The following is a 922,746-nucleotide window of genomic DNA, read 5'->3' as shown; positions in this document are numbered from 1 at the left end:
ACCCATACCGAACCACCCAAGTTAACCAAGGTGCAATTTCTCAAAAAGCATTGGGTTATGGCTATTGCGTTTATTATTGTCTTAGCATCTATTTTGTGGGTTTTAAAACTTATATTTTTACCGTCTTCGGTTGTTGAAACAGACGATGCACGTGTAGATGTAGAGTATTCAACTATTGCCCCTAAGGTATCTGGCAATATTGAAGAAATTTACATTAAAGATCATCAGACCGTAAAAAAAGGCCAACTTTTAGCAAGGATTGATGCACGTGATTATCAAGCTGCTTTGGCTGAGGCTGAATCTAATTATGCCAAAGCGCAAGCTGACCTGAGTGAAGCAATGCTCGCAGTGGATAGACAACCCACTGTTATTCGTGAAACTGAAGCACAGCTGAGAAAAGTAGAAGCTGGAATTAAGCTCACAAAAGACAATACGGCGCGTTATGAGCAACTACAAGCACTTGGAGCGGAATCTAGATTAATTACCCAGCAGTCTAAGACTACATTGACTGAACAATATGCTGACTTAGACAGCAGTAAAGAAAAAGTGATTGATGCACAGTATCAGCTCAACCAATACAAGATTCAGGTACAAGCCAAACAAGCTGCTCTTAAACAAGCACAAGCCGCACTTGATAAAGCAAAACTAAATTTGAGCTATACAGAGGTTCGTGCGCCTATTGATGGCATGATTGGTCAAAAGTCAGCTAACGTAGGTAACTTTGTGAGTGCTGGTAATCCACTCATGGTGGTTGTTCCTTTAGATCAGGTTTATGTTGAAGCCAACTTCCGTGAAATTGAATTAAAAAAGATCAAGATTGGACAACCAGTTAATGTCTATGTAGATGCTTATAACGTTGAATTAAAAGGTGTGGTAGATAGCTTTTCTCCATCTACCGGCGCATTTTTTTCTCCCATCTCGGCGACTAACGCGACTGGTAACTTTACCAAGATTGTTCAGCGCCTTCCTTTACGAATTAAGCTTATTGAAAATCAAAAAGACGTTAAATTATTACGCCCAGGTTTATCGGTTTTAGTCTGTATTGATACGACTAAATAGTTCGTCTAAATCTTGGAATATGAGAGAAAAAAAGAGACCGTTTATGGTCTCTTTTTTAATTTATATATAATTTAATTTTATTGGATGATTAATCCAAATTCATGGCAACCGCTCTGGTTGCTTTACGCTTTCGCGTGACAAACAAACCACAAACCACCACAAGCGAAGTTACACCTAAAGATAAAGTGGTTTCATAACTATATGCTGGTGAGAAGAACATATAAGCTAACACACTTAAAATAATAATAATCACAAACCAAGTAAGCCATGGGAATAACCACATTTTAAATGGTATTTCCGCTCCAGCTGCTTCTAACTTATGTCTTAAACGTAGTTGTGAGAACGCAATAACTAAGTACACCAGTAAAGCAATTGACCCTGTGCTTGAAAGCAATAAGCCAAATACTTTTCCAGGGAATACATAGTTAATGACACAACACACTAAACCAATAAAAGTTGAAGAAAACACTGCAATTGCAGGTACACCTGCATAATTGATTTTAGTTACTGCCTGAGGCGCTTCACTACGAGTGCCCAAACGAAATAGCATACGAGAGGACGTATAAATCGCAGCATTCATACAACTCGCAACGGCGATAAACACGACCGTATCAATGATGAGTTTAGTGCCCGGTACGTTCAAGCTCATTAAAACGTATTGGAATGTTCCGTACTTTTGTAAGTCTGGTGAACGCCAGTCGACAAGTGAAACAGCAATGAACATTGAGACCACAAAGAAAAGGATAATACGGTACAACACCAAATTGGTAGCGCGTCTGATTTTCTGTTTAGGGTTTGATGATTCCGCTGCTGCAATTGAGACAATTTCTACGCCAAAGAATGAAAATGCCGTAATTAAAATGGCAGATAAAATGCCTCCCATACCGTGCGGCATAAAACCAGCATTATTGTATAAATTGGCAACACCGCTAACATTTTTAGCTAAAGGCCAAATACCTGAAATTGCCAAAATACCAATAATAATGAAACCGATAATGGCCACTACTTTGACCAAAGAAAACCAGAACTCAAACTCACCAAAACTTTTGGTACTAAAAAAGTTAGCTAAGCTTAAGAACACAATAAAACAAAATGCGTAAATAGAAACTGAAACGTTCGGAAACCACGAATGTAAAATTTCAGCACCTGCAATGGCTTCTACAGGAATCGCAAGCACCCAAAACCACCAATATAACCAACCAATGGTAAAGCCTGCCCAAGGACCAATCGCTTTACGGGCATATGTAGAAAATGAACCAGTGTCCGGCTCTAAAACGGCCATTTCACCTAACATTCGCATCACCAGAAATACCATAATGCTGGTAATGAGGTATGCAAGAATTACTGCTGGGCCCGCCTTGGCAATTGCAGAGGATGAACCGACAAATAAACCTGCACCAATAACACCGCCAATACTAATCATTGTGATATGGCGATTTGAAAGTCCTTCGCCTAATTTTTTTGTTGTATCATTATTCATATTTCAATCCTTAAAAATATATTTATAAAAACAATCTATTACATGTTTAAAATCCTACGATAATGAAAAAGGGAAAACTTATTGTTTTCCCCTTGTTGCAATAATTAATTTAAAGTTGGCATTGAAAATTGTTTTGCTTCACGGACTTGAGCAGACGGCCAACGTTGCGTAATGGTTTTACGGCGTGTGTAAAAACGGACACCATCTGGACCATAAGCATGTAAATCACCGAATAATGAACGCTTCCAACCACCAAAACTATGATAAGCAACAGGTACCGGTAAAGGCACATTAATACCGACCATACCGACTTGAATATGGCTACTAAAATAGCGTGCTGCTTCCCCATCACGGGTATAGATACAAGTACCATTACCATATTCATGGTCATTAATGAGTTGCATGGCTTCTTGCATAGTATTCACACGCATAACTTGCAACACAGGACCAAAAATCTCTTGTTGGTAGCTGGTCATGTTTGGTGTGACTTGATCAATTAAAGTTGGCCCAACAAAGAAGCCTTTTTCGTAACCTGTCGGTTTTGCATCACGACCATCAACCACAATTTTTGCGCCTTGCTGTTCTGCACTTTGAATATAGGCTTGTACCTTATCTTTATGTGCTTGGGTAATAAGTGGCCCAAAGTCGTTGCTTGCATCTGCATAGTTGCCGAACTTCAATTTTTTCATTTCTTGAGTTAGCTTATCAATCACGACATCGGCAACTTCATCACCAATGGCTACTGCTACTGACAATGCCATACAACGTTCACCTGAAGAACCAAAAGCTGCGCCTAACAATGAAGTGACTACGTTATCAATATCGGCATCTGGCATGATAATCGCGTGGTTTTTTGCCCCACCTAATGCTTGGCAACGTTTGCCCGTGGATGTTGCAGTACGGTAAATATATTCAGCAATTGGTGTTGAACCCACAAAGCTAACCGCCTGAATACGAGGATGATGTAATAAGGCATCTACTGCTTCCTTGTCACCATTCACCACATTAAATACGCCGTCAGGTAAACCCGCTTGTTTTAATAATTCTGCAAGGTATAAAACCACAGAAGGCGCTTTTTCAGAAGGTTTTAAAATAAAGCAGTTACCGCAGACCAGTGCCATTGGGAACATCCACAACGCCACCATGGCTGGGAAGTTAAACGGTGTAATTCCAGCCACAACACCTAAAGGTTGGAACTCGCTCCATGAGTCGATATCTGGACCGACATTTTTTGAATATTCCCCTTTTAAAAGCTCTGGTGCACCGCAAGCATATTCAACATTTTCAATACCACGTTGCAATTCACCTTGAGCATCATGAGAAATTTTACCGTGCTCTTGCCCAATCAAAGCACAAATCTTTTCGGCATTTTGCTCTAATAGTTGTTTGAACTTAAACATGACACGCGCACGTTTAATGACTGGTGTATCGCGCCATGCAGGAAATGCTTGCTCGGCTACCTGAACTGCTTCATTTACCGTTTGAGCATCTGCAATTTCAACCTCTTTACTAATTTCACCCGTCGCAGGATTGTAAACTGGCTGTTTTCTTGCCGTTTTAGATACAATTCTTCCTTGAATGAAATGCCCTAGCACTTTTTTGGCTTGTTCACTATGCGTACTATTTTCAGTTGAGACTTCGTCATAGCTAAAATTTTCAAGGCCATTTGTCATTGTTGTTACTCCTTACTACAATTAGTTTTCAGATCAAACTGTATTTTTCATTTGGTTTTTAAAGAGCATCTAGAGATGTTACCGATGCTCTTTAAATGTCTATAAGCCTTAATTCACTTGATAAAGTGCATCGCCAACGGCATTCAATAAGCGGTCAATATCTGCTTCTGTGCTATTAAACATTGGACCGAACTGAAGCGTGTCGCCGCCAAAGCGAACATAGAACCCTTCTTTCCAGAGTTTCATACCAAGTTCAAAGCCTCGAATCGTGGCATCGCCATCACGCGGAGCTAACTGCAAAGCACCAATCAAACCACAATTACGAATATCTAAAATATGCGGTGCGCCTTTTAAGCCATGCAGCTTTTTTTCAAAAGTTGGTGCTAACGCCGCAGATTGAGCTAATAGGTTCTTCTTTTCTAAAGCTTCAAGCGCAGCTAAAGCAGCCGCACAAGCGACTGGATGCGCCGAATAGGTATAACCGTGAGTAAATTCAATGGCATGTTCCGGCAAGTCTTGTTGCATAAAGGCAGAGTAAATTTCATGGCTTGCCACCACGCCACCTAAAGGTATGGCACCATTGGTCACCTGTTTCGCAAAGTTCAAAATATCTGGTGTTACCCCAAAGTATTCTGCCCCTGTCCACGTTCCTAAACGCCCAAAACCTGTAATCACCTCATCAAAAATTAACAAGATGTCATGCTGATCACAGATCTCTCTTAAACGTTGTAAATAGCCCGTTGGCGGTACAATACAACCCGCCGAACCAGAAATAGGTTCAACAATTACGGCTGCAATATTTGAAGCATCATGTAATTCAATTAACTTAAGCATTTCATTGGCAAGTTCTACCCCACCTGTTTCTGCACAGCCCTTGGTAAAAGTTAAATTTGGCTGCAAGGTATGCGGTAAATGGTCTACGTCCATAAGTTGACCAAACATTTTACGGTTGCCGCCAATACCGCCTAAGCTTGTTCCCGCAACGTTTACCCCATGGTAACCACGGGCACGCCCAATCAATTTAGTCTTGCTTGGTTTACCTTTAATGCGCCAATAGGCACGTGCCATTTTAATAGCGGTATCTGCCGACTCTGAACCCGAGTTAGTAAAGAAAACGTGTTGTAGTTTTTCAGGCATATGCTGAACAATTTTATCTGCCAACTTAAAAGACAATGGATGACCAAACTGAAAAGCTGGCGAGTAGTCGAGCTGACCTAATTGAGCACTTACCGCTTGTTGAATTTCAGGAAGCGTATGACCAGCACCACAAGTCCATAGGCCTGAGAGTGAGTCATAAATTTCACGGCCCGAATCATCAATTAAGTACGACCCTTTGGCACCCACAATCATACGTGGGTCTTTAGCAAAGTTTCTGTTTGCTGAAAAAGGCATCCAGTGTGCCTGATAATTTATATGCATATTATTATTGGTTTGAACCGCGTCCAAAGTATGTTCAGAGTCGCTGAATTTATCCGTATCAAACATAACCATTCCTGTTTATTTTCAAATTATGGTTTGAGTGTACATAGCGTGATAAGTTTGATAAATTCAAATTATCTTGAGTTTAGATTTAAAAAAACAAAACTAAATGAAACCTAAAAAATTAAATCAAGTCACTGATTTTGATATTAAATTACTTAAAATATTTAAAACGGTTTGCGACTGTCATAGCTTTACATCCGCCGAAAGTATTTTAGGTATTAGCCGCTCTGCAATCAGTTTGCATATGAGTGATTTAGAAAATCGTCTTGGCATTCGACTATGTCAACGTGGTCGTGCAGGTTTTGCCCTGACCGACGAAGGACGAGAAATTTTAGAATATATCGAAGTGCTTACGGCAGCCATTGAAGACTTCCGCTCTAAAGTTAACCAAATGCATAACCGCCTTAAGGGTGAGTTTAATATCGGCATTATTAACAACCTTGTGACTATGCCTAGAGGCTATATCACCAACACCTTGACTCAACTTGCCGAAGAGCATGCCGAAATTATTATTAATATTAGTATGAGTACCTTGTCAGATATTGAATGCCGTGTACTCGATAACCGTTTGCACGCAGGCGTTATTCCACTTGTTACGCCTTTGTCTGGTCTAGACTATTTCGATTTATATAGTGAAAGTTCATTTTTATACTGCGGCAAAAATCATCCGTTGTTCAGCCAGTGCAGCAACATGAATCTAGATGAGTTAAAAACATGGCAAGCGGTCCTTCCTAATTATGCGATCACACCAGAAGCAGCAAAGTTACACCAGCTTTTAGACTGTAAAGCGACAGCAAGTGACCGTGAAGGCATCGCATTTCTGATTTTAACTGGAAAATTTTTAGGTTTTTTACCCGACCACTATGCAAAAAAATGGGTTGAAGATGGTTTTATGCAAGCTGTTTCAAAGGAGAAAATGTATTACAGTACACCCATTTGCTTAATTACTCACAAGGGCAAAAATCATAATATTATTTTAAAAACTTTTATGGAGATGCTTGAGAAGCGGATTGTTGCGGGTTAAAAATCTTTGTTTTTTAATTTTTTGAGCTCAAACATTGCATTTTTATATTCAAGGTATGCCTTTTCACTAATTAGAACCACAGCATCTTTCTCTTTTCGTGTAATTTTTACGGCGTAACCTAACAGCACTCTTTCCATGACCTTTGAAAATTGTGATCTTGCATTGGCATAATTAATTTGTTCCACAATATTAGCCCTTCTCAGATAAAAGAAAGCCACTTCTGATATTAAAGTGGCTGGGATTACATTAAAAATTGTATCGACCTAATAAATTGATTCGGGATAGTTTCCCTTCTAAATCTGAAAATGTTTCTCTCTTTCCATAGGTGTATTCAACACCAAGATCGACTTTCTCAACAGGCGTCCAAAATAAATTGACGCTCGCATTGATTAGCCTTTTATTTTGATCAGGGTTATTTTCTGAAAAATTTGAATCTTTATAGATAAGACTACCAGCAGACAAAGAAGAGCGTAAATTTTCATTCCATTTACGCATATACCCTAACTCAATAGAATCAAATTCACTTAAATACATTCGATTTTTATCAAAGTAGAAAGCATCATTATCTTTTGAATAAAGCATGTAACGGTTATCGCCAGCTATGTGATAGTAATTAAACACAACTGAGTCATTTTCAGAAAGCTTATACTTTGTACCTAATCCAGCACCCCAAGCAAGTTTAGTTTGCTCTTCATTCATGTCAGAAACTGCTCGATTTTCATGAAGCATGCCATGTAATTGAACCAAAAAATCTGGATTTTTAAATTCATATCGCATGGTTAATGCAGGAAAACGGCTTCCACCTTCTACATTTTTATTTTCAACATCCCCGCCTTCCAAAGCGACTAATAATTTTTGTTTGGCGTCAACGATGTGCTGATAACGGACCTGTACATTACGCTGAGTTCCTGTGCCCATTGCACCTGTAAAATCAACCAAACTTGGAGCAGTATCACTATTCACAAAAGGTGAAGTCGTCTGACCAATTAACCAATTTCCTAGTGAAATATAAGCGTGTCTAACCCGAACCGAACCATTACCGTTATCTCCACCACTTCCCATGAAATCGGCTTCTAACTTTCCAACCAAATCTCCTTTCGAGGTCGGCTTAACGATATCCACCCCTACACGTGAAGTCGCAGCAGAGACATTTAATGATTTACTTGTTGAGTTTGAATTGTCTAATGGTATTGCCCCTGTTTTATTCGCAATTGAACGCGTTGAACCTTCAAAATCATATGCAGCATCAACACGTATATTTCCATAAAATTTAATTTTAGTCTGATCAGTCGAAACAGGCTTGTCAGTGTTTGATGTTTTGTTTTGACTCAATTCAGGTGCTTTATTCAATCCGTTATTTCGATTTAAGTTCTGCCTCTCCATGAGATAATCTATTTGCTGTTGTAATTTAATTATTTTTTCATTTAGCGCTGAGTTATCTTCGCTTTCAGCTTTGGCTTGCTGCAAAGTCATACTCATTAATAATGATAAAGAAATTATCCCTTTATATTTCATGTCCTTTTCCTTTAGACGAAATCACATAGACCAAATTGAAATTTCCTATTTTTCAATCAGTAAAATAATGATTATTGAATTAACTTTAGATAGGCTAACGAAGCTCAATCATTGACTTCGCTAGTTCCCGTCGAACTTGGATGGTTTTGAATAACCTTATTCCGGTAATTCACATCCTTTTTGTTTTAAGCTGTTGATCACCCAGCTACGGTCATTTTCACCTAAGGCGATTTGCTCTAATTGCTTTTGTTCAGCGGCATGTTTGGCGCTTGCTTTCAGATAAACGTCTTCTACTTCCGCATACGGCACGCTTAAAAGCCCATCCTCATCCCCTAAAATTAAGTCTCCCGGTTCAATTACCATTCCATTAATCGCGATAGGAACATTAATTTCCCCCGGTCCGTCTTTATAAGGTCCTCGATGTGATACTCCTGCCGCAAAAAGTGGAAAATCTCCCTCTCCAATGACAACCGAATCACGAATAGCGCCATTAATAACGATGCCAGCTATACCTTTCTTAATTGCATACGCAACCATCATCTCTCCAATTAATGCATTGGTTAGATCGCCACCAGCATCAACCACAATGACGTCTCCCGGTTGGGCGATATCAATAGCATAGTGCAACATCAAGTTATCACCCGGACGAGCCTTAACTGTAATGGCAGGCCCACAAAGATATCCCTTTTTATGCATTGGTCTTAATTGAGCCCCACCTGAAGTCATTCGATTCATTGAGTCACTGACATTAGCGACTGGTAGATCTCGATATTGCTCAATCCATTTTTGCTCAACTTTTCTGTCGTTTTTTAGCACTCTAAAACCAATTGCCATAACTTTTCCCTTAGATCAGTTTTCTTGTGCAAATTAATATGACAGCATTTTTTTGAAATGTCATTTCATTTTTAATTAAATTTAAACTAATATTTACTCAATTTTTAATTTTATTTTTACTATTGACTATTTTTTTGAAATGACGTTTTAATAATATGGATTATTAAGGACGTATTTTGCTCAAAATACTTAAATGGAGTGCAAGTCAAAATGAAACGTAAAGTTCTTATCACGGGGCCAACATTAACTTCAGATGCGTTACTGTATGCTCAGTCCCATGATATTCAGTTGATTCCAACTGAACCGTACATGGCAAAAGATGAAATGGAAAAACTCATCCATGATGAACAACCTGATGCAATCATTGTGCGAACAGGCAAACTTTCTAGAGATATGATTTTTGCTTCTGATAACTTAAAAGTAATTGCAAAACATGGTGTTGGGTTTGACACAATCGACACTCAAGCTGCAGCTGAACGAAAAATTCCTGTCACTATTGCCGTAGGCGCAAATGCACAATCTGTTGCCGAACACGCTTTTGCACTCATGTTTAATGTTGCGCGACAAGTCATATGGTTAGACCAACGTATTCGAGAAGGTCATTGGGACAAAGCAAGTGCAAATGGTGTGGAGCTATATGGTAAAACGTTGGGCTTAATTGGTTTAGGGGCAATCGGTAGCATACTCATGAAGTTAGTCGCTCCCTTAAACATGAAAGTAAAAGTATATGATCCATTTCTACAAAATTTGCCAGAGCTCGATTATGTAGAACAGGAACACGACTTTGAAAAACTTTTAGAAACTAGTGACATTATTAGCCTACATTGCCCACTTACAGCAGAGAATAGACACTTATTTTCTCATGCCCAATTTGAAAAGATGAAACGCTCAAGCATCTTAATCAATACAGCACGTGGTGAATTAATTAATCAGGCTGCATTAGTTGATGCACTAAAAAATAATAAAATTGCTGGTGCAGGTTTAGATACCTTTTCTTCAGAACCACCAGAAAAAGATAATCCACTATGGGAATTACCTAACTTGGTGGTGACTCCTCACATAGGAGCAAACACAACAGATTCACGTAATCGCGTCGGTCTTTTAGCACTTGAACAGATTGTGAGTATTTGGAATGGCCAATTACTAAACCCACGAGCTATCGCTAACTGGAAGTTACTTAATAGCTAATCATGGAACTGAATTGTTTCTGAGCTTTTAGATGCGAGAACAATTAAAATACTGAATATAAAAAAGGATTTTTTTATGTCTACAGAATACTCTCAACCGAGTGCGATTGAACGTGAAACAATGCGCAAGGTGGCGTGGCGATTACTGCCATTTTTAACACTTTGTTATGTCATCGCTATTATTGATCGTGGCAATATTGGTATGGCTTCATTACAAATGAATGAAGACCTTGGATTAACAGCTACTGCTTTTGGTTTTGCCAGTAGCTTATTTTTCTTTGCATATTTTCTATTTGAAGTACCCAGCAACCTCGCCATGCAAAAATTTGGAGCAAAAGTTTGGATTGCTCGAATTATGGTGACGTGGGGAGTGATTACAGCCGCAACAGCTTTCGTTGAAAGCTCTACATCGTTATATATTATGCGATTCTTACTCGGTGCTGCCGAAGCAGGGTTTTTCCCGGGTGTCATTTTATATTTAACCTATTGGTTGCCTGCAAACTATAGAGCCAGAATGGTCGCAATATTTATGGTGGCGATTCCGGGTGCAAACTTTATCGGTTCACCACTATCGGGACTTTTATTATCGCTAGATGGCTGGATGGGCATGCGTGGGTGGCATTGGCTATTTATTTTAGAAGGTATCCCTGCCATTTTATTAGGTATTGCCTGCCTATTTGCACTCACAGATCGACCAGAACAAGCAAAATGGCTTAATAGCGAACAAAAAGCTTGGTTAGTTGAAAGATTACAGTTTGAACGTCAACAAAAAACCCCAATTGGCCATATTTCACTATGGCAACTTTTAAAGAATAAATATATTTGGTTTATGATCATTATTTATTCTGGTGCTTCTGCTGCTGGCAGTACAATGAGTGTTTGGGCGCCACAATTAATTAAATCATTTGGTTTGAGTAATTTAGAAATCGGTTTAGTGAATGCGATTCCTTATGGCCTAGCTTCTATTGCAATGATTTTTTGGGGTCGTAGTTCTGATCGTAAAAATGAACGCCGTTGGCATACAGCAATCACACTATTGATGATCTCATTTGGTTTATTAATTGCTTTGTTCACGTCTTCACTTATTGGCACAATCTTTTTACTCAGTGTCGTATTAATTGGTGCTTATTCTATGAAAGGTCCTTTCTGGGCTTTAGCATCCTCATGGATGTCACCGACTACAACGGCGGCAGGTCTAGCAGCCATTGGTGCATTTGCCAATCTGATTGGTGGCGGGTTGATGGTAAATATCTATGGCGCAATTCATGATGCAACAGGAAGCCACGCTATTGCCTTACTTCCACTTGCAGCACTAAACCTTGTGTCGGCTATTATGGTTTTCGTTATGTCTAGAAAAAAAGCTGTTTTGTTTAGCCAACCACAAAGTACTTCATAAACAATATACATAAAAAGGGGCTAACGATTTAGCCCCTTTTTTATATCTACAATATTAGAATTAATTACGAATACTCTTACCACCTAAACTTTTCGTTAAATCATCTGCAATTTTGAAGAAAAAATCCCCCACAGATTTTGCAATTTCCGCAGTAAAACGACTTGATGGCCCTGAAACGACCAATGCGCCAACTACATCATTTTGAGCGTCAAACACAGGCAATGCCATTGAAGCAGCATGTGGCTCCGTTACACCCGTTGAATAAAAAGGTTCAGTTCTTGCTAAAACTTGTTCGTGTGTTGATCGCAATGCTTGAGCGCCTGCTGCTCCATCCATTGGTCGAACTTCGCCCGGCTGAATATGAACACGCAGTCGATGGGTAGAGTTCACTCTGTATTGGCAAAGACGATATGCCCCATGTTTAACGTAAAATGAAGCAGTTTCACCAGTTTCATCAACAAGTTGCTGTAAACACGGCACCACATGTCTTTCTAGATCTAAAGCATCTTGATAAATTGTATTTAAACGCATAACTTCGCTGGCAAGCGTATATCTACCATCCGAAAGACGGTTAACAAAACCAAAATCTTCTAGCGAAACAATTAAGCGCATGATGGTTGCTTTATTTAATTCTGTTCGTTCTGCGAGTTCTGCTAGGGTTAAAGATTTATCACCTATTCTAAAAGCAGTTAACAAAGTTAAAAGGCGATCAGCCGATGCATTTCCGCTTGTTGCTGGGTGAGGTTTAATTTTAACCATGTTTTTCCTACAATAGCTTGATATCAATTTTAATGTATTGAATTAGGTTTTTAACTTTACCATATTTCTTATATTTTAATTCTATCTCTCGACAGCAACTTCTTTCATTTATCAAAGTAGTTAAAATATGAAGTATAGCCTCATTATTAGTAGGCTTTACCACTAACAATGAGACCTATATTAATTTCCCTATTAAGCCCCCTATTACGCTTCTAGCTTTTTGTCTTTACTACTTGAATAGATAAAATTTAAAGCAATCCCTAGGCAGATTAGCGCTCCTAATCGATACGGTGAAAAAGGGAGCATTTCATTACCAAACCAGCCAAAGTTATCAATCAAGATACTCATCAAAAGTTGCCCAAAAATTACAGCTACCGTAGCAACCGCGGCTCCGATTCTTTGCACGGCCAGTACCATAATGACAATATAAGGCACTCCACACATAGCACCCAACAACTGCCATTTGGGAACATCTAACAAGGTTAAGGTTTGTTTTGGTTCAAAGTAAAAAATAAGGAGTGCAGTAATTAGAGCACCGACTGAGAAAGTCAAAAAAGCACTACGAAATACACCAACTTTTGCTCCAAGTTGACCATTAATTGCAGCCTGTACACTCAATAAAGCACCACCAATGACGGCGAGAAGGATCATTAAAATTGTCATGCGGGTCTCCTATGCTTTTGCGACAAGTACAAGTGCAGCAACAATAAAGATGAGTGCCAAAATTCGTTTGCGGTCTACCTTTCGGTGTGGAGTCCCCAACAAACCATAGTGGTCGATGATCAGGCTTTTAGACACCTGACCCGCTAAAATGCCTATCATCGTCATGGCTATACCGATAATTGGAGTGGTAATGGTCAAAATAATGACGTAAGCAGGCCCTAAAACACCGCCCAGTAATTGCCATGATGGAAGCGTAAAAAATGAAGGACTATTACGTGGACTAAAAAACAGCATGAGTAAAAAGGTAAGTGCTGCACCCACACCAAAAATACTAAAGGTAGCCCATAACTCACCCACTTCCTTTCCTAACGGCCCTAGAAGCCCTGCTTCGACCGATAGCCCCATTCCCCCTAAAATGGTTAGGAGTAGTAATAGAATTTGCATCTACATTATTGCCTCTTATGTATCTAGGCAACGAATACTAAGGTAGCCAATTCATCAGAAAAACAGCATAATTCATGAATCACTTTTGCAGAAATTGCACAAATGAATTTAACAAATTTGATTGATATCCGCACGCTTCGCTTCTTTATTAGTGTTTACAATGCTCAAAACTTCTCAAATGTAGCACGTAAAGAAGACGTATCTGCATCTATGATTTCTCGAACCATCCAGCAGCTTGAAGATGCGTTGGGACAGCAACTTTTCTACCGAAATACGCGAGCAATTACACCGACCGAATCGGGCAAATTATTTTTTGAATATGCGAAAAGAATTACTGAACAATTTGATGAAGCTCAAAAGGCTTTACAAGATAAAACCATAGAACCATCCGGACTCGTCCGCATCAATGCTCCTGTATTTTTTGGTCAACGGCATATCGCGCCGTGGTTGGCGGGTTTATCAGAACGTTATCCAAGACTTTTAATCGAGCTAATACAAACCGATGAATTTATAGATCCGTTACGCGAAAGCACCGATTTAATATTTCGCATTGGAACGCTGACTGATTCATCATTTCATGCACGTATTTTTGGTACACAAAAGTATCATTTAGCAGCATCTCCTCGGTATGTTGCCAAATATGGTGTTCTTGATCAGCCGAAAGAGCTCAATCAGCACAAATGCCTAGTCTATAAAGGTTTTGAAGGTCCTAACCGCTGGTTAGTGAGAAAGCCTGATAAAGAATGGGTACATTATCCAATTACCCCCTTACTTTCATCGAATAATGCCGAGAGCTTAATGACAGCTGCGCTTCATGGTATGGGGATTGTTTTATTTCCTGATTGGCTGATTGGCAAAGCTTTAAAACAAGGTGATTTAATAAAGCTTTTACCTGAATATGAAGTCGCGATTAAATCACAACCCCAGCATATCGCAGCCATTTATCCAAATGTCCGTCATCCACCACTCAACATTAGAGCAGTGATAGATTATTTTGCTGAAATCTATGGAGACACACCGTATTGGCAGAATTAATTTTTTAAATAGAGTAAAAGAGATCAATTAACTGGTCTTTTTATATATAAAATCACTCATAAAAAAAACACAGAAGTAAGTCATTTATATTCTATATAATAGCTGTTGCCATCAGAACTGTTGAAAACCATATTTAAAGTAGGGTAAATAAATTCACCTCTTAACAAAATATATTCAACTTTAGTACTCTGAACTCTAGATGAATGATTGATTCTATTAGTATTTTCCTCTGTATAGTTTGCCTGTGCCCTTGTTTCTTTTCCTTGGTAATCAATAATTGTAATGTCTTTTAGCATTTATATGCTCCAATTTAATTAGACATATTATGCTTAACAAAATTTTTATACTATCAATATTTTGTAGGCAACTAATTTAAATTAATTTTTAAAATTTAATCATCTGTACCTTGAGAAAATTTATATATGTGTGCTTTATGTACCCCTACTTGAAATTGAGATAGGATAATTTCAAGTTTTAAAGGATAAGACTCAACAGGTTACATATAATTGATTTTATTTACGAAATATACAGTCGAAATAAAGTCCATTTCTATGACATATCAACACATATCAGTCTTAAAACAACCGTAATGTAAAGTGATTTAAAGCGTAGTATGAACTTTCCCCAGTGAAGATAAGAAGATAAAAATGTCAGGTTTTAAAAGTTTTTCTCAAAATACAACTAACAACGCTAATGTCATTAAAGCCCAAATGAATAAGCATTCTGCAACACAACCACCTACCGAAACTCAACCATCAGAAGTTCCTGGCACCGTAAAAGATCTGCCAGAGAATAATGATCAACCTGATCCAAATAACAAATAATTTCTTATTAACAGTGCCTTGGAAGTTATTTTGAGGTCCTGCTACTACTAAGAATAAATTAGTGCACTGATTTATTATACTATTAACTACTTTTATCAATTTGATTTGTTTAGTTATTTTAAGAAATTGCAGCCATTCATTCCAGAAAATTGATATGACTAGTCTCTCAGATATGAGGGGCTTTTTTAATTGTATTTCTACTTAACCAGTACTTACCCACTCATTAAAAAGAGCACCTAAGTGCTCTCTCATCCTTATTGATTTTTATATAAGGCAAAATTTATTGCCCTATCATATGCCTGTTCCTGTAACTCCGTATATACATAAAAGTGCTGTTCTGCTTTGGTAACAGGATTAATAAGTTTCATTGGTTCATAACTATGAGTATTTAAATCATTAGGATCAACATCAAAAGCTTCTAATTGCTGCTCTCTCCATTCTCCACTTAGTACACCACCTACACAAAGCCATTTCGTTGTATTCTCTGACATATCTAATCCATATTTTGGAGGTGTTTACATACCATAACACGCCGTTCTTTGAGCTGTATTATTTTTTCATGACTAAAAAATCGATCATCTAATTAGATGGCTTCTTCAGTAAAGTAATTTTAGGATCCATCACAACAAAAAAGCCCTCCATTAGAGGGCTAGATTCAAAGCTACTTAAGTAAACTTACAATATTGGTCCAACCCATCTTATGAGCCAAATCTAAAGGAGTCATTGATTGATTATTTACCTCCAACTTATTCGTATTCAACCTTAAAAGCTCTTGAACAAATAAATAATTACCCGCTATAACTTCACGATGTAATAATTGATTACCACTTTCATCTTTTTCAGTAATGATTGCAGGGTCTGTCTTTATAATATTTATAAACTGATCCAAAATATTCTTACACATGGGGTGTTCATCTAGGTTTTCGGGACAATTTTTCTGCTCATAAACTAGAAAAATTTCATCAGGATTACCAAAATCAATCCCCCATGCCTCATCATATTCTTTACGATCTGATGCATTTAAGGTCTTACGATGTTCTTGAATCGTAAACCCACCATGAACAGTGCCATTAGATAAAAACATCCAATCAACGATAGACTCAAATTGAAGCCTTACACTTTCACCAGCTTGCACATTATCAATGATATAAGGTTCATTTAACAAAATTCCTGAAATTGTACTACCATCAAAATCTACTTGATCAATCCACATATACTCAATTAAAGGTTCATTTTTATCTTCAAGGTTTTCTTGGATAAATGCACACTTCACATAAGCCAGTTCTAAAGCAGGAATAATTCGTCGAAATTCCCAATAAAGTTCACGCCAAAAATATTTAAATGTACCTATAGCATTCTCAAAAGCTAGAATCATTTCTGGAGATTCATTCTTATGCAATTTATTCATATAATCCATATTACAGTTAATTAATATTGAACTTGCTTATAATAACACTATGATAAATTTAAATATCTTTAAATTTCTTAACTATGACACCAATGTTCAAAGATAAAAAGACCAAGACTAAATAAAAGTAAGCCTCTTGAACCGTAAGAAGTTCGGCAAATTAAAATTACCTTAAAAAAAACCCACCGAAGTGGGTTCAATTGCAATCTGTAAAAGTGGTTAATTACATTTAATCGTCTTATTGAAAGTCTTATAGGTACCTGTTGTAATTACTTGAGCTGTATAAATCTGTTGGCTATGAGTTTGATGATTATTATTTATTTCACTAAAGCCTTTACCAGCACAAATGGTTTCAGCTTTTTTGTTTACTTTGTTTTCCATTGCTTCATTAGAACCTAAAATATTAGAAGTGGTTTGAATCATATAGTTTCCATTTTCAAGTTTAGTAGCTTGAGCTGGAAACATTTGTGCACAACTAGTCAAAGAAAGAGTAGAAGCTGCAAGAAGAGTTAGCATAAGATATTTATTCATAATTTCTTAGTTCGTTGAATTAAAAAACAAAAAAGACAAAATATATTTTTAAATTTTAACAGTCAACAATAAAATAAATAAAAACCACTACAATAAAAAGCCCACCTTCCGATGAGCTTTTTATTTAATTAAAATTAACGGTATGTATTATGCGTTAAATTCTGCTAATACAAAGTTTTTTACTATTTCATCAAAATTTGGTTTTAGAAGAGTTGGCTTGCTATCTTTTATAGTTTTATACCAATAACTCGCTGCAACTCCCATACTAATCAAAGCTAACAATTTCATTGCTCACCTCACTTATTGGGAAGAGTGAAACTTAACGTATCATTCGCGTTTGTAGTGTTCCAACTCGTTTTAGGGAGGTTTATGTATATTTTTTAAGCAATGTGTAAAATAAAAAACTCCCATATCTTCGTGAACTTTCTCTAATGCCAAAAGTGCAATTTAGTTATACTTAGCCCACTATAAAGCAATCCAGTATTTACCTTGCACAGGTTCAATTTCAGAAGTTCTATCACTACAATCTAATTATTTCAAACACTTAGGATTTCATAACTACAACTGTGTCACCCAAATATCCAACAATATAATGAGATTGGAAATACTACATTTTTGCTATTAATTTTTTAAATCTTATTTAGCTACTCAAACATTATTTTTGACTCAAATGATAATTCGCCATCCTCGTAAATATCTTTAAATAATTTTAATGATAATTCTAAATCTTGATTAACATATTTTGCTTTCCATTCATCTTCATGGGGTTCAAAAATATAAATTTCATCAGGATTTTTAGCGGCTCTGTTCACAAGACGTAAATAAGTACCAGCAGGATATTCTTCATTTTCACTAATACTACATCCCAACAAATAACCATATCTAGAATCACAAACCATGCTGTAGCTATCAATATCACTATATGCTAATCGCTCAGACTCTTCAGAATAATCTGCGTCTGTCTTATGAATAATGACACTACCTCCAAAATAAAAAACGTTCTTAATTATATTTGATAATTTTTCCCAACCCATTTCTTTTAAATCTATTCTTTTCTCTGAAAAAAATGGGGTTCTTACTACATAACTACAAACATATAAAATCATTACTAGCCTTTCATATTTACTTTACCAATCGCTCTGTCTCCAAATTGTTATTTTTCAACTATTGAGCACTGTTAAATAAATTATTATTTAAAAATCAAAAAACTATCGTAGATTGCTAATACTCAATAAATTCATGTAATGAATTTATAAAATGCACAAAGTTATCTGCTAGATACAGAACCTTTCTTTTACCCTCATTCATTCCAAAGTCATAGAATTCATCATGTAAAACAAGCACAATCTTAGGTTGATCTTTGATCCAAGGAAATCTGTAATCGAAACAAATAAAATTTCCACCAGGTGTAGATCCAAAGCTAATTAACTTTCCCTCATAGTCATCATCGCCTTCGGGAAATTGCATCCCTTCTATTCTAGGTTCATGCAAGTATCCTCCTAACTCTACTGTACTGATATTTAGTTCACCATCAGTGTCAACATAATCAAAGCTAGAAATTTCAGGATAGATGCCATCATGTTGAGAAATAAGTTCAACATATTCTGGTGGAAATATAACTTCTAAGGTAGCTGCAAAATTTTCAATAATTTCTTTATTAATTGCGCCATTTGGATACTGATCCCCAATATCTTGTAGCATTTGAAGACTCTCCACTATTTAAAAAATTTGCCTAATATTCTTAAGTGTTATAAATCACACAGTGCTTTATTTGTACTTTAGAGCACTTTTTTGTAAGTAATTTTCCCAATTCTTCATTAAGCGATTAATATTTTCTGCATAAGAATACAATGATGGATTATATCCATCTGTAGGAGGCATATATTTAATAAAATTATCCATTTCGGCTGGACAATCAAAATCTGTATAAATACTTTCTACTTCATCTAAAGGATCTTCAAAACTTTCTCGATTAAGCCAGAGCCAGCTAAGAATTACATATAACCATTTTTGACTGATGGTCTCATATTCATCTTCTTTAAAATTTGGACATAATTCATAAATAAAAGAACTGATGTCATTTGACTCAGTGGGTATAAGGAATGACAACTCAAGTTCAGCATTAGTATAGTCCCCCGTTAATAAACTATTTTCTGCTTTTTTTATTGGTATTTCTGAAGTAAGAAGATTATTTTCATAGCCCCATTTGATATCACACCATGAAAGGTTCACCTTTTCATTAATAAAATCAGCAGGTATTGGAAACAACTTCATCTCTTTGTGTCTCGTTTGTTAATAAAAAGACTGTAATTCTACTATGTGCAAAATCTTAATAAGTAATAGTTTATTGATTATCAAGCATATATTTAAAAATATTATAACAATTTCAAACTCAGTCTTTTAGCCTCGGCTTCATCACCATACCACCACACTGATATATCTTTGACTTTAGCTGACATTTCTTCATTAGGACCTAGATCACTTTCTAATGAATAGTAGTCCCCATTTTGATATCTCGGCATAATTGTACTATTTATAAATAAATCATAGGCTTGTTGATAGCAATGTGGACATGAAGGTAAAGAGTTTAAAAACCTTTTTAGATTATCTTGAATATATTCACGATAAATAGGCCCGCTATCTGGAATATTTTTAGGTTTTGTCTCATTTAAAATAGGATCATTACGACCTGTTATCCATAGAATGATATGGCAATTTGTACATTGCGCACCTAATGGTTCAGCTCTTTCATATTCGTTTATACCGTACTGCAAGCCATGTTGCTGATACCCTTTCAGATAGTAAGGTACTACCGCTATTTCACTAGCTGCTACCTGATGTAAAGATCTCATAGGTACTCCTTTTAGAATTCATTTTTAGAAGAAAAGATAGAATAAAAACATAAAGCAACTACCAAGTCCTATTGCTACCCATGATATTAATTTAGATATAAATCTATCTTCTTTAAAAAAGAATGGTAAAACCCATTTATTGATGTCTATTTCTCTTAGCCAAAATAAATACCAAGGAAAAGTTAAGGCGAATATAAGAGAACTTGTGAACATAGCAACAGATGAAGGTCTCTTGTAAAATTCAGACTTACTCATTTTAAAAAACATTACCCAAAAAATTACTTCTAGAGCGCATAGCAAGACACATAAATAAATATAAAACTTACTCTTCAGATTAGTGATAAAAATTGGAGTTAGTGTCCAGAATGGAAAAACGAGTCCAAATCCAAGTCTAAAACCATATAAATCATCATGAATTTCAAATAGAAAGAACCGTAGAGGTATTATTACATAATAAAGAGCAAAAAATATAAGGCTTAAAAACTTAACTCGATTAAGAGTGTTTGAGTCAAGGTCTGCAACAATAGGTTTAGATATTAAATATCCAAAAAAATAATTAGCATAGAAACTAATTAGATAAATAAATAGGGAAGAATATGACTCATAGTCAAAAACACTATACAAGAATAAAGATAAAATCCAAAGCAATCCAAAAATAAGGAAATTTTTAGCAATAATAAAAAATGGAGATTTGGTTCTAAGAACTGATGGCTCAATCATAATTTGCACTGCGGTATACCCCATCTATACATAGCCATTTCTAAGTAATGACTATAATTAATTCAAATTTATCAATATATTCGGTAGATATATAAATTCATGCCATTGTATCCTCCTGTACCCCCATCTGTTTGCAACCAAACTTTTGAGTAGGTTGATTCAGCTACAAAAAATTTATCTGTATCGTTTCAAGCAAATCATCACTTATCACTTCAAATTCTTTATTTTTTGCTGAATGAGTGTTCATTAAAGGATGATTTAAAGATATTTCATCTAATTTATCTAATGCACGTAATTTATTAATCACATGAATTTCAAGTGGCAATAAAGTGAATGGAGGGTTAATAAATTTTGGAGGATACTTACGTAAATCATTATCTATTAATTCTTCGCAGTGTAAATTTGCTATATCTATGAGTAATGGTTCTAAAAATACTGTGTCACATGACCAATTATTTATCAAATCTTTAAATTTTCCATCTATCTTTGATTCTAATGTAAATTCTTCATTAATCCATTTGTAATAAGCCCATAATGAAAAATAGTCATAACTTAAAGGGAAATCAGATAGAAATTTTTGTTGTAAACAAAACTCCACTTGGCGCGCTAATTTCTTTGCTAAATTTTTATTATTCAATAGAATTGCCCAAAAAAGTAGTGCAGAAAATTCTGAAAAATACTTCTTTAACTCATGTACATTCATTTTATCTGAAGGTTTTATTTTAAAATCATTTAATTGTAATGCTCTTCCCACCTCTGCATACATCAAGGCAAGATTTAAACTATTTAAAGCATCCATATCAGCCTTATTATTTTCAATTTTTAAGAATGCCAATTGGGCATAAGATATAGACATACTAACTATATGATGAGGAAAAAGTATATCTTCCCCATCTAAGGTATCTAGTATGTATTTTTGATCAAATTTTAATGAATGAATTAAACTTCCAATACTATATTTTTTATAACATTTTAATAATTTATTTAATTCTCTTATTTCTTTCATCAGGCAATCTCAATAGGTTTCACAATATAAGAAAATATTTCTTAAGAATATTTAACTTAATAATTATAAATTTAAAAACTAATATTTCGGAATAAAATTATTTAAAATTCATAAGATAGTTTTAATATATAGCTTGTAAAACTTTTTACAAATAAAGTTGTATTATTTCTAATTTAGCTAGAAAGCAATAATCTTCCTGTTGTTAACTCATCGAATAAAGTAGGATCTTCATCACCTCGAATTGTGCCTTGAGACGAATATGAACCTAATCTCTTTCTGTATCGAATTAAGTACTCAAATAGTGTTCCAAATCTTTTTACTGTATTGCTATTTTCATCCCACTCATAAACAATATCATTAATATCCTTTGTATACATGAAGAAAATATTAGCATGTTCATTCTCACCACAAATCTCAAAATATTGTTCTTCAGCTAAATCTAATTTCTCACCACTCTCTCTATAATTGATAGCAAGTTCTTCATCAGCCATTAAATTTTTTTGCCTTTGTATATTAAATCCCGCATTTCTATAATATCTGTATATGTAAAAATCATCACCAAAAATCAACCCTCCTGAACATTTACCCATAGTTGTTAGCAACTCTTTCAATTGACCATGCACAGAAATATTATTTAATTTCTCAATTTCAGCGATTTCTTGTTCTGAATATCCATTAACCTTTTCTAATTTTTCAATAAAATAATTTTTTTCAGCTTTAATAGAAGAAAGCATAGTCACCAAATTACTCATATAAAGTACCTTATAGATTGGGAAGCCTTAAAATAGATCTATAAATATTCACAACTTAGTATACCAAATTAAAAACTTTTACACATAATTACCATTCTCATCCAGCTCGTCTTTTGGCCTATTATGATAATCAGAAATTAAAAAACTAAAATAATCCATCATATTAGCCATAATGCTTCTTGAAAAATTCAAGTCCATATAAATTCCATATTTTATCTTTTTATGTACATCAAAAAATGTTTGCATAATTATACTAAAGAAATCCAACCAATCATCATCAACATTTTTATTTCTGTTATTGGTTATAGTTATTGATAAAATTTCATTTCTTTTTTCTGAAAAAATACCGATCAAATACCCTCTTAAATAATCATGAAATGCTGACAAATTCCTTCCAAATTGTTTTGTATTTGGATGAATATCATTCAAATATTCTCGATTATTTCCATATATTTTATCACCAAAAAAATCATAAACTTCTTGAATTCCTTCAAAATCAGATATATCAAAGCAAACTTTAATAACTTGCTTACTTGTAATATCTTGCTCAGTAAAAAAATGACATGAGTCATCTTTCATTTTAATATTCTGCACAATAAAACTCCAACACTATGAAAAGATTAACGTAGTTTTCATTCATACTTTTCACTGCGGTATATCCAATCTATACATAGCCACTCCTATGTTAAATTAACAACTATATTTTTGAAAAGTTAATTCATATAGACTCAATAATTAATATTTCCAAGTTGTTTTTTAAATATTTTTAATGCTTCATGTCTAGTTTTTTGTGTATATCTTTTTGTCATACTTGCTATTTTATTAAGTATTAAGATTATTTCATCAGAAATATACTCGGATTTTTTATTCAATAGGTTTAGAGCTAATATTGTCCAATATTCTGAAGTACTATCTGATAGAGCAAAAATAAGTATTTCTCTAATTTGTTCAAAAGAATAGACTTCAGCAATATTCTCAACTTCTTTATTTTCAAGTATTAATAAACCTTCCCTCACATCTTGCATTAAAACCCCTTCAATTATTTGTTTAGTTTTCATGATCTACAATTATAACTTTAAATTAATCTCTAACCTTTAGTGAGTAAAATTTAGAATTAAACATTATCAAATATTACCCCAAAAAACCTCCCCATCACCACATCCCTTTCCTCCAAACTCTTTGAGCTTAAAATCTGGAACATCAAGCCATCAATTAGGTTTAAAACCAAATTGGCATCGGGTTTTAATGCATGAGCTTCTAAACTAAAAACTAAATCAAAAAGTTCTTTAAGCAGCCATTTTCTATATTCAAGCGCTATGCGGTAGGCCTGCGGGTAAATGTGTTTAGTTTCAAAAATGGCTTTAAGTAATAGATAGTACAGGCTATTAAAATTGACATGTAAAACAATAATCTCTTTGAGTTTATCGCTTGAGGTTCGGTAACGGCTTGAGTAGATAATTGCCAGCACTTCTTCTTTGAGTTTACTTTTTTGAAAGGATACGCACATTTCAATAAGTCGCTGTTTTGAGTGAAAGTAGTTATAAAAGGTGGCTTTAGGAATTTTGGATTTTTTGACGATTAAGTCCACGCCCGTATTGTGAAATCCATAGATATTAAATAGCTCTATTGCAGTATGAATAACCTGTAATTTTTTGGAAGATCTTTCTAAAGTTGGCATCGTTTTACCGTTATAAATTCTTGTTGTTGCTAAAAGAGATTAAAAAGCCTGTGCCTTTTCTGGGAGAAAAAAAGGCACAGCAAAGCCGTAAAGACTGTGCTTGGCACATCTCAAGTTTTATTGTTGCTAAGTTTTAGACGTAATGATTTAAAGCCTGAAAAGCCTATAGCTCATCAAACTGGTTTAAAACTTTAAGTTGTGTCGAGATAGATTTTGACAGTGACTGCCAATAATTTATGAATGTGCATAGCCAACTCCTTCTTTTGGGAGTTCTGCCGAAACATTATAAATTATGGTGGCAGAACGGAAGCAGGTTGACGGACTGGTTTGAACTCCAGCACACCCGAAGGTGTCCCACTCCCGCCCTACCGCTACGGGAGGGAACGAGGTGTGCACACAAGACTACTCCTCAGAAGAAATAATCCTGATGTGGTTCAAATAACGGTCCGTCAAAACCGACTGGCAATGTAGGCCAGCCCGCAAATGGTAATCTTCAATATTTGAGCTGTCAATGTGAAATTGGCTAGAAATTATTTAATTAAATTATTGTTTTTCATTTAATTACATAATTAAGAAAAACCTTAAATATTGGCTTAACAATTTGCTTTTATAACAGCACTCTAACGCTTTCTTTTTATTGTGACTGCGCTTACTCGGCCATAAATATTTTAAATTTTGAGACTAAAAAAGGAGGTATTAGCCTCCTCTTTTATTTCAAACTCTCAACATCTGGTGGTAATTAAATACCTTTATCTGCCAGATATTACTGAAGATTCTTTGAGTACGTTTTAGGTGATATTTGGGTGATGTCTTTCTTTTCTAGACGATTTAACAATGTGCCAAAGATTGCAGCAACAATGTACATAAATAATGAATAAACTGCTGCTGGCATAGCGGCCATACTGCTTGCCATTACTGTAAAAGCAATGGTCATGGCTAAGGTACTGTTATGAATTCCAATTTCAAACGCGCAAGCTTTTGCCTGAAAGCTATTTACTCCCAATAATCTTGGAACAAAATAGCCAACCATTAAACTACATACGCAGAACAGTAAAGTTGCCAATCCAATTTGTCCAATATACGTCATCAGATTTTGATAATCTCGTGCAACTGCTAGTATGATGATCGATACGAGAAAAACGATAGCAAAGATACGCACAGGTTTATTGAGCTTTTCAGCCGTATGCGGCGCAAAATGACGGACTAACATCCCGATCCCAACGGGAACTAAAATAATAAGAAAAACCTGTATGATTTTAGAGAATTGCAATCCTACGTTTTGTCCATTTTCCATAAAGTGCTGTATTGCAAAATTCACGATTAATGGAAGTGTAAAGGCAGCAATGACCGAATTTATAGCCGTTAAAGTAATATTTAAAGCGATATCACCTTTATAGAGATAGCTAAATAAATTAGCTGTTGGCCCGCCCGGTGATGCAGAAAGGAGCATTAATCCAACAGCAAGCATTGGTGGTAAAGCAAGAACCTTACAAATAATAAAAGCAATACCGACTAAAATAACCAGTTGGCAAAATAATGCGATAAATACGGCTTTTGGATGTTGTCGCACGCGTTTAAAGTCATTTATGGTCAACTCTAGACCCAAACCAGCCATAATAATTGCGAGTGCAATTGGTAAAAATACGGTAATTAATCCTGAACCCATAATCTCATTCCTTTTTTCATTTATTTATGGAGCTTCTAGTCCCATACGCTTATGTTTTTAATTAAAAGTTCTTATTAAACTTTTAGTTCTTTTCTTAAAATTTTACCCACATTCGATTTGGGTAATTCATTGATAAATTGAATATAGCGCGGTTGTTTGTAGCCAGTCAGGTTTTCTTTTGCATAGATTTGGATTTCTTCAACCGATAAAGAGTCATCTTTTTTGACAATAAAGGCTTTCGGCACTTCACCCGATTTTTCATCTGCAATGCCAACCACGGCGACTTCTAAAATTTTTGGATGTTGGGCTAAAACTTCTTCAATTTCGTTCGGAAAAACATTAAAGCCTGAAACTAAAATCATGTCTTTTTTACGGTCAATAATTTTGGTATAGCCTTTTTCATTCATAAAGCCAATATCACCCGTTCTAAAGAAACCATCAGCAGTCATGACCGCTTTCGTTTCTTCAGGTAAATTCCAATAACCTTTCATGACCTGCGGGCCACGAATTGCAATTTCTCCAGTTTCACCGGGTGCTAATTGATGACCTTCATCATCCAAAATTGCAATATCCGTGCTCGGTACAGGAATACCGATTGTGCCACTAAAAGTATTAGAGATTGGCGGGTTAAAGGTCGCAACAGGAGAGGTTTCTGATAAGCCATATCCTTCACGGATAATACGTCCTGTCAGTTTTTCCCATCCATCGGCAGTGGATTTCAAAATTGCCATACCGCCGCCAGTGGTAATTTCTAAACGGCTGTGGTCCAATTTATTAAAGCCTTCATGATGAAGCAGTGCATTAAATAAAGTATTTACAGCAGGAAAAACCGTAGGACGATATTTTTCAAAACAATGTACGAGAGCGTCTAAATCACGCGGATTTGGAACCAAAACAGTGGCATAACCTTTATTCATTGCACTGTGCAATAAACAGACAGTAAAACCAAAAATATGATAAAGCGGTAAGGCACAGATTGCTATTTCATCTTCAAAAGCATCTCGATCACCAAAATAGCTTTTAAAAACCACATTGTTTTGTAATAAGTTGGCGACAATATTTTTATGGGTTAATTCTGCGCCCTTGGAGACACCTGTTGTTCCACCCGTATATTGTAAAAGCACAGTATCCTCAAGAATAAGCTTAGGACGTATGTAGTCTTGGGCATTTGTCTTCAATAAGATTTGCTTAAAAGCGTATTTTTTAGAATCTAAGCTGTCTAATTCAGTAGGTTGCTCGACTAACATTTCAGTCATGGTGGTAGTAATAATCTGCTCAACCGACACTTGCTCTTTAACCGCCTCATAAACAGGTAAAAATTGTTCTAATATAAATAAGACTTTTGCGCCTGCATCATTTAATTGATGCTTTAACTCACGGGCTGTATAGAGGGGGTTAATATTGACCAGAATGTAACCTGCACGAATGACGGCAAGTGAAATAATTGGGTACTGAATAATATTGGGCATCATCACGGCAACACGTGTACCTTTTTCTAGCCCTAAACTTTGCAAGAATGTTGCTACTTGTCGACTATATAAATCAATTTCAGCATATGAAAAAGATTGGTCTGCAAATATAAAAGCCTTTCTTTGCCAGAACTTATTAAAACTGTTGTCCCAAAAATCGAGAAGTGAAGTTTGTTCATCCGGCAATGTAATCGTACTTTCTATATTCCATTGCTTATATTCATCTAACCAGATCTGTTTTGTCATCTTATTGTCCTTTTATGAGAGGGAGAAATGGAACTGTTCCTACTCCACTTTTTATATTTTCTTTAATCTCTTAATCTGCTTACTCTCGTACAGAAATAAACTGTTTATATAACTAAGCGATCCATCAAATAGTTGAATTAAAATTTATAACCAATTTTCAAACCGTAACCGATTGAATAGTTATTTTTATATTCACCCACATAATATTCACTGCCTGCTTGAGCACCAAGCTGTCCTTTAGCATCACCGAGCCATAGATACTTCATTCCACCTGAAATAAAGTATTTTGAAGTTGGACTATATTGCGCACCAAGACCAACACTGTAATAACCTTTAGCTGGCCCACCTGTGGACACGCGCTCACCTGCTCCCGAGTCCCAACCTACAGAAACTGAACCCGACCATTTATCGCTTAGGCGTTGTCCAATCCCAAGATTGGCAGACCATTGATCATCATAATAACGAACCAGATTAAAACCGTTTGGACGACTTGGCGTTGATAGAACCCCAACAACTTCTGAGATTTCACCAAAACGATACGGTTTAAACTCAAAATCATTCCAGTGAACCCAACGCACGTTACCGAACAATAAAGTACCTTTGCGTAATCCGGTCTGAAATTCCAAATTCACTGACTCTGGCGCTCTAAACTTAGTTGAGCCTGATGTGCCTGCTTCGGGTAAGCCCGCAACAATATGATTGAGTGCATCCTTCCGCGATTCAGTGAGTTGTCCTATAGAAACCATATACGCCAAATGCTGATCAAGAAAATCACGGCCTTGCTGCGTACTTAACATATCAACCAATGGCGCATTTTCATTGGCAGTCACTTCATGCATAATTTCTGAACGATAGGTTAATGAGGCTTTTATGGCTTTTTCGGGAATTTGATAACCAAATCCTGCCAGCCATCCCCAATCTCCAACTTCTTTGGCATTAAAGTCATAGCCATTATATAAACTGAAAACTTGACCTCTTAAATTGACGTTACTTTTAAATGTCTGATAAACAGGACCTGCATAAAAGTTCCAGTTCTTATCCGGTTGATAACCAAATATCAGACTAAAATTTTGCATAACAAAATTCGATTTGGTGTTCCCTGTTACGACTTCTCTACCGGTCTTTTGGGCAAGTGTTGCTGAATCAATGCCTGGTACTAAAATCGTATCACTCGGCTTAGCAACAAAGCTGTTATTTCCATAATATTCTGAGTCGGAAGTAAAGGGCTGATCGTAAAGAAAGCCAAATGAAAACTTAGATGCTACCTGTAATTTCAAAGCTGCACTGGGACGATAATCAGAGTTTGCAATATCAGAAATACTATTACGGGTTGGGTTTGTACCTGCTTCTTGTCCTTCTAACGAAGTGTCTGAAACAGATAAACTTGCCTCAAAATAATTACCGGGTTGTAGAAATGCAGAAATTGATTGTCCTGTTCGATCAAATGCTGCTGCATAGAGTGGGCTCGTACAAAATGAAGCCATGACCATGACTAATGTTTTCTTTTTCATCTTTTAATCCGTCCTAGATTTTTATTTTTACTTATTAGGGCACTCTTTACTGAACGCCTGATGTTTGTTTTTACATAGTGATTCTTATTAGGCATTTTCTATAAAATCAGGTTGTTCTCCTTTACATTCAACGGTGCGGTTAAGGAATGGTTCTTACTAGAACCATTCTTCTGACATGTTGAGTGGAGTCGTCTCTACCGGATCAAGCACCGCTAACCAACTCATAATTTTCGGCATTTCCCAGCCAAAGAAATAATCACATGCTGCAAGCTTCCCACGCAGAAAATCAGGGTCTGTTGAGTTCGGCATGAGTTTATGAATGACTACCGCCTGATCAAGCCATAACCATCCCACCACAAGATGTCCAAAAGCTTCTAGATAATTGGCGGCATTTGCCAGTTGAAGTTCTACATCGGTTAAGGCATGCAATTTCTCTGTTACATCTCGGATGAGTTGCCACTTTTGATCTAATTGATCTGCATGATCTTTTAAAGAAGGCTCTGCTTTGGCTTGTTCGATCGTATTCATGATTTTTTCATGTAATAGCTTCATCGACAGTCCCTGATTAAGACGAGTTTTTCGTCCTAATAAATCGAGCGCCTGAATGCCAAATGTTCCTTCATGAATCGGGTTGAGTCGATTGTCCCGATAAAACTGTTCAACATTATATTCACGGGTATAACCGTAGCCGCCATGAACTTGAATGGCTAAATCATTTGCCACAAGCCCCCATTCAGAAGACCAGCTTTTCACTACTGGCGTTAATAGATCAAGTAATTGATGTGCTTGATCGCGTTGCTCGGCATCTTCAAGCGAGTGGATATCATCGGTTAATCGGGCTGCATATAGGCACAGTGCCAACGCACCTGAGACATATGCTTTTTGCGCCAAGAGCATACGGCGAACATCCGCATGTTGAATGAGCGGAATTTGTGGAGAACTTGGATTGCGTTCACTACGAGAGCGACCTTGTACTCGAGTTTTTGCATAATCTAAAGCATGAAGATAACCAGTATATCCCAATGCTGCTGCCCCAAGTCCAACCGAAATTCGGGCTTCATTCATCATATGGAACATATAGGCCAGTCCTTTACCAGCTTCGCCGACTAGCTCACCAATTGCGCCTGCTTCTCCTTCGGGTGTGAAACGACCTTCCCCAAAATTCAGCACACAATTCACAGTTCCCCGATAACCCATTTTGTGGTTAATTCCAGCTAATGCCACATCATTACGTTCACTTGGCTGTCCATTTTCATCGAGTAATTTGCGCGGTACAGTAAACAAAGAAATACCTTGCACACCTGCTGGTAATTGTCCATTTTCATCTGGAATTTTTGCCAAAACCAAATGAACAATATTGTCAGAGATATCGTGCTCGCCACCTGAAATCCACATTTTGTTTCCAAACAAACGATAACGACCATCTTTTGTTTTAATCGCACGTGTACGAATATCAGCCAGACTTGAACCTGCTTGCGGCTCCGATAAGCACATCGTTCCGAAACATTTGCCTTCTATCATAGCGTTGACATAGGGTTTAACTTTTTCAGGTTCACCATGAGCCATTAATAAATTTGCATTACCAATGGTTAAAAAGGCGTAACCCGCTGTTCCCGAATTGGCACCAAGTAGATATGCCATACCTGCACGCTCAATGGTATTGGGTAAGTTCATTCCATTCCAATCTGACGGAAACGCTGCACTCATCAAACCTGCATCCGCAAAGGCCTTTAGCGCTACCCCGACTTCAGGATTGACAGTTACACGTTCACCATCAAAAACAGGTTCGTTACTGTCATTTTTTTTATTATGAGGAGCAAATAAATCGGTTGCCAAAGCCTCGTAAACGTTTAAAACAGACGTATATTCAAAACGGTCCTGTCCTGCAAAAGAATTGCGTTGGCTGAGTTCTTCGACTTTTAGCCAATCGAATAGCAAAAAATCGACATCACGGCGAGAGAGAATTAATTCATTGCTCATGGTTTATTCCTATACATTTACAAGTGTAAGCCACTCGGCCACAAGTGCCGGTTTTGCCTGATCTTCGATTTCAATCGTGACTTCCATGATCAACTGATAACTTCCCTTATTTTTTTGGGAAATATTTTTTAAGTGAAAATTTCCACGCACCCGCTTACCGCTATGTACAGGACTCATAAAACGCAAATTATTGATGCCATAATTCACGCCAGATTTCTGCCCCTGTACAGTCGGCAAGACCTGAGCGGCCATCGCTGAAAGTAAAGAGAGTGTTAAAAAACCGTGGGCAATCGTGCCCCCAAAAGGTGTCTGACGAGCAGCTTCTTCATCCACATGAATAAATTGATGATCTTGTGTGACATCCGCAAAGGTATTAATCATGTTTTGATCAATGGTCATCCATTGCGAGCTACCTAATGCTTGGCCTTGCAACTCAACCAGTTGGTCGATACTTAATGTATTTTTTGTCAAAATTATTCTCCTGCCATTAATGAAGCTTTTTTCAGCTCAAGCTCACCCTGAGCGCCTCCTCTAACAGGCACAAACTCATCTGTTCGGTCTGAAACATCAGCTAAACGTTGTGCTAAAACATGCGGAACTTTTTCATCCGTACCTAAATAAATTCCTTGCGTAAGGGTAATGTGGGCAGCTTCAAAACTACCTGCGCCAGCACAAAGAATCATACGGGTAGGTGCATCTTCGCTAACCAAAGTCGCGATTGCAGGACTGACCGCACTTGGAGCAAGAGCTTTAAGGGCTTCTTCGGGTAATAATCCTTCAAGCATACGAGTTGCAGCTGTTGGTGCTAGACAGTTCACCCGAACATTAGATTTTTCACCCTCTAAAGCCAGTGTCTGCATGAGTCCAACCAATGCCATTTTTGCAGCACTGTAGTTGGACTGCCCAAAGTTGCCATATAGACCAGAGGATGAAGTCGTCATAACAATACGACCATATTTTTGCTCGCGCATGATATTCCATACCGCTTTAGTGCAATTTACTGCCCCCATTAAGTGGACATCAATCACGGTACGGAAGTCATCTAGTGACATTTTGCTAAAAGTTTTATCTCGAAGAATTCCAGCATTATTAATTAAAATATCTACACGTCCCCAACGGGCAATGGTTTCATCTACCATCTGTTGAACTTGTTCAATATCCGTGACTGAAGCACCATTTGCCATCGCCTCGCCACCAGCCGCAATAATTTCATCCACGACTTTTTGGGCCGCCATGGTTGAGCCACCTTTTCCATTCACATCGCTACCAAGATCATTCACGACCACTTTTGCACCCAAACGAGCCAGTAACAATGCATGTTCCCGCCCTAGACCTGCGCCTGCACCTGTAACAATAGCCACTCGATTGCTTAAATTAATTGTCATGATTTTTCCCTAAATATATGAATAAGATGTATTTAATAAATGTTTTAATAAGCTGTCACGCCGCCATCAATTGCAATGGCTTGACCTGTGAGATATGAGTTTTCTTTGGCACACATCATCAGCATCATTGCCACCACTTCGCTTGGATGGCCAAGACGCTTCATTGGCGAGGCCTGCGCTAAAAAGTCTTGTTTCTCTTTGAGTTCACTGTCGACCACCATCGGGGTGGTTGTATAAAATGGACAAATTGCATTAACTCGAATGCCTTTATTTGCATATTCAACCGCTGCTGTTTTGGTTAATCCCACCACAGCATGCTTTGCCGCAGCATAGGCAGCCAATTTGGGAGCCGCACCTAAACCTGCAACAGAAGCAACATTCAGAATAATGCCACCACCTTGTTGCAACATCTGACGAATTTGATGCTTCATTCCAAAGAACACACCTTTGGCATTGACGGCAAAACTCAAATCCAGATCTGCTTCATCGGTATCAATAAGGCTTTTCATAGGCGGACTCATACCTGCATTATTGATCCCGACATCGATTCTACCAAACTGAGTAACTGCACTTTGCACCAAAGCCTGTACATCTGCTTCACAGCTAACATCACACACTTGCGCAACCACCTCCACTCCTGCTTGGCGTAGCGGTTCAACTACAGTATTTAACCCTTCAATATTCAAGTCACCCAACACTAGTTTTGCACCATACTTTGCCAGTTGCTCTGCCAGCAATGCACCAAATCCACTCGCTGCACCTGTGATTAAGACCACTTGACCTGAATAATGTTCGTACATTGCTATTCCTCCCTAAATAGTTAAACCGCCATCAACCACAATACATTCACCATTGGTGTAACTCGCAGCATCTGACACTAAATAAAGTACAGTTCCAGCCATTTCACGTGGTTCTGCGTGACGGCGTAATGGAATTGTGTCCATCCAGCTTTTATAAATATCTTCATTTTCAAATAGTGCCGAAGCAAATTTGGTCTTGGTAAGACCCGGCAATAAAGCATTCACTCGAATGCCCAATGGTCCACATTCTTTTGCAAAGGCTTTGGTCATATTCACCACCGCAGCTTTGGTAATAGAATAAATACCTTGTCGATCTCCGGGTTGCAGGGCATTTACAGATGCGGTATTAACAATTGCACCGCCACCCTGTTCTTTCATTAATTTACCTGCCTCGACAGACATGAAGAAATATCCACGAATGTTGACTTCAACCGTTTTGTTATAGGCCCCAATATCTGTATCGAGAATATTACCAAAATAAGGGTTGGCAGCTGCATTATTGACTAAAATATCTAAACGACCGTGTTCTTTACGAATATATTCAAAAATTGCTGCAATATCTTCGAGTTTACCCACATGACAGGCGGCTGCCTCCGCTTTACCATTTGCTGCAATAATTTCATTAGCAACGCGTTGGCAATCTTCAACCTTGCGACTAGATACAATTACATGTGCGCCTTGTTCAGCTAAAAGTTTGGCAATTTCCTCACCAATACCACGGCTTGCACCTGTAACTAAGGCTATTTTTCCAGTCAAATCAAATAAATGTGTTGCCATATCATTTCCTTATGTTCATAGGTTTTATAAAAATTTGTTGTAATCAACGCTTTCTAAATGCTGTTACCACAAGCGCTACGTTCAAAATTCACAGTATTAATCACTCTATTTCTTATGCTATTTCCTGACCATATCTAACTTGTTACAATGAATAAAATGAATTGTTTGAATAACAAACTATGAATGAAATGAATAATAATATTGCCTCTCTTGCTCGTATTGATCTGAATTTATTTCGTGTATTTGTGGCAATTTATAGAGAAAAAAATCTAACACGGGCCAGTGAACAACTTTTTCTAAGTCAACCTGCTGTTAGCCATGCATTAGCTCGTTTACGTGATCATTTTAATGACCCATTATTTATTCGAGATGGACACGGTGTTGTTCCATCACCTTTAGCCAAACGTTTATGGCCTAAAATTGAACAGTCATTACAACTTATGCATCAAGCAATTCAAAGCACGCATGACTTTGTGCCAGCACGAGATTTAAAGCATCTCACAATTGCTATGAATGATGAGTATGAAGGAATTTTTTTACCCTCTATTATTCAGCACTTAACTCAATTTAATCCTAATTTGCAGTTAAATAGCGTACGCATTGATCGTAAAAACTTAAGACATGAGCTTTCTACGGGAAAAATCGATTTTGCGATTGATGTGCAACATTCGGTTGAAGATAGCATTGGTTATGAATGCCTTACTAAAGATCAATTTGTAGTAATAAGTCGCAAGCAGCATCCTTTATTATCCACAACAAACCTAACCAAAGAAATTTATTTAGAAGCTAAACACATTACAGTGTCCTCTCGTCCTACAGGTCGTGTCTTTGAAGATTTTTTCTTATCTAAACAAGGTATCAAAAGAACGATTAGTTTCCGCTGCCAACAATATGAAACGGCAATCCGATTAATTACACAAATGGACCATTTACTCACGATTCCTCAATGTCAAATTGCTCACTTTAAAGATAATTACCCTCAAATTAAGGTGCATCCGCTACCGATAGATATTGTTGGATATCAAATGAATTTATATTGGGATCAGCAAAAGTCCCATGAACACCAAATCGTATGGTGTAAGAGCCAAATATTGCAGCTTATGAATAGTTTATAAAATAGTAAATTTATGACAATAAAATTCTATTTCGCTTGCGCTGCTCATATTTTTATGTATGATTGAGTAATCACTCAATTAATATTTTTGTATATGGCTCGTCCTCGTAGTGAAGATAAACGTAATGCAATTTTAAGTGCTGCTATTGAAACATTAGCAGAGCTTGGCGAGCGTGCGTCTACCTCAAAAATTGCCAAAGTTGCTGGCGTGGCAGAAGGTACTTTATTTACCTATTTTAGTAATAAAGAAGAACTGCTGAACCAGTTATATCTTTCGCTAAAGGCCGAACTGCGTCAGGTGATGATGCTTAGTTACCCTGCCGATTCTGACTTACAAACACAAATGTCGCATATTTGGCAAAGCTATTTGGACTGGAGTCTAGAAGCTCCCCTTAAACGTAAAGTGATGGCACAGCTTTCGACCTCAGAACAAATTACTGAACAAAGCAAACAAATTGGCATGCAAACCTTTTGTGACCTCACCCAAAACATTCAAGAGCGTATTAACGATGGCAAGTTAAGAGACTATCCACCGTTATTTATTGCTTCAATTTTAGGTGCGCTTGCTGAAGTTACCCTCAATTTTATTGCCCAAGACCCTTCTCAAGCCGAGCGTTATCGCAAATCAGGTTTTGAAGCCTTTTGGCATGCAGTTTCAATATAGATAAAAGTAAGGATGCACGGCGTCCTTATTTTTGAATGAATTAATGAGTGAGTAAATACTCATTTAAATAAATCTAAATAAGCACTTAGCCCAAGTTCTTATTTGTACATATAGGTTTGTTCCAATAAGGAAAAACAAAATGACTATTTCAAACACAACAGACTTGCCTACTCCCTTAATGCCATCACAGCAACACAATGGCAAATTTAGAAATACGCGTCCGAACCAACACCAGCCTTCGTTTGGCAAAACGCTTCAACTTATGTGGAAGTTTCTATTTAACAAACCTAAAGATACCGTTCCAAACAAAGCAATTCCTGTTTTAAGTTTGTCGAAAGAACAATTATTAAGTGCACCTGACCGCTCTCTATTTCGTTTGGGCCACTCAACTATCTTGTTAAAACTTCAAAATGAGTTTTGGTTAACCGACCCTGTTTTTTCAGAGCGTGCATCACCTTTTCAATGGCTTGGACCAAAACGTTTCCATCAGCCCCCAATTAGTATTGCCGAATTACCACTCATTAAAGGTGTGATTTTGTCGCATAACCACTACGACCACCTCGACTACCATGCAGTCATGCAGCTTAACGATAAAGTTGAGCACTTCTTAACACCGCTTGGTGTGGGTGACACACTCATTAAATGGGGAATTCCAGCAGAAAAGGTTCAGCAGCTCGACTGGTGGGATACCACACAGGTAGATGGACTAAAATTGGTGGCTACCCCTGCTCATCATTTTTCAGGCCGTGGTATGGGCGATAGCAATGCGACGCTTTGGGCTTCGTGGGTGATTATTGATAATGATCTACGGGTATTTTTTAGCGGTGACACAGGCTATTTCGATGGGTTTAAAGAGATCGGACATCGTTATGGCCCTTTCGATCTCACCATGTTAGAAACTGGTGCTTACGACCCAGAATGGCCCGATGTTCACATGCAGCCAGAGCAAACGTTACAAGCACATATCGACTTAAAAGGACGTCATTTGTTGCCTGTGCACAATGGTACTTTTGACTTGGCGCTTCATGCGTGGGATGACCCGTTTGAACGTATTGTCGGTTTGGCTCAAAAAAATAATTTAGCAATTAGCACACCGCAAATGGGTGAAATCTTGAATCTTAATGAACCAAATGTCGAAAATTATTGGTGGCGTTCGTAAGTTTGAAGAAATTATTTGGAGAGTAAAAGAATGCTTTTACTCTCCAATTTTAAAATTTTAACTTGTGTGGTGTGCCTTCCACGGAAACTTAATTGTGCACAAAACAAAAACCAGAAATAAAAATTGAGAAATATACATATAGTTGAGCAAGTCTCGCCCTACTTTTAATGTAATCCAAGTGTTGTGAATGACATCACTAAATATAATAAGAAAAGTTAGAATTAAGCCGATACGAGGTCTATAAAATAGAAGAATTGCTGCAAGTGGATCAATAAACGTTAAAGATGTCCAATAAATACAAGTAAATAAAGGCGCATTGTTATAGCCCCAAAACAAACCATGCATCAAAACTGTTTGTAAATGGTTGAACCCTGCACCGATAAGGCAAAGTGCATAAATACATCTAATAATAAATTCAGTTTTCAAAACAACTCTCTTATTCATTCATCATGCTATATAAAAAATATTTTTATTCAGATAAAGCTATTTAATATTTTAAGTAAAACAATCTACGTAAATATAATTTAAATAACTCTATAAATAAATGATAAATGCCTATCCCGTTTCATCTATCTTACTTATAAGTGGTGAACTATTTGATTAAACACCTGTTAGACATTTTTACACTCAAGAGAACTTAATAAAATATTTTTTATAAATTATAAAAATTCGTTTATTTAATAAAATTTAAATTATTCAATTAGATAAATTTATAGTTAACACTTTTAAATAGCTTTCTTAGAACTAGGACCAACTTTGTCTTAGTTTTATTATTGACTTAAAACACAGACTATATTAGTCTGTGTTTGCAATTGATCAATTATGAAATTAAATGGCTTATATCACTAGTAGCGTCGAGTATGCGATTCACTGTCTTCTTTTTCTTGTGAACAATGAAGACAAACCTTTAAGTAGTAAGGATCTTGCCGAATTACAAGGAGTCTCTCCGAGTTTCATGGCCAAGATTTTTCCTAAACTTGAAAAGGCAGGTCTCGTTATTGCTCAAGAAGGTGTTCGTGGTGGATATTTACTGGATCGATCTGCTCACGAAATCAGTTTTTTAGATATCGTGAACGCAATTGAGGGGGAAAAACCACTTTTTGAGTGCCAAGAAGTTCGTGGAAAATGTGCAGTCTTTAACAATGCCCCACCCGATTGGGCAACCAGTGGTGTGTGTGCAGTACATGCAGTCATGCTACAAGCCGAAAAAGCCATGCGAGATGCTTTAGGTGCTCATACACTTGGTGATATTGCAGACCGTTTTGGCCGTTATGCACCTGACGTGTTTTTTAGTGATGTAAATGGCTGGATCAATGAACGCATTGAAGGAAGAACAGCAAAAATGCGTAAAAGTAAAATATCGCGGGATACCCCCGACTAATAAGTTAGTAGGGGTTCGCTCCCTAACATAAAACACCCTTAATCCTTTTTAAATGCCTTCTCAGATTTTTTCGGACAATCAGAGAATGGATTCGCTCACCCAAAATTTTGTGATGAGTTGGAATGTGATGTCCGAAAATCTATCAAAAGGATAATCAAATGAGTAAGCGTATTATTATTGCAGGTTCTGGCTTTGCTGGCTTATGGGCTGCACTCGCTGCCCAAAGAGCAATTCACTTAGCGTCGCAAGAACAAAACATTGAGGTGCTGATGGTTTCCCCTAGCCCGAATGTTGGGATTCGTCCTCGTCTTTATGAAGCTGTGCTTGAAAACATGAACCCTGATATTTCAGAGTTATTAAGTGTGGTGGGAGTTAAATTTCTGGCAGGTTGGGTAAATAAAATTGACTCAAACCAACAGACCATCGAAGTTTCAACCACCGATGGCAACAAACAATCCTTAAGCTATGACCGTTTTATTCTGGCAACGGGAAGTACCACTTTTATGCCCCCGATATCAGGTCTTACCGAATATGGCTTTAGCGTAAGCACACTAGAAGATGCTGAAAAACTAGACCAACATCTTAAAAACTTAGCCAGTAAACCTGCAAATGCAGCGCGTAATACCGTAGTCGTTGCAGGTGGTGGTCTTACCGGGTTAGAAACTGTTACCGAAATGCCTGAACGTCTGCGTAGCATTTTAGGTAAAACTGATGTTCGTGTGGTTTTAGTTGATTCTTCAACAGAAATTGGTGCAGCAATGGGTGACCAAGCTGCTACTGTTATTCGAGAAGCCCTTAACGAGCTAGGTGTCGAAGGTAAAGCTGGGCTACGAGTTACGGCGTTAGATGCATCAGGTGTAACGCTTTCTAACGGAGAAAAAATTGAAACAGAAACCGTGATCTGGACAGCCGGTATGCGAGCTAACTCACTCACTTCTCAAATTACAGGTGAAAAAGATAATTTGGGTCGTTTGATTGGAGATGCCTATTTACATGCACCCGAAGCAAAAAATATTTTTGTGACTGGCGATACTGTAAAAGTTCCAACCGATGATTTGGGGAATTTTAATGTGATGTCGTGTCAGCATGCTATGAGCTTAGGCCGTGTGGCGGGTTATAACGCTGCGGCAGAATTGGTTGATTTACCCCTTCATCCATACAGCCAACCGAAGTATGTCACTTGTGTTGATTTAGGGCCATGGGGTGCACTTTATAGCGAAGGTTGGGATCGACAGGTTCAATTTGTGCGTGATGAAGCTAAAAAAATTAAACAGGAAATTAATACTGTCTGGATTTATCCACCAGCTGCAAACCGTGAAGCAGTTTTTGCAATAGCAAACCCTGATTTTGTAATTGTTCCTTAAGGTTAATTTTTTACACCAATTCATTTATTTAAAACCCTAAAAGCAAGCACATTGCTGGTCCTACTTTTAGGGTTTTATATTTGAATCATTAAATTACGACTTTTCTAGCTCTTCTATTATCGCTAAAGCTGTCTTTTTAGCTGAAAAAGGGTTTTGACCGGTAATTAATTTGCCGTCTTGAACGACGTATGGTGCAAAAGGAATAAAAGCTTTTTCATAACGAGCGCCATATTCTTTCGCTAACTCTTCGGCATTGTACGGCACTTTTTTTGCCACCCCTGCCAAAACCTCTTCACTCCATGCAAAGCCTGTTAATTTTTTACCTTTTATAAGTCGTTCACCATTTGAAAGTCTGACATTGAGCAAGCCACAATAGCCATGACAAACACTCGAAACAATGCCGCCTTTTTCATAAATGTTTTTGGTGATTTCTTGCAATTCAGGGTTATCTAAAAAATCCCACATCACCCCATGGCCACCTGTGTAATAGATCACGTCATAGTCTTGCCAATTAATATCGGAAGGCTTAAAGGTATTTGCCAGCAGCGTAATAAAAGCCTGATCTTTTTCTCGGTCTTTAACAGATTTATCTGCCACTAAAGGCACAAGCGATTTTGGTTCTATCGGAGTTTTTCCGCCGTTGGGACTCACGATATCTTGCACATAACTTTGCTTTTCAAATTCGTCATAGGCATGGGTGAGCTCGCCTAACCACAGCCCTGTTGGTTCATCGACATCCTTATAGCGTGAAACATTGGTCACGACATGTAATATGCGTTTAGACATTTTCTCACCTCATTTTTCATATTTATAATTCTATTCTTTCATCTATCAAAGCATAGAAAGTTGTTACTGAAAGTGTGTGCTTGGTAAAGTTATGAACCTTGCTTTTGTGTTACTATAAGTCTAAAGTTAGCTTGAATGTCAAGAGAGTATGTGGCTATGAATATTAGCGAGTTATCGAAATTAAGTGGTTTAAGTACCCCTACTATTCGTTATTACGAGCAAATTAAACTCTTGCCTAAAGCAAAAAGAAAATCGAATGGCTATCGTGAATATACTGATAATGATTTGAAACAACTTTCTTTAATCCAGCAAGCTCAACAAGTCGGGTTTTCTTTAGCAGAAATTAAAGCATTTTTGCCATCGAAAGTTGTCGCTTGGGACCATGATGCTCTCATTCAAACGATTGAAACCAAAATTCAGGAAATAGAAATTTTAGAACAAAAGCTAAAAGTCAGTAAGCAAAACTTACATACCATGATTGAAGCTATTAATAACAAACCAGATGAAATTACATGTGAGCAAAATGCAGAACGTCTGATGAATCTCTATTTTGACAACGCAAAAACACCATAATTTCAATTAGAGTTAATCGCTCTCGCGTTGTATAGATGGGTACTGGTATCAACTAAGTAACCAAAGCGTTTAAGTATCAATCTATAAATCTAAAAAAACGAATTACGGACCAACGCTGTAATTCGTTTTTTCATGCAAATACTATAGAAAAAAATCAGCCAATCTTTTGATAGCGAAAACCTTATTCGGGACCATCAATAAATGTGCTGTTTTAATAAAGGCTTTATTAATTAATGACCAGTGGACCAGAACCCGGTAGTTCGGTCACTAGCTTATAACCCATCAATTTTGCGGGTGTGTATGTACCACCCTTAACGGTATTTTTGAGCAAATAATTCACTACAGTGAGTGAACCATTTACCGTAAGGCTATAAGCGTTTTCCGTTTGGATACGGGCGGTTTTGATTTCCCCACGCATATTTCTTGCTTCACCCCAAACATAGGTGGGTACTTTTGCGCGGAGTTCCTCATTTGGCCCAACAACTGTCTTTTCAATACGCGATTTAATAAACTTCTGCACAGCATTAATTTTTAATACTGGGCGTAAATAGTTCATCATTTTCGCGCCCATAATCATTTTGGGAAATGCAGGTACAAATACTTCAATGTTTGGAATACCTGTTGTATAGAACGCTGTAGATACGTCTCCCCACGGAACACTCATGGCACTTTTTTTACCGTCACCAAAATCAATGGTACGCACATAATGGGCTAATGGAACGGTGGTAATTTTTCCGTTTTTACGAATTTTTCCGCCTTCGGCCATGCCTTCTGTACTTGTTTTAGCTGTACCTGGTGAAAACCCTGTTCTAGAGTCAAAACCAAGCGCTAAATGAGTCGCATCTGGCAATGCTTCTTTCAGTGCAGCGGCAACACAATCTGTCGGGATCACATCGAAACCGACACCCGGACAAAGCACAACATCGGCTTTTTCAGCTTGGCTGTTAAGTGACTGTGCCAATTCAAATACGGCGATTTCACCAGTAATATCTAGATAGTGAGCACCAGCCTTTATACAAGCTTCCATCATGGGTTTTGATGTTGCTGAAAATGGCCCTGCACAGTGCATCACCAATTTAAAGCCTTGGAGTTCTTCACTTACCGCATTTATGTTATCGAGCTCAAAAGCTTTATAGCTGAGTCCCAGCTCTTGAGCTAATGTTTCAACCTTAGCTTTGTTACGACCAGCCAGAGTTGGTTTTAGACCTTGGCGTACAGCTTCACGAGCGATTAACTCGCCCGTGTAGCCATTTGCCCCATAAATTATCCAGTTTGAATCGTTAGGATTTGTCATAACACAACTCACTTATTAAGAAGCAAATGAATAGTCACGCATGCCTTTTTTGTATTGGCGGGTACGGCATGACATCGCTGATTGTTGCAAAATTAAAGCCCAAGCTGGTGAAACATTTGGTTTTGTTTTTTTACCAGAGCTTAAATTACGTAACTGGAATTTGACCACCGCCATATTGGCAAGTGAAGCAAGTGTTTTGTTCTTCCAAGTAATCGGTTTTAATTCAGGAGTAAGATTCTGGCCTTGTTTCCAAGCATTTGGCAAATTAGGTTCAATCGCTAGAGCTGTGGCAATACCGACCATATCTACACCGCTTTCAACTACTTTTTCTGCCACTTGTTTACGGCGTATGCCACCTGTCACCATAACAGGCATTTTGGCAACTTTACGAATTTCTTGTGCAAATTCTAAAAAGTAAGCTTCACGAGCAAGTGTACGGCCATCACGTGCTTGACCTTGCATGGCAGGTGCTTCATAACTACCGCCTGAAAGTTCAACCAAATCTACAGCATGTTCATTTAACATTTTAACCACTTGTTGAGCATCTTCAGCGCTAAACCCACCACGTTGGAAATCGGCTGAATTTAGTTTCACTGCAACAGTAAACTGAGGCGAAACTACTTTACGAACAGCTTCAACAATCTCTATTAAAATGCGAGCGCGGTTTTCTAAAGAACCACCCCATTGATCTTGGCGTTTATTACTCAGTGGAGAAAGAAACTGGCTTAATAAGTAACCATGCGCTGCATGAATTTCTACACCGGTAAACCCAGCTTTTTCACCTAAACGCGCCGTATTTGCAAAACGCTGAATCACCTCTGCAATCATAGATTCAGTCATTTCAATTGGCGTATTAAAGCGATTTGACATTTTGCCAAGATCAAGTGAAATAGCCGATGGTGCCCAAGTCTGCTGACCAAGATTTGCTTGCATTTGACGTCCTGGATGGTTAATTTGAAGCCAAACCTGAGCACCTTTTGAACGACCAATTTGTGCCCATTTTTTAAAAGTATCTAGATGCTTTTCATCTTCTAATACTACACCGCCCGGTCCAGTCATCGCTCGGCGGTCTACCATCACATTTCCAGTAATAATTAGACCTACACCACCATTTGCCCAAGCTTGATATAAACGCATTAATTCTTCTGATGGTGCGTGGTTTAAATCAGCCATGTTTTCTTCCATTGCCGCTTTAGCAATACGGTTAGGAACATATGAGCCATTTGGGAATACTAATTTTTCGAACACTTTCATTGGAATGACCTCATTCAGTATGGCTTTACTTTAAGATTAAAGCTAACTTTAATGTCAATACCTTTTAGTATTTCTATATTTAGACATTTGAATTTGTTATTTTATATAAAAAAAGAGGCACTCAATGTGCCTCTTTTTTAAAAGATTAGAACTTCAAATTATTCGCGAATAAACGCCAACAAATCAGCATTAATCACTTCATGGTTCACGGTTAACATACCGTGAGAAAAACCCGGATAGATCTTGAGTTGGCTATTTGGAAGTAACTCAGCAGATTTTACGCCAGACGTTTTGTAAGGCACGATCTGGTCGTCATCACCATGTAATACCAAAACAGGAATGGTGATTTTCTTTAAATCTTCTGTAAAGTCAGTTTGTGAGAATGCCACAATACCATCGTAATGTGCTTTTGCACTGCCCGTCATACCCTGACGCCACCAGTTAGCAATAATACCTTCAGATGGTTTCGCATCTGGTCGGTTAAAACCATAGAACGGGCCAGATGGAAGATCTCGGAAAAATTGCGCACGGTTTGTGAGAACCTGATTTTGCAGATCATCAAAAACTTCTTTTGGTAAACCTTCAGGATTATTTTCAGTTTTAACCATCAGTGGCGGAACTGCACTGACAAGAACAGCTTTCTTAACATTGTCTTGGCCATGACGTGCAATATAGTGAGCTACTTCACCACCGCCCGTTGAGTGGCCAATGTGAATTGCATTTTTAATATTCAGATGTTTAACCACTTCTGCAACGTCATCTGCGTAGTGGTCCATATCGTGACCATCCCACACCTGACTCGAACGTCCATGTCCCCGTCTATCATGGGCAACTACACGAAAACCTTCTTTAAGGAAAAAAAGCAACTGTGTGTCCCAATCATCTGAACTTAAAGGCCATCCATGATGAAAAAATAAAACTTGGGCATCCCGTGGTCCCCAATCTTTATAGAAAATTTCTACGCCGTCTTTTGTGGTTACATATCCCATCTTTGTTCTCCTGGTGAAAAACTGCTTGTTGATTCGTTATAAAGGATTGAATATTTATACTAAGTTTAAAGTTAACTTTAAGGTCAACTATCTTAATCGTCTTTTAAAAATAAAATTTATATGAAGACGCTAGGCGACATTGTATCTTTTTAATCTTTAATTGTTTTTATTTTATTTCCCTTAAATATCAAAGACTTTACACCTCAAAATTAAAGACTTGACCTTAAAGTTAGCTTTAATCTTATAGTTTCTGTATTGATTCTAAATTAACACGTCTTGAAATATACAGCATTAGCTACTCGGTCAATTAATATAAAGGTGAACTTTCATGAATACAAAACAACAGTTTACTGAAGTTGAATTTGGGCAACAAAAAGTCAAAGTACCCAAAGGTGGTTATTATGACCGTTTCAGAATGAACCCCGATTTAGATGAAGTCGCGCAAGATCCTGCTGTTGGCAACATCGATTTTTTCCGTCATATTCCTAAAAAAATTGTGGAATCCCGAGTAGGTCCTGTTTGGGCACCCAATTTTTATTATCGTAGTGCAAATGTACAACTGCTCATGCTTGCACCTATTAAGCAAATTAAAGCAAAACTTCCTGCTGACTTAACGCCATTACAACCATTTCCGGGTTACGGGTTGGTTGCTGTTACGTTTTTTACCTATTCTCTTTGTGACAATGACCCTTATAACGAAGTGTCGATTGCGATTGTTGTCCGTAAGCCTAATGCTCGTGTTTCACATATTGCAGAGTTAATGAAATCGATGCGTCAACGTCATTTTTATGCTCATGTTTTAGCTTTGCCTGTTGATACTGAAATCGCCAGAGTGCGTGGTGTATATGGTTACCAGCTACCAAAATGGTTAACTAAAATTGACGTCAACATTAACTCAAAAGAAGTGCAAGCCGATATTTTTGATGTTAATGGCAAATTGGATTTAAGCTTAAAGACCGCTGTACCGACTTTAAAATATGTTGATTCTGAAACACATATCAACAGAGCCACCATGCTACATGTTGTTGATGGTAAATGGCATCAAACTGAAGTTGAGTCCAACATTCTTTCTTTTGCACAAAAACTTTTTCCAAAGAATGTTCAACTTGAGAAAAATGAGGGACCGTTAAGTACATTGCTAAATGAGCTTAGTGCTTCAACTATTCTCCGCTTAGATATTATTGAGGATGCTCAGGTGGTGCTTAATTTGCCAGTTAAAGTTTAACAATCAGTTACTTGGTTGATTTAATTTAGTTAAGCTAGATATACGTATTAGTTTGAAGTATTCAATTGTAAGAAATTTAAATTAATTATGGTTTATAAGAATTTTAAAAGGTCATATCAAATAAATGCCATGACCTTTTAAATTTAACCAATCTTTAAAATTGGTTTGAGTGTTATACCTTCTTGGCTATCGATTGCTGCTTGATTAATATCTTTAAAATCATAGAACCTGATCAGTTTATCAAATGGAAATTTACCCTGTTGATATAATGCAACCAGTTCTGGAATAAAGCGTTTAGCAACACTATTTCCTTCTACCACACCTATGATTGATTTACCTCCAATCAGTAAATCATTTACATCAAAAGCGGCAGTTACCCCTAATGGTGGTGCACCAACAATTGCAATTTTGCCGAGAATACCAAGTGCATCAATGCCCTGTTTTACAATTTCAGGACGGCCTGTAGACTCTAGTGCAAATTGAACACCACCTTGCGTAATTTCCTTAATTGCTTCAATGGGGTCTTGGACTTTACTATTAATAACATGTGTTGCCCCTAGTTCTTTTGCAAGAGTTAAACGGGACTCCACAATATCGACAGCAATGATCGTAGTTGCTCCACATACTTTTGCAGCAAGCAATGCACTTAATCCAACGGCACCTGCGCCCCATGTCACAAAGCTGCTGGCAGGTCTAACACCTAATGCATTTATGACTGCACCTGCGCCTGTCTGTATTCCACAGCCCAATGGACCCAATAATTCTAAAGGCACATCTTGAGTGACTTTTACTGCATTATTTTCACGGCTGATCGCATAGGTTGCAAATGAAGATTGTCCAAAAAAATGGTCATGTACTTTATGATGATCGTGTGTACAAATTGCAGAATTCCCTTCGGGATCAGTGCCACCAAAGTTACGACCAAAAAAGTCCTGACAATATGCAGGATTCCCACTGCCACATTGCTCACAAATCCCACAATATCCATAACTAAGAACTACATGATCACCGATTGCTAAATCTTTCACATTTGGACCAATCGCTTCTACAATTCCCGACCCTTCATGTCCTAATACCGCTGGTAAAGGAACAGGATAATATTGATCTCTAACAATTAAATCGGTATGACACATACCTGTTGCTACGATTTTTACCAAAACCTCATCATCTTGGGGTTCACGAATCTGAAGTTGCCTGAGTTCAAAATCTGCACCTTTGCTTTGGGTCACAGCTGCAGTAATCTCTGTAAAATTTGTCATATCTCAACATCCTGTATCAGATTATATTTTTATAAAAACAAGCGTCTTATTCACAGTTCCTTTCGTCTGGACCAACAGCCCCCTAAAAATAGAATGCTATAGATTCCAAGTGAAATAACATCTAAAACAAAATGTATCTAAGCTTAATCAGATACCAAGTTTTATTTTTGCGCCGTAACCCAATGGGTGGTCGTATATTCCTCAACGATCCATTGATCATTGAAACGGCCTAAACCTGAGTTCTTTTCGCCGCCGAATGGGGCATTAGGATGATCGGCAACCGAAATCTCATTAATATGAGACATACCTGCCTCAATCCCCAACGCAAATTTCACTCCACGTTCATGATTTGAAGTACACACCGCACTCGATAAACCAAATTCAGTGTCATTGGCAAGTTCAAGTGCATGAGCTTCATCACGTGCTTTTAAAATTGGTAGAACTGGACCAAAACTTTCTTCTTTCGCCACAGCAAAATCTGGCTCAACATTGATGAACACATGAGGTCCAACCAAATTGCCCTCAATTCCACCGTCAAAGAATAACGAAGCACCTTCATTTTGTGCTTGCTGAATAATACGGCGGATATTGTCAGTTTGCTGATTATTAATAATTGGCCCAACTAGAGTCTCTTCATTGGCTGGATCACCAACTTTAATGTTTGCCAAAGCAGGACGTAATTTTTCTAGGTATTGATCATAAATCTTTTCATCAATGATGACGCGGTTGGTACTCATACAAATTTGCCCTTGATGCAAAAAGCGTCCCATTACCGTTAAATTCACTGCAAGGTCTAAATCAGCATCGTCCAAAATTACTAATGGCGCATTGCCTCCAAGTTCTAAGCCAACACGTTTAATCCGTCTGGCAGACATAGCTTTTTCAGCTACTCGCTTGCCGATCTGTGTTGAACCAGTAAATGAAATAAACTTGCTTGTATCATGCTCAACCACATAGTCGCCAATTTCACTGCCTGCCCCGACAATTACATTCAACACACCCGCAGGGGCATTTGCCAATTCAAAAATTTTGGCAATAATCAACCCACCTGTCACAGGCGTATCACTTGCTGGTTTAAGAACAATAGTATTACCCAAAGCAATTGCAGGAATCACCGAGCGCATGCTCAAATGGAAAGGGAAATTCCAAGGACTTATGACTGTAATTACACCTAAAGCTTTATGGAATACTTGACTAACTTGTCCCTCATGGGCAGGTTTTAAATCAATTACCTCATTTACAGCATTCGCATATTTTAAAGATGCTTGAGAAATTTTAAGTGCCGCATCTACTTCAATATTCGCTTTAAGTCTTGAACTTCCAGCTTCATTTATTAACCAATCTACAAGAGATTCACGATGTTGTGTAATCACCGCAATAATACGTTCAATCAGAGATTGACGTTCACTCACAGTGGTTTTTTGCCATGATTTAAACGCTGATTGCGCAGCTTGATATGCTGCATCAACATCTTGTTGGCTGGCTCCTTGAATATCATCAATATGCTGACGAGTATAAGGATTTGTATTCGTTACAATTTTATTCGATGAACCGTTAATCCATTGTCCATTGATAAATTGTTGGTTAAAACTCTGCGCTAAACTCATGGTATATCCCTTTTTAAAGAAGCAATCCATCTGCTTCATTGTTTAATATCGTCTAATCTTATTTTTCAGGAAGAAATAAGATCGACTATGCTATTGTATTACAATGATTTCTTCATATTTAGGTATAACTTTATCCTGATAAGGTAAACCTACATAATTTTCGGCCAATGTCGTAAACCCAGCATTAGAATCTAAAATATAGTTCAGTTCAGCCTGCTTAATTTTATGATCGAATTCCGTTTCAAAACGATGCAGTAAATTTGTCATCCGCCATGAAAAGCGCTCTACTTTCCAAACACGTTTCAAACATTTTTCAGAATACTCATCTTATGTCGAATTTCTTTGATAGAACTCAATTAAAGCACTCAATAAATAGGTAATATCAAGTGAAGTTTTTCATCACATTTTCTCCATATCCTGATCCATAAATTATTTTTTTTAGAGCGCTTTTGATATAGATAAATTTCAGTAAAAACCGATTAATGATTTTAATGTCCGCATATCGGACAAAATGATTATCAAAAAAAACTAGATATTGAAGGGCTATTAATCAATACATTTTGCTTTAGATTTATTATTCGAAATAGTAAAAAGAGACCAGCGAGTGGTCTCTTTTTTAAATTGCTTAGATAGCCTCTCTGGTCATCTCACCATTCACCAATCTTAAAATCTGCAATGGATTGCTATCTTTTAAAGCTTCTGGCAATAAACTCTGCGGATAGTTTTGGTAACACACAGGTCTTAAGTAACGGTCAATTGCCAAGGTTCCAACAGAAGTTCCTCTTGCATCAGAGGTGGCTGGGTATGGCCCACCATGTACCATCGCATCACAAACTTCTACACCTGTTGGGTAGCCATTTATGAGTAATCGACCGGCTTTTTCCTCTAGCACAGGAACCACATCTGCAAACTCGGTTAAGTCTGCCTCATCGGCAATTAAAGTCGCAGTCAGCTGACCATTCATGCTTTGTAGTGCCTGAATGAGTTGGGCTTTATCTTCAACTTCAATGATGACTGTGGTTGGTCCAAAGATTTCTTCTTGCAGAAGTTGGTCGCCTGCCAGTAAAAGTTCAGCATCAGCTTTAAACAGTTGCGGCTGCGCCTGATTGCCTTGTTGAGCCTGACCTGCCAAATGCTTAATACCTTGATGCCTGGTTAAGTGCTCAAGACCAGCGGTATAACTTTTTAAGGTGCCGGCATTCAGCATGGTTTGTGCAGGTTTGCCACCCATAATTTCGGTTAGGTTACTAATGAGCTGACTAAACTCGGCTGATTTAATACCTAAAATTAAACCCGGATTGGTACAGAACTGACCACAGCCTAAAACAACTGAGTCGGCTAAGTCCTGTGCAATTTTTTCACCACGGGTTTTCAGGGCTTCTGGCAACATCAGCATCGGGTTAATACTGCTCATTTCAGCAAACACCGGAATCGGTTGTGGACGGGCTGCCGCCATATCACATAAAGCGCGACCACCACGAAGTGAACCTGTAAAACCTACAGCCTGTATTAAAGGGTGCTTCACTAAAGGTTCACCCACGCCATTACCATAGATCATGTTAAATAGGCCTTTAGGCATATTTGATTTTTCTACGGCACGCTCAATTGCCTGCGCTACAAAATCTGCTGTCGCCATGTGTCCACTATGTGCTTTCACTACGACAGAACAACCTGCCGCTAAAGCAGAAGCAGTGTCACCACCTGCGGTTGAGAATGCTAAAGGAAAGTTACTTGCCCCAAAGACTGCCACAGGGCCAACACCGATTTTAATCTGGCGCAAGTCTGGGCGAGGTAAAGGCTGACGCTCAGGCAAGGCTGTATCAATACGAGCACCTAAAAAATCACCACGGCGTAGTACTTTGGCAAACAAACGCATTTGTCCACTGGTACGGGCACGTTCACCTTGTAAGCGTGCAAGTGGCAAAGCGGTTTCCTGTGAGACAATTTCAAGAAAATCTGTACCTAATGCATCGAGTTCATCGGCAATATTTTCTAAAAAGGTAGCGCGCTGTTCAGGTGATGTATGGCGGTAAGTTTTAAACGCTTGACTTGCTGCTTCACAAGCTTGATTCACCTCTTGTTCGGTTGCATGGCGAAATTCATAAGGCAAAGCTTCGCCAGTTGTTGCATTCACACTTTTTAGTAAAGTTGAACTTTGTGAACTACGTGAACCGCCAATAAAGTTGTGTCCGATAACCATTTTATATTCCTTAGAGAGTAATAACTGAACCAATCGGTAATTCGGGTTGCATATGAGCAAGTTTGTTTTTGAGTGGATGACCGAACTCTTTCATTTCTATTTCAAACTCATCATTAACTTGTGCTTGAATACCATCGGCAAAAGATAGAGTCGCTGTACCGAAATAATGGATATGTACATCCCCTGCTTTTAAGAATTGTTGATACTTAAAGTGGTGATATTCCAGATTTGCCAAGCTATGACACATATTGTCTTCACCCGACAAAAACTCTTTTTCCCAAATGATTTGTCCATTACGGCGCAAGCGGCTGGTTCCGACTAAATGTTTTGGTAGTTCACCTGTCCGTAAAGCCGGACCAAAACTACAAAAACGTAATTTTGAATGCGCCAGATATAAATAATTACGACGCTCCATCACGTGATCAGAATATTCATTGCCTAGCGCAAACCCGATTCGGTAAGGCTTTAAGTCTTCGCCAATCACATAGAGGCCTGCGATTTCAGGTTCTTCGCCGCCATCTTCGGCAAATGGTGGTAAAGGTAATTCAGCTCCCGGTCTTACCACAATTGAACCGTCACCTTTATAAAACCATTCCGGTTGCGCACCGATCTGACCTTCTGCTGGACGGCCCTTTTGTAGGCCCCATTGAAATATTCGCATGGTGTCGGTTACCGAGCTGTCATCACTTAAATTTTGTTGATGCATTTTGTCGCGTGCAGATGCAGAACCTAAATGGGTTAAACCTGTACCGGAAATTAAACAATGTGTTGGATCTGGATGATCTAAAGGCGGCAATACCTTTAAGTCTGCTAATAAAGATGAATAATCATAAGTTTCGGACTCAAACCCTAACGCCTCAACTTGTTGTTCCAGTGAAACTTTATTGCGGATTGCTAAAAGTGCTAAATCACGAACCGATTGAATATCTTTAACCGGATATGCCATGTTGCCTTCTACTTTCGCGACGGCACGTTGATTTGCACGATTTTCAAATTGAATAATTTGCATGTTTTATTCCTTACAAAGGCTTTTGAATATTCACTGTTTGTGTTTTTTGACGTTCGAGCTTGGCATAGACGATGTAAGTCAAAATCAGACCAAAAAGCATGACGATAGATAAGAAATACAAACCAGCAGCCATATTTCCCGTGTATTCTTTTAAAAGTCCGATGCCGAATGGCCCGACATAGCCACCTAAATTTCCAACAGAGTTAATTAAGGCGATACCAGCCGCTGCACTTGCACCTGTTAAGAAACGACCCGGTAATGTCCAAAACACGGCAGTCGATGAAAATAGACAGAACGCAACTACAGCCAAAGCTGCCAACTGCATAACTGGAGAATTTAGCCAACCACTTAAAAACATTGCACAAGCACCTAGTGCATACAGAAAACTTAAGTGTCCGTAACGATCGTTCAGGCGATCAGTACTACGCGGAATAATGAGAAGTCCAATAATTCCAAAAATATAGGGAATGCTAGATAAGAACCCAATTTGAAGATCAGTACCTCCGCCAAATTGCTTAATAATGGTAGGAAGCCAGAGATTTAAACCATAAATACTTAAAGTTACCGGTAAGTAGTAAAGTGCTAATAAAAGTACGCGTTTGTCTTTTAAAGCATGTAGTGGATTGGCATGTCGGGTTTGGTCATATTCGGCTTCATCTTTAACGAGTTCATTTTTAAGCCATTGTTTTTGTTCAATGCTTAACCATTTTACTTTATCAATGTTATCGGGCAGCCACAAAAATGTAGGTAAAGCCAATAAAACCGCGGGCAAGCCAACTGCAACAAACAACCATTGCCAGCCGTGTAAATTTGCAATGCCATCCATTCCAAGTAATAGACCAGCTAAAGGCCCTGCGATCATCATGGCAATCGGTTGTGAAAGCACAAACATTCCCATGATTTTTCCGCGATGTCGCACCGGATACCACTGTGTAATTAGGTATAAAACACCAGGAAAAAAACCCGCCTCTGCTACACCGAGTAAAAACCTTAAGAGATAAAAACTTTTAGGGCCTTGAATAAGCGCCATGGCCATGGTGATGAGGCCCCATGTTAATAAAATGCGGGTAAACCATTTACGAGCACCAAATTTGTCTAAAAGCAAATTACTTGGAACTTCAAAAAGAAAATATCCAATAAAAAATAAGCCAGCTCCTAGACCATAGGCAGCATCACCAATTCCTACATCGGCACCCATATGCAAATGAGCGAACCCGACAGCGGCCCGATCAATATATGCCACCAGATATAGTATGACTAATGCAGGTATCAGCTTAAACGTGACCGTCCGTATTACATCCTTTTCGAAATCCATGTTCGACTCCATTTCCTATTATTTACTTATAGAGCATCTTGCTCGTAAATTATCCTTTCAATTTAAAATATAGTAATACTATTTAAATTTCAAACCTTTTAAAAATAAAATTTATGGTGTATTTTTAAATTAATTAATTCTAATAGTAATACTATATAGGGAAATTTGTATGAATAACAAACAAGTTCTTCGTTCGGCTGCTTGGTTTGGTACAACGGATAAAAATGGCTTTATGTATCGTAGCTGGATGAAGAACCAAGGAATTCCAGATCATGAGTTTCAAGGCAAGCCCATTATTGGAATTTGTAATACGTGGTCTGAACTCACCCCATGTAATGCGCATTTCCGAAAAATTGCCGAACACGTAAAAAAAGGGATTTTAGAAGCGGGCGGCTACCCTGTTGAGTTTCCTGTATTTTCAAATGGTGAGTCGAATTTACGTCCTACCGCCATGTTTACCCGTAACTTAGCCAGTATGGATGTTGAAGAAGCGATTCGTGGTAACCCTATTGACGGTGTGGTGTTACTGACAGGTTGTGATAAAACCACCCCTGCATTATTAATGGGAGCTGCAAGTTGTGATATTCCTGCCATTGTAGTAACTGGTGGGCCAATGCTGAATGGTAAGCACAAAGGTAAAGACATTGGTGCAGGTACTATCGTTTGGCAAATGCATGAAGAGTTAAAAGCAGGAAAAATTGATTTAAACGAATTTCTATCTGCTGAATCTGGTATGTCACGCTCAGCTGGTACATGTAACACCATGGGCACGGCTTCTACAATGGCATGTATGGCTGAAGCCCTAGGCACTTCTTTACCACACAATGCAGCCATTCCAGCGGTAGATTCGCGCCGTTATGTGTTGGCTCATCTTTCTGGCATGCGTATTGTTGACATGGTTCATGAAGATTTACGTCTTTCTAAAATCTTAACCAAAGAAGCCTTTGAAAATGCCATTAAGGTCAATGCAGCTATTGGTGGTTCAACCAATGCCGTGATTCATTTAAAAGCAATTGCCGGACGTATTGGAGTTGATTTACAACTCGATGACTGGAACCGTGTCGGCCGAGGTATGCCAACCATTGTTGACTTACAGCCTTCGGGACGTTTTTTAATGGAAGAGTTCTATTATAGTGGCGGCTTACCAGCCGTAATTCGCCGTATGGGCGAAGCCAATCTCTTACCACATCCACAAGCTTTAACCGTAAATGGTCAAGGCATTTGGGAAAATTGCCAGCAGTCACCTATTTATAACGATGAAGTGATTCGAAAAATAGATAATCCAATTCGACAAGATGGCGGCATGTGTATATTACGCGGTAATTTAGCGCCTAAAGGTGCGGTGCTTAAACCGTCTGCCGCAACACCAGAACTGATGAAACACCGCGGTCGTGCAGTCGTATTTGAAAACTTCGATGATTATAAAACCCGCATTAATGACCCAGAGCTAGATGTCGATGAGACTTGTATTCTTGTGATGAAAAATGCTGGCCCTAAAGGCTATCCGGGCATGGCCGAGGTTGGAAATATGGGCCTACCACCAAAAATTTTAGCCAAAGGCATTACCGACATGGTTCGTATTTCCGATGCACGTATGAGTGGAACAGCTTATGGCACCGTAGTTTTACATGTTGCCCCAGAAGCCATGGCTGGCGGGCCTTTAGCCGTAGTTCAAAATGGTGACTTTATTGAACTTGATGCCTATGCTGGAAGACTTTATCTAGAAGTGAGTGCTGAAGAACTTAAGCAACGTCTTGAGAATTTAGCGCCTCCAGCTCCTCCAAGCTTTATTGGTGGTTACCGTAAACTCTATGTAGAACATGTTTTACAAGCCGATGAAGGGTGTGATTTTGATTTCTTGGTCGGTTGCCGTGGCTCGGAAGTTCCACGTCATTCTCATTAATATTTATTCTTGAAAAAGATGATCTTGTTAAAACACAAGGTCATCTATACCATAGGATATTCAACATGTCGTAATAGTGAAATATGAGTAAAGCTGACTATAAAAATCCTATTCCAAGCAAAAGTCAACATGCGTTAATTGTTCAACAATTGGGATTAAAAATTGTTTCTGGAGAAATCTCAGAAAATGAAAAGCTCCCAAGTGAAGTAGATTTATGTGAGGAATATAAAGTCAGCCGCCCTGTCTTTCGCGAAGCAATACGCGTTTTAAATGCTAAAGGCTTAACTTACTCTAGACCCAAAATCGGAACTGTGGTGAGACCAAAAGAAGAATGGCATTTACTCGACCCCGATGTACTGTTTTGGCTAATTCAAACAACGCCTGAACACGAATTTTTTAAAACACTTTCTACTGTACGACGCGTTTTAGAACCCGAGCTTGCTTATATTGCAGCAAGCACGGCAAATGAAGATGATATTGAACGCATTAAACATGCCTATGAAGGGATGGAAAAAGCGACAACAGTTGAAGAATTTATAGAGCCAGATATTCAATTTCACTTAGCAATTGCCAAAGCAACGCATAATGACTTGCTGGCTTATATGTCGAAAATGCTGGTTTTACCTTTGCAGCAATCTATTCAAGTCACCAGTCTGCGCCCAAATTTACAAGGCCATTCACTACCTAGACATAAAGCAATTTTGACAGCAATTGAAAATAAAGATCCGCTTTCTGCTCGCCATGCTTCACTTGTTCAGCTAGACGACACCAAAATGGCTTACGATTTAATTAAAAAATAATCTTTATGTATTCAATATTTAAAGCCTGATCACTCAAAATAGAGTCATCAGGCTTTTTTATTTATAAATTAGAATACCTTTTTAACTGAGACAGTAAATGTCGAATCAATCGGATTTGAAATTGGCGCATCAGGTTCACCATTACTATATTTTTTATAGAAACCATCTTTGTCCCAAGCTTTGGCATACGCTAAGCCAGTAGTCCAGCCATCCCCTAAATCTTTGATCAATTCGACTTTCATATCTTGAAAGTTAGCTTCCGAGAAATTTTTAATTCTTTCATAGCCATAGTGAGCACCAAAAGTCCAAGACTCATTGATAGGCTGAGTAAAAGTTAGATCTAGATAAGTTGTTCCTCGTGAACGTTTACCTGCTGGGCCACCCATCGTATCTGAGTTATAGCCTGCATAATCTGGAGTGTAGGTAATAAAATATTTAAGAGTCAAAGGCCCATAACCAATTTGAGGCACAATTTCGCCATAGTTATAACTGGTACTTCCCGTTTCAGGCGTACTTTTAGCTCCCGGATAGTAGTAATAAAAAACCGTCATTCCAGCCGAAAACTTATCAAAAGTTTTTATATAACCTGTGTAAAAATCCCACTCAACTGAAGCATCACGAAGATAGTTAGAACTTACATTTGAAGCCCAAGACCCTACAAACAATCCATTCGGATTTGCATAATCTAGACCAATTTGTAATGCAGGCTTGCCCCAAGTTTGTTGAAAACCACGTGAAATATATTGACTTGCAAAAGTCACATTCGCACTATACGGAGAAATTTGTTCTTGTTCACTTAATTGTTCAGCATGTACAACACCTGTAGACATAATGAGAGAAGCTATCCCTAAAATTTTTCTCATTCAATAATTCCTTTTAAATATTACCTATAATCTTAAAGTTTTAAAATAACATGATAATTCAATTTAAAACGTATTAAAAAGTTATAAATTTAAATTTCTGGACACTTCTTCTTGGCTATAGATCTCTTCAATACAGTCTAAAATTTTAGGAATGTATGAACTTTGGTCCATGTTACGCATAGATAGAGAAATGGGACTATAGGCTTCTAAGTCTAAGATATTTAAATAAGTTAGATTCTTCATTCCAATATCACAGGCACTTTCCGGAATAATACATATACCCTCTCCAGATGCCACCAAGCCAAGTGCCATATGAATTTCGCGGACTTCAGTCAGTTTGGCAGGAACAAGACCTAATTTGGTAAATAAAGCTTGAATAGTGGTCGAAAAATTCGGCTTAGGTGTCGTTGGATAAGAAAAAATTGTCTCATTGATAATTTGAGATAGATAAATTCCTGAATCTTGAAACTCACTTAAAGGATGCTTTTTATGAATCGCGAGTTTTAATTTTTCTTTTCGAAGTAGAAGTCGCTTAATGGCAGGATCACTAATCGGTAATCGGCCAAAACCTAAATCAATTTTTCCTAACTTTAAAGCTTCGACCTGATCTCGTGTACCACATTCAATAAGCTCGACATGAATGTCAGGATTTTTTTGTCTAAATAGATAAATGACCTGTGGTAATCGCCCATAAAGAAGCGAACTTACATAGCCAACTTTGACAACATTCTCGACCAGCTTCAGTTTCTTTGCCATAGAAGCAGCTTGAGCTGTATGCGTTAGAATTTGTACTGCATGTTGGTAAAAAAACAGCCCTGCTTCAGTCACTTTTAATGGACGTGAGCCTTTCACAAATAGATCAATGCCTAATTCTTCTTCTAGTTTTTTGATTTGACGCGTGAGTGGTGGCTGAGCAATAAAAAGCTTCTCAGCCGCTTTAGTCAGACTTTGTTCTTCCACAACGGTAACAAAATAACGTAGATGTCTTAATTCCATTAATATACCTTTTTAGTATCTTAAAATACCGTTCTATATCTATTTTAGGCTATTACATTCTTCTATGGTATGTAAACAAGTTTGAAATAGTTGAAACTTCATGTATAGAACCATAGAAACCATACTTGTGGATATTCCAACTATCCGTCCTCACCAGTTGTCTGTGACTACCATGCGTACTCAGACTTTGGTGCTCGTTAAAATTACGACCACGGATGGTATTGTAGGTTGGGGTGAAGCGACCACCATTGGTGGACTGAACTATGGTGAAGAAAGTCCTGAAAGTGTCAAAGCCAATATTGATACTTACTTTGCACCATTACTCGCATCAGTTAAAGATTTAAATGTTGCTCAAACACTAAAACTGATTCGTAAGAATATTAATGGTAACCGTTTCGCGAAATGTGCCATTCAGACTGCTCTACTTGATATTCAGGCAAAACGTTTAGGCGTGCCATTAAGTGAAGTTTTAGGTGGCCGTCTACGTAATAGTTTACCTGTACTTTGGACGCTCGCGTCTGGTGATACAGAAAAAGATATTGCTGAAGCTCGGAAAATGATTGAGTTAAAACGTCATAACACGTTCAAACTCAAAATTGGTTCACGCCCTTTGCAACACGATGTTGATCATGTGATTGCAATTAAAAAAGCACTCGGTGCAGATATTAGTGTACGCGTTGACGTAAATCGTGCATGGTCAGAGCTGGAATGTATTCAAGGTATTCAACAGCTTCAAGATGGCGGGATTGATTTAATTGAACAGCCTTGTGCTATTCAAAACACAGAAGCACTTGCTCGCCTCACCCATCGTTTTGATGTCGCAATTATGGCAGATGAAGCTTTAACGGGTCCCGACAGCGCATACCGTATTGCAAAAAGCCATGGTGCTGATGTATTTGCAGTAAAAATTGAACAATCTGGTGGTCTGATTGAAGCGTGTGAAGTTGCCAAGGTTGCAGGTTTGGCTGGGATCGATCTTTATGGCGGTACTATGCTTGAAGGCCCTGTAGGTAGCATGGCTTCTGCTCATGCGTTTGCAACCTTTGAAACATTAGCGTTTGGTACTGAATTATTTGGTCCGTTATTGCTTACAGAAGAAATTTTGAAAGAACCGCTACGTTACGAAAACTTTGAATTGCACTTGCCAACGGCTCCCGGCTTAGGCATTGAAATTGATGAAGATAAAGTCGAGAAATTACGTCGTTAAGGCAACAGGATAAGGAGTTTCCCATGTTATTTCATGTACGTATGGATGTGCATATTCCACTTGATATGCCAGCCGACAAAGCAAATGAAATTAAGGCTGTTGAAAAAGCCTATTCGCAAGAATTACAGCGTCAAGGCAAATGGCGTCATATCTGGCGTATTACAGGTCAGTACTCAAACATCAGTATTTTTGATGTCGAGAGCAATGAAGAATTGCACAATATTTTACAGGGTTTACCTCTCTATCCTTACATGAACATCGAAGTGATGGCACTTAATCGCCACCCTTCTTCTGTTCGTGATGATGATTCGTAAACCAAAAGAATTTTTTAAATGTGATCTCTGAAGTCCATTTAAAAACCAAGCAGATTATTCAGAAGGTAACAAGGAACGTGGCGGCACTTATTCGCTAGCAAAACAAAATGCCCGCAGCGCTGCCACCCAAAACCGTATTGCATACTTAAGGAGTTTTAGTATGAACCGTCAACAAATTGATGCGCTTGTAAAACAAATGAATGTCGACACTGCAAAAGGTGAAGTTGATGCACGTGTTCAACAAATTGTAGTGCGCCTTCTCGGGGATTTATTTCAAGCCATTGAAGATTTAGATATTCAACCTTCAGAAGTATGGAAAGGTTTGGAATATTTCACAGATGCTGGTCAAGCAAACGAACTTGGTCTTTTGGCAGCTGGCTTAGGTTTAGAGCACTATCTTGATTTACGTGCAGATGAAGCTGATGCAAAAGCTGGCGTTACGGGTGGCACACCTCGTACCATCGAAGGCCCACTTTATGTAGCTGGCGCGCCTGAATCTGTTGGTTTTGCGCGTATGGATGATGGCACTGAATCGGGCAAAATTGATACCTTAATTATTGAAGGTACTGTGACCGATACTGATGGCAATATCATTGAAAATGCCAAAGTTGAAGTATGGCATGCTAACAGTTTAGGTAACTATTCATTCTTTGATAAGTCTCAATCTGACTTCAACTTACGTCGTACCATCTTGACTGATGCTGATGGTAAATATGTTGCATTAACAACTATGCCTGTAGGTTATGGTTGCCCGCCAGAAGGTACAACTCAGGCCCTTCTTAACAAATTAGGCCGTCATGGTAACCGTCCATCTCACGTTCATTACTTCGTTTCTGCACCGGGTTATCGCAAACTGACTACTCAATTCAACATTGAGGGTGATGAATACTTATGGGATGACTTTGCTTTCGCAACGCGTGACGGCTTAGTTGCAACAGCAATTGATGTAACTGACCCAGCTGAAATTCAACGCCGTGGTTTAGATCACGCTTTCAAACACATCACATTTAACATCGAACTTGTTAAAGATGCCGCTGCTGCTCCTTCAACTGAAGTTGAACGTCGTCGCGCTAGTGCTTAATTGAAAGTATATGTGAGTTAAAAGTTCGCTTTTGACTCACAAAATTTATTCCAATTATTACTACCATTAAGAATTTAAATAAATTTTTAGCGGTAGTAATACATCACGTTACCTCATGCTCTAGGGTTTCTCACATGATTGACAAAAGTAAGTCCTCACTAAGCGAGGTTCTATCGCAGATTAAAGATGGTGCAACCATTCTAATTGGTGGTTTCGGTACCGCAGGACAACCCGCTGAACTCATTGACGGTCTTATTGAACTCGGTGTTAAAGGCTTAACCATCGTCAGTAACAATGCCGGTAATGGCGATTATGGTCTGGCTAAACTGCTTAAAGCCGGTTCGGTTAAAAAAGTGATTTGCTCTTTCCCACGTCAGGCAGATTCTTATGTGTTTGATGAACTTTACCGTGCCGGAAAGGTCGAGCTTGAAGTCGTACCGCAAGGTAATCTGGCGTGTCGTATTCAGGCAGCAGGCATGGGATTAGGCGCAGTGTTTACCCCAACAGGCTTTGGAACACTTTTGGCCGAAGGTAAAGAGACCCGTGAAATTGATGGTAAAGACTACGTACTCGAATATCCGATTAAAGCTGACTTTGCTTTGATTAAAGCTTACAAGGGCGACCGCTGGGGCAATCTGGTTTACCGTAAATCTGCACGTAACTTTGGCCCGATTATGGCCATGGCTGCGGATGTCACCATTGTTCAGGTTTCTGAGGTGGTTGAGTTAGGTGGATTAGACCCAGAGCACATCATCACCCCAGGTATCTTTGTACAGCATGTTGTACAAGTAGCGCCAGCAAAGTAAGCAATAAGGAGAAATAACATGAGCTACCAGAAACTCAGCCGTGACCAGATTGCAAAACGTGTGGCACAAGATATTCCAGATGGTGCCTATGTAAACCTAGGCATTGGCTTACCAACCAAGATTGCAAGCTACTTACCTAACGATAAAGATATTTTCCTTCATTCTGAAAATGGCCTGTTGGCATTTGGCCCACCACCAGCGGCAGGTGAAGAAGACCCTGAACTGATTAATGCGGGTAAAGAGTTTGTGACCATGCTTGAAGGTGGTAGCTTTTTCCATCATGGCGATTCATTTGCGATGATGCGTGGCGGTCACCTTGATATTGCAGTACTCGGTGCATTTCAGGTAGCAGCGAATGGTGACTTGGCCAACTGGCACACGGGAGCACCGGATGCAATTCCTGCGGTGGGTGGTGCGATGGATTTGGCGGTTGGTGCCAAGAAAGTATTTATCACCACAGACCATGTGACCAAGCAAGGTGAACCGAAGATTGTGGCTGAGCTGAGCTATCCGGTGACAGGCAAGAAATGTGTTGACCGTATTTACACCGACCTGTGTGTAATTGATGTGACTAAAGATGGTTTAAAGGTAATTGAGAAAGTGGAAGGTCTTAGCTTTGATGAGTTGCAGGCTTTGACTGGTGCAACTTTGATTGATGCGACTCAAGAGTAAGGTTTGCAAAGCAAAGATTTATTACACAGCATTCACTATCGTGACAGGCGACATGGATGTCGCCCGCTGGACAGGGAGGTAAGGAAGCCTCCTCTGTTCAACAAAGGTTTTTGTTACTTTTGACCTTTCAAAAGTAAGGTATCGCTTATGCAAAAGCCCTACGAATATCATAGTAAATTACAGCCGTGATGTTATCCGTTGATATGAAAATTTATAAATCATCACAACGGAGTCTTATCTGTTTAAGCCAGATACCAGTAGCTAATTCGTGTCACTTTTTTAAAAAAGTGACCAAAAATCTTTGTTACTCAGACACAACCTCCCTGTTGTGCTGAGCAACACGGCGACATCCATGTCGCCACCACAAAATACTTACGGAGAATGGCTAAAAAGGCCTGAAGTAAAGGACAAAAGTTAGAATGAAAAACGCTTATATCATCGATGCCATCCGTACTCCATTCGGCCGTTATGCCGGTGGCCTTGCTCCTGTCCGTGCCGATGACCTTGGCGCTGTGCCAATCAAAGCCTTAATTCAGCGTAACCCGAATGTAGATTGGGAACAGGTCGATGATGTGATCTATGGTTGTGCTAACCAAGCCGGTGAAGATAACCGTAATGTCGGCCGTATGTCAGCACTTCTTGCAGGTTTACCGTATCAAGTGCCGGCAACCACTATTAACCGTTTATGCGGTTCTTCACTCGATGCCATTGCCATTGCTGCCCGTGCCATTAAAGCCAGTGAAGCGAACTTGGTGATTGCAGGTGGTGTAGAAAGCATGAGCCGTGCACCTTATGTGATGGGTAAGTCTGACAGTGCTTTTGGCCGTAGCCAGAAGATTGAAGACACCACCATGGGCTGGCGTTTCATTAACCCTAAACTTAAAGAATTGTATGGTGTAGACACCATGCCCCAGACTGCCGAAAACGTGGCTGAACAGTTTAACGTGAATCGTGCAGACCAGGACCAGTTTGCCTTGGTGAGCCAACAACGCACCGCAAGCGCGCAAGCCAAAGGCTTTTTTTCTAAAGAAATCGTGGCAGTTGAAATCCCTCAGCGTAAGGGTGAGGCTGTTGTGATTGATACCGATGAACACCCACGTGCATCAACTACACTTGAAGCTTTAAGCAAACTTAAACCTGTTGTAAAAGCAGATGGTTCTGTGACTGCAGGCAATGCTTCAGGCATCAACGATGGTGCAGCAGCTCTACTGATTGCTTCTGATGAAGCAGTTCAGGCCTACAACCTAAAACCCCGCGCCAAGATTATTGCTTCAACAGCGGTGGGTGTAGAACCACGCATTATGGGTTTTGCTCCGGCACCAGCCATTAAAAAACTACTGAAACAAGCCAACCTGACTTTAGATCAGATGGATGTGATTGAGCTGAATGAAGCCTTTGCTGCGCAAGCTTTGGCAGTGACCCGTGATTTAGGTTTACCAGATGATTCTGACAAGGTAAATCCAAACGGTGGTGCAATTGCTTTGGGTCATCCACTTGGTGCATCAGGTGCACGCCTAGTAACCACAGCCCTAAACCAGCTTGAGCAAACAGGTGGTCGTTATGCCTTGTGTTCAATGTGTATTGGTGTAGGTCAAGGCATTGCTTTGATTATTGAACGTGTTGAAGCACTTTAAGGAGAAACAAATGCCATCTTTTCAATCTGCCGATGCACAAATTAACTATCAAACTTTTGGTGAGCCATCTTCCCCTGCTCTAGTGTTTTCCAATTCTTTGGGCACCAATTATGGTATGTGGCAAAAACAGTTTAATGAGTTAAAGAATCAATTTTTTGTGATCTGCTATGACACACGTGGTCATGGTTCATCATCTGCCCCTAACGGCCCATATACTGTAGAGCAATTAGGTGAAGATGTTGTTCGTTTACTGGATCATCTGAATATTAGCAAAGCTGCTTTTTGTGGTATTTCTATGGGTGGTTTAACCGGTCAATGGCTGGCAATTCACTACCCTGACCGTTTTAGTCATGTGGTTGTGGCAAATACTGCCGCTAAAATTGGACAAGAACAGGCATGGTTTGATCGTGCAAAATTGGTACGTGAGCAAGGTTTACAACCAATCGCAGCTACAGCAGCTTCGAGATGGTTTACAGATCCCTTTATCCAAAGTCATGCTTCAATCGTCAACAACCTGTGTAACGACTTAAGTGCTGGCAGCGCAATCGGTTATGCCAATTGTTGCGAGGCTTTGGCTAAAGCGGATGTCCGTGAGCAGTTAAAAGACATCAAAATTCCTGTATTAGTGGTTGCTGGAACTCAAGACCCAGTAACTACAGTTGCAGATGGCGAGTTTATGCAGCAACGTATTCCGCAATCAAAACTTGCAGAAATAAATGCCTCTCATATTTCTAATGTCGAGCAACCAGAAGCTTTTAATAAAATCCTAAAGGATTTTTTAGTGAACTAATTTCGCTATCAATAAACTTTATTCATCTCTAAAAAGGCCAATCATGGCCTTTTTTATTCTCTCAAAATAGAAAATTAAATAACTTGTTCGAGAAGGTATAAATATATACCTCAAATGTAATGGAAAATTACATGGATAAATAACAGTATTTTAAATTCATGAACAGGGCTTGTTCATCAGTGACGTGAATCTAAGAAGATTCTTAAATCGTTCACTTCTACATCATAATGAAAGTAAGGATATCTAAATTGAACATACCTATGCTGAATTCTCGGCCTCACCCTACACGCCCTTTAATTAAATATGGAACATTACTTTTAGGTGCACTTTTAGCGGGTTGTAATTCCTCATCAAGTTTAGACCCCACACCGACACAAAAGCAGATCACAATTAAGCGCGATAAATTCGGTACACCACATGTATATGCAAATGATACCTATGGGCTTTTCTACGGTTATGGCTATTCGGTAGCGACTGATCGATTATTCCAGATGGAAATGTCGAAACGTACAGGACAAGGTACAGTTGCCGAGGTGCTCGGTCCCGACTATCTCCAATATGATATTGCAACACATAGCCGTTTTGACCCGGAAAATATTAAACAGCAACTCGCCGCACTCTCACCAGAAGACCGAGCAATTTTTGAAGGTTATGCCGCAGGTTTTAATAAGCGTGTTAAAGAGGTTTTAGCAGATCCAGCTCTTATGCCTAAAGAGTTCACAGATCATGGTTTTAAACCATCAACATGGCAACCTGAAGATATTGCTATGGTTTGGGTAGGCTTAATTTTGAATCGCTTCTTTTCAGCAAGTTCCGAAGTATCAAATTTAGATTTGCTTACGCAACTGCAAAAAGAAAAAGGCCAAGAAGAAGGTCTTAAAGTCTATCAACAATTACGTTGGCTAAACGACCCAAGTGCTCCAACTATTATTCAATCTGCACAAAAAACACAGCTTATAGCGCGTCAACAGCAAATACTTAAAGACATTAGCCCTATTTCAAACAAAGCAGCCAAAACCTATCTAGCTCAAGCTCGCATTGCTTTAGGCAAAAGTGTGGTAGATGGTGTACCTACCGCCAGTAATGCATGGGTCTTAAAAGGTGATAAGACCATTGAAGGCCAAGCAGTTTTATATAATGGCCCACAGCAAGGATGGTATACACCAGCAATTACTTACAGTATTGGTTTACATGGAGCTGGCTATAATTTGACAGGTATAACTCCTGTTGGCTTACCTGCGATTTTATTTGGAACTAATGGCAAAATCGCATGGGGTTCGACGGTAGGTTCACTCGATACTAACGATGTTTATCAACTCACCCTAAATCCAAGTAATTCAAAAGAATATTTATATAAAGGGATATATATTCCATTTGAACACAAGCAAGTAAAAATAAAAGTTAAGAATCAGGCCGACCATGTTTTAGATGTTTATAAGAGTAAACAAGGCTTTGTAAGTACATGGGATGAAAATAATCATACGGCGTATGCGCAAAAACGTAGCTGGGAAGGTGTAGAAATTGAAACCTTATTAGGATGGGCAAATGCAGCCAAAGCCTCAAATTGGGATGAGTTTCTTGCTCAAGCCAAGCATGTCGCAGCCTCTATCACTTGGTTCTATGCCGATACTAAAGATAATATTGGTGTTGCTGCTTTAGGTCGTTTACCTATTCGTCCTGAAAACCAACATATTCAGCTTCCAGCTAAAGGTGATGGTTCAATGGAGTGGCAAGGTTTTTATGACTTCTCACATAACCCTAAAGAGTACAATCCACAAAAAGGCTATGTCACAAGCTGGAATAACAAAGCCTATGCAGGTTTACGCTCAGATTCGTCAAACTTTTCTTATGTTGATCGGGTCAATGAACTAATTGAACCTTTAGAAAGCAAAGCAAAACTGAGTCAGCAAGAAATTTGGGAAATTAATAAAACAGCTGCATGGTCTGATTTAAATGCACGTTATTTTGTTCCTTATATGATTCAAGCTGCACAAAGCCCTAAGGCATCACCGTTAGCCAAAAAAGTCGCGCCATTACTTGCCAATTGGGATCTTAAATTACGCCCTGATAGCGAGGCGAAATATTATCAAGGTGCAGCATCAGCAATTACACGTGCATGGCTTAATCAAATGATTGAACTGGTACTCAAACCAAACCTTTCAGAAAATATTTATAAGCGTTATACCGATACGCTTTATCCGGTAAATAATGATCCACGAAGTGCACAGCCAGCGAGTGCATCAAAATTAATCTGGAATGCACTGCAAGGAAAACAGGCAAGCATTCCTCAGAATGTTGATTTCTTAAAAGGACAAACAGCAGATGAGGTCGTATTAAAAGCTTTAGAAAATGCACTGACTGAACTTTCAAATCAATATCACTCTACCGACCCGAATGACTGGAAAATTCCGGTCGCAACCATGGGCTTTTCTAGCAAAAATTCGGTAGGCATTCCTTGGGCTGATCCATCGTATGAACAACAGCTTAGCACCTATGGAAATACGGGAAGTGCTACTTTTAGAGTGGTCTTAAATCCAAATCAAGTCACCATGTGTTCGATTTTGGCCCCAGGACAAAGTGGTTTTATCAATCAAAATGGAAAACCTGATGCCCACTTTGCAGATCAGCTCCCTTTATTTGAAAGTTACAAGTGTAAAGATGATGCGGTGAGTCAAAAGGAAATCGACCAATCAACTCAACAAAGCATCACTTTAAACTACTAATGTTTTAGTCCAATTTTTATTTTAAAGGCTGAGGTTTGTTATTTATAAAGTGACAAACCTCTTTATTGGCTTAATACCGAATCATGACTGATTTTAATTCGGTGTAATCTTCAATAAATGCATCTGAAAACTCTCTGCCAATTCCTGAAGCTTTTACCCCACCAAATGGAACTGATGGATCTAAGAACGTATGCATATTGACCCACAAGGTGCCTGCTTCAATTTTAGGAATTAAACGTAAAGCTTTAGATAAGTCATTTGTCCAAATACTTGCGGTTAAACCAAAGCGTGACTGATTCATAAGCTGAATAAGTTCTTCATCAGTTTCGAATGGCATTACCCCGACTACTGGACCAAAAGTTTCCTCCGAAAATAAAGGATCATCGGTATTTTTTAAGGAAATCAAAGTCGGCTGTACAAAATATCCTGTCTGATCTAGAGTCTCACCACCGGCAATAATCTGGTTTTTGGCTTTAGCCATATCTAAATAATGTTTCACTTTATGAAAATGTGGCTGATTAGAGAGTGGACCAAACATACTTCCTTCATCCATAGCCGATCCAATTTTGAAACTAGAAAGTGCTTTAGATAGTTTCTCGACCAGTTCATCATATTTTGCACGGTGTACAAAAAAACGCTCTGGGGATGCGCAAACTTGACCTTGATGTACAAAAGTTGCTTGTAATAAAGTTGGTAAAATCTCATCAATATTTGCATCGGCCAAAACGGCTATTGCATTTTTACCACCCAGCTCCAGACTTACACGGGTTAAATCACTGCTCATCGCGAGCTTACCAATCGCAATACCTGTTGGTACTGAACCTGTAAATGAGACTTTCTTAACGAGCGGCGACTCAATTAAATATTGTCCTGTATCACCTTTACCCGTAACCACATTAATTACACCAGCTGGAATACCTGCCTCAATGGCAAGTTCAGCTAAACGCAATAAAGATAAGCTGGCAAATTCACTAGGTTTAAGCACAATGGTACAACCCGTTGTTAAAGCTGAACCGATTTTCCAAACACCAATCATGAGTGAAAAATTCCAAGGCACAATCCCTGCAACCACACCAATCGGTTGTCTTAAAGTAAAGGCTGTATATTTCTCACCTTGCATAGAAGGAATAGAGGGTTGCATAGTTTGACCATTAATTTTAGTTGCCCAACCAGCAAAATATCTCAAGAAAATAACAGATTGTGCGACTTCAAGGTGTCTTGAAATATTGATAAGTTTTCCAGTAGATAACGATTCGAGCTGTGCAAGTTCTTCACCATGTTGTTCAATTAAATCTGCCAACTTATTTAATTTAATGCCACGTTCATACGGCGTAGTTTCAGCCCAAGCATTTTGAAAAGCATGTTCAGCACTTTTCACCGCATTTTCGACATCGTGTTGACTACCAACACTAATTTGAGCAACCACTTGTTCAGTCGACGGATTTACAATATCCACTTTATCTAAAAGCTCGGCAGCAACTAACTTTCCATCAATAAAATGTCCGTGTTGTCGTGCCATAAATTGCTGTACGCTTTCTAAAATCTGAACTTCACTCATTTTCTTTTCCTCTTTTCATTTCTAAACTTTTGTTATGACAGCAACTACGCGACCTGATTCAAAATAAAGTCTGCACCGCGTTCACCAATCATTATGGCAATTGCATTGGTATTACCACTTGGAACTTGTGGGCAAATAGAACAATCCACCACACGTAAGTTTTTAAAACCATGTACTTTAAGTGTCTGATCTGTGACCGAATCTTGCGGAGCATTGCCCATTTTGCAGCTACCTGCGGGGTGATAAACCGTTTTAATGTTCTGACGCATCCATTTATCAATCGCTTCAATATCATCAGGATCGATATTTGCAGGCTCAACGACTTCTTTGACAATCGCTTTCAATGCTGGTTGTTGTAATAGGCGAAGTCCAGCCTGTACCGCACGGATATTTGCGTCAATATCTTCTTGATGGCCTAAATAATTAGGGTCAATGACAGGCAAATCTTTTGGATCTTTACTGCTTAATCGTAAAGTCCCACGTGCTTTTGGCTGTACATGTCCGACTTTAATGGTAAGGCCATGTGCCTGAGCCGCTGCTTTTTCACCGGGGGTATTATCGAAATTATCCAGCACAGGTAAAAAATGAAATTGGACATCAGGTCGACCATTGTTGTTTGTGTCAATAAAACCACCACCTTCTAGAATATTGGTGGTTAGCAACCCTGAACGTGTAAAACACCATTGTAAAAAGTGTCGTACAGCGGTTAAACCTTGGTCTTCACCGAGCAGGCTGTTATTGGTTGTTACTGTTGCATTGACCGACATATGCAAATGGTCGTGAAAATTGTCACCTACAGGTAAGTCACGAATGCATTCTATTCCGAGTTCATCTAAATGCTGTTTTGGGCCAATTCCGGAAAGTAATAAAACCTTAGGACTGCCAATTGCACCAGCGCTCAGAATGACTTCTTTTTGAGCCTGTACCGTAATCGGTGATTTTCCGCCAACACTGTAAGTAACCCCAGTAACCTGATCACCTTGAGTTTCAATTTTATGTACTAAGGCATCCGTAATGACCGTAAGATCTGGGTGGTTTTCGACTGACTTTAAATAAGTTTTTGAGGTACTCGCCCGAGAACCGTTTTGAGTAGTAGTTTGATAAAACCCTACCCCCGCCTGATCCCAACCATTAATATCATTGACATAATTCATCCCCATTTGTTGACCTGCTTTAATACAAGCAAGTGTTAAAGGATGGCGATAACGGTTTTCACTGACAGGTAAAATGCCATCTTGTCCGTGATATTCATCAGCAAGACTTTCATTTTTTTCTGCTTTCTTAAAAAAAGGCAGCACATGTTGATAAGACCACTGATTGCATCCCCATTCCGAGGACCATAAATCATAATCCTGTCGTTGGCCTCGGCAATAGATCATGCCATTAACCGAGCTTCCACCTCCCAACACTTTTCCTTGTGCAAGGATCATTTCACGATGATTACAATATTTCTGCGGAACAGTCATGTATTGCCATGATTTTTGCTGGAATACTTTAACCACCGTTGCAGGTATAGTATGAAACATACTGCTATCTCGGCTTCCAGCCTCTAAAACAAGAACGCGCCCTGCCTTGGCTTCTAATAGTCGTGCTGCGACCACACAGCCTGCTGAGCCAGCACCAATCACGATATAGTCATATTGTTGATTCATCTGATTTCATATCCTAATTTTATTTCTATGAATGTACCGCCAATAAACACGATCTCCTTCGCTCTAATTTAATAGATGTATTGCAGAATCAACTGCGCATATACATTGGTCTTATCATCGTAGTTTTGAGTACCACTACTATGGATATCGTGTTTCGGTTTATAGAGTCCCACTAAAGGAATAACGTTGAATTTTTTATTAACCGACCAGACCGAAAAGACATCCAGCTCATGTCCATCCACATTGGTTAAAGACTTATTTACTGTTTTGAACTTATAGGCCAAAGCACCCAACATAAAATTTTCTTTTAGATTCAGACTATAAGAAACTTGATGAATATCTGCATTTTTATTGAATGGGCCTGCATAGTTTCCGGCAACTTCGCCCTGAAACCATGTACCAAAGCCGACTGTATTTCCATAAAACATAGAGTCGTATTGGTCTGAAAAATGGCTAAAACGGTAGCCTAATGAGGGTGTATATTTTGAAGATAAAAAGTTATAGTTCAGCGCTAAGTAGCCAGCATTTTCGTGGCCATCTTTTTTATCTTGAACCACAAACTCAGTTTTAACTTGCAGCTCTGGCAAAGGTTGATAATTCAAACGTAAAGCATAATTTTTTAGATCTTCGCGTCCTGAAACGTGTTCAGCATCTTCAAGGTCTAATACATTTAAGTAAGTGAACCCAACGCCCTTATCTTTAAGCTGATACATCAGATCAGTCACAAACAGTTCAGGTGAAAATTGTGCTTTGTTATTTGATTTTAAATAAGCCAACTTTAGGGTTGTATTCTCTTGCGGTTTGTATTGAAGCAAACTTGTAAAATCAAAGCTTCGACGAGCTGCTAAATAATATGCCCCGCCCCGATCTAATGTGCCATCCGCAGGTGTTTTACCGAGGTTTAACGCATCACCTGCAATGAAAAACCCATCACCAATCATGATATTTTGTCGACCGATACTTAAATCATAGGTCGTTAACTCATCTTTATTGGTACCGTCTTTAAAACCAATGATCCATTCATTCACATCTGTTTTACGTTCTTTGCCATTACTATTTTGGCCTGCATCGCCATCACTAAATGTTGCTGAGCTAATACCACTCAAGCTTGCATAGAGTTGATTATTTTTAAAGGTGTATTGTCCTTTAGCACCATATTTAAGGTGACCTTCTTGCCAATTGATTCTTTCATCATCTAGGTTTTCACCGTTATAGCTTTTACCGCTACTAAAAGCCCCCAAAGTTGCTTCAAAAGTCGGTTTAATTTCAAGCTCACCAGCATGCACAGTTGAAAAAAATGAGACAAAGAGAGTCCCTCTCACAACCTGAGAAAATAAATTTTTCATTGAGAAATTCCTTTTTTGCGAACGGTCTAACCGTGCTCAGGTATGGGTAACCTATTCGTTACCCATTCTGGCTTATTCACATTTTTATTGATGGTCGTGCTGTGTGTTTTGCTCTTCTTCACCCAAGTTTAAAGTCGGGGTGCTGTCAAAGAAGTTCCAAGGTTTGATGAGTGTATTCACCCACTCTGTCGGCATGATTGGCCATTCTTCAGCACGCGCCACATGCGTTGTACCTGTTGTCATCCAGACCACAAGGTCTTTATTTTCAATACTTTCATTGTTGCCAATGAATTGTCCTAATCCTGTGTCATGAGTTGAACGGTTTGAATATTTCCCTTCAGGGTAGCGTTCGTCTGGATTGTACTGAGTCACCCAAATTTGCTTATCCATAAAGTTCAAACGTTTAAATAACCATTCATCTTTAGAAAAATTGGCTCCTTTTGCCACAGGGTGTGTTCCACCTGCAAAAGGAATCAATTGGTAAGAAACTGGATTACCTAATCTATTTTCCTTGTTGAAATTCGTGAGTAAGCGAATGGTAGACGGATCAAATTTTTCAGCCGCATTTTGCTCATTCATAATGACTTTACTGTCAATTTGCATTGAACTTGTACGAACACCACCTTTCGCATTGGCTTTCACCACTGGGTCCATATGCATAAAGCTGTTGTTTTCCCCATCTACATCCATGTCTAAGCGGAAGTTATAGATGTGCTGATGCGTTGTACCCACAATATTATGGTCAATTAAAGTTCCATATTTGGTATCTTCTTTTGCGGTACTGTCATGCATGGTGCGTGATTTAACGCCTTTAACAGCTTCAATACCCGTCGCACCCGCATTAATTCCAATTACACCATTTTGGGCAAATACCCAGTCAAACATGTAATCGTAATTCCCCACTGTACTAATCCAGCGCACAACAAGTTCACGGCGGGCTTCACTAGCATCTTGGTTACCAAAAATTTCGTGATGTTTATATTCAGGCCCAGCATAACGCTCAAACACAGCAATGGCATTTGGAATTACTTGAGGCTGGCCTTTATAGTCTGCGATCACAGCATCAAGTAAAACAGCGTTGTCGGGTGCATCTGTTCCCGGAATAATAGATGAGGTAAGTGTTCCCATCCCATATTCGCCAGAGTCTAAATAAGATTTGAAGTACCATCCAATATCAGGGTCACCATATGGAACCACCATTCCACCAAGGTTTCCTTCATACATGACTTTACGCTTCACACCTTTATCTTTGTAAGTCACGGTTGAAAGCTGTAAGCCAACACGAGAGTCTAAGGCCACATGCAAACACCAGTTGCCCCAATGTATGGTTTGACCTGTAATGCTAAAGTTCTTACCCTCAGGTTCAATAATATTGAGTGGTTTTAGCTTACTTGCTACTGGCTTATTCGACATATAAGGTCGATTTGCCATTGGCACAGGAATGATTGCGCCTTCTTCAATCTTAATAATTTTTTCTTTATCTAAATCGACTACAGCAACTAAATTTTCAATTGGATGCGCCCAATAATTACCATCGCCTACATCGAGGTAAGCGACGACTTTTAATATATTGAGTTGTTTGTCCAAACCATCTTTACCGCCAAAATATCCAACAGTTAGCGGAGTAGCAATCACCTTCTTCACATCGCTAATGCCGCGTTTCCGTAATGCTTCCTGATATTCTTTACTTGTCTCAATTACACGCTGTACGGCTTCAAAATTATCGAGCAGCACCATTCCATGAGTGTCTTTCAGTACATTCCATTTTGTGACTTGTTGAGTGTTAAGATTAACTTCACCTTCAATCGCTTGACTCCCCTTTAACAAAATAAATGAGGCAATACGATCTTCTTTAAATTCTTTGTGATTAATAAAGTAATCCCAAACTTTGGCTTTTTCAGGCTCTTTAAGCTTTAACTCGGCAAAACGCATATTTTTATAGGCGTATTTCGAGCGGTTAATCACATCAAATGTCTTTTTAATTTCGTCAGAGTTTAGGCTATTGAGTGGGTGAAACGTATTTTCAACTTTAAAGGTTTGATCCAACCCAGACTGGAAGACTTCATTAAAAAAATCTTTTCCAATAACAGGTTTACCATCTTTAATTAATAAAGGCACGCTGAGTTTGAAAGGTTTGCCATTCACCAAAACCTGATCTGAATTGGGTTTGGCCCGAACCACCATAGAGCCTTTGGTAATTGTATAGGTATTGGTAAAGTCATCTTTAACAACTTTAGCACCTTGCTCACTCATGTTTTGATAAAGTGAGACCATGTCGGCCTTGCCACCATGCGCAAACGCTTGAGTATTGAGTCCCCAAAAGCTTGCAGCGATTGATAAGTTAAGTGCCAGTATTTTTTGTATGTCATTCAATAATCGTTGTTTACGCATTGGTTTCATCCTTTTCATCTATCCCTGAACTATCTGAATCAGACAGTTAAAATGCACTTCCTGTGAGTGAAATTCATTAGACTAACTTAATAGTTTTATGGTTATTAAGCTTATCTAACCTGCTCTAATGAATTTAATTTCAACACAGTTACATAGGGCTAGCTTGTTCAAGAATGACGTCGAATTTGTCTAAAAATGACATTGAGAGATGAAAGATTTAAACTGGCATACCCTCTCTAAATTCTTTAGGAGAGATACCATAGGTCTTTTTAAAGATCTTTGAAAAATGAGCACCGTCCCAGAATCCCCACTTCAAGGCAATTTGGGTAATCGAACTCTGTTTGTTCTTTTTATCAAGCAAATCCGCTTTGACTTTTTCTAGGCGTTTGAGCTGTATATATTTGTTAATAGATAAATTTTCTTGAAGAAATAAACGGTAGAGATGACGTAGCGATACCCCAATATGCTCTGCAATTAATTTAGGGGTTAAATCTGGTTTTGCTAAGTTTTCTATAATGTATCGCTCGGCTTTTTCCATTAGATTGTTAGAGCTATTTATATTTTTATAATTGATTGTAGGTTTGATTAAGGCGATCAGCGCATCTTCAAAAGCATTGCCATCCTCGGTTGCGTACCAAAGTTTGATGTTTTCAGCAGACATATTTTTCAAAATATTCTTGAGTAAAAAACCACTCATATTTTGCGTAATGAGCTTTCCAAAATATTCGGTACTAATATTTTCTTTCAGTAATTTTTCACGCGACAGGTGCACTGAAATCTGGCTTACCAAACCTTGCGGGTACATCGAAATTGTTTCGACTGGGTCGACCAAGACAATATCGCCTTCATTTAGGCTTAAGGTTTCATTTTTATATTCGAGCAACATTTTTCCCGAATACTGCAAAATCAAAAAACAAAAACGATTATTCACTCGATCTATTTCATCAGCTTTTCGGACAATTTTATTGGCATTGTTTTTGATAAAAGCAATTTCGGTATCGCCCAATAAAAAGCACTGAACTTCACCAATGAATAAATTACGGGTTCCGTCAAAATCGGTTTCAAAATTGCCGCACACACTTTTAATATGGTGCGTCCATGTGAGTAATGCATCGCTTACATATTGGTTCATCCCTTACCTCTCTATACATGTGCCACCGCTCAAAATTTTGCGTTTGTGGTGGTGCACTGTCTTGGCTTATTTGCAATCTTGTTTTATTGATAAACAAATTGTGTGCCAAAAATTCCTTATCCTTGGAATTGTTTTGCTGATAGTCAGCTAGATGTAAAGAAGCTGATAAATCCATTCAATTTATCAGCTTAATGGGACTTATGCTACTCCTGCAAAATCTCGCAGCATGGTAATAAAAATATCCTTTTGTTCCTCAGAATACTTTTTAAATACCTCATTTTGATGGCTATCGGCAATATCAAACAAATACTGCGCCGTTTGTTTACCTTTCTCGGTTAGTGCATACAAATTATCGTGATCAACCAATAAGCCTTCAAATTTTAGAATTTCAGCTGATCTTTCAACTTCTTGCATTGGCATAGCAATATCACGCGGTAAATCTTCCTTACTTGAAGCAGTACCACTGGCTAAAACCAGTAAAAGACGTGATTCACTGGTACGGAAACCAGAAGCCATTTGCTTAGGAATATAGTCGGTTTGATAAGCTTTAAAAGCACGGCTCATCAAATAGCAGACATTATTATATAAGTGCCCATAATGTGTTTGGTCTACGCCGTTCTGTTCAGTTTGCTTAACTTGAAGGCTCGGATGCGGCATGACACAAGAATATGCACCTTGATGGTAAACCAACGGGCTTCGCCCTTGGTCATGGAAACGAACCACTTTGCCAACAATAATCCAGTGGTCACCACCTTCAATCACTTGATAACGTTCGCACTCAAACACCGCAGAACAATTTTCTAAAATGGGTGCACGTCCTGCACCGAGTTGAAAATTTGTGTCTGCAAATTTATCAATATTTCGTCTCGAAAACTTATTAGACAGCTCAATTTGCGTACCCGATAAAATATTGACAGCAAAATGTGTGGCTTGTTCAAACACCGAAAAACTTGAAGACTTTTTATCAATACTCCACAAAATAAGCGGTGGATCGAGTGACACCGAGTTAAAACTATTTGCAGTGACTCCTACTTTTTCACCTTGTGCATTTTGTGCAGTAACAATGGTAACGCCTGTTGCAAAATTTCCTAATGCCCGTCGGAACTGTAGTGGATCGACCGTAAACTCATCTATTTGTTGTAATACATTCATCATCTTTCTCCTAAACCTTCTCATACATCCATATAAATCGCGAGAGCATTAGATATCTAAAACTAATCTCGATGTTTTAGAGCGTGAACAGCACACCAATATTTGCTCATTGCTGGCCTTTTCTTCGTCAGTAAAGTAAACATCTCGATGATCAGGTTCACCTTCAATTACATCGCACATGCAGGTTCCGCATACGCCTTGTTCGCAAGACATCTCAATCTCGATGCCTTCTTTCGCCAAAGCCTGCAAAATGGTTTCGCCAGCTTCAACCATAATGATTTTTCCACTACGCTCAGCCACCACCTCAAATGAATCTCCAGAAGTATCAGTTTCAACTTGGAAATATTCTTTGTGGATTTGCTGTTCAGGAAAATCGTGAGTTGTGGCGAGGTTAATTACCCAGTCCATAAAACCGACTGGACCACAGGTGTAAATATGGCTCTCTAGGTCAATATCTTTAATGGCAGATTCAAAAAATGCTCGGTGGCTTGCACCTTCCGATTTAAAATGAAAAGTTGTGTGTTTTGCTAACTCACCATTTTTAATTTCATCAACAAAAGCACATTTTTCAGGGCTAGCGCCGCAGTAGTGAAGCTCGAACGATGCACCTTCGTGTGCAAGTTGATAGGCCATCGTGATTAACGGCGTAATCCCGATTCCACCGCCAATCAATACACTGTGTTTGGCTTTTAAAAGTGGAAATAAATTTTTTGGCTCACTGACCTGAATTTGCATGCCATCTTTAATTTCATCAAAAGCCGAGACTGAGCCACCACGTGATTCAGGGTCACGTAAAATTCCGAGACGAAACTTACCTTCGTCATTTGGATTTTGGCAAAGTGAATATTGGCGCACCATGCCATTTGGTAAGTGCACGTCAATATGCGCACCCGCTTCAACTTTTGGCAAGGTTGTAGAAGTTGCAGATTCAAATTCCATGACTGCAATATTTCCACCTTCCACATGGCGATTTTTAACGACAACATCATAAAGTGTAGTCATGATTCAACTCCCTTTTCATGCGTAGCCTATTGGCTTAACGCATGAATAAACCACCGTTAATATCCCATGTTGCACCAGTCACAAACCCCGCATTTGGACTCGCAAGCAACCCACAAGTTTCAGCAATAAAGTGCATACTTCCTAAGGCTTTAACCGGAATATTCTGGATGAACTGTTCCATTTTTTCGTCTGGCACCACGCTATGAACGATTGGAGATTCCATTGGTCCCGGTGCAACTGCATTAACCGTCACCCCTTTTGCCGCAAACTCTTTGGCAAAAATTTTGGTTAACGTCACAATCGCGCCTTTGGTTGCCGCATAGTGTGCACCTGTTGCAGTACCACCGTTTTGTCCTGCTAACGACGCCATATTAATGATGCGTCCATAGCCTTTTTTAGCCATATATTGGCCAATAATTTGGCAAGCCTGAAAGGTGCCGCGTTGGTTGACTTGGGTCACCCAATCAAAATCAGCTGCGGTAATTTCTAATACTGGCGTTGCTTTGGTGACGGTGGCATTGTTAATTAACACATCAAGTTTAGAAAATTTCTCTTCAATCCATTGCACCGCTGCATAAAAATCTGCCTCAACTGAAATATCTAATTTCAAGGGAAACATATTTTGGGCATACTGACTTTGTGCCTTGGCATTTTTGGCTTTTTCAAGTGTACTCGCTGACAAAATCACTTGATGGCCTTGACTCGCAAAATATTCAGCAATGACATTACCGAGTCCAGAAGCAGCACCTGTCACTAAAACAACCTGTTTCATGTTACCGCTCCTAAAGAATGTAGCTAATACCAGCTAAGGTATCGGTTGAGTTAACCAAGTTAATGATTTTACGGTTAATCTTGAAACCAGTATCAGCATCACGAGTTAGATGGTACGTAATATCGGCTGTGTAATGCTTGAGGTTTTCTTTACGGAATTCACGTAAGTTTTGAGCACAGCGTAAAACGATTTCATCATCTTGGTCTTGAATAACACGTACACGAGAAACACTACGTACCGTATTTGCTTTAGGCGCTGTAGAAATTGCTTCACCATTTTCAAGACGCTGTACACGTAAAGTACGCATATGATTATCGTCATAGGCATAATTTAAGTTGTTTTCGTAGTCAGTGAGGTTTGGGTCAATTGGAATGATATAGACACCTTTTTCATTCCATAAATTGAGCCATTCACGATATTCGCTGTGGTCTAACATATCTGCTTCAGCCCAGATGAAAGCAGTGACTTCATTTAATAATTGCAGATTCATATTCATTGCTCTCTCCTTAAGCCGTCATCATCTTTTTCCACTGCTGGTATGCTGCACGCATACCTGTTTCAGCACTGACATCACTTTTTAAGCCATCTTCGGTTTTGACTTCGCCCGGTAAACCGCGGTTGAGCATAATCCATAAATCATTACCCGCATTGGCGCCGTGTTGTACGCGCTCCCAAGCTTCGGAGTCATCTGGTGTGCCAAAACCAAATGGACCTTGAAAATGCTCATGCAAACGTAAGCGATATTGATTGGCAATTTGCGGGCCACCATCCATGGTAATCACCGAGTGATGAATTTCTGTTTCAGCAACTGAAATTGGCTGTAACACACGGAAGAACGCCATTGAACATGCAATATTCGGGAATAAATTTAAGTTAAAGCCAGAACCACCAACTGCTCGAACAATACGGCGTACTTCTAATTCTTCATGGCCTTCGTCGCGCAAAGCTTGAGCCAAGTCTTCAAAGCGCTCTTGAATTGGACGTTCCATGAGCTCTTCGTCTAAATCAACCAGTTCAGGAATCATCACCATAACACTGTGACCATTACCTAAGTCTTCAACAAAGCCCGGCTGATTTTCGAAGTTAAAGAGTTCTTCTGTTTTTTCATCAACAGAACTTAAGAATGACTTGTGCACTAATGGAAAGTGATATGCATCGGTGGTATTTTCAAGCTGGATTTTCCAGTTACCCGGGAAGCGGAAACGGTGTTCGCCCAACACTTTAATTGGATAACCCGCACCTTGTTTCATAAACAGGTCAATCCATTTTTTCGCAGGCCCAAGGAACTCTTCAAGCGGTTGAATGTCTTCTTTAAATGAAGCGAAGATCATGCCGTTATATTCTTCTACACGTAGACTCACCAGTGGTAATTCTGATTTATCTAAGCAATCACCGTAGCTTTCCGGAGATGGCACACCACGTAAACTACCATCAAGTGCATAACTCCAACCGTGGTACGGGCATACAAAACTATTGGTTTTTCCTTTTTTATGTTCGCATACGGTTGCTGCACGGTGACGGCAACGGTTTAAAAGTACATGGACTTTCTTTTTACGGTCACGTACCACAACCACTGGCTGTTTACCGATGTTAATCGTTTTATAGCTTCCGCCTTCTGGAATTTCGCTGGCATGTGCGACCCACACCCAAGTGCTATAAAAGATTTTCTCCATTTCTTCATCAAAAATACGTTCATCTTTATAAAGAGAAGTATGAGCACGGTCACTTTGAACCAAAGCATCGTAATCAATGCCAATGTTATGCGTTGGGATAATACTGTTCATATCAATAGTCCTTTTAAATATGTCCTGGGTCATTCCTGGGAAGGTACCGGCAATTCAGCTTCACTGTGCCAATGCGATACGGGACGACTGAAAATATTCTGTGTTTGGAAATGTTTAATTTTCCATGTTCCATCTGCTTGCTTATGAAACTTCACCTTGAGCTTTGCCGCATTCAGATGACTACGGCCATCTTGAAAAGTTGAAGTTTGCAACATCAGCCAAGAAGCATTTGCATAGCCTTGGTTTACATAAATTTGTTCTGAATTGACAAAGTGTGCATTCATAACAAAGTGAGATTCTTTTTGGGTATAGCTTTTAAACATGTCGTAAATCGACTGCCAAGAATCATAACGACCAAAAGATTTGGCATATTTCTCGCCAATACCTTCCCAAATACAGTCTTGATCAAAAAGATTCATCAGCTCATCAAGGTCTGTATTTGCATTAAGCTCGTCACAGATCTCCATATAACGGTTCAGGCAGTTACGAATCGCGTTGTGCGCTTCTAACTGTTCTACCCGCTCTAAGATTTCTGCAATATTCACTTTGTCATTCATTGCCATCGCCTTAACGTTGGATAATCAATTCGCGCCCAACACGAGCTTCAACTTTGCAATATTTCCAAAGTTTGTATGGCCCTTCGCCCACCACGGTCGTTCTAAACAAGTTACAAGCGGCATGTACTGTTTCAATATCCGGAACATCTGCAAGCAAGTACGTAGTCCAAGGCCAACCTGCACTTGGGCCAACCATACTTTGGTCATCATCAAGATTTCCAAAAACATGTACGCCCGGTAAGTCATGAATGCCATTCCACATTTCACCAAACGCGGCCCAAACTGCTTTCGCTTCAGCAGGTTCTGCATCAAAAAAGTTTTGGTTAATACCCATGCAGAACAAAACGCGTAATGATTTTTTAGCTTCCATTTCAATATCCTTTTTAAAAAATTAAAACTTATAAATAACCTGGGGTTGGTTTTAACCCGAAACTGATTGAGCCTGCATTTTGTAAAGTTGCATCACCCATAAAGGCATGCTGAGTCACCACGTTGGTGTCATTCACAAAACGGCTAAATGGATTGTTGGTATAAATCGCTGTCATGCCCGCAAGCATTTGCATTTTTCGGGTGACTTTGGCGCAAACTCGCGCTGCATGGGTACATGCCAGACGCATGTCACTGATCTGTTCAGCTGTTGCTTCACGACCAGCAATAATTTCATTCCAAACAATGTCCATGGTTTGATAAAACCAAGATTTTGCAGCCTGAAACTCTGCATCAGCTTGAGCAAACTCATATTGAGTCACTGGACGGTTTGCAATTTCTGACCCGCCAGTAATGGATGCTTTACCCGGTGCCAATTTTTCAAATTCTTCTAATGCGGCAGCGGCAACTCCAATACCTACTACGGTTAATACTTGAGTTGCTAAAGACAGGGACGGATATTTAAAAAATGGCTCACTTAGTTTTGAAGGTTCACCACGTACAAAGGTCCATTTCTTTTCGACCAATACATCTTCGACCACCAAATCATGGCTTCCCGTACCTTTTAGGCCAACGGTGTCCCAAGTCATTTCAATTTTGGCTTTTTTCGCAGGCATCACTGCCATGCGTGGCAAGCCCTGCATTTCATTATTTTTAAGCGGTGAAATCCCCACACCAACAATGTCAGCTCCCATACAACCACTTGAGAATTTCCAACGTCCACGAACCACTACACCTTCATCGGTAATTTCAGCAGGTTGGGGGGGAAAAATACCTCCGGCAAACACCACATCTGGTCCGTTTTGATACAACTCTTCAAGCGTTTCTTCTGGCAAACTTCCTAAATAGGCAGGGCTCATACCGAAACTTGCCACCCAACCGACTGAACCATCAGCTTTAGATAAAGTTTCGATTAATTCGCAAAACTGCCGTGGAGACCATTCTTCACCGCCAAAACGTTTAGGCACCAAGGCACGATAAACACCAATCTGTTTAAGTTTTTCGATAATGTCTTGGCTCACGTAGGCCTGATTATCAAACTCACCTGCACAGGCACGCTCACGAATTTCTTGACACAAAGCATCTAAGTCAACTGCTTTGTCTTGAGAAGCAAACTCCATTTTAGACAACTTATTCATTATCTAACTCCTTGTAATTTATTGCATTGCATCAACACAAAATTTAGCTATAGCGCATAATTGCTCATCTTTTTGATGCTTTGATACGATCTGTAAGCCCACTGGTAAACCTTCACTGGTTTCAAGTGGCACTGAAATGGCTGGATGACCTGATAAATTAAATGGTCGAACTAAAGCTGTAAGATTCAAAAAAGCGACCGTGTTTTCAGCTTCAGAAACTTTTGGTGGAATTTGTGGAAGTGTCGGTAGAACCAATGCATCATATTTTTCTAATAAAGCATCGAGTTCTTGGGTCAGCTGTGCTCTCACAACTTCTGCTTGTTTCACTTGCTCTAGAGTTGTTGCGGCAGCTTTTAATAAACGACCATTTACATCAGAACCAATTAAGCCCGTTTGAGTTAATTCACCAAAAGCTTGCCAATTTTCATAATTAATAATCTGCATGCCTGCATCATAAGCCGCTTCAAAATGTTCAACTTTTTCTAAAACGGTCTCTAAATTCGCTTTTTGAAATGCTTGATAAATACAATTCCAAATAATCTCATCTGCTTTTACATCTAAAACAGCAATTTTTGGTGCACTAGTAAATTCAGTAGATTTAAAAGTTGGATCAATAATTTGCATGGCCTTTTCAATCATCTCGACTGAATTTGCAAAAGGACCAACGCAATCCAGAGAACTTGACGGCGGGTATACGCCTTTTCTGCTAACACGGCCAAAAGTCGGTTTTAAACCAAAAACTCCGCAGCACGCAGCGGGCATACGAATAGAGCCGCCAGTGTCTGTGCCTAAAGTAAAGTCAGCTTGTTTAGCAGCAACTGCCGCAGCCGAACCACTCGAAGAGCCACCTGGAATAAGTTCAGGATATTTAGGGTTGATGGGTGTACCAAAAGCATGGTTAATGCCTGTAATACCGAAAGCCAATTCGTGCAAATTTGTCTTGCCAATAATTTCGCAGTCAGCTTTCAAGATGTTTTTAACAACCTCGGCATCATCTTGAGCAGGTTCAACATTTAATAAAGCTCGACTTCCAGCAATGGTTTTTAGACCTTGAATATCAATTGTGTCCTTGACCATGACCTTGAGCTTGCCACTTCCTTTGTGCACGCTTTGGCTAACAATATTCATTCACTTTTCCATGTATTTTTATCTATTAATCAAAATATGGGAAAATTTAATGGAATTGTCAAGTATTTTTTATAATTTGTTCTCAAGGAAATATGCAAAATTTTGTTTATAATAGGATTACCCTTTTTTCACTAAGTTATTGCTTAGCTATGCTTGATCATTTAGAACAATTTCTTCCTAATAAAGAACCGTCGAGTATTCAAAATTTCCCTTTTTTTTGGGTTTCTCAAGTGAATGGAAAGTATTCACAACTGATTGAAAAATCAATAAAAAAGCTAGGTATTGATAATACACGCCGTAAAATTATTTTAAGCACTAATGCCCTTGGGGAAGCCAGTATTACCGACATTGCCAATCTTTCTACTTTAAAGTTAACGACGGCAACAAAAGCTGTATATCGCTTGGTAGAAGATGGAATTGTCGAGGTCTACTCTTCTACTTCTGATGAACGGATCTCGATGGTGAAATTAACGGCCAAAGGTATTGAGCTGGTTGAACAGATTAATCAAATTAGTGTGGTCACCTTGGCAGGCATCCTGAATGCTTTTTCAGAAGACGAGCTGCATACTTTAAATAACCAGTTAAAGAAATTATTTGACCTGATGCCATCCAGCTAAATATTTCTCATCATGATAAATTAGCTCTTTTAGAGCAGTTAAAATTTCTTTTTCTTTAGCTGCTCTTTTGTTAAAACAATAAAAATTAATAAAATCAAATTTTTATATAACAAATTTATCTATATATAATTACTTAACATACTTTTTAGGTATTCTAACATACTCAATAAGTAATGGAATTTTACATATAAAAAGAAAATAATAATTCCATGATCTTAAAAATCCCATTAACTCCTAATTGGGTTTAGACGCACTCTTCCGGTCTGTACGAGACCAAATTACTCATTTCTAGCCTATTTATTATTCTTATCTAAAAGGGGGAAATATCGAAAATTTTAGAGGAATAATAAAAGTTAGATATCAATTTCTTTAAGCGTTTTATACATAAGGATTAAGTGTATGAACCAAAGTAATATCGCTGTTGAAAGGACACAGAAGAAAAGCAATGCATATGCATGGTATGTGGTCATACTTTGTATGTTGGCATATATATTTTCATTTATTGACCGCCAAATTCTGGCGCTGATGATTGAACCCATCAAAGCAGATCTCCAACTTTCAGATACACAATTTAGCTTGTTACATGGCCTCGCCTTCTCACTGTTTTATGCGGTTATGGGTTTACCCTTAGCCTATATTGCTGACCGTTTTTCACGACCAAAATTAATTTCAATCGGGATTATTGTTTGGAGTCTGGCAACAGCAACTTGCGGTTTAAGTAAAAACTTTATTCAACTGTTCTTAAGCCGTATGGCGGTAGGTGTCGGTGAAGCGGCTTTATCTCCAGCGGCTTATTCAATGTTTAGCGACATGTTTAGTAAGGACAAACTGGGGCGTGCCGTCGGGATCTATTCAATTGGTGCTTTTTTAGGTGGAGGTATTGCCTTCTTAGTTGGCGGTTATGTCATTAACTTGCTTAAAGGCGTGACACTCATTGAAGTTCCACTATTAGGCGCACTCAAGGCATGGCAAATTGCCTTTTTAGTAGTGGGTTTACCCGGCATCATTATTGGTCTGCTATTTATTCTGACCGTTAAAGACCCTGCACGTAAAGGCCAACAGCTCAACCAAAATGGACAAGTTGACCAAGTCAAATTCTCACAATGTCTTCAGTTTATTAAAAAGCATTCGAAAACATTTGCATGTCATTATTTAGGTTTTACCTTTTATGCAATGGCACTCTACAGCCTAACTAGCTGGACACCTGCATTTTATATTCGAAAGTTTCAACTCGCGCCGACTGAAACAGGCTATATGCTCGGTACGATTCTGTTAGTCGCAAATACATTGGGCGTATTTTGTGCAGGCTGGCTAAATGACTGGTTTATTAAAAAAGGACGCCAAGATGCACCGATGTTCACGGGTGTGATTGGTATTGTTGGCCTGATTATTCCAATTGCATTTTTTACCCAAACAGATCAGCTTTGGCTTTCAGTTAGCTTACTGATTCCTGCAATGTTCTTTGCATCTTTCCCTTTAGTGATTTCAGCAACTGCTTTGCAGATGTTAGCACCTAACCAATTTAGAGCACGTCTTTCTGCCCTCTTCCTTTTAGTCAGTAACTTAATTGGACTCGGTATTGGTACAACACTGGTAGCCATTATCACAGATAAAGTTTTTGGTAGCCCATTAATGGTGGGTTCTTCTTTATCTATTGTGGGTGGTTTGTCTTGTGTACTGGCTTTAATTCTACTTTTTAAAGGCTGCAAATTCTTTAGTGAAAGCATGAAGCTTGAAAAATTAAATTAATAGGTCTCACCAATTGCAAAAATGTACTCTCTAACTAAACGCTTAGAGAGTACCGAAATATTCAAAATTACGTAGTGCCGAGGACTGGCTTACACTTGGGAAATGGATTATGGAATTATTTCACCGCTTTAAACCACACACTTTAGCTGTTGCCACTTTATTACTGATGTACAGCAACTCATGGGCTGCAAATCCAAATCAGCAGTCCGAAGATGAATGGAAGTTCACGCTAAAGAATGCCTATATCAACCGTGATTTTGATAATGATGCCTTAAAAGATACTGGTAGTTGGTCTCAGGCAGCATCATTATTTTATAAATCGAAAATGCATGACACCCCGTTAGTCATTGCAGACAAGCCAATCACGATTGGGGCTGATGCTTCTGTCCAATACGCCGTGCGCTTGAGTTCAGACAAACATGTTGCGGATACAGTTTTGCCTTTTAATAAAGAAACGCAATCTCAGGCTTCAGACTATCTAAAATACGGCGCGACTTTAAAGCTGGGTTATGACAAAACCCTTTTAAGTGTCGGTGAACTCTGGTTAGACCTGCCTGTAACGGCTGTGGATGCCAGCCGACAATTACTTGCCTCTTATTGGGGAACCAATCTTAAGTCTCAACTTTCAGATCAGCTCTATGCAGAAATTGGTCGAGTGGAAAAAGTCTCTCCACGTAATGAAGAAGATTTTAAAAAGTTTTCTTTTACAGCGAACGGCATTACCAAAGAATCTGATGGTTTAAATTACATAGATCTGCGCTATCAATTTACGCCGTCTTTAAAGGGCGAATACTACTTTGGTAATTTAGAAGATCTGTATAACAAACACTATGTAGGACTTGAACATACGTGGAAACAGCCAACTTTTGCCCTCACCTCTAAGTTTAAATACTTCAATGCAAAAGATGATGGCAATACCTTTGATATTGATGCGCAGAACATTGGATTACTTGAAACGGTTAAAGTAAAAAACCATACCTTTGGTTTAGGTTACCAACAGATTATTGGTGAATCGGCTTACCCATTACCAGATGGTTTTTTACCAGAGACGTATTTCATTAACTGGAACGCTACAGGCTTTTTTAAAGAGGATGAAAAGTCTTACCACGTCATGTATGGCTACGATTTTAAAGATTATGTACCGGGCCTAAATGCGATGGTGAAATATGTTTACGGACATGACTTTAAAGCAGCCAATGGTGAAAAAAACCACGAAACCGAGTCAAATGTGATTTTAAACTACGCATTTCAGCAACCGTTCCTAAAAGGCGTCGCTCTTCAATACATTCGTATTGATTACAATGTAAAACATGGCAATGACTTTGGTGAAGATCGCTTGTTTGTCAATTACACTAAAAAATTCTAAATAAAAAATACCCCCTAAACTTTAGGGGGTATTTTTTATCCTAATTTATTGACCAACTTTAATGGTAAAACCTTCATAGCAATACTCATTGGTAACCATGGCCACTGTGGCACATAAGCTTTTACAGGTTGTTTTTCGATAGCTTTTACTAAAGCTTTACATCCTGTTTTGGCGTCAACTTCAAAAGGTAAATGTTTAGCACCTTCATTCATTTCGGTACGGATGTAACCCGGGAAAATGGTTGAGACTTTAATTGGAGTATCTAGTAATTCAGCACGAATACCCTCGGCCAAGTGAGCAACTGCAGCTTTACTTGCCGCATAAGTCGATAAATGTTTTGGTAATCCGCGCATCGCACTCATGGATGACATCACCACCAAATGACCTGCATTTTGCTCTCTAAAAATTTCAGTCGCCGCCTCACACTGTGCTAAGGCAGAGATAAAGTTTGTTTCAGCTGTGGCTCTGTTAATTTCAAAATTACCTTTACCAATACGACGGCCATTGCCTACTCCGGCATTTACAATAATTCGGTCTAAATAGCCAAATTCTTGTTTAAAGGTACGAAATACTTCAAAAACCTGATCGTAATTAGTTACGTCCAAACTTTTCGCAATGACTTTAATACCGTACTGATTCTCAAGTTCCGTTTTTAAATCTTCCAATCTGTCTAAACGGCGTGCACAAATCGCCAAGTTATAACCTTTCGCTGCAAATTCATGCGCCATACCTGCGCCTAATCCAGAACTTGCGCCTGTAATTAAAATCGTCTTTGCCATGCTTTTATCCTTATTTTAAATCCATGTCAGTAAATCTGGACGCTTAGCTTTTATAAAATGATGTTCATTTAAACTTAAAACTTGAGCTTCATTTCCAACCAAACGCAAAGTCGTGAGGCTTGTATTCGCGATTGCCCAATTCAACGCAAAAGTTCGATTAGGGCTAAGTTCAAGCAATTTTCCGATTGCTACAGAAATCACACCACCAGAGGTAAAAACCACTGCATAGCGAGGTTTAGTTTTTGCTAACTCATCACAAAGTTGCTGCAATGCTGTTTCGACTCTTTCTTTAAAGTGTGGCCAAGACTCATCATACTCATGATGAAAATCGCCATCTGTCCATCGTCCAATGGCGCCTTCAAATATTTTGGCAAGATAAGCACGCGGGTTTTGTTCTTGTGCAACATCAGCTTTTAAAAGTTCAGGCTGTTCAAAACGCGGTTCATAGCGGGCAAAAACCTGCTGATGATTAAACTCATTCCATAAATTATTATGATGAATCATCGCATCTGGAAAGCATTCATTGAGTGCGAGCTTTGCAGTTTGCTCGTGGCGCTGCATAGTTCCTGCAACCACATACGGTTGTTCTTTTAATATTTGCTTAAAATATTGGCCTAATAAAGTCGCTTGAGCTTCACCATTTTCAGACAACTCATCATAATTACTTTTGCCAAATGATGCCTGCCCATGTCTTACCAGATAAATTGTGGTCATTTTCTTAAAATACCCTGTATTTTCTGTAGAGATTGCTGAGCAAATTCTGAGTCTTGCAGTTTTTGCTGCGCGATAAGTTTTAAAGCTCGAATATGTAGCGCATGAATGACAATCCAGAAATCTTTAAAAGCGGGGTTTCGGGTTTGTTTATGGTAATAACGATAATAGATTTGCTGGGCAATCACGGCTAAACGGAATACACCGAAGACTTCATAAAAAGCCCAGTTTTGAGGCTCCAGACCTGTTTTTTGCAAATAATAGTCAACGACTTCTTTGCGAGAGAACATTCCCTTTAAGTGAGTCGGCTGACGGCGTGTTGATCTAAAAATCATATTATCCGTTGGCTCAACCCAATAGGCCAAAGCACTGCCCAAATCCATTAATGGATCCCCCAAGGTCGCCATTTCCCAATCCAGCACCCCAATCACATCTGTTGGATGCTCTGGATCTAAAATCACATTATCAAAACGCCAATCATTGTGAATAATACAAGTCGTCGAGTCTTGAGGGATATTATCATTTAGCCATTTTCGGACATATTTAAATGAAGGAACGTTGATTGTGCGGACTTTTTCATAGCGCTTATCCCAACCTTCAACTTGTCTACGGCAATATCCCACACCTTTGCCTAGTTCAGCTAAAGGCGTGTTCTCATAAGGAACTTGATGTAGCTCAATCAGCTTATCAATAACATTTACACAAAGTTGATGAACATCTTCTTCATTAAAGCCAAGCTCAGGCGGTAATTTTGCACGAGGAATAATGCCTTCAATGCGTTCCATGACATAAAAATCACAGCCAATGATGGTTTCATCCTGACAAAGCGCTACCATTTTAGGAAGAACAGGATAATAAGGTGCAAGGTTTTTCTGCACCGTATATTCACGGGCCATATCGTGGGCCGACTTCGCTTTTGTTCCTTTTGGAGGGCGCCGTAAAATTAAATCGGTATTTTCATACTTTAAACGATAAGTCCAGTTCGAAGCCCCACCCGTATATTGAGTAACGACCGCTGGGCCAACCAACTCAACACCTTGGTTTTTTAACCAGTTTTCAACTGCCCCAATATCAAGTTCTTCACCTTCACGTACTTCACCGCCTACATCAATTACCGACATATATTCACTTCCTTTAAACTTATACTTTCTTATGACGACCGAAATAACCACGTTTGGCCAACTCTAATTTGGCAATCATGCCTTTATGTACTTCATCTGGGCCATCAGCTAAACGTAAACTGCGTGCTTGAGCAAAGAAACCAGTTAATGGTGTATCTCTTGAAACGCCTGCACCGCCATGTAGCTGAATTGCCATGTCGACTACTTTTTCTAAAACGCTCGGAGCCACTACTTTAATTGCAGATATTTCTGTTAAAGCAGCCATATTTCCTAAAGTATCCATTTTATAAGCAGCATACAAGGTTAAAAGTCTGGCTTGATCTATGGCGACTCGAGCATCAGCCACGCGTTCGAGGTTTCCACCGAGTTTTAAAATTTCTTTACCAAACGCCGTTCTAGACATGCCTCTATCAATCATGAGTTCTAGTGCTTTTTCAGCAGCCCCAATGCAACGCATGCAATGGTGAATACGCCCTGGTCCTAAACGGCCTTGGGCAATTTCAAAACCTTGGCCCGCTCCGCCAATAAAGTTTTCGAGAGGCACTCGAACATTATTAAAATGAACCTCACCGTGTCCATGCGGTGCATCATAGTCGCCAAACACAGGTAACATCCGTTGAATTTCAACACCTGCGGTATCAATCGGTACTAAAACCATAGAGTGTTGATGATGGCGGTCTTTGGTTTCATCTGGTGTATGTGCCATAAAAATAATGACTTTAGCATTTGGGTCACCTAAACCAGACGACCACCACTTTTTGCCATTTAAAACAATTTCATTACCATCGATGAGCGCAGTCGCTTGCATATTGGTTGCATCGCTTGACGCAACATCGGGTTCAGTCATACAAAAAACCGAACGAATTTTTCCATCCAATAAAGGCTGTAACCATTGCTGTTTTTGCTGTTCACTGCCATAGCGCCATAACAATTCCATATTTCCTGTATCTGGTGCATTACAGTTAAAAACGGTTGGTGCCAATAAGCTACGGCCAGTTAATTCAGCTATGTGCGCATATTCTTGAACAGTTAACCCTGCACCCAGCTTTTCATCGGGTAAGAACATATTCCAAAGACCAGCTTGCTTTGCTTTAGATTTCAGAGTTTCTAACAGTTCAGGCCATTGCCACTTTTTCCAGTTTCCATCTGGATTTAACTCATGAACTTCTTCCCAAAATTTTGCTTCTACAGGTTCTATTTCTTCTAAAATAAATTTTCTTGTTCGCTCGGTAAAATCTTGAGCTTTCTTGGAGAGTTCAAACATTCTTTTTCCTTTACATCATTATCTGGTCTTTACATCAACATAACTTGAAACTTAATATGAATGAAATGATTTTATTAAATAACACATCATGAATAATATTCATAACCTGCATGGCCTAGACTTAAGTTTTTTTCACCGAATTGATATCAATTTATATCCGCTATTTATCGCAATTTATGAGCAAAAAAGTATTTCAAATGCAGCAAGCAGTCTCAATATTACACAGTCAGCAGCAAGTCATGCTTTGCAGCGTTTACGTCAGCAACTTGAAGATGATGTATTCATACGAGCAGGCAATAAAATGTCTGCAACGCCTTTTGCAGAACAGATTTACCCAACGGTGAAGCAAGCACTTTTAAAGATTCAAAATATTAGCCAACAGAAACATGTCTTTGATCCAAGCAGTTTAAAAAGCTTAAAAATCGCCGTTCATGATGAGATTGAACCGATTATTCTTCCAAGGCTTGCTCAACATTTTCAAAATCTTAATTTAGATTTGCAGTTTGTCAGTATGAAGCTAGATCGAAAACATATTATGGCGGACTTGGCGACGCAGCAGCTCGATTTCGTGATTGACCTAGAACAATATTTATCTCCAAAAATTACCTTTGATCATTTGGTAACAGATGAGTTCGTCATTTGCAGCCAACTTAAAGAAGTCGATTTATCTCGTTATATTAATGGACGACACATTGGTGTTTCATCACGCCGTACAGGTGCTTTGCTTGAAGATATTTATTTAAACCAACATCAAAAAATTTCAAGAAATGTATTTATGCGCTGTCAAAACTACTCAACGGCGTTACAAGTTCTGGCGGCTCAAGCCAACGCAATATTGACCATGCCTCGTATGATTTTGCAGCATTTATCTTATAGTCCTGAAATTTGCTTACATTCTCTGCCTTTTGAGATAACCAATATTAAAATGGGTATGTTTTGGCACGAAGATTTAAGGGATAATTTAAGACATCAATTTTTGCGACATGAAATTATTAAACTTTTTCAGTAAAGCAAATTGATCTATTAAGCTTCTATCGTACAAGGATCAGTAATGAGTAAAGATGAACGGATAATCCAGAATCAGGACAACAAAAAAACGATTCGTCATGAAGATTACATTGCTGGCATTGGTAAAGGCATGGCAATTTTAGATAGCTTTAGCAGTAATCAACATCGTTTAAACATTTCCATGGCGGCTGAAAAAACCGGGCTCACCCGAGCGGCAGCAAGACGTCACTTATTAACTTTAGAATATTTAGGTTATCTTGAATCAGATGGTCACTATTACTATTTAACCCCAAAAGTTCTTAAATTTTCAGGAGCTTATTTAGGTGCAGCTCAGCTTCCGAAAGTGTCTCAGCCTTTATTAAATCTGTTAACTAACCAAACTTCTCTCATTTATTCGGTGATGGTACTTGATGGTTATGAAGCCATTACCATTGCCCGTAGTGCTGCCCACCAACAAACTGACCGTGTAAATCCATATGGCTTGCATTTGGGTAACCGCTTACCTGCTCATGCAACCTCGGCGGGTAAAATTTTACTGGCACATTTAAGCCAAGAAGAACAATTAGATTGGCTTCAAAAATATCCTCTTCAGCGTCTAACTAAATATACGCATGTCGAAAATGATAAATTTTTAGAGTTACTACAAGAGATTCGAGAACAAGATTGGTGTTACTCACGTGAAGAACACGAATTAGGCGTTCATGCACTCGCCGTACCAATTTATGGACAAGACTTTAAAGTGGTTGCAGCTTTAAATATTGTTTCTCCAACTATGAAAACAACTGAAGAATATTTAATTCAACATATTCTGCCGCTATTGCAAGAGACTTCGCGGGATTTAAGACAAGTTCTTTAAATCTTACTTAGGCTATTTCATAGGGTTAATTTTATTGTTTGCTTAGGCTATTTGAATAGATTGAACGTTCCCAAATGAATGCTTAGGCTATTTCTAAAAGTAATTGAAAGGGATTTTCAAATAGCGAATACCATTCGCTTCAGGTTCCGGAAAATTTCCACCATTCATATTAATTTGAATTGAAGGCAAAATTAATTTTGGCATTGCCAAAGTAGCATCTCTTTCTTGACGCATTTTGATGAATGAGTCCTTGGAAACTCGTCGATTTAAATGAATATTGCTTTGTTTTTGGGTTCTAATATCTGTTTGACAGATATATTCATCACGACCTTCGGGCTTATAGTCATGGCATAAAAACATGCGCATATTGTCGGGAAGTGTATAAATTTTTTGGACCGAATCATAAAGCTCAGCAGCACTTCCTTTAGGAAAGTCACATCTGGCCGAACCATAATCAGGCATAAATAAAGTATCCCCGACAAAAACAGCATCAGCGATCACATAGCTTAAGCAAGCTGGCGTATGCCCTGGTGTAGGAATGTTATAGGCTTCTATCTCCCCTATTTTGAAATGTTCATAATCTTCAAACAAATAATCAAAGGGCTGATTTTCATTGAATTTCTTAAAATCAAAATTATAGATAGCTGCAAAAGTTTCTTGTACTACCGAGATTTTTTGACTAATCGCAATTGTACCGCCCAATTTAGATTTTAAATATTGAGCCGCAGTCATATGGTCCGCATGTACATGGGTTTCTAAAATCCATTGTACTTTGAAGTTTTGCGCCAAGACATAATCGACGATCAGATCAGCATTGGATGTTTTTGTAGTGGCCGATGCAGCATCGTAATCAAGCACGCTATCAATAATAGCGCATTGAAGAGTCACTAAATCCGCAACAACATAGCTAAAAGTATTGGTGTTTTCATCAAAAAAATCTTTTACTAGAGGTTGTTGCATAGGCTTAATTTCCTTTATTTAAAATTCGGTAAATAAACATTCCTAATAACATTGCGACAATAAAATAAAGCGCTTCAAAATGCCCTAATCCAATAAGCGTTAAAGCGGGCGCTGGACATATACCTGCTATTCCCCAGCCTATACCGAAAATAAAAGCACCCACAATTAACCTTTGGTCAATCTGTGTATTTGTTGGTAATTGAATTTGTTCATTAAAGAGTGTTTTAGGAGTTTTTATAGCCTTTTGAAATGGAATAAATGCCACAGCAATAGCACCTAACATTACAAACATTAAGCTAATATCCCACTGCCCAAAAATATCTAAAAAACCTAATACCTTTTCTGGATTAGACATGCCAGAGATCATCAAACCTAATGAAAATAAGCTACCAAATAAAAAAGCAAAAATATTTTTCATAAGACTACCCCAACACATGACGAATGATATAAACCGTTAACATGCCAGCAAACATAAAAACTGCTGTCGCTATCATCGAGCGTTTTGATAGCCTGCTCATTCCACAAATGCCATGGCCACTTGTACATCCAGAGCCTAATCGTGTTCCAAAACCAACAAGTACACCTGCTAAAATAAGTGCAAATGTATTGGTTTTAATTTCAATTTCAGGCTGATAAAAATAACCATATACGAAAGGTGTAATCACGAGTCCCGCAATAAACCAGAATGCCGAACTCTTAAAAGTGTCTTTAGTAGGATTGATGACTTGAGCAAGCAAACCACTGATTCCGGCTATACGGCCATTTATATATAAATATCCAACTGTTGCGATGCCTAGTAATAAACCACCAAAAAAGGCATAGACAATATTTGACATATAACCACCCTTAACAATATATGTTTTTATAATCTGTATTATACGCTGATTCTTTTAGAAATACTTAAAATAAAACTCTTAAGTGTATAATTCTTCTTAACAAGAAAAAGCCCCAAGATTCTGGGGCTTTTGTCATTAAATTAGATCTTTAATGCCTAATTGTTCAGGTAACTTTTCCATAACCTTGTTCAATCTATTATTTGCTGGAGAGATACAACCTGTGTAATGGCTTAATTTAGTTTCTGTGCCATTAGGTTGAATCCAAGTAATGTAATAGCTAGACATGTCGGTCGCTGTTTGCTGGCAACCCGCAGTTTTTGATTGTGTACCTGTTTCAGGGCGATAAGTTTTTAGATCATCTGCAAGTTTTTTATAATCTTTTACGCTACCTTGAATTTCTTTAACGCCTATAGCCTTAGTGTATTGTTTACCTTCAAAGCGAATTAAACCTGTAGGTGTTACTTCTACAGAATAAATCGGACATGCGCCAAAACATGGGCTAGAAGCATAGCGAATTGTCTCTTGTGTATTCGGTGCTTGCTGAACAGAAGCACAACCCATCAAAGCTAAACCAGATAAAGTTGCAAGAACCAAAAATCTCATTACATCACCTATTATTATCAAGTGGCTTTAATTTATCAAATCATACACTTCTTGTCATTAAAGACTATTTTTTGTGATTTTATTCATTATTTAATTTTGCTTAGGCTATTGAGTAAGACAAAAACATTTTCTTTCACCCATAAAAAAAGGCCCATCTTTCGATGAGCCTTAAGCCATAAAAGCTTAAATTCCTGAAATACAAATTATTACTGGATAGTAATAATCTGCGTCGACCATTCTAGCGCAACCCAATAAATTATATAAATATAATATAAGTATATATTTAAGCTCGTTTTTCCAACAAAAAACACCGTATTTTTAAGGTTTAAAACTTAATAATGTTTATTTTTAATTAAAATTCACAATGTTAAGTTAAACAAAACTTAATAAAAGTTAAGGTTTTATTTATAGGTAAAACATCCTAAGGAACTGGTCAATAGTTAAGCTATATCTAGCGTTCAGGCTGAATTGACCATAAGACTATTTGAAGTTTAGCAACAACATCAAGCACTTTTTTACTATTTGGTAAAGCTATCTAGTTAAAAATATAGAATTTACTTTTACTCTTTTATATAAAAAATATATTAAAGGTTAAGGCAAAAGAGAAATAATCTCTTTTGCCTAACTTAATTATTGTTCTAAGCTATAAGCGATCACATAATCACCATGATCAGGTGATTGACGTGCTCCACCTGCGGTAACAACCACATACTGTTTACCTGTTTTAGGTGAAACATAGCTTATTGGTGTTCCTTGGCTACCTACTGGCATGCGTGATTTCCACAGTTCCTTACCTGTAGATGAATCAAATGCACGTAAGTAGTAATCTTGTGTTGCAGCAAAGAAAACTAAGCCACCTTGAGTTGCCATCGGCCCGCCAATTGTTGGCATACCGATCGGTGCTTTTAAGCCCATCTTGATACCCATCGGCCCAGTATCTTCTACCGTACCTAATGGTACTTGCCATGCAACTTGACGAGTTTTCATGTCAATTGCAGTCATGGTGCCAAATGGTGGTTTTTGACATGGAATTTTTAACGCCGACATAAAGCGGTTTTTATTCACTTTATATGGTGTACCTTTCATTGGTACAGCTCCCATACCTGTGTTTACTTTCTCTCCACCATTCGCCTGAATCTTAATATCTTCAGGAGTTTGCTCCATCAATTGAATCCATAAGCCAAGGCGCATATCGTTCACGAACATATAACGATGAGTCGGGTCAAAAGCGATGCTACCCCAGTTCATACCGCCCAAAGAGCCTGGGAAGCTTAATGAAACATCAGTACCCGGTGCAGTAAACAGGCCTTCGTAACGCATTGACTTGAAGTTAATACGACACATTAGTTGATCGAATGGCGTTGCACCCCACATATCCGACTCAGTTAAAGTCTGATTACCAATTTGAGGCATTTCAACTGAACGAGGTTGAGTTAAGCTGTATTGTTCACCCGGAATATTGGCAGGTTTAACTGGCTGTTCAATTACTTTAGTCAGTGGTTGACCTGTTACACGGTCAAGCACAAAGAATTGACCTGATTTGGTTCCAATCACAACAGCTGGTTTAGTCGTACCATCTTTTAATGGGAAATCAACCAAACTCGGTTGCATTGGTAAGTCAAAGTCCCATAAATCGTTATGAACAGTTTGATATACCCACTTCTCTTTACCTGTTGTCGCATCAAGTGCTAACACAGAAGTATTGTATTTATGATCCAATGGATTACGGTTACCACCCCAAATGTCGACAGATGAACTGCCCATAGGTAAGAATACCGTATTCATTTGCGGATCATATGACATTGCAGCCCATGAGTTTGCCGAACTACGTTTATAGGTTTCACCCGGTTTAAGAACATAGTTCGGGTTTGGATTGCGCGGGTCAAATGCCCAGCGAAGTTTACCCGTAATCACGTCATAACCACGAATAACACCACCCGGCATATCTGCGGCTACGTTGTCGGCAATACGGCTACCCACCACAATAGTTGTTCCAGCAATAGTCGGTGCAGAAGTCACTTCAAAACGTGGAGCTTTTGTTCCAGCGCCAAGACCTTCTAGCAAATCAACCGTTCCATTTACACCAAAATCAGCACAGCGCTGACCGTTATCTGCATTCACTGCAATTAAACGACCATCAGGTGTATTGGTATATACACGGCGTGGACATGCCGTATTGGTTGCAACCGCAGTTACTGCATTTGCACCAGCTAAAGTTGGTTGTACAAGCGGTTTTGTTGAATCAAAGTATGCAACACCGCGGCAACGTTCCCAAGCATCGGCTGTAGAGTTCACCTCAGCTTTCCAGAGTTGTTTGCCCGAGTCGGCATCTATGGCAAAAATGTTGTTATGTGGTGTACATAAAAACACTTTATTTCCCACTTGTAGCGGAGTCATTTGGTCTTCGGCACCATTACCGCTACCCGTTGTAAAGTCGCCCGTTCTAAAGCGCCAAGCTTCTTTTAATTTATGAACGTTATCTCGGTTAATTTGATCGAGAGCAACAAAGCGGCTACCACCTGCATCATTACCATAATTTTCCCAATTTACCTGTTTTTTTGCAGGATCAACTGGTACTAAAGGTAGTTTTTCACCTGAACTTGCTACTGTTGGATGCGGTTGGAACATTTGATAGAGCGCAATCAACATACCTACAACAACCAATCCACCTACCGCATAGGATGAAGATGCCAAGCTCGTTTGAAATTGGTAACGTCGGATTGAAGGCAAAGTAAAGAGCAAGGCAGCAAAAAGACCAGCAGGAAACATTAAGCGCGAAAATAACGGCCAAAATTCCCATCCAGCATCAACAAATGACCAAATTACGGTACCAACAAAAACAGCCGCAAAAATCCAGACACCCAGCGCTTTTTTTCGGAAGATGCTAATTGCCGAAATGGTAATAAATAATCCTGCTATAAGGAAATACCAAGAACCGCCGAGTGATACTAGTTTTCCACCACCTACGATGTAAAAAACACCAGTAGCCAATAAAACTAGACCTAATATAAAACACCATATTTTGAATAAGATATGAAACTTAGAATCTGACTCAGACATAGATCCTACTCCACATATACTGAACCCGAATAGTTCAAGCATTTGGGCCAGTTAAACTATGTCTAACCAGCCATCAATATTGTTAAAAATTGACTTTCATACTAAGACCAGCCACCCAAGCATCATCAACCGCTTTTACACCAGCAGGTTGATGAATATATTGAATGTTTGGACGTAACATGACGGCCGGAGACCATTGATAGGTATAGTTCAACTCGACATTTAGCTCGTCGTCTTGAATTGGAATATAGTCAGATGCAATCGGATCATAGCTGTAATATCCACGACTTTCATTTGTTGCGATCTGTTTATCTTTAGCACGGTCATTAACTACATAATTGGCTATACCAAAACCAATCGAATCATTTGGACGGCTATCAAACGGCCCCTTATACCAAAGAGCAAGCTGTTGCGTACTTTGAACAAAAGTCGTTGCTTTATCATTTACAACGCCATTAAAACTGATATATAAACCGCGTTTCGGATCTTCGCCTTTATTCGTCAGTTGTTGTTGTGCATTAATCCAGAAACTTTGTTTTCCGTCATGAACCTTCCCCGCAGTTTTAATATCATTGGCTTCTGCGGTTGAGTACAGTGCACCTACTTTATATTCACCCGGCAAGCCATTAAAGGCAGCAAGTTTTGGTTTCCACGCCAGCTCAACCGGTATGGTTGCGCCCTTCACATTGTTCATATCCAGATTAAAACCATCACTATTTGATTCGGTTTTAATGTTGTCTGGATTGACCTCATACACACCCAACCCCAAAGTCCACTCAGGCGCAAACTGATATTTAACGTTTGTACCCCAAATACCAACTGGTGAGTTATACCAAATTGAACCAATTGATTTTCCTAACTGCCCACCACAAAGCAATAAGTTCTGAAACTCACATTGAGAACTATTAAAATCCTCTGACATTCCCATACGACCAAATTTGACCTGTACAGTATTATCGATAAAGCCCTTCTTCACCCATGCTTGAGATAAACGCCAGATTTTACCGCGACCATAAATTTCTTGAGCATTGCCCAATTGGCTAGAACGTGGGTCTTTAATACGCTCAAGAGTTAATGCATTGCCGTCACGTTTAGTCACGACTAGGCTCGCTGTTGTATCTTTCCAACCAGCGATTTTTTCTAAATCGAGGTTTGCACCTAAGGAAAGCTGCGCAGCATTTTCAAAAGTATTGCTGTCGTTGTAACCACCATCTAAATTTGTGGCACTTTGGCTCATAATAGAAGCCGTAAATTTATAGCCCTGTTGTTCTAGCTGTTGGCGCTCACCGTTCCAGTCGCCTAGCAACCATTGACGGTCTTGTGACCAAGGATCATTCGCGAGCGCACATTGGCTACCTAATACAGCGAGCGTTAAAACACTCAGTTTCATTAAATTTGGCATTTCAAGTCCCTTTTATCATTTCTATATTTCTATGCTGCGCCTCATATGAGGCGCTTTCCTTATTGTTATTTAACACTTGTAAAACCAAGCTCAGAAGTTGCACCAAAACGATCAGTAATATTCGCTGTAATTGAGGCAACTTTTACAGACGGCTTCCAATTCGCTTTTGCGATCCCTTGTGCATCTGTAGCAACAGTTATTGCTCCTAAATATTGCTCAGCTTCTTTTGATGACGCATTTTGATTACCAAAAAATTCAACTTGATAGCGTTGATTTGGCAAGCCATTGACTTCTACAGCAACTGAACCTTTATTTGCAGTTAATTTAGGAGCTTTAATACCCTGATTAGGTTGAGCATTACAGCCTTGTTCATTTGGCTGAGTACATGTTTTTTGTTGTTTAGATGGGTCAACAACCACACCGCCACCACGAGAACCTACAAATCCGGCATGCTCAAGTGCAGGCACAGCAAATACAATTGCACCCAACCGCTGATCTGGTACACATGAACCACCCGCTTCACAGCGTTTAATATCTTTACCATTGTCCCAAATCAGGTTTTTAGTCAATGTAATTTTTGCATTTGCATCTTTTTCAGAGCGGATGGCTACACCAATACGATTACCATGTACTTTATTGCTATCAAGAATATTGCCATCACCCGTCATGTTGAAACCAATCGAGTTATTGGTCATTTCGTTGTAGGCAATATAGTTACGCTTACCCCAGTTAATCTGTAAGCCATCCGAGTAGTTTTCGAATTTATTACCAACTACGGCATTATCATTACCCCACAAGATTTCAATACCTTGTGATGGTTCAGGATTTGCTTTGGTTGAAACAAAATGGTTATTCGCAATTAAGTTAAATGCTGCACCACGTGTCAGTTCTAAGCCATCACCATTGTCTTGGAAAATGTTGTCTAAAACTTTGTTGTTATTGGTAGTAGTTGCAGTTGGGTTACCTTGACCATCATCACCCGTCAACATAACACCAGCACCACCGTAGTTATTACTAATACGGTTATGTTGAATCAGGTTATTGCTTGAACGGTTAATCAATACACCAATACAGAAGCGATGAATGTCCAAACCTTTTAAAGTGACATTGTTGACGTCACGTAGTACCAACCCCGGTAAAGTCATAGTACGTACATTGGTGCCGTACTGCTCAGGGTTTGCACCTGGACAAGCTTTTGCACCTTCGCCTTTAATATAATTTGAACCATCAATTGCGATGTATTCGCCAGTTTTATCCCACTCTGTACCAATGATTTTGACAGGCGCTTTAATTTCAGGAAGTGCACTATTTAATTTAATCGCATAAGGCGCTTTACCTACTGCTTGAATCAAAATGTCGCTAGCTTCGCTTGGGTTTGCATTGGCTTGTTCAATTGCCCAGCGTAAAGAGCCTTTATTGCTATCGTCTTGATAACGGTCAACCACATAAGTTTGAGCCGCAGCTATGCCTGAAACCATCAAACCTAATGCAAGAATAGTTAAACGTAATGTATTCATTTCATCATATCCTTATGATTTATGGGTTTGTTGGTTGAACTGTTTGTAAAATTTGTTTGAGCTTGGTCACATCAATTTGACCCGGTGCAGAAGCCTGACCAATCATGCCAAAGCTATAACTTCCGCCCATGTTGGCAGTCGCAACACGCGAAATCGTACCAAGTTGCCCCATCGACATCGTTAACAATGGTTTAGTGGTTTGCTGACTTACTTTTAAAGTTGCGTTCATTAAAGTGAAAACGTCTTGTTTAGATTTTGGCATAACGGCAATTTTTAGAATATCTGCACCCATCTGGTCTTGTTTTAACAAGCGTTTTTCAATTTCATCTTGGCTTGGTGTTTTTTGAAAGTCGTGATTAGACATGACAATCAGCACTTTCTTTTGATGTGCTTTTTGAACAATTTCTGAAACTACTTTTTGATCACGGAACATTTCAACATCTAACCAATCCATGAACGGATTCTTTAAGTAAGCTTGATAAGTCTTACCATAATCCACATCACTAATTTCAAGCTGGCCGCCTTCGTTTTTCGTACGAATGGTGGCAATCATTGGCTTATTGCCCAAAATCTTTTTCAACTCATGGCCCAAGGCAATCACTTGTTTTGTATCACTCGCAAAACTAAGTAAATCGATACGAAACTCTGCCAAATCAGCATCTGCTGTATTTGCAATGACTTGAGCTTGTGCCAAAGCTTGTTCTTTAGTTTTTGCGGTAATCGGAACAATCGTTTTAACGGCTGTATTAGCAGGTTGTGTTTGAGCAGCTAAAGCAACAGGTTCAGCATTCACCTGTGCAGTAAAAAATGGGAGTGCAAGCAAACTTAGGCTTAATAATGTTTTCATGTTCATATCGTTCATCCTTAAAAAGGCTACACGCATCCTTGAATAATCAGGTGTAGCCTTAGGTGTTTCTTAAATATCAAAAAATACAGTTTCGTCATCACCTTGAATACGAATATCAAAGCGGTAAACAACTTCACCATTTTCTTCAAAACGTTTCGCAATAAGTGTTTGGCGACGTGGTGCCCATTCAATGCTATTTAGAATTGGATCGCTAGCATTTGCTTCAGCTTCATCTTCAAAATAAACTCGTGTATGAAGACCCAAGTTAATACCGCGAGCGAAAATGACTAATGCAATATGAGGTGCTTGAATTGAACCTTTGCGACCTGCTGTAGCACCTGGCTTAATTGTATTAAAGCTCCAAACACCCGTTTCAAAGTCAGCACCTGTACGGCCCCAACCTTGAAATGCTGGGTCAGCTTTTTGCTCACGCGTATCTGCCTGACTTGGATAAATACCGTTCGCATCAGCTTGCCAAATCTCAATCAGCACATCGCGTAGCGGTAAACCCAATCCGTCAAACACTTGGCCTTCAAGACGAATACGCTCACCTTTGGTCTGATCTTGTACTAGCTGGTTATTAAAGTTGTTTTCAAACACTTCAATATTTGCTTGTTGTGGCAATAGCCCAATGTGAACGTAAGGACCACCTGTTTGAGATGGAGTTTCTTTTAGTTCCTGAAAATTCCAGTTATTCATGCTAGTGCTCCCGATTAAGTCAATTCGTTTTCGAAGTAAGTCGCTCGACGGCCACGTAAAGTGATGTCAAAACGGTAACAACGGCTATCTGCTTCGATAAAGTTGTTTTTATCTTCTAGTGCAATCAATGCACGACGTTGATCTTCAGAAGGAATCGTTTTTAAGATCGGGCAAGTGTCAATGAGCGTATCGCCTTCAAAATAAAACTGCGAAATTAGGCGCTGAGCCCAACCATCAGCAATTAAAGAGAAATGAATATGTGCAGGACGCCATTCATTAATACGGTTACGCCATGGGTACGGACCCGGTTTAATGGTACGGAAAATATAAAAACCATTTTCATCAGTTAAGGTACGACCACAACCACCAAAGTTAGGGTCCATTGCACCAATAAACTTATCGTTTGGATGACGGTAACGACCAGAAGCATTGGCCTGCCATACTTCTAGAAGTGCATTTTTTACAGGACGACCAAATTGGTCACGAACATAGCCATGCACAATGACACGCTCACCAATTGGTAAACCATCTTTGGCATAGTTCAAAATCAAGTCGTTATCTTTTGGACCAAACAAGTTTGAAGAAAAATGCGGCGCAGTAACTTCAGTTAGAGTCTCGTTAATAGAGATCAATGCATTTTTTGGCGAACGTAATACACTTGTTTTATAACCTGGCGTATACGCTGGTGGATGATCATCTGTATTACGTTGGGCGTAAGCACCCCAGCTATGTTGTGACATCTTTATCTCCTTAATCCTGTTCTTTTGCTGCAACTGAGTTGACTTCAATTCCCAACTCCTTAAAGACTTCTTCAGCCATATGCATTGCAGCATTTGCAGCAGGTAAACCTGCATAGAGTGAGCTATGTAAGATCAACTCTTTTAAATCTTCTTTGGTTACGCCATTGTTGAAGCAAGCACGTAAATGCATACGTAGTTCATCTTCACGGCCCAGCGCTAATAAAATTGCGATCGTCACTAAACTACGTGTATGACGGGGTAAGCCCGGACGAGACCACACCTCACCCCATGCATAACGGCTAATAAAATTTTGAAAATCTTGGTTAAAGTCATTTAAGTTCTGCAAAGACCGACCAACATGCTTTTCACCCAAAACTTCAGTCCGCACCTCAATGCCTTGTTTATAGCGTTGTTCATCATTCATTGTGATAGACCTCTATTAAGTTGCATCGGTATGCGCAACAATTGATTTAACAAATACAGCAACAGCCGCAGCAGTCGCTGGAATTAGTAATAAACTGAGAATGGCAGTAAACGACCAATCATTGCCGAGTAGTACGGCACCAATCCAAGCACCAAATACCGCACCAAAACGGCCGATACCTGTCATCCAAGACACACCAGTTGCACGGCACTGCGTTGGGTAGAAACGAGCGCTTAACGCTGGCATTGAAGATTGCGCACCATTAATCGCGATACCCGCGCAAAGCACCAATACTGCAAGTAATGTTGAGTTTCCTAAGCTTTGACCAACAGCAATCGCAAATAGACCTGCAGCAAAGTAGAAAATAGCAATCACTCGGTTCGGGTTGAATTTGTCCATCGCCCAACCAATAAATAAGGCACTTACCACACCACCGAATTGGAACAATCCACCGATAAATGCAGCACGCTCCATTGACGCACCTGTTTCACGCATAAGTGTTGGCAACCAGCTTGTAAGCAAGTAAACAACCACCAAGCCCATAAAATAGGTCAACCAAAGTAAAAGTGTTCCTTTTGCATATGGTTTAGAAAACATAATTCCAAAGACATTTTTCTTTTGAGCTGTCTCGGTTTTCTCTTCAGGTACGTGAAACGCAGTCGCATTTTGGATCTGAGCTGGCGCAATATGATTTAAGATTTTGCGTACTTTTTCAGGATTCTTACCTTTCACAATTAAAAAGCGGTAAGACTCAGGTAAAACTAAAATCACTAAAATCATTAAGATCAAAGGTGACCAGCCACCAAGTAAAAATAGACTGTGCCAACCATAAGTCGGGATAAGCCAGCTACTAATAAAACCACCTGTTGCCATACCCAAGTTGTAACCACAGAACATACAGGTCACGAGTAATGAACGAATGCGTGTTGGACAATATTCAGAAAATAATGTAGTGGCATTTGGCATAGCTGCACCCAAACCAATACCTGTCAAAAAGCGTAAAACGACAAGGCTATCTAAGTTGGTTGCATACGCAGATGCTAAAGTAAAACCACCAAACACAAGCATCGAAAAAGCTAAAACGATTTTTCGACCAAAACGGTCAGCTGTTGGGCCAGAAACCAAAGCTCCAATAATCATTCCACCAAGTGCAGCACTCATCACTGGGCCTAACTGAGAGCGATCAACACCCCAGTCTTGAGCCAAAGCTGGAGCGATAAAACCCATTGCAGCAGTATCGATACCATCAGTAAAAATAATTAAGAAACAGATGATTGCAATCATCCATTGATACTTACTGAGTGGAGCATCATTAATCAATGCTTGAGCATCGATACTTTTATTTGGTGCAGCGTAATCCTGAGACGCCATATTTGCCTCCTTAAGGCCAATTCCTTTTAAACTATTAAGCTATTAGATTTGCTGAATAAACCTAGTCAATTCCTGTGTAAATCTTTGTGGTTGCTCAATATTAGAAAGATGAGATGCTTCTAATTTAGCAATTTGACTGTTCTTAATAGCATTCTGCATAAACTCAGCATCTGCTACTGTGGTCACTGGATCTGCCGTTCCTGCAATGAGCAATACTGGAACTTGGATTTGTGTAATTTCATCTCTTAAATCAGCATCTGCTAAAGCACGACATGCATTGGCATAACCTTGTGCTGGTGTATTTGCCAGACTTTGAATCGTCGTTTGTGCAACCACATTATGTTGATAGTCGAATTTTTCGCTAAACCAACGTGTGTGCGTGGTTTTAACCAATTCAGCCAGTCCATTTTGTTCTACTGATTCTGCGCGACTCAACCACGCCTCAGCCTGTCCAATTTTTGCCGCTGAATTTGCGACAGTAATGCTTAGAAAGCGCTCTGGGTAATGGATAGCTAACCAAAGCCCCGTAATTCCGCCCATTGAAATGCCACAAAAATGAGCTTTTTCAATACTTAAGGCATCTAAAATATCAGCAACATCTTCACCTAAATTTTGTAAAGATGATTCAGCGATCACATCACTTTCGCCATGACCACGTGTGTCGTATGTAATGACATTAAAATGACTTTTAAGCTCATCTACTTGCGGCTGCCACATTCCATGATCTGTTCCTAAGGAGTTAGATAACACAATTGCTGGAGCGTCTTTTAAGCCGTCAGTATAAACAGCTAACTGTTTTCCTTGGCGATTGCTAATAGTCTGTTTCACTTTGGCTCTCCTTGTGCTTCTTGCAGAACAGCATCAATTTGAGCTTGAATGTTGCCCAAATAGTTTTCTGCTTTAAATATTTCCAAAATTTCTGTTTGACTAAAATGTTCTTTTACTTCATCTAACTGACTAACAACCTCAGATAAATGCTGCTTTTGAGCCACGGCTGTTTTACAAGCTGCTTCAACAACATGATGAGCATTTAAACGTCCAATTTTTGGAGCAAGTGCCATCATCACAGCTTCTGCCATAATTAACCCGTTGGTACACTCAAGGTTCTGTTGCATATGTTCAGCATTCACTTCAAAACCTTGTAAAACTTCACCAGTACGAGTTAATGCTCCAGCACAAAGCTGAAAGATTTCTGGAACTGCTAACCATTCTGCATGCCATGCACCTAAGCTACGCTCATGTTCCTGTACCATGCTTTGATAAATGCTAGACATAAGTGCTGGTACACGATTCGCCGCGGCTAATACGGATGCTGCCGCAACTGGATTACGCTTATGAGGCATGGTTGATGAACCACCACGACCCTTCGCAGTTGGCTCAAACAACTCTGCAATTTCAGTTTGCATCATCAGTGACCAATCACGTGCCATCTTGCCCGTATTCCCAACAATCATGCCAAGCACGCTTGCAATTTCCACAATACGGTCACGCTCACCATGCCATGTGCTTGTCGGTGCAGTTAGATTCAGTTGCTGAGCAAATGCACTGACCACAAGCGAACCTTGATCTTGCAAAGAAGCTAATGAACCCACAGCACCACCTAACTGAGCAGTAAGTACACGTGACTTCATTGCTTGTATACGCTCTAAATCACGTTTAAAAGCCGAGGCCCAACGAGCAAGTTTATGCCCCAAGGTAATTGGTAAAGCTTGCTGTAACCATGTACGCCCAATCATAACTTGATGGCGATATTGCTTAGCTTGCTGTAATGCAGTCGCATAGCATTGTTGAAGTTGATCTTCCACAATGTTCAACGCATCACGGCATTGCAAAATACAAGCTGTGTCTAAAATATCCTGACTGGTTGCACCCCAATGCACATAACGCGAAGCGTCTTCATCAACATCTTTAACAATTGCTGTAAGCTGTTTTACAAATGGAATTGCGATATTTCCAGCTAAGCCAGTTGCGACAGCCAAAGCTGAAAAGTCAAACTTTTCTAATGCCTGCTCAGCTACTTGGGCAATGGTATTAGCCGCATTTTGAGGAATCACACCAACTTGTGCCTGTGCTTGCGCTACCGCAACTTCAACCTCAATCATGTATTTGATTAAAGATGAGTCACTAAAGATGTCAGTGACGTCTTTTTGATAAAACAAACTGGCATATAACTGGCTCATGATTAAACTCTCTCAATAATCAAAGCAATGCCTTGACCCACACCAATACACATTGAACACAAAGCGTAACGACCACCTGTTTGCTCAAGCTGGTTTAGGGCTGTAGTCACAAGACGTGCACCTGATGCACCAAGTGGATGACCTAATGCAATTGCACCACCGTTTGGATTTACCTTGTCAGAATCATCTGGTAAACCTAAATCACGGGTCACTGCCAAAGCTTGCGCAGCAAAGGCTTCATTGAGCTCAATTACATCCATCTGCTCTAAAGTCAGGTTGGCTTGTTTAAGTAATTTTTTAATTGCAGGCGCTGGAGCAAAACCCATAATGCGTGGTTCTACACCGACTGCTGTTGAAGCAATGATTTTGGCACGTGGTTTGAGGTTGTAAGCTTGAACTGCCTCATCAGAAGCAATCAGCAATGCTGCTGCACCATCGTTAATACCTGAAGCATTACCCGCGGTAACGGTACCATCTGCTTTAACCACAGGTTTAAGTTTGCTTAAACCTTCCAGCGTAGTCGATGCACGTGGATGTTCATCGATATCAATCACAACAGCATCACCCTTACGCTGAGGGATTTCAACTGCCACGATTTCTTTAGAAAAAAAGCCTTTGGCTTGCGCGCTTGCGGTGCGTTGTTGGCTCACCAAGGCAAACTGGTCCTGATCTGCACGATTAACGTTAAACTGTTCAGCGACGTTTTCGGCAGTCTGGGGCATGGTGTCTACACCATACAATTCTTTAAGTTTAGGGTTAATGAAACGCCAACCCATGGTGGTGTCTTCAATCTTCTGGCTACGGCCAAAAGCACTGTCAGACTTACCCATCACATAGGGTGCACGGCTCATGCTTTCTACACCACCTGCAATCACCAAATTCGCTTCACCGGCTTTAATGGCACGGGCAGCAATGGCAATGGCATCTAGTGAAGAACCACACAAACGGTTAATCGTCGTTGCTGGCACCTGATACGGTAACCCTGCAAGAAGCGCTGACATATGACCAACATTCCGGTTATCTTCACCAGCTTGGTTCGCACAACCATAGATCACATCATCGACCTGTTCCCAATCTACATTTGGGTTACGCTGCATGAGGGCTTTAATTGGTACAGCGCCAAGGTCATCTGCACGGACAGGTGCAAGGACACCGGCATAACGGCCGAATGGAGTACGGATGGCATCGATGATATAAGCGTTTTTTAATGTCATTTCCTACTTCCTTACCCTTGAGTCGCATCAATCAGAGTTGCACCCGTTAAAGCCTGTAACTCATCAAAGCTAAGACCTTCAACTTTCTCGATCACCTTTAAACCATCTTTAGTCACGTCAATCACACACAAATCAGTGTAAATACGGTCAACACATTTTTTACCCGTCACCGGATAGCTCAACTCAGCCACAATCTTCGGTTCACCTTGCTTAGTCACATGATCTGTGGTGATAAATACTTTCTTGGCACCTACCGCCAAATCCATCGCACCACCCACCGCAGGAATTGCATCCGGTGCTCCCGTGTGCCAGTTGGCCAAGTCACCATTCGCTGCTACCTGAAATGCACCGAGTACTGCAATATCAAGGTGACCGCCACGCATCATGGCAAATGAGTCACCATGGTGAAAAAAGCTACCGCCTTCAAGCATGGTCACAAACTCTTTACCCGCATTGATCAGTTCAGAATCTTCTTCACCTGCCGCTGGCGGAGGACCAAAGGCCAACAGGCCATTTTCAGAATGAAGAAAAATATCTTTATCGTCAGGTAAGTAGCTTGCAATCTTGGTCGGTAAGCCAATGCCTAGGTTCACATAGGCGCCATCTGGAATATCTTGTGCCACACGTTGTGCAATCTGGTCACGGCTGAGTTTCTGGTAGCTCATGTTATTTCTCCTTATTGCTTACTGTGCTGGCGCTACTTGTACAACATGCTGTACAAAAATACCTGGGGTGATGATGTGTTCCGGGTCTAATCCACCGAGTTCAACCACTTCAGAAACCTGAGCAATGGTGACATCCGCAGCCATGGCCATAATTGGACCAAAGTTACGTGCAGATTTACGGTAAACCAGATTGCCCCAGCGGTCGCCCTTGTAGGCTTTAATCAAGGCAAAGTCAGCCTTGATCGGATATTCAAGTACATAATCTTTCCCATCAATCTCACGGGTTTCTTTGCCTTCGGCCAAAAGTGTTCCAAAGCCTGTTGGGGTAAACACAGCACCTAGACCCATACCTGCTGCCTGAATACGACACGCCAGATTACCTTGTGGTACGACTTCAAGCTCGACCTTTCCAGCACGGTACAGTTCATCAAACACATAAGAGTCAGACTGACGCGGAAAAGAACAGATGACTTTTTTAACCGAACCGGCTTTCAGCAGTTTCGCCAGACCGTAATCGCCATTACCGGCGTTATTACTCACAATAGTTAAATTTTTAACACCGAGTTCAATAAGACCATCAATGAGTTCAGCGGGTTGTCCTGCGGTACCGAAACCACCAATCAGAATGGTTGCACCATCTTTAATCTGCGATAGAACCTCGCTTAGTGAGGACTTACTTTTGTCAATCATTAGACAACTCCATTGTGCTCATTGAAGAAGAGAGATAAGAGAGTTAGGCACACTGAGGCGAGAAGAATAGATAAATATTTCACTCAATCCCGAGTGTTTCCCTTAGATTTCCCTTTTAAACATTTTTGATAATTTTCGTATTTTGATCTAGTAAGCTAAATACAGTTTTGTTCGGTATAAATATATTTTGTTCGATGATCGAACATTATCTAAGTAAATTACTCAACTAATCTTATAGACTTCGGATATAAAAAACATTAATTCTTATAAATAGATATGTAGAAATGAAATATTTACTTAGGCTATTTTACAATTAAAACTACAACTTATTATTCGATTTTTATCTTAAGACTGTGATTGTAAAATTAAACGTGCAAGTTCTAAATCATCAGGATAAGTAATTTTGATATTATCAGAACGTCCCATCACAACCTGCACAGTTTCACCCATATATTCGAGTGCACTTGCCTCGTCGGTAATAGCAATGTTATTTTCTAAAGCGTATTCAATTGCCTTTTTGAGCTTCCCAATTTTAGCAATTTGAGGAGTTTGAGCTTGCCACAATGACTCCCGACTTACCGTCTTATTAATATAATTATCTACCCTAACCTGCTTTAACGTATCACGAACAGGAATCGCTAAGATAGCACTATGATTTGATTCAATTGCTTGTTCGACAAGGGCATTTAAACATTCAATTGTTACACAAGGCCGTGCTGCATCATGCACAAGCACCCAATCATTTTCGTCAGCAAAAGTTAAAAGATGATTTAATGCGTTTAATACTGAATGGACTCGTTCTGCCCCACCCATACAAAAATGAGCCTTATCTATATTTTGAAATGCGAGAGTCTGAGCAAAAGTATCTTGGGTACCAATTGCCAAAACATAACCATTTAATGGAAGTTGACTTATGCGCCGAACAGTATGTTCTAAAACAGTCGTATTCTGAATATATTGATACTGCTTCAATTCAGTTTTAGAAAATCGACTTCCTGACCCTGCAGCTGGAATCACTGCCCACAATTTAGTCTGGGATATCTGGGGATGCAGGTGTCTCATTCGTTTCCAAATCAACTTTAGCGTTCGGGTCAATATAAATAGGCTTGTAATGGGTACTGATGGTACTCATTTGAACAAATGTCTCATGTGGTTTAACCAAACCAAGATCAAGGCGAGCATGTTCTTCTATTGCTTCTGTACCATTTTTCAGGTCAAAAACTTCTGCTGCCAAAATACGGTTTCGTTCTTTAAGCTCTTCATTTACTTCAGCTTGTTGCTGAATTTGTTGCATGAGAGCTTGATGAGGGAGATAACCGCCCTCACCTAACCAAAATTGATATTGCAGTATGGCTACTAAAACAATAACCAGTAGCAATATCAGTTTGCTTGAAGTGGATCGAAATACTTCTAACATATCATTAAGATTTTTAATTAAAAACTTTCGTTAAGAGATTGTATTATATAGTAATTAAGAAGTAGCATGCGAAATTCCTGCAAAAATTTAAGCAAAATTATTAATGGGCATATTACTTTAATTGACCATTGTGACATGTTTCATTTTGTCAAAAATGAATGGAATTTGAAAGGGAAATAATATTTATAAGTACAACTGCTTATAAATCAATCTACGCACAAAAAAGCCCTCTTTTGAGGGCTTTTATAAATCGGTTACTTATGTGAGCATGTCTGTATCAAAAATTATAACGAACACTCAGCGTTGCATTTCGTGGTGTTCCCCAGTTCATTGAGTTTTCACCAATACCTTCATAATATTTCTCATCAAAAATATTATCGATATTAAATTGAAGTTTAATATTTTTATCTACTTGATAGCCAAGCATCGCACTTGCTAAAACATAAGCATCTTGCTCAATGCGAGAGCTTCCACTTCCCGTATAGTATTTACTCTTATAATTTAAGCCAAGTCCTGCACTCCACTGATTAACTTTGTACTTAACAAATAAATTTGAAGTTGTTCGAGAGTTTGTCGTATTAACCTTCGTACCCTTTGCATCTTTTGCTTCAAAATTAGCAATACCGAAATTAACAGCCCAGTTATCGTTAATTTCCCCATCAGCTTCAAACTCAAAGCCTTTACTTTCAACCCCATCTACAGCACGATAGGCCTGTTCTGTAGTTTGTGTACCATTACGGACAATAAATACTCCAGGTATCAATTCAGCAAAATTAGACTGCTCTATTCGAAATACTGACAATGCTGTATTTAAACGCCCTCCAAACCACTCACTTTTTAAGCCGGCCTCATAACTCTTACCTTTAATCGGGTCAATATATTGATCATTTACATCTTTACGATCTTGAGGTTTGAAAATTTCTGTATAACTCGCATAGACAGAATGATCTTGGGCAAAATCATAAATAGCGCCAATATATGGTGCTAATTCATTGTTAAATTCACGGTTACCTTTATCATTTTCAGACTTGTATTCCCAGTTAGATAAACGTGCACCAGCAATAATTTTCAAAGGATCGAGAATTTGAAATTTACCCGCAATATATGCAGCAGTTTGTGTGGTTTCATTGAGTGCATTTTTGCCGTTTAAAACAACAGGCTGAAGCAACTCTTGAGCTATATCATTATAGTTAAGCGGACCACCTAAATATTTTTCAATGTCTTGGTTTTTGTTAGATCCACCAAAAAGATCTTTGGTCTTTTCATTCTTATTCCAAGATCCGCCAATAATAATTTCTTGTGGACGATTAAAAAGCGTAAATGGGGCATTAATAAAAACATCAATATTATTTTCTTCACTGGCAGCTTTGGCTCCATATACAGAAACATTATCCTTTTTATTATCATCTATATTTTTTAGTGGACTGGTGTTGGTGGCCTTATCTACTTTTCCAGCTGTATATAACAACATAGAGTCCGTATCTTCTTTGCGGAAGGTATAAGCAACATTTAAATTAACATCACCAAACAAATTCTGTTTTAAGTTTGCAAACACTGCCGTTGTATTCACATCCCAATATGTCCAAGGCGCACTTACTGTTAAGCTTCTAGAAAAATTGGTACGGGTCCCATCAGTATAAAACGCAGGTGTACCACCCCAGCGGATACCATCACGATGCAATTCTTGATAAGTAGCTCCAAGCGACATACTTGTTTTATCGCTCAGATCATAATCAAGGGCACCATAAAATACATTCCGTTCTTTCTCATAAAAATCCATAAATGAATTTTCATCAGAATGCTTCACAAACATACGTCCACGCAATGAACCATCAGCATTAAGCGGTGCAGAAATATCTGCCGAACTACTCCAAGAGTTCCATGAACCTAATGATGTACTGACATTACCACTAAGTTCTTTTGAGTTTGCATGTTTACGAATCATGTTCAGCGCCATCGCTGGATTTCCCGCACCAGTGGTTAGGCCATTAGCACCTTTCACCACCTCGACGCGATCATAAATATCTAAATCAAGGTCCCCTGTACCTAAATTGATCGTGCTCGGTATTCCATCTATTAAGTAATAATCTACCTCAAAACCACGCGCATAAACTTTCTGACGCTCATCAGTACGTGACGTCGAAACACCCGTAATATTGTTCATTAAATCTTGAAAAGAATCGATTTTCCGATCATCTAAATATTCACGGGTTAAAACCTTCACCGACTGTGGTGTTTCACGAAGAGATAAATTTAATTTTGTAGAAGTATTTGTGCTTTTTGCTGTATAGCTGCCCGAACCTTCGGTAACAGCGGAATCTTCTTCTGCTTGCACTTTTATCGTTTCTAAAGTGGCTGTTCCATTTGTCTCATCTGCATAAACAATTGAAGGAGCAATTAAAGCCATAGCAAGTGCTAAGGGATGAGATGTAAACGCTTTTCTAAAGGGCGGAGTGTACATAAGAAAATTCCATAATAACCAATGTGCTGTGCGAGATTCCTTAGCCTTTTGCTACTTTGGTCCTTGTTACACAGTAGCAAAAGTCGGCACAAAAATTAACATGAATGATAATTGTTATCAACAATATATTAATAATTATTCCTATTTGTTTAAATTAAATTATCAATGGTTCTAATCACTTATATATTTTCACTCTCTTCAGATCTTGTTTGGTCATCACATCTTTTAAATTTATTGCTCTTTCAATTAGCCAATAAAATGTTATGCAATAGTTTTATGATTAACTCAAAAAATAATAAACTAAACAGTATTTTCTTTTATATTTTATTATTCTTCTCAAACCTCTTAAGAGAGAATAAAAGGTACAAGTTGTAGTGCATAAAGTTTTAGCATTTTCTTTAGTAAGCTTAGGTTTGAGCGCTTGTAATAACCATACTGATGATAGTCCTTCTAAAATAATTAATACGAAGGACTATCAGAAGCAGCACAAACCAAATAATACTTATATATATGAATATAATGAAATTATTTATAAATTAAACACGGAACAAGACCAAACAACTGCTCACTTAAGATTTAAAAACTTATTGAAAAAGATACCTTCTAACGAGAACAATCTAAATATTTTAAAAACTAAACGCAAAATACTTGTACATTTAGGTTGTCTTAATGAAGCATATAGTGTTACCGAAAAAATACTAGCTAAAACAGATAGTTCAAAGCTACAAGAGATGCAATGTATTTTTTTAAGCAAAATGAAAAGAGACCCTTATCAAATAAAAGAATGCTATGAAAAAACTGCTAATAGTTATTTAACCGAGATAAATTTGATCCCAAAAGCTGCTTTAAGATATCAATATGCTTTATGGGGACACTATGCAGCGATGTTCAATGCTGGTCATATAGAATACAAAGACAAACTCCAAGAAATTATCGACTATCATAATATTGAAGATCACAAAAAAACTTATCAACAAATGTATAAAAATATTATGGATCCTCATGCTTTTCAAAAACGTTTAGATGCCATCCCCTATACCTCTAATTGTCGTTAAACTATCTTATTAAATATAATAAATTTTTGATTATTAATTATATTCACAGTCATATCTTTCTTAAGGAGAATTTATTTAATAATAAGAAACCACCCACAAAGTATATCTTTTATCTCCCATTTAAATACAAGCTCATATAAAGTAAAAGTACCTTTTTAATAGATCTACTTTGCAATAAATCAGCTTGGTCACGCTATCAACAGTAAACTTCTTCGTAGAGAATTAGTTGAAATAAATTTATAAAAAGTCACATATATTTCGAGCTTTTAACTAATAACTACCTAAAAAGTATATTTTTTTATTTTTTACTTTGTTAAGAATTTATAAGGATCTCTTCTAACTATTTTAATAAGGAGAAAAAAATGGATTTTTTTAATATTTTCATTGGTGACACGACTTGGAAATTTGTTTTAGAAATTTTGGTTCGATGTACCGTAATGTTCATCATCATTATTAGTTTTTTAAGATTATCCGGTAAACGAGGTATACGTCAGCTCTCCCTTTTTGAACTCGCAATTATTTTATGTTTAGGTTCAGCCGCCGGTGACCCGATGTTTACCGAAGACTTACCTATTGCCCATGCCTTCGTCGCGTTTGTTGTTATTCTTTTTCTTTATCGCTTTGCTACATGGAGTATGGTAAAGCATAAAAAAATTGAAGATTTACTAGAAGGAAAAGCGCTTTGTATTGTTAAGGATGGCCTCGTAGTCTACAAAGATTTCCAAAAACAATCATATTCTCATGATGAGTTTTTCTCTGAAATGCGTCAACAAAATGTTGAGCACCTTGGACAAGTAAGAACAGCCTTGTTGGAGTCGGATGGTATTCTTAGTCTGCTTTATTTTGAAGATGAAGATGTAAAATGGGGCTTGCCACTATTCCCTGATGCCTACATTAAAGCCGATGTACTGAAACTTAATACTTTTTATTCATGTATGAAATGTGGTGAAACAAAAATTTTAAATAAGATCGATCAAGAATGTACCCGCTGTAAACATCACAGTTGGGCTGAGTCTTTAAAAACACGCCGATTAGGATAATAAAAAAAGGTGCTATTTCCTATTAAAAACAGAAAATAGCACCTTCAAATGTTAAAAAATTAATTTTAACTTTTTATTTAAAGATTAGTTTAAACCTTTAAATTCAGCTTTACCGCGGTAAGCAGCTTTAGTCAATTCTTCAATACGAAGTAATTGGTTGTACTTAGACACACGGTCAGAACGGCAAAGTGAACCAGTCTTGATTTGACCAGCAGCTGTACCTACTGCTAAGTCAGCAATAGTAGAATCTTCTGTTTCACCAGAACGGTGAGAAATAACAGTCGAATAACCATTTGCTTTAGCAAGATAGATTGCATCTAAAGTTTCAGTCAAAGTACCGATCTGGTTGTATTTGATTAAGATTGAGTTACCAACTTTTTCATCAATACCACGTTGTAAAATCTTAGGATTAGTTACGAACAAGTCATCACCAACCAATTGGATTTTATCACCAAGGATTGAAGTCAAGTAGCTCCAGCCTTCCCAATCAGACTCATCAAGACCATCTTCGATTGAGATAATTGGATATTGATTTACAAGACCAGCTAAATAATCTGCAAACTGATGGCTTGTAAATGCACGGTTACCTTCGCCTTCTAAAACGTATTGACCGTTTTTGTAGAATTCTGAAGATGCGCAGTCAAGTGCAAGCATCATGTCTGAACCAGCTTTGTAACCAGTCAATTCAATTGCTTGTAAAATGATTTGAATTGCTTCTTCGTTAGAACGTAAGTTAGGAGCAAAACCACCTTCATCACCTACAGCAGTATTCAAACCTTGTTTCTTTAAAACTGATTTTAAAGAATGGAATACTTCAGCACCAGCACGTAAAGCTTCAGCAAATGAAGTGAAACCTACAGGCTCAATCATGAACTCTTGAATATCAACAGTGTTGTCCGCATGCTCACCACCATTTAAGATGTTCATCATCGGTACAGGCATTGTTAAAATTGTTTGACCACGAAGATCTGCGATGTATTGGAAAAGAGGAAGTTTCTTTTCTTCAGCAGCAGCGCGCGCAGCAGCCAATGACACAGCTAAAGTTGCGTTAGCACCTAATTTCTCTTTGTTTTCAGTACCGTCAAGCGCGATCATTGTATTATCAATGTCTTTTTGCTCAAAAACTGATTTACCCAACAAAGCATCACGAATCAACGTATTAACGTTATTAACTGCTGTACGAACGCCTTTACCTAAGTAACGCGATTTATCACCGTCACGTAGTTCTAAAGCTTCACGAGAACCAGTTGAAGCACCAGATGGTGCACATGCACGACCAACAACCCCAGATTCTAAAATTACGTCTGCTTCGATGGTTGGGTTACCACGAGAGTCCAAAATTTCACGTGCACGAATGTCAACGATTTGGCTCATGAACAATTCCTCTTTGAATGAATATGAGCTGCGGTTAAAGCAGCGTAAGGGTTATAAAACAACTCAATGGGTGTCTAACTTTTTGAATCCTTTAACTAAAGTATCCAATTCTTTTATTTGTGCCAAGAACGGTTCAAGTTGCGACATACGTAATGCACAAGGTCCATCGCATTTTGCATGTTCTGGGTCTGGGTGTCCTTCCAAGAACAATCCAGCCAAACCAGTTGCCATTCCAGCGCGTGCTAAAGTTGTAATTTGAGCACGACGACCACCTGCTGAGTCAGAACGACCACCAGGGGTTTGTAACGCATGTGTCACGTCAAAGAAAACTGGCACATTCATTTCTTTCATTGTGTCAAAGCCAAGCATATCTACAACAAGATTGTTATAACCAAATGCTGAACCACGTTCACAAAGAATAAGTTTGTCGTTTCCTGCTTCTAAACATTTATGCAGGATATGACGCATTTCATGAGGTGCTAAAAACTGGGCTTTCTTAATATTAATAATAGCCTGTGTTTTTGCCATCGCTTCGACAAGATCAGTCTGACGACTTAAGAAAGCGGGTAATTGAATAATATCGGCTACTTCTGCAACTGGTGCAGCCTGATATGGCTCATGCACATCAGTAATGATAGGGACATTAAAATGTTTTTTAATATCACCTAACCATTCGATACCTTTTTCAAGTCCAGGACCACGGAATGAATGCAGACTAGAACGATTTGCTTTATCGAAACTCGCTTTAAATACATAAGGAATATCTAAGCGTTTGCAAATATCAACATACGTTTCTGCAATTTCAAAAGCTAAATCTTTTGATTCAAGTACGTTCATTCCGCCAAATAATACAAATGGCAAATGATTTGCCATTTGTATATCGCCTAAACGTACAACTTCTTGTGGTTTTAATTGTGACATTTAAACTTTCCCAGTTTATTTAAAATCGCATTATTTACTTTTTTGATGCTGTGTTTTTGCAGCGTCAATAAAACTAGCAAATAATGGATGTCCATCACGTGGTGAACTTGTAAATTCCGGGTGGAATTGTACAGCAATAAACCAAGGATGTTCAGGAATTTCTACAGTTTCAACTAAATGTTGTGCTGAAGAGTAACCTGAAATCTTCATACCAGCTTGTTCAATCGACTCGATGAAACGGTTATTCATTTCATAACGGTGACGATGACGCTCAGTGATTTCAGCTTTACCGTAGACTTCACGTGTTTTTGTGCCTTCAACCAATTCAGATTTTTGAGCACCTAAACGCATAGTTCCACCTAAGTCAGACTCAAGGCTGCGTTGTTGTAATTCACCGCGCTCATCTAACCATTCAGTAATTAAACCAATGAGTGGATATTTTGTAGAGCGGTTAAATTCTGTAGAAGAAGCTTCTGGCATACCTGCAACATGGCGAGCGTATTCAATAACAGCCAATTGCATGCCTAAACAAATACCCAAGAATGGGATTTTGTTTTCACGTGCGTATTGAATAGCTTTCATTTTGCCTTCAGTACCACGTTCACCAAAACCGCCTGGAACTAAAATTGCATCAGCTGTACTTAAAATAGATACGTCTTGGCTTTCAAGTTCTTCAGCGTTGACATAATCAATTTGTACTTTTACACGATTTTTAATACCTGCGTGTAATAACGCTTCATTCACAGACTTATAAGCATCTGGTAATTCAACATATTTACCAACCATAGCTACACGTAAAGTGTATTCAGGATTTAGTAATGCTTCGACTACATTATCCCAATCTTCTAGGTTTGCTTCTGGAAGATCATTAAATCCAAAACGCTCACAGATCAAATCATCAACGTTTTGTTCATAGAATGTACGTGGAATTTGATAAATCGTTTTCGCATCTTTACATACCACTACAGCACGCGCTTCTACGTTAGTGAACAATGCAATTTTGCGTTTAGTATCAACATCCACATCATATTCAGTACGACAGATAAGAATATCTGGTTGAATACCAATCGAAAGCAACTCTTTTACAGAGTGTTGAGTTGGTTTTGTCTTAAGCTCTGCTGCAGATTTGATATATGGCAACAAAGTTAAATGCATAAGCATGGTTCTTTTATGACCAAGCTCAACCATTAATTGACGAACTGACTCCATAAATGGAAGTGATTCGATATCACCTACTGTGCCGCCAATTTCTACGATAGCAACATCGTAGCCTTCACCTGCGCGAAGTACACGTTCTTTAATGTTGTCAGTAATATGAGGAATAACTTGAACTGTACCACCAAGGTAGTCACCACGACGTTCTTTATTTAAAACGTCCTGATATACACGACCACTGGTAAAGTTATTAAGTTTGGTCATTTTCGCACGACGTAAGAAACGTTCGTAATAACCCAAGTCTAGATCAGTTTCGGCACCATCCTCTGTGACAAAAACTTCACCATGTTGGAAAGGGCTCATTGTCCCTGGATCGACATTAATGTAGGGATCCATTTTAACCATTGTGACTTTTAAGCCACGGGCTTCCAAAAGTGCAGCAACTGAAGCAGCAGAAATACCTTTACCTAGCGATGAAACTACACCACCAGTGACAAAAATAAAATGGGTCATTAAGTTTCTCGTACAATCAAGCCGAAATCGGCCTACAATGTTTGGCAATTTTACTGTACTCTGCCCCTATAAAGCAAAGTCAAACCGCATCAATTCAAAGATCATTAAACAACTGGCTATTCTATCAGCATTTTTAATAAAAATTTAGGTCAATCTCACATGATTTTTTCATTCTCTTTTGCTGTTATAATGCCAGCTCCTCAATTAAATGTTGTTTAGGACAATGGCAAATAAAAAACTTTTAATCTGTGCTGCAATTGCTGCTGGACTATTGTTAACCGCATGTGTCAAAAAAGAAACACCTAAAGAAGAAGAGCAAGAAAAGGTTGAAACTGCTGTTTCAGAACCTACACCTGCTGAACCTGCAAAATTTGAGTCTCTAGAAAGTGTTCAAACTGAAGAAGCTCAAACTCAGGAACCAACGCAAGTTGAGGTGCATCACGAAGAAACAGCAAATACGACAACTGAAATTCGCCGTGAAACTCGCCCTGCACAAGCTGAGCAAAATTCACAAACAAATGTTTCTGAGCAACCTAAAGCAGAACCAAAGCCAAAACCTGAACCTAAGCCTGAAGCAAAAGCAGAGCCAAAACCATCTAAACCAGCTGAACCAGCTCAAAGTGAAGATGATGCTGTTGCTGCTGCAATTGCGGCTGCTACTCCAGCGCTTAAGAACTAAGTTCGTATGCGATATGCCCAAATTGAACCATCAGTTTGGGCTTTTTAAATATTATTTAAGTTATCAACACAATAATAAGTTTTACTTTTCTTTCTATTTATCTTTAAAGTTTTCTTAGTTATCAATTAGGGACAATCTACTTTTTTCACTTCAAAAAACATTGACGATAGATATATGGCGATGTAGTTTTTTAACAAGTTCCTTTTTGGAACTTTAATTAAAAGAAGATTGGAGCCTAGAATGAATACAGTATCAAATCGTGTCCCCGCCTCATTTCCAGTCCGTCGTATGGACTATAATTTTGAAAATGTACCTCGCTACTGGTGTAATAATGAACCCACTTTTACCCATTATTTTACGGGTTTATCTACATTATTCCCTGAAGGTGAATCATATTTCGTTCGCTCTGTTCGAGCTTTACGCGCCAAAGCAAAGTCGAATGAAATTTTAGATCGGGAAATCAGTGCGTTTATTGGCCAAGAAGCAATGCACTCAAAAGAACATCATGCTTTTCATGTAAGTGCACAGCAATATGGTTTAGATCCTCAATCTTTAGAAAAAGTAACTGGCATCGTTTTAAAAACTATTGAAAAAGTTTTTAGTAAAAAATGGAATTTGCTTGTAACAGTAGGTCTAGAACATTACACAGCAGTACTTGTGGTTAGTATGATGCAATCCGTTAATGAATTGATGACGGACTCAACTATTCGCAATTTATGGCTATGGCATAGTATTGAAGAAACTGAACATAAAGCTGTGGCCTTTGATCTCTATCAACATTTATATGGAAGCGGCTTAAGTGCATACCTTCCTCGCATTACAGTCTTTACTTTAAGTCTATTTTTGATTACCGGTTTTTCAACAATTTATCAATTTGTTCTTATGAAACGGGATCATCAACTTTTAAATTTCAAATCTTGGCGTAAGTTCTTTAGTTTTGCGAATAAACAATATAGAACATTGATCCCCCAATTTTTTGATTATTATCGCTTTGATTTTCATCCCAACCAAACAGATGAAAAAGACCTCGTGGCTAGCACAAAAATCAAAATTGGACTAAAAGATCCCAAATTGCTTTTATCTTGATCTAATAAAATTATAAAGCCCATCTATTGAATGGGCTTTATTTAACTTATTGCAAATTACCGTTATTGTTTATGTTCGACCAAAAAATAATTTGATATTAATTTGGCAGCCCATGATGTACTTTTCCAACCTTCATAGAAGCCACAATGACTTCCTTTTTTTGTGGTGATTACCGCAATATTACTCATTTGCTGAATCGTTTCTTTGTAAGGTTCCAAATTTTTAATAGAACAGACAGGATCATCCTCAGCGTTAAGAATCATTAATGGTATTTTGACATTCTCAAATACATAAATTGGATTAATGGCTTGGCAATAGCTTTGATAATCTTCAAAGCCAGCCATTTCAAAATATTCTTTCTCAAACTCTTCCAGACTTGTGGTCGCCAGAACTTTTTCAATAGAAGAAAGTTGGTTCCATGTATTTTGATAAGGATGAATAAAATACTTGAATAACTTTTTGGTCATCATTTTGCTATAAAACGGATGAACATTTTTAAAGCCAATCTCTGTGTTGTAGCCTGGACACATTGCAAAGGCAGCTTTAAATGGCGTGTCAGTACCTTGCTCTCCTAAGTAGCGAACCAGTAGTCCTGTCCCAGCAGAGGAACCTACGGCGTATAAATCCGATTTAGGAAACAAATTTTGAATATGCTCAAGTTGCTCTTTAAGATCGCTTGTTGACCCAAAAAGAGAAATCTGTGGCACAGGCATAGGTAATCCAGCATGCCCACGGCGTAAGCATAGTGCTATTCTCCATCCTGTATAGTGATGTATATCTTTCACAAGTTCACGCATACTTTCAGGGGTCCCTGTAATGGTATGCATAATGACAACTGTTGGAGTATCTGGAGGAAGATCATAGTCATACCACGCGATCGCAGTTACGCCACCATCTTTCATGGTGAGCTGATCAATACGATCATATTCAAGCTTAATGGTTTTTTTTCTAATAATATCAAAATATAAAAGATGAACATGATTGTTGCTTAACCACGGTGTGGGCCGATATTTTTGCTTGAGCTGGGGCAATTTCTCCAGAATATCTTTTATTTTCCCATTTGGATCATAATAGATTTTTGGCTGTTCAGCACCTAATACCGAATCGAACAATTCTGAACCGAAAGCTTTAATTTTATTTAAAGTAGATATGCCCATTTTCAATCACTACCTCTGATTATGAGTTAAATGATTGCCGCACTAAGGCTGCAACCTGTTGTCCCCAAATTGCATAAATTTCCTTACTCGGATGAAAACCATCACTTGCCATAGGCAGATTCATTGCTTGAAAATACTCAATATCATATTGAATGAACTTAAATTGGTTTTGTGATTCTAACCATTTATCTAGTACCTGATTCATTTGTTCCGCATATTTTCCAAACAACCAAGCCAATGGATTTGGTAACGCTGGGAAATGCTGCATTGGCGGAACACCAGAAACAATAATGAGCTTAGGCTGAAAACGTGCCTGTATATATTGAAATAATTGTTTTTGTTGTTTTATCCATGAACTTGCTGAGGTTAGTTTCGTGACATCATTAACACCAATCGACGTAACCACCACATCGTAATTTTGTTGCTCTAAATGCTGTACTGCTTGAAAAACCTGCTTAGTTGTATCACCTGTTTTTGCATGCAGTTTCCAGCGTATCGAATATTGATCTTGCAACTCAGAAATAATTGCACCAGATAAAGCATCTTTTTGGGTTTCTACGCCAACACCTGCTGCGGCAGAGTCTCCTAAAATAAGTAATGATAGAGGTCTTCCATTACCAACGATGCCTTGTCTCTCACCACTGGCTTCTAGCAAGCGTGGCGTATTCTTACGAACCTTGGTTCCCTGTACAAACAGTACAGGAAGCAATGCTAGAGTTGAAAGCTTTAACCACATTTTATTGATCTCTATCTTACTTAGGCTATTTACTAAAATTATTGAGGTTGAAATTTAGCAATTCTTATACCCATTTGTTCAGCCAATGCTGCTAGACCACTCATTGGACGAATCATTACTTCAAAATCAATAATTTTGCCTTGTTCATTAAAACGAATCATATCAATACCTTTTAATGATTTACCACTGACATTGGCACTGAACTCAAGCACTACATTTTCACCGTCTTCTGTGTAGAACTCACGATGATAAGTAAAGTCTTCGAACACCTGAATCACATTGGTAAGAATGAAGAAAACGACCTGCTTTCCTTCATAAGGTTTGTAAGCAACTGGTGAGCGAAAAACCACTTCATCTGCCAACAAATCATTTAGATCGGATAAGTTACCAGCCTGAACCATTTCATGCCATTTTTCTAAAGACTGTTTTGTTGTTTCGAGTGTCATTGTTTTTATATCCTATAATTTAACCAAAAAAAGTAACGGGCATTTCTTAAAAGAAATACCCATAAAAATTTATAGTGTCGCTGCTAATTCAGCACCCTGGCGTATTGCACGTTTTGCATCTAGTTCTCCCGCCTCTTTAGCACCACCAATTAAATGAACATTTTTTCCATCTGTTTTTAATTGATCATACATTGCAGTAAATGACTCTTGGCCTGCGCAAATCACCACATGGTCAACCTCAAGTACACTTGGTTTCCCATCCACAGTAATATGTAAACCTTGATCGTCTACCTTGTCGTATTGCACACCTGCAAACATTTTGACCTGACGATTTTTTAGTCCTGTACGATGAATCCAGCCTGTTGTTTTCCCTAAACCAGCGCCTACAGCAGCAGTTTTACGTTGCAGTAAATAAATTTCTCGTTCAGATGCCTCAACTTTTGGTTGTTTTAAACCACCAACATGCTCATATTGAGTATCGATTCCCCATTCTTCATAGAACTTTTCTGGATTTAAACTGCCACTTTCACCTTCATGAGTAAGATATTCAGCTGTATCGAAACCAATACCACCTGCTCCAATAATGGCAACACGTTGTCCTACTGGTACACGCTCTTTAAGTACTTGTAAGTAGCTCAGCACTTTAGGATGATCAATTCCCTCAAACTGTAATTGACGAGGTGTTACACCTGTTGCAACCACAATTTCATCAAAATTTGCTTGGCTTAATTCTTCGTAAGTTGCTTGATGGTTTAACACAAGTTCAATGTTTGGTCGCAATTCAATTTGACGACTAAAGTAGCGTAAAGTTTCGTAGAACTCTTCTTTTCCAGGAACTGTTTTTGCAATATTAAACTGACCACCAATTTGATGACTTGCTTCAAAAATTTTAACTTGATGTCCGCGATCAGCTGCATATACTGCAAAACTCAAACCTGCCGGACCTGCGCCAATAACAGCGATACTCTTTTTCACCTGAGCTTCTTTAAAGATCAGTTCAGTTTCATAACATGCACGCGGGTTTACTAAACAAGTTGCAATTTTCATTGAGAAAATATGATCTAAACAAGCTTGGTTGCACCCAATACATGTATTAATTTCATCACTGCGGCCTTCACTTGCTTTCAAGACAAATTCAGCATCCGCTAACATTGGTCGTGCCATAGACACCATATCAGCATGACCAGATGCCAATACATGTTCAGCCATTTCAGGCGTATTGATTCGGTTAGAAGTAATTAAAGGGATAGAGACTTCACCTTTAAGTTTTTCAGTTACCCAAGTAAATGCAGCACGAGGAACTTTGGTTGCAATTGTAGGAATACGTGCCTCATGCCAGCCAATACCTGTATTGATAATTGTTGCGCCTGCTTTTTCAATTTCTTTTGCAAGCTGAATCACTTCATCAAAACTTGAACCGCCTTCAACTAAATCAAGCATAGATAAACGATAAATAATGATAAAATTTTCACCAACTAAAGCACGTGTGCGCTTTACAATTTCAATTGGAAAACGGATACGATTTTCGTAACTACCACCCCATTCATCATCACGATGATTCGTTCGAGCTGCAATAAATTCATTAATCAAATAACCTTCAGAGCCCATGATTTCTACGCCATCATAGCCCGCATACTGAGCAAGTTTGGCGCAGTTAGCAAAGTCATCAATGGTTTGTTGTACTTCGGCAGAGCTTAAAGCTTTAGGCTTAATCGGATTAATCGGTGCTTGAATTGCTGAAGGTGCAACATTATTTGCCTGATAAGAATAACGACCCGTATGTAAAATCTGCATAGCAATTTTACCCCCAGCTTCATGAACAGCTTGGGTAATCACTTTATGTTTTTCAGCTTCTTCAACTGTATCTAGTTTGGTCCCATGGCTAAATACAACACCATCATCATTTGGAGAAACACCGCCAGTTACAATTAAACCCACATCACCTTTTGCACGCTCAGCATAAAACGCAGCCATGCGCTCATATCCTTGCGGTGCTTCTTCTAATCCAATGTGCATCGACCCCATAAGCACACGATTTTTTAAAGTAGTAAAGCCTAAATCAAGTGGCTTTAATAAATGTGGATAAGCTGACATATTTTCTCCTATGGCTAGCAATAAGCTTGCTAATGCAACTTGTTGCATAAATTTATAATCAAATTTTGACTTTTATGCAACATGTTGCATAATCTCATGAGTCACACTTTACTTTTGCTTACAAACTGGATTGCCATGTCACTTCCTCATGTTTTATTGACCAGCTTGCTTGAACGTCCAAGTACAGGGTTTGAACTCGCCCGCCGCTTTGACCGCTCAATGGGCTTTTTCTGGAATGCCACTCACCAGCAAATTTATCGTGAACTCAATAACATGCTTAAAAAAGGCTGGGTTTCCACTTTAGAAAATGAAATGGATAATGGCCGAAAAAAAACCTATCAGGTCGAACAACTGGGTCGTATAGAACTGGCTTCATGGATGACGCAACAAAGTGAACCTGCGCAGCTTCGTGATGATTTAATGGTTAGATTGCGTGCAGAAGCACAATTGAGCAATAATCAGATATTACCTGAACTGTTAAGGCATCTTGGTTTACATCAAGAGAAGCTCAAACTTTATCAAAGTATTTATGATAAAGATTTTAAAGACAGTGATGATCTAAATGACCGTGTGTTATACATCCACAAAATGATCTTAGAACTTGGAATTACGATGGAAAGTGAATGGATCAAATGGTTGGAACAAGTCATCCCTCAATTAAAACGCTTTGCCCAAGATAACCCATCTGGAGAATAGCCATGCCGTATTACACCATGCCCGATCAGGAAAATTTATTTGTACGCCGTGTTGGTCGTGGTGAGCCTGTTTTGGTTTTATCTGGCCTTGGCATGCAAAGTTGGCAGTGGCTACCGTTTATTTATGCAAACCGCAAAGAATATGAGTTTATTATTCCAGACTGGCGTGGTTTCGGTGGGTCAAAGAATTGTGCAATTCCCGAGCAAGATGCCATTTCTAGTCATTGGCAAGATGTTGCTCATTTAATAGATCAATTAAAACTTGATAACTTTATCTTGATGGGTTATTCAATGGGCGCAACAACTGCCATGCATGGCATGAAACATGCGCAACTGGCACAGCAGTTAAAAGCCTATTTACATATTGATCAGACACCAAAAATATCAGTAGATTCGACTTGGGAATATGGTTTATTCGGCCCTCTTCACACCCAGTTCAAACAATTATTAAATGATATTTATCAATTATTGCTAAAGCATAAAAACGCCAAATATCTTTATGAGCTATCACTTCCAGATCGACAAGAACTAGTCCGTCTATGGGTAGATTTTATTGAGTTACAAAGTAGCAATCCATTTAGTCCACTAGTTTTTAAAACAGCTTTAAAACAGCCTTTTCTACAAAAATATTTATTACCTATTCAACGTTTAGATTACTTGTTTTGGTATGTTGAAAACTATCTTTATCATAATGAAGATTATCGAGAAGCAATTCAGCAGTTAGCATGTCCTACCACTTTCTTTATTGGTCGTAATTCGACACTTTATCCAGAAACTGGTCAGACACTAATTGCACATAGCGTTGAGCATGCAAAAGCAATATATTTTGAACGTTCAGGCCATACACCTTTATTAACCGAGCCTAAAAAGTTTGGGCATGAAATCACTACATTCTTATCCGAACTCAAGCATGCTTCTTAAAAAAACAAAGGGATCTATTTACAGATCCCTTTTTAAAGCCCATAAATAATTAAGCGGAATGAGCTAATTCTTTTGTCTTTAATTGCTTCGAGACATTTAATAAAAGCTGCTCTGTTTTTTCCCACCCTAAACAACCATCAGTTACTGACTGGCCATAAGTCATATCACAAGAAATCTTTTGGTTACCATCAACCAAATGACTTTCAATCATGACACCTCGAACTTGTGTTTTTAAACGTTCAGCAACGATTTGCTGTAAAACTTCTGGCTGACGCAACGGATCTTTCCCACTATTACCATGACTACAATCAATCACCAGTGCAGGTAAATTCTGTTTGTACTTTTCGCGTATAGCCTGAATTGAAGCCAAATCGTAATTTGGCCCATGATTCGCACCACGCAAGATCAAGTGAGGTAATGGATTTCCAGCACTCTGAATCACTGAAGGCAAGCCTTGTTGATTCATTCCTAAAAATTGATGTTCATTTTGCGCGGATTGAATCGCATCTAGTGCAATCTGAATAGAACCATCAGTACCATTCTTGAAACCAATACTGTATGGCATATGACTTGAGATTTCACGGTGAATCTGAGATTCGCTTGTGCGAGCTCCAATTGCACCCCAAGCCAATAAATCATCAAAATAGCCAGTTGCCATTGGGCTTAAAATTTCACTCGCAATTGGCAAGCCCTTTTCAATAATTTGTAGGTACAGTTCACGAGATTTTTCTAAACCAAGTTGTAAATTTGATGAGCCATCTAAATTCGGATCATACATGAACCCCTTCCAACCAACTGTGGTACGTGGTTTTTCAATGTATGTACGCATCACGATAAAAATCTGATCTTTAACTTTTTCTTGTAATTTTTGCAGTTTTTCAGCGTATTCAAGTACTGAAACTGGATCATGAATTGAACAAGGCCCTGTAATTACCATTAGACGATGATCTTTGCCGTTAAGAATATTTTGAATAATTTGGCGGTGTTCGGCAATTTGACGTGCGAAAGAGTGTGCAAGCGGGTATTTCGCTTTTAACTGGATAGGTAAACTAACTGGTGTTTCTTTTGTATTGGTTTGAGTCAGTAAAGTATTTAGGGCATTCATTGGTTTTTTCCTTGGGACTGCAATCTACTCAGTCCGATCATTTATTTGAGCGTTTTGGATCTATTCGTTGGTAAAGGTAAGCAAAAGTAAAACCAATAAAAGTTGCTAAAGTACGAATAAGTCATGTTGTTCATTTTAAGTTCCTCGATTCTAAAAAGATAAAGCATAAAAAAACCTGATCGGGGTTGCCGATCAGGTATTAACTGTGATGGGCAACTTTCTCATGCCCGAATACGCTCAGGCAACTATCTAAATTGCCAAAAGTAATAATAAGCGTTAGTGTTCACAGATTGATTTAACATCTTTATCTCAAATATTAAAAAATGTTCCTTAAATCTAAAATACGCATTGTTGATGAGTTTGACAAGTCTTTTTTTTGAAAAAAACTTCTTATTTTCTCGCTTAAGATTTGATTCAATGATGCATTAACGAATCAACCCTTGAGGTTGCAAAATAATTAAACTAGCTCCACAAAGCACAATTAGACCACCTAATATATCCCATCTTGTTAATCCCACCTGATCAACAAAGCGTAGCCACATAAGCGCAGTAAAAATATAGATACCGCCATAGGCCGCATAAATGCGCCCAGAAGCTGCCGGATGTAAAGTCAACAACCATACAAAGATAGCCAGACTTAAGACCGTAGGTAGCCACAGCCAAGCCGACTTACCCTCTTTTAAAATCAGATAAGGAAAATAACAACCAAGAATTTCAGCAATTGCCGTGATAATAAATAACCCGAATACACTGAGTATTCGGGTTATAGCAAGACTATCAATTAACATAAGTTATGCTGGTTCTGCCGTATGATGATCCTCAAACACTTCAAGTTTTAAGCCGACAGCTTTGCCATCTTCTTTTTTCACCGATACAGCCACGTTACCACCATGATCTGCCAGTTCACCAAACAGAATCATTTCGGCGAGTGGTTTCTTCAAGTGTTCTTGAATGAGACGTTGCATTGGACGAGCACCCATCAAACGATCATAACCATTTGTAGCTAACCAATCTCGTGCACTTTGATCAACATCAAGAACAACTTGTTTTTCATCCAATTGCGCTTGTAATTCTGTCAAGAATTTGTCGACTACAGACTCAATCACTGTTGTTGGCAATGCTTTGAATTGAATAACGCCATCTAAACGGTTACGGAACTCTGGAGAGAAAGCACGTTTCATCGCTTCTTGGTTGTCAGAACTATGATCTTGTTCCGTGAAACCAATGCTCGCGCGAGAAATACTTTCCGCGCCAATATTCGTAGTCAAAACAATAATCACATTTCTAAAGTCTGACTTACGTCCATTGTTATCCGTTAAAGCGCCATGGTCCATGATTTGTAGCAATAGATTAAACACATCTGGATGTGCTTTCTCAATTTCATCAAGCAACAAGACACAATGCGGATTTTTATGAATCGCATCAGTGAGCAAACCACCTTGGTCATAACCCACATACCCTGGAGGTGCACCAATTAAGCGTGAAACTGCATGACGTTCCATATATTCAGACATATCGAAACGTACAAGCTCTACACCCAATAATTTAGCGAGTTGCTTAGTAACCTCAGTTTTACCTACACCTGTTGGACCAGCAAAAACAAAACTACCCACTGGTTTATCTGGTGACTTCAATCCAGCACGAGATAACTTGATCGCTGAGCCTAATGCAGTAATTGCTTCGTCTTGACCAAACACCACACGTTTCAAATCACGCTCAAGATTTTCAAGCACTGACTTATCATCTTTAGACACAGTTTTTGGAGGAATACGAGCAATCTTAGAAACGATATCTTCGATATTCTCAACGGTAATCAAGCTATCATCACTTTCAGCTTTCAAACGGCGTTGAGCACCTGCTTCATCGATGACATCAATTGCCTTATCTGGCAAGAAACGATCATTAATAAATTTAGCAGAAAGCTCTACAGCTGATACCAAAGCCTTATCGTCATATTGTACGTGGTGGAAATCTTCAAACTTAGTTTTCAATCCACGTAAAATATCAATCGTTTCAGCAATACTTGGCTCATTGACATCAATTTTTTGGAAACGACGAGATAACGCATGGTCTTTTTCAAAAACCTGACGATATTCTTGGAAAGTCGTTGAACCAATACAACGTAAAGTACCATTAGCTAAAGCTGGCTTAATAAGATTTGACGCATCCATTGTGCTGCCCATACTTGAGCCTGCACCAATGATCATATGAATCTCATCAATGAATAAAATCGCATTTGGATTTTTCTTCAATGCATTAAGCAGTTGTTTTAAACGTTTTTCAAAGTCACCACGATATTTCGTTCCAGCAACTAATGCGCCAATGTCCAGACTATAGATTTCGGCCTGACTTAAAGGTTTAGGTGCTTTACCATTCACAATTAACCATGCCAAACCCTCGGCAATCGAGGTTTTACCTACACCTGGATCACCTACAAGCAATGGATTGTTTTTGCGACGGCGGCACAGAATTTGTGCTGTACGCTCAATTTCTTTTTCACGACCAATCAGTGGGTCCGTTTTGCCTTTTTGCGCTTCAACATTTAGATTCAGTGTATAAAGCTCTAATGGCCCTGCATTGCTTGCGCTAGTTTCACCTTCAATATCTTCAACTTCTTCTTCAACTTGTACTTCGTCTTTACGTGTCCCATGAGACAAGTATTGAGTCAATGTCAAACGATTGATTTGATGACGTTTAAGTAAATACACAGCAAAAGAATCACGCTCTGAATACATTGCGACCAAAACATCTGCACCTTCAACAGTACGATCGCCGCCACTTGATTGCACGTGGAAAATAGCACGTTGCAAAATGCGGTCAAAACTTTCTGTTGGATGAGGAGCTTGCTCGCTATTTTCGCCAAGCTTAGGAGTATGTTGTTCTACATATTCTTCTAATTCTTTACGCAAAGAAACTATATCAGCCCCGCATGCTTTTAATGCATTTACGGCTGAATCGTTGTCGAGTAGTGCTAATAATAAATGTTCAACTGTAAGAAACTCATGTCTCTTTTGACGAGCCATGCTAACAGCCAAACGTAATGATACTTCTAATTGACGACTGAGCATGTAACCCCCTTATGCTTTAGGCTCAATCTGGCAAAGTAATGGATGACCTTGCGATCGAGCGTAATTATTAACAAGGTTTGCCTTAGTTTCCGCGATGTCTCTTGGATAGACTCCGGCAATACCTTTACCTTCATAGTGTACTGTTAGCATTACTTGAGTTGCTTGGTCAAGATTCATTGCAAAGTATTGTTGTAAAATTTCAATTACAAAGTCCATTGGAGTGTAATCGTCATTCATTAATACGACTGCATATAATGGGGGACGCTTGAGTTCAGGAGGGGCTGTTTGTACAACAACCTCTCCATCATGATCTTCGTTTTGCGAATCACTTAAGCGTGGGTGGAAGTGCCAATCGACATAGCCAGACTGCTGAAAAGAAGCCTTGATATCTTTTAAGTTTGTTTGACGCTTATTTGTTCGCATAGGATGTTACTATTGTGAATTTGCTTCAGCTTGAGGAATTTCTGCCACGAAAGCAGAAGATGTTTCGACAGGTTTACCACGCTGCCAACTAAAACGTTTAATAATCGGTGTATCAGAGCCACCAGTTAAACGCACTTCAATAAATTGAGGCGTGAAACCTTTAGGCATTGTCCAACGACCTGTTAAGCGCTCAAAGTCAGTAAAGTTAAAGTTCTTCGCTTCAAGTGGTACGACTAAAACTTCAGTATCTTTGATCAATCTGATTTCAACCGATCCTAAAGCACGACGCTTACTTGGACTTACTTGAACTAAATCTAGTTGATATTCATAAGCATTTTCAGGCAAAGGCTTAATTGCCAGATTTTGGATTGTTAAGCTCAAACCACCACGCTGTCTCAAAATCTCACGATAGATATTACTCATACCTTCTTGCTGAGTCTTATCGGCATTCGCTTGATTAAGCGCTTCAAACAAATCATTTGCATTCGTCACAGCCACATCACGCTCTTGCACCGCTGCATTAAGGCTTTTGTTAACTGCATCTAAGGCTGTTTTTTGCTTTTGCACCACCTCAACCAATTGCTCCGCATCTGCATCGTAACCAACAACAGTTAAACCTTGACGGTGCCCAATTGTATAGCCGAGCGCAAAACAACCACTCATTAAAATAGCAGCACCAATAAACAAAGGCTTATTGGTGTTTAAAAATTTTTTCTTTTGCAACGAACTTTCTGCTGAAGTCGTCTGTCCAGAGTTTTGCATCGTCATCTCAGTGTTCAAGATCAGAGTCAAGACACACATTTAAATCGAAATTTAAATGTGTGTGAAGCAAAAAAGAGTTTTTTATGGTAATAAACCAATCCCTTGTAAGCCTTCGTCTTCATTAAAGCCAAACATCAGGTTCATATTTTGTACAGCCTGACCAGATGCACCTTTTACAAGGTTATCTTGAGCCGCCAAAATAATCAGTTTATTTGGTTGTGGTTTATATAATGCAATACGAAGTTCATTCGCACCGCGTACACTACGTGTTTCAGGTGAACTATTTGCAGGCATAACATCTACGAATTTTTCATTAGCATAGAAGTTTTCATACAAAGCTTGTAAGTCTGTCTGCTTACCAGCTTCTGTCAAATCTACATAAATTGTACTCAGCATACCGCGAATCATAGGTACTAGATGCGGAACAAATAAGAGTCCATCAAACCCGCCCTTTTGTCCTGCAATATTTTCTAAGGCTTCTACAATTTCTGGATGGTGACGATGACCTGCAACACCATATGCTTTAAAGTTATCAGCGTTTTCACTATAAATCATGCCCAAGCTTGCTTTACGGCCAGCACCCGAAACACCAGACTTCGCATCAATAATAATATTTTTGGTTTCAATGAGTGCTTGTGCTGATTTTAATAGTGGCGCTAAACCTAATTGAACAGTCGTCGGATAGCAACCAGGGTTACCAATAACTTGAGCTTGTTTAATTTTTTCACGGTTTAACTCAGTTAGACCATATACAGAATCTTTTAGTACATCTGGGCAAGCATGCTCCATACCATACCATTTTTCAAATTGTTCAAGATCTTGTAAGCGAAAGTCTGCTGCTAAATCAATAACTTTAGTTCCAGCTGCAATTAAATCTTTGGCATGTTGCATGGCAACACCATGTGGTGTTGCAAAAAATACAACATCACACTCTTTTAATACATCAATGTTTAAATCTGAAAATTGAAGATCTGTATGTCCACGTAAATTAGGGAACATATCTGCAACTGGTTTGCCCGCTTCTGTACGTGAAGTAAGAACTCGAACCTGCGCTTTAGGATGTCGTAATAAAATACGTAATAGTTCAACGCCTGTATAACCCGTTCCACCAACAATTCCGACAGAAATCACGTGCATTACCTCAATTTTTGAATCTATACTTGGGCAGTAGTATGACAGGATGTCCAAGCTTACAAAACCATTTCATGCTTGGTAATTTTAATTTTTTTAATTTTAGCGACAATCAGATAGCACTTATTGGACTGTCATAACCACATAAATATCAGCAAATAAATACCAGATTAATTTTTGGAGAGCTAGGATGCTTCAACAATCAAAAGAAACAAAATTACGCACATACCTTGGCTTGAGCACATTCATTTTAAGTGTAGCCCTTATTGGTTGCGGAGGTGGAGGTAGTAGTGGAGGCAGTTCACCTACCACACCAACGCCCGTTGACCCTACACCTGAAGCAACAACTGAGGTCACTTTAAAAACCCCTGTAGAAATGCGTAATATCCAGCTTAAAGTATATGACAACACCAACAACGCTGTTCTAGTGGATACTCCAATTGCGAGTTTAAACAGCTTTAATGTCAAAATTCCTACTGCAAAATTGAATCGTTTATATCGCGTAGAAATTACAACTCAAAATTCATCGCTGGCATTTAATCCAATTACTTCAAAATATCAAGATTTATCTGGTACTTACCATACATTCATTACACCCAATACGGTAAGTAGTAGAACCCAATTCATTAGCCCAAGCAGTGAAGCAGTTTATCAACGAGCTGTCATACGTTCAGGACAACTCCCTCAAGAAACGGTTGACCCAACCCGTATTGAGCAATTACATGTGGATTTAGCTTCTCAAGATGTCTACAAATCGTTAATGAATGCGTTTAAAGATGGCGACATTCCAAGTTTAAGTCCAGCTAATTCCCTTCTGAATTTAACTTTGTTGCGATACTCAACTACTAAACCTAGTACATATGTAGATAGTTATCTTAGCTTTGGTTACTTACAATATTGGTCAACGATTCATGGCGGAGCAAACACCTACCAAGAACTTGTTAAAAGTTTAGCAACTGATTTAAAAGATGGCTTTTTGGATGGGAAAAAACTTCATGGGGATCAAACATCCTTCACTCCTATTTTCACACCTGCTCCAGATAATATTGATCCACTAAAAAATACGCTGTTAGATATTGCAGCTAATCAAAAAGTAACGCGCGATTACTTTGGAACCAACCTAAAAGCATCTACTTTGCAATTGGCTCAGGCTAATTCACAACAGTCTTTAGATCAGACGGGTTATGAACTTCTACAAAAAAAACAATATACAGGAATTGTTCCTACTGTAAATTCAACAACATTCATTCGTATTGACGGCGCTGGAGATTATCGTAGAGCTGTTGGATTTACTACCACAGCGACTTGTAATGGATCAACCTATCCATGCAAACAAGGCTTAACTAGCATCAACCTATCAGATCCAAACCTACCAGCTACAGACTATTTAGTGGGCCACTATGAAGACACCTCAACTGGATGTCAGCTTAATTTTCGCGCGAACGGTCAAATCGACTTAAGTAAAGGTTCACAAATTTATCGTGCTGCTTTAAGTGCTGATAGTACCGATAATTTATTGCAAACAGATGCTGCTAGTTCAAGTTATTTACTCAATTCAAGTTCAGCCGAACCAAATAACACGACGCAACAATACAACTTTATCCAATTATCTATTAAAGCAAATAAGATTATTAGTGCTAAAGCAGGTTTAGATAGCCGGAAAGCACCCGATAGCTTACAAACACCGCAACTAGAATGTGCCTTTAGTTAAGCTGAAACATACCACCATGCAGGCAATGGATTTGATTTAAGTTGTCTGCGGTGGTTTTGGAAATATGGATCATATTTTTCAACTTCTGCCCAAAATGCAGGACTATGGTCAAAATGTTTAGTATGCGCCAACTCATGAATAGCAACATAGCGAGCAATTTCGTGTGACATAAGTACCAGTCCTGCATGTAGCATAATATTATGCTGACTACTACAACTTCCCCACCGAGTTTTCGGGCGGCGAATTGTGCATTCCCTATAAGCCAAATGAGTGTGCTCACTTAATTCTTTCAAAAGCTCTGGTAATTCTTGTTTCGCATAAGCAATAACTGCGTTTTGCAATGCCAAATATGGCTGTGTGTCTTTAATAAATAAGGAATTGTTTTCCAAGTCGAATTGAAAAACACGATGCTGCTTTTGAACAACGACTTGAAATGGCTGTTCTTTATTAAAGAAATAAATTTCTGAAGGAATATCAATAGATGCCGATTGGACGTTTTGTTGCTTATTCCATGTCTCGGTTAACCATTGTTCAGATTGTGCTAAAAAATGCTGAATTTGTTTTTTACTACAAAATAAAGGAACCGTAAGACGGATTGAAGCAGGCTCAACACGTAAGCGCAATTTTCGTGCTCTTACGTGTCGAACGATTTTAATCTCTGGCATTTTTGCAGACATTACTGTGCTGTACGCTCTTCAATACCATTATTCGTTGCAACAATTGCAATCGTTGCAGGATTTAAGGCGAAGATACCGTTAGTTACCACACCAGGAATATTGTTAATTGTTTTTTCCAGTTCAATAGCATTTAAAATATTAAGATTGAAAACATCCAAAATAACATTACCGTTATCTGTAACTACACCCTCACGATAAACTGGGTCACCACCTAAACTTACCAATTTACGAGCTACAGCCGAACGCGCCATTGGAATAACTTCTACTGGAAGTGGAAAATCACGTCCAAGTTGATCAACCCATTTTGAATCATCAACAATACACACAAACTTCTTAGCGATTGATGCAACGATTTTCTCACGTGTTAATGCAGCACCACCACCTTTAATCATATGCATATGACGGTCGATCTCATCTGCACCATCAACATAGGCATCTAGGCTACCTACATGGTTCATATCAACCACTTCAATACCAAGCTTTTTAAGACGATCAGCAGTTGCTTGAGAACTTGCCACAGCTGCTTCTAATTGTAATTCTGGGAGTAAATCAATTAGAAAATTTACGGTACTTCCAGTCCCAACACCCAAAATGCCACCTTTGGGTAAGTGTTTTAAAGCAGCTTTCGCAGCAGCTTGTTTCTTTTCATCTTGGGTTGCATATAGGCTCATTACATCACTCAACTATTTTTTGACATTTATGCGCCAATAAACGGCGCAAATGCACAAGGGTTTGCTACAATAATTTCCTATTTTAAACTGTTATAGGGAAGATGAACATGCTGTCTCGTGTGGTACGACAAATTTTACAAGCAACGGTTTATGATGTTGCAATTGAAACACCTCTCGAAGCAGCTCCACGAATTAGTCAAAAATTAAACAATACAATTCGTTTTAAGCGTGAAGATTTACAACCCGTTTTTTCTTTTAAATTACGCGGCGCCTATAACCGTATTAGTCAATTACCAAAAGAACAACTTGAACGCGGAGTAATTTGCGCCTCTGCTGGTAACCATGCTCAAGGCGTAGCTTTGTCAGGACAAAGATTAGGAATTCCCGCTATTATTGTTATGCCAAGCACAACACCTGACATTAAAGTTCAGGCTGTTAAACGCTTAGGTGGTCAAGTCGTATTACATGGCGATAGCTTCGATATCGCAAATAAATATGCTCAACAACGTGCTGAAGTTGAAGGTCTTGTATTTATTCCACCTTATGACGACGAACTTGTCATTGCAGGTCAAGGCACAATTGCCAATGAAATATTACGTCAATGGCGTGATGTAGAATACGTGTTTGTTGCCGTAGGTGGCGGTGGTCTTATTTCAGGCGTAGCAGCTTACCTTGGAGAAGTTGCACCGCATGTAAAAGTTATTGGCGTTGAATATGAAGAGTCTGCTTGCTTAAAGGCAGCTTTAGAAGCAAATGAACGTGTAATTTTGCCACACGTGGGCTTATTTGCAGATGGTACAGCTGTTGCCCAAATTGGTGCTCTACCATTTGATATTATTCGTTTGCGCAAATCTGATAACTCAGGACCAATTGTTGATCCTGATATTGTCACTGTGAATACAGATGAAATCTGTGCAGCAATTAAAGACACATTTGATGAAAACCGCAGCATTGTTGAACCTTCTGGAGCAATGGCATTAGCGGGTATCAAAAAATATATTCACGAGCATAAAATCAGTAATAAAAATATGGTGTCGATTGTTTGCGGCGCCAATATGAATTTTGACCGCCTACGCTATATTGCCGAACGCACCGAGTTAGGTGAGCAACGCGAAGCGATTTATGCAGTTACCTTATCTGAAGAAAAAGGCGCATTCTTAGGCTTCTGTCGTGCTTTACAAGGTCGCAATATCACTGAGTTTAACTATCGCGCAAACAATACAGACGAAGCGCAAGTATTCGTCGGTATTAGTTTAAAAGGTGGAGATGCAGAGCGTCATGAAATTTTAGAGCAACTTAAACAGCAAAACTATGTAGTTGATGACCTTTCTGACGATGAAGTTGCAAAATTACATATTCGTTATTTAATTGGCGGTCACGCAAATCTAGATGATGAAAGATTGTTCCGTGTTGAATTCCCTGAACGTCCGGGTGCGCTCTTAACCTTCTTAACTCGTTTAGGTCCAACCCACAACATTACCCTCTTCCATTACCGTAACCATGGTGCGGCAGAAGGACGTGTGTTAGTGGGCTTACAAGCAACTGATGCAAAACAAAACCCTGATGGATTGATTGAAACACTCGAGCAGATTAATTATCCGTATGCAGAAATTACTGATAACGTCGGCTATAAACGCTTCTTAAAATAATCTTTAATTTTGATGAAGAAGCCGACAAAGTTGTCGGCTTTTTTATACAATCTTTTTATATTTCTACCATCTTTACATTGCATCTCTTTATCTTAAAGAAAATATCCTTAAAAATAATGATCTAACTCGGAAAAAAGGACCAACATGGCACAGTTCGCAGTCATTGGCTTAGGTAGTTTCGGAGCAACGGTAGCTCAAGAACTCACAAAATTAAATCATGATGTTATTGGCATCGATACAGTAAAAAAGAATGTCGAAAATCTTGCCGACGTTTTAACTCATGCCGTCATTGCTGACGCTACCGATGAACATGTGCTTGACGAATTGAATATCCAAAATTGTGATGCTGTTGTAGTCGCAATTGGTGAAGATATTGAAGCCAGTATTTTGTGTGTGTTGAACTTAAAAAATTTAGGAATTGATAAAATTTGGGTAAAAGCAAAAACCAAAGCTCATCACACCATTTTGTCACACCTTAATATCAATAAGATTATTCATCCTGAAGAAGATATGGGCGTAAGAGTTGCTCAAGCTCTGAACTACCCTATGGTAAGCCGCTATATGTCTTTAGAAGATGACCATTACATTATCAAGATTGAAATCCCAGATAAGCTTAACGGCATCAATTTATATGGCATTATGCAGCAGGCGCCTCAAGTCAAAACATTGCTGGTGAAAAGACAGCAGCAAATTTTGTTTGAGACTGAAGAAAATTTCACTTTGCAAACACATGATATTCTTATTTTAGAAGGTCATTTATCACAGTTAAAGAAACTTTCTAATTGCTTCTTATAAGAAAACGAACTCTAGAATATGTCCATATATCCCAAGCCTCATAAAACGTTAAATTTAAGCCCTCCTTCACTGTTAGCGCTAGGGTTTTTAGGCTTTATTACTTTTGGCACTTTATTACTTAAATTGCCATTTGCGAATACAGGCAATGTCAGTTGGATGGATGCGCTTTTTACAGCCACCTCAGCAGTTACAATTACCGGTCTATCTGTTTTAAATATTCATGAATCTTTTAGCCTCTTTGGGCAAACTATTATTTTATTACTGATCCAGTCTGGCGGTTTGGGTTTTATGACTTTTGCGATATTGGCCGCATTAAGTTTGTCACCAAAAGTTGGTCTTAAACAGCAAATGATGGCTCAAGATAGTCTCGGACAAACAAGCCTATCAAAAGTTACTTTTGTTGCTAAAGGAGTTGTCACCTATACCCTTATTTTTGAGCTGATTGGTACAGTTATTCTTACCGCTGCTTTTGCACCAACCTATGGGTTTGCACGCGGTTTATATTATGCAGCTTTTTACAGTATTTCCTCATTTAACAATGCTGGTTTTTCATTGTTTTCAAATAGCTTAATGAACTTCCAGAGTAACTATATTATTTGTATAACCATTAGCATCCTTTACACTTTAGGTGGTCTTGGTTTTTTAGTACTCATGGATATTAAGCAAAACAAAAGATGGAAAAAACTAACGCCAAATAGCAAGCTTATTCTTACCACTATTGCAATTATTAACCTAGTTGCGTTTATTTTAATATGGGCTTTAGAAGCTCAAAATCCCGCAACTTTAGGGATGTTAAACTCAGGTGAACAAGCATTAAACGCTTGGTTTCAGGCAACAGTTCCACGGTCTTCAGGGTTTAATACCATTGATACAGGTGCAATGACCAACAGTAGCTCCCTACTGATGATGTTACTAATGTTTATTGGTGGTGGCTCACTGAGTACAGCCGGTGGAATCAAAGTTGGAACCTTTGTCATTTTAGTACTTAGTGTAATTTCATTTTTACGCCGTACAGATGAAATTAGAATATTTAATCACTCTGTATCTCACGAAACCACCTATAAAGCATTAGCTGTGACTGCTATTACGAGCATACTGATTTTCATTGGCTTCTTTATTCTTTTGCTTTTAGAGCCTAAAGCAGATTTTATGAATTTGCTTTTTGAGGTTGTTTCAGCAGCATGTACAGTAGGCCTCTCTCGTGGAATCACACCAGATTTACATAATGGTAGTTTATTCATTTTAAGCCTACTCATGTTTGCTGGAAGGCTTGGACCTTTAACACTCGCCTACTTAATTGCTACTCCTAAAAAGAGCCGGCTTAAACATCCTCAAGCCAACATTCAAATTGGATAATAAAAAAGCCGCTTTAAAAGCGGCTTTTTTATAGAGTCTTAGTACCAATTCAAGAGCGATACACCCAAACCAGCATAAGTTGCTCGATGGTTATAATCAATTAGGCTTTCACCATAACCATTAAACAACTGGAAATGTCCGCGTAATTTGCCACTGATTGGAAAAGCCCAGTCAAATTGCACAGCACCATGAGAGTCATCACCACCTTTCAATGAATGACGCAGCATTAAAGAGAAGTCATTCTGCTTCCACTTATAAAACGCTGTTAAATCACCACGACCAATGTAATCTTCCATATCCGGATTATTATCATCTTTACTATCTTCTTCAAGACGAATCCATGGACGAAGCATTAAAGCAAAATTACCACGCTCCAATCCAACATTAAAGATTACACGGTTCCAGCTACGAGATAATGGATCTGAGCGACCATTTGACTGATGATTTAAGGTAACTCCAAGCAAACGCCCATCTAAACCAAGCAACTCGTAGTTCGTTCTAAACATTAAACTTGCTTCTGGCTCATAATTCGTTTCACGGAATGGGCGAGATTCTTCAGCATTGAACGTCTGCCAGCGTGAAGATTGCGTATACCCTACCCACAAATCACCATTATTTCCAAAAATATTTTCCCAAGCTTTGGTTTTCAAAGAAATCTGAAACTTACTTTCTGTTGATTTCAGATTCTGAGCATCCGTTACAGTATTATTTGGATTTGGACTACTCGGGAATTCATTCTTGTCACTGGTCCAAAATACAGGTAGTAAATAGACTGGCTGATAAGCACGAATATTCCAAACACCGAGTTTACTTTTTTCAGATAATTCCCAACGTTGATCTAGCAAAGAAGTAGTAGGCTCAAGTGTAGGCGCTTTACCAATCACTTTAATATTACTAACTGTATCTACAACCTTCTCTTTAAATGTTTCTGGTTGAACAGCAGGCTGATCGATTTTTTTAACAGGCTCAGGTACTACCGCGGCTTGCAAAACAGGTAGAGCTGCTGGCTTAAATACAGAGTCGTAACAAGCTAGACGATCGGCATTCGAAGCAAGAGCAACACATGCATCAACTGTGGCAGGATTTGCTGGAGCTAAGGTATCAGCATACGTTACAGACGCACATAAACAGCTAAGCACGATTCCCATGCTTAGCTGTAAAGATGTGCGTTCAAATTGTTTGAACGCCATGTTCAATCTCCAATTTTTATTTTAATTAACTTGTTGAATGGTAAAACCTAATTGCTGCAATTCATCACGTTTAGCAAATGGCGCAACTACAGCTTTTACAGGAGTTTGCTCTACTAAATATTGACGAGCAACACGTTTTAAATCATCCAATGTTACATGCAACAATCTTTCACGCAAAGTACGGCGGAAAGCTGGTGTTCTCGCATGCAACAATGCATAACATGCTGTAATCGCTTCACCCGCTGGAGAGCCTGGTTTATCCATACTTGCCACTAAACCAAGAATCGCTTCTTCAAGCTGATGAGGTTGTTGCTCTGTATTTAATAACCATTGCACGCTTGCTTCAAAGTCTTTAAACGTCTCTGCTAAACGTGGGTCACGGTAGCTAAAGAAACGGAATGAACACGCATTTCCATCATAACTAGCACCGCCACCATAAGCACCACCTTTTTCACGGATAGCACTGTGCAAGAATCCGTTACGTAAATAAGCTGCCAATACCATTAATGGAGCCGCATCTGGATGTGATACTTCTACGGCTTGATATGCAGACGCACAGAATTGAACGTTTGTCTGAATTAACCATGCTTCATGATTATTATCATTAGCTTGTTCTACTTGAGTTAACTCAGCTGTAGCTGTATCAACATTTAATTTATCCCAAACATTCTGGATTTCTTCAACCAAACGTTCAGATTGATGTTCTTCACAGACAAGTAAGAACTGTTTAGGCGCTTGCAACAACTTACTATGAATACGTTTTAATTCTGCAATCAGCTCATCGTAAGCGGCATCATCTTGGGTAATTTTAGTAACAAGCTCACCTAACCAGTTCAAAGCACCTAAACCTGTGTTTTGATAGTCGCGTTGAGCCAAGGCACTCATGTTACGAGAAGCTATCTGCATCGCATAGCTATGACCTGATCCAGAGAGACGAGATTGCCAACGTGTTTTACGTTGTTGCAGTAACTCGATAATTCGTTCTTTCTCATCAAATCGAAGCTGTTCAAATGCTAATTTTAATAAATGAATTGCATCAAATTTCTGAGTCAACGATTTAGTCGTTAAAGTCAGCCAAGCACTAATTTTATCTTTATCATCAACTTTACTACGTAAAGAAGCGCCCATTCCTAAACCACCACTTACAGCGGTTTGCAAGTTTTGTAGTTCAAGATAGCCATATTCGCCTGCACCCACTTCACCCATCAAAATAGAAAGCAAATTGAAGTAAGGTGACTTCACAATATCTTCAGGGATCTGGATAAGTACTTGTTGATAGTAAATGCCGTTAGTACCCGCATGGTACAAGTTCAACGGCGTATCCATACGATTACAAATAATTTCGCGTAACTGACCTTGCACAATATGCAAGTCAGCAGGTACATCTTCCAAACCTACTTTTGGCAATAACTCAAGATTATCAGGAGTGTCCTGACGTTCCTCTAAAGCCTTAGTCTTAGCAATGATTTCAGCCTTATCAGCATCTGTTAGCTTTTCACCAATAGCCGCTAAACGAGCTTTTTCCGCTTCCTGCTCTTTTACAGACTTGGTCGGGTCTGGAACTAAAGTCATTTGTACGCGATGAGGGTTGTCGAGCAAATGTGTTTGAATCAGATTTGATAGCCACATTGGGTCTTTCAACTCTTCTTTAACTTGTGCAATTGCGCTGTCAACATCCCAAATTTGGATTGGATCATTATGGTGAATCGCACCACTTAAGCCATTTAAAATTAGACTTAAACCATACGGTGTACCATCACCATTAATTTCACGTTGATGTAACTCGATTTGATGCAAAATTGCATCGACTAAATTACTATCAATTGGTTTTGCAGCAACATCACGCAGAATATTTAAAACACCATCTCTAAAGCTTTGCGCATGTTCAGGATTTGAACCTTGAACACCACAGTAGAAAGTCATTTCAAAATTACTATCGTCTACGCCCATTAATGGACCTGTAGATTGAGCATAACCACAAGTTTCTAAGTAATGACGGAGTGGCGAAGCTGAATTTTCTAATAAAATTCCTTCAACCAAACGCATTCCCAAACGCAATTTCACATCATTTGCTTCTGGTAATAACCAAGATAAAACATGATAAGTTTTATCTTTTAAATCATCACTATCAACACCATAGTTTTCTGTTACTTCAATTGGTGCAGCTAAACGTTTTTCAGGCTTAGAATATAAAGTTGTTCCCGCAGAAAACTTATGTAGAGCTAGTTTTTCAAATTGCTCTTGTAGTTCATATGCTGTCTGATTACCAAAGGTCATGAATACAGCATTACTTGGATGGTAATGTACTTTATAAAAATCGACTAACTGCTCATACGTTAAATCAGGAATATCTTTCGGATCACCACCAGAGTTGTAATGATAGGTCGTTTCAGGAAATAAATGATGGGCCAACTGATGATAAAGTTGGTCAGACGGCGCACTCATCGCACCTTTCATTTCATTAAAAACAACACCTTTATAAACAGGTTGACCATTTTCCAGTTCAATACGAATACCTTCTTGAGCAAAATCAAGTGGATTCAAATTGGCAGCAAATGCCGCATCAAGATAAACAGAAAGTAAGTTTTGAAAATCTTTTTTGTTTTGAGTAGCGAATGGATATGCTGTCCAATCTGCTGCGGTAAATGCGTTCATAAAAGTATTTAAAGAACGACGAATCATTAAAAAGAATGGATCACGTACCGGAAACTTTTCAGATCCACACAAAGCCGTATGTTCTAAAATATGTGCCGTGCCTTTAGAGTCCATAGGCTGGGTTCTAAAAGCAACAAGAAATACATTTTCATCATAATCAGTTGCCAAGTGATAATGCACCGCACCTGTGACTTTATGCTTATATTCAGACACTAAAATATCTAATGCTTCAACATGGTGCTGACGTAGCAACTGAAACGCAGGGTGAACAGTTTGAGAAATGGTTTCAGTGACATCTACAGTCATGTGATCTCCTAACATATCGGATAAGTGAATAAGTCTCATTATAGCCTGAGTCAGCTTGAGATTGGCGAACAAAAGCCAAGTAAAATACTATGTTTTTGTTGAGTATTAGTTTTCATCGGCATAGCTTTGATATCAAACACATAGCCATGAATGTTTTATCCTAACAGAACAAAAGCTTTTAATTCTATGTATATGATAGATATTAAATAAAAAAGCTTATCAATTTTATCTCAACGAGCTATTTTCGAATCAAAAGAGTATTCACTCAACAATATTTTTCCACTAATTTTTGATTTAACTGAATTTTATTCAACAAACTACAGCAAATCCAAGCAATGGTGTAAACTTAGCAACCTGATTTTTTATTTTGTGACAACACATATGGCAACTGTAGATCTTTTTGCAATTGGTAATGCATTAATCGACCAAGAATTTAAAGTGTCTGATGATTTTCTTAGTCAGCAAGGCTTGCAAAAAGGCACAATGCAGTTGTCCGATGGCGACACTCAATCTGCTCTTTATGCAGAGTTAAAACAGCATCAAGATTACAAAGGTCAAGCAAGTGGTGGTTCTGCTGCGAATACTACTGTAGCCTTTAGTGCATTAGGTGGAACTGCTTTTTATGGTTGCCGCGTTGGTAACGATGATTTGGGTTCAATTTATCTGCAAGGTTTAAATGAAGCTGGCATCCAAACCACTCCAAAATCAATCAGTGAAGGCGTGACAGGTACCTGCATGGTACTCATTAGTCCTGACTCTGAACGCACAATGCATACCTATTTGGGCATCACTGCTGAACTTTCTCAAGATCAAATCGACTTTGAACCATTAAAAACAGCAAAATGGCTTTATATTGAAGGTTATCTTTCTACAAGTGAAACAGCGCGCAAAGCTGTAAAACAAGCCAGAGAAATTGCAAAAGCAAATGGCGTTAAGATTGCTTTATCTCTTTCAGATCCTGCCATGGTGCAATACGCTCGCGAAGGCTTAGAAGAGCTCATGGATGATGGCGTAGATTTACTATTTTGTAATGAACAAGAAGCCTTAATGTATACAAATACAACAACTGTTGAAGATGCTCTTGCTCAATTACGTTTTAAAAATCATACAGTAGTCATTACACAAAGTGCTAAAGGTGCTTTAGTTTCTAACTCTACTCAACATTTCCATGTTGCAGGTCGCCACGTAGAAGCCGTTGATACAAATGGTGCTGGCGATGCATTTGCAGGCGCATTCCTTTATGCCTTAAACCATCATCAAGATTTGAATGCTGCTGCACAGTTAGCTGTCTTAATTTCTAGTGAAGTTGTTTCTCAATTTGGCCCACGTTTAGCGATTAATGATTATGCTAAACTTCTTGAAAATTTTCAGAAGGAATGTGCTTGAAATGGAAAGGATCTGTATGACGGAAGAAGTTCCTGAGCGTGAAGCTAGAGCTTTTGACACTTTACAAGGAACTACTATTTTCATTACACAACGTGATGGCGCATTCTATGCTTATCAAAACTTATGCCCTCACTTGCAAACAGAGCTTGAATATTTAGAAAATCAATTTCTTGATCAAGACCAAGAATATATTCAATGTTCTACCCATGGTGCTTTATTCACTGTGGAAACAGGCGAATGTATCTCAGGACCATGTTTAGGTGATTTTTTAAATAAAGTTGAGATTAAAGTACATTCAGATGGCGGTATCTATATCGTAGACTGAAGCGATCAACATTAGAGTTTCTGCCATGGCTGATTTCTTTTTCAATTATTATCTTATACCCTTTCACTTAAGTGTAGTGGCTTTGATATTACTCAGCGTGGTAGAAACCATTGGTATGTATATTGGACTTCGTCCAAGTCAATTACTCAAAAAAATTGCGCCTGTTTGGCTTTCTAATTCACCACTACTTAACGTTAAATTTTCTAAAGCTTTAATTTTCGTTTTTTTACTTATCAATTTTAGTTTTGCAGGCTATTTTTTACAGCTCTCTTTCTTTGCAATCCAGCATTATTTTATTTCACCATTTTATTTAATCGTCCCAGCCCTTGTCATCGCAATCTTTTTTACTGTATTCATGATTCACTGCCTTGACCAAGTAATTAAACCAAAGCTTACTCATACAAACTATAATCTTTTAGGACGACTAGCGACAGTTTCCAGTGGTAATGCTAGACCTGGATTTTCTGCTCAAGCGCGAGTGCGTGATGAATTCGGCCAGCTCCATTATGTTCAAGTCGAACCAGAATACGGCGAACTCGAATTATACTCTCAAGTTATCCTTGTCAGAGTGCATAAAAGCCATTATGTAGCCAAGAAAATTTCTGTATCAAACGATCTTTTCGCCCCCGATTAAATTCTCACTACTATTCTATTTAATTACTGCTTATAGCAGGCTTTATTACGCCTATATTTTATTATTTTCTTTTTAATTAATTATTTATTATTCCAACCATTTTAGTTTGGAATATAATTTATAAATATAATATACAACTATTTTGGTTGGTATTAAATTAAAACAAACCATTTTAATAAACTTAATATTTTTATTTACAAGTGTTTTAGTAGGATTTAATAATTAATTCAAACTATTTTAGTATAGTATTTATTTTAAAATATTAAGCGATTGTTTTATATAAATTAATTATTTAAATATTCATTTAAAATATATTTAATGTTTATTTTTATTATATTTTGATTAATAATAAAATTAATATCAAATGAGGTTTAATTTATGAGCCTTAATTTTAAAAATCTTAATGGTCGTTTAGTTAAAGAAATCACTATTATTCTAATAATAAAAATAGTGCTTCTCTTAACGATCAAACATATTTGGTTTGATGCTCCCACCATCCCCAAAAATTTTGACAATCAGGTCGCCGAGCATATTGCTGGCGATAACATTTCCCACATTAAGGAGACACGTTGATGATTTCTGAAAGCGTGGTTGATCTTTCGCGGTTTCAATTTGCGATGACCGCAATGTATCACTTTCTTTTCGTCCCTTTAACTCTAGGTTTGGCATTTATCCTTGCCATCATGGAAACCACTTATGTCATTTCCGGTAAAGAAATTTACAAGGATATGACCAAATTTTGGGGAAAATTATTTGGTATTAACTTTGCTTTAGGGGTAACAACTGGCTTAACCATGGAGTTCCAATTTGGAACAAACTGGGCTTATTACTCACACTATGTAGGTGATATTTTTGGTGCTCCATTAGCAATTGAAGGCCTTATGGCATTCTTTCTTGAGTCTACATTTATTGGTTTATTCTTCTTCGGATGGGACCGTTTAAGTAAGGTTCAGCATCTAGGCGTAACGTGGTTAGTCGCTCTAGGTTCTAACATGTCAGCACTCTGGATTTTAGTGGCGAATGGTTGGATGCAAAACCCTGTAGGTGCTGCATTTAACTTTGAAACCATGCGTATGGAATTAGTTGATTTCGGCGCACTTATCTTTAATCCTGTAGCTCAGGTGAAATTCGTACATACCGTTTCTGCGGGCTATGTAACTGGTGCAATTTTTGTACTTGCCATCTCAAGCTATTACTTACTTAAAAAACGTGATCTTCCTTTCGCACGTCGCTCATTTGCAATTGCTGCCATTTTCGGTCTTGCATCTACACTTTCAGTGATTCTGTTAGGTGATGAATCTGGCTATGAACTCGGTGATGTTCAAAAAACTAAACTCGCAGCGATCGAAGCCGAATGGGATACTCACCCTGCTCCTGCTCCGTTTACTTTGTTTGGTGTACCAAACCATGAAGAAATGCGGACAGATTACGCAGTTAAAATTCCATATGCATTAGGTTTAATTGCAACTCGTTCAACAACCAAAGAAGTTACTGGTCTTAAAGATCTCATGCAGCAGCACGAAGTTCGTATTCGCAACGGTATGCTTGCCTATGCCGAACTTGAAAAATTACGTGCAGGTGATCGCTCACCAGAGTTATTAGCCTCTTTTGAAAAAAATCAAAAAGATTTAGGTTATGGCCTACTTCTTAAGAAATATGCACCCAATGTAGTTGATGCAAGCGAGCAAAATATTAAAGCTGCTGTAAAAGATACTGTTCCAAATGTTACAGCGCTATTTTTCTCTTTCCGCGCAATGGTTGCCTCTGGTTTCCTAATGCTATTACTTTTCATTTTAGCAACTTGGGCTGTAGCAAAAAGAAATGCTGAAAATAAACCTTGGCTCCTGAAATATGCATTGTTTGCTCTACCGCTTCCTTGGATTGCTGCACAAACTGGCTGGTATGTAGCTGAAGGCGGTCGTCAACCGTGGTCTATTGGTGAAATCTTACCAACCCATCTCTCTACTTCTAGTTTAAGTACTGGTGACGTATGGGGTTCGATTATTGCGCTAGCAGCGTTCTACACTGCTCTTTTGATTATTGAAATGTATTTAATGATTAAATTTGCTCGCTTAGGACCAAGCTCTCTACACACTGGCAAATATCATTTTGAAAAGCAAGAACCGAAAGCAGCGGTTAATGGGGAGGCCTTATCATGATTGAATATGAATTATTGAAAATCATTTGGTGGGTGTTAGTTGGTGTACTACTCATAGGCTTTGCTCTGACTGATGGCTTTGATATGGGGTCTATGGCTCTCATGCCTTTCGTTGGAAAAACCGATAGCGAACGCCGTGCTGCAATCAATACCATTGCCCCACACTGGGATGGTAATCAGGTTTGGTTTATTACAGCGGGTGGTGCACTATTTGCTGCATGGCCAATGGTTTACTCAGTCGCTTTCTCAGGCATGTACTGGGCACTTTTGTTAGTTCTATTTGCACTTTTCTTAAGACCAGTAGGTTTCGATTATCGCTCTAAACTTGAAAATACCAAATGGCGTAACTCTTGGGACTGGGGTCTATGCATCGGTGGTGCTGTTCCAGCGCTTGTGTTTGGTGTGGCTTTCGGTAATTTGTTTTTAGGTATTCCTTTTAGTTTAGATAGCACATTACGCTCTGAATATACAGGCAGCTTTTTTGCCCTTCTTAACCCCTTTGCTTTAGTTTGCGGTGTGGTAAGTCTGTCTATGCTTTGTGCACATGGCGGTGCATGGCTCATGCTACGTACTGATGAAGCTTTAAAACAGCGCTCTGCCAAGGCCACTCAAATTATGGCGATTATATTTTTAATTTGTTTCCTTGTAATTGGAGCATGGCTGTATTTTGGGCAAGTTCCAGGTTATAGCTATGCTGTTGCTATAGACCCAAATACTGCGCTTAACCCTTTAGCTAAAGAAGTGGTTACCAATAGCAATCCTGGTTGGATGAACAATTACAGCACCTATCCAGTGACTAAAATTGCCCCTGTTCTTGCCATATTAGGCGCAATCATTGCAATTTTTGCTTCTTCAAAAGTAAAAGCAGGCTTAAGTTTTACTGGTACAAGTTTAATGATTGTAGGAGCAATTTTAACTGCTGGTTTTGCCCTATTCCCATTCCTACTTCCATCTAGTATCAATCCTAACTCTAGCTTGACAATGTGGGATGCTGTATCAAGTCACCTTACTTTAGGCGTTATGACGGTTGCTGCCTGCATTTTTGTTCCTCTTATTTTGATCTATACCACTTGGTCTTATTACAAAATGTGGGGAGTCATCACTAACAAACATATCGAGTCAAACTCGCATAGCTTGTATTAAGGAGAAAACTATGTGGTATTTCGCATGGATCCTAGGCATTTTGATGGCATGTTTTGCGGGTGTACTCAGCGCGCTTTATATCGAACATCATCAAGATTTAGATGAGGAATAAATGATGGCAAAAGCAATGACAGCATCAAATCATCGAAAAGCTCAAGCATTTGCAATGGCCCTTTCTTTTCTGTTGGCATTGCCGCTTGCTGCAATTTTGTTGGTTTATCCTTCACTCATGCTAGATGCTAACGGGCACTACAATCATAGCCAACTTATGCTGGTGATGATTGGTATTTCTGGTGGTTTTATTTATGGAGTGGGTTTCGTACCCAACTTCTGGTTATGGAAATGGCTATTTAGCCCATGGGTGGCTTGGCCTCTCATGCTTTTAGGTTATTACATCTGGTTTCTAACCTAAATTAAAAAGACCTCATCTGAGGTCTTTTTTCATTTCGATTAAATTAATAGGTACTAATATTAAATTAATTTGATTGTTCAGCTAACCATGCCATAAATTTTTGACGCTCAGCTTTAGAAGCTTTTTGCCAAGTTTCTACTAAACGTTGATCATTCGTTTGTGCTACGCCTGTTACAGGCATAGATGTTGGAGCTGGTACAGCCACCTGAACAGAAGTAGGTTTAGCAGAGGCATACACTGCCTCAGGCTGCGATTTAGATGATTTAGTCGTAAAGTCAGTGACTTTTCCTAATAAACCCGTTGCAAACCATGGTTTTGCCTCATTGTTTGCACCAGTTTGTTGTACGATTAATTCATTATTTTCGCTGTACAAAGCCACAGTTGGTTGCTCAGCATATTTCTTTGCTTGTTCAAATTGCTTTGGTGCATCTACCATTCTGAGCTTATAAGTTTGCCCATCTTTGAGTACTGGAGTTTGAATTGTGACTACTCCAGATTTAACAATGTCATGCTCTCCGCTTAAATGTTCAAAGTATTCTTGATAGCGCACACTTAAGCTTGTTTCACCAGCATCGACTTTATAATTATTTTTAGATGAACGAAATAACCCAGAGTTGACTTCCTGACCATTCACCGCAAGGATTACAATTTCCTCTGGTGCTGTAATTGTAACTGCTGAAAATACCGAACCGCTGAGTAATAAACCAATTGCAGCAACACCTAATCTTAAAGTCATCTGTCTCTTTCTCTGTGTTTGATAAGCTATTAAATCATGAGCAATATGCAATATGATTGTGACTATTTTATGACAAAGCAGTTATCGACTAATTTCTTGATTTATTATTTTGAAATATGCATTTGAATTTCATAAATTTTTGTTTTATGTATTCCTCCTATTCAGTCTAAAAGCATAAAAAAAGCACCTAAAATAGGTGCTTTTTTTAATTTCAATTAAATTAATTGAAAGTTTTGAAACGATCAGCATCATTAATAAATGCTTTTTCACCTGCTGGTGCTTCAACCGAACCAAATACTAATTGAGCACGTAACTTCCAAGTTGCAGGAACATCAAATGCTTCAGCTGCGTCTGCATCGACAATTGGGTTATAGTGCTGTAAAGAAGCACCTAAGCCAAGCTCTGAAAGCGCAGTCCAAGTTGCAAATTGAGCAATTGCACTTGAGTGTTCAGACCATACAGGGAAATTGTCTGCATATAGTTCGAATTGCTCTTGTAAGCTTTTAACAACAGCTTGGTCTTCATAAAATAAAACCGTACCAACACCCGCTACAAAGCTATCAATTTTTGCATTTGTACCAGCAAAAGCTTCTGCAGGAACAATTTTACGCAAAGCTTCACGAACTAAATTCCAGAATTTAGCATGAGATTCACCGTATAGTGTCACTACACGTGAAGATTGTGAGTTAAAAGCTGAAGGACTATGTTTAACTGCTTCACGGATAGTTTCTTCAATTTTAGTGCGATCTAATGCAACGTTTTTACCAATTGCATAAATTGTACGACGGTTTTTAATTTTATCTAAGAAAGTAGACATTTTGTTATTTCCTACCTATTGATTTGACCAAGGGTCGTTGTTTGGGAATGAGTACAGTGTATTAAAGTCATTTTTCATAATCAGCATTAAAAATATGACAGTTCGTTTTATTTTCGCAACAATAATAAAAGATATACATATAAAAAAAGCTTCACGGTTTAGTGAAGCTTTTTAGGGTTACCAAGCAATTTACTTATCAGTTTCAAACAGCGCAGCAACAAAAGATTTAGCCGAGAATGGTCTTAAATCATCAATTTTTTCACCTACACCAATAAAACGAATTGGCACATGGGTGCGACTTGCAATATTAAAGAGCACACCGCCTTTCGCAGTTCCATCCAGTTTGGTAATGGTAATACCCGTTAAACCTACAGCTTGATCAAACTCTTGTACTTGGTTAATCGCGTTTTGACCTGTTCCTGCATCTACCACCAACATAATTTCATGAGGTGCAGTTGCATCAATTTTCTGCATAACACGTTTAACTTTTTTGAGTTCTTCCATCAAGTTACTCTTATTATGTAAACGACCTGCCGTATCCGCAATTAATACGTCAATTCCTTTAGCACGAGCACTTTCAAAGGCATCAAAAATAACAGAAGCACTATCAGCTCCATGACCTTGCGCTACTACAGAGATATCGTTACGTTCACCCCAGATCTGTAATTGTTCAGTTGCTGCGGCGCGGAATGTATCACCAGCAGCCAACATCACTTTTTTACCTTCACCTTGTAAACGTTTCGCCAACTTACCAATTGTTGTAGTTTTACCCACTCCATTTACCCCAACCATCAAAATCACATAAGGTGATTTATTAGGGTCAATATGTAATGGCTTAACACGTGGAGCCAACAAAGCAACTAACTCTTCTTGTAACGCTTTATATAAAGAGTGGGAATAGATCAAATCACCACGAGCTGTACGCTCTGTTAAATTGGTAATGATGGTTTTAGTTGCTTCAACACCAATGTCTGCAACCAATAATTGCTCTTCGACTTCTTCAAGTAACTCATCGTCAATTTCCTTTCCGCCAATCAAGATATTGACCATACCATCAGCGAAATTACGACGAGTTTTGGTTAAGCCTTCTTTCATCCGGCCAAAAAAACCAGTTTTTGGTTGTTCAGCCGCTGTTCCTGTAGAAGCTACTTCGTCTTTGGCTACTTCAATATTTTCTTGTGATTTAGCAGGAGATTCAACGATGGGAACATCGATAGCAGGTAAATTAGGTAATGTGACATCGTCATCACCGATCTCAGCATCTATCAAGAATTTATTTTGCATATTCGATTGTTGCTCCATGCGGATTCCTTGAAAAGCAGCGCGTTTAAAAAGATAAAGTTTAGCATAAATTCAAAATTTTGCCTGCCACAATAGTGCTCAAAAAGCTTTGGAAACCAAGATTTAGCCTGATTACCCTATTTACTGAGTATCTTCCTGAGCAAGTGCTGGATATTGTCTAATATGAGCACCTTCAAATTGATATGCATGCATTAACTTTAAATACTCTGCTCTATGAATTTCTGATTGAGCTATTAACAGCTCAGCCATATCCTGAGTTTTAGGATAAGTGGCCTGATGAGAGAGTTGTATAATTCGTTGATATTGTTCCGGACTAATAGGCCGAAGTAATGCTAAATATGACAGCACAAAAATACAGCCAATGACAATAACCACAAATAGGTTAAAACATTGATCAACTTTTAACTCAGACTTTAATTTAAGAAAATTTTGTTTGAATATGAGCATGACCTACCTCGAATTAGTGTAGTGTAGGGTTCAATACTCATAAGCACAAGATCAAACATCCAGTAAGGCCAAGAATCGTACCTTACTGGATAATAATACTTAGCTTATTAGTGAACGAATGACGGAAAAGTATAAAATTGCTGCAATAATCACTAAGACTAAAAACATCGCAAAAATACTTAAACCTTCTTCAGCATCGGCTGGATGCAGTTCGTCTTCGTCGGCAATTTTTCTCAGTTCACCATCATAAACTTGATAAAACCAGTTTTTTTGTGCAGGTTCCAAATGCCTTGCAAAATCAAATACTCTTTTGCGCTGAGCAAGACAATAATCCCCTAAATGGATCTCTTGATGAAAGATCGCTTCATCTAATAGTTTACGATGATAATGGGCTAGTTCTATGATTTGTTCCTCTCTAGGTGGAGTATCAAAAACAAAGCCATCGATAGTATTTGTCATATTTTATTCTCCTTGTCTTTTATTCTCATATTGATTTTACTCAAAATTATTTGTGAATAATGTTTAATCATGTATCCTAATAGTGAATTAACTGGTATGCACCAATAGTTGACAAATCCATTAATTTGTAATATTAGTTTAATAATTCTAAGTTAAATTAATTTAAAGGCAGCGGCCTTTAGAAAAAGTAATCATAATTACAATAAGGAGTTTTCTATGATTCAACGTATCTCTCATCATGATTTAGAACATGTGTACGCAACTGCAGTAAACACAATTCACTCTCAAATGAATTTTCAGGATGCAGTTGCACAGTTAGAAGAAGTTGCTCGCGCTGGGCACGGTAAAGCTGCTCTGTTTTTAGCAGAATTGTATTATCAAGGTTTCCGTGTTGAACGTGACTCACTTAAAGCACAATATTGGCAAAAGTTAGCCACAATGCAAGCATAAAGAAACGTCACTTAGGTGGCGTTTTTTTACGTCTGGAAATAAGTAAAACTAGCAATTTATCTAAAGCTTTACTTCGCCACTTCAGTCGTGGCTCAGGTGGCGTTTTTACGCTGTAAAAATTTTCTGTAAATATAATTCACTACGCAACGTTCTAACCGTTTGAAGTAAAGGACATGAATTTCACAGCTGGAATATTTGTTTACGATTTGATACCTGTTTAAACTGAAATGTCATCTGATTTTTTTATAATAAGCAAGACAAGTTAGAACCTTTAAATTCACAATGAAAAGTTTAAGTAATCTACAACCGGTTTCAAGAGACTTGATGATTAAGATTTATATTTTAAGAACCATGATGTATTGCGGGGTTCTTTGGGGATTATTTCATCAGGGATGGGCAATTAAATCAGATCAGGAAGACTTTATTTTTCCTTTTTGGCTTAATGGTTTGCAGGCACATCGCTACGCAAAAGAGCATTGGCCACATTACAAACCAAGAAGAATTACACCTAAAGATTTCCATGAGTCTTTACTACCAACTTTAACACGACTCAACGTTACTCCTGCTTTGTTTAATTCATCTCATAGAAAATTAAAGTTATCCACTCAGCAAATGCAACATTTCTTTTTCAAACATCCGAATTGGCAAGGAGCGTAAAATTTTCTTTAGGTTCTTCATCTCTATTAGAATGCTTTTTGAACGCTTGAATGTAAAACTTGTATTTGAATGACTATCCAGTCTTTGCATTTTTATAAAATCAAGCTAATTTAAAACAAAATGATAAAACACAGGACAGAAGAAATGACAATCGTTGCACAAGTAATCAAGAACAAAGCAGAACAAGATATTTTTACAATTTCTCCAGAAGCCACTGTCCTTGAAGCAATTAAGATTATGGCGGATAAAGGAATTGGTGCACTCGTCGTATCTGAGGGCGAAAAAGTTGTCGGAATTTTATCTGAACGTGACTACACACGAAAAGTAACGCTTATGGAACGTTCATCATATAGCACTACAGTTGCTGAAATTATGACATCTAAAGTACTTACAGTAAGCCTAAACAATACAGTTGAAGAGTGCTTACAGCTTATGACAGATCGTCACTTACGCCACTTACCTGTATTAGACAATGAAAAACTAGTTGGTTTTATCTCTATTGGCGACTTAGTAAAAGCTGCGATGGAAGATCAGAAAAATCTCATTGAACAATTAAAACAGTATATCTCTGGTTAATTATTTCATATAAAAAAATGGGCATTTATATGCCCATTTTTTATTGATGTAAAAACTTAAAGATAGTTATTAATTAAAGCAACTAAACGCTCTAGCAAGTCATCAGCCTGTGCTTGAGTCATGTTAATTGGTGGCAATAAACGCACTACTGAACCAGCTGTAACATTAATAATAAGTTTATGTTGATCTCGAGCTATTGCGACGAGCTCAGCGCAGTCTCTAGGCAATTGAATACCAATCATCATACCAAAGCCACGTACTTGCACATCTTTATATGCCAATTGCGCACGTAATTGATCAACAATATAACCACCAACAACTGCCGCGTTTTCTACAGCATTCTCTTTTTGGATTGTATCAATTACTGTATAAACCACACGAGAACCTAGCACTGTGCCACCATAAGTAGACCCATGGCTACCAGGCCCTAATAAGCCAACAGCTTTACCTTGGGTCATTACCGCACCTACTGGAAAGCCATTACCAAGTCCTTTCGCAGTCGTCAAAACATCAGGCACAATGTTTGTATGCTGATAAGCAAAATACTTACCGGTACGGCCGTTACCTGTTTGAATTTCATCTAGTATCATTAGCCAGTTATGTTGATTACATATGGTGCGGACTTCTTCAAGATAGCTAAAGCCTTGAGGCGCTGTATTAATACCGCCCTCACCTTGAATAGGTTCAATCAAAATCGCAACAATATCTGGGTGCTGCAAAGCAGCTTCTTGAATTGCTTCTACATCACCAAAGGGCACACGAATAAAATCATTGGTTAAAGGAGCAAAACCATCTTGTACTTTTTTATTACCAGTAGCTGAAAGTGTTGCTAAAGTACGACCATGAAATGATTGCTCTGCCACAATTATCTTTGGTGAACTTATACCTTGTTGAGTACCAAATTTACGAGCAATTTTAATGGCGCCTTCATTTGACTCAGCACCACTGTTTGAAAAGAAGATCTCTTCCATCCCTGAAACTTCAGCAAGCTTCTGAGCAGCAGCCGTTTGCCAAGGAATCTCAAATAAGTTACTTGTATGCACAAGTGTTGCAGCTTGTTCAGCAATTGCTTCTGCGATGACTGGATGCGCATGACCTAAACCACATACAGCAATACCGGTTAAAGCATCTAAATACTCTGTACCATCTTCGGTATATAGATATGCCCCTCGGCCTCGTACAAAACTGATCGCTTGGCGACCATAAGTAGCCATTAAATGTGATGGTTGATCAGGTTGTATTGGAGCTAGGGTAATATCATTCATAACGAACTCTGTCTGTATGAGGTTTTAAGAAGGGTTTATATAAGCAAAAACTGGCTCTGATGAAAAGTCTCATCACTCATTTATCTAAAATTTCGTCCGCTTTTTGCTATCGCTTCGGTTTATACAATAAAATATTGAATATTCAATGCAACTTTAAGTAATCAGGTGGTTTGCAAAGCGATGTAAACACCCCCTATAATGCTGCTAGATTAGTTGAGGATCTCTTTATGACTGAACAAGCACGTGATACTGAAGCGTTAATCCGCGATCAAATTGCGAAGCATCCCGTTTTACTTTACATGAAAGGCACTCCACAGTTTCCACAATGTGGTTTCTCTGCACGTGCTGTAGAAGCGCTCAGTCAAATTGGTCGTCCATTTGCATATGTAAATATTTTGGAAAACCCTGATATTCGTGCAACATTACCAAAAATTGCGAACTGGCCTACTTTCCCGCAACTTTGGGTAAATGGCGAACTTATTGGCGGTAGCGATATCATGCTTGAAATGTTCCAAAATGGCGAATTAAAACCATTAGTTGAACAATACAGTGCAGCGCCAGAAGCGTAAATAATAAAAAAGCCAATCAATAGATTGGCTTTTTTATACTCTCAATTTTAACGATCGCTTACCCCGACATAGCGAAATAAATTTTCCACACCTAAATCAGATTTTAAAATAATTAGATTTTCATATGTTGTTGTCGTGAGAGCTTCAAAAACATTCATATTCGGATCTTCGTGCAACTCATCCACATTTTGATCCATACACTCTTCAAATCGATCAGCAATAAATTCAAACCCCAAATCCATAGCAATAAATAAAGTATGTTCACATGGCTGAATATATTGTTCTTGCGCCCAGTCAATTATTGCTTGTTTGCAAAATGGACATTCAATATTCGCAGAAGCATCGTTAAGTTCAATTAATTGATAGTGCATTAGATTTGAAAAGAATAGAAAATTGTAGTGTAAAAGAAATTAATTGAAAGTTCTAGAAAAGGCTAGAACCACTCATCAAAAAACACACAATAAAATTACATTGTAATGACAATATAATTTCAAATTATCAGCTAAAGGAATATCTTAGTATATGTTTTAATTACAAAAAATTTAGTTTAAAAATTATCGTTGCAAAAATAATAATGTAAAATCATTGTTGTTGCAGAAATAGGATATTTTAATGCTCACTGATCTTGATGATTTTTATTGTTTTGCTCTCGTCGTTGAGCATGGTGGTTTTAGTGCCGCTGAGCGTGTAACGGATATACCAAAATCAAAACTAAGTCGTCGCGTATATAGCCTAGAAGAAAACTTAGGCGTTCGCCTGATTCAACGCAGCTCTCGTCATTTTGCTGTTACAGATATTGGGATGGATATTTATAGACATGCTCAAGTCATGATGAATGCTGCACAGGCTGCTCATGATTTGGTTGATCATTTAAGCATTCAACCTAGAGGTGTTGTAAAGGTTAGTGTTCCTGTTGATATTGCTCAAAATCAACTGCCTAAAATTTTGCCTGCTTTCTTAAAAAAATATCCAGAAATTCGTTTGCAACTTATGGTCAGCAATCGTCGAGTAGATGTCATTAATGAAGGAATTGATATTGCTTTACGTGTTCGCTCAAAACTAGATGATGATCCAAGTTTAGTTCTTAGACAGTTTGCACTTATTGAACAGAGTCTATTTGCAAGTCAGGCATATCTAAATGAATTTGGAGATATAAAAAATCCAGAACAACTTAGTGAGCATCGCATTTTAAGTTTGTCTGAAGAGCATCTTGATCAACAATTCCTTTTGCATGGTCCAGACAATCAGCAAAAGAAAATCAAAGTCAGCCCTATCGTAATGGGTACAAATATCCATATGTTGGCGCAATTAGCGAGTCAAAACTGTGGAATCGCTTTACTACCAGAGAGCGCAGCAGAAGATTTTCTAAAATCTGGACAGCTTGTACAAATTTTACCGGAATGGAAAGCTCCTCACGGTATATTACACGCCGTATATCCATCACGCCGAGGGTTACTACCTGCTGTACGCGTGTTTATTGATTATTTGGTAGAACATCTTTCTGAGCATTAAAATGAATTTAAAAAAAGTTCGATAATTATCGAACTTTTTTTATTTTTAAATTACAGGATAGTTTCCTACACCTTCAGGCCAAGGTGTTAAGAGTTCAAAGCCAGTGTCAGTTACAGCAACCATATGTTCCCATTGCGCAGATAACGAAAGATCTTGAGTAATAACTGTCCATCCGTCATTTAATTCTTTAACCTGTGGTCTACCCGCATTAATCATCGGTTCAATCGTAAAGACCATACCTTTTTTTAATACTAAGCCTTGCCCGCGCTGTCCATAATGTAAAACATTAGGTTGTTCATGATAAACCTTACCAATCCCATGACCACAATATTCTCGAACAATGCTATACCCTTCTCGATGAGCAACTGACTGAATAGCATAACCAATATCGCCTAGTGTAGCTCCTGGCTTAACAGCATGAATCCCAGCAACCATCGCTTCATAAGTTGTATCAACAAGTTTTTTTGCTTGCGGGTTTACATCACCTACAAAATACATGCGGCTCGTATCACCAAAATAGCCATCTTTAATAATTGCGACATCAATATTAATAATATCGCCATCTTTTAAAATCTTATTCGGTGACGGAATTCCATGGCAAACTACTTCATTTACTGATGTACATATTGTTTTAGTAAAACCATGATATCCCACATTCGCAGGAATAACTTTTAAAGTATTTACAATATAGTCATTACACAGGTTATCTAAATATTCAGTAGATACACCCGGTTTAATATATGCCCCTATCATTTCTAAAACTTGTGCAGCCAAGCGTCCAGAAACTCTTAACTTTTCCAGATCTTGTTCAGTTTTTATTGTAACAGTAGAAGCTCTCATTCAGTTTTATCCTCGTAGACACTGCTTTTACCACGCCTACAAAAATGTAAGTTAATTTAGAATATTCTAGAACGGATATAGGATAGGCTGGAAGCATTAAATGCCCAAATATTCAACATTCATAATAGAAATTCCTACTTTTATTTTTGCATAATTTCTTTAAAAAGTCAGAGACAAAAAATGATTTCCTAATTTCTTTCAATGGTTTTTCAAATACATACCTTAACCAGTTGATATTTTTAATATCTATTAAAGGTTTTTATGCTCTGAAAAAAATCTTTTTCACATAAAATACCGCTTGATCATGATCTCTTTTGCTCTAAAATTCCTTCTTTTTTATTAATTTTAATTTATGCAACATCTTCGTACTGGAGATATTATTGCCCTAGGTTTTATGACCTTTGCTCTTTTTATTGGGGCTGGCAATATTATCTTTCCTCCCATTGTCGCTCAACAAGCCGGTGATCATGTATGGCTAGCCGCTATAGGCTTTTTGATTACTGCAGTTGGTCTACCCGTAATTACCATCATGGCACTCTCTCGTATGCAGGGTTCCATTGAAATTATTAGCTCTCCTCTCGGTCGAGTAGCAAGTCTGATTTTAACCGTTGTTTGTTATTTATCAGTAGGCCCTTTATTTGCTACTCCACGTACAGCTACTGTTTCTTATGAAATTGGTTTTTCATCTTATTTTGGAACATCAAGTAGTAGCCTTTTAATTTACAGCGCAATTTATTTTTCATTTGTAACTGTAGTTTCACTTTATCCAAACAAGTTATTAGATACTGTTGGTCATGTGCTTGCTCCCCTAAAAATTATTGCTTTAGCAATTTTAGGTATTGCAGCAGTTATGATCCCAGCGGGTTACGTCCCTGCTCCAATCAACCATTACGTTGAATCTCCAGTTTCGGAAGGTTTCGTAAACGGTTATCTCACTATGGATACTTTAGGCGCATTAGTATTCGGTATCGTAATTATTCAAGCGATTTATTCGCGTGGTGTTACCGATAAAAAATTAGTCACTAAGTATGCGATTATTGCCAGTCTTATTTCTGGTGCAGGTCTTACTTTAGTCTATTTAAGCCTATTCAAATTAGGTGTAGGTAGTCATGAAGTAGCACCAAATGCAGCAAATGGTGCTGTAATTTTACATGCATATGTTCAACATGCTTTTGGCAATATGGGTTCATTATTCTTAACTGGCCTAATTTTTCTAGCATGTATGGTGACAGCGATTGGCTTAACTTGTGCTTGCGGTGAGTATTTTGCTCAGTTAACTAAATTACCTTACAAACTTTTAGTATTCATTTTAGTTGGTTTCTCTTTCATTATTTCTAATCTTGGATTAACCAAACTTATTGCTGTATCAGTACCTGTTTTAAGTGCAATTTATCCACCAGCAATTGTTGTGATTATGCTGAGCTTCTTTTGGAAATTTTGGCACAAACCCTCTTTTATTGTCGGTTCAGTAACAAGTATTGCTTTAATTTTCGGTATTATTGACGGTATTAAAGTTGCTGGTTTTGGTGATTATTTACCTGAATTTCTTCAACATTTACCTTTAAATGAACAAAACTTAGCTTGGTTGATCCCATCTTTAGTTGTTCTAGCAATTACCGTAATTATCGACAAAGTTAAATTTAAAAACATTTAATCTAGTGTCTATTTTGAAATCGAGTTTTACCCAAACATGATTTTATATATTGAATAAAATGCTGAGTTTACCCAACCGGCATTTTATTTCCACACTACTTTCAATGACAAATCAACTATAGATATAATCAGTTTTTACTGTAAAATTACACTAAAATAATTTTTAGCTTACTAGGAAAGAAGAGCAACAATGAAAAGTAAATATTACCTAACACAAGCAGATGCAGAGTTTTTAATGGAAGAAGCTCAAAAATATGCAATTGAACACAACTTTAAAGTCAGTATCGCTATTGTTGATGAAACAAGTTCTCTACTGTTGATGAAGCGTTTAGATGGTGCTTCACCTTTATCCTCACATTTATGTTTAGAAAAAGCAAAATGCTCTTCAATATCAGGTAGACCTTCAAAATTTTATGAAGAACTTCTGCAAAGTGGACGCTTAGGTTTTTTAAGTATGCCTAGTGCTCAAGGAATGTTAGAAGGTGGAAAACCCATTATTTATGACGGGCAAATTTTAGGGGCGATTGGCGTTTCTGGTGTCCAATCTTTTGAAGATGCAGAAATTGCTCAACATGCTATTGATACATTTTTAAAAAAACAAAACAGCTAACCTGAAATGATAGAAAAGAGAAATTATTACACTTTTCATTAAAATATTTTCTCTTTTCTAAAATATTAAGTATTTTATACAAAAATATTTAATATTTACTTTTTTAATACCTTAACCTTTTATAAACATAGAGTTTTTTATAAAACTGTTCAAAAAATTTTCTATTCACTATTGAATTGAATTAAAAATAGAAGTACAACATTAAACTTATTCTTGACTAAAACATTCGGTTTTAGCGCAACCACAAGGAGGGATGGAGATGTTATCATTACATTTCAACAAACAAGTCTTCATTAACACTCTGAACAGCAAAGATTCAGTTGTTTATGGAGTAACACCGCTTGCTCTTATGCTGACTTTACTGTTTCAAGGTATGATTAAAGGAAATCTGAAACCCGAATACTTTATGTATGCGATGGTTGTTTCTTTCATATTTTGTGTGTGGGCCTTTGTCGACCATAAGATGCGAAAACTAGCTAAAAGACGTCTTAGTCAACAAAACTTGAATACTTAAAAAATGGATGAGCAATCATCCATTTTTATACATCCAAAAATAAAAAAATTGTTCCGATAACTAAAATAGCTGTAGCTAATAATTCAGTCAAAATTAATCCCACCATCATTAAAGTCATCATCCATGAAGGTAAGCTAAAACGACCTAGCTTGTGAGGACGTTTGAATTGATTTGTTGTGTCCTGTAAATAGCCATGTATGATATAAACCAGAATTGAAAAACTAAAAAATAGAATATTTGCGAACACACACCATAAAGTAATATTTTCATTTAAAACAGTAAAATAACTTAATACAGCTAAAATTAGGCTAGCAGCTGCATATAACAAACTACTTCGATGAGCGATATCCACATAATAATGAGCACGACTTAATTCTGAACGGCGTATTTGCCAATATTTCCATACCCCAGTGAGCATCCCTAGCCATAAAAATATGCCACTAAACACAATTGCGAGCTGTACAGCTTTCGGTAAATCCATCTTTTTTCCAATTATTTGTTTTATTCAAATTTAATGAGCTATATAACATAAATATTGACTTTATAGTCACATTTTAACCAAGTTTCATTTCAGAACTCGTGTAAATTAAAGATATCAATAAACCAATCACTACGAAATATTATGGATAACTCTTTTGAATCATTTTGGATGACCTGTAAAGATGGTTATCAACTTGCTGCACATTTTTATCCAGCTCAATCCCCAAAATCAGTAAATCCCGTGTTGATCTGTCCTGCAACAGGTATTACTAAAAACTTCTATCACTCTTTTGCTACATGGTTAAGCGAACAAGGATATGACGTATTAAGCTTTGATTTCCGTGGAATTGGAGGCTCCTTACACGGGTCTTTGAAGCAAAGTACAGCAAGTATTAATGATTGGGGAGTTCTCGATATTCCTTGCGCAATTGATACGTTATTAGAAAAAACTAAAGCAGAACAAGTTACCCTTCTGGGCCACAGTGCTGGTGGTCAGTTATTAGGAATTGTTCCTAATTTTCATAAAGTAGCAAAAGTTATTGCGGTCGCAGGTTCCACTGGCCATGTAAAAGGTCTTAAAGGTAAAACCAAGTTTTTAGCACCGGTAATGTTCAATGTCATCTTTCCAATTTCTAGTGCTTTTAAAGGTTATGGTGCTACTCAATTTATTGGAATGGGAGAAAACTTACCTAAAAAAGTCGCCCAACAGTGGCGAGAATTTTGCAGCCATCCAGGCTATGTGAAAAATGCTATAGGTAAAACAGTCCATCATGATTTTCATAGTGAAATTATCTGCCCTATTACTTCAATTTGGGCAAGTGACGATGAAATTGCAACCGAGCGTAACGTTGAAGATTTATTAAAACTTTATCCTAATGCGCCCACAAAAATGCTAGAGCTAAATCCCATGAAACTTGGGCATAAATCAATTGGGCACATGCTAATGTTTAAAAAATCACATCAAAACTTATGGTCACTTTTAGAACAGGAAATCCAACACTAATCTATTGATCTTTTACTTTTGCCTCTATACCCGTAATCCGGTATAGAGGTTTTTTTTAATATTAATACCCACTTCTTTTATAAAGTTAGTTTATTAACCTGATAATTATCATAAGAAATTAAAATATATTAATCACCTATTCCTTTGTATTAAAAACAAGCACTTTTTACGTAAATACGTCGATATAGCTTTAAAGTTCTGCTATCGTTATTTATACGAAGCTGTTGTTTAAAAACGGTTAAAATAACCTATTTTTAATACTAACAGCTTCTTTTTTTCTGTTTAGCTAAACCAAAGAAATTGTTCAAGGATAAGTATGCTAGCACTAGAGCCTCGACATATTCATATGAATCAACATGCTGTTGATAAAAAGCATGCATTACAGTGTCTAGTAGATATATTGGTAAAAGATGGGTTAGTTACACCTGACTACATTACAGGACTCATCAATCGGGAACAACAAAGTGCCACCTATTTAGGTCAAGGCATTGCTATTCCCCACGGCACACCCCAATCGCGCGAATTTATTCTAGAAACAGGTATCCGTTTAGCTCACTTTCCAGAAGGAATTATATGGGATGGTGAAAACAGAATTTATTTAGCTGTTGTTATTGCAGCAAAATCTGATGAACATTTACAAGTTCTACAAATATTAACTCGAGCTTTAATGCATGATGTAAGTGAACAGGTAAAAAATGCTAAACAACCTGAACAAATTATTGAAATCTTACAAGCTCAACCATTATCTTTAACTTTACATGAGAATTTAATTCAAACTGAAATTGAATCTCAAGATATTGAAGATTTATTTTGGTCTGCATCTCAGATTTTAAAAAAACACAATTTCGTAAAGTGCGGTTTTCTAAGTTCACTTGACCCTGATCAAGTTATTCAACTACAAGATCAAATCTGGTCTATTTCAAGTAATAAGTTTGTTCAACAACCAGCAATCAGCATTGTAAAACCTCGCCATGCTTTAGAGCTAGGTGAAAAAAAGTTAAATACTCTCGTGTGTATCGCTGCCAATGAGCAATTAGATAGCCAGAGATTTAATCGACTGATTGATATTCTATTTAATCCAGAGCAAGTTGCGCAATTAGACCAAACACAAGCACCAAATGAAATTGCTAAAATCATTGGTGCAGATGTTATTCCAGATTGGCCTCACCGTTCGGTTGTATTAGCCAATGCCCATGGATTACATGCTCGACCAGCGACTCATTTAGTGAACTTAACTAAAAGTTTTCAAGGTGATATTCAGGTTGCAGTAGATGACGGAAATTTTGTTTCTGCTAAAAGTTTGACGCGCCTCTTGGCTTTAGGTTGTAAACGTGGCCAAACTTTACGTTTCATTGCCGAACCAGAAACGGATGCAGTTGACGCTTTAGATAAAGTTATTTTGGCAGTGCAACAAGGCTTAGGAGAAGAAGTTGAACCAATTCAATCTCTAGATACCCAAGAAGCTCAATCATCTCAAACAGTAACCCCACTGCCAAAAATATTGAGTACAAATACAGGAATTGCTGCCTCAAGTGGTTTAGCTTTCGGACCTGTACATGTAATTAAACCAAAGGTTTACCAATATGAACGTATGGGTTTAAGTGTCAAAGTAGAAAAAGAAAAACTTGATATTGCTCTTCACGCTGTTAAAAACAATATTCACCAAGTTATTGCAAAATCTGAAGTGGCTGAGATTAAGCAAATCTTCCAAGCACATTTGGAAATGCTTGACGACCCAGATCTGATTAATGGTGTTTATCAAAAGATTAACTTGAATCTTTCTGCCCCTGCTGCATGGCATGAACATATTGAAGCAGCAGCCAAAGAGCAAGCAGCTTTACCAGACCGATTACTAGCTGAGCGTGCTACAGATTTACGTGATATTGGTGATCGCGTTTTGGCTCAACTCTGCGGTGAGGTCATCATCGAAGAACCTAAAGAACCTTATATACTGATCATGTATGACGTAGGACCAAGTGATGTAGCCCGTCTTAATAAAGATCGTGTAGCAGGTATTTTGACAGCTGTAGGTGGTGCAAGCGCTCATAGTGCTATTGTTGCTCGTGCTTTGGGTATTCCTGCAATTGTTGGTGCTGGTGATCAAGTACTAGATATTGAGCAAAAAAGTTCTCTTTTAATTAATGGAGATACTGGAGCTTTTATCTTAAATCCTAATGCTCAACAAATCGAACAAGCAAAACAAGAACGAGAGCTTCAGAAAAAAATTCGTGAAGAAGCTGAACGTCACAGCCAAGAACCTGCGATTACTCTAGATCAACATCAAATCGAAATTGCTGCCAATTTAGGAAAAGTTCAAGCAACAGCCCAAGCGGTAGAATGTGGCGCTGAAGCAATTGGCCTACTCAGGACAGAGCTTGTTTTTATGGCGCATAGTAGCGCTCCGAGTGAAGCTACCCAAGAAGCAGATTATCGTATTGTTTTAGATGCTCTAGCAGGCCGCCCTCTCGTAGTACGTACGCTAGATGTAGGTGGTGACAAACCACTCCCTTACCTTCCAATTGCTGAAGAAGAAAATCCATTTTTAGGTCTAAGAGGTATTCGTTTAACGCTAAGACAGCCTGAGTTGTTGCGTCAACAACTTATTGCTTTGCTTAAAGCTGCAGATGACCGCCCTCTAAGAATCATGTTTCCAATGATTGGCCGTGTAGAAGAATGGCGTGCTGCAAAAACTATTCTTGACGAAGTTAGAGCGATATATCCATGCGCCAACTTACAAGTTGGTATTATGGTTGAAGTTCCTTCTGCTGCTTTACTTGCACCTATCCTCGCGCAAGAAGTGGACTTTTTCAGTATCGGAACAAATGACTTAACTCAATATACTTTAGCTATTGACCGTGGTCACCCTATCCTCTCGGCTGAAGCAGATGGCCTCCACCCAAGTATTTTGCAATTGATTGATCAAACTGTAAAAGCTGCACATAAGTATGGCAAATGGGTAGGCATATGCGGTGAACTCGCAGCCGATCCAAAAGCCGTCCCTATTCTGATGGGCTTAGGGGTAGATGAGCTTAGTATGTCACCGAATAGTATTCCTTTGGTTAAAGCCCAAATTCGTACACTTAACTACAGCCAGGCTCAAGTGCTTGCTAAGCGTGCACTTGAATGTGATAGCGCTACTGCTGTACGTCAGTTATCCGAACAAGAAATGTAAAGATTAGGAATGGTAATGGCTAAAGTTTTAACAATTACTTTAAATCCTGCAATTGATGTGACTATACAACTCAAAGAGTTACAGATAGGTGAAGTAAACCGCCAAGAATCTGTTGAAATACATGCAGCAGGCAAAGGTTTAAATATTGCACAAGTTTTAAAAGATTTGGGACATGAGGTTATTGTTTCTGGTTTTCTAGGAGCAACAAACAGGCAGATATTTGATGACCATTTTAAAGAAGCTCAATTCCAACCAGAGTTTATTTATATTGAAGGCGAAACTCGTCAAAATATAAAAATTGCTGAACATTCTGGACGTATGACCGATTTAAATGGAAAAGGTTTCTTTGTTTCTGAACTAGATAAGAAGAACCTCTTTCAAAAAATTGAAATGATTTTGCCTCTGGTAGATGTGGTTGCCATTGCCGGGAGCCTTCCACAAGGTTTTAGTGTTGATGAGTTACAGCAACTTATTAAGCTCATTCAACAGCAAGGAAAAAAAGTTGCACTTGATACAAGTGGTAAAGCGTTGCTTGCTGCAATTGAATGTCAACCTTGGATGATTAAACCAAATACAGATGAGTTAGTAGAAAGTTATCAGCTTCCTGCTACAACCTATGCTGAACAAAAAAAACTTTTTGCAAACTTAGCTAAAATTGAACATGTCGTTATTTCGATGGGTGAAGACGGTGTAAACTGGTTAAATGACACTCACCCACTTCATGCCACAGCACCTAAAGTGATAGTTAAAAGTACAGTTGGTGCGGGTGACTCTCTTTTAGCAGGGATGATTCATGGCTTATTGGGTGGCTTCTCTGCCGAAGAAACATTAAAAACTGCTACCGCAATTGCAAGCCACGCTGTAACACAAATAGGCTTTCGTATTCCTAATACTGAAAAGCTAAACCAATTAAAAGCCCGAACTATAATCAATTCATTGAGTGAATCTGATGCCAACTACTAAACGTTTATTATTTGTTATTAATAGTCCGCAACAGCAAGTCAATGCTTTGATTTTAGCTCGTAAACTTGCACAAGTCGCGTCTCAACAGGGTTATCAAAACAGCATTATTTCGCTTGATGAATTCGAGGTGAATGAAAGCTTTGACCAAATTATCGTTGTTGGACAACGCCCGAAAAATCTTAATATTTTTGGTACACACCCTTTATCTTTCATTAACATTGAAGAGATCAAAAGTGATACTGATTCAGCTCTTCAAACTGCTTTAGATCATTTTAAATCTGCTCAAGACTGGCAAAATGATAATAACGTATCAGCACCTACAGCTAAAAAATTTGTTGCGATCACTGCGTGTCCTACGGGTGTCGCGCATACTTTTATGGCAGCCGAAGCTTTACAGCAAGGCGCAGAAAAGCTCGGTTATGAGATTGAAGTAGAAACTCAAGGTTCCGTTGGCGCAAAAAATATTTTATCAGCTCAAGCTATTGCTGATGCGGACATCGTCATTCTTGCGACTGACATTGAAGTTAATACAGACCGTTTTGTAGGTAAACGTGTTTATAGATGTAGTACAGGTTTTGCTCTAAAGCAAACAGATAAAGCTTTTGCTGAGGCAATCAGCAATGCGCAAGTTTTAGAACAAGGTAAGCAACAAACATCTGCAGAAAACAAAGATAAAACCGAAAAAGTTGGTGTATATAAACACCTCTTAACAGGTGTCTCTTATATGTTACCTATGGTGGTGGCGGGAGGTCTTTTAATTGCCCTCTCTTTATGCTTTGGTCTCAATGCAGCTGAGCAAGCAGGCAGCTTACCAGCTATATTAAAACAAGTTGGGGCCGCTGCATTTATGCTTATGGTTCCAATGTTATCTGGTTATATCGCCTACTCGATTGCTGATCGTCCTGGCCTCGCACCTGGTTTAATTGGCGGCTTACTTGCTTCTCAGTTACAAGCAGGTTTTTTAGGAGGTATTGTCTCAGGTTTTCTTGCAGGCTATATCGCACTATTTATCGCTAAAAAACTTAAACTTCCAACTAGTTTAGAAGCACTTAAACCCATTCTAATTATTCCGTTATTAGGCACATTATTTGTTGGTCTAATTATGTTTTATGTGGTTGGACAGCCAGTAGCACATATTTTTGAGCTAATGAAAGATTTCTTAAATAACATGGGTACAACAAATGCTGTTTTAATGGGAATTATATTAGCAAGCATGATGTGTATTGATTTAGGTGGACCAATCAATAAAGCAGCCTACGCTTTTACTGTTGGACTGCTGACAACAAATACTTATATGCCTATGGCAGCCACGATGGCAGGCGGCATGATCCCTGCTATTGGTATGGCTATTGCAACTTTCATTGCTAGGAATAAATTTAGTACTGGAGAGAAAGATGCCGGAAAAGCAGCTTTCGTATTAGGTTTATGTTTTATTTCTGAAGGTGCTATTCCCTTTGCAGCTAAAGACCCAATGCGTGTTATTCCAACTTGTATTTTAGGTGGAGCTGTGACTGGAGCACTCGTTGCCTTATTCCATTGTGAGTTGGTTACTCCTCACGGCGGTGTATTTGTTCTTTTAATTCCTAATGCGATTAATCATGCTTGGTTATATCTTGCTGCAATTGCTGCTGGTAGTATTGTTACAGGGATAAGCTATGCCATTGTTAAGAAAAAAATAGAAGAAAAAGCTGTGACCACTGCATAATTAAAAAAGGGAGAATTTATATTCTCCCTTTTTTATAAATTATATGTGCCTGATCTCATAAAAATTTAAACTGAAAACTATTTAATTCACTTTCTTTGAGACTTAAATCATTTAATCTGAATAGCTCTTGCCATAATCTGTGTGGGCACTTCTCCTGCGAGTATTATGGTTAGATTTCGCTCTTTTGAGATTTAATGGATAAAATCTATTGAAATTATAATTTATAGACAAAAATACCTCTATTTCAAAAGCTTATTATTTAAAATAATTTTTAAAATTTATTAATAAAAATCAGTTATTTAATATAGAAATCGAATTCTATTTTACTAAATAATAGATGTTTCATGTTAAATGTATGGTAAATTTTGGTAACACCAAAATAATGCAAATAATTGATATTTATAAATATTTTTTATTTAAATATCTCAATTTTTCATAGTTATGACTTTAGAGACAAAAACTTTCTCGTTCAATGCCACGTTCAAATCATAATTTTTTTTCTACGATGCCCTTGCAAGCAATATCGTTCAATTAACGATCAAGCAAGCTTAGATGCAATCTTACATATCCACTCAAAGAGTTTTAGGTACAGCCCTGTTAAGCAGTTTTTACCTTTAATAATCTTTGATTATAGCTGAAGAGTATTTAAAGTTCGCAAAGTTATAGGAATGCTTTATAAAGGTAAGGACAATTAAACCATGTCATTGTTAAATGAAGCTATATAACTTTTGCTCATCAAGTAAAGTCCTGCTATAACTTGCTTGATGAAACTATATTTTTCAACTATTAAAGATAGTTCACCAGGAATGCGATCCACCAAGGTATGGGGAAAAGTCAATGACAAAGAAGTATGCGCGTTTTTTACCTACAACAGAATCTTTTACTCTTGAAGATTTTCCATATTATTGGATTACTCAGGTACATGCTCAATATGTACAAAACATTGATAATGCTTTAAAAAAATATGGTTTAGATAACTCACGTCGACGCATCATGTTGGCTTTAAGCAGCAAGCCCCATGCGAGTGTTTCTGAACTTTCAGATATGATTATTTCAAAAATGTCGACTACCACAAAAATTGTTTATCGTTTGAAAGATGAAGGTTTGGTTGAAACTTACTCTTGCCAAACTGATGGTCGTATCACTCGTGTAGTACTTACAGAAAAAGGGACTGAAATGATCAACAAGATCAATGATCTTACAAGTGTAGTACTTGAGCAGTCTTTTGAAGGTATTACTCCCTTACAGCTAGAAAAAATGATGGAAAGTTTAAAATTACTTTTAAAGAACCTTTCTCGCTAAGATGAAAGAAGAATCTATTTATACCCAATAGTTAAGCTCTCATTATGAGAGCTTAACTATTTTAATGTCTCTACTTTAATATTGAGAGAAATGGCATCCCACATAAAATAATCAATTAACCTTCCATCTGTTGACTTGAGCTCTTAACTCCAGTAGAAATTCTCTTTCAATAACTGAATAGCAAATTTCGGAAAATGGCTAAAAGAAAATACAAAAGTGACAAATTTCAGGTACGTCGTATTAACCGTAGCTGGTGGGTACTTGAAAAAGATCTTGAATCAAACTGCTATTTAAAACATGAGCAAGTGGCAACAAAAACCTTAGCAAACAACTATGCTGATGATTATATCGAACAGTACTATATGAATCTGTACATACAACAACAGTTGAAAAAACCAGAAACTGTATAAAAAGCCATTTTGGCTTTTTTTATTTTTATAATTAAAATCTATAAAAATTATGCATAAAAAAAACCTACATCTTGGGGAAAATGTAGGCTATAAAATGCACAAAAAGGAAATATATATCCTTTTTGACAAAAAGAATTTTACGATAATACAAGCTATTATTTTATATTACTTTTGTAAACTTAATAGCGATTATTGTATTTAATTAACCTCTTTTGAGAGCTTCTTTGTTTATATTATGAATAAAATTTGATTTATCAAATTCTTTATTTTTTATCTTTACTCCTTCTACTTTCTTAGTTTTATTTTTAATATGACAAATATATATGGATAATTATAAGCTGCTGTTTTAATAAGTTTTTTACAAAAATAAGCATAAATATTTTTTTAAAGAAAGATAAATAAAAATTAATAAATAACAAAAACATAAATTAAATCTTTAGTATATATTAGTTTTAATAATTCAATTTTAGTTCAAAAAAAATACACATAAAATTTATTATTTGCTGTTTTGCTTACTACAGAAAGATTACAATAATGGCTAATAAATAGATTAATCAACACAATCTTTCTAGGCATGTTATGACTTCAATGTCGAACAACACCCAAAAGCATTTTATTGTTGAGCAAATTCCACTCCCAACTTGGGTAAGTGATGAAAATGGCTTGATATTATATTGCAATATAGAGTGTACAGAATATTGGTTGGATACTTTTTCTCCATTGCCAGAGCAATGGCTAGATTTTATTTATCCTGCCGATTTAGATGAAGTCAAAAACAGATGGCTCGAAGCAATTCGCCTACAAAAAAGAATCGAATTAAAATGTCGACTTTTACAAGCTGGAAATCAATATAGATGGTGCAAACTATCGATTCAAGCATCTAAGTATCGTAGCTCCTCACAAACTAGCGAATGGTATGTTAGCTTTTTAGATATAGATCACGATATTCAAGAACAACAAAACTTGCAAAAGAACATTGAAATACAAAATCAGATGTTAGATATCAGTGTAGATTGCATTAAAGTTCTAAATGTAGACGGCACACTTTCTCATATGAACAAATCAGGATGCCTCGCTTTAGGTGTACCTGTTGATGAAATAGAATTTGGAATGAAATGGCTCGAACTATTACCACCGCACATTCGTAAACGCGGTCGAGTCGCTTTGAAAAAAGCTCTTCAAGGTAAAGTTGCTAGATTTGCAGGAATGAGCTGTTTACCAGATCAGGATCCTGAGTATTGGGATAATATGCTTACCCCAATTCATCGGGAAAATGGTGAAATTGGACAAATCCTTTGTGTCTCACGTAATGTTACTCAACAACATTTGGCAGAAAACCAGCTTAGGAATATGAGTGAGAGAGATGAACTGACCGGATTATATAATCGGCGTTCATTTAAATTTCAACTTAAGCGTACTCTCTCATATTCAAAAGACACTCAAACAAGTGTAGGGTTACTTTTAATTGACCTCGACCACTTTAAACATATTAATGATACTTTAGGGCATAGCGCAGGCGATCATCTATTAAAAGTTCTCTCCAAACGCTTTAGTCATTGTGTAGATGATGAAAAGTGCTTTGTCGCGCGACTAGGCGGAGACGAATTTGCGGTTATTCTTAATAACCTCAATTCTGAAAATGATGTCCGAGAGTTAGCAGCCATTTTACTTCAACAGTTAAATCAGCCGATTACCTATTTAGGTAATGTCTTAAATGGTGGGATGAGCATTGGCTGCGCAATTTACCCGCAAGATGCCGTAGACCAGTCAGGTTTGCTCAGTTGTGCCGATATGGCATTGCATGATCTAAAAGCGCGTGGTCGTGGTGGTATTCGCATGTATGATCCATGCATGATGCAAATGACCGAAACAGTCGCTTCTCAGCTTAATTTAGCTCGTCAGCTGATTCGCCATCATACCATCCAACCCTATTATCAACCTAAAGTAGACCTAAATACCCATCGTGTAGTGGGATTTGAAGCTTTATTAAGATGGCATACAACCTCAGCTCAAAGAGGCTACCCAGCACAAATTGCGGAAGCTTTTAAAGATTATAATTTAGCGAGTAAGATCGGTGAAACGATGCAACATCAAGTTTTACGTGATATCGCCAAATGGATAAACCTTGGTATTACCCCTCTCCCTGTTTCACTAAATGCCGCACCAGTTGAGTTCTTAAGAGATAATTATGCTGAGAGACTTTTGAAAAAGATTAATCAATTTCAAATTCCGACGCACTATATTGAAGTGGAAGTCACCGAACACATGCTAGGCGATCGAGGCTCGGAATATGTGATCCGCGCACTTAATAAATTAAAACAGCATGGGGTACGTATTGCACTTGACGACTTTGGTACTGGTTTTTCCTCGCTAACCCATATTCGCGATTACCCAATTGATAGTTTAAAAGTAGATTGTAGCTTTATCCAAAAGATGCAACATGACCCATCAATTTATGCGATTGTCCAAGCAATTGGTTTACTCGCTCCAAATTTATCACTTGGGCTTATCGCTGAAGGAATTGAAACTCCGGAACAAGAAGAACTACTTCGACAATTTGGTTACAGCATAGGCCAAGGATTCTTGTTTGAATCTGCTATAGATGCTACCCAGGTTATTTCCATACTTAAACAAAATCAGCCCTACTTAGAAAGTCATTACAATCTTTGAAAATAAGATGTTTAATGAACCTTTTAGTTTTTATTCATACTAAAAATAAACAATAATTTTTTAAAAACTGTTCATAATATAAGCATAAAGATAATAATTTCGGTGTTTCCGCACCATACATTGTCATAAGACAATAAGGAGCAATATATGAGTTATCACCATATCTTGGTTCCAGTCGATGGTTCTCCTACTTCACTTATTGCCGTCAATCATGCAACAGCAATTGCTAAAGCCTTTGGCAGTAAAGTGACTCTAGTATATGCGCTTACTATAGATCCTTTCATTTCTGTAGAATTCATTGATAGTACAGAATTAGCACAGGATTATTTTAATAAAGCTAGAGCATCGATTCAGAGCATTTTAGACCAAGCTAAAGAACAATTTAGCCAACATGGAATTTCTGTTGAAACAAAAATTGTTGAGGGTCAAACAATCCACACAGAAATTATTAAAGCAGCTAATGAGCTAAAAGCAGATTTATTAGTGATTGGCTCACATGGGCGAAAAGGGTTTAAAAAGTTCTTCTTAGGAAGTGTGACTCAAGCCCTTTTAGGAGAAATTCATTTACCGGTACTCGTCGTAACTGAATAGTTTTCTAAAGCTAAAAAAACCGATCTTTAATAGATCGGTTTTTTAATGGCCTGAATTACTTAGCCTTATATGTAAACTTAATGAGAGATCCTGGATTTTCTAATGTATTTGTTACTGAGCCATCATCTTTTTGAACATTTCCGGCAGTGTCAGTTAATACATATAAAACGTTCCCATCTGGACTTGCAATCACATCACGATAACGGTTGTTGCTCTTAAACATCGGTACAGCGTCATCATAAGTAGTGCTATAAGTTGGATCTAACTTAATACGGAAAATAACACCACGTTTTAAAGATGGAACCAATAATGTATTTTCCCAACCAGTAATTGCTTTTTTACCGCCCTTATAGACATAGGCAGATGACGGCGCAACTGTTGGCCAACAAATATAGGTCATCTCTCCACAAGTTGGATCGTTATAGTTGTAGGTATCTTGAACGGTATATAAAGTTTTTAATGGTGGGACAAAGTTTTTACCAGTCCATTCAGATTCTTTCGTTACAGGTACACCTGCGGCTACTTTTACTCCATTCTGAGCTAAATCCTTAATTGACTTATTGGCTGCTGCTGAATAATTTGCATAAGCATAGCCACTATCATCTTTATAACCTGCTACATTCGGCCAACCATAATTGCCACCTTTGACAATGAGGTTAATTTCATCGTCAGAGTTTGGGCCTTGTTCAGACTGCAACAATTTACCATTTGGAGTGAATGCTAAGCCCTGCGGATTACGATGTCCAAGTGTATAAATATGGCTAACCACCCCGTTAAAACTTGGATTATCCTTTGGAATACTTCCATCAAGATTTAAGCGTAGTACTTTACCCATATAGGTGTGATAATCTTTGCCATTCAGTTCTTGTTGAGTTGGCGTATGTTGTGCTTGATTTGGCAAGAACAAATAAGCAAGCTGGTTACGCCCTTGGTCACCAATCGTATAATAAATCTTTTGATCTGGACCAAAGACAAGCCGACCAGACTGATGGTCTTTCGATGATGGTAATCCTGCCAATAAATCTACTGGCTTCTCGAGCGTATCTGTTGATTTATTATAGGTATAACGACGAATAATAGTTTGATTAGGCAATTCTTTATCTGTAGATTTCGAATTTTTAAATGTACCTGAAATGTAGATATAAGGATTATTTTTAAAATCAGGATGGAAAGCAAAGCCTAACAAACCATTTTGTCCATCAGCATCATTGACAATCTCTGGTACCTGAAAAACTGTTTTTACACTCCCCGACTCTGGATTCACTCTTAAAATCTTGCCTGTTGCTCGCTCAGTTAACCAAATTTGATTATCTGGTCCCCACAACAAAGCATGCGGCTTATTTAAATTAGACAGAATAACTTTTTTGTCAAAGTTTTCTGTTTTCGCTTTAGCGAATTGAGATGGAGTAAGAGGAACATCAGCAAATGCTGAATTGAGTGTAACTACCTGAGCGGCGCCTAATAAAGCAATTTTTGCCAGTAAATGTTTATTCATGTGTCCACCTTATAAATTGTCAAAATTTTCCGAGAATTTTTAAACCTTTAGCAACTGGTTTGTACGAGTTCTCTATATGATTTGTATTATGATGAATAACGAATCTATTAAAATCTAAATTTCTGAAAGGCTCTGTTGCATAAAAGTAGCTATTAAAACTGAATAAACTCTCTTTAAGATGAGCAACTTAACTATACGATTTATCTATTCTATTAATTTTATATCTGAAACTTTTTTGAAATGGCCATGAGTTAAATAAATATTTATTAACGAAGTAATTGATAGTTAAAAATTAATACTCAAAGAGACAATTCTAATTATAAAAATATACATCACTAAAGACTAAAAGTTAGAAGCTGTAATTGAGAGCTATTTTTACAACGAAGGTGTCTTATGTGTGCAAACTTTAAACCTATTAAGAAAATACATGCCAATCAATTAAAGTTATTTGAACCCACTTTTGAATATAAGATGGATATTTTCCCAAGTGATGATTGTCCACTTATTTTATCTCATCAAAATGAGCTTGAGTGGAGAAAAGCTAAATTTGGAATGCTTCCTCCTTATGCCAAAGAAATCGCATTCAAATATGCAACTTATAATGCCAGAACAGAGACAGTAGAACAAAAGCGCTCTTTTAAACATGCTTGGTTAAATGACCAGTTTGCGCTTATTCCTGTTGAAGCTATTTATGAACCTAAATATATCAATGGGAAAGCACATTGGTATGGTATTTTCCGTCAAGATGGGCAACCTTTTACCCTTGCTGCAATCTATGAAGAAACACTTATAGATGAACAGAAAGTTAGGTCAATGTCGCTATTAACAATTAATGCTGATCATCACCCTTTTATGAAACAATTTCATAAACCGGATGATGAAAAACGTTCGGTTATTGTGATACCTGATAATCTTAGAAATGATTGGCTCAACTGTACTCATTCTGAAGCAAAAGACTTTTTCTTAGATATGCCTGCGAATGAATTTGCCTCAATGCCAAAAGCTGAAATGAAAAATTATGATTAAATCGGTTTAGTCGACTTAGGTTAGTCAGCCTTAAAAACTTATGCTATTCTTCGGGCACTTTTAAATGCCTCAAACTCTCTATACCTATGACACTTACGCCACCTTAAGTTTATTTACCCCTATCTATTGTAAATAACTCATCACTGTTTAGTGATGTGGTGTAGTCGCTTGTGTTGGTATATCACATCACTAGCCTTTTCAAAATTTAGAACTTAGGCTATTTCTCATGTTATCGAATGTCCGAGAACAATGGTTCTCTAATGTCCGTGCAGATATTCTTTCCGGTCTTGTTGTGGGTCTTGCTTTAATTCCAGAAGCAATTGCATTTTCAATTATTGCGGGTGTAGACCCCAAAATCGGTTTATATGCATCCTTTTGTATTGCCGTTATTATTTCTTTCGTAGGCGGTCGTCCCGTTATGATTTCGGCGGCTACAGGCGCAATGGCTTTGGTTATGACAACGCTTGTAAAGGATCATGGTCTTCAATACTTATTTGCAGCAACAGTATTAACTGGCGTTATACAGATTTTGGCAGGATATTTCAAACTCGCTAAACTCATGCGTTTTGTTTCTAAATCGGTGGTTATTGGATTCGTTAATGCCCTCGCCATACTCATCTTTATGGCTCAATTACCAGAATTGGTAAGTGTGACGTGGCATGTCTACTTACTAGTAGCAATTGGTTTAGGAATTATTTACCTTTTCCCCTATATTCCAAAAATTGGAAAGTTCTTTCCCTCACCTCTTATTTGTATTGTAGTGGTCACATTACTCGCTATTTTTTTAGGGTTTGATGTCCGCACGGTTGGTGATATGGGTTCATTACCAGACACTTTGCCGATATTTCTGATTCCGAATATTCCTTTTAATTTAGAAACCCTCCTTATTATTCTTCCATATTCTTTAGCGCTGGCTGCAGTTGGTCTACTTGAATCCATGATGACGGCAACAATCGTTGATGAAATGACAGATACATCTAGTGATAAATTTCAAGAATGTAAAGGTCAAGGCATTGCAAATATAGCTTCAGGTTTTATGGGAGGTATGGCGGGTTGTGCCATGATTGGTCAATCAATGATTAATGTAAAATCGGGTGGTCGCACACGCTTATCCACTTTTTGTGCAGGTATATTCTTACTTATTCTCGTTGTATTTTTAAGTGACTGGTTAAAGGTTATTCCCATGGCCGCTCTGGTTGCCGTCATGATTATGGTATCAATTAGTACTTTTGAGTGGAGTTCACTGACTCAATTTAAAAATAATCCTAAAAGTAGTAATGTCGTTATGATCGCAACCGTTATTGTAGTAGTTGCTACCCATAACTTAGCGTTAGGTGTATTAACTGGGGTATTACTTTCAGCACTTTTCTTAGCAAATAAACTTGAAAATGATATTCGTATAGAAACTTCATTCGAAAATCAAGCTCGTTTATATGAATTAAGAGGCCAAATATTTTTCAGTTCATCTGAAAAATTTATGCAAAGTTTTAACTTTAAAGAAAAAGTTAAAGAAGTCATTATTGATCTCACCCATTCTCATATTTGGGATGTGACTTCAGTTGCCATGCTAGATTCAGTAGTAAATAAATTTCAAAAGAACGGTATTCAGGTAACGGTTCGCGGTTTAAATGAAGCCAGCTCAATCATGATTGATAAATACGGTACTCATGCAAAAATCTAAAAAAGGTCCTTCGGGACCTTTTTTAATTTAAATAACTGCTTTTACTGCGCAGATTTATATAGCAACCGATTTGGGCTACCTGAAGGATTTTTTACCACATTATTACTTGCTTGGTTTAAAAGATTAGTTGAGATTGTCTGAGGTGTTGCTGTAGGCGTACTTTGCAACATTTCAGCCACCACACCAGCCACATGTGGAGTAGCCATTGAAGTTCCATTTAAAACTTTAGTTGCTATATTACTCCCAATCCAAGAAGAGTTAATCTGGCTTCCAGGCGCAAAAATATCAACACAACTACCATAATTCGAATAACTAGCTCGAGTATCTGTACTATCTGTAGCAGCAACAGTAATTGCCTTACTTACTCTGGCAGGAGAAGAACTACATGCATCTGTATTCGAGTTTCCTGCAGCCACAACCATTACATAACCATTATTAAATAAATTTTCCACTGCACTATCTAAAGATGCGTTTGCTTCACCACCTAAAGACATATTCACTACAGCTGGCTTTTTACCATTTTTTAATATCCAATCTAGCCCCGCAATCACATTACTCGAAGCACCAGAACCATCACATCCTAAAATCCGAATGGGTACTAAGCTTACATTCTTGGCAACCCCATAGGTACTACCACCAACTGTTCCTGCCACATGTGTACCATGACCATGACAGTCATTTGTGCCATTTCCATCAGATATCGCGGTATAGCCACTTAATACCCGTCCAGAGAACTGTTGATGTGTAGACAATATTCCTGTATCAACAATATAAGCGGTTGTGCCTGAACCTGTTTGTAAGTACGAATAGGCTGAATCTAGAGGTAAGTTTTTTTGGTCAATACGATCTAGTCCCCAATCTGGGTTACTTTGTGTAGTGGCATCAATTTTCATGATTGTGTCATTTTCAATGGAAACGACTTTCGGATTTTTTTTCATTGCTTCAACAAAAGCAGTACCGGCAACATCGGGTAAATAAATTGCAAATCCTTTAAGTACAGCATCATAGGTCTGTAATACCTTCCCACCATGTTGTTTAGCAATACCTTGTGCAAACTCGTTAGAAGAACCCACATCCTTATTAAGAATAACAATATATTGATTTTTAATAATTCCTTTTGCTTCAGATGAGCCTAATACAGAATTTGTTGTAGCAGGTGCAGCATAGGTTAAATGGCTCAGCGCTATTGTTAAAAGAAAAGTCGAAACTTGACAAAACTTCATAGAAAATCTCCATATTTTTTACTTTAGACATCATTGTTATGATCAGTACAGTCTTTATATTTAGGGATTAACACCTTTTGAAAGGAATTTTTATTATATTCTCCATATATTATAACCACGTCATGTTTTCATAAAACTTGGACCTATACAATGCTATTATCTTTTTTCATTTAAAATTGAGAACCAATTCAAATAAACCAATACATCAAACATTTTAGAATAAATAATTATCTTACTTTATTTATAATTTAGTTTAGGTAGGATGTATAATGTAAAAATATATAATCATTAAAAATAATATAAATGTAGAAATAATGAGATATGTTCCAGTTGTATTAAAGCTTTTTAAAAATTTCCAGATATCCATAAATAAAAATATAAAACAGTAAGTTATGAAAATTCTTGCAAATTATAATATAGCCTTCAACTAAAATAGATTTACAATTTTTTAAACTATATGTGTTCAGTATAAAATATGTAAAGATATATTGCAAAAATATGTGATAATTAAGGAAATGTGCAGTCCTTTAAATGGTCATAATTAATAAATACCAAAATCAATTATATTCTATAGTTTTTTAATTTTAGTTCTGGCAGCTCAACCTTACAACCAGCTAAATGATGCCTACAATTAACGCTATATTCGATAAAGCCATCTTTAATAAAGTAATTACAATATTCATTTATACTTATGATGGGATCAAATGTCGGTTTTTCCAAGTTACCATTAAAAAACCATTGGTTGCCGTTAGAGAAAGGATAATGTACAGGAATATAATGAAGATATCCGCAAGCAGGACACATATGTTTATACATGCCTCCTTCAAAATACTGTACTTTCATTAACACTCCTTTAAAAATAAAAAAGCCAACTCATAAGAGCCGACTAAACCATTTATTTACAGATGCAATATATTATTAAATTATGTGCTATAGCCTTCTCTCTTTTATTTTTCTGTTTTTAATTTATCTAACCTATATGACAAACTCATGAAGTTCCGAGTGTAATCTCACACTTTGTTAGTTTGGTAAAATATATTTTATATAATCTATTAATTAAATGATAATTCCAGTTAAATAATGAAAAGCAAATACTAGTTTGTTTCTTATTTGGCAGAGGGCTATGTGATTAACTTATATTAATCATTAAATAGATATTACTGCCATATCCAAGAACAAAATTCGATTTATCTTATTGTTTTTAAAAATCAAATAAAAAAGTCCGCATCTTGGGAAGCTACGGACTTGAAACTCAACTAAACAACAGCTAAACATTTTGCCGCTTAGTGAGAAAGCACTATCTTTTTAATCTAATTAAGTTCTATAGTCAGGTCAATAAGGATACTTAATTTTTATAAAAATTAGGTTGAGTTGTGATTTATCTCACATTTTATCTTCTAATAAGTTTTAATCTGTTTTTCTTTACTCAATTACATTCTATTTCAAACACTTAAATTAAAATATTATTAAAGTAATGATTTAAAATAGAATAATGGTTAATTTTAGGAATAAGCTTGAAAGAAACAAAATGCTGATCTTGCCTTTTCTTCATTTCAAAATAATTTTGGCTTTGCCATTTCAACTCATCAAGTTCGAGTTCACCACAGAAAATTGAACATGGAGTAGTAATTCGTTTTGACTGATGAACAGGGCTGTATTTTAAGATATCTTCGCTTGAAAGATTGAGAGCATGATTTAAATGTGTACTTTGTATAGGCTCAAGATCATAAATTCCACTTAACAAAACCATCTCAGATATGAGTGGATGGCCTAATGACAAAGCAGCCAGATGTGCCCCTGCCGAATGCCCAACCAAAACTACCTCATTAGTTTTCCAGTCTTGCTCTCGAATAAAATCGAGAGCTTGATTAATTTGAGAAGCAATATCTGAAATTTTGCTTTGTGGTGCTAAATCATATTCTAAAAGAACGCACTGGACTCCTTTTGCTAGAACATACTGTACGATGAATGCAAAATCTGATTTATCACACCATTGCCAATATCCACCATGAATAAAAATAACAGTCTTTTTGGCTTGCTCCAATGGGAAAAAATCTAAAGTTGACCGTGAGTGCGTACCATATTGGATATCTGCAATATGGGTAAATTTTTGATAGCTCAACAAGCTTGTTCTTTTAAATTCTGCCAATATTTCATGTTCATTCACTACAGTTCTAGCATTGTCATATGGTCGCATAGGTCTCTCACTTCAAAGATTCTTCATGGCTATTTAAAGCAAGCTTGGCTGATGAACGTTTTAAATAATAGAAAAATGTAAGAACAACAACTAATGGGACTCCAAACTGTAAAGTTGACTTGAATTCATTGGTAAACCACGTTGTGATCGTAATACTTAAAATTGCGATTAGTCCTAACAGGGAGATTAACTGACTCGCTGGAACCTTAAATTTTAACTGTTCTCCTTTTCGTGCCATATTCCTTCTAAAAAACATATGGGTAACAAAAATACTACCCCAAGTGAACAACGCACCAAACATGGATAAAGCAATCATGATCGGGAAAGCAGAGCTCGGATTAATGGTATAAACAATACTCGCAACTCCAATACCTACTGCTGACAATAACAACGCATTAATTGGTACACCATTGTGACTAATACGACCAAATAGTTTTGGCGCATCTCCTGCTCGTGACAAGCTAAATAGCATACGTGTTGAGATATACAACATACTATTCATAGCTGATAAGGCCGCGACAATTACAATAAAATTTAAAATACTGTCTGCATATGGAATCCCTACAATTTTCATCACCATCACAAAAGGGCTGGTCGCGTCGGCTCCAATTAAAGTTGTCCAAGGAACAAGGGCCACAATAAGAAATAAAGACAGTAAATAAAATAGGATTAAGCGAATTGCCGTACTTTTAAAAGCTTTCTTAACAGCTCTTTCTGGATCTTTAGCCTCACCTGCTGCAACAGCGATCATTTCAATACTTAAATAACTAAATATTGAAATGATTACTCCAATCCAGACTCCACTAAAACCATGAGGAAAAAAGCCCCCATGATCAGTTAGATTAGAGACAACCTGAGCTGTTCCTCCATGACCTTGAGTCAGAATGCCAATTGCTAAAAGAATAAATACAATAATTGCAAAGACTTTTATGGTCGAAAACCAATATTCAACCAATCCAAAAGCTTTAACACTATATGCATTAACCACAAGTAAGGTTAGCGAAAAAAACGCAATCCAGACCCAAGAACCTACATGTGGAAACCATAATTTCATATAGTCAGCCACCGCTGTAATTTCTGTACCGACTGCTAATACAATACACGCCCAATAACAATAACGGACTAAAAACCCAGCGAGCGGACTTACATAATGCTCAGCATATGCCCCAAATGAGCCTGACGTAGGGTGCTGGACCGTCATCTCAGCCAAACAAGCCATAATAGCAAATGCGATTAAGCCTCCAATGGCATAACTCACAATGACGGCTGGGCCAGCAAAGCTAATTGCGAACTTGCTTCCCATGAACAGCCCTGTACCAATCGCTCCTCCAATTGCAATCATTCCCATCTGTTTTGCGGATAATTTTTTATGTAAACCCGCTTCTCGATTTTGTATTTCATCAAAACTGCTCATAGGCCCTCCTAGCCATTTTTCTAATGTTGATCTCTAACGATCAGGTCACTTCACTGCGCACCAGATAACGTTCATTTTTCCATTCACTATTCAGCATAATTTGCTTAAGTTGTTGTACGGCATTCCAAATATCTTCAAATCCTAGATATAAAGGTGTAATTCCAAAACGTAATACTTCCGGCTCGCGATAATCCCCAATTACCCCACGCGCAATAAGCGCCTGAATAATTTCATAACCGAACTCATGCCTATAACTGACATGACTGCCACGATATTTATGATTTAAAGGTGTAATCAGCTCAAAACCAAACTGGGCACACTCTTGTTGAACAAGTTGAATAAACAAATCAGTTAATTTGAGTGATTTCTCGCGTATTTGTTGCATATCAGCTTGTAAGAAAATATCGATACCACATTCAATTAGGCTCATAGAAATGATGGGTTGAGTTCCGCACAAGTAACGGCGAATACTGTTAGCTGGTTCATAGTGCTGAGCCATATCAAAAGGTTTCTTGTGGCTCCACCAGCCTGAGAGAGGTTGCCAAAATTGATCACGATGCTTTCGATTTACCCATAACAACGCTGGAGAACCTGGGCCGCCGTTTAAGTATTTGTAAGTACAACCAATCGCAAAATCACTATTGCTCTGATTAAGATCCATAGGCACTGCACCAACCGAGTGACATAAATCCCAAATAATCAAAGCATCTTTAGCGTGAATTTGTTGATTAATAGACTCCATATCATAGAAATATCCAGTCCGATAATTCACATGAGAAAGAACAACTACCGCAACATCTTTTGCTAAAACACGAGATAAATCATCTGCGCCATCAATCAATTCAACTTGATAACCCTGATGAATCAAATCGATAAAGCCTTCAATAATATAAATATCGGTTGGAAAGGCATCTTTTTCTGCAACAATAATTTTACGTTCCGGAAATTTTTCAGCTTGAATTTTTACCGCTGCTGATAAAACTTTGAATAAATTTAGGGTCGTTGAGTCTGAAATAACCACTTCACCTTTTTCAGCACCGATAAGCTGCGCGACTTTATCTCCGAGTCTAGTCGGTAGTCCCCACCAATCTGCTTTATTCCAACTATTAATAAGGTCCTCACCCCACTCTTTTGCAATAATATGCTGAGCAACCTCTAATGTTTTTTTTGGTCTTGCACCCAAAGAATTACCATCTAAATAAATGACATTTTCTGGTAGTGCAAATTCGTCTTTAAACTTTTTGAGTTCATCTTCCTGATCCCAATAGAGGCATTGTTCGTGAGTAATCATTTGTTATTTCACCTATTTTCAACATTTCCTTTGTATTTGAATTTTATCACGCCAATTCTTTCGATTTATTCGATAATATTTGATTAAAATTTGCTATTTTCGTATAAAATTCAAATTAAAATTAAAAAACATGGATGAAATTCGAAAATGAATGTAGATGCAATTGATCTTAAAATTTTAAAACATTTACAAGATAATGCTCGGTTAAGTAACCAAGAACTGGCCGATCTCGTTAACCTTTCGGCTTCAGCTTGTCATCGGCGAGTGAAAATTTTAGAAAGCAATGGTGTAATTGAAAAATATCAAGCGAAAGTTAATTATGAAAAACTAGGTATAAAAATTGAGGCAATTGTCGAAATAAAGCTTGCCCAACTCACAGAAAATGATCACAACTTCTTTTTAAGTCAGATCAAAAATTTTGATGAAGTCATTAATGCATATATTATTACTGGCGAATCTAATTATGTTTTACACGTTGCGACCAAAGATTTGAGTTCTTTTTCTCATTTCGTCATTAATACCTTAAATAAAATAAAAGGTGTAGTGAGCATCAATTCCAAGATCATTTTACAGAAGATTGTGCAAAAGCCACTTTGACCCATCATTTTTAATTATAGAGCCATCTCATGATCGAAACTCAGCGTTTAATTTTAAGACAGTGGAAAGAAAGTGATGTTGAACCTTTTATAACAATGGGCTTAGATCAACATGTTATGCAATTTTTCCCAAATCTATTAACACCCCAAGAAAGCCATAATTTAATCCAAAAAATTTCATCTCTCATTGATAAAAATGGTTGGGGCTTCTGGGCAGTAGAATTAAAAGAAACTCATCAATTTATCGGGTTTATTGGTTTACATAGCCAACCTGAACAATTTGACTTTTCTCCATGTGTGGAAATTGGGTGGCGAATTGCAAAAGACTTCTGGAAACAAGGTTATGCAACTGAAGGAGCAAAAGCGGCTTTAGACTATGGTTTTAATGTACTGAATTTAGATAAGATCGTTTCATTTACCGCTAACATAAATACACCCTCTCAAGCCGTCATGGAAAGACTTGGAATGCACAAAGTTAAAAACTTTGATCATCCCAAGGTTCCTCTCCATCACCAACTAAAAGCACATGTGTTATATGAAATTACAAGCTCTTCATTAATGTTTGATTAAAGTCAAAATTTTAAATTATTAATAAAAATTTTCTTAATCATCGAAATCATAGCCAACAGATGTAGAGCACTCCCAATACTCATGGATTTTACTTGCGATGTCATCTTTTCCCATGGTAGTGAGTACATAAAAGAGTTTAGCCTCTTTATTTTTTCTTAGTATTAAGAGGTTGTAGTAATCATACTCAGGCCCATTAAGACCTAATGTTGGCTGTGATTCACAGTGCTTTTCTGCTTTGTAATGCCATTCAAGCTTATAAGTATCAAGGCCATCAGCAGCATTGATTACAATACCGTCATTGGCTCCGCCAATAAATCCAATTTTCATTGCTTTCTCTAAATTCTTATTAGGGTTAATTTTAAATATATCTTTAAACAAGTATCCTTCAATTTATAAAATGTATGTCAATACGTATCCTATGTAAGCAAAATTAACCATAAATATAGATAGCCTTTTAAGATTTTTTAATTATAAACTTTGCCTGTCTATTTTTACTTCAAACACAGTAAAAGTTATCCACTAAAAAGCACTTATTATTGTTTCCTGTTTTGCAAAATTACACGCTATAATTTTCAAATCATTTATCCTCCCTACCCATCACATTAATCAAAACACCTTTTGAAACAATTAATGGGTGGAGTTTTAAATTAATTTTATATCTCGAAGTTTCTTTAATTAATGATTTTAAAAAGGATATATGGTAGATGTGTCTTAAAAAATTTGCTTTAAATGATTTTGGAGATATTTAGATATGTCTAAAATCGTAATGTTTGACATGGATGGTACGCTATTAGATCTCGCTTTTGATGATTTCATCTGGAATGAATGTCTTCCTAAGCGACATGCAGAGATACATCAACTTCCACTCGACCAGAGCCAAAAAATACTATATCAGTTTTATCAATCACATAGACATACGCTTGTTTGGTATTCATCAGCTTATTGGACCAAAACTGTAGGCGTTGATGTACTCAAATTACAGCAAGAATTTCAGACAAAAATTCAAGCTCGGTCTGGTTGTATTGAGCTTCTACAGGAACTGAAAAAGCAAGGATATAGTTGTTGGTTAGTTACAAATGCCGATCGTGCAAGCTTACGGTTAAAGCTCGATAATGTTGCAATTGAACACTTCTTTGACGTAATCGTATCGAGTGAACAAATTGGTTATGCAAAAGAAGATATTCATTTTTGGCAAGAGCTCCAAAAATTACACCCTTTCGACCCAGAAGCAACCATTTTTATTGATGATACAGCTCCTGTACTAAAAACAGCTGAAAAATTTGGTATCAAGCACTTGTTTACTATCTTGCAGCCCTCAAGTCTGAAGGATGTAAGAAAGCATGAAGATTTAGAATATAAAGCACTAGATCGACTTACAGAATTGCTGTCTATATTGAATCAAATTGATAGAAAGGATAATGATGTCAAAATCGCTTGAAAACGATGCTGTAGAGACCATGCGTATCGACAAATGGTTATGGGCTGCTCGTTTTTTTAAAACTCGTTCAATTGCTAAAGCAGCAATCGAAGGAGGTAAAGTACATCACAATAATGAGCGTGTAAAAGTTTCCAAAGAAATTCGTGTTGGAATGGAACTGATTATTCAACAAGGTTTTGATAAAAAAACCGTTGTCGTAAAAGCGCTTTCGAACACACGTGGTCCAGCACCAGTTGCCCAGCAACTTTATGAAGAAACAGAAGTAAGTATTGCTAGACGGGAGTTGATTGCATCCCAACGAAAATTGCATAATCTTGCTCGACCTGATCATAGACCGAGTAAAAAGGATCGTAGACAGATTAATCGGTTTAAACAGGACAATGATCAACACTGGTCGTATGGTGATGAATAAAAACGTCGAGTTGTGTCGCACACACACAGACAACACATAGAAGCTATAGAAAAAATCTGTCACTATTAGCCCTGTGAAACAAGTTGAGATTCAATGCATCCACTTGGGTTAAACGTGATGAACTTAGAGTATTGAGGTTTTTGAGATGGATGAGAATAAAAGCAAAGCATTACAAGCCGCGCTAAGTCAAATTGAGAAACAATTTGGCAAAAATACGGTGATGCGTCTCGGTGACAACACTGTTCAAGCAGTTGAAGCTGTATCTACAGGTTCTTTGACTTTAGATATTGCATTGGGGATTGGCGGTTTACCGAAAGGTCGTATCGTTGAGATTTATGGTCCAGAATCTTCTGGTAAAACCACAATGACTCTCCAAGCGATTGCACAATGTCAAAAAGCTGGTGGTACTTGTGCATTTATCGATGCAGAACACGCATTAGATCCACAATATGCACGTAAGCTGGGCGTGGACATTGATAATCTACTTGTATCGCAACCTGATAACGGTGAACAAGCACTTGAGATTGCAGACATGCTAGTTCGCTCTGGTGCAATTGATTTAATCGTTGTCGACTCAGTGGCTGCTCTTACTCCTAAAGCAGAAATTGAAGGCGAAATGGGTGACTCTCACATGGGCTTACAAGCTCGCTTAATGAGTCAGGCATTACGTAAAATTACGGGTAACGCTAAACGCTCGAACTGTATGGTTATTTTCATTAACCAGATCCGTATGAAAATTGGTGTAATGTTTGGTAGCCCTGAGACTACGACTGGTGGTAACGCATTGAAGTTCTATGCTTCTGTACGTTTAGATATCCGCCGTATTGGTCAGGTCAAAGAAGGTGATGAAATCATCGGCTCTGAAACTCGAGTTAAAGTTGTTAAAAACAAAATGGCTCCTCCTTTTAAAGAAGCTATTTTCCAAATTCTATACGGTAAAGGTACAAACCAGCTTGGCGAACTTGTAGATTTAGCTGTACAACAAGATATCGTGCAAAAAGCAGGCGCTTGGTATTCATATCAAGGCAATAAAATTGGCCAAGGTAAAAATAATGTTATCCGCCACTTTGAAGAAAATCCTCAAATGGCTGGAGAAATTGAAAAGATTATCCGTGAACAACTGCTAACTACGGGTACTAATGGTGCTGTACAAGTGGAAGATGAAGAAGAAGATCTTCTATTAGAGTCTTAATTACCGCTTATAAGTCTTAAAACGCCCTTCGGGGCGTTTTTTACAAGGAAATATTAAATATGTTCAAAAGAACAGAAGAACAGCCCCAACAACGCGCTTTGCTAACAGGTCAACGTTTGCGCTCATATGCTTTTGCGTTATTGACTCGTCGAGATTATTCGAAAGCAGAACTTATCGAGAAATTGAATCGTTATGCACAAAACCCTGAAGAGGTTAAGCAACTTGTTGAAGAGTTATCTGAGCAAAATTATCAAAGTGACCAACGCGTTGCAGAACTAACATTGGCTAGCCAAATTCGTAAAGGCAAAGGGCCAAAACGCATCAAACAAGCTTTAAAAACTAAACAAATCGAAAATGATTTAATTGCAGATGAAATTCATAACATTGATTGGGTGGAACAGGCTTATCAACTTAAAGTGAAAAAGTTTGGTGAAGAAGTAGAAAAAGATCCTAAACTTAAAGCAAAACAGATGAGGTTTTTACAGTATAGAGGATTCGATTTAGATGTAATTATGAAGGCAATCCAACGGAGATCGGATTAGAAGATGGTGGCAACCCCACTAGCAAAACTTCGGCACATCATAGATCTGCTACCGTTGCTACCTTCCGGTCCTGGCGGGGTTCACAGAGTACAATTGCGAAGCCACCAGCGGGGCTACCATTGCAAAACAGAGTATAGAGATTTTTAAAAGAGTTGCAAGCCTTCTTCTCAATTTTAAGCAAGTTTATGTTTCAATTGATTAATTCATCGTCAAAAACATATAAATTCCTAGAATCTCTTATCTTATATTCTTTCTTGATACTTATTTTGAATAAAATATGCTTGAAGATTGTAAACTATTCTTGCATTTATATTGTTAGCTGTTTTAATTGCAATGATCAATTAAAACCTTAGATAGCTAATGTGAATAGTTTACATATTCCCTTCTCAAGTTAGCTTTTACATAAAATTATGGACCTATACTCATGCGATTGATGAAGCATTCTTTATTATTTATTGCCTTAATGAGCACTACTTCTCTCTATGCCAATATTCCAATTGAATCGCGCGGTTTAAGTCAAAGTGGTGGTAGTTCAACTAACACTTCATCGAATAACGCTTCAGTCCCTAGTAATTTAAATTGGGAATTGATGCAAAAAAACCAACAATTAGAAAATGATATACGCACCTTACGCGGACAGTTAGAAGAACAATCGAATGATATTGAACAATTGAAAAAAGATTTATCTAATCGCTATACTGATTTAGACCAGCGTTTGGAATTACTGAATCAAAAAGTAGATCCAGAAAGTGCAACACCAGACAATACAGCAAATAGTGATGCTACAGCTACTGGAAGCTCAGAAGCTCCTCCTATCGACAATAAAGCAGTAAGTACTACAACTTCTGCAAGTCAAGTTACTCCCCCCTCACAAACGCAAGTAACACAACCAGCTTCACCGCCTGCTACACAAAACCAATCGAACCCTGTAGAACTTGAAAAAGCAGCTTATACTGTCGCTTTAGATGCCTACAAACAAGGTGGAGCGAAAAAAGCGATTGCTCCAATGCAAAACTTTATCAAAAATCATCCTAATAGCGTTTATACAGGGAATGCCTATTTTTGGTTAGCTGAGTTTAATTTAGCAACTGATCCGGTAAATTATAATGAAGCTAAAAAGAACTATACTGTAGTCGCTACGCAATACCCAAATTCTAGTAAAGCTCCTCGCGCGCTTTATCAACTCTACAGTATTGCCAAAGATGTTGATAAAAACACTGTATCAGCAAACCAATATAAAGCTAAAATCTTAAGTCAGTATCCAAAATCTGAAGAAGCTAAATTTTTTAATAAATAAAAGTTTTTAAGAAAAAAAGACACCGCAGATTGCGGTGTCTTTTTTTTGAATATCTCGACTTAACGCACAATACCACGTTCTGACTGCTCAACAGAGTCAATTAATAATTGAGCTTCTGGAACATTCGGAAGAATATCATTTTTAATCTGCTCAACAGCTTGAACAGAAGTCAGGCCTGATTTAAAAATCAATTTATAAGCTTCTCTAAGACCTTGAATTGTATCCTTAGACCAACCCTTTCGGCGCATACCTTCTATATTAATACCAAACGCATGTGCTGGATTACCAGATGCCATAACATAAGCTGGCACATCTTTTAAAATTAAAGATGCTCCACCAACCATACTGTAAGAATCGATTTTACAGAATTGATGAATTCCCGAATTACCACCAATAATGACATGATCACCAATATGGACGTGTCCAGCAACACCAACATTATTTGCGAAAATATTATGATCACCAACAATACAGTCATGTGCAATATGCGTATTAACCATCAATAAGTTATGACTACCTATTTTAGTTAGAGCATTATCTTGTACAGTTCCTCTATGTAAACTGCAATGCTCACGAATTAAATTATGATCTCCAATCTCTAACCAAGTTACTTCACCTTGATATTTCAAGTCTTGGCAAACTTCACCAACACTTGCAAACTGGAAAATCTCATTATTTTGACCAATTTTGGTAAAACCACCAACTACAACATGTGAATGTAATTTAGTACCAGCGCCAATCGTCACATTTGGACCAATAATACAATAAGGTCCTATCTGGACATCCGGGGCAATCACTGCAGATGGATCAATAATGGCCGTAGAATGAATTAAATCGTGATTGCTCATGCCTGCTCTGTTTTTTGGTGTGAAATCATAATTTCAGCGGTTGTTGCTACAATACCGTCAACGGTAGCCGTACAGTTATATTTGTAGATACCGCGTTTTTGCATTACTAATTCAGATTTTAATACAAGTTGGTCGCCAGCAACTACTTGTTTTTTAAATCTTACCTTTTCTGCACCAGCAAAGAGGAATAAAGAACCTGGTTTTGGCGTCTCATTGTTCATAATAAAACCTAGAACGCCCGAAACTTGAGCTAATGCTTCTACAATTAGAACACCCGGCATAATTGGATATTCTGGGAAATGTCCTTGTAGGAACTCTTCATTGATAGAAACATTTTTATAACCAACAATACTATTGTCAGTAACTTCAGTCACACGATCAACCAATAAGAAAGGATAACGATGCGGCAAATATTGACGAATCGTTTGAATCTGCATTGGTAATTCAGGGATGGCAAATTTAGGTGTAGTTGACTCGGTCATAATATTCTATTTACGCAAATTAAAAGTTGATTCAAGAGACTCTATTTGAGCTTGTATATGATCAAGTCGTTTAGTGATTTGGGTCAATGGCACATCTGCTAATTGTCGCAAGCGTACAATTGTCTTTTTCCAATGACTATTTTCAAATAATCCAATTCCTGAAGAATAGGTACCCGCTTCAGAAATATTTTTTGTGACCATTGACATTCCAGTTAAAGTCACATTATCAGTGATTGAAAGGTGACCAGACACACCACAGGCGCCTGCAAGAATACAGTTTTTGCCAATTTTAGTGCTTCCCGCAATTCCACATTTAGCAGCAATAGCAGTATTTGAACCAATATGAACGTTATGTGCGATTTGCACAAGATTATCAATAATTACCCCATCTTCCAAAATTGTATTATCTAGTGCCCCTCGATCAATACTACAATTTGATCCAATGCGGACATCATTACCGATGATAACTGAACCTAATTGAGCAATACGATGCCATTTACCCTGATATGGTGCAAAGCCAAAGCCTTCACTACCAATTACGGTACTTGCATGAACTCGAACACGATCAAGTAATTTAGAACCACCAGTAATGGTGACATGTGAATCAATAAAACAATCCTTGCCAATTTCTACATTATCATCCAGACGAGTATGAGACTGAATAATCGTGTTCTCTCCTACTACACAATTTTCACCAATTACAACGTAATGGCCAATATATGCTTTTTCAGAAATAATTGCAGAAGGATGAATTTGAGCAGTACTTTCAATACCTATTGATGTGATCTTTTTATCAAAAGCATGTGTAAGGATGGCAAAAGCTAAATATGGATTATCAACAATAATAAAATTTTGTTTATCAGTAAGCTGTTCTTTAATTGAGTTTGTAACAATGTACGCACCCGCACGGCTAGCTTTTGCTTGTTCAATATACTTTTCGCTATTTACGAAAGTAATATGAGAAGGTTCAGCATTTTCTAAACTTGCCAGGTTTATAAATTGAAGACTACCCGCACCGACTAACTCACCATTCACTAGGTGAGCTAGTTCATCTAAACGATAATGTTGCACTTTCATTAATTTATTTCATTGAATTAACCTTTTGTATCATTTTATCAGTTAAATCATATTTAGCGTCATAGGCAACGGTCGAATTTTTATTCAAAATGAAGTCAAGATTATTTTCTTTTCGTAATTGTTCCGCTGCTTGCTTCACACGAGTCTCAAAAGTTGAGTTCATTCCTTGCAAACTAGTTTGAACTTTAGATTGCAAGCCTTGTTGAGTTGAATTAAATTCATTTAATTTTGACTGATATTGAGTCTGAAGCTTTTTAATATCATCTTCTTTCATTTTTTGCCCTTGGGTTTGGGCTTGACGTTGAAGACCTTCTAACTCTTTACCCAACTGCTCAAGACGAGTTGTTGTTGGTTTAACAGATTGATTTAAACTTGCATTTTGTTGTTTTAAATAAGTACTACTTTCAACAACTTTAGCAAGATCAATAACGCCATAACCAGCTGCATTAGTCATAGCAGAAACTGTAAGACCTAATCCTAACATTAATATATTTAATTTTTTCATCTTAATTTGTGTCCTTATTTCATTGTTTAGTCAAGTCGTACTTAGAAAGTACGACCGATTTCAAACTGAATCTCTTTAGTTTCGTCACCAGGCTTGTCATTTAACGGGAATGCATAGCTAAGAGATAATGGTCCAATCATAGTGATCCATGTGAAACCAACACCTACGCTATAGCGCATATTGCCTAAATCAAAACCGTAGTTATCTTCACAGTATTTTTTTGCATCTGCTATTTGCTGCCCATTCATAATCATAGAATAAGAGCCAACATCACATTTAGTATCAAATACTTGACCGCCTTCAGCAAATAAAACTGGACGTACTTGACGAGTCCAATCTCCTTTAAAAGGTAATGGTAAAGCTAACTCAGTACCAAATTGTACAAGAGCGTTACCACCTACTTCTTCTGGAGAAGAGTCATTTTTACCTTCTTCTTGTAAATTTACACTTGAATATTTCGGACCCAAGGTGCTGTTATCATAGCCACGGACAGAACCATAGCCGCCCGCATAGAAGTTTTTATAGAATGGCAAATCATTACCATAGCCTAACTTACCATAGCCACGAAGCACAAAGCCTGTAGTACCAATAGGGAAAAATGCTTGAGCATCATAAGTTGCTTTCTGATATTCAACATCACTACCCGGTAAACCAATTTCCAAACCTACACGATGAGACATACCTGATGTCGGGAAAATTGGACGGTTCAATGTGTTATATGACCAACCTAAATTCAGGTTATAAGTAAAGAACTCACCTTCAAATGCATTTTCATATTCTTTTTCACCACCCTCCTTACATTCAGTGCCTGTGATAACACCATTTTCATCTTTTATAGGAATTTGATTATCAATTGGGCAATAAGTATCTTTACCTGTTGCTTTACCACCATTTGCCTTCAAGTAGTCACGGACATAGGTAGAAACAAAGGGACCTGTGGTTACTTTAGTATTATCAATACCAACTGAGGCACTTAGGCTTTGGTTTTCATCAATTGGGTAACCAAAACTTAAACTACCACCAAAACTATCGGTAACATAGTTATTAACGTTATAGTCATCATTTAGCTTTGTTTTACGATAGTAAACATTATAACCGCGGCTTACCCCATCAATAGTGAAGTAAGGGTCGGTAACGCTTAAGTTATAGTAGTCTTGAGTTTCAGAACGAGATAAATCGATCGAAACACGATTACCTGTTCCCATAAAGTTAGTTTGACTCAAACCTGCTTGGAATGTGATACCACCACTTTGTGAGTAACCTACCGCTAATGTTGTAGTTCCCGAGTGTTGCTCTTCAACATTTACGTTTAAATCCACCTGATCTGGTGAATTTGGAATACGAGCCGGTTTAATATCAACTGTTTTGAAGAATCCAGTACGCTCTAAACGAACCTTGGACAAATCAATTTTTTCATTACTCGCTAAAGCGCCTTCCATTTGACGCATTTCACGACGCAATACTTCATCGGCAGTTTTACTATTACCTGTAAAGTTAATACGACGTACGGTTACTTGCTGACCTGGGTTTACATAATAGTTTAAGTCAACAACACCCGTTTCATTATTAATTTGCGGAACGACATTTACATCTGCAAAGTAATAACCAGCATTACCATATTTACGCAATAACAATTGCTTAACAGCATTTACCTTTTCTTGAGAATAGGTATCGCCATCTTTATAAATTTTTAAAGCTTGCAGTTCTTCAGGTTTATAAAGTGCGTCACCTAAAAACTTGGTTTGACCGAATTTGAACTGACTGCCTTCTTCTACAGCAACTTCAATAAAGATATTCTTTTTATCTTCACTGATATTAAGCTGAGAGTTATTGATATGAAAATTGATATAACCTTTATTCAGATACATGGCACGCAAAGCTTCAAGGCTCGCTGCCATTTTCTCTCTAGCATAACGGTCGTTACGGGTTACAACAGAAGCCCAGCCACTTTCTTTAACTGCGAAAGCTTGTTTAATTTCGCTGTCTTTAAAAACAGTGTTACCAATAATATTGATATTAAAAACTTTAGCAGCCGTACCTTCATTAAAATTTAATTTAAGTTCAACACGGTTATTTGGACGAGCTATCGTATCAACAGTTACATCAGCATCATAACGGCCTTGCTGAGTATATTGCTGCTCTAATTCAGTTTCAATTGTTTGTAAAGCTGACTTCTTAAAAACTTCGCCTTCAGCAATGCCCATTTTTTTGAGGCCTTGCTCTAAAGCCTCTTTAGGAATAAGTTTATTACCCTTAAATTCAAGCTTTGAAATAATTGGGCGCTCTACGACATTAAAAACTAAAGTATCGTTATCTCTTGATGCTTTAATATCGTCAAAAAGTCCAGTGGCATACAATGTTCGAATTGCTTCTGCGATCATCGGTTCATTAACGCGATCGCCACTGTTGATTGGCAACATGGTAGAAACATTTGCAGGAGTTAGACGGACCAATCCATCTATACGAATATCTCGAACAACGAAATCATCAGCTGCATATGCTTGTTGTACCGCTGCCATAGCGCTAACAAGTGCCAAAGGCATTAAAAAATGTGTGTGCCGCATGCCAGTTTTTCCAGTAAGTTATAAATCCATATACGTTTACAAACGCATAAAATCGTTAAATAAAGCTAAAAGCATCATACTACCGAGCAGTACCATACCAATTTTTAGACCAAACATTTGTATTTGTTCAGAAACAGGCTTACCACGAATAGCCTCAATAATGTAATAAACGAGATGTCCACCATCTAGCATTGGAATTGGTAATAAATTTAAAATTCCAAGACTTACACTCATTAAAGCCATAAATGAGATGAAAGTCTGCCATCCCATTTCTGCACTTTGTCCCGCTACTTTCGCGATTGTAATTGGTCCAGAAAGATTCTCTAAACCAATTAAACCCTTAACCATTTTTACTATCGAACTCAATATCATGCTAGAGATTTGGCCAGTCTTATCTAGCGACATCTGGAAAGCTTGTATTGGAGTATATTGAATTGTTTGCTTATATTCGTCAGGAATTGTAATTTTTCCTGCATCACTTTTTACGCCTAAGACACCGCTCACTTGCCCCATATTGTCACGCTTTCCTTGAGGCATGACTTGCAAATGAACGAGTTGACCATTACGCAACACATCAATACTTAGTAATTTTTCTGGTGAATGTTGCACAACTTCCACAACATCAAACCAGTCTTTCATTACTTGACCATTAATTGAAACAATACGATCACCGACTTTCATTCCTTGACGAATTGCTGACCCATCTGCAGTCAACTCCGTTACAACAGCAGGAATAACGGGACGATAGGGTAAAAAACCTAATACATCTAAAGCTGATTCATTTTGGTTTTTTAAAAAATCTTTAATTGGTAAAACAATATTTTTCTCAGTACCTGCACGATCTACATCGATATTCAAGCTACCAGTTTCACCTACACGATCAATCAAAGCAAAGTTAAGTTTTTCCCAAGTTTGCGTTTCCTTTCCGTCAACAGCAATAATCTTGTCACCTACTTGTAGTTGAGCTGTTGCAGCTGGCGAGTTTGGTATAACTTTACCCACTCTTGTATTTAGTTGTTCCTGTGCTGGTAAAAATAAAATCCAGAAAAGTAAAACAGCAAAAATCAAATTAATTAAAGGCCCAGCCGCAACAATTGCTATACGCTTCCATGGTTTTTGACGGTTAAATGCATAAGGTAAATCTTGCTCTGCAACATTACCTTCGCGCTCATCGAGCATTTTTACATAACCACCTAGAGGCAAAGCTGAAATTTGGTACTTAATTCCAGATTTTTTTGATGTCCATTTAAGTAATGTCGGACCAAAACCGATGGAATAGACTAAAACTTTAACACCAAGTTTTCGTGCCACCCAATAATGACCGAACTCATGAATTGCAATTAATGGACCGAGCAAGAGAGCTGCTGCTGCAATCATAAATAATGCACTCATTTCAGCCTCCTATACTTGATATATACTGCTGTGCTACATGTCGTGCTACTTTATCTTTATTTAAAATAGATTCGATATTATCAGCAACTGAGTTTTCCAATTTTTGCAAAGTATGCTCTACCACTTGTGGGATATTTGTAAATCCAATCTGTTCCTTTAAAAATGCAGCAACAGCAACTTCATTTGCAGCATTTAAAATAGTAGGTGCCAGCCCTCCTGCACGCATTGCCTGACGGGCTAAATCAAGTGCTGGAAATTTCTGAATATCCGGTGCTTGAAAATTAAGCTGAGAATACTCAAATAAATCTAAAGCAGGAACACTAGTCTGTAAACGTTCTGGCCATGCTAATGCATGGGCAATCGGTGTACACATGTCTGGATTACCCATTTGCGCCAATGTTGAACCATCAACATATTGCACCATAGAATGAATAATACTTTGTGGATGAACAACAACTGTAACAAAATGTTCAGATATTGAAAACAAATGACATGCCTCGATCAACTCTAACCCTTTATTCATAAGAGTAGCTGAGTCAACTGAGATTTTCTGCCCCATAGACCAGTTGGGATGCTTACAAGCCTGTGCAGGAGTAACTTTTTCTAATTGTTCTAACGAATGGTTTAAAAATGGTCCACCTGAAGCGGTCAATAAGATTCTTGATACACCCTGTTGCGGTTGTCCATTTCTTTCAGCCTCTAAATAATTATGAGGTAATGATTGAAAAATAGCGTTGTGTTCTGAATCTACCGGTAATAATAATGCCTGATGATCACGTGCTGCTTGCATCATGATTTCACCAGACATGACCAAAGCTTCTTTATTAGCAAGCAATACGCGTTTACCAGCTTTTACAGCCGCTAATGTTGGTAATAAACCAGCTGCTCCAACAATTGCAGCCATAACTACATCAACATCTGGATGAGATGCGATACTTACTAGCCCTTCCTGATCAGTCAAAATTTCAATATCTTGTAATTCATTCTTTACAAATAAAACTGCTAATTCGTCAACTTTTTGCTTTGGAACAACTACAACTTTTGGTTGAAATTGTTTACATATATTAACCAATTCAGAAATTCGACTATGAGCTGAGATTGCAAATACTGAATACTTATCAGGATGTTGATTTAAAATTTTTAAGGTACTTTGCCCAATGGAACCGGTTACACCCAATATGCAAACAGATTGTGTCATTTATAAATCTACACCAATAAGTTTTAATATATACATTCCCGTTGCAAAGATCGGGGCTGCAGCAAGTAAAGAATCAATACGATCTAAAACACCACCATGACCAGGTAGTACACGTCCAGAATCTTTAATACCAGCACGACGTTTAATCATCGACTCAAATAAATCACCTAAAACTGAACCGAATACTGTAATCAGTGACAAGATAAGAAACAGGATTTGCTGAATTAAAGTTAAATTTAGATACTGATATTGCACAACCAACATTACCAGTATGGTCGTGATAATACCACCATACAAGCCTTCTACTGATTTGTTCGGACTTACGGTTGGTGCTAGTTTTCTTTTACCAAATTTACGGCCAACAAAGTAAGCACCACTATCTGCACCCCACACAAGTAAGAACAGATACATTAACCACCATGGCGAACTTTGCCAGACAACAAAAATTGAAGTTACCGCAGCACAAACTAAAATAATGCCAATTACATATAGAGTAGCGTTATACCACCCATCAAATTCAGGAAAAGATTTGACCCAATAAACGCTTACAAGCCAAGTCAAAATTGAAGCTGACCACAAAAGTAATGCAATATCATGGAAAAATAGAGCAACGCCTGAAACGAATGCAACAAGCAGACCGTAGCACCAGGCTTTTGGCTTTACAGCATTTACAGTTTCATGGGGCATTAATTTATACCATTCATACCCCGCTACCCCTGCTGCTACAATCATAAGAACCAACATTGGATAATGTGATTGCGTAGCAAACATACAGCCTAAAACAACTGCGACAAGTACCAATGCGGTAACAATCCGCTCTAACATTATAAGTTCTCTATTTTCTCTTGCTGAATTTGTTCAGATGTTTTGCCAAAACGACGTTCACGCCCTGAAAAAACATTCAATGCATGATCGAATTCTTGTACTGTAAATTCTGGCCATAAAGTATCAGTAAAATACAGCTCCGCATATGCTGCTTGCCATAACAAGAAATTAGATATGCGATAATCTCCACCTGTACGGATCAATAAGTCCACAGCTGGCAGATCGTTTAGACTGACATATTTTTCGAACAAATCAACATTTATTTGATCAGCACCAAATTCACCACGGGAAACCGCTTCAGCAACTTGTTTTGCTGCATTTGCAATATCCCACATCCCACCATAGCTCACAGCAATAGTTAAGGTCATAGTGTTATGGTGTGCTGTCTGTTGCTCTGCATCTTCCATTAAGGCAACTAGGTGTGACGGTAATCTGGAACGATCACCTATGAAACGCAAAGCAATATTAAATTTCTTCATGCGAGGTATTTGCTCATGAATAGTTTCTTCAAGAAGTTTCATAAGCAGATCGACTTCAAATTGTGGTCGATTCCAGTTTTCGCTTGAAAATGCAAAAACCGTTAAAGCACGAATACCTGTTTTTTTACAATGTTCAACGATAGGATCAAGAACATTTTTACCCTCTCGATGTCCATCACCTTTTTGCATTTGATTTTTTTTTGCAAAGCGGTTGTTGCCATCCATGATGATGGCAACATGCTTAGGAAGATGATACTCTTCTGAATCGGTCATAAAATTTAGACCTTCATCAATTCTGCTTCTTTCGCTGCAAGACGCTTGTCTACTTCTGCAACATATTTGTCAGTGATTTTCTGGATATCATCACCTGCACGGCGCTCATCATCTTCTGAGATTTCTTTCTCTTTTAATAATGCTTTGATATCACCTAATACATCACGACGAATATTACGAATTGCAACTTTTGCATTTTCAGCTTCGCTACGCGCAATTTTTTGCATATCACGACGTGTTTCTTCAGTTAATGCAGGTAAAGGTACACGAATGGCATCCGCTGTAATTGGGTTTAAACCAAGATCACTCTCACGAATTGCCTTATCAATAGCTGAAACCATTGTACGTTCAAATGGCTGAACAAGAAGTGTACGAGAATCTTCAACACCAACGTTTGCCACTTGATTTAAAGGCACATCAGAACCGTAGTAAGGAACCATTACCCCATTTAAGATTGATGGGTGTGCACGGCCGGTACGAACTTTAGCAAACCCTAGTTCCAAAGACTCAAGAGTTTTCAACATACGCTGTTCGCTGTCTTTTTTCAGATCGTTAATCATATGATCTACCTTACTTATTTATTCAAGGATGTTTTAACAAATTTAATTTAGCGCTAGTATAAAGAGCTTTCGTCAACACGTACATTATTTAGTAACGCGTGTACCTTCTTTTTCGCCCATGACTACTGACAATAGCGCGCCTGATTTATTCATATCAAAAACTTGTAATGGCACATTATGGTCACGACATAAACAAATAGCTGTCAAATCCATAACACCAAGTTTTTCGTCCAATACCTGATCAAAGGTTAAATGATCATATTTAACCGCATCTTCGTATTTACTTGGATCTTTATTATATACGCCATCTACTTTGGTCGCTTTTAGAATTAAATTTGCTTCAATTTCAATTCCGCGTAAGCAAGCTGCCGTATCAGTCGTAAAGAATGGATTTCCTGTACCAGCAACAAAAACACAAACTTCACCCTGACTCAAGTGACGGATAGCATCACGACTTGAATAAGACTCTACTACTGTACCAATTGGTAATGCAGACATAAGGCGAGTTCTGATATTACGGCGAACCAATGCATCACGCATAGCCAAACCATTCATCACAGTTGCAAGCATACCCATTTGATCGCCTGTTACACGACCAACCAAGCCATCCTTTTGCAACTGACTACCACGATACAAGTTACCGCCACCAACAACGATACCCACTTGCACGCCTAAGCCAACTAAGTGAGCAATTGAAAGGGACATTTGATCAAGAACTTGGGCATCAATACCCATGTCTTTGTTACCTGATAATGCTTCACCAGATAGTTTTAATAAAATGCGTGAATAACGGGGGCTAATTGTTTCCGCCATGAGTTTGCTCCAAAACCTCTTAAACTGAATGCTTTTTTGAATCGTTATCGATTAAACCGACTTAATTTTAATTAACTTTGCAAATAAGTCGTATTCATCCGCATCGGTGATTTCGACTTCCAACATATCGCCTGGTTGAATAGTGCTCTTATCGATATCTTCTACAAAGACATTACCGTCAATTTCCGGAGCATCGGCATAAGAACGTGCAACAGCAACAGGATATTCATCTTCCAAACTATCGACTAATACAGTCATCGTTTGACCAATACGTTTTTGCAACTTAGCAGCAGAAATTTGTTGCTGCACTTGCATAAAGCGCTCGTAACGCTCTTGCTTAATTTCTTCAGGCACATGATCGGGTAAATCATTTGCCGTAGCGCCTTCTACTGGTGAGTAGGTAAAGCAGCCAACACGATCAAGTTCAGCTTCAACTAACCAATCGAGCAATATTTGAAAATCTTCTTCAGTTTCGCCTGGGAAACCCACTACAAATGTAGAGCGAATCACAAGATCTGGGCATTTTTCACGCCACAATTTAATTTTTTCGAGTGTATTTTCACTGTGAGCCGGACGCTTCATTAACTTAAGAATACGCGGGCTTGCATGTTGGAATGGAATATCAAGATATGGCAGAATTTTACCTTGTGCCATTAAGTCAATAACCGCATCAACATGTGGGTATGGATAAACATAATGTAAGCGCACCCAGATACCAAGTTGGCCTAGTGCTTCACACATATCAAAGAATTTTGTTTTAACAGGCTGGCCATTCCAGAAATCAAGTTTGTACTTGGTATCTACACCATAAGCTGATGTATCTTGGGAAATAACCAAGATTTCTTTAACACCTGCTCTTTTAAGCGCAGCGGCTTCTTCCAGTACACTTCCAACTGGACGCGATACTAGATCGCCACGCATACTTGGGATAATACAGAAGGTACAACGGTGGTTACATCCTTCAGATATTTTTAAATAGGCATAATGTTTTGGTGTTAAGCGAATTCCTTGTTCAGGAACCAAATCAACAAACGGGTTGTGTTTAGGTGGTGCTGGGACATATTCATGTACAGCTTCCATTACATCTTGATAAGCTGCTGCACCAGTAACCTTTAAAACATTTGGATGCATTTGACGAATTTTGTCTTCGTCTTTACCTAAGCATCCAGTAACGATTACTCGACCATTTTCACTCATGGCCTCGCCAATTGCATCTAGCGACTCTTGTACCGCAGATTCGATAAAACCACAGGTATTAACAACAACTAAATCAGCACCATCATAATCTGATGCAACTTGATAACCTTCAGTCTTTAACTGAGTTAAAATTCGTTCAGAATCTACCAATGCCTTAGGACAACCTAAAGAAACAAAACCGACTTTGGGGGTCTTCATGAATCTGCGCTCCACTTGAATGCGCGTATTGTATGTCTTTTCTTGTCTCAAGCATAGGTGGAAAGCCTACTCTTTGTGTAATGCACCAAAATACGACCAACATTTGCACCAAAACTCACCTTTGCACCAAGTTGGATCATGTTATTATCTATATTCAAGCCATCAGTTTTGATCAACCGATATAAAGACCGATTTCAGCGCGTTTTTAAATACTTTAAAACTTTAAAATAACCCATAAACAAAGTTGGCGTATATTTTGCATCGTTCATGTTCTATAACGGTGAAAATCCGATAACCAATGAAGATGCCATTGCGCTATTTTAAGACAGGAACGATTCGCTAATGGATCAACACAACCCTATCGACTATCGCCTATTGGTAGACAACTTAACTACTGCGATTTTATTGATCGATAGTAACTTGAATATTTTTTACTTAAATTCTGCCTGCGAAGCACTATTTGACATTAGTTTGCTTCGAGCTTCAGGACAGCCGGTTTTGAATCTACTTCATGCACCAGATGATACTTTTAATACACATGAAGCGTTATTAAACACTATTAAAACGGGTCAACCTTATACTCGTCGAGAAGCGGTTATTAATGTCAACTTTAAAGACCTTCATGTTGATTATACAGTGTCTCAATTAAATGCAGGTAAAAGTTATCACCCATTACTCTTAATTGAGCTCAACCCGATTGATCGTATGTTAAAGATTTCTAAAGAAGAAAATCTGGTACAACAACATCAGGTAGCCAGACAGCTTGTACGTGGCGTTGCTCACGAAATTAAGAACCCACTGGCAGGTATTCGTGGAGCAACTCAATTACTCGCTCGCAGTTTAAACGATAAGAGTTATGCTGAATTTACAGATGTCATTATTAATGAAGTAGATCGTTTAACTAACTTGGCAGATACTATGTTGGGTTCTAGACAACTCCCAAGTTATGAAAATGTTAACGTACACGAGCCTTTGGAGCGAGTGCGTTCACTTATCGCCAACCAGACAAAGAAGAAAATTAAAATTATACGAGATTATGATTTGTCTTTACCCGATGTTAATGCCGATCGTGATCAGTTAATACAAGTCATGCTCAACATTAGTGTAAATGCAATTCAAGCCATAACAGAAAACAAAGCATTTTTTATAGATCACGAACCGGAGTTAATTCTACGTACACGTATACAACGTCTTGTCACAATTAACGGTGTACTAAATCGATCTACAGTGCGAGTCGACATAGAGGACAATGGGCCAGGCATTCCTGAAAGTATTTTGGAGTCAGTATTCTATCCATTGGTTACTGGACGAGCAAAAGGTACTGGGCTTGGCCTGAGTATTGCACAGAATATTATGCATCAACATAACGGAATGATTGAATGCCAATCTGTTCCTGGAAAAACAATTTTTAGCTTATATTTACCTTGGGAGTCAGACCGTGTCGCGAAATAAAATATGGGTTATTGATGATGATCGCGCCATGCGATGGGTATTGGAAAAGACCTTTAAAGAGGAAGGTTTTGATGTTACCAATTTTGAAGAAGCTCAAACTGCGCTTGAACGTTTGCACCATGATGCTCCCGATGTCATCTTAACTGACATCCGCATGCCTGGAATTGATGGTTTAACTTTTTTATCTAAAGTTAAAAACACTCATCCGGATTTACCTGTCATTATTATGACAGCACATTCTGACTTAGAGTCTGCTGTATCAAGCTATCAAACAGGCGCGTTTGAATATTTACCAAAGCCTTTTGATATTGATGAAGCTTTAGCTTTAGTCAATCGCGCAATCCTGCATATTAATAAACTACAACAGCAAGAAGCTACAAAAACAGCCTCACCTCTTCAATCAACAGAAATTATTGGTGAATCTCCGGCAATGCAGGAGGTTTTCCGTGCTATCGGCCGTTTATCGCAATCTCATATTACTGTTTTAATTAATGGTGAATCGGGTACAGGTAAAGAATTGGTTGCTCATGCTTTACATAAGCATTCTCCACGCCGTGCCAAGCCTTTTATTGCCTTAAATATGGCTGCGATACCAAAAGACTTAATTGAAACCGAGTTATTTGGTCATGAAAAAGGCGCTTTCACAGGGGCAAATACTCAGCATCAAGGCCGCTTTGAACAGGCAAATGGCGGAACACTGTTCCTTGATGAAATTGGTGATATGCCATTTGAAACTCAGACTCGATTGCTTCGCGTACTCGCTGACGGTGAGTTCTATCGTGTAGGCGGACACATTCCCGTTAAAGTAGATGTTCGAATTGTTGCGGCAACGCATCAGGATCTAGAGAAACTGGTAAATGAAGGTCGCTTCCGTGAAGACTTATATCACCGCTTAAATGTGATTCGTATTCACATTCCTAAGCTTGCCCACCGTAGTGAAGATATTCCAATGCTTGCGCAGCATTTCCTTGCGCGTGCAGGTAAAGAGCTTGGCGTAAGTCCAAAAATCCTACGCACTGAAACAACAGACTATATGCAACAGTTACCATGGCCAGGTAACGTACGACAACTTGAAAACACTTGCCGCTGGCTAACCGTAATGATTACTGGCCGCGAAGTTTATCCGGAAGATTTACCTTCTGAGCTCAAACAAGTTCCATTGCAAAAGAATAGTGATTCTAGTCAACCAGCACCTTCATTTGAACGTATTTCTCTACATCATTGGGATGAACTACTAAATCAATGGGCTATTCAAAAGCTTAAAAATGGTGAAATGAAAATTTTGGATATTGCCACACCAATGTTTGAACGCACGTTGATTAACGCCGCCTTGCAACAAACACGTGGACGCAAACGTCATGCAGCTGAATTATTGGGTTGGGGTCGCAATACCTTAACACGCAAGTTAAAAGAACTTGGAATGGATTCTGCAGATGATGACGAAGAAGATGAGCACAAGGTTACTCAAACTGAAGCCTAGAAATCTCATTATTTAACTTGAGAGCGGTTAAGTCATTCTTAGCCGCTTTATTTTTAAATCAGATTTTTCTTAAAATATAATGTAAACACAAGGTTACATCATCAAATCCTTCTACAACCAACTCTAAGCTTATATTTTGTATTAGTTTATTTTTTGAATTAGCCACTTACTGTTCAGCATATGATCTAAAAAAATGGTTATGGCCATCACTAAAGATAGTTTTGCTATACTAGATAAGCAAAGTCAGTTGTTGTTATTAAATTTTATGCATGATTCAGTCCTGGATTCACATCACCTTGCATGTGAGAAGCCTCAAACACGCCGCGGTATTGAACGTCGTTTAGCTCTATTGTTAAGCGCGACCGAGCTGTTCCTAGAGAAAGGATATGATGCCGTATCTCTCGATGATATTGTTAATCATGCTGGTGGCTCCAAGGCTTCTATTTATAAATATTTTGGCAATAAGGAAGGACTTTTTACTGCTATTTGTGATCATAAACGTGAAATGTTTTTTAAAGATATTTGCATTCCATTCCAACCTGAGAAAAGCACTTTAAGAGAATATCTGATTCAAACACTTAATCGTGTATATATTCATATTATTCAGCCCGAACATGTTGCATTTTTAAGACTTATTATTGAACAGACCGAATGTAACACTGTCCTCATACAATACTTATATGACAAATGGGTACATAATTTACAAAATACACTTACTCAAGCATTAGAGTTTGCGGATAAATCAGGCGAAATTACCTGTAATTCTCCGTATTATTCTTCACTCATGTATTTCGGGATTTTACGAGATATTGAATGGCGTATGATTATGGGTATGCCAGCTCTTCCAGATGAGAAAGAAGCTTTTGATTATATTGAATATTGTGTAGATATTTTCTTAAAAGGCCATCATAAAGTCTAATTCTTTTGCATTTTAAAATGCTTATAGTATAGTAGACTTCTTTTTTCCCACATCCACCCAGCCAACAACAGATAATTGTTATATTTCAAAACAATTATTATGGAGTAGCTACATGGCTCTAAGACATTTCCTGACTTTACGTGATCTATCCACTCTAGAACTTAATCGCATTTTAGAACGCGCAAGCGAGCTTAAAAAAATGCAACATGACAATAAGGTCTACCAACCTTTTGTTGGTAAAGTATTGGGAATGATTTTTGAGAAATCAAGTACGCGTACACGTATCTCTTTTGAAGCAGGTATTAACCAATTTGGCGGTAGTGCGATTTTTTTATCGCCTCGTGACACACAATTAGGCCGTGGTGAACCAATCGAAGATTCAGCACGTGTAATTTCAAGTATGCTTGATATTGTGATGATTCGTACTTTCGGTCATGACATTGTTGAACGTTTTGCATCTTATTCAAAAGTTCCTGTAATTAACGGCCTAACTGATGATCATCATCCATGCCAGTTACTTGCTGACTTACAAACTTATATTGAACACCGCGGCAGCATTGAAGGCAAAACCGTTGCTTGGATTGGTGATGGTAATAATATGTGTAATTCATATATTGAAGCTGCACACATGATGGGTTTCAAACTCAAAATTGCATCGCCAAAAGGATATGAACCTAAACCTGAATTTTTAGCCGAGTTTGGTCATTGCGTTGAGCTTTATGATAATGCAGAAGATGCAGCAGTAAATGCTGACCTTATTGTGACTGATGTATGGGCAAGTATGGGCCAAGAAGAAGAGCAAAAACTTCGTGAAAAAGCCTTTGCTGATTTTCAGGTTAACGAAAAATTAATGAGCCTTGCTCACCCAGATTGTTTATTCATGCACTGCTTACCTGCTCATCGCGGCGAAGAAATTTCTGAAACCATGCTCGATTATAAAAATGCAGTCGTATGGGATGAAGCAGAAAACCGTCTCCATGCTCAAAAAGCTTTAGTCGAATTTTTATTGAATGAAAATCTAAAAAAAGCTTAAATTTTGAGTTAAAAAAACAGCATCTTAATGATGCTGTTTTTTATTTTATAAGACTTGTACTCTTCCAGTTAATTATTTTTAAAAATTTGATAACGTTGCCGAATATATAAGCAGGCTGTATTTCAACTATTCTCTAGAATCGTGTATAACATTCTACACAATAAGCTAAGCCTACTCTTGTAGAGTGCGATCATGACAACCCTTGAACAATCATTATCTCAAATTCCCGCATTTTCGATTATTCATGAACATTTATTTAGCTCGGCCCAGCCTTCTGCTGAACAACTAAAATTGATTAAAGAGTTTGGTTGCAGCACAGTCATTAACCTTGCTTTAACTAACGCTTCAAATCATCTTGAGAATGAAGACCGTATTTGTTTAGACCTTGGTTTAAATTATATTCATATTCCAATTGATTGGGAGATGCCTTCTGCTGAACAGTGCTTATTAGTTTTAGATTTGATTGATCATTTAGTGCAAAATGAAATTATTTGGATACATTGCGCCAAAAATAAACGCGTAAGTTGCCTGATGTATGTCTATAGACAGTTTTATATGAATATGGATATGCCGACTTCTCAGGATTTATTGCACGAAATTTGGGAACCTAATGAGACTTGGACTGGACTCATTCATAGTATTACCTTACAGCTACAAGGCCGTAAGGCAACTTTAGAACTTCAACAGTCTTTACAACAGGCAGATCACTTGGTGTGATGAGAAATTAAAACCGTCGCTGTAGCCAAAATTCCTTCTTGACGACCGGTAAACCCGAGTTTTTCGGTTGTCGTTGCTTTAATGCTAATTTGATTAATATCTACATTTAGAACGTCAGCAATGCTTTGACGCATTTCCAGATTATACTTAGCTAATTTTGGACGCTCGCAAGCCACCGTAATATCGGCATTATTTAACTGATAACCACGGTCTAAGATCAATTGATAAACATGTTTTAACAATACTCGGCTATCTGCGCCTTTGTATTCCGGGTCAGTATCAGGAAAATGTTGTCCAATATCTCCAAGCGCTAAAGCACCTAATAAAGCATCACATAGCGCATGAAGTACAACGTCACCGTCAGAATGTGCTTTCAAACCATGTGTATGTGGAATTTGAATACCCGCCAATGTAACGAAGTTCCCCTCTTCAAAGGCATGCACATCCATTCCTTGTCCAATACGAATCTGAGCAACCATATAAATTATTACCTTCCATAAAAACTTAAGAAATCTTGTATTCAGCCGTTCTGTTTCGCTATAGTACACCTAGCAAAGTAGACTGAAAGTATAAGCGATCATGCTGTCTAATACTGATATGAATCAATTGAAAAGATTAAGTTTTGTCGTGACACTGAGTTGTCTATGTTCAACTTTTGTCTTTGCAGAATCAATAGACTGCTCCAATACTGGAGCTGAGCTTAAAATCTGCTCAAAAATATTTAGTGAATCAAGAAAAGAACTCAATAATAAATATCTTTCTGCATATTTAGTTACTGATGCCCCCTTACAGCTTTTACAGGATACACAAAAGTTATGGTCTAAGCATACTCAGCAATGTAAGAGTAATACATGTATTCAACAACAGTTTGATTTACGTACTGATGACCTAAATTTTTATGCTTCGCTTAAGCAAACGCTTACCCAGCATTATCTTAAGTTTGAGAATGGACATCTAGCAGCACAGCCTGTGCATATTCAAGTCCATCAGCTCGCGAAAGATAAAATTAAGATTGAAGGGATAGCATACCGTAATCCAAATAACCGCAAAGAAACTCAAACGATTTCATTGATGGCGTATAGTTCACCTGAACAAAAAAGTGAAATTTTAGACAATGAGCACAACTGTAAATATCAGTTTAATTTTCAGAAAGCTTTACTTAATGTGAAAACCCAGCAAAAAGGCTGTGAACGTTTTAGCGGAATCTACCGTTTATATGACTAATGCTTAAAATAAAAGCCAGTGTTTGAACACTGGCTTTTTACTTTCTACGCTGGATATTTTTGCGCTATATCCTGACCGACTAAAACTGCGGTTGCCGCAGACAAAGTCCAACCTAAATGCCCATGCCCTGTATTATAAAAAACACGAGGTTGTTTAGATTGCTTAACAACAGGCAGCATATTCGGCATCATAGGTCTTAACCCTGCCCAAGGCACCACATGCTCAGTTGAAATATCAAAGTTACGATTAACCCAATTCACTAATGGTTGAATACGATCAGCCCGTATGTCGCGGTTATAGCCATTAAACTCAGCAGTCCCTGCCACACGCAGTCGATCTTTACCTAAACGAGAAGTCACAATTTTTGCACTTTCATCTAGCAAGCTCACCCAAGGAGCATTGTTTACGCTGTGCTCATCTTTTAATTGCACGGTAATTGAATAACCTTTTACTGGATACACATTTACTCGCTCACCAATCATATCGGCAAGTTGATAACTCCCCACACCACCACAAACAACAAGTACATCACCTTCAAGCTGAATATTATCGGACTCAACCAGATAAGGATGCTCAGCACTTGGCTGACAAGTTACGACTACTTTGTCTGCGCTGCACTTAATATCCATAACTTCTAGGCCAAACTTATATTGAACGCCATATTGTTTAGTCTTCTCAGCCAAAGAAGTTGAATATTTATGAATATCACCCGTCGCATCACTTGGTGTGTAATAGCCACCGAAATAGTCACCCGTCAAAGATGGTTCTATTGTTTTCATTTCATCAGGTGAAACCGAATAGCGTTCCAATGTACCTTTGTTCAATACGTTATTAACTTGTTTAGCAATCTCGTAGTCAGCCTTACTGTGATACATATGGAGGATTCCACGTTTCTCCAAATCAAACTCAAGCTGCTCTTTTTCAGCAACTTCAAACAACCGCTTACGAGCAAGCAATGCCAAACGCACCGTCTCGATCGTATTTGCTTCATAGTTTTTAATATGTGATAGAAATTCAACCAACCAACTATACTTATGCAAACTAAAGGAAGGGTTCAACAATAGAGGAGCATCTTTTTGTCTCATCCATTTAAAGCCTTTAATGACGGTGGCTTTTTGGTTCCATACTTCGGCGTTACAAGCCGACAACTGCCCTCCATTGGCAAATGATGTTTCCATTGCAGGATATAAATGTCGATCAATCACTGTGACTTGATAACCCAGTTGCGATAATTCATAAGCAGAGGTAACCCCTGTGATTCCCGCACCTATCACAATAACATGTGGCATAACAGACTCCTCAGAAATGCAAAAACATTTCATCAGTACAGCCCATCTGTCATTGGTACCTGAGAGTTTCGACCCCAACGTTACCTTTTAACGTTTAGATCTTCCCCTTCGGTGAGTTTATAATTTATAAGTTATTGTTTTCCATTCTTATAAATCTAAGCTTCTCTCCAGATTTTTTAATTATTACAGTCCTTTTGCCTGAGAGTTTCCGGGCTTGTTGCTCCTTCGGCGGGTTCTTAATGAACCTCTCTCCCGCAATAATTTTGTATTTATATAAGCAATGTATCTGCCACATTGAAAAAAACGCATTCTTTTCTTGTAAACTTTTGTATAAGCAATCTTAAAATTATAAAACACTGATTTAATTAGAAAATAAAAAAGGTGAATTTTTATAAATCCACCTTTTGCACTTAAATTAGAGTTTTCCGTTGAGAACTTGGTCTGAAACCGTACCCTTCCATTGCTCACGCAAGGTTGGTAAGTAGAATTTCTCACCAATAGTGACCAGTTCAGCATCAATCAATGCATGAACTTCGTGCATAAAAATATAATCCAAAGCAACTAAAGAAAGCTGATGATTTTTTTGCGCTGTTTTCTTACGTTTTACCTGTGCTTGTTTCACTAGCTCATTTGCAAAGTTTTTATCTTTATAAGCAGTAATTGCATTTAAACGAAGCTCAATAACACCCCATCCCGCTAATAGTTTTTTAAAAACTTCAAAATCTTTTGAGGTTGATTCCCACGTTACGTTTTCTAGATCATTATCTTCAGGTAAAACTGGTAATAATAAATCCGCTGTACTTGGGAAAATCTTTTTAAGATTTAACAGAAACTTAACCGGCTGATCACTAGGATAATCATTAAATTGCACGTGTTGTTGGGTATCTGTTAAATAAATAGAGAGCATTCAAAAATCCTTAACTAAGCAGCTGTTTTTAATAATTTTATCTCTAACTTTGCGAAATACATGCAAAACAGAAAACAATATAAAAACAGGACAAGGTGGGCATTTTAACAATTATGACGGCTTATTCAACGCCAATTCGCCATTAATTAGTGAAAGTTTCAGTCTTTGTAATAAAAAGCTCTCCGAAGAGAGCTTAACTTTAAATAGAATATCAAAAATCCGTTGTAATTCTTGGTTTCGATTAACCTTGATATTGATCAACTTTATAATTTGGTTGATCTACAAGCAATTCAATAAAAGACGGTATAGATGTAGTGTTAAGCAGATAAGGATTAAACTCATCAACATGATGATGATGAAAGAACTCTTTTATTTTCGTGTTAATGGGAGCAAATTTCATACTCCAATGTTTAAATAGCCGTTGTTCGGATGGTTCTGAAAAGATGATTTCACAGTTCTGGTGTCTCGAATCTTTCAAAATTAATTTATAAAATAGCGATTCGACCTGTTCTTTCTCACCTTCTAAATACTGCAAGAAGTATCCATTACCATAGTAAAGCACTCCTGTAATATCATTATGTGAATTGAATTTGACAGCTTCTGTGAGAATATCAATTAAATCTTGTTTTATTTGACTATGTTCACTATTGGTTTTACTTGCATACATAAAGCCTATTAAACTCATAGCGATACTCGAAGATAAATTTCAATGTGCATTGTGGCATCTACACCCTGTTCTTACAATGTAAGCTATTTAAAACCTTGTATTTCAAAAGTAAAGATTATTTTCTTTTTGAAAATGACAAACTTTAACAACCCGAAATCTTTTGTAAATTAATGCCAACCTAACAAGTTAATTAGACACTATTAATTTTAGTACAATTGAAAATTATCTTTAATGTATGGATGTCTAATGGAGAATCATGAAATTATTCTTCAAGACGAACATCATAAACAGTTTAAGATTATTAAAGTCCAAGATGTTCGTTTTGATAAGAATACGCTTAACAATAGCTACCAATGGTTATGGATATTTGATCATAGTTCAGAGTTTTTCCCATTTGAGTTATGGGATCAGCTTGATAATGCAACCATTCATCAAAAGATCAAACTCGACAATCAAGTTTTCAGGATTATTAAGATTCTGACGAAGAAAACGAAAGTTAGACCCTCCTGAAACATAAGTCCTCAAGTAGCTATTTTTTAAGTTATTTAAAGCTCTCTAGCTTGCTCCTAAATTCTTTTCACTTAACCATATGGAAATCACTGATGCCAGCGACTTAGGTTGTTCAATCGGAATCATATGACCCGTATTATTAATTATCTTAAGCTTTGCATGGGGTAACTGATCTAATAATTCTATAGCTTCTTCCTTAGAGCGCAGTTGGTCATCAGCGCCAGAAATGATTAAAGTTGGACATGTGATTTTACTCATATCATAAGAGCTTCTATCTAACATAGATTGTTTAACGAATTCTTCATAACCTAAAGCTTTCCCCATCTCTTGGATTCTTTTTACAAGAGTACGATTCTGCACATTTGATGGATGAAGTGTTTTTTCAATCGATATTGAGCTTAGCCCATGGAAATTTTTCCCAGAGTTAAGTTTAATTGCCGTTAACTTTTGATTTTTCTGCTCTTCTGTATCTGAGCGTAGTGAAGACGCTATTAAAATAAGTGCCTTAACTTTTTCAGGAAATTGCTCCACTATAGATCTAGCGATATATCCTCCAAGTGAGAATCCAATCAGTACAAAGCTTTGTGGCGCATGTTCAACAATATTTTGAGCAATTTCTTTGATTGTTTGCCCTTGTTTTAAAGTAGCTCGAGATATATTCCACTCTTTAGGCATTTCATCTATGAGTTCATTCCAGAGAGATTCATCAAGCATATAACCAGGAATTAAAACAACTGAAATTGGCTTTTGATTCATAAGTTTTTTAATACCTTACTTGTAAATTATAACTAACAGCATTTTATGCTAATAAAAAATCTATAATTAGAATATTGAAGTAAAAAATAAAATCACTATATAAATTAAACAGAAATAACTGTGGAAGCACGCCAGACTAAAACATTCCCTTTTTATGCTTGAAGGAGATACACATGAAAGTTAGAGCATCACGTACGTATTCCGCTTCAGCAAATAATTATTTTATTTCTAAGGAATATGATTGTACTGTTATTCCTGTAAAAGGAATGTGTTTTATAGACTCTGGTTTAACTGAGAGTGGAGTGATTGAACCAGTAGAGATTATTGAAGTGACTATAGAACCAGAATCTAACTCGTATCATGTTCTTTTAGCACACGATATACATGAGTACGAAAAAGAAGAGCTAAAAAAGAAGTTTGAAGCTATGAAATCTCATGGTTGGGAATACATAGACGGCTTACTTTGATATTTTCCAATTTCAAGATAAAAGCTAAATCCTACCCCAAAAGAGCCCTCATTTGAGGGCTTTATATAAATATTAGCGCGTACACTTTTATTAATGATTTATCTGTACAAACAGATAACCGAATGCACAGCATATTTAAGATTTTTTAGATATTACTTAACCAGCAGTAAAAGAACTGTCCCAAAATAGAATTACTTTGATAGATTCCAATGTTTTACTACTATACTCCTAGAATAAGTAGTAAATACTTTTTCTGAATCCAGCACATATGGTTACTTGATAAATACATGTCAATAGTTATCAAGATCTATATTTCAAGCCCAATTTACTTTTTATTATATAAATTAGAATTCAGCAATATATATATTTTATGTATTGTATAATACTGTAGATTATTATAATAAAACTTTTTAAGAGCTAACAAACTTCTTATTAAAGCAGTTATATAATATTTTGCTCCTATTTAATTATAATTTTTTAAAATTTCTATTTAAAGTTTTATAAAAAATATTTTGATACAAACAAAAACATAAACATAAAAAAAACAAACGACTAGAGTTTAACATGCCTGTAGAATTGCTTGCGATTTCAATAACAAAACTTAATATGGATATGCTAGCATCAATTCCTCGGACCAATAATTTTGACCTCATCAGACTCCTCGCAGCCTGTCAGGTCGTCTATATGCATAGTCTGAACCATTTAAAAATAGATGGTTTATTATTACGAGAATTTTTTGATAAATTTTTGCAATATTTTCCAGGTGTTCCCATATTCTTTACTGTTAGTGGATTTCTTATCTTTTGGGCTTTTGACCGTAATCAAGTTATTAAAAAGTACAGTACTAATCGAATATTAAGACTGTATCCAGCACTTTATGTATGTTTATTCGTTACAGTTTTTCTCCTCATTTTTTTCTCTTCCTTTTCACTTCTTACACACACAAGTTTTTATATATGGCTCATTAGTCAATTAACTATTTTCCAATTTTATACCCCTGAACTATTAAAATTTTGGGGCGTTGGTACACCAAACGGAGCTTTATGGACCATTACAGTTGAAGTTCAATTTTATATTCTTGTTCCAATAATCTTTTTTCTTATGAAAAGACTTAAGGGAGCAATTGTTTTATTTTTTCTTTTTTTACTCTCTCTCATTGCAAACTTTTATTTTGCTGGTCTCAACGAGAATGTTATTAAAAAAATAAGTTTTGTATCTATTATCCCATACCTTTTTAATTTTTTAATAGGTTCATCTTTCTATATTTTTTGGACAAAATTATCTAGATTTATTGAAAATAAATTTATTTTTTGGTTCACCATCTATATACTTTATTTTTTAATATTTGGAGTTTATCTAGGTAAGGAGACACATGCCTATGAGATGACTAATATCTTTCAAGTAATCACAACTTTTTTACTTTCTTTAGTTACCCTATCATTTGCATTTTCTTATAAAAATCTTAGCAATAAGCTATTAAAACATAATGACATTTCCTATGGTATATATATTTATCACATGCTTGTTGTAAATACTCTTGTAGCCATTGGATTCTTATATAAACCAATCTATATGTTTGCAATATTTATAGTTACAATAGTTTTAGCTATTTTAAGTTGGAAACTAATAGAAAAACCAGCACTAAGCTTAAAGAAAAGATTCTAAAAAATGCCCTGCTATGTGCAGGGCTTGTACCTTAAAAAATTATTTATTTAATTCCATCCACATTATTAGCTCAACACCAAATTTCATAAAAAATATAAAATTAAAACAATAAATTAATACAATTTCAAATAATAAAAATGAATATATTGAAATAAAATTTTATTTCTAAAATACCTTATCCAAAATAGATCAAAAGTAATAAGTATAATACTACATGTAATTTTATATTTATTAATATAAAAAAGCAGTTAACTATAAAGCTAAATAGAAGATTTATTTAACTCTAATAAAAAGCCCTACTAATAGTTACTTTTAGTAGGGACATTTTCATCATGGCATTTGGTAAACCAAAATTTATCTAAATTATTTTTTACTCTTGATTTAATTATTGAATCGATATCTACTTATAAATAAAAATACTCATGATATTTATCCGAAATGATATATACCCTCATTAATTACGTACAATACATCTAGATAAAAACCATCGATCGCTATGTTAGAGACTACTTACTATTTGGTGAAACCATATTTTCAGGTTTAACTACTTCGTCAAATTGTTCCGCTGTAACCAAACCAAGCTCAACAGCGACCTGCTTCAACGTTTTATTTTCTTTATAAGCAGTCTTTGCAACTTTTGCAGAATTTTCATAGCCGATTACTGGATTTAAAGCTGTAACTAGCATCAGAGAATTATGCAAGAAGTGATCAATCTTATCGCGATTAGGCTCAATTCCCACCGCGCAGTGATCATTAAAGCTATTACATGCATCACCAAGTAACTGAATAGATTGCAATAAGTTATAAGCAATCACTGGCATAAAGACGTTTAATTCAAAGTTACCTGAAGCACCTGCTACGTTAATGGTCGTATCATTTCCAAGCACTTGCGCAACAACCATGGTCATTGCTTCACTTTGGGTCGGATTTACTTTCCCCGGCATAATGCTTGAACCAGGTTCATTTTCTGGAATACGGATTTCACCGAAACCACAACGTGGACCACTTGCCAACCAACGAATATCATTCGCAATTTTGTTTAAGCTTACAGCCAAAGTTTTTAATGCACCTGATGCAAAAACAGCGGCGTCCCGTCCTGCTAGAGCTTCAAATTTATTGGGTGCAGTTACAAAAGGTAAACCTGTAAGTAGTGCAAGCTGAGCTGCCGCTTTTACTGCATAGTCAGGATGTGCATTTAATCCTGTACCTACTGCTGTGCCACCTAATGGCAACTCATATAAGCCACTCAAAGCTTGTTGTAGTCGAACCAATCCATGCTCAAGCTGTGATACATAGCCACTAAATTCTTGACCTAAAGTTAATGGAGTAGCATCTTGCAAATGAGTACGGCCAATTTTGACAATATCTTGGAACTCATCAGATTTTTTTTGCAAAGTCGCTTTAAGCTGCTCGACCGCAGGGATGAGTAATTCATTAATTTGCAAACTTGCCGCTACATGAATAGCTGTTGGAAATGAGTCATTGGTTGATTGAGCACGATTGACATGATCATTTGGATGTACTGGTTTTTGTGCACCTAACGCTTGCCCTAATTTCTGGTTCGCAATATTGGCAATCACTTCATTACAGTTCATATTACTTTGCGTACCAGAACCCGTTTGCCAGACAACTAAAGGAAACTGTGAATCCCACTTGCCATCAATTACTTCTTCAGCTGCACCCACAATATATTGGCTCAAGTCTTGTGGTAATTGTTCAAGTTCAGCATTGGTTATTGCAGCAGCCTTTTTGACCAAACCCATTGCTCGAATCATGGCACGAGGTAATCGTTCTTGCCCAATTTTAAAGTTCTGTAAGCTGCGTTGAGTCTGTGCTCCCCATAATGCTTCATTTGGAACTTCAATCTCACCCATCGTGTCATGTTCAATTCGTGTTTGCATAGAAACCTCGGTTATCTCAATAAAGAACTCACGGGCTGAAGCAAGTGTTTGCTCTGGCTAGTTAATTTTGAATATCGTACTCAAGCATTCCATTATTGTAAATAAGAATCATTATCTTATCTTCCATTTAATGTATTTTGATAAAAGCGCCATTCATCTTCGATCATTTGTTTTAACGGACGTTTTGGTGCCCATTGCAGTAATGTTTTGGCTTTTTCAATATTAGCCCCAACTTGATCCAACTCAACATGCTTATAAATCGCTGTTTGTGTTGGAATCTCAGCTTGAGTGACTTGTGAAATTTCATCGAGTAATTGACGAATTGAATGAACTTGATCATGGGCAATATTAAATGCTTCGCAACAATGTGTTTGATCACGCAGCCAATGTAAACTCGTACTCACCGCCTCGCACAAATCTAAAACATGTAGAAAACTGCGTTCAGTCGTATGGTCTGATGTTTCAGCTTGATCTTGTAATTCAATCAAATCACGCTGCATTGCTGCGACTTGCATTGCGAGCGGTACGATATTTTTAGGGAGCTGAGCGACATACTCTCCGAGTACGCCATGTTCAAATGCACCTACAATATTAGATAAGCGCAAGATTGCAATTTTCCACTCATGGTCAATTTTATAAGTATCACGGATAATTTCTTCAATCATCTGTTGAGACTTAATGTAGGGATTAGGATAAGCATAATTAAATTCTTCTGTTTCACTCAATTGCAAGCCAGATTTCCCATAAACTGCAAGGCTAGACAGATGAATGAAGTGACGAACACCCGTACGTTGCATGGCACGAAGCAAGCTCATGATACAACTGACATTATCATTATAATATTCAAGAGGTTTAAGGTTAGATTCTTCAATTGACTTGAATCCGGCAGTATGAATAACTGCATCAATTGAATATTGCTCAAACACCTTATTCAGCGCTGGTGTATTGCGTACATCAAGTTTGACAAATGGAACGTACATACCAGAAATAAATTCTAGCCGCTCCAAAGTTTGCAAGGTTGAATTAGCCAAATTATCGACGATTACCACCTCTTGCCCTTGAGCCATTAGACTCAACGCAATGTGTGAACCGATAAAGCCTAAACCACCTGTCACTAAAATCATTGTATACTTACCTTTCTCTTAATGTATCTACGCCCATTTAGACGTATGACCATAGTGAATTCTCAATGAGTACATTACTACTAATTACCTCTGCTCCTACTTCCATTCATGCTTGGCATGCGTTAGGACTTGCTCAGGCACTCAAAAGTAAAAATGAAGACTTCCGTGTATTCTTTTACCAAGATGGCGTGCAGGTTGCTAATGATTTTCAATGGGTTCCTGACGACCAGCGTAATTTAACGCATGAATGGCAAAAGCTTGCTATTCGTCTTCCTGTTTGTGTGAGTGCTGCCCTCGCTCGTGGTATTACAGATGCAGAAAATGCCAGTCGTCATCACCTTACTCATCACAACCTTGCCAAAGACTTTGAACTTGTCGGGTTAGGTGAACTTGCTGATGCAGTACAGTCAGCATCTCGTCTTATTCAATTTTAAGTTACTTTGTTTGCTTAGATTGTTGCTTTTAAAAGGTATATTGTGTGAAATCTGTACTCGTCATTTTAAGCCAAGCCAATTTAACCAGTCTTCAAATCAATGAAAGCCTTTCTGCTACTATGGTTTTAGCAACCTTTGGCTCACCAGTCAAAGTATTATTGAAAGATGCTGCTCTTAGTCTTTTGCAAAATGATTTGAGCTTTGATCAGTTTCGTCAGGCTTTCAAAGTGGCCTCAAATATGGTCGAAAGTTTTGAGTTCTACGACTTGTGCCCTATTCTGATTGAAAATAAAAATCAGCAGCATCCTCTTGTACAAAAAACCGAACAAGAAATTGAATTCGTTCAGTTGAATGCTGAGTTTATTCAATCTTTTGATCATGTTCTATATTGGTAGATAAAGGTGTAAGTTTAATGAATCCGTCAACACTTTATCTTGTGCAATCTTCTTACCATTCTACGCCGAAAATTATTGATGAATTACGCAATCTTTTTCAGGTAGGTGACCAAATTGTTTTTATGGGTGATGCAACTGCACACCTTTCTGCTGAAATGATTCAACCATTTGAATCTGTTTCATGTTTAAGCATCGAAAAAGATTTAATCGATACGGATACTTTAGCTCAGGTGAAGGTATTAGATTACGATCAATTTGCTGATCTGGTTTTAACGTTTAATCGCTGTATTTCTCTTAAATAATATATTTAGGCTGGTTTCATGAATTTAGAATTAGACCAAGATGGTCATTTGGTTGATTACACAATCTGGAATCCTGAAGTTGCGCAAGAACTTGCCAAATCGCTTGATCTTGAACTCACCGATTGGCATTTTGAAGTTTTAGCGGCTGTACGTCAGTTTTATCAGCAGTTTGGACACTCTCCAGCAACTCGTCCTCTCATTAAATTTTTAATGAAAACGGTCAGTCCAGAGATTAATAATACGGTTTTACAGCAACAATTTAATACTGGTTTAGTGGCGCGTCATTTAAGTCGTTTAGCAGGGATCCCTAAACCAGCAAATTGTTTATAAAATTAAGTAAATTTTTTAGCGGCAGCGACGCATAAAATCGTTGCTGCTGTAACCACCAACATTGACCAACTTACTTGTTCGTGTAACAAGACCGCAGCAATACCTAATCCCATTAAAGGTTGTAAGAGTTGTAGTTGGCTAATCGCAGCAATTCCTCCTTGTGCAAGCCCTTTGTACCAAAAGAAAAAACCTATCAGCATACTAAATAAAGACACATAAATAAGGCCGACCAAAGCTGATGTAGATACGCTCTGAAATGAAGCTGGCATATAGAATATAGTCAGAAATAGCATAAAAGGTAGTGACAAAATAAGCGCCCAACAAATGACCTGCCACCCGCCTATTTTTCTTGAAAGTACACCGCCTTCTGCATAGCCAAAGCCACAAAAAATAATCGCCATTAACATATAAAAGTCCCCTATTCCAAGTGATGTATCACCAGAAATGAAGAACATATAAGTAAAAACAACTGCACTCCCCAAGATTGCAAATATCCAGAAAAATTGATTCGGTTTTTCTCCACCTCTGAGTACAGCAAATATTGCAGTTGCAAGAGGTAAAAGGCTAACAAAAACGATTGAATGGGCTGCATTCATGTATTGGAGGGCAAGCGCTGTAAATAGAGGAAAACCTATCACCACGCCTAAAGAGACGATGGCAAGAGGCCACCAATCTTGCTTGGCTGGTTTCTTTTGTTTTAAAACCAAAATAAGAATAAGACCTAAAATACCTGCAATTGCCGCACGTGCCGCAGTTAGAAAACCCGGTTCGAACCCCATTACGGCTACGCGTGTTGCTGGTAGCGACCCAGCAAAAATAGCCACGCCAATAAAACCATTCACCCAGCCATTCATAAACCTAGTCATAATTTACTCCGTTACTATACGAATAATTTAAGCTGTGCTAAGGTGAATAAACCAGATACAAAGCAGTACAATTTAAAAAAACTGTAATGTATTAATAACCAATACAGTTCGGATTGTAAGTCAGTGAACCAGAACAAAACCAAAATTGAAATTGTCATTTCAGAGATTGAGCGACAAATAAAAAATCGGTCTTTATTGCCGGGAGCACGCTTGCCTTCTGTTCGTAAGTTAGCAAATAACCTTGGATTTTCTGTATCAACGGTTGTAGAAGCCTATGAAAGATTAATTGCTCTAGGCAAAATCGAATCAAGAACTGGATCTGGTTTTTATATTGTTGGTCCGCTTGCCCCTCTTTCTTTAAGCGAATTAGGCCCTAAATTAGATCGCTCAGTCGATCCATTATGGATTTCACGTCAATCTTTAGAAGCAAAAGCAGATGTTTTTAAACCCGGCTGCGGTTGGTTACCTGATGACTGGATGCCATTAGATAGTATTCGTAAAGCATTAAGGTCGGCTGCAAGAAGCCCAGATGATTGTTTGATGGGTTATTCAACGCCATTAGGATTACCAGCTCTACGTGATTTACTGGCAAGACGCGCTCAAGCAAAAGGTATCAATGCAAATCTTAATCAAGTACTTTTAACAGACTCTGGAACTCAAGCAATTGATTTGGTTTGCCGATTTTTATTAAAGCCCAATGATGTCGTTCTTATTGATGATCCTTGTTATTTCAACTTTCATGCATTACTTAAAGTTCATCAAGTCAAGGTTATTGGTATTCCCTACACACCAACAGGTCCTGACTTAGAGGCATTTAAAGAAGCAATTGAAACTTATAATCCACGCCTTTATATCACCAACTCAGGAATTCATAATCCAACTGGCGCAGTACTTTCTCTTTCTACGGCGCATCAATTATTAAAACTTATTGAACAATCAAATTTGATTGTTGTTGAGGATGATATTTTCTCTGATTTTGAATATAGCCCGGCTCCTCGGCTTGCTGCTTTGGATAATCTTTCTCGTGTAATCTTTATTGGAAGTTTTTCTAAAACGTTATCAGCATCTATTCGTTGTGGCTATATTATCGCTAAACCAGAATGGATTGATCAGCTCACTGACCTGAAAATTGCCACAAGCTTTTCTCACAATGGTGTATCAGCTGAAGTTTTATTAAGTGCTTTAACAGATGGATCTTATCGTAAACATATAGAATTATTAAAGGTCCGATTAGCAAAAGCGATGCACGATACCATTACTCAGTTAGAACCATTGGGTATAAAACCATGGATTAAGCCTCAAGCTGGAATTTTTGTTTGGTGTCATTTGCCAAAGGGAGTTGAAGCTTCAGAAATTGCAAAATATTGTATTAATCATCAGGTTATTCTTGCACCAGGAAACGCATTTAGCCAAGCTTCCAATGCTGGCCAATTCATACGCTTTAATGTGACACAGTCAAATCATGACCATATCTATAAGACTCTAGCTGATGCGATTCAACTAGAGTCTTCATGACTGATAGTAAGAAAAATTAAGCTTGTTTCTGTTTTTGCTGCATATATACAAAATAACCCGGCCCAGCTGAAACCTGAACTTGTTTTGCATGTAAAGGTTCACGGCAAACCGAACATACCATGACTGGTTCAAATTTATGACCACAAGTTTTATGGCGATATTCTAAAGGTTTGCCTAAACCTTGATCCATCCATTTATCTGCCCAATTTGCCATAGATAAGATAATTGGATAAAGCTCAAAACCTTTATCAGTCAATTTATATTCAAAGCGTTCCTGCCGATCAAAATAAGGGGCTTTGACTAAAATTTCATATTCAACCAAACGCTTTAAACGATCCGAAAGGACATGACGAGTGACACCTAATGACTTTTGAAAATCGTCAAAACGGCGTATTCCCATAAAAGCATTACGTAATATTAGCATCGTCCATCGATCGCCAATCACTGATAGCATACGAGCAACCGAACAAGGTTGATCACCGATGTCATCCCATTTCATCTTTATGCGTTCCTCGATATTTCCCAGCCTAATGGCCCTATTGTTTATACCCTAAACCACTTAGCACGATTTATGCAAGATTCATTATTAAAATAACTTCTTATCAAGCTTATGAAAGAATTTTCATTATAAAAAATTAAAAGTTATTATTTAAAATTGCTTAATAAATATAACTCACTCAGTTATATAGTGAGTTATATTTATCATTACTGGTTATTAATTTGAAATAAATACGCCCTTCAATATATAACCCGCTTCCAATTTTGCACTTGCCGGAATTCGGACCAGACAATTGGCTTGCATTAAATTACTGAGCATGTGTGATTGCTGTTTTGCCAGACTTTTAACTTTAAGTTGTCCATTGTTAAAATAGGCATGCATTCTTAGAAAACGCTCGCGTGCATCTTCTTTTAAATCGTGATCTAAAATTGCACTAAACCACACTGGCCCAGCTTGGTTTCCCTGCAAAGTGTCGAGCAATGCTTTACCGTAAACCTGCATAGACACATAGACCGCAGCAGGATTACCGGGCAACCCCAGTAAATAACAGTGGTGATCTGATTCTGGATGAGAATATTCAGCAAAAAAGAGTGGCTTACCCGGCTTTTGTTTTACTTTCCAAAAGATCTGTTCAAAACCAACTTCAAAAGCACATGGCCGAACAAAATCATAGTCTCCAACAGAGACTCCACCAGTGGTTATGATGACATCATGGGTATCTTTTAATTGGTCGAAATATTGTGTGACCTGTGCTGCATCATCTGCCACATGAATGAGTTCAACATCTAAACCATAATCTTCAAACCAAGCTTTTAGTAATGGGCCATTTGCATCAAAGATTTTACCTTCAGCTAGATCTTCTGCTGTTTCGGCAACTTCATCACCCGTGATCAAAACAGCAACTTTCGGCGCACGATAGACTTCAACGGTTTGCACTCCCGCCATACTTAAGGCAGCCAAACTTCCAATATTCAAAAATTGTCCAACTTGCGCAAGTAACTGCCCTTGCTGGATTTCTTCGCCAGTAAAACGAATATCAGCTTGAGGATTTATATGCTCCGTTAAACAAATTTCTTGAGGCGAAACAACCGATACGATTTCTTGCCTCGCTACATGCGTTGTCCCTTCAGGAATTTTGCCGCCCGTAAATATACGAATTGCTTGACCTTCACTCAGAATGTCATGACTTTCGCTTCCGGCGCGAATCTCGCCAGTAACCTGAAACTTTTGATTATTTAAATCTTCTACATGACAACAAAGTGCATAGCCATCCACAGCACTTTGAGAAAAGCTTGGCAAATTAATTTGTGAATAAATTTCTTTAGAAAGATATCTACTTAGGCTATTTTGAAGAGGTTGCTGAATTGAACCTAATTTTTTAGGTCGGTTACTAATCAGCTCAATTGCTTCATCTACGCTAATCAACCCACGTTCTGCACCACAATCAGTCATTACTCATAGCCTCCCGGATGTGGTAGATCACGGCAAACATCAAAAATATGCACTAATGCTGGTAAGATAGCAGCCATTGATTCGCTTGCTCCACCACGGCTTCCCGGTAAAGTCACCACTAAAGAGCGATCAATAAAACCAGCTACTCCACGCGACATTGCAGCATATGGCGTGCGTTTTTGTCCAAATGAACGAGCAGCTTCCATTAAGCCATCTAACTTCCGTTCTAAAAGTGGTTCTAGCGTATCAACTGTAATGTCACGCTTACCAATTCCAGTTCCACCAACCGTCATAATGCAAGCATATGATTTGCTCAGCTCAAGCACTAAGTTTTTTAAAGTATCCGCTTCATCTGGCAAAATTTGGTAATGGATTGGATCGAATCCTGCTTCGGTTAAAGTTTCAACCACAGATTTTCCGGCAGTATCGGGCTTTCTACCCGCTGCTACGGTGTCTGACAACACAATAACCGCAGCCGAAACGGGTTGACGAAGAACTCGCTTAAAGTGTGATTTACCACCTTTTTTCTTAAGCAATTTACATTGATCCATCCAGAGCTCTTCTGGTTCACAATGTGGTTTTAACATGTCGTAAATGGTTAAGCCGGCAAGACTTGCAGCCGTTAAGGCTTCCATTTCTACGCCAGTTGGACCAATGGTTTCAACTACGGCAATGATCTTTACAAAATCATGTTCTAGTTCATATTCAACATCTGCCCGATAAATCGGCAGTGGATGACACAAAGGAATCAGCTCATCAGTACGTTTTGCTGCCAAAATTCCTGCAACACGTGCGGTTTTTAATGCATCACCTTTTTCCGTATTCCCTTGTCTTAATAATTCAATACAGTGCGGTGGTGCATATAAAATTGCTTGTGCTTCAGCAACACGATAACTTTCCGGCTTCATTCCTACATTTTTCATTATTTATCCTAGTCTTACTTATTTCAGTGTGAGTGTTCATGGCCGGCATGATGGTGATGCTTGTGTTCGTGCGGTGCATCCTTACGAATACAGCAGCCCTCTACATAATGACTCGTACCATCTGTAAAGAACTCTTCTTTAAATACAGGTACTTCATGCTTAACTCGCTCAACTGCTTCTTCGCATGCTTGAAAAGCTTCACGGCGGTGGGCTGCATAAGCAATTGCAATAATGGCTGTTTCACCGACATCTAGATGCCCAATCCGATGAACCACTCGCACATAAGATACCTGATACTTTTTTTCAATTTCCAGTTCAATTTCACGTATCATTTTTTCAGAAAGCGGTTTATACGAGGTATATTTCAAAGACTTAACCGCTTTACCTTCATGGTGATTACGAACTGTACCCATAAAAATATCAATTCCACCGCATTCTGGAAAAGATTCAATAGGATCAAAAGTATCTAAGCTTAAAGCCTGCTCTTGTATACGTGCAAAATCTAGCATGGCTCATCCTCCTGCAACTGGTGATAATAAAACCAAAGTACACGGTTCACTTAAGGCAGATTGCCTCGTTATGACATTATCGCCAATAGCGCATGCACATTTTTCCATGGCCTGTGTACATTCCGGATGCAACGAAACAATTTCATCTAAGACATCTTTAACTAAAATATCGGTGGGGAAAACTAACGAAAGATTTTGTGGAAGCAATTTTTCAATTGCACCAAATGATTCGATTTTAATTTGGATAGATTGCTGCATTTATCCCCCAAGCATATGCATGCTGATTTTACGGGCTTGTTGATGTTGTAAGGCATGAAAGCCTTGTGCTTTATGCCAGATATAAGGATGGACCAAATTCTTTAAATTTTGGATATACATATCGTATTCTGGTGTACGTTGTTTACTTACCAGCGTTTGAAGCTGTGGCTTAATATTTAAACCCTGCGGCGCAAAGAGACAGTTATAGAGTTCACCTTTTGCGGTAAGTCGTATACGGTCACATTGTTGGCAAAATGAATGAGTAATGGTAGAAATGATGCCTAGCGCGTAGCTATTGTTAAGTAAATATTGGCGTGCTGGCTCATGTTGTTGCTCAATCACTTGTAATGAATAATATGGTTGCAACGCCTGTAAAATTTCGGCTTCACTCACCACATCTTTATTTGACCAAAGTGCATCACCATCAAGTGGCATGAATTCAATAAAACGTAGCGGAATATGATTGGCGATAGACCATTTCACCATCGGTAGGATTTGATCGTCATTTTTATCTTTCATTAACACGCAGTTAATTTTAAAAGGTAGCCCTGCATCTTTTGCAGCTTGAATACCCTCAAGAACTGGTTCTAACTTTTTCTTAGTGAGCTCTTTAAATTGAATCGGATCTAGGCTATCTAGACTAATATTTAAATCATCTAGACCAGCATCTTTTAATTGCTGAGCGTATTTTGCAAGATAATGTCCATTGGTGGTCATTGAAATACGCTTTAAACCTAATGCTTTTAAAGCTTGTAAATCGCGAACGAAATGAACAATGCCTTGACGCATTAATGGTTCACCACCCGTAATACGGATGCTTTCAATACCTTGTTGCACCATAAAACTGCAAAACTGAAAGAGCGCCTCAAAACTAAGCAAATCTTGTTTATTTAGCCATTCAGGATGTTCAGGCATGCAATACACACACTTAAAATTACAGCGATCAGTTACTGAAATACGTAACTTTCGCTTGATGCGCCCATATTGATCTTGCAAAAGCATTGGCGCAGTTTCAGAGTGATATTGTTTCATTATTTGCACTCATATCGAGAACAGTTCAAATATTGCAAGCACTCATTAAGAGCAATTAAACTTTTAAAATTGCGCCTTAGTAGTGCTTTGATCTTTATTGCAAAATTTGTTCCAATTCTATTTATCATCCATAACTTTTTGGGTTGTATTTGAAATTTCGGCCGTATCGTTTTAGTTCAAACTTTAAAGCTTTACAAAATCAGTGCGGCGTCAATCTTTTATATGCCCTACTTTATTTCTAGCACTTTTCTAAACGGATGGGTACATATTTATGGTACGGCGTTTTAGACAAAGGATCACAATGCTCACCAGAAATGAGCATGTTTAATTGTGGTCCAATTGGTTCTCCACCTTGAAAGCGCATGCCATAACCATGTGGAAGCGAAACAACCCCTTTTCGCATTCCCTCATCAAAATCTACAGTAACCTGAATTTCTCCATGTTGTGAGATACATTTGATTTGATCACCCATAGCTACATTTAAGGCCTCTGCATCTTCAGGATGAATTCGTAAAGCTCCTTCAGCATCTACTTTTCGCCATGCTGGGTCACGGTAAATTTGGTTGGCGTTATAACTACGACGCTCACCTGATAAAAGTATGAAGGGAAATTCTTCTACATTAACCTGATGATTTTTTAAATTTGCGAGCTCAGTTAACATCTCTGGAATAGCTAGACGTATTTTCTTATCTTTATAAGCTACCAGTTTCCAGACTTCATCATATTCATGTTGCGATAAAACCATACCTGAACGTTGCTTTAATATTTGCTCAAATAGTTTGACACCTTGTGTTAACGGATTACCCTTATAACCTGCACGGCGTACCGCTTTGGTGTGTAACACAGCATATTGAATCGATAATGGCAATAAAAAAGCAACTGAACCAGCTGATTTTTCTAAGTGTTTACCTAAAGTGCGATAGAGAATTGAGGCTGCAAAAGGAATGTATTTTTTGTGTCGTGCAAAAGTAAGTCCCAATGCCGACAAGTAAGGTAAATAGGCTGTTTTTTTCGAGTCGACCGCAGCTATTTTTTCTAAAATTGGAAAGCGTTTTGGAATCACCTGCATGGCTTCAAGTAATCGTGTATAAATTTCTGCCTCTGGCAAAGTATTCGTTTGAGCGGCCAATACAGGATGACGTAGGTGAAAACCATTTTTAGGAAATTCCAAATTAAAACCAGTAAATTCCCATTTTTCAAACTGGGTATGCGCTGGCAAAATGTAGTCCGCAAGCCTAGCGGTTTCCGTCATAGCAACATCAACCACAACCAACAAATCTAATGCTTTAAATGCTTTTTTGTAGGCTGGTGTATCAGGATAAGTTAATAACGGGTTACAGCTATCTACAAAAACTGCGCGAATTCGCTTTTCCCCTCCGTTTAAGATTTCATCGGGTAAAATATTAGGCGGGAAGTACCCAGAAATGGGGAACATTTTATGGTAAACACTCCGTCGATATTTCGGCTTTCTTTCATCTGTATCACTTAAGATTGGAATAAACATGGTATGTAAATTATTAGTACCTTGTTTTCCAAAGTTTCCAGTCAGTAAGTACAGTAGTTTTTCTAAATAACCATTTAAAGTCGTATTCAAAGTATGTTGAATACCTAAATCGATACGTACACAGCCTCTTTTTGCCTTGGCAAAATCTCGAACTACCTGGTAAATCAAATCGACTGGAACATCTGCTTTGGCAATATAGTCTTCAATCGGCACACGACTAAATGCTGTTTTTACGTCTTCAAAACCTTGTGTGTGCTGCTCAATGAATGCTGCATCATAAAGCTTTTCTTTAATAATGATCGCAATCATGGCCGACATTAAAAAAGCATCTGTCCCCGGTTTTAATTGCACATGGATATCTGCTTGTTTGGCCGTTTCGGTAACACGCGGGTCAAACACCACCATGGTTCGGTTCGGATCTTTCTTAATATGTTTTAGCGTGTCTCGGGCGTTAGGGATACCATGTGCCTGAAAAGGATTTGTTCCAATGAAAAGTACATAATCTGCATGTTCAACATCTTCTGTGGTATGGCAAGCCTGACTACCAAACAAACGTCCATTGAGCCAAAAATCACCCGTTTTTTCTTGGGCAAGTGAGTTGTAAGCATAATAACTTTTCATGGCCAGCAAAAGCTGTCGGCCATACGCTGCGCCGAGGTGGTTACCCTGACCGCCGCCCCCAACCGAAGCAAAAGCAGTCCCACCAAAATCATCTCTAATCTGCACTAATCGATCAGCAATTTCTTGTATGGCAACATCCCAACTTACTTCTTGAAATGATCCATCAGGTTGACGTTTCAAAGGTGTGGTCAAACGGTCTGCGTGTTGCTGGTAATGCTGTAATCTGGCAGCTTTTTGACAAATGTAACCTTGAGAAAAAGGATGTTCGGAATCACCTTTAATTTTGACAAACTGGTTATCTTTAATTTCGACACTCAAACCGCAGTTTCTAGAACATAAGATACATGCGGTCACATCTGTTTTACTTTGCTGAGCTGCGTCCATCATTTTTCTGGCTCCGTTTATTTTTATACATCTAGCTAGAATTAAAACAACAGGTTCCAAAATAGAACTTACATATTAGATAGTCAAGAACGCATCATTTTAAATTTGTTTATAACATCACTTTAGTTTGTAAATTGATAGAATCTAATGTTTAACTCGCGGTAAATATCTCTTTAAAAGCATTGATTTGTTTATATTGTTGAAGCTCATCCAAAGAGTTAATGCTATGAAAAAATAAGTTTTGTTTTTGAAATACGGCGACTTGTGCATGTAAAAGCTTAAAGCACTCTTTTAAACTTAATCGTTGTTTGTCAATTTGCTCTCTTATCGTAAGCAGGCTTTCACGCTTTAATAAGCAAAATGGGTATAAAGCATCCCCATTAATTGAAACATAGGCTGCCTGAGCTTGTTTATTTTTGCGTAGTGCGCTGTGTAATTTCGCAACGACTTGCGTAGGTATATACGTCACATCACAGGGAATACACAAAACATAATCTGCTTTTACATGTGACCATGCGCTTTTCATTCCCATGAGTGGGCCAAAAAAGCCTGCTGCATCATCTTGATAACATCGAATGTCTGGCACAATACTTTGATAGATTGAATAGTCGCGATGACTATTCACCCAAATTTCAGATACAGATGACTTTAGTTTTTGATGAATTTTGAGTAGTTGCGTATCGCCATCGAATTGCTGCAACAGCTTATTTAAACCATTCATACGGCGGGCTTGTCCACCCGCCAAAATGACCAGATCAGTTACGGGATATCCCTTATTCACACTTCCACCTCTTGTTGGCAAGCTTTAATCAAGCCACGAATCTCAGGTAAACATGAACCACAGTTCCCACCTGCTTTTAAACATGCAGTAACCTGTTTTTCATGGGTAATGTTTTGTGTTTTTATCACGTCGATAATTTTATTCTTACCTACTTTAAAACAACTACACACTAAAGGCCCATCATTATTAGTAGCCGACATTGGCATACCCGCTAGTAAAGCTTTTCGGTGCAAGGCGCTCAAACGTTCTCGTTTAAACAGACTCGCTACCCAATCACGGTCTGGCAATAAATCTGGCGGTGCAATATATAGACTTGCAATTACAATGCCATCTTTCAAAATAACGCTATGGCTCAGTTGTGAAGAGATATCTTCTATGCTTAACCATTCAAAGGTTTCATCGGCAAATGGTAAAAAGCTTTTCAGATTCTTTTGAGTATCGTGAAAAGTTTGGCGGTCTGCAAGTTCATAACGATTGGTTTTCACCATTTTGACTTTGGTCCACCATGCACAGTGATGTAGCGATTCTTGAATCTGCGAATCATATCCTTCACGAATATAGAGCACGCCCTGCCAAGTGGTATAGAACGGCTGAATAGTTACAGGCGTATGTTTGAACTCAGGTTCACCTGAAATTGCATCAACTTCTGGATTAACGACTTTACCAATACGCGCGTCGGATGCAACCTGTTCAGTCCAGTGAATCGGTGCAAAAATTTGCCCACGACGGACACCCGATGAGAAGGTCACACGTAGTACACAACTGCCCCATTTCGAACGAACTTCTACTAAGCCTTGATCACGTACACCAAATTTCAGGGCATCACTTGGATGAATCTCACAGAATGGTTCAGCGCGGTGACTGGTCAAATTTGGTGACAAACCAGTACGCGTCATGGTGTGCCATTGATCACGAATACGTCCCGTGTTCAAAATGAGCGGATAATCTTCTGAAACTGCATGTACCGGATCGATTGCAACAGTCGGAATCAATTTTGCCTTGGCATTTTTATGACTAAACTGGCCATTGCCAAACAGTTGTTGAACGGCTTTAGCGTCTTGGGTTTTATCCCATACTGGCCATTGCACTGGTTGTAGAGCATCGTACTCAGCATGACTTAGGTTCATTAAACCTTTCAAGTTGAAATAACGAAAATTATTACTTTGTTCACGCGCATTTATGTCTGCATTGTCTTGTGCAGATAACGCTGCATGCTCATTAAAGATGTCACTTGCACTCACAAAGTCAAAACCATCGAAGCCTAATTTTTTCGCGACTTGACTCACCGACCACCAATCTGCTTTTGCTTCACCCGGCGCAGGTAAGAATGCGCGCTGACGTGAAATACGACGCTCAGAGTTAGTAACGGTTCCATCTTTTTCACCCCAACCTAAAGCTGGAAGCAAAATATCGGCGTAAGCCGTAGTATCCGTATCGGCACAGATATCTGACACAACGACCAATTCGCATTTCTCTAAAGCACGTTTCACCTGATCGGCATCTGGCAGGCTCACGACTGGATTGGTCGCCATAATCCAGATGGCTTTAATTTTTCCAGCTTCAACCGCATTAAATAAATCAACTGCTTTCAAACCAGCTTGAGTTGCAATAAATGGGCTATCCCAAAAGGTTTGCACTACTTTTTGATGTAATGGATTATCTAAATCCATATGTGCAGCTAGCATATTAGCCAAGCCACCCACTTCTCGGCCCCCCATCGCATTGGGCTGGCCTGTCATTGAAAATGGTGCGGCGCCGAGCTTACCAATTTTGCCTGTTAGTAAATGACAATTAATAATACTGTTGGCCTTATTTACGCCCTGACTTGATTGATTCACACCCATTGAAAATAGGGTAATGACTTTTTCAGTTTGAGCAAATTTCTCAAAGAACTGCTGTAATTTGTCTAAGGAAATACCGCTACGTTTTGCCACATATTCAATATCGGCTTCTGGGTGGCTGCTTGCCAAAACATCTTGCAGACCTTCGGTATAAGCCTCTACAAATGCCTGATCGGCATGACCATTTTGATATAGATATTGGAATAGACCGTTAAACAATGCGACATCTTGGCCCGGTAAAATCGGTAAATGTAAATCCGCTTGTTCACAGGTACTGGTAAAACGTGGGTCAATTACCACCACAAACATATCCGGATTTTGGCTTTTAGCCTGCATAATTCGTTGATACAGCACAGGATGGCACCATGCGGTATTGGAACCAACCAAAACCACCATGTCTGCATGTTCAAAATCTTCATAACTTGCAGGCACAATATCTTCACCGAAACTCCGTTTGTGACCTGCCACCGCAGATGACATGCAAAGGCGTGAGTTGGTATCTATATTTGCAGTACCCAAATAGCCTTTTACAAACTTATTCACCACATAATAGTCTTCAGTCAAAAGCTGACCTGAAACATAAAATGCAATGCTGTCACGACCATATTGATCGATACAAGATTGGAATTTATCAGCAATTTTATTGATTGCCGCATCCCATGTCGTTACCACTCGATCAGCTTTGCGCCCCATCATTGGTTGTAAAACACGTGTTTCTAACCCTAAAGTATCCGCAAGACGGCTACCTTTAATACATAAGCGTCCAAAGTTGGAAGGATGCTCAGCATCCCCCTCTACTTGCACCACAGGTCCTTGAGGTTTTTGTTGGACGTTTACGCTAACACCACAACCTACACCACAATATGGACATGTTGTTTTAGTGTTTTTTGCAACATGATCGGAGCTATCGACTTCAACGCTTGGAATACTATTCATAACTGCTCCTTTCCCTATTTAGCCTGCATTTTTTAATGCAAAATCTCGACCAAATAGCAGTTTATTTCTAAATGAAGAAACAGGTGTTTGGTCTGCAATTAACTCTGCATACCACATGCCATCTTCAGTATCACCAAACAATACTGCACCGATTACTCGATCGCTTTGAATGATAATACGCTTATAAATATGGCGTTTTTCATCGTTCAGGATAATGTCTTCATAATCATCTTTCGGCTCAAAATTACCAGCCGAGAATACATCGACACCACTGACTTTTAACTGAGTCGGCACAGTGGGTGCTTTAAAAGTTAAGCTGCCGTGTTCAGCCAGATGGGTCGCGCAAATAAAAGCTTGGCCCCATAGTGGCTCAACCAAACCAAAAGTTTGACCACGGTGTTCGATACATTCACCCACCGCGTAAATACTTGGATCAAACGTTTGCATGGTGTCATTCACCAATACACCGCGATTGCAACGTAAACCAGCACTTTGGGCCAAAGCAATATTTGGACGAATGCCCACAGCAAATACCACAAGGTCAGCATCTAAGACCGTGCCATCTTTCAAACGGATTTGTTTGACATGACCATTTTCATCACCAATTAACGCCTCTGTATTGGCTTCGGTAATAATATGAATGCCTTTTTGCTCAATGCTATGACGAAGTAATTGACTCGCACGTCCATCAAGTTGACGTTCCATAATACGGTCCATCAAATGCAATACTGTGACATTCATACCGCGTTGTTTTAAACCATACGCCGCTTCTAAACCGAGTAAACCGCCACCAATCACCACTGCATTGGTTTTTGAATCGCAGTATTCAATCATGGTGTTGACGTCATAAATATCGCGGAAAGTTAACACGCCCTTTAAGTCAACACCTTGAACTGGTGGAATAAATGGTGCCGAGCCTGTTGCCAGAATCAAACGATCATAATCAACTGTCCGACCTTTTTCGGTGTAAACCACTTTACGTGGGCGATCAATTTTTACGGCTTTATCACCGGCAATAAATTTAATGCCTTTATCGTCATACCACTTTGGTGGATGCAACATAATGTCTTCAATGGTTTTTTCACCCGATAAAACCGGAGACAACATAATACGGTTATAGTTCCCCCATGGTTCTTCACCAATCACCGTAACTTCATAACGATCTGGCGCCATATCAAGTAAATCTTCCAGACAACGCATCCCTGCCAAACCATTCCCGATCAGCACCAGTTTAAGTTTGTCTTGTGATACACCTGTATTGGTAATATAAGTTTTTTGCGGCACCGCGTTGACCCAGACACGGCCATCAACAATTTTGCTCGGGTAAACCGCCAATTTTTGGTCTTTATCTTCTAAACAACGGCCCGTTGCCAAACTAAAATGTTGTTTATAGATTGGCGATGCAACGACGCGTTCGCCTTGTAAATCTCCAATAATGCCGCGGCTCATCACATTCGCTTGGCTAAACGGATCTTTATTACTCAGCACGTAAACACGTTTTTCATGTCCTACACGAAAAATTGCTACCGCTTGTCCACCCACTAGCGCACCCGCGCCAGTGTTTGGGGTTAAATCATCGAGTGCACACACATCAATCCATTGATCATCAGGAAGCATATTTTTGTCTTGTACAATATTCATAGAAACTCTCCTTTATGCTTCAACCATTGGAATACGGTCTTCTGAACGTTCAGCTTCAGTTAATGGGCGAATTTGACCACGTTCAGTTGTAAATTGAATGTGTGGATCGGCCTGTTCATTTGCTCCTGCGTTGATATACGTTTGGAAACGTTTGCGAACTTCAGGATTTTCCACCGCAGTACGCCATTCGTCTTGATATGTGCCAATAATGTGTTCCATACGGCGCTCAAGCTCGGCAGCCAAACCAAGTGAATCATCCACCACTACAGATTTAAGGTAATCTAAGCCGCCTTCCATGTTGTCGCGCCATACACTCGTACGTTGTAAACGGTCTGCGGTTTGGATGTAGAACATATAGAAACGGTCGATGTAACGGATGAGCGTTGCTTTATCAAGGTCAGATGCAAGTAACTCTGCATGACGTGGTTTCATACCACCGTTACCACAGACATAAAGGTTCCAACCTTTTTCGGTAGCGATAATACCCACGTCTTTACCTTGCGCTTCCGCACACTCACGAGTACAGCCAGACACTGCCATTTTTAATTTATGCGGTGAACGTAAACCTTTGTAGCGGTTTTCAAGTTCAATCGCTAAACCAACGGAGTTGTCTACCCCGTAACGGCACCATGTGCTACCCACACAAGATTTCACGGTACGCAATGATTTACCGTAAGCATGACCAGACTCGAAACCAGCAGCATTTAACTCTTCCCAAATGAATGGAAGCTCGTGAACTTGTGCACCGAACATGTCAACACGTTGACCGCCAGTAATTTTGGTGTACAAGTTATATTTCTTCGCAATTTGACCAATCGCGATTAAACCATCTGGAGTCACCTCACCACCTGCCATACGCGGTACAACCGAGTAAGAACCGTCTTTTTGGATGTTACCCAAATAGTAGTCATTACTGTCTTGTAAGCCTGCATGGCTTGGCTCAAGGACGAAATCGTTCCAGCAAGATGCCAAAATATTTGCTGCCGCCGGTTTACAAATATCACAACCTAAACCATGACCATGTTGATGAATCAAATCATCAAAAGTTTTGATTTCATTGACACGAACCAAGTGATACAACTCTTGACGCGAGTACGGGAAGTGTTCGCAAATGTGGTTATTTACAGTCACACCTTGACGTTGCAACTCTGACTTCAACACTTGTGTCACTAATGGTGCACAGCCACCACATGCTGTTGCTGCTTTGGTGCATTTCTTTAATGCACCTAAAGAGGTCGAACCATCGCTAATTGCTTGGCAGATGTCTGCTTTTGATACGTTGTTACATGAACAAATGGTTGCGCTGTCTGGAAGTAAATCTACACCGCTACCACCAGACTTACCTGCTGATTGTTCAAAGCCCGGCATGATCAAGCTTTCAGGTACTTCAGGTAAAGCCAGACCGTTTAACATCATTTGTAAAAGGTCGTTGTACTCTTTCGCATCGCCCACCAAAACCGCGCCCAGCAATTTGGTTTTATCTGCATTTACAACAATCTTTTTATAAACCAATGCATGCTCATCTGCATAGAAATAGCTTAATGCACCTGGAGTCATGGCATGTGCATCGCCTACAGAAGCAACATCAACACCCATCAACTTCAACTTGGTGCTCATGTCTGCACCGGTGAAGCAATGACACTCTTCATCTAAAATGTGTTTTGCTGCAATACGCGCCATGTCATAGCCCGGTGCAACCAAACCATAAATTTTATTTTGCCAAAGCGCACATTCACCAATGGCATAAATATTGTTATCTGAAGTTTGGCAATAATCATTAATGACGATACCGCCACGCTCACCAATCGCCAGACCACTATTGCGTGCGAGCTCATCACGTGGACGGATCCCCGCAGAGAATAAAATGACATCTGCTTCAAGCTCGCTACCATCTGCAAATTTCATTACATGTGTAGTGCTGTTGCCACATTCGATAGATTGTGTCGCTTTTTGTGTATGAACTTTTACACCAAGGTCTTCAATTTTACGGCGTAAAACTTTACCGCCCAAATCATCAATTTGAACTGCCATTAAACGTGGCGCAAACTCAACAACATGTGTTTCTAAATCTAAATCACGTAAAGCTTTTGCAGCTTCAAGTCCAAGTAAACCGCCACCAATCACTACACCTGTTTTTGCATTGAGACTCGCTGCACGAATCGCATCTAAGTCTTCAATCGTACGGTAAACAAAGCAGTTTTCACGGTCATTACCCGGAATTGGTGGAACGAATGCATACGAACCAGTTGCCAACACCAATTTGTCATAGCTGATGACATCACCATGATTGGTTGTGACTGTTTGTGCAGCTGTATCAATTGCAGTTGCTTTTGTATTTAGACGTAAGTCAATGCCATGAGCATCAGCAAAGTCAAAACGTGCTAAAGATAAATCTTTTGCTGATTTCCCAGAGAAATATTCTGTCAAATGTACACGGTCATAGGCGATACGAGGTTCTTCCGCGAGAATCGTGATTTCCAGTTCATCATCTGCTTTTTCTAAAATGGCTTCGATGAATTTGTGGCCCACCATACCATGACCAATCATTACCAATTTCATAGTGTTTCTCCTCAAATCACGTTGCTTTTAAGCTGCGTTATTGCGTTCTCAAATAGACGTTGTTTTTTTGCCTTGTGTTCTACCGAGAAGCGAATCAATCTCACAAAGCATGTAGCTGCTTGGAATCCATTTTTCCCACTCGTTAATGACACCCAATGCACAGCAAAGTCATAAAAAGAAATAAAAAAAGCGAGCCCCCTCATAGAGAAGGCTCGCATCGCTGGAACTGAAAAATTAGATAATTCAGATGTAACTTTTTTATGCAATAAAAATAAAGACATGGCCTTCACTCCGACTGAACGTAAATTCTTTGTGTGCACAGTTGCACTCACAAATTCGATCAGAACGGACATCGTTGGCCGTCTTTAAAAACTTATGGTCGTCTTCGACCTATAATTAAGTAAGCATTTTGCATGCCAATCCTTATACAAATTTAATTTAAAAATTTTTTATTTTTAATTTCATATAGATATAATTTCGCCAGCTATCTTATAAAAATAATGTCTTATTCTATTTGCCCCATCGCTGTACACTTAAATGGTTAAGATAAAAATATGTCTTGCCACAAAATGAATCGTATTTTTGCACCAAGACTGACCACATTAATTCTTTAGCTCGCTGAAATGCCACTTAAACTGGATTTTTTGTTTAGTTTTGGATGGCACTAATCTTGCTTAAAACCTGGTAACAAAAAACGCGTCGAATTGGCGCATTTTCTTAGCCTGATTTTCTGAACTTATGCCAAAACTCAAAATAGCCCTTATTGATGATGATCATGCGCGAGCAGACTATATAAGAAAAAGTCTGCTTGAAAATGATTTTGAAGTGGTCGCTTGTCTTACTTTGGACCATTTAAATATTTTTCGTCTCGAGCATTTACAAGCCGATGTGATCTTGCTCGATATGGATCATCCTCATCGTGACATTATTGAAAGTTGTGTGAGTAGCTATGATCTACCGACTGTTCTGTTTACTAAAAATTCAGATAAAGACACCATCAAACAAGCCATCGATGCGGGAGTAACGGCTTATATCGTAGATGGCATAGACCCTGCCCGCTTACATACCATTTTAGAAATCTCGATTGAGCAATATAAAAAACACAAAAAACTCGAAGGTGATTTAAAAGAGGCTCAAACAAAACTGGCTGATCGTAAAGATGTTGAAAAGGCCAAAGTGTTACTCATGCAACTCCACGGTCTGCCTGAAGATACAGCTTTCCAACTTCTCAGAAAAAATGCCATGAGTCACCGTATAACGATTGGAGAAATGGCACGGCGGTTACTTGATGCCCAAAAATTACTCAACAATCAACTAAAGGATGAATAAATGAGCACATTAGAAAAGACTCAATTACAACTCGGCTATATTCCTTTGCTTGATTGTCTTGCATTGCTTTGGGCAAAACAAAGAGGCTTCTTTGAGGAAGTCGGTTTAGACGTCACTTTAGTTAAAGAAGCATCTTGGGCAAGTCTTCGAGACCGTCTTGCTTTTGGTCTATTAGATGCAGCGCATTGCTTATCTGCAATGTTACCTGCGGCGGCTGTCGGCACAGATCAAATTGGCACGCCACTACAAACATCACTCGTTTTAAGTGAAAACCGTGCTTTCATTAGCTTAAGTCAAAAACTTACTCATCAACTTGCAATTCAAAAAAATGATACGGCTCAAGTAACGGCTCAAAAAGTGGCAGATTATCTCGAACAAGGTCACTCCATTTCTTTAGCGCATGTATTTAAGCATTCTATTCATCATTATTGTTTAAGAGAGTGGCTCGCCTTAGCAAACCCTGAACTTGCACAATCTATCCAGCTTAAAACATTACCGCCACCTTATATGGTAGAAGCATTAGACAAACATGTGATTGATGGTTTTTGCGTCGGAGAACCATGGAATACTCAAGGCGAGCTTTTAGGCTTAAGTAAAATGATTTGCTCAAGTCAAAACATTATTCCACCTGTGGCTGATAAGGTTTTAGCCGTAACTCAAGAATGGGCTGAACAGCATCCACAAACACTGGTTGCACTCACCACGGCAATTATGAAAGCCCAACAAGAATTGAGTGAGTTAGACGATTTTGCTCCAATTTTAAAATTATTAGTCGAGTTTGGAATTGTGCGCTTCCATTGTTCAGAAGAAGTACATGTCGACAAATACTATATGATTCAGGATATTGTCCGTCATTTAGTAAAAGAAAGTGCACTTCCAAAAGTAGAAGACTTTTATTGGCTGCTCGAGCAAATGCAAAAATGGGATGAACTTCAACTCGACCAAGCACAAATCACAAGCTTGGGTGCTCAATGCATTGATCTTGAGGCTTATGAACAAGCTAAACAACGCTATCGTTCATAACTTTTCTACTTATCAAATCGCCATAAAAAAAGCTGTCTTTTATGACAAAGACAGCTTGAAAGACCCATAAGACAAAATGCGAAACACGCATTACTATATTTTCTAGGCTCAACTGATCCATTGAAAATATAGCGCTTATGGAAATGATCATATCTATCTAAGCGTATCATTTTCAGACATTTTCATATCAATAACTGCCACTTGATCAATTTCAGTTCATTATTCAAAGCATCTTAAGTCAGTCTTTAAATATTTATCTCTTCTTTAAGCCTTAAATCTACCCATGCTCAAGACAGAATAGTGATGCATCAATTACGCGGATGAGGTCATAAATTTCATTTTATTTCTTCAAAAGAATTTCTCGCATCTGTCTTAATTAAATTAATTTTTTTAGTTCTAAAGTAATTTATTGCCTATGTCATTATATTTAAAAAGATTTATTTATTAATCCTTTTGTAAAACTTAAATATTACGATTCAAATAATTAGATAAAAAAAATTAGTGAAAAATCCTCTAAGTCCCTCCTGTTTTTAGTTACAAACCGCAACAATCATGGCACAAATGGTAATAATAATTAAATTAATAATCATTATCATTCACACCACATAAAAACCTGAGAAGATCTACCATGATCCATGAAAATATTCTCGACTGCATAGGTAAAACGCCACTACTACAATTATCAAGGCTATTCACGCATCAATCGATCTCAGTGATTGCGAAAATGGAATTGTTAAACCCAGGAGGAAGTATTAAAGACCGTCCGGCATTATTCATGCTACAGGAAGGCCTGAAATCTGGAGTGATTAATAAAGATAGTCATATTGTTGAAAGTTCATCAGGGAACTTAGCGATTGCGCTTGCAATGGCTTGCAAAATATATGGATTAAAATTTACTGCCGTTATTGACCCGAAAATTGCCTCAGCAAACTTACAAATGTTGAAGCTCTACAAGGCCAATATCGAAATGGTCTCTGAAAAAGATCAAAACGGCGGTTATTTAAAAACCAGAATTGACACTGTAAAACGACTCTGCCAACAGCTTCCAAATGCTGTTTGGATTAATCAGTATGCAAACCCAAATAACTGGAAAAGCCATTATTTTGGAGAAGCAGAAGAAATCCTAAATCAAATTGATCGCAAGATTGACTACCTCGTGATTGGGGCAAGTACCTCTGGCACGATTATGGGCGTATCTCGTCGCCTTAAAGAAAGATTTCCAGAATTAAAAGTGATCGCAGTCGATATCGTCGGCTCTGTGTTGTTCGGTGGTACATCTGGTCCACGCGAAATTCCCGGGATTGGGGCAAGTACTGTCCCACCGCTACTCTCCCCCGATGAAATTGATGATGTCATTTATGTAGATGACTATGAGTCGGCACTCGGTTGCAGAGAACTTCTTGAACACGAAGGAATCTTTGCTGGCGGTTCAAGTGGCTCATCAATTTCAGCCATCAAAAAACTGATTCCAACCATTCCTGATGGATCGTGCGTCTTAACACTGTTGCCCGATCGCGGCGATCGTTATCTCGATCTTGTTTATGAAGATGAATGGTTCGAAATGATCAAGAAGCGTCACTTCAATCGAAACTTACGACGCCAAGAAAACCTTACTTTACAAAATGTTGTTTAACCTTCTCCTTAGGAAATATTCATGAGCAATTTGGCTACCCTTCGCTATTTAAGTCAATCAGATTTATTAAATCTTGGCGCAAATCATAGTAATTCATTTATTGAAGCAATTACTGAAGGTTTAACCCTGCATGCAAATAAACAGTTTGTTCAACCTTTAAAACCTTATCTTCGCTGGCAAGGTGCAGACCATATTGCCGACCGTATTATCGCAATGCCTTGTTATTTAGGCGGCAACGACCCGATTGCTGGAATCAAATGGATTGGTTCAAGACAACATAACCCTAAAAAATTCAATATTCCGCGTGCCAGCGCACTGATTGTTTTAAATGACTCAGAAACAAATTATCCAGTTGCGGTGATGGAAGGCAGTCTCATCAGTGCCATGCGAACTGCGGCAATTACTGGTGTTTCGATTAAATATCTAGCGAAAAAAGACTTTTCAGACATTACTGTAATTGGCTGCGGTCCAATTGCTCAAATGCAAATTAAAACTGTGCTTGAACAATATGCTCAAGTGAAAAAAGTACATTTATTTGATGTAAACCCTGAAGCAGCTGAAAAACTCAAAGCGTTGTTTTTATCAGAATATCCACATCTAGAAATTGAAATTCATGACAGTGCTAAGTCTGCGATTCAGCAAGCTGATGTCCTCATTACCTGCACAGTCTCAGATAAACCTTACATTCCATTTGAGTGGCTTAAAAAAGGCTGCTTTGTTTCAAATATTTCAATTATGGATATCGAGCCTGAAGTCTTCTTAAAAGTCGACAAAGTGATTGTAGATGACTGGGACCAATCAAACCGAGAAAAGAAAGTCATCAATGTACTGGTTGAAGATGGCTTATTCAGCCGTGAAAAACTACATGCTGAACTTGGCGACATCATTATTGGTCATAAAAACGGCCGCGAACACGAAGATGAAATCATTTTGCTCAACCCAATGGGCATGGCGATTGATGACATTGTCTGCGCTAAATGGTTCTTCAATGCTGCACAAGAACAAAACGTTGGTACGGTTCTACCGCTTTTATAAGAATAGGAATAACTAAAATGTTAGATCGGATTTACACAGCACAACTACAAAAAACGATAGATGCACTCTACATGGAGAATTATGGAAATTTTAAAGATTATATTTCCTATAAAAAGCCTTATCTGGCAATTACTCTCAATGATGAGTTGGAACTCTATTTCAGCTGTTTAAAAGTAGATGGTGTAAATCCTCTCTATGTTACCCAATCCGAAGTTTTGCTTCATAACCTATTGAGCAATACAACTTCTAAAATTTCTATTTCTGAAGTTTTTAACTATTTAACCCAAGCAACTTGGTGGCCATCTCCACACCATCAAAAAGCGATTGATTATTGGCTCGACAACTTAGTAACGGCTGAAAAAATTCCTCAAATTTTACAGTCAGCCCTTTCATTTTCTTCGCCTTTGATTACTAGTGAATTGCTATCGCTGGTAGCTGACCGTCCATTTCATCCATTCGCTCACTCAAAAGGTGAACTTACACCACTCACAACTCAAAAAGAAATTGAGGTGTATTGGTGGGCATTTAAGAAGGATGACGTCATCAACAATATGGAGTCGATTCCTCATAAAGAGCTTCTGTTATCAGAAGTTGAGGAAAGTCATATTGCTCACAAAATGGCTCAGCTTTCAGATGATTACTTAGCCCTGCCTTTGTTAGAGACGCAACATCGCTATTTAAAGTTTGAAGAAAATAAGTACGACGGTATTGACCTAAACCATGTCACCACAATTGGTTTACCGACTTCTTCTTTAAGAACGCTTATTCACAACACAAACCCTACTCTGCACTTAAAACTCTCGACCAACGCCAAAACATTAGGTGCAATCCGCTCTATGCCAGGCCGTTATTTAATGAATGGTCATACGGCTTATGATTTTTTAAATGACGTCATTAATGAAACTGCTCTAATAAAAAATCGTCTCTTTTTGAGCAATGAAACCCACTGGTGGGTGCTGGGTAAACAAGAGCCGATTGTAAAAAATTTAGGTGTAATCGGTTGCCAAGTCAGACATTTACCTGACTTTTGCCAAGATAAAAATGTCACGCCAATTACTATGTCAGCTTTAAGCTGTACCTATGTTGACCCATGGGAAACTTTAGGCGTTGAAGGTGACAAATGGTCATTACTAAAAGACTTAAGTGTTCATTTTATTCAAACATTCTTAACACTTTGGGCACAAGGAATCATGCCTGAATGCCACGGGCAAAACACCATGGTGTGTTATGAAAATAATAAGTTGAAATGCTTTATTTTACGTGACCACGATACCTTAAGAATATGTACCACAGCCATTGAAGAAAGTGGTTTTACTCCTCCGGTTTATACCATTGACACGAGTACACCGAACAATCTTATCTTTACTAAAAATGAAGACTTATTTAATTACTTCATTACTTTAGGGATTCAAATTAACCTCTACCCGATTGCTTTAGCGACCTTGAAATATACAGATCGTACAGAAAGCGATTTTTGGGAGATGGTTCAAGATATTATTCAAGATTTTGTAGAAACCCAACCTATTTCAGAACAAACAAAATCTCAAATTCAAACCTATCTTTTTGACAATAAGACTTGGCCATTCAAACAGCTACTTACGCCTCTACTAGCGCAAGAAAGCGACTCAACAGGCATGCCAAGTAAAATCGGAACTACGCCAAACCCTTATCAGAGCTTATCTGTTTCTAGCTATGAGACCATGGATATCTAAATCATGCGCTCATCTCGCCTAGATCATTTCATTATTTTGCTCTGTCAGTTTTTTTCCACTTTTGGACTTATGGTGCTTATTCCGATCATGCCGCTCTATATGGAAAAACTGACGGCGCATATGAGTGCTCCCACTATCTGGGCAGGTTTGGCACTCGCGGCTCCGGCTATTGGCAGTTTATTTACCGCACCGATTGTGGGTCACCTATCCGACACATTCGGCCATAAAAAAGCCTTGTTACTTTCTCTGGCAGGTTTCTGTATTTCAATACTGCTCATGGCGAGCGCCCAGCATTTATACCTGTTTATTTTCGCGCGAATTTTACTCGGTTTTTGCGGTCTTTCTGTGATCTTAAATGCCTATATTTCATATCTTTCTAATGAACAACAACGTGGTGCCGCTTTTGGGCAACTACAAAGTAGTGTTGCGCTCGCTTGCCTATGTGGTCCCGTGCTCGGCGGGATATTTATGGATCAATGGCGGGTTGAAGTATTACTCAACGCGACAGCATTTGTTGTGATGACCTTAATTTTGATTGCGTCATTTGTATTAACCAATCCCGTTAAAGCAGAGGTCACAAAAACCAAAGAGAAATCCAAGCTTCCGGCTTTCTTTGATAGAACGATTTTTTCATGGTTAAGCGCCGGCATTTTGGTTCAAGCCGGCGGTTTTGGTTTGGTGTCCTGCTTCGTTTTATACATTAGTGAAATAAGCCAAAGCACTCACTCATCGTTATCTGCTGCGAGTTTAACGGGCACCATTCATGCGCTTTCATGGGGAGCAGCCTTTATTGCTGCAACCTATTGGGGGAAAAGAAATGATGATAAAGGAGATTCTTTTAATAACTTCATTTACGCATCTTTAATTTGCGGCATCACGATATTCGCATTGATATGGGTTTCTAATCTCTGGCTGATTCTTGTATTACGACTCATACAAGGCTTCTGCTTTGCAGCCCTTATTCCTTCGATCTTACACACAATTTCTCTAAAAGCCGGCGCTCAAAGCCAAGGAAAAGTGATTGGTATTTCTAACAGTGCCTTTGTCTTAGGACAACTTATTGGCCCAATCACGATCACGCTCACCTACTCATTTTTCAATATTACTGCTGCATTAATCTGCACCTCACTATTTTTTATCGGTGCGGGATTAGTGGTGATTTTGAACAGATTCTTAATGGATACAATTTTAGAAGAGGCACAAGAATGAACTCAATTATTACAACCGATGCATGGTCTTATAAACTTTTCGAACAGTACCTGAATACTTTCTTTCGTGAACTCAAAGTAAATCTTGAAAAGCATATTATCCCAGCTCAAGATTCTCCTTTATTCACCCTATATGCTGAGCAACCAGACACACTGTATTTTGCTTATACGTTTAATGCGTCTAACACGATTGTTTATGGTGCAGTTCAGCATCTTTCAACTACGGGTTATCACCGATATCAACGTGGTTTTGTCCTGCAAAACTTAAACGACAATACATTTGACTCACTCACCAACCCTAAACAGTTAGTGAAACTGATTACAGATGAGTTGAATAGTCTATTTAAAGATAAAAACCAAAATAAGAACCTGTACTCCGATATTGCCAATAGTATCGAAAATACAAAATTCTTTTTAGAAAATAAGCCTTCCCAAACAGCAACTAAAGCGTTAAGCGGTTTTCAGGCTACGGAACAAGGCATGTTATATGGGCACCCTTTTCATGTGACCTCTAAAGCCAATTTAGGTTTCTCTAAAGAAGACATGAAAAAATATAGCCCTGAGTTAGGCGCAAGTTTCCAACTTCATTACTTTGCAATCCATTCTTCTTTAATCCAAAAGCTTGTAAGTGAAGAACAGCTTTCTCATCGTATTGAAGATGAAGTTTTAAAAACTGCAAAAGAACGTTTACAAGAAAACTTAGCAAATTACGAGCTAATGCCAACCCATCCGTGGCAAGCCAATTTCTTACTTCAACATCCATCTTTAAAGAAACATTTAGATAGCCAAGACGTTATTTATTTTGGAGCTTTAGGTCAAACCGTATGGCCAACCTCATCTGTTCGTACAGTGTGGTTACCTAAATCGAATCTATTCTTAAAGCTCTCCATTGATGTGCGAATTACCAGTTTCATTCGTAATAACCCAATGGATGAAATGGAACGTGCCATTGATGCAAGCAAAATTATTATCAATCATAAGATTAATGAGCAATATCCAGACTTTGTGATTCTGCCGGAGTTAGAGGCGAAAACAGTCAAAATTCCAGAGCTTGAAAGTTCATTTGGCATTATTTATCGAGCAGGACTCACGCCAGATGTATTAGAAAATACCCGAATGCTGGGCGGCTTGGTTGAAGAAAATGAAAACTATGAAATCCCGCTTTTAAGCTTTATTCAGCAAGCGGCACCCAACCAAAATCTACAATCGAAAGACGCGAAAGACTTCATTACTTTCTGGTGGAAACAGTACGTTAAAGTTTCACTCATTCCATTAATTGAGTTGTTTGCAAATAAAGGCATTAGCGTAGAAGCGCACATGCAAAACAGTTTAATGGAATTTAAAAACGGCTATCCACATCGCCTTATTCTTCGGGACATGGAAGGCATTAGCATTGTTCCAGAAATGATAGAAGATGACTCATCTATTTCTGAAGATAGTACCGTTTGGTTCTCTCAAAAAGATGCTTGGACCTTTTTAAAATATTACCTTGTGATCAATCACATTGCTCATCTTATCAGTGCAATTGCACGAGTTACCGTGGTTGAAGAATCTGAACTTTGGCAAGCCACACGCCTTACGCTCACGCAAGAAAATTTTAGCGCCAAAGGCCAGCAATATCGCGATTTATTAATTAATTCACTCACATTACCAATTAAGGCAAATATGTTAAATACGCTCTATCACAGTGGTGGCAATCCAATCTGGATTGAAGTTGAAAACCCTATTTATAAATATCGCGGTGCAGAAGCGCTTTGCCCTCTTCAAGCAACACAACAAACCGATTATAAAACTCTCGCGGAAAATCGCGTGATGGGCCAATTATTAGAAGCACTCATTTTTGAAAATACTTTTAAATACGAGTTTTCTAAAGGTCAGATCAAGTTTTATATTTCCGATACTGTTTTTTATACCTGTGCGGCCAAACGACATTTCAGTTTTAAACGAATTAAGTTAAATCCTTCGAGTTTAGTCCGTTCTGATATTAGTTTAGATGCTGAAACTCGTCCTAGCTTAAAAACGCTACTTGCCGATTTAAAAAATATTATTGAAGCTGACCCAGTTAAATGGCAAAACTTTAATGATGAACTCAATTTAACTTACGTTAAACATGCGCAGACTTTGAGCCAAGTACCTGCCCAACCTTTAAGAACTTTGCCTTACTTAGAACAAGAAGCGCGGATTACCAACGCCCATTTATATCACCCGAGTTTTAAGTCTCGTATCGGCTTCGATTTAAAAGAAAATCAAAAATATGCACCAGAGCTTTCTGAAGGTTTTACGGTTCAATGGGTGGCAACTCATAACAGTTTATGCAAACTGGTTTTAAGTGAAACCATTAACTTAGAGCAGCTTTATAAACAGCATTTTTCAGAAAAAGATCTACAAGCCATTAACGATCAATTGAAAGAGCAAAATATAGATTTTAAAGATTATATCCTCACCCCAATTCACCCGTGGCAGTGGGATAAAATTATTGAATTATATTATCAAGATGCAATTAGCAACCAACTGATCATCCCGTTAGATATTGAAGGTCCGACTTATTTACCGCAACAGTCGATTCGCACATTATCAAATATTAGCGACATCTCGGCGCTTTCTCTTAAATTGGCAATGAACTTGGTCAATACTTCTACCTCTCGAGTATTGGCGCCACATACCGTTCAAAATGCGGCAAAAATGAGTGACTGGCTTTATAACATTGTTGAGCAAGATCATATTTTAGAAAAACAGCGCAAGCCTGTTATTTTAAGAGAGATTGGCGGCCTTTCAGTGAACCAGCAAATTGCGCTACCTGTTCAATACGGCGCACTCGCCTGCATTTGGCGCGAAAGTATCTACAGCTACTTAAAAGAAGGCGAATCAGCAACGCCTGTAACGGGTCTAATGCAAGTTGATACGGACCAAAAACCACTAATCGATGAGTGGATCCAAGAGTATGGTATTGAGTTCTGGTTAGAAAAATTACTTACCAATGCTTATTTACCAATCATGCATATTTTATGGTGCCACGGCCTCGCTTTAGAATCACATGCACAAAACATGGTATTAATTCATAAAAATGGTTTACCTGTTAAAGCGGCTTTGAAAGATTTCCATGATGGAATTCGTTTTAATCGTCATCTTTTACGTGAGCCGAACCTTTTACCCAACTTACAAGATGCGCCAAAAGAGCACGCCAAGATTAACCCGAACTCGTTCTTGGAAACCCACTCTCCAAATGAGTTAAGAGACTTTACTCAAGATGCGCTTTGGTTTGTAAATCTGGCTGAGTTAGCGATTTTCTTAAATGAACATTATGACTTCGATGAAATCAAATTCTGGACCATGTTAAGAACCATCATTAATCAACACAAAGAAGCTCACCCAGAGTTTGCCGAGCGATATGAATTGTTTAACTTTACAGATGACACCATTGATATTGAACAGCTCGCAAGCCGCCGTTTCCTTCCGGAAATTCGCTTAAGAGTACAAACCACACCAAACCCGCTCAGCCTTATTAAGGAAATTGAATATGAATAAGCATTCGATTTCTTTTAAGAAACGAATAGCAAATGGCGAGACGCTCTACGGAATCTTTTGTTCCGTAGCTTCTCCAATTAATATCGAGCAAATGGCACTTGCGGGCTACAACTTTATTATTATCGACTTGGAACATACTTTATTTAGTACGTCTCAAGTCGAGACCATGATTTTAGCCGCTAGAGCCATGAGTCTTGATGTCTTTGTCAGGGTGCCGTTAAACGCCAACCATTTAGTTCTACCTCTGCTCGATGCAGGGGTAACGGGTATTGTTTTTCCGCGTATAGAAAATGCTCAGCAGGCAAAAGAAGCCGTGAACTATTGTCATTATATGCCTCTTGGGCAAAGAGGTCTCAACTCGACAAGGTTAAATCGATATGGCATAGATGATTTAGCTAGTTTTGTTCAACACGCAGCAAACGAAACGGTTGTCGTTGCCATGATTGAAAGCTTGGAGGGACTAGAACAACTAGATGAAATATTAAAAGTTGAAGGTATTGATATTATTCTGGAAGGTGCTGCCGACCTTTCTCAATCTATGGGAATGCCATGGCAATCTAGCCATCCAAAAGTGAAAGAAAAAGTTCAAGAGATGTATGCTAAGACTAAAAATAGTCAAAAGCATTTCTGTGCTATTCCCCGACAACCTGAAGATATTGCGGCATGGAAACAACAATCCGTTCAGCTTTTTGTACTCGGTGATGACCGCAGCATTATTCGCCGTGCTCATCAAAATCATTTGAATTCTTATAAAGAAATCTCATAAATTTTCAGTTGTGTAGAGCGATGGGTGCACCTTCCTCTACACAACAATTAATAAAAATAAATTTTATTATTTTTTGTCCAACAACGATATTGTGAATTACAATCATTCTCACTTATAATTCGACAAATTTAAAATCACTCTCAGGGCGAGACAATGGGAAATAAGATAAAAAGTCACAAACTTTTTACGAGGAAGTCTGAAGTAAAAAATATCATTCCACTCCTTTCACTTGGTGGGGCCATTATTCTTTCCAATTCAGCTTTTGCTGCTTCACCTGCTGAAACTACAGAAACAGAAAAGAAACCCGAAGCTCTCCCGACAATTACAATTACTGCTTCACGCGCAGATGAACTCTCTACCTCTGCCAAACAAGTCACCAAGCTAGATGAAAAACAAATTGAACTTTTAAGAAATGGTTCATCTGGAAGTATTGCAACCGTTTTAGCAAAAGCCGTACCGGGCCTGTCAGATTCAAGCCGAACCATTACCGATTACGGTCAAACTTTACGTGGCCGTAATGCCCTCATCTTGGTCGATGGCGTACCAATGAACCTTACACGTGACACATCACGCGGACTTTCAGCAATTGACCCTGAAAGCATTGCCAACATTGAAGTGATTCGAGGCAGCAACGCAATTTATGGTGGCGGTGCTTCTGGCGGTATTATTTCAATTACCACAAAAGCTGCGGGTGGCGAACCTACAGCAAAAACAGTCGTTGGGCTTCAAACACCTTTAACAAATTTCCGTTCTAATGCTTTAAGTGGCGATATTCATCAATATTTCACAGGCAGCTTTAACGCTTTTGACTATGCACTCGACTTTGGTTACCAACGTATTGGTAGCCCGTACGATGCAAGTGGTGACCGTGTTGCACCTGAACCTAGTCAGGGCGATTTATATGATGCCGATGCTTACAGCGTAGGTGGTAAACTTGGTTATCATATTGATGACAATCAATACTTACAATTTGCTGCAAACTACTATAATGCCGAGCAAGACTCAGATTATGCATCTGACACAAGTGTTAAGAATACCCCTGCCGGAACTGTACCAGCCAAAGCCATTAAAGGCTTAAAGCTTAAAGACCAGACTAAAAACGAAAACCAAATCTACAATTTAACCTATAACCATAAAGACTTTTTTGGCAATAAAGTTGATGCTCAAATTTATTACCGTGACTTCTTTACCCGTTTTTCACCATTTGACGCACGTGTTGCTCCAGGTAAAGTCAGCCCACGTGGTGGACAAGTGGATCAGGTTTATCAAGAAAATAACGTACTCGGTAGCCGCTTAACTGTGACCACACCGCTTGAGTTTTTAGGTGATACATCCCTAGTTTGGGGTGGTGACTTTAGCCGCGAAAAAAGCGAAATGCCTTTAGATATTTTCGATCCTGATATTTATGATCAATCTGGTGGCTTAGAGTTTGTAAAAATTGGCAAACTTATTTATTTACCTGAACTTACCACGCAAAGTTTGGGTGGCTTTGTACAGTTAAAACACCGCTTTAATGACCAATGGTCAGCAGAAGCTGGTACGCGTTATGAAGACAGCTATGCCCAAATTGATAGCTTTGTTCCATTATCACAATTAGGTAAGCCTAACCCTTACACCGTTGAGGGCGGAAAAGTAAAAGCTGATGCATGGTTATACAATGCTAATGTGACTTTCTCTCCAAATGATCAACACTCGATTTATGCATCATTCAACCAAGGTTTCCAGTTGCCTGATGTCGGTGTAGTCATTCGCAATGCCAGCACAGGTTTTAACCTTGGTTCATCATTCTTAGAACCTGTAAAAGTTGATAACTATGAGTTAGGCTGGAAAGGAAACTTCAATAACTTCTCTTCAAGTTTAGCTGTATTCCACTCTACTTCTGACCTTGGCGCTGTGCAACCAGTAAGTAATAGTTTGGATATGACTAGAACGAAAGAGAAAGTCACTGGTGTTGAAGCAACTTTTGACTATCTTGACGATTCCAATGTTTGGGGAACTGGTGGTAGCGTTACTTGGATGAAAGGCCGTGAAAAACCGCAAAACGGTACCGAACAAGACATGACAGGCTTCCGTATTCCACCATTAAAACTCACAGCTTACGTTTCTTATAGTCCAACTGAAACTTGGACGAATCGTCTACAAGCTACTTACTTCGGTTCAGAAGATTACCGCTTAAACGGTGTAAATAGTTTTGGTCGCTATGATGTAAAAACTTATACAACAGCAGATTTAATCAGTAGCTTTGCGCTTAACAAAAAAGACACTGTGACGATTGGTTTAGAGAACATGTTTAACCGCAAGTACTATCCTCTCTATAGCCAATTATTAAGATCGGGTAATAATACGAGCCATTTAGTGGCAAATGGTGCAACGCTGAAAGTTTCTTATAGCCATAAGTGGTAATCAAAAACTGACATTGAATGTGTCACAAAAAGGAGATCCATGCGATCTCCTTTTTTTATTAAAAATATTAATTCTTTATCTATTTTTTCCATGGTTAACCTAAGTTAAACCCACAGAACCACCCTAGTATTCTGCTAAAAATTTTGTTAACTTGATTTTGTTACATATTCAAGATGCAACTTTTTCATCAAATACTTCCTCCCACTGTGTTTATGAAAACAATATCAATATGTAGTTTTACCAATATTCTTAATGGGGCAAATCATAATGGAAATCTCACACCGCGAAATTTACGCGCTCGTAGACATTAATAACTGCTATGTGAGTTGTGAGCGGCTATTTAATCCCAAACTTATTGGCCTACCAGTCGTAGTACTTTCTAACAACGACGGCTGTGTTGTATCACGTAGTGAAGAAGCAAAAAATATGGGTATCAAAATGGGTATTCCATGGTATCAGATCGAACAAGAAGCTCTTCAAGCAGGTGTACACGTCTATTCAAGCAACTACACTTTATATGCTGAAATGTCACGTCGCTTTTTTTCAGTTCTTGGTGAGTTTTTCTCGCCCGATGATTTAGAAGCTTATTCTATAGATGAATGTTTTATTCGTCTTACCCCTTACCTTCAATCTCTAGATATTCATTCTTATTGTGTCAAAGTCGTAGAAACCTTAGAAGAATGGCTAAGCTTACCTTGTTGTATTGGCATCGGATATTCAAAAACTCAAGCAAAATTAGCCAATCACTATGCTAAAAAAATTAGAAGCTTTAATAGAATTTGTAATTTCACCACTTTAGATCCTCTGCTTCTTGAAGACCTCATGCAACACACATCAGTTAAAGAAGTCTGGGGAATTGGCTACCAATTAGTCAAACAATTACGTAGCTATGAGATTTATTCATGCTTAGACTTAACTTTTGCCAATGAGCATCATCTAGCAAAAGCTTTTTCTGTGGTTATGGCACGTACCATTCGTGAGCTAAAAGGCCAATCCTGTATTCAACTCGACGATCCTGCTATTGTCACCAAACGAATTTTAGCATCACGCAGTTTTGCTCAAGCTTTGTCCAGCATTGAAATTATTAAGCAAGCACTTATTTTTCATCTTAACCGAGCTCATCGCCGTTTAATGAAACAAGAACAGCTGTGCGCCTACGTTCAGGTCATGCTTTATGAAAAAATAGATAAACCACCTTATAAAAAAGCGTCTTCTCAAGCGATAGGCTTAAATTATGCCACAGATGATTTATGCATATTAACAAAAGCAGCCATGCAGCAAATTGATGTTTTATATAAAGAAAATAAAAAATATATAAAGATTGGAGTTTTATTTTGTGGTTTGCATCCTCGTCAACATCACATTGATGATTTATGGCAACCTCTTGAGTTGATTCAGCAAAGACAACAATTAATGCAAACGCTCAGCACAGTTCGTAACCGATTTGGCAGTCACTATTTACAAGTCGGTTATCATTCCCGTAATCCATCTTGGCACATGAAACAATGTCACCGTTCAAAAAATTATCTAACTCGATGGAATGAGCTATTAGTGATTGGAGAGAACTCTATAGCCGTTACACAAAATACATGAACTGTTTTTGTCAATTCAGTTTAAAATAAGCTCCATTAAATTACTTGAAATTTTGTCATTTTTTAACATTGCTAAATCATCGCAAAATTTACAATATATAAGCCGAATTTGGTATACCCTTTCTGCGACGATGAAAACAAATTATAAAAAAATTGTAGAAACATATGCCATAATAAGCAAACTTTGCAGACATCTTGCAAAGAATATTTGCAACTTTAGAGCTGGAGCAATCTGAATGAGTTCGACCATTTTGGTGATTCATGGACCGAATTTGAATTTGCTGGGAAAACGCGAACCAGAAGTATATGGTCATCTTACCTTAGATGATATTAACCAACAACTTATTAGCCAAGCTCAACAAGCTTCACTCACATTAGATACTTTTCAAAGCAACTGGGAAGGTGCCATTGTTGATCGTATTCATCAGGCACAAACTGAAGGCGTAAAACTTATTATTATCAACCCTGCAGCCCTCACCCATACATCTGTTGCTCTACGCGATGCCCTACTTGGCGTTGCCATTCCATTTATTGAAGTACATTTGTCGAATGTCCATGCAAGAGAGACATTCAGACATCATTCTTATTTATCTGATAAAGCAATTGGCGTGATTTGTGGTTTAGGTGCAAAAGGCTATCGCTTTGCACTCGATTACGCTATTGAAAAAATTCAACCATCTAACCCAAACTAGTTTAGGAATAGTCGCCCATGGATATCCGCAAAATTAAGAAACTCATCGATTTAATGATTGAGTCTGACTTGCAAGCGATCGAAGTTAAAGAAGGTGATCAATCAATCGCTTTAACTCGTCGCAATCCTGTCGTTGCTGCGGCTGGTGTAGCACTTCCGGCTGCTCCTGTTGCAGAAGCACCAGTTGCAAAAACACCGCGTGGAGCAGTTGAAACTTCTCCAATGGTTGGCGTGTTCTACGCTGCTCCAAGCCCAGGTGAAGCACCATTTGTTAAAGTAGGCCAAACAGTATCTGCTGGTGAAACTTTGGGTATTATTGAAGCAATGAAAATCATGAACCCAATTGAAGCAACTCAAAGCGGCGTGATTGAAGAAATTTTAGTGAAAAATGGTGAAGTTATCCAATTCGGTCAACCTTTATTCCGTTATCGCGCGTAATTACCCCGGGGACGTCTATGTTGCAAAAAGTTTTAATTGCAAACCGTGGTGAAATCGCTTTACGTATTACCCGGGCTTGTAAAACATTAGGAATCAAGACTGTTGGTATCTATTCAGATGCCGACAAGGATTTGATGCATTTACGTTTTGTTGATGAAGCAGTATGTATTGGTCCGGGCGCAAGTAGTGATAGCTATTTAAATATCCCGGCAATTATTACTGCTGCAGAAATTACCGGTGCTGATGCTATTCACCCGGGTTATGGTTTCCTTTCAGAAAATGCTGAGTTTGCTGAAATTGTAGAAAGTTCAGGCTTTACTTTTATTGGCCCACGTCCAGAACATATCCGCCTTATGGGGAATAAAGTTTCTGCGATTGTTGCCATGAAAAAAGCTGGCGTACCTACTGTACCAGGTTGCGACCATGCAGTAACTATCCACAATGCCTTGGCAGAAGCGAAAGAAATCGGCTTCCCGCTTATTGTTAAAGCGGCTTCTGGTGGTGGTGGTCGTGGTATGCGTATTGTTGAGCGTGTAGATACACTACTTGAATCAGTTCAAGCAGCGCAGCGCGATGCAGAAATGTGGTTCGGTGATGATACCGTTTACATGGAACGCTTCTTACAAAAACCTCGCCATGTCGAAGTTCAAGTTCTTGGTGATGGTAATGGTCATGCAATTCATTTATATGACCGCGACTGTTCATTACAACGTCGCCATCAAAAAGTACTAGAAGAAGCACCTGCACCAAACCTACCAGAGCAAGCTCGAGCTGATATTTTAGAAGCTTGTGTTCATGCATGTCAGTTGATGCAGTATCGTGGTGCTGGTACGTTTGAATTCTTATTTGAAGACGGTGAATTCTTCTTCATTGAAATGAATACTCGTGTTCAGGTAGAGCACCCTGTAACTGAAATGGTTACTGGTGTCGATATTATTGAACAACAGTTACGTATTGCTGGTGGCCTAGGACTAGAGCTTCAACAAGAAGATATCAAAGTTCAAGGACATGCAATTGAATGCCGTATCAATGCAGAAGATCCTACAACCTTCTTACCTTCACCAGGTAAAATTGAAAGTTTCTATGCGCCAGGCGGCGCTGGTATTCGTTTAGATTCTCATATCTACCCAGAATACAGCATTCCACCTTACTATGACTCTATGATTGCTAAATTGATTTCTCATGGTAAAGACCGTGAAACTTCAATTGCTCGTATGCGTCAAGCGTTAGATGAAATGATCCTTACAGGAATTAAAACAAATATTCCTCTACATAAAGATCTTATTTTGCAAGATAAGAGCTTCTGCTCTCAAGCAATGGATATCCATTACCTTGAAAAACACTTGTTAAAGCAAGTCGAAGAAAAGAAAGCTGAAACTGCATAATAAAAAAAGCCTCTTATTTTTAAGAGGCTTTTTTTATATCTATAATTTTATGGTAATACCCGACGTAAAGTCGCAAAGCACTGCTCACCTTTAGCTGTTGAACAGAAATTGATTGTATGGTCGTTTTTCCATTGTACAAAATACTGTGAGACATCACCTGTTTGGTCTTGTCTCTGACCAGAACAATCTACTTTATTATTGTCAAATTTAATTTGCATTACTAAAGCGGCTAGCTGCTCTTTAGGGTCATCAGATGGTTGATATTCATAAATACCATAAGACCATTCCTGACCGCTTTTGATCACTACATCATTACTACTACGAAAGTTATAATATTCCACACATTTCTTATTATTTGGAATTTCCATTCCCCATAATCCCATAATTTCAGGGCGCGTAACAATACGTATAGCATTAGGATTACTTGCGGTCCGAACGGGTTGTTCAGCTGGCTGTTGAGTAGCCGTTTCTGCCACAGCTAAACCAGAACAAGCCCACAATAATCCAATAATATAAATATTTTTCATAGATTTATTAATCATTAAACGCATGAAGTTAAGTTAGCATATTTTTTGACAAAATCACTGCTCCATAACCATATAAAAACAATATTTTTCAACTGTAACGTGCTACAACAAGTCATCAAACAATTTTATATTTACTTGTTTTTTTCAATATAAATTCTTTGTTTTGTATTATCTCAAACTTAGGCGGTTGAAGAATCGACTTGTTTCGGAAGCCACTTTACAAAGCACAAACCTAAGAGCACAACCACGCTGGCACACATAAAGATGAGTTCACCAGAAAAAGTTTTCCAGAAATGCCCAGCCAGAACACTACCAAAAGCGACACCTAACCCCCACATGGTGCTATAAAGTGCTTGTCCACGCCCTTGCTGTCCAGCAGAAAAGTTTTGAAAAATAACTCTCATTGCGATCAAGTGAAATAAACCAAAACTAAAGGCATGTAAGCACTGCGCAAAAAGTTGACCAATAAAATAATGTGAAAATACTGCAACTAGCATCCAACGTATGCTCGTCACTAGCAGACACACTATCACTAAACTGCGCCACGAAAAACGTTGAAAAATCTTTGAGGCAATTGAAAACATAAAAATTTCAGCAAAAACGCCCATGGCCCATAAAAATCCAATTTCAGTCGTACTGAAATTCAAAGATTTCAGAAAATTACTATAAAAACTATAAAAAGGCGCATGTGAAAAAAGTAGAATAAATTCAATTGCAAAAAATGCAGCCACTGTTGGGCGCTTAAGAACAGGAAGTAAAGGTTCTAAATGTTTTTGGGAAGTAGGCGCGCTATCAGGTTCGCGGATTGTAAAAGACCAAATAAATGCTAGCGACGCGATAATTAATAGTAAAATTGGGAGCATTGAAATATGCACTATTTCTAAAATAGCCCCAATAGTGAATACCCCAACAATAAACCCAACCGATCCCCACTTACGAATTTTGCCGTAAAGTTTAGCTTTTTGATCACCCAACCAAAATAAAGTCACTCCCTCAAATTGAGCTAAAATCGCATTTTGAAAGAAACTAAAAATAAGCATAAGCAAAGCAACTGATTGAAAAGTATTTGGTACTATAAAAATAGCCAACCATATACATGACTCCATCCAAGTTGCTATCCGAACAAGCAACATCCGCCTACCAGATTTATCAGCAATCCACCCCCAAACTAAAGGCGCAAAAAAACGAGTTACAATCGCAATTGATGATAAAACACCAATTTCTTGATAATTAAATCCCTGATCTTGAAGATATAAATTCCAATACGGCATGAATGTACCCACAATGGAATAGTAGAAAAAGTAGAATCCTGACAGTCTAGCTGTGATTGTTAATGGTTGCATTCGGTTGCTTTATCTTGCATTTTCAAATAGTTAATCATAATTAAAGTTGCATCCGCTTGTACCACAATGCTGTATTTTGCAATTCAACAGTCTACAAATCAGTCTACAAATTTATTTTTCAATTAATTTAAAAAAATTTGTAGACTGCATGCTTTTTAAGCAAAACACACCCAACTTTCAAACCTGAGTAATTCTATCATTTTGAATAAGTTATAAATGAATTATTATCGATTCTTAGTTGATAGTTGTTTTTTATTAAGAGTGAGTGAAGAACTTATGAAAGATTGGGTTTACTTCTATATCGAGTACACAATTAAGTATGGCGAACCATTCTTTAAAGAGGCAGGCTGGTCATTAGGTTTGGAAAATAATTATGTAGTTGTGAGCATGATACGAAGCTAGATAAAGACAAGAGAGTTTATCAGGCCTATTCAGCAGCCGAATTGATTGATAGTAATAGTATTTTACTGTTTTCAATACAATAGTTAATAAATCTTTATTCAGGCAAGGCTTTTTTATCTCATTTATGATATAAAAAATACCATGCTCCATGTGTTATTAAAGGGGAGATTAAAAATAAAACCCAAACCCATGTAAGCTTTTTTTCATTTAATATTGTGATAATTGCTAAATAAAAAGAAAAAACAAAAAGAACATAAAATATAGATCCTCCCCACTTAACAACAGATAACCAATGCCCGTGATTCTGCTCTATACTAGTAAAATAATCATAAATATTGGTGGTAAAATGAAGGGGCTTATAAAAAAGATAATTAAATGCAAGTAAAATATGACTAGTTACTGGTTCAAATTCATCCCAATTTTTCATTGATTTCCAAGCTATTCCACCTACAGCAATAACTATTACAGCTTCAATAGAGATTCCTGGGGCAGGTGTAATATTATGATCATGCTGAGTATGAGTGCGAGTTATTGGAGTGTTTTTATTTTGCATTGCAGTTCTATAGTTATCAGCGCAATGACCTGAACAAAATACTTTATTATAGTTATCCGTAGAAAATCTAGTTCCACAATAATTACAGCTATTTGTATACATACCCTACCCAAAATAAATAAAAATCTTTTTTATATAAATTATTATAACATTTAATAATAATTACAAATATTAAATCCTAAGAATGCTGCTAAATTATTTTTTGCAAATTTATTTATAATACTTTTGTATAAGGTAGATGCAAAAATAATATTATTAATAAGTCAGCAGATTCTAGATGATAAAAGTCTAACATCCTTTTGAATTTTTAATGATTGCTCATTGATCAATTTTTCACAATTTCCTATAGTCATTGTTTATAAAGAATAAATAAGCTTAATAGGGATATAAAAAATGTGCTCAAACTACGAACCAATCGCAAAAGATAGAATTCACTTGCTGGATCTGTTTGAGCCAACATTTGAATATAAATCTCATATCTATCCTAACTATGAAGCTCCCCTTTTATTCTCTAAAAAAGAACAAATGGAATGGCGATTAGCACGCTTCGGCTTAGTCGCCCCATGGGTTAAGGAACTTAAGAAAGTTCATAACACTTACAACGCAAGAACTGAGACAGTTCACGAAAAGCCCAGCTTCCGAAATGCTTGGAAGAAAAACCAATTCTGTTTAATACCTGCCGATGTAATTTTTGAACCAAAGTACATCAACAATAAGCCGGAATGGTGGGGAATCTATCGAAAAGATGATATGCCTTTTACAATTGCTGGTATTTATGAATATGCGGTAGTAAACGGTGAAGAAATCAGATCCATGAGTATGCTGACCATTAATTCTGATCACCACCCTTTCATGAAGCAATTCCATGCCCCTACTGATGAAAAGCGCTCTATCATTGTTATTCCACCAGAGCTAAGAGATGACTGGCTACACTGCAAACATGAAGAAGCTAAGGAGTTTTTCTTAGATATGCCTGCTGATGAGTTCGTAGCACAACCAAGGTCAGAATTGAAGAAATTCCGACCAAATGCGCAATGAAGCGCGACAAGTTACGACTAGTCATTATTTATCCACAACTTTTTAAATTTGAAATTTAACTAAGCTCTAGCATATCATCTTGAATATGTTACAAATTCAAGTTAGTGGGTATTCTATGAGCGAAATTGCACCATCCATAATCCAGATAAAACCATATCTACAAAGTAGTATTGTTTTGTCTGAAGCCTTATCAATCAAGCAAGTTATACCAACCACTCACATGCTTGTCCCTTACGCTTTAGAAAAAATATCTGCTGGCTTCCCTAGCCCTGCACAGGATTACATAGACAAAGCGCTTGATATGAATGAGCACTTAATCAAAAACGAAACTGCAACCTTTATTGTCAAAGTTGCATCTTTATCTATGTTGAATGCAGGAATCGAAATTGATGACGAACTAATTGTCGATCGTAGTTTAGATGCCAAACACGGCGATATTGTAGTCGCACTAATCGATAATGATTTTACAGTTAAGCGCCTGATGATTGATGAATCGGGTCAGTGGCTTAAAGCAGAAAACCCTGAATATAAAAATATTTATCTGGCAGATGGTCAGGAACTAATTATCTGGGGCGTTGTCACTCATATCATTAAAATGACAAGAAAAAGATCATGAAACATGAGAACAAAGTCTTTTTTTTGATTGACGTCAATAACATGTACGTCGCTTGTGAGAGAGTCTTTGACCCAAGTTTGAACAATAAGCCTGTGATTGTTCTCAGCAATAACGATGGGTGTGCCGTAGCGCGTAGCAATGAATCTAAAGCGTTAGGCATTAAAATGGGTGTGCCGTTATTCCAAATTAAAGACATAGTTAAGCAACACAATGTAGTCGTTTTATCTAGTAACTATGCAATGTATGCAGAAATGTCGAGACGTTTTCATACGATCCTTGGTTCATATGTAACGGATGAAGAAGTTGAGCCATACTCGATTGATGAGTGCTTTGTTGATTTCACAGCTTATGAGAAGAACTTTGATTTAGAAAAAGTTGGTCAGCAAATGCGTCAACAAATATGGAAATGGTTAGGTCTTCCAGTCTGCGTAGGTATTGGCAGAAGTAAAACAGAATCGAAAATTGCAAATCACATTGCAAAGAAAAACCCCGGCTTTAACAGTGTTTGTGATCTCGTAAACATGGATCCTTGCAACAAAGAATATTATTTCTCATTAATTGAAGTAGCTGAAGTTTGGGGCGTGGGTCGTAAGCACTCTAAAAAGTTGCAAGGTATGGGAATCAAAACAGTATTGGATCTAGCTTGTACAGAAGCACGTGAAATGCAGCGACAGTTTTCTATAGTAATGGCTCGTACAATTAATGAACTACAAGGCATCTCATGTATTGAGATTGAAGACACCCCGCCATCAAAAAAACAAATTATTAAATCATGTTCCTTTGGAGCTAAAGTAACTGAGCTTGATGATTTGAAAGAAGCTATAGCAATGCATGCACAAGAAGCATGTAAGCGATTGCGTGATGAAGAGTCACTGTGTGGTTGTCTACTTGTATTTGTTCAATCAAGCCTATTTGATGAAAGTGCCCCTTATTATAATAAATCAATCACAGGTTCGTTCTCTGAACCTACAGATAGCGCTTTAGATTTCGTAAAAGCTGCAACCAAAATGGTATCTCACATTTATAAAGAAGGTATTAAGTATAAAAAGTGCGGCGTGATACTAACTGGGCTAGAACCTAAATCTGGCCATACCTATGACCTATTAACCGACTTTGAAATGATAGAAAAGAAAGAACAATTGATGAAGGCGCTTGATAACGTGCACACAAAATTCGGAAAGAAAAAGCTCGGTGTTGGTCCTTGTTATATACCTGGTCGAACTTGGTGGATGTCGAGAGATAAACTGACTAAAAACCCCTTTAGATTTGATGAACTATTAACCATAAAAAATTAAAAAATAATTCACTTAAATATTGACCAATATATCGTACTACGATATATTTTATTCATCGAGATAGAGATTGCGGCTCAATGACTCTTGATGAACTTAATCTAAGCGAGGAAATAAATATGAAAACTTTAACAATCTTAAGCAAAGTCACTAAAGATGCTAAAGCTACAGCTAAATATGATGAATCTCTCAAAAGCGGTGATGTAATTACCTACCGCAATGAAGATGGTGCGATAGTTGAAGGTATCGTATCTTATGCTAAAAAGTGGCAGTCTCAACGTTATTCAAATCTTCCAGCAGTAGAGATTGAAAAATGAAAGAGTTTAATTTTGTCTTCAGAAACCCACTCTCTCGAGTAAATCATTCTCTAGCTGATTCAATTCCATCAGATACCTCACATGATATTTATCCTGATGATCATAAAGTAGCGAATGCAATTGCTGATTATGCCGGTGGTTTAAATGATTGCGCATACATTATTAGTGAATGGACTAGGAATAGACTTCTAAAAGAGTATGGAGAATCTAGATATTTAGAAAAGATTAAAATTGATGGCCGTCTTTTTTTTATTGTTACTATTCACTATGAAAAGCTAGCTATACAAATGGCCGATGGTTCAAAAAAATATAGGCAAACTTGGGATTCCCCGATGCGACAAATAAAGGAATTAAATATCCCAAGTTATATGCCTAAGAAATAAGCGAAGCCCCGATTGCGGCGGGGCTTCCCATCTAAGCGATGGTCAATGTAAAAATATTCTCGATTCAAGGTGAAGTCAAGTGGATAACTCAGCGGCTGATAAAGCTAAAAAGAAATATGAAGCCAAACGGAAAATTAAATCTGTACCTATCTTAATTGATAAAGAAGCTGATTTGTTGGCTTTCGCAGATAATCTTGATGACTTTGCTAATTGGGTTAAAGACAAAATCAGAGAAGAACTCTCGAAAAAATAAACTGTGCTCGCCTGCACTATCGCTTAGATAGATTATATTTTTTTAGCGAGCATTAACATGAAAACCCTTAATGAAGTATTCAAGGATTTCTTTGAATACAATAAACCTCTTTGGAGCAATCGAACTCGTCTTTATAAAAAACAAGCTTATAGAGATCATGTAAAGCCCTTTCTAGGAAAAACCAAAGTTAATGAAATCAAACCAATTGATATTCTAAAAGTTCTTAAGATTTTAGAAGATGAAGGGAAAACCAAAACCACAAAATTTGTTCTGCAAATGCTAAGAAAATGCTTTCATTTAGCTGTAGCAAGTGCCTACTGTGATTTTAATCCGGCAACATCACTCACTGATGCCCTAAAGCCTCACCAAACTAAAAACCACCCATTTATTTCAGAATCAAGAATGCCTTTTCTTTTTAAAGCATTAAAAGAAGACGGCCGTTTAGATTTGGAATTTAAAGTAGCATTTCTATTAGTTACTTATACAGCTGTAAGGGTGAATGAAGCATGTAAGGCTAGATGGCCAGAATTCAGCTTTAAACAGGAACGTTGGAGTATTCCAGCTTCACGAATGAAACGAAGAAGACCACACGTAGTTCCCCTTCCTAAGCAGGTAATTGAAATTCTACTTATGTGGAAGGATAAATGCCCGTCTAATGTTTTGGTATTTCCTGAGCTCAAAGATATTAATAAACCAATGTACTCAATCCGTCTTATAAATGCGATTAATAAGACATCATACAAGGGCAAACAAACAGTTCATGGATTGCGAGGTAGGTTTTCTACTTCAGCTTATGAGTCAGAATTGTGGCGGGATGATGCAATTGAAATGAGTCTGGCACATGCAGTACGGGGTACTAAAGGTATTTATAATAAGGCTACCTATTTCAGTGAGCGCCAGAAACTCATGCAATGGTATGCCAATAAAGTTGAGAAATGGTCAAAAGATTTTTTGATATAAATTGCCAACCATTTAAATTGTGCATTTTTTGCTCAAAAGTAATTAATTTTGTTAAATATGAGCAAATATTTTCTCAATGAAAGCCCTCATTAGAGGGCTTTTACACAAATACCTACATTAACATTGCTATTGATCGTATGCGCGGAGCATCCTGATAATAGGATACATAACATCAAAAACTTAAACATCGATCGGAACCATGTCGACCGTTTGACCAGCCAATTCGTGATGACAGTCAGATAAAAATTGAATCTTCCCGTCAGTCAAAAACAGATGGCATCGGCTTGCTGGATAATGGTCATTAACAAGTAAAGAAGGTGTAAACGTTGGCTTATTTATATCGCCGTTAAAATCCCAAGTACTGGCATTATGATGTGCACCTTCTTTCACATGAAATGGATGTAAATATTTACAACCAGGGCACTTAAACATATAGATGCCGCTGCTCCAGTACTCAAGATAAGGAGTAAGCTCAGTGACTGTTTCAGCTTGAGTCATTTAGATCACCACTCTATTAGAAATCCAGCCATAGAAAAATTGTTCCTGGCTTGGATTACGTTCACAGATTTCTATGTAGCGTTGGCCTTGCATAATATTAAGTACTCGTTCCAGCACTTTTTCACCTTCTTTCCCGCGTTTGGCCAGATAAGTTTTGAGAGCATTTAACGTAGCAGGTCCATAAATTCCGTCGACCGCAAGATCTGGCCACCCTGCTTTTCCCTGATTGTTCAATAGATTTAATGCGCGCTGTAAAAGGGGTTTTGCAAAACCGGTACCACAATTTACTCCTGTGTCTAACAACTCCTCAGCAACTGCAGAAGAAACAGCATTAACCTGGTCAAAACGCGGAGCTGTCCAATAGTTTTTGCGATAAATAGACTTGGCCATATCAAGCGACAAGTCCTTCATGTTTCCTTTAAATCCGTTTGCTCGAGCAACTGCTTCAGTAATGCCGTACTTAGTTGCACCACCACGATCTGCGGGGTTATTTACATACCCCCCTTCACGTTTAATAAGTTCTTCAAGATATTGTTCAATATTCATTTCAGTTTCCTTTAGATGTAAAAAAACCGCTCGAAGGCGGCATTTCAAGTTGAATAGTTACTGTTGATTTGAATCTTCAGCTTCTTTCTTTTGCTTATTTGTAGATCCAAAATAGAAAGCGATTACGGCGCTAGATAAACCTAGTAAAGTTCCCAGAGAAACGTTTAATAAGTCTCTGTTTTTGTCTGGATATTCAATAAAGAACAAACCAAGAACACAGAGGAATGACATAGCAATAACCATGTATGCCAAATATGTCCGGGTGTTTTCACTGTTCATCATTATCCCCTTTTAAACGTTTTTTAGTAAGTTCATATTGCTTCGTTTGAAGCGCATGAATCTCGTCCTTACGCTTTTCATCTCGCTTCTTGAAATAAAGGTTCGTTAGAAAGGTTGCTATACCGATTAAGATTGAAAAGACAACGGCCCAATCAATTTTACCTATTACACCGATCAAGCTGCCTCCCACTACATAGCCATAAGTGAATTTTGTTGCAGTTGCGGCAGCCGTACTTGCAGCTGCTTCGACTACGCTATTTGTTTGATCGTTCATGCATGCCTTCCTCCAGATCATAGGCAATAAAAAAGCACCCGAAATGGGTGCTCTAAGTTCTTTCAAAGTATTAAAGGGTTTGTAAGATTTTCCCTCCATTTATCAATTGTGTCGTTAAAGGTGCCACTCCTACAATTGCGGTCCCACCTGGACCTGGTTGGCCTTCAGTCGTACCGTGGTATCGCCAATTCCAAGTACCATCATTGGTGGACTTGGTACCACGTTGTCCCCATCCACCACCATCACCAGATAATGGAGATACATAACGACCATCATTTGGCGTTCTATAACCTTTACCTGGTATCTCAGCTTCAGCATCAGTAACTTTTACTACTAATAAATACCCCCCTTCCAGATACCAGCGCCAATCCTGAGTATCATTGTGGATTGGCTGTCCAGTCATAACTCGACCAAACGGTGCTCCAGCTCCGCCAGGAACACCCTGCACGCCATAATTCAGTTCAGTGTAAATACCGCTAGGAGTTGCGCCACCACCTGAACCTCCACGAGCCAACGTTCCTCCATCAATGATCAAGTTCAATTTACTGTGCCGGTTCATTAAACCAGGTGCACCTTGGAACCCATCACGGCGCGTTCTGGTAAAGTTATAATTTGGATCACTGGTCCATGCACCAAATGCCAAATGTGGCAAGCCACCATCACCACCCCGCCCGACAACAGCGCCCTTAATCGTAAGATTTACGACAAGACCAGAAGGAAATTCTCCAGTATCGATCGCTGGTAATTCAGGAGCAGCAGGAACAATAAACTCTTTAGTATCCGTTTTATCAGTATGCTTATAAACCATTCTGGTTTCCGTTCTAAGTGAACTCGAACTGGATACCAAAGCGCCCGCCTCAACTACAAAACTAATTTCGCCTGTGGTTGGCAAATCACCTCTTTGCATCTGATATAGACGTGCAAGATTAATATCTAGCTGGTCATATCGAATGTAGATTGGTGAATCATCAACTGGCACATCAATAAAGTCCTTGTCATTAAGGTAATAACGCACATCGTAATTCACTGCAGTGATTGTATTTGAGAACTTATCAACCGGATCTTTCTTTGCAACTAGATAAGGTAATGAGTCCTTTGTATCGTCATTCACAACCGTATAAATCGTATTAACGAAATCATCTGAACTTAGCTTTAGAGCACCGCTTGGTAAACGTCCTAAAACCACCTTATTCTTGGCTGAACCAGATGTAACCGGTATAAGGTCAACGCTGCCATCTCCCATTTGTAGATAAATTACATAGCTCTTGCCAGCTATGAAATCGACATCGTGACTCAAAGTAAGAATTAAGCCCTCTTGCTTTACCACCTCACCGCTTTGATGAATACCATTTCGATAATCAGCTACAGCAATACGGTCACGTAATACTAATAATTCAGATTCAGGTGCTGCATCAAAAGTGATAGATTTACGCTGAAAGCGAAGTTTGTTCCAAAGCCGATATGCATTGAAATGGGCTTGCCACTTATTACGTACTCCTACAGATTTCACTTCTTTTGGATTCTTGGCTCCTTTATCCGGCAAGTAAATATTGATGCGACTATCATCGGTCGGATCCGTATATTCATAGATGAGGCCATCATAATCATCTATTACACCGAAAGTCAGATCATGCTTGTAACTATCCGGAATAATATTCCTAAAGTTAAACAACAACACCGAGTTATCTGTAGGTCGCTCAAAGTAGATTTTTAGCTTATTGTTTTGCCGATATGCTGTACAAAAGACGGCATCACACAGGTTCGTCACAAGCTCTTCAAATGAAAGATTGGTATCATCAATAGTAGTGCAGAACTCAGCCGCTAATGGAGTACCAAAATAATCGACTATATCGTTATAGGTACGATAGATGTTTTCTATATCAATCTCTTCAATCGTACGGCGGCCAATCTTGTCATCCAGTGCCATTGAGACCAGTGCATCTGCAAAGCTTGACGTTGGAAATAACTCAGTCGTCATTGAGCCATTTTTATAAGTCGGTAACATCCGCTGAAGATCGAAATTGATCTTGCGGGATTTAACTGACAATGCTCCAGTCGTTGCATAAGTACGTGCACGGAAAACCGTTTCATGCTCATACGTTGTGCTTTGCAATGGATATGCACCATATAGTGCTTGCCACTTCACATCATCAACAACAGTTGTAACTCCAGGAGTTGAAGTTAAACGGCGAGCTCGTACACTGCAGCGGCCCTGAAATGTGACCATATCCAGCGTTGCCCCAACAGTTTGCCGTGACTTAGCCGAACCCTTGAGAATGATCTGCTTTAGCATTGGATTACCAATTGCAGCACCTGATTCATTCACTGGAGTAACTTCAACCTCAATCGTGACGTTTACAGCTGCCTGATTGCCCCCTGATGAAACTGTATAAAGTCCATTTGTGGCAACGAAGTTGCAAAGTACTCTACTACGTTCAATATTGTCTAAGATAAATGGACCTATCCATTTCTCACCGATGGATGCAAGCTTTGGGGATGCAGCAGCTGTTTGCTGATTAGATAGCTCTTTTAGCTTTAACCAGTTTGGATTAACCGCTGCTGGATTTGATAATGTCATGCGATCATCGGCAACGGATAGGACACTGTAAGTACCGTTTAAATCGTATGTTTGCCCGTTATAAGTAAATGAAGCATTAGTGATTTCAATGCGATCATTGCTGACAAATTTAGTCGTTAAATCTGTGTTGTTTGCAGTTGCCCGAAGGATCTCGTTTGGATAGGCAAAAAGAAGATAATTGGTTCCTTCTAAAGTTTGTGTATCGGCTGGTCGCAAGACTTGACCATTAACAGAAGTTTGATGCTGTACTGTTAAAGGTGGTGTAGTAATTTCAGTACCAATCGAAAAGTAGGGTTCTCCAGAAACGATGTCTACACCTGGTCGAAATACCTCAACAGATGCCCCAGCAATATCTACAATGTTGGTTTCACCGTCGTAGGAACCTTTAATGTGATATTGACCACGGCCTATGCAGCCGACCATATGTTCCACTTCGATGTTGTTTTCATAAACCTTATAAGGCACAGCTATTGAATCAGGCGTATCCCAAGCAGCACCATAAATATCTGCAATACGACCATTCACCCGGATCTTGTTTTCTCGATTAGAAAGTTCGTTATTTGCGGATGAAGATTGGTTAATATTCTGAGTAGTCTGCGCCATCGATGGCGTAGGCATTAAAAACGCAATCGCAATACTAATTACAATTGAAACGATAGCAGCAACCCATTTGGGGTTCTCAATAACAATGAAAGTACCAGGTAAAAAATCAAGCTGCTTTAAGTCAAATGCATTCTTGGGAGTTACTTCATTCGCTAAAGAGATTTCCGCATGGTTCATATTACTAGGTGTATAAAAAATACGGATGTGCTCAGGCATGAATTCATATTTTGAAGTAAGCCATTGCCCTATGGTGTGTGCATGTTCAATTGTCTTCTCTTCAGACAATGCATCTTGTTTATAAATAACTTTAATCATAATAACTAACTCGACTAAACCCCATTCCCATGACAACCTCTTCCGGTAAATAAGTGACCCCGCTTTCCATCAGATGCAGAATCTTTTGCCCACGAAAAAGCCCCACATGTGGGGGCTTGTTTCTTTGTCTTGGGTGGAAGGCGACTATGCACCCCTCCTTAGGCATAGGCAGAGGATTCAATAGTTTTAAACGTGATGTTAGGAAAGTAATTTTTCCTTTTGGTTGCATAAATAGTTCAAGTGCCTCACCTCGATCTACTCCATATAGATCCATTGCAGCTTCATGGACAAAATGGACACAGTTGTAATGCTCTTCGTCGTACTGCTTATCAAGCAAATGATCATGACTTTTCACACAGCCCCCTTCAGCCCACTAAAGCGATCAAGTGAGAAAATATCCCCTGTTTTATTTGTGTTTAGCCGTGGTGATTCTGCTTTAAATGTTACTGCTTTATGATTCATGGCAACACTGGCAAGCTGGAGGCCAAGTAAATAAAACATTGGTGTATTCAAGTTATCTGAACTATAAAGGCGGTAATTTACGGTCGGCTTAACATTAGAATATTGCCCCTCAATTACCCGTTCAAACTCATCAGGTAATACATCACCTAAACCAGAAATTGAAACGGTAAGTGTCTGGTCCAGATCACCCAGCATTCCGGATCTTTGAATTGAAACAGGCAGATATTCATAAAAGACCTGACCAGTGCCAACCTTATGCTGCACATAGACACCTCTATCGTCATTACGAACAACACGATAAGTGTTTAGAAAAGATGGATGTGATAGCTCAATACACTCCAGTTGATAGATATCGACTTTACGATTGAGAAAGAACTTGGCGTATTCGTTATCCATTAGACCTCCCAATCTTTAATCAATGCTGCATCAGCTGTAAGGTTTGGCTGGTTCTGAATGACTTCCATCTGAGCGGTTACCCGGTAAAGATTTCCATTCACCTCGTTAGTCTTGAATGAGTTAGGAATGAAGTTACATAGATATTGCTGGCGTGCACCCTGATCAATCACCAGATCCGCATAGAATGAAGCTGGCTTATTCTGGTATATCCTCCAGAACGCCATCATTTTATTGAAATCGGTTTTACTTAAATTCCAGTTCACATCGACAATGTGGCTATTACGTTTTACATCGATGTAATAGCGTCCTCGACCTCCATCCATCTGCTGACGTTTAACATCATCACCTGGTGTTACGCCATAGCCATTTGTTTGAGGATTTAGCTTTAACTTGTACATAACTTTCCTTTAGGCAATAAAAAAGCGCCCAAAGGCGCTTCTCAAAAATTAAAACTAGAATTTCAATTTATTTAATATAAAACTCGAAAGGTAATATCACATCAAAAGAATAATACTGACCATTTAACTGATAAGGCTTTATTTTAGCGCCCTTAACTGCTGAAATCGCTTTTTTATCTAATTCTATTAACCCAGAACTTAGTATTACGGTAACGCTTTTAATAATTCCTTGATTATTAGCCTTTACATTCAATAATAATTTTCTGTACTGTCCTTCTAAATCAGCTCGAGTAATAGCAATGCGAGGCTTTCTTTCCCACTTTACTTTATCTAAACTCTCTACGTTAAATTCACTTAATGAATTAACTTCGCTTCCGTCATTAGTGCTTTCTACTAACAGAACCTCATCAGAAGCCCCACTATTTATTCTTTGCCAACCATTATTAACTACAGGTTCTAAACTATAAACATTGCTCGCAAAAACTATGTTCACAAACCCCATTAAAGTTATTAAAACTTTAGTATTCATATCGCTTGTTCCAGCTTTGATTTTTGCTCTAAAAATAAAAATGGTTAATAGTGAAGATTAAGCTACTAACCAAAAATGAATTTTATCCAATTTTTTTAATTAAAAATCTTTAATTCATTAATTTTATTAGAAAACCATCTCGAAAGATGGTTTTCTAGATTAACGATTACGTCTTGCGGTCGTATTCTCAGTCAAGGAGCGACTAATAGTTGAGTTTGGATTACCAATTTGATCACTTACAAGTTTTGGTACCGTTCTTGGAAGTTGCTTATCCAGTTCCTCTTTAACAATGATCCGGACTGTTTGCTCATCCAATTGCTCAGCTTCAACCATTGCCCCACTTACCTGATTTACGACTTCAATTTTGAAATTGATAGTTGGAGAAGATTGCTCAAAAGTAGGCATAAACTCAGCTTGAGGGCGTGAAGATTGTCCTAAGGTAAAGTCCTGAACATCTTCAAGATTTGAACGATCATTAACTAAACCATTTGAAGAGAAGTAGACTTTGCCATCATGGAATAGATCTGAGTTTGCCGTGTTAGAGGGGTTGGCTGCACTAGTATTTCCCTTATAGATAATCTGATCATCTTGATAGGACTGATTAAAGATGTTCGAAATATCTCTATTTTGGTTAAATGCTCGTGAACTTTGATTAGCCCGATTCATGATATTTTCAAAAGAGGTATTATTTTGAGCATAGTTAGAAATAAATGATTTTGGACTTGTGGCCTTTCTCATCTGTTCTACTTTCTCAACCCCTCCCCAATTTCTAATATCATCCTGAGACCAGACAATCTCATTTCTATGCACAGCACCAGCTACATCATACTTTTTGCCTCTCCCTGTAAACCCGCCATTAGCAAAGCCTTTCGAACCATCCACGACAATCGGATTGGAAACACTTGTTTCTCTAAAGTTAATAACTTCTTCAAGTAGATTCTTCCTAGCTGTTTGAACTTTCTCGTTAAGTGCCTTGCTTTCAATTGATTTAACAATGATCTGATTGTCTCGAGCAGATTGATTAAAGATATTCGTATTTGTCCGGCTATCATTAAATGCTTTTGAACTTTGAGCCGATCGGTTAAAGATACTCTCAGCAGAGGTGTTATTTTGCGCATGATTGTTGATCAATGTACTGGAATTACCATGGTCCCTAAAAATTGAAATTTCCTTCAGCAATTCCTTCTGAGCATTCTGAATAGTACTGTTTGAAACATTACTATTTTGAATTTTCGAGTTAGAAAAATGAGATAAGTTCGATTTATTGGCAGTAAAGGATTTACTACTTTGAATCGATCTATCTTGAATTTTGCTAAAGCTTGAGTTGTTCCCAGCGTACTGGTTAGTAATGCTTTGAACATCTCCCGATCTTGATACTGCATCTTTTCTCGGCTTGAGAGCATTAAGGATAATCTGATTCTCTCGAGTAGGCTGATTAAAGATATTCGAGATCGTTTGATTGTCATTAAAAGCTTTTGAGCTTAGGAATGAACGATTAAAGACATTTTCTGCTGAAGTGTTATTAGTAGCATAGTTATTAATAAATGCTTCAGGGCTTGCACTCTTACGCATATTCTCAACCAAACCAACACCACCCCATCGTTTAATATCTTCTTGGGACCAGACTACCTCTCCTTTGTGGACTATACCCGCAGGATCATATTTGCCACCATATCCAGTAAAACCACCATCAGCAAAACCTTGATCTTTGATTGCCCGGATGTTTGCAATAATGCTGGCTCCTTGAGCAACTGCGCCAGCAATTAAAGGCAAGTTATAAGGGAAACCTACTTTTGAAGCTGCTGCGATATTCTGCTGAATGGCAATACCTGCAGCTGCAATTGCATAAGCCTTATCCGCCGCAAACATAAGCTTGTATGCTTTAGATTGCTCACCAAACATAGAACCAAACATTGAGGTGACTGAACCCATCATTTGGCCACCAAGGGCAATTTGGGTGTTCAGTCGATCCTGTTGATACTTGTCTTCAATATCCTTTGAGTTCTGAGCATATTCACTTGTAATTTGATTACGTTGCTCTTGAGCAGCTTGAATAATTGCAGTTTTCTGGTTTTCGTAATCCTGTTGCTGAATTAGCCCAGCTTGCATCTGTGCATTCAGACTATCTAAACTGCTTTGTTCATTTAAGTTCACCACTCCTTTTTGACTATCAAAAAAATTGGTCGCTGAGCTCATACGACTAGATCGCTCCTGATCCTGTCTATAAAACTCACTAGTGCCATTCATATCAGCTTGAACGCCACCCCATGTTTGTCCAGCTTTTGTCGCCCGATCAAGTGTTTCAAGCTGCTCTTGTGATTTCGATAAAGCAATTCGCTTTCTTCTTTCTTCCTCATCCTTTACAGTTTTTTGGATTTCAAGGCGCTCTAATCTGTAACGTTCTTGCATTGCTTCTGTTTCAGATAGCAGAAAAATACGAGCCTGAAATAAACGCTGCTCTTGAGCCAATTTCATAAGCGCGTTTTCTTGCTGATATTGCTGTTCTAGCAATTCCACAGCCTGCTTTTGTTCTGATTTACTTAATTCAATATCATGAGCCGCGTTAAACTTTTTGCGGTTAAAGCTCTCTTCAAGTAACTGTTCCTCGGTTTTCTGGAACTCCTTATAGTCCTCTAGTTTGCTTCTAACTGCTTGTTTGGCTATAGCAATATCATTATCAGCACGGCGCTGTAATTCAGCCTTAATTTCAACAGTACGCTCTGGAGTAAAACCAGCTTTATCAACATCCTCCAGTCTAACTTTTAAGTTATTCTGGATCCGCTGTACTTCACTAGCTACCTCATTTTCAAGTGACCGTTGCAGATCCTGTTGACGATCAAGTTGTGATTGGATATCACCTGATGCTTTATCACTCCCTTTACTTGCCCCACCTTTAACCTTGCTTTGCATACTTGGTGACTGATGCAGAAGTTTAAGAGTTACACCATCTTCAAAGATCACTTCACTAACATAGCCACCGCCTTTGCTGTCATATCTTGTCTTGATATCTTTCACAGCGACATTGGTTGTGATCGGCGTACCTTCGGGCATAGAGAAATCAATACCCTTATGAAATGAAGAAGCCCCTTTAGTTGGGGCTTGTCTTGGACCATAATTTGAACTGATCTTATAGGATGACAATGGTTTACCACCCGCCTGCAATCTGGCCAGATGTTCATTCGAGACTTTCTGGCCAGACATTGAACCGCCATATCTAACGTCGAGATGTGGGCCTGTGCCAATACCTGATTGGCCAGAAACGCCTACTAATCGTTTAGTGATTTTTTCTTGCTTTGCAAGTTCACTTGTATGCTTACGTTCAGCTGCAGTTAATTCATCTTTCTTATCCTTGAGTACATCGAGAGCTTTTTGAGCTTTTGCAACCTGATCCATTTCTTCTTTTGAAATGATCGCTGTTGTGCCAGGAGGAGCAACAGCTTGCTTGGCTTTTTGCAACTCGAGTATTTTTTTAACTGTCTCCTCACTATAACCAAGATTTAATAAGGCCAACTCCTCATTTGATTTCAGCACTTCATTGCGAAGACTATCAAAATAGCCTTTCTGAGCTTTGGCAGCCTTTTGAGCTGCACTTTCATTTCCAATTAAAGCCTTAGAGTTATTATCAATACCAGCAACTGCTGTTTGAGCTTTATTCCCAGAAAGTTCTACTTCAATACCAAATAGTTTGAGTGACTCTTTCGAAGTTTTAGCTGCTTTGGCATTATTCTCAAACTCAGCACTATTTTGTTTTAGTGCATTATAGATATCTCGACTAATACGCAACTCGTTAAAACGTTTAACTGCCTCATTCATGCTAATTGTGCCATCTTTGGCCTGATTAACTACCTGAACAATTTCCTTATTACCTTTATAAAGTTGAGCAATCGCATTCAATTGAATATTGATCTTACTGCTAGATTCAGCAAGTGCCTTATTCTGCCGCTCAAAAGCAGAAGTCATATCATTGATAGCCGAGTCCTTTTCTAATCCTCGTAAAGCTAACAATTCATCTTTTGCTCTCTTAGCTACTGCAGCTTGCTCTTCTAACTTCTTGTTAGCCTTATCAGCTTTATCCTGAAAATACATATAGCCTGCTGCTAATGCTGTAATTCCAAGAGTTATTGCGCCAATTGGACCACCAACTAAACCTAACGCACGGCTTCCAAGTGAAGCAACCCTATTTAAATTTCCTTGAGCTAAAGTATATGCAGCCGTTGCTGCGGTGGCCTCTTTTAAAGCGATACTATGAGCAACTTCAGCTGCAGTCTTGCGTTGTACAGCGATTGCACGTGCGTCAGCTGTAATTGCTGCATTATATTCTGCTCGAGCTAATCCTATTTCTGTTAACGCTAATGCAGCAGATTGTCTTGCTCGCATTGCCTCTACACCAAGTAACTGAACTTGAGATTGCGCTTCTGCCAAATTTGCAGCTCTTTGTTGAGCAGATGCAACTATGCTTGCTTGAATGGCGATAGTTTTTGTTAAAACTGCTTTCGTCATTAATCCAATTCCAAGGACAAAAGCACTATCTACAATTAGATCGAGATTTTCAGCCAGAATTTGAATGGATCCAGCTAAAGTTTGAGCTGCACCAGAACCTTGCCCTGTTTCACCTACAAACTTTGTAATACCATTGCTTAACATCTCTAAAGACTGAGTAATTGTTTTATCAGTTTTCCCATAGAGCTCTTCAACACTATCACCAGCTTTTAACAAGGCTTTAGTGATAACTTCTCCAGTAAGCTGCCCATCAAGCATCATTTGACGGAGTTCACCACGGGTTATTCCCAACCCTTTTGCCATAGCATTTAATAATCCACCAGCTCCATCAACAAGGCTGTTAAACTCTTCTGCTCTTAAAACTCCACCATCTAAAGCTTGTCCATACTGGAATAACGCCGCAGAAGCTGATTCAGCATTTGAACCACTAATAGCAACAGCTTTTGAGGTAATTTCTGTAAGTTTTGCAGTTTGTTCTTGAGTTAAATTTAGAGTTTTAGCATTTGACATGTATTTGGAATAGACATCATTAACAGCTCCCCAAGAAGAAGCAGAACGCTGAGCTATTTCAAAAGTATCATCCATTGCCTGATTTAATTCTTCTTGGCTATTAGTAACTAATTTTAATTTGTTATTAATACCAGTGTAGAGATCCATCTTGCTAATGGCAGAACCAATTGTAACCACGCCAGCCATGTAACCAGCTAATGAGCGAGTAGCTACAGACATGCGATCCATTGACTTTGTGGCAAAGTCACCATTCTTTTCAATACTATTGAGCTCATTACCTAGATTGCGTGCATTGCGTTCAGCATTTTGCGAATCAATAACAATGACCAAACGGGATTCTTGTGCCATTTCACTTTTCTCCAGGCAATAAAAAACCCACTCAATGAGTGGGTTCTGTTTAAGTTATATATAATTACTAAACTGGGCAGTTAAACCAATTTGGTCGCGCTAGAAATCTCTGCCCATTTGACATTGCTATCATCGAACAGTTTGCATTGATTAAAGGCTCATTTTTTATAACTTCTTTAGTAAGTTTCCTATGAAGAAGCGCAGCAGATTAAAAAAGCACCATAGGGTGCTTTTTTAAATTTTATTATTTATTAATAACCAATAAATAACTTATCAACTCTATCTTCTATTTTCCAATCATTTGGTAATGCAGAATTTCCATTCTTTAGTAAACTCAAATATTCTTTTGCTGTTTGAAGCTTACAAAGAGCTTCCTTAGTAAAGCCTTCATAACTTAGATTTTGGTAAATTTCACAAAACTTAATAGCACTTGTATATATATTTCGATCTTTTGTTAGCAAGTCTCGAGTATTAGTATTTCCTTTATTGTACTGTTGCTTAAACTCAATATTAGCTTTTTCTAGAAAATCATTTGAAGCATCTAACAGACAACTATTATATGCTGCAGAAAATTTTGAATTCTCAGGATCTTTTAAACATGTAACTAAAGAATTTCTAATTAGCTTTTTTGATTGAGAGTAACTTTCAGCACTTACATAGCAACTAAAAAGCAAAATCAACCCCACCAAAACAATCTTTTTCATCTTAATCCACCTTGTTAAAGTTTCTAATCACTTTATATTTAATATCTTGATTTGTTGCTTCAATAATTTCTAGAAGTGCGCCCTTATATCCAATTTCTTTTGATTGGCTAAGATCATATTCAACATTGTTATTAAATGCTGGTCTAGCAATATTGCTTGAAAACTCGCGATAACCAATGTTTATTTTATTACCAACTTTTCCACTATAAATTAAAGTTTGTTGGAATGAATCTTCATTAACTGATCCTTCGGTCTTAAAACTTACACTTGTTGCGTCACCACATGACTTAGTATTGTAGATTGTTACAACACATAACCACCCTTTTTTATTAATCATTAAGACACTTGGTGGATCCGATAATAGTTTTGCTCTGGCCCCTTCAGTATTTTTCTTAAGTTCGCGCAAAGAATAAAATTTATTTTCTTTATCATGACCAATTTGAGCATATTTACCGGCGAATACTTTATATTGCATATTTAGATCATAATCAGACTGGATAACTATTATGTCCTGTTCAATGATCTTTCCTTGTGAAACTAAAGAATCCCCAACATAAGCCGTATTTATAGAACCTATTGGCGGCTTACTAATATTTGCAGTTTTAGGAATATAATTACCAATTTGAGGAGTAGTACACCCTACTAAACCTAATCCAACCAAACCCGCAGCCAATATTTTTTTCATGAATTTCACCATTTGTTATAAAGTTCACCTAATCTAACAACCTGGTTACTAAATGTCATATAAAAAAACAGAATTCGAGATTAGTTTATTTAAAACTATTAAACATTAAGTGAATCAAGGCACCCCTTTAAAGCCTCTTCTGCAAATTGCTTTGCTACCTCTTTCTTTTCCTCTTCAGTTTTCAATAAAGGATTTTTGTAAGCTTCCTTTATGAGTGCAATATAGAACCAAGTAAATGATTGATCTCTTGAATCATTTGTAACAGTTATAAATAAATCTTTAGCTTGAGTCCCATGTTGTCTCTTATACATAATATTGTTTGCATATTTTGAAACTGGTTCACAATATTTCAGTTGTTCAGAACTATTATCAGCTATAGCTATAGTCGAAAAACTTATCAATAAACAAAAAAGTATTTTTTTCATCAAATCACCAATTACTAAGAGTGAGTAAAATTAAACAGCTCAGAAAACCCAAAAACCACCTGAAGGTGATAAAGTATTTTTTCTAAAATTTAATTAGAAGATTCAAAACCTTTTATGCATCTATTGAAAAATATTGATGAATAATCTTTCCTATATGCTTTTCTTTCACTTTCATTAACCGGAAATGGTATATGGTCGTAGACAAGGTCAATTAATTTCTTACTAAAAACAATCAGCACTTCATTTTGGGTCTTTTCTTCAACTAAATGATATTGCTCCTCTCGACTTTGACCCTTGAAATAATTATCCATATAGACCAATGCTAATTCTGTATATATTTCACACTTTTTCTTTACTTCTATATTTTCCGATAATTTGGCTTGAACCGTTCCTATCAATGTAAACATAAGTGTAAATAGATAAAGCTTTTTCATTAGGTTTCTCTTAGATTTTGTCATTTAATAAATCAGTATCTATTAAATTAATAATATTCTAGTAATGAAGAGTAAAAAATTTCGTTAATGTTAAATTTGTAGTATCACTAATCGGATAAGGTTTTCCGTTAATTATCAGAGGGAAAAATTTTGCTTTTTTACGGAATTCATCTAAAACAAAATTATCCAATTCTTGTAAGCCGGTACTTTTTTGAATCTTTGCAACTGTGATATTGCCATTATCATCTGCTTCTGAATAAATACTCATATATCTGATTTGCCCTTTAAGATCATCTTTATTAACCTTAATTTCAGGAAAAAATTCAAAAATTGGCTTTCTAGAAACATCAAAACTGAATGGCTGCTTACCATAAAAACCAACATAAAAACCATTTTCTTGATAAGGGTAAAAGCTAGCATTCTTCATGGCTTTTAAGCTTTTTTTGTCTAGAGATTCAATACCACTACTTTTAATGATTGTCGTATCTATCACTTTACCCTTTTCATTCGCTAAAAAACCTACAACAACCTCTCTGTCATATCCTTGAAGTTCCTGATCGCTAATATTAATTTTAGGGATTTGCTTCCAGTGTAAATTTGGAGGCATTACTTCGACTAAATTTTTAGGATCATTGGCATAAACATTAAGCGCAAAACAGAATAATAAACTTAATAAAACTTTTAAGAGAATTTTCATATTGATCCATGTATTAAAATATTTATTTGAAAGTATAAAAGTGATGAAATTATAAATGATTTCAACCGCAATTAACGATAATACCTTTTTTATAGAATTTCATCATAGCCTCATAATCCCTTAAGAGCGTTTCCTTTGTATATACATTAGGTGAGAGCTTCAGTAATGCTGGCATATACTGTTTTTTGTAGACATCAGGATAGGTGTTGCACAATAACTAAAATAGCTATCACGTAGATAGCTATTTTATTGCTTTTTGGATTTGGTAGAAATCTTCTTATGAACTTCTTCAATAAATAAATTATCTAAAGCAAAAATACAGTCGTTAAAGATATGAGCATCAACAGGTAAATCATTATGCTCAGCAAATACATTGATAGCCTGCTGATCTAAAGATAGAGGTACACCCTGCTCATATCGTCTAGATCTAATAATCGTGCTAAATGCTGCAAGAATTGAGTCAGCCGCATAAGAATATTCTGGTGGATCTGGAACATGTCCACCTAAGAACTTGATTTGTTCGATTTCGTGCGGCGTTTTCGACGCATAGGTTTTTCGATACTTGTAGAGTTCGATGACTTTCCCAAAATCGTCGCCTTGTCTTTATCTGCATCTTCCTGGATCTTTTGAGCATGCTCTTTAATGAATGTCCAGATCAGTAGGCCAATATCACCTAAGTTAAGCAGCTTAGATGCATTCTCAGGGGTATAAGGTTGCTCAGTTTCAACTGTATCATCACCTTCTACTTCAGCAAAAACTACGCCCTTCCAGTCCTCAATTAAATGAGCTCCAGCTGCATCCAATAAAAGCTCGTGGTAAAGCTTTCCGTTTTCATCTTTTGCCATTACATCATAGCCTTTTGATGAAATTTGATTCCCAGCTTTTTCTAATGCAACCTGAAAAGGTTTATAGCCGATCCCACGAATTTTAAACTCTGCTTGACCACCTGCAGTTTCAAACGTACACCACTTCGATACTTCTGAACTTCGTACAATTCCAACTTTTAAAGCCATAACTACCTCGAAAATTTAGAAAATAAAAAAAGCCCATGGGATTCCATAGGCTCTAAGGTTTATTAATTTGAATTACACAAGAGCACGCACAATCGTTGGAGCTGTTCGCACTTGAGCAAAGTTGATATCTAAAGTGATGATGTCATCACCGCCCCCGTCTGGGTGATTTGCTTCCATAACTTCTAGCTGCGGGAAGTTGAAAGAGTATTTACTTCCTTTACTGTCTTTAATATCAAAGGCCAGTGTAAATACATCACGGGATTTAATGGCATCAATCCAGCCTGCTGCTGTAGCTGAGAACATGAATGAAGCATTCGCTTCAATATCCATCATTTTCTCTAAGTAAAACTCTGGAGTGTATTTGCCTGAACCGATACAGCGGATCGCTTCAAGGTTATTATTGATTGAAAGCGTGAGTGACTGCATACACGCTTTACCTTGAATAGATTGGCCATTAACTAGCAAGTTTTCAACGTTTGGCATGCTAACCAATGGGCGGCTTGATGCAGCTAAAGGATTGTTAACCGGGTTTACTTGTTGACGGGTAAATGAATTACCTACTAAACCGAAGTTACCTGTGATTTTACCAGTGGTCTGAATCGTGATTTCACCAGTATTAACCTGAACTCCACGGTAAATAAAGACCTGACCAACATCTTCAAATACTTTCACCAAGGTTAATGATTTACGGACTGTACCACCAATTGTTAAGCTATTTGCAGCCCAGTTATTGAAGGCTAAAGCACTTAAGAATAGATCAAATGTCCCTAGCGATAACTCAAACTCTAACTGACCTGCCACTTCTGCTTCTGTAACTACACCACCTTGTCGGAAGCGAGAATCTACAACCTCACTACTTTCTTCAGTTGAAACGTTTTCAGATAAACCATCTGATACACGGCGAACGGTGTACCAGACTGGATTCGCTGGAGTTGTACCTAATACTGCTTCTTCACAAGCATATAAACGAATTTTTGAGCCTGAACTCATTTGTTGTTCTCCAAAATTTAGGCATAAAAAAACCCGCTTCATCAGCGGGTCGTTATAAAAAAGGGCGTAAAAAAACCCGCTAAATTAGCGAGTTCTTATTTGGTTTCATCTGAAGCCTGAGGCGGCTCAATATTATTCATTGCTGCTGCTACAGCTTCGGATAAATTGGTTGGCTGAAACTCAACTGGTGTTTCACTCAACGGTTCTTCAGGTTCTGGTTCAGGTTCTTCATGCAAACGGATATCAATCCAGCGAGACTCTGGAATATCTACTGGATTATCAAAATCAGGAACAATTGAAGCTGTTTCGATATCGAACTTTTTCTTGTAGGTTTTTACTGAAATGTCTCCATCTTCAAGCTGCTCGTAAGACACCGCAACAACTACATTCCCGTTAGCATCCTTCGGCATTTCGATATACCAGCCCTCTTTGGCAAAACCTAATGAATCTTTAATGAGGTAGTCACCAACATCTATCTTTTCAAAACTAATTGGCTGTTTAGAAGCATCTTCATTGAGTTCAAGTGAGTCAGCGAAAAGTCTTACAATTGGTGAAGCTGCCTTATAAACCCCGTTTGAGTCGACGGTGAAGCCTTTTGAGCTCAATTCACCTGTATTTGCTACAGTAACCAGCTTTCCGCTTGTTGCAGTATTATCAGTGGCATAAACGATATTGTTTTTGCTGGTATATACGATTTGTTCAGTCTTGCTTAGATTTCCAGTAGAAGTGTTATAACTCCACGCAATCACGGCCATATAATTGGCACGTGTTGAGGTGTAATAAGGTAAGAATAACTCCGTTCCTGTAAGTCCTCCCCTGGTAATTACAAGTGAAGGCCCGTAACCAGGAACAATTTGATTTGTATAAATGCTAGATGGCGCATTTTTAAATCGTGTTTTTTGTGTACCCGATTTATATGCAACATCTAGATCAGTTTCAGGTTCTGACGCTGGTGAAGCTCCATATCCAAAATCAGCGACACCATATGGACCAAAAGTTGCAACCTCTCCATTTCCTGTACCAACATTCTTTGTAGCGGCAGTGCCTAGTCCTGTCACTTGTGTATAGTCTGGCGTTAGGTTTGGAATACCAGATGCAAAAGGCAGCATAAATTGCCGCTTGCCTTGAGCAGAGTTATATTGAAATGGCCGATGATCCCATGAAAATTTAAAAACTAGATTTGCCATTATGCTGTTACTCCCTCAATGACTTGGAAAGTCAAAGTTTCAGTATGTTGAATAACACCACCAACAACCGCTTTAATATCCATCTGACATAAACCCAATGGCCATGCAGCTGTACTGGCAGTTGATTTCACGTTCAACCAGCCTTTTTGTGTGCTCTGGCTTAATGCAGCACAAGTTAAAGGTGTAACTGCGACTCCATCTAAAGTTTTAACCTGTGAAGTAAATGCATACCCGGTTAAATCAATTGCGCGTCGTACATCATTGGCTGGGTATTGCAGCGCATCATCGACATCGACTAACTGCAAATTCAAGTTGAATGTGTCACCACGCTTAAAACAAAAATTGCTCATAAGTGATTCCTGTAAAAATAAAAAGCCACCGATGAGGTGGTAGTGGATAAGACATAAAAAAACCGCCATTTTGGCGGATCTTATTTCTAAAATTTAAGGCTTGTAATCGAGATCTACACTGACTCCAGTAACGATATTATGTTTTGGACCATCTATACACTGAACGTTTGCTAAACGGATATTCACATCGGAAACACATAGCTTGTTTTCGCTTTGCCACTTCTTCAGCTCAACAGACATAATATCTTCTAAATGTCGTTCCAGTTCTTGCCGTTTAATTTCGATTTCTTCTAAAGTCAGCATACATGACATATCAATTCACCTTGTTTAGTTCAAATTATTCACTAAATGCACCACTAAACTTATCTTTATTGTTGTTTTGGCTCATTTTTAGCTCTCAAACATTCCTCCTCCACTTGGCGTGGAAAATTCACCATAGCAAGCATGCTATTTTCATCTTTTTCGCTTACTTCAGGAAAATCATAGACCTTATCTACCGCATCACTCACATCATCTCTATAATCGTCACCCAAAAAACTTGTAAATACTAATTTTATTGCATCCTTACTAACATTAGCCCACTTAGCGTTAAAAGTAGAAAAAGCAACTTTACCAATGTTCTCACAATATATTCCATTAGATATTTCGGTAGGCGTAGGTGTAGTTTCTGCAATAGCAAACGCATTGCTCGATAAACATAATAATAGTGCAATAAATAGGCTCTTACTTTTCATGATTTTTAATTAACTCTAAATTGTACTGATACATTGTACTGGATAAACTCGCTATCCTTGCCTGCATTGATGGCTTGCCCCTGCAGACATTCCAGATGATCAATACTGAAATATTCGAAATGAGCCAGTAATGCATCGCTGAGCTCGGTAATCGCTTTCTCTCCAGTATGTAGTCGATCGAAGCATTGAATCATAATATTGCCTGTTCGCCGTGTACACGGTTTGTCAACAATACCCGAGGTAAAACTCGGACCACCTGCAATTGTTAAACGGCACCATACGCCGTCCTTTGGTACCTTAAAACCCGGAGCATTTGGATACTGAATTCTGTCTTGGGCAATACCTGTAAAGCTTTGCATACGGCTGATAATAGCTTGCCTCGTCTGCTCTAAAGTCATTGCCATCTTAACCACCGTACTTTTGAGAAATATAAGTAAACGTGGTGTTGTAAATGCCTTGTGGTGCTTGATCAGACCAACCATTCTCTAGGCGTTCAGCATATGGAAGGTTGTTCTGGATATAGACCAAATTGCCCAGCTTAAACTTAACGGCTTGAATAGCTGCATCTTGCACGGCGTTTGTTTCAGATCCACGCACACCATAGTCACCAGATCCAATCGAAACAATATGAGAAGCACGATAAGCACCCGTATCAACGGGACTTGAAACAACTAAAGACTGAACAGCATCCATAGTAATTTTCTTTACCTTGTCCTCTGCTGTTTTAGCCACATCAAAACTGAAATCAGTTGGCTTTTTCCCCTTCCATCCCATTATTTACCTCGCTTTCTTCATACATTTTAAAAAGGTCTTGAGCAATCGCTTGAATCGAATATGCTTCAAATTCTGAACTAGGCTCATTTTCTCCCATGAGCTTTTTAACTTTCTGCCAAACATGAACAGCTTCATGTAATAGCAAGCCATAGATCTCTCTCACTTTTCTTTCTGAGGTATCACCCAACTGAACAACTGCATAAGCACCATTAGAATAGAAATCAACTTGTGCCGCTGCGCCTTCAATAGATAAGAAAGGGTCAACCTGATTCATGTTTTCAAATAACAGATCCATGTGAATTTGATTTCGAGCTAATGTGTATTGAACATGTTGGAATGGTGAGATGTACCACTCGGGTACATAATCAGTATTAACCATGGCCTGACCTATCAACTTGGCAAAGGTGTTTCAGTCGCCTCTCTGCCATCAAATGCGTTATGAATAAAAATGCCATCCACATATTCGGGATGGCATGCGCAGTGAAAAAATGAATGAGGTTTTAAATCATCATCAGGTACAACCTGAACGCTGTCATAGACCTCATGTGCAGTCCAAGTCATAATTACTCCAATAAAAAACCCACCGAAGTGGGTTTATGTTTTTTTAAATTACTTTTTGGGCTCTTTTTTAAAAGTAACTGTAATTTTATTCTTTACAAGATTTTTACCTATTTCATAGTCAGGATTAAATGTAAATAGATTATGAGCCGCTATGCCTACTGCTGTTGCAACCCCTAAGCCAGCAACTAAAACACCTGAAGCAACTCCCGCAATACGCCCTTCAGTATAAACACGGCAAGTTAACCCATTACTTTCAATTGATTTTTCAACCATATTTACACATTCTTTAATTTTTCCTCCCGCACCTAAAATCTCAAAAGATTTTTTTCCTTTAATTAAAGGCTCAAGAAGACTATTAGTTAAATTGTCATATTTAATTGTTTGCATAAAGATCAACATTATTTAAATTAATGAAATATAATTAAATCAATTAAAATGTTATCTTTCAATAACTAAATTTTTCTCAACTGACATTTCCAAATAGTTGAGGCAGGATCTTGCTGAATATGAATAACACGGAATGAGCCTGAGGTTGTTAGCCATTCATCATCAATTTTGGGCACCATTGTCACTTCATTTTGAAGCACAGTTGCTTTTTTATCTGTGGCCAGCACTCCAAGCGTTTGTATTTCATATTGACTGTATGAGCCAAACAGAACGCCACGGCCAGAATAATTTTCTTTAACTTCAACATAAGTTTCAGTCTTAGGATCCCAATTTGTTTTAGAGTTCCGCTCACATGTAAAAGTATGAACGGCGTCCGCTAAATCTTCATTAAATGCATCAGCAATATCTGCCTGAATTTCTTCACGTAAGCCCATTAGATTTTCCTGACAAAAAAGACGGATTTTCGTTTGCAATATGGTTTGATCAAATCAAGAATAAATTGCTCAGTCGCACTCAGTTTTACTGATCCGTCCTGGTATTCATTTTCAGTTTCAACCGTATCAGCTTTGACTTTTTTACGTTTTAGTGCCTGTTCCTGCCCTTGATATAGATCACCTTTCATAATGCCCTTGATGATTTGATAGGAGGCCGTTTTTAAAGGTTCAGGTACTTGGGTAGCATCTTCATAAGGCTTAACGTTACGTGCTAAAAGATATGCTTCGGCCATTTGGAGGTATTGAGCCTTATCACTGGCAGATAAAGCATCAAAGCCTTCAACATGTTCTATCGCTTCTTGTTCAGTGATAAAGCTCATAAATTATTCCTTTGGATCTTGTGGAATTAAAGCAATCAATTCTGGCTTTAATGCCGACTGTTTAAACTCGATGCCCTTGTCAGTTAGATAAGCCTTGATTTGGTCGACCTTCCAGTTTTCATAATCACCTGGTGTAGGGCCATCTAATGGATCTGGATTACCCTTACCCTCTTCAAGCTCTGCAATACGTGCTTTCATTGCTTCAGGATCATTCTGAAATGCAATAAATTCACCTTTTGCAGTTTCTAGCTGTTCTTCAAGCTCTGTAATTTTTGCTTCAGTCATTTGTTGTCTTTCCCGTGCACGGTTAAATGATGAAAGTCCCATAGAAGGATCTCCAAAAAATAAGGCGGTGTTACCCGCCTTTTAGTTATTTGATTTTGTGCTTAAATGCCACAATACGGATCTGTTTAGGATCGTATACACGCTCCCAGTTAGTACCAGTTGCAAGCCCAGTATTTTTAGGAGCAATTCCATTTGGTCCTGCCCATTTAACACCACGTGGATGCAGCACAAAGTGACGGCGGTTAATCAAGATATCTACACCAGCAAGGCTGTCGCGATCAGTTTCAACCGCATTTGGAGCGCCAATATCTTGGAAGCCCACAGCGCCTTGACCAAATAAGAAAGAAGTAAACACATCACCATCAACGGGCATGCCATCATCAACAATCACACGGCGTTCCATAAAGGTTTTATAGAGTAAAACCCCATCAGCATCACGCACGGTTTCAATCAAGCCCTGCTTAGATAAAGCTGACATAGTGAATGAATGCATTGAAATCGCCGTTAATTTGTCAACCGCATCGCCAAGCTTATATGACGCATCAACAAAAGAATGACCATCAATAATCGCTGCGGCCCCTGTTTCTGCAGAAATATCATGTACATTACTTGCCATACTTGCAGCGCCAAAAACACCTTTGAGGGTATTCACGGTAAAACCTTGAAACTCACGGGCCCAATAATCTGCTACAAGATCCCCAACCGCTCCAAGTGGATCGTCGCCAGATAATGCCTTTGCTAAATCGTTAGCCCCCCATGCCTTACCGCGGGCATGAAGAATTGCAATATCCTGACCTGAAGTAATGTTATTTACAGTTAAAGGGGTTTGATCAGAAAGAACTTCAGATTCACCACTTAAGTCGTTCCAAAAAGGAATATTTACAGTAGTACCGCCTTTCGTACCGAAAGCTACATCTTCTTCAAGATCCCCCACAATGCCAGACTGCCATAAGGCAGATTTCTCAGCGGTTTTATTTAAAACATACGGAGTGAATAACTCAGGTACGATTACATCAGCAATTTTGGTATCACCCATTAGGCTTTACTCCTTAAAGTTTAATATTGTGTTTTGCAGCTAGTTCTTTAGCTAACTGCGGATTTTCATTTCGCAATTGCGCCAATTTGGTTAAGTTCACCGAACCATCTGGTTTGAGAATGTCGACCTGACCTTTTGTATTGGCACTACCTGGTGCCCCCATACCATTCGCCTTAGGCCAGTAGTACGGCTTTTGCTCACGTAGAGATTCAACCCACTCTTTTGGGGTTTGCGGTGTTTGGCCATCTTTGCCAATAACCACTTCGCCGTTTTCATCAACAGCAACCGCTTTACCGTTTTCATCTAATGCAAACTTTGATTTAGCTAAAAACGCAATGTCACCTGTTGCTTCAGCTAATGCTTCAAGCTCTACAGCCGCTTGAACGATTTGTCCTTGAATTACTGATTCCTTAAACTTATTTGCATAAGCTTCAGCTTTGTCAGCACGGTCTTTTTCGGCTTTAAGTACCTTTTCATGTTCTTCACGCATCTTCTCGGTGCGCTTATGAATCACTTCTGTAATTTTGCCTTCAGCAATTAGCTTGGCTTCTTCATCTTGATCAAGCTGAGCAAAGACTCTTTTAACGATTTCAGGGTCAATCCCTTCAAATTGAGATTGAAGTTCCTGAAGTTTTCGTTTTGCATCCTTAGCGGCATCACGCTCGCTTTGAAGTGCAGTTTTAAGTCCTTTAGGATCTTCGTAGCCGTCTAAATCAAGGCGAAACTTCCCGTTTTCCTCAACATATAGAGCACGGTGCTCTTCTTTGATTGCATCAAGTGAATCAACAATAAATGGCAATGACATGTTCAAACCTCTCGTTTGATTGGGGTAAAACCTTATCTCAAGGCATAAAAAAAGCCCTATTTGTAATAGGGCTTTGGGATATTTAAAAAATTAATTTCTTTTTATTTAAGCGGTCTAACTGGTCTAGAAAATAAATGCTTTTTCATGCCTACAATTCCCGTGGTGATGAGAATGCATATTAAACCATGAAATAGAAAAGAAATTAGGCTAGGCCTATAACCATCAACAATGGAATGTAGGATTGTAAAAGCTATAAGAATACCAGCTGTTAACCTAAAAAGAGCTACTGAGGTATCTATTAGTCCATCTGAGACTCCTTTTATCATCTCTTTATTTTTAAAAGCGAATAGGTAGAAAAAACCATATAAAAGCGAACCAATGATTATACAAATTAATATTGTTATTAGGTTTGTTCTATCGAATAGATCTCCTAAGGAAAAAACGATTTTTTCAACCCCTTTAACCCCATTCAACAAATAAGCCATGCTCATTGAAGTTAAATTAATAATAATAACTATACAAAGCTCAGTATAAAAAATCACCCTTAATTTTTTAAACCCATCCACTTTTAATGAATCATTCACAAATTTTATCCCTTCCAATTCAAAGGATATAAAATATACTTTTCTTGCAAATTAATTCAAGATTCCTAACTTTTTTAAATTCCAAGCTCCTTAAATCTTTGTTCATCCAACTTTCTAAGTTGGTCCAATGTGTAAAGCCGCCCTTCTGGATCGAAGAACTTATCAAAATCGAATTTTCCATCTTTATAGAGCTTGAAACGCTTGGATCCTAACCATTCTTTTTGAAAGAAATCGTCTGTCTTCTTAAAGAACTCTTTGAAAGAGATGTTGGCATCCAATTGCCCTATTAACTGGCTTCGCTCATCTTTCGGAATGTCCTTAACTTGACGTTCGTCCATGACAAACGGGCGTTCTCCTACAAGGCGACCATCTTTCTCAACTGGAACCAGAATGCTGCGGCAATTAGGATGCAACGGCGGCACACGTTTAGCTGGATCGTTAATCTCCCATACGGATCCATCCAATGATGCACAAAGTTTGGATGTTCTTCCGTCCAGCGTTGCTACCAGTTTTACGTATTCAAAACCGATCTGGTTAAAACTATTGAGATAAGCTTGATTGGCCACATGACTGCGAACTGTTCTCACTGTACGATCAATATCAGATTTAGAACTGGTTAATAGACCATCCTCAAAGTTAAGGCGTTTAGTTCCACCGATGCGCTGAACAATTTGCTGATTCGTTTTACCTGAACTAATCCCATCCCGAATCGCATATTCAACCTTTTGACGAGCACTTTCAGCCAACTTTGTTAAAAGGTCGTCGACCAAGGCCCCGCCTACTAAAGGGAATTTTTTAGCAGCCTTATAAAGCTTGTCTCCATTAGGCTGTTTAATCTTTCCGCCGTATAGTTTTGCCGTGTAGTTGGCCTCATATACCGCTAATGCTGTAGCAGAAACCGCGAATGCTTCAGGTAATGAAGTATTAATTGCCGTAAACCACTGAGAAATTAAATCCCGAATCTCTTTGAGGTTTGTAGTTGTATATTGGCCACTAGCAAGTGCCACCTTTTCAGAATCATTTAACTCATCCAACAAATCTCGAAGCTTTGCCAGCATTAAGGCTGACTCAGCATTAAAGATTGTTAATAATTCATTAACTGATTGAGAAGAAGTTCGATATAAATATGCTTGATGTTGTGTAAGTACCTCGATCAAGGTTTTATCTTTTGAAGTCATGTCTCACCTCTACAACGGCATACTATACCGCTCACTTTCAACACGCTTCAGCTCTTCCTTAAAATCATGAGCTGGTAACTTCCCAGTAGCGATATATTCCCAATACGTCTGAAAAGAGTTCTTACCAGAAATAGCACCTTCATAAAGCTGCTTAGCCAGATTGATATCGTATTTCTGGACAATAAACTCAGGCTCTACCGTGAATGCATTTTTTGAAGGATCCAGCTTTAGCCATTGAGCAGCATATTTAATAGCTTGTTCAATGGCTGCTGCTGCACACATCACAATACTATGTAAGCTTGCATGCTGATCATCCTGACGTGCACGGCGCGCTTCACCTGATTCTTGTGTATTGGTATCTACAACTTTAGCTCCAGCTTCAAGAGCTGCATTTTTCTGAGAATCCATTTCCTGTTTGGTTAACTCAATGCCACTGCCAGAAATTTCCAAGTAACCGCATTGTGATTCCTTAGGTAAGCTCCAGACAGCCATAACACCTGTAACACTAATATCATCATCTTCATCCCCGTCTAAACCATTAATCCAAGGTTGTGGATGTGCTGTGTGATGAAGTGATTGGAAGTAATCGGCACTAAGCTGGTAATGCTTTAGTGCTGCTTTTGCCATAGTTAAAAGAGGGACTGTGCCAACATCTGGTGAATTATCTGTGGTACCGCAGAATACAAACGGCGTGAACGATAGCTGATTACCGCCCAATGTGGGCGTTTTATCGTCTTCAGTTGAACCATCAAACAAGCGAACTACCAAGGCTCCATTAATCATGGATAAAACACGGTGAACCGTTTTAGTATCATGGCCAAACTCATCTTCACTGTTATCAAATTGCTCCTCGAGCACTAATAGCTTCAGATCCTTACGACCACCAATACTGTTTTCTTTCCAGTTGATGATTGATAAAGCATTATATAAAGCAAAATAAGGAACACTTTTATCATCGACGTCTACCATCAATCCGCAGCGGCCAAATACTAATAGCTCCAGACAAATACGAATGAAAAGCTGTTTTAATCCAAACCCATCATTGGTTGCGTTATCAATCAGTCCTTTGAGCAAAGAGCTTTCAATCACAATATTCGGCTCTAGCTTTGAAACCAAACCAATCATCGTACGTAATGAATCTTGAACCCATAAAGGATACTGAGCACGGCTTAGATAAGCTTTATAAATCTCTCCAGTCGTATCACCCTGCTTTTCAGCTTCAATCATCCCTGCCGATTTAGAGAGGTATTTGGTCTGTGCCTGTTTGATCTGCTCTTCGCCAGCTACGGCATCACGCATAATCAACCAGGCATTTTGCGCAGCAATATACTGCGGATGTTTATCAGTAACTGCCATAAAAACACCAATAAAAAAGCACCTAAAAAGGTGCGTTGTTTAATGAGAATAACCAGCGATCTTGCGCCGTTTAAATACTTTCTGAATGATGATTGGGAACCGCTTAGCTAATGGGTAACCACCAGCATCCCCCACGTGGTCCAAACCAGCACTTTTATCTGGCATTCCAAAATCATCATAGACTTGCTGTTCTAAAGTAGCCGTAAAGTTAGGGCACTTATTTGTGTTCACTTTTAAGTGTCGTTCACCCTCGGCATTTAGGATTTGTGCATTAACAGCAGTAATACGATCTTTAATTCCGGGATTCACACCATTCACTTCCACTTTGAATCCATTTTTCTTTAAGATTGCATGATCTGATTCACTGAAGTTCTTTGAAGATGTTGCCTGACCTGAAGCATCTGGAATCACGGTAATATCGTGATCTGGAAAGCGTTCATTAATCAATTGACACATGGTCGGTGTATCTCTCACTCCAACCAGTTCATCTAAAGCTCTTGGCTTCCCTTCTCGAATGACATAAACCACAGCAGCCATCTTAAGTACGTTAAAGTCCATTCCTATGAGTAAAGGTTCACCTTTCTTAATTTCTTCATCTGTGTGGTTTAGAACACGATCAAAGTCCGGGTAAACAGCACCGCTGGTTAAATTGACAAACTGCCCTCTTAGATAAGCTGAAATTAATTGCGGCGGATAAGACTCATAAAGTGATGATATGTAGTCATCTGGAAGATTAGCTTCATTGTCATAAGTTGAAGCTTGAATCATTCCATAGAGCTTACGCTTAGCCTCTGATTTATTTGCCTCTTTAACAAATTGCTCGTATGTAAACTTAAAACCTTCAGGTGTAGTGGCCACATCAATACCGTTGAGCAAACCAGCTTGCTTGTAACGCATACGTGCGATGATCTTACGCCAAGCCTGTTGAGCTTTGACCTTGGCCATAACATCAAGTTCATCAATCAAGGCGTGGCCAATTTTAAAACCTACAATTGTTGCTGGTTTCTCCATAGACCGGCAAATGATTGTCGTTCGATATTGCCGACCATAATAGATATCCACCTCTTTATTGGTTTCATAAACCTTAGTTTTAAGCCCCCAATCGAAAGCAACCTCTTCAATAGTTGGAAAGAAAATGTCGCGAATCTGCGGGTAAGTTGGAGCAAAATAACCTAAAGGTACTTTTGGGAATTCCCAAGCTTTGTTGCATAAACTGGAGCATCCAACCCAAGTCTTTCCCGATCCAAAGCCAGCGACAAATGCGCGGAACTTCTTTTCCATCTGCAAAAAATTAGCCTGAGGTACATTCAGTGTCGGATTGATGTTCGGCATCTTTTTTACTCGCATCTACAACTTGAATAGTTACCTTGACTGGTGTTGGATCTTCATCACCTTCACCCTCTCTCAACTTTTCAATCTCAAGTTGCTTTAACTCAAGATTTAAAAGCATGAGGTCGTAACCCTGCATTTCTTCCCTAACCTGTTTAATAACCCCTTGCTTCATAAGCCTGTTGTTCTTCCAGTCTTCATAGATCTTCTGAAGCTCTTTGAGTCGGTAAGCTTTATTAGCTAAAGGGATGTCATAAACATTCTTTTGAAAATCTGCCCTGGTCTTATTAAACAAAGTAGTAAGTTTCTTACTTAAGTTTTTACCTGCTGGTTTTGTTGGATCATATGCCGCCACTTGTTGCCTTAGAATTTCGACTCCAAATTCTTGTTTTACAGCATCTGCAACCTGCTGAGGGGTATCAAAGCAAGCAAGAGACTGAACTATAAAGATTTTTATAGGCTCTTTAAGTGTTGTCATAATTGCCCCTTCGTAAAACTACGTAAAACAAAATAGGCAAAAAAAAGAGCCATTCGGCTCAGTTGATTACGCAGTTTCCGCAGCATCTTGAAATATCTAGATCCGAAACAAACGGCGGATTCTTGGCGACTTCAATAAGCCGCTTAACGTTCTTGCTTGGTCCATAACGTTTAACTACACCAATAAACTCTTCAACATCATGACCAGCTAAATAATGTTTAGGTAGCCCCGTATTATCGCTATAAAGGATCTCGCCATCTTCGTCTTTCATAACGCCAATGTGATACAGCTCATGTTCAAGCAAATAACAAAATTCAGTATCGTTAGCCCGTTCACAAAATGAAGCATCGACTGTAATTAAGTATGTTGGAACAGCTCCGAACCAATCACGCATTTGTTGCTCTTGACGAGCTTTGCGCCAGCCACCGACATTAAACATAACTTTTTCACACTGGCCTAATACCATAGCTTGTTTGCTTTTATAAGCAGAAGAAGCCCAAGCAAATGCCAAGAACTCTTCTTTATCATGCAATAGCTCAGCAATATGATCATGATCAGGGTTATGAAGAGGTCCACCAATCGTTAAATAATTAGCGATAACCCACTTCTTTAAATCTGGTGCTGGAGTTATACGGATTGCTTCCTCTTCTTCAGCTTGATCAATAAAGTCAGTTGGAGGAAATGGTCGGATCTGTTCCATCTTCAATTCTCGCTAATTCACTTTTAATCAGGTTAATTGCATAACCTGATTCAATTTGATGAGGTTCAAGACGCTCAAATTCATACCCTCGATCTAGAGCTAGATCATATTTACTCAGTGCGTTTGCTACTTTTGTGCCGCCGCGACCAACTGCCCAAGGACTGCCAGCAATTTCTATAAGAAGATTCAACTTCACAATATAAAAATCGAAACGCCAATTTTTAGTTGATTCAAATTGAAATTTTCTTCGATATCCAATTCGATGCTCTTCTAGTTCTTGAAATAAAGTTTCTTCAGCTTCAAGATATTTTTCTTTAGCCTTAGGCAATGGTCTAGATTTGGGTTTCGTTTTAGGTTCTTTTTTTCGTGTAAGCCAAAAGTATTCTTTATCGTCCATATTTTACCCATTAAAAAACCTCCCATAGGAGGTTCATTTTCATTGATACTCAATCAAAATAATGATCAATATTGAAGTATTTCTTTATATAAGCATTTGCCTGAATTCCTTCATCAAACTTCACTTCAATAGATTTTACATTTGGAGCTTTTGTAGTACTTTGTTGAGTTGGTCCATGGTCCTTTAAAGTAATATTAATAACATAAGAACCTGACGCTTTACCAAATGAGGCTCCAAAGACCTCATCTGCATTAATACATGTACCATTTTTCAAATCGATAAACATAGCTACCACCCTTTTTTGATTGAAGTTATAAATTATTCTATTAAAACAAAAAATAATAGCTTATTTATAAACTTGTTTTTTGTTATAATTCATAAACTTAAAATGTAAAGTAATTTTTTATATATTATTATTATTTGCTATATCTTTAAGTCTTTTTAGATAAGTTCAATTTTTCAATTGTCAAAAAAAATCGCTCATCTAATTGAGCGATCTGTTCAGTACTTAATCCTTTCGTTGTATAGCTTCACAAATGGATAAGCTCTCTTTGGAGCTATCCAATTTCATAAGGGATTTTTTGAAATTCAGTCATACTTACTCCAACTAGGCAATAAAAAACCACCCAAGAGTGGTTTAAATTAGTTCTCTTTTGGCTATAAAAAATAGATATCCATCTTTCCGATCTATATCTACATTTGTATTTGAACCTTCAAAATATTTGAGTACATCCATTTGAACATTCTTTTCAAACAAGTTAGCTGGTTCTTCAATAATGAATGGATTACTAATATTATCCAAACCACAATTAATTTGACCTATCACTTCAATAGCTGAGAAATTTTCGAAAGCTTTAGCGCCCATTTGTAAAGTCCTTCTTGATCAATATATCACCACTATAATAAAATATTTCATCAGTCCCTGCGCTCAAACTCAGCAATTGGCGGGACTGTAAAGAAATTTAACCATTAGCTTTCCAGAAAATTATCAAGGGCTTTTTCAAGATTTTGAATTTCATTACCATCTATTCGACCATGATAACCATTTAAATAAATTAGATATCTTGTCTCATTTCTATCCAAGAAGTGATACCAAATAGAATCATTACTAACCTTTCCTGAAGCTACATCTACGCCACTATCATTAATAGTATTTGGATATGATGGAGTTATACCATCATCATTAAATTGCAGTTTAAATGAACCATCTAATTGTCGTGTTGTTTCTAACCGGACTAATTTCATACAAACTATACCATTATCAAACTTGCTTAATAATGAGGTTTTTTTATTCAATTTGCAACAACAAAATTAACGTAAGCCATTGTATTCTCAATAGTAAATTAATTTACTTCAATCTTAATAGAATAAAATAAAAGCCCCGCCAATAATCGATATTTAGCGGGGCCCTTTTGTGCCGTAATAACCTCAGCAAATTAAAATAAAAATATTAAAAGACCCACATCTAGATAAGAAATGGGTCATTAAATGAAAAACTTTCGACGTAATATTATTTACTCATAATAAAAGGGTAAAAGCTGATCAAGTTACTTGATCGAAGAAATAATATTAAATCCACCCTTTTTTTGAACATGTTGCGCATGGTGTACAGAAAATACACCCAGGAGTATGGTTATGAATACTATCGTGATATCTTCCTTCTCCCCTACACTTATGGCATAAAGTTGCATTATCTGGTATCACCCCTGTCCCCTTACATCCTTCGCATTGAGTACAAAAAATGCATCCAGCTGTATGAGGTTGAGGACTACGATGAACTTTACCAGCACCTTTACATTGAAAGCATGCTTTAGGCATTTTTATCTCCATTATTTTATTATTATTTAATTAATTTAGAACTTTAATATAAATTCAGCTATTTATCCTTTGTAACTAAAAATTAAAAAAACATATAACATCTTTTAATATAAATTTTGTCTTATTAGTTTTTAGAAATTTTAGTATGGATAACATAAAAAAAGCTCACCGATTGGCAAGCATTTAATTTTGTCTGGCATGTATTAGATACACTTTTCCAGTATGGGAAAAATGTACCCTAAATTTGCAGGTCATTCAAGCAAATTATTTTTCAACATTTTATTGACTATTTTTTAACCAAGTTATTTAATTAATATAAACATTAAAAAGTTACAACAATAAAAAAGGGGAAATACATGAAAAAAATGGCAATGATGCATCTTTCTATTTTAGCAGCATGTCTCATATTTTCAGGTTGTGCCGTTAATTATAACGGAATAACCAGTAGCTCAAATTCTGGCAACAGTCATGTTGCTAACAATGCAACCGTACCTGTTTGGAAAACTAAATCTGATGGAAGTCATCTACCTGATCCAGATAAGAAGGACTTTTATACTCGCTCATTTACGGACAGCTTTGGCTTAAAAGAAACTTATCCCTCAAACAATCAAGCACCTAGGGCTTATTTACTAATGACTGATAAATTTGAAATAGGACATTTGACAAAAAGGGCTAAAAATCTTGCACTTTGTCAAGGATTTATGGATTTACCATTTGCTTATCAAGTACTAAAAAAAGAAAATGCCCCTAAACTGGACGATCAAGTGATTACATACATGTATGTAAAAAATCTTGATTACCCCTTCCCTACAACTCCACCAACATGTAATACATTTATTGATAAAGTATATGATTACAAATTAGCTAAAGAAGAAATTACACGTATTCTAGGCCAACATCCAAAAGGAAAAGCTCCATATATTGTTTTAATTGAGAGTAAAACAAGTCCACGCTCTTCAATGGTATTAAGTTTAGGAGACTTAAGCGCTGGATCAATTAGAGTGTTAGCAAGAAAGTGGCCAATTTTAATTAGGAATGTTTATCTCCATGGTGCAGCTATAGATCCTACAATTGGAATATCCATGACAATTGATAATGATCCTGAATTAATTGAATCTGAGAAACAAGCTATAAGAGATAAAATTTCTATCCTTACTAAATCTTTAACTTGTGGCGCTGCGCTAGCTGGCACAACTATTACATATGCATCTTTATTGGCGACCCCAGCATGTACGAAAGCTGTTCAGCAGACTGCAGAATTATTAGGTTATTCTTCTCCAGTATAAAATTTGTATGAGGAGTCTAATAGACTCCTCATAAATCGTATTCTTCAACTTCATATTTAAAGTATTTTCTTAAATGCATATCTAATTCCATATACCAATCTAACAATATTTCCGTAGCACAGGATTCTATTGGTAAATATGTTTGAAGATACGTTTGTCTTGTAACCTCTAAATTAGATAGTTTGTGCTTTTCTGTTTGTGTATAAGCTTCTAAACCAAATCTACAAGCAGAGCATGGTTTATAAGTCTCTCCTGCTTTTTCTAATCTCAACCCTTTACATTTTTGACAAGAACGACGTTTAAATAAAAATTGTGTAATAGCAGATCTTGATACTCCTTTTGCAACCTCTTTTGGTTTTGTCTTAGTGAATTTAATATTCTTCTTTTGTAAGACTAAACGCACCTCAGTAACTAAAAAGTTTTGCAACAAAGCAAAATGACGGTCTCCTACTTCAGTACTTCTTACTAATGCCCACAACAACGCAGTTACATGTGCTGGCATTCCTTGCATCATCATTGCAGCTGGATTGTTACCACCTTTTTTAATTCCAGTTCCTACAACTGCCTCTTTAAAACCATCCATTGTTTTTTGGGCTAAATCGAGAAGTGAAAAACCACCGTGCTTTACTTCAATATTAATATTCATTGGTTTTAAACCTCTCTTACATCAATGTTGTGAACTGTTTTCATTAAATGCTTTTTGTTTCGGTAACTAGGCAATTTTCGTGTTGCAACGGACTTAACATCCTCAACAATGTATTCACCATTGATAAGGTAGTAACTGAAATCAGCAAAATACCTAAGTGCAGGTTTAGCTCGTTTCTCCCCTTCGATTTTTGTCTTAGGTGCCAATTCAAATTTCGTGTGATGCTGCAAATCTTTAATTTCACCTCGTTGTTGTAGAGCCTTTAGTTCGATATACCGTTTGTATTCTTTAGCGCTGTCAAAAGTCATTCCATCCAACTTAATTTTTAAAGCATTAAACTTGTTGCGCCCCTTTTTAACTTTTTCAGATTTCGGACATGTTGTACGGTATTCAGCAAGGCTCATTGATGTCATGCTGCCCCCTTTCCAGTGAAACCAACTTGAATGAGATAAGGCATTAATTTCTGTTGTTGCTGAGGATCACTAAGTTTTACGGCGATTCGTGCTGCAAGTTGTTCATAGCTTTCGTTACCTTCAGCGTATTTGCTTGCAAACTCTGGATGAACAGAAAGTTTTTGAGCAAATGAGTAAATCTGTTTTGAACTGAGCGTGTTTGATTCTCCCTGCGGGACTCGAACCTGTGTTCTAGTATTTGAAGTTTTAACTTGTCCACGAGCTTGGTATTTGCCACATGCGTTGATTAACCAATCTGCAAAGTGGTAGTTCATGAGTTCATCACAAAGATTCTTCTCTGCGTTGTAGAGTTCAAATGCACGTAACTCTCGATCGAACCAAGTCGCGTTTTTGATCTGCTCGTAAGTTTCCTGATCAGTTGCCAAACGAATTTCTTCACCAAGTTTTTTCAAACTCAACCATGTTTTTTTATTTTTAGATTCTTCTGATAGATTCTTTGGTAGATTCCGTGTCCCAACGTTGGTACTGTTTAATGGGATTGTTGGTACTCTTTCCTCAGAACAATGGGACTGTTCCGTTGTTGGTACTGTTCCAACATTGGTACCCTTTAAATCGGTACTTTCCTGCAGTAAGTATCCCGTTATTGGTACTCTTTTATTTTCACGTCCCAACACACCAATTAATTTATAGATTTTTACTTGTTTGGTTTTACCCGTGCGTTCACCCGTATCGGCGATAAGACCATCTTCAATTAGTTCAGCAATAATCTTCATTACCGTTTTTCGGTCAAGATTAGTGTCGTCTTCTAGGCGTTTAACGCTCGGATAGCATGTATGTTCTTCACCAGCACGATCGGCTAGTGACAATAGGACGAGTCGTTTAAGAGGCTTTAGACTGCCGCCCTTACGATCACTGAATTGGACTTCCCAAGCCCATTTGGTGGCATCTAGGCTCATAGATCTTCCCCTAAAAATTCAAATGCGCTTTTCGCCACAATTGAAACTTGTCCATTTCCAATGGCTTTAAGTCGGTCCACCCGATTGGCCACCCCATCAGCCACTCGACCCAGTTCGGGTTCAATCGCCCACCATTCCCACCCTCTGGTGAAACTGCTGTATTGAGACGGATCTGACGACCCTTCGCTTTGCGTTCGGCTAAAGACTCGTTGCTCCACTTGTTTGCATCGCTCGCAGTTGGAGTCGGAAAGTTCATGACAGCACCCGGTAAGCCGTTTCTCGGATGACGGCTTACATTTCCACGCTTGTTCCAGTCGGATGCTTTTGGGGTTGGCCACATATTGACTACTGTTTCCAATCCTGGTGAATTCCTTAGGAAATCTGCTGGAGACGTTCTTGGTTTCGCATCCGATGCTTTGGGAGTGGGCAACAATCCAGATTCGGTCACGGATATGGGGCGCTCCAAAGTTAGATGCTGAAAAACGTGCCCATTGCGCGTCATACCCCATTTTGGCAAGGTCACTGATGACTCTTGTAAGTCCTCTGGAAACAAGCATTGGTGAGTTTTCCACGAACACGTAGCTAGGTCGTACTTCACCGATAATTCGTGCCATTTCTGACCAAAGGCCGGAACGTTCACCTTCGATTCCTGCTCCTTTTCCTGCAGATGAAATGTCTTGGCACGGAAAGCCGCCAGATATAACGTCAACAATTCCTCTCCATGGTTTTCCGTCAAAAGATGTAATGTCAGACCAAATTGGGAAAGCTTCGAGAATTCCATCATTCTGTCGTTGCGCCAGAACTTGTGCCGCGTAGGCATCACGTTCAACTGCGCACACTGTTCGCCATCCCAAGAGATAAGATGCGAGAATTCCTCCACCAGCGCCCGAGAACAAAGCCAGCTCATTCATTGCATCTCCTTAGGCTTTACATATCCGCCCATGTATTCAATCTTTTGAGCCTTATACAAACTCGTTTCAATTTCCCCAGCCAAATACAAAGTAATGCGGCCTTGGCGAGCAAGTTCTTGTCTAAACTCTTCGCGTGTTATCGCTGCATTGTTTTCGTTGTATCCACGCTTACGGAGATTTGCTTTGTTTCGTTCAAGCATTTTGTTTAGAAGATTAAGAGCTGGCTCATACCATGACTGAATACCTTCTCTCTGCTTATATTCAGGAAGGTGTTTAAATTGTTGATTCATGACACCTCCGCCCGCGCTAATTCTTCTGCAGTTAATCGGCGTTTTAATAGGTTTTCTGCAACAGTGGCATGACGTATATACTGCACTCCAGATGTCCAAACCTTTCCATCGGTATCAGTCATAGAGACATGATCTTCAAGAAAGTCACTTTTTATTTCTATGATGCAGAAAATACTATCGCTACCAAGCGGTCCCATAATGTGGTTTTGAATCACCACCATGTCACCCACTACAAATTCTTGTGAGTTGAGTTCGGTTGGTTGTTCTGATAAATTGTTTGTGTTCATTTGATTCACCTCAATTGAATGCCTATAGACCACTTCTGTTCGCGCAGATAGTGGTTTTTTAATATCCAAGTTTCTCTTTTTGACCGCTGATTTCGTCATGGAAAAGGTCATCCACCGTTTCAATACGGTTCATCCAGCTTTTAGACATCACCAAAAGAGCTGCCACTCTTTCTTTATCAATACTTTGATAATCCTTAGGTACAACCTTTAACCCAAGTAAGCTCAATAGCTCGCAAAACATTTCAATTTCATTCAAGCCATTGTTTTTCTTGTCTGTTTTAAGACGAGTTATGGTGCTTGGATCAACCTTTAATTTTTCAGCAATCTCTTTTTGATTACCTGAATCAAGACCATGCAATATACGAGATGCATCATTTCTGGCGCTTGCAGAGAGTTCAATTGATAATTTGCTCATGGTGGTTCCTAAGCAGTTATTACTTCTAGGTCTGCTTTAAGCTTTCCTTTGGTTTTGACTTGTAAAACGGCTTGAGTTCTAGCCGGTATTCCGTTATTCGCCCACTTCCATAGGGTCACAGTGGAATATCCAGTTTTTTTGGATAACTCTTTTTTATTTTTACAGTCGTGATAATTCATTAAGTCACTAAGATTCATGGTTGCACCAAGTTAACTATAGTTAATAAATGGAATTTACCACTTGTTAACCATAGTTTCAATACGGTGTATTAACATTAGTTAATGTTATTGGAAATATTGTTATGTCTTTACACCAACGCATTAAGCAAAAATTGGATGAGAAAAAGCTAAAAGCTGCCGACCTCGCGCGAGCTACTAAGAAGTCACCAGTTGCTGCAAAAAAATGGCTTGATGGTGTAAGTGTTCCTACTGCTGATAATTTAAAAGTTATTGCTAAGTTCTTAGAAGTTTCTGATGATTGGTTATTATATGGGGGTAAAGAAGAACCAAAAATTGATAATAATATTTCCAAGAAAGCAGCAACGTTAGCCCCTGTACTTTCATGGGTTCAAGCAGGAACCTTTACTAATGTGCAATCAGTTGATCTTTCGCAAGTTGAGGAATGGATCCCTCTTCCTGATGAATGTACTAATTGTTTTTACTTAAAAGTTCAGGGTGTAAGTAATCAGCCAGATTTTCTTGAAGGAGATTACATTCTTGTAGATCCAGATGTTTACTATAGTGACATGCAATCTGGTGATATGGTTGTGGTTCGAAGATTTGAAGATGCAACTTTTAAAAAGCTTGTTATCGAAACAGATGGCTCTCGTTATCTACAGGCTCTAAATCCTAAATTTGAACCAAATATCATTCCTTTGGATGAACATTGTCATTTCGTAGGTCAAGTAGTTGATTGCATGCGATATACATATAGAGCAAAAAGAAGATCGAGACCAAGTTGATATCAAACCGTGTCCCGAAACGGTACTTTAGAATATATCGGGAGAGGAGTGCGACAACCGCTGTCAAACTCATGATGAAACTAAAAATACAGACTGTTAGACTATGACAATAACCAACACAGACCTGATTGATGATGATATGAGTGAGAAATTCCATGTAGTTTATGATGGCAAGGCACTTGAAGAGCACCTTATGGATGTTCGCGATCTTGCGCCTGCTATGATGGCTATAAGTGACCTCTTGACTCATGCCAACAAAGAGATCAATGGGGATAAGCTTGAAATTCAACTAAATGTTAAAGCGAATTTTAAAACAGGTTGTTTTGGAATAGAGTTTGTTGAGCACCTATCTTGGGTTAATCAAATCAAGGATCTATTAGCCGGACCTACTGCAACAGCTTTAGCGAACGCAAGCGGGATTTTGGGCTTAGTTGGTTTTTTTGGTGGTACTACTGCTGGTGTAATTCAAATCTATAAAAAACTTAAAGGTAATCCCCCTGTTAAAATAGAAGAAACAGATGGTAATACAAAAGTTTTTTATTCTGAGACTGAGTATCTAGAAGTTGATAAAAGAGCATTACGCCTCTATCGAAGCAAGGTAATTGCATCTGATATCGAAAAAATGTTAGAGCCATTAAGTAAAGATGGGATTGATTCATTCTATGTTGTAAAGGAAATGAATGATGAAAATATCGAACTTTTCATTGATAAAAAAGAAATTGAATATTTTAAATTTCAAGATATTGATGATCATTTAAGTGAAAGCATTACAGAGACTTTTTTGCAGATTGAATCAATATCCTTTAAAGAGAAAAATAAGTGGCGATTCAATAATGGTGGGTCAACAATTAATGCATCAATTTCGGACGAAGCTTTTTTGCAGAAAATTGATTCTGGATTGCTTCGTTTTGGCAAAGGTGATCTGCTTAAGGTTAAACTAAAGACTATTCAATTTTTAGCTCATACAAAACTTAAAACGGAATTTGAAGTAATAGAAGTTATTGAACATAAAACTACTCAGCAAGAAGAATTTGATTTTTAAAAATCCATCAAAAAAACTCTTTACAACCCACCACGATGGTGGGTTTTCTTTTAATTAATAAAAAATGAATTAAAGTTAATAAATTAAATTAACCATAATTAACTTTATTGTTGACTAAATAATTAACCATAGTTAATATTTATTTCATAGAAAACAAAAAAGCCCCGAAACTTTGGACGGCGACGGGGCTTTGCAAAACTGCGAGGTAAGTATGAAACAAAACCCTATTCCTAGTCAAACCACATCACGCCTATATCAACACCCAACTGTTGAAGAACAGCGCCCTTCTCGTTTCGCGACCATTAAAGCGAATGTCATCGACTTCCTTATATTCATTGCCCTTTCATTCGTTCTTTGGGTAATTGCTGTAGCCGCTGCATCTTGGATGATGGGAGGCTAATCATGAATGCTCAATTCAAGCCACATCCTGATGGTATTAAAGCTTATATCGGCCATGACCGCTTAACTGGTCTCTACTCTGTGCGTATCGGCTGGACTGTTTACGCAGCTAATGCAAACGGCAGTGTGCTGTACACCGTAAAAGGTGAAGTGAAGACACCTTTAAATGTCGAAGAGTTTAAGACGAAACGCCCTAAGGTTTATGCATCCTTAATGAGTGAGATTAGCTTCCAGCGCAAAAAAGCATTAGCAGTTGCTCTAGAACTTAGCAACATCCCTTCATATGACCGCAAAGCTTATAAAAAGAAGTGCGGCTTTACGGGCAGTCGATAGGAGATTTTGAATATGTCAGTTTTCTTTAAAAAAGCAGAACGTAAAAACGCGAAATTACGCTTAGCGATAGCGGGCCCGACTGGTTCAGGTAAAACATACACAGCATTAGTTTTAGCTAAAGGTATTGGTGGTCGTATTGCTGTTGCAGATACTGAAAATAGTAGCGCTGAACTATATGAAGATTTAGTTGAGTTTGAACATGCAAATATTCAACCGCCATACACACCTGAGAAGTTTATTGAGGTCATTAAGGCTGCTGAAAATGCGAACTTCGATACTCTAATTTTGGACAGCATTACACACGAATGGTCTGGTGTAGGTGGTTGTTTGGAAATCGTAGATCAATTAGCGTCGACATCCTTTAAAGGTAACTCTTGGGGCGCGTGGAGTCAGGTTACACCGCGTCATCGCAAATTTATTGACGCAATGCTTCGATCTAGTATCAATATCATTGTTACGATGCGTTCAAAAATGGAAACAGTTCAAACCAACGACAACGGCAAAAAGAAAGTTGAAAAAGTTGGTATGAAGGCTGAACAACGTGATGGTATTGAATATGAATTTACGACGGTCCTTGATCTCACTCATGACAACATTGCTGTAGCAACTAAAGACCGTTTACGTCTATTTTTAGAACCGCGCCAGTTAAGTGAACATGACGGTGTTTTACTAAAACAATGGCTACTTTCCGGATCTGCTAACGCATGTATCACTGGAAACCAGTTTATAGAGCTTGAGCATTTAATGCTGCAGGCTGGCATTGATATTGAAAAGTTCTGTCAAAAGCGGAGCCTTAATAGCTTGCATGATGTGAAACAACAAGTGTTTGAAGAGACCTGTGAAGGTATTAAAAAAATCATTCAGCAGACACAACAAGCTCAGCAAGCAAATGAGCAGCGACTGATTGAACAGCAAGAAAAGACTTTAGAAAGCGAATATCAAATAGCGCTTAAACACATCGAAGCCGCTCAGTCACCTAATGATTTGGACTACTCTGCCAATTATTTCAAAGGGACCAAATACGAGCAGAACATACTTAATGCCTGCACCGCAAAAAAGGACATGGAGGGATGGAGCGCTTAAGTACCTATATCTTTAGGTATGTTGCCAAATTACATGGCAACGGCACTCTAAGAGGTCGTATTGAAGCGACCTCTGCCCTCCACGCCAAACAACGTGTTATGCAGAGCAATGAGCTGATTAAGGATGCTCATATCTCTTTACTCAAGAATCAGGGTTCAGCCCGTAAACAGGCTTTTGAAGCCATGGAGGAATTTATATGAGCTTCCGTTACTCATCCTCAGCTCGAACCCTAATTGTGTTCGGCAACTTGATGAACCATTACTACGACAATGTGAATCCGTCTCAAATCGATAGCTTAGTTGATGAGGCGAAATTTAAAGAAGCGACTTGGAGAAAGTAAGGAGGAGGTAAATGCTAAAAGATTTGAGAAATCTATCAGGTGCAGAACAGCAGGAATATTTAGATCGCTTCATCAAGGCAAATGAAGAACAAAACTTTCCCCAAGAAGTTGTGGCTCTTTATCTGGATTGTTCGCCATGGACATTAGCTAGAATGCGGTGCGATCAATCATCTATGCCATTTTCTAAAATTGGAAGACGTGTCTCATATAAAAAGAAAGATGTATTAAAGTATGAACAAAGCAAGACTGTGCTGAACACAGCACAACTAGCAACGATATAAGGCGGTTATACCGCCTTTATTTCTTTTAACCTTTCCGCCCAAACTGATTGATAGTTAAAGCAATCAATTTTCCCTTGGTAAACCGCCTCAATCATATTCATCGATGCTTTTAATTCCTCATCAGGAATTTGAACATATCCACCTGTAACGTCGACCCTTGGACGAGCAGTGTGATTAAGAAGTCTTTTTGTCACATAGATATTAAATCTTAATAGATTGCATATAGAGGCAAATGTACGACGGAAATCATGCATTGATACGTAATAGTCAACCTGCTCACCAACTCTATTTAATAGTGTATCCACTTTTGTAGCATGCATATTCCAAGAGGTAGGCATCTTCGTTGCCGGGAACACCCAATCGTTTTCTCTTAATAACCAGCGTTCTCGCAAAATACTATGTAAATGATCACCAATTGGAAAAGTATGATCTGTACCGTTTTTGGTATCTCTAAAAGTTAAGGTGCCATTTTTAATATTTACATCACTCCACTTTAAACAACATGCCTCTTGTTTACGGCATCCCGTATACATGCACATCAATACAATATCTCTGTGTGTATTTGATCTTGCTGTATTTTCAAGATTCACCTCATCTTCATAGTTGAGTACTGCGTTGTAATATTTGTGAATAATGTCTTTATGAAGATGCCTATCTCTACTACCAATCTTGTTCCAGCCTCTAGTTACGGAAATGATGTCAACAGGATTGGTTTTAAGAATTGGGTTTTCATCTGTTGAATAAAGGACATGGATGTACTTCCACAAGGTACCCAAAAGAGATACGGATCCATTTGCAGATGATTCACTTATATTTGATACCTCTATAAAACGATCTAAGACTTCCTGTTTGGTAATCTGAAAAAGCTTTCTATTGCCCCACCCTAAATAAAGATCAAAGTATTTGTTGTACTGCTTTATGGTTTTTGGTCTAAAGTCATTTTTTTCAATATAAATTTGAAGCGCTTCATTCACTGTAATATCTAAAGGATTAGAAACACTTTTTAATCTAGTTGGTTTTTCATATTCGTTGTTTGAAATTTTGGCAAGAATCATCTGAGCTTTTGCTCGAGCATTTGTAGCAGGTATATCAGCAGTCTTGCCAATCGTCACCCGAAATAATTCACCTTCATGACGACGTTCAACGATATATGTTTTGCTCTTATTGGTTACCCGAACAGCAAAACCAATGAGTTCTGAGTCTCGATATATTTTTTGACCTTTTTCTGTCAATGGAATAGCATCAACATTAGATTTGTTGAGTTTCATGTCTTAAACCAGTTTTAGCGAACTTTAATTTAAGCATGTTTCTCAACAGTCTACAAATAGTCTACAAGCGCTTTTCAGTCTCAATAAAATACGTCATTATCACTGCATAAGCATTTAATTTTAATAGTATTTATAATTAAACAAAACCTACAGGTATATTATAGAAAAAGTAGAATCCACCGAGTCGAGTTTGGATAGTAAGTGGTTGAAACAATTTATAAACCTGTGTATTTTCATGAGGTTAAAATTCGGGATAGCTGTCACGCATGTAGCCATTTGTCTTTAGTACTACTAAGTATCCACAAATTTCAATTCGTAGATTCACCGAATAAAATACAATTAAACATATCAGAGCATCTCAGCCTTTCAATTTTAACACTTTGTTTTCCAATACAAATCATTAAATTATTGAGAATCGACTTATCTCTATAAGTATTTTTTATTGATAAGAAAGAATAAATAAAGAAAAGAGAACTGTAATTTAATTTGTACAATCTGTTAACTTGTGTAAAAATACATTTAATATTCATAAGGTATATATTTATCAGATGTTTTTTCTTATTTTTTTAATTTGTCTTTTTCTGTTTTTACTCATCCTGAAACAACATTACCGCTAACTACTTATCACCCCTACCTTTTGTTTAAAAAAACCTATCTGCATCTTTTAAATTAGAACAATTAAACACCAAATTTATAGACCACTTTTTAAATGCTAAGTGTTCAACTCAAATCCAAAAAATATACTCAACATAAAATTCCAATAAATTCTTAATAAGTTACTGTAACAACTATCGCATCTGAGTAATTACCTGGAGCTGTTGAAATAGTGGTACCTTGCGGAATTTTTCCATAGACATTTGTACCCTGAGAATTGCCCGAACCTGTTTTAGAAACACCTCCAGAACCTCCAACTGCGCTTACACCACCAGTAGTATCCCATACCGCGCTATAATTCGAGTTCTGATATAACTGATACGGGATGTATTGACCACTACCATTTGTCATCTGCCTAAAGCCACCAGCAATACGGTTATTCCCATCCCCCAAATAAATACTATATGGCAGTCCATTATTACAGGTCGTATTTACCACTCCTTGAGCTGTATAATCACGAGCAGTCTTACCAATATCATTAATATTTCCAAAATCGACATTTGATGTTGAATCTATTTGACACAAACTTGGCACAACATAATTAGCAGTTATAGTGGTATTACCCGAGTCCCAACCTCCACCACTATCGCCCTCACACACAGTGCTAGAGCTTGCTTGCATGTCCCAAAATAGCTGAACCGTGCCAGTATAGGTTCCTTTAGGGTATGCCATGAGCGACCCTGTACGGGCTGGTACTTTTATATTTACAGAGTAACTAATAACATTATTTGAAGCGACTGTTCTTACTGGACCATACCAGACATTTGAATTTTGATTGGTGGTAGAAGACCCAGCCCCACCTACAGTGGCAGTTACCGTATAGGGTAATGAAACACTGTTAATTGCATTTGTGGTTCCCGTAAATACGGTTTTCATACACATATAACCTGAAATTTCTGGTGTTGTACGCCCCCCATAACAACGTATTGTTCCCGTGTATGTCAGAACTGCATCATTGTTAATTGTTGCGGCAGTGTATGTGTATGTACCAGAAGTTGTCCCTGTAACTGTGCAACTTGCATGGGCAGAGTTAAAAAATGTAAAGATCAGGCATAGCAAGCTCATTCCCAAAAAATATTTCAGGATAAATGAAAGACCTTTAAAAGTTGTCGACTGGTTAAAGCTAGCAATATTTATCGACATACATATGGCCCCAATTTTTTAGTTGAGTACTGATTACTGTTATAAGTGAAGTCAACTTGGCATGAGCCATGATCCAGAAGATCAACTTCAAGTTTGTTTTGCTTCAATAGGTTTGGAATAAATACTTCACCGTCATACCCAACCATCCCATTTTGCTGATCATTAATTCGAACGGTATAACCCGGCATCAACGGTGAATTATTTTGATCAACCAGTTTCACTAACCCTGGAATAACCTGATGAGCACCAAAGTCAACCAAAGTTCCTTGACGGTAACCCACAAACGCTGTCTGATTCGTAGAGCTAACTTCCCACTTTAAAGGTAAATATGATGGGTCTAGGTAGATATGATGAGACATGTAGGGTCTTAAATTTGCAATTAAGAATCGGCCAGACTTATCGGTCGCACCTAAATTAACACCACCATTTAAAATTTGACTTTGTGGCCCAGCATTAGTTACGACCGCATAGCCGTCTCCAATTTCATTGGCCGCAAAGATACGTCCCGCCGCCGCAACCAATGAGCCCGTCGCCGAAAGTGCAATCTGATCATTATCCCCAAATCGGTTATAGCGTCCCGTCAGGTAAGCTGCCCGAGCACGGTAAGACGCATAGACCGATGCATTGTTTTCATTTGCATCCTGATCTCGCTCAACATAACCGCCCCAGCCAAATGAACCAATTTGTGGTTCTGATAATCCGAATATTTCTTGGCGGTACCGTAGGCTACCACTATCACTAGATACACTCGTGATCGCATTCACTTTACTGGACGGGGTATATCGCAGCGCAAAGTAAACTCCATAGTCCTTGTGGTTTTCATAATCTTTATACGCTGATGCATAAAAACCCCAGTTCTTGTCCAGACTTCCGCTTAAATTGGTAGACAGTAACTTGTAAGAGTTGTCGCTATATTTAATCTGGTTATAGCCCAGATAAAGCCCATAGCCTGCATAAAAGTTATAATTAATCCCTGCCCTAAAAATCTCATCTGCCAGTGCGCTGTAGTTCAGGTAGTTCTGTGACTCGGCATTGATCTGGTTATCTTTTAAATATCTCACTTGAGATACACGGGCTAGGTCAAAATAGTTATCAAATACTTTGCGGTAACTGGTGTTAAATGAAATGTTCTTACTGATGCGCCCTTCTAAACCCAGCAAGGCAGAATAACCGTTTTCATCTTTATACTGACTTGCTGCAATGTCGGCATTGATCACCCCAATACCCAAAACATTCTTGGCAAATCCTGTACCGAGGTTCGATAACCCATCTGTTGAAGCCTCTGCGCCACCGCTTAAGGTCAGTGAGTTACTGTAACCGTATCGGATCGCACCTGAGGCAAAAGTGGCATCATCATAATCGTTTGAATACAGTCCATAGTTGTAGCGTGGAACCCCCACATCTACTGAAAACTCATTTATACCTTTTGCCAGAATCTTGGAGGAAAAATAGTACGGCTTTTTGGTAATGCTCTGCTGTCCCGTTGCATCGGTAGTCACAAGGGTGACTTCATTTCCTGAAATAAATGGAAGTTGTTTAATATCAAATGGACCAGATGGCACTAGACCTGAATAAATCTTTTGCTGGTTGACGTATAAATCCAGTGTTGAAGGCAGTGCTGCCGAGCCTGAAAATTGCGGTAGTGCCGAGGTAACAAGATCACCTCGTTGAGTATAAGCACTCGACCACTGGAAACCGGCAAGACGGACACTACTGCCCCAGTCTGGGCTATTGGAAATAAAGTCCCCTAGGGTATATATCCTGATCTTTTCAGGGTCAACATATTGCCACTTACTTTCTAGGCGCACCCACTTTTCATGGCTATAGCTAGTTTCATTACTACCGTTGTATAAAACGCCTGAAGAAAAGTTACCGATTGCACTGTTAAAGATCCCTTCTGCCGAACCAGAGAAAACATTCTCATCATTGGTTATGGTGTTATACAGACTGTAATTCAGAATGGCTGCGTTTAAAGGTTTCATCTTTAGCAAATGTGGGCTAGTGATCTGCTGACCATTGAGGTCCACTGCATAGCCTGTCAACATATCCGATGGAACTTTTAAGTTTAGAGACTGCTCATTCTCGAGATATTTAAACTGGATTCCGTTAAAATCATTAATACACACCCACTGGTTATCTGGGATATGTTCATCCATTTTTAGTCTTAAAGTTTTTAAATCACGAGAGCGGATATATAGTTTTCTATCTTGATCCTGCCGTACCGATATTAAATCCTTAGAAATATTTGAGTTAACAGAAATATTTAAAAATAGCTGGATATATCCCTGATCAGAACCAAATGCCTGATGAGCAGAATTCGGAACTTCCGGAATACTTGGTAAGACAGCATTGGTACTATCTTGTAATGATTCAGCAGCAGCATGAATCGGCAAGTACATCACACATAAGGCACTTACGATATATTTCATATGTGCCTCTTTAAAGAGATGTTTGCTTACCGTTAATATTTAATGAAATATTATATTTATGATCTGCTTGAAATTTAAAATCAGGACTAATATTAAATTTTCTCGATTTCCCAGCAAGAATATAACCATTCACGGTGTTTACTTTAATGGGATAGCTTTTATTTGCTGTTGTATCCACAAGTATTAAGTTATTTAAAAGCGCATGCCGATTACCAAGATTACTTATGGTGAGATAAGCGTTATTTTGTTCTTGTTGTATTGACCAATTCAGTTTAGTAATCGCATCTTTATTGACGACAAATACAGGTAATGACGAACGTAGTAGTACGTTAACCCCTTGATCAGCTTTACGACTATCAATCGGTTTTGGTAACTCATCAATAATAATACGATAAGTTTTTTCACCCGAAACAGGTTCTGGGTTAATTCTAACTACACGTAAGTTATAAGAGTCACTAGGTTGTAGTTTTAGAAATGGTGGACTAATTACAATCTCATCCGTAGGGATTAACTGATCTTGACCAGCATTTTGTCTCCATTCAAATACACGCACCTGCAAATCAGCACTTTCATTTGACTGGTTATATAAACTAATGGAAGATGCAGCCTGATCACTCAATATTTCAACACTAACAGGTGAAAGGCGGATTGATGCTGCATTTAGCATACTAGGCAAAAATAACAATAAACTTGTCACAACAAAGATATTTTTTTTCATGATTTGCCCAGAACTACTTTTCTCAAATTGAGCTAGCTCCTTTAAAAAAGAGCTAGCAATGACGCAATAAAACTTATTAAAAATTAATAAGTCACTGTTACAGTCACAGTGTCAACATAGCTACCTGCACTTGGTAAAGTTGAGCCAGCAGGAATACGACCATAGACGTTAACTGTTTGTGCTGCACCAGTACCAGTACCGCTATATGCAGTTGTTGCAATACCAATTGCTGTTGCACGGTTAGTATCTGAGAAAAGGTTGTAAGGAATGTATTCGTTGCTAGCCGCCCCACCAATCATACGACGTTGTGTCGATTGAGCATTTTTCCCTGCATCAAAAGCCAAAGTCCATGGCACAGTGTTGTTACATAACACTTTAATTGCAGTCCCACCTGTTGTTGTGGTGTCTGCATCTACATTGCTCGCAAGCGAACTTAACGTACCAAAGTCTAAAATTGCATTTGACGTAGTACCTGTTGCAGAAGTGTTGAGAACACAACTGTTTGTAATCGTTGCTTTAACAGTTAGTGTACCGGTTGCGTTAGCTGCATTTGCAACATTGATAGACGTTAAACCCATAGCAATTGCTGATAAACAAATGAGAGACTTATTCATGGTTAAAAACCTTTTTACATTACGCCAATAAAATTAATAGATGTAAAAATTAGCCTTCCCCATCACAATCACTAGTTCTTCTGACTGTTTTTTCAAAGCGTTATTTTTTTACTCTACTAGTTGCGCATAATACAAAAAAACAACAAAAACACTAATGTTTGTTTCATTCTAAATATCAATTAATAATCAAAATTTTGATTGATTTCTCAATTATAAAAATTTTTATGGTTAACCCCACTCTTTTTATTAATTTTCGATAATTTTATTTACATTTTCATTAGTTTTTCTAAAAAATTTTAATTTTTCATTAGTTAAAATTTACCATAACTATTCATATTTTATAATTTTTTAAAGTTTGGTCAAAAAAATAAGAACAAAAAGTAAGCACCTGATTATTCTATATATTTTAAATGAATAAGAAAATAATACTTTATGAATAAGAAATCTAAGTGTTTTATCACATCTTTAGATTTTTTTTAGAGATTTCAATGGCTAATGGCAGGTCTTTACTACTAAAAAGTATGTATTGCTAGCTCAACTATTTCTAAAAATTAAATGAAAAATCAAACCTAATAATCTTTGGATTTTGTTATACCGTCCTTAAGCTAACAATTCCATACTTGTGGTTTTAGTTCCTTCTTGGCAAGGTATGTATCAGTAAAACATTAGGAATTTGTTCCAATATGGCGAGTCCAGCACAAATCATTCGACATAAATTTCTCAATACATTCTTTTCACGCCATTCTCTCTGGTTTTTATGTATTTTTACTGCGCTCAGCATCACATGGTTTCGAACCGTCTATACCCCTCATAGTATCTATTATTTTATTTCTGATACTCTCCTTAATGGTTTATGGGTAGTTACAGGCACCTTAAGCCTATTAGGCCTCTATGATGTTTTACAGAATAAACATTCAATTTTAAGAAATTACCCAATTATGGGACATTTTCGTTTTTTGTTTGAAGATATACGTCCCGAAATTCGTCAATACTTTATTGAAGCGGATCAAGATGCTCTACCTTTTTCTCGCATGCAACGAAGCTTAGTTTATCAACGTGCTAAAAACGAAAATGCAGATAAACCTTTTGGTTCAATCATTGATGTCTATCAAGAGAATTACCGCTTTATTGTCCACTCAATAAGCCCTTGCCCACCAGCTGATCCAAAAAGCTTCCGCATTCAGGTGGGTAATGCGCAATGCCTTCAACCCTATAGCGCATCCATTATGAATATCTCTGCCATGAGCTTTGGTAGTTTAAGTGCCAATGCAATTCGAGCACTCAATAAAGGAGCGCAATTAGGTGGGTTTTATCACGATACTGGTGAAGGTAGCTTAAGCCCTTATCATCTCGAAAATGGTGGAGATATTGTTTGGCAAATTGCCAGTGGTTATTTTGGTTGCCGTACCCTAGATGGAAAATTTGACGAACAAAAGTTTGCTAAACAATCTCAATTGCCACAGATCAAAATGATCGAATTAAAGCTTTCACAAGGTGCAAAACCGGGCCATGGCGGTATCTTACCTAAGCATAAAATTACCGAAGAAATTGCCCAAATCCGTGGCGTTTCACGCGATCATGATTGTATTTCTCCTGCTAAGCATTCTAGTTTTTCTACCCCAATTGAAATGATGCATTTCTTACAGAAGTTGCGAACATTATCTGGCGGCAAGCCAGTTGGTTTTAAACTGTGTATTGGCCAACCTTGGCAATTCATGAGTATTGTTAAAGCAATGCTTGAAACAAAAATTGTTCCCGACTTTATTGTTGTTGATGGTTCTGAAGGTGGTACAGGAGCAGCGCCAATTGAGTTTAGCGACAATATCGGCACTCCATTACGTGAAGGCTTACGCTTTGTCCATAACACACTTGTCGGTGCAGGACTCAGAGATCAAGTTAAAATTGGCGCGAGTGGTAAAATCATTAGTGCTTTTGATATCGCTAGCACTTTTGCACTCGGTGCAGACTGGGTTAATTCAGCACGTGGTTTCATGTTTGCAGTTGGATGTATTCAGGCACAAAGCTGTCATACCAACCAATGCCCGGTAGGTGTTGCAACCCAAGATAAAGATCGTCAAAAGGCAATTGATGTACCGACTAAATCAGAACGAGTATTTAATTTTCATAAAAACACATTGCATGCATTATCAGAAATGATCGCTGCTGCGGGTTTACGCCATCCTTCTGATATTAAAGCTCATCATTTGGCTCAGCGAGTAAATGACCGTGAAATTAAGAACTATGCTCAGTTACATTTTTTCTTGAAAGAAGGTGAACTTTTACAATCTGAACTTAATAATAACGATGATAATTTCTACTATCGAATGTGGAATATGGCTGATGCCAATCATTTTTAATTTATATTAATTTTTATAAGTTGAGCATCACCTTTATAGTGTGATGCTCTTCCATATTTAAACCTAATATGTGATTTTTGCTTAAATTTCACTCCCCTTTTAATTTGTATTTAATAGATTTTTCACCTAATATAAAAGTATAAATAACGTACACATTTTAATTTTATTTAATAAAAATTTTTTAATGCTTATAACAAGAAGGTACCTCATCATGTTGAAAAAAACATTCATCTCTTCTTTTGTTGCAATCGCTGTAGGCTTAAGTAGCTATGCTGTTGCTTGTACACGTGCCGTATATTTAGGTAATAATCAACATATTATTACTGCTCGCTCAATGGACTGGAAGGTTGATACAGGTACCAACTTATGGATTATGCCAAGCGGGGTTAGCCGTGACGGTAGCGCTGGTCCCAATTCAATAAAATGGACGTCGAAATATGGAAGTGTAATTGCTACAGGTTATGAAGTTTCCACAACAGATGGGATGAATGAAGCAGGTTTAGTTGCTAATATTTTATGGTTAGTAGAGTCTGAATACCCAGATGCAAAAAAGACAGATAAGCCTTTATTAAGTATTGCCGCATGGGCTCAATATGTGCTCGATAATTTTGCAACTGTAGATGAAGCCGTTAAGGCCTTAGAAAAAGAACCCTATACTATTATTACAGACAATGTTCCTGGTGAAACACGGCTCACCACCTTACATTTATCTATTTCTGATAAAACAGGTGATAGCGCAATTATTGAATATATTGGTGGAAAACAAGTGATTCACCATAGTCGAAGCTATCAAGTCATGACTAACTCACCTACTTTCGATAAGCAACTTGCACTTGCCGAATATTGGAAACAAATTGGTGGAACAATCATGCTTCCTGGTACTAACAGAGCATCTGATCGCTTTGCACGTGCATCTTTTTACATTAACGCAATTCCTAAAAATGATAATACAAAACAAGCACAAGCCTCTGTATTTAGTGTGATTCGCAATGCATCTGTTCCCTATGGGTTAAATACTCAAGAAGAACCTAATATCTCTTCAACTCGCTGGCGAACTGTTGCCGACCACAAACAAATGCTCTACTTTTTTGAATCCGCTCTCTCACCAAATGTATTTTGGGTTGACTTAAAAAAGATTAACTTTAAAGATGGTAAAACACGTAGACTTGATTTAGGACCTGATCAAAGCCATATCTATGCAGGTGATGCTACCTCTTCCTTTAAAATTGCAAAACCATTTGTATTTTTAGGTCCAACTACACGTTAATTTATGTCAAAATTTATTACTCTTAACATAAATAATATTAAACATACGATCTTGGAATTTATATGATGAAGAAATCTCTACTTTTATTGGGTTCATGTCTACTTACTGCAGCGTGTAGCACCACACAGGTTAGTACACCAGCTCCTAAAGAGGTAAAGACAGCTGGTCAACTAAACTGCTCACCAACTGAACTATGCCCAAGCTTATTGGTTAAATGGAACGAAAATCAAAAAAATCAGCTTCGAGTAGATGTTCATTTAAGTAGTAGTTATAACTTTTATGATATTAACGCTTTGACTTTTGATATTGATGGCAAACGATTCAATTACGAACCAGCTCAAGCCACTGAAAAGACAAATGTGAGCCGATTAGTACCTAAACATTCAACCACTTACTTTGTTATTCCAAGTCAATTCTTGCAAGAATTTAAAAATGCTCAAAATGTGAATGTTTTAATCAAAACCGATAAAGGAACAATCGAGCGCAATATGTATAGTCCACAAAAGCAGTCTTCGGTTTATAAAAACTTTATGCAGCTTTATCAAAATTCAAAATAAACTACAAAGATTAAATAATGCATCTATCTAGAATTTTGGATAGATGCATTATTTTAATAATAAAAATGTTTTGGCTTAGCATGTAAAAATGCTGGGATCAAACCCGTTAAAGCCGCACGTATATCCGCACGTTCATTAATTAATTGATGAGAGCCTTCTTCAAGCATTAACAACGTTTGGAGTCTAAATTTACGACGAATAAATTCGATGTTGTAACGCCAATCAACCGTCTGATCGAGAGCACCTTGTGCAAGCCAGACAGGGATACGGCAAGCTGGTCGCTCTTCCATTTCCTGCATCCATTTTGACATTGCCAAAATCCAGTCCATGCCCATCATTCGGGGTTGCAAAGGATCCTTTAAACGAATAAAACGCAAAAATTCAGGATTATGATTATTACGTCTAAAATGCCTTGGCACTTGACGTTTAATACGGCGAATAATGCCTAATCCAACGGGGTTATGCCACCATGCGGTTTTTGCGGGGCGAATTAGCGGAGAAAGTAAAAGTACACGATCTACAATCGGATCTTGGCGTTTTTCAGCATATTCTAATAAGTGATGCATCCAAATTGCTCCACCCGTACTTTGACCAATACCGACCCATGGTTTAGGTAACTGATCTGCATGTTTCACATATTGATAAACAGCCATCAAAACTTGCTGGTAATGATCAAAGTTTTTAATGCTGGCTGGTGAACCATCACTTAATCCATGCCCCGGCAAATCATAAGTAATGATACTAAAGCCCTGCTCAAGAATTTCACGAATAATTGGCTGGTAAATACCGCTATGCTCAAGATAGCCATGCAATAGACAAACTGTACCTTGTATTTTTTCTACTTTAGGTTTGAAAACTTGCACATGCAAACGGAATAAAGGCATTTGAACATAACCTTGCCAATGGTCACATTCAAGTAAATGTAAACCATACAATTTGCGATAGGCTAGCAAATCACGGGAAGGTTCTTCTAATGTGTTTAAATTAAGTGGACTCAAAACCTGTGGCGTAAGATCACGATTAGGAACCGGTAAATCTAATTGTTTTAATACGGCAGGATTGAGAAATGGAATATCTGACATTAAGGAACCTCTCGACAATCACTTGAGCCAAACAACATGTCGCGAATTGTCGCAAGTAATTCATAATTTGCACGGCGGCTATGATCGTAATTTTGCACACTTGGTTGCCAACGTGTCAGTGGAGTTGGCATTGGAGCTACAACAGGAATAGTTTCTATACCATTTAAAGCAAACAGTCGGCGTGTACGTGGCATATGGTATTCATCTGTAACCAACATGACTGTCGGTGCTCCGCCTTTTTTCTGAAGCAATAAAGAGCTAAAGCGAGTATTTTCACATGTATTCATACTACGCTTTTCTAATAGCTTTGCATCAACACCGCGCTCTTTTAACCAAGCTTGCATATAAGGTGCTTCTACACCGCTAAGCACAATAGGCAGATGATTTTGTTTTTCAACTTCTAAAGTTTTTTCTAATCGCAAACGCGTATAGCCATTAACTACAATATCCTTACCATTTTTATCTAAGGTTAATCCGCCACCCAACACAACAATTGCATAAGGTTCTGATAAATTTTTAGGTTGTACTGGTAATAGATTTTTACGCACATACTCGACTTTTTGTTCAGGTTCACTGACAGCTTTTTGATGCTCTGGCACCACAGGTTTTCTTGCTAAAAACTCTGTATATTGCTCAGTAAGCGCTTTATTTTCAGAACTATTAATAAAAAGTGCTTCGTCAACAGGACTACTCGCCTCATCTGCGGCATCAATTTCTGAGTTTTTAGCGACTAAAGGAACCGTTACAGATGCTGCTTGCTCTTCCGAATCCTGTTCCTTTTCTTCTAAAAGAATAATTTGCTGCAAGGCTTTATAATTCTCTTGAATATAGGTCAGATCAGATGTTCTTTTTTCACGTAACGCTTGCTCTGTCAGTTTTAAATAGGCCTGACGAGCGATCCATAAATTTGAACCCGGCTCTAAATTATCATGCTCACTTAATGCAGCCTGTCTTTGGCTCTCAGCAGCGACTTGATTAACATCAACAGGTACAAAATAGTTAAGCCCAGCTACAATAAGTTTTGAATAAAATGGCGAATATAAAAAAACCACGAAACAGCCTAATAGTACAAATAGCACGGTGACTACTTGTACTAAACGTACCATTAAGTGTACTTTTGGCATAAAACTATTCCGTATGATTTTCAATTAAACCTAAACTGTTATAAAGCACAGGTTCTGGTTCTAACATAATATGGAAAAGCTGATCAACATCATGTTGTACAGCCTGATAAGTTTTCCTTACATCAGCTAGAGATGCATTGGCATAATTCACCAGAACTAATGCCTGTTTATGGAACATCCCTACCATATCGAGTTGCTTCCCTTTCCAACCCGCCTGATCAATTAACCATCCTGCTGCAATTTTAACGTTTCCATTCGCTTGAGGATAATGTGGAATTGTTGAGAATTGTGTGACTAAGCGTTCAAACTCTTGAGGTTTAACAATCGGATTTTTAAAAAAACTCCCGACATTTGGATACTCTTTTGGATCAGGAAGTTTACTTTGACGAATATGGATGACCTGATTTTGTAAATTTTCGGCAGTCTGATTGTCTCCAACTGCTTGTTTCAAGTCGCCGTAGTTAAGTTTCAAATGCGGCTGTTTAAGCAATTTAAAAGTAACATGCGTGATAATGTAACGGTTTGGATCATCTTTAAAAATACTATGGCGGTAGGCGAAATGGCAGTCGGCCGCTAAAATTGTCTGAGTTTGCTTCAATTTACGGTCATACACTTGTACTGACTCAATAAACTCACCTACCTCTACCCCATATGCACCAATGTTTTGTACGGGTGAAGCACCGACTAATCCTGGAATAAGGGCTAAATTTTGCAAACCAAACCAGTTCTGTTCAGTGCTGTATAAAACAAAATCATGCCAGACTTGGCCTGCGCCTACTTTAACCCGCACAAAATCATCATCGTTTGATAAAACTTCAATTCCCTGAATATCAAGATGAATCACTAAAGCATTGATCTGCTGCGGCAACAACATATTACTACCGCCCGATAATACAAGTACATTTAACTGATGCTGCTCAGCAAACTTTAAAGCTGATTCAATATCTTGAATACTGCCAACTTTAGTATAGTGAGAAACAGTTGCATCTAAACTTAAAGTATTGAATGGCTTAAGCTGTACTTGATTCTGAATTTGCATTGTATTGAAAAACCTATTCTTAAACATTCAATTGTTTTTTTAAAATATTAATCCACGCCAAACTACTGGACTCACATTGATTGAGTACACGTTCAAAACCATCAGCACCGCCATAATAAGGATCAGGCAACGCTTGTTGTGGGTATTCAGGATCATGCTCACTCATTAAAGCTACTTTTGCACGAATTTGATGTGCGCCAAATTGGGAAACGGCTCTTTGCAACACGTCATGTATATCTTCAAAATTTTGATGATCCATTGCCAAAATCAAATCAAACTCTAAAAAGTCTTGGGTTGAAAGTTGTCTTGCACGTAAAGATGATAAGTCATAGCCCCTTTTCTTGGCATGCAACTGACTACGTTGATCAGGCGATTTATTTGGATGATAATTACTCGTTCCAGCTGAATCGACAACCACATTGAGTTGATGTGCGTCACAATAATGTCTGAAAACCACCTCAGCCGTGGGAGAACGGCAAATATTTCCTAAACAGACACATAACACCTTATATTGTGTTTCCATTAGAAATTACTTCCAAACATTTGAATTACATAAAAATAAACAGGGTCATGCACAATCTTAACAGACTATAAGTTTATAAGAACCGAATTGACCATTGTGACTTGTTGCATTTTGTCAAAACTCACTTGGGTTGAAAAGGAAAATAATGTTTATCAATAGATTAAAAGTTGATAAATCAGGCGATAAATTAGCTAATCTTGTACTTCTTGTAGTAATTAAATAAAAATAAAGCCCTAATTTATAGGGCTTTACAAACATCACTTGGATGCAGTGATTAATTCAATCATTTCCTTTGTTGGTCTTAAGCTGCCTAATTGCCAATGCTCAGGAGGATGCTCATCAATTCTGATCCAAACATGTTCTCGAAAAGCAGGATTTCCCTTTCCTTCTATTTCTACAAATAAATCTGTTATTCGCTTGAAAAGCTCAGCCTTACTATCTTTATCTAATAAACCTTCTATAGTTTGTATATTTATAAATGGCATAATGCTACCTGAATTAATGCTAGGTCTAAATTATAGACTCATACTAATTGGAGCTCCCACTGATGTCAAATCAAATTATTCCAGATCATAAATTTCCAGTAGATGTATGTGGGATCTTCAAAATTACAGAAATATTGAATGACAGATGGACGATTCTCTTGTTAAGAGAAGCCTTCTATGGGGTAACAAAATTTAATGATTTTTTAGCAAATACAGGCATATCAAAGCAAATTTTATCTAATCGTCTAAAGCATCTCATCCAATTAGAAATATTTGAATTATCAATCTATAAAGAAGTTGGTGAGCGAGAACGTAAAGAATACTTACTCACTAAAAAAGGCAAAAGTCTAAATATTGTTTTACTGGCCATGCTTGAATCTGGCGGTAATTTTATTGAAGCTGGTAAAGATGTGGTGAAAGTTTTTAATAAGAGTACTGATGATGAACTTAAATTAAAACCTGTTGATTCTTCTAATCAAGTTATAGATTTTAAGAATTTGGAACTTAAGCTCATTCATAGCAAAAAATAAATTTTTATAACTCAGCTACCCTGATCATAAAGTCCTCAGTATGCTTTTATAAAGAAATAAAAAAAGCCTACTCTTTCAAGTAGGCTTTCCCCTTATGACTTTTGCGCTGATCATTCAGGTTTATTGTTGTTTAAAGCAACGGAAGGATCTTACAGAAATACTTAAGAATAAAAAAGCTTATTTACTTAACTGAATGTAAGTACTCATAGGCTCCTTTTTCGTTACTCTCAAGTTTAATGACTGCATCCGTTTCGTCATTTAGTGTCAGGTTAAATACTTTTTCACCATCATATGAAATTTGGTGGCCCATACGAAACTCTGAATCAAGTGACTCAAGAATAATAAAATTTCCTTCATTGTTCGAAGCAATATAGTAAGTGTTGTTCCGATGAACATATCTAATTGTGTACATCACTATTTAAATTCCACCTAAAAATTATGTTTTTTCTTAATAATAAAAAGATCCTTTTTCCCTTCCCAATCAGAAAAGATCCTACCGAAAACTAAACCCTCCCTTATTAATTATTCACCCTCATCACTTAGTATTTTTTCACCCTATACTATTAAATTGATATTACAGAAATACTTAATAATAAAAAACCCCGCCATTAGTCGATAGTTAGCGGGGTCTTTTGCGATTTAACTTTACTTTTACAGACTCATCTATCAGATGATATTTACCTCATTTCTGCAATAGAAAAATTATTTATTTTTAAAAAGTTTATCTGTCATAGTTCTATCAATTTTACTGCGATGCCCATTCTGAAAGTATCGATCAACATGGCATAGTTTTGTTTTAGTATCACAGAACACACCGTTTGAGAGCGTAAACGCTGAAGCATCAAAATCACCTTGAGAGAAGGCTTTATTCGCTTTATAAGTGCCTAAATATTTAGCTGTAAGCTTTTTAGAAATACCTTTTTTGTCAGCACAAATATATTTGTCACAAATTACACCTTTTGTAGGCGAATATACACTAGAGCTGGTTTTCGCGATTGCTGCCGAGCTAAGCATCAAACACGTACATCCCATAATACTAAGAAAAGTTTTAGAAATTTTCACTTTTTAGAACCGATAAAATTATAAATTGTTAAGGCATTATATAAATTAGAAGCTTGCCAGAAAATCTAGAGAACCCTATAAATAACAAAAAGCCCACTTTTCGACGAGGGTTTAAATATTTTGGTAATCCTCACTTACATGTCGGACCCAACATTGCAAAAAAGTATTTATCTATGGGTAGCACAAGGCTTAAGAAAAGCATAGTCACTTCAGAACTACTTTATTTTAAAGTTTCTTATGCTAACTTATTCGGAGATAGAATCTTATAGAACCATTCAACAATAATGTTCAAAAATAAGGAAATAATGTATATGAGCCATTTTCAATTTCAAACTGTTCCAAATATCATCTCTGGCTTAGGCTCTATACAAGAATTACAAAATGTTTTGTCGTCAAAAGCTTACCGTAAGTTATTGCTAGTCACCGATGCAGGCATGGTTAAAAATCAATTACACCTTCCCATCCTTCAAATTTTAGATACGCTCAATATTGAATATGTCATCTATGCTGATGTGCAAGCTGACCCGCCTGAACAGGTAGTACTAGATGCAGCCACTTATGCTAAACAGCAAAATGTTGATGTCATTATTGGTTTTGGTGGCGGTAGTTCTCTAGATGTTGCAAAAGTTATTGCTTTACTCGCCCACCCTAATCAGACCCAAAGTTTGCAAGAGATGTACGGCGTGAATCAGGTCACTACAGCTCGTCTTCCGCTTATTTTGATTCCTACTACAGCCGGTACAGGCTCAGAAGTAACGCCAATTTCAATTGTCACTACAGGTGAGACGACAAAGATGGGGATTGTCTCTCCAGTACTCTACGCCGACACTGCAATTCTTGATGCAAATTTTACCCAAAATCTACCTGCTCATATTACTGCTGCAACAGGTATTGATGCGATGGTACATGCTATTGAAGCATATACCTCTAAGCATAAAAAAAATATTTATACGGATATTTTAGCCAAGCATGCTTTGAAATTGTTAAACCATAACTTACCAAAAGTTCTTAAAGATGGTAATGATTTAGAAGCACGTCAAAACATGCTTTTTGGTTCAATGCTCGCGGGTCAAGCGTTTGCAAACTCGCCTGTTGCCGCTGTACATGCTTTAGCTTACCCATTGGGCGGTCATTTTCATTTGTCGCATGGACATACCAATGCTTTAGTACTGGTTGAAGTATTAAAATTTAATGCACCTAATGCAAAAAAATACTATGCAGAGCTTATGCAATGGCTCGACCCATATAGTAATGGCAGTACCGATGGTTTATGCGATCTGTTTATTGACCATATGCAGAACCATTTAGACCGTAGTGGTTTGACTTTAAGACTTAGTGATTTGGGTATTGACGAGTCCAGCTTACCTCGACTTGCTGAAGATGCCATGTTGCAAACCCGTTTACTACAAAATAACCCACGTGACATGACAGAAGCCGCTGCTTTGGCAATTTATCAGGCGATTCATTAATGACGAAACCAGTTTTAAAAATCCGTGATCAATTTAAGTTCTTTTTAGATATTCAAACGCGTTGGGCAGATAACGATATTTATGGTCATGTGAATAATGTGACTTACTATAGCTACTTCGATACAGCAGCCAATGCTTTACTGATTCAAAAAACAGGTTTTGATATTCATGAAGCAAAAGCAATTGGGTTAGTGGTCGATTCAGCTTGTAGTTTTCTTCAGGAATTGTCATTTCCAGAAATTATTCAAGTAGGTGTTGCGATTGGTAAAATCGGTACGACTTCATTGCGTTATGAATTAGCAATCTTTAAACAAGGTCAGAACCAAGCCTCAGCTCAAGGACATTTTGTGCATGTGTTTGTTGATCGCGAAACGCGTAAGACTGTGCCAATTTCCGAGACAGTTCGTGAGGTTTTAGAGAATTTCTTATTATAAAAAATGAGGCAAAAAGAAAATACACAGCTCTTTTTGCCTCATTTTAGCTTACATCATTGCAGGGTCACTAAAGGAATCTTCACCCGTTTCGACTCGACCAGCAAAACGTCGGTAATAATATGGATCACTCTGAATGGTGATTTCAAAATCATACCAATGCCCTACATCGGCCAAAGCCCAATGCTGCTTAACAACCTGTCCCGCTTTTACGGTAAGTTGTAACGGCGCATCTTGTCGATATGCACACGGTTTTACCGTCAATATCGCATCTTTAGTACCATCATTCATAAGTTCGACATAAACATCACCATTGGCAATGTCATAGCACACTCGAATTTCAGGTTTAACACCACTATCAACAATACGTTGAGTATCCCCTTTGAAATGACGATGGTAGCCATTTGGACCGAGTACCCATAAATCATAACGACCTAAATTATCTTTTAAAGCGTCCCATTCATCATCTAGAGCTTTGTTCGGCTCGACAATATAACGCTTAGGAATTCGGTCTAAGTTGAGCTTGTCATAAACATGAAAAACCGCAGCTTGCGTACCTGTATTAGAGAATATTAATTGCACTTTGCCATCCGCTTTACAGCGTGCACTGGTATGCAACTCGTAAGGTAACGCACGTGAAAGACGTATACCACTTTGCTGAATCGGTAACTTCGTATCCGTGGGTACAGGCACAGCTGGTAAAGCTTCTTGATTTTCTCTTAACTCATCTGCTTGCACACGTGTTTGTTTACCATTCAGCTGCGGTAAAACATCTGCATTTGGTGTTTTAAAGTTAAATGCACTGGTCAAATCACCACACACTGCACGGCGATACGCACTGATATTCGGCTCTTTTACACCAAAACGTTTTTCTAAGAACATGAGCACAGAGGTATGGTCAAACACTTGTGAGTTCACCCAACCACCACGACTCCATGGGGAAATCACATATAACGGAACACGAGGGCCTGGTCCATAAACTCGTCCATCCGGTGTAGGCTGTGAATGGCTTCCTTCAGGCGCGGCATGGTCAAAGTATTCGTCCTGCATATCGGCACTACTTAATGTCGATTTGCCAGCATACTGACCATTTTTAAGTCGAGATGGCGCTGATGGCGATGGCATATGGTCAAAGTAACCATCATTTTCATCGAAATTGATAATGAGTGCTGTTTTACTCCAAACCTCTGGCACGGCAGTTAAAGCATCAATAATTTCTTGAATAAACCATGCCCCTTGGACAGGGCTTGAAGGATCTGGATGTTCACAATAAATTGATGGTGCATTAATCCAAGAGACTTGAGGTAATTTACCTTCACGAATGTCTCGTTTAAAAGCATCAAGATATTCTTCTGGTTTATTGCCCGGCAATGTATTTGCAATGCCCTTATAAAGTGGATTTTTGGCATTATCGGTCGCAGCATCATAGGCTTTATAAGGTAGTTTTTGACCCGTATCAGCATATGGTTTATTCGGTTCGCCGCCACTTGAAACAGGATAGCCAGATGCAATGTTGGCCTTTCTAAACGAACGAAATGCACCCAACATATTATCGCCCCATTCATCTGGCATATTTTGATAACAAATCCAACTTACCCCTGCTTCTTCTAAGCGTTCGGCATAAGTTTTCCATGTATAACCACGGTCTGCCGTCGCTGGGTTACCATCAATCCAATCCCACTCATTGTTTACAAATGAACGCTTGGTCGGTGTTGCACCATTTGTACCCGTTAAATGATAAGAACGGTTTGCATCTGTTCCAGTGTGCATAGAGCAATGGTAGGCATCACAAATCGTAAAAGCATTCGCAAGCGCAAACTGATATGGAATTTCTTTTTCTTTAAAATAACCCATTGAGATATCAGTTTTATGAGTTGGCCAGTTCGCCATGCGCCCATTGTCCCAAGCCAGCTGACTGTCGTTCCAAGTATGTGGCGTACCATCTGCACGCTGTGCATTATTGGCTGTACCATTTAAGTGAAAAGGCGTTAAAACTTGCCCATTACTTCTAAGCTGCTCCCAAACACGGCGGCCACTTGGCAAAGGAATCGTAAAACGATCGGCAAACCCTCGGACGCCTTTTAGTGTTCCGAAGTAATGGTCAAAAGATCGGTTTTCCTGCATTAAAATAATAACGTGTTCGACATCCTGAATGGTGCCAGTTTTATTGTTTGCAGGAATTGCTAAAGCTTTTTGAATACTAGATGGGAAAGCTGCCAATGCCGCAGCACCAAAACCCATATTTAAAGAATAATTTAAAAATTTACGACGTGTAATCATGATCAGGTTCTTTTTATTATTTAAGTTTATGGAGCACAGCGCATTACAGGCTTTTTACCTGTTTCTGGTGTATTTGAACTATCATTTGCGGAGTCGTTACAACCACTCAGCAGAATCGCGCCGATTAATAAAAAATATGAATATTTAAAACAATTTATTCCAGTGCATTGCCTTCTCATGACGATATATAGTCCATTTAAAATCTAAAATGGCTAACATAGAAAAGTACAATGACAGTGACATGACCCAAATATTTCAATCCAATGAAGAATATGAAAACTCTATTATTTTCATATTCTGCACCAGATCAAAAATCAGATGAATTTAAGGCTTTAATTGAATATTTTGTAGTTCGCCATCAAAAGTTTCTATGAGACTCTTAATAACTGGCTGTTGCTGTAATAGCTCAGCTGCTCGGTGAAAGGCTTTTTCTTTACGTGCACTTTGAATGGTATAGGGAGTAGATGTATTCAAAGCACCATATTCAACTGTAAACTGAGTATTCGGCCATTGCTCATTTAATGCATCAATAAGGCCTTGTTGTAATTGGGTCAGCATATTTTCATATTCTTGAGGAATATGGAAAATAGTATTGCCACCAATTTCACCAGTCATCACACCATGTTGAGCAAGTTCTTGAACAGCTGGAGAAAGCTGACTATTTCTAAACCAATATTCCCACTTTTCGAGTGTCCACTCACCTTCCAAAACTTGAGGAGAAAGCTTCAAGATATCTTGAGGCATCAACTGACCGTGATCAGTTGCACTAGGCTCTTTTACAACGGCAACTGTTTCAACAACTTCAGCCTGCACCAATGATTGCTGCTCAATAACAGGTTCAGAGGCAAGATCAGGCGTATCTTGGGCCAGCGAAAATTCAGCGCTAGGCGTTTCAAATAAACCCATAGGTTCAGCAGTGAAAGCTGGTTCAGGTTCAATATTTTTAGTTTGTGTTTCTGCTTGCACTTGTACTAACTTTTGTTCTGGTACAGGAATGAAATCTTCCTCTAGAACACTAACAGTCTCTTGAACAACTGCTGAATCAAGCCCAATCAACTCATGATGATTTGGGTCAAATACCATTAAATCCTGATTAGACTGAGGTTCAGGTTCAGGTTCAGGTTCAGGTTCAGGTTCAGGTTCAGGTTCAGGTTCAGGTTCAGGTTCAGGTTCAGGTTCAACCATAGTTGGCTGGTTAATAACTTCAACAGGTTGAACCGTATTTACTGGAGTAATCTCCTGAGCTTTTTGCTGAACTTGTTGGCTCAAACTCACCACTGCTTGCTCATTTTGTTGAACAGGCTCTGATACCACAATTTCATTAGGCGCTAAAGGTCGGAATGCCAATAAGCGTAAAACACACATTTCAAAGCCTTGCTCTTGCGTCACGGCAAGTTGCAAGTCTGAACGTCCTTTACATGCGATTTGGTAATAAAGCTGTAAATCTTGAGCAGAAATCAGCTTAGACAATTGCATGATTTTGCGATTGATTTCATCGCTATATTTCAAACTCAAATCAGGTAGATATTGCAAAATTGCCAATTCATGCAATGTCGAAATGAGCTGATCAAGCACAAGTGAAACATCTAGCGCTTGATGTCTAAATTGCAATAAAAGCTGACTAACTTTCTCACGTTGATTTTGATGAATCGCCAAAATCAAATCATAAATGATCGTACGATCAATCAAACCAAGCATTTCTTTAACATCTTGATGATGTACTGAACCTTGACCATAAGCAATGGCTTGGTCAGTTAAAGATAATGCATCACGCAGTGAACCTTGAGCAGATTCAGCAATTTGCCAAATTGCATCTTGGTCAGCAGTAATCTGTTCTTTTTCAAGAATAGCGCCAAGATGCTTTGTAATTTCATCAACGGCTAAAGGTCGTAAAGTAAATTGCAAACAACGTGAAATGACTGTAATCGGTAGCTTTTGTGGGTCAGTCGTTGCAAACAGAAACTTAACGTGTTCTGGTGGTTCTTCTAGTGTTTTTAATAACGCATTAAAAGAATGCGTTGATAGCATATGTACTTCGTCAATCAGGTAAACCTTAAAACGTCCTTGCGTTGGCGCATACGGAACGTTGTCTAAAAGTTCACGTGTATCTTCTACTTTTGTTCTTGAAGCCGCATCGATTTCGATCAGGTCAATAAAACGGCCTTCATTTACTGCCTTACACGTTGCGCAGACTTCACATGGTGTAGAAGTCACACCCGTTTCACAGTTCAAACACTTGGCTAAAATACGTGCAATTGTAGTTTTACCTACACCACGCGTTCCTGTAAATAAATAAGCATGGTGAAGACGACCGCGTTCCAATGCACTACTTAATGCACGAGAAACGTGGTTTTGCCCCACTAACTCATTGAAATTACGTGGACGGTATTTTCTAGCAAGTACTTGATACATGTATGCTCCTTGTTACAGGCATAAGCATACTTTGTTTTTAAAAGAGTGTGAACGCATAAAGCTCATATCCGTACAGATAAACTGCGAACTGGCTTCTTTTCTCTACCAGAACCGTTTATTTGTCTAAGGATGATCATGGTGTAACTCCTGATCTGTAACACCCTCATCCATCGTTTGCACGAGCCCCACACCATCCTTAATTTCAGCCGAATAATTTCCCTTCTCGGTAAAAATTTGCATGATTGTATAGTGGTCTTTTTGACTTTGAGTAATGGTAAAGAAATTTTGATTCGGATCGCCCTGATCAAATTTACCAGTCCACCGAACAATATCTTGGTCAACAGGTTCGATCTCTACAATTTTGCCAGTGCGATTAATGCCATATTCCAACATTTGGAACTTAACAGTGTCACCCACTTTTTTAAGTTCAATCACATTTGGATCATATTTAATGACCATACCTTCTGCATTTTTAATTAGTGGAAAATTAACATTAGAAGGCAGTTGATCCTTTTCTATTTCATTAAAAACAATCTGTTGCTGAGACAATCTTTCTTTTTCGGACGGATTCAAATTCAGTATATTTTGACGAGCAAATTCATTCTGATTATCTGCCAGTTTTTGCCCAGTCCCTTGCCCATTTTCTGAAGACGATGTTAAAGCAGAAGAGCTTTGCTGTGAAAAGGCAAACCAGATTAAAACTGCTAACGCCACACAAGCGATAGCAGTTCCTATTAACAATTTATTTTTCTTCATTATTTACAGCTAAAAATAGAGATTAGTTATATAGAGAAATTTTCTGTGCGTTCAGATTAATGACACTGACCGCATCAATTTTTCCTTCTACACCTAAACGTACACCATATTTCGGGTTGTATAAGTATGGACTCGAATAAAAATTAATATTATTGCCCCCCATTGCAGTACTTCCTAACGGATGAGCAAAACCTGAGCCAATATTGGTTGAACCATTATGGTATAGACCAAGATTATGCCCGACTTCATGACGCATGGCCGCGAAAGAACAACCTGCAATATCATTTGCGCCAATCATGTTATATGCAGAAGCATTAATCCAAGCCCAACCACAACCGCCATCACCTGGTTCATTACCTTGATAATAGACACCGTCTGCCAATACACGTTTCCGCTCATTTTGTACCGTGGTGTCATCTCGTCCAGTAGAGATTGCTTCTTTTAAAGTGGCAGCCGGGATTTTATAAGTTAAATAGCCCACATTTCTTAAGTAAAAGCGTGCATTCGAATTTTCAGCAGTTAAATTCGTTAAGTTCACACCTTCAATCATTCTAAGTTTTGCAGCGCTCTCTCCTAAAATTGAGTTTACCTCTGGGCTAGAAACCAACAACATATCAATTGTATAACTATCTACTGTCCAGCCTTGAGCGGTGTATATAAAACGGCGATTTTCACCATTTTTAATTGCAGTAGACAAGCCATTAGGGGCATTAATATAAGTGTCTGCCGATGCATTAGACACAATAACCACCTTATCCCCGACTTGAGCTTTAGCAGGTAGTTGCAAGGTTGGCTGCCAATTTGATGTAGACAGTTTCACTTTTAAAGTAGGCTGAGTCATATTCGGTAGAGTTGCAGGGATTATTGCCGTTGAATCAATCACCTTTGTTGGTGAAGAGATCAGTTGCCAATATCCTTTGTCGCTTACATACATAAACTCATATTGATCGCCTGTTTTAAGCGTTAGGGTCGCTTGGCTATTAATATTTGTATTATTAATTTTTGCAGACCAAGTCGCTGTAGACTTAATAATAATTCTATCCCGATCACTTGCAGTGGTAGGCAAAGTGAAATTGGAAACCCAGTTTCCATCTCCAAATGAAATTTCTGTAAGTGGACTATTAACTGTCGCTAATGACGTTCCAATTTGCTGAACATTTAGCTTCTGTGGTTTTATATATTCTGGAACCCATTTTCCTAAAGCAGAATAATATTTAAACCAATATTCAGATCCATTTTTTAATATAAAACTGCTCGGGAATAGTAAGTTTGTTTTATCAATGTCCGAACTTGCACTTGCTGTAGAAACAACTTGTACGGTTGTTCCATCACGTACATCACTCGGTAATGCTATGGTTTGTGCCCATTTGTCATTTTGAATAAGTACTTTTTGCATTGATGCAGTTGTTAATGGAACGACTTCATAGGTCGCACCATTGGTAGGACTCACTGTCGCTAACTGAGCAATCCATTTATTTTGACTACTATTAAAGATGAATTGGTAAACATCACCACTATTTATCTTTAAAACCTCTAACGGAATATTGGTATTAGAAGTATCTAAATAACTACTATAGGCAGCACTAGAACGAATTGTAATTTTGTCCAAATTATTAGCGCTTGAGGGTAAAGTGAGGTTTTTGACCCAATTCCCATTTGCTAGATTAAATTCTAAATCTGAATAACCGGATGGAATTGATCCACTATTATTATTCTGATTTGGTGAAAGTACAGTTGCGGCATATACAAGTGAAGACGCAACAATTGCTCCAATTATGAGTGATGTTTTTAATTTAAAATTCACAGCAGCCTCTTTTATTTGTTTTTAGATTTTTCGAATAGCAGGTTAGCAAACCATTTTTAAGCAGTCAATTTCACAATAATTAATTTTTCATTAAATTTCAAATACATGAATAATGAATCATTTTGAAATAAAAATATGAACCCTTTTAAAGAATAGTTTATTTATGAGAATTAAATAACCAATTTTTAATATGTAGAAAATATTAAAAAGAAATTTAAGGATAAGAAGAAAGGTAGTCTCTCTTTTTATCCTTTAGTTTTAATTTACTTTCTTTGGAAAGCTAAACCAGACAAATGCAGTTAAAAGGAAGAAACAAATAGCTGAGATGGTAAGCACCCAACTATGGGCATAGCTAAAAGCTTGTTGCGCAACTGTAATTAATTGTCCTCCCAAAGGATTTTCAAGATTAGACGCTAATTGCATGGTTTCTCCAATCGAGATACTCGCTTTTTCAATTAAGTCCGTTGGGAGCTGTTCTGGCAAAATAATTGAACGACTATAAAACCAAGATAACATTAACCCAAATATAGCAACGCCCAAACCAGCCCCAAGCTCGTAAGCCATCCCTTCTATGGCACCTGCTGCACTCGCCTTTTGCGGAGGTACAGATGACATAATCGCAGCAGTTGAGGCCAGCAACGCAATCTCAATGCTAAAGCCTAAAAAGACCATACATGTCCATGCTAAAAAGTGGTCGGTCGAGAAGTTAAGCTGAGCAAGTCCCCATAGACTAAATCCACTTATTAAAATACCAACAGTAGATACAAGCCTAAGTCCCCATTTATTTAAACAGATTCCTGCTAGTGGACCACCTAAACTAATTGCAATCATGAATGGAATAATAAACATGGCTGCCTGTAATGGAGAAAAACCATGTACAAACTGCAATTCTTGAGACAAGAGCAATTCGAACCCAACCAAAGCAATCATAGAAACTACCGCCATGACAATGCTGGTAGAAATCACTGGATGTTTAAATAATTCCAGATCAATCATTGGCGTCGTACTTCTTTTTTGGCTTTGAATAAAGTGAATTAAAGTACTTATACCAATCACAAACATTACAACCGTAAGCACTGAAAAGTTATACATCGCCGATTTGATTGAATAGATGAGGCTTAAAATTGCCACGACTAAAATTAAAGCTTGCCCTAAATTAATTGGCTGATCAGTCTTCTCTTGTTGTTTAGGGATGATGATCGCAATCATAACTAGAACCACCAAAATAATCGGGATATTGATAAGGAATACAGCTCCCCAATGGAAGTGTTCTAGTACAAAACCACCGACTAATGGACCAAAAGCTGCTCCACCACCACCCACTGTAGACCAAAGACCAAGTGCAAAATTTCTCTGCTTTTCTTCGGTAAAAGCATTACGGATGCCTGATAAAGTGGCAGGAATAAGCATAGCTGCCCCTAGCCCTAAGACAGCACGAGAAGCAATTAAGGCATAGGCAGTTGGAGAAAAAGCCGCAGCTAACGAACCCACACCAAAAACTGCAGTTCCAATAAATAATAATTTTTTAAAGCCAATACGATCGCCAAGTGCACCCATCGGCAAAATCAAACCCGCCATAATCAGTGAATAAATATCAATGACCCATAAAAGCTGATTGGCAGTTAAATTCAATGCTGCACTTAAAGATGGTGTTGCAACATGCATCACCGTTGCATCAATCGTAACTGGTAAATATATAAGGACGATAATTGTCAGGATTAACCATTTTTTTTGCATAACGCTCTTCAATATCCAAAACTTGGACATGTGTTCAAATCATGGTTATTATATACACAATTGGACACTTGTCCAACTTTTAGTTTTAATGTAATTTGTGTCGAATTCAGTCAGGTGAAAAAACATGGCCTATCTTAATCGCGATCAACGCAGAGAAATGATTCTGCAAGCTGCCATGCAAGTTGCTTTGGCTGAAGGTTTTACTGCCATGACGGTACGTAGAATCGCAACAGAAGCACAAACCTCTACCGGACAAGTTCACCACCACTTTTCTTCGGCATCTCACTTAAAAGCTGAAGCTTTTTTAAAGCTGATGGAACAGCTCGATGAAATTGAACAAACTCTCCAAACAACCAGCCAATTTCAAAGACTGTTCATCTTATTAGGTGCAGAAAATATCGACAGACTTCAGCCCTACTTACGTTTATGGAATGAAGCTGAACTCTTGATTGAGCAAGATATTGAAATACAACAGGCTTATAACCTTGCCATGCAGAATTGGCATCAAACAATTGTGCAAGCGATTGAGTGTGGCCAAAAAGAAGGTGAATTTAAAAACAGATCAAATTCCACAGACATTGCATGGCGACTCATTGCCTTTGTTTGCGGCTTAGAAGGTATTTATAAACTTGGTTTACATGGTTTAGCTGAGCAAGACTTCAAGCGCCATACCGAAGCGATTATTCGCCTAGAGTTGTTATAAATGTATAAGCTGGCATTGATTAGAATGCCAGCTTTAAAATACTAAAATTAGAACCAGCCTTTACGACCTTTTAAAATTTGGTCAGTGCAACGTAAGGCTTCTTGAGTCAGTCCCCACAAACGATAATCACCTGTGATTGAACCAATCTGAAAGTTATGCGTATAAGCAAAGCTGAGGCCACGCTCAGGATCGCACCACGCTCCTGAACCATTGTAACCAATATGTCCAAAGCCATTTTTAGCGCGTTTACCCATGGTAATAATACGGTGATAGCCTAAACGCCAATTCATCGGAATTGGCATAACACGATCACGTGCATAACTTTGGATGGTGCTGAGCTCTTTAAATACTTCTGGGCGAATAATTTGCTGTCCGTCCCATTCACCTTGATTTGCCAACATCGCATAAATTTTAGCAAGACTATTTGCAGTAAAAGTGCCGTTCGCTGCTGGAATGACTGCTTGCAACCCCTCGTCACTAAAGAAACTAAGATGTTTCATTCCTTTTGGAATCATGGCATCTTGAAAGTCTTGAGGGTCTTGTCCAGTCCACGTAATCATTTTTTCAGAGAGTGAACTCTTGCGCGTCTGTGGCTTTTTAGGTTTTTCAACTTGAGTAGACGCTGGTTTTTCTGGTTTTGGTTGAATAATTAAACGTGCTACACGATCCAACTCATTTTCAGGCGTCCCAAAATATGCCCCATCTAACTTTAATGGTTCAACAAGATAATTTTGCATGAGCTGATCTAAAGATTGGCCAGTTGCTTTTTCAAGTACACCACCCACAAGCCAACCAAATGTTAAAGCTTGATAAGCATTACTCTCTCCTGCAAGGAATCTTGGCTTAGTCGCCGCGACCACATCTAACATATGTGACCAGTCGAGCATTTCTCGCGCACTTTCGATGATATTTCGCACATCAAACATGCCACTTTGATGGCTTAGCACATGACGCAATGTCATTTGCTCTTTTCCATTTTGAGCAAACTCAGACCAATAAGTCGCAATCGGTTTGTCGTATTCTAAAAAACCTTCACTTACTAAAATATGCGCTAAAGTTGCAAGTATGCCCTTACCTGTAGAATAACAAACTGCCAATGTGTCAGGTTGCCAAGCTTCGGTTTGTGATTTTAGACCCGTGTAGATATCTACAACTTTCTGACCTCTAAAATAAACCGCTAAAGCAGCTCCACCTTGTCCTGTTCTAGCATCTTGAAGACGGCTAAACTGGTGAGCTAAATCAATAAAACGTTCATCTAAAATACCGTGATAGTTATGGGTATCGGCCAGTAAAATCTCTTTAATCACATGAAGTTCCTTGCATTTTTTGTTATTTTGCTCAAAAGCAGCCCAAACCTCTGTTCAGGCTGCTGATATTTTTATAATGCTTTTACTGTTCCTGCAACATGCGGTTTTTGGGATTTCGCATTGCGAATCAGGAAATCAGTCTTTTTATCTGTATTGGCAGTTAAAAACTCAACTTTTGACGGTAAGAACATTGGCAGCTTAAACCATACATCTGCTTCATAAGCATTTGGTAATTCAAGGTTTGCTAATGCTTTAGCTTTGCTCCACATACCATGTGCAATGGCTTGCTTAAAGCCAAATGCTTTTGCAGTAATGGCATGAATGTGAATTAAGTTAAAATCACCAGACACTTTCGCATAACGGCGACCTGTGTTTTCTAAAATATTCCACTCTGCCTTTGGAACATAAGCTGGTGCTTGTTCTTCTTTGGCTTTCTCACCTACTCTTTTCTCAACTTTTTGGCGAGATAAATAAGTCGTTAAGCCTTCCATCACCACTTCATTGCCAACTTTTGCCGTGGTAATAAAGTCGAACTGAACACCTTTATCATGCGGTTTTAGTTCCCCAAATTTACATGACAAAGTTAATTTTTCAGTCACAGCAATTGGTCTGGTCTGTTTAATCTGGTTACGAATATGGACTAAACCTAAAATTGGAAATGGAAAGGCTTCTGCCGTCATCATGTGCATTTGCAAACTTTGAGAAAGCACAGCCAAATAAATTGCTGGTACAAAGCCATTATTTTGAAAGCCACATACTTCGTTATAAGCTTTGAGGTGGTTCTGATCAATTTCTAAAGTATCTACCACATATTCAACTTGCGGTAATATTTTTGGACCTTTCGGCTTTTTAAAAATTAAACCTTGCACTACTTTTGGATAAGCCAATGCCGCTTTTGGTAGCTGGCTAAAATGACGAGTATTCATACCTAACCTTTTATAATTTATAGATTCTTGAATAAAAAAGGGATGCACAAGCACCCCTATTTAGCTAAAAGTGCTTAAGCGCCCAACAAGCTTTGACCACACACTCGTACAACGTTGCCGTTTACGCCTGTAGAAGCAGTTGATGCAAACCATGCAATCGTTTCTGCTACATCAACAGGTAAACCACCTTGTTGCATTGAGTTCATACGGCGACCAGCTTCACGAATTGCAAATGGAATCGCAGCAGTCATTTGAGTTTCGATAAAGCCAGGTGCTACTGCGTTAATGGTAATACCATTTTTTAAGATAGGCGCAGTAAATTTAACTAGACCAATTACACCAGCTTTTGAAGCAGCATAGTTGGTTTGACCAAGGTTACCAGCAATACCGCTAATTGATGATACACAAACAATACGGCCATTTGCATTTAGACCATCGTTTTCTAACAAGTAGTCATTTACGCGTTCAGCAGCAGACAAGTTAATACTAATGACCAAGTCCCAAAGCTCTGGCTTCATGTTTGCCAAAGTTTTGTCACGTGTAATACCTGCGTTATGAACAATAATATCTAAACCGCCTTGTTTTGCAGCAGCAGTTTTAATTTTTTCGCCCGCATCAGCAGCTGTAATGTCAATTGCCAATGTAGAACCGCCAATGTCAGCTGCTACACGGTCAAGGTCAGCTTGTTGTTGTGGTACGTCTAAACAAATAACATGCGCGCCGTCTCGAGCCAATACATGTGCAATTGCCTCACCAATACCACGGCTTGCACCAGTTACTAATGCAGTTTTTCCAGCAAGTGGTTTTGCCCAATCAACATCAACCACATCTGCTTTAGATACACGAATCACTTGACCAGATACATAAGCTGAACGTGGAGAAAGTAAGAAACGTAATGTTGATTCAAGGTTTGCAGCAGCACCTTCATCAACATAGACAACTTGAGCAGTAATACCCTTTTTAAATTCTTTACCTACAGATTTGATAAAGCCTTCAAGTGCACGCTGAGCGATTGCTTGTTTTACAGTTTTTGCAGTTTCAGGAGTTGTACCAATCACAATCACTCGACCAGAAGTCGCAACTTGACGTGCAATCGGGTTAAAGAATTTATAAAGTTCATTTAACTGTTCTGAGTTTTGAATACCAGATGCATCAAATACAACTGCTTTGAATTTTGATTCTTTATCGCCTGCATTGAATGGACGTAAATTTAAACCAACTTTTGCAGCTTCTTGTTGTAATGCAACATTATTGCCTACATAGCTGTCAGCATGAACATTGCTAAGTACTTGTGCAATCGCACCAGATAATACACTTGACGGCGCTGCGCCAACCAATACTGCACCATTCACTACTGGCTGAGCACTTTCAAAACGCTCTAATACAACTGGCGATGGTAAACCCAGATTTTTAACAACGAATTTACCAATAGGAGATTGTGTAAATGCTTGGTATTGATCAGTCATGATTATTATCTCTCAAAGAAATGAATTTTCTACGACAGGCTTCATTATGTTATGAGATGAATAGCAACAATATGAAAGCAGTCGTTCATTAGAGTTACTCCAAATCATACTTGACTTCATCTTTGGATGTCTTGACCTGAATGCTATCTACAATGTCATTCTAGTCAATACAGGTCTATTTGAATTGTGTTAAGGTAGCTTACAAGAATATCGTTATTATGCTTGGAAAAGCCTTATGAGCAAAACAACTCAAGAAAATCCAGCAGTCGAGAATTCTGCTCAGGAAAAAGTGTCAAATACATCAAAGTCGGCTTCTAACACGGCTAAGCGTAACAGCACTACTCCTAAAGCAGCAACTAATACATCAAAAACGACACGTACTCGTTCAACGACTGCACCTGCACGTAGCCCTCGCACCAAGAGCGCGGCTACAGCAACTACTTCTACATCTTCAAATGTAGCTGCAGCACCAAAAGCAACAAAAACCAAAACTTCTGTTCAACAGGATAAAACCATGAGCCAAAACACTGTTCGCCGCGTTGCAATTATTGGTGGCAACCGTATTCCATTTGCACGTTCAAATACTGCTTATTTCAAAGCGTCAAATTCTGACATGCTGACAGCAGCATTGAATGGTTTGGTTGAACGCTTTAACTTACAAGGTAAGCGTATTGGTGAAGTCGTTGCTGGTGCTGTTTTAAAACACAGCCGTGACTTTAATATGACTCGTGAAGTTGTATTAAGCACAGATCTTGCTCCTGAAACCCCTGCTTATGACATTCAAATTGCTTGTGGTACAGGTTTACAAGCAGCTTTTGTTGTTGCAAACAAAATTGCACTTGGTCAAATCGATGTAGGTATTGCAGGTGGCGTAGACACCACTTCTGACGCGCCGATTGCTGTAGGTGATGGCTTACGTAAAGTTTTACTTGAACTCAATGTAGCTAAAACGGGTAAAGACCGTCTTAAAGCTTTAACAAAAATTGATTTTAAAAAGCTTCTTGATGCACCAAGCAATGGTGAACCACGTACTGGCCTTTCAATGGGTGAGCACCAAGCCATCACTGCTTTAGAATGGGGTATCACTCGCGAAGCACAAGATGAGTTAGCTGCTAGCAGCCATCAAAAACTTGCTGCTGCTTATGAACGTGGTTTCTTTGATGACTTAATGACTCCATTCTTAGGTCTTAACCGTGACAACAACTTACGCGCAGACAGCACAGTTGAAAAACTTGCTAAATTGAAGCCAGTTTTCGGTAAAGGCGAAACTGCAACAATGACAGCAGGTAACTCAACTCCGTTGACTGATGGTGCTTCTGTGGTGTTGCTTGCTTCTGAAGAATGGGCAAAAGAAAACGGTCATGAAGTTTTAGCTTACCTTTCTTTCTCTGAGACAGCAGCTGTTGACTTTATTGGTAAGAGCGGCCCTAAAGAAGGTTTGTTAATGGCTCCTGCTTATGCAGTGCCTCGCATGCTTAAGCGTGCAAACCTTAAACTTCAAGATTTCGATTTCTACGAAATTCATGAAGCATTTGCATCTCAAGTGTTATCTACATTGAAAGCTTGGGAAGATGAAAAATTCTGTAAAGAGCGTCTTGGTTTAGATGCACCTTTGGGTTCAATTGACCGCTCTAAACTGAACGTAAATGGTTCATCTTTAGGTGCAGGCCATCCATTTGCTGCAACTGGTGGTCGTATCTTGGCTACTGCAGCTAAATTGATTAATCAAAAAGGTTCAGGCCGTGCATTAATCTCTATCTGTACAGCAGGTGGTGAAGGTGTGGTTGCGATTGTAGAAAAATAATTTCTATAACGACCTAACAAAATAAGCACCCAAATGGGTGCTTATTTCATTTCAATAGATTAGCTTAATGAAGTGATGCAGCTTTGGCATCTGGGAAAAACTTATCTTCGATATGGTCGTAACACCACTGGAAAATAAAGGTATAAACCAAAATACATAAGGTTAAACCAATATCTAAAATAAGTGCATCAATGACACTCATCTGAAGCATATATGCAATCATTGGTACAGTTGCAATCAGCAAACCACCTTCAAAACCAATCGCATGTAAAATCCGCACAGGGATCGTTCTTTCCCAATTATATTTATGCTCTATTTTTTCAAAATAGTGGTTAAAAATCATGTTCCAGAAAACTGAAACCACTGCCATAAACACACCGAGTGTACCGGTTACATCCATTGGCATATCAAAAATAAAACTTAATGCAATCGCAATGATGACCAATAAAATTCCTTCATAACTGATTGCATGAATGAGTCTTCTCTTGGAAATCAACATTTTTAAATACTCAATAATAACTTGGATAATGTGCATTTTATTTTTATAATATTGATTAATCCAATCAGGTTCTTTCAGTTTCTTTGACAGATGAATATTAATCAAGAACAACTACTCATGTTTCAAGCCGTGATTGAGACCGGCTCTTTTTCTGCAGCAGCCCGTAAACTTGGCAAAGTTCCTTCGGCTGTAAGCATGTCTATTGCTAATTTAGAAATTGATCTGGACTTAACTTTATTTGACCGTAAAGGCCGCGAACCCGTCCCTACTGACGAAGCAAGGGTTTTATATGAAAAGACCTCTCAGCTTTTGATTGAGATGAATCAATGGAAACAGCATGCTCACGCGTTAAGTACAGGTTTGGAAGCTAATTTAACTATTGTGATTGTGTCTGAACTTTTACACACCAATTGGACAGACTATATTTGTCTTTTAGAGAGTCGTTTTCCAGACCTACAAATTAATATTGTCTCTGCCCCTCAAGAAGATGCACTCCAAATGTTATTAGACCGGTCTGCCCAACTTGCACTGATGTTTGAACGTGAGCATCTAGATAACAGAGAACAATTCGTAGAGCTAAAACGTGAGGCCTTAATTCCAGTTATTTCAAACAACCATCCTCTAGCAAGCCAAAATCAGGTTTCTTATGAACAAATCCTTACTACACGACAAATTGTAGTTGCAAGCCGAGATGAGACTTTAAAACCCGAGTTACTTTTTTCGAAACACTATTGGCGCACAGATAACCACCACTCCGCTTGTTTAATGATCTTGCGCAATTTGGGTTGGGGTGTACTTCCTCAAGAAATGTTTAAAGAAAATCCTGAATTAAAAAATAAACTTAAAGTATTGGATTTATTAGATTTCACCCCTCGATTTGAATATTATGTTGATTTGGTGTGGAGTCGAGAAAGTGAGCTTGGTGCCGCTGCTAGATTTTTGATTGAACATATCCGTAAGCAACGAATGCAACCATTGCCTTAAAAATATTTCAAATTTGATGCAGAACCTAAACGTTTTTCTTTGAAATATAACAATTGATATATCGACAGCATGAATAGACTTTGTGCTATAAAGAAAACATAAGATTTATTACTGAAGATGTTGAATATCAATGACTCATACAGCACTTGACCAATTAAAAACATTAACGACCGTTGTTGCCGACAGTAGTGACCTTGATGCAATTCGTAAATTCCGTCCATTAGACGCGACGACTAATCCTTCATTGATTACGGCAGCAGCAGAACAACCAGAAAGTAAAGAGCTCATTGAAGATGCTTATTATCAAGCCAAAGAAGAAGGCTATAGCAATGATGAGTTAATCGAAAGAACCATTGATATCTTAACCGTAAAATTTGGTGTAGAAATTTTAAAACTGATCGAAGGCCGAGTTTCAACAGAAGTGGATGCTGCACTTTCATATGACACTGAAGCAACCATTCAAAAAGCACATGAATTATGTGAACTTTACAAAGGTTATGGGATTGATCAGTCACGCATTCTGATTAAAATTGCTTCGACTTGGGAAGGTATTCAAGCTGCTAAAGTATTAGAAGCTGAAGGTATTGCTTGTAACCTCACCCTCCTTTTCGGTTTACACCAAGCTCAAGCATGTGCAGATGCAAAAGTAACTTTAATTTCGCCATTTGTAGGTCGTATCTTAGATTGGTACAAAAAAGCTGAAGGTGTAGATGCTTACCCAATCGAAAAAGACCCAGGTGTCGTTTCAGTGAAGAAAATCTATACCTATTACAAACAGCAAAACATTCCAACTCAAGTGATGGGCGCAAGCTTCCGTAGCATCGACCAAGTACTTGGCCTTGCTGGATGTGATTTACTTACGATCTCACCAAGTTTACTTACCCAACTTGAGCAAGATACACGTACAGTTGATGCGGCACTTGATGCCTCTCAAGCAAAACAAGCAGAAGCGATTGTTCGACCAGCGCAAGATGAACAAAGCTTTAAAGATGAACTTAACCATGACTTAATGGCATTCCAGCTTTTACAAGGTGGTGTTGATGGCTTTATCAAAGCACGTGACCAATTAAGCCTTTTGTTACGTCAGTCTTTTGGAATTGATGCGGAAATAAAATCTTAAAAAACTGCACTTTTCATACAAAATCACCGATTTTTGTTATCATGACAAAAATCGGTTTTTTATTGGGTTTCACGTGTTCGGCATAACAGACTTAACAACATATATTATTGGTACATTCCTAATTGTGTTATTGCCCGGACCCAATTCTCTTTATGTGATGTCAATTGCTTCACGTTATGGTATTAAAACCGGATATATGGGTGCATTCGGTATTTTTACCGGCGACCTTATTTTAATGCTGTGTACAGTACTTGGTGCTGCTTCTTTACTTAAAGCCTTTCCATGGGTATTTGTTATTCTTAAATTAACAGGTGCACTTTATCTTTCTTACTTAGGCTTTAAACTATTACAAGGCAGTATTCAACGCTGGAAACAACGTAATCAACGTCAATCAGAAATGGCCGATTTACCCAATTTAGATAAAATTCATCCTTATAAAACAGCACTTAGTATCAGTTTACTCAATCCTAAAGCAATTTTATTTTTCCTCTCTTTCTTTGTTCAATTTGTTGAACCAGACTACGCTTATCCTGCTCTGAGCTTTTTAATTTTAGCGATTATTTTACAGATCATTAGTTTTAGTTATTTAACTGCATTAATCTTCTCTGGCATCAAACTCTCGACATTTTTTAAAGAGAACCATAAAATTGCAGCGAGCGGAATCTTTCTCGTAGGAATTCTATTTTTTGGGTTTGGTTTAAAACTAGCAACTTCAACGATTTAATCATTTCACCCTATCAGTTTTGTATTAGAAGGTTAAAGCATGATGAGCCATTAAAATGCCAACATGCCATCTGTTTTAACTTCATTTAGCACAAAAAATGTTCTGACTTGTCTTACTCCGGGTAAAGCAATAATCTTTTCACTATGAAATCGATTAAATGCAGCTAAATCTTTAACACGGATTTTGAGAAAATAATCGACTTCCCCAGCTACCAGATAACATTCTAAAACATTTTCTAAATCACCCGATGCTTGTTCAAATGCTTGAAAGCTATCAGGAGTTGAACGATCCAAAACTACACCGACTAACACTACAGTACCACGTTGAACGGTATTGGGATTAATTCGAGCACGAACATCCAAGATGGCCCCAATCTTAAAAAGGCGCTGAGTATGATTCCAACAAGATGATGTACTAATACCTACAAGTTTTGCCAACTCAGCATTACTTAAACGTCCATTTTCTTGTAAAGCACGCATAATTTTCAGTTCAAGGGGTGTCAAATTTTCAGCTTGCTCTTCCATAAAATAATATCCCAAATTAATTATTAGTTCCGAAATAAATAATATCATTATTCAATATTTTAAAAATATTATTTCTTTTTTATGCTCAAAATAGAAAGCACCTTCTTAAAAAAAATTGTTAAATTCACCCCAACTGGAAGCAATGGCAGAAGCCTATAAACTTTTCTTGGATTTAGAACACGTATTATGCAAAAGATTCTTCAAGATTTTTCAATTCCGGCAGTATTTGCTGGCTTTATTACTTTTTTAATCGGTATTAGTGTTTCGGCCGTTTTAGTTATTCAAGCGGCTCAAATTTTAGGTGCTTCACCTGAACAGATTACCTCTTGGTTTTGGGCCTTAGGTCTAGGAATTGGCTTATCTGGACTCATTCTTTCTTGGAAATTTAAATATCCCGTAGCGACTTCATGGTCAACCGCTGGTCTTGCTTTAATTATGGCGACAGGCAGTGGATATAGTTTAAATGAAGCGATTGGTGCTTTTTTAGTGGGTGGTTTACTCACTGCTATTTTGGGCTTTTCAGGTATTTTTCAAAAAGCTTTGTCATATATTCCTCAAAGCTTAACCAGTGCCATGCTTGCTGGGGTCTTACTCAAATTTGGTATCTCACTTTTCGCAAGTTTACAAAATGATTGGGCATTTATTTTGTCCTTACTTAGCATTTATGTCATTACAAAAAGATTATGGCCGCGTTACAGCATTGTATTTACCGCAATTGCAGGGATTGCCCTCTGCCCCGTTTTTTTAGAATTTCATATGCCTACACTTCAGTGGTCTTTAGCAAAACCTGTTTGGATTAGTCCAGACTTTAGTTGGTCGGCACTGTTGGGCTTAGCTTTACCACTGTTTGTGATTAATATGGCCTCCCAATATTTACCAGGAATTGCCATGATCAAAAGTTATGGTTACAAACCACACGTTAACCAACTCATTGGCTGGACAGGTTTAACTCAAGCTTTGCTTGCCCCTTTTGGTTGTTACACCGTAAATATTGCTGCCATTAGTGCTGCGGTAAGCTTAGATGATCAAGTTCATCCTGACCCTAACAAACGCTATATTGCTGGCATGAGCTGCGGATTTTTCTACATCTTAATGGGCTTGTTTGCTGCAACACTCACAAGTTTATTGATGTCATTTCCTCACATTTTTATTGTAGCTTTGGCAGGCATTGCTTTACTTGGTACGATTAGCCACAACGTTGCAATTGCCTTTGCTCAAGTTGAAGAACGTGAAGCTGCATTATTTACCTTTTTATGTAGTGCTTCGGGTATTCAATTTTTCGGTATTGGTTCAGCATTTTGGGGATTGATTGTCGGTATCCTTGTATTTGTAATACTTAAATTTAAAACCAAAAGAAACTAATAAAAAGCGTTCATAGCCTCCTATTTTTCAATGCTATGAACGCCTTTGCCATAATTCTTATAGCTCTCTGACTACGACTGTTTTTGCCATTTTGTCATGCCAGCCTTGTTTTTTAGAATCAAATGCAACCCAGAAAAGGCCAATGCCAAACACTAAAATTGATGGAATATAGCCAATGTAGCGAATAATACTTTGCATAACAGTGAGCTTATTGCCTGTTTTTTCATCTAAAACTTTTAATCGCATTAAACGTTTACCAGGTGTTCCCGCAAAATACAACCAACATAAAACTGAATACAAGAAAGGAAATGCATAGTTCACAATAAGATCGAACAAATAATTTTGTGGCTGACTACTTAAGCCAGTAGCAAAAACCAAATCATAATCTCCCCGATAAAAAATCCATGCCGCTGGAATAATTGCTAAAAAAAGAATCAGACTATCAATAATCATTGCACCAAATCTTAACCAGAACCCTGCATACTCATACTTATAAGACATGCTCACCTCACTTTGTTATTGTTTAATAGATCAAAACGTTCTTACAATTTTACTTTTATCCTAAAGGAAACTTTTTTAGTTTTAAATACTTAAATAACTTTAATATTTTCTACTTTTATATTTTATTGTAATTATTTTGATCAAAATAAATCTAAATTTAATATTTTAAAACTGACACTTTTTATGTCAGTTATATTGAAATACTTTTTCTAGTCGATGAAAATTAAAGATAAATATTATATTTATTCCCAAAATAAAATATCTATTTTAAACTCATTTTTTAATAGTATTGCTGCAAATAATATACCTAACCCAATGACAATTAAAAAAATACTTAAACTAAATAGTCCACAAATAATAGCTATAGCACCTAATATAGCTAATATATAGAATATAATTACACTAAATGTTGGCATTTCAATTTATTCCACTACTTAAAATAAAAGCAATTTATTTTATCGAGTTTATAAACGATTGCTGTTTTCAAATGTTGGTTACACTATTAATTTGTATCATCATACAATAATCATGTTATTAAACTTAATTAGTGTTACTTTGTTTTAATAACCAGTGATGCAGTTCACATAATTTTTAACGAATTTCAAAGTAATGTTTTTCAGTTATAAGTTTAATCTTTAAATTTTTATATAAACGTTCTTTTGAATCTTCGAGTGAAGGAACAATTTTTTCTGCAAATTTATCTTCCGTCATGAGTCTGGCATAAGTTTTGTAGCCAATGATTAATTTTTGGGGTTCTTTACCTGTTTGACGAAACTCTTCAATGAGTTTATTTACTTTCTTTGCTGTTAAATCTGCCATCTTCCTTTCTCCCCCTAAATTTACTATTTTGTTATACGGGTTCTATATGACAGAAATATGAATAGTAATTTTTTGTAATTTTCATGTAAATATTAAAGATTTACTTCTGTAGTGTGGTCACCCATTTACAGTGAAGCAGAAAATTAATTCAAAATAATGATTTATATTGTTTTTGTTTAATTTCAATTACTTTCAATTGAATAGATGTCTCCAAAGAATGAAATATGTTAATCTTTAATTAATAAAAGCTTCATACATATAACAACTGTAAATAAGAGGAATAACATCATGAATTATCAACATATTATTGTACCAGTAGATGGTTCTGAAATTTCTTTAGCAGCAGCTAGACAGGCAGCCCACATTGCAAAGGCATTTGGTAGTAAATTGACCGCCATTAGTTTGGTTGCGGTAGACCCTTTTAGTGGCGTAGATTTTTATTACATCTCACCTGTTGTAAAAGATTATTTTGTTGAAGCACGTGCCAATGCAGAAAAGACTCTCGCTAAAGTAAAAGCTTTATGTGCAGAAGAAGGTATTGATGCAGAGACTCAAATTATCCAAGGTGAAATTTCTTCAGATGGTATTTTGAAAGCTGTAGAAGACTTAGGTTCTGATTTGATTGTGATTGGTTCACATGGTCGTAAAGGCTTCCAAAAACTAATATTAGGTAGTTTTGCTCAAGATGTTTTAAATAGCACTAAAATTCAAGTTTTAGTCGTAAAAGAGTAAAACTCTAGAAAGACAACAGCCCAATCTAATGATTGGGCTTTTTAACAGAATAACTTCGAGAAATTTTACACTTACCTAAAACCTCTATAGAATAGTTCATTATTCCCCCAAATTTCGTAAGTCACGCCAATGAAGTAAGTCTTTTTTCTCATCAATTTTTTCTTTCTCTGATGTTCAAAATAGACTATTTTTGTGATTTACCGTCTCTCTTAAAAATTATTATTCTCCTATTTTGTACATCCTGTATTTATGAGGTTCTTTATGACTCAGCAGGCATGTGTAATATCGCAACTTACCTTAGAATTCCCTTCAAAGGTAATGTTTAAGCATCTAAATTTTAGTCTTGAATCAAATCAGGTATCTGCACTAATTGGTCGTAATGGCCAAGGTAAATCTTTGCTTATGCAAATGTTAAATGAGACGCTTGCAGCAGATTCAATTTTTATTTCTGGCCAAATATCTTGGCATGTGAAGCATGCATATTTACCTCAATTACATCGTTTGACGGCGCTGACCATTGCCGAAGCATTAGATATCTTAGATATTTATCAGACTTTTAAAAGAGTCGAACAAGGTGATGCTAGCTTTGAAGATTATGATTTATTGGAAGGTAAATGGGACTTACCCACCTTATGGAATACCCTATTAGAAAATGCTGGTTTACCAACAGATTTAGATTTTCCAGTTAAAAATTTAAGTGAAGGTCAAAAAACCAAGTTAGCTTTAAGCTGTTTATTTCTAAAAACAGATCACTACCTATTACTTGATGAGCCTAGCAATCATCTAGATCAGGAATCTAGGCAATGGTTAATTAATCATTTGAAAAAACACCCAGCAGGTGGACTGATTATTAGCCATGATCGGACTTTATTAAATGAAGTAGACCATATTTATCATTTAAATGAACATGGACTACATCACACCACAGGAAACTATGAAAAATTTTATGAGCAATATCAGTTAAATATTGCTGCTCTGGAGCAATCCATTCAACAAAACCAACGTGAAGTTAAACACATGAAGCAAAAGCAGCATGATGTATTAATGAAAGCTCAAAAACGTGAGCGTGCTGGTAATAAATTAAGAGAATCAAATTCTCAAGCCAAAATTTTGCTCGACTTTAAAAAGGAACAAGCAGGCCAAAGTATTGCCGCTCTACAGTCTCAACATCAACGACAAATTTCGAACAGTCAAAATGAATTAAAAGACAAGAAAATGCTTCTTGAAACCGTCAAACCTCAACAGTTTGTATTCCCAACTTTTCAGAAGAAATCAGGTGAAATTCTTCGTATTAAAAAACTTAAACTGAAACATGGAACTCAAAGGCCCATTGATCTCGCTGTAGAAGCTGCTCAAAAAGTTCACATAACAGGAGAAAATGGTATTGGAAAATCAACTTTACTTAAGGCAATTCATGCAGAGAACAATCAACCCTGTGACAGCATTCACTTATCTGTAAAGTGTTTCTATCTCGACCAGAACTTTAGCTTTTTGTGTGATGAAATGACTGTTATTGAAAATTTATCTCACATGAATAATGAACTTTCAGAACTCGAATGGAGAAATTTGCTAGGTCAACTTCGAATTCGTGGAGATAAAGGCATCCAACTATTGTCTCAGTTAAGTGGTGGTGAAAAATTAAAAGTAGCTTTATTGGCCCTTAGCCAGATAAAACCTGCACCTGAACTTCTGTTATTAGATGAACCAGAAAATCATTTGGATATTGAATCTAGAGAGCTACTTGCTAATGCTATTCAGAGTTATGAAGGTGCGGTATTACTCGTTTCACACGATCAAACGTTTGTTGAAAGTTCGGGCATTCATGAGTCATTTTCTTTAATGTAATCGTTAGTAATATACCAATTTTCAAATTTACTAGTTCTCATTTGAGAGCTAGTAAATTTCATCAGTTATTATTTTTTCACTTTGTTTAATAACTCGAGGTCTAAAGTATATTTGACAGTTTTATTTTTACGAGCACTATTACGCATTTGATAAACTTGAATAATATAATCACCGTCAACTGGTAAAGTAAGCTCTCCATTAAAACCTATAGTTGAGCCAATCAATAATGCGTTATCTTTACCTGGCTTCTTACCAGGTGCAAAAATATTAATGTAGGCTAAATTCCCCAGACTATTGATATCAAATTTTAATATTTGGCCTTTTTTCGCATAAATTCTATACCTTACATCATCGTAGCCCTGAAATTTTCCAGTTAAAGTGGTATGTGGTGAACTTTGTAAAAAATTAACTTTTTGCTCAGTATTTTTGGCATAGATAGTGAACGAAGTAGCTGAAATAAGCGTGGATAGTAATAATGTTTTAATGATTTTTCTCAACTTATTAACCCTCAAAATTATTTTTAAAGTGATTATATTAAAAATGATTTTTATAAAATTTTACTTTATGTATGAGTTTGATGAGTAGTAGTTGCTTTTTATAACCAGTAACAAATAAAGTATCTTAGAAATCTAAATTATCTTTCTTTTCAATAATTACTTAAAAGTTAAAGTATATGGATAATCTATAAGTCTGGAAGAATTTTTAATGAATATTATTATTCGTGATGAGCAAGCCGAAGATATTGAAGCCATTGAAGAATTGACAAAAGCAGCTTTTCAAAATGCTGAGCACACAAGTCATACCGAGCATTTTATTGTTAATAGTCTAAGAGCTCACGGACAACTTACTATTTCTCTAGTTGCAATTGAAGATGAGTCTATTATTGGACATATTGCTATTTCTCCGGTTGAGATTAGCTCAGGCGAAATAGGTTGGTATGGTTTAGGTCCTATCTCAGTTCATCCAAATAAACAAGGATGCGGTGTTGGCTCTCTTCTCATCAATAAATCACTAGAAAAATTAAAACAACTTGGCGCTCAAGGATGTGTTTTATTAGGTGATCCAAATTATTACAGCCGATTTGGTTTTAAAAATTATCCTGAGCTAATTTTGCCTGATGTACCAAGTGAATATTTTCAGGCTCTAACTTTCTCGGGCAATATTCCAAAAGCTAATGTCAAATACCATGAGGCTTTTAATGCAACGCAATAATAAAAACTTACTATCTTCAAAAGAAAACTCCTAAAAATAGGAGTTTTCTTTTTCATTGTTTTTGAACAATATTTACTTAAAATATTAGCTTTTATTTAACACGCTCAATTTGGAAAACTTCAATATCGGTAGGCTTAACTCTATGCTTATCTACCTCACCAACGACACGTACTTTATCCCCTGCTTTTAGTTCAAGAGGTTTCCATAAGTCATCATCGATATCAATTATGATTGAACCCGTAGCGTCTTTTAACTCAAAATGATCCCCAGCAATATGCTTTACGATCGTACCAGTTAAAGTTACTCCAGATTCATCAGCCAAAGTTTTTACTTTGGACACTGTGACTACATTTTTTGTTGCTTCGTTTAATAAAGCAGCATCTGGTTTAGCTATCACAGCACTACTTCCTAATAAAGCAAATCCAGCCAATGCTGTTAAAAGTATTTTTTTCATGACGATTACCTACTTTTTAATATTCTTAGGTATATAAACAAATTCTTTTAAAGTTATAGATTTAGCTTTTGTGGCTTTTTGTATCTTATTAAGTTCTTTGTTTAATGAGAATAAATAGTAACATTAAAAAATTTCTTTAAGTTCTCTTTTCCAACAACTATTTTATGGCCTTTATTTTTTCGTGAATTTACTTAAGAAAGCTTTTTCTTAAGTAAATTAAACTCAGCATTAAAATATCACTTCATTGTTAAGCAACAAGTTGTCCTAAATTCAATAAAATATTTATGGCTTCTGTCTCGTCCTCAGTTTGCATAACAATCATTCTGTCATAAGAAATTCCACCAACCTCAATATAAATTTTTGGATGTGGAAGCTGAGGAATATAGACTTTTAGTGGTTGATAAAGAGCAAGAAGATAACCAAATGAATCATAAGGATAATGATCATCTTTTAATGTCTTCTTTATAACAACATAGTTGTTCAATATATTTAAAATAAAACCATATTCATTTTCAGAATGAAATTTAGCGTCCATACCTACCTCCTTGATTAGTTAATATTTTTATAATCAAACTTAAAGGTTAAATTTCTGATCTGAGGATATTTGAACCAATTTACTTTAAATATAGAGTTCTATTTAAAATAATTAGTGTCGAATTTAAATATATTTAAAACCAAGTGTATTAGTCAATATATTTTGAACAGCGCCATTAAAAATAAATATTTTGAGTTACAAATCACACTTTAAGACAAAAATAAAAAGATATAAAAAAACCCATCTTACGATGGGCTTTGAGCATTCATCTAGATTATGAATCTTTATCCATTGAATGAGGAGTTGTGGTTTTATCTTGCTGTTTTGTGTCGTTTTCACCTTGGCAAGCACTCAAACTCAAAGAAATAAAGGCGGCTAAACCCAAGGTCGCTATAATTTTTGTCATGTTTCACCTCATGAATTGTTTAGATTGATGAGTTAATAAATACTTTTTATTAGTTTTACGATCAGCATAGGTTTCTAGGCTTTTTTGTAGATTTAGCGCAAAAATGTAAAGCTATTTAGTTTTGACTTTAAGCGCTCATTTAAATTTAACTCAACAAGTTCAAAGCCGAGCACCTAACATAAACTTAAATTAAATATTAACTGAATGCCTGAGCGTTTTGAGGAGTAAGTCATATAAGTGATCTACAGCTTTAGACTCCAAAGATGCCCGACTCCGATAAACAGCGACCTCCATAGGTTCTAAAGGTCCTAGGCCATGATCAGCACTTAAAATAGTTAAATGCTCAGGTGCACTACACTGTGTGAACACGGCAATTGCTAAACCACTTTCCACCGCTGCAATTTGACCAGCTAAACTTGAACTGTTGTATACCACCCGATAACGGCGTCCCTGTAAGGCCAAAGAATTAATCGCACTCTTTTTGGCTTGACTAGTACTTTCATAAACTGCAATTGGGAGTGGATCTTCTCGCCAGAGTTCAAACTGTGGAGAGCCTACCCACACCATTGGTTCATGAAATAAAAGTGTTCCTTGACGAGCGTTATCTCTCGAAATTAATGCTAAGTCTATATCCCCAGTTTCTACCCGTGGTATTAACGAAGTAGACTGCTCACAAATTAATTCAATTTCAACACCTCCATAACGTGGAGCAAAACGCTTAAGTACAGGCGTTAAATATTTTGCAGCATAATCATCGGGCACCCCAAGGCGTATACGCCCCTTCAGCTCATCTCCGTGAAATGCCATTTGGGCTTCTGCATGTAAGTCGAGAATACGGCGCGCATAACCTAAAAGCAGCTGTCCTTGAGACGTTAATTCAATTTGTCGGTGCGTTCGTATTAAAAGTTGGCAATGTAGAGCTTCTTCAAGTTTTTTTATTTGCATGCTAACAGCGGACTGTGACCGATATAACTCAGGTGCTGCGTTTGATAAAGAGCCTGTATCTACTACGGTGACAAAACACTTTAGCCAATCAATCTGTAAATTTTTTAAAGTCATTAGAATTTATCTATTCGATTTTCAAATAGTATATAAAAGAATTATGCGCTTTTCTTTATTTATTGCCTCTCTCATACTGAACTTATAAGAAGTTAAAACAATTCATTTTTTAACGTCGCTAACGGTGAATTGATTAACAACTGAATAACTCGTTAATCACTGTCCTTACTAACAATTTTATCACTTCGTATTTCTTAGGTATTACGCACTAGGAGGAGGTTTTATGCGCCTAAATAAACAGATGCTTGCGTCACAAAGTGCGACATCCACTTTCGTTTTACTTTGGGGTAGTGCTGCGATTTTTACTCGATGGGGACTCGACAATGCCTCACCTATAGCATTATTAATTCTGCGCTTTGCCACAGCTTTGTTTGTTCTGTTGTTAATTGCTATTTTTAGAAAAAGACTTTTACCTAAGCATGGAACTCGAAAGCAAGTTTTATTAACTGGACTCCTCATTATTGCAGGTTATTCAATTTGTTATTTTAAAGCCATGGCTCACGGAGTCACCCCTGGTTTAATGGCCACAATCATGGGAATACAGCCAATCTTGACGCTTTGTCTTTTAGAAAAGAATTTACAAAAAGAGAGATTATTAGGTCTATTGATTGCTTTAGCCGGACTCATACTTTTAGTGTGGAAAAGCTTAACTATGTCTTTTATCGCTCCAATCGGAATATTCTTTGCCTTAGCAGCACTGATCTGTATAACTTTTGGGGCCATCATGCAAAAAAACATTCAACAAGCCCCAACAGATGTCTTACCGCTCCAATATATAGTTAGCCTTCTAGTTTGTTTATTTATAGTTCCATTTGAACATTTTGAAATAACGTGGAATTCACAACTCATTATTTCGGTTTTATTCCTTGGAATTTTAATTTCTGTAGTTGCTCAACTTTTACTTTATCGACTTCTAAATCAGGGCAATCTTGTAAATGTGACAAGCCTATTCTATTTAGTTCCTGTTGTTACTGCACTTTTAGATTTTTTAATATTAAAAAATAAGTTGCCGCTTGCAGGCTTAATAGGAATGATTGCGATTTTAATAGGCTTAACACTTGTATTTAAAAAGAAATAACTCATTTAAAGTACATTAAAAACCCTCGACTGAGGGCTTTATGCTGAGTTAAAGACTAGTCTAAATTTTTCCAGTCTTTACCAATTTGAGCTAATGCTGGCAGTTCATCGCTATTAAAAACATTAGAATTACGATCAATAGCAAATCGATAGATGGGCACAGAATCAGCTTCAGTTTTTTTATAGAAGCTGAAATTTTCAGTAATGTGGTAATTGCCAGCTTCTGTAGATTTTACAGCTGCTCCTGATGGAATATGAATATAACTTTCACATTCCACTTCAATATTATTTCCAGCAAGATCTTGGTAGGAAAATTTCATGTTTTGATCCTTTCTAAATTTTTATGATTGAGAAAAACTTAACATGCTATCTGGCTAGATTATTGAAACTTTTTTCAACTAATTGTTTAAGTATGTGTATTTAGTTAAAACTAAAAATATTATCTCTAATATTTCTACTCTATCTCACAATCCCAATACTTTAAAAGCTCGCTCATCAAGTTCTTTAAGTTCCTCAAGTGTATATAACCGTCCTTCTGGATCAAAAAACTTATCAAAATCAAATTCCCCTTCTTTATACAATTGATATCTTTTAGGCCCTAACCACTCTTTTTGAAAGAAATCATCTGTTAGTTTAAAAAACTCTTTAAATGACATATTTGCATCTAATTGGCCAATTAATTGTTCACGTTCATTTTTAGGAATATCCCTAAATTTTCTCTCATCCATAATGAAGGCTCGGCTGCCGACTAGCTGACCATCTTCATGAGTTGGAACTAGAATACTGCGGCAATGAGGATGCAAAGGCGGAACTTTTTTTGTAGGATCATTGATATCCCACACACGACTATCAAGGGCTGCACATACTTTTGAGGTTCTACCATCAAGCACACTTACAAATCTGACATATTCAAACTTTAACTGTTTATAGCTGTTTAAATAGGCCTGATTGGATATATGACTTCGAATCGTACGCACAGTTCGTTCAATATCAATCTTAGAGCTATTTAGTAGTCCATCTTCATATTTAAGGCGTTTAGTCCCTAGAATCCTTTGAATAATTTGTTGATTCGTCTCTCCAGTATTGAGGCCATTCCGAATTGCATACTCCACTCTTTGACGGGCAACCTCTGCAATTGTAGAAAGTAACTCATCCACCAATGCTCCACCTGCTAAAGGAACACGTTTAGCAGCTTTATAGAGCTGTTCACCTTTTAATTCTTTATGTTTGCCACCAAAAACTTTTGACATATATCTGACTTCATAGACAGCCAATGCCACAGCAGAGATGGTAAAAGTTTCAATGAGCATATCGTTAGTAGTATTAAACCACTGAGAAATCAGTGCACGTATTTCTTTTAATGGGGCTGTTGAGTAAAGCCCACCCGCCAATGCGGTTTTTTCCTTTTCATTTAGCTCATCTAACAGCTTACTTAGTTTGGTAAGCATATTAACTGTTTCGGAATTAAATAAATTAAGAAGTTCATTAACCGATCTTGAAGATGCTCGATATAGATAAGCTTGATGTTGAGTCAGAACATCAAAAAGTGATTTCTGATGAAGATTAACCATAAAAATTACCTCTACAGAATTGCCCTTTTTATTATTTTCTATTTGTTTGTCTTACCTTATGTAATTTGCTTATTATTAATATCTCTAGAATAAGTTATGACTAACAAGTGTACCTACGTAAAGTTATTTAGCTAACAGCTTATCCTTGTAATTTATATCTTTATAAACTTGTCTCGTGTCTAACTACACCATCTCTTTAATGCTGAGTAAAACAGCATTACTCGGAATATTTTTAAGTATTTTCTTTTGTTGTTTTCGCCATTCTTTATAAAATTTTTTATCAGATTGTTCAGAAAAACTGTTTGTATTCTTATTAGCGTATGTAGTACCCGTATTTGATGATTGTATACTTGGCCAATTGTTTAATTGAGGTGTTAAAACCGCATTACTCATCAATGAAAGTTCTTCTAATCTAATTAAGTTCATATTTACTTCCTTGCTTATATCTAGCTCCTGATGTCTTCAACATGTTCAAACTTTATATTGAACCGTTAAAAGATAGCTACTGTTTTATTTCCTAAGCCAATCAGAGCCTACACAAATACCACACCCTTAAAAATGCAAAGTGCAAGTTTTGTGTATTGATTTACCAATGATGTAACTTGCTATACGCCCAAATAAATTAATTTTAAATAGAATGAAAAAGGTATTTATAAGGTTTTCTTCTCAGTTGCTCCAATTTCAGATATACTGACCTTAGTATGAGATGAGCCTTATATAGTTCATTGGTAGATCAATGAATGACTAAGCCCTTCGCTTTCGAGCAAGGGCTTTTTTAATGCGTGTAATTTGGAAAAATTACTTTGATCTGACTCAGCAATTCAAGCCTCGGTTTGCCTTTACTGAACAGGTCTGTTAGATTGGTCTTGTTCATCAACTCCTATTGTCGATGAATACTGAAGCCTGATTCGTAGCATCAGGCTTTTTTTATGCCTAGATTTTATTAAAGATCAGAACGGCTTTTCTGATCAAACCCTATAAAGAATTAAAAGACTATGATCCTAAAAACAATTTCTTTTCAATAGCGCGGCGTCTAACCAATCCAGCCAAACGCTTACCGCCTGCGTTTACCCATACATCAAATTGGTTTGCGGCCCCTTTGTAATCGCCTGAATTTAATTTTTTTAATAAGGTCGATTTTTTAAAGGCTCCTGCCCCGATGTTATAACTTAGTGAGACTAATGCGTCGAATTGATTTTGCTTTAAAGGAACTTTTACAGCGCCATTGACTGCACGCTCAAATATTTTCAAATCATGCTGCATATATGCTTTGGCCTGCTCAAGAGTACATGTGTCACCTTTTTGAACGCTCAAACCGTTTGGGTATCTGGTTGTGCCATAACCAATGCTCCAGACACCTACGCCATCATCATAAGCACTGAGTCTTAATCCTTCAAAATTACAAATATGGTTTACCCCTTCCTGACTCAGAGACATCTCATCTACCACAAAACCAATTTCCTCATCGCCATTGTCTGTTGCGGTAGCAATCGGACTATTTGTAGCGGCACGTGACCGAGACTTGGTAGTAAAAAGCTTGCAAAGATAATCCAATATTTTTTGCATCTAATCCTCTTTCATCTTACTTTTTCTCTGTAACCCAAAGTGTAATATACCCTTGAACTACAGGCTGTCCATCTGCTCTATAGGCATTTACTTTTATTTGCATATCGCCAACTTTCCATTCTTCATCAATTGTTGCGACGACTTTAATATCAGAATCGGCTTTGGCGACATAATTTACATTCATGCCTTTAGGTAACCATCTTAAATGTTGAGGAATAGATGCTTCGGTTAGTACACCCATAACAAATTCTAATCCATTACATATGGCAATAACGTGAACTGTTCCTATGTGATTTTCGACTGATTTATTCTTTTTGATGAAAGCTTCACACACGTCAGCATCTAGTTTTTGAATAATTGGATTTACTGTTTGAAAATATGGAGCAACACGGCTAACAACTTTTGACAACAACGTTAATCCACATGGTATTGCTTTCAATGTTCTAAAAGCGAGCAAAACGTCATTAATTGGTGGTACAGCGTTATATTTGATTTGGTTGGCAAATTTATAAATATAATTACTCATAGTTTTACTTCTGGCTGAGAATAAGAATTTAATAAATATATAGCCTCATATCTCTAGACTCATTGCTTAACTTTCATGTTTTTTAAGTCATTAATGATAATTTTTGAATAATATCTAGAGTTTGTTGTTGTTCAACCAAATACGCTAGAAATTAAAATGCCCAATATAAAATTGGGCTATAGATTATTCTTCGACTTCTATGGGATCGCCATCTTCAGGTCGAATATGTCGCTCACCATCATCTGCCGGATCGACACTAGAGCCATCTTTGGTAATACTGTTATACAACTCATCCTCTTTTTTATCATCGATAAATTCTTCATCTGCAAAATCAAGAGGCTCTTCATCATCATCAAAATTTAATGGTTTTTCTTCATCTATCATGAGATTTATCCTTTACTTCACTTGTCTCATACCATGCTCAAATAATTAACAGATACATTCAACATGAAACAATCATCATTTATGTAACAGACACTTTAAGATACATATAACAAAGAAAACCGCCCTCGAAGGCGGTTACTAAGCTCTAAATTGTTAGAGATAATTGGCTTATAACTTTTATATATTTTAAGAAGGTAGTTTATTATTTTTAATATAATCATCTGATTTAAAATAATTAACTATCATTTCTGCATTTTCTTCTTTTACAGGTAAAGTAGTTACTGGAATATTTTCATTTCCCATACTAAAGCCTTGAGGGACCAACTGAGAAATAGGAGGAAATTTGGCTTTACCTCCCTCAGTGATTCTTTCAATAAATCCTGCAAGCCATAAAATAAACTCACCTTCATTATCACACTTAGGCATAAGACTAAAATCAATTTTTACCGAGCATTGCTCGATGGGCTTGGTTAAGCAGTCTTCAAAATTAATAAAATTATACTTTAATTTGAATTCAGTACCTTTTATCGCATTACGAATAAGCCCAACCAAACAATTTAAATTTTCTATTACATCATCAGAAAACAAGTTGTCATTTTTAATTTTTTTATAAACCTTATCTGCTATTGCTAGATATTTTGGCATCTTAACCTCCTATCTTCTCATGCGTATATTTATATACTTCTTTAAACTATTATTTTTTTATGTAAGATAGGGTAAAACTCATAAACTAAATGTAAGAAATACAAGGTTTTTGAAATTTAATCGTCAATTAAACATCAAAAACATTTAAAAATGTGAAGTAATTAACATAAATAATCTATATATAAGAAGATTTTGAAAAATTTTCTTTCAATTTTTCATATTATCGAGAAGTGCTTTAAATAAAATCTTAGCTCTATTTAATATTTGAACTGAATTTATTCAAAGAAATTCTAGTTTTTATTATTTTCAAGGTGGTTCAAAATACTACTAATTTTTAAAAGTAAATAACCGAACAGCAAACCATTAAATATAATAAAAAGACCAACTGTGACCATTTGTGTAGACCACACTCGAATAATATCTAAATTATCATTTCTAGTTTCAACTTGCCCATATGACAAAATAAAGGCTATTCCTAAAACAATTCCAAATATAATTAGACACCACGCTACAACTTTCGTTGCTTTACTTTCAGTATGAGGCTTCTTTACTTCACTCATATTTTTACTTACAACTCTTACGAAATTATTTATTTTCTATAATAATTTTTCATTCTTTTAAAGTTCTGTTTATGTTACCTTTTGATATTAATGTAACAAATTTTTATATTTTTTTAATATATAAATAAAATGTCTTATTTTCTGACTACACTGAAATGTTAGCATTCTACTTTTGAATTTAGCTCTTAAAGATCAGTTCAATATAGCTAAAACCTACTATATCAATACTATAAATATCTAAAGAGCAGATTTAACTTACTCAAAATTATAAATCTGCTCTTAGTATTCAAACATAACTGATTTATTTTACCTGAAACTTAATATTGAATTTTCTTGCTTGCTTTCTTACCTCTGGATTAGAGGGTAAAACAAATGGACTAGAACGCCAGATAGCTTTTTCAATACTTGTTTTAAATTTTTGCTCTTCTTTATCTAAAAAGATAATTTGCTCAATTTCGCCAGTATCCATTAAAAAGACTTTAACACTTGCACTCATACCTGTAGAAGACTTGGGAATATCCCAGGTTTTATAAATTTTCTTTTGATATTGTTTTTTATATTTTTCAGCCTCTGAAATAATTTTATTATCAGCCACTTGCATAGGAGTGACTTGTTTGTGACCTGTAGCACACCCAACCAATAAAAATAAAGAAGCAACAATAGTGAAGTTTTTCATTTAAAATACCTTGTTTTCAATAACTAAAATTTAACAGTTTAAAATTTAAAAAACCACCCAAAAGGTTGTATTAATCATTGATTATTATGAGTTAGCAAAGGTGTTAAGCCACCTTTGCTCCGTCCTTTTTAGTTAATATTTTATTTTTCTTTAAAAAGGAACTTCATAACGAAAATTTAGATTCGAATTTTCTGATATATTTATATTATAGACATCTCGATCAGTGAAAATCCCATGTTCAGGTGTTTTAAAACTATTAAAAGCTTTATTCTCTGGAACTATTGGAGGTTTATTCAAATAATTTTCTTGAGAATTATATGGAGATGAAGCACAACCAATCAGCCCAAAACCCAATAAAGATATAACTAAAAATGTCTTCATAAATTTTGTCCACTTTGATAAAAGCTACACAATTTAACAAATTGAACTGCTATTGTCACACCAGAATAATTTAGTTTAACTTAACAATAAATTTATTGAATGTATTTAAAAAGAAATAATCAATTTCAACTTCTATAAAAAACAAATAAATCTGGCCCATATAAGTTTTTAAAACTGGATGTATTAAAGGCCCTATTCTAGTTTTAATATTTCCTTGATTTTTAACCAATGATCTACCTATTTTACGTTTAGATTTTAAGGATTGTTATGCGGCTACATTTTATTATTCATGAAGATTTTGAAGCGCCCGGCGCATATGAAATTTGGGGCAAAATGAATAACTTCAAAATTACCTATTCAAGAGGGTATTTAAATGAAGTTTTGCCAACTTCTGTTGAAGATATCGACTTTCTTATTGTAATGGGTGGCCCACAAAGTCCCGATACTACATTAGATATGTGCCCTCACTTTAATTCATTAGCTGAACAAGCAATGATTAAAAAAGCAATTGAAGCAAATAAAGTGGTCATTGGGGTATGCCTAGGGTCTCAATTGATCGGTGAAGCTTTAGGTGCCAAATTTGAACATAGCCCTGAGCGAGAAATTGGTAAGTTTCCAATTATGCTTACAGAATATGGAATAACACATTCTAAGTTTTCACACTTAGGAAAAATGACCGAAGTTGGCCATTGGCATAACGACATGCCAGGCTTAACTTCCAATGCAAAAATTATTGCTTTTAGCGCAGGGTGCCCAAGACAGATTATTGAATATTCAAAATTAGTTTATGGCCTACAATGTCATATGGAATTAACTTCAGAAGTAGTTGAATTACTGATTCAACATTCAGAAGTCGAGTTAAATGATGCTCACAATTATAAATTTGTGAATACTCGTGAAGAATTACGAAATCACGACTATCAAGAAATGAATCAAAACCTGTTTATTTTTCTGGATAAATTGAAAGAAGAATATTCAAAACAATCTTAAAAAAATGAGTGTAAAAAGCCTTTTTAAATTGGCTTTTACGCTCCGCTACAGATCTTATTATTTACCAGTTGATCAAGCACTCTTGAAGTCAAACCTTCAAAAATTAAATTTTAATGTTACAATACAGTGATTTACTCAATTTCAATTGGACTCCCAAAGAAATGAATAGATTTTTATTAACTTTTTTATCTTTAAATATTGGGCTTTTTTCTTCTTCCATCTTTGCTGAAACAAACACATTTCAAACGAAACAAGAATATAACCGCCCTAGATTTAATCAGCATAAAAGTATGCTTGAAATAAATGCTAACACTCAGAACCCTCAGCTGACTGAACAGCAAAATTCATTTAATTCTCCTCATTCCCAAAACGTAGATTTTTTTGAAATTGCAAAACAATATCAAGAAAATGAAGCAAAGCCTTCTTCGTTTACTGATGAAACAGTGAATATGAGTGATCATGAGCGTAGCCTTTACTACATGAGACATCATGATAATGTGGGTATTCAAAGAGAAATTCGTGGTCAACAGTTTAAATCGCTAAAACAACAGCGAGATAAAGGTGTTATTTCTAATGATGTATATAAAGAAAAGGTCTACAAAATCTTAAATCAACGTAACTTTAAATAAATTTGAAGCCCTCTTCGGAGGGCTGTTCTGTGAAAATGATTAGTGAAAAGCTATGTTTAGTTTTTCTAAAAAACTTAAATTACATTTATAAAATTTTGTTACTTTTTCGCTATAATGATTATAATTATCGTTTAGGATTTCGATACATCAACATGGACCGCTCATCTGCTCTTTTACTCCCAAATTTTAAGTTCAAAGTTTCTACACTTAGCTATGCAATCGGACTAGCTTGTACTTATTTAGCACTTCCTGCACATGCCGAAGATACAACCACTAGTGCATTACCGACTATTACCATTAAGGCACAAGGTAACTGGTTAGAAGAAGCAAATGCAGAAACTGTTCACAAACATGCTGGCGCTCGAACTATTATTGACCGTAAGCGTTTAGATGAAACGGCGGCAACTTCACTGCGCGAAGCTCTAAAGCAAGTTCCTGGGGTTCAGGCTCAAGACAGTAGTGGAACAGGCGGTAGTGATGTTTCTCTCAATATTGGGGTTCGTGGTTTAGCATCTCGCCTATCACCTCGCTCAACAGTTCTAGTCGATGGTGTTCCGCTTTCATTTGCACCGTATGGTCAGCCACAGTTATCTTTGACACCTGTTTCAATTGGGAATATTGAATCAGTTGACGTTGTGCGCGGTGCGGGATCGGTTCGTTTTGGGCCTCAAAACGTAGGTGGAATTATTAACTTTGCTACTCGATCAATTCCTCAAGATTTTAGCGGAACTGTTAGCCTAACTTCAGAATATGCATCTGGTACTGATCAAGTAAAACTGAGCCCTAATTTATTTGTGGGGGGAACTTTAGATAATGGTTTAGGCCTTGCCCTTCTATATTCAGGGACCAAAGGAAACGGTTATCGAGAAGCAAACAACAAAATTGATATCGATGATGTAATGCTAAAGTCTGCTTATCAATTTAATGATAAAGACTCGGTTGCTTTAAATCTGCATCACTATGAAGGTCGCGGCGAAATGCCAGAGGGTTTAACTCAGGCGCAATATGCTGAAAACCCGTATCAATCTTCTGGTGAAAAAAACTATTTTGCAGGTCGACGTACAGATGTCTCTTTACGTTATAACCATAAAGATGAAAAAAATAACTTCGAGGTTTTGAGTTACTACATCGACTCTTTCCGTACTAGTAATCTTGAGACTACACTAGCGAATGGGCAAAAACGCCTCGATTCTGCTCCACGCGATTATAAAGTCTATGCAATTGAACCGCGTTACTCTCGCATTTATGAACTTGGTAATACTCAAAATGAAGTAACGGTTGGCTATCGCTATTTAAAAGAAGAAAGTTCTGAATTTGCAGGACGTACTGCATCTTATGCAGCAGGTTCATCAGTGCCAGATTTTGCTCCGCGTAGTAGTAGTGAAGGCGGTACTAAAGCACATGCTGTATATATCGACAACCGTATGGAACTCGGCCGTTGGACCATCACACCGGGTGTTCGTTTCGAATCAATTGAAACCCATAATAACTTCACAGGTTATAACAAAGGACAACCTAATACTGTTTATCCAAAAATTGATTCAGACGAATTTTTACCAAGTTTATCCGTGATGTACTCAGCAAATGAAAACTGGAATATATTTGCAAACGCAGGCGTATCGTTCGGTCCACAGCAATACAGTCAATTAGCTCGTCTTGAAGGAACAACCGCAACGGCTACAACCGAAGGCTTACATCCTGAAAAGTCGAACAACTATGAAATTGGCACCAAATATTTGGGCAATGGTTTAAATGCCGAATTTACCGTGTTCTATTTAGACTTTGATAAAGAGCTTTCATTGGTTCGTGATGCTGCTAATAACGGAATCTGGACAGATTTAGGGGCAACCAGCCACAAAGGTGTCGAAACAGGTATTAGCTATGATTTCGGACAATTGTCTGATGCACTGGAAGGCTTAAAAGTATATGGAAACTATACTTTCACCAAAGCAGTGGCTGAAGCTGGTCAATTTAAAGATAAAGACTTACCATTTTACTCGCGTCATGTCGGTAATGTTGGGTTAGGTTACACAGTAGATAAATGGTCTTTAAATGCGGATATGTTTGCTCAATCTAAGCAGCATTCACCAGATCTTCCAGATAGTAATGTCTATCAAACAGAAGAAACTGCTGATGGTAAATATGGAGATATTCCGGGTTACACCACTTTTGCGCTACGTACCTCTTATGACTTAAGTTCACAAGTTAAAGGTTTAAAAATCGCTGGTGGAATCAAAAATGTCTTTGATAAGCAATATTTTACTCGCTCAACAGACTCTACTGGCGGTAAGTATGTAGGACTGCCACGTACGTTCTATCTACAAACATCTTTTGATTTTTAAAGCTAAACCAAATTGAATAAAAAGCCCTCTTCGGAGGGCTTTTTCATAAGTTAAACACTAGAATATGGATCAATTTAAGCGAGCGTTGACATAAAATATTCTAATAATTTATCCCTTTCATCAGTACTATTCGCACTTAAAAGCTGGGCCATTGCCCCATCAATCACAAATAAAAACATGTAGGCATCTTCAACTGTAGCGTTAACTTTTACAGTTAAAAGGAATTTATGAATTTCTTTAATGAACCAGTTCCGGTAGTCAATCACGATTTTATAGGCCGCAGGATAAAGCTTTTCAATTTCAAAAATGGCTTTAAATGGTAAACGATAAAAGCCTTCTAAGTTTGCATGTAAAAAGTAAACTTTCTTAAGTTTATCGAATGCCATGAGTTCACGGTACAAATGAATAATTGAAAACACCTCATGTTTTAATGCATCTGTTTGAAAAGTTAAGCTCATCTGAATAAGCCTTTCTTTGGAGTGAAAGTAGTTATAAAAAGTGGCTTTGGGAATTTTGGCTTCTTCAATAATTCGATCGATCCCAATATAAAACCCATATTGTTTAAACAAATCTCTTGCCGCATGTAGCACGCGAAGTGCTCTAAATGATGCTTCTAAATTTGGCATTTTTATACCGTTTAAAATAATTTTTTTGTTGTAAGTAAATGAGATAGAAATGCTGTCACTCTTAAATTGAGCGTTAAAAACAGGCATGCAAAAGCGGCACAAATAATGGTGTGCTCGCCTATCTCAGGTTTATTGTTGCTATGATTTTTTAGTCGTAAGGATTCTTAAGGTATAGAAAACCTAGAGCCGATTAAACCGTTTGAAAGACTGTTTAAATGGAATAAATAGAGAGATTTTGGCAGAGGCCAATAAAGAATAAATAGTACGCATAACGGCGGACTCCTTTTGATTTAGAAGAGTCTTACCAATTACTGTCAAATAATGGTGGCAAGACTAGAAGGGTTGACAGACTGGTACAAAAGGAAACCAGCGCACGCAAGCGTGCCCCTCCTAGCCTTACCATAAAGGCGTGACTTAGGAGAACGCACAAAACGAAATAATACGTTGTTGTGCGCCTTTTGTACCAGCTCTGTCAAAAGCTGACTGGCAATGTGGCCAGCAGGCAAAGGATAATCGGAGAGGTTTTGGGTGTCAATGTGATATTGGCTAGAAAACAGTTAAATAATTATTGTTTTTCATCGAATTAGAATATTTAATTAATTGGTTAAAAATTCATTATTAGCTTGTCTTTAGTTAATATGAACGACAACTTAATTATAGATTTTCATCACTACTTTAAAATAAGGATAATTATGTTAGACCTAGACGAAATGAATGGAAATTTTTTTAATTTTGATCAAGTAGACACATTCAAAATAGAACATGACCATATAATGAATTGCTACAATCTTGTTTTGATTCTATCTAAAGATTTACATGATCCTTCCGCCCCTAAATTCAATGTATGCTTTAACCATATTTCAGACTTAAGTATGAATGATAGTTTTAGACATAATTTTCAACAATTCCCTTGCTTACTTATCGAAAAGCACAAAAATCAGTGGGAAAATGTTAATTATGAAATCAGACAAGTGGAAGATGAAGACTTAAGTTTCAAATGTAAAAGTTTTACTGCTTTCTTAACTTAATTTTATTTAATGCCTCACATAAAGCTTTTTTGTCGGCTTCTTTAAGTTGTGGATGCTGAACAGGCCACATATAGCTACAGCCATGAGGCGCATTGTTATGATTTTTCTTAAGTTCAACGGCAATATTTTTTAGAAGCTCAGTGTTTAGAGAACTAATTTTTAAACGTACTTCTGCTAAATCTTGTGGCTTCCAATTACTTTCAGGACTCGACAACCAATCTGCGCGATAGCGATACTGAATGGCCTTGGCTACATTCATTTGCGTCACAATAAATAGCTTTAATGTTTCGCTATTTAAGCCAAAAGATTCGGCTTCAGAAAGCGATTGATCCAGAACTTTCTTCTCTTGAGTTAAATCTTCGATAGGTAAATGCTGCTCTGCTTTATAACCTGCAACATCCTTCATATAAGATAAGCGTTCGTTAACTAAACGAGCAGTTTGAGTGTATTGTGAAGCTTGCGCGAGTGAAGAAAAACACATAAAAGCTGCCAAGGTCGACACTACTTGAACCGTTCGCTGAAAACTCTTTATATTCACCATTTAAAAACCTACCGAAATTATTGTTCTATGATCATTTCAGATCAGTACTGTATTTTAACAATATGTAAAAGTAAAACTTCAAGATAGGCTAAGTTCTTGGCTCCATGCAGAATCAGGTTGCTGATAGATGTGTTGGCATACTTGCTTGAGAGATGAGGTAAAGTGCTGGTTTTGCCCTTCCCATTTTTCAATCATGCAATAACTAACATGAATGCCTTTGGGTTGAAACTCTCTCGCCAATGACTGCGATAAAGCTCGAATGCTAGCAAACATGCTTTGGCTTAACACATCGTAATGGGTCGAGTGATTAGAGGGTGCGCCAAGAAAAATAACTGTGCCCCGCTGTTGTTTAAGCATAGGTTTAATCACAGCTTGAGCGACACTTACTGCACTTAAACCTGTGCTCTGCCAACTGTGTTCAATCTCTTCTAAAGATAAAGCTTCAATATTGGGCGAAGATGAAAAACTCGGCTGAAATACACAGAGTTCAATGGTATGCCCGTGTTGTGAAATATAACGCAATAAGCATTTTAAGTGATCTGCATTCACTAAATTTAAATGTACTGCTGTCACGCCATCATTTATAGAATGTATTTTCATCTTTTGCGCGGTTGAATCATGCACAACTTGATAAAGATGTAATGGAAAATGTGCGTTTTTATCTAGAATTACAAAATCACGCTCAATCAGTTGAAGGTCATGACCAGCCACTACAACACAGCCCTGCTTTTTTTGAAATTTTTGAAATATTTTTTTTAGCATTTTAGTCTCTCAAAATTTTTCTTGATAAGGGCGTAAATCCAACTCATGTGTCCAGAGCTGAGGTGTTTGTTGGTAAAGCATCCAATAATTTTCTGCAATTGCATCAATATTAAGTCCGCCAGTGCCACGCGTAAGACGAGCTAACCGCCCCAGACCAAATAATGCTTTATTCACTCTATCGCCATCGACCATGCCATCAATAATCACATGAGCAATATGGATGCCTTGTGATTTATAGATTTGGGCTAGATTTAAGGCATAAGCTCTTAAGGCAGATTTTCCCATTGTAAAAGCTGCGAAAAAAGGTTTGCCGCGTAGAGACGCACTCGCACCTGTAAAAATAAGCGTACCGTGATTTTGATCTTTAAAAATTTTTAGACAGCTTTGAGAAACTAAGTAGGCCGATAAAAAAGTGGATTGCCACATTTGAGTAAAAAACGACAATGGACTGCGTAAAAAGATGGAAGGAATATTCCCTCCCACATTATGAACGACAGCAGTAATGCGCTCGTTTTGACTAGTAATGGTGTCAAACAAGGCCTGTACTTGGTGTATATCTTCTGCATCTAAACGAAACGCTACAGCATCTCCACCATTGGAATGGATTTGGGCAGCCACTGCTTCAATTTTCTGAAAAGTACGCCCAGCAACATAAACTTTTAAGCCTTCTTTGGCGAAAAGACGACACACCGCTGCACCAATACCTTGTGATGCCCCGACGCCAATAACAACCGCACAATCTTGTTTTTTATCTAATGTTGCTGATGTCATAGACATTTCACCCTGTTTGTTTTTTATACCATAATGCAATAAACGGACGATTCAAAATTTCTTTACTAAATTTTTTACTGGTACGAATCACTTCACCGAGTTGAGCAACTACAGCTATATCTGCAATGGTTTGGCTGTTTCCAACTAACCATTCACTTTGTGATAAAACCTGCTCAATACGGTCGAGATGTCGGATAAATTCTTCTTCAACATTTTCAGCTTTCATACGTCCTAAGCCTTGAAAGAAAAGCTGCGTTTTTAACTCGGCTAAAATAAAACCTTTTACCATCGGCTTTTCATAAGCTGGACGACCAATGCTACTAATGCGAATCGATTCATCTAAAGCTTCTGAGTCATTTACGCGTAAATAGACTTCATAAAAATAAAGAGATTCATCTGCCCAATCTTCCCAAAGTTCAGCAAGCGCTTTTTGATTTGGATCTTCAGGGTAAAGCCGAGGTGTGTCTGGAAAGGCTTCATCTAGATAGCGCGCGATTCGAGTGCTGTCTTGAATCCTCTGACCGTTATGGTCAATGACAGGTACTTTGCCCACCTTACTTAGCAGAGGAACTTTCGCTCCAAGAATGCCGTTATAGTTAACTGTGTCAAATGGAATTCCTTTAAATTTCAGAACTCTTGAAATTTTTTGACAGAATGGGGAAATTTCCCATTGATGCAAAATAATATTCGACATTTATTCACCTTTATTTTTAATTGCCTTTTATCTAGTTCTTTTTTAGAACTAACCAATAAATATACACAATGCTTTTTTAAGTCAAACTGTTTTTGATGACGAACAAGTTCCAAAAGCTAAGAATTATTTGATTTTTATTATTTATATCTTAACAATTTTTAAGCAATATACTTTGAATTATAGGGAGCTCTGCTATAAAAAGAGCTCCTCATATAAATTTGAAAGATTAATAAGTCACCGTAACGACAACACTATCAGAATAGACACCAGGTCTACTTGCGATGGCAGTGCCTTGCGGAATCTTTCCATACACAGTAGTCGTTTGAGCGCTTCCTGTACCTGTTTTTGAGACTCCCCCTGTTCCCCCAACATTGGTTACGCCTCCCGTTGCATCCCATACCGTACTATAGTTAGAATCTTTATATAGCTGATAGGGAATAAATTCATTATTACTATTGATCATACGCCTAAAACCCCCAGCTATACGGTTATTGCCGTCCCCTAAATAAATACTGTATGGCGTTCCAAAATTACAGGTTGTATTCACTGCCCCTTGCGCTGTGTAATCACGCTTAGTCGTACCAATATCATTAATATTTCCAAAATCTACAGTTGAGGTTGAGTTTAATTGGCACAGGCTTGGGACCACAAAGTTTGCTGTTAGCAATGTATCGCCTGAATCCCAGCCACCAAGTAAATCACCACATGACAAACCCAAAAGATCCATATCCCAATACAACCGAACCGAAGCTGTATATGTTCCTTGAGGGTATGCAATAAGAGACCCCGTTCGAGCTGGTACTTTTATATTTACCGAGTAGCTCACAATATTATTTGATGCGACTGTTGCTACTGGACCATACCACACATTGGAGGTTTGGTTTGTGGTAGAAGACCCAGCTCCGCCTACAGTTGCAGTAACTGTATAGGGTAATGAAACACTGTTAATTGCATTTGTGGTTCCCGTAAATACGGTTTTCATACACATGAAATTAGAAATCTGGGGAAGTCCTAAATTCGTGCAAGTAATTGTTCCTGAAAGGTTTACGGTTGCATCACTATTGATATTTGCTGCTGTGTAGATAAAAGTGTTATTTGTGGTCCCACTTACCGTACAAGCTGCATGTGCCGGACTAAAAAATGCATAAACAAGATAAAATAAGCAAATGCCTACAAAATATTTTAAAGACAATGGAAAAAACTTATAGCTCTCTATTTGAGCCTTATTCATAATATTTAATGACATACATAAGGTCCCAATTTTTTGGTTGAGTACTGATTACTGTTATATGTGAAGTCAACTTGGCATGAACCATGATCTAGAAGATCGACTTCAAGTTTGTTTTGTTTTAACAGGTTTGGAATAAATACTTCACCGTCATACCCAACCATCCCATTTTGCTGACCATTAATTCGAACGGTATAACCCGGCATTAACGGTGAATTTTTTTGATCAACCAGTTTTACTAATCCTGAAATAACCTGATGAGCACCAAAGTCAACCAAAGTTCCTTGACGATAACCCACGACTGTTTTTTGATCTGTAGATTTAACATTCCAATTCAGAGGAAGATACGATGGATCTAAATAAATATGGTTCACTTGATATGGCATGAGACTAGGAATCAAAAATCTTCCAGACTTGTCAGTTTCTCCCAAATTGACCCCGCCATTTATAATTTGGCTTTGTGGCCCGGCATTGGTCACAACTGCGTAGCCGTCTCCAATTTCATTGGCCGCAAAGATACGTCCCGCCGCCGCAACCAGTGATCCTGTCGCCGAAACTGCAACCTGATCATTATCCCCAAATCGGTTATATCGCCCTGTCAGGTAAGCTGCTCGGGCACGGTAAGAGGCATAGACCGATGCATTGTTTTCATTGGCATCCTGATCTCTTTCAACATAGCCACCCCAGCCAAATGAACCAATTTGTGGTTCTGACAAACCGAATATTTCTTGGCGATACCGTAGGCTACCGCTGTCACTAGATACACTCGTGATCGCATTCACTTTACTGGACGGTGTATATCTCAGCGCAAAGTAAACCCCATAGTCCTTGTGGTTTTCATAATCTTTATAAGCTGATGCATAAAAACCCCAGTTCTTGTCCAGACTTCCACTTAAATTGGTAGACAGTAACTTGTAAGAGTTGTCGCTATATTTAATCTGGTTATAGCCCAGATAAAGCCCATAGCCTGCATAAAAGTTATAATTAATCCCTGCCCTAAAAATCTCATCTGCCAGTGCGCTGTAGTTCAGGTAGTTCTGTGACTCGGCATTGATCTGATTCTCTTTTAAATATCTCACTTGAGATACACGAGCTAGGTCAAAGTAGTTATCAAATACTTTGCGGTAACTGGTGTTAAATGAAATGTTCTTACTGATGCGCCCTTCTAAACCCAGCAAGGCAGAATAACCGTTTTCATCTTTATACTGGCTCGCTGCAATGTCGGCATTGATCACGCCAATCCCCAAAACATTTTTGGCAAATCCTGTGCCTAGGTTCGATAACCCATCTGTTGAAGCCTCTGCGCCACCGCTTAAGGTCAGTGAGTTACTGTAGCCGTATCGAATTGCACCCGAGGCAAAAGTGGCATCGTCATAATCATTTGAATAGAGTCCATAATTGTAGCGTGGAACCCCCACATCTACTGAAAACTCATTAATGCCTTTTGCCAGAATCTTGGAGGAAAAATAGTACGGCTTTTTGGTAATGCTCTGCTTTCCCGTTGCATCGGTGGTCACAAGGGTGACTTCATTTCCCGAAATAAACGGGAGCTGTTTAATATCAAATGGACCAGATGGGACTAACCCTGAATAAATCTTTTGCTGGTTGACGTATAAGTCTAGGGTTGAAGGCAGTGCTGCCGAGCCGGAAAATTGCGGGAGTGCCGAGGTGACAATATCCCCGCGTTGACTATAAGCACTCGACCACTGAAAACCGGCAAGACGGACACTGCTCCCCCAGTCTGGGCTATTAGAAATAAAGTCGCCTAGGGTATATATCCTGATCTTTTCAGGGTCGACATATTGCCACTTACTTTCCAGTCGTACCCACTTTTCATGGCTATAACTATTTTCATTACTACCGTTATATAAAACGCCTGATGAAAAGTTACCAATTGCACTGTTAAAAATACCCTCTGCCGTACCTGAGAAAACGTTCTCGTCATTGGTCATAGTCTGATACAGACTGTAGTTCAGAATGGCTGCATTTAAGGGTTTCATCTTTAGCAAATTCGGGCTAGTGACCTGCTGGCCATTTAAGTCAACTGAGTAACCCGTTAACATGTTCGACGGAACTTTTAAGTTTAGAGACTGCTCATTTTCGAGATATTTAAACTGGATTCCGTTTAGATCATTAATATATACCCACTGGTTATCTGGGATATGTTCATCCATTTTTAATCTTAAAGTTTTTAAAGTGCTAGATCGAATATATAGTTTTCCATCCTTAGATTGCTTTACAGCAACCAAATCTTCAGAAGCATTTGAGTTAATCGAAATATTTAAAAATAGCTGGATGAAATTAAGATCTTGCTCCTGCTCATTCGTTCCTACTTGTGTATATTTACTATTGCTACCTACAGATTTAGGAACACTGGGAACTGCAGTATTCGTATGATCTAATAACTGTTCGGCAAAAGAATATGCAGGAAAATACGCAACACATAAGACACCTATAATGTATTTCATATAAGCCTCTTAAAGTGTGGTTTTCTTACCATTAACTGTTAGAGATACGCTGTATTTATGATTTGGTTGGTAGGTAAAGTTACTAATCGAGTAACTTTTCGACTTCTCCGCAAGAATATAACCATTCACAGTATTTACTTTAATGGGATAACTTTTATTCGCAGTTGTATCAACAAGCGTTAGACTATTTAACAGCGCATGTCGGTTACCTATATTGCTAATATTTAAAGAAGGTGTGTTCTGGTTAACATCAATTTTCCAACTCAGTTTGGTAATTGCATCTTTATTGACAATAAATACAGGTAATGATGAGCGAAGTAATACATTTACTCCCTGAGCTGCTTTACGGCTATCAATCGGTTTTGGTAACTCATCAATAATAATACGATAAGTTTTTTCCCCAGAAACAGGTTCTGGGTTAATTCTAACTACACGTAAGTTATAAGAGTCACTAGGTTGTAGTTTTAAAAATGGTGGACTAACTACAATTTCATCCGTAGGGATTAATTGATCTTGACCAGCATCTTGTCTCCACTCAAATACACGCACCTGTAAATCAGCGCTTTCATTTGACTGGTTATATAAACTAATTGAAGCAGCATTTTGATTACTTAATATTTCTACATTTACAGGTGAAAGACGGATTGTAGCGGCATAAATAGAGCTAGATAAAGATAAAAATAATCCCGTAATAATAAAAATATTTTTTTTCATGATTTGCTCAAATATAACTTTTTTAATGTATTAGCCCTTTCAAAAGGGCTAACGTAATTCTAATTTATGCAAATTAATAAGTTACTGTAACAGTCACACTGTCAACATAGCTACCAGCACTTGGTAAAGTTGTTCCTGCAGGAATACGACCATACACATTTACAGTTTGAACATTACCCGTTCCAGTTCCACTGTAGGCAGTCGTTGCAATACCAATTGCTGTGGCACGCCCAGTGTCAGTGAAAAGGTTGTAAGGAATATATTCGTTGCTAGTCGCCCCACCGATCATACGACGTTGGGTTGATAAAACATTCTGACCACCATCAAATGACAAAGTCCATGGCACAGTATTATTACAAAGGACTTTAATTGAGGTACCACCTGTCGTTGTCGTATCTGCATCGACATTGCTAGCCAGCGAACTTAAAGTACCAAAGTCTAAAACTGCATTTGTTGTCGTACCAGTTGCAGAGGTATTCAATACACAACTATTGGTTACCGTTGCTCGAACAGTTAATGTACCTGTTGCTGTAGCTGCATTTGCTGCATTGAGAGAAAATACTCCTGCAACAACTGCTGATAAATAAATAAAAGTCTTTTTCATGGCCAAAACCTTTTAAACTAAATTGTCGAATTAATAGATATAAAAAATTTAACCCTTATTCTTACAATCATTTTTATTTGACTGCTCTTTTAAAGCTTATTTTTTTATCCTACTTTCCAACATAATACATAAAAATAAATAAAATGCATGTTCACGTTATTCTTTTAATTTCTAATCAATAAAACAAATTTACCTAAACCTATCTTACAGATACAAAAAACAATAATTAAAAAACTTAAGTTTTTGATTTAAATAACTTTAATAAAATTTAAAAAAAATTTATTTATTTAAATTTAAATAAATATGTCAAAAAATTATCAAAATTTATGAAATTAAATTCTAATTACATAAATACTTAGTTTATTTCCTGACTATGCTTTTAATGGTAATTTTATATTATTACTTACAAATTTATCTCAAACAAATTATCAGTTCTCTTAATTTAAATAAAAGTAAAATATCAAAGAGTAAAGCTAAAGATACATTCGTAGAAGGAAAAATTTATTTTCTTTACGCTTTAAATCTCTATAGAAATATAAAAAATAAAGGTCTCTTTAGAGACCTTTATTTAGTAAGTTTAAATAATTAAACGCTCAGCATGCTATTTAAAGTTTCAGAAACATTTTTCGATTTCACTTTAGGCTGCAATGCTTGTAAAGCCTGCTGAACTTGAGTGCGCTGAGGCTCTGCAAGCGTATACCAACGAGATAACACCTGTAACAGACGTGAACCTAAAATTGGGTTTTTCTCGTCAAGATATTCTGCAAGGTTAATAAAGTGAGCGACACCAAAGCCCCAAGTATTTTCAGGATTATTTGACAAGCCACCACTTACCGCACGAATACGGTTTGGAGTTGTTAAATCATAGTCTGGATGTTGAGTAAGGTACTCAATTGTTTCTGTTGTCGCATTTGGGTTTGCAGCTTGAATCATAAACCACTGATCTAAAGACAAGGCTTCATCTTTAAAGCGATCATAGAAATCAGCAAGTGCCTCTTGAGCTTGAGGTGCATTTTGCCAAACCAATACACGTAAGGCACCTAAACGCTCAGACATATTGCCTGTGTTTTGGTATTGAACATGCGCTAATTCAAATGCACTTTGATCACCCTGACGAGCCATCATCATCAACATGATATTTTTTAATGCACGTACACCCATGGCTAAAGAGAATTCTTTTTGCAAGTCAGGGTCAAGTGTAAGGTAGGTATCTTTCCAAAACGAACCCAGCTCTTGTGCTAAACGATTTAGTAAAGCTTCACGTTTTACATGAATATCGGCTGGTGCATAGTTCTGATCGATACGGCTACCTAAATAACCTTCACTTGGAACATCAAACAAACGTGATGCTAAAAGCGGGTCGCGGCCAACCAACTCAGGCAAAGTGCTTTGAATAGCTTGAATGTAAGCATCTGCAGAATGGTCTTCTAGCAAAATACGTTCAAGTAAGGTTTGCGTTGCTTGCCACTGGTTAAAGCCGTTTGTTTCGTGTTGAATTAAGAATGCTAATTCTTCATCACTGTAATCAAATACAAGATTTACAGGAGCTGAGAAATTACGTAGTAGTGAAACAACAGGTTGCTCAGTTACCCCTGTAAACTCAATAGTTGCTTCATCTTGGTCAAACAAGTACACGCCATCTTTAACATCATTTACGAATAGACTGTTACTGTGCAATGTATATTGCTCCCCTGTTTGAGCGTTAAAAAGCGCTAAAGCAACAGGAATTGGAACAGCTTTTAAGTTTGGATATTTAGGGTGTGCTTTTAAGCTTTGTTTAAAGCTTAAACGGTAAGTTTGTGATGCGGCATCGTACTCACCTTTTGCTTCAAGCTTTGGCGTACCTGGTTGGTTGTACCAAGTTAAAAATGCAGATAAATCGACACCTGAACCTGCAGATAATGCAGCAACCCAGTCTTCTACTGTTACGGCTTGTCCATCATGACGGCGGAAGTATTCATCGGTTCCTTGACGGTATTTTTCTTTACCCAACAAAGTCGACATCATGCGGTTAATTTCCGCACCTTTTTCATAGACTGTCGCTGTGTAGAAGTTATTAATTTCTACAAAGTGATCTGGACGTGGTGGATGCGACAATGGACCAGCGTCTTCAGGGAATTGATGCGATTTAAGTACAGCGACATCATCAATACGTTGAACCGCAGCAGATTGTAAATCTTCCGAGAAAGACTGGTCACGGAAAACCGTTAAACCTTCTTTTAAACATAGCTGGAACCAGTCACGGCAAGTAATACGGTTCCCTGTCCAGTTATGGAAATATTCATGGGCAATCACAGACTGCACACGCATAATTGCAGCGTCCGTTGTGTATTCTTCATCAGCAAGCACACATGAAGTATTAAAGATGTTTAAACCTTTATTTTCCATGGCACCCATGTTGAACTGACTCACCGCAACAATCATATAGTTGTCGAGGTCATACGCACGGCCGTAGTGTTCTTCATCCCAACGCATTGAATGCTTTAATGCTTCCATTGCGATATGGCATTTTGGAATGTCTTTCTCGATTGCATAGATTTCTAAAGCAACATCACGTCCTTCAGACGTCGTATAACGATCTTTAAGAACAGCTAGATCACCAATAACACAAGCAAACAAATAGCTTGGTTTTTTAGTCGGGTCTTGCCAGATCGCAAAGTGGCGATTTTCACCTACCTCACCTGTTTCAAGCAAATTACCATTGGCAAGTAATACCGGATATTTTTTGTCTGCTTCTACACGTGTCGTAAAGACTGAAAGTACATCTGGACGGTCTGGATAGAACGTGATTTTACGGAAGCCTTCAGGTTCATTCTGAGTTACAAACAACTCATCTGCTTTATATAAACCTTCAAGCTGAGTGTTGGTTTCAGGATGAATAATCACTTGAGTCTGTAAAATGACTTCATCTGGTGCATCAGTGATCACCAGTTGTTCACTGTCGAGTGAATATTGTGCAGGAGTAAGATCTTGACCATTGAGCTGAATAGATTGCAACTCAAGATCACGGCCCAATAACACCAAGTCTCCAGCAGTTTGACGCTTCGTGACTAATGTTGAATCAACAATTGTTTTGTCATCATATACTTGAATATCAAGATTAATAGATTCAACCAAGAACGAAGGTTTTTGATAATCTTTTAAATAAACTGTTTGATCTGCCTGAACTGGAGGCTGCGCCGCAATATTCATCTTTATTCCTTATATACTTTTCGGAAACCGTAGTACGAATTTTATGAACTTGATCATACACATTCATACATATCGTGTTTGTTTGCCTTTATAAAATTAATGGGACTTCATTTATACATTTCAAATTAGAATCGTCTTTTATTAGCACAGATTAGACCAAATTTACGATAATCGTTGCTTATATAATCAATCTATACAATAAAAATAAAACAACTTCAGCTTTTAACATTTTTTAGAGTCAGCTTACATTTTGGGCATGGTTCTTGCCTTCATTAATACACCAATATAAATATTTCAATCAGAACAAGAGGTGTCAGTATGGAATTAAAAGCACATTTTCATCGTTTAGAAAATATTAAAACGATTCATGATCTAGACGCAGCAGGACTCGATCACCATGTGATCGCAGTATTTTTATCTGCGGAAGGTATTTCTATTACAGCTCAGGAGGTGACCTCTATCGTTAATACTTATGATGCTTTAGGTAAAGTAAAATTACCAAGTAAAAAAGTGCAGGCACTTATCAATGCCAAAAAGCTTGGACAGAATGATGAGAGCTTGCCGTGCCCTGTTTAATTTTAAATTTTAACCCTTTATGAAAACCTAAAGTTAAGACAAGGACTTTAGGTTTTCTATTTTTGCACCAAACAAAAATACAATCTCAGCTATCGGCAATGCGGCTGTGTATAATAAGTCAATCATGATAGTTTTAAACGTTCGGAGCAAAATGGTCTTACAAATTCTACAGAAACAGCTAGATGAAAGTAGCCATTGTCCTCTCTGCCAAGCTTCAATGTACTGGGTAGATGCCGAGCAATTTGAACAAGACATTCAGTTTCATGAATGCAGTCATTGTCAGCACCGTGTATTTAAAGATACGAAAATGACTTGTCATTGTGAAACATGCACAAAACAACGAAAAAAGCTTTTACAGCAAACACGCCTACAAGAACAACGCCAGTTTAAGTCAAAAGAGCAACCTCAACGTAGTCTGGAACAGCTCAGTTTTTTGCATAAACTTTTTTTACTTAGCCTGCTCGACGACTATGCACGAGACGATATTGCTCATGACGAATACATTCACTGGGACAAAATTAAATATCAGTCCATTACACCAAACTGGATTTTTCAAAACTATCTGATTAAGCAACTCCATAAAGATGGAATTTTAAACGCCCAAGATCAAGCTGATGAACCTCAGTGCTTTTATTTAAACATTCGCTTGGACGGTTATAGTGACCCAAGTTTATTTAGTGTTGCCCAGCAATTACGCTACTGGTTTTATGAAAATTTAAGTCTTGGTATTCCGTTTCGTAGTGCTGATGAAGTAAAAGACGTACTTTTTCAGGTGCTCTATCAAGAGATTATTCAGTTTATGCAGTTCTATTGCCGAACTTGGGGCATTCAAATTGCAGGAAGCTCTAATTTTCAAACTTTTTGCTATCGCTTAATGGATTCATTAGCAATTGGTCAAATCTATTATCTGATTCAGACGGCACTCGAATATCTTTATAAACAGAAAGCCCTACAGCCGCGTAATGAAAAATTTATTAACACCAATTTGTTAAAGAAAACCTTAGAGCAATATCGTGAGAGAGCCTTAGCTGAAAAGTGGGAAACCTCAATGTTGCCTCGTCCTCACAATATTCCCTACAGTAAAATGAGTTATATTTTACTTAACCGCTTCTTAGGTTACGACGAACAGATCTTTGTACAACCTGTCTGGAAAGCATGGCGGAAAATTGAACCTCGATTAAACTTTTATTCAGTTAAACGCTGTATGCATTGTGGTTCAAATGATTTAAGTGTTGATTATGATACGGCAGATTATGTTTCTTTGATTTGTCAAAGATGTAAGCATCAAGATCATTATTTTACTCACTAAATCTACAATCACTTTGGCTTAATAAGGATAATAACATGACATCAGCATCGACTTTGATTGAGCAGGTAATTGACGCTTGGCAAAACATGCAGGCAAAAACGCCTCTTGTGCAATGCATTACTAATAGCGTTGCAGCCAACTATACAGCCAATGTCTTACTTGCTTCTGGTGCTTCACCTGCCATGATTGATAATCCTTATGAAGCAGAAAGTTTTACCAAAATTTCATCGGCTTTGAGCATTAACTTGGGTACGCCAACCTCAGAGCAAATGCAAGCTATGCAAATCTCTGCCAAGACTGCACAGCTCAATGGCATTCCATGGGTGCTTGATCCAGTCGGCTATGGACCAATTTTAGCTTGGCGTAGTCAAATGACAGACGAGCTTTTACAGTTCAAGCCAAGCGTTATTCGTGGTAATGCCTCAGAAATTAGTACGCTTGCTGGCAACCAAGTTCAATCTAAAGGTGTCGATAGTACTTTAAGCAGTGATCAAGCCTATCAACAGGCTTATGCACTATTAGCACATGCGGACTGTATCGCTATTTCAGGTGAGTCAGATTACATTTTATCTAAAGAATTAGACATCATTATTCAAGTAAACGGCGGAAGTCCATTACAGCCCAAAATTACAGCAACAGGCTGCGCTTTAGGTGCGCTAATTGCAGCATATAGCGCTGTGACGACACCAACTATTGCTGCTCTTTCAGCTCATGTTCATTTTGCGATTGCAGGTAAACTTGCTGCAAATCAAGCGCAAACTATGGGAAGTTTTAGCACCATCTTCATGGATTACATCCACATGCTAGATGACAACTTGATTGAGCAATATGCAGATATTAAGCTTTTAGAGATACAGGCATAATCTAGGTTATACCTGTATCACGCTAGACTCACTTTAAAAGTAAGTAGATATCTGTTCATTCGAAAGCACTACTTTTACATAGTGCTGATCTCTATTCTTGATCGAAATTGCGCTTTTTAGTGTTATACAACTTGCTTGAAATAATCTTCTCTTGGCATATCGACAAGCTCAACGCACAATTGAATTTCTTTATTAAACTCTGGGTGTAGATATTTTTTATTACTAAGCGCCGCTAATAACTGCTCACCCATAAGCTGTTTTTGTTCAGCCGTTCTTCCCGACAAAATATAGACCTTTGCATGAATATAAGCCTGTTCCAGTCCCAAACCAATCAAGAAAACATCATCTTTACGCGCGCGGCTTTTAATGTCTTCTGGACTAAATAGCTCTGTTTCAATCAGTGTGGTATTAATTTCTTCAAGTAATTGTTTTGCGTTTAATCCAGTTAAATTTTCTGAATAATCAACTACAACGTGCGGCATAGCCACCTCAATTTATATAATAAGTCATTAAGCGAATTAAACTTTATTCAATAAATAATAAAGCTAATCGGACCTGATCATATCCCATTCGAGGACTGGTTGCTTCAACAATTGGTCTTAGTTTGATCGAACCATCATCAGAAAAATGATCTGGATTTTGACGCTTTTTCAGCTTCTTATAAATTTTACGAATTTCTTCGACCACCTCTTCACCCGGATGGGCAACTGAAATATCCAGCTTTTGCTCTTTATGCAGTCGAGCCAAGTGATTAATAATCGTCGCTGGGGTTAAACCACGTTCATGCGCGATGTCTTCAATCTCATAGCCTTCTTCAAACAACGCACGTGTCTCATCTAGCGTTGCCGTAGCGTAATTTTGCTTGCCACCTTTTGCGAGTTTCTTCTCATTACGAGAAATCTCGGTTTCATTTAAGGTGCCGCCACAGTGACGAATAAACGCTTTATGCTGAGCCGTTAAATCTACATCTGCAAAGTTATCTTCGGCTTCTTTTGAAAGCTCTTGAAAACGACGATCCGCTTTTACAGCTAAACTATCTAACTCTAAAGCTTGCTCGTTAATCCCTAATAATTTTAGACCAGTTAAAGATTTTAGGCGCGACAATGCAACATAACCCTGCCCTTTTTCAAAGGTGTTCATGAGGTTAATTTCAGCCGCTTCTAAAGTCATCCCTTGGCTTTTATGAATAGTAATCGCCCACGCTAAACGAAGCGGAATTTGCTGAAAACTTGCAATCACTTTGCCTGCTTCATTTTCAACGGACCACGTTTCAGGAGCAACCAACAATGTTGTTCCATCGGTCAATTTTACTTTGGGCAGTAAGCCATTTTCATCATCTTCTTCAAAGCCGATGACTTCACCCAAGCTTCCATTGATATAACCCATATCAAAGTTATTTTTTACAAACATGACTTTGGCATGTTTTTTAAGTGTGAGTTCTTCTGGCGCACGCACTGAAGATTTTAAAGTTTCTAATAACTTTTCATTACCATCTAAAACAGCATTGAATTGATGCCCTTCATTATCAATTTCATTTAAGTGCTGATAATTGATGTTGTCGACATCCATATTATGCGTATAAAGACGAGTAAAGGTGTCACCAATATCATGCGAGCGTGATTGACGCAGTGCTTGTAAATGATCTGGTTGAATATTTTGCGCACGAATCGCGTTTAAAATCTGGTTCAGAATTTCATCGTCTTGACGGTGCTGTTCTGTTAAATAGCATACGCGGAATTTAGCTTCGACCCATGCATCTGACATAAAGCAGAACTTATCACGGTTGGCTTCACCATTACGACCTACAGGCGGTAACTGGAAGAAATCTCCAGCCACAATGACTTGAATACCACCGAATGCTTCATCGCTTTCTTTAAAATATTTTAGAACTTGATTGACCAGATTAAGCTGTTTCGCATGTAGCATTGAGATTTCATCAATCACAAGAACTTGCGCATTTTCAAGGTGTTCCTTGAGATATTTACGCTCTTTCATGCGTTTTAGATCGTCGTCAGTTAACAGATCTTTAATGCCAATGCCAGCCCATGTATGAATGGTCATACCGTTCATATGCGTTGCCGCAATACCTGTAGACGCCGTAATAGCTACAGGCACTTTACGTGCTTTTAGGTATTGGATGTACTGATTGAGTGTATAGGTTTTCCCTGCACCAGCCGAACCGGTTAAAAAGACATTTTCACCTGCTTTAAGCAGTTTAAGCGCAGTTTCCTGTTTCATAATCTCATATGTACATCTTCAACAGCCCATAGCTTAACGATTTTCCCGAAAAAATTAAATGAATGTGCCAAACTTTCTAAAAAGCACATATAAATCAATAATTAAAAACAAAATAATATTTGGTAGGTTTTTGGTAGGTAGGAAAATAAACTTCACATCACAATACTAAGGCCATGGTGAGGCTCACCTGTAATAACAAACAATGGATTTATGGAAGAAGGAATCACTCCATGGCTTTTAAAAATATTGCAGATCAAACAAACGGTTTTTATATTCCATGCGTATCACTCTTTGGACCAGGATGTGCTAAAGAAATTGGTACAAAGGCACAAAACCTCGGCGCAAAAAAAGCATTAATTGTGACCGATGAAGGCTTATTTAAATTTGGTGTTGCAGATCTTATCGCAAACTATTTAACTGAAGCAGGCGTTGCAAGCCATATATTCCCAGGCGCAGAACCTAACCCAACCGATATTAATGTTCATAATGGCGTAAATGCCTATAACGACAATGGCTGTGACTTTATTGTGTCTTTAGGTGGCGGTTCATCTCACGACTGTGCAAAAGGGATTGGGTTAGTCACTGCTGGTGGTGGTCATATTCGCGACTACGAAGGTATTGATAAAAGTAAAGTCCCGATGACGCCATTGATTGCAGTGAACACCACAGCTGGTACGGCATCTGAAATGACTCGTTTCTGTATTATTACCAATACAGATACTCACGTAAAAATGGCGATTGTTGACTGGCGTTGTACTCCACTTATCGCGATCGATGATCCGAAACTCATGATTGCAAAACCGGCTGGTTTAACCGCTGCAACAGGTATGGATGCATTAACCCATGCAGTTGAAGCATATGTTTCTACAGCGGCAAACCCAATTACTGATGCGTGTGCAGAAAAAGCGATTACGATGATTAGCCAGTGGTTACAACCTGCTGTCGCAAATGGTGAAAACATCGAAGCGCGTGATGCGATGAGCTATGCACAATATTTGGCTGGCATGGCATTTAACAACGCATCTTTAGGTTATGTTCACGCAATGGCGCACCAGTTAGGCGGTTTCTACAACCTACCTCACGGCGTATGTAATGCAATCTTGTTACCACATGTTTGTGAATTTAACTTAATTGCTTGCCCAGATCGCTACGCAAAAATCGCGGAGTTAATGGGTGTAAAAACTCAAGGGTTAACAGTGATGGAAGCTGCATATGCTGCTATTGATGCCATTCGTAAACTGTCTTCATCGATTGGTATTCCATCTGGCTTAACCGAGCTTGGGGTAAAAACTGAAGACCTTGCAGTGATGGCAGATAATGCTCAAAAAGATGCATGTATGCTCACCAACCCTCGTAAAGCAAATCATGCACAAGTTGTGGAGATTTTCAAAGCAGCACTTTAATACTGATGTAATGGCATATCCCTCTAGTAAGTCAAATCCCTCCGACCGTTGACTTACTTTTTTGGGGAATACTTAGCTCCAGCGGTATTCCCTTTTTTTAGAATCTATACTCCAACCTTTTCCAAACCTAATTGACAATTCGCCCATTTCATTGAAGGATACTCTGCATGTCTTAATTACAATAGCTCGATAAAAATGAATACATCTTTAGCTAATCAAACTTATGTTCCAGATATTTTAGGCACGGGTTACGAACAGCTCACACTTAGTTTTCCTGATGATTATGAAGGGAAAGTTGTAGCCACCTTAGTGCGTAAAAAAGCCGCTCAATCTACTCAAAAAGCCGTACTATATATTCATGGTTTTTTAGACTATTTCTTTCAAACCGAAATGGCTGAGCAATTCAATGCTCATGGTTACGACTTCTATGCACTTGATTTAAGAAAATATGGCCGCTCAAAACTGCCTCATCAAATTTTCTATAATGTGCTCGATTTAAATGAATATGATGCCGAAATTACTCAAGCATTAGAGATTATTGGTGAAGAGCAACACACTCAGGTTTTACTCGCAGGCCATTCAACTGGTGGTTTGACAGCAACGCTTTATGCTGCCCATCATCCAGATCATCCTCTTATTAAAGCGCTATGGGCAAATAGTCCGTTTTACGACTTTAATTTAAGTCTAGTCGAAAAGAAGTTTGGTATTCCAATGCTCAGTCGAGTAGGAAAATATCTACCAAAAGTTAAATTTCCAAGCCAATTAAACAAATGGTACACCACCAGTCTTCACAAGCAGCTCAAAGGCGAATGGGAGTTCAACCTTGACTGGAAACCAACCTCTGCCCCTACAGTTCAGCTCAGCTTTGTACATGCGATTCATACGGCACAAAAAGAGATTCACCGTGGGGTTAAACTGAACGTTCCCGCCCTGATTATGCATTCTCATCAGACTAAAAACCCAAAAAAATGGGGACCAGATGCAACTCAAAGTGACGTGATTTTAGATGTTAATGACATTGAAAAACATGGTAAAAAAATTAAAGGTGATGTCTCGGTTGTCTCTATTCACAATGGATTGCATGACTTAGTCCTTTCGGCCCAGCCAGTACGAGAACAAGTCTATCAACAATTGTTCCAGTGGCTGGATCAAAAAATTACTTAACTAAGCTTAGGTGAGTCAAGGTATTTCACCAGCAGTTGATGCGCAGGATGTTCACTTGGTAAAAGCTCCATAAGGCGCTCTACCGCATCAATTGCTTCAGGGAAATGAGCTAGATGCTTTAACAGTAAATCTGTTTCTTGGGTTTTAAAAATTGCATCGCTCAAGCGTGACTCAAGGCAATCGCGCCATGCACACAAAAACGGACTTTCAGTTTTTGCCAGAAATACACCTGTGTAAAGCTGTAAAGCAGAGGCCGCATATCCCGCATCGAGTGCTTGTTCAGCTTGTAAAAAATCGGCTTCAACATGCACAAGCAGACGATATGGGCGTGAACCAAGTAAACCACCCAAAATATCTCGTAGTTGAGACATTTCAGCTTTAAGCGTACCCATACTGACTTTACGTTCGCCATAGAGTGCCTGATAAAGATGCTCTAAAGTTAAACCATGCGGACATAGTGCCAATATGGTTAAAATTTCAATTTGACGCGGCGTTAATAATAAACTTTTGCCGTTAAATTTAACTTGTGGCGTCGAAAATGCACGGATATGTAATTGCTGGCGCTGCTGCTCTAGCAAAGCAGATTGAATAATGGATGCACAACGTTCAGCAGCCAGAATTCCTAAACTATTATGGTTCTTCCATGTGGTTGATAAATCAACAACACCAAGAGTTTGTTTTGAGTATGGATCGATAATCGGTGCGGCATAACACACCCAATCATGAATCGACTCCATGTAATGTTCATTTGAAAAAACACAGCTTGATTGTTGAGTTTTTAAAGATAAAGCCAAGGCATTCGTACCAACAAATTCTTCACGCCACTGACCACCTTGTACAAAATGTACACGCTCAGCAGCACTTTGCATTTGAGCACTTGGTGCCGTCCAGATAATCGTACTGCCAATATCACCGACAGCAATTACCATTGAAGATTGCTCTGCAATATGACGTAAATCATCGGCACATTGGCTTAAAGCCATATCTAAAGCATTCTGTGAAGCAGTTTTTTTCTCGACTAATGGAGCAGCAAAACGCTCTTTAGGAATCGCAGCAGAGGCTGATCGTTCCCATGAGCTTGCAATACTTTGGCCGAGTTTGGCAGCGTTCTGAGGAGAGAGACTATTTTGCGTGCGCAGTTGATCAATCAACGTCCGTTGCTGCAATAAATCCTTTTTTGTGAACATTTGTAAATTCCTTATATATCCACATTTCTATTCCAACCTTTCTCCAACCTTCTTATTTATATCCTAATTATACAAAGTACGAAAGTACCTACTGACAGGGTTCTTGTTAGTCTTTAGTCCTAAAAAGCAAAGGAATATTTATATGCGCTATATCGATCCAAATCAACCAGGCTCAAAAGTTCAATTTAAATCACAATATGAAAATTTTATTGGCGGTGAATGGGTTGCACCTGTAAAGGGTGCATATTTTGATAATGTATCTCCTGTTGATGGAAAAGCTTTCACACGTATTCCACGCTCTAGTGCCGAAGATATCGAACTTGCTCTAGATGCAGCACATAAAGCGAAAGCAACATGGAATAAAGCCTCACCAACGGTACGCTCTAATATACTTTTAAAAATTGCTGATCGTTTAGAAGCAAATCTTGAAATGCTTGCTGTTGCAGAAACTTGGGATAACGGTAAAGCGGTTCGTGAAACTTTAGCAGCAGACCTTCCACTTGCGATTGACCATTTCCGTTATTTCGCAGGTTGTATTCGTGCTCAAGAAGGTGGCATCTCTGAAATTGATGAAGATACCATTGCGTATCATTTCCATGAACCACTAGGTGTAGTTGGTCAAATTATTCCATGGAACTTTCCAATTTTAATGGCAGCATGGAAACTTGCTCCTGCTCTAGCGGCTGGTAACTGCGTTGTAATTAAACCAGCAGAGCAAACACCAGTAGGTATTTTACTGGTTGCTGAACTCATCCAAGATATCTTACCGCCGGGTGTACTTAATATCGTCAATGGTTTCGGTTCAGAAGTCGGTCGTCCATTAGCGACAAACCCACGTATTGCTAAAATTGCTTTCACAGGTTCAACTCAAACTGGACAAATGGTGATGCAATATGCGACCGAAAACATTATTCCAGTGACATTAGAACTTGGCGGTAAGTCACCAAACCTTTTCTTTGAAGATATCATGGATAAAGAGGATGACTTCTTAGAAAAAACGCTTGAAGGTTTTGCCATGTTTGCCTTAAACCAAGGTGAAGTATGTACTTGCCCTTCTCGAGCTTTAGTACAAGAAAGTATTGCTGATCAGTTCTTGGAGTTAGCTGTAGAGCGTGTAAAACGTATTAAAACTGGTCATCCTCTCGATACCGAAACCATGATTGGTGCTCAAGCATCTCTACAACAGCAAGAGAAAATCTTACGTTGTATTAACACGGGTCGTGAAGAAGGTGCAGAACTCTTACTTGGTGGTAGTGGCCGTAAAGAAGTAGGCGATGGCTTCTATGTTGATCCGACTATTTTTAAAGGTCACAATGGCATGCAAGTTTTCCAAGAAGAAATTTTTGGACCTGTACTTGCTGTGACAACGTTCAAAGACTTTGACGATGCAATTAAAATTGCCAATGACACCATGTATGGTTTAGGTGCAGGCGTTTGGTCACGTTCAGCTCACATTTCTTATCGTGCTGGCCGCGCTATTGAAGCGGGTCGTGTCTGGACAAATTGCTATAACATCTACCCTGCTCATGCTGCATTTGGTGGCTACAAAAAGTCAGGTATTGGCCGTGAAAACCATAAGATGATGCTAGATCACTATCAACAAACTAAAAACTTACTAGTAAGTTATTCAACTAAACCAATGGGCTTCTTCTAAGTTTCGCACCAAGTTGATACCAAACTATCAACACTAGAAAGAAGTAAGATCATTAATTATGTAAGAAGCCAGTAATTTAGATTGTTGGCTTCTTTATTTACGATTGTTAAGCTTGAATTTTTATCTTTTAGAATAAAAAAACTCCATCTACTCTCTGAAGTGCTTCATTTAGGCATTGCTTTTGCATTGATTCATACAAACCCACTCGCAGGAGTATTGTATGAATCAACCAGAAACAGCTTCCGTCATTTCTTCAAGCACAGAAGTCTCGTCAGCAGAATATTTTGCTCAGCGTCAACTCAAACAAGGTACCGTTGGTTGGTTACTCCTGATTGGTTTAGGCGTGGCTTATGTGATATCTGGTGATTTTGCAGGTTGGAACTTCGGTATTGCTCAAGGTGGTTGGGGTGGTATGTTTATTGCAACTGCCCTCGCTGCAATCATGTATCTGTGCCTGTGTCTTTCTATGTCAGAAATGTCCACCATGATGCCGACAGCAGGTGGCGGTTATAGTTTTGCACGTGCTGCTTTTGGTCCTTTTGGGGGCTATTTAACAGGAACAGCAATTCTAATTGAATACGCGATTGCCCCTGCTGCTATTGCCGTATTTATTGGTGGTTATTGCGAATCTTTATTTGGCATTAATGGCTGGATGATTTACCTCGCTTGTTATGCCATTTTTATGGGCATACATCTCAAAGGTGCTGGCGAAGCCTTAAAAATTATGTTCGCAATTACCCTTGTCGCTGCTATTGCCCTTATTGTGTTTATTGTCGCAATGATTCCACACTTTAATGCACAAAATTTGTTTGATATCCCAGTTGGTACAGGTGTTGGTGCAAGTCTTTTTTTACCTCATGGCTATTTGGGTATCTGGGCTGCAGTTCCTTTTGCTATCTGGTTTTTCCTAGCAGTTGAAGGTGTGCCATTAGCAGCCGAAGAAGCAAAAGATCCAGCCAAATCCCTGCCACGCGGTTTAATCGGAGCAATGCTCATCTTAACGGCGTTTGCTATGCTCATTTTATTCTTAGGTGCAGGTGCAGCGGGTGCAAGTACTTTACAAAACTCTGGCGCTCCCCTCGTCGATGCTCTGGTTAAAGTGTATGGCACCAATACTTGGCTTGCGACTTTTGTTAACTTTGTGGGTTTAGCAGGTTTAATCGCAAGTTTCTTTTCAATTATCTATGCCTATTCGCGTCAAATTTTTGCACTCTCTCGTGCTGGTTACTTACCTACTTCACTCTCTTTAACCAATAAAAATAAAGCCCCTTATCTCGCAATTATTATTCCGGGTATTATCGGGTTCTTGCTTTCACTCACTAAAGAAGGCGATTCACTGATTTTAATTGCCGTGTTCGGTGCAACTATTTCTTATGTGTTGATTCTTTTATCTCACATCAAACTACGCCTATCTAAACCCGACATGCCTCGTCCTTATAAAACTCCTGGAGGAATCTTCACTTCAAGCGTTGCACTGATTTTAGCAGTCACTGCTGTGGTCGCAGGCTTTGTTGTTAATCCGAAAGTTTGGTTTATTGCTGCCGCTATTTATATCGTATTTATTGCTTACTTTTTATTCTATAGCCGTTATCATTTAGTGAAAGGTACACCAGAAGAAGAGTTTGCAAATATTAAAGCCGCAGAACAAGAACTATAAAAAAGGATGCAACTATGAGTTATCACAATATTGTCGCCAATCAACAGTATCACTTTGCTGATTTGAAGACCTTGATGGCAAAAGCAACGCCGTTACGTTCTGGCGATGAATTAGCAGGTGTAGCGGCCAGAGACGCAACCGAACATGTTGCGGCACAAATGACTTTGGCCGATGTACCGCTTAAAACTTTTTTAAATGAGGTTGTGGTCGATTACGAAACCGATGAAATTACCCGTTTAATTATTGATGAACATGATCTGGCAGCATTTGCCCCTATTTCACACTTTACAGTAGGCGATTTTCGAAATTGGTTACTTGGTGAAGAAGCGACTGCACAAAGCTTAAAAGCTTTAGCATCAGGTTTAACTCCAGAAATGGTGGCTGCAGTCAGCAAAATTATGCGCAATCAAGATTTGATTTATGTCGCCAGCAAATGCGAAGTGGTCACCCAATTTCGCAACACAATCGGTTTAAAAGGTCATCTTTCTACCCGTTTACAACCCAATCACCCGACCGATGATGTGCTCGGTATTTCTGCCAGTATTTTAGATGGTTTAATGTATGGCAATGGCGATGCCGTAATTGGCATTAACCCCGCCACAGATAATCTTCATAATTTGTCAGAGCTACTAAAATTACTTGATCATGTCATTCAGGAATATCAAATTCCGACACAATCTTGTGTTCTCACACATATCAGTTCAGGTATTCAACTGGCTGAAAAAAATGTGCCAATTGATTTAATGTTCCAATCAATTGCCGGTACCCAACTAGCTAATGAAGGTTTTGGAATTTCACTCGATTTACTACAAGAAGGATATGAAGCCACACTTGCACTCAAGCGCGGAACCATTGGACAAAACGTCATGTACTTTGAAACGGGCCAAGGCAGTGCGTTATCCAGCAATGCACATCACGGCGTTGACCAGCAAACATTAGAAACGCGTGCTTATGCAGTCGCCCGTAAATACAATCCGCTTTTAGTAAATACAGTCGTCGGCTTTATTGGCCCCGAGTACCTATTTAACGGTAAACAAATTATACGTGCAGGTTTAGAAGATCACTTCTGCGGTAAGTTACTTGGAGTACCGATGGGCTGCGACATTTGTTATACCAATCATGCCGATGCCGACCAAAATGATATGGATGTTCTCCTTACTCTGTTTGGTGCTGCGGGCATTAACTTTATTATGGGAATTCCGGGTTCAGATGATGTCATGCTCAACTATCAAACCACTTCATTCCATGATGCCCTCTATTTAAGACAACTCCTCGGTTTAAAACCCGCTCCTGAGTTTTCAGCATGGCTTGAACAGCAAGGTATTTTTAAACAACAAAACTCCCAAATATGTTGGGCAGACCACATGCCCGACCAATTCTCTCGTCTGCTCATGAACTAGGGAGAACACCATGAAACTGAACCGTGATATTCAATATCCATCTTCTACCCATCAAGATCAGTGGGAAAAACTTAAACAGTTTACCGATGCCCGTATTGCTCTGGGCCGTGCGGGTTGTAGTATCCCAACACGCGCCTTACTTGAATTTCAGTTGTCGCATGCACAAGCAAAAGATGCGGTTTATCAAGACATGAATGTTTCATATTTATCTGAGCAATTAACGCAAAAACAGCTGCAAAGTCTTCATGTCCAAAGTAATGCACCTAATAAAGAAATTTATCTTAAACGTCCAGATTTAGGCCGTCAGCTTTCAAACCTATCAAAAGAAGTCTTAATTAAGAAGTATGCAGAAAACACGCAACAGTATGATGTTTGTATTGTAGTCGGTGACGGTCTCTCCGCAAGAGCGATTGAAGCGAATGCTATTCCATTTATTACAATGCTGAATGAACAAGTTCAGCAAGAAAACTGGAGCCTTGCACCAATTACAATTGCGACAGGCAGTCGGGTTGCATTAGGCGATGAAGTCGCAGAAATCTTTAAAGCAACCATGCTTGTGATGCTAATCGGTGAGCGCCCTGGTTTAAGCTCTCCTGACAGTATGGGAATTTACTACACATGGAATGCATATTCAGGCTGCCTCGATGCTAAACGTAATTGTATTTCCAATGTCCGTTCAGCAGGTTTAAGTATTCCTGTGGCAGTACAACGGTTAATGGCACTCATGAAAAAATCAAAACAGCTTGGTTTCTCAGGAGTTAATCTAAAAGATGAGCATCAACTTTCAAATATAGATTTTGAAGAAACTCAAAAGCTATTATTTTAAGCAATGGAATATGCAAAGAGATTTATTGGAAAATAGATAATCCCTTGCATAACAATATTATCTTAACGAAAAATATCAATTTTCAGGTATTGACGATTTATACAGATATTTTCTTCTTTATATTTATCGCTATACTCCACCTATTGATCTTCTATGAATCATTTGTATGAACACAACAAACGCCTTCCCTAAAACTATTTATGCCATTCAGCATCTTGCTTTCGAAGACTTAGGTTCATTAGAAGATGTCTTTTATCAACTCGGATTTCGCGTTCGTTATTTTGAAGCAGGTGTAGATGATTTAACTGCTGCTTTTGCACACGATGGATTAACTATTATTTTAGGTGGCCCAATCGGGGTTTATGAAACTGAAGATTATCCATTTTTAAAAGATGAAATTGCCTTACTTAAACAACGTTTAGCAGCAGATAAACCTACACTAGGTATTTGTTTGGGGGCACAGCTTATTGCTCATGCACTTGGTGCAAAAGTATATGCAGGACATCAAAAAGAAATTGGCTGGGGTCCATTGAGCTTAAGTTTACGTCCTAATCAGGTATTATCTGCTTTGCTTAATAATGTCCATGTTCTACATTGGCATGGTGACACTTTCGACCTCCCTGAAAACGCGGTGTTATTAGCTAGTTCAGAGATTTATACCAATCAAGCATTTGAAGTTGGAAATAATATTCTCGCGTTGCAGTTTCATATTGAAACAACAGAAGAAAATTTTGAGAAATGGTTAATTGGCCATACATGCGAACTTCGTAATGCCAAGATTTCGATTCAGAAACTTCGCGAAGAAAACTTACAATATGCTCAAGCACTTGAACATGCTGCATTTGAGGTTATTCAAAAATTTTTAAAAAGAATTGGTTATAGTGGATAAACTATAAAGACTCGAATGTGATCGAATATTAAATTTTACCATTTGGTATTATTGTTTGCTTATTTTTCAAACAAAGAGAGTGCTATATTCGCCTTTAACAAACATTTAATAAAATTTTCAGTGTATTATTAATTTGTAACACAAAATATACGTTGATTTACTATGGATATCTGGAAATTTCTTAAAAGCTTTAATACGGTCAATACTTATTTATTGCTTTCATGTATTCTCCTTATAATCTTGGTTCTTTATTTTTATGTGATTAATCCAACCTAAGCTAATTTGCCAAGGATATTAATCATAAAGAAAAAGAAAATATGAGAAGACATCTAAATAAAAAGCCCAACTGAGTTGGGCTTTTTTATATCTGTTGTTTACTCACAACATGTTGTTCGTCTTGCGAAAAAGTAAGAGATAATCAATCTCTACTGTCTACTCACAACATGTTGTTCGTCTTGCGAAAAAGTAAGAGATAATCAATCTCTTACTTTTTCTCAGGCTTGAAGCTATCTTTCAAATCAAGAATACGGTTGAAAACTGGTTTCTCTGATGAATGATCATATTGATCAGCGACAAAATAGCCTTCACGCTCAAATTGGAAACGATCTTCAGGATTCGCTTGTGCCAAAGCTGGCTCAATGACAGCTTGTACCACTTTTAATGATTCAGGATTAAGATTTGCCAAGAAGTCATCATCTGCATCAGGTGCGGCTTCAGTAAACAAACGATCGTAAATACGCACTTCAGCAGGAATCCCTTTAGTTGCAGATACCCAGTGAATCACACCTTTAACTTTACGGCCTTCCGGATTCTTTCCTAGAGTTTCAGGGTCAATTGAACATTTCAGTTCAATCACCTCACCATTTGCATCTTTAATGACTTCATCACATTTAATCACGTAAGCATGGCGTAAACGCACTTCACCGTCAGGAATTAAACGTTTAAAGCCTTTTGGCGGTACTTCTTCAAAATCTTTACGATCAATATAGATTTCTTTAGTTAAAGGAATCACACGATCACCCATATCAACATTAGGATGGCGAGCATGCGTAAGATCCATATCTTCAGGTAAATTAGTTAAAGTCACTTTAAGTGGACTTAAAACAGCCATACCACGCGCAGCAGTATTTTCTAAAGATTGACGAATACAGAACTCAAGCATAGCAACATCAACAATACCGTCAGTTTTTGACACGCCTACACGCTTACAAAAATCACGTAAACCTTCAGGAGTAAAACCACGACGGCGCATACCGACTACGGTTGGCATACGTGGATCATCCCAACCATTTACATACGCACCTTCCACCAATTTACGTAATTTACGTTTTGATGTGATGGTGTAATCCACGTTTAAACGTGAAGATTCATACTGATGCGGAACAGCTTTAGATTTTACTTTTTCAACAATCCAGTCATAAAACGGACGGTGATCTTGGAATTCTAATGTACAAAGCGAATGGGTAATTCCTTCAATGGCATCAGACAATGGATGAGCATAGTCATACATTGGGTAGATTTTCCATTTATCGCCAGTTTGGTGATGCTCTGAATGTAATACGCGATATAAAATCGGATCACGCATATGTACATTTGTACTTGCCATATCAATCTTGGCACGTAAAACCGCTTCACCCTCTTTAAACTCACCGCTACGCATTTTTTCAAAGCGAGCAAGATTCTCTTCAATAGATGCATCACGGTATGGAGAGTTTTTACCTGGCTCAACAAAGCTACCGCGGTTTAACTTAATTTCTTCTGGAGATTGTAAATCTACATATGCATCGCCTTGTTCAATAAGTTGAACTGCCCATGCATATAATTGATCAAAATAACCCGATGCATAGCGCGGTTCACCATTCCAGTTAAAACCAAGCCATTTCACATCATTCGCAATACCGTCAACATACTCTTGTTCTTCAGCATCAGGGTTTGTATCGTCAAAACGCAAATTACACAAACCATCAAACTCTTCAGCCACACCAAAGTTCAAGCAAATCGCTTTTACATGGCCAATATGTAAATAACCATTTGGTTCTGGTGGAAAACGCGTTACGATCTGCTTTGCACGTCCCGTAGCCAAATCATCAGTAATGACTTGGCGAACAAAATCTAAGCCAGCCTGTTGTTCTTGCTGCGCAGAATCGACAGAGGCATGAGTATTCGGTGTCGGGTTATTAGGCAGGCTCGAGACAACATCATTAGGCTTCATAGTGTATCAATCACTTCTTTGTAGATAAATTTCGAAAAATTTAAACGCTATCTTCATTTTTCACAAAGATTTTAACGTTTTTTACTTGCCTTGTAGTTTACAGTTTGCTTATGCTTCTCTCAACCAAAAACCCATGGTCATAAGCCCATGTTTAGGAGATTAATGTAATGAGTTTTCCTCAAGTCGAATTAAACACCAATAAAGGTCGTATTGTTCTTGAACTAAATACTGAAAAAGCACCAAAAACAGTAGCAAACTTTTTAGAATATGTACGTGACGGTTTTTATGACGGCGTTATTTTCCACCGTGTCATTGATGGTTTCATGATCCAAGGTGGCGGGATGGATGAAAACTTCAAAGAAAAAGCAACTCGTGATTCTATCGAAAACGAAGCTGACAACGGTTTAAGCAATGATGTTGGTACGATTGCTATGGCACGTACTCAAGCACCTCACTCTGCTTCTGCACAGTTCTTCATTAACGTAAAAAACAACTCTTTCTTAAACCATACCTCTAAAACTGCTCAAGGTTGGGGTTATGCTGTATTTGGTAAAGTTGTTGAAGGTATGGATGTTGTTGAAGCGATCAAAGGCGTTCGCACTGGCAACCGTGGTTACCACGCTGACGTTCCTTTAGAAAACGTTGTAATCGAATCTGCTAAAATTATTTCTGAATAATTTTAGGAATAAGCTGTGACTTATCTGTTTATCTCTGATTTACACTTGTCACCTGAACACCCTCGACTTGTTCGAGGGTTTTTAGATTTATTGGTGCATTATCAAAATAAACAAACACAGCTTTATATTTTAGGTGACTGGTTTAACGCTTGGATTGGCGATGATTACTCAGCACCATGGCTCGATGAAATTATTGAGGCATTAAAAGACTTTAACAAAAAAGGAAATCGGGTTTACTTCCAAGTAGGTAACCGTGATTTTGCTTTAAATCAGATTTTCCTCAATAAATTTAACGGTGTATTACTACCTGACATTTATTATCTTAATATTGCTGGACATCAGTACCGCCTAGAACACGGTGATGCACTATGTACAGATGACATTCCCTATCAAAGATTTAGAAAAATTATTCGAAATCCACTTTTAGTGGCTTTTTTACGCCGTACACCCCTGAGTTTTCGTACCAAACTAGTTAATGGCTTTCGAAAAAGAAGCTCCGCAGATAAACAGCAAAAAAGCTATGAAATTATGGATGTAAATGAACAAGCTGTTATTTCTGCTTTAGAAGATGTAGATATACTGATTCATGGACATACCCATCGCCCTGCAATTCACCAAGTACAAGCTAAACAACGAATTGTTCTTGGCGATTGGCGTGAAGATCAAGCTTATATTTTGGAAATTGATCCATCTTCAAATACACAACAGCTTGAATTGATTATCTGGAATTATTAACTAAAAATTAGTCACTTTTTATTTGAACTTTCAATTCTTTAATTTTGTTATTTAAATCAAAATCGTAAATCGCACAAAGACTGGCAATAAATACAAATTTCCAGCTTATATATGCATGAGTATGATACTCAATGTATAAAATCAAAAGACTCAAAACAAATGCAAAAATGATAAAGGCTTTCACGATTCTAAATTCTCGCAGCTTACTCTTTGCATCTGTTGGTATTAAATCAATCATTTTCAATAGATTATTAAAACTTTATATAAACATTATATTTCTTTATCAAACTACATACGAAATGTTTTTGAATAAAATAGCGTATGATGGCAAAGATTAAATTCTCTCAATTGCCATAAGATTGATATGGAGCACACCTATGGACTTATTGAATTCTGTTAAAAGCCGCTATACAACAAAAGCATATGATTCTGAAAAGAAAATTCCTCAAGAAAAAATCAATAAATTATTAGAAATTTTACGTTTTACCCCTTCTTCAGTAAATATTCAGCCTTGGCACTTTGTAGTTGCAGATAATCTTGCAGCTAAAGAACGAATCGCAAAAGCATTAACAGGAAAGTATGCTTACAATGCTCCTAAAGTGCTTGAGTCATCACATACACTTGTATTCTGTACAAAAACGGATATTACATCTGAGTACTTAAATCAACTACTTGAGCAAGATGATTTAAGTGGCCGTTTTAAAGATGAAAAAGCAAAATTAGGCCAAAAAGATACTCGCCATGGCTACGTCGAGTTCTACCGAAATGAACAGAAAAATTTATTTGGGTGGATGGAAAATCAAACATTCATTGCTTTAGGACAGCTACTCTTTGCTGCTGGCTTAGAAGGCATTGATGCGACTCCAATGGGTGGCTTTGATGAAGAAGTTCTAAATACTGAGCTCGGGTTAACTGAAAAAGGCTTACGAAGCTCTGTGATTGTTTCTCTAGGCTATCGTAGTGAAAATGACTTTAATGCTAAGCTTCCTAAATCACGTCTGCCAGATGAAGTGATTTTCACATATTTATAAAAATCTCTATAGTTCAAGAGATTCTATTCTCTTGAACTATCAAACCATTGCGCTAGCTAAACAAACTACTCCACTTATTCCTAAAAGAATCCCCAAAATGGTAGGCCATTTTAATTTTTCTTTATATAAAATCACTCCGCTTAAAATTCCCAATAACACAACAAGAATATTCATACTTGCAAAAACAATTGCAGGAGAATCTTTTAAAAGAATATGAGCTTTTACATATAAAGCAATATTTGAAAAATTGAGTATTCCTAATATTAACCCAGCTATCGTACTTTTAAACTGCCACTTTTGAGTCTTCTGTAGCAATAAATATGAAATCGACAATATAAAAGCTGTAATAAAAATAAGATTTAAAGTAAGTGTAAACTGAAGGCCTAAACTACTTGTATATTTTAAAAGAACATCTACTGCCGCATAACCACACCAAACACTTAATAAAGCAAGAATTGCTTTTCTAGATTGATGATTGGAAAAAGACTTCATTTGTCCAAATAAAACAAGTAAAACTGCAAGAATTCCTAAACCTATTCCCCATAGTTTTAATGCATTAAATTGCTCATGAAAAAAGAAATATGCTGCGAGCAAAGAAAGAACAACTGAAAGGCGCTGTGCAAGTTCAGTTTTAACAATTCCTGCATATTCTAATGATTTAGCAAGGCATAAAAAAATACTAGGTAAAATTACCCCCAAGGCAAGGATTAACCACCATGGAGTATGCACTATTGAAACATGTTGGATATCGGGCTGAAACCACAAAAAGCAAAGAAGACTAGCACTTGCATAGTTCCATGCAATCATCTGTAATGGCTGATAACCTTTTTTCTTTAAATTTTTTAATAGGATAGACACCAAGACACTGCTCAAAGCAGCAGCTAATATTAATATCATTAATTAAAGCCCTATCTATTTAAATATATTAGTCATCATGGCCAAATCGCTATCCATGACCGTTTAAATGCTTTGGATTAACTTTTAAATACACATAAAAAAACCAGTCATTATCTGACTGGCTTCTTTTTTAGATTTCAATTAACGATTATTTTCGTCGTCTTGACCATCTTCAAATTTAGAATCGTTGTCAAAACCACCTTGATGACCACCGAAGCCGCCTTGGCCGCCGAAGCCACCTTGACCACCGAAGCCACCTTGACCACCGAAGCCACCGCCTTGACCACCGAAACCACCTTGACCACCGAAGCCACCTTGAGCGCCACCGAAGCCGCCTTGAGCGCCACCGAAGCCACCTTGAGCGCCGCCAAAGCCGCTACCTTGACCACCAAAACCGCCTTGAGTGCCACCTTGTGCTGGGAAGCCTGTACCTTGTGCGCCTGCTGGACGTGGATTACGTGCTGGAACAACAGTTGAAATCGCGTGCTTGTAAACCATTTGACTTACAGTATTTTTTAATAAAACAACATATTGGTCAAAAGATTCAATATGACCCTGCAATTTAATACCGTTCACAAGGAAAATAGAAACAGGGATACGTTCTTTACGGAGAGAATTTAAGAACGGATCTTGTAAAGTTTGACCTTTAGACATTTTTAACTCCAAAAAAAATTTTTAAATCAGCGCAAAAAAACTATCTTTATTTTTCAACTAAAAATTATAAAAAGACAGTGTGCAAATTTTGCTTTATCCATAAGAGTTTCGCAAGTCTTCTTTCGCCTGCTTTATCGTCAAGTAAGTTTTAAAATCGTGTATTTCTTGCAAAGAACGTAACCACGTATATTGACGTTTGGCAAGTTGTCGTGTTGCAAATAAAGCTTTATCCTCCATTTCACGTTTACTTTTGAGACTTAAGTCACTTTTTAATAGAAATTCTAGTGCTTGTCGATAACCCACCGAACGCATTGAGGGTAAATTTTCATCTAAATCGTATTTTTCAATTAGAGCTTCAACTTCACTCAAAAAACCGATATCCCACATTTTGCTTAATCTTTGCTCAATGCGTTGATGTAATTCTACCCGATCTGGAAGTAAAGCGTAGTTATGAAATATGTATCGATATGGTACGTTTTTGGGTTGTTCTGCCTGCAATTTAGTGATTGGTTCACCCGTAATTTTATAAACTTCCAGAGCCCGAATAATTCGTTGCTTATCAGTTACATTAAACTTTATAGCGGCAGCAGGATCTACAGAAACCAGTTCATCATAAACCGCTTGCCATCCTTCGTTTAACGCTTTTTCTTCAATTGCTGCCCGAACTTCAGCATCAGCACTTGGTAAATTACCAGATAATCCTTCTAACAATGCCTTAAAGTACAACATTGTCCCTCCTACTAAAATAGGAGTTTTCCCACGTGAATGCATGTCATCAATTAATTTGCAGGAATCATCAACAAACTGAGCAGCTGAGTAAACTTCAAGAGGAGTAATAATATCAATAAGATGATGAGGATAGAGTTCTTGCTCTTCACGAGTTGGTTTAGCCGTGCCAATATCCATATCTTTATAGACAAGAGCGGAATCAACAGAAATTAGTTCAAAATTTCCACGCTCGTATAATTCACATGCCAAAGCGGTTTTCCCGCTCGCAGTTGGTCCCATTAAATTGATGACGGGCAATTGATTTGACATGTAAAACTACTCTCCTCGAGCAAATAATTTATCTAGTTGAGATAATGGAAATGCACGCCAAGTTGGCCGCCCATGGTTACATTGGCTCGCAAATTCGGTTTGTTCCATTTGACGAAGTAAAGCATTCATTTCTGAAAGGCTGAGTTGTCGATGTGCGCGCACTGCCCCATGACATGCCATTCCCGCTAACAACTCATCTCTTTTTTGAAGTAATCCTTGTGCTTCATCATTTGGATCTAAATCATTTAAAAGCTCTGGAATAAGATTTTCAAAATCAGCTTTTTGTAATATGGCTGGCACACCGCGAACAATAACTTGCTCATCACCATATAAATCAATTTCCAAACCTAAGCGCTCAAGCTGAGGTTTTAGTTCTTCGACCCTAACAGCTTGCATACGGCTAATAGAAATCACCTTAGGTATAAGCAGTTGCTGAGATGTCCAAAATTCAGGTTTATCCCAAGCATTTTTCATTTGCTGTAATAAAATACGTTCATGTGCCGCATGCATATCAACAATAATAAGCCCTTCTGTATTCTGAGCTAAAATATAAATTCCATGCAGTTGAGCAATTGCGATACCTAATGGAAATTCATCTACTTTAGCAACTGGCTCAACATCCTCATTTACCGAAAAACTAGCAGGTTGGTCGCGAAGTGGTGCTAAATAAGTTTTTAAAGCATTATTTAATTGAGCAGAACCATTATATTTTGGTGTTTGATCTGCATAGTGAATAGCTTGCGGACGACTAGCGTTAAAATCAGTTAATAATTCTGTCGGTGCATGCTGGGTTCGTGCTTCACTGTCTGAATTCAAAGTTTCATTTGCGCGGTGCAATGAAAATTGTTCTTGATATTTGGGCTGAGGTTGTACTGAATAATCTGAGTTTTCATCCGCTTTCATCGCTTGAACTAGATCAGCACTCGCTGTCTGAAATTGAGCGAGAGTTTCTTTTGCATAATGCCTTACAAACTCATGCACTTCTCTTTGATTTAAAAATCGAATCTCATGTTTAGTAGGATGAACATTGACATCAATATTTTCAGGGTCAACTTCTAAAAAAAGTAAATAAGATGAATGTTGATGACCATGTAAAATACCGTCATACGCCATGCGTAGCGCATGCGAAATCGTTTTATCTTTGACAATACGACCATTTACATAGACATACTGCATATCAGCCTGTGCACGTGCATCTGAGGGATGGCCTAGCCAACCTGATAAACGCATACTAATACTTTCAGCATCAATCCAATATGCATTTTGTACGAATTGCGACCCTAATAATTGCTGAACTCGCTGAAAACGTAGTTCCCCACTATCTGCTATAGGTAAATTAATTCTAATATTATCATTGTGCTCAAGCACAAACCGTATATCGAAATGTGTTAGAGCCAGACGACGAACAATCTCTTCAATATGACCAAATTCTGTAGTTGGTTTTTTTAAGAATTTACGGCGCGCAGGAACATTAAAAAATAAATCCTGAACACGAATATGGGTGCCCTTTTGAGCAGCAACAGCTTGTACTTCTTGATGATCAAATGCTGTACCATTTACTTCAACTTGATGACCAATACCACTTTCATCTTGGCTACTAGTCAAAGTCAATCTTGAGACAGCAGCAATCGAAGCAAGAGCTTCCCCGCGGAATCCCAAACTCACAATAGCATGTAAATCCTCAGCAGTTTTAATCTTACTTGTAGCATGACGCATGACAGCAAGTGCTAAATCATCTGGGTGAATACCATGCCCATTATCAATGATTTCGATTAAAGTCGAACCACCTTGAGCAATCCTTACAATCAGTTCAGTTGCGCCAGCATCAATTGAATTTTCTAATAATTCTTTGACCACAGAAGAAGGTCGTTCAATTACTTCACCTGCTGCAATCTGGTTCGCTAACGCTGCGTCTAATGTATGAATACGACGTTGTGTTAGCTTTTTATCAGTCATGAAGCTGTTCCTGCAAAGTCTGATACAAATTTTCTGTTGGTAAAGTTAACGTTACCAAACGGCTCAACTCATCATCTGACTTTTGAATGTCAATGATGATATCTGCTTGTGGAATTTCATCGCCACCTTTAGATGGCCATTCAAATAGAAATAATGCATCTGTGATATCTAAATAATCACGAATTCCCATTAATTCAAGTTCGTAGGGGTCATTCAAGCGATATAAGTCAAAATGAAAAATTTCTTTGTCATTAATTTTATATGGTTCAACGAGGGTATAAGTTGGGCTTTTAACAGAACCTTTATGACCCAAAGCTTGCAAAAAATAACGAGTAAGTGTGGTTTTACCCGCACCTAGGTCCCCAATTAAATAAATTACACCCGACTGAACATGCTGCGCCAAAGCTCGAGCTAGACGCTCAGTATCTTCTTCATGATTTAAGACCAATTTCAATGAATACGACATAGCACACATAACATGATTCAAAATAATCGATATGATAACATTGCCCTGCCTTAAAAGCCTACTTAAGCCCTAGAAGTTGGCTTTTTTTATATCAATTTTCTTAAATATTCACACTTTTTTATGTCTAGTCCGAACGATTTTTTGCCACCTATGATTGATGGTGTAAGCGCAAGCCAAGTTTATCTTCCTCAACAAAAAGACACTCAAACGATTTATGAGTATCTCTGTGGTCACTTTGCACATATTAGAACAGATGAGTGGAAACAAAGATTTCAAGACGGGCTTATTTATGGGGCAAATGGACAAAAACTAACATTAGATAGTCCATATCAAAGTAATAGTCATATTTTTTATTATCGATTTCTTGCTTATGAAGTCCACGTTCCATTTGAACATCGGATTTTATTTGAGAATGATGATTTATTAGTGGTCGATAAACCCCATTTTTTAACTATTAGCCCGACTGGACAATATGTTCAAGAAACGCTTTTAGTGCGGCTAAAAAAACAAACAGGAAATGAATTTTTAACCCCTATTCATCGCTTAGACCGCGAAACCGCAGGTGTTGTTCTATTTTGCAAACGGGTTGAGTCGCGTGGTATTTACCAACAATTATTTGCAGAGCGCCAAGTCAATAAAATTTATCACGCTATTGCACCTTATAAAAAAGATTTAAATTTTCCTCAAACATTATATTTGCATTTAGATAAAGGCCATCCTTTTTACACCATGCAGGTTATAGAAAATGCGAAAGCCAATACCCAGACTGATATTGAGCTTATCGAGCACAACCAGATTTGGGCAAAATATCGCTTAACTCCTACAACGGGGAAACAGCACCAACTTCGGGTGCATCTTAATTACTTAGAAATTCCGATTAAAAATGATCCATTTTATCCCGTAGTTCAACACAAAGCTGAAGATGATTTCTCGGAACCATTACAGCTTCTGGCTAAGCATATTTCATTTACAGACCCCGTCACAAAAGAGGGAATGTCTTTTAATTCCGAGTTTGAATTGACATTGTAATGTAACCGTAATGACAAAAAGATTATTTTTTATGCCAAAAAGCATTGAAATTACATTGCGATGGTTTAAAATAAATTCCTAAAAATTAAAATCATTTGGTTTTGTTATTCATGCGAAAAACAGAAGTTTATCAGGTTCGACTTGACTCCCAAGAAAAAAAGCAGGCTTTTGCTGTTTTTAAACAACTGGGAATTACCCCTGCCCAAGCAGTACGACTTTTTTTTAAACAGGTCGTATTAACTAAATCTATTCCTTTTGCGATCGAAAATCAGAATATTAATATGGAACAATTATTAAAACTGAGAAAAGCAAAAGCATCTTCATTAAACCAAAATTCATCAACTTTAGCTGAAGATGATGACCATGAAGATTTATTTGAAGAGTTGAATGCCCTTCTTGGTGAAAGCGACAAAACTTAACACTGTTGCATTTATAAACAAGTTTTAACGTCAAAAAGCTCTTTTTTTCGTTATGCTCTCTTTGTAAAAACATAATGATAAGTTACAAGGAGTGCCAAATGATCGTTAGACGAGCGACTTTTGAAGACTTAGAGCAACTCGCCGTTTTATTTGATGAATATCGCCAATTTTATGGGGCCTCTTCTAATTTTAATGAATCCCTTCACTTCCTAAAACAACGTTTTGAGAATAGAGAAAGTGTGTTCTTCATTCATATTAAAGACGATAAAATTACGGGTTTTATTTTACTCTATTTAGGTTTTTCTTCAGTTGCGTGTTCAACTTACTATATCTTAGATGATGTCTATGTTACGCCTGTTTTTCGTCGTCAAGGTTCTGCTAAACAGCTAATCGATACAGCAATCTTATTTGCAAAGCAAGAGAATGCTTTGCGGATTAGTTTGGAAACTCAAAGCAACAATCATGAATCTCATCGATTATATGAACAAATGGGATTTATTCGAGATAGTGAGTTCCAAACCTTCCATTGTTTCCTCAAATGATATTTTGCGCGAGCTGTTTTTGTTGTTCAGATAAATAAACCCATTCTCCATCTTCAAGTTTAGGTAAAACCAATTGCCCGACTTGATGGCGATGTAATGCTTCTACCTTATTTCCCACAGCTGCAATCATTCTTTTTACTTGATGATAAACACCTTGATGAATCGTCATGGTTAATTGATGCGTTTCTAATATCGCTACATCCGTTGCAGCGAAAAGGCCTTTTTCTTGATGTAGGCTCACACCTTGGCTCAGCATCTCAATTTGCTCAGGTGTAACCGGATCTATGGTCGTAACATGATAAACCTTTGGAACATGCTTACGGGGATGAGTTAAAGCTTGAAGATATTTACCATCATCGGTAAGCAAAAGTAAGCCAGTTGTATCTTGATCTAGACGGCCAATGGCTTGCACACCACGTTGAATCATGATTTCCGGTAAAAGGCTAAACACGCTTTGATGATGGTGAGGTTGGTGTGAACATTCAAAACCTTTCGGTTTTTTTAGCGCAAGATAAACTTTTTCTCGATATTGATAAGTTTCCCCAAAAAGAGAAAATTCTAAATTTTCTGGAGAGAATTGCTTTTTGAGATCATCTGCAATCTCTCCATCAACACTTACAGATCCGTTTTTTATTAACTGCTGACAATATTTACGAGAACCAAACCCTTGTGATTGTAAAATTTTTTCCAGCAGCATGAAGTTTTCTCATTAGAACTAAGCTGTTATTTTAACGTAGTTTCCATTTTTTACTAAACACTACTCGCTACTGTTTTCATCTACTTGAACTAGTTTGCACCCTTACTCTTCAACGACTCGATAAATATTTTCGTTCTGTTCGCTTTCAAATAATAATTCTGTAGTAGGCAAAATAATTTCATTATCAACAATAATATGCTCAATTCGTTGGCTTAGTTTTAAAGATTCATTTTCATGTTCCACTAAATTTTTCTTTAGTTGTGCTTTTGCATCATGAATCTTATCAAACTGATCTTTGATCTTGATATCTATAATGTCCATAAAAATATCCCGTACTCATGAGTAATGATTATTTTTATATCATAATTTTTAAATACGATAATTTTTAACTTGTTAATTTATATAACATTGTGTCCAAGCGTAACCAAAAATTAAAACTCCTTATCATTGAGAGATATACACTCAATTTTTAATTAAGAAGAGCTGAAATCAGCTGTATCTTTTAAAGCTTTCACATTCCAACTCTTAAATATTATACAATTCCATTTATTTATAATGCCCTCCGCTCGCCATGCTTGCCCAATTTGATGTTAATTTAGTTGTTCTACTCGTTCTGCTTGTCTGCGGCTTATTAAGTCAAAATGCAGCTGTAACTATTGCAGCAGGTGTATTGATTGTCGTTAAAATCACACCATTAAATGAGTTTTTCCCTTATATTCAAGCTCATGGTCTTAATTTAGGAATTCTTATTTTAACCATTGGCGTACTCACTCCAATTGCCAGTGGGAAACTCAGTGGAGAGAGTATTTTAAAATCCTTTATTAGTGTTAAGTCTATTATGGCTATCGCAATTGGCCTGTTAGTCGCCTGGCTAGGTGGTCGCGGAGTAAAACTAATGTCGAGCCAACCTGACGTGGTTGCAGGTTTACTCATTGGTACAGTTGCTGGCGTCGCCTTACTCCGTGGTGTACCAGTCGGTCCTCTAATTGCAGCAGGCTTACTCTCTTTATTTATTGGCAAATAAAAAATCAACATGAAAAAGGTGCAATAAAGCACCTTTTTAAGACTTAGGCTAAATTATTTTTTAGCCAGAATAATAGGCGTTTCGTTTTAAAGAGAACTTTTCCAACTGCTTTAAAAAGCCTTCAAAATAACTTTTCTCTTTTTCTTCAGTTCGGTAGCCTGCATATAAAGTTCGTCTTAAACCTGTAGGAGAAACACAATCTAAACGACGACTAGTAACCCATCCCTTTTGTTCATATTCATTGACTACCCAATCAGGTAAAGCAGCAATACCTCGTCCACTTGCAACGAGTTGAATAAGCATTTGAGTTAAATCTGTTGTCCGTATTTGTTTAGGCTGAATATTCGCGGGGATGAAAAGTTTAGACATAATATCTAAACGGTGCTTATCAACCGGATAAGTAATTAAAACTTCTTCGGCCAACTCTTGAACTGTAATATTTTCAGCCCGCACCAAAGGGTGAGTATTTGATAAGACTAACCGTGACTCATATTCAAAAATCGGAAAATACTCAATTCCTTTTAACGCAATTGGATCAGCTGTAATCAGTAAATCAAATTCTGCATTTTGTAAGAGTTCATGCGGATTGGCTTCAAAACCTGATGCAAAGTCTAAATCGACGTCAGGATATTGCTGGCGATACTGATTTAATAAAGGCATTAACCAGTCAAAGCAACTATGGCATTCCGATGAAAAAATAATTCTACCTGTCTGTCCATGCACAATGCGTGTGATATCACTATGTGTAATCTGGATTTGTGGTAAAACATCATCAGCCAATTTTAATAAGCGCTGTCCAACATTAGAAAAACTAACAGGTCTACTTCGACGATTAACTACTTCCACCCCGTACCAATGATCTAATTCTTTTAATTGATGGGAAATAGCAGATGGCGTCAAACAAAGGTCATTAGCTGCGGAAACTAATGAACCATGCTCACGTAAAGCAACTAAAGTTTTAAGGTGGCGTATTTCTAACATGGGCCCAAGCCTAAAAAACAGATTTATCTATAAATGGATAAAGCTCATCTTTGCTTTTCCATAAAACTTTCGACAAATCTTTATTAATGAATTTTATTCACTTTAACATAAAATTAGTTAGTTTGTCTCAACATAAATTTTATTTCATTATCTTTTACTTGCAATGAATTTTTGTTTCCTCTGAAACTAAAGTGAAATTAAACGTTTTAATGAAGTTTTTTTAATGAGTAAGAATATGAAAACTAAAAATAGGCCTAATAAAGACCTATTTTTTAAAACACTAAAAACTATTGCGCTAAAACATTTAAGCTAATAATCGTATAGCTCTGATCTTTAGGTTTTAATTTCAAATTTAGAGGAGCTGTTACTTCTACTAGGTACTCTCCAACTTTTGGAAACGTAAGTTCGACTTGACCGTTGCCTCCCGCCTTAAACTGCTGCGCTTGCTTGTCAGTTGCACCCTTTTCTCTTAAATTCACTTCAGCATAAGCTAAAGGATGTCCTTTTTCAGTTATGGTTAATTTAACAGGTTGAACAGCTTTAATCTGGTTAGGATGTACAGAGAAACTAACTTTAATCGGTGTATTCGGAAGTTGAATATCTGAAACTTTTCCTTTAGAAAGATAACTCTGCAATATCCACTCACGTGTTACTTGTTCTGTTTTAATTGTTTTTGTTTTAAGGTCAGTCGGAATCAAATATTCACGTTCTGCTTTCGGTGGAGCTTTATCAGCTGGCATATCAAAAAATAAATGCCATGCTTTTTGGTCGTATACATATTTCAAAGGATAACTTGCCTGAGTTTGAACAATGTATGTGCCTTCTTCAGGTAGATCTACATCAAAAACAGTAGCAGACTTATGCAGGGCTTCTGAATTGATGGTTTTAAGCTCATTTTTAGGTGTAATTACAGTAAGCTTAGCATCCTTTAAAGCATATTCACTATTTAATGCTTCTTCCGCATAACCAGCAATTACGGGTACTTGAGTCTGTTCAGTTTTATAAGCTACAGGAGCTACATAAGGTTCGTGAGCAAAGCCTGTTGTACATATCAATGCAAGTGACGTCATTAGAAATCTATTCATTATTACAAAATCCTGTTATACGCAGAGTTAAAAATTTCAGACAAAATATAAGCGGATACAGTATACACAAATAAAAATAATTCTTATTATCATTAATAAATTTAATTTTACTAAAAAAGAAATACGTAATCTTTCTCTCAATATTTTAGTTTTTTATTATTCTGTTCTCTTTTCCCTTATACTCCTCTTTTTGTGTCTTCCTTTAACTTATTATGGCGTCCCCGCAATCTCCTCTTTCCACACCTCAACATTACTCTCTCTTTTTAGCAATCTTCTCACTCGCTGTAGGTGGTTTTTGTATTGGAACCACTGAATTCGTCGCAATGGGACTAATTCAGGAAATTGCAAATAATTTAAATATTACAGTACCTGAAGCTGGTCACTTTATTAGTGCCTATGCATTGGGTGTAGTTATTGGTGCTCCTATCATTGCTATTCTCGGAGCTAAAGTACCTAGAAAAACTTTATTGCTCGGCTTAATGCTGTTTTATGGTGTTGCGAATGCCTGCACTGCTTTAGCTCATACACCTGAAACTGTTTTAATCTCACGTTTCATTGCAGGTTTACCACACGGAGCATATTTTGGAGTCGGTGCGTTAGTTGCAGCTGAACTAGCGGGTCCGTCAAGAAGAGCTTCTGCAGTCGCCCAAATGATGATGGGGCTTACAGTCGCAACTGTCATTGGAGTTCCTCTAGCAACTTGGTTAGGCCAAAACTTTGGTTGGAGAGCAGGTTTTGAGTTTTCAGCAACTATTGCTTTCGTCACTTTAATTGCTGTTGGCTTCTTTGTACCCAATATCCCAGTTCAAGCTACTGCCAGTATAAAAACTGAATTAGCTGGCCTTAAAAATATCAACATGTGGTTAACACTAGCAGTGGGTGCAATCGGTTTTGGAGGCATGTTTTCAGTTTATAGCTATGTCTCTCCAATTTTGACCGAATACACAGAAGTTAATATCCAAATCGTTCCTATCGCTTTAGCTATCTGGGGTATAGGTATGGTTATTGGTGGTTTAGCGGCAGGATGGCTTGCAGATAAGAACCTCAACAAAACTATAGTGGGTGTATTAATTAGCTCAGCTATCGCTTTTGTTGTCGCTAGTTTTTTAATGAGTAATATCTATACTGCCATCGCATCTTTATTCTTAATTGGTCTCACGGTAATGGGGTTAGGTGGAGCATTACAGACTCGTCTAATGGATGTCGCAGGTGACGCCCAAACTTTAGCTGCCTCACTCAACCACTCTGCATTTAATATGGCCAATGCATTAGGTGCATTTTTAGGGGGCTGGGTACTCAGCCACCAAATGGGTTGGATCGCTCCAATCTGGGTAGGTTTTGTTTTAAGCCTTGGCGGTCTAATCATTTTACTTATCGCATTTGCAGTAGAAAAAGCCAGCAAAAAAGCTTAATTAAAGAAAAGGCTAACTTATTACTTCTAATCAGTTAACTTTCCACCACAGTGCGGGCAATAACATTTTTTCTCTCGGACAGACTCTTCTTCCTCTAATACTTTTTCACGCATAATTTGAATAATCAGGTTATGCGCTTGCTCTTTTGGCAATCCTACTTTTTGACGGACCCGCTCTATTTCAATTTCATCATGTAAAATATCAATACCTCGTGCTTGAAGTAGCTCACGAAAATCTTGCTCTAGTCTCTGATTCCGTTGATTAAGCTCATTTGCAAGTCCAGACGCCAAAATACCAGCAGGCAATGCTGCAATACCCACACCTAAAATAGTAATAAGCGCCCCTAATAACTTTCCTAGGCTAGTTACAGGAGTGACATCGCCATACCCCACTGTAGTTAAGGTAACCACTGCCCACCACATAGATTTAGGTATTGAACTAAAAGCTTCTGGCTGAGCTTTGTTTTCAACCACATAAATTCCAGAAGCAGTCATAATAATCATGATAATTAAAATAAAGATAACTGCTTGAAAAGAGCCCTTCTCACGTTTAATCACGCATAACAATATCTGTAGCGAGATAAAATAACGTGTTAATTTTAATAAACGAAGTAAACGTAAAATCCGAAGCATACGAAGATCGATTCGTACAAAGAAATTCAGGTAAGCTGGCAAAATTGCCATCAAATCAATAATTGCTTCCCCACTTTTCATCCAATTCAAGCGAGTTTTCCATGCGGATTGTGTCGTATCTCGATCTGCAACACTCCACAACCTTAATAAATACTCAATACTAAAAATTGCGATTGAAACATTCTCAAAGTAGTCAAACCAAATACGATAATTTGAGTACAAATCATTTACCGTTTCCAATAAAACAGCAGCAACGTTACCAATAATTAAAATAACTAAAAAATAGTTAATGCATTTACTTACCGTCGTTTCATAGTCATGGTTGTGAAGATTATTATAAAAAAACTTACGTAATCCCTTCCAAGCTGAATTATGCATATTGATCTGACCACTTAATATTGTAGATATAGTAAGCTCATCGCCTCTATTCACCAATATAGTCTTTAACAATTTTTGTTTTACTTACCCCAAGATTTAAGCCTTAATTTTTTTCATCAATTCGTGGCTACACATCGAAATTCATTCTCTTCCCACCACATCACATCGAAGATGCCTGGATGCGATTTTAAGATAATATTTATATAATTTTGCAACACCATAATATGATGAGTAATATCAATTTTTCTAAATAGAAATTTTCTTAAAATCGGAGTATTTGGAGAAATAAAAATTGCGAATCCATTACTATATTCTTCATAAACACTAATTCCGAGATACATTGTTATTTCAGCTAAGGGAATCTCAATTTCCCACCCCCAGCTTCCACTATATAACTCTACATTTAAATGATATCTATTCTTTAATATACTAAAAATATATTGTGCAATATCTTCAGTTTTTTGAACTAAAATACCACCTTCATCAGCATAAGTTTTTTGGTCATATAATTGATAATCATCAAATTTAAATTCAACAATTGTCTTTAGCATTCTTAAGTTCCCTATATAAAATACTCATATTTTTTTTAATTATTTTCAAGTTCGTTCAAATATTTTAAAACAAAAATCAATTTAATATCTAGAGTAATATTTATTTTTACATTTTCATTAAATAAAATTTGATCTATTTATTATTTTCTAAGTCTAATAATGTACAAAGTCTCATTTAAAATAAAAAAGAGCTGAATAATCAGCTCCTTTTTTGTACTAAATCGACGTATTAAGTCAATTGAGCAGCTTGGATTTTTTTAGTATCAACTTGATCAGCTTCTTTAGTATATTCGCTCATCTTGTCGAAGTTTAAATACTTGTAGATGTCAGCAGAAGCGCTGTCGATTTGCGACGCGTACTGTTGATATTCTTCTGGGCTTGGTAATTTACCAAGAACCGCAGCTACAGATGCAAGCTCAGCAGACGCTAAGTAAACGTTTGCACCTTGACCTAAACGGTTCGGGAAGTTACGAGTAGAAGTCGATACACAAGTTGTGTTCGGCGCTACACGTGCTTGGTTACCCATACATAATGAACAGCCCGGCATCTCTGTACGTGCACCAGCACGGCCATAGATGTTATACAAGCCTTCTTCCATTAATTGGTGCTCGTCCATACGAGTTGGTGGAGCCAACCATAAACGAGTAGACAATGAACCACCAGGTACTTTGTCAAGTAACTGACCAGCTGCACGGAAGTGACCAATGTTAGTCATACAAGAACCAATGAATACTTCATCAATCTTGTCGCCTTGAACGTCAGAAAGAAGTTTCGCGTCATCTGGATCGTTCGGGCAACAAAGAATTGGTTCTTTGATGTCAGCTAGATCGATTTCGTAAACTTTTAGGTATTCTGCATCAGCATCAGCTTTTAACAAGCTTGGGTTATCTAACCACTTCTGCATGTTTTCAGCACGACGAGCAAGTGTACGTGCATCGCCATAACCTTCTGCGATCATCCACTTCAACATCGTGATGTTAGAACGTAGGTATTCAGCAACTTTCTCTTCAGAAAGTGTGATTGAACAGCCAGCAGCAGAACGTTCAGCTGACGCATCAGAAAGTTCGAATGCTTGCTCAACAGTCAAGTCATTTTCCATTTCTGATAAATCGATCTCAAGGATACGACCAGAGAAGATATTTTTCTTACCTTTCTTCTCTACAGTTAAATCACCCGCTTGAATTGCGTAGTAAGGAATTGCATGTACAAGGTCACGTAAAGTGATACCAGGTTGCATTTTACCTTTGAACTTAACAAGTACAGACTCAGGCATGTCAAGTGGCATAACACCAGTTGCTGCTGCGAACGCAACAAGACCAGAACCCGCTGGGAATGAAATACCGATTGGGAAACGAGTATGTGAGTCACCACCAGTACCTACTGTATCTGGAAGTAACATACGGTTTAACCAAGAGTGGATAATACCGTCACCTGGACGTAAAGATACACCACCACGGTTCATGATGAAGTCAGGTAATGTATGGTGAGTTGTTACGTCAACTGGTTTTGGATACGCAGCAGTGTGACAGAAAGACTGCATCACTAAGTCAGATGAGAAGCCCAAGCATGCTAAGTCTTTTAACTCGTCACGAGTCATTGGACCTGTCGTATCTTGAGAACCAACTGTAGTCATTTTAGGTTCACAGTAAGTTCCTGGACGGATACCTTGGCCTTCTGGTAAACCACATGCGCGGCCAACCATTTTTTGAGCTTGTGTGAAGCCTTTGCCAGTGTCAGCAGGTTGTACTGGAGTACGGAACAATGTAGAAGGTGCAAGACCTAGTTCTTCACGTGCTTTAGCAGTTAAACCACGACCAATGATCAAGTTAATACGACCGCCCGCACGTACTTCGTCTAAAAGTACTGGAGTTTTAAGATCTGCTTCAGAGATTTGTACGCCATCTTTAAAAGCAGTTACTTTTGCAGCAGCATGGTCAATTTTCAATACTACTTCGTCGCCCATGTTCATGTTAGCAACGTCGATTTCTACAGGTAATGCACCTGCATCTTCCATAGTATTGAAGAAAATTGGAGCGATCTTAGAACCTAAGCACACACCGCCGTCTTTTTTGTTTGGAATGTGTGGAAGTTCATCACCAAAGAACCAAAGAACAGAGTTAGTTGCAGACTTACGGCTTGAACCTGTACCAACAACGTCACCAACGTAAGCAACTTGATTGCCTTTCGCGATAAGTTCTTTAATTTGGCTTAATGGACCAACTTCACCTGGTTTTTCAGGGTTGATACCATCACGCTCGTTTTTCAACATTGCATTTGCGTGTAATGGAATGTCTGGACGGCTCCAAGCATCTTGAGCTGGAGACAAGTCATCAGTGTTTGTTTCACCAGTTACTTTGAACACAGTGATTTTGATTTCTTCTGGAACGTCAGGACGGCTAGTGAACCATTCTGCTTCAGCCCAAGATTGTAAAACAGCTTTAGCAGCTTCATTACCAGCTTTTGCTTTATCTGCTACATCATGGAATGCATCAAATACAAGAAGAGTTTTCTTTAATGCTTCAGCAGCTAAGCCTGCAAGTTCAGCATTGTCAAGAAGTTCAACAAGTGGTGCTACGTTATAACCACCCAGCATAGTGCCAAGTAAGTAAACTGCACGTTCTTTAGAAACGAGTGGTGAAGTTGCTTCGCCTTTTGCAATCGCTGCCAAGAATGCTGCCTTTACGTAAGCTGCTTGGTCAACACCTGCAGGAACACGGTTTTCAAGCAAATCTACCAAGAACGCTTCTTCGCCTGCTGGTGGATTTTTTAATAGTTCAACAAGCTGAGCTGTTTGAGCGTCATCAAGTGGCTTCGGTGGGACTCCGAGTGCGGCACGTTCTTCAACGTGTTGGCGGTAAGCTTCTAGCACGGTGTTCATTCCTCTTTTTTTGAAAAATTACTTGCAAATTCCAGCTTTCTTAAAAGCTTCACAAGTAATATGGACTACAAAAGTTTACTAGAGTTCAAGGTAAAAGTTAATGAGCGCGGGGTGTTTCTCCGTGATGCCCATTATTTTGTATCTAAATACCTGTGTTTAAATAATGAGCATATTGGGCTAAATTGAGCTATTTTTAAGCAAAATGAGCTTCAGCCAGATGAAAATTCAATAACCTCATCCACAATTAGAATGATTTATATTTTGGCATTTTGTCATGAGGGGTTGCCAAACATTCATCCATCATTTGCTTTCTAACTTTTTCTTGAATTGCTTGAGGATCTTTTGTCAGTTCTTCTTTTGGAATTGCATAAACTTTTTCAATAACATTAAGAATGAATTTTTTAGTTATCTCATCTTCAATCTTATTTGCATGCTCAACTGCCTGCATTTTTTCAATTGCTTGCTGACGATCAAAAACAATACTTCTTGCAGCATTTCCTACGCTAGTACAAAAGCCATGCCACTGCTCTTCTGGTGTTAATGGTTTCTTTTCTGAACAACCAACAAAGAGCAAACTCATTGCAATCAATAAAATCTTTTTCATCATTTCACTACACTAATTATTGCTGTCCATATCATACGGAAAATCATCGTTTTTGCCAAAACTGCTATAAAAAACCGAGATAACAAAATCTCGGTCTTTTGTATTAAGCATTAGACATGCCAGTTTCATGATTTGAATTAATTAAAGAATTTGATATCCGTAGGTGTTGAAATTTTTGCTGCATCACCAGCAGGTTTTAAGATGCCATTTTTTGCATCAAAACGGAATAAACTGATGTTATTACTATAAACATTGGTTACATATAGATATTTACCAGATGCATCGAATGAGAAAGCACGTGGTTCAATACCATTCGCTTTATAAACAACTGGCTTACCTAGCAATCCATTCTGTTGGATTTTAAATACTAAAAGTTTGTTGTCTGCACCTCGATTGGCAGCAATCACATATTTACCATTTGGGCTAAGGATAATTCCACTCGCACTCTTAAATTCAGGTGTTTTATCCTCGTGGATTAGTTTTAGCTCAGCCACTTTTTTCAAATGACCATCTTGCACGTTAAATGTCACAATTTCACTTCGCATTTCTGCGGTAACATACGCATGTTTGCCATTTGGTGAAAAGACCATATGACGCGGGCCAGAACCATGTGTAAAAGTTACATCGCGGTTGGTATCCGCTTCAAGTGGCTGAGCCTTGTTCGGGTTATAACGAAATGCATAGACTTTGTCATTTCCAAGATCGCTAGCATATAAATACTTGCCATCTGGACTAAAAGTTGTGGAATGAGCATGTCCACTTTCTTGGCGGCCTTTGACGTGGCCAGAACCTTCCTCAAAAACAATATTTTGTACTTTTTCACCCAAATGGCCATTTGGTAAAATTGGCAAAACAGCCACACCACCACGGCCTTTATCGAACGCTGAATAGTTCGACACAAACAGGAACTTACCATCTAAACTGATTGTTGCATGTGTTGGATGTCCACCATGACTATCCACTGTGTTCAACACTTCCACCTTTCCGTTTTGAATAGATAATGCGGTCACCGCACCTTCGTTTTCTTCATTAGTGGTATATGCAAAACGACCATCTTTCGATTTCACAATCCAAGAAGGACTTTTCATTTTCAGCACTTTAACAGGAGTTAAAGTTCCATCCTTATTCACTTGAAGCTGGTACAAACCTTCACTGGCTTGTTTTGGTTTTTGCGCAAGCGGTGCATTAGGAATTGACGTCCATGTTCCTACTAAAGCAATTTGTTGTTGTGCAGCATTTACGGTGGAGCACCATCCAAATGACAAGAGCGTCAATGACAATGTTGCTATTAATTTTTGAATTAGGCCACGATATTTAACGTTGATATCGTTTTCCTTGCCATTTTTAATTTCAACATAAGTATCTATATTCACTACTATATCCTTGAAAAAACCCACCTTATTTGCATTTATCAACAAGGTATATCAATCTAATTTCATTTAATGTTTCTGAAAACTAATTTATAAAACAGCAATTTTCAAGTGAATTTTCTTTAATCAATACCTATCCAAGGCTTCTTTACTCTTAAGAGAAGCGATACTTTAAATCATAAATACTAAACTTTTTTAAATGTTATGAAGGCGTTATTAAATTAAAAGCCCACAATAGTGAGCTTTTAATTCATTTATTATTGGTTTCAATCAACTAAAAGCGCCAATTGTAGAATAAGTCGATCGCTCTTTCTAAAGACTGACTTGCTTCTAGGTATAAACGTCGATTCATTTGATAACGTAAAGTAAGTTTATTTACAGGAGTAAACACCCCAACACCATAGCGAATAAACAGATCTGGTGTGATATAACCCGTTAAACTCACTTGCGTATCATCACCTGTACCTTGTGCATCTAAAGCTAAACCGCTCAAACCAAACGTACGTCCAATCTGGTTAGTTAAAGCACGTGTACCACCCAAGCCCATACTAATACCCGCAGCAGCAATGGTGTTATTTACATCGGACTTAAATCCTTCTGCATTACTTAAACCACTTGAACCTTCATTAATACGACCCGTAACAAGCGCGTTCAATGCTTCTTGCTCAGATAGTCCGGCATCGTTATAGACCTGAATGTTTGGTGATGTCGCAGTACCTGTAACACGTACGCCAACCATACTTCCCTGAACATTTTTATTCGCATCGATATCTAAAGTCGGGTTAGCCAATGGTCCGTTAAAACGGGCAATTGCTCGGTTCAAGTCTAGACTTTGTCCATAAGCTTCAATTTTCACTTTTTGGCTAACACCAATCGCTCCGTTAGCTCTCATTGCAGTCTCATAGCCACGTTGGCTTAAGTTTAGACGACCAACTAACGGAATATTACTGTTAAAGCCTTGGAAGATAACTTGTTTTCCAATATTAACAGAAATATCAGCTCGAATATCCCAAGGTTTAGCGGCTCGTAAAATTGCAAGTGGGTCTTGACCTTGGCGCACGATGCGAACATCTGATGACGTATTAATGATTGGAGCAGTCGTTTCTGGCATTGAAATACGTGCACGAGGAACATCTACAGATCCTTTTAAACTTAACCGCTTATCAAAAGGATACATATCAAGTGTCAGATTCGGGTTGGCAATTGCGGTAATTAATGGCGCTTGACGTACCAGTAAATTATCACCTTTCAGATTTAATTGAAGGCGTGGCGCATCTTTCCACTCAAAACTACCTTTAAGCAAGCCTACACCTTGCCCACTATTAAATGCTCCATCAATTGTTGCCATATCCTGACGAATTGATGAATATACCTGCACATTAGTTAGATTTACTGGCAGAGAAATCATGCTGATCGCACCATTCTTCAGGCGCATTTCACCAGTAAATTGAGGTTGAGTTAATGTACCGTTGACTTTACCAGCCAAGGCTAACGTCCCACTCATTGAGCGAACATCTTGAATAAATGGTTTCAAGACTTTTAATTGAACATCATTAAAGGCCACTTCACCATGCATTGGCATTGAAGACTGGAATGGGTTGATAATAACATTCGCATAACCCGTACCAATATCAGGTGTTTTAACATCAACACGGAATAACAGCCCCTCTGATACACTTTTTGCAATCACGCCTAACTCATCATAAGCCAGAGTAGTTGCGGGGTCTTGTGGATCTTCAGCAGCTAAACCGATTTCACCTTTACGCGTAATTAAACGTGCATCAAGTTTTGGATTACCACCATTTACCCACGATGCCTTAGCGTAACCATTTAATTGTCCGGTCATCGCTAAGCCTTCTGGCATAAATGCCGCGAAATCACTTAAGTCCATGTTCTGAGTTACAAAGGAAATATTCCCTCGTGCTTTACTCACTCGGACAGGCTGATCAAAACAGAGCTGACTATTGGTACTTTGCCAGCAATGTTGGCCCACATATAGCTCAGATTTCGCAGAAGAAAAAATTACTGGAGCATTTTGATTTTGTGCCAGACGAATTCGTCGTGAATCAAAACTTCCTTTTTGGATTTGACCTAACCAATCATTCTTTTGATTAAATCCACCTGCCAACTGAACATAGAACTTGGAAACACTATTATTGCCAAGCACTTTCAATAAATGTGCTTTTCTTGTTCCTGTCAAATTCACTTCAGCAGACTGGATTTCTCTATTTCCGCTACGCAGATTATTTAATTTTGCGGTTAATTGAGTCGGTGTTGTTTCCGATGTTGGAAGCTCACCCTGAATACTCAATCTCTTCACACTTACGAGTGTATTAAAAGCAAAATTATCTACGGCAATATTGGCTGTTGCTTTTAAACGTGGTTGTGATTGAACATTCAAATCACCATAAGCTCGTCCGCGCAGTCCTGGATATAACTCGTAGAGTGCTGGCGCATTCAGCTTAATTTTTAGATTTTGTGCATTGCCAGTAGCTTGTAACTGGTTCTGTCCATACACTAAAAATAAGTTATTCGCTTCAAATTGCTGAGGTAAAAAGCCATTTTGATTAGAATCCATCAATAGAGATAGATTACCCTTACCCCGAACAGGTTTATTATTTAAAAAGCCTGCAAGATTCAATTGTTGAATATTAATTCGCTTCAAGTGATCAGACCAAACCCCTTGAGTTTTCAGATTTCCTGAAATTTCACCTTTAACAGTTGAGGCAAAATATTGAGGCTTAAAGCGTACTAATGAACTATTAATATCCCATGCAATGCGGTCTTTTAAATTTACAGAACCAGTAGCATAGATTTTTCCAGCCACCCCATCATGTTGTAACTGGCTAATTCGAATAAAATCTGGCGTGCCCGCTATAGAAAACTTCAACAAACCATTTGCCTGTTTTAAGGCTTTTAAAGACCCGTCATAATTAACCGCAAAGCCTTTAAAGCCGCCACCAGCTTTAACATCATGAAATAATAATGCTGCTGTACTTTTTCCACCTAAACTTACAGTTTCTTGACCTGCTTGAGCCAATCGACCAGTTAAATCAATTTTCTCAAACTGAATAATTTGCTGGTTTGGTTTAGCGAAACCATTTGCCTTAATCGAACCGTTTAATAGATTGACCGGCGCTGCTGCATGAATACTTTGCGGATTAAAATCTTTTGCATTTAATAAAGCATTCCAAGCCAGCTGACGTTTTTCAGTAGGTAATAAAACTTTAGCCTGACCTGTTAAGCTACCTTTTTCAGCAGCAAAACTAAAATTAGGCACATTTAAGATATTATCTTTAACATTCAGGTTGGCTAGATATTGTCCTGCTGGCAATAAAGTTTTTTCATGCTGATATACTTTTGTAGCAACCTTAATATCTTGTTGACCGTCACGTAATGTTAAATCGACTTGACCATTATCACTACTTAACCATCCAATATAAGGCATTGCACGGTCTATATTCGCCCACGCCACATTCATGAGCATTGGTTGAGGTTTATTATTCTTTTCAGGCGCCTGATTAAGCTTGAGTTTCCAAGACTCATAACGGTCAAAATCAACGTTAGCAAATACTTCTGTGCCTTTTTCCAAAGAACCAGTTGAAGCAATAGCAGCATCTAAACTTGGCGGTAAAAAGTCTTGAACCACCTGAGGAATCGCTTTGTCTTTAGGATTAATGCGATCTAAACGACCTTTGATGTCCCAAGTCACATGATCTTTCCAATTCACCAGACCTTTAAGATTAACGGCACCTTTCATAACTTGGCCATTAAAATCGGTAATATTAAGCTGATGAACTAAATCAGTATTCATTAAAGCGTTGTACTGACCTTCAGGTAAATTCTCACCCTTTAAATCTGTATCAAGTGCCAAATTAAGCTGTTTAATATCACCTTGAAACTTGATCACACCATTTTTTGCAAATAGTTTTTGTTCTTGTAGCAAAGGTAAATGATAGTTTTTTAATAATAGTTCACCTTGCATTGGAACTTCATCGCGAACAGGATGCAATATTACCCAACCTGTTAATAGATCGGGAGTGGTTGTTGCAACCCCAGCTTTTATAGTATCTAAACTTCCCCGAGCAGCCACTTTAATATTTTGAATATTTAGACTTTTTAAAGATGGGATTCTTAAATCTGCTGTAGCATCTAATGGATATTTACCACTGAAATCCATTTTACCAGTTGCGTTATGGACTGAAAGATAGCCCATATCCATACTAGATTTTTCAAATTCCAGTTTGGTCTCTGACCAAAGTGCATCCTGCAAATGAACGTCATGAAAACTTACATCCGAGGTTGCCAACTTAATTTCTAAATGATCAACATCACCTTCATCTATACGTAAAACAAATGGCAATTTGATTGGTTTAAATTCAAACGGTTTACCAGAGGGCGGAGTTTTATTAATAATATGTAAGTTGCGTACATCTGCATGGCTTAAATGCACTTCTTTTTCTAATAATAAAGAGCGCCACCCTAAGCCTACATCAGCTCGATCTAATGAAACATCAACGTCTTTTAATTGCACCAACACATTTTTGAGAATAATGCCTCGCAATAAGTTCCCGCCTTCGTATTCATATTTAATTATTTTCTGAGCTTCTAAAACCCGATCTAATAAAAAACGGCTTCCGCGATCCGTTGACATCATGATGACTAACGAAGAAGCCAATAATAACAATATGATCAATATCGTCAGCAAGAAGCTACGCAAAATGCGACGCTTCTTCTTAGGAGAGCTTGGTGCCGAAGTGGGCTGCTGTTCTACTTCCGCCATAAAATAAACCTAATAAAATTTTATTTTTAAAGTTGTGGGCCTATAAAGAAATGTAAACGAATCGGATGGTTCTCATCTGAAATACCCGAAGCTACATCTAAACGGATTGGGCCGATTGGAGACTTCCAGCGAATTCCGACACCAACGCTATAAGCTGCTGGATTACTGAAATCTTTATCGTAAGCATTACCAAAGTCAGAGAAAATAGCTGCTCGCCATCCATCTTTGAACTGATAGTTATATTCTAAAGAACCTACAGCTAAAGCTTGGCCCCCAATTTTATATCCATCTACTTCTGGAGAAAGACTTTTATAGTCAAATCCACGAATCGTTTGGTCACCACCCGTAAAGAATCTAAGATTGTATGGAACTTTGTCAAAGTCATCTGTAAAAATATAACTAAGGTCAGATCTTCCAACAAATTGGTGATCATCATTTTTACCTAGAGAATAAATAAATCTCCAGCCTGCACTCGCAATTGCCATATTGGCATCAGACAGTAAACTCTCGCTGCCTAATTCTAATTTATAAGTTTGTTTAAAAGCTTTTGTTGGGTTTAAACGTGTATTACTTGAAGTTTTAGATGTTTCATAACTAAACAATAATGCTTCTTGCTCAGATGCAGCTGTTTTAAAAGCATCTGGTAATTCAGAAATATCAACATTACCTTTTTGGGTCAAACGGTCTAAACGATAACGAACACCAATAGTATGCTGCCAATTTCCTAATGGACGTTTGATTACGCGCTCCCCGCCCACAACAGCAGATTCGGTTAACAGGCTTACATCCGGACCAATATCATCCCGTGTTTCACGCTCATAACCGCCAACGATATTAAAATAGTCATTTAACGGATGTTTATAAGGAATACTATATCGACCATCAATCGATTGACGAATTTCAGAAACTTCTAAGTTGGCATCAAAAGAATGACCATATTTATTTACGATAGAACGGCGATATTGACTACGTAAACGCGCCCCCGTATCGGTTCCATAACCAATACCAGTTTCCAAACTATTTAGCTTGTCAGCATTTAAAGTCACAATAACTGGAATTCTTTTTGTTTCACGTGCTTGAGCTTGTAAACGATCCTGTTCAGTTTCCTGTTCATCATGCTGAGCTGCGGCACTTTGCAACATCGCAGTTTGAGGCTCTGCCTGTTTTGCATTTTGTGTTCCGGCAAACTGTTTTTCATCGACTACGTTTTGCGTAACTTCTTTATTGGAGGTAGCTAATTGACGAGCTTTTGCAAGTTGTCGTTGTTCTGGTGAAAGTAAATTAGACTCATCAACATCAATATTTTGCTCATCCACCAAAGCTTGTAAATCTGGCGGTAGCTCAAGTGGCTTTTCAATTGGATCTGGCTTAATGCTATCAACCAAGGTGTAATTAAAATAACGCGAGTTGGTTAGGTTATTCGCGAGCACATTTACACGCCAGAAAGCATAGTCATCACCTTCTTTCCAAGGCGCCATACTTTCTAAGATATTTTGATTTAATGGCAAAGGTTTCGAAGGATCGCTCATACGAAACTCGACCTTATCTAATTTATAACGCTCACCTGTCTCGTAGCGTAAATTAATATCGGCCTTATTTTCTGGTTGACTTACTTTTACATCATGCAATCGCCAATAAGCATCAAAATAACCGTTATCAGATGCTGCATCGACAATACGGGTTTTAGTGGTTTCATATAAACCGTGATTAAAGATATCACCAACATCCTGATCAGGAACTAAACGAATAACCTGAAATTGCGGCTGCTTTTCACCTGGACCTGTAAATTCAATATTTTGCTCATTAATCCGTACTGGCTCATTTGGTGTCACTCGAACACGTACCCGACTTGGACTTAATTTTTCAAATCGGAACTCAGCATTATAGTAGCCAACAGCTTGAGCAGCCTGATTACTTAATGTTCTAAGCTGAGGTAAAGCAGCATTAAAGTCTTCAAAAGATTCTTGAGTAAAAGTTGACAACTTACCTTTAATATTTTTAGCTAACACATCTGAAGCACCTTCTACCTCTGCGCTAATACGCGGTACTTGTTCCATCGGAATTGCACGCGGTGGACGTACTTTATTTAAAATACGCTTAAAGAAACCAGCTTGCTCAGGCGGTTCTTCGGCCTCTGGTGTCAATTCAGGCAGTGTTTTTCCAGTCTCATTGGCTTCAACTACAATCTTACTATCAGACTTAATCTCTTGCATAAGCTGATCAATATTTACAGGTGCCTGATTAATTTGATTTAATTCAGATTGAGTTGCATCGCTTACAGTAACTTCAGGGAGTTTCTGAGTCCCATTTTGAAAGTTCTGTGCTTCATTCTTCGCTTCTTCCGCTACCCTATAAATTTCATTTGCCATGTTTTGATCAACAGGCATATCGGGTAAATCTTCAAGATTATCAAGAGTAATTGGCTTAAATTCATCAATTTGATTTGGAAATTGTTCTTGTTGTTGCAATATAGCCAAGCTATCTTGTTGCTGCTGAGCTTGGGTTACAAGTGTAGCGATATCTGTAACTGGAGCAGTATATTGCTCGTTAACCTGAGCTGATTGTTCAGTTGACTCATCAGATACTGTCTGGTTTAAAGTTGTTGATGAACTATTCTCAACAGAAGTTTGAGCAAAACTTGGCGTTATGCAAACGCTTAACAACAAGCTGCTACAAATAAGTTTAGGAATGCCCTGCATTTTTAAAATTAAATGCATAGAATGTGAGAGAGTTGACTGTTTAAACTTAATTTTAGAAGGCATAGAAAACTCTAGACTTATTTTTTAATAAAACGCACCAATGTGAGTGTAAAACTCACTCAAAACCATTGATTTTTCATTTAATCAAGCGTTAAAAATATCATACATGGTTTTCGATGCAAATTAACACTCGGTCACATTTTTTTATAAAACACAATGAAGTTTGCACATGATGAAACAAGATGAGCACCTGATGACCTCACGTCGGTTTGTACCGATGTTTTTTACCCAGTTTTTTGGCGCATTAAATGATAACGTTTTTAAGCAAGCTTTATTATTGGTGATTACTTATGGATGGATTCAGCAACAATCTGCTCCCGTAAGTACTCTTAATAATTTGGCAGCCCTCTTGTTTATTCTGCCATATTTCTTTTTTTCAGCCACAGCTGGACAAATCGCCGACAAATACGAACGATCTCAACTCGTCCGTGGTATTAAAATTTTAGAAATCATCATTATGCTCATCGGTACTGCAGGTTTCCTGTTAGGAAACTTATGGCTACTTCTTTTTGCTTTATTTTTGATGGGTACACATTCGACGTTCTTCGGCCCGATTAAATACGCAATTTTGCCTGAAATCTTAAAACCGAACGAGTTAATGTCGGGTAATGCGCTATTTCAATCCGGTACATCCATGGCGATCTTATTCGGAATGATCTTAGGTGGTGCTGTAATTGCCTCGTCAGATGGTAATTTATTGTGGATTAGTATCACCGTAGTGGCTATTGCTTGCATAGGCTATTTATTTAGTCGCTTCATTTTGCCGCAAAAAGTTGCTGCACCTGACTTAAAGATTGACTGGAATTTTATCCGTACAAGTTTCCAGACCATTAAATATGCCAAAAGCTTACCGCTAGTATTCACAATTTTGCTAGGCAACTCATGGTACTGGTTTTATGGGGCGACTTATTTAACTCAAATTCCGCAGCTTACCCAGCAAAACCTTCATGCATCAGAAAATGTCGTTAGCCTGTTACTGACTTTCTTTTCAGTCGGTATTGGTGTGGGTTCTCTTCTTTGCCGTAAAATTGGTGGTTCAGAAATTAATATTAAAATGGTGCCGATTGGTGCAATTGGCCTTACTGTTTTTGCGCTCTACCTTGCTGCCAGTTTAGCTTTTGTACCAGAAAGAACTGGGGCATTACTTACCTTAAAAGATGTTTTTACCCAAGGCTGGGTTTACTACCATGTCATGATTGCTGTGACTTTATTGGGTATTAGTGGCGGTTTTTATATTGTTCCCCTATATGCCATGATGCAGGCTTATTCACCACGTTCACATCGTGCACGTGTTGTTGCAGCGAATAACATTTTAAATGCTGTATTCATGGTTTCTTCTGCAATTTTTTCAATCTTAATCTTAAGTGTTTTAAAAATTGATATTAAAATACTATTTATTATTACAGCTGTACTTAGTGCAATCTTTAGTATCTGGCTTCTCGCTAGACTAAAACCAATGCTTGCCACAGCCCACCTTTCTTTAGAGGACTAATTTATGCGCCACTATACTGGAATTGATCAACTTATTAACTCATTTGATCAGGCATTGCGTAGTCTTGTTCCGGGTGCAACAGCAGCACAGCGTCAAAATCCAGCTGAAACAGTAGAAACAAAACTTGGTGTAGAAGATGCTCGCCATGTCGCAGGTTTAATGCGTGTTAACCACAGTGGTGAAGTCTGTGCTCAAGCACTTTACCATGGGCAAGCATTAACGGCGAAATTGCCAAATGTACGCCAAGAAATGCAACAAGCAGCGATTGAAGAACAAGATCATTTAGCTTGGTGTGAAGATCGTTTAAAAGAATTAAACAGTCATACAAGTTTGTTAAACCCAATCTGGTACGGGTTGTCATATGGCATGGGTGCCCTTGCCGGTATTGCAGGTGATAAATATAGCTTAGGTTTTGTTGCTGAAACTGAGCGTCAGGTTAGTCTGCATTTGCAAGATCATTTAAACCAGTTACCCGCTCAAGATGAACGTTCTCGTAAAATTTTAGAGCAAATGAATGAAGATGAATTGCATCACCGTCATACTGCACTTGAAGCAGGCGGTGTTGAATTACCGCATGCAGTAAAAATTACGATGACTGCTATTTCAAAGTTAATGACAAAAACGAGTTATTATCTTTAAAAACCAAAGGATTGATCTCATTCGGATCAATCCTGTTTTAAATATTATTTTAAGCCGTGATCATATTTGAAACGTTCGATATCTCGAATTGAATTCCAATAGTTTCTGTTAATACGATCACGATCAATTTGTAATTCTCTTAAAAGCTTACGATAACGCTCACGCTCTTCTGGCTTTAATTTTTCGTTATAAGCACTATCAGAATATTGCTTAAACTTTTCATCATAACGGTCATATTCATTTTTTGCATTGTAGTAATCTGAGGCAGCTCGATAATAAGGTCTTAAACGATTACGCTGCTCGATTGGGCATACATTAATATTGCCGTTACCCTCTAAAGCGTTATAAAAAATATTTGATGGCTGGCAATAATACCCTAAGCCCTCTTTATACCCACGTTCATATGACTTTTGATCTGGAACAATATTGGCTTTTCCACACGCTTTATAATATTGATCTAAACGTGGCGAAGACCCCTTTGAACCATCTTTCTCACCCACTAATGACCAATTCGCAGTCTTACATTCTTCTACGCTCATTGCAGCACAACCTGAAAGGCTGATTGCTAAAATGGCTAAACCGATATTTTTCATATTAAGAAAACTCAAAAATAAAATTTAAAAACGCAAAAAATAAAATTCCAGTACATGTGCTATATAAGCCTTGCTCAATTCAAGATTTATAAATAAATGTTTAACTGGATAAGCATTTAAGTTTAAAGCAGTTTGACCATCTCACCAAATGAGAAGCTTAAATTTTTAGCTTTGTTTAATTTTAAAAAGAGAAATCAGTAGAATTTTATAATGCGCTGACTGCTCTTATACGCTAATTTTACTTTAAAAATTGATAATAAGAATTAGATTCAATACATTGATTATTAACAAATAAAAACAATAAAACCCATAAAAAAATCTTTCATCATTTTACTCTTTTTTTACGAGATTAAAGTCAAAGGCTACGTTAGGATTTTAGCTAAATAACCACCAAGGTTTTTTATAATGAGTACGCTTATTTACCCAAATTTAAACTTAAAAGATCCTCACTTTAAGGCATTTAAAATATCAGATAATTTTATTCCTCCGACACAATCTGATACTTTCCAATCAGATCTTTTTTTAAAAGAAGTTGATGAATATTTAAATTTATATCCACACACTCAGCACATTGATATTTGTCTACACGACTTAAACGGGCATATTCGTGGTAAACGAATTGACGTTAAAAGCCTCAAAAATCTCTCTCATGGATGTTATTTTCCACTTTCTGTTTATGCCATGAGTCTGGATGGAAAAGTAATTGAAGAAACAGGCTTGGGAAAATATATTGGTGAACCAGATAGACTTTGCCTGCCCATTTTAGGCAGCTTGCAACCAAGTGCCTTATCCCCAGAATTAAATGCTCAGCTTTACCTATCAATGCAAGAAGAAGATGGTTCAGACTGTCGCTATGAACCACGTAATATATTAAAAAAATTATTAAATCAGTTACATACTAATAATTATTTTCCTGTCATGGCTGCCGAACTAGAGTTTTACCTTTTCTCACCTCAGCATCAATCCGAGACATGTTCAGAAAACCAATGTTTTGATATAGATGCACCGAATAATTATCAGCAAGTCCTAGATGAAGTTGAGAAAGCAGCCCTACTTCAATCTATTGAAATTACCGCTATTGTTGCGGAATCATCCCCTGGACAATACGAATTAAATCTTCAACACAGCCATGATATTTTAAAGCTCTGCGATCAAATTAATGCCTTAAAAAGAATTGTAAAACAAATTGCAAGAAAGCATGACCTAACTGCCTGTTTCATGGCGAAACCGAACTTGTCAAAGGCTGGTAGTGGTATGCATTTTCATATGAGCATGCTTAATCAATACCATGAAAATATATTTAGTTCAGAAGTAGAAAAAGATAAACTTTCAGCCAAATTATTGAGCGCGATTAGCGGACTCATTGAGTTAATGCCTGCATCTATGGCGATTTTAGCGCCTAATATTAATTCTTATAGACGTTTTAAAATTGGTCATCACGTGCCATTAGAAGCCAATTGGGATACCAATAATCGTAATGTTGCAATCCGAATTCCATGCTCAGATGTACAAAATCAACGCTTAGAATATCGTGTTGCTGGAGCTGACTGTAACCCCTATCTCGTTACAGCGACTATTTTAGCGGGCGCGTCTTATGGCTTATCTCATAAGTTACCGCTACCAAAACCTGCACATCTTTTAAAATTTCAAGATGAGCACATTTTATTAGCCAACAATCAGCCGGAAGCCTTAAAAATATTTAAAGGAAGTCTTATTTTAAAAGGGTATTTAGGGGCAGACTTTGTAGAACATTGGTACACGGTTAAACAGGCTGAATATCAAAATATTTACAGTCAAATGACTGAAGCAGAACAACATTGGGATATATAAATAAAAAGAGCAAAAAAACTATAAACCACTTTGCAAACCCTTAGGGAGAAATACCCTAAGGTTTTTTTTATATCTAATTAATGATTTTTCTGTTTAGCTAAAAAACGTAACCCAACACCTGGTTCAGTAGCAATATAACGTGGCTGAATCGCGTTATCCCCCAGTTTACTGCGTAACTTGCCCACTAAAATACGTAAATAGTGCGTATCTTCCTGATGGGTGGGTCCCCATAGCTCTTTTAAGAGCTGAGGCTGTGTTAAAAGCTGCCCTTGATAGCGCATTAATAGTGTCAAAAGTTGAAACTCTTTTCGAGTTAAAGTAATTGGTTGTTGCTCGATCCAAACTAAACGTTGCATGACATCGACTTTAAGATAACCATCGTCATAAATATGTGCTTCTTGCTGAATCGGTTGATTTCTTAGAATGACACGTATGCGCGCCAAAAGCTCTTGCACACTAAAAGGCTTGGTCATGTAGTCATTTGCGCCTGCGTCTAGCAAGGCAACTTTTTCATATTCATCAGCACGTACAGATAACACAATAACGGGAACGTTCGACCAGCTACGTAATTCTTGAAGCACTTCTTTTCCATCTAAATCGGGTAAGCCTAAGTCTAAAATAACCAAATCAGCCCCTTGGGTTGCCAAAGCCTCTAGGCCTTTGTAACCCGTTTCGCAGAGCGTGGTTTTGTATTTTTGAGTTCTTAAAGCAATGTCTAGAAATTTACGAATTTGAGGCTCATCATCAATAATCACAATACGTGTTTCTACAGGCGAGGTTTCGGAACTTATCATGAATTTACAACTTATTCTTTTACTGGGTGAATGGGTAATCTGATTTGAATTAAAGTACCTTTATTTTGGCGCCCTGAAAATGCTTCTATTGTACCCATATGAGCACCAATAATCGCTTTTACAATTGTTAGCCCTAAACCTGTACCGAATTTTCCACGGTCTCCACGCTCCATAGTATAAAACATATCGAAAATGCGGTGTCTTTGGTCTTCGGGGATTCCAGCACCTTTATCTTCAATTTCTATTTTCACATCATCTTCTGACACAAGATGAGTACGAATCATAACTGGCTCATCTGGAGGTGAAAAGTTTGCAGCATTTTCTAAAACATTAAAAATAGCTTGCTCTACCAGTGCTGGGTGAACATACAAACTAATTGGCTGCTCAGGTAACTGCACTAATACTTGCGTATCTGGTTTATAACGCTTTAAACGGCGGGTTGCCGAACCAATTAACTCATCTACCCCAATCCAGTCTCTTTTTAAAGTTAGACCTTCGTGACCTAAGCGTGTCATATCAAGTAAGTTTTGAATATAACGGTCTAAACGCTCACCTTCTAAATGAATTGTTTCAAGCAGATCTTGTTGGTCTTGTTCTGACATATCAGCTTTAAAATTAGCAAGCGTGTCTGCTGCGCCAATGATAGAAGCAAGTGGCGAACGTAAATCATGCGATACCGAAGATAATAAAGCAGAACGTAAGCGCTCTGTTTCACTGGTGACTTTTGCTTGTTCAAGCTCATTCACCAATTGGGTTCGAAGTACTGCCTGTGCAATGTACTCAATTACACTTTCAGTCAATTTTTTTTGCTCAAAATTTAAGGAAACCACTTCATCCTTAAAGTAAATTCCCACAACACCTAGGCTATTTTTTTGTTCTAAAAGAGGTAAAAACCACCAGTTTGACTGACTCAGAGTATCGGTAAAACGCCCACATGGCTGCTTGTGTTTCAAACACCATTCTGCGGCTACTTTTTCTTTATCATTTAGCTCAATATCAGATGAAATTACCTTATCTCGAATAGAAATCCACACTTTAGTTTGAAGTTGTGTTTCTAAAGTCATACGTCCTGTTTGCATGACTTCTTCAAGATTTACTGCACTAGAAAGCTTACGTGCCAAGTCTTGCATTACCGTAGTGTAGGCATTGGCAGCTTTTAAAGATAAAACTTGCTGGCGTAACTGAGAAGCCAAACGCCCGGCAATTAAAGCTGCTGCAAAAAAAGCAACAACGGTAACCACCCCTTGGTGTGCTGAAATTTGAAACGTAAAACGTGGCGCAATAAAGAAAAAGTTATAAGCCAAGAAACAAATAAGAGCTGCCACTACTGCAGCGAGCATTCTCGTTTTCGTTGCTACAATTAAAACTGAAATAATAAAAATGACAGAAAAGTCTTCAATACCTAATAGAACTTCGGCAAAGTGAGCTATAAAAATACTTACACATGTAACCGCTAAAACAAAAACACTTTCTTTTAATGATAAAAATGATGGCTTTTCAAGTTGAGTTGTTTTTTTAGTGCCTTGTTCTGGATGCAAAATCGTTAAAGCAATCGAGTTTTCTTGATTTAATAATTGCTGAGCCAAATTTTTCTTAAATAACTTTAACCACCACGGTGAAATACTTTTGCCAATGACCAGATTGGAAATACCTCGGTCAACCGCGGCATCCATTAATACTGACGCAACTCGATGGCCATATAAGATTTCTGTTCGACCACCGAGTTGTCGAGCCAGCTCAAACGCCCGATCAATCTCAATATATTCTTTTTTATATGAATTTACCGAACTCTGTCCAAAGTCTAAACTTTTAGCAACATTCACTACAGTCCATGTTGCCCCATAGCGTTCAGCTAAACGACAACCTGCCCGTACTAAATATTCAGATGAGCCTTGTCCATCTATCGCAATCATCAGTTCATTTTGCAGCGAGATAGACTTTAAACCCTTAGAGGTGTAACTCTGTTTTAAATCTAAATCAACATGCTCAGCAACGCATTGCATTGCCAGTTCACGCAATGCCGTTAAATTTGAAATGCTAAAAAAGCCTTGTAATGCCAGATTCGCTTGCTCTGGCACATAGACTTTCCCTTGATGGAGCCTTTCAATGAGTTCACTAACAGGTAAATCAATTAAACGAATATCTCGAATACGATCAAATACACGATCTGGCACAGTTTCATTTACTCGAATGCCCGTAATCTGATGTACCACATCGTTTAAGCTTTCTAAATGCTGAATATTAATGGTCGTAAATACATCAATACCAGCGTCTAGCAATTCATTGACATCTTGCCACCGTCGTTCATGGCGACTATTGGGTATATTACGATGAGCCAACTCATCAACCAAAACAATTTCTGGATGCCTGAGTAAAATAGCATCCAAGTCCATTTCTTCTAAAGTATGCCCCTGATATTGCATTTCCTTTCTAGCAATTTGAGGCAACCCTTCCAAAATTTTTAGAGTTTCTATTCTTCCGTGGGTTTCAACAATACCAACAACAACATCTGTGCCCTGTTGATATAACTCTTTAGCGCGGGCAAGCATGGCATAGGTTTTTCCGACACCAGGTGCCGCACCGAGAAAGACTGTTAGTCGACCAGCTTGATATCTGTTGACATGATTTAATAAGGCTTCAGCCTGATTTTCGCGATTGCTTTGCACTTGATATCATCCGGTAAACTAACAATTTTATTTTCAAGTTAATGTGTAGATTGTAATTGATCTAAAGCGATATTTAACTCTAATACATTAACACGAGCTTGCCCTAGTACACCAAACTGCACAGGTTCAATATGCTTTTGTAATAACTCTTCTACAACTTTAGGATCTAAATGACGCGCTTGAGCCACTCTGGTAACCTGTAACTGAGCAGATTCAGGGCTAATATGTGGATCGATACCACTACCTGATTTAGTCACTAAATCACTTGGAATAACTGTATTGCCCGTATGGTCTTGTTTTTTCACGTCAAGAATCTGAGCATCAATTTGTTTTTGAAGCTCTGGATTGGTAAGGGCTAAGTTTGTGGCCCCCATAGACATTGGGTCATAAGCAACTGCTGAAGGACGTGGATGAAAATAAGCCTCTCCAACAAATGGCTGAGCGACTAATTTTGATCCTAGAACTTTATGGTTTATTTCAATCAAACTACCATTTGCTTGATTGTTAAATAACACTTGTCCCGCGCCTGTAGCGATAGCACTGTAAACAGCACCGCAACCGACAAGAGTAAAAATTAGAAGTCCGAAAGATGCTCTTAAGGTCTGACCCAAATTTGCTTCTGAATTTTGTGCATAAGTTTTCATTTCAAACTCCAAATTACAAACCAAATAATTGAACAATCACAACATCAATCGCTTTAATGGCAATGAATGGTAGAACCACACCACCCACGCCATAAATCAACATATTTCGACGTAGTAACTGAGTTGCAGTTGAAGGTTTAAATTTGACGCCACGTAATGCAATTGGAATTAATAGCGGGATAATAATCGCGTTAAAAATTAATGCAGATAAAATCGCACTGTTTGGACTTGCTAAGTGCATTACATTCAATACTTGCATTTGTGGAATCGCAGCAGCGAATAATGCAGGCAAGATGGCAAAGTATTTAGAGACGTCGTTTGCTAAGGAAAACGTTGTTAAAGCACCACGAGTAATCAACTGCTGTTTACCAATTTCAACCACCGCAAGTAGTTTGGTCGGGTCTGAGTCTAAATCGACCATATTGCCTGCTTCTTTCGCAGCTTGCGTACCAGAATTCATGGCTAAGCCAATATCTGCCTGAGCTAATGCAGGTGCATCGTTGGTTCCATCACCGACCATCGCAACTAAACGACCTTGTTGTTGTTCAGTGCGAATACAAGCCAGTTTGTCTTCAGGTTTTGCTTCGGCAATATAGTCATCTACACCAGCTTCAGCAGCAATCGCGGCCGCAGTTAATGGGTTATCACCTGTAACCATAACGGTTTTGATGCCCATTTCTCTTAAACGAGCAAAACGTTCTTTAATGCCGTGTTTAATCACATCTGAAAGTTCAATCACACCCAACACATGATGTTGATTTGCCACAACCAATGGTGTTGCACCTTTTTTAGCGACTTGTTCAACACGTGCTTTTAACTCTAAATCTTGAGAATAATCTTCATCGACAAATTTCAAAATGGCATCTAACGCACCTTTACGAATTTGATCACCATTAGGGAAATTCACACCAGAAATTCGGGTTGATACACTAAAAGAGATAAATTCAGCCTGCTCAGGTTCTTGCTGTTTTAGCCCTTGTTCTTTTGCTAATTTAACAATTGATTTCCCTTCTGGTGTTGGGTCTGCAAGCGAACTTACCCAAGCAGCCACTCGTAACTCAGACTCAGTTACCGAAGTTAAAGGATAAAAAGAGGTCGCTTGACGATCACCATAAGTAATGGTTCCTGTTTTATCGAGTAAAAGCACATCGATATCACCAGCAACTTCAACAGCTTTACCTGATTTCGCCAAAACATTGGCTTTAAGTGCACGGTTCATCCCTGCAATCCCAATTGCAGGCAATAAGCCCCCAATAGTTGTTGGAATTAAGCAGACCAATAGCGCCACAAGCACCACCGGATCGAGTTCAACATGCAAATAATTGGCAATAAACGGCAAGCTAATCACCACAATTAAAAACGTGAGTGTCATCACCATTAACAAAAAGCCAAGTGCAATCTCATTCGGTGTTTTTTGACGATTTGAACCTTCAACCAAAGCAATCATACGGTCCAAGAAACTTTGACCAGATTCAGCAGTCACTTGCACAACAATACGATCTGTAAGAACTTTGGTTCCGCCAATAACACCTGAACGGTCTGTTCCAGCTTCACGTAGCACAGGTGCAGACTCACCTGTAACAGCCGATTCATTAATAGTGGCAAAGCCTTCTACAATCTCACCGTCGGCTGGAACAAGCTCACCTGCATGAACTTCAATGAAATCATTTAAATGAAGTTCAGTCGCTGCAACTTGAGTCGCTTGACGGTCTGTCAAAGAGTTGAGTCTTCGAGCCGTTAAATTTTCTCTTGCTGCACGTAATGAAGATGCCTGTCCACGGCCTCTAGCCTCTGCAACTGCTTCGGCATAGTTAGCAAATAAAATGGTAATAAACAGAATTGCTGTAACCACTAAACCAAATAACAGCGTGGTGTAACCTAAGATTGTACTAATGCCTGTAACCACTGTTCCAAGCCATACAATTGCCATCACAGGGTTTTTAATTGCATGCTGCGGTAGCAGTTTCACAAATGCATTTTTCCAAACTTCAAAATTTGGCACTGCCATGGTTTGTTTATGGCTATTTACATGAGTTTGTGTATTCATTTTCACTCGCCTCCTTAGCCTTTAACCAACAAAAGTTGATCGGCAATTGGCCCAAGGACAAGAACTGGCATAAATTGTAATAAGGTAAGCAACACAACAATCGTAATCAGCGTTAAAGCAAACGTTGGAGTTTCAACTTGAAGACTACCTGCTGTTTCGGGTGCTTTTCTTTTTGCTGCTAAACGTGTTGCAATCATTAATGGCAAAATTAAGGTCGGAAAACGTCCTAACAGTAGAGCGATACTACAAGTGACATTCCACCATACAGTGTTGTCTCCAAGACCTTCAAAACCTGAACCATTGTTGGCAAATGCAGAGACATATTCGTAGAACACTTGGCTAATACCATGTGGTCCCGGATTACTAATTCCAGATATGCCTGGAACGCTGAGGCTTAATGCGGTGAATGCAAGAATGACTAAAGGTTGAATCAAGATAATAATCGCGAGCAATTTAATTTCTGCTGCTTCAATCTTGCGCCCAAACAATTCAGGGGTACGGCCTGTCATTAAACCTGCAATAAATACGGCAAGTAATAGATAAATCATAAACTGTTGCAGACCACAGCCCACACCACCCCAAATCGCATTAATCAACATATTGATGAGTTCGACTAAACCAGTAAGCGGCGCAGAAGAATCATGCATCATATTGACCGAACCGTTATTCACCTGTGTAGTAAGCGCTGCCCAAACTGCTGATGCGGCTGGTCCAAAACGTTGTTCTTTACCTTCCATTACGGCAAGTTGAGATGCTGTCGATGACATGCTTTCAGACCAGACAGCTGCTGCACCTGAAATAATCGACATGAAAAGCATGCTACCAAACACAAAGTAAGCAAACTTTTTACGCTGAGTAAAATGCCCGACCATAAAAATTACTGTGATTGGAATAAGCAAAATCGCGAGCATTTCCAAAAAGTTAGATAACGGCGTTGGGTTTTCTAAAGGTACAGAACTATTTGGACCATACCAGCCGCCACCATTACTCCCCAATTGCTTAATAGCGACCATTGGGGCAACTGGACCTAATGGAATTTTTTGGGTTTGAACTGTATTGGCTTTATCAATCAGCTGTACTTCTGGCCCGCCTTGGAAAGTTGCTGGTACACCTTGGCTGTTAAGCAATAAAGACCAGACAAAACAGAGAGGAAGCAAGAAACGTACTGTAGGGCGGATCACATCTGCCCAATAGTTACCAATTAAAATTTGATCTGGCTGTTCAGCAACATCCGCTGCAATATGACTAGGACGTTGATAAAAGAAAGCTCTTAAAGTCGCAACAACTAAAGCTAGTCCCATCATTGGTGTGATGACTTGCAAACCTACAATACCTGTCATTTGCGACAAATAAGATAATTGAGCTTGACCAGAATAATGCTGTTGGTTGGTGTTTGTTAAAAATGAAATAACCGTGTGTAATGCTAAATCCCAACTCATATTTGGTGCATGATTTGGGTTTAATGGTAGCCATGCTTGCGTCATAAAAATAGCAAAAACGGCTATAGCTAGAAAAACACAGCTAACAACAAATGCTAAAGAATATTGTTTCCAGTTCATTTGTTGTTGTGGAGATATGCCTAACAAGCGATATACAGGATTTTCAATCCAACGAAATAATCCATCGCCAACCATCGGCTGATTTGTCATCACTTTGGATAGATATTTGCTGAGGCACCATGCTAAAAAAATAGCAATAAATAAAACAAGGATAAGTTCTAACATGGCTATTCTCCTCTATACCCCTTGGCTTGATTTGCCAAATTGGAAATAAGGAGAGATGAAGAGATATCATTTGTTTTTAGTCCGCATAAGGCTATGCCAGACTGATGCAAGATGCGCATTTGAGAATTTATAAGCATCTTTATTGTCCTGAAGTAACACTAATTTAGTGGATTTCAGTATGGATAAAATGCTTGTAAATTCTCTATTGAGAAACTCAAAGGCCGCGTAAAGTTTGCGTAAAATTTAGTTTGAAGGGTATTAAACTTTAAAATTAACGACTGGATAAATCATGCTATCAGCCTTTAAGGTTTCACAATGCCAAAGTTCATATAAAGGAATTTTTACATCGAGTGCCAAAGGTAGCTTTTTAGAATTAAATTGCATATGGTCCAGATCACTTCCCCATGCAATCAAATCTACATCTAAAGAAATATGATGCGACGGACGAACTCGCCCCGAATCTGACTCAAGTTTCTTTAAAAAAGATTCAATTTGATCACACGATAAAGTGCTTTTTAATAGACATGCTGAATTCCAATAATCATCTCCAATACCATCTCGGCATGGAATTTGATAAACAGATGAAAACTGCACTTTCCCCAAAGTTGCCAATTGCGTATAAGCAAAAGTAAAGTGCTGATCTGCGTCTAAATTACTCGCTAGGGCGAGCGCAAAAATTGTTTCTGGTGCGTTCAAGACGAATTCCTACAGCATTTGCTTCTGCAATGATGGCTGGCTTACGGATGGTTATGGTAATTTTTTCAATTGATGGAAAGGTTTCAAACAAACATTGTAAAACCAAATGTGCTGCATGCTCGATTAATTCTGGTTTTGCTTGTTGAATGGCTTGAGCCGATAACTCACAAATCTGGGCATAGTTGAGTGTGTCCTCAAGCTTGTCAGACTCTGCTGCTCGGCTCAAATCATTATGGATGGTTAAATCCAACATTAAAGGTTGAATGATTTGTCTTTCCCAGTTGAAACAGCCAATCACTGTCTCAACTTTCAAGCCTTCAATAATAATGGCATCCATAAATTTAAACTGACCTTAGTGCTTTAACAACGAAGCAGGTTCCATATTTTGAACCATTTTCAAACGCTGGTCTGCATAAATATCAGTATATGGTGCGAGTACGCGCATAAAACGATCGAAATAAAGCATTTGCTTAAATAATAAAGCAAAATCACGTGGGAATTTAATCCCATGACGCTCACCTACACCGACCATATCCATCATAATGTCATTTAAATCGGCTGGATTTGAAGACAATATCTGTTGCGGATCGGCCATTAATACGCCATTAAACAAACGCTCTAGATCTTGAGCCAACACCTGAACGTCAATTTTGTTATGGGTCATACCCATTTTCAGCATATTTTCAGCCATTGCCTGATAATCAGTTTTTTGTAAGGCATCCATAAATGCAATACATGCAGTCCAAACTTCAGGTTTTAACTGACCGACGATACCAAAATCAATAAAACCAATACGCCCATCCTCAAGCAACATTAGGTTCCCAGCATGTAAATCCGCATGGAAACTCTTACATAGCATGAGACTACCAAACCATGTATTCATGGCAGTAATCAGTACTTGCGATGGATCTTTAGCATATTGTTTTACGACACTAAAGTCAGTCAAAGACACACCATATAGGCGTTGCATGGTCAAAACACGGCGCGTAGAAAACTGATGATAAACTTTAGGCGCTGTCGCTGCTTTATTTTGTGAAATATTAAGATATTCCACAAAATCATCTAAGTTTTGTGCTTCTTCAATGAAATCGACTTCACGGACCATACGGCTTTTAATTTCATCTACAATTTCAGAAAGAGCAGCAAATTTAATCTTTGGTACAGCACGTTCGAGCAGCTTGGCAGCCCAATGCACTACACTTAAGTCTGTATATAAAATGGTTTCAACACCAGGCTTTTGTACTTTAATAACAACATCTTCACCTGTCGTCAGTTTAGCTGCGTGAACCTGAGCAATTGATGCAGAAGCTAATGGCTTTTCATCGATATAGCTAAAAATTTGACTTAAATCGCGTCCTTCAAACTCAGATGCAAGCACACCTTGAATATAACTAAATGGTAGTGTTGGTGTCTGGTCTAAACAACCTTGAAATTCTTCTACATATTCTCGTGGGAAAAGCGATGGCGTACTCGCAATAAACTGACCAAGCTTAATATAAGTTGAACCAAGTGACTCAAAAGTCTCTCGCATGAGTTTGGCATTACTTGGTTTTTCAGTTGCGTATTTAATTCCAGCTTTGGCCGCAACCACTGCTGTTTCACCAATGCGGGCGACTGAACGCAGCCCATCAAACAAAATATTTTTTTTCATATTTCTTCAAAACCAAATCATTCAGGTTGAGTGTAGCAAATTTTGTTTCATTTACTGATTAGCTTGCCTGACAAAGTGGGCAATTTACATCTTTATCAAAACTAACAATACGTTGTGTCATATTTAAACCATCCCACAATAATAGTTTCTGTTTTAAAGGTACACGATTTAAACCTAAATACAGCAAAGTGTGATGCGCTTGTAATGACGCTATCATTACAGGAGTAGTTGCCAGTACCCCTGACTCTGCACAGCGCAGCCCCTCATTGGCATGTTGTTCTTTTGGGAAAAGGCATTCATAACAAGCTGAATCACCTTCAACCATAAACATTTGTGCCTGAAAACCAATTGCTGAAGCACTAATTAATGCGACCTGATGTTTCTTACAAGCTGCATTTACCAAATAGCGAGTTGTAAAATTATCACAGCCATCTAAAACCACATCTTGGTGTTCAACAAGTCTATCAATGTTATGTTCGTCTAACCGTTCGTTATAGTATTCAACACAGATATAAGGGTTAATTTTCTGTAAACGTTTAGCTAAAACTTCAGCTTTATAACGTCCAATATCTTCATGACCAAATGCGATTTGTCGTTGTAAGTTACTTATCTCGATCGTATCTGCATCAATCAGTGTAATTTTCCCAACCCCTGCTCGCGCTAGTAACTCCGCACTGCAACAGCCTATTCCGCCAGCACCTACAATCAGCACATTAGCAAGTTTGAGTTTTTCCTGAGCTTCAATATCCCATCCATCAAGTAAAATCTGACGGCTATAGAGATGCATTTCTTCATCACTTAACTCTACAAAATCGATATCTTGAAGCTCGGTCACGCGTTAATCCTTTCACTTAGAAGCCAAGTGATTTTATGACTAAGTTAATCATTATGAAAGCTATAAAATGGAAACAACTTTTTTATTCGGTTAATACCCTATCACATTACTTCTTTCACACTTTCTGCAACAATAAGGCTATCTGTTTTCTGTATTACTTAGGCTAAATATGACGCAATCATATATTGCACCTGTAGAGTTAGAAAAAGCTTATCGTTTGTTAAATCATGGTCCGACTGTCCTTGTTTCCGCGCAACATGGTGACGACCGTAATGTAATGGCTGCCGCATGGGCATGTGCCTTAGAATTCAAGCCTGCCAAAGTGTCCGTTGTTCTCGACAAAAGCACTAAAACCCGACAGCTCGTTGAGCAAAGTGGTTATTTCACCTTACAAGTTCCTTGCTATGCACAGCTCGATCTGACTCATCAACTTGGAACCATTAGTAAATTGGATGATCCAGAAAAACTTGAGCATTGCGGTGTTGAGCTATTCTATCAAGAAGGTCTTACGAGCCCACTTGTAGCAGATTGCGTCGCATGGCTTGTATGTAAACTTATTCCTGAACCGCATAATCAATCAGCTCATGATTTATTTATTGGTTCTGTTGTAGGTGCATGGGCAGATAGCCGCGTTTTTAGAGATGGGCACTGGCACTTTCAAGATGCGCCGAAAGAACTTCGCAGCCTGCACTATATTGCAGGTGGAACTTTTTATTTGATTGGTGAGGAAGTCAAAGCTCAAATTTAATCATTAAAAAGCGAGATTCATTTAATTGCAAAAAACCGCATAACAATTGCGGTTTTTTGCAGTCAACGACATTTTTTAAAATCTAATACTTAAACTTGAGCCACTTCACGAGCAATCACCAAGCGTTGAATATCAGAAGCACCTTCATAAATCTGGCTTACACGAACATCACGATAAATTCTCTCTACAGGGAAATCACTCACGTAGCCATAACCACCATGAATCTGGATTGCATCCGAACATACTCGCTCAGCCATAGTAGACGCAAATAGCTTTGCCATTGAGGCCTCTTTTAAACAAGGCAGCCCAGCATCTTTTAAAGTTGCAGCATGCAAAACCAACTGATGCGCAGCTTCGATCTGGGTCGCCATATCGGCTAAACGGAAACCAACCGCCTGATGCTGAACTAATTCGACTCCAAAGGCTTTACGCTCATTTGCATATTGCACCGCTGCATCAAAAGCCGCTCTTGCCATACCTACCGATTGAGCAGCAATACCAATACGTCCAGCCGCTAAATTAGATAATGCAATTTTATAACCTTCACCCTCTTGCCCCACCAAATTTTCTAAAGGAATTCGGCAGTCCTCAAAAGTAATGGTCGCTGTATCTGAAGCATGTTGGCCCATTTTATCTTCAATACGAGTGACCAAGTAACCTTGTGTATTGGTAGGTACAAGAAAACACGAAATCCCTTTTTTACCAGCTTGTTTATCTGTGACCGCAAACACCAAAGCCACCTGGGCATTTTTACCACTGGTAATAAATTGCTTTACGCCATTAAGCATCCAATAGTCGCCATCTCGCTCGGCTTTACATAAAATCGCGCTTGCATCTGAACCGACATGTGGCTCAGTTAAACAAAAGCATCCCAGCCATTCGCCAGAGGCAAATTTTGGCAAATAGGTTTGTTTTTGCTGATACGAACCGTACGCCAGTGTAATACCGCAAACCAATGAGTTTTGTACACTTACGATTGTCGAAATAGCACCGTCGCCTGCGGCAATTTCCTCAATTGCGAGTACCAAAGATACATAGTCCATTCCGGCACCGCCCCATTCATCGGGCACAGTCATCCCCATAGCGCCTAGTGCACCTAAATCTTTGAGTTCCTGAGCTGGAAATTCATGAGTTTTATCGCGATGTGCAGCAGTTGGTTTTAACTGATTTTGCGCATAGTTACGCATCATCTCCTGAACCATACTTTGTTCAGCATTTAAGATCATTTCAGCATCCTTATTTTTATTATTTTGCTGCCATACGAATTGCACCATCTAGACGGATGACTTCACCATTTAAGTAAGAGTTTTCAGCAATATGTGCCACCAAACGAGCAAACTCTTCTGGTTTTCCTAAACGAGATGGATATGGCACCATTTGCCCTAAAGCATCTTGTACATTTTGTGGCATACCCTTAAGCATTGGGGTTTCCATAATTCCCGGTGCAATGGTCATAATACGAATAGCATGTCGCGCAAGCTCACGAGCAATTGGCAATGTCATCGCAACAATAGCGCCTTTAGATGCTGAATACGCAGCCTGACCAATTTGACCATCAAATGCCGCCACAGATGCAGTGTTAACAATGACGCCACGGTCTTCTTCACCTTCTTCAACCGTGTTTTTACTCATTGCATCTGCTGCAAAACGCAGCATGTTAAATGTACCTGTAACATTAATATTTAAAGTCTTTGAAAATAATGCCAAGTCATGTACGCCTTCACGACCAACTACTTTCGCAGAAGGGCCAATACCGGCACAGTTCACCAAACCATGCAAATGACCATGTTTTGTCAAAACATCCTTAAAGAACTGTTCAGCAGCAACTTCATCGGTCACATCAAGTTTTACAAAGTCAGCTTTTGGCCCCAACTGTTTTGCTTGTTGCTCGCCTGCTTCTACATTCATGTCTACCAAGGTAACTGAAGCACCTTGCTGGACTAAATACTCAGCTGTTGCAGCACCCAAACCAGAGCCACCACCTGTAATTACGAAATGTTTCCCTTGAATTTTCATTATGTAATGTCCTATAAAAATGTTCTTTAAACTTAGTAGTGAGAGTAAAAGTTGTTGTTTTCCGATACAATTTCAAAAAGCCTCAAAATGTTTGCAGCTTTTGATCAATCCAAATTTTAAATATGTAGTATTTCACTTGAAATATATGAAGAAAATATGAGTCTTTGACATGGTTGTCCAATCTTCTTTAAGTAAAGGCACAATTTCGATTGCACTAGTACATGAAGCACTGAGTGCGGCTTATGCCAAAGGCCTAAATACACAAATAATTCTAAATAAAGCAGGCATCCCCGCTGAATTACTGATGTCGCCAAAGGCACGTGTGCCTGTTACAACCTATGCCCAATTGTGGATAGAGCTTGCCAATGCCATGAACGATGAGTTTTTTGGGATGGATAGCCACCCCATGCGTCGTGGAAGCTATAAATTACTGACTAAACTCGTCAGTACGGCTGAAACTTTAGAAAAAGCACTCTACGATATTTTGAAGTTTTTTAACTTTGTTCTAGATGACATGCATGGAGAACTCATTCGAGAGCAAGACAAAGCTTATTTAGTGATTCATGATCGTGAACAGCCTAAACGCATGTTTACCTACGCAACCTTTTTAATATTAGTACACGGACTTATGTGCTGGTTGGTAGACCAGCGAATTGGTTTAAATACTATTATGGTACGTTGTCCTAAACCGAACGATATTCAGGACTATTTAGTACGTTTTGGTGAAGATATTCAATTTAATGCTGCGATAAATCGAGTTGAGTTCGATGCCCACTATTTAGATATTAAAATTAAAAAAGATAAAAAAGCGCTTTATGATTTTTTAGAGCAAACTCCGCAAAATCTTTTAGTTCGCTTTAAAAATGAAAATGCCCTGAGTGTACTTATTCGTCGCCATTTATTGAAACTCCACCCTGCACAATGGCCCGAACTTAAAGATGTAGCTCAGCAACTCAATATTTCAGAAGCCACCGTTCAACGTAGACTGAAACATGAAGGTGTAAGCTATCAACAAATTAAAAATGAAATCCGCTGTGATATTGCTGTTGAACGCTTAAGCAAAACGAATGACTCAATTCAAGATATTAGTGAAGATTTAAGCTTCCATGACCCAAGTGCATTTCACCGTGCTTTTAAAAAATGGACAGGTGTCAGCCCAGGTGCGTATCGAGATAATTTAACTGCACACAAGTAATAAAATCCACACTCAATGAAGCGTAAGGTATTAGGGTTTAAGCTTATGATATTTATGTCTTTTAAATTCAATATTTCAGATAAACGCATTATTTAAAATTTAATAATGGTCGTAAAAACAGTGATTTATCATTTTATTCAAACTTTTATCTTTCAAACTGATTTATAAATCAAAATAACTAAGTTTATAAGCCTCTAAACACGTGAAAGGATGATCTCCTATTTCATTTCGGTTTTATTTTTATCATGTATTTAAAATCAAAATTTTCTCTACCAAAGACTTTGTTGGCATCAACATTGGGGTTTGTATTTGCTTCATCTGCTTTTGCAGCAATTCCGACTACACTTAAACTTGATTATGCTTACTATGCACCAACCAGTTTAATCGTTAAAGATCAAAAACTTCTCGAAAAAGCACTGCCAAATACCCAAATTAAATGGGTTTTTAGTCAAGGTAGTAACCGCTCATTAGAATATCTCAACAGTAACAGCATCGATTTTGCTTCTACCGCTGGATTAGCTGCTGTATTAAGTCGAGCGAATGGTAGTCCAATTAAAACTGTTTATGTACAAAGCCAACCAGAATGGACCGCGCTTGTTGTCGCAAAAAATTCACCAATTAAAAGCCTGAAAGATTTAAAAGGTAAAAAAATTGCAGCCACCAAAGGAACAGATCCTTTCTTATTTACACTACAAGCACTAGACACTGTAGGCTTAAGTAAACGTGATGTACAACTGGTTCATCTACAACATCCAGACGGCAAGACTGCATTAGAGCGTGGTCAAGTAGATGCTTGGGCTGGACTTGATCCATTAATGGCTTCTGCTCAAATTCAATCGGGTGCCAAATTGCTTTATCGTAATGTTGGATTTAATAGCTATAGTGTACTGAGCGTTAAAGAAGATTTTGCAAAGCAAAGCCCTGAAGCGGTAGAAGCCGTTATTAAAGCCTACGAACAAGCCCGAAAATGGGCAAAAGCCAATCCAGATAAAGTGGCAGCACTTTTAGCTCAAGAATCAAAACTTCCTCTACCTGTGGCTAAACTACAACTGAGCCGAACCAACTTCGATCAAAGCATTCCATCAGCAACTCAAGCACAAGCGCTAAAACGTTCTGGGAAAATTTTGACAGAAGAAGACTTGGTTAGAAAAGGTACCAACGTCAATCAAGTGGTTGATCAGTTGCTAGACCCACGTTTTGCTCAAAAAGTCGTGAAATAGTATATGAGTGATTTACTTAACAAAGCTGAGCTAAATCACTTCTTAGCTCAGCAGGCTTCAAAATCTCAGAAAAAGCATCTAAACCATAAATTTACACGGTGGTTTAAAGCGCTACTCATTCCACTTATCTTTTTAACGGCTTGTGAGTTTTTAGTCAGAAATGGCTATATCGATGCTTATCTACTCCCTGCACCGTCTAGTTTATGGCAATCTTTTTTAGATTTAGCTCATAGTGACCTGTTTGCCCATATTTATATTAGTACATGGCGTGTTCTGTTGGGCTTTATTATAGGAAGCGGTTTAGGTTTAATTTTTGCGATTTGGGTTGGATTAAGTAAAGAAGCAGAAGCTTATTTGGAACCAACTTTTTCAGCAATTAAATCAATTCCAAGTCTTGCTTGGATTCCACTGTTATTGCTTTGGTTAGGAATTGACGAAGGGTCTAAAATTACATTGATTGCAATCGGAGCATTCTTTCCAACCTATACCAATACAGTTGCAGCAATTCATAATGTAGATAAAAAGCTCATTGAAGTTGGAAAAGTTTATCGGCTTAATGCTTTTCAGCGGATTATATCTATTATTTTACCAGCAGCCTCTCCCGGCATTTTAACGGGTTTACGCAACAGCTTAAGCTTATCGTGGATGTTTATGATTGCAGCTGAACTGATTGCAGCCACTCAAGGGATTGGCTACTTACTCAGTGATGGCCGAGAAACGTCTCGACCAGATATTGTTATCATTGCAATTATTTTATTAGCCCTATTGGGTAAAATGACCGATACCTTAATGAAACTTATTGAAAACTGGTTATTACGTTGGCGGGATACACTACAAAAGTAATTTTAAATCCAGCATGCCAAAGTGACTCGATCATTTTGGCCATAGTCTTGAATAGTTTTAATTTGGCTAAAACCATGCTCTGTGAAAATATCTCGAACAGCTTGTCCCTGATCATAACCATGCTCTAGTGCAATCCAGCCTTGTGGTTTTAACCAGTTTTTCCCTTGAGCAATAATAATTTCAATATCAGCAAGTCCCTGATGGTCTGCAACTAATGCACGGCGTGGTTCTGTTGCCAAAGCTTGCATGTGCTCATCTTCAGGGTCGATGTACGGCGGATTAGAAACAATTAAATCAAACTTTTGTGGTTCAAGTGCATCAAACCAAGCGCCGCAGGCAAATTTCACACGTTGCAAATTATGAACTTGTGCATTTTCTTTTGCGACTTCTAAAGTAGGCGCATAAATATCAGTTGCCGTGACTTGCCAATCTGGACGTTCACTTGCTAATGCAAGCGCAATTGCACCTGTTCCCGTTCCCAAATCAACAATATTTGCAGTATTTGGCAAATTTAGATTTAAAACGGTTTCAACTAGAACCTCAGTATCCGGACGTGGCACTAAAGTATCAGATGTTACTTTTAAATCGAGCGTCCAAAATGGCTGTGAACCCGTCACATAAGCTAAAGGCTCACCATTTTGGATACGTTCAAGACCAGCCAAGTAATCTTGCTCTTGTTGGGCAGTTAACTCTTGCTCAAGTCTAAACTTTAATTCAAGCGAATTGATTTTTAGAAAATGCTCAAGTAACCAAGCATTTTCTTGCCGTTCATAACTGTCAGGCTCACCACGAATTGCAAGCGCTTGAGCAATATTCATTAGCCGCCATTTTCCTGTGCAAGCATCGCAAGCTGATCTGCCTGATATTCACGGTGTAAGCTATCGAGCAATTCAGTCAAATCACCTTCCATAATTGTATCTAACTTATATAAAGTCAGGTTAATACGATGGTCCGTCATACGCCCTTGTGGGTAGTTATAAGTACGGATACGTTCAGAACGGTCACCAGAACCAACCAAATCACGGCGCATCTCAGAAGTTGCTGCGTCGGCTGCTGCACGTTTTGCATTTTCTAAACGCGATACTAACAATGCCATCGCCTTAGCTTTGTTTTTATGCTGTGAACGCTCTTCTTGACACTCAACTACTGTACCGGTTGGAATGTGAGTAATACGCACGGCCGAATCGGTTTTGTTAATGTGCTGACCACCCGCACCTGAAGCACGGTAAGTATCAATACGCAAATCTGCCGGATTAATTTCAACGTTAGTATCAACATCAATTTCAGGCAAGATCGCAACTGTACACGCTGACGTATGCACACGACCTTGTGATTCAGTTGCTGGCACACGTTGTACACGGTGAGCACCACTTTCAAACTTTAAGCGACCATAAACGCCATCACCATCTACACGACAAATAACTTCTTTAAAGCCACCATGCTCGCCTTCATTTTCAGAAAGGACTTCGATACGCCAGCCTTGTGTCTCGGCATATTTGCTGTACATACGGAACAAATCACCAGAGAAAATTGCAGCCTCATCACCACCTGTTCCAGCACGGATTTCTAAATACGCAGCATTAGAGTCATTTGGATCTTTTGGAATCATCAAGATATTGAGCTGGCTTTCTAGTTCTTCAAGCAATACTTTATTCGCTTGAATTTCTTCTTCTGCCATATCTTTAAAGTCTGGGTCCGACTTCATCATTTCAGCAGTTTCAATATCTTCTTCTGCTTGACGGTATTTGCCCCAAACTTCGGTAATTTCAGATAAATCACTATGTTCACGAGACAATTTACGGAAACGTTTGTTATCGGAGATCACTTCAGCATCTGCAAGCAATGCAGTAAGTTCTTCATGTCGATCACAGAGTTGATCAAGTCGTAAACGGAGTGACGCTTTCATAAGAGGAAATATCTCAAAGTCCAAAAAGCTTATCGAAGGCTATGTAAGTATAGAAGATAAGCAAAATCGTAAAAATAGCGCATAGTTTACAGATTATGCTGCTTAAATGACATATATAATCAGCCAATTCATCAACTTTCCCAATAAGTAGAGGCGTATAAATATAATGATTTCGAATAAGATTTATTACTTGCCTATAATTTGGCTGTTCTGTAGAAAATAATAAGTTATATTTTCCCTCTATATGACAATAGAGGCTTTGTTTAAAAAACCTCTTTGCCAGCCTCCTTATTTTAATTTTTCTAATAAGGTTTTGCCCACCAAAACAGCCGACGCTGGATTTTGTCCTGTAATAAGTTCACGGTCCACCACCACATTTGGAGTCCATGCAGTAGTATTACTTTGATACTTACCGCCAAGTGACTGTAAAGCCGTTTGCGGATAAAACTTCATTTCTCCACCTTTTAATAAAGCTTTAGCCTGCTCTTCTTCCTGATTACTAATCACCGTCATTCGATAATTTTTATAAATCCATTCGCCAGTTTTGACTGTTTTACCTTGTTCTAGTTGACCAACTACTTCCGAGGCATTAGGTAAAGTAGACATCAACGCAATAGGACCGTGACAGACCAACGCAGTAGGTTTACCAGCTTTATGGAAAGCTGTAAGTACTTTTCCAAGTTGTTTATCTTTTAATAGATCTTGCATAGGTGCATGCCCACCTGGAATATAAATAGCATCAAACTGACCTACGCCAATTTGCTCAATACGAGATAGGCTCACAACTGGAGAATCTTGAGCAGATGTTAATTTTAGATCATGCAATAAATCTGCATATTGCTTTAATTCTTTTTCATCTTGGTTAAAATACATCGCATTATTCGATGATTCATCTAAGGTTGGAGCTTTCCCTTTTGGTGTAGCGAAAGTTACTGTATGGCCTGCATCTAAAAGCATTTTTGTAGGTTGCATCAATTCATTTAAATAAAAACCAGTTTTAAAAATATGGCCTTTTTTCAGCTCTAATTGGGCTTCATCAGACAACACAACTAACACATGAGCAGCATTTGCACTGAATGCTGCTGAAGCAGTAACTACTGCAAGCATTATTTTATTTAGAGATTTCATCATTCGACCTTCATTCCAACCATTTGCTGGATTTATATTTTGGATGGATATATTCTATTTTTGCCAATCAGGCAGATAAACAACCACCTTTACAAATCTTTTTTGCGTTTGAGGACAAAATGTCTCGTCAATTTGACCATCTTGCCGATATTGAAGTGTTTTTAATTGTGGCTGAGAAGCTTTCTATTAGTGCAGCTGCAATTTATTTAGCAACAACTCCTTCAGTCATTAGTAGAACAATTACGCGGCTAGAGAAAAAACTTGGCATTCAGTTTTTTAGAAGAACAACCCGTCATTTGAGCCTGACTGAAGCTGGTCAACTTTATTATGAAAAGATGCAACATGCATTTCAGTTAATTGACCATGCAGAGCGTGCTATTCAAGGTAAGCAACTGCAAATTTCCGGCAAAATTAAATTAAGCGTACCCACCACCTATGGACACTATCGCCTTCCAGAATTACTACAAAAATTTCTTTTGCAATATCCAGATATTCAAATTGAAGTCAGTATTTCTAATCGAAACGTCGATTTAATTGCGGAAGGATTTGATTTAGCTATTCGTCAAGGTCAGCTTCCTAGTAGCACTCTCATTGCCAGACCTTTGGAGCTTGCCCCTCTTCAACTTGTTGCCTCACCCGATTATTTAAAACGTATGGGTGTTCCTCAAACCTTGGAAGACTTAAACCATCACCAATGTATTGCCTTTGAATTACCGAGCACAGGTAAGGTCACTCCATGGTTTTTTAAAAATGGTGATAATGAAATTCAATGGATACCATCAAATCGGATTTTAGTAAAAGAAGATATTTTGGGAGTAGTTTCTCTTGCTGAAAGTGGATTAGGAATATGTCAGAGTTATAGCTTTATTGTTAATGAAAAGATCCGGCAAGGAAAATTGCAGCCCCTACTTGAGGGTTATGCAGGTCACACACGGCCCTTTTCTTTACTGTACGCACAACATAAACATATGTCGTCTGCGACAAGAGCTTTAATAAATTTTCTATGTTCTGATCGTGACTAACCCCGTCAAAACTAAATAAAGCTTAATTTATCTATATGAGTATTAAATATTCTATTTTAATAGAAAACATACAAACCAGACACTAAACTGCAATAATCAAAAGATGGTTCTCCATATTTGGGGAGAAGTGTTTTGTTACATTTGCCGTAACAAAAGATATAGGGTCCTGCAACTAGGGACACGGAGTCAAAAATGAAATTAAATGCTTGGTTATGTAGCGCTGTTCTCGCAACTTCAATGGTTACTGTGGCACATGCTGACAATACAACACATGTAGCAGCCGCTTCTGCTTTAGGTAGCGTAGCAGGTACTGCAATTGGTAAAAGCATGGGCGGTACATCTGGCGCAACAATTGGTGCTGCTTTAGGTGGTGCTGGTGGTGCAGCTGTTGCAAGCGATCGTCGTAACCGTACTGAATCTGCGATTGGCGGTGCTTTAGGTGGTGGTGCTGGTTATACGGTTGGTAAAAGCATGGGCGGTACAAATGGTGGTTATGTAGGCGCTGCTTTAGGTGCTGCGGGTGGTTCTGCTTTGGGTAATAAAATCTCTAAAGACCGTGATGCAGACAGATCTTCTAAGCACTGGAAGAAAAAACACCGTCGTCATCACTAATTAAGCTGATGAAACAATTTTAAGCACCTTCGGGTGCTTTTTTATTGTGATGAAGTTATACACTCATATTTCGTATGCTCATGATTTATCCACAAATTAATACAAACACTACAAACAGACACAAAACACTTGTATCACCCTTGGGGTTCTCCATAATTATCACGAAATTTTTTATTACATTTACCCCAAGATAAAGATAACTGTCCTTCCAGTAAAAAGGACATGGAGTTCTACGATGAAAATGAATATTTGGTTGGCTAGTGCATTAATTGCAACATCTTCAATGGTAACAGTTGCACATGCTGACAATGGCACACGTGTTGCTGCAACCTCTGCTTTAGGTAGTGTAGTGGGTACTGCGATTGGTAAAAGTATTGGTGGTACCTCAGGTGCAACAATCGGTGCTGCTTTAGGTGGTGCTGGTGGCGCAGCTGCAGCAAGTGATCGTCGTAATCGTACAGAAGCTGCAATTGGTGGTGCTTTAGGTGGCGGTGCTGGTTATACAGTCGGCAAAAATATGGGCGGTACTAACGGTGGATACATCGGTGCAGCAGTAGGCGCAGCTGGTGGTTCTGCATTAGGTCGTAAAGTTGCTGAAGATCGTAACTACGATGACCGTTATGACCGTGATCGTTACGATCGTGATGACCGCAGATATTACGATGGTGACCGTCGTTATTATAAAGGTGGTAGCCGTCGCCATGACAATGGCTTACACCGTGGTTGGTATAAAAACCGTTAATTCACAGATAAATCAAAAGAGCACCTTCGGGTGCTTTTTTATTTATAGCTAAAAATCAATATCGAAAAAAAACGATATACATCACACCCTATATATCGTATTATTTCGATATATCCTTATTCGAGAATATCGCATGCGATCACTTCAAGATACCAAGTTCTCCATTTTGGAACTTGCTCCTATTCGTAATGATAAAACCATCGAATTCTCATTACGTCACGCATTAGAATTGGCACAACATGCAGAAAAACTAGGTTATGAACGTTTCTGGCTTGCTGAACATCACAACATGGATGGAATCGCAAGTTCAGCTACCGCTGTCTTACTCGGTTTTATTGCAGCACATACACAGCATATTCGCTTAGGTTCAGGGGGAATTATGCTTCCTAACCATGCCCCTTTAGTTGTCGCAGAACAGTTCGGGACGCTTGCTACTTTATATCCAAATCGTATTGAACTTGGTTTAGGCCGTGCTCCCGGTACAGATCAACTCACCATGCGGGCTTTACGTCGTGGTCATCAAGAAACAGAAGATCAGTTTCCTCGAGATGTTGTCGAAATCTTAAAATATTTCGATGTACCTCAAGCAGGACAAAAAATTATTGCAACACCAGGGCAAAGCACCCATGTTCCTGTTTGGTTACTTGGATCTAGCCTATTTAGTGCACAACTCGCGGCAAAACTTGGACTTCCTTACTCATTTGCATCACATTTTGCACCACGTATGTTAGGTCAAGCGATTCAACTTTATCGGGAGAACTTTGAACCTTCTGAGTACCTAGATAAGCCGTATGTTTCAATGGGTGTGCCTGTTGTTGTTGCAGATACAGATGAAGAAGCACAATTTTTAGCAACTAGTGCTTACCAACGCGTATTAGGTTTAATCCGGGGTGAAAGCTTGAAGCTGAAACCACCAGTTGAATCAATGCAGGGATTATGGAATACAGCAGAACAACTTTCTGTCGAAAACTTCTATGCAATGGCGCAAATTGGTTCTGTAGATACGGTTCGCTCTGGCTTACAAAAGTTATTAGCGACATACGATGTTGATGAATTTATTTTTACATGCGATGTATACGATACAGCTAAACGTTTAGAAAGCTTTACACAACTCATGAATGTAAAAACAGAACATTAAACTCTACTTTAAGCTCCCATACTTGAATTGATTTTGAGTATGGGATGACCATCTATCTGAAAAGACTTTACCCCAACTTCCTGCTTGGTTATTTATATTAAAACGATAAAAACATCATGATTTAAAAAACCAAAAGGACTTTTGGAAAATGAGTATTAATATTAAAAATAACACTTCAAAATCAGTAATTTTTCAGAATATCTCTCAAGATTTCGAAGACTTTACTGGTCAAGTGATTTCCTCAACATCAATTAAAGAGTTTGACTTTTCACATTCATCTGTCGCGATTATTGGTACAAATCAAGATAGCGTGACTCATCTTGAAAAAATCTGCCAGCAAGCAAAATTTGTGACTGTCTTCCAAATCACCCCTCATTTTATTTTGCCCCATAGTCAGATGGGTACGCATAAGTTAATTACCCACCCACTTATTATCAAAAACCGCAGGTTATTTAACAATCGTGTTAAAAGCATTCTGGCATTACGTTTTCTAGAAACTCAAGTAAATGAACCATGGCTTAAGCGTCTTTTGACTCCCAATACTGCAACCACAAAAAAAGTATTTTTTAAATCGGACAGTTATTATGCGGCACTTCAGAAACCCAACTGTAAATTGCAAACATGGCCAATTGTTAAAATTACCAATACATCTGTTCACAGCATGGATGGTATAGAACAACCTGTTGATATTATTATCAGAGCAATGCCATAAAAGTAAAAAAGCATGGTTTTAGGCCATGCTTTTTTATTTACTCATATTTTTGCAAATTACCATGATCATCGTAATGCAAAATGATGCGCTGTTTTTCTTGCAAATCATTTAGCATGTCGGAAGTAACTGAAAATTGGGCCGCTAATAATTCTACAGAACTATTAGGTGCTTTGGCACGTCGGTCCTCACCACTAAACCTAATCCAGTTATAACTTGCCCATAAAATTAAAATAAGCGCGCTAATTCCGATCATTAATGCTAAATGTAATAAGGTCTTAACTTCTGATAAGTGGTCTACCCAGACGTAATCATAAATTAAGTGACCTTCAAAAACCCATAAAAACAGTGAAACCAATGGGAAAAGCAGCCACATTAAACAAATCCAGCCAATGGTTTGTAATGTATAGTTTGCTGTTTTATTTTTGACATATTCCGGCTGATCAATATATTCAGGGATATCTAAAGTCTCTATATCCTTATTTTCCTCAAGTTTCATGGGTTATCTCCACGGAAGCCTCGATCTGGACTTACCCAACGTGCACGTTTTTTCGTGTTAAATAAAGTTTTTGGTACCGCGACAACACTTGTAAACAAAGTCAGTAACCAGAAAAATAACGGGTACCAAATCACCCAAAAGTAATTTCTAAAAAAACGCCCTCGATCATAACGATGATCAATCCACAAACTCACTAAAAACTGGATCAAACATGTTCCGCCTAGTATTACACCGTACCACTGTGGCATAAGCGTTTTGATCTGCCATTGCTGAGGCAGTTCAACAAATAACCCAACAAAAAATAGCGTGAAGATCATGATCATCACATAAGACCATATAATGCTGACTAGCGCCTCAATCATGACCGGCCACATTCTTCGAACACGCAGTTTGAACATTTGTGGAATATATTCTATAAGAACCTCTACCCCACCTTGCGCCCAGCGAAGACGCTGTTTCCATAGACCTTTAAATGTCTCAGGCATATAGATATAACAAAGTGCTTGTGGAATATACTGAATATCCCAATGGTCGAGCTGTAACTTCCATGAAATATCAATATCTTCGGTAATTTTATCGTCAGACCAAAACCCGACTCGAACGAGTGCCGTTTTACGAAATGCTGCAATCACACCTGATACTGTAAAAATACGACCATATGTACGTTGTGCACGTTTAATCAAACCAATAATCGAAGAAAACTCACCAACCTGTAATTTTCCTAAAATACTAGATCGGTTTAAAATTCGCGGATTACCTGTTACAGCACCAATTCGCGGGAAGTTAATAAATGGTTGCATTAACCAAAGTACCGCATGCGGATGCAACAACGCATCTCCATCGATACAAACAAGATATTCGTATTTACTAACTAATACTCCCGATCTTAAAGCTACGGCCTTACCCTGATTTTCTGCTAAGTGTACAACCCGAAGTCGTGAATCTTGCGCTGACAATTCATCTAGAATTTCGGCGGTCCTATCACTACTTCCGTCATTAACAGCAATGACTTCAAAATTAGGATATTTGGTTTGTAACGCATAACGAATTGTTTGGCGTACTTGCGCTTCTTCGTTAAAACACGGAATGATGATACTACATCCTTCACCTGTAGGTTCAGGAAGCGCTTGTTCGCGGTATTCTCTTTTAAAGAAAAACCAAAGTCCCCCTACCATCCATGTCCAAGCCATCAGTAAAGGGTATAAAAAGGCAAAAGCAAACAGAATATCGAGTAATACTCTCATTACTTTTTCCCCTCTACCAATCCAGCAAAAGGCTGATACATCACAGGGCTAGTATTCAGACTAAGCGGATTATATAGATATTTATGAACATCTTTTGATTTTTCAAAGTCATAGCGATCAATACCGAATTTCTGGATTCCTACTCGCTGAATAGAAAAGAGTCCTTGCTGAACCTCTTCCCAAGCATTTTTTTGCGAATTTTCTGGTAATACTAAAGTCAGCATTATTCTTTGCTTATCATTTTGATCAAGTGTATTTAAGAGTGTTAACAACTGATTAAATTGTTTTTTCTTACCAATCACATCAAACTTCAAATTGACTAAATCATGTTGCATTAAAAGCGTTTTTATAAGCTCAGGTAGATTTTCCACATGATCTAAATCAGGTGTAAGCAATAAACTAAACTGTGCCTGATTACTCATATTTAAATAAGGTTTGACCGCTTCTTTAGTCAGTTCACTCAGTTGTTCGAGCTGTTTTGATTGTTCAATGCAACTGCTTTCTTGCACGGTTATTTTTTGCATTGCGCAATTTAAAGATGATCCTGCATTAAGCTGAACACCGCTTAAATTACTATTGAAACGTGCAATATCTTTAGCCAAATCTACAGCTAAAAATGGTTTATCTTTTTGCGGATAAGCAGGCAATTCTAATATTACAGATTGGCCTGCACGAGTTTGAGCCTGCCATAAACTACGATTTAAAATATCTTGTTGAACAGACATTTTATTTGTAGGGAAATAAGCAACATCATATTGTCCATCTCCATCTGTGTCTTCCAAAGGCTTTAAGATTAAAGCGTTGTTTTTTAAGCTATACAGTTTTGATAACAACTGCCCAAGTTTTTCATCAGTTTGAGTATTTTGCTGCGCTGCTAACTGCTTTAAATCCATACTCACAAAATGACGTGGCTGCTTAAATAAATCTGACTCTTCAAAGTTCAGAATATTTAACATACCTTCTGTCAGTTGTTCGGCTGTTGGGTTATTAATGACTAAGCTACGCTTAAAAGTTGAGTCACTCACGCGATTCATACCATCACGTCCCAAACTGAATGAAAACTGGAAACCTGCCTGTTGTGCTAGCTTCTCTAACTGTTCATTCACGGCGCCATAAGGCCAAATAATTGCTTTAGGATTAACCCCTACTTCTTTTTTCAAAACTGCATAAGATTTTTTTAAATCCTGCAAAATACGTTGTTGATATTCCGCATCGGTTTCATAACGTGATTGCGATTTTAAATAAGAATAAGAAGTAGCAGCAGGTTGCTCATTGCCTTGAGGATTGGCTAATACCCCATGATGTAAATCATCGCTATGGCTTGCAAACTCGGCTAACCCAGATGCTTGCATTTCACAAACTTGAGCCCAGTTCACCAAGTTACCTTGACCATAGGCTTCATAACCCGCTTTTGTATTACCATTTAACCAACTTGTTGGAAGAGCAAAAACTGCTGGAATCTGATATTGCTTCAGCAAAGGAAATACTCGGCTATAACTACTTAAAGCACCATCATCAAAGGTCAGTAGAATAGAGTTATGAGGTAATTCTTTACCTTGCTTACGTGCCTCTTCAATGTCTTTTAGACGAATCGGTTTCCAATCCGACTGACTAAGCCAATCGAGAAACTGTGCCAGATTATTGGTCTGAATCGCATAAACATCGCGGTCACCTTCCTTGAGCACATCATCTCGCACATCATGAAAAGTTAAAGAAACCGTATGGTTTTTTGGTAGTTCAGTTTCAATGCGGGCATAGGCAAATTGTACGGGTAATAACGTTGAGGCAAACACACAGCTCAACATTTTTGACATCATATTATTCATTAAAAACGCCCTTCAAATCCGAAAATACCGTAGGTATGTTGTTCATCATGACCATCGTATGGATGGTATTGCCAACCAATTCCATAATTAAGTTGCCAAGTCCGTGAGAGCTGCCATTGATGTTGATATTGCAAAGAGTATGTTGGTCGAGCTGAGTAATCTGCTTGTTTATATAGCCCTACTCCAGCTTCAAAATGTTGTTTAAATGAGCGTTCGTACTCTCGCCAAGTGACCCAGTCATGGCTTAAATTCAACTCGGCACTGTAATGATTGCTTGGGCTAAAGTAAGCAGTCTGATCTTGGCTATTGCTGCCATAAAATCCACGAACGGTTCCGTAAGTAATATGGTGAGGCGCATCAAATAATCGCTCACGCCAAAAAGTAGAAAATTCTTGTTGTTTATTACCGTCACTTATATCGGTTAAGCCATAGCTCGCTCCAATTTGGCGTGACTCATCTTTTTGCCATGTCAAAGCAGCACGGTAAGCTTGTCCATCCTCACCAGCATCAATTGCTTGTAATGGAATATTAGCCTGACTGTCATATTGCAATTGATATTGCCAGTGGTCGTTTAACCATTGCGACCAATCAAGACGAGCACCTGCTTGGCTACCATCTGTACTTTGCGACAAAATTGCCGACAATGCCTTACGGTTTGCTTGCCACTCAGCACCAACACCATAACGTTGGTCATGCACATCACCAAAACGGTATTCACCATAACGATCTTGATGCCAAGCAAATAGACGATAATTGTCTTTAATCCAAGGGCTATTAATACGAGTTTCCATTTCTCGATCTTTTAAGCCATTTTGCCCACTCACAGAATCGCTATTTTCTGCTTTACTCTGACCCCAAGTCGTTGAGTGCGAGATGGTTGCTCTATCACGATCATCCAACTCTTTTCGACTTTTAACTACACCGCTATCTTCAGGATAATATTGCAAAAGACTTTCTGTACTTTTGCGCCATTCAGGAATATCTCCTAAAGCCTGAGCATTTTGCATTTGATTAATACGTGTATCTTTAGCAACTGGCGTTAAGCCATTTAAACGATCAATTGTTTTCTTCGCCTGTAACGGTTTATCTCTCCAACGCTCAACACGAGCAAGGTTGTTAATTAAACCTTCATTAGCAGGTGCAAGATCTACTTGTTTTTGAAAATGCTTTTCTGATTGATCCAAATGATTTGCATAAGCTAAATGCATGCCTTGTAAAGCAATATAATCATCACGATCAGGATGGATTGATTTATCTACTCCCTTGGCTTGGCTATATTTATACGTAGGAATCAATCGATCAACTTCATTCAAAAGTTGTTCAGCTTGTTTATATTTTTCTTGTTCAATATAAGAATAATAAAGCCCCGTATATACCGTCATATCTGAGTAGTTTTTTTCGGTAAGTAAGGTTTTAAAAGCGAGTTCAGCCTGCTTCGGTTGTCTTTCAGCTAAATAACTATCAGCAATCGCATGACGTACATAAGCCGGTAGCTTTTCTAACGGTACATTTAATTTAGTAAATTCATCTAATACCGTACGGCTACGCCCACGGAAGTCCAACGCATATAAATAGTCATAATGAAATCTTAAATAATTAGGGTCTGACGGTTGAATCAAAGGCTGTATTTGCTCACCTTGTTTCAACACAGCATCAAGCTCGGCAAAGCCTTCACTGTCCGACATGCCTTCCCGATTCAAATATTTATAGCGAGTAATTGCGTTATTTACACGTTGAGAAAACTCGCTGACTTTTAACCAGTGTTGTAACGATTCTGTTTGCGCATTTTTATCGCTGGCAAGCAGCAACTGCTGAGCTTTTTTATAAGCGCCTACAGCCGCCAAGTCGTAACTATATTCTTGCAAAACCGCAAAAGATTTTGGTTGCTGTTGATAAGCTTGCTCGATTGCAGATAAAGCATCTACAGGTGAATTAATGAGTCGATATGCATAAGCAATTTGAACAAATTGATCAGCTGTAAGATTTTTACTCTTAATACCTGATAAATGCACCTTAGCATTTACAGGGTCTTTAGCCTCAGCATATAGAACCGCTAATAAAATCTGCCCATCAGATGTCTTTTGAATATTAAATTTATTCGACCACTCAATTGCATCTTTAAAGTGTTTAAAATCACGAAAATTACGTATTAATGGTACTTGCCCATATTCTGGAAAATTCACATAATTAACATTTGCTAAATGCTGAGAAAAAGTTAATAAATCTCTTTTTTCACTTGACATTACAACTAAATAATCAGCCAGTAATTTTTGGTCATGTGGATACTTATTTAGCAATTGTTCTAATTGCAATATTGCTTGTTGAGTTTGCCCAGTTTTGTAAGTGTGAATAGCTTGCTCTCGCAATTCATCTACTTGAGCAGCATATAAATTAAGAGGCAAGATATATACCAATGAAAAAACACATTTTTTTAGCATTTTGATAATCGGATAGTCCCATATCGAGGTGGGAAAGTATAATTAAAATTAAAAACCAATCACACAATACTAAAAAAGTGTGACCTATTTAACATTTTACAAATTGTGGATTTTTCATGAATGCTTTTAAAAAATATTTATAAAAAATAAAGAATTACTATTTTTCAGCACAATAAAAAACATACACTTCTTTTCAATAGTGTTATTTAAATTTACAAATGAGTTTCAAAATAACTACGGGCTTATAACCAATAAAAACTATTTAATAATATTTAGTTTTATATATAAAACTTTAATTTTTGTCTGTGATATATATTAAAAAAACCATTCAACTTATCTATAAATTAATATACAAAAATTGAATGGTTAAAATAAACAATTGATTAAATTAACCAATACGACGTTTTAATCCCGTCATTTGCAAAATACGAGTTGAAATCTCTTCAATCGACATTTCGGTCACATTTAAATATTTAATGCCTTCTGAAATATAAATCCCTTCAATTGCTCTTAGCTCCATTTGGCATTGGCTAAAACTTGCATAACGGCTATTCGCTTTACGTTCACTACGAATTGCGACCAAACGCTCAGCATCAATCATCAAACCAAATAACTTATTACGATGAGCTCTTAATACTGCTGGTAATCGGTTATCATCTAAATCTTCTTCAGTTAATGGATAGTTTGCAACGCGAATACCGAATTGAAGAGATAAGTAAATAGAAGTCGGTGTTTTACCCGAACGGGAAACTCCAATTAAGATTAAATCCGCTTTATCGTAATGACGAGTACGTGCCCCATCATCATTATCAAGCGCAAAATGAACAGCATCGATACGGGCTTTATAATATTCAGAATCGGTTACCGCATGAGTCTGCCCGACCAATGTTGTTGGTGGTGTTCCAAGCTCTTGTTCAAGTTTACTAATTAAACCTTCAAACACATCCAGATTAACCGCTTTAGCCGTATTAATAATCTCTCGCACATGCGGATCGACTAAAGTATCAAATACTAAAGGTAGGCAACCGTCTTTGGTTTGGCATCGATTAATCTCAACCACCACATCCATTGCCGCCTCTTCAGTTGTAATATACGGCATGATGTGAATATCAAAATCTACATTGGGAAATTGTGCTAATAACGAATGTCCAAGAGTCTCGGCAGTAATTGCAGTTCCATCAGAAATAAAAAAAACACTCCGCTTAAATTGTTTACTTTCTGACATTAAAATTCTCCTTAAACATTTGTCTTAGTGCTATATAATCTTTATAGTAAACTGATCTTACATGACTGTCGCTTAGTATAATTCTCAACTAAGCACTTTATTTTTATAATTTCATGCCAAGATAGACATTAATACTGCAAAAGTGGAGTGAAAACTTTGGAAGCGCGCGTAATCGGTCTAGAAAAATTAGGGAAACACGATGTCGAACTCGTAGGTGGGAAAAACTCATCTTTGGGTGAAATGATCAGCCATTTATCAAATGCTGGTGTATCGGTACCTGGTGGCTTTGCAACTACTGCTGCTGCCTATCGTGAGTTCTTAGACCAAAGTGGTCTTAACGCTCGAATTCAAGCAGAACTTGCTCAACTCAACGTCGATGACGTAAATGCTCTTGCAGAAACAGGCGCAAAAATTCGTCAATGGATTGTAGAGACTCCACTCACTGCAACCTTAGAACAAGAAATCCGCGCCGCTTTTACAGCACTTTCTAACGGCAACCCTGATATCGCGGTTGCCGTTCGTTCATCTGCAACTGCTGAAGATTTACCAGATGCTTCTTTCGCGGGTCAACAAGAAACTTTCCTGAATATTCGCGGTATTGATAACGTACTTATTGCGATTAAAGAAGTATTTGCTTCTTTATATAATGACCGTGCAATTTCTTACCGTGTACACCAAGGTTTTGATCATGACATCGTTGCACTTTCAGCGGGTGTTCAGCGTATGGTTCGTTCTGAAACTGGCGCTGCGGGTGTAATGTTTACACTTGATACAGAATCTGGTTTCCGTGATGTTGTATTTATCACTGCCTCTTACGGTTTAGGTGAAATGGTTGTACAAGGTGCCGTTAACCCAGATGAGTTTTACTTATCTAAACCATTATTAAATGCAGGAAGACATTCTGTTTTACGTCGTAACCTTGGCTCTAAACACCAAAAAATGATTTATGGTGAAGAAGGTTCTGCGGGTAAATCTGTTGTTGTTGTTGATGTTGAAAAACAAGATCGCCAACAATTCGCTTTAAATGACCATGAGTTACAAGAGTTAGCTAAACAAGCGCTTATCATTGAGCAGCATTACGGTGCGCCAATGGACATCGAATGGGCAAAAGATGGTGATGACGGTCAAATTTATATTGTTCAAGCTCGCCCTGAAACTGTAAAAAGCCGCCAGAATGTAGGCACTATGGAACGCTACCTTCTCAAACAAAGAGGTACTGTTCTTTGTGAAGGTCGTTCAATTGGTCAACGTATTGGTTCTGGTAAAGTCCGTATTGTTAACTCAATTAAAGAAATGGACAAAGTTCAAGAAGGCGACGTTCTTGTATCAGATATGACCGATCCTGACTGGGAACCGGTAATGAAACGTGCTGCTGCAATTATCACTAACCGTGGTGGTCGTACATGTCACGCAGCAATTATTGCACGTGAACTTGGTGTACCAGCGATTGTTGGTTGTGGTAACGCAACAGAAGTATTAACCGATGGTCAAGAAGTAACTGTTTCTTGTGCTGAAGGTGATACAGGTTTCATTTACGAAGGCGCATTAGATTTCGAAGTTCAACGCAACTCAATTGAATCTATGCCTAAGCTTTCGTTCAAAATTATGATGAACGTAGGTAACCCTGACCGTGCATTTGACTTTGCTCAAATTCCAAACGAAGGTATTGGCCTTGCTCGTCTTGAGTTCATCATTAACCGTATGATCGGTGTGCATCCTAAAGCCCTACTCAACATTGACAGCCTACCTCGTGAAACTCGTGCTGCGGTTTTAACTCGTACAGCGGGTTATGCATCACCTGTAGATTTCTATGTTGAAAAATTGGTTGAAGGTATTGCGACTCTTGCTGCTGCATTTGGTGACAAGCCAGTTATTGTTCGTATGTCTGACTTCAAGTCAAATGAATACGCAAACTTAATTGGTGGTAAGTTATACGAGCCTGAAGAAGAAAATCCAATGCTCGGTTTCCGTGGTGCAAGTCGTTATGTATCTGATAACTTCCGTGATTGTTTCGAATTAGAATGCCGCGCACTTAAGAAAGTTCGTGATGAAATGGGTCTCACCAATATTCAAATCATGATTCCTTTTGTACGTACAGTATCTGAAGCGAAACGCGTTATTGAATTACTTGCACAAAATGGCTTGAAACGTGGCGAGAATGGCTTAAAAGTAATCATGATGTGTGAATTACCAACTAACGCCCTGTTAGCTGAACAATTCTTAGAGCACTTCGATGGTTTCTCTATTGGTTCTAATGACTTAACACAGTTAACGTTAGGTCTTGACCGTGACTCAGGTATTGTTTCACACTTATTTGATGAACGTGATGCAGCTGTTAAAGCTCTTCTTTCAATGGCAATCCATGCCTGCCGTAAAGCAGGTAAATATGTAGGTATCTGTGGTCAAGGTCCTTCAGACCATCCAGATCTTGCAAAATGGTTAATGGAACAAGGTATTGAATCTGTCTCTCTTAACCCAGATTCAGTTTTAGATACATGGTTCTTCCTTGCTGAAGAAAAAATCAAGCAAATCTAATATGTTATAAAAAAAGGCCCATCCGTGGGTCTTTTTTCATCTTTAGAATAGAGAATTTTTATTTATGCAAATTTACTTGGCACGTAATAATCAACAAGCTGGGCCTTATACTTTAGAACAAGTAAATCAAATGTTGGCTAGCCAACAAATTTTGTTAACTGATTTAGCTTGGCATGAAGGCATGACAGAATGGAAAGCTTTAGGAGAATTAACCCAAGGTAAACTTGTATATCAACCTATCGGTTATTCTGTACCTACAATAAATACGAATACATCAACTAATGAAACTATTCGTCAAATTCGTGTAGAACCTAAAGTTCATGAACTTGCGTCTATTCCGGCTCGGGCTTTAGCAAAAATTATTGATTTATTGCTTTGGTTACCAATCGCTGCAATTCCTTCTTTTTTCTTTAATGAAGCTCAATATAAGCAATTATTCGAGTTACAAAAACAGATGCAATCTGCCGAAGTCGCATCGACTAAAGCTGCAGAATTGCAACAGCAACTTTTTACTTTAATTCCAATAGAAGCTTGGCATTCAATGCTTCTTTACGTCGTAATTATGCTTGCAATTCAAGCCGTTCTTTTAACAAAGTTTGGTCAGAGTATAGGTAAGAAAATCGTTGGAATTAAAATTGTAGATTCTGAGGACAATAGCAAGGTTAATTTAACTCGCATCTTCTTATTAAGAAGTATTGTTTTTATCATATTAAACTTACTGTTTATGCCGATCAGTACAATTATTGACTATGCTTTTGCATTAGGACAAAAGCGACAAGCTTTACATGACAAAATTGCAAGAACAAAAGTGATCAAATGATAGTGAATGACTCATTCATTTAATGTCTAAAAAAAGAGGAGGCACCCTGCCTCCTTTTTTCTATAGTGAGTTGATATTTAAATAAAAGCTCTATTGAAATTAGATACCCTACAAAAAAAATCGGGTTTTAAAACAATTATTTCAGCCTACTTTATGTATAGCTTAGTTTGTCGATATGAGGCATAATGCCCTACAACGTAGCGGTGTCATATAATTGAGAAGTCTAAATTTAAGGATTAGCGTTCTCAATCATGCGACACTTTAATCGCTATCCCATATTTAATTAGGGAATGGGACTCTTCACCGAGGTTGTAAAATGAGACAAACGATTTTAGCTGTATTGTCTTTATCAACGCTTGCCGCACTTTTGACTGGGTGTGGTGGTGATATGGTACTTCTAAACTCTAAAGGTCCAGTTGGTCAAGGTCAAAGTGACCTTATGATGACTGCGATCTATTTAATGTTACTTGTGGTGATTCCTTCAATCATCATGGCATTATGGTTTGGTTGGAAATATCGCGCGTCAAATAAAGATGCAGACTATAAACCTACATGGGCACACTCAACTGCAATTGAAGTTGTAGTATGGGGTATCCCTGTCATTATTATTGGTATTTTAGCTTGGTTAACTTGGTGGGGTTCCCACAAGTATGACCCATACCGTCCTTTAGAATCAGATAAAGCACCTTTAACTATTCAAGTTATTGCTGAACAGTTTAAGTGGATCTTTATTTATCCTGAACAAAACATTGCAACAGTTAACGAAGTACGTTTCCCTGAAAAAACTCCGTTAAGCTTTAAAATCACTTCTAACTTTACAATGAACTCATTCTTCATTCCACAGTTAGGCGGCCAGATTTATGCAATGGCAGGTATGCAAACTCACCTTCATTTGTTAGCAAATGAAACTGGTGTATATCGTGGTTTCTCTTCTAACTACTCAGGTTACGGTTTCTCTCAAATGCGTTTCAAGGCGCATAGTGTTACAGAGCAACAATTCAACGAATGGGTAGCAGCGGTTAAAGCAGGTAATGGTTCAACCATTAACCCAGAAGCAGTTCAAAAAACTACGCTTGACCAAGCTGAATTGGCAACCTTACGTGATGGTAACCGTTCTAAGCATCAGATCGAGCATTTAGTAAATCGTGCTAAAGCTGCTGGTGATGAAAAAGCAGTTGCTGAAGCTGAAGCTATGAAACCGTTCCCGACTAAGCCACACCCTGTGACTTATTACTCTACTGTTGAGCCTAAATTGTTTGAAACAATTATCAACCACTATATGAGTAACTATCATGGTGTTGACCACTCTGCTGAACACGCAACAGCTGACACTCATGCTGCAGCTGAACACGCTGCTCAAGGGGAATAAGACATGGATATGATTTTTGGTAAACTGGGTTGGGACTCTATCCCGACAGAGCCAATCGTACTTGTCACCATGGTCCTTATGGCAATTGGTGCAATTGCAGTGCTTGGCGGTATCACCTATTTCAAAAAATGGGGATATTTGTGGAATGAGTGGTTTATTACGGTAGACCATAAAAAGATTGGTATCATGTATATCATCGTATCTGTTGTCATGCTTCTGCGTGGTTTCGCCGATGCGATCATGATGCGTTTACAACTTTTCCTCGCTAAAGGCGGCGGCGAAGGTTATCTACATCCTGACCACTATGACCAGATCTTCACCGCACACGGTGTAATCATGATCTTCTTCGTAGCAATGGGTCTCGTTGTAGGTATGATGAACATCTCTGTACCTTTACAGATTGGTGCTCGCGACGTTGCTTTCCCATTATTGAACTCTTTAAGCTTCTGGTTATTCGCTGGTGCTGCTGGTTTAATGATGCTTTCACTTGTATTAGGTGAATTTGCTGCGACTGGTTGGATGGCTTACCCTCCTCTATCTGGCATTCAATATTCTCCTGGTGTAGGTGTCGATTACTATATCTGGGCACTTCAGGTTTCTGGTCTAGGTACGCTTTTATCTGGTGTTAACTTCTTCGTTACCATCATCAAAATGCGTGCGCCTGGCATGAAATTAATGGACATGCCTATTTTCACATGGACTTCACTTTGTACGGCTGTATTAATCATTGCATCATTCCCTGTATTAACAGGTACTCTTGCAATGCTTACTCTTGACCGTTACTTCGGCTTCCATTTCTTCACAAATGAGCTTGGCGGTAGCCCAATGCTTTATGTGAACTTGATCTGGACATGGGGTCACCCTGAAGTATATATCTTGGTATTACCAGCATTTGGTCTATACTCAGAAATCGTTGCAACCTTCTCTCGTAAAGCGTTGTTCGGTTACAAGTCTATGGTGTATGCAACTATCGCGATTACTGTTCTTGCGTTCGTTGTATGGCTTCACCACTTCTTCACCATGGGTGCTGGTGCGAACGTTAACGCGTTCTTCGGTATCATGACCATGGTTATTGCGATTCCTACTGGTGTGAAAATCTTCTCTTGGTTATTCACCATGTATAAAGGTCGCATCACCTTTACTACTCCAATGTTATGGACGCTTGGCTTCCTTGTAACATTCGGTATCGGTGGTTTAACTGGTGTACTTATGGCGGTTCCACCTGCGGACTTCTTAGTACACAACTCATTATTCTTGATCGCTCACTTCCATAACGTAATTATTGGTGGTGTGGTGTTTGGTATGTTTGCCGGCATCATTTACTACTGGCCAAAAATGTTTGGTTGGAAGCTCAACGAAGCATGGGGTAAAGCTGCGTTCTGGTTCTGGTTCTTCGGTTTCTATTTTGCATTCATGCCACTTTATATCCTTGGTTTCATGGGTATGACTCGTCGTTTGAATACATATGACAACCCTGAATGGGATCCGTACCTTGCGATTGCATTATTTGGTGCTGTTCTTGTTGCAATTGGTATTGCATGTTTCTTAATGCAAATCATCGTTGGTTTCTTACAACGTAAAGACAACATGGACCTTACTGGCGATCCATGGGATGCTCGTACGCTTGAATGGGCGACCTCTTCCCCTGCTCCGTTCTATAACTTTGCGCATGAACCAGATGCAAGCGGTATCGACCGTTTCTGGACTGACAAAGAAAATGGTGTAGCATACGCACGTAACACTAAATATGAAGACATCCACATGCCGACTGATCGTGCTGCTGGTTTTGTCATTGCAATGTTCATTACTCTTCTTGGCTTTGCACTCATCTGGCATATTTGGTGGCTCGTTGTTGTTTCATTCGTTGCAGCTGTTGTTAGCTTGATCGTAAGCTCATTCACTAAGAATGTTGACTACTACGTTCCTGCTGCTGAAGTTGAGCGTATTGAAAACGAACGCTATGCTTTACTTGAAAAACACTTGAAGAAGGACTAAGGAAATGGCTGAAGTACTTCATCACGACAACCACGGCCATGACGGTCATCATGAACATGATGATACCGACTTAACGGTTTTTGGTTTCTGGACATACTTGATGAGTGACTTGATTCTTTTCGGATCACTCTTCATTGCGTTCGCTGTATTAAGCAGTCATGTTCCAGCAGGCACTCCAAGCGCATATGACCTATTCCATGACTCATTAGGCTTCGTGTTAACTGAAACATTTGCCTTATTGATTTCATCGGTAACCTTTGGTTTTGCTGTACTTGCATCTTATAAAAAGAATGTAAATCAAGTTATCACTTGGTTATTTATTACATTCCTTTTTGGTGCATCGTTCATTGGAATGGAAGTCTATGAATTCCATCACCTTGTACATGAAGGCCACGGTCCAACTCACAGTGCATTCTTATCATCGTTCTTTACTTTGGTTGGTACACACGGTATCCACGTAACTTCTGGTTTAGTGTGGATGCTTGTATTAATGTATCAAATTAAAACTAAAGGTTTGACTTTACCGAATACACGTCGTCTTGCTTGCTTAAGCTTGTTCTGGCACTTCCTTGACATCGTTTGGATCTGTGTATTCAGCGTCGTTTACTTACTGGGAGTTCTCTAATGAGTAGTCATGAGCATAATGCTGCTGGTGCGTCACACGGTAACTTTAAGCAATACACTGTTGGATTTATCCTTTCTGTTATCCTCACTATCATCCCTTTCGGGATGGTGATGGCGGGTGGTTTCAGTCGTGGTCTTTTAGTTACAGTGATTGCAATCACTGCGGTTGCTCAGGTTCTTGTACAACTTGTGTACTTCCTACACATGAATACATCATCTGAACAACGTTGGAATATGATTGCATTCATCTACACAATCCTATGTATCGCCGTACTTTTAATCGGTTCTGTGTGGATTATGAATTACCTTCACTACAATATGATGATCTAAACTGATTGTCATGTTGAGAAAATATCTATTCCTGACTAAACCAGGAATTCTCTTCGGTAATTTCATTACCACCTTGGGCGGCTTTTTCTTAGCCGCCCAAGGCTCTATAGACATCTTATTATTACTTCTCACCCTACTTGGAACAACTTTAGTTGTGGCTTCTGGTTGTGTGGTTAATAATGTTATAGATCAAGATATTGATACAAAGATGCAGCGCACTCAAAACCGTGCACTTGTTACAAAAACAATCTCTCCTACTGTTGCGCTGATATATGCATTAGTGCTTGGTGTAATTGGTTTTAGCATTTTGTGGTTCGGTGTAAATGGTTATGCATTTTTGTTTGCAATGATTGGTTTTATTGTCTATGTCGGTTTTTATAGCTTGTGGACCAAACGTACTTCAATCCATCAAACCGTCATTGGTAGTATCTCCGGAGCGAGCCCTCCTGTTATTGGTTATACAGCAGTAACTCATCAATTTGATGTGGCAGCCTTGCTTTTGTTTTTAGCATACGCTTTATGGCAAATGCCTCACTCTTGGGCAATTGCAATTTATCGTTTTGATGATTACAAAAATGCGGGAATTCCAATTTTGCCTGTAGCACGTTCTATTTATCGTACGAAAATTGAATGTGTAATATATATCCTATTATTTGCAGCTGTTTTGAATGGGTTATATTGTTTTGGCTATACCAATGTATTCTTTTTAATTACCTTTAATGCTTTGACTGCATATTGGTTATATTTATCAGTTATTGGGTTTAAAGCCGAAAATGATCAATTGTGGGCTAAACGTTTTTTCCTGTACTCGGTCATATTAATTACCCTGTTAAGTTTGAGCTTTAGCTTTACCTATCAATCCCCTGCTCCAAATCTTCCTCTCTTTTAAACAAGAGAGGATTTCCTCTTTATAGCAAAGAAGTTTTACTTTTCTGATCAAAAGATTTGTTTTTAGTCGAACTTTTACCTATAATTCAGCCTTCGCAATTTTTGCGACATAACTTATTAAGTTATGACTCCTTGCTTCTAATTTTTTTATTAGGGGCTGTTTAAACCGTAAGGAGCTGACAATGCGTCATTACGAAATCGTACTTTTGGTACACCCAGACCAAAGCGATCAAGTTGTAGGTATGGTTGAACGCTATATCTCTCAGATCAAAGAAGCTGAAGGTCAAATTCACCGTTTAGAAGATTGGGGCCGTCGTCAATTGGCTTACCCAATTAACAAAATTCACAAAGCGCACTACATTCTTATGAATGTTGAATGTGGTCAAACTACGCTTGATGAGTTAGAAGAATTATTCCGTTATAACGACGCGATCATTCGTAACCTTATCATCCGTCGTGAACACGCAATCACTGAAGAGTCATTGCTTGCTAAGAGTGCTGAAGAAAAGCGTGCGCGTAAAGCTCAACGCGAAGAAGCACAGCAAGTTGCTCAAGAAGCTGAATAAGGAGAACATCAATGGCACGTTTTTACCGTCGTCGCAAGTTCTGCCGCTTTACAGCTGAGAATGTTGCGTACATCGACTACAAAGATATCGACACTTTAAAACAGTACATCACTGAAAACGGCAAGATTGTTCCTAGCCGTATCACTGGTACTAAAGCTCGTTATCAACGTCAATTAGCACTTGCTATCAAACAAGCTCGCTATTTGTCTTTGATTCCGTACACTGACAACCATAAGTGAGGTGATCTGTGGACGTTATCTTATTACAACGCATTAAGAACCTTGGTAAATTAGGCGATAAAGTATCAGTTAAAGCTGGTTACGGCCGTAACTTCCTTATCCCTCAAGGTAAAGCAGTTGCAGCTACTGAAGCTAACACTGCTGCTTTTGAAGCTCGTCGTGCTGAACTTGAGAAGCAAGAAGCTGAAGTTTTAGCTGCTGCTCAAGCACGTGCTGAACAATTGAATGAAGTTAACATCGTTATCACTGCTAAAGCTGGTGACGAAGGTAAACTCTTCGGTTCTATCGGTACTCGTGACATCGCTGACGCATTAACGAATGCTGGTCTTACAGTTGACCGTGCAGAAGTTCGTTTACCAAATGGCGCGCTTCGTCACACTGGTGAATTCAACATCGCAATCCAATTGCACCATGATGTTGTTGCAGAAGTTCTCGTTACTATCGTATCTGAGTAATTTCTCATCAAAAAAAAGAGCATGCTTCTGCATGCTCTTTTTTTATGTTTCAAATTTTAAAATAAGATATATTAATTCCTGATCAGTTCTTCAGTTTAATTGGTTTTTTAATTAGGTAGTTTATTTAATTTTGTTTTAAGATAGTTCTCGGCTTTACAGCCTCTTTGTGTACACCTTTCTTTATCATCAGGTCTAATTATGTCTCAGGCGAATGCCACTTCTTTAGCGCTTTCATCTCCAACAGAAAATAAAACGAGTGAATCAGGCCAACTTAAAGAGTTTCGCACTCCACCACACAATTTAGCTATTGAACAAGCTGTGCTAGCTGCCCTGATGACAGTTGCCGAATCTTTCGAACAAGTTAACGATGTACTCAAAGAAAATGATTTTTACGCGACTCGCCATAAATATATTTTTCGTGCAATCGAGAAATTAGCACAAGAAAACTCACCCTATGATGCTGTCTTAGTAAGTGACTGGCTCTTAAAACAAAATTTACTTGATGCTATTGGTGGCGAAGAATACTTAATGCAGCTTATGGCTGACTCACCTTCAAGTTTCTATAACTTAGAAACCTATGCTACTAAAATTAAAGAGTTTTCTACGCTTCGTAGCATGATTAAAGTTAGTACTGAAATTTTACAAAATGCTTATGACACGAAAGGCCGCGGTGTTAGTGAAATTTTAGACTTAGCTGAAACAAGTATTTTCTCATTAGCAGAACAGCACAATAACAATAAAAAAGATGCTGGTCCTAAATCTATTAGTTCTGTTACCGCCGACGTAATTAGTAAGCTTGATGAACTTTCAAAATTAGATGGCAATATTACAGGTTTAACGACTGGCTTCTTAGAACTTGATAATAAAACATCTGGTATGCAACCTGGTGACTTAATTATTGTTGCTGCACGTCCATCGATGGGTAAAACTACTTTTGCCATGAATCTGGTTGAGAGTGTTTTGCAATATAACAAGTTACCTGCTCTGGTCTTTTCAATGGAGATGCCAGCAGACTCGATTGCGATGCGTCTTATTTCCGCAATGGGTAAAGTCCATCAAGGACATTTACGCTCTGGTAACCTTGATGCAGATGAATGGACCAAGGTGACTGGTACAATTTTGCAGCTTCAACAAATGCATTTGTATATTGATGACTCATCTGCCCTACCTCCAACTGAACTTCGTGCTCGTGCTCGTCGTGTTGCCAAAATGCATGATGGTAAAATCGGTTGTATCATGGTCGATTACTTGCAGCTCATGAAAGTTCCGGGCATGGGTGATAACCGTGTAGGCGAGATTTCGGAAATTTCTCGTAGCTTAAAAGCATTGGCGAAAGAGATGCAATGTCCTGTTATCGCACTTTCCCAGCTTAACCGAAGTCTGGAAAACCGTCCAAATAAACGCCCTGTAATGTCCGACTTACGTGAATCCGGTGCGATCGAGCAGGATGCCGACTTAATTATGTTTATTTACCGTGATGAGGTTTATAACAAAGAGTCAAAAGAAGCCGGCACTGCAGAAATTATTATTGGTAAGCAGCGTAACGGTCCAATTGGTTCAGTTCGTCTTGCTTTTGAAGGTCAATATACTCGATTTAGTAATCTCTCTCCTGAGTATTACAGCCAATATGATGATGAAGAATAAGCTCTATCTCTAGCCCAAAGGAGTAAATGAGGGTGCGCCAAGCAACAGTTTATATTGACCGCAATGCACTTCAATATAACTTAAACCGCGTCAAACAACTCGCAACAAATTCAAAAATTGTAAGTATGGTAAAAGCCAATGCTTATGGACATGGAATCAAAGACTGTTTAGCAGCCTTAAATGCATCAGATGCCTTTGGTGTCGCCTGCCTACAAGAAGGTTTGGAAATCCGTGAACTCGGATTTCAACAACCTGTTACTTTAATTGAAGGGGTATTTTCTGAAGATGAAATGCCAATTGCAATTAAACAAAAATTTGAATGTGTCATTCACCATCAACAACAGTTTGAATGGTTGATTCAACACAAACAAGCGTACATCAACCAAGGTTTAAAAGTCTGGGTTAAACTTAATAGCGGGATGAACCGGTTAGGTTTTAAAAACCCAGAAATTATTGAAGTTATTAAGACTTTAAAATCTGAAGGATTTACTTGTGTACTTGCGATGCATTTCGCAAATGCAGATGTAGACCATCCACTTAACGAGCAACAAAAACAACAATTTCTACAAGTTAAACAAGCTTGTGATCCAGTTTTAGCTTCTTGCTGTAACTCTGCTGCTATTTATAAATGGCCAGAGTTACATTTTGATTATGTTCGTCCGGGTATCATGCTTTACGGCGCCTCGCCTTTTGCAGATCAAACAGTTCATGATCTGGACTTGAAACCAGTGATGACTTTTTCAGCAGAAGTGATTGCACTCAACCATATTCAAACTAATGAACATGTCGGTTATGGATCAACTTTCTGTGCCACTCAAGCAATGGATATCGCGATTGTTTCTATAGGTTACGGTGATGGTTATCCACGAGCTTATATTAAACCGAACTATGTCGCTATCGATAAACAACACTGTGCGGTTGTAGGACGAGTAAGCATGGATATGATTGCAATCGACGTGACAGGCATGCAAGTAAAATTAGGCACTGCAGTTGAACTCTGGGGTCCACATCGCTTAGTTGATGATGTTGCGGATGCAAACGGAACGATAGGATATGAATTACTCTGTCGATTAAGCAATCGCCCCACTCGTAAAAGTACTTAAATAATAAAATATAAAAAAATCCAAGCATGCTTGGATTTTTTTATTTAAACATTCAAAATTTATCGCCAGTAATCATCTGTAGGTTTTGGCATTTCTTGTAATCCCCGACGAAGAGTATCTGACCATTGTTTACTAATCTGTGAGAAATAAGGATCATCTTCGGTTATTCGTTTTCCCATGGGGATAACAAAGCTATCTTTAATGTAGACCAATGCATCAAGTGGTAAGCCAACAGAAACATTTGAACGCAAAGTCGAATCAAAAGAAATCAGGCTACAACGTAATGCATCGTCTAGTGGCATTGCATAATATAAAGCTCGATCCAGAATAGGCTTCCCATATTTACTCTCACCTATTTGAAAATAAGGTGTATCTGTAGTTGCGCAAATGAAATTGCCTTGTGGATAGACATTATAAAGTTGCATGTCACCACCCTTAATCTGCCCACCCACCAAAATACTACAGGCATAATTCATTTGTTCTTGAGTGTCCGAACTAATATCCTCTAAAACAGTTTTTAAGGTTTTACCAATTAGTTCAGCCGCCTCAAACATCGTATTAACACTATATAGATTAGGCTCTTGCTGCAAAGTCAGAGCATTTTGTAAATGACCAATAACAGCTTGCGTTGTTGCTAAGTTACCTGCAGTTTGCAAGGCAATAAAACGTTCTCCGGTAACGCCGAAAGTATGCAGTTTTCGGAACACAGAAATATGGTCAACTCCTGCATTGGTTCTTGTGTCACTAATAAACACCAAACCTTGTTCCAATCTTAACGCACAACAATAGGTCATTTCATTCTCTTTACATTCAACATGCCAACACTTGAACCACAGACATCATGTTCTCAACTCCACCTTGCTCTCTTACGCCACGAATAGGTGCCACATCGAGATAGTCACGTCCTACTGCAAGGTAGATGTGATGTTTGGGTGTAAACAACTGATTGCTTACATCAAAACAATACCACTGATTTTCTAAAAATACCTCCGCCCAAGCGTGACTGGCCAGGTGCGGATAGTTTTGATCAAATAGATAACCAGAGACATAACGTGCAGGTAATTGTAGCGCACGACACATCGCAATTAAAATGTGAGCATGATCTTGGCATACACCTTGACCTGCATGAAATGCTTCGATCGCAGTTGTCTGAACCGAAGTACTTTCAGGCTGATACAGTATTTTTTGCAAGATATATTCGCTTAATAACGCAATATGCTGTCGGTCCTTGACCACTACAATATTTTTGGCAAAGTCCAACATTTCCGAATCACATCGAGTTGCACCTGTCATCTGCAAAAACAAATTTGTAGGTGTAGAGAGATTTATACAACCTAGTTCTACATTTTGAAGCTCAACAATTCCTTGGGCCATAAATGTAAGATGCTGGTATGGATAGCGCTGACTAGCCGTCATCCATACATTGTTAAATATATCTCTCTTTATTGTTTTATCACCCGGCACGCTAATTGCCCAATTCATAACATGTTGGTGAGGCGATGTTTGAGGCATCATTTTAATATACTGAATGCTGTTCCGAGCAGTTTCAGTATAGCTATAATGCGTTTGATGATTAACCATCAATTTCATAATCAGCCCTCAAATATATTTTCCAACTGCTGTGTAAAAGTATAGTAAGCACCCCACGTAAGTTGCTGCTTTAGTGCTTGCCAATTTTCATCTATATTTTCCCAATTCAAATTAGCGAGCCGTTGCACCACAGTATCTAGCTCTGATATGAGAACAGATAAATCTTCTCCAAAACGCAGTTCTATATCAAATTGCTCTATTTTTTGGCCTAAATGCAAAAATAAACGAACATCTTCATGTTCCGCTTCTAGTATTTGTGTGCATTGTTCGACTGCTTTACTCAATGCATCAGGTTGAGCTTGAAGCGTATTAATCACATTATTTAATTCTGCATAAGCATGTGATGACAAAATACCTCTTAGTTCCTGAATATTATCTTTAGCAATAATGAGCTGGTTCAGTAATGAAAATGTTTGCTTCTTGTCTAACATATAGTGATTTAGTAATTCAGCATTTTCTATGAACAAACCAAATGCTGCTGCGAATCTTGTTGCTTTCTCATCTTCTGTAAAGGGTAAATGAGAGGCTGCAAATTTAACTCGCATCAAATATCGACCCAACCAATATATTTGATGCGCACTCGAATTGAGTAAAACCATAAAGTTCCTCTTTAACCCACAATCAGGAATGTAATGTTTCAACAACCCATGTATCTTTTATACCGCCACCTTGAGATGAATTTACGACCAAAGAGCCAGCTTGCATAGCTACGCGTGTTAAACCACCAGGTACAATCTCTGTACGATAAGGTGAGCTCAACACAAATGGACGCAAATCAATATGACGTTCCGCTACTCCGCCTGTTGTTAAAGTTGGAGCGACAGATAAAGCTAAGGTAGGCTGCGCAATATACATATGAGGCATCGCAATCAATTTTTTTCTAAAGTCATCAATTTCGCATGAGCTTGCTTTAGGTCCAATCAACATGCCATATCCGCCCGAACCTTGTGCCTCCTTAACGACTAATTGATCAAGATTAGAGAGTACATAGTCTAAGTGTTCTTCTTTACGGCACTGATAAGTGGGTACATTTTTTAGAATTGGTGTTTCATCTAAATAATATTGAATCATTTGATCTACATAAGGATAGATAGATTTATCATCAGCCACACCCGTTCCAGGTGCATTTGCAATCACGACATTTTTTTGTAAATAAGCAGACATAAGACCTGCTACACCTAAAGCACTGTCTGGTCGAAATGCTAAAGGGTCTAGAAAGTCATCATCTAAACGGCGGTAAATTACGTCTACTTTTTGACGCCCACGAATAGTTTTGACAAATACTTGATCATTTTCTACAAATAAATCCCGATTTGTAACTAATGGCACATCCATTTCACGCGCTAGAAAAGCGTGCTCATAATAAGCACTGTTAAAACGCCCTGGTGTTAGCACCACAATAAAGGGTTGATCTGCAGAAGAATTTTCTTGCAATATTTCTTTTAAAAGTTTTGGATAATGCTCAATCCCCTGTAAATTATTGGCTGTACATAGCTCAGGCATTAATTTCTGGCTAATATTTCGGCTCTCAATCATATAAGACACCCCAGAAGGTGTTCTCAAATTATCTTCTAATACAAAAAACTCCCCTTCACCATCACGGATAATATCGATCCCACTAATTTGTGAATAAATTTTTCCTTTTAAAGAATGTTTAAGCATATGGGGCTGGAAAGCATCATTTCCCATAATTTGTTCTTCGGGAATGATTTGTTCTTTTAAAATATGTTGTCCATGATAAATATCATCTAGGAAATAATTTAATGCTTTAACACGCTGTGCACAGCCTGAGGCAATTTTTTCCCATTGTTTTTTCTCGATTACTCTTGGAATTAAATCAAAAGGAATAGTGCGCTCTGTTCCTTCTTTATCGCCATAAACATTAAAGGTAATCCCATGATAAAGAAAATGCTGCTTCGCCTGAGCATTTAGCTCTTTTAACTCATCTAAAGTACGGATGCTCAACCATTGTTCAATTTTTTTAGAAGCTGCACCATTTGACGTTACATCATCAAGCATCTCATTAAAGAACTGTGATTTTAGTTGCTCAAAGAGATTGGTTTGCACAGAAATATGTTCTAAAAAAGAGGTTGGGTTAATGAGTGCTGTTGTTGTCTGCTCTTGTATAAAAAAATCATTATCTAGATGTAATTCATGCTCTTGTTCTGACATAACCACCTCGTCTTATCATTTATCTATATTTCATTTTTAAATAAGCAATTTCAGTGCCACTTATATATCTGTAATACTTGTACGGCATCATTGTTATAACTTTCTTCTAAATCTTATCATCGTTTGCCCAATGGGCTATAAACTGAATCTGACAAACTTGCTAAATCTGTAAAGTTTTTTTATTGTGTTGACACCAAAGCAATTGGCTATAGATGCATTACGCTTATGTCTGTAATAGAAAAAGAAACTTCGAATAGTTTATATCGCCAATGGCAGATCTTGTCTCGCCTACCGACCGGCAAATGGATCGGGACTCGAGAATTGCAAGAAATGCTTGAGCGTGAAGGTATTGATATTAGTTTAAGGACTATTCAGCGTGACTTAAATCAAATTGCTCAGCGTTTTCCGATAGAGAGCAATAAAGCCGTACCTCAAGGCTGGCGGTGGCAATCAGATGCACCTATTCAAAGCTTACCTCACATGACAAGTTCTCAAGCGGTAACCTTTATGATGGTTGAGGAGCACCTTAAACACCTCCTTCCTCCGAGCCTGCTTGATGAGATGGGACCATGGTTCGATTTGGCCAAACGTAGCCTTTCTACACAAAATAATGTGAGACAGTGGATTAACCGTGTACGTATTGTTCCAGCAAGCCAACCGTTAATTCCGCCTGTAGTTGACCGAAATGCTCAACAAGCAATTTATGAAGGCTTACTCCAAGACAAGCAAATAGAATGTGTTTATCGGGCAAGGGTCAATCAGGGTGAAGACAGAACTTATGTTTTAAATCCTTTGGCTTTGGTACAAAAAGGTGCAGTCATTTATTTAATTTGCACACGACATGACAAAACTGAAGTGCAAACATTTGCCCTGCACCGTTTTAAATCAGCAAAAGTATTAGACAGCCGAGCACTGCATCCAGTTAATTTTGATATTGATCATTATATTGATTCAGGGGCTTTAGGCTTTAGAGTGGACTATAACCAACCAACTGAATCAATTCAGCTCACCTTAACCATGACAGAGCAAACTGCGAAAACCTTTTATGAAAGTCAGTTGAGTAAAGACCAAACGATTACTCCGCTTGAAGAAAATATTGTAGAAGTTTCAGCGACTGTACCTTTTACATCTCAACTAGTATGGTGGCTACGTAGTTTTGGTAAGAAATTACTGCATATTGAACCAGTACAAGTACATAATGCTGTGCGAGAAATTGAAACTGAGAATAAATAGATATAAAAAAGAGAACCATAAGGTTCTCTTTAGATTTTGAATTATAATTTTCTTAATTTTATATTGTTCTTATATTTTTACTTGTTTTCAGATCAATGTGTTCTCCCCCACCAAAACTGATCTGCTCTTTCTTTTGCGCTATTTTGAACATGAGTATTGGCATGCCATTTCATATCCATTGTAGCGAATTGATTTCATTGTCATGGTTAAAGCCCTCTTGTTTGAACGTGAATTCAATATAACTGGCGGCTTTAAATATGTGAAATAAGAAAAAAAGGAAGCGAAATCTCTTTTCTTCCTTAGGAAGTTTCCATATATTTTTTGAACAGAAAATAAAAAAGCCCAGTCTTAACTGGGCTTTTTCTACATTTAAATGATTAAGCTGTTTTCTTAATCATATTGTTCTTACGAATTGTGATCATCACAAGCTGAACTGCTGCTGGTGTAACACCAGGAATACGGCTTGCTTGAGCTAAAGTTTCTGGAAGCACTGTTTTTAACTTCTGCGTGATTTCGCGTGATAAACCAGACACGACATCATAGTCAAAATCGGCAGGAATTTTGGTTTCTTCAAGACGCTTTAATTGAGCAACATCTTCATGCTGACGGTTAATGTAACCTTCATATTTCACAGCAATTTCAATTTGCTCACCCACTTGTTCTGAAACTTCAGAACCAGTAAGTTCAGCAATTTGACCGAAGGTGATATTAGGACGTTTAAGCAAATCAATCGCACTACATTCCTTACTCAAATCAGCACCCGTCATTTCAACGAATTTTTTACCCATAGGGTTATTTGGTGCTGCCCATAAATGTTGTAAACGAGAGGTTTCACGCTCAACAGCTTCCATTTTCTCGCAATAAGCAGCCCAACGTACATCATCAACCAAACCAAGTTCACGACCAATAGAAGTTAAGCGCTGATCCGCGTTATCTTCACGTAACATCAAACGATATTCAGCACGTGAGGTAAACATACGGTACGGTTCTTTAGTACCTAACGTGATGAGGTCATCAACCAACACACCCATGTAAGCTTGGTCACGTTTAGGCGTCCATTCTTCTTGCTCCCACGCACGACGCGCAGCATTTAAACCTGCAAGTAAACCTTGGGCACCAGCTTCTTCGTAACCTGTTGTACCATTAATTTGACCAGCAAAGTACAAGCCATTAATCGCTTTAGTTTCAAGTGTAAATTTCAAAGCTTGCGGGTTGAAATAGTCATATTCAATTGCATAGCCTGGACGTAAGATATGGGCATTTTCCATACCACGGATTGAACGTACAAGCTCGAACTGAACATCAAACGGTAAAGAAGTTGAAATACCGTTTGGATAAAGCTCGTGTGTATCTAGACCTTCTGGCTCTAAGAATACTTGATGTGAGTCTTTATCAGCGAAACGATGAATTTTATCTTCGATTGATGGACAGTAACGCGGACCTACACCTTCAATAACACCAGTGTACATTGGTGAGCGATCTAAACCACCACGAATGATATCGTGGGTTTTTTCATTTGTATGCGTGATATAACAGTTTACTTGTTCAGGGTGCATAGAAGCATCACCCATGAATGACATCACTGGAGATGGGAAATCACCCGGCTGCGGAATCATGACTGAAAAATCAACTGAACGTGCATCAATACGCGGTGGAGTACCAGTTTTTAAACGTCCTACTGGTAATTTTAATTCACGTAAACGTTGAGCAAGTGCAATAGAAGGAGGATCTCCCGCACGACCACCGCTTGATTTTTCTAAACCAACGTGGATTACACCACCCAAGAATGTACCTGTAGTCAACACAACAGTTTTCGCATCAAAGCGAATACCCATTTGGGTAACAACACCTTTAACGGTATCGCCTTCAACAATCAGGTCATCAGCTGCTTGCTGGAAAATGTCAAGATTTGCTTGATTTTCCAAAGTATCACGGATAGCAGCTTTATAGCGCACGCGGTCAGCTTGAGCACGTGTTGCACGCACAGCTGCACCTTTACGCGAATTTAAAATACGGAACTGAATACCACCTTTATCGGCAGCCAGAGCCATTGCACCGCCAAGTGCATCAATTTCACGGACTAGGTGAGACTTACCAATACCACCAATTGCTGGGTTACAACTCATTTGGCCCAAAGTCTCAATGTTATGGGTCAAAAGCAAAGTCTGTCGTCCCATACGCGCAGCAGCAAGGGCCGCTTCCGTACCTGCGTGACCGCCACCGATAACGATAACATCATAAACTTTAGGATAGTGCATGAGTACAAAAACACCAGAAAAAAAAGACGGAACATTATAGCAAAATTATCTGCTTATTGATGTACATAATTACAAAATTGTCTTCACATAATTTACGCTATGCCACATGATTTGACATTTTGTTTCATGAATTCAATACAAAGTGAATGTTTTTAAAATTAATTCATCTTAGAATAAAAAATGTACAGCACTTCTATGACTTTAAAATTAACGCAAAGAGAAGGAATACAAAATGAAAACGACCATGTTAAAAATCTTAACTGCATCTCTAATTTGTTTTTCAGGCGTAACTTTTACCCATGCTGCTGACACGAGCAAAGCCGAAACGCAAAAACAAATTCGAGTCTGTGCAAAAAAACAGCAAGGTGAATGGGTTTCTTACAATCACAACGGTGTAATCTTTAACGGTACTTGCCAACCAAACGAAAATGGCAAGTTACAATTTAAGGCCCCTGCTCCTTAATCTGTTTTGACATAGGTATAGAAGAAGTCATTTATTTTCCGCTATATCTCATCAGTATTTTCAAAGACGGTCCATTAAAGATGGGCCGCTTTCTTTTTTAAAATGGTCTAGTCCGCTACAATACGCCTTTAAATAAAATTTTTAGGTCCTTTTCGTGAAGTGGTTACAAATACACATTACCGTTGATCAAGAACAAGTTGAGTTCACAGAAACACTTTTAATGTCTCTAGGTGCGGTAAGCGTAACGCTGGATGATGCTGAAGATCAGGCTTTACTTGAACCATTACCGGGTGAAACACCTTTATGGAATAAAGTTATTGTGACAGGCATCTATCAACAAGACGAACAAGACCCAATTGATGTCGACACTTTAGAAGCTTTCTTAAAAGCTCAACTTCCAGATGTTCCTATGCGTCATGAAGAACTTGAAGATCAAGTGTGGGAACGCGCATGGATGGATTACTATGAGCCAATTCAGATTGGGGAAAAGTTCTGGATCGTGCCTGAATGGCTAGAGCCACCAGAAGCGGACGCAACTAACATTAAGTTAGATCCAGGTCTTGCATTTGGTACAGGTAATCACGCAAGTACTTTCCTATGCTTACAATGGCTGGGTAAAACTGACGTTAAAGATAAAATCGTGATTGATTATGGCTGTGGTTCAGGCATTTTAGGCGTAGCAGCTTTATTACTAGGTGCTAAAAAAGTATATGCCACAGATATTGACCCGCAAGCTGTTTTAGCAACGAAACAAAATGCAGAGCTTAATGGTGTATTAGATCGACTATATGTAGGTCTTCCTGAAGAGTTTGATCAAGAATTCAAACCTAAACAAGCCGATGTTTTAGTTGCAAACATTTTAGCAGGACCTTTAATGATGCTTGCGCCTGAATTTGCAAATTTAATCAAATCTGAGGGCGAGTTCGCACTTGCTGGTGTTATTGAAGAGCAAGTTGCTGATGTTTCACGTGTTTATTCTGATTTTTTTGATATATTAGATGTCGAAAAGCGCGAAGAAAACTGGTGTCGCATTTCAGGAAAACGTAAAACAATAAATTGAGATTTTTAACTCATGAATGAAAAACAAACCCGCTGCCCTAAGTGTTTAACAGTTTATAAAGTATCTCTTACTCAATTGACTGTTGCTCAGGGTATGGTTTGTTGCCCTAAATGTAATTCAAGCTTTAATGCCTTAACCCATCTAATCAATATTGAACAGCCAGTTATGGTCAACTCAACGACGTTAGCCAATGGTTCAATGCAGACAAGATATATGACGCATTCTCACGTACTAGATATCTTTGACCAAAAAGTAGAAAACTCTAATATTGATCTTTTAACTTATCTCAACAACTTAAATTACTTTCACAACGAACCTATTAATGCTCTACCAAACCTTAATTTAGCTGAGCAGGCATCCCCACAAGAACAAGACAATAATAAAAAGCATAGTTGGCTTTACTATACGCTCTGGAGCTCTGCCAACCTTATTTTAATTTTAGTTTTTACTTTTCAAATTCTCTGGTTTAACCCTAAGCTCATGCATGCAAGCCCAACCGTTAGCCATGCTTTTAATTACGTTTGCCAAATACTGCACTGCAACAAATCAGCAGAACTTTATCAACTTATCTATATAGAAAAGTTAAAAGTCCGCAAGATTGATGCAAACCATACCCAGTTCTCAGGCATATTGCTCAACCAGAATGATAAAAGTATTGAGCTTCCTAATCTAAAGTTGATTTTTACAACAGAGCCAGACAAAACAGAGGAAATCATATTAACTCCTCAACAATATCTAGTTGAAAACTTACGGGGTATTCAACGCATTCCATCAAATACCCCTTTCCGATTCGAATTTGAGCTAAACAAAAGCAAAAAAAGGCTAGTAAATTATCGATTAGAAATTGTCCACCCCTAAAATGTAAAAAAAGTGAAAAAAAAATAAAAAAAAATGCAGTTAATTTGCTCACTTTTTCCTAGACAATGGTATGATACGCGCCACGAAAGCTTTGACTCATATACTCCTCGCTCTCAATCCAAAAAAAATACTGTTAAGCATGTGTGCTTTTCTACTTTAAGCGCATAGCCTAACTTTTTTTGTTTTTGAGGGGGCTGTAACAAATATTTAATTATTGTTACGCTTATTTTTTATTCAATACGAAGAAATATGGCAAGCTAATTGTTCTTATGTTTTAGAGTCACTGTTTTAGGATCTAAAACAGGACTCCGTATTTTTAGACCACATTTATATACTACTTTACCCAAGCTAGTATTTGATTTTCGGATTAACTCGCATGAATAGCAAATCTCCTATTTTTACTGCACAATCTGATGTTGCTCTTCGCATCCACGTGGATCGCGCAGTTCGCCATTATTTTGCACAATTGCAAGGTGAGCAACCATCTCAGGTATATGACATGGTGCTAGCAGAAATGGAGAAACCTCTTTTATCTGTAGTTCTTGAATATACACGTGGTAATCAAACGCGTGCTGCAGAAATTCTTGGACTCAACCGTGGCACTTTACGTAAAAAGTTAAAAGCTCACGGTTTAATGAGTGAATAAATGATAAAATGCTCACGACGTCGTGGGCATTTTTTTATGCTTATTGGTTTTAATCCGTAGACTTGAAATTGTTGAATTAAACATCATGACTATTAAACGTGCTTTGATTTCTGTATCTGATAAGACAGGAATTGTCGAATTTGCTCAAAACCTTGCAGCTCTAGGGGTAGAACTATTATCTACAGGCGGCACATATAAGTTGCTTAAAGATAATAATATCGCGGTTGTAGAAGTATCTGAACATACTGGCTTCCCTGAAATGATGGATGGTCGTGTTAAGACATTACATCCAAAAATTCATGGCGGTATTCTTGCTCGTCGCGGTTTAGATGAAGCAGTTATGGAAGAACACAACATCGATCCGATTGATCTTGTTGTTGTAAACCTTTATCCATTTGCTGCAACCGTTGCAAAACCTGACTGTACTCTTCCTGATGCAATCGAAAATATCGACATCGGTGGTCCTACAATGGTTCGTGCAGCTGCTAAAAACCATGCTTCAGTAGGTATTGTAGTTAATGCTTCTGATTACGACACTGTAATTAATGAATTAAAAACTGCTGGTTCACTTTCTTATGAAACACGTTTTGATTTAGCAGTTAAAGCATTTGAACATACAGCTCAATACGACGGCATGATCGCTTCTTACTTAGGCGCTCGCGTTGGTAAGACCGAAGGTGAAGCTGACTTATTCCCTCGTACATTCAATACTCAATTGAACAAAGCACAAGATTTACGTTACGGTGAAAACCCACATCAATCGGCTGCTTTCTATGTCGAAGCTAATGCAAAAGAAGCATCAGTTTCTACTGCAAAACAGTTACAAGGCAAAGAATTGTCTTATAACAACATTGCAGATACAGATGCTGCACTTGAATGTGTTAAATCATTCGCAAAACCTGCTTGTGTCATCGTAAAACATGCTAACCCTTGTGGTGTTGCGGTTTCTTTAGACGGCATTAAAGCTGCTTATGATTTAGCTTATGCAACTGATCCAGAATCTGCTTTTGGCGGTATTATTGCATTCAACCGTGAATTAGACGTTGCAACTGCTCAAGCAATTGTAGAGCGTCAATTCGTTGAAGTTATTATTGCTCCAAGTATTGCTGATGGCGTGCTTGAAGTTACTGGCGCTAAGAAAAATGTACGTGTTTTAGTATGTGGTGAGTTACCTGCAATTGATGCACGTGCACCGCAACTTGACTATAAACGCGTAAATGGTGGCTTACTTGTTCAAGATCAAGACTTGGGCATGATCACTAAAGATGATCTTAAAGTAGTTACTAAGCGTGCGCCAACTGAGCAAGAAATTGATGATCTTATCTTTGCTTGGAAAGTTGCGAAATACGTAAAATCAAACGCAATTGTTTATGCTAAAAACCGCCAAACTATTGGTGTAGGTGCAGGTCAAATGAGTCGCGTTAACTCAGCTCGTATTGCTGCCATTAAAGCTGAACATGCTGGTTTGGTTGTTGAAGGTGCTGTAATGGCATCTGATGCATTCTTCCCGTTCCGTGACGGTATTGATAATGCTGCTAAAGCTGGCATTAAATGCATCATTCAACCAGGTGGTTCTATGCGTGATGAAGAAGTAATCGCTGCAGCAGATGAAGCTGGTATTGCAATGGTGTTCACTGGTATGCGCCATTTCCGCCACTAATTTAAATTTAGTCCTCCCTAACCCTCCTTTCATTCAGGAGGGTTTTCCACAATAATGGAGCTAAACTCCACCTTGAGGAATAGAGGGGGATGAAAAGGATTAAAGTTAAGGAACAAATTAAAAATGAATATTTTAGTTTTAGGTAGTGGTGGTCGTGAACATGCTTTGGCATGGAAAATCGCGCAAGATACCAAAGTTACTCAAGTTTTCGTTGCACCGGGAAATGCGGGAACTGCAACTGAAGACAAATGCGTTAATGTTCAGCTTGATATTTTAGACAATCCTGCAATTATCGCTTTTGCTAAAGAAAATAATGTTGAACTTATTATTGTTGGTCCAGAAGCACCTTTAGTGAATGGTGTGGTAGATGCTGCTCGCGAAGCAGGTCTAAAAATTTGGGGACCAACTCAATATGCTGCGCAGCTTGAAGGCTCAAAGGCATTTGCTAAACATTTTTTAAAGCGTCATAACATTCCAACTGCTTTTTACGAAGTATTTACGGAAGTTGATGCAGCTAAAGCTTATGTTGAAAAAAATGGTGCACCAATTGTAATTAAGGCAGACGGTCTTGCTGCTGGTAAAGGTGTAATCGTTGCAATGACCAACGAAGAAGCTTTTGCAGCAATTGATGACATGCTTGCAGGCAACAAATTCGGTGATGCTGGTTCACGTGTTGTAATTGAACAGTTCCTTGCAGGTGAAGAAGCTTCTTTCATTTGTATGATTGATGGTAAAAACATTTTACCAATGGCAACTTCACAAGATCACAAGCGTATTTTTGAAGGTGACCAAGGTCCTAATACTGGCGGTATGGGTGCTTACTCTCCTGCTCCGGTGGTAACTTCTGACATTTTCGAACGTGTTATGACTGAAATCATGCGTCCGACTGTTGAAGGTATGGCTGCTGACGGACATGTCTACACTGGTTTCTTATATGCTGGCTTAATGATTGATGAACAAGGTCAACCGCGTGTGATCGAGTTCAACTGTCGTTTCGGTGATCCTGAAACTCAGCCAATCATGATGCGCTTAAAGTCATCTCTTGTTGAATTGGTAGAAGCTGGTATTGCTGGCAATTTGCCAAAAGAAGCTGAATGGGATGAGCGTAAGTCAATCGGTATCGTACTTGCAGCCGAAGGCTATCCTGATAGCGTACGCAAAGGTGATGTAATTTCAGGTATTGGACAATCACCTGAAGATACTAAAATTTTCCACGCAGGCACTGCAACTCGTGAAGATGGTCACATCGTGACTTCTGGTGGTCGAGTTCTTTGTGTAACTGCGCTAGGCGACAGCGTGCTTGAAGCACAAATTAATGCACTTGAAGTATGCGGACAAGTAACCTTTACAGGTATGCAATATCGTAGTGACATTGGCTATCGCGCAATTGCACGAGAAAAAGCTGAGTAAAAAACTCTCAACTGATAAAAAGCCCTCTATTAAAGAGGGCTTTTTATATTTCATTCTTATTTATCAGAAAATTTTATATAAATCCCAGTTTTTATTCACTTCCAATCAATAAGATCGAAACATGTCCACTATATTGAATATGTTTTTATTGATATGATTAGATAAAGCGTTGGAACTTTCCACAAAGTTATTGTGCCTTTAAATATTAAGGTTCATCATCTAATTCTGTTAGGGATAATAGTTATTTTTAACATTGAATACTTTTAGAAATCGCTTAAAGACTGTCAACTTATGATAGAACTGTTGTGAAAAATAGTTTTATTGAGTACAGATCAAAAACGATAAAATAAGTATCTGAGGAATTAGAAAAGAGCTAAAAGTTATAACTTTTAGCATTCAAAACTTTGTGACGTGACAACAAAACTCATTCTCTTTTCTAGAGAGCCAACTAAATAGTTGATATCTCTCTTAATCAGGACTTTTTTTACATGAAAAAGCTGATCAGTCTTTTTTTAAGCGTGTCTGTACTATTACTTGCAGCTTGCGGTAAACAACAAAGTGAACCACAAGCTGGAAAGAGTGGTGATTCATCACAACCTCAAACTGTGGTTATTGCCTCAACTGGTTCTGACGCTGATATCTGGCGTTATATTTCGACTTTACCAGAAACTAAAGCTGCTGGTGTTAAGCTTGAGGTGAAAAATTTCACTGATTATGTTGCAATGAATACAGCTGTAGCAAATAAAGAAGTCGACTTAAATGCATTCCAATCTTATGCATATTTGGTGGCTTTCAATGCATCAAATAAAGATAAAATTGCTCCAGTTGCTACAACTTATCTTGAGCCAATGGGGATCTACTCAAGTAAACATAAAAAAGTAGAAGAATTCCAACAAGGTGCAAGCATTGCAATTCCTAATGATGCTGCGAATGAAGCTCGTGCATTATTGTTATTACAAAGTGCTGGCTTAATTAAACTTAAAGCAGACTTCGACCCTGCTAAAGGCACACCAAGCGATATTATCGATAACAGTAAAAAAATTGATATCAAACCAATCCAAATGGCGACAGCTGTACGCGTAAAAGATGAAGTTGATGCAATTGTTTTGGGTAATACGTTAGCTTTAGAAGGTGGTTTAAACGTACTTAAAGATTCTATCTACTATGAACCTGTTGACCAAAGCACTAAACTGAATGTAAACATCCTTGCAACAGCTGAATCTCGCAAAGATGACCCAATTCTTCAGAAAGTTGGTCAGCTATACCACACTGAAGCTGTTAAAAAATACGTTGAACAACACTTTGGTGGTACAAAAGTTGACGTGAATCAGCCAATCAGCTACCTCACGGAAGCTAAATAGTAATATAATAGCTGCAACGCGAAACAGGCAAAGACTCTTTGCCTGTTTTTTCTTTTTAGCATAGTTTTTGACGACATGATTCAATTTAAAAACATTTCAAAGCACTATCAGCTTAAAGGCCAAACCATACGAGCTCTGGACCAAATTAATTTGGAAATTCCTGAAGGGAGTATTTTTGGCATTATTGGCTATAGTGGTGCAGGTAAAAGTACTTTAATCCGCCTGATTAACTTACTTGAACGACCAAATGAAGGTCAGGTTATCATTAATCAAAAGGACTTCACTGCTTTGGATGCGCGTTCATTACGTCAGGAACGTGCAAATATTGGTATGATTTTTCAGCACTTCAATTTGCTACAAACCAAAACGGTTGCTGAAAATATCGAAATGCCAATGCGTCTGCTGAATTACAATAAAGCAGAACGTGAAAAGCGCTTAAATGAGTTATTGGAGTTCATTGATCTTAAGCATAAAAAAGATGCTTATCCTGATGAACTTTCTGGCGGCCAAAAGCAACGTGTCGGTATTGCTCGTGCTTTGGCAAATCATCCAAAAATTCTTTTGTGTGATGAAGCAACCTCTGCCCTAGACCCGCAAACAACCAAGTCTGTTTTAGAGTTACTCAAGAAAATCAATCAAGAGCAAAAAATCACAATCGTTATGGTGACCCATGAAATGGATGTCATTGAAACTGTTTGTGATCATGTAGCTGTGATGGAAGCTGGTAAAGTCATTGAACAAGGTTCAACGATTGATATCTTTAGTAATCCTCAACATCCGACGACTAAAAACTTTATTCAAACTGTGTTACATCAACAGTTGCCTGTAAATATTTTAAATCAACTCGAGAATCAGCATCACCATAGCATCTACTGTTTACAGTTTTTGGGCCGTTCTGCTCAAGAACCTGTAATTCAGTCACTGATTAAACAATTTGATATTAGTTTAAATATCTTATTCGCCAACATGACTGAAATTAACGGTACTGTCATTGGTCAAATGTTTGTACAGCTTCTAGGTGAGCCTCAGTTGATTAAACAGGCTATCGAGTTTTTAGAGAAAAATGAAGTGAGTGTAGTTCAATCAGGAGATCAAGTATGAGAGATTTAATCGTACAGTGGTTAACTGAACTAACTCAACCTTTCTGGCACAGTTCCCTTTCAATTGACCAGTTTGTAACAGCTCTACAAGAAACATTTCACATGGTGTTTTTTGCGCTGTTATTTGGTGGTATTTGGGGTTTCATTCAAGGGGTTATCTTGCTTGTAACTCGCCCAGAAGGTATTTTGCCAAATAGATTCGTCTATCATTTACTCAACCCGATTGTAAATGCGTTACGCTCTCTCCCATTTATTATTTTACTTATTGCAGTGATTCCTCTTACCAAGTTATTGGTAGGTACTTCAATTGGTACGTGGGCAGCGATCGTTCCTTTAACAATTTACGTTGGTCCATATATGGGACGTCTGATTGAAACTTCCCTACTCGAAGTAAATGAAGGAATTATTGAATCTGCTCAGGCGATGGGTGCTACACCTTGGCAAATTATTTACCGCTTTATTTTGCCAGAAGCACGCAGTTCACTCATTCTAAATCTCACAACAGCCACAATCAGTTTGATTGGTGCAACAGCAATGGCTGGTGCAGTGGGCGCAGGTGGTATTGGTGACTTAGCAATCTCTTATGGTTACCAACGTTTTGATACAAGCGTTGTAATTTTAACAGTAATTGTTCTATTGCTCTTAGTACAGATTGTACAGACGCTAGGTAACTGGCTCTCTAAGATCCGTTAAATTACTCATATAAAAAGCTCCCTAAATGGGGGCTTTTTTGTTTTACATACATCATTTTCATAAAAAGGTTGAGTGAGTGGCTTAATACCATTTTCTGTTATTATCAAAAACAGCGATTACTTACTCTTTGGATTTGGTTTTAGGATAAAACAATGCGTTATAGAATTCATTTTATTGATGTACAGAATGCCCTCCAAAACTATATCTGGATTTTAGAAGATACTGAAACCCAAGAGGCTGTTGCAGTTGATCCAACAGAAGCTGATCTTGTGACTCAATTTTGTCAAAATTATCAACTCACTTTAAAACAAATCTGGCTCACTCATTGGCATAAAGACCATATCGGTGGTGTAGCGGATTTAACGGCTGGCCAAAATATTACTGTCTATGGTCCACGTGATGAGCTCTCAAAAATTCCGGGAATTACTCACCCCTTACAACATGACGATCATTTAAAATTTAATGATTTAAAAGTAGAGATTATCGCGACCCCAGGTCACACCTTAGGGCACATTGTGTATTTTATTGAAGAGTTAGAAGCTGTATTCTGCGGTGACACTTTGTTTGCAATGGGATGTGGACGATTATTTGAAGGTACGGCTGAACAAATGTATCACTCACTTAGTCGTTTAGCAGCGCTACCAACACAAACCAAAGTTTATTGTACGCATGAATACACGCTTTCAAATGCCGAATTTGCCTTAACGGTAGAGCCGCATAACCACGCCTTATCTGAACGAGCTGAAGAAGTTCGTGAGCTACGTAAACAAGGATCAATCACCCTTCCGAGTACGATTGAACTAGAATTAGCCACCAATCCTTTTCTTCGTGCAGAAAGTGCTGAAGACTTTGCTCATTTACGTGCACTTAAAGATAACTTTTAAAGTTAAAGCTTCTCCTTTTAAGAGATACAGTTTCATTTTAAGAACTGTATCTTTTTGCATAGCGCACGTTGATCGTAATTATTTTTTACATTTACTTTCTTCATATTTATTCATCTTTTTAAAAATTCCCTCAAATTTATATTTTCTTAAAAACACGCCAATAAACAACCCATTAGAAAAAAAGTTTTTATTTTTTAGTTACATAACACCACCATATTTTTATAAAAATGAAAACTGTTCTTTCTCTATCTTACTTTTTTTACAAGTTGCAAAATAAAACAAAGTTTTCCCCCTTTAAAAAATCTAATTAAAACCCTATTAATAAATAAGATGTAATGCCACGGATAGAAGGAGTTCTCACGTGAAAAAGGTTGTTAAAGCTAAAAATTTGATTGCGTTTCGTATTTGGTTAGAAAAGTTAGGGTATTCAGTTAAAAATCTTGCTGATGGAAAAGGTTTTACTTTTAGTTTTAAAAAAGAATATGGTTTAGTGACCTGTGATTTAGCAGGTAATTCATTAGCGATGCAATTAGGTGAAGAGTTTGAGGATCACTTAAAAGCATAATTTTTTACGACTCGATTTACAGTATTGTCTTTTTGAAAGATAAGTAATATTGCAGAACTTTAGAATGGTTTAATTAAAATATATTGTTAGATATTAAACAAAAAATCTGTAGCGGGGCTACTCTCCCAAATTGCCCTCAGCTACAGATTTTTTTATAAGATTATTCTGCTTTAGGGTTCTTTAAAGCTTTATCTAAAAGATCTTTATCTAAAGCTTTATCCCATCGTGCTACAACAATTGTTGCGCAAGCATTACCAACTAAATTTGTTAATGCACGGCACTCAGACATAAAACGGTCAATACCAAGAATTAAAGCCATACCTGCTACAGGAACCGCCGGTACAACCGATAGAGTTGCAGCCAGAGTAATAAAGCCTGCGCCAGTCACCCCTGCTGCACCTTTAGAACTTACCATTGCCACAAGAAGCAATGCAATTTGTTCACTAATTGATAAGTCAACATTACACGCTTGTGCGATGAACAGAGCCGCCATAGTCATGTAGATATTTGTACCATCAAGGTTAAATGAATAACCTGTCGGAATCACCAAACCTACCACTGATTTTTCACAACCTGCTTTTTGCATTTTATCCATTAAAGATGGTAAAGCTGCTTCAGAAGAACTTGTTCCTAAAACCAACCAAAGCTCATCTTTGATATAACGGATTAAATGAATAATTGAGAAGCCATTGTAACGGGCTACTGCTCCTAAAATCACTATGACAAACAATACCGCTGTAATATAGAACGTCATAATTAATAGTAATAAATTACCAATTGATTCGATTCCATACGCACCAATGGTAAAAGCCATTGCACCAAAAGCACCGATTGGAGCCAGCTTCATTAACATACCAACAAGGTAAAAAACTGGAGCTGTTAAGTTATTTAAGAAGTCAGTAATTGGACGTGCACGGTCACCCAATGCAGCCAAAGAAATACCAAATAACACCGCCACAAACAGAACCTGCAAAATCTCGCCACCTGCCAGAGGGCTAACTAAAGTTTGCGGGATAATATTCATGAAGAAGTCAGTAATATTTGTTGCATGCGCCTTTTCAACGTAAGTATTTACTTTATCGTTAACTAAGGTAGCGGGGTCAATATTAAGACCTTTACCTGGTTGGATAATATTTGCCACAATCATACCAACCACAAGCGCCAAGCTTGAGAAGGTAAGGAAATAAAGCATAGCTTTGCCAGTTACACGGCCGACTCGGCTCATGTTTGTCATACTGGCAATGCCTGTAACAACTGTTAAAAAGATGACGGGAGCAATAATCATTTTAACGATCTTGATGAATGCATCACCAAGCGGTTTTAAACTTTCGCCAAGTTCTGGGTAAAAATGACCAATTAAAATGCCCAAAATAATTGCAAAGATGACCTGTACATACAAAATTTGGTGAAACTTCTGTTTTTTCTGTACCGTTTCTTGGTCAAGGGTATTGAAATCCATTATCTAAATACCTTTTCGATGGGGATAAAAAAATAAAATATAAAGCGTGCACCACAAGCTGCTTTATCAAGGAAAAGCCATTGTAAAGAATAAAAAACGGCCTGTGTTATAAATTTAAAAAATGTCAAATTCAATAATCATGCAATAAATTATATAAAATCATTTTAATTTTCTAGTTTAAAAAAATAAAAAAATAACCAAAATTCACTATAAAGCATTATTTAATCTTAATATTTTAAATAAAAACATGCATAAAAATGGCTGTAGAAGTTTAATTGTCTAATACAGGTACAACATTTATTAAATAAATGATTTTATAAAAAACATGTAAATTATAAATTATGAAAATTTAGTTTTAAAATAATAAGAAAAATTGATATATAATTTTTTAACAAGATAAAGTGTCTCGTTTTTGTTAAAAAAATCCTACTAATAGGCTTTGATAAATTAATTCAAATTAGGGAGCGTTAAATAACCGTTCCAATAAAATGTGGACGTAATCTAAGCTTAAGGTACGTTCAGTGAATAAGATGCGAAATAGCATAGGGGCAATAACAGCTTCGATAATTTCTTCATTATTTATAGTGGGTTCATTACGCGATTTAGCTCTGGCTTGAATAATATCAAGTTGTTGAATAATTAAGGTTTCACATTTTCTTGCATTTGAAGAGTCGGCTGTATATAGCACATCACGCAATAATGTTTGACCAACTTCAGAAGAATACTCCTCAAAATATTGTTCAATCCATGCAGTGATATCTAGCTGAAATGAACCTAAATCTTTTGGTTCCATATCAGGTTTAAGTTCATTTAGGGCTACATCTGAAAATAGCTGATTAATATCGCCCCAACGGCGGTAAATTGTCGAAGGTGTTACTCCTGCCTCATGAGCGATCATAGGTATGGTAATCTGGCTCTGCTCTAAGGTTTTTTGAAGCTCTTTTACCGCTTGGTGCACCGCAGTTTGAATTCTTTCACTACGACCGCCAGGACGTAAGCCAGTAACAACTTTTGCCATTTATAAACTCTGTAAAAGGAATCAAAAAATTTATAAATATTTATATCTATATACAAAATACACTAAAGCTAAGGATTTGCTTTAGTGTGAAAATAATGTATAAAAGCTAAATATTCGCTTTTATGTTATTCATCTTATATGAACAATTCAAGTTCAAAACGGTCTGGATCAGTTTTTCAGTTAGATAGTGCAAGTGCATTGACACTTAATACAATCACGCTCATGACTTTTATGGCGGCGTCTAGTGCACCGACTCCACTTTATCGTCTATACCAACAGCTTTGGCAATTTTCACCTGTCACTTTGACTTTAATTTTTGCAACTTATGCTTTTACTTTGCTGGGTTCATTACTGATTATTGGTTCTTTGTCTGACTATATTGGACGCCGTCCTGTCATTATTGCAGCCATTTTTCTGCAAATTATTTCGATGAGCTTTTTCTTATTTGCTTCAGATGTTTCGATGTTATTTATTGCACGGGGCTTACAAGGAATCGCAACAGGGCTTGCTGTCTCGGCTATAGGCGCAGCAATTTTAGATTTTAGTAAGCTTCAGGGTTCGCTTATTAATAGTATCGCACCAATGGTCGGCATGGCTGTTGGTATATTTCTAACTTGTTCAATTTTGCAATTCTCTGCCCAACCGTTACAGCTTGTTTTTGAATTTTTATGTCTTCTTCTTGTTTGTGAACTCATTTTAAGTTTTTTTACTCCTGAAACAGCACAAAAAAGATCGGGTGCACTTGCCTCTTTAAAACCCAATATGGCTATTCCCCCACAAACAAAAAGTGCTTTATTGAGTATTAGTCCGATTAATATTGCTCTTTGGATGGTCAGTGGTTTCTTCCTATCACTTATGCCATCTTTACTGGCAAAAATTTTCCATACTTCATCGGCATGGCTAAACGGTATTATGTTTATAGCGCTAGCACTCTCAGGTGCGGCAGGTATATTAACGCTTAGAAAGTCGACAAATTATCGTATTTTATTAACAGGGACTCTTTCAATTGCTATTGGTTCTACCATTTTATTTTTAGCAATTAATCTTACAAATGCAATAGTTTTATTTCTTGGTTCTATTATTACGGGTGTGGGTTTTGGTACAGCTTTTATGGGCGCAATCCGCACAGTAATGCCGCTAGCTTTACCAGAAGAACGCGCAGGACTTATGGCTGCATTTTTTGTTGAAAGTTATTTAGCATTTAGTATTCCTGCAATTTTAGCTGGTTATTTTGTTGGGAAAATTGGGCTGATGAGTACAGCAAATAGTTATATTTGTTTTATTGCCTTACTGTCGCTTGTTGCCCTTCTTCTGATTTTTAAAAACTTTAAAAGTAAATAAGCCTATAAAAAATAACCTCTATAGAGGCTATTTTTTATTTTATTGATCACGCCAAGGTTTTAAAAACCGCTTTACATACTTTTTAAATGGCCATGTAAATTGTTTTATAAAACTATTTGGAATTTTATAACCTACCGTGCCATACACGCTTGCCAGATGATTTGGCATATATACACTTTTGAAGATGACATCATATAAAGGAATAAAAGCAGCGTAATTTTTATCAATGGCTGGTTTTTCTGAAGAATGATGCCAATGGTGAAACTCTGGCGTTGCGATAATCCAGCGCAAATATGGAAAACGAAAACGTACATTGGAATGAATGAAAATAGCGTGAAACGAAATAAAGATTAAATAAGCAAAAACAGCTGAAGTATGAAAACCTAACAAGAAAATCGGTAAAGTGGCAATGAAGCGAGTCATTAGCACTTCAATGACATGCAGACGAGAAGATGCTAACCAATCCATATATTCAGTCGAATGATGAATTGCGTGAAAGCGCCATAAGAAATTAACTTCATGCATAGCACGGTGCAACCAATACACCGTAAAGTCGACCACAATTAATAGTTCAATAAATTGCAGCCAAATCGGCTGAGCTTGTACATAAGGCACAATTGGATTATCAGGTAGATGCGTAATCCAATATTGAATCGGCATGACGGTTAAAAAGCTAAATAATTGAATGCCAATATGACTGACCATGAAATACTTCATATCGGTCACCCAGCCCACCCTTAATATTTTCTGTTCAGGATTTTTAGCAAAAAAACCTTCAAGCGGAATAAAAATGAATGCTAAAATGAATAAGGTCAGTACAAAATAATCGATACCTGCATAAAACGGTACACTTGGTAAAACGGGTGCTTCAATTACCCCACGCCCCAAAACTGCTGCTACAAGTGAAAAACATAGTCCGTAAAAGCCATATCGGTTTTGACGGACAATTGCACTAAATGCACCGAAACCAGCGCTAATAATAATGCCCGTAATCAGTCCATAATAAAAAAGATGATAATGTTTTGCGTAAAGAGGGCGGAGTTCTGGAGTCGTTAATACACTGGGAAATAAAAAACATAATGCACCAAATAAGCAAAGCAAGCTGAGTGACATGGAAATAAAGGCGCTGATTTTCCCTAAACCTGCGTTCAGTTCTAAATTCTCAAATTTTGCTCTTAATTGATCTGTCATGATTCATATACAATTCTTATTGTGTATAACGCGAATGCTATCAAAATTTAATAATAAATTGGAAAGAACTTTAACTTCTCAGATCAAAGCCATTAATCTGAAAATGAATTTTAAATAGCTGTAAATTGTTCTTATAAAACTTCAAATATTTGACCGACAGATTGAATCAGCCATTTTCTGGCAATAATATCATCACTACGATTAAACCAGTTCAAGCTCACTTTAAAAGAATCCATGGCAAAAGGTAATTCAAACATTTGGACATTACCATGAGCTAGATAATGCCGAGCTGCTCGCGATGGTAATGTCACCAACATATCTGAACTCTGCAAAACACCTTGTAAAACACTAAAATGTGGAACTTCTAAACGAATTCGTCGCTTCAAATCCATTGTTTTTAAATATTGCTCAACTTGGATATGCCCTGTCGATGACTTGATGGCAACATGATCTTCTTGCAAATATTGCTCTAATGTCAGTTGCTGCTGTAGCCTTGGATGGTCAGCTCTAGCAATACATACATATCTTTCTTCAAATAGAGTGCGTGTTTCTATTTTAGGCATTATGGTCTGCGTACTATTAAATACGGCTAGATCTAAAAAGCCATCAATAAGCCACTGTTCAACCTTAGACGACTGAATCTCTTCAATCTCAATTTGAATATAGGGTGCTGTTTTCTGCAAAAAAGCCATAAGACTAGGCAAGAGGCAAATCTCCCCAGCGTCCGAGAGTCCAATTCGGAAAGTTTTATTTGAGTTTTCAGGATGAAATTCCTGTGCTTGAGCAATCGCTGACTCAATATTAAAAATTGCTTGATGAAAAATCGGATAAAGCTCATGTGCAACTTTTGTAGGTTCGACGCCACCTCTGCTTCGGGTAAACAATTCATCATTTAACTGACGGCGTAAACGGTTCAAATTATAAGTTACAGAAGGCTGGCTCAAATTTAATTTATCAGCAGCTTTACTAATATGCCGAGACTCATAAATACAGACAAAAACTTTAATCAAACCTAAATCCATGGTTCTGATCCTTTAAATACTCTAAACAAAGACTTTAACTTCTTTGCTTAGAGTTTAGTTCCTTTATGGGAATAAAAGCGCTTAATTTTTATGAAGATATACTTGAATTCAGCATTACACGTTTAGTTCGATTACAAATACTTATGGCAATAACACTTAAGGTTGCCAGCACGCAAGGAATGGCTAACGCGATAAAATTATATTCAATCGGTAGATGTAAACTTAAAAGCCAGCCGCATAAAATCGGACCTAGAATCGCCCCAATACGACCTACACCCAAAGCCATACCAATCCCAGTACTGCGAATTGGTGAAGGATAAAACTGAGCCATATAAGCTAGCAATAAAATTTGCCCGCCGATAGACGCCGCTCCTGCAATGGCAATACAGAGATATAAAATGACCATAGGTAAAGCATAGCTCAGCAAGTAAAGTGAAATTGCTCCCGCTAAGAAGAGTGAACAAATTACTTTGCCTAAATGAAAACGATCAGCAAAGTATCCTCCAGCGATTGCGCCCAACATCCCACCCAAGTTTAGCGCTAGTAAAAAGACGAGACTGGTTGATAAATCATATCCTGCATCGACCATGAGTTTTGGTATCCAGTTACCGAGCGCATACACCATCAGTAAAGCCATAAATACACTCAACCAGAAAAATACAGTGACTAAAGCACGGTTCTCGGTAAATAGAGCAACCAAAGGCCGAATAGCAGTTTGTTGATTTTCTTGGTGTAATACGATACTCGTATGATCAGTTATGCTTTGTTGTGGTGTTAATTGTTGAAGTAAATCACGTACCTCTTTCCATTTTTTCTGGCGAACTAGATAATCAATTGATTCGGGTAAAAACTTCCAAATAATAGGTAATGAAATGAGTGGAATACCTGCCAGAATAAACATGATTTGCCAACCAAATTTAGGAACCAACCACATGCCTAAAAGCGCTGAACTCATCCCGCCAATCGCATAGCCGCTAAACATGAGTGATACTAAAGTTGATCGTAATTTCTTTGGGGCAAATTCGGTCATTAAGGCAATAACATTCGGCATTACACCGCCCAAACCTAGGCCAGCAATAAAACGATAAATAGAAAACTCTTTAGGACTGTTGGCAAAACCGCATAACACTGTAAAACCACTAAAAATGAAGACACACAGCATAATTAAACGCTTACGGCTAAAGCCATATGGCTCTAATTTGTCAGCCAAGCTACCGAAAATCATGGCACCAAACATCATGCCAAATAATGCAACACTGCCCAGCAATCCAGCAGTCATACTATCTAACTGCCAGTGTTGCATAAGCTTGGGTAATGCAACGCCATAAATGACTAAATCATAACCATCAAAAATAATAATGAGCGCACTCAGCAAGATCACCCGCCAATGTAATGGCGTTAATCTTGCATCATCAATCAATTGATTTGCATTTAGTTTTTCCATAATTGCTTTCCTTAGCAAATTGCGTGTAAAACAAAAATTTATTTAAATGGTTGCCATTCCTAGCTGATGTAATTGTTGCTGTGCTTCTGCAACATCCTGTTCTAGGTCGTGTTGCCATAACCAGTCAAAGCGATGCTCAAGATGTTCGCCAATTTCGGCAAACGTTGGGTACTGAGTCGAATAACACTCATAAATTTCGCCAGACTCACGAGAAGTTTGCTGAACACGAGAAGCACGTTTTAAACGGAGCTTTTCATATATCGAAGACACATCAGTTAATTGATCTGCTTGTAAGTTTTTTGTCGACAATAAGGCCGCGAGAATTAATGCATCTTCAAGACCTTGGCCTGCTCCAGCACCTTGATGAGGTAACATGGCATGTGCAGCGTCGCCCATGACAATGATATGACCTGAGATACTTTGATAAGTCGAAAGTTCTTCAATTTCATGTAAGGCCCAAATGGTAGGCTGTTCAATTAAATTGAGTAATGTTTGACAGCTTTCACTCCAGTCTGAAAAATCGGAAAGCATTTGAGCTTTATCGACAGGCTTAGTCCACGGTGTATCGGCTGGTAGTATTGTATCTTCGCGGTTTGAACAGAAAGCAACGATATTAATTTGCTCACCTTTACGAATTGGGAACGTTAAAATATGTTTGTTTTTGCCCAATAACATTTGGGGAATATCTGCTAAATCTGTATCGCCATTTACTTGTTGCAAAGCTTCTTTAAATGAAGCGTGAGAAATAATGCCACGATATGCCCAAGTTCCTGAAAATCGTGGATGAACTGGTGGTAAATGATGAGAAGCTAAAACATATTGGCGAGCCACAGAGCGGATACCATCAGCCCCTATCAAATAATCGCACTCATGCTGACCACCATCATTAAAGTGCAAAATCACCTGATCATCTTGTTCTTCAATCGCCTCAAGGCGTTTAGAAAAATGGACATTTTGCGTAGGCATGTGAGGAATAATGGCATCAAGAAAGTCAGCACGATGAACAGATGACTGCCCTACACCTGTCGCGATCGATGCTGATAAATATTCATCGGTATAACCATTGCGCCATTGAAACCAAACATCTTGAAATGGTGGCGATACTTTATCTGCAATTGCATGATATTCGTTAGCTAAACCTAACAGTTCAATGGCTTTAACTGCATTGGCACCAAAAGAAATCCCTGCCCCAATTTCAGAAAACTGAGGTGCAGATTCAAACATTTGGACATCTAAATGGGCGTGTTTACTTAAATTACTTGCTAAAGCCAGACCAGCAATACCACCACCGACCACGGCAATTCGAATATGTGTATTCATGTGTTTGTTCCTTAAACATCATTATCGTTTTCACATATTCATTTTTGAGAAGTTGGCTTATAAAGTCCAATTAGTATTTTTTTCGTTCAATTATTTAAAAATTAAATAATAGCCATTTGGGCGAGCCTTTATAAAGCTTAAAGACCACCCATGCTAATAAATGATCGTTAAAACACTTTATGGTGTGCCTGGCGGGGTTCCAATAGCATGTTTCATTGGAGCTTCATAAGTCGTCTCAGCAACTGGCGAAACGCGCCAAATCGTATTGCCCACATCATCTGCAACTAACACAGCACCTGAGAAATCAATTGCTACACCCACAGGGCGACCATACGCTTTGCCTTTATCGCTGAGGAATCCAGTCAAGATATCTTGCGGTGGACCAGAAGGTTGACCACTTCTAAATGGTACAAAAATAACTTTATAACCACTGTGAGGCTTACGGTTCCAAGAACCATGCTGACCGATCAATGCCCCACCTCTAAATTGTGGCATCAGTTCGGCTGCATAAAATGCCAGGCCTAAAGAAGCCGTATGGTTGCCTAGTGCATAGTCGGGTTTAATTGCACGAGCAACCATTTCAGGATTTTGCGGTTTTACTCGCACATCTACATGTTGACCATAGTAGCTATAAGGCCAACCATAAAAAGCACCGTCTTGAACCGAAGTCATATAATCGGGTACTAGGTCACTACCGATTTCATCGCGCTCATTAACCACCGTCCAAAGTTTACCGCTTTGAGGTTGCCAAGCCATACCATTAGGATTACGCAGTCCTGTTGCAAATGGGCGTGACTGACCACTTGCAATATCAAACTCTGTAATTTGTGCACGACCTTTTTCTTGATCTAAACCATTTTCAGCAACGTTACTGTTAGAACCAACGGTAATGTACAGCTTGGTTCCAGCTGGGTTAGCAATTACATTTTTGGTCCAATGATGGTTTAAGGCACCACCCGGTAAGTCCAATACTTTGGTTCCACTGGCTGTAATTTGAGTTTCTCCTTCTTGGTAAGGAAAACGCACCAGTGCATCCGTATTAGCGATATATAAGTTATTACCGACCAATGCCATACCAAATGGAGAATTTAAGTTTTGAAGAAATACTGTTTTCTGATCGGCAACTCCGTCTCCATTGGTATCACGAAGTAAACTAATACGGTTTGCGCTCGGATGAGATGAGCCTGCACGCCTCATCACAAAAGTCATGATTTTACCTTTAATACCTTTGCTGTCTTCCGGTTTAGGCGGAGCATCTGTTTCAGCAACCAATACATCGCCATTTGGTAATACATAAAGCCAACGCGGGTGCTCAAGTCCTTTGGCGAAGGCTTTGACCTTTAAACCTTCTGCTGGAGTTGGCATAGCGCCATTTGGCCAGCCCTCTGCTGGAGCTATATTCACTGTCGGTAATAAGCTTGATTTAGGCTGAGGAAGTTTTGGTTCTGGACCATAACTATCAGTAATTGGATATTGAGATGATGATGCACATCCTGCAAGTACACATACAACCGTAATGCCTAAAGTTGGCTTCAAAAAATCGTTAAGCATCTTTTATCTCCATTTTATTTATTCGCAATAAATACAGGTTAATGCTTTAGAAGAGAGACTTATAGTTGATTTATTTAACTGTGCTGAGCATTACAGACCGTATTTTCAAAAATCTAATACATAACTGAGTATTTATTAGGCACTTAATTTACTTTCTTCATTAACTATCAATTAGAACTTGGTACCAGAACTATTGTTTAAAGTATTTAAAAAGCTCTCTTTATCTTTGGGCGAGATCATTACTGTAGCCATTCTTCCATCTTTCATATAATAAATTTTAAGTCGATCTAGCGATAATGCTGGAGAAGAAAGTGGATTATGGGTAGGTTCAATTTGAGTAATATCATCAATATGAATTTTCCATCGGAATACCAAACTCTTAATCATTAAAGTGTTGTTTTCTACCACATAATAAGTATTAAAGATGGGGAACCAAATAAGAAAAATGATTAAACTATAAATGACGAGATATGGAAAATTTGAAGCTAAAGAATAATGATGATTTGCTTCATAAATTTTCATAAGGATATTGGCAGTGATCACAACAAATATTAATAAAAGCCACCAATCAATTTTTGATCTAAATTTCAAAAGTTATCCTCCACGTCTAAATATCATTTATAACGAGTCTTTCTATATATTTTTTAATAAAATAATTGAACTAAAAATTAGCTTTAAATGTTAATGATACAAAATCTCGATCATCTATGGTGCTAAATTCATTAGAACCAAAAAAGTTATTATAGGCAATCTCTGTTGTATATTTTTGCTGATAAGTCATAGATAAAGCCGCACTTACACTCATTTGCCCTTCTTGAAAGTTTTGGCTATATCCATAAACATCATGTCTAAAACTAAGACTTGGCGTAATCACTGTAGAAGGTAAAATATCTTGATAATTTAATGCGCCACGTAGTCGGTAACCAAATGACCATTCATTAAAAAAACCGTTTTTATTACAAAAGCGTTCATTTAAATTGTCTATTTCTGCATTGGTAAGATGGGCTGTACCATACGGCGTACATTTAAACTCACCTGTTTCAGGATTATAAGCCCCTGTTGAAAGTTCACTACGGCCAAATGCTCCTGTCCGACCAAGCCGATGATTAGCAATATCTGCAATATGGTTTAAGGCAAACTCTGTAGACCATGTCATCGAATTTGCACCCCAAATATTGAATATGCTGTCAGTTGCTCCAACCGAAAATTGTGTTACGGGTAAGCGTACATATCCTTGAATATATTGAACTAATTCAACAGTTTTTCCCGGCGGTGCAAATGGTGTTCCTTCCGATAGCACTTGAGCATAGACAATGTCTGTACCGTTTAGTTGTAAAGGTTGATTAGGTTTGTGGGTTAATTCACTAAAAACGGTTGTTGTTCCAACTTTCCCAGTCAAACTTAATCCAAACATTTTGATATTTTCAGGATAGATAGAAAAATAACTCGCGGTATTAAAATGTTCGGGTCCTGCTGCTGTTACAGCGGTTCCATCAAAGTTTGCATTACGGCTATGGTAGTTCGCATAGTAAATACCTAGCTCAGCATTATTTAAACTGGGTAATGTCTGTTTTAAAGCAATACCATATTGGCCATTGTCCTTTGCTTTTCTACTTTCTGCACGTGGAATATAGGTACGTAAACGAGTTGCGGTATCTGATAATTTATCTCCACCTCCAGCAATCAGAACTGGACCTGCATTTTCGGGCACAAAGTCTGAAATCTCAAAGAAAGTTCCGTTACCATCAACAACTGAAGGTCTAAATTTAAATTGATAGAACCCTTCTATTTTCAAATTTTTATTAATGCTTGTGTCGAACGAAAACATTTCGGTTGGAATGATTCTTTCTTTTGCATCACCACCCGGTCGGTTAATTGCAGCAAAATCAAATGCACTCACCGAATTTAAACCGTTTTGAAAAAACTGAGATTTCCCCCAATTTAAAGTCTGTTTGCCTAATTTTAAATTGATGCTTTTTCCATCGTCTAATTCAAAATCTTTCCATATATAGGCATTCCATAAATCAATACCTTTGAACTTTGCGAGCCTTGGCCACGCTGAATCATTAAAGGGTTTAAAGTCTCCGTGTCCTGTCTCATAAGCATGGTCATACCAGTATTTAGTGCTAATGACCGCACCCTGCTGTTTTCCATTTAGTTTAACTTCAGTTATACCTCTGATAATCTGTGAAATGGCATCATATTTACTAAAATTCATACGCCCATCATCACCATTCACATCAATGCTGGCGCCTTGTTTGCCTATTTTGTTTGCGTCAGGCCGATAAAGTAATGAAACGGATGGATCTTGTGTACTCCAACTGGCACCTAAGCTTAATGTCGTTTTTGTCTCGAACCTCCAGTCTTTATCAATATCAAAATTCGCTGCGCTCGCTTTAGACATGAATAAAATTAGGCTTAATGAGACACCTATTTTTTGAATATATAAAACGTGATTATTTCTTTGATTTAAATAGACGTAATGACCCATCATATTATCTCCCTATAAATATGATTTTTCTTATTTATTGCTTATTACTCAAAGCCATCCATTGGCTTTAAATGGTTTACATAAGCAGGTATTTTTTGTACTAGGCAGGTTGTTCGACCTGATCTAACTGTTGAATGAATTGTTCAGCTAAAGGCCAATAGCCAAAGCCAGATGCAGGGTTTAAATGACCCACTTCACCCAAATTTACGAGTTGACTCCCCCACTTTTCTGCCATTTCACTTACAGCTTCATAACGAGCTAAATGGTCATTGGTGCTTGCAACCAAAATGCTGGGAAAAGGTAGTTCTTGATCTGGTAAAGGACTCCATCCTTCTTGATGAAGTACGGTTGGGCTTGGATAATTTTCTGGCCAGCTTTCGTTTAAGTCAGGTGGAGCTACAAGTAAAGCACCCTGAATTGGTCTTTGATATGTTGCAGCCCAGTGTATTGACATCAGCACACCTGCGCTGTGTGCAACTAAAATAACAGGCCCTTGTATTTGTTCGAGTTGTGCCTGAATAGCAGCAACTCTATTTTCACAATTGAGTTTATTAGTTTCTACAGGTGGTACAGAGCGAACCTTTGCTAGCTTTGTTTCTAAGATCGTTTGCCAATGCTCGGGAACATGATCGCGCAACCCCGGAATAATTAAAATTGTTGCTTTGGTTTGTATTTTTTCCATTTCGACGCCTGTGAATTTTGCCATCTAGGAGGCTTAAGAATTTTTATAAAACTCCATTCACAATAAAGGCTCATTTCAGTTAATGGTGTACATAAGACGTCACGGACTTTTCATTTGACGACACATCTTTTTAAAATTTCGTAAATTAATTAAATTAGTTTTTGTAATTACAAATGAATTAAAAGAATAACTTTAAAATTGAATCGACATCATGATTAGGCGCTTAAATAAAAGCTTTTGTAATGTGGATATTTTAGTTATAACTAGATATGAGCTGTAAGGAATATGGCTGATTAAGAACAGGAGATAATAAAATGGTGCCTCTTGCGCATACCGCCTCTTTAAAAAATTATTTGGCAGTTGCTCAGCAATTAGATCTAAATCCCTACCATTTATTATCACGTGTTGGGCTTAGCCAAACTCAATTGAATGATCTTAAACAACGTATTCCTGTAGATAAAGCCATTACTTTGCTTGAAGACTCAGCCCAGATGAGTAACTGTGATGTTTTCGGTTTACATATGGCAGAGCAACGCGAAATCGCGGATTTTGGTGAACTAAGCTTATTATTAAGTTACCAATATACTTTGAGAGAAGCGCTGCAAACGATTGTTCGTTATAGAAATTTACTGAATAACTCACTTGAAATATATATAGAAGAAATTGATGATACGGTTGTTATTCGAGAAGAAGTTATAACTACAACTTGCGGGTATAGTCGCCAAGCGACGGAACTTGCTTTAGGAATCACCCATCGTTTTTGTGCAGCACTCATGATGCAAAAATGGCGGCCGTTAAGTGTACACTTCACTCATAACCCGCCTAGTGATTTAACTTTGCATCGGCGGATTTTTGGCTGTGCGCTCGAGTTCGGTAGTGACTTTAATGGCATTGTTTGTACGGCAGCCGAACTTGATACAACAAACCCTCAAGCAAATTTGGCTATGGCTAACCATGCGCAGCGCTATTTAGATATTTTGCAGAATAGTAATGAATCGACCATGATTTTTGATATTCGTAAAAGTATTTATCTTCTTTTGCCAATGGGCCGCGCTACGGTTGATCAAGTCGCTCAAACACATGGTATGCATGTTCGGACCTTGCAGCGTCGATTAGAAGAAGCTCAGACGAGTTTTAGTGATTTAATGAATGAAGTACGCAAAGATCTCGTATTTCGTTATTTAAAAAATCTAAATTATTCACTCGCTCAAGTGTCTGATATTTTAGGTTACTCAATGCCGAGTTCTTTTACACGGTGGTTCATTAGCCAATTTGGTATGTCACCGAATATGTGGCGTAGTCACAATAAAGCCCTGCTCAATTAATTTCTCTTTATGTGAAGCCCAATGAAGTCATTTAAAATATAAGGAAGCTGGAGAACTATTCCATAACTTCCTTAAAAATTTAATTTTTAAAATTAAAACCACAAGCGCATAAGCCCAAGAACTAACACCACTAAAAAGATGCTTTCGCCGATCATTAAAAGAATTGGTTTAATGCCAACCGATGCTAATTCTTTTAACTGAGTTTTCATTCCTAAAGCACTAATTGCAATGACTAAAAACCAGCGTGATAAATCATTAATTCCATTTTGAACGATAGTCGGCACCCATCCTGTACTGTTAATACAAGCGAGTAGTAGAAAGCCAACGGCAAACCAAGGCAGCAATGGTGGCCGCTCCCCTGTTGAATCAGCACCTTGCATACGGGTAATCATGGCTGCACAAACGATTACTGGAAGCAGCATCGCCACACGCATCAGTTTAACAACAGTCGCCGTATCCCCCGTTTGGGTAGACATGCTATAACCAGCGCCCACCACTTGCGCTACATCGTGAATCGTAGCACCAAGAAACACACCAGCCGCTTGTGGCGATAACTCTAGCCACTTCGCAATCATGGGATAGACAATCATTGCAAAGGTTGAAAGTGCCGAAACGCCAATCACGGTAAACAAGGTCGCTTTTTCTTTTTGCGGATGATTTGGAAAAGCAGCGGATAGCGCCAGTGCGGCTGAGGCACCGCAGATTGCCGTTGATCCACCAGTGAGCATGCCAAATAGTTTTTGGAAACCTAAAATTTTAGCGGCAATAACAGAAACGGCGATTGTGACAATAACCAGAGTAACGACTAACGCAACAGGTTGCCAACCTAGTGCGGTAATTTGCCCCAAAGTTATACGCATGCCGAGTAACGCGATGCCCATCCTCAGCACACTACGTGCGGTGAACTCGATACCTGCCTTACATTTACTTTCAGCCGCTAAAAAATTCACGCTCATGCCGAGCAATAGTGCAAAAAGCATGACTGGCGCACCATAGTGCTCTGATAAAAAACAGGCAGCCGCAGCAACGACCGAACTGACCACAAAGCCTGGCGCTAATTCTCTTGTACGCTGGGAAAAATTTTTCAAAACTAAACTACTCATGATTTTCCCCACACCCCATCACAATAAATACCTTGTCCTCGATCACTTCTACGGGATAGGTTGCAACTTTGAGATGAGCAGAATTAACTAAACAACCATTTGTTAAATCAAAACGTAGACCATGGGCACAGCACTGAATCACTCGACCTTCTAGACGTCCACTAAATAGTGATGCGCCCTGATGAGGACAGCTGTCATCGATTGCATAAAATTGAGCCGCAACGTTAAATAATGCGAGAGTTTTATCTCCAATTTTTAAAAAAGCCCGCTCACCTGAATTCGGTATTTTCTCAAAAGGCACTTCAAATCGGTTGGTCATATCAACTCTCCTTGTGCCAGCATTGCCTCTTGCATCGCTTGATAAAGTACATCTGCTGATTGCGCGCCCACTAAGGCAGAAGCCCGATTAAAAATAAAATAAGGCACGCCATTACCTCCTGTACTTGCAGAGATAAAATCTTGATGATCTTGAATAAGTAAATCTTTGATAAGCTCAGGTAAGAAGCCACAACGTTTCGCGATTTTGTATAAAGTGGTGGTATTTCCGATGTCTAGCCCATCATAAAAATATGCAGCAAAGAGTTGTTCTAACAACGCATTGCACTGCTCAGGAGTACCTATCTTTAAAGCTTTATCAAATAAGCGATGAGCTTTGGCCGTATTTGGCATCCGTTTAATCTGTTCAAAATCGATCTTAAGCCCAACTTTATTTGCAGCCTTATTGACCTGTTCTTGTCTCATACGAACTGCTGTTAAGCTACCTAACCGTTTCAAATAAAACGTTTGAAAAGGTACCCCTTCAATTGCCAAGTCGGGTATAAGCTGAACACCTCGCCAGTGCACGACAACTTTGACTTTGGGGTGAAGCTGATAAAATCTATTTATAGCGATCAGTAACTGACGCTTTCCGATCAAACACCAAGGACAAATAAAGTCAAAAAATACATCAATATGTAATTGCCGAATCATCATTTGTTATTCATCCCGCATTTTTGTATTTGGTTACCTGAATGATTTTTAAGCTCAGTTATTCCTTGCTGCTCAAAGCGTGCGATATCTTTGTGATAATGGCGTTTGGCATAAAAAAATACGGCTGCTGCTGCAATACTGACCAATGGCATAAGTTGAAATGCGCTGTGTAAACCAATCACATCAGATACTTTGCCAACGACTAAAGGACCAAGCGCTAAACCAAGAAAATTGTTAGCTAAGGTGAGTGTTGCAAATGCAGAACCATGAACTGAGTTATGTGTAAGATTGGCCACCATGGCACTAGATGGCCCATTGGTTCCTAGGGCAATAAACATTCCGAGGCAGATGAGAAGTAACTGGTTATGTCCCGCAGGCACAGCAAAAGCAATGAATAAAAGAACACAACCGAGCAAGCAGTATGTAATCGCTAAACTGACCTTACGATCTGGACAGTTACGGCCCAAATAATCACACAACATGCCGCATAGAATTGTGCCTACTGCACTACATAGCAAAATGACCGCTGCCATCACACCTGCCTTGTCGGTACTCATGCCGTAATAGCGATTGAGATAACTCGGCATCCAGACAATCACTGTGCCACCAACAAATAATTGCAGACCACTACCAATGTAAGTGGCAATGACTGAACGACTTGAATATAAAGTTTTTAAAGGGCTTTTTATGTGCTGGGTTTTACTACGAATTTTATTTTGAGGTGCTGCGTTTATTCTGTTTTCTTTCACTAAAATTGGATATAGAAAAGCCAAAATAAGACCAAATAAAGCAATTCCTCCAAATGCCCAACGCCAACCAAAATGCTGTGCGAGTACACCACCTAAAGCCACCCCCAAAAACGAGCCAAATACGCCACCCGCCATAAAAGCACTGGCGAGTGTTGCACGCATTTCTCGTGGAAAAACAGCTACCACCACCGCGATTCCCACGCTGCCATAAGCAGCTTCACCCACACCAACCATAAAACGAGCAATAAACATTTGCTCATAATTTTCAGCCAGTGCGCATCCTAGAGTCGCCAAACTCCATAAAGCCGCCATAATTGCCAAGCTTTTCACTCGCCCAAAACGGTCTGCCATTAAAGACAACGGCAGAGTCAATAAACCCACCATTAAAGCAACAATGCCACTGAGCAAACCTAGCTGACTGTCACTGAGTAACCACTCATTTTTAAGTAAAGGAAAGACTGCGTTTAAGACTTGTCTGGACATGTAATCTGAAATGAGCAAACCAAATGTCAAAGCAAAAACAAGCCATGCATAACGACGAGGTATACTGATTGACGTATCAACATCGCTCATCTGATCTGAATACTGATGTGCATTCATACGACCTCCTTGTATTTTTTATAATTTCTATTTAGCTAGTGCAGCAACGCACTTTTAAAAACAACGCGAATAAGCTGCACTACAATTGAGGTCTAAATTCCGTTAGACCTTGTCACATTAGTTACGCTGCGGTACACCCTTTTGCCCTACTTTACGATTGGGTGCCATACCATTTGCGATTAGGGTTTCTTCAATACTGTTGTATTGCACCCCAATACGATAAATTTCACGGGCTTCTTTTCCTGAGGCAATTTCACGGCCTAATTCATGGGCAATCCGAACAGTTTGCTTAATTTGCTCTACAGATGAAAAACGGCGTCCGTGATGATCAATGATAGTGTCTTCATTACCCACGCGGGCATGTAAACCCATTGCCATCGACATGGTGTTAAAAGGCAATACATTTTTGAGTAGAGATTCTGATGTCAAAGTACATCCATCAGGTACGCGATGAATAAAATTAAAGAAATTAAATGGGTTTGGACCATCAAAACCGCCACCGATTCCAATCCAAGTTAAGTTTAAAGGCCCCATGTACAATCCTTTACGCACCATACGTTCTAGCGTCTCAAGACCATGCATACCGGTTAACTGAAAGTGCGGTTGAATATTGTTTTTGCATAAGCGTTTGATGTGTTCAGTCACCCATGCAGGCCCTGCTGGCACAGTCATCTCTGCATATGCTGCTTGAGTCGCTGGATGTGCCAATGAAGTCCCTTCTAAATACTCAGGATAGAGCAATTCCATAATATTCATTTGTGTGGTGTTAATTGCTACCGTAACTTGATCGGGCTTTGGTGTAAGTTCAGCCAACATATGTCGGGTGTCATCACTTAGCCATAATGCAGCCTCACCTTCACTCTCTGGTGCAAATGAGATCGAGCCACCCACCTGAATAATCATGTCAGGCACAGCTTCACGAACCCCTGCAATAAGCTCATTAAATTTTGACAAGCGTTTAGAGCCTTTGCCATCAAGCTCACGGACATGTAAATGCAGCACCGTCGCGCCCGCTTCATAGCACTCAACCGCTTTTTGTATTTGCTCATCCATGGTCACTGGAATATCTTCAGGAAAGTCTTCCGGCATCCATTCGGGGCCATACGGCGCAACCGTGATTACCACTTTTTCCATATTTTCTGGCTGCAATGAGTCGTCAAAGAATTGCATGTGCATCTCCTCATATATTTTTTAGAATTTTCAAATAGATAAAGTTATTAACCTATAGATTTAATAGGTTGCGTCACCAATAATGCCGGCCCGCTCCATTTTTCGGTGGCAAGGTGGATAATCCATGACTGCATAATGTTGTGTACTGCGGTTATCCCAGATAGCAATGCTGTTAGGCTTCCAACGCCAACGCACTTGAAACTCTGGAATATAAGCTTGAGAAATTAAGTAACGTAGTAGTTCAGCTGCGCCCGGATTGGCATCTTGTCCAAATCTGACGCGCTCTTTGGTGTGATAGTTACTAAAGTGGGTTGTGAACGCGTTGACGTATAAAATTTTCTCGCCTGTTTCAGGATGAGTACGTACTACTGGGTGCTCAGCATCGGGAAACTTTGCTTTTAAGTCCAAGCGTTTTTCAAGTGGCATAGCCGCACCAAAACTCGCTTCTATGCTGTGATAAGCACGTAAGTCTGCAATCTTATCCTTAATATCATTAGGTAATGACTCATAGGCCATCACCATATTGGTCCACATGGTATCGCCACCTACAGGTGGGCATTCAACACAATGCAACACGCATCCCATCGGTGGAACCTTGCGCCAGCTTGCATCACTGTGCCAAGCATTTTCATAACGATCGACGGGACTTTCAGGATGTTTATAAATCTGCACCAAACCCGGATGATCAGGATGGCTGCCTACCGCAGGATGATCTTCTAACTGTCCAAATTTTTCTGCAAATGCGACATGATCATGACGGGTTAAATGCTGATCTCGTAAAAACAACACACGATGTTTAAGTAGTTGTGTACGAATTTCAGCAAATAATCCATCATCATAAATCGCATCAGCAAGTTTGACGCCACTGAGCTCTGCACCAATATTGCAAGTTAACTGTTCAATTTGCATAAGAAATCCCTTCAAATTACAAAGATTGATGAACCTATTGTTTTACGTGCTTCCAAATCACGATGAGCTTGCACGGCATCCTTTAGCTCATAGCGCTGATTAATTTCAATTTTGATTCGCCCATGTCGAACATGATCAAATAATTCATTTGCCAGTTCTTTCTTTTCGGCAGGATCTGCAATGTAATCTGCCAAAGCTGGACGTGTGACAAACAATGAACCTTTCACGGCAAGTAATACCGGATCAAAAGCAGGAATTGGACCAGACGCTGTTCCTACGCAGACCAACAAACCACGGCGTTTGAGAGAATCTAATGAACTCATAAAAGTGGCTTGGCCGACACTATCGAAAACGACATTTACACCAACGCCGCCTGTTAACTCACGTACGCGTTCGGCAACATTTTCATGGCTATAGTTAATGACATGATCACAACCGTGAGCTCGCGCTACCGCAGCTTTTTCTTCAGAAGATGTAGTACCAATAACAGTCAAGCCAAGTAATTTGGCCCATTGAGAAACGATCAGCCCAACACCACCAGCGGCTGCATGTAATAAAATTGAGTCGCCCGCTTTAAAGTCATAAATACGGCGCATCAGATAAGCAGCGGTCAGCCCTCTCATGGTCATGGCTGCCGCTGTTTCACAAGAAATTTCTTCGGGTAATTTAATTAAAGCATTTGCTGGAATTAGACGATGGGTGCTATATGCACCTAAGGTATTTAAAAAACCTGTATAAGTAACTCGATCACCGACTTTAAGCTGAGTGACTCCTTCGCCTAAAGCTTCAACGACACCTGAAGCTTCGACGCCCATGCCATTAGGCATTGGAATTTGATAGGTTCCATTACGAAAATATGTATCGGCATAATTTAAACCGACTGCCACATGACGTAGGCGTACTTCTCCAGCTTTTGGATCTCCTACTTCTACATCCTCATAGCGCATTACTTCTGGCGTTCCTGTTCCATAGAAACGTATAGCTTTCGTCAACGTCATGTCCTATTCCATATTTTGGTTTTTTATTGAGTGCCTATAAAAGCAATAACCAAAATTACAACAGTTAGGATATGGGCCACTTTACATTTGACGACACAAGCTTAACGTTTAATGACAAAGGATATTCCAAATATTGCTAAACAGTATTCCCAGCAATTGCAGCAGATATATTTAAATTGGTGCTATGAGACTTTTTATTTTCATTTAAGCTAAAACTGACTGCCTCTTTTGCATGAATGGTCGTAGTATCAAATAAAGGAACCGAGAATTTAAGCTCACCAATCAACATACAAATTTCAGTACAACCCAAGATAACGCCTTGTGTGCCTTCAGCTATAAGTCTTTCTACAATAGCAATATACTTTTGCTGAGAATCGGGGTTAATCACGCCTAAACAAAGTTCTTCATAAATAATGCGATGAACTGTCTTTCGGTCGGCTTCATTTGGAATAACAACATCAATTCCATAATGCTGCAATCGAGCTTTATAAAAATCTTGCTCCATTGTAAAAGCTGTTCCTAACAGTGCAACTTTACCAATATTTTGACTCAAAATTTCTTTTGCCGTTGCATCAGCAATGTGTAAGAAAGGAATGGTAATTGAATCTTCAATCTGCTCAGCAACTTTATGCATGGTGTTAGTGCACACCAAAATACAATCTGCCCCTGCTTTTTCTAAATTTTGTGCTTGCTCAGCTAAATATGCGCCAGCTTCTTGCCATAAACCCTTCGCTTGCAAGGCTGCTATTTCTTCAAAATCAACACTATTAATAATGACCTTAGCTGAGTGCAATTTTCCTAATTTACAATGAACCATTTTATTGATTTGCTGATAATAAAGCGCTGTCGATTCCCAACTCATTCCACCTAATAAGCCGATTGTTTTCATTATTGAACCGTTCTATTTATGCAGAACTTATCTATATCTCTTATGGGTAAAGCGCAGCTAGAATAAAATTGCTTTCTTAAATTTTTTCTTGCTTATCTTATTTATTAATCTTAAACGCTGTGAAGTCGATAGAAATTTTTAAGTTGATTAAACCTAGTTTATTAAATTTCCAAAACAGAAAACGCTCTCCATTAAACCCAAATCATAAAATATAAGAATTCACGCAAAATTCACGACCAGCTCTTTAATTTGATCTTATAAAGTTGGCTTGGATATCGACATGAAAATTATAACTACAGCCCTAGGGTTGATTATTTTGGTAGGTTTAACGGCGTGTAAAAGTGTGCCTAGTTACTCAGGTGACTATGGCAAAGCTGAACAAAAAATTACTGGTATAGAATTAGATGACCAACAGGCGCTAGATGTCGGCAATCGTTTTGTCGCTGCATTTAATACGCTCGGCACTCCTTCTTTTGTAAATAATGCTAGCAATCTTTACGCTGATCAGCTCTATATCAACGATACACTCTCGCAGTTCTCTCAAAAGAAAGATCTGATTAAGCATTTTGAAGGCATGAATGCCCGAGTGAATAATGTCACGGTAAAACTCATTAGTGTAACTCATCACCAAGATACAGCCTACATTCATTGGTACATGACCTATGACTTTAAAATGTTAGGTCGCTCAAAAACCATGGCTTCTTATGGAATTAGTCAAATTAAGATTAATGAGCAACAAAAAATTATTTTCCAGCAAGATTATTGGGATCCGGCAAATGGCCTTTACCGTTCTTTACCAATATTTGGAGGAGTATATAAATGGATATTGCCGTTCAAAAAAGTCGAATCTTGATATTTCTGGGAATCTTAATCGTATCTCAAGCGAATGCGGCTGAACTAAAAAAATGCAGTTCAGCTCCTTTAATGGTGACGAGCAAGAAAGTGGGAAATGTCAGTTACTTTGCTGAAGATTGCCTAAAAAATTGGCAGAACCAAAGCATCAAAATGGACTTTAGCTATAACCGCGATATTCCCGAGTGGGCATTTAAACGCGCAGCCACCCACTTTTTGAAGAAAAATGTTAGCGGCTTTGATGCTAAATCTCCGCTTAATCATATTAATGAACTATATAGGCCAATTAAGAGTGGAGATCTTTATAGTCTCTATTATCAACATGAAAATCAAAAACTAGAACTGAAATTAAACCAGAAGCTACTCGGTTCTTTGAACAATCCGAATGCAAATCAATATTTTAAAATCTGGTTTGGTAGTGAACCGTTTAATGCTAAATTAAAACAACAATTATTAAATTAATGGCTTAATAAAATCTCATGGGTAATCACTTTATCCTCATGGTTGAGGACCATTTTGAACTTGCAGCAACAGTCTGTGAATTTCTTGAAGTGCATGGTTATGTTGTCGATCATGCACGTAATTTAGATGCTGCACGAACTTTTCTCAAATCTCAGCATTATCATCTTTTGTTGCTCGATATAAATTTGCCTGATGGCTCAGGTTATGACCTATGTAACTGGCTACGTACCGAACAAGGCGTTGATATTCCCGTTCTTATGCTCACAGCAAGAGATACTTTAGATGACAAACTTAAAGGTTTTACTGCTGGCACAGATGATTATTTGGTAAAACCTTTTGATTTTAATGAATTAGTGATGCGGATTCGTGCATTAATAAAAAGAGCAGCTGGTGAAGTCACCCATCATAAAATTCAGATTCACGACTTAATTCTTGATAGCGCAACTCAAACCGTGGTTCGTGCCGGAAATAATATCGAGTTACCCCCTATTCAATTTAAACTATTAAAAATTTTGATGCGCCAGTCTCCAAAAGTGGTAACCAAGCAAGAACTGATGATGGAATTATGGGGTGATGAAGAGCCTGAAAGTGATGCGTTACGCAGTCACATTTATAACTTAAGAAAAATGGTTGATAAACCTTTCGACCCTAAACTATTACATACAGTGGCAGGTGTCGGTTTAAAAATTGCTTTGGAAGATTCCGCGACTTAACTTAAATACACCACAACAATTAAGCCTGTAGTTGGCTCCAAATCGAGTTCAGGATGAGTGGTTAAATAGTACTGCCGATCAAACAACTCAACTCGCCATCCTAATTGCTTGCAAAGCTTTTGTACCAATTGTAAACCAATGCCATGACCTTTAGCCTTTAAGGAAAGTTGTGTGTCGCTGAGCTCTTGCACCTTTACATCGTTAGGTAAAGAAATTCCAATTCCATTATCTGCAATAATCAGGCTGTTTTTTTGTTGAATGATGTCGATTTGTGAACCTTGAGAATAATTAAGCGCATTACGTAAAATATTACCTAAAACCATTTGAGTCATAGAAGGATATAACCAGCGTGGCTGTTCAGCTGAGTCTGGATGAATACTAATATGTATTCCTTTACTCACACTCATCACTTCTAAACTTTCAACTAAATCCTTTACTGTTTTGGATAATAAATTTTTCTCAGATGGCAAGCTCTGTACCGTATTACGTGCAATCGCAAGTAAGGTATCAACGAGCAACTGCATATCTTCAATTGTATTGTGAAGACGAACTAAGGATTTATCGTCTCCATATTTCGCCTGACACAGTTGCACATTACCTTTCAAAATGGTGAGTGGAGTGCGTAACTCATGACTCACATCTCCAGTAAATTCTCTTTCGCGTCGAATAAAATCACTTAAAACCTGATGATATTTTTCTAAAGCTTGTTTGAGATATTCGGCTTCCATATTGCCATTGGTATTAATATCTCTAAAAGGAGATGCCTGAGTGTCTTGATGTGCCCAATCAATATTTTCTAAAGCATTTGCTAAACGGGTAATTGGGGAAAAATAGCGTCTTGCTCTTCGATTTGACCACCACAAAAAGCTATATAAAACAGATAAACTGAACATGAGTGGAGCAAGTCCAAATAACCAGATCAGCTTATTGACATTGCTTTCGCCAAATACCAATAGAACATGTTGATCATTACGCTCACCATAGACCGTCATTCGTTCTTTACCATCAACGAATACTCGGTGCACGCCACTTTCTAAATGCATGCCCCGAAAAGGTTGAGGCGCGACCTGTGTATTCCACCGATATCCATATAAATTTTTGGTATCTGGTAAGTCTGCATTTGGGTTACGTTCTATACGTAACCAGTAATGCTCCATTTCCTGTTCTAAAGCGGTTTTAAGTAAAGAACCCTTAATCACCCAAGCACTACAAGCCAACCCGACCACGATCGATAATGCAATCAGACCAATTTGCAACCAGTAATATCGATTGAACATTTGGGCTAATGGATGACTCGCTTTGCCATCATGTCGAGTTTTTATCATATCTTTATCGCCGGGATAGGCTATAGAAATTACTATGATCGCTTTTTAAATAAAAAGTGACCAATGACCCATTCTTGACCTTGCTCAAAACCAAATAACTCAGCACAAGCCATGAAGAAAATACGCCAGCGTTGCCACCAAATATTGGCATCTTTTCCATAGATTTTTTTAAACAGGGGCTTTAGTTCGACTTCTTGATTATCCATATTATCAAGCCAAGCATTTGCCGTTCTCATATAGTGCTCACCCGACCACTGCCACTGTTGAGCCAACTCTAAATGCTCTTGAAAATGCAAAAAAGTCGAAGTCGAAGGCATTATACCGCCAGTAAAAAAATACTTGGACATCCAATCATAATCTGATTTTACTTCAAAAGGATAATGTAAAAAGCGATGGCAAAAAATATGGCACCAAAGTAAGCCGTCTGCCTTTAACCAGCCCTGAATTTTTTCAAAAAGACGTTGGTAATTACGGACGTGTTCAAACATTTCAACCGATACAACACGATCAAACGTGTCTTGGTCTAAGTCGAGTACATTCACATCACAGGTAAGCACTTCAACGTTGGTTAAACCCCTTAACTCTGCTTGCCGAAGAATATGCTTTTTCTGCGTTGCAGAATTTGAAACAGCCGTAATCTGTGAGCGTGGATAGTTTTCTGCCATCCACAAAGTTAAAGAACCCCAGCCACAGCCTAACTCTAAAATCTGTTGACCGTTTTTAAGTTGTGCTCTTTCACAATAAAGCTGAAGAGCCAACTCTTCTGCCTCATCTAAAGTTGTCGTTTTAGTCGGGAAATAGCACGCACTATATTTAAGTCTTTTTCCAAGCACCGCCTGAAAAAACTCGGTCGGCAATTCATAGTGTTGCTCGTTTGCCTTATCCGTTTCAACCGCGATTTCACTCCGTTTTAGCATATTAAGCACATCCATGTATCGCTGCGCCCCTTGTTCAGGGTCATAACGGCCTTCTTGGATTAAGCGCTTTTTACTTAAAGCACGAATTGCAGCTCGAATTGCATGATCTGGAATCACACCACTTTCAACAATTTTTAAAGACTGATGAACAATAAAATCCATATGCGCACCTATTTTTTGGGTTTTCGCGGAATAAACATTGATGTTTTTTGTTGATAATCAAGATAATTTTGACCGCGACTTTTAATTGCTTGTTTTTCACTAAATGGAATACCCGTGACGTAATATAAAAATAGCCACATCAGTAACGGATAAATCCACAATACATATTGGCCTGCCGCTAAACCAATAATTGGGTAGGCAAACCAATGTAACCATTCAAAAAAATAATTGGGGTGACGTGAATAACGCCATAAACCCTGATCCATCGTTTTGCCATGATGATCTGGATTTAATTTAAATCGGTATAATTGCTGATCAGCGAGTTGTTCTCCAATGAAAGCAATTGCCATGATGACAGCTGCAATTACTAAAGTGACTTTATATCCACTATTCCATTCAGTTGCCTCTACATTGAGTAGCGTCCACATCGGCAAAAAGAACAAAAGCACTAAAAGTGTTTGAAAGATAAAAAATAATAAAAAGCCAATATGCTGAAACTTACCCATCGCTTTACGCATGCTCGCGTAACGGCCATCTTCTTTTTGTTCAGATTGATAACGTCTTAACAGATGCCAAAATAATCTTAAAAACCATAAGCCGCTAAAAATACCGATAAAAAGACGCACTTCAACTGGGGCAACTGAAATGAGTAAAGAAGACACAATAATGTTTACTGCCAGACAGAAACTCCATGCAGCATCTACTATTCCAGCTCGGCCATTTAGAGTGGCAAGTAGCCAGCTCAGCAACATGATCATTAAATCTAGAATCAGTAAATTCCAAAACATGAGCAGTCTCCTTACTTGAGCTGTTTGATTTAGTAACTGGTACTTTCAAACAACAAGTGAACATTGCTTATCACGCCTTCTTTAAAACCGCCTTCGCAATAACATAAATAGAAATCCCACATCCGAATGAAGTTTTCATCGAAACCTAGAGCCAATACTTGTTCCCGCGCTGCTAAAAAACGCGCTCGCCAGTGATGAAGTGTTTGCGCATAACTTAAACCAATATCATTTAAATGCTTTAACCTTAAACCACTTTCAGAAGCAGTTTGAGTTAATACACTTATGCTAGGAATAAAGCTACCCGGGAAAATATAGCGCTTAATATAATCAACTGTATTTAATGCTTTTTTATACCGGAAATCTTCAATAGTAATGGCTTGAATAAATGCCAAACCTTTTGGTTTTAATAGTGCTTTACATTGATCAAAGTATGTCGATAAATATTGCGCACCAACCGCCTCAACCATTTCAATTGAAACCAGCTTATCGAACTTACCTTCGAGCAAACGGTAGTCTTTAAGTTGCACATCAATTCGATGTGCCAAGCCAGCTTCATTTACACGAGTAACCGCTTCATCATATTGAGCTTGTGAAATGGTAATGGTGGTTACTCTACAGCCATAATGTTGAGCTGCATAAATTGCAAAACCACCCCACCCACTTCCAATTTCAACCAAATGATCTAGTGGTTTTAAATCTAACTTTTTACAAATGATCTCTTTTTTTAAATCAGATGCTTGTTCGAGGGTCATGTTTTCATTTTCAAAAACGGCGCTCGAATACATTAAAGACGGATCTAAAAATAATTTAAAAAAGTCGTTGCTTAAGTCGTAGTGCTCGGCAATATTTTTACGGCTACCACTTATAGAATTCTTTCGATTTTGATACCAAGCTTTAAGAAAAAACTGGCTCGCTTGAGCAATAACATTCTGGTTGATTTGGTCTAATACAGCTCGGTTACGTGCCAAGATCTGAATCAACTCGACAAGGTGCTCGCTGCTCCAGTCACCACGAATGTAGCCCTCTGCTGCTCCCAAAACACCATTTTTTAAAATGAGATCCATCAATAAAGGATTGTGAACTTCAATCACAGCATGTAAGTCTGAAACTTCACCGGCCGTCCCATTCCACGCGCCCTGAAAAGTGATCTGTCCATGACGTAATTTGAGAAGACTCTTGAGCAATAACGGTAGTGAGTCATCTTCACCATAAAGAAATGTTTTTATCATGTCTTATCTACCTTGATCTTTTTAGGATGACGATAAAATGGAACTTTTTTTCGCCACAACTTAAATGCCTCTAAATATATTGAAAACAACATTTTAAAAGGCGCTAGGCTGTTTATAAGAGCATATCGATATTGCTGTGAAGGAAATGTGATGGGCACAAGCTCAAAGCGCATAGTGGCATCAAAGACTTGTTTTTGCTCTTCAAAAAGCTGCATGTGAATGACATTCTGCTGATCTGAAAAACTAAATCGCCAACGGTAAGTCAACTGCATGGGCATGAACGGCGAAACATGAAATGATTTTTCAAAGTTAAAATCAAAACTCTGATAATCACCCACCTGACTTTGTTGTTTTATACAGTCATGTGTATAGACTTTTCGTTCATTCCATGGGGTGTTGGTAATTTCACTGACAATAAATACGGGTTTTCCGGTTTTATTTAAAACAAAATAAAATACGACCGAATTAAACCGAAAGCCCAAACAACGAGGCAAAGCCAAGACTCGGATTTGCCAGTCTGGTCGAAGATGTGAGTTGTTATTTTGCAGTATCGCTTTCTCGACTCGATCCTTTATAGAACCGCGATACATATTTAAAAAATCTTTTTCAGATAGTGTTAGTACATTCCAATGATCGGTCGACCAAAGTGAGCAATCTTTTGTAATATCATCTAATTGGTCTGGATCGAACCATAAATAATTTAAGGTCGATGTAAACTCATGCGGTTTCGGGCTATAGCGTCTGTGACGAATAAGTGCAGGAGCGATAGCAAGTTTATTTAATAACATGTGAAAGCTCCTTACCTATTTTTATAACGCTAAGAGTTGCTCTACAACACGTGCTGCACTGCGGGCACCATCTTCATGAAAGCCCCAGCCCCAATATGCTCCACAAAACGAAGTCCGATTTTGCCCATTAATTTCGTGCCAACGAGATTGAGCTTGAATCGCTTTTGCATCAAATACGGGATGTCGGTATTGCCGCTCAACCAAAATGTCTTCGGCTTTGATTTTCATATTCGGATTTAAAGTAGAAAAAATTTGTGTAGCGCAGGATAAATTCTGCAAATTGTTCATCCAGTAGGTAAAACCATAATGTATGTCGGACTCATCATTTTGAACTTGAGAAGTTGGTGTTACATGTACATGCCAGCTTGCCCACTGCAAACGGCTTTTAGGCATAATTGAAAGATCACGATGGACGACCATTCGATTATCTTGATAACCAAATTGGCTTAATATTTCTTGTTCAAGCTCCGACGCATCTTTAATTAAACTTAGGCTATCGTCAGCATGGCTCGCAAAAATCACCCAGTCATATTGCTCTTGCCCTTCAACGGTTTCGATTAGAACTGTTTCTAGTGAACGGCTCACAGCTTTTACTTCTGCAAATTTCCACTCAATGGATCGGCAATTCTTTTGAATAGCACGAATATAGCTTGCTGAACCGTGTTTAACCGTTTGCCATTGCGGCCGCTCTTTTAACTGCAACATGCGGTGATGCTGAAAAAAGCTCACGACAAATCGATATGGAATTTGGCCTACCTGCTCAACGGGTGCCGACCATAAGGCACCGCACATCGGATAAAGATGTTCATAACGAAACTCATGACTATATTTGTGAAGGTCCAAATACTCTTCAATCGATAAATTAGGATCGATATCCGCCACATCTATATCTTTATTGTCATCATAAAAACGCAGCAAATCTGAGAGCATTTGCAGAAATTTTCGGTTTAAAAAGTTCTGCGGACGGGCAAAGAGCGACCATTTTTTTGAAGGGTTATATTGAAGTCCACTGACCAGATTATTCACCGAAAAACTCATATCGCTGCTTTGAGTTTCTACACCTAATTTTTTAAGCATGTCGGTAAATAACGGATAGTTATAGTCATTAAACACAATAAAGCCACTATCTACCGCGACTTTAGTGCCTTCTATCTCTAGCTCGTGAGTGTCAGTATGACCGCCAAAATAGTTATTTTTTTCATACACAGTGACTTGATGTTGTTCTGACAATCTCCAAGCTGCGTAAAGTCCAGATATACCTGAACCAATAATGGCAATTTTCATAACACTTCACCGTTTTCAATTTTTTCTATCGATAGGTTTTTAATCTTTTTATATTGATAAACCTTGTCTGGTACGGGCTTTAGTCCCCACACCAAACCAAATAAAGACATCAGTTTAAGCACATAAAAGGTGATATCAATCTGCCACCAATAAAAGCCTTGTCGCACACTGCCTGCGTAAAAGTGATGGTTGTTGTGCCATCCTTCACCCAAGGTAATTAAAGAAAGTAGAAAATTATTACGGCTATCATCTGGGGTATTAAACTCACGTGAGCCATAACGATGAGCGAGTGAATTAATACACAAGGTTGCATGTGTTAATAGAACAGTGGAAATCACAAATCCCCATACTAAAAGTTGTAAGCCATTGGTGCCCAACTCAGGAAAATGTTGTGCAAGCCACAAACCTAAACCATAAATTGCTAAGGCCGTCAAAATCACAATAGGCAAACTAAATCGATCTAGCCAAATCAGCTCAGGATATTTCAACCAGTCTTTAATGACTTTTTTTCGAGTAGCAAAATTTTGCTCATTTAAAAACCAGCCTACATGCGAATACCAGAAGCCTGCTTTCGCTGAATGCGGGTCCTGATCGGTGTCGGTAAAGTGATGGTGATAACGGTGATGGGCTGCCCACCATAAAGGTCCGCGCTGCGCACTCATGGTTCCGATCAGTACAAAAATGAATTGAACAATACGTGATGTCTGAAAAGTTTTATGCGAAAGATAGCGGTGAAAAAAAGCGGTAATTGCAAACATGCGAAGAAAATAAAAAACCAGCATGAAAACAACCGCGAACCAAGATACGCCCACCCAAAACACTGCTAAACAAGCGATATGTAATAAAATAAAAGGAATAATTCTTAACCATTGAATGTTCTTTTCAATGACATATTCGCTAGAAGTACCCACTTGCGCATTTTCTGAATCTGACCAGCTATCGATCCAGCGCAGAAAAAATTTAGACATTGATTCTTCCTGATCTAAAGCATTTCTTTTGGTTCTAATTTAGAAAATGCGCAATGAATTTTATGTGAAGTTCACTCGGTTACGAGATCAATATAAGCATCTACGCAACCAGCATTTCACTATTTAGACTGTGTTGTTTTAACGAGTTTAGAAACGTCGTAGCCATAGCTTTTTGCGGTTTGCAGATAAGACTGATATGTCGCCTCATCGAGTTGAGGGTTACGAGAAAGAATCCATAAATATTTATGGCTTGGGCCACCCACTAAAGCGACCTGATAATTTGGGTCAACTCTTAAAACCCAGTAATCGCCTTTTGTAAAAGGAATCCATCTAAGACCAGAAGGTAAAAAGCTCACCTTCAATTTACTGTTGCCTTCATTTTGCGGATAAGCAACTCCTTCAGATGAGATCATTTCGCCTTTTTTTGTCGTACAGCTATTTAAAACACCAACGGTTTTGTCCGCGTTAATAGAATAGTTTGCAGTTGTATTGGCTACACAATTACGCTGAAAAAACATCGGTAAATGCGCAATTTCATACCACTTACCTGCGTATTTATTAATATCAATAGAATCAACAGCGACAGGTTTAGTATTGGTGTCTGCAAAGGTGCTCAAAGGAAGCATTAAGCTAACCGCTGCAAGACTGCTGCTCATGACCAGTGACTTAAATAATAATTTCATGACTACCCTCTTCTGTTTATTTCATATGATCAAACATACGTCAGAGGGCTGTGAACAAAGTGTGAATTTTAGAAATTAAGCAACATTAATAAGGATTTAATTGTATTTCTTTAGAGCATCTGCAACCAGAAAATCAAGCTCAAAGCACACCCCCTCGACCGTGTTATAAACTCGATAGCGGCCATCATGTAGATCCATAATTGAAGCAACAATCGATAAGCCTAATCCACCTGTTTGATTCTGATCACTTCGACTTGAATGGCATTGGTAGAATCTTTCAAAAAGATGCTCAAGTTGATGTTCAGCAATTGAAACACCTCCCGTTACCACAGTTAGGCTGACCCATTGCCTATGTTCAATCATCTTATGTTTAGTTGCGATATAAATAGTTCGCTTGTCACCACCGTGAACCAACGCATTTAAAATCAGGTTATACACGGCTCTTTGAAATAACTCTGGGTCTGCAAATAACTTTTGAGTTTTTAAGTTAAAACTAAAATGACAGTCTTGTTCCTCGGCTTGATATTCAAAAATCTGGCATAGCCTATCCATAACATCTTGGAGATTTATTTCTTGTTTATTTACAAGCACCATTTTCTGATCGGCTCTTGCCAAGAAAAGCATGCTATCAATCATGCGTTTTAATCTCTGGTAATCGTCTAAATGAGAAACCAGTAAATCTTCATATTGTTCAACCGAACGTTCGCCAGTTAAAGCAATCTCGGTTTGCCCAATCAGATTATTTAAAGGTGTGCGGAATTCATGAGCGATATCTTCAGAAAAACGGTTAAGCTGCGTATAGCCCTTTTCAATACGCTCAAGCATGTGGTTGATATCGTTTGAAAGCAGATCAACTTCTAAAGGTGAATTTGGGAGGTTTAATCGGTTCTGTAGCTGATTTGCATTAATAGAATGAGTTTGCTTGCGAAGCTGTTGTAGCGACCGTAAACCAAAATGACACGCTAAAATGCAAAGCACAAAGATTGCAAACACGCCCCCGACCACATACATCAAAAGACTTTCTTGAAAAGGTAAAAGAATGTTGATGCGTTCCGACCACTGTTTACCTGCAATGAGCAGATAAGGTTCGTTATTAATTTTTATGGATTTCCAAGCAATGCGCGTTGGATATGAGTTGTTAGCTAAATCTTGAAATTGAAGACTGTCGCGCTGTGCAAGTTCAGGTAACTGAATATGGAGCGGATTGATATTAATTAAAGTTTTGTCTTTATGGATGAGCAGAAACAAGTTGTCTTGGTTGCCGAGCATGTTTTGATACAGCTTAGGCCGCGCAATAATTTGCTCTACATTTTCGCTATCTTGCAGCAAAATTTCCAAACGATTAATTCTGTCTGCTAAAGCTTTATCTTGCTGCTTCAATAAAATCTGGTTAATACCCAAATAGGTCATAAAGCCGACGGAACATAAAATTAAGGCAGAACAAAGCGTGACCAGTAATGTAATACGGACTTCAAGAGAACGTAGAAATTTAAAGTTCATAAGCTAACCGAAATTTTATAGCCCAAGCCACGTATGGTATGAATGAGTTTTAATTCATATCCCTCATCAATTTTGCTTCTTAAACGGCGTACTGCAACGTCAATAAAGTTAGTATCAGTGTCAAAGTTAATATTCCAAACTTCGGAACCAATTTGTCTGCGTGTCACGATTTGCTCTTTGTTGAGCAAAAGGTAACGCAACAAATTAAATTCGGTTTTGCTCAGCTCAATTAAGTTTCCGTTACGCCATATTTTATGAGCGACCACATCCATTTTTAAATCGCTAATAGATAGCTCATTTTCTTGCAGATATTGCTGTCTTCTTAACAGGCTTTTAACCCGTGCCAATAGTTCAATATAGGAAAAAGGTTTAGCCAAGTAATCATCTGCACCCAACTCTAACCCTTTCACTCTATCCATCACCTGATCTTTTGCCGTTAAGAAAATTACCGGAATTTTTGAAAACTGGCGTAGAACCTGTAATACGCTCCAGCCGTCTATGTCTGGCAACATGACATCAAGAATAAGCAAATCATATTGATCTCTCTTTAGCATTTCCAAACCTTGCAGCCCTAAGTGAACGCACTCCGCTTGATATCCAGACTCTTTTAATCCTTTAACCAAATAAATGGCGATCTTGATCTCGTCTTCAATAATAAGGATACGCATTTTGTAGAGACTCATTTGAAAGATGACAACTTTGTAATGTGATTGTCATGCTTGAAATTAAGCAATTTGTTTAAGATTTTCAAAGCGACATAGAGGCAATCATTATGAAAAAATTGAACTGGCTGATGTTAGCAGCCGTGCTATTTGGTAATAGTACTTTTGCACAGCCCCCTGCTTTGAATCAAGTTTATTCGTTAGATCTAAAAACTGCCCATCTGTTAGCCGACAGTGCAAAAGAGGCATGCAAAAAATTAAATCAAAATATTGCGGTTGTTGTTGTAGATCGCGGCGGTAATCCATTAACTGCCGAACGGCATGAGTTGGTGGGCCCGCATAACTTAATGGCTGCCGAGAAAAAAGCCTATACCGCGTTATCTACCAAAACATCGACCTTAGTTTTAAGCCAAAACAGTAACCAAAACCCCGACGCAAAAAATTTAACCACCGTAGCAAATTTACTTTTGTTAGGCGGCGGCCTACCTGTTCGTTTTGAGAACCAAGTGATCGGAGCGATTGGGGTTGCAGGTGCTGGCGGCGCACAAAATGACAATCAATGCGCAAGCAAAGCCATTGAAACCGTTTTTCATTCATAAGGAGTTCACCATGACTAAATCATTTATTGCTTTATCTTCGTTATTTATTGCTTCGGCTACATTTGCACAAACTAATCCGCTAAGTGTGCATGTGTTAAATCTAGAGACGGGTTTGCCCTCTTCTCAGGTTGAAGTGGTTTTAGAAAAAAACACTAACAACCAGTGGGTTAAACTCAATCAGCAAGTGACCGACTCAAATGGTCGTATTACTGCACTCTATCCAGAAAATAAAAAACTAGAGCAAGGTGTTTATAAAGTTACTTTTAAAACTGAAGACTGGTTTAAAAAGAACAAACAACAAACTTTTTTTGCCGAAGTACCTGTAATTTTTAAAGTTGATGGAAGCGTAAATCACTATCACATTCCTTTATTACTTAGCCCTTACGGTTACTCAACCTATCGAGGCAATTAAAATAAAAAACCTCTTTATCTGTTGTGCACAAATAAAGGGGTTGGTTAAAAGCGCTTGGTTTTATGAACAAACACCATTGCTAATAACCGATTTCTTGTTTGAATCTAATGCAACAATTGAAGAAGAAACCGTATTAATAATTTGAGTCATTGCTTCACTTGAGGCATTCACAATCGCATCCATCTTTTTAGTTTTTTGATCAATCGGCTGCTTGAAAGCAATTCGACAATTGAGCTGAGATCCTGCATTCGTGATGACTTTTGCATTATTTGACTCTAATTGAGTGGGCGGTATTTGACGCTTCACCACCCAAGACACCGCAATATTAATATAGCTTTTATCTACAATATCAAAATGAGAAAAGTCTGTAGAAACTCGATATAAAGGTTGGTTGTTTCCAGCTAGTCCACTGCTATAACTGTCAATTGCCCCTAATTTTTGCTGCAAACCCGCCGACAAGGTATCGCGTAATTGCGTACCCATGGTTGATGTCCAGCGTTCATTGTTTAACACCGTAGACTTACCACTACTGTCTTGGAGTACCAAAGGCGCACGGTCCAATCGGTCTGGAATCCCGACGGGTAATACCTCAATCACCTGCACAGTTGATTTTGTAGCCGCAGTAATTTTAGGGGACATCGTATAATAATTTGGCGTTGGCGAACTCGAACATGCCGTCATGGCAACAGCCGTTAAAAACAGGCCGCTCCCAAGCAGCCATTTGGCTGCTTTAGGAGGTTGAGAAGATAGAGTGTTTTTATTTTTCATCATCGGTCTCTGGTGTCTTACCACGAATAATTGATTCAGGATGTTGCTCAATATAGTCTGCCATTAACTGTAATGAAGCAGCTGCACGTGTCATTTGCTGCAATGCTTTACGTACGTCTTGTTGTAACGGCGCATCGCTCGACAAAATAGACTCTGACGATCTTACAGTTTTACGAACATCGTCTAAGGTTGCTTGTAAACCAGGTGCAACTTTTCCATCTAACTGTTTAACCAGTTTGTCGGTAGACTCAATGGCTGTGTTCATATTGTTGAGCGTTTTACGTACATCTTGCCCAATCTCAACTAACGGGAATTTGGTTAACTTGTCAGCAATCTGAGAAACTTGTGCTTGTAAGCCACTCAATTCAGTTGGTGTAGTTGGAATCACCACACGGTCATCACTCAAAATTTGTAAGGTGGCTGGTTTAGCTTTAGGGAACTTATCTAGGGCAATATAGTTTTGACCCGTGAGAAGGTTGCCTGTTCTCATTTGAGCACGCCATCCATGTTCAACAAAATCTTTGAAAATATTGCTGTTTGGATTGAGTGCCTGCCCATTCTCAACGCGTGAAGGATAAATAACCGCCTCAACACGCATACGAATCTGCTTATAGTTGTTATAAAACTCTGCATTAATCGATTTAACATTACCAATTTCAATACCCATGAAATCAATTGGTGCGCCAACAGACAGTCCACGTAATGAATGATCAAAGTACATAATCACACCACGAGGTTGCCCGTCAGGTTCTTTTAATGCCTCAGATTTCGAGTCCCACAGATTAAAGCGACTATGATTTGCCGCTGTAGTAGCACGCGAGCTTTCAGGGATTCCAAAAGCAATACCGCCCGCGACAATACTTGCCAGCGATTGAGTATCTAAACTAAATCCTGAAGCATTTAAGCTCACATCGATCCCACTCGCTTGCCAAAAACGTGCATCGGTGGTGACAAACTTGTCATATGGTGCACGGATAAAAGTTTGCAACTCTACAGTTTTACCATCATTTGACAATTTATAGGCTGTAATTTGGCCCACATTAATTCGACGATAATAAATTGGGGAACCGACATCTAAAGACCCCAAGTCATCTGCATTTAAGAAAAATTCTTTACCCGGCACATCGGAAGTAATCACTGGCGGTATTTCTAAGCCAGTAAATTCAAGCTTTTTCTCTTCTGACTTGCCGCCATCCACTTCAATATATGAACCTGACAATAATGTGTCTATTCCTGAAACCCCACTCGTCCCAATACGTGGTCGCACGACCCAAAAGCGTGAATCTTTTGCGGCAAAGTTACTGGCATCTTTGCGCAAATCAATTCTGGCAATCACGTGTGAACGGTCTTCTGAAAGATCAATCTGGCGTACTACACCAATATCCACCTGTTTATAACGGACCGTTGTTTTACCTGCGACCAATCCCTCAGCCGTTCTAAAAGACACGTCAATGGTAGGGCCATGAGACAAGAGCGCTTTTATCGCTAATGAAAGCGCAATTAAAAGTGCAATCAGTGGAATGAGCCAAATTAAAAGAGGCTTCCACCGACTTTTCTTTTCTTGGGGTTCTGGCAAATCATTCACGCTATCCAGTTCAACATCTGGATCACGACGATCTGAGTTACCAGGGGTTATTTCATTTTCAGACATACTGATTGTTCTTTTATTGACTGGGATTAATGGAATCATTATTCAACGGCGGGTGTTCTGGCTGAATAATCTTGGTTTTGTTTGAGGCAAAAGTAGAAGGCTTATTTTTATTTTGAGATGCGTAGAAGTTATCCCAAATAAGCCGTGGGTCAAAACTTAAAGATGCAAACATGGTTAGCACTACAACTGCACCAAAAGCGATTGAACCCGGCCCTGCTAAAATCGTAGCAAGCGACTGAATCTGAATGAGCGCTGTTAAGAGTGCCACCACAAATACATCAATCATTGACCAACGGCCGATAAACTCGACAACTCGATATAATTTAACGCATTGCTCAGGTAAAAACTTCCATGCTGAAGATTGTTGAAGATATACCGCCACCAATAAAAAATACAAAATCAGTAGCTTTAGCATAGGAATAAAAATACTGGCCATGAAAATAACCACTGAAACCAGATAGTCTCCACTTTGCCAAAAGTAAATGACCCCACTCATGATGGTATCTTGCTGGCTGCCCAAAAGTGAGTCAGTCACCGTCATTGGAAGTACATTGGCGGGAATATAGAGAATAGTCGCAGCCACCACTAAGGCAAAAGTTCGATTTAAACTCGCTGGCTTACGTGAATGCAGTACGCTATTACAACGAATACAACGTAACACCTGATGGCTTTGGTTGAGTCGTCTCTTTTCATTTTGAGCAGAATTTACGACGCCACAGCAGTGACACACAATTAATGAGAGATCTTTGGCTCTTGGGTATTGCTTAAGCACTGACCCTTGCTGTGAGCTTTGTGTTTGGGTCACATTTTTTATCGTTTTCATGGCAGTGACCTATCAATTTCGTTCCATATATCACTCACCTTTATGGAAGTAATATAAACCAACAATACACTTAAGATCGCAAATGCCCATAACGCAATCTCGGGAATCACCAACACCATTCCTATTAACTTCACAAGCGTGACCAAGATCCCGATTAAGAACACCTCAACCATTCCCCACACTCTCATAAAATAAAGTGTACGTAAGGCAAACACTAAAAATGCGGGTCTTCTCTTCAATATACTTACTGTGCCCAACACATAGGAAAGTAATAAAAGATAGGAAAGCGGCACAATAAAAGTGGTGATTAAAATAAGAATGCCAACGAAAGCCCGATCATAATGGAACATCACCCAGACCGCACCCAGTAAGGTAGTTTCAGAGATGTTGCCCTGCAATTCAATTTTTACGATAGGAAAGCTATTAGCAATAATAAATACGATCAACGCCGTTAAGATTAAAGCCAACAGTGTCGAAAAAGGTTTGGTGTGCCGATAGAGTTCGGCACCGCAGCATAAGCAATAAGCTCTTTTTCCATAAGCAAGCGGGGTTCTACGATAGACAGTATCGCATTCCTCACAACCTGCTAATTCTTTAAGCTTCATAGTTATACTCTGAGATTTATAGTTTTAACTGTGTCACACAAAACTCTTTTTATTACTAAGGTAAATTAAAATATAAATCAATCGAAAAACTACCCAAGTCATCATAAATTTTGAGATGAAAATTATCATGTACTCTTCAATATATTATTGAAACTGCTGAATAATCTGTACAAATTCTGTGGGCAAATTAAAATAGAACCTAAAAGTCAAAGGCTTAAGCTGAGATAACCCAGTTTTATGACCAACATATCTTAGATCGGCATGTGACAGCGCAGAACCATCAGAAATTTAGTATTTCTGAACAGTACGGCATGTGAGTCATTGGGAAAACAGTACGAAAGTATAGCGTATTGGTTATACACGCGGACAGAGATTTACTTAAAAATATGAGCAGTCATAGAGTATTTCTAAAGTTTTTTAATACCTACAACCCTCTCTTTTTAATATGATAATTTTAATTAAGATATAAAACAAAAATATTAATCACTTCTATATTCAAATATACACTCCATTTAAGAACAGCAATTTCAAATCTTATATTTTTCTTTAAAAATAAATGTCATTATAAAGATTAATTTAAATATATTAAAAATTAATTTATGCGACATAATTATCAAAAAATTAATTTTAAGTAGATTGTTTTTTAATTTATATAAAAATTAAGACCAAACCTAACAATTAAAAATTAATTATTTAAATATCAATATATTAAAAATTTATTTTCAAGATTAGATATAAGCAAGACGCTTTAATCTCATAAAATATTCTTTATATTATTGTAAATAAATTTTACCTTTCATTAAAAAATTAATAGTTGATTTAAACACTCAGAATTACCACCAGACCTTAGTTCACACGTATTTTAAGCACATTATTTTTTATAATTAAACTTAAGAAAACCACTAAACCTGAAGGTTTGCTTAAGTAATTTTCATACTGTATTTTAAAAATGAAAAATAAATAAATTTATATATTAAAGATAGAGCTAATAATAAAAGTGAGATCAAAATGATTGAATGGTTACAAGGTGTTTTAAAGCACAGCCCCGAAATATTATTGTTCTTATCACTCGCAATAGGCTTCTGGATTGGACAATTCCAGTTTGGAAAGTTTCAGTTTGGCGGAGTCGCAGGCTCCTTACTCGTCGCAGTTGTTTTAAGTCTTATTGGCGTACCTGTCGATAACGGCGTTAAAGCAATTTTATTTGCTCTCTTCATTTACGCAGTCGGCTTTGAAAGTGGTCCACAGTTTTTTAAATCACTGGGTCCACAGTCCATAAAAGAAATTTTATTAGCAGTATTCATGGCAGTGTGTGGTTTAGTCACTGTTTTAGTAATGGCTAAAATTTTTCATCTCGATAAAGGCTTGGCTGCGGGTCTCGCTGCGGGCGGCATGACTCAATCAGCGATTATTGGGACTGCGGGAGATGCAATTTCTAGACTCGATCTCCCACTCGCAGAAATTCAAAGACTTCAAGCAAATGTCGCGATTGGCTATGCGGTCACTTACATTTTCGGTTCATTGGGAGCAATTATTGTCTGTGTGAATATCTTGCCTAAATTTATGGGTAAAGAAATTCACGACGATGCTTTAAAAGCTCAAAGTGAGCGGCTAAAAGGTGCTTTTGAATTAGCCCCAGGCCAAGAACTGGCAATCCCGGAAATTGTTGGCCGTATTTATAAAGTTAAACAAGCCAATGGGCAAACTATTGCGGAAATTGAAGCAAAAGAGCCGAGTATTACGATTGAACGGTTAAAACGTAAAGATCAGTTTATTGATGTCGCTCCCGAGCTAACTTTACAAACAGACGATGTCATCTTATTGGTTGGTCGCCGTGCCAGTGTGGTTTCAGTTGCCGAGCAAATCGGTAGCGAATTACAGTCATCGCAAGGTATGGAAATGATTATGGATACCAGTGATGTCATCCTAAGAAATTCCAAATATCTCAACCGTACTTTAGGAGACATTAAGGCCAATACGCCTGCATATTTAAAGCACGGTATTTATGTACTTGCGATTAAACGTAAGGATGAGCCACAACCTTTAAGTGATGACACCGTTTTACGACAAGGTGATGTAGTCACAGTATACGGAACAAAAAGCGACCTCGACCGCTTAGTGAAAGAAGCAGGTAAAGCTCTACCTGAAAGTTTAAAAACAGACTGGATTTTTCATGGTGCAGGCCTTGTGGTTGGCTTAGTGATTGGTCTTTTTGTGATTCGTTTAGGTGATGTGCCTTTAACTCTTGGTGCGGGTGGCGGAGCTTTACTATCAGGACTGCTTTTTGGTTGGATTCGAAGCAGAAATCAGGTGCATGGCAATATGCCGTTAGCGGCTTCTCAGCTTCTTAAAGATTTGGGTCTGGCAGGATTCGTTGCTGCCGTCGGCTTACAATCAGGATTACAAGCCATTCAAACCATTAAAGAAAGTGGTCTTTCACTCTTTATGATTGGAGTTGTGGTAACACTGGTTCCTCTCCTACTTTCCATGCTCTTTGCTCGTTATGTTCTGCGTTATGACAACGTTGCAGTAATGGCAGGTGCACTATCTGGTTCACGCAGTGCAAACCCTGCATTTGGTGCAATTTTAGACAAAGCAGGAAACTCGATTCCGACCGTTCCATTTGCAATTACCTATGCCCTAGCAAATGTGTTCTTAACCTTACTCGGACCACTGATCGTAGGCTTGGCCTGATTTTATACATTGAATTAGAAATTTTATTCATCTCACTATAATTAAGGAGACGTCCCATGGGGAAAGTCGATTATTCTAAATACGCAAAACTCAGCCCATTTGAACTAAAAGATAATTTAATAGAATTAGCTCAAAGCAGAACTGACCGAATGATGCTAAATGCTGGGCGTGGTAATCCAAACTTTCTTGCTACCATCCCACGTAGAGCATTCTTTCAACTGGGTTTGTTTTCTGCGACCGAATCCGAATTTTCATTTTCCTATATGCCGGAAGGTTTAGGTGGCTTCCCGCGCCCCGTTGGACTCCAGTCACGTTTTGATAACTTCATTTTGGAAAACCGTGACAAACCCGGTGTAGTCTTTTTAGGCAAAGCCGTGTCTTATGTGCGCGACCAGTTAGGTTTAGACCCAGATCTTTTTTTACTTGAAATGGTTGAAGGGATTTTAGGCTGTAACTATCCAGTACCAGACCGAATGCTTCGAGTGAGTGAAACAATTATTAAAGAGTACGTCTTAAGAGAAATGGGCGTACAAGGCATGCAAAAAAGTGACTTAGATTTGTTTGCGGTCGAAGGCGGAACAGCCGCAATGGCCTATATTTTTAACTCATTAAAAGAAAATAAAATTATCAAAAATGGCGACCGTATTGCCATTGGTAGCCCTATTTTTACACCATATCTTGAGATTCCAAAACTCAATGACTACCAGCTTGAAGAAGTATTGATTGAAGCCGACCCTAAACTCGGTTGGCAATATCCAGAGTCGGAGCTTAGAAAGTTAGAAGATCCGTCTATTAAAGCATTCTTTTTAGTCAACCCAAGTAACCCACCATCGGTGAAAATGAGCGATGAAGGTCTTGCGATTTTGGCCGATATCGTCAAAAAGCGCCCTGATCTGATTATTTTGACCGATGACGTTTACGGTACGTTTGCAGATAACTTCAAATCACTATTTGCGATTTGTCCTGACAATACAATTTTGGTTTATTCATTCTCTAAATACTTTGGTGCGACTGGTTGGCGACTGGGTGTCATTGCACTTTCAAATAACAATGTGCTTGATAAACAAATTGCGAACTTATCGAAAAAAGAGAAGAAAGAGCTTGAAGAGCGCTATTCATCTTTAACTACCGACCCAGCAAGCATTAAGTTTATTGACCGTTTAGTTGCCGATAGCCGAAATGTTGCTTTGAACCATACCGCTGGTCTGTCTACCCCACAACAAGTTCAAATGGTTTTATTTGCACTATTTAATATGATGGACTCACGCCAAAGCTATAAAAAAGCAGTTAAATCTGTTGTTCGTGAACGCGATGCAGCACTTTATAGACAGCTTGGCGTCGAGGTTCCAACAGATCCGAATGCTGTGGACTACTACACCCTAGTCAACCTTGAAAACACATCACGGACTCTCTATGGAGATGAGTTTGCTGATTGGGTTATGAAAAATAAAAATCCGACCGAGCTATTATTTAGAGTAGCAGATGAAACAGGTGTGGTTTTATTACCCGGTTCTGGCTTCGGTGTGCAGCACCCTTCTGCCCGTGCATCTTTAGCTAACCTGAATGAATACCAATATGCTGCAATTGGTGATTCTCTAAGACGCTTTGCAGATGAAGCTTATGCAGAGTATTTAAAAACTAAAAAAGGCAAATAAACACCTATATACAGTGAGGCTCTAGCAGCCTCACTTTTTCCTTTCTGTTCTTTAATTTGCTATTTCAGTTTTTGAATGTAAAAGGTTCAATTTAAGCATTTACCTTTAAAAAGTAATCTAGCAACTGATCAGGTTCTTCATTTTGGCTTGAACCTAAAAGACCAAAAATCGCACCATCAATCATAAATACAAAAATATCTGACTCTTCATACGTAGCCCTTTTTTTAGATTCTCGCAGAACCCAGAAAATTTCATTTTTAAGCCATCGCCTATAGCGAATTGCGGTTTGATAAGCGTTTGGATAAAGCTGTTTAATTTCAAAAATCGCTTTAAACAACACGTAATACGCCCCCTTTAAGTCCGCATGTAAAAGGTAAATTTGTCTGAGCTTAATAGACAAATCTGGATATTGACGAGATTCACTTACCGCCCTCACTTTTTCTTTTAAGTGTTCTTTTTGAACCAACAAACACATTTCAATTAATCTTTCTTTGGAGTGAAAGTAGTTGTAAAAAGTGGCTTTAGTCATCTTGGCTTCATTAACAATTCGGTCCACCCCGACCTTGTTGAAGCCGTATTGTTTAAATAAATCTGCTGCTGTGTTAAGCGCTCGCGTCGCTCTAAATGAAACTTCTAAATTTTTCATGTATACCGCTTAAAATAATTTTTTGTTGTAAATAGAAGAGATAGAAATGCCGTCACTCTTAAAATGAGTGCTAAATACAGGCATGCAAAAACCGCACAATAATGGTGTGCTCACCTATCTCTGGTTTATTGTTGCTATGTTTTAGTCGTAACGATTCTTAAGGTATAGAAACCTAAAGTCGGTTAAATCGTTTTAAAGACTGTTTAAGCGGTATGGATAGAAAGAATTTGGCAAAGGCCAATAAAGAAAAAGAATTAGTACGCATAGCGGACTCCTTTGTTAATACAAGAAATCCTACCGATCACTGCTAAATGATGGTGGCAGGACGAAAGAGGGTTAGCAGACTGGCAACAAAGAAACCAGCACACCCGAAGGTGTCCCCCTTCCGCCCTACCATAGAGAAAAAGGGGGCGAACGAGTTCACGATACACAAAACTAGGTTTCGTATATCGTCTTTGTTAAGTAGGGTCTGCTAAAACCCGCTAGCAATGTAGGCCAGCAGGCAAAGGATAGTGCTCAACCCTATTACAGTCAAGCACACAAAATGACATCTGTTTTAAAATAGATCATTAAAAAGTAAGGATAAATAATTAAAATTTATTATTTAATTTGGTTTATACAACTATTTAATCATTATCCCCTCTCATAACTAAGATCAGCCTGAGTATTTTTAATGATTTGTTGCATGAACTCATTGCGTTGTTTAGCTTTATATTTACCTAAACGATCAATACCATTAGGTAAAACACGTGCAACTGAAGTAACAACAAAATTCTTAGCAAATGAACCACCGACTAGTGCGATGCCTGTCATTGATTTTTTTGGGAAAGTTAGTGAGCTTGCGATCTCTTTACCAAGCATTAAATGAGCAAGTGTACTAATATAATCTTGAGTCATTTTTCTTTGAATACGGTCTTTAAGTTTATTTTGATCAATGCGTATTATTTCATCTAAGGATTGCCACAGAGCACCTCCTAACATGGCAGATGTCTCATCAGGGATAAAAACTTGATGTAATTCGATCCAAGTTAAACGCCAAATATCTCGTTCATTCGTTGGAACAAGTGAAGGATGCACCCCAACAACATGTGCTATTAAACGCCACAGGTGAAAAATATCTTCACGCTCCTGTTTCGCATAAAGTACTCCTAAAATATTTGCACCCAAAGTTGCAAGTAAGGCGAATGGTAAAATTGTTGCAGTGTAAATAACTTGATGAATAGGTTCATCCCACTGATCAAAATCCCAGTCATTTTTGGATTTCATAGCTTTGCGCATATGTGCATGGATCATTCTTATTCGTATACATGCCTTATATCCCGGACTAAAACGACTAGACATACCATTCGGAGCAGTGACATCATTAAACCAATTTAATGTTTCTACAGCACGCTTTCCTGCTTTTTTATAAAGATCTCCCGATCTTAATAAAACGTGATTGGCAACTGGAGCGACATAACTCACAGCCAAACCAGGAATAAAAATGGCAAAAGCTTCTTTACCTATTAATTGATAAAAACGAGTAGCACGCTCCAGCCTTTTATGATCTACCCAATATGGGAAGTCATCCACTACAGCAAAAAAATCTATGAGTTCTTGAGGTGGGTTATCGACAGTCTCAATTCCATATTCAAGCGCTTGATTAAACATATGCCTAGATGAAGATCCAACTCTATGCATACATTCCACTAAATTATCTGCTACAGGATCACCAATTTGTCTAAAGCAATTAAAAGATGCTATTTGTGCTTCTGTAGCATTCGGTGCATCTTTATTAAAAAATCTAGAGGCTACATTGAAAGGAAACTGTTTCATCGCACTTGGATTTTCAACAACTGCATAAGAATATTTATCCAGCATCTGGGAACTCAAAATGATCAAATATTATTTTATAAGTTATTAAAAAAACTCTTCACATAATAGGTGTACTTATGCCATATTAATGATCAATTTAGGCCAAGACTAAATATATGCAAGATCCTTTTGGATTATTTCACAAGACTATATCCATCTCTTATGCCCGCCTTTTATTAGAGATTTGCGAAAAATATGATATTAGTGCTGCGATTCTTCTAGAAAATACAGGGCTATCCTTATTAGACATCAAGCAATATGATGCAAAGATGAGTGCACATCAATGGTCTAAATTAGTAGCCAATGCACTTCGGCTGACTGGTAACAACCGTCTAGGAATAGAATACGGATCAGCTTTACGACCAACGGCCCATGGCTCATTAGGTTTTGCTTTTTTGAGTTGCGTAGATGTAGAAACAGCTCTAAATCTTTGCCAACATTTTTTCTGTACACGTATTCAAAGTTTCATACCTAATTGGACTTTCGACGAAAAACTTGTATACATTTATCTAGACGATGTTCATCCAGTAAAATTAGGTGATGAACAGCAGTCTCAACAACTAAGAGCATTTTTAATTGAAAGTCTTTTATTTGGTGGAATTCATTTATTAGAACTACTTATTCAAGAAAATTTAGAGGAATGTGAAATTTTTCTAGATTGGTGTGAATCTTCAGATTATGAAGAGATTTTAAATAAAAATATAAAATATCATTTTAATAGTAAGCGGAATGCTATAGCTTTTCCTTTAAAATATTTAAAACAGTCCAATCCACAAGGTGATTTAGTTGCCTTCCAACAAGCTATTCAATACTGTGAAAAAGATAAAGGTTTAATAGTAAAAGATGCCACACATCATTTGCAAAACTCGATAAAGATGGAACTTTTACATAATTTTAATAAAAACTATCCTTCTCTTCCCGAGATTGCTAAACGTTTAAATATGTCTGAAAGAACGATTAAACGCCATTTACAGACACAAGGAACTAGCTTTCTTCAACTTCTTAATGAGATTCGTTTCAAGGAAGCAAAAAAACTTTTAGCAAAAGAACAATATAATATTCAAGATATTGCAAACTTGATTGGATATGAAGAGTCTACTAACTTTGTTAGGGCTTTTAAAAAATATTCAGGTATAACTCCTCATCAATATAGAAAAAAATTAAAGTCTGAATAGGCTGTACATTCAGAAAACAGAATGCACAGCAAAATTAGCTTCGTCTAGAGTTTCTGGACAATAAATCCCATCCACTGATAAACCTGATCAACTTACCTTGCTTATTTGGCAAGTTAAAAGCAATAAGTTTCTACCTTCGGTCGATATATTCTAAGTAACCCCTTCCCACTAATGGCTGATCATAGAATTCGCCTTGCCATGCATATGAAGAAACAAAACCAGCTGCCAATCCGAAACAATACGGGGTATCTACATGTGCTGAAATATCTAAAACCTTTTGATTGTTGTGATAAGCAACCCAGCAAAAAGTATTTGGTACATTCATTGAAAAATTATCGGGAGTAATCTGCGGTTCTTCTTGAAGACTCGTTACTTCAAAAAGTATATCTCCATTATATTGAATTGACGTTCCATCAATATGACGATAGTAAACAGAAGTCAAAATGGGTTGGTCTTCATAGCAAATAAAAGCCAGCAATAACTGCTGTTCGTGGTCAATATTAATAACTTGATAGCTAAAGACTTTTACAGGAAGTTGAATATTCTCAACTAACCATTTGTTTTTGAGCATTGAGGTAGCTACAGCTTTCCAAGACTCCAACGTGCAAAGTCCTTTAATACTCTTACTATTGCCTTTTTGTTTAATGTAGCCGTCATAATGCATCAAGACACTAAAATGCTTATAAAAATTACTATAGGCAAACCATGAAATAGCTTTGGTAGGCTTTAAATGAAGTTCTAGTTCTAAATCTTCTCTTTTAGTAATTAATATAAATTCATCACCATCCTCATGCATGACACTCTGATTGTCAAAATTAATAGCGAAAGGAGTTTGGTTAAACTTGATATCATTTTTGATTGAAAATGTTCTGTAGGCCTCAGGCGTTGTCGATAATGCTGTTCCATGTACCAAAGAAGCTGTATCCCCTTTTCCATCTTTAGACATTTGATAGTTGGTATCTGTAATCGTAAATCCAACATAACCTAATACCGAAGCCCAAGATAAATATCGAAATGGTTCAGGTAAGTCAGGAATCATGACCCCGTAATGTGTACTACCAAAGCGCTTATAAAGCGTATGAGGACTGAGTTCAAACTCTTTTGGCAATGTTGCTTGTCGCTCTGATGTAACAGCTCCCAACAATGAGCCTGAAAGTTTGGCAACCTTTTGATTGGCTCTGTCTTTAAAACTTTTTGGTAATCTATCGCTTGAGATTAACATTTTTAAGATCCTTTATTTTTATCTACTTAAAAAATGAAGTTCCATATTAGAACTTGATTATTTGCAATTGAATGTTAATAAAGGACATCTTGATCTAAGCAAATGCACTAAAACAAAAAAGCCAACTCTTTCGAATTAGCCCTAATTACCTCACGACCACGTCTGTGAAAATTGCTTTTGATTTTATTGTTCGCAACAATCTTCATCATTTTTGTTATGAGTCTAAATTAGCCTTTCTTTATGACATTTCGATTAAAAAAACATCCAAAATCTCTCCTAAACAAACTTCATACATAAAATATGTGTTTTAGAGAACTACATCACAATTTATATACCTGTACATTTTAAAGGCATATTCCGCTAAACGACTAAGTCTATTATGCTTAAGTCATCTAATTGTTAAGTATGTATGATGGAACAGCAAACTTTATTACAAGAACTGAACTCACTCATTGAATACTACTCAAAAAGAACCGATTGCCCTCCTACTCGAATACGCATCGGCTATAGGGCTTATGCAAAATTGATGCAGTGCCCGCCTTTTGCAGATGAAGTGATGAATTCAGCCCTAGATCCAAATAAGCGAAAATATAAAAAGTTAAAAATTAAAATTACAAAAGATGATGACCAATTAGAGCTTGAGTAAGTTTTTAAGAGTTCAAAATAAAAAGTTCTTCAACTCTCCTATTTGCGATTTTATTTATATAACACCCCAGTGAAATGTACAGCTTGAGAGCATTTATAGTCATTCTGTAAAAGCTCTTCTAAACAGAACTTTTACAGATATTTCTATACTAATTGAGACTTTCATTATCTGAGGTATCTTCTTTATTTAAAATCCGCCCTTCTTGTTTTGGTCGAATCAATGGTGCAGTCGGTCTTGGATGATGAGTGTGTGTATATTGCATACCTACTCCTGCATTGACGTCATCTGCCGCAATTTCAGTTTCAAAACGCTCATTATCCAAATCTCGAATTTCTTCGGTAATTCTTTCTACTTCGTCTTCATCCACACCAAGTTCTTGCAAAATCACGCCGCCAAACTTAATGGCAGATTCAAACGTTTCACGAATCATAAAGTCCACTTTTTGTTTAACTAAATGCAGTGAATGCTCGCGGTCATATGAACGCACTAATAATTTCGCTAAAGGAAATTCATGGGTCACGAGTTCCACAATTCTATTGGTCGTTTCCTTGCTATCGACACACACCACAATCGCTTGTGCTGTTGCGGCCCCAGACGCATGCAGGATATCTAAACGGCAACCATCGCCATAATAAATTTTAAAACCAAATTTTTCGGCGTTTCGTATCATGTCGGTATTATTATCAATAATGGTGACATCGACACCTCTTGCTAATAATAATTGACTGGTGACCTGTCCAAAGCGCCCAAAACCGATCATTAAAACGCTACCACTTAGTCCGTCGGCAATATTGATGTTTTCTAATGAAACCTTCGTTTTTGCTTGAGTAAAACGTTTGAAAATAATACCGACAATTGGAGTCAACACCATTGAAAGCACAACAATGGCAGTTAAGTTAGATTTAACGGTACTATCAATAACTTGTGCACTTAGCGCAGCCGAGAATAGTACAAAGGCAAACTCTCCACCTTGAGCCATAAGTAAAGCGCGGTCTAATGCTTCAGTATGAGAGCTTTTCGTTACTCGGGCGACTATATAAATCATGAGCGCTTTGGCAAGCATCAGAGCAATTACGCCACTCACAATCAGTTGCCAATTTTGAGCAACTACCGATAAGTCCAGTGACATACCCACGCCAAGGAAAAACAGGCCCAGTAATATTCCTCGGAATGGTTCAATATCCGCTTCAATTTGATGTCTAAAGGTCGATTCAGATAAAAGTACACCCGCCAAGAAAGCACCCATCGCCATAGTCAAACCACTGACTTGCATGAGTAACGCCGCACCCAACACAACTAGTAAAGCCGCCGCAGTCATGACTTCTCGGGCTTTAGCAGCGGCCAAGAGTCTAAATAATGGGTTCAGTAACCAATACCCTGCCGCAATAAGCCCCGCAATTGCGAGTAAACCAATTCCTATATTTTCTAAACGTACAGATGTGCTTTCGACCACATGATTCGGTGCCATAAAAGCGACAATAGCCAGCAATGGCACAATGAGTAAATCTTCAAAAAGTAAGATGGCTACAATTTTTTGCCCACGTGGCTGCGTCAAATCACCCCGGTCACCCAAGAGCTGCATCACAATTGCAGTCGAGGTTAATACAAACCCTGCGGCACCAATAAAAGCAACTTGCCACGTAAAACCAAATAATAGCCCGACGCCAGTCAAAGCCAGCGCACAAATGATGATCTGCAATGTACCAAGGCCAAAAATTTCGCGTCTAAGACTCCACAAATGTGAGGGTTGCATTTCCAAACCAATCACAAAGAGGTACATCACAATTCCTAACTCGGCAATATGCAAAATTGCGGCAGAATCTTGAAAAAAAGCAAAACCGAATGGGCCAATAATTAGACCCGCAATTAAATAACCAAGTACTGAACCTAAACCAATACGTTTAAAAATAGGAACTGCAATGACAGCCGCTGCCAATAAAACTACGGGGGCAACTAAGCTAATTGAATGTGCTTCTGAGCTCATACATTTCTCATTTTATTTATCTGCAATTTATTCTATGTGAAACGAGGTTTAAGGGCGATTATTAGTTTTGAGAAAAAGCATCCTAAAAATAAAATGGCTTGAGTCATACGAAAATAAAAATTGAGCCTATAAATAGGAATCAAATACTCATGGACAAACACCCATAAAAAAAGCCCTAACGGGCTTTTTTTATATTAGGCAATAAATTTCAGCATGAGCTGAATGACTGTCGCATTAATTAAGTCGACAAAGAATGCGCCACAAAGCGGAACAATCAAGAAAGCCTTATGCGATGGACCATACATATTAGTAATGGCTTGCATATTTGCCACAGCTGTTGGTGTTGCACCCATACCGAAACCACAATGACCTGCTGCCAACACTGCTGCATCGTAGTTTTTGCCCATGACGCGGAACGTCACAAATGCCGCATATAAAGCCATCGTAATGGTTTGCGCACCTAAAATCACGACAAGTGGACCAGCTAAGTCGGCAAGTTGCCAAAGTTTTAACGAAAGCAATGCCATTGCTAAATAAAGCGACAAAGACGCGTTACCAAATACATCAATCGCACGGTCAAAAATATCAATTTTCAACACGCTTTCTAAAATGTTTCTTAAGATTACACCGCCACCGAGTGCCCAAACGAAAGTTGGTAACTCAAACCACGTTCCCTTACTAAAGCCAGTCATAAATTCAGCAAACGCTAAACATGCTGCAAACATACCCAGTGTAGTAATTGCATTATCGGCAGTAATTAAACGAACTTGATGCGGATTTTCAAACGGAGCAAGGTCATCTGAATTTTGTTCAAGATGTGTGTCACGATTTTGGATTTCAGCGTTGGTTTTTGGTTGAGCAAGACTGTAACGATTAATAAGTAATTTCGCTAAAGGCCCACCAATCACACCACCAATAATCAAGCCAAAGGTCGCACTCGCCATACCTAATGCTAAAGCACCCTGAATCCCATGCTGGGTTTCTAAAATTTCACCCCATGCGCCAGCTGTACCATGACCACCTGTTAAGGTAATTGAACCAGCAATCAAACCAATAAGTGGGTCAAGACCTAATAATGTCGCAAGACTCATACCAACAGCATTTTGCACAACAATAAATGAGGCTACACAAATTAAGAAGATGATTAAAGCAGTACCACCTTCTTTAAGCTTCATAAAATTGGCACTTAAACCAATTGAAGCAAAGAACACGAGCATAAAGCTGGTTTGTAATTCGCTACTAAAAACAATGCTATACCCCCACAAAGTGTGGACAAGTAAAGAAACTACAGCAGCAACCAAACCACCCGCTACAGGTTCAGGGATATTATAACGTTTTAAAAAATCAATACGATTAACAAGAAAGCGGCCCAACAATAAGACGATAACCGCCGAAATTAGTGTATAAAAACCATTAAAAACAAATTCCATATATACTACTTTCTGATTACATTCCTAATGGATTGTAAAATAATTATATTTTATTTTTTATTATTTAAAAAAAACACAAACAAACTTTACAAAAACCATCTTTATTTAATAATAATCATATAAATCAATTTGTTATTTTGAGTATTTAGTAAAAAATCACAATGTATCTTCTCCTAAATTTCTATCTTGCTTTGATAATTGTTTTTTTAAAGATTTAAATGCTTAAGTGATGAAATCAAGACATCTGGTTGCCTCAATCTTATTACTCATTTTTTAAGCAACAGTATATTGCGCTAAGCTAAGCTCTACTTGATACATTTAAAGAAAAATCCTGTCTTTTGGGTCACTGAACTTCTCCATCATTCACTTTAATATCCTTCAAAGACCAGCTCTTTACTGTTCTGGGCAACATCTTTATAGGTTTTATATTCAATGAGTTTATTGCTTAAAGTTCGTCAGAACGTTCCACAGCTACAATCTATTAAAAAATCTCTTCAGACACGTGCTGGTCAAAAAATACCTCACATGCTGATCAATGCATCAGATCTCTTTTTCAGAGGCCCTCAAATAGCTTTGTCAGGAAAAACACCTTTTGATGTGATTCATAAGCATGAAATCATTACCTTACGCCATTATAAAAATGAGACTGATACCTCTACCCCTAAACACCGCGTACCTTTAGTTATTGTTCCACCACTAGCAGTGAACATGCTCATTTACGATTTGTTCCCTACTCGTAGTTTTGTACGTTTCTTTTTAGCCCAAGGGTTTGATGTTTACTTAATTGACTGGGGCATCCCAACTCGGCACCAAGCAAAATACAACTTCGGTACTTATATTAAAGTTTTCATGCCAGAGATGTTAAAGCAAGTTCGCGCCTACAGTGGTCAACAACAGCTTTCTTTACATGGTTGGAGTTTAGGTGGTGCACTTTCGCTCTGCTATACCGCATTGTTTAAAGATAAAGATATTAAAAACCTGATTATTCTCGCGTCCCCTATCGACACACATAAAGCGGGTTATATGGGGAAACTCTACGGTAGTCTTACCAAACCTGCCGAATGGGTTCGTAAACATACGCCATTTCGTATTCGCCATCATGTACCAAGTGAAGCATTTCATATTCATGGCTGGCAAAATACCCTTGGTTTTAAATTAACTGACCCGATTGGAAATCTGAAAACATATTGGGAACTTTTTAAGAATCTAGATAACCGAGAGTTTATTGTCGACCATGCAACCTCAAGCTCATTTATCGATAATATGTTGGCCTATCCGGGCGGTGTCATGCGTGACATTATTCTCCGTTTCTGGATTGATAATGAACTGTCTAAAGGTGTAGTTAAATTTGGTGAACTTACCGCCTATCTAAAAGACATTAAATGCTCTGTGTTAGCTGTCGGTGGTAACACAGATATCATTGTCACAGCTGATGCTGTTAAACCACTCATGGATTTAATTAGTAGCCAAGACAAAACATTTAAGGTGGTACCAGGTGGTCATATGGGCGTAGTTTCTGGTAGTCAAGCACCCACTACGGTCTGGCCAGAAGTAAGTACTTGGTTAGCTACTCGTTCAGAATAATTAATTCAAAATCAGTAAAGCCAGTGTAGTCAGTTCTATGCTGGCCATAATTCAAATTTTATAAATCTGATATTCTAGTTTCATTTATATTGCAGTAGTTTTTTCTCTTAATTCAAAAGCAGCTCATTACTAGATGACACAAAAATATAAATATAATTTCCTCACTATTAATCACATTAAAAACCCTTCAACACATAAATTTTATTTATTAGAAATATAATTTAATAAAACAATATTTTATCAAATGTTAAAATTTTTTAAATAAATTAATTTTCTCTTATTAATATTTATAAATTTTAAGAAAAGTACCTCTTAAAGTTGATGTTACTTTTTGTTATTTATGTAAAGCTCATCTAAACAATATATTTACTTAAGTTATTGTTAAACAAATTTTTTTATAAATTTAATTTTGTAAAATTCGATCATTATTTATACAAATGTAGGCAATCTCTCACAATTATGTAAGCCAAAGCTTACAACCCAAATGATTGTTTTTCTTATAATTAATTTCAGTACATATAAGCACTCTTTACTATTAAATAGAAAGCTGAATATTAATAAAGAGATCTGGAGAAAATGATAAAGTCATCTTTATTAATATAAAAACTCTTAATAATAGAAAAAGAATCTCAAAAATTAATATGTACTATCTTTCCTCTGGAAACAGAGGAAAGATACTTTTTTAATCATCAGATAGGATATAGAAAATGTTTATTGCAAAAAATATATTTGTATATTTACTATCAATGTTAGCTTTATGCTTACTGATTATTTTCTTTAATTACATAGGAATGAACGAGACGATTAATCTTCTTCTCTCTTCTGCACTGTTTGGAATATTTATTACTTGGTATTTTAAAGGTAGTGGACTCTGTCTCGCCCTATTTAGCTTTTTTTATTGGGCTATGTTTGTCATTAGTCAAAGTTTAGAAGTGATATGGATGCTCGCAAGTTCAGTTATTGTATATTTAGTCATGACTAAAATATTACCTAAACTCAAGACCATCCATATTGGCGTGATAGCCAAATAGCTAAAACGGTTTCACCCCACGATTCACCATACCCACTTTCTTAACTGTGTTAATTTTAGTTTGTTCGGCAATGACTAATTCATTGATGAAAGCTTTTAAGTTTTGCTCATCAAGACGAATAGGATTAAAAGTACTTTCTCCCATTTTTAGAAAGAAAGATTCGATATTTGTATTACGTTGTACATATTTCATTGACCATCGTTGAAACGAGTTTTGTTCAATGGAATATGTACACAACCATTTAACATTGTGGTGTCTTTTATCATTTGTAATTTTTTCAAATAATCGTTCAACCACCTCTCGTTCACCTTCCAAGCATTGAAAGAAAGCATTATCGGCATAATAGAGCACCCCACAGATCTGATTCAAATCATTGAAATCTCGTGCTTCTGTCAAAATATCACGTAAATCTTGCAACAAATCTTCATTTTTTTCGTTCCGTTGACTGGCATAACACAGGCGAACGTTCATTAGCAATTCCGTGAAATATAAATTTCTTTATTTAAAGATTTTTTAATCTACCATATCTCTATTACTAATAATTTATATTTCACACATATTCTAAAGTTTATATTAAAAATATGTTCGATTATTAACTATAAGAGCTTAATAACTAATGATTTATATTAATAAGAAAATAAAAAGCCCTACTATTGAGGGCTTCTAATGCTCTAAAAGAACAATAAATTGCTTTAAAAGCCAAAATAAAAAAAAGCACTAAAAAGTGCTTTTTTTACTTGCTGTTATATTATTGTGGAATAATATTTACAGCATTTGGGCCTTTTTGCCCTTGAGTAACGGTAAATGTTACGCGTTGACCTTCATGCAAAGTTTTGAAACCAGAACCTGCGATTTCTTTGAAGTGAGCGAACACATCTGGACCGTTGTCTTGTTGAATGAAACCAAAACCTTTAGTTTCGTTAAACCACTTTACTGTACCACTTACTGTATTAGACATGATATATCCTACTGATTTCTAATATTTTAGAATCATTAAATAATGACCCTATCATAACTTTGAAAAAAGAATAACAAATTGAGCTTAATATCTTAAAAAACGAAGGATTATGACTAAAACTACGATACTTAAAAGAAGATTTACTAACAAGTCTTTTTTCTAGTTAACAGCATCATACATGAAATAAAATTGTATTCAAGGCTTTTATATAAATAATTTCCAAAACTTAAGTTAAATAAATATAAAACAATAGCTTAATAAAAATATTAAGAAATTCAGTATATTGCTTAATTAAAAAACAATCTATGATGTGATAAAAACATTGAAAAGCAACAGTTATAAAAATGTCTATTTAGAAAATTGCTTGAGCACGAATGAAAAGTTATTTTTAAAAATATAGATAATAAAAAAACTCCTGATTAGGAGCCTTATTTTATGGCAGAGGATCAAGGATTCGAACCTTGACGAACGGTTTTGGAGACCGTCATGCTACCATTACACCAATCCTCTATATTCATGATTAAACACTCAAGATTTAATCATAAAAAAAGCAAGATCATCGTCTTGCTTTTTTCAATGGTGGGGGCGAAGAGACTCGAACTCTTACACCTTGCGGCGCTGGAACCTAAATCCAGTGCGTCTACCAATTTCGCCACGCCCCCATCTGGGACATTTATTTAAAATAAATGTGGCAGAGGATCAAGGACTCGAACCTTGACGAACGGTTTTGGAGACCGTCATGCTACCATTACACCAATCCTCTTCCAAGATCTAGATGACTTAACATCTACATCAAACTTTAAGTTATTAACTTAAAGTGGTGGGGGCGAAGAGACTCGAACTCTTACACCTTGCGGCGCTGGAACCTAAATCCAGTGCGTCTACCAATTTCGCCACGCCCCCGATGGCTGTGTATATTAGCGATAAGATCTGACAGTGACAAGTGTTTTTTTTCTAAAAAAAACTAACCGTGTAAATTGTATACAGATACTAGATCAATGATTTTTATCAATTTGAATCTGTTTTAAGCAATTTATTGCTTCATCAGCATTTGAAAACCGATTTTGCTGTTGTTTTTGTAATAAACCTGCAAGTAAGGGATAAAAAATCAAAAACTGCATGGGTAATTGAATGTTTAATTTTTGACAGTGCAAGACTGCCCAATCACGATAACTACCTGCTTCTAAGCGAGTTTGTGTTAACCATTCATATAGAACGATGCCAAATGCGTATAAATCGCTTTGTATTCCCTTACGCCCTCCTTGAAATAACTCAGGAGCCATATAACGAGGTGTTGCATCCATGACTGTATCGCAACTTAAGATGCGTCTCGTTTTCTCAAAATCAATTAAATAAGGCTTTTGCTGAAACTTTCTAAAATGTTCTGCCTTAACGTCACCATGAATCCAGCCAAGTTTGTGAAGCTCTGCAAGCTTATTTATTGCCAACCAAATCTTAAGATATACATTAGTTAAATCACTTTCATGAGTGAATGAACCAAACCACACGTCACTATCAGGTAAAATTAAAACCTTACCCAAAGAATGGCCTAGCTGAGAAATAGAACTGCCCTCAATCAATCTATGAGGTAAAAGCCATGCAGGTTTTTTAAAGTGAATTTCTTCGTAAAATAATTGCTCATGCATGAAATCTTGCTCACTTTGAGCATAGGTTTCAGGCAAATGATATTTTAACCAGTAATTTTTGGTGTCTATGGTACATGTCCATAAACACCGCCCTAACGCTGCACTTGTTGGCTTTGTTACACATGTTAAGTTTTCTATATGCGAAGCAAAATCATGCTTCAGCATAGTAAGACTCAGGCTGTTGTTTCTTTTCTTCAAAGCGCAAAACTTCTAAACAATGCTGAATCGTCTTACCAATACGAGCGTGGGTCTCAATTGAAGAAATTTTTGGCCAAGTTGCACGTTCCCCTTCTCTTTGCAAACGCTTAAACAGATGCGGACGCGGGTTTTGCAAAGTATAGGTATAGTGACTTAGGCTATATTTAGCAATGATATTCACATCACCGTAATAACGCTGTCCCATTACGCCATAGCCATGATCTAATAATCTTCTAACTGGAGATATAGAACCAAGTCGTTGACGCGTAAAATCCATAACGCCCATTGACAGCACTTTACCTTGACGTCTTAGAATCCTTTCAGGCCAGCTTAAAACGTCCTTACGAAAACGGTCCGCATCATTTTGCATGAATGGAACAATATGTGGGTTAACTTGACTCGCAATGGTGTAATTCAAGTTATAAAGCCGCGCCATTCTTTCTTGCGGGAAATCGCTTCTTACACTTCCATCTACCCACTTTGTATTTGCCATATAAGGTGTATGTTCACCGTCATAACGTTTACTGGTTAAGCGTACTGGTGGGAATAAAATTGGCACGGCACATGAAGCCAATACCGCACTCCACACCAAAACATTCGGTGTCATAATGGCGTTCATAATTCTTGGGTTTTCTGTTGCATCATACGGCGCCACTGCCACATTAATGTTTAAACCAGATTTTTTAAAAGCCTCTTCAAAAGTAAGATCACCTAAATTCTCAATGAGGAATTTTTTCAAATACTGAACATCGGCAATTCCACCATTGCCTTTAATGAGTTCACGGAATTTCCTAAAATGAAAAGCATCACTAAAAAATTGCTCACCATTTAATAAGTTTTGGATATCTTCACTGGCAGAGGTTCCAAGCATACCTGTCATAATTGCCCCTGCACTTGAGCCAGAGAGCACTTTAGGCATTAAGTCTTGTTCAATTAAAGCCTTACATACTCCCGTATGAAAAAGTCCTAAAGTCGCCCCGCCCGAAAACATAAGTGCAGGTTGTCCATACGCCTTTTCACAGTTTTCAAAAAACTCTATTTTTTCTTTTCTTTGAAACGTAATGCATTCACTTGAAGCAATGTAAGCCAAGCTTTGGCTAACTTCTTCAATATAGTCTTCAATTAACTTTTTTGTACCGACATGTGTTGCGGCAAAAAGCATTGGATGACCAATATTTGCAATATCGTAAGTTAGACCTTCTTTAAGTAAATAAATGAGGTCTAATGTGCGATGTTGCTGACGATATCTTTTGAGCAAAGTGTATCGATAAGAAATGAGCTCGGCATCGAAATAAGGTGAACTATTATCAAATTTCCACTCTTGCACACCTGTTTCTTCATCTAGTTTTAATGCAAAAGACTTCCATTCTTCATAAGATTCAGCCATGTCTAATTGACGTTGTAATTTTTTGATACGGTAAGCCTGATGTGGATTCATATCACTTCGTATTTTTTCAAACATATTTCGTCCTCATCTTCACAGATGATTTTACTGAATAGACATCACAACACTATGCTCGGTCTGAACATTTCAATCAATTGCAAAACCGATAAAGTGTATAGGCAATAAGTTTTTGTAAGCCTGTTAATTTCGGTGTTAGTATCCTATCAAACACTGTTTAACATGATTGACTTACCATGGCTACCATTGATTTACCGGACAATTTAGTTCAAACATTATCACTTGTATTAAATCAGTTACAGCAAGTCTTGCCTGAGCCTCGACAAGAAACAGATTTTACTGCACCTGCTTTTAGATGGGAAAATCAGCAACTTAATGCCATCTATACGCCAAAAAATATTTATCTTGATGACTTAAAAGGCATTGAGCGTCAAAAAGAAAAAATTATTCAAAATACTTTGCAATTTTTAAATGGCCTACCAGCAAATGATGTGCTTTTAACCGGCTCACGTGGTACAGGAAAATCATCTATTGTTCGTGCTTTACTCACTGAGTATGCTCCTCAAGGATTACGTTTAATTGAAATTGAACGTGATGATTTATCAGACTTACCTAAAATTCAAAAAATCATTCAAAATCGACCTGAAAAATATATCGTCTACTGTGATGACTTGGCTTTTAATGCCGAAGATGAAAATTACCGTAGTCTAAAAAGTGTATTAGATGGTTCATTACAGTCAGGTTCAAGTAATTTTATTATTTATGCAACCAGTAACCGTCGCCACCTGTTACCAGAATTCATGCATGAAAATACACCTGTAACTAAGGTCGATGTTCCCCAATATACTGAACTACATCCACAAGAAGCGATAGAAGAAAAGATCTCTTTGTCGGATCGTTTTGGTCTATGGCTATCTTTTTATCCAATGGATCAAAACCTATATTTGGAAATCGTTGAACATTATCTTGATAAAGCAAACATGCCTTTCAATGATGAGGTTCGTGCTGAAAGTTTACGTTGGTGTCAGATGCGGGGTCAGCGCTCTGGTCGAGCTGCTTATCAGTTTTCTAAGCATTGGATTGGTTTAAACGCCTTAAAAGATTTGTCTAACAATTAAATAAAATGTCCCGCAAAGCCTTAGCTTTGGCCTATAAACCGCTTAGCTTTGGCAGTTGTTTTTCATAACCTAAAACAAAGATAGCCCTTCTTTAGGTTTATATATGAAAAAGCAATTGCCAAAAATTTCTACAACAAGTAAAGCGCTTGGTAAAAGTTTATTACTTGCACAAGGCGTTTTAGACCAAGCAAAAAAATATTCAACTCTTCCTTTTACTCAAGCTCATATCATCCGTCCACGAGTTGACGAAAAATATTATAGCTGGACACATTACGGTATTTTTTTCCCGCTTTTACCAGAGCCGCATCGTTACTTAAATATTATGATTTTAATCGGTACGCCCGGTGCACTTGCTTTTGACCATGATGACATCATTACTGGAAATCCTAGAAAAACAGCTACTTTCTTTTCAAGTACAGCTGCTCTGGAACAAGCTTTACTGAAGGCCTATGTCATTCCCGAAGATACAAAAATTAATAAAGATGGGAGCTTAATAAAACTAGGTCAAGAAATTTCAATTCAAGGTAAATTCCCTCAAATTCACATTAATGGACATTATGATGGATTTGATTTCAACTTTGATATCGGTATCACTTCACATGCTTCATGGTTTATAAAAACACCAATCTATGATCACTTTAGTTTATTGGCAAAGTTTAAAGGTTTTTTAAACTATCAAGCAGAACGCATTGAAAGCCAAGGACTTTGCACTTACGAATATGCTCGAGCAGTTGGCCCTCACTCCATCACAAATAAACTTATTCCTGATGTATATAAACTGCCACTTGATTTTTTCACTTATCAAATCATCAATTTAAACGAAACCACCCAACTTCTTCTTACCAAAGCCGATATTGCAGGACAAACAGCTGCATATACCCTGCATATTCGACATCTGGACCAGCCAGCTGAAATCTACACAGATGTAAGCTTTGATATTATTTCGCATCAAGTTGATGACCTTGTTTCACCTAGTGGGCAAAAAATGCGCCTTCCAAAATATTTTTCTTGGATCGCTCGAAATGAGGCAAAGCAAATCATCTTAAACATTCAGGCAGAAATTGACTGCCCATTCCGCTATGGTCATGGGCGAGGTTATGCGAGTAGCTATATATTTACAGGTCATTATTTTGATAATGAAGTTCAAGGCCGTGGTTATATCGAATACATTGATATTGAAAACCAACAGGCCTTTGACGATGAATAATTTTACTCAGGAATAGTGAGTTCAGTCATTGGCCATCTTGGTGTGGTCGTTACCGCTAACCCATCATGCTGACCTGCTTTTAAACGCTGATAACCAGCAAAAGCTATCATTGCCCCATTATCAGTACATAAAGCAGGCTCAGCATAATAAACTTGCGCTTTAATTTTCGCCAAAGAAGTTTCTAATTGCTCGCGTAGTCTTAAATTTGCGCTAACTCCACCTGCAATCACTAAACGTTTAAGTCCAGTTTGCTTTAAAGCTTTTACTGATTTTTTTACCAAGGTATCTACAATTGCTTCTTGGAATGAAGCAGCAATGTCAGCGTCACGATTTTCACCATTCAATTTTTTCAATTGAACAGAAACAGCTGTTTTTAAACCACTAAAAGAAAAATCTAAGCCTTGATGAAGCATAGGTCTTGGAAACTCAAATGCTAATGGATCACCAGATAATGCAAGTTTTGCGATATTTGGCCCACCTGGATATGGCAAGCTCATCATTTTGGCAACTTTATCAAAAGCTTCGCCCGCAGCATCATCAATAGACTCACCCAATAGTTCATATTGACCAATAGCGTGGGCCGCCATCAATTGTGTATGCCCACCTGAAACTAACAATGCTACAAACGGAAATTCAGGTGGTTGACTTGAAAGTAATGGGGCCAACATATGACCTTCCATATGGTGAACACCAATTGCAGGCTTATTTAAAGAAAAAGCTAAAGTTCTGCCAAACAGTGCACCTGTCATTAATGCTCCCATTAAGCCAGGACCACGCGTATAAGCAACCGCATCAATCTCTTGTTTTGTTACACCACTTTGTTCAAGCAATTGATTCATTAAAGGAATTAATTTACGAACATGGTCACGAGAAGCAAGTTCAGGTACTACTCCACCATATTCGGCATGAAGTTTAATCTGGCTATAAAGAACCTGTCCCCGTAAGCCGAGTTCGCTATCATAAAGTGCCAACCCTGTTTCATCACAAGAAGTTTCCAAGCCTAAAACAATCATCAAAACTGCCTTTTATATGAGTCAAAATATTGCAATCGCTATTATAGACTTGTGATATGAGTTGTAAATGAGTAAAATACTGACCTTCACTTGTGATCCGGCGCAATGGTGTGCCTGATCTTATCCATAATCTAGAGGATTTTACATGCCACAAGTTAAGTTGAAAGAAGGCGAACCAGTTGACGTAGCTATCCGTCGTTTCAAACGTTCATGCGAAAAAGCTGGTGTTTTAGCTGACGTTCGTAAACGCGAATTCTACGAAAAACCAACTCAAGAACGTAAGCGCAAAAAAGCTGCAGCAGTTAAACGCTACCAAAAGAAATTGGCTCGCGAATCTGTACGTACTACTCGCCTTTACTAATTAATTTGTGATTGACTGCTGAATTATGACTACTTTAAAAAACCAAATTACTGATGCATTAAAAACTTCTATGCGTGCCAAAGATATGGCAACAGTGACGGTTTTGCGTAGTCTACAAGCGGCAATTAAGCAAATCGAAGTCGATGAGCGCAAAGAGCTTGACGACGCTCAGGTTCTTGCGGTCATTGAAAAGCAAATTAAACAACGTAAAGAATCGATCAAAGCCTTTGAAGGTGCTGGTCGTAATGATTTAGCTAGTAAAGAACAAGCCGAAGCTGAGATTATCTCTCAGTTTCTACCAGAAGCTATGACTGAGGAAGAGCTTGATTCTATCATTGAGCAAACGATTGCTGCTCAAGAAGCAACTAGCATGAAAGATATGGGTAAGGTGATGAATTCTCTACGTCCGATCATAGCCGGGCGTGCCGATCCTGCTCAAGTTTCAGCAAAAATTAAAGCTAAGTTAGCTTAATTCCCCTTTTTAAATTTTATATTTCTTCCAATCAAGCTTCTTTAGTTTGTATATATTTGCACATCTGCAAATTAAGTAAGATATAGCTCTTAAATCTTCATTCTTCGCTCATCTTGCATTTGTTTCAAACGACTGTCTATTCTTGCCGACATTGCTTGATTATCTTTTGCCAATCGCTGAGCATGCAACATTGATTTAATTGCATTTTCCTCACTACCTGACCAATATTCTGCTTCAGCCCGGTAGCGTAGAACATTAACCGCTCTTAAAGGTCCATTCTTATCCAAATTCGCAGCTTGCTGTAAAAATTGCCAACCTTGTATATCTCTTGGATTCTTATTAATAAATCTTTGAACCAAAGTTTGAACTTGCGCAAACTTACCTTGGCGTAGCAGCACCTCAGCCAACTTATAACTAAAAGCTTTATTTTCAGGCATCGTCATTTGTGTAGAAGCAATTGTTGTATAAGCTTGATCTAGCTTGTTTTGGCCAAGATAAATATCTGTCTGCAATAATGTGACAAGAGGCTTTCCACTAGATTTCGCTTGATCTAAAGTAGACTGCGCTTGCACATAATCACCTTGTCTTGTGTAAAATGCTGCTAAAGCAATCAGACCAGCAATATTTTTTTGGGACGCCAAACTTTGTAGTTGGTTTTCAGTTGCCTGATTGGCAATCACCATGGTGTACCATTTTAAAATCTCAAAATCTGCATCGTATATACGGTTTTTAACTCGAGGCATCTGGTTTGCACGCAGCCGCGCTTCACTCATACGCTCAGTCGTCAATGGATGAGTCAACCAGAAATCCGGTAAAAAACTTACTCGACTTGTAGCTCTATGCATTGTTTCAAAGTAATCAGCCATACTTTGAGGGTTATAACCCGCCGCATACATATATTGCATACCAATACGGTCTGCTTCACGCTCTTGATTTCGACTATATGTTAATTGCTTATCCATGAGTGCAGCTTGGGTTCCAAGCATCACTGCTGCACCCGCATCCCCACCACCCTGCGCAGCTATAGCCACCCCCGCTAAAAGTCCTGCTAGACTTAGCAGTGTTTGACCTTTAAATGCTTCTTCAGAGCGACTAAAATGTCTTTGTGATACATGCGCAATTTCATGAGCCATAACCCCAGCAATTTCATCAATATTTCGTGCTGAGGCAATAAGCCCTGTATTGAGCGCAAATAAGCCACCCGGGACAGCAAAAGCATTAATTTGTGGATCTTTAATCACGACTAGACCAATCGGCTGACCAAGCTGAGTTTCACTTAAAATACTCGAAAATACCTGAAAAAATTGATCTTCCAGCCAAACATCTTGAATAACGGGCATTTGTTTGTGAACTTCACGAAAAACTTTTTCGCCAATAAATTTTTCTTTTTGTTGATCAAGCAAACCAATCCCACTTCCAATATTTGGAATCTCTACTTGATTTGCAGAAGGCTGAGGGTCGAAAGGCTGCGCGTACGAAGCATTTGTTATAAAAGCCGCACTTAAAATAATTGGCAAAAATCTCAAATGTTTTTCTCTAGTAAAATTAAACCATCAAAAAAGTCTACTGATATAAAACATAAAAAATTATGTTCAATCAATAGACTTTTAATATATCACTCGAGATCGCTTAGTTTTGCAATGAAGTGTTATTAATCATTTATGCAAAGTTTGGGTTTACCAAATATCTAGGAGTTTTATCCTCTAAAGCTTCAACTAGATTTTTATAAGCAAGATTTGCCATTTTTTTACGGGTCTCTGCAGTCGCAGATCCTACGTGAGGCAAAGTAACAACATTTGACAGCTTAAAAAGCTCCGAATCTTGTAAAGGTTCTTTTTCGTATACATCCAAACCAGCTCCAAAGATTTCTCCGCTTTGTAAGGCCTCAATCAATGCATGCTCGTCAACCACTGAACCACGCGCAATATTTATAAAAATAGCGTGCTTTTGCATAAGCTCAAATTGAGCTTTCCCCATCAAAGCTTTCGATTCATTATTTAAATCAACTGCGGTTACTACAAAATCAGACTGTTGCAATAACTCATCTAAACCAAGATATTGTGCTTTTAAAGGCTCTGCCAATTCAGGCTTTTCACGGCGGTTATGGTAAACAATATTCATGTTAAATCCATAAAAACCACGGCGTGCAATTGCGGCACCAATATTACCAAGCCCAATAATTCCTAGCGTCTTTCCAAAAACATCTAAACCAAATTGCTGAGGCCCAACAGTTCTTTTCCATTCACCTTGTTTAGTCCAATGATCAAGAAAAGGAACTTTTCTAGCAGCACTAAGCAATAACGTAAAAGCAAGATCAGCCGTTGTTTCAGTTAAAACATGAGGTGTATTTGATAACCAGATTTTTCTTTGGTTTAGATAAGCCACATCATAATTGTCATAGCCAACTGTTACAGATGAAATAATTTTGAGTTTTTGAGCAGGCGCAAGATTACTTTCATTAAGAAGTCGACCAGCACCAATCATCCCATCAGCATCTACAACTTGTTGGCGTATTTGCTCATTAATATCACCCAGTTTTGGATTAAGAACCACAACATGATAATCCTGTTGTAATCGAGACAAAATTTCTTCATCAATTTGGCTAAAAACTACAACTTTTTTCATGTAAATCCCTACTACTCGTTGTTATCTTGCATTAATTGCCATAACCTTTTTTTAAGGAGTGGTTTCTCCAACATCTCTTTTAAACTCGCCAAATGAATAATATTGGCATGTTGAATATAAGAACATTCACCAAGACACAAGATCTTCTTGTCTGCTGCGACAGCATCTAAAAATCCTTGAATATATGAACCTGCACCACGTTGGTCTTGATAGTTAGCTAAAGGGAACGGCCATTTTAGTTCAGCATATTGCCCTATTTTTGCTTTTTGAATGTTATTCCAAAGCTGCTTTTCTTCTTCACTTAAATTAGTAACATCTAAAAAAATAACACACTTTTCAAGCGCAAAAGCCTGCAACTCAAATGAAGCAATCGTAACCACTGGAGTTTGTACTTCATTACGAGGTACTACAACAGGCGGAACATCAACTGGAGGTGGTACCGCAATTTCAGGTTCAGCTTTTGGAATTTCGTTGACTTGTGGTTTTGTCGGCTGCTCAACAACTGGATTGCTCTTAGAAGGCAATATAATTGGCTCACCTTCTGGAGCAGCTTGATCTCGCCAGAGGCTTTGAGCATTATTTTTTTGGCACACCTGTGTCTTAGGAATCCATACATCAATTCCCAAAGTTGCCAATATATTTCTTTGCTGCCCAATCATCTGTAAATCAATACCTCTACTCTATCTACATTCTAACGGGCTTGAGTTTTTTTTTCAGTGTTTTATTTCATTCAGATGTTTTTATAATCGTATATGTCTTTTAAATAATCATCACACTATTTCTCTTTTGCATTTGATCCACAATTTCTTCTGTCTCAAAGCCAAAACGCCAATAAAGCAATTCAAGCACATCGAGTTCATCTTGCGTAATAATACGGTCGCTCCACAAGCACATTTCTGCAATAGCTAGAATACTTAGACGGTCACGTAATAATAAACCAGCAATATCATTTAAAATTTCAGCCAGATCTAATGGCTCATCTGAAATTTCATCATAGATATACATTTCATCTGGATTGAGTAACGAACGTAAAATGCGCTCACGTACTTCCAACTGATTAGGGCTATTAATTTGTTGAACATGAAGTAAAGCATCAATTAAACGAACAATTTGAGGTTTCACTTCTTCAAATGCAGTCGGTAAATGTAACGGCATTAAGTTCAACTCATGTTTAACCCGCTCCAGTAAAAGTGCATCTAACAATCCAATTTCACCATCTTCTTGGATAATAAGTGCTAGCTTAGTCAGAAATTGCCGCGCAATACTTGCAGGTATATGTCCAATATTTTTACAAGCATCATGAAATATCTGAATATGGATACGCCCATCCAGATTCAATAATGCATCAATAATGGCATGACTCACAGGTGCATCTTTTGGAATGAATTCCCGATATTGGCGAATCATCAAAATAGCGACCATCACTTCACGCGAACCAGTCGCAGTTTGTAGTGCTCGTTGAATTAATTCTGGACGCTTTTTATTTCGACGTACATCACTACTCAGGGGCTTAATGGCATCATTTAATGCAAAACTAATTGGTGAAAGCCTTAATAAAGGTAGAGGCTGTGGAGATGACCACGGAATATAAATTTCTTTCTCAGATTCTTCCAAGAAATGAAATAAGCTAAACAACGGACGGTTACGAAGTTTCTTTAAATTTTCTAATTGTAAATCTTGTAGCAAAGTGGGATTTAACTCATAAATACGTTCACGAATACTCGGGTGAATATTCATCCAGCTTTGGGGGCTGAGGGAGTTAGCAAAACACATATGTGCGATTGATTCGGAATAAGCACTATGAATTTGCGAACCAGAGTGGTGAACATAAATACGCAACAAGGTTTGGGTATTTGCATTATTTTTTAATAGGCGTACTGTTTTTTGGTCATTACGAAAGGTACGCCCACTCAAAGTCAAATATTTGATAAAACGAGTAATCAGTACACCGAGGCTTCCAGCCAACCAAATGACTCCACCCACCGCAACAAAAACTGTTTCAAATTTATGTTTATAGCCCGGGCTATAGCGCTTAAAACCTTGTTTGGCTAATTTACTACCCCACTGACTAAAAGTTGTTAAACCACTATATAAAATCTTTAATTTTGTATTCTCAACAGCCTCACCCGATAAAATTTGATTAAACTCATGGCCCAATAAACCATATAACTCAAGCTTATCCAGATTCTGTAAAGCACCCCATGTCAGAATAATTACGATATCTTTGGGATGAAAACCTGCCGTAAGTGCATTTACACCAACTTCATCAGGTAGTACATATACGGTTGGAACTTTAAGTGAAAAAGTTTGCGCTAAGTGTTCTGTAATTTTTAATGCCGCAAGTTCTTCAGGAGTACTTTCCTCTTTCACCAAACGACGTGCTTTAAGTTGTTTTGCTAAAGAGTGCCCACCTTTACGCAGAATATAAAGTTCGGTAACTACCGACCAAACCATAATAAAAAGTAATAGCGCAACAAAGTAAGGACTTAAAGTGTGCCACCAAATTGGTTGGCTATAATCAAAAAAATGTACGAGTAAACCTAAAATTAAATTTAAGATAAAAATAGTAAGCAACACAGCAACCAAACACATAGTGATGGACCATGCCATATTTTTATTTTCAATGAGATAGTGGCTTACTTCTTTCAATGTAAATATTCCCAATTACATTGTTAGGTTTCATCATAAAAGAAAAAAGCGGGAAACACCCGCTTTTTTCGGCTATTTCTATTCTTCTTTAATGCCTGTTAAATCTACAGAAGCAGCATCGACATTAACGTCAATATAACCATCTTTTTTCTTCTTAGCAGAGTCATTACGCTTCTGCTCTAAATTATTTAGATAGTTACCATCAATATCACCTGTTACGTAGATTCCATCAAATACTGAGCAATCGAACTCAGTTAAGTCAGGCACTTTGCTGGTACGTACAGCATTTTTCAAGTCTTCCAATTCTTGGAAAATCAAACGATCAGCACCAATAATTTCTTGGATCTCTTCCACACTGCGTTCTGAAGCAATAAGCTCAGCTTTAGCAGGCATATCAATACCATAAACGTTTGGATACATCACTTTTGGTGCTGCTGACGCAAAGTATACTTTTTTTGCACCAGAATCACGTGCCATCTGAATAATCTCATTACACGTTGTACCACGTACAATAGAGTCATCCACCAATAGAACGTTCTTACCTTTGAATTCTAACTCAACAGGGTTTAATTTCTGACGTACAGATTTTTTACGTTGCTGTTGACCCGGCATAATAAAGGTACGACCGATATAACGGTTTTTCATAAAACCTTCACGGAACTTCACACCTAGAATATTTGCAAGTTCTAAAGCTGAAGTACGGCTCGTATCTGGAATTGGAATCACCACATCAATATCATGGTCCTCACCCCAGTCACGTAAAATTTTATGAGCAAGCTTTTCACCCATTTTTAAACGTGCTTTGTAAACCGAAATTCCATCAATAATGGCATCAGGACGAGCAAAATAAACATATTCAAAAATACATGGACGGTATTTAGGATTAGCAGCACACTGTTTAGAGAATAACTGACCATTTGCATCGATGAAAATTGCTTCACCTGGTTCAATATCACGCTCAATTTTAAAACCAAGAGCAGTAATAGCAACCGATTCAGAAGCAATGATGTATTCCATCTCCCCCTGTTCAGTCACTCGTGACCCATAAATGAGTGGACGGATACCATTTGGATCACGGAAACCTACCAAACCATGACCAGTGATCATCGCTACGACACCATACGCACCCTGACAACGCTCATGCACACGAGAAACCGTGTGAAAAATATCGTCAGCTGTAGGATTTAAAGTGCCTTTCTTTTGTAATTCATGCGCGAACACGTTTAAAAGAACTTCTGAGTCAGAATCAGTATTCATATGACGTAAATCTGTTTTAAACAGGTCATCATGAATTTCTTCTGCATTGGTCAAATTACCATTATGTGCAAGCGTAATACCGTAAGGTGAGTTTACATAAAATGGTTGTGCTTCAGCACTGCTCGCAGAACCAGCAGTTGGGTAACGTACATGGCCAATACCATAATTACCAAGTAATGCTCTCATATGACGAGTATGAAAGACATCACGCACCATACCGTTATCCTTACGAAGGAAAAGACGGCCTTCATGGCAGGTTACTATTCCAGCTGCATCTTGCCCACGATGTTGCAACATCGTTAAAGCATCAAACAACATTTGGTTCACTGGCGATTTACCGGCTATACCAACAACTCCACACATAGCAACCTCGCAGACAAGCTAGGAATTAATAAAAAGGATTCTTTGTCGAATGGTCGGATCGGTTTTCTAAGTCCTCCGATTCGTCCATTGGTTTTGAAGGAGCGCCTGAGGCACTGCCTCCAGATGTTATTTGATGAAATGCCTCACTTGCTGCATCTTTAGACAACTCTGTAGCTAGAGGTGCATAAGGCAATAAAAACTGTATAAATTTGGACTGCTTCCAGTGTGGTGAGCTTTCAACCCAAGGCCCTACGCCCTGCATTGTAATCAGCACTACCAGCAAACCCTTTAAAGAACCAAAAGCACCACCTGCTAAACGATTTAATGGCCCCAATTTCAGACTTTTCAAGAGGCCATTTAAAAATGCAGAGACGATCCATGTTAAAACAATGATCAAAAGTGCTATAAATGCAAAAGCTGCAATTTTTTGAACAACTGGATCATGACTTAAACCCGACATAGACGGCGCAAGAAGGACAGCATATTTTGCACCCATAATTAATGCAATGACCCATCCTACCAAGTTCGCAAAGGCTTTAATAAATCCTTGTCGCAAACCGTTTAGCCCCCCAATGAGCAAAAGTATCAGAATAATGATATCAATTGTGTTCATATTCACTTAAGACATAGCTGCAACACATTGTTTCACTAAAATAGGACCTGTATAAATTAGCCCACTATAGATCTGTACTAATGTTGCTCCAGCTTGCTGTTTGACTGCTGCCTGTTCACCCGACAAAATTCCACCCACGCCAATTAACGGGATTTGTCCTTTTAATGTTTGGGCAAACAAACGTAAGCATTCTGTACTTTTTTCAAAAACAGGTGCGCCTGATAAACCACCCGACTCATTACCATAAGGAAGATTTTCTACACCTTCTCTTGATAAGGTCGTATTAGTAACGATCAAGCCATCAATTTTAAACTGCACTAACTGCGCTGCAATAAATTCAACATCTTCCGCTGTTAAATCAGGTGCAACTTTCAGAACCAAAGGAACATAGTGATTATTTTGTTCAGCTAGCTCAAGTTGTCTTTCTTTTAAGGTTTGCAATAGTTCAGTTAATGCATCGCCACTTTGTAAACTTCTTAAGTTCTTAGTATTTGGAGATGAAATATTAACGGTAATATAAGAAGCGTAGTTATACACTTTCTCAAGGCAAATCAGGTAGTCATCAACAGCTTTTTCTACAGGAGTATCAGCATTCTTACCAATATTAATACCTAAAATTCCTTTAAACTTTGAAGCTTTGACATTTTCAATCAGCTTATCAACACCATCATTATTAAACCCCATACGGTTAATAATGGCTTGAGCTTCTGGAATACGGAATAAGCGCGGCTGCGGATTACCCAATTGAGGACGAGGTGTAATGGTTCCAATTTCAATAAAACCGAACCCCAACCCAGCTAAAGCATCAATGTGTGCACCATTTTTATCAAGACCAGCTGCCAAACCTACTGGATTTGGAAATTCAATTCCCATACAAGTCGTCGGTTTCGCCTCTACGCTCTGACGGAGTAGGCCGAACTTATGTGCTTTATCAAGCATAGATAATGTTAATTCATGGGCACGCTCTGGTGCTAAACTAAACAACATCGGGCGAGCAAGTGAATATAACATACCAATCACAATCTACTGATTTTAGGTAGGCATATTATAGGCACAGGCAGCACAAAACACCATGCTTAAGACCAGCATATTTTAATATGTTATTGAACCGTCGCTGTTAATTTAATCTGACCTTCACTTGAAACCATTTCCATTTTTTCAATACTTAAGCCCATTTGTGCCAGCTGGGTTAAAAAGTTAGCTAAAATTGCGTAATTCTGATGAGTAACAATAATTTGTAACTGCTCGCCATTTTGCTGAGAAGTAACTGTTAAACCTTGCTGTTGAGCTACACGTTGTATTTTTTCTGCCTGCCCCAGCTCAAGCTCACTCGCAGGTTTCATAGTGACTGCATTACTTTGCATCCACACCATCAAATCTTTTAAATCATTTAAGCGCTGTTGCTGCTGTTCTGCTAAGGAATGCATTTTCCAAAGTGAAGCCCCAATAATAGCCACTACAACAAAAATTGTAGTAAAGACCACCATGATACGTTCACGGACAGTCAAACGGTCTAAATATTGATTAACTTGTTCGATCCACTGATCAAAGCGGTTTTGCAATTGAGCTAATATTTTCATTATTGTATTTTCACCACCCCAATAGCCCCACCACCATCGGCTTGAACATTACCTAACTCCGCCTTAAATCCTTGCTGATTAAGCTGCTGTGTTAAAGCTTGTAAATCATCTGCCGATTTTGCTTTCAAGGCCATGGTTAGTGTAGAAGCATCATAATTTAATTGCTGAGCTAAAATTTGTCTCTGCATCAAAATAGGTCCAACACGACTCAATAGAGAAAGTGCTTGTGTATCGCCTTGCTTGCTCATTCTTAAATGACTTTCAAATTGGCTTTTTATATTTTGTTCATTTACGCGACTAGAAGGACCAAACCAATATTTATATTGTTCAATCGTCTGCTCAGCTGTTTGATTCGCTACATTTCTTAATTTTACCCAACGCAACAAATCATAGCTAAACTGAACCACAATTATTGCTAAAAGAATAACAGCACATGCTTTCCAGTAACCTGAGACAGTTTGCTCTTGTCCTTTGGCTTTCGGTAAAACATTAAAAGGATGCTGTTTAGGTTTATCTAAACCCTGAAATTGATAAAAAAATTCTGAACGTTGCTCAATACTAGAAGCTGCTTCTAAGCTTTCTAACTGTTCTACCGTTAACCCACTATATTGATAGTTTGTTTCAACTGGCTGGAATTCCAAAAACAATCCCAAATCATCTAGTGAATTACCGACCCATTTACTTTCACGCGCCAGTAATTTTTGGTCAATATTACACAGTATAACTTGCTGTTCTTGTGGTTCCGGCAAGATCAAAAAATCTGGCAACAAAGCAACCAGCTTGATTGGCAACAAATTCATCGCATGTTGCCATGTTTCCACCGTAGTTTTTGCAACGCCCAATATTGTTAATTGATCAGCATGAAAATGATGAACTACTTTCATGTGATCAATAGGCAAAGTTACAAACTCTTCAAGCAAATATTTAACACCATCTGCTCCGAGTTGCTTGTAATGAGACTTTGCTATTTGTTGCTGGAATACCTGAGCATGACGACTAGGAAAAAAGACAACAGCCTCTTTTCCTTGGTGCAATTGTAGGTCTTGTATTAATTGATCGAGGCTTTCAGCCTGCAACCAGTTTTCTCCGTTAGACCAATGCCATATTCCATTGGTTTCAGGCATCCATAAATACAGCATAATGGGCTAAATAACCTTTTTAATTATATTGTGGGTATAAAACTATTTTTTTGTGTTGATAAACCAGTTGCAATCACAGCCTGATCATAAATTCGAGCTTCAGCCAGTGCAAATGGATTAAAGTTTTCATGAGTCAGCAATTCAGCAATATGCCCTACTACATTCATATGACACACGACCACAATTGACTCATAGGGAATCTGAGACAACCACTCGACTGCCTCTTTGGCGTTATCATCTGGTTTAATTTTATCGCATAACAACACAGGCACATCTTTAAAATAAGCTTGAATATGTGCCAATGTCTCTTGAGCACGTAACAAAGGACTAACTACAAAAATATCAGGCTTAACAATATCTTTTAAAAATGTTGCTGTCTGTTCTGCTTGAGCATGTCCACGAGCAGTAAGAGGGCGTTTAGTGTCGTTACCATTTACAGGTGGAGCGGCTTCCCCATGGCGAACCAATGTCAGTTGCATAAATTTTCCTTGTTAATAATTCCTGCATTATAACCACAATTTATGACATTTCTTCTTCAGACTTCGTGATGAGGTAAAACAAATTCAACATCACTACGGTGTCCGTTTTTCATAAGAGATAATGCAATATTTAAAGGAGGCGCCCCTTCGAAAATAACTTCATATAAAGCGTTAGTGATAGGCATATAAACATCTAGTTCTTCTGCTTTACCACGCACCTGAACAATTGTATTAATGCCTTCTGCTGTCTGCCCCAACTCTTTACTTGCCTGATCCAGCGTTTTACCCGAACCTAAAGCATAACCAATCTGATAATTACGGCTTAAAGGACTATTACAAGTCGCGAATAAATCACCAACACCTGACAACCCCAAGAATGTAAGCGGATTTGCACCTTGCTTTACTGCAAAACGGCTCATCTCGGCCAAAGCACGCGTTAAAATCATACTCTTGGTGTTTTCACCAATTTTGTAAGCGGCACCAATTCCCATTGCAACCGCATAAATATTCTTAAGCGCACCACCTAACTCCACACCGTGTACATCATCACTACCAAAAACACGGAATAGAGCACTATGCAGAGCATGTTGTACAGCATAACGAACGAGTTCAGAATCACTGGCAATAACAGTACCTGATGGCATTCCCGCCATAATTTCCTTAGCGAGGTTTGGTCCAGACAATACTCCATAAGGAACTTCTGGCAATTCTTCACGAATAATATCGCTCATGAAGCTGAAAGTTTTAGCTTCAACGCCTTTGGTTAAAGACACAACCGCTTGTGCAGTAATATAAGGAGCGATTTGTTTTAAAACATCACGGAATGAGTGACTTGGAATTGCGACTAAAATAATATCTCGGTCACATACAGCTTGCTCAAGATCAGACACAGCGCGTAATGATGACTCTAAAATAAAATCTGGCAAATAACGTTTATTAATGTGTGTTTTATTAATTTCCTCAGCTGTTTCGGCGTCACGAATCCAGATCATGGTATCGCAACCGTTACGTGCAGCTAAATTTGCCATAGCCGTTCCAAAGCTTCCTCCCCCTAGAACGGTAATACGTAAAGCAGTTTTTTTATCAACCGCAACAGGTTCCACCAAATCTGTAAACTTAAATTCAGCCATCTTTTATTATCCTATTTCTTACTTCTACAGACGTTTAAGCCTGCCAAACTTTTACGAATTCTTTACTTTCAATACCTGCACGCGGTGCAATTACTTTAGCTGCTGTGCCTACGTAAATAATACCTGAAATTAAATCACGAGGTTGCAGACCTAAATGCTGTTTTAACCAATTTGATTCGACAACTGCACCACTACGCCACATGGTCGAAAAACCTTGAGCTTGTAGAGATAATAAAAGATTTTGTACTGCAGCACCCGTACTTAAGATTTGTTCGAAATGCGGCACTTTCGGGTGATCTTGTAGTTGTGTAAGCGCTAAAATGAGTAATGGTGCGCGAAAAGGATGTTGTTTAACACGGTCGAGTTGAGCGGGATCAGTTTCACCTAAATCTGCTAGAGCCTTTGCTAAAACTTCACCAAAAGCACCACGTTGTTCGCCTGAAACAACCACAAAACGCGTTGGCTTAAGTCGATGATGATCTGGAGCAGTCAAAGCTGCTTGGAAAGCTAACTCCAATTGCTCTGTACTTGGAGCTGGCTCAACTAATTGGCCAATAGACTGACGCTGATGAATATTTTGGTGAATTATTTGTATTGCTGATTCCGTCATTAATATTGATCTAACTCAAAAATTCAAAATAGATTAGCATAATCTACCGTTAATCCACCATTGAATCTAGCTTATAAAATTAGCGAACTCTCACTTTGACATTTTTTAATACAAAACATCAAAACTCATACAACGTCTTCAAAATCAAATAGAAAACTTGTGTTCAAATATCAATATCTTTTAGCGATTAACTTTAGGTGCATTATGAAAAAAATAATTTTAGCGAGCGCAATGAGCGGTGTTGTTTTATTACTTGGTGCTTGCGCAACTACTCCTAAAAATACTTTAGCAGTTCAAAAAGAAAATAATCAGTTTGAAGTTACAGGTATTGGTAAAACCAATTTAATCGCGAAAAATAATGCGATTACTGCAGCTCAAAAAACTTGCTCAAAAAACACTACGCCAGTCGTTGTAGATGAAAAAACAACATATAACGGTGTGTTAAAAGATGTTGTAAGCGAAAAAACTGGTCAAATGGTTGAAGCAGCAGCAGGTGTTATTGGTACATTAACTGGTAAAAATGCATCTTTAGCAAAAGATGATGATTACCAAACAACGCTTACATTCTATTGTAAAATTAATTAATCAAAAAAAATCCCAATCAAATGATTGGGATTTTTTTATTAGCAATAACCATCTAATCTGGTCAGTGGTAATTTTTTACCAATTGCTTTTTCAATTTCAGGTAAATAAAAGGCATCATCTTCAGATAAGAAACTAATACTTACCCCCTGTGAGCCAGCACGACCTGTACGACCAATACGGTGCACATAATCATCAGACTGTTCAGGCAATGTAAAGTTGATAACATGCGACACGCCATCCACATGAATACCACGACCAGCAACATCTGTCGCAATCATAATATTATGTTTACCTTGCTTAAATTGCTCTAACATTTTTAAACGTTTATCTTGAGCAATTTCACCTGAAAGCATACCTACTCTGTATCCATCTTTCTTTAAATGATCATAAAGACGGCGGACTTGGTCACGTCGATTAGCAAAAATCATGACCTTATCGATTGGCTCTTCACGCAAGATATCTTGTAGTAAACGATATTTGTCTTGTTTAGCTACAACATAAACACGTTGTTCTACATCGTTATTGGTCTTTTGTTCAGGCTCAATTTCAACAGTTACAGGTTCAAATAACCATTGTCTTGCCAAATTCAAGACGTCATAACTAAACGTCGCTGAGAACATGAGCGTTTGACGCTGTTCCTTACGAGGAGAATAACGGACAATACGTTTTACCGAAGGAATAAATCCCATGTCCAATAAACGGTCGGCTTCATCAATAACTAAAAATTCAATTTGATCGAGCCAGACTTCTTTTTGTTCTACAAAATCAATTAGACGCCCAGGTGTAGCCACCATGATATCGACAAAATTAGCATCTAGCTGTTTCTTTTGCTTATCAAAATCCACACCCCCTAATAATGTTACAAGGTGCAAATCTGAAAATTTTGTGAGTAGCTTTGCATCACTTTCAATCTGCAATGCCAATTCACGAGTAGGGGCCAAAATTAAGGCACGTGGCTCACCACGGAAACGCTGCTCTTGAACTGGATTATTGAGTAAATCATTAATTACACTAATCAGAAAGGCTGCTGTCTTACCAGTTCCTGTCTGTGCTCGCCCAATTGCATCATGCCCGGCTAATGTATATTTTAAAACCTTTTGCTGAATTGGGGTCATTTGAGTAAACCCTAAAGCATCAATCGCCTTTTTAAGTTGCGGATGTAAATTCAAGGTTTCAAAACCAGATGTCATAAATACGTGCTCTAACAAACAATCTCTCGAATGAGAAGATCATTATAAACAAAAACGCCCCAATTCAAAAATTGGAGCGTCCATGATTCATCAAAAGATGAATTAGTCTTAGTCTAAAGGCTGAACGTTTTCAGCTTGAAAACCTTTTTGACCTTGTACAACGCTAAATTCTACGCGTTGACCATCACGTAGAGAACGGTGACCGTCACCTACGATCGCACGGAAATGAACGAATACGTCGTCACCGCCGTTACGTTGAATAAAACCAAAGCCTTTAGTGTCATTAAACCACTTTACTACGCCTTGTTCACGAGCTGTCATAAGTCAATCCTCAGATGTTGAAAAAAGGACCTTCCGGTGTTGCAAACAGCAGAGCAAACAAGGTTTTAAAATATTTATAATCTTAAAGCTTGTAATCATTCTGTAAAACTATCAACAATTTCCGGTTACATCCATTTGTTATAGGGTTATTAAATCAATTTGATTGTGTGGTAAATCCTAAAACGGTTCGAGCTTAACATGGGTTTATGACAATTAATAGAATTTTTTTCAATTATTTCCCCTATTTTTAGTTCTTTTTTTAAACAGCTTATTACAATATTTTTTATAGAAATTAGCCAGATCTTCTTCCATAAAATATGCTGCATTTACTAAAAATTTGTTAGAATATTTTTTTTAGTTGTTTTGATGATGAATGAGCAATACTTCCTCTAATACAGCACCCATTGAAATTAATGCCCTTGGACAACCCTGCCCAATGCCATTGTTAATGCTAAAACGTGAACTTAAAAAAGCGTCGGGCAAACAACAATTTTTATTAAAATCGTCAGATCCTCATAGTGAAATTGATGTAACTCGTTACTGTGGTTTACATCATTTTATGTGTCAAACAACTCACATATCAGACAGAGAATTTCACTATTTAATTGAAACTCAATAATTCTTTGCTAAACTAAAAGATTAGAAATTGCATAAAATTTTACATTTCTCTACCCAATTTTCCTTAATTATGAAGCTGATTCAAATTAAGATGAATTTATTGGTTATCCCATTCGATCCTATAAGGAGAACTCATGAGTGACAGCAGCAATCAATTGATGCCCCTGTCATTGTCTGCGCCCGGTGTAAACCTTGGTGCATATATCAGTACTGTCAATCAGATTCCTATTTTAACGGCAGAGCAAGAAAAAGAACTTGCTGAACGTTATTATTATGACCAAGATCTTGATGCCGCAAAAATGCTGGTAATGTCGCATTTACGCTTTGTCGTTCACATTGCGCGCAGCTATGCAGGTTATGGCCTACCACAAGGCGACCTTATTCAAGAAGGTAATTTAGGCTTAATGAAAGCCGTAAAACGTTTCGATCCAAATATGGGCGTGCGTCTAGTATCTTTTGCCGTCCATTGGATTAAGGCAGAAATTCATGAATACGTTATTCGCAACTGGCGTATCGTTAAAATTGCAACAACAAAAGCTCAGCGTAAATTATTTTTCAATTTACGTAGTTTAAAAAAATCGAGTAAAAAATTAACGCTCGAAGAAGCTCAATCGATTGCTAATGACTTAAATGTAACTCCAGAACAAGTTCTGGAAATGGAAGGTCGTTTAACAGCTTATGATGCTGCTTTTGAAGCACAAGGTGATGACGATGACGACACGCCACATACGGCCCCTGCATTGTATCTTGAAGATAATCGCTACGACCCTGCCCGTTTAGTCGAGAACGAAGATTGGGAAGAGCAAAGTACTTCAGCATTGCATGATGCCATGGACCAGTTAGATGACCGTTCGCGTAATATTTTGCAGCGCCGTTGGTTAGATGATGATAAATCTACCCTACATGAGCTTGCTGCTGAATATAATGTTTCGGCAGAACGTATTCGTCAGCTTGAAAAAAATGCGATGGAAAAAATTAAAACTGCCATGTCAGCAAGCTAAAAATAAATGTAAAAAATAAAAGGGCGATTCGCCCTTTTGTTTTATCTGGCTATGTTTAGCCAACCTATTCTATGGTAACGTTGCCTTTCATTATTCAGTTGCGTTTTTTGTTATGTGGATCGCCATTTCAGCCCTTAATCTTGCTTTTGCAGTCATATTGGGTGCTTTTGGAGCACATGGTCTTAAAGCTCACGCGAGTCCTGAGCAACTTGCTTGGTGGCAGACTGCTACCGACTACTTTTTTTATCATGCGCTTGGCTTATTAGCTCTTGGTATTTTAAGTAAGGTTATTCCTGATTTCCCAATCAAGTTATCTTTCTTGCTTATCCAGATTGGTATTCTATTTTTTTGTGGTTCGCTTTATATCATGGCGCTAGGTTTACCACGAATATTAGGCGCAATTACTCCAATCGGTGGAGCTTTGATGATTGCGGGATGGCTGGTTTTGGCTTGGAATGCTTTCAAATACGCAAAATAATCGGAATGTGATCATGCAAATTTATTTAAATGGCGAATTAACGGACACGCCTAGCCAAAACCTGTTGCAACTCATTCAGGAGCTGGCACTTGAAGGAAAACGCTTTGCTGTGGAGCACAATCAGCAAATCGTTTCTAAAAGCAAATTAGAGCAAATTACGATTGCTCAACATGACCGTATCGAAATTATTCACGCTGTTGGCGGCGGCTAAGTCGGAGTTATCCATGCAAGACACCCCTCTCATTATTGGTTCACGTTCTTTTCAATCTCGTTTATTGGTCGGAACTGGAAAATATAAAGACTTAAATGAAACGGATTTAGCTATTCAAGCCAGTGGTGCAGAAATCGTAACCGTCGCAATCCGCCGTGTGAATATTGGACAAAATCCAGATCAACCGAATTTACTTTCGGTCATTCCACCAGAAAAATATACAATTTTGCCAAATACCGCAGGTTGTTTTGATGCTGACAGCGCAGTACGCACGTGTATGCTAGCGCGCGAGCTACTTGATGGTCATAACCTAGTAAAACTTGAAGTATTGGGTGATGAAAAAACCTTATATCCAAATGTAACCGAGACCCTAAAAGCGGCTCGTACTTTGATTGATGATGGTTTTGAGATTATGGTCTATACCTCTGATGATCCAATCATTGCGCAAGAACTTGAAAGTATGGGCTGTGTTGCGATTATGCCTTTAGGTAGCCTCATTGGTTCAGGTTTAGGTATTTTAAACCCACACACCATTTCAATTATCAAAGAAAATGCGAAAGTTCCAGTTTTAGTTGATGCAGGTGTTGGCACAGCAAGTGATGCTGCTATTGCGATGGAACTCGGTTGTGATGGTGTATTGATGAATACAGCGATTGCAGCTGCGCAAAACCCTATTTTGATGGCTTCTGCAATGAAAAAAGCTATTGAAGCAGGACGTGAAGCATTTTTAGCAGGTCGTATGCCACGTAAACGCATGGCAAATGCAAGCTCGCCAGAAACAGGCTACTTCTTTAAGTAATCATTTCTTGTGAGAATACAGCCTTTAATTGCCGTTTTAACTTTAATGCGACTTGTATAGGCATTTTACTTTTCAAAGATGAAAAGTAACAAAAATCTTTTGTTTCGCTGATATTACATCCATGTAATACAGCGAAACGGTGGCATCCATGCCACTTCACGATAATCATCGCTTACGAGAGTTTAAGTTGAGTAAGACTAAGCCTGTTGCTCATCACGTTTAAACACCAACTCTTTTGCCGATGAGTTATCAGCATCAAAGTAATAACCCTCGGTATTAAACGCTTTGATGTCTTCAGCTTTATTTAATTGGTTTTCAACAATAAAACGAGCCATTAAACCGCGTGCTTTTTTCGCATAGAAACTAATGACTTTATATTTGCCATTTTTCTGGTCAAGAAAAATAGGCTTCACGATTTCAGCCTTAATTTTCTTTTCATTGACAGACTTGTAATATTCATCTGAAGCTAGATTTACCAGCAATTCAGATTTAATTGTTGCCAAGTCTTCATTAATTTGGTTAGTGATGATATCACCCCAGAATTCATACAAATTCTGACCGCGAGTATTTTTTAATTTAGTACCCATCTCTAAACGATAAGGCATCATTAAATCCAAAGGACGCAATAAACCATATAGACCAGATAGCATACGTAAATGCTGCTGTGCAAAATCAATATCTTTATCTTTTAAATGATAAGCATCTAAGCCGGTGTAAACATCTCCTTTAAATGCATAGATTGCTTGGCGAGCATTTGAGAAATTAAATTCGGGATTCCAATCCCTAAATCGATCTGCATTTAGTGTGGCAATTTTTTCACTGACACTCATTAAACTCGCAATTTCCGAAGCAGAAAGTTTGCGACAAACATCAATTAATTGTGCTGAGTTTTCTAACAAGCGAGGCTGAGTAAACTCATCTGTAGGTAACGCTGATTCATAATCTAAAGTTTTTGCAGGAGAAATTAAAGCAAGCATAGACAACCTGAAAAAATTATTCTTAATACCAACTATAACAGTAGATATTTTTTAATGCTAACTCGTGTTTTCAATGACGACTATCGGTAAAATAGCATCACGTATTGTTATTTAGCGGTTCTTATATGTCTGAGCAAACTTTCATCCAGGGTCCAGTAGGTAAAATTGAACTTTTCGTTGACCGCCCTGAAGGTGAAATCAAAGGCTTTGCGGTTGTTTGTCATCCGCACCCATTGCAAGGTGGAACCCCTCAACATAAAGTCCCTGCCCTTTTAACCCAAATCTTTAATGAATATGGTTGCATTGTTTACCGCCCAAGTTTCCGCGGCCTAGGTGGCAGTGAAGGCATTCATGATGAAGGCCATGGTGAAACTGAAGATATCTTAGCTGTCATTGAACATGTTCGTAAGCTTCATGAGGGCCTACCATTTTATGCAGGCGGTTTTAGCTTTGGCTCACATGTTTTAGCAAAATGCTTTGCACAGCTTGCACCTGAATTACGGCCTGTACAGTTAATTTTATGTGGTTTACCAACAGCTACTGTAGTAGGTTTACGTCACTATAAAACTCCTGAAATTCAAGGTGATATTCTACTCATTCATGGTGAGCAAGATGATATTACTTTACTTTCAGATGCAATTGAGTGGGCAAAACCACAAAAACATCCAATCACAATTTTACCGGGTGCTAACCACTTCTTTACAGGCTATTTAAAGCAGCTTCGCCAAATCATTACACGTTTTATTATCATGAAATAAACGGTAACTTGTTGGGCATAACTTGAGAGTATGCCCATCATTTTATAAGTCATGTCATTATTGAAAATTATTCCAACTTAACCCAAAACGGGCTAAATATTTTTTCACTCTGTCACTATCGTTTGTTGTATTACGTTGTTGGCGAGATACTGAAAAGAGTTGTCTTCCCGCCTCTGCCATGGATTTTGAATTTTCGCAGATTTTGAGCACACCTCGTAATTGAATCTGATCAAATTCATCTATTTGTTCTAGCTGCTCAGGACTTAAATAGTTCAACAAAATATCTGTATTTTTATCATTGTAAGATTCATCCTGAATAAGCCAAAGCTGCTTTAGACGTTGAATTTCTTTTTCTACAGCTTCACGGCGAATTAACTCACCTTGCGATAAAGTTGCCAAACGAGTTACGCTCGCTGCTAAATCTCTAAAATTTCCTTGCCATGATGCATCTACTGATTTAGCAAACTTTAAATATGTTTCTAAAGCATCACGTTGAAAACGTAATTGTCTTTGATGAATTGCAGCAAAACGCTGTAGCTCAAAATCAATATTGGGTGCAATATCTTCTACACGGTCTTTTAAATTTGGTAAGAAGAACGTCCACGTATTCAAACGAGCCCATAAATCTTCACGAAAACGACCAGCTTGAACCTCATTGCGTAAATCACGGTTAGTACCTGCGATTAGCTGAAAATCGGCCTGAATTTCCTTATCACTTCCAACAGGAAAAAAACTTTTGTCTTCTAGCGCTTTTAGCAGCATAGCTTGTTCATCAAGTCCTAATTCACCAATTTCATCTAAAAATAAAATGCCTTGGTCAGCACTTTTTAATAAACCAGCACGAGAAGCTGCTGCTCCTGTAAATGCACCTTTTATATGACCAAATAAAGTTGACATGGCACTATCACCACGCAAGGTTGCACAGTTAACATCAATAAAACGACCGCTTAATTGAAATTTATCTTTCTTTAACTGAAAAATTTGTTTTGCTAAATGAGACTTACCAACCCCTGTTGCCCCCATAATCAAAATAGGTGCACTAGAGCGGGTTGCAACTAATTCAACTTCCTCAATAAGCTGATTAAACGCTTTATTATGAGTAGAAATATTTGCTTTAAGTTGTTGCCAATTTTGTTTTTGTTCATCATCGAAGCGCTGTTTTAAAACATCGTATCGAGATAAGTCCAGATCAATAATTCTATATTCACCTTCTGATGTCTTGTGTTGGTTAGGTGAACTTTGAATGAGTTGAGCTGGTAAATAATGTGCATCTACCAATAAGTACCAACAAATTTGAGCAACATGCGTTCCTGTCGTGATATGCAGTAAATAGTTATTTTTTTCAACATCAAACGGATAGGTTTTCACAAAGTCATAGAGTGCACCATAAACTTCAGCAAAATCCCAAGGATCTTTAATACTGACCCTATGTCCAGAAACCTCAGTTTGTGGAGAAATCTCTTTAGCATCTGCTGCTATAGATTTAACTAAATTATGATGTTGTCGATCATGTAACAGTACCAATTTATCTACAAGCAAATCTTCATGCATTAACAGGCTAATTGTAGGACGCCAACGCTGCCAGCGATCTGGCTTTCTCCCCTGATCAAGTGTAGAACCGACAAAGCCAATAACGACTGTTTTCTTTGCATCCGTCATAATTTCTATAAAATTTTATAAGTGTCTATAATATACAATACGCATTTGACCAAAAAATTCCAAGAATATGCTTCATTTTACTTTTTTAGGCACATCTTCAGGTGTCCCCACCCTGACACGTAATGTTTCAGGATTAGCAGTTCGCAACAGCAAAAATAAGGACTGGATTTTAATTGATGTCGGCGAAGGGACACAGCACCGTATTCAACAAGCTAAACTTTCATTACAAAACCTAGTTGCCATTTGTATTACACATGTTCACGGCGACCATTGTTATGGTCTAGTTGGTTTATTGGCAAGTGCAGGCATGAATGCCCGTAGTAAACCCTTAATCGTGATTGCACCGAAAGAAATTCAGCAATGGTTTGAAATCACTGCCCAACTTACAGATTTACATTTACCCTATTCACTGCAATTTATTGATGTGAATGTAGCAACCCAGCCACAACAGATCACTGATGGGTTCATTGTTCAAGCACATCCACTAAGCCATCGTGTTCCAAGTTTTGCTTTTAGCATTTATATCAAATCTATTCAGAAGAAGTTAGATACCCAAGCTCTAACTCAGCTTGGCGTACCTCAAGGCGATATGTGGGGCCATTTGAAACGAGGCTACAATATCGAATTTGAGGGACAAACTTTAAAAGCTCAAGACTTCATCAAAACTCAAAATCAACAAGTTCATGCAATTATTGGTGGTGATAATAACCAACCTGAACTATTAGCTGACGCTTGCAAAGATGCTCAACTCCTTATTCACGAAGCGACTTACTTGCAAACGGTTTTAGATAAAGTCGGCAAAGGTCCAATGCATAGCTCAGCAAAAATGGTGGCTGAATTTGCAGAACAGCAATCTTTGAGTAATTTAATTCTGACGCACTTTAGCCCTAGACATCAGGATAAAGCTGGGCAGCAAGCTATAATCGAAGAAGTTCGCCAGTTTTATAAAGGTCATTTTTATTTAGCAAATGATTTTGATGAGTTTACTTTAAATGAAGTTGGACAGCTTTTAAAAGTCGATAAAATTGTAAAATCTATTAATTAAATATATCCAAAAAGATATTTAAATATATTTTTAGATATATTTTTAATATTAAAAACCGCCAATAAAATTCACCCTATATAAAATAAAATTATTTTTATTTATTATTTTCAATAATTTACACTTAAATTAAATGCTTTTTAAAAAAGTTGGCACACTCAGTGCAATAGTACAAAGCACACAACATCATTGGGATCTTGTGAATAACACCTGCCTGCAAACGCTTGGCAGGCAGGCTTTGAAAGGAAAAGAAAATGTCTGTCATTGAAGAAATTAACCAACAAGCTCAATTTGAACAAAAGCAGCAAGAACGTTCTTATCAAGTTCTGCAAAATGAAAAAAGTATGCCAGTCAAAATGTGGACTAAAGGCGTGCTTGTTGATGACAACTCAAAACAACAATTATTGCAAACTGCTCAAATGCCTTTTATTTATAAATGGATGGCTGTAATGCCAGATGTACACTTCGGTTTAGGAGCAACTATTGGTAGCGTGATTCCAACTAAAGGGGCAATTATTCCTGCTGCTGTGGGTGTAGATATTGGTTGTGGAATGATGGCAACCCGTACAAGCTTAACTGCTTCAGATTTACCAGATAATTTACATGCTCTACGTACTGAACTTGAACGATTAATTCCACATGGAATGACTAAGCGCGGACGTGATCGTGGGTCATGGGAAACTCCACCAGAAATGGTAGATCAAGCTTGGACCGATCTGGTTGCAGACTTTGAATACATTTGTGCAAAACACCCACGTTTAAAAAACACCAACAACCGCAAACATTTGGGAACTTTAGGTACGGGAAACCACTTTGTCGAAATCTGTTTAGATGAGCATGATCATGTTTGGATTATGTTGCACTCAGGTTCTCGTGGTGTAGGAAATGCTATCGGTAATCATTTTATCGAACTTGCCCGTAAAGACATGCAGAAGCATTTCATTAATTTACCAAATAAAGATTTAGCATACCTAGTAGAAGGAACTGAACACTTTGATGATTACTGGTTTGCTGTAGGTTGGGCTCAACGCTTTGCAATGAAGAACCGAGAAATCATGATGCAATCTGCGATTAAAGCCTTGGCGACTATTGTACCAAAGCCTTTTCAGGCACGTTTGGAAGCAGTGAACTGTCACCATAACTATGTGGAAAAGGAAGAACACTACGGTGAAGAAGTGATGGTCACTCGTAAAGGTGCAGTTCGTGCGCGTTTAGGTGAATATGGAATTATTCCAGGCTCAATGGGAGCGAAGTCGTTTATTGTCCGTGGGCTTGGAAATCAGGAATCTTTCTGTTCATGTTCGCATGGTGCAGGTCGTGTTATGAGCCGTACTGAAGCAAAAAGACGTTTTACTGTTGAAGATCAGATTGCACAAACTGAAGGTGTGGAATGCCGTAAAGATGCTGCTGTTATTGATGAAATTCCTTCGGCATATAAACCGATTGAAGATGTAATGAAAGCACAAAGCGATTTGGTTGAAGTGGTTTATACATTAAGACAAGTGGTGTGTGTTAAGGGTTAGATAATTTACCATACCCAGAAGGTGAGCATATGTTTGTCCAATTAGATCATTTAAAGACCAAAGAGTTACAATCTGATCTTGATGCCATACAAGCCGTATTTGAAGTATTTTTGTTTAATGTCGTACATAAGACAGAATCTTCGAATACGCTAGCTATTCATCAACAGATGTTATTGAATTGTGAAAGTTTAGCAATAGAAAAAACGTTAGACTTAAATACTTTAACCACTAAAAAATTAGATCGCAGCCTTGTAAGTTTTGATCATTTGGACAAACCTAATTTATTTTCTAGACATAATTGGTTTTGGGACTTGTTAGAGGCAATCATTGATCCACCATATGGTACAACCCTTACCCATTCTAATCAGGTAGCATTCTTTCAAGCTTTCTTGCGGCTATGCCTTTTCACGGAGAAAGACTGTGAAATATATGATTGGGTTGGCTATCCAGGTAGTGGTCGGGAAGAAAGTTCTGAATGGAATGATTATTTTGAACCGGGCCGAGAATGGTGGGGTAATTGGTGCTTAACCATCTATTCACCAGAGCAAAATAAAGGCTGCTTACTACTTGCCAGCTCAACAGATTAAAGAATAAATTTTTAGGAAAATAAAATATGAAACTCGCAGAAGCACTTTTACTTCGAAGCGATCAACAAAAAAAGCTTGCTTCGTTAAAACAACGAATTAATGCCAATGTATTGGTACAAGAAGGTGATGAACCTAGTGAAGATCCAAATGAGCTCATCAAACAAGTATTCGCTTTAACTCAGGAAAGCAATCAATTGATTTGTCGTATTCACTTGACCAATGCACAAGCAAAACTGGAAGATGGCAAAGTATTGTTGTCCCTATTAAGCTTGCGCGATAGTTATGCTGAACAGCATAAGATTTTAATCGATGCGATTGCCAATACGCATCGAGAACCTGATCGTTATAGCTCACGTGAAATTAAGTGGAAGAAAGTCATTCCTGTTTCTAGCTTACAAAAGCAGGCGGATGATATCAGTGCGAAACTCCGTGACTTAAACATTAAAATTCAGGCTGCTAATTGGCAAATTGATCTAATCGATTAAACAATAGATTTTGTGAAATCATTTTCACAATCAAAGTTTGGACATACTGGGCGAGTACAAGATCCTGCGTTACTCCGATCTGAGGGATTGAAAATAATTCAGGCGGCTATGGCAGCATGTGAGTCGTGCATCGATATTCACTTATCAGACTCAGCACTATGTACTTAGTAAACCTTTGTCGAAAATGAAGTCAAACGTTACTTCGCATTACCATGTACTGACAGTATGTTCATTAAATTAGAAAATAAGGAAAACAGAAGTGAATAAAGCTTTGGCAAATATGCCCAAAACCATCCAAATTGATGGTTCACAAGGTGAAGGTGGTGGACAGATTTTAAGAACTGCCCTTGCCCTTTCAATGATTACAGGTCAGGCATTTGAATTAATTAATATACGTGCAGGACGTAAAAAACCAGGGTTAATGCGTCAACATTTGGTTTGTGTACAAGCATCTCAACAAATTAGCCAAGCTTATGTAGAGGGTGCTGAATTACATAGCCAACGTTTATATTTCGCACCTCAGCATGTTCAAAGTGGTAAATATCAATTTCAAATCGGTTCAGCGGGTAGTACAACACTGGTTTTACAAACGCTTCTACCTGTTTTGTTATTACAAAATGAAGCTACCGAACTCACCATTTCAGGGGGTACACATAACCCACTTGCACCAACAGCAGATTTTATTGAACACTGCTTTTTACCTGCTCTAACAAAGATTGGAATTAACGTCGATTTTAGATTAAATAAAGCTGGCTTTTTTCCAATTGGTGCGGGTGAAATTCAAGTTACCATTCAGCCATGGCAACATCGAAACAGCTTAAAGCTATTAGATCGTGGCGCTTTGCAATGCAATGAAGCTTTTGCAGCAGTATTAAATCTTTCAGAAGAAGCACAGATAGTACAACGTGAATTAACCACATTAAGTAAAAAACTAAACTTAAGCTCTCAGCAACAATTTCATTTAAATGGAATTAGCCAAGGCAATACAGTCTATGTGAAAGTTACTCATCAATATCACACTCAACTGTTTACAGCTTTAGGTGAGATGCGCAAAAGTGCAGAACAAATAGCTGATCATTTAGCAAAAGATGTAAATCTATATTTATCTTCGCAGGCTGTTGTAGATGAGTATTTGGCAGATCAGTTACTTCTACCTTTAGCTCTAGGTCAAGGTGGTGAATTCACCGCACAATGTATTAGCGAACACACTCGTACTCAAGCAGCCATGATTGAAAAATTTATTGATTGTGAAATCGAGTTTATCAAGTTAAATCCACATCATTTTCATGTAAAAGTTAAAGTTTAAGAAGCTCACAATTGAGCTTCTTATTTGTAAAAACTACTCTACAGATGCTAAAGCTGTTACCAACAGCTTCCAGCATTTCTCTACAGTATCAACTTTGACTCGTTCACCTGGTGCATGCGCACCTTGAATATCCGGTCCAAAAGAAACCATTTGTAAATGTGGATAATGCTCGGCAATAATCCCACACTCTAAGCCTGCATGAATTACTTTTAGATTTGGCTCAATATTAAATGCATTTTGATAGGCCTGCTGTAAGCACTTTAGAGCAGCCGAGTCAGGATTTGGTGTCCAACCTGAAACTAATGGTGTGAGTATAGAGGCGATATTAAATTGACTGAAATGTTTTTGAATTTTTTCTGCAAAGTCTTGAGCTTCTTGGTTCACCATTGAACGGACCATTAAGACAGCTTTTCCGCCCTCTCTATTTAGTCTCACCACTCCAATATTATTTGAAGTCTCAACTACATCTGATAGAACCTGACTCATACTTGCAACGCCATAAGGACTTGTTGCTAAAGCTTGCAACCATTCATTTTGCTGTTGTTGAGCAATCACTTCGGTCACTTCAGCACTATTAGGCTGAATAGTTAATTGCAGGTTGTCATCAATACCCTGTAATTGGTTTTTCCATGTCGTTTGATATTCAGCGAGTAATTTTTCTAATTCAGGCAATTGGTTAGATGAAATGGCAATGGTTGCTACAGCTTCGCGAGGTAAAGCATTACGAGCTGTACCACCTATAAACTCAACAAGTCGTCCACCAAGCTTCGCTAAATGCTGATTTAAAAAACGGGCCAGAATAACGTTGGCATTACCACGTCCTAAATGGATATCTACTCCAGAGTGGCCACCTTTAAGACCAGCCACCTGAATATTAACAATATTCAAATTTTCAGGAATTGGTTCATAATTAAGCGGTTGCTCAACTTCAACATCAATACTACCAGCACATCCGAGATATAGCTCGCCCCACTCTTCTGTATCAATATTAAATAGCCACTTCCCTTTTAGTACACCTGCCTGTAAAAGTCGCGCACCACTCATCCCTGCTTCTTCATCAACTGTTAAAAGAACTTCAATTGGCCCATGAGCAATATCATTTGAGTCTAAAACTGCCAAAGCTAATGCTACCCCAATGCCATTATCAGCACCTAAAGTAGTATCTTTAGCAATTAACCAGCCATCTTCGAGGACTGGCTGGATCGGGTCTTTAAAGAAGTCATGTACTGTGCCAGTATTGGCTTGAGTGACCATATCTAGATGGCCTTGCAGAATAACACCAGATACGTGCTCTTTACCCGCAGTCGCATTCTTACGAATAATCAAATTCCCCACTTTATCTACGTAAGTTTCTAAATTCCGACTTTCAGCCCAGTTTTGTAAAAACTTACGAAGTTGCTGTTCATGCTTTGACGGACGAGGAATAGTGCAAAGTGTTTGAAAATGCTGCCAAACCACTTGAGGAGATAACGCTGCAATATCAACTTGTGTCATGAAAACCACACTCTAATTATGTAAATATCGTAATAATTTCAATATACACAATGCATTAAAGATAGGTAGGGATTTCGGGAAAGATTTTGTATTTTTATCTTTAATCTAAAGAGATAGTACGACTTTTCTAAAAAGCCGTACTTCATGAATAAGTCTTAACAATCGTGTGCTTAGTTTTTCCACTCAAATGCTGAAAAGCTATGATCAGCTTTCAAACTATTTTCAACTGCCTGTGCAAGCTGACGAATAATGCTTTGTGTTTCGATTTTCTCAAACCAATCTTGTTCTTCATCAGGATTGGCAGAGATTTCACACATCAAATGCCCTTCATGGTCTGTTTTCTGACAAGTAATAGATAATGGCAAAAGATGATTATCTATACTGACTTCTACTTTTTCATGTTCATGCACAATGTGCTGCGCATCAAAACCATAATGCCCCAATTGCTTAAACAGTAAAGCCGCTACATATTCTTGAGTGATATGGCATTCATTTGGTGGATGATCAAGCACCCCATGCTGTGGGCAACTGGCAATAAATTGTAATTTTTTCATCCTTTGTCCTAACACTTTTATCATTATCTGCGCTTAGCATAAGCAATAAACAAACAGCAGCCAAGCCTTTAGCCCGCTGCTGCCGTTGCTATTGTGTTAGCAATTATAAAATGTGTTAGGTCAAAAGTTATTGGCTAACTTCGATTGTTAAGCCTGCACGATTCGCCAACTCCGTGAAAGTCGGGAAGCTTGTCGCCACAGTTTCAGTACCATGAATTGTAATCGGACCAGAATTACGAAGACCTGCCATACTAAAACTCATGGCAATACGGTGGTCATGATGTGACTCGATTTCACCGCCAGCAAAGATTGGTGACCAATCGCCAGATTTACCTTTGCCTTCGATAATGATGCCATCATCAGTTGGCGTACAGTCAATACCCATGATTTTTAAGCCATCAGCCATAACCTGAATACGGTCAGACTCTTTCACACGAAGTTCTGCCGCACCAGTTAATACTGTTTGGCCTTCGGCACAAGCTGCTGCAATAAATAAAGCTGGGAATTCATCAATTGCTAAAGGAACTTGGTCTTCCGGCATATGAATGCCTTTAAGTGTGCGTGAACCTTTAATATGAATATCAGCAATCGGTTCGCCACCGGCAATACGTTCATTTTCAACAGTCAGGTCAGCACCCATCTGTTTTAAAATTTCAATTACACCAGTACGTGTTGGATTAATACCTACCGCTTCCAGAACAACATCGGAACCTTCTGTAATTGCAGCACCCACCATAAAGAAAGCAGCAGATGAAATATCAGATGGAACCTGAATATCAGTACCTACTAATTTTCCACCACCAACGAGTGAAATCTTGTTGCCTTCGGCTTTAACATCATAACCAAAAGCACGAAGCATACGCTCTGTGTGGTCACGAGTTGGTTCTGGCTCAGTGACTGAAGTTTCACCTTCAGCCCATAGGCCCGCAAGTAAAATACCCGACTTCACCTGAGCAGATGCCATTGGCAAGTCGTATTGAATGCCTTTTAATTGCTGAGCACCAGTAATACTTACAGGTGGTGTACCTTTCTCACCTGTTGTCTGGATTTGCGCACCCATTAAACGCAATGGCTTAGCAATACGCTCCATTGGACGTTTAGAAAGTGATGCATCACCTGTCATCACTGAATCAAATTTTTGTGCTGATAACATGCCTGAAAGCAAACGCATGCTCGTTCCAGAGTTACCCATATACAAGGCACTCGCTGGTGCTTTTAAACCATGCATGCCCACGCCATGAATGGTCACTTCACCATTCTTAGGGCCTTCAATGCTTACACCCATATCACGGAAAGCTTGCAAAGTTGCCAAAGCATCTTCACCTTCAAGGAAGCCAGTGACATGAGTCGTGCCTTCGGCAATAGCACCAAACATAATGGAGCGATGTGACACAGATTTGTCACCCGGTACGGTAAATTTACCTTTAAATGCCTTATTTCCCGGTAAGATACTGAATTGCTGTGTCACCTTATTTTTCTCCATTAAAGGTTTTTTGGCTAACATATGATTGAAATGCTGACGTGCTGCCTGAGCATGACCGAGTAAACCCATTAATGCATGAGAGTCTTCGTTTTCAATCAATTTTCTAAGTACGGTAAGTTGCTTCTCGAAGCCATCTACAGCATTTAATATGGCTGTTTTATTGGCAAAGAAAATGTCATGCCACATTTGTGGATCACTAGCTGCAATCCGTGAAAAGTCACGAAAGCCACCTGCTGCATAGCGGAAAATATCAAGATTATCTTCACGATTCGCAAGTTGCTCAACCAAATTAAATGCCATCAAGTGCGGTAAATGACTTGTATGTGCTAAAACTTCATCATGCTTGGCAACGTCCATACAAATGACTTCAGCTTTAGCAGCAGACCAAAGTTGAATCAGTTTCTCAACTGCCCATTCTGCACTTGTGGGTAACGGCGTTAAAATAACTTTGTGATTTGCAAATAAATCGACCTTACCTGCATGAACGCCCGTATGCTCACTACCAGCAATAGGATGTCCCGGCACAAAACCTGCTGGTAAATCTTCACCAAATACAGCTTTTGCTGCATCGACGACATTACCTTTTGTACTTCCTACATCAGTTACAATCGTAGTTTCTGTCAAATAAGGTTTAATTAGTTCAAGCACTTTTTGTGTCGCACGTACTGGCAAGGCTAAAACAACTAAATCTGCCCCTTTCACAGCCTCTACAGGATCAGAAAATCCTTGTTGTATTAAGCCAAGTGATTTTGCATCTTCTAAAGTTTTCTGTGAGCGTGTAGAAGCCACAATAGTTGTCGCCAACTTTTCAGCAACAATAACCCGTGCCAAACTCGACCCGATGAGTCCTAAACCAATAAATGCAACTTTTTTAAATAGGGGTTGTGACATAACTTCAACTTTGCTTTTGCTCAAAGTGATTTAAACCTTTGAGCAATTTGTTTTTAAGCATAATGACATGCCCATCTTGATGCATGTCATTATTCCAACATGAGTGATTAAAGAACGGCAGCAGGATAAGAACCTAAAATACGAAGCTCTTTTACCATTGGACGAATATCATTAATTGCTGCTGCAACATTTTCTTGATCGATATGGCCTTCTAAATCGATAAAGAATACATATGCCCATTTTTCAGGTAATGCTGGACGGGTCTCAATACTTGTTAAGCTAATATTATGTTTTGCAAACGGCGCTAAAATTTCTAATAAAGCACCAGCACGGTCATGTGCTGAAATTAATAATGAAGTTTTGTCATTGCCACTTTGTGGAATTTTTTCACGGCCAATGACTAAGAAACGAGTGGTATTTTCCGGATTATCTTCAATATTGCTATGTAAAATTTCAAGGTTATACATACCTGCTGCAATATCTGATGCAATCGCTGCTGAATGCCATTCGTTGCGAATACGACGTGCAGCTTCTGCATTTGAGTTTAAAGCAACACGTTCAACACCCGGATAATGCGCGTCTAACCATTGACGACATTGAGCCAAAGTTTGTTGGTGTGCATAAATCTGTTTAATACTGTCTTTACGTGTATTTTCAGAGACTAGAAATTGATGATGAATACGTAATTCAACTTCACCAATCACATTTAAATTCGATGTTTTAAAACAATCTAAAGTATGGTTCACAATACCTTCAGATGAGTTTTCAACCGGAACTACACCATAATGTGCGCTACCCGCTTCCACTTCACGGAACACTTCATCAATTGTTGGTAGTGGACGAACAACTGCATCTTTACCAAAATGCTTAAGCACGGCAGATTGAGTAAAAGTCCCTTCTGGTCCTAAGAATGCAATACTTTGCGGAGCTTCTAAAGCAAGGCAAGCAGACATAATTTCACGGAACAAACGCGCCATGGTGACATCAGACAAAGGACCTTGGTTGCGCTCCATGACTTTGCGTAAAACTTGTGCTTCACGTTCAGGACGATAAAACAAAGGATTCTCTTCGGAAGCAAATTTAGCTTTAGCAACAGCTTCAGCAAGGCTTGCGCGGCGATTTAATAATTCTTGAATCTGTTGATCTACACTATCAATATCTTCACGAATTTGTTCTAAACTAAGAGAAGTCGTTTTGTTTTGATCATCGTTGATCATTAGAATGCAGCCTCAGTAAAATCATCTTTTAAACGAGAGTATAACAATAGTCTGCTTTGATTTGTTAGGCAATATAGCTGTAAGAGCTATTTTCATTAACCTTTTTGCTTCCATTTCTTGATTACTTTATTTGATAATGATTTTCATTTATCATTTGTATAATAAATTTTATTATCGCCCATTATGCAAAGATCATTTTTCCTTTTATCTACTAGTTTTTTATTGAGTACTTTAATAAGCTGTTCTACCTTCGCCCAAACGCCTATACAAAATCATCCAAAAATCGTTTTTCAAAATAATCAGGCACAATTTCAAATTAAATCTAAAAATACAGGCCATGATTATCTTATTCAAATTTATAAACCACCTGTCGCCCCGCCGCAACATGGGTATCCAGTACTTTATATATTAGATGGAAATGCTACATTTCCAAGTGCTGCCAATATTGCTCAGTCGATTGGCGCTGGTTCTACCAAATTAGGACTAGATCCACTCATGATAGTAGCGGTTGGTTACCCTCAGCAAAAAACCTTTGATGTGCAAAAGCGTGCTTATGATTACACTCCAAAACCTTCTGCCCAATTTCAAGCACAAGGTAAATATAAATATGGGGGCGCTGATCAGTTTATTGCTTTTTTAAATAGCGAACTCAAGCCTACAATTGCAAAACAATTTCCGATTAATAGCCAACAGCAAAGTCTTTATGGACATTCTTTTGGAGGTTTATTTGTGCTTTATCATTTTTTTCAAAAGCCAGATGCATTTCAGCGTTACTTTGCTGCAAGCCCTTCCCTCTGGTTTGACCAAGGCATGTTATTTCAGCAGTTAAATCATTGGCAAAGTCAGAAACCAAATCATTCCCCTTTACTCATGACCACAGTCGGTACACATGAGCAAGGTGGTCCTCGCACTCAACTTAACAATAAATTTAATGAAACAGATTTCTTTAAAGCCTTAGAAAATAAACGTTCAAACCAATTTAGTTATTGGCATTTTTATAATCCAGCTGAACAACACATTACAAATTTGTATGCGAGCTTGCCTAAAGCGCTTATGTTTGCTTCTTGTCAAAATTTAGAAAGCTGTAAATCTTTATTTGATGGGCCATTGCAGCAGCCAGCCAAGTAAAAACATAATTACATTTAAAGATGATTATTTCGTTGTTCTTAAAGATAGTCCTCTTAATATATAGATTGGTTATACTGACTCAATATGTCATAACAACAGTAAAATAGAATGAATAAAATTATTGTTTTAAGCCTATTGGGTTTTGCAACTTTTAGTTTAACGGCTTGTGGCGGTTGTCCAATAATTGCAGGTTGCAATGGTACTGATAATTCTCCCTACTATATGACGACTGTCAGTAATCAAGTTCGTGGTATTCCAATCCCACCTAAAACCAGGCTGACATATCAGTCACAACATTTTAGGCAGAAATATGAGCAAACACATGTTTTAAAAGAGAAAAATTTATCAGGCATCTATTTGCCACCAGATACAGCAATCATTTGGGGCGGTATACCAGTAGACAAGTTTATACAGTTTTCTAATCCCGAAATGAAAGGCTTCTCGGTCTATCCAGCACGAGGATTTAAAGCAGAATTATCAAATGAGTTTTTACGTTTATGGAAAAGCTGTGAAAGTGATTTAAACATTAACTTAAAGAATCCAAATGACTGGTCATTTAATCCTGAAAATATGAAAATAACTGGTTGTGGTGTCGTCTTTCAAGAACGTAGTAAATACACCGAAGATTCATTCCATCAAGATGAAGCAGATGAGTTTTTAAGAAAGATGAATCATGCATTACAGCAATTACCGAAACAACAAGACTATCCTGTCATTCAACAGAAGACCAAATAGTTAAAAACAAAACAGCCCATTCTAGGACAGGCTGTTTTTCTCTGCTTAATTAAGCTTTGCCAATTAATCCACGCGCTACAATTTCTTTCATAATTTCATTTGTACCACCGTAAATACGTTGAATACGTGCATCTACAAAGAAACGTGAAATTGGATATTCAGTCATATAACCATAGCCACCAAAAAGTTGCAGCAAGTTGTCTGCGACTTTCATTTGCATATCCGTGCTGAAACTTTTAAGCGCTGCTGCTGTTTCAACATCAAGTTTACCTTCTTGATATAGAGCAACGTTTCTCTCGTAAAAAGCAGCTGTAGCAAGCTCATCAATTTTTGCTTGTGCTAAAACAAAACGAGTATTTTGGAACTGTGAAATAGGTTGACCAAATGCATGACGCTCTTTTACATAAGCAGTTGCCAAATCAATTGCACCACGAATAGCGCCAATTGCGGTAGATGCAATAGCTGTACGTTCACGTGGTAACTCTTGCATTAAATAAGCAAAGCCTTGTCCAGCTTGACCGAGTAACTGGTTTTTAGGAACCTTAACATTGTCAAAAAATAGCTCAGATGTGTCTTGAGAATGCAGACCGATTTTGTCGAGGTTGGTACCTTTTTTAAAACCTTCTAGATGAGTATCTGCCAATAATAATGACACACCTTTCGCACGCGCTTGAGGATCGGTTTTTACTGCAAGCACCACAAGATCAGCATGTTGTCCATTTGAAATAAAGGTTTTTGAGCCATTTAATAAATAATGGTCATCTTGCAAAATGGCGCTAGTACGCATTGATTGTAAATCCGAACCCGCTCCAGGTTCAGTCATACCAATTGCACCAACCACTTCACCTGTTACCATTTTCGGCAACCAATATTGTTTTTGCTCTTCTGTCCCGATGTGCAAAATATACGGTGCAGCAATTTCAGAGTGGCAAGAAATCGCTGTTGATAATGCACAAAAACCAGCGCGTGCCGATTCTTCAACCAACATTAATGAATAATAGGTTGGCACACCATAACCACCGTATTCTTCTGGAACATCCACACATAAAAAGCCATTTTCGCCCAGTTGATTCCAGACAGAACGTGGCATGATTCCTTCGCGTTCCCATTGGTCATAATGTGGAGCAATATGCTCATTCATAAAACGTTTAAAATTATCACGGAATAATTCTAAATCTGCATCGTATGCCAACATAATATTTTCCTTCGGCTTTATTGTTTTATCTAATCTGATTGTTGTGCATGCTAATCATTTTTTAAGCTACTGTCATGACATAGCTGCTCATTAAAACTGTACTTTTCAGTCAGCTAATAAAAAAGGAAGCCAAAGCTTCCTCTTTTATATAGATTTATTTGAATTAATCTAAACCTTCAGCGACTTGAGGAGTTTTTTGCTCCATCATTTTTCTATCGACTTCATCTGGATTGTTTAAAGCATCATTTAGCTTATCTTTATCTAAAGCACCGACCCATTTTGCAACAACAATCGTTGCTAGTGAGTTACCAACAAGGTTAGTTAATGCACGGGCTTCTGACATGAAACGGTCAATACCTAAAATCAATGCCAGACCTGCCACTGGAATATGTCCTACAGCAGATAAAGTTGCAGCCATAACAATAAAGCCAGAGCCTGTTACACCCGCAGCACCCTTAGATGAAATTAAGAGTACCAACAACAAAGTAATCTGATGTTGAATATCAAGCTGTGTATTTGTTGCCTGAGCAATAAAGATTGCAGCCATAGTCAAATAAATTGACGTACCATCGAGGTTAAATGAATAACCTGTTGGAATAACCAAACCAACTACAGATTTTTCACAACCTGCAATTTCAAGTTTACGTAACATGCGAGGCAAAACAGATTCAGAAGAAGATGTACCAAGTACAATTAATAACTCTTCACGAATCAGGCGAATCATCTTAAGAATACTGAATCCACTAATACGGCTGATTGTACCCAAAATTAAGAAGATAAAGAGTAAGCACGTAATATAGAAGCAGATAATGAGCTGCCCTAATTGTACGAGTGAACCAACGCCATATTTACCGATAGTGAATGCCATTGCACCGAATGCACCAATCGGAGCCAATTTCATGACCATATTCACAATGTTAAAGAACACATGTGCAACTTGATCAATAAATTTTAAAACTGGACGTCCTGCATCACCTAACTTATGTAAAGCAAAACCAAAGAGAATTGCAAAAAGAAGGACTTGTAAGATTTCACCATTTGCAAATGCACCAACCACCGTATCAGGGATGATGTGCATTAAGAAATCAATGGTAGATTGTGACTCACCAGAACTGACGTATTTTTGAATGCCCGAAGTATCGAGAGTGGTAGGGTCAACATTCATCCCTACACCCGGTTTAGCAATGTTAATTACAACAAGGCCAATTAGAAGTGCAATTGTTGAAACGATTTCAAAGTATAACAACGCAACGCCGCCAGTTTTTCCAACTGACTTCATGCTTTCCATGCCAGCAATACCGCTTACCACGGTACAGAAAATAACTGGAGCAATGATCATCTTGATCAAACGAATAAAGGCATCACCTAATGGCTTGAGTTTTTCACCTAACCCCGGAATATGCTGTTCGACACCATTGACAATTTGCGTTGAGCTTGGGGAAAAATGCCCTACCAAGATACCCGCAATAATCGCAATAATCACCTGAAAATAAAGTGATTTATAAATCGGTTTTTTAGCCATAACTTTACTTCAATCTATATTTCCAAGTCCGTTGGAAATACCAAAATGAAACGTCTATTCTTTACGAATACACAGCCCTAACCTTTCACATTAACACCGCAAAAGGGAAATGGTTTTTTGTGAACAAAAAACCTTCCTACTACCTCAATGAAAACAAAATCAATGTTTTCTAAAACAGGAGAATACCTGAAGTTTCTAACCACTTTGAGTAGCTCGAAATAACCTCTTACTTTTTCAATAAAAAGCTGAAGATATAGGAGAATCACATAAAATTATGATATGAGTGCTCAAAAAAGCACGGGAAAGTGTACTCGAATTAAATAACGATTCGATTAATTTTTTAGCTAATACGCATAAAAAACACTCAGGTAGCCTTAAGACTTTAGTATAAGAAACACTTTTGATATTTTTTCAGCAGCTTTTTATGTCATATTGATTAAATACCTGTGGACATTTCATTTTGAGCTGCCTACATCCCATCATTTTTATTGTTTTGAACTACGATGAATACTAAACGCAATATCTATAAAGATGCTGAACATCCCTTTGCTCAATATGTCCGTATTTTAGGTAAGGGGAAAACTGGATCTCGCTCTTTAAGTTATGAAGAAGCCTATCAAGCATTTACCATGATTTTAAAAGGTGAAGTGTTAGATGTGCAGCTAGGTGCATTTTTAATGCTACTTCGGGTTAAAGAAGAATCGATTGATGAACTTGCAGGGTTTGTGCAAGCGACTAAAGATCAGCTTCATTTTGAACCTTTAGATGTTGATTTAGATTGGTCATCTTATGCAGGTAAGCGAAAACACTATCCATGGTTTTTGTTAGCCGCTCTTACACTTGCTCAGCATGGCCATAAAATTGTTATGCATGGTGCATCAGGTCATACGCTTAACCGTGTTTATACAGAGCAAGTTTTAGAATATCTTGGTTATCAAATTTGCCATTCTGAACAAGAAGCTCGTACGCAATTAGCAGAACAAAATTTTGCTTACTTACCGCTAGACGTGATTTCACCAGTTTTAAGCGAATTGATATCTCTAAGAAATGTCATGGGATTGCGTTCACCTATTCATACTTTGGCCCGTTTAATTAATCCTTTTAACGCTAAGGCTACCTTACAAGCAATATTCCACCCTGCTTACAGAACTTCTCACCAACATAGCGCATTACGCTTAGGCTATCAAAATAGTGCCGTTATTAAAGGCGAAGGTGGTGAATTTGAACGAAACCCAGATGCCAAAACACTCATTTGCGGTATTAAAAATGCTGAGCTCTATGAACATGAGTTGCCAAAGCTCACACCTGAGCGAAGCCCAATTGAAGAAGAATTAGATTTAGCAACGTTTAAAGCAGTATGGCTTGGTCAACAGCACCATGAATATGGAGAAATGGCCGTAACAGAAACCATTGGAATCGCGCTATATACGATGGGCGTTGTTGCTAATTTTGAAGAAGCGATGCAAAAAGCAAAAGTGTTATGGGATACACGAAATTTAAGCAATCTTAATTCGTAGTTAACAAATGCTATAGTGAAGGTCGACATGGATGTCGACCTTATCACTGCGATACAGGAAGTATCGTCAGTGATACAGAGGATTTTTGGTTACTTTTGATCCTTCAAAAGTAATAAAAGCCTATATGCTATAATTTATGAAAAACATGCTATATAAGGCTGTATGGAATAACCAAAAATAATTTTCTGTCTTATTAATTTTTAAACAAAACGAATAGGTTTAAACTCTGGCTCATGCTTGTGGTGATCATCATCACACTCTTCGCCTTCTTCTTTGGTACCACGGTCAATATAACCGCTACGCTGATCTTCTGGTAAGTTCTTTAACTCCCAAGCGATTACAGCTTGCATACAAGTTTCACGCTGCTCTTTAGTTAAAACAACGCCGTTTGGCCATTTACCAATTTCTACTGCTGTTTTTAAACGCTCTACAATTTCAGGGTTTAAAACAGATAGCATTTGTTCAATATTCATGATTCATCTCTTTGAAAAGATTCAAAATCTTGGTTCCAACCAAGTTTGGTACGGCAGGCCATATAGAAATCATAACCTGGTGGATGCAATAAACTTAGTTTAAATGGGTGTTTACGGATGTGTAAACTGTCTCCAACATTGAGCGAGACACTATGTTGTCCATCTGCACTCACCATTGGTAACACACGATTTTCGCGAATAACGATTTTAATTTCGCTTTGACCACCGACTACGATGGGACGTGATGACAATGTATGGGGATGCATTGGAACTAATGCAATAGCATCCATACTTGGATGTAAAATTGGGCCACCACCTGACAATGCATAAGCCGTTGATCCGGTTGGCGTCGAAACAATTAAACCATCACTATGTTGGCGGTAAACATATTGACCATCAATATTAAGTTCGAAGTCAATCATGTGTACCGATTTGCCCGAATGCAAAACGACATCGTTTAAGGCAATCGCGTCATAAATGACTTCACCATTTGTTCGTACTTCCATTTCAAGTAAGAAACGACGGTCGAGCTGGAAATGCCCTTGAAGTACTTGGTCAAGTTTGAAAATGGCTTCTGAAGGTTTGATATCAGTTAAAAAACCCAACCGCCCACGGTTGATACCAATAACAGGCGTATTGTAGCGAACTAAAGCTCTAGCAGCGTGGAGTAAAGAACCGTCACCTCCAACAACTATGACTAAATCAGCAACTTCACCCAATAAATGACGACTTACTATTTGTGCATGATCATAAGGCACTAATTCAGCAGTTTCCTGATCAAAAATGGGGTTTAAGCCTAGGTTCAACAAATGATCATGAATTAAACATAGTGTTTCTACTACTGATGATTTATCTGGTCGACCGATTAACCCGACGTTTCTGAAGGACTTATGTGAAATTTGCACGAATGAGTAAGCTCCGCTGCGATACTTGGCTATAATAACATTAACCTGATTAATTTAAAAAAACATAACAACAAGATGCTGTAAAATTCAATCTAAGTTTTCCAATTATTCACAGTTTTATCATTGCAAATTGATGACAAGCTATCGCATCATTACAGGCATTGTTAGGGTTTTATCTCATTTTTATGAAGTTTGAACGTGGTATCGGTTTCTTTGCACTAATCTTTTCCATTTTGGTCATTGGTGCTTTTATTGCTCTTAGTATCTATCTGATTCGTTTAGATAATATTATCCGTGAAAAATTTGAAGGACAACGGTGGGATATTCCCGCCAAAGTGTTTGCACGTCCTTTGGAAATTTATAATAACGCACCTATTACCCAAGCAAATTTCACTCAAGAATTAAAACTCTTGGGTTACAAAACTTCAAGTAATTATGACAAGTCTGGAACCTATGTTGCTCAGGGTAGCAATATGTATATCCACACGCGTGGTTTTGATTACGGCGACAGTGTTGAACCCGAACAAGTACTAGAGTTAAGTTTTGCAAATGATCAGGTTGCTGAAGTTCGAAGTACAAAACCTTCTTCAACGGGGGTGGCACGACTAGAGCCACTTCTGATTGGAGGGATTTACCCTCAACATAATGAAGACCGTGTTCTCATTAAACTGAATAATGTCCCTAAACCACTTATTGAAGCTTTAATTTCAACAGAAGACCGTAATTTCTATCATCATCACGGTATCTCAATTCGTGGTACTGCTCGTGCATTAGTGAGTAATATCACAGGTGGTAAACGTCAAGGTGGTTCAACCCTGACTCAGCAATTAGTTAAAAATTTCTATCTCACACCTGAACGCACATTAAAACGTAAAGTTAATGAAGCATTAATGGCTTTACTCATTGAGCTGCATTACAGCAAAGATGAAATTTTAGAAGCCTACTTAAATGAAGTGAATCTAGGCCAAAATGGTAGCTACTCAATTAATGGCTATGGTTTGGCTTCTCAATTTTATTTTGGTTTACCGTTACGTGAACTTAGCGTTGCACAGCAAGCTTATTTAGTTGGTTTAGTGCAAGGTCCTTCTTTGTATAACCCTTGGAAAAATCCTGAAGGTGCAAAAAAACGCCGCGATACCGTGTTAAATAACATGCGTGTAATGGGTTATTTAACTCAAGCAGAATACGAAGATGAAATTGCACGTCCTTTAAATGTGTTAAATAAACCAAGTTTAGGTCCTGCAAAATTCCCTGACTTTTTAGATATCGTGCGTCGTCAATTACGCACAGAATATCAAGAAAGTGATTTAACTAATCAGGGCTTACGTATTTTTACGACTCTAGACCCAATTACTCAAACTCAAGTTCAAAATGCTTTTAAAGCTTCAGTAGACCGCTTGGCAAACAGCAACCCAGCACGTTTGAAAAACTTACAGGGTGCTGTCCTGATTGCACATCCAGAAAACGGCGAGCTTGTTGCCGCTGTTGGTTCTACACAAGACTTTACTGGTTTTAACCGCGCTGTAGATGCGAAACGCCAAGTCGGTTCTTTATTAAAACCTGTAATTTATTTAAGTGCTATTGAATCTGGGCGTTACAACTGGGCAACCCAAATTGAAGATGCACCGATTAGTGTCCCTGTAGATGGTGGCAAGAGTTGGACACCTAAAAACTACAGTGGTGGCGGACATGGTGTAGTCAGCTTGAGCGAAGCTTTAGCAAATTCATATAACCTTTCTGCTGTGCGCTTGGGTCAAGAGTTTGGTTTATCAACATTTACCAACAACTTAAGAAAGTTTGGCGTTGAGTCAACAATTCCTGCCTACCCTTCTATTTTTCTTGGGGCAGTCAATATGTCACCAATGGAGGTTCTTGGAATTTATGAGAACTTTGCTACAGGTGGCTTTAAATATCCGACTCGTGCAATTCGATCTGTTGTAGATGCGAATGGCCGCCTGCTTGACCGTTATGGCCTGAATGTTCAACAAACCATTGATCCATCTGTTGGCTATATTATGAATTATGGTCTACAACAGGTCATGTCTTCGGGTACTGGTCGCGCAGCTTATAATAGCTTGTCTCCTGCTTTAAAATTGGCGGGTAAATCAGGTACGACTAACGATACACGTGACTCATGGTTTGCGGGTTACTCTGGTAACCACGTTGCTGTAGTGTGGTTAGGTTTAGATGACAACAAAGTGACTGGATTAACAGGTTCATCGGGTGCATTGCCAGTATGGATTAATGTGATGAAACAATTACGTCAAACGCCTGTAAACCTACGCCAACCAGACACTGTACAGTGGCAGTGGATTGACCGTGCAACGGGTGATTTATCTGCTCAAGCTTGTGATGGTGCTATGTATATTCCGATGCTAACGCATACGGTTCCGCACCGTGCTACGCCATGTGGAGCACCTTATTATCAAGTTGATCCAACATATACGCCACAAAGTGATAACACAATTCCTGACTCTCAGGATGATAATACCGACAGTTATATTCGTGAAAGTGAAAACCAGATGGAACAAGATCTGTCAAACAACTCACGAGTAATTTCAAGTGGTAGTTATAACAACTAAGCGTTAACAGGAAATTAGGATATGTTGAAGAAAGGTGTTTTTTATATTGGTGCTGTTCTTATGGTCGGCTGTACAACTCTGCCTGATCATTCTGACTCCAAAGAGAAAACACCTACTCCTCCAGTCAAAAAGACGGAAACTCCATCAGGTGTAAAAATTACGCCTTATGATCACCCAGAAATTCAACGTAAAAATTTACAGGTGATTGTTCCTCAGCAAAAAAAGCCTCAACATTTTAGTGATGATGGTAGCCAGTTACCTGCATTTAAAGTTTTAATGCAAAAAACACAGCAGGCTTATAAAAATCAACAGTGGTCAGAGGCTGAGCGCTATGCGCTTCAAGCACAGCGTTTAGCGCCACAAGCGGCTGAGACTTATTTATTTCTTGCGCTTACGGCAAATCATAAACAGCAATATTCTAATGCTGAGTCTTTGGCAAGACGTGGTTTGAGTTTTGCCCAAAGTCAGCCAATGAAAAAGCAGCTATGGTTAGTCATCTTAAAAGCTGGGCAACAACGCAATAATCAAAAAACTGTTCAAGAAGCACAACAAGCATTAAAAGCCCTCTAGCTTTTAATGCTTTTTTATTTTCTCATTAGAAATTACGAATACCTGCTAAGCCATATGCACCATGCTGCTGTGCAGTGGCTAAATCATCAGGATGTACGCCTCCTAATGCAAAAACTGGAATCTGGCTATTTTGAGCGAGATCACTAAAACGTTCCCAACCTAATGCTACAGCTTCTGGATGAGTCGTTGTTGATTTTACAGGACTAATAAAAACAGCATCGCAACCAATCTGCTGAGCTTGCTTTAAAGAAACAGCATCATGACAAGCAGCAATATAACGTACGCCCACTGTTAAATCGCCTTTATGCAAATTCATGAGTTGAGATTGTTTTAAATGAACGGTCTTTATTTGTTTTTGTAATTCAGGGCTTAATTGCCGCCAAATATCGACATTTATAATTAAACTTGATCGTTGCCCTTCATCTAAAGCAGTTAATTGCTCTATATACTGCGGCTCAAATTCTTCGATACGCCAGTACAATAAAGCATCACTACTTTCTGCCGTTGAAAGCGTATTGCTAATTTTGATGAGATGAGGCCAATAGAGTCGTTTTATGATGTTTTTATTGGCTTTTGGAAAGTTTAAATGAAGTAGCTGATCACGTGTATACCATGCCCATGGCTGGTGAATAAGATTTAATAACTCATCAGGTACATAACTATGGAACAAATGAAGGTTGACGATAATGTCATCATATTCATGGTGAATATAATCAAACTGATGCCAATCTTTTAAACCAATACCCACCTCTTCATAAATCTCACGGCGGCAGGCTTCTTCTGGTGTTTCACCTTGTTCAACCTTTCCACCAGGGAACTCATGCTTTCCACCTTGATGTTGCTGCTCTTCGCGCCATCCAACTAATATTTTTCCACGATGGATCAAGATTGCTATAGCGACATCGACTATTGGTTTGGGCATCTTTTTACTCTCTAAAACTTTTCTCAAGTGTAAGCAAATTTTATCATTTTATAAAATCTTAAAAATCTCATTGACAGATCTATTCGATAATGATTATCATTTAAATCGTTCAAGAACATACCACGGAGCACAACAAATGAACGCACCTTTTAGCTTATTTACCCGTAACAATGACACAGCTCACGCCTTACCAATGTTACATTCTAATAACCTCTTTGCATTAGGCCGTGAAATTCGCATTATGCATGCTGGCGAGGAATATCGTTTACGCCTCACTCGCAACAATCGCCTAATTTTAACTAAATAAAAAACATACTCGCGTTTCAATAATATTCGTGGGAAAACAAAAAATGGATAGCATGGGTAACCATGCTATTTTTTATGAAGGAAGAATAATCTCTGCCCTCAGACCACCTTGTTCAGCATGCATAAAACATAACTTGCCATTATGCAATTCAATAATTTTTCGAGTAATTGAAATTCCTAACCCAGAACCTTGCTGCTGAGTACCAAGCACCCGAAAAAAACGCTGCCCTAACCGTAATAGCACTTCATCATCTACTCCATTTCCCGTGTCTTCAATAGACACCTTAATTTGCTGTTCATGCTGACTAATCTCAACATGAATAGAGCCTAGTGTCGGGCTATAACGAATGGCGTTATCAAATAAATTTCTAAAAGCAATAAACAGTAATTCTTCATTCGCATATGTTTTAGTTTCTGTCGATAAAGTATTGGTCTCTATCAACATCTGTTTAGCTTTCGCATCTAAATCTACAGTTTCAATCACTCTAGCCAGTAAGTAATTTAAATCGATAACTGTCTTAGGAAGTTCGGGCTGTTCAGCTTCATTAGGTTCTAAGCGGGCCAGAAGAAGTAAATTCTCAAGTATTTTTGTACTTCTAGAAACGTCTTCTTGTATGCGTTCAAAATCTTGATGAAGTTCAGGAAGATGTTGGTATTTACGCTGCAAGACCTGAAGACGCATTTGTATAGCAGACAAGGGAGAACGTAGCTCATGCGAAGCATCCGCGGTAAAACGCTGTTCAGCAACGAGAGCCCTTTGCAATCTTGCAAGTAATTGGTTTAATGCATCTATAACAGGTTGAATTTCTGTAATGACATCCGATTCTTGAATTGGCTCTAAATTTGATGCAGTTTTTTGAGCAATTCGTCTAGAAAGTAAATTGAGTGCAGCCAATTGATGCTCGGTACGCCAACTTACAATGACCCATTGCAGTAACCAAAACAACACCATAAGACCACTATATCCAGCAAGTGCTTTGAGTACCTCTTCAACACGTGTACTCATTGGTTGAAAAACTTCAACTTGTAGCTGAGAGTCTTCTTGTTGTGCAGCCAGACTACGCCATAATTGGCCATCAAACCAAAAATACGAAAAACCTTCTGATAAGTTACCTTGCTCAAAAAGTTCATGCTGATAGCTATGAGAATGGGTAAGTACTTGGCCTGTGTTTAATAACTCATACTGAATATCAAATTCATCACTCAACTCATCAAACTGTTTCATGGAGTGTTCAGAAAGATCGGAAACCAGCAAAGTATCTGAAATTTCATCCATGATTTCGTCTTGCACTGACATGTTGTGATAGATCGAAAATATGGTGAGTAAGCTTAAAGCCAGTAATCCCACCACGATACTACTCCACATCGTAGTTTTAACCAGCTGCGATTGCAAAGATGAGCGATTCGATTTCATTTTAAATCTCCCATACGGTAGCCGAGCCCCCGTATGGTTTTAATACTGCTGCTTCCGATTTTTTTTCGAAGTTGATAAATAAATACTTCGATTGCGTTACTTTCAATTTCCTCGCCCCATGCATAGAGTGCTTCTTCTAATTGATCACGGGTAATAATATGCTCGGGATGCACCATAAGCTTACGCAATATTTGGAATTCTTTTGCCGTTAAATCGATAGACTTGCCTGCGCTTAATACAACTTTCGCTTGTGTATCAAGTTGTAGGTCACCCCATGTTAAAACCGATTGCTGACTCAAAGTTTGTTTGCGTAATTGAGCGCGGATGCGAGCCGATAACTCTTCTAAACTAAAAGGCTTAACCAAATAATCATTTGCGCCTAAATCTAGCCCCTCTACCCGGTCATGAATGCTGTCACGTGCAGTAATAAAAATAACAGGAACATTTTTTTGTTTATGGCGGATGGTAGTGAGAACCTTTTCACCAGCCAGTTGAGGTAGTCCCCGATCAAGTAAAATACAGTCATAATCATGCTGTTCGATTGCCGTAAGTGCATAATCACCTCTTTCCACCCAATCTACCTGATAACCGTCTAACTCTAACCATGATTGAATGCTTTCAGCTTGAGAGCGATCATCTTCTGCAAGCAAAATTCTCATCTATTTTTCCTGTTATATCCTGATTTGATCTTGCCAAGCCTTTATAAAAAAAGCAAAGCCGCATGATTTAAATGCGGCTAAAAGTAGTAGATCTACAGACCTTATTCATTAGAACTGAACTTGATCCACATCAATTTCTACGCGTTTTAAAGGTTTATAGTCAATGTCTACTTCACCAATTAAAGTCACATTTGTATTGGCTGAAATAGGGCGACCTTGCCAAAGTTCATCATCTACATCAATTGTAATGCTACCTGTCTTATCACGGAATTGATATTTTTCATCACCTAAAGACTTTACAACCTGACCATGTAATTTGATCGGTGTATTATCTTTTGAGGTTAATGCCTGTTTTACTGTGGTGACAGTTGCCGGAGCAATTGCAGCTTGATTCACTGGTGTATTCGCGACAACTACGCCAGCAGCAGTCATACCAGCAGTCATCAACATTACTTTAAGCATATTCATATTATTACCCTCTGTTTATGGTTCCCTCTTGGGATAAAGCAATTAAATCAACCATAAATGAGGTGAATCTTAAGAAAAACTTAATTTAATGGCACAACCCTCAAGACCTCTTCTAATGTCGTAAGTCCTTCAATCACTTTACGGGCTCCTGCAATTCTTAAAGGTTCTATACCTTCTTTTTTAGTTTGAGTTCTTAAATCATTTAATATCACATGACTACTAATAAGGTGTTTAAGCTCAAGACTGACCGGCATAAATTCGTAAATACCGACTCGCCCTTTATAGCCTGTATGACGACATTCTTCACAGCCTACCGCTTGATAAACCGTTTCAGGCATTTCCATAATGTAGTCAAAGGTTAAGTGTTCCCACTCATCCTCATTAATGTGAGTTTTTTTCTTACAGTGTGGGCAAAGCTGGCGGACTAAGCGCTGCGCGAGAACACCCAAAATTGTTGCAGCTGTCAGAAATGGTTGTACACCTAGATCATGCAAACGAGTCAAACTAGACGGTGCATCATTGGTATGTAAAGTTGATAAAACCAAATGACCTGTTAATGCTGCCTGAATGGCCATATTCGCTGTATCTTGATCACGAATTTCCCCAATCATAATAATGTCAGGGTCTTGACGCATAAGCGCACGCACACCGTCTGCAAAGCCTAATTCAATTGCATGATTCACCTGCATTTGGTTAAAACTAGGCTCTAGCATTTCAATCGGATCTTCAATGGTACAGACATTGACCTGCTCGGTTGCAAGCTGCTTTAAAGATGAATATAGCGTAGTTGTTTTACCGGAGCCTGTAGGACCCGTGACTAAAATAATACCGTGGCTATTTTTTGTTAATTGTTGCCACTGTTGTAATAAACGCTCTTCAAAACCCAATTGCTGAAAAGAACGTACCAACACATCAGGGTCGAAAATACGCATAACCAGTTTTTCACCAAATGCGGTTGGTAAGGTTGATAAACGTAATTCGGTTTCTTGCCCTTTAGGTGTACGTGTTTTTAACCGGCCATCTTGTGGTTTACGTTTTTCCGCTACATTCAAACGTCCTAAAATTTTAATCCGAGAAATCACGGCGGTCAGCGTATTTGAAGGCATGTTATAAATGGTGTGTAAAACGCCATCAATCCTAAACCTGACTTTACCATTATCTTTACGCGGTTCCATGTGAATGTCACTGGCACTCTGCTCAAATGCAAACTGTAAAATCCAGTCGACTAATTTCACAATATGCTGATCATTTGCATCTGGGTTTTGACTATCGCCAAGCTGCAAAAGTGCTTCAACATTTTTAGTGTCGCGGTCATGAGCCGCATCTTTTTGAGCCGAGTTTACCGCGCGACTCACCTGATAATATTCGCGCAAATAGCGTTGTAACTGTTCGGGATTAAGCAGTACCCGTTCAATTTTTTTAGGCGCTAGACTTCGTTCAAGGTTATTAAGCCAATCTGTTTGAAATGGTTGATCTGTTCCAATCACGATTCGGTCAGCACGAATTTCAACAGCTAAAATATGGTTGCGAATTGCAAACTCTTGTGACATGACCTGCGTTAAAGCGCTGACATCTGCCTTTAAAGGATCGATCACAAATAGAGGTAGCTGAACCCGATCTGCAAACCATAAACATAAGCGATTTAAACTCAAATGCGCATGTGTGTGTTGCTGATCTTTTAAATTAAAATGTGCAATCCACTGTAATGGATGCCACTTTAACTGGTCTTTTTGGCGGTGGCTTGTCTGTACCAGTAATTTATCTCGTTCTGTTATACGGCCTTCTTGTAATAGTTGTTCTAGACACCAATATGTATCTATTTCTACATGTGCATTCATGCGTTATCCCCAATATATTTTTATAATATAGCAGAGATGTTTCACATTTAAATATCCTTTAACATCAGTTAATTAAACCAATTCTCATCTTAATATTTTTTTGTGTCACAGGTCATATTTATAGAAATATTTTCTACATAGTTTTGTCTAAAAAAGACACTATGCTCACTATAATAAAAAGCATAAACTGAACATGAATACATGATTTTAAAATGATTCAAATCCACATATAACAATAAGCGAAGAGGAAGTAATATGGAACTTCCAATGACAATGTCATTACAAACAGCATCATTTGAAGAATTTATTACTGTCATTGCTGCGGCGCTTGGTTGTGGCTTATTAATTGGTTTAGAACGAGAACGAAGTAAGCTTAAACATGAATATAAAACCTTTGCGGGTTTCCGTTCTTTTGCAATTAGTGCTTTATTAGGAGCGGTCTGTTTTTTATTTGGCATTGAAATTGGAATTGTGGGTGCCTTACTCATTGGTGCCATTAGTATTGTTTCCCTCAAAAATCAACCCAATGACCCGGGCGTGACCACCGAACTCGCCTTTATTATGACTTACTTCATCGGGGCACTTTGCATTTGGAATATTTCGCTCGCTGCCGGCCTAGCTGTGATCATGACAACTATCTTAATAGCTAAGCAGTCTATGCATGGCATTGCCAGTCAATGGATTACTGAATCAGAATTACGTGATGGTATTTTTCTACTTGCCTTACTATTAATCGCTCTGCCTTTAGTACCTAATAAGCCTTTTTGGGGACCGGTTTTAAATCCACATGTGATTTTAAAATTACTGACTTTAATCTTATTTGTTCAAGCCCTTGCCCATATAGCAAAGCGACTTTTGTCATCTAAAAATGCTTTATTGCTTTCTTCTTTAGCTTCTGGATTTGTTTCTAGTACAGCAACTATTGCCAGTTTAGGTTTAGAAGTACGCTCTGGCAAAGCCAACGCAACAACAAATGCAGGTGCTGCATTGATGTCTTGCGTTTCAACACTGATTCAAACCTTAATTATTGTGATCGGTATTAGCTTTGCTTGGTTCAAGCTGATTATATTTCCTACACTTATTGCCTTAGTAGTATTAGCAGTATGGGCCTTTATTTTATTACGTAAAGCCGAGCCTAGTACAGCTTCACCCGAGCTGGACTCAAGAATGTTCAGCTTAAAAGAAGCCATTATTATTGCGGGTACACTTACCCTTATTCAGGCAGGTGTTTATGGTTTAAGTCTATCTTTAGGCGATGCGGGATTAATCGCGGGGACTTTACTTGCTTCATTATTTGAAATACATGCAGCTATAGCGGCGGTCATTGTGCAAGGTGAACCTGATAGCGCACATATGACACCTTTATTAATTGCCTTTTTAGGAGGTTTTGCAGTTCACGCTCTTGCTAAAAGTGTGAACTCCGCAATTTCGGGCGGACTACGCTATGCCCTTGCTTTCGTTCCCGCCCAGCTCATTCATATGGCTATTTTTATTACTTTACTTTGGCTCAACATCCATTGGTTTTAAAATATCTATTATGCAAGCGCAGAAGTCTTCACCACATCAATGACGGTAACTACAAATTGATCGACCTTAAAATGAATATCAAAGTCTGAAAATTTCATTTTATAGATTCTTTCAGCATCTTCTTGATAGGCAGGCCGAGGATCTAAAGCTAACACTTGCTCAAGCTCATCAATGTATTGCGAATCTATTTCTTTATTTTGAAGAAAATATTTTTGAGCTGTTAACGCAGTTTCATTCCAAATGACTGCCTTTCGTTCTGGTTCTGCATGTGCATAACCACTTTGAGCCTCTGCAATTGCATCAGAATATTGAATATAGGGTTTGATATCTAAAATTGGGGTGCCATTTAATAAATCACTTCCAGTGACATAAACACGGACAGACTTGCCCACCTTTTCCACTTTATTAAGTTTTACGACTGAAAGCCCGATTGGAGAAGGTCTATACATACTTCGTGTAGCAAATACTCCAATTTTTTCATTACCACCTAAACGTGGCGGACGAACCTGTGGACGGAACTTATCTGCACTGCCTTGATTTTTATTGTCATGAAACTGCCAAACTAACCAGAGATGACTAAATTGCTCAATTCCCTCAAATGCTAACAAGTCATTATATGGTTCTACCATGTCAATATAAGACTCGATATTGACCAAATTAGGCTGGCGTGGAATACCGAATTTTTCACGATAGGGAGAGCACATGTGGCCAATGATAGGGAAGGTGACAGAATTGATCATCACTTTTTCTTATAAACACAATTAAATATATTCAGTTTATCGGGAATGAAATTAGATTAGAATAGCAATCTGTTTTCTTTTAATCGTGATCGAGACCTTTAATGGCTGCTTTTAACGTTGAACGCATTACTCATGTTCACCACTGGAATGACACTCTTTTCAGTTTTAAAACTACACGCGATACCAGCTTACGTTTTAAAAATGGTCAGTTCGTAATGATCGGACTTGAAGTGAATGGCAAACCGTTAATGCGTGCGTATTCGATTGCAAGTGCAAACTACGAAGAAGAGTTAGAATTCTTCTCAATTAAAGTACAAGACGGTCCTTTAACTTCGATTTTGCAAAAAGTACAAGTTGGTGACGAAATCTTAGTTTCTAAAAAACCAACAGGTACTTTGGTTCATGATGACCTTTTACCAGGTAAAAACTTATACCTTTTATCTTCTGGTACTGGTCTTGCTCCATTCTTATCAATTATTCGTGATCCAGAAACTTACGAACGCTTTGAAAAAGTAATTGTTGTTCACGGTACACGCTATATTTCTGAATTAGCTTATCAAGACCTTATCTTGAACGAATTACCAAACCATGAATTCTTTGAAGAGTTAGGTATTAAAGACAAGCTTGTTTACTACCCTACTGTTACTCGTGAACCTTTCCACACTCAAGGCCGTGTAACAACTGCAATTGAAACTGGCGCTTTATTTGAAAAAATCGGTTTACCACGCTTCAACCGTGAAACTGACCGTGCAATGCTTTGCGGTAGCCCTGCATTCTTAAAAGATGTGGCTGCATTACTTGACCAACACGGTTTAGTTGAATCACCTCGTATGGGTGAAATGGGCGACTACGTCATTGAACGTGCGTTCGTAGAAAAATAATTTTTTCTAGACATAAAAAAACCGAGGCAAAATCCTCGGTTTTTTTATGTCTGTTTTTATAACTTAATTGTGCCATCGATACAGGTGACAGCGGTTCCACCCACCAAAATTTTATCTTGATACAATTCAAGTTGAAGTTGTCCGTCTCGACCTACCGCCCCACCTTGTGAAGAAACTACGACATCATTTTGTGCAGGAAGAATCCCATAATAACGAATAAATGAAGCTACGCTACCATTACCACTACCACAAACTGGATCTTCATTTATTCCACATGAAGGGGCAAATGAACGAACTTCTATGTGTTTTTGTTCATCATTATTTTCATGAAAACCAAAAACTGTCGCACCCGTAACTTTCATTTCTAAGTCATGTTCTTTTAAAGCGGCAAAGTCTGGTCGGCTATCTAAAACAGCGTCAGCATTAACAGCTTGCAATACAATCCAGCGTGCCCCTACATCTACCAATGCAGCGTTCCATTGAGTATTAATTTCACATTTTAAAATTTCTGCTAATTTCTCAGTATGCATAGCATCTAGTGGAGTAATTTTAGGCTTAGGTAGTTCAAATGAAATATGACTTGATTCACTCACAGTCAGAGTCACCAAACCAGCACCACACTGCTGTACCAGCTTACCTTCTTTCGCTTTAATTAGACCCGCCTCAAGCAAAGCATAGGCAGTACCAATTGTAGGATGGCCTGCAAATGGCAATTCATTTTGCGGAGTAAAGATTCGAACCTGATAGTCAGCTTGTGAATCGGTCGCAGGGAGTACAAATGTGGTTTCAGAAAGATTGGTCCAGTTCGCAATGGCTTGCATCTGCTCAGACGTTAAGGTGCTGGCGTCCATAATGACTGCAACAGGATTTCCTTTAAATGCGTGTGAAGTAAAAACATCAACTTGTTTAAATGCAACAACAGACATAGACCACTCCTACTGATTTTAAAATTAAAAAATATGGCTATTAAGTCCTTACCATTTCTTGATCTTACTGATTTATTTTTAATGGTCACAGTATCAGTTAATATTAAAAATAATAGACACAGTTGTTAAAAATAGATTCAGATTAAATGGATAAATCTATAAAACTAACAATATTTGAGATAATTAAGAGATCACTATAGAGTGTATCCATTGCTTTGGCTTTTTAATGAATTGACATGTACAAATATAAAAAAGTGAGTGATGACCTCACCCTTCAAATTCAGAATGGCAGGCAACCTGTGGGTTCTCGGTTGCCATCAATTCGAGATTGTGCCCAGCATTATCAGGTCAGTATTAACACTGTAAAAGAAGCTTATCGCCAGCTTGAAGATCAAGGTTTAATTTCAGTTCGTCCACAGTCTGGTTACTACGTTTGTCATGCACCTTCAAACTTACTAGAACTCGAAGAGCGTTATGTCAGTGAAGAAAAAGTATCTCTTTCAGGAATTAGCTGTTTTCTCGCACAAATTGTTAAAAAACAAATGGACCCCGACTATGTCAATTTGGCCCTAGCTTGCCCTTCTGGGGAAAATTTTTATCCAATTGAACGCTTAAAACGCTTAACTGCTCAAGTTTTACGGACACAGCCAGATATTTTTAAAAGCTATACCTTGCCGCCCGGTTCTATACGTTTACGTACTCAAATTGCTAGGCGAAGCTTACAGTTAGGTATGTTTCTTTCAGCAGATGATATTGTGCTCACTCATGGCACGATGGAGGCTTTAAGTCTCGCGATTATGGCAACAACTCAAGCGGGCGACAGTGTAGCGCTTGAGATTCCTACATTTCACAACCTGTACCCACTCCTTCATAATTTAGGTCGAAAAATTGTAGAAGTACCGACCTCGCCACATACAGGTATGTGCCTTGATGCACTTGAAGAACTCTTAAAATCTCAAAGTGTACAAGCCATTTTAACCATTCCGACAGGACACAATCCTCTCGGTTTTAGCATGCCTGAGAGCAGCCGCCGTCGCTTGGCAGAGTTAGCTAATCAGTTTCAGATTCCTGTTATTGAAGATGCGATGTATGCCGAATTGCAACTCACCGAGCCTCTCTTGCCCAACATCAAAGCGTTTGACCAAAATGGATGGGTTTTGGTGTGTGGCAGCTATACCAAAACTGTGGCGCCCGACTATCGAATTGGTTGGCTAGAAGCTGGACGTTTCCGTAATATTGTGCAGCAGCTTAAATTTACAACCACTGTTGCTGAGCCTGCTTTACTCACAGAAACTTTAGGACTTTTCTTAGAGAATGGCGGATATGATCTACATTTACGTCAACTCAAAAAACGCTATCAACAACAAATTGACACCATCAAATCTTATATTTGCCGCTATTTTCCAGTCGGTACTCGAGTCAGTCGTCCACAAGCGGGATTTATTTTATGGTTAGAACTACCCGAATCAATTGATACCCTAGAACTGTTTCATCAGGCCATGGATGAAAAAATCTTATGTATGCCCGGAATTTTGTGTTCGGCTGATAAACGTTTTAGTCATTGTTTACGTATAGCAGCTTGTTTTGAGTTAAATCCCAAAATGTTAAATGCTTTGATGCGCTTAGGAGAGCTAGCAAAAAATATGCTGCCCGTACAAAAGGGTAATGATCAAATCCCTACTACTTCAGTAGGTTGAATCCCAAATCTGGAGTTAATAAAATAAAATAAAACCATATATTTTTTATGCCTTTTATTTTATGAAAACTGAGCTTCTCTCTCCCGCAGGTTCACTTAAAAACATGCGCTATGCTTTTGCCTATGGTGCAGATGCCGTATATGCAGGCCAACCACGTTACAGTTTACGTGTGCGTAATAATGCTTTTGATCATGACAACCTAAAAATCGGAATTGATGAAGCCCACGCTTTGGGCAAAAAGTTTTATGTTGTGGTGAACATTCAACCGCATAACAGCAAATTAAAAAACTTTATTCGTGATCTTGAACCAATTGTAGCGATGCAACCAGATGCTCTGATTATGTCTGATCCTGGCTTAATCATGATGGTGAGAGAGCATTTTCCTGATGTGCAAATTCATCTATCTGTTCAAGCCAACGCTATTAATTGGGCCACTGTTAAGTTTTGGAAAGATTACGGTTTAAGCCGAGTCATTTTATCTCGTGAGTTATCATTAGAAGAAATAGAAGAAATCCAGCAACACGTCCCAGATATTGAACTCGAAGTTTTTGTACATGGTGCACTATGCATGGCCTATTCAGGCCGCTGCTTACTTTCCGGATATATGAACAAGCGTGATGCCAACCAAGGTGCTTGTACCAATGCTTGCCGTTGGGACTATAAGTTGCATGAAGCCCAAGAAGATGCAAACGGCGATGTAATTCCAGTTACTCAACTCAACGCGTCAGAAAAGTCTTGCTGCTCATCAGCACAATTAGAAACAACCTCGGCTCAAACGCTGCTGGTACAACGCAATGATGAAGAAATGTTTGCTGCCGAAGAAGATGAACACGGCACCTATTTTATGAACTCTAAAGATTTACGTGCGGTACAACATGTAGATCGTTTAACCAAAATGGGGATTGCCTCACTGAAAATTGAAGGCCGTACTAAATCCTATTTTTACTGTGCCCGTACCGCCCAAATTTATCGAAAAGCTATTGATGATGCTTTAGCAGGCAAACCCTTTGACCCAAGCTTAATGAACCAACTCGAAGGTTTGGCAAACCGTGGTTATACCGAAGGCTTTTTGAGACGTCATGTGCATAGCGAATATCAAAACTATGCTGATGGTTCATCGCATTTCGACTACCAACAATTTTGTGGAGAGGTTTTAGAACGTCACGGCGATTATATTCGCATTGAAGTTAAAAACCGTTTTGTGGTGGGCGACTCACTTGAGCTGATGACGCCTCAAGGTAATATCACCTTTACTTTAACCGAAATGCGCGATTTAAAAGGTAACCCAAGTACCGATGCTAAAGGTTCGGGGCATTTTGTTGAGATTCCACTTTCACAAGATGTTGATGTTAGTTATGCCCTACTCATACGCAATTTGCCGCATGCTAAGGAAAACATTACTGCCTCTACCTTAGCTTATTCAGCGAGTTAAATATGGCGCTTTTGATTACAAGTGACTGCATCAATTGTGATATGTGCTTACCAGAATGCCCGAACATCGCCATTTTTGAAGGCAACAAAGTTTATGAAATTGATCCACACCGTTGTACCGAATGTGTAGGCTTTTATGATGCACCCACATGTAAGGCGGTTTGCCCTATCGATTGCATAAAACCAGACCCTGCACATATTGAAAATAAAGAGCAACTGCTAGAGAAATTTAAGGATTTAAATATACTCGGCGAATCTATCTCTTAAAAAGTCTATCGAGGATCAGGCTAAGGTGGCTGATCCTCTTAAATGACTATACAGATCAATGATTAAATAAATGAATAAATAGCTTAAGCCACTTTGCTAATGATAAAATCAAATGATCAGTTCAGTTTGTTTTACTGGTATTTTTGTACCCCAAAAATTGCACAATCGTTAAAACTGGTCTAACCATTTCAACATTTCATATAGATTGATTAAAACTCTTTCTGGCGTAGCTCCCCATGTCTTATCTTTATTTAGCAATTGCGATTGCTTGTGAAGTCGTTGCAACTTCAGCCTTAAAAGCATCTCAAGGTTTTACTGTTCCCATTCCGTCCATCGTTACTGTTGTGGGCTATGCAATTGCTTTTTATTTATTATCCCTGACGCTAAAAACAATTCCGATCGGGATTGCATATGCCATTTGGTCGGGCGCGGGTATTATTTTAATTTCTGCAATTGGCTGGATCTTTTACAAACAGCATTTAGACTTGGCGGCCTGTATTGGTCTTACTTTAATGATTGCAGGTATTGTGATTATTAATGTGTTTTCTAAAAATACCCATTTATAAAAATATAATTAAAAAGCAACCGAGTAAGATGCAAATCCTTGTTTAAAAAATTTCACCTTACTCGGTATGAACAGCTTATTTCAAACTGCCCGTCAAAAATTGCTTTAAACGCTCACTTTTCGGGTTATTGAGTACTTCATCAGGATGGCCCTGTTCCTCAATTTTCCCTTGATGCAAGAAAATCACTTGATTAGATACATGACGCGCGAAGCCCATTTCATGTGTCACCACAATCATAGTACGTCCTTCTTCAGCCAAGCCCTGCATTACTTTTAGTACTTCACCCACCAACTCTGGATCAAGCGCGCTGGTTGGTTCATCGAACAACATAACTTCTGGTTCCATAGCCAAAGCACGAGCAATCGCTACACGTTGCTGCTGACCACCAGATAAAAATGCCGGATATTTACTTTCAACACTTTCAGGTAATCCAACTTTGCGTAGATATTTGCGTGCACGCTCTTCAGCTTCAGTACGTTTTACCCCAAGTACGTGAATGGGCCCTTCAATGACATTTTCTAGCACTGTCATGTGTGACCACAAATTAAAATGCTGAAATACCATCATGAGCTGTGTACGCATTTTTTGTAGTTGCTTTGGTTCAACTACTTTTAAATTGCCTTTTTTATCAAAGACTGTGCGTAGTTTTTCACCATTGAGCTTAATCGTGCCATTGCTCGGTTGTTCCAAAAAGTTAATGCAGCGGAGTAAAGTACTTTTACCTGAACCCGATGAACCAATGATACTAATTACATCACCGGCATTTGCATCAAGTGATATTCCTTTAAGCACTTCATGATCGCCGAATTTCTTATGTAAATCGCGAATCACTAGTTTTGCAACTTGTTCCATTTATGTCTCCTAATGATTCGATGGCTTTAAAAATGCCAACCAACGTTTTTCAAGCTTACGAAATAGCCCAATCAAAATAAAAGCCAACACTGCATATAACACCGCGGCAATTCCAAAAGCATTGAAGGTGTCATAGGTTGCCGCATTCACATCACGCGCAATTTTTAAAATGTCAGGAACAGTTGCTGTAAATGCAATGGTTGTCGCGTGCAACATTAAAATGACTTCATTGCCGTAAAACGGTAAAGCACGGCGTAACATCGATGGAATGATAATGCGAGTGTACCGTTTCCATTTTGACATACCGAAAGCTTGTGCAGCCTCAATCTCACCATGTGGAATAGAACGAATCGCCCCAGCGAAGATTTCAGTTGTATATGCACCAGTATTGAGCGCGAATGCCAAAATGGTGCAATTTATGCCCTCTCGAAAAAAAGCATCAAGAGTCTGGTGTTCATGGATGTAATCAAAGCTGTAAATACCTGAGTAAATAATCAGCAATTGAATGTAAAGTGGTGTGCCACGGAAAACATAGGTATATAACCAAACTGGGCCACGTAACCAGATATTTTCTGATACTCGTGCAAGTGACAAGGGCACAGCGAGAACAAAACCAATACCAATAGAAAGCACCAATAACCAAGCAGTCATCGCGACACCGGTCATTTGTAAGCCATCGGTCCAAAGGTATGCCTGCCAATATTGTTGAAGGATTTCAATCATAATTGTCCCTTCCTTACACCAGCAGAATAACGACGTTCAAGCCACATTAAAATCAGGTTCGACACGGTGGTAATCGCTAAATAAATGGCAGCAGCCACGATGCTGAAAAAGAACAACTGCATGGTACTTCTACCCGCATCTTGTGTAATTTTTACAATGTCAGTCAGGCCAATAATAGAAACTAGTGCGGTCGCCTTAATCAAAACTTGCCAGTTATTACCAATACCAGGCAAAGCGAAACGCATCATTTGTGGGAATAATACACGGTAAAAAACCTGCCACGGAGTCATTCCATAGGCCATTGCTGCTTCAATTTGGCCTTTAGGAACCGATTGAAATGCACCACGAAAGGTCTCGGTAAAATATGCACCATAAATGAACGCTAAAGTAATCACACCCGCCACAAATGGGTTGATATCAATTTGGTCCATTTGCAGTGCTTCAGTAATTTGGTTGAGACCCAACTGCAAGCTATAAAATAACAGCAGCATAATGACCAAATCAGGCACACTTCGAATGAGCGTAGTGTAAGCGGTTGCTATATAACGTAAAATTTTAATACTAGAGAGTTTTGAGCTCGCACCAATTAAGCCAATAATCACAGAAAGTAAAAGTGACAACAACGCAAGCTGTATGGTCATCCATGTCCCGCTGAGCAGGAGTGGCCCAAAGCCAGAAAAAAACATGACTCATCTTCTCCTTAAAAACAATATCTAATATTGATGAGATGAGAATAGATCTAAAAATGTCGGCTTAAAGCCGACATTTTTCACATCATTAGTAAATGCTAAAGGAGAAATATTTTTTCTCGAGTTTTTTGTATGTACCATCTGCAATGATTGCAGCGAGTGCTTTATTAATATTGGCTTTTAAATCCGCATCTTCTTTGCGTAAACCAATAGCTGCGCCTACACCTAGTGTTTTTGCATCAACCACATTACCACCAGCAAAACTGAAGTTTTTACCTTTTGGTTGTTTTAAGAAAGCGCCATCAACCATAATTGCGTCTTGTAAAGTTGCATCCAAGCGACCTGACATCATGTCTTGATAAATCAAATCTTGGACTGGATAAGGTACAACCGTTACACCTTTTGGCGCCCAATAGGTTTTAGCATAAGTTTCTTGAATTGTGCCCTGTTGTACACCGACACGTTTACCTTTCAAAGAGGCAGCTGTAGGTAATAAAGGCGAGCCTTTTTTTGCAACCATACGGGTTGGTGTATTGTAGATTTTGCTACTAAATGCAATTTGTTTTGCACGTTCATCAGTGACTGTCATTGATGAAAGAATGCCATCAAATTTTTTCGCTTTAAGTGCTGGAATCATCCCATCAAAAGAGTTTTCAACCCAAACACATTTGGCTTTGAGTTTTGCACAAATTGCATTACCCAAATCAACATCAAAACCAGTTAACTTGCCATCTGGTGTTTTATATTCAAACGGCGCATAAGACGACTCAGTACCAAAACGAATCACCTTCCAATCCTTTGCTTGAACATTCGTCGCAACAGCAGCCAAAACTAGGGTTGTTGAAACGAACATTTTTTTCATAAAGCTTGCCATCTTGAAGCTTCTCCTTAAAATCCTAATAAGGTGATAAAAACTTGAGCAATTTCTAAATTACTCTTCTGCTGAAAGAATTGCAATTTCTATACCAGTAAATTAAGGATTTATGAAGATGACTAAACAGTGGATTCTATTAATTGATTAAATGTTGAAAAATCACTCAAATTTTAAGTTAGTTTTTGAGTGTATAAGCTTCTGCCATATTTTCATTTTCAACCAATGTCCGAATGGTGTATTCATGATTATGTTCTTTAGCACTGGCAAATTCACATTTTTGATCCAATGACATTGAACAACCACTCAACAATGGACAACCTGCAAATAATTCAGCCACCCAATCTACGAAGACTCGAACTTTAGGCGATAAATGACGATTTTGTAGATAAACGACTGATATTGGCATAGGTGCAGGTAACCATTCAGTCAATACTTCCCTAAGTGCACCAGATTCCAAATGTTTTGCTACCATGTAATATGGGCATTGAATTAAGCCAAAACCTTGCACTGCCAAATCAATATATGAATCACCATCGTTGACAGAAACACGCCCTTTCACACCAACGCTATGAATCTCACCGTTCACCATGAAATCCCAGTCGATATTGCGTCCTGTACGGCTGTTAAAGTAATGCACGACCTGATGTTTTTGTAGATCCTCAATAGTTTTGGGTTCGCCATGCTCCATTAAATAACGTGGTGCAGCAACTGTCACACACTGAATTGTTCCGATACGGCGCGCAACTAAACTTGAATCTTTCAGTTGACCAATACGAATGACACAGTCCACTGCATCTTGAACCAAATCGACCGGACGATCACTCATTCCAATCACCAAATCAATATCAGGATACTTGGAATGAAAATCACAAAGCATCGGAATCAGAATCAGCCGCCCGATTGAAGCTTTAACATCAATACGCAGTCGTCCTCGTGGTCCGCGCTCCGAATCATGAAAAGTTGATTCTACGTCTTCGACATCAGCTAAAATTCGCGAAGTACGCTCATAATAAACCGCACCATCTGGTGTCAAACTAAGTTTGCGGGTTGTTCGGTTAAGCAATCGAACTTGTAAATGTTTCTCTAAAGCCTGAATAGTTGTAGTCACTGAAGCACGCGGTAGGCCTAAACTGTCAGCCGCTAAACTGAAACTATTTGTTTCGACAACTTTGTTAAATACTTTCATGGCATGAAATAGATCCACACGCACACTCCTATCAATCAATGCATTTTTTAATCAAATACACCAATTGTTATAAAAATACGAATAGTGTTATCGAATTTAATATATTTATTCGTGATTGACAAACTTTTATGCTCCGTCCATCCCATAAACCCTGTTTCTCCCATACGGACCAAAACTAAAAGTCTGAAAACAGGTATCCAAATAACTAGGAGCACCTCATGTCATTTTCCCGCAAACAGTTCGCACTGTCTGCCATCTTTGTTGCCCTTTTAGCAACAGGAGGCAGTTTTATGTTTTTACATGAAAATGCCGATGCAAAAGCTGCACCGACCACAGCCCAACAAGCTGCAACTGTTGATATTTCTAATGTCATCAGCAAAACCATTACCGATTGGCAAGAATATTCCGGTCGTTTAGAAGCCATTGATCAAGTCGATATTCGGCCTCAAGTTTCCGGCAAACTCATTGCCGTTCACTTCAAAGATGGAAGTCTCATAAAAAAAGGCGACTTACTTTTTACCATTGATCCACGGCCTTTCGAGGCAGAACTGAATCGTGCCCAAGCTCAACTCGCTTCAGCTGAAGCACAAGTCACTTATACGAGTTCTAACCTTTCTCGTATTCAACGTTTAATTCAAAGTAATGCTGTCTCACGTCAAGAGCTAGATTTAGCTCAAAATGATGCACGCTCAGCCAGCGCCAACTTGCAAGCCGCTAGAGCAGCCGTTCAATCTGCCCGCTTAAATCTAGAGTACACCCGTATTACTGCGCCTGTCAGCGGTCGAATTTCCCGTGCCGAGGTGACCGTCGGCAATGTAGTTTCTGCAGGTAACGGCGCACAGGTCTTAACAAGTTTAGTATCTGTCTCTCGTCTCTATGCATCTTTCGATGTTGATGAACAAACTTATCTGAAATACATCAGTAACCAGCGTAATTCTGCACAAGTTCCTGTTTATATGGGACTTGCTAATGAAATTGGTTTCTCTCGCGAAGGTACGATCAACTCAATTGACAATAACCTAGATGCAACCTCAGGCACGATTCGTGTTCGTGCGACTTTTGATAATCCAAACGGTGTTTTATTACCAGGCTTATATGCACGAATCCGTTTAGGCGGTGGACAACCTCGTTCAGCAATTCTGATTAGCCCAACCGCAGTTGGGGTCGATCAAGATAAACGCTTTGTCGTAGTAGTTGATGCTAAAAATCAGACGGCTTACCGTGAAGTAAAACTCGGTGCACAACAAGATGGTTTGCAAATCGTGAATAGCGGATTACAAGCGGGTGATCGTATTGTGGTGAACGGTTTACAGCGAATTCGTCCAGGTGACCCTGTGACCCCGCACCTCGTTCCTATGCCAAATTCACAAATCACTGCTAATGCTACTCCTCCTCAACCTCAGCCAACAGATAAAACATCAACTCCGGCAAAAGGTTAATCAAATATGAATATTTCTAAATTTTTTATTGATCGGCCGATCTTTGCTGGTGTGTTATCAGTACTGATTTTACTCGCCGGTCTGCTTTCGGTATTCCAGTTACCGATTTCTGAATATCCAGAAGTTGTTCCGCCATCTGTGGTGGTACGTGCTCAATATCCGGGTGCAAACCCGAAAGTAATTGCTGAAACTGTTGCTTCTCCGCTTGAAGAGTCGATCAACGGCGTCGAAGACATGCTGTACATGCAATCTCAGGCTAACAGCGACGGCAACTTAACCATTACGGTGAACTTTAAACTTGGTATTGATCCAGACAAAGCGCAACAACTGGTTCAAAACCGTGTGTCTCAGGCCATGCCTCGTTTACCGGAAGACGTACAGCGTTTAGGTGTCACTACTTTAAAAAGCTCACCAACTTTAACCATGGTAGTGCATCTGACCTCACCAGATAGTCGCTATGACATGACTTACTTACGTAACTATGCGGTACTCAACGTGAAAGACCGTTTAGCGCGTTTACAAGGAGTTGGTGAAGTCGGATTATTTGGTTCTGGTGACTACGCGATGCGCGTATGGCTCGACCCGCAAAAAGTAGCACAGCGTAACCTTACCGCGACTGAAATTGTGAATGCAATTCGTGAACAAAATATTCAGGTTGCAGCGGGTACAATCGGTGCATCACCAAGTAATTCCCCTTTACAGCTTTCAGTCAATGCTCAAGGACGTTTAACGACTGAGCAAGAATTCGCAGATATCATTTTAAAAACTGCACCAGATGGTGCGGTCACCCGATTGGGTGATGTTGCTCGTGTTGAACTTGCAGCTTCACAATATGGCTTGCGTTCATTACTCGATAATAAACAAGCAGTCGCAATTCCAATTTTCCAAGCACCAGGTGCTAATGCTTTACAAGTTTCCGATCAAGTGCGCAGCACGATGAAGGAGCTTTCAAAAGATTTCCCATCTTCAATTAAATACGACATTGTTTATGACCCGACTCAATTCGTACGTGCCAGTATTAAAGCGGTAGTTCACACCTTACTTGAAGCAATTGCACTGGTTGTTGTGGTTGTTATTTTATTCTTACAAACATGGCGTGCCTCAATCATTCCATTGCTTGCTGTACCAGTTTCAATTATTGGTACATTTGCGCTCATGCTCGCTTTTGGTTACTCAATCAATGCGCTATCACTGTTCGGGATGGTACTTGCCATCGGGATTGTGGTCGATGACGCCATTGTGGTCGTCGAAAATGTCGAGAGGAATATTGAAGCTGGCTTAAGCCCAAGAGATGCAACTTATCGCGCGATGAGAGAAGTGAGCGGACCAATTATTGCGATTGCTTTAACGCTCGTTGCCGTGTTCGTACCACTTGCATTTATGACAGGCTTAACAGGGCAGTTTTATAAACAATTTGCCATGACCATTGCCATTTCAACGGTTATTTCGGCATTTAACTCCCTTACCCTATCTCCTGCTTTGGCTGCCATGTTACTAAAAGGACATGATGCTAAACCTGATGCATTAACACGCCTTATGAACCGTGTATTCGGACGTTTCTTTGCGCTGTTTAACCGCGTATTTACCCGTGCGTCAGACAACTATGGTAAAGGCGTAAGTCGTGTTATCTCTCATAAAGCATCGGCAATGGGTGTATATGCTGCTCTTCTGGGCTTAACTGTTGGTATTTCTTATATTGTTCCGGGTGGCTTCGTACCCGCTCAAGACAAACAATATTTGATTAGCTTTGCTCAATTACCAAACGGCGCTTCATTAGATCGTACCGAAGCAGTCATTCGTAAAATGAGTGACACTGCTCTTAAACAGCCTGGTGTAGAAAGTGCAGTTGCCTTCCCTGGCCTATCAATTAACGGTTTTACTAATAGCTCAAGTGCCGGTATTGTCTTTGTAACCTTAAAACCATTCGATGAACGTAAGGCTAAAGACTTATCTGCCAATGCAATTGCTGGTGCACTCAACCAGAAATATTCAGCTATTCAAGATGCCTATATTGCGGTTTTCCCACCACCACCCGTGATGGGCTTAGGCACCATGGGCGGCTTTAAACTCCAACTTGAAGACCGAGGTGCCTTAGGCTATTCAGCCTTGAACGATGCTGCACAAAACTTTATGAAAGCAGCACAATCAGCCCCTGAACTGGGTCCAATGTTCTCAAGTTATCAAATTAACGTACCTCAACTCAATGTAGATTTGGACCGCGTGAAAGCTAAACAGCAAGGTGTTGCCGTGACAGATGTTTTCAACACCATGCAGATTTATTTAGGTTCTCAATACGTTAACGACTTTAACCGCTTTGGACGTGTTTATCAGGTTCGAGCACAAGCCGATGCGCCTTTCCGTGCAAATCCTGAAGATATTTTGCAGCTTAAAACCCGAAACAGTGCCGGACAAATGGTGCCGTTATCTTCATTGGTAAATGTAACTCAAACCTATGGTCCTGAAATGGTCGTTCGTTATAACGGCTATACCTCAGCAGATATTAACGGTGGCCCTGCCCCAGGTTATTCATCTAGCCAAGCTGAAGCTGCGGTTGAACGTATTGCTGCACAAACTCTACCTCGTGGTATCAAGTTTGAATGGACAGATTTAACTTACCAAAAAATCTTGGCTGGTAATGCAGGACTCTGGGTATTCCCAATTAGCGTATTACTTGTGTTCTTGGTTTTAGCTGCTCAATATGAAAGTCTGACTTTGCCTTTAGCTGTAATTTTAATTGTACCGATGGGAATCTTGGCGGCTCTGACAGGTGTTTGGCTGACAGGTGGAGATAACAACATCTTTACCCAAATTGGTCTGATGGTACTAGTCGGGCTGGCTTGTAAAAATGCCATCTTAATTGTTGAGTTTGCACGAGAACTTGAAATGCAAGGTGCAACTGCCTTTAAAGCAGCTGTTGAAGCAAGTCGTCTACGTTTACGCCCAATTTTAATGACTTCTATTGCATTCATTATGGGTGTCGTACCACTGGTTACCTCAACTGGTGCAGGCTCTGAAATGCGTCATGCCATGGGTATAGCGGTGTTCTTCGGCATGATTGGTGTAACGTTGTTTGGTTTGTTCCTGACCCCTGCCTTTTATGTCCTGATTCGTACACTGAACAGCAAACATAAATTACATTCGGCAGCAGTTCATGAAGCACCTTTATCTACCCCACATGATCATTAAGGAGGACATTTGATGGCTACAGCAAAACAAAGCTTATTATTGTCCTCACTCATGGGAAGCCTGCTGCTTGCAGGCTGCTCTTTGGCTCCTGAATATCAACCTGCAAAGGTCATAGTTCCAGTCAAATTTAAAGAGTCTGACCCAAAACTTGAGGATAATAACTGGAAAATTGCCCAACCTGCCGATCAGCAGGTTCGAGGTGAATGGTGGCGTGTTTTTAATGATGCTCAATTGAATGAGCTCGAACAACAAGCCATTTCTGGAAACCAGAGCCTTAAAGCGGCAGCGGCTAATATTCAAGCTTCACGTGCGTTACGTTCAGCAGCACAAGCTGAACGCTTGCCAAGTATTGGTGCTGGCTTTGGACCGACTCGTCAAAAACCTTCTCCCGCTTCATTGGGTCTAGATGACAATGCTCATACGTCTGCACAGACCTTATGGCGTGCTCAAACCAATGTTTCATATGAGCTCGATTTATTTGGCCGTATTGCCAGTAGTGTCAATGCAGCAACAGCTGATGTACAGCAACAAGAAGCTCTATATCAATCGGCGCTTTTAGCCTTACAAGCAGATGTTGCCCAAGGCTACTTTCTCATTCGTCAGCTTGATGCTGAACAAGCAATTTATAATCGCACTATTAAACTGCTTGGCGAGACACGCGACTTAGTTCAAACACGTTTTCAAAATGGTTTAGTCAGTGAATTAGATGTTTCTCGCGCACAGACTGAACTAGCTACAGCACAAACCAATGCACTGAACATTGCTCGTAACCGAGCCAATGCAGAACATGCACTTGCAGTATTGTTAGGCAAAACACCTGCTGAGTTTAGCTTGGCAGTTCAACCTTTAACTGCAAACAGCATTCGTCTTCCAGCAGGTTTACCTTCGGCTTTACTTGAAAGACGACCTGACATTGCGGCTGCCGAGCGTGCTATGGCAGCAGATAATGCGCGTATTGGAATTGCACGTGCTGCTTTCTTCCCAAAACTGGACCTAACAGGTGCACTCGGTTATGAATCATCAAGTTTAGGTGAGTTGGGTAAATGGTCGAGCCGTACATTCTTACTTGGTCCAGTGGCAGGTACTATTTTATCTTTGCCATTATTTGACGGTGGACAACGTAAGGCTGGAGTTGCTCAAGCACGAGCTGCCTATGAAGAAAGCGTGGCAAACTATCGCCAAACTGTGTTGAATGCATTTCGTGAAGTTGAAAATGGTTTATCAGATCAAAGAATACTTGATCAGCAAATTCAAGCTCAAAATCAAGCACTCTCCTCTTCTCGTCATGCAAATCAACTGTCTCATTTACGTTATCGAGAAGGTGCGATTAGTTATCTTGATGTGATTGACTCGGATCGGACTATTTTGCAACAAGAACAACTTTCTGCACAGCTTAATGGTACTAGAATGATGGCTAGTGTAAATTTAATCCGTGCATTAGGTGGTGGCTGGTATAATGCCGAGTCATCGGTAAAATCTAAAAGTTAATTCTTATCTAATTAACTTGAAAAAAAAAGCGCCATACGGCGCTTTTTTTATATTTACAACTTATTGTGCGTATACAGGGAATTTTGCACAAACAGTTTCAACTTTCGCTTTTACGTCAGCAATAACTTTTTCGTCACCTTTGCTGTCAATCACGTCAGCGATCCAACCAGCAAGTTCACGAACTTCAGCTTCACCGAAACCACGAGTTGTTACCGCTGGAGTACCGATACGGATACCAGAAGTCACGAATGGAGAACGTGGGTCATTTGGAACTGAGTTTTTGTTCACAGTAATGTGAGCAGCACCTAACCAAGCATCTGCATCTTTACCAGTTACATCTTGCTTGATTAAAGATAACAAGAACAAGTGGTTGTCTGTACCGCCAGAAACAACATCATAACCACGAGCGATGAATACTTCAGCCATAGCTTGAGCATTTTTCACAACTTGTTGTTGGTAAGCTTTGAAGTCATCAGACATAGCTTCTTTGAAGCAGATTGCTTTAGCAGCAATCGCATGCATTAATGGACCACCTTGGTTACCAGGGAATACAGCAGATTGAAGTTTTTTCTCAATTTCTTCATTCGCTTTCGCAAGGATTAAACCAGAACGTGGACCACGAAGTGTTTTGTGAGTTGTAGTTGTAGTTACGTCAGCAATTTGAACTGGGTTTGGATATACGCCAGCAGCAACAAGACCTGCAACGTGAGCCATATCAACAAAAAGGTAAGCGCCAACTTTGTCCGCGATGTCGCGGAAACGTTGCCAATCTACAACACGGCTATAAGCAGAGAAACCAGCAACGATCATACGTGGTTTGTGCTCTAACGCTAAACGTTCAACTTCTTCGTAATCGATCTCGCCAGTTTCAGCGTTTAGCCCGTATTGAACTGCATTATAAGTTTTACCAGAGAAGCTTACTTTTGCACCGTGAGTCAAGTGACCACCGTGAGCCAAGCTCATACCTAAAACTGTATCGCCCGGGTTAAGAAGCGCTAGATAAACAGCAGAGTTAGCTTGTGAGCCAGCGTGTGGTTGAACGTTTGCGTAATCTGCACCAAAAAGTTCTTTAGCACGATCAATCGCCATTTGCTCGATGATATCCACATACTCGCAACCGCCATAATAGCGTTTGCCTGGATAACCTTCTGCATATTTGTTCGTAAGTTTTGATCCTTGCGCTTCCATCACAGCAGGAGAGCAATAGTTTTCAGATGCAATTAACTCGATATGTGCTTCTTGACGCTCACCTTCAGAAGCAATTGCTTGAGCTAATTCTGGATCAAATTCAGAAATGGAAATATTGGCAAACATTAGCGGGGGTCCTATAAATTAGGGCTTTTAAGCCGTGCTAAGATTGCGGCATATTGTAGCATGAACTTTATAATTAAACAGAATGAAGTTAGCTCAGTTTTAAATAAAAATGGCTCAAGTTTTATAAAAAATGAGCCATTGTTTATAAATCAAATAAAAAGCTCGTTTAAAGCTTATATTTTAAATTTATCCATCGTTAATTTTAGCTTACAACAATATTAAAAAGTCTTTAAATATCAATAACTCTATTGAGCTGCCAGTAAAGACTGAACATTTCCAACAATATTATCTACATTACTGCTCATCACCGTGCCATGGTCCCAGTTACCCGTTACATAACTATTAATTTTAGTGCCTACAGCAGTGGCATTAGATATCAATAGATCAGTTGCCAATTTAGGTACTGTCGAATCTGCTACCCCTTGATAAATAATGATTGGTGTAGTGACTTTGGCCTGTAAAGGTTGAGAATCTTTTTCCAAAAACGTTTTAACTAGTGGCACAGCCATAAAATTAGGTTGTGTACGCGTATAACCATCTAATGTTTCCCCATGAGTTGCAATATAAACTTGCATAGTAGCGCTAAAATCCCCGAGTAAAGGTTCATAACAAAAACCTTCAGCGCCTTGTGCAATCCTTGCAGTAGATTCAGTAAATACTTGAAGATAATTAAAGTCTGGATGGGTATTACGAATTCCTGCTACAACAAGCGCTGTAAATGCATCAAGCTGCGCATAGATTGCCTTTTTTTCATATACTGATGCACTTGCAGCTTTTAATTCTCCATTTAAAAGAATACTTCCTAAATTAGAAGCAGGTGCTACCGCTACTGTACCTTTATAGTCTAGTTGTGCACGGCTCGCATATTGTGCAGCACCTAATGCAGCATGCCCACCCTGAGAATGTCCTACTGTTAACCATTTTTTTGAGGTTAATAAATTACGTTGTGATAAATAGTTACGTGTTGCAACCACGGCATCTGTAATTGAAAAAGCCTCACTTTTAACATTTAAAAAAGGATGTATGCCTGGTGTACCTAAACCTTCATAGTCAGGTGCGACCACAACATAACCTGCGGCTAGTAATTTACTAATTAAATCTTTTGTACTTTCTGTTAAAGCTGCTTTACTTGGTGCGCAAGCATCTGCCACACCCGTAGTACCATGCGCCCAGACTACAATTGGCCAACCGCCTACTGGTGGTGGAGTGTTTGGTGTAAATACCAAACTGGTTGCTTGCACTTCTTGACCACTTTGACCTAACATTTTATAAGTCAAAATACTACTTTCTGCGGCAACTGTTCCTAAGTTGGTGCTTGTGTAAGCCTCGACCTTAACCACAGGATTTTGAATATTATTGGTTGGTGTCCCTGATGGATTAGTAGGAGCTGGGCCATCATCACTACTCCCTCCTCCACAAGCGACTAAAAATAAACTCGTGCTAAGAACGCTCGTCATTAATAGGTTCATTTTCATTGGTATATCTTCCCTTAAATTCCATTTTTGTTTTGCTTTAGTTTTTTAATCAACATTTCCTAATGTCTTAAAATATTTACGCCTAATCTTTATTTTCCGCAAGTTCTATTGGATGAAATTAATCTCAGAAAACTCTATTTTTAATATAAATTAACGTTCTCGCTACTCTCATGCCTCACTTCATGTTTTAAAGTGGGTAGCCAACTGTTAACATTCTTGATTACTCGTGATTGATTAAAGGGCCAGTTATGCAAACCATTATTTTAGATACAGAAACACATACACTAAATGGTTTGCCTATTGAAATTGCGTATGCCCCGATTGAAATTAATGAAGGCAAGCTCACCTTAGATAAAAGCAAATTGTTCGATCAGCTCTATCAAGTCGGTACCCCTATTTCTTACGCGGCTATGGCAGTTCACCATATATTAGAGTCAGATTTAGAAAACCAGCCCCACTATAAAACTTTTAAATTGCCAGAGGCTACAACTTATATTATTGGTCACAATATTGATTACGATATTGCCGCGATTGCTCGTTGTGGTGTGGATGTATCGAATATCAAACCGATTTGTACTCTAGCTTTAGCGCGCAAAACTTGGCCTGATGCAGAAGCGCATAATATTTCTGCACTCATCTATATGATTTCTCAAGGCAGCAGTAAAGCTCGAGAATTGCTCAAAGGCGCGCACCGAGCCGATGCGGATATTATTTTGACTGCTAATATTTTGATGCATATTGTCTATCATTTAAATATTCAAGACATTGAAGAGCTTTACCGAGTTTCTGAAGAAGCACGTATCCCTACGACTATTAATTTTGGTAAGCATAAAGGCACAGCAATTGCTGAACTTCCTAAAGACTATATTCAATGGTTATTACGCCAAGATGAACTTGACATCTATTTACGTAAAGCGTTAGAAGGCGCATTTTAAAGTCTTAAATAGATGATATTCATCAATTCTTCATTATATTGTCATTTTTGAGTTTTATCGTTAACCCCATTTATATTTTATTAAAAACATTACTGTTCAACCAAGAAAATTGGACAGTCTGATTTATTTTTTATTTGGGGAAAAATGATGGCTGGTTTTTATCGAACTAATTTAGGAAGAGTCGCGCTTCAACAACGCAACATTACTTTAAATGCAAAACAAAGACGTTTACTACTATTAATAGATCACGAAGATTTTCAAAATTTAAATAGCGAATTTAAAAAACGTATTGCATCTCCAGAGCTTATTCAACAGCTTATCGACTTAAAACTCATTGCTCCTTCTGGCGAAAATTATTCAGAATTAAATGAACAAATATCTTTCCCACAATCATCCATAACTGCAATAGAAGCTCATCAAAAAAATACTATTGATGATAATAAAAGTGGCGATATAGTTGGAGAAATTCAGGTTACTCAATCATCATCTTTTCAACTTTCACCTACTGAAATTACCCAGCCATCAATTCCAGTTCAACAGCTCTCTTTTGAAGAGATACAACAGTTGATGAAGCAAAGCTTGAGTCAATATTGTGGGCTTATGGCAAAACCACTTATTCAGAAAATAGAGCAAATAAAAACGCTTCAAGAGCTTAAAATGTGCCAAATGCAATGGATTACTAGCTTACAGGAGTCGCGTATTCCCCCTAATGAACTAGCACATACGCTTCATTCTATTAATTATTCAATTCAACTTATTCAACAACGCATCTAAAAAAACAACAAGCTGCTGTTTAATTAAGCATTAAACTCACTTGTTACCTATTTCGTGCTTTACCTATGGGTGTTTTTTTCCTATGATGTGGCCCACACATGTGCGCTCGTAGCTCAGTTGGATAGAGTACAGGTTTCCGAAGCCTGGGGTCGTGGGTTCGATCCCCGCCGGGCGCACCAGTTTATATATAATAACTTCATAAATTTATCTCAATTTTATAAAATTCCGACTATTTTACTTGGTTTATTAATCATTATCGCTCAAAATATACCCCTCTTTCATAATGTGAGAATTTCATGACTGATGCTTTGGTTTTAAGAGATTTGTCCAAAACATATCGTAATGGTTTTCAGGCGTTAAAAGGTATTAACCTCACTGTGCCTGAAGGTGAATTTTATGCGTTGTTAGGCCCAAATGGTGCCGGCAAATCAACAACCATTGGTATTATCAGTTCCCTCACGAAAAAAACCGAAGGAACAGTTGAGATTTTTGGACATAATCTCGACACTCATCCATCCTTAGCGAAACAACAACTTGGCGTTGTCCCTCAAGAATTTAACTTTGGTCAGTTTGAAAAAGCGTTCGATATTTTAGTCACTCAAGCTGGCTATTACGGCATTCATAAAAAGACTGCAGAAAAACGCGCTGAACATTATTTAGAAAAACTAGGTCTATGGGAAAAGCGTAATATACAAGCACGCATGTTATCTGGTGGTATGAAACGCCGCCTCATGATTGCACGTGCCATGATGCATGAACCTAAACTTCTTATTTTAGATGAGCCTACCGCAGGTGTAGATATTGAGTTACGCCGTTCGATGTGGGATTTTCTGACCGAAATGAACGAAAGCGGTACTTCTATTATTTTGACTACACATTATCTCGAAGAAGCAGAAATGTTGTGTCGTCAAATTGCTATCATTGACCGCGGTGTCATTAAAGAAGACACCAGCATGAAAAGTTTCTTAAACCAGCTGAGTGAAGAATCTTTTATTTTCGATTTGGCAGAACCTATTGCCCCACTCCAGTTAAATATTATTGGTGTGAAGTTCAACTTAATTGATAGCAGCACTTTAGAAGTGACGATGGATAAAGCACATACATTAAATGACTTATTCCAACTTTTAGAATCACAAGGTATTCGTGTTCGTAGTATGCGAAACAAATCGAACCGTCTAGAAGAGCTATTCGTCAAAATGGTTGAGAAAAATCTTGAAGGAGAGGCAAAATGAATTTTAGCCAACTGCAAATTGCCCTCTGGACTCTAGTTCGTAAAGAAGTACGCCGATTTCTACGTATTTGGCCACAAACCTTGTTACCACCTGCGATCACGATGAGTTTGTACTTTGTCATTTTTGGTAATTTGGTTGGTTCGCGCATTGGACAAATGGGCGGCGTGAGCTACATGCAGTTTATCGTACCCGGCCTCATCATGATGGCGGTTATTACCAACAGTTATGCTAACGTATCTTCAAGTTTCTTTAGTGTGAAATTCCAAAAGAGCATTGAAGAACTGATTATGAGTCCTGTGCCACTACATATCATTTTGTGGGGCTATGTCATTGGTGGCATTTGCCGTGGTGTATTGGTCGGAGCAATTGTGACGACAATGAGCATGTTCTTTACAGACCTCTTTATACATAACTGGTTCGTAACTATATATACAGTCTTAATTACCTCGGTTCTTTTCTCATTAGGTGGTTTTATTAATGCAGTTTATGCAAAATCATTTGATGATATTTCTATTATTCCAACATTTGTCCTTACACCTTTAACCTATTTAGGTGGTGTATTCTATGCCATTAGTGCACTTGGCCCTTTTTGGCAAAAACTTTCTTTAATTAATCCTATTGTGTATATGGTTAACGCTTTCCGTTTCGGCATTTTAGGTCATAGTGATGTGAACGTTACGTTCTCTTTAATCATTGTGACATTATGCTGTGCTGTACTTTACGGAATTGCGTACTATTTACTTGCTCGTGGTTCAGGAATGCGTGAATGAGTGTCGAACAGTCTTTATTGGGTAAAGAAACTCAATATCCAACTAACTATCAACCTGATGTTTTATTTCCAATTGCTCGTGCTCAGTCTCGTGAAGCCTACTCGCATATTGAAGGTATTACGCAAGGTAAAGATTGGTGGCATGTTTTTGAAATTTCATGGTTAAACGCTCATGCCATCCCGCAAGTTGCTATTGGCAGAATTACACTGCCAGCTTCTTCACCAAATTTGATTGAATCAAAGTCATTAAAACTTTACTTCAATAGCCTTAACTTCACTCAGTTTGACTCTAAACAGTCGTTTATTGAAACGGTTGAAAAGGATCTATCTGCTGCGGCAGGTGCAAAAGTTGAGTTAACCTTATTTCAAGTAGATGATTTAGAGATTTCTAAGCCTCAAGGCATTTGTATTGATGACTTAGATCCAGAGCGTTTAGAGCAACATCCAGATGCGACTCTTTTAAAACGAGATGCGTCTGATGAAGAAGTCGAAATTGAACTGTATTCTCATCTTTTAAGAAGTAACTGCCCAGTCACGGGGCAACCGGATTGGGGTACAGTTTTTATCCGCTTTAAGGGCAAAAAACCTTGTTATCGTAGTGTTTTAGCTTATATTATCTCGTACCGTCAGCATAACGGCTTTCACGAACAGTGTGTCGAGCAGATTTTTGCGGATATTTGGCAAAATTTGCAGCCTGAAAAGCTGATGGTTTATGCAACTTATACTCGTCGCGGCGGACTTGATATTAACCCTTGCCGAGTATCGGATCTTTCATGGATGCCAAAACCGATTCGATTGGCACGACAATAAAACGAATAATTTGAGGATACACCATGCCGTTTTTTGGTTTTACCCCTTCTGAAGGCTTATTGAACGATATACAAACTGGAATTGCGAACAAAAATTCTAGTGAGCCTTTATATCCACTTCGCGATAAGATTGCTTTACAACTTAATGAAGAGATTATTGATAATGTCTTAATTCAGTTAGTTCAGCATTTCCCTGCAAGTGAAAAGCGCGATACTGCCGAAAAACTAGCAGGCTATGTCAAATCAACAGTCGCTGTCCTTTTAAAACAATTGTTAAGCAAAGCGCCAAACGATGTTGTTAAACAGTCAGTAGAGTTCTCTGAAAAAAGCTTATTTAAAGATCCACAAGGTCAATATAAAGTAGGTGTAACTCTAGATCCTAGTTTAGTCACTAATCTTCAGCATAACTTCACTGAGCTTAAGGCGGGTAACGATATCAATAAAGCTGCATTGGCTGAACTGTATAAACAGTTTGGAGATGCTATGGTTAAACATTTTATGTCTGATTTTAATAAGACATTAGACCTTGGCATGATTAAGCGTAAAGCAGCTGATATTGGTGCGGCAGCTGTAACAAAAGCAGTCCATATTGCGATCGACAAACTCATCCCTAGCTTAAATCGCACTGAACTAAAAGCGATGGCTGAATATCACGAAAGTCTATTCTTTAACTAATAAGAAATAGCCTATCGGAAACCTAGCGAGAGCTAGGTTTTTTTATTGCAAAATATTGATATACATTGCCATTAATCAGGTTTATGTTAGCATGCGCCAAGCACTGATTGACCTAGTTAACGCCGCATGTCTCCTAGCCCACAATATAAGTTTTTACGCCAAGCTCCTCGAGATGGTCTTAGCACCGCTATGCAACCATCAAGGTGGCAACAACTCCACATTGACCCGTGGTTATGTCTATTTTTGCTGTTAAATGCGCTATTAGGTTTAACCGTACTATATAGTGCTTCAGCACAGGATGTAGGATTGGTCAGTAAACAAGCCATGAGTTTTGGTATTGGCTTTTTAGTAATGTTTGGTCTAGCCCAAATTCCGCCTAAGGTCTATCAAGCGTTTTCCCCCTACTTTTATTTGTTTGGCCTATTTTCGCTTGTGGCAGTTATGGTATTCGGTGAAGTCCGAATGGGTGCTCAGCGCTGGATTGATATTCCAGGTTTCGGAAGTGTCCAACCCAGTGAGTTCATGAAAATCGGCATGCCGATGATGATTGCATGGTTTTTAGCACGAAAACCTCTTCCCCCTAGTTTTTCACAAGTTGTTTTATCATTAATGTTAATTGGTATTCCCTTTTTACTGATTGCAGAACAACCTGATTTAGGCACATCACTTTTAGTATTAGCAAGCGGTATATTTGTCTTATTTTTAAGTGGGCTATCATGGCGGATGATTGGTGCAGCTGCCGCATGTGCAGCAATTGTAATTCCAATTGCGTGGGAATTTCTTTTACACGACTATCAACGCCAAAGGGTTTTAACTTTACTTGACCCCGAGGCAGACGCACTCGGTACGGGTTGGAATATTATTCAATCTAAAACTGCAATTGGTTCTGGTGGTTTTTCAGGTAAAGGCTTCCTTGAAGGTACCCAATCACATTTACACTTTTTACCCGAAGGACATACTGACTTTATTATTGCTGCATATTCCGAAGAATTTGGACTCATCGGTGTACTTATTTTAGTAATTCTTTATTTTGCCATTATTTTTAGAACATTCCAGATCGGTTTACAAAGCTTCCATAACTATGGACGTTTAGTTGCTGGCGCCTTTGGTTTGTCTTTTTTTGTTTATGTATTTGTAAATGCGGGAATGGTCAGTGGTATTTTACCTGTAGTAGGTGTTCCTTTACCTTTTATGAGTTATGGCGGAACAGCTATTATTACTTTAATGGCCACCTTTGGTTTAGTCATGTCCATTCATACACATCGATAATCTGGAATTTTAAAACGATATGTTGTCTCAACACTTAAATAAAACTTTAAAAATGCTCGCTTTGTGTACTGGCTTAATCAGTACAAGTCATTTCGCTCAGGCCAACGATTTTGCAACACATCCTGATTATTTGAATTTTAAACAAAAAACGATGAATGCTTATGGCTTAAGTAGCGATCAAGTCGATGCAGCCATGAGTGGCGCAAAAAATTTACCAAACATTCTAAATATTATGACTCGTCCGGGTGAAAGTAAGCCTTGGTATGATTATCGCTCTATGTTCTTGGTTGAAGGCACAATTCAACGTGGTGTCCGTTTTAAAAATCAATATGCAGATGCGTTAAATCGTGCAGAACAACAATATGGCGTATCTCAAGCTGTCATTTTAGGTATTTTGGGCGTTGAAACAGGTTATGGCGCAAATAAAGGTTCTTTTATTACACGTGATGCTTTAGCTACCCTTGCTTTTGGCTACCCTCGCCGTGCTGAATATTTTGGTGATGAGCTAGCTGCTCTTATTGCATGGACTTATAAAGAAGGCTACCCAACAAATAGTATTGTTGGTTCCTATGCTGGGGCGATTGGCTATCCACAATTTATGCCAAGCAATATTAGTAAATATGGGGTGGATTATGACGGTAATGGACATATCGACTTAAGAAATTCAGCAGAAGATGCAATCGGATCAATTGCAAACTATTTAGCAAAACAAGGTTGGCAACGAGATCAACCGATTGGGTTTATGGCACGTTACACTGGGTCAAATCCGGAAAGCATTATTGCCAAAGATTTAACTCAACCTTTTCCTTATGGCGCATTAAAGACGCTCGGTATTTCTCCATTGAATCCTTTAGTTAAAATTGATGATCTCGATATGGTGAATGTTATTCAATTACAAGACTATAACGGTCCAATTTACTATTTAACTTACCCGAATTTTCAAGTGATTACGACTTATAACAAGAGCCGCATGTACGCTACTGCTGTATGGTTATTAGGCACCGAAGTAGCTAGCCGATAGGCTAGCTTTTTTACACTTTATGTAAAAGTCAATAAATATTTTTGTTAAATAGATCACAATACATACATTTTTAATAACTTGTTACATTATTGATTATTTTTTAACCTAAAACTGTAAGTTTTTACCCTTTTTGTAAAGATTTCTCGTTAAAGACTAGACACTCTCCGTAAGCGATGAATATTATCCACCCCAATATAGCAATTGCAAAAGTGAATAATAAGGCATGTTCACTTTAAATTTCAGTCAATGGCTGAAAGAAAAAAGTACATGTTCTCAGGAGTTTATACAAATGCAGTTATCGCTGAAATACGTTCTTGCACTGACGGCTAGTTTAACTATGGCCCCACTGCACGCTGAAATGGTGCAGTCATCATCATTAAACAGTGATGTAGATGGTCCTAATCTAGCAGCACGTGTATTGAGTAAAGATACTCAAAACTTTAATTCTCGTTTTTCTAACATTAACAGTCTTTCAATCACTGAACGTTCTGGCGATCAAATCCGTCGTCAAGCTATCGCAGCAAAAATTGAAATCCCTGAAGATGAGCCTTCAGTGATTGAAAAACTTAACACAGTAGCTTCAAACACTGTTCGTAAGTTTAGCCAAACTGGTATGGCATCTTGGTATGGCCGCCAATTCCATGGTCGTAAAACTGCAAGTGGTGAAACATTCGACATGAATGCTTTAACTGCTGCTCACCGTAGCCTACCGTTGAACTGTTACATTCGAGTAACGAATAAAGACAATGGTAAAAGTGTGGTTGTAAAAGTAAATGACCGTGGTCCTTTCCATGGCAACCGTGTACTTGACCTATCATACGGTGCAGCTAAACGTCTTGGTATTACCAATGCTGGAACTGCTAAAGTAAATATTGAGCGTGTTGATGGCCCAACTTCATAAGTTATAGCCTCTCGAGTTCATGTAAAAAGCCGCAATTTTTTTGCGGCTTTTTTTATATTTTAAGTTATTAAAATGATGCCTAACTTAAAGTTAAAAAATCCTCTTTTTTTAACCCTTATCTAACTCCGAATTTGAATATTTTTTAAACAAAAAACTATGCTTATTTAGTATAAGTCAATTTCATCTCTAATTTGCGCTTAGAGCGACTTTATTAAATTTGCGCTACCCTAGTACCATTTTTCCAAAATAAAGGCTATTTATGGCGTTTTTAGAGTAGATGAGTAGAGCTTTTTCATATAATTTTCCCATCAATCACAAAATTACCCTTTTTTAGATGATTTCATCATTTAGCAACACAGAAAAAATATTATAAAAAATTGCATCATTCTTGAGGTCGAATTGACCACCTTTTCAATCACAGTCACATTATTTTTTCGTTTGCCCTTTCTTCGGTTTTTTTAATGCAATGTTCCCTATAGTTGAATAGTGTTAGTTTCTTGTCGAGATCCTCAAGAACAGGCTAAAATATACTCACAAAAATAAATCGAAGTTAAAACAAGGAGTGTGCTACCAATGAAATCCATTACTGAATGGTTTGATGAATATAGCGAAAGTCATCAAAATCCAACCAATAAACAAATTCACTGGCTTTGCGTTCCCGCCATTTTATTTTCTATTATTGGAATCATTGCGCATTTCAGCACATTGCTTACTGCTTTATTACTTGTGTTGACCTTAGTATTTTATGCACGTTTAGATCTTGTACTTGCTGTTGCAATGGCTGCCTTACTTGTTGTTATGGCATGGCTCATTTACACCCTACCTGTAGGAGTCGGATTTTATATCGCTATTTTTGTGATTGCTTGGGTTGGACAATTTTACGGACATAAAGTCGAAGGCAAAAAACCGTCTTTCTTTAAAGATTTACAATTCCTATTGATTGGACCAGTTTGGTGTATGGATGCTTATCTCTCAAAAATCTTACCTAAATGGAAAAGCAGACAAAAACAAGCTCTTGCTTAAAGATGAATTTAAAGCTGAATCCTTTCGATTCAGCTTTTGCATGTTAGTAATTGATTAGAAAATTTATAAAATAAAAAAATCCTAAACTTGCTATCACACTTAAAAGAACTTTTTTTAGGTAAATAGCGATTACAATACAAAATATTGCTGCATAAATATAAGAATTATTTATCACACCTCTTAAATGGTCACCATCGAAAAAAATAACTGGAATACAGATTGCAGTTAACAAACAAGGTGCAGAATAGTTAAGCATCTTATTCAGAATAAGCGGCAGTTTAATTTTTACTTGAGGTTCTAAAAAATAATAGCGATTAAAAAAGACGATTGCTGCCAAACCTAAAATCATAAACCAAGACATATTATTGCTCCTTACCTATTTTTTCAGTTAAAACAGCAATTAACATCCCCATTAATCCTGAAAGTAAAATCGCACCCTCAATTTGATAAAATTTAAATAAAAACCCACTTAAACAAGTTGTTAGCACACCAGCTATGACTGGAAATCCCTTACATAACGGCACAATCATGGCAATAAAAATAGCAACGATCGAAAAATCCAAATGGTAATTTAAAAGATCAGGTATCACTGTCGCCAGCAGTATCCCCACCAAACTAAAAGCAACCCAAAATAAATAAAAACACAGTCCAGCTCCCAACAGATATTCCGAACTTCTTTTTTCAAATGGAGCACTCACCGCAAACAATTCATCTGTTAACAAAAAACCTAAACTCAATCGTTTAGGTAGCGACAAAATAGAAATGTCATTTCTTAAAGTTAATGCATAAATAAAATGCTGAGCTGTTAAAAAGAAAATAGTCAAATAAATTGTAAAAACAGATGCACCTTCCATAGCCATGCTTAAGCTAACCAACTGAGCAGCTCCAGCAAAGACGAGTCCAGACATTGCTAGTGCTTTATAGAAAGATAATCCTGCATGAATTGCCATAGATCCCGCTAAAATTGCCCACGGAATAACAGAAATTGACAATGGTAAAATATCCATTGCACCACGTAAAAATAAATAAGATGGCTTATTTTTTGAAAACCCAACTGGCTGATTAAGCTGAATATTCATATATAAAATCCAATATAAGAAACATCTCTATACCATGCTTGATGAGTGCCGACTTATATTGGATAAAATTGCTTTAAAACTAATTTATTTATATGTTCAAACTTGCTACATATTGAGTGGGTGTGACGCCCATTGCTTTTTTAAAGTGACGGTTAAAATGGCTTTGGTCAGAAAAACCACATTGTTGTGCCACCATGGCAATTTGATCCCCCTGTTTTAATAACTGTCTTGCTTTTTGTAAACGTGCTTGTACAAGCCAAGCATGAGGTGGCAAACCTACATATTTTTTAAATTGCCTTAAGAAATGCCAAGCGCTCAAGCCGACCATGTCAGCTAAATCTTGTAAAGAAAAGTTTGTTTCAGGCATTTCTACGAGTAATTCTTTAACTCTTAATATTTTTGAATATGCTTCTGGTAACTCACAAAAAGTATGATTTGATTTACCATGCCTCTTCATAAGACAAGCTAAAGTTGTTAAATACATCGTTTCTTTGAGTAGAAAATTATCTTTTTGTTCTAATAAATCAAAAAGTAAGCAAAGCTGTTGAGCCAAACCTAGGTCGCGAATCACGGCTTGAGGAAACCATGGTGCGCCATGTGGATTTTCAAAAAAATCCTGGCTAACTTCTGCTAACATTTCAGGTGTTGGATAGATCGCTCGATAACGCCACCCTGATTCAACAGCTGATGAACCAGTATGAATCTCGTCAGCATTGACTAAAATAATATCGCCTTTAGGAGCTACATGTAGCTGTCCCGTCCTAAAAAAAGACTGTGCTCCCTCTTCAATCACACCAATACAGTACCCTTCATGAGTATGCTTTGAAAATTGTGTTTGGTGATAATGTGCTTTTAATAACTCTAAACCGCCCAACTCTCGCACATGCAGATAATCGGCTTGCTCCCGCTGCATAAATACGTCTCATCTATTCAATAAAAAAACCATAGCATGTTTTAATAAACTGAATAGAACAAAATTGCTCTATGAAAATAATCTGATTAAACGTTCACTTGGGTTTTATTGATAGATCTGTCCGCCATGTTTGAGCCAACCACCTTCATGACGACCTTGTGGATCGTGATGAGTCCAATGTAGTACACCACCTTTTGGGTTGTACTCATATTCGCCATAAAACTCAACGATGTCACCTTTATTTAGATTAGAAATTTTAGGTGCCAAATCGATATTATGTGCAACCAAAATTGAAAGACCATTTTTTAATACTAGAATGAATTTCTGGTGTCTTGACCCATCATTATCATCTCTTAAAATTGCTTTGACTCGACCACTTCCCTGCACTTGAACATTACTTTGTCTCTGCTCGTAAGCAGCTTTTACAGTGTCCACCCCATTATTTGAAAGTGTAGTTTCATTACGCTGAGCTGCGGGTATAGTTGATGATGGTGATTGACTTTGCTTATGCCCAGATAAATCTAGACCAAAATACGCAGCAATCAATAAAATAATCACACCAGCAATACTGAGATTTTTTTTATTTGCCATTGTATACCCTTATTTTAACTGAGATAAAAAAAGCCCCGATGGGGCTTTTTTTATTGTGATACGAATTACTTCGCAGCAGCTTGAGCAGCAGCAACTTCTTCAGCGAAGCTAAGTTCTGCTTTCTTCTCAATACCTTCACCAACTTCGAAACGTACGAATTCAGCAACAGTAGTACCAGTTGCTTTTAATACATCAGCAACTTTCTTGTCGTTGTCGATTACATACATTTGACGATCAAGAGCAACTTCGTTCAAGTATTTATCAACTGAACCAGTTACCATTTTCTCAACGATGTTAGCTGGCTTACCAGATTCTAACGCTTTCGCTTCAGCAATTTCTTTTTCTTTAGCGATAAGGTCAGCAGGAACAGCTTCAGCATTTACAGCTACTGGGTTGAATGCAGCAACGTGCATTGCAATACCTTTACCAGTATCAGCATCACCAGTATAAGAAACTACAACACCGATTTTTAAACCGTGTTTGTAGATAGCCAAGTTTTCGCCTTCAACGATTTTCGCGCGACGAACTTGGATGTTTTCACCGATTTTTTGAACAAGTGCAATACGAGCTTCTTCAACTGATTGACCGTCTGCTAATTTTAATTCAGCGATTTTAGCAGCATCAGTTTCACCAGCAGCTAAAGCAGCAGTAGCAACAGCTTTAGAGAAGTTAGAGAAGTTTTCGTCTTTAGCAACGAAGTCAGTTTGACAGTTAACTTCAACTAAAATTGCTTTGTTGCCTTCTTGAACGATTGTGATTGCACCGTCAGCAGCAATGTTACCAGCTTTTTTAGCAGCTTTAGCTTGACCAGATTTACGAAGGTTATCAATAGCAAGCTCGATGTCACCGTTCGCTTCTGTTAATGCTTTTTTGCATTCCATCATTGCAAGACCAGTACGGTCACGTAATTCTTTTACCATGCTTGCAGTAATTGCAGTCATGTTGATCTCCTAAAATCGGTAGAAAATAAATCTTTTCAACAAAAACGGCCCAAAGAAACTCTGGGCCGTTTGCACTCTCGACGCTTAATTTGCCACCATTACATGTCGCAAAAATGACAAGCCTGCGTCAAAACGCATTAAGCCTCAGAAGCGTCTTTCGCAGCGTCATCGCCTTTTGCTTGAGCGTTCGCTTGAGATTGAGCGTATTCTTTACCAGCAAGAATTGCGTCAGCCATAGCTGAAGCATATAGAGTTACTGCACGGATCGCATCATCGTTACCAGGAATAACGTAATCAACGTTGTCTGGGTTAGAGTTTGTATCAACGATACCGATAACAGGAATACCTAAGTTCTTAGCTTCTTTGATTGCAATCGCTTCGTGATCAACGTCGATTACAAATAATGCGTCAGGTAAACCACCCATGTTTTTAACGCCGCCTAAAGAGCGCTCAAGTTTTTCCATCTCACGAGCACGTTCTAAAGCTTCACGTTTAGTAAGCTTAGCAAAAGTACCATCTTGAGATTGAGTTTGAAGATCTTTTAAACGGTTGATAGATTGGCGAAGTGTTTTCCAGTTCGTCAACATACCACCTAACCAACGGTGATCTACATATGGTTGACCAGCGCGTTGAGCTTGTTCACGGATGATGTTAGAAGCAGCACGTTTTGTACCAACGAACAAAACTTTGTTCTTTTTGCTTGCTAATTGGTTAGCGAAGTTCAAAGCATCATTTAACGCAGGAACAGTGTGCTCAAGGTTGATGATGTGAATTTTGTTGCGCGCGCCAAAAATGTATTGACGCATTTTTGGGTTCCAGAAACGAGTTTGGTGACCAAAGTGCGCACCTGCTTGAAGAAGGTCGCGCATGCTTACGTTGTAATCTGCCATTTTCTTTACCTTAAAAGTTGGGTTAGGCCTCCATATATCCGCATTCTCCACCTTTTTACGGGCACCCAGAGTAATGTGACGATATATGTGCGGATTTTTTACTCCATCTATCAAAATTGTTCGTAAAAGATATTCACGAAAAGCATTTGATAAAATGGGCGGCTATTTATACCATAGACACTTGTAAATTACCAAAAGTTTTTAGAGATCATGAACAGTACTTATACAGCTCCACGTCGATTAATCAAAACTCCAGATGAAATTGAAAAAATGCGCATTGCAGGACGACTGGCGGCTGAAGTTCTAGAGATGATCAAGCCCCATATTAAGGCAGGTGTAAGTACACTTGAACTTGATACCATTTGTCGTAATCATATTGAAAATGTGCAACATGCTATTCCTGCATGTGTAGGCTATGGTGGAGCTCCTGGGCGCCCTGCTTTTCAACACTCTATTTGTACTTCGGTTAACCATGTTGTCTGTCATGGTATTCCCTCTGAAAATAAAATTTTAAAAAATGGTGACATCCTTAATATTGACGTTACTGTCATTAAAGATGGTTATCACGGCGATACCAACATGATGTATATCGTTGGTGGTGAAACTTCTATTTTAGCCAACCGTCTATGCAAAGTTGCTCAAGAAGCGATGTATCGTGGGATGGCAACTGTTAGAGATGGTTCATATTTAGGTGATATCGGCCACGCAATCCAAAAGTATGTCGAATCAGAACGTTTTAGTGTAGTACGCGAATATTGTGGTCACGGTATTGGAACTGTTTTCCATGATGAACCTCAAGTACTCCATTATGGTCAAGCTGGTACAGGTATGCGTCTGGAAGCAGGTATGACTTTTACGATTGAACCTATGGTAAATGCTGGCGTATGGCAAACTAAATTGTTAGGTGACAAATGGACTGTCGTAACTAAAGACCATAAACTTTCAGCTCAGTATGAACATACTATTTTAGTTACCCAAACAGGCATTGAAGTCTTAACTGCTCGTCCTGAAGAAGACCTATCTCGCTTCAACTAATAATTTAAAAAATCTTAAATAAAAGGCTACTTTATGTAGCCTTTTATTACTTATTATGTATTTTTTATTAATAAATCTTTCTAAATATAAACAAATATTTCAAAAAAATTACAATTATTAATTTTTAATACACAATCATTTTAATAAAACACGGTATGGTGGGCTCAATAAAAATCAGTAAACAAATGCCGGACATGGAGTCCTTTTATGATGAGAAAGTCATTATTTTGTATGACAGCTGCCTTTTTTGCTCTGCCAACATTCACTTATGCCGCTTCACCATATTTTAGTTTTAAAGATGGCGATGGCTTCAAACGTTTTTCTGTCTCTGCGGGTCCTTTATATGTAAAACCAACAGGAAAAGCTCAGCCTTTACATGTAAATACTGCAATCGCAGAAGGAACAAAAACAAGAGTAGGAGATGTAAAAGGTGATTCAGTATTAAATTCCATTGATGAATCACAACCAAATGCAACAGCTAAAAAGGCATTACTCAAAGGTGTATTAGATTTCGAGAGAAATACACTTCTTAACCTAGGGTTGCCTGGTATCGTATCTTATAAAGGTGATGACGGAGCTCAGTATCTAAGAGCAGATACCGCAGGCTCTGCAGTAATTAATGGCCTCTCCTCTTGGGATAATCCTGGTACTGGTCTTGAAGCTGATGATGTAACAACACTAGGTTTAATGACAAGTTATTTCTTTACAGATAATGTTTCATTAGAAGTGAAAGCCGGCATTCCACCTAAAGTCGATCTACAAGGTAAAGGTAAAATCTATGCCCCTCTTACGGGTACAGCCACTCCAGAAGATTTAGGTGTAATTGTCGGAGACCTACCGCTTAAAAATAATATTTTTATTACCGATCTTGAAGCCCATGGAAGTGCTGCATCAGCTCGTGCCTGGACACCAGCTTTTGAACTTCAGTACCATTTTGGCAAGACTGGCGTAAATAAATTTAGACCGTATGTTGGACTAGGTGTGATGTATGCCTATTTCAGTGAACTGGAAATGAATCCTGAAATTGAAAATGATTTAATTAATGCAGGTCATATGATTGTGAATATTAAAGATGGTAAAGCTGGGGCTGCTCTTGATCGTAAAAAAAGTTCTGGTGATCCTAAAGTAGACCTTGAGGCATCTGATGCAATTGCGCCCGTAGCAACTTTGGGTTTCACCTATGACTTCAATGACAAATGGTATGCGGTTGGTTCTGTCTCTTATGCTCACTTAAAAACGGATACGACCATTACAGTCAATGATGCCAAATATGGTGAATTAATTAATGCAAAAGCAGATATCGAAATTAATCCAATTTTAGGTTATGCCGGTATTGGTTATCGCTTCTAATTTTGTGTCACCCAAAGCTATAAAAACTTATGCACGTTTTTATAGCTTTCTTTTTTCCACATTTTGCTTCTTTTTAAATCAAAATGCTAAAAAAATGAGCACTTTTATAAAGCCGATTGAAAAAATTTACCGCCTTCCTCTCTTATGAGCATTTACTGATTTATTTGTGTTTTTTAATTAATTTTATTTTTAATAAACTAACTCAATAGAATTAGAAAGTAATTTTTCCTTTTTAGTAAAATTAATTTTTTGGCACAAGCTTTGCTTTATTCATAGCAAGATGAGTCAACGATGATTCAATGAATAAACCAAGACGGCCAACGATGTCCGCTCTGATCGGTCTGCAGATAGGCAATAAATTGCCATGCAAATTAAAATTTCGTTCAGTTCAGAGGGACGGCGTATGTCTTCAAATATCAATCTAGATGCAAAAAAAGCAACTGAAATAAAATTATTTAGCTTTTCTACTCCTGCAATGCGCGCTTTCCACATGACATGGCTCGCATTCTTTGTGTGCTTCTTCGCATGGTTTGCTTGCGCACCATTAATGCCAGTGATTAAAGGTGAGTTCGGCTTAACCAAAGACCAGATTGCCAATATCAATATTGCCGCCGTTGCAATTACGATTTTAGTACGACTCGCTGTCGGCCCACTTTGTGATAAATATGGCCCGAGGATTACCTATACAGCTCTTCTCTTGCTTGGCAGTATTCCTGTATTTGGGGTTGCTGCTGCTAACAGTTATGAGTCTTTTTTATTCTTCCGCTTACTGATTGGTGCAATTGGCGCAAGCTTTGTTATTACGCAATATCATACAAGCGTTATGTTTGCACCTAATGTTGTAGGTACAGCAAATGCGGCAGCAGCTGGTTGGGGTAATGCTGGTGGCGGTGCAACCCAAGCTCTAATGCCTTTATTACTTGGCGCAATTGTCATGTTCGGTGTCGAACAAACTATGGGTTGGCGTGTTGCATTAATCGTACCAGGCGTAATGATGGTCATTGTTGGTATTCTTTACTGGAAACTCACCCAAGACTGCCCTCAAGGAAACTTTAAAGAAGTCCGCGCACAAGGTATTGAAGTTGGCAGTGGTAAAAAAGGTGGCATGGCTATTTTAATGCAGGCTGCTCGTAACTACCGTGTCTGGATTTTATTTGTGGCTTACGGTGCCTGTTTCGGGATTGAAATTTTTATCCATAACGTTGCAGCAATGTACTATGTTGATCAGTTCAAAATGGATTTAAAAACTGCTGGTTTAACCGCGGGGATATTTGGTCTTCTTGCACTCTTTGCTCGTGCACTTGGCGGTATTATTTCCGATAAAGTCGCACTCAAAAAAGGTTTAGATGGCCGCACTAAAGTACTAGTGCTCATGATTTTAGGTGAAGGCTTATTCTTAATTCTTTTCTCTCAAATGAATGTGGTTGCTCTTGCAATTATTTCCATGACCATTTTTGCCTTATTTACTCACATGGCTTGTGGCGCGACATATGCTCTCGTACCATTTATTGATCGTAATGCTTTAGGTGGTGTTGCAGGTATTATTGGCGCAGGTGGCAATGCGGGTGCTGTTGCAGCTGGTTTCTTATTAAAAGGTTTGCTAGATGTTCAAACTTGTCTATTTATTTTAGGTGGTTTGGTTATGGTCGCAGGCTGTAGCGTAATTCTAATTCGCTTCACAACTGAACATAAAGAAAAAGAACAAGTACTTTTTGAACAAGCATTACTTGAACGTAATTCCGCAGCTTAATTTTTACAAGAAGCAGAGATCAAAATGATGTCTGCTTCTTTAATTTTCTTGTCATAAAATACGATCCTTAAGAACTTTTTAATTCTTCTTAAATATTCCCTCCAACTATATCGATATTTTTCGATATATCTTCTACAATAAATCATCATTATTATAATTTTCCATTAATCATGACTAAAACTGGCAACCAATTTTCTCAATCTCTTATCTATATGCTGATTGGCAGTGCAATTATTCTGGCCCTTTCATTAGGTGTCCGTCATGGTTTCGGTCTCTACCTTGTACCCATGAGCCATGAATTTGGCTGGGGACAGCATGTTTTTAGTCTTGCGATAGCCATGCAGAACCTGATCTGGGGAGCTGTTCAGCCTTTTACCGGTGCAATTGCAGATAAATATGGCAGTAAAGTTGTAGTTGCTGTTGGTGGCTTACTTTATACCCTAGGCCTACTTTTAATGGCTTTTAGTTCAAGTGTACTCATTTTGAATTTAAGCTTAGGTCTTATTATTGGTTTAGCTTTATCAGCAACCTCTTTTACGGTTTTACTGAGTGCAGTAGGCCGAGCTGCCCCTCCAGAAAAAAGAAGTATGGCAATGGGTATTGCCAGTGCAGCAGGCTCTTTTGGTCAGTTTATTATGCTACCTTCCACCCTTCTCTTGCTTAAAACGGTAGGATGGTCGTCAGCTTTAATGGTGAGTGCGCTGTTAATTGCGTTTATCATTCCCCTAGCATGGATGCTAAAAGGACCAAGCAATCAAACGCCAAAAGCAATTGTTCAACCTCAACTCACATTTAAACAAGTACTGAATATTGCTAGAAAATATAAGCCGTTCTGGTGGTTAGCTTTAGGTTTCTTAGTATGTGGATTCCAAGTTGTTTTTTTAGGTGTACATTTACCCGGCTATTTAATCGACCACGGCTTTGATGCAGCTACAGGAACTGTGTTTCTGGCACTAGTTGGACTATTTAATATTGTGGGAACTTATGGGGCGGGTTGGCTGGGAGATCGATTCTCAAAACCTAAATTATTAATGGCACTTTACGGTAGCCGTGGCATCGCAATCATCGCCTTTTTACTATTACCTCTAAGCACTTATACGGTATATGCTTTTGGCGTCATTATGGGGCTACTATGGCTCTCTACAGTTCCACTTACCAACGGCATCGTGGCAAATATGTTTGGTGTTAAATACCTTTCAATGTTAAGTGGTATTGTGTTTTTCACCCATCAAGTCGGTTCTTTCTTTGGCGGTTGGCTTGGCGGTGTTAACCATGACTTAACAGGTAATTACAATGCAATTTGGCTATGTTCAATAGCTTTGAGTATATTAGGGGTAATCGTACATTTCTTTGTAAATGAGGAGGCTGTTATTCATGACGCATAATGTCTTACTTTTGAAAACAATTATGACTTTGCTCGTGATTACTCTGCTGGCATGTTCAATCATTTTATGGAAACAAACTCCTGATTTGTTTGTATATTTCAATCAAGCATTTTGTGCCCACTAGAGATATAGACAGCCAGACGCATACTGCAAATTGTCATAAAAATATAAAAAACCTATGGTCTAATGAAAATAAAAAAGCCCGCAAGTTTGCGGGCTTTTTTATGAAAAACTTATTTAAAATCAAAACAAACGATTCATACCATTAAGCGCAGCTACACGATATGCTTCTGCCATTGTTGGATAGTTAAACGTTGTTTCAACAAAATATTTCAGAGTATTGTTTGGGCTGTGCATAACTGCTTGCCCAATGTGGATAATTTCGGCAGCGTTATTACCAAAACAATGAATACCTAAAATTTCCATAGTGTCGCGGTGGAAAAGAATTTTTAACTCACCCACTGTATCACCGGTAATTTGCGCACGAGCCAAATGACGGAAAGAAGCCTGACCTACTTCATACGGAATTTTCTCTTCCGTTAGTTCCTGTTCGTTTTTACCAATTGATGAGATTTCTGGAATGGTATAGATACCCGTTGGAATATCACGTACTGGCTTCGCATCTTCACCACTCATGTTTGCGCCAGCACAACGCCCTTGGTCATAAGCAGCAGAAGCAAGTGATGGCCAACCAATCACGTCACCAGCAGCATAAATATTTTCAACTTCAGTTTGGTATTGATCATTTACTGAAAGTTGACCACGGTTATTTGGTACTAAACCAACATTCTCAAGACCTAAACCTTCTGTGTTACCTGAACGGCCGTTACACCAAAGAATCGCATCGGCTTTAATCTTTTTACCACTTTGTAAGTGTAAAACAACATGGTCATCAAACGTTTCAAGATGATCCATTTGCTCATTGTGACGAATCAATACACCTTGTTCACGTAAGTGATAAGACAAAGCATCAGCAATTTCATCATCTAGATAACTTAATAGTTTTTGTTGAGTATTGATCAAGTCAACTTTATGATCTAGACCAATAAAGATTGAGGCATATTCACAGCCAATAACGCCAGCGCCATAAATAATAATTTTTTGAATTGAATAATCAAGATCAAGGATTTTGTCCGAATCGAATACGCGTGGATGGTCAAAGTCTAAACCTTGCGGATGATAAGGACGACTACCTGTCGCAATCACGATTTGCTTACAGATAATTGTTTCTTTAATGCCTTCATGGCTAAAAACTAAAACTGTATTTTTATCTTGAATATATGCACGGCCGTGGAATACACCGATTTTGTTACGATCGTAAAAACGTGTATGCGTATCAACCTGTTGTTGAATTACTTTGTGTGCATTACGCAAAACCTGTTTCATGGTGAACTGTTTCCATTCACCTACTTTTTGAAACATTGGATCACGCTGATAGCGAATAATACTAGAAACTGTTTGACGTAATGCTTTACTTGGAATGGTACCTACGTGTGCACAGTTACCACCCAGTTGATCACGCACATCTACAATTGCAACACGCTTACCCGCTTTTGCAAGCTTCATTGCCGCGCCTTCACCTGCAGGTCCAGAACCGAGAACTACCGCATCGTATTTAACGAAATTCCCACTAACGACCTCTTTTTTACGTGGCATTGAAAGCTCCTTCCTCACTTGAATGACCATATTTTATAATAAATTATGGCTAATATGCGGTGAATTTATGTATTTCTCAACCCTATATTTCTGAATAACCACATTTATTATATGAATAGTTATTTTCCGCTATTAACTGCAGAAGTTCGCTATAATACAATGTCAATGTCTCTATAAACGAGTGGAAAAGTTAAATATGTCAGAACACCGTAAACCTGAACAGGGTGTAAAACTTCGTGGCGCAGAAAAAGTCGCAAGAATTCCTGTAAAAGTTGTACCTACGGTTGAAGTGCCGCGTAAACCTGACTGGATTCGTGTCAAGATGACGGCACCAGAAGAAGTTCAGCGTATTAAAACCACTTTACGTGCTCAAAAACTCCATACCGTTTGTGAAGAAGCTGCTTGTCCAAACCTACCAGAATGTTTTGGTGGTGGTACAGCAACATTCATGATCATGGGTGATATTTGTACACGTCGTTGCCCTTTCTGTGATGTAGCACATGGTCGTCCAAATGCACTCGATGCAGATGAACCTCGTCACATGGCAGAGACAATTGCTAATCTTAAGCTCAAATATGCGGTAATTACTTCGGTTGACCGTGATGACCTACTTGACGGCGGTGCACAACACTTTGTGGACTGTATCAAAGAAGCTCGTGCACTAAGCCCAAACACATTGCTTGAGATTTTAGTACCAGATTTCCGCGGACGTATGGATATTGCTTTACGGATTATGACTGAATGTCCACCAGACGTATTTAACCACAACATCGAGACTGTGCCACGTCTATATAAAGCGATGCGCCCAGGTTCAGACTATCAACATTCTTTGAACTTATTAAAAATGTTTAAAGAATATTGCCCTGATATCCCAACAAAATGTGGTTTGATGGTGGGTATCGGTGAAACTGAAGAAGAAGTTATTGCATTGCTTGATGACTTGCGTGCTCACGATGTTGACTATGTGACTATTGGTCAATACTTACAACCTTCTAAACAACACGCGCCAATTGACCGCTTTGTAACGCCAGAAGAGTTCGAACGTTATGCAGAGCATGGCCGTAAACTTGGCTTTAGAAATATTTGGTCTGCACCAATGGTTCGTTCAAGTTACTTTGCTGATCGTCAATACCACGGTGAACCCGTACCAGAAGTTCGTCGCAAAGTAGATCCAGCTAAAAAAATCGCTGTTCAAGTTGTCGAAGCTTAAAAATTAAATATCTATAAAAGCCCTCTACTTCAGAGGGCTTTTTATTTGTATAAGAAAATCAATAACATTTCTTGACAAATCGATAAAACAACCCATTACACTTTCACTTAAAAATATCTTATACCTAAAAGTACGATATATCCCTGCTCTAGCATATACATCAATTGCGACATAAAAAATTAAATTTAAACAGCATTAAAATTAGCTAGTTAAGCCTTAAATCTCTCCTCGCTTTTTGTAACTTCTAACTTGAGGGCTTATCTAGCAAGGAGCAAGCATGGTTTTCCTACTCTTTGTTTTAAGCATTGTCATTCAGCTTTTTACAATATGGGCAATTTTCTTTTTTAACCTAAATCGCGTCATTGGCAGTGTTATTACGATTGTAGTAGCTATATTTACTGCACTCATATTAACGCCATGGGCTCTCATTTTAGGTATTCCCCTTATTGCCCTTAGTATCATTATTTTATTTGCACCATTACGCTTTAATCTGATTACTCAACCTGCATATAAAACTTTAGCAAACTCAATGCCGAGCATCAGTACGACTGAACAAGAGGCTTTAGAGGCAGGTACCAGTTGGTGGGAAAAAGAGTTGTTTATGGGGGCACCTGATTGGTCTCAGTTTGAAAAGTACCCCTACCCAACCTTGTCAGCAGAAGAACAAAGTTTTATAGACAATGAAGTTGAGCTCCTTTGTAGCATGCTAGATGAATGGGAAATTCATCATCACTTAAAAGATCTTCCACCTGAAGTTTGGCAATTTATTAAAGATAAAGGTTTTTTAGGCCTCATTATTCCAAAGTCCTTTGGTGGCAAAGAATTTAGCTCATTTGCACAAAGCCGTATTATGAGCAAAATTGCTTCACGCTCACTCACCACAGCTGTGAGTTGTATGGTTCCAAACTCGTTAGGACCAGGTGAGCTACTCATGCACTACGGTACAGATGCACAAAAGCAGCAATATTTACCGGGCCTTGCTAAAGGTGAGGAAATTCCATGTTTTGGTTTAACTAGCCCAGAAGCAGGTTCAGATGCAGGCGCCATTCCAGATTCGGGTGTTGTTTGCTACGGCGAATATGAAGGTGCTCAAGTCCTTGGACTTCGCATGAATTTCTCTAAACGCTGGATTACGCTTGCACCAATTGCAACTGTTGTTGGTCTAGCATTTAAACTTTATGACCCTGAAGGTCTACTCGGCGATAAAAATAAAACCGAATACGGTATTACCTGTGCACTCATCCCTGCAAGCCATGCGGGTGTAAAAATAGGAGCACGTCATTATCCCGGCTCTCCATTTATGAATGGAACAGTAGAAGGAAAAGATGTTTTTATTCCTATTGACTGGATTATTGGTGGTCAAGAAAATGCTGGAAAAGGCTGGCGTATGCTCATGGAATGTTTAGGCGTTGGTCGTGGTATTTCCCTTCCAGCATTAGCCACAGCCGCAGGTGAAATGAGCTATTTAACCGTTGGTGCTTTTGCGAAAATTCGCCAGCAATTTAATATTTCTGTCGGTAAATTTGAAGGCGTACAAGAAGCGACAAGTGAAATTGCCAGCGATGCCTATATGCTTGAAGCATTCCGTTATTTAGTGACATGTGGCCTAAACCAGGGTGGAACACCTGCCGTGATGACTGCCATGGCAAAATATTATGCAACTGAAACAATGCGTAAAGTTGTCAATCATGGGATGGATATTGCTGGAGGACGTGCAATTCAACTTGGGCCACGTAATTTCCTTGCCCTTACATATCAAGCAATTCCAATTGCTATTACGGTAGAAGGCGCAAATATTTTGACCCGTTCATTGATGATTTTTGGTCAAGGTTCAATGCGTTGTCACCCTTATCTATTTGAAGAGTTACAACTCCTTCAATCTGAAGATAAAAATAACTCGGTCAAAAAATTTGATGATTTGTTATTTAAACATTTAGCCTATACCTTTAACCGCGGTGCTAGATCATTTGCCTACGGTTGGACAGGTGGCTCAAGCGATGCGCCTCAGTCAGCAGATCAATTCACTGCAAGTTACTATAAAACGATTAACCGTTTTAGTGCCAATTTCGCACTTGTTTCAGATATGTCTCTTGGCTTACTTGCAGGCGACTTAAAACGCAAAGAAATGTTATCTGGACGCTTGGCAGATATTCACGCGCACCTGTTTATTTCTACTGCGATTTTAAAATTTTATGAAGCTGGACAAAAAACTGAAGCTGAACAACTTCACGCTAAATTAGCGCTACAAAAAGCTTTCTTGAATATTCAGGAAGCATTTTGGGGATTATTTGAAAACTTCCCAGCTAAACTTCCGGCAGCATTTGTAAAATGGATCTGTTTCCCTTTTGGTCGTGTCATTTCAAAACCAGATGATGAGTTAAAACAACAAGTCGCTGAACTTATGATGCAAGAGCACCCTTTCAGAGAACAGCTTAAACATCACGTCTTCTATTCAACCAAAGCCGATGATGTAACTGGACGTTTAGAACATACCTTCCAAATTCTACGAACACTTGAACCGCTTTGGGATAAGTTTAAAAAGGCTGAATCTAAAGGTAAATTTACAGGTCTTACTTTTGAAGAGAATATTACACAAGCGATAAAAGAAGGCTTTATTTCTGAAAGCGAAGCTCAACAACTATTGCAATACAACGCAATTCGATTCGACAGCATGCTTACAGATGTATTTGATGAAGATTTAAATAAAGATCTTCCTTTGTCGAACCCTCATCAAATTTAATGACTGATGCCTCCACTAATTCACTATTGCAATCACACTTGATTCGCATTAATTAATAAACAGCCATAAAAGCGTCAATCGACGCTTTTATTTTTAGGAGAAATTAATGTCTAAGCAAGATTACGAAAATGGATTAAAAGTTCGCACAGAAGTGATGGGAGAAGCTTTTGTAAAACGTGCCCAAGAAAATACCGTACCCTTTACCCAGCCTTTACAAGACTGGATTAATGAACATGCATGGGGATCGACTTGGCAGCGTGAAGGTGTGCTACCTCGTAAATATCGTTCATTAATTACTTTAGCAATGCTCACGGCACTTAAATCACCAACCGAACTCAAAGGCCATGTTCGTGGTGCACTTAACAATGGTTGTACTGTTGAAGAGATTCAAGAAACTTTATTGCACAGCCTACCATATTGCGGCGCCCCTGCTACTCAAGAAGCTTTTCGTGCTGCTTTAGAAGTAATTCAAGAATATCAACAAAAATAACTTCAATATGAGCCAGCACTCTACTGGCTCTTCTTATCTAATTCAATTTGGATGAATGCATCTGAAAATTACGATCATCAATCACAATAGCCTGACGACAGATTCCTTCTGCTTTACGCTGATTCTCAAAAACTGCCGCTGACATTGGTTCGAAACTATCAAAAAAGCAGATTTCATTTTGATCTATAGAATAAATGAGCGACTGATTACCAACGCCATCCAAAGTATCGTAGTACACAATCACCATTTTTCCGTTTTGAATTGCAGCTTGAATATCTTGATAGCTCAGCGCTGGTCCAGTTGGAATTTTTAATACCTTTGCTTCTTTATAACTCATACGTTCGCTTTGGCTAATGCTAGGATCCTCATCTGAATGAAATGACACTTCAAATCCTAGTTTCTTTAAAGCAACAGCTAAGGCAATAGTATAGGTGCCTCCTTCATCGTGTCGGCAAACATTAATCAGCTCAACCACATCAATTTGTACTCCATGATGCTGAAGCAACATCCAAACTGCAAAAACGCCACAGTTTGACTCTAAGCTTGCCAACGACTCGGGAATATTTAATGCCATAATTAGAATCTAAAGTGATAATTACGCAGATAATAAACAAAACTGGATTGGCACTAAAAGCTTTTCCAAGTACAATGTTTCGCTAGTCGAGGGATGCTGCGACAATTGATCGGCACTAAAGATCAATTTGCCAGGCTCGACGATCGGTTAAACACTCGTTTTAACCAACAACGGCATCCGCGAACAGAATGATCAATACTATTTTTTCCTAGGAGATCCTGATGAACGCGGTTAATGCTTCATTTACAGATTACAAAGTTGCTGACATCTCTCTTGCTGACTACGGCCGTAAAGAAATCAAACTTGCTGAAGCAGAAATGCCAGCTTTGATCGGCTTACGTAAACGCTATGCAGCTTCTAAACCACTTGCTGGTGCAAAAATTCTTGGTTGTATTCACATGACCATTCAAACAGCTGTTCTTATTGAAACACTTGTTGAATTAGGTGCTGAAGTACGCTGGACATCTTGTAACATTTTCTCTACTCAAGACCACGCTGCTGCTGCAATTGCTGCTCGCGGTATTCCAGTTTTTGCTTGGAAAGGTGAAACTGAAGAAGAATATGTATGGTGCCTTGAACAACAGATCAATGTAAATGGTCAACCTTGGGATGCCAACATGATTTTGGACGATGGCGGTGATTTAACTGCTCTTGTTCATGAAAAATACCCTGCTCTTTTAGAACGTATTCACGGTATTACTGAAGAAACTACAACAGGTGTTCAACGTCTTATCGAAATGTGGAAAGACGGTTCTTTGAAAGTTCCTGCAATTAACGTAAATGACTCAGTTACTAAATCTAAAAACGACAACAAATACGGTTGCCGTCACTCATTAAATGACGCAATCAAACGTGCAACTGACATGCTTTTGTCTGGTCGCCGTGCACTTGTAGTTGGTTATGGTGACGTAGGTAAAGGTTCTGCTCAATCTTTACGTCAAGAAGGCATGATCGTTCGTGTAACTGAAGTTGACCCAATTTGTGCAATGCAAGCATGTATGGACGGCTATGAAGTTGTATCTCCATACAAAAACGGCGTACAAACAGGCAAAAAAGAAGATATTAACCACGACTTACTTGGCAACACTGATCTTGTTGTAACCACTACTGGTAACTACCACGTGTGTGATGCAGCAATGCTAGACAGCTTAAAAGCTGGTGCAGTTGTATGTAACATCGGTCACTTTGATACAGAAATCGACACGGCTTATTTACGTGGTTACAAGTGGGTTGAAGTTAAGCCACAAGTTCACCAAGTTTATCGTTCAGAAGATGAAAATAACTACCTCATTCTTCTTTCTGAAGGCCGCCTTGTAAACCTTGGTAATGCAACTGGTCATCCATCACGTGTGATGGATGGTTCTTTTGCTAACCAAGTTTTAGGTCAAATTCACTTATTCCAAGAGAAATTTGCTGACCTTCCTGCAAATGAGAAAGCTGCAAAAATTCGTGTAGAAGTTCTTCCTAAGAAACTTGACGAAGAAGTTGCTGCTGCAATGGTTGCAGGTTTCGGTGGTGTACTTACTCAGTTAACTCAAGAGCAAGCCGATTATTTAGGTGTTGCTGTTGAGGGACCATTCAAGTCTGACGCTTACAAATACTAAGAACTTAAGGGCAGACGGTGAACCGACTGCCCTTTTTTCTAAAATGTTTCGCTGTTTACAAGGATTTGACATGACTAAACGTACACCTATTTCTTTTGAGTTTTTCCCGCCAAAAACTGATGCTGGTGCTGAAAAACTTCGTATTGTTCACCAAGAATTACAACTTCTGAATCCTGAGTTTTTCTCAATTACTTACGGGGCTGGTGGTTCTACTCGCGAACGCACGCTTGCTGCCATTGATGATTTTAATGGTAAAGGTACACCAGTTGCGCCTCATCTTTCTTGTATTGGTGATGATAAAGCTCGTATTGCTGAGTTACTGGATTTATATAAAGCTCAAGGCATTGACCGTATTGTTGCTTTACGTGGTGACTTACCATCTGGTCAGGTTGGGCTTGGTGAGCTTCCTTATGCTCAAGATTTAGTACGTTTTATTCGTGAGCACTCAGGTGATCATTTTCATATCGAAGTTGCAGCTTATCCAGAAATGCATCCTCAAGCTGAAAGCCTTGATACAGATATCCAACGTTTTATTGAAAAGGTACAAGCTGGTGCCAATGCGGGAATTACTCAATTCTTCTTTAATCCAGACTCATACTTTTATTTTATAGAGCGTTTGGAAAAAGCTGGAATTAACATTCCGGTGGCTCCAGGAATCATGCCAATTACCAACGCAAGCAACCTAATTCGCTTTGCAGACGGTACGGGTGCTGAAATTCCTCGCTGGATCCGTAAGCAATTACAAGCCTATGGTGATGACAGTGAAAGTATCAAAGCTTTCGGTCATGAAGTTGTTGTTAAGCTATGCGAACGCCTGATTGCAGGTGGTGCGCCAAGCTTACACTTCTATTCAATGAATCAAATCGAACCAACTCGTCAACTTGTTGTTGATCTTGGTTTAAATTAATTTTGTAAGGCGTACCCAATGAACCGTTTTTTTATTGAAACTGAACTTACAGTTGGCTCAACAATTCAACTGACAGAATCAGTATTCCATCATTGGGTGCGTGTTTTACGTGCACAACTACAAGAACAAGCGACTCTATTTAATGGACAAGGTGGTGAATATCTCGCGACATTGACCGAAATTAATAAAAAAAATGCGTTTGTCACAATTGAGAATTTTAACCCTGCAAATCGTGCTGCCCCTTTTAAAGCTGTTTTGGGTCAAGTCATGAGTAAAGGCGATCGAATGGATTATGCCATTCAGAAAGCCACTGAATTGGGTGTAAGTCAGATTCAGTTGCTAACAAGTGAGCGTTGTGAAATGCGCTTAAAATATGATCGAGATCAAAAAAAATTAGATCACTGGCAAGCTGTAGCAATTGCAGCATGTGAACAATGTGGGCTGAACTTAGTTCCCGAAGTATTAGCACCAATTTCTCTTCATGAATGGTTAAGTTCTTCTGAGCTTCCCCAATCTAAATTTGTTTTAGCACCAGAAAAAGAACAAAAAGATGTATTGGCAGGAATACAACCTGATCTTGCTTTACTTATTGGCCCAGAAGGTGGGTTAAGTGAAAATGAAATTACTCAAGCCAATCAAGCTGGTTTTATGAACTGGTGCATTGGCGACCGTGTTTTACGTACAGAAACCGCACCTGTTGTTGCCTTGTCTATTTTAAATTATCGATTTTTATCCACCTGAGTTCAGTGAACATTGATTAAATCGTTATTTAAAGTTAACTTACTTTTATTGTATGAATAAAATTTCAAATTCTTTTTCACTGATAAATCAGATTCTTTCTGTATATATGTAAAAAAATAGGATAGAAAAATCTTATGTCTGGGCTTCAGGAAGAATATCTACAGCATCAAACAAAAATTGAACAGCTGAAACTTTCAACTCAATATATACGCTGGTATTTGATTAGCTTAATACTGCTATGTCTCATTTCATATGGTATTTTTTCTTATTATTTTTCATCTGTAATAACAATTTTTAGCTGGTCTATTGGCCTCACTGTAGCATCTCTTATCGGCTTATTATTTATTCCAAATATTTTAACTCACTACCGTGCAATTGATTTTACAAAAAAAGCTAATCACATTTTACAAAGTATTTGTTTGATCTCAGGCATCTTAATTGGAATAAACGTCACAATTATTCATTTTTATCTTCCCCCTGAGTTAGTCGCTCTACCAGATGCTCATATTTTAATTGCTTTATTTATTACTTCGGCTCATATCATTGGCCTTACTTTTTTAACACAGCAACCACGATATTTTTATCTCTTATTTATTCCAAGTACCTTGCCCTTATTACTAGCTCAATTCACACATAACCCAATTACTCAGCTACCTTTTTACTTTGCCTATAATCTTACCTTTATGGCCACTGTACTTTGTGCATATGCTACGCAACGTAATTATCAAAAGATTTCTCAATTATTATTAAAAAACAAACAGCTTGTTCAAATTTCCGATCAACATACGCAATGGGCTGAAGAATTATGCATACAGCTCCAACAAGAAGTAAATAAATCTAAAGATATCGAAGCCCAGCTTCAATTTAATAATCATCTGCTTGAGCAAAAAGTACGTGAACGCACTTACGATCTCACAAAAATGAACGAACAACTCGAAAGCCATCACTACAATTTAGCTTTTGCGCATGAAACTGCAGGTATTCGACCTTGGGATTGGGATATTGAAAGTCAAAAATTAGAAATTACATTTTTCGATCAACAAAAACAAACTCAGACTGCCGTTATTCATCTCAATACGATATTAGATCGTATACATCCAAGTGATAAAAAACTTTTTGACGAACGTTTAAAACAACATTTGGAAGGCATTACAGATCATTTTAATATCACCTTTCGAATTTTACGTAGAGATGGTTCTTGGCGATGGATTCATGACGTAGGTCGTGTCATCACTAGAGATCCTAAAACACAAAAAGCGCTTCGTATGGTTGGAATGACTCGCGATATACATCAAGAGAAGAAAGATCAAGAACATCTAAGACTATCCGCAATTGTACTTGAGCAAGCTGCGGAAGGAATATTTATTTTAGATGAGCGCCTAAACTATATTGATGTAAATCCCTACTATGAAAAATTAACAGGATTTTCTAAATCAGAACTTGTTAATAAAGAATTATTTAGCATAACAATCAATCAAAAAGAATTACAACAGCAGTTTCATACCTCAATAACACAGCAACTCCTAGAGACAGGAGAATATATGGGTCAGTTTGACGAAAAATTTAGTTCTGGTAAAAGCGTATATTTATGGTTGCATATCAATGTAGTCAAAGATGAGTTCAATCAAATTACCAATTATATCGGGTTTGCACGCGACCTGACTGAGCAAAAACGTCAAGAACAACATCTATCTTATTTAAAAAATTACGACAGCCTCACCCACCTGCCTAATCGTCTTTACTACTATAATCAATTACATCAATATCTTGTAAACCCTTCATATAACATTAAAAATTTAGCATTAATACGGGTAAATATTGACCGCTTCCGAGCTTTCAATGAATTTTTAAATAATGATAGTGGTGATGAATTACTTAAACAGTTCGCTCAAAGATTGCGCTTAATCAATATCAATGCAATTTTAGTTGCCTATTTAAATAGTGATGATTTCGCAATTATTTATGAAATTTCCCCAATTCATCCAAATATTGAGCAATATTGCCAAAATATTTTACAAGCGCTCAATGCACCTTTTTATATTGATAATCACGAATATTTTATTACTGCATCTATTGGTGTCGCATGTTTTCCTGAGCATGGTAGACAAATTGATCACCTCAACCACCATGCGGAACAAGCATTGTCCGAAGCAAAACGCTTAGGTGGTAATACAATTTGCTATTATTGCAATAAAACAAATAACTCATATAAAACTGCCGATTTAGAGCAAGAGTTACGTAAAGCCATACAAAATGATGAATTTGTCATTTATTACCAACCCAAAATTAATCTACATGATCAATCTATTATCGGTTTTGAAGCATTAATTCGTTGGCAACATCCTGAAAAAGGATTAGTCATGCCAAATATGTTTATACCTTTTGCTGAGCGTAGTAGCCTGATTTCAGATATTGGGAAAGTTGTTTTAGATAAAGTTGGAAAGCAACTCCAAGAATGGAAAGATGCGGGTTATCTCAATATTCAAGTCTCTGTAAATATTGTCGCTCAACAGATACATCGAGGCTTATTACTCAATGATCTAGATGAAGTTTTGCAAAAATATAATATACAAGGTTCAGACCTAGAACTTGAAATTACAGAGTCAGCCCTTTTAGACAATACTGCCAATGTAAAAACGCTATTACATGCGATAAAACAACGAGATATCTCAATTGCCTTAGATGACTTTGGTACGGGTTATTCTTCTTTGGCCTATCTAACAGAATACCCAATTGACGTGTTAAAAATTGATCGTGCTTTTATTTCTAAAATTGGTGACCATAAACAAGAAGCAATTGTAAATGCAATGATCGCGATGGGTAAAAGTATGGGGCTTAAACTGGTTGCCGAAGGTGTAGAAACAGAAGAACAAGTCACCTATCTACAAAAACAGCAATGTGATTTTTTACAAGGTTATTTCTTTAGTCGCCCGATCCCTGCTGAGCAAATTATTCCTTATCTGCAAACAAAACCACATATTTCTTAATTGTTCTAATCATCTATTTTACCTATGCTGCTTTTTCCAAAAATGAGCGTTTTTGACTGTGAGAAATAAAGAAGTAGTGTTATATTCTTTAGCATTTAGCTCACCACGGGGCTATTGGCAATTCGTCTACTATTCTCTTAATTGATAAAAATTAAAGCATAGTAAAAAATTGAATTGCCTCTCCCTAAATGAGCAATTTGACTAGTTTGCTTTTTTGTATCAAATAGAGACTCAGATGGACGATCAATCTTTAAAACAGGCCGCTTTAAATTACCATGAATATCCAAACCCAGGGAAAATCAGCGTCACCCCAAGTAAGCAACTTGTCAACCAACGAGATTTGGCTTTAGCCTACTCACCAGGAGTTGCTGCGCCATGTTTAGAGATTGAACGTGATCCATCTGCTGCTGCAAAATATACAGCTCGCGGAAACTTGGTTGCCGTAGTTAGTAACGGTACAGCTGTTCTTGGTTTAGGTAATATTGGCCCATTAGCGTCTAAACCTGTAATGGAAGGTAAAGGCGTTCTCTTCAAAAAGTTTGCTGGTGTTGACGTATTTGACATCGAAATTGCAGAAAACGATCCAGATAAAATTGTAGATATTGTTGCCTCTCTTGAGCCAACTTTCGGTGGTATCAACCTCGAAGATATTAAAGCGCCAGAATGTTTCTATATCGAAAAGAAACTTCGCGAACGCATGAAAATTCCTGTATTCCATGACGATCAACACGGTACAAGTATCATTGTAGGATCAGCTTTGCTCAATGCATTGCAACTTGTAAATAAGAAAATTGATCAAATCAAAATTGTAGCTTCAGGCGCAGGTGCTGCTGCCCTTTCTTGTTTAGATTTACTTTGTGCTTTAGGCGTAAATAAAGAAAATATCATTGTTGCCGATTCTCGCGGTCTACTCACTACTTCACGTGAAGGCTTGGATGAATCAAAAAAACGTTATGTTCAAGACATCAAAGCAACTCAGTTACATGAAGTAATGGCTGGTGCTGATATGTTCTTGGGTCTTTCTGCTGCTGGTATTCTCACCAAAGAAATGGTGAAACAGATGGCTGAAAACCCTATTATTTTTGCTTTGGCAAACCCAGATCCAGAAATTTTACCTGAACATGCACATGAAGTACGTCCTGATGTAATCATGGCAACTGGTCGTTCTGACTATCCAAACCAAGTAAACAACGCATTATGTTTCCCTTACATTTTCCGTGGTGCACTTGACGTTGGTGCAACAACGATTAATGAAGACATGAAAATTGCATGTGTACATGCAATTGCACGTATGGCACACGTAGAAGCTGATGCAGCAACTTATGGTGAAAAATCTGCTTCATTTGGCCGTGACTATTTAATTCCACGTCCACTTGATCAACGTTTAATTTTAGAAATTGCCCCTGCTGTTGCTAAAGCTGCAATGGATTCAGGTGTTGCAACTCGTCCGATCGAAGATTTCTCTGCATACCGTCAAAAATTATCTGAGTTTGTTTATAACTCTGCATTCTTGATGAAACCGATTTTTGCTCAAGCAAAAACTGATCCTAAACGCATCGCATATGCTGAAGGTGAAGATGAGCGCGTATTACGTGCAGTGCAAATCGCAGTTGATGAAGATTTAGCTAAACCAATTTTAGTAGGTCGTACTGCTGTAATTGAAGCTAATATCAAAAAATTAGGCTTACGTTTACAACATGGCGTAAACATTGAGATTGTAGATCAAGAACAAAACCCAATGTATGAAGAGTTTTGGAAAGATTACTATCAAACAATGCAACGTAAAGGCATTACTGTTGAATATGCTCAACGTGAAGCTCGTCGCCGTTCAACTTTAATTGCATCTTTACTAGTTAAATTCGGTAAAGCAGACGGTATGTTATGTGGTACTTATAGTAGCTATAACATTCACCTTGACTTTGTACGCAATGTCATCGGTCTAAAAGAAGGTATGAACAACTTCTTCACGCTAAATGCATTGATGCTTGAAGATCGTAACTTGTTTATTGCTGATACGTACGTAAATACAAACCCGACTGCTGAACAACTTGCTGAAATGACTATTTTAGCAGCTGAAGAAGTACGTCGTTTTGGTATTACTCCACGTGTAGCCCTACTTTCTCATTCAAGTTTTGGTAGTGACCAGACTGACTCAAGTGCTCAAAAAATGCGTGAAGTTTATCGTATTTTATCTGAGCAAGCTCCTGAGCTTGAAGTTGAGGGTGAAATGCATGGTGATGCAGCATTAGACGAAAACATTCGTCAATTTGCATTCCCTGGCTCACGTTTCAAAGGTTCTGCAAACTTGCTCATTATGCCAAACTTAGATGCAGCAAATATTTCATTTAACTTGTTGAAAGCGACTTCTGGTAACAACGTTACTATTGGTCCAATTTTACTTGGGGCAGCAAAACCTGTTCATATTTTAACACCGACAGCAACAACTCGTCGTCTTATCAATATGACTGCTTTAACTGTTGCTGAAATCCAACAACAAGAAAAGTAATTTAGAAACTGCTTTTTACGAAAAGCATCTCTAATGACTTGAGAAAACCTCTATTCTGTAGCATGATTGCTTGAAGAATAGAGGTTTTTTCATGCAAGTGTATTTAGTAGGCGGTGCCGTCCGTGATTTTTTACTTGGGCATCCCTATCAAGAAAAAGATTATGTTGTTGTCGGTGCAACGCCGGAACACATGCTCGCCCAAGGTTTTCAACCTGTAGGCAAAGATTTTCCTGTGTTTCTTCATCCCGAAACGAAAGAAGAATATGCACTTGCACGTACTGAAAGAAAATCTGGTAAAGGCTACCACGGCTTTCAATTTTTTACCGATACCACAGTAAGTTTAGAAGAAGATTTAATCCGCCGTGATTTAACCATCAATGCCATAGCAATGGATCAAGATGGCAAACTATACGACCCATATGGCGGTCAAACAGATTTAGAAAATAAAACTTTGCGTCATGTTTCAGAAGCTTTTGCTGAAGATCCTTTACGTGTTTTACGTGTTGCACGCTTTGCGGCTCGCTATTCTTCATATGGTTTTCAGATTGCGCCAGAGACAATGCAGCTTATGCAAACCATGGCCGAATCAGGTGAGCTTGATGCCTTAACACCAGAACGTGTATGGAAAGAGACTTCTCGCGCACTTTTAGAAGATCATGCGGATGTTTATTTTCAGACATTGCGTGACTGTGGGGCGTTGAAACATCTTTTCCCTGAAATTGACGCATTATTTGGTGTACCACAGCGCCCTGAATATCACCCTGAAGTGGACTGCGGCATACATACCTTAATGTCGTTACAGCAAGCTTGTAAATCAAACTATTCACTTGATGTTCGATTTGCTGTTTTAGTACATGATTTGGGTAAAGCCTTGACTCCAGCTAATGAACTTCCTCGCCACATCATGCATGAAGAACGAGGAGTAAAACCTGTTACTGAATTATGTGAACGTTTAAAAGTTCCAACTCAAACTCGACAGTTGGCATTATCAGTGTGTAAAGAACATCTAAAATGTCATCAGATTATGTCGTTAAAACCGGGAACAGTATGGCGCCTATTACAGCGCCTAGATGTATTACGCCGTCCTGAGAGAGTTGAAGCTTTTGTACAAGCATGTGAATGTGATGCTAAAGGAAGATTAGGTTTAGAAGACCGACCTTATCCACAAGCTCAGTACATGTTGGATGCGATGCAAATCGTTCGCTCTATTAAAGTTCAGGATTTACCTGAAAACATTAAAGGTGCTGAGATTGGTGAAATGCTCATTCAGTACCGTATTGATGCTTTAACTGAGTTCAAACATCAGTATCAAGCCCTGTCTCATACTTAATTAACATCAAGAAAAAAGCCTCATTACGAGGCTTTTTTATCTTTACTGTTTAGGCAGCGGTATAAATTGCGATTGAGTATTTTGGTTTTTTCTTTCCCCGACTGTCACCACAAAGTTTTGTTGCTTCCCATCTCGCTCGACCATTACATTAATTTCGCTGTTAGGCGCTTGTAATGCAACATAATTAATCAAATGAGATGCTGAAGTGATTTGTTGGTTATTCACCTGAATAATTTTATCACCAATCTTAATACCTGCTGATGCAGCTGGACCATTTTTCAAGACATCTGCAACCACCACACCAATTTGCTGTTTAGGTGCTAATACGTCTTCTTGTGTAGGCGGTACTAAACTAATACCTAACCATCCACGGACTACACGGCCATCTTTCAAAATCGAGTTTAAAACTTGTTGGCAAACTTTAGCAGGAATTGCAAAACCAATTCCTAAAGAACCACCTGACTGAGAGAAAATAGCAGTATTTACCCCGATTAAATTCCCAGCCACATCAATTAATGCTCCACCAGAGTTACCTGGGTTAATTGCGGCATCTGTTTGAATAAAGTCTTCATAGGTATTAATGCCTAAATCAGAGCGTTCAGTCGCAGAAATAATACCTTGAGTTACCGTTTGACCTACGCCAAATGGGTTACCAATAGCCAAGACCACGTCACCTACTTCATTACCACTGAGTTTAAATGGCAATACAGGTAATTTATCTAAATCGATTTTAATTACGGCTAAATCAGTATCAGGGTCTGTTCCAACAATCGTTGCTTCTGCACGACGGCCGTCATGTAATGCAACTACAATCTGATCAGCTTGAGCAATCACATGATTATTCGTCAAAATATAACCATCAGCTCGTACAATAACCCCAGAGCCTAAGCTATTTTCATTTTGCTGTTGTTGTTCTGGAACCTGATTTCCAAAAAATTCGCGGAAGACCGGATCACTTAATAATGGATGATTTTGTTTAACTTTCTGGGTCGTAAAAATATTAACAACTGCTGGCGCTGCAACTTTTACTGCAGCGCTATAAGATACCACCCCGCCCGCTCGCGAAGTATCAACGAGTGGTTCAACTTTCTCAGCAGGCATTTGCACCCCATCAACTGCAACAGTTGGTTTCGGCTGATGGTATTTTTGCCATGCAATAAAACTGGCAATTACAATAATAAGTAACACCCAAGGTAACCATGTAAAGGTGCGGCGCACGTTCATATCCTCTACGCAAAGAAGTTTTTAATTAAATTAATATATTGAACAAAAAGAGTTTTCAGTTAAGCATTTTAAATTAAATATGTCGATATACATAAAAAAGTCAAAAAAGATTTGTCTAGCTTTAGTTACACAACAAAATATGTTTCTATAGCTTTAGCAATTATTTACTACTCAATTCAGGAAATATCATGGCAAATTTGCATGAAATTATTCAGTGGTGCGACCAAACCTTAAAAGCGGCAGAATTTAAAGATTACGCACCAAATGGCCTGCAAATTGAAGGTTCAACTGAAGTAAAACGTATCGTTTGTGCGGTTACTGCTTCCGAAGATGCGATTGATGCAGCAATTGCTCAAACTGCAGATTTATTACTCGTACATCATGGTTATTTTTGGAAGGGTGAACCGTATCCAATTACTGGAATGCGAGGCAACCGCATTAAAAAACTCATTCAAAATAATATTTCATTAGTCGCTTATCATCTACCTTTAGATGCACACCCAACTTTGGGCAACAATGTAGCGATTGCAGAAAAACTAAACTTGAAGAATTTAGAACCACTCGATTTAACCGAGAAACATCCGATTGGTAATATTGGTTATTTAGAGCAAGCAGTTTCTGTAGATGAGTTTAAAGCACAGCTTCAAAACAGTTTTGATTTTAAAGTGATTCATTTGCCAGCAGAAAAGCAAAGCATTCAAAAAGTAGGCTTCTGTACAGGCGGCGCTCAAGATTTTATTGCTAAAGCTGCTTTGCAAAATTGTGATGCTTATATTTCAGGTGAAGTCAGTGAACGAACTTTTTATGAAGCAAAAGAATTAGGGGTTCACTATTTCGCCTGTGGTCACCATGCTACTGAGCGTTATGGAGTTCAGCGTTTGGCACAAGCGATCTCAAAACAGTTTTCAATTGAAGCTGAATATTTTGAATTGAATAATCCGATTTAATTAAGTCTTTTTTTCAATCTGTGTTATGCGTATTAATTAGATCTTTATTGTGTATAGTTCTTTAAAACGATGCCCTATTGTTACCAGAATCATTTACAATAGAGCCACTTAATTGTATAACCCAGCAAATGCAAGGAATAGGAACATGACAACCATTACTTTACCTGCACTTCCATATGGCTATGATGATTTAGCGCCACATATTAGTAAAGAAACTTTAGAATACCATCACGATAAGCACCACAATACCTATGTTGTTAACTTAAACAACTTAATCAAAGGGACTGACCTTGAAGGTAAAACTTTAGAAGAAATCATTAAAGCGACTGCTGGTGATGCATCTAAAGCTGGTATTTTCAACAATGCTGCTCAAGTTTGGAACCACACTTTCTACTGGAACAGCATGAAGCCAAATGGTGGTGGTAAGCCTACTGGCGCAATCGCTGCTAAAATTGACGAAGCTTTTGGTAGCTACGAAAAGTTTGCAGAAGAATTTACTGCTGCTGCAACAACTCAATTCGGTTCAGGTTGGGCTTGGTTAGTTGCTGATGAAGTAAACGGTAAATTATCTATTACTAAAACTTCTAATGCAGACACTCCACTTGCACATGGCCAAATTGCTGTATTAACAATTGACGTATGGGAACATGCTTACTACATCGATTTCCGTAACTTACGTCCTAAATACATCGCAACTTTCCTAGAAAGCCTTGTGAACTGGGACTATGCAAATGCAAAACTTGCAGGTCAACCAGCTGGTGTAGAGAAATAATTTTATTTCTTTATGAAAAACCACCCTATTTGGGGTGGTTTTTTTATTTTTAATACAGCAAAAGCATATTAATCAAGCAAACGATTCATTTTCTTTAATATTCTTATTGACGCTTTTAGATTTCATCCATAAAATGCGCATCAGATTCTCCAATAGCTCAGTCGGTAGAGCGACGGACTGTTAATCCGCAGGTCCCTGGTTCGAGCCCAGGTTGGAGAGCCATCTACTAATCTCCCATAGCTCAGTCGGTAGAGCGACGGACTGTTAATCCGCAGGTCCCTGGTTCGAGCCCAGGTGGGAGAGCCAAGATTCTAAAAGCCCGCATTTATTGCGGGTTTTTTCTTTTCTAATGATTTAATAATTTTTCATTATTTTGAATAAAATCAATGTTTCGAGTATTTTTAAACCAAACGATTAGATATTCACTCTAATTCTGTTATTAAGGCTTGACCCAGCCCTCTTTCCTGCCTAAAATCCTTTTCCAGATTCTCCCATAGCTCAGTCGGTAGAGCGACGGACTGTTAATCCGCAGGTCCCTGGTTCGAGCCCAGGTGGGAGAGCCAAGATTCTTAAAAACCCACTCATCATGAGTGGGTTTTTATTTGTATGATGCCTTCACATGTTCGAATCGAGTCACTTATTTTTTATTGTTTTAGGTTGCGTAAGCACCTGTATTTTTCTTCTTGTTTGTTTACGCCCTTATTTATTTCCAAAACAAAAATTCTTTGCTCGCCCTGTCATTACAAACTTTGAAACTCAAATGTTTATACGTTTAAAACAAAGTTTTCCAAATTATCATGTGTTAGCACAAGTGGCGTTTAGCGCATTAATTACCAGTAATGACTATAAAATTCGTAGTCAGTTCAATCGTAAAGTTACTGACTTTGTTGTGCTCAACGACAAGATGGAAGTCATGGCCATCATTGAACTAGATGACCCTACCCATCTTGAAAAAGTAGAAGAAGACCGTATTCGTGATCAAATGCTTACTGAAGCAGGCTACCTTGTAAAGCGTTACACAAATATTCCTACTGTACGCCAATTACAAAAGGATATTCATTAACAAGCTATTTCGATTCAGAATTTGCAGCTTCTTTCTCAGCTATTCTTTTTGCCATCTCTAAACGCTGTTGTTCATATTGTTTTTTATTCTTAGCATCGCTTTTTGCAGCCAAGAAAAGTATTCCAATAATTAGAAAAGGAATAAGTAAACCTAATCCCATTAATAACCAAGGAACAGATTTTTTTTCAACAGGTTGCTGGCTCATAAGTTCTTCAAACTCAAATAGTATCAAATCAAACTGTGTAACAATATAACAAAAAAGGCCCTTTTCAGGACCTTTTTAATTTGAAGATTTTAAATACAAAAAATTATTGTGCTATTCCAGTACATTCAACATTCTTACTAGCATCTATTACTGATGGATCAAGCACTATATTTGTTTTAGCTGGCATCTTAGATTGAACAAATTGATAAATTTCAGCATTTCTACATACAATCGCCTGAGTATGGGCAGCTCCAACAACAGGTACAAATGTCACATCAGTTCCCATTTTTTTAAGTCCCTCTTGTAAGGCATTAGTAACAGGATATGGTACAGCCATATCCGCAGTACCTTGAACAATCATGACTGGTGAATTAATTTTTTTGGTAGCAGGTTGATTATCTACCAAGAATTTTTGTACCGTTGGATTCTCCTGGAAATTACCAGCTAGGCCTGGATAATCTAGAACTGTTTTACCAGTATTAGTCGCAAGAAAATCTCGAATATCATCTGCAAATTTATTATGCAAATCAGTTAAACAGACTCCATTTTCACCCGTAGTGCCTTCTGCAAACTCAGCTATACTTTGAGAACGTTGTTGAAAGATTGCACGATAATTAAATTTAGGTTCATAAGCAGTAATACCCACTGTGGTATATGCAGCATATGCAAGTAGCTCGGCATACACTTCCACAGCCGTACCAACAGGTGCGGTACCAGCCTGCTCTTTCTGAAGAATGTCTCTAATTGCTTGCGGAGCAATTTTAGAAATAATATCGCCAAGGCTAGAAGCTGGTGCTGTTGCAACAGCTCCTTTGTAGTTAGTGTCGTTATTAGCAAATTCAGCTGTTCCTAATGAAGCATGGCCTCCTTGAGACTGCCCAATTGACATCCATGAACTATTTAACTGACTACCGTAATGATCTTTAGCAGCTTTAACTGCTGCAATTGCAGATTTAGCCTCACTTCCTAAATTAAGGTATGGATGCATGCCTCTAGTACCTAAACCTTCATAGTCAGGTGCCACAATCACATAACCAGCAGCTAATAAAGTATCCGCTAGAATTTTAAAACGTGGATTAATCGTATTGTTGCTTGGTGCACAACTATCCCCTACACCTACTGTGCCGTGCTCCCATACCACTACGCGATAACCATCTTTTGGTTGAGCAACTTTAGGGAACATTACCAAAGCAGTTGCTTCAGCTGTTTTCCCTTGTACATTCACCATGTTATATGTCATCACTTTTATAGATGAAGCACCACTTAAGGTATCCTTAGAATAGGATTTTTCAGAAACATAAGTTTTATCAGGATTTACACCAATATAGTCATCATCATCGTCATTACACGCTGTAAGAAATAGTGCTGAAGTTGATAATGTTATAGCTAAAGCAATTTTTGACCGTTTCATAGAATATCCTTTTTATGTGTTATTTATTCCGCATATTTTTATGCACAAATATTAAGACATAAAAAAAGTGCTCTGCATAGAACACTTTTCAACCTCACGGTCATTTTTACTATATGAAATTTAAAAATATTCCTAGAAAAATGATTAATCCCACCCAACGATTGTGACGAAATGCCCAAAAACAAACTTGAGGGTTGCGGTCTTTGGTTTTAACTGTTTGATATACAAAATCAAAGGCCACTACAACTAAAGCAATAATTGCCCAGGGGAATAAAATATTTTCTAAATATAGTGCAGTACCAATCAAAACAAGACTAGTTGCTTGTAAAAGAGCAATAATCTGGATGTCATATCGGCCAAAAAGAATAGCTGTAGATTTCACGCCAATCTTTAAATCATATTCACGATCTGTAATTGCATATTGAGTGTCAAAAGCCACTGTCCATGCCAAATTACCAAAATAAATTAGCCAACACGTTATATCTAAAGGCTTACCCATTGCAGTAAATGACATTGGAATCCCCCAAGAAAATGCCATACCTAACACTACTTGCGGTAAATGGGTATAACGTTTCATAAAAGGATATATAAATGCTAACGCCAAGCCCCCTAATGCACAGTAGAACGTCGCGATAGGTAAAAAGAACAGCGTACAAGCACTGGCAAATACTAATGCTAAAAATACATATACCGCTTCTCTTGGACTAATTACCCCTGTTGCCAAAGGGCGCGTTTTTGTACGCTCTACATGTCCATCTACTTTACGATCAGCAAAATCATTAATCGCACAGCCAGCGGCACGCATAAAAATTGTACCGAATACCATCGCCAAAAGAATATGTAGAGGTGGCATTCCCTCTGCTGCAATCCAAAGTGCCCACATGGTTGGCCAAAACACCAGTTCTGTTCCAACAGGCTTATCAAATCGACATAGATAATAATAAGCTTCTAAACGCTGACGCCATGTTGTGCCTGTTGCAGTCGTCATAGTAATTCCTTGTCGTGCTGCTGATTTAAAAAAGCTTCAAAAGCCGGTAAGAATGTTTCTTGGACGATAAATTTACATCCATGCCAAGTATAGCAACTTTGTCGCGTCCAGCCTTCTGGCAAACGAATGACACGACGGTCACAAAGCGGAGTTGTTCTTTGAAATAGAAAAAAGCCAATCGGTTTAGAACCGATGTGCTGAAATATACGCGCTTTTTTTTGTAAACTTTGAATTGGAAAAATACTTTTTGCTTTCACCCACGGCTCTGCTTCACAGCCATATAAGTAGGTTTCCCTTACCCATGAAGTATGAGCATGAGACATGTTCATCCATTGGCTATCTACAAACGTTAAACGCTGAAAGTGTTCTTTAAAGGGCCTCACACTAAACTGGCCGCCACCGAGCTCAGTTAATTGTTGAGTCAGAGAACCAGAAGCATACAACCATGTTTTCAACTCAGGATTTAAAGCCTTTTCCTGTTTAAGTACTGGTTGTCGTTTACGCATAATCTGCTCACATGAAAACTCGCACTTAGTTTACTCCAATTTTTTGATAAAAAACGTAGAGAATTCAATCAACATTCCAGGCAATAAAAAAGCCTGCATATGCAGGCTTTTTTACGAAATACGTATTACAAGCTGTAGTACATATCGAATTCAACTGGATGAGTAGTCGTGTTAAGACGACGTACATCTTCAGTTTTAAGTTCGATGTATGCATCAAGCATTTCTTTAGTGAATACGCCGCCTTTTAACAAGAATTCGTGATCTGCTTGAAGTGCTTCAAGAGCCATATCTAAGCTATGAGCAACTGTTGGGATTTTTGCTTCTTCTTCTGGAGGAAGATCATACAAGTTCTTATCAGCAGCTTCGCCCGGATGGATCTTGTTTTGGATACCGTCGATACCAGCCATTAACAATGCAGCGAAACCTAAGTACGGGTTCATCATTGGGTCTGGGAAACGAGCTTCGATACGCTTACCTTTAGGGCTAGAAACGTATGGAATACGGATAGAAGCAGAACGGTTACGTGCTGAGTAAGCAAGCATGATTGGTGCTTCGAAGTGAGGAACCAAACGCTTGTATGAGTTTGTAGATGGGTTTGTGATTGCATTCAATGCACGAGCGTGCTTGATGATACCACCGATGAAATACAATGCCATTTCTGAAAGGCCTGCATATTCATCACCAGCAAACAAGTTTTTGCCATCTTTAGAGATAGACATGTGAACGTGCATACCAGAACCGTTATCACCTACCATTGGTTTAGGCATAAACGTAGCTGTTTTTGCATATTGATGTGCAACGTTCCAAACAGCATATTTGAACTGTTGAACTTCATCAGCTTTACGTACAAGTGTATTGAAGCTCACACCAATTTCTAACTGGCAAGAAGCAACTTCGTGGTGATGTACTTCTACACGACCTGGACCCATGATGTCTTCGATTTTTGCACACATTTCTGCACGCATATCTTGTGAAGAATCAACTGGAGGAACTGGGAAGTAACCGCCTTTAACACGTGGACGGTGACCAGAGTTACCAGACTCGTAATCTTTACCAGTAGACCAAGCAGCTTCTTCAGCGATTAATGTATGACGAGCGCCAGACATATCGATGTCCCACTTCACTTCGTCAAATACAAAGAATTCTGGTTCTGGACCAAAGAATGCAGTATCACCGATACCTGTAGATTTTAAGTATTCTTCTGCACGGCGAGCAATCGAACGCGGGTCACGCTCATAACCTTGACCAGTTGAAGGTTCAATAACGTCACAAGTCACAACTACAGTTGGTTCAGCAAAGAACGGGTCGATAAAACCAGTTTCCGCATCTGGACGTAAAATCATGTCAGATGCTTCAATGCCTTTCCAACCAGCGATTGAAGAACCATCAAACATTTTACCGTCTTCAAAAGTATCTTCATCAATAGAATCAGCTGGGTAAGTTACGTGCTGCTCTTTACCCTTAGTATCAGTAAAGCGAAAATCGACCCATTTTGCGCCACTTTCTTGTATGAGTTGAAGGACCTTGTTCGCCATGCTCATTTTGCTCCAATGAAATTTTGTTGCACTTGTTAAGTGCGTGTTAGTTGCTGGTATTTATATAGCAATTCTCATACCAACTTTATAAGACTTACCTAAAACATTGAATTGCTTATAACTATCCATGATTTAGGCCCCTTGTCTTGAACCCATTATACTGTTTGCATAGTTAAATGCACCATATTCAGACATTTTCAAATTATGACATACAAGAATAGCTCGCAATCGCCCTAATTTAGTGCAAAATTGTTGCGCTAATATGAATCACCGCATCAATATCTAACAGTAATTTGTGATCATAATACTTTCTTATATAGAAATCTGACTTTCTTACTGTAATCCTTAAAAATAATAATCTATTCCCGATAGAACTATTAATCTCTAAATTAGACGATGTTATCTACAATATGCCCTTGCCAAAAAAGTTTGAACATAAATACGATTTCTAAGTAACTCTACACAATTTTTTTAAATAATATCAATTACCACTCTTCACTGCCCATCCATAGAAAGGTTGAGGTTTTAAAGTGCTAATTTAATTTTTCTCATCGTAGTTTTACGCTAGGGCTAGCCTGATCAGCTTTGGTGCGCCAAGAGGAATCTTTTCGACTGATAATTTCAACTTTCTAATTTTTTACCATTTGTTATATACCTTTTTTATACATGACCAACTTGCTTTTTCATTTTAAAAAATCTAAAAAATAAAACATAACTTTTTTTTATAATTAAACAAACTAAAAGTTTTGTTTTATCTAAACTACAAATATGTTCAAAGGATTTGAAATGAAGCATGAACTCGAACAATATGACAGAGCTTTTTTCGGCCATCCAAAACCATTAAAAACTTTATTTTTTACAGAGCTTTGGGAAAGATTTTCTTATTATGGTATTCGGCCTTTACTCGTTCTTTATATGATTGCAATGGTTAATGACGGTGGTTTAGGCCTTGACCGTCCAACTGCAGCCGCGATTGTTGGGTTATTTGCTGGATCTATGTATTTAATGACCGTTTTTGGTGGCTGGATTGCCGATAACTGGTTAGGTCAGGCACGGTCAGTCTGGTATGGTTCTATTATTATTGCACTAGGTCATTTATCTATTGCCCTCACTACCATTTTTGATCAATTCTTTTTTTATTTCGGTTTAGTCCTTATTGTTATTGGCTCAGGATTATTTAAAACCTGTATTTCCGTAATTGTGGGAACATTATACAAAGCTCAGGATAGTAGGCGCGATGCTGGTTTCTCCATTTTTTATATGGGGATTAATATGGGGTCGTTTATTGCCCCGCTTATTACAGGTATATTGGCTCGCGATCATGGCTGGCATCTAGGTTTTGGGATTGGCGGCCTTGGGATGTTAGTTGCATTACTTATTTTTCGTACATTAGCGATTCCACAGCTACAGTCTTTCAATCAGTTGCGCCAACAAACTGACAACTGCAATAAGCCTGTCGTAGAAAATAAAAATGCGCCTAAAATTGTATTTAGCTTTTTATTCGCAGTTGCAGTCATTATTACGCTTACCTTATTTGGTGTCATTCATATTAATCCGGTCGCGGTAGCAACTTATTTAACAGTTGGGATTGGTATCGGCATTATTGCTTACTTTGCTTATTTATTACTTTTCTTGAATTTAGAGCAACATGACAAATTTAAAATTATTATTTGTTTTGTTTTATTAGCAACATCAGCATTGTTCTGGTCTGCTTTTGAACAGAAACCAACTTCTTTTAATTTATTTGCGCAAGACTATACAGATCGTATGGTTTTCGGATTTGAAATCCCAACTGTATGGTTCCAATCAATCAATGCCCTTTTTATTATTATATTCGCTCCAATTGCAGCATGGCTTTGGGCAAGACTGGGTAAATCAAATAAAGATCCAAGCTATATCAGTAAATTTATCATTGCATTGTTACTTGCAGCTGGCGGCTTTCTCGTTATGTCTTTTGCCAGTCGTTTCGCAATTGCTGGCGGCTTAGTTTCACCATTTTGGTTAGTAGGAACTTTGTTTTTGCTTACCATGGGAGAACTTTGTTTAAGCCCGATTGGGCTATCAACTATGACTAAACTTGCACCTGATGTGATTCGAGGCCAAATTATGGGACTATGGTTTACTGGCTCAGCTTTAGGTAATCTCATCGCTGGTCTCATTGGCGGGCACGTATCGTCAGATGGTATTGATCATTTACCGACTCTCTTTATGCGATGCGTCTTGGCATTAATCGTTGGTGCAATCGTGTTATTTTTATTAAAGAAACCTATCAATAGATTAATGAACAAAAGTACCAGCAAAGTTCAACCTGACTTGGAAACTATATGAGCGTTTTAACTGTTCCAGAAAAACTAGAGAAACTTCGCAAACTCATGCGTACTCAGCAGATTGATGCGTTTGTTGTGATGAGTGCTGATCCCCATATGTCAGAATATTTACCCGACTATTGGAAAGTAAGGCAGTGGTTAAGCGGTTTTAGTGGTTCTGTTGGTACGCTAGTCGTAACTCAAAACTTTGCTGGGCTCTGGGCAGATGGTCGCTATTGGGTACAAGCCGAACAACAACTCGCTGGAACTGGCTTTCAATTACAAAAACTGACCAGTGATGAAACTTCTACACATCTCGCGTGGATTGAGAAAAATCTACCAACTGGTTCAGTCATTTCAGTAAATGGCCAAACATTATCCATTCAACAATTTAAGGCGCTCGAACATACTTCACGACTTAATCACTATAAACTTGAAACCCAGCAAGATTTAGTTGGAGAGATTTGGTTAGACCGTCCAGAACTTCCCTCAGAAAAAATCCATTTGATGCCTGAAGGATTAAATGCCCTCTCTCGTAAAGAAAAAATTCAGGCAATTCGCGAGAACTTAGCTAACAAGAATATTGCGGGTCATTTTATTTCATCTTTAGATGATATTGCTTGGGTTTTAAATGCACGTGGGCAAGATGTAGAATATAACCCTGTTTTTCTTTCTCATTTATATATTAATGCAGAGCAAGCTATTGTTTTTATTGATGCTGAAAAAGTTGATGTAAGCATTCAACAAGCTTTAGCAGCCGATGGTATTGAAATTTGTAACTACGAAGATACCGCTAAGTTTTTATCGAATATCTCTGATACCTCAGTACTTTTAGATCCTGCCAAAGTATCGATTTTTCATGAACAGGCTATCGCAAAAGATATTCAGGTTGTATATGACATCAATCCGAGTACACTTTTTAAATCGCGTAAGCATGAAAGCGAAATTGCTCATATCCGTCACGCAATGGTTAAAGATGGAGTCGCGCTTTGCCACTTTTTCCACTGGTTAGAGAAAGCCCTTCATCATGGTGAAAGCATTTCAGAACTCACTATTGATGAGAAAATTACGGCTTTCCGTGCTCAGCAAAAGGGTTTTATAGGCCCAAGTTTTTCAACGATTGATGGCTTTAATGCGAATGGTGCTTTACCTCACTACCGTGCAACTGAAGAGCACTATTCATTTATTGAAGGCGATGGTCTATTGCTGATTGACTCAGGTGGGCAATATGTAGATGGAACAACGGATATTACTCGTGTTGTTCCTGTAGGCACGCCAACAGGGCAACAAAAACGTGACTATACTCTGGTTTTAAAATGTCATATTGCTTTGGCAAAAACGATTTATCCAGAAGGTTTAGCTGCACCGCTACTCGATTCAATTTGTCGTAATACTTTATGGCAACATGGTTTAGATTATCGACATGGAACAGGCCACGGCGTAGGCTTTGCGCTTAATGTTCATGAAGGGCCGCAAGTTCTTTCTTATTACGCGCCTATACATGCCTATAGTAAGTTGCGTGAAGGAATGATTATTTCTAACGAGCCGGGCTTATACCATGAGGGACAATATGGTATTCGTATTGAAAACCTCGTTGCAAACAAACTTCACTCAGGGTTTGAGAAAACCTACGGTGATTTCTTAGAGTTTGAAACGCTGACCCTTTGCCCGATTCATTTAGATTGTATCGTCGTTGACATGCTAACGAATGAAGAGAAAGACTGGTTAAATGGTTATCATCAAACTGTTCAAGAAAGACTGGCCGAACATTTATCTGGCGATGTTTTAGATTGGCTGATTTATAACACACGTAAGATTTAATCTTCTTGTGTGACCAAGGCAGAATAGTTTTTTATTTCTAAGAAAAGCTTATTCTGCCTTAATTTTAGTTATCTCTCTTTCTAAATTAATAAAGTAAAAGATCCTTATTCATTGATAACTCCACAACTTTAGCCATCAAACAATTTTTATTAGGAATTAGGAAACATAAACGTAACTATAATGAAGTAGTTTTGAAGAGAACTTTGTAAGCAATATGTTATTTTTAAACGTATTCAATATTTCTTTGAATTAAAGGGTTTCTCTATGCAGGTATGCAATTTCGCAGTTACACGTGATGATAATTATACTGTTTCTACAGATCCCTCTAAACTCGACATAGAGGTGATTCATTCTTTTTTATACAATTCAAAATGGGCAAAAGGGATTGATTTAGAAACAATGCAAACCGCTATACAACATAGTTTATGCTTTGGATTATATGATCCGAACAACCAACAAATTGGTCTTGCTCGAATCATTACAGATTATGCAACCTTTGCTTATGTAAAAGATGTTTTTGTGATCGATGAATTTCAAAAAATGGGCTTAGGGCTATGGTTAATGGAATGCTGCTTAGAACACTTGCAAACACTTAAACTTCGCAGAATTATGTTACTTACCAGTACAGCCTCAGGTTTCTATAAACAAATGGGCTTTACTCCACTGAATCAAGAAAATTTTGTGTGGCAACTTTTGCCTGATAACACAGAGGCAGTTTCAAATTAAACTACCAACTTGCACGACTCTTTTTAGTTTAAGAAACACATCGACTTATAATTATTAATATGCTTTTGCCAGTAAAAAAGCATGAAGTTATTACAAGACAAGGAAATTCTGGTACATTAGCCGCTTAGAAAGCGGCTTTTTATTTGATCAAATAAAGGTACTTTTTAAAAAGTGAGTAACATTTTGAGTAAAACTCTAGTCACTTATTAAATATATATTAATTATCATGAGGTTAAGTTCATCATGCTTCTAATGATCGACAATTACGACTCTTTTACCTACAACATCGTCCAATACTTTGGCGAGTTGAATCAGGAAGTAAAAGTAGTTCGCAATGATCAAGTTACATTAGAGGATATTGAACGATGGCAACCAAAATATCTTGTGATTGGACCTGGCCCTTGCTCTCCAAGTGAAGCAGGTATTTCAATTCCTGCAATTAATCACTTTGCCGGAAAAATTCCTTTGCTTGGCGTGTGTTTAGGGCATCAAAGTATTGGGCAAGCTTTTGGCGGAAAAATTGTAAGAGCCAAAACGGTGATGCATGGACGTTTATCTGATATGTACCATAGCAATAAGGGTATTTTCAGTAATCTTCCTAGCCCATTCTCGGCGACTCGTTATCATTCATTAGTCATTGATCAAGAAACACTACCTGACTGTCTTGAAGTAACGTGCTGGACCAATGAAGCAGATGGCTCAATGGAAGAAATCATGGGTGTTAAACATAAGACATTACCTGTTGAAGGTGTGCAGTTCCATCCTGAATCGATCTTGAGTCAACATGGCCATCAAATCTTTAAAAACTTTTTAAATATCTACGCTTAAGTCAACCTCGAATAAGTTATTTTACAAATGACTAGATTTGATAAGTAACCTCAATAAAAAAGCCAACTATGATCAGTTGGCTTTTTTCATGGCTAAATCAATTACAACTTTAACTGTTGCACAATTGATCCATCTTGTTTTGCCACCAAAGATTCGCACAGTTGAATACGCTCCTTGGTTTGTTTCAATCCTCTTTCAACCCCGACCAACTCTTTAGTTCGTGATGCAAAAAAGTTATTTAACTGTGCCGCTTGTTGTTGGGTACATGCTGCCCCACTAAACATTGCAGGGAAACGCCCAGCTGAAGATTTACCTAAACGATCAAACACGGCGTCATGATTTACCTTAAACCAAGACCATAAGCCACCTTGTTCATCTCCATAATTATTGATGGAGTTAACCACGGTACGAACTTCACCTACTTTAACCCGCGGATTTAAAATCAACTGACGTGCTTGTTGGCGTGTTGCTTCTTGATTTGCTGAACCTAGGGCTGTAAGAATCGCAAGACGTTGTGTTGGTTGAGTCACGCGTTGTAACTCTCCAGACAATCGGTCAAAAGCTGGTTGACCTTTTTCTTGTACACGTACAGCCAAAATAGTTGGCAATAATTCAGGTGTTACTTGCGCAAAATTAAGCTGCTTTTGAGCAAAGAGTGTGTCTGACTGTTTTAACAGTTGTGTACGGACTTCTGGAACTTGAATATCTAAAGCAAGAAATCTAACCAACTCACTACGCCATAAACTGTCTTCAGCTGATTCACCTGTTTTGCTGACATAACCCAACTGATTTAATTTTGGTAAATATAAATTAGCTAAGACTTTTCTAAAATGTTCACGTTCAGCTTCTGTTTTCAATACATGACGATGAATGGTACTTAACTGGGAAAACAGCGCTGTACTAATTTGTCGACTATTTGAATTGGCAAATTTCTTCGCGGCATCTACGACAGCCAACAAATTAATATCACCGTGGTTAAATGCAGCTGAAATCGCGTAGGCGTAGGCCAGCTGTTCAATGTTAGAAAGCTTTTCTGTAGCGGCAGTCAGACGAGTAAATTCTTTTTGTGGCAGACTAAATTGGTAGTATCCCGCCGCATTTGCATTTGGAATATACCAACTGCCAAGGCTGGCGCCTTTGAGTTCAATCTTGGCTTCTGCTTGATCTACCAGTTCACAGTGAACTTTACTGCCTGCATTTGGAACTTCATAACGGACACATAATGGTACCCCCCACAGGCTTCTTGCATCACCTTTTGAGCCCACAGGTAAATAACGGCTTTGCTTCACATTTAAAAAGACTTTATTGCCTTCTTGCTGTAGTGAAGTATTGATTAAAGGCACACCTGATTGATCAAGAAAACTTTTCATCGCTCTAGTAAAGCGCTCACCTTGCCCAGACTGCTCTGCTAAAGCGCTAATTAAATCATTGGCTGTCGCATTACCATATTGGTGTTTATTAATATAATTGCGCACTCCTTGTTTGAATTTTTCTTCACCTAAGTAGCTTTCAAACATATTTAAAACAGCCGCACCTTTTTGATAAGTAATGCCATCAAAAGCGGTTTGAATATCAGCATTGCTTAAAATAGGCTGACGTATACGACGTACACTCACCAAACTATCACTTTTCATCGCATCGGCAGTATCCGCAATACGTTCTAGGTCAGCATTAAATTCGGGATGTAATTTTTGAGTGATTTTGCTTTGCATCCATGTCGCAAAAGATTCATTAAGCCACAAATCATCCCACCACGGCATCGTGACGACATCGCCAAACCATTGATGCGCCAGCTCATGTGCATTGACATTAAATGAGTTCTGTACAAAAGAGACCGGCGAGTCCTTATCTAGCAACATTAGATAGTCTCTAAAAGTAATTAGCCCTGGGTTTTCCATTGCACCAGCGGCAAAGTCTGGTGCTGCCAGTAAATCTAGCTTGTCAAATGGATAACCAAAGGCAAAATAATCTTCTAAAGTTTTTAAAATGGCTGGCGTTTCAGATAAAGCATGCTGCATTTTTTCAGCTTTTGCATCGGGTGCAATACCACGTAACTGGATCGGCTGCTTACGCCATGAAGTTGCACCAATATCAGGCCCTTTTTGTAATTGCCAAGGTCCGACAGCCAACGCAAGTAAATAAGTGGGTAGTGGTTTAGTTTGTGCAAAACTGAGTGTTTTCCAACCTGACTTATCTGCTTGCTCAGATGTTTGTTGGGTATTGGCAAAACCTGAATATTTGCTTGGAATCGTCAAACGAATATTAAACGGCGTTTTAAAACGTGGCTCATCAAATGACGGAAATGACTGGCGTGCACTAATTGCTTCCATTTGAGTCATCACATAAGGTTTACCTTCAAACTCAATTTTATAAATACCGTCAAGTTGCTGGTCATACGCTGCATTAAAATCTAGAACGAGTTGATACTGTCCTGCGGGCAAGGTTTTGGCAAATTTAATTTTACTTACCCCATCAACCTCGGAGGCTTGCTCATATTTTGCTTTGGTTTTGACGCCCTCTGCCGATGTGATATTCACATCTTTCACCGTCAAAGATTTACCATGAATCCAGATGTGATCTGTGGCTTGAGCCAGTTTTAGATGAATCGTAGTTTTACCGGTATAGCCTTTTTGTGCGGGATCAATCTTGAAATCTAAATCATAAGATTCAGGTATAACCCACTCGGGTAATTTACCAATCGGGATTTGTTCACTGTTATTGGATGCAAAAATTTGAGTTGCCGATAAAGATAATAATGTTGTAAGTAGTAATCTTTTTTTAAATGAAGGCTTGACCAACATAAGGGGTTTTATCCTCTGTAGTTTTAAATAAAAAGATGCAGCAATTGCTGTACCACTTCGCTGCATCCATACATCATTCTTAGAATTTATAGTTAAACTCCAACCAACCTTGACGGCCGAATGGTGAATATGATCCTACCGGATAATACGGCCAACCGCCTGTGTCATCTCGTTTCACTTTGTCAAACAAGTTATTAATAATGATTGAAGCAGAAGCTTTTGGAGAGATTTGATAAGTACCACTCCAGTTCACCAAATACGTTGGGCTTAAATAGGCAGTCTGGTCGCCGTTTGGAATTTTGCCATAACGATTAACTAATATTGTTGATGCCCAATCACCAAAGCTCCAGCTGAGACTGGTATTAAAACGGTCACGCCAATCCGGAATAGTTAAATCTTTTAGGTAGTCATCTTTCTCGCCATCTTTTGATTGTTGATATTCATGTTCTAGTACACGGCTATAATTTACCGTCCAGAGAAAGTTACCAAAGCTGTCTGTTTTCCAGCGCCATCTGCTAGTGAAATCAATCCCGCGGGTATGGTCTGATGCAGCATTAATCGGAACAATATTAATATTCTTAATCACATTTGGATCGACAACTGCATTTGCAGGGTTACGCTCTACACGTGCCAATGCATCAATACAAGCCGCAGAGTTAATATCTTGGTTGCCTAAACGACAATCTGCTTCTAAACGTAGAATTTTGTCCTCACTTAAGTTGGTCACAAGATTATCAATTTTGATATCCCAGTAATCGACGCTGATATCAAACTTATTGGTTGGCGACCAAACAAAACCTGCACCATAAGATTTACCCTCTTCAGGTTTCAATTCTTTGTTTCCGGTTAAAGTGTAGTTTGCCCCAGGCGAGTAATCTTTAAAGCTACATTTATCTAAAGGTTGTCCCGTTTGGCTACAACGTAAATAATCGGTCGTGCTTGCGAAATAACCTTTTTGCTTATTTAAGAACAGATAGTTCATATCTGGTGCACGGAAGCTGGTCGCGTAATTACCACGCACTAATAAAGTCGGATGTGGTCTAAACTCGAGACCCGAACCGAAAGTTAACTTATCAATACTGTTATCTGACAAAGCATAACGGTCATAACGTCCAGACAGCGTTAAATTTAATGGTTTTGCTAAAGGCAAGAATAATTCTGCACCAAGTGCTTGGCGTGTACGTGTGCCGCTATATTCGCCACTAGAACTCGCATTATAAAACTCACCATTTTCAAGTGCCTGATCCGGCTTAATCGAAAAACCTTGACGTCCAATTTCAGCCACAGCCGCAAGTTTGGCAGTTCCTGCAGGTAACTTAAATACGTCACCATTCGCGCTTAAGGTCAAACTTTGTGCCCATGACTTATCTTTTTCTTTTGTTGTGCCCGAAATACTCTCAAATTCGTTTGCTGTCAGTGGTCGACTTAAACGATCTAAACGAGGTGAATAAATAGGAATACCATCTGCATCTGTGCCAAGTTGCTGACCTAAGAAATATTCATCAACACTCGAACGTAATAAGCCTTGGCGGCGTAGCTGACTGGTATAAATGGAACCATTATAGGCTGCTTCATAACTCCAGCTCGTCTCTCCAATATCGCCTCGAATTCCGAAGTTTAAGTTCGAAGAAAGTTCTTTCCACTTTTTATTTACGCGCTCTACCCCACCTAATTCTTCAGGTGCAAAACGACGATTCCAAATTTCATAATTTCCCGAATCTTGATTGAGGAAATAACCACTTGATCCACCTAAAGATGTCCATGTGGGACCACGCGTATTGTTTTCAATTTGATTGGCGCCAATTAAAAAATCGGCAAACAATTGAGTTTTATCATTTAACTCATAGTCTAAACCGAGATAACCATTTTGACTGCGGTTTTGGGTTTGGACCGTCCAATAGGTTGGTCGTGCCAAACCACTAGCACAATTGTCTGCACCAGCTTGTCCTATATTACTGACTGAACCCTTAAATAAACCATCAAAGGCCTGACACCCTCCAATTGAAAGGTATTTACCAGTATCGGCATTTTTCCGGCCGACGACAGTATCGGGTTTCTCCCCCAAACGAGTTCGACTCGACATAAAATCTCGATCGGCTGCCCATATCGGTTCACGGCCACTGAGTTCAACCCCATAAACAAGGCTGAGCTTGTCTAAAGTTTTACTACCACTCAGTTGTAAACGTAAGTTTTCACCACCTTCTTTTGTTCCGCCTGCCTTAATATTAAATTGAGTACCGTCTGTTTTCTTTTTCAGAATAATATTCACCACACCTGCAATTGCATCTGAACCATAAATTGCAGAAGCGCCACCGTTTAATATTTCAATACGGTCAATAATAGCAGTTGGAATATTGGCTAAATTTACGAAATTGACAGAACCGTCGTACGGTACAGGATAGTCTGCAACCCGATGCCCATTAATCAAAGTCAAAGTATGATTCGGTCCTAAGCCCCGTAAACTAATAGCATTAGCCGCAGGCGTAAAAGTATTTCCATAATCGGCGCCTTGTACAAAACCCGTGTTCTGCGTCAGGTTATTAAGCGCATCAAATGCATTACTAAACCCTTGTTTTTCAATATCGGCTGCGGTAATGACGGTCACACTCGTCGGGCCATCTTTTTGTGCTTTTGAAATCCGAGACCCTGTCACAGCAACACGGACTACTTTATCTGTTTTAGCTTGCTTTTGTGGTTGCTCTATAGCTTCTTGCGCATAGCTTTCCAGTGGATGAAACAGTGCAACAAATACAAAAATAAATGAGCGCTTATTTTTTAAAGCTCCTACATATTTCAAGTTATTTAAATACATATTTATTAATAGACAAAATAAAGATCGCCCTACTATATCTACTTTTATTTGACTGATTTATACGCATTTTTCCTAGATATATTTATGTTTAAGATATACCAAATGGTTAATTATTTATCATAAAAACTCACAACAAACTAAAACCTTTTTCAATGAATAAATTCTGTTTATTAATCAAACTAAAGTAATAAACCAGCAAATTTTTTAAAACTCGTATCGAACAACAAAAATCTTTGGTTATTTTCTGCTAACATAGCTCCCCGTAGCTAGTGAAATATGGAACGCAACAAGCTGAACATCCCACTCTTGATCAACTTCACCTAAAAATTTTAATCATTAATGCTGTAAATCATGACTATGAATATCCAACAGGCGCTCAACCACATTACCAAGAACATTCATTTGACTCAGCCTCAAATGGAAGAAATTATGCGCAGCATCATGCAAGGTGAGGCAACCGAAGCACAAATTGGTGCTTTAATGATGGGCCTACGCATGAAAGGTGAAAGCATTGACGAAATGACAGCTGCTGCACGTGTCATGCGAGAATTTGCGATCAAGATCGATGTTAGTGATATCAAACATTTAGTTGATATTGTGGGTACTGGTGGTGATGGCCAAAATTTATTTAACGTCTCTACAGCGTCAAGCTTTGTCATTGCAGCAGCAGGCGCAACCATTGCAAAACATGGTAACCGTGGCGTTTCAAGTAAATCAGGTTCATCAGACCTACTTGAACAAGCAGGTATTCATCTTGATTTAGATATGCAACAAACCGAACGCTGCATCCGTGAAATGGGTGTAGGTTTCTTGTTTGCTCCAAACCATCATAAAGCCATGAAATACGCTGCTGGTCCACGTCGTGAACTTGGTATTCGAAGTATTTTTAATTTACTCGGCCCACTGACCAATCCGGCTGGTGTAAAACGCTTTGTAATTGGTGTGTTCTCAGATGAACTTTGTCGCCCAATTGCCGAAGTGATGAAACAACTTGGTGCCGAACATGTCATGGTGGTTCATTCAAAAGATGGTCTTGATGAAATCAGCCTTGCCGCTCCTACTGCTATTGCTGAGCTTAAAGACGGTGAAATTACGGAATGGACCCTTAATCCTGAAGATGTGGGAATTGAGTCGCAAACTTTAAGTGGTTTGGTGGTCGCTGATGCATCGGCAAGTCTAAAGTTAATTAAAGATGCTTTAAGCAAAAATAAATCTGATATTGGTGAAAAAGCAGCAAACATGATTGCGCTTAATGCAGGTGCAGGCATCTATGTGGCGGGTATTACCAAAACTTATGCTCAGGCTGTTACATTCGCTCAAGATATTATCTATGGCGGACAGGCATTAGAAAAAATGAGTGTTTTGGCTGAATTTACCAAAACATTAAAGCAATCTCAGGCAGATTAAGGATTTCTCATGATTAATATTCAAAATACCATTTTAGGTAAAATTGTTGACCGTAAACATGAGGAACTTGCTGCGCGTTTAAAACAACGTAATTTGCAAGACGTTGAAGAACTAGCAAAAGCTGCGACTCCAGTTCGAGGTTTTGCTAATGCTTTGCAACATAAACGTCCGGGTGTAATTGCTGAAATTAAAAAAGCCTCTCCATCAAAAGGGATTATTCGCGCAGACTTTAATCCTGCCGAAATTGCCCAGCAATACGAACAAGCAGGAGCAGCATGTTTATCGGTATTGACCGATGTGGATTTCTTTCAGGGTGCAGATGAAAATATTGCGATTGCCCGCAATCATTGTGCCCTCCCTGCTTTACGTAAAGACTTTCTGATTGACCCATATAATGTAGTTGAAGCTCGTGCTTTGCATGCTGACTGTATTTTATTAATTGTTGCATGTTTGTCTGACCAGCAACTCGAAGAAATGTCTAAAACTGCGTTTGAACATCAACTTGATGTATTGGTTGAAGTCCATGACGAAGAAGAAATGGAACGCGCTTTAAGGCTTTCTGAGCAATGTTTATTAGGCGTGAATAACCGTAATTTAAAAACGTTTGATGTGGATTTAAATACGTCTATTCGATTGAAAAAATTACTTCCGGCCTCACGTTTATTAATTACTGAAAGCGGTATTGCGACACCAGATGATGTGCATATGATGCAAGAGCATGATATTCACAGCTTCTTAGTCGGCGAAAGTTTTATGAAACAAACTCGTCCAGATCAAGCTTTTAATGAATTATTTGGGCAGCCTGAGCAAATCTAATTAAATAAGGTTCAAGATACGATTCAGCCTTGAACCTTAATATTCTTTGTTATACCAATTATATTACATAATTCTAATGATTAAATGACCAGCCAAATGCAGCACTAATCCAGTTTGAGAACTCATTAGCTAAATGCCATTGATGCCCTGAAATCACTGTAGGTAAAATCAATAAAGGATACTCAACCGTTAATTTTGCTCGAAAGCCCTTTTCTTCATTACGGAATTGATGTCTAACACCACCAATAGCAAAGCCATCTTTTGAACGTGCAACTCCCGCGATTTGCAAAGGAAAGCTTAAATCAACCCTCGAGCGTAAACTTGATAATTCGTTATAGTCTATGTAAAAGTGAGCCACTAATGGTGAACCACCATTAGTTTCAATGACTTCCTGAGCACCATTATTTGTGGAAATAAGATAATGATCGGGTGTTCCAGCAAGCATTGCTTGTTCATTATTTTGATTGGTACATTTTTCAAACCATTCAACAAACTGCTCTGCCCGTGCATTTTCTACAAATATTTCGATAGAACTTAATCTACGATAGCCAAATGACAAGCGTGCAATCAATTTGGCAAAAAAATCCGAAATTATTAATTCCTTTTTTAATAATGCTTTAATTTTATTTTGTCCCAATTCAGACTTTCTTTTTAGTAAAAGCTCTCTGAGCTCAAGTAAATCTTTACTTTTAGGACTTAGTCCCAGTTTTTTTAATACAAGACGAGCCCGTCGCTTTTCCCACTCAAGAATAGCGGAATTTGTTATGTTCTGGCCGTTTATACAAACATGAATGTTAGAATACATAGAAGAATAACCATTTATACAACCCACTAAAGCAACTATAGTTGCTTTAGTGGGTTGTATAAAGAAATATATGCAGTTTCGGACGAACGATCAGATGCAAAATACAGAAGTAGAATTCAAAAAACAAAGACGTCCAAGAGGACGGTCTGAAAGAATGGTAGCGACAATACACCAGACAACTTATGAATTACTTTTAACGACTGATTACGAAGATATTGAAATACCAGAAATTGCAAAATTAGCACAGGTCAATAAAACAACAATTTATCGTCGTTGGCCGACTAAAATTGAACTCATATTAGATGTTGTATCAACAAGAATCAAAGCAGATGTCGAACTTCCTGATACAGGCAATACCCTTACTGATCTCTGTTTATTTTTAAAAAAGATTGTCATCAGTCTATACACCCCTTTTACCCTTAATATTCTAAAAGCAACCTTAAGTCATCCAGACGAATATGTGCAAAAGGCTAGAAAACGTTTTTGGGACGAGCGTTTTTTATTAGCAAAACCGCTGATTGATCGTGCCATTCAACGAGAAGAGTTAGCTGAGAAGACACAAGTTCGTGAGTTTTTTGAGCTCGCTGCATCCCCATTGTTTTATCGAACTATTATTACTGGAGAATCCATATCTGATCAGGATATAGAGCTTTTTGCTCAAAGAGCAATTACATATTTTAGGCCCCAATAAAAGCAGATATTTACACCAATCTCATCAAAATTATTCAACTGTTCGGCATATCGATATATTTAATTGAATACAAATGAGTTGATGATTTTCTTTGCTAAAATCCATACCGTAGACTGAATGCAATTTAGTTCAAATTATCTCAGTTTCAGACTATAATTTCACACCTCTCTGGTATCTTGCCTATTTTTCAAAAATTATGAGTAAACATGATTCATCGCTTTCTAAAGAGCAACAGAAGTTATTGAAGCAATTTAAAAAGCAAATCTCCAATCCTCATTCAAGCAAAATCACAAATCAGCCTGAGTCTAAAAAATCTCAGGCTGAGTCTGAAGAATTGGAAGATACCCATCTGTTTCAACAGGCTGTTGCAGGTGTAAAACGCATCAACAATAGCAATGTTGCCGATGTAAAAACACCTCGTGCCAGAAAAGTCGACGCACAAACGATAGCGAAACGTGCAGCTGCCGAAGGTGGTCGTGACACCGAACATGCCGAGTTATCAGATACGCAAGCTGCTTTAAATCCGGTCGCAAGCCAAGCAACGTTAAGCTATCGCATCGCGACTCTGCAACATAAGGTTTTTGAAGACTTAAAAGCAGGCAAGATGCGTTGGTTTGAAGCTGTAGATTTACACGGCTGTACCATTGAACAAGCACGTGACGCAGTTTTACAGATTATCCAGATGGCAAAAGATGAAAATCAAAATGTTATCAAAATTGTGCATGGTAAAGGCCCAGAAGCGGTCTTAAAAACCTATGTCAACGGATGGTTACGTCAGCACCGCGATGTTTTAGCTTTTGTCAGTGCTCCAGAAAATCAAGGTGGCACAGGTGCCGTTCTCGTACTGCTTAAACGTGCAGAAAAAAATCCTAAGTTCGAACAAAAAAAATGATCCTTTGGGATCATTTTTTTACATCAAACACCTGCAATAATTGAGCAACTACTGCAATGGCAATCGTTGCAGGTTGTTTCGATGAAATCCCTTCTATCCCGATTGGGCAAACCAAACGTTGTAATGTTTCCTGAGTATAACCTCGCACCTGCATACGTTTTTCAAAAACAGCCCTTTTACTCTTTGAACCAATCATCCCAACATAAGCAAATGGTTTTGCCGTAGGTTTTAAGGCTGTAAAACACAGTTGCAAATCTAGTTGATGATCATGCGTTAAAATTAAAACTGCACCTGAACGGTCAAAATGCTCAATCTCGGCGTTTAAGGTATCAGTTGTTATACAGTGCGCCTGTTCCAGTAAATCGGATGGGAAAATATCATCACGCGGATCAATCCATTTCACCTGAACACCAATAGGCAATAAACAACGAACAATTGCTTCACCCACATGCCCTGCACCACAAATCAGTACTTGCATGGCATAAGGCTGAATCTGCTGGGTAAATCGCCATTGCTCACTACTGTCAGAATCAAACTCGAAACTTGGTTGCTGGTTCATATCCATAGTCTGCCAAGTGGATGCATATTGATGTGAGACGTTACGCCATATATGCTTTCCAGCTCGCCATGCTTGCAAACTCACGGATAAATCCGATGTGACCGTAGCGGGTGATATTTTTTCAAACAATAACCACATTACTCCGCCACAACACTGCCCCAACCGAGCACTGAGGTTAAAGCGTTCAATACGCCTCACACAAGTTTCCGTTTCTTTTAACATTGCTTTAGCAATATCAATCGCCTGAAACTCTAAATGCCCGCCACCGATCGTATCTGACTGCTGCCATTGTTGTTGCAAATTAAATCGCAACAACATCGTTGCACCAACCTCTCGTGGTGTTGAACCATCAGCGCGGACTACTGTGACCAATACCATAGGCAACGCATCGGCTTGCCAAGCTACAAAATCAGTCCACCATTGTAAATGTTGCATAATCTTCTACATTCTAGCTTGTGGGCGAGCAGCCAAAGCTTGTCCCCGTCCAATAGCAATTGCACGTAAAATTTCTTCGGCAGTTGCTGGAGCATTGAGCACGAGCGGAGCTTTTTCGGGAATAGCCGCCTGTACCGCCTGACGAATTGCAGAGAAAACAGATAATGCCAACATAAATGGGGGTTCACCTACCGCTTTGGAGCGGTAAATGGTGTCTGCCTGATTTTGATTATTGAACAGTTTGACATTAAAAATATGAGGAATATCTACACTGGTCGGGATTTTATAAGTTGAAGGCGCATGGGTAAACAAACGGCCTGCGTGTGGTCCATGCGGCTGCCAATACAGCTCTTCTGTCGTAAGCCATCCCATCCCTTGAACAAAACCACCTTCAATTTGCCCAATATCAATTGCAGGGTTAATCGACCGTCCTACATCATGCAAAATGTCAGCACGTAATACTTTCATTTCCCCTGTTAAGGTATCTATTGCGACCTCACTGACTGCTGCACCATAGGCATAATAGAAAAATGGACGCCCCAAATGGTTGACCTGATCATAGTGAATTTCTGGCGTTTTATAAAAACCGCTGTCCCATAGCTGTACACGTGCCATATATGCCCGTTGAACCAAATCTGGAAATGTCCATGAGTGACCATTCGCTGTTGAAACCATACTATCTTCAAAGTGGATTTGGTCAGCATCACTGTCACTTATTTCTGCTGCAAGTTTTGCCAGACGCTCACGAATCTTAATACAAGCATTTTGCACAGCTTTACCGTTTAGATCTGCTCCACTCGATGCTGCAGTTGCCGAAGTATTTGGCACCCGGGAAGTATCGGTTGCAATTAAACGAACACTATCGATGGGTAAACCCAACTCATGTGCAGCAACCTGCCGTACTTTGGTATATAATCCCTGTCCCATTTCTGTACCACCGTGTGTAATCGCGACAGTGCCATCCATGTAGACATACACCAGCGCACCCGCCTGATTGTAATGCACGGCGTTAAACGAAATACCGAACATTAATGGTGTTAACGCAATACCACGCTTAATGATGTCATTGCTCTGATTAAAGGCATGGATGCTCTGTTTGCGTTTCGCGTAATCGCTACTTTGCAATAATTCAGCCACCAATTTTGGCGCAACATTATCACGGACTTCTGCCCCATAGTGCATACGGTCACGTCCGGCGCCAGGCTGCTCAGCAAAGAAATTACGCTGTCGAATTTCAACAGGGTCACAACCTAAATAACGAGCAATGTCATCAATAATATTTTCAATGACAAACATGCCTTGCGGTCCACCAAAACCACGGTATGCCGTATTGGAAACAGTATTGGTTTTACAACGTAAGTTACGTAGCTCAACCGCATTTAAATAATAAGCGTTGCCAATATGACAAATCGCACGTTCATTCACAGGCCCAGAAAGATCAGCCGAAAAACCGCAATTTGAAGCCAATTGAACCTTCAAACCTTGCAAAACACCACTGTCATCAAAAGCCACAGACCACTCATAAGCAAAACCATGACGTTTGCCTGTAGCACTCATGTCGTCATCTCGATCTAAACGCAATTTACACGGACGACCTGTTTTTTGCGCTGCCAAAGATGCAATGCATGCCCACTGTGCCGACTGTGACTCTTTACCACCAAAACCACCACCCATACGGCGACTTTCCACACTGACCTGATGCATATTCATGCCTAGTGCATGACAAATCAGTAACTGCATTTCGGTTGGATGTTGTGTAGAGCAATAGACTTTTAAGCTCTGATTTTCTTGTGGAATCGCATAGGAAATTTGCCCTTCAAGATAGAAATGCTCTTGCCCGCCCAGTTCAATAGAACCTGATAGTAGATGTGCTGCGTTTTGAAATGCCTGCTCAACTTCACCATGGCTAAATTCTACAGGCGGTAAAACCCACGATTCTTTTTCAATCGCATCTTGAATGGTTAAAATCGGAGTTTCAGGCACATACTCAATTTTTGCTAAGCGAACTGCCTGACGAGCTTGCTGATAACTCTCGGCCACGACCACAAATAAGGCTTGTCCATAAAATTCGACCTGCTCTTCTGCAAAAATTGGGTCATCTTTAACAATTGGCCCCCAATTATTTTCAACCTCAATATCCTTTGCCGAAAAAACTGCATGGACACCTTCAGCCTGACGTACTGCATCCAAATCAAACTTACTGATTTTGCCTTTGGCACAATTTGAAAATCCGACTGCCAAATGCATGGTATTTTCAAGCTCGGGTAAATCATCAATATAGGTTGCCTGCCCAGTTACATGTAAATGTGCACTTTCGTGTGGAATCGAGTCGCCTGCTTTAGCGGATTTTTTAGAAATATTTAAGTCAATGGTTTGATTCATATTAGATCTCCACCATAGCAATCAAGTCATTCACACGAGTAATCGTTTTAGACAGAACTTTTTCTACATAAAAACGCTGTAAACAGTTTTTCGCGACGTGTAATCGATATGCCGAGCTAGCACGTCCATCATCTAAAGGCTGATAGTCTTGCGACAAGGCCTGCTGTGCCTGAACGATCAATTCTGCTGTAATTTGCTGACCTTCCAATATGGCTTCTGCATATTTTGCACGTTTGGGAAGAGCCGCCATGCCACCAAAACCAATTCTTACATTGTGAGCGACCTCATAATGATCTAACTCGCAAGAAATGGCCGCACATACAGCAGAAATATCCTGCTCAAAACGCTTGGCAATTTTATAGCTGGCAAATTTAAAACGTGTCTGCCCTTCGCGAAGCGGAATAACAATCGCCTCAACAAACTCACCAAGTCGTAATGCTGTTTTTTGATAATCTATATAAAAGTCTTCCAAAGCAATTTCACGGGTCTGCTCACCTACACGCAAAATCAATCGTGTACCTAGCGTAATTAATGCCGGCATTGAGTCGCCAATAGGCGAACCATTGGCAATATTTCCACCTAGAGTTCCTGCATTTTTAATCGGCATGGAAGCAAAACGGCGCTGTAATTCTTGAAAGTCAGGATAAAAATCTGAAATTTTGATGAGTGCATCACTCAAACTGATATTTGCCCCAATCGTTAAAGCATGGTCTGTGACTACAATCTTTTTCAGCTCTTCAACCTGACCGATATAAAGCATATCGCCCAAATCACGGCCCTGCTTTGTGACCCACAAACCGACATCTGTGCTCCCCGCAACAATACGCGCTTGCGGCAACTGCAAGCGTAATACGGCAAAATCCTGCAAAGTCTTTGGTGCAAAGAATTGTTGACCATGATCATTTAAATGTAATGCAGGCAATGCTTTGATTTCTTTTAATACATCAATTACTTTTTGACGTTCTAATACAACACGTGGATAGTCATAAGCTTTTTGTGCTGCATCTAAAATAGGGCGATAGCCTGTACAGCGACATAAGTTTCCAGAAAGATAATCACTGATTTTATCTTTGCTTGGAGACTGTTGTTCATTTTCATACATTGACCATAACGACATGATAAAACCGGGTGTACAAAAACCGCATTGTGAACCATGCATATCGACCATTGCCTGTTGTACCGGATGAAGTGTGCCATCTTGTACAGGCAATAAGCTACGAAGGTCTTCTACTGTAAATAGGGCCTTACCATCTAAAGTCGGTAAAAACTGAATACACGCATTCACACTACGTAATTGCAGGTTGTCATTGACCAGCTCACCAATCACTACTGTACATGCACCACAATCGCCCTCAGCACAGCCCTCTTTTGTGGCGGTCTGCCTGGTCTTACCAGTTTGAATATACTCTCGCAGAAATTGTAAAACCGTCATTGTAGGTACTACATTTTCTACTTGCTGCTGACCACCACGAAAAAAGAAGGTAATTGGACGCTCTAACATGTTTTATCCTTATGCTTTATAATAATGCTTCTGTGCAAATATGATGCCATACGCGATCATTTAGAACTTACCAATATTAAGCGCACATTTCATGTCCAAACACTTGACTATTAACGATAAAAAACATGAAATTTATTCATCTTTTATTAAGCCTGCGCAAAACCAAAATAAATATAGTGCGAGGATTTATGAACATCAGGTCATGTTTCTGATACAATGCCGAGCTTGTCTAATAGAGTAAATTTATACGTCTTATGTCAATGCAGCAATCGTACGCAAATATCCTGACTGCCGTCGGTGAAGATCTTGATCGTCCCGGCCTTAAAGATACGCCTGTGCGTGCGGCTAAAGCTTTTTCATATTTAACTTCTGGCTATAGTAAAACTTTAGAAGAAGTCACCAATAATGCTGTTTTCCCATCAGATAACCATGAAATGGTATTGGTGAAGAATATTGAATTCTATTCGCTTTGCGAACATCATCTCCTCCCATTCTACGGTCGTGTTCATGTTGCCTATTTACCGGAAGGCAAAGTTCTTGGCTTATCTAAATTTGCACGAATTACCGAGATGTTTGCTCGCCGTTTGCAAATTCAGGAAAATCTGACTCAACAAATCGCAGAAGCTGTCGCAGAAGTGACTGGTGCTCGCGGTGTTGCTGTAGTCATCGATTCAGCACATATGTGTATGATGATGCGTGGTGTAGGTAAACAAGAGTCTACAACCCGTACAGTTTCATTTGTTGGCGATTTTAAAACCGATAAAGAAGCACGCCGTGAATTTTTAAGCGCAGTACCAGAAAGCTATTAATCTGGTTTTAATGCAAAAATAAGAGCCCGACGAAGTTGGGCTTTTTTTTATATCTATTTAAAGTACTTAACCAATAAAACATAACAATTAAATTTGGTGATTTTTGTTATAAAAGTACGCATCTTTATTTTTAAACGATTTAGAGTTAATCATGCGATTTAAAAAAATTTCTTGTCTACTTTTATCCCCGCTTTTTATTTTTAGTACCTCAATTTATGCGGGCAATACACCAAAAGACCAAGAAATTAAAAAACTGGTAGATCAAAATTTTAAACCGTTATTAGATAAATATGATGTGCCGGGTATGGCCGTGGGTGTTATTCAGAATAATAAAAAGTATGAAATGTATTATGGTCTACAATCTATTCAAGATAAAAAAGCCGTAAGTAGCAGTACCATTTTTGAACTAGGTTCTGTCAGTAAATTATTTACCGCGACAGCAGGTGGATATGCAAAAAATAAAGGAAAAATCTCTTTTGACGATACGCCTGGTAAATATTGGAAAGAACTAAAAAACACACCGATTGACCAAGTTAACTTACTTCAACTCGCAACGTATACAAGTGGTAACCTTGCCTTGCAGTTCCCAGATGAAGTACAAACAGACCAACAAGTTTTAACTTTTTTCAAAGACTGGAAACCTAAAAACTCAATCGGTGAATATAGACAATATTCAAATCCAAGCATTGGTTTATTTGGAAAAGTTGTGGCATTGTCTATGAATAAACCTTTCGACCAAGTCTTAGAAAAAACAATTTTTCCAGATCTGGGCTTAAAACATAGCTATGTAAATGTTCCTAAAACTCAGATGCAAAACTATGCTTTTGGCTATAACCAAGAAAATCAGCCAATTCGTGTTAACTCTGGTCCGCTAGATGCCCCAGCATACGGCGTCAAATCGACACTACCCGATATGCTTAAGTTTATTAATGCCAACCTCAACCCACAGAAATATCCGAAAGATATTCAACGTGCAATTAATGAAACACATCAAGGTTTCTATCATGTCGGCACCATGTATCAGGCACTTGGTTGGGAAGAATTTTCTTATCCAGCGCCTTTACAAACTTTATTAGACAGTAATTCAGAACAAATTGTGATGAAGTCTAATAAAGTGACTGCCATTTCAAAAGAACCTTCAGTTAAGATGTTCCACAAAACTGGTTCAACCAATGGTTTTGGAACTTATGTCGTATTCATTCCTAAAGAAAATATTGGCTTAGTCATGTTGACCAATAAACGTATTCCGAATGAAGAACGCATTAAAGCAGCTTATGCTGTGTTAAATGCAATAAAGAAATAATCTTTTGCTAAAACAAAAAAGGAAAAATGATTTCATTCATTTTTCCCTTTTTTTATTCGTAATGCTATTCAAAAGAACCAAACATATCCTAGACTTGATTTCATCCAGTCTTGATGATTTTGTTGTTCATAATCCCAGTTTAATCGAACAGCATTATTGCGATTAATCAGATATTGCCACTGCGTATTGACTCTCAAATTCCATTGATTTTGGTCTTCCCAATAGGGCAATTCGATTTGCACCACAGAGTTGAAACGCTCAAACCATTGGTTCATACAACCTAAAGTCGGGCCTACGCCTACACGCCACCCTTTATCTAGATTTGAACCCGTTTGTACATAGGTTTGTACTTGTCCATAGCAAATATGTTTGCGCTCATAGTCAGCAAGGCTGTAACCAACTTGTGCATTAAAGCTTGCGACGCCGTGTTGTTTGTCTTCACTAAAGCTTCCATCATGAATGGCTTCCTGACGCCAACCTAAATTAAATCCCCAACTCAGTGGTGTTTTAAATGGTTGAATCGGGTTATAAGAGTTCACTTCTAACAGATCAAGACGTTCTAGTTTTAAATGGTCATTTCGCCACTGCGCGTTACCATTTAAAAATAGTAATTGAGTACCGGCACGATATCCGCCTTGAGGGTCTATTAAGTCATGGTAGGCTTGCCGATGACCAAGTTCAATAAACTTATCACCTTGCACCTCACCAGCTTTCACGGAAAAGTTACGCGCGTTATGGCCTTGGGTGGGTTCCTTTGCTGGTCTTTTTGGTTCTTGACGCTGCTTATCTAAATCAATCTGACTTCTGAGTGCTAAAAGCTGACGTAACTGCGGCTGAGCAATGCTTTCTTCTATTTTTCGGCTAATAAATTGGAGGTATAAATCATCGTAAGCCATCTCAAGGATTTTAGCCTGATCTTGTTCACTAAATGATTTTAAAATTTGAGAAGACTGCTGTGTCGGCATCATCGTAATTTGATGAGCCACCTTCGCCAATGAGGCACCATGCTGATGAGCTTGTGCCAATAATTGAGTTTCTAAAGCAGGTCGATACACAGGAGCTTTGGTAAGTCCCTCCTGCTGCATTGATTTAATAGTTTCCATTGGAATGGAGGCATAAGTAAATTTTTCTTGTAAGTTAGATTCAGGTTTTACTAAATCCACTAATCCCAACAATCGATAGGCACAGTTATCACTCACAAAGTAATAAGGGAAACTCACATGTTGCATTTCCCAAATGTGAGACACTAAGAAACGTGTTTCCTCAGGAGTTAAATTTAGCTCATATTCCCATAAATCACGGCTTTCAAAATCGCCATATTCTTTTACTTTACGGTAATAAGGCATTAGTGAATATTCACCCGGATACTGCCCTGTTAAACCTTTCCATGCATATGACCAGTTGTCGTTGCCTGCCACAGTTGCTGCATAATTTACAGCATAGGAAACTAAATTTAATTGCTGCTGATCTTTGGGGTCTAAACGCAATAAAGTATGCCCAAACATGGAGCTCGGATTGCCCATAAAATCAGTCGCATAAATTAATGTCGCTTTGTAGGGTTTAATTTGCCCAATCCAGTTTTCAAATTCGGTACACTTTACTTGAGGCAATTCATTTTCTTGAATGCCGACTTTTTGCATGAGCCATTGACTACGTGCCGGAAACTTACAACGAATCGACTGATTATCTTGAGCCGGCATAAATAATGCCGAGATATCCGCTTTTAGTTCTTCTTTTAAGTTATTTTTTCCATTTTCTGATAGGAAATAGCCACCGTAAGTGACCTCACTTTTCTGGTTTTTATTGGCATACATGAACCTTTGCCATGTAATGTCTTGATCTAGATTTTGTTGTTCTGCGATTGACCAATATTTTTGAATAGATGGATTTATATCTGCTGAATACGCAATATTCACTGCCAAAGAGGCAAAAACTAAAACAACTGACTTCATTAAGCTCATCAATTTTTATCATTAAATATAAGAAAAACCCTGCCATACGACAGGGTTTTCAGTTTCAAACTTATACGTAAGCTTTTAAAACGTCGTCTTTAGCCATTACAGTTTGTAATGATGCTAAAACTTGAAGCGTATTTTGGTTATTTGCAGAATAGATTTCACCAAAGTTTGCTTTTGAAACTTTAAAGAAACGGTCTTTGTCTTGAGGTTTAATTTGCATTAACTCAGCAAGTACGTTCAGGCTTTCACCTTGGCCTACTGCCATATCACGCGCTAAAGCTTCAGCATTTTCATTTGTGAATGTAACCACTTGAGCAGTTACTGTTCCGCCTTGACGGCAGCCTAAAGTACCGAAAGTGATCCCTAATAATTGGTTAGTAAAAATACCGTTTGTTGTTGCAGCAAGAATTTTAGGCGCTACTCCTTTTTTGCCAGCCCATACTTGTGTACCCACACCACAACCTACGTCGTTGTCAGCCATTGCAACACTTGAACCAGCCGCTAATAACGCAGCTAAAGCTAATTTTTTTAACATAGATGTAAATCTCCAAAATCATTATTGATTGTTTCTTATGTGTTGTATTGTTATGTGTAATTTTTATTACACGCTATTAAAGATAGCGAGATGGTTGTGAATTAGCAATTAAAAAATAAACAATATGATAAAAAATGCAAAAGAAAAATTTATCTTAAATTCCAGTTACCTTGATTATCTCGATGACCCAATATTTTAAGTACCAGTACTAAACTTAAGAGTAATAATAAATACCATGACCCCAGTTTACCCCAGCCCACCATATGCCAAGCATCTACCTGACTTGGATAGAGCCAGATTTTATAAAAAGTACTAATATTTTCAGCAATCCAGATGAGAAAAGCGAGTGTAAACAATACAGGCAACATCGGGATTTTAAATTTATGTTCATTGAGCTGAAAATAAAGCTTAGTCTTCCAAAAAATAAAAATACTGATCGCAAATAAAATATATCGGATATCAGGTACAAAAAATTTACTCATAAAGTTTATATATGAGAAAAATGCCAGTAAAAGCATCGTTCCAAAACCTGGGAGCTTTTCAAAAGAAACTTGAAACAGTCGAATTGATCGTGCAAAAAAACTACCTACAGCCGAATACATAAAGCCTGCAAATAAAGGCACAGTTAAAATTTTAAATACCGCAGGCTGAGGATATTGCCATGATGCAATCGCGGGATGCGTTAAAAATATTTCCATGACCATCGCCATGACATGAAATAAAGCAATAACTTTGGCTTCTGCCCATGATTCAAGCTTTAAATAAAGTAAGCAGATCTGGATTAACAATGCATAGATAAGTAAATAATCATAGCGATAAAAACCCATATATTCATGGCTTCCCATCGGCGCTGTTAAAGCAAAAGCAATTAAAAGCAGAATACCAAACAAGGCTGCCGAAACAGCCTTGCCGATAAAATGAATGGGTAAAATCAGATGGCGCACAAAAACTATCCTAGATATTTAGCACTATACTCATGCACTGTATCTACAAAGATTTTTGGTTGCGCAGGGTCTACCCATTGGGTAATACCGTGGCCTAAGTTAGCAACGTAACCTGTTTTTTCACCGTTTGCGTAAGCATCGTCTAACATTGCTTTTACTGCTTTTTCAATTGAAGCAGCCGAGCCATATAAAACAGCAGGATCAAGATTGCCTTGTAACGCTACACGCCCAGAGACAATATTTCGAGCGGTATTAAGCGGAGTAGTCCAGTCCAGTCCTAATGCATCTGCACCAGTGGTAATCATTGGCTCTAACCATTGACCGCCACCTTTCGTGAACACAATAACAGGAATACGGCGGCCATCTTTCTCACGCTGCAAACCAGCAATGATTTTATTCATGTAGTTTAAAGAGAATTCGACGTATTCGCGGTGTGCTAATGCCCCGCCCCAGCTATCAAAGATCTGGATGGCCTGAGCACCAGCATCAATTTGAGCATTTAAATAGTCAATGACTGAATCTGCTAAATGGTCGAGTAAGGCATGCAAAACTTCTGGTTGTGCGTACATCATCTGCTTGGTGAAACGGAACTCTTTACTTGAACCACCTTCAACCATATAAGTCGCAAGCGTCCAAGGACTACCAGAGAAACCAATCAGTGGAACTTGTCCACCTAAAGCTGAGCGAATTGTACTTACCGCATTCATTACATAATCAAGGTCTGATTTTGCATTTAACTTGGGTAAATTCGCCACATCTTGTTCAGTACGTACCGTTTTTTGAAACTTAGGACCTTCTCCTGTTTCAAAATAAAGCCCTAAACCTAATGCATCAGGAATTGTTAAAATATCTGAAAATAAAATCGCTGCGTCTAAGTCGTAACGGCGTAAAGGCTGCAAAGTTACTTCACAAGCAAATTCTGTATTTTTACATAGAGATAGAAAGTCGCCTGCTTTTGAACGTGTTTCACGATATTCAGGCAAATAACGTCCTGCTTGACGCATCATCCATACCGGTGTGGTATCTACAGTTTCGCGTAACAAAGCTCGTAGGAAACGATCATTTTTCAAAGTCGTCATTACCAATCTCTATATTCTTTATGTGGCAGCATCATATCAAAAACATAAAGATTTTTATAATTTCAATTTCACACAAAAAACTCGTCAATCTACTAAAAAATGCATATTTACACAAAAGTCTACTGCAAGCATCAAGGTTTTCTGCAATACTTGCAACATGTTACATCGGGTCTATTGATATTCTTTTAACCACTAAATTGCCAATCTTGAACTCATAGAGATGAGTTATTGGTAGTTTTATGCACTTTTAGATTAGATCAAGCCCCCTATTGCTTATATGAAAATTCTTAAGGTTGAATTACATGTTTGTTCGCTCATTACTCGCTATGAGTTTAAGTTGTATTATTGCTAATGTTGCTTTTGCTGCTTCAACAACTGAGCAACCCCTGAACCCTAAAAAGGTATCAGCTCCTGTAGAAGATCCGATTGATCCTTTAGCAGTAGATGCAGCTTCAACTGTAAAAGCTCAAGCTTCGACACAAATTACCGCTCAAGAACAAAATGACCTAAATCGAGCGTCAACAACATTACAAAATTTGCAAAAAACTGAAGACCCAAATGCCGAGTCTGGTATTGCTGCATCTACACCAGTAGCAGCTAAAACCACAACTGCCTCTGCTACAGCACAAGTACCTGCTGCGTCATGGACTTTAGATAGCTTAAACTCGGCTGAATGGTCTGAGAACATTGGTAAAGGCCAACTTCCAGTTTACGCACGTGCGCATGTTATGCTTAATAATGCACATGCATCGCCAGGTGCGATTGACGGCATGAGCGGTAAAAACACATTAAAAGCAATCTCTTCATTCCAGCAAATGAATGGTTTATCACCTACTGGTGAACTGACTAAAGAAACTTGGGATGCATTAGTTGCTAAACAAACAAAACCAGCATTTATTGAATACACTATTTCTGATGCTGATTTAAAAGGTCCATATGCTGAGTCGATTCCTTCTGACTACGCATTACAGGCCAAAATGAAAGGTTTGTACTACACTCGTGTTAGCGAAATGTTGGGCGAGAAGTTTCACATTGATGAAGCTTTCTTAAAGAAAATTAACCCAACAGCAACATTCAAAAAAGCGGGTGAAAAAATCATTGTTCCAAACGTACGCAATGATTTACCAGAAGACATTCATTTGATTATTGCGCATAAAGGTGCAAAACAACTGTACCTCTTCAACAGTCGTAACCAAATGATTGCGTCATTTCCTGCAACAATTGGCAGTACTGATACGCCTTCTCCGACCGGTACTTACAAGGTAGTTGGTGTAGCACGTAACCCTTGGTATAGCTACTCACCTTCTAACTTCGTACAAGGTAAAAACTTAAAACCTCTTTCTTTACCACCTGGCCCAAATGCTCCTGTAGGTAATATCTGGATCGGTTTAAGTAAAAAATCATTTGGTATTCACGGTACACCAAACCCGTCTTTAATTTCTAAAACAGCTTCTCACGGTTGTATCCGTTTAACTAACTGGGATGCTAACGATTTAGGTAATAAAGTACGTTCAGGCGTAACTGTTAAATTCTTAGAATAATCCTCTTAAATAAAAGAGCCTGCTTTATGCAGGCTTTTTTATTAAATTTTTAATATATCTCAGTGGAATATTTAGTTATTGTTTTGACTATAAACATAACACCAGCCTAAGTTTAATAATTACACAGCAATTTTTGTATTTAGAATATTCAACATGGTTTGCATTTTAGCTTCTGTTTCTAGCCATTCAGCTTCAGCATCTGACCCTTCAACAATTCCCGCACCCGCATATAAGCGCATTTTATTTTCACTGAGTAGACCACATCGAATCGTCACTACCCATTCTCCATTACCCTCGGCATCCATCCAGCCTACTAACCCCGTGTAATAATGTCGGTCATAACCTTCATGATCTAAAATAAACTGCTTAGCAACATGAGTTGGTGAGCCACAAACCGCTGGTGTTGGATGTAATTCTAATGCAAGGTTTAATGCATTCGGTGCCTGTTGTTTGAGCACACCTTGGAACTCTGATGATAAATGCAACATTGTTGATGTTTCTAAAATATCTGGAAATTCAGAAACCTTAAGCTCTACACAATGAGTGGCTAAATTTCTAATAATATTTTCAACCACAATTCGATGTTCATGCTGGTCTTTCTCAGAATGATTTAATTCTTGTTGGCTGACGAAATTTTTTTCAGAAATTTGAGATTTGGGTCTAGAACCGGCCAAAGGATTACTGGTTACAATACGACCTTGTTTTGATAAAAGCAGTTCTGGGCTTGCGCCTAGAATATAATCATTATGTTCTACTGGAATCACAAAATTATAAGCATTTGGATTTTGTTTTAATAAAGCAGCCAATAAATTTTCTGGCTCTTGATGATGGTTAAACTCATATTCAACAGCCTGAGAAAGAACAACTTTTTCTACCTTCTTTTTTTCAAAAGCATCTAAAGCTAACTGTACTGTACCTTCAAATTTTTGGCGTTGAATGAGTAATGATTTATTAATTACCTCAATGTTATTACGTTTTTTTAATGAGTTAATCGTAGAAGATGCTTGTGTTATTTTTTTATGATCAGCATAAAAATTTAAGCTACTTTTCTTTGTAATATCAAAAGGTATAGCACCAATTAAAACTGGATTTTGATGGCCTTGCTTTTTAATTTCTTCAAAACATTTTGCAATCTCATCATTAAATTGTGCGGTATTTGCTGCAGGTGTATTTAGCGTTTTAACGAATTCGTTCACTTCGAGATAATAATTTTTCGTAGAGAAACATGAAAATTTCTTTTGACCGATATGATCTAAATTTTGCTCTACTGATATTTGAGTCTGCATCATCTGTATATCACCTCTCACATTGATTTTTTTCAAGCAAATTCTGTAGTACTTCTTTTTAAATATAGGAGTATAAAAATACTGAAACACACATTAATGCAAATGATTATTATTATCAATAATAAAATTAGTTTTCAATGCAAGAAATTGTAATTATCTCGTTATTTGTATAAAAAAATTGAACTTTAATCTCTAGATTTATCTCGATTGAACTTTCTTGACTAAGGTAAAAATAAAGAAACTCACCATCTAGTTGTTTAAAACTTATATTTTTAAAATCAATAATTTGCTTATATTTTAAATAAATTGCTTTAATGATACTTTCTTTAGCAGAGAATATTACCAAATATAAATATGCTTGTTTTTTTTGCAGCTTTTCAATTTCTGCTTGTTCATTTTTATTTAGAAAAACATCATAAAACTCATCTTTCTTTTGAAAAAAAATATAATGTTTTTGAGACTCTATATCGATCCCAAATATTTTTTCTTGAACCGTGTTATTTCTAGCATATGCGATGGCATGACATGATTTTTTTGATCCAACATGGCTAATCCCACCTATTACTCCTTCGGGCCATAGGGGTTCCCCATGTTTACCTTGATGAACAACAAAATCTTGTAAATTAATGTTTTGTAATGCATATTTTGCTGCTAAGCGTCCCGTCAAGAACTCTAATTGACGAATGAAGCGTGAGCTTTTTATATTCGGTGGAAGAAATATATTCAGCTCCTGATAGATATGATCAAGCTGAGGTATTTCTTTGATTTGGTTGAGCTGGACTTTATGTATATCTAACCCGAAAGCTGTTAGCTTTTCATATTGAATATTTATTTCATCCAGACATGAATTAGCCCCTCTACTTAACTGCTTCTCAGTATTCATAGCCTGTACTTTATTCAATATTCACGGTCAATGTTTCAACGATGGCAGCAATGTTTTTAAGCATCTTTACTCGGGTCTCGGGATTGAGAAAGTAGAAATGGTCCCCTTCAAACTCAATATTTCCTAACCAATTTTCTGTGTGTTGTTGCCATGCATCCATCATTCTCTTATTAGGAATATCAGGATCCTGTTTGCCATAAAATACAACAATCGGAACCTCAGTCTTGTGTATGTTTTCCCTTAGTAATTGATCACTAAGATAGAAGTCGTTACGAATGATTTTGAGAAAGAATGTGAGTGCATCCTGATTATTTAAAATTTCATTAGGAAAATTATTGTATCGTTTTAATTCATCAATAATTTTTTCATCAGTTAGCTCATGCTTGTACCGCATATGTTGAATATAGCGATGCTCAGGTCGGCTACTTATAACGATTAATCTCAACTGATCACTTATGGTTTTTCCATTCAAATAATTGAGTACTTTCCAAATCAAGCCACCTCCTACACTATGTCCAAATAAAATAAACGGTGTGTCTGAATAAGCTTGTATTTCATTGGCAATTTGCATAGCCAATAGATCAGGATCATCGATCAGTGGTTCATTTATTTTTATACCATGCCCCGAATATTCAATGGGAATAATACGAATATTGTCAGAGATCTGCTTTTTCCATGGATGATAAATACTCGCGCTACTCCCCGCAGGCGGTAAACAGAACATATTATATTGAGGTTTATTCATTTAAGAATTCTCCAAATATTAAGCATTTTTCTTTTATAAAAAATGCTTAAATCAGGTTTCTGCGCTATTTTTTAAACAGAAATTGAAGCTAAATTTATAGTTTGAGTCGGTTGCCAAATGGCTGAATCACGATGTGTCACAAAAATAACCGTAGAAGAAAGAGTACGTATCGTTGTAACGATTTCCTGCTCAGTCTCTTCATCCAAAGCAGAGGTAGCTTCATCAAGTATTAAAATCGGCGCATTTTTGAGTAATGCTCGCGCAATTGCGACCCGCTGACGTTCACCACCAGACAATGCGGTGCCTTGTTTACCTACCGATTGATTAATTCCCTCTGAACTACGGTCAATCATTGCCCCTAATGCGGCATCTCTTGCAGCCTTTTCTATTTCATCATCAGTTGCATCAGGTTTTCCTAAACGGATATTTTCAGCCAGTGTTCCTGTGAACAAAATAGGTTCTTGTGTGACATAAGCGATATTCGAAACCAAATCTTCATATTTCATTTGATCAAGAGCTATGCCACCAAGGGTAATTTTTCCTCTTTGTGGATCATCAAACCGTGTAAGCAATTCAAGTAAAGTACTCTTACCACTACCGCTTGGTCCGGTAACCCATACTCTGCTCCCCAATGCGATGTCGAGAGTCATATTTTCAAGCGCTGGCGCATAGCTAACACCTTGTACCGAAATATGATGGCCAATAGGAATTTGAGGGTGTAATGGCTCAGGCAACTCAGGTGGATGTGTAATCTGATTAAAATTGCGCAGTGCAGCAAATAAATCATTGATATGCAACCCTGCGGTAGCAAGTTCACCTAACGGCGCTGCTGCACGTCCAATTAAGACGAGTAATGCCAATACCAAAGCAGCATGATTGACTCCAGCGATCGCCAGATATGTTGCCATCCCTGCAATGGGTAAAACACTTGCCAAGGTTGCAATAAAACTTGCAAATGCAGCAGCACGATTAATCCGTACTAATGTCTCTTCTTGCTCTTCCCAACGATGTTCTAGCCTTTGGACCGCACGTTCAGGACCAGCTGCTGTGCGTAATAATTCAACATGATCAACCAATTCCAGCGTTGCTTGTGAAGCCGCTAAATCGGCAGTATTACGCTTTTTATCAATATGCATGAGTGCACGTTGTGCTAGGAATTGAGCAAATAAAGAGAGTAAAAGTAAGCCTAAAGCGACAAATGCTACGCCTGCTCCGGCAAGCATGCCTATTCCTATTGTGAGAAACAAAGGCATAAAAGGCGCATGTAAAAAGGTTTGCAATTGATGAGCAGGGATACTCATAAACCCAGGAATTCCCTGTCCAGCAATTGTCTTAATCTGAGCACGCTGTTCATTGGTAAACCAAGAGAGCTTGGCACGAGCTAAAGATTTGCCTAACTCAGCAAATAGGTCTCCTGCTAAACGCACACCAGTAAGGAAGCCAGCACGAGTGACTATAACTGTCACTAATATTGCTGCAATTGCACTGATGAGAACCCAACTTGGAGACCATTGATTGACAATTGCAAATGCCAATACGGTATATGCGATTGCTTCAATTGCTGCAACAATGATCCATCCGATACCAACAATAATTAATTTTTGTTTGGCTGAACGAGGAAGCATCGAAAAAATCTGATCTTTATTTAATTTAGCAGGAGTATTCATAAAGATTTCCCTGAGTCAGTTGGGCCTTTAAGCACAAACCTGTTGTCGGCATGAGCAGCTAAGGCAAGATCATGAGTGACCATGACGATGGTTTTATTCTGGTTTTTAGCTAAGTGGCTTAATTCCAATATTATTTTTGTCGCATTGGTCTGGTCGAGTGCGCTCGTTGGCTCATCTAATAAAATAATAGGAGCTGAGGATAAAAAAGCACGCGCTATACCTATGCGCTGTTTTTCACCGCCTGAAAGTAAAGTTGCATCTGCATTTAAATCTACTTTTAATTGGGCCTTGAGTAATGCCTGCTCAAGTTGTTCATCATTTGCATTAATGGCAGATAAGGACAAGTTTTCTCTTACTGTGGTCGGTAATACATCTCCACCTTGTGGAATAAACAAAACCTTTTCATGTCTTAGTTTTTCATGTAATTGCAAAATATCTGTTTTTGCTAATTGAACGACACCTTCTTGCAATACAGCGAACCCAGCAAGTGCTCGCAGTAAGGTTGTTTTGCCAACTCCACTCGGCCCTGTAATTGCAGTCATTGAATTTTTTGGAAATGAATAACTTAATCGATCCAATACTTTTTGATTTTCGATTGCAAAGCTTGCATTAACTATTTCAAGTGTTACATCTTCCTCAATCTGTTGTAGATTGCCTGATGAGAGTACTGGCTCTTTTAAGAAAGCAGATAAACGAGTAGCTGCAGCCCGCCCAGCAGCGACATAATCAAGACCATGCCCTAAACGTAGCGAAGGTGTCACGATGGCCAAGCTAAAGAAAAGTGTTGCAGCCAAGGTCATGCTGTCGTATTGATAAGCTACAAAATAGGCTATGGCAAAGGTTGCAACAGCTTGTAGTAAGGCAGTGGCAACAGCAGCGAGTGTTGCGACTTTACTCACCCAAGACACCATATTTTGAGTGAAATTTTGTGCTGATTGAGTATAGGCTGTTAAAGCGCCTGATTGTTGCCCACATATTCGATTATCACGAATGCCGCGCGCATAATCATCAGCAGAACCAATAATATCTAACATGACCTGCATACGCGCAGCGCCATCCCGTTTTGATACATGGGGAACAATAATTAAATAATAGAGTGAAGCAATTGCCCCAGGTAATAATACCCAAAGTGCCATCGGGCCAACCAACACAACTAATAAAACAATAGAAACTAAAGGGATTACAGCAAAAATCGCAATTTCCGACGGTAAATGTGCCACCATATGGTGTAAGGTTGCGATATCGTCTGAAACCAGTCGTTTTAAGTTTTGGTCACCCTGTTTTGATAGGGTTGTGTTAGGTAACCGAATTAAATGATGAGCAATTTGACGACGTAATCGTGCCGAAAATCCAGCCTCTGCATCATGCACTAACCATGAAGCTAGTGCTGCCAATGCCGCCCCGACTATCCAAAAAACCGCTGAAAAGATCACCCAATAAGAAGATAAATAACCAATCAACTGAATCATGCCCCACAGGGCAGTTAAAATGGCTAAACCTGAAAATACGGCAGCAAGCGTACCTGCAAATAATTTAGGAAATGCTGGCTTGAGTGCAGGTGCCAAAGAAGAGTCTGTCATCAGATGAGATAACTTTAAATCAGACATGCTTATCTCTCTTTATATTCATAGAAAAAGCGGTACTTAAAATAAAATCTCGCTTCAATTGACCAGCAAGAATTGCCATTTCCGGCTTTAAAAAAGCATGAATAAGAAAATCATATAAAAAGTATTTTTTTAAAAACTTTAATTGCATCAAAAACTTCCTAACCACCCTATCAAAATATTTTTAGATCATTTTCTAGACTGTAAAAATTAATATGGTTTTGTCTAAATCATCTTGGTTGATATGACTAAAAGCCAACTGTACGTTTAGAGGCACCTTGTAAATCAAAAATAACGTCGTCAATTAAGTTATCAATCTGACGTGTATCTCGGTGATGTGCCGTAGTAATTAAATGAGCCATATTTCCAGAGGTTGCCAGATAATGCTTTTTCCAGATGTGCTCAGAAGGACACGGAAATACCACAGTGATTGAATTCGGATTCCGCCAAGCAGGAATGCCCACTGCTTGAAAGCGATCAACTGCGTACTGAGCCATTTTTAGACAATGTTGAATTCTCTGTCGTCTTTGTAAATTGGTTTGGCTACGTATTGCCGCCCACATCAACAAGACCGTATGGCCATTGCGAGAACCGCTAATGGTTTGATCCCGTGTAGAGATATAGTCCACATCTACCGATATACGCTCTACATTTTGGCGTTTGGCCACAACAATGCCACACGGAATCGGTGAACCAATCATTTTATGACCAGACACACAAATCGAGTCGATACCATGAGCAAAAGAAAATGCTTGAGGATGATCAACAAAAGGTAAAATCATGCCACTTAAGGCAGCGTCGGCATGAATATAATAATCTCGGCGCATGATTCCGATTTGCGCTAAGCGCTCTTGAATCATTTCAATATCATCAATTGCGCCGGTCATGGTCGTACCAATATTTGCAAAAATAATGGGGTGACTTTCTTTATTGGTTTTTATTTTATCGATTAAATCATCATAGTCGATTTCACCATTATCCAATGATTCAACCACGCAAGATTTCATCTGCAATAATTTGGCGATTTTTCCAACCGAATAATGCGTATCTTTTGAGTAATATAATGTGGAATCTGGAAATAGCTCACGCGCCAGATAGCAGCCAAACATATTACCTTCTGTGCCACCATTGGTTACGTATCCCCAGCTTTCCTCAAAAGGAATTTGAAAAATTTCAGCAAAATACGCCATCACATCTTTTTCAAAATCAAAAGAATTCAATGCGTAATTGCTATAGTCTTTCCAATCACCACAATTATTAATAGAGAATTTGAAAAAACGAAATAAAGCGGAATAATCAAAATCTGCAGATTCAGGATACCCAATATTGAAGTATTGATGTTTTAAACAGTAATTCCAGAATGTCTCTATTTTCTCTTGATCAGCAGGCGATAAAATCATTTTTTGCTCCGTTAATATGACGATTACAAGTCGTCTAAGGAGTCGCTATCAAAGATATAAATTTTATGTAAAATTTAGCGACCAGGATTTGTCGTATGCCTTATGAGGCAACCCTCTACCCTGCAATCCGTTGCCGTGCATCAACCAATGACCACCAATTTGATAAAGTGGGTGTGCGTCCTAATTCCTCAAAACTAATATTGATTCCCTGTGCTTTGAGTTCCGAAGAAAACTGCATAATTCGTAATGAGTCCAATCCATAAAGAATCAGGTTTTCTTCGGGATCTAATTCATCTTCTTCAATCAGTTGCTGGACCTTCTGCTCTAGCCAAGGTCGTGTAATGCCTGTTGCCACCTGCCCCACTACAGATTCGGTATCAGTGACTTGACCACAACGTGAAGATACATATTTCAAAGCTAAGCGATGTTCTTCTTCTGAAAAATCGGCAACTGCATCGCCAACCAAAAAGGGTTGTATGTCACTCATAAAGGCTTCAATTGCCGTAACCATACAACCGATATGAGCATAGACACCGCCAATAATGAGCTGATCACGATTCCAGTTTTGCATTCTTTCAAGCAAATCCGAACGTTTAAACGCGCTATAACGCCATTTCGTTAAGACAATGTCATGTTCAGCAGGAGAAAGTTGATCAATAATTTTTTGCTGATCGATTGTTGAGGCTGGCAAACCCGGCCCCCACATGGCATTCAGTAATGCACGATCTGCCGCTGGTTGTTCATAGGGCTGTGCTGTATAGACAACAGGAACATTGTTCCGATGTGCCCAACTTCTGAGTTGAATTAAATGATTAACAACCATTTTAATTAATTCACTTTCAGCATCGTAAAAATTTAAAAAGTAACGCTGCATATCATGAATTAATAAAACTGCTCGAGAAGGATCTAACTGCCAGTCTATTTTATTATTTGGATAACTCTCTCGTTTGGGCATGAGATAAGTAGAAATTTTTGAAATAGCCATATGCTGCTCAATATTTATTAAGATGTTGTAGATGTATTTAAAATGCTGCGAAGTTGTTTTTTGTCCACCTTACCGACTGCAGTCAGTGGCAAACTTTCGATTAATTTGATCTGGTCTGGAAGTTTGTATTGTGCAATACCCAACTCCATGAGATGGCGTCTGAGCACAACAGCTTTAAGTTCAGGATTCCGAGAAACAATAAAGGCACAACTCTTTTCACCGAATTGTTCATCAACAATTGCGACCAAAGCTGCGTGCATAACTTCCGGATGTAAAAGAATAAGTTTTTCTATTTCTTCCGAAGCAATCTTTTCACCACCACGGTTAATCTGGTCTTTAATTCTTCCTACTACCCGTAAATTGCCATCCGAAGTACGCTGCACGAGATCGCCCGAATAGTAATAGTTGTCTTCATCAAAGACCTGTGAATTATGTTCAGGGCTTTGGTAATAACCACAGAAGGTATAAGGTCCCCGAGTCGCAAGCATTCCTATTTCGCCTTCTGGGACTTCTTTATACTGCTCATCTACAATTTTGATTTCATCATCAGAACTGATAGGACGCCCTTGGGTGGTAAAAATTTGCTCATCGGAGTCATCGAGTCTGGTGTAATTGACCAAGCCTTCGGCCATTCCAAATACTTGTTGTAATTTACAATTGAGGACTTCAGGAACTTGACGGGCTAAAGATTCAGGAAAACTTGCTCCCCCCACTTGAAGCAACTTTAAAGACTGAATTTGATCTTTATATTGAGCTGCTTTTTCTAGCCACATAATGACAGCACTCGGCACTAAAGATGCCATATTGACTTGATGTCTTTGGATAATAGAAAAACAATTGAGCGGTTCAGGATTTGGTGCCATCACAACACATCCACCTGCATGTAAAACACCTAATGCACCGGGTGAACTCAACATAAAGTTATGCGGAGCTGGCAGAGCGCACAATAACCGAGTATTTGAGTTTAAACCGCAAATCTCGGCACTGGCCCGTACACTATAGTCGTAGTCATTATGCGTTCGTGGAATAAGTTTTGGTGTTCCCGTACTTCCACCTGACAATTGAAAGAAAGCAACTTCATCAGCAGGTGTAGATGAAAAATCGACAAAGGTCTCTGCTGATGTTTCAATCCAGTCTAATAATCCGAAATCGGTAGCTTGATGATTGAGCATCAAAATAATTTCAGGACTTAAATTTACTTCATGAAGTGAGTCAATAAATTGATTATTGCTAAAGACTTCATGCTGACGCGAACCAATTAAAAGCTTAGGTTGAATCTGTTTAATAAAGGCATTTAGTTCATATTGGCGATGACTATATAGCGCATTGAGCACAACCACACCAGCCTTAAGCAAGGCAAAAAAGACAATATAAAACTCCGCAACATTGGGAAGTTGTACTAAAGCAGTATCACCCTTGCCCAAGCCTTTTTCAGCTAGTCGAGTAGCTAAATTTGTTGATAGCCGGTCCAGCTCGATATAACTCAACTGACGCTCACCACAAATAATTGCCGGCGAATGCGGATACGATTGAACCCCTACCGTTAAAATGCGCGTCAAAGGTTGGTCAATCCAATAACCTTTATTTCGATAGTGTTGCGCTCTCTCTGAAGACCAGCGAACAAACTCAATCAACTGTTTTTTCATGACATTCTAAATATTCAATTTAATTTAATGGTTATCAAGCTATTGATTCTTCGTAAATTTTCTTACATATCGGCATAAATATTTAATTTGAATACCGACAAAAGAAAATTCTTAAGACGGACAAGCTATATATTCACAGCAAAATTGGAAATGATTAACAAATGCAACTGGTAATCATTTTCATTTGTTTGTATGATGCTGAAACAAGATTAATTTGTCAACCGAGTTATCGTTCAATGTGTGAATTAACTTCGATGCAAGCGGCCTGCTGGTTTGGTCGCTCTGGCAACGCAACTTTAGGTGGGGTTGCTGCCCACCTCTATGCAGAATTTGACGGTCAATTTATTGATCTACAAAAATTACATTTAGCACTTCAACGACTTTATAAAGAACACCCTATTTTGAGGTTAAGTTTGAGCGCCGATGGCATCGCAAACATTATGTCTGAGAAGACTCAACAGATATTAGAAGTCGATGATTTTTCAAAGCTTAGCGATCATCAAATTGAGCAAATGCTCATGCAAAAACGCGAGCAATGGACCCATCAAAAACTTGATTTAAGTCAGGGTCAAACTGCAAGATTTTCTGTAAGTGTTCTTAAAAATAATATTTTCCGTTTTCATGTAGATACGGACATGATTGCTATAGATCCTTCCAGCTTTTTGAACTTAATGGAAGATCTTTCTTTGTTTTATGAAGACCCAGAAATATCATTCTCCCATCCGCCTAATTTTTTTGACTGGTATCAAAAAATACGGACAGACCCTGACCTAAAAAAATTAAACCAACGAGACCGCTTATGGTGGAAACAACGTCTGCCTCATATTAGCCCTGCTCCGTCTCTACCTTTCATTAATCAAGAATTCAAAACAGCAAAAAGTGATCGTTTAAGTACGTGGTTATCGCCGGAAGAACGAAAAGCATTACAGCAACTTGCTAGAGAACAACACATTACTGTGACTAACCTGATATTAGGTTTATTTGCCTATACGCTTGGTCATGCAACCAAAGATCACAGCTTCCGATTGAATATTCCTACTTTTTGGCGCGAACCGGTTTTAAAAAATGTCGAAGGCACTATTGGCGATTTTGCTAATTTAGTCATTCTAAATGTCGATATGAAAGAGACAACTACCTTATCCGTATTCTGCAAACAAATAGCAAATCAAATGCTTGAGTTATTAGAGCATTCACATTATTCGGGTGTTAATGTTCTACGTGACCTATCCCGTTATCATGGTAGTGCACAGATTGCTCCCGTGGTATTTACAGCGGCACTTGATTTAGAAAATGATAATTTACTTTCCGAACGTGTCCGCCGTGTTTTTGGCTCAATGAATTGGGTCATTTCACAAGGGCCACAAGTTGCACTTGATGCACAAGTTGCTCATGTAGATGACGGTATTTTAGTTAACTGGGACATCCGTTTAGATGCTCTACCCAAAGAATGGATCACGAATTTATTTAAATCTTTCATTCATTTACTTAAAAATCTTGCAGCGCACCCTGAACAACTTAATACACAAATTATAAGCCCAGCCCAAAATACTCCATCAGATCGTACATCCCAAAAATCATTAAACGCGTTACAGCAAGCCTACCTATTAGGCCGAACTCAAGCCCTTCCTTTAGGTGGTGTTGCCATGCAAGAGTTTAGGCAGTATCACGGCGAAATGGATATTGTTTTATTAAAACAACGATTGACAGAAATGGTACGGCGGCATGACAGCTTACGAACCTATATTGATAAAAATAGGTTAGTACAATATGTAAGCAATCAAGTGAGTATCAATTTAAAAGAAATAGACCTAACTACATGGGAACCTGAACGTGCTTCTCACCACATCGAGTCCTATAAAAATAGTTATACGCATGAGCTATTTGATTTAAATCAGTCGCCTTGGAATATCACCGTCTTTTTATTAAAAAATAATTTATTAACGATTTTTGTCCGCTTTGATGCATTAATTTTAGATGGCCGATCTATAGCTTCACTAATGTTAGAGCTATTCGATGGACAACAACATGATATCCAAACGCAAATAGAAGAAAATGAAGTTGAAAATAGCTTGTCTGTTCATCAGGCAGATATGGCTTACTGGGAAAGAAAATTTTCTAAATTATCGGCTATTCCTGCGCTTCCGTGGAAAACACCCTTACAGCATTTATCGACTTCACATTACCAACGTAACAGTCTGGTTATAGAAAAAGATCAATTTAAACAGTTGTCTAAAATTGGAGCGAAACATTCACTGTTTAAAAACTCAGTCATCATGGCGATTATTTTGGAAGTGCTATCTCATTGGAACACTGACAAATCTCTATGTGTTGCTGTTCCTACACTTCCCCTCTATGCCGGACCATTTTCCAATAGTTCTACGTTTATTGCTGTTGAGTGGAAAACTTCAGATCAATTTGCTGAACAAGCAAACCGTTTGCAAACTGAAGTTTTAGAGGGTTTACAGCATCTTTCATTTTCAGGCGTTGATCTCGCTCGACTATTATTTGAAAAAGTTGGCACTGCTCCAGTATTACCGATTGTAATTACAAATGGTTTGTCATGGCCTGTATTATCTGAATCTCATCCTATTCAGCAACTAGATGGCCTTACTCAAACACCTCAAGTTGCAATTGATATTCGCTTTAGCACAAGAAATGACGGCGCTTTGATTTTCGATATTGATTATGCCCAAGAAGCATTTCCATCCCACATGATTGATGATTTCTTGAATGCACTACAATTGGCAATCAAGCAAATTATTGGTTCAGAAATATTCAGTTTTGATCTCAGTAATTTTTTCAGTGAGCTTCAAAATAAACGGCCATATTTCAAGAATAATGAGTCCGATCATTCATCTATACCACTTGAAAATAATGCTAAACAGCAAAATCAACTACTCGATATTTATTTAGAAGTGATAGGCCAACCACCAAATAAGGAAGTGGACAGCTCAACTCATTTTACTCATCTCGGGCTGCGTCCACATCATTTAAAGGTCGTTTCAAAACGTATCAATGAGACATACGCGATTCAGCTCTCACCTGTTCAACTTATTCAATGTCGTAATATTGCTGATGTAGAGAAACTACTAACACCACATTAATTCGTATTTTTAACTTTCATAATTTTGGAAACAGATAAAGTATAAACATGAAAAAAATAGATATTACCGGAATTGGTATTGGGCCATTCAACTTAGGTTTAGCTGCTCTTTTGTCTCATCATCCCGAAATCAAAAGCGTATTTTTAGAACGTAAACCAGAATTTCGATGGCATGAAGGGTTGCTATTGCAAGGCACAACATTACAAGTTCCTTTCTTTGCCGACTTGGTTACTATGGCCAATCCTTGCCATCCCTTAGGCTATATTAATTATTTACATCAACATGATCGCTTACATCAGTTTTATTATTACGATAGTTTTTTAATTCCACGCCGTGAATATGATCATTATTGCCGTTGGGCTTCAAAACAATTACCCGATTGTCGATTTGGAGAAAACGTAAGTCATGTGGAATATGATGCCAAGCTCGATAAATTTACTATAGAAAGTGAATCAGCCTCGGGCGAAAAACAAAAATATATAAGCCAAAATCTGGCGATTGGCATTGGAACAAAACCTCGAATTCCTAAATGGCTAGAAACATGCAAACACCCTTTGGTAAAACATTCAGCGGAGTTTGCAAAAATTCAGGAACAACTCAAGCAATGTAAACAGGTCACGGTTATTGGTTCGGGCCAAAGTGCAGCAGAATGCGTACTTGCTTTATTTAATTCACTTACACCAGAACAAGTAAAAGCAGGTGCATCTATTCGTTGGATCACACGTTCTGCCGGCTTTCACCCGATGGAATATTCTAAACTTGGACAAGAGTGCTTTACCCCTGCATATATGCAATATTTCCAAAGCCTGCCTAGAGATAAACGCCGCGATATTGCTGCTAGTCAGGGCCTGATCTATAAAGGAATTAGTTTCTCAACCATTGGTGATATATATGATGTACTTTATGAGCGTTCAGTGGCCGGTGAAAAATCCGGTTTAAGCCTATACACAAGCTGCGAAGTTGAATCGGTTGAAGAACTTGAATCGGGTTCTCTGCGTTTAACCTGTTTACACACCCAACTCGATCAACGTTGCGAATTAGAAACTGATGCCCTTGTCGCAGCTACAGGCTATGTTCATGATTGGCCTGAATGGTTCCAAAATATGAAAGGTTCTATTTTAGCTGTTGATGATAAAAATGATTGTATTGTTCAAGAAGACTTTACGGCTTTACGTTGTGATCAGGGACAAGGTCGAATTTTCATTCAAAATGCTGAGATTTTTCAGCAAGGCGTTGGTTCTCCAGATTTAGGAATCGGAGCAACTCGAAACTCAGTAATTATTAATCAATTACTGGGGCGTAATGCTTATCGAATTCCTAAACAGTCTTCTTTCCAGCACTATGGTTTGCCAAAATAAAATATAAATATCATAAAAAAACCCGCGATTGCGGGTTTTTTATTCGGTTGAAGATTACAACAAATTAAAAGTCATATGATACAGATAGCATATACGTTCTTGGTGCACCTAAAGCCAAATTCGTCAATTGTGGCTGTGCCCAATACGCTTTGTTGGTTAAGTTATAGATATTGGCGCGGAAAGTAACTGGGTGGTTCTCGACTTTCGTGCTATAGCGTGCGCCAACATCTAAGAGCGTACGCCCAGGTACGGACAAGGTATTTTCTGCATTAATATATTGCTTGGAAACTGCATTGATATTTCCTGATAAGGTTAAAGTCCCTTGTGCTACTTGAGTATCCCACTCTGCTCCAAGCTTAGCCTGATTTTTTGGCACAGCAACTGCTGTATGACCATCGTTTCCTCCACTCTTAGTCTTGGTAAGTTCAGGATCAAGATAGGTAAAGCCCCCCATTAAACGTACATGTTCAATCGGTGAACCAAAGAATGACCATTCAATACCACGATTTCGTTGTTCTCCATCCGAAACAAAGGTAGGTAAGTTATTCACAAGCTGTGAAGGATCTGAATAACTATTTGGTTTGGTAATTTCAAATGCACTCAATGTATGCGCAAATGTCCCCAAATCAACCTTCAAACCAAGTTCCTGTTGTTTGGTTTTTTGAGGAGGAAATATTGTCCCTTTATTTGATGTAGTTGCAGGTGCCTGATCTCCCTTTGTCAAACCTTCAATATAGTTTGCATAAACAGAAATTTTATCAGTCGCTTTAATCAGTAAGGCGACACCAGGCGTGGTTGCTGATTTAGCATTTTCAGGCAATGTATTAACAGAACTTGTTGCTTTTACAGTCTGATGACGAAGTCCTAAAGTCAACTGTACTTTATCTTGAGCAAACGACAATGTATCGGCTAAACCGAAGCTAGAGGTGGAGAGTGTCGAATGAAATAGAAACGGCGGTGTAAATTCCGGTTTAGGCCCCCAATTTGGATTTGGATCATAAATATTCGTAATAACAGGCTTACTAAAACCTGGGATAATTCTATAACCATAATCATCTTGTGCATGATTATAGTAGGTTGCATTGGCGACCCATTGATGTTTCACAGGCCCCGTCTCAAACTTACCTTTAAAACCAGCATCTGCTGATTTTTTATCGACGTCAAAAGCAAGTTGTCCAAGTGTTGAACTCAGTGTTCCAGTGCTACTCGTAATCGTTCCTGCACTTGCCCCATTATATTTATATTGGGTTGTACTTTGTCCATAAGCCGCATATGCCATTAACTGATCAGAAAAATCATATTCGCCACGAATCATGGCACCTTTATCTTTGGTTTCAACAGAGCCCCAATCCGGACTAAGTAAGGTATCCGCTTTCGGTGGTTTCGGAATTCCAACTGCAGTAGAGACGTTAACACCACGTGTTACACCATCAACATGATCTAAGGCATCGTAAGCATCAACAAAAACACGTGCTTTTTCACCTTGCCAATCTAAGCCAAGCGAAAATAAACGACTTTCTTTCGACTGATCATTAACTGCTGCATCACCATCTCGATACATCCCATTGATACGAACGCCGAATTCTTTATTTTCACCAAATCTTCTTCCAACATCGACATGTCCACCAAACTGAGCATCCGACATATAAGTTGTGGTCAATCGTGCAAACGGTTCATCAGCCGCATATTTGGTCACTAGATTTACCGTTCCACCCACCGATCCTGCTGGCGGCATCCCATTTAACAAAGCGGAAGGACCTTTCAACACCTCAACGCGGCTAAACATTTCCGGAGAAGTTCGATAAAACGGTGTGATACCAAAAAGTCCGTTCATTGACATATCATTCGTGCTCGAAGCATATCCACGAATATAATAGTTTTCACTCCAACCACCACTTGCACCGTTGGTATATATCGATGGATCAGTTGCTGCAATCACTTCTGTAATATCTTTTGCCTGTTTATCTTCGATATATTTATCTGTATAACTAATCGTATTAAATGGCGTATCTAGAAATTTTTTACTACCGAGAAATCCAACATTGCTCGATGTTGCAACTTGTCCACCTGCATAAGTATCGTCTTGTTCAGCTTTTACGGTAATTGCTGGTAAAGCTGCTACATTTGTTTGAGCAGCTTGTTGTTGTTCTAGAGTTTTTGTTGAATTATCAATAACAGCAGCATAGGTATTTGATGCACATAGTACAAATACAGTGCCTAATGCATAGCCTAATCGAAGGGCCATTTGTGCAGATGCAATACCATTTAATACAAAAGAACGGTGATTAATTCTTTGATCATTCCCACTTTTAAAATTACGGTTATCGCTAACGTTGTTCATTGAAAGACCTTTAATGTTGTGATTCATTTTTTATTGACTATCTGCTTAAAGTACAAAGCAAAATAGTGAAAATTTATGCTGTAAAATTTGATTACGTGATGTGCATAAAAATTTATTGGTAGCCTTTTTTTACATCTTCCATCACTATTTTAAGTGAGGTTGGGCTTGCAGCCGTGGTGTACCACGCATCGGCATCGACAAAAATGACACGACCGTTTTTCCACGCTTTGGTTTGACGTAATAATGGATTTTCAACACTGGCAGCATTAATGTTTGAGCGATGTTCCATCACAGCAGTTCGGTCCACGATATAGAGAATATCCGGGTCCGCTTTTTTGATGAATTCACTCGAAATTGGTTGCCCATGTAGACTTGTATCCACCACACCACTTGCAGGCTTTACCCCAAAAGCATTAAAAATAAAGCCATAGCGTGACTGAATACCAAAATTACTAAATGCCCCATTGTTATGAAGAACGACTAACGCTCTTTCTGGGCGATTGGCCGTTACGGCTTGTACTTGCTTCACCTGTTCATCAAGTTCAGAAACTTTCTGGCGGGCTAAATCTTCTTTATTAAATATTTTTCCTAAGGTCATCATATGGTCTTTAACCAGACCAATATGATTACTCTCACTATTGTTGAAGTTAATATCGTAATGAATGGTCGGGGCAATTTTTGACAGTTCCTGATACTGATTAACGTGTAATGGTGTCATCAAAATCAAGTCTGGTTTTAATGCATATATCCGTTCCATATTGGGTTGTACAATTGCACCCAAATCCTGAATTTGTGTATCTTTTTTATATTTTTCCAAAAAGTGTGGAACATAATCTTTTGGCATTCCCATAATCGGGACATTCAGTTGATCTAAAAAGTCAGCTTCATTCATATCAAGTACGGCAACGCGTTGCGGTAGATGATCTATCACCGTGGTTCCAAGCGCATGTTTTACCGTAATCGGTTCTGCTAGCTTCTGAGAAGCCTGAGTGGTATCTGCAACTTTTTGATCACATGCTTGTAGAGTGACAGCTGCCGCTATGATGAGGGCGACTCCCCCATACTTTTTCTTCCAGTTCATATGTATTCAAGCTCCAGATGAGTTGAAGTAATTACACATACAGCCACGCTCACTGTATGTAATTTCAAAATCAAGCTCGTACAGATCATTTAATTGCGCCTCTGTAATCACTTGTTCGGTTAACCCACTGAAATGAAGCTTGCCGTTCTTCAGCGCGACAATATGATCCGAATAATTCGTGGCAAAATTGATGTCATGAATGACTAAAATCACAGTGCGCCCTTGTTCATCACATAAGCGCCTGAGTGCGCGCATAATTTGAACGGCATGTTTCATATCAAGGTTATTTAAGGGTTCGTCTAATAAAAGTACGTCTGTTTGCTGTGCGATCGTCATCGCCAAAAAGGCCATTTGCCTTTGGCCACCACTAATTTCATCGATGTAAGATTTGCGCAGCGGCTCTAAAGAAAGAAACTCAATCGCCTCATCAACCACCTGACGATCTTGCTCGGTTAAAACACCACGGCTATAGGGAAAGCGTCCAAATGAAACCAGCTCTTCTACGGTTAAGCGCAAATTAAAGCCGGGTGCTTGACGTAAAGTCGCGACATGCTTGGCGTAAACAGCGGTTTTAATATCCGCAATATTTTGATGATTAAGAAAAATCTCGCCTTTATCCGGCTCAATTAAACGTGCCATCATCATGAGTAAAGTCGATTTTCCGGCTCCATTTGGACCAATGAGTGACGTCACCTGACCTGTAGGAAATTCAACATTTACGTCAGTCAGTATTGGCTTATTTCCATATGACTTATTGATATTCTTGACATGAATCATGCAACACCTCGGGTACGAACCGTCAGCGCAAGGAAATAAATGCCACATACGAGATTGACCAGAATGCTGACGGTCGTTTTGTAATTAAAAACGTGCTCAACTAAAATTTGAGCAGCAATAAATATGGCAATCGTGATGGCACAACCCATGGGCAGCGTTAATTTATGCTTATAACTTCTTGCTAGTGCATAAGTAATATTGGCAATGAATACGCCCATAAATACTGTCGGGCCAATCAGACTGGTAGATACCGCAACCAAAATAGCGATCAGGGCTAAATAGAAACTGACATAACGGTGATGATGAATGCCTAATGAAATTGCTTGCTCGCGCCCTAAAACCAGAACATCCAAAACAGGAAGTGCTTTCCTACCAAGGAATAGAACAATGACTACGGCTAGGCTGGCATAAAATAAAGTTTCTGGTTGAGAGCGATTAAACGAAGCATAGCTAAGGCCTTGGAAAACAGAAAATTCACCAGGATTAATTTTGAGTTGAATAAATTGAGTAACCGTCCCGACGACCATCGTAAGGACTAAACCTAAAAGCAACAGGAGAAAGACATCATTTCTGCCATATGGCAATAACCACTTATGGATTACCCACGAATAAAGCAGCATTAAAACGATTGAGATAAAGAAATTACCATTTACCCCTAACTGGCTTAATCCATGCGTTCCCCAAAAGAACAACAACAAAACTTGCCATAAGAGATAAATCGCTTCATAGCCCATAATTGAGGGAGTCAAAATACGATTACCGACCAGTGTCTGAAAAACAATCGAGGAAAAAGCAACGCAAATACCAGCTATCACAATCGTGGCAAGACGCAGAAGTCGATTAGGAATGACGTAATCAAAATCTAACCCTGAGTTTAAAAATAAAAAACTTATTGCTAGGCAGATGACAATTAGATAAATCGTCCATAGCTTTGTAATACGCATTATCTGAACTCCCTCACAATGAGGATGAGGAAAATAATTCCCCCCACACCACCTGCGGTAAGTCCAATTGGCACTTCAAATGGATAAATAATCGAGCGACCAAGAATGTCGCAAACCAGTAATAGAGATGCCCCACCCAAAGCCACAATGGGCAAGGTTTTAGCTAAGTTTTCTCCGTATTTCAGTGCGACTAAATTAGGGACCACGAGCCCGACAAAAGGAATAGCACCAACCGTAATTACTGTGGTCGAAACTGTAATGGCAACCAGTATTAAACCAATAGCGGCTATAGCTGCATAATTAAGTCCCAAGCTAGAAGCCATCTCTTCACCCATACCAATCACGGTAAAGCGGTGTGCAAAAAGATAAGTCAGGACAACAATCGGAAAAATAATGTAAATAACTTCATAGTGGCCTTGGACAATTTTTGAAAAATCTCCTAAAAGCCACCCTTGCATACTTTGTAAAATATTAAAGCGATAGGCATAAAACTCAGCTAAGGCACTCAGTACACTGCCGTACATCAAGCCAATAACCGGTACTAAAACCGTATTTCTAAAACGGATTCGACGGATAATTGCGATATAAATTAAGCTGGCAATAAAACAAAAAATGATCGCAAATATCATTTTACTCAGCGTACTGGTTACCGGAACTAAAGTTAACGACACTAAAATTCCTAGTTTGGCAGCATCTAAACCGCCCGACGTTTCCGGTTCAACAAACTTGTTACGCACAATATGCTGCAAGATGACACCACATACCGCCAACCCGATACCGGTGAGCACAATGGTAATTAAACGAGGGATACGGCTGGCTGTAAGAGTGAGCCAACTCTCATGAGAAAAAGAAAATAAGGTAGACCACTGTATTTGCTCAGCTCCGAGCAATAATGAACAAATACATAAAATGATAAAAATAAAAAATAAGCCGAATTGCATCAGTGGCGTGCCCCACTTGAGCGTAATAAAACCGATGCAAATTGTAAATTTAGTCCCATCAAACCAAAGCGAGGGAAAATTTGTTCAATATTTGATGGGCTTATTAACCTTTCATGATTGAATATTCTCATGAAAATTCCTCAATTTTATCGAGACAACAGAATTAGTTCCTTTTGAATAGGCAAAATCACAGCCCTATTCTGAGGATCGTTTTTTCATCTTTAAATTATTTTTGCCGAACCAATTTCGAATTAAATAAATATTAATCAATCACTTATTATTTATTTTCTATTTTAAAAATTCGTCATTCTCAATTGGCACCATCTTCTTGCAAATAATAATCTTGATGTAAATGAGAATCAATTATAGTATGTTTAAAGGTAAAATGTAACCCTACTGTTACATCAGTACAGTTCATGTGGACATCAACTCATTAGAAAAAGGTCAATTTTTGCAAACAAGCAAATCTATAACATTATGAATTATATGAAATTTAATCTAATGTAAAAAATTTGCGAAATAAAAATTGATGAAAATAGCCATTTGATAAACCAGGATTCATTTATGTTGGAACAATTTTCCAAATCGCCCTCTCTCCTTTCGGTTACTGATTACGAAGAACATATCTGGATGTTGCAACTACAGCAGCCTGAACAAGTTAATCGACGTTTTAATCTGTGGAAAGTTAATCAAGGTTTAGACATTCAACTGCTGATTAAAGCAATTCAAGACATTATTAAAACTACGCCTGACTTAAATGTCCGTTATACATTTAGTGACGAAGGTGATTTATACAAATATCCATTTGATGATCATTCAGCTTGCCTAGAATTAAAAAAGAGCAATACAGAACAAGTATTTGAGCAGATAGCTAACTTAAAAGCGCAACCATGGAATGCAGAATTTCATCCCCCTTTTTTTACAAGTCTCGTAGAAACTGAACAAGACTATTTCCTGATTTTAGCGCTCCACCCGATTCTTGATGAAAGCTATCAAAAGTCAGATTTCATTCAGGCCATACAAAATCGCTATCGACAATATTCACCCAATAATATGCCATTGGTACTGAATGAAATTGATATCTCACATCATCTAGATACAAGTTTCACAAAAGCGTCAGAACAACCTAACCAAGCTTATGTTTCGGAAATTATTTTAGAAGAGTTCCGAAATACGCTCGCTGAGCCAGAAATGAGCCAACATGATGACTTTTTTGATTTTGGCGGCCATTCACTATTAGCAACACGAATTATTGGAAATCTACTCAATAAACATGGAATTGAGATTCAATTTAATGATTTCTTTAAATCTCCATCTGCTGCTGACTTAGCCCAATATGCTTTCGTTAAATCTGCAAAAACTGAAAAATCCACCTTACAAAGTGTCGATAAAGCCCCACTTACTTTAGCTCAAGATTTCCTGTGGCAAGCTTATTCTGCGTTCGATTTTAGCCCAATTTATAACTTGCCATTTGCCGTAGAATTCCTTGAAGAAATTAATGAAGATGTTTTCTTGCAAGCATTTACAGATATTGTTGAGCGCCATGCAGGTTTACGCACAATTTTTAATAGCGCCAATGGTGAAACCTATCAACAGGTTGTTCCTACGTCTGAACTTCAACAATTCAAATGGTTTTGGAACAGTGCCGAAAGTAACGATGCAACGCTTGCCAGTGAAGCTTCATATAAATTTGATTTAACTCGCGAACTTCCCTTAAGAATTCGTTTAATTCGAAATGCCAAAGGTCGCCAAACTTTATCGTTTTTAGTTCACCACATGGTGATTGATGAATGGTCTTTAAATACCATTATGGCTGACCTTGCGCATGCTTATCTTGCTCGCTCAACTGCTCAAGCACCAAGCTGGAAGACACCTGCCCAATCTATTATTGATTTTTCTTTACTCCAGCAAAAGCAAGGGATTAACCAAGACCATCTAAATTATTGGACTAACCTGCTAACAGGAGCAACCAAAGGTCTAAGTCTCCCTGTTTCAGAAAATGAATTAAATGCTGAAAAGGAAAAACCTCCAGTCCAATGGCTCGAACTTAAATTTGCACCGGAAATGCATGACAAGCTCCTCGCATTTTCGAGACAACACGGCTCTTCTATTTTCGCGGTTCTCTATACTGCAATCGCCAATGCGTTACAGCAACAAGGCAATTTAAAAGATATTGTGATTGGCACTTCTGCATCTGGACGAACTGATCCTGAGTTTTTTGATACGGTGGGTTATTTTACGACCATGGTTGCGCATCGCACACAGTTTAGCCCTTCAGATTCATTCCAATCATTGCTCCACAATATCAGCACAATGATTAATACCTCGATGGCCTATGCAGATATTCCCATCAACCATATTCAAAATGCATTAGGAATGAGCGCAGATGAAGGACTGTTATTTGATGTGTTTATTCATATCCATTCAAATAACGCTTTAAACGGCGCGCTCAAAACACCTCAGGGACAAGACCTTCCTTATCGTCAGATCTTGCCGGAACGTGATGAATCAATGTTCGGGTTACATTTTGAAATTATGGAAAATGTGATTGATGGACAACATCAGTTAAGCATGATCATTACGTATCAAGCCCATCGCTTCCCGACTGCAACAGTGCAAAGTATCTGTGAAAAAATTAAGGCAACCTTAGCTCAAATCTAGTTGTCCTAAAACCAACCATGTGCTTAAAAGCAAACATCTCGACTCTGCTTTTAAGCACATTCCAATTTTTCTATTTTATTTGCTGCTCTACTTTATTCACCACATCCTGAATTGTTTTGCAGCTAATGAGTGTATAAAAATCAATTTGTGTATTAAGCTTCCGAGAAAGTTTCTGAGCAATACTCATGAGTTGTTTCGGACGAATTCCTATCGCTAATATTTCACTTCTATAAAAAATATCCATTCTTTCAGCTTGGCTATCAGCTATGCATTCACGGAAAACCGATAAGACCGAATCTCCCACCTCAGCGACTGATGACAGTGTTTTAGTGGAATTTGTAGCCAACGTTGAAGATACGTAAATTTTACTCTGAGCGATTTCTTGCACAGCTTTACGATCAATTTTTCCATTTCGGGTCAAAGGTATGGTTTCGACGGCCAAATATTTCGAAGGAATATGAGAACTTGGCAAATGCACTTTTAAAAAGTTCTTTAATTCGGGGCTATTTAAGCGAGTAGTTTTGTATTTATTTTCTAGGGTATAAACGGCGACTAACTCTTGAGTTTCAGTCGTTGGATGTACACAACTTACCACCACACAATTATGAATATACGGGTTCTTCGTTAAAGCATTTTCAACCTCGGCCGCAGAGATTCTCACGCCTTTTATCTTTAAATAACCCTCCTCACGTCCAGCAAAAATAATATTTCCATCTTCCCTAAAATATCCTTGATCACTCATGCGAAAAGCAGTTTGAGTTTCATTTTCACTCACTTGAATATCAACGAAATCTTTATAATAAATTTCCCCATCAAGTAAATAACCATTTGATAAATTCAGGCCGGTCATATACATCGTACCGATCTGGCCCATTTGGCAAGGCTTAAGATTTTCATCCAAAATAAAATAATGGTTATTTTCTAAAGCTTTTCCATACGGAATAATTTCCTGATCTTGCTCATTTATTTCATGCCATATACTCCAAATTGTTGTCTCTGTAGGTCCACCTAATGAAAATAAACAAGCGTTAGGCAATTGTTCTCTTAACTTCGAAATGAGTGAAGGTTTGATATAGTCGCCGCCTTGGGCAATTAAACGCAAAGACTGTAGTTGTTCTTTTTGAGCTACACTGAACAGCATATCGACAATAGCAGGCACACTGCTCCAAATTGTAACCTTATAACGATCTACAAAATTGGCCCAGACAACAGCATTTTTACTTTGCTCAAAGGATGGAACCACCAAAGTTGCACCCACTGCCATTGAAGCAAAAACATCAAATACCGACATATCATGATGAAACGGTGTTACCGCCATAATCACATCGTCAGCAGTAATTCCCCATTCCGAGATCGTTTGTTGTAGCGTGTTTTCAGTGGCTTGATTATTTAGGACCACACATTTCGGAGTCCCTGTACTTCCCGAAGTATATAAATAATATGCCGGAAGTCGGTTAATTTCGGCATTTAAGCTCGCTTCATACTCAGTTGTAGCCGATAAAATTTCGTTAATATTTAGGTTTTGAACACCAGCAATAGATGAGTCACTCACCACAACATCTGCCCGACTATTCTTCAATAAATAGTTCAGTCTCGATGGCGGAGAATCCATATCTACAGGTAACCAAATGATGCCCGTAAGCGCACAGGCCAAAGCGGTATAAATATGCTCAGGACTTTTTCTTAGGCAAATTGCAACCACAGACCCTGTCGCCAAATCTTGCTTTTTTAGCGCATACATGACTTTGACGACCTGAGTCTCTACCTCAGCATAACTAATGCTACGGTCTTCAAAAATAAGTGCTGTTCGATTGGAATTTTGTTCAAAAATATTTTCATAAATTCGCTTTAAGAAATTTTCTACGTTGTTATTTTTATCATTCATTTGCCCTAAATTTTGACTCAAATCTTTTAGCATTTATGTTGGTCCTCACCCTATTCTTTATGCAATACCACCCAACCTAATATTCAAAACAAAGTTATAAAAATGTCGTCTCTATCGCTGTTTGTTCGAATAATAGATATCCCAGCACAATAATACAAATGATAATCATTTACAATTAATATTAAGAGAAATATCAATTTTCTCGTTTTAAGAGTTATTTATAAAAAATCATAAATATCAAAATAATAAGGTAATTTTTAAGCTTAATTCTAATCATTTAGAGGGCTATATTTATGAACTAAAAACCACAATTAATAATGATTATTATTTACATTTAGAGCTAATTTAGTTATCGTAATGAATAGAGAGACTACATCTATATCAATTATTACGCTCTATAGTAATCATGAAGCTTGGGTTATATGTATGACAAAAATTGCAGAAAAATCGAAACAAGAATATGGCGACTTACTAAAAGAAAAAGACCATTTACAAGATATGGAACAGCTTGAGATGACTATCGTCTCGATCCATACGCCGTATCCGTCCATTGTCAGAATTCAAGGAAAAATCAACACATTACAGCCAGAGCTTTGGCAAGCTCCTAATTTGGCAATTCGGTTAATTGTGAGCAATCCGCCAGAGGGACAACCCATCTCACGCGTCTATACGGTCCGTTCGTTCAATCCTGTAAATGCTCAAATCGAAATTGATTTTGTTAAACATGAAGATTTAAGTCCAGCAATGGAATGGCTTAATTCGGCTCAAGTGGGTACAAAAATCGGGCTTATTGGCCCCCGCCCTCATTTCATTCCCAATTTCATACATAAAAAACATGTGGTCATGTTTGCCGACGATACAGCTGTACCCGCGTTATATTCCATATTGAATGAATGGGAAAATGGCGTAAGTGCTGATATTTTTATTGAAAGTTTTGAAAAAGATATTGCTAGCCAATTACCCCATCATGACCATGTTCAAATTCATTCGTTCCATAAAGAACATCACAGGCCACAAAAAGGTCTTCTTTTAAAAGCAGCATTTGCACTAAAAACTTATGACAATATTACGATTTGGGCGGCTTGCGAACGCAAAGAAGCCAGAGCTTTACGCCAGTTTTTTCTAGAAGACAAACAGTTTAATAAAAATGACGTGCGTATTGCTGGCTATTGGAGAGATGGCGTATCAAGTTCAGAACTAGACATACTCCGTGCTCAACATTATCAAAAACATATTCAGCAAGGTAAGACGTTGAATGAATATGATGACCTTGATTTAGCAAATTAAGATCAGCAATCATTTGAATAAAACCTGCTTTGTGCAGGTTTTTTTTATGGGTCAACAATATCTATAAATATAAAGCTATACGACCATATCAATTATGCAACGACATGTTGCAGTTAACCTATTTTTTAACCTCACATAGAACATTACTATATTTCTCAAGAGATAAATAAAAATTTGGGAGATTAGATCATGAATGCTTATCTACATCGTAGTGAAGATCGAGGGCATGTAAAAGCAGGCTGGTTAGAGTCTTATCATAGCTTTTCATTTGGTAGCTGGTACGACCCTAAATATATGGGTGTAAGCGCTCTACGTGTAATTAATGACGACCAGATTGATGCGCATAATGGTTTTGGTACACACTCCCATGACAACATGGAAATCTTAACTTGTGTGCTAGATGGTGCGATTTCACATCGCGACACCATGGGAAATGAAGGCCAGATTAAAGCGGGTGAATGGCAACTTATGAGTGCCGGCACAGGTGTTGCCCACAGTGAAATCAACAACACTGATACGCCTGTACATTTACTACAAATCTGGATTATTCCTGATGAAAGAGATGCAGAGCCAAATTACCAGCAAATTAATCTTGACCCACGTAAAGATCCAAACAAATGGCATTTAATTGCAGGTCCTGATGCAAATGCACCAATGCATATTCGCCAAAATGCAGAAGTAAAATCTGCCGTATTGGAAAAAGGACATGAGTTAACGGTTGATACAGTTAAAAAAGTGAACTATGTGCACGTGATTTCAGGTGTAGTTCGCATTGGCGATCAAGAAGTTAAAGCAGGCGATGCTTTAGTTTTTGAAGATAAAGCGACAATTCACGCAACTGAAGACAGTCAATTTATCTGGTTCGATTTACCTTAAATCATCAAAAGCCCTTTGCATAAAAGGGCTTTTTTTAATCTCCCCCACCACCGCCATCACATCCTCCTGAATCTGAAGATGATGATGAACAGTCATTTGAGTAACTAGAGCTATGATGATGACTCGGACTATTATCGTGAAAATGATGTGTTGAAGCAGATGAATGATCATGCTCACCAGAGGGTGAATAATTTTTTAAATTTCTGAGTAGTGCGATTAAACAAATGAGTCCAATACTAGAAAAAATGACTATGAATATAATAATAAATAATTTCAAATAGCGACCTCCTAGATCAAGCTATAGAGATGCTTGTTGTGTTCCCATTTATTATATGAGTCATGTTTAATAAACAAGTTGTTTTTTGATAAGTTGAAATATTAGCTATAAAAAATTTTAGAAAAAGACTTTATATATTGCTCGGCCTTCGCATCATAATTTTGAAAACCCGCATCAAAAACCCATCTTTCAATTTCAGATTTTTTGACTAAATTTTGCAAATGAAGCTGATGATGTCGGTCTAGTTCCTCTTTGAGAGCTTGCAGCATTACTTCATTTAAACCAGAGGGAGGATTCAGACCTGTATCTAAAATACTAGGGGCAAATGCCACACTTTTCAGTTCCAGTTGATGCGTTGTCTTTACAACAGTTTTTATCGCGGTCTTGATTCTCTCTAACGTAAACTCTTCTGGAGCGCCCATTCCTATCAGTAAAACTTTAGAGGCTTGTATGGTCGATGGCGTTTGATTTATTAAAAGAGTATCGTTCAATTTCGCACTGAACCAATTATTTTTCCGTATTTCATTTAACCTTCCATTTAGTGCTTCATCTAAATGTGCTAAACCGCCAGAAAAAGAACGGTTATTCATTTCATGTTCAAAAATACAAGCACAGGAAAGTTCAACCTCAGCCGAGGTGCAGTCCCAAGTCACCAGTTCAATATCTAGATTTTGATAATAGCCAATTTTTGTTTGCTTTAAATCTGTGCCCATATTTTTTCTCTTCTCGATTTACCATCCATATTTAAGTTCAACACCCAGATAATTTGAGTCTTTACCTCCAGCTCTCTTAATCGTGTCTCCGACTTCAAAGTGTACTCCTTCGGCAGCAACAGACAGATTAGAATTTATTTTTTGATCTGCTCTTAGTTGAATATATGCTCCCGTCCAGCTTGAACCTTGTCCTGCTGTGTTCGCCATGCTGTTATTGCCTTGGAAATAAACTGCATCATTGGTGGTTTCACGCCATTGAAAACCTAATGCGGTTAATAGGGTGAGTTTATCGGAAGGCTTAAGTGTAAGAGATGGTTTGATGTGAATGATATTGCTGTAGCCACTATAACCCGCCAAAGTAAAATATGAGCCGTTTGCAAAGAGCTGGTTAAAAGTATTGAGTTCATTATCGTTGGCGCTTTTATCGCCTGTGGCTATATCAAACTGGACGCCTAAACGTGGTGACCAAGCTTGTTCAGCAAACGTATATCCCGTAATGCTACTGAGTCCCCATGCCTGAATAGTTTGTCCACCAATCTTTCCACGCTGAAGCATACCTTCAACATCCCAATCAATATTATTCTTTTTACCCATATGACGAGCATCATATAAGTCTCGAATCTCATTTCCCTTAACGCTTGTAAAAGATGCGTTATCGCGTTCATAACGAGAGTAATAACCAGATAACTCGCCTCCCCACACATTTTGTTTATCTACACGGAAGCCGCTAAAACTTAAATCGCTTTTCGAGTGGTCATTAAAAGTTGAATCTTTTTCAATCTGAACAGGTCTAGTGAGATAGCCTAAAACTCTCCAATCGCCATATTCATAACCAGACCAAATACCATCAAAAGCTTGTCTAACGTTTGGCCCTTCGCGATTCGAAATAAAGCGCTGCAAGTCAAAAGCCATCTCTTGACGCCCAACTCTAAACTTAAAAGTTCCATTATTTAAAGGACTCACCCACGCAATAAAGGCTTGTTCTATATCAAGTCTATTTTGATCGGTACTGCTAATATTCTTTTTATCAAACGCTCGCGCATCACTGAGCTGAGTAAATAATTGTAAATGATCACCTATACGTGCATCGGCATGAACTTGTAATCTTTGAATTAAATAGCGATCGGCTTGATTATTTCCGCTACCAAATCTCGCATTATTATTGACTTCAAAACGCTCGCGAATATTTGCCCCTAGTGATAAATAATTATTATCGCCAAAAGGTATATATTTAAAATCATCACCTATTTTCTTTGGCACACATGGATTTTTTAAAACATCCCAATTTTCCTGCCAGCGATTCGTTGAGATTTTTGGACGAGTTGGACATGCATTTGTATTTGAAGCTTCATTTTCCGCATGAGTAACTTCATAAAAAAATAAACTCCCCGTCAGCAATAAACTTATTTTAATTATTTTACGGTAAGTTTCTGAGCACTTAATTCGATATTTTCTATCTTTAGAAATATGCTGGGCCATCTAGTTTTCCACGGTAATCAATAGATCATTGCAAAGACTTAGTCGTTTACACCCACATTGCCCTTAAGCAATATGAGTGTTGTTTTATCAATCATTAAGGCAATAAATTACTTTGTAGCGGCATGAATTTCAGCAATATAACCACCCGGGAACTGTACCATCGCGGCTTCTCGACCATCTGTTTTATAGGCATTCACCAAGACTGTCGCACCAGATTTTGTCGCTTTATCTAAAGTCTCAGATAAGTTTTTGACTTCATAACCCGTCATATCATGCCCATATGGGTAAGGAAGATGACCATCGGTAACCAACACTGTCATTTTGCCGAAATCAGATTCCACGCGAATACGTCTATAGGTTTCATTTGGACGTCCAATTTCTACACCAGCCGCTTTAGGGTTGTCTGAAACCACTTTACCGTGTGAGAAATTGACGAATTTTTTAACAAAAGAATCCGCACTTTGTTTTGAAATATAAATACGATTTTCTGGCACAGTTTCTAGTTTGTTATAGCTCGGTTTAGTGGTGTGCCAATAAAGTTGCATATTCACGCCACCCGGCCATTGAATGACTGAATCACGCCCGATCGGATCTGGAAATGTCTCAACAATGACATCAGCGCCATTTGCTTTAGCAGACTGCACTGCCGCATCCATATCTTTGACTAAATAGCCTGTTCTTTCCAAGCCAAAAGGATGTGGGACTGGAGTTTTAAAACCGAATACAGACAATGTTCCTACTGGGGTCAATACAAGTTGGGAAATGGTCTGGCTTGGTGTTGGAGTGACCTGAAAAATGCCTTGTTTAGATTTAGTTCCCCCAAATGTTGCCACTAAGCTATCGGTAAATTTATCGAAGTCTTCGGGGTTAACATACACATGTGTTGTATCGTATTGAGGAGCTACGCCGGGTGCTTCACTTTTTACACTCGTTGTTGTCTTGGCTAAAACCTGAGGAACAATGGCAACATTGGTGCCCACTAGCATTGTGCTTAAAAGCAAAGCTGATAATGATTTACGCATAAAAGACTCCTATTAGAATTAGATGCTGTAGCTTATTGTTTGTTTGGTTGTTGATTAGAAAGAATAGTGACCATCACCAGAGCAGCGATAAGACCGAGGTGTTCGAAAAAACTATTAAACGTACTAAAAAATGCAGGACCTGTATGATTCCAAAAGTCGTTGGCAACTAGCATCGCTATTGCGGTTAAGCAGCCTAAAGCCCCTGCTCCTAACCAGACAAAACGATTAAAAATAACCAAGAGCGAACCCACAATTTCAATCACAATCGCTGCGGCTGCCCAGAGCCAAGCCGGTTGCAAACCAAAACTTGCTTGCTCCTCAATAGCCGCATGAAAACCGATGAACTTATTAATTCCACCAACCAAATAGGCTGAAACTAATGCAACTCGAAGAAGTGGAAGCAATCCATGAATTGATAAAATCTTTTTAACCCATACTGGATTATTATTAATCAAGCCACTCATTTCTTTACCTCATTGATATTCTTTATTTCTAATCATTTATAAACACCCATCGCAGTATTAATAAAACGATGTATTTAATATAAAACCAGTCTCTTAAAAATAATTTTTTAAAGCCAGATAAAATTTTTTAATTTTAAAATACTACCTATATATTTTTATAAACCACCGAGTAAATCCAAATAAAAGACAATATATATAAAATCAAAAATAAACGTAAACTACTAGATACCTATTTAAATACAAACTGTATCCTCAAAAGATACAATGATTGATAAGTAAAAGATGATAATATAGTTTAGCGACACGCCAAGTTAGCCTTTCAAAATTTAATGGATAAACTAGACTGTATTTATACTTTCATTAGTGTCGTAGAGAATGGAAATTTTAGTAATGCCTCTAGAAATTTAGGTATTACTCGAGATCAAGTCTCTAAAAGAATTTTTTATCTAGAAAGTTTATTCAGTACATCATTGTTTACGCGCAACACCCGAAAGATGGACCTCACCCGCTCAGGAGAGAAGTTTTATCAGCGCTGTAAAGCTATTGTTAAAGAATTAGATTTGGCTGCCAATGACTTCATCTATGATCAAAAGTACCCAGAGGGCATATTAAAAATTAGTGCTCCACATGCTTTTATTCAAACTTGCTTTTCAGATATTATTTCTAATTTCTTAATTCAATATCCTAATATCGAGATTGATTTATTATTTTCTGAAAAAACATCGGAAATAAATGAACATAAATTCGACATTATTTTAAAAATTGAAGAGGAAGTTAGAGAAGAAAATATTTTTATTCTAAATAGCTATAAAAGAAACTTCTATGTAACAGCTGCCTTTTTAAACAAATATGGAAAACCTAAAAGTATAGAAGAATTAAGAAAACACAATATATTCTTATATTCAAGAGCCGACTTAGAAAATAAAACTATTAATTCGCCCCCTCAACTAATCTGCAACAATATAGAAATACTTTTAGATCTATGTAAGAAAAACAAGGGCATTTTATATATTCCTGATTTTTTGGCTAAAAAATATGAAGATGAGGGAGCGATTATTAATTGCTCTCAAGACATATTTTCTACAAAACTTCATTTTTATGCTACCACGCCCTATGGATCAAAAATTCCAAAAAAGGTTCAGCTTTTCTTAAACACGTTAAAACAACATTTTCAATCTATTACTGAAGCTTTATAGCTTAGGACTTTTCGATCTCATAGAGCTATTGGTTTTCATTAGCCACAAACCAACCCCGCCAAAAAACAATCCAACACCTTTTCCCGCTCAATTGCCACATCCGAACTTAAAAGCTGAATAATTGCGCCTTCGATCATATATAAAAATAATTTGGCATCCTGAAAAGTTGCATCGTTTTTAAGTGCTCTAAGCTGGCTATAAATTTCATTGATGAGCCATGTTCTATATCTCACTGCGGTGATATAGGCTTTTGGGTAGGTGAGTTTCGTTTCAAAAATTGCTTTAAATAATAAATAGTACGGCCCTTCTACATCGCTATGTAAGAAATAAAGTTTCTTAAGTTTATCCTTCACGTTTGTACTTTGATCGTACCCAACAATTGAGACTACTTTTTCTTTTAAGCGTTCTTTTTGCACGATCAAACAGATTTCAATAAACCGCTCTTTAGAGTGAAAATAATGATAAAAAGTTGCTTTTGGAATTTCGGACTCTTTCACAATTCTGTCGACCCCAACCGTATGAAATCCGTGATGGTGAAACAAATGAATCGATGTATTAATGACTTGCATAGCACGCGTTGGGAGAACTAAATTTGGCATAGTTTTACCGTTATAAATTAAATTTTTGTTGTATATAAATGAGATACAAAAAACCGCTGCCCTTTTTTGGAGAAAAAAAGGCATAGCAAAGCCGTAAAGACTGTGCTTGGCACATCTCAAGTTTTATAGTTAATTCAAGTTTTTTTGAGCCGTAATGACTTAAAGCCTGAAAACCCTAAAGGTCATCAAGCTGCTTTAAATTTTTAAGTTGTATCATTATAGGTTTTGGCAGTCGTTGCCAAGAAATTATGAATGTGCAAAACCAACTCCTTTTTATTGGGAGTTCTGCCAGACATTTATAGAATTATGGTGGCAGAACGGAAGAAGGTTGACAGACTAGCATGAACTCAGACTAGCACACCCAAAGGTGTCCCTCTCCCGTCCTACCGCTACGGCAAAGGGACGAGTAGTCACCACACAAAGTTATACCTCAGAAAGAATAACTCTGATGCGGAAGTTCATGAGCAGTCTGTCAAAACTGCCTGGCAATGTGGCCAGCAGGCAAAGGATAGTGCTCTGCTCTTTAGCAGTCAAGCACACAAAATGACATTTGTTTTAAATTAGATCATTAAAAAGTAAGGATAAATAATGGATAAGTGATTGTTAAAGTGAGGTTTATAAAGTTGCGGAATTTTGAGATATATGGGTTTAGGAAACTAGAAATGCGCTAGTGCGGCTTCCGCTACCTGCGCTTTATTATTAAAGTTATTGTGTAATTGAGTATTTGCAATATGCCCTAAAGCTATGAGGTTTTTCTATTTTTAAAAGAACGCTATCCTGCAACGATAAATGTACTACGTTGATAGATTAATTTATTTTATCAATTTTAAAAATTTTACCACTTAGAGTACTTTGAAAAAACATTTCAAAACCCGGTCGTATATCTTCACCTTCAACTGTAATGTATTTTAAATTAGAAAAACATTGAGTATTAGCGAAATAGTGATCTACAGTTGCCTGAATGACGTATTTAATTCCAAACTGGTCTTTGACACTGATATTTTGTTTAAGCATGACGATATCCTAATAAAATTATGGCAGAAATAATGGACCCGCCTAAATATCCAATAGCAAACTGAGTTTTAACTAACTCTATAATCTAATTTAAATAGTTGATTTATAGACGCATAAAAGGTGCGACCATCTAAATTTAAATCAACTTCAATTCCAGAGGAAAGAAGAACTCTTTTACCAACTTCAACAGTTTTAAAACCTTCACGTGTATTTTGTATTCTATTTAGAGGAATTAAAGACACTAAAATTTCTGTACCATTTTTAGATTTTGCAATTAAATCATTTATTTTTAACAATTTATATCCTAAATTAAAATTTACTTATAATCTTAAAATAACTTTAAAATTAATTTAAAGTGAAAAGCACTCATTAGTGCTTTTCATTTATGTCTGCTTATAATTATTTATAGAGCAACAATATTTACAGCATTTGGGCCTTTTTGGCCTTGTGCAACACTGAATTCAACACGTTGACCTTCAGCAAGAGTTCTGAAACCTGAGTTAGCGATTTCGCTAAAATGAGCAAAAACGTCTGGTCCTGATTCTGGTTGGATAAAACCGAAACCTTTAGCTTCGTTAAACCACTTAACAGTACCTTTCATGATATTTGAATTAGACATAATACATCCTAGTTTTTTTAAAAATTTAAACCATTTTATTGGTTATGAGTAACATCGAAATAATAAAGAATGGAGCTGAAAATCTGAAAAAAACGAAGGATTATGACTAATACTGCGGTACTTAGAGAAGATTTACCAAACATGACTTTTTCTAGTTATGTTCATTGTATACGAAAAATAAAATTAATCAAGTTTTCTAATATATATATTTATTTTATTTATAAAATAAGGTGAAGTTCTGGATTCTAAGTGTTTATAAATCTTGGTGGAATCCAATACAAAAAATCTATAAGATATTGATAAGAATATATTTAATAAAAAAATTACTAATGATACAAAAAGATTTTTACTGTCTTTGCTTTGACTTTGTATCAATACCTCTCTTCTCACATTATCTACGGTGGGTTAGAAGCCATTAAATTCTAGTGGTTACAAAGGTTACATGGTTTACAGCCTTATAAAGCAAGGCTGTGAAGTTGTAACCTTTTTAGAAAGTTCAAAGGTTACAGATTTCTGAGGTTACAAGTTAAATTCGTTCAATAATCAAAGCAATCCCTTGGCCTACACCAATACACATTGAACATAAGGCATAACGACCGCCTGTTTGCTCAAGCTGGTTTAAGGCTGTAGTCACTAGGCGTGCACCTGACGCACCAAGCGGATGACCTAAAGCAATTGCTCCACCGTTTGGATTTACCTTGTTGCTATCATCAGGTAAGCCTAAATCACGGGTCACTGCTAATGCTTGTGCAGCAAATGCTTCATTCAGCTCAATCACATCCATCTGCTCTAAAGTTAGGTTGGCTTGTTTAAGTAGTTTTTTAATGGCTGGTGCAGGAGCAAAACCCATAATGCGCGGTTCCACACCCACTGCTGTTGACGCAATGATCTTGGCACGCGGTTTTAGGTTATAAGCTTGAACTGCCTCATCAGATGCGATCAGTAATGCGGCTGCACCATCGTTAATGCCTGAAGCATTACCCGCAGTCACACTACCATCTGCTTTAACAACTGGTTTAAGCTTGCTTAAACCTTCAAGGGTTGAAGCACGTGGTTGTTCATCGGTATCAATCACAACAGCATCACCCTTACGCTGAGGGATTTCAACTGCCACGATTTCTTTAGAAAAAAAGCCTTTGGCTTGCGCGCTTGCGGTGCGTTGTTGGCTCGCCAAGGCAAACTGGTCCTGATCTGCACGATTGACGTTGAACTGTTCAGCGACGTTTTCGGCAGTCTGGGGCATGGTGTCAACACCATATAATTCTTTAAGTTTAGGGTTAATGAAACGCCAGCCCATGGTGGTGTCTTCAATCTTCTGGCTACGACCAAAAGCACTGTCTGACTTACCCATCACATAAGGTGCACGGCTCATGCTTTCTACACCACCTGCAATTACTAGATTTGCTTCACTGGCTTTAATCGCACGGGCAGCAATGGCAATCGCATCGAGTGATGAACCACATAAACGGTTAATGGTGGTTGCTGGAACCTGATACGGTAAACCAGCTAGAAGTGCAGACATACGACCAACATTGCGGTTGTCTTCACCGGCTTGGTTGGCACAGCCATAGATCACATCATCGACCTGTTCCCAATCTACATTTGGGTTACGCTGCATGAGGGCTTTAATCGGCACAGCACCAAGGTCATCGGTACGAACAGGTGCAAGACCACCGGCATAACGGCCAAATGGAGTACGGATGGCATCGATGATATAAGCGTTTTTTAATGTCATTTCCTACTTCCTTACCCTTGTGTCGCATCAATCAAATTTGCACCTGTTAAAGCCTGCAACTCATCAAAGCTAAGACCTTCTACTTTCTCAATCACTTTCAAACCGTTTTTGGTCACATCAATCACACAAAGATCGGTGTAAATACGGTCAACACAGTGCTTACCCGTTACTGGATAACTCAGCTCAGCCACAATCTTCGGCTCACCTTGCTTGGTCACATGGTCTGTGGTGATAAATACTTTCTTGGCACCCACAGCCAAATCCATTGCACCACCCACCGCAGGAATCGCATTTGGCGCACCGGTATGCCAGTTGGCCAAGTCACCATTGGCTGCAACCTGAAAGGCTCCAAGCACAGCAATATCAAGATGACCACCACGCATCATGGCAAATGAGTCGCCATGATGGAAAAAGCTACCACCTTCAAGCATGGTCACAAACTCTTTACCCGCATTAATCAGTTCAGGGTCTTCTTCACCTGCCGCTGGTGGTGGGCCAAAAGCCAATAAACCATTTTCAGAATGAAGGAAAATATCTTTGTCGTTAGGTAGGTAGCTCGCGATCTTGGTTGGCAAACCAATACCCAAGTTCACATATGCACCATCTGGAATGTCTTGTGCCACACGTTTTGCAATCTGGTCACGGCTGAGTTTTTGGTAGCTCATGTTATTTCTCCTTATTGCTTACTGTGCGGGCTGTACTTGAACAACGTGCTGTACAAAGATACCTGGGGTGATGATGTGCTCTGGATCTAATCCACCTAGCTCAACTACCTCAGAGACTTGAACAATGGTGACATCAGCAGCCATAGCCATGATCGGGCCAAAGTTACGTGCAGATTTACGGTAAACCAGATTGCCCCAGCGGTCGCCCTTGTAGGCTTTAATCAAGGCAAAGTCAGCTTTAATTGGATATTCAAGTACGTAGTCTTTACCATCGATCTGGCGGGTTTCTTTGCCTTCAGCTAGAAGTGTTCCAAAGCCTGCTGGGGTAAACACAGCACCAAGTCCCATACCCGCTGCCTGAATACGGCAAGCCAGATTACCTTGCGGCACTACTTCAAGCTCTACTTTCCCAGCACGGTATAGCTCATCAAACACATAAGAGTCTGACTGACGCGGGAAAGAACAGATCACTTTTTTAACTGAACCAGCTTTAAGCAATTTAGCCAGACCGTAATCTCCATTACCGGCATTGTTGCTAACAATAGTTAAATCTTTAACACCGAGTTCAATCAGTCCATCAATGAGTTCAGCGGGTTGTCCTGCGGTACCGAAACCACCAATCAAGATGGTCGCGCCATCTTTAATCTGGGACAAGACCTCAGGCATTGAGGTCGAACTTTTATCGATCATAATTCATCCATTACTTTAAAATCCCTTCCCTCTATTGTATTGCGTTCGTCAACATAAATAGCCTGTGAAACTGCAAATACAATGTTCTGTAATTTAGAACAATCCCACTGCTCCAAACTCAATATGATAAAGGCATGATCAATCATAAGGAGTCAAAGACATGGAAAACCAAGTCCGTGAAATGGAAAAACAGCGCTTTAACAGTCTAATTAACAAACAATATGATCATTTTGCTGCAATGTGTGACCAACATTTACGTTATGTACATACCAGTGGTACAGTCGATGATTTATCTGCTTTTATGAATAAATTACAGGCGGGTTATTATGATTATCAACACATTGATTACGATATTATTAATGTGGTTGATATGCAGGATTGTGTGATTGTTACTGCTAATTTTCATGCAAAGTTACTGGTCGACAAGCAACCACGTACCTTACAAAATCGGGCATTGTCGATTTGGAAAAAGCAGCAGGATCAGTTGAAGTTGATGATGTATCAGGCAACTCCTTTTAGTGTTTAATCAACGTATAAAACGTTAGCGACAAATCAGCGCTAACGTTTTAAAAATACAACACCATCTTTTACATCGACAGGTACAGCCTTAAGGTAATGTCCTTTACAGGGCCCATCCACACATTCTCCAGTGGTAATGTCAAACATGGCAGAATGATGGGCACACATGATCAACTTATTCTTGTAAGTACTAAACACCCCATCTTTATAATCTAGTTGTACTGAAAAATGTGGACAAACATTTTCATAAGCATAAAAACCATTCTGCCCTTTGATCACCACAATACTTTTTCTCTCATCCTCTGGATGAAGCACCCGAAAGCAGATCTTCTCTTGAAAATCAGTCTGCTCACAAAGCTTAATTAAGGTAACCATGTTCAAACCTCCGAAAGAATAAAATCGTATTCCATCAGGTCATAGTCACAGTCCAAACCATATACAGCGTGGCTTTGAGGATCTGCTTTTTTCGATTCATGGCAGACAATTAACCGATCTTTTACGCCAAATACAGCGTCATTTTGCAAGTATTCATCATTCGCTAAAAAGATATGCGTTACAAGAGGTTGGTAACCTTCGGCAACGATTTTGAAATGAATATGCGCAGGTCGCCAAAAGGTTCGTTTGGCATAATTCAGCAGTTGTCCCACCGTTCCATCTGAAGGAATTTCATAACTGACAGGTAGAATAGATTTAATTGCATACGAGCCATCAGCTTGACTCACAAACACTCCACGCAGGTTATCAATTTGCTGTTCAGGGTCTTGACCAGAATACATGCCATTGTCGGCTGTTTGCCAGACATCAATATAAGCATTGGCAATTGCTTCGCCTTGTGTATTACGAATATTGCCTTTAATCAATAAAGATCGACATTGCTCAGCATTTTCGATCACGATGCTATCTGCAAAGTTGCGAACTGGCATATCGGCAATAAAGAATGGCCCGAAAACAGTAGACGGCGTTTGAACTTCACTTTTTTGATGGTTAATTTGATCAACCAACATAGAAATACCGAGTACATCAGAGAGCAAAATATATTCTTGTCGTTGCTCATGGCAAAGTTGCCCAGTTTGGGTTAAAAACTGGATGGCTTTCATCCATTCAGCTTCGGTCAATTGAACTTCGTTGATATAGTCATGCAACTTTTGTACAAGTGCTGTGATTAAAGTCCGGTGACGAGCATCGTCTATACGCTGAAAGCTTTGAACAGCTTGGGTTGTTACGCTCATGATCAATTCCTTTTTTGCAGCGTGAGTCACCCGCCCGCAGCAAATAAAGTACTACGGTCAGGTCTATCTTCATGATGAGGTTCGGTTTGTCTTAAACCGGTGGCAGCCCTTGATAAGCTTTGGTGAGCAAATCAAGTAACTCGTCGTAGTCATAACCACGGGGGTTATAGTACGGGCTATCACAAATAATTCTTGCTACTTCAGCAGGTCCTTGTTCCGGCAAACCAATATCTTTTAGTGCCAATGGAATATTTAAAGACTGGTTTAATTGATAAATTGCCATACCAACGTCTTCACGACTTGCTACACCTAATGCCCCCGCCAATCGATCCATGGCTTCCACATCCGCATTACGGTTGTAATGTACCGAGTACGCCAAAGTGATGGCATGTGCTTGTGCATGCGGCAGGTTAAAGGTTCCACCCAAGGTATGGCAGATTTTATGGTGAATTGCCATGCCAACAGAGCCTAAACAAATACCCGCCAGCCATGCACCATAAGTCGCTTTTTGACGTGCTTCAAGGTCATGTGTATTTTTAACAATCGCTGGTAACGCGGCTTTTAACGCCTGAATCGAATCCGTGGCCATCAGACTAATGATCGGATTTTTATCCTGCGCATATAGCGCTTCCACCGCATGTGCCATCGCATTCATACCGGAACAAGCTGAAATTTCTGCGGGTAAAGTTACGCTCAGTTCAGGGTCATAAATCACCACTTTGGGTAACACATGAATGTCTTTACCAGTGGTTTTCAGGTTATTTTCGGTCAGACCATACACCGTAGTCATTTCACTACCAGCATATGTGGTTGGAATAGCCACAATCGGAGTATGAATTTTTAAGGCAATCGCTTTAGCAAGACCAATGGTCGAACCACCACCCAATGCCAAACAACAATCAATATTGTTGGCTTGCACATACTCGACGGCTTGATTTGCCACATCAACCGGAACATGCATCACTGCATATGGGTATACACCCACGGCAATGTCTGCAAGTTGTTCTGCCAGCTTTTGGCCTGCGTCTTCTTGCTCAGGTGTCGTTAGCACCAAAACTTTCTGATAGCCATGCTGCGTCAAAATCTCTTTGATTTCTTTAGATTTGCCATTGTCAAAATACACATCCAATGGCAATGACTTATAATGGAATGCATTCATGCTGTTTATCCTCGCTGAAAATGCGGTGGAATATTTGCATCGACATTGACCCAAATCGATTTGGCTTCCGTATAGTCATGAATAGCTTCAAACCCCATCTCTCTGCCATAACCTGATTTACCTACACCACCAAATGGACTACCTGGATTCACACGTTTATAACTATTAATCCAACACATTCCAGCTTTGATGTTTTTAGCAAACTGATGAGCGCGTTGTAAATTCTGAGTCCATAAGCCACTACCTAAACCATATTCTGTGCAATTCGCTATTTCCAATGCTTCTGCATCAGTTTTAAAGCGCAATACAGTTACAAAGGGACCAAATACTTCTTCTTGAGCTACACGATCCATTGGCTTGGCTTCAACCACCGTTGGTAAAACGTAATAGCCATTTTGAAGGTTGACATCTTCTGGTACCTTACCACCTGACAGGACTTGTCCACCCTGCTCTTTGGCAATTTCTACATAAGACAATACCTTGTTGCGGTGGGCTTCAGAGGTCAATGGCCCCATTTCGGTGTTTGGATCTAGCGGGTCGCCTAAACGGATGGATTCTGCCAGTTTGATAAATTTTTTAAGGAACTCATCAGCAATGGCTTCATGTAGAACCAAACGCGAACCTGCAATACATGCTTGCCCTTGGTTGTGAAAAATTGCCCATGCTGCACCATTAACAGCGGCATCAATATTGGCATCTTCAAAAACAATATTAGCACCTTTACCACCCAGCTCAAGCTGTACGCGTTTTAAGTTACCTACAGAAGAACGGACAATGTTCTGACCCGTTAAAGTTGAACCAGTAAAGGCAATTTTGCCGACATCTTCATGCTCTGCCAGACGTTGCCCTGCGGTATGACCATAACCTGTCACCACGTTAACTACGCCATCTGGAAAACCAGCTTTTTTCACTAATTCAGCAATTTTGAGCGTCGATAAAGGTGTCAATTCTGACGGTTTCATCACCACGGTATTACCTGCCGCAAGCGCAGGGCCAAGTTTCCAGCTGGTAAACATAAGCGGGAAATTCCACGGCACAATCTGCCCAACCACACCAATTGGTTCACGAACCACGTAGTTTAAAAAACCTTGCTCAACCGGAATAACCGAACCTTCAATTTTGTCAGCCATACCACCAAAATAGCGGAAACATGCCGCGGTACGTGGTACATCTAAACGGCGTGAATCACGAATCGGATGTCCGGTATCGAGTGACTCAAGCTGAGCCAATTCTTCCAGATTTTCTTCAATCAGATCAGCAAGTTTTAATAATAATCTGCCACGTTCAGCCGCTGGCGTTGCTGCCCATGCCGGAAAAGCACGCTTTGCCGCAGCTACAGCAATATTGACATCTTCTGCTTCAGCCGCCGCAATTTTGGTAATTAACTCGCCATTAGATGGATTGAGTACATCAATGGTGCCACCATTTTTTGCAGGCACGAATTGGCCATCAATAAATAATTGAGTATTCATAATTTTACCTAATGAGTATTAGAGGCTGTTAAATGTAGGAAGTTAACAGCCTCTAGCTGAATGCTTAGAATTGGATTGGATAAGGAGATAATTCGCCTGACTCATAACGTTCAGGTAGATTTGGTGTCGCATTTTCCCAAACAAGTAACATTGAGCGTTTAGTTGAGTATCCTTGATGACGAATATTGGCTGGCATAGCTGCGATATCCCCCGCTTTCATAATGACGCGGGCAATAGGACTACCATCTACTTTATCGCCAATATCCCAAGTGATTTCATCTGATAATTGCAAGAACCACTCTACGCGATCATTGCCATGAAAAATTGGTAAAATATATTCTTCTGTAGTAGGGCAGAATAAACTTTGTTTACAAACAGAAGTTACAGAGGGGTTCCAAGTCACATCTGAACGCGACAGATATTTAAACAAATTAAAACCACTAAGTTGACCTTCAAAACCCGGTTCACAATATATAAGGGGATCATCTTGAGCCACATCTTCAAACTGACGGTTAACTGGTAAATCATCACGTAAAGGCGAATCTTCAGGTAACCCAGGCATGCGTTTCGTGGCAATCCGATAACGGTCAATCGCTTCTGAATTATCACCATGCTTACGACCAAAAGCAGAACCAGTTTCTTCTGGAGCAGCAAATGGATCAAATCCTTCACTTACCCAATCATGTAAAATAGCTTTAAAGGTCGCCATGATTAGTGGAGTTTCAAAGTTCTCAACATAATCTACGCCTGCTGCTTTTAATACACCATTGAAAGTGCCAGCGTATAAGTCGACATTACCATAGTGGTTTTGAGTACCAATAACATGATCGAAGTTAACCCAGCCATAGAAAAAACCCCAAGCAACATCTCTCATCAAAGCCCGTAAAAATGCATCAACAGACATTAAATGGGAGTGCTCCTGACCTTTTGCTTCCCATGTTACTTTGGCAAAGTATTCATCACGGCTAAACTTAAAATTACCTAACTGGAAAGTTGAATAACCTGAAATTTCATCATATCCAGTAATCGTTACACCGTCATCTTCAACAAATTTATTTTGCATAGCATTCATTTTCATCTCTCCTTGATTACTTAATACAAATGTCATTCCATTTTTCGACAGAAAGTGGACCTTTAATTGTTTGTATTAACATCACTGATTTCTTTGATGCCTCAAAACGATAGGCTGATCCGACTGGTAAAATTGCTTGGTGGCCTTTTTTCAAGACAACATACCCCATTGGTACCCCATCTGGTCTTTCTCCTGCAAGATGAGTACCCTCTTGATCTTGGGAGATTATAGGGTCTTTTAATTTCAAATAATCGACACGAACTTCACCATCCATTACAATCACAAATTCATCATGTGATGCGGTATACCAAGCAGATTGTCCTTCTGCCATAACAGATTCGATGACAAATTTGAGGTTCATCCCAACAACTGTTTTTTCATAAGGTTTGCTCATTGCTGCCACTTCAAAAATATTTGAAAAGGCATAATTAGTAGCTTCACCCTGAATAATCTGGATTGAACCTTTTTCGTAGTTTTCCAAACTACCGAGCTTTGTTGTATAAGCACTCATTTCCATATTCCTTACTGAAATTCTTCGTGTATGGTCTTTCCTCGACAATTTGAAATTACGCCAATCCCTTGTTGAAGACAATGAAGAAAGCAGCAACATGAATGTTTGCAATCTGCGAACAATGACAAAAATAAATATAAAAAACAAAATCTTATAAATACTTCCTACAACAATCCTCTGTTTTAGTCACATTGACAGCTCAGCACACTTTGCACTTGAATAAAAAACGTTCGGATGAAGAACAAAATTATTACAACTAGGGAAACAAGGTAGTTTTCTTAAATTTATTGAGACGTGCTATGGACAGATTAAAAGTTCTTGGGGGTGCAATGTTCGCTATTGCACTTACTCATGCGTCAGCAAACGCATCAGAAGATACAACACAACCACAGGGGTGGTTATTTCAATCTATTAATGATAAACCTCTGGGCATCCAAATTTCAGGATGGGCACAAGCGAGTGTTGCTGGTAGCAATCATGGTGGGCAAATGACACCAGCTACCATTTTCAGACAAGATGAAGGTCTCACACTGGATCAAGTTGCTATCACCATCGAAAAAAAAGTTAAAAGTAATATAGTCAGTCGCGTTGGACCATTTCCAGGGGATATGCCAAGAACTTTTGACTGGGGTTTTAACCTCACTGGTATGTACGGTGCTGATAACTTTTTTTTCCGTACCTATGGTCTAGATGATGATTGGGGTAGCAACAAAGTGAGAGATTTTGACTCATCGGACATGTATAGCTCTCTTACTCAAGCCTATGCCGAATTTTACTTTCCAGTTCTTGGCGGCAGTAATTTGATGCTCGGCTTATTTCATACGCCATTGGCCAATGAGATTGGTTTTGCATTGCCAGCACCTGCACCAACTACTTTTTACACTCACCCTTACAGTTTTATCCACGGTCCAGCAAAACATGTTGGTGCCCTATGGAGCAGCCATATTTTCAATAATCCAGACAGTTCAAAACTGTCTTATGAATTAGGTGCTGTTAGGGGATATAACAACCTGCAAGATCCAAATAATGACTGGGATGCTATTGCTAATCTACGCTGGCGCAGTAAGGACTTTTCACTATGGATCGACTTTGAAAATATCTATGGTAATGGTGCAGATGACTCCTTTAGCAAATGTAACTGTGGTTCGCCAATTCCAACCGACTCCAGCTTAGCCAAAGATGACTATCTGGCGCGTTACCAAAGTTATCTCACGGTCACTAAATTCCTTGATCAAAAAAATATTGTGACGACAGAAGTCTCTTACGGTTATCAAGAAAAAGCTTTACTGACCGATATATTTAATCAGGAACCTTACGGCATTCCGAAACAAGGTGGTAAAGATGCTTCTTGGTATGGGCTCAACGTCAGTTATAACCATATTTTTAATCCACAACTCAGTTCGGCAGCACGCGTGGAATACTTCAAAACTGATGGAGTACATGTGTTAGTACCATATGAAGGTATCTACAAAGCCATAACCGCCAACGTCACTTGGAATCCGAAATCATACATACGCGTCCGCCCAGAAATTCGCTACGACTGGTACAGCGGCGGTCATAAGCCATTTGCTGCTAAAGACAATGGACTACCGCCTTTAGTCAATGGCACTGAAGATAACCAACTATCTTACTCTCTTGATTTAACTTTCTTTTTCTAACATTCATTTAAAAGGATATTAAAATGAATTTACAAAAATGGGATACTTCCTACGAATGGAAGATCGTTCTTCTGCTTACTCTCGGTTTTGGTCTGGTCGGTTTAGATCGCTGGATTATTGCACCATTACTACCCTCAATTATGAGAGACCTATCTCTAAGCTATCAAGACGTTGGTCTGATATTTGGAGCACTAGGTGTCACGTGGGGTGTCTTTGCAATTTTTGCAGGTAGCCTCTCAGACAAAATTGGCCATCGTAAAATCTTAATAGCATCATTAGTAGTCTTTTCTCTAGCTTCTGGTTTTTCAGGTTCCGCGATGGGTCTTACAAGCTTAATTTTAATTCGTGCACTTATGGGTGTATCTGAAGGAGCATTTTGCCCAACTAGTTTTGCAGCAACAGCCGTGGCAGCAAAACCTTCACGCCGTGGAGCATTACAAGGGTTACAACAAAGTGGTTTTGCCTTATTTGGTCTAGGCTTAGGACCACTTATCGCAACTCAACTACTTTTAATCGTACCATCTTGGCGCGAGGTATTCTGGGTAGTTGCAATTCCTGGATTCATTTTAGCTGCTTGTCTTTTCTTTGTATTAAGAGAACCTCAAAATACCCAAGGTGGACAACTATTACTTGCTCAGAAACATGCTGAAGCTCATGTAAAAGTTAATTGGATAGAATTATTAAAAACACGTAATATTTTGCTAAGCATGATCGGTCTATTTTGTACAATGTCATGTGTTTTCGTCATTAGTGCAATGGTTCCTTTATATCTTGAAAACTTTTTAAAGCTCAATCCACAAGATATGGGAATAATTGTTTCTGCAATCGGTTTTGGTGGTTTCTTAGGTCAGTTTCTTGTCCCTGCAATTTCTGACTGGATTGGTCGCCGTATGGCTTCTATTTTAGGATTTCTAGGATCAGCTATTTTTATTTATTTATTTGCTAATGCTTCAGCATCTGTGTCTATTCTATTCGGATTGCTCTTTGTACTTTCATTCTTTAGTTTAGGTCTAATTGCTCTACTTTCAGGTCCATTAGCCGCTGAATCAGCCCCTGTTGGCTTAGTTGCATCTGCAATTGGCCTTGTTGTTGGGGCTGGGGAAATTTTTGGTGGGGGTATTGCTCCCGTAATTTCGGGAATAATTGCTGAAAACTATGGTATTCAAAATATTTTCTATCTAAGTTTAATAGGAGCCATTATAGGTATGTTCATTAGTTTCTTTATTCTGGAAACAGCCCCACGGAAAGTACAAACTACGCCATTATATGAAATTGAACCAACACAAAAATAGTTAAGTCAATATAGGAAGAAGCCTTCTTAAGAAGTGCTTTTTCTTTTCTATTTTACTAAAAATATTTAACTTTTCTTATTGATTTATTTCTTTATATTGAAAACCCTTCTATTTTCTATGAGGCTAGCAACACCTCTATCAATGTATAAACAATTATTTAGGGCAATTTAGTCTATCATGGGATATAAACTCAATGGCTAGTTTCATGGTTGATGGATTAACTTATGGATAAATTACAGTGTATGGAAGCCTTTGTGAGAGTGGCACAAAGTGGAAGTTTTATTCAGGCTGCAGAATCTCTTGGTGTTACACGTTCAGTGATCAGTACACGTATTCAACAGCTTGAAAAATTTGTTGATGCTCCCTTATTCCATCGAAGCACCCGTTCGGTAAGGCTGTCGGCGATTGGTGAAAAATACTATCCTGAATGTGTAGAGCTAATTAGTCGTTTCGAGCAACTAGCTGACGAAATGTCTCATGCAAAAAATGAATTACACGGACGCTTACGTATTTATATGGCCCCAGGCTTTGCCTTAAGTTATTTCAGTAAGCTTTTATCTCAATTTACGACACAATATAAAGACATTGAATTGGATATTGTTGTATATGACAAAATAATTGATCCGATTTCTTCTGGATTTGATATTGCATTTCAAATGTTCCCCCCAAAAGGTGAAAGTCTGATTGAGAGAAAAATTTTTAATGTAAATCGGGTGATGTGTGCTTCGCCTGAATTTATAGAAAAACATGGTCAACCCAATAATCCACAACAGCTTCAGCAATTTGAATTAGGCTATTATTCAGGATATCCAGAAAGAAATAAAATCAGATTTATGATCAATAATAAGTTCCAAGAGTTTTCTATTCATGCGAGGGTTTCATCAAGCTCAATTCATCTATTACATGATTTTGCTTTAACAGGAGGAGGAATTGTTTGCTTACCAACAATCGTGGCTCGAGAAAGCCTTTTAGATAAAAAACTAATCCCTGTACTAACTGACTATCCTCTGCCTAATTATGGATTAAGAGCAGTATTCCCTTCAAATTCTAGGAATTTAACTAAAATCCGTTGCATGATTGATTTTCTAGTCGAAAAACTTGATCTAGTACCTGAGTGGGATCAACAACTCATAGAAAAAGGGTATTTATCACCTATGGTTAAACTGTTTCAATAATTAATCATTACCCTCTTTACTTCAATAAACAAAAGAACTGTCTCAACCAGACAGCCCTTCAAAACTACTATTCATGATAGTAAGAAAGAATAGAAATTATCTTTATTTACTTCTTTAAAAGTTAACCGTATATGAGGTAATAATCCGGTTTTCCATATAGTCCCCTCCAATATCATTTTTATAATTTAAGTTTAGCCACTGTAAGCCAAGCCCTTTGAATTTTCCTTCTTTTATTTTGTAATTCATAATGAAATCAAATTCACTTTCATCAAATCCTTTCTCATTATTAATCAAATAATTTTTCCCATCTACATAACGAAGTAAAAAGTTCAAACCAGGCATTAACCAGCCAGCATCATGATTAAAAGTGAAGTGGTATGAAATCTCATTAGCTTTATTGAAAGTTCCTTGTGTCCAATTAATATAACTAAGAACAGGAACAGCTCCATCTAACATAGGAAAATCAGTATTTCCTTGAATTTTTTGAATTCCTATACCAAAAGTATTTGGTCCATACCCAATCTCTTGCATCAAACCAAAATATTGATTATCAATTTTCCCTAATAATTGACGTCCAGCCTCTTCTGTATAGTAATAACGAAATTTAGTTTTTAATCTAAATTTATCAAAATCTTGTTTTAAATTTAATCCCAATGAATACTGATCGTATAAATCTTCTAGCTCGCTAACAAATAACTGTGTATCGAGTTTTCCTTGAAAAGATTTATGTTTTAGATCGATGTAAGTTAAACCATCTGATTCATGGTTTTTAACAGATAACTTCTTAAATTTTTCCTCATTTCTTACTGAATATCTATTTAAATGACCGATATCTATATTTAAATCTTTATTAATCTGCCCTGAGTATAAAAAGCCTTGATAGATTGTCATTAGCTGACGACTATAATCCGTAGTAGCGAGAGGAGTATCAACCCATTGCTCTCCCCAACTTAGTTTATGTTGCTTATGCTGCAAGCCAATTGATCCTGCAATTTTGTTATAACTTGAAGCTTGCTTTTGAGACTCTTTGTCAAACGGCAAAATTAAATCAGTTAAATGGTTATCACTACTTAAACGCTGTGCATACTGTAGGGATCCCGTTATTAATAAATTTGTATCTTGAGCTAAGTTCTGTTTAGCACTTGCTCGAGCAATTATTCCCTGACTCCAACTTCCAATTGAAGGCTTATTGTCATCGTTATAATTTCGATCTGCATAAAGATTTTTGAGTGTTAAATCTACGTTTATGTCTTTTGCAAAGACGACATTACCCTTTGCCGCCATGACCAGAAGACATGGCGCAATGTAAATAAGTTTATTCATTTTTAATCCATTAATTTATTTAATATTTTTTACAGTCCTGAATCCTACATGACTGATGCCTAAATTAGCCTCTTGCGAATGGCGTGCTGAAGCTCGATAACGCATACAATAATTTGAAGCACATAAAAATGAGCCGCCCTTTATCGTATAACTGTTAAAAGCTTGAGGATGACCTGTGCGTAATTGCTGTTCTCCCATGTGGTCATCATGAGTCCCGGTAAATGGGCTACTTGTGTATTCCCATACATTACCGATCATGTCGTACAGACCAAATCCATTTGCGGGAAAACAACCTACTGGTGCGACATCTTCAAATCCATCTTTATTTTCATTTTGATAAGGGAATTGTCCTTCCCAAACATTTGCATCTATATGTTCAAGATTCGCACTAATATCCCTCTCTTTAGTAAAGCCTTTAGCTGCATATTCCCACTGTTCTTCAGTAGGCAGTTCTCTTCCTAACCAATCGGCATAGGCCATGGCATCTTTCAATGTAATCATGCGGACAGGCTCATTAGGAAGAATCTGCCGTGTAGCATCTGGTCCCCAAGGATGTCGCCAATTTGCCCCTTTCATCAAAGACCACCAAGCCAGTTCAGCAACTTGTTCTTTTGGAGGAGTAAATACGGCAGCTTCTCCTTGTGACTCCGCCTCCGTTAAATACCCTGTAGCTTTTACAAAACTTTGAAATTGTGCATTTGTTACTTCAGTTGCATCAATCCAGAATTCTTTAATTGTACGATCACTTTTATAGAGTGCTTTTTCTTCAGGATAACTATTATTGTTTCCAATCTTAAAAGTCCCACTAGGTATTTTTACCATCCCAGTATTGGCATCTTTTTGCCAGTTAACAGGTAGACCTGAATACTCTTTACATTTATTCAAACTTCCTAATTGTTGTAACTTAGGTTCCTGAATTTGCTTTTTGGAAGGTTTATTACATCCTGTGGCTCCCAAAATACATGCAAAAACTACTACACATTGAATAGTTCTCATACCAATTTCCTTTTGAGATCCAAACCAATAAATATTACATTTCGAGAATCAACTGAACTTACTCAAATGAATAAGCTCAGACTTTGAATCCTCAAAACTAACTAATTCTTTAATGGGTAGCAGTTGATTAATTAGCTAACTTTTTTAAAAATTCAGGTTGGATGCATTTATCATAAAAACAATTCATTTGCCCATATTTATAACGTACAGGAGCTTCTGTAACACCTACACGTTCGGCATATATATCCCAATCCGCGGATAATTCTTTGACTTTTTCAGGATGTTGAAGGGCCAAATTAATACGGTAAGACGGATCAGCTTTACGGTTATATAATTCCCATTGTCCTGTACCGTAAGGAGGTGCCTGATACTGAACAGCCCAATCTCCCTTATAAAGAGCACGGCGTGTGTTAAATTCCCATCCTAACGTTCGTTCTGGTAATTTTTTGCCGCTAAAAATAGGTACGAATGAACGACCTTCTAACTTTAAAATTGGATTTCCTTCAAAACTTTCTGGGCGCTTAGTATTTGTAAGCTCTAAAACTGAAGGTACGAAATCCATAACATGCAGTGTTTCACTATTAATCTGCCCAGCTTTAACTTTAGCTGGATAACGAATTATGGCTGGGACATGAATTCCCCCATTCGCCAAGAAGCTTTTGAAATATGGAAGTGGTGTTGAAGCAACTTGTGCCCATTGAGGTCCTAAGGTTACATACGAACCCTTACGCCCCATGTTTTTAGAGCTGTTATCAAATGTAGCATTTACCCACTCTCGGATACCATTCTTATCCTCAGTTGTTCCCAATGATTCAGGAGTAGCCGACTCAGCACCGTTATCAGACATAAATAGAATAAGCGTATTATCTAACTCACCACTGCGCTTTAAGTAATTAATTACACGCCCAATATTGTGATCAAGGTTATCGATCATTGCTGCATAAATTTGCATTGTTTTTATTTGATCTTGTTTTTGGCTTTCTGTTAACTGATCCCATGCAGGGAAAACATCCATTAATGGATTATTAATTTTTGTTCCCTTTGGCATGATTCCAAGCTTAATCATCCGCTCTAAACGGGCTTGGCGAATTTTTTCATACCCTTCTTTATAATGTCCTTCATATTTTTTCAAATACTGATCAGGTGCTTGTAACGGCCAATGTGGTGCGGTGAAAGCCAAATATCCAAAAAAAGGTTGTCCTTTTTTTCGATCATTTTCCATATAGGAAATCATTTTAGTTGTAAAAAAATCACTTGAATAAAAATCTTTAGGTAAATTTACATCTTTACCATCTTCAAGATAGCGGGCTTTATAATTACCAGGGAACATTTGGCTTGCATCCATATGTGCAGCACCACCTGGCATTAGTGTAAATGAGCGATCAAAACCTCGAGCTTTTGCATTACTGTCTTCAGTGGAACCTAAATGCCATTTACCTGCTACAAATGAAGCATACCCTTGACCTTTTAAGATCTCAGCTAACGTAATTACTCTTTTATTTAAACGTCCTTCATAACCAGGTTTCCCTTTTTGTTCAGGTTGTAGATATTCGGCCATAGTTCCAAATCCGGCCTGATGACTATCATTACCAGTCAAAAGCATAGACCGAGTTACTGAACAAGTCGGACCCGCATGAAAATTAGTTAATACTGCCCCCTCTTTAGCTAGTTTTTTTATATTAGGAGTATGTATTTCACTACCAAACGGTTCTGTATCAGAAAAACCCAAATCATCAGCGACAATAACCAATACATTTGGTTTTTTAATATCAGCAGCATTTGCGAAAGCTGCACACAGCATCGTTGGTACAAATAATGATGCAATTGCTAGTTTTTTTATAACCATAACAAAATCCTTATGAACGGTTCTAATTTTATGGGACAAATCCTTGCCTCTAAGGAATATACATTCATAAGCTCTAATGGATACAATCAAAAATGCAAACTGTGTGTTCTCATATTTCGAACAATATTCTATAGTCTAGTCAATAAATCTTATTCAATAGTACTCATAAAGCCTATTTTTATTTTACGTAGTTTGACAGATTCAAGGTTACAATATTCAGTCAAAACTTTTCTATATATAGTTTTCAGGTAAATTTATGATAGTTTACAGAAAGTAATAAAAAAGCCCTAAACCATTACAGTTTAGGGCTTTTTCAGTCATGTAAAGCTATTCGAGTTTATATGACTTTAATGTCTTGGTAGGTATATCCAGACTCGAACTGGAGACCTCTACGATGTCAACGTAGCGCTCTAACCAACTGAGCTATACACCTAGAATGGAAAGCATAATATTCATTTTTCAAAAGCAAAACAAGTGATTTGCCATCGAAAAAAATACAAATGAGCAGACTTTAAGCAAACTCTTTTTCATTTTCCAAAAAAGAAAAACGGTACATGGTTTAACCACATACCGTTTCTTTAGCTGACTATTAATCTCAACTTAACAAGGGCATTTCTTTAAATTACCGCCTGCCGATGGATATCTCGAATCAACACAATGACGGTAGAAAGTCGTCGCATCCATTGGTGTTAAATCAGGATGATGAGCTTTCATGTGCTCCAGATAAGTTTGGTAGTCTGGAACCCCAACCATCAGTCGAAAGCTTTGCTGCAAACGCTGCCACAAGGTTGCAATGCGCGACCAGTTCTTTGGAGAAAGTAATAGCTCTTTTTGCGAGAGCACTGTCATTTTGATGATTTTCGCAATAATGACAGTTCCATTTTTTGCAAATTTAAAATTCATCATTACTCTCCTCGTGGGGTGACCACTTTCGGATCAGCATATACAGCTGGTGCTTCATGAGCAGTTGGTGTCGGGCTTGCTAACGCACGGCGCACAATACCAATCGCAGCAATCACCATCACAATCGCAACGATCATGAAGAAGCCACAAAGTGCAGCGTTGATTTGATTCGACATCACAATCGTCTGCATTTCTTCAAGTGTTTTTGCTGGTTTAAGAATTTCACCACGCGCAATCGCATCCGAAAATCTATTCGCTTGTGCTAAGAAACCAATCTTTGGATTTTCGTGGAAAATCTTTTGCCAGCCCGCAGTCATACAGGTAATGAACAAGAAAATTGTTGGGAAAATCGTTACCCATACATATTTTTCTTTTTTCATTTTAAACAGAATAACTGTACCCAAAATGAGTGCCATTGAAGCCAACATCTGGTTACCCACACCAAATAAAGGCCAGAGTGAATTGACACCACCTAACGGATCAATCACACCTTGATAGACGAAGAAGCCCCATCCACCTACCGCAACAGCAGTACCTAGCAAATTACCAAAGAATGAGCTTGAAGATTTAACCGCAGGAATAACAATACCCACAGTGTCTTGCACCATAAAGCGACAAGCACGAGTACCCGCATCGACAGCAGTTAAAATGAATAATGCTTCGAATAAAATAGCAAAGTGGTACCAGAATGCCATCATTTGGCGGCTGTTAAAAATTTCCGAAATGATATGTGCCATACCAATCGCAAAGGTAGGCGCACCACCTGTACGTGAAAGAATCGAGCTTTCACCTACTTCTTGAGCCAATACAGTTAGCATTTCAGGCGTAACCACAAAGCCTAAATTGCGTACAGCTTCTGCCGCAGATTCTACAGTTGTACCGAGTACAGCCGCAGGCGCATTAATTGCAAAGTACACACCCGGGTCTAAGACAGTTGCACAGATCATCGCCATAATACCGACGAAAGATTCCATGAGCATGCCGCCGTAGCCAATCACACGAATGTCAGCTTCGTTATCAACAAGTTTTGGTGTTGTACCACTTGATACAAGCGCATGGAAACCAGAAATGGCACCACAGGCAATGGTAATAAATAGGAATGGAAATAAGCTACCTGAGAATACAGGACCAGTACCATCAATAAAATGAGTCACTGCCGGCATTTTTAGTTCAGGTAGTGCAATCACAATACCAACGGCCAAGCCAAGAATGACACCAATTTTAAGGAAGGTTGATAGATAATCACGTGGTGCTAACAATAACCAAACTGGTAAAACTGATGCGATAAATCCATAAATGATGAGACACCATGTCAGCTGTGTTCCTGTTAAAGTGAAAAATTCACCCCAGTAAGGATCTGCTGCAACCTGTCCACCATAAACAATGGCAAGCATCATTAAAACGAAGCCGATAATAGAAACTTCGGCAATACGTCCCGGGCGAATAAAACGCATGTAAACGCCCATAAACAATGCAATTGGAATGGTTGCTGCAATACTGAAAACACCCCAAGGACTATGGGCAAGTGCTTTCACCACAACTAATGCCAGTACCGCAAGGATAATAATCATTACCCCAAGCGCACCAAGCATGACCACAATACCGGCAAAAGAACCGAGTTCTTGTTTTGCCATTTCACCAAGTGAGCGACCGTCTCGACGTGTTGAAATAAATAAAACTAAAAAGTCTTGTACCGCACCCGCCAAAACCACACCGACCAATAACCAGATCGTTCCTGGTAAAAAGCCCATTTGTGCAGCCAAAATTGGTCCGACTAATGGCCCCGCTCCTGCAATTGCAGCAAAGTGGTGACCGAAAAGCACATATTTATTGGTGGGTACATAATCCAGACCATCGGCCAAGCGATGCGCTGGGGTTAAACGTCTTGGGTTTAATTCAAATACTTTAGTTGCAATAAATAGACTATAAAATCGATATGCGATGCTATATACACATGCTGCAGCAAGTACAAGCCAAACCGCATTGACATGTTCACCACGACTGAGTGCCAGCATCCCAAAAGAAATTGCACCTATTATTGCCACTAGGCTCCAGACCAGCTTGGAGGGAAGCGTAGATTTCGCTTGCATTGTGTCCATTCTTAACCTCTCAATAAATAACTACAGCATTTTTATATTGTTATGTACTGTTTCTCTTAATCCCTGTGACTCTACTCCTCCTTTTTCTTTTTTCCTCTTATACTTTCGCATAAAAAAAGGGATGATTTACATCATCCCTTCGATAATAGTGTATTTTTTAACTATTATGCACGCTCTAAATAATCGCCAGTACGAGTATCTACACGAACGCTTTCTTCTTGCTGAACAAATAACGGAACACGAACAACCGCACCTGTTTCAAGCTTAGCTGGTTTACCGCCGCCGCCAGATGTATCACCACGTACGCCTGGATCAGTTTCAACAATTTTCAATACAACGAAGTTCGGTGGGCTTACTGTTAAAGGTACGCCGTTGAACAACATAATTGTACATTTTTCATTTGAATCGTCTTTTAACCATTTAGCAGCATCGCCCATAGCAATTTTGTCTGCCGCGATTTGCTCAAAAGATACAGGATCCATGAAGTTCCACATTTCACCATCGTTGTATAGGTATTCCATTTCAACTTCAACGATGTCAGCTGCTTCTAAAGAGTCACCTGATTTGAAAGTTTTTTCTAATACTTTACCGGTTTTAAGGTTACGTAATTTTACACGGTTGAACGCTTGACCTTTACCTGGTTTTACATATTCGTTTTCCATGATTGAACATGGGTTACCATCAAGCATAACCTTAAGGCCTGCTTTGAAATCATTTGTAGAATAATAGGCCATGAAAGGCACACTCCAAACTTAACAAGTCAACTATGCGATATAATGCGTTGTTGCATTATCTTAATCGTGTCAAATGATAAACTATTTATACCAAGAGCAAAACTGGCAATCTCAACTGAGTGACCTTATTACTGATCCTTCGGAATTGCTAAGCCTACTCGAGTTATCCTCAGAACAGCTATTATCGGGTGCGATTCTGGCTTCTGAAAAGTTTAAATTGCGTGTTCCTCGCGCGTTCGTCGGAAAAATGAACGCTAAAAACCCGCTTGACCCGCTTTTGCTACAAGTATTACCTCATCATTTAGAACTCGAAGAACATCCTGAGTTTGTGACTGACCCATTAGGCGAAGAAGCAGCAAATCAATTACCGGGTGTATTGCATAAATATAAATCGCGTTTTTTACTGACTTTGACAGGTGCATGTGCCGTACACTGCCGTTATTGCTTCCGTCGTCATTTCCCCTATCAAGAAAATTTGCCAAAAAATGAAGATTGGCTAAATATTAAAAATTATATTGAAGCAAACCCGAACATTAACGAGATCATTTTAAGTGGTGGCGATCCGCTTACGCTTTCTAACCGTAAATTAGCACTTTGGTTAGAACGCCTATCATCTCTCAAACAAATCCAGATTCTGAGAATTCACTCACGAGTCCCAATTGTCATTCCTAACCGGATCGACGAAGAGCTGATTTCTTTATTAAAAAACAGTAGGCTGCGTATAGTTCTGGTGGTACACTCAAACCATGCTTCTGAACTCGATGACTTTACTTGTTCAAAATTGTTGCAGTTATCTGACCATCACATTACTGTACTAAATCAGGCAGTATTGCTGAAAGGTGTCAATGACTCTGCACAGACGTTAATTGATTTAAGTTATCGTTTATTTGAAGCTCGCGTTATGCCTTATTACTTACATGTTTTAGATAAAGTAAAAGGTGCACAACATTTTGATTTAGAATCATCCAAGATAGATGATATCTATCGTGACGTGTTAGCGAACCTACCGGGGTATTTGGTTCCTAAACTCGTCAGGGAAATTGCGGGCGAAAAGAATAAAACACCGCTTTTTGGGGCTACAACTTTTTGAGTTATATAATAAGTGATGATGAATAATGCGCTGTCGGACATTTTTCACAATCAAACCGAACTCTCTCGTGAACGGTTAAGCTTTTGTGAAGCCAATATTAAAGATCTTAATGAATGGGTCACTACCCTTTCTATTATGCAACTCGGTGATACGTCAAAAGCATTATTCACAGCTATTTTAGAGCTCAATGAATTAAAATGTAGTGAAACCTTACGTTTCGACCTCATACAAACGCTTCATCCGACCATTAACAATGTACTCGCCAGCCTAGAGAAAAACTTCTTTAACCAAGGCGTGATTAGTACAGATCGTAATGAGCACATTATTGAATTAGCGATGTTGCTCCGCTGCTATTTCGCCAGTATTTATCTAAATATTGCGCAAAATAGTCATGAGCAACTCCAGCATCAAAAGTTTTCAATCTTTGCCTATAAGCAAAAAAAGAATCTGCAAACGGCGCGTACTTTATCGACGTTTCATGCGCTACAACAATTAACGAGTCTCCTTTATCAGCAGCACATGCTTTATAGCGAGCCTCTTAAAGGTCAATGGTTAATAGCGCATCAGCTCTATGAAACCGCAGTTCAGCACAAATATCATCTCATCAATATCAATCATATTCAGGGCATACAGCACCCTTTAGCGAATATTACACAAGCTTATGCTCAGTTGATTTTGCTGGATATTTTAAATACAAACCAGATTCGTCAGTCAGAAATTCAGGCATTGTTTCAATGTAGTTTTGACTGGGCAAGAATGATTCATATTTTGCCGAAAGATACCGCATTAACGAAATATGTGGTCGATCCAAATAAAGACCACCCACCTGTTTATAATACAAAGCGTAGCTCTAACTTTAACCCTAGCATCTTCATCGGTACGCAAGCTTTACTTGAGCATGTCACTGCAACCATGCATAAAAATGCTCAATATATTTCTAAAAATGAAAAGTTTTATTTAAGCCCTGCTTTAAAGTTTCATGTTCAAACGATTTTAGGAACCACGGCTCAACGTCGCCATGAACGTTATGAGTATAATGCAGAGCTCCAAATTTGTTTTGGTTTAAGCACTGCCCATTTCTATCTATCAAAAGCAAAAAACTTTGAAGAAACGCTACAGCTTAACCATAACTATAATTTACAAAGCGAATCTAAGGTTTTATCCAACTTAGAGAAAAAAGAACAACAAACAAGCTCTTATCAACGCTTGAGTCGTGAGAGTAAAACCATTTATCAAACCACCGTTCTCGATATTAGTGTCAATGGATATCGTATTAAATGGTCTGGCGAAGCACCAAAGAACTTAAGAACTGGTGAATACATTTTAGTTAAAGAAACTTTGCATGGACAATGGCGTGGCGGTGTGATTCGCTGGATTAAACAATCGACAGAAAAATCCCTAGAGTTAGGTTTAGAGATTTTGTCGCAAGCCATGTTCCCTTGTTCAGTGCATATTCAAGCTGAGCGTCATACTCGCAATTATCATCCCGCACTATTACTACAAACACAAAATCTAGAAGAAATACAAAATACGCTTATTTTACCGGGCTCTCAAATTTTTAGAGAGCAACAAACAATTCATTTACGATTGGGGACAGAAGAAATCAAAGTGTATCTACTCAAAGCACAACTCATTACGCAAAGTTTTATCCAATTTCATTTTGAACTTTTGAATGAGCAGCAACAAGGTCTGCTTGATCAGTTCATGATGAAAAAGGGTAATAACTCTAGCACTCAAGATTTATGGGAAGCACTAAAGTGAGAAACTCTTTATTATCTAAAAAGTTAAAACGTACTGAAACACGTTTACTCATTATTGATGACAACCAGCTACGTTATAACCAGATTTTAAATTTATTATTGGGGAATGATTATCAAGTTCAGGCATTATTACTTGATGATTTAAAAAGTTTTGAAAAACAGTTAAATACGCCGTGGGATGCTATTATTTTTGGTCGTGCTTATGACCTAAAAATTGAACAAACTCTCTCCCTCATTCAAGCATCTGAGCAGCCAAATTTACCTGTTTTATTATTACAACCTGAAGATTATCAGCCTCAGCAATATCAAGCTTATATTCAAAAAGGCATTTATGATGTAGTTCCATTAGAACCATTAGATTATTTTTATATCACTCTTATTCGGACCTTATCGTATAGCCACTTATTGCAGACTGAACAACGCCTGACAAATGAGTTAGAAACAATTCACTCCCATACACAAACATTGGTCAACAATAGCCATAAAGCAGTTGCCCTTTTTCAAGAAGGGATGCATGTTAAGGCAAATACAGAATACCTCAATCTTTTTGGATTTAAGCAAGAAGACGAGATTCTTGGCCTGCCAATCTTAGATGTTTTACAACCTGATGATTTAAATGTTTTTAAACAAAGATTTAAGAAAATTTCATTAGGCCAATTTGATCAGGCCCGTTTTGAAATTCAGAGTCAACATGCAGCAATCGCAGGTAACAATGCTCTAAAACTAGAGTTTATTCCTAGTCAGGAAGAAGATGCCGTACAGCTAACCATTGACTACCAACTGGATTTAGCAACACCTGCAAATACACTTTTTTCAGAAAAGAGTTATGGTGTGCAAGCACCTTGGCAACAAATTAATCGACAACTATCGACCTACCCTGCTCAAGCCAATGCATTAATTTTATTTAAATTAAATCAGTGCCCAGAGCGAGTATTTCAACAAGATTGGCAAACTCCTGCACAATATTTTAATCAGCTGCACAGTTTCTTAAAAGAACACGCGCAAATGCCGATTTTTAATATTGAACTTGGTGCATATATTGGCATTTTACAAGCTGAAAACAGCACAGTCCTTAACTCCCAACTGACTAGTCTGCAAAGTTTGCAAAAAGAGTATTTATTAAAGATTAATGAGCTTAATTACTCGATCCAATTTAAGTTGAGCTATGCCCCGATTACTGAACCTTTAAATGAAGATAGCTTTTCAAGCTTACTTGCTCAAACAAGTCAGCAAGAGTTACCTAAGGCGCAGGCAGAAATTGAGTTGGCACCAACCATCGATATTATCGCTCCCGTGCCTGTCAAATCCTCTATATCGCTTGATCTAAGCCTTGAGCAAGTCGATGCTCCTTTGCAATCTTCGTTATTGCAGCAATTAAAGCAGCAGTTAGCTCGAAGTGAAATTCATTTAAAATATCAGCAGATCTACGATAAACACGATCAAGAAACCCATAACTATGAGGTGACTAGCGGTTTTATCAGCGATGAACAATGGTATGACATAAATGACTTGGCTGAATTAAGAGAAGACAGTGAGCTTTCTATTCAATTAGATCGCTGGATTTTGGTTGAGGCATGTAAGCAACTACATAACTTTATTACTCAGTACCCGAAAGCTAAACTGATTATTAACCTGAATATTGATATCTTGCTCAAAGATAAATCTTTCCCTGAACTCATTTCGAAATTACTCACCATTATTGGTAGTAAGCTTGAAAGCCCACTGGTTTTACAATTTTCAGAACAAGCAATTCAGCCTCATCTTGCAATTGCCCAGCAACACATAGCTCGCCTGCGTCAACACGGCGCAGAAATTTCGATTCGGGATTTCAGCTCCTCTATGTATAGCGAATTAATATTGCAACAACTAGACGTTCAATATTTAAAACTGCAATCGAAGAAAACTGAGCTATTGAACTCAGATGATGGTTTAGCATGCTTACAAGAAAAGGTTTTGAACTATTTGACAGTAAAACCTGTAGGGATTTTACTGAGTGATCTAGATGATATGAACTTATTTGCTAACGCATGGAATGTGGAAACGCGTTTCTTGCAAGGTCGCTATTTCCAGAAAAAACTTGATCGATTAACAGACGTACAAGACCAATAATGGTCTTGTAGTGAAAAACAAAAAACGGGCATAAAGCCCGTTTTTTGTTTCGTGTTGCAGTATTAACGCTTGATAGAGCGAGACATACCAGCAAAACGTTGTTTGAATTTGTCGATACGACCACCAGTGTCTACATTCTTTTGCTTACCAGTGTAGAATGGGTGGCAAGCTGAACATACGTCAAGGTAGATAGTTTCTTTACCTAAAGCAGAACGAGTTTCGATTACGTTACCGCAAGAACAAGTTGCAACTAATTTTTCATATTTTGGGTGAATATCGGCGCGCATCGTCGATTACTCCTAATTGGAAGAAAGGCTTAAGCTGTCATCGCAATTGATCACTCTCAACTAAGTTGAGGACAGGCTCAAAATGAGCAGATCAACACCACAACAGACCATTCTTTTGGCCCACCGAAACCTCTAGGGTTAGAGCTAAGCACAACAAGTGGGCAGCATTATACGTCAAATAATTTTCTTTTGCGAATTAATCTTTCGATTTAGCCCAGTAATTTGCAATCACGCCACACAACATTAATTGGATTTGGTGAAAGATCATAATAGGCAAAACGATCATGCCTAATGGTTGGCCAATAAATAAGATTTGCGCCATCGGAACACCACTTGCCAAGGTCTTTTTAGAGCTACAAAAGAAAACCGTAACTTGATCTGCTCGGTTAAAACCTAAAGCACGTGGTAGGTAAAGTGCTAATAGCATAATGACTGTTAAGAGCACTGAACACGCAATTGTTAGAATGAGTAAAGTTTTCCAACTTACTTGATGCCAAAGTCCTGCAACTACTGCTCCACTAAATGCGCCATACACCACCATCAAAATCGAGCCTTGATCGAATGCTTTAACAATACTCGGAACTTTTGCCATATAAGGGAAAATATAAGGACGTAATAATTGACCTAAAATAAATGGCACTAACAGTAATAATGTAATTTGTATAATTGAAGTCGTCGGGTCAAATCCATGTTGGCTTTGGCCTAAAATAAAAAAGCTCACCAAGACTGGTGTAATAAACATACCAATCAAGTTTGAAAAAGATGCACTGCACACCGCTCCCGCCACGTTCCCTTTTGCAACCGACGTAAATGCAATAGAGGATTGAACTGTAGAGGGTAAAAAGCACATAAATAAAAAACCCCAGTAGAGCTGTTGACCTAACAGAGGTAATAAAATTGGCTTAGCCAACAGACCAATCACAGGGAAAATAAAGAAAGTAAATGCGAAGACCAGTAAATGCATTTTCCAATGCAAAATACCTTCAATTACAGCCTCACGTGATAGTTTCGCGCCATGCAAAAAGAATAAGATTGCAATTGCGACTGTGGTCAGTGTATTGAAATATTGAGCTGCTTGACCACTGACTGGAAAAAATGTTGCTAGTAGTACCATTCCAACCAATAAAATTGTAAATCGATCAAGCGCCAATAACTTCAGCATAGCCATATCCTATGATTATTTTAGATAAATAAAAAACCCAGTTGATAAATTGACCATTTGGTCAAGCGTTCATCATACTGGGCTAAAAAAATAAAGCTAGACTTTTAAGAACTAATTCTTAAAGCATCACAGTCAATTTTTAGTTATTTTTTGCATTAGCATCTTGTTGAATCAGTTCGACTTTATAGCCGTCTGGATCTTCAACAAATGCGATAACAGTAACACCACCTTTCATTGGCCCCGCTTCACGCACAACTTTGCCACCACGTGCTTTAATTTCTTCACACGCTTTGTAGGCATCGTCAACACCAATGGCAATGTGGCCATAGGCATTGCCTAAATCATAACTTGATGTATCCCAGTTATGGGTAAGCTCAAGCACGGTATTGGTTTCTTCATCGCCATAGCCAACAAATGCTAGTGTAAAGCGCCCTTCTTCATAATCACGCTTACGAAGTAACTTCATCCCTAATACTTCGGTATAGAACTTTAAAGATTGTTCTAAATTGCCTACTCGCAACATTGTATGAAGCATTCGCATGTTTATTCACCTGCCTTTTCTGATTCATGTGTTTGATGATCTCTTAGCAATTTTCCAACCCAAACCACTAAGATCAAGATTGGAATACCAATAAGAGTTGTCATCAAAAAGAACTTTGGGTATCCAATATTACTGACTATGGTACCTGAATATCCACCCAAAAGTTTTGGAGTAAGTGTCATGAGTGAACTAAAGATTGCATATTGAACAGCTGTAAATGAAACACTCGTTAAACTTGAAAGGAATGCAATAAATGCCGCACCAGCCAAACCAGAAGCCAAGTTATCGACAATAATGGCAAAATAAAGCCATAAAGAACTATATGGTTTAATGACCTTACCGCTGACTTCCACTGGTTGACCAGAAAGTGGATCAATATAAGCTACCGGTTCAATATTCACATCAAGTTCACTTTCCGCTTTTTGATTTGAGCTAACAGCATATGGATGAGATGCAGAAAGTATTTTTTGTTCGCCATCCATTACAGCTACGTTAAGCTCTTTACTGGTCGATGCCACTAGTTTTTTTGCATCAATGGCTGCACTAAAAACACCTTTTTGATCAGTCATTTTTGCATCAAAATTTTGCCCATCAAGGCTAATGATAATTTTTTGCGTAGGAGTTAATGCTTGTCCAAAGTATTGCCCTCGAACCACAACACTTCCCTCACCATCTTTGAGTGAGACCTGATCATTGCCCATAACAGGTAAAATTTGTAGAGGCGATTTAGCTAACTCAGTTGTAAGTAATGGCTGAGTACGTGTAACAGGCGCTACATCATTTGAAGCATAAGCAGCTTTTACTTCAATTTGTTTTGTTCCGCTAAAAGCAGAACTTGGTACTTCTAATTTCCATAATCCGACTTCATCTGGCTTGACTTGATAGCTATGTTCACCAACTTTTACGTCTACCATATCTAATGGCTGACCAGATTTTACTAGTCCAATAAAAATTAAATTGGTAGAGCTAGCCAAAACAGCACCGACAAACATCAGTTTCATAATGTTGATGCGCTGTGCTAAAAGACCACCTAAGAAACCGCCGACTAAACTAAATAGTACTCCATAGATTTTAACTGCTTCTGCAATTTGCTCTTTACTGAAGTTAAGATCTTGGTAGAACACATTAGAAATAACACCAGCAATAATGTCTGAAATACGGAAGAAACCAATAAGTAGCAACAACACTAATGCAAGTTTGACACCATAGCGTTTAAAGAAATCTAGAATTGGTGCAATCCATGTCTCTTTAGCCATTTGCTGGTTAACCACACCAATTTTAACGAGTAGATAACCTACAAAAATCGCAGCAGCAGTTGCAGTTAAAAATCTTAAAGCCTCTAAACCAAATAACGCAGCACTGTCTTTAATATTGCCAGCTTGTGAAATGGCCTCGGTAACCTGTCCCGAATAAATATAAGTGACTACGAATGAAATAACGGCAATAAAAAATACGAGAACCAAACGGTAGTAATCACTACTCTTATAATTTTTATAAACTCGATTTACAACAGGCTCACGCACAAGTAGGGTCGTGACAATACCCACTAACATAACGCCTGCCATGGTTAAATAAGTCGTTTTCCAGGCTTCGTAAATGTAATTACCTTTAGCAGTTCCCAAGTGGGCAGCTAGAAATAATGCACCCGCTCCAGCCACAATCATGCCAATTCGGTAACCAGCATTATAGGTAGAGGCCAATACCGTTTGCATTTCTGTTTCTGCTAATTCAATACGGTAAGCATCAATCACAATATCTTGGGTTGCTGCCGAGAAGCCAAGTAATACAGCACCTACCGCCATTTGAATAAGATAACTTTGACCTAGAGAAGGATCAGAGAAAGCCATAATACAAATAGCAAGAACGATCAAACACTGTGCAATTAACAACCAAGCTCGTCTTCGGCCTAACGTTTTAGTTAAGACAGGCACAGGTAACTCATCAATAAGAGGAGCCCAAACGAACTTAAAAGAGTAACCTAGGGCAGCCCAACTAAAAAAAGTGACTGCACTTTTATCAATGCCCGCCTCTCCAAGCCATAAAGAGAGACTAGAGAAAATTAATAAAATCGGAATTCCGGCAGAAAAACCTAGAAACAGCATAATTAATGCACGGCGATCTAAAAATGCTTTAAAAGCCGAGACCCAACCCGAAGCTTGTGTGGTCATTCGTTTTTTATTTTCCATAAATTATAAATGTGCCTATTCAAACCCTTCTTACAATTCCTTTCAAGATTCTTTATGCAATCAATTTTGTTTTGGCGATAAAAACGGCAAGTTTGCTTGATATTTTATGCTAAACCTGTATACCTTTAAGCTTCAACCTTCGTTTTCTTTTGCTGGATATCAACAGTGACACAAAAACTTGATCAAGTGACCATCTCAACTTTATCACTCGCTAAAACAAACACCACAAACGTCACAATAAATGCATTTCCTTCAGCTTTTGAGCAACCTGATATAAAAATGACTTTGGATAAAACAGCCTTAAAACCCGAACAACTAACACATATTCCAGATTTTGAAAAAATTCCAGCTTCTACAAAACGTATAAAACCGCTTAATAACTTTTTAGGGCAAGACCGTGCCAAAGCATCGGTAGAAGCGGGTATTTCTTTACCCTACTCTGGCTATAACATTTTTGCAGTAGGAACAGCAGGCTTGGGTAAACGCACCATGATTAAGCGTTTACTCCAACAACATGCGAAAACAATGCCTACCCCAGATGACTGGGTATATGTCTATAATTTTAAGCAAGCACGCCAACCACTTGCTTTACGCTTCCCTGCTGGACAAGGAACCAAGTTTCAACATGCCCTTCATCAAACTTGGCAAATTATTTTAAAACAGCTTGAACGCCGTTTTAGTGCCGAGACCTATCATAACCGCATTGAACGTATCCGTGAGGAAACTGGAGATGAGCAGCAACAAGCGCTTGTCGAGTTAACCAAAGAAGGTGAAGAGCTCGATTTAAAACTCATCTCCCGCAATGAAAAGCATGGCTTTGTACCTGTACAAGTAAAAGATGATCAGGTGCAAGAACTCACCCAAACAGAAATTGATGCTTTAAATACTAAGCAACGTGCTGAAATTGCAGCGAATGTTCGCTACATGGATAAAAAGCTCGAGCGTCTTGGTTTGCATTTAGGTGATTTAGAAGATGACGCACGTGACAAAGTCTCTGTGTTGAATCGAGACATCGCGACCCAAGTGGTTAAGCCACGCATGGATTTGATTTTAAATAAATATGGTCAAGTCAAAGGCCTTGAAGATTATTTAAAACAATATGCTCAAGATGTAATTGATAATGTTGAACTCATTTTAGAGCAAGAAGAAGATGACTTTGCTCCGGCAATGTTCAATCGTGTGCCTGCACGTTATCAGGCCAATGTAATTGTCTCAAACAAACCAAACAGTGGTGCACCGGTTATTTTTGAAGATTTCCCAACGCACTACAATTTGCTTGGTCATGTTGAACAACTTACTCACAACGGCACAATTACCACAGATTTCACTCTCATTCGTCCAGGTGCTCTACATCAAGCGAATGGTGGCTTTTTAATGCTTGAGGCCGAGCAATTACTCGAACAGCCTTATGCATGGCAAGGTTTAAAGCGTGCCTTGAAATCAGGTCAGCTCAAGCTTTCTTCTCTTGAACATATGCTGACGTTAACAGGCTCTATCTCGATAGAACCTGCTGCTGTTCCACTTGATATTAAAGTGGTTCTTATGGCAGAACCTGAAATTTATTATGAAATTTTAGAAGTAGAACCAGAGCTTGGCAGTGTCTTTAAAATTCGTGCAGATTTTACCGATACTCTGCAACGTAATGATGAAAATGAACAAGCCTACATGCAGCTAATTGCTGATTATGTACAAGCGGATAAATTACTTCCGTTTGACCGCAGTGCTTTAGCAGCTTTACTTACCGACTCAAGTCGTCAGGCAGAAGACCAAAGCTCACTGTCATTACATGCTTCAACTTTGGGCGACCTGATTCGGGAAGCACATCACCATGCTTTTAAAGCTAATGAAAAGCTTGTAACTGACCAGCACATTAACTTGGCACTACAACACAGACAGTATCGCTTAGGCTATTTAAGAGAGCTTTACTGGCAAGATCTGTCACGTGGAACTCAGTTAATCGAGACTTCTGGTCATCGTTTAGGTCAAATCAATGCCCTCTCTGTTATTCACTATGCAGATGTTGAGTTTGGTTTACCTTCACGTTTGACTGCATCAGTTTATCAAGGCGGCGGCGATATTCTTGATATTGAACGTAGTGTAGAACTTGGTGGTTCACTGCATGCCAAAGGCGTGTTGCTCATGTCTAGCTTCTTGAAAGCTCACTTTGGTCGTGAACAGATTTTACATTTCTCTGCTGCTCTAGCCTTTGAACAAAGTTATGGACAAGTAGACGGCGACAGTGCAACAGTTGCCGAGCTTTCTGCATTAATTTCTGCAATTAGCCAAATACCAATTGATCAATCTTGGGCAATTACGGGTTCTATGAACCAGTTAGGCCAAGTTCAACCAATTGGTGGTGTAAATGCAAAAATTGAAGGCTTCTATGATGCGTGTAAATTACAAGGTTTAACTGGTAAACAAGGTGTCATTATTCCACGTCAAAACATGCAGCACTTGATGTTACGCCAAGATGTAATTGATGCGGTACAAAGTGGTCAATTCCATATTCATGCGATTGATACTATTGATCAAGCGCTTGAAATCCTAATGGCCCGCCCTGTCGGAACACTCGACAAAAAAGGTAAGTACAGTAAACACTCTATTTATGCTGCTGTAATGGAGCAACTCGAATATTGGCAAGCCATTGAAGATGGCGCAGAAATTGAAGAGGAGCCAAAGAAGAAAAAGAAAAATAAGAAAAAAATTAAGAAGCATGAAGAGCTTACAGCGGAAGATCTACCACAAGAAAGTGTAGAAGAAGTCGCAACCTTAAAACAGAAGTAATAAAAAAGGGCCTGTCCAATACAGGCCCTTTTTACTTTTAGAGTGGCAAAATTAACGAACGATTTGGATCGCTCGTCCTCCTGCTAACTGACTAAAATATTGTTTAAGTGCTTCAACACAACGCTGAATTTTCATTGGCTGTTGGTCATGCTTGGCAACTTCTGCATACAAAGTAAAAGTTGGTAATTTCCAATCTGGCATGAGTTCAATCAAAGAACCATTTTTTAACTCTTTTTGAGCATCTAAATATAAAATTCTTGCAATACCATGTCCTTGCTGACATAACGCTTTTGCAACTTGTAAATTATTGCTCTGCAAACGGCTTTGCATTTCAACATTAAGTGTTTCGCCCGTTTTTACATGTTGAAAATGGAAATGGTGCGCGTCATTCATGACATTAATTGATAATAACTCATGATCTCTTAAATCATTAGGATGCACAATTGGACTAGATTGATTCAGATAACTTGGAGAAGCTACTAAAATCTGATCGACAAAAGCCATTGGAATGACAGAGCTACTTTCTTCTACCGGCGTAGAACTCATGCGCACTGCAATATCAATTCGCTCTTCAATTAAGTCGATATAACGATGCCCAACTTCAAAATGCACAGATAAACCGCGATGAGCTGACATCCAGTGAGATAACGCAGGAATGAGGTGCTGAACTGCTAAATCAGGAGTAGTTGCGATACGCAAATCCCCAATTAAGTCATCCCTCAACTCATTAATTCTGATTTTCCCCCTTTCAGCAGCCGCCAACATTTCTTGACAGCTTGAAAAAAAAGCCTGTCCGGCTTCTGTCAAACTGAGTTTACGCGTGGAGCGATGTAATAGAATTACATCCATTTCATGCTCAAGGGATCGAATCTGCTGGCTCACTGCACTTGTTGTAATTCCTAATTCACGTGCCGCACCACTAAATGAACTTTTTTCAACCACACAAGCAAAAACACCCATCGCACGAAGCTGATCTAACATAGGTTTCCTCAAATCTAATTCTAAATTTATAAAAAAATGCTTATTGTTGTAATGAAAGCAACCAATTATATTATACGAGGAAACCTAAGTTTTATGCATTAGCTATTTTGGTAAAAGATTTATAGGATTAATTGGTTTTCCATCCAAACGGATCTGGAACTCAAGCATGACCTGAGAAGCCCCAGTAGAGCCCATCTCGGCAATTTTTTGTCCAGCAGTTACATTATCACCGCTTTTCACCAACATCTTGCTATTGTGGGCATAGGCACTGATATAGCCGTCAATATGCTTAATTAAAACCAGATTGCCGTATTCTTTTAAGCCATCAGCTGCGTAGACAACTTGACCATCTGCTGCGGCATAAATAGGGTCACCCTGATTTCCACCATAACGGATTCCTTTGACATTATTTGCCAAATTAAACCCTTGAATCACTGGCCCATTGGTCGGTTTTATCCAGCGTAAACTAGAATTTGGTGCAACCGAAGTCACTGTCGTATTCGTTGACGGTGCGGTCGTTGTAGGCTGAGTTACTGGTGTAACAGGTTGTGTGGTTGGTAGAGCAATAGTTTGACGTTTGATTTGCTCAGGTTGTGCCATGACTTGCGTAGATACTGTTCTTGGTGAAGAACCTTTCTTCAAACGCAAAGACTGATTAACATAAATACGATATGGCGGAGCAATATCATTCATTTCGGCAATACTAATATAGTCGAGGCCATAACGCATTGCGATACCACTTAAAGTATCACCTGAACGAACAGTGTAATAGTTAGGAGCCATTGCATAGCGAGAACTATTATTAATTTGTGGTTTAGAAGCACACCCTGCCATAGCAACGGTAAAACCTACAGCCACAGACAACAACATAATTTTCATTATTTTGTCTTTTTGGATATGCACTCTGCTTTGTTGCCCAATTAAATGCATTGATCTCCCTCACTAAATGCTACAAATCATTTCGGCTAAGAGTACCAAAAAAGTAAGAGGAAACACGTTCCTCTTTTTCTTTATTCACAAAGTTATAACATTCGAGGCAAATTATTGACTCAAACTGATCTGTAAATCTTCTAAAACAGCGTAATTTGTTGCATCCATTTGAATAGGGGTAACACTTACATAACCGTTTGCAACGGCAAAGAAATCAGATTGAATCTGGCTAGAAACACGTTGCGGATCTGTAACCGCCTCGCCTGCTAATCCAATCCAGTAAACTTGACGGCCTCGTGGATCGACATGACTGGTAATAGGCTTAGATTGAGCACGGCGACCTTGATATGTAATCTGCGCCCCTTTTAACTGCGGTACGTCAGGAATATTGATATTAAAGATATGTCGCGGAGGCAAAGCTGGTAATCCGCTTGCAATAAAATCATGTACCCACTGAGCAGCCTGAGCATAATCTTCTTTATCGTTATAAGCACGTACATCAGGACCCGCTAAAGACACGGCAATTGCAGGTTGTTTCATTAAACGACCTTCAAATGCAGCCCCTACTGTTCCCGAATATAAAACATCATCACCTAAGTTCGCACCACTATTGATTCCGCTCACGACCAAGTCAAACTCAAAATCAAACAAACCATTCATGGATAAATAAACACAATCTGCTGGTGTACCATTCACTGCCCAGACATCTTCGGCAATTTGAATGGGACGTAATGGTCGATCCAATGTTAATGCACTTGAGAAACCACTTCTTTCACTTTCTGGTGCAACCACAACCACGCGTCCAAGTGGTCTTAATGCTTCAGCTAAAGCCTGTATACCTGGCGCAAAAACACCGTCATCATTCGCTATCAAAATATTCACTAAAATCTTTCTCTACAAATAAACCTAAAGGTTTTCACAATTGAATTATTTGTTGAATTATATATATTTATGCCTCCATAGCATTATAAAATTGTGAAAAAATGAAAACTTTCGCTCCTTTTTTTCAGGTATTGGGGATCAGTATCACATTGTGTACGCAAGTGGTTTTTGCAGATGAGGATATCTCAACACAAGAGGCTGATAGCTTAATTAAAGATGACATTGCCGCAACGCAAGTTTTGCAGGAAATCTGCCCAGCTTTCGTCGGACCAAATAAAAAACTTGAGTCAAACGCGCAAAAGATTATTGCGATGTATTTAAGTGGTTATTCAAATAAATCAATGACCTTAGCGACTCTACAAAACGATGCTGAATTTAAAACTTTATTAAATGAAGCACGTCTTGCGGCAAAACAAATGGATCATCATGAGCAACATGAGCTCTGTGAAGAGATCGTTAATTATAAAGAATAGATCTTACTCTTTTGTGATATAGAGACTTATTCATTTTGGGTTTTCTGTTTGCCATTAAGCAGAAAACCAACATAACAATACATTTTTTCCATTTTTTTAAATTCTAAATTGGTTAAGCTAACGGCATATTTAGAAATTTTATTTTGGGTTATCGATGTTTATGAAGAAAAGCTTAGTTCAATCACTCTCTTTGGTTTTACTTATGAGCATGGCAACAGCTGGTTTTGCTGCTGATAAGAAGAAAACAACTGAAAAGAAAACCGAAAATGAAAATGTTGTTGAAGTGACTCCACAACAAGGCACGACTCCTGAAGAATTAGCTGCAATTCAAGTGCTTTCTGAAATTTGTCCAAGTTTGATTGGTAAAAAAGACGCTGATTTTGCTCAAGGCTATGAACGTTTAGTTAAAGACTACCTACCAAATGAAACCGATGCTGTTTCTGCATTAGAAAAACGTAGTAAAGACAAAGCTTTCAAGAAATACTTAAAAGAAGCACGTAGCGATGCGAAAGCTGCCGGTGATGAACAAAACACATTAGTTTGCCAAGATGTGAAAGCATATCAATCGCAAAACTAAATTAGTAAAAAACTCTTGAGTTACAATACTGTTTGAAAAAGCCGACTTCTCCCGTAGAAGTCGGCTTTGCTTTATCCTAAAATGCTAGGCTCTTCTGCTTCATACAAGATATTGGAATTACCTAGAATGACTCGAAAAAGCGCTATTGCTGCACTACTCCTCTTACCAAGTTTTTCTTATGCAGCAACTGTCTTATCAGCTCCGCCAGAATTAAATAATAAGTCTTATGTATTAATGGATTATGAGACAGGACAAATTCTCGCTTCTAAAAATGAAAACGAAAAGCTTGCACCTGCGTCTATGACAAAAATGATGACCAGTTACATCATTGAACAAAAATTATTAAAAGGTGAATTGACTGAAAATGAGCAGGTTCGTATGAACGAGTCTGCGTGGTGTAAAGGAAGTAGCTCTGAATCATGTATGTATGTTCCTTTAAACGGTACAGCGACTGTTCTAGAAATGCTCCGCGGTATTATTATCCAGTCAGGTAATGATGCATCAAAAGCAATGGCTGAACATATTGCCGGAAATGAAGGCACGTTTGCTCATATGATGAATCAGGAAGCAAAACGTATCGGCATGGTGAACACCCAGTTTATTAACTCGACTGGTATGCCAGCTGAAGGCCACTATTCAACTGCAAAAGATATGGCTGTGCTAGCACAACATATTATTAAAGACAGTTCAAAATACTATCCAATTTACTCTGAAAAAGAATTTACTTTTAATGGTATTAAACAAGGTAACCGTAATGCCTTGCTTTACACTGACCCAAGTGTAGATGGTTTAAAAACAGGTCATACAGATGAAGCTGGTTACTGCTTAACTACTTCAAGTAAACGCGGTCCAATGCGTTTAATTTCAGTGATTTTTGGTACTCCAAGCATGTCTGAACGTGCAGACCAAACGCGTACGTTACTGGCATGGGGCTTTGCAAACTTTGAAACTGCAAATGTTCAACCAGCAAATCAGGTTCTTGCAAAAGCAAAAGTTTGGTTTGGTAAAGAAGATGAAGTTCAAGTTGGTTTAGCTGAAAACTTTAGTGTGACCATGCCTAAAGGTAAAGCTGATGGCATTAAAACTCAGTTAGTCGTTCAACCTAACTTAAATGCACCACTTCAAAAAGGTCAAGTTGTCGGTAAACTTGTTGCTAGCCTAGACGGCAAAGTAATTGCTGAAAAACCGTTAGTTGCATTAAAGCCAGTTGAAGAAGCAGGTTTCTTTGCTCGTTTAATCGACCATATCAAGCAATTCTTCAGCAATTTATTCTAATTTTTGAATAGTTGAATTAAGCACTCATGCTATTTAGCCTGAGTGCTTTTTTATTTTATAATTCGACTAAATTTTATTTTGATACTACTCATGGCAAAGAACATTCGTCCTTATCTTGAACACCACCCTCAAGTAGATACAACCTGTTATATCGATGATATGGCTGTTGTGGTTGGTGACGTTAGCTTAGCTGAAAATGTTTCTGTCTGGCCTTTTGCAGTCATCCGTGGTGACGTAAATAGTATTCAAATTGGCAAAAACAGTAACGTACAAGACCATTGTATGTTGCATGTAAGCCATAAAAATGATGCCAAACCGAATGGCTCACCTCTGATTATTGGTGAAGATGTAACGGTTGGACACCATGTGACTTTACATGGCTGTACCATTGGCAACCGTGTTTTAGTCGGAATCAACACCGTTATTCTAGATGACGTAATTATTGAAGATGATGTGATGATTGGTGCAGGAAGTTTAGTTCCACCTCGCAAAGTCTTAAAAAGCGGTTATCTCTATGTAGGAAGCCCTGTACAACAAGTGCGACCACTGACTGAAAAAGAACTCGCATTTCTTCCTTATTCAGCAAGACATTATGTAAAAGTGCAAAATAATCATAAAGCTGCACAAGCAAATCAAGATTAATTATCTATCTTGATCGTAAGTAATAAAAATGCTGATTTTTAAACGATATGGTTTTGTCGTATTGCTCATATCGTTTAGCAGATCACCGTAGCCAAAAACCCCTAAATTTCGTATTATACGTCTTTTAAATCATGGTGCTTTTTTATGGCCGCGTGGACTCCTCATGTCACTGTTGCTACAGTCGTAGAAAAAGACGGACGCTATCTGTTTGTAGAAGAACATAGCGAAGGTTTTGTACACACAGTATTTAACCAACCTGCTGGTCATGTGGAATGTGGTGAGTCATTAACAGAAGCTGCCATTCGAGAAACACTTGAAGAAACAGGCCATCATGTTGAAATTGATGCCTTGCTTGGTATATATACTTATACCCCACCAATGTTTCCTGATCGCACTTATTACCGTTTCTGTTTTCTAGCACATGTAACTCAGGTTGAAAGTAATCCTCAACTCGACACAGGTATTATCGCTGCTGTGTGGATGACACCGGATGAACTCAAAGAATCTGCCCGTGCTCGCAGTCCTCTTGTGCTAAAAGCAGTTGAAGATGCTATGAAAGGCCACCATTATCCTTTATCGCTTATTTATGAGCACCCCTTCTCTCCCTCATTAACTTCTCATTTGGATGCCTAGTCCTATGCAACAACGTGTCATCGTCGGTATGTCTGGTGGTGTAGATTCTTCTGTTTCTGCAGCACTTTTACTTCAACAGGGTTATCAAGTTGAAGGTCTTTTCATGAAGAACTGGGAGGAAGACGACGGCACGGAATACTGTACGGCAATGGAAGACTTAGCTGATGCCCAAGCAGTAGCTGATAAAATCGGTATTAAGCTGCATACAGCAAACTTTGCGATGGAATATTGGGATCGAGTGTTTGAACTTTTCCTAGCTGAATATGCGGCTGGTCGTACGCCAAATCCAGATATTTTATGTAATAAAGAAATTAAATTCCGCGCATTTTTAGATCATGCCATGACTTTAGGTGCAGACTTTATTGCGACTGGCCATTACGCACGCCGTGGTGAAACTGCATATAACTCTAAAGGCGAAGCATACGCACCATTATTACGTGGTGTAGATAACAATAAAGACCAAACCTATTTCTTGCACGCTGTTCATGGTAGAGAAATTAATAAAACATTATTTCCAGTAGGCGAAATCGAAAAACCTGAAGTTCGCAGAATTGCTGAAGAACTTGATCTTGCTACAGCCAAGAAAAAGGACTCAACAGGAATCTGTTTTATTGGGGAACGTCGTTTCAATGACTTCCTTAAACAATATTTACCCGCTCAGCCCGGGAAAATTGTACTTGATACAGGTAAAGAAGTTGGTGAACATCACGGTCTGATGTACTATACGCTCGGTCAGCGTGGTGGAATTGGTCTAGGTGGTTTGAAAGGTGCAGCTGAGGGTGCATGGTTCGTACTACATAAAGATCTTGCCAATAATCGTCTCGTTGTTGGTCAGGGACATGAACACCCACTCATGCAAAGTACTCAACTGTGGAGTGAGTCAATTGACTGGGTAGCTGGTGAACAAAATATTCCAGTTGAAGGATTACGCTGTACAGCTAAAACGCGTTATCGCCAACCTGATCAGGCATGTACAATTTTTATTGATGAAAACACTGAACACGGTGTTCGCGTTGAGTTCGATGAACCTCAGCGTGCTGTTACACCGGGTCAAAGCGTTGTATTTTATTCAGATGAAGTTTGCTTAGGCGGGGGTGTCATTCACCATACAAATGCCCCTACACCAAATTTTATTTAAGGGAATGAATGGCATGGTGGAGTTACCATTTCAACAATCACAAGCCTTGAATGTTCGCCAAAACCGTGCCCTTGCCTTGGCTGGGGTATTTCAGGCCACTCAGCTCACCCATATGACAGCCATGACGGGTCAGCAAAGTATTGGTGAAAGTGGTAACTTCTATTTTGAACTATTAATCAAAGCAAGTTTAAATATACGCCCTACAGCCAACAATGGTGTTCAAACCTTAGATTTTTTTAATCAGTTGGCAGATATTTCTTTAGGGCTTAAAACACTCGAAAATTGTATTACTCAACCTTTTTCAAACATGCCTAAATCTCGCCTTCCAAAAATGGGCACGGCCAAATTGCCAATGTCCTATGCGATGTCGCTCTTACAGCTAGAAAAAAAGGTTTATAGCAATCCTGAATATGTCGCAATCATTGAAAAAGCTCAGCAGAAAATTTTAAAACAGCTGTCTTTTTTTGATAATAACTACTTACACCCAAGCATTTTAGCCAATTTGGCGCAAACTTATGTTGATACGGCTGGCCAGATTAACCCACGCATTTTAGTTCGTGGTAATGCAGAAGCATTTAAAGATACCAATCATACTAACCGCATCCGTGCTTGTCTGTTTACTGGCTTGCAAATGGCCCATTTATGGCGACAACTCGGCGGTAGTTCGTGGAACATGATTTTTAGCAAACGTAAATTGCTACAGGATATTCAAGCACTTGCTCGTTTACAGTACCAAGTCATTTAAGACTATAAACGAGATTTTTTTAGTTTTATGTTTATTCCAACATTAAGGAATCGTTATGAACGCTTTAACCGCACTATCACCATTAGATGGACGTTATGCCAGCAAATGTGATGCGCTACGCCCTTTTCTTTCTGAGTTTGGTTTAATCCATGCTCGTGTCACTGTAGAAGTGCGTTGGTTACAAGCACTTTCTAACCGTCCGGAAATTGTTGAAGTTGCACCTTTTTCAAACGAAACAAATGCAGCTTTAGATGCAATTGTTAGCAACTTCTCTGAAGAAGATGCAAATCGTATTAAAGAGATTGAACGTACGACTAACCATGACGTTAAAGCAGTTGAGTATTTCTTAAAAGAGAAAATTGCTGGTATCGCTGAATTACAAAATGCGGGTGAATTCATTCACTTTGCATGTACTTCTGAAGACATCAACAACTTGTCTCACGCGCTTATGCTTAAAAATGGTCGTGAAGTTTTAGTATCAAGCATGAAGCAAATCCTTAATGCGATCTCTGCTTTGGCAACGACTCACGCTGAACAACCAATGTTGTCTCGTACACACGGTCAAACTGCTAGCCCAACAACTTTGGGTAAAGAAATGGCGAACGTGGCATACCGTTTAGCTCGTCAAATCAAACAATTTGAAAACGTTGAGTTACTTGGCAAAATCAATGGTGCTGTAGGTAACTACAATGCTCACCTTTCTGCTTATCCAGATGTTGATTGGGCTGCTCACGCACAAGCTTTTGTTGAATCTTTAGGTTTAACATTCAACCCTTATACAACTCAAATCGAACCACATGACTACATGGCAGAGTTGTTTGATGCGTTACGTCGTTTCAATACGATTTTAATCGACTTTAACCGCGACGTATGGGGTTACATCTCTTTAGGTTATTTCAAACAAAAATTGAAAGAAGGCGAAGTTGGTTCATCAACAATGCCACACAAAGTTAACCCAATTGACTTTGAAAACTCTGAAGGTAACTTAGGTATTGCAAATGCAGTATTGGCTCACTTAGGTGAAAAATTACCAATTTCTCGCTGGCAGCGTGACTTAACTGACTCAACTGTATTACGTAATATGGGTGTTGGTTTTGCACAAAGCTTAATTGCTTTCGATGCGTGCTTAAAAGGTGTTGGTAAACTTGAGTTAAATGCAAACCGTTTAAATGAAGATTTAGACCAAGCTCAAGAAGTTTTAGCTGAACCAATTCAAACTGTAATGCGTCGCTACAACATTGAAAAACCATACGAAAAATTAAAAGCATTAACTCGTGGTCAAGCAATGACGCGTGACATGATGGTTAATTTCGTAAATGGTGAAGAGCTTTCTCAAGTACCAAGCGAAGAACGTGCGCGCTTAGCTGAACTTACGCCTGCAACTTACACAGGTAATGCAGCTGAACAAGCGAAACAAATTAACGATTTAATTAGCAAAATCTAATTAAAAAGTTTACAAAAAGCGGAGCTTAGGCTTCGCTTTTTTATTACACTCATATAAATCACAATAAAGACTTCATAAAATGATCGAAAAACAATTCAAACTTAAACACTATATTGCTCTTGGCTTGCTTTTGATTGCGATTGTCATTTCAGCTATTCAGCCTCTTGAATTTGAAGCCTATTTACTTCACCAAGCTGGCACTGTGTTTATGTTGATTTTGCTCTTTGTTATTTTTAAGAAGATTGGGCTCGATTTTTTAAGTTTTACTTTCTATCTGCTGTTTTTGCTCATCCATATTGTTGGTGCACATTACCTGTATTCATACGTTCCATACAATGATTGGATACAACAAGCATTCAATTTTAACTTAGATCAATACATGGGTTGGTCCCGTAATATGTATGATCGTTTGGTTCATCTTGCCTATGGTATTTTTCTCTACCCTCTTACTTATCGCGTGTTTCAAGTGTGGTTACCATCAGTAAAGCCATTCAGTCTTTTTTTATTAGTAGTTCAATTTGTAATGGCATCAAGTGTTTTATATGAACTTATTGAATGGGCAATTGCTATTGGACTATCTCCCGAAGAAGCCGAAAATTATAATGGGCAACAAGGCGATATGTGGGATGCCCATAAAGATATGCTGTTAGCGACTATTGGGGCAATTTTCTATGGACTTCTTGCACTGATGCTTCCATCTAAAACAAATAACTCATAAATAAAAAAGCGCTCAATGAGCGCTTTTTTTAAGATCACTTTAGACAACAGGATAGGTTTGTTCTAAAAGGCTTTGTAAAACCGAAGAAGTCGTATCAGGTAAAACATGCTCAATATTGGTAGTTATATTACTAGCGTTCGTAGCTATATCACTCTGATCATTTACCTGAGTAGGCTTTAATGCCGCTGAAGACAAAAGAGTTTCAATTGGGTCTGGTTCACTAGGCGTAGAGCTTTTTAACAAATCATCTATTGGCACAGATTTCTGCTGCTGGCTATCCGTTTCATTTGTTGTGCTTTGTACTAACTTTAATGTATTTAACCCAACGCTATCAGCAACAGACACAGTTTCTGCATGAGCAGTATCAACAGCTACCTCACTTAAACTGGCAGCCTTTGGAGCGACCACATAAAACGTAAATGGTGAACTCACTTCACTTGTAAGGCCTGCTGCATCTGTTTGAGTTAAAGTAATCGTATGTTTACCAATTGCTAAGTCTTTATCGAGTGTAAAGCTCCATGATCGACTACTACTTACATTTACAATCCCAATAGCAACACCGTTATCATAAATGGTTAAAGTTGCATTTGCCTCACCTGAACCTGTGAGCTTTGGTCTTGCATCGTCAGTTTCTGAACCAGCAGTAATCGCACCTTTTAGAGCACCAACATCATCATCCACACTGTTTAAAACAGGTTTTGCAGGTGGTGTTGTGTCCTTAGTACCAATAATATCAAGAACCTCAGATTTATTTCCTGCACTATCAATAGCCGAAACTGAAGCATGTTTGTTATCAGTTAAAGCAGGCGAAATCGTAATTGTAAATTTTCCATTTGCATCTGCTGTTCCCGTACCAATGACCTTACCTGTCGTATCTTTAATTTCAACTTTTGCATTTGCTTCAGTTGTGCCTGTTACGGTTGTGCCATCAGCATTAATTTGAGCAACAGGTTTATCAGGTGCAATAGAGTCATAACTTGGAGAAACTTCTAAAGGTTTAGAGGTATTACCTGCTGCATCTTCAACAACAACTGTTGCCTTTTGTGACTCTTTTAATGCCGGAGAAAGCGTAATTTGAAATTCGCCTTGAGCGTTTGCAGTACCCGTACCAATCACTTTACCATCAGCATCTTTTATCTGAACTTTCGCATTAGGCTCAGTTTGACCTTCAACCGTGGTACCTTCTTTGTTGACTTCAACTAAAGGAACATCCGGAGCGAAAGTATCCTTTCCGGCAATAATTTTAGTTGGTTCAGATTTATTGCCTGCAGCATCTTCAGCTATAACTTTTCCACCCGCGTCACTCGTCAATGGAGGAGTAAGCTTTAAAGAAAAAATACCATCTTTATTTGCAGTTACAGTGCCTAATACATTACCACTAGCATCATAAACAGTGATTTTTGCATTTGCTTCAGTTTTACCAGTTACCAATGAGCCATCATCACTCAGCTGAGTTTGGGGAGCATCTGGAGCAATTGTATCTTTCTTTCCAATAAACTCACTTTCTTTAGAGATATTGCCAGCAGCATCCTCAGCAACAACCTTTAGTTTATTTCCATCTGTTAAAGGTTTATCGAGCTTAATCGTAAAGTTTCCACTTGCATCTGCCACACCCGATGCGATCGTATTCCCGTTCAAATCTCGAATATAAATTTTTGCATTCGCTTCGGATTTTCCTGTCACAGTAACAGTATCATCACCCACAGTAGCAGTCGGAGCAGCAGGAGCTACGTTATCTACAGGTGAATCATCTTTGTCATCGTTATCAAAAGCCCAAAGATATAAACCTTCAGCAGCTAAAACAGCCAAACCTGCTTTTAGCACATTACCCATCGAAAAAGTTGGGGAATCATCAACTGCCATTGTTGAGGCTGGTTGGCTCGTGCTGGTATAGGCTAAATCTGTGACATGGTTTAAACCTGTATAGTCGATCACCTTACCCTGAGAATCAAATTGTGCTTCAACAAATTTTCCATGTTCAGTTGGAAGAACAAGTGAATGTTCTGTTGTATTCGTTGCTTCATTAAAGAAATTTTCTAAGACAATAGTCTCTCCATTTTTTAAATGGACGACTAGACTTCCTCCTTGTTTTTCCACCGATACTATATCTTTTTGACTTACGCCAATTTGAATAATAGAAGGTTTACTTAACACTACCTTATTGAGCTGACCATCTTGCAGAACGTCCAAACCCTCTTTGGATGCTACAATTATTCTTGTCATTATTTCCTGTCCTAAATTTCAGTTATATTTTTAAATGTCTAACTTTTTAAATATTTCATTTAAAAGCTATTTTATTGCTGTTTAAAATATCAAAACCATGTGTTTATCACAATTCAAAAATTATATTTATCAACATTTATTTTTTACTTTTCATTAAAAATCTAAACGTATTTAATAAAACATTTTTGAATATTAACTTTATAAAAAAACCAGCATTTAAGCTGGTCTTTTTATAACATTTGAATTAGATAAACTTATAGTTTTGGATCACGTACTTGTACAAGCGTCGTGTTCGCTTTTGCTAGGCTTTCCATGACTTTGCTCATTACAGTAGGAATCAAACTATCTGCCATTTGCGCTGCTTGTAAACCCAGCTTTTCACCTAAAGTCGCTTTCTTACGTGTATTAATGACATACACATCATGTTGCGGCAATAAAGCTAATAAATACTCATCAGATGTTTGTAATTTATCAACAAGGTTAAGATCTAGGGCATCTTTACCATACCAATGTTCACCTGTCGCCACCTTATCAACATTAAGCTGTGGGCGATATTTTTCAACAAAGTGCTTAAATAAAACATGAGTTTGTTGCAGTTCTTCTTCGAACTTCGCTTTACCTTCAGGCGTATTTTCACCAAACATGGTGACTGTACGCTTATACTGCCCTGCTGTGTAAAGCTCAAAATCCACATTGTGTTCTTTCAAAAGGCGATTAAAGTTTGGAACTTGAGCAACCACACCTATTGAACCAACAATAGCAAACGGCGCTGCAATAATTTCATTTGCAATACATGCCATCATATAGCCGCCACTCGCAGCGACTTTATCTACGCAGATAGTCACATGAAAACCAGCATCACGCAAACGCACCAACTGAGCTGCTGCCAGACCATAGCCGTGGACCATACCACCAGGGCTTTCGAGACGAACTACAATACGGTCACGTCCTGCTTTAGCAGTTGCTAAAATCAGAGTAATTTCTTCACGCAAGTTTTCAACTGCCGAAGCTTGAATATCACCCTTGAAATCTAAAACAAAAATTTTCTGATTATTTTTACGGCGAATTTTAGCTTCTTTAGCAAGTTGTTGAGCTAATTGTAAAAGTTCTAAACGGCTTGCCGTAGTTTGTGCAATTTTTTTTCTCTGTTCATTTACACGTGCATTTAAATGACTAACACGTATTTCTGCAGGGAGTTTAGGCAAATGGAATAACATAAAATTCTAAGCTCATAAGTTATCTTTTATAGCCTTAAGATGTGGTCCTTTTGATTAAAATTCAATAGCGTTTTTGCAAAATAGAGTCATTTTCATTTATAAAATAAAAAAAAGAGCACATGGCTCTTTTTCTTTTATTGATCATTAATCAACCGAAGCGTCCAGTAATATATGCTTCCGTTAACTGATGGTCAGGTTGAGTGAAGACTTTTTCAGTTGAGTTAACTTCAATCAAATCACCTAAATGGAAATAAGCAGTACGATCAGAAACACGTGCAGCTTGTTGCATTGAGTGAGTCACAATCACAATTGTGAATTGATTAGACAACTCAGAAATGAGTTCTTCTACTTTTGCTGTTGCAATTGGATCGAGTGCAGAACACGGTTCGTCCATTAAAATCACTTCAGGACTAACGGCAATGGTACGAGCAATACATAAACGCTGTTGCTGACCACCTGATAAGCCTGTACCAGGCTGGTTCAAACGATCCTTAACCTCGTCCCACAAACCAGCTTTACGTAAGCTGTTTTCAACAATTTCTTCTAGATCGTACTTATCACGTGCTAAACCATGAAGTTTTGGGCCATAAGCCACGTTGTCAAAAATAGATTTAGGGAATGGGTTTGGCTTTTGGAACACCATACCAACCTGAGCACGCAACAATACAACATCTAGATTTGGGTCATAAATATTGTGATTATCGAGTGTAATTTTACCTGTTACACGGCAACCATCAATGGTGTCATTCATACGGTTTAAAGTACGAAGAAAGGTCGATTTACCACAACCTGATGGGCCAATAAACGCGATCACTTCGTTTTGGTAAATATCTAGATCAATACCTTTAATGGCTTCAAAATCACCATAATAAACATGGGCATCTTGTGCACTAATCTTGATTTCAGTTGAGTTCTGCTTTTTTGAAGTGTGTGGTTCAAAATGCGAAACATACGAAGTGCCATGATTCAACGGTTTATCTGTAAATTGCGATTGTTCAGTATTCACTAACTTATCCTTTTCTAAGGAATTCGTAATATCAATAGTATTCATGATTTATCCTCTATTACCAACGCACTTCGAACTTTTTACGTAACCAAATTGCAAGACTGTTTAAACCAATCATTAATGCAAGTAGTACGATAATCGCAGCGGCAGTACGGCCTTCGAAGAAGTTACGCAACTCATTACCTTGCCATAAGTAAACTTGGACAGGTAAAGCAGTGGCTTGATCAAATGGTGTTGTTGGAATACTTGCAACGAATGCACTCATCCCGATTAAAAGTAAAGGTGCGGTTTCACCAAGTGCATGGGCAACACCAATAATTGCACCTGTCATAATGCCCGGTAATGCCAACGGTAAAACATGGTGGAAAATCGTTTGGAACTTAGAAGCTCCCAAACCAAGTGCAGCTTGTCGAATAGAAGGCGGCACAGCTTTTAATGAAGCACGCGTGGTAATGATGACTGTTGGTAGTGTCATTAAGCTTAAAACCAATCCACCCACTAGCGGAGCTGATAAAGGTAAATGCATCCAACCAATGAAAATTGCTGCACCGAGTAAACCAAATACGATAGAAGGAACAGCAGCAAGGTTATTGATGTTAACTTCAATAATGTCTGTAAGAACATTTTTTGGAGCAAACTCTTCGAGATAGATTGCGCTGGCAACACCAATTGGGATCGCAATGATGATCACGATGAGCATCATGAACAATGAACCCATGAATGCACCTGCAAGACCACTAATTGCCGGAGAACTGCGAGAGTCAGGATTCTTAAATAAGTTCATGTTAAATGTACTTTCAAGAACGCCTTTTGCTTTTAACTCGTCGGCAAGCTTACGCACTTCTGGATCAAGTTGTTGCTGATCATCTGGTAATGAACGATCAATATTACCTTTTAACCAAACATCGACATTCGCATCGCCTAAGAAGGTAATATTTTCTTTTTTACCGATTAATGATGGATCTGCAAAGACCATATCACGCAGGCGATAAGCTTCCGAGCTTGCATATAAGCTGCTCAGGTAGTCACGTTGTGATGCAAGTGCAGGATCTTTAGCAATCATTCCATTTACAATGATGCCATCCCAATCCACCATACCCATTTTAGTTTGCCAATCAACATAACGTTCTTGGTAATGCGCAGGTGTTTCACCTTGAGTACGTACAGGCACTGGACCTGCATCAATTACTTTAGGGTCAAAGTAAATTGGAACATTCATACTGGTTTGCCAAAAAGCAGGTAAACCTTTTGCCAAAATACTACCGAACAAGAGAGCAACGAATGCAAGACCAATAATGACTGCCGAGAAACCCGCAAAACGGAAAGCTTTTTCTTTACGATGGCGTTTAGCCAAAGATTTTTCAATAACCTGTTTACGTCGTTCACGTGTTTCAGCAGCAGCTTTCGGATCAAATACGTTCTGATCCATAGGAGATGATGTATTTGATGTACTCATTCGTATTGCTCACGGTATTTACGCACAATGTACAGTGCTACAATATTTAATCCCAAGGTAATAACAAATAGTGTTAAACCTAGTGCGAATGCAACCAATGCTTGCGGACTTGAGAAGTCGGTATCTCCAGTCAACTGTTTTACAATAGTGACTGTCACTGTCGAAACAGCTTCAAATGGATTTGCGTGTAAAAGTGGACTGTTCCCTGCTGCTAAAACCACAATCATGGTTTCCCCAACCGCACGAGAGACTGCCAATAAGAAAGCACCTGTAATACCCGGTAAAGCTGCTGGCAATACGACTTGACGAATTGTTTCAGACTTAGTCGCCCCCAGTCCTAAAGAACCATCACGCAGTGCACGCGGGACTTGAGTGATAATGTCATCAGATAAAGATGAAACAAATGGAATAATCATAATTCCCATTACAAAGCCAGCAGTTAAAGCACTTGTCGCGTTAATTTCTAAGCCAATATAAGCACCCGCAGCTTTAAAGAATGGTCCAATAATCATCATGGCAAATACACCATAAACAATTGTTGGAATACCAGCTAAAACTTCAATTGTTGGTTTTGCCCATGAGCGGAACCATGGTGAAGCATATTCAGCTAAATAAATTGCAATCATTAATCCAACTGGTACAGCAACGAGTAGAGCGATACCACTGACCATGAGCGTGCCCCATAGCAATGGTAATAAACCATAACTACCTTCGGCATTGCCAGAAGTACTAAAGCCCGGGTTCCATTCTGTGCCAAAGAAAAAGTCCATTGGGCTGACAAAACGGAAGAAGTGCATAGCTTCGCCAAACATCGACATTACGATACCGATGGTGGTTAAAATCGCAACACCAGAACATAAAATCAAAGCAACGTTAATGGCACGTTCAACTTGGTTACGAGCACGATATTGTTGGCTGATTTTTTTCTTTGCCCAAACCAAACCTAATAAAGCAGCACAAATTACAACAGCAAATTTGGCAAAAGAGCCAATCGTTTGAAATTTGGAAAACTGTTGAGCAGCTGCTAATTCGTAAGCTGCTGGTTTATCGCTTACCCCAAAACCTGAAGCAATTGATTGAACTCGATCAACCAATACGCTTCTACCCGCCTCATCAAGTGAAGCACTTACAGACGCCGGAATATTATTAAAAATAATATGATTCAAAATACTTGGTTCAACCAAGTTCCAAATGATCAAAATTAAAAAAGCAGGGATACCGCACCAAAGACCAACCAGTGCGCCATAATAGCCAGGACGAGAATGTAACGTCGCCGAGTTGCTTCCCTTACCTGCTATGTTACGGCTCTTTCTCAGCCCAAGTTGATATGCAATTGCCACAAGGGCTAACAACACACCGATAAGTAGCAGATTCATGTACTCTCCACTGTTTTCTCAATTGTCATAATTTGGAAAAACAAGTTAGACAAAAAGGCTGATGAACTCTTAAGATCACCAGCCTTCATTCAAACTAACTTATTTAACAGTTTTACCTGCTTTAAAGTCAGCCAAAACTTTTGCACGTTCAGCATCAGACATCGCGATTAAACCATCACGCTCAGCTTTAGAACCTTTACCAGTTGCTTTCTTGCTTACGAAATATTCTACATATTGCGGTAAGCCTTTAACTGATTTTAAGTGTTCGCCTTTCACGTAGAAGTACAATGGACGAGATACAGGGTATGTACCATTCAATACTGTCTTCTCAGATGGAACAACGTTGTTTACTGTTGCTACACGTAACTTGTCACGGTTCATGTCATAGAAACTTAAACCAAACACGCCTACTGCACTTGGAGAAGTTTTTAAGCGGGCCAATGTTTCTGTATAGTCGCCAGCGATTTCAATTACACGACCATCTTTACGGAAAGTAGAACATGCTTTCTTCTGAGCATCTTTATCCAAGCTCTTGAAGTATTCATATGCTTCACAACCAGCTTCAACCATTTTCTCTTGGAAAACTTCACGAGTACCATGGTTAGATGCAGGAATTACAAGAGTAATCGGTTCATTTGGAAGTGTTTTATCGATTTGATTCCAGTTTGTATATGGGTTTGGAACCAATTTACCTTTTGAAGGTAACTGTGCAGCTAAAGCAGCAAACACGTGGTAAGGTTTTAATTTATAAGCCGCTTTGTTTGAGTTAGACGCGAATACAATACCATCGTAACCAATTTTGATTTCTTGAATTTGTTTTACACCAGCTTTGTTACAAGCTTCAATCTCAGTGCTTTTAATTTTACGAGAAGAGTTTGCAACGTCGATTGTGTTATCGCCAACACCTTGACAGAATTGTTTCAAACCAGCAGAAGAACCGCCAGAGCCCACTACAGGAGTTTTAAATTGAGGGAAAGTATTACCAAACTCTTCAGCTACAACGCTGGCAAACGGTAATACAGTTGAAGAACCAGCAATTTGAATCGTATCACGAGCTGCATTTGCAGTCGTTGTTACAGCTGCCCCAGTTACTGCTAACGCAATTGCGATTTGACGTGGATTTAAGCGCATTCTGTTCTCTCTCATTAATGCAATAGGTTGTACGTCACTTTTTGTTGAGTGCTTGTACGCTCTTTGATAGCTGCATTGTGAATAGAAAATATGACAATTAAGTTACAGTATGATGACGCTTTAATGATTTCAATATTGTTAATTGTCACATTATTATTTTTTGACTACTATCAACTATTTAATTCAATCGTAGTAGGTATTTTACCGTGTATATTAGTCTGTATTATTACACTCATTAAAAATATAATTTTTTTGTATTTATAAAATATAAAAAATAAAGATGTTATAAATGTATTAAAAAACGATAATTTAGTTATTTTTAGTTTGATGATTAAAATAATTTTTGTTTAAGGAAATGGTTATTAAAATATTTCTAAAAATAATAATTTCTTTGTAACATGAAAATAATATGACAAAGGATAAAGGGTTACCTGCCTTATGTCAGGTAACCGCAATATGATTGTCAATTTAAGCGATCAACTCGATTGTACTTCTGGCATCGCAACCATTTTTTTACGATATTTTAATAAATACGTAAGCGCTAAAACAACCAGCCAAATTGGACCTAAAATCACGGCAAGTCTCATATCTGGAGTCATCGCCATAATAATAAGAATAAAGCACACAAAGCTAATGGTTAAATAGTTACTCCATGGGCTAAGGATGCTTTGAAATTTGGTTTGACGCTTTTGCAATTTCATTGCTTTAGTAAATTTCAAATGAGTCACTGAAATCATGAGCCAATTAATAACAAGTGCAGCCACCACAAGCATCATAAAGAGCTGAAAAGCTTGACCAGGAATCAGATAATTCACAACTACACATATTGCAGTGATAGATGCAGAAACAACTGCTGCTGGAACCGGAATACCGCGACTGTTTACTTTTTTCAAAATTGCAGGAGCATTACCCTGCTCTGCCAAACCATGCAACATACGACTATTACAATAGATACAGCTGTTATAAACTGAAATAGCAGCAATCAAGACCACAAAGTTTAGAACGTTCGCAACACCATTACTATTGAGTGACTGGAAAATCATAACAAATGGACTGCCGCCTTCTGCCACCATATTCCATGGATAAAGACATAAAAGAATACCGATTGCACCGATATAAAAAATCAGAATACGGTACACAATCTGATTTACTGCTTTAGGAATAGTCGTTTCAGGTTTCTTCGTTTCAGCTGCAGCAATACCAATTAATTCCAATCCGCCAAATGCAAACATAATGACAGCCAAAGCCATGACAAAACCGTGAATCCCGTGCGGGAAGAAACCACCATGTTGCCATAAATTTGCAATACCTGCTTGTGGGCCTGCTGAGCCTGAAAGTAAAAGATAAGCACCGAAACCAATCATACTTAAAATGGCAATAATTTTAATGCAGGAAAATAAAAACTCGGACTCCCCAAAAAAGCGGACATTTACCAAGTTAATGCCATTAATTAAAATAAAGAAAAATAAAGCAGTCAGCCATGTCGGAATTTCAGGCCACCAAAACTGTATAAATGTCCCAATTGCACTCAATTCAGCCATACTGACGAGTACATATAATACCCAATAGTTCCAGCCAGACATAAAACCCGCCATTTTGCCCCAATATTTGTTCGCAAAATAACTAAAAGAACCACTGACCGGCTCTTCAACAACCATTTCACCTAAATGGCGCATAATTAAAAAGGCAATAATTCCAGCAATTGCATATCCTAATAAAATTGAAGGACCAGCCAGTTTAATCGTTTGGGAAAGACCTAAGAATAACCCTGTACCAATCGCCCCTCCGAGTGCGATGAGTTGAATATGCCGATTGGATAAGCCTTGTTTTAACTCGTGCTTATTGTTTGCATCCATAACATTATCTCCAATGTTGGTGTCACTTCCTGTACACCTTTATTCAGCACCACATCCGAAGATCAGGAACCGATCTTCGGACATAAATTTACTGTAATGTGAGTCCATTTAATTTTTGAGAAGACGTGTCCTGTCTTCTATTTAAAAAGAGATTGCATCCTTACATTTAACTGGTTGGGAACGCTCCTTTAAAATTTCGTAGCCGCGATCACCGTAGTCAAAACGTGCAATCACAGAAGCAAATTTTTTCAAACTCACCGGTGCATCCATTGCTAGTAGTTTTAATTCAATGAAAGTTAACTGATCATTTTGCTGAACGTTGTCTAAAACGCTCTTCAGCTGGCCAACGGTTTCAACCACATAAGTTGTATGGCCTTTTTTACCGTTAAATACCGCAGGAATTTCAGTGTATTTCCAGTTTTGCACGTCGTTATAGGCCGCGTTTTCACCCATAATTAAGCGCTCAATGGTATAGCCGCCATTGTTCAGCAAGAAAATGATTGGTTTTAAACCATGACGGATAATTGTAGAAAGCTCTTGTACCGTAAGCTGGAAAGAACCATCGCCAATAAATAAAATTTGACGGCGTTCAGGAGCTGCCAGCAAGCTACCAAGTAAAGCTGGCAAGGTATAACCAATAGAACCCCAAAGCGGCTGAGCAATATATTTAGCTGTAGCAGGAAGTTTGATACCTGACAAAGCAGAGTTTGATGTTCCTACCTCACCAATAATCACATCATCTTCTTTTAAGAACCCTGAAATGTAGTTCCAAAGCACATCTTGGCTTAACTTTTGTTGAGCTGGAGCTTCAATTACTTTCTGAGGTTGTTTTTCAAGAAGAGGGGTTGTTGATTTACGTGGCGCAACTTTTTTATTTAGCTCGACAAGTAATTGTCCAATTTCAATACCTGGAAAATCCTGACCAAAAATATTTAGGCCATAAGATTTAATTTCGATGTAGTTTTTGGTCTCAATTTGATGAGTAAATACAGCTGAGCCTACATCGGTAAAGCGTGCACCAACACCAATTAAACAGTCGGATTGTTCAATGATATTTTTCACATGAGGCTGGCTTGCCCCACCCACATAAGTTCCAATGTAACGAGGTGAACCTTCATCCATAATATTTTTTGCAGTATTCATGCCTGCAAATGGAATTGAGCATTTTTGAGATAAATCATTTAAAAGTGAAGTTACACCAAAAACTGAAGCTTCATTATCTATTAAAAGCGCTGGACTTTGAGCATTCTCAATAATGTCACAGAGTTTGCTTACCACACTCTGCAATAATTCAGGTTCAACAGCTGGGTAGCTTAAGTCAAGCGGACGTTCAGATACTTCAATCTTAACGTGAGTAATATCGCCTGGTAGTTGAATGTGCACAGGACGGCGTTCCAGGAAACACTGACGTAATACACGGTCAATTTCAAAAGCTGCATTTGCAGGAGTTAAACGTGTTTGGGCAACTGTGAACTCTTTCATACAGTTCATAATATTGTCGTAGTTACCATCGACAAGCGTATGATGTATTAGTGTGCCCTTTTGAACCGCATGTAACGGTGGAATTCCTGAGATATGAATAAGAGGTACATTTTCTGCATAGGCGCCTGCAATACCATTAATTGCACTTAAATCACCTACACCATAAGTGGTTGCCAAGGCAGAAAAACCGTTAATTCGTGCATAACCGTCTGCTGCATAGGCAGCGTTTAATTCATTACAATTTCCAATAAATTCGAGTTGTGGGTCTGCTTCAACTTGTTCTAGATATGAGAGGTTAAAATCACCAGGTACTCCAAAAAGATGTTGGATACCCATTTGTTTTAAACGAAGATTTAAAAAGTCACCGATTTCTATGAACATTGCTCTATATCCTTTGAGACCAATTTTTATTCCATAGAAAAATAATATTTCATCTATCTTTTAGATTTCGTGCATAATGAAAACGCATTTTAATAAAAATACATGATTTGTGTATCATAAAAGGATTTTATGCAATGGATAAGTTCGACTGGCAAATCATTCAGGCACTACAAAAGAATGGACGACTCACCAATCAGGAAATAGGAGATTTAATTGGTTTATCTGCTTCGCAATGTTCAAGAAGAAGGCAGCTACTTGAGCAAAAAGGCATAATTCTAGGCTACACGGCACGCATCCAGCAGCAGGCGCTAGGACTCGAAGTTACAGCGATGATACATATTAATCTAAGAACACACGAGGCAAAATCACAGCAGGCTTTTCAAGAGCTCATTGAAGCTGAAGACAACATTCAGGATGCATTCTCCATTAGTGGTGATGCAGATTTTATTTTAAAAGTCGTTGCAGAAAACTTAGAACAGCTTTCCCAATTTGTGACCGAAAGGTTGCTTTCTTATAATTTTATTGGCCATATAAAGTCTTACATTGTTCTTAAAAAAATTAAAGAACAGAATCATTTTTTAATCAAACCTAAAAGTATGAGCTATCATCACTCCCAATAAGTAAACTAAGCATTTCACTCTTAAAAAAGTGAAAATAAAAAGGCGGATAATAGATCCGCCTTAAAGTTAATATTTAGACTTTACTAATATGGACTGTTTGCCCAATTGTATTTTCAAGCAAACCTTCCAAGCCAAATTCAGCACCTAGGCCAGACATTTTCCAGCCGCCAAAAGGCGCATGAGGAAGAACTTCTGCATGGGTATTAATCCAAACAGTACCACATTGAAGCTGACTAGCGTAAGTCTGTGCTGCTTTAATATCTGACGACCAGATTGAACCACCCAAACCAAACTCACTGTCATTGGCACGAGCAATTGCATCGTTGATATCGGTATATTTTAAAACAGGTAATACAGGGCCAAACTGTTCTTCTTGCACCACGCGGCAAGAATCAGAAACTTCAGTCAATATAGTTGGTGCAATAAAGTAGCCCTGCTCTGGTAGCTGCTGTTGCCCAGAAAGTGCTTTTGCTCCTTGAGAAATGGCATCGGCAATAAGTGCTTTCACTTTGTTATATTGCATTTTGTTTTGTACTGGACCAAATGTTGTAGAAGATGCCATACCATCACCCACAACTTGAGCGTTGGCAATATCAGCTAACTTTTGAGATAAAGCTTCATACTGGCTTTCATGAACGTATAAGCGCTTTAAGGCTGCACATGTTTGACCGGCATTCAAGAACGCCATATTAAAAATCTTAGGTGCAATTTCATCGATATTTGCATCTGGTAATACAATACCAGCATCATTACCACCCAACTCTAAAGTTAAGTGTTTTAGCTGCTGAGCTGCACCCGCCATAATGTGCTGGCCTGTTCGAGTTGAACCCGTAAATACAACTTTTTGTACATCTGGATGAGAAGATAATGCTTCGCCAATCTCACCAGCACCAACCACAATCGAAATTACACCAGCAGGAACTTCTTGCTGAATGATTTCACATAAACGCAAAGTTGATAGTGGTGTGTATTCAGAAGGTTTACTAATGACCACGTTACCTGCACGCAAAGCAGGCATGATATGCCAAACCGCAATCATCAGTGGCCAGTTCCATGGCGTAATTGAAGCCACTACACCTAATGGTTGGCGATGGCGCTCAATACGCTTAGTTTCACTGTCTTCAATTACTTCCACAGGTAAATCCATAGTAGCCGCGTAACGCGTCCAGCCAATTGCACCCTGCACTTCCATTTGAGCAAGTGCGAGTGGCTTACCCTGTTCAAGCACAACCAACTCTGCAAGCATTTCAGCGTGCTTTTCAATGCCATCTGCAATCTTGTTCAAGATTGACTTACGCTCTTCGTGTGAAACTTGTTGCCAAGCTTTAGATGCTTGTTTAGCAGCACTCACTGCCTGATTTACCTGCGCAACTGAAGCTTTTGCACAACGTGCAGCAGTTAAACCTGTAGCGGGGTTAAGAATTTCTAGCTCGCCTTGCTCACCTAAACAAAGTTGACCGCCAATAATGAGTTTAAATTCATTGAGCATATTCGCTTGTTGCATTTCTTCTTCCTTGTCTTAATTGTAATTACAGCCACTTACTTTTTTCAGTTAAAGCGGGATTATTTAAAGTAAGTACGATATTGATATATCAATGCGACCCAAAATATCGGGGACATACCAATACAATAAGAAATTTGCTCCCCATAAATCATGCATAATTATTTTTGTTTTGTGAAAATATGCATGATTTGTGCATGTATTCTTTTCTTCATACACAATTCAAATAAAAACAATCTGCAATAAAAAAGCCCGGTAATAAACCGAGCTTTTTTTGTTATCAACTCAATTAGTCGATTGGTGGTACATAGTTACCAGAAGCAATTGCATCTTTAATGCGGTCAGCTTCAGCCAATACTTGACCTAAAAGGTTTTTAACGTTTTCAAATGTCACAACAGGGCTTAATGTTGTCATTTTCAATGACTGTACATTACCAACTTTTGTTACACCGATATTTGCCTCACCACGTGCAAACAATTCGTCCGCTACGTTTTGGTTCAAGCTATCGATAAACTCAGCTGGGTAGCCTTGTGGAACAACACGGAATAATACCGAAGCAAACTGAGGCTCAACTAAAAGTTCTAAACCATCAGTTGCCTTGATGTAATCTGCAACTTCACGAGTAAGTTTTACACCATGGTCAATCATTGAACCATAAAGATCTTCACCTAGTGATTCAATTGTCATCCACAATTTCAATGCATCAAAACGACGAGTCGTTTGTAATGACTTAGACACAAGGTTTGGTACACCGTGCTCTTCGTCATAAGCAGAGTTCAAGTATTCAGCTTCGTAGTGCATGAAACGATAGTTCGCTTCATCTTTCAACAAGAACGCGCCACAGCTAATGCTTTGGAAATAATGCTTATGGAAGTCGAGGGTAATCGAGTCAGACAACTCAATACCATCAAGCATTGCACGATAGTCATTTGACAGAATTAATGCACCGCCCCATGCCGCATCGATATGCATCCATGAACCATATTTATTGGTAATTTCACGGATTTTCTTCAATGGGTCAATTGCACCGGCATCAGTCGTACCTGCTGTCGCAACGACACAAGCAACAACTTTACCTTCAGACTGAAGATGCGCCATCGTTTTTTCGAGAGCATCTACATCCATCTGTGCATTTTCATTCACAGGAACAGTCACAACTGACTGGAAGCCCATGCCCATCATTGCCATGTTCTTTTGCACAGAGAAATGTGCATTTTCAGAACAAATGACTTTGACGTTTTTCATTGCATCGGCAGGAATACCATCACGCTGTACAGACCATGGATTACCATTTTCGTCTTTCCAGTTTTTCGAGATGCACCAGTCACGAGCAAGCAATACACCCATCAAGTTAGATTGAGTACCGCCAGAAGTGAAAACACCAGCCTGACCAGAACCATAACCTACTTTTTGACGCAACCAATCAATGAGCTGAACTTCCATTAATGAACCCGCCGGGCTTTGATCCCATGAGTCCATAGACTGGTTAGTTGCATTGATTAACACTTCCGCGATCTGGCTCATCACCATGGTTGGGCAGTGTAAATGTGCTAATGAATGTGGATGATGTACTTTCAAGCTTTTATTCAAGAAAAGCTCAATCATACGTTGAAGAGATTCTTGTACACCCATACCTTCTTTTGAAGGTTGGAAAGAAATTGCTGAACGCAATTCTTTAATGCTACCACCAGTGTACATCTTTTCATTTTGCAACCATGCTGAAACGGCTTTTACCGCTTCGCCCATTGCTGACTCATAGTCAGCAATGGATTGTGCATCATTGCAGAGTAACGCTTTACGATGTTCTGCAAAATCCACCATACTTATGCGCCTCGTACTGCAACCAATGCTTCTGCAATTGCTTTCTTAAAGCGAGCAACTACTTCAACACACTCGTCTTGAGTGATGATAAGCGGGCAAAGTAAACGAATTACCGTACCGTTACGACCACCTTTTTCAAGCAATAATTTATTGTTGAAACAAGCAGTTTGAATTGCAGCAGCTAATTGTGAGTCAGCAGGATGCGAACCAATACGATCAGCTGGTTTACGCTCGTCAACGATCTCAACACCGATCATTAAACCGCGACCACGTACGTTACCGATACATGGGAATTCTTGAGCTAATTTTTTAAATTCAGCTTGTAAGAAGTCACCACGCTCTTGCGCATTTTGAGCAAGATTTTGTTCGCTAATCGTTTTTAATACGACAAGACCAGTACCCATAGCAAGTTGGTTACCACGGAAAGTACCCGTGTGACCAGCAGGCTGCCAAGCATCAAATTTACGTTTAATACCTAATACTGCAAGTGGTAAACCACCACCTACTGCTTTAGACATTACAACAACATCAGGTTCAATACCTGCATGTTCAAATGCAAACATTTTGCCTGAACGTGCAAAGCCAGCTTGAACTTCGTCTAAAATTAAAACGATGTTGTGCTTTTCAGTCACTTCACGGATTTTTTGCAACCATTTTACTGGAGCTGTAACTACGCCGCCTTCACCTTGAATCGCTTCAAGAATAACAGCAGCCGGTTTTGTTACACCGCTTTCTACATCTTCAATAAAGTTTTCAAAGTAGTAAGTTAAAGCGTCAACACCAGCTTCACCACCTAAACCAAGTGGGCAGCGGTATTCATGCGGATATGGCATGAATTGTACGCCTGGCATTAAACCGTTAACTGCATTTTTTGCACTTAAGTTACCAGTCATAGCAAGCGCACCATGGGTCATACCATGATAACCGCCTGAGAAACTGATCACTGAGCTACGGCCAGTGTAAGTCTTAGCAAGTTTGATTGCTGCTTCAGTTGCGTCTGCACCTGCAGGACCACAGAACTGCAAGCAATATTCTTCTTTACCACCAGGTAAATATGCTAACAATGCTTCAGTGAATGCATCTTTTAAAGGTGTGGTTAAGTCTAAAGTATGCAATGGCAAACCACTTGCCAATGTATCTTGAATACTTTGAATCACCGCAGGATGATTATGACCTAAAGCCAATGTACCTGCCCCAGCTAAACAATCAAGGTACTGTGTACCTTCAACATCAGTAACCCAGCATCCTTGTGCTTTCGCTATCGCTAACGGTAATTTACGTGGATAGCTACGAACATTTGATTCCATTTGACTTTGGCGAGTCAAATAATATTCGTTAGTAGCATTAGTGGCAGGGTTAACGGAAGTAACGCTCATATCGGATTACCATCTCTGATAGGGGTAGAAAGAAATAAGTCTGGTGACGATTGGTCCTTTGACTCGGTGCTTTATAGAACTAGTAAAGACACTTATTTTATATCTTGTAACTAGGAGCGCGATGATACCTAATTTTACAAGAAAAAAAACGTCTTTTATGTACTTTACTCATCTAATCTTATTGAAAAAATGTATCATCCCAATAGTTATGATGAATTATCATCATACTATGTGACAACCTAAAGAAAATATTCTTTTTTTATATTACTTTGATTTTTTAAGTTACATTGAAACACTTTAATTTTAAGCTTTTAATTTTTAAAGACTTTATATTTACCAAAATTTAAAAAAACCTGATCTGAATATTACAAATACGCCACAAAATCTGCAAAAGTTATGCATAAGTTATGTTTAACATTTCCTAATGAAAAAAATTAAATTTATATTAATTTTTAAAGGAAAAATTTATGCGTACTTTAGCCGTATCCACCCTTCTTTTAGGTTCTCTCCTTAGCCCTTTAGTTTTTGCTCAGGATGATAATGCTTTGAACTACAATATTGTAAATGTACAAGCGGAAGCTTCTCGCCAAGTTTCTAATGATGAAATGCATGCAACTTTATATATTGAAAAAAGTAACAAACAACCAGCCGAGCTTTCAAACCAAATTAATCAACTGATGAATCAGGCACTTAATGTTTCTCGTAAATATCCACAAGTAAAAGTGGAAACTGGTGCTCAAAGCACTTATCCAATTTACGATAACGATAGCAATAAGTTAAAAGAATGGCGTGGCCGCGCTGAAATCCGTCTTGAAAGTAAAGACTTTAAAGCTGCTAGCCAGTTAGTAAACGAATTACAGCAAAACTTCCAAACTCAATCAATTAACTTTACGGTTTCTGATGAACAACGTAAAAAAGTTGAAAATGAGTTAATGGTAGAAGCATCTAAAAACTTCCAACAACGTGCTCAAATGTTGACCCAAGCTTGGAATAAAAACCAATATAGTTTGGTCACTCTAAACCTGAACACGAATAACTATTTCCCACAACCTGTAATGCGTGCCAGCATGGCTAAATTTGCTATGGCCGAAGCTGCACCAGCTCAAGACATGGCAGCTGGTGAGTCTAAAATTACTGTGAATGCAAACGGTTCAATTCAGTTTAAATAATTTGTTTCTCTAAAAAAAAGCCCTGATTAGTTCAGGGCTTTTTTTGACTTATTTTTTAAAAGGTAAAGCGTATTTAAATATACGGCCTACCACTTGTCCAAACTGTTTAGCCAGACTTGCATTGTTATAATTTAGACCATATTTTTTACATACAGCTTCAACTTTTGGAGCCATTTGGCGATAACGACGCGCTGGGATATCAGGGAATAAATGGTGCTCAATCTGATGGCTCAAATGTCCGCTTAAAATATGTAATGCTTCTGAACCTTTCAAGTTAGAAGAGCCACGAATCTGGCGCATATACCAGTGACCACGGCTTTCTTCTTGTAAAACAGACTTTGGAAATACTTCCGCATCTTTTGTGAAATGACCACAAAAAATAATCGTAAATGTCCAGATATTACGAAGACCATTTGCAACCAAATTACCAGTGAATACAGGTAAAGCTGCTGGACCTGCAATTAAAGGGAAGAAAACATAGTCTTTAAAAAGTTGTTTTCCAATCTTTTTATTAACAGGTTTTAACTCTTCCAAGAATTTTGCCATGCTCTTACGTTTATAAAGGACACGTCCAATTTCAAGATTCTGAATAGCTACGCCCCATTGGAACAATAAACAGAATGGGATGCTATAAACAGGTTGAAGTAAGAAACCCGGCTTCCAGCGTTGCTCTGGGAATAAACGAAGTAAACCGTAACCGATGTCATCATCAATACCTTTAATGTTGGTATAGGTGTGATGTTTATAGTTATGAGTTTGGCGCCAGTTATCAGAAGTACCGACAGTATCCCACTCGTAAGTTTGACCATTAAATTTAGGATCGTTCATCCAGTCATATTGACCGTGCATCACGTTATGACCGAGTTCCATGTTTTCCATAATTTTAGAGAAGCCTAACAGACCTGTTCCTAAAATCCATGCTGGTGGGAACCAACCTGCAAACAAACATGCACGACCTAAAAAGCTACTATAACGAATTGCAGCATAAACACGGCGGATATATTTAGCGTCTTTCTCACCCAAATCATTCAATACTTCTTGCTTGATCTGATCGAGCTCTTTTGCAAATGCATCAAGTTCTGCTGGAGTCAAATCTCGATTTTTAGGATTTTTAAAATATTCGACTTTCACTGGCATATTCATAAGAGTTCTCTCTTAAAGATCAATAACTAGATCGGATTTTGCTGAGTTCACACAAATTTTGAGTAATTGGCTTGGTTCAGTGTTTTCGCTACCGTTAAGTAAATTACGTGTTGAACCTTGGGATTTATTACAAACACATTTATTACAAATTCCCATACGGCAACCATGAGTTGGTTTAAGACCTTCATGTTCAAGGCTAACCAGAATTGACTGGCCTTTAGGAATTGCAATAACCTTATTAGACTGGGTTAATGTGACATTCACATAACCAATATCATCAGCAGAGCTTTCATTTGTTAAGCTAAATGCTTCTGTTAAAACGGCTGGAGCTTTTTCAAAAAGTTGCTCAACAGTCGCCACAAAACCAGAAGGTCCACACGCATAAATTGTGCTGTTTTCTACATCATCAACTAAAGCTAAATGCTCTGCATTTAAACGTTCATCATTTGGGGTTTCTTGTGTATAGAAAACCTGATAATTAAAGTTCGGATATTGCTGCGCAACTTTTTCAAAGTATTCAACAAAAGCTGCATCTGAACGTTGTTTTACCCAATATAAAAGTTGCACCTGAACTTTATCTAACTGCTGGCTTTGTTTAATCGCAGTAATCAAGCTCAACATTGGGGTAATACCACTACCCGCAGCCAACATAATTAAATTCGGTGTTTTGATGTTTTGTTGCATGTCACCATAAGGTTGACCAAGCTCAAAAACATCACCGATTTTGCTTTCAGAAATAAACCAGTTACTCACGATACCATCAGCAACTTTTTTAACTGTTAAACGTAAGTGCTGAGTATCAATTTGCGTCAAACTATAAGTACGTTCATAGCGACGACCGGCAATTTCTACAATTACAGGATGATGCTGGCCTGCAACGCCCATTTTTACTAGGCGGTTGCATTTTAGCGTCAGGCTCACCATGTCATGAGCGACAAATTCTTTTTTTACAATTTGAACAAGTCCGTGCTTTACAGACCATAAAGGATTAACTTTTTGTAGCCAGAAATTAGCCATTTCTTTATCAAAGATGGCTTGTGTCAATGAATTGAATAGAGAATTTCTCTTTTCGATTGCTTGCATAACTGAAGGCTCTGTCGCTCTTTTTTAATTATTATACACATGTATATATATTTGTATATACACCCGTACTTTTAATTACAATTTCACAAGTTCAGCTTCTAAGGCTATAATCCTGAGAGTTTACAAATATATTGAACAGCATGACCCAATCTTCACTTTCTCAGAACCTGAATGACACACCTCAAAAACAAGATGTCATTGAAATTAAAACAGCTACGCGTTCTGTTGGAAGAAAAGCGACAATTACTAAAGAAGAACTTTTTCAGGCCGCTTTAAACCTCATCGGTCCGCAAAAAAGTATTGCTTCATTGAGTTTACGTGAAGTAGCTCGAGAAGCAGGAATTGCCCCAAATAGTTTCTATCGACATTTTAAAGATATTGATGAATTAGCAATTTCTCTAATTGACCGCGCAGGTATCGTTTTACGTAAAATTATCCGTCAGGCTCGCCTACGTGCTTCTTTACAAGAAAGTATTATTCGTAGTTCTGTCGATATTTTCCTTCAACAACTCGATGCCGATGAAGGTAATTTAAGTTTATTACTACGTGAAAGTTTTACAGGTTCTGCTTCTTATAAAGCTGCCGTAGACCGTCAACTCAACTTTTTTCAGCAAGAGTTGCAAGAAGATTTAATCCGTCTTGAGCGTTTAAATAACAATCACCTCTACCATCCAGATCTTGTTGCAAAAGCAATTACTCAACTTGTGTTTCACATGGGTGCAAAAGTCATTGATTTACCGATCAATCAACGTGCAGAAGTTGCTGAACAAACCATGATTATGATTCGGATGATTTTAGAAGGTGCACGTCATCTAGATGAAGCAAAAATTCGCTAAAATGATCTAATAAATGGCTTGTTGATGAACAGGCCATTTTTAAATCTAACTCCTCTATTTTCCAATAAAAATATAATTCACCGATTGAAGCGAATAGCTTGCCAGAGTATAAATAATCATTCCGTTTGCTCTTTCTCCTATATTCCCAACGATCTCAGGGATCCACATGCAAAATTTGAATAATCGTCAAAGTCTGATTGCAAGCTACATTCTAATGGGCATCTTTTTGCTTTCGGTTATCCCCTTACATTTATTAGCAAGTTTTTTTGCAGGCTTTCTCATTTATGAAATTATTATTAGTTTAAGTTCGGTTGTAGAACGTTATATTGATGGCCAAAGAGCCCGTATTTTTATTAGTATTTTACTCAGTATCATCACCATCTCACTTATTGGTTTTTTCATTACAAGTCTAATTAGTTTTGTTTTATACGATCTAAAAGGTGTCGGCTTACATAGTATTAATAGCAAGGTTGATCAAACCCTTCTTCATTTGCAAGCAGAGATCACAAAGTATCTTCCAGGTTATATTCCTGATAGCGTGACAGATCTAAAAGACGAAATCTTTGCATTTATGAAAGATAACGTCACCACCCTAAAAAACACCAGTTCCGATATTTTGCATAACTTCGTGACTATGGTCATGGGATTAATTATTGGTATTTTGGTGGCGATACATGGTTTTCATCGCCGTACGCCTCAGCCTGTTTTTAAATCTCTTCTGATCCAACGTATTCAAAAATTATCAATTTCATTTAAAAATGTTGTTTTTGCCCAAATAAAAATTTCAGCGATTAACACGCTGCTCTTTATTTTATTCGCCTTTATTTTATTGCCGCTTTGGGGAGTTCACCTTCCTTTTGCCAAAACTTTAACTATTTTGACCTTTATGTTTGGTCTCATTCCAATTTTAGGGAATCTACTTTCAAACACTTTAACGTTTATTGCAGCTCTTACAATTTCCCTAGGACTAGCAGGAGCAGCATTACTTTATCTCGTTTTGGTTCATAAGCTTGAATATTTTATTAATGCTAAAATTATTGGGCATAAAATCAATGCAAATGCATGGGAGATTTTATTAGCAATGCTAGTATTTGAGTCAATTTTTGGCTTAGGCGGTTTAATCGCAGCTCCAATTTTTTATGCTTATTTAAAGCTAGAATTAAAAGACGCTGGTCTTATCTAACTCAAAATCGATGTATAAAAAAAGCGCCCTCTCGGCGCTTTTTTCATTTTGTGTAAGTTACGGCTTAACCACAACTAACACTTGAATTGCTTCTGGTGTAACAGTTAAACCATCAAGTAAACTCAAGCCTTCTTTTTGCAGTTTCTGTAAACGCTCAATTTCGTCTTGACGAATACTTGGGTTGAACTGTTTGAGATAAGTTAAACGGTCAATTTCATATTGCCATTTATTGCCATAATGTTCTTTTGCTTGTTGCTGAAGCTGCGGTAAATCAACTTTCGCAATCTCTAACGCTTGTTTATAGCGCTGCTCAATGATATCACGGCGAGCTTTAACTACTTGGCGGCAGCTATTGCCATCTAAATGGTGCAAATAAGGTTTTAAAATTGTTGGATCAATCTTTTCAGATAAATCCTGACCATTTTCACTTAACAACACGCGAATGAGCTGTTTCGGTAAACTTGATGGCAAGTTCAGTGACTTCGGTGCAACAACATCCACTTTAAACCAGACTTCAATTAATACTGAGCCCTGCTTTAACGCATTAGATTTGAGTACAGCAACATTGGTACTACCAAATGATTGTGTACGGATCATTTCCATAACACTTTCAATGAACGGATGCTCTAAAGTTAAATATTGAGCATCTTCACGAAGCTGAGCTTGATCGCGATAGAACGTTGCGGTCATACCTTCTTCGTCTAATGCCAAACCTTGCACTTGCATTTGGTCGGTCGGTTTAATAATCACCGTACCATTACTTTGCTCATCAAAGTCGATATTGGTTGATGACATGAAACGCTTCACAAACATTGGTAGCGTAGTATTGTCATCATAGTCTTCAAGGGCCTGAACAATTTCTTGTGCCACAATTGGACGACATGAATTATATTCAAGTAAACGGTCTCGGCCAGCTTGAAGTTCAGCTTCTAGGGCTTGACGTTGAACATTCACCTCTTCAAGCAAATCTTCAAATGTTTGACCTTGGTCTGCAAGTAAACAATCTTTTAATTCAACAATAAAATTCTCTTGCAGCGTTTGCGCTGTCGGAGAAATATTGCTGAAAATATTCAGTGCTTCGTTATACCAACGGAACATACGCTCTTGAGCTGTTCCCATAAGGTATGGCACATGAATTTGGATACGGTTTTCTTGACCAATACGGTCTAGACGTCCAATACGTTGCTCTAAAACATCTGGGTTAGCTGGTAGATCAAATAAAATTAGATCACTGGCGAATTGGAAATTACGGCCTTCCGAACCAATTTCTGAACACAATAGAATCTGAGCGCCATAGCTTTCTTCAGCAAAATAAGCAGCAGCTTGGTCACGCTCAAGTAAGCTCATGCCTTCATGGAACATTGCCGTACGAATGCCTGCATGCAAACGCAACACATTTTCTAAAGATTCAACTACTGGTCCGCTACGCGCAATTAAAAGCACTTTTTTATGCTTAAGATCTTTGCGTAAAATTTCCATTAACCATGGCACACGCGGATCATTTTGCATCCATGAACCATCAATTTGTGCTTCTTCAGGCCACATCTGCTCACGCAGTTTGCCATCTTTTGACCAATCTTCTGGTGCTGGTAATGGTGCTGGTTGACAATCACGACCTGGGAAGCCCTGAATGGCTTCACGTGTATTACGGAATAAAATACGTCCAGTACCGTGACGATCTAATAATTCGTGAATTGCTCTAAAGCGTTGGTCAGGTTGGTCTTCAATACTGTGACCTAATAAGCCTTCTAAAGCAGATAAATGCTCTGGGGTTAAAGCTTGATCCGACATCAGCACTTCAGCAATTTTTGCAGTCTGCTGGTACTGAGTCTCCTCATCTAAGAAGCGCTCTAAACTACTAAAACGCTGTGGATCAAGTAAACGTAAACGTGCGAAATGACTTTCTACACCTAATTGTTCAGGTGTTGCAGTGAGTAATAGTACCCCTGCTGTATTTTCAGCGAGCTCTTCAATTAAATCGTAACGATCATTACCGCCTTCTTCTTCGCTCCACATCAAATGATGTGCTTCATCGACTACGAGCAAATCAAAACCAGCTTCTATGGCTTGCTCACGCAAATCATCATGGTCAACCATTAAGTCAACGCTGGCAATAATGCATTGCTCAGTCAAGAATGGGTTAAGCTCTGGATCATGTTCTTTAATAGATGCTGTACGCGTTAAATCAAACAGAGAGAATTGCAAGTTAAAACGGCGACGCATTTCAATCATCCACTGATACTGAAGAGAATCAGGGACTAAAATCAGAATTCGTTCTGAACGACCAGTTTTAAGCTGTTGGTGGATAATTAAACCAGCTTCAATTGTTTTACCTAAACCAACTTCATCGGCAAGTAAAACACGAGGAGCAAAACGTTTACCAACTTCATGTGCGATATAAAGCTGATGAGGAATCAGGCCAACACGTGCACCGACCATCCCACGTAGAGGACTGGTCTGCATTTGTGCTTGCATCAACATCGCTTCAATACGCAGGTCATACCACTCTTTATAGTCAACTTGACTTGCAAGCAAACGGTCTAAAGGTTTAGATAATTGAATTTGCGCACCAATACGTGTTTCATTGAGTGCTTTACGCTCTTGCTCGCCATTTTCTAAAGTACGAACAACGTTGTAACGCAAAACGCCATGACGATCTTCAACAGACTCAACGATCCACTTCTGGCCTTCTTGATCTTGAACTTCATCATTCGTATTGAAGATGATACGAGATAGTGGAGCATTGTTACGCGCATAGACACGTGTCTCATCACTTTTGGGGAATAAAATGCTGACAGATCTTTCATCTACATCAATAAGAACACCTAAACCGAGCTCAGTTTCTGTGTCTGATAGCCAACGTTGACCAATAGCATACTGCTGCAATTTTTCCACCTTTCTCTCAAGTTCGCACTACATATTGTACGATGCAAATTAGCTTATTTTTGCATCTTTTTATGTAGTCTTTAAAGCAAAATTTTGAAGCAAAAACCAATTAAATCGCTTTGCTACAAAAAATCACGCATTAAAATTTTTACATTAAAACGGTACAGGACAGTCAAAAGTTAATGTTTCTGCTGTGACAGGATGATTAAAACTTAACTGTTTGGCATGCAAACATAAACGCGGAACAAGTTGCTGCTCCGGTGTTGCATACAGCGTGTCACCTACAATTGGATGCCCAAGATATTGCATGTGTACACGGAGTTGATGAGATCGGCCCGTAATTGGTGTTAATTTCACACGAGTTACAGGCTGTCCCTGAATCTGAAAATGTTCTATGACCTGCCAATGTGTTAAAGCAGGCTTGTTGTGAGAAGCGTCGACAATATGTAAAGGTGGTCGGCTTGGGTCATAGATGACAGGAATATCTACAGTCCCTTCACCCTCTAAATGACCTGCGACAAGCGCTTCATATATTTTTGAAGTCTGACGATCTTGAAATTGACGTGCAATCGCACTTTGACCGCGCTTCGATAAACCAAATACTAAAATACCTGAGGTATCTCGGTCTAGACGATGAATGAGCAAAGTTTTAGGTTCAATCGCAACCAACCTAGTCAAAACGCTATCATGTAAATCACCCTTACCAGGAACACTCAAGATGTCCGAAGGTTTATGAATCACCATAAAATCATCATCACGATAGATCAGATGTTCACTTAGAAAATCACTCAAAGTTGTATTCCCAAGGTAAGATGAAAAACAAGCGGGCAATAATAAAAAGCTTACGTCCGAATTACAATGCCGTTCGGGTAAATTAACAGCAGAATTTGCAAATATTATGGATCACTTGAGGTCTATAGTCAGTCAAGGCTTCAATAACTGCATAATATGTTGCAATGTCGGTGCTTGCATTATCTCTTCAGCACTTAAGCTCGCACCATTTGCACGCCATAGATCGACCAGATAATTAACAGCAGACTGATCTAGTCCGTAGTTTCTTAAATCAATTTCAGGATGGATCTCCATAGGATGTCGCCCCACCTGTTCAGCAATTGCCAATAAGATTCCTTTATCTGACAAGATATAAGAGGACGGCGTACTTAAAGACCATAACCGCATTAAGCTCTGCGTATTTAAATGTTTTATATGGTCAAAACTGATCTTTTCAACCCATTGGATATGCTGCTCTAGATTAGCCGCCAAGATCGCATCATTTACAACACTGACCTGATCTGTAATCGATAAAACAAGCTGCATGACTTGTTTAAACAAAGGCGATAAATCACCAGCCATCATGACTTGAGCCTGAGTATTTGATGACAAACGCTGACCAAGCTCCAACATGGTTTGTTGAAGTTGAGATGTCTCAATAAAAATAATTGGAATTTCGAGTGATTGAGCGCGCTTACTCAACAGTTCCAAATGGTTCGCCAATGGTTGCTCAGACCAATCTGGTCGTAGTTTAAGCTCATTGAGCCCAACCATGAGCAAAATACTTTGCGCTGACTCAATTGACCAATTTGAAGTACTTGCAGCTAATTGGATTTTTCGAGGTAAGGGATAAAACATTGTTCTCTACAAATATAAAAATAGCTCAAATTAAAAAGCCCGTTTAACACGGGCTTTTTTGCTTACTTCATTTCAGCGAATGTTTCTTTTGCAGCCTGAATCGTAAATTCAATATCTTCATCAGAATGTGCAGATGAAATAAAGCCTGCTTCAAATGCTGAAGGTGCCAAGTTTACCCCACGCTTTAACATGCCATGGAAGAACTTTTTGAAAGCTTCAATATCACACGCCAACATTGAGTCAAAGCTTGTAATGTCTTCTTGGTCGGTAAAGTAAAGACCGAACATTGCACCTGCTTGCTGAGTTTTAAATGGAATACCTGCTTCATTAGCTGCGGCTTGTAAACCTGCAAGTAATTTTTCAAGTTGAGCAGATAAATTGCTGTAAAAGTCTGGTTGGCGTAAATGTTTAAACATCTCGATACCCGCACGCATAGCAAGAGGGTTTCCAGACAATGTACCTGCTTGGTATACGCCGCCTAAAGGCGCGATACATTCCATGATTTCACGCTTACCACCAAATGCACCAACCGGTAAGCCCGCACCAATAATTTTGCCTAAAGTTGTTAAATCAGGTTTAACGTTATAAACCGATTGAGCACCACCTAAAGCAACACGGAAACCTGTCATCACTTCATCAATAATGAATACAGATTTATATTCATCACACACATCACGAATGGCTTGTAAGAAACCATCAATAGGTTTCACCATATTCATGTTACCCGCTACTGGTTCAATAATAACGCCCGCAATTTCATGGCCGAACTTAGCAAAGCATTCTTTTAATGCTGCAATATCGTTGTAAGGTAGTGTTAAAGTGTGTTTAGCAAAATCAACAGGAACACCTTTCGAAGTCGGTTCACCCTCACCTAAAGTAAGTAAGCCCGAACCTGCTTTTACTAAAAGTGAGTCAGAGTGGCCATGGTAACAACCTTCAAACTTCACAATTTTGTCACGGCCAGTATAACCACGCGCTAAACGAATAGCCGTCATGGTTGCTTCTGTACCCGAGTTAGTCATACGCACCAATTCAATGGATGGCATGATTTCACAGATAATATCTGCCAATGTTGTTTCATGTACGGTTGGTGCACCAAAACTTAAGCCGTCTTCTGCTGCTGTTTGTACAGCCTTAATAATCTCTGGATGAGCATGGCCCAAAATCATCGGTCCCCAAGAACCAACATAGTCAACATAACGCTTACCATCGACATCCCATAAATAAGCACCTTTTGCTTTCTCAATGAAAACCGGTGTTCCTCCAACGCCATTAAAGGCACGTACCGGAGAGTTCACACCACCTGGAATGTGTTTGCTGGCTTGTTTAAATAACTGTTCTTGCTTTGGAGATAAACTCATGGAAATGCTCGTCTTAAATATCTAAAAAATAATTTTGAAAGCTTAAGAAAATAATTGTGCCCACGCCTGTACACGGGCAGGAATTTCAGCAGTTGATCGGCCTAATATATCACTAATGACTGCACAGAGGTCAGCCCCAGCCTCAATCACAGGTTTTGAGTTTTCAACAGTTAAACCACCAATCGCACAAATTGGTAAATCATATTGGGCTGCTGCTTGCTTAATCACTTCAATACCCACATTACCTGCTTCAGGTTTTGTAGAGGTCGCGTAAACCGCACCAAATGCAATATAAGACGCCCCATCGGCAATTGCTTTTTGCGCAAGTTCTAATGAGTTCAGGCAAGTACGGCCAATAATCACGCCTTCTGGTAATTGCGATTTTGCATCGGTAATTTCGCCGTCACTTTGCCCTAAATGCACACCTAATCCAAACTGAGCGGCCAGTTTTAGGTCATCATTAATGACAAAAGGAACCTGATATTTTTCACACAATAATTTGATTTGTTCGACTTCTGCGGGTTGGTCTGCTTTGTCTATTTTCTTACGGCGGTACTGTAAAATTGCGACCTGACGAGTTGCGAGTGCGGCATCTAGTTTTTCTAATAATAGTTGGATTGGATCATCATTGGTAATGAGGTATAAACCGCGCATACTCTACTCTCGCTTTAAAAAACTTCGCTAGTATAACGGATTTATAGATCATCATAAGTACCGATTGATATAGGCTTACCAGTACCAATCGGTATATTAAGAATAGAAAGTAAAATTAACTTGGTATTTTATCGTGCTTGCGATCAACCAAACTCAAACGGCCACGTGCAACATCAGACAACATTCGCCAATCAGAAATAAAACTATAGAAAGGTTGTTTAAAACTGGCAGGTTTATTTTTTTCAAACACAAAATGTCCAACCCAAGCATTTGCGTAGCCTGCTACCAAACCATAGAGTACATATTTGGCTTGCTTCTTACGGACTGCTTTTGAAAAAAAGTATAGACCAATGCTACTGCCCACCACGTGTAAGCGTCTGCTCATAATGTTACGGTGTTCAGTTAAATAAAAACGATAAAATTCCTGATAATTTTTAATCGGCAATTCAAACTCTGGCTGAGCTTCATGGCTAAAGTTTACTGGTGCATTCACGATCATCTTCCTGATTTTTATTTGATCAAAACGTCACCTGATTGTACACCTAAATAAAAGTGTAGCGTCATATGTTTGATTGTAACTTTCTCTATCAAAACCATTATTTTTAGAGCTAAGCTATTATACTTATTCAAGATAGTCTAAATACCTGATTCAGGGAGATATATTATGGTCGAAGTCGAACTAAAGTTTCAGTTACCTGAATCGAAGAAAAAAACTGTCCAGCAATACTTAAAAAAACATAAAGCAAAGAACATTCACTTACAGGCAAAGTATTACGATACGCCAGATCGCCTACTTGCAAAAAATGGTATGGCCTTACGTTTACGTAAAGAAGATGATCAATGGGTACAAACATTTAAAGCCGCAGGTCAAAGCCATCTCCACCGTGTTGAAGAAGAAACTCATTTAGGCGTTTGTGACCAAGAACCTGACTTAAACCTTGAGTTATACCAAGATAATAAAGTGGTAACTGATTTAATTAATGCGGCCTTAGGAACGCAAGCTGAAAAACTAAGTTTGCAGTTTGAGACTGATGTACAGCGCACCTATCATGTGTTTGAAGCAGATAATACAGCGATTGAAGTTTGCTTAGATGATGGTGTCGTAAAAACAGCAGATGCACAAAGTGTAATTTGTGAAGTCGAATTTGAACTCAAGCAAGGGGCTGTGAAAACGCTAATTCAGTTTGCGCAGCAATGGATTAATCGTTACTCACTTTGGCTTGATGTAAGAAGTAAAGCCGAACGTGGCAACTTATTAGCACTAGGGCTAGCTGCCTCACCTGCTGTTCATGCTAAAAGTCTGACATTAAATAAAGATATTACTGCTGAACAGGCTCTAAAAAAGATTGTCGAAAACTGTTTAGGGCAATTCTTACCAAATATGGCTGTCATTGCCGATGGAGTTGCCGAAGCTGAGCATATCCATCAGGCACGGGTAAGCTTACGTCGTTTACGCAGTGCGCTTAAACACTTCTCTGGCTGGTCAGGCGAGCTAAATCCTGTTTGGGAAGAACGAATTGCTGAGCTTTTCCGTAAACTTGGAGACACTCGTGATGAAGATGCGATTCGCACCGAAGTGTTACCTATTATTCAACAACACGGTTCACCTGAACTTTTACTACCAGTTTCAGCCCAGCCCTCAAAAGAACTCTCAACAATCTTTACCTCTGCGGACACGATTAAGCTATTACTCGATTTATTAGCATTTGCTTATTCAGAGGAAGATTCAGACAGCAAAACAGGTGGATTAAAAAAACACATTAAAAAGAGTTTAGATAAGATACATCATAAAGTGATTAATAATGCTGAACACTTCTCTGAGCTTGAAGTGAATGAACAGCACAAAATAAGAAAGCAAGCTAAACAGTTACGTTATTGTGTTGAGTTTATTTCGAGTCTTTATCCAAATAAAAAAGTACAGCAATATTTAAAACAGCTACAACCTGTGCAAAATACTCTAGGTCAATATAACGATTTGTTTATTGCAGAAGGTATTTTTAACAATGTGGTGGAACAAGATCCGTCTTTCTGGTTTGCTCTAGGCTGGGTCAAAGCCAAACAGCCACAATTACAAAAGCGCTCAGCAAAAGCTTTACAAACTTTTAGTCAGGCTGAAACTTTCTGGTAATTTATAAAAAGTCGCTGTAAACAAGCAGCGACTTTTTATCGGTATTTACCAAATACTTTCCATACGCCGTTATCTGCTAAGGGATCACTATAGCTATCGCTGCGTTGCTTTCTTGGCTTATCACGAGCATCGACCAGTTTAAAATGCGGCTCAACCCCTAGCACAATCCCATTGGTATAAAACCGTGAACGTGTATATTCGCTTTGCCCATGTTGAAACACATAGGTTCTTAAATCGATGAATTCACGGTGAGCAACCAAAGCCGCGGTATCATCGCTTTGCAACCATTCTTGCATGGTAAAAATTTGGTCTGTTTCAAACTGCCCGCATTTTTCAATAAGACTCGCAACACCACGAAAAGTTTTAGATTCTTTTGCGCGTGTTTTATTGATCCGAATTCGGTCTACGTGAAAAAAGAATAGCGGTAAATTTAAATGGCTTGGCAAATGAATCGCATCTGGTAATTTATCTTCCATAAATGGCTGAAAAAGCTCTTGTGCTCTTTCAATTAACCCCTGCCATTGTTGGTAATAATTTTCGACTTCTTCTTGCAAGCCATAATAAATCGGCAATCCTTCAACATGCTCTAAATATTGGGGTGGGAAAACATGCTGGCGTAATAAAGCAATATCTGTCTTTAAACTTTGAATAGCAATTGCATCTTGCATATTAGTCTCTCCTACCAATACTTAGGCTATTTACAGACTAAGTCAAAGGTTTTGTTTCCGCAAGCGTTTGCCTATAATAAGCAGCTCTATTTTTGCGGGAATAAGTCATGTCTCAAAAGATTAATGCAACAGATATTACTGAAGAAGAAGCGTTAAATGCGGTTTTCTTTGAGCGTGCGGATGAATTTATTAAACAAGCTAATGATTTTTGTCGCCCGCCAAAAGATAAAAAAGTTGATCCAGCTGAGCTACGTGGTCAAGTGAGTGCTGCAATGTTATTTGCTACTGCCCGCTTCAATACATGGGTAGCAGCAAATAACTTTAAAGATGGTAATGAAATGCGTGATGCGAAAGATCAGGTCATGTCTTATCTTCTTCAGCAATTTCAGATGATGCTTGAAGATAACTTCGATGAATATTGTGAACAATTCGAAAATTATTTACGTTTCCGTAAAAATGAAGATTTTCACGCGCACAAACATGATCATTAATATGATTTAAAGACCCAAATAAAAAGCCACATTTGAGTGGCTTTTTATTTGCGAGAAGACTTTATTTCTTTGCGGCCTGACCATATTGATCAGCCATCACTTCGACCAAATGTTCAGGTTTAATATACTTCTTAATTACTCTGTTAACGTCAGCAACAGTCAATTTAGTTAACTCTTGATCATGACGAATTCGGTCTTGCAATGTTTTGTTTGTTTCAAGCTGTAGATTTAACATGCCATGAATATTACGCTCATCTTCTAATGCCGTAACTCGTTTCTTCATGATATCTGCTTTAGCAGCTTCAAGCTCTTGCTCAGTTACCCCATTTTTAACCAAGTCATTTAACACTTTGTGTATTGATGCAGACACTTGTGCTGAGCGACCCGAAGTATAATTTGCACTAATACTCAAAGCTCCTACATTCGTGTCACGATCAAGTTGCAGCCCACTTCCAAAACCATAGACTAGCGCATTTTTCTCACGAAGCTCTTGAGCCAAACGTGATGAAATTTGAGACTCACCTAAAATATAGTTCATTAAAATGAGAGCAGATGCATCTGGATGGTTTTTCCCAACTGGAATTGAAAGCACACTTTGGTAGCTACCAAATTCACGCTGCTCAGAAAGAACATGAACTTGTTGTGCTGGAAAATCTACGTGATCAATCAAGATTTTTTGATATGGCTGCTTACCGTTCCAACGACCAAATTCCTGATTCAGTAATTTCTGCATCTTTTTCGCATCAAATTCGCCTGTAATGGCAATTTGAGCATGGTTCATTGCAAAGAAACGCTCATATAACTCTTTCACTTGCTCTTGAGTTGCGTTTTTCAACTGCTGTTTTGCCAATTCAGGTTCGAAGTGATAACGCAAATCACCTGGTTGATATTCTTCAAGTAAACGTGAAAGTGTTAAACCCGCCACCACATCTGGCTCGGTATAAGGACGATCTAGGCTTGATAAGCTTTGCGATTTAATTAAATCAAATTGAGATTGTTCAAATTTCGGATTTTTCATCACATCAAGAACAAACTTGAAAAACTCATCAAATTTTTCTGATTTAGACTGAATATTAATGGTCATGCCATTGCCGTCAGCACTTGCATAAGCCGCGCCGCCTGCATCAATTGATTTATCGGCAATATCTTGCAAACTGTATTTATCAGAACCACGGAGCAACAAGTATGAGGTTAGATCAACTACTGTACCTTTATTAAATAAAGATTTTTCTGTTCCGAAGTCCATCGTAATCGTTGCATAAGTACGATCATCGCGTGTTTCAACTGGGAATAAAGCATACTTCATTCCATTTTTTAGTTTTCCACGGATAATCTTTTTCTCATTGCTTTCAACATATTGCTTTGAAGTTTTTAAAAACTCAGCAACTTCTTGTTGATATACCTTAGGATCTTTTAAAGGTTCAGCCTTTGCTTCGACCTGATCTAGAGTTTTAGGTGTCTCTTTTGAATTTTGCTGTTGCGCTTTTTTCTGGTCTTCAGGTGTTGGCAAAATATCGCCATCAATACGATGATCAGCCACAAGGAACTGTTTTAAAGTTTGATTCACATCATCTAGCTTAACTTTTTCTACAGAATCTAAATCTTTAAAATATTGATCCCATTGCCCGCCAGCGACGGTGTAATCACTTAAACGTGACCCCAGTGCTACCGCATCTTTCGTGATTAGGTCACCTTGAGTTTTCATTAAACTTTTAACACGATTTAATTCAATTTCAGTAAACGGCTTCCCTTTTTCAATGCCTGCTAACAAAGAACTTTCAACTTTTTTAGGGTCATTACTTGGTGAATAAATGGCGCCTAGAAACACCACATTAAAATCTTGGTCTAACCAAGTACTAGCTTCAACATTTGTGGTAATACCTGTTTCCACCATATTTTGGTATAGGTGACCACTTGGCTGCATCGTATATAACAAAGGAGCTAAAGCAAGTGTCGGCTGAATTTTGGTATTTTTACCATTCATATAGATATGGAATTTAGCCAGATCACTGCCCTTTTTCACTATGAATTGACGATTTTTCATTTTTGTAGAGTCAAGCACAGGAATCTGTACAGTTTTAGGAACCGCTCTTGCCGCAATTGGACTAAAATATTGATCTATTGTTTTTAAGACATCAGTCTTATCAAATTTACCTGAAATCACCATAACCGCATTATTAGGTGCATACCAGCTACGATAAAACTGGTTCAATTCAGGCATTTTAATAGATTTAAGTTCAGGCAAATCACCAATCGGTAAACGACCTAAATATTGGTTACCATAAGCTGACTTCCACATTTGATCCATCAGCACAGCAAATGGCTGATCCATGCGAACTTCGCGTTCACGCTTTACGATTTCAATTTCGGAAGGAACAAACTTTTCTTGAAGAACTAATTTATCCATACGCTCAGATTCAAGATACAGTACCTGATCAAGCGCAGTTTTTTCTGGACGAACGATATTAGTATATTTTGTTGAATAATAATCGGTGCTGGCGTTTGTCATCAATGTATATTGATCTAAACGACGCTGGAATTCTTCCCCTTTAACATTTTGTGTTCCCTTAAAAGCCAAATGCTCAAGCAAATGAGCTAAGCCACTTTTACCTTGCGGGTCATTTAATGAGCCTGTTAAATAAATGGTATTAATAAAGATTTTATTTTCTTTGTCATTCGGTGCAAGCACAATCCGAAAGCCATTATCTAATTTATATTCCTCAATATTTTGCTTACTTTTTACTAGTGTAGTTTGTGCCCAAGACGCAGCACTTAAACCAAGAATACATAGGGAGAGTGTCAGTTGTTTAAACTGCATAAACATATAAATACCAATTAATTTGAATAATAAAAAATCAATAGTTGTGGGACTATAGTAGGAAATTCGAACTAACTTTCATAGTAAAGTTTTGAAAAAAAAGCCGTTTATTTAAACGGCCTTATATTTTAAGGAAAAATTTCAGCTTGCATATAAAGCTTCCCATACCCTGAAACTTCAATACGTTCCTGATTCAGAATATTGCAATACAAAACGCCTCCACGGCTAGAAGCCTGATAAGCAATAATATTATTTTTATCAAGTTTCTCTGCCCATAATGGCGCTATTGCCGTATGAATTGAACCCGTAACAGGGTCTTCTTCAATGCCCGCGACAGGGGCAAAATAACGCGATACACAATCATATTGTTGATCGGCTTTTGAGGTGATGGCAACATCCATCCCTGCAGTAGTAATCGCAGTTCTCTTACCTAGAGCTTTGAGCAAATTCATGTCAGGCTGCTCATCTAATACATCTTGCACTGATTCATATTCAACAATGTAGGCTTGAACATTTTGATAAACTGCTTTAAAAGGTTTTGTTAAAGCTTGACGTAAAATAGCTGGATAATCTTCAACTTGATGAGCTTTGCGAATTGGAAAATCCATTCTGATTTTACCGTCTTCATCTTGGTGAACTACAAAAAGACCTAAGTTTCGAACATGGAAATTAATGGTCTTTTTCTCGGTAAAATCTTTAAATAATACGAAAGCGCTGGCAAGCGTGGCATGCCCACAGAAATCAACTTCAACCGTTGGCGTGAACCAACGGATTTCATAGTTTTCAGAGTCTATAATTTTTACAAAAGCAGTTTCAGACAAATTATTTTCAAGTGCTATCTTCTGCATTAAATCTACATCTAACCACTCTTTTTCAACAACGACAGCGGCTGGATTTCCACGAAATAACTCTTTTGTAAAAGCATCGACTTGATACATTTTCATGATAGTGCTCTCTTTTGTAATAGGCCTATTTTCGAAAATTATTTAAAAGAAAAACAGATACAGTTTTTTTAAAATTAACATCACAGTGGCAATTTATGCATATAAAAAAAACGGCTCATCCAGAATAGCGAGCCGTTTTTTTATTGATTTTTAATGATGTTGAGTTAACTCAATTTCATCTTCACTGTTTAATATTTCTTTATCAGTCTGACCCATCAATTGGCTCGTAACAACACCAGCAGTCATCGAACCATTTACGTTTAACGCAGTACGCCCCATATCAATGAGTGGCTCGATTGAAATAAGAAGTGCAACCAACGTTACAGGTAAACCCATTGCAGGAAGCACAATCAACGCAGCAAAAGTCGCGCCACCACCTACTCCAGCAACTCCAATTGAACTTAAGGTCACAATACCGACTAACGATGCAATCCACATTGGGTCTAAGGTGTTAATACCCATAGTTGGTGCAACCATCACTGCCAGCATTGCAGGATACAAACCCGCACAACCATTTTGACCAATGGTGGCACCAAAAGAAGCAGAGAAACTTGCAATAGATTCAGGCACACCCAAACGACGAGTTTGTGTTTCAATACTCAGTGGAATACTTGCTGCACTTGAACGGCTAGTGAATGCGAACGTTAAAACTGGAGCAACTTTCTTAAAGAATTTAAGCGGAGAAACACCGGTCATAGTCAAAATAATGGCATGTACGACAAACATAATCGCCAAGCCTAAATAAGATGCAACCAAGAAACCGCCTAGATTTAAGATATCTGCAACGTTTGAACTTGCCACGACTTTTGTCATAAGCGCAAATACGCCATATGGTGTAAGAGTCATCACTAAGCGCACAAGCTTCATTACCCATGACTGCAACGTCTGAATCGCAGTCAGAATACGTTGACCTTTTTCTGCGTCGTCCTTCATTAGGTTAAGCGCTGCTATACCTAAAAAGACGGCGAAAATAACTACACTAATAATTGATGTTGGGTTTGCACCAGTCAATTCAGCAAATGGGTTACTTGGAATAAAGGAAAGAATAAACTGCGGTACACTTAAATCGGTAACTTTACCTACATAGTCCGTATTAATGGCAGTTAAGCGTGCAGTTTCAGCAGCACCTTGCACCAAACCTTTTGCAGTTAAGCCAAATAGATTAGTAACGAATACCCCTACCAGTGCAGCAATCAGTGTTGTAAAGAGTAAAGTACCAATTGTATAAAAACTGATTTTGCCTAAAGATGAGGCTTGGTGTAATTTTGCAACCGCTCCCAAAATAGACACAAATACCAAAGGCATCACGACCATTTGTAAAAGTTTTACATAGCCGTTTCCAACGATATTAAACCAGCTAATAGATTCAGCAAGAATCGGATGGCCACCGCCATAAATCAAATGTAGTCCTAAACCAAACACTACACCTAGAACTAAGCCAGCCAGAACTTTTTTCGATAAGCTCCAGTCTGTTTTACGTGTTTGGGCGAGTAAAAATATTAACCCGACAAAAACCACAATATTGATGATTAAGGGTATATTCATTCCCAAACTCCAAATTATTGCTTGTGTCATCTTTCAAGGGGGCATATTTGACCATAGCCAGCCTATATAAACTACCCTTTTCAACAATTTTATAGCATCAAGATGATTACAAACCTCTATGAGAATATAAAATGACTTTTTCATACATATATATCACTTTTAATTTATAAATTAAGTTGGATATTTACGTATGAAAATCAATCACAACCTAAGCAACCTTTAATTCAAATTGTTGCTCAATAAAATGAATAAACTGCTTTAAATTGGTTCCCCATGTTTCAGGCGACTGGGCAACCAAGTAGGTAGTAAAATGAGCGGATTCAGTATTAAGTTCAAAACAACTTAATGACACTTTCTCGACTACTTTGTTTAGATATGACTTTGGCAATAAAGCAAAACCAACACCTAATTCCACACAGCTTACAATCCCGTCCAGACTGCCCATTTCCATGATTTGTGAAGGCGGGACACTGTGATCATTTAAAAATAACTCGATTGCATGACGATAAGAACAACCTTGTCGAAACGCAATAAATCGGGTCTTTGCAAGCTTGGCAACATCTGGAAAGTGAGTTTGCTGTTTCGGACAAACCAAAACCAATTGTTCTTTCCAAACAGGTAAACTATACAACTCTGGAATTAAATATTTAGAAGCAACAAAAGCACAATCGACCTCTCCTTGCTGCACAGCGCTTAACAAATATCGTGTCGGGTGAGTTTGCAGCTCAATCGGCAAATTCGGATATTGCTGCATACATTGATTGAGTAATTGAGGTAACCGTATTGCTGCTGTCGTTTCCATACTACCCAAACGAATGGTTTCGTTCGGGTCAATATCACCCTCTTGAAAGATTTTTTTCGCTTTATTATGTAGAGCAATCATTTGAACAGCATAACTATGCAGCTGTTGTCCGGCATTCGTTAAAGTCGCAGGGTTATTACGATTTAATAAAATAACCCCTAACTCTTCTTCAAGCTTTTTCACATGGCTCGTGATATTCGATTGAACCGTATACATTTTTTGTGCAGCCAAGGAAAAACTTCCACTCTCTGCAACAGCTAAAAAAAACTCTAGAGACTTAAGCAACATACCACTATCTCAAAATAAGATAATCACAATCATATTAAATCATTTTTAAAGATTTAAAAACTCGCTTTTAATAATAAAAAAATTGAGCGTCCTCTCATGTCTACGTTTTATCGAATGAGCTTAATTGTCTTTTTGGCAACTTGTTTGGGAATTGGTGTTTTTAGATTTTCCTATACTGCGCTTATGCCCATCATGATCGAGCAATACCAATGGACTCACGATTTTGCCAGTTACTTAGGGAGCGCAAATTTATTGGGATATCTCATTGGTGCCTTATTAGCGCTCTTAAGTATTAAAGAAAAGTACATCCCACCCATGATTGTCTTGCCGGCTATAGCTGGCAGCCTCAGCCTACTAGGCTGTTCATTCATGGATATGCCTTTGGTGTGGTTCATTTTTTGGCGTACGATTTCAGGTATTGCTGGCGGCTTACTTATGATTTTGGCGCCTAGCTTTGCAATGAAATACACTCCCAACACGCAAAGATTAAAAGTTAATTTCTTAGGATTTAGCGGGATTGGTGTCGGCGTTTTATCCGCCACTATTATTATTCCTCTACTTAAAAATATGCCCGTACATTATGTTTGGAATATTTTCGCGGGTCTTTCTCTATTAGGAAGCTTAACTCTTTATCGATTATTAAGTCGTAATACTGCCCAGATTATTAAGCCGCAATCGACCACTATACAAGCCTTACAAAAATCACGTTTAGGCCTTGTCATTATTATTGCCTATATGTGTAGTGCCTTTGCATATATTCCACACTCTTTGTTTTGGATGGATTATTTATCTGGAACTCTGCATTTTCCGTTACAGCAAAGAAATTTATTTTGGGTTCTCTATGGAGTGGGAAGCTGCATTGGTGCACTTGTCGCTTATTGCTTAAGCAGATTAATCGGATATCTACAGGCCATTAAATGGTTATATACCATTTACTGCTTAGCCGTTGTTTTACCTTTCCTTTCACAGACCACTTCTTTACTAGCTTTGTCTTCGCTTCTGACAGGCTTACTGACTCCCGCAACCGTATTTATTAGTTCTTATAGTCTGCTACAGATTTATGAGCAACGTTATCAAAAGCTTTGGAGCCTTACCACTATTGGGTTTGCTAGCACTCAGCTTTTAGGTGGAGTTGTCATTAGTACTTTGCATCATTTGCATTGGTCTTATGCCCATCTCTTTCTTTTGGGTGGAACCGTTCTTCTCTTTGCGGTTTGCCTTTTAATTCCCCAACGCCCTTCTTTCACCTCAACTTTCGGAGAAACCAAATCGTGAAAACTCTGCTCTTTCCTTTATTTCTAGTTACTTTCGTTCTTGTTATTCAAGCCCTAGACCAGAGTTATCAAAAGAAAACTGGCTTTATTAAAACTCCGAAGCATCCCGAATTTATGCAATAAAAAAAGCCCTCAATCGAGGGCTTTTTAATAGAAGACTACTCTCCCATATGTTTGATAATTGCATCACCAAACTCAGAACAACGTAACAAGGTTGCACCCGGCATTAGGCGCTCAAAATCGTAAGTTACGGTTTTGGCAGCAATTGCTCCAGAAATTCCTTTAATGATCAGATCAGCAGCCTCTGTCCATCCCATGTCACGCAACATCATTTCCGCAGAAAGAATAATAGAACCAGGGTTTACTTTATCCTGACCTGCATATTTAGGGGCAGTACCATGCGTTGCTTCATACACTGCAATAGCACCACCAATATTTGCACCTGGTGCAATACCAATACCTCCAACCTCTGCTGCCAAAGCATCAGAAATATAATCACCGTTTAAGTTTAGCGTGGCAATCACAGAGTAATCGGCTGGACGCATGAGAATCTGCTGTAAAAACGCGTCTGCAATGACATCTTTGATAATGATATCTTTACCAGTCCTAGGGTTTTTAATTTTAACCCATGGGCCACCATCAATTAGCTCTCCACCGAAACGATCCAGAGCCAATTCATAGCCCCATTCTTTGAAGGCGCCTTCGGTGTATTTCATAATATTACCCTTGTGAACCAGCGTCACAGAAGGTTTGTCATTTTCAATTGCGAACTGAATGGCTTTACGGACTAAACGCTGTGTTCCTTCTTTTGAAACAGGTTTAATTCCAATACCACATCCTTCAGGGAAACGGATTTTTGTGACACCCATTTCTTCTTGAAGGAACTTAATGACTTTTTTTGCCTCTTCAGAATCAGCTTTCCATTCAATACCTGCATAGATATCTTCCGAGTTCTCACGGAAAATCACCATGTCAGTTAATTCGGGGTGTTGAACCGGTGAAGGAACGCCTTCAAACCAACGTACTGGTCGTACGCAAACATATAGATCTAGTTCTTGGCGCAAAGCAACGTTGAGTGAACGAATGCCTCCACCTACTGGTGTGGTTAAAGGACCTTTGATTGATACAACAAATTCGCGAAGTGCTTCAAAAGTTTCTTCAGGCATATAGTTGCCATAAATTTTATTGGCTTTTTCGCCGCAATACACTTCCATCCATTCGATCGAGCGCTTGCCACCGTAAGCTTTTAAAATAGCAGCGTCTACGACTGCTTTCATGGTTGGTGTAATATCCACACCAATACCATCACCCTCAATGAAAGGAATAATTGGATGATTTGGTACGTTCAGTGATAGGTCTGCATTTACTTTGATTTTGTCGCCGTCGGCAGGAACCACGACCTTCTGATAACCCATTGTGTAGATTCTCCCTTTTATAATACTTAATTAACTAAAAATAATTATCGATAAACAATACTTTCAACTTTTATTAACGCATAATAGCTTAATCGAATTTAATTCTTTTTGAGATTTATGTGGGAAATAAGCAAATTTCGCACTTAAATATAGCTCAATGTTTTCTCTAGTTATTTGAAAGAAGAAGCCATTTTTTATGAAAATTGTGATTCTCAACAAGCCTTATGACGTTCTCTCCCAGTTTCGTAAAGACGAAGCGCACATGACCGTCTCTGACTTTGTTGATGACCCGACTTTGCGCTTGGCAGGCCGTCTTGATATGGACTCTGAGGGTTTAGTTTTTTTAACCGATCATGGTGGTCTGAATCAGTTCATTACCAACCCTGCAAATAAAAAATACAAAACGTATTTAGTTCAAGTTGATGGCGATGTAACCGAAGAAGCGCTTGAGCAACTTCGTAAAGGTGTAGAGCTAAATGATGGTATGACGCTTCCAGCTAAAGCCATTAAAGTCAGTGAACCTGAATGGTTATGGGAACGCAATCCACCCGTACGTTACCGTGCAAATATTCCAACATCTTGGATTGAGATTTCAATTTGTGAAGGCCGTAACCGCCAAGTTCGTCGTATGACTTCTGCGGTAGGTTTTCCAACTTTACGTTTAATTCGTACTAAAATTGGCTCAATTGACTTAGTTCAACTTGGTTTAAAACCGGGTGATGTAAAAGAAATTGAACCATTACTCTACCCTGACTTTAAAGATGTACCAGCTGAACAGCCTTATCGCTCGCGTTCATACGTGAAAAAGCCAGGCGGTACGGGTGGCAAACCAATGGTTCGCAAGAACAAAGATGGTTCTGCTAAAAAGTCTGGTACAAAACGTATTTGGCAAATGGATGAAAGCGAGAAACCACGTCGTAAGACCAATGGTACAACTCGTCCAAATACCAAAGCACCACGTGGTCGTGGCCGCAATGGTCGATAAGATTTAATCTTTTAAAAGCTCACATCAGTGGGCTTTTTTAATGTCTTTTATTTTAGGCAATAAAAAACCGGTGCATATGCACCGGCTCTTAAGCTAATTACTAACGAGTTAGTAATTAAGCCTCAACTGTTGCAAGAGCTGCATTAAATGTAGCACTTGGACGCATTACAGCATTTACTTTAGTTGGGTCGATAGCGTAGTAACCGCCGATGTCCGCTGGTTTACCTTGTACTTGAGCAAGTTCAGCAACAATCTTCTCTTCATTTTCAGCTAAAGCTTTAGCAAGAGGAGCAAATTTAGCTTTCAACTCAGCATCTTCGTTCTGAGCAGCAAGTGCTTCAGCCCAGTAAAGTGACAAGTAGAAGTGGCTGCCACGGTTGTCGATTTCACCAGTACGACGTGATGGAGACTTGTCATTGTCAAGCAATTTACCAGTCGCTTCATCAAGTGTCTTCGCAAGTAACTTAGCACGAGCATTATTTTCTTTAATGCCCATTTCTTCTAAAGATACTGCAAGCGCAAGGAACTCACCAAGTGAATCCCAACGTAAGTGGTTTTCTTCAACAAGTTGTTGTACGTGTTTTGGCGCTGAACCACCTGCACCAGTTTCGTACATACCACCACCCGCCATTAGCGGAACGATAGACAACATTTTTGCAGAAGTACCAAGTTCCATAATTGGGAACAAGTCAGTTAAGTAGTCACGTAAGATGTTACCAGTCACAGAAATCGTGTCTAGGCCACGTACTACGCGCTCAAGTGTGTAACGCATTGCACGTACTTGAGACATGATTTGGATATCAAGACCAGTCGTATCATGATCTTTTAAGTACTTTTGTACTTTCTTGATCAATTCGTTTTCGTGTGGACGGTACGGGTCAAGCCAGAAGATTGCAGGCATGCCTGAGTTACGTGCACGAGTTACTGCAAGTTTAACCCAGTCACGAATCGGAGCATCTTTAACCTGACACATACGCCAGATATCGCCTTCTTCCACATTTTGAGTCAATAACACTTCACCAGTGTCAAGATCGGTAATGTTTGCAATACCAGCTTCTGAAATCTCAAAAGTCTTATCGTGAGAACCGTATTCTTCAGCTTTTTGAGCCATCAAACCAACGTTTGGTACTGTACCCATAGTCTTTGGATCGAAGTTACCATGCCACTTACAGAAGTTGATCATTTCTTGGTAAATACGGGCAAATGTTGATTCTGGCATTACTGCTTTAGCATCGTATTGCTTACCATCAGCACCCCACATTTTACCACCAGCACGGATCATTGCTGGCATAGAAGCATCTACGATGATGTCGTTTGGAGAGTGGAAGTTTGTGATGCCTTTTGCCGAGTCAACCATTGCAAGTGCAGGACGGTGTTCTTGACAAGCATGTAAGTCTTCAATGATTTCTTCACGTAATGAAGTTGGAAGAGTTTCGATTTTCTCGTACAACCCAGCCATACCGTTATTAACGTTAATGCCTAATTCGTCAAATAACTTACCGTGCTTTTCGAAAGCTTCTTTATAGTAAATTTTCACACAGTGACCAAAAACGATCGGGTGTGAAACTTTCATCATTGTCGCTTTTACGTGTAAAGAGAATAAAATTCCCGCTTCTTTACAATCATCAAGTTCTTTTTCATAGAAATCACAAAGTGCTTTCTTGCTCATGAACATTGAATCAATGATTTCACCTTCTTGAAGCGCAACTTTTGGCTTAAGAACAATGCTCTTACCACTATTTGTGATAAGTTCCATTTTCACATTACGCGCGCGATCAAGTGTCATTGATTTTTCACCATGGTAGAAGTCACCTTCTTCCATATGTGAAACGTGAGTTTGTGACCACTGTTTCCACTCGCTCATTGAATGAGGATGTTTTTTCGCATAGTTTTTAACTGCTGCTGGAGCACGGCGGTCAGAGTTACCTTCACGGAGGACAGGGTTTACTGCTGAACCAAGGCACTTACCATAACGAGCTTTGATTGATTTTTCTTCTTCAGTCGTTGGATTTTCCGGATAATCAGGAATTGCGTAACCTTTTGATTGAAGCTCTTTGATACATGCAGTTAATTGCGCAACAGACGCACTAATGTTCGGGAGTTTGATAATGTTTGTATCTGGATCTTGTGTAAGACGACCTAGCTCTGCAAGGTTGTCGGATACCTTTTGCTCTTCACTTAGGTAATCAGCGAATTCTGCGAGCACACGTGCAGCTACAGAGATGTCACTTTTAATAATCTCGATGCCAGCTGGCTTGGTAAAGGTCTCAATGATCGGCAGTAGCGAATAGGTCGCCAATAATGGCGCCTCATCAGTCAGTGTGTAAATAATAGTTGACTTTTCACCAGCCATATATAGCCCCTTCCGTTTGATTGAGTATTGAGGACCGAGCTTGTGGCCCAGTGCCTACGAACCGATATGCTTAAATAAAACCCTGAGAGTATCGGCTCTCATTGTCTTCCAGTCAACGAAATATCCAGTGATAACGACATTTCGCAGCGAAATAATACATAATTTAAATCTATTGATAATATTCCTATACCCAACTTTAAGTAATACATCATTCATCATTACTTTTTTAGGGACTGGATACGATTAAATTACATGAGATATCTTTCAGAGTTCTGACAATTATTATACTTTTCATTCAAAACAAACTCAAAGATAAAACGAATCTCATCGTTTAGTAGCACTTAAAAATAAAAAACCGATGTACAAAACATCGGTTTTTTATAAACTATTTAACTGTTATTTAAGCTTTTAACCATTTTTCAGTTTTAGCCTGATCTTCAATAATAAGTTCAACTTCAGTTAAATCAGATGTAGCGCACTCAACTTCAAAAGTTAGTAACTCATCGCGACGGAAAGCATACACAGTATAAGTTCCGCCCTGCTTTGCATACTTCTCAACAAGTTTAGTGGTCGCTTTTAAACCATCAATTGCAATAATTACATCATTGGCAGAAATACCTGCTTTAGCTGCTGCGCTATCACGGCGAGCGCTTTGCACGAGTACACCTTCTGGCTTATCAACAAGTTTCAAACCAAGTGGCAAAGATTTGTCAGTTTTAACTCTATAACTTAAGCCAAACTCAGGAAACAGTTGATCAAGTGGTAATTCATCAGTGGTATTAATCAAATGATTAATTTGTTCAATCCAGCTATCACCCGTCAGTTCTTTACATAAATCAAAAATAGTTCTTTCATTTACTTGCATACCATTTTGAGTGTTTTCATATAACCGACGCATTAAAGCATCAAGACTAGAACCACGTAGACGTAAACCTAAATCTAGACATAACGCAACTAACGAACCTTTATTGTAGTAACTGGTACCCGCATTATTCGAGTTTTCATCTTGACGATAAAATTTAATCCACGCGTCAAAACTTGACTCTGCAACTGTTTGAACAAAACGGCCTGGGTTTTGCAAATAACGGTCAATTTGTGCTTTGAGTAAATCAAGATAAGACTTCTGAGAAATCACGCCGCTACGTAATAAAATCAGGTCATCGTAATATGAAGTAAAGCCTTCAAATATCCACAATAAAGACGTGTAGCCTTCTTGATGCAAATTATAGTTTGCAAAGTTTTCTGGGCGGATAAACTTGACTAACCATGAATGAAAATATTCATGACTACATAAGCCTAAAAAGCGTTGATAATCTTTAGAAGGTTCAATGGGTTCATTCGACTTTGGCAAATCCTCACGCGGTGTAATCAAGCTTGTGCTATTACAATGCTCTAATCCGCCATAACTATTGCCTGTTGCCATGGTCATAAAGGTATAGTTTTTAAATGGTGCTGACCCGAACATATTTATTTCAGCTGCACAAATCTTTTCAATATCGGCTTTTAGGCGATCAATATTGGTATTGTGCGAACCAGAAATTACGAACTCATGTTCAATGCCGTTCGTCTCAAAACTAAAGCGTGTTTGATCAGCCAACTCAAATGGACTATCGATCAGTTGATCATAATGATCTGCTTTTAAAGTAAATCGACCTTTAACTAAGCTTTTTGAAGCTAAGCCCGTTGCTAACTGAAAATGTTTTAATTCATCTGGCAAGAAAACTTCGACTTCACAAGCAGACTGTTCTTGTCCTTCTAAAGCTAAACATACGCATGCTGGATTAATATATAAGCGTGTCTGGTCTACATACGCACCACGTACAGACAAATCATATGCATACACATCATATTCAATCGTCATTAATTCGTGGTCTGTATTAAATAAACGCCAGCGATTCTTGCTCGTTTTTTTAATGTCCAGCAGACGTCCAGCTTCATCATAAGCTTTAACGGATTCAATATGTTTTGAGAACTCTCGAATTAGATAACTACCCGGAATCCACGTTGGTAACCAAAGTTCCTGATTCGGGTTGGCTAAAAAACGAATTGTCACGTGAACAAGGTGCTGTTTGTAATCATCGAACTCAATTTGATAATGCAACATAAATTCTTCAATTTAAAAATAAGAACGGCTTCACATTAGATTATCACTTTTTTGTATCGTCTTGCGTAGATGTATTTTTTGGCAACAATTCACACTAGCCTTCCATGAAAAAAAGGCATAGCATGCTGTGCATCTGTGTCCCGTATTTGCCAGTGAAGTTAAGGTCATCCGTGAAATTTTTTCTATCTCTTTTTACCCTCTTTAGTATTTTTTGTACTACCCTAACCAATGCTGCATTACTCAATATTGCACCTGAAAGTGTTGAAGCTGCTGCATGGACTATTGTAGATACTCAATCGGGTCAAATCATTGCTGAACATAATAGCCATGTGCAACGTGCACCAGCATCTTTAACCAAAATGATGGTTGCATACATTGCCCTAAAAGAGATTAAAGCTGGAAAACTGAAAAAAGAAGAAATCATTACTGCAACTCCAGTGGTTAGTGTTGTGCAGTGGGATGAATCACAAATGTATCTTAAAGCTGGTGAACAAATTTCAGTTGATCAGTTATTGGCAGGTCTAATCGTGATGTCTGCTAATGATGCAGCCGTGACTTTAGCTGAAAAAATCTCTGGCGATGTTCCGCGCTTCGTGCAGCGTATGAATCAGGAAGCTCAAGCTTTGGGTATGAAAGATACTCATTTTAGTAATCCTGCTGGAATTACAATGCCTGACCATTTCACTACAGCACACGACCTTAGCTTATTAAGTCAGGCATTAATTAAACAAACCCCTGAATATTTACATTATTCAAAAATGCCAAGCTTTAGCTATAACCAACGTTTCCACCACGCGACTAATCTTGCTTTGAAATATGATCCATCTGTAGATGGCTTAAAAACGGGATATACCAAGGCAGCAGGTTATAACTTGGCTTTAACAGCTTCACGTCCTTCATTCTCATCTGACTTAAGTCAAAGACGTTTATTAGTCATTGTTTTAGGTACGCCGAGTGCTGTAAAACGTGCTGAGATTGCAGATAAATTAATGAATCTTGCTTACGCCTATACACGTGATGAAGTGATTATTCCTGAGCAAAAATTAATTGCTGAACTACCTGTTGTAAAGTCGACTTTAAAAATGTTTAAGGTAGAAACAAAGCAACCGACAATTGTAACGACATCTTTATACGCAGACCCAGCACCAATTGATCTAAATACTTTTGATAATGTGACTCAACGCGTTCAAGTACTTGATAGCAATCAACAGCTCAAGGTGATTGCTCCACTTGAAACGACTCAGACCCATGTAAACATTGAACTCAATGAAAAACAATTAACTGCGCCATTAATGAAAGTCGTAAGTTTGGCAACAGTATCGATTTATCAAAATAATCAACTTATCCGTAGTCTTCAAATCGAAGATAACGTACATATTGAAGAAGCCAACATTTTCCAAAAAATCGCAATGTGGTTTTCTAGCCTCTTCTCTATTTTTTCATCAAGTGAACATAGTGCTGCAAAACTTTACCCAGTAGATTCGCACTAAAAACATCAAATTGTGCACAGACGCACAATAATTTTTATAAATAAAAGATGGCATAATTTAGCCATCTTTTTTTATAGAAAAATAATTAGGTGAAAAAATGACCCAAAATTTACATCATATTGTAATTGTTGGTGGTGGTGCTGGCGGCTTAGAACTGGCAACACAACTCGGTGAAACTTTTGGGAAAAATCGTAAAGCAAAGATTACATTGGTTGACCAAAACCTTACCCATATTTGGAAACCATTGCTTCATGAAATTGCTGCTGGTTCTTTAAATCCCCACGAAGAACAAACTAACTATTTTGCACACTCAGAAAAACATCATTACGAATTTGTGCTCGGAACATTAGTTGGAGTTAATAAAGATAAAAAATTAATTGAACTAATGCCCCCTCAAGTGTCTAAGGATCAGCAGAATCATTCGCAAAAGCTAAGTTATGACACACTTATTTTAGCGCTTGGTTCAGTATCAAATGACTTTAATACAGCAGGTGTGCGTGAAAACTGCCATTTCCTTGATAGCAGAAAGCAAGCCGATATTTTCCAGCAAGATTTATTACATCTTTATATTGAAGCTCAAAATCAACCCAATCAGCGAACTTTAAATATTGGAATTGTTGGTGCGGGAGCAACAGGTGTAGAGCTTGCAGCTGAGTTAATTGAAACGACTAAAAACTTTTATCGATATGGTTTAAAGAAGATTCATCCAAACCAAGTCAAAATCACACTGATTGAAGCTTCTGAACGTATCTTACCTGCTTTAAATGATAAAACTGCTGAACACAGTGCTGGGCAACTCAAAAAAATGGGTGTTGAAATTTTAACTCAACATCGCGTTGAAAAAATTGATAAACATTGCATCTACTTTAGTAATGGTAATCAACTCAAAAGTGATATTACCGTGTGGGCCGCAGGCGTAAAAGCACCGAAGGTATTAGAAAGTTTTATCGATTTTAAACGCGACAATATTAACCGCCTGATGGTCTATGCAACGTTGCAAACTTATTCTGATCCAAATGTATTTGCGTTTGGTGACTGTGCTCATTGCCAACTTGATGCAAGACATCCTCCACTTGGCCCGCGTGCTCAAGTTGCAAGCCAACAGGCCAGCTTCTTAGTCGATGCTATGGCTGCTCGACTAAATGGTCGATCACAGCCAATGTTTACATTTAACGACAAAGGTTCTCTCGTGTCTTTAAGTCGTCATAAAGCCGTTGGAGAATTACTTGGTGATGTCAGCGTGCAAGGCTATATTGCGAAAACAATGTATGTCTCTTTATATCGTTTACATCAAGCAACGATTCACGGATATACTCAGGCTGGACTACTCACAATGAAAGATTTACTTACAAGACGTGTACGTCCAAAAATTAAGCTGTATTAAGTTGAATTTTTTAAGTTCGTCCCTATTTATATAAAAACGCATCAGAAAAAGTGCCAAAGATTAAGATTTTGTAGTCTACAAAATTTATTTTTCACTTTATGATGTACGCTTCAATTGATTGAATGGATCAAAAACATGACTGCTATTGCAAATAACCACGTGGTTTCATTCCACTACAAATTAACAAACGCTGAGGGTGAAACACTTGATCAATCTCAAGGTGAACCACTTGCCTATTTGCACGGTGCAGGCAATATCATTCCTGGTTTAGAAAATGCATTAACAGGTAAAACTGTTGGTGAAAAATTCACTGTTAACGTTCCAGCTGCTGAAGGTTATGGCGAATACAACCCAGACCTAGTACAAGAAGTTCCAGCTCAAATGTTCCAAGGTGTTGAGAACATTCAACCTGGCATGCAATTCCAAGCTCAAACAGATGACGGCGTACAGATCGTTACTGTTAAAGCGGTTGAAGGCGACAACGTTGTTGTTGATGCTAACTTCCCACTTGCTGGTCAAGATTTAACTTTTGAAGTTGAAATCGTAGAAATCCGTGATGCTTCTCAAGAAGAATTAGATCACGGTCACGTACACGGTGCTGGTGGTCATCACCACTAATTCATCTTTAAAGATGATAAGAGCAAAGCTTCGGCTTTGCTTTTTTTATGTATTTATTTTTATATAATATTTTGATAATAATTCTTTAACTCACTTCACTCTAAAAGGGCCAATTTTCATGTCAAACGTAAATCAGCTAATTTGGTTTCGTCAAGATTTGAGAGTTCGAGACCATGCTGCTTTATGGCATGCCTCTCAACAAGGGCCTTGTATTGGGTTAATTATTTTATCGCCTGAACAATGGAAAATGCATCACGATGCACCTATAAAAATTAATTTCTATCTACGTCAACTTCAACAACTCAAAAAAGAACTAGAACAACTTAATATTCCCCTTATTATCCAAGTCATTCCTTACTGGAAAGATATCGCTGATTATATTGGTGAACTTAGCACTCAACTTAATATTGAAAATGTCTATTCAAATATAGAGATCGGCGTTAATGAATTAAAAAGAGATAAAACTGTACAAGATTTTTTAAATCAACAAGGCAAAGAACTTTTTTTATTTCATGACCGTACGATTTTTCCTTTACGCTCAATTCGCAACCAGTCACAGCAGCCCTATCAGGTTTTCGGTGCATTCAAAAAAGCATGTTATTCAAAATTGGATATCAGTGGGTTACCTCAATGCTATCCGATTCCTGAAAAGCAAAGTGGCTATCCATCGTTTTTTTCAAAAATAAACAGCTTAACCCTAGAAGATATTGAAGCTTTTTTTGAACCTTCTGTTTCTAAAGAGCAACAAGACTTATGGCCAGCCGGAGAAGTTTTTGCTCTAGATCAACTCGACGTATTTATTAAAGATCATCTATCTGATTATAAATCTGAACGTGACTTTCCCAATATAAAAGGAACTAGCCAACTTTCTCCCTATTTAAACCTTGGGATTTTGTCTATCCGCCAGTGCCTGCAAGCTCTTTTTAGGGCTGAACATGGCAACTTTCATTTGACAAATGAAGGCCAGCAGACTTGGTTAGACGAACTGCTTTGGCGAGAATTTTATCAGCATATTTTATTTGATTTCCCACATGTTTCTAAACATATTCCATTTAAAAAAGATACTCAAAAAATTAAGTGGAGTCACAATCCAGAGCACCTAGCCGCATGGCAAACGAGCCAGACAGGTATACCGATTATTGATGCGGGTATGCGTCAACTTTTAAAAACTGGCTGGATGCATAATCGTGTACGCATGATTACAGCCATGTTTTTATGTAAAAACTTGCTCATCGATTGGCGAGTAGGTGAACAATGGTTTATGGAGCATTTAATCGATGGTGATTTAGCAGCAAATAATGGTGGCTGGCAATGGTGCGCTTCTACCGGAACTGATGCTGTACCTTACTTTAGAATTTTTAATCCTATTGCTCAATCAAAGAAATTTGATCCAAATGGAGATTATATTCGTCAATGGGTTGAAGAATTAGCTCATTTAGACAATAAAGCCATTCATGAGCCCTACTCGACCAAAACAAATACTCAGTTAAATTATCCAAAACCAATAGTTGATTTAAAGGAAACACGCCTTAAAGCAATTGAAACTTTCAAGAGTATTTAGATAAGAATTACGTCTTATCTGTTTATTTTTAATTAAAAAATAAGAACAATATTTGACTAAATAGTGACTTTGATCTACAAATAAACATAATAGTTACTTAAAAAGGCCATAAACAACAATAACTTCGCAATGTCTCACGTTTAGTAATAAAAGTATAAAAAAATTAACATTACAAAAAGGTAGCCATAGCCCGCATGCAACAACAACAAAAGAACCCTGGAAGAACACTCGTCTTATGGATTATCGCAGCTCATCTATTTATGGGCATAGTGGCGTATGAGTGGTTGCCTGTCAGTTTTAGAGGAAGTTGGATCTTCATTCTTATTCTTTTAATTTCTGGAGCCTTTTTACAAGTTGGTGCATCTTTAATTGTGGGCCTACTTGCTTTTATCGGTGTTGCAGTATATTTTCTACTCGATTTAGGTGCCCAAACTCATATCGAACGTCAGCTTCTTTTACTTTTTATTATTCCTCTTATTCCTCTTTTTCTGAGTGCTGTTCGCCATAACATTGAAATTAATGTCCAAAAATATCGCGATATTCAAAGTTATGACCGTAATTATCGCCGTGATATTTTCCCAATTAGTGCACTCAAGTATTTTCAACGTAGTTTCTTTAAACTTCTTGATCATCATTACATACAAGACTATGAAGTTTTTGAAATTAGAATTCTCAATCGAAGCTTAATTAAAGAAATGTTAGGGGATGATGTGTGGAAAACCACTCAAAATGAAATGATTAAAATTTTGAGCCAGCATCATCCACAAGAAATTATTTTCCAGTTCGCTGATGATGACCTTGAAAATATATACAGTATTGTAATTCGCAAACAAAAAACGGATGAAGAACCTGATTTTATTAAAAAGCTAAGAGAAATTATGACTTTGAGGCTTGAAGTAGAATATAAAATCATTCAGATTCCACCTCAAGAGGAGACGACTTAATGTCTAATCTTCTTAATATTTGTGGAATTATTATTGCCTCTAGCCAATATCCCGATGCTACGTTACAACAGTTTTATCGGCAATATTATCATTGTGAAATTAAAAGGGAATACACTAAAACAGAAGTTCAAAGCACAGACGATCTTTCCATGTTTTTCCCTTATCAAGACACATGGTGGCCTGTCTTTACAATTGACCAGATCAGTTCAGATAGTTTTCAACAGCTGATTCATAGAGGAATAAAACCCGGCATTATATTGCCAGATGAAGTTTTCAGTTTTTCTCATTATTTCTTATTAAAAGAAGCGGTCAGTCAAGGTGCAATTCCAATTGCACTTTATAAATCAGAACAGCCTCAATATTTTGCTGCAAAAGCCACATTTTCGACCGCAATTGGTTTACGGCCCATGGCTGCATTTGTCTCAACAGGTTGGGATGAAAACTTAATTTCACAGACTGCTGGTAGCTATATTATTCAATTTAATCCGTCACAGCTTCCTCTCCCCTCTAGAGAAATTAAGCAAAAACAGCATTTATTTTATTCGGCTAAACCTTTTAATAATCATATTTCTGGCTATGAAATTATTATTAATCCTCCTGCTAATCTACCAACAACAAATATTCGATATCCTCAACTCGGAATATCTTGGAAATTTAATAAGATTAATTACATAAGTACGCCAGAGCATGTAAAAACTAATTTCCTTGGATACATTTTTATCGGTTTAAGTACTGTTGTAGTTCCACTCGATCTAATTCTGACGAGTACCTACCCTGACCTCCTTGGTACGTTTGGTAGCTATATTTCATGGTTCTCTCTTGTAATCGGGTTGATTTTATTAGTCTTGCTCATCTCGTCTATTATCAGGAGGGTTAAATCAAATGGCTCCCATTGATATTCTCTTCTTATTTGGATTTTTAGGGATTTGGATTCCACAAGCATTTTGGGCGTGGTTAAGTTATCAAGCTTGGAAATATTCAAAAACAGCAGAAAAAGAGTTACAAAACCTTCCAATACCAGAGAGATGGCCCGTTTTGAGTGTCTTGATCCCTGCCTATAATGAAGGTGTTGTGATTGAAGATACTTTGCATGCAATTGCTCAACAAGATTACCCAGCCGAAGCATATGAAGTTTTACTCATTAATGATGGGTCAAAGGATAACACCCTAGAAATCGCCGAAAATTTGGCAAAAATTTATCCTTGCATAAAGATTGTTAATGTTCCTAAAGGAATGGGGGGTAAAGGTAAATCTAGAACGCTTAATAATGGCCTCCCCCATGCTAGAGGCGAATTGATTGTTGTCTATGATGCGGACAGTACACCAGAACCCGATTGTATTCGCTTGCTAGCTCAAACCCTACTTGCCGATAAAAAATTAGTAGCCGTTAATGGAAAAGTAAGAACACGTAATTGGCAAGATAGTATTTTGACCCGATTTATTGCCATTGAGTTCATCTTTTTCCAATGGATTTTCCAAGGCGGTCGTTGGCAACGTTTTGAGCTATCGACATTAATGGGTACTAACTATGTGATTTGGCGTGATGCTTTAGAAACCTTAGGCGGTTTTGATGAAAAGTCATTGGTCGATGATACAGAAATGAGTTTTAGGATTTTCATTGGTCAAAAACGGATTAAATGGGTGCCCTATGCAATTGGTTGGCAGCAAGATCCTCCATCTCTGAGTGTGTTTGTTAAACAGCGTTCACGTTGGACCCAAGGTAATTTTTATGTGACTCGTAAATATTTACCCGTCGCATTAAGAACGCCTTTTCCTATCGGAATTGAAATTCTTAACAACATTATGTGCTACATACTTTTTGTACCCGCTTTATTCTGGAGTCATATCACCTTAACCCTTGGCATACTTGATATTGCGGGTATTTCAGTTCCAGGCCCATTCACAACTCTATGGGGACTGTCATTTTGCCTATATGTGGCACAAATGTGGTTTACGCTTTCACTCGAAAAAGTTAAACCAGAACTCTACTTTTATTCAGTTCTATCTTACGTAAGTTACTCACAAATATTTCTATTTATTGTTTTTAAAGCCGCATATGACATGCTTAAAAATAAAATACAGGGCAACTCCCTTCAATGGTACAAAACGGAACGTAGCAAGGAGAAAAAATAAATGAAAAAGACTTTTGATCTTTACAAAACAGCTCAAGTGCTCCTTGCCAGCACCAGTCTTATGCTCGCCATGTCTGCTCATGCGTATACATGGGAACTGGACGATATTAGTACTTCTACTAAATACACAGTCGAGCCTCATTTTTTCTATATTGGCAAAGGTGCCCAGTGGCAAAACATTCAATTTTCAAGTGATTATTCCACTGAAAGCGATACAACTTTACTTGTAAAATATGATGATAAACTCATTTATAACACTACCCTAAGTGGGGATGGTCAAGTCAAATTTGATATTCCAGCAAGTCAGAGTGGTTTTCACCGTTTAGATTTTATTATTCAACAATATGCGAAACCGACTACGCTGAATCAAACCAAAGAAACATTCTGTACAGAAGATATTGACCACCTAACTTATTTAAGTAATTCCCAGCTCGACTTTACACCTATTCGTAATGAATATCGCTTAAAAGATTTGCCAGATGCTTTATATAACCCACAAGCGAGACGGCCTACTCCATTTGTTGGTATTTTAAAATACAACCGTAAAGAGATTATAGAAGCCTCCATGCTCGCCAGATTAGCAAGTTCATGGACCTCCATAACACCTGTTGAATGGGTTGATTCAGGACAAACCAATTTAAATCCTGAAACAAACTTTATTATTGAAGTTATTCGCTCAGCAGCACCACTAAAAGGCGGAGCACTAGTACAAATTGCAAAACCTGTAGAAGGTGTGCCTACCTTATCAATTACTTATCATACTCAACAAGATTTAACGAGCGCAGTAAATGGACTAATTAATTCTTCTTATGTACAACAATTGAGTACAGGAAACGCAGTTTTTCCAAATACAATATCTAATCCAACATGGGCTCAATTTAAAAAAATCGATACACTCGCCGATTTAGGTATTCAAGATTTCAGATTAAATCACGCTGAAAAAAACTTATTTCTTGATTTCCCTGCGGTATGGCAACCAACCGATATCTTGCAAGGACAAATCGCACTTCGTATTCAAAGTGGTTTATTACAAGGTTCCAATATTACAGCTTGGATTGATGGAGGACTTGCTGGAAGCATGAAAACAGCCGACCTTGCTTCAGACCCAGTAAACCGTCAGTTCAATATTTTTGCAAAAGCTATTTCTAATACGACAAATTTTAGTCTAAAGCTGGAAAATTCAGTGATAGCCAATTCCCAATGTTTACCTAACGCACATGGTTCACTTTGGATTGATACAGCCAAATCTACTGTAAAGCTACCTCATAAACTTAAAAATGGTGTAGCCGCAATTTCAATGACTTTAGCAACAACCCCCACAATTGCGGTTGATGGTCAATCTGGTGCATTAAATATCGCGATTGTGTTAGGTCAAACTGCGAAAAAAATGCTTTTAACCCAAGCACCAATGCCTCTCAACCTAGTCCGTTATTCACCGAGCGCGCCACAATCTGTAAATGTCCGCGTTAACAAAGATATTTATCAACAACAAGTACTAATGCATCAGGATATTATTTATGCACCTGCTGCCCAAAATGGTTTTATTGTCAGTTATAACAATAACCGCTTTGATGTGATTACCGACTCACAAGGTGGCGCACAAACGTTTATGCACCTTTGGGAAAAAATACAACATAAAATTCCAAACAACGTGACGAAAATGCTGGTTTCAGAAAATGGAAATATCTATGTTTTACAAAAACTCATTGTCGGAAATCAAAAGGCGCCTCTAGTCCAACAGTCTTCTTTCTTCTTATTAGTTGTGATTATCTCTGCAATTATGATAATAATTATCTTCTTGTGGTACTGGTTAAGACGAAATAATGAGAAAACAGATACCAATTAAAATAGCTGCTTTTATTATTTTAATTATATGTAGTGTCATCGTATATGCGGGGCTTTTCAAACATCAAGGTCAAGCCCCTCATATTGAAGGTATTTTCTGGCAGCCTGATAATAAAACGACTCCTCCAGAAGGAAATTGGCACTACTTAGGTGTTGATACATTTGTTCCCCAATGGTCTGTTGTTGAATCTAAATCTTGGTGGAAAGAATCAAATTTTCCTCAATGGGAAAAAGCTATTAATTTAGAAAAGATTAAACAAGAACCTTGGGCAAAAAATCTTATATTAGGCTTAGCCGGTGAATATAATGAACCTAAAGCTCGAGCTAATGTCATTGAGTTAGGCGAAAAATCTGCCCAAATTATAAAAGAACAAAAAACAGCATTTAAAGGTTATTACTTTCCGGTAGAAGCAGATCCAACTTGGCTACGAGTCAGTGCTCTAGGCCATGTGCTATCAAAACTTCCTTCACCAGTCTGGGTAAGTATTTATAGTGGCGAAACTGAGCCTGAAAATTATGATTTATGGGTTAAAAGCTGGCTGCCTGACCATACGGGAGTTTTTTTCCAAGATGGTGTTGGCGTTGGCGTTCGATCACCTAAACAGGCCAAACATATTTTAGATCAGCTTGAACATAAACTTGGAAAAGACAAAGTAATTATAGTATTAGAAGCTTTTAGAGTGAAAAAGAATGGGCAATTTAGAGCCGCATATCCTTGGGAAATTATTTCTCAGCTAAAAGCATATGAAGGTAAAACTGTTTATATTTTTGATGGCCCTCATTACATGAGCCGCTGGTGCGTTAATATTGTGAGCTTATGGTACCGTCTCACTTATGGTGGTATTTCTACCACCATAAATCGAATCAAACACTAACCTTAATTCTTAGAAATCCTTATAAAAAACGAGCTCTACTCGAGTATTGTTGTAATGATCTTTCGTGTTTACTGGCACATCTTTAAAGTAATTGCCATATAGTCGTTCAACACGTAGTTTTATTGGTTGATAATTAAAAGGCTGCCATGAAATACCTGGGCCATATTCAAATAAATTATTGTAATACTCATCTTTGCTGTCAGCTAAGCCATGCAATTTCATATAAGCCTGTACAGTGCCATTCTCACCTTTATAGACATTCAAACCCGTTCGTAAGCGTAAATCACCAATAACATTATAATCTTCTCTAGAATAAGTCGCAGCATTGCCATATAAATCAGTGAAGTACTCATTAAAACAAAGTGACTGATTACAACTATTTTGAGAGTACCACTCTTGATAACCTGCTACCCCACCCACAACACTTTCACGAAATTTATCTCTATTTCGATCGATCAGATCATAGCTACCACCTACTTCTAAATACATGCGTACAGGTATAGAAGTCCAAGGTTGATAATTAGCGCCTACACCTAGAGTTACCGCATTCTCATCAATAATTTCAGGTCGTACACCACCTTGAGATTGAGTATCGCGGTTTAGATTTAAAAAGCCATACACCTGCGCTCGACCATTATAGAGGTTCTTACCATAGCGAGCTTTAAGTGGGAAAATTACATCGTCGTAACGTGATTCATATGAAGGCGCAAAATACACATCACGGAAATAAGTTTTGACCTCTCCTCCACTCAGATTTTTTACAGCCTGTGTCGCTTTACTCGCAATATCAGCATCTTTAGATTGGGTAAGTTCCTTAAAAACCACCAAAGCCTCTTTGTTATTTTTTTGAGAATTCAGTAGATAAGCTTCTTGGAGTTTTAAATTATCATCTGCTGGATCTAATGCCTCTGCTTTTCTTAGACTTTGCAAAGCTGCATCTTGTTTCCCTAGTCGAATTTGTAAATAAGTTAAGCTTTTCCAAACTTTAATATCTTGTGGCGTCATCTCTCCAAGTTCTAATAATAACTTCTCGGCATTTTCAGGTTGAGTCTTTTCAATTTTATAAAATTGATCCCATTTATCATAAATTGGATTACCTGGTTTATATTCTTGATTAACAATCTCTTGTGCAAAACTAGTCTCAATACTTAAGAGGCCTAAAGCTGGACAGATCGAACCAACAACGATAAAGGAACGAGTTATAGATTTTATTGTTTTGCTATTCATTGGGACCTCTAGAGTAAAATAGGTAGAATGCTTGCGTAGCAATCAAATTAAAATTTAATCAATAAGTATTATAATTAAACCCATAAATGACACTGTTTATATAAGTAGATGAGTTCTTTAAATTGTTCATTTTATCTCCTTTAATATTATGTTTTAAAAAGTTCTTATCTGTTTGTTTTTCCTATAATGACACATTTTTTAATCGTATTATTGTAAATAATCTTATAGGATAAGATAAAAATTTATAACTACAAATAGGGGAAAACATGTCCTTTTCTCAACATCCAGAACATCATTTTATTCACCGCTCAGGTTGGTTAAGGGCGGCCGTTTTAGGGGCAAATGATGGAATTATTTCTGTTACTAGTCTAATCATGGGAATGGCTGCAAGTGGGGCTTCTGCTCATACACTTCTTATTGCATGTATTGCTGGTTTAATTTCTGGTGCAACCTCTATGGCTGCAGGAGAATATATTTCAGTAAAATCACAAGAAGATATTGAAAAAGCCGACTTAAAATTTGAAGAACAAGAACTCAAAAAGCATCCGCAGCGTGAACTGGACGAGCTCACTCAAATTTATATATCCAGAGGCTTAGCACCTGACTTAGCTCTACAAGTTGCTACTGAACTTACAAATCATGATGCATTAGGGGCTCACGCGCGTGATGAAATTGGTATTCATGAAAATACCGCAGCAAATCCTATTCAAGCCGCATTAGCTTCAGCTGGCTCATTTTCATTTGGGGCATTGTTTCCTATGCTGGCTATTTTACTCAGTCCAGATATATGGATCGAAAAAACAGTCTTAATATTTGGCATTATTTCATTAGCCTTTTTAGGAGCGCTATCAAGTCATTTCGCAGGTACTTCCAAGCTTAAAGGGAGTCTACGCATTACCTTGTGGGGAATTTTAGCGATGGGCTTTTCAAGCTGGATCGGCTCTTTATTTCACGTTACTCCACTTTAAAAAATCAGAACTTATCAATGTTTAAGAACTAAATATTTAAAAACTAAATGCCCAATATTATTTGCTCTTGGTTCGGTTTTCACGCTATGGTGAATAGAAAGAAATGAGGTGAATAAAATGGACCTATTACAACAACTTGAAATTAAACATCCAATTTTTCTTGCCCCTATGGCAGGTGTATCTACACCTGAACTTGCAGCAGAAGTTTCTAATCAGGGTGGTCTTGGGTCCTTAGGTCTAGGTGCAAATACGGCGCAAAGTGCACGTGAACAGATTTTAAAAACCCAAACACTTACAGAAAAATCATTTCAGGTTAATTTTTTCTGTCATCAACCCGAACAACTTAACCTTCAAACTTCTGCTCAATGGATTGAATATTTACGCCCACAATTTGAAAAGTTCGGAGAACAGCCTCCTCAAAACTTAAACTGTATTTATCCAAGTTTTCTTGATAACGATGATTTTCTAAATGTCGTATTAGAAACCAAACCTAAAGCGGTCAGTTTTCATTTTGGGATTCCCCATCCCCATCAAATTCAAGCATTAAAAGATGCCGGAATTATTACGATGGTGTCTGCTACCAATTTAGTTGAAGCACAAGCCATTGAAGCGGCTGATATAGATATTATTATTGCTCAAGGGATTGAAGCAGGCGGACATCGTGGAATCTTTAATAAAACCTTTGATGCAGCAATTAAAACGAGCGATTTAGTACACCTTATTGTCAAGCATTGCAAACCACCTGTGGTAGCCGCAGGCGGAATTATGAATGGAGCACAGGCACGGCATATGTTGAGCTTAGGAGCTGCTGCTGTTCAACTCGGAACAGCATTTGTGCAATGCCATACATCAAATGCATCTGCCGAGTATCGTAAAGCTTTATTTAATGAACCTGTAACACAAATCAGCGCCAGTCTTTCTGGGCGTCCAGCCCGTGGCCTGCTCAACCATTGGCATACACAAATTGATCTACCAAGTCGCCCTCCTCAACCCGAATATCCATATGCATACGATCTAGCTAAGCAATTAAATGCCATTGCAAGCAAGAATAAAGACTATGGCTTCGGTGCTTTTTGGGCGGGTAGTAATGTCTCTCAAATACGAGAGCTAGATGCTGCTGATCTGGTTAACCAGTTAGTTGTAGAAATGTTAGAAGATGAGTAAATCTTAAAAAGCCAGTAATCATATACTGGCTTTTTATTTAATGGGTTTCTAGTAAGTTAACCTGCTCAACTTGAACATCACTCATCAAATTGCCTTCAGCCAATAGCTGATTAAAATAATTTTCGACTACTATTGCCTGTTCAGCAGTACTTTCAACCTTATACATATTTTGGCGGAATTCATTACTCGAACGTAATCCTTTGGTGTACCAAGCAATGTGTTTACGGGCAATACGGCAGCCAGAGTATTCACCATAAAATTGATAAAGTTCTGATAAATGTCCTAGTAACACCTGCTTCACCTCTTCAATATTAGGTGCAGCTAAGTGTTCACCAGTTTTTAAATAATGAGCAATTTCACGAAAAATCCATGGCCGACCTTGAGCAGCGCGACCAATCATAATTGCATCTGCCCCTGTATAGTCGAGTACATATTTTGCTTTTTCAGGACTATCAATATCACCGTTCGCAATAAGTGGAATATTGATTAATTCTTTGACATGTTTGATCAAATCATAACGTGCTGTATTTAAATACATGTCTTCGCGAGTACGGCCATGTAAAGCCAGCGCAGCAATCCCCGCTTCTTCTGCCCTTTTTGCTACTCTTAAAATATTTTCCTGACCATTTAAAAAGCCCAAACGGGTTTTCAAAGTCACGGGAACATCAACAGCAGCGACCACTGCATCAAGAATTCGAGCCACTAAGTCTTCATCTTGTAATAACGCTGAACCAGCGAGCTTATTACATACTTTCTTGGCAGGACATCCCATATTAATATCAACAATTTGTGCGCCATTTGCTACTTGATAGCGTGCAGCCTCTGCCAATTGCTCAGGATCAGAGCCTGCAATTTGAGCAGAGATTGGAGCGAGTTCACCATCAAAGTTCGCACGGTAGAGGCTCTTTTTGCTCATCCGCAAAGTTTTATCAGCAGTCATCATTTCACTGACTGCATGGCCTGCGCCAAAATACTTGCAGAGTGTTCTAAATGGACGGTCAGTTACTCCCGCCATAGGAGCAACAATTAAATTATTTGACAGTTGATAGGGACCAATATACATATATATTCATACAATTGATGATCAACATAGTATACTTCATCCGCTTAATCGGCTCATCTTTTTATGCAGGTGCTTTCCTCGCCATGAACAAACCGTTGTCTTCCCGTTTTTTATTAAAATCATTCGGCATGGCTGCCGTATGCATGAGTTTAGCTGCTTGTGGTGATAAAGCTTGGTGGTCAAACAATGATGAGCCTGAACTAGAAAGCCAACAGATTAAACGTCTAATTCCATCACGTGTGCATGACCGTGAGTCATGGGCTAAAGATATTGATGACATTATGAAAGACTTGGATATTCCTAAAACCAAGAAAAATGTCTGTAGTATTGTGGCTGTAGTGGATCAGGAATCCAACTTTGTTGCCAACCCTCAAGTGCCTGGGTTAGGACAAAAAGCAGTTGAAGAAGTTAGTACACGTTTAAATGAAAAATTTGAAGATAAGCTTGGCAAAACCGTTGGTGGAACAATTGCTGGTTACTTTGAAGAAGTTCTAAGAACTCAGCCCTCTCCTGATAACAACTATATGAGTCAAATGCGTAAAGTTAAAACCGAGAAAGAACTCGACTTACTTTACCGAGAAATTTTCGACTTCATGGCTAAACACTATCATGTGAGTGCCTTAACTGGTGCAGCCAAATTGGTTGGTCAAGATATTGGCGAGAAAATGAACCCTATTACGACTTTAGGTTCAATGCAAGTTCATATTAATTATGCGAAAGCCAATAAGCGTTCGAGTATGAGTACTGCTGCGCTTCGCGATGACCTATATACTGAATACGGTGGTTTATATTACGGCATACATCGTTTAATGGTTTATCCGGCAGACTACGATAAAGCCATTTATCGTTTTGCGGATTATAACTCTGGTATGTACTCTAGCCGTAATGCAGCTTTTCAAAAAATGCTAAAAGAACTTACCGATAAAGATATAAGTCTTGATGGCGATCTACTTCTTTATACAAAAGATGGTGATCCACGCGCAGTTCAAAGCGAGTCAGAAAAAGAACTGATCACGGTATTTGCAAAAAATAATGTATTGGTTACCCCACGACAAATCCGTGATGATCTTAAATTAGAAAAAGAGAAAAAGTTTGAAAGTACTCAAACTTATATTGCGCTGACTAAACTTTATAAATCAAAAACTGGCAAAGAACCACTCTATGCAATTATGCCTCAAGTGGTAATTTCTGGGCCTAAATTAAGTCGTGATTATAATACCAATTGGTATGCAACCCGCGTAAACGGACGATATGAAACATGTATGCAACGAGCGAAACGAATAAGACTATAAAAAGTCTCGCCCTGTTCGATTTTGATGGAACCTTGTGTAGTAAAGATAGTTTTACAGGGTTCATCTTTTATGCTTTATCTAAGCGTCACATTGTTAAGCAAGGCTTGAAAATTCTGCCATGGATTCAAGCCTACTATCTTAACTTTTATCCTGCCCATGCTATGCGTGCTAAGTTATTCCGTAGCATGTTTAAAAATACGCCTGCAATTGAATTACAAAAATTAGGTGAAGAATACGCACAAGAGTTAGTCTCTGCGCTTTCGCCTGAAATTTTTACTCAGTTACAACACCATCAATTGCGTGGTGATCAAGTCGTATTAGTTTCAGCTTCAATTGATGTCTATCTTGCTCCACTTTGCAAGTTACTAGATATCGAGTTGATTTGTACCGAAACTCAAATTAAAAACGGCAGGATGACGGGTTACTATTCTACTCCAGACTGTAGTAGTGAACAAAAGAAGTTAAGGATACATCAGCAATATACGCTACAGCATTACCACCAGATTTATGCTTATGGTAATAGCTCGGAAGACTTAGACATGCTTAGTCTTGCCACACATCCATATATGGTAGGTGAAGATCGTGTTTTACCTCGTTTAACGCCAGAAAAAAAGCTCGCATAAAGCGAGCTTTTTTATTTGAGCAAAATTTAATAAATTGCCATATGATCACGATGAATCATTTCAAGTGAACGAGCTTCACCAAGTACTTGATAAACCTTATCTGAGGCTAAGCCTTTAATAATTTCGGCTGATCGTGAGCTAAAGTTCACTCGACCTACCGCAATACGTTTACCTTGTTTATCGACACATTCAACCACATCACCACGATCAAAATGTCCTTCAACATTTTTAACCCCAACAGGGAGCAAACTGCGATGTTTCAATTTAATCGCTTCAACAGCACCATCATCAATCACAAGACGACCTGCTGTTTGTAAATGAGCGGCAAGCCACTGTTGATGAGCAGTCATGCGGTCTTTATCTGTAGTAAACAAAGTGCCTAGCATCTCACCTGCCATCGCACGTGATAAGACATTATCACTTTCGCCACTCGCGATGAGGGTTGGGCAGCCCGATTTAGCAGCTAAACGCGCAGCACGAACTTTAGTGACCATCCCACCTCGCCCAAGCACACCACCACCGCCGGCCATATCGAATAAATCATCATCCATAGCCCGAACAGTAGAGAGTAATTTAGCATCAGGATTATGACGCGGATCTGAGTCAAACATACCTTGCTGATCGGTTAAAATGATCAGCAATTCTGCATGAACCTGACCCGCCACCATAGCAGCTAAAGTATCATTATCACCAAAACGGATCTCATCGGTAGACACCGTGTCATTTTCATTAATGACAGGAATCACACGCCAATCAATCAAGTTTTGCAAAGCATCACACGAGTTCAGATAACGACGGCGATCTGCCAAATCATCATGAGTCAATAAAACCTGAGCAGTACGAATACCGTGGTTTTCAAGCACACTAGACCAAGTATGAATTAAGCCCATCTGCCCAATTGCAGCACAGGCTTGTAGACTGGGTAGATCGGTGGGTCGACTCGCAAGCTTCATACGAACCATACCTTCTGCTACAGCTCCTGATGACACTAAAATAATCTCGTGTCCGGCATTGTGTAGATCTGCAATCTGTTTCGCCCAATGCGAAATAGCATCTAGATCTAAACCTTGCCCATTAGCTGTAAGTAAAGATGATCCGATTTTAACAACGATTCGTTTACACTCACTGAGCTGACGTTGCCCATCGACCACTTCTATCATGTTTCCCTCGGTTTTCTAGTCACGAACGTAGATGACTTCTACATCATTGTCGTCTTCATCATCGTCAAAATCATCATCATCGTCCATCATGCTTTCGAGACGTTGTGCTCGACGCATTGCACGATATGCTTCTTTTGCCGCAATGGTTTGTTCACGTGTTTCAACTTCTAGTTGTTCACGGAAAGCTCTTACTTCTGCTGCATATTCAGGATCTTCAACTTCGCGTTCACGTTGTTGTTCAATCTGATCCATCAAGTAATACACAACTTCTTTTGTACCTTCGCTTAATAAGCCCGATGTCTTAAAGACAGGTCCAGTCCACTCTAGTTCATCTAGAATGTGCTGACACCACTCTTCGCGGCTTTCTTCAGCAATCTGATCAAGTTTATTGAGTACTAAAACAACTGGTAATTTAGCCAAAGTTGGTGAGAACTTAGCCAACTCATTCATAATCGCTTTTGCATTATGCGCTGGATCAGAACCATCAATTGGTTGTACATCAATAATGTGTAAAAGAATACGAGTACGTGCCAAATGTTTAAGGAAGCGAATTCCTAAACCTGCACCTTCTGCTGCACCCTCGATTAACCCTGGAATATCGGCCATTACAAATGAACGATGGCGGTCAGCATCGACTACACCCAAGTTTGGAACCATGGTTGTAAATGGATAGTCTGCCACTTTTGGTTTTGCAGCACTTACAGCACGAATGAAAGTAGATTTACCGGCATTTGGCATACCCAGCAAACCAACATCAGCCAATACTTTTAATTCAAGACGAATTTCGCGGAACTCACCTTTTGTACCAGTCGTACATTTACGCGGTGCTCGGTTAGTTGATGATTTAAAGTGAGTGTTACCTAAACCACCCTCACCACCACCAGCAACCAGAATTCTTTGGCCGTCTTCAACCAAATCGCCAATAATATCGCCTGAATCTGTATCAACAATTGTTGTACCAACGGGTACTTTTAAAACCACATCTTCACCACCACGTCCAGTACAGTTAGCACCTGCACCGTTTTTTCCACGCTCAGCACGGAATTTACGTGTGTAACGGTAATCGACTAGCGTACTTGTATCGTCATCAGCTTGAATATAGATACTTCCACCACGTCCGCCATCACCACCATCTGGGCCACCAAATGGTACAAATTTTTCACGGCGAAAACTGGCTACGCCATTGCCACCGTCGCCAGCCTCTACGGTAATGACTGCTTCATCAACAAAGCGCATCTGCCAATCCTCTAAAAACTCTAAAACCGCCTATTCTGCCATATTTTCATAAAATTCTCGAATAGAAAATGGAACAATTCCATTTATAACGATCTGTTTTATCTTTAATCCAGCAGATGCTTTTAGTTTTGCAAATAGGATCCTTATAAAAAATAAAATTTAGCCAATTTATTTAATTATCAAGGATGAACATTGCGCAGAGGTAAGGTCATTTGCATATCAAGATTTGCTTTTGTTTTTGGCACAGAATTATACATGATGGCATTAAATGAAGAGACATTCCCCATTTCCATAGGATCATTTACGTTTAGGCTTGGTTTAAACTGATGTTTCACCGATAAATTTACAGGTTCATCGAATTCAAAATAAACTGGACCATCAAAAACAATTTTAACGGGAACGGTATAACTACGTTTTAAATTAAAAGGCACATCCAATTTAATAGGGATATCTAATTTAAGGGGAAATTTTGGTAAAAACTTACTTTGATAAACCAAATCTGTGGTGGTTTCTAAAGGCATAACCTGATCAATTTTTAGAGTCGTTGAATAATCGACACTTACCGTAATAAGTGTTTCTACAGCAAAATTTAAATCTGCCAAATATTTCCCTTTTAGGGGTAAAGTTAATTGGCGATCTATATCTAAAGTTGTATCAAGTTTACCAATAGACTGAACCTGCAAAGTATTACCAACTTGAATCTTTGTTTCTAAAGAGTCAGGTAAACTAATATCGGCATTATGAGCCGAAACGACTAAATTTGCTTGAATATTGAGATACACCCAAAACATAATAGCGGCAAGTATCATCATTAAAAAGAAACTAATTAACATACTCTTGAGTGAACGGAACATTAGCATCCACCCTATTGATCAGCTGTCTTTTGTGATGTTTCTGAACCTAATACTCGATTTAATCGCATAGTGGACAAAGGAATCTTTAACTCACCATTTGCAATCTTAACAGGCAAAGTATTTTTCACATCAACCGAAGCATTTAATGCAGTTTTAACAGGTACATTTAAATTCCCTTCGATTGGGATATTCGTGTCTAATCTTGCTTTTAAAGGAATATGTAGATTTTCTTTTAATACCGTGCGTACTGGAGCATCAAATTTTAAATGAACCTTTTGCTCAAGCGGGACATTAATATCAATTGGCACATCAAGTTTTAATGGAATTGTTCCTTTCAATGGCAATGTAATATCACGCCCCAAAACACGTACCTGAACCTTAGTATCAATGGGTAGATTTTGCTCAACTTTTAATGTTTCTTTGACTGGGATGGTTGTGCTAATCGGCACCATATTATCGAAGTAAACACGCGGAGTTAATGTTTGTGTTAAAGGAATATTCAGTTTCTCATCAATTGGAATACTGGCATTTACTCGCCCCTTTACATCCACATTTAAAGCATCTTGTACTTTAACCTTAACCTGTAGAGGCTCTTGTAAATCAATAGCAACTGCCTGATTTTTCAGTGGAATATAAATATTAAAGTGCTTAAACACCCATATTGCAATGAGTACACCACATAAATTGGCAATAATGATGAATACAAAAACGACCAACAAACGTTTAAACTGCGACAATTCCTATCCCTTACTATTTTCTTTTTTTCCTTAATTTGTATTCTCATTTATTTACAAAAAATAGTCAGCATATATTTTGTACGGTTGTAAAAAAACCCAGTCTAAACTGGGTCTTTTTGTGAAAATATTTTATAGATCGTTAAATGATCTTAAGCATTCAATTCTGCTGGGATTTTTTTGTAGCTTACGCCGCACATTTGTTCAGCGATACGTAATACCTGACAGCTATAACCAACTTCGTTATCGTACCAAACGTAAGCAGTTAAACGGTTACCAGAAGTAATCGTTGCTTGAGCATCGTATACACCTGCTGTACGAGAACCGATAAAGTCACTCGATACAACTTCAGTCGAGTTGGTATAACCAATTTGACCTTGAAGGTTAGAGTTAATCGAAATTTGACGAATGTATTCGTTCACTTCTTCACGATCAACTTCTTTATCAAGTGTTAAGTTCAAGATTGCAAGAGATACGTTTGGTGTAGGAACACGTACAGAGTTACCAGTTAATTTACCTTTTAATGCAGGTAATGCTTTAGCAACTGCTTTAGCTGCGCCAGTCTCTGTAATTACCATGTTCAAAGTAGCAGCACGGCCACGACGATCTGCTTTATGGTAGTTATCGATTAAGTTCTGGTCATTTGTAAATGAGTGAACAGTTTCAACATGACCGTTAAGAACTTTATATTTGTCATCCAATACTTTAAGAATTGGAGTAATTGCATTTGTTGTACAACTTGCAGCAGAGATGATTTTGTCTTCATCTAAGATATCTGTGTTGTTTACGCCAAATACAACGTTTTTCATTTCGCCTTTACTTGGTGCAGTCAATACAACACGTGCAACGCCTGGGCATTTCAAGTGTTGGCTTAGACCTTCAGCATCACGCCATTTACCAGTGTTGTCGATTAAAAGTGCGTTTTCAATACCGTATTCAGTATAGTCAACTTCACTTGGGCTAGACGCATAAATCACTTTAATGAAGTTACCGTTAGCAATGATTGCTTCGTTTTCTTCATCAACAGAAATTGTACCAGCGAAAGTACCGTGAATAGAGTCACGACGAAGTAAAGAAGCACGTTTTGCCAAGTCACCGTCAGAAGACTTACGTACAACAATTGCTTTAAGGCTTAAACCACGACCTAAACCTGATTGGCTAATGATTAAACGAGCCAAGATACGACCAATACGACCAAAACCGTAAAGAACTACATCTTTAGGTTGTTCAGAAGTTGCGCTACCTTTGATTGACTCAACTGATTGAGCAACAAAAGCATCAACATCACCGCCTTTTTCTTTATATTCAACAGCAAGTTTACCGATATCAACTTCTGCAGAACCAATATTTTCAACTTTTGCTAAAGCTTCTAAAATTGGGAATGTGTTTACAACAGAAAGTTCAACGTCTACAACACGTGTACGACGGTGAGTTTTCAAAATTTGGATAACAGAACGGTTAATTAAAGAGCGACCGTAAACAGATACGACAATATTTTTTTCACGGTATAATTGACCGATTAATGCAATCATACGTTCCGCGATTTCTTCACGGTTTTTCCAACGGCCTTGGTGTTCAGCGTGCAGGGCGATGATAGTGTCTTTGCTCACAGATACGTCCTCTAATTAATTATATCTAGGCGTGATTTTTAAAACCCCGTAATTGTAATGGAATTATTGGCAAGAATGAATCAAAAGCTGACGTTAGTGACTAGATTTTCCTAAAATTCATCATAAATTCATAAAATACCTATAATTATTTTTTATTATCTTATTGTTTAAAGCAGCTAAATTTTTGCTTTTTCTTACTTTTTAGGTTCTGACGACCTAATTGAACTCATCATTTTTTAATCTTTTTTGATATTTCGTGATATTAAGTTGCAGATTTTGGGCTTTTTGCCGTTGTTGATAAAGATGAATTGCCCCTTCTAAAACGAGTACAAAAACAGCACACCAAATCGGAAGATAAGTGAACCATTCTTCTTGGCCAATGCTTTCCCCTAAAACTAAAGAAGCTAAAGCAAGTAATACAGGTTCCAAATATCCTAAGAGTCCAAACACAACTAAAGGTAGAAAACGACTTGCCAGAATATAACTTCCCAGACCAATAGCACTTAAAATTCCAAGCCCAATAATGATCAAAGAAAGACTCGATTGGTCTATAAATTTACTGTATGGCAGCAAACCTGTATGAGTTAAATAAATTGCAATGGGCATAATAATGACCAAATCCCACCAAAACCCCCCTAAATTATCTGTTTTAATTTTTTTACGTAATAAAAAGTAGGCAGAATATCCAACTGCTACCAATGCCGTTTCCCACGCAATACTTCCTAAACGCCATATTTCATGGCTAACGCCAATAACTGCAAGAATAATTGCTACCCATTGAAATTTTGATATTTTTTCGCCATACAACACACTTCCAGCTAAGACTAGAACCAGCGGTAATAAGAAATATCCCAAAGAGACTTGCAATCCACGCCCATGCATCGGCCCCCACAAAAACAGCCAAAGTTGTACTGAGGTTAAAATAGAGGTTGTGATTAATAATAATAGTAAAGAAGGCTTAGCCAAAATACGTTGGTAGATATTCTTGATATAGGCTAAATCACCACTCCACCACATAAATAAAGTAAGGAACGGTAGTGTTGCAATAATCCGCCATCCAAAAGTTTGCTCACTATCGAGCTGGCTTAATAATTGAGTATAAAAATAAAGTACACCAAAAGTGAATGATGCCATGACAGACAAGATCACGCCCTTAAACATCATAAACCTCTTAGACTTTAGTAAAAACAACTCACTACAATACTTGATTTATCCACTATAAAAAAGAAAAAACCATGTAAAAACATGGTTTTTTCTTAAACAGACATATACCACTATTCTTTATGTTCTGTACGAATAACATCTCGAATATCAAAACCTAATGTTTTTGCATAATTTAAATATTCATCCACCACTTCTTGCTCTGGATGAGGATTTCTTGATAGCACCCAAAGGTATTTACGTGAAGGCTCCCCGACTAAAACAGTCTGATAGTCTTCATCTAGCTTTAAAATCCAGTAATCCCCACGAATTACCGGAATCCATCTTACAGCTTCCGGTAAAAAACTTACCTTCAATTTGGTGTTATATGGCGGGTTAACCACAAAGGCCTCCCCGATAGATTGCTGTAATTGTTTTCTATTATCGTAGCAGCGATTATCTACTACTACATTTCCATTTTCGTTTAAGGTGTAGGTTGCAGATACATTATAAGCACACTTTTTTTGGAAAAATGCAGGTTTACGCGCGACTTCATACCAAACACCTAAATATCGGTCCAGTTCAACTTTATAGACAGTTTGCAAAGGTTTCGGCTGGGCATAGACATAGGTTCCAACAGCCAAACCAGCCAAAACGACACCGCCCAACGCAATTTTAGCCAAACGCCAGCTGGCTTGCGGAACATTATTTCGAAATGCCATTGTTGCCCTCAACGATTAGTTGTGAATACAAAAGAACTCAAATATCTACAGTAGCTTGTTTTTTAAACACATTATGTAGCATTATGTATTCGTTTATTGCAACATTTGCGCTTTCAGTCGAATGATTTCATCACGTATCCGTGCTGCCTGTTCAAACTGCAAATCTTTCGAAGCTTTTAACATCTCTTTTTCAAGCTTAGTAATATGCTTACTAAACAATTTTGGATCAGAGAGAATATGTCTTTCGTCAGCACTTAAAGCTTGTGCTTGTTCAAGCACCTTCTCATCAATTTCGTCGTCTGAAAGCACTTCGCCTGAATCAATTTCTTTGATGACCTGACGAACAGCACTACGTGGTGTAATACCATGCAACTCGTTGAACTCGATTTGTTTAGCTCTTCGGCGTTCAGTCTCATCTATTGCTTTTTGCATAGAATCAGTGATTCGGTCAGCATATAAAATTGCTTTACCTTTCACGTTACGCGCAGCACGACCAATTGTCTGAATGAGTGAACGTTCTGAACGTAAAAAACCTTCTTTATCTGCATCTAAAATAGCAACTAAAGAAACTTCTGGCATGTCGAGACCTTCACGCAACAAGTTAATACCGACTAAAACGTCGAATACACCTGTACGTAACTCATGAATAATTTTGACACGTTCAACCGTATCAATATCAGAGTGTAAATAAGCGACTTTAACCCCGTATTCTTTTAAATAAGAAGTCAGATCTTCTGCCATGCGCTTTGTTAAAGTAGTCACTAACACACGTTCATTTAGGTTCTTACGAATATTAATTTCAGAAAGAACATCATCAACCTGAGTTAATACAGGACGAACTTCAATTTCAGGGTCAATTAATCCTGTTGGACGTACCACCTGTTCAACCACTTGGTCAGACTTTTCTAGCTCATATTTAGCAGGTGTTGCACTGACAAAAATGGTCGTCGGTACAATGCGTTCCCACTCTTCAAATTTCATTGGTCGATTATCAAGTGCGCTTGGTAAACGGAACCCGTAATTCACTAAATTTTCTTTACGTGATCGGTCGCCTTTATACATCGCCCCAATTTGCGGAACTGTAACGTGTGACTCATCAATAATCAGCAATGCATCTTCAGGTACATAATCAAATAAAGTTGGAGGCGCTTCACCAGCTGGACGACCAGACAAATGTCTTGAATAGTTTTCAATACCATTGGTATAGCCCAACTGTTGCATCATCTCTAAATCATAACGGGTACGCTGCTCAATACGCTGGGCTTCCAGCAATTTGTCATGTTCACGGAAGAATTTAAGTTGATCTTGTAATTCATCTTTAATTGTATCAATTGCACGAGTCAGATGATCTTTCGGGGTTACATAGTGGCTTTTTGGATAAATCGTAACACGTGGAACTTTACGAACCATTTTACCCGTTAACGGATCAAACCAACGGATCGAGTCGACCTCGTCATCAAATAGTTCAATACGAATCGCATGTTGATCAGATTCGGCAGGGAAAATATCAATAATTTCACCGCGAATTCGATATGTACCACGTAAGAACTCAAGTTCATTACGCGTATATTGCATTTCAACCAAACGGCGGATAATTTCATCACGACTTACACGGTCGCCCTCAACCACATGCAGTAACATTTGCATATAAGCATTTGGGTCACCCAAACCATAAATTGCAGAAACCGAGGCCACAATAATTGCATCACGACGCTCTAATAAAGCACGTGTTGCTGATAGTCGCATCTGGTCAATGTGATCGTTAATGGCAGCATCTTTTTCAATAAAAGTATCTGAGGATGGAACGTAAGCCTCGGGTTGATAGTAATCATAGTAACTTACGAAATACTCAACTGCATTATTAGGGAAGAACGCTTTAAACTCTCCATAAAGCTGGGCAGCCAAAGTTTTGTTATGAGCCATCACAATTGTAGGTCGCTGTGTTTGAGCAATCACATTCGCCATGGTATAGGTTTTACCCGAGCCAGTTACACCCAGCAATAACTGATTACGAAAACCATGCTCGATACCATTTACCAGCTTTTCAATGGCCTGTGGCTGATCACCTGCTGGCTGATAATGAGTGACCAAATCAAAAGGTTGATTTTCGTTCAAAGTTATCTCTCTTTATGAAAAATTGAATTTAACGTCTCCCCTTTTAATGGGGATTTTTATCTTAATTTAAAGTCTAAATTGAGCTGTAAATTCAATGTAAAAGATTAAGCATCTTAACACTTGACCAATACCCTAATCGGTTGCAACATGAAGCTATCCATTAAACAAAAAGTATAACTATGACCTATCAATATCATGATGAAAGTATTGTAACTGAACTTCCCGAAGATACAGTTTTTGTATTTGGAAGTAATCTTGCTGGACAACACGGTAGTGGTGCAGCGCGCGTTGCAAGTCAGCACTTCGGAGCAGTTGAAGGTGTAGGTCGTGGCTGGGCTGGTCAAAGCTTTGCAATTCCAACTTTAAATGAACACATTCAACAAATGCCACTTTCACAAATTCAGCATTATGTTGAAGACTTTAAGATATACACAAAAAATCATCCTAAAATGAAATATTTCATTACTGCATTAGGTTGTGGCATCGCAGGCTATAAAGTTTCTGAAATCGCTCCTCTTTTTAAAGGGATTTATCATAACGTTATCTTTCCGGAATCTTTTAAACCCTATGTAGAAGATAATGCAGTATCACAATTTCCGACTTTAACTCAAAAGATGGTACAAAGTTTCATTAATGATGAAGTTATTTTTTACTTTAATCATGGCAGTGAATCATTTGAAGAAGCTTTAGATAAAACTGATTTATCAGATGCTGAAAAAGCAATAGCTCTTATTGTCTTAAATGAAGAGTTGTACCCACGAGATCGTTATGGACGAGGCCGTGATCATGAGCTTAGTGATATTTTAGGGAAGTTAAACGGTAAAATTTTCAATCTTCATGGAAACTCTGAAGGTGCCATGATTTTTGTGAGTGCTGTTGTTGCACTGATGGAACTTTACGATTTTGATGAGCAAGATTTTATTAAGTTATGGCGTGGTGAAAAAAACATTGATCACCCTATTAATCGTTAATTTTTCTTATGAATTTATGAGTTAAGCAGATAATCTCTGCTTTCTCATTATTTTATTTTTAATTACATTTAATCCTTTTATTTTTAATTATTCTAATATATTTAAACTCTTTATCCTCCCAAATCTTAATTTTTCTCATTATACTTTAAGGCAAACTGAATACTTAAAGAAACATATGGAAACTTTAGATTCTTCGATTTTTGACCTTAGCCCAATTCCAATGTGGATTGAGGATTTCAGTGAAGTTAAACAACAATTTGATTTATGGAGAAAGCAAGGAATTGAAAACCTCCATGAATTTTTAAATCAAAATAAACACTTAGTTATCGAATGCGCACATAAAATTAAAATTATTCGTGTTAACCAAAAAACTTTAAAACTTTTTGAAGCAACAACACACGAAGAACTATATTCAAATTTGAATCTCATTTTTAAAAAGGAAATGTTCGAATCACATATTTATGAGCTTGAAGCGTTATGGAATGGTAAAACCCATTTTTCAAGCACTACTGTGAATTACACCTTATCAGGCAAACGTATTGATGTTCAGTTAAGAGGGTCTATTTTACCTGGTTCTGAATCTAATTTTGAGCGGGTACTACTTACTACCGAAGATATTACCCCCTATCAAAATGCACTTCGACAGGAAGAAAAAAATCGTCGCTTAGCTGAATCTATGTTTATCTACTCGCCTACTTCGCTTTGGGTTGAGGATTTCAGCCGTATAAAAAATAGAATTGATCAGCTTAGGCTATTGGGAATTGAAGACTTCAGAACTTTTCTAGATGTTCATCCTGAGTTTGTCCGCCAGTGTGTAGAGGATATTTTAATTTTAGATGTTAATCAGGCCACGATAGATTTATTTAAAGCTCCTGATAAGTCGACACTTTTAAGAAATACACACAAGATTTTTGCTGAAGAAATGGTTGAAACCTTTCGAGAACAACTCATTGAGTTATGGCAAGGTAATATTCATCACAAACGTGAAGCCATTAACTACGCTTTAGATGGCCAAATAAGAAATGTCTTACTTCAATTTACCGTTTTTCCAGGATATGAAGAGACTTGGGGGCTGGTACAAGTTGCACTGACAGATATTACTGCACGAAAAAAAGCGGAAAACTATCTTGAATATTTAGGGCAACACGATGTTCTTACTAAACTATATAACCGTGCTTTTTTTACAGAGGAACTTAACCGGTTAAACCGAAGTATTATTCGACCAGTTTCTTCAATTTTTTTAGATATGAATGGATTAAAAGAAACAAATGACCAGTTTGGGCATGATATTGGAGATGGTTTATTACGCCGTGTTGGAAATATTTTAAGTCAGGCTATTTCAAATACAGCATATACTGCATCAAGAATCGGTGGTGATGAGTTCGTGATCTTAATGCCAGGTGCAGATGAAGCGACCGTTCAAATTATGCTTCAAACGATTCAAGAGCTTTTTAATATCGACAATCAATATTATTCAAGCCATCCAGTAAGTATAGCAATTGGACATGCAACCACTCAAACAAATGAACAAATTGAGGACATGTTAAAACGAGCAGACCATCACATGTACCAAAAGAAAAAAAGTTATTATCAAGAAATTTTATTCAATCAATAAAAAACAGGCATATTGCCTGTTTTTCAAAATTAGCGTTTTCCCATAGAACGACGCGTACCACGTGGAGGCATCCATGTTCTATCCGCGTATTGCTCTGGTTTTGGACGCACTTGGTTGTGTACCGCATCATCTGCTTGATTGCTTTCATTCGGCATTGGGAATGGCAATTTCACCAAAGCCTTTTTCTGTTTTGGCTGTTGCTCAGTCATGATTCATTCTCGAAATTTCGATTGCGACCTATTATAAATGATTTTTATCATTTCTTTTCAAAAAAGCTTCAATTGAGTAAAACAGCAACAAGAATCTTCTTAAATTAAACTTTTTTACATCTAAAAATACCCGTATCCGCAAATTGCTTAATTTTTGCGATAAGATAGTATGCTTTTTATTTTTTAATCCCATAAGAGGAATATTGCCGTGGACGTACGTCTTTCTGATCGTGTCAATGCTATCAAACCGTCCCCTACACTTGCTGTAACAAATAAAGCTGCTGAACTTAAAGCTGCTGGCAAGAACGTGATTGGTTTAGGTGCTGGCGAGCCAGATTTTGATACCCCTCAACACATCAAAGATGCTGCAATTGAAGCGATTAATAATGGTTTCACCAAATATACGGCTGTAGATGGTACTCCTGGGTTAAAAAAAGCAATTATTGCTAAGTTTAAGCGTGATAATAATCTTGATTATCAAGCGAACCAGATTTTGGTTTCTTGTGGTGGTAAGCAAAGCTTCTTTAACTTGGCACTTGCTCTATTAAACAAAGGCGATGAAGTAATCATTCCAGCACCTTTCTGGGTAAGCTATCCAGATATGGTCATTATTGCTGAAGGTACTCCAGTCATTGTGAAATGTGGCGAAGACCAACGCTTCAAAATCACTCCTGAACAATTAGAAGCTGCTATTACACCTAACACTCGTTTAGTTGTATTAAACAGCCCATCTAACCCAACAGGCATGATTTATAGCAAAGCTGAATTAGAAGCTTTAGCTGAAGTTTTACGTCGTCATCCACAAGTATTTGTTGCATCTGACGATATGTATGAACCGATTCGTTGGGAAGATGAGTTCTACAACATCGCAACTGTTGCTCCTGATTTATATGATCGCACAATCGTTTTAAACGGTGTTTCTAAAGCATACGCAATGACAGGTTGGCGTATTGGCTATGCAGCCGGTCCAGCAAAAATCATTGGTGCAATGAAAAAGATCCAATCACAGTCAACTTCTAACCCAACTTCTATTTCGCAAGTTGCTGCTGAAGCTGCATTGAATGGTCCACAAGACGTTTTACAACCTATGATTGAAGCGTTTAAACGCCGTCATGACTTAGTTGTAAATGGCTTAAATGATATTAAAGGTATCTCTTGCTTACCTGCTGATGGCGCTTTCTATGCCTATGCAAACATTCGTCCTCTTATTCGTGCAAAAGGCTTAAAATCTTGCACAGAGTTCTCTGAATGGTTACTAGAAGAAACTGGCGTAGCAGTTGTTCCTGGTGATGCATTTGGTTTAGGCGGTTTTATGCGTATTTCATATGCAACAGCTGACGAAGTACTCGTTGATGCGTTAGCACGTATCAAAAAAGCTGCTGACTCAATTGAAGGTGTAGACGCTGCTATTGCTTCAATTGAAGCTGAAAAAGCTGCGAAATAATCTGCATTTTGCATAAAAAGGGTTCTCTTGAGAGAACCCTTTTTTAATTCACTTATGCATTTTTGGCTTTTTGAGGTCTTATATAAATGACTAATAAAATTCCAAATAAAACCATAAAACTCGATAAAATCACCCGCCCCGTCACAGCCTCATTTACAAATAGGCTTCCACCTATAATCGCCAAACATGGCACACTTAGCTGTACTGTACTCGCTGTCAACCGATCAATATGCTTCAAAATTGCATACCAGAGTACATAAGCCACGCTTGAAGTGACACCGCCCGACAAAATCGCTAAGACCCATCCTTGCATATCAATGTAGCGATCTTGGGCAAGTAATACATTCGCCAACAAAACCATTGGCACAGCTAGCGTAAAATTTGCCAACGTACTACCAATCGGTTGCGTCATATTACGACCAACAATGCTGTATCCAGCCCATGCTAAACCAGATATCACCATAATTAAAGCATATCCCCAATCAGGTGTATGAGCACCCGGTAATAGCAAAACAATGATGCCAGCTAAAGCAATACATAGACCTATACCACGGTATATGCCAATCTGTTCACCCTGCCAATAGCCATAAAGCACCATAGTCAGCTGTACAACCCCAAACAATAAAAGAGCACCAATACCAGCGTCGATTTGAAGATAAGCATACGAAAATGCCAGAATATAAAGTGCGAGAAAAAATGCGTTTTTTAAACTCCATTGGACTTTGGTTTGAGACGATTTTGAATATAAAAACAGTCCTAATAAAACAACCGCACCACTTCCCACTCGTATTAGACTAAAAGTCATTGGGTCAATATGTCGGCCAACCAAAGCCAAACGACACAATACAGAATTTGCTGCAAAAGCCGCCATTATGAGTGCAATTTTAAAAAGCATTGTCCTTATGCTCCTGTTATTTCTTATAGTGTAAAAGAAGTCTTTTTTATCTATCTAATTCATTATGCAACTCATTTAATTCAATTTTTATAATAAAGGAATTTTATATTAAATGGACAAGTTTTTAAGATTCAACTTATCAGTTCAATCTTTAACTCTAGAATTGACTTATCGATGACTTAATAATAGGCTAATATCAAGTTCCATTTTAGAACTTAAAGAATTAAAGGACCCAAAAAATGAAAAATCCGATGGAAATGACTGGCCTTGAATTTTTACAAGCAATGATTGAAGGCCATATTCCACCTGCCAGCATTAGTAAAACAATACCTATGCAACCTACTGAAATTTCAGAAGGATCTGTTACCTTTAAAGCCCAAGCAGATCATAACCATTTAAATCCACTCGGTGGCGTACATGGTGGTTTTGCTGCCACCGTCCTAGATTCAGTGACTGGTTGTGCAGTACATACGATGTTACCTGCGGGTGTAGGTTACGGCACAATCGACCTTAACGTAAAAATGTGCCGCCCTATTCCCCAAAATCAGGCTTTAATTGCAACAGGCAAAGTTATTAATTTAAGTAAAAATTTAGGTATTTCTGAAGGAAAGATTATTGATGATGAAGGTAAACTGTATGCCTATGCAACAGCAACCTGCATGATTATTCGTCCATAATCATTAAAGGCAGCCTTAAACCGCTGCCTTTTTTATTAAGTCATCTGAATTATCTGGACGTTCACAAGTTTGTGCAATCACATACGGCGCCCAAATATTTTTAAGTTGGAGTTCTATAATTTCTTGATGCTCTACAGACCAAGCTAAAACTTTATTTTTACCCAACAATAACTCCCCTTCTAATTGAAAAATATATAAAGATTCAGAAGAGTTTAGTAGTTTCGAGCTTTTTAAAATCTTAAGTGAATTATGCACATTCCATTTAGCGCTAAACCAAAGCTGCAATAAATCGCCTAAATATAAATCCTGCTTTTTGAAAGGATAAGCATTAATCCATGCACCTTCTACAAGTGTGTAATAAGATTCTGATTGATTTAAGATATTGAGATAATTGTGTTGATAGAAATCAAAATTAGAAAAAATAGAAGCGATCGTAAGCGTTTTCATACTTATCTCCGATTTAGCCATTTTAGTGCTGGCAAGTTGGTTTAAATCCACACTGTTTGGATTTCTCCAAACGCTTGTTCTTTTTTGAATCTAGCAATTGATTTTTTAAAGTGCAAGTAATTTCTTAACTCATCACTCAACTGATCAAATAAAAAGCATACGACACAAAAATGAAGTAAACATGACAATTTAGACTTGACCCTTCTCAAAATCTCCTTATAATCGCATGCAGATTCTCCCATAGCTCAGTCGGTAGAGCGACGGACTGTTAATCCGCAGGTCCCTGGTTCGAGCCCAGGTGGGAGAGCCAAATACTAAAAAGCCCGCAGCATTAAAGCGGGCTTTTTTTTGCCATAAATTTATCAATAACTATAAAAAATCCTCTATCAGCAGATAGAGGATTTAATTTTTTCTTAGAGTCTTTATTAGGTTTAACGCTCTAACCTAACTCGAAAGAATATATTTTCTTCTTAAATTATTATTCCACTTCAACCACTTTTAAAGGATTAAAAGATTGAGTGGTCGGCATCATTTCAATACGATTAATATTAATGTGTGGAGGTTGTGAAGCAATCCAAGCTACTGTATTTGCAATATCTTCAGGCAAAAGTGGATTCTTTTTATCATATAGACTGTTTACTTTATCCTCATCACCTTTAAAACGCACAAGAGAAAATTCAGTACCTCCACACAACCCTGGTTCAATGTTAGTTACGCGCACACCAGTACCAGCCAAATCAGCACGAAGATTTAGACTAAATTGCTCCACAAATGCTTTGGTTGCCCCATACACATTGCCCCCTGGGTATGGATATGTGCCTGCGATAGACCCCATATTAATAATCAAACCTGATTTTTTCTTTACCATACTTGGCAAAATTAATCGGGTAATCGTAACAAGCCCCTTAACATTGGTATCAATCATCGTGTACCAATCATCTAATTCTGCTTTATCTGCGGGTTCCAATCCTAATGCCAATCCAGCATTATTCACCAATAAATCAATTTGATTGATTTGAAATTCAGTTGGTAAATCAACCAATGCCTTATTTATATTTTCTGCCGTATCCGTCATGTCAAATACTAATGGGTAGAATTTTTCACCAAGTTCTTGTTTTAGTTCTTCTAGTTTTTCTGCTCGTCTTCCGCAACCAATAACGTTATATCCTAACTCAATCAGCTTTTTTGAAATGCTATAACCAAAACCTGCCGATGCACCTGTAACTAATGCTAACATTCTTATATCCTTAGAAATGATCAACTATTTCAGTTGAACTCATGATGAACATATCAACCTTTATATTTACACAATATTTATTATTAGCCTAAAAAAATAAAAGTTTTTTTAAAAATTTTAAGAGAAATTAAAATCTATAAAAAATATATTTATTAAATAATTATATGTATTAAAAAACTAAAAGCAGAACATGCTTACCGCCAAAGAGATAATACTCACCAAATAAAAAAGTTTACCTTGAAAGGTAAACTTTTTTATTTGAGACATCCAAGACTAAGCAGGAATACCACTATGAAAACGGAAAGTATCATCTGGTGTTAAAATCAGATTCTTTTCAACTTCACGGATATGATCAATTCGCTGTTGAATATCCTCTTTAGGATCTTTCATTTTTGCAGTGGTTGCCACATCAAGCGCAAGAGCTAGATAGTCTTCAAAATGACGAGACTCTGACTTAAGCAAGTATCGATAATAACGTCCTAACTCATCATCTACACGCGGTGCAAGTGCATAAAAACGCTCACATGAACGAGCCTCTACGAATGCACCAATCACCAGCACATCAATTAAAGCTTCAGGCTCATATGTACGAATTTCTTTACGCAACCCACCTGCATAACGTCCGGCACTTAAACCAGTCCACTCTTGACCACGCTTAGCCATAAGCTCAAGCACTTGTTCGTAGTGAAGCATTTCTTCTCGTACAAGTTGAGCAAGTTTTACTTGTAAGTCAGGAAAGAAGCTATAGCGGAACATTAAGTTCATTGCTGTACTAGCAGCTTTCTTTTCACAATTAGCATGATCTTGCATCAAGATATCTAAATTATTGATTGCTTCATCCAACCATGCTTTTGGTGTTTGACAACCTAAAAAGGCCACCACAGGTTGCATTAATTCATCGTAATTGATACTCGACATAACCAACTATCCTGCTGCCTGAATCGCTGTTTTCATATCTTTAACAGCTTGAACCAGACCTACAAAAACACTTTCAGCAATAATTGAATGACCAATGTTTAATTCATGAATTTGTGGAATAGCTGCAATTGGCGCAATATTTTTAAGGTTAAGGCCATGACCTGCATTTACAACCAAACCTTTTGAAGCTGCATACTCAACACCTTTGATAATGCGCTCTAACTCGGCTTGTTGATCTTGCTCCGTTTCCGCATCTGCATATGCACCCGTGTGCAACTCAATCGTAGGTGCGCCACACGCAACTGCTGCATCAATTTGGGCTAAATCAGCATCAATAAATAATGATACGTCACAACCAATGGCCGCTAAAGTTTGAGTTGCAGCTTTAACTTTTTCAAAGTTACCCACTACATCCAAACCACCTTCAGTTGTTACTTCTTGGCGTCTTTCTGGAACAAAACATACGTGCTGCGGCTGAATTTCTTTCGCAAACTCGACCATTTCATCAGTAACAGCTAACTCTAGGTTCATACGCGTTTTTAATAATGGACGCATGCGACGTACATCATCATCTTGAATATGGCGACGGTCTTCACGCAAATGCAAAGTAATCCCCTCTGCACCAGCTTGTTCACAAATAAGAGCAGCTTCTACAGGGTCTGGATAAGTAGTACCGCGCGCCTGTCTTAAAGTAGCAACATGGTCTATGTTTACACCAAGCAATGCAGCCATAAATAAATCCTAATTACGATTGAGTTTGAGTATTTTGAATCCACAATTGTCGACTTTTTAGGGGACGATCTCCTAAAAGCGATGTAATCATTTGACGGTATAGTTTACCTAATAATTGCAATTGTTCGTGAGAAAAATCCTGACCTTGCTCATAATCCAACATAGATAAAATCGCTTTACCTGACAATGAAGAACGGCTTGCCTGAACAATGGGTGCAAAACCTTCAGTCACCTGAAATTGATAAAACTGGTGGGCCTGTATTGGCTGTTGTTGAGTATCAATTGAGAAATCAATCGCGTAACCCAGCTCAGGAAGTAAAACATGTTCGAACTGGCGCAAAATCTGTCTCAGAAAAAGATCAGGATTTTCGTGGGAAGATAATTGCTGTAATTGAAGTAAAGTTAATTGATATTGCTCAAAAGTTTGTGGCATTGCCTCTTCTAATGGGCAAAGTCTAAGAACAATTTCATTTAAATAAAATCCGGCAAAAAAAGCATCACCAAAAAAGAAAACAGGCTGATTTAATATTTCCAGCTTAGTAAAATTTTTGAGTTCACTTTTACCTGTGGCTTGCAGTCGAATAGGTTGATATTGAGGGGGCGGAGTCTGTCTTAAAATACCATCAACTCGCCCATATTCCTGAGTAAAAAGATGCACAATATGACTTTTTTCACGGTACTTACGGTGATGAATCATATATCCATGGAGGACTTCATTGCGCATCATAAAAAGAATCTATTCCTCAGATTCTTTTTCTTTTTTATCATCCTCATCATCACCGTCAGGAATAACAGCACCTACAACAGCTGCTGTACCTTTAACTACCCCTTTAGTAGTTTTATAGGCGATACCTACTGGTACGGTTACAAGCTTATATACACAACCTTGTAACATCAATGTACATCCAACTATAGCGATTAATGATGTAATTGTTTTCATACCAGCATCCTTATCCTTTAGATATCACTGTATCCTAAGCTTTTGAGAGCACGCTCATCATCAGACCAGCCACCCTTCACTTTCACCCAAAGTGTGAGCATAATTTTTTGCTCAAACATTTTTTCCATGTCTTTACGAGCATCCATACCAATCGTTTTAAGCTTGGCACCTTTTCCACCAATCACAATGGCTTTTTGACCAGCGCGGTCTACAAAAATCGTTGCATCGATATAGGTACAAGCTGGTTTTAAACGACCAGTTTTTTCATTAACAGTTGCTTCTTCTGTTTTGAAAGATTCAATTTGTACTGTTAAATCATAAGGAAGCTCTTCACCCAACTGACGCATGATTTTTTCGCGAATAATTTCACTTGCCAAGAAGCGTTCAGAGCGGTCAGTAATCTGATCAAATGAATACAATGGTGGTTGATAAGGAAGGTATTTCTCAATCGTTTCACTCAAGTGTTCTAAGTTTGCACCACGCAAAGCAGAAACAGGAACAATCTCAGCAAAATTCATAAGTTTGGCACGTTCTTGAATGAGAGGAAGAATCTCTCTTTTATCTTCAAAAGTGTCCGCCTTATTAATAACCAAAATAACCGGCATTTCAGCGTTCTTGAGTTTTTCAAGCACTAAATCGTCGTTTTGAGTCCACTTATAAGCATCGAGAACGAATAAAACTAAGTTAACGTCACGTAATGCAGAATGAGCAGCACGGTTCATCATTTTATTAATAGCACGCACTTCTTTTTTATGCATACCTGGGGTATCTACATATACCGCCTGCATCTTTTCGCGCGAATCAATACCAATAATTTTATGACGTGTTGTTTGAGGTTTACGCGAAGTAATAGAGAGCTTTTGACCCAATAAATGGTTCATGAGGGTAGATTTACCCACATTTGGACGTCCCACAATCGCCACAAATCCGCTCTTAAAATCCGAAGGGATTGTTACGCCTTTGGAACTAAAAAATTGATCAATCAGATTATTAGGATCTTGGTTTTCATTTGAATCTGGATTGATTTGATCAGAATGCATCGACATGCAGGTTATTGCTCCAATAACTTTAAAATTTCCGCCGCTGCTGCCTGCTCGGCAAAACGACGACTTGAACCCTCACCATAAATCTTCGGTAAACCATCTACCACACATTCCACTTTAAAGTGCTGATGAGGTGCATCACCCTGAATATCTACAACCTCGTAAACAGGGAGAGGTTTTTTACGTGCTTGTAGATACTCTTGTAAACGTGATTTCGGATCTTTGAGTTGATCCGTAGGTTCTATATGGTCTAAATAGGGTATGTACCATTTTAGCACAATATCTTTAAGTAAGTTGAGATCACCACTATCAAGATAGATTGCACCAATAATCGCTTCTACCGTATCTGCTAATATTGACTCACGATGATGACCACCAGATTTCAACTCGCCTGTACTTAATATTAAACACCGACTAAGTTGCAAATCGGTTGCAATCTTACCTAACGCTTCTTGGCGAACTAAGGTCGCACGCATACGCGTGAGACGACCTTCATTTTCATTTGGATAAGCATGATATAGATAATTGGCGATTATCATGCCTAATAATGAATCACCGAGAAACTCTAAGCGCTCGTAATTGTATTTGTGACTCACCGAACGATGAGTCAAAGCTAACTGTAACAATTCAAGCTGCTTAAATTGATATCCGATTCGACTCAGTAAGCGAGGATCACTTAGTTTGAACTGATGTTTTATCAAAACTCTTCTCAAATGTTAAAACTAAATCAATATTGAATAAGAAAGGTTTTCTTACTTCATATTTCTTTTTGACCGTTAGACCTGACTGATTAAACACTTGAGCGATCTCTTTAAAGTGGAGATCACGAATATTGTTCATTTCGAGTCGCTGATCCATTTGTGCTATAAACTTTTGTGGTGTGATCTCAGAAGAGCTTTCTTGTAAAAGCTCTTCTATCTGATTATTAATCAGCCGATCATCCCAATATGCTGGCCAAACTGCAAGTACAGCTTTTACTGCAACTGCAAATATAACCACCCCAAATAAAATTGCTAAATACGAAGTACCCTGTTGTGCCTTACGCATTTCTTTTTTTCCTAATGGTTGTTTTTAATCTATTTTTCCATTTCGGCTAAAGTTAGGAAGGTGTAAACCCGGTTCTTTATGCATCCACACGTAGAATGCTCGTCCTGTTAAGTTTTCTTCAGGAACGAACCCCCAGAAACGACTGTCTGCACTTTGATCGCGGTTATCCCCCATTGCAAAGTAATGTCCTTTTGGTACAGTCACTTCCCAATATAAACCGTCTTGGTTCGCATATTTACCATTTTCAACATAGTTGATAAACGGTGCTTGGCGCGCCACATTTACGCCTTCAAGCTCACGCATCGTAAAGGTATGCTCACCAATCGTCTCTTTATGATAAATAGACGTTGGCGTATCCATCACATCTTTTTCACGACTGAACTGTGTTAATACTTTCGGTACTTTTTGCCCGTTAATAATTAATTGCCCATGGTCATAAACAATATGATCACCAGGTAAACCGATTACACGTTTAATATAGCTAATAGTCGGTTGAGGTGGATAACGGAATACAATTACATCACCACGCTTCGGCTCACCTACATCAATAATTTTTTTATTAACGATAGGTAAACGTACACCATAATCGAATTTATTCACCAGAATAAAATCACCAGTTTCTAAAGTTGGTACCATAGAGTCCGATGGAATATTAAATGGCTCATAAAGAAATGAACGAAGCACAAGTACTACAGCTAAAACTGGCCAAAAGTCATAGGCCCATGTAATGACAAAATTTTCGTTCCCGCGTCCTTTATTTGCACGCTGTTTTAATACAAGTTTATCTAACAACCACACTGCAAATAGAATCAGCGTAACTGGAACAAGAATTAAATTAAAATCAAAATCCACATGACCTCACTCGCAGCCTCGCTGCTTGTATTACAGTGGGGAAAGGAAATTGTTCACTTCCCCCACCCTCATTTCTTATCTTTCTACTTTCAATACAGCCAAGAACGCTTCTTGTGGAATTTCAACACTTCCCACTTGTTTCATACGTTTCTTACCTTCTTTTTGTTTAGAAAGTAGTTTTTTCTTACGTGAAACGTCACCACCATAACATTTTGCCAATACGTTTTTACGCATCGCTTTTACGGTAGAACGGGCAATAATTTGCGCACCGATTGCTGCCTGAATAGCAACATCGAACATTTGGCGAGGAATCAAGTCTTTCATTTTCTCAACCAATGCAATACCACGATGGCGTGCATCATTACGGTGACAAATCATAGCCAAGGCATCAACCTTTTCGCTATTAATTAACACATCAACCTTAACTAAAGCTGAACTTTCAAAACGTACAAAGTTATAGTCTAAAGATGCAAAGCCACGAGAGCATGACTTTAATCTATCAAAGAAATCCATAACGACTTCAGCCATCGGAATTTCAAAAGTAATAGAAACTTGGTTACCCAAGAATTTCATATCTTTTTGTACACCACGACGTTCGATACAGAGCGTCATTACGTTCCCTAAATATTCTTGAGGAACAAGGATATGACATTCAGCAATTGGTTCACGCAAATCTTCTACAGTCGATCCATCCGGCATTTTTGATGGACTATCGATGTAAATCGTTTCGCCTTTCTTAGTTAATGCTTCATAAATTACGGTAGGTGCAGAACTGATGAGGTCAAGATCGTATTCACGCTCTAAACGCTCTTGTACAATTTCCATGTGCAGCATACCTAAGAAGCCACAACGGAAACCAAAGCCTAAAGCATCCGAACTTTCTGGTTCAAAGAATAAAGCCGAGTCATTGATCTGTAATTTTTGTAATGCTTCACGGAATGGTTCAAAGTCACTCGCATCAATAGGGAAAAGACCAGCATATACTTGCGGTTTAACCTTTTTGAAACCCGGTAAAGTTGCAACGTCTGGTGTAGAAGCAAGAGTAATCGTGTCACCTACTGGTGCACCAAAAATATCTTTAATACCCGCAATAACAAAACCTACTTCACCAGCTTCAAGAATATCTGTTTCGGTATGCTTAGGATTAAACACACCTACAGAAGTGACCGGATGAGTTTGCCCTGTCGATTTAACCAACATTTTGTCGCCCTTGCGGATACGACCTTGTTTAATACGAACAAGAGAAACTACGCCTAAGTAGTTATCAAACCATGAGTCGATAATTAATGCTTGTAATGGTGCTTCACGATCACCTTCTGGCGCCGGAATAACATCGACTAAACGCTCGAGTACACCTTCAACACCTAAACCAGTTTTTGCTGAACAGGTTGGTGCATCTGTCGCTTCAATCCCGATAATTTCTTCAATTTCATGAATTACACGTTCAGGTTCAGCCTGTGGTAAATCAATTTTATTTAGAATAGGAAGAACTTCTAGACCTTGTTCAATTGCTGTATAACAGTTTGCAACTGATTGAGCTTCAACACCTTGTGCAGCATCTACAACCAATAGTGCACCTTCACACGCAGCTAATGAACGAGAAACTTCATATGAGAAGTCAACGTGCCCAGGCGTATCAATAAAGTTAAGTTGGTATTCCTGACCATTTGGATGGGTGTAATACAGCGTGACAGAAGCGGCTTTAATGGTAATCCCACGTTCACGCTCAAGCTCCATTGAGTCTAAGACCTGAGCTTGCATTTCACGATCTTGTAGACCGCCACACATCTGAATAAAACGGTCAGCCAATGTAGACTTACCATGGTCAATGTGGGCAATAATCGAGAAATTTCGTATATTTTTGATATCGACGGATTTTTTAGCTTGCGCCATGGGTTACCTTGAGAAAATATAGAGTGCTATGTAGCTTGTTTTAATACACAGCCAAAGCGGTTAAATAAATTGCGTGAGATTATAACAGATTGCCGATATGAAAAAGATATAAATTCTTTCTTTTAAAAAAGCTTTTTAAACTTCTCAACATAACGATCTATTTCTCTTTGAAGAGTACTTAAATCAGAACAGTTTTAGCTCGAACTTAAGTAGACTTGCAGATAAATTATTGCCAGTCTCATTAGCTATATCCCCAATCAATTCAAACCCGAGTTTCTGCACGACTTGTTGAGATCTAATGTTCTGTTCAAATATTTCAGCCCAAACATATTTTATTTGTTTTTGGAATAATCTCTCTTGTTTCAAATACTGGATGAGCCCTACTAGAGCCTCTTGCATATATCCCTCACCCCATGCATTAGGATGAAGTTCATAACCAATGACAACCGCAAAATCATCATCACTCTGTTTGATAGTATTTACACCACATGTTCCCAACATAGTTCCATCTTTTTTAAGACGAATAGCATGTCTAAAACCTAGCTGTTGATTCCATTTTTTATGCATTTTTTCAATTAAAGCCCCAGCTTCTTCTAATGAAGTAAAGGCTTTTAAATCATAAAATTCAAGTACGCTTGAATTTGAAAATAAGTCAAAGACAAAATTTTTATCAGCTTCTGTAAGATCACTTAAGATTAATCGATCGGTTTCTATGGAAAATAAATTCTTCAAATTCCAGCCTCTCTTTTTTACTCACTTATCATACGAAACGGTAAAATCGTAAGGGTTTATGCTTGAGTCAAGCGGCTTATATGCATGGGTAAAAGTTGGTGACATTCGTTTTGGACGTCCTGTAGCAATTTCAATACATGCCCATTTGGTATTCCCAACAAATAATACGGCCTGATCTGATGGGCGGAAAAACACATACTGGCGGAATGAATAAAGTGCATTAATGTCATCTAACCATGTACGTAACACAATTTGTTCGCCTTCAAACGCAGCTTTACGATATTGCACATGATGCTCAACCGCGACCATTGCATGTTTTAACTCAAGATACTTAGTTACCCCCACTCCCAAAGTTTCGACATGAGCAGCAGCTACATCCTGCATCCATTGAACATACATCACATTATTTACATGTCCCAACGCATCAATGTGATGTGGCTGCACCTGAATATGTAAATCAAAAATACTACTCACAAATGAACACTCTTATTTATTAACCTTAAAACTGAAATAAGTGTAGGTAGATATCGCTAAACGCTCAAGATAAATAACAAAAACCACCCATTTTCAGGGTGGTTTATTGATTAGATTGAGGATTATTGAATACGTAAACCAAGCATTGCGCGCTGTCCCTGACGAATAATAGCAACACGTGCTACGGTATTTTTCGGTAAGTTAGAAACAACTTTTGCAAAATCCTGACTATTTAAAATTTGGCTATTATTGACTTGGGTAATCACATCACCTGGAATGATATTTGACAATGATGCTAAACCGCCACGGCGAACATCTTGTACAAAAATCCCGCCTTTTACACTCAACGCATTTTTTTCCGGTTCAGCTAGATCACGAATACTCATGCCTAAAACTGGCCCTTTAGATGCAGCACCTTGCGTACCAGTAGCAGGCGTTTCATCTGGTGCAGTCGTTAAAGTCGCTGAAATATTGCGTGTTTTATCATCACGTAACACTTCAAACTGAACAGTTTGATTTGGCTGTACTTTGTTTAATGCGTACAGTAAATCACTCGTACGAAGTACAGGCGCACCATTTAATTTTAAAATCACATCACCCGCTCTTAGCCCTGCTTTTTGTGCAGGTGAGTTCGGAGAAATTTGAGTAATTAAAGCACCTTCAGGTTTTGGTAATTTATAGGCATCAGCAAGGTTTCGATCAATATCTTGCATCATCACCCCAAGATAAGAGCGTGTGACTTTACCTTTTGTTTTAAGCTGATCGGCAACATCCATTGCTACATCAATCGGAATAGAGAAAGACAAGCCCATATAGCCGCCAGTACCACTAAATATTCGAGAATTTACCCCGACCACTTCACCATTTTGATTAAATAATGGACCACCAGAATTACCCGGGTTTAAAGCCACATCTGTTTGAATAAATGGCACCGAAGTTTCACCGCTCATGTTTCGTGATTTTGCACTCACAATACCGGCCGACGCAGAGTAGTCAAAGCCAAACGGCGAACCAATAGCTAAAACAGGTTCTCCGACACGTAAACGGTCAACATTTCCTACTCGTAAAGCTGGATAGTTAGTTCCATTTACCTTTAACAAAGCAACGTCTGTACGCTCATCACTACCCACCACGGTTGCATCAATTTCACGGCGGTCATTTAGAGTGATGCTGATACGAGAGGCATTTTCAATCACATGGTGGTTAGTAAGTAGGTAACCATCTTTACTAATGAAGAATGCACTTCCGTAAGCTGTCTTTTCTTGTGGACCTTGTTGCTGTGGAATGATGACCTGATTGCCAAAGAAACGTTTTAAAATTTCAGGAACTTGCTGCTGCAACAGTTCATCCTGAGTCATTTTTTTTACGACATTTACACTCACGACTGCTGGACTAACTTGTTCAACAAGATTTGAAAAATCAACAGCAGCATTTGCTTGAACAGCAGCAACTGTAAATACCGCTGCATACATTCCTTGTTGTAAATAGCGAGATTTCATTCGGTGCTCACCCACAATTGGTCTACGAGAATAAGGATAAAACTGTTGTATCACAACGCTTTGAGGTTGTGCGTAACAATATGTTTATTTGTAATACGTCATCACAAGGATTATTTTACGCATTGCAACTTTTTAAGCCAATTGCAATTTTTCTCTGAGTTAGAGCGCTTAAGCTCTTGCCTTTTTAAGTAAAAAGGGGTGTCATTAGCGGACGTTTTAAATTGATGCGAATGGACATGCCTAATTTACAGACAATTCACCACTTTGACGTGATTATTGTGGGCAGCGGCGGCGCTGGTTTAAGTCTGGCTTTATCGTTACCAAATCATTTTAATATTGCAGTTTTAGCCAAAGCTGCTCTAACCGAAGCAAGTACCTTTTATGCTCAAGGTGGCGTTGCTGCTGTTCTTGATGAGACTGACTCTATTCAACAGCATATTAATGACACTATGATTGCAGGCGCTCATTTATGTGAAATGGACGCGGTACAACATACCGTAGAAGGCGGCCGCCCTTCTGTTGATTTTCTTTTAAAACAAGGCGTGCAATTTACCTTAGATGAAGATGAACAGCTTCATTTGACTCGCGAAGGTGGTCACTCGCAGCGTCGCATTATCCATTCTGCTGATGCAACAGGCAAAGCCATTTCAACTACTTTGGTTGAACGTGCCAAAGAACGTAAAAATATTACTATTTTTGAAAATTATATTGCGATTGATTTAATCACCTCGCATAAATTAGGCCATACCGACCAAGCGAATCGTGCTATTGGTTTATATGCATTAGATGAAAATACTGAAAAGGTTCATACTTTCCTTGCACCATTCACCGCGCTGGCTTGCGGCGGTGCGATGAAAGCTTATCTGTACACATCTAATCCAGATATTGCCACAGGTGATGGTATTGCAATGGCTTATCGTGCAGGTTGCCGTGTAGCGAATATGGAATTTAATCAGTTTCATCCAACCTGTCTCTATCACCCTCAAGCACGGTCATTTTTAATTACCGAAGCTATGCGTGGTGAAGGTGCTTATTTGCGCCTACCTGATGGCGAACGTTTTATGTTGCGTTTTGACGATCGTGCAGAACTGGCTCCTCGTGATATTGTTGCACGTACCATTGACCATGAAATCAAGCGTCTTGGTATTCGTCACGTGTGGTTAGACATTACCCACAAATCACCCGAGTTTATTAAAGAGCACTTCCCTACACTTTATGCAAGATTGCTTGAGTTAGGCATCGATATTACCAAAGACATGATTCCTGTAGTTCCAGCAGCTCACTATACATGTGGTGGTGTTGTGGTTGACTCAAATAGCCAGACGGATATTGAAGGTCTCTATGCAATTGGTGAAACGTCTTATACAGGCTTACATGGTGCAAACCGCATGGCAAGTAACTCATTACTTGAGTGCTTCGTTTATGGCATGAGTGCAGCAAAAGATATCGAAAATAAATTTGATGAAAACTTCAAATTACCAGAAGTACCAACTTGGGATGACTCACAAGTAACCAATCCTGATGAAGATGTTGTGATTTTACAAAACTGGGATGAGTTACGTTCGACCATGTGGAACTACGTTGGTATTGTAAGGACTACTAAACGTTTAGAACGTGCTTTACACCGTATTGAAATGTTAAAGCGTGAAATCACGGAATATTATCAAGACTATCGTGTTAGCAAAAACCTGATTGAGCTTCGTAACCTTGTTTTAGTATCTGAAATGATTGTTCGCTGTGCCATGCAACGTAAAGAATCACGTGGTTTACATTACACGCTTGATTATCCGGAAACTTCGAGTGAGATTCGTAAAACTGTTTTGACTCCTCCAAATTTTGCAGTAGAACAGCCATTGGTTAATACTGACATTTAAGTTGTTCTTCTATAAAAAAGCACAGCTTTGGCTGTGCTTTTTTATTTGGTTTGATATTTATGCTCTAGGTGGGATTGAATAAGTCGCGGTCACATGCGCAACAGGTTCATCCAAACCGACCGAATAAATCCAAACCTCACCCACCACTAAACTCTTTCCTACTTTCATGAGTTTACATTCACTACGTAAGTCTTGATCACCCGCAGGTTTTCTTAAAAAATTAATATTAAAGTTGGTGGTTACGGCTAAACCAACAATACCGATCTCACCTAATATGGCAATATATAAAGCAAAATCAGCTAATGTCATCATGGTTGGACCAGATATGGTGCCACCAGGGCGTTGATGCCTTTGATCGACATGATAATAAACAACTGCAGCTTTGGGGGTGACTGATTCAATCGTGCAATGTTCAAGACTTGGTGGAAATTCCTTTTCAAGAAATGCCAAGATTTCTTCTTTTGAGCTTTTCATCCTTGTTATTCTTCAATCTATAAATCATATGTAAGATAGCATAAGAAAATAGCAGATATTTTCTATGACGATTTAAATCAGAATTAACGTCATTTTTCACCACTCCCAAAAATATGAGAGTGGCTAATCCGATGGCCTATGCTAAATATTGCAGAGCTTGCTCAAACACCTGATCTGGACTTTGTGTAGCATCTATTCGCTTAATACGTTCTGGTTCAGCTTTCCATAAGGTTTCATAGCCTTCACGAACCTTAGTAAAGAAGCTTAACTTTTCTTGTTCAAAACGGTCTAAAGCTCCACGTTCACGTGCACGGTTCATACCAAGTTCAATCGGTGCGTCTAGCCAGAAAGTCACCTCCGGCATGCGTGAAACGAAGTTCTGATTTAAAAGTTGTAATTTATCTTGGCTTAAACCACGACCAGAACATTGATAAGCAAAACTCGCATCGGTAAAGCGATCACTTAATACAATTTTGTTAGCTTCTAAAGCAGGCAAAATAACTTGTTGTAAGTGTTGGGCGCGTGCCGCATAAATAAGCAATAGCTCAGTATCATGACTCATATTTTCATCATGATTCACCGCCAAAAGCATAGAACGAATTTGCTCAGCTAACGGTGTGCCGCCCGGCTCTCGAGTTAAAACAACTTGTTTGTCTTGCTCTTCAAAATGCTGATGAATTTTTCGAATGAGTGTAGTTTTACCTACCCCTTCCGTGCCTTCAAAGCTGATAAACATCTCTTTTCCTTATTTCTTCGATCTCAACACGGATAAATATTCTTGCACTGCTTGATTATGAGCTTGCAAGTCTGCCGTAAATTTATGTCCACCATTACCAGTCGCTACGAAATAGATGTTATTTGAATCATCTGGATGCAATGCAGCTTCAATTGCCTTTTGGCTTGGTAAAGCAATTGGAGTTGGCGGTAAACCATTAATGGTATAAGTATTATATGGTGTTGGAGTACGGAGGTCTTCTCGGGTAATGTTGCCTTTATAGTTATTACCCATTCCGTAAATAACAGTTGGATCCGTTTGTAAACGCATACCGAGTTTTAAACGGCGGACAAAAACTCCAGAAACTTGTGTAAGTTCACTGTCTAAACTCGTTTCTTTCTCAACAATAGAAGCCATAATTAATGCTTCATATTTATCTTTATAAGGTAAATTCGGCGCGCGATTTGCCCAAGCTGTATCTAGAGCTTTTATTTGACGATGATATAAATCGGTAAGAATTTTCTTGTCAGTCTCGCCTTTGGCAAAGAAATAAGTATTCGGCGCGAATAAGCCTTCTGGATGATCGTAAGGAATCCCAAGCGCTTTCATAAGCTGATCATTAGGTAAATCCAATATTGTATTTTTTACATTTTTATCATTTTTGAGTGCAGTAATAAGCTGCTTAAAAGTTGTACCTTCAATCACCAAAACACGATTCATCTGAGCATTATCAGCGTCAGATAACATCTCTAACACTTGTCTTACGCTCATCCCTTGTTCAATTTCATACACACCAGCTTTCATGCTGTCATGAATCATAAACTTTTGATAAAGCTTCAATATGATAGGAAAGCTAACTTTATCTTCTTTTGCCAAACGATCAATAAAACCAGAATAAGTTTCCCCAGATGTAATAGATAACATCTGTTTTTTGCCTTCGATAGGATAAGCCTTAAACAAACTTGACCATAAAATGGCAAACGTAAAGATTAAAACAATAAAAAGGCCAATTAGAACCAATCGCTTAGAAAATTTTGGAGCTTGTTTTTTGTTATTTTTCTTGGCGTTTTTTGCTTTCGCATTCACAGGTGGCTTCGGCATATTAATGAATCTGATTTAAGTTAAGGATATGAAATAAATCTATGCATGCCTGTGTATCTAGCGTTTTCTCGCCTAAATGAGTAACCACTCGCATAGGGTTTAAAGCATTACAAAAGAATAGACTTTGTATTTCAGATACTTCATCTAATTCAATCACACGTACTTCACAGGCAATACCATGGTGCTGCATACGCGCCAGAATTTCTGCCCGCATTACACCGTGTACGCCATTATAGCGAAGTTCAGGAGTAATCCATCTATCATTTAAACGAATAAAACAATTACTACTGACCCCTTCAACAATATAACCTTGTACATCAGTAACTAATGCTTCAGCCCACCCGAGTTGATCTGCTTCTTTTTTTAGCAATACTTGTTCAAGGCGGTTTAAAGATTTAAGCCCCACTAAGCTCGGCATGGTTAAACCTAGGGCCTGATTTAAAACACCACACTGGATAAAATCAGGCATACACGGCTCTAAAGCTTTTGGATAAAACCAGATATAAATATCAGCTTCATGTTTCGGCAAAGTATAACCGCGATCGCCTTCCCCACGACTAATCACAATTTTTAAAGTGCCGTTGAGTACGAGGTTTTGCTTTTGGAGTTGCTGTACACTCAGTTCAATTAATTCAAAATTTACAGTTAAAGACAGTTTTTGACATGCAAGTTTTAGACGTTGCCAGTGTCTTTCTTTAAGCTCAATTTGATTTTGAAAAACACGAATTGTGGTAAAGCACCCATCTCCATAATGAAAGGCTCGATCCAATAAAGGAATAGTCTCAACGGGTTGCCCATTTTTAAAACACCACATGTTTGTTCCATCCTTTACTAAAAGCCGCACAACAATACAACACCTTTCATTTAAATAATAAATGATTGATTTTAAAAAATTATACCGATTTCGTATCTGCTTTTGAAACTTGTTATATATCAAGATTTAAGAATAGTTTATCTCTTTTTATTATTTCTATTTTTTTCATATTAAATTCGTTTTTTATTATTTTTTTAGAATAAAGACTAGCGCTATTCTGCGTTCATGTTTTGAACATTTCATATTTTTTGAGGACTTATCTCATGCGTTTTTCTCAATTAAAAGTCGGGGTTATCGCTGCACTTCTTTCTGTTTCGTCATTTGCAGCCCAAGAATTTTTAAACGTTTCTTACGATCCTACTCGTGAGCTATATACAGATTTCAACAAACAGTTCGGTACTTACTGGAAACAACGTACTGGTCAAGATATTGAGTTTAAGCAATCACACGGCGGCTCTGGTAAACAGGCTCGTGCGGTTATCGATGGCTTAAATGCAGATGTGGTGACATTAGCACTTGCAGCAGATATTGATGAAATTGCTGAAAAAGCAAAATTACTTCCAACTAACTGGCAGAAAAAACTGCCACAAAACTCAACGCCATATACATCAACCATTGTGTTTTTGGTGCGTAAAGGCAACCCAAAGCAAATTAAAGACTGGGCTGATTTAATCAAACCAGGCGTAGAAATCATTACACCAAACCCGAAAACCTCTGGTGGTGCTCGTTGGAACTATCTTGCAGCTTGGGCTTGGGCAAAACATCAACCAGGCGGCAATGATGCAAAAGCACAAGAATACGTTCGCCAAATTTATAAACATACTAAAGTTTTAGATTCTGGTGCTCGCGGTGCGACGACTACTTTCGCTGAGCGTGGCATTGGTGATGTATTACTGGCTTGGGAAAATGAAGCTCATTTAGCTATTCGTGAACAGCCAGGCAAATTTGAAATTATTACTCCGTCTCTTTCGATCTTAGCTGAGCCTCCAGTTGCAATTGTGGAGAAGAATGCAGCTAAAAAAGGCAACTTAACCATTGCTAAAGGTTATCTGAACTATTTGTACTCACCTGCTGGTCAAGAAATTGCAGCACGTAACTTCTACCGTCCTCGTAACGCAGCTGTTCTTAAAAAATACAGCAATGTATTTAAGCCATTGAAGCTTGTAACAATCGATAAAGAATTTGGTGGTTGGACAAAAGTACAAAAACAACACTTTGATAATGGTGGTGTTTTCGATCAAATCGTGAAAATCAATAGTGCAGAGAAGTAATTCTTTGCACTAAAGGTAAGGAGAACAGACATGATTCACACTGTAATTGTTCCGGGTGTAGGTGGCAGTGAACATCAGCATTGGCAATCTTGGTTGCAGCGTCAACTCGTGTCTAGTTCTCGTGTTGAGCAAAAAAACTGGGGTAGACCTGTATTAAGCGAATGGGTTGAGCAATTCGTTAAAACAGTTCAAGCAGCTCAAGCTCCTGTTCAAATTGTTGCACATAGTTTTGGATGCTTAACGAGTGTAGCTGCTTTGGCTGAGCATCCAGAATTAAGAAGCCAAGTTAAGAAACTAATTTTAGTCGCTCCAGCGAATCCGGCACGCTTTGGGGAAGCAGGGTTTGCTCGCCATAGCTTGACCGACTACAAAGATTATTTTCATCAATTAAAAATTGATGTGCCTGCAACGCTACTCATTAGTGAAAATGATCCATGGCTCGGCTTTTTTGATGCTTTACAACTTGCAAAATCATGGAAGTTAAATCCCGTTAATCTTGGTGAAGTGGGCCATATTAACGTTGCCTCAGGTTTTGGGCCATTTCCGGATTTGCTGAACTATTTGATTCCAGAAGATTCGATGTGTAGTCACTCATCTATCGACCCGGTAAAAACACATTTCTCTTTGAAATTTGCTTAATACCAATCTTTATACCGCACTGTTTATCTTTATTTATTCGCTTACTGGTTTCAGCAGGCTTTTCTCTTTGAGGAAATATCATGTCGCAGCGATCCCGAGTGCTGCCTGGGTTTGGTCTATCTTTGGGCTTCACCCTCGCCTATGTGTCTTTTATTGTGCTTATTCCATTAGCCGCAGTCTTTATCAAATCATTTGGAATCGGATGGGACGGATTATGGGAAATTTTAACATCTGAGCGTATTTTGAAATCGCTTCAACTCAGCTTTAGTTCAGCTTTAATTGCAGCATTTATTAATGTTGTGTTTGGTCTGCTTTTAGCTTGGTGTCTTGTTCGCTATAACTTTCCCGGAAAGCGTCTAGTTGATGCATTGGTCGATTTACCATTTGCTCTTCCGACCGCAGTTGCAGGTATTGCACTGACTTCACTCTATGCACCTACTGGTTGGTTAGGTCAATATCTGGAACCACTTGGTATTCAGGTTGCCTATACGCCTATCGGAATTACGCTGGCATTGGTCTTTATTGGTATTCCTTTTATTGTTCGAACCGTTCAGCCAGTACTCAGCGATATTGAAACCGAACTTGAAGAGGCTGCTTCAGCACTTGGTGCAAATCGCTGGCAAACTATTACTAAAATTATTTTACCCATCTTACTACCTGCTCTATTTACAGGCTTTGCTTTAGCGTTTGCTCGCGGCGTGGGTGAGTATGGTTCTGTTATTTTTATTGCGGGTAACCAGCCATTTAAAACAGAAATTGCACCGCTGATGATCATTTCTCGTCTTGAAGAATATGATTATGCAGGTGCAACGACCATTGCAGCGGTCATGTTAGTTCTCTCTTTTATCATTCTATTTGTCATTAACTTACTTCAAGCATGGGCAAACCGTCGTACAGGGAGAAACATCACATGAATTTACATACCGACAGCAACGCACTTGCTTTGAAGTTACAGTCTCGTGATGCGACACGTGAGCCAACTTGGGTACGTTATACCCTTATTACAATCGCACTGATTTTTTTCCTCAGTTGCCTCATGCTGCCACTTATTTTGGTTTTCGTAGAAGCATTTAAACAGGGACTTGAAGTCTATGTTCAGGCTTTGATTGATCCAGATACCTTATCAGCAGTGAAATTAACATTACTCACCGCAGCAATTGCAGTTCCAATTAATGTGATATTTGGTGTTGCTGCAGCTTGGGCTGTCTCTAAGTTCCAGTTTAAAGGTAAGGCAATTTTAACCACTATCATTGATATGCCTTTTTCGGTTTCCCCCGTTATTGCAGGTTTAATGATTGTTCTAATTTTTGGTGCGCAAGGTTGGTTCGGCGGCTGGTTAATGGACCATGACATCAAGATTTTATATGCCGTACCTGGAATTGTTTTAGCAACCATTTTTATTACGGTTCCATTTGTGGCACGTGAGTTAATTCCACTCATGGAAGCTCAGGGAACAGAGGAAGAAGAAGCAGCAATTGTACTCGGTGCATCAGGTTGGCAAACTTTTTGGAAGGTCACCCTCCCTAACATTAAATGGGGCCTGATTTACGGCGTGATTTTGTGTAATGCCCGTGCAATGGGTGAGTTTGGCGCAGTATCAGTGGTTTCTGGTCATATCCGTGGTGAAACCAATACCCTGCCACTTCATGTCGAAATTTTATATAACGAGTACACCTTTAGCGCAGCCTTTGCCGTGTCCTCACTGCTTGCCTTCTTAGCTCTTTTAACACTGATTTTAAAAACCTGGTTAGAGCTACATCAAGATAAACCAGAACCGCATTCAACTGATTCGTAAGGAATGAAATCATGAGTATTCAAGTTAAAAATATTGAAAAACACTTTGGTGCATTCCATGCGCTTAAAAATATTTCCCTAGACTTTCCAGAAGGTGAACTGGTTGCGCTACTCGGACCATCTGGTTGTGGCAAGACGACTCTGCTTCGTATTATTGCAGGTCTAGAATCAGCCGATGGCGGTCAGGTTTTACTTGAAGGTGAAGATGCGACTAATGTACATGTACGTGAGCGTCAGGTCGGCTTTGTATTTCAGCACTATGCTTTATTCCGTCACATGACTGTATTTGACAATATTGCCTTTGGTTTACGCGTTCGCCCTCGTGCAACCCGTCCTTCGGAAGCTGAAATTAAAAAACGTGTCACTCGTTTACTTGATCTTGTTCAACTAGGCTTTTTAGCAGACCGATACCCTGCTCAACTTTCTGGCGGACAACGTCAGCGTATTGCTTTAGCCCGTGCTTTGGCAGTAGAACCTCGTGTGTTATTACTTGATGAACCATTTGGCGCTCTGGATGCCAAAGTACGCAAAGAATTACGCCGCTGGTTACGCAACTTACATGATGAATTGCATATCACTTCAATTTTCGTGACTCACGATCAGGAAGAAGCACTTGAGGTTGCAGACCAGATTATTGTCATGAATAAAGGTAATGTTGAGCAAATCGGCTCACCTCGTGAAGTTTATGAAAAACCTACAACGCCATTTGTATTTGATTTCTTGGGTCAGGCAAATCGATTTGAAGGTGAACATACGGAAGGTATCATCCGTATCGGTAATGACCGTATTCAACTACCAACAGCAGTTGAGGCGCCTCAAGGAAAAGTGATTGCTTTTGCCCGTCCAGATGAGTTACATATTCACTCGCAACCGCAAGCGAATACCATTGAAGCGACTTTTGTACGTGAAATCTGGATTGCTGGAAAAGTAGTGGCCGAATTACAAGACCGTAATGGACGTTTAATTGAAATTGCTCTGAGCAGTGAAGCTGCAAAATTACATGCATTTAAACCTAATCAAACTGTTTGGGTGAGCGCATCTCAATTGCACTTATTTGCAGACCAAGTTGCTTAAGAAATATATTTGGTGAGGAAATATCTTGCGGATCTTTAGACGCTCCTCACCTCTTTTGAGGAAAAGTGTAAATGAACTTTCAACAATTAAGAATTATCCGAGAAACAGTACGCCAAAACTTTAACTTGACGGAAGCATCGGCTGCACTCTACACATCTCAATCGGGTGTAAGTAAACACATCAAAGATTTAGAAGATGAATTAGGTGTTCAACTTTTCGTTCGTAAAGGTAAACGCCTTTTAGGTTTAACTGAACCAGGCCAGTCACTTCTTAGTATTGTTGAACGCATGTTAGTGGATGCTGAAAATATTAAACGACTTGCTGAAGATTTTAATAAGGTTGACGAAGGAACATTAACGATCGCAACTACGCATACACAAGCGCGTTATGTATTGCCTCCAATTGTTAATCAATTTAAGAAATTATTTCCAAAAGTTCATTTGATTTTACAACAAGCTAGCCCTGTCGAAATTTCAGAAATGCTTTTACAAGGCGAAGCGGATATTGGAATTGCAACCGAGTCTTTAACGACTGAAGAAAATCTGGCTAGTATTCCTTACTACCAATGGCAACACAGTATTATTACCCCGCAAAATCATCCTTTAGTGCAGGCGGATAAGATCACTCTAGAACTTTTAGCAGAATATCCACTCATTACTTATCATGGTGGTTTTACAGGTCGATCTAAAATCGATAAAGCCTTTGAAGAAGCTCACCTAGATGCAGATATCGTAATGTCAGCTCTTGATGCAGATGTTATCAAAACCTATGTGGAACTTGGCATGGGTGTCGGGATTGTCAATGACGTGGCTTATGACACAGAACGTGATTATCGTTTAAAGCAAACCAAAACTGATATTTTTGGTGTTAATACCACATGGATTGCGGTTCGAAAAGGCCATCTATTACGCGGTTATGGTTACGAATTTATTTCTTTATGCTCACCTGATGCAGATATTAAAGCGCTTAAGAAAATCGCTTATCCAGATGAATAAAAATTAAAATAAATAAAAGAGCTTTTTAGCTCTTTTATTTATTTTATTAAGTACAAAAAAACGAGCCGTAGCTCGTTTTTTCTTTTTGATCTTACCAGTAGAAGTTCACACCAACTTTACCAACTGGTAACCATTGGTATTTATCATCATTACGGATTTCGTTTTCTTCAGCACGTAAGTCTTTATCAAAGTCAGCACCATTAACATTAACAAATGTACCATTTGATTTAAGATTTACACTTGGGTTACCAGTATAGTAAGCACCTACCTCACCAAATACACCCCAGTTTTTATTGATTTTAGGTGCAAAACCAAAACCTAAATATGGGGCGATATCATTTTTATAACTTAATTTACCATCCACTGAACCATTAAAGTTATAATTATTACCATTTACTTTAATAGTACCGTCTTGCGAACGTTTAGTTAGATCGTAATCGTTATCTAAATAAGCAGCACCCGCAGCTACATATAAACCTTGAGCCCAACGGTTAGCACTTGCACCCCATGGACGAATCTCAGCATTTAAGTAGATATTATTGTTATCCATATCTAGGTCATATTTAGTACCATTTACAGAAACATCATCTGTCCACGAAATGTCACCACCATTATAACCAAGAGCTAAACCTACATATGGGTTTGCTTGCCATAATAAAGCACCACCGTAACCAGTTGTACCTACCTCAGCACGTGCCCCCACAGGAATTAATTGGTTTTTGTCAAATGCGTAACTGTCATGAACAACGGCTTCATCTGCCATAGTAGCGCCAGCAGCGAATAAAGCTGTTGTAGTGACTAATACACGTAATGCTTTCATAGTTTTCTCCTCAAAAAGGCTCTGTTTTTAATTTATTCATCTTGTGACTGAAATCATAATAATGACAGCTTAGATTCTTTTTTATACAAAAAATGCTAGATTTCTGTTATTTTTTGATACAAATTGAGTTAAATTTTTATTTTCAAATCATTTTTGTGTAAAAAACACTTGATTATCTAATAAGCTTATTTCGATTTACCTCATTTATATCATCAATTAAACGTAACACGTTTTTTGAAAGATTCTTGTCACAAATTAGTGTAAAATCTTTAAAATTTTTTATGGAAGGAAGATCATGTCTCAGCTTTCTACGATCATTGAGCAAGCATTTGAAGACCGCGCAAATTTTACTGCAGCAGATTGTTCAAGCGAAATTCGCCAAGCTGTTGAAGAAGCAATTGCTGGTTTAGATAACGGTACACTTCGAGTTGCTGAAAAAATCAATGGTGAATGGGTTGTTCATCAATGGTTAAAAAAAGCTGTTTTATTATCATTTAAACTGAATGACAATAAACCAATCGAGTCATGTGATCTTCGTTTCTATGACAAAGTTGAAACTAAATTCTCTGGTTGGACTGAAGAGCAATTTAAAGCTGCAGGTGTTCGTGTTGTTCCTCCTGCTGTAGCACGTCGTGGTAGCTTCCAAGCTAAAAACGTGGTGTTAATGCCATCTTATGTCAACATTGGTGCTTATGTAGATGAAGGCACAATGGTTGATACATGGGCAACTGTAGGTTCATGTGCTCAAATCGGTAAAAATGTTCACTTATCTGGTGGTGTAGGTATTGGTGGTGTTTTAGAACCATTACAAGCTAACCCAACCATTATTGAAGACAACTGCTTTATCGGTGCACGTTCAGAAATCGTTGAAGGCGTTATCGTTGAAGAAGGCTCAGTCATTTCAATGGGCGTTTTCATTGGTCAATCAACTAAAATTTATGACCGTGAAACTGGCGAAATCCATTATGGTCGTGTACCAGCAGGTTCAGTTGTAGTTTCAGGCAGCTTGCCATCTAAATGTGGTACTTACAGCTTATATGCTGCAATTATCGTGAAAAAAGTTGATGCGCAAACACGTTCAAAAACAAGCTTGAACGATTTGTTACGCGCTGACTAATTTGTTATAACTCTGTTGCGGAGCTTTAATCGCTCCTCATCTCTACGATCAAACTGATCGTAGAGATTTTATTTTTTATATAGTGTGGTATTTCTAGAATGGCTTCCTTACGTTCCTCTGCAATTCCTGTCTCAGACCCTGCGTCCGGTTTACGCATTACCGAGATTTTTTACTCGTTGCAGGGTGAAGCAAATGCCTCTGGCCTACCGACTGTATTTATTCGTCTAACAGGCTGTCCATTACGTTGTAGCTATTGCGATACCACCTATTCCTTTGAAGGTGGCGAACGTTTTTCACTTGAACATATCATTGAAACAGCTACACAATTTCAAACACCTTATATTTGTGTAACAGGTGGTGAACCTCTTGCTCAGCCAAACTGTTTAATTTTATTACAACGTTTATGTGAGGCAGGTTTTGACGTTTCTCTAGAAACCAGTGGCGCTCTTGATGTATCAAGAGTGGATCCCCGTGTTTCAAAAGTCCTCGATTTAAAGACTCCAACTTCTGGTGAAGAACATCGCAATCTCATCAGTAATCTTGACCATTTAACACCACGTGACCAAATCAAATTTGTAATTTGCAATCGTGAAGACTATGAATGGTCAAAGCAACAAGTTGAAAAATATCAACTGCAAACCAAAGTCAGTACCGTTTGGTTCTCCCCTGCTTTTGCGGTTGAAAAAGGTGCTGTAGGCCTGCCACGTCTAGCACGTGATCTGGCACAGTGGATACTTGATGATAAATTATCTGTTCGTTTCCAACTTCAGTTACATAAACTGCTTTGGAACGATGAATCAGGTCGTTAATCACTCAATAAAATAAATCATTCCGAATATGGAGAAAAATATGCGCTCTCGTGCCATTGTTTTACTTTCAGGCGGCTTAGACTCAACCACTTGCCTAGCTTGGGCACAAGCGCGCTATGAATGTATTGCTATTAGTTTTATGTATGGTCAACGCTCAACCACTGAACTTGATGCTGCAAAAGCATTAGCTCAGCGTTCAGGTGTTGAACATCGTGTAATTAATATTGATCTAGCAAATTTAGGTGGATCAGCACTTACAGATCACAACATTGCAGTACCAGAACAGTTACAAGAAGGTATTCCTGTAACTTATGTACCAGCGCGTAACACTATTTTCCTCTCGTATGCTCTAGCAGCAGCCGAAGTATTTAATGCTGAAGCTATCGTAATTGGTATTAATGCCGTTGATTATTCAGGATATCCTGACTGTCGTCCTGAATTTATTGATGCTTTTGCGAATATGGCCCGTTTAGCAACTAAAGCTGGCGTAGAAGGAAAACCACTTAAATTTGAAACACCCCTGTTACATTTATCCAAAGCGAATATCATACGTTTAGGGATTGAACATGGCGTAGACTATAGTCAAACGGTATCTTGCTACCAAGCAGATGCTCAAGGACGTGCGTGTGGTAAATGTGACAGTTGCCGTTTGCGTAAAGAAGGCTTTATCGATGCCGGTGTTACCGATCCAACACGCTATATACCGTAATAAGTAGGTAAAATTTATGAAGTTGTTAAAATCAAATCTTATTCTTTCATCTTTATTCTCAGCAGCTGCACTTATGGCTGGTTCAGCTCAAGCAGCTGAAAACCCAGTTCAAGCGGCATATAAAAGCACTAACGTTAAAGGTGCATTAGTTAACGTTTGTAAAGAACAAACTGCTAAAGGCGGTAAGTTAAGTTCATCTGAAGTTAGCAAATTCTGTAGCTGCCAAGTTGAAGCACAAGGTAAAGTGACTGAAGCACAAAAATGGGAAATCCAAAGCGCAATCAATGCGAAGAAAAGCCCAAGTTCTCTAGGATTTGTACAACAACAAAACCGTGATCTTAAAGCATGTTTTGGTCCTCAGTTAACAACTAAGCTTGAAAAGTTAACTGAAGATGCAATGAAGGCAGCTCAACAACAAGCTCCTAAAAAATAAGATTTTAATGTTCTAAATTAAGCCTGCATTTATGCAGGCTTTTTTATAGCTCTGTTAAAATAACAGCACTTTTGACCAATTCATTTGATGTAAGCCATGCAAGAACAATGGAAAACTAATGCTAACCATAAAAGGTCTATTGTCTCGTTTAGTGGAGGCAAAGATAGTTCTCTAGCACTCTACCATGCAATGCAGACAGGCGAAGTGATTGGATTGATCGTAATGCTAGAAGAACAAGGCCAACGTTCTCGCTCACATGCCATGCCTCTTGATATTATTCAAGCGCAAGCTAAAGCAATCGGCTTGTCCGTGTTTATGGCTTCATCAAGTTGGAATGACTATGAAGTAAAGTTTATTGAATTACTCAATCAAGCAAAGCAACAAGGAGCTGAGGTACTGGTTACAGGTGACCTTGATATGCCTGAACACGGCTGTTGGCATGATCGAGTAACGCAACAAGTAGGTCTTCAATTAGGAATGCCTCTTTGGCTACGTCCGCATCGTGAAGTTGTTGAAGAATTTATTCAACTTGGATTCCAGAGCATAGTGGTGACCGTAAACCTTAAACTCGGGATGAATGTAGAAGATTTAGGTAAAACCTTAACTTTAGAATATATCCAAGAGCTTGAGAACCGTGGCATTGATCCATGTGGTGAGGGCGGTGAATTTCATACGACTGTGATTGATGGACCAATTTTTAACAAAGCAATCCCTGTAAGAAAACTCAATATTGTTTATCATGAGGAATACGCTTTTTTACCACTTGAATTAGATCAAATTTAACTTTTAAAGGATAAGAAATGTCTGAGAATATTCAATTGCCAAATCAGGTGTTCCCTACTACACACGGCGAAGTGAACTTGACCGAAGTCGAAAATGAATGGCTAATCATTTACTTCTATCCTAAAGATTCAACACCAGGATGTACAACACAAGCAGTGGGTTTTTCTTGTTTGAAAGATCAGTTTGATGCTTTAGGTGCCCGTATTTTCGGTATTTCACGTGACTCGGTAAAAGCCCATCAAAATTTTACAGAGAAGCAAGCACTTACTATTGATCTGATCAGTGATAAAGAAGAAATTCTTTGTCATCACTTTGATGTGATTAAAGAAAAGAATATGTATGGTAAAAAAGTAATGGGTATAGAACGTTCTACTTTTATTTTCCATAACAAAACTTTAGTTAAAAGCTATCGCAAAGTTAAAGCAGCTGGGCACGCAGAGCAAGTTCTAGAAGACTTAAAAGCTCTACAAACAGCTTAATAAACTTAAGAAACAAAAAGCGGGCATAATGCTCGTTTTTTGTATATGAACAAATTACTTACTCCTTTACTTTGGCGTATGATAAAGACATTAGAATAATTCACGCTAAGGTATTTACATGAGTCTGCTCAAAGTTTGTAATTTACTGTCTAGTGGTCTTGTTATTTCTGCATGCTCCGTTAGTTCATCCAGTATGCCGCCCTCAATTACACCATCTACCACGCAAGTTGAAACTCCACCTACAAAAATAAGTTGCCAAGATTTACAAAACCCTGCCTATCAACAAGCTGTACTTAAAATAATTAATCAGATTCGCCAGCAATCACGCCAATGTGGACAACAACATTTCTCTGCAACCAGACCACTAAGTTGGAGTAATAATTTATATAAAGGTGCACTTTCTCATAGTGAAGATATGGCAACACACAACTTTCTTGGACATGTTGGCTCCACGGGACTAGATTTAAAATCACGTTTGAAAATTTATAATACACTCGGTAAAGCCAATGGTGAAAATGTCGCGAGTGGACAGAAAACATTAGATGAAGTGATGTCTAGATGGCTGTCGAGTCCCCTACATTGTAGTAACCTAATGAACCCTAAATTTACAACCTATGCAATTGCTTGTGCTTCTGATCAGTCAGCAAAACAAAAGAGCTATTGGACTCAACAATTTGGTACACGTTAAAAGGAAAAAAGATGCAATCAGGTTCGATCACACCTATTTTAAGAATTTTTGATGTTGAGTTAGCTCAATCATTTTATCTTGAGTTCTTAGGTTTTCAGCTTGATTGGCAACACCAATTTGAAGACAACTTTCCGTTATATTTACAAATTTCCAAAGATGATTGCGTTATTCATTTATCTGAGCATTTTGGAGATGCGAGTCCTCATAGTGCGATCCGTATCTATTGGGAACATATTTATGAGTTGCACAGTGAACTAAGCCAAAAAAATTATAAATTTTCTAAGCCTCAAGTTGAAAAAACAGATTGGGAGACACTTGAACTCAGTATCACCGATCCTTTTTCCAACCGAATTATCTTTTGGGCAGATGCTTAATCGATATACATTTATTCAAAATCATCGAGATTAGAACGATCATCTTCTTCAAAACGTTGTTGCAACTGTTGATAAGTACGTGTTTTTTTAAATTCATCTAAAAATTGAATAGTTCCTACAGGGAAAAATTCCGTTTGGATTTCACCACGATAATAAGCTTCACGCATTGGCGTTGCCGAAATTGAATCTTTTAAACTATCTAGTTCAACCATAATCCACTCAGGAAATAGTCGTAAATAATATGAAGACTCATCCTTAAAGTGTCCAATCAAACCAACTTTTGAGTTCGGTTCAATTACGCCATTCACTAAAGATTTGACTTGTTTTACCCATTTTTCGTCATTATAAACATCTACTACATGTACAAAACGAATGCGTTTTTGCTCTTCTAACGAGAAATTTGACAAGATCATTTGCTCGCGCTCTACTGCTAAGAACGGATTTTTAATATTACGTTCCATTTGAGCAGAACCTAATGCCAAAACGACATAGTGGCTTTGTTGTAAGGCAATTTCAATTGTCTGCATATGAGCTAAATGAAATGGTTGAAAACGCCCTATAAAAACGAGATAGTCAAATTTATACATAATTAGATTTTCACTTTTTATGAACTCACCAGTTAACCGCATTACAAAAAATATGCGCCATAATGAGAACCTAAAAATTAACAACGTGGTTTAAAGCAAGGATAGTACGATGACACTTAGCTGTATTCAACAACCTCATCAACATTTACACGCAAATTTAGAAGGTGGCGTACTCACCTTAGCCATAAATCGCCCAGAAGCAAAAAATGCACTGTATGGCGAGCTTTACTTATGGATTGCCAAAGCACTTGATGAAGCTGACCAAGACAAAGATGTACGAGTAATCATTCTACGTGGTGTAGAGCAAGACTTTACCGCTGGTAATGACATGAAAGATTTTATGGGTTTTGTACAAAATCCTAATCTAGGTCCAGCAGGTCAAGTTCCTCCGTTTGTACTCCTTAAATCTGCTGCTAGATTATCAAAGCCGCTTATTATTGCAGTAAAAGGTGTGGCAATTGGTATTGGTGTTACGATTTTATTACACGCAGATTTAGTTTTTGCTGACAACACTGCCCTTTTCCAAATTCCATTTGTAAGTCTTGGCCTTTCTCCAGAAGGCGGTGCAAGCCAACTATTGGTTAAACAAGCGGGTTATCACAAAGCAGCTGAACTTCTATTTACTGCGAAAAAATTTAATGCAGAAACCGCAGTACAAGCAAGCTTAGTTAATGAAGTTGTTGAAGATGCTTATGCATCTGCTCAGGCAACCGCTCAACATTTAGCAGCTTTACCACTTGCCTCATTAAAACAAACCAAAGCATTGATGAAACATGATTTAGATCAAATTATTGAATGTATTGACCATGAAGCTGAAATCTTTATGCAACGCGTTCAATCTCCAGAAATGCTAGAAGCTGTACAAGCATTTATGCAGAAACGTAAACCAGATTTCTCGCAGTTTAATTAAAAATCAATTTCTATGATTTGAATAAACTCAAAGGCAGGCTCTTCATAAGGATGGCTTGCCTTTAATGCTTTTGCTACAGCCTTTGCATTTTCTTCAATTACAATTGTTTCAACTCGCCACTCATCAACTTGCTCAAGTTCACCCAACTCTCCGATATAAGGATCTGCACCTTTGACTGGTTTAAATTGCCCTATTCCTTTCACTTGCCATGCGCAGTGTTCGTAATTACCGATACCCCCCGCACCAGCAGAAAAAATAGCTTGTTTAGTCGACTCAAGATGTGAATCAGGCACGTAATAAATCAGCTTTAACATAGGTAGAATGGCTCAAAACTAGTGAACTTGCTTTAAATCATACCGTTAAAAAAGCTTCTAAATCAAAGTCAGCTCATCATTACTAAATAATTTGCTCCAATAAAGAGGATTTGAATGGCAAGCGCCAAGCCAAATAAGCGCCAGCCCTTATCTTTGGTATACATTGTTCTTATGTGATACTTATTTTTCATCATTTTGATCTCCGATTTTTATCGTTGTTACAGAGAAAGCAAAAATTGATCCAATTTTGAACTAAGCATAAAGTGTTAAATAGCCGAATGTCTATAGGCTTATAATTTTTCTAAAATGCTTAAAAGAGCTACACTCATTTTTATGTAGCTCTTATTCTGAACAAAATTTTAAATTTCAGTGTGCTAGCTGCGTCTTTATAATTTTAAGCATTCGATTTCTTTAAATATCTGTTCTCATATATTGTCATCATAAATGCTAAACCACATAAAATGACGAAGCCGCCAGTCATTGGTATTAATGTACCGTCATATAATTGCCCAATAATAGATGCAAGAATAAGAGACAAAACAGAAGATGCTGCACCAATAATGGCCGATGCCATACCTGCAACATGCCCCATCGGTTCCATTGCAATTGCGTTTAAATTTCCAAATAAAGTTCCAAATAATAAAAATAAAATGCAGGCATAAAGCATAAACATCCAGAATGAAACAGCCACACCTAAAAGTTGAATTCCTAAGAAAACTAAAGAAATTAAGCACAAACCTAGAAAGCCATAAATACAGATTGGACGCATACCAAACTTCATAACAATTTTAGAATTTGTAAATGAAGCAATTCCCATCACACCTGCGAGCACAGCAAAATATGCACTAAACTCTTGCCCTGTTTTACCAAACTGCTGCATAAAAATTTGCTGAGAAGTACCCAAATAACCAATGAATCCACCAAAACAGAAACCTGCACATAGCAAATAGCTCATGGTGGTTTTGTTACTTACGACTTCTTTAAAGCCTTCCTGAAATGCTTGTAGGCGCATAGGTAAACGATTTTCGGGAAGTAACGTCTCTTCCAAACGTAAAGCAACCCATGCCCCCACAACTGTGGCATAGGCCATATATAAAACAAAGATCTCACGCCAACCAAAGAAATGGATAATGAGCTGTCCCAAACTTGGTGCAATTGCTGGGGCAACCATAAACACCATCATAATTAAAGACATGATGCGGGCCATTTGAGCCCCACTGTATTTATCTCTAACAATTGAAATAGAAGCCACGTAAGGACCTGATACGCCAACCCCTTGAATAAAACGTCCAACTAGAAACCATTCAAAACTTTGTGTGGTAAAACACAACAAACTTCCCAGAAAGTAAATAACAATTCCTGTGAATAAAATACGTTTACGGCCAATCGCATCGGATAGAGGGCCAGCAATCAGTTGACCAATCGTCATACCAGAAAAAATACCGATAATGACCCACTGTGTCTGATTATTATTTTTTAAATCAAAAACTCGTCCGATTTCGCCCAAAGCAGGTAGGACTGCATCTATTGAAAAAGAAACAATAGACATGAGCAATGCCATTAGTAATGCAAATTCATGGAAATGGATTTTTGATTTCATTTTTCTTCTCTGCTATTTATTAATATCGTACTACATACAAATAAGCCACCTTACGGTGGCTTATTTCAACTTTTATATTAACCGATAAACTTACGTGCATTACGGAACATACGTAACCATGCACCATCTTCAGTCCATTCTTCTGGACTCCAAGAGTGTTGAATTGCACGGAAAGTACGCTCTGGGTGTGGCATCATGATCGTTGCACGACCATCTTTAGATGTTACACCAGTAATCGCTTCAGGTGAACCATTCGGGTTCAATGGATAATGTTGAGTCGGGTTACCATGGCTGTCAACATAACGCAAAGCAACTTGATTCGCTGCATTCAAGCCTGCAATATCAGCTTCACTCGCAACTGCACGACCTTCACCGTGTGCTACAGCAATCGGTAAAATCGAACCTTCCATTCCATTAAGCAATACAGAAACAGATTTTTCAACACGAACGTTTACACTACGAGCTTCAAAAACTTCTGACATATTGCGGTGGAAACGTGGCCAGTGTTCAGCACCTGGAATAAGTGGCGCTAATTGTGACAACATTTGGCAACCATTACAGATACCTAAGCTGAACGTATCTTCACGATGGAAGAATTGTTCAAACTGATCACGTAATTTCGCATTGAACAATACAGATTTTGCCCAGCCACCACCAGCACCCATTACGTCACCGTAAGAGAAACCACCACAAGTCACTAAACCTTCAAAATCACTTAGGCTAACGCGACCAGCAAGTAAATCACTCATGTGTACGTCAACGGTATTGAAACCAACCTTATCAAAGGCTGCCGCCATCTCAATATGACCATTTACACCTTGCTCACGCAAGATCGCCATATTAGGGCGACGTGTGTTAATGAACGGTGCTTCAATAGGTTCATTCAAGTCAAATGTTGGTTTAGCAATTAAGCCTTGATGTGATTTATCAGTAATTAAAGCAAATTCTTGGTCAGCAGTTTCAACGTTATCACGTAAACGTTGGATCTGATGAGATACTTCAGACCAAGCTTGTTGCAATTCTGCACGCTCTAGAGTCAAACCGTTTACAGATAATTGATCTGTGTTGTTTACACGACCAACTACAGCAATTGCATCTTTTAAGCTAGATGCAGCAACTTCTGCTTGTAAAGCGTCCCAATCAGTTGCTTTGATTTGAACTACTGCACCAATTTCTTCAGCAAACAAACTTGCTGGAGTTTGGTCTTCTAATGCAACACCTAAACGTGCAGCGAACATCATTTCAGCAACAGTTGCGAGTAAACCACCATCACCGATGTCATGGTAAGCTTGAATCAAACCACGGTTGTTCCAATCTTGAATTAAAGCAAAGAACGCCTTGAAATCATCAAAACTATCAACGTCTGGAGTGATTGAACCGATTGCTTTATATACTTGCGCAAGAATCGAACCACCTAAACGGAACTGGCCTTTAGATAAATCAATACGTACAAGTACTGAATCTTCTAAATTCTTAAGTTCCGGTGTTAAAGTTTTACGAACATCTGTTACTGGAGCAAATGCTGTAATTACACCTGTCATTGGAGATGTTACAGCTTTATCTTCACCGTTTTCGTTCCAAGTAGTACGCATTGAAAGTGAGTCTTTACCTACAGGAATCGCAATTCCTAAAGCAGGACACATTTCCATACCAATTGCTTTCACACCTTCAAACAATGCTTGGTCTTCACCTTTTTGACCAGCAGCAGCCATCCAGTTTGCAGAAAGTTTGATATCGCTAATTTGTTCAATGTTTGCACATGCAATATTAGTAATTGCTTCAGCAACTGCCAAACGAGCAGACGCTGCTGGATTTAACAATGCGACTGGTGGACGCTCACCCATCGCCATTGCTTCACCAGTGAAGCCTTGTAAGCTTGTAGTCGTTACTGCTGCATCTGCAACAGGAATCTGCCAACGACCAACCGTTTGATCACGCGCAACCATACCTGTAATTGAGCGGTCACCAATGGTGATTAAGAATGATTTAGAAGCAACTGTAGGATTTTTCAATACACGGAAAATCGCGTCTTTCAAATCAACTTTTGAAGCGTCAAATTCGTTACCTTTACGCTCAATTGTTTCATAAGAACGTTGCATACGCGGTGTACCACCAAGCATTACTTGCATTGGGATATCAACTGCATTGTTTTGGAACAATGGATCTTCAACAGTTAAATGACGTGCTTCTGTTGCTTCACCCAAAACGGCAAATGGACAACGTTCACGAGCACAGATTGATTCGAACTGTTCTAATGATTCTGGACGAATTGCAAGAACATAACGCTCTTGTGCTTCGTTTGACCAGATTTCCATTGGACTCATGCCCGGTTCTAATGAAGGAATCTTACGAAGGTTAAGAACTGCACCCAACTCATGGTCATTCACAAGTTCAGGCATAGCATTTGATAGACCACCCGCACCAACGTCATGTACAGAAACGATTGGGTTGAAGTCTTCTAAGCGCCAGCATGTATCGATTACTTCTTGGCAACGGCGTTCCATTTCTGGATTTTCACGTTGTACAGAAGCGAAATCAAGGCTTTCACCCATTGTACCGCTGTCTACAGAAGATGCTGCACCACCGCCAAGACCGATTAACATTGCAGGGCCACCCAATACAATGAGCAAGTCACCTGGTTGAATCGCATCTTTTTCTACATGGTCAGGACGAATGTTACCGTAACCACCAGCGATCATGATTGGCTTATGGAAGCCCTTCACTTCACCATTTACATTTTGTTCGAAAGTACGGAAATAACCATTTAATGCAGGGCGACCGAATTCGTTGTTAAATGCCGCGCCACCTAATGGACCTTCAATCATGATTTGTAATGGCGATGCCATACGTGAAGGTTTACCGTAGTTTTCTTCCCACGGTTGTTCAAAACCAGGAATATTTAAGTTAGAAACTGTAAAGCCCGTTAAACCAGCTTTTGGTTTACCACCACGACCGGTTGCACCTTCATCACGGATTTCACCGCCTGAACCAGTTGCAGCACCAGCAAATGGAGAAATTGCTGTTGGGTGGTTATGAGTTTCAACCTTCATTAAAATATGAGCTGCTTGGCTCTTATATTTATAAACAAAGTGACCATTTTCATCCGCTTTTGGATAAAAACGCATCGTGTCATAACCCACAATTACAGAAGCATTATCTTTGTATGCAGATAAAACGTCAGTTGGTGATTCTTTGTAAGTGTTTTTAATCATCTGGAACAATGATAATGGTTGTTTTTCACCATCAATTGTCCATTCAGAACCGAAGATTTTATGACGACAGTGTTCAGAGTTCGCCTGTGCAAACATCATCAATTCGATATCATTTGGATTACGACCAAGCTTACCGAATGCTTCTGTTAAATAATCAATTTCTTGTTCAGAAAGCGCAAAACCGAATTCATTGTTCGCTTTAACCAAAGCTTCTTTGCCTTGGCCCAAGATATCAATTGAATTTAATGGTTTTGGAGCTGTTTCTGAAAATAATGCTTTTGCATCTTCAATTTGAGCAAAAACTGTTTCTGTCATACGGTCGTGAAGTACTTGTTTAACTTCATTCGTAATTTCAGTAACGCCTTTTAACGTGAATAAAAGACCACGTTCTAAACGGTGTACTGGCGTATTACAGTTTTTGAAAATATCAGTTGCTTTAGAAGACCAAGGTGAAATAGTACCCACACGTGGTGTAACTAAAATCTGAATCTCATCACTTGCAGATTGACGAAGTTCAAAAGACTCACCGTCATTCAATAATTGCAAAGCAGATTGATGTTGCTGCTCGTTGAGCGCTTGATCAAACAAATAGACCCATTGGCTGTCAAAAGATTGAACAGAACTAATTGACGATAAACGTGTTAATAGTTGAGCTTTCTTAAAAGAAGAATGTGCTGCTGCACCGGCCACGATAAACATGTTGATTTTGGCTCCACGGGCAGGTCTTGTGAACCTTACCGCAATGTGACTTTAGAGAGAGCGCATATTCTACTGCTTCTTGCTAAAATCAGCTAGATGTAGAATCAGTATTCTGTAACCTAATTCTGCAAGAAGTGATTTGTTTTTTGTTCAAAATCATTTTTTTAGTCATTCTTGCTAAAAATAAATTGTTGCATGTTTATTCAATAACATAATAAAACCCGAACTAAGACAAACTATGTCGCACCAAGCTAGTGCTTTTAAGTTTTTTTTGGCATGATCAGCTTTTATAGTTTTGAATAATGATAAATGGAACAAATGCGTTGGTTAGAGCTGCTTTCCGCAGTTCGTTTAGGTAGCAAAAAAAGTAGTACAGAACTGGCTCGTAGCCCATTCCATAAAGATTATGACCGCATTATATTTTCTCAAAGTTTTCGTCAGTTAAACCGTAAGACACAGGTTCACCCTTTAGCACAGCATGATGGCATTCATACCCGCTTAACACACTCCCTTGAAGTTTCCTGCATTGGTCGCTCAATGGGTATGCTTGCCGCAGAAAAAATAAAAGATGAATTACCAGTGTGGATTTCACCTGCCGATGTTGGGGCAATTATTCAAGCAGCTTGTCTGGCCCACGATATAGGTAATCCGCCTTTCGGGCATGCGGGTGAATACGCAATTCGCGAATGGTTCGATGATGCCTCACATGATGATTTTTTAAAAAAGCTAAGTCCCGAAGAAGAAGCCGATGTACGTCAGTTTGAAGGTAATGCTCAAGGATTACGTCTATTAAGTCGCATTGACTATCATCCAAATGATGGCGGTATGCGCTTAACTTATGCAACTTTAGGTGCTTATCTAAAATATCCATGGCTTTCAAAAACAATTGCTTCGCAGGGTGACCGCCCTTCCCATCAAAGAGCAAAGTTTGGTTGTTATCAGTCTGAAAAAGAAATTTTAAAACAGATTGCTGAACAGCTCGGGCTGATTCAACTCGGTGAATATCATTATTGCCGTCATCCACTCACTTACCTGCTAGAAGCTGCTGATGACATTTGTTATGCATTAATTGATTTAGAAGATGGCATTGTCTTGAATATGCTGAGTTACCAAGAAGTTGAACCAATTTTTTTAAACCTTATTGCCGACTATGGTCAACCTGAAGAGTTGTCTCATCCAAACAGTACATGGCAACAAAAAATCTCAGCATTACGCGGCCGCGTTATGAAACGTCTTGTTGATGAAGTCACTACGGCTTTTGCCAAAAATCACTACGAAATCATTACAGGTCAGCTTAAAGGAAATCTTTTGCAATATTGTTCGCCAGATATTGCAATTGGTATCGAAACTGCCAAAAATCTGGCACGTGATAAAATTTTTGAGCACCCACAAAAATCTGGTTTAGAAATTATTGCACATCAAAGCTTACAAACGATTCTAGATGCATTTGTACCGCTCACAACACCACATAAGTCTTTAAGCTTTAAAGAACAACGTTTAATGTCTATCCTTAATCTATATGGTGCTAGCTTTAGCAATAATCACTACAGCAATATCATGCAAGTCCTCGATATTATCAGTAAGTTCTCAGATCATCAGGCTTATAGCTTGGCGCAAGAGCTACAAGGCAATAAAATAGGTTTGTTTTAAGCTGGCTTGATATAGAAAGAAATAAAACTAGTGTCGTTTTCAATTCATTTTAGAACGACCAGATTTACAGTTATGAATAAGTGAAATTACGCTATGATCGGATGTTTAATTGGCGAAGTGTTTGCCATAGAAGCCCCTACTGTCTTACTAAATGTGAACGGTGTGGGTTATGAAATTGATACGCCACTTTCAACATTTTGCCAATTACAAAAAGGCCAGAAAGTTACGTTATGGACGCATTTGGTTGTTCGTGAAGATGCTCAACAACTCTACGGTTTTAGTGATGCTCAAGAGAAAACAATTTTCCGCACCTTATTAAAAGTAAACGGTGTCGGTCCGAAAATGGCCTTAGGTATTTTATCGACGCTAAGTGTTGAGTTATTGGTTCACACCATTGAACATGATGATATTAATACGCTGGTCAAAGTTCCAGGGGTTGGCAAAAAAACAGCTGAACGTTTAATGATTGAACTCCGTGACCGTTTCAAAACATTGGCTCAAGGCACTTCAACTGTGGCGACCATGCCTCAAATTCAATTTGCTGCAAACTCTCCTGTTGCAGAAGCAGAAGCTGCTTTGCAATCTTTAGGTTATAAGCCACTTGAAGCACAAAAAGCTGTTGCTGCGGTTAAAGCCGATTACACAGAATCAGCCGATATTATTCGCGCTGCTCTCAAATCCATGATGAAGTAAAACACTTATGCAAGACCGTCTAATCAGTGGAACAGAAAAACCTGAAGATCATTTTGATCGGGCTATTCGACCAACTTCTCTTGCCGACTATATTGGGCAACCAGTCGTACGCGAGCAAATGGAAATTTTCATTGGCGCTGCTCGTGGTCGTGGTGAAGCTCTCGACCACACACTGATTTTTGGTCCGCCCGGCTTAGGTAAAACCACACTAGCTAATATTATTGCACGTGAAATGGGTGGCAACCTCAAATCTACTTCAGGGCCAGTATTAGAGCGTGCGGGTGATCTGGCGGCAATGCTGACTAACCTTGAAGAAGGCGATGTTTTATTTATTGATGAGATTCATCGTCTTTCACCGGTGATTGAAGAAATTCTGTATCCGGCTATGGAAGATTACCAATTAGATATCATGATTGGTGAAGGCCCTGCTGCTCGTTCAATTAAACTCGATTTACCCCCTTTTACACTCGTCGCTGCGACCACACGTGCGGGCTTGTTGACCTCACCACTACGTGACCGCTTCGGTATTGTGCAACGTCTTGAGTTTTACTCTGTAGAAGACTTGACTCACATTGTGTCACGCTCTGCAAACCTAATGGATGTACCCATTACAGTTGAAGGCGCAGAAGAAGTAGCACGCCGATCACGCGGAACACCTCGTATCGCCAACCGTTTATTACGACGTGTTCGTGACTATGCCCAAGTGAAAGGCACAGGCGAAGTGACCCATGAAATGGCACAGCGTGCGCTTGATATGCTCAATGTTGATAAAGCTGGCCTAGATACCCTAGACCGACGTTATTTGAGCATGCTACTCGAGCGTTTTGATGGTGGCCCTGCTGGAGTTGAAGCGCTTGCAGCAGCGATGGCTGAAGACAGCGGTACGCTTGAAGACGTGATTGAACCTTATTTAATTCAACAAGGTTATGTCATGCGTACTGCACGAGGTCGGATTGCAACCAACCAATCTTATTTACAGTTTGGAATGACACCGCCTGAGCCTAAAAACTAATCAAAGGAAGAGAATTTTCTCTTCCTTTTTTAATTTAATCTCTCTATCCAATTAAAATAATAATTGTCATATCAATAAATTAGTCACTCTATACCTTTTAAGTCTTTCTTTATACCTTATTGATTTTTTAATATTTCTAAAAACTAAATTATAAGAAATGTAGATATCAAATCTTATGAACAATAATATTTTTAGGATAAGGACATGTACAAAAAAGCCGCTTTGATTTTTCCACTCGCTCTAATGAGCCAGCTGAGCCTAGCAGATTGGGTAAAAGATGCTGCACAACAAAATGAAAATCAGGTGATTCAATTAAGACAACATATTCACGAGCATCCTGAACTTGGCAATATGGAATTTAAAACATCTGCACTAGTTCAAAAAGAATTAAAGTCTTATGGCATTCAAGTTAAAACAGGTTATGCAAAAACAGGCGTTATTGGCATTTTAAAAGGGAATAAACCCGGCCCTATTATTGCACTTAGAGCCGACATGGATGCGCTACCTATGGAAGAAAAAAGTGGTGTTTCCTTTGCCAGTAAACAAAAAGCAATCTATCAAGGTAAGGAAACTTATGTGATGCATGCATGTGGACATGATGCACACACTGCAATGTTATTAGGCGCAGCAAAAATTTTAGCTGCGAATAAAGATAAAATATCAGGCACAGTTATTTTTGTTTTCCAACCTGCTGAAGAAGGTGGTGCAGATATAGATAACTTCACGCAGGGTGATCAAATAGGTTCAAGAAAAATGATCGCAGACGGCGCATTTAGAGATTATAAACCCGAGGCTATTTTTGGAATGCATGTCATATCTGGTATGCAAAGTGGACACCTTTATTATAAAGATGGTGCCATTTTAAATAGTGCAGACCATTTACGTATTCAGGTCAACGGCAAGCAGGTTCATGGCTCAACCCCTTGGTTAGGTAGAGATCCGATTTATGCATCGGCACAAATGATTAATAATTTACAGAGCCTTATTAGTCGAAGAACTGATCTCACCCAAGGCATGGGCGTTGTCAGCATCGGTAACATTCAAGGTGGTACGGCAGGAAATGTGATTCCTGAACAGGTCAATATGATCGGTACTATTCGTTCTAATAACGAACAGATACGGGCAAATATCTTAAAAAGTTTACCAACTCTGATAGAGCATAACGCTCAAGCCAATGACGTGACCGCCAAAGTTGAAATTGCTCCTTACGCTCCAGTAACCATGAATGATAAAGCGCTCACTCAGTTTATTCAGCCAACCCTAGCCAAAGTTGTTGGCGATTCAAAACTTCATGTTTTAGATCATAATGCAAGCGCAAGTGAAGATTTTGCCTATTATGGCAAGTTAATGCCGTCATTCTTTGTTTTCTTGGGTGCAACACCAGAAAATCAGGACTTAACTCAGGCGGCACCAAATCATAGCCCTTATTTTATTGTAGATAACAAGGCTTTAAAAACTGGGACCGAGCTACATGTAAGATTCGTATTAGATTATCCGAATATATCAAAACAAGTTCAAACTTCATGGAAGCCCTCTTAACTTAAAAAGCTTGCTAGCCATAAGATATAGCGTTTTTAGATTAGAAATACAGCAACCGCAATTGAAAGGTTGTGCCATAGGACTTAGTATGCAATCTGCTAAACTGCCCCGTATTTAAAAGCAGATGTATGGCTGTTGAATAGAGCTGATGTTTTATTCAAAGCCATATTTTAAATATAAAGCTCTATAGTGAACTAAAACGGAATACTCTCATGGCGAATCATTTTGAATTCAACATTCGTGTTTATATTGAAGATACGGACGCAGGTGGTATTGTTTACCATGCCAACCATATTCGCTATATGGAACGTACCCGTACTGAATGGCTCCGTGCTTCTGGCGTTGATCATTACTGGCATCAAAAAGACTACAACTTTGTCGTACACAAAATTGACGTAAAATACATGCGTCCTATTTTAATGGATGATTTAATTACTGTTACAGCACGTGTAGTTTCATGTAAAGCTGCGTCATTTGTGTTGCAACAAAATATTTATCGTGGTGAAATCTTGCTTGCTTCTGGCGAGGTTGAGTTGGCATGTTTAAGTAAAGAACTTGTAGCTCGTCGTCTTCCAGAAGAAATACGTGATCTTATTCGTAAAGAATTGGAACAAGACTAAAAAAACAACCGGCATATGTAACCTATGGCAACAAACATTGAATCAACCCTGCATATTTCTGACCTTATTTTACAAGCAAGTCCAGTCGTTCAGTTGGTCATGCTAATTTTATTGTTAGCATCGATCTTTAGTTGGTATCTGATTGCCAAGTTACATATGAGTTATAAAAAAGCACATCAAGACGATGAACATTTCCAAAAAATGTTCTGGTCTGGTGCTGAACTCAATACACTTTATAACAATGCCCAACTCAACTCAAAGCGCTCTGGGCTTGAAGATATTTTTTATCAAGGGTTGAGCGAATTTTTTAAACTCAAAAAGCGTCAGGCTCCTGTTTCACAAACAATAGAAGGCACTGAACGTATTTTGCGTGTAGGTTTGAGTCGTGATCAGAGCCATTTAGAATACGGCTTAGGTACTTTAGCAAGTATCGGTTCTGTAGCACCGTACATCGGTCTATTCGGTACTGTTTGGGGTATTATGAATGCCTTTATCGGTTTAGCTGCGGTTGATCAGGTAACTCTAGCAACTGTTGCACCGGGTATTGCCGAAGCACTTATTGCAACTGCAATTGGTTTGTTTGCCGCAATTCCTGCTGTATTAGCTTTTAACCACTTCACTGCTAAAAGTGAAAGTGTTTATTCTGATCGCGCTTTATTTGCTGAAGAGATGATTGCTTTATTGCAACGTCAATCTGTGGGTTCATCACAGGAAGATGCATAATGGCAATTCAGCGTTCAGGGCGCTTTGAGCGCATAAAAAAACCATTAAAAAGTGATATGAACGTCGTACCTTATATTGACGTTATGCTCGTGCTTTTGGTTATTTTTATGGTAACCGCCCCTATGATTACCAGTGGTATCAAGGTCGATTTACCTCAAGCAAATAACCATCCAATCGAATCAAAAGATATGCCAGCCATGGTAACAATTGGCAAAGATGGCAATATTTATCTTCAGTATGAAGATTACAAAGATAATGAACCATTATCTCGTGAAAAGCTTGAAGAAGTTTTAAGCGATGCTCAAAAACAAGCTGAACAAGAAAACAAACAACTCACAGTTTTAGTCAATGGTGATAAGTCTCGTCCTTATGGGGAAGTCGTATCATTGATGGCGAGTTTACAAGAAGCAGGTTTAACTCAAGTTGGCCTTCTGACAGAGCCTTTAAAATAAGCTATGAACAAAAATCAAAAGCCGCCCTTTAAACAAAATGCGATTGCATTGAGCTTTACACTCGGAGTTCATGCAATTGCCATTGTTGGCTTGCTTTTTTTAGGCTTGAGTAAACCACCTGAACAGCCAAAAAAGCTAACAACTATTTTAGTTAAGCCAGAAGATTTGCCTCCTCCTTTAGCAAAAGAAGTTGAACAAGAGACTACAGCTACCAATGAAGCAAAAGAGGTATTAACCCCTATTGTGGATGAAACGCTTCCTCAAAATCTTCCGACTACGCCTCCTCCTCCAACAACTCAACAACTTGCTGCCCAACAGCAAAAGGCCGAACAGGCACAACAAGCTAAGTTAGCTGAGCAAAAACGTAAAGCTGAAGAAGCTGCAAAAATGAAACAAGCAGCGGAACAGCAACGTAAAGAGGAAATACAAAAACAGCAGGCTGAAGCTAAAGCAAAATCAGAAGCCGAACAAAAGCGTAAGGCCGAACAAACGGCAAAAGCTCAAGCAGATGCCAAAGCTAAGCAAGAGCAAAGTGAAGCTCGTAAAGCTGCTGAAGACGCTAAACGTAAAGCTGAGGCTGATGCAAAATTAAAACGTGAAGCTCAAAAGGCCGAGAATGCTAAGCTTCAAGCACAACAAGAAGCTAAGCGAAAAGCTGAAGCAGATGCTAAAGCCAAGCAACAAAAAGCTAATGACGATGCTAAACGTAAAGCTGAAGCTGATGCAAAAGCCAAGCAGCAAAAAGCTGCCGATGACGCTAAACGCAAAGCTGAAGCTGCTGCTAAAGCTAAGCAGCAAAAGTCTGCTGATGATGCTAAACGTAAAGCGGAAGCAGATGCGAAAGCTAAACAGCAAAAAGCTGATGATGCTAAACGCAAAGCTGAAGCAGATGCAAAAGCTAAACAACAAAAAGCTACTGACGATGCTAAACGTAAAGCAGAGGCCGATGCAAAAGCCAAACAGCAAAAGGCTGCTGACGATGCTAAACGCAAAGCTGATGCTGATGCTAAAGCCAAGCAAAAAGCTGCTGACGATGCTAAGCGTAAAGCTGAAGCAGAGGCCGAAGCCAAAGCTGCATCTGCTCAAAAAGCACAAGAAGAAGCAGCTCAAAAGAAAGCTGAAGCTAAAAAAGTTGCTTCTTCAGCTAGACGCGATTTTGAACAAAAGATTCGACGCTCTTGGGACGTTCCAACTGGCAGTAGTGGTAAAACAGTTGGTGTTCGCTTCACTCTCTCCGATTCGGGAAGCGTTAACTCTATTGTGATCACGCGTTCAAGTGGTGATGATGCCTTAGACGCAAGTATTAAAGCTGCAATTCAAGCCGCAGCGCCCTATCCTATGCCATCAGATCCAGATGCAAGACGTGAAGCAAGAAGTGTTAGCTCTACATTTAGAGCGCAATAATTTTGAAAGAGTTACATGCTTTAAATAGTTTAAGGCATGTAACTATGCTACAAAATCAACAGTCACAAAAATACCTGCTATGACTTTAAACTTATGAATACGAGCCGCAAACACCTGCTATCTTTAGCACTGATCACTGCCTTAAGCCCTATTGCTTCTACCACTGCTTTTGCCCAGTTATATCTGGAAATTGCCAAAGCACCAGATCAGGCACCCAAAATTGCTATTGTCCCGTTTACCAACGACAATGGGCTCTATCCTATTGTTGAAACAGACTTAAACCGTTCTGGACGCTTTACAAGCTCATCTAAAAACTTACCTGCCAATGCTGCAATTAATCAGATTCAAGCTTCTGACTGGCAAGCCGCAGGTATACCATATGTAGTTACGGGTCAAATTAAACAAACAGCGACAGGTTTTGAAGTTCACTACCAACTTTATGATGTACAAAAGCAACAATACATTTTAAATGAACTTTTAAATGTACCAGCTGCACGCATACGCCAGGCTGGCCATATGGTAAGTGATGCTATTTATCAAGCGCTTACTGGTATTCCAGGTGACTTTAGTGGCCGTATTGCTTATGTATTAAGAAACCCAGCTACACCTGCTGAGCGTTATACCCTACAAATTGCAGATACGGATGGTGAACAACCAAAGACCGTTTTATCGTCTCGTGATCCAATTTTGTCTCCTGCATGGACACCAGATGCTAAAAAAATTGCTTATGTTTCTTTTGAAACTAAACGTCCAGCAATTTATTTACAGGATTTATCAACTGGAACACGTGAAGTTCTTACTAGTTTCAGAGGCCTAAACGGCGCACCAAGTTTCTCACCCGATGGCCAATCAATGCTATTTACAGCATCTATGAATGGCAACCCTGAAATCTATCAAATGGATTTATCAACTCGCCAAGTCAAACGCATGACAAATGACTCGGCAATTGATACCGAAGCACGTTATACACCAGATGGAAAATCCTTTATTTTCACTTCTGACCGTGGTGGCTCTGCCCAAATTTATCGTTACACCTTTGCTGATGGCTCAGTAAAGCGTTTAACATTTAAAGGGTCATTTAATGCACGTGGAACTCTGAGTGCAGATGGTAAAAAGATTGCACTTGTTCATCGCCCAAGTGGCAGCAGTTATAAAGTTGCAATTCAAGACATTAATACTGGCATCACCAATATTCTTACCCCAACTAGTTTAGATGAATCACCAAGTTTCTCACCAAATGGGCAAATGGTGGTCTACGCAACTCGTGAAGGCAACCGTGGCTTGTTGTCTATTATGTCTACTGATGGACGTTTCCGTATGAATTTACCAAGCGAACAAGGTGAAGTACGTGAACCAGCCTGGGCACCAAAATAACTTTTAATTCCATTGACGGAGATGATCATGAAATCAATCAAGTATTTAGCTCTACCCTTTCTTAGCGTAGCACTCGTAATGACAGGCTGTGCTAGCCGTAAACCTGCAGCGACTACCACGACTGGTACAAATCCAAGCACGGTAAACACTTCTGGTTTAAGTGAAGATGCTGCATTAAATGCTCAAAATTTGGCAGGTGCTTCATCTAAAGGTGTAACTGAAGCAAATAAAGCGGCTTTGGCTAAACGCGTTGTTCACTTTGATTATGACAGCAGCGATTTATCTACTGAAGACTACCAAACACTTCAAGCTCATGCTCAGTTCCTTATCGCAAATGCAAATTCAAAAGTTGCATTAACAGGCCATACAGATGAACGTGGTACACGTGAATACAACATGGCTTTAGGTGAGCGTCGTGCTAAAGCTGTACAAAGCTATTTAATTACCAATGGTGTAAACCCGCAGCAACTTGAAGCTGTAAGTTATGGTAAAGAAGCTCCTGTTAATGCGGGACATGATGAATCAGCGTGGAAAGAAAATCGCCGCGTTGAGATTAATTACGAAGCAGTCCCTCCTTTATTAAAATAAGGGATATGCATAAAAAAACGCTCATAATAATATGAGCGTTTTTTATTACTTAAGAAGATTTCTTTTCTTCTTCAGGATGTTGCATGGACTCAATCAAATCATGCTTATTAAAATCTTTATATTCAGGTTTTGCCTCATAATCTTTCCAAGCTTCCTGAACATTTTCTTTCGAAATTTCATCTAGATTGATTGGTTCACCTGCCGTGGGGGTCGCATCAAACTTCTTTGTTGTCATTTCGATTCTCCTAAAAATATACAATCCTTTGTAATGCAATCAACATACCATTTTAATTGGGGCTTGTAAGCATAAATCCAACACAAATAAAGTAAGATAATTTTTATTTTGTGACATTCTCATCTAGAATATGCCACGTATTTATCTGACTCATTTTGATGCTTGAAGCACAGGAGCGTTTTTTTATGTCCAACCTCACTTTGTCCCAATTTTTACAACAACAAAAAGGGAATCTAACACCTGAGTTGGCTCAAGTCATCGATACTATTGCCACGACCTGTAAAACAATCGACCAAGCATTACAAAAAGGTGCTCTGGCTGGTATTTTAGGTAGTGCTGGTAATGAAAATGTTCAGGGTGAAACACAGAAAAAACTTGATGTGATTTCGAATGACTACTTAATTGATGCTTTAAAAGTACACCCGCACGTAGGCGGTCTCGCTTCTGAAGAGCTTGATGAGTTCACACCTGCACAAGAAAATGGTAAATACCTCGTTTTATTTGATCCATTAGATGGCTCAAGTAATATCGATATTAATATGTGTGTAGGTACGATTTTCTCTATTTTGCCTTCAAAAAATGCAGTAACACAAGCAAACGATTTCATGCAAGCTGGTACACAGCAAGTTGCTGCTGGTTATGTACTTTATGGTCCATCGACTATGATGGCTTTAACTGTAGGAAATGGCGTAGCATTCTTTACTTTAGATCCAGAAACTCAAACCTTCTTGCTGACGAATGAGAATGTACAGGTTGCAGCAGATACTCAAGAATTCGCTATTAACGCATCCAACCAGCGTCATTGGGAACAACCCGTAAAACAATATATTGATGAATTACTCGCAGGTAAAACATCTGTGCGTGAAAAAGATTTCAATATGCGCTGGGTAGCATGTATGGTGGGTGATATTCACCGTATTTTATGTCGTAGTGGTATTTTCCTTTACCCATACGATTTAAAAGATCCGAAAAAAGCTGGTCGTTTACGTTTAATGTATGAAGCGAACCCAATGAGTATGCTCATTGAACAAGCAGGCGGTGCATCAACTACAGGCCGTGTACGCATTCTAGAGATTGAACCTACAGAACTTCACCAACGTGTACCTGTAATCATTGGTTCTAAAAATGAAGTTGAACGCGTAACAAGCTACCACTAATAATTTTAATTACTTAGGGCATCATAGTATGATGGTGCCCTTTTGTTGGATATTTTCTTATGGCGGTTATTTTTTTAGAATCAAAAGACAATGCAAAAATTAAACATTTGCGTGGATTAATCGAACTCAGTAACGCCCGAAAAAAGCACCAACAAACCGTTCTTGAAGGCACCCATCTTTGTTTGGCTTGGTTACAACAGCAAAAAAAGATTTTTTCTTTATTTACGACAGAACAAGCATTAGAACACGAAGATTTAAAGAAAATAACAGAGCTACATCAAGGCCATATCTTTGTTATTAGTGAAGTTTTATATAGAGATTTGAGCACATTAGGTACAAGCTTACCTTGTTTAGCGATTATTGATTTACCTAAAACTGCATCAACCATCGACTACAATGTAGACACCTTAATTCTAGAAAATATTCAGGATCCTGGTAACGTAGGTACACTTCTACGTTCAGCAGCAGCAGCAAATATTAAACAAATCATTTGCACACAAGGCTCTGCATCACTTTGGTCACCGCGAGTTTTAAGAGCAGGTATGGGCGCTCATTTTAGCTTACATTGTTTTGAAAACTTTCAGCTGACAGATATTCTCCCAAAATTCCAAATTCCAGTTTTTGTTACTAGCTCTCATCGCTCAACTAGTCTTTACTCAAAAGACCTTTCTAAACCGTGTGTGTGGATTTTAGGAAATGAAGGACAAGGTGCTAGTGATTATGCATTAGATCACGCACAATCAGTGACTATTCCTCAACCAGGTGGACAAGAGTCATTAAACGTGGCAATTGCAGGATCTATTTGTTTTTTTGAGATGGTTCGCCAGCGCCAATAAAACGTTAATTTATTTTACATCGCACATATTTGTGAAAAAAATCAATTACACTAGTAAAAAATAACCGATTGTTGTCAACCTCCCACCTCTTTTCAACGTTATATAAGAGATATATTGAAGATAAGGTGGGTATGTCCAATGACAGGATTTTCCATCTCCATGGATTTAGCACCGAAAAAGTCTCGATCGGAAACATCTAGTGCTCATGCCAGCACGGCTGAGCAACGCCTGAAAGTTTTTATGCAAGATGTTACTGGTCGTGCTTTGGTGATGATGGAGAGTGCTACCCAAGGTCAGCAAGGTATTGCGATGGATTTGGTACAAGAAGCATTTATTGCTTTACACAAATCTTACGCCGATAAAAGTACTGAAGAATGGTATCCCCTGTTTTACACTATTTTGAATAACAAACTTCAGGATTGGCGCCGCAAAGAAGCTCGTAGAGCAAACCCATTTTCATTCTTCAAAAAAGTTAGTCTGGATAATGACGACGACGAAGTTATCGATGTAGTTGATGAAAAAGCCATTAATCCTGCAGATTTTCTCGATCAAGCGGTAACCATAGAGGAAATTCGGGAAGCGATTGAAAAACTACCTGTTCGTCAACAACAGGCATTTATGTTACGTGCGTGGGAAGGGTTTGACACCCATACAACAGCTCAGATCATGAACTGTACCGAAGGTAGTGTGAAAACCCATTATCACCGAGCAATTCAGGGACTTAGAGAATACTTGGCACATTTAAATCCCTTGGGAGGTTCTGATGAATCATGATGATTTCACTAAAAAGGTGACATCCAAACTTGATAGTTTGGCAGATCACCATAAAAATAAAACAGTGGTCATGAATCATGTGCTTGACCATATTCAACAAAAACCAGCCTCTTATTATAGTGTCTGGAAAATGACTGGTTTCGCACTTGCCGCAGCAATTACAGGTTTTGTGATTCTGCCTAACTCAGTCGAAATTGTGGATAAGCCACAAAATCAAGTGATCGTAAATCCTAAATTATCTCCACAAATGGTGGAAGATTTAGAGATGTTAATGGTGTTGGGTGAGGATAAAGTACAACATGGCAGCTAAAAAATTAGCGCTTATCCTGTGTTCATTAAGTTTCTTGCAGACAAGTTTTGCAGGTTTTGAACGCTTTTGGATTTTTTCTAAAGATGCCAATGCACAAGTCGATGACACATGGGATGCCCTTTCCGAAGAAGAGCAACGTGCAGTCATTAAACGTTACCAGAGTTTAAAAGAGCTACCAGCGAATCAAAGCACTAACTTACAGCAACGTATGGACTGGTTTACTCAACTTCCTGAAGCTGAAAAACAAAAAATGCGTGAAGCATGGCAAAAAATGAGTACGCAAGAGCGAAAAGACTTACGTGAGCGTATGCTTAAAGCGAATGGTGAAGAAAGAACAGCAATTCGTGAAGAATACATGAATAAGTATTTAGAACACTAACCTCTTATTCAGTTATCAAAGATAAGACATCTATTCACTTAATTATTTGATCTTATTTCTTATAAAAAAGCCTCCAATTGGAGGCCTTTTTATTCTTTAAGTTTATTTACGGTAGCGTCTATAAACTGCTAAACCAAGTAAAGAGGCTAAAGATAAAATTCCTAAGCTACCACCACCGCCTCCACCACTTCGAGAATCATCTGTGGTAGTTGCGGTACTGATTAAATTAATTGTCCCTGATTTCGCTGAAATTAATCCATCAGCATCATAGACATTATAAGATAGGGTATCGTTAAAAGTGTTAAAGACATTTTTTGCTTGAATATAAATATTACCGCCGTAACATGTATTTTTATTGTCTTTACCAGGGCACGGTCCTTCTCGATCTGCCTTAACTACAGTAAAGATTCCATCTTTTGAAGTTTTACTCGGTAAATAAATTGGTAAGTCCGCAAATTGAGGCTTATTAGGCTTTGTAATAAGTGTACTAACTGGCCCATCTCCATCATCATTCGCATACTTTAATAAATTTAAAGGAATCATTTCATTTGCTAAATACTTAAATGTTATTGTGCCATCTCCCGAAACAGGAGCGATATTTGCAAATTTTGCTTTGATCAAGCCACTACTAAGTTCTACACCAGCTTTGGTGGTAATAGTATATTTACAAAACTCATTAGTTGTACTTGAAGTGCGATCATCATCAACACGATAAAAAAGAATTTGCTGTACATTTGGATTCCAGACACATCTCTGGTTTTCCTTAGTTTTAGTATCAGGAGTTAAATCTTCTACTTTTTGCGCCACACCCAAGGGCTCTGCCTTAACATTATAATCAGCCGTATTAAAAAACTTTAATACATGGTTAATGTCTTCCGTTGGTAGAGGAAAACCATAATTTTTTAAATCAATGTAAATTGCTCGATATTTTGTATTTAAATGAGCAGTATCATTTTTAAACTTATCGAGTAAATCCTTAAATTCAGCTAAACGAACTTTATAGTAAACGATAAAGTTTGATGGCGTAGTTGGATCTTTGAGCAGGCTATCATACAAATCATAGCTTTTTTGATATGTATCTATTAAAGTCGTAAATGAAATATTACCTAAACCTTCTAGATCACCTGCCGTAAGTTTCATTAATTCAACTGAACCAATATCACAACTATTTTTATTTAAAGTTTGATAATAGTATGTATTACTTACCAACCTAGCTAACCCACGCTGATCTTGAGTCTGGCAAGTAACTTTATTTTCTGAATCTACATCAATTAAATCTGGCGCTGAAAAATTATTTTTAGGATAGTAAATTGGTAAAAAACCATTATTTTCATTAGGTCCTTTTAAAGGCTCTAATAAAGTATTTAAAGTATTATTTATTACATCAAGGTTCGTGTTGCCCTCAGGAACTACTTCTTTGGGTACATCACATTTAGGTGCATTGCCTGTTAAATTTAAAGCATTAAACCGCAAATCTAGTCCAGTATCTTTTTCCTCAGCTGCTGCCCCAAGTAAATATCGGCAAGCATAAGACCCTTCATTAAAAGCTAATACATTAAAGTCTAATTTTTTATCACCTAATTTGTCATATAAAAAAGTTGTGTTTGCAAAGTTCTCAACAATCGTATTATTTTGCAGTATTAAACTACTATCCGAACTTAAATTACTGGTTTGATTTTTTGATGGATCAGCATCACCTGTAAATTTAAGAATACTACCGTTAGTCGGACTCGCAATATTTTGTGCAATTGTATTATTTGTAAAAGTCGCTGTAGGACTACCACAAAAATTAAAAGCACTTATTGAACTAGTCGATCCATTATTAACAAAACTATTTGAATCCAATGATATAGTACGTGCGCTATATGAAGTATTAAACATACAACTCATTGCGAGAATACTACCTTCAGTTGAAGTAAGGCCATTGTTTTGAATTAAAGAATGACTCATCGTTAAACTAGCAGTATTACCCCCAAGGTAAATCGCGCCACCTTTAGAAGCCTGTGAGTTCAATATTTGACTATTTTTTAGAGTTACATCAGCTCCAGCATATATTGCCCCACCAGACTCAATAGTTTTACCATTTTCTAAAATAATATTAGTTAATGTTAAAGGTTGCTGATAAACAGCCGTATTAAAGATACGTGATTTTCCCCCAGCATTTATACGAGTTTCAAGCGCTTTTTGGGCTGGATAGTCATTCGTTAAAACTCCTTTTCGCTCCCAATCCGTCGCTTCTTTCCCAATAATATTCAAACCGATTTTAGGGGTTAATTCTTTATTTAAGGTGTAAGTACCACCTTCTAGTTGAATTGTGTAGTTTGCATCAATTGCAGAAACCTCACACCCTCCATAAGATTTACGCATTTCAGCTGCTGTGATAGCTTCACGTAGAGAACATGCATTCATGTTCTCATTATCCTCATCAGCAAATGTTGTAACTTTTATTGTTGTTTGTGCCATTAAAGGCATTGCAGCGATAACAGTAATTACACCCAGTGCTTTTTGATAATTTTTCATAGCCCACATCCCTGTTTATGACTTGAAACGGCGTAATGCAATTAATCCAAATAAACCTAAAATTAAACCACTACCTACACTTCCCCCACCGCCAGTACTCACCGATTTATCTTCAATTCCAGATAAAGGTTCCTGAACAATTCTTGTTGGGATAGTAATATATTGAAAATCTTCACCCTCATTAAAACGAGATACGCTAGTAACCACTTGAATACTAAAAATATCTGCACCATGCCAATTTCCATTTGGCGTATAAATTACATTACCATTTTGATCTAAGGTTATAGTGCCTTTTGAAACTGGTGTATCTGTACTTTGTCTAACTTTAAGACATCCTGGTTGCCAGTCTTTGCCATCAGCACGCTCACCAAACAATCGCTTACACGTAGCAGGCGTAACCAAATCAGCTTCACTTAAAGAACCTAAAATACCGAATTTTGCAACTTGGCCATATTTAATATCTTGACCAACTGAAGAGACTTCACTATCTACGATATATTCGATTGCACCTAAATCACAGAGCTCATCATATCCACTCCGACTCTTACCACGTTGATCGTATCTTTCACAACTTGCTAAACCAATTGAAGAGCCATCACTATAAAGACGTCCTTTATTAATGATCAATGATTCAGCTAAATTTTTATAATTCTCAAGTAATCGTGGTCTAAAGAAACCCAGAAAGCTATTTTTTGGTGTGTTATAAGGGCATAACAATCCATTTTGAGCCGTTACATCGCACACACCTTCATCTGTATCTCCCGCAATTAATTTTTCATTAGCGGGATAAAGAATATTTGGAAGCTTTGAGGTCGCATTTCGGTTACATTCTGCGGTAACCAAATTACTTTGTATAACTGCTTTATCAGTTGTACCTACCTGACAATTTAGAGTATTCCCTACTAATATACTGTTTGAAACAGAAGCATTTCCTTGAGGAGCATCAAGAAATAGTCCTTTGTCATTTTTAATCATCGTAATATTATTAACAAACATCCCATCTCGGATATTTGCAATAAAACCACCTTTATTATGAAAAATTGTACTATTACTTAATCCAATAGCACGTGAAGTTAAATATCCCCCAGTACTTTCATCTGCGAACTTGGTTTGAACATACAATAAAGCATTATCTGCGGCTGTAACTTCATTATCACGTAAAACAGATTGAGTAATGTAATAAAGAGGCATTTCACTATATAAAACTGCTCCCTGACCCGCTTTATTATTCTGTATTAAATTATTGGTAAGGGTAACTGTACCAGCTGTTCTTGTCGTATTAGATAAATTACCAGCATTATAAATTGCACCACCACGAGTAGCGTAACCATTAAGCAAACGTGAATTTTTAATAGTTAATTGTTCATGGTTATAAATTAATCCTCCATCTAATACGGAGGTTTTAGAGCCAGCCCCTTGTAAATTAAGATCACTCAAAGAAACAGAAAAAGAGGTTTTTTCAACATTACCATCATCAATTTTAAAGAGGCGGTCTGTACCTGCCATTTTAATGCTAGCGTTATGGGTTCCTGGAGCATCATTATCAATAAAACTAGAGTCACTCTCTGTAAGGATATTTAGAGGCCCAGTAATTGTTATACTTGTATTCAATGCATATTCTTTATCACGCTTCAAAATAATATTTGAAGAGGCGTCTTTACCTCCGCATCCGTGATAACCAGTTGCATATTTTTCAACATCAGCAGCATTGGAAGATGCTCGATAATTAAGAAATTGTACGGCCTCACGCAATGTACATAACGTATCGTCTTTATCTTCATCAATTAAACTTGTGACTTGAATATCGGCAGAATAAGCGTGTCCAGCAGCAGCCAATAAAGCAAAAGCAATGCTCCGTTTGAGCATACCCATCTCCTTACATCTTTTTTCATTTTTCTTTGTCAATATTGCAAAATTTCCGCTTTTGCAATCGCATCCTTTGTGCGTACTTTGTCACAGGAAGTAGAATTTCTCAAGACATTTTGGTCGGTCTGTAGAGTCATTTTTGAGCTAGATTACAAAAAGCTTCGTAGATCTAAAAAAGTTTTTTAAATACAAAAAAGTGGCGTATTAAAAAATTAAAAGAAAATTTAGAAGATATAAATATAACTATTCTGAAATAAAAAACTTATGTAGGGAAAGCCATTTTTTAAATTGTATGAGTTTAATTTAAGCAAAACAGCAAACTTAAGCTAGAAACTCTACTGTTGATACTCATCAATCAAAGCGTAAATTTGTCTTAAAGTCGCATTAGAAAGTTTTGTTTTTTCACCTTTGAGTAGTTTTTCTAACTGAGCAACAGTTTGCAGTAAAAGAGATGCTTGGTGAGGACCATGTAATAATAAGTAATCAACAATTTGTTGATCAAAGTGGATACCACGTCTAGCCATTACAGATGTCACCAAGGCATAGCGGTCTGCATATAAACTTCCACTCGGCACTTTTACACTAACGGCCTGTGTAAGTCGTGACTGTAAGTCTGGCAATTCAAGCTTTAATTCGATCGGTGCTACACGCGAAGAGAATACCAGTTGTCCTTCGTGATTATTCATTAAATGAAAAACAGCTTTCTGCCAGTGAGGCACACCACTAATCGATTCAATATCATCCAAAGCAACAAGATCATAATGTTCTAAAGACGTAATTGCCTCAATAGGTGCATCAAGCAGTTCAAGCAAAGATACTTTAATAGCAGATTTGCCTATTTCTAAATAAGAATCACAAATTGCAGAAAGTAAATGACTTTTCCCCGTCCCCGCTCCACCGTAAATATAGAACCTACTCACCAGACCAGCATGTAGTTGACGCACGGCATCGACTACATGCCCCCAACCCGGTCCCGAAAAATCACTGATTCGGGCATCAAGTTGAGGTTCTATATCCAGTTGGAGTTGACGCATATATTGAATTAACCTTGAAATTATTTCTGGTTAGGAGATTTTAGTTCATCTGTATCTTGCTGTGTTTTAACTTCAAGATCAAGCTTAGTACTTTCAGTTTGTACATGAATTTGCTCAATATCGCCATGTTGGATCACTAATGTAGATGGTGGAGCATAAAGTGAGCTTCTTTCGTAATTCTCTCTTAAATGCTTCAACAACACTACAATAACCGCAGCAACAGGCAATGCAATTAACATTCCCAAGAAGCCTGCAAGCTGTGCACCTGCCAATACTGCAAAAACAACTGCTACAGGAGATAAACCAATTTTATCACCCAGTAGGAATGGCTGTAGGATATAGCCTTCTACCGCTTGGCCAATCATAAAGACGATACCAACCAGTAATAGATGCATCCAATCCAAGCCAAACTGGAACAGGCTAGCAATAACAGCGGCAATAATACCTACGGCAAAACCTAAATAAGGAATAATACTAGCAAGCCCTGCCACCATACCAATAATCAGGCCAACTTCCAAACCGATGAGCTGTAAACCAACTGCATACACTACGCCAAGCAATAGCATGACAAGAAACTGACCTTTAACAAATGCCCCTAAAACGCTATGGCATTCACCAACGATCTGTAAAGTAGTTGCTTCATATGGACGCGGAATGAGGCGGCGTAAGTTTTGTAACATACGTTCCCAATCAAGCAAGAAATAGAAAGCAATAATTGGAATTAAAACAACCGTTCCACCAATCTGAATAAAATTCAAACCAGATTGAGCCAGTTTTAATAACACTGCCTGAATGCTGTCTGCGCTATAGTTTGTTTGGACATATTCCATGACAGCTTTAGACAACTGCTCTGTGTCAATTTCCATTTGCTGGACATTAAATGTCGAAGACACCCAAGGTAAAAAGGTAGCGTTAATCCAGTGAATACCTGCTGGAATACTATCTCGGGCATAAACTAATTGTTTCCAAATCAGTGGAACTAAATACCAGAGTGCAATAGTTAAGGTTACACCTATTCCAACAAATACCACGCTAATTGCTAACCAGCGAGGCAATTTCATTTTTACTAGCACATCAACAAGTGGACTGAATAAATAAGCCAGGAAAAAAGCACCGATAAAAGGAATGACTACAGGCTTGAGTAAGTACAACACCCATACCAGCAATACAATACCTGCGAGTAAAAAAATACGGCGCAGTATACGATCTTGCATAAAATCTAGCCTTTTTTGATTTAATCGTTATAAATGAAAAAATATTTTTATTAAAGATAGCATTTTCGAGCATAAATAACATAAGAGTTTCGTATATTCAGGTTATAATCTGCCGCCAATGCGGAGACTTCATTTATGAGCAACTCAACTTCTACCCCAAATACCGGTTTAAGCTACAAAGATGCGGGTGTCGACATTGAAGCGGGCGACGCACTGGTCGATCGTATCAAGTCAGTCGCTAAACGTACAAGTCGTCCTGAAGTAATGGGCGGGCTTGGTGGCTTTGGTGCACTATGCAAAATTCCTAAAGGTTATGAAGAGCCTGTTTTAGTTTCTGGAACCGATGGTGTAGGAACTAAATTACGTTTGGCCCTTAATCTCAATCGTCATGACACAATCGGCCAAGACCTTGTGGCTATGTGTGTAAATGACCTTTTAGTTTGTGGCGCAGAACCATTATTCTTCCTTGATTATTACGCGACTGGTCACTTAAATGTTGACGTTGCTGCAAATGTTGTTACTGGTATTGGTAAAGGTTGTGAGCTTGCAGGTTGCGCACTTGTAGGTGGTGAAACCGCAGAAATGCCAGGCATGTACGAAGGCGAAGATTACGACCTTGCTGGTTTTGCCGTTGGTGTTGTTGAGCAAAGCAAAATTATTGATGGCTCTAAAGTAAAGTCTGGTGACGTACTTATCGGTGTTGCATCAAGTGGTGCTCACTCGAATGGTTACTCATTACTACGTAAAATTTTAGACGTTAAAAACGTTGATTTAACTCAAACGATTGATGGTCGTCCTCTTGCTGATGTAGCAATGGAACCAACTCGTATTTATGTAAAACCGGTTCTTGAACTCTGCAAACAAGTTGATGTTCATGCTATGGCACACATTACTGGTGGTGGTTTACCAGGTAACTTACCTCGTGTATTACCCAATGGTGCACAAGCAGTTATTGATGAATCTTCTTGGGAATGGCCTGAATTGTTCCAACTTCTACAACGCGAAGGCAATGTAGAACGCTTTGAAATGTACCGTACGTTTAACTGTGGCGTAGGTATGGTTATTGCTGTTGATGCAAATGATGCTGAAAAAACAATTGAAGTACTTAATGCTCAAGGTGAAAAAGCTTGGAAAATTGGACATATCCAAGAAAATGCTGAGTCAGTGGAAGGTGCAGACGAAAAAATTCGTGTGATCTTTGCATGATAAAAATTGCTGTTCTAGTCTCTGGGAATGGCAGTAATTTACAGGCCTTGATAGATGCAAATCTATCAGGGCAAATTGTAGGTGTACTGTCTAATAAAGCAGATGCTTATGCCCTAGAGCGTGCTCAAAAAGCCAATATTGCTACCGCTGTTATCTCCCATAAAGACTTTCCAACGCGCGAAGTTTTTGATGAGGCAATGCATCAGCAACTCTTAGCTTGGGAAGTAGATGTAGTTATTTTAGCTGGCTTCATGCGTATCTTAACACCAACCTTTGTCAACAAATGGCAAGGGAAAATGCTGAATATACATCCCTCGCTTCTTCCAGCTTACAAAGGTGTGAATACTCATCAACGTGTTTTAAACACGGGTGATCGTTTGCATGGTTGTACCGTACACTTTGTAACTGCTGAACTGGATTCTGGTCAATCTATTGCCCAATCAGCTATATCAGTTAAAGAACATGATACTGTCGCTTCATTAGCAGATCGAGTGCACACACTTGAGCACTTTATCTACCCACAAGTTGCAGAGTGGCTGTGTAACGGTCAACTTACATGGAAAGATGGGCAAGCCTATTTCCGTAATCAAGTTCTAAAAGCCCCTATTCGTTTTGCAAGTTGGTAAAGTATTTTACTAACAAACAGAAATAAAAAAGGACATGCTGGCATGTCCTTTTTTATAAGCTTTAAATTAATTTAATTAATGATGAATCAATTTCTTTATAGAGTTTACTGTATCAATAGGATGCTCTAGAGGGAACATATGGCCCCCTTCAACCACAGTAAATGGGATTCCCATTTTTCGCTTTGCCATTTGAGGAAAGCCTCTTTTTAAGAAATCACTTCCTTTACCCACAACTAAATGCACAGGCATCTTAGGTTTTGGCATAGGCAGCCACCACCAAGAAGGATTTTTACGGAAAATTGCAACTTCATCTTCACGAGAAATCGTTAAAGTTACTCCACCGCGAATCGAATCTTCTTTCAAAGCATAATCAATATAAGCCTGAAAACAATCTTCATCAAAATCTTTATAAAATCCTTTAGGACGAAGTAACTCAGCCGCCTGCTCTCTGGATTCCCAATGTTCACGGCGACGTGCAGATAAGCCCGCCGGTGTCATCGCATCAACCAATTTAGGGCGAAATAACTTTGCCATATGAAAAGCAAACGAATATCGCCCTAAAATAAGAGGCGGATCTAACATAATGACTTGAGAAAACAGTTCAGGACGTCGAAAAGATGCCATCAATGTTAAAACCGAACCAAGAGAATGGCCTAATCCGATGACTTTACGTCCTTTCGCCTGACGCACAATACTATCAATAACTTGATCAACCAAAGCAGGCCAATGGTTAGTCACAGGATAACGTTTGTCAGGACCAATGAGTGGAACATAAATTACGTCATACTCATCTTTTAATTGATCAAACAATTTTTGATACACCATAGATGGCACACCATTGGCATGCGCAAAGTGTATAACCGGTTTCATTGACATACCGTTATCCTAAAAATACAGATTTATTGTAATTTTGCGCTTTGACTAGTCTGCACCTCTTGAGCAATAGATTCACTTACTCCTTGCCCGATTTGTGCCCCCATACGACCCAAAATGGATTGTAGTGGGTTACGCTCAATTGTGTAGTCAACTTTATTATCAAGGTTTAGTTCACGCATCAAGCTCGTAATATTACCTGAACGGTCAGCAACACCTAATTGAATTGCTTGTTCACCCGTCCAGAATAAGCCAGAAAAAATAGCTGGATCATTCGATTTTAAACGCTTACCACGGCCTTCTTTCACTGCGGTAATAAAGTGAGTATGAACATTATCAAGAACAGATTGAATATGTTGCTTTTGAGCAGGATCAATCGGTTTTGTCATACTTAAAATGTCTTTATTCGTTCCGGCAGTTAAAGTGCGGTCTTCAATACCGAGCTTCTGAGCTAAACCAGTAATGCCATAGTTAGGCATGATTACACCAATTGAGCCCACTAAACTTGATGGGTTGACAATAATCTCATCCGCAGCAGAAGCGATATAGTACGCACCCGATGCCCCCATATCACCAATAACGGCATAAACTTTCTTATCAGGGTGCTGTTTTTTCAAATAACGAATTTCCTGCCAGATTTCATCAGACTGAACTGGAGAACCGCCAGGTGAGTTAATGTTAAGTGCAACAGCCTTACTATTTGAGGCTTCAAAAGCACGTTTAAGCGCTTTATTCGTATCTTCACTATTTACCGCTTGATTACTCGAAGCATCAATTGTTCCAATAATATCCACCACTGCCAAATGAGCACTACTGCTACTTACAGCAGAGCCTTCTTTGCTGGTTGAACAGCCTTTGCCCATGAGTACAATAATGAATAATAGATAAATAAAAGTTAATGTTTTAAAGAAGATACCCCAACGACGACTACGGCGTTGCTCTTCTACTGAAGCAAGTACAGCCTTCTCAAGAATTTGCCATTCTGGTCCATTTTGTTTAGGGATTATAGGTTCATTTTGTGGTTTTGGTGGCCAATCGGACATAAAATTCCAATCCAAATCAATCTAAAATGATGTCATTATATACGTTGATTTGATAAAAACTGTCTAAATTATATGATTTCATTTATAATATTTTTATCTTTTTTTACTTGTTGCCTCCTTTTTACCGCGATAGATGACCAAACTAGATGTAAAAAGCATGAACTATTACTTACTCAAAACTTTTAGCCGTCAACCCATTCAATTTGGACGTTTTATTGCCCGTATGTTGGCAGGGTTAGTCAATACTTTAAAAATTACTAGAACATCAAAAAGTATAGAACTTAACTTACAAATTGCACTTCCCCACTTAACACCACAGCAACGAATAGATATTACACAACAAGCTATTCGTAACGAGTTAACCTCATACTTCGAGTTTTTAAGTATTTGGGGCTCATCAAATAGTAAGAATATTTCAAGAATTCACCATATTGAGGGTGAACATTACTTTCATGAAGCACTGGCAGCAAAAAAAGGTGTGGTATTGATTGTTCCACATTTTGGTACATGGGAAATCATGAATGCTTGGTGTGCCCAGTTCACTTCCATGACTATTTTATACAAGCCTGTAAAAAATGAAGATGCAGACCGTTTTGTTCGAGAAGCACGTAGTCGTGAACAAGCCAACTTGGTACCTACCGATGAGACTGGTGTTCGACAAATTTTTAAAGCACTAAAACAAGGCGAAACCACTGTAATTTTACCCGACCATACACCTAATGTTGGTGGGGATATGATCAATTATTTTGGTGTACCACTTGCCTCAAGTAATTTAAGTGCCAAGCTCATCCAAAAAACAAAAGCCAAAGCATTATTTCTTTATGCGATTCGTAATGAACACGACGGTTTTACAATGCATATTGAGCCTATGGATGAGAAAATTTACGAAGGTAGTGCCGATGATGGAACCTTTGTTATTCATCAAGCCATTGAGCAACTGATCCAGCACTATCCAGAACACTACCACTGGAGTTATAAACGTTTTAAAGCAAATCCCGCTTTAGATAATATTTACAATATAGATCCGAATGAAGCACTTCAAATTGTAGATAGACTTAAAGCAGAAGCTTCACAAATTCCTGTGAAGCCAAGTACGTACGAAACGTCGAGTGTATAAAACCATCACTTGATTGCGAGATACAAAGCTTAATGTTCCTTGCTCAACTGTGCTTTTAAACGGAAGATTAAGTGCTTGTACTCTCGCTAAAACCTCTTTGCTTGGATGACCATAACGATTATTAAAGCCAGCAGAAGCAACAACAAGCTTGGGGTTTAACGTCGCTAAGAAGTCGTAAGCTGAACTATGTTTACTTCCATGATGACCTAATACCAGAACATCTACCTTTAAATCAGGATATTCTTTCATGAGTTGATATTCTGCTTCCCACCCTGCATCGCCCATGATTAAATAATTTTGATAGCCATTTACCTGTTTTAAATGAATATAAACCACACAAGAATATTGATTTTGATTTGAAGAAACTAAGTTTAAATCTTTTTCTTTAGGCCAAAGAATTTCAATATCTAATTGTGGATATTGCCATTTTTGACCTTGATGACAATAAGTAAATGGTTCTTTAATTTGCTCTGCCCATAATTCATTTGATATGACTTGTTTAATAGGAAAAGTCTGAGCAATAGAAGGAAATGCTCCGCTATGATCTTGATCAAGATGAGATAGTACGACGTGATCCAGTTGCTTAATTCCCTTTTGACGTAAATATGGAATTACCACATTTTGACCAATACTAAAAGCCTTCTCATCATAAGAACCACCCATATCAATTAACCATGTCTGCTGCGGGTATTGCAAGAAAATAGCTTGCCCCTGCCCCACATCTATAATATTTAATTGAATTTGCTGGGACGACTTATCTGGAATGATCAAGGGTAAACAGCATATTAGCCCCCAAGATTTGGGTAAAACCCCACGCGGTAAAAATAAGATAATAATAACGAAGCTAAGGCACACTAAATCAAGTGGTGTGAGGCTAAAACCTTGTAATGGTAGAGATAACTTCTCTAAAAAGCCAAAACATGTCAGTAGTATACTGATCAGAACATCATTAATTTGAAAAAGTAAACTTCCAATAGGATTAAAAATCAGCCATATACAAGCAGCAAAAATATTTAAAGGAACAATCACTCCTCCAAGTAAGGGAACTGCAATAATATTTGTAAAAGGCGCAACCCATGAAATCTGTTGAAAGAAAATCAGCATTAAAGGACCTAGGGCTATAAATATTTTGCCTTGAGATTCAATTAAAATTTTGCCGAAAAGAATGATTTTAGATAACAGACTAGTTGAAACAAGATTTGGAACCTGCTCTATAGTTTGATAAATCCGTAATAATATAAAGCAAGAACCATAAGAGAGCCAAAAGCCTGCGGATAAAACACTAAAAGGATCGCAAAGTAGAAGTAGACTTGCACTATAAACTAACAGTGAAAATGGCTTAACAGGCAGTTTGATCAATAATAAAAAGGCAAATAAAAATACTGAAAGTAAAGTTCTTAAGGCGGGAATTTCAAAACCAACAAATGCCGTATAAATCAAAACACCAAAACATAACGGAATCATGGCCCATATTTGTTTAGGTTGACGCAAATAAAGCTGTGGATAATAACGTCGTATTAATTGATGTAATCCCCAAGTCAACATCATGGCAAAAATGAGTACATGAGGCCCTGAAATGGCTAACAAATGAGAGATTCCTAATTCCTTAAATTGATTTTTAATCTCATCATTTAAAAGACTTTCGTCCCCTGCTAACAAAGCTAATAACAGACCTTTATTTTGCAAAGGAGATTGTTTTAACATTAATCTAAATGTTAGGCGCAACTTTTCTACATTTAACTTTTGTCTGTTAAAGAATTTTTGTTGCTCTTTTAAATGATGTTGATAACCCAACTGATAAATTTCATCAGAGCTTAAAGGCTCAATATGCTGAACACTAAAACCAGACATTATATTTCGTTGAATGAACCACTGTTCTTGGTCAAAAACACCAGCCACTGCGTAACTATGAGCAGGTTTGGTTTTGCCAGAAATTCGATAATAATGACCTAATTTTAATTTTGGCTCATCTATGGCTGAGTTTACTTTTTGATTTTTTAAATATAATAGCCAATTGACGGGATGTAAGGACTGCCCTAATACCTGAACGGGTTGCTGTGTCTTATCTTCTTTTTCTTCACTTATACGGTCGACATACACAATAATATCTAAAGATTTAGGCTGCATTTGTCGCAGTTCTAATCTTTCATTTAAGGCATACTGAGCATATTGATGTCCTATAGTAAAAAAACTAATAGCGCAGACTAAACAGTAAATGGTTTTTAATATGGGGCGATTTAAGAATAAATTTCTCTTAAAAATATAAAAAATAAAGCCGATAACAAGCAAGACTTTACCTAACCACCCATATTGCATTATTAAAGGGATATCTATCCCCATAAATGCAATACCTACAACCCACCCCATTAAAATAAGCTTTAACATTTAAAATCATATCGTTATCTTTTTAGGGGCAAAATTAAAGCCCAACTCAGTGGGCTTTAACAATGTGATTTAATGACAATTTTTAAGAACCACTCACCCAGAGTCCATCTTGCATGTGCAAAATAGAATCAGCAGCCTGAGCTAAATGCTCATCATGGGTCACAATTAACATTGCCATATTGAGTTCTTTCTTAAGATCGGTCAGTAATTCAAAAATACCTAGAGCTGTTTTACGATCTAAATTACCTGTAGGTTCATCAGCCAGAACAACCGCAGGTTTAGTGACTAAAGCACGCGCTAAAGCCACACGTTGGCGCTCACCACCCGAAAGCTCACCTGGCTTATGATCCATACGATGAGATAACCCAACTCGATCAAGTAAATATTCAGCTTGCGCTTTTACCGATTTAAATTGGCTATCTGCTCGAAGCATTAAAGGCATTGCTACATTTTCAAGCGCAGAAAACTCAGGCAATAAATGATGAAATTGATAAACAAAACCGAGGTATTGGTTACGCTGAAAACCACGTTCAGCTTCACCTAAATTATCAAAACGCTGACCATTTAAAAATACTTGCCCTTGAGTTGGCTGCTCTAAACCACCTAGCACATGAAGCAAAGTACTTTTACCTGAACCACTCGCACCGACAATCGAAACAAACTGCCCTGCTTCAACTTGTAAAGAAAGACCTTTAATGACTTCAACTTTAGATTTTCCGTCATCAAAATGTTTATATATTTCTTTCGCTTCTAAAACAATTTTACTCATAGCGCAGTGCCTCGGCAGGTTGAACTTTGGCAGCACGAAGTGCCGGATAAATAGTCGCCAAGAAGCTTAAAAGTAAAGAAACAATCACGATAATCGTTACATCTTGCCATCTTAAATAAGAAGGAAGGTAATGTACAAAGTAAGCATCAAATAGATTTAAGCCCAACACATTGTTAAACCATGAAATGATATCACTAATGGTTAAAGCTAAAATTACACCTAAAACCGTACCTGCAACTGTACCAATCACCCCAATCACGGTACCTTGAACCATAAATATTTTAGTGATCATCGATGGCGAAGCGCCTAATGTACGCAAAATTGCGATATCAGATTTTTTATCAGTCACCACCATGACCAATGATGAAACAATATTAAATGCTGCAACCACAATAATAAGGACAAGCAATAAACCGACTAGAGTTTTTTCCATTTGAATGGCATTAAATAAATTACCATGCGTATAGGTCCAGTTCGTCGCATAGAAATTGCTTGGTAAACTTTTTACTAAGTCGTCAGCAACTTGTGGCGCTGCAAAAATATCATCTAGTTTTAAACGGACACCTTGGGCACCATCTGGTAAGCGTAATAAGGTTGAAGCATCGTATAGGGCGATATAACCCACCATAGAGTCGACTTCAGCGCCTACACTAAAAATACCAACCACTTTAAAACGCTTGAAACGAGGTACAACACCTGCTGGAGATGGCGTTGCTTCAGGTAAAACCAATGTCACGCTGTCATTTAGACGTAAGCCCAATGAATCAGCCATATCTTTACCAAGCACAATACCAAATTCACCCTTTTTAAGTGAATCTAAACTCCCGGCAACAATATGATTTTGAATAATAGAGACATTCTTTTCATATTTTGGGTCAATACCCGTCACCATAATACCAGCGACTTGCCCTTGCGCAGTTAACATACCTTGCAATTGCGTAAAAGGTGCAACCCCTGTTACATGTGGATGATGTTCAACTCGCTTCACGAGTTCAGGCCAATCCGTGAGGATTTGTGTAGATGAAACTGTTGCTTGCGGCACCATTCCTAACACACGGTTTTTCAATTCGCGATCGAAACCGTTCATGACAGAAAGTACTGTAATCAGCACAGCGACACCTAGTGTCAAACCGACCATCGAAACCAATGCAATAAAAGAAATAAAATGATTACTGCGTCTTGCGCGAGTATATCTCAACCCTATATACAGTGAGATTGGTTTAAACATACCTTCTAAATCCAAGGTCATTGATGGAAAATATAAGATGTTGATGTCAAATTGCACCCACATCTACTATTTGGCCATACCGTTAGATGCTGTATTAAGGTTTAAAAATCAGTAAGTTCTGACTTATCCTTAATAATCCTAATATTATATTGCTGCGCTATTTTCTACTAGTTGAGTTGGGAGATCAATTTGATCGTGCATTTCGCTACGAATTAGAACAATTTAATGAATAAGCTCAACAAATTACTCAAATCTTCTCCTATTTAGACTTCATATGTTGAGCAAAATTCCGGTTTGCCTGAATGTCTTTATAGAAATATAAAAAGAGTCCAGACAAGATAATGAAAGCACCTACAAAAACCATAATTGAAAGTTGTTCATGGTTTAAAGCAGCCCCAATGATCATCGCTAACATAGGGGTAATAACTGTCGTTAAAGATAAAGTCGTTGCCTGAATATTTTGTATAAGTTTGAAATAACAGAACATGGCAACGAGTGAAGCCATGAGTACCGTATAAATTAGGGCAAATAGTGATTTGGCTTCTGGCAAATGTGTTGGTGCATATTGCCAAATAAATGGAATAAAACAACTAGCAAAAATAGAAGATACTAAGATAGAACCAGTTGCCTGAGCCATCGGCTGAATTTGGGCATTAACCTTCTTAACCCAAAAAATTGAAAATGAATAAACAAATACACTGATCAGCATAAGAACAATACCAAACGGGTGTACATGCTGATTCGCACCGCTCAGACAAATAATAGCTAACCCACTGACCGCAATTGCCATACCCAACCATTGCAGCTTATAAAGTTGTTGGCCAAAAGCAAACCGACCAATAAGCCCCGCCATAATCGGCGCTAAACCAAACATAAGTGCAATCATGCCTGAACTTAAATATTGGGTTGCGGCATAAGTGAAAATTTGAGAACCAATTAAGCTAAAAGATCCGGCAATGTAGCTATGAACTGCTTGTCGATGCGTCGGAAAAGGTGTTCTTAAAATTAACAATATGATGACAGCCAAAGGCAGTGCAATAAAAAAGCGTAATAACAATGCCCACATCAGATGTAGATCAGACACACTCCAGACAATTGCCAACGGAGTTGTTGCCCAGATAAACACTAATAAGGCATAGGTTAGAGCCAAATTGGTTTGCGATGGCATGCGATGCTCACTTAGCTGTTTTACGTTTTTGCTTTAAAATCGTTTGATCTAGTGAACTTGAAAATTCACGTTTATCTCGTTCGGAAATAGGAGGCGGTCCACCAGTTTGCACACCTGCACCACGGAGCGTATCCATGAAATCACGTAGATGTAAACGCGCTTTAACATTCGCCGTTGTATAAACTTCACCACGGGGATGAATAGCAACTCCACCTTTCTCGATCACCTGAGCTGCCAATGGAATATCCTGCGTAATGACAATGTCATTTTCAACCATACGCTCGACTATTTCTTTATCTGCCTGATCGGCACCACTTAGAACCTGTATTGATTTGATTCGTACTGAAGGCGTAATCCCAACATTTTGATTAGCAACAA

The 922,746-nt window shown here is 38.2% G+C and carries 874 protein-coding genes, 10 tRNA genes, 1 other RNA gene, 4 pseudogenes and 1 riboswitch (2 of these 890 only partly in view); of the genes and pseudogenes, 358 read left to right on the top strand and 531 right to left on the bottom strand.

Annotation, left to right across the window (positions count from 1 at the left end):
* Positions 1 to 1,059, top strand: the 3' portion of a protein-coding gene (locus tag AAC388_RS08745) for an HlyD family secretion protein (protein ID WP_032003689.1). The gene continues 27 nt to the left of window position 1, outside the view; 1,059 of the gene's 1,086 nt are visible here — the last part of the coding sequence; the start codon falls outside the window, past its left edge; it ends in the stop codon at positions 1,057 to 1,059.
* Between the two features lie 88 nt (positions 1,060 to 1,147).
* On the opposite strand, the gene AAC388_RS08740 is transcribed toward AAC388_RS08745, so the two are convergent.
* The 3 genes from AAC388_RS08740 to AAC388_RS08730 all read right to left on the bottom strand — a co-directional run bounded on the left by AAC388_RS08740 (position 1,148) and on the right by AAC388_RS08730 (position 5,703).
* Positions 1,148 to 2,539 carry an amino acid permease gene (locus tag AAC388_RS08740; RefSeq protein WP_005075928.1) on the bottom strand — a complete coding sequence of 464 codons (1,392 nt, stop codon included), beginning with the start codon at positions 2,537 to 2,539 and terminating at the stop codon, positions 1,148 to 1,150.
* Positions 2,540 to 2,643: 104 nt separating this feature from the next.
* Positions 2,644 to 4,212, bottom strand: coding sequence for a CoA-acylating methylmalonate-semialdehyde dehydrogenase (locus tag AAC388_RS08735; protein ID WP_342371516.1), 1,569 nt, complete (start codon positions 4,210 to 4,212; stop codon positions 2,644 to 2,646).
* 108 nt (positions 4,213 to 4,320) lie between these two features.
* On the bottom strand, positions 4,321 to 5,703 hold the full coding sequence (locus tag AAC388_RS08730) for an aspartate aminotransferase family protein (RefSeq protein WP_342371515.1): 1,383 nt from the start codon (positions 5,701 to 5,703) through the stop codon (positions 4,321 to 4,323).
* Between the two features lie 97 nt (positions 5,704 to 5,800).
* Between AAC388_RS08730 and AAC388_RS08725 the strand changes: the two genes are divergently transcribed.
* A complete protein-coding gene (locus tag AAC388_RS08725) occupies positions 5,801 to 6,718 on the top strand; it encodes a LysR family transcriptional regulator (RefSeq protein ID WP_342371514.1) in 918 nt (305 codons plus the stop codon).
* On the opposite strand, the gene AAC388_RS08720 is transcribed toward AAC388_RS08725, so the two are convergent.
* The 3 genes from AAC388_RS08720 to AAC388_RS08710 form a co-directional block, all read right to left on the bottom strand.
* On the bottom strand, positions 6,715 to 6,903 hold the full coding sequence (locus AAC388_RS08720) for a type II toxin-antitoxin system Phd/YefM family antitoxin (protein WP_057070874.1): 189 nt from the start codon (positions 6,901 to 6,903) through the stop codon (positions 6,715 to 6,717). The two genes, AAC388_RS08725 and AAC388_RS08720, sit on opposite strands and share 4 nt — an antisense overlap.
* Before the next feature lie 61 nt (positions 6,904 to 6,964).
* Positions 6,965 to 8,233, bottom strand: a complete 1,269-nt coding sequence (locus tag AAC388_RS08715) for a DcaP family trimeric outer membrane transporter (protein WP_342371513.1) — start codon at positions 8,231 to 8,233, stop codon at positions 6,965 to 6,967.
* A 156-nt stretch (positions 8,234 to 8,389) separates the two neighbouring features.
* Positions 8,390 to 9,067 (bottom strand): RraA family protein, encoded by a 678-nt coding sequence (locus AAC388_RS08710; protein ID WP_342371512.1) that lies wholly within the window; start codon positions 9,065 to 9,067, stop codon positions 8,390 to 8,392.
* A gap of 198 nt (positions 9,068 to 9,265) precedes the next feature.
* Here AAC388_RS08710 and AAC388_RS08705 point away from each other — a divergent pair, with 198 nt between their 5' ends.
* Positions 9,266 to 10,255, top strand: a complete 990-nt coding sequence (locus tag AAC388_RS08705) for a hydroxyacid dehydrogenase (RefSeq protein ID WP_342371511.1) — start codon at positions 9,266 to 9,268, stop codon at positions 10,253 to 10,255.
* Positions 10,256 to 10,330: 75 nt separating this feature from the next.
* Positions 10,331 to 11,650, top strand: a complete 1,320-nt coding sequence (locus tag AAC388_RS08700) for an MFS transporter (RefSeq protein WP_005074254.1) — start codon at positions 10,331 to 10,333, stop codon at positions 11,648 to 11,650.
* Between the two features lie 60 nt (positions 11,651 to 11,710).
* On the opposite strand, the gene AAC388_RS08695 is transcribed toward AAC388_RS08700, so the two are convergent.
* From AAC388_RS08695 to AAC388_RS08685, 3 genes are all read right to left on the bottom strand, one after another.
* The gene (locus tag AAC388_RS08695; RefSeq protein ID WP_002113797.1) at positions 11,711 to 12,409 is read right to left on the bottom strand and encodes a helix-turn-helix domain-containing protein; all 699 of its coding nucleotides are present in this window, start codon (positions 12,407 to 12,409) and stop codon (positions 11,711 to 11,713) included.
* A gap of 204 nt (positions 12,410 to 12,613) precedes the next feature.
* Positions 12,614 to 13,072: a DMT family transporter gene (locus AAC388_RS08690; RefSeq protein WP_342371510.1), complete on the bottom strand. Its 459-nt coding sequence runs from the start codon at positions 13,070 to 13,072 to the stop codon at positions 12,614 to 12,616.
* A gap of 9 nt (positions 13,073 to 13,081) precedes the next feature.
* Complete coding sequence (locus AAC388_RS08685) at positions 13,082 to 13,516, bottom strand: DMT family transporter (protein WP_001166490.1); 435 nt, start codon at positions 13,514 to 13,516, stop codon at positions 13,082 to 13,084.
* Positions 13,517 to 13,618: 102 nt separating this feature from the next.
* On the opposite strand from AAC388_RS08685, the gene AAC388_RS08680 reads away from it, so the two are divergent.
* A complete protein-coding gene (locus tag AAC388_RS08680; protein WP_342371509.1) occupies positions 13,619 to 14,551 on the top strand; it encodes a LysR substrate-binding domain-containing protein in 933 nt (310 codons plus the stop codon).
* A gap of 80 nt (positions 14,552 to 14,631) precedes the next feature.
* Here AAC388_RS08680 and AAC388_RS08675 read toward each other — a convergent pair whose 3' ends face one another.
* Positions 14,632 to 14,847 carry a hypothetical protein gene (locus AAC388_RS08675; RefSeq protein WP_032063368.1) on the bottom strand — a complete coding sequence of 72 codons (216 nt, stop codon included), beginning with the start codon at positions 14,845 to 14,847 and terminating at the stop codon, positions 14,632 to 14,634.
* Positions 14,848 to 15,198: 351 nt separating this feature from the next.
* Here AAC388_RS08675 and AAC388_RS08670 point away from each other — a divergent pair, with 351 nt between their 5' ends.
* Positions 15,199 to 15,375, top strand: a complete 177-nt coding sequence (locus tag AAC388_RS08670; RefSeq protein ID WP_171071502.1) for a hypothetical protein — start codon at positions 15,199 to 15,201, stop codon at positions 15,373 to 15,375.
* 254 nt (positions 15,376 to 15,629) lie between these two features.
* On the opposite strand, the gene AAC388_RS08665 is transcribed toward AAC388_RS08670, so the two are convergent.
* From AAC388_RS08665 to AAC388_RS08560, 22 genes are all read right to left on the bottom strand, one after another.
* On the bottom strand, positions 15,630 to 15,866 hold the full coding sequence (locus AAC388_RS08665; RefSeq protein WP_342371508.1) for a hypothetical protein: 237 nt from the start codon (positions 15,864 to 15,866) through the stop codon (positions 15,630 to 15,632).
* A gap of 170 nt (positions 15,867 to 16,036) precedes the next feature.
* Positions 16,037 to 16,750 carry a DUF2314 domain-containing protein gene (locus AAC388_RS08660; protein ID WP_342371566.1) on the bottom strand — a complete coding sequence of 238 codons (714 nt, stop codon included), beginning with the start codon at positions 16,748 to 16,750 and terminating at the stop codon, positions 16,037 to 16,039.
* 252 nt (positions 16,751 to 17,002) lie between these two features.
* Positions 17,003 to 17,314, bottom strand: coding sequence for a hypothetical protein (locus AAC388_RS08655; protein WP_064785047.1), 312 nt, complete (start codon positions 17,312 to 17,314; stop codon positions 17,003 to 17,005).
* A gap of 147 nt (positions 17,315 to 17,461) precedes the next feature.
* The gene (locus tag AAC388_RS08650; protein ID WP_032003705.1) at positions 17,462 to 17,602 is read right to left on the bottom strand and encodes a hypothetical protein; all 141 of its coding nucleotides are present in this window, start codon (positions 17,600 to 17,602) and stop codon (positions 17,462 to 17,464) included.
* Between the two features lie 356 nt (positions 17,603 to 17,958).
* A complete protein-coding gene (locus AAC388_RS08645) occupies positions 17,959 to 18,420 on the bottom strand; it encodes a hypothetical protein (RefSeq protein ID WP_060466510.1) in 462 nt (153 codons plus the stop codon).
* A gap of 115 nt (positions 18,421 to 18,535) precedes the next feature.
* Entirely contained in the window at positions 18,536 to 19,015 is a 480-nt protein-coding gene (locus AAC388_RS08640) for an SMI1/KNR4 family protein (protein WP_064785048.1), read from the bottom strand.
* A 66-nt stretch (positions 19,016 to 19,081) separates the two neighbouring features.
* Positions 19,082 to 19,588: a DUF2247 family protein gene (locus AAC388_RS08635; RefSeq protein WP_068612992.1), complete on the bottom strand. Its 507-nt coding sequence runs from the start codon at positions 19,586 to 19,588 to the stop codon at positions 19,082 to 19,084.
* A gap of 101 nt (positions 19,589 to 19,689) precedes the next feature.
* Positions 19,690 to 20,166, bottom strand: coding sequence for a hypothetical protein (locus tag AAC388_RS08630; RefSeq protein ID WP_317807865.1), 477 nt, complete (start codon positions 20,164 to 20,166; stop codon positions 19,690 to 19,692).
* A gap of 24 nt (positions 20,167 to 20,190) precedes the next feature.
* Complete coding sequence (locus AAC388_RS08625) at positions 20,191 to 20,895, bottom strand: hypothetical protein (protein ID WP_139111783.1); 705 nt, start codon at positions 20,893 to 20,895, stop codon at positions 20,191 to 20,193.
* Between the two features lie 154 nt (positions 20,896 to 21,049).
* Positions 21,050 to 21,892 carry a hypothetical protein gene (locus AAC388_RS08620; RefSeq protein ID WP_342371507.1) on the bottom strand — a complete coding sequence of 281 codons (843 nt, stop codon included), beginning with the start codon at positions 21,890 to 21,892 and terminating at the stop codon, positions 21,050 to 21,052.
* A gap of 173 nt (positions 21,893 to 22,065) precedes the next feature.
* The gene (locus tag AAC388_RS08615; RefSeq protein WP_064785052.1) at positions 22,066 to 22,644 is read right to left on the bottom strand and encodes a hypothetical protein; all 579 of its coding nucleotides are present in this window, start codon (positions 22,642 to 22,644) and stop codon (positions 22,066 to 22,068) included.
* A gap of 78 nt (positions 22,645 to 22,722) precedes the next feature.
* Positions 22,723 to 23,238, bottom strand: coding sequence for a hypothetical protein (locus tag AAC388_RS08610; protein WP_213689706.1), 516 nt, complete (start codon positions 23,236 to 23,238; stop codon positions 22,723 to 22,725).
* A gap of 134 nt (positions 23,239 to 23,372) precedes the next feature.
* Positions 23,373 to 23,702 carry a hypothetical protein gene (locus tag AAC388_RS08605; protein ID WP_342371506.1) on the bottom strand — a complete coding sequence of 110 codons (330 nt, stop codon included), beginning with the start codon at positions 23,700 to 23,702 and terminating at the stop codon, positions 23,373 to 23,375.
* A gap of 56 nt (positions 23,703 to 23,758) precedes the next feature.
* The gene (locus AAC388_RS08600; protein ID WP_342371505.1) at positions 23,759 to 24,322 is read right to left on the bottom strand and encodes a TetR/AcrR family transcriptional regulator; all 564 of its coding nucleotides are present in this window, start codon (positions 24,320 to 24,322) and stop codon (positions 23,759 to 23,761) included.
* Between the two features lie 763 nt (positions 24,323 to 25,085).
* Entirely contained in the window at positions 25,086 to 25,988 is a 903-nt protein-coding gene (locus AAC388_RS08595) for a bile acid:sodium symporter family protein (RefSeq protein WP_032003716.1), read from the bottom strand.
* A gap of 74 nt (positions 25,989 to 26,062) precedes the next feature.
* The gene (locus tag AAC388_RS08590; protein ID WP_130625853.1) at positions 26,063 to 27,703 is read right to left on the bottom strand and encodes an AMP-binding protein; all 1,641 of its coding nucleotides are present in this window, start codon (positions 27,701 to 27,703) and stop codon (positions 26,063 to 26,065) included.
* Positions 27,704 to 27,840: 137 nt separating this feature from the next.
* Positions 27,841 to 29,214, bottom strand: a complete 1,374-nt coding sequence (locus tag AAC388_RS08585) for a long-chain fatty acid transporter (RefSeq protein ID WP_130625852.1) — start codon at positions 29,212 to 29,214, stop codon at positions 27,841 to 27,843.
* A 156-nt stretch (positions 29,215 to 29,370) separates the two neighbouring features.
* A complete protein-coding gene (locus AAC388_RS08580) occupies positions 29,371 to 31,194 on the bottom strand; it encodes an acyl-CoA dehydrogenase (protein ID WP_342371504.1) in 1,824 nt (607 codons plus the stop codon).
* A gap of 9 nt (positions 31,195 to 31,203) precedes the next feature.
* A complete protein-coding gene (locus tag AAC388_RS08575; RefSeq protein WP_342371503.1) occupies positions 31,204 to 31,665 on the bottom strand; it encodes a MaoC family dehydratase in 462 nt (153 codons plus the stop codon).
* A gap of 2 nt (positions 31,666 to 31,667) precedes the next feature.
* On the bottom strand, positions 31,668 to 32,579 hold the full coding sequence (locus tag AAC388_RS08570) for an SDR family NAD(P)-dependent oxidoreductase (RefSeq protein ID WP_342371502.1): 912 nt from the start codon (positions 32,577 to 32,579) through the stop codon (positions 31,668 to 31,670).
* A gap of 44 nt (positions 32,580 to 32,623) precedes the next feature.
* Positions 32,624 to 33,379: a glucose 1-dehydrogenase gene (locus AAC388_RS08565; RefSeq protein WP_342371501.1), complete on the bottom strand. Its 756-nt coding sequence runs from the start codon at positions 33,377 to 33,379 to the stop codon at positions 32,624 to 32,626.
* 12 nt (positions 33,380 to 33,391) lie between these two features.
* The gene (locus AAC388_RS08560; protein ID WP_342371500.1) at positions 33,392 to 34,156 is read right to left on the bottom strand and encodes an SDR family oxidoreductase; all 765 of its coding nucleotides are present in this window, start codon (positions 34,154 to 34,156) and stop codon (positions 33,392 to 33,394) included.
* 179 nt (positions 34,157 to 34,335) lie between these two features.
* Between AAC388_RS08560 and AAC388_RS08555 the strand changes: the two genes are divergently transcribed.
* The 3 genes from AAC388_RS08555 to AAC388_RS08545 all read left to right on the top strand — a co-directional run bounded on the left by AAC388_RS08555 (position 34,336) and on the right by AAC388_RS08545 (position 37,093).
* The gene (locus AAC388_RS08555) at positions 34,336 to 35,271 is read left to right on the top strand and encodes a LysR family transcriptional regulator (RefSeq protein ID WP_272413035.1); all 936 of its coding nucleotides are present in this window, start codon (positions 34,336 to 34,338) and stop codon (positions 35,269 to 35,271) included.
* A 93-nt stretch (positions 35,272 to 35,364) separates the two neighbouring features.
* Positions 35,365 to 35,934, top strand: a complete 570-nt coding sequence (locus tag AAC388_RS08550; protein WP_069140547.1) for a TetR/AcrR family transcriptional regulator — start codon at positions 35,365 to 35,367, stop codon at positions 35,932 to 35,934.
* 139 nt (positions 35,935 to 36,073) lie between these two features.
* Entirely contained in the window at positions 36,074 to 37,093 is a 1,020-nt protein-coding gene (locus tag AAC388_RS08545) for an MBL fold metallo-hydrolase (RefSeq protein WP_086354860.1), read from the top strand.
* A 57-nt stretch (positions 37,094 to 37,150) separates the two neighbouring features.
* On the opposite strand, the gene AAC388_RS08540 is transcribed toward AAC388_RS08545, so the two are convergent.
* A complete protein-coding gene (locus AAC388_RS08540) occupies positions 37,151 to 37,519 on the bottom strand; it encodes a hypothetical protein (protein ID WP_342371565.1) in 369 nt (122 codons plus the stop codon).
* A 406-nt stretch (positions 37,520 to 37,925) separates the two neighbouring features.
* Between AAC388_RS08540 and AAC388_RS08535 the strand changes: the two genes are divergently transcribed.
* Both AAC388_RS08535 and AAC388_RS08530 read left to right on the top strand, forming a co-directional pair.
* Entirely contained in the window at positions 37,926 to 38,474 is a 549-nt protein-coding gene (locus AAC388_RS08535; RefSeq protein WP_342371499.1) for an Rrf2 family transcriptional regulator, read from the top strand.
* 158 nt (positions 38,475 to 38,632) lie between these two features.
* Positions 38,633 to 39,838, top strand: coding sequence for an FAD-dependent oxidoreductase (locus tag AAC388_RS08530; RefSeq protein ID WP_342371498.1), 1,206 nt, complete (start codon positions 38,633 to 38,635; stop codon positions 39,836 to 39,838).
* 93 nt (positions 39,839 to 39,931) lie between these two features.
* Here AAC388_RS08530 and AAC388_RS08525 read toward each other — a convergent pair whose 3' ends face one another.
* Positions 39,932 to 40,624: a type 1 glutamine amidotransferase domain-containing protein gene (locus AAC388_RS08525; RefSeq protein WP_130172569.1), complete on the bottom strand. Its 693-nt coding sequence runs from the start codon at positions 40,622 to 40,624 to the stop codon at positions 39,932 to 39,934.
* 156 nt (positions 40,625 to 40,780) lie between these two features.
* On the opposite strand from AAC388_RS08525, the gene AAC388_RS08520 reads away from it, so the two are divergent.
* Complete coding sequence (locus tag AAC388_RS08520; protein ID WP_002113932.1) at positions 40,781 to 41,197, top strand: MerR family transcriptional regulator; 417 nt, start codon at positions 40,781 to 40,783, stop codon at positions 41,195 to 41,197.
* Positions 41,198 to 41,423: 226 nt separating this feature from the next.
* Here AAC388_RS08520 and AAC388_RS08515 read toward each other — a convergent pair whose 3' ends face one another.
* From AAC388_RS08515 to AAC388_RS08505, 3 genes are all read right to left on the bottom strand, one after another.
* On the bottom strand, positions 41,424 to 42,491 hold the full coding sequence (locus AAC388_RS08515) for a saccharopine dehydrogenase NADP-binding domain-containing protein (protein WP_342371497.1): 1,068 nt from the start codon (positions 42,489 to 42,491) through the stop codon (positions 41,424 to 41,426).
* A 15-nt stretch (positions 42,492 to 42,506) separates the two neighbouring features.
* Positions 42,507 to 43,745, bottom strand: coding sequence for an NADH:flavin oxidoreductase/NADH oxidase family protein (locus AAC388_RS08510; protein WP_130172567.1), 1,239 nt, complete (start codon positions 43,743 to 43,745; stop codon positions 42,507 to 42,509).
* Positions 43,746 to 43,903: 158 nt separating this feature from the next.
* Positions 43,904 to 44,734, bottom strand: coding sequence for an alpha/beta hydrolase (locus AAC388_RS08505; protein WP_044103372.1), 831 nt, complete (start codon positions 44,732 to 44,734; stop codon positions 43,904 to 43,906).
* Between the two features lie 328 nt (positions 44,735 to 45,062).
* Between AAC388_RS08505 and AAC388_RS08500 the strand changes: the two genes are divergently transcribed.
* Positions 45,063 to 45,959 (top strand): acetoacetate decarboxylase, encoded by an 897-nt coding sequence (locus AAC388_RS08500; protein ID WP_342371496.1) that lies wholly within the window; start codon positions 45,063 to 45,065, stop codon positions 45,957 to 45,959.
* A 143-nt stretch (positions 45,960 to 46,102) separates the two neighbouring features.
* Here the strand turns inward: AAC388_RS08500 and AAC388_RS08495 are convergent, their stop codons facing one another.
* The 6 genes and pseudogenes from AAC388_RS08495 to abaQ all read right to left on the bottom strand — a co-directional run bounded on the left by AAC388_RS08495 (position 46,103) and on the right by abaQ (position 53,349).
* Complete coding sequence (locus tag AAC388_RS08495; RefSeq protein ID WP_087400714.1) at positions 46,103 to 47,218, bottom strand: NAD(P)-dependent alcohol dehydrogenase; 1,116 nt, start codon at positions 47,216 to 47,218, stop codon at positions 46,103 to 46,105.
* A gap of 161 nt (positions 47,219 to 47,379) precedes the next feature.
* Positions 47,380 to 48,864 carry an aldehyde dehydrogenase family protein gene (locus AAC388_RS08490; RefSeq protein ID WP_080973475.1) on the bottom strand — a complete coding sequence of 495 codons (1,485 nt, stop codon included), beginning with the start codon at positions 48,862 to 48,864 and terminating at the stop codon, positions 47,380 to 47,382.
* Between the two features lie 51 nt (positions 48,865 to 48,915).
* Positions 48,916 to 49,209: pseudogene (locus AAC388_RS08485) on the bottom strand (4-hydroxybenzoate 3-monooxygenase); the annotation flags it as partial.
* Between the two features lie 241 nt (positions 49,210 to 49,450).
* Positions 49,451 to 51,025: an aldehyde dehydrogenase (NADP(+)) gene (locus AAC388_RS08480; RefSeq protein ID WP_342371495.1), complete on the bottom strand. Its 1,575-nt coding sequence runs from the start codon at positions 51,023 to 51,025 to the stop codon at positions 49,451 to 49,453.
* 10 nt (positions 51,026 to 51,035) lie between these two features.
* On the bottom strand, positions 51,036 to 52,034 hold the full coding sequence (araD1, locus tag AAC388_RS08475) for an AraD1 family protein (protein ID WP_001165776.1): 999 nt from the start codon (positions 52,032 to 52,034) through the stop codon (positions 51,036 to 51,038).
* Positions 52,035 to 52,044: 10 nt separating this feature from the next.
* Positions 52,045 to 53,349 carry a multidrug efflux MFS transporter AbaQ gene (gene abaQ, locus AAC388_RS08470; protein ID WP_342371494.1) on the bottom strand — a complete coding sequence of 435 codons (1,305 nt, stop codon included), beginning with the start codon at positions 53,347 to 53,349 and terminating at the stop codon, positions 52,045 to 52,047.
* A gap of 169 nt (positions 53,350 to 53,518) precedes the next feature.
* Between abaQ and AAC388_RS08465 the strand changes: the two genes are divergently transcribed.
* Together AAC388_RS08465 and AAC388_RS08460 are read left to right on the top strand one after the other, a co-directional pair.
* On the top strand, positions 53,519 to 55,252 hold the full coding sequence (locus AAC388_RS08465) for an IlvD/Edd family dehydratase (RefSeq protein ID WP_342371493.1): 1,734 nt from the start codon (positions 53,519 to 53,521) through the stop codon (positions 55,250 to 55,252).
* Between the two features lie 83 nt (positions 55,253 to 55,335).
* Entirely contained in the window at positions 55,336 to 56,052 is a 717-nt protein-coding gene (locus AAC388_RS08460; protein WP_342371492.1) for a FadR/GntR family transcriptional regulator, read from the top strand.
* A 68-nt stretch (positions 56,053 to 56,120) separates the two neighbouring features.
* Here the strand turns inward: AAC388_RS08460 and AAC388_RS08455 are convergent, their stop codons facing one another.
* On the bottom strand, positions 56,121 to 56,915 hold the full coding sequence (locus AAC388_RS08455; protein WP_342371491.1) for a TorF family putative porin: 795 nt from the start codon (positions 56,913 to 56,915) through the stop codon (positions 56,121 to 56,123).
* 81 nt (positions 56,916 to 56,996) lie between these two features.
* Positions 56,997 to 57,911 carry a LysR family transcriptional regulator gene (locus AAC388_RS08450; RefSeq protein ID WP_342371490.1) on the bottom strand — a complete coding sequence of 305 codons (915 nt, stop codon included), beginning with the start codon at positions 57,909 to 57,911 and terminating at the stop codon, positions 56,997 to 56,999.
* 100 nt (positions 57,912 to 58,011) lie between these two features.
* On the opposite strand from AAC388_RS08450, the gene AAC388_RS08445 reads away from it, so the two are divergent.
* The 8 genes from AAC388_RS08445 to AAC388_RS08410 all read left to right on the top strand — a co-directional run bounded on the left by AAC388_RS08445 (position 58,012) and on the right by AAC388_RS08410 (position 67,138).
* Positions 58,012 to 59,118, top strand: a complete 1,107-nt coding sequence (locus tag AAC388_RS08445; protein WP_025465977.1) for a muconate/chloromuconate family cycloisomerase — start codon at positions 58,012 to 58,014, stop codon at positions 59,116 to 59,118.
* A gap of 23 nt (positions 59,119 to 59,141) precedes the next feature.
* Entirely contained in the window at positions 59,142 to 59,432 is a 291-nt protein-coding gene (catC, locus tag AAC388_RS08440) for a muconolactone Delta-isomerase (protein ID WP_017386076.1), read from the top strand.
* A 160-nt stretch (positions 59,433 to 59,592) separates the two neighbouring features.
* Positions 59,593 to 60,513, top strand: a complete 921-nt coding sequence (gene catA, locus AAC388_RS08435) for a catechol 1,2-dioxygenase (RefSeq protein ID WP_202732340.1) — start codon at positions 59,593 to 59,595, stop codon at positions 60,511 to 60,513.
* A gap of 134 nt (positions 60,514 to 60,647) precedes the next feature.
* On the top strand, positions 60,648 to 61,319 hold the full coding sequence (locus AAC388_RS08430; protein ID WP_342371489.1) for a 3-oxoacid CoA-transferase subunit A: 672 nt from the start codon (positions 60,648 to 60,650) through the stop codon (positions 61,317 to 61,319).
* Between the two features lie 18 nt (positions 61,320 to 61,337).
* Positions 61,338 to 61,991, top strand: coding sequence for a 3-oxoacid CoA-transferase subunit B (locus AAC388_RS08425; RefSeq protein ID WP_342371488.1), 654 nt, complete (start codon positions 61,338 to 61,340; stop codon positions 61,989 to 61,991).
* 419 nt (positions 61,992 to 62,410) lie between these two features.
* Entirely contained in the window at positions 62,411 to 63,625 is a 1,215-nt protein-coding gene (gene pcaF / locus AAC388_RS08420; protein ID WP_342371487.1) for a 3-oxoadipyl-CoA thiolase, read from the top strand.
* 10 nt (positions 63,626 to 63,635) lie between these two features.
* On the top strand, positions 63,636 to 64,415 hold the full coding sequence (gene pcaD, locus AAC388_RS08415; protein WP_342371486.1) for a 3-oxoadipate enol-lactonase: 780 nt from the start codon (positions 63,636 to 63,638) through the stop codon (positions 64,413 to 64,415).
* Positions 64,416 to 64,675: 260 nt separating this feature from the next.
* Positions 64,676 to 67,138: a penicillin acylase family protein gene (locus tag AAC388_RS08410; RefSeq protein ID WP_342371485.1), complete on the top strand. Its 2,463-nt coding sequence runs from the start codon at positions 64,676 to 64,678 to the stop codon at positions 67,136 to 67,138.
* Positions 67,139 to 67,208: 70 nt separating this feature from the next.
* On the opposite strand, the gene AAC388_RS08405 is transcribed toward AAC388_RS08410, so the two are convergent.
* The 14 genes from AAC388_RS08405 to AAC388_RS08340 all read right to left on the bottom strand — a co-directional run bounded on the left by AAC388_RS08405 (position 67,209) and on the right by AAC388_RS08340 (position 83,177).
* Positions 67,209 to 68,696, bottom strand: a complete 1,488-nt coding sequence (locus tag AAC388_RS08405; protein WP_342371484.1) for an NAD-dependent phenylacetaldehyde dehydrogenase — start codon at positions 68,694 to 68,696, stop codon at positions 67,209 to 67,211.
* Between the two features lie 44 nt (positions 68,697 to 68,740).
* The gene (locus AAC388_RS08400; RefSeq protein WP_342371483.1) at positions 68,741 to 70,348 is read right to left on the bottom strand and encodes a GMC family oxidoreductase N-terminal domain-containing protein; all 1,608 of its coding nucleotides are present in this window, start codon (positions 70,346 to 70,348) and stop codon (positions 68,741 to 68,743) included.
* A gap of 68 nt (positions 70,349 to 70,416) precedes the next feature.
* Positions 70,417 to 71,634: a hypothetical protein gene (locus AAC388_RS08395; RefSeq protein ID WP_342371564.1), complete on the bottom strand. Its 1,218-nt coding sequence runs from the start codon at positions 71,632 to 71,634 to the stop codon at positions 70,417 to 70,419.
* A gap of 144 nt (positions 71,635 to 71,778) precedes the next feature.
* A complete protein-coding gene (tynA, locus tag AAC388_RS08390) occupies positions 71,779 to 74,094 on the bottom strand; it encodes a primary-amine oxidase (RefSeq protein WP_342371482.1) in 2,316 nt (771 codons plus the stop codon).
* A 208-nt stretch (positions 74,095 to 74,302) separates the two neighbouring features.
* Positions 74,303 to 75,217, bottom strand: coding sequence for a transcriptional regulator FeaR (feaR, locus tag AAC388_RS08385; protein ID WP_001077875.1), 915 nt, complete (start codon positions 75,215 to 75,217; stop codon positions 74,303 to 74,305).
* Between the two features lie 198 nt (positions 75,218 to 75,415).
* Entirely contained in the window at positions 75,416 to 76,372 is a 957-nt protein-coding gene (locus AAC388_RS08380) for a p-hydroxyphenylacetate 3-hydroxylase reductase component (RefSeq protein ID WP_081399139.1), read from the bottom strand.
* 45 nt (positions 76,373 to 76,417) lie between these two features.
* Positions 76,418 to 77,371, bottom strand: a complete 954-nt coding sequence (locus tag AAC388_RS08375) for a PDR/VanB family oxidoreductase (RefSeq protein WP_202732334.1) — start codon at positions 77,369 to 77,371, stop codon at positions 76,418 to 76,420.
* Positions 77,372 to 77,405: 34 nt separating this feature from the next.
* The gene (locus AAC388_RS08370) at positions 77,406 to 78,143 is read right to left on the bottom strand and encodes an SDR family oxidoreductase (RefSeq protein ID WP_017481026.1); all 738 of its coding nucleotides are present in this window, start codon (positions 78,141 to 78,143) and stop codon (positions 77,406 to 77,408) included.
* A 10-nt stretch (positions 78,144 to 78,153) separates the two neighbouring features.
* Positions 78,154 to 78,639: an aromatic-ring-hydroxylating dioxygenase subunit beta gene (locus AAC388_RS08365; RefSeq protein WP_017481025.1), complete on the bottom strand. Its 486-nt coding sequence runs from the start codon at positions 78,637 to 78,639 to the stop codon at positions 78,154 to 78,156.
* 10 nt (positions 78,640 to 78,649) lie between these two features.
* Positions 78,650 to 79,927, bottom strand: coding sequence for an aromatic ring-hydroxylating dioxygenase subunit alpha (locus AAC388_RS08360; RefSeq protein WP_005069110.1), 1,278 nt, complete (start codon positions 79,925 to 79,927; stop codon positions 78,650 to 78,652).
* 29 nt (positions 79,928 to 79,956) lie between these two features.
* Entirely contained in the window at positions 79,957 to 80,490 is a 534-nt protein-coding gene (locus tag AAC388_RS08355) for a nuclear transport factor 2 family protein (RefSeq protein WP_342371481.1), read from the bottom strand.
* 4 nt (positions 80,491 to 80,494) lie between these two features.
* Complete coding sequence (locus tag AAC388_RS08350) at positions 80,495 to 80,854, bottom strand: hypothetical protein (protein ID WP_000387554.1); 360 nt, start codon at positions 80,852 to 80,854, stop codon at positions 80,495 to 80,497.
* 28 nt (positions 80,855 to 80,882) lie between these two features.
* The gene (locus AAC388_RS08345; RefSeq protein WP_086611577.1) at positions 80,883 to 82,031 is read right to left on the bottom strand and encodes an acyl-CoA dehydrogenase family protein; all 1,149 of its coding nucleotides are present in this window, start codon (positions 82,029 to 82,031) and stop codon (positions 80,883 to 80,885) included.
* A gap of 36 nt (positions 82,032 to 82,067) precedes the next feature.
* Positions 82,068 to 83,177, bottom strand: a complete 1,110-nt coding sequence (locus AAC388_RS08340; RefSeq protein WP_342371480.1) for an amidase — start codon at positions 83,175 to 83,177, stop codon at positions 82,068 to 82,070.
* A 149-nt stretch (positions 83,178 to 83,326) separates the two neighbouring features.
* Here AAC388_RS08340 and AAC388_RS08335 point away from each other — a divergent pair, with 149 nt between their 5' ends.
* The 3 genes from AAC388_RS08335 (at position 83,327) to AAC388_RS08325 (ending at position 86,909) form a co-directional block, all read left to right on the top strand.
* Complete coding sequence (locus tag AAC388_RS08335; protein WP_044100134.1) at positions 83,327 to 83,794, top strand: MarR family winged helix-turn-helix transcriptional regulator; 468 nt, start codon at positions 83,327 to 83,329, stop codon at positions 83,792 to 83,794.
* Positions 83,795 to 84,193: 399 nt separating this feature from the next.
* Positions 84,194 to 85,543 carry an MFS transporter gene (locus AAC388_RS08330; RefSeq protein ID WP_046813124.1) on the top strand — a complete coding sequence of 450 codons (1,350 nt, stop codon included), beginning with the start codon at positions 84,194 to 84,196 and terminating at the stop codon, positions 85,541 to 85,543.
* A 109-nt stretch (positions 85,544 to 85,652) separates the two neighbouring features.
* Entirely contained in the window at positions 85,653 to 86,909 is a 1,257-nt protein-coding gene (locus AAC388_RS08325; RefSeq protein ID WP_342371479.1) for an OprD family outer membrane porin, read from the top strand.
* A 35-nt stretch (positions 86,910 to 86,944) separates the two neighbouring features.
* Here AAC388_RS08325 and AAC388_RS08320 read toward each other — a convergent pair whose 3' ends face one another.
* From AAC388_RS08320 to AAC388_RS08305, 4 genes are read right to left on the bottom strand one after another with little or no spacing between them, the layout of a single operon-like run.
* Positions 86,945 to 87,688: an SDR family oxidoreductase gene (locus AAC388_RS08320; RefSeq protein ID WP_342371478.1), complete on the bottom strand. Its 744-nt coding sequence runs from the start codon at positions 87,686 to 87,688 to the stop codon at positions 86,945 to 86,947.
* Between the two features lie 15 nt (positions 87,689 to 87,703).
* Positions 87,704 to 88,402: a histidine phosphatase family protein gene (locus AAC388_RS08315; protein ID WP_233735377.1), complete on the bottom strand. Its 699-nt coding sequence runs from the start codon at positions 88,400 to 88,402 to the stop codon at positions 87,704 to 87,706.
* Complete coding sequence (locus tag AAC388_RS08310) at positions 88,399 to 89,520, bottom strand: phosphotransferase family protein (RefSeq protein WP_342371477.1); 1,122 nt, start codon at positions 89,518 to 89,520, stop codon at positions 88,399 to 88,401. The genes AAC388_RS08315 and AAC388_RS08310 overlap by 4 nt, the downstream gene beginning before the upstream one ends.
* A 19-nt stretch (positions 89,521 to 89,539) precedes the next feature.
* On the bottom strand, positions 89,540 to 90,784 hold the full coding sequence (locus AAC388_RS08305; protein WP_069122240.1) for an acyl-CoA dehydrogenase family protein: 1,245 nt from the start codon (positions 90,782 to 90,784) through the stop codon (positions 89,540 to 89,542).
* A gap of 88 nt (positions 90,785 to 90,872) precedes the next feature.
* Here AAC388_RS08305 and AAC388_RS08300 point away from each other — a divergent pair, with 88 nt between their 5' ends.
* On the top strand, positions 90,873 to 91,793 hold the full coding sequence (locus tag AAC388_RS08300; protein ID WP_342371476.1) for a LysR family transcriptional regulator: 921 nt from the start codon (positions 90,873 to 90,875) through the stop codon (positions 91,791 to 91,793).
* Between the two features lie 42 nt (positions 91,794 to 91,835).
* Entirely contained in the window at positions 91,836 to 92,648 is an 813-nt protein-coding gene (gene pcaU, locus AAC388_RS08295) for an IclR family transcriptional regulator PcaU (protein ID WP_002120879.1), read from the top strand.
* Between the two features lie 93 nt (positions 92,649 to 92,741).
* On the opposite strand, the gene AAC388_RS08290 is transcribed toward pcaU, so the two are convergent.
* From AAC388_RS08290 to AAC388_RS08195, 20 genes are all read right to left on the bottom strand, one after another.
* The gene (locus AAC388_RS08290; RefSeq protein WP_199997718.1) at positions 92,742 to 93,608 is read right to left on the bottom strand and encodes an MBL fold metallo-hydrolase; all 867 of its coding nucleotides are present in this window, start codon (positions 93,606 to 93,608) and stop codon (positions 92,742 to 92,744) included.
* A 4-nt stretch (positions 93,609 to 93,612) separates the two neighbouring features.
* Positions 93,613 to 94,026, bottom strand: coding sequence for a DUF6691 family protein (locus AAC388_RS08285; RefSeq protein ID WP_017481010.1), 414 nt, complete (start codon positions 94,024 to 94,026; stop codon positions 93,613 to 93,615).
* Between the two features lie 4 nt (positions 94,027 to 94,030).
* Complete coding sequence (locus AAC388_RS08280) at positions 94,031 to 94,444, bottom strand: YeeE/YedE family protein (protein WP_167563461.1); 414 nt, start codon at positions 94,442 to 94,444, stop codon at positions 94,031 to 94,033.
* Between the two features lie 135 nt (positions 94,445 to 94,579).
* Positions 94,580 to 95,038 carry a DUF6438 domain-containing protein gene (locus AAC388_RS08275; protein WP_014206923.1) on the bottom strand — a complete coding sequence of 153 codons (459 nt, stop codon included), beginning with the start codon at positions 95,036 to 95,038 and terminating at the stop codon, positions 94,580 to 94,582.
* 639 nt (positions 95,039 to 95,677) lie between these two features.
* Complete coding sequence (locus tag AAC388_RS08270) at positions 95,678 to 98,107, bottom strand: glucose/quinate/shikimate family membrane-bound PQQ-dependent dehydrogenase (RefSeq protein WP_342371475.1); 2,430 nt, start codon at positions 98,105 to 98,107, stop codon at positions 95,678 to 95,680.
* Between the two features lie 82 nt (positions 98,108 to 98,189).
* Positions 98,190 to 99,509, bottom strand: a complete 1,320-nt coding sequence (locus tag AAC388_RS08265; RefSeq protein WP_342371474.1) for a carbohydrate porin — start codon at positions 99,507 to 99,509, stop codon at positions 98,190 to 98,192.
* Positions 99,510 to 99,574: 65 nt separating this feature from the next.
* Positions 99,575 to 101,026, bottom strand: a complete 1,452-nt coding sequence (locus AAC388_RS08260; protein ID WP_342371473.1) for a right-handed parallel beta-helix repeat-containing protein — start codon at positions 101,024 to 101,026, stop codon at positions 99,575 to 99,577.
* Between the two features lie 19 nt (positions 101,027 to 101,045).
* On the bottom strand, positions 101,046 to 101,873 hold the full coding sequence (gene aroD / locus AAC388_RS08255) for a type I 3-dehydroquinate dehydratase (RefSeq protein ID WP_080631194.1): 828 nt from the start codon (positions 101,871 to 101,873) through the stop codon (positions 101,046 to 101,048).
* Positions 101,874 to 101,942: 69 nt separating this feature from the next.
* Positions 101,943 to 102,572 (bottom strand): protocatechuate 3,4-dioxygenase subunit alpha, encoded by a 630-nt coding sequence (gene pcaG, locus AAC388_RS08250; RefSeq protein WP_238516874.1) that lies wholly within the window; start codon positions 102,570 to 102,572, stop codon positions 101,943 to 101,945.
* Positions 102,573 to 102,586: 14 nt separating this feature from the next.
* Positions 102,587 to 103,312 (bottom strand): protocatechuate 3,4-dioxygenase subunit beta, encoded by a 726-nt coding sequence (gene pcaH, locus AAC388_RS08245; RefSeq protein ID WP_000077913.1) that lies wholly within the window; start codon positions 103,310 to 103,312, stop codon positions 102,587 to 102,589.
* Between the two features lie 10 nt (positions 103,313 to 103,322).
* Positions 103,323 to 103,736, bottom strand: coding sequence for a 4-carboxymuconolactone decarboxylase (gene pcaC, locus AAC388_RS08240; protein WP_005306044.1), 414 nt, complete (start codon positions 103,734 to 103,736; stop codon positions 103,323 to 103,325).
* 15 nt (positions 103,737 to 103,751) lie between these two features.
* Positions 103,752 to 105,107, bottom strand: coding sequence for an MFS transporter (locus tag AAC388_RS08235; protein ID WP_032006318.1), 1,356 nt, complete (start codon positions 105,105 to 105,107; stop codon positions 103,752 to 103,754).
* A gap of 42 nt (positions 105,108 to 105,149) precedes the next feature.
* Positions 105,150 to 105,935, bottom strand: coding sequence for a 3-oxoadipate enol-lactonase (gene pcaD / locus AAC388_RS08230; protein ID WP_238516875.1), 786 nt, complete (start codon positions 105,933 to 105,935; stop codon positions 105,150 to 105,152).
* The gene (gene pcaB / locus AAC388_RS08225; RefSeq protein ID WP_342371472.1) at positions 105,932 to 107,287 is read right to left on the bottom strand and encodes a 3-carboxy-cis,cis-muconate cycloisomerase; all 1,356 of its coding nucleotides are present in this window, start codon (positions 107,285 to 107,287) and stop codon (positions 105,932 to 105,934) included. The genes pcaD (AAC388_RS08230) and pcaB overlap by 4 nt, the downstream gene beginning before the upstream one ends.
* A gap of 2 nt (positions 107,288 to 107,289) precedes the next feature.
* Complete coding sequence (gene pcaF / locus AAC388_RS08220; protein ID WP_342371471.1) at positions 107,290 to 108,501, bottom strand: 3-oxoadipyl-CoA thiolase; 1,212 nt, start codon at positions 108,499 to 108,501, stop codon at positions 107,290 to 107,292.
* A gap of 11 nt (positions 108,502 to 108,512) precedes the next feature.
* Positions 108,513 to 109,166 carry a 3-oxoacid CoA-transferase subunit B gene (locus AAC388_RS08215; RefSeq protein ID WP_342371470.1) on the bottom strand — a complete coding sequence of 218 codons (654 nt, stop codon included), beginning with the start codon at positions 109,164 to 109,166 and terminating at the stop codon, positions 108,513 to 108,515.
* 18 nt (positions 109,167 to 109,184) lie between these two features.
* The gene (locus AAC388_RS08210) at positions 109,185 to 109,856 is read right to left on the bottom strand and encodes a 3-oxoacid CoA-transferase subunit A (protein ID WP_161282263.1); all 672 of its coding nucleotides are present in this window, start codon (positions 109,854 to 109,856) and stop codon (positions 109,185 to 109,187) included.
* A 345-nt stretch (positions 109,857 to 110,201) separates the two neighbouring features.
* Positions 110,202 to 110,918: a 2-C-methyl-D-erythritol 4-phosphate cytidylyltransferase gene (gene ispD / locus AAC388_RS08205; protein WP_284090577.1), complete on the bottom strand. Its 717-nt coding sequence runs from the start codon at positions 110,916 to 110,918 to the stop codon at positions 110,202 to 110,204.
* On the bottom strand, positions 110,884 to 111,273 hold the full coding sequence (gene ftsB, locus AAC388_RS08200; RefSeq protein WP_005069056.1) for a cell division protein FtsB: 390 nt from the start codon (positions 111,271 to 111,273) through the stop codon (positions 110,884 to 110,886). The genes ispD and ftsB overlap by 35 nt, the downstream gene beginning before the upstream one ends.
* 277 nt (positions 111,274 to 111,550) lie before the next feature.
* Positions 111,551 to 113,734 carry a TonB-dependent siderophore receptor gene (locus AAC388_RS08195; protein ID WP_329760380.1) on the bottom strand — a complete coding sequence of 728 codons (2,184 nt, stop codon included), beginning with the start codon at positions 113,732 to 113,734 and terminating at the stop codon, positions 111,551 to 111,553.
* Between the two features lie 374 nt (positions 113,735 to 114,108).
* Here AAC388_RS08195 and AAC388_RS08190 point away from each other — a divergent pair, with 374 nt between their 5' ends.
* Together AAC388_RS08190 and AAC388_RS08185 are read left to right on the top strand one after the other, a co-directional pair.
* Positions 114,109 to 114,789 carry a hypothetical protein gene (locus AAC388_RS08190; protein WP_068931043.1) on the top strand — a complete coding sequence of 227 codons (681 nt, stop codon included), beginning with the start codon at positions 114,109 to 114,111 and terminating at the stop codon, positions 114,787 to 114,789.
* 362 nt (positions 114,790 to 115,151) lie between these two features.
* The gene (locus AAC388_RS08185) at positions 115,152 to 115,829 is read left to right on the top strand and encodes a YetF domain-containing protein (RefSeq protein WP_002121037.1); all 678 of its coding nucleotides are present in this window, start codon (positions 115,152 to 115,154) and stop codon (positions 115,827 to 115,829) included.
* Positions 115,830 to 115,913: 84 nt separating this feature from the next.
* Here AAC388_RS08185 and eno read toward each other — a convergent pair whose 3' ends face one another.
* The 3 genes from eno to AAC388_RS08170 form a co-directional block, all read right to left on the bottom strand.
* Positions 115,914 to 117,203: a phosphopyruvate hydratase gene (gene eno, locus AAC388_RS08180; protein WP_002121066.1), complete on the bottom strand. Its 1,290-nt coding sequence runs from the start codon at positions 117,201 to 117,203 to the stop codon at positions 115,914 to 115,916.
* 63 nt (positions 117,204 to 117,266) lie between these two features.
* Positions 117,267 to 118,124, bottom strand: a complete 858-nt coding sequence (gene kdsA, locus AAC388_RS08175; RefSeq protein WP_002121042.1) for a 3-deoxy-8-phosphooctulonate synthase — start codon at positions 118,122 to 118,124, stop codon at positions 117,267 to 117,269.
* Between the two features lie 30 nt (positions 118,125 to 118,154).
* Positions 118,155 to 119,792 (bottom strand): CTP synthase, encoded by a 1,638-nt coding sequence (locus AAC388_RS08170; RefSeq protein ID WP_002121060.1) that lies wholly within the window; start codon positions 119,790 to 119,792, stop codon positions 118,155 to 118,157.
* 223 nt (positions 119,793 to 120,015) lie between these two features.
* Between AAC388_RS08170 and AAC388_RS08165 the strand changes: the two genes are divergently transcribed.
* Positions 120,016 to 120,471 carry a hypothetical protein gene (locus AAC388_RS08165; protein ID WP_032055984.1) on the top strand — a complete coding sequence of 152 codons (456 nt, stop codon included), beginning with the start codon at positions 120,016 to 120,018 and terminating at the stop codon, positions 120,469 to 120,471.
* 240 nt (positions 120,472 to 120,711) lie between these two features.
* On the top strand, positions 120,712 to 121,557 hold the full coding sequence (locus AAC388_RS08160; RefSeq protein ID WP_025468387.1) for a metal-dependent hydrolase: 846 nt from the start codon (positions 120,712 to 120,714) through the stop codon (positions 121,555 to 121,557).
* 62 nt (positions 121,558 to 121,619) lie between these two features.
* Here AAC388_RS08160 and AAC388_RS08155 read toward each other — a convergent pair whose 3' ends face one another.
* The 4 genes from AAC388_RS08155 to AAC388_RS08140 form a co-directional block, all read right to left on the bottom strand.
* Positions 121,620 to 122,714 carry an alpha/beta fold hydrolase gene (locus tag AAC388_RS08155; RefSeq protein ID WP_342371469.1) on the bottom strand — a complete coding sequence of 365 codons (1,095 nt, stop codon included), beginning with the start codon at positions 122,712 to 122,714 and terminating at the stop codon, positions 121,620 to 121,622.
* Between the two features lie 19 nt (positions 122,715 to 122,733).
* The gene (locus AAC388_RS08150) at positions 122,734 to 123,450 is read right to left on the bottom strand and encodes an SGNH/GDSL hydrolase family protein (RefSeq protein ID WP_086393725.1); all 717 of its coding nucleotides are present in this window, start codon (positions 123,448 to 123,450) and stop codon (positions 122,734 to 122,736) included.
* 38 nt (positions 123,451 to 123,488) lie between these two features.
* Positions 123,489 to 123,896 (bottom strand): nuclear transport factor 2 family protein, encoded by a 408-nt coding sequence (locus AAC388_RS08145; protein WP_005069036.1) that lies wholly within the window; start codon positions 123,894 to 123,896, stop codon positions 123,489 to 123,491.
* Between the two features lie 69 nt (positions 123,897 to 123,965).
* Entirely contained in the window at positions 123,966 to 125,990 is a 2,025-nt protein-coding gene (locus AAC388_RS08140; RefSeq protein WP_005073986.1) for an NADPH-dependent 2,4-dienoyl-CoA reductase, read from the bottom strand.
* Positions 125,991 to 126,125: 135 nt separating this feature from the next.
* Between AAC388_RS08140 and AAC388_RS08135 the strand changes: the two genes are divergently transcribed.
* Both AAC388_RS08135 and AAC388_RS08130 read left to right on the top strand, forming a co-directional pair.
* On the top strand, positions 126,126 to 126,686 hold the full coding sequence (locus tag AAC388_RS08135; RefSeq protein WP_005069032.1) for a PadR family transcriptional regulator: 561 nt from the start codon (positions 126,126 to 126,128) through the stop codon (positions 126,684 to 126,686).
* 2 nt (positions 126,687 to 126,688) lie between these two features.
* The gene (locus AAC388_RS08130) at positions 126,689 to 127,606 is read left to right on the top strand and encodes an alpha/beta hydrolase (protein WP_060466320.1); all 918 of its coding nucleotides are present in this window, start codon (positions 126,689 to 126,691) and stop codon (positions 127,604 to 127,606) included.
* A 49-nt stretch (positions 127,607 to 127,655) separates the two neighbouring features.
* On the opposite strand, the gene AAC388_RS08125 is transcribed toward AAC388_RS08130, so the two are convergent.
* The 6 genes from AAC388_RS08125 to argC form a co-directional block, all read right to left on the bottom strand.
* Positions 127,656 to 128,711, bottom strand: a complete 1,056-nt coding sequence (locus AAC388_RS08125; protein ID WP_342371468.1) for a 3-deoxy-7-phosphoheptulonate synthase — start codon at positions 128,709 to 128,711, stop codon at positions 127,656 to 127,658.
* Positions 128,712 to 129,136: 425 nt separating this feature from the next.
* Positions 129,137 to 129,499: a YnfA family protein gene (locus AAC388_RS08120; RefSeq protein WP_060466318.1), complete on the bottom strand. Its 363-nt coding sequence runs from the start codon at positions 129,497 to 129,499 to the stop codon at positions 129,137 to 129,139.
* 3 nt (positions 129,500 to 129,502) lie between these two features.
* Positions 129,503 to 131,779: an ATP-dependent Clp protease ATP-binding subunit ClpA gene (clpA, locus tag AAC388_RS08115; protein ID WP_017400370.1), complete on the bottom strand. Its 2,277-nt coding sequence runs from the start codon at positions 131,777 to 131,779 to the stop codon at positions 129,503 to 129,505.
* 9 nt (positions 131,780 to 131,788) lie between these two features.
* Positions 131,789 to 132,202 carry an ATP-dependent Clp protease adapter ClpS gene (gene clpS / locus AAC388_RS08110; RefSeq protein WP_002121129.1) on the bottom strand — a complete coding sequence of 138 codons (414 nt, stop codon included), beginning with the start codon at positions 132,200 to 132,202 and terminating at the stop codon, positions 131,789 to 131,791.
* Positions 132,203 to 132,211: 9 nt separating this feature from the next.
* Positions 132,212 to 132,970, bottom strand: a complete 759-nt coding sequence (locus AAC388_RS08105) for a DUF6776 family protein (RefSeq protein WP_014206946.1) — start codon at positions 132,968 to 132,970, stop codon at positions 132,212 to 132,214.
* Between the two features lie 75 nt (positions 132,971 to 133,045).
* Positions 133,046 to 134,101: an N-acetyl-gamma-glutamyl-phosphate reductase gene (gene argC, locus AAC388_RS08100; protein WP_014206947.1), complete on the bottom strand. Its 1,056-nt coding sequence runs from the start codon at positions 134,099 to 134,101 to the stop codon at positions 133,046 to 133,048.
* A 184-nt stretch (positions 134,102 to 134,285) separates the two neighbouring features.
* On the opposite strand from argC, the gene AAC388_RS08095 reads away from it, so the two are divergent.
* The gene (locus tag AAC388_RS08095) at positions 134,286 to 135,806 is read left to right on the top strand and encodes a hypothetical protein (protein WP_342371467.1); all 1,521 of its coding nucleotides are present in this window, start codon (positions 134,286 to 134,288) and stop codon (positions 135,804 to 135,806) included.
* Here AAC388_RS08095 and AAC388_RS08090 read toward each other — a convergent pair.
* The gene (locus AAC388_RS08090) at positions 135,803 to 136,483 is read right to left on the bottom strand and encodes a SprT family zinc-dependent metalloprotease (protein ID WP_019767702.1); all 681 of its coding nucleotides are present in this window, start codon (positions 136,481 to 136,483) and stop codon (positions 135,803 to 135,805) included. The two genes, AAC388_RS08095 and AAC388_RS08090, sit on opposite strands and share 4 nt — an antisense overlap.
* The gene (rpiA, locus tag AAC388_RS08085; RefSeq protein ID WP_002046900.1) at positions 136,483 to 137,154 is read right to left on the bottom strand and encodes a ribose-5-phosphate isomerase RpiA; all 672 of its coding nucleotides are present in this window, start codon (positions 137,152 to 137,154) and stop codon (positions 136,483 to 136,485) included. Before rpiA ends, AAC388_RS08090 begins: the two co-directional genes overlap by 1 nt.
* A 101-nt stretch (positions 137,155 to 137,255) precedes the next feature.
* Here rpiA and ilvA point away from each other — a divergent pair, with 101 nt between their 5' ends.
* The 3 genes from ilvA to AAC388_RS08070 all read left to right on the top strand — a co-directional run bounded on the left by ilvA (position 137,256) and on the right by AAC388_RS08070 (position 140,954).
* Positions 137,256 to 138,803 (top strand): threonine ammonia-lyase, biosynthetic, encoded by a 1,548-nt coding sequence (ilvA, locus tag AAC388_RS08080; protein WP_170814121.1) that lies wholly within the window; start codon positions 137,256 to 137,258, stop codon positions 138,801 to 138,803.
* A gap of 144 nt (positions 138,804 to 138,947) precedes the next feature.
* Entirely contained in the window at positions 138,948 to 139,598 is a 651-nt protein-coding gene (locus tag AAC388_RS08075) for a TrkA family potassium uptake protein (protein ID WP_005069007.1), read from the top strand.
* Between the two features lie 18 nt (positions 139,599 to 139,616).
* On the top strand, positions 139,617 to 140,954 hold the full coding sequence (locus tag AAC388_RS08070; RefSeq protein WP_206217913.1) for a TrkH family potassium uptake protein: 1,338 nt from the start codon (positions 139,617 to 139,619) through the stop codon (positions 140,952 to 140,954).
* A gap of 38 nt (positions 140,955 to 140,992) precedes the next feature.
* Here the strand turns inward: AAC388_RS08070 and AAC388_RS08065 are convergent, their stop codons facing one another.
* Together AAC388_RS08065 and AAC388_RS08060 are read right to left on the bottom strand one after the other, a co-directional pair.
* Entirely contained in the window at positions 140,993 to 142,144 is a 1,152-nt protein-coding gene (locus AAC388_RS08065; RefSeq protein ID WP_342371466.1) for a phospholipase A, read from the bottom strand.
* A 21-nt stretch (positions 142,145 to 142,165) separates the two neighbouring features.
* Entirely contained in the window at positions 142,166 to 145,105 is a 2,940-nt protein-coding gene (locus AAC388_RS08060; protein WP_342371465.1) for an insulinase family protein, read from the bottom strand.
* A 381-nt stretch (positions 145,106 to 145,486) separates the two neighbouring features.
* Here AAC388_RS08060 and AAC388_RS08055 point away from each other — a divergent pair, with 381 nt between their 5' ends.
* The 8 genes from AAC388_RS08055 to AAC388_RS08020 all read left to right on the top strand — a co-directional run bounded on the left by AAC388_RS08055 (position 145,487) and on the right by AAC388_RS08020 (position 151,163).
* Complete coding sequence (locus AAC388_RS08055) at positions 145,487 to 146,491, top strand: adenosine kinase (protein WP_057075247.1); 1,005 nt, start codon at positions 145,487 to 145,489, stop codon at positions 146,489 to 146,491.
* Between the two features lie 16 nt (positions 146,492 to 146,507).
* Entirely contained in the window at positions 146,508 to 146,816 is a 309-nt protein-coding gene (locus tag AAC388_RS08050; protein WP_002121079.1) for a Rieske (2Fe-2S) protein, read from the top strand.
* A 25-nt stretch (positions 146,817 to 146,841) separates the two neighbouring features.
* Positions 146,842 to 147,450, top strand: a complete 609-nt coding sequence (locus tag AAC388_RS08045; protein ID WP_309166960.1) for an OB-fold-containig protein — start codon at positions 146,842 to 146,844, stop codon at positions 147,448 to 147,450.
* A gap of 378 nt (positions 147,451 to 147,828) precedes the next feature.
* Entirely contained in the window at positions 147,829 to 148,023 is a 195-nt protein-coding gene (gene cydP, locus AAC388_RS08040) for a cytochrome oxidase putative small subunit CydP (protein ID WP_005073962.1), read from the top strand.
* Positions 148,023 to 149,609, top strand: coding sequence for a cytochrome ubiquinol oxidase subunit I (locus AAC388_RS08035; RefSeq protein ID WP_005068987.1), 1,587 nt, complete (start codon positions 148,023 to 148,025; stop codon positions 149,607 to 149,609). The genes cydP and AAC388_RS08035 overlap by 1 nt, the downstream gene beginning before the upstream one ends.
* Positions 149,606 to 150,751: a cytochrome d ubiquinol oxidase subunit II gene (gene cydB / locus AAC388_RS08030; protein ID WP_086393717.1), complete on the top strand. Its 1,146-nt coding sequence runs from the start codon at positions 149,606 to 149,608 to the stop codon at positions 150,749 to 150,751. The genes AAC388_RS08035 and cydB overlap by 4 nt, the downstream gene beginning before the upstream one ends.
* 10 nt (positions 150,752 to 150,761) lie before the next feature.
* Positions 150,762 to 150,863, top strand: coding sequence for a cytochrome bd-I oxidase subunit CydX (gene cydX / locus AAC388_RS08025; protein ID WP_002120988.1), 102 nt, complete (start codon positions 150,762 to 150,764; stop codon positions 150,861 to 150,863).
* Positions 150,864 to 151,163, top strand: a complete 300-nt coding sequence (locus AAC388_RS08020) for a cyd operon YbgE family protein (RefSeq protein WP_004791954.1) — start codon at positions 150,864 to 150,866, stop codon at positions 151,161 to 151,163.
* A 64-nt stretch (positions 151,164 to 151,227) separates the two neighbouring features.
* On the opposite strand, the gene AAC388_RS08015 is transcribed toward AAC388_RS08020, so the two are convergent.
* From AAC388_RS08015 to AAC388_RS07995, 5 genes are all read right to left on the bottom strand, one after another.
* On the bottom strand, positions 151,228 to 151,899 hold the full coding sequence (locus tag AAC388_RS08015; RefSeq protein WP_342371464.1) for a DUF2057 domain-containing protein: 672 nt from the start codon (positions 151,897 to 151,899) through the stop codon (positions 151,228 to 151,230).
* A gap of 220 nt (positions 151,900 to 152,119) precedes the next feature.
* Entirely contained in the window at positions 152,120 to 152,716 is a 597-nt protein-coding gene (locus tag AAC388_RS08010) for a nitroreductase family protein (RefSeq protein ID WP_002121011.1), read from the bottom strand.
* A 189-nt stretch (positions 152,717 to 152,905) separates the two neighbouring features.
* Positions 152,906 to 154,018 (bottom strand): signal recognition particle-docking protein FtsY, encoded by a 1,113-nt coding sequence (ftsY, locus tag AAC388_RS08005; RefSeq protein ID WP_005068978.1) that lies wholly within the window; start codon positions 154,016 to 154,018, stop codon positions 152,906 to 152,908.
* A 120-nt stretch (positions 154,019 to 154,138) separates the two neighbouring features.
* Positions 154,139 to 154,465, bottom strand: a complete 327-nt coding sequence (locus AAC388_RS08000; protein WP_002120920.1) for a hypothetical protein — start codon at positions 154,463 to 154,465, stop codon at positions 154,139 to 154,141.
* A gap of 99 nt (positions 154,466 to 154,564) precedes the next feature.
* Positions 154,565 to 154,924 (bottom strand): hypothetical protein, encoded by a 360-nt coding sequence (locus AAC388_RS07995; RefSeq protein ID WP_002120892.1) that lies wholly within the window; start codon positions 154,922 to 154,924, stop codon positions 154,565 to 154,567.
* 216 nt (positions 154,925 to 155,140) lie between these two features.
* On the opposite strand from AAC388_RS07995, the gene AAC388_RS07990 reads away from it, so the two are divergent.
* The 3 genes from AAC388_RS07990 to AAC388_RS07980 all read left to right on the top strand — a co-directional run bounded on the left by AAC388_RS07990 (position 155,141) and on the right by AAC388_RS07980 (position 156,607).
* The gene (locus AAC388_RS07990) at positions 155,141 to 155,374 is read left to right on the top strand and encodes a hypothetical protein (RefSeq protein WP_002121063.1); all 234 of its coding nucleotides are present in this window, start codon (positions 155,141 to 155,143) and stop codon (positions 155,372 to 155,374) included.
* Between the two features lie 282 nt (positions 155,375 to 155,656).
* A complete protein-coding gene (locus AAC388_RS07985) occupies positions 155,657 to 156,031 on the top strand; it encodes a DUF2750 domain-containing protein (RefSeq protein ID WP_005802084.1) in 375 nt (124 codons plus the stop codon).
* A gap of 144 nt (positions 156,032 to 156,175) precedes the next feature.
* On the top strand, positions 156,176 to 156,607 hold the full coding sequence (locus AAC388_RS07980; protein WP_032036362.1) for a CBS domain-containing protein: 432 nt from the start codon (positions 156,176 to 156,178) through the stop codon (positions 156,605 to 156,607).
* A 56-nt stretch (positions 156,608 to 156,663) separates the two neighbouring features.
* On the opposite strand, the gene AAC388_RS07975 is transcribed toward AAC388_RS07980, so the two are convergent.
* Positions 156,664 to 157,872, bottom strand: a complete 1,209-nt coding sequence (locus AAC388_RS07975; protein ID WP_342371463.1) for an aspartate aminotransferase family protein — start codon at positions 157,870 to 157,872, stop codon at positions 156,664 to 156,666.
* Between the two features lie 227 nt (positions 157,873 to 158,099).
* On the opposite strand from AAC388_RS07975, the gene grxD reads away from it, so the two are divergent.
* A complete protein-coding gene (gene grxD, locus AAC388_RS07970) occupies positions 158,100 to 158,441 on the top strand; it encodes a Grx4 family monothiol glutaredoxin (protein WP_002120913.1) in 342 nt (113 codons plus the stop codon).
* 47 nt (positions 158,442 to 158,488) lie between these two features.
* Here the strand turns inward: grxD and AAC388_RS07965 are convergent, their stop codons facing one another.
* Positions 158,489 to 158,812, bottom strand: a complete 324-nt coding sequence (locus AAC388_RS07965; RefSeq protein ID WP_342371462.1) for a hypothetical protein — start codon at positions 158,810 to 158,812, stop codon at positions 158,489 to 158,491.
* A gap of 241 nt (positions 158,813 to 159,053) precedes the next feature.
* On the opposite strand from AAC388_RS07965, the gene AAC388_RS07960 reads away from it, so the two are divergent.
* Positions 159,054 to 159,953 carry a LysR family transcriptional regulator gene (locus AAC388_RS07960; protein ID WP_002120927.1) on the top strand — a complete coding sequence of 300 codons (900 nt, stop codon included), beginning with the start codon at positions 159,054 to 159,056 and terminating at the stop codon, positions 159,951 to 159,953.
* Between the two features lie 45 nt (positions 159,954 to 159,998).
* On the opposite strand, the gene map (AAC388_RS07955) is transcribed toward AAC388_RS07960, so the two are convergent.
* The gene (map, locus tag AAC388_RS07955; RefSeq protein ID WP_017386019.1) at positions 159,999 to 160,793 is read right to left on the bottom strand and encodes a type I methionyl aminopeptidase; all 795 of its coding nucleotides are present in this window, start codon (positions 160,791 to 160,793) and stop codon (positions 159,999 to 160,001) included.
* Between the two features lie 352 nt (positions 160,794 to 161,145).
* On the opposite strand from map (AAC388_RS07955), the gene brnQ reads away from it, so the two are divergent.
* The 3 genes from brnQ (at position 161,146) to AAC388_RS07940 (ending at position 163,570) form a co-directional block, all read left to right on the top strand.
* Positions 161,146 to 162,447 carry a branched-chain amino acid transport system II carrier protein gene (gene brnQ / locus AAC388_RS07950; RefSeq protein ID WP_032006454.1) on the top strand — a complete coding sequence of 434 codons (1,302 nt, stop codon included), beginning with the start codon at positions 161,146 to 161,148 and terminating at the stop codon, positions 162,445 to 162,447.
* Between the two features lie 189 nt (positions 162,448 to 162,636).
* Entirely contained in the window at positions 162,637 to 163,056 is a 420-nt protein-coding gene (locus tag AAC388_RS07945) for a heme-binding protein (protein WP_014206963.1), read from the top strand.
* A 259-nt stretch (positions 163,057 to 163,315) separates the two neighbouring features.
* Positions 163,316 to 163,570 carry a hypothetical protein gene (locus AAC388_RS07940; RefSeq protein WP_005073940.1) on the top strand — a complete coding sequence of 85 codons (255 nt, stop codon included), beginning with the start codon at positions 163,316 to 163,318 and terminating at the stop codon, positions 163,568 to 163,570.
* A gap of 25 nt (positions 163,571 to 163,595) precedes the next feature.
* Here the strand turns inward: AAC388_RS07940 and AAC388_RS07935 are convergent, their stop codons facing one another.
* Complete coding sequence (locus AAC388_RS07935; protein ID WP_032006455.1) at positions 163,596 to 164,051, bottom strand: hypothetical protein; 456 nt, start codon at positions 164,049 to 164,051, stop codon at positions 163,596 to 163,598.
* Positions 164,052 to 164,192: 141 nt separating this feature from the next.
* Between AAC388_RS07935 and AAC388_RS07930 the strand changes: the two genes are divergently transcribed.
* The 8 genes from AAC388_RS07930 to AAC388_RS07895 all read left to right on the top strand — a co-directional run bounded on the left by AAC388_RS07930 (position 164,193) and on the right by AAC388_RS07895 (position 175,866).
* Complete coding sequence (locus AAC388_RS07930; RefSeq protein ID WP_101663281.1) at positions 164,193 to 165,053, top strand: alpha/beta fold hydrolase; 861 nt, start codon at positions 164,193 to 164,195, stop codon at positions 165,051 to 165,053.
* Between the two features lie 316 nt (positions 165,054 to 165,369).
* A complete protein-coding gene (ptsP, locus tag AAC388_RS07925; protein ID WP_342371461.1) occupies positions 165,370 to 168,225 on the top strand; it encodes a phosphoenolpyruvate--protein phosphotransferase in 2,856 nt (951 codons plus the stop codon).
* Positions 168,226 to 168,240: 15 nt separating this feature from the next.
* Complete coding sequence (gene pfkB / locus AAC388_RS07920; protein WP_342371460.1) at positions 168,241 to 169,188, top strand: 1-phosphofructokinase; 948 nt, start codon at positions 168,241 to 168,243, stop codon at positions 169,186 to 169,188.
* On the top strand, positions 169,175 to 170,893 hold the full coding sequence (locus tag AAC388_RS07915; protein ID WP_342371459.1) for a fructose-specific PTS transporter subunit EIIC: 1,719 nt from the start codon (positions 169,175 to 169,177) through the stop codon (positions 170,891 to 170,893). Before pfkB ends, AAC388_RS07915 begins: the two co-directional genes overlap by 14 nt.
* A gap of 837 nt (positions 170,894 to 171,730) precedes the next feature.
* A complete protein-coding gene (locus AAC388_RS07910; protein WP_002121027.1) occupies positions 171,731 to 172,195 on the top strand; it encodes a MarR family transcriptional regulator in 465 nt (154 codons plus the stop codon).
* A 194-nt stretch (positions 172,196 to 172,389) separates the two neighbouring features.
* Positions 172,390 to 172,605, top strand: coding sequence for a hypothetical protein (locus AAC388_RS07905; RefSeq protein ID WP_017480975.1), 216 nt, complete (start codon positions 172,390 to 172,392; stop codon positions 172,603 to 172,605).
* 579 nt (positions 172,606 to 173,184) lie between these two features.
* A complete protein-coding gene (locus tag AAC388_RS07900; RefSeq protein WP_342371458.1) occupies positions 173,185 to 175,275 on the top strand; it encodes an EAL domain-containing protein in 2,091 nt (696 codons plus the stop codon).
* Between the two features lie 147 nt (positions 175,276 to 175,422).
* Complete coding sequence (locus tag AAC388_RS07895; RefSeq protein WP_002120966.1) at positions 175,423 to 175,866, top strand: universal stress protein; 444 nt, start codon at positions 175,423 to 175,425, stop codon at positions 175,864 to 175,866.
* Between the two features lie 55 nt (positions 175,867 to 175,921).
* Here AAC388_RS07895 and AAC388_RS07890 read toward each other — a convergent pair whose 3' ends face one another.
* The gene (locus AAC388_RS07890) at positions 175,922 to 177,361 is read right to left on the bottom strand and encodes a glucose/sorbosone family PQQ-dependent dehydrogenase (RefSeq protein ID WP_342371457.1); all 1,440 of its coding nucleotides are present in this window, start codon (positions 177,359 to 177,361) and stop codon (positions 175,922 to 175,924) included.
* A gap of 393 nt (positions 177,362 to 177,754) precedes the next feature.
* Between AAC388_RS07890 and AAC388_RS07885 the strand changes: the two genes are divergently transcribed.
* Both AAC388_RS07885 and AAC388_RS07880 read left to right on the top strand, forming a co-directional pair.
* Complete coding sequence (locus tag AAC388_RS07885) at positions 177,755 to 178,387, top strand: SOS response-associated peptidase family protein (RefSeq protein WP_342371456.1); 633 nt, start codon at positions 177,755 to 177,757, stop codon at positions 178,385 to 178,387.
* A gap of 226 nt (positions 178,388 to 178,613) precedes the next feature.
* A complete protein-coding gene (locus AAC388_RS07880; RefSeq protein WP_342371455.1) occupies positions 178,614 to 180,068 on the top strand; it encodes a SulP family inorganic anion transporter in 1,455 nt (484 codons plus the stop codon).
* 41 nt (positions 180,069 to 180,109) lie between these two features.
* Here AAC388_RS07880 and AAC388_RS07875 read toward each other — a convergent pair whose 3' ends face one another.
* The 5 genes from AAC388_RS07875 to kynU all read right to left on the bottom strand — a co-directional run bounded on the left by AAC388_RS07875 (position 180,110) and on the right by kynU (position 186,193).
* Positions 180,110 to 181,291 (bottom strand): S8 family peptidase, encoded by a 1,182-nt coding sequence (locus AAC388_RS07875; RefSeq protein ID WP_342371454.1) that lies wholly within the window; start codon positions 181,289 to 181,291, stop codon positions 180,110 to 180,112.
* A 561-nt stretch (positions 181,292 to 181,852) separates the two neighbouring features.
* Positions 181,853 to 182,134 carry a DUF6527 family protein gene (locus AAC388_RS07870; RefSeq protein ID WP_005073920.1) on the bottom strand — a complete coding sequence of 94 codons (282 nt, stop codon included), beginning with the start codon at positions 182,132 to 182,134 and terminating at the stop codon, positions 181,853 to 181,855.
* A 607-nt stretch (positions 182,135 to 182,741) separates the two neighbouring features.
* Positions 182,742 to 183,488: an alpha/beta hydrolase gene (locus AAC388_RS07865; RefSeq protein WP_342371453.1), complete on the bottom strand. Its 747-nt coding sequence runs from the start codon at positions 183,486 to 183,488 to the stop codon at positions 182,742 to 182,744.
* Positions 183,489 to 183,495: 7 nt separating this feature from the next.
* A complete protein-coding gene (locus tag AAC388_RS07860) occupies positions 183,496 to 184,902 on the bottom strand; it encodes an amino acid permease (RefSeq protein ID WP_069030181.1) in 1,407 nt (468 codons plus the stop codon).
* A 40-nt stretch (positions 184,903 to 184,942) separates the two neighbouring features.
* Positions 184,943 to 186,193, bottom strand: coding sequence for a kynureninase (gene kynU, locus AAC388_RS07855; protein WP_060466290.1), 1,251 nt, complete (start codon positions 186,191 to 186,193; stop codon positions 184,943 to 184,945).
* A gap of 147 nt (positions 186,194 to 186,340) precedes the next feature.
* Between kynU and gigD the strand changes: the two genes are divergently transcribed.
* Positions 186,341 to 186,790 carry an Lrp/AsnC family transcriptional regulator GigD gene (gigD, locus tag AAC388_RS07850; protein WP_017386002.1) on the top strand — a complete coding sequence of 150 codons (450 nt, stop codon included), beginning with the start codon at positions 186,341 to 186,343 and terminating at the stop codon, positions 186,788 to 186,790.
* A gap of 29 nt (positions 186,791 to 186,819) precedes the next feature.
* Positions 186,820 to 187,359, top strand: coding sequence for a GNAT family N-acetyltransferase (locus AAC388_RS07845; RefSeq protein ID WP_320562293.1), 540 nt, complete (start codon positions 186,820 to 186,822; stop codon positions 187,357 to 187,359).
* 33 nt (positions 187,360 to 187,392) lie between these two features.
* On the opposite strand, the gene AAC388_RS07840 is transcribed toward AAC388_RS07845, so the two are convergent.
* Positions 187,393 to 187,686, bottom strand: a complete 294-nt coding sequence (locus tag AAC388_RS07840; RefSeq protein ID WP_025465974.1) for a hypothetical protein — start codon at positions 187,684 to 187,686, stop codon at positions 187,393 to 187,395.
* 424 nt (positions 187,687 to 188,110) lie between these two features.
* On the opposite strand from AAC388_RS07840, the gene AAC388_RS07835 reads away from it, so the two are divergent.
* The 4 genes from AAC388_RS07835 to AAC388_RS07820 all read left to right on the top strand — a co-directional run bounded on the left by AAC388_RS07835 (position 188,111) and on the right by AAC388_RS07820 (position 190,943).
* Entirely contained in the window at positions 188,111 to 188,797 is a 687-nt protein-coding gene (locus tag AAC388_RS07835; RefSeq protein ID WP_342371452.1) for an HAD-IA family hydrolase, read from the top strand.
* Entirely contained in the window at positions 188,781 to 189,209 is a 429-nt protein-coding gene (locus AAC388_RS07830; RefSeq protein WP_005068915.1) for a S4 domain-containing protein, read from the top strand. The genes AAC388_RS07835 and AAC388_RS07830 overlap by 17 nt, the downstream gene beginning before the upstream one ends.
* Positions 189,210 to 189,354: 145 nt before the next feature.
* Positions 189,355 to 190,401, top strand: coding sequence for a recombinase RecA (recA, locus tag AAC388_RS07825; protein WP_002115680.1), 1,047 nt, complete (start codon positions 189,355 to 189,357; stop codon positions 190,399 to 190,401).
* Positions 190,402 to 190,460: 59 nt separating this feature from the next.
* Entirely contained in the window at positions 190,461 to 190,943 is a 483-nt protein-coding gene (locus AAC388_RS07820) for a regulatory protein RecX (protein ID WP_005068912.1), read from the top strand.
* A gap of 13 nt (positions 190,944 to 190,956) precedes the next feature.
* Here AAC388_RS07820 and ffs read toward each other — a convergent pair.
* Positions 190,957 to 191,053: signal recognition particle sRNA small type (gene ffs, locus AAC388_RS07815), an RNA gene on the bottom strand.
* A gap of 314 nt (positions 191,054 to 191,367) precedes the next feature.
* Between ffs and AAC388_RS07810 the strand changes: the two genes are divergently transcribed.
* Positions 191,368 to 192,240, top strand: a complete 873-nt coding sequence (locus tag AAC388_RS07810) for a YbgF trimerization domain-containing protein (protein ID WP_033847298.1) — start codon at positions 191,368 to 191,370, stop codon at positions 192,238 to 192,240.
* Positions 192,241 to 192,299: 59 nt separating this feature from the next.
* Here the strand turns inward: AAC388_RS07810 and lpxA are convergent, their stop codons facing one another.
* From lpxA to rimO, 12 genes are all read right to left on the bottom strand, one after another.
* Positions 192,300 to 193,088, bottom strand: a complete 789-nt coding sequence (gene lpxA, locus AAC388_RS07805; protein ID WP_342371451.1) for an acyl-ACP--UDP-N-acetylglucosamine O-acyltransferase — start codon at positions 193,086 to 193,088, stop codon at positions 192,300 to 192,302.
* The gene (fabZ, locus tag AAC388_RS07800) at positions 193,085 to 193,570 is read right to left on the bottom strand and encodes a 3-hydroxyacyl-ACP dehydratase FabZ (protein ID WP_002115603.1); all 486 of its coding nucleotides are present in this window, start codon (positions 193,568 to 193,570) and stop codon (positions 193,085 to 193,087) included. Before fabZ ends, lpxA begins: the two co-directional genes overlap by 4 nt.
* Before the next feature lie 6 nt (positions 193,571 to 193,576).
* On the bottom strand, positions 193,577 to 194,647 hold the full coding sequence (gene lpxD, locus AAC388_RS07795) for a UDP-3-O-(3-hydroxymyristoyl)glucosamine N-acyltransferase (RefSeq protein ID WP_342371450.1): 1,071 nt from the start codon (positions 194,645 to 194,647) through the stop codon (positions 193,577 to 193,579).
* A gap of 4 nt (positions 194,648 to 194,651) precedes the next feature.
* Positions 194,652 to 195,152 carry an OmpH family outer membrane protein gene (locus AAC388_RS07790; protein ID WP_016145644.1) on the bottom strand — a complete coding sequence of 167 codons (501 nt, stop codon included), beginning with the start codon at positions 195,150 to 195,152 and terminating at the stop codon, positions 194,652 to 194,654.
* A 41-nt stretch (positions 195,153 to 195,193) separates the two neighbouring features.
* Positions 195,194 to 197,716 (bottom strand): outer membrane protein assembly factor BamA, encoded by a 2,523-nt coding sequence (gene bamA / locus AAC388_RS07785; RefSeq protein ID WP_206232303.1) that lies wholly within the window; start codon positions 197,714 to 197,716, stop codon positions 195,194 to 195,196.
* A 36-nt stretch (positions 197,717 to 197,752) separates the two neighbouring features.
* On the bottom strand, positions 197,753 to 199,108 hold the full coding sequence (gene rseP / locus AAC388_RS07780) for an RIP metalloprotease RseP (protein WP_342371449.1): 1,356 nt from the start codon (positions 199,106 to 199,108) through the stop codon (positions 197,753 to 197,755).
* Between the two features lies 1 nt (position 199,109).
* Positions 199,110 to 200,306, bottom strand: a complete 1,197-nt coding sequence (gene ispC, locus AAC388_RS07775; RefSeq protein ID WP_199112754.1) for a 1-deoxy-D-xylulose-5-phosphate reductoisomerase — start codon at positions 200,304 to 200,306, stop codon at positions 199,110 to 199,112.
* Entirely contained in the window at positions 200,307 to 201,131 is an 825-nt protein-coding gene (locus AAC388_RS07770; protein ID WP_017385994.1) for a phosphatidate cytidylyltransferase, read from the bottom strand.
* Entirely contained in the window at positions 201,131 to 201,883 is a 753-nt protein-coding gene (gene uppS / locus AAC388_RS07765) for a polyprenyl diphosphate synthase (RefSeq protein ID WP_002115643.1), read from the bottom strand. The genes AAC388_RS07770 and uppS overlap by 1 nt, the downstream gene beginning before the upstream one ends.
* 5 nt (positions 201,884 to 201,888) lie before the next feature.
* Positions 201,889 to 202,443, bottom strand: a complete 555-nt coding sequence (gene frr / locus AAC388_RS07760; RefSeq protein ID WP_002115638.1) for a ribosome recycling factor — start codon at positions 202,441 to 202,443, stop codon at positions 201,889 to 201,891.
* Positions 202,444 to 202,527: 84 nt separating this feature from the next.
* Positions 202,528 to 203,256, bottom strand: coding sequence for a UMP kinase (gene pyrH / locus AAC388_RS07755; RefSeq protein WP_000852257.1), 729 nt, complete (start codon positions 203,254 to 203,256; stop codon positions 202,528 to 202,530).
* A 51-nt stretch (positions 203,257 to 203,307) separates the two neighbouring features.
* Positions 203,308 to 204,651, bottom strand: coding sequence for a 30S ribosomal protein S12 methylthiotransferase RimO (rimO, locus tag AAC388_RS07750; RefSeq protein ID WP_002115588.1), 1,344 nt, complete (start codon positions 204,649 to 204,651; stop codon positions 203,308 to 203,310).
* Between the two features lie 342 nt (positions 204,652 to 204,993).
* Between rimO and glnL the strand changes: the two genes are divergently transcribed.
* The 5 genes from glnL (at position 204,994) to AAC388_RS07725 (ending at position 210,252) form a co-directional block, all read left to right on the top strand.
* Complete coding sequence (gene glnL, locus AAC388_RS07745) at positions 204,994 to 206,103, top strand: nitrogen regulation protein NR(II) (protein WP_002115631.1); 1,110 nt, start codon at positions 204,994 to 204,996, stop codon at positions 206,101 to 206,103.
* On the top strand, positions 206,090 to 207,583 hold the full coding sequence (glnG, locus tag AAC388_RS07740; RefSeq protein WP_002115702.1) for a nitrogen regulation protein NR(I): 1,494 nt from the start codon (positions 206,090 to 206,092) through the stop codon (positions 207,581 to 207,583). Before glnL ends, glnG begins: the two co-directional genes overlap by 14 nt.
* Before the next feature lie 265 nt (positions 207,584 to 207,848).
* Positions 207,849 to 208,502: a TetR/AcrR family transcriptional regulator gene (locus AAC388_RS07735; protein ID WP_005803466.1), complete on the top strand. Its 654-nt coding sequence runs from the start codon at positions 207,849 to 207,851 to the stop codon at positions 208,500 to 208,502.
* A 112-nt stretch (positions 208,503 to 208,614) separates the two neighbouring features.
* Positions 208,615 to 209,535, top strand: coding sequence for an ornithine carbamoyltransferase (gene argF, locus AAC388_RS07730; protein ID WP_005068890.1), 921 nt, complete (start codon positions 208,615 to 208,617; stop codon positions 209,533 to 209,535).
* Between the two features lie 192 nt (positions 209,536 to 209,727).
* Positions 209,728 to 210,252 (top strand): protein tyrosine phosphatase family protein, encoded by a 525-nt coding sequence (locus tag AAC388_RS07725; RefSeq protein ID WP_019767677.1) that lies wholly within the window; start codon positions 209,728 to 209,730, stop codon positions 210,250 to 210,252.
* Here AAC388_RS07725 and ispF read toward each other — a convergent pair.
* A complete protein-coding gene (gene ispF / locus AAC388_RS07720; RefSeq protein WP_262452364.1) occupies positions 210,240 to 210,731 on the bottom strand; it encodes a 2-C-methyl-D-erythritol 2,4-cyclodiphosphate synthase in 492 nt (163 codons plus the stop codon). The two genes, AAC388_RS07725 and ispF, sit on opposite strands and share 13 nt — an antisense overlap.
* A 100-nt stretch (positions 210,732 to 210,831) precedes the next feature.
* Between ispF and AAC388_RS07715 the strand changes: the two genes are divergently transcribed.
* Positions 210,832 to 211,476, top strand: a complete 645-nt coding sequence (locus tag AAC388_RS07715) for a hypothetical protein (protein WP_342371448.1) — start codon at positions 210,832 to 210,834, stop codon at positions 211,474 to 211,476.
* A gap of 44 nt (positions 211,477 to 211,520) precedes the next feature.
* Here the strand turns inward: AAC388_RS07715 and AAC388_RS07710 are convergent, their stop codons facing one another.
* The 3 genes from AAC388_RS07710 to AAC388_RS07700 form a co-directional block, all read right to left on the bottom strand.
* Positions 211,521 to 212,765, bottom strand: a complete 1,245-nt coding sequence (locus AAC388_RS07710) for a D-amino acid dehydrogenase (protein ID WP_017385991.1) — start codon at positions 212,763 to 212,765, stop codon at positions 211,521 to 211,523.
* A gap of 176 nt (positions 212,766 to 212,941) precedes the next feature.
* A riboswitch (glycine riboswitch) is annotated at positions 212,942 to 213,030 on the bottom strand.
* A 150-nt stretch (positions 213,031 to 213,180) separates the two neighbouring features.
* Positions 213,181 to 213,672: a hypothetical protein gene (locus tag AAC388_RS07705; protein WP_002115670.1), complete on the bottom strand. Its 492-nt coding sequence runs from the start codon at positions 213,670 to 213,672 to the stop codon at positions 213,181 to 213,183.
* Between the two features lie 241 nt (positions 213,673 to 213,913).
* Entirely contained in the window at positions 213,914 to 214,357 is a 444-nt protein-coding gene (locus AAC388_RS07700; RefSeq protein ID WP_032036535.1) for a BLUF domain-containing protein, read from the bottom strand.
* A 228-nt stretch (positions 214,358 to 214,585) separates the two neighbouring features.
* Between AAC388_RS07700 and AAC388_RS07695 the strand changes: the two genes are divergently transcribed.
* Positions 214,586 to 214,849, top strand: a complete 264-nt coding sequence (locus tag AAC388_RS07695; protein WP_060466279.1) for a hypothetical protein — start codon at positions 214,586 to 214,588, stop codon at positions 214,847 to 214,849.
* Positions 214,850 to 214,894: 45 nt separating this feature from the next.
* Here the strand turns inward: AAC388_RS07695 and AAC388_RS07690 are convergent, their stop codons facing one another.
* Positions 214,895 to 215,605, bottom strand: coding sequence for an alpha/beta hydrolase (locus tag AAC388_RS07690; RefSeq protein ID WP_342371447.1), 711 nt, complete (start codon positions 215,603 to 215,605; stop codon positions 214,895 to 214,897).
* 173 nt (positions 215,606 to 215,778) lie between these two features.
* Between AAC388_RS07690 and AAC388_RS07685 the strand changes: the two genes are divergently transcribed.
* Both AAC388_RS07685 and AAC388_RS07680 read left to right on the top strand, forming a co-directional pair.
* Positions 215,779 to 216,072 carry a hypothetical protein gene (locus AAC388_RS07685; protein WP_342371446.1) on the top strand — a complete coding sequence of 98 codons (294 nt, stop codon included), beginning with the start codon at positions 215,779 to 215,781 and terminating at the stop codon, positions 216,070 to 216,072.
* 564 nt (positions 216,073 to 216,636) lie between these two features.
* On the top strand, positions 216,637 to 217,737 hold the full coding sequence (locus AAC388_RS07680) for an acyltransferase (RefSeq protein ID WP_342371445.1): 1,101 nt from the start codon (positions 216,637 to 216,639) through the stop codon (positions 217,735 to 217,737).
* A gap of 506 nt (positions 217,738 to 218,243) precedes the next feature.
* Here the strand turns inward: AAC388_RS07680 and fumC are convergent.
* Together fumC and galE are read right to left on the bottom strand one after the other, a co-directional pair.
* On the bottom strand, positions 218,244 to 219,638 hold the full coding sequence (gene fumC / locus AAC388_RS07675; RefSeq protein WP_206232281.1) for a class II fumarate hydratase: 1,395 nt from the start codon (positions 219,636 to 219,638) through the stop codon (positions 218,244 to 218,246).
* Positions 219,639 to 219,754: 116 nt separating this feature from the next.
* A complete protein-coding gene (gene galE, locus AAC388_RS07670; protein WP_342371444.1) occupies positions 219,755 to 220,762 on the bottom strand; it encodes a UDP-glucose 4-epimerase GalE in 1,008 nt (335 codons plus the stop codon).
* Positions 220,763 to 220,827: 65 nt separating this feature from the next.
* On the opposite strand from galE, the gene tusD reads away from it, so the two are divergent.
* From tusD to AAC388_RS07650, 4 genes are read left to right on the top strand one after another with little or no spacing between them, the layout of a single operon-like run.
* The gene (gene tusD / locus AAC388_RS07665) at positions 220,828 to 221,196 is read left to right on the top strand and encodes a sulfurtransferase complex subunit TusD (RefSeq protein ID WP_002115623.1); all 369 of its coding nucleotides are present in this window, start codon (positions 220,828 to 220,830) and stop codon (positions 221,194 to 221,196) included.
* A 44-nt stretch (positions 221,197 to 221,240) separates the two neighbouring features.
* Positions 221,241 to 221,591 (top strand): hypothetical protein, encoded by a 351-nt coding sequence (locus AAC388_RS07660; protein WP_337078343.1) that lies wholly within the window; start codon positions 221,241 to 221,243, stop codon positions 221,589 to 221,591.
* Between the two features lie 17 nt (positions 221,592 to 221,608).
* Entirely contained in the window at positions 221,609 to 221,893 is a 285-nt protein-coding gene (locus tag AAC388_RS07655; RefSeq protein WP_005068868.1) for a hypothetical protein, read from the top strand.
* Between the two features lie 18 nt (positions 221,894 to 221,911).
* Positions 221,912 to 222,223, top strand: a complete 312-nt coding sequence (locus AAC388_RS07650) for a TusE/DsrC/DsvC family sulfur relay protein (protein ID WP_125530250.1) — start codon at positions 221,912 to 221,914, stop codon at positions 222,221 to 222,223.
* Positions 222,224 to 222,225: 2 nt separating this feature from the next.
* Here AAC388_RS07650 and AAC388_RS07645 read toward each other — a convergent pair whose 3' ends face one another.
* Positions 222,226 to 223,089 (bottom strand): DMT family transporter, encoded by an 864-nt coding sequence (locus tag AAC388_RS07645; protein WP_174724455.1) that lies wholly within the window; start codon positions 223,087 to 223,089, stop codon positions 222,226 to 222,228.
* Positions 223,090 to 223,212: 123 nt separating this feature from the next.
* Between AAC388_RS07645 and AAC388_RS07640 the strand changes: the two genes are divergently transcribed.
* Positions 223,213 to 224,604 carry a PLP-dependent aminotransferase family protein gene (locus AAC388_RS07640; protein ID WP_342371443.1) on the top strand — a complete coding sequence of 464 codons (1,392 nt, stop codon included), beginning with the start codon at positions 223,213 to 223,215 and terminating at the stop codon, positions 224,602 to 224,604.
* A gap of 16 nt (positions 224,605 to 224,620) precedes the next feature.
* Here the strand turns inward: AAC388_RS07640 and AAC388_RS07635 are convergent, their stop codons facing one another.
* The 12 genes from AAC388_RS07635 to AAC388_RS07580 all read right to left on the bottom strand — a co-directional run bounded on the left by AAC388_RS07635 (position 224,621) and on the right by AAC388_RS07580 (position 239,825).
* Positions 224,621 to 225,103: a helix-turn-helix domain-containing protein gene (locus AAC388_RS07635; protein WP_342371442.1), complete on the bottom strand. Its 483-nt coding sequence runs from the start codon at positions 225,101 to 225,103 to the stop codon at positions 224,621 to 224,623.
* A 216-nt stretch (positions 225,104 to 225,319) separates the two neighbouring features.
* Positions 225,320 to 226,555 (bottom strand): molybdopterin molybdotransferase MoeA, encoded by a 1,236-nt coding sequence (locus tag AAC388_RS07630; RefSeq protein WP_342371441.1) that lies wholly within the window; start codon positions 226,553 to 226,555, stop codon positions 225,320 to 225,322.
* The gene (gene moaCB / locus AAC388_RS07625; protein ID WP_014207007.1) at positions 226,555 to 227,478 is read right to left on the bottom strand and encodes a bifunctional molybdenum cofactor biosynthesis protein MoaC/MoaB; all 924 of its coding nucleotides are present in this window, start codon (positions 227,476 to 227,478) and stop codon (positions 226,555 to 226,557) included. The genes AAC388_RS07630 and moaCB overlap by 1 nt, the downstream gene beginning before the upstream one ends.
* A gap of 23 nt (positions 227,479 to 227,501) precedes the next feature.
* Entirely contained in the window at positions 227,502 to 227,987 is a 486-nt protein-coding gene (locus AAC388_RS07620; RefSeq protein ID WP_309167080.1) for a molybdenum cofactor biosynthesis protein MoaE, read from the bottom strand.
* A 3-nt stretch (positions 227,988 to 227,990) separates the two neighbouring features.
* Positions 227,991 to 228,245 (bottom strand): MoaD/ThiS family protein, encoded by a 255-nt coding sequence (locus tag AAC388_RS07615; protein ID WP_078220966.1) that lies wholly within the window; start codon positions 228,243 to 228,245, stop codon positions 227,991 to 227,993.
* A complete protein-coding gene (moaA, locus tag AAC388_RS07610) occupies positions 228,246 to 229,286 on the bottom strand; it encodes a GTP 3',8-cyclase MoaA (RefSeq protein ID WP_342371440.1) in 1,041 nt (346 codons plus the stop codon).
* A 229-nt stretch (positions 229,287 to 229,515) separates the two neighbouring features.
* Entirely contained in the window at positions 229,516 to 231,789 is a 2,274-nt protein-coding gene (locus tag AAC388_RS07605) for a molybdopterin-dependent oxidoreductase (RefSeq protein ID WP_342371439.1), read from the bottom strand.
* Positions 231,790 to 231,937: 148 nt separating this feature from the next.
* Positions 231,938 to 232,567, bottom strand: coding sequence for an NTP transferase domain-containing protein (locus AAC388_RS07600; RefSeq protein ID WP_342371438.1), 630 nt, complete (start codon positions 232,565 to 232,567; stop codon positions 231,938 to 231,940).
* Positions 232,564 to 235,344 carry a molybdopterin-dependent oxidoreductase gene (locus AAC388_RS07595; RefSeq protein WP_342371437.1) on the bottom strand — a complete coding sequence of 927 codons (2,781 nt, stop codon included), beginning with the start codon at positions 235,342 to 235,344 and terminating at the stop codon, positions 232,564 to 232,566. Before AAC388_RS07595 ends, AAC388_RS07600 begins: the two co-directional genes overlap by 4 nt.
* Positions 235,345 to 235,362: 18 nt before the next feature.
* Positions 235,363 to 236,985 carry a nitrite reductase small subunit NirD gene (gene nirD / locus AAC388_RS07590; protein WP_342371436.1) on the bottom strand — a complete coding sequence of 541 codons (1,623 nt, stop codon included), beginning with the start codon at positions 236,983 to 236,985 and terminating at the stop codon, positions 235,363 to 235,365.
* Positions 236,986 to 236,997: 12 nt separating this feature from the next.
* Entirely contained in the window at positions 236,998 to 239,544 is a 2,547-nt protein-coding gene (gene nirB, locus AAC388_RS07585) for a nitrite reductase large subunit NirB (RefSeq protein WP_069140637.1), read from the bottom strand.
* An 11-nt stretch (positions 239,545 to 239,555) separates the two neighbouring features.
* Complete coding sequence (locus AAC388_RS07580) at positions 239,556 to 239,825, bottom strand: hypothetical protein (protein WP_306308256.1); 270 nt, start codon at positions 239,823 to 239,825, stop codon at positions 239,556 to 239,558.
* A 457-nt stretch (positions 239,826 to 240,282) separates the two neighbouring features.
* Here AAC388_RS07580 and AAC388_RS07575 point away from each other — a divergent pair, with 457 nt between their 5' ends.
* On the top strand, positions 240,283 to 240,873 hold the full coding sequence (locus AAC388_RS07575) for an ANTAR domain-containing protein (protein ID WP_002115726.1): 591 nt from the start codon (positions 240,283 to 240,285) through the stop codon (positions 240,871 to 240,873).
* Positions 240,874 to 241,896, top strand: a complete 1,023-nt coding sequence (locus AAC388_RS07570; protein WP_086355320.1) for an ABC transporter substrate-binding protein — start codon at positions 240,874 to 240,876, stop codon at positions 241,894 to 241,896.
* Between the two features lie 5 nt (positions 241,897 to 241,901).
* Here AAC388_RS07570 and AAC388_RS07565 read toward each other — a convergent pair.
* Positions 241,902 to 242,017, bottom strand: a pseudogene (locus AAC388_RS07565) (hypothetical protein).
* Between the two features lie 507 nt (positions 242,018 to 242,524).
* Here AAC388_RS07565 and sbnA point away from each other — a divergent pair.
* The 11 genes from sbnA to accC all read left to right on the top strand — a co-directional run bounded on the left by sbnA (position 242,525) and on the right by accC (position 258,284).
* Entirely contained in the window at positions 242,525 to 243,529 is a 1,005-nt protein-coding gene (sbnA, locus tag AAC388_RS07560; protein ID WP_005068826.1) for a 2,3-diaminopropionate biosynthesis protein SbnA, read from the top strand.
* A gap of 21 nt (positions 243,530 to 243,550) precedes the next feature.
* On the top strand, positions 243,551 to 244,564 hold the full coding sequence (sbnB, locus tag AAC388_RS07555) for a 2,3-diaminopropionate biosynthesis protein SbnB (protein WP_017403031.1): 1,014 nt from the start codon (positions 243,551 to 243,553) through the stop codon (positions 244,562 to 244,564).
* 71 nt (positions 244,565 to 244,635) lie between these two features.
* Positions 244,636 to 246,276: an IucA/IucC family protein gene (locus tag AAC388_RS07550; protein WP_342371563.1), complete on the top strand. Its 1,641-nt coding sequence runs from the start codon at positions 244,636 to 244,638 to the stop codon at positions 246,274 to 246,276.
* Positions 246,277 to 246,279: 3 nt separating this feature from the next.
* Positions 246,280 to 247,485: an MFS transporter gene (locus AAC388_RS07545; RefSeq protein ID WP_342371435.1), complete on the top strand. Its 1,206-nt coding sequence runs from the start codon at positions 246,280 to 246,282 to the stop codon at positions 247,483 to 247,485.
* Positions 247,482 to 251,009 carry an IucA/IucC family protein gene (locus tag AAC388_RS07540; protein ID WP_342371434.1) on the top strand — a complete coding sequence of 1,176 codons (3,528 nt, stop codon included), beginning with the start codon at positions 247,482 to 247,484 and terminating at the stop codon, positions 251,007 to 251,009. The genes AAC388_RS07545 and AAC388_RS07540 overlap by 4 nt, the downstream gene beginning before the upstream one ends.
* Positions 251,002 to 251,775, top strand: a complete 774-nt coding sequence (locus AAC388_RS07535; RefSeq protein ID WP_342371433.1) for an aldolase/citrate lyase family protein — start codon at positions 251,002 to 251,004, stop codon at positions 251,773 to 251,775. The genes AAC388_RS07540 and AAC388_RS07535 overlap by 8 nt, the downstream gene beginning before the upstream one ends.
* Positions 251,776 to 251,928: 153 nt before the next feature.
* Positions 251,929 to 254,178: a TonB-dependent receptor gene (locus AAC388_RS07530; protein ID WP_311083716.1), complete on the top strand. Its 2,250-nt coding sequence runs from the start codon at positions 251,929 to 251,931 to the stop codon at positions 254,176 to 254,178.
* 267 nt (positions 254,179 to 254,445) lie between these two features.
* Positions 254,446 to 255,771, top strand: a complete 1,326-nt coding sequence (locus tag AAC388_RS07525) for a Y-family DNA polymerase (RefSeq protein ID WP_342371432.1) — start codon at positions 254,446 to 254,448, stop codon at positions 255,769 to 255,771.
* A gap of 235 nt (positions 255,772 to 256,006) precedes the next feature.
* Positions 256,007 to 256,462, top strand: a complete 456-nt coding sequence (aroQ, locus tag AAC388_RS07520; RefSeq protein WP_078220979.1) for a type II 3-dehydroquinate dehydratase — start codon at positions 256,007 to 256,009, stop codon at positions 256,460 to 256,462.
* A 17-nt stretch (positions 256,463 to 256,479) separates the two neighbouring features.
* Entirely contained in the window at positions 256,480 to 256,899 is a 420-nt protein-coding gene (accB, locus tag AAC388_RS07515; RefSeq protein ID WP_000354611.1) for an acetyl-CoA carboxylase biotin carboxyl carrier protein, read from the top strand.
* A gap of 17 nt (positions 256,900 to 256,916) precedes the next feature.
* A complete protein-coding gene (accC, locus tag AAC388_RS07510; RefSeq protein ID WP_002115704.1) occupies positions 256,917 to 258,284 on the top strand; it encodes an acetyl-CoA carboxylase biotin carboxylase subunit in 1,368 nt (455 codons plus the stop codon).
* Positions 258,285 to 258,331: 47 nt separating this feature from the next.
* Here accC and AAC388_RS07505 read toward each other — a convergent pair whose 3' ends face one another.
* From AAC388_RS07505 to AAC388_RS07495, 3 genes are all read right to left on the bottom strand, one after another.
* A complete protein-coding gene (locus tag AAC388_RS07505) occupies positions 258,332 to 258,835 on the bottom strand; it encodes a hypothetical protein (protein ID WP_078220980.1) in 504 nt (167 codons plus the stop codon).
* A gap of 155 nt (positions 258,836 to 258,990) precedes the next feature.
* Entirely contained in the window at positions 258,991 to 260,154 is a 1,164-nt protein-coding gene (locus AAC388_RS07500) for an MFS transporter (RefSeq protein ID WP_078220981.1), read from the bottom strand.
* A gap of 520 nt (positions 260,155 to 260,674) precedes the next feature.
* Entirely contained in the window at positions 260,675 to 261,211 is a 537-nt protein-coding gene (locus tag AAC388_RS07495; RefSeq protein WP_155859644.1) for a hypothetical protein, read from the bottom strand.
* Between the two features lie 291 nt (positions 261,212 to 261,502).
* Between AAC388_RS07495 and AAC388_RS07490 the strand changes: the two genes are divergently transcribed.
* The 7 genes from AAC388_RS07490 to AAC388_RS07460 all read left to right on the top strand — a co-directional run bounded on the left by AAC388_RS07490 (position 261,503) and on the right by AAC388_RS07460 (position 265,968).
* Positions 261,503 to 262,147, top strand: coding sequence for an SOS response-associated peptidase family protein (locus AAC388_RS07490; RefSeq protein WP_060466255.1), 645 nt, complete (start codon positions 261,503 to 261,505; stop codon positions 262,145 to 262,147).
* Positions 262,148 to 262,262: 115 nt separating this feature from the next.
* Positions 262,263 to 262,763, top strand: a complete 501-nt coding sequence (gene umuD / locus AAC388_RS07485) for a translesion error-prone DNA polymerase V autoproteolytic subunit (protein WP_005047213.1) — start codon at positions 262,263 to 262,265, stop codon at positions 262,761 to 262,763.
* Positions 262,760 to 264,058 carry a Y-family DNA polymerase gene (locus AAC388_RS07480; RefSeq protein ID WP_227063352.1) on the top strand — a complete coding sequence of 433 codons (1,299 nt, stop codon included), beginning with the start codon at positions 262,760 to 262,762 and terminating at the stop codon, positions 264,056 to 264,058. The genes umuD and AAC388_RS07480 overlap by 4 nt, the downstream gene beginning before the upstream one ends.
* A 116-nt stretch (positions 264,059 to 264,174) precedes the next feature.
* Positions 264,175 to 264,372 (top strand): hypothetical protein, encoded by a 198-nt coding sequence (locus AAC388_RS07475; protein WP_227063350.1) that lies wholly within the window; start codon positions 264,175 to 264,177, stop codon positions 264,370 to 264,372.
* The gene (locus AAC388_RS07470; protein WP_227063348.1) at positions 264,369 to 264,755 is read left to right on the top strand and encodes a hypothetical protein; all 387 of its coding nucleotides are present in this window, start codon (positions 264,369 to 264,371) and stop codon (positions 264,753 to 264,755) included. The genes AAC388_RS07475 and AAC388_RS07470 overlap by 4 nt, the downstream gene beginning before the upstream one ends.
* Before the next feature lie 79 nt (positions 264,756 to 264,834).
* Positions 264,835 to 265,008, top strand: coding sequence for a hypothetical protein (locus AAC388_RS07465; RefSeq protein ID WP_227063338.1), 174 nt, complete (start codon positions 264,835 to 264,837; stop codon positions 265,006 to 265,008).
* A 57-nt stretch (positions 265,009 to 265,065) separates the two neighbouring features.
* Positions 265,066 to 265,968, top strand: a complete 903-nt coding sequence (locus AAC388_RS07460) for a tyrosine-type recombinase/integrase (protein WP_227063336.1) — start codon at positions 265,066 to 265,068, stop codon at positions 265,966 to 265,968.
* A gap of 180 nt (positions 265,969 to 266,148) precedes the next feature.
* Here AAC388_RS07460 and AAC388_RS07455 read toward each other — a convergent pair whose 3' ends face one another.
* The 42 genes and pseudogenes from AAC388_RS07455 to AAC388_RS07250 form a co-directional block, all read right to left on the bottom strand.
* Complete coding sequence (locus AAC388_RS07455) at positions 266,149 to 266,466, bottom strand: DUF6527 family protein (protein WP_227063334.1); 318 nt, start codon at positions 266,464 to 266,466, stop codon at positions 266,149 to 266,151.
* A complete protein-coding gene (locus AAC388_RS07450) occupies positions 266,467 to 267,012 on the bottom strand; it encodes an N-acetylmuramidase (RefSeq protein WP_227063332.1) in 546 nt (181 codons plus the stop codon).
* 57 nt (positions 267,013 to 267,069) lie between these two features.
* The gene (locus AAC388_RS07445; protein ID WP_226381308.1) at positions 267,070 to 267,243 is read right to left on the bottom strand and encodes a hypothetical protein; all 174 of its coding nucleotides are present in this window, start codon (positions 267,241 to 267,243) and stop codon (positions 267,070 to 267,072) included.
* 37 nt (positions 267,244 to 267,280) lie between these two features.
* The gene (locus AAC388_RS07440; protein ID WP_227063330.1) at positions 267,281 to 267,565 is read right to left on the bottom strand and encodes a phage holin; all 285 of its coding nucleotides are present in this window, start codon (positions 267,563 to 267,565) and stop codon (positions 267,281 to 267,283) included.
* Between the two features lie 70 nt (positions 267,566 to 267,635).
* Positions 267,636 to 271,061: a host specificity factor TipJ family phage tail protein gene (locus AAC388_RS07435; protein ID WP_342371431.1), complete on the bottom strand. Its 3,426-nt coding sequence runs from the start codon at positions 271,059 to 271,061 to the stop codon at positions 267,636 to 267,638.
* Positions 271,054 to 271,416, bottom strand: a complete 363-nt coding sequence (locus tag AAC388_RS07430; protein ID WP_111849284.1) for a hypothetical protein — start codon at positions 271,414 to 271,416, stop codon at positions 271,054 to 271,056. The genes AAC388_RS07435 and AAC388_RS07430 overlap by 8 nt, the downstream gene beginning before the upstream one ends.
* Entirely contained in the window at positions 271,413 to 271,919 is a 507-nt protein-coding gene (locus tag AAC388_RS07425; protein WP_342371430.1) for a DUF1833 family protein, read from the bottom strand. Before AAC388_RS07425 ends, AAC388_RS07430 begins: the two co-directional genes overlap by 4 nt.
* Complete coding sequence (locus AAC388_RS07420) at positions 271,919 to 272,317, bottom strand: hypothetical protein (RefSeq protein WP_342371429.1); 399 nt, start codon at positions 272,315 to 272,317, stop codon at positions 271,919 to 271,921. The genes AAC388_RS07425 and AAC388_RS07420 overlap by 1 nt, the downstream gene beginning before the upstream one ends.
* A gap of 67 nt (positions 272,318 to 272,384) precedes the next feature.
* Positions 272,385 to 272,846, bottom strand: coding sequence for a TonB family protein (locus AAC388_RS07415; RefSeq protein ID WP_284116481.1), 462 nt, complete (start codon positions 272,844 to 272,846; stop codon positions 272,385 to 272,387).
* 159 nt (positions 272,847 to 273,005) lie between these two features.
* Positions 273,006 to 278,204 (bottom strand): tape measure protein, encoded by a 5,199-nt coding sequence (locus AAC388_RS07410; RefSeq protein ID WP_342371428.1) that lies wholly within the window; start codon positions 278,202 to 278,204, stop codon positions 273,006 to 273,008.
* Between the two features lie 67 nt (positions 278,205 to 278,271).
* Positions 278,272 to 278,373, bottom strand: a pseudogene (locus tag AAC388_RS07405) (alpha/beta hydrolase); the annotation flags it as partial.
* Positions 278,374 to 278,455: 82 nt separating this feature from the next.
* Positions 278,456 to 278,908, bottom strand: coding sequence for a hypothetical protein (locus AAC388_RS07400; RefSeq protein ID WP_151817553.1), 453 nt, complete (start codon positions 278,906 to 278,908; stop codon positions 278,456 to 278,458).
* 1 nt (position 278,909) lies between these two features.
* Entirely contained in the window at positions 278,910 to 279,593 is a 684-nt protein-coding gene (locus AAC388_RS07395; RefSeq protein WP_342371427.1) for a hypothetical protein, read from the bottom strand.
* A 98-nt stretch (positions 279,594 to 279,691) separates the two neighbouring features.
* Positions 279,692 to 280,018, bottom strand: a complete 327-nt coding sequence (locus AAC388_RS07390) for a hypothetical protein (protein ID WP_227063316.1) — start codon at positions 280,016 to 280,018, stop codon at positions 279,692 to 279,694.
* A gap of 89 nt (positions 280,019 to 280,107) precedes the next feature.
* Positions 280,108 to 280,452 carry a hypothetical protein gene (locus AAC388_RS07385; protein WP_227063314.1) on the bottom strand — a complete coding sequence of 115 codons (345 nt, stop codon included), beginning with the start codon at positions 280,450 to 280,452 and terminating at the stop codon, positions 280,108 to 280,110.
* Between the two features lie 58 nt (positions 280,453 to 280,510).
* Entirely contained in the window at positions 280,511 to 281,149 is a 639-nt protein-coding gene (locus tag AAC388_RS07380) for a TonB family protein (protein ID WP_227063312.1), read from the bottom strand.
* Positions 281,150 to 281,652: 503 nt separating this feature from the next.
* The gene (locus AAC388_RS07375; RefSeq protein ID WP_227063311.1) at positions 281,653 to 282,162 is read right to left on the bottom strand and encodes a hypothetical protein; all 510 of its coding nucleotides are present in this window, start codon (positions 282,160 to 282,162) and stop codon (positions 281,653 to 281,655) included.
* 72 nt (positions 282,163 to 282,234) lie between these two features.
* Positions 282,235 to 283,152, bottom strand: a complete 918-nt coding sequence (locus AAC388_RS07370) for a phage tail tube protein (protein ID WP_227063308.1) — start codon at positions 283,150 to 283,152, stop codon at positions 282,235 to 282,237.
* Between the two features lie 95 nt (positions 283,153 to 283,247).
* Positions 283,248 to 284,339 carry a phage tail protein gene (locus tag AAC388_RS07365; protein WP_342371426.1) on the bottom strand — a complete coding sequence of 364 codons (1,092 nt, stop codon included), beginning with the start codon at positions 284,337 to 284,339 and terminating at the stop codon, positions 283,248 to 283,250.
* Complete coding sequence (locus tag AAC388_RS07360; protein ID WP_227063305.1) at positions 284,339 to 284,689, bottom strand: hypothetical protein; 351 nt, start codon at positions 284,687 to 284,689, stop codon at positions 284,339 to 284,341. Before AAC388_RS07360 ends, AAC388_RS07365 begins: the two co-directional genes overlap by 1 nt.
* A gap of 93 nt (positions 284,690 to 284,782) precedes the next feature.
* Positions 284,783 to 285,001: a hypothetical protein gene (locus AAC388_RS07355; protein WP_068563072.1), complete on the bottom strand. Its 219-nt coding sequence runs from the start codon at positions 284,999 to 285,001 to the stop codon at positions 284,783 to 284,785.
* 56 nt (positions 285,002 to 285,057) lie between these two features.
* On the bottom strand, positions 285,058 to 285,423 hold the full coding sequence (locus AAC388_RS07350) for a hypothetical protein (RefSeq protein WP_078220492.1): 366 nt from the start codon (positions 285,421 to 285,423) through the stop codon (positions 285,058 to 285,060).
* A gap of 5 nt (positions 285,424 to 285,428) precedes the next feature.
* Positions 285,429 to 285,827, bottom strand: a complete 399-nt coding sequence (locus AAC388_RS07345; RefSeq protein ID WP_342371425.1) for a hypothetical protein — start codon at positions 285,825 to 285,827, stop codon at positions 285,429 to 285,431.
* Position 285,828: 1 nt separating this feature from the next.
* Positions 285,829 to 286,197, bottom strand: a complete 369-nt coding sequence (locus tag AAC388_RS07340; protein ID WP_342371424.1) for an HK97 gp10 family phage protein — start codon at positions 286,195 to 286,197, stop codon at positions 285,829 to 285,831.
* Positions 286,169 to 286,576: a hypothetical protein gene (locus AAC388_RS07335; protein ID WP_342371423.1), complete on the bottom strand. Its 408-nt coding sequence runs from the start codon at positions 286,574 to 286,576 to the stop codon at positions 286,169 to 286,171. The genes AAC388_RS07340 and AAC388_RS07335 overlap by 29 nt, the downstream gene beginning before the upstream one ends.
* Positions 286,577 to 286,587: 11 nt before the next feature.
* Positions 286,588 to 286,758 (bottom strand): hypothetical protein, encoded by a 171-nt coding sequence (locus tag AAC388_RS07330; protein WP_171258602.1) that lies wholly within the window; start codon positions 286,756 to 286,758, stop codon positions 286,588 to 286,590.
* Positions 286,759 to 286,806: 48 nt separating this feature from the next.
* Positions 286,807 to 287,145, bottom strand: a complete 339-nt coding sequence (locus tag AAC388_RS07325) for a hypothetical protein (protein WP_227063303.1) — start codon at positions 287,143 to 287,145, stop codon at positions 286,807 to 286,809.
* Between the two features lie 65 nt (positions 287,146 to 287,210).
* Positions 287,211 to 287,579 (bottom strand): glutamate 5-kinase, encoded by a 369-nt coding sequence (locus AAC388_RS07320; protein WP_068563066.1) that lies wholly within the window; start codon positions 287,577 to 287,579, stop codon positions 287,211 to 287,213.
* Positions 287,579 to 287,959, bottom strand: a complete 381-nt coding sequence (locus tag AAC388_RS07315; RefSeq protein WP_342371422.1) for a hypothetical protein — start codon at positions 287,957 to 287,959, stop codon at positions 287,579 to 287,581. The genes AAC388_RS07320 and AAC388_RS07315 overlap by 1 nt, the downstream gene beginning before the upstream one ends.
* 3 nt (positions 287,960 to 287,962) lie before the next feature.
* The gene (locus AAC388_RS07310) at positions 287,963 to 288,286 is read right to left on the bottom strand and encodes a HeH/LEM domain protein (RefSeq protein WP_342371421.1); all 324 of its coding nucleotides are present in this window, start codon (positions 288,284 to 288,286) and stop codon (positions 287,963 to 287,965) included.
* 43 nt (positions 288,287 to 288,329) lie between these two features.
* A complete protein-coding gene (locus AAC388_RS07305) occupies positions 288,330 to 289,280 on the bottom strand; it encodes a major capsid protein (protein ID WP_342371420.1) in 951 nt (316 codons plus the stop codon).
* Positions 289,281 to 289,293: 13 nt separating this feature from the next.
* Complete coding sequence (locus tag AAC388_RS07300) at positions 289,294 to 290,085, bottom strand: hypothetical protein (protein WP_342371419.1); 792 nt, start codon at positions 290,083 to 290,085, stop codon at positions 289,294 to 289,296.
* A gap of 101 nt (positions 290,086 to 290,186) precedes the next feature.
* Entirely contained in the window at positions 290,187 to 290,669 is a 483-nt protein-coding gene (locus AAC388_RS07295) for a hypothetical protein (RefSeq protein WP_342371418.1), read from the bottom strand.
* A 74-nt stretch (positions 290,670 to 290,743) separates the two neighbouring features.
* Complete coding sequence (locus AAC388_RS07290; protein ID WP_342371417.1) at positions 290,744 to 291,847, bottom strand: minor capsid protein; 1,104 nt, start codon at positions 291,845 to 291,847, stop codon at positions 290,744 to 290,746.
* A gap of 9 nt (positions 291,848 to 291,856) precedes the next feature.
* Positions 291,857 to 293,203, bottom strand: coding sequence for a DUF4055 domain-containing protein (locus tag AAC388_RS07285; RefSeq protein ID WP_342371416.1), 1,347 nt, complete (start codon positions 293,201 to 293,203; stop codon positions 291,857 to 291,859).
* A gap of 39 nt (positions 293,204 to 293,242) precedes the next feature.
* A complete protein-coding gene (locus AAC388_RS07280) occupies positions 293,243 to 294,535 on the bottom strand; it encodes a terminase family protein (protein ID WP_342371415.1) in 1,293 nt (430 codons plus the stop codon).
* Positions 294,495 to 295,010: a DUF2280 domain-containing protein gene (locus AAC388_RS07275; protein ID WP_342371414.1), complete on the bottom strand. Its 516-nt coding sequence runs from the start codon at positions 295,008 to 295,010 to the stop codon at positions 294,495 to 294,497. Before AAC388_RS07275 ends, AAC388_RS07280 begins: the two co-directional genes overlap by 41 nt.
* A gap of 58 nt (positions 295,011 to 295,068) precedes the next feature.
* Positions 295,069 to 295,710 (bottom strand): putative metallopeptidase, encoded by a 642-nt coding sequence (locus tag AAC388_RS07270; RefSeq protein WP_342371413.1) that lies wholly within the window; start codon positions 295,708 to 295,710, stop codon positions 295,069 to 295,071.
* On the bottom strand, positions 295,679 to 296,107 hold the full coding sequence (locus tag AAC388_RS07265) for a hypothetical protein (RefSeq protein WP_342371412.1): 429 nt from the start codon (positions 296,105 to 296,107) through the stop codon (positions 295,679 to 295,681). Before AAC388_RS07265 ends, AAC388_RS07270 begins: the two co-directional genes overlap by 32 nt.
* 49 nt (positions 296,108 to 296,156) lie before the next feature.
* Complete coding sequence (locus AAC388_RS07260; protein WP_342371411.1) at positions 296,157 to 296,393, bottom strand: hypothetical protein; 237 nt, start codon at positions 296,391 to 296,393, stop codon at positions 296,157 to 296,159.
* Positions 296,394 to 296,744: 351 nt separating this feature from the next.
* Positions 296,745 to 296,972, bottom strand: a complete 228-nt coding sequence (locus tag AAC388_RS07255) for a hypothetical protein (protein WP_342371410.1) — start codon at positions 296,970 to 296,972, stop codon at positions 296,745 to 296,747.
* A 104-nt stretch (positions 296,973 to 297,076) separates the two neighbouring features.
* A complete protein-coding gene (locus AAC388_RS07250; RefSeq protein ID WP_342371409.1) occupies positions 297,077 to 297,352 on the bottom strand; it encodes a hypothetical protein in 276 nt (91 codons plus the stop codon).
* 929 nt (positions 297,353 to 298,281) lie between these two features.
* On the opposite strand from AAC388_RS07250, the gene AAC388_RS07245 reads away from it, so the two are divergent.
* Complete coding sequence (locus AAC388_RS07245; protein WP_342371408.1) at positions 298,282 to 299,211, top strand: hypothetical protein; 930 nt, start codon at positions 298,282 to 298,284, stop codon at positions 299,209 to 299,211.
* Between the two features lie 28 nt (positions 299,212 to 299,239).
* Here the strand turns inward: AAC388_RS07245 and AAC388_RS07240 are convergent, their stop codons facing one another.
* From AAC388_RS07240 to AAC388_RS07205, 8 genes are read right to left on the bottom strand one after another with little or no spacing between them, the layout of a single operon-like run.
* Positions 299,240 to 299,857, bottom strand: coding sequence for a hypothetical protein (locus AAC388_RS07240; protein WP_342371407.1), 618 nt, complete (start codon positions 299,855 to 299,857; stop codon positions 299,240 to 299,242).
* A 5-nt stretch (positions 299,858 to 299,862) separates the two neighbouring features.
* A complete protein-coding gene (locus tag AAC388_RS07235; protein WP_342371406.1) occupies positions 299,863 to 300,270 on the bottom strand; it encodes a DUF1064 domain-containing protein in 408 nt (135 codons plus the stop codon).
* Positions 300,267 to 301,226 (bottom strand): helix-turn-helix domain-containing protein, encoded by a 960-nt coding sequence (locus AAC388_RS07230; protein WP_342371405.1) that lies wholly within the window; start codon positions 301,224 to 301,226, stop codon positions 300,267 to 300,269. The genes AAC388_RS07235 and AAC388_RS07230 overlap by 4 nt, the downstream gene beginning before the upstream one ends.
* Entirely contained in the window at positions 301,223 to 302,137 is a 915-nt protein-coding gene (locus AAC388_RS07225; RefSeq protein ID WP_342371404.1) for a DNA cytosine methyltransferase, read from the bottom strand. The genes AAC388_RS07230 and AAC388_RS07225 overlap by 4 nt, the downstream gene beginning before the upstream one ends.
* Positions 302,134 to 302,427 (bottom strand): hypothetical protein, encoded by a 294-nt coding sequence (locus tag AAC388_RS07220; RefSeq protein WP_342371403.1) that lies wholly within the window; start codon positions 302,425 to 302,427, stop codon positions 302,134 to 302,136. The genes AAC388_RS07225 and AAC388_RS07220 overlap by 4 nt, the downstream gene beginning before the upstream one ends.
* Positions 302,424 to 302,714 (bottom strand): hypothetical protein, encoded by a 291-nt coding sequence (locus AAC388_RS07215; protein ID WP_342371402.1) that lies wholly within the window; start codon positions 302,712 to 302,714, stop codon positions 302,424 to 302,426. The genes AAC388_RS07220 and AAC388_RS07215 overlap by 4 nt, the downstream gene beginning before the upstream one ends.
* 58 nt (positions 302,715 to 302,772) lie before the next feature.
* Positions 302,773 to 303,129: a transcriptional regulator gene (locus AAC388_RS07210; protein WP_342371401.1), complete on the bottom strand. Its 357-nt coding sequence runs from the start codon at positions 303,127 to 303,129 to the stop codon at positions 302,773 to 302,775.
* A gap of 8 nt (positions 303,130 to 303,137) precedes the next feature.
* The gene (locus AAC388_RS07205; RefSeq protein WP_342371400.1) at positions 303,138 to 303,326 is read right to left on the bottom strand and encodes a hypothetical protein; all 189 of its coding nucleotides are present in this window, start codon (positions 303,324 to 303,326) and stop codon (positions 303,138 to 303,140) included.
* 104 nt (positions 303,327 to 303,430) lie between these two features.
* On the opposite strand from AAC388_RS07205, the gene AAC388_RS07200 reads away from it, so the two are divergent.
* From AAC388_RS07200 to AAC388_RS07165, 8 genes are all read left to right on the top strand, one after another.
* A complete protein-coding gene (locus AAC388_RS07200) occupies positions 303,431 to 304,090 on the top strand; it encodes a LexA family transcriptional regulator (RefSeq protein WP_342371399.1) in 660 nt (219 codons plus the stop codon).
* Positions 304,091 to 304,193: 103 nt separating this feature from the next.
* Positions 304,194 to 305,132, top strand: coding sequence for a hypothetical protein (locus AAC388_RS07195; RefSeq protein WP_342371398.1), 939 nt, complete (start codon positions 304,194 to 304,196; stop codon positions 305,130 to 305,132).
* A gap of 211 nt (positions 305,133 to 305,343) precedes the next feature.
* Positions 305,344 to 305,532, top strand: a complete 189-nt coding sequence (locus AAC388_RS07190; RefSeq protein WP_000812655.1) for a hypothetical protein — start codon at positions 305,344 to 305,346, stop codon at positions 305,530 to 305,532.
* A 2-nt stretch (positions 305,533 to 305,534) separates the two neighbouring features.
* The gene (locus AAC388_RS07185; protein ID WP_342371397.1) at positions 305,535 to 305,864 is read left to right on the top strand and encodes a hypothetical protein; all 330 of its coding nucleotides are present in this window, start codon (positions 305,535 to 305,537) and stop codon (positions 305,862 to 305,864) included.
* Positions 305,865 to 305,876: 12 nt separating this feature from the next.
* Positions 305,877 to 306,947, top strand: a complete 1,071-nt coding sequence (locus AAC388_RS07180; protein WP_342371396.1) for an ATP-binding protein — start codon at positions 305,877 to 305,879, stop codon at positions 306,945 to 306,947.
* Positions 306,935 to 307,147, top strand: coding sequence for a hypothetical protein (locus AAC388_RS07175; RefSeq protein ID WP_063099080.1), 213 nt, complete (start codon positions 306,935 to 306,937; stop codon positions 307,145 to 307,147). Before AAC388_RS07180 ends, AAC388_RS07175 begins: the two co-directional genes overlap by 13 nt.
* Positions 307,144 to 307,287, top strand: coding sequence for a hypothetical protein (locus tag AAC388_RS07170; protein ID WP_004642101.1), 144 nt, complete (start codon positions 307,144 to 307,146; stop codon positions 307,285 to 307,287). Before AAC388_RS07175 ends, AAC388_RS07170 begins: the two co-directional genes overlap by 4 nt.
* A gap of 11 nt (positions 307,288 to 307,298) precedes the next feature.
* The gene (locus tag AAC388_RS07165) at positions 307,299 to 307,568 is read left to right on the top strand and encodes a hypothetical protein (RefSeq protein WP_063099081.1); all 270 of its coding nucleotides are present in this window, start codon (positions 307,299 to 307,301) and stop codon (positions 307,566 to 307,568) included.
* Between the two features lie 5 nt (positions 307,569 to 307,573).
* Here the strand turns inward: AAC388_RS07165 and AAC388_RS07160 are convergent, their stop codons facing one another.
* The 5 genes from AAC388_RS07160 to AAC388_RS07140 all read right to left on the bottom strand — a co-directional run bounded on the left by AAC388_RS07160 (position 307,574) and on the right by AAC388_RS07140 (position 314,394).
* On the bottom strand, positions 307,574 to 308,836 hold the full coding sequence (locus tag AAC388_RS07160; protein WP_342371395.1) for a tyrosine-type recombinase/integrase: 1,263 nt from the start codon (positions 308,834 to 308,836) through the stop codon (positions 307,574 to 307,576).
* A 768-nt stretch (positions 308,837 to 309,604) separates the two neighbouring features.
* Positions 309,605 to 310,633: a spore coat U domain-containing protein gene (locus AAC388_RS07155; RefSeq protein WP_078221034.1), complete on the bottom strand. Its 1,029-nt coding sequence runs from the start codon at positions 310,631 to 310,633 to the stop codon at positions 309,605 to 309,607.
* Positions 310,624 to 313,032: a fimbria/pilus outer membrane usher protein gene (locus AAC388_RS07150; RefSeq protein ID WP_342371562.1), complete on the bottom strand. Its 2,409-nt coding sequence runs from the start codon at positions 313,030 to 313,032 to the stop codon at positions 310,624 to 310,626. The genes AAC388_RS07155 and AAC388_RS07150 overlap by 10 nt, the downstream gene beginning before the upstream one ends.
* A 40-nt stretch (positions 313,033 to 313,072) precedes the next feature.
* On the bottom strand, positions 313,073 to 313,780 hold the full coding sequence (locus AAC388_RS07145; protein WP_069124283.1) for a fimbria/pilus periplasmic chaperone: 708 nt from the start codon (positions 313,778 to 313,780) through the stop codon (positions 313,073 to 313,075).
* 83 nt (positions 313,781 to 313,863) lie between these two features.
* Positions 313,864 to 314,394 carry a spore coat U domain-containing protein gene (locus AAC388_RS07140; protein ID WP_005068793.1) on the bottom strand — a complete coding sequence of 177 codons (531 nt, stop codon included), beginning with the start codon at positions 314,392 to 314,394 and terminating at the stop codon, positions 313,864 to 313,866.
* Between the two features lie 683 nt (positions 314,395 to 315,077).
* Between AAC388_RS07140 and AAC388_RS07135 the strand changes: the two genes are divergently transcribed.
* The 3 genes from AAC388_RS07135 to AAC388_RS07125 all read left to right on the top strand — a co-directional run bounded on the left by AAC388_RS07135 (position 315,078) and on the right by AAC388_RS07125 (position 318,575).
* Positions 315,078 to 316,751: an FMN-binding glutamate synthase family protein gene (locus AAC388_RS07135; RefSeq protein WP_342371394.1), complete on the top strand. Its 1,674-nt coding sequence runs from the start codon at positions 315,078 to 315,080 to the stop codon at positions 316,749 to 316,751.
* 211 nt (positions 316,752 to 316,962) lie between these two features.
* A complete protein-coding gene (locus tag AAC388_RS07130) occupies positions 316,963 to 318,018 on the top strand; it encodes a linear amide C-N hydrolase (RefSeq protein ID WP_068611438.1) in 1,056 nt (351 codons plus the stop codon).
* A 62-nt stretch (positions 318,019 to 318,080) separates the two neighbouring features.
* A complete protein-coding gene (locus tag AAC388_RS07125) occupies positions 318,081 to 318,575 on the top strand; it encodes a hypothetical protein (RefSeq protein ID WP_002115218.1) in 495 nt (164 codons plus the stop codon).
* Between the two features lie 53 nt (positions 318,576 to 318,628).
* On the opposite strand, the gene AAC388_RS07120 is transcribed toward AAC388_RS07125, so the two are convergent.
* The 5 genes from AAC388_RS07120 to AAC388_RS07100 form a co-directional block, all read right to left on the bottom strand.
* Positions 318,629 to 319,657 carry an alpha/beta hydrolase gene (locus tag AAC388_RS07120; protein WP_002115207.1) on the bottom strand — a complete coding sequence of 343 codons (1,029 nt, stop codon included), beginning with the start codon at positions 319,655 to 319,657 and terminating at the stop codon, positions 318,629 to 318,631.
* Positions 319,657 to 320,781: a YdcF family protein gene (locus tag AAC388_RS07115; protein WP_342371393.1), complete on the bottom strand. Its 1,125-nt coding sequence runs from the start codon at positions 320,779 to 320,781 to the stop codon at positions 319,657 to 319,659. The genes AAC388_RS07120 and AAC388_RS07115 overlap by 1 nt, the downstream gene beginning before the upstream one ends.
* A 4-nt stretch (positions 320,782 to 320,785) precedes the next feature.
* Entirely contained in the window at positions 320,786 to 321,820 is a 1,035-nt protein-coding gene (murB, locus tag AAC388_RS07110) for a UDP-N-acetylmuramate dehydrogenase (RefSeq protein ID WP_342371392.1), read from the bottom strand.
* Between the two features lie 19 nt (positions 321,821 to 321,839).
* The gene (locus AAC388_RS07105) at positions 321,840 to 322,343 is read right to left on the bottom strand and encodes a low molecular weight protein-tyrosine-phosphatase (RefSeq protein WP_342371391.1); all 504 of its coding nucleotides are present in this window, start codon (positions 322,341 to 322,343) and stop codon (positions 321,840 to 321,842) included.
* Positions 322,344 to 322,600: 257 nt separating this feature from the next.
* Positions 322,601 to 322,828, bottom strand: a complete 228-nt coding sequence (locus AAC388_RS07100) for a 4-oxalocrotonate tautomerase family protein (protein ID WP_002115197.1) — start codon at positions 322,826 to 322,828, stop codon at positions 322,601 to 322,603.
* Between the two features lie 62 nt (positions 322,829 to 322,890).
* On the opposite strand from AAC388_RS07100, the gene AAC388_RS07095 reads away from it, so the two are divergent.
* Positions 322,891 to 323,358 (top strand): helix-turn-helix domain-containing protein, encoded by a 468-nt coding sequence (locus tag AAC388_RS07095; protein ID WP_342371390.1) that lies wholly within the window; start codon positions 322,891 to 322,893, stop codon positions 323,356 to 323,358.
* Positions 323,359 to 323,539: 181 nt separating this feature from the next.
* Here the strand turns inward: AAC388_RS07095 and AAC388_RS07090 are convergent, their stop codons facing one another.
* Both AAC388_RS07090 and AAC388_RS07085 read right to left on the bottom strand, forming a co-directional pair.
* A complete protein-coding gene (locus AAC388_RS07090) occupies positions 323,540 to 323,770 on the bottom strand; it encodes a hypothetical protein (protein ID WP_005068773.1) in 231 nt (76 codons plus the stop codon).
* 290 nt (positions 323,771 to 324,060) lie between these two features.
* Positions 324,061 to 324,390: a YcgJ family protein gene (locus tag AAC388_RS07085; protein ID WP_213034021.1), complete on the bottom strand. Its 330-nt coding sequence runs from the start codon at positions 324,388 to 324,390 to the stop codon at positions 324,061 to 324,063.
* A 341-nt stretch (positions 324,391 to 324,731) separates the two neighbouring features.
* On the opposite strand from AAC388_RS07085, the gene AAC388_RS07080 reads away from it, so the two are divergent.
* Positions 324,732 to 325,889 (top strand): iron-containing alcohol dehydrogenase, encoded by a 1,158-nt coding sequence (locus AAC388_RS07080; protein ID WP_342371389.1) that lies wholly within the window; start codon positions 324,732 to 324,734, stop codon positions 325,887 to 325,889.
* Positions 325,889 to 326,323, top strand: a complete 435-nt coding sequence (locus tag AAC388_RS07075; protein ID WP_130172462.1) for a thioesterase family protein — start codon at positions 325,889 to 325,891, stop codon at positions 326,321 to 326,323. The genes AAC388_RS07080 and AAC388_RS07075 overlap by 1 nt, the downstream gene beginning before the upstream one ends.
* 48 nt (positions 326,324 to 326,371) lie before the next feature.
* Here AAC388_RS07075 and AAC388_RS07070 read toward each other — a convergent pair whose 3' ends face one another.
* The 5 genes from AAC388_RS07070 to amvA form a co-directional block, all read right to left on the bottom strand.
* Positions 326,372 to 328,600 (bottom strand): phospholipase C, phosphocholine-specific, encoded by a 2,229-nt coding sequence (locus tag AAC388_RS07070; protein ID WP_342371388.1) that lies wholly within the window; start codon positions 328,598 to 328,600, stop codon positions 326,372 to 326,374.
* 324 nt (positions 328,601 to 328,924) lie between these two features.
* The gene (locus AAC388_RS07065; protein WP_342371387.1) at positions 328,925 to 331,012 is read right to left on the bottom strand and encodes a DNA polymerase III subunit gamma/tau; all 2,088 of its coding nucleotides are present in this window, start codon (positions 331,010 to 331,012) and stop codon (positions 328,925 to 328,927) included.
* A gap of 123 nt (positions 331,013 to 331,135) precedes the next feature.
* A complete protein-coding gene (gene cpaB, locus AAC388_RS07060) occupies positions 331,136 to 331,768 on the bottom strand; it encodes a metalloprotease secretion chaperone CpaB (RefSeq protein WP_342371386.1) in 633 nt (210 codons plus the stop codon).
* Between the two features lie 22 nt (positions 331,769 to 331,790).
* A complete protein-coding gene (gene cpaA / locus AAC388_RS07055; protein ID WP_342371385.1) occupies positions 331,791 to 333,572 on the bottom strand; it encodes a metalloendopeptidase CpaA in 1,782 nt (593 codons plus the stop codon).
* Between the two features lie 258 nt (positions 333,573 to 333,830).
* On the bottom strand, positions 333,831 to 335,309 hold the full coding sequence (amvA, locus tag AAC388_RS07050) for a multidrug efflux MFS transporter AmvA (protein WP_342371384.1): 1,479 nt from the start codon (positions 335,307 to 335,309) through the stop codon (positions 333,831 to 333,833).
* 124 nt (positions 335,310 to 335,433) lie between these two features.
* Here amvA and AAC388_RS07045 point away from each other — a divergent pair, with 124 nt between their 5' ends.
* Positions 335,434 to 336,012 carry a TetR family transcriptional regulator gene (locus AAC388_RS07045; RefSeq protein WP_199997550.1) on the top strand — a complete coding sequence of 193 codons (579 nt, stop codon included), beginning with the start codon at positions 335,434 to 335,436 and terminating at the stop codon, positions 336,010 to 336,012.
* 47 nt (positions 336,013 to 336,059) lie between these two features.
* Here the strand turns inward: AAC388_RS07045 and AAC388_RS07040 are convergent, their stop codons facing one another.
* The 3 genes from AAC388_RS07040 to AAC388_RS07030 all read right to left on the bottom strand — a co-directional run bounded on the left by AAC388_RS07040 (position 336,060) and on the right by AAC388_RS07030 (position 339,711).
* On the bottom strand, positions 336,060 to 337,319 hold the full coding sequence (locus tag AAC388_RS07040; RefSeq protein WP_342371383.1) for a serine hydrolase domain-containing protein: 1,260 nt from the start codon (positions 337,317 to 337,319) through the stop codon (positions 336,060 to 336,062).
* A gap of 71 nt (positions 337,320 to 337,390) precedes the next feature.
* Positions 337,391 to 338,245: a MaoC/PaaZ C-terminal domain-containing protein gene (locus tag AAC388_RS07035; protein WP_032038164.1), complete on the bottom strand. Its 855-nt coding sequence runs from the start codon at positions 338,243 to 338,245 to the stop codon at positions 337,391 to 337,393.
* A 74-nt stretch (positions 338,246 to 338,319) separates the two neighbouring features.
* The gene (locus AAC388_RS07030) at positions 338,320 to 339,711 is read right to left on the bottom strand and encodes a 3-oxoacyl-ACP reductase (protein ID WP_342371382.1); all 1,392 of its coding nucleotides are present in this window, start codon (positions 339,709 to 339,711) and stop codon (positions 338,320 to 338,322) included.
* A gap of 235 nt (positions 339,712 to 339,946) precedes the next feature.
* Between AAC388_RS07030 and AAC388_RS07025 the strand changes: the two genes are divergently transcribed.
* A complete protein-coding gene (locus AAC388_RS07025) occupies positions 339,947 to 341,515 on the top strand; it encodes an acetyl-CoA C-acetyltransferase (protein WP_075384138.1) in 1,569 nt (522 codons plus the stop codon).
* A gap of 64 nt (positions 341,516 to 341,579) precedes the next feature.
* Here the strand turns inward: AAC388_RS07025 and aceI are convergent, their stop codons facing one another.
* Positions 341,580 to 342,014 carry a chlorhexidine efflux PACE transporter AceI gene (gene aceI, locus AAC388_RS07020; protein WP_002115172.1) on the bottom strand — a complete coding sequence of 145 codons (435 nt, stop codon included), beginning with the start codon at positions 342,012 to 342,014 and terminating at the stop codon, positions 341,580 to 341,582.
* Positions 342,015 to 342,104: 90 nt separating this feature from the next.
* Here aceI and AAC388_RS07015 point away from each other — a divergent pair, with 90 nt between their 5' ends.
* The 3 genes from AAC388_RS07015 (at position 342,105) to leuE (ending at position 344,842) form a co-directional block, all read left to right on the top strand.
* Complete coding sequence (locus tag AAC388_RS07015; protein WP_336026439.1) at positions 342,105 to 342,998, top strand: LysR family transcriptional regulator; 894 nt, start codon at positions 342,105 to 342,107, stop codon at positions 342,996 to 342,998.
* Between the two features lie 130 nt (positions 342,999 to 343,128).
* The gene (gene tal, locus AAC388_RS07010) at positions 343,129 to 344,118 is read left to right on the top strand and encodes a transaldolase (protein ID WP_016145719.1); all 990 of its coding nucleotides are present in this window, start codon (positions 343,129 to 343,131) and stop codon (positions 344,116 to 344,118) included.
* A gap of 73 nt (positions 344,119 to 344,191) precedes the next feature.
* Positions 344,192 to 344,842, top strand: a complete 651-nt coding sequence (leuE, locus tag AAC388_RS07005) for a leucine efflux protein LeuE (protein ID WP_342371381.1) — start codon at positions 344,192 to 344,194, stop codon at positions 344,840 to 344,842.
* Positions 344,843 to 344,892: 50 nt separating this feature from the next.
* Here leuE and AAC388_RS07000 read toward each other — a convergent pair whose 3' ends face one another.
* Entirely contained in the window at positions 344,893 to 345,366 is a 474-nt protein-coding gene (locus tag AAC388_RS07000) for an Lrp/AsnC family transcriptional regulator (RefSeq protein WP_016140663.1), read from the bottom strand.
* A 186-nt stretch (positions 345,367 to 345,552) separates the two neighbouring features.
* Between AAC388_RS07000 and AAC388_RS06995 the strand changes: the two genes are divergently transcribed.
* Positions 345,553 to 346,728, top strand: coding sequence for a benzoate/H(+) symporter BenE family transporter (locus AAC388_RS06995; protein ID WP_224991270.1), 1,176 nt, complete (start codon positions 345,553 to 345,555; stop codon positions 346,726 to 346,728).
* A gap of 57 nt (positions 346,729 to 346,785) precedes the next feature.
* Here the strand turns inward: AAC388_RS06995 and AAC388_RS06990 are convergent, their stop codons facing one another.
* The 3 genes from AAC388_RS06990 to AAC388_RS06980 all read right to left on the bottom strand — a co-directional run bounded on the left by AAC388_RS06990 (position 346,786) and on the right by AAC388_RS06980 (position 348,048).
* On the bottom strand, positions 346,786 to 347,229 hold the full coding sequence (locus AAC388_RS06990; RefSeq protein WP_016140661.1) for an RDD family protein: 444 nt from the start codon (positions 347,227 to 347,229) through the stop codon (positions 346,786 to 346,788).
* A gap of 242 nt (positions 347,230 to 347,471) precedes the next feature.
* The gene (locus tag AAC388_RS06985) at positions 347,472 to 347,645 is read right to left on the bottom strand and encodes a hypothetical protein (RefSeq protein WP_342371380.1); all 174 of its coding nucleotides are present in this window, start codon (positions 347,643 to 347,645) and stop codon (positions 347,472 to 347,474) included.
* Between the two features lie 175 nt (positions 347,646 to 347,820).
* Positions 347,821 to 348,048: a hypothetical protein gene (locus AAC388_RS06980; RefSeq protein ID WP_342371379.1), complete on the bottom strand. Its 228-nt coding sequence runs from the start codon at positions 348,046 to 348,048 to the stop codon at positions 347,821 to 347,823.
* A gap of 288 nt (positions 348,049 to 348,336) precedes the next feature.
* Here AAC388_RS06980 and AAC388_RS06975 point away from each other — a divergent pair, with 288 nt between their 5' ends.
* Together AAC388_RS06975 and AAC388_RS06970 are read left to right on the top strand one after the other, a co-directional pair.
* Complete coding sequence (locus AAC388_RS06975) at positions 348,337 to 348,780, top strand: universal stress protein (RefSeq protein ID WP_002115225.1); 444 nt, start codon at positions 348,337 to 348,339, stop codon at positions 348,778 to 348,780.
* A gap of 261 nt (positions 348,781 to 349,041) precedes the next feature.
* Positions 349,042 to 350,625 (top strand): ATP-binding cassette domain-containing protein, encoded by a 1,584-nt coding sequence (locus AAC388_RS06970; protein WP_342371378.1) that lies wholly within the window; start codon positions 349,042 to 349,044, stop codon positions 350,623 to 350,625.
* Between the two features lie 68 nt (positions 350,626 to 350,693).
* Here AAC388_RS06970 and AAC388_RS06965 read toward each other — a convergent pair whose 3' ends face one another.
* Positions 350,694 to 351,122: a PPC domain-containing protein gene (locus tag AAC388_RS06965; protein WP_342371377.1), complete on the bottom strand. Its 429-nt coding sequence runs from the start codon at positions 351,120 to 351,122 to the stop codon at positions 350,694 to 350,696.
* Positions 351,123 to 351,159: 37 nt separating this feature from the next.
* Positions 351,160 to 351,276: pseudogene (locus AAC388_RS06960) on the bottom strand (hypothetical protein).
* Positions 351,277 to 351,330: 54 nt separating this feature from the next.
* Between AAC388_RS06960 and AAC388_RS06955 the strand changes: the two are divergent.
* Positions 351,331 to 351,837, top strand: a complete 507-nt coding sequence (locus tag AAC388_RS06955; protein WP_005803527.1) for an N-acetyltransferase — start codon at positions 351,331 to 351,333, stop codon at positions 351,835 to 351,837.
* Between the two features lie 91 nt (positions 351,838 to 351,928).
* On the opposite strand, the gene AAC388_RS06950 is transcribed toward AAC388_RS06955, so the two are convergent.
* From AAC388_RS06950 to AAC388_RS06935, 4 genes are all read right to left on the bottom strand, one after another.
* Positions 351,929 to 352,291, bottom strand: coding sequence for a NirD/YgiW/YdeI family stress tolerance protein (locus tag AAC388_RS06950; RefSeq protein ID WP_005073765.1), 363 nt, complete (start codon positions 352,289 to 352,291; stop codon positions 351,929 to 351,931).
* A gap of 247 nt (positions 352,292 to 352,538) precedes the next feature.
* Complete coding sequence (locus tag AAC388_RS06945) at positions 352,539 to 352,826, bottom strand: hypothetical protein (protein WP_017398397.1); 288 nt, start codon at positions 352,824 to 352,826, stop codon at positions 352,539 to 352,541.
* 274 nt (positions 352,827 to 353,100) lie between these two features.
* Positions 353,101 to 353,232 (bottom strand): hypothetical protein, encoded by a 132-nt coding sequence (locus AAC388_RS06940; RefSeq protein WP_329760337.1) that lies wholly within the window; start codon positions 353,230 to 353,232, stop codon positions 353,101 to 353,103.
* A gap of 189 nt (positions 353,233 to 353,421) precedes the next feature.
* Positions 353,422 to 354,291 carry a LysR family transcriptional regulator gene (locus tag AAC388_RS06935; RefSeq protein WP_069036751.1) on the bottom strand — a complete coding sequence of 290 codons (870 nt, stop codon included), beginning with the start codon at positions 354,289 to 354,291 and terminating at the stop codon, positions 353,422 to 353,424.
* Between the two features lie 223 nt (positions 354,292 to 354,514).
* On the opposite strand from AAC388_RS06935, the gene AAC388_RS06930 reads away from it, so the two are divergent.
* Entirely contained in the window at positions 354,515 to 355,369 is an 855-nt protein-coding gene (locus AAC388_RS06930; RefSeq protein ID WP_033847399.1) for a DMT family transporter, read from the top strand.
* Positions 355,370 to 355,424: 55 nt separating this feature from the next.
* Here AAC388_RS06930 and AAC388_RS06925 read toward each other — a convergent pair whose 3' ends face one another.
* The 10 genes from AAC388_RS06925 to AAC388_RS06880 all read right to left on the bottom strand — a co-directional run bounded on the left by AAC388_RS06925 (position 355,425) and on the right by AAC388_RS06880 (position 361,677).
* A complete protein-coding gene (locus tag AAC388_RS06925; RefSeq protein ID WP_017386735.1) occupies positions 355,425 to 355,688 on the bottom strand; it encodes a hypothetical protein in 264 nt (87 codons plus the stop codon).
* A 144-nt stretch (positions 355,689 to 355,832) separates the two neighbouring features.
* Positions 355,833 to 356,939 carry a minor capsid protein gene (locus AAC388_RS06920; protein ID WP_342371376.1) on the bottom strand — a complete coding sequence of 369 codons (1,107 nt, stop codon included), beginning with the start codon at positions 356,937 to 356,939 and terminating at the stop codon, positions 355,833 to 355,835.
* Positions 356,940 to 357,122: 183 nt separating this feature from the next.
* Entirely contained in the window at positions 357,123 to 357,365 is a 243-nt protein-coding gene (locus tag AAC388_RS06915; RefSeq protein ID WP_032007434.1) for a hypothetical protein, read from the bottom strand.
* 567 nt (positions 357,366 to 357,932) lie between these two features.
* The gene (locus AAC388_RS06910; protein WP_032007436.1) at positions 357,933 to 358,505 is read right to left on the bottom strand and encodes a lysozyme; all 573 of its coding nucleotides are present in this window, start codon (positions 358,503 to 358,505) and stop codon (positions 357,933 to 357,935) included.
* Positions 358,506 to 358,521: 16 nt separating this feature from the next.
* The gene (locus AAC388_RS06905; RefSeq protein WP_032007437.1) at positions 358,522 to 359,031 is read right to left on the bottom strand and encodes a hotdog fold domain-containing protein; all 510 of its coding nucleotides are present in this window, start codon (positions 359,029 to 359,031) and stop codon (positions 358,522 to 358,524) included.
* A 183-nt stretch (positions 359,032 to 359,214) separates the two neighbouring features.
* Complete coding sequence (locus tag AAC388_RS06900; protein WP_002114613.1) at positions 359,215 to 359,415, bottom strand: hypothetical protein; 201 nt, start codon at positions 359,413 to 359,415, stop codon at positions 359,215 to 359,217.
* Positions 359,416 to 359,601: 186 nt separating this feature from the next.
* Entirely contained in the window at positions 359,602 to 360,060 is a 459-nt protein-coding gene (locus AAC388_RS06895) for a hypothetical protein (protein WP_032007438.1), read from the bottom strand.
* A 290-nt stretch (positions 360,061 to 360,350) separates the two neighbouring features.
* Positions 360,351 to 360,620: a hypothetical protein gene (locus tag AAC388_RS06890; RefSeq protein ID WP_032042454.1), complete on the bottom strand. Its 270-nt coding sequence runs from the start codon at positions 360,618 to 360,620 to the stop codon at positions 360,351 to 360,353.
* 301 nt (positions 360,621 to 360,921) lie between these two features.
* A complete protein-coding gene (locus tag AAC388_RS06885; RefSeq protein ID WP_032042453.1) occupies positions 360,922 to 361,296 on the bottom strand; it encodes a TonB C-terminal domain-containing protein in 375 nt (124 codons plus the stop codon).
* A 150-nt stretch (positions 361,297 to 361,446) separates the two neighbouring features.
* Entirely contained in the window at positions 361,447 to 361,677 is a 231-nt protein-coding gene (locus AAC388_RS06880; protein WP_005068685.1) for a hypothetical protein, read from the bottom strand.
* A gap of 267 nt (positions 361,678 to 361,944) precedes the next feature.
* Here AAC388_RS06880 and AAC388_RS06875 point away from each other — a divergent pair, with 267 nt between their 5' ends.
* From AAC388_RS06875 to AAC388_RS06865, 3 genes are all read left to right on the top strand, one after another.
* Positions 361,945 to 362,667 (top strand): type 1 glutamine amidotransferase, encoded by a 723-nt coding sequence (locus tag AAC388_RS06875; RefSeq protein WP_032007660.1) that lies wholly within the window; start codon positions 361,945 to 361,947, stop codon positions 362,665 to 362,667.
* Between the two features lie 113 nt (positions 362,668 to 362,780).
* Positions 362,781 to 363,296, top strand: coding sequence for a hypothetical protein (locus AAC388_RS06870; protein ID WP_342371375.1), 516 nt, complete (start codon positions 362,781 to 362,783; stop codon positions 363,294 to 363,296).
* Positions 363,297 to 363,448: 152 nt separating this feature from the next.
* Entirely contained in the window at positions 363,449 to 365,638 is a 2,190-nt protein-coding gene (locus AAC388_RS06865; protein WP_087400892.1) for a TonB-dependent siderophore receptor, read from the top strand.
* Between the two features lie 74 nt (positions 365,639 to 365,712).
* Here the strand turns inward: AAC388_RS06865 and AAC388_RS06860 are convergent, their stop codons facing one another.
* The gene (locus tag AAC388_RS06860) at positions 365,713 to 366,264 is read right to left on the bottom strand and encodes a TetR/AcrR family transcriptional regulator (protein ID WP_336015897.1); all 552 of its coding nucleotides are present in this window, start codon (positions 366,262 to 366,264) and stop codon (positions 365,713 to 365,715) included.
* Positions 366,265 to 366,956: 692 nt separating this feature from the next.
* On the opposite strand from AAC388_RS06860, the gene AAC388_RS06855 reads away from it, so the two are divergent.
* The gene (locus tag AAC388_RS06855; RefSeq protein ID WP_086399543.1) at positions 366,957 to 367,292 is read left to right on the top strand and encodes a hypothetical protein; all 336 of its coding nucleotides are present in this window, start codon (positions 366,957 to 366,959) and stop codon (positions 367,290 to 367,292) included.
* Here AAC388_RS06855 and AAC388_RS06850 read toward each other — a convergent pair.
* The 9 genes from AAC388_RS06850 to pepN form a co-directional block, all read right to left on the bottom strand.
* Positions 367,273 to 367,833, bottom strand: coding sequence for a chorismate mutase (locus tag AAC388_RS06850; RefSeq protein ID WP_304395919.1), 561 nt, complete (start codon positions 367,831 to 367,833; stop codon positions 367,273 to 367,275). The genes AAC388_RS06855 and AAC388_RS06850 overlap by 20 nt on opposite strands.
* A gap of 78 nt (positions 367,834 to 367,911) precedes the next feature.
* Positions 367,912 to 368,595, bottom strand: a complete 684-nt coding sequence (locus AAC388_RS06845) for an SDR family NAD(P)-dependent oxidoreductase (protein ID WP_304395920.1) — start codon at positions 368,593 to 368,595, stop codon at positions 367,912 to 367,914.
* Between the two features lie 9 nt (positions 368,596 to 368,604).
* Positions 368,605 to 369,366: an SDR family NAD(P)-dependent oxidoreductase gene (locus tag AAC388_RS06840; protein ID WP_057076857.1), complete on the bottom strand. Its 762-nt coding sequence runs from the start codon at positions 369,364 to 369,366 to the stop codon at positions 368,605 to 368,607.
* A 7-nt stretch (positions 369,367 to 369,373) separates the two neighbouring features.
* Positions 369,374 to 370,060 carry a glutathione S-transferase family protein gene (locus AAC388_RS06835; RefSeq protein ID WP_057076855.1) on the bottom strand — a complete coding sequence of 229 codons (687 nt, stop codon included), beginning with the start codon at positions 370,058 to 370,060 and terminating at the stop codon, positions 369,374 to 369,376.
* 226 nt (positions 370,061 to 370,286) lie between these two features.
* On the bottom strand, positions 370,287 to 371,306 hold the full coding sequence (locus tag AAC388_RS06830) for a spore coat U domain-containing protein (RefSeq protein ID WP_017398417.1): 1,020 nt from the start codon (positions 371,304 to 371,306) through the stop codon (positions 370,287 to 370,289).
* Positions 371,297 to 373,756 (bottom strand): fimbria/pilus outer membrane usher protein, encoded by a 2,460-nt coding sequence (locus tag AAC388_RS06825; protein ID WP_342371374.1) that lies wholly within the window; start codon positions 373,754 to 373,756, stop codon positions 371,297 to 371,299. Before AAC388_RS06825 ends, AAC388_RS06830 begins: the two co-directional genes overlap by 10 nt.
* Before the next feature lie 9 nt (positions 373,757 to 373,765).
* Entirely contained in the window at positions 373,766 to 374,470 is a 705-nt protein-coding gene (locus tag AAC388_RS06820; RefSeq protein WP_057077329.1) for a fimbria/pilus periplasmic chaperone, read from the bottom strand.
* Positions 374,471 to 374,543: 73 nt separating this feature from the next.
* Entirely contained in the window at positions 374,544 to 375,080 is a 537-nt protein-coding gene (locus AAC388_RS06815; protein WP_197738985.1) for a spore coat U domain-containing protein, read from the bottom strand.
* Positions 375,081 to 375,659: 579 nt separating this feature from the next.
* Positions 375,660 to 378,266, bottom strand: coding sequence for an aminopeptidase N (gene pepN / locus AAC388_RS06810; protein WP_342371373.1), 2,607 nt, complete (start codon positions 378,264 to 378,266; stop codon positions 375,660 to 375,662).
* Positions 378,267 to 378,584: 318 nt separating this feature from the next.
* Here pepN and AAC388_RS06805 point away from each other — a divergent pair, with 318 nt between their 5' ends.
* The 3 genes from AAC388_RS06805 (at position 378,585) to thiM (ending at position 381,014) form a co-directional block, all read left to right on the top strand.
* On the top strand, positions 378,585 to 378,842 hold the full coding sequence (locus AAC388_RS06805; RefSeq protein ID WP_342371372.1) for a hypothetical protein: 258 nt from the start codon (positions 378,585 to 378,587) through the stop codon (positions 378,840 to 378,842).
* 151 nt (positions 378,843 to 378,993) lie between these two features.
* On the top strand, positions 378,994 to 380,151 hold the full coding sequence (locus AAC388_RS06800; RefSeq protein ID WP_276123874.1) for a hypothetical protein: 1,158 nt from the start codon (positions 378,994 to 378,996) through the stop codon (positions 380,149 to 380,151).
* 35 nt (positions 380,152 to 380,186) lie between these two features.
* Positions 380,187 to 381,014: a hydroxyethylthiazole kinase gene (gene thiM / locus AAC388_RS06795; RefSeq protein WP_014207083.1), complete on the top strand. Its 828-nt coding sequence runs from the start codon at positions 380,187 to 380,189 to the stop codon at positions 381,012 to 381,014.
* Positions 381,015 to 381,136: 122 nt separating this feature from the next.
* On the opposite strand, the gene AAC388_RS06790 is transcribed toward thiM, so the two are convergent.
* Entirely contained in the window at positions 381,137 to 381,496 is a 360-nt protein-coding gene (locus tag AAC388_RS06790) for a 5-carboxymethyl-2-hydroxymuconate Delta-isomerase (protein WP_032004768.1), read from the bottom strand.
* Positions 381,497 to 381,539: 43 nt separating this feature from the next.
* A complete protein-coding gene (locus AAC388_RS06785; protein ID WP_342371371.1) occupies positions 381,540 to 383,252 on the bottom strand; it encodes an AAA family ATPase in 1,713 nt (570 codons plus the stop codon).
* Between the two features lie 230 nt (positions 383,253 to 383,482).
* On the opposite strand from AAC388_RS06785, the gene AAC388_RS06780 reads away from it, so the two are divergent.
* Both AAC388_RS06780 and AAC388_RS06775 read left to right on the top strand, forming a co-directional pair.
* Positions 383,483 to 384,655: an iron-containing alcohol dehydrogenase gene (locus AAC388_RS06780; RefSeq protein ID WP_199983748.1), complete on the top strand. Its 1,173-nt coding sequence runs from the start codon at positions 383,483 to 383,485 to the stop codon at positions 384,653 to 384,655.
* Positions 384,656 to 384,850: 195 nt separating this feature from the next.
* Positions 384,851 to 385,819 carry an alpha/beta hydrolase gene (locus AAC388_RS06775; protein ID WP_342371370.1) on the top strand — a complete coding sequence of 323 codons (969 nt, stop codon included), beginning with the start codon at positions 384,851 to 384,853 and terminating at the stop codon, positions 385,817 to 385,819.
* Here AAC388_RS06775 and AAC388_RS06770 read toward each other — a convergent pair.
* The gene (locus tag AAC388_RS06770) at positions 385,816 to 387,006 is read right to left on the bottom strand and encodes a helix-turn-helix domain-containing protein (RefSeq protein WP_005068630.1); all 1,191 of its coding nucleotides are present in this window, start codon (positions 387,004 to 387,006) and stop codon (positions 385,816 to 385,818) included. The genes AAC388_RS06775 and AAC388_RS06770 overlap by 4 nt on opposite strands.
* A gap of 142 nt (positions 387,007 to 387,148) precedes the next feature.
* Here AAC388_RS06770 and AAC388_RS06765 point away from each other — a divergent pair, with 142 nt between their 5' ends.
* The 5 genes from AAC388_RS06765 (at position 387,149) to AAC388_RS06745 (ending at position 393,432) form a co-directional block, all read left to right on the top strand.
* Positions 387,149 to 388,660: an aldehyde dehydrogenase family protein gene (locus AAC388_RS06765; RefSeq protein ID WP_003652388.1), complete on the top strand. Its 1,512-nt coding sequence runs from the start codon at positions 387,149 to 387,151 to the stop codon at positions 388,658 to 388,660.
* A 220-nt stretch (positions 388,661 to 388,880) separates the two neighbouring features.
* Positions 388,881 to 390,317 carry an ethanolamine permease gene (gene eat, locus AAC388_RS06760; protein WP_342371369.1) on the top strand — a complete coding sequence of 479 codons (1,437 nt, stop codon included), beginning with the start codon at positions 388,881 to 388,883 and terminating at the stop codon, positions 390,315 to 390,317.
* A 14-nt stretch (positions 390,318 to 390,331) separates the two neighbouring features.
* Positions 390,332 to 391,717, top strand: coding sequence for an ethanolamine ammonia-lyase subunit EutB (locus tag AAC388_RS06755; protein ID WP_337077549.1), 1,386 nt, complete (start codon positions 390,332 to 390,334; stop codon positions 391,715 to 391,717).
* Between the two features lie 10 nt (positions 391,718 to 391,727).
* A complete protein-coding gene (eutC, locus tag AAC388_RS06750; RefSeq protein ID WP_322976411.1) occupies positions 391,728 to 392,543 on the top strand; it encodes an ethanolamine ammonia-lyase subunit EutC in 816 nt (271 codons plus the stop codon).
* A gap of 166 nt (positions 392,544 to 392,709) precedes the next feature.
* The gene (locus AAC388_RS06745) at positions 392,710 to 393,432 is read left to right on the top strand and encodes a glutamine amidotransferase (RefSeq protein ID WP_032004756.1); all 723 of its coding nucleotides are present in this window, start codon (positions 392,710 to 392,712) and stop codon (positions 393,430 to 393,432) included.
* Positions 393,433 to 393,916: 484 nt separating this feature from the next.
* On the opposite strand, the gene AAC388_RS06740 is transcribed toward AAC388_RS06745, so the two are convergent.
* Positions 393,917 to 395,644, bottom strand: coding sequence for a glutamine--tRNA ligase/YqeY domain fusion protein (locus tag AAC388_RS06740; RefSeq protein WP_005068613.1), 1,728 nt, complete (start codon positions 395,642 to 395,644; stop codon positions 393,917 to 393,919).
* Between the two features lie 167 nt (positions 395,645 to 395,811).
* Between AAC388_RS06740 and AAC388_RS06735 the strand changes: the two genes are divergently transcribed.
* Both AAC388_RS06735 and AAC388_RS06730 read left to right on the top strand, forming a co-directional pair.
* Positions 395,812 to 396,321, top strand: coding sequence for a peptidylprolyl isomerase (locus AAC388_RS06735; protein ID WP_002122280.1), 510 nt, complete (start codon positions 395,812 to 395,814; stop codon positions 396,319 to 396,321).
* 15 nt (positions 396,322 to 396,336) lie between these two features.
* On the top strand, positions 396,337 to 397,056 hold the full coding sequence (locus tag AAC388_RS06730) for a UDP-2,3-diacylglucosamine diphosphatase (RefSeq protein WP_342371368.1): 720 nt from the start codon (positions 396,337 to 396,339) through the stop codon (positions 397,054 to 397,056).
* A gap of 7 nt (positions 397,057 to 397,063) precedes the next feature.
* Here the strand turns inward: AAC388_RS06730 and AAC388_RS06725 are convergent, their stop codons facing one another.
* Complete coding sequence (locus AAC388_RS06725) at positions 397,064 to 397,294, bottom strand: hypothetical protein (protein WP_342371367.1); 231 nt, start codon at positions 397,292 to 397,294, stop codon at positions 397,064 to 397,066.
* 139 nt (positions 397,295 to 397,433) lie between these two features.
* On the opposite strand from AAC388_RS06725, the gene nfsB reads away from it, so the two are divergent.
* A complete protein-coding gene (nfsB, locus tag AAC388_RS06720) occupies positions 397,434 to 398,087 on the top strand; it encodes an oxygen-insensitive NAD(P)H nitroreductase (protein WP_017480875.1) in 654 nt (217 codons plus the stop codon).
* A gap of 39 nt (positions 398,088 to 398,126) precedes the next feature.
* Here the strand turns inward: nfsB and AAC388_RS06715 are convergent, their stop codons facing one another.
* From AAC388_RS06715 to tsaE, 5 genes are all read right to left on the bottom strand, one after another.
* Positions 398,127 to 398,984: a DMT family transporter gene (locus AAC388_RS06715; protein WP_130625841.1), complete on the bottom strand. Its 858-nt coding sequence runs from the start codon at positions 398,982 to 398,984 to the stop codon at positions 398,127 to 398,129.
* A gap of 141 nt (positions 398,985 to 399,125) precedes the next feature.
* Positions 399,126 to 399,638, bottom strand: coding sequence for an RNA chaperone Hfq (hfq, locus tag AAC388_RS06710; protein ID WP_068557462.1), 513 nt, complete (start codon positions 399,636 to 399,638; stop codon positions 399,126 to 399,128).
* A 93-nt stretch (positions 399,639 to 399,731) separates the two neighbouring features.
* Positions 399,732 to 400,676 (bottom strand): tRNA (adenosine(37)-N6)-dimethylallyltransferase MiaA, encoded by a 945-nt coding sequence (miaA, locus tag AAC388_RS06705; RefSeq protein WP_068557464.1) that lies wholly within the window; start codon positions 400,674 to 400,676, stop codon positions 399,732 to 399,734.
* 6 nt (positions 400,677 to 400,682) lie between these two features.
* Complete coding sequence (gene mutL, locus AAC388_RS06700; protein WP_342371366.1) at positions 400,683 to 402,632, bottom strand: DNA mismatch repair endonuclease MutL; 1,950 nt, start codon at positions 402,630 to 402,632, stop codon at positions 400,683 to 400,685.
* Positions 402,625 to 403,098, bottom strand: coding sequence for a tRNA (adenosine(37)-N6)-threonylcarbamoyltransferase complex ATPase subunit type 1 TsaE (tsaE, locus tag AAC388_RS06695; protein WP_342371365.1), 474 nt, complete (start codon positions 403,096 to 403,098; stop codon positions 402,625 to 402,627). Before tsaE ends, mutL begins: the two co-directional genes overlap by 8 nt.
* A 120-nt stretch (positions 403,099 to 403,218) precedes the next feature.
* On the opposite strand from tsaE, the gene AAC388_RS06690 reads away from it, so the two are divergent.
* From AAC388_RS06690 to AAC388_RS06680, 3 genes are all read left to right on the top strand, one after another.
* Complete coding sequence (locus AAC388_RS06690) at positions 403,219 to 404,127, top strand: pseudouridine synthase (protein ID WP_233733618.1); 909 nt, start codon at positions 403,219 to 403,221, stop codon at positions 404,125 to 404,127.
* Positions 404,128 to 404,237: 110 nt separating this feature from the next.
* Positions 404,238 to 404,546, top strand: a complete 309-nt coding sequence (locus AAC388_RS06685; RefSeq protein WP_002122138.1) for a type II toxin-antitoxin system RelB/DinJ family antitoxin — start codon at positions 404,238 to 404,240, stop codon at positions 404,544 to 404,546.
* A 98-nt stretch (positions 404,547 to 404,644) separates the two neighbouring features.
* Positions 404,645 to 405,088, top strand: coding sequence for a GNAT family N-acetyltransferase (locus AAC388_RS06680; protein WP_002122286.1), 444 nt, complete (start codon positions 404,645 to 404,647; stop codon positions 405,086 to 405,088).
* Here the strand turns inward: AAC388_RS06680 and AAC388_RS06675 are convergent.
* Both AAC388_RS06675 and AAC388_RS06670 read right to left on the bottom strand, forming a co-directional pair.
* Complete coding sequence (locus tag AAC388_RS06675) at positions 405,081 to 405,785, bottom strand: pseudouridine synthase (protein ID WP_342371364.1); 705 nt, start codon at positions 405,783 to 405,785, stop codon at positions 405,081 to 405,083. The two genes, AAC388_RS06680 and AAC388_RS06675, sit on opposite strands and share 8 nt — an antisense overlap.
* A gap of 102 nt (positions 405,786 to 405,887) precedes the next feature.
* The gene (locus AAC388_RS06670; RefSeq protein WP_002122273.1) at positions 405,888 to 406,106 is read right to left on the bottom strand and encodes a hypothetical protein; all 219 of its coding nucleotides are present in this window, start codon (positions 406,104 to 406,106) and stop codon (positions 405,888 to 405,890) included.
* A gap of 250 nt (positions 406,107 to 406,356) precedes the next feature.
* On the opposite strand from AAC388_RS06670, the gene AAC388_RS06665 reads away from it, so the two are divergent.
* Positions 406,357 to 406,809 (top strand): DUF441 domain-containing protein, encoded by a 453-nt coding sequence (locus AAC388_RS06665; RefSeq protein WP_017480868.1) that lies wholly within the window; start codon positions 406,357 to 406,359, stop codon positions 406,807 to 406,809.
* Between the two features lie 60 nt (positions 406,810 to 406,869).
* On the opposite strand, the gene AAC388_RS06660 is transcribed toward AAC388_RS06665, so the two are convergent.
* Together AAC388_RS06660 and AAC388_RS06655 are read right to left on the bottom strand one after the other, a co-directional pair.
* Complete coding sequence (locus tag AAC388_RS06660; protein WP_002122195.1) at positions 406,870 to 407,790, bottom strand: LysR family transcriptional regulator; 921 nt, start codon at positions 407,788 to 407,790, stop codon at positions 406,870 to 406,872.
* Between the two features lie 287 nt (positions 407,791 to 408,077).
* Positions 408,078 to 408,875, bottom strand: a complete 798-nt coding sequence (locus AAC388_RS06655; protein WP_032005499.1) for a DUF4198 domain-containing protein — start codon at positions 408,873 to 408,875, stop codon at positions 408,078 to 408,080.
* Between the two features lie 212 nt (positions 408,876 to 409,087).
* On the opposite strand from AAC388_RS06655, the gene AAC388_RS06650 reads away from it, so the two are divergent.
* The gene (locus AAC388_RS06650; protein WP_206223784.1) at positions 409,088 to 410,287 is read left to right on the top strand and encodes an MFS transporter; all 1,200 of its coding nucleotides are present in this window, start codon (positions 409,088 to 409,090) and stop codon (positions 410,285 to 410,287) included.
* Between the two features lie 26 nt (positions 410,288 to 410,313).
* Here AAC388_RS06650 and AAC388_RS06645 read toward each other — a convergent pair whose 3' ends face one another.
* From AAC388_RS06645 to AAC388_RS06615, 7 genes are all read right to left on the bottom strand, one after another.
* Entirely contained in the window at positions 410,314 to 411,297 is a 984-nt protein-coding gene (locus AAC388_RS06645) for an ion transporter (RefSeq protein WP_342371363.1), read from the bottom strand.
* A gap of 116 nt (positions 411,298 to 411,413) precedes the next feature.
* On the bottom strand, positions 411,414 to 411,848 hold the full coding sequence (locus AAC388_RS06640; RefSeq protein ID WP_342371362.1) for a hypothetical protein: 435 nt from the start codon (positions 411,846 to 411,848) through the stop codon (positions 411,414 to 411,416).
* 229 nt (positions 411,849 to 412,077) lie between these two features.
* Complete coding sequence (locus tag AAC388_RS06635) at positions 412,078 to 414,717, bottom strand: bifunctional aconitate hydratase 2/2-methylisocitrate dehydratase (RefSeq protein ID WP_005068571.1); 2,640 nt, start codon at positions 414,715 to 414,717, stop codon at positions 412,078 to 412,080.
* A 253-nt stretch (positions 414,718 to 414,970) separates the two neighbouring features.
* Entirely contained in the window at positions 414,971 to 415,333 is a 363-nt protein-coding gene (locus tag AAC388_RS06630; RefSeq protein WP_320123688.1) for a hypothetical protein, read from the bottom strand.
* A 134-nt stretch (positions 415,334 to 415,467) separates the two neighbouring features.
* Complete coding sequence (locus AAC388_RS06625; protein WP_320123687.1) at positions 415,468 to 416,703, bottom strand: lactonase family protein; 1,236 nt, start codon at positions 416,701 to 416,703, stop codon at positions 415,468 to 415,470.
* A 271-nt stretch (positions 416,704 to 416,974) separates the two neighbouring features.
* Positions 416,975 to 421,483 carry a translocation/assembly module TamB domain-containing protein gene (locus AAC388_RS06620; protein ID WP_342371361.1) on the bottom strand — a complete coding sequence of 1,503 codons (4,509 nt, stop codon included), beginning with the start codon at positions 421,481 to 421,483 and terminating at the stop codon, positions 416,975 to 416,977.
* Positions 421,484 to 421,509: 26 nt separating this feature from the next.
* Positions 421,510 to 424,245, bottom strand: coding sequence for an autotransporter assembly complex family protein (locus AAC388_RS06615; RefSeq protein WP_017480858.1), 2,736 nt, complete (start codon positions 424,243 to 424,245; stop codon positions 421,510 to 421,512).
* Positions 424,246 to 424,411: 166 nt separating this feature from the next.
* On the opposite strand from AAC388_RS06615, the gene AAC388_RS06610 reads away from it, so the two are divergent.
* Entirely contained in the window at positions 424,412 to 425,734 is a 1,323-nt protein-coding gene (locus tag AAC388_RS06610; protein WP_014207111.1) for an MFS transporter, read from the top strand.
* A gap of 3 nt (positions 425,735 to 425,737) precedes the next feature.
* Positions 425,738 to 426,373, top strand: a complete 636-nt coding sequence (gene coq7, locus AAC388_RS06605; protein WP_005073619.1) for a 2-polyprenyl-3-methyl-6-methoxy-1,4-benzoquinone monooxygenase — start codon at positions 425,738 to 425,740, stop codon at positions 426,371 to 426,373.
* Positions 426,374 to 426,417: 44 nt separating this feature from the next.
* On the opposite strand, the gene AAC388_RS06600 is transcribed toward coq7, so the two are convergent.
* On the bottom strand, positions 426,418 to 426,966 hold the full coding sequence (locus AAC388_RS06600; RefSeq protein ID WP_005073618.1) for a DUF2799 domain-containing protein: 549 nt from the start codon (positions 426,964 to 426,966) through the stop codon (positions 426,418 to 426,420).
* 405 nt (positions 426,967 to 427,371) lie between these two features.
* Here AAC388_RS06600 and AAC388_RS06595 point away from each other — a divergent pair, with 405 nt between their 5' ends.
* Positions 427,372 to 428,796, top strand: coding sequence for a glutamine synthetase family protein (locus AAC388_RS06595; protein ID WP_342371360.1), 1,425 nt, complete (start codon positions 427,372 to 427,374; stop codon positions 428,794 to 428,796).
* Positions 428,797 to 428,873: 77 nt separating this feature from the next.
* Here the strand turns inward: AAC388_RS06595 and AAC388_RS06590 are convergent, their stop codons facing one another.
* The 9 genes from AAC388_RS06590 to AAC388_RS06550 all read right to left on the bottom strand — a co-directional run bounded on the left by AAC388_RS06590 (position 428,874) and on the right by AAC388_RS06550 (position 439,853).
* A complete protein-coding gene (locus tag AAC388_RS06590) occupies positions 428,874 to 429,590 on the bottom strand; it encodes a response regulator transcription factor (RefSeq protein ID WP_063099154.1) in 717 nt (238 codons plus the stop codon).
* A gap of 11 nt (positions 429,591 to 429,601) precedes the next feature.
* Positions 429,602 to 432,256, bottom strand: a complete 2,655-nt coding sequence (locus AAC388_RS06585) for a sensor histidine kinase KdpD (protein ID WP_342371359.1) — start codon at positions 432,254 to 432,256, stop codon at positions 429,602 to 429,604.
* Between the two features lie 38 nt (positions 432,257 to 432,294).
* Positions 432,295 to 432,900: a potassium-transporting ATPase subunit KdpC gene (gene kdpC, locus AAC388_RS06580; RefSeq protein WP_342371358.1), complete on the bottom strand. Its 606-nt coding sequence runs from the start codon at positions 432,898 to 432,900 to the stop codon at positions 432,295 to 432,297.
* 13 nt (positions 432,901 to 432,913) lie between these two features.
* On the bottom strand, positions 432,914 to 434,953 hold the full coding sequence (gene kdpB / locus AAC388_RS06575; RefSeq protein ID WP_342371357.1) for a potassium-transporting ATPase subunit KdpB: 2,040 nt from the start codon (positions 434,951 to 434,953) through the stop codon (positions 432,914 to 432,916).
* A gap of 8 nt (positions 434,954 to 434,961) precedes the next feature.
* Complete coding sequence (kdpA, locus tag AAC388_RS06570; protein WP_342371356.1) at positions 434,962 to 436,671, bottom strand: potassium-transporting ATPase subunit KdpA; 1,710 nt, start codon at positions 436,669 to 436,671, stop codon at positions 434,962 to 434,964.
* Positions 436,672 to 436,929: 258 nt separating this feature from the next.
* Complete coding sequence (locus tag AAC388_RS06565) at positions 436,930 to 437,367, bottom strand: 2-amino-4-hydroxy-6-hydroxymethyldihydropteridine diphosphokinase (protein ID WP_023896504.1); 438 nt, start codon at positions 437,365 to 437,367, stop codon at positions 436,930 to 436,932.
* Positions 437,324 to 437,704 carry a dihydroneopterin aldolase gene (folB, locus tag AAC388_RS06560; protein WP_069030260.1) on the bottom strand — a complete coding sequence of 127 codons (381 nt, stop codon included), beginning with the start codon at positions 437,702 to 437,704 and terminating at the stop codon, positions 437,324 to 437,326. Before folB ends, AAC388_RS06565 begins: the two co-directional genes overlap by 44 nt.
* 15 nt (positions 437,705 to 437,719) lie before the next feature.
* Positions 437,720 to 439,018, bottom strand: a complete 1,299-nt coding sequence (locus AAC388_RS06555; protein ID WP_002119658.1) for an AarF/UbiB family protein — start codon at positions 439,016 to 439,018, stop codon at positions 437,720 to 437,722.
* Positions 439,019 to 439,076: 58 nt separating this feature from the next.
* The gene (locus tag AAC388_RS06550) at positions 439,077 to 439,853 is read right to left on the bottom strand and encodes a HesA/MoeB/ThiF family protein (RefSeq protein WP_342371355.1); all 777 of its coding nucleotides are present in this window, start codon (positions 439,851 to 439,853) and stop codon (positions 439,077 to 439,079) included.
* A 169-nt stretch (positions 439,854 to 440,022) separates the two neighbouring features.
* On the opposite strand from AAC388_RS06550, the gene AAC388_RS06545 reads away from it, so the two are divergent.
* Positions 440,023 to 440,601, top strand: a complete 579-nt coding sequence (locus tag AAC388_RS06545; protein ID WP_174748209.1) for a flavin reductase family protein — start codon at positions 440,023 to 440,025, stop codon at positions 440,599 to 440,601.
* Between the two features lie 89 nt (positions 440,602 to 440,690).
* Here the strand turns inward: AAC388_RS06545 and AAC388_RS06540 are convergent, their stop codons facing one another.
* Complete coding sequence (locus AAC388_RS06540; RefSeq protein WP_342371354.1) at positions 440,691 to 441,827, bottom strand: acyl-CoA dehydrogenase family protein; 1,137 nt, start codon at positions 441,825 to 441,827, stop codon at positions 440,691 to 440,693.
* 19 nt (positions 441,828 to 441,846) lie between these two features.
* The gene (locus tag AAC388_RS06535; RefSeq protein ID WP_262447815.1) at positions 441,847 to 442,617 is read right to left on the bottom strand and encodes a 3-hydroxyacyl-CoA dehydrogenase; all 771 of its coding nucleotides are present in this window, start codon (positions 442,615 to 442,617) and stop codon (positions 441,847 to 441,849) included.
* Positions 442,618 to 442,786: 169 nt separating this feature from the next.
* Between AAC388_RS06535 and AAC388_RS06530 the strand changes: the two genes are divergently transcribed.
* The 3 genes from AAC388_RS06530 (at position 442,787) to AAC388_RS06520 (ending at position 445,875) form a co-directional block, all read left to right on the top strand.
* Positions 442,787 to 443,812, top strand: a complete 1,026-nt coding sequence (locus tag AAC388_RS06530) for an AraC family transcriptional regulator (RefSeq protein ID WP_262447814.1) — start codon at positions 442,787 to 442,789, stop codon at positions 443,810 to 443,812.
* Between the two features lie 245 nt (positions 443,813 to 444,057).
* A complete protein-coding gene (locus tag AAC388_RS06525; protein ID WP_075383991.1) occupies positions 444,058 to 445,032 on the top strand; it encodes an aliphatic sulfonate ABC transporter substrate-binding protein in 975 nt (324 codons plus the stop codon).
* A gap of 3 nt (positions 445,033 to 445,035) precedes the next feature.
* Positions 445,036 to 445,875 (top strand): ABC transporter permease, encoded by an 840-nt coding sequence (locus AAC388_RS06520; protein WP_342371353.1) that lies wholly within the window; start codon positions 445,036 to 445,038, stop codon positions 445,873 to 445,875.
* Positions 445,876 to 445,877: 2 nt separating this feature from the next.
* Here the strand turns inward: AAC388_RS06520 and prmC are convergent, their stop codons facing one another.
* The 3 genes from prmC to AAC388_RS06505 all read right to left on the bottom strand — a co-directional run bounded on the left by prmC (position 445,878) and on the right by AAC388_RS06505 (position 448,909).
* Positions 445,878 to 446,693: a peptide chain release factor N(5)-glutamine methyltransferase gene (gene prmC, locus AAC388_RS06515; protein ID WP_262447812.1), complete on the bottom strand. Its 816-nt coding sequence runs from the start codon at positions 446,691 to 446,693 to the stop codon at positions 445,878 to 445,880.
* The gene (gene prfA, locus AAC388_RS06510) at positions 446,693 to 447,781 is read right to left on the bottom strand and encodes a peptide chain release factor 1 (protein WP_342371352.1); all 1,089 of its coding nucleotides are present in this window, start codon (positions 447,779 to 447,781) and stop codon (positions 446,693 to 446,695) included. The genes prmC and prfA overlap by 1 nt, the downstream gene beginning before the upstream one ends.
* Before the next feature lie 288 nt (positions 447,782 to 448,069).
* Positions 448,070 to 448,909 carry a type 1 glutamine amidotransferase domain-containing protein gene (locus AAC388_RS06505; protein ID WP_262448006.1) on the bottom strand — a complete coding sequence of 280 codons (840 nt, stop codon included), beginning with the start codon at positions 448,907 to 448,909 and terminating at the stop codon, positions 448,070 to 448,072.
* A gap of 119 nt (positions 448,910 to 449,028) precedes the next feature.
* Between AAC388_RS06505 and AAC388_RS06500 the strand changes: the two genes are divergently transcribed.
* From AAC388_RS06500 to AAC388_RS06480, 5 genes are all read left to right on the top strand, one after another.
* The gene (locus AAC388_RS06500) at positions 449,029 to 449,931 is read left to right on the top strand and encodes a LysR family transcriptional regulator (RefSeq protein WP_078221098.1); all 903 of its coding nucleotides are present in this window, start codon (positions 449,029 to 449,031) and stop codon (positions 449,929 to 449,931) included.
* Positions 449,932 to 450,123: 192 nt separating this feature from the next.
* Positions 450,124 to 450,543 carry a glycine zipper 2TM domain-containing protein gene (locus AAC388_RS06495; RefSeq protein WP_005068514.1) on the top strand — a complete coding sequence of 140 codons (420 nt, stop codon included), beginning with the start codon at positions 450,124 to 450,126 and terminating at the stop codon, positions 450,541 to 450,543.
* Between the two features lie 235 nt (positions 450,544 to 450,778).
* The gene (locus AAC388_RS06490; RefSeq protein ID WP_002119687.1) at positions 450,779 to 451,285 is read left to right on the top strand and encodes a hypothetical protein; all 507 of its coding nucleotides are present in this window, start codon (positions 450,779 to 450,781) and stop codon (positions 451,283 to 451,285) included.
* A gap of 133 nt (positions 451,286 to 451,418) precedes the next feature.
* Positions 451,419 to 452,423 (top strand): LLM class flavin-dependent oxidoreductase, encoded by a 1,005-nt coding sequence (locus AAC388_RS06485; RefSeq protein WP_005068512.1) that lies wholly within the window; start codon positions 451,419 to 451,421, stop codon positions 452,421 to 452,423.
* Between the two features lie 148 nt (positions 452,424 to 452,571).
* A complete protein-coding gene (locus tag AAC388_RS06480; protein WP_068563422.1) occupies positions 452,572 to 453,135 on the top strand; it encodes a flavoprotein in 564 nt (187 codons plus the stop codon).
* A 37-nt stretch (positions 453,136 to 453,172) separates the two neighbouring features.
* Here AAC388_RS06480 and pgaD read toward each other — a convergent pair whose 3' ends face one another.
* The 5 genes from pgaD to AAC388_RS06455 all read right to left on the bottom strand — a co-directional run bounded on the left by pgaD (position 453,173) and on the right by AAC388_RS06455 (position 460,364).
* Positions 453,173 to 453,631: a poly-beta-1,6-N-acetyl-D-glucosamine biosynthesis protein PgaD gene (pgaD, locus tag AAC388_RS06475; protein ID WP_005073598.1), complete on the bottom strand. Its 459-nt coding sequence runs from the start codon at positions 453,629 to 453,631 to the stop codon at positions 453,173 to 453,175.
* Complete coding sequence (gene pgaC, locus AAC388_RS06470; RefSeq protein ID WP_032004705.1) at positions 453,628 to 454,875, bottom strand: poly-beta-1,6-N-acetyl-D-glucosamine synthase; 1,248 nt, start codon at positions 454,873 to 454,875, stop codon at positions 453,628 to 453,630. Before pgaC ends, pgaD begins: the two co-directional genes overlap by 4 nt.
* Entirely contained in the window at positions 454,875 to 456,701 is a 1,827-nt protein-coding gene (pgaB, locus tag AAC388_RS06465; RefSeq protein WP_342371351.1) for a poly-beta-1,6-N-acetyl-D-glucosamine N-deacetylase PgaB, read from the bottom strand. Before pgaB ends, pgaC begins: the two co-directional genes overlap by 1 nt.
* A complete protein-coding gene (gene pgaA, locus AAC388_RS06460) occupies positions 456,701 to 459,139 on the bottom strand; it encodes a poly-beta-1,6 N-acetyl-D-glucosamine export porin PgaA (RefSeq protein WP_342371350.1) in 2,439 nt (812 codons plus the stop codon). Before pgaA ends, pgaB begins: the two co-directional genes overlap by 1 nt.
* A gap of 388 nt (positions 459,140 to 459,527) precedes the next feature.
* The gene (locus tag AAC388_RS06455) at positions 459,528 to 460,364 is read right to left on the bottom strand and encodes a pyruvate, water dikinase regulatory protein (RefSeq protein ID WP_016145814.1); all 837 of its coding nucleotides are present in this window, start codon (positions 460,362 to 460,364) and stop codon (positions 459,528 to 459,530) included.
* A 147-nt stretch (positions 460,365 to 460,511) separates the two neighbouring features.
* Here AAC388_RS06455 and ppsA point away from each other — a divergent pair, with 147 nt between their 5' ends.
* From ppsA to alr, 12 genes are all read left to right on the top strand, one after another.
* Positions 460,512 to 462,899: a phosphoenolpyruvate synthase gene (ppsA, locus tag AAC388_RS06450; RefSeq protein WP_005803576.1), complete on the top strand. Its 2,388-nt coding sequence runs from the start codon at positions 460,512 to 460,514 to the stop codon at positions 462,897 to 462,899.
* A 64-nt stretch (positions 462,900 to 462,963) separates the two neighbouring features.
* Positions 462,964 to 463,719, top strand: coding sequence for an RDD family protein (locus AAC388_RS06445; RefSeq protein WP_063099170.1), 756 nt, complete (start codon positions 462,964 to 462,966; stop codon positions 463,717 to 463,719).
* A gap of 316 nt (positions 463,720 to 464,035) precedes the next feature.
* Positions 464,036 to 465,088: a ubiquinol oxidase subunit II gene (cyoA, locus tag AAC388_RS06440; RefSeq protein WP_002119579.1), complete on the top strand. Its 1,053-nt coding sequence runs from the start codon at positions 464,036 to 464,038 to the stop codon at positions 465,086 to 465,088.
* A gap of 3 nt (positions 465,089 to 465,091) precedes the next feature.
* Positions 465,092 to 467,083, top strand: coding sequence for a cytochrome o ubiquinol oxidase subunit I (gene cyoB / locus AAC388_RS06435; protein WP_005068497.1), 1,992 nt, complete (start codon positions 465,092 to 465,094; stop codon positions 467,081 to 467,083).
* A 4-nt stretch (positions 467,084 to 467,087) separates the two neighbouring features.
* A complete protein-coding gene (gene cyoC, locus AAC388_RS06430; RefSeq protein WP_002119759.1) occupies positions 467,088 to 467,708 on the top strand; it encodes a cytochrome o ubiquinol oxidase subunit III in 621 nt (206 codons plus the stop codon).
* Entirely contained in the window at positions 467,708 to 468,037 is a 330-nt protein-coding gene (locus AAC388_RS06425; protein WP_000094534.1) for a cytochrome o ubiquinol oxidase subunit IV, read from the top strand. Before cyoC ends, AAC388_RS06425 begins: the two co-directional genes overlap by 1 nt.
* Before the next feature lie 10 nt (positions 468,038 to 468,047).
* Positions 468,048 to 468,926 (top strand): heme o synthase, encoded by an 879-nt coding sequence (gene cyoE, locus AAC388_RS06420; protein ID WP_342371349.1) that lies wholly within the window; start codon positions 468,048 to 468,050, stop codon positions 468,924 to 468,926.
* 181 nt (positions 468,927 to 469,107) lie between these two features.
* The gene (gene rpsF / locus AAC388_RS06415; protein WP_002119610.1) at positions 469,108 to 469,491 is read left to right on the top strand and encodes a 30S ribosomal protein S6; all 384 of its coding nucleotides are present in this window, start codon (positions 469,108 to 469,110) and stop codon (positions 469,489 to 469,491) included.
* Positions 469,492 to 469,502: 11 nt separating this feature from the next.
* Positions 469,503 to 469,730 carry a 30S ribosomal protein S18 gene (gene rpsR / locus AAC388_RS06410; RefSeq protein WP_000090661.1) on the top strand — a complete coding sequence of 76 codons (228 nt, stop codon included), beginning with the start codon at positions 469,503 to 469,505 and terminating at the stop codon, positions 469,728 to 469,730.
* 8 nt (positions 469,731 to 469,738) lie between these two features.
* A complete protein-coding gene (rplI, locus tag AAC388_RS06405) occupies positions 469,739 to 470,185 on the top strand; it encodes a 50S ribosomal protein L9 (RefSeq protein ID WP_000382591.1) in 447 nt (148 codons plus the stop codon).
* Positions 470,186 to 470,383: 198 nt separating this feature from the next.
* The gene (gene dnaB, locus AAC388_RS06400; RefSeq protein ID WP_002119718.1) at positions 470,384 to 471,829 is read left to right on the top strand and encodes a replicative DNA helicase; all 1,446 of its coding nucleotides are present in this window, start codon (positions 470,384 to 470,386) and stop codon (positions 471,827 to 471,829) included.
* 32 nt (positions 471,830 to 471,861) lie between these two features.
* Positions 471,862 to 472,932 carry an alanine racemase gene (alr, locus tag AAC388_RS06395; RefSeq protein WP_342371348.1) on the top strand — a complete coding sequence of 357 codons (1,071 nt, stop codon included), beginning with the start codon at positions 471,862 to 471,864 and terminating at the stop codon, positions 472,930 to 472,932.
* 59 nt (positions 472,933 to 472,991) lie between these two features.
* Here the strand turns inward: alr and AAC388_RS06390 are convergent, their stop codons facing one another.
* Genes AAC388_RS06390 through AAC388_RS06375 form a run of 4 tightly spaced genes read right to left on the bottom strand, consistent with a single transcriptional unit; the run spans position 472,992 to position 476,694 of the window.
* Positions 472,992 to 473,726, bottom strand: coding sequence for a proteasome-type protease (locus AAC388_RS06390; RefSeq protein WP_002119721.1), 735 nt, complete (start codon positions 473,724 to 473,726; stop codon positions 472,992 to 472,994).
* A gap of 16 nt (positions 473,727 to 473,742) precedes the next feature.
* Positions 473,743 to 474,522, bottom strand: coding sequence for a transglutaminase family protein (locus AAC388_RS06385; protein WP_068529865.1), 780 nt, complete (start codon positions 474,520 to 474,522; stop codon positions 473,743 to 473,745).
* Positions 474,523 to 474,524: 2 nt separating this feature from the next.
* Positions 474,525 to 475,121, bottom strand: a complete 597-nt coding sequence (locus AAC388_RS06380; RefSeq protein ID WP_108011079.1) for an alpha-E domain-containing protein — start codon at positions 475,119 to 475,121, stop codon at positions 474,525 to 474,527.
* A 22-nt stretch (positions 475,122 to 475,143) separates the two neighbouring features.
* On the bottom strand, positions 475,144 to 476,694 hold the full coding sequence (locus AAC388_RS06375; protein WP_108011081.1) for a circularly permuted type 2 ATP-grasp protein: 1,551 nt from the start codon (positions 476,692 to 476,694) through the stop codon (positions 475,144 to 475,146).
* A gap of 225 nt (positions 476,695 to 476,919) precedes the next feature.
* Here AAC388_RS06375 and AAC388_RS06370 point away from each other — a divergent pair, with 225 nt between their 5' ends.
* Positions 476,920 to 477,927 carry a WYL domain-containing protein gene (locus AAC388_RS06370; protein WP_002119763.1) on the top strand — a complete coding sequence of 336 codons (1,008 nt, stop codon included), beginning with the start codon at positions 476,920 to 476,922 and terminating at the stop codon, positions 477,925 to 477,927.
* A 377-nt stretch (positions 477,928 to 478,304) separates the two neighbouring features.
* Here the strand turns inward: AAC388_RS06370 and mnmG are convergent, their stop codons facing one another.
* Positions 478,305 to 480,185: a tRNA uridine-5-carboxymethylaminomethyl(34) synthesis enzyme MnmG gene (gene mnmG / locus AAC388_RS06365; protein ID WP_017385460.1), complete on the bottom strand. Its 1,881-nt coding sequence runs from the start codon at positions 480,183 to 480,185 to the stop codon at positions 478,305 to 478,307.
* A gap of 232 nt (positions 480,186 to 480,417) precedes the next feature.
* On the opposite strand from mnmG, the gene AAC388_RS06360 reads away from it, so the two are divergent.
* The 11 genes from AAC388_RS06360 to AAC388_RS06310 all read left to right on the top strand — a co-directional run bounded on the left by AAC388_RS06360 (position 480,418) and on the right by AAC388_RS06310 (position 490,885).
* Entirely contained in the window at positions 480,418 to 480,648 is a 231-nt protein-coding gene (locus AAC388_RS06360) for a hypothetical protein (RefSeq protein WP_060464676.1), read from the top strand.
* A gap of 154 nt (positions 480,649 to 480,802) precedes the next feature.
* The gene (gene prmA / locus AAC388_RS06355; RefSeq protein WP_017480823.1) at positions 480,803 to 481,708 is read left to right on the top strand and encodes a 50S ribosomal protein L11 methyltransferase; all 906 of its coding nucleotides are present in this window, start codon (positions 480,803 to 480,805) and stop codon (positions 481,706 to 481,708) included.
* Positions 481,709 to 481,720: 12 nt separating this feature from the next.
* Positions 481,721 to 482,566 carry a zinc-ribbon and DUF3426 domain-containing protein gene (locus AAC388_RS06350; RefSeq protein ID WP_206232065.1) on the top strand — a complete coding sequence of 282 codons (846 nt, stop codon included), beginning with the start codon at positions 481,721 to 481,723 and terminating at the stop codon, positions 482,564 to 482,566.
* Positions 482,567 to 482,942: 376 nt separating this feature from the next.
* Positions 482,943 to 483,212, top strand: coding sequence for a DNA-binding transcriptional regulator Fis (fis, locus tag AAC388_RS06345; RefSeq protein ID WP_001086304.1), 270 nt, complete (start codon positions 482,943 to 482,945; stop codon positions 483,210 to 483,212).
* 85 nt (positions 483,213 to 483,297) lie between these two features.
* Positions 483,298 to 484,872 carry a bifunctional phosphoribosylaminoimidazolecarboxamide formyltransferase/IMP cyclohydrolase gene (purH, locus tag AAC388_RS06340; RefSeq protein WP_025465553.1) on the top strand — a complete coding sequence of 525 codons (1,575 nt, stop codon included), beginning with the start codon at positions 483,298 to 483,300 and terminating at the stop codon, positions 484,870 to 484,872.
* Between the two features lie 123 nt (positions 484,873 to 484,995).
* Positions 484,996 to 486,282 carry a phosphoribosylamine--glycine ligase gene (gene purD / locus AAC388_RS06335; protein ID WP_002119643.1) on the top strand — a complete coding sequence of 429 codons (1,287 nt, stop codon included), beginning with the start codon at positions 484,996 to 484,998 and terminating at the stop codon, positions 486,280 to 486,282.
* 488 nt (positions 486,283 to 486,770) lie between these two features.
* Entirely contained in the window at positions 486,771 to 487,643 is an 873-nt protein-coding gene (locus tag AAC388_RS06330) for a MetQ/NlpA family ABC transporter substrate-binding protein (RefSeq protein WP_017480821.1), read from the top strand.
* Between the two features lie 75 nt (positions 487,644 to 487,718).
* A complete protein-coding gene (locus AAC388_RS06325) occupies positions 487,719 to 488,744 on the top strand; it encodes a methionine ABC transporter ATP-binding protein (RefSeq protein WP_002119636.1) in 1,026 nt (341 codons plus the stop codon).
* Positions 488,741 to 489,436 carry a methionine ABC transporter permease gene (locus AAC388_RS06320; protein WP_002119707.1) on the top strand — a complete coding sequence of 232 codons (696 nt, stop codon included), beginning with the start codon at positions 488,741 to 488,743 and terminating at the stop codon, positions 489,434 to 489,436. Before AAC388_RS06325 ends, AAC388_RS06320 begins: the two co-directional genes overlap by 4 nt.
* A 152-nt stretch (positions 489,437 to 489,588) precedes the next feature.
* A complete protein-coding gene (gene gloB, locus AAC388_RS06315) occupies positions 489,589 to 490,320 on the top strand; it encodes a hydroxyacylglutathione hydrolase (RefSeq protein ID WP_005068466.1) in 732 nt (243 codons plus the stop codon).
* Between the two features lie 361 nt (positions 490,321 to 490,681).
* On the top strand, positions 490,682 to 490,885 hold the full coding sequence (locus AAC388_RS06310; RefSeq protein WP_002119766.1) for a hypothetical protein: 204 nt from the start codon (positions 490,682 to 490,684) through the stop codon (positions 490,883 to 490,885).
* Between the two features lie 160 nt (positions 490,886 to 491,045).
* On the opposite strand, the gene AAC388_RS06305 is transcribed toward AAC388_RS06310, so the two are convergent.
* Positions 491,046 to 492,344: a dicarboxylate/amino acid:cation symporter gene (locus AAC388_RS06305; RefSeq protein ID WP_002119617.1), complete on the bottom strand. Its 1,299-nt coding sequence runs from the start codon at positions 492,342 to 492,344 to the stop codon at positions 491,046 to 491,048.
* Between the two features lie 457 nt (positions 492,345 to 492,801).
* Complete coding sequence (locus AAC388_RS06300) at positions 492,802 to 493,362, bottom strand: TetR/AcrR family transcriptional regulator (RefSeq protein WP_014207150.1); 561 nt, start codon at positions 493,360 to 493,362, stop codon at positions 492,802 to 492,804.
* A 138-nt stretch (positions 493,363 to 493,500) separates the two neighbouring features.
* Here AAC388_RS06300 and AAC388_RS06295 point away from each other — a divergent pair, with 138 nt between their 5' ends.
* A complete protein-coding gene (locus tag AAC388_RS06295) occupies positions 493,501 to 494,703 on the top strand; it encodes an MFS transporter (RefSeq protein ID WP_342371347.1) in 1,203 nt (400 codons plus the stop codon).
* A 39-nt stretch (positions 494,704 to 494,742) separates the two neighbouring features.
* On the opposite strand, the gene AAC388_RS06290 is transcribed toward AAC388_RS06295, so the two are convergent.
* The 8 genes from AAC388_RS06290 to AAC388_RS06255 form a co-directional block, all read right to left on the bottom strand.
* Positions 494,743 to 495,894 carry a sterol desaturase family protein gene (locus AAC388_RS06290; protein ID WP_342371346.1) on the bottom strand — a complete coding sequence of 384 codons (1,152 nt, stop codon included), beginning with the start codon at positions 495,892 to 495,894 and terminating at the stop codon, positions 494,743 to 494,745.
* A gap of 131 nt (positions 495,895 to 496,025) precedes the next feature.
* Positions 496,026 to 496,916, bottom strand: coding sequence for a LysR family transcriptional regulator (locus AAC388_RS06285; RefSeq protein WP_009391740.1), 891 nt, complete (start codon positions 496,914 to 496,916; stop codon positions 496,026 to 496,028).
* Between the two features lie 88 nt (positions 496,917 to 497,004).
* Positions 497,005 to 498,360 carry an MFS transporter gene (locus tag AAC388_RS06280; protein WP_342371345.1) on the bottom strand — a complete coding sequence of 452 codons (1,356 nt, stop codon included), beginning with the start codon at positions 498,358 to 498,360 and terminating at the stop codon, positions 497,005 to 497,007.
* A 42-nt stretch (positions 498,361 to 498,402) separates the two neighbouring features.
* Positions 498,403 to 499,680, bottom strand: a complete 1,278-nt coding sequence (gene salA, locus AAC388_RS06275) for a salicylate 1-monooxygenase (RefSeq protein WP_342371344.1) — start codon at positions 499,678 to 499,680, stop codon at positions 498,403 to 498,405.
* 177 nt (positions 499,681 to 499,857) lie between these two features.
* On the bottom strand, positions 499,858 to 501,231 hold the full coding sequence (locus AAC388_RS06270) for a sorbosone dehydrogenase family protein (RefSeq protein WP_342371343.1): 1,374 nt from the start codon (positions 501,229 to 501,231) through the stop codon (positions 499,858 to 499,860).
* Between the two features lie 171 nt (positions 501,232 to 501,402).
* Complete coding sequence (locus AAC388_RS06265) at positions 501,403 to 501,822, bottom strand: PH domain-containing protein (protein WP_342371342.1); 420 nt, start codon at positions 501,820 to 501,822, stop codon at positions 501,403 to 501,405.
* A gap of 70 nt (positions 501,823 to 501,892) precedes the next feature.
* Positions 501,893 to 503,722 (bottom strand): DUF1302 domain-containing protein, encoded by a 1,830-nt coding sequence (locus AAC388_RS06260; RefSeq protein ID WP_342371561.1) that lies wholly within the window; start codon positions 503,720 to 503,722, stop codon positions 501,893 to 501,895.
* A 100-nt stretch (positions 503,723 to 503,822) separates the two neighbouring features.
* A complete protein-coding gene (locus AAC388_RS06255) occupies positions 503,823 to 504,428 on the bottom strand; it encodes an alpha/beta hydrolase (RefSeq protein ID WP_304396028.1) in 606 nt (201 codons plus the stop codon).
* Positions 504,429 to 504,718: 290 nt separating this feature from the next.
* Here AAC388_RS06255 and AAC388_RS06250 point away from each other — a divergent pair, with 290 nt between their 5' ends.
* Positions 504,719 to 505,729 (top strand): AraC family transcriptional regulator, encoded by a 1,011-nt coding sequence (locus AAC388_RS06250; RefSeq protein ID WP_342371341.1) that lies wholly within the window; start codon positions 504,719 to 504,721, stop codon positions 505,727 to 505,729.
* A gap of 92 nt (positions 505,730 to 505,821) precedes the next feature.
* Here the strand turns inward: AAC388_RS06250 and AAC388_RS06245 are convergent, their stop codons facing one another.
* From AAC388_RS06245 to AAC388_RS06210, 8 genes are all read right to left on the bottom strand, one after another.
* The gene (locus tag AAC388_RS06245) at positions 505,822 to 506,832 is read right to left on the bottom strand and encodes a putative sulfate exporter family transporter (RefSeq protein ID WP_320562229.1); all 1,011 of its coding nucleotides are present in this window, start codon (positions 506,830 to 506,832) and stop codon (positions 505,822 to 505,824) included.
* Positions 506,825 to 507,133, bottom strand: coding sequence for a Rieske 2Fe-2S domain-containing protein (locus tag AAC388_RS06240; protein WP_320562454.1), 309 nt, complete (start codon positions 507,131 to 507,133; stop codon positions 506,825 to 506,827). Before AAC388_RS06240 ends, AAC388_RS06245 begins: the two co-directional genes overlap by 8 nt.
* Before the next feature lie 14 nt (positions 507,134 to 507,147).
* The gene (locus tag AAC388_RS06235; RefSeq protein ID WP_320562228.1) at positions 507,148 to 507,804 is read right to left on the bottom strand and encodes a DsbA family oxidoreductase; all 657 of its coding nucleotides are present in this window, start codon (positions 507,802 to 507,804) and stop codon (positions 507,148 to 507,150) included.
* The gene (locus AAC388_RS06230) at positions 507,801 to 509,150 is read right to left on the bottom strand and encodes an MFS transporter (RefSeq protein ID WP_320562227.1); all 1,350 of its coding nucleotides are present in this window, start codon (positions 509,148 to 509,150) and stop codon (positions 507,801 to 507,803) included. The genes AAC388_RS06235 and AAC388_RS06230 overlap by 4 nt, the downstream gene beginning before the upstream one ends.
* A 117-nt stretch (positions 509,151 to 509,267) precedes the next feature.
* Positions 509,268 to 510,320: a 3-keto-5-aminohexanoate cleavage protein gene (locus AAC388_RS06225; RefSeq protein WP_320562226.1), complete on the bottom strand. Its 1,053-nt coding sequence runs from the start codon at positions 510,318 to 510,320 to the stop codon at positions 509,268 to 509,270.
* 60 nt (positions 510,321 to 510,380) lie between these two features.
* Positions 510,381 to 511,229, bottom strand: coding sequence for a TauD/TfdA family dioxygenase (locus AAC388_RS06220; RefSeq protein ID WP_320562225.1), 849 nt, complete (start codon positions 511,227 to 511,229; stop codon positions 510,381 to 510,383).
* 11 nt (positions 511,230 to 511,240) lie between these two features.
* On the bottom strand, positions 511,241 to 512,227 hold the full coding sequence (locus tag AAC388_RS06215) for a quinone oxidoreductase (RefSeq protein ID WP_039247267.1): 987 nt from the start codon (positions 512,225 to 512,227) through the stop codon (positions 511,241 to 511,243).
* Between the two features lie 136 nt (positions 512,228 to 512,363).
* Positions 512,364 to 513,116, bottom strand: coding sequence for an aspartate/glutamate racemase family protein (locus AAC388_RS06210; RefSeq protein WP_342371340.1), 753 nt, complete (start codon positions 513,114 to 513,116; stop codon positions 512,364 to 512,366).
* Positions 513,117 to 513,396: 280 nt separating this feature from the next.
* Here AAC388_RS06210 and AAC388_RS06205 point away from each other — a divergent pair, with 280 nt between their 5' ends.
* From AAC388_RS06205 to AAC388_RS06195, 3 genes are read left to right on the top strand one after another with little or no spacing between them, the layout of a single operon-like run.
* Positions 513,397 to 513,969, top strand: a complete 573-nt coding sequence (locus AAC388_RS06205; protein ID WP_005068428.1) for a nuclear transport factor 2 family protein — start codon at positions 513,397 to 513,399, stop codon at positions 513,967 to 513,969.
* Entirely contained in the window at positions 513,936 to 514,430 is a 495-nt protein-coding gene (locus AAC388_RS06200) for a chalcone isomerase family protein (protein WP_032063210.1), read from the top strand. Before AAC388_RS06205 ends, AAC388_RS06200 begins: the two co-directional genes overlap by 34 nt.
* A 17-nt stretch (positions 514,431 to 514,447) precedes the next feature.
* Complete coding sequence (locus AAC388_RS06195) at positions 514,448 to 515,143, top strand: response regulator transcription factor (RefSeq protein ID WP_000526530.1); 696 nt, start codon at positions 514,448 to 514,450, stop codon at positions 515,141 to 515,143.
* On the opposite strand, the gene AAC388_RS06190 is transcribed toward AAC388_RS06195, so the two are convergent.
* The 10 genes from AAC388_RS06190 to AAC388_RS06145 form a co-directional block, all read right to left on the bottom strand.
* Positions 515,140 to 516,468, bottom strand: a complete 1,329-nt coding sequence (locus tag AAC388_RS06190) for a HAMP domain-containing sensor histidine kinase (RefSeq protein WP_342371339.1) — start codon at positions 516,466 to 516,468, stop codon at positions 515,140 to 515,142. The two genes, AAC388_RS06195 and AAC388_RS06190, sit on opposite strands and share 4 nt — an antisense overlap.
* A gap of 32 nt (positions 516,469 to 516,500) precedes the next feature.
* Positions 516,501 to 517,547, bottom strand: coding sequence for a cyclopropane-fatty-acyl-phospholipid synthase family protein (locus tag AAC388_RS06185; protein WP_161282387.1), 1,047 nt, complete (start codon positions 517,545 to 517,547; stop codon positions 516,501 to 516,503).
* An 8-nt stretch (positions 517,548 to 517,555) separates the two neighbouring features.
* Positions 517,556 to 518,335 carry a DUF1295 domain-containing protein gene (locus AAC388_RS06180; protein WP_342371338.1) on the bottom strand — a complete coding sequence of 260 codons (780 nt, stop codon included), beginning with the start codon at positions 518,333 to 518,335 and terminating at the stop codon, positions 517,556 to 517,558.
* Positions 518,336 to 518,364: 29 nt separating this feature from the next.
* Positions 518,365 to 519,564, bottom strand: a complete 1,200-nt coding sequence (locus AAC388_RS06175) for a cyclopropane-fatty-acyl-phospholipid synthase family protein (protein WP_213384939.1) — start codon at positions 519,562 to 519,564, stop codon at positions 518,365 to 518,367.
* Complete coding sequence (locus tag AAC388_RS06170; protein ID WP_342371337.1) at positions 519,561 to 520,352, bottom strand: DUF1365 domain-containing protein; 792 nt, start codon at positions 520,350 to 520,352, stop codon at positions 519,561 to 519,563. The genes AAC388_RS06175 and AAC388_RS06170 overlap by 4 nt, the downstream gene beginning before the upstream one ends.
* Before the next feature lie 21 nt (positions 520,353 to 520,373).
* The gene (locus AAC388_RS06165; RefSeq protein WP_342371336.1) at positions 520,374 to 521,636 is read right to left on the bottom strand and encodes an FAD-dependent oxidoreductase; all 1,263 of its coding nucleotides are present in this window, start codon (positions 521,634 to 521,636) and stop codon (positions 520,374 to 520,376) included.
* Positions 521,633 to 522,604, bottom strand: a complete 972-nt coding sequence (locus AAC388_RS06160) for an acyl-CoA desaturase (protein WP_174723542.1) — start codon at positions 522,602 to 522,604, stop codon at positions 521,633 to 521,635. Before AAC388_RS06160 ends, AAC388_RS06165 begins: the two co-directional genes overlap by 4 nt.
* 119 nt (positions 522,605 to 522,723) lie before the next feature.
* Positions 522,724 to 523,287 carry a lipocalin family protein gene (locus AAC388_RS06155; RefSeq protein WP_342371335.1) on the bottom strand — a complete coding sequence of 188 codons (564 nt, stop codon included), beginning with the start codon at positions 523,285 to 523,287 and terminating at the stop codon, positions 522,724 to 522,726.
* Positions 523,288 to 523,383: 96 nt separating this feature from the next.
* Positions 523,384 to 524,787 (bottom strand): heavy metal sensor histidine kinase, encoded by a 1,404-nt coding sequence (locus AAC388_RS06150; RefSeq protein WP_342371334.1) that lies wholly within the window; start codon positions 524,785 to 524,787, stop codon positions 523,384 to 523,386.
* Positions 524,784 to 525,455 carry a heavy metal response regulator transcription factor gene (locus AAC388_RS06145; RefSeq protein ID WP_046811589.1) on the bottom strand — a complete coding sequence of 224 codons (672 nt, stop codon included), beginning with the start codon at positions 525,453 to 525,455 and terminating at the stop codon, positions 524,784 to 524,786. Before AAC388_RS06145 ends, AAC388_RS06150 begins: the two co-directional genes overlap by 4 nt.
* 125 nt (positions 525,456 to 525,580) lie before the next feature.
* On the opposite strand from AAC388_RS06145, the gene AAC388_RS06140 reads away from it, so the two are divergent.
* Together AAC388_RS06140 and uraH are read left to right on the top strand one after the other, a co-directional pair.
* Positions 525,581 to 526,048 (top strand): heme-binding protein, encoded by a 468-nt coding sequence (locus AAC388_RS06140; RefSeq protein WP_262727924.1) that lies wholly within the window; start codon positions 525,581 to 525,583, stop codon positions 526,046 to 526,048.
* Between the two features lie 10 nt (positions 526,049 to 526,058).
* The gene (gene uraH / locus AAC388_RS06135; RefSeq protein WP_000167347.1) at positions 526,059 to 526,460 is read left to right on the top strand and encodes a hydroxyisourate hydrolase; all 402 of its coding nucleotides are present in this window, start codon (positions 526,059 to 526,061) and stop codon (positions 526,458 to 526,460) included.
* Positions 526,461 to 526,520: 60 nt separating this feature from the next.
* On the opposite strand, the gene AAC388_RS06130 is transcribed toward uraH, so the two are convergent.
* From AAC388_RS06130 to AAC388_RS06115, 4 genes are read right to left on the bottom strand one after another with little or no spacing between them, the layout of a single operon-like run.
* Positions 526,521 to 527,228, bottom strand: coding sequence for a PqiC family protein (locus tag AAC388_RS06130; protein WP_342371560.1), 708 nt, complete (start codon positions 527,226 to 527,228; stop codon positions 526,521 to 526,523).
* A complete protein-coding gene (locus tag AAC388_RS06125; protein WP_151282919.1) occupies positions 527,218 to 528,885 on the bottom strand; it encodes an MlaD family protein in 1,668 nt (555 codons plus the stop codon). The genes AAC388_RS06130 and AAC388_RS06125 overlap by 11 nt, the downstream gene beginning before the upstream one ends.
* 7 nt (positions 528,886 to 528,892) lie before the next feature.
* Positions 528,893 to 529,702, bottom strand: a complete 810-nt coding sequence (locus AAC388_RS06120; RefSeq protein WP_342371333.1) for a paraquat-inducible protein A — start codon at positions 529,700 to 529,702, stop codon at positions 528,893 to 528,895.
* Complete coding sequence (locus tag AAC388_RS06115) at positions 529,699 to 530,307, bottom strand: paraquat-inducible protein A (protein WP_086376928.1); 609 nt, start codon at positions 530,305 to 530,307, stop codon at positions 529,699 to 529,701. Before AAC388_RS06115 ends, AAC388_RS06120 begins: the two co-directional genes overlap by 4 nt.
* 1,008 nt (positions 530,308 to 531,315) lie before the next feature.
* On the opposite strand from AAC388_RS06115, the gene aspT reads away from it, so the two are divergent.
* Both aspT and AAC388_RS06105 read left to right on the top strand, forming a co-directional pair.
* Entirely contained in the window at positions 531,316 to 533,001 is a 1,686-nt protein-coding gene (gene aspT / locus AAC388_RS06110; protein ID WP_060464706.1) for an aspartate-alanine antiporter, read from the top strand.
* Between the two features lie 56 nt (positions 533,002 to 533,057).
* The gene (locus AAC388_RS06105; RefSeq protein WP_342371332.1) at positions 533,058 to 534,656 is read left to right on the top strand and encodes a bifunctional aspartate transaminase/aspartate 4-decarboxylase; all 1,599 of its coding nucleotides are present in this window, start codon (positions 533,058 to 533,060) and stop codon (positions 534,654 to 534,656) included.
* Positions 534,657 to 534,747: 91 nt separating this feature from the next.
* Here the strand turns inward: AAC388_RS06105 and AAC388_RS06100 are convergent, their stop codons facing one another.
* Both AAC388_RS06100 and AAC388_RS06095 read right to left on the bottom strand, forming a co-directional pair.
* Complete coding sequence (locus AAC388_RS06100; RefSeq protein ID WP_342371331.1) at positions 534,748 to 535,302, bottom strand: TetR/AcrR family transcriptional regulator; 555 nt, start codon at positions 535,300 to 535,302, stop codon at positions 534,748 to 534,750.
* 633 nt (positions 535,303 to 535,935) lie between these two features.
* The gene (locus AAC388_RS06095; protein WP_342371330.1) at positions 535,936 to 537,162 is read right to left on the bottom strand and encodes an oxygenase MpaB family protein; all 1,227 of its coding nucleotides are present in this window, start codon (positions 537,160 to 537,162) and stop codon (positions 535,936 to 535,938) included.
* Between the two features lie 110 nt (positions 537,163 to 537,272).
* Here AAC388_RS06095 and AAC388_RS06090 point away from each other — a divergent pair, with 110 nt between their 5' ends.
* Positions 537,273 to 538,331: a helix-turn-helix domain-containing protein gene (locus AAC388_RS06090; RefSeq protein ID WP_342371329.1), complete on the top strand. Its 1,059-nt coding sequence runs from the start codon at positions 537,273 to 537,275 to the stop codon at positions 538,329 to 538,331.
* 130 nt (positions 538,332 to 538,461) lie between these two features.
* On the opposite strand, the gene AAC388_RS06085 is transcribed toward AAC388_RS06090, so the two are convergent.
* Entirely contained in the window at positions 538,462 to 539,553 is a 1,092-nt protein-coding gene (locus AAC388_RS06085; protein ID WP_342371328.1) for a DUF6670 family protein, read from the bottom strand.
* 412 nt (positions 539,554 to 539,965) lie between these two features.
* On the opposite strand from AAC388_RS06085, the gene AAC388_RS06080 reads away from it, so the two are divergent.
* Complete coding sequence (locus tag AAC388_RS06080) at positions 539,966 to 540,199, top strand: hypothetical protein (protein WP_032005361.1); 234 nt, start codon at positions 539,966 to 539,968, stop codon at positions 540,197 to 540,199.
* Between the two features lie 148 nt (positions 540,200 to 540,347).
* On the opposite strand, the gene AAC388_RS06075 is transcribed toward AAC388_RS06080, so the two are convergent.
* Positions 540,348 to 542,183, bottom strand: a complete 1,836-nt coding sequence (locus tag AAC388_RS06075; protein WP_342371327.1) for a monovalent cation:proton antiporter-2 (CPA2) family protein — start codon at positions 542,181 to 542,183, stop codon at positions 540,348 to 540,350.
* Positions 542,184 to 542,377: 194 nt separating this feature from the next.
* On the bottom strand, positions 542,378 to 543,613 hold the full coding sequence (gene gltS, locus AAC388_RS06070; RefSeq protein WP_063099204.1) for a sodium/glutamate symporter: 1,236 nt from the start codon (positions 543,611 to 543,613) through the stop codon (positions 542,378 to 542,380).
* A gap of 432 nt (positions 543,614 to 544,045) precedes the next feature.
* Between gltS and AAC388_RS06065 the strand changes: the two genes are divergently transcribed.
* Both AAC388_RS06065 and AAC388_RS06060 read left to right on the top strand, forming a co-directional pair.
* The gene (locus AAC388_RS06065) at positions 544,046 to 545,197 is read left to right on the top strand and encodes an alpha/beta fold hydrolase (protein ID WP_063099205.1); all 1,152 of its coding nucleotides are present in this window, start codon (positions 544,046 to 544,048) and stop codon (positions 545,195 to 545,197) included.
* A gap of 707 nt (positions 545,198 to 545,904) precedes the next feature.
* A complete protein-coding gene (locus tag AAC388_RS06060; protein WP_005073518.1) occupies positions 545,905 to 546,228 on the top strand; it encodes a hypothetical protein in 324 nt (107 codons plus the stop codon).
* On the opposite strand, the gene AAC388_RS06055 is transcribed toward AAC388_RS06060, so the two are convergent.
* The 8 genes from AAC388_RS06055 to AAC388_RS06020 all read right to left on the bottom strand — a co-directional run bounded on the left by AAC388_RS06055 (position 546,229) and on the right by AAC388_RS06020 (position 550,492).
* Positions 546,229 to 546,699: an AnBLUF65 family BLUF photoreceptors gene (locus AAC388_RS06055; RefSeq protein WP_060464713.1), complete on the bottom strand. Its 471-nt coding sequence runs from the start codon at positions 546,697 to 546,699 to the stop codon at positions 546,229 to 546,231.
* Positions 546,700 to 546,976: 277 nt separating this feature from the next.
* Positions 546,977 to 547,186, bottom strand: coding sequence for a cold-shock protein (locus AAC388_RS06050; RefSeq protein WP_002115279.1), 210 nt, complete (start codon positions 547,184 to 547,186; stop codon positions 546,977 to 546,979).
* A gap of 436 nt (positions 547,187 to 547,622) precedes the next feature.
* Positions 547,623 to 547,696: transfer RNA gene (locus tag AAC388_RS06045), tRNA-Trp, on the bottom strand.
* A 67-nt stretch (positions 547,697 to 547,763) separates the two neighbouring features.
* A tRNA-Leu gene (locus tag AAC388_RS06040) sits at positions 547,764 to 547,848 on the bottom strand.
* Positions 547,849 to 547,875: 27 nt separating this feature from the next.
* Positions 547,876 to 547,949: transfer RNA gene (locus AAC388_RS06035), tRNA-Trp, on the bottom strand.
* A 55-nt stretch (positions 547,950 to 548,004) separates the two neighbouring features.
* A tRNA-Leu gene (locus AAC388_RS06030) sits at positions 548,005 to 548,089 on the bottom strand.
* Between the two features lie 92 nt (positions 548,090 to 548,181).
* Positions 548,182 to 548,997: a protein kinase gene (locus tag AAC388_RS06025; RefSeq protein ID WP_342371326.1), complete on the bottom strand. Its 816-nt coding sequence runs from the start codon at positions 548,995 to 548,997 to the stop codon at positions 548,182 to 548,184.
* Positions 548,984 to 550,492 (bottom strand): DUF3336 domain-containing protein, encoded by a 1,509-nt coding sequence (locus AAC388_RS06020; RefSeq protein WP_170248621.1) that lies wholly within the window; start codon positions 550,490 to 550,492, stop codon positions 548,984 to 548,986. Before AAC388_RS06020 ends, AAC388_RS06025 begins: the two co-directional genes overlap by 14 nt.
* Before the next feature lie 176 nt (positions 550,493 to 550,668).
* Here AAC388_RS06020 and AAC388_RS06015 point away from each other — a divergent pair, with 176 nt between their 5' ends.
* Both AAC388_RS06015 and AAC388_RS06010 read left to right on the top strand, forming a co-directional pair.
* Positions 550,669 to 551,550 carry an ATP-binding protein gene (locus AAC388_RS06015; protein WP_262460792.1) on the top strand — a complete coding sequence of 294 codons (882 nt, stop codon included), beginning with the start codon at positions 550,669 to 550,671 and terminating at the stop codon, positions 551,548 to 551,550.
* Positions 551,551 to 551,653: 103 nt separating this feature from the next.
* On the top strand, positions 551,654 to 552,757 hold the full coding sequence (locus tag AAC388_RS06010; protein ID WP_342371325.1) for a DUF6670 family protein: 1,104 nt from the start codon (positions 551,654 to 551,656) through the stop codon (positions 552,755 to 552,757).
* Between the two features lie 2 nt (positions 552,758 to 552,759).
* Here the strand turns inward: AAC388_RS06010 and tsaD are convergent, their stop codons facing one another.
* Positions 552,760 to 553,770, bottom strand: a complete 1,011-nt coding sequence (gene tsaD / locus AAC388_RS06005; protein WP_005068344.1) for a tRNA (adenosine(37)-N6)-threonylcarbamoyltransferase complex transferase subunit TsaD — start codon at positions 553,768 to 553,770, stop codon at positions 552,760 to 552,762.
* 145 nt (positions 553,771 to 553,915) lie between these two features.
* Here tsaD and rpsU point away from each other — a divergent pair, with 145 nt between their 5' ends.
* Positions 553,916 to 554,131 carry a 30S ribosomal protein S21 gene (gene rpsU, locus AAC388_RS06000; protein WP_001136722.1) on the top strand — a complete coding sequence of 72 codons (216 nt, stop codon included), beginning with the start codon at positions 553,916 to 553,918 and terminating at the stop codon, positions 554,129 to 554,131.
* Positions 554,132 to 554,156: 25 nt separating this feature from the next.
* Positions 554,157 to 554,603, top strand: coding sequence for a GatB/YqeY domain-containing protein (locus tag AAC388_RS05995; RefSeq protein WP_002115302.1), 447 nt, complete (start codon positions 554,157 to 554,159; stop codon positions 554,601 to 554,603).
* 89 nt (positions 554,604 to 554,692) lie between these two features.
* On the opposite strand, the gene AAC388_RS05990 is transcribed toward AAC388_RS05995, so the two are convergent.
* The 12 genes from AAC388_RS05990 to AAC388_RS05935 form a co-directional block, all read right to left on the bottom strand.
* The gene (locus AAC388_RS05990; protein WP_342371324.1) at positions 554,693 to 556,120 is read right to left on the bottom strand and encodes a M48 family metalloprotease; all 1,428 of its coding nucleotides are present in this window, start codon (positions 556,118 to 556,120) and stop codon (positions 554,693 to 554,695) included.
* Between the two features lie 142 nt (positions 556,121 to 556,262).
* Entirely contained in the window at positions 556,263 to 557,228 is a 966-nt protein-coding gene (locus AAC388_RS05985; protein ID WP_342371323.1) for a D-glycerate dehydrogenase, read from the bottom strand.
* 11 nt (positions 557,229 to 557,239) lie between these two features.
* Positions 557,240 to 557,887 carry a hypothetical protein gene (locus AAC388_RS05980; protein ID WP_342371322.1) on the bottom strand — a complete coding sequence of 216 codons (648 nt, stop codon included), beginning with the start codon at positions 557,885 to 557,887 and terminating at the stop codon, positions 557,240 to 557,242.
* A 100-nt stretch (positions 557,888 to 557,987) separates the two neighbouring features.
* Positions 557,988 to 559,877: a M48 family metalloprotease gene (locus AAC388_RS05975; RefSeq protein WP_161282406.1), complete on the bottom strand. Its 1,890-nt coding sequence runs from the start codon at positions 559,875 to 559,877 to the stop codon at positions 557,988 to 557,990.
* Between the two features lie 78 nt (positions 559,878 to 559,955).
* Positions 559,956 to 561,497 (bottom strand): amidophosphoribosyltransferase, encoded by a 1,542-nt coding sequence (gene purF, locus AAC388_RS05970; RefSeq protein WP_044100970.1) that lies wholly within the window; start codon positions 561,495 to 561,497, stop codon positions 559,956 to 559,958.
* Between the two features lie 25 nt (positions 561,498 to 561,522).
* The gene (locus tag AAC388_RS05965; protein ID WP_044100971.1) at positions 561,523 to 562,110 is read right to left on the bottom strand and encodes a CvpA family protein; all 588 of its coding nucleotides are present in this window, start codon (positions 562,108 to 562,110) and stop codon (positions 561,523 to 561,525) included.
* Between the two features lie 6 nt (positions 562,111 to 562,116).
* A complete protein-coding gene (locus AAC388_RS05960; protein WP_005073508.1) occupies positions 562,117 to 563,121 on the bottom strand; it encodes a quinone-dependent dihydroorotate dehydrogenase in 1,005 nt (334 codons plus the stop codon).
* 89 nt (positions 563,122 to 563,210) lie between these two features.
* A complete protein-coding gene (gspM, locus tag AAC388_RS05955) occupies positions 563,211 to 563,690 on the bottom strand; it encodes a type II secretion system protein GspM (RefSeq protein WP_017386501.1) in 480 nt (159 codons plus the stop codon).
* Positions 563,690 to 564,829: a type II secretion system protein GspL gene (gspL, locus tag AAC388_RS05950; RefSeq protein ID WP_017386502.1), complete on the bottom strand. Its 1,140-nt coding sequence runs from the start codon at positions 564,827 to 564,829 to the stop codon at positions 563,690 to 563,692. The genes gspM and gspL overlap by 1 nt, the downstream gene beginning before the upstream one ends.
* Positions 564,830 to 564,852: 23 nt before the next feature.
* Positions 564,853 to 565,308, bottom strand: coding sequence for a phosphoglycerate mutase family protein (locus AAC388_RS05945; RefSeq protein WP_005068324.1), 456 nt, complete (start codon positions 565,306 to 565,308; stop codon positions 564,853 to 564,855).
* Positions 565,309 to 565,364: 56 nt separating this feature from the next.
* On the bottom strand, positions 565,365 to 566,438 hold the full coding sequence (locus tag AAC388_RS05940; RefSeq protein WP_002115297.1) for an NAD(P)H-dependent glycerol-3-phosphate dehydrogenase: 1,074 nt from the start codon (positions 566,436 to 566,438) through the stop codon (positions 565,365 to 565,367).
* Positions 566,439 to 566,472: 34 nt separating this feature from the next.
* Positions 566,473 to 567,048 carry a nitroreductase gene (locus tag AAC388_RS05935; RefSeq protein WP_342371321.1) on the bottom strand — a complete coding sequence of 192 codons (576 nt, stop codon included), beginning with the start codon at positions 567,046 to 567,048 and terminating at the stop codon, positions 566,473 to 566,475.
* Positions 567,049 to 567,252: 204 nt separating this feature from the next.
* On the opposite strand from AAC388_RS05935, the gene AAC388_RS05930 reads away from it, so the two are divergent.
* Positions 567,253 to 567,633, top strand: coding sequence for a hypothetical protein (locus AAC388_RS05930; protein ID WP_005073503.1), 381 nt, complete (start codon positions 567,253 to 567,255; stop codon positions 567,631 to 567,633).
* A 38-nt stretch (positions 567,634 to 567,671) separates the two neighbouring features.
* Here the strand turns inward: AAC388_RS05930 and rhlB are convergent, their stop codons facing one another.
* Positions 567,672 to 568,823 (bottom strand): ATP-dependent RNA helicase RhlB, encoded by a 1,152-nt coding sequence (rhlB, locus tag AAC388_RS05925; protein WP_329760306.1) that lies wholly within the window; start codon positions 568,821 to 568,823, stop codon positions 567,672 to 567,674.
* 108 nt (positions 568,824 to 568,931) lie between these two features.
* A complete protein-coding gene (locus AAC388_RS05920) occupies positions 568,932 to 569,144 on the bottom strand; it encodes a cold-shock protein (RefSeq protein WP_000126912.1) in 213 nt (70 codons plus the stop codon).
* A 373-nt stretch (positions 569,145 to 569,517) separates the two neighbouring features.
* Here AAC388_RS05920 and AAC388_RS05915 point away from each other — a divergent pair, with 373 nt between their 5' ends.
* The 5 genes from AAC388_RS05915 (at position 569,518) to AAC388_RS05895 (ending at position 572,251) form a co-directional block, all read left to right on the top strand.
* Positions 569,518 to 569,763, top strand: a complete 246-nt coding sequence (locus AAC388_RS05915) for a sulfurtransferase TusA family protein (RefSeq protein ID WP_086265859.1) — start codon at positions 569,518 to 569,520, stop codon at positions 569,761 to 569,763.
* 133 nt (positions 569,764 to 569,896) lie between these two features.
* Positions 569,897 to 570,763 carry an RNA polymerase sigma factor RpoH gene (gene rpoH / locus AAC388_RS05910; protein ID WP_002115267.1) on the top strand — a complete coding sequence of 289 codons (867 nt, stop codon included), beginning with the start codon at positions 569,897 to 569,899 and terminating at the stop codon, positions 570,761 to 570,763.
* 112 nt (positions 570,764 to 570,875) lie between these two features.
* Positions 570,876 to 571,241 carry a DUF423 domain-containing protein gene (locus tag AAC388_RS05905; protein WP_086265858.1) on the top strand — a complete coding sequence of 122 codons (366 nt, stop codon included), beginning with the start codon at positions 570,876 to 570,878 and terminating at the stop codon, positions 571,239 to 571,241.
* A gap of 13 nt (positions 571,242 to 571,254) precedes the next feature.
* The gene (thiS, locus tag AAC388_RS05900; RefSeq protein WP_004700562.1) at positions 571,255 to 571,452 is read left to right on the top strand and encodes a sulfur carrier protein ThiS; all 198 of its coding nucleotides are present in this window, start codon (positions 571,255 to 571,257) and stop codon (positions 571,450 to 571,452) included.
* Positions 571,453 to 571,465: 13 nt separating this feature from the next.
* Positions 571,466 to 572,251: a thiazole synthase gene (locus tag AAC388_RS05895; RefSeq protein ID WP_002049185.1), complete on the top strand. Its 786-nt coding sequence runs from the start codon at positions 571,466 to 571,468 to the stop codon at positions 572,249 to 572,251.
* Between the two features lie 197 nt (positions 572,252 to 572,448).
* Here AAC388_RS05895 and yaaA read toward each other — a convergent pair whose 3' ends face one another.
* Complete coding sequence (gene yaaA, locus AAC388_RS05890) at positions 572,449 to 573,228, bottom strand: peroxide stress protein YaaA (protein ID WP_342371320.1); 780 nt, start codon at positions 573,226 to 573,228, stop codon at positions 572,449 to 572,451.
* A gap of 125 nt (positions 573,229 to 573,353) precedes the next feature.
* Here yaaA and AAC388_RS05885 point away from each other — a divergent pair, with 125 nt between their 5' ends.
* Positions 573,354 to 573,986: a hypothetical protein gene (locus AAC388_RS05885; protein WP_005068305.1), complete on the top strand. Its 633-nt coding sequence runs from the start codon at positions 573,354 to 573,356 to the stop codon at positions 573,984 to 573,986.
* Between the two features lie 57 nt (positions 573,987 to 574,043).
* Here AAC388_RS05885 and rtcR read toward each other — a convergent pair whose 3' ends face one another.
* Entirely contained in the window at positions 574,044 to 575,645 is a 1,602-nt protein-coding gene (gene rtcR / locus AAC388_RS05880; protein WP_329760302.1) for an RNA repair transcriptional activator RtcR, read from the bottom strand.
* Between the two features lie 67 nt (positions 575,646 to 575,712).
* Here rtcR and AAC388_RS05875 point away from each other — a divergent pair, with 67 nt between their 5' ends.
* The 5 genes from AAC388_RS05875 to rtcA all read left to right on the top strand — a co-directional run bounded on the left by AAC388_RS05875 (position 575,713) and on the right by rtcA (position 580,588).
* Positions 575,713 to 576,690: a ribonuclease Z gene (locus AAC388_RS05875; RefSeq protein WP_329760301.1), complete on the top strand. Its 978-nt coding sequence runs from the start codon at positions 575,713 to 575,715 to the stop codon at positions 576,688 to 576,690.
* A gap of 251 nt (positions 576,691 to 576,941) precedes the next feature.
* Complete coding sequence (locus AAC388_RS05870) at positions 576,942 to 578,210, top strand: RtcB family protein (RefSeq protein ID WP_141314354.1); 1,269 nt, start codon at positions 576,942 to 576,944, stop codon at positions 578,208 to 578,210.
* A 29-nt stretch (positions 578,211 to 578,239) separates the two neighbouring features.
* Positions 578,240 to 578,797, top strand: a complete 558-nt coding sequence (locus AAC388_RS05865) for a hypothetical protein (RefSeq protein ID WP_342371319.1) — start codon at positions 578,240 to 578,242, stop codon at positions 578,795 to 578,797.
* A 26-nt stretch (positions 578,798 to 578,823) separates the two neighbouring features.
* Positions 578,824 to 579,282 carry a DIP1984 family protein gene (locus AAC388_RS05860; protein WP_342371318.1) on the top strand — a complete coding sequence of 153 codons (459 nt, stop codon included), beginning with the start codon at positions 578,824 to 578,826 and terminating at the stop codon, positions 579,280 to 579,282.
* A 259-nt stretch (positions 579,283 to 579,541) separates the two neighbouring features.
* Entirely contained in the window at positions 579,542 to 580,588 is a 1,047-nt protein-coding gene (gene rtcA, locus AAC388_RS05855; protein WP_342371317.1) for an RNA 3'-terminal phosphate cyclase, read from the top strand.
* A 33-nt stretch (positions 580,589 to 580,621) separates the two neighbouring features.
* Here rtcA and AAC388_RS05850 read toward each other — a convergent pair whose 3' ends face one another.
* From AAC388_RS05850 to pheA, 4 genes are all read right to left on the bottom strand, one after another.
* Positions 580,622 to 582,082, bottom strand: coding sequence for an aminoacyl-histidine dipeptidase (locus AAC388_RS05850; RefSeq protein WP_342371316.1), 1,461 nt, complete (start codon positions 582,080 to 582,082; stop codon positions 580,622 to 580,624).
* Between the two features lie 170 nt (positions 582,083 to 582,252).
* A complete protein-coding gene (locus AAC388_RS05845; RefSeq protein ID WP_005068294.1) occupies positions 582,253 to 582,636 on the bottom strand; it encodes a hypothetical protein in 384 nt (127 codons plus the stop codon).
* A gap of 127 nt (positions 582,637 to 582,763) precedes the next feature.
* On the bottom strand, positions 582,764 to 585,010 hold the full coding sequence (locus AAC388_RS05840) for a bifunctional prephenate dehydrogenase/3-phosphoshikimate 1-carboxyvinyltransferase (RefSeq protein WP_342371315.1): 2,247 nt from the start codon (positions 585,008 to 585,010) through the stop codon (positions 582,764 to 582,766).
* Between the two features lie 107 nt (positions 585,011 to 585,117).
* Positions 585,118 to 586,227, bottom strand: coding sequence for a prephenate dehydratase (gene pheA, locus AAC388_RS05835; RefSeq protein ID WP_002049199.1), 1,110 nt, complete (start codon positions 586,225 to 586,227; stop codon positions 585,118 to 585,120).
* Between the two features lie 183 nt (positions 586,228 to 586,410).
* Here pheA and AAC388_RS05830 point away from each other — a divergent pair, with 183 nt between their 5' ends.
* Positions 586,411 to 587,355, top strand: a complete 945-nt coding sequence (locus AAC388_RS05830; protein WP_342371314.1) for an alpha/beta hydrolase-fold protein — start codon at positions 586,411 to 586,413, stop codon at positions 587,353 to 587,355.
* Positions 587,356 to 587,463: 108 nt separating this feature from the next.
* A complete protein-coding gene (locus AAC388_RS05825; protein ID WP_342371313.1) occupies positions 587,464 to 588,090 on the top strand; it encodes a hypothetical protein in 627 nt (208 codons plus the stop codon).
* Between the two features lie 49 nt (positions 588,091 to 588,139).
* Here AAC388_RS05825 and AAC388_RS05820 read toward each other — a convergent pair whose 3' ends face one another.
* Positions 588,140 to 589,285 carry an acyl-CoA dehydrogenase family protein gene (locus tag AAC388_RS05820; RefSeq protein WP_017386519.1) on the bottom strand — a complete coding sequence of 382 codons (1,146 nt, stop codon included), beginning with the start codon at positions 589,283 to 589,285 and terminating at the stop codon, positions 588,140 to 588,142.
* Between the two features lie 163 nt (positions 589,286 to 589,448).
* Entirely contained in the window at positions 589,449 to 590,807 is a 1,359-nt protein-coding gene (locus tag AAC388_RS05815) for a dicarboxylate/amino acid:cation symporter (protein WP_002118145.1), read from the bottom strand.
* Between the two features lie 503 nt (positions 590,808 to 591,310).
* On the opposite strand from AAC388_RS05815, the gene AAC388_RS05810 reads away from it, so the two are divergent.
* Entirely contained in the window at positions 591,311 to 592,324 is a 1,014-nt protein-coding gene (locus AAC388_RS05810; protein WP_182917906.1) for a glycosyl transferase family protein, read from the top strand.
* Between the two features lie 200 nt (positions 592,325 to 592,524).
* Here the strand turns inward: AAC388_RS05810 and AAC388_RS05805 are convergent, their stop codons facing one another.
* Entirely contained in the window at positions 592,525 to 592,797 is a 273-nt protein-coding gene (locus tag AAC388_RS05805; protein ID WP_002118245.1) for a YeaC family protein, read from the bottom strand.
* Entirely contained in the window at positions 592,794 to 593,702 is a 909-nt protein-coding gene (locus AAC388_RS05800) for an NAD(+) kinase (protein WP_005073476.1), read from the bottom strand. Before AAC388_RS05800 ends, AAC388_RS05805 begins: the two co-directional genes overlap by 4 nt.
* A gap of 185 nt (positions 593,703 to 593,887) precedes the next feature.
* On the opposite strand from AAC388_RS05800, the gene mrcB reads away from it, so the two are divergent.
* Positions 593,888 to 596,284: a penicillin-binding protein 1B gene (mrcB, locus tag AAC388_RS05795; RefSeq protein WP_005073474.1), complete on the top strand. Its 2,397-nt coding sequence runs from the start codon at positions 593,888 to 593,890 to the stop codon at positions 596,282 to 596,284.
* A gap of 21 nt (positions 596,285 to 596,305) precedes the next feature.
* Positions 596,306 to 596,854 (top strand): tetratricopeptide repeat protein, encoded by a 549-nt coding sequence (locus AAC388_RS05790; protein WP_002118198.1) that lies wholly within the window; start codon positions 596,306 to 596,308, stop codon positions 596,852 to 596,854.
* Between the two features lie 25 nt (positions 596,855 to 596,879).
* Here the strand turns inward: AAC388_RS05790 and AAC388_RS05785 are convergent, their stop codons facing one another.
* A complete protein-coding gene (locus AAC388_RS05785; protein ID WP_342371312.1) occupies positions 596,880 to 597,776 on the bottom strand; it encodes an NUDIX domain-containing protein in 897 nt (298 codons plus the stop codon).
* A gap of 136 nt (positions 597,777 to 597,912) precedes the next feature.
* Here AAC388_RS05785 and AAC388_RS05780 point away from each other — a divergent pair, with 136 nt between their 5' ends.
* Positions 597,913 to 598,083, top strand: coding sequence for a hemin uptake protein HemP (locus tag AAC388_RS05780; protein ID WP_002118129.1), 171 nt, complete (start codon positions 597,913 to 597,915; stop codon positions 598,081 to 598,083).
* Between the two features lie 72 nt (positions 598,084 to 598,155).
* Here AAC388_RS05780 and AAC388_RS05775 read toward each other — a convergent pair whose 3' ends face one another.
* The 4 genes from AAC388_RS05775 to AAC388_RS05760 form a co-directional block, all read right to left on the bottom strand.
* Positions 598,156 to 599,496, bottom strand: coding sequence for an ATP-binding protein (locus tag AAC388_RS05775; RefSeq protein ID WP_342371311.1), 1,341 nt, complete (start codon positions 599,494 to 599,496; stop codon positions 598,156 to 598,158).
* Positions 599,493 to 600,155, bottom strand: coding sequence for a response regulator transcription factor (locus tag AAC388_RS05770; RefSeq protein WP_002118246.1), 663 nt, complete (start codon positions 600,153 to 600,155; stop codon positions 599,493 to 599,495). The genes AAC388_RS05775 and AAC388_RS05770 overlap by 4 nt, the downstream gene beginning before the upstream one ends.
* Positions 600,156 to 600,263: 108 nt before the next feature.
* Positions 600,264 to 600,623: a NirD/YgiW/YdeI family stress tolerance protein gene (locus AAC388_RS05765; RefSeq protein ID WP_002118236.1), complete on the bottom strand. Its 360-nt coding sequence runs from the start codon at positions 600,621 to 600,623 to the stop codon at positions 600,264 to 600,266.
* An 80-nt stretch (positions 600,624 to 600,703) separates the two neighbouring features.
* Positions 600,704 to 602,461, bottom strand: a complete 1,758-nt coding sequence (locus AAC388_RS05760; RefSeq protein WP_336026742.1) for a GspE/PulE family protein — start codon at positions 602,459 to 602,461, stop codon at positions 600,704 to 600,706.
* A gap of 255 nt (positions 602,462 to 602,716) precedes the next feature.
* Between AAC388_RS05760 and AAC388_RS05755 the strand changes: the two genes are divergently transcribed.
* Positions 602,717 to 603,988: a DUF4010 domain-containing protein gene (locus tag AAC388_RS05755; protein ID WP_017398590.1), complete on the top strand. Its 1,272-nt coding sequence runs from the start codon at positions 602,717 to 602,719 to the stop codon at positions 603,986 to 603,988.
* 8 nt (positions 603,989 to 603,996) lie between these two features.
* Here the strand turns inward: AAC388_RS05755 and tsaA are convergent, their stop codons facing one another.
* Positions 603,997 to 604,728, bottom strand: a complete 732-nt coding sequence (gene tsaA, locus AAC388_RS05750) for a tRNA (N6-threonylcarbamoyladenosine(37)-N6)-methyltransferase TrmO (protein ID WP_342371310.1) — start codon at positions 604,726 to 604,728, stop codon at positions 603,997 to 603,999.
* Positions 604,729 to 604,829: 101 nt separating this feature from the next.
* On the opposite strand from tsaA, the gene AAC388_RS05745 reads away from it, so the two are divergent.
* Positions 604,830 to 605,609: a ferredoxin--NADP reductase gene (locus tag AAC388_RS05745; protein WP_002118187.1), complete on the top strand. Its 780-nt coding sequence runs from the start codon at positions 604,830 to 604,832 to the stop codon at positions 605,607 to 605,609.
* A gap of 56 nt (positions 605,610 to 605,665) precedes the next feature.
* Here the strand turns inward: AAC388_RS05745 and AAC388_RS05740 are convergent, their stop codons facing one another.
* Positions 605,666 to 606,535, bottom strand: coding sequence for a PhzF family phenazine biosynthesis protein (locus AAC388_RS05740; protein ID WP_017398592.1), 870 nt, complete (start codon positions 606,533 to 606,535; stop codon positions 605,666 to 605,668).
* A 230-nt stretch (positions 606,536 to 606,765) separates the two neighbouring features.
* On the opposite strand from AAC388_RS05740, the gene AAC388_RS05735 reads away from it, so the two are divergent.
* The 4 genes from AAC388_RS05735 to abeS all read left to right on the top strand — a co-directional run bounded on the left by AAC388_RS05735 (position 606,766) and on the right by abeS (position 610,496).
* Complete coding sequence (locus AAC388_RS05735) at positions 606,766 to 608,232, top strand: PLP-dependent aminotransferase family protein (protein ID WP_342371559.1); 1,467 nt, start codon at positions 606,766 to 606,768, stop codon at positions 608,230 to 608,232.
* A gap of 61 nt (positions 608,233 to 608,293) precedes the next feature.
* Entirely contained in the window at positions 608,294 to 609,664 is a 1,371-nt protein-coding gene (gene yegQ / locus AAC388_RS05730; protein WP_342371309.1) for a tRNA 5-hydroxyuridine modification protein YegQ, read from the top strand.
* Positions 609,665 to 609,666: 2 nt separating this feature from the next.
* Positions 609,667 to 609,930, top strand: a complete 264-nt coding sequence (locus AAC388_RS05725) for a YfhL family 4Fe-4S dicluster ferredoxin (RefSeq protein ID WP_057062033.1) — start codon at positions 609,667 to 609,669, stop codon at positions 609,928 to 609,930.
* A 236-nt stretch (positions 609,931 to 610,166) separates the two neighbouring features.
* Positions 610,167 to 610,496 carry a multidrug efflux SMR transporter AbeS gene (abeS, locus tag AAC388_RS05720; RefSeq protein ID WP_017402972.1) on the top strand — a complete coding sequence of 110 codons (330 nt, stop codon included), beginning with the start codon at positions 610,167 to 610,169 and terminating at the stop codon, positions 610,494 to 610,496.
* Positions 610,497 to 610,571: 75 nt separating this feature from the next.
* Here the strand turns inward: abeS and AAC388_RS05715 are convergent, their stop codons facing one another.
* The 5 genes from AAC388_RS05715 to AAC388_RS05695 all read right to left on the bottom strand — a co-directional run bounded on the left by AAC388_RS05715 (position 610,572) and on the right by AAC388_RS05695 (position 614,838).
* Positions 610,572 to 611,348: an ATP-binding cassette domain-containing protein gene (locus tag AAC388_RS05715; protein WP_342371308.1), complete on the bottom strand. Its 777-nt coding sequence runs from the start codon at positions 611,346 to 611,348 to the stop codon at positions 610,572 to 610,574.
* A 9-nt stretch (positions 611,349 to 611,357) separates the two neighbouring features.
* Complete coding sequence (locus AAC388_RS05710; protein WP_213689497.1) at positions 611,358 to 612,071, bottom strand: ABC transporter permease; 714 nt, start codon at positions 612,069 to 612,071, stop codon at positions 611,358 to 611,360.
* Positions 612,068 to 612,757 carry an ABC transporter permease gene (locus AAC388_RS05705; RefSeq protein WP_014207230.1) on the bottom strand — a complete coding sequence of 230 codons (690 nt, stop codon included), beginning with the start codon at positions 612,755 to 612,757 and terminating at the stop codon, positions 612,068 to 612,070. The genes AAC388_RS05710 and AAC388_RS05705 overlap by 4 nt, the downstream gene beginning before the upstream one ends.
* A 91-nt stretch (positions 612,758 to 612,848) precedes the next feature.
* Complete coding sequence (locus AAC388_RS05700; RefSeq protein ID WP_014207231.1) at positions 612,849 to 613,634, bottom strand: ABC transporter substrate-binding protein; 786 nt, start codon at positions 613,632 to 613,634, stop codon at positions 612,849 to 612,851.
* A 175-nt stretch (positions 613,635 to 613,809) separates the two neighbouring features.
* The gene (locus AAC388_RS05695; RefSeq protein WP_005068243.1) at positions 613,810 to 614,838 is read right to left on the bottom strand and encodes a LysR family transcriptional regulator; all 1,029 of its coding nucleotides are present in this window, start codon (positions 614,836 to 614,838) and stop codon (positions 613,810 to 613,812) included.
* Between the two features lie 200 nt (positions 614,839 to 615,038).
* Here AAC388_RS05695 and adeF point away from each other — a divergent pair, with 200 nt between their 5' ends.
* From adeF to AAC388_RS05680, 3 genes are read left to right on the top strand one after another with little or no spacing between them, the layout of a single operon-like run.
* Positions 615,039 to 616,259, top strand: coding sequence for a multidrug efflux RND transporter periplasmic adaptor subunit AdeF (gene adeF, locus AAC388_RS05690; RefSeq protein WP_202732176.1), 1,221 nt, complete (start codon positions 615,039 to 615,041; stop codon positions 616,257 to 616,259).
* Positions 616,260 to 616,265: 6 nt separating this feature from the next.
* On the top strand, positions 616,266 to 619,445 hold the full coding sequence (gene adeG / locus AAC388_RS05685; protein ID WP_005068239.1) for a multidrug efflux RND transporter permease subunit AdeG: 3,180 nt from the start codon (positions 616,266 to 616,268) through the stop codon (positions 619,443 to 619,445).
* Between the two features lie 12 nt (positions 619,446 to 619,457).
* Positions 619,458 to 620,933, top strand: a complete 1,476-nt coding sequence (locus tag AAC388_RS05680) for an efflux transporter outer membrane subunit (protein WP_202732175.1) — start codon at positions 619,458 to 619,460, stop codon at positions 620,931 to 620,933.
* Positions 620,934 to 620,993: 60 nt separating this feature from the next.
* Here AAC388_RS05680 and glyA read toward each other — a convergent pair whose 3' ends face one another.
* Positions 620,994 to 622,247: a serine hydroxymethyltransferase gene (gene glyA, locus AAC388_RS05675; RefSeq protein ID WP_002118126.1), complete on the bottom strand. Its 1,254-nt coding sequence runs from the start codon at positions 622,245 to 622,247 to the stop codon at positions 620,994 to 620,996.
* 60 nt (positions 622,248 to 622,307) lie between these two features.
* Here glyA and AAC388_RS05670 point away from each other — a divergent pair, with 60 nt between their 5' ends.
* Positions 622,308 to 622,469, top strand: coding sequence for a hypothetical protein (locus AAC388_RS05670; protein ID WP_002118133.1), 162 nt, complete (start codon positions 622,308 to 622,310; stop codon positions 622,467 to 622,469).
* A gap of 23 nt (positions 622,470 to 622,492) precedes the next feature.
* Here the strand turns inward: AAC388_RS05670 and AAC388_RS05665 are convergent, their stop codons facing one another.
* Positions 622,493 to 623,722 (bottom strand): alpha/beta fold hydrolase, encoded by a 1,230-nt coding sequence (locus AAC388_RS05665; protein ID WP_086394939.1) that lies wholly within the window; start codon positions 623,720 to 623,722, stop codon positions 622,493 to 622,495.
* Between the two features lie 248 nt (positions 623,723 to 623,970).
* Here AAC388_RS05665 and AAC388_RS05660 point away from each other — a divergent pair, with 248 nt between their 5' ends.
* The 11 genes from AAC388_RS05660 to AAC388_RS05610 all read left to right on the top strand — a co-directional run bounded on the left by AAC388_RS05660 (position 623,971) and on the right by AAC388_RS05610 (position 633,130).
* Positions 623,971 to 624,657, top strand: coding sequence for a DUF3820 family protein (locus AAC388_RS05660; RefSeq protein WP_342371307.1), 687 nt, complete (start codon positions 623,971 to 623,973; stop codon positions 624,655 to 624,657).
* A gap of 144 nt (positions 624,658 to 624,801) precedes the next feature.
* On the top strand, positions 624,802 to 625,431 hold the full coding sequence (locus tag AAC388_RS05655) for a hypothetical protein (protein WP_342371306.1): 630 nt from the start codon (positions 624,802 to 624,804) through the stop codon (positions 625,429 to 625,431).
* 102 nt (positions 625,432 to 625,533) lie between these two features.
* A tRNA-Arg gene (locus AAC388_RS05650) sits at positions 625,534 to 625,610 on the top strand.
* Between the two features lie 117 nt (positions 625,611 to 625,727).
* Positions 625,728 to 626,663 (top strand): ABC transporter ATP-binding protein, encoded by a 936-nt coding sequence (locus AAC388_RS05645; RefSeq protein ID WP_057062040.1) that lies wholly within the window; start codon positions 625,728 to 625,730, stop codon positions 626,661 to 626,663.
* Positions 626,660 to 627,433 (top strand): ABC transporter permease, encoded by a 774-nt coding sequence (locus AAC388_RS05640; protein WP_002118099.1) that lies wholly within the window; start codon positions 626,660 to 626,662, stop codon positions 627,431 to 627,433. Before AAC388_RS05645 ends, AAC388_RS05640 begins: the two co-directional genes overlap by 4 nt.
* A complete protein-coding gene (gene queF / locus AAC388_RS05635) occupies positions 627,430 to 628,242 on the top strand; it encodes an NADPH-dependent 7-cyano-7-deazaguanine reductase QueF (protein ID WP_014207239.1) in 813 nt (270 codons plus the stop codon). Before AAC388_RS05640 ends, queF begins: the two co-directional genes overlap by 4 nt.
* Before the next feature lie 23 nt (positions 628,243 to 628,265).
* A complete protein-coding gene (locus tag AAC388_RS05630; protein ID WP_002118229.1) occupies positions 628,266 to 628,916 on the top strand; it encodes a hypothetical protein in 651 nt (216 codons plus the stop codon).
* 126 nt (positions 628,917 to 629,042) lie between these two features.
* Positions 629,043 to 630,185 carry a rod shape-determining protein RodA gene (rodA, locus tag AAC388_RS05625; protein ID WP_005068220.1) on the top strand — a complete coding sequence of 381 codons (1,143 nt, stop codon included), beginning with the start codon at positions 629,043 to 629,045 and terminating at the stop codon, positions 630,183 to 630,185.
* Between the two features lie 19 nt (positions 630,186 to 630,204).
* On the top strand, positions 630,205 to 631,206 hold the full coding sequence (gene mltB / locus AAC388_RS05620) for a lytic murein transglycosylase B (protein WP_005068218.1): 1,002 nt from the start codon (positions 630,205 to 630,207) through the stop codon (positions 631,204 to 631,206).
* A 289-nt stretch (positions 631,207 to 631,495) separates the two neighbouring features.
* The gene (locus tag AAC388_RS05615; protein ID WP_046811649.1) at positions 631,496 to 632,107 is read left to right on the top strand and encodes a septal ring lytic transglycosylase RlpA family protein; all 612 of its coding nucleotides are present in this window, start codon (positions 631,496 to 631,498) and stop codon (positions 632,105 to 632,107) included.
* Between the two features lie 573 nt (positions 632,108 to 632,680).
* Positions 632,681 to 633,130, top strand: a complete 450-nt coding sequence (locus AAC388_RS05610; RefSeq protein ID WP_002118194.1) for an Mpo1-like protein — start codon at positions 632,681 to 632,683, stop codon at positions 633,128 to 633,130.
* A gap of 43 nt (positions 633,131 to 633,173) precedes the next feature.
* On the opposite strand, the gene AAC388_RS05605 is transcribed toward AAC388_RS05610, so the two are convergent.
* The 6 genes from AAC388_RS05605 to rpsB form a co-directional block, all read right to left on the bottom strand.
* Entirely contained in the window at positions 633,174 to 633,491 is a 318-nt protein-coding gene (locus tag AAC388_RS05605; protein WP_086265825.1) for an AzlD domain-containing protein, read from the bottom strand.
* A gap of 1 nt (position 633,492) precedes the next feature.
* A complete protein-coding gene (locus AAC388_RS05600; RefSeq protein ID WP_078225149.1) occupies positions 633,493 to 634,209 on the bottom strand; it encodes an AzlC family ABC transporter permease in 717 nt (238 codons plus the stop codon).
* A gap of 88 nt (positions 634,210 to 634,297) precedes the next feature.
* Positions 634,298 to 635,122, bottom strand: coding sequence for an AraC family transcriptional regulator (locus AAC388_RS05595; RefSeq protein ID WP_005068210.1), 825 nt, complete (start codon positions 635,120 to 635,122; stop codon positions 634,298 to 634,300).
* A 105-nt stretch (positions 635,123 to 635,227) separates the two neighbouring features.
* A complete protein-coding gene (locus tag AAC388_RS05590) occupies positions 635,228 to 635,713 on the bottom strand; it encodes a DUF3465 domain-containing protein (protein ID WP_342371305.1) in 486 nt (161 codons plus the stop codon).
* Between the two features lie 65 nt (positions 635,714 to 635,778).
* The gene (gene tsf, locus AAC388_RS05585) at positions 635,779 to 636,654 is read right to left on the bottom strand and encodes a translation elongation factor Ts (RefSeq protein WP_002118238.1); all 876 of its coding nucleotides are present in this window, start codon (positions 636,652 to 636,654) and stop codon (positions 635,779 to 635,781) included.
* A gap of 137 nt (positions 636,655 to 636,791) precedes the next feature.
* On the bottom strand, positions 636,792 to 637,544 hold the full coding sequence (gene rpsB / locus AAC388_RS05580) for a 30S ribosomal protein S2 (protein ID WP_002118204.1): 753 nt from the start codon (positions 637,542 to 637,544) through the stop codon (positions 636,792 to 636,794).
* A 210-nt stretch (positions 637,545 to 637,754) separates the two neighbouring features.
* Here rpsB and map (AAC388_RS05575) point away from each other — a divergent pair, with 210 nt between their 5' ends.
* From map (AAC388_RS05575) to AAC388_RS05560, 4 genes are all read left to right on the top strand, one after another.
* Positions 637,755 to 638,579 (top strand): type I methionyl aminopeptidase, encoded by an 825-nt coding sequence (gene map / locus AAC388_RS05575; RefSeq protein ID WP_016145926.1) that lies wholly within the window; start codon positions 637,755 to 637,757, stop codon positions 638,577 to 638,579.
* A gap of 207 nt (positions 638,580 to 638,786) precedes the next feature.
* Positions 638,787 to 639,929, top strand: coding sequence for an OmpW family outer membrane protein (locus AAC388_RS05570; RefSeq protein ID WP_342371304.1), 1,143 nt, complete (start codon positions 638,787 to 638,789; stop codon positions 639,927 to 639,929).
* A gap of 403 nt (positions 639,930 to 640,332) precedes the next feature.
* The gene (locus tag AAC388_RS05565) at positions 640,333 to 641,679 is read left to right on the top strand and encodes an MFS transporter (RefSeq protein ID WP_014207247.1); all 1,347 of its coding nucleotides are present in this window, start codon (positions 640,333 to 640,335) and stop codon (positions 641,677 to 641,679) included.
* A 170-nt stretch (positions 641,680 to 641,849) separates the two neighbouring features.
* The gene (locus AAC388_RS05560; protein ID WP_342371303.1) at positions 641,850 to 643,064 is read left to right on the top strand and encodes an MFS transporter; all 1,215 of its coding nucleotides are present in this window, start codon (positions 641,850 to 641,852) and stop codon (positions 643,062 to 643,064) included.
* 243 nt (positions 643,065 to 643,307) lie between these two features.
* On the opposite strand, the gene sthA is transcribed toward AAC388_RS05560, so the two are convergent.
* Entirely contained in the window at positions 643,308 to 644,720 is a 1,413-nt protein-coding gene (sthA, locus tag AAC388_RS05555) for a Si-specific NAD(P)(+) transhydrogenase (RefSeq protein ID WP_002118117.1), read from the bottom strand.
* Positions 644,721 to 644,916: 196 nt separating this feature from the next.
* Here sthA and lipA point away from each other — a divergent pair, with 196 nt between their 5' ends.
* The 3 genes from lipA (at position 644,917) to AAC388_RS05540 (ending at position 649,160) form a co-directional block, all read left to right on the top strand.
* A complete protein-coding gene (gene lipA / locus AAC388_RS05550; protein ID WP_002118167.1) occupies positions 644,917 to 645,930 on the top strand; it encodes a lipoyl synthase in 1,014 nt (337 codons plus the stop codon).
* Positions 645,931 to 646,207: 277 nt separating this feature from the next.
* Positions 646,208 to 648,670 carry an acyl-CoA dehydrogenase gene (locus AAC388_RS05545; RefSeq protein WP_342371302.1) on the top strand — a complete coding sequence of 821 codons (2,463 nt, stop codon included), beginning with the start codon at positions 646,208 to 646,210 and terminating at the stop codon, positions 648,668 to 648,670.
* A gap of 106 nt (positions 648,671 to 648,776) precedes the next feature.
* A complete protein-coding gene (locus AAC388_RS05540; RefSeq protein WP_000043120.1) occupies positions 648,777 to 649,160 on the top strand; it encodes a carboxymuconolactone decarboxylase family protein in 384 nt (127 codons plus the stop codon).
* Positions 649,161 to 649,197: 37 nt separating this feature from the next.
* Here the strand turns inward: AAC388_RS05540 and AAC388_RS05535 are convergent, their stop codons facing one another.
* The gene (locus tag AAC388_RS05535; protein WP_311083825.1) at positions 649,198 to 649,734 is read right to left on the bottom strand and encodes a cysteine peptidase family C39 domain-containing protein; all 537 of its coding nucleotides are present in this window, start codon (positions 649,732 to 649,734) and stop codon (positions 649,198 to 649,200) included.
* A gap of 221 nt (positions 649,735 to 649,955) precedes the next feature.
* On the opposite strand from AAC388_RS05535, the gene ahcY reads away from it, so the two are divergent.
* The 6 genes from ahcY to AAC388_RS05505 all read left to right on the top strand — a co-directional run bounded on the left by ahcY (position 649,956) and on the right by AAC388_RS05505 (position 659,809).
* On the top strand, positions 649,956 to 651,338 hold the full coding sequence (gene ahcY, locus AAC388_RS05530) for an adenosylhomocysteinase (RefSeq protein WP_016145934.1): 1,383 nt from the start codon (positions 649,956 to 649,958) through the stop codon (positions 651,336 to 651,338).
* 70 nt (positions 651,339 to 651,408) lie between these two features.
* A complete protein-coding gene (gene metF / locus AAC388_RS05525) occupies positions 651,409 to 652,245 on the top strand; it encodes a methylenetetrahydrofolate reductase [NAD(P)H] (RefSeq protein WP_342371301.1) in 837 nt (278 codons plus the stop codon).
* Between the two features lie 18 nt (positions 652,246 to 652,263).
* The gene (locus AAC388_RS05520) at positions 652,264 to 652,986 is read left to right on the top strand and encodes a 16S rRNA (uracil(1498)-N(3))-methyltransferase (protein WP_199992010.1); all 723 of its coding nucleotides are present in this window, start codon (positions 652,264 to 652,266) and stop codon (positions 652,984 to 652,986) included.
* A gap of 134 nt (positions 652,987 to 653,120) precedes the next feature.
* Positions 653,121 to 655,973 carry an EAL domain-containing protein gene (locus AAC388_RS05515; RefSeq protein WP_342371300.1) on the top strand — a complete coding sequence of 951 codons (2,853 nt, stop codon included), beginning with the start codon at positions 653,121 to 653,123 and terminating at the stop codon, positions 655,971 to 655,973.
* 235 nt (positions 655,974 to 656,208) lie between these two features.
* Positions 656,209 to 658,479: an NADP-dependent malic enzyme gene (locus tag AAC388_RS05510; RefSeq protein ID WP_130172333.1), complete on the top strand. Its 2,271-nt coding sequence runs from the start codon at positions 656,209 to 656,211 to the stop codon at positions 658,477 to 658,479.
* Between the two features lie 91 nt (positions 658,480 to 658,570).
* Positions 658,571 to 659,809, top strand: a complete 1,239-nt coding sequence (locus AAC388_RS05505) for a multifunctional CCA addition/repair protein (RefSeq protein ID WP_342371299.1) — start codon at positions 658,571 to 658,573, stop codon at positions 659,807 to 659,809.
* Between the two features lie 42 nt (positions 659,810 to 659,851).
* Here the strand turns inward: AAC388_RS05505 and AAC388_RS05500 are convergent, their stop codons facing one another.
* Positions 659,852 to 661,027: a trypsin-like peptidase domain-containing protein gene (locus tag AAC388_RS05500; protein WP_005068179.1), complete on the bottom strand. Its 1,176-nt coding sequence runs from the start codon at positions 661,025 to 661,027 to the stop codon at positions 659,852 to 659,854.
* A 194-nt stretch (positions 661,028 to 661,221) separates the two neighbouring features.
* Between AAC388_RS05500 and AAC388_RS05495 the strand changes: the two genes are divergently transcribed.
* The 6 genes from AAC388_RS05495 to AAC388_RS05470 all read left to right on the top strand — a co-directional run bounded on the left by AAC388_RS05495 (position 661,222) and on the right by AAC388_RS05470 (position 663,815).
* Complete coding sequence (locus AAC388_RS05495) at positions 661,222 to 661,980, top strand: Nif3-like dinuclear metal center hexameric protein (RefSeq protein WP_342371298.1); 759 nt, start codon at positions 661,222 to 661,224, stop codon at positions 661,978 to 661,980.
* 145 nt (positions 661,981 to 662,125) lie between these two features.
* Positions 662,126 to 662,752: a superoxide dismutase gene (locus AAC388_RS05490; protein ID WP_000208083.1), complete on the top strand. Its 627-nt coding sequence runs from the start codon at positions 662,126 to 662,128 to the stop codon at positions 662,750 to 662,752.
* A gap of 146 nt (positions 662,753 to 662,898) precedes the next feature.
* Positions 662,899 to 662,974 (top strand) — tRNA-Asn (locus AAC388_RS05485).
* An 8-nt stretch (positions 662,975 to 662,982) separates the two neighbouring features.
* Positions 662,983 to 663,058 (top strand) — tRNA-Asn (locus tag AAC388_RS05480).
* A 181-nt stretch (positions 663,059 to 663,239) separates the two neighbouring features.
* Positions 663,240 to 663,315: transfer RNA gene (locus tag AAC388_RS05475), tRNA-Asn, on the top strand.
* A 56-nt stretch (positions 663,316 to 663,371) separates the two neighbouring features.
* A complete protein-coding gene (locus AAC388_RS05470) occupies positions 663,372 to 663,815 on the top strand; it encodes a DUF2726 domain-containing protein (RefSeq protein WP_005068176.1) in 444 nt (147 codons plus the stop codon).
* Positions 663,816 to 663,819: 4 nt separating this feature from the next.
* Here AAC388_RS05470 and AAC388_RS05465 read toward each other — a convergent pair whose 3' ends face one another.
* The 5 genes from AAC388_RS05465 to glnA all read right to left on the bottom strand — a co-directional run bounded on the left by AAC388_RS05465 (position 663,820) and on the right by glnA (position 668,466).
* On the bottom strand, positions 663,820 to 664,020 hold the full coding sequence (locus AAC388_RS05465; protein WP_000082753.1) for a hypothetical protein: 201 nt from the start codon (positions 664,018 to 664,020) through the stop codon (positions 663,820 to 663,822).
* Positions 664,021 to 664,123: 103 nt separating this feature from the next.
* Positions 664,124 to 665,431: a lipase family protein gene (locus tag AAC388_RS05460; protein WP_002119060.1), complete on the bottom strand. Its 1,308-nt coding sequence runs from the start codon at positions 665,429 to 665,431 to the stop codon at positions 664,124 to 664,126.
* Between the two features lie 109 nt (positions 665,432 to 665,540).
* Positions 665,541 to 666,419 (bottom strand): 4-hydroxybenzoate octaprenyltransferase, encoded by an 879-nt coding sequence (gene ubiA, locus AAC388_RS05455; protein WP_002119072.1) that lies wholly within the window; start codon positions 666,417 to 666,419, stop codon positions 665,541 to 665,543.
* The gene (locus AAC388_RS05450) at positions 666,416 to 666,925 is read right to left on the bottom strand and encodes a chorismate lyase (protein WP_001231788.1); all 510 of its coding nucleotides are present in this window, start codon (positions 666,923 to 666,925) and stop codon (positions 666,416 to 666,418) included. Before AAC388_RS05450 ends, ubiA begins: the two co-directional genes overlap by 4 nt.
* Before the next feature lie 125 nt (positions 666,926 to 667,050).
* On the bottom strand, positions 667,051 to 668,466 hold the full coding sequence (glnA, locus tag AAC388_RS05445; protein WP_002052696.1) for a type I glutamate--ammonia ligase: 1,416 nt from the start codon (positions 668,464 to 668,466) through the stop codon (positions 667,051 to 667,053).
* Between the two features lie 762 nt (positions 668,467 to 669,228).
* Here glnA and AAC388_RS05440 point away from each other — a divergent pair.
* The 4 genes from AAC388_RS05440 (at position 669,229) to AAC388_RS05425 (ending at position 674,141) form a co-directional block, all read left to right on the top strand.
* Positions 669,229 to 670,788 (top strand): peptide MFS transporter, encoded by a 1,560-nt coding sequence (locus AAC388_RS05440; RefSeq protein WP_262448019.1) that lies wholly within the window; start codon positions 669,229 to 669,231, stop codon positions 670,786 to 670,788.
* Positions 670,785 to 672,587 carry an aminopeptidase P family protein gene (locus AAC388_RS05435; protein WP_342371297.1) on the top strand — a complete coding sequence of 601 codons (1,803 nt, stop codon included), beginning with the start codon at positions 670,785 to 670,787 and terminating at the stop codon, positions 672,585 to 672,587. The genes AAC388_RS05440 and AAC388_RS05435 overlap by 4 nt, the downstream gene beginning before the upstream one ends.
* Positions 672,588 to 672,851: 264 nt before the next feature.
* Positions 672,852 to 673,313 carry a GNAT family N-acetyltransferase gene (locus AAC388_RS05430; protein WP_342371296.1) on the top strand — a complete coding sequence of 154 codons (462 nt, stop codon included), beginning with the start codon at positions 672,852 to 672,854 and terminating at the stop codon, positions 673,311 to 673,313.
* Positions 673,314 to 673,556: 243 nt separating this feature from the next.
* Positions 673,557 to 674,141, top strand: coding sequence for an aminodeoxychorismate/anthranilate synthase component II (locus AAC388_RS05425; protein WP_029424530.1), 585 nt, complete (start codon positions 673,557 to 673,559; stop codon positions 674,139 to 674,141).
* A 101-nt stretch (positions 674,142 to 674,242) separates the two neighbouring features.
* Here the strand turns inward: AAC388_RS05425 and AAC388_RS05420 are convergent, their stop codons facing one another.
* Both AAC388_RS05420 and AAC388_RS05415 read right to left on the bottom strand, forming a co-directional pair.
* Complete coding sequence (locus AAC388_RS05420; RefSeq protein WP_342371295.1) at positions 674,243 to 677,008, bottom strand: M1 family metallopeptidase; 2,766 nt, start codon at positions 677,006 to 677,008, stop codon at positions 674,243 to 674,245.
* 13 nt (positions 677,009 to 677,021) lie between these two features.
* Positions 677,022 to 679,754 carry a TonB-dependent receptor gene (locus AAC388_RS05415; RefSeq protein ID WP_342371294.1) on the bottom strand — a complete coding sequence of 911 codons (2,733 nt, stop codon included), beginning with the start codon at positions 679,752 to 679,754 and terminating at the stop codon, positions 677,022 to 677,024.
* Positions 679,755 to 680,111: 357 nt separating this feature from the next.
* On the opposite strand from AAC388_RS05415, the gene trpD reads away from it, so the two are divergent.
* Positions 680,112 to 681,161, top strand: coding sequence for an anthranilate phosphoribosyltransferase (gene trpD, locus AAC388_RS05410; protein WP_080759625.1), 1,050 nt, complete (start codon positions 680,112 to 680,114; stop codon positions 681,159 to 681,161).
* A gap of 9 nt (positions 681,162 to 681,170) precedes the next feature.
* The gene (gene trpC / locus AAC388_RS05405) at positions 681,171 to 681,977 is read left to right on the top strand and encodes an indole-3-glycerol phosphate synthase TrpC (protein WP_342371293.1); all 807 of its coding nucleotides are present in this window, start codon (positions 681,171 to 681,173) and stop codon (positions 681,975 to 681,977) included.
* Positions 681,978 to 682,050: 73 nt separating this feature from the next.
* Here trpC and AAC388_RS05400 read toward each other — a convergent pair whose 3' ends face one another.
* Entirely contained in the window at positions 682,051 to 682,782 is a 732-nt protein-coding gene (locus AAC388_RS05400) for a hypothetical protein (RefSeq protein ID WP_002118989.1), read from the bottom strand.
* A gap of 94 nt (positions 682,783 to 682,876) precedes the next feature.
* On the opposite strand from AAC388_RS05400, the gene AAC388_RS05395 reads away from it, so the two are divergent.
* Together AAC388_RS05395 and AAC388_RS05390 are read left to right on the top strand one after the other, a co-directional pair.
* Positions 682,877 to 683,473 (top strand): TetR/AcrR family transcriptional regulator, encoded by a 597-nt coding sequence (locus AAC388_RS05395; protein ID WP_068530916.1) that lies wholly within the window; start codon positions 682,877 to 682,879, stop codon positions 683,471 to 683,473.
* 196 nt (positions 683,474 to 683,669) lie between these two features.
* The gene (locus tag AAC388_RS05390) at positions 683,670 to 684,365 is read left to right on the top strand and encodes a Smr/MutS family protein (protein ID WP_086394248.1); all 696 of its coding nucleotides are present in this window, start codon (positions 683,670 to 683,672) and stop codon (positions 684,363 to 684,365) included.
* A gap of 10 nt (positions 684,366 to 684,375) precedes the next feature.
* On the opposite strand, the gene xdhC is transcribed toward AAC388_RS05390, so the two are convergent.
* Genes xdhC through xdhA form a run of 3 tightly spaced genes read right to left on the bottom strand, consistent with a single transcriptional unit; the run spans position 684,376 to position 689,242 of the window.
* On the bottom strand, positions 684,376 to 685,359 hold the full coding sequence (gene xdhC / locus AAC388_RS05385; RefSeq protein WP_086394247.1) for a xanthine dehydrogenase accessory protein XdhC: 984 nt from the start codon (positions 685,357 to 685,359) through the stop codon (positions 684,376 to 684,378).
* A gap of 6 nt (positions 685,360 to 685,365) precedes the next feature.
* Entirely contained in the window at positions 685,366 to 687,741 is a 2,376-nt protein-coding gene (gene xdhB / locus AAC388_RS05380; protein WP_342371292.1) for a xanthine dehydrogenase molybdopterin binding subunit, read from the bottom strand.
* A 1-nt stretch (position 687,742) separates the two neighbouring features.
* Positions 687,743 to 689,242, bottom strand: coding sequence for a xanthine dehydrogenase small subunit (xdhA, locus tag AAC388_RS05375; RefSeq protein ID WP_342371291.1), 1,500 nt, complete (start codon positions 689,240 to 689,242; stop codon positions 687,743 to 687,745).
* Between the two features lie 260 nt (positions 689,243 to 689,502).
* Here xdhA and folE point away from each other — a divergent pair, with 260 nt between their 5' ends.
* Positions 689,503 to 690,051 (top strand): GTP cyclohydrolase I FolE, encoded by a 549-nt coding sequence (folE, locus tag AAC388_RS05370; RefSeq protein ID WP_002118643.1) that lies wholly within the window; start codon positions 689,503 to 689,505, stop codon positions 690,049 to 690,051.
* A gap of 151 nt (positions 690,052 to 690,202) precedes the next feature.
* Positions 690,203 to 691,354 (top strand): extended-spectrum class C beta-lactamase ADC-253, encoded by a 1,152-nt coding sequence (locus tag AAC388_RS05365; RefSeq protein ID WP_086394244.1) that lies wholly within the window; start codon positions 690,203 to 690,205, stop codon positions 691,352 to 691,354.
* Between the two features lie 68 nt (positions 691,355 to 691,422).
* Here the strand turns inward: AAC388_RS05365 and AAC388_RS05360 are convergent, their stop codons facing one another.
* From AAC388_RS05360 to hemE, 4 genes are all read right to left on the bottom strand, one after another.
* On the bottom strand, positions 691,423 to 693,315 hold the full coding sequence (locus AAC388_RS05360) for a DUF4105 domain-containing protein (protein ID WP_342371290.1): 1,893 nt from the start codon (positions 693,313 to 693,315) through the stop codon (positions 691,423 to 691,425).
* Between the two features lie 61 nt (positions 693,316 to 693,376).
* The gene (locus tag AAC388_RS05355; protein WP_003650547.1) at positions 693,377 to 693,847 is read right to left on the bottom strand and encodes a DUF3015 family protein; all 471 of its coding nucleotides are present in this window, start codon (positions 693,845 to 693,847) and stop codon (positions 693,377 to 693,379) included.
* A 149-nt stretch (positions 693,848 to 693,996) separates the two neighbouring features.
* Positions 693,997 to 694,791 carry a DUF817 family protein gene (locus tag AAC388_RS05350; protein WP_126644819.1) on the bottom strand — a complete coding sequence of 265 codons (795 nt, stop codon included), beginning with the start codon at positions 694,789 to 694,791 and terminating at the stop codon, positions 693,997 to 693,999.
* Between the two features lie 5 nt (positions 694,792 to 694,796).
* Positions 694,797 to 695,870, bottom strand: coding sequence for a uroporphyrinogen decarboxylase (hemE, locus tag AAC388_RS05345; protein WP_284085705.1), 1,074 nt, complete (start codon positions 695,868 to 695,870; stop codon positions 694,797 to 694,799).
* Between the two features lie 302 nt (positions 695,871 to 696,172).
* Here hemE and AAC388_RS05340 point away from each other — a divergent pair, with 302 nt between their 5' ends.
* A complete protein-coding gene (locus tag AAC388_RS05340) occupies positions 696,173 to 697,411 on the top strand; it encodes a L,D-transpeptidase (protein ID WP_002118952.1) in 1,239 nt (412 codons plus the stop codon).
* Positions 697,412 to 697,530: 119 nt separating this feature from the next.
* On the opposite strand, the gene basJ is transcribed toward AAC388_RS05340, so the two are convergent.
* The 9 genes from basJ to basE all read right to left on the bottom strand — a co-directional run bounded on the left by basJ (position 697,531) and on the right by basE (position 707,627).
* Positions 697,531 to 698,700: an acinetobactin biosynthesis isochorismate synthase BasJ gene (basJ, locus tag AAC388_RS05335; RefSeq protein WP_336030050.1), complete on the bottom strand. Its 1,170-nt coding sequence runs from the start codon at positions 698,698 to 698,700 to the stop codon at positions 697,531 to 697,533.
* A gap of 124 nt (positions 698,701 to 698,824) precedes the next feature.
* Entirely contained in the window at positions 698,825 to 699,580 is a 756-nt protein-coding gene (locus AAC388_RS05330; RefSeq protein ID WP_101664783.1) for a 4'-phosphopantetheinyl transferase superfamily protein, read from the bottom strand.
* A gap of 10 nt (positions 699,581 to 699,590) precedes the next feature.
* Positions 699,591 to 700,325 carry an acinetobactin biosynthesis thioesterase BasH gene (gene basH / locus AAC388_RS05325; protein ID WP_262460670.1) on the bottom strand — a complete coding sequence of 245 codons (735 nt, stop codon included), beginning with the start codon at positions 700,323 to 700,325 and terminating at the stop codon, positions 699,591 to 699,593.
* Positions 700,326 to 700,396: 71 nt separating this feature from the next.
* Positions 700,397 to 701,992, bottom strand: coding sequence for an acinetobactin export ABC transporter permease/ATP-binding subunit BarB (gene barB, locus AAC388_RS05320; protein ID WP_262460668.1), 1,596 nt, complete (start codon positions 701,990 to 701,992; stop codon positions 700,397 to 700,399).
* Positions 701,989 to 703,599, bottom strand: coding sequence for an acinetobactin export ABC transporter permease/ATP-binding subunit BarA (gene barA / locus AAC388_RS05315; protein ID WP_342371289.1), 1,611 nt, complete (start codon positions 703,597 to 703,599; stop codon positions 701,989 to 701,991). The genes barB and barA overlap by 4 nt, the downstream gene beginning before the upstream one ends.
* A complete protein-coding gene (locus tag AAC388_RS05310) occupies positions 703,592 to 703,747 on the bottom strand; it encodes a hypothetical protein (protein ID WP_001176132.1) in 156 nt (51 codons plus the stop codon). Before AAC388_RS05310 ends, barA begins: the two co-directional genes overlap by 8 nt.
* A gap of 97 nt (positions 703,748 to 703,844) precedes the next feature.
* Positions 703,845 to 704,996 carry an acinetobactin biosynthesis histidine decarboxylase BasG gene (basG, locus tag AAC388_RS05305; RefSeq protein WP_262448037.1) on the bottom strand — a complete coding sequence of 384 codons (1,152 nt, stop codon included), beginning with the start codon at positions 704,994 to 704,996 and terminating at the stop codon, positions 703,845 to 703,847.
* A gap of 115 nt (positions 704,997 to 705,111) precedes the next feature.
* Positions 705,112 to 705,981, bottom strand: coding sequence for an acinetobactin biosynthesis bifunctional isochorismatase/aryl carrier protein BasF (basF, locus tag AAC388_RS05300; RefSeq protein ID WP_262448038.1), 870 nt, complete (start codon positions 705,979 to 705,981; stop codon positions 705,112 to 705,114).
* 17 nt (positions 705,982 to 705,998) lie between these two features.
* Positions 705,999 to 707,627, bottom strand: a complete 1,629-nt coding sequence (gene basE, locus AAC388_RS05295; RefSeq protein WP_342371288.1) for a (2,3-dihydroxybenzoyl)adenylate synthase BasE — start codon at positions 707,625 to 707,627, stop codon at positions 705,999 to 706,001.
* Positions 707,628 to 707,788: 161 nt separating this feature from the next.
* On the opposite strand from basE, the gene basD reads away from it, so the two are divergent.
* Positions 707,789 to 710,731, top strand: coding sequence for an acinetobactin non-ribosomal peptide synthetase subunit BasD (basD, locus tag AAC388_RS05290; protein ID WP_342371287.1), 2,943 nt, complete (start codon positions 707,789 to 707,791; stop codon positions 710,729 to 710,731).
* A gap of 47 nt (positions 710,732 to 710,778) precedes the next feature.
* Positions 710,779 to 712,089 (top strand): putative histamine N-monooxygenase, encoded by a 1,311-nt coding sequence (gene basC, locus AAC388_RS05285; RefSeq protein WP_342371286.1) that lies wholly within the window; start codon positions 710,779 to 710,781, stop codon positions 712,087 to 712,089.
* A gap of 64 nt (positions 712,090 to 712,153) precedes the next feature.
* Here basC and bauA read toward each other — a convergent pair whose 3' ends face one another.
* The 5 genes from bauA to bauD all read right to left on the bottom strand — a co-directional run bounded on the left by bauA (position 712,154) and on the right by bauD (position 718,173).
* Positions 712,154 to 714,457 carry a TonB-dependent ferric acinetobactin receptor BauA gene (gene bauA, locus AAC388_RS05280; protein ID WP_342371285.1) on the bottom strand — a complete coding sequence of 768 codons (2,304 nt, stop codon included), beginning with the start codon at positions 714,455 to 714,457 and terminating at the stop codon, positions 712,154 to 712,156.
* Between the two features lie 85 nt (positions 714,458 to 714,542).
* The gene (gene bauB, locus AAC388_RS05275) at positions 714,543 to 715,511 is read right to left on the bottom strand and encodes a siderophore-binding periplasmic lipoprotein BauB (protein WP_078221189.1); all 969 of its coding nucleotides are present in this window, start codon (positions 715,509 to 715,511) and stop codon (positions 714,543 to 714,545) included.
* A 6-nt stretch (positions 715,512 to 715,517) separates the two neighbouring features.
* On the bottom strand, positions 715,518 to 716,288 hold the full coding sequence (bauE, locus tag AAC388_RS05270; RefSeq protein ID WP_000582117.1) for a ferric acinetobactin ABC transporter ATP-binding protein BauE: 771 nt from the start codon (positions 716,286 to 716,288) through the stop codon (positions 715,518 to 715,520).
* A complete protein-coding gene (gene bauC, locus AAC388_RS05265) occupies positions 716,285 to 717,232 on the bottom strand; it encodes a ferric acinetobactin ABC transporter permease subunit BauC (RefSeq protein ID WP_031996760.1) in 948 nt (315 codons plus the stop codon). The genes bauE and bauC overlap by 4 nt, the downstream gene beginning before the upstream one ends.
* Positions 717,232 to 718,173, bottom strand: coding sequence for a ferric acinetobactin ABC transporter permease subunit BauD (bauD, locus tag AAC388_RS05260; protein ID WP_342371284.1), 942 nt, complete (start codon positions 718,171 to 718,173; stop codon positions 717,232 to 717,234). Before bauD ends, bauC begins: the two co-directional genes overlap by 1 nt.
* A 630-nt stretch (positions 718,174 to 718,803) precedes the next feature.
* On the opposite strand from bauD, the gene basB reads away from it, so the two are divergent.
* The gene (gene basB, locus AAC388_RS05255; protein WP_342371558.1) at positions 718,804 to 720,834 is read left to right on the top strand and encodes an acinetobactin non-ribosomal peptide synthetase subunit BasB; all 2,031 of its coding nucleotides are present in this window, start codon (positions 718,804 to 718,806) and stop codon (positions 720,832 to 720,834) included.
* Between the two features lie 70 nt (positions 720,835 to 720,904).
* Here the strand turns inward: basB and AAC388_RS05250 are convergent, their stop codons facing one another.
* Positions 720,905 to 722,752 (bottom strand): AMP-binding protein, encoded by a 1,848-nt coding sequence (locus AAC388_RS05250; RefSeq protein WP_342371283.1) that lies wholly within the window; start codon positions 722,750 to 722,752, stop codon positions 720,905 to 720,907.
* Positions 722,753 to 723,145: 393 nt separating this feature from the next.
* Between AAC388_RS05250 and AAC388_RS05245 the strand changes: the two genes are divergently transcribed.
* Positions 723,146 to 724,006 (top strand): siderophore-interacting protein, encoded by an 861-nt coding sequence (locus tag AAC388_RS05245; RefSeq protein WP_064785906.1) that lies wholly within the window; start codon positions 723,146 to 723,148, stop codon positions 724,004 to 724,006.
* Between the two features lie 189 nt (positions 724,007 to 724,195).
* The gene (locus AAC388_RS05240) at positions 724,196 to 724,882 is read left to right on the top strand and encodes a pirin-like bicupin family protein (protein ID WP_005068005.1); all 687 of its coding nucleotides are present in this window, start codon (positions 724,196 to 724,198) and stop codon (positions 724,880 to 724,882) included.
* Here AAC388_RS05240 and AAC388_RS05235 read toward each other — a convergent pair.
* The 5 genes from AAC388_RS05235 to AAC388_RS05215 all read right to left on the bottom strand — a co-directional run bounded on the left by AAC388_RS05235 (position 724,874) and on the right by AAC388_RS05215 (position 728,837).
* Positions 724,874 to 725,053 (bottom strand): hypothetical protein, encoded by a 180-nt coding sequence (locus AAC388_RS05235; RefSeq protein WP_032038761.1) that lies wholly within the window; start codon positions 725,051 to 725,053, stop codon positions 724,874 to 724,876. The two genes, AAC388_RS05240 and AAC388_RS05235, sit on opposite strands and share 9 nt — an antisense overlap.
* Before the next feature lie 207 nt (positions 725,054 to 725,260).
* Complete coding sequence (locus tag AAC388_RS05230) at positions 725,261 to 725,872, bottom strand: M17 family peptidase N-terminal domain-containing protein (RefSeq protein WP_032038764.1); 612 nt, start codon at positions 725,870 to 725,872, stop codon at positions 725,261 to 725,263.
* 18 nt (positions 725,873 to 725,890) lie between these two features.
* The gene (locus AAC388_RS05225) at positions 725,891 to 727,351 is read right to left on the bottom strand and encodes an alginate export family protein (protein ID WP_086355053.1); all 1,461 of its coding nucleotides are present in this window, start codon (positions 727,349 to 727,351) and stop codon (positions 725,891 to 725,893) included.
* 107 nt (positions 727,352 to 727,458) lie between these two features.
* Entirely contained in the window at positions 727,459 to 728,373 is a 915-nt protein-coding gene (locus tag AAC388_RS05220; RefSeq protein WP_032038768.1) for a hypothetical protein, read from the bottom strand.
* Positions 728,374 to 728,405: 32 nt separating this feature from the next.
* Positions 728,406 to 728,837, bottom strand: a complete 432-nt coding sequence (locus AAC388_RS05215; protein WP_032038770.1) for a DoxX family protein — start codon at positions 728,835 to 728,837, stop codon at positions 728,406 to 728,408.
* A gap of 329 nt (positions 728,838 to 729,166) precedes the next feature.
* Here AAC388_RS05215 and AAC388_RS05210 point away from each other — a divergent pair, with 329 nt between their 5' ends.
* On the top strand, positions 729,167 to 730,033 hold the full coding sequence (locus tag AAC388_RS05210) for a LysR family transcriptional regulator (protein ID WP_032038772.1): 867 nt from the start codon (positions 729,167 to 729,169) through the stop codon (positions 730,031 to 730,033).
* Positions 730,034 to 730,071: 38 nt separating this feature from the next.
* On the opposite strand, the gene AAC388_RS05205 is transcribed toward AAC388_RS05210, so the two are convergent.
* From AAC388_RS05205 to AAC388_RS05175, 7 genes are all read right to left on the bottom strand, one after another.
* The gene (locus AAC388_RS05205) at positions 730,072 to 730,632 is read right to left on the bottom strand and encodes a TetR/AcrR family transcriptional regulator (protein WP_068557012.1); all 561 of its coding nucleotides are present in this window, start codon (positions 730,630 to 730,632) and stop codon (positions 730,072 to 730,074) included.
* 807 nt (positions 730,633 to 731,439) lie between these two features.
* Entirely contained in the window at positions 731,440 to 731,646 is a 207-nt protein-coding gene (locus tag AAC388_RS05200; RefSeq protein ID WP_068557014.1) for a hypothetical protein, read from the bottom strand.
* 68 nt (positions 731,647 to 731,714) lie between these two features.
* Entirely contained in the window at positions 731,715 to 731,942 is a 228-nt protein-coding gene (locus AAC388_RS05195) for a hypothetical protein (protein ID WP_003650533.1), read from the bottom strand.
* 107 nt (positions 731,943 to 732,049) lie between these two features.
* Positions 732,050 to 732,265 carry a cold-shock protein gene (locus AAC388_RS05190; protein WP_003650532.1) on the bottom strand — a complete coding sequence of 72 codons (216 nt, stop codon included), beginning with the start codon at positions 732,263 to 732,265 and terminating at the stop codon, positions 732,050 to 732,052.
* Between the two features lie 526 nt (positions 732,266 to 732,791).
* The gene (gene pcaF / locus AAC388_RS05185; protein ID WP_068557411.1) at positions 732,792 to 734,000 is read right to left on the bottom strand and encodes a 3-oxoadipyl-CoA thiolase; all 1,209 of its coding nucleotides are present in this window, start codon (positions 733,998 to 734,000) and stop codon (positions 732,792 to 732,794) included.
* 11 nt (positions 734,001 to 734,011) lie between these two features.
* Positions 734,012 to 734,665: a 3-oxoacid CoA-transferase subunit B gene (locus tag AAC388_RS05180; protein ID WP_068557413.1), complete on the bottom strand. Its 654-nt coding sequence runs from the start codon at positions 734,663 to 734,665 to the stop codon at positions 734,012 to 734,014.
* 18 nt (positions 734,666 to 734,683) lie between these two features.
* Positions 734,684 to 735,355 carry a 3-oxoacid CoA-transferase subunit A gene (locus AAC388_RS05175; RefSeq protein ID WP_342371282.1) on the bottom strand — a complete coding sequence of 224 codons (672 nt, stop codon included), beginning with the start codon at positions 735,353 to 735,355 and terminating at the stop codon, positions 734,684 to 734,686.
* 160 nt (positions 735,356 to 735,515) lie between these two features.
* On the opposite strand from AAC388_RS05175, the gene AAC388_RS05170 reads away from it, so the two are divergent.
* On the top strand, positions 735,516 to 735,881 hold the full coding sequence (locus tag AAC388_RS05170; protein ID WP_068557418.1) for a nuclear transport factor 2 family protein: 366 nt from the start codon (positions 735,516 to 735,518) through the stop codon (positions 735,879 to 735,881).
* Between the two features lie 32 nt (positions 735,882 to 735,913).
* On the opposite strand, the gene AAC388_RS05165 is transcribed toward AAC388_RS05170, so the two are convergent.
* The 6 genes from AAC388_RS05165 to AAC388_RS05140 all read right to left on the bottom strand — a co-directional run bounded on the left by AAC388_RS05165 (position 735,914) and on the right by AAC388_RS05140 (position 741,317).
* A complete protein-coding gene (locus AAC388_RS05165; protein ID WP_068557420.1) occupies positions 735,914 to 736,249 on the bottom strand; it encodes a Rieske (2Fe-2S) protein in 336 nt (111 codons plus the stop codon).
* Positions 736,250 to 736,251: 2 nt separating this feature from the next.
* Positions 736,252 to 737,103: a dioxygenase gene (locus AAC388_RS05160; RefSeq protein WP_068557422.1), complete on the bottom strand. Its 852-nt coding sequence runs from the start codon at positions 737,101 to 737,103 to the stop codon at positions 736,252 to 736,254.
* Positions 737,104 to 737,194: 91 nt separating this feature from the next.
* Entirely contained in the window at positions 737,195 to 738,262 is a 1,068-nt protein-coding gene (locus AAC388_RS05155) for a maleylacetate reductase (RefSeq protein ID WP_068557424.1), read from the bottom strand.
* A 5-nt stretch (positions 738,263 to 738,267) separates the two neighbouring features.
* Entirely contained in the window at positions 738,268 to 739,734 is a 1,467-nt protein-coding gene (locus AAC388_RS05150; RefSeq protein ID WP_068557426.1) for an aldehyde dehydrogenase family protein, read from the bottom strand.
* 64 nt (positions 739,735 to 739,798) lie between these two features.
* Positions 739,799 to 740,806 carry a hypothetical protein gene (locus tag AAC388_RS05145; protein WP_044102828.1) on the bottom strand — a complete coding sequence of 336 codons (1,008 nt, stop codon included), beginning with the start codon at positions 740,804 to 740,806 and terminating at the stop codon, positions 739,799 to 739,801.
* Between the two features lie 16 nt (positions 740,807 to 740,822).
* Positions 740,823 to 741,317: a hydroxyquinol 1,2-dioxygenase gene (locus AAC388_RS05140; protein WP_068557427.1), complete on the bottom strand. Its 495-nt coding sequence runs from the start codon at positions 741,315 to 741,317 to the stop codon at positions 740,823 to 740,825.
* A 299-nt stretch (positions 741,318 to 741,616) separates the two neighbouring features.
* Here AAC388_RS05140 and AAC388_RS05135 point away from each other — a divergent pair, with 299 nt between their 5' ends.
* From AAC388_RS05135 to AAC388_RS05125, 3 genes are all read left to right on the top strand, one after another.
* Positions 741,617 to 742,975 (top strand): outer membrane beta-barrel protein, encoded by a 1,359-nt coding sequence (locus tag AAC388_RS05135; protein WP_068557429.1) that lies wholly within the window; start codon positions 741,617 to 741,619, stop codon positions 742,973 to 742,975.
* A 23-nt stretch (positions 742,976 to 742,998) separates the two neighbouring features.
* The gene (locus AAC388_RS05130; protein WP_335952275.1) at positions 742,999 to 744,267 is read left to right on the top strand and encodes an MFS transporter; all 1,269 of its coding nucleotides are present in this window, start codon (positions 742,999 to 743,001) and stop codon (positions 744,265 to 744,267) included.
* A 224-nt stretch (positions 744,268 to 744,491) separates the two neighbouring features.
* Entirely contained in the window at positions 744,492 to 745,442 is a 951-nt protein-coding gene (locus tag AAC388_RS05125; RefSeq protein ID WP_068557433.1) for a LysR family transcriptional regulator, read from the top strand.
* Positions 745,443 to 745,556: 114 nt separating this feature from the next.
* On the opposite strand, the gene AAC388_RS05120 is transcribed toward AAC388_RS05125, so the two are convergent.
* From AAC388_RS05120 to efp, 7 genes are all read right to left on the bottom strand, one after another.
* The gene (locus AAC388_RS05120) at positions 745,557 to 746,765 is read right to left on the bottom strand and encodes an OprD family outer membrane porin (RefSeq protein WP_068557436.1); all 1,209 of its coding nucleotides are present in this window, start codon (positions 746,763 to 746,765) and stop codon (positions 745,557 to 745,559) included.
* Between the two features lie 15 nt (positions 746,766 to 746,780).
* Positions 746,781 to 747,761, bottom strand: a complete 981-nt coding sequence (locus AAC388_RS05115) for a formylglycine-generating enzyme family protein (RefSeq protein WP_068557437.1) — start codon at positions 747,759 to 747,761, stop codon at positions 746,781 to 746,783.
* A 127-nt stretch (positions 747,762 to 747,888) separates the two neighbouring features.
* Positions 747,889 to 749,607 carry an arylsulfatase gene (locus AAC388_RS05110; RefSeq protein ID WP_068557439.1) on the bottom strand — a complete coding sequence of 573 codons (1,719 nt, stop codon included), beginning with the start codon at positions 749,605 to 749,607 and terminating at the stop codon, positions 747,889 to 747,891.
* Positions 749,608 to 749,963: 356 nt separating this feature from the next.
* Positions 749,964 to 750,040: transfer RNA gene (locus AAC388_RS05105), tRNA-Val, on the bottom strand.
* A gap of 167 nt (positions 750,041 to 750,207) precedes the next feature.
* Positions 750,208 to 750,513, bottom strand: a complete 306-nt coding sequence (locus AAC388_RS05100) for a YbdD/YjiX family protein (RefSeq protein ID WP_000980869.1) — start codon at positions 750,511 to 750,513, stop codon at positions 750,208 to 750,210.
* Positions 750,513 to 752,609, bottom strand: coding sequence for a carbon starvation CstA family protein (locus AAC388_RS05095; RefSeq protein WP_005068001.1), 2,097 nt, complete (start codon positions 752,607 to 752,609; stop codon positions 750,513 to 750,515). The genes AAC388_RS05100 and AAC388_RS05095 overlap by 1 nt, the downstream gene beginning before the upstream one ends.
* Before the next feature lie 164 nt (positions 752,610 to 752,773).
* Positions 752,774 to 753,343, bottom strand: coding sequence for an elongation factor P (gene efp / locus AAC388_RS05090; RefSeq protein ID WP_002118666.1), 570 nt, complete (start codon positions 753,341 to 753,343; stop codon positions 752,774 to 752,776).
* Positions 753,344 to 753,416: 73 nt separating this feature from the next.
* On the opposite strand from efp, the gene epmB reads away from it, so the two are divergent.
* The 3 genes from epmB to AAC388_RS05075 are packed head-to-tail and all read left to right on the top strand — an operon-like array spanning position 753,417 to position 758,302.
* Positions 753,417 to 754,433, top strand: coding sequence for an EF-P beta-lysylation protein EpmB (gene epmB / locus AAC388_RS05085; protein ID WP_119684733.1), 1,017 nt, complete (start codon positions 753,417 to 753,419; stop codon positions 754,431 to 754,433).
* A 15-nt stretch (positions 754,434 to 754,448) separates the two neighbouring features.
* On the top strand, positions 754,449 to 756,194 hold the full coding sequence (locus AAC388_RS05080) for a hypothetical protein (protein WP_005073306.1): 1,746 nt from the start codon (positions 754,449 to 754,451) through the stop codon (positions 756,192 to 756,194).
* Complete coding sequence (locus AAC388_RS05075; protein WP_342371281.1) at positions 756,191 to 758,302, top strand: EAL domain-containing protein; 2,112 nt, start codon at positions 756,191 to 756,193, stop codon at positions 758,300 to 758,302. Before AAC388_RS05080 ends, AAC388_RS05075 begins: the two co-directional genes overlap by 4 nt.
* A 62-nt stretch (positions 758,303 to 758,364) precedes the next feature.
* Here AAC388_RS05075 and rpmE read toward each other — a convergent pair whose 3' ends face one another.
* The 4 genes from rpmE to AAC388_RS05055 all read right to left on the bottom strand — a co-directional run bounded on the left by rpmE (position 758,365) and on the right by AAC388_RS05055 (position 762,478).
* Positions 758,365 to 758,589: a 50S ribosomal protein L31 gene (gene rpmE / locus AAC388_RS05070; RefSeq protein WP_001200845.1), complete on the bottom strand. Its 225-nt coding sequence runs from the start codon at positions 758,587 to 758,589 to the stop codon at positions 758,365 to 758,367.
* Positions 758,590 to 758,785: 196 nt separating this feature from the next.
* On the bottom strand, positions 758,786 to 759,757 hold the full coding sequence (locus AAC388_RS05065) for a bile acid:sodium symporter family protein (RefSeq protein ID WP_342371280.1): 972 nt from the start codon (positions 759,755 to 759,757) through the stop codon (positions 758,786 to 758,788).
* Between the two features lie 133 nt (positions 759,758 to 759,890).
* Complete coding sequence (gene gloA / locus AAC388_RS05060) at positions 759,891 to 760,292, bottom strand: lactoylglutathione lyase (RefSeq protein ID WP_017402777.1); 402 nt, start codon at positions 760,290 to 760,292, stop codon at positions 759,891 to 759,893.
* A 2-nt stretch (positions 760,293 to 760,294) separates the two neighbouring features.
* Positions 760,295 to 762,478 carry an MFS transporter gene (locus tag AAC388_RS05055; protein ID WP_233733082.1) on the bottom strand — a complete coding sequence of 728 codons (2,184 nt, stop codon included), beginning with the start codon at positions 762,476 to 762,478 and terminating at the stop codon, positions 760,295 to 760,297.
* Between the two features lie 165 nt (positions 762,479 to 762,643).
* On the opposite strand from AAC388_RS05055, the gene AAC388_RS05050 reads away from it, so the two are divergent.
* The gene (locus AAC388_RS05050; protein ID WP_005067989.1) at positions 762,644 to 765,262 is read left to right on the top strand and encodes an ATP-binding protein; all 2,619 of its coding nucleotides are present in this window, start codon (positions 762,644 to 762,646) and stop codon (positions 765,260 to 765,262) included.
* A gap of 51 nt (positions 765,263 to 765,313) precedes the next feature.
* Here AAC388_RS05050 and AAC388_RS05045 read toward each other — a convergent pair whose 3' ends face one another.
* The 3 genes from AAC388_RS05045 to surE all read right to left on the bottom strand — a co-directional run bounded on the left by AAC388_RS05045 (position 765,314) and on the right by surE (position 768,055).
* Positions 765,314 to 766,243, bottom strand: coding sequence for a LysR family transcriptional regulator (locus tag AAC388_RS05045; RefSeq protein WP_002118686.1), 930 nt, complete (start codon positions 766,241 to 766,243; stop codon positions 765,314 to 765,316).
* Between the two features lie 102 nt (positions 766,244 to 766,345).
* On the bottom strand, positions 766,346 to 767,173 hold the full coding sequence (locus tag AAC388_RS05040) for a peptidoglycan DD-metalloendopeptidase family protein (RefSeq protein ID WP_126645817.1): 828 nt from the start codon (positions 767,171 to 767,173) through the stop codon (positions 766,346 to 766,348).
* Between the two features lie 111 nt (positions 767,174 to 767,284).
* Positions 767,285 to 768,055: a 5'/3'-nucleotidase SurE gene (gene surE / locus AAC388_RS05035; RefSeq protein ID WP_005073294.1), complete on the bottom strand. Its 771-nt coding sequence runs from the start codon at positions 768,053 to 768,055 to the stop codon at positions 767,285 to 767,287.
* A gap of 101 nt (positions 768,056 to 768,156) precedes the next feature.
* On the opposite strand from surE, the gene AAC388_RS05030 reads away from it, so the two are divergent.
* The 9 genes from AAC388_RS05030 to AAC388_RS04990 all read left to right on the top strand — a co-directional run bounded on the left by AAC388_RS05030 (position 768,157) and on the right by AAC388_RS04990 (position 775,700).
* Entirely contained in the window at positions 768,157 to 768,528 is a 372-nt protein-coding gene (locus AAC388_RS05030; RefSeq protein WP_119684728.1) for a hypothetical protein, read from the top strand.
* A 154-nt stretch (positions 768,529 to 768,682) separates the two neighbouring features.
* Entirely contained in the window at positions 768,683 to 769,105 is a 423-nt protein-coding gene (locus AAC388_RS05025) for a hypothetical protein (protein WP_002118406.1), read from the top strand.
* A gap of 126 nt (positions 769,106 to 769,231) precedes the next feature.
* The gene (gene dacC, locus AAC388_RS05020) at positions 769,232 to 770,380 is read left to right on the top strand and encodes a D-alanyl-D-alanine carboxypeptidase PBP5/6 (protein WP_002118558.1); all 1,149 of its coding nucleotides are present in this window, start codon (positions 769,232 to 769,234) and stop codon (positions 770,378 to 770,380) included.
* Positions 770,381 to 770,470: 90 nt separating this feature from the next.
* Positions 770,471 to 771,022: a gamma carbonic anhydrase family protein gene (locus AAC388_RS05015; protein WP_017402781.1), complete on the top strand. Its 552-nt coding sequence runs from the start codon at positions 770,471 to 770,473 to the stop codon at positions 771,020 to 771,022.
* A 144-nt stretch (positions 771,023 to 771,166) separates the two neighbouring features.
* Complete coding sequence (locus AAC388_RS05010; RefSeq protein ID WP_069123796.1) at positions 771,167 to 771,655, top strand: NUDIX hydrolase; 489 nt, start codon at positions 771,167 to 771,169, stop codon at positions 771,653 to 771,655.
* Positions 771,656 to 771,659: 4 nt separating this feature from the next.
* Positions 771,660 to 772,793: a tRNA 2-thiouridine(34) synthase MnmA gene (gene mnmA, locus AAC388_RS05005; RefSeq protein ID WP_005073282.1), complete on the top strand. Its 1,134-nt coding sequence runs from the start codon at positions 771,660 to 771,662 to the stop codon at positions 772,791 to 772,793.
* 13 nt (positions 772,794 to 772,806) lie between these two features.
* The gene (hflD, locus tag AAC388_RS05000; protein ID WP_016140362.1) at positions 772,807 to 773,538 is read left to right on the top strand and encodes a high frequency lysogenization protein HflD; all 732 of its coding nucleotides are present in this window, start codon (positions 772,807 to 772,809) and stop codon (positions 773,536 to 773,538) included.
* A 55-nt stretch (positions 773,539 to 773,593) separates the two neighbouring features.
* Positions 773,594 to 774,982, top strand: a complete 1,389-nt coding sequence (gene purB, locus AAC388_RS04995; RefSeq protein ID WP_046812544.1) for an adenylosuccinate lyase — start codon at positions 773,594 to 773,596, stop codon at positions 774,980 to 774,982.
* A gap of 79 nt (positions 774,983 to 775,061) precedes the next feature.
* Positions 775,062 to 775,700 carry a DUF2238 domain-containing protein gene (locus AAC388_RS04990; protein ID WP_032035861.1) on the top strand — a complete coding sequence of 213 codons (639 nt, stop codon included), beginning with the start codon at positions 775,062 to 775,064 and terminating at the stop codon, positions 775,698 to 775,700.
* 39 nt (positions 775,701 to 775,739) lie between these two features.
* Here AAC388_RS04990 and blp2 read toward each other — a convergent pair whose 3' ends face one another.
* The 8 genes from blp2 to AAC388_RS04950 all read right to left on the bottom strand — a co-directional run bounded on the left by blp2 (position 775,740) and on the right by AAC388_RS04950 (position 787,828).
* A complete protein-coding gene (blp2, locus tag AAC388_RS04985) occupies positions 775,740 to 777,923 on the bottom strand; it encodes an Ig-like repeat protein Blp2 (RefSeq protein WP_342371279.1) in 2,184 nt (727 codons plus the stop codon).
* Between the two features lie 254 nt (positions 777,924 to 778,177).
* Positions 778,178 to 779,140: a protease SohB gene (gene sohB / locus AAC388_RS04980; RefSeq protein ID WP_342371278.1), complete on the bottom strand. Its 963-nt coding sequence runs from the start codon at positions 779,138 to 779,140 to the stop codon at positions 778,178 to 778,180.
* A 148-nt stretch (positions 779,141 to 779,288) separates the two neighbouring features.
* Complete coding sequence (gene pstB / locus AAC388_RS04975) at positions 779,289 to 780,191, bottom strand: phosphate ABC transporter ATP-binding protein PstB (RefSeq protein ID WP_086265407.1); 903 nt, start codon at positions 780,189 to 780,191, stop codon at positions 779,289 to 779,291.
* A 13-nt stretch (positions 780,192 to 780,204) separates the two neighbouring features.
* On the bottom strand, positions 780,205 to 781,602 hold the full coding sequence (gene pstA / locus AAC388_RS04970) for a phosphate ABC transporter permease PstA (RefSeq protein WP_165382235.1): 1,398 nt from the start codon (positions 781,600 to 781,602) through the stop codon (positions 780,205 to 780,207).
* Positions 781,599 to 782,978 (bottom strand): phosphate ABC transporter permease subunit PstC, encoded by a 1,380-nt coding sequence (gene pstC / locus AAC388_RS04965; protein ID WP_086265409.1) that lies wholly within the window; start codon positions 782,976 to 782,978, stop codon positions 781,599 to 781,601. Before pstC ends, pstA begins: the two co-directional genes overlap by 4 nt.
* Positions 782,979 to 783,077: 99 nt before the next feature.
* Entirely contained in the window at positions 783,078 to 784,109 is a 1,032-nt protein-coding gene (locus AAC388_RS04960) for a substrate-binding domain-containing protein (RefSeq protein WP_005073265.1), read from the bottom strand.
* Between the two features lie 476 nt (positions 784,110 to 784,585).
* Positions 784,586 to 785,965: an amino acid permease gene (locus AAC388_RS04955; RefSeq protein ID WP_202745120.1), complete on the bottom strand. Its 1,380-nt coding sequence runs from the start codon at positions 785,963 to 785,965 to the stop codon at positions 784,586 to 784,588.
* A gap of 141 nt (positions 785,966 to 786,106) precedes the next feature.
* On the bottom strand, positions 786,107 to 787,828 hold the full coding sequence (locus AAC388_RS04950) for a thiamine pyrophosphate-binding protein (RefSeq protein WP_342371277.1): 1,722 nt from the start codon (positions 787,826 to 787,828) through the stop codon (positions 786,107 to 786,109).
* A 134-nt stretch (positions 787,829 to 787,962) separates the two neighbouring features.
* On the opposite strand from AAC388_RS04950, the gene AAC388_RS04945 reads away from it, so the two are divergent.
* On the top strand, positions 787,963 to 788,448 hold the full coding sequence (locus tag AAC388_RS04945) for an Lrp/AsnC family transcriptional regulator (protein ID WP_004700117.1): 486 nt from the start codon (positions 787,963 to 787,965) through the stop codon (positions 788,446 to 788,448).
* 73 nt (positions 788,449 to 788,521) lie between these two features.
* On the opposite strand, the gene AAC388_RS04940 is transcribed toward AAC388_RS04945, so the two are convergent.
* From AAC388_RS04940 to AAC388_RS04930, 3 genes are all read right to left on the bottom strand, one after another.
* Complete coding sequence (locus AAC388_RS04940; RefSeq protein WP_342371276.1) at positions 788,522 to 789,952, bottom strand: aldehyde dehydrogenase family protein; 1,431 nt, start codon at positions 789,950 to 789,952, stop codon at positions 788,522 to 788,524.
* A gap of 286 nt (positions 789,953 to 790,238) precedes the next feature.
* Complete coding sequence (locus AAC388_RS04935) at positions 790,239 to 791,771, bottom strand: aspartate aminotransferase family protein (RefSeq protein ID WP_017399290.1); 1,533 nt, start codon at positions 791,769 to 791,771, stop codon at positions 790,239 to 790,241.
* Positions 791,772 to 791,773: 2 nt separating this feature from the next.
* Positions 791,774 to 793,147, bottom strand: a complete 1,374-nt coding sequence (locus AAC388_RS04930; protein WP_002118718.1) for a diaminobutyrate--2-oxoglutarate transaminase — start codon at positions 793,145 to 793,147, stop codon at positions 791,774 to 791,776.
* 467 nt (positions 793,148 to 793,614) lie between these two features.
* Between AAC388_RS04930 and AAC388_RS04925 the strand changes: the two genes are divergently transcribed.
* Positions 793,615 to 794,316 carry an SIMPL domain-containing protein gene (locus AAC388_RS04925; protein ID WP_014207320.1) on the top strand — a complete coding sequence of 234 codons (702 nt, stop codon included), beginning with the start codon at positions 793,615 to 793,617 and terminating at the stop codon, positions 794,314 to 794,316.
* Between the two features lie 48 nt (positions 794,317 to 794,364).
* Here AAC388_RS04925 and AAC388_RS04920 read toward each other — a convergent pair whose 3' ends face one another.
* Together AAC388_RS04920 and AAC388_RS04915 are read right to left on the bottom strand one after the other, a co-directional pair.
* A complete protein-coding gene (locus AAC388_RS04920; RefSeq protein WP_342371275.1) occupies positions 794,365 to 795,459 on the bottom strand; it encodes an acyl-CoA desaturase in 1,095 nt (364 codons plus the stop codon).
* A gap of 12 nt (positions 795,460 to 795,471) precedes the next feature.
* Entirely contained in the window at positions 795,472 to 796,542 is a 1,071-nt protein-coding gene (locus tag AAC388_RS04915; protein ID WP_342371273.1) for a ferredoxin reductase, read from the bottom strand.
* Between the two features lie 140 nt (positions 796,543 to 796,682).
* On the opposite strand from AAC388_RS04915, the gene fabR reads away from it, so the two are divergent.
* Positions 796,683 to 797,378: an HTH-type transcriptional repressor FabR gene (fabR, locus tag AAC388_RS04910; RefSeq protein ID WP_342371272.1), complete on the top strand. Its 696-nt coding sequence runs from the start codon at positions 796,683 to 796,685 to the stop codon at positions 797,376 to 797,378.
* 166 nt (positions 797,379 to 797,544) lie between these two features.
* Complete coding sequence (locus AAC388_RS04905; protein WP_002118525.1) at positions 797,545 to 798,561, top strand: AI-2E family transporter; 1,017 nt, start codon at positions 797,545 to 797,547, stop codon at positions 798,559 to 798,561.
* Positions 798,562 to 798,618: 57 nt separating this feature from the next.
* On the opposite strand, the gene rapA is transcribed toward AAC388_RS04905, so the two are convergent.
* From rapA to AAC388_RS04875, 6 genes are all read right to left on the bottom strand, one after another.
* Positions 798,619 to 801,456, bottom strand: coding sequence for an RNA polymerase-associated protein RapA (gene rapA, locus AAC388_RS04900; RefSeq protein WP_014207322.1), 2,838 nt, complete (start codon positions 801,454 to 801,456; stop codon positions 798,619 to 798,621).
* 144 nt (positions 801,457 to 801,600) lie between these two features.
* Entirely contained in the window at positions 801,601 to 802,239 is a 639-nt protein-coding gene (locus tag AAC388_RS04895) for an RluA family pseudouridine synthase (protein WP_005067937.1), read from the bottom strand.
* Between the two features lie 132 nt (positions 802,240 to 802,371).
* Positions 802,372 to 803,076: a hypothetical protein gene (locus AAC388_RS04890; RefSeq protein ID WP_064785826.1), complete on the bottom strand. Its 705-nt coding sequence runs from the start codon at positions 803,074 to 803,076 to the stop codon at positions 802,372 to 802,374.
* Between the two features lie 62 nt (positions 803,077 to 803,138).
* Positions 803,139 to 804,437: a glutamate-1-semialdehyde 2,1-aminomutase gene (hemL, locus tag AAC388_RS04885; protein ID WP_329760267.1), complete on the bottom strand. Its 1,299-nt coding sequence runs from the start codon at positions 804,435 to 804,437 to the stop codon at positions 803,139 to 803,141.
* A 42-nt stretch (positions 804,438 to 804,479) separates the two neighbouring features.
* Entirely contained in the window at positions 804,480 to 805,091 is a 612-nt protein-coding gene (gene thiE / locus AAC388_RS04880) for a thiamine phosphate synthase (protein ID WP_032063303.1), read from the bottom strand.
* 115 nt (positions 805,092 to 805,206) lie between these two features.
* The gene (locus AAC388_RS04875) at positions 805,207 to 805,590 is read right to left on the bottom strand and encodes a DUF962 domain-containing protein (protein ID WP_081038678.1); all 384 of its coding nucleotides are present in this window, start codon (positions 805,588 to 805,590) and stop codon (positions 805,207 to 805,209) included.
* Positions 805,591 to 805,755: 165 nt separating this feature from the next.
* On the opposite strand from AAC388_RS04875, the gene AAC388_RS04870 reads away from it, so the two are divergent.
* Positions 805,756 to 807,219 (top strand): CHAD domain-containing protein, encoded by a 1,464-nt coding sequence (locus AAC388_RS04870; RefSeq protein ID WP_342371271.1) that lies wholly within the window; start codon positions 805,756 to 805,758, stop codon positions 807,217 to 807,219.
* Between the two features lie 35 nt (positions 807,220 to 807,254).
* Here the strand turns inward: AAC388_RS04870 and AAC388_RS04865 are convergent, their stop codons facing one another.
* A complete protein-coding gene (locus AAC388_RS04865) occupies positions 807,255 to 807,887 on the bottom strand; it encodes a hypothetical protein (protein WP_311078647.1) in 633 nt (210 codons plus the stop codon).
* 107 nt (positions 807,888 to 807,994) lie between these two features.
* On the opposite strand from AAC388_RS04865, the gene AAC388_RS04860 reads away from it, so the two are divergent.
* Complete coding sequence (locus AAC388_RS04860; protein ID WP_002118682.1) at positions 807,995 to 808,378, top strand: DUF3144 domain-containing protein; 384 nt, start codon at positions 807,995 to 807,997, stop codon at positions 808,376 to 808,378.
* A 61-nt stretch (positions 808,379 to 808,439) separates the two neighbouring features.
* On the opposite strand, the gene AAC388_RS04855 is transcribed toward AAC388_RS04860, so the two are convergent.
* From AAC388_RS04855 to AAC388_RS04840, 4 genes are all read right to left on the bottom strand, one after another.
* The gene (locus AAC388_RS04855) at positions 808,440 to 811,202 is read right to left on the bottom strand and encodes a pitrilysin family protein (RefSeq protein WP_342371270.1); all 2,763 of its coding nucleotides are present in this window, start codon (positions 811,200 to 811,202) and stop codon (positions 808,440 to 808,442) included.
* Positions 811,203 to 811,324: 122 nt separating this feature from the next.
* Positions 811,325 to 812,140, bottom strand: coding sequence for a PhzF family phenazine biosynthesis protein (locus AAC388_RS04850; protein ID WP_342371269.1), 816 nt, complete (start codon positions 812,138 to 812,140; stop codon positions 811,325 to 811,327).
* 150 nt (positions 812,141 to 812,290) lie between these two features.
* On the bottom strand, positions 812,291 to 813,685 hold the full coding sequence (locus tag AAC388_RS04845) for an L-cystine transporter (RefSeq protein WP_002118474.1): 1,395 nt from the start codon (positions 813,683 to 813,685) through the stop codon (positions 812,291 to 812,293).
* Positions 813,686 to 813,893: 208 nt separating this feature from the next.
* Positions 813,894 to 814,775, bottom strand: coding sequence for a LysR family transcriptional regulator (locus AAC388_RS04840; RefSeq protein ID WP_342371268.1), 882 nt, complete (start codon positions 814,773 to 814,775; stop codon positions 813,894 to 813,896).
* Between the two features lie 96 nt (positions 814,776 to 814,871).
* Between AAC388_RS04840 and AAC388_RS04835 the strand changes: the two genes are divergently transcribed.
* Together AAC388_RS04835 and AAC388_RS04830 are read left to right on the top strand one after the other, a co-directional pair.
* The gene (locus AAC388_RS04835; protein WP_342371267.1) at positions 814,872 to 816,050 is read left to right on the top strand and encodes a YbfB/YjiJ family MFS transporter; all 1,179 of its coding nucleotides are present in this window, start codon (positions 814,872 to 814,874) and stop codon (positions 816,048 to 816,050) included.
* Entirely contained in the window at positions 816,047 to 816,172 is a 126-nt protein-coding gene (locus tag AAC388_RS04830) for a hypothetical protein (RefSeq protein WP_014207334.1), read from the top strand. Before AAC388_RS04835 ends, AAC388_RS04830 begins: the two co-directional genes overlap by 4 nt.
* A gap of 35 nt (positions 816,173 to 816,207) precedes the next feature.
* Here the strand turns inward: AAC388_RS04830 and icd are convergent, their stop codons facing one another.
* Positions 816,208 to 817,464 carry an NADP-dependent isocitrate dehydrogenase gene (gene icd, locus AAC388_RS04825; RefSeq protein ID WP_342371266.1) on the bottom strand — a complete coding sequence of 419 codons (1,257 nt, stop codon included), beginning with the start codon at positions 817,462 to 817,464 and terminating at the stop codon, positions 816,208 to 816,210.
* A 196-nt stretch (positions 817,465 to 817,660) separates the two neighbouring features.
* Between icd and AAC388_RS04820 the strand changes: the two genes are divergently transcribed.
* Positions 817,661 to 818,449: an rRNA large subunit pseudouridine synthase E gene (locus AAC388_RS04820; RefSeq protein ID WP_032063312.1), complete on the top strand. Its 789-nt coding sequence runs from the start codon at positions 817,661 to 817,663 to the stop codon at positions 818,447 to 818,449.
* 115 nt (positions 818,450 to 818,564) lie between these two features.
* On the opposite strand, the gene AAC388_RS04815 is transcribed toward AAC388_RS04820, so the two are convergent.
* Both AAC388_RS04815 and AAC388_RS04810 read right to left on the bottom strand, forming a co-directional pair.
* Positions 818,565 to 820,802, bottom strand: a complete 2,238-nt coding sequence (locus AAC388_RS04815) for an NADP-dependent isocitrate dehydrogenase (protein WP_002118624.1) — start codon at positions 820,800 to 820,802, stop codon at positions 818,565 to 818,567.
* Between the two features lie 400 nt (positions 820,803 to 821,202).
* Positions 821,203 to 822,906: a PDZ domain-containing protein gene (locus AAC388_RS04810; protein WP_342371265.1), complete on the bottom strand. Its 1,704-nt coding sequence runs from the start codon at positions 822,904 to 822,906 to the stop codon at positions 821,203 to 821,205.
* A gap of 170 nt (positions 822,907 to 823,076) precedes the next feature.
* On the opposite strand from AAC388_RS04810, the gene AAC388_RS04805 reads away from it, so the two are divergent.
* From AAC388_RS04805 to AAC388_RS04765, 9 genes are all read left to right on the top strand, one after another.
* Complete coding sequence (locus tag AAC388_RS04805; protein WP_342371264.1) at positions 823,077 to 824,396, top strand: D-alanyl-D-alanine carboxypeptidase PBP6B; 1,320 nt, start codon at positions 823,077 to 823,079, stop codon at positions 824,394 to 824,396.
* 97 nt (positions 824,397 to 824,493) lie between these two features.
* The gene (locus AAC388_RS04800) at positions 824,494 to 825,780 is read left to right on the top strand and encodes an NAD(P)/FAD-dependent oxidoreductase (protein WP_274858515.1); all 1,287 of its coding nucleotides are present in this window, start codon (positions 824,494 to 824,496) and stop codon (positions 825,778 to 825,780) included.
* 135 nt (positions 825,781 to 825,915) lie between these two features.
* Entirely contained in the window at positions 825,916 to 826,398 is a 483-nt protein-coding gene (locus tag AAC388_RS04795) for a peptidylprolyl isomerase (protein WP_002118581.1), read from the top strand.
* A gap of 118 nt (positions 826,399 to 826,516) precedes the next feature.
* A complete protein-coding gene (locus AAC388_RS04790; protein WP_342371263.1) occupies positions 826,517 to 827,959 on the top strand; it encodes a deoxyribodipyrimidine photo-lyase in 1,443 nt (480 codons plus the stop codon).
* A gap of 194 nt (positions 827,960 to 828,153) precedes the next feature.
* Positions 828,154 to 828,903: a hypothetical protein gene (locus AAC388_RS04785; RefSeq protein WP_262441469.1), complete on the top strand. Its 750-nt coding sequence runs from the start codon at positions 828,154 to 828,156 to the stop codon at positions 828,901 to 828,903.
* On the top strand, positions 828,903 to 829,799 hold the full coding sequence (locus AAC388_RS04780) for a hypothetical protein (RefSeq protein ID WP_342371262.1): 897 nt from the start codon (positions 828,903 to 828,905) through the stop codon (positions 829,797 to 829,799). Before AAC388_RS04785 ends, AAC388_RS04780 begins: the two co-directional genes overlap by 1 nt.
* Complete coding sequence (locus AAC388_RS04775; RefSeq protein WP_342371261.1) at positions 829,786 to 831,036, top strand: glycosyltransferase; 1,251 nt, start codon at positions 829,786 to 829,788, stop codon at positions 831,034 to 831,036. Before AAC388_RS04780 ends, AAC388_RS04775 begins: the two co-directional genes overlap by 14 nt.
* The gene (locus AAC388_RS04770) at positions 831,037 to 832,881 is read left to right on the top strand and encodes a hypothetical protein (protein WP_002118983.1); all 1,845 of its coding nucleotides are present in this window, start codon (positions 831,037 to 831,039) and stop codon (positions 832,879 to 832,881) included.
* Positions 832,859 to 833,755 carry a hypothetical protein gene (locus AAC388_RS04765; protein ID WP_342371260.1) on the top strand — a complete coding sequence of 299 codons (897 nt, stop codon included), beginning with the start codon at positions 832,859 to 832,861 and terminating at the stop codon, positions 833,753 to 833,755. Before AAC388_RS04770 ends, AAC388_RS04765 begins: the two co-directional genes overlap by 23 nt.
* A gap of 9 nt (positions 833,756 to 833,764) precedes the next feature.
* Here AAC388_RS04765 and AAC388_RS04760 read toward each other — a convergent pair whose 3' ends face one another.
* Positions 833,765 to 834,982, bottom strand: coding sequence for a hypothetical protein (locus AAC388_RS04760; RefSeq protein ID WP_342371259.1), 1,218 nt, complete (start codon positions 834,980 to 834,982; stop codon positions 833,765 to 833,767).
* A gap of 266 nt (positions 834,983 to 835,248) precedes the next feature.
* Between AAC388_RS04760 and AAC388_RS04755 the strand changes: the two genes are divergently transcribed.
* Together AAC388_RS04755 and AAC388_RS04750 are read left to right on the top strand one after the other, a co-directional pair.
* On the top strand, positions 835,249 to 835,950 hold the full coding sequence (locus AAC388_RS04755) for a VIT family protein (RefSeq protein ID WP_002118524.1): 702 nt from the start codon (positions 835,249 to 835,251) through the stop codon (positions 835,948 to 835,950).
* 117 nt (positions 835,951 to 836,067) lie between these two features.
* On the top strand, positions 836,068 to 837,114 hold the full coding sequence (locus tag AAC388_RS04750) for a nitronate monooxygenase (protein WP_087087596.1): 1,047 nt from the start codon (positions 836,068 to 836,070) through the stop codon (positions 837,112 to 837,114).
* 37 nt (positions 837,115 to 837,151) lie between these two features.
* On the opposite strand, the gene dusB is transcribed toward AAC388_RS04750, so the two are convergent.
* Positions 837,152 to 838,177, bottom strand: a complete 1,026-nt coding sequence (gene dusB / locus AAC388_RS04745; RefSeq protein ID WP_005067871.1) for a tRNA dihydrouridine synthase DusB — start codon at positions 838,175 to 838,177, stop codon at positions 837,152 to 837,154.
* Between the two features lie 83 nt (positions 838,178 to 838,260).
* Between dusB and AAC388_RS04740 the strand changes: the two genes are divergently transcribed.
* On the top strand, positions 838,261 to 839,469 hold the full coding sequence (locus AAC388_RS04740; RefSeq protein WP_049069290.1) for a DUF1615 domain-containing protein: 1,209 nt from the start codon (positions 838,261 to 838,263) through the stop codon (positions 839,467 to 839,469).
* Positions 839,436 to 840,092, top strand: a complete 657-nt coding sequence (locus tag AAC388_RS04735; RefSeq protein ID WP_017386255.1) for an HAD-IB family hydrolase — start codon at positions 839,436 to 839,438, stop codon at positions 840,090 to 840,092. Before AAC388_RS04740 ends, AAC388_RS04735 begins: the two co-directional genes overlap by 34 nt.
* A 26-nt stretch (positions 840,093 to 840,118) precedes the next feature.
* Here AAC388_RS04735 and proB read toward each other — a convergent pair whose 3' ends face one another.
* From proB to uvrB, 8 genes are all read right to left on the bottom strand, one after another.
* The gene (gene proB / locus AAC388_RS04730) at positions 840,119 to 841,252 is read right to left on the bottom strand and encodes a glutamate 5-kinase (protein ID WP_002118789.1); all 1,134 of its coding nucleotides are present in this window, start codon (positions 841,250 to 841,252) and stop codon (positions 840,119 to 840,121) included.
* A 15-nt stretch (positions 841,253 to 841,267) separates the two neighbouring features.
* A complete protein-coding gene (gene cgtA, locus AAC388_RS04725; protein WP_002118576.1) occupies positions 841,268 to 842,488 on the bottom strand; it encodes an Obg family GTPase CgtA in 1,221 nt (406 codons plus the stop codon).
* Between the two features lie 179 nt (positions 842,489 to 842,667).
* Complete coding sequence (locus AAC388_RS04720) at positions 842,668 to 843,342, bottom strand: hypothetical protein (RefSeq protein WP_342371258.1); 675 nt, start codon at positions 843,340 to 843,342, stop codon at positions 842,668 to 842,670.
* An 11-nt stretch (positions 843,343 to 843,353) separates the two neighbouring features.
* Positions 843,354 to 844,079, bottom strand: a complete 726-nt coding sequence (locus tag AAC388_RS04715) for a hypothetical protein (protein ID WP_017399267.1) — start codon at positions 844,077 to 844,079, stop codon at positions 843,354 to 843,356.
* 149 nt (positions 844,080 to 844,228) lie between these two features.
* Entirely contained in the window at positions 844,229 to 845,686 is a 1,458-nt protein-coding gene (locus AAC388_RS04710; RefSeq protein ID WP_002118702.1) for a glyceraldehyde-3-phosphate dehydrogenase, read from the bottom strand.
* A gap of 216 nt (positions 845,687 to 845,902) precedes the next feature.
* Entirely contained in the window at positions 845,903 to 846,850 is a 948-nt protein-coding gene (rarD, locus tag AAC388_RS04705) for an EamA family transporter RarD (RefSeq protein ID WP_342371257.1), read from the bottom strand.
* A 110-nt stretch (positions 846,851 to 846,960) separates the two neighbouring features.
* A complete protein-coding gene (locus AAC388_RS04700) occupies positions 846,961 to 847,548 on the bottom strand; it encodes a lipocalin family protein (RefSeq protein WP_032055225.1) in 588 nt (195 codons plus the stop codon).
* Positions 847,549 to 847,641: 93 nt separating this feature from the next.
* Positions 847,642 to 849,663 (bottom strand): excinuclease ABC subunit UvrB, encoded by a 2,022-nt coding sequence (uvrB, locus tag AAC388_RS04695; RefSeq protein ID WP_002118463.1) that lies wholly within the window; start codon positions 849,661 to 849,663, stop codon positions 847,642 to 847,644.
* A 179-nt stretch (positions 849,664 to 849,842) separates the two neighbouring features.
* Between uvrB and AAC388_RS04690 the strand changes: the two genes are divergently transcribed.
* Complete coding sequence (locus AAC388_RS04690) at positions 849,843 to 850,634, top strand: hypothetical protein (protein ID WP_002118650.1); 792 nt, start codon at positions 849,843 to 849,845, stop codon at positions 850,632 to 850,634.
* Between the two features lie 175 nt (positions 850,635 to 850,809).
* Positions 850,810 to 852,249, top strand: a complete 1,440-nt coding sequence (locus AAC388_RS04685; RefSeq protein ID WP_342371256.1) for a sensor domain-containing diguanylate cyclase — start codon at positions 850,810 to 850,812, stop codon at positions 852,247 to 852,249.
* Positions 852,250 to 852,278: 29 nt separating this feature from the next.
* Here AAC388_RS04685 and AAC388_RS04680 read toward each other — a convergent pair whose 3' ends face one another.
* On the bottom strand, positions 852,279 to 852,458 hold the full coding sequence (locus AAC388_RS04680) for a hypothetical protein (RefSeq protein ID WP_002118942.1): 180 nt from the start codon (positions 852,456 to 852,458) through the stop codon (positions 852,279 to 852,281).
* A gap of 208 nt (positions 852,459 to 852,666) precedes the next feature.
* On the opposite strand from AAC388_RS04680, the gene AAC388_RS04675 reads away from it, so the two are divergent.
* The gene (locus AAC388_RS04675) at positions 852,667 to 853,902 is read left to right on the top strand and encodes a pyridoxal phosphate-dependent aminotransferase (RefSeq protein WP_002118408.1); all 1,236 of its coding nucleotides are present in this window, start codon (positions 852,667 to 852,669) and stop codon (positions 853,900 to 853,902) included.
* A 52-nt stretch (positions 853,903 to 853,954) separates the two neighbouring features.
* On the opposite strand, the gene AAC388_RS04670 is transcribed toward AAC388_RS04675, so the two are convergent.
* Positions 853,955 to 854,797, bottom strand: coding sequence for a DMT family transporter (locus tag AAC388_RS04670; RefSeq protein WP_069123839.1), 843 nt, complete (start codon positions 854,795 to 854,797; stop codon positions 853,955 to 853,957).
* 239 nt (positions 854,798 to 855,036) lie between these two features.
* Between AAC388_RS04670 and AAC388_RS04665 the strand changes: the two genes are divergently transcribed.
* Positions 855,037 to 855,474 (top strand): PaaI family thioesterase, encoded by a 438-nt coding sequence (locus AAC388_RS04665; RefSeq protein ID WP_014207360.1) that lies wholly within the window; start codon positions 855,037 to 855,039, stop codon positions 855,472 to 855,474.
* A 15-nt stretch (positions 855,475 to 855,489) separates the two neighbouring features.
* Here the strand turns inward: AAC388_RS04665 and AAC388_RS04660 are convergent, their stop codons facing one another.
* Together AAC388_RS04660 and AAC388_RS04655 are read right to left on the bottom strand one after the other, a co-directional pair.
* Positions 855,490 to 855,921: a hypothetical protein gene (locus AAC388_RS04660; protein WP_017386246.1), complete on the bottom strand. Its 432-nt coding sequence runs from the start codon at positions 855,919 to 855,921 to the stop codon at positions 855,490 to 855,492.
* A 41-nt stretch (positions 855,922 to 855,962) separates the two neighbouring features.
* On the bottom strand, positions 855,963 to 856,109 hold the full coding sequence (locus AAC388_RS04655) for a hypothetical protein (protein WP_079381033.1): 147 nt from the start codon (positions 856,107 to 856,109) through the stop codon (positions 855,963 to 855,965).
* 46 nt (positions 856,110 to 856,155) lie between these two features.
* Here AAC388_RS04655 and AAC388_RS04650 point away from each other — a divergent pair.
* Positions 856,156 to 856,231: transfer RNA gene (locus AAC388_RS04650), tRNA-Asn, on the top strand.
* Between the two features lie 168 nt (positions 856,232 to 856,399).
* Here the strand turns inward: AAC388_RS04650 and AAC388_RS04645 are convergent.
* The 13 genes from AAC388_RS04645 to AAC388_RS04585 all read right to left on the bottom strand — a co-directional run bounded on the left by AAC388_RS04645 (position 856,400) and on the right by AAC388_RS04585 (position 867,288).
* Positions 856,400 to 857,158: an SDR family oxidoreductase gene (locus AAC388_RS04645; RefSeq protein WP_017386245.1), complete on the bottom strand. Its 759-nt coding sequence runs from the start codon at positions 857,156 to 857,158 to the stop codon at positions 856,400 to 856,402.
* Positions 857,159 to 857,431: 273 nt separating this feature from the next.
* On the bottom strand, positions 857,432 to 858,076 hold the full coding sequence (locus tag AAC388_RS04640; RefSeq protein ID WP_014207364.1) for a tRNA-(ms[2]io[6]A)-hydroxylase: 645 nt from the start codon (positions 858,074 to 858,076) through the stop codon (positions 857,432 to 857,434).
* Between the two features lie 6 nt (positions 858,077 to 858,082).
* Positions 858,083 to 858,808, bottom strand: a complete 726-nt coding sequence (pdxJ, locus tag AAC388_RS04635) for a pyridoxine 5'-phosphate synthase (RefSeq protein WP_017386244.1) — start codon at positions 858,806 to 858,808, stop codon at positions 858,083 to 858,085.
* Between the two features lie 13 nt (positions 858,809 to 858,821).
* Positions 858,822 to 859,535, bottom strand: a complete 714-nt coding sequence (locus tag AAC388_RS04630) for a DNA repair protein RecO C-terminal domain-containing protein (protein ID WP_017480577.1) — start codon at positions 859,533 to 859,535, stop codon at positions 858,822 to 858,824.
* Positions 859,536 to 859,544: 9 nt separating this feature from the next.
* Positions 859,545 to 859,748, bottom strand: a complete 204-nt coding sequence (locus AAC388_RS04625; protein WP_005067833.1) for an NF038104 family lipoprotein — start codon at positions 859,746 to 859,748, stop codon at positions 859,545 to 859,547.
* Positions 859,749 to 859,765: 17 nt separating this feature from the next.
* Positions 859,766 to 860,788 (bottom strand): GTPase Era, encoded by a 1,023-nt coding sequence (era, locus tag AAC388_RS04620; RefSeq protein WP_342371557.1) that lies wholly within the window; start codon positions 860,786 to 860,788, stop codon positions 859,766 to 859,768.
* Between the two features lie 11 nt (positions 860,789 to 860,799).
* A complete protein-coding gene (rnc, locus tag AAC388_RS04615; protein WP_005067830.1) occupies positions 860,800 to 861,492 on the bottom strand; it encodes a ribonuclease III in 693 nt (230 codons plus the stop codon).
* Complete coding sequence (locus AAC388_RS04610; RefSeq protein ID WP_068565500.1) at positions 861,464 to 861,838, bottom strand: DUF4845 domain-containing protein; 375 nt, start codon at positions 861,836 to 861,838, stop codon at positions 861,464 to 861,466. Before AAC388_RS04610 ends, rnc begins: the two co-directional genes overlap by 29 nt.
* Before the next feature lie 24 nt (positions 861,839 to 861,862).
* Entirely contained in the window at positions 861,863 to 862,690 is an 828-nt protein-coding gene (gene lepB / locus AAC388_RS04605; protein WP_005067825.1) for a signal peptidase I, read from the bottom strand.
* A 75-nt stretch (positions 862,691 to 862,765) separates the two neighbouring features.
* The gene (lepA, locus tag AAC388_RS04600) at positions 862,766 to 864,583 is read right to left on the bottom strand and encodes a translation elongation factor 4 (protein WP_002118606.1); all 1,818 of its coding nucleotides are present in this window, start codon (positions 864,581 to 864,583) and stop codon (positions 862,766 to 862,768) included.
* A 183-nt stretch (positions 864,584 to 864,766) separates the two neighbouring features.
* The gene (locus tag AAC388_RS04595) at positions 864,767 to 865,315 is read right to left on the bottom strand and encodes a GNAT family N-acetyltransferase (RefSeq protein ID WP_262519511.1); all 549 of its coding nucleotides are present in this window, start codon (positions 865,313 to 865,315) and stop codon (positions 864,767 to 864,769) included.
* Positions 865,316 to 865,336: 21 nt separating this feature from the next.
* Complete coding sequence (locus tag AAC388_RS04590; protein WP_005073148.1) at positions 865,337 to 865,789, bottom strand: acyl-CoA thioesterase; 453 nt, start codon at positions 865,787 to 865,789, stop codon at positions 865,337 to 865,339.
* Between the two features lie 122 nt (positions 865,790 to 865,911).
* Complete coding sequence (locus tag AAC388_RS04585) at positions 865,912 to 867,288, bottom strand: Do family serine endopeptidase (RefSeq protein ID WP_342371255.1); 1,377 nt, start codon at positions 867,286 to 867,288, stop codon at positions 865,912 to 865,914.
* A 230-nt stretch (positions 867,289 to 867,518) separates the two neighbouring features.
* Here AAC388_RS04585 and nadB point away from each other — a divergent pair, with 230 nt between their 5' ends.
* On the top strand, positions 867,519 to 869,162 hold the full coding sequence (gene nadB / locus AAC388_RS04580) for an L-aspartate oxidase (RefSeq protein WP_000367525.1): 1,644 nt from the start codon (positions 867,519 to 867,521) through the stop codon (positions 869,160 to 869,162).
* A 57-nt stretch (positions 869,163 to 869,219) separates the two neighbouring features.
* On the opposite strand, the gene AAC388_RS04575 is transcribed toward nadB, so the two are convergent.
* The 4 genes from AAC388_RS04575 to pabC form a co-directional block, all read right to left on the bottom strand.
* Complete coding sequence (locus tag AAC388_RS04575; RefSeq protein WP_130173530.1) at positions 869,220 to 869,636, bottom strand: PaaI family thioesterase; 417 nt, start codon at positions 869,634 to 869,636, stop codon at positions 869,220 to 869,222.
* Positions 869,637 to 869,772: 136 nt separating this feature from the next.
* Entirely contained in the window at positions 869,773 to 870,372 is a 600-nt protein-coding gene (gene tmk, locus AAC388_RS04570; RefSeq protein WP_017399255.1) for a dTMP kinase, read from the bottom strand.
* A 9-nt stretch (positions 870,373 to 870,381) separates the two neighbouring features.
* On the bottom strand, positions 870,382 to 871,452 hold the full coding sequence (gene mltG, locus AAC388_RS04565) for an endolytic transglycosylase MltG (protein ID WP_017399254.1): 1,071 nt from the start codon (positions 871,450 to 871,452) through the stop codon (positions 870,382 to 870,384).
* Position 871,453: 1 nt separating this feature from the next.
* The gene (gene pabC / locus AAC388_RS04560; RefSeq protein ID WP_032035945.1) at positions 871,454 to 872,266 is read right to left on the bottom strand and encodes an aminodeoxychorismate lyase; all 813 of its coding nucleotides are present in this window, start codon (positions 872,264 to 872,266) and stop codon (positions 871,454 to 871,456) included.
* 263 nt (positions 872,267 to 872,529) lie between these two features.
* On the opposite strand from pabC, the gene AAC388_RS04555 reads away from it, so the two are divergent.
* From AAC388_RS04555 to AAC388_RS04530, 6 genes are all read left to right on the top strand, one after another.
* Positions 872,530 to 873,537 (top strand): sulfate ABC transporter substrate-binding protein, encoded by a 1,008-nt coding sequence (locus AAC388_RS04555; RefSeq protein WP_001212602.1) that lies wholly within the window; start codon positions 872,530 to 872,532, stop codon positions 873,535 to 873,537.
* A gap of 30 nt (positions 873,538 to 873,567) precedes the next feature.
* Positions 873,568 to 874,176 carry an alpha/beta hydrolase gene (locus tag AAC388_RS04550; protein WP_078225215.1) on the top strand — a complete coding sequence of 203 codons (609 nt, stop codon included), beginning with the start codon at positions 873,568 to 873,570 and terminating at the stop codon, positions 874,174 to 874,176.
* An 80-nt stretch (positions 874,177 to 874,256) separates the two neighbouring features.
* The gene (gene cysT, locus AAC388_RS04545) at positions 874,257 to 875,090 is read left to right on the top strand and encodes a sulfate ABC transporter permease subunit CysT (protein WP_005073131.1); all 834 of its coding nucleotides are present in this window, start codon (positions 874,257 to 874,259) and stop codon (positions 875,088 to 875,090) included.
* Positions 875,087 to 875,971 (top strand): sulfate ABC transporter permease subunit CysW, encoded by an 885-nt coding sequence (gene cysW, locus AAC388_RS04540; RefSeq protein WP_002118746.1) that lies wholly within the window; start codon positions 875,087 to 875,089, stop codon positions 875,969 to 875,971. The genes cysT and cysW overlap by 4 nt, the downstream gene beginning before the upstream one ends.
* Before the next feature lie 11 nt (positions 875,972 to 875,982).
* Positions 875,983 to 877,044 (top strand): sulfate ABC transporter ATP-binding protein, encoded by a 1,062-nt coding sequence (locus AAC388_RS04535; protein WP_014207378.1) that lies wholly within the window; start codon positions 875,983 to 875,985, stop codon positions 877,042 to 877,044.
* Positions 877,045 to 877,115: 71 nt separating this feature from the next.
* Complete coding sequence (locus tag AAC388_RS04530) at positions 877,116 to 878,039, top strand: CysB family HTH-type transcriptional regulator (RefSeq protein ID WP_002118601.1); 924 nt, start codon at positions 877,116 to 877,118, stop codon at positions 878,037 to 878,039.
* A 91-nt stretch (positions 878,040 to 878,130) separates the two neighbouring features.
* Here the strand turns inward: AAC388_RS04530 and carO are convergent, their stop codons facing one another.
* Positions 878,131 to 878,859: an ornithine uptake porin CarO type 4 gene (gene carO, locus AAC388_RS04525; RefSeq protein WP_342371254.1), complete on the bottom strand. Its 729-nt coding sequence runs from the start codon at positions 878,857 to 878,859 to the stop codon at positions 878,131 to 878,133.
* Between the two features lie 295 nt (positions 878,860 to 879,154).
* Here carO and dapD point away from each other — a divergent pair, with 295 nt between their 5' ends.
* From dapD to AAC388_RS04485, 8 genes are all read left to right on the top strand, one after another.
* Entirely contained in the window at positions 879,155 to 879,976 is an 822-nt protein-coding gene (gene dapD / locus AAC388_RS04520; RefSeq protein WP_002118664.1) for a 2,3,4,5-tetrahydropyridine-2,6-dicarboxylate N-succinyltransferase, read from the top strand.
* 98 nt (positions 879,977 to 880,074) lie between these two features.
* Positions 880,075 to 880,785 carry a 7-carboxy-7-deazaguanine synthase QueE gene (queE, locus tag AAC388_RS04515; RefSeq protein ID WP_342371253.1) on the top strand — a complete coding sequence of 237 codons (711 nt, stop codon included), beginning with the start codon at positions 880,075 to 880,077 and terminating at the stop codon, positions 880,783 to 880,785.
* Between the two features lie 40 nt (positions 880,786 to 880,825).
* Positions 880,826 to 881,494: a 7-cyano-7-deazaguanine synthase QueC gene (gene queC / locus AAC388_RS04510; protein ID WP_002118843.1), complete on the top strand. Its 669-nt coding sequence runs from the start codon at positions 880,826 to 880,828 to the stop codon at positions 881,492 to 881,494.
* Positions 881,495 to 881,510: 16 nt separating this feature from the next.
* Complete coding sequence (locus tag AAC388_RS04505) at positions 881,511 to 881,927, top strand: hypothetical protein (RefSeq protein ID WP_005073124.1); 417 nt, start codon at positions 881,511 to 881,513, stop codon at positions 881,925 to 881,927.
* Between the two features lie 96 nt (positions 881,928 to 882,023).
* Complete coding sequence (locus AAC388_RS04500; protein WP_342371252.1) at positions 882,024 to 882,710, top strand: diphthine--ammonia ligase; 687 nt, start codon at positions 882,024 to 882,026, stop codon at positions 882,708 to 882,710.
* A 17-nt stretch (positions 882,711 to 882,727) separates the two neighbouring features.
* Positions 882,728 to 883,189 (top strand): peroxiredoxin, encoded by a 462-nt coding sequence (locus tag AAC388_RS04495; protein ID WP_017399250.1) that lies wholly within the window; start codon positions 882,728 to 882,730, stop codon positions 883,187 to 883,189.
* 118 nt (positions 883,190 to 883,307) lie between these two features.
* On the top strand, positions 883,308 to 883,877 hold the full coding sequence (locus AAC388_RS04490) for a CAP domain-containing protein (RefSeq protein WP_342371251.1): 570 nt from the start codon (positions 883,308 to 883,310) through the stop codon (positions 883,875 to 883,877).
* 11 nt (positions 883,878 to 883,888) lie between these two features.
* Positions 883,889 to 884,251 (top strand): glyoxalase superfamily protein, encoded by a 363-nt coding sequence (locus AAC388_RS04485; RefSeq protein WP_005067793.1) that lies wholly within the window; start codon positions 883,889 to 883,891, stop codon positions 884,249 to 884,251.
* An 11-nt stretch (positions 884,252 to 884,262) separates the two neighbouring features.
* Here the strand turns inward: AAC388_RS04485 and AAC388_RS04480 are convergent, their stop codons facing one another.
* The gene (locus AAC388_RS04480) at positions 884,263 to 884,838 is read right to left on the bottom strand and encodes a nicotinate-nicotinamide nucleotide adenylyltransferase (RefSeq protein ID WP_002119001.1); all 576 of its coding nucleotides are present in this window, start codon (positions 884,836 to 884,838) and stop codon (positions 884,263 to 884,265) included.
* A 109-nt stretch (positions 884,839 to 884,947) separates the two neighbouring features.
* On the opposite strand from AAC388_RS04480, the gene AAC388_RS04475 reads away from it, so the two are divergent.
* Positions 884,948 to 885,748 (top strand): enoyl-CoA hydratase-related protein, encoded by an 801-nt coding sequence (locus AAC388_RS04475; RefSeq protein ID WP_017480564.1) that lies wholly within the window; start codon positions 884,948 to 884,950, stop codon positions 885,746 to 885,748.
* Here the strand turns inward: AAC388_RS04475 and AAC388_RS04470 are convergent.
* From AAC388_RS04470 to purL, 4 genes are all read right to left on the bottom strand, one after another.
* Complete coding sequence (locus AAC388_RS04470) at positions 885,745 to 886,062, bottom strand: hypothetical protein (RefSeq protein WP_005067788.1); 318 nt, start codon at positions 886,060 to 886,062, stop codon at positions 885,745 to 885,747. The genes AAC388_RS04475 and AAC388_RS04470 overlap by 4 nt on opposite strands.
* Positions 886,063 to 886,130: 68 nt before the next feature.
* Entirely contained in the window at positions 886,131 to 886,256 is a 126-nt protein-coding gene (locus AAC388_RS04465; RefSeq protein WP_002118600.1) for a KGW motif small protein, read from the bottom strand.
* Between the two features lie 200 nt (positions 886,257 to 886,456).
* Positions 886,457 to 887,662 carry a multidrug effflux MFS transporter gene (locus tag AAC388_RS04460; protein WP_032004424.1) on the bottom strand — a complete coding sequence of 402 codons (1,206 nt, stop codon included), beginning with the start codon at positions 887,660 to 887,662 and terminating at the stop codon, positions 886,457 to 886,459.
* A 77-nt stretch (positions 887,663 to 887,739) separates the two neighbouring features.
* Positions 887,740 to 891,573 carry a phosphoribosylformylglycinamidine synthase gene (gene purL, locus AAC388_RS04455; RefSeq protein ID WP_167563158.1) on the bottom strand — a complete coding sequence of 1,278 codons (3,834 nt, stop codon included), beginning with the start codon at positions 891,571 to 891,573 and terminating at the stop codon, positions 887,740 to 887,742.
* 309 nt (positions 891,574 to 891,882) lie between these two features.
* Between purL and AAC388_RS04450 the strand changes: the two genes are divergently transcribed.
* The 10 genes from AAC388_RS04450 to pal all read left to right on the top strand — a co-directional run bounded on the left by AAC388_RS04450 (position 891,883) and on the right by pal (position 901,628).
* On the top strand, positions 891,883 to 893,223 hold the full coding sequence (locus AAC388_RS04450) for a deoxyguanosinetriphosphate triphosphohydrolase (protein WP_014207388.1): 1,341 nt from the start codon (positions 891,883 to 891,885) through the stop codon (positions 893,221 to 893,223).
* 93 nt (positions 893,224 to 893,316) lie between these two features.
* Positions 893,317 to 893,916, top strand: a complete 600-nt coding sequence (gene ruvA / locus AAC388_RS04445; protein WP_057070320.1) for a Holliday junction branch migration protein RuvA — start codon at positions 893,317 to 893,319, stop codon at positions 893,914 to 893,916.
* Between the two features lie 7 nt (positions 893,917 to 893,923).
* A complete protein-coding gene (gene ruvB, locus AAC388_RS04440; RefSeq protein WP_002052424.1) occupies positions 893,924 to 894,928 on the top strand; it encodes a Holliday junction branch migration DNA helicase RuvB in 1,005 nt (334 codons plus the stop codon).
* Positions 894,929 to 895,132: 204 nt separating this feature from the next.
* The gene (locus AAC388_RS04435; protein WP_060464858.1) at positions 895,133 to 896,467 is read left to right on the top strand and encodes a M20 family metallopeptidase; all 1,335 of its coding nucleotides are present in this window, start codon (positions 895,133 to 895,135) and stop codon (positions 896,465 to 896,467) included.
* A 212-nt stretch (positions 896,468 to 896,679) separates the two neighbouring features.
* Complete coding sequence (gene ybgC, locus AAC388_RS04430) at positions 896,680 to 897,087, top strand: tol-pal system-associated acyl-CoA thioesterase (protein WP_004699892.1); 408 nt, start codon at positions 896,680 to 896,682, stop codon at positions 897,085 to 897,087.
* A gap of 24 nt (positions 897,088 to 897,111) precedes the next feature.
* Positions 897,112 to 897,810: a protein TolQ gene (tolQ, locus tag AAC388_RS04425; protein WP_016140259.1), complete on the top strand. Its 699-nt coding sequence runs from the start codon at positions 897,112 to 897,114 to the stop codon at positions 897,808 to 897,810.
* On the top strand, positions 897,810 to 898,262 hold the full coding sequence (gene tolR / locus AAC388_RS04420; protein WP_005067772.1) for a protein TolR: 453 nt from the start codon (positions 897,810 to 897,812) through the stop codon (positions 898,260 to 898,262). The genes tolQ and tolR overlap by 1 nt, the downstream gene beginning before the upstream one ends.
* 3 nt (positions 898,263 to 898,265) lie before the next feature.
* Entirely contained in the window at positions 898,266 to 899,666 is a 1,401-nt protein-coding gene (gene tolA, locus AAC388_RS04415; RefSeq protein ID WP_342371250.1) for a cell envelope integrity protein TolA, read from the top strand.
* A 93-nt stretch (positions 899,667 to 899,759) separates the two neighbouring features.
* Positions 899,760 to 901,040, top strand: a complete 1,281-nt coding sequence (tolB, locus tag AAC388_RS04410) for a Tol-Pal system beta propeller repeat protein TolB (protein ID WP_002118491.1) — start codon at positions 899,760 to 899,762, stop codon at positions 901,038 to 901,040.
* Positions 901,041 to 901,067: 27 nt separating this feature from the next.
* Complete coding sequence (pal, locus tag AAC388_RS04405) at positions 901,068 to 901,628, top strand: peptidoglycan-associated lipoprotein Pal (RefSeq protein WP_002118513.1); 561 nt, start codon at positions 901,068 to 901,070, stop codon at positions 901,626 to 901,628.
* Positions 901,629 to 901,677: 49 nt separating this feature from the next.
* On the opposite strand, the gene AAC388_RS04400 is transcribed toward pal, so the two are convergent.
* Complete coding sequence (locus AAC388_RS04400) at positions 901,678 to 901,863, bottom strand: NF038105 family protein (RefSeq protein ID WP_002118730.1); 186 nt, start codon at positions 901,861 to 901,863, stop codon at positions 901,678 to 901,680.
* 185 nt (positions 901,864 to 902,048) lie between these two features.
* Here AAC388_RS04400 and AAC388_RS04395 point away from each other — a divergent pair, with 185 nt between their 5' ends.
* The 5 genes from AAC388_RS04395 to AAC388_RS04375 all read left to right on the top strand — a co-directional run bounded on the left by AAC388_RS04395 (position 902,049) and on the right by AAC388_RS04375 (position 905,319).
* Entirely contained in the window at positions 902,049 to 903,020 is a 972-nt protein-coding gene (locus AAC388_RS04395; protein ID WP_057086224.1) for a class 1 fructose-bisphosphatase, read from the top strand.
* Between the two features lie 59 nt (positions 903,021 to 903,079).
* A complete protein-coding gene (locus tag AAC388_RS04390; protein ID WP_002118372.1) occupies positions 903,080 to 903,856 on the top strand; it encodes an RNA methyltransferase in 777 nt (258 codons plus the stop codon).
* Between the two features lie 159 nt (positions 903,857 to 904,015).
* Positions 904,016 to 904,630: an RNA polymerase sigma factor gene (locus tag AAC388_RS04385; RefSeq protein WP_002118814.1), complete on the top strand. Its 615-nt coding sequence runs from the start codon at positions 904,016 to 904,018 to the stop codon at positions 904,628 to 904,630.
* On the top strand, positions 904,620 to 904,940 hold the full coding sequence (locus AAC388_RS04380; RefSeq protein WP_002118556.1) for a hypothetical protein: 321 nt from the start codon (positions 904,620 to 904,622) through the stop codon (positions 904,938 to 904,940). Before AAC388_RS04385 ends, AAC388_RS04380 begins: the two co-directional genes overlap by 11 nt.
* Positions 904,930 to 905,319: a DUF3106 domain-containing protein gene (locus tag AAC388_RS04375; RefSeq protein WP_002118619.1), complete on the top strand. Its 390-nt coding sequence runs from the start codon at positions 904,930 to 904,932 to the stop codon at positions 905,317 to 905,319. Before AAC388_RS04380 ends, AAC388_RS04375 begins: the two co-directional genes overlap by 11 nt.
* Before the next feature lie 102 nt (positions 905,320 to 905,421).
* Here AAC388_RS04375 and AAC388_RS04370 read toward each other — a convergent pair whose 3' ends face one another.
* From AAC388_RS04370 to cxpE, 4 genes are all read right to left on the bottom strand, one after another.
* Positions 905,422 to 907,839, bottom strand: a complete 2,418-nt coding sequence (locus AAC388_RS04370) for a CSLREA domain-containing protein (RefSeq protein WP_342371249.1) — start codon at positions 907,837 to 907,839, stop codon at positions 905,422 to 905,424.
* Positions 907,840 to 907,854: 15 nt separating this feature from the next.
* A complete protein-coding gene (rbtA, locus tag AAC388_RS04365; protein WP_342371247.1) occupies positions 907,855 to 909,705 on the bottom strand; it encodes a rhombotarget A in 1,851 nt (616 codons plus the stop codon).
* 335 nt (positions 909,706 to 910,040) lie between these two features.
* Positions 910,041 to 910,739, bottom strand: a complete 699-nt coding sequence (gene hda / locus AAC388_RS04360; RefSeq protein ID WP_002118656.1) for a DnaA regulatory inactivator Hda — start codon at positions 910,737 to 910,739, stop codon at positions 910,041 to 910,043.
* A 20-nt stretch (positions 910,740 to 910,759) separates the two neighbouring features.
* A complete protein-coding gene (gene cxpE / locus AAC388_RS04355; RefSeq protein ID WP_002118385.1) occupies positions 910,760 to 911,953 on the bottom strand; it encodes a chloramphenicol efflux transporter CxpE in 1,194 nt (397 codons plus the stop codon).
* Between the two features lie 135 nt (positions 911,954 to 912,088).
* On the opposite strand from cxpE, the gene purM reads away from it, so the two are divergent.
* A complete protein-coding gene (purM, locus tag AAC388_RS04350) occupies positions 912,089 to 913,159 on the top strand; it encodes a phosphoribosylformylglycinamidine cyclo-ligase (protein WP_017385817.1) in 1,071 nt (356 codons plus the stop codon).
* Positions 913,156 to 913,785 carry a phosphoribosylglycinamide formyltransferase gene (gene purN / locus AAC388_RS04345; RefSeq protein WP_202745153.1) on the top strand — a complete coding sequence of 210 codons (630 nt, stop codon included), beginning with the start codon at positions 913,156 to 913,158 and terminating at the stop codon, positions 913,783 to 913,785. The genes purM and purN overlap by 4 nt, the downstream gene beginning before the upstream one ends.
* A gap of 75 nt (positions 913,786 to 913,860) precedes the next feature.
* Here purN and AAC388_RS04340 read toward each other — a convergent pair whose 3' ends face one another.
* Together AAC388_RS04340 and sppA are read right to left on the bottom strand one after the other, a co-directional pair.
* Positions 913,861 to 914,661 carry an alpha/beta hydrolase gene (locus AAC388_RS04340; RefSeq protein WP_002118584.1) on the bottom strand — a complete coding sequence of 267 codons (801 nt, stop codon included), beginning with the start codon at positions 914,659 to 914,661 and terminating at the stop codon, positions 913,861 to 913,863.
* A gap of 23 nt (positions 914,662 to 914,684) precedes the next feature.
* On the bottom strand, positions 914,685 to 915,701 hold the full coding sequence (sppA, locus tag AAC388_RS04335) for a signal peptide peptidase SppA (RefSeq protein ID WP_005067744.1): 1,017 nt from the start codon (positions 915,699 to 915,701) through the stop codon (positions 914,685 to 914,687).
* Positions 915,702 to 915,834: 133 nt separating this feature from the next.
* Between sppA and AAC388_RS04330 the strand changes: the two genes are divergently transcribed.
* Positions 915,835 to 916,818 carry a lysophospholipid acyltransferase family protein gene (locus AAC388_RS04330; RefSeq protein WP_081312786.1) on the top strand — a complete coding sequence of 328 codons (984 nt, stop codon included), beginning with the start codon at positions 915,835 to 915,837 and terminating at the stop codon, positions 916,816 to 916,818.
* Here the strand turns inward: AAC388_RS04330 and AAC388_RS04325 are convergent.
* The 5 genes from AAC388_RS04325 to AAC388_RS04305 form a co-directional block, all read right to left on the bottom strand.
* Positions 916,771 to 919,203, bottom strand: a complete 2,433-nt coding sequence (locus AAC388_RS04325) for a DNA internalization-related competence protein ComEC/Rec2 (RefSeq protein ID WP_342371245.1) — start codon at positions 919,201 to 919,203, stop codon at positions 916,771 to 916,773. The two genes, AAC388_RS04330 and AAC388_RS04325, sit on opposite strands and share 48 nt — an antisense overlap.
* An 82-nt stretch (positions 919,204 to 919,285) precedes the next feature.
* Positions 919,286 to 919,972 carry a lipoprotein-releasing ABC transporter ATP-binding protein LolD gene (lolD, locus tag AAC388_RS04320; protein WP_002118798.1) on the bottom strand — a complete coding sequence of 229 codons (687 nt, stop codon included), beginning with the start codon at positions 919,970 to 919,972 and terminating at the stop codon, positions 919,286 to 919,288.
* Complete coding sequence (locus AAC388_RS04315; RefSeq protein ID WP_004790618.1) at positions 919,965 to 921,200, bottom strand: lipoprotein-releasing ABC transporter permease subunit; 1,236 nt, start codon at positions 921,198 to 921,200, stop codon at positions 919,965 to 919,967. The genes lolD and AAC388_RS04315 overlap by 8 nt, the downstream gene beginning before the upstream one ends.
* A 259-nt stretch (positions 921,201 to 921,459) precedes the next feature.
* The gene (locus AAC388_RS04310; RefSeq protein WP_161282541.1) at positions 921,460 to 922,368 is read right to left on the bottom strand and encodes an EamA family transporter; all 909 of its coding nucleotides are present in this window, start codon (positions 922,366 to 922,368) and stop codon (positions 921,460 to 921,462) included.
* Positions 922,369 to 922,375: 7 nt separating this feature from the next.
* Positions 922,376 to 922,746, bottom strand: partial view of a YaiI/YqxD family protein gene (locus AAC388_RS04305; protein WP_080649425.1) — the 3' portion only. The gene runs 118 nt beyond the window's last position; only the last 371 of its 489 coding nucleotides appear in the window; its start codon lies off the right edge, out of view — the gene reads right to left on this strand; the stop codon is at positions 922,376 to 922,378.

It is taken from the genome of Acinetobacter sp. D009, assembly GCF_038562025.1.
Taxonomy (GTDB): Bacteria; Pseudomonadota; Gammaproteobacteria; order Pseudomonadales; family Moraxellaceae; genus Acinetobacter; species Acinetobacter pittii.
Note: the sequence above shows the minus strand (reverse complement) of the source record. Positions and strands in the feature narration are given on the sequence as shown.

Excerpts from the sequence above, each read along its gene's own strand:
- AAC388_RS08740 (WP_005075928.1), bottom strand. The coding sequence starts at position 2,539 with ATGAATAATGATACAACAAAAAAATTAGGCGAAGGACTTTCAAATCGC.
- AAC388_RS08735 (WP_342371516.1), bottom strand. The coding sequence starts at position 4,212 with ATGACAAATGGCCTTGAAAATTTTAGCTATGACGAAGTCTCAACTGAA.
- AAC388_RS08730 (WP_342371515.1), bottom strand. The coding sequence starts at position 5,703 with ATGGTTATGTTTGATACGGATAAATTCAGCGACTCTGAACATACTTTG.
- AAC388_RS08725 (WP_342371514.1), top strand. The coding sequence starts at position 5,801 with ATGAAACCTAAAAAATTAAATCAAGTCACTGATTTTGATATTAAATTA.
- AAC388_RS08715 (WP_342371513.1), bottom strand. The coding sequence starts at position 8,233 with ATGAAATATAAAGGGATAATTTCTTTATCATTATTAATGAGTATGACT.
- AAC388_RS08710 (WP_342371512.1), bottom strand. The coding sequence starts at position 9,067 with ATGGCAATTGGTTTTAGAGTGCTAAAAAACGACAGAAAAGTTGAGCAA.
- AAC388_RS08700 (WP_005074254.1), top strand. The coding sequence starts at position 10,331 with ATGTCTACAGAATACTCTCAACCGAGTGCGATTGAACGTGAAACAATG.
- AAC388_RS08695 (WP_002113797.1), bottom strand. The coding sequence starts at position 12,409 with ATGGTTAAAATTAAACCTCACCCAGCAACAAGCGGAAATGCATCGGCT.
- AAC388_RS08690 (WP_342371510.1), bottom strand. The coding sequence starts at position 13,072 with ATGACAATTTTAATGATCCTTCTCGCCGTCATTGGTGGTGCTTTATTG.
- AAC388_RS08685 (WP_001166490.1), bottom strand. The coding sequence starts at position 13,516 with ATGCAAATTCTATTACTACTCCTAACCATTTTAGGGGGAATGGGGCTA.
- AAC388_RS08680 (WP_342371509.1), top strand. The coding sequence starts at position 13,619 with ATGAATTTAACAAATTTGATTGATATCCGCACGCTTCGCTTCTTTATT.
- AAC388_RS08675 (WP_032063368.1), bottom strand. The coding sequence starts at position 14,847 with ATGCTAAAAGACATTACAATTATTGATTACCAAGGAAAAGAAACAAGG.
- AAC388_RS08670 (WP_171071502.1), top strand. The coding sequence starts at position 15,199 with ATGTCAGGTTTTAAAAGTTTTTCTCAAAATACAACTAACAACGCTAAT.
- AAC388_RS08665 (WP_342371508.1), bottom strand. The coding sequence starts at position 15,866 with ATGTCAGAGAATACAACGAAATGGCTTTGTGTAGGTGGTGTACTAAGT.
- AAC388_RS08660 (WP_342371566.1), bottom strand. The coding sequence starts at position 16,750 with ATGATTCTAGCTTTTGAGAATGCTATAGGTACATTTAAATATTTTTGG.
- AAC388_RS08655 (WP_064785047.1), bottom strand. The coding sequence starts at position 17,314 with ATGAATAAATATCTTATGCTAACTCTTCTTGCAGCTTCTACTCTTTCT.
- AAC388_RS08650 (WP_032003705.1), bottom strand. The coding sequence starts at position 17,602 with ATGAAATTGTTAGCTTTGATTAGTATGGGAGTTGCAGCGAGTTATTGG.
- AAC388_RS08645 (WP_060466510.1), bottom strand. The coding sequence starts at position 18,420 with ATGATTTTATATGTTTGTAGTTATGTAGTAAGAACCCCATTTTTTTCA.
- AAC388_RS08640 (WP_064785048.1), bottom strand. The coding sequence starts at position 19,015 with ATGCTACAAGATATTGGGGATCAGTATCCAAATGGCGCAATTAATAAA.
- AAC388_RS08635 (WP_068612992.1), bottom strand. The coding sequence starts at position 19,588 with ATGAAGTTGTTTCCAATACCTGCTGATTTTATTAATGAAAAGGTGAAC.
- AAC388_RS08630 (WP_317807865.1), bottom strand. The coding sequence starts at position 20,166 with ATGAGATCTTTACATCAGGTAGCAGCTAGTGAAATAGCGGTAGTACCT.
- AAC388_RS08620 (WP_342371507.1), bottom strand. The coding sequence starts at position 21,892 with ATGAAAGAAATAAGAGAATTAAATAAATTATTAAAATGTTATAAAAAA.
- AAC388_RS08615 (WP_064785052.1), bottom strand. The coding sequence starts at position 22,644 with ATGAGTAATTTGGTGACTATGCTTTCTTCTATTAAAGCTGAAAAAAAT.
- AAC388_RS08605 (WP_342371506.1), bottom strand. The coding sequence starts at position 23,702 with ATGAAAACTAAACAAATAATTGAAGGGGTTTTAATGCAAGATGTGAGG.
- AAC388_RS08600 (WP_342371505.1), bottom strand. The coding sequence starts at position 24,322 with ATGCCAACTTTAGAAAGATCTTCCAAAAAATTACAGGTTATTCATACT.
- AAC388_RS08595 (WP_032003716.1), bottom strand. The coding sequence starts at position 25,988 with ATGGGTTCAGGATTAATTACCGTATTTTTACCAATTGCACTCGCAATT.
- AAC388_RS08590 (WP_130625853.1), bottom strand. The coding sequence starts at position 27,703 with ATGACAAAACAGATCTGGTTAGATGAATATAAGCAATGGAATATAGAA.
- AAC388_RS08585 (WP_130625852.1), bottom strand. The coding sequence starts at position 29,214 with ATGAAAAAGAAAACATTAGTCATGGTCATGGCTTCATTTTGTACGAGC.
- AAC388_RS08580 (WP_342371504.1), bottom strand. The coding sequence starts at position 31,194 with ATGAGCAATGAATTAATTCTCTCTCGCCGTGATGTCGATTTTTTGCTA.
- AAC388_RS08570 (WP_342371502.1), bottom strand. The coding sequence starts at position 32,579 with ATGACAATTAATTTAAGCAATCGAGTGGCTATTGTTACAGGTGCAGGC.
- AAC388_RS08565 (WP_342371501.1), bottom strand. The coding sequence starts at position 33,379 with ATGTACGAACATTATTCAGGTCAAGTGGTCTTAATCACAGGTGCAGCG.
- AAC388_RS08560 (WP_342371500.1), bottom strand. The coding sequence starts at position 34,156 with ATGGCAACACATTTATTTGATTTGACTGGAAAAATAGCCTTAGTTACA.
- AAC388_RS08555 (WP_272413035.1), top strand. The coding sequence starts at position 34,336 with ATGAATGAAATGAATAATAATATTGCCTCTCTTGCTCGTATTGATCTG.
- AAC388_RS08550 (WP_069140547.1), top strand. The coding sequence starts at position 35,365 with ATGGCTCGTCCTCGTAGTGAAGATAAACGTAATGCAATTTTAAGTGCT.
- AAC388_RS08545 (WP_086354860.1), top strand. The coding sequence starts at position 36,074 with ATGACTATTTCAAACACAACAGACTTGCCTACTCCCTTAATGCCATCA.
- AAC388_RS08535 (WP_342371499.1), top strand. The coding sequence starts at position 37,926 with ATGGCTTATATCACTAGTAGCGTCGAGTATGCGATTCACTGTCTTCTT.
- AAC388_RS08530 (WP_342371498.1), top strand. The coding sequence starts at position 38,633 with ATGAGTAAGCGTATTATTATTGCAGGTTCTGGCTTTGCTGGCTTATGG.
- AAC388_RS08525 (WP_130172569.1), bottom strand. The coding sequence starts at position 40,624 with ATGTCTAAACGCATATTACATGTCGTGACCAATGTTTCACGCTATAAG.
- AAC388_RS08520 (WP_002113932.1), top strand. The coding sequence starts at position 40,781 with ATGAATATTAGCGAGTTATCGAAATTAAGTGGTTTAAGTACCCCTACT.
- AAC388_RS08515 (WP_342371497.1), bottom strand. The coding sequence starts at position 42,491 with ATGACAAATCCTAACGATTCAAACTGGATAATTTATGGGGCAAATGGC.
- AAC388_RS08510 (WP_130172567.1), bottom strand. The coding sequence starts at position 43,745 with ATGAAAGTGTTCGAAAAATTAGTATTCCCAAATGGCTCATATGTTCCT.
- AAC388_RS08505 (WP_044103372.1), bottom strand. The coding sequence starts at position 44,734 with ATGGGATATGTAACCACAAAAGACGGCGTAGAAATTTTCTATAAAGAT.
- AAC388_RS08500 (WP_342371496.1), top strand. The coding sequence starts at position 45,063 with ATGAATACAAAACAACAGTTTACTGAAGTTGAATTTGGGCAACAAAAA.
- AAC388_RS08495 (WP_087400714.1), bottom strand. The coding sequence starts at position 47,218 with ATGACAAATTTTACAGAGATTACTGCAGCTGTGACCCAAAGCAAAGGT.
- AAC388_RS08490 (WP_080973475.1), bottom strand. The coding sequence starts at position 48,864 with ATGAAGCAGATGGATTGCTTCTTTAAAAAGGGATATACCATGAGTTTA.
- AAC388_RS08480 (WP_342371495.1), bottom strand. The coding sequence starts at position 51,025 with ATGGTTATCGGACACAACTTTATTGGCGGTTCACGTAGTTCACAAAGT.
- araD1 (WP_001165776.1), bottom strand. The coding sequence starts at position 52,034 with ATGCAAATTATTCAATTTGAAAATCGTGCAAATCAACGTGCCGTCGCG.
- abaQ (WP_342371494.1), bottom strand. The coding sequence starts at position 53,349 with ATGGATTTCGAAAAGGATGTAATACGGACGGTCACGTTTAAGCTGATA.
- AAC388_RS08465 (WP_342371493.1), top strand. The coding sequence starts at position 53,519 with ATGAATAACAAACAAGTTCTTCGTTCGGCTGCTTGGTTTGGTACAACG.
- AAC388_RS08460 (WP_342371492.1), top strand. The coding sequence starts at position 55,336 with ATGAGTAAAGCTGACTATAAAAATCCTATTCCAAGCAAAAGTCAACAT.
- AAC388_RS08455 (WP_342371491.1), bottom strand. The coding sequence starts at position 56,915 with ATGAGAAAAATTTTAGGGATAGCTTCTCTCATTATGTCTACAGGTGTT.
- AAC388_RS08450 (WP_342371490.1), bottom strand. The coding sequence starts at position 57,911 with ATGGAATTAAGACATCTACGTTATTTTGTTACCGTTGTGGAAGAACAA.
- AAC388_RS08445 (WP_025465977.1), top strand. The coding sequence starts at position 58,012 with ATGTATAGAACCATAGAAACCATACTTGTGGATATTCCAACTATCCGT.
- catC (WP_017386076.1), top strand. The coding sequence starts at position 59,142 with ATGTTATTTCATGTACGTATGGATGTGCATATTCCACTTGATATGCCA.
- catA (WP_202732340.1), top strand. The coding sequence starts at position 59,593 with ATGAACCGTCAACAAATTGATGCGCTTGTAAAACAAATGAATGTCGAC.
- AAC388_RS08430 (WP_342371489.1), top strand. The coding sequence starts at position 60,648 with ATGATTGACAAAAGTAAGTCCTCACTAAGCGAGGTTCTATCGCAGATT.
- AAC388_RS08425 (WP_342371488.1), top strand. The coding sequence starts at position 61,338 with ATGAGCTACCAGAAACTCAGCCGTGACCAGATTGCAAAACGTGTGGCA.
- pcaF (WP_342371487.1), top strand. The coding sequence starts at position 62,411 with ATGAAAAACGCTTATATCATCGATGCCATCCGTACTCCATTCGGCCGT.
- pcaD (WP_342371486.1), top strand. The coding sequence starts at position 63,636 with ATGCCATCTTTTCAATCTGCCGATGCACAAATTAACTATCAAACTTTT.
- AAC388_RS08410 (WP_342371485.1), top strand. The coding sequence starts at position 64,676 with ATGCTGAATTCTCGGCCTCACCCTACACGCCCTTTAATTAAATATGGA.
- AAC388_RS08405 (WP_342371484.1), bottom strand. The coding sequence starts at position 68,696 with ATGAGTGAAGTTCAGATTTTAGAAAGCGTACAGCAATTTATGGCACGA.
- AAC388_RS08400 (WP_342371483.1), bottom strand. The coding sequence starts at position 70,348 with ATGAATCAACAATATGACTATATCGTGATTGGTGCTGGCTCAGCAGGC.
- tynA (WP_342371482.1), bottom strand. The coding sequence starts at position 74,094 with ATGAAACCAATGCGTAAACAACGATTATTGAATGACATACAAAAAATA.
- feaR (WP_001077875.1), bottom strand. The coding sequence starts at position 75,217 with ATGAACCAATATGTAAGCGATGCATTACTCACATGGACGCACCATATT.
- AAC388_RS08380 (WP_081399139.1), bottom strand. The coding sequence starts at position 76,372 with ATGATGAATGTATTACAACAAATAGATGAGTTTACGGTCGATCCACTA.
- AAC388_RS08375 (WP_202732334.1), bottom strand. The coding sequence starts at position 77,371 with ATGACTACACTTTATGATGTTGTCGTTAAAAATCGCCATGTGGAAGGT.
- AAC388_RS08370 (WP_017481026.1), bottom strand. The coding sequence starts at position 78,143 with ATGAAACAGGTTGTTTTAGTGACAGGTGCTGCTTCTGGACTCGGTAAT.
- AAC388_RS08365 (WP_017481025.1), bottom strand. The coding sequence starts at position 78,639 with ATGAATATGAATCTGCAATTATTAAATGAAGTCACTGCTTTCATCTGG.
- AAC388_RS08360 (WP_005069110.1), bottom strand. The coding sequence starts at position 79,927 with ATGAACAGTATTATCCCAACGCATAACATTGGCATTGATTACGATGCT.
- AAC388_RS08355 (WP_342371481.1), bottom strand. The coding sequence starts at position 80,490 with ATGGCAATGAATGACAAAGTGAATATTGCAGAAATCTTAGAGCGGGTA.
- AAC388_RS08350 (WP_000387554.1), bottom strand. The coding sequence starts at position 80,854 with ATGGAAGCTAAAAAATCATTACGCGTTTTGTTCTGCATGGGTATTAAC.
- AAC388_RS08345 (WP_086611577.1), bottom strand. The coding sequence starts at position 82,031 with ATGGAGTTTGCTTCTCAAGACAAAGCAGTTGACTTAGATGCTTTGTGT.
- AAC388_RS08340 (WP_342371480.1), bottom strand. The coding sequence starts at position 83,177 with ATGAATATTGTTAGCCAAAGCGTGCACAAAGGAAGTGGCAAGCTCAAG.
- AAC388_RS08335 (WP_044100134.1), top strand. The coding sequence starts at position 83,327 with ATGCTTGATCATTTAGAACAATTTCTTCCTAATAAAGAACCGTCGAGT.
- AAC388_RS08330 (WP_046813124.1), top strand. The coding sequence starts at position 84,194 with ATGAACCAAAGTAATATCGCTGTTGAAAGGACACAGAAGAAAAGCAAT.
- AAC388_RS08325 (WP_342371479.1), top strand. The coding sequence starts at position 85,653 with ATGGAATTATTTCACCGCTTTAAACCACACACTTTAGCTGTTGCCACT.
- AAC388_RS08320 (WP_342371478.1), bottom strand. The coding sequence starts at position 87,688 with ATGGCAAAGACGATTTTAATTACAGGCGCAAGTTCTGGATTAGGCGCA.
- AAC388_RS08315 (WP_233735377.1), bottom strand. The coding sequence starts at position 88,402 with ATGACCACAATTTATCTGGTAAGACATGGGCAGGCATCATTTGGCAAA.
- AAC388_RS08310 (WP_342371477.1), bottom strand. The coding sequence starts at position 89,520 with ATGTCGGTAATTGATGTAGGCGGTGAAGTACGTGAAGGTGAAGAACTT.
- AAC388_RS08305 (WP_069122240.1), bottom strand. The coding sequence starts at position 90,784 with ATGTTTGAACTCTCCAAGAAAGCTCAAGATTTTACCGAGCGAACAAGA.
- AAC388_RS08300 (WP_342371476.1), top strand. The coding sequence starts at position 90,873 with ATGAATAATATTCATAACCTGCATGGCCTAGACTTAAGTTTTTTTCAC.
- pcaU (WP_002120879.1), top strand. The coding sequence starts at position 91,836 with ATGAGTAAAGATGAACGGATAATCCAGAATCAGGACAACAAAAAAACG.
- AAC388_RS08290 (WP_199997718.1), bottom strand. The coding sequence starts at position 93,608 with ATGCAACAACCTCTAGTAAAAGATTTTTTTGATGAAAACACCAATACT.
- AAC388_RS08285 (WP_017481010.1), bottom strand. The coding sequence starts at position 94,026 with ATGAAAAATATTTTTGCTTTTTTATTTGGTAGCTTATTTTCATTAGGT.
- AAC388_RS08280 (WP_167563461.1), bottom strand. The coding sequence starts at position 94,444 with ATGTCAAATATTGTCTATGCCTTTTTTGGTGGTTTATTACTAGGCATC.
- AAC388_RS08270 (WP_342371475.1), bottom strand. The coding sequence starts at position 98,107 with ATGTCTGAGTCAGATTCTAAGTTTCATATCTTATTCAAAATATGGTGT.
- AAC388_RS08265 (WP_342371474.1), bottom strand. The coding sequence starts at position 99,509 with ATGCCAAATTTAATGAAACTGAGTGTTTTAACGCTCGCTGTATTAGGT.
- AAC388_RS08260 (WP_342371473.1), bottom strand. The coding sequence starts at position 101,026 with ATGAATACATTACGTTTAACTATTCTTGCATTAGGTTTGATGGTTTCA.
- aroD (WP_080631194.1), bottom strand. The coding sequence starts at position 101,873 with ATGAAAACATTATTAAGCCTAAGTTTGCTTGCACTCCCATTTTTTACT.
- pcaG (WP_238516874.1), bottom strand. The coding sequence starts at position 102,572 with ATGAATAACTGGAATTTTCAGGAACTAAAAGAAACTCCATCTCAAACA.
- pcaH (WP_000077913.1), bottom strand. The coding sequence starts at position 103,312 with ATGTCACAACATAGCTGGGGTGCTTACGCCCAACGTAATACAGATGAT.
- pcaC (WP_005306044.1), bottom strand. The coding sequence starts at position 103,736 with ATGAATGATGAACAACGCTATAAACAAGGCATTGAGGTGCGGACTGAA.
- AAC388_RS08235 (WP_032006318.1), bottom strand. The coding sequence starts at position 105,107 with ATGGCGTCTCAGGATTACGCTGCACCAAATAAAAGTATCGATGCTCAA.
- pcaB (WP_342371472.1), bottom strand. The coding sequence starts at position 107,287 with ATGAGCCAGTTATATGCCAGTTTGTTTTATCAAAAAGACGTCACTGAC.
- pcaF (WP_342371471.1), bottom strand. The coding sequence starts at position 108,501 with ATGACATTAAAAAACGCTTATATCATCGATGCCATCCGTACTCCATTC.
- AAC388_RS08215 (WP_342371470.1), bottom strand. The coding sequence starts at position 109,166 with ATGAGCTACCAGAAACTCAGCCGTGACCAGATTGCACAACGTGTGGCA.
- AAC388_RS08210 (WP_161282263.1), bottom strand. The coding sequence starts at position 109,856 with ATGATTGACAAAAGTAAGTCCTCACTAAGCGAGGTTCTATCGCAGATT.
- ispD (WP_284090577.1), bottom strand. The coding sequence starts at position 110,918 with ATGAGACACCTGCATCCCCAGATATCCCAGACTAAATTGTGGGCAGTG.
- ftsB (WP_005069056.1), bottom strand. The coding sequence starts at position 111,273 with ATGTTAGAAGTATTTCGATCCACTTCAAGCAAACTGATATTGCTACTG.
- AAC388_RS08195 (WP_329760380.1), bottom strand. The coding sequence starts at position 113,734 with ATGTACACTCCGCCCTTTAGAAAAGCGTTTACATCTCATCCCTTAGCA.
- AAC388_RS08185 (WP_002121037.1), top strand. The coding sequence starts at position 115,152 with ATGGATTTTTTTAATATTTTCATTGGTGACACGACTTGGAAATTTGTT.
- eno (WP_002121066.1), bottom strand. The coding sequence starts at position 117,203 with ATGAGCCAAATCGTTGACATTCGTGCACGTGAAATTTTGGACTCTCGT.
- kdsA (WP_002121042.1), bottom strand. The coding sequence starts at position 118,124 with ATGTCACAATTAAAACCACAAGAAGTTGTACGTTTAGGCGATATACAA.
- AAC388_RS08170 (WP_002121060.1), bottom strand. The coding sequence starts at position 119,792 with ATGACCCATTTTATTTTTGTCACTGGTGGTGTAGTTTCATCGCTAGGT.
- AAC388_RS08165 (WP_032055984.1), top strand. The coding sequence starts at position 120,016 with ATGGCAAATAAAAAACTTTTAATCTGTGCTGCAATTGCTGCTGGACTA.
- AAC388_RS08160 (WP_025468387.1), top strand. The coding sequence starts at position 120,712 with ATGAATACAGTATCAAATCGTGTCCCCGCCTCATTTCCAGTCCGTCGT.
- AAC388_RS08155 (WP_342371469.1), bottom strand. The coding sequence starts at position 122,714 with ATGGGCATATCTACTTTAAATAAAATTAAAGCTTTCGGTTCAGAATTG.
- AAC388_RS08150 (WP_086393725.1), bottom strand. The coding sequence starts at position 123,450 with ATGTGGTTAAAGCTTTCAACTCTAGCATTGCTTCCTGTACTGTTTGTA.
- AAC388_RS08145 (WP_005069036.1), bottom strand. The coding sequence starts at position 123,896 with ATGACACTCGAAACAACAAAACAGTCTTTAGAAAAATGGCATGAAATG.
- AAC388_RS08140 (WP_005073986.1), bottom strand. The coding sequence starts at position 125,990 with ATGTCAGCTTATCCACATTTATTAAAGCCACTTGATTTAGGCTTTACT.
- AAC388_RS08135 (WP_005069032.1), top strand. The coding sequence starts at position 126,126 with ATGTCACTTCCTCATGTTTTATTGACCAGCTTGCTTGAACGTCCAAGT.
- AAC388_RS08130 (WP_060466320.1), top strand. The coding sequence starts at position 126,689 with ATGCCGTATTACACCATGCCCGATCAGGAAAATTTATTTGTACGCCGT.
- AAC388_RS08125 (WP_342371468.1), bottom strand. The coding sequence starts at position 128,711 with ATGAATGCCCTAAATACTTTACTGACTCAAACCAATACAAAAGAAACA.
- AAC388_RS08120 (WP_060466318.1), bottom strand. The coding sequence starts at position 129,499 with ATGTTAATTGATAGTCTTGCTATAACCCGAATACTCAGTGTATTCGGG.
- clpA (WP_017400370.1), bottom strand. The coding sequence starts at position 131,779 with ATGCTCAGTCGTCAATTAGAAGTATCATTACGTTTGGCTGTTAGCATG.
- clpS (WP_002121129.1), bottom strand. The coding sequence starts at position 132,202 with ATGCGAACAAATAAGCGTCAAACAAACTTAAAAGATATCAAGGCTTCT.
- AAC388_RS08105 (WP_014206946.1), bottom strand. The coding sequence starts at position 132,970 with ATGACGATGCAAAACTCTGGACAGACGACTTCAGCAGAAAGTTCGTTG.
- argC (WP_014206947.1), bottom strand. The coding sequence starts at position 134,101 with ATGCACGTGATTTCTGTCGGAATTGTTGGTGGAACGGGTTATACAGGC.
- AAC388_RS08095 (WP_342371467.1), top strand. The coding sequence starts at position 134,286 with ATGCTTCAACAATCAAAAGAAACAAAATTACGCACATACCTTGGCTTG.
- AAC388_RS08090 (WP_019767702.1), bottom strand. The coding sequence starts at position 136,483 with ATGTCTGCAAAAATGCCAGAGATTAAAATCGTTCGACACGTAAGAGCA.
- rpiA (WP_002046900.1), bottom strand. The coding sequence starts at position 137,154 with ATGAGCCTATATGCAACCCAAGATGAAAAGAAACAAGCTGCTGCGAAA.
- ilvA (WP_170814121.1), top strand. The coding sequence starts at position 137,256 with ATGAACATGCTGTCTCGTGTGGTACGACAAATTTTACAAGCAACGGTT.
- AAC388_RS08075 (WP_005069007.1), top strand. The coding sequence starts at position 138,948 with ATGGCACAGTTCGCAGTCATTGGCTTAGGTAGTTTCGGAGCAACGGTA.
- AAC388_RS08070 (WP_206217913.1), top strand. The coding sequence starts at position 139,617 with ATGTCCATATATCCCAAGCCTCATAAAACGTTAAATTTAAGCCCTCCT.
- AAC388_RS08065 (WP_342371466.1), bottom strand. The coding sequence starts at position 142,144 with ATGGCGTTCAAACAATTTGAACGCACATCTTTACAGCTAAGCATGGGA.
- AAC388_RS08060 (WP_342371465.1), bottom strand. The coding sequence starts at position 145,105 with ATGACTGTAGATGTCACTGAAACCATTTCTCAAACTGTTCACCCTGCG.
- AAC388_RS08055 (WP_057075247.1), top strand. The coding sequence starts at position 145,487 with ATGGCAACTGTAGATCTTTTTGCAATTGGTAATGCATTAATCGACCAA.
- AAC388_RS08050 (WP_002121079.1), top strand. The coding sequence starts at position 146,508 with ATGACGGAAGAAGTTCCTGAGCGTGAAGCTAGAGCTTTTGACACTTTA.
- AAC388_RS08045 (WP_309166960.1), top strand. The coding sequence starts at position 146,842 with ATGGCTGATTTCTTTTTCAATTATTATCTTATACCCTTTCACTTAAGT.
- cydP (WP_005073962.1), top strand. The coding sequence starts at position 147,829 with ATGAGCCTTAATTTTAAAAATCTTAATGGTCGTTTAGTTAAAGAAATC.
- AAC388_RS08035 (WP_005068987.1), top strand. The coding sequence starts at position 148,023 with ATGATTTCTGAAAGCGTGGTTGATCTTTCGCGGTTTCAATTTGCGATG.
- cydB (WP_086393717.1), top strand. The coding sequence starts at position 149,606 with ATGATTGAATATGAATTATTGAAAATCATTTGGTGGGTGTTAGTTGGT.
- cydX (WP_002120988.1), top strand. The coding sequence starts at position 150,762 with ATGTGGTATTTCGCATGGATCCTAGGCATTTTGATGGCATGTTTTGCG.
- AAC388_RS08020 (WP_004791954.1), top strand. The coding sequence starts at position 150,864 with ATGATGGCAAAAGCAATGACAGCATCAAATCATCGAAAAGCTCAAGCA.
- AAC388_RS08015 (WP_342371464.1), bottom strand. The coding sequence starts at position 151,899 with ATGACTTTAAGATTAGGTGTTGCTGCAATTGGTTTATTACTCAGCGGT.
- AAC388_RS08010 (WP_002121011.1), bottom strand. The coding sequence starts at position 152,716 with ATGTCTACTTTCTTAGATAAAATTAAAAACCGTCGTACAATTTATGCA.
- ftsY (WP_005068978.1), bottom strand. The coding sequence starts at position 154,018 with ATGGAGCAACAATCGAATATGCAAAATAAATTCTTGATAGATGCTGAG.
- AAC388_RS08000 (WP_002120920.1), bottom strand. The coding sequence starts at position 154,465 with ATGCTCATATTCAAACAAAATTTTCTTAAATTAAAGTCTGAGTTAAAA.
- AAC388_RS07995 (WP_002120892.1), bottom strand. The coding sequence starts at position 154,924 with ATGACAAATACTATCGATGGCTTTGTTTTTGATACTCCACCTAGAGAG.
- AAC388_RS07990 (WP_002121063.1), top strand. The coding sequence starts at position 155,141 with ATGATTCAACGTATCTCTCATCATGATTTAGAACATGTGTACGCAACT.
- AAC388_RS07985 (WP_005802084.1), top strand. The coding sequence starts at position 155,657 with ATGAAAAGTTTAAGTAATCTACAACCGGTTTCAAGAGACTTGATGATT.
- AAC388_RS07980 (WP_032036362.1), top strand. The coding sequence starts at position 156,176 with ATGACAATCGTTGCACAAGTAATCAAGAACAAAGCAGAACAAGATATT.
- AAC388_RS07975 (WP_342371463.1), bottom strand. The coding sequence starts at position 157,872 with ATGAATGATATTACCCTAGCTCCAATACAACCTGATCAACCATCACAT.
- grxD (WP_002120913.1), top strand. The coding sequence starts at position 158,100 with ATGACTGAACAAGCACGTGATACTGAAGCGTTAATCCGCGATCAAATT.
- AAC388_RS07965 (WP_342371462.1), bottom strand. The coding sequence starts at position 158,812 with ATGCACTATCAATTAATTGAACTTAACGATGCTTCTGCGAATATTGAA.
- AAC388_RS07960 (WP_002120927.1), top strand. The coding sequence starts at position 159,054 with ATGCTCACTGATCTTGATGATTTTTATTGTTTTGCTCTCGTCGTTGAG.
- map (WP_017386019.1), bottom strand. The coding sequence starts at position 160,793 with ATGAGAGCTTCTACTGTTACAATAAAAACTGAACAAGATCTGGAAAAG.
- brnQ (WP_032006454.1), top strand. The coding sequence starts at position 161,146 with ATGCAACATCTTCGTACTGGAGATATTATTGCCCTAGGTTTTATGACC.
- AAC388_RS07945 (WP_014206963.1), top strand. The coding sequence starts at position 162,637 with ATGAAAAGTAAATATTACCTAACACAAGCAGATGCAGAGTTTTTAATG.
- AAC388_RS07940 (WP_005073940.1), top strand. The coding sequence starts at position 163,316 with ATGTTATCATTACATTTCAACAAACAAGTCTTCATTAACACTCTGAAC.
- AAC388_RS07935 (WP_032006455.1), bottom strand. The coding sequence starts at position 164,051 with ATGGATTTACCGAAAGCTGTACAGCTCGCAATTGTGTTTAGTGGCATA.
- AAC388_RS07930 (WP_101663281.1), top strand. The coding sequence starts at position 164,193 with ATGGATAACTCTTTTGAATCATTTTGGATGACCTGTAAAGATGGTTAT.
- ptsP (WP_342371461.1), top strand. The coding sequence starts at position 165,370 with ATGCTAGCACTAGAGCCTCGACATATTCATATGAATCAACATGCTGTT.
- pfkB (WP_342371460.1), top strand. The coding sequence starts at position 168,241 with ATGGCTAAAGTTTTAACAATTACTTTAAATCCTGCAATTGATGTGACT.
- AAC388_RS07915 (WP_342371459.1), top strand. The coding sequence starts at position 169,175 with ATGCCAACTACTAAACGTTTATTATTTGTTATTAATAGTCCGCAACAG.
- AAC388_RS07910 (WP_002121027.1), top strand. The coding sequence starts at position 171,731 with ATGACAAAGAAGTATGCGCGTTTTTTACCTACAACAGAATCTTTTACT.
- AAC388_RS07905 (WP_017480975.1), top strand. The coding sequence starts at position 172,390 with ATGGCTAAAAGAAAATACAAAAGTGACAAATTTCAGGTACGTCGTATT.
- AAC388_RS07900 (WP_342371458.1), top strand. The coding sequence starts at position 173,185 with ATGACTTCAATGTCGAACAACACCCAAAAGCATTTTATTGTTGAGCAA.
- AAC388_RS07895 (WP_002120966.1), top strand. The coding sequence starts at position 175,423 with ATGAGTTATCACCATATCTTGGTTCCAGTCGATGGTTCTCCTACTTCA.
- AAC388_RS07890 (WP_342371457.1), bottom strand. The coding sequence starts at position 177,361 with ATGAATAAACATTTACTGGCAAAAATTGCTTTATTAGGCGCCGCTCAG.
- AAC388_RS07885 (WP_342371456.1), top strand. The coding sequence starts at position 177,755 with ATGTGTGCAAACTTTAAACCTATTAAGAAAATACATGCCAATCAATTA.
- AAC388_RS07880 (WP_342371455.1), top strand. The coding sequence starts at position 178,614 with ATGTTATCGAATGTCCGAGAACAATGGTTCTCTAATGTCCGTGCAGAT.
- AAC388_RS07875 (WP_342371454.1), bottom strand. The coding sequence starts at position 181,291 with ATGAAGTTTTGTCAAGTTTCGACTTTTCTTTTAACAATAGCGCTGAGC.
- AAC388_RS07870 (WP_005073920.1), bottom strand. The coding sequence starts at position 182,134 with ATGAAAGTACAGTATTTTGAAGGAGGCATGTATAAACATATGTGTCCT.
- AAC388_RS07865 (WP_342371453.1), bottom strand. The coding sequence starts at position 183,488 with ATGCGACCATATGACAATGCTAGAACTGTAGTGAATGAACATGAAATA.
- AAC388_RS07860 (WP_069030181.1), bottom strand. The coding sequence starts at position 184,902 with ATGAGCAGTTTTGATGAAATACAAAATCGAGAAGCGGGTTTACATAAA.
- kynU (WP_060466290.1), bottom strand. The coding sequence starts at position 186,193 with ATGATTACTCACGAACAATGCCTCTATTGGGATCAGGAAGATGAACTC.
- gigD (WP_017386002.1), top strand. The coding sequence starts at position 186,341 with ATGAATGTAGATGCAATTGATCTTAAAATTTTAAAACATTTACAAGAT.
- AAC388_RS07845 (WP_320562293.1), top strand. The coding sequence starts at position 186,820 with ATGATCGAAACTCAGCGTTTAATTTTAAGACAGTGGAAAGAAAGTGAT.
- AAC388_RS07840 (WP_025465974.1), bottom strand. The coding sequence starts at position 187,686 with ATGAAAATTGGATTTATTGGCGGAGCCAATGACGGTATTGTAATCAAT.
- AAC388_RS07835 (WP_342371452.1), top strand. The coding sequence starts at position 188,111 with ATGTCTAAAATCGTAATGTTTGACATGGATGGTACGCTATTAGATCTC.
- AAC388_RS07830 (WP_005068915.1), top strand. The coding sequence starts at position 188,781 with ATGTCAAAATCGCTTGAAAACGATGCTGTAGAGACCATGCGTATCGAC.
- recA (WP_002115680.1), top strand. The coding sequence starts at position 189,355 with ATGGATGAGAATAAAAGCAAAGCATTACAAGCCGCGCTAAGTCAAATT.
- AAC388_RS07820 (WP_005068912.1), top strand. The coding sequence starts at position 190,461 with ATGTTCAAAAGAACAGAAGAACAGCCCCAACAACGCGCTTTGCTAACA.
- AAC388_RS07810 (WP_033847298.1), top strand. The coding sequence starts at position 191,368 with ATGCGATTGATGAAGCATTCTTTATTATTTATTGCCTTAATGAGCACT.
- lpxA (WP_342371451.1), bottom strand. The coding sequence starts at position 193,088 with ATGAGCAATCACGATTTAATTCATTCTACGGCCATTATTGATCCATCT.
- fabZ (WP_002115603.1), bottom strand. The coding sequence starts at position 193,570 with ATGACCGAGTCAACTACACCTAAATTTGCCATCCCTGAATTACCAATG.
- lpxD (WP_342371450.1), bottom strand. The coding sequence starts at position 194,647 with ATGAAAGTGCAACATTATCGTTTAGATGAACTAGCTCACCTAGTGAAT.
- AAC388_RS07790 (WP_016145644.1), bottom strand. The coding sequence starts at position 195,152 with ATGAAAAAATTAAATATATTAATGTTAGGATTAGGTCTTACAGTTTCT.
- bamA (WP_206232303.1), bottom strand. The coding sequence starts at position 197,716 with ATGCGGCACACACATTTTTTAATGCCTTTGGCACTTGTTAGCGCTATG.
- rseP (WP_342371449.1), bottom strand. The coding sequence starts at position 199,108 with ATGAGTGCATTATTTATGATTGCAGCAGCAGCTCTCTTGCTCGGTCCA.
- ispC (WP_199112754.1), bottom strand. The coding sequence starts at position 200,306 with ATGACACAATCTGTTTGCATATTGGGTGTAACCGGTTCCATTGGGCAA.
- AAC388_RS07770 (WP_017385994.1), bottom strand. The coding sequence starts at position 201,131 with ATGTTAGAGCGGATTGTTACCGCATTGGTACTTGTCGCAGTTGTTTTA.
- uppS (WP_002115643.1), bottom strand. The coding sequence starts at position 201,883 with ATGACCGATTCAGAAGAGTATCATCTTCCTAAGCATGTTGCCATCATC.
- frr (WP_002115638.1), bottom strand. The coding sequence starts at position 202,443 with ATGATTAACGATCTGAAAAAAGACAGCGAACAGCGTATGTTGAAAACT.
- pyrH (WP_000852257.1), bottom strand. The coding sequence starts at position 203,256 with ATGGCGGAAACAATTAGCCCCCGTTATTCACGCATTTTATTAAAACTA.
- rimO (WP_002115588.1), bottom strand. The coding sequence starts at position 204,651 with ATGAAGACCCCCAAAGTCGGTTTTGTTTCTTTAGGTTGTCCTAAGGCA.
- glnL (WP_002115631.1), top strand. The coding sequence starts at position 204,994 with ATGGATCAACACAACCCTATCGACTATCGCCTATTGGTAGACAACTTA.
- AAC388_RS07735 (WP_005803466.1), top strand. The coding sequence starts at position 207,849 with ATGCATGATTCAGTCCTGGATTCACATCACCTTGCATGTGAGAAGCCT.
- argF (WP_005068890.1), top strand. The coding sequence starts at position 208,615 with ATGGCTCTAAGACATTTCCTGACTTTACGTGATCTATCCACTCTAGAA.
- AAC388_RS07725 (WP_019767677.1), top strand. The coding sequence starts at position 209,728 with ATGACAACCCTTGAACAATCATTATCTCAAATTCCCGCATTTTCGATT.
- ispF (WP_262452364.1), bottom strand. The coding sequence starts at position 210,731 with ATGGTTGCTCAGATTCGTATTGGACAAGGAATGGATGTGCATGCCTTT.
- AAC388_RS07715 (WP_342371448.1), top strand. The coding sequence starts at position 210,832 with ATGCTGTCTAATACTGATATGAATCAATTGAAAAGATTAAGTTTTGTC.
- AAC388_RS07710 (WP_017385991.1), bottom strand. The coding sequence starts at position 212,765 with ATGCCACATGTTATTGTGATAGGTGCGGGAATCACAGGGGTTACCTCT.
- AAC388_RS07705 (WP_002115670.1), bottom strand. The coding sequence starts at position 213,672 with ATGCTCTCTATTTATTTAACAGATACCCAACAACACGTGCAATTTAAT.
- AAC388_RS07700 (WP_032036535.1), bottom strand. The coding sequence starts at position 214,357 with ATGAGTTTAATAGGCTTTATGTATGCAAGTAAAACCAATAGTGAACAT.
- AAC388_RS07695 (WP_060466279.1), top strand. The coding sequence starts at position 214,586 with ATGGAGAATCATGAAATTATTCTTCAAGACGAACATCATAAACAGTTT.
- AAC388_RS07690 (WP_342371447.1), bottom strand. The coding sequence starts at position 215,605 with ATGAATCAAAAGCCAATTTCAGTTGTTTTAATTCCTGGTTATATGCTT.
- AAC388_RS07685 (WP_342371446.1), top strand. The coding sequence starts at position 215,779 with ATGAAAGTTAGAGCATCACGTACGTATTCCGCTTCAGCAAATAATTAT.
- AAC388_RS07680 (WP_342371445.1), top strand. The coding sequence starts at position 216,637 with ATGCCTGTAGAATTGCTTGCGATTTCAATAACAAAACTTAATATGGAT.
- fumC (WP_206232281.1), bottom strand. The coding sequence starts at position 219,638 with ATGCAAACACGAATTGAACATGACACGATGGGTGAGATTGAAGTTCCA.
- galE (WP_342371444.1), bottom strand. The coding sequence starts at position 220,762 with ATGATTTTAGTGACAGGTGGTTTAGGCTTTATCGGTTCACACATTGCG.
- tusD (WP_002115623.1), top strand. The coding sequence starts at position 220,828 with ATGAGTACATTACTACTAATTACCTCTGCTCCTACTTCCATTCATGCT.
- AAC388_RS07655 (WP_005068868.1), top strand. The coding sequence starts at position 221,609 with ATGAATCCGTCAACACTTTATCTTGTGCAATCTTCTTACCATTCTACG.
- AAC388_RS07650 (WP_125530250.1), top strand. The coding sequence starts at position 221,912 with ATGAATTTAGAATTAGACCAAGATGGTCATTTGGTTGATTACACAATC.
- AAC388_RS07645 (WP_174724455.1), bottom strand. The coding sequence starts at position 223,089 with ATGACTAGGTTTATGAATGGCTGGGTGAATGGTTTTATTGGCGTGGCT.
- AAC388_RS07635 (WP_342371442.1), bottom strand. The coding sequence starts at position 225,103 with ATGAAATGGGATGACATCGGTGATCAACCTTGTTCGGTTGCTCGTATG.
- AAC388_RS07630 (WP_342371441.1), bottom strand. The coding sequence starts at position 226,555 with ATGACTGATTGTGGTGCAGAACGTGGGTTGATTAGCGTAGATGAAGCA.
- moaCB (WP_014207007.1), bottom strand. The coding sequence starts at position 227,478 with ATGAAAAATGTAGGAATGAAGCCGGAAAGTTATCGTGTTGCTGAAGCA.
- AAC388_RS07620 (WP_309167080.1), bottom strand. The coding sequence starts at position 227,987 with ATGCTAGATTTTGCACGTATACAAGAGCAGGCTTTAAGCTTAGATACT.
- AAC388_RS07615 (WP_078220966.1), bottom strand. The coding sequence starts at position 228,245 with ATGCAGCAATCTATCCAAATTAAAATCGAATCATTTGGTGCAATTGAA.
- AAC388_RS07605 (WP_342371439.1), bottom strand. The coding sequence starts at position 231,789 with ATGATGGACGCAGCTCAGCAAAGTAAAACAGATGTGACCGCATGTATC.
- AAC388_RS07595 (WP_342371437.1), bottom strand. The coding sequence starts at position 235,344 with ATGAATAGTATTCCAAGCGTTGAAGTCGATAGCTCCGATCATGTTGCA.
- nirD (WP_342371436.1), bottom strand. The coding sequence starts at position 236,985 with ATGAATATTGTACAAGACAAAAATATGCTTCCTGATGATCAATGGATT.
- nirB (WP_069140637.1), bottom strand. The coding sequence starts at position 239,544 with ATGAAATTGGTAATGATTGGTCATGGTATGGTGGGCCACAAATTCATC.
- AAC388_RS07580 (WP_306308256.1), bottom strand. The coding sequence starts at position 239,825 with ATGTCTTTATTTTTATTGCATAAAAAAGTTACATCTGAATTATCTAAT.
- AAC388_RS07575 (WP_002115726.1), top strand. The coding sequence starts at position 240,283 with ATGCCAAAACTCAAAATAGCCCTTATTGATGATGATCATGCGCGAGCA.
- AAC388_RS07570 (WP_086355320.1), top strand. The coding sequence starts at position 240,874 with ATGAGCACATTAGAAAAGACTCAATTACAACTCGGCTATATTCCTTTG.
- sbnA (WP_005068826.1), top strand. The coding sequence starts at position 242,525 with ATGATCCATGAAAATATTCTCGACTGCATAGGTAAAACGCCACTACTA.
- sbnB (WP_017403031.1), top strand. The coding sequence starts at position 243,551 with ATGAGCAATTTGGCTACCCTTCGCTATTTAAGTCAATCAGATTTATTA.
- AAC388_RS07550 (WP_342371563.1), top strand. The coding sequence starts at position 244,636 with ATGGAGAATTATGGAAATTTTAAAGATTATATTTCCTATAAAAAGCCT.
- AAC388_RS07545 (WP_342371435.1), top strand. The coding sequence starts at position 246,280 with ATGCGCTCATCTCGCCTAGATCATTTCATTATTTTGCTCTGTCAGTTT.
- AAC388_RS07540 (WP_342371434.1), top strand. The coding sequence starts at position 247,482 with ATGAACTCAATTATTACAACCGATGCATGGTCTTATAAACTTTTCGAA.
- AAC388_RS07535 (WP_342371433.1), top strand. The coding sequence starts at position 251,002 with ATGAATAAGCATTCGATTTCTTTTAAGAAACGAATAGCAAATGGCGAG.
- AAC388_RS07530 (WP_311083716.1), top strand. The coding sequence starts at position 251,929 with ATGGGAAATAAGATAAAAAGTCACAAACTTTTTACGAGGAAGTCTGAA.
- AAC388_RS07525 (WP_342371432.1), top strand. The coding sequence starts at position 254,446 with ATGGAAATCTCACACCGCGAAATTTACGCGCTCGTAGACATTAATAAC.
- aroQ (WP_078220979.1), top strand. The coding sequence starts at position 256,007 with ATGAGTTCGACCATTTTGGTGATTCATGGACCGAATTTGAATTTGCTG.
- accB (WP_000354611.1), top strand. The coding sequence starts at position 256,480 with ATGGATATCCGCAAAATTAAGAAACTCATCGATTTAATGATTGAGTCT.
- accC (WP_002115704.1), top strand. The coding sequence starts at position 256,917 with ATGTTGCAAAAAGTTTTAATTGCAAACCGTGGTGAAATCGCTTTACGT.
- AAC388_RS07505 (WP_078220980.1), bottom strand. The coding sequence starts at position 258,835 with ATGCGTTTAATGATTAATAAATCTATGAAAAATATTTATATTATTGGA.
- AAC388_RS07500 (WP_078220981.1), bottom strand. The coding sequence starts at position 260,154 with ATGCAACCATTAACAATCACAGCTAGACTGTCAGGATTCTACTTTTTC.
- AAC388_RS07495 (WP_155859644.1), bottom strand. The coding sequence starts at position 261,211 with ATGTATACAAATAGCTGTAATTATTGTGGAACTAGATTTTCTACGGAT.
- AAC388_RS07490 (WP_060466255.1), top strand. The coding sequence starts at position 261,503 with ATGTGCTCAAACTACGAACCAATCGCAAAAGATAGAATTCACTTGCTG.
- umuD (WP_005047213.1), top strand. The coding sequence starts at position 262,263 with ATGAGCGAAATTGCACCATCCATAATCCAGATAAAACCATATCTACAA.
- AAC388_RS07480 (WP_227063352.1), top strand. The coding sequence starts at position 262,760 with ATGAAACATGAGAACAAAGTCTTTTTTTTGATTGACGTCAATAACATG.
- AAC388_RS07475 (WP_227063350.1), top strand. The coding sequence starts at position 264,175 with ATGAAAACTTTAACAATCTTAAGCAAAGTCACTAAAGATGCTAAAGCT.
- AAC388_RS07470 (WP_227063348.1), top strand. The coding sequence starts at position 264,369 with ATGAAAGAGTTTAATTTTGTCTTCAGAAACCCACTCTCTCGAGTAAAT.
- AAC388_RS07460 (WP_227063336.1), top strand. The coding sequence starts at position 265,066 with ATGAAAACCCTTAATGAAGTATTCAAGGATTTCTTTGAATACAATAAA.
- AAC388_RS07455 (WP_227063334.1), bottom strand. The coding sequence starts at position 266,466 with ATGACTCAAGCTGAAACAGTCACTGAGCTTACTCCTTATCTTGAGTAC.
- AAC388_RS07450 (WP_227063332.1), bottom strand. The coding sequence starts at position 267,012 with ATGAATATTGAACAATATCTTGAAGAACTTATTAAACGTGAAGGGGGG.
- AAC388_RS07445 (WP_226381308.1), bottom strand. The coding sequence starts at position 267,243 with ATGTCATTCCTCTGTGTTCTTGGTTTGTTCTTTATTGAATATCCAGAC.
- AAC388_RS07440 (WP_227063330.1), bottom strand. The coding sequence starts at position 267,565 with ATGAACGATCAAACAAATAGCGTAGTCGAAGCAGCTGCAAGTACGGCT.
- AAC388_RS07435 (WP_342371431.1), bottom strand. The coding sequence starts at position 271,061 with ATGATTAAAGTTATTTATAAACAAGATGCATTGTCTGAAGAGAAGACA.
- AAC388_RS07425 (WP_342371430.1), bottom strand. The coding sequence starts at position 271,919 with ATGGATAACGAATACGCCAAGTTCTTTCTCAATCGTAAAGTCGATATC.
- AAC388_RS07420 (WP_342371429.1), bottom strand. The coding sequence starts at position 272,317 with ATGTACAAGTTAAAGCTAAATCCTCAAACAAATGGCTATGGCGTAACA.
- AAC388_RS07415 (WP_284116481.1), bottom strand. The coding sequence starts at position 272,846 with ATGAATACTAAAGTTTTAATAACTTTAATGGGGTTTGTGAACATAGTT.
- AAC388_RS07410 (WP_342371428.1), bottom strand. The coding sequence starts at position 278,204 with ATGGCACAAGAATCCCGTTTGGTCATTGTTATTGATTCGCAAAATGCT.
- AAC388_RS07400 (WP_151817553.1), bottom strand. The coding sequence starts at position 278,908 with ATGAAAAAGATTGTTTTGGTGGGGTTGATTTTGCTTTTTAGTTGCTAT.
- AAC388_RS07395 (WP_342371427.1), bottom strand. The coding sequence starts at position 279,593 with ATGAAAAAAATATTGGCTGCGGGTTTGGTTGGATTAGGTTTAGTAGGG.
- AAC388_RS07390 (WP_227063316.1), bottom strand. The coding sequence starts at position 280,018 with ATGAAAAAAATACTTTTTTGTTTATTGATAAGTTTTTCGACTATAGCT.
- AAC388_RS07385 (WP_227063314.1), bottom strand. The coding sequence starts at position 280,452 with ATGAAAAAGCTTTATCTATTTACACTTATGTTTACATTGATAGGAACG.
- AAC388_RS07380 (WP_227063312.1), bottom strand. The coding sequence starts at position 281,149 with ATGAAAATTCTCTTAAAAGTTTTATTAAGTTTATTATTCTGTTTTGCG.
- AAC388_RS07375 (WP_227063311.1), bottom strand. The coding sequence starts at position 282,162 with ATGGCTTTAAAAGTTGGAATTGTACGAAGTTCAGAAGTATCGAAGTGG.
- AAC388_RS07370 (WP_227063308.1), bottom strand. The coding sequence starts at position 283,152 with ATGAGTTCAGGCTCAAAAATTCGTTTATATGCTTGTGAAGAAGCAGTA.
- AAC388_RS07365 (WP_342371426.1), bottom strand. The coding sequence starts at position 284,339 with ATGGCAAATCTAGTTTTTAAATTTTCATGGGATCATCGGCCATTTCAA.
- AAC388_RS07360 (WP_227063305.1), bottom strand. The coding sequence starts at position 284,689 with ATGAGCAATTTTTGTTTTAAGCGTGGTGACACATTCAACTTGAATTTG.
- AAC388_RS07355 (WP_068563072.1), bottom strand. The coding sequence starts at position 285,001 with ATGTCATGTATGCTGACTTTAGAAGAAATCGAAATTAAACGGCAAGAA.
- AAC388_RS07350 (WP_078220492.1), bottom strand. The coding sequence starts at position 285,423 with ATGAAAAGTAAGAGCCTATTTATTGCACTATTATTATGTTTATCGAGC.
- AAC388_RS07345 (WP_342371425.1), bottom strand. The coding sequence starts at position 285,827 with ATGGCAATGACTTTAGAGCAGACGAGGCAAGCTATTATCAGCCGTATG.
- AAC388_RS07340 (WP_342371424.1), bottom strand. The coding sequence starts at position 286,197 with ATGGGATGGAAGGGGAAAAAGCCAACTGATTTCAGTTTTGATGTGGCT.
- AAC388_RS07335 (WP_342371423.1), bottom strand. The coding sequence starts at position 286,576 with ATGGTTAATACTGATTATGTACCCGAGTGGTACATCTCACCATTCCAA.
- AAC388_RS07330 (WP_171258602.1), bottom strand. The coding sequence starts at position 286,758 with ATGACTTGGACTGCACATGAGGTCTATGACAGCGTTCAGGTTGTACCT.
- AAC388_RS07325 (WP_227063303.1), bottom strand. The coding sequence starts at position 287,145 with ATGCAAACAATTAAATATGACAATTTAACTAATAGTCTTCTTGAGCCT.
- AAC388_RS07320 (WP_068563066.1), bottom strand. The coding sequence starts at position 287,579 with ATGGGCTTACGTGAAGAAATTCAGGCAGATATTGCTGATGCATTTAAT.
- AAC388_RS07315 (WP_342371422.1), bottom strand. The coding sequence starts at position 287,959 with ATGAGCTTTATCACTGAACAAGAAGCGATAGAACATGTTGAAGGCTTT.
- AAC388_RS07310 (WP_342371421.1), bottom strand. The coding sequence starts at position 288,286 with ATGGGACTTTCATCATTTAACCGTGCACGGGAAAGACAACAAATGACT.
- AAC388_RS07305 (WP_342371420.1), bottom strand. The coding sequence starts at position 289,280 with ATGGGTGATACCAAAATTGCTGATGTAATCGTACCTGAGTTATTCACT.
- AAC388_RS07300 (WP_342371419.1), bottom strand. The coding sequence starts at position 290,085 with ATGTCATTGCCATTTATTGTTGATTCACTTGATGCAATCAAAGAAGAG.
- AAC388_RS07290 (WP_342371417.1), bottom strand. The coding sequence starts at position 291,847 with ATGACTTCAAAAGATAAAACCTTGATCGAGGTACTTACACAACATCAA.
- AAC388_RS07285 (WP_342371416.1), bottom strand. The coding sequence starts at position 293,203 with ATGGCAGTTACTGATAAACATCCGCAGTATATTGCTGCGCAAAATGCC.
- AAC388_RS07280 (WP_342371415.1), bottom strand. The coding sequence starts at position 294,535 with ATGCCGAACATCAATCCGACACTGAATGTACCTCAGGCTAATTTTTTG.
- AAC388_RS07275 (WP_342371414.1), bottom strand. The coding sequence starts at position 295,010 with ATGACAACACTTAAAGAGCCTATAAAAATCTTTATAGTTCAGTCTCTT.
- AAC388_RS07270 (WP_342371413.1), bottom strand. The coding sequence starts at position 295,710 with ATGGAACAGATCCGACCATTTCCTCCAACTGACTTTATTGATCAAGCT.
- AAC388_RS07265 (WP_342371412.1), bottom strand. The coding sequence starts at position 296,107 with ATGGACGATAAAGAATACTTTTGGCTTACACGAAAAAAAGAACCTAAA.
- AAC388_RS07260 (WP_342371411.1), bottom strand. The coding sequence starts at position 296,393 with ATGTTTATCGATTTGAAAAATGGTACATGTATTAATGCAGATGAGGTC.
- AAC388_RS07255 (WP_342371410.1), bottom strand. The coding sequence starts at position 296,972 with ATGGGCGCTAAAGCTTTCGAAAATTTCTCAGCTATTGAAGTGATAGGT.
- AAC388_RS07250 (WP_342371409.1), bottom strand. The coding sequence starts at position 297,352 with ATGAAATTAGTCCGGTTAGAAACAACACGACAATTAGATGGTTCATTT.
- AAC388_RS07245 (WP_342371408.1), top strand. The coding sequence starts at position 298,282 with ATGAAAAAAATGGCAATGATGCATCTTTCTATTTTAGCAGCATGTCTC.
- AAC388_RS07240 (WP_342371407.1), bottom strand. The coding sequence starts at position 299,857 with ATGAATATTAATATTGAAGTAAAGCACGGTGGTTTTTCACTTCTCGAT.
- AAC388_RS07235 (WP_342371406.1), bottom strand. The coding sequence starts at position 300,270 with ATGACATCAATGAGCCTTGCTGAATACCGTACAACATGTCCGAAATCT.
- AAC388_RS07230 (WP_342371405.1), bottom strand. The coding sequence starts at position 301,226 with ATGAGCCTAGATGCCACCAAATGGGCTTGGGAAGTCCAATTCAGTGAT.
- AAC388_RS07225 (WP_342371404.1), bottom strand. The coding sequence starts at position 302,137 with ATGAATGAGCTGGCTTTGTTCTCGGGCGCTGGTGGAGGAATTCTCGCA.
- AAC388_RS07220 (WP_342371403.1), bottom strand. The coding sequence starts at position 302,427 with ATGAATCAACAATTTAAACACCTTCCTGAATATAAGCAGAGAGAAGGT.
- AAC388_RS07215 (WP_342371402.1), bottom strand. The coding sequence starts at position 302,714 with ATGAACACAAACAATTTATCAGAACAACCAACCGAACTCAACTCACAA.
- AAC388_RS07210 (WP_342371401.1), bottom strand. The coding sequence starts at position 303,129 with ATGAGCAAATTATCAATTGAACTCTCTGCAAGCGCCAGAAATGATGCA.
- AAC388_RS07205 (WP_342371400.1), bottom strand. The coding sequence starts at position 303,326 with ATGAATCTTAGTGACTTAATGAATTATCACGACTGTAAAAATAAAAAA.
- AAC388_RS07200 (WP_342371399.1), top strand. The coding sequence starts at position 303,431 with ATGTCTTTACACCAACGCATTAAGCAAAAATTGGATGAGAAAAAGCTA.
- AAC388_RS07195 (WP_342371398.1), top strand. The coding sequence starts at position 304,194 with ATGACAATAACCAACACAGACCTGATTGATGATGATATGAGTGAGAAA.
- AAC388_RS07190 (WP_000812655.1), top strand. The coding sequence starts at position 305,344 with ATGAAACAAAACCCTATTCCTAGTCAAACCACATCACGCCTATATCAA.
- AAC388_RS07185 (WP_342371397.1), top strand. The coding sequence starts at position 305,535 with ATGAATGCTCAATTCAAGCCACATCCTGATGGTATTAAAGCTTATATC.
- AAC388_RS07180 (WP_342371396.1), top strand. The coding sequence starts at position 305,877 with ATGTCAGTTTTCTTTAAAAAAGCAGAACGTAAAAACGCGAAATTACGC.
- AAC388_RS07175 (WP_063099080.1), top strand. The coding sequence starts at position 306,935 with ATGGAGCGCTTAAGTACCTATATCTTTAGGTATGTTGCCAAATTACAT.
- AAC388_RS07170 (WP_004642101.1), top strand. The coding sequence starts at position 307,144 with ATGAGCTTCCGTTACTCATCCTCAGCTCGAACCCTAATTGTGTTCGGC.
- AAC388_RS07165 (WP_063099081.1), top strand. The coding sequence starts at position 307,299 with ATGCTAAAAGATTTGAGAAATCTATCAGGTGCAGAACAGCAGGAATAT.
- AAC388_RS07160 (WP_342371395.1), bottom strand. The coding sequence starts at position 308,836 with ATGAAACTCAACAAATCTAATGTTGATGCTATTCCATTGACAGAAAAA.
- AAC388_RS07155 (WP_078221034.1), bottom strand. The coding sequence starts at position 310,633 with ATGTCGATAAATATTGCTAGCTTTAACCAGTCGACAACTTTTAAAGGT.
- AAC388_RS07150 (WP_342371562.1), bottom strand. The coding sequence starts at position 313,032 with ATGTACTTGCCGATTCATGCTGCTGCTGAATCATTACAAGATAGTACC.
- AAC388_RS07145 (WP_069124283.1), bottom strand. The coding sequence starts at position 313,780 with ATGAAAAAAAATATCTTTGTTGTGACAAGTTTATTGTTATTTTTGCCT.
- AAC388_RS07140 (WP_005068793.1), bottom strand. The coding sequence starts at position 314,394 with ATGAATAAGTCTCTCATTTGTTTATCAGCAATTGCTATGGGTTTAACG.
- AAC388_RS07135 (WP_342371394.1), top strand. The coding sequence starts at position 315,078 with ATGGCGAGTCCAGCACAAATCATTCGACATAAATTTCTCAATACATTC.
- AAC388_RS07130 (WP_068611438.1), top strand. The coding sequence starts at position 316,963 with ATGTTGAAAAAAACATTCATCTCTTCTTTTGTTGCAATCGCTGTAGGC.
- AAC388_RS07125 (WP_002115218.1), top strand. The coding sequence starts at position 318,081 with ATGATGAAGAAATCTCTACTTTTATTGGGTTCATGTCTACTTACTGCA.
- AAC388_RS07120 (WP_002115207.1), bottom strand. The coding sequence starts at position 319,657 with ATGTCAGATATTCCATTTCTCAATCCTGCCGTATTAAAACAATTAGAT.
- AAC388_RS07115 (WP_342371393.1), bottom strand. The coding sequence starts at position 320,781 with ATGCCAAAAGTACACTTAATGGTACGTTTAGTACAAGTAGTCACCGTG.
- murB (WP_342371392.1), bottom strand. The coding sequence starts at position 321,820 with ATGCAAATTCAGAATCAAGTACAGCTTAAGCCATTCAATACTTTAAGT.
- AAC388_RS07105 (WP_342371391.1), bottom strand. The coding sequence starts at position 322,343 with ATGGAAACACAATATAAGGTGTTATGTGTCTGTTTAGGAAATATTTGC.
- AAC388_RS07100 (WP_002115197.1), bottom strand. The coding sequence starts at position 322,828 with ATGCCATTTATAAATATACAAACTATAGAAGGTTTATTAGATAAAGAT.
- AAC388_RS07095 (WP_342371390.1), top strand. The coding sequence starts at position 322,891 with ATGTCAAATCAAATTATTCCAGATCATAAATTTCCAGTAGATGTATGT.
- AAC388_RS07090 (WP_005068773.1), bottom strand. The coding sequence starts at position 323,770 with ATGTACACAATTAGATATGTTCATCGGAACAACACTTACTATATTGCT.
- AAC388_RS07085 (WP_213034021.1), bottom strand. The coding sequence starts at position 324,390 with ATGGGATGTACGTGTTTGATGCTTAGCTCGGCAGCAATCGCGAAAACC.
- AAC388_RS07080 (WP_342371389.1), top strand. The coding sequence starts at position 324,732 with ATGAGCCATTTTCAATTTCAAACTGTTCCAAATATCATCTCTGGCTTA.
- AAC388_RS07075 (WP_130172462.1), top strand. The coding sequence starts at position 325,889 with ATGACGAAACCAGTTTTAAAAATCCGTGATCAATTTAAGTTCTTTTTA.
- AAC388_RS07070 (WP_342371388.1), bottom strand. The coding sequence starts at position 328,600 with ATGATTACACGTCGTAAATTTTTAAATTATTCTTTAAATATGGGTTTT.
- AAC388_RS07065 (WP_342371387.1), bottom strand. The coding sequence starts at position 331,012 with ATGTATCAAGTACTTGCTAGAAAATACCGTCCACGTAATTTCAATGAG.
- cpaB (WP_342371386.1), bottom strand. The coding sequence starts at position 331,768 with ATGAAGAAAAATAAATTGTTAATAGGAACTGCTATCGCTTGTGTGGCG.
- amvA (WP_342371384.1), bottom strand. The coding sequence starts at position 335,309 with ATGCAAAAAAAATGGTTAATCCTGACAATTATCGTCCTTATATATTTA.
- AAC388_RS07045 (WP_199997550.1), top strand. The coding sequence starts at position 335,434 with ATGGCCTATCTTAATCGCGATCAACGCAGAGAAATGATTCTGCAAGCT.
- AAC388_RS07035 (WP_032038164.1), bottom strand. The coding sequence starts at position 338,245 with ATGAATACTCGTCATTTTAGCCAGCTACCAAAAGCGGCATTGGCTTAT.
- AAC388_RS07030 (WP_342371382.1), bottom strand. The coding sequence starts at position 339,711 with ATGACTGATCAATACCAAGCATTTACACAATCTCCTATTGGTAAATTC.
- AAC388_RS07025 (WP_075384138.1), top strand. The coding sequence starts at position 339,947 with ATGAGCAAAACAACTCAAGAAAATCCAGCAGTCGAGAATTCTGCTCAG.
- aceI (WP_002115172.1), bottom strand. The coding sequence starts at position 342,014 with ATGTTGATTTCCAAGAGAAGACTCATTCATGCAATCAGTTATGAAGGA.
- AAC388_RS07015 (WP_336026439.1), top strand. The coding sequence starts at position 342,105 with ATGAATATTAATCAAGAACAACTACTCATGTTTCAAGCCGTGATTGAG.
- tal (WP_016145719.1), top strand. The coding sequence starts at position 343,129 with ATGACTCATACAGCACTTGACCAATTAAAAACATTAACGACCGTTGTT.
- AAC388_RS07000 (WP_016140663.1), bottom strand. The coding sequence starts at position 345,366 with ATGGAAGAGCAAGCTGAAAATTTGACACCCCTTGAACTGAAAATTATG.
- AAC388_RS06995 (WP_224991270.1), top strand. The coding sequence starts at position 345,553 with ATGCAAAAGATTCTTCAAGATTTTTCAATTCCGGCAGTATTTGCTGGC.
- AAC388_RS06990 (WP_016140661.1), bottom strand. The coding sequence starts at position 347,229 with ATGTCTTATAAGTATGAGTATGCAGGGTTCTGGTTAAGATTTGGTGCA.
- AAC388_RS06985 (WP_342371380.1), bottom strand. The coding sequence starts at position 347,645 with ATGCCAACATTTAGTGTAATTATATTCTATATATTAGCTATATTAGGT.
- AAC388_RS06980 (WP_342371379.1), bottom strand. The coding sequence starts at position 348,048 with ATGGCAGATTTAACAGCAAAGAAAGTAAATAAACTCATTGAAGAGTTT.
- AAC388_RS06975 (WP_002115225.1), top strand. The coding sequence starts at position 348,337 with ATGAATTATCAACATATTATTGTACCAGTAGATGGTTCTGAAATTTCT.
- AAC388_RS06970 (WP_342371378.1), top strand. The coding sequence starts at position 349,042 with ATGACTCAGCAGGCATGTGTAATATCGCAACTTACCTTAGAATTCCCT.
- AAC388_RS06955 (WP_005803527.1), top strand. The coding sequence starts at position 351,331 with ATGAATATTATTATTCGTGATGAGCAAGCCGAAGATATTGAAGCCATT.
- AAC388_RS06950 (WP_005073765.1), bottom strand. The coding sequence starts at position 352,291 with ATGAAAAAAATACTTTTAACAGCATTGGCTGGATTTGCTTTATTAGGA.
- AAC388_RS06945 (WP_017398397.1), bottom strand. The coding sequence starts at position 352,826 with ATGGACGCTAAATTTCATTCTGAAAATGAATATGGTTTTATTTTAAAT.
- AAC388_RS06940 (WP_329760337.1), bottom strand. The coding sequence starts at position 353,232 with ATGACAAAAATTATAGCGACCTTGGGTTTAGCCGCCTTTATTTCTTTG.
- AAC388_RS06935 (WP_069036751.1), bottom strand. The coding sequence starts at position 354,291 with ATGACTTTAAAAAATTTACAGATTGATTGGCTAAAGTGTTTTGTCACC.
- AAC388_RS06930 (WP_033847399.1), top strand. The coding sequence starts at position 354,515 with ATGCGCCTAAATAAACAGATGCTTGCGTCACAAAGTGCGACATCCACT.
- AAC388_RS06925 (WP_017386735.1), bottom strand. The coding sequence starts at position 355,688 with ATGAAATTTTCCTACCAAGATCTTGCTGGAAATAATATTGAAGTGGAA.
- AAC388_RS06920 (WP_342371376.1), bottom strand. The coding sequence starts at position 356,939 with ATGGTTAATCTTCATCAGAAATCACTTTTTGATGTTCTGACTCAACAT.
- AAC388_RS06915 (WP_032007434.1), bottom strand. The coding sequence starts at position 357,365 with ATGAACTTAATTAGATTAGAAGAACTTTCATTGATGAGTAATGCGGTT.
- AAC388_RS06910 (WP_032007436.1), bottom strand. The coding sequence starts at position 358,505 with ATGCAAAAAATATTGGATTATCTTTGCAAGCTTTTTACTACCAAGTCT.
- AAC388_RS06905 (WP_032007437.1), bottom strand. The coding sequence starts at position 359,031 with ATGAGTAATTATATTTATAAATTTGCCAACCAAATCAAATATAACGCT.
- AAC388_RS06900 (WP_002114613.1), bottom strand. The coding sequence starts at position 359,415 with ATGATAGATGAAGAAAAACCATTAAATTTTGATGATGATGAAGAGCCT.
- AAC388_RS06895 (WP_032007438.1), bottom strand. The coding sequence starts at position 360,060 with ATGCCAAAATATCTAGCAATAGCAGATAAGGTTTATAAAAAAATTAAA.
- AAC388_RS06890 (WP_032042454.1), bottom strand. The coding sequence starts at position 360,620 with ATGAGTGAAGTAAAGAAGCCTCATACTGAAAGTAAAGCAACGAAAGTT.
- AAC388_RS06885 (WP_032042453.1), bottom strand. The coding sequence starts at position 361,296 with ATGAAAAACTTCACTATTGTTGCTTCTTTATTTTTATTGGTTGGGTGT.
- AAC388_RS06880 (WP_005068685.1), bottom strand. The coding sequence starts at position 361,677 with ATGAAGACATTTTTAGTTATATCTTTATTGGGTTTTGGGCTGATTGGT.
- AAC388_RS06875 (WP_032007660.1), top strand. The coding sequence starts at position 361,945 with ATGCGGCTACATTTTATTATTCATGAAGATTTTGAAGCGCCCGGCGCA.
- AAC388_RS06870 (WP_342371375.1), top strand. The coding sequence starts at position 362,781 with ATGTTACAATACAGTGATTTACTCAATTTCAATTGGACTCCCAAAGAA.
- AAC388_RS06865 (WP_087400892.1), top strand. The coding sequence starts at position 363,449 with ATGGACCGCTCATCTGCTCTTTTACTCCCAAATTTTAAGTTCAAAGTT.
- AAC388_RS06860 (WP_336015897.1), bottom strand. The coding sequence starts at position 366,264 with ATGCCAAATTTAGAAGCATCATTTAGAGCACTTCGCGTGCTACATGCG.
- AAC388_RS06855 (WP_086399543.1), top strand. The coding sequence starts at position 366,957 with ATGTTAGACCTAGACGAAATGAATGGAAATTTTTTTAATTTTGATCAA.
- AAC388_RS06850 (WP_304395919.1), bottom strand. The coding sequence starts at position 367,833 with ATGGTGAATATAAAGAGTTTTCAGCGAACGGTTCAAGTAGTGTCGACC.
- AAC388_RS06845 (WP_304395920.1), bottom strand. The coding sequence starts at position 368,595 with ATGCTAAAAAAAATATTTCAAAAATTTCAAAAAAAGCAGGGCTGTGTT.
- AAC388_RS06840 (WP_057076857.1), bottom strand. The coding sequence starts at position 369,366 with ATGACATCAGCAACATTAGATAAAAAACAAGATTGTGCGGTTGTTATT.
- AAC388_RS06835 (WP_057076855.1), bottom strand. The coding sequence starts at position 370,060 with ATGTCGAATATTATTTTGCATCAATGGGAAATTTCCCCATTCTGTCAA.
- AAC388_RS06830 (WP_017398417.1), bottom strand. The coding sequence starts at position 371,306 with ATGTCATTAAATATTATGAATAAGGCTCAAATAGAGAGCTATAAGTTT.
- AAC388_RS06825 (WP_342371374.1), bottom strand. The coding sequence starts at position 373,756 with ATGAAATACATTATAGGTGTCTTATGTGTTGCGTATTTTCCTGCATAT.
- AAC388_RS06820 (WP_057077329.1), bottom strand. The coding sequence starts at position 374,470 with ATGAAAAAAAATATTTTTATTATTACGGGATTATTTTTATCTTTATCT.
- pepN (WP_342371373.1), bottom strand. The coding sequence starts at position 378,266 with ATGAATATTGCGGCGCAGCCTCCAGTTCAGGCAGATCAAACAGTTTAT.
- AAC388_RS06805 (WP_342371372.1), top strand. The coding sequence starts at position 378,585 with ATGGAATTAAAAGCACATTTTCATCGTTTAGAAAATATTAAAACGATT.
- AAC388_RS06800 (WP_276123874.1), top strand. The coding sequence starts at position 378,994 with ATGGTCTTACAAATTCTACAGAAACAGCTAGATGAAAGTAGCCATTGT.
- thiM (WP_014207083.1), top strand. The coding sequence starts at position 380,187 with ATGACATCAGCATCGACTTTGATTGAGCAGGTAATTGACGCTTGGCAA.
- AAC388_RS06790 (WP_032004768.1), bottom strand. The coding sequence starts at position 381,496 with ATGCCGCACGTTGTAGTTGATTATTCAGAAAATTTAACTGGATTAAAC.
- AAC388_RS06785 (WP_342371371.1), bottom strand. The coding sequence starts at position 383,252 with ATGAAACAGGAAACTGCGCTTAAACTGCTTAAAGCAGGTGAAAATGTC.
- AAC388_RS06780 (WP_199983748.1), top strand. The coding sequence starts at position 383,483 with ATGGCTTTTAAAAATATTGCAGATCAAACAAACGGTTTTTATATTCCA.
- AAC388_RS06775 (WP_342371370.1), top strand. The coding sequence starts at position 384,851 with ATGAATACATCTTTAGCTAATCAAACTTATGTTCCAGATATTTTAGGC.
- AAC388_RS06770 (WP_005068630.1), bottom strand. The coding sequence starts at position 387,006 with ATGTTCACAAAAAAGGATTTATTGCAGCAACGGACGTTGATTGATCAA.
- AAC388_RS06765 (WP_003652388.1), top strand. The coding sequence starts at position 387,149 with ATGCGCTATATCGATCCAAATCAACCAGGCTCAAAAGTTCAATTTAAA.
- eat (WP_342371369.1), top strand. The coding sequence starts at position 388,881 with ATGAATCAACCAGAAACAGCTTCCGTCATTTCTTCAAGCACAGAAGTC.
- AAC388_RS06755 (WP_337077549.1), top strand. The coding sequence starts at position 390,332 with ATGAGTTATCACAATATTGTCGCCAATCAACAGTATCACTTTGCTGAT.
- eutC (WP_322976411.1), top strand. The coding sequence starts at position 391,728 with ATGAAACTGAACCGTGATATTCAATATCCATCTTCTACCCATCAAGAT.
- AAC388_RS06745 (WP_032004756.1), top strand. The coding sequence starts at position 392,710 with ATGAACACAACAAACGCCTTCCCTAAAACTATTTATGCCATTCAGCAT.
- AAC388_RS06740 (WP_005068613.1), bottom strand. The coding sequence starts at position 395,644 with ATGAAGCCTAATGATGTTGTCTCGAGCCTGCCTAATAACCCGACACCG.
- AAC388_RS06735 (WP_002122280.1), top strand. The coding sequence starts at position 395,812 with ATGAGTTTTCCTCAAGTCGAATTAAACACCAATAAAGGTCGTATTGTT.
- AAC388_RS06725 (WP_342371367.1), bottom strand. The coding sequence starts at position 397,294 with ATGATTGATTTAATACCAACAGATGCAAAGAGTAAGCTGCGAGAATTT.
- nfsB (WP_017480875.1), top strand. The coding sequence starts at position 397,434 with ATGGACTTATTGAATTCTGTTAAAAGCCGCTATACAACAAAAGCATAT.
- AAC388_RS06715 (WP_130625841.1), bottom strand. The coding sequence starts at position 398,984 with ATGATATTAATATTAGCTGCTGCTTTGAGCAGTGTCTTGGTGTCTATC.
- hfq (WP_068557462.1), bottom strand. The coding sequence starts at position 399,638 with ATGTCTAAAGGTCAAACTTTACAAGATCCGTTCTTAAATTCTCTCCGT.
- miaA (WP_068557464.1), bottom strand. The coding sequence starts at position 400,676 with ATGTCAAATCAATTGCCCGTCATCAATTTAATGGGACCAACTGCGAGC.
- mutL (WP_342371366.1), bottom strand. The coding sequence starts at position 402,632 with ATGACTGATAAAAAGCTAACACAACGTCGTATTCATACATTAGACGCA.
- tsaE (WP_342371365.1), bottom strand. The coding sequence starts at position 403,098 with ATGTCGTATTCATTGAAATTGGTCTTAAATCATGAAGAAGATACTGAG.
- AAC388_RS06690 (WP_233733618.1), top strand. The coding sequence starts at position 403,219 with ATGTCTAGTCCGAACGATTTTTTGCCACCTATGATTGATGGTGTAAGC.
- AAC388_RS06685 (WP_002122138.1), top strand. The coding sequence starts at position 404,238 with ATGCGAAAAACAGAAGTTTATCAGGTTCGACTTGACTCCCAAGAAAAA.
- AAC388_RS06680 (WP_002122286.1), top strand. The coding sequence starts at position 404,645 with ATGATCGTTAGACGAGCGACTTTTGAAGACTTAGAGCAACTCGCCGTT.
- AAC388_RS06675 (WP_342371364.1), bottom strand. The coding sequence starts at position 405,785 with ATGCTGCTGGAAAAAATTTTACAATCACAAGGGTTTGGTTCTCGTAAA.
- AAC388_RS06670 (WP_002122273.1), bottom strand. The coding sequence starts at position 406,106 with ATGGACATTATAGATATCAAGATCAAAGATCAGTTTGATAAGATTCAT.
- AAC388_RS06665 (WP_017480868.1), top strand. The coding sequence starts at position 406,357 with ATGCTTGCCCAATTTGATGTTAATTTAGTTGTTCTACTCGTTCTGCTT.
- AAC388_RS06660 (WP_002122195.1), bottom strand. The coding sequence starts at position 407,790 with ATGTTAGAAATACGCCACCTTAAAACTTTAGTTGCTTTACGTGAGCAT.
- AAC388_RS06655 (WP_032005499.1), bottom strand. The coding sequence starts at position 408,875 with ATGAATAGATTTCTAATGACGTCACTTGCATTGATATGTACAACAGGC.
- AAC388_RS06650 (WP_206223784.1), top strand. The coding sequence starts at position 409,088 with ATGGCGTCCCCGCAATCTCCTCTTTCCACACCTCAACATTACTCTCTC.
- AAC388_RS06645 (WP_342371363.1), bottom strand. The coding sequence starts at position 411,297 with ATGCATAATTCAGCTTGGAAGGGATTACGTAAGTTTTTTTATAATAAT.
- AAC388_RS06640 (WP_342371362.1), bottom strand. The coding sequence starts at position 411,848 with ATGCTAAAGACAATTGTTGAATTTAAATTTGATGATTATCAATTATAT.
- AAC388_RS06630 (WP_320123688.1), bottom strand. The coding sequence starts at position 415,333 with ATGATGAAAAAGATTTTATTGATTGCAATGAGTTTGCTCTTTGTTGGT.
- AAC388_RS06620 (WP_342371361.1), bottom strand. The coding sequence starts at position 421,483 with ATGGCGGAAGTAGAACAGCAGCCCACTTCGGCACCAAGCTCTCCTAAG.
- AAC388_RS06615 (WP_017480858.1), bottom strand. The coding sequence starts at position 424,245 with ATGCCTTCTAAAATTAAGTTTAAACAGTCAACTCTCTCACATTCTATG.
- AAC388_RS06610 (WP_014207111.1), top strand. The coding sequence starts at position 424,412 with ATGATGAAACAAGATGAGCACCTGATGACCTCACGTCGGTTTGTACCG.
- coq7 (WP_005073619.1), top strand. The coding sequence starts at position 425,738 with ATGCGCCACTATACTGGAATTGATCAACTTATTAACTCATTTGATCAG.
- AAC388_RS06600 (WP_005073618.1), bottom strand. The coding sequence starts at position 426,966 with ATGAAAAATATCGGTTTAGCCATTTTAGCAATCAGCCTTTCAGGTTGT.
- AAC388_RS06595 (WP_342371360.1), top strand. The coding sequence starts at position 427,372 with ATGAGTACGCTTATTTACCCAAATTTAAACTTAAAAGATCCTCACTTT.
- AAC388_RS06590 (WP_063099154.1), bottom strand. The coding sequence starts at position 429,590 with ATGATAAGTTCCGAAACCTCGCCTGTAGAAACACGTATTGTGATTATT.
- kdpC (WP_342371358.1), bottom strand. The coding sequence starts at position 432,900 with ATGAAAACTTATGCACAAAATTCAGAAGCAAATTTGGGTCAGACCTTA.
- kdpA (WP_342371356.1), bottom strand. The coding sequence starts at position 436,671 with ATGTTAGAACTTATCCTTGTTTTATTTATTGCTATTTTTTTAGCATGG.
- folB (WP_069030260.1), bottom strand. The coding sequence starts at position 437,704 with ATGGATGCCATTATTATTGAAGGCTTGAAAGTTGAGACAGTGATTGGC.
- AAC388_RS06555 (WP_002119658.1), bottom strand. The coding sequence starts at position 439,018 with ATGAAAAAAAATATTTTGTTTGATGGGCTGCGTTCAGTCGCCCGCATT.
- AAC388_RS06545 (WP_174748209.1), top strand. The coding sequence starts at position 440,023 with ATGACGCAATCATATATTGCACCTGTAGAGTTAGAAAAAGCTTATCGT.
- AAC388_RS06540 (WP_342371354.1), bottom strand. The coding sequence starts at position 441,827 with ATGATCTTAAATGCTGAACAAAGTATGGTTCAGGAGATGATGCGTAAC.
- AAC388_RS06535 (WP_262447815.1), bottom strand. The coding sequence starts at position 442,617 with ATGAAAATTCAAGGGAAACATTTCGTAATTACAGGTGGTGGCTCTGGT.
- AAC388_RS06530 (WP_262447814.1), top strand. The coding sequence starts at position 442,787 with ATGGTTGTCCAATCTTCTTTAAGTAAAGGCACAATTTCGATTGCACTA.
- AAC388_RS06525 (WP_075383991.1), top strand. The coding sequence starts at position 444,058 with ATGTATTTAAAATCAAAATTTTCTCTACCAAAGACTTTGTTGGCATCA.
- AAC388_RS06520 (WP_342371353.1), top strand. The coding sequence starts at position 445,036 with ATGAGTGATTTACTTAACAAAGCTGAGCTAAATCACTTCTTAGCTCAG.
- prmC (WP_262447812.1), bottom strand. The coding sequence starts at position 446,693 with ATGAATATTGCTCAAGCGCTTGCAATTCGTGGTGAGCCTGACAGTTAT.
- prfA (WP_342371352.1), bottom strand. The coding sequence starts at position 447,781 with ATGAAAGCGTCACTCCGTTTACGACTTGATCAACTCTGTGATCGACAT.
- AAC388_RS06505 (WP_262448006.1), bottom strand. The coding sequence starts at position 448,909 with ATGAAATCTCTAAATAAAATAATGCTTGCAGTAGTTACTGCTTCAGCA.
- AAC388_RS06500 (WP_078221098.1), top strand. The coding sequence starts at position 449,029 with ATGTCTCGTCAATTTGACCATCTTGCCGATATTGAAGTGTTTTTAATT.
- AAC388_RS06495 (WP_005068514.1), top strand. The coding sequence starts at position 450,124 with ATGAAATTAAATGCTTGGTTATGTAGCGCTGTTCTCGCAACTTCAATG.
- AAC388_RS06490 (WP_002119687.1), top strand. The coding sequence starts at position 450,779 with ATGAAAATGAATATTTGGTTGGCTAGTGCATTAATTGCAACATCTTCA.
- AAC388_RS06485 (WP_005068512.1), top strand. The coding sequence starts at position 451,419 with ATGCGATCACTTCAAGATACCAAGTTCTCCATTTTGGAACTTGCTCCT.
- AAC388_RS06480 (WP_068563422.1), top strand. The coding sequence starts at position 452,572 with ATGAGTATTAATATTAAAAATAACACTTCAAAATCAGTAATTTTTCAG.
- pgaD (WP_005073598.1), bottom strand. The coding sequence starts at position 453,631 with ATGAAACTTGAGGAAAATAAGGATATAGAGACTTTAGATATCCCTGAA.
- pgaC (WP_032004705.1), bottom strand. The coding sequence starts at position 454,875 with ATGAGAGTATTACTCGATATTCTGTTTGCTTTTGCCTTTTTATACCCT.
- pgaB (WP_342371351.1), bottom strand. The coding sequence starts at position 456,701 with ATGAATAATATGATGTCAAAAATGTTGAGCTGTGTGTTTGCCTCAACG.
- pgaA (WP_342371350.1), bottom strand. The coding sequence starts at position 459,139 with ATGCTAAAAAAATGTGTTTTTTCATTGGTATATATCTTGCCTCTTAAT.
- AAC388_RS06455 (WP_016145814.1), bottom strand. The coding sequence starts at position 460,364 with ATGTCAGAAAGTAAACAATTTAAGCGGAGTGTTTTTTTTATTTCTGAT.
- AAC388_RS06445 (WP_063099170.1), top strand. The coding sequence starts at position 462,964 with ATGCAAATTTACTTGGCACGTAATAATCAACAAGCTGGGCCTTATACT.
- cyoA (WP_002119579.1), top strand. The coding sequence starts at position 464,036 with ATGAGACAAACGATTTTAGCTGTATTGTCTTTATCAACGCTTGCCGCA.
- cyoB (WP_005068497.1), top strand. The coding sequence starts at position 465,092 with ATGGATATGATTTTTGGTAAACTGGGTTGGGACTCTATCCCGACAGAG.
- cyoC (WP_002119759.1), top strand. The coding sequence starts at position 467,088 with ATGGCTGAAGTACTTCATCACGACAACCACGGCCATGACGGTCATCAT.
- AAC388_RS06425 (WP_000094534.1), top strand. The coding sequence starts at position 467,708 with ATGAGTAGTCATGAGCATAATGCTGCTGGTGCGTCACACGGTAACTTT.
- cyoE (WP_342371349.1), top strand. The coding sequence starts at position 468,048 with ATGTTGAGAAAATATCTATTCCTGACTAAACCAGGAATTCTCTTCGGT.
- rpsF (WP_002119610.1), top strand. The coding sequence starts at position 469,108 with ATGCGTCATTACGAAATCGTACTTTTGGTACACCCAGACCAAAGCGAT.
- rpsR (WP_000090661.1), top strand. The coding sequence starts at position 469,503 with ATGGCACGTTTTTACCGTCGTCGCAAGTTCTGCCGCTTTACAGCTGAG.
- dnaB (WP_002119718.1), top strand. The coding sequence starts at position 470,384 with ATGTCTCAGGCGAATGCCACTTCTTTAGCGCTTTCATCTCCAACAGAA.
- AAC388_RS06390 (WP_002119721.1), bottom strand. The coding sequence starts at position 473,726 with ATGACCTATTGTTGTGCGTTAAGATTGGAACAAGGTTTGGTGTTTATT.
- AAC388_RS06385 (WP_068529865.1), bottom strand. The coding sequence starts at position 474,522 with ATGAAATTGATGGTTAATCATCAAACGCATTATAGCTATACTGAAACT.
- AAC388_RS06380 (WP_108011079.1), bottom strand. The coding sequence starts at position 475,121 with ATGGTTTTACTCAATTCGAGTGCGCATCAAATATATTGGTTGGGTCGA.
- AAC388_RS06375 (WP_108011081.1), bottom strand. The coding sequence starts at position 476,694 with ATGTCAGAACAAGAGCATGAATTACATCTAGATAATGATTTTTTTATA.
- AAC388_RS06370 (WP_002119763.1), top strand. The coding sequence starts at position 476,920 with ATGTCTGTAATAGAAAAAGAAACTTCGAATAGTTTATATCGCCAATGG.
- mnmG (WP_017385460.1), bottom strand. The coding sequence starts at position 480,185 with ATGCACTATCCTAAAGTTTATGATGTTATCGTTATCGGTGGCGGTCAC.
- AAC388_RS06360 (WP_060464676.1), top strand. The coding sequence starts at position 480,418 with ATGAAAACGACCATGTTAAAAATCTTAACTGCATCTCTAATTTGTTTT.
- AAC388_RS06350 (WP_206232065.1), top strand. The coding sequence starts at position 481,721 with ATGAATGAAAAACAAACCCGCTGCCCTAAGTGTTTAACAGTTTATAAA.
- fis (WP_001086304.1), top strand. The coding sequence starts at position 482,943 with ATGAATAGCAAATCTCCTATTTTTACTGCACAATCTGATGTTGCTCTT.
- purH (WP_025465553.1), top strand. The coding sequence starts at position 483,298 with ATGACTATTAAACGTGCTTTGATTTCTGTATCTGATAAGACAGGAATT.
- purD (WP_002119643.1), top strand. The coding sequence starts at position 484,996 with ATGAATATTTTAGTTTTAGGTAGTGGTGGTCGTGAACATGCTTTGGCA.
- AAC388_RS06330 (WP_017480821.1), top strand. The coding sequence starts at position 486,771 with ATGAAAAAGCTGATCAGTCTTTTTTTAAGCGTGTCTGTACTATTACTT.
- AAC388_RS06325 (WP_002119636.1), top strand. The coding sequence starts at position 487,719 with ATGATTCAATTTAAAAACATTTCAAAGCACTATCAGCTTAAAGGCCAA.
- AAC388_RS06320 (WP_002119707.1), top strand. The coding sequence starts at position 488,741 with ATGAGAGATTTAATCGTACAGTGGTTAACTGAACTAACTCAACCTTTC.
- gloB (WP_005068466.1), top strand. The coding sequence starts at position 489,589 with ATGCGTTATAGAATTCATTTTATTGATGTACAGAATGCCCTCCAAAAC.
- AAC388_RS06305 (WP_002119617.1), bottom strand. The coding sequence starts at position 492,344 with ATGGATTTCAATACCCTTGACCAAGAAACGGTACAGAAAAAACAGAAG.
- AAC388_RS06300 (WP_014207150.1), bottom strand. The coding sequence starts at position 493,362 with ATGGCAAAAGTTGTTACTGGCTTACGTCCTGGCGGTCGTAGTGAAAGA.
- AAC388_RS06295 (WP_342371347.1), top strand. The coding sequence starts at position 493,501 with ATGAACAATTCAAGTTCAAAACGGTCTGGATCAGTTTTTCAGTTAGAT.
- AAC388_RS06290 (WP_342371346.1), bottom strand. The coding sequence starts at position 495,894 with ATGACAGATCAATTAAGAGCAAAATTTGAGAATTTAGAACTGAACGCA.
- AAC388_RS06285 (WP_009391740.1), bottom strand. The coding sequence starts at position 496,916 with ATGGATTTAGGTTTGATTAAAGTTTTTGTCTGTATTTATGAGTCTCGG.
- AAC388_RS06280 (WP_342371345.1), bottom strand. The coding sequence starts at position 498,360 with ATGGAAAAACTAAATGCAAATCAATTGATTGATGATGCAAGATTAACG.
- salA (WP_342371344.1), bottom strand. The coding sequence starts at position 499,680 with ATGAATACACATATTCGAATTGCCGTGGTCGGTGGTGGTATTGCTGGT.
- AAC388_RS06270 (WP_342371343.1), bottom strand. The coding sequence starts at position 501,231 with ATGCTTAACGATTTTTTGAAGCCAACTTTAGGCATTACGGTTGTATGT.
- AAC388_RS06260 (WP_342371561.1), bottom strand. The coding sequence starts at position 503,722 with ATGGGTCATTACGTCTATTTAAATCAAAGAAATAATCACGTTTTATAT.
- AAC388_RS06255 (WP_304396028.1), bottom strand. The coding sequence starts at position 504,428 with ATGGCAAAATTCACAGGCGTCGAAATGGAAAAAATACAAACCAAAGCA.
- AAC388_RS06250 (WP_342371341.1), top strand. The coding sequence starts at position 504,719 with ATGGTGCCTCTTGCGCATACCGCCTCTTTAAAAAATTATTTGGCAGTT.
- AAC388_RS06245 (WP_320562229.1), bottom strand. The coding sequence starts at position 506,832 with ATGAGTAGTTTAGTTTTGAAAAATTTTTCCCAGCGTACAAGAGAATTA.
- AAC388_RS06235 (WP_320562228.1), bottom strand. The coding sequence starts at position 507,804 with ATGATGATTCGGCAATTACATATTGATGTATTTTTTGACTTTATTTGT.
- AAC388_RS06230 (WP_320562227.1), bottom strand. The coding sequence starts at position 509,150 with ATGAATGCACATCAGTATTCAGATCAGATGAGCGATGTTGATACGTCA.
- AAC388_RS06225 (WP_320562226.1), bottom strand. The coding sequence starts at position 510,320 with ATGCAATTCTTTGACGACTCATTGCAGCCAGAAAATATGGAAAAAGTG.
- AAC388_RS06220 (WP_320562225.1), bottom strand. The coding sequence starts at position 511,229 with ATGCAAATTGAACAGTTAACTTGCAATATTGGTGCAGAGCTCAGTGGC.
- AAC388_RS06215 (WP_039247267.1), bottom strand. The coding sequence starts at position 512,227 with ATGACGTTGACGAAAGCTATACGTTTCTATGGAACAGGAACGCCAGAA.
- AAC388_RS06210 (WP_342371340.1), bottom strand. The coding sequence starts at position 513,116 with ATGAAAACAATCGGCTTATTAGGTGGAATGAGTTGGGAATCGACAGCG.
- AAC388_RS06205 (WP_005068428.1), top strand. The coding sequence starts at position 513,397 with ATGAAAATTATAACTACAGCCCTAGGGTTGATTATTTTGGTAGGTTTA.
- AAC388_RS06200 (WP_032063210.1), top strand. The coding sequence starts at position 513,936 with ATGGATATTGCCGTTCAAAAAAGTCGAATCTTGATATTTCTGGGAATC.
- AAC388_RS06195 (WP_000526530.1), top strand. The coding sequence starts at position 514,448 with ATGGGTAATCACTTTATCCTCATGGTTGAGGACCATTTTGAACTTGCA.
- AAC388_RS06190 (WP_342371339.1), bottom strand. The coding sequence starts at position 516,468 with ATGATAAAAACTCGACATGATGGCAAAGCGAGTCATCCATTAGCCCAA.
- AAC388_RS06185 (WP_161282387.1), bottom strand. The coding sequence starts at position 517,547 with ATGGATTTTATTGTTCATCAGTCTTTAAAAATTGTTGAAAGTGGTGTG.
- AAC388_RS06180 (WP_342371338.1), bottom strand. The coding sequence starts at position 518,335 with ATGTTTTGGAATTTACTGATTCTAGATTTAATGATCATGTTGCTGAGC.
- AAC388_RS06175 (WP_213384939.1), bottom strand. The coding sequence starts at position 519,564 with ATGATAAAAACATTTCTTTATGGTGAAGATGACTCACTACCGTTATTG.
- AAC388_RS06170 (WP_342371337.1), bottom strand. The coding sequence starts at position 520,352 with ATGTTATTAAATAAACTTGCTATCGCTCCTGCACTTATTCGTCACAGA.
- AAC388_RS06165 (WP_342371336.1), bottom strand. The coding sequence starts at position 521,636 with ATGAAAATTGCCATTATTGGTTCAGGTATATCTGGACTTTACGCAGCT.
- AAC388_RS06160 (WP_174723542.1), bottom strand. The coding sequence starts at position 522,604 with ATGTCTAAATTTTTTCTGCGCTGGATCGATAGCTGGTCAGATTCAGAA.
- AAC388_RS06155 (WP_342371335.1), bottom strand. The coding sequence starts at position 523,287 with ATGAAATTATTATTTAAGTCACTGGTCATGAGCAGCAGTCTTGCAGCG.
- AAC388_RS06150 (WP_342371334.1), bottom strand. The coding sequence starts at position 524,787 with ATGAACTTTAAATTTCTACGTTCTCTTGAAGTCCGTATTACATTACTG.
- AAC388_RS06145 (WP_046811589.1), bottom strand. The coding sequence starts at position 525,455 with ATGCGTATCCTTATTATTGAAGACGAGATCAAGATCGCCATTTATTTG.
- AAC388_RS06140 (WP_262727924.1), top strand. The coding sequence starts at position 525,581 with ATGTTAGCAGCCGTGCTATTTGGTAATAGTACTTTTGCACAGCCCCCT.
- uraH (WP_000167347.1), top strand. The coding sequence starts at position 526,059 with ATGACTAAATCATTTATTGCTTTATCTTCGTTATTTATTGCTTCGGCT.
- AAC388_RS06130 (WP_342371560.1), bottom strand. The coding sequence starts at position 527,228 with ATGAAAAATAAAAACACTCTATCTTCTCAACCTCCTAAAGCAGCCAAA.
- AAC388_RS06120 (WP_342371333.1), bottom strand. The coding sequence starts at position 529,702 with ATGAAAACGATAAAAAATGTGACCCAAACACAAAGCTCACAGCAAGGG.
- AAC388_RS06115 (WP_086376928.1), bottom strand. The coding sequence starts at position 530,307 with ATGAAGCTTAAAGAATTAGCAGGTTGTGAGGAATGCGATACTGTCTAT.
- aspT (WP_060464706.1), top strand. The coding sequence starts at position 531,316 with ATGATTGAATGGTTACAAGGTGTTTTAAAGCACAGCCCCGAAATATTA.
- AAC388_RS06105 (WP_342371332.1), top strand. The coding sequence starts at position 533,058 with ATGGGGAAAGTCGATTATTCTAAATACGCAAAACTCAGCCCATTTGAA.
- AAC388_RS06100 (WP_342371331.1), bottom strand. The coding sequence starts at position 535,302 with ATGAAAAATTTAGAAGTTTCATTTAGAGCGACGCGAGCGCTTAACACA.
- AAC388_RS06095 (WP_342371330.1), bottom strand. The coding sequence starts at position 537,162 with ATGCTGGATAAATATTCTTATGCAGTTGTTGAAAATCCAAGTGCGATG.
- AAC388_RS06090 (WP_342371329.1), top strand. The coding sequence starts at position 537,273 with ATGCAAGATCCTTTTGGATTATTTCACAAGACTATATCCATCTCTTAT.
- AAC388_RS06085 (WP_342371328.1), bottom strand. The coding sequence starts at position 539,553 with ATGTTAATCTCAAGCGATAGATTACCAAAAAGTTTTAAAGACAGAGCC.
- AAC388_RS06080 (WP_032005361.1), top strand. The coding sequence starts at position 539,966 with ATGGAACAGCAAACTTTATTACAAGAACTGAACTCACTCATTGAATAC.
- AAC388_RS06075 (WP_342371327.1), bottom strand. The coding sequence starts at position 542,183 with ATGAGCTCAGAAGCACATTCAATTAGCTTAGTTGCCCCCGTAGTTTTA.
- gltS (WP_063099204.1), bottom strand. The coding sequence starts at position 543,613 with ATGGAATTTGTTTTTAATGGTTTTTATACACTAATTTCGGCGGTTATC.
- AAC388_RS06065 (WP_063099205.1), top strand. The coding sequence starts at position 544,046 with ATGAGTTTATTGCTTAAAGTTCGTCAGAACGTTCCACAGCTACAATCT.
- AAC388_RS06060 (WP_005073518.1), top strand. The coding sequence starts at position 545,905 with ATGTTTATTGCAAAAAATATATTTGTATATTTACTATCAATGTTAGCT.
- AAC388_RS06055 (WP_060464713.1), bottom strand. The coding sequence starts at position 546,699 with ATGAACGTTCGCCTGTGTTATGCCAGTCAACGGAACGAAAAAAATGAA.
- AAC388_RS06050 (WP_002115279.1), bottom strand. The coding sequence starts at position 547,186 with ATGTCTAATACAGTAAGTGGTACAGTAAAGTGGTTTAACGAAACTAAA.
- AAC388_RS06025 (WP_342371326.1), bottom strand. The coding sequence starts at position 548,997 with ATGCTGAAGCATGATTTTGCTTCGCATATAGAAAACTTAACATGTGTA.
- AAC388_RS06020 (WP_170248621.1), bottom strand. The coding sequence starts at position 550,492 with ATGTTTGAAAAAATACGAAGTGATATGAATCCACATCAGGCTTACCGT.
- AAC388_RS06015 (WP_262460792.1), top strand. The coding sequence starts at position 550,669 with ATGGCTACCATTGATTTACCGGACAATTTAGTTCAAACATTATCACTT.
- AAC388_RS06010 (WP_342371325.1), top strand. The coding sequence starts at position 551,654 with ATGAAAAAGCAATTGCCAAAAATTTCTACAACAAGTAAAGCGCTTGGT.
- tsaD (WP_005068344.1), bottom strand. The coding sequence starts at position 553,770 with ATGATTGTTTTAGGCTTGGAAACTTCTTGTGATGAAACAGGGTTGGCA.
- rpsU (WP_001136722.1), top strand. The coding sequence starts at position 553,916 with ATGCCACAAGTTAAGTTGAAAGAAGGCGAACCAGTTGACGTAGCTATC.
- AAC388_RS05995 (WP_002115302.1), top strand. The coding sequence starts at position 554,157 with ATGACTACTTTAAAAAACCAAATTACTGATGCATTAAAAACTTCTATG.
- AAC388_RS05985 (WP_342371323.1), bottom strand. The coding sequence starts at position 557,228 with ATGAAAAAAGTTGTAGTTTTTAGCCAAATTGATGAAGAAATTTTGTCT.
- AAC388_RS05980 (WP_342371322.1), bottom strand. The coding sequence starts at position 557,887 with ATGATTGGGCAGCAAAGAAATATATTGGCAACTTTGGGAATTGATGTA.
- purF (WP_044100970.1), bottom strand. The coding sequence starts at position 561,497 with ATGTGTGGAGTTGTTGGTATAGCCGGTAAATCGCCAGTGAACCAAATG.
- AAC388_RS05965 (WP_044100971.1), bottom strand. The coding sequence starts at position 562,110 with ATGAACACAATTGATATCATTATTCTGATACTTTTGCTCATTGGGGGG.
- AAC388_RS05960 (WP_005073508.1), bottom strand. The coding sequence starts at position 563,121 with ATGTTATATTCACTTGCTCGCCCGATGTTGTTTAGTTTAGCACCAGAG.
- gspM (WP_017386501.1), bottom strand. The coding sequence starts at position 563,690 with ATGAAAATATTAGCTCAATTGCAAAACCGCTTTGATCAGTGGATCGAA.
- gspL (WP_017386502.1), bottom strand. The coding sequence starts at position 564,829 with ATGCTGTATTTATGGATGCCTGAAACCAATGGAATATGGCATTGGTCT.
- AAC388_RS05945 (WP_005068324.1), bottom strand. The coding sequence starts at position 565,308 with ATGCAACTGACATTGGTTCGCCATGGGGAAGCCGCTCCACCTGTAAAT.
- AAC388_RS05940 (WP_002115297.1), bottom strand. The coding sequence starts at position 566,438 with ATGGCTGAATTTAAGTTTACAGATTTGGTGGAACCTGTTGCGGTTGAT.
- AAC388_RS05935 (WP_342371321.1), bottom strand. The coding sequence starts at position 567,048 with ATGACGGAATCAGCAATACAAATAATTCACCAAAATATTCATCAGCGT.
- AAC388_RS05930 (WP_005073503.1), top strand. The coding sequence starts at position 567,253 with ATGAAAAAAATAATTTTAGCGAGCGCAATGAGCGGTGTTGTTTTATTA.
- rhlB (WP_329760306.1), bottom strand. The coding sequence starts at position 568,823 with ATGACATCTGGTTTTGAAACCTTGAATTTACATCCGCAACTTAAAAAG.
- AAC388_RS05920 (WP_000126912.1), bottom strand. The coding sequence starts at position 569,144 with ATGACAGCTCGTGAACAAGGCGTAGTAAAGTGGTTTAATGACACTAAA.
- AAC388_RS05915 (WP_086265859.1), top strand. The coding sequence starts at position 569,518 with ATGAGCAATACTTCCTCTAATACAGCACCCATTGAAATTAATGCCCTT.
- rpoH (WP_002115267.1), top strand. The coding sequence starts at position 569,897 with ATGAGTGACAGCAGCAATCAATTGATGCCCCTGTCATTGTCTGCGCCC.
- AAC388_RS05905 (WP_086265858.1), top strand. The coding sequence starts at position 570,876 with ATGTGGATCGCCATTTCAGCCCTTAATCTTGCTTTTGCAGTCATATTG.
- thiS (WP_004700562.1), top strand. The coding sequence starts at position 571,255 with ATGCAAATTTATTTAAATGGCGAATTAACGGACACGCCTAGCCAAAAC.
- AAC388_RS05895 (WP_002049185.1), top strand. The coding sequence starts at position 571,466 with ATGCAAGACACCCCTCTCATTATTGGTTCACGTTCTTTTCAATCTCGT.
- yaaA (WP_342371320.1), bottom strand. The coding sequence starts at position 573,228 with ATGCTTGCTTTAATTTCTCCTGCAAAAACTTTAGATTATGAATCAGCG.
- AAC388_RS05885 (WP_005068305.1), top strand. The coding sequence starts at position 573,354 with ATGTCTGAGCAAACTTTCATCCAGGGTCCAGTAGGTAAAATTGAACTT.
- rtcR (WP_329760302.1), bottom strand. The coding sequence starts at position 575,645 with ATGACGGATGCAAAGAAAACAGTCGTTATTGGCTTTGTCGGTTCTACA.
- AAC388_RS05875 (WP_329760301.1), top strand. The coding sequence starts at position 575,713 with ATGCTTCATTTTACTTTTTTAGGCACATCTTCAGGTGTCCCCACCCTG.
- AAC388_RS05870 (WP_141314354.1), top strand. The coding sequence starts at position 576,942 with ATGTCTGTCATTGAAGAAATTAACCAACAAGCTCAATTTGAACAAAAG.
- AAC388_RS05865 (WP_342371319.1), top strand. The coding sequence starts at position 578,240 with ATGTTTGTCCAATTAGATCATTTAAAGACCAAAGAGTTACAATCTGAT.
- AAC388_RS05860 (WP_342371318.1), top strand. The coding sequence starts at position 578,824 with ATGAAACTCGCAGAAGCACTTTTACTTCGAAGCGATCAACAAAAAAAG.
- AAC388_RS05850 (WP_342371316.1), bottom strand. The coding sequence starts at position 582,082 with ATGACACAAGTTGATATTGCAGCGTTATCTCCTCAAGTGGTTTGGCAG.
- AAC388_RS05845 (WP_005068294.1), bottom strand. The coding sequence starts at position 582,636 with ATGAAAAAATTACAATTTATTGCCAGTTGCCCACAGCATGGGGTGCTT.
- AAC388_RS05840 (WP_342371315.1), bottom strand. The coding sequence starts at position 585,010 with ATGTCACAACCCCTATTTAAAAAAGTTGCATTTATTGGTTTAGGACTC.
- pheA (WP_002049199.1), bottom strand. The coding sequence starts at position 586,227 with ATGATCAACGATGATCAAAACAAAACGACTTCTCTTAGTTTAGAACAA.
- AAC388_RS05830 (WP_342371314.1), top strand. The coding sequence starts at position 586,411 with ATGCAAAGATCATTTTTCCTTTTATCTACTAGTTTTTTATTGAGTACT.
- AAC388_RS05825 (WP_342371313.1), top strand. The coding sequence starts at position 587,464 with ATGAATAAAATTATTGTTTTAAGCCTATTGGGTTTTGCAACTTTTAGT.
- AAC388_RS05820 (WP_017386519.1), bottom strand. The coding sequence starts at position 589,285 with ATGTTGGCATACGATGCAGATTTAGAATTATTCCGTGATAATTTTAAA.
- AAC388_RS05815 (WP_002118145.1), bottom strand. The coding sequence starts at position 590,807 with ATGGCTAAAAAACCGATTTATAAATCACTTTATTTTCAGGTGATTATT.
- AAC388_RS05810 (WP_182917906.1), top strand. The coding sequence starts at position 591,311 with ATGAATACTAAACGCAATATCTATAAAGATGCTGAACATCCCTTTGCT.
- AAC388_RS05805 (WP_002118245.1), bottom strand. The coding sequence starts at position 592,797 with ATGAATATTGAACAAATGCTATCTGTTTTAAACCCTGAAATTGTAGAG.
- mrcB (WP_005073474.1), top strand. The coding sequence starts at position 593,888 with ATGAAGTTTGAACGTGGTATCGGTTTCTTTGCACTAATCTTTTCCATT.
- AAC388_RS05790 (WP_002118198.1), top strand. The coding sequence starts at position 596,306 with ATGTTGAAGAAAGGTGTTTTTTATATTGGTGCTGTTCTTATGGTCGGC.
- AAC388_RS05785 (WP_342371312.1), bottom strand. The coding sequence starts at position 597,776 with ATGCCCAAACCAATAGTCGATGTCGCTATAGCAATCTTGATCCATCGT.
- AAC388_RS05780 (WP_002118129.1), top strand. The coding sequence starts at position 597,913 with ATGAACGCACCTTTTAGCTTATTTACCCGTAACAATGACACAGCTCAC.
- AAC388_RS05775 (WP_342371311.1), bottom strand. The coding sequence starts at position 599,496 with ATGAAATCGAATCGCTCATCTTTGCAATCGCAGCTGGTTAAAACTACG.
- AAC388_RS05770 (WP_002118246.1), bottom strand. The coding sequence starts at position 600,155 with ATGAGAATTTTGCTTGCAGAAGATGATCGCTCTCAAGCTGAAAGCATT.
- AAC388_RS05765 (WP_002118236.1), bottom strand. The coding sequence starts at position 600,623 with ATGAATATGCTTAAAGTAATGTTGATGACTGCTGGTATGACTGCTGCT.
- AAC388_RS05760 (WP_336026742.1), bottom strand. The coding sequence starts at position 602,461 with ATGAATGCACATGTAGAAATAGATACATATTGGTGTCTAGAACAACTA.
- AAC388_RS05755 (WP_017398590.1), top strand. The coding sequence starts at position 602,717 with ATGGAACTTCCAATGACAATGTCATTACAAACAGCATCATTTGAAGAA.
- tsaA (WP_342371310.1), bottom strand. The coding sequence starts at position 604,728 with ATGATCAATTCTGTCACCTTCCCTATCATTGGCCACATGTGCTCTCCC.
- AAC388_RS05745 (WP_002118187.1), top strand. The coding sequence starts at position 604,830 with ATGGCTGCTTTTAACGTTGAACGCATTACTCATGTTCACCACTGGAAT.
- AAC388_RS05740 (WP_017398592.1), bottom strand. The coding sequence starts at position 606,535 with ATGTCTGTTGTTGCATTTAAACAAGTTGATGTTTTTACTTCACACGCA.
- yegQ (WP_342371309.1), top strand. The coding sequence starts at position 608,294 with ATGAAAACTGAGCTTCTCTCTCCCGCAGGTTCACTTAAAAACATGCGC.
- AAC388_RS05725 (WP_057062033.1), top strand. The coding sequence starts at position 609,667 with ATGGCGCTTTTGATTACAAGTGACTGCATCAATTGTGATATGTGCTTA.
- abeS (WP_017402972.1), top strand. The coding sequence starts at position 610,167 with ATGTCTTATCTTTATTTAGCAATTGCGATTGCTTGTGAAGTCGTTGCA.
- AAC388_RS05715 (WP_342371308.1), bottom strand. The coding sequence starts at position 611,348 with ATGGAACAAGTTGCAAAACTAGTGATTCGCGATTTACATAAGAAATTC.
- AAC388_RS05710 (WP_213689497.1), bottom strand. The coding sequence starts at position 612,071 with ATGATTGAAATCCTTCAACAATATTGGCAGGCATACCTTTGGACCGAT.
- AAC388_RS05705 (WP_014207230.1), bottom strand. The coding sequence starts at position 612,757 with ATGTTTTTTTCTGGCTTTGGGCCACTCCTGCTCAGCGGGACATGGATG.
- AAC388_RS05700 (WP_014207231.1), bottom strand. The coding sequence starts at position 613,634 with ATGGCAAGCTTTATGAAAAAAATGTTCGTTTCAACAACCCTAGTTTTG.
- adeF (WP_202732176.1), top strand. The coding sequence starts at position 615,039 with ATGTCATTTTCCCGCAAACAGTTCGCACTGTCTGCCATCTTTGTTGCC.
- adeG (WP_005068239.1), top strand. The coding sequence starts at position 616,266 with ATGAATATTTCTAAATTTTTTATTGATCGGCCGATCTTTGCTGGTGTG.
- AAC388_RS05680 (WP_202732175.1), top strand. The coding sequence starts at position 619,458 with ATGGCTACAGCAAAACAAAGCTTATTATTGTCCTCACTCATGGGAAGC.
- glyA (WP_002118126.1), bottom strand. The coding sequence starts at position 622,247 with ATGTTTGCCAATATTTCCATTTCTGAATTTGATCCAGAATTAGCTCAA.
- AAC388_RS05670 (WP_002118133.1), top strand. The coding sequence starts at position 622,308 with ATGAACTTTATAATTAAACAGAATGAAGTTAGCTCAGTTTTAAATAAA.
- AAC388_RS05665 (WP_086394939.1), bottom strand. The coding sequence starts at position 623,722 with ATGAAAATGAACCTATTAATGACGAGCGTTCTTAGCACGAGTTTATTT.
- AAC388_RS05660 (WP_342371307.1), top strand. The coding sequence starts at position 623,971 with ATGCAAACCATTATTTTAGATACAGAAACACATACACTAAATGGTTTG.
- AAC388_RS05655 (WP_342371306.1), top strand. The coding sequence starts at position 624,802 with ATGATGGCTGGTTTTTATCGAACTAATTTAGGAAGAGTCGCGCTTCAA.
- AAC388_RS05645 (WP_057062040.1), top strand. The coding sequence starts at position 625,728 with ATGACTGATGCTTTGGTTTTAAGAGATTTGTCCAAAACATATCGTAAT.
- AAC388_RS05640 (WP_002118099.1), top strand. The coding sequence starts at position 626,660 with ATGAATTTTAGCCAACTGCAAATTGCCCTCTGGACTCTAGTTCGTAAA.
- queF (WP_014207239.1), top strand. The coding sequence starts at position 627,430 with ATGAGTGTCGAACAGTCTTTATTGGGTAAAGAAACTCAATATCCAACT.
- AAC388_RS05630 (WP_002118229.1), top strand. The coding sequence starts at position 628,266 with ATGCCGTTTTTTGGTTTTACCCCTTCTGAAGGCTTATTGAACGATATA.
- rodA (WP_005068220.1), top strand. The coding sequence starts at position 629,043 with ATGTCTCCTAGCCCACAATATAAGTTTTTACGCCAAGCTCCTCGAGAT.
- mltB (WP_005068218.1), top strand. The coding sequence starts at position 630,205 with ATGTTGTCTCAACACTTAAATAAAACTTTAAAAATGCTCGCTTTGTGT.
- AAC388_RS05615 (WP_046811649.1), top strand. The coding sequence starts at position 631,496 with ATGCAGTTATCGCTGAAATACGTTCTTGCACTGACGGCTAGTTTAACT.
- AAC388_RS05610 (WP_002118194.1), top strand. The coding sequence starts at position 632,681 with ATGAAATCCATTACTGAATGGTTTGATGAATATAGCGAAAGTCATCAA.
- AAC388_RS05605 (WP_086265825.1), bottom strand. The coding sequence starts at position 633,491 with ATGTCTTGGTTTATGATTTTAGGTTTGGCAGCAATCGTCTTTTTTAAT.
- AAC388_RS05600 (WP_078225149.1), bottom strand. The coding sequence starts at position 634,209 with ATGAATATTCAGCTTAATCAGCCAGTTGGGTTTTCAAAAAATAAGCCA.
- AAC388_RS05595 (WP_005068210.1), bottom strand. The coding sequence starts at position 635,122 with ATGCAGCGGGAGCAAGCCGATTATCTGCATGTGCGAGAGTTGGGCGGT.
- AAC388_RS05590 (WP_342371305.1), bottom strand. The coding sequence starts at position 635,713 with ATGGCAAATAAAAAAAATCTCAGTATTGCTGGTGTGATTATTTTATTG.
- tsf (WP_002118238.1), bottom strand. The coding sequence starts at position 636,654 with ATGACTGCAATTACTGCAAGCATGGTAAAAGAATTACGTGACCGTACT.
- rpsB (WP_002118204.1), bottom strand. The coding sequence starts at position 637,544 with ATGGCAGATTACAACGTAAGCATGCGCGACCTTCTTCAAGCAGGTGCG.
- map (WP_016145926.1), top strand. The coding sequence starts at position 637,755 with ATGAACAGTACTTATACAGCTCCACGTCGATTAATCAAAACTCCAGAT.
- AAC388_RS05570 (WP_342371304.1), top strand. The coding sequence starts at position 638,787 with ATGATGAGAAAGTCATTATTTTGTATGACAGCTGCCTTTTTTGCTCTG.
- AAC388_RS05565 (WP_014207247.1), top strand. The coding sequence starts at position 640,333 with ATGTCTTCAAATATCAATCTAGATGCAAAAAAAGCAACTGAAATAAAA.
- AAC388_RS05560 (WP_342371303.1), top strand. The coding sequence starts at position 641,850 with ATGACTAAAACTGGCAACCAATTTTCTCAATCTCTTATCTATATGCTG.
- sthA (WP_002118117.1), bottom strand. The coding sequence starts at position 644,720 with ATGCCACGTAAAAAAGAGGTCGTTAGTGGGAATTTCGTTAAATACGAT.
- lipA (WP_002118167.1), top strand. The coding sequence starts at position 644,917 with ATGTCAGAACACCGTAAACCTGAACAGGGTGTAAAACTTCGTGGCGCA.
- AAC388_RS05545 (WP_342371302.1), top strand. The coding sequence starts at position 646,208 with ATGGTTTTCCTACTCTTTGTTTTAAGCATTGTCATTCAGCTTTTTACA.
- AAC388_RS05540 (WP_000043120.1), top strand. The coding sequence starts at position 648,777 with ATGTCTAAGCAAGATTACGAAAATGGATTAAAAGTTCGCACAGAAGTG.
- AAC388_RS05535 (WP_311083825.1), bottom strand. The coding sequence starts at position 649,734 with ATGGCATTAAATATTCCCGAGTCGTTGGCAAGCTTAGAGTCAAACTGT.
- ahcY (WP_016145934.1), top strand. The coding sequence starts at position 649,956 with ATGAACGCGGTTAATGCTTCATTTACAGATTACAAAGTTGCTGACATC.
- metF (WP_342371301.1), top strand. The coding sequence starts at position 651,409 with ATGACTAAACGTACACCTATTTCTTTTGAGTTTTTCCCGCCAAAAACT.
- AAC388_RS05520 (WP_199992010.1), top strand. The coding sequence starts at position 652,264 with ATGAACCGTTTTTTTATTGAAACTGAACTTACAGTTGGCTCAACAATT.
- AAC388_RS05515 (WP_342371300.1), top strand. The coding sequence starts at position 653,121 with ATGTCTGGGCTTCAGGAAGAATATCTACAGCATCAAACAAAAATTGAA.
- AAC388_RS05510 (WP_130172333.1), top strand. The coding sequence starts at position 656,209 with ATGGACGATCAATCTTTAAAACAGGCCGCTTTAAATTACCATGAATAT.
- AAC388_RS05505 (WP_342371299.1), top strand. The coding sequence starts at position 658,571 with ATGCAAGTGTATTTAGTAGGCGGTGCCGTCCGTGATTTTTTACTTGGG.
- AAC388_RS05495 (WP_342371298.1), top strand. The coding sequence starts at position 661,222 with ATGGCAAATTTGCATGAAATTATTCAGTGGTGCGACCAAACCTTAAAA.
- AAC388_RS05490 (WP_000208083.1), top strand. The coding sequence starts at position 662,126 with ATGACAACCATTACTTTACCTGCACTTCCATATGGCTATGATGATTTA.
- AAC388_RS05470 (WP_005068176.1), top strand. The coding sequence starts at position 663,372 with ATGTTCGAATCGAGTCACTTATTTTTTATTGTTTTAGGTTGCGTAAGC.
- AAC388_RS05465 (WP_000082753.1), bottom strand. The coding sequence starts at position 664,020 with ATGAGCCAGCAACCTGTTGAAAAAAAATCTGTTCCTTGGTTATTAATG.
- AAC388_RS05460 (WP_002119060.1), bottom strand. The coding sequence starts at position 665,431 with ATGAAACGGTCAAAAATTGCTTTAGCTATAACATTATCAACTTCAGCA.
- ubiA (WP_002119072.1), bottom strand. The coding sequence starts at position 666,419 with ATGACGACTGCAACAGGCACAACATGGCGTCAGCGTTTAGAAGCTTAT.
- AAC388_RS05450 (WP_001231788.1), bottom strand. The coding sequence starts at position 666,925 with ATGCGTAAACGACAACCAGTACTTAAACAGGAAAAGGCTTTAAATCCT.
- glnA (WP_002052696.1), bottom strand. The coding sequence starts at position 668,466 with ATGAGCATGGCGAACAAGGTCCTTCAACTCATACAAGAAAGTGGCGCA.
- AAC388_RS05440 (WP_262448019.1), top strand. The coding sequence starts at position 669,229 with ATGTTCAAAGGATTTGAAATGAAGCATGAACTCGAACAATATGACAGA.
- AAC388_RS05435 (WP_342371297.1), top strand. The coding sequence starts at position 670,785 with ATGAGCGTTTTAACTGTTCCAGAAAAACTAGAGAAACTTCGCAAACTC.
- AAC388_RS05430 (WP_342371296.1), top strand. The coding sequence starts at position 672,852 with ATGCAGGTATGCAATTTCGCAGTTACACGTGATGATAATTATACTGTT.
- AAC388_RS05425 (WP_029424530.1), top strand. The coding sequence starts at position 673,557 with ATGCTTCTAATGATCGACAATTACGACTCTTTTACCTACAACATCGTC.
- AAC388_RS05420 (WP_342371295.1), bottom strand. The coding sequence starts at position 677,008 with ATGCAGCGAAGTGGTACAGCAATTGCTGCATCTTTTTATTTAAAACTA.
- AAC388_RS05415 (WP_342371294.1), bottom strand. The coding sequence starts at position 679,754 with ATGTATTTAAATAACTTGAAATATGTAGGAGCTTTAAAAAATAAGCGC.
- trpD (WP_080759625.1), top strand. The coding sequence starts at position 680,112 with ATGAATATCCAACAGGCGCTCAACCACATTACCAAGAACATTCATTTG.
- trpC (WP_342371293.1), top strand. The coding sequence starts at position 681,171 with ATGATTAATATTCAAAATACCATTTTAGGTAAAATTGTTGACCGTAAA.
- AAC388_RS05400 (WP_002118989.1), bottom strand. The coding sequence starts at position 682,782 with ATGTATTCTAACATTCATGTTTGTATAAACGGCCAGAACATAACAAAT.
- AAC388_RS05395 (WP_068530916.1), top strand. The coding sequence starts at position 682,877 with ATGCAAAATACAGAAGTAGAATTCAAAAAACAAAGACGTCCAAGAGGA.
- AAC388_RS05390 (WP_086394248.1), top strand. The coding sequence starts at position 683,670 with ATGAGTAAACATGATTCATCGCTTTCTAAAGAGCAACAGAAGTTATTG.
- xdhC (WP_086394247.1), bottom strand. The coding sequence starts at position 685,359 with ATGCAACATTTACAATGGTGGACTGATTTTGTAGCTTGGCAAGCCGAT.
- xdhB (WP_342371292.1), bottom strand. The coding sequence starts at position 687,741 with ATGAATCAAACCATTGACTTAAATATTTCTAAAAAATCCGCTAAAGCA.
- xdhA (WP_342371291.1), bottom strand. The coding sequence starts at position 689,242 with ATGTTAGAGCGTCCAATTACCTTCTTTTTTCGTGGTGGTCAGCAGCAA.
- folE (WP_002118643.1), top strand. The coding sequence starts at position 689,503 with ATGCAGCAATCGTACGCAAATATCCTGACTGCCGTCGGTGAAGATCTT.
- AAC388_RS05365 (WP_086394244.1), top strand. The coding sequence starts at position 690,203 with ATGCGATTTAAAAAAATTTCTTGTCTACTTTTATCCCCGCTTTTTATT.
- AAC388_RS05360 (WP_342371290.1), bottom strand. The coding sequence starts at position 693,315 with ATGAGCTTAATGAAGTCAGTTGTTTTAGTTTTTGCCTCTTTGGCAGTG.
- AAC388_RS05355 (WP_003650547.1), bottom strand. The coding sequence starts at position 693,847 with ATGTTAAAAAAATTAGCTTTAGCTGCGTTATTAGCGGCTGGTTCAAGT.
- hemE (WP_284085705.1), bottom strand. The coding sequence starts at position 695,870 with ATGACGACTTTGAAAAATGATCGTTTCCTACGAGCTTTGTTACGCGAA.
- AAC388_RS05340 (WP_002118952.1), top strand. The coding sequence starts at position 696,173 with ATGTTTGTTCGCTCATTACTCGCTATGAGTTTAAGTTGTATTATTGCT.
- basJ (WP_336030050.1), bottom strand. The coding sequence starts at position 698,700 with ATGATGCAGACTCAAATATCAGTAGAGCAAAATTTAGATCATATCGGT.
- AAC388_RS05330 (WP_101664783.1), bottom strand. The coding sequence starts at position 699,580 with ATGAATACTGAGAAGCAGTTAAGTAGAGGGGCTAATTCATGTCTGGAT.
- basH (WP_262460670.1), bottom strand. The coding sequence starts at position 700,325 with ATGAATAAACCTCAATATAATATGTTCTGTTTACCGCCTGCGGGGAGT.
- barB (WP_262460668.1), bottom strand. The coding sequence starts at position 701,992 with ATGAATACTCCTGCTAAATTAAATAAAGATCAGATTTTTTCGATGCTT.
- barA (WP_342371289.1), bottom strand. The coding sequence starts at position 703,599 with ATGTCTGATTTAAAGTTATCTCATCTGATGACAGACTCTTCTTTGGCA.
- AAC388_RS05310 (WP_001176132.1), bottom strand. The coding sequence starts at position 703,747 with ATGCAATTAAAGTTTTTAAAAAAATACTTTTTATATGATTTTCTTATT.
- basG (WP_262448037.1), bottom strand. The coding sequence starts at position 704,996 with ATGATTTTATCGCCTGCTGATCAAGAGAAAATAGAGACATTCTGGAAT.
- basF (WP_262448038.1), bottom strand. The coding sequence starts at position 705,981 with ATGGCTATTTCAAAAATTTCTACTTATCTCATGCCCAAACGAGAGAGT.
- basE (WP_342371288.1), bottom strand. The coding sequence starts at position 707,627 with ATGAAAAAACAGTTGATTGAGTTTGTTCGCTGGTCTTCAGAGAGAGCG.
- basD (WP_342371287.1), top strand. The coding sequence starts at position 707,789 with ATGCAACTGGTAATCATTTTCATTTGTTTGTATGATGCTGAAACAAGA.
- basC (WP_342371286.1), top strand. The coding sequence starts at position 710,779 with ATGAAAAAAATAGATATTACCGGAATTGGTATTGGGCCATTCAACTTA.
- bauA (WP_342371285.1), bottom strand. The coding sequence starts at position 714,457 with ATGAATCACAACATTAAAGGTCTTTCAATGAACAACGTTAGCGATAAC.
- bauB (WP_078221189.1), bottom strand. The coding sequence starts at position 715,511 with ATGAACTGGAAGAAAAAGTATGGGGGAGTCGCCCTCATCATAGCGGCA.
- bauE (WP_000582117.1), bottom strand. The coding sequence starts at position 716,288 with ATGATTCATGTCAAGAATATCAATAAGTCATATGGAAATAAGCCAATA.
- bauC (WP_031996760.1), bottom strand. The coding sequence starts at position 717,232 with ATGCGTATTACAAAGCTATGGACGATTTATCTAATTGTCATCTGCCTA.
- bauD (WP_342371284.1), bottom strand. The coding sequence starts at position 718,173 with ATGCAATTCGGCTTATTTTTTATTTTTATCATTTTATGTATTTGTTCA.
- basB (WP_342371558.1), top strand. The coding sequence starts at position 718,804 with ATGTTGCAACTACAGCAGCCTGAACAAGTTAATCGACGTTTTAATCTG.
- AAC388_RS05250 (WP_342371283.1), bottom strand. The coding sequence starts at position 722,752 with ATGCTAAAAGATTTGAGTCAAAATTTAGGGCAAATGAATGATAAAAAT.
- AAC388_RS05245 (WP_064785906.1), top strand. The coding sequence starts at position 723,146 with ATGACAAAAATTGCAGAAAAATCGAAACAAGAATATGGCGACTTACTA.
- AAC388_RS05240 (WP_005068005.1), top strand. The coding sequence starts at position 724,196 with ATGAATGCTTATCTACATCGTAGTGAAGATCGAGGGCATGTAAAAGCA.
- AAC388_RS05235 (WP_032038761.1), bottom strand. The coding sequence starts at position 725,053 with ATGATCATTCATCTGCTTCAACACATCATTTTCACGATAATAGTCCGA.
- AAC388_RS05230 (WP_032038764.1), bottom strand. The coding sequence starts at position 725,872 with ATGGGCACAGATTTAAAGCAAACAAAAATTGGCTATTATCAAAATCTA.
- AAC388_RS05225 (WP_086355053.1), bottom strand. The coding sequence starts at position 727,351 with ATGGCCCAGCATATTTCTAAAGATAGAAAATATCGAATTAAGTGCTCA.
- AAC388_RS05220 (WP_032038768.1), bottom strand. The coding sequence starts at position 728,373 with ATGCGTAAATCATTATCAGCTTTGCTTTTAAGCACAATGCTAGTGGGC.
- AAC388_RS05215 (WP_032038770.1), bottom strand. The coding sequence starts at position 728,837 with ATGAGTGGCTTGATTAATAATAATCCAGTATGGGTTAAAAAGATTTTA.
- AAC388_RS05210 (WP_032038772.1), top strand. The coding sequence starts at position 729,167 with ATGGATAAACTAGACTGTATTTATACTTTCATTAGTGTCGTAGAGAAT.
- AAC388_RS05205 (WP_068557012.1), bottom strand. The coding sequence starts at position 730,632 with ATGCCAAATTTAGTTCTCCCAACGCGTGCTATGCAAGTCATTAATACA.
- AAC388_RS05200 (WP_068557014.1), bottom strand. The coding sequence starts at position 731,646 with ATGCTTAAACAAAATATCAGTGTCAAAGACCAGTTTGGAATTAAATAC.
- AAC388_RS05190 (WP_003650532.1), bottom strand. The coding sequence starts at position 732,265 with ATGTCTAATTCAAATATCATGAAAGGTACTGTTAAGTGGTTTAACGAA.
- pcaF (WP_068557411.1), bottom strand. The coding sequence starts at position 734,000 with ATGACATTAAAAAACGCTTATATCATCGATGCCATCCGTACTCCATTT.
- AAC388_RS05180 (WP_068557413.1), bottom strand. The coding sequence starts at position 734,665 with ATGAGCTACCAAAAACTCAGCCGTGACCAGATTGCAAAACGTGTGGCA.
- AAC388_RS05175 (WP_342371282.1), bottom strand. The coding sequence starts at position 735,355 with ATGATCGATAAAAGTTCGACCTCAATGCCTGAGGTCTTGTCCCAGATT.
- AAC388_RS05170 (WP_068557418.1), top strand. The coding sequence starts at position 735,516 with ATGGAAAACCAAGTCCGTGAAATGGAAAAACAGCGCTTTAACAGTCTA.
- AAC388_RS05165 (WP_068557420.1), bottom strand. The coding sequence starts at position 736,249 with ATGGTTACCTTAATTAAGCTTTGTGAGCAGACTGATTTTCAAGAGAAG.
- AAC388_RS05160 (WP_068557422.1), bottom strand. The coding sequence starts at position 737,103 with ATGAGCGTAACAACCCAAGCTGTTCAAAGCTTTCAGCGTATAGACGAT.
- AAC388_RS05155 (WP_068557424.1), bottom strand. The coding sequence starts at position 738,262 with ATGAATGCATTCCATTATAAGTCATTGCCATTGGATGTGTATTTTGAC.
- AAC388_RS05150 (WP_068557426.1), bottom strand. The coding sequence starts at position 739,734 with ATGAATACTCAATTATTTATTGATGGCCAATTCGTGCCTGCAAAAAAT.
- AAC388_RS05145 (WP_044102828.1), bottom strand. The coding sequence starts at position 740,806 with ATGAATGCTATGCAAAATAAATTTGTTGAAGATGACGGTGTAACGATT.
- AAC388_RS05140 (WP_068557427.1), bottom strand. The coding sequence starts at position 741,317 with ATGAGTGCTTATACAACAAAGCTCGGTAGTTTGGAAAACTACGAAAAA.
- AAC388_RS05135 (WP_068557429.1), top strand. The coding sequence starts at position 741,617 with ATGGACAGATTAAAAGTTCTTGGGGGTGCAATGTTCGCTATTGCACTT.
- AAC388_RS05130 (WP_335952275.1), top strand. The coding sequence starts at position 742,999 with ATGAATTTACAAAAATGGGATACTTCCTACGAATGGAAGATCGTTCTT.
- AAC388_RS05125 (WP_068557433.1), top strand. The coding sequence starts at position 744,492 with ATGGATAAATTACAGTGTATGGAAGCCTTTGTGAGAGTGGCACAAAGT.
- AAC388_RS05120 (WP_068557436.1), bottom strand. The coding sequence starts at position 746,765 with ATGAATAAACTTATTTACATTGCGCCATGTCTTCTGGTCATGGCGGCA.
- AAC388_RS05115 (WP_068557437.1), bottom strand. The coding sequence starts at position 747,761 with ATGAGAACTATTCAATGTGTAGTAGTTTTTGCATGTATTTTGGGAGCC.
- AAC388_RS05110 (WP_068557439.1), bottom strand. The coding sequence starts at position 749,607 with ATGGTTATAAAAAAACTAGCAATTGCATCATTATTTGTACCAACGATG.
- AAC388_RS05100 (WP_000980869.1), bottom strand. The coding sequence starts at position 750,513 with ATGATGAATTTTAAATTTGCAAAAAATGGAACTGTCATTATTGCGAAA.
- AAC388_RS05095 (WP_005068001.1), bottom strand. The coding sequence starts at position 752,609 with ATGGACACAATGCAAGCGAAATCTACGCTTCCCTCCAAGCTGGTCTGG.
- efp (WP_002118666.1), bottom strand. The coding sequence starts at position 753,343 with ATGGCCTATTATTCTACAAATGATTTCAAAGCAGGCCTTAAGGTTATG.
- epmB (WP_119684733.1), top strand. The coding sequence starts at position 753,417 with ATGATAAACTATTTATACCAAGAGCAAAACTGGCAATCTCAACTGAGT.
- AAC388_RS05080 (WP_005073306.1), top strand. The coding sequence starts at position 754,449 with ATGATGAATAATGCGCTGTCGGACATTTTTCACAATCAAACCGAACTC.
- rpmE (WP_001200845.1), bottom strand. The coding sequence starts at position 758,589 with ATGCGCGCCGATATTCACCCAAAATATGAAAAATTAGTTGCAACTTGT.
- AAC388_RS05065 (WP_342371280.1), bottom strand. The coding sequence starts at position 759,757 with ATGGCTATGCTGAAGTTATTGGCGCTTGATCGATTTACAATTTTATTG.
- gloA (WP_017402777.1), bottom strand. The coding sequence starts at position 760,292 with ATGCGAATGCTTCATACAATGTTGCGAGTAGGCAATTTAGAACAATCT.
- AAC388_RS05055 (WP_233733082.1), bottom strand. The coding sequence starts at position 762,478 with ATGGAAAATAAAAAACGAATGACCACACAAGCTTCGGGTTGGGTCTCG.
- AAC388_RS05045 (WP_002118686.1), bottom strand. The coding sequence starts at position 766,243 with ATGTTAGATCAGCTTCGTGCGATGGGTGTTTTTGCTTGTGTGGTTGAA.
- AAC388_RS05040 (WP_126645817.1), bottom strand. The coding sequence starts at position 767,173 with ATGCATTTAATTGGGCAACAAAGCAGAGTGCATATCCAAAAAGACAAA.
- AAC388_RS05030 (WP_119684728.1), top strand. The coding sequence starts at position 768,157 with ATGAAAACTTTCGCTCCTTTTTTTCAGGTATTGGGGATCAGTATCACA.
- AAC388_RS05025 (WP_002118406.1), top strand. The coding sequence starts at position 768,683 with ATGTTTATGAAGAAAAGCTTAGTTCAATCACTCTCTTTGGTTTTACTT.
- dacC (WP_002118558.1), top strand. The coding sequence starts at position 769,232 with ATGACTCGAAAAAGCGCTATTGCTGCACTACTCCTCTTACCAAGTTTT.
- AAC388_RS05015 (WP_017402781.1), top strand. The coding sequence starts at position 770,471 with ATGGCAAAGAACATTCGTCCTTATCTTGAACACCACCCTCAAGTAGAT.
- AAC388_RS05010 (WP_069123796.1), top strand. The coding sequence starts at position 771,167 with ATGGCCGCGTGGACTCCTCATGTCACTGTTGCTACAGTCGTAGAAAAA.
- mnmA (WP_005073282.1), top strand. The coding sequence starts at position 771,660 with ATGCAACAACGTGTCATCGTCGGTATGTCTGGTGGTGTAGATTCTTCT.
- hflD (WP_016140362.1), top strand. The coding sequence starts at position 772,807 with ATGGTGGAGTTACCATTTCAACAATCACAAGCCTTGAATGTTCGCCAA.
- purB (WP_046812544.1), top strand. The coding sequence starts at position 773,594 with ATGAACGCTTTAACCGCACTATCACCATTAGATGGACGTTATGCCAGC.
- AAC388_RS04990 (WP_032035861.1), top strand. The coding sequence starts at position 775,062 with ATGATCGAAAAACAATTCAAACTTAAACACTATATTGCTCTTGGCTTG.
- blp2 (WP_342371279.1), bottom strand. The coding sequence starts at position 777,923 with ATGACAAGAATAATTGTAGCATCCAAAGAGGGTTTGGACGTTCTGCAA.
- sohB (WP_342371278.1), bottom strand. The coding sequence starts at position 779,140 with ATGTTATTCCATTTGCCTAAACTCCCTGCAGAAATACGTGTTAGTCAT.
- pstB (WP_086265407.1), bottom strand. The coding sequence starts at position 780,191 with ATGAATACTATTGATATTACGAATTCCTTAGAAAAGGATAAGTTAGTG.
- pstA (WP_165382235.1), bottom strand. The coding sequence starts at position 781,602 with ATGAGTACATCAAATACATCATCTCCTATGGATCAGAACGTATTTGAT.
- pstC (WP_086265409.1), bottom strand. The coding sequence starts at position 782,978 with ATGAATCTGCTACTTATCGGTGTGTTGTTAGCCCTTGTGGCAATTGCA.
- AAC388_RS04960 (WP_005073265.1), bottom strand. The coding sequence starts at position 784,109 with ATGCGCTTAAATCCACGTCAAATCGCAATTGCGTTAGCAGTAACTGGG.
- AAC388_RS04955 (WP_202745120.1), bottom strand. The coding sequence starts at position 785,965 with ATGGATGCAAACAATAAGCACGAGTTAAAACAAGGCTTATCCAATCGG.
- AAC388_RS04950 (WP_342371277.1), bottom strand. The coding sequence starts at position 787,828 with ATGTTCATAGAAATCGGTGACTTTTTAAATCTTCGTTTAAAACAAATG.
- AAC388_RS04945 (WP_004700117.1), top strand. The coding sequence starts at position 787,963 with ATGGATAAGTTCGACTGGCAAATCATTCAGGCACTACAAAAGAATGGA.
- AAC388_RS04940 (WP_342371276.1), bottom strand. The coding sequence starts at position 789,952 with ATGCAACAAGCGAATATGCTCAATGAATTTAAACTCATTATTGGCGGT.
- AAC388_RS04935 (WP_017399290.1), bottom strand. The coding sequence starts at position 791,771 with ATGGTGGATTTTGCAGAACATCGTAAAGCGTTACTCTGCAATGATGCA.
- AAC388_RS04930 (WP_002118718.1), bottom strand. The coding sequence starts at position 793,147 with ATGAGCGTTACTTCCGTTAACCCTGCCACTAATGCTACTAACGAATAT.
- AAC388_RS04925 (WP_014207320.1), top strand. The coding sequence starts at position 793,615 with ATGCGTACTTTAGCCGTATCCACCCTTCTTTTAGGTTCTCTCCTTAGC.
- AAC388_RS04920 (WP_342371275.1), bottom strand. The coding sequence starts at position 795,459 with ATGAATATGCCAGTGAAAGTCGAATATTTTAAAAATCCTAAAAATCGA.
- AAC388_RS04915 (WP_342371273.1), bottom strand. The coding sequence starts at position 796,542 with ATGCAAGCAATCGAAAAGAGAAATTCTCTATTCAATTCATTGACACAA.
- fabR (WP_342371272.1), top strand. The coding sequence starts at position 796,683 with ATGACCCAATCTTCACTTTCTCAGAACCTGAATGACACACCTCAAAAA.
- AAC388_RS04905 (WP_002118525.1), top strand. The coding sequence starts at position 797,545 with ATGCAAAATTTGAATAATCGTCAAAGTCTGATTGCAAGCTACATTCTA.
- AAC388_RS04890 (WP_064785826.1), bottom strand. The coding sequence starts at position 803,076 with ATGTTTTATCCCTTACCTCGAAAAATCCAATTAGCTGCAAGTACTTCA.
- hemL (WP_329760267.1), bottom strand. The coding sequence starts at position 804,437 with ATGAGTTTATCTCCAAAGCAAGAACAGTTATTTAAACAAGCCAGCAAA.
- thiE (WP_032063303.1), bottom strand. The coding sequence starts at position 805,091 with ATGCGCGGTTTATACCTCATTACCAATGATGATCCAATCCAACTATTA.
- AAC388_RS04875 (WP_081038678.1), bottom strand. The coding sequence starts at position 805,590 with ATGATCGTGAATGCACCAGTAAACTTTAGCCATGAAGCTCAGCCAGAG.
- AAC388_RS04870 (WP_342371271.1), top strand. The coding sequence starts at position 805,756 with ATGGTCGAAGTCGAACTAAAGTTTCAGTTACCTGAATCGAAGAAAAAA.
- AAC388_RS04865 (WP_311078647.1), bottom strand. The coding sequence starts at position 807,887 with ATGCAAGATGCAATTGCTATTCAAAGTTTAAAGACAGATATTGCTTTA.
- AAC388_RS04860 (WP_002118682.1), top strand. The coding sequence starts at position 807,995 with ATGTCTCAAAAGATTAATGCAACAGATATTACTGAAGAAGAAGCGTTA.
- AAC388_RS04855 (WP_342371270.1), bottom strand. The coding sequence starts at position 811,202 with ATGTTTATGCAGTTTAAACAACTGACACTCTCCCTATGTATTCTTGGT.
- AAC388_RS04850 (WP_342371269.1), bottom strand. The coding sequence starts at position 812,140 with ATGAAAATGTATCAAGTCGATGCTTTTACAAAAGAGTTATTTCGTGGA.
- AAC388_RS04845 (WP_002118474.1), bottom strand. The coding sequence starts at position 813,685 with ATGAATATACCCTTAATCATCAATATTGTGGTTTTTGTCGGGTTAATA.
- AAC388_RS04840 (WP_342371268.1), bottom strand. The coding sequence starts at position 814,775 with ATGTTGCTTAAGTCTCTAGAGTTTTTTTTAGCTGTTGCAGAGAGTGGA.
- AAC388_RS04835 (WP_342371267.1), top strand. The coding sequence starts at position 814,872 with ATGTCTACGTTTTATCGAATGAGCTTAATTGTCTTTTTGGCAACTTGT.
- icd (WP_342371266.1), bottom strand. The coding sequence starts at position 817,464 with ATGGGTTATCAGAAGGTCGTGGTTCCTGCCGACGGCGACAAAATCAAA.
- AAC388_RS04820 (WP_032063312.1), top strand. The coding sequence starts at position 817,661 with ATGAAAATTGTGATTCTCAACAAGCCTTATGACGTTCTCTCCCAGTTT.
- AAC388_RS04815 (WP_002118624.1), bottom strand. The coding sequence starts at position 820,802 with ATGGCTGGTGAAAAGTCAACTATTATTTACACACTGACTGATGAGGCG.
- AAC388_RS04810 (WP_342371265.1), bottom strand. The coding sequence starts at position 822,906 with ATGTTGCATTATCAAATTGAGTTCGATGATTACAAACAGCACCTTGTT.
- AAC388_RS04800 (WP_274858515.1), top strand. The coding sequence starts at position 824,494 with ATGACCCAAAATTTACATCATATTGTAATTGTTGGTGGTGGTGCTGGC.
- AAC388_RS04795 (WP_002118581.1), top strand. The coding sequence starts at position 825,916 with ATGACTGCTATTGCAAATAACCACGTGGTTTCATTCCACTACAAATTA.
- AAC388_RS04790 (WP_342371263.1), top strand. The coding sequence starts at position 826,517 with ATGTCAAACGTAAATCAGCTAATTTGGTTTCGTCAAGATTTGAGAGTT.
- AAC388_RS04785 (WP_262441469.1), top strand. The coding sequence starts at position 828,154 with ATGCAACAACAACAAAAGAACCCTGGAAGAACACTCGTCTTATGGATT.
- AAC388_RS04780 (WP_342371262.1), top strand. The coding sequence starts at position 828,903 with ATGTCTAATCTTCTTAATATTTGTGGAATTATTATTGCCTCTAGCCAA.
- AAC388_RS04775 (WP_342371261.1), top strand. The coding sequence starts at position 829,786 with ATGGCTCCCATTGATATTCTCTTCTTATTTGGATTTTTAGGGATTTGG.
- AAC388_RS04770 (WP_002118983.1), top strand. The coding sequence starts at position 831,037 with ATGAAAAAGACTTTTGATCTTTACAAAACAGCTCAAGTGCTCCTTGCC.
- AAC388_RS04765 (WP_342371260.1), top strand. The coding sequence starts at position 832,859 with ATGAGAAAACAGATACCAATTAAAATAGCTGCTTTTATTATTTTAATT.
- AAC388_RS04760 (WP_342371259.1), bottom strand. The coding sequence starts at position 834,982 with ATGAATAGCAAAACAATAAAATCTATAACTCGTTCCTTTATCGTTGTT.
- AAC388_RS04755 (WP_002118524.1), top strand. The coding sequence starts at position 835,249 with ATGTCCTTTTCTCAACATCCAGAACATCATTTTATTCACCGCTCAGGT.
- AAC388_RS04750 (WP_087087596.1), top strand. The coding sequence starts at position 836,068 with ATGGACCTATTACAACAACTTGAAATTAAACATCCAATTTTTCTTGCC.
- dusB (WP_005067871.1), bottom strand. The coding sequence starts at position 838,177 with ATGTATATTGGTCCCTATCAACTGTCAAATAATTTAATTGTTGCTCCT.
- AAC388_RS04740 (WP_049069290.1), top strand. The coding sequence starts at position 838,261 with ATGAACAAACCGTTGTCTTCCCGTTTTTTATTAAAATCATTCGGCATG.
- AAC388_RS04735 (WP_017386255.1), top strand. The coding sequence starts at position 839,436 with ATGTATGCAACGAGCGAAACGAATAAGACTATAAAAAGTCTCGCCCTG.
- proB (WP_002118789.1), bottom strand. The coding sequence starts at position 841,252 with ATGATAGAAGTGGTCGATGGGCAACGTCAGCTCAGTGAGTGTAAACGA.
- cgtA (WP_002118576.1), bottom strand. The coding sequence starts at position 842,488 with ATGCGCTTTGTTGATGAAGCAGTCATTACCGTAGAGGCTGGCGACGGT.
- AAC388_RS04720 (WP_342371258.1), bottom strand. The coding sequence starts at position 843,342 with ATGTTCCGTTCACTCAAGAGTATGTTAATTAGTTTCTTTTTAATGATG.
- rarD (WP_342371257.1), bottom strand. The coding sequence starts at position 846,850 with ATGATGTTTAAGGGCGTGATCTTGTCTGTCATGGCATCATTCACTTTT.
- AAC388_RS04700 (WP_032055225.1), bottom strand. The coding sequence starts at position 847,548 with ATGGCATTTCGAAATAATGTTCCGCAAGCCAGCTGGCGTTTGGCTAAA.
- AAC388_RS04690 (WP_002118650.1), top strand. The coding sequence starts at position 849,843 with ATGACCTATCAATATCATGATGAAAGTATTGTAACTGAACTTCCCGAA.
- AAC388_RS04685 (WP_342371256.1), top strand. The coding sequence starts at position 850,810 with ATGGAAACTTTAGATTCTTCGATTTTTGACCTTAGCCCAATTCCAATG.
- AAC388_RS04680 (WP_002118942.1), bottom strand. The coding sequence starts at position 852,458 with ATGACTGAGCAACAGCCAAAACAGAAAAAGGCTTTGGTGAAATTGCCA.
- AAC388_RS04670 (WP_069123839.1), bottom strand. The coding sequence starts at position 854,797 with ATGCTTTTTAAAATTGCACTCATAATGGCGGCTTTTGCAGCAAATTCT.
- AAC388_RS04665 (WP_014207360.1), top strand. The coding sequence starts at position 855,037 with ATGAAAAATCCGATGGAAATGACTGGCCTTGAATTTTTACAAGCAATG.
- AAC388_RS04660 (WP_017386246.1), bottom strand. The coding sequence starts at position 855,921 with ATGAAAACGCTTACGATCGCTTCTATTTTTTCTAATTTTGATTTCTAT.
- AAC388_RS04645 (WP_017386245.1), bottom strand. The coding sequence starts at position 857,158 with ATGTTAGCATTAGTTACAGGTGCATCGGCAGGTTTTGGTTATAGCATT.
- AAC388_RS04640 (WP_014207364.1), bottom strand. The coding sequence starts at position 858,076 with ATGTCGAGTATCAATTACGATGAATTAATGCAACCTGTGGTGGCCTTT.
- pdxJ (WP_017386244.1), bottom strand. The coding sequence starts at position 858,808 with ATGGCTGCATTGCTTGGTGTAAACATAGACCATGTTGCTACTTTAAGA.
- AAC388_RS04630 (WP_017480577.1), bottom strand. The coding sequence starts at position 859,535 with ATGATGCGCAATGAAGTCCTCCATGGATATATGATTCATCACCGTAAG.
- AAC388_RS04625 (WP_005067833.1), bottom strand. The coding sequence starts at position 859,748 with ATGAAAACAATTACATCATTAATCGCTATAGTTGGATGTACATTGATG.
- era (WP_342371557.1), bottom strand. The coding sequence starts at position 860,788 with ATGCATTCTGATCAAATCAATCCAGATTCAAATGAAAACCAAGATCCT.
- AAC388_RS04610 (WP_068565500.1), bottom strand. The coding sequence starts at position 861,838 with ATGCGTAAGGCACAACAGGGTACTTCGTATTTAGCAATTTTATTTGGG.
- lepA (WP_002118606.1), bottom strand. The coding sequence starts at position 864,583 with ATGGCGCAAGCTAAAAAATCCGTCGATATCAAAAATATACGAAATTTC.
- AAC388_RS04585 (WP_342371255.1), bottom strand. The coding sequence starts at position 867,288 with ATGAAATCTCGCTATTTACAACAAGGAATGTATGCAGCGGTATTTACA.
- nadB (WP_000367525.1), top strand. The coding sequence starts at position 867,519 with ATGGACATGCCTAATTTACAGACAATTCACCACTTTGACGTGATTATT.
- AAC388_RS04575 (WP_130173530.1), bottom strand. The coding sequence starts at position 869,636 with ATGAAAAGCTCAAAAGAAGAAATCTTGGCATTTCTTGAAAAGGAATTT.
- tmk (WP_017399255.1), bottom strand. The coding sequence starts at position 870,372 with ATGTTTATCAGCTTTGAAGGCACGGAAGGGGTAGGTAAAACTACACTC.
- mltG (WP_017399254.1), bottom strand. The coding sequence starts at position 871,452 with ATGCCGAAGCCACCTGTGAATGCGAAAGCAAAAAACGCCAAGAAAAAT.
- pabC (WP_032035945.1), bottom strand. The coding sequence starts at position 872,266 with ATGTGGTGTTTTAAAAATGGGCAACCCGTTGAGACTATTCCTTTATTG.
- AAC388_RS04555 (WP_001212602.1), top strand. The coding sequence starts at position 872,530 with ATGCGTTTTTCTCAATTAAAAGTCGGGGTTATCGCTGCACTTCTTTCT.
- AAC388_RS04550 (WP_078225215.1), top strand. The coding sequence starts at position 873,568 with ATGATTCACACTGTAATTGTTCCGGGTGTAGGTGGCAGTGAACATCAG.
- cysT (WP_005073131.1), top strand. The coding sequence starts at position 874,257 with ATGTCGCAGCGATCCCGAGTGCTGCCTGGGTTTGGTCTATCTTTGGGC.
- cysW (WP_002118746.1), top strand. The coding sequence starts at position 875,087 with ATGAATTTACATACCGACAGCAACGCACTTGCTTTGAAGTTACAGTCT.
- AAC388_RS04535 (WP_014207378.1), top strand. The coding sequence starts at position 875,983 with ATGAGTATTCAAGTTAAAAATATTGAAAAACACTTTGGTGCATTCCAT.
- AAC388_RS04530 (WP_002118601.1), top strand. The coding sequence starts at position 877,116 with ATGAACTTTCAACAATTAAGAATTATCCGAGAAACAGTACGCCAAAAC.
- carO (WP_342371254.1), bottom strand. The coding sequence starts at position 878,859 with ATGAAAGCATTACGTGTATTAGTCACTACAACAGCTTTATTCGCTGCT.
- dapD (WP_002118664.1), top strand. The coding sequence starts at position 879,155 with ATGTCTCAGCTTTCTACGATCATTGAGCAAGCATTTGAAGACCGCGCA.
- queE (WP_342371253.1), top strand. The coding sequence starts at position 880,075 with ATGGCTTCCTTACGTTCCTCTGCAATTCCTGTCTCAGACCCTGCGTCC.
- queC (WP_002118843.1), top strand. The coding sequence starts at position 880,826 with ATGCGCTCTCGTGCCATTGTTTTACTTTCAGGCGGCTTAGACTCAACC.
- AAC388_RS04505 (WP_005073124.1), top strand. The coding sequence starts at position 881,511 with ATGAAGTTGTTAAAATCAAATCTTATTCTTTCATCTTTATTCTCAGCA.
- AAC388_RS04500 (WP_342371252.1), top strand. The coding sequence starts at position 882,024 with ATGCAAGAACAATGGAAAACTAATGCTAACCATAAAAGGTCTATTGTC.
- AAC388_RS04495 (WP_017399250.1), top strand. The coding sequence starts at position 882,728 with ATGTCTGAGAATATTCAATTGCCAAATCAGGTGTTCCCTACTACACAC.
- AAC388_RS04490 (WP_342371251.1), top strand. The coding sequence starts at position 883,308 with ATGAGTCTGCTCAAAGTTTGTAATTTACTGTCTAGTGGTCTTGTTATT.
- AAC388_RS04485 (WP_005067793.1), top strand. The coding sequence starts at position 883,889 with ATGCAATCAGGTTCGATCACACCTATTTTAAGAATTTTTGATGTTGAG.
- AAC388_RS04480 (WP_002119001.1), bottom strand. The coding sequence starts at position 884,838 with ATGTATAAATTTGACTATCTCGTTTTTATAGGGCGTTTTCAACCATTT.
- AAC388_RS04475 (WP_017480564.1), top strand. The coding sequence starts at position 884,948 with ATGACACTTAGCTGTATTCAACAACCTCATCAACATTTACACGCAAAT.
- AAC388_RS04470 (WP_005067788.1), bottom strand. The coding sequence starts at position 886,062 with ATGTTAAAGCTGATTTATTACGTGCCTGATTCACATCTTGAGTCGACT.
- AAC388_RS04465 (WP_002118600.1), bottom strand. The coding sequence starts at position 886,256 with ATGATGAAAAATAAGTATCACATAAGAACAATGTATACCAAAGATAAG.
- AAC388_RS04460 (WP_032004424.1), bottom strand. The coding sequence starts at position 887,662 with ATGAAATCAAAAATCCATTTCCATGAATTTGCATTACTAATGGCATTG.
- purL (WP_167563158.1), bottom strand. The coding sequence starts at position 891,573 with ATGTTTATCGTGGCCGGTGCAGCAGCACATTCTTCTTTTAAGAAAGCT.
- AAC388_RS04450 (WP_014207388.1), top strand. The coding sequence starts at position 891,883 with ATGGAACAAATGCGTTGGTTAGAGCTGCTTTCCGCAGTTCGTTTAGGT.
- ruvA (WP_057070320.1), top strand. The coding sequence starts at position 893,317 with ATGATCGGATGTTTAATTGGCGAAGTGTTTGCCATAGAAGCCCCTACT.
- ruvB (WP_002052424.1), top strand. The coding sequence starts at position 893,924 with ATGCAAGACCGTCTAATCAGTGGAACAGAAAAACCTGAAGATCATTTT.
- AAC388_RS04435 (WP_060464858.1), top strand. The coding sequence starts at position 895,133 with ATGTACAAAAAAGCCGCTTTGATTTTTCCACTCGCTCTAATGAGCCAG.
- ybgC (WP_004699892.1), top strand. The coding sequence starts at position 896,680 with ATGGCGAATCATTTTGAATTCAACATTCGTGTTTATATTGAAGATACG.
- tolQ (WP_016140259.1), top strand. The coding sequence starts at position 897,112 with ATGGCAACAAACATTGAATCAACCCTGCATATTTCTGACCTTATTTTA.
- tolR (WP_005067772.1), top strand. The coding sequence starts at position 897,810 with ATGGCAATTCAGCGTTCAGGGCGCTTTGAGCGCATAAAAAAACCATTA.
- tolA (WP_342371250.1), top strand. The coding sequence starts at position 898,266 with ATGAACAAAAATCAAAAGCCGCCCTTTAAACAAAATGCGATTGCATTG.
- tolB (WP_002118491.1), top strand. The coding sequence starts at position 899,760 with ATGAATACGAGCCGCAAACACCTGCTATCTTTAGCACTGATCACTGCC.
- pal (WP_002118513.1), top strand. The coding sequence starts at position 901,068 with ATGAAATCAATCAAGTATTTAGCTCTACCCTTTCTTAGCGTAGCACTC.
- AAC388_RS04400 (WP_002118730.1), bottom strand. The coding sequence starts at position 901,863 with ATGACAACAAAGAAGTTTGATGCGACCCCCACGGCAGGTGAACCAATC.
- AAC388_RS04395 (WP_057086224.1), top strand. The coding sequence starts at position 902,049 with ATGTCCAACCTCACTTTGTCCCAATTTTTACAACAACAAAAAGGGAAT.
- AAC388_RS04390 (WP_002118372.1), top strand. The coding sequence starts at position 903,080 with ATGGCGGTTATTTTTTTAGAATCAAAAGACAATGCAAAAATTAAACAT.
- AAC388_RS04385 (WP_002118814.1), top strand. The coding sequence starts at position 904,016 with ATGGATTTAGCACCGAAAAAGTCTCGATCGGAAACATCTAGTGCTCAT.
- AAC388_RS04380 (WP_002118556.1), top strand. The coding sequence starts at position 904,620 with ATGAATCATGATGATTTCACTAAAAAGGTGACATCCAAACTTGATAGT.
- AAC388_RS04375 (WP_002118619.1), top strand. The coding sequence starts at position 904,930 with ATGGCAGCTAAAAAATTAGCGCTTATCCTGTGTTCATTAAGTTTCTTG.
- AAC388_RS04370 (WP_342371249.1), bottom strand. The coding sequence starts at position 907,839 with ATGAAAAATTATCAAAAAGCACTGGGTGTAATTACTGTTATCGCTGCA.
- rbtA (WP_342371247.1), bottom strand. The coding sequence starts at position 909,705 with ATGCTCAAACGGAGCATTGCTTTTGCTTTATTGGCTGCTGCTGGACAC.
- hda (WP_002118656.1), bottom strand. The coding sequence starts at position 910,739 with ATGCGTCAACTCCAACTGGATATAGAACCTCAACTTGATGCCCGAATC.
- cxpE (WP_002118385.1), bottom strand. The coding sequence starts at position 911,953 with ATGCAAGATCGTATACTGCGCCGTATTTTTTTACTCGCAGGTATTGTA.
- purM (WP_017385817.1), top strand. The coding sequence starts at position 912,089 with ATGAGCAACTCAACTTCTACCCCAAATACCGGTTTAAGCTACAAAGAT.
- purN (WP_202745153.1), top strand. The coding sequence starts at position 913,156 with ATGATAAAAATTGCTGTTCTAGTCTCTGGGAATGGCAGTAATTTACAG.
- AAC388_RS04340 (WP_002118584.1), bottom strand. The coding sequence starts at position 914,661 with ATGTCAATGAAACCGGTTATACACTTTGCGCATGCCAATGGTGTGCCA.
- sppA (WP_005067744.1), bottom strand. The coding sequence starts at position 915,701 with ATGTCCGATTGGCCACCAAAACCACAAAATGAACCTATAATCCCTAAA.
- AAC388_RS04330 (WP_081312786.1), top strand. The coding sequence starts at position 915,835 with ATGACCAAACTAGATGTAAAAAGCATGAACTATTACTTACTCAAAACT.
- AAC388_RS04325 (WP_342371245.1), bottom strand. The coding sequence starts at position 919,203 with ATGTTAAAGCTTATTTTAATGGGGTGGGTTGTAGGTATTGCATTTATG.
- lolD (WP_002118798.1), bottom strand. The coding sequence starts at position 919,972 with ATGAGTAAAATTGTTTTAGAAGCGAAAGAAATATATAAACATTTTGAT.
- AAC388_RS04315 (WP_004790618.1), bottom strand. The coding sequence starts at position 921,200 with ATGTTTAAACCAATCTCACTGTATATAGGGTTGAGATATACTCGCGCA.
- AAC388_RS04310 (WP_161282541.1), bottom strand. The coding sequence starts at position 922,368 with ATGCCATCGCAAACCAATTTGGCTCTAACCTATGCCTTATTAGTGTTT.